Here is a 922,746-nt window from a genome sequence, read left to right on the forward strand (position 1 = left end):
CATGCTGGGACATAACTTCTTTATTTTTGAAGATGCAGAAACAAATGGTACAAGTATCGTTTACCGCCGAAAAGATGGAAAATACGGATTGATCGAAACAGACTGATCAGCCATACTTAAATAACATCAAAAACTTGCAGCAGCTGTCAATAACTGCCGCAAGTTTTTTTGAATTCGTCTCTTTTTTAGTTGAAATATGAATAAATTATGAAGTTCTTACTTTAATACGATTAAGATATTTCAATTATCTATAACTAATGATAAAATGAAAAGTAGAGTCTACATAGTCTGGATAATACACAGAAGGAAAAGGAGATTACACAACGCATGGCCAATTTGATTCGTTCACTTATCGAAAACGATAAGAAAGAACTAAAACGTTTAGATAGCATTGCAAAAAAAGTTGAATCATATGCTGACCAAATGGCAGCATTAACTGATGAACAATTACAAGCAAAAACTGCTGAATTCAAGAGCAGATACCAAAAAGGAGAAACATTAGATCAATTACTTCCGGAAGCTTTTGCAGTCGTTCGGGAAGCAGCAAAACGTGTATTGGGGTTATATCCATACCACGTACAATTGATGGGTGGGATCGTGCTTCACGATGGGAATATCCCTGAGATGCGTACTGGTGAAGGTAAAACCTTGACCGCAACGATGCCGGTGTATCTGAATGCGTTGACTGGCGAAGGGGTCCACGTAGTTACCGTCAATGAATACTTAGCAACCCGTGACTCGACGGAAATGGGCGAGCTTTATAATTTCTTAGGATTGACAGTTGGGTTGAATATCAACTCAAAATCTTCGGATGAAAAACGCGAGGCTTATAATTGCGATATCACTTATAGCACGAATAATGAATTAGGATTTGACTATTTGAGAGACAACATGGTCGTTTACCGTCATCAAATGGTACAACGTCCGCTGAATTATGCCATTGTCGATGAAGTTGACTCGATCTTGATTGATGAAGCGAGAACGCCGCTGATCATTTCAGGGCAAGCAGAAAAATCAACAGCTTTATATACAAGAGCAGACAACTTCGTGAAACGTTTGAAAGAAGAAGAAGATTACAAAATCGATATACAATCAAAAACAATCAGTTTAACTGAAGCAGGGATCGAAAAAGCTGAAGAAACATTCGGTTTGGACAACTTATATGACATTGAAAATACTGCATTGACCCATCACTTGGATCAAGCATTGAGAGCCAACTATATCATGCTTTTAGACATCGATTATGTTGTTCAAGATGGAAAAGTATTGATTGTTGACCAATTTACGGGCCGGATCATGGATGGACGCCGTTATTCAGATGGTCTTCATCAAGCGATCGAAGCTAAAGAAGGCGTAGAGATCGAAGACGAAACGAAAACGATGGCGACGATCACTTTCCAGAACTATTTCCGTATGTACAAGAAACTTGCGGGGATGACTGGTACAGCTAAGACAGAAGAGGAAGAGTTCAGAGAGATTTATAATATTCAAGTATACCAGATTCCCACAAACCGTCCGGTCATCCGCGACGATCGTCCAGATTTGCTTTACCCAACATTACAAAGCAAGTTCCATGCTGTCGTACAAGATATCAAAGATCGCTACCGCAAAGGACAGCCTGTCTTAGTCGGAACTGTTGCGGTTGAAACATCTGAGTTATTATCAGATATGCTGAATCAAGAACGTATTCCTCATGAAGTGCTGAATGCGAAAAATCACTTTAAAGAAGCAGAGATTATCATGAATGCGGGGCAAAAAGGCGCAGTGACGATTGCTACCAACATGGCTGGTCGGGGAACGGATATCAAGCTGGGGCTTGGCGTAAGAGAACTTGGTGGCCTAGCAGTTATCGGGACAGAACGACATGAATCTCGTCGTATCGATAACCAGCTTCGAGGGCGTGCAGGACGTCAAGGAGACCCTGGTATGTCACAATTCTACTTGTCTTTAGAAGATGATTTGATGAAACGATTCGGTTCAGAACGAATCAAAGCTTTCTTAGATCGAATGAAGATCGGTGACGAAGATGCTGTGATCCAAAGCAAGATGCTGACGAAACAAGTAGAATCTGCACAAAAACGCGTAGAAGGAAACAACTACGACACACGTAAGAACGTCTTGCAATACGATGACGTGATGCGTGAGCAACGTGAAGTAATCTATAAACAGCGCCAAGAAGTAATCATGGAAGAAAAAAGCTTATCTAAACCACTGATGAATATGGTCAAACGGACAATCAGTCGTGTGGTAGATGCGCATACGCAATTAGAAAAAGAAAATTGGAATTTGGAAAGTATCGTCGATTTTGCTGGCAGCACACTTGTCCATGAAGACAGTATTTCCCTTACAGATATCGAAGGAAAAAAACCTCAAGAAATCAAAGAATATCTAAACGAACGAGCACAAGAAGTATTCAATACCAAAGCAGCTCAATTGAACGGACCAGAGCAACTGCTGGAATTCGAAAAAGTCGTGATCTTACGTGTCGTGGATTCTAAATGGACAGATCATATCGATGCAATGGACCAATTACGTCAGTCAATCGGCTTGCGTGCCTATGGTCAAAACAATCCATTAGTTGAATACCAAACAGAAGGCTACAAGATGTTCGAAGATATGGTAGGTGCCATTGAATATGAAGTCACTCGTATCTTCATGAAAGCTGAGATCCGTCAAAACGTACAGCGTGAGCAAGTTTCTCAAGGAACAGCTTCTCACTCAGAAGATGGAGATGCCAAAGAAAATAGTAATACTAGCGCGAAAAAACAACCAATCCATGTGAACAAGGTCGGTAGAAATGATCCTTGTCCTTGTGGAAGCGGGAAAAAATATAAGAACTGTCACGGAAAAGATGCAAACTAATTTCTGACAGCAGGATTGGTGAGACAAATTCTTTTTTAAAGAATTCGTCTCACCTTCTTTCTGTTATTTGCTGATTCTGTTAGACTAGATATAATGAAAAAAGTATAGTGAAAGAAGGAAAAAAACATGGAAATATCCGAAATTCGAAATCTCCTGACAGAAATGCAGGAAAAGGTCACAAGCTTCAGGAGGTCTCTTTGACTTAGACCAGCTGGAAGAAGACATTGCGGAAGCAGAAGCAAAAATGGCTGAACCTGGTTTTTGGGATGATAGCGAAGCTGCTCAAAAAGTGATTAGTGAAAACAATGCAAATAAAGAAACTTATGATCAATTCCATTCTCTTGCTGAAGAACTGGAAGAAATCGAATTGATGGTGGAGATGTTGCAGGAAGAACCTGATGCAGCCATGCAAGAAGAAGCAGAAACACGTATCAATGCGCTAGATGAAAAAATGAAGACGTATGAATTATCTATGTTGTTAGATGGTCCTTATGATCGAAACAACGCCATCGTCGAATTGCATCCAGGGGCTGGCGGAACGGAGTCCCAAGACTGGGGCAGCATGCTTTTACGCATGTATACACGCTGGGCAGAGCAGCATGGGTATCAAGTAGAGACACTAGATTATCAAGCAGGTGATGAAGCAGGAATCAAGAGTGTGACCCTACTGATCAAAGGACACAACGCATTTGGTTATCTGAAATCAGAAAAAGGTGTTCATCGCCTTGTACGTATCTCGCCTTTTGACTCAGCGAAACGACGTCATACTTCTTTTTGTTCGGTAGATGTGATGCCAGAGCTTGATGAAACGATCGATATAGAAATCAATCCAGATGATTTGAAGATCGACACATATCGGGCAAGTGGCGCAGGTGGTCAGCACATCAATAAGACAGAGTCCGCTGTACGAATCACTCACTTGCCTACAGGGACAGTAGTAGCGAGTCAGGCACAACGTTCACAATTGAAAAACCGGGAACAAGCGATGGGGATGCTGAAAGCTAAGCTTTACCAATTAGAAGTGGAAAAGAAAGAACAAGAAGCAGCTGCACTGCGAGGAGAACAAAAAGAAATCGGCTGGGGATCACAGATCCGGTCTTATGTTTTCCATCCATATTCTATGGTAAAAGACCATCGGACAAACGTAGAGACAGGAAATGTCCAAGCTGTTATGGACGGAGACCTTGATTTATTTATTGACGGCTATTTGAAAATGCATCTGCAATAAGAGCCCTTTGTTAAATTGAAATAAAATTGTAAGATTTTGCAAGCAAGTTGAAACATTGCCATGCTATAATAGCTAAAGACTGAAAAAGATATGGAGAGAACGCCATGATTGAAATGAAGGATGTAATGAAGAAGTACTCAAACGGTACCACTGCTATCCGCAATCTCTCGATTGTCATCGAACAAGGAGAGTTTGTTTATGTTGTTGGTCCGTCTGGAGCTGGTAAATCTACATTCATCAAATTGATGTATCGAGAAGAAAAAGCTTCAAAAGGAACTTTGAACGTCGCAGGTCATGATCTAATAGCCATCAAAAACCGCGAAGTTCCTTATCTACGCAGAGAAATCGGCGTGGTGTTCCAAGACTATAAATTATTGCCAAGAAAAACAGTATATGAAAATGTTGCGTACGCCATGCAAGTTATCGGCAGAAAACCTCGGGATATCAAAAAACGAGTAATGGAAGTGCTGGATCTTGTTGGTTTGAAACACAAAGTCCGAGTCTTTCCTAGCGAATTATCTGGTGGGGAACAACAACGTGTTTCTATTGCCCGAGCAATCGTAAATACGCCTAAAGTACTTATCGCGGATGAACCGACAGGGAATCTGGATCCGGAAAACTCATGGGAAATCATGAAACTATTAGATCGGATCAATGCACAAGGAACAACTGTCGTGATGGCTACACATAACAGTACGATCGTAAATACGATTCGACACCGAGTAATTGCTATCGAAAACGGCCGCATTATTCGAGACCAAGCGGAAGGGGAATATGGATACGATGATTAGAACCTTTTTCCGCCATTTATTAGAAAGTATCAAGAGTTTGAAACGTAACGGCTGGATGACAGTAGCTTCGGTCAGTGCGGTAACGATCACGTTGACTTTAGTTGGCGTGTTCATGGCGGTCATCATGAACGCAACCAAACTAGCACAAGATATAGAAGGAAACGTGGATGTATCTGTGTTTGTAGACATTGGTACAAAAGACGAAGAGATGAAAAAACTAGAAAAAGAATTAAATGACTTAGATCATGTCAAAAAAGTCGAATTTTCAAGCAAAGAACAGGAATTGAAGAAAATCCAAAACGAAATGGGTGATTCTTGGAAATTGTTTGAAGGAGATAATAACCCGTTATATGATGTATACGTAGTAAGTGCTACCGATCCTTCTTATACAAAACAAGTAGCAGAAAAAGCGGCAGATTTGAAGAATGTTTCCCGTTCTGATTACGGTGGGGCTTCCTCAGATCGGATTTTCCAAATTGCTGGTGCAGTTCGAACATGGGGATTAGTTGCGGCGGCATTGCTGTTGTTTGTAGCAATGTTTCTCATTTCTAACACGATTCGGATCACGATTTTATCTAGACAGCGTGAAATTCAGATCATGCGTTTAGTAGGGGCAAAAAATGGATATATCCGCTGGCCGTTTTTCCTTGAAGGTGGTTGGATCGGCTTAATCGGTGCCATTCTTCCGATACTGATCATTACATTTGGTTACGCATGGTTTTACCAATTGATCAATCCGTCATTATTACGATCTCATTATTCATTGATCCATCCAGAAAATATCGTTTGGAAAATCAATCTTTTGATGGTCGGTATTGGTGTGATCATTGGTTCACTCGGCTCGATCATCTCTATGAGACGTTTCTTGAAATTCTAGTGTCACAAGATAAATATAATCAGAAAGTTGGACGATTTCGTTCCAGCTTTCTTTTTTTATTGGCTAAGTGGAGTAAATGGGGCGGCTTTTTTCCCTTTACTTTAAAAAACAACTTGGGTATTCTTAAGTTGGTAGAAAAAGAGGTGAAGCCGTGAAAATTATCGTTGACAATTTTTTTACGATCCTTTTGATTATGAATATTTTGCTTTCCTTTATTATCGTTTTTCGAGAAAGAAAGGAAACCGCGCAAACATGGGCATGGCTGCTCGTTTTGATGTTCATTCCAGTTGTAGGATTTATTTTATATATTTTTTTAGGAAGAGGGATTTCCAAAGAGAAAATCTTTGATTTGAAGATCCAAGGGAAAATCGGTAAGAATCTAGAAATCGAAGAAGACAAACAGGCATTGATGCGAGGACTTTACCCTCATCCGCCTACTGGACAAGTAGATGTGAAACAATTGATCTATATGCTTACTGTATTTGAAAGTACGCTTTATACGACTAAAAATGAAATCACTTTATTTACAGATGGTCGTGAAAAATTCGATGCGCTGATCGAGGATATCAAACAGGCAGAAGACCATATCCATTTCCAATATTATATTTACCGCAGTGATGCATTAGGTGAAGAAGTTCGAGAGGCATTGACAGAGGCAGCAAGACGCGGAGTAAAAGTCAGAGTCCTTCTTGATGCATGGGGTTCCACACAAGTTTCTTCTAGTTTTTTTCAGAATTTAAAAAAAGCTGGCGGAGAAGTCGCATTTTTCTTTCCTCTATTCGTTCCGTATATCAATCCTCGAATCAATTATCGCAATCATCGTAAAATCGTAGTGATTGATGGGAAAATCGGATATACAGGTGGGTTCAATGTTGGAAACGAATATCTAGGATTGGTAAAGAAATTTGGTTATTGGCGAGACAATCATCTGCGTATCTATGGAGAAGCGGTTTACACCTTGCAAAACCGTTTTTTGATGGACTGGAATTCTCAGCATACAAAAGAAGTAGGCTATTCACCGAAATTTTTCCCGTCCATTCATTCTACAGGTGATATGGCTGTTCAAATCGTGACAAGCGGACCAGATACTGAACATGAGCAAATCAAAATGACATATTTGAAAATGATTTCGTTAGCCAAACGGGAGATATTGATCCAAACGCCGTATTACATACCGGATGGATCGATTCATGAGGCATTGAAGTTGGCTCTTCTCTCAGGCGTAAAAGTCCATATCCAAATACCTAACAAACCAGATCATCTTCTCGTTTACTGGGCAACGTATTCTTTCGCTGCAGAGCTGATCGAGTATGGGGCAAGAATCGAAGCATATGAAAATGGATTTATCCATGCAAAGACGATGATTATCGATGGCGGCATCGTTTCCGTTGGTTCAGCTAATATCGACGTTCGCTCATTTAGATTGGATTTTGAGGTCAATACACTGATCTATGATGAACGAATGGCTTCTCGCGTAAGAAAAGCATTCTTTGAAGATTCAAAGATTTCGACGCATCTCACAAAAGAAGTGTATGAAAACCGAGGGATGATGATTAAGATGAAAGAAGGATTAGCAAGACTGATTTCGCCGCTCCTTTAAAATACAAAAAGGACAGGAGAGCCATCAATAGATGGAGATCTCGTGTCCTTTTCTCTCGGGGCCATTTCTGAGAGTACGTCAGAAATGGAGAAAGCGTCTCGCATGAGCGAAATTAACTTTGGGGTATCTCTTGTTTTTTGGGGAAAGCAAGAAATAAGCTAATATATGCTATTAAAAGAGACACATTTCAAAGCCAGTATAGCATAGAAACTTTTAATGAGATAGCTTTTTTTGCAATTATGAGAATTTATTTTGTTATTTAATGATTTTGATTCGTTTTCATCAAGTAATGAAAATGATAGAATAAACATACTTTAGGATTAAAGGAGATTTCTAATGAAAAAACTAAAATTGTTCTTACCAATAATAGGATTAGCTATTCTTTTATCAGGCTGTTCAAAGTGGATTGATCGAGGAGAATCCATTACTGCAGTTGGCTCTTCTGCCTTACAGCCTTTAGTAGAAACGGTTGCTGAAACCTACCAGACAGAAAATCCTGGAAAATTCATCAATGTACAAGGGGGCGGAAGCGGAACTGGGTTGTCTCAAGTACAGTCAGGAGCAGTCGATATCGGAAATTCTGATTTATTCGCGGAAGAAAAATCAGGGATTGATGCTTCGGCATTAGTCGATCATCGAGTAGCAGTTGTTGGAATTACTCCTATTGTGAACAAGGATATTGGCGTAAAAGATATCAGTATGGAAAACCTGAAAAAATTATTTACGGGCGAGATCAAAAACTGGAGTGAAGTCGGTGGGAAAGATCAGCCAGTAGTTATATTGAACCGTGCATCAGGAAGCGGGACCCGTAGTACGTTTGAAAAATGGGTATTGGACGGAGAAACAGCTGTTCAGGCACAGGAACAAGATTCAAGCGGAATGGTGCGCCAAATCGTTGCGGACACACCCGGAGCAATTAGCTATGTTGCTTTTTCTTACGTTTCCGATGATGTGGATACGTTGAACGTTAACGGTGTGGAACCAACAGATGAAAATGTGACAACGAACAAATGGACGATTTGGGCATATGAGCATATGTACACAAGAGACCATCCAAAAAAACTGACAAAAGAATTTTTAGACTATATCTTATCTGATGAAGTACAAGATAATATTGTCGGAGAGCTAGGCTATATCCCTGTTTCACATATGAAAGTTGAACGTGATTGGCAAGGAAACATTGTTAAAGAGTAATCTTTACACAAAATTTACAAACTTAGCTAAACTTTTACATGTTATTAAAACCAAATTGATGTTCAATTTGTACACTGAGTGAGTATGTTAAACCTGATTAAGGGGGAGTCATCTGTGGAAGATGTGAAAAAAGTATTATTAACAAAATCAAAACGTTCAAAAATGGAACAGCGCGGAAAATTTATTAGTTTTTTATGTATCGCGCTGATCGTGTTGGTTGTATTATCTATTTTTTATTTTGTCGCTAGTAAAGGTTTGGCCACCTTTTTTACTGATAAGATCAATGTATTTGATTTTCTGTTTGGTACAGATTGGAATCCGAGCCAAATCGGAGCAAATGGGAAACCAATGGTAGGGGCATTGCCTATGATCACAGGTTCATTTATTGTGACTTTTTTATCAGCTATCGTTGCCACACCATTTGCTATCGGAGCAGCAGTATTCATGACGGAGATTTCTCCTAAAAACGGAACGAAGATCTTGCAACCGGTCATCGAACTACTTGTAGGTATTCCATCTGTCGTTTACGGATTTATCGGTCTATCTGTTATCGTTCCTTTTGTTAGAAGTATCTTTGGCGGGACAGGGTTCGGTATCTTAGCTGGTACATTTGTGTTATTCGTTATGATCTTACCGACTGTCACAACGATGACTGTGGATGCATTAAAGGCAGTGCCACGGCACTATCGGGAAGCTTCATTAGCGCTAGGTGCCACAAGATGGCAAACAATCTACAAAGTGGTGCTGCGAGCAGCAGTGCCCGGGATTTTAACAGCAGTCGTTTTTGGTATGGCTCGTGCGTTTGGCGAAGCCTTAGCTATCCAAATGGTTATTGGTAATGCGGCATTAATGCCAACAGGACTTACTACTCCTGCTTCTACATTGACGTCCATCTTGACAATGGGAATCGGAAATACAATCATGGGAACAGTTGAAAATAATGTGTTATGGTCATTAGCGCTGATCTTGCTATTGATGTCATTATTCTTTAATATCGTGATCCGTATGATTGGGAAGAAAGGAGAGCTGAAATAATGAACGCAAAACGCTCAGATAAAATTGCTACAGGTGTTCTATATGTGGTTTCAGGGATCATCGTATTGATCTTAGCAGCTTTATTACTTTATATCTTAGTTCGAGGAATACCGCACATTTCATGGTCTTTCTTGACTGAACCTTCCAAAGCCTACCAAGAAGGCGGTGGTATCGGGATTCAACTGTTTAACTCGATTTATTTGCTTTTGATTACCATGATCATCAGTTTTCCTATTTCTTTAGGTGCGGGTATCTATCTTTCAGAATATGCCGGAAAAAACTGGCTGACAGACGTGATCCGTACGTCTATCGAGATCTTGAGTTCTTTGCCTTCTGTTGTTGTCGGTTTATTCGGTTTCTTGGTTTTCGTTATTCAATTCCAGTATGGTTTCTCAATCATTTCTGGTGCATTGGCTTTGACCGTATTCAACCTGCCTCTTTTGACTCGAACGGTCGAGGAATCTTTACAAGCGGTCCATTACACACAACGAGAAGCTGGATTGGCGTTAGGTTTGTCACGCTGGGAAACAGTGATAAAAGTGGTTGTTCCAGAAGCAACACCAGGAATTTTGACTGGTGTGATCCTAAGTTCAGGAAGAATTTTTGGTGAAGCTGCCGCATTGATTTATACAGCTGGTCAAAGCGCGCCAGCATTAGATTTTACGAACTGGAATCCATTAAGTGTTTCTAGTCCGATTAGCATTTTCCGCCAAGCTGAAACACTGGCTGTCCATATTTGGAAGATCAACACAGAAGGTACGATGCCTGATGGTGTTTCTGTTTCGGCTGGTGCTTCTGCCGTGTTGATCATTGCTGTTTTACTGTTCAACTTCGGCGCTCGTGCGATTGGCAAACGATTATACCGAAAAATGACTTCAGCCTAAGGAGAAGAAGTAAGATGAAAAAATATAATTGGAATGAAACAAATGTCATTACCATGCCAAAAGAGAAGGAAGTAGCATTATATACGAATGATCTTCATGTTTGGTATGGCGACAATGAAGCAATCAAGGGAGTGGATCTAGAGTTCGAAAAAAATAAGATCACTGCATTGATTGGCCCCTCTGGCTGCGGAAAATCCACGTATCTTCGTTCTTTGAATCGTATGAATGATGGGATCGCTAATACGAAAATCACTGGAAAGATCATGTATAAAGACGTGGATATCAATGCGCCTCAAGTGGATGTTTATGAAATGCGCAAACGGATCGGCATGGTGTTCCAACGCCCCAACCCTTTTAGCAAATCGATTTATGACAATATAACTTTTGCTTTGAAACAACATGGTGAAAAAAACAAGAAGAAATTAGATGAAATCGTTGAAACAAGCTTGAAACAAGCAGCTTTGTGGGATCAAGTAAAAGATAGCTTGGATAAAAGTGCTTTGGCTTTATCTGGCGGACAACAGCAACGTTTGTGTATCGCTCGTGCAATTGCGATGAAACCCGATATCTTGCTGTTAGACGAGCCGGCAAGTGCCTTGGATCCTATTTCGACAGGAACGGTTGAAGAAACACTTGTAAACTTGAAAGAAGACTACACGATCATCATCGTGACGCATAATATGCAACAAGCAGCTCGTATCAGCGACTACACTGCCTTTTTCTATCTAGGAAAAGTAATGGAATATGACAAAACAAACAAGATATTTACCAGACCAAAAATTCAGGCAACCGAAGATTATGTGTCCGGTCATTTTGGTTAAGACGGAGGCCTCAACATGACAAAAGAAATTATCTCATCCAAAGATCTTCATCTGTATTATGGAAAGAAAGAAGCACTAAAGGGAATCGATCTAAGTTTCAATCAAGGTGAAATCACAGCGATGATCGGTCCTTCTGGTTGCGGGAAATCTACCTATCTACGTTCGTTGAATCGAATGAACGATCTGATTCCAAATGTAACGATCACCGGAAGTGTTTTATATAAAGACAAAGACATCTATGGTCCGAAAACAGATGTTGTTGAACTAAGAAAAGAAATCGGCATGGTGTTCCAGCAGCCAAATCCATTTCCTTTTTCTATTTATGAAAATGTCATCTATGGATTGAAGTTAAAAGGAGAAAAAGATAAAAAAGTCCTTGATCAAGTAGTGGAAGAAAGTCTGAAGGCAGCGTCTGTTTGGGAGGATGTGAAGGATAAACTGCATAAAAGTGCCTTGTCTTTATCCGGTGGGCAGCAGCAGCGTGTATGTATCGCACGTGTTTTGGCAGTGAATCCCGAAATCATCTTATTGGATGAACCAACTAGTGCACTTGACCCTGTTTCTACTGGGAAAATCGAAAGTATGCTGTTAGAATTAAGAGAGCGGTATACGATGATCATCGTGACCCATAATATGTCTCAAGCTTCACGTATTTCAGATAAGACGGCATTCTTTTTAGATGGTCACTTGATCGAATACAACGATACGAAGAAGATATTCATGAATCCAGAAAAACAAGAGACAGAAGATTATATTTCAGGTCGATTTGGATAAGGAGGAAACGGAATGCTACGTACACAATTTGAAGAAGAATTGCTGAATCTCCATAATCAGTTCTACGAAATGGGGATGATGGTGAGCAGCGCTGTGCACAAGTCAGTTCGTGCATACATCAAACACGATAAAATCTTAGCTCAAGAAGTTATCGAAAACGATATAAATATCAATAATATGGAAACGCGTTTGGAGAAAAAAAGTTTTGAAATGATTGCATTGCAACAGCCAGTTACAACTGACTTGCGTATGATTATCACGGTCATGAAAGCTAGCTCTGATTTAGAACGTATGGCCGATCATGCGGTGTCCGTTGCTAAATCTACAATCCGCGTAAAAGGACAGACGAGAATACCGGAAATCGAAAAAGAGATCTCCGATATGTCCGATTACGTGAAAAAAATGGTGGACAACGTCCTAGTTGCATATGTCAAAACAGACGAAAAAGACGCGCGTACGATCGCCAATATGGATCAAAGAGTCAATGACTATTTCAATCGAATCTATAATGCAACCATCAAAAACATGCAAGAAAATCCTGAAACAGTCATCAGTGGAACAGACTATTTGAATGTTGCCAGTTATCTAGAACGAATCGGAGACTATGTGACAAACATCTGTGAATGGATCGTCTACTTGGCTACAGGGAAAATCACTGAGTTAAATACGAACCACAATGAGATTTTCTAAACTGAAGTTGTGATTCTGCTGTTTATTCGGGAATAGGGTTTGTGACAAAACATGTCACAAACCCTTTTCATTATTCCAATAGAAAGGATAAAGAATGCAAAAAAAGATTAGCATCATCATCACTCTATTTTTTATTTGTATACTTGCTTCATGGTTTATTCAGCGTCAAGCTGCTCTATATGACGTACCTGTTATCGAGATCGAAAGAGTGAGAATAGAAGAGGATCAGCAATTGATTACAGGAAGATTGATGAACACGGACCAAAAAGGAGAAGTGATTTCTTTATCGGCTCCTTATCAAAAAAATCAAATCGAAACAGCAAATATAACAACAAGACAAATCTATCTTGTCCAAATGCATGGAGATGAATGGCAACTAGTAGCAAAAAAAAATGATGGCTGGCTTTTTTTCTTTACAAGTATCTTCATTGGCACCATGTTGCTTATTGGTGGAAAACAGGGTGTATTTGCTTTGGGAAGTCTCATCGTCAACATCGTTTTACTTTTACTTTTGTTGCTCCTCTTTACCAAAACAGAAGGTATTTCTCTCTTAAATATAGCAATCTTATTTGTCGTTATAGGGATAATCGTTAGTATATTGGCGTTAGACGGATGGAATAGAAGCAGTATAATCAAAATTTCGGCTGCAGTTACAAGTGTTTTTTTAGCATTTTTTATTTGTCTTTTGACAATGAATCATTGGAAAGATCAAGGACTGCGCTATGAAGAACTGAATTATCTGACACGACCGTATCGTTCTGTTTTTCTTTCCAGCGTGCTGATTGGGACAGCTGGAGGGACACTGGATACCGTGATCACAGTCATTGCGACATTAGAAGAATTGACCAAGCAACAACCGAAAATATCAGCGAAACAGTTATGGCTTTCAGGAAGGCAAGTGGGCCGAGATGTGATTGGTTCGATGGCTAATATCCTTTTATTCGTCTATATCAGCGGAGCGATTCCATCGCTTCTGTTATATTTAGGAAATCAATGGTCTTTCAAAGAAACGGTAGAACAACATTTATCATTAGAATTTTTACGCGTCATTGCTGGCAGCTTAGGAATAGTATTATCAATCCCCATCGCGGTCCTCTTTTTTCTCGCTGTAAGGAGGTTAAAAAAATGAATGTACTTATTATACTTGTTGGGATTTTTGCAATTAGTGTGCTATTTGTCGGTGGTACGCAAGGTATGTATATTCTTTTAGGATTATTCATTAATTTAGGAATCTTTTTCCTATTATTATTCGGCTATCATCAGAAGTGGCCGATATTGGTATTGTCGATTATAGGATTCCTATTGATCGCTGTGGTTATCTTATTTTTTATCAACGGTTATAATCTGAAAATGCGAGCCGCTTTTGCCAGTATACTGATCTTTTTGTTTTGTTTCCTACTATTGATTCCTATCACTGATTTTTTAGCGATCCAAGGGTTTACTTCGATAGAACTAGAAGAACTATCTGGCTTAGATAAGACGTTAGCAATTGATTTTAGACTACTTGCGAGGTCGTTGCTTCTGATCAGTCTTAGCGGTGCTGTTTTAGATGCGAGTGTAGCGATTTCTAGTGGAACATTCGAAGTATATCAGGCAAATCCGCATTTGTCTTTTAACCAATTGCGCCATGCTAGTTTTGCCATTGCTAAAAAAATATTGGCGTCAACAGTGATGACTCTTCTTTTTGCGTTTATGGGGAGTTCTTTAGCGTTGATTCTTTGGTTCATTGATTTAGACATTCCTTTTCAGCAAATAATCAATGAAAAATCATTTGTCTTGGAATATACGATGGCTATCCTTACCACATTGGCCGCACTACTTGTCCTGCCCTTAACTTGCGTGACTACAGCATATCTCTTTACAAAAAAGAAAGAACATCTCAAGATGGAGTAAAAGTTACAACTTAAGTCCTATGACATTTTTACTGAATCAGTGCATAATATGGATGTAAGGAAAAGCTTGCAAACAATTTTGCTTAAGGAGGCAATTTCCATGAAAGAAAGAGAACGTATTTTAGATTTAGTGAAAAAAGGAATCCTTTCGACTGAAGAAGGCTTAGATTTATTAGAAAGCATGGCAACTGAAAAAGACGAAAAACAAATCAAAAAAGAAGCAGACAAGGTAACTGCTAGTCATAAAGAAAAAGATCAGGCAAGTCAATTGATCGATGAACTTGAAAACGGTGAAGAAAGAATTTCTGAGCCAGTTGATCCAAAAGAAAAAGAAAGACAAGATCAAGAAAACTTAGAAAAGATCTTAGATGAACTAGCAACTGAAGCGAATAAAACTTCGGCGCGTCTAGACGAAGTAAATGCTCAATTTGCTGACAATAAGGCAGCACGTAATGAGAAACAGGAAGCATTGATGCAGCTGAATACAAAAGAAGAATTAGGCGAATTGACAGAAGAAGAATTAGCACAGCGTCAAACGTTAGAAGCAGAAATCAAAGAGTTAGAAGCAACCGGCGATACACTATTAGAAGAACAATTGAAGCTGGAAGCAGAATTAAAAGATATCCGCAAGAACCAATGGTCTGAGAAAAAAGAAACGTTTACGGATAAGTTTGAATTGCCAGATGATTGGAAAGATCAAGCGACAGATACGCTGAATCAAGTAGGCGAAAAAATGTCAGAAGCTGGATCACAGTTAGGCAAATTCTTGAAGAAAACATTCCAAACTGTTTCAGAAACAGTAAATGACAACATGGAATGGAAAGATGTCAGCTTACGTGTCCCTGGAATTGCGACAACGAAATTTGAACACGAATTTTACTATGAAGCTCCTGCAGCAAGTATCCTTGATATCAAGGCAGCAAACGGAAACGTGACGTTAAAAACGTGGGACAGTGATGATGTGAAAGTGGAAGCTAAGATCAAACTTTACGGAAAAATGGGTGCTGAACCATTTGAAGCATTCTCTGAACGGAGCCAGATCGAGGTCAATGAAGATCATATCTCCTTCCAAATTCCAAATAAGCGTGTGCGTGCAGACCTTGTTTTCTACTTGCCTAAACGAGTATACGACCATGCAGCTATCAAACTTCTAAATGGCAACATCATGATTGAGACATTGGAAGCTAAAGATATTTATACAAAATCTACGAATGGGAACATCATCGTGAACCAATTAACTGCAACGATGTTGGAAGTAGAAGGTGTAAACGGCAATATCGATATTCGAAACGGGAACATCTTAGATTCTATTATCGAAACAGTAAACGGCACAGTGACATTTGGTGCCACACCAGAAAACCTTTCTGTGTCTTTAGTAAATGGTGATGTACGTCTTACGATTAAAGAAGATAATTTGAAAAAAGTAGAAGCAAGTTCAGTGAACGGGAATGTCAAAGTTGCTTTACCAGATACCATCGGTTTGGAAGGACACGCTAAAACAAGTCTTGGAAGCATCAACAGCCGTCTGTCCAATTACGAAGTAGTTCGTGAGAAAAAAGAACGGACAAACCAAATGTTGCAATTCCGCCGTGTTTCAGATGATGAGATCGCGCAAGTGCAACTTTCAACGACAACAGGAAGTATCTATTTAAAAGATACAGATAAATAAAGAGGTTGTGAAAGAGATGTTCAGCCTTGAGCAATAAGAAGCGATTTTGTAAAATAGCTTCCCCTATTTTACAAAATTGTGCCTTATTGCCGATAGGCTATCTCTTGAACACCGATTAAGAAGAAGGTTGTCACAACGATTTTCTTCATTTAAAATAGTAGAACAGAGGTGAGACATGATGAAAAAAAAGTTGACAAAATCCAATAAAAATGTTGTTTTGACAGGTACTTTAGCAGGGATTGGGGAATATATCGGGATTGATCCCACTGTTATCCGTGTGCTTTATGTATTCCTAAGCTTAGTTGCTTTTGGAAGTCCAATCATTTTATACATTTTATTAGCTTTGATTATCCCATCTGCGCGTTCTGCACGAACAAACTATGGACATAACAATGCATATTATGAAAAAAACAATTATCGTGAACAAACAAAAAAACGCAAAGAAGCGGAAAAAATCGATGATGACGAATGGAGTGACTTTTAATGTCGTACTTTCAGCGTATTTTGGTTAATACGTTAACATTCATATCGTTGGCTGTTCTTTTTCCTGCGATGGTCCATGTGAGCAGTATTTGGACAGCCGTCCTTGCCAGCTTCGTATTATCTGTGTTGAACATGTTTGTCAAACCGATTTTGACGATCCTGTCCCTGCCCTTTACATTAGTCACATTGGGATTGTTTACGTTTGTTATCAATGCAGCGATTCTTAAAATGACTTCCTTTTTTGTAGGAGCAGAACATTTTAGTTTTTCTTCATTTGGTGCAGCGTTATTCGTAGCTATCTTGATGTCACTTGTCAATGTAATCGTTAGTGAACATAACAGCAGAAAATAAAAAAAGCTGTGCCGAGATCTCGGCACAGCTTTTTTTGTTTAGAACCAAGAATGCGTTTTCTATTACATTGGTAATTAAATAAAAACGTTTTTTTTAATTGGTAGTACTTTTGGCTAGACAATGATAAAATGATAGAGAACACTCTAATAGAAATGAGGTAGCATGAATGTCAGAAGTTGTAAAAGTTAGCCAATTAGTAAAAAAATTATCTTTGGAAATCGTCACAGGCGACGAGAAAAGTTTAGACCGCGTCATCGTGACTGGGGACATCTCACGCCCAGGACTAGAGTTGACCGGTTATTTTAATTATTATTCCCATAATCGTTTACAGCTATTTGGCAGTAAAGAAATCAGTTTTGCGGAACGGATGATCCCAGAAGAGCGTTTGATCATCATGAGAAGATTATGTAGTGAAGATATGCCCGCATTTATTATTTCAAGAGGATTGCCGGCTCCGGAAGAAATGATCCAAGCAGCCAATGAAAATGGGATAGCTGTGCTGCGTTCGCCTATCTCAACGTCTCGGCTGCTAGGTGAATTATCTAGTTATTTAGATGGGCGCTTAGCCCCTCGAACAAGTGTCCACGGTGTGTTAGTCGATGTCTACGGATTAGGTGTACTAATTCAAGGGGACAGTGGGATAGGGAAAAGTGAAACGGCGTTGGAACTGATTAAGCGCGGACATCGATTGATCGCAGACGATCGAGTAGATGTCTATCAGCAAGATGAACTGACGGTAATCGGAGAACCTCCTAAAATCCTGGAACATCTGATTGAGATTCGAGGGATCGGGATCATAGATGTAATGAATCTTTTCGGTGCGAGTGCGGTACGAGGCTCTATGCAAGTCCAGTTAGCTGTTTATCTAGAAGCATGGGCGAAAGATAAGAAATACGACCGTTTGGGTTCTGAAGACACGACCGTTGAAATCGCGGAAGTGGGCATTCCACAAATAAAAATCCCTGTCAAAACAGGACGAAACGTTGCAATCATCATTGAAGTAGCCGCGATGAATTTCCGCGCGCGTACAATGGGCTTTGACGCAACGAAAACATTTGAAGAAAGATTAAGTCGCTTGATTGAAGAAAACTCAGGCAATGACTAGCAAGGAGTGACAATATGTTAGCACAAATCAATCGAGTTGCTTTTGAGCTTGTAGGAATTCCTATCTACTGGTATGCATTGATTATCGTATCAGGAATCATTATTGCCATGTGGCTCAGCAGCAGAGAAGCTGTTCGGGTAGGATTAAAAGCAGATGACGTGACAGATTTTATGTTGTGGGGATTGCCGATTTCCATTATTGGTGCCCGCTTGTATTATGTTTTATTCGATCTTCCCCAATATATAGCTGATCCAATCCAAATATTCAATATCCGTTCAGGAGGATTAGCGATTTACGGGGGATTGATTGCAGGTGCAATCACACTGTACTTTTTTACCAAATATCATTTTATTTCTTTGTGGACCTTTTTAGATATCGCTGCACCAAGTGTATTACTGGCGCAGGCAATCGGACGATGGGGAAATTTCATGAACCACGAAGCGTATGGTCCAGACACGACACGAAGTTTCTTAGAAAGTCTGCATTTACCGCAATTCATCATTGATAACATGTATATCGAAGGGATCTATCGACAACCAACCTTTCTTTATGAATCACTTTGGAGTTTGTTTGGATTTATTCTGCTTTTGGTTTTGCGGAAGAAACCGCATCTTTTGAAAAAAGGAGAAGTCCTTTTATGTTATCTAATGTGGTATAGTTTCGGACGTTTCTTTATCGAAGGATTACGCACAGACAGCCTTTACTTTTTAGGTGTGATCCGCATTTCTCAATTATTGTCTGCTGTTTTATTTGTCGGCACATTGATTCTGTTTATTTGGCGTAGAAAAAAAGGAAATTTACCGGATTATGACCGCTCATTAGGAAAAAATCAACAAATTATTTGATTTTCAGAGCGTTAAAAATGAAAAAAATTTCAGGAGTGGTAAAATGAATTATAGAGTAGCGGTTTTAGGACCAGGCTCTTGGGGGACTGCTTTAGCACAAGTCCTCGCTGAAAACGGACATGACGTTCGGATTTGGGGACATCGTGCTTCACAAGTAGAAGAAATCAACACCCAACACACCAATCAACGTTATTTACCAGATCATCATCTACCCGATTCCATCCGAGCATTCACCGATATGGAAGATGCAGTAAAAGATGCAGATGCGGTACTATTCGTTATCCCGACGAAAGCGATACGTTCTGTTGCAAAAGAACTAGTTGCCAAATTGAATACGAAGCCAGTGATCATCCATGCAAGTAAGGGATTAGAACAGGGAACGCATAAAAGAATCTCTGAAATCTTGTTAGAGGAAATCCCGACAGAAAAAAGAAAAGCTGTTGCTGTTCTTTCTGGGCCAAGCCATGCGGAAGAAGTAGCAAAGCATGACATTACGACGATCACAGCGGCAAGCACAGATGCAAAAGCAGCAAAATATGTACAAGAGCTGTTCATGAACCATTATTTTCGAATCTATACCAACCCTGATGTGATTGGTGTAGAGATGGGGGCAGCTTTGAAAAATATTATTGCCATTGGAGCTGGTGCTATTCACGGCTTAGGGTTTGGCGATAATGCAAAAGCGGCAATCATGACGCGCGGATTAGCTGAGATCAGCCGTTTAGGTGTAGCAATGGGTGCCAACCCGCTGACCTTTATTGGCTTAAGCGGAGTAGGCGATCTAGTCGTTACTTGCACAAGTGTTCATTCCAGAAACTGGCGCGCAGGCAACTTGTTAGGACAAGGACAGCCTCTAGAAGAGGTGCTAGCCAATATGGGAATGGTCGTTGAAGGTGTGAATACTACTCAAGCAGCGATGGAACTAGCCCAAATGATGGAAATCGAAATGCCCATCACTCAAACAATCTATGAAGTGCTGTATGAACAAAAAGAAATCAAAACAGCCGCAAAAGAAATCATGTTACGTGATGGGAAAAAAGAAAATGAATTCTCATTAACAATTTTTTGAAGGAGCGAATGTATATGAAAGTAAAAAAAGCAGTTATTCCAGCAGCAGGATTAGGAACAAGATTTTTACCAGCAACAAAGGCGATGGCAAAGGAAATGTTGCCAATCGTGGACAAACCAACGATCCAATTCATCGTTGAAGAAGCGTTGAAATCAGGAATCGAAGACATCTTGATCGTTACAGGAAAAGCTAAACGACCAATCGAAGATCACTTTGATTCAAATATCGAATTAGAAACAAACCTAAGTGAAAAAGGAAAAACCGAATTATTGAAATTAGTAGAAGAAACGACAGATGTCAACTTGCATTTCATCCGTCAATCTCATCCAAAGGGGTTAGGACACGCCGTTCTTCAAGCAAGAGCCTTTATTGGAAATGAACCGTTTGTCGTTATGCTAGGCGATGATATCATGGAAGACGAAGTACCATTGACACAGCAATTGATCGATGACTATGAACGTACACACGCTTCTACGATTGCCGTTATGCAAGTTCCTCACGATGAAACTTCAAAATACGGAATCATCAACCCAGGGGAAGTACTGGAAGATGGGTTATACAATGTCAAAAACTTTGTTGAAAAACCAGATCCAAGCAAAGCACCAAGTGATTTAGCTATTATTGGGCGTTACTTATTGACTCCAGAAATCTTTGATGTATTATCAGAACAACAACCAGGTGCTGGAAATGAGATCCAACTAACTGACGCAATCGATACGTTGAATAAAACACAACGCGTATTTGCCCGTAAATTCACAGGTAAACGTTATGACGTTGGTGACAAATTTGGTTTTATGAAAACAAGTATTGAATATGGTCTGACACATCCAGAAGTAGGGGCACCTTTGCGTGAATACATCATGTCTTTAGGTAAAACATTAGAAGCAGAAGGAAGCAAGATCGATCATAATCCAAAAGGAATAACAGAAATCAAAGAAGAAAAGAAAAAATAATCATTTTTTTCTAACGAGCTTCAGCTGCTAATTGAATAAAAAGTAGTTGAAGCTCGTTTTTATTTGTTTAAAAAACACGAAAATGCTATCCTTATAGAAAAGAGAGACAAGAAGGGAGTTTGATCATGTCAGGAGGAGAAATTGCAGGATTGATCGCAGCAATCGCCTTTGCGATACTTGTCGTTTTCATCGTTCGCGTATTGTTGCAAGTTTCCAAAACTTTAGAAAAAGTAGACCAGACTGTCGCAGAAGCAAATACGACAATTGAGATCGTCACAAAAGACGTAGATCTTTTATCTAGACAAGTAGAAGGCTTGCTGGTCAAAAGTAATGAGCTGCTCTTGGATATCAATGGAAAAGTCGCAACGATCGATCCATTGTTCACAGCAGTTGCTGATTTAAGTGAAAGTGTATCGGAACTTAATCATTCTAGTAAAAACATCGTGACGAAAGTCGGCGGAATCGGAAAAACGACAGCTAAAGCGACTGTTGCCGGAAAAGTCGGTGGAACAGCGATGAAATTTTTTAAAAACAAAAAACATACTGAAACGATAGGAGGAAAATAAGAATGGCTAAAAAAGGTGGATTTTTATTAGGTGCAGTAGTTGGAGGTACAGCCGCAGCAATCGCCGCATTATTGTTAGCACCCAAATCTGGTAAAGAACTTCGGGATGAATTGGCTGCTCAAGCAGATAATTTGATGGACATGGCTTCAGATTACACAGATATGGCAAAAGAAAAATCAGCTGAGTTAACAGGCATTGCAAAAGAAAAAGCGCAAGATCTTTCTCAACAAGCAGGGGATCTAGCAGGTAATGTTAAGCAAAAGGTAAGTGAATCAGCAGAGGAAGCAGGAAGTGAATCAGATGATATCTTGTTAAACCTCAAAGAACAATCAGCTGATTTATCTAATCGTTTCAAAAAAACAGCAGAAGATCTGAAAAAACCAGCAGACGAATTAGGTAGTATTGCTAAAGATACTTCAGAAGATATCATGATCGATGTAAAAGATGCTGCAGATAAAGCAGGAGAGACGGTCAATGAAGGAATGTCAGAAGCAAAACCAGTTGCAGATGACACAAAAGAAATGTTGAAAATGGCAAAAGAAGATGCAAAAGAAGCTAAAAAAGAAATGAAAGATACAATGACAGATTCGACTACCAATCACTAAGATTACTCATTTCTAGAATAAAAAGGTGAGAGCGGACCAGCTCTCACCTTTTTATTTTCATTACTCTAAAACAAGTAATTCTTTTGGTGTAGTCGTGAATGGCACACAACCATCACTTGTCACATACACACAATCTTCGATACGTACCCCTACTTTTTCAGGAATATAGATTCCTGGTTCAAGAGAGAAGCACATCCCTTCTTCGATCACTAAGTCGTTTCCTTCTACAAGAGAAGGAAATTCGTGGACGGTTGTCCCAATTCCGTGACCTAAACGGTGATTGAAATATTCGCCGTAGCCATAGCTGTTGATCACGTTTCGTGCAATTTGATCAAGTTCACCTGCTGTCACACCTGGGCGAACTGCCTCTTGTGCGGCAAGCTGTGCTTCAAGAGTGATGTTGTAGATTTTTTCTTGGAATTCTGTTGGTTTTTGATAAGCAACTGTACGAGTAGCATCACTGCAATAGCCATTCCAAACAACGCCAAGATCGAATAACACTAGTTCATTTGGTGAAACCTTCGTGCTTCCTGGTGTACCATGAGGGCTTGCAGCATTTGCTCCTGCAAGGACTAAGGTGTCAAAAGACATTTGCGAAACACCTTGTTTTTTTAATTGGTATTCGATTTCTGCGATAATTGCTTGTTCAGTTATGCCTTCTTTTACTGTTTTGAAGCCAATTTCAAAGGCAACATCGGCCCATTTACCAGCTTCGATCAGTTTGTCTTTTTCTTCTACCGTTTTGATCAGTTGCAGACGCTGGATAATAGAAGTTAGATCAGTGTAAGAATCTGTACCTGTCAAGATATCAGAGATAGCATCGAAGCGATCGACAGTCAGAGCATTCTTTTCAATCCCTACATTACCAGGTTGCCCATAGCGTGCGCGAAGCTCTTTTCCGATGATCTCCCAAGGGTTTTCGCTGTCTAAGTAGCCACGTACATCGTACGTCCAGCTGCTGTTTTGAGCATCTTCAACTTCCAGAGCAGGAGTGAAAAGGAAAGGATCTTGTTCAAGAGGGATAAAAAGAGCGAGTACACGCTCGTGAGGATCACTTTCATATCCGGAAAAGTAAGCGATGTGGCCAGGGTCGCTGATATAAGCCAATTCTACTTGGTGTTGTGCCATCCATTGACGTAGTTCATTGATTTTTACGTTATTCATTTGGCAACCTACTTTCTAAATTAATTTTGTATTCAATAATTGTACCACTGATTGATTAAAAGACCAACGTTCTTAAAACTGAAAAAAGTAAAAATTTTCATGAAAACAGAGATAAAACGGTTGCAATTGTTGAGATTATTTGATATCCTATTTTAGAAATGTAAGACGTATTTTCAGAAAACATATAAAATATGAATAGGAGAACACAAATGGAAAAGCAAACAATCACTATCTATGATGTAGCGAGAGAGGCAAATGTTTCGATGGCTACTGTTTCACGTGTCGTAAATGGCAATCCAAACGTCAAACCAGCAACAAGAAAAAAAGTCTTGGAAGTTATTGATCGCTTGGATTATCGTCCAAATGCAGTCGCACGTGGCTTGGCAAGTAAGAAAACAACAACAGTTGGGGTAATCATTCCTGATGTCAGCAATATGTTCTTTGCCTCTTTAGCACGTGGTATCGACGATGTGGCAACAATGTACAAATACAATATCATCTTAGCAAACTCAGATGGCAACGATCAAAAAGAAGTCAATGTATTGAATAATTTATTGGCTAAGCAAGTGGACGGCGTGATCTTTATGGGTCACCATATCACAGACGAAATCCGTGGAGAATTTTCACGTTCAAAAACGCCTGTTGTACTAGCTGGTTCCATTGATCCAGATGAACAAGTAGGTAGCGTAAACATTGATTATGTATCAGCAACAAAAGATGCAGTAAATAAATTAGCAAAAAGCGGCAATAAAAAAATCGCTTTTGTCAGCGGTGCGCTGATTGATCCTATCAATGGTCAAAACCGTTTAAAAGGCTATAAAGAAGCATTAAGCGAAAACAATCTACCATATAGCGAAGGATTAATCTTTGAGGCACAATACAACTTTAAAGATGGTCTGTCTCTAGTTGACCGGATCCATAATAGCGGTGCAACAGCTGTCTATGTTTCAGACGATGAATTAGCCATTGGTATCTTGGATGGTTTATTAGACCGCGGCGTAAAAGTACCAGAAGAATTCGAAATCATCACAAGCAACAATTCTTTACTGACAGAAGTAGCTCGTCCTCGTTTGACAAGTATCACACAACCATTATACGATTTAGGAGCGGTATCCATGCGCCTATTGACGAAAATGATGAATAAAGAAGAAGTCGAAGAAAAAACGATTATCTTGCCTTATGGAATCGAAGAAAAAGGATCAACTAAATAATAAAAGATCAATCATTTAAAGGTTGTTCCAAAAGTTGTCAACTTCTGGAACAACGTTTATTCGAGAAAAGGGGTTATGACAAAATTTTGTCATAACCCCTTTTTTTTGTGACTTTAAAAAAAGAGAGAATGGCGGAAACAAACCTTACGTCCATCGTATACGACACAATCTGTGCGTAGATGCTACATTTTGTTCACTACTATCAAAATTACTTTAAAATGAAAACGTGATAAAAAAGAAAGTAGAAAAGTAGATAAGTAACTCTAAAAAAATTCAAAAAAATCCAAGCCCGATTGCGTACTTATCTTAAAGGAGAAACAATCCATCATACATAACCCGAAAGGAGACTTCTATTTGCCTAAGAAAAGACGAAAGACCATAGTCATCATTTTGACCATTCTTACTATAGGAATCGGAGGAAAATTTTACATGGACAAAAGAGAAGCGCAAAAACAGCGAGATTTACTCGCAGTAGAAAAACAGTCAGTCAAAGTTTTGAAAAATACCTTTGCGGATATCAAGGAAGTGAAGGTAGAAGAATTTAAAAAAAACCCTGTCACCGGAAGTTATGGTGCACTTGTGACAATGACAAATAATGAAGGGAAATCTGTTTATTTTGATTATTTTTTTTCAAAACAAATGAATGAAATTAGCAGTTATGGCGTAGAAAATGAAGAAATACAAAACGAAGGGGTTACTACTCCTAAAATAAGAGTTATTTATTCTAATGGAGAGGCGGAGGAAGTGTGACAGTAAAAGACGAAGAGTATAGATATATAAGTGAACATGTTTATTGGCTAGATCCAAAACATCCTCAATATAGTAAAAGTTACAAAGAAGGCGCCATTAAAAACTTTGGAGAAACAAAATTCCAAATCCTAAAAATCAAAGACTCATTGGATGGCATGCAGGCGATGGCTGCAGCGCCAATCGTCCATAGCAAATTGGAGAAAAAATTTCAAAAATAAAAAAATTCCTGCAAACTTTCGCGTACTTAAATAATGAAGGTGTCAATACTTACATACATAAAAAGAAAGGAGGCACGTTCTTGTCACGGAAAATAAGAAAACGCAGCTTAGCCATTTTGTTAATCGTCATATTAGGAATCGGAGGGAAAGTCTACATGGACAAAAGAGAAGCACAAAGACAGAAAGATTTACTCGCAGTAGAAAAACAGTCCGTCAAAGTTCTGAAAAATACCTTTGCGGATATCAAGGAAGTGAAGATTGAAAAATCTGCTCGAAATGAAATGACGGGTTCATACCGGATAGTTATTCTAATGACTAATAAACAAGATCAATCGATTTATTTTTCTTATAGTTTTTGGAAAGAAAGTAGAACGACGAAAACTCTATCAGCAGCAAGACGAACTAGAACGTTCCTATCGTCAAAAAATCAGACAAATAACTATGGAGAAATCATCTTATGAATGAATTTTTAATGCAATTACTAAAAGAATTAGAGAAAAATCTACATCGATCAAATGTACGTTCAGTTGGTATGGGGATATCTCAGCAAATTTGGGCAGAAAAACGATTGACAGATCAAAACCACCAAATGACTGCAGAAGAAGCTGCTCAAGAATTTTCTAACCGACATGTACACTTGAAAGAATCAGTAAAAGGTCAATTTGCAGAAAAACTAACCGAATTATTCCAAAGACAAGAAAAGAAATTAAAACAGTTTCGTTAGTAAAGTTATATAGAAAAATTTTGTGAAAATGGCTTTTCACATTTTTACATAAATTTGTCTTAATATCGTAGATGCAAGCTTTTGAACACCATTTATTCGGAAAAAGGGAGCTGTGACAAGATTTTTGTCGCAGCTCCCTTTAATTCTGATTAATCTATTAGATCAATCATCTTTATCGTCTGATTCTTTGGTCTCTGGATTCGCTCTAGCATAAGCTGAAGCGGTGTTCCAGTAATCTGTATAGTTTTCATCAGTACCGCCCACGCCGAATTTAAAGGCGCTTTTCTTCGGACCATTTTTTGCCCAAAGTGATTCCACTGTTTTTCCTGGCGTTTGGATGGATTTTTTATTGACAGTAACTTTTCCAGCTGTTTGTCCTGTGAACCCAGATACTTTTTTCTTCATCACATCGGATGATAAGTCAAATTTCTCATCAGTGCCGAAAATCTCAGGGTTTGCTTGGTAAGCTTGATTGATTAGATTGGCAAGATAATTAGCCGAACGTATCCTTGCTTGGCTGTCCATTCCAGTATTGTCATCGTGTCCTGCCCAACTACTGATAGTGATAGATGGAGTTGAGACGATCAGCCATGAATCTCGGTATTCATTGGTAGAACCAGTTTTTCCGACCCAATCTGCTTTTCCTAGATTTCCGTTTAAGCTTGAGATGACATCTTTGAATGGTGTAGTGATTTTTTCATTGATCACACTGCGCATCATGTCATTCATGATCGATGCCGTTGCTTCGGAATAAATACGGACAGAATTACTTTCATGTTTATAAATCACATTACCTGCATTATCTGTGATGGAATCAATGATATAGCCTTCTTCGTAGACGCCACCATTTGCTAAGGCCTGGAATCCATTTGTCTGTTGAAGCGTCGTTACATCTACTGTCCCTAAAGGAGCCGATTCAACGCCCCAATTATCATTTGCTGGGTAGTTCATCTTCGCCAAGTAGTGCTCGTAAGCATATTGTTTCGATCCACCGGAATTCAATACGTCTTGGTATAAGTGATAAGCTGGGATATTGTTGGACCATTCCAGTGACTCACGGACGGTTTGGAAGGTGTTCGACCCTTCATTGGTCGCATTGACGATTTTCTCGCCAGCATTTTCTCCTTCTTGCCAAGTCGTTGCATAATCTGATACACGGGATTCTGATCCGACAAGTCCCATATCGATTGCAGGACCGTAAACAAGAACCGGTTTGATGGATGAACCAGCTTGACGTTCTGTATCAAAGGCGTGGTTATTTTGATTCTGGCTGTAATTCCGGCCACCCACGAATCCATAGATACGTCCGGTTCTGTTATCCATCAATACATTTCCAGTCTCCACTTGGCTACCAGCACCATCATCTAACATATAGCCGTAATTTTCTACGCCGGTTTGCAATGCAGCATAGATATCTTTATCGATCGTCGAATGGATCGTATATCCTTTGTTTTGGATCGTTTGCTGTGCTTTTTGATAATAAGCTTCACTGACCGATGAATCTGAAATATCAGCATTATCTTTTTCTGCCAATTGTTGTGCAATAATCCTTGTTGCTTCGTTCATCACGGTATAATACAAGAATTCTCTGTCAGTCTGTTCCGCGATTTGTTGTGGGAGAAAGTCTTTTGTAAGATCATAGGCTTTCGCTTCTTCGTATTGTTCTTTCGTAATTTGTCCTTCACGGTACATACTGAATAAAACAAAATCTTTTCTGGCAAGACCGGCAGAAAGATCTTCTTTTAGCGCGCCTGTATTCGTGTAGGGACTATACGTGATAGGGCTTTGAGGCAAACCAGCGATATAAGCAGCTTGTGGCAAAGTCACATCTTTTGCATCTACACCAAAGATTCCTCTAGCAGCTTCCTGGACTCCAGCAATATTTTGCCCCTTATTATTCCGACCAAATGGCGAGACATTCAAATACGTAGCAATGATCTCATCTTTTGAAAAGTGTTTTTCTACTTGTGCAGAAAGAACGATCTCGTTTGCTTTACGTTTGAATGTTGTTTCATCGGTTAGGATCTGTTGTTTGACTAATTGCTGTGTCAAAGTGGATCCTCCAGACGAGCCGATGCCAGTAGCTTCTGAAACTAATGCTCGTAAAACAGCTTTAGGGACATAACCTTGGTGTTTATCGAAGTATTCATCTTCTGTACTGATAATCGCGGTTTTCAATAAAGGCGAAATCTTATCAGATGAAATAGTCGTCCGCATCAGATCTGTCTGGATTTTTGATATCTCTGTATTATCTGCATAAACAATCTTTGACGTTTCCGTAATGTTTCCTAGTTCTGTCTGCAGTTCTTTTTTAGTCGGCAATTGTGTGTCTTCGACAAGATAGGCAAAGTAGCCAGCACCTATTCCGATACCTAGAGCTGCGAACAACAAAAGAAGAACAGTAATAAAAACAGTCAATGATTGAAACACTCTAAAAATAATCTTAGGAACAAACCATTTTTCTTTTTTTCTTCTATTCTGTTTTTTTCGAGTATTTTTGCGTGGCAAAAGGGTCACCTCAACTAATGGTTTTATTTCGCTAATTATAGCAAATAATAGGACAAAAAAACAGACAAGGCTGTTTTTGACAGGAATTTCTTTTTCGAATGAGATAAAACGTGAGGAAATGATCTTTTTTATGAAAGAGTTCTTAAGCTTTTCTTTAGAGAAAGTTTCAGTTACTATGGAGAACAGGGCAAAGAAAAACAAACCATTTTCTTTGTACATCATCTTATCAATATATAGGAATTGTTCGAAACAATTGCCTTTCAAGGAGGAATCCATCCATGTTATTAGGCTCACACGTCAGCATGAGCGGAAAGAAAATGCTGTTAGGCGCGGCAGAAGAAGCAGCCAGTTACGGATCTTCGACCTTTATGATCTATACAGGCGCTCCTCAAAATACTAGAAGAAAAGCTATCGAAGAGATGAATATTGATGCCGGAAAAGCATTTATGGCAGAAAACGGACTAACAAATATCGTCGTTCATGCGCCCTATATCATTAATTTGGGAAATACGATCAAACCAGAAATGTTTCCATTTGCTGTACAATTTCTGAGAGAAGAGATTGTTCGTGCGGAAGCTTTAGGTGCTACTCAAATCACCCTTCACCCAGGCGCTCATGTAGGAGCAGGGGCAGAAGCTGGGATTGCTAGAATTATTGAGGGTTTGAATGAAGTTTTGACAAAAGAACAGACGGCACAGATCGCTTTGGAGACGATGGCAGGGAAAGGTACGGAAATCGGTCGAACATTTGAGGAATTAGCGCAAATCATCGATGGAGTAAAATTGAATGAAAAATTATCCGTTACTTTTGATACATGTCATACGAATGATGCCGGATATAATATAAAAGAAGATTTTTCAGGTGTGATGGAAGAGTTTGATAAGGTCATCGGATTAGATCGGCTTAAAGTACTCCATATCAACGATTCTAAAAATCCACAAGGTTCTCATAAAGATCGGCATGCCAATATCGGTTTTGGAACAATTGGATTTGACACATTGAACAAAATCGTCCATGATCCAATGTTTGACAACATTTCGAAAATCTTAGAAACTCCATATGTCGGTAAAGATAAAAAGAAAGCTTACGCACCATATGGAAAAGAAATTGCCATGTTCAAAGCGCAAGCATTCGATCCCGAAGTGTTCCCTGAGTTATTAGCAGAAGAAGTCACACTTTAAGTTTTCTATCTGACAGCAACAAAAAAGGATTGGGCAGTCTGCCTTGTCCTTTTTTGTTTAAGAAACAAAGGAGTGCTTTTTGCAGTCGTTTTCGCCATGCTCCTTTCGCCCCCTCTTTTTAAATTCAGACAAACAGGGTATACTGATAGAAAAGTAAAAAACGAAAAGATTCACAAGCAAGTAGCAAAACGTGATTGAAAGGACGAAAAGATGCTGAACACTTTAAACCCCTTGATCGACCAACTAAAAAAGAAACATACATACTTTATTCTTGGCATAGCCGTATTATTTACAATTATTCGGTTGTATTTATATAGTAAAGCAATCTATGGAACAGATATGTCGGCAACCTATGATGATCAGCTGCTGATTCACTATGCTCAAAATATTTTGGATGGTAAATGGCTAGGGGAGTACACGACTACGACACTTTCAAAAGGGATCTCCTACAGCTTGTTTTTAGTACTTGCACATAAACTGCATCTTTCTTATGCAGTTTTGTTCGGCATGTTCAGTATTCTTGCCAGCATATTGGTTGCACTAGCGTTTAAACCGATCGTGAAGAACAAGTATCTTCTTTTAAGTATCTATTTTTATTTTTTGTTTTCTCCGATTAGTTTTACACATGAGTATTCTACTCGAACGTATCGTAATGCTCTCGTGATCCCGGCTGTTGAGATCATTATCGCTTGTTTACTAGCTATTTATTACCGTAAATATAGTTCCCGCAGAAAATTGCTGCCGTGGTTTTTAGGGCTGGCTGTTTCTTTTCCTTTCTTTTGGTTCATTCGCGAAGATTCCATCTGGCTTCTTCCTTTTACTGTAGTCGCGTTAGGCATCAGTTTCGTTCAGATCTTGCTAGGACAAGACTTTTCTTTCAAAGAAGCAAAGAAGTTAAAAGAACGACCATTTCTCCTTTCGAAACAAGAATGGCTGAAACTTTCATTGTTTTTACTCCCTCTAGTCGGTTTCTCCATCGTCTATCAGTGGATCGAATATAAAAACGAGACAACATATGGTATTGCCACCATCAATGACCGTTCGAGTGGCGAATTTGGACGTTTGATGAAACAGCTGATCCGAATAGATGACGAAACGAACTTAAATAAAGAAAACAGTGAGATATGGGTCTCGCATGCTGCGTTAAATAAAGCATTAGACGCATCTCCTACATTTCATACTGTTTCTACTCGTATTGACGAATTGTATACGACTCATGCGTGGACCCAAGGTGGAAAAGTAAAAGAATTACCAGGAGATATCATTTTTTGGGCATTGCGAGATGTGGTAAGCGAATCTGGTTATTACCAAAACAATGCAAAAGAAACCAATGATTTTTGGAAAAAAGTCAATCAAGAATTAGAAGAAGCCTATCAAAAGGGAACTATCAAAAAGAAAAAAGAATTCTATCTGATGGGATCAGGGGATGGAAAGACGATGAATGATCTGCCAATCGTATTTGCTTTTCTGAAATCAGGATATGCCTATGCATGGCGATACAAAGATTTCCATCAAGGGGGGGATTATAGTTTCGGGACGCAAGAACAAGTCGAACAGGCACAAGAACTATTGAATCTTCCACTAATGGATAATTGGATCGATAGCAGTGATCCGAGAACACCTGATTTCCAGTTGACAAAAACAGCAAAAGTCGCGAATGTCATGATAAAAATTTACCAAGTTTTGGCCATTCCCGTGCTGATTGCTTCAATAGCAGGGATATTACTTATGGTACTAGGAACCGTATTTGCAAAAGCTGATCGTGCCTATTATAGTTCCTCTTTGATTGTAGTCATCGGATTAATACTGACACAATTGGTTTTTCTTTTCGGCGTCTCGTGGTTTTGTTCTTATGCGCCAGAAAAAAAGGATTATTTTTTAAGTGTCTACACTGGCGCAGGTGTGCCATTAACGCAATTCATCGTAGTAACAAGCATGCTAGTTTTCAGTAAATTGAATCTGAAAAAAGCTTTATCTTCTAAATAAAAACATACTAAAAGTAGAGGGGAACATCATTGACGAATGATGTTCCCCTCTACTCTTAGTATGTTTGTGTAAAAGAATCAGTTTCTATTCGATTTCTTCTATCGTTTCTTGCAAACGCTGTTCATATTTTTTGTTTCCTTTATATAAATCACCAATCGTCCATGCCAACAGGAGAAGGACAAGAACAATGATTACATAAGCGATTTGATCAGCCAATGCTAGTTGAGCTGAGGTGGCTTGCTCGCCGAAGAAACTTTCGATTTGACCTGGTAATCCTCGTAAGTTCAAGTAAGTCAGACTAATCACAGAGAACCAGCCAAGTAGTTTTACAACAAATGAATTTTTGAATCGGCTCCCCATCTCCGCTTGGCTATTGGTCATCATCAGTAAAGGAATCATCGAGAATGGCAATGCAAAAGCCAGAAAAACTTGGGATTCATTCATCAAGTTATTCAAAGCGGTATGTTCTTCAATCGTTCCTTTTGTACTTGTAAACAAAACACAAATCAATACAGGAATCACAGAAAGCAATCGTGTGACTAGTCTTCTTAGCCAAATTGGGATACGCATATGGATGAAGCCTTCCATGATGACTTGACCGGTCAACGTACCAGTAATAGTAGAGTTCTGGCCAGAAGCAAGAAGTGCTACAGCAAATAAAGTGGACAAGATACCAGATTTTGCCACAGCAATCAAGATACCATTGCTCATAGCTGATGGATCAGATAAAGCTTCATACAGACCAAAAAAGGAAGGATCTTGGACAGAACCGGTTTTGAATACAGCAACACCCATGATCAATAGCAGTGCATTGACTAGAAAAGCCATTGACAACTGGATATTAGAATCCCAAGTAGAAAAGCGTACCGCTTGTGCTACATCTTCTTCGTCTTGGTGATCGATCTTCCGAGTTTGAGAAACTGCTGAATGAAGATATAAGTTATGCGGCATGACTGTTGCACCAATAATCCCTAAAGCTCCAGTCAGCGGAGTTTCACCGCCGATGACAGGTGAGTCTGAGAATGTATGACTGTTAGGGATAAAGCCGGCAAACAAACTGTGCCAATCAGGGTTAGACAAGCCAACTTGATAGACGAAAACGAATAAAATGACGAAAATCAAGCAGACAACCAAAGCTTCGATTTTACGAAATCCGACTTTTGTCAGCAATAAAAGGACGAAAACATCTAACACAGTGATAAATACGGCAATTACCAATGGAATATCAAAAAGCAGGTAGAGGGCGATTGCTGCACCAATGACTTCTGCGATGTCTGTTGCCATAATGGCTAATTCAGTCAAGATCCATAAAATGACACCCAATGTCTTACTTGTCCGTGCTCGGATTGCTTGGGCCAAATCCATTTGGGTCACGATTCCTAATTTTGCTGCCATATATTGTAAAAGCATAGCAATCAGACTAGACATCAAAATAACTGACATCAATAAATATTGGAAATTTTGTCCACCAGTGATCGAAGTGGACCAGTTACCTGGATCCATATAACCCACTGCTACTAATGCACCTGGTCCAGAGTAAGCAAGAAGTGTTTTAAAAAAACTTTTTCCCTTGGGTACATCCACTGTTCCATTTACTTCAGCTAAAGATAAACCATTTGTATGTTCAATAAGTCGATGCTTATGAAATTGTTTGTTGGATTGATTATTCAAGAAAAAACCACCTTTCCTATTTATCTACGATTACATTCTACACCTCAGAAAGAAAAAATTAAAGAAAAAGATTCGGTATGCCTAATTTTTTTTCGTGGCGTGTCTTGCTGGTTAATGAAAGAAATTTTGTTCTTCTCTAAAAAAACCACTATTTTTTGCATGAAACTAAAGAATACGCCTTTCTTTTTTCAATAAACTTTAGTAAAATAAATCATTGAGAGCAATTCGGAAATAGAAAGGAGAGATTTATATGGTATCAACAGGTATTGTCGTACTTATTGCTATTATTGCTTTGCTAATCGGCGCAGTAGGTGGCTTTTTCCTAGCGCGTAAATATATGAAAGACTATTTAGAAAAAAATCCTCCCGTTAATGAGGACATGTTGCGATCAATGATGATGTCAATGGGGCAAAAACCATCTGAGAAGAAAATTCGCCAGATGATGCAGCAAATGAAGAACCAAGGGAAAAAATAGGTTCTGACCCAAAGACTTTTTGCGGGCTGATTTTTTCAGTCCGTTTTTTATTTCGTAATTTGTTAGACTATTCAGACTATTCAGCAAAAAAGACAAGCACAGACAATCCTATGCTCTTGATAAAGACAAAGGAGGAGTAAAATGTCGATTTTTAGAAAATTAGGTTGGTTTTTTCGACAGGAAAAGAAACATTATTTAATTGGGATTTTCTCCCTATTCGCAGTGGCCTTGGTACAGTTAGTTCCTCCAAAGGTGATTGGGATCATCATTGATGAGATTGCCGATAAAAATTTATCAATAAAGATCATTTCCTGGTGGATCTTATTATTGATCCTTGCAGCTCTCTTACAATATCTTTTTCGTTATATCTGGCGGACGAATATTTGGGGAAGTGCAGCTCGGTTGGAGAAAGAACTTCGGCAGCAGCTATTCAAACATTTTACAGAAATGGACAATCTCTTTTACCAAAAATATCGGACTGGAGATTTGATGGCTCATGCAACGAATGATTTGAATGCAATCCAGAATGTAGCAGGAGCTGGTATCTTGACCTTTGCAGATTCAGTGATCACGGGCGGAACAACGATCATTGCGATGATTTTGTTTATTGATTGGCGCTTAACACTGATTGCGCTGATTCCTCTGCCTTTGCTAGCCGTTACTTCACGAGTGCTGGGGTCAAAACTCCACGATGCTTTTCGTGATTCGCAAGAAGCTTTTTCTAGTATCAATGATAAGACACAAGAAAGTATCACTGGGATCAAAGTCATTAAAACATTTGGACAAGAAAAAGAAGATCTCGCGGATTTTGAAGAAAAGATTGAAGATGCAATTATTAAAAACAAACGAGTCAATTTTTTAGACTCCTTATTCGATCCATTCATTACCTTGATTATCGGTCTGTCTTATGTTGCAACAATTATTTTAGGTGGAAAGTATGTCTTGGAAGGCACGATCTCGATCGGGCAGATGGTCTCATTTATTAGCTATATCGGTATGCTTGTTTGGCCGATGTTTGCGATTGGTCGATTGTTCAACGTATTGGAAAGAGGAAATGCTTCTTATGATCGCGTCAATGAACTTTTGCATGAAAAGACGCATATCGTGGAACAACTGGGTGCAGTGCAGACCCCGGCAAAAGGCGAGCTGAATGTAGCTATTTCCTCTTTTAACTATCCGAAAGAAGAATCACCAGCATTAGAACAAATCAAATTTGTGATCCAAGAAGGAGAAACATTAGGTATTGTTGGGAAAACTGGTGCGGGAAAAACGACAATCATCAAATTACTGATGCGTGAATACGATGATTATCAAGGAAAAATCCAATTTGGCGGACGTTCGATCAAAGAATATTCATTGAATGCTTTATTAGGATCAATCGGCTATGTGCCTCAAGATCACTTCTTGTTTTCGATGACCATTCGAGATAATATCCGTTTTTCTAATCCAAAACTTTCAGAAGAAGAAGTAGAGCATGCGGCTTCTTTAGCATTTATCAACAATGAAATCAAGGAATTGCCAAAAGGTTATGATACCTTAGTTGGAGAACGTGGAGTCTCTTTATCTGGCGGACAGAAACAAAGGATTTCGATTGCTCGAGCATTGATCAAAAATCCTGAATTGCTGATCTTAGATGATGCACTTTCTGCAGTAGATGCCAAAACAGAAGAAGCTATCTTGCATAATTTAAAAGAAATAAGAAAAGAGAAAACAACCATCATTGCAGCTCACCGTTTAAGCAGCGTGATGCATGCAAAAGAAATCATTGTTGTCGATCAAGGGAAAATCATTGAACGAGGAACCCATCATGAGCTGCTTGCATTAGGCGGCTGGTATGAACGAATGTGGGAGAAACAGCAATTAGAAGCGAAGATAGAAGGAGGCGAGGCCTGATGGATGAAAATTATCAATCGGAATGGACAAAATCGATTCCACTTAAAGAACAGAAGAAGATCATCAAACGACTGATGAAGTTCGCCAAACCTTTTAGAAGAACGTTCATCGTTGCTATCTTATTTGCGTTTGCCCTGTCTGTGATCAATGTCCTATTGCCAAGGATCATCCAAACTTTTATGGATGATCATCTGGCTAAACAGTCGGCTACGACACAAGTTATTTTGTTTTTTGCTGGTATGTACTTGTTTGGAGTCATAGTCAAAAGTATCATTTGGTTTTTCCAATGGTATTTGTATTCCATGGCTTCATTGAAGACCTATCAGTATGTTCGGGTAAGATTATTTGAAAAGCTGCATACACTAGGTATGCGTTATTTTGATCAGACACCGGCAGGATCGACTGTTTCTCGAGTGACAAATGACACAGAAACGCTATTTGAATTTTGGTATGTCTTTTTGATGGTATTGACTGGGATCTTTGCAGTCGTTTCTTCCTTCATTGCCATGTTTCAAATCAATGGAGAAATTGCCTTGTGGACTTTGGTGTTCTTGCCGATTTTAGGAATCGTCATCTGGTATTACCAGAAATTTAGTTCTCGTATTTACCGGAATATGCGGGAAAAATTAAGTCAGCTGAACACGAAATTGAATGAATCGATTTCCGGCATGCGTATTATCCAGCAGTTTCGCCAAGAAGCTCGTTTAGCTAAAGAATTTGAACAAGTGAACAACGAGTATTTAGACACGCGCTATGCGATGATCAAAACGAATTCGATTCTGTTAAGTCCGATCATCAATTTTCTATATGCATTGGCGATTGCGTTGGCGTTGACTTTGTTTGGGATCGATGCGTTGCATTCTCCCGTAGAAGTTGGACTGATCTATGCATTTACGACCTATGTCCAGGGATTTTTTAATCCAATGTCTCAAATGATGGACTTTTTGAGCACCTTTACAGATGGAATGGTTGCCGGTAGTCGCATTTTGAAAATCATGGATACAGAAGAATATGCACCGCAACAAAATCCTGGAGCAGATCAAGCGATTACTTCAGGTAAGATCGAGTTTCGCAATGTAAGCTTTTCTTATGATGGAGAGCACAATGTATTGAACAATATCTCTTTTGTCGCTAATCCGGGAGAGACCGTTGCATTAGTGGGGCACACCGGAAGCGGAAAAAGCTCGATCATCAACGTATTGATGCGGTTTTACGAATTTTATGAAGGCCAGATCTTGATTGATGATCATGACATTCGAGAATATCCAATGGAAGAGTTACGTAAGAAAATGGGATTGGTCTTGCAAGATGCCTTCTTGTTTTATGGAGATATCGCAGGAAATATCCGGATGATGAATCCAGCTATCACAGACGAACAGATTCGCCATGCAGCTGAGTTTGTTCAAGCAAACAAGTTCATCGATGAATTACCAAAAGGATATCACTCAAAAGTGATCGAACACGGTGCCAGCTATTCTAGCGGACAACGACAGCTGATCACTTTTGCGCGAACAATCGTGACAGATCCTAAAATACTAGTATTGGATGAAGCGACAGCAAATATCGATACTGAAACAGAAGAATTGATCCAAGAAGGATTGACAAAAATGCGACAAGGACGGACAACGATTGCGATTGCCCATCGGCTGTCCACGATTCGGGATGCAGAATTGATTTTAGTTTTAGACAAAGGTCATATAGTAGAACGCGGGAATCATGAAACACTTCTAGCGCAAAATGGTTTGTATGCAGATATGTACAAACTGCAAAGCAGTGGTGTGTAAAAAGTGGTTGTGACAGGGCTCCGTTCAGCTTTAGGTGATAAGAAAAAAATTGTAAAAAAGGCTTTCCAGATTTTTGCATAAATTTGGCTTATCACCGATAAGCTGGTACTGGAACATCGTATATTAGAAGTTGTGACAGTAGCATAGTAGCATTTTGACCTAAGCGCTAGAGTGAAAATAAAACAGAGCTTCCCAGATTCTTCATCTGTGAGCGGTAGTGTCGTAGTCACCAGATTTAAAAAAAGATCACGACAGCTAGTCAGAAGTGCCTAATAGCCGCTAAGAAAGCGTTGACAAAAACATTTACTTTCGATAATATAAAGAAAACGATACAACTTGGATAGTGATTGCCTGATGCAAGCTAAACCTGATGAGTCTCCCATGGTTCCATGGACGGCTTTTTGGGTTTTTCTTTTTGTTTTGGATACAGCCCTATATATCATGGAAAGGAGCAAAACATGCTGATTGAGAAAGTACTGAATAACAACGTCGTAATAACCAGGGATGAAAGAAATCAGGAAATGATCGTGATGGGAAAAGGTTTGGCATTCAAAAAGAAAGTGGGTGACCCGATTTTTGACTCATGCATCGACAAAAAATTTCAGTTGACAAATGACGGACTTTCACAACAGTTCCAAGAATTGGCACAAGCGATTCCTCTTGAGTACTTAGAAATTTCTTGTGAAATCATTGAATATACAAAAGAGGCTCTACAAGTCCAGTTGAATGATTCGGTGTATATTGCATTGACGGATCATTTGTATACGGCTATCGAACGTCACAAAATGGGAATATTTGTACCAAATGTATTGCTGTATGATATCAAACAACTATTTCCTAAAGAGTATGCCATCGGGAAAAAAAACAGTGAAGAAAATCTCGGATAAATACCACATCAAGTTATCAGAAGATGAAGCCGGATTTATCGCATTGCATTTAGTCAATGCACAAGGCATTCAAAGCCAACAAGACAATACCTACCTGTTTACTACAACAATACAGGATATTCTAAATATCGTCCGCTATTACTATAAGATTACATTTGATGAAGATTCAGTCCATTTTTTTCGATTCGTCACACACCTACGTTTTTTTCTGACACGCGTCCTAGATGGAGAAAAAACAGAAGTGGGAGAAGTTTCTGAGGAATTGTTCCAGGTTATTCAAAAAAATATAAGGACACGTTTGGTTGCGTTGAGAAAATAGCAGACTTTTTAGCCGAGGCATTCAACTACCAGATGTCCACGGACGAAAAAATGTATTTAACGATTCATACTGCGCGTTTAGTGCATGAGAATCGTTGTAAATAAATAAAAAAAGGAGGATAAATTAACAAGAACGTATGAAATAAGGGTAGTGACATTCAGTTGGCTAAACCTTCCACTAATAAATTGGAGGGAATAGAAATGGGAAAATATCAAGAATTAGCGAGCAAAATTGTAGAAAATGTCGGCGGAAAGGAAAATATCAATGGTTTGACACATTGTATCACAAGGCTTCGTTTCAAATTAAAAAACGAAGAAAAAGCAAATGATGAGATCTTGAAAAATATGGACGGTGTTGTGACGGTAATGCGAGCGGGAGGACAGTACCAAGTTGTTATCGGGAATCATGTGCCAGTCGTGTTTGAAGAGGTTATAAAAGCAGGAAACCTTACTTTTGATGAGGCTGTTTCAACAGAAAAAATGAGACCGTTTGATATGCTTATTGATGGAATATCGGGCTGTTTCCAGCCATTCCTTGCTATTCTAGCTGCTGGTGGGATGATTCGTGGACTGACAGCATTACTTGTCTTCTTAGGCGCATTTGACCGCGGTTCTGGCACATTTGTTATGTTTGATAATATCGGTGATTCTGTACTTCTTCTGTCATTCCCATTATCTTTATTGTGTTGTTAGCTAGCCAAATTCAGAAGCCAATTAAAAAGTTAGTACCTGAGATGATCGCGAATTTCTTCGTTCCATTCTTCACCGTTCTTATTACAATGCCCTTAGGTTTTTTACTCGTTGGACCAGCATTCACATTCGCAACTGATATTTTAATGGCTGGATTTGAAACACTTTTAGCACTTTCGCCAGTTATTTATGGAGCAATCGTAGGCTTCTTCTGGCAAATTCTAGTGATGTTTGGTCTCCATTGGGCAATCGTACCAATGGGATTGATGCAATTTTCTGTGAATGGCTGGCAAAATATCATGACACCTGTTGCAGTAGTGTCTTTTGGACAAACTGCAGCACTTACTGCACTCTACTTTAAGCTTAGAAACCCAAAAGACAAAGCAATCGCAATACCAGCCATTGTTTCTGGTATTGTGGGGATTACAGAGCCAGCTATTTATGGGTTTACATTGCCACGTAAAAAAATATTTATTTTTACCTGTGTCGGTGGTGCGTTAGGGGGTGCGTATAGTGGATTAATGAATTTAACTTCTTGGAATCAAGGTGGATTAGGCATCTTTACAATTCCCAACTATATTAGACCAGATGGTGATTTAACGGATGTGATTAATGTATTGATTGGAATCGCCATTGCGACGGTGGTATCCTTTGCGCTGACTTTTTTCTTTTGGAAGGAGGAAGCAGGTGAAACAGATGATAGACAGAAAAGATCAGGTAAAGAAATTGTAAAAACACCGATACAAGGACAAATCGCTCCACTGAATGCAGCAAAGGATGCAGCTTTTGCACAAGGAACACTAGGTCGAGGAATCTTGATCTACCCTGAAAAAGGAGAAGTACGTGCCCCTTTTGACGGAACAGTCATGACCCTGTTCCCGACGAAACATGCAATCGGAATGGTTTCTGAAGCAGGTCTGGAATTGCTGATTCATGTCGGATTGGATACTGTTCAGTTGGAAGGGAAATATTTTGAAAGCTTGGTGCAGCAAGGAGAAAGAGTGAAACAAGGCGATCTGTTGCTCCGCTTCGACAAAAAGAAAATCGAAGAGGAAGGATACAGTTTAGAAACACCTGTGATCGTCACCAATTACACGGATTATTTGGATATTTTGGAAAATCAAGGGGAGACGGTCGGGCCAGACGATGCACTTATCACCGCACTGACCTGAACGGTTAGGTGAAAGAATGGACTAGGCTTAACTATTCTTTTTATTCCACTTCTTTATTTTCGAAATTGAAAGGCTCTTTCATGATGGCTGAGCTGATAGGGCGTTTATCAAATTTTTGTCCTACAGAAATTAGATGGACTAAATTCTGTTGATAATTTTCTGCAAAAACACAACTATATAACACGTCTAGAAGATAACAAATCGATGTATTGATCGTAAAATTACCAATTTTCGAATACAGTCGTTCGCGTGTCGTAAGTCGCAAAGCGGCTGTACTCATTGAAGATAGCGTTGAATCACCGATACTGGTCAAAGCTAAAATTGGCACATGATTTTGTTTCAATATTTCTGCGGTACGAAGGATCACATTGTTTTCACCCGTATAAGAAATCAGAATCCCGCACATATCACTCGTGCAATTGTACGCTTCATAGAACGATTCACCAAAAGTGGTGACAATCGTGACATCCATTTTGATGCGCTTCATTTTCAGCATGAAATCTTGAGAAATCAAAGTATTCGAGTTACTGGCGAAAATCACGATTTTTTTTGCTTGAAGCATTAGTTGTTTGGCTTTTTGCAGTTGGTCATGATGAATGAGAGAAAGTGTATCTTGAATCGTCATCTGTTCTAAAGAAGCCATTTTATTTGCGATCGTCATAATACCGTCTGTGGTGGAAAAAGGAAGATTCGCATCTACGTCTTGAAAATTCCCTTCAAGATAGGCTGTTTCAGCTAAAAAAGCATTACGAAAACTGACCCAGCCATCAAAACCCATTTTTTTTGCTACACGGATGAGTGTGGACGGGTGGACATAACATCGCTCAGCAATCTCTTGGATGGTCATTTCGCCAAGTGCTGGAGAATCGCTTAAGAGAAACTGAATCACTTCATTTTCTGAAGGAGAAAAGGAGATTTCTTTGATTTTTTCACGTAATAACATGTAGATACCTTCTTCTTGTTTTTTTACGTAAATTATAACTTTTTTGAAAATGATTTGTAAACGGATTTATGTTATATAGCTTAATAAAGACATGTTTTGACAAGATATTTACAAAAATCCAGAAGAAAACACTAACTTTTGTAAATGTTACTGGAAAGAAACGAATTTCTATTGTTTGTTTTGTTTACAAAAAAGATAATAAAAGTGTAAAAAGTAAAGGAGTGAGAACATGGCAAAAGGAATCAAAATCGCTACGATTGGTGGAGGCAGCAGTTACACCCCCGAGTTGATGGAAGGATTTATCAAAAGATATGAGGAATTACCGATACGAGAAATCTGGCTCGTAGATGTAGAAGAAGGAAAAGAAAAGCTTGAGATCGTCAGTCAGATGTCTCAGCGTATGTGGGATGCTTCTCCGTATGAAGTCAAAATCTATGCAACTCTGGATCGGGAAGAAGCATTGAAAGATGCGGATTTTGTTACGACTCAGTTTCGTGTCGGTCAATTAGATGCACGAATCAAAGACGAGCGGATCCCTAGTTATTATGGGATGATTGGGCAAGAAACAAATGGTGCTGGCGGGATATTCAAAGCTTTTCGTACTGTTCCAGTGGTTTTGGCAATCGTTGAAGACATGAAGCGTTTATGTCCAAATGCTTGGCTGATCAATTTCGCGAACCCAAGCGGGATGGTGACAGAAGCAGTTATCAGATATGGCAAATGGGATAAAGTGATCGGATTATGCAATGTGCCAGTAATGGCGATGATGACAGAACCAACAATGCTTGGCAAGAAAAAAGAAGAGCTGATCTACAAGTTTGCCGGTCTAAATCACTTCCATTGGCACAAAGTAGCAGATAATAAAGGAAATGACCGCACGGCAGAATTGATTGATCGTTTATACGATGAAGACAATGGATTGCCGAAAAATATCTTTGATATCCCGTTTTTCAAAGAACAATTAAAACAAATGAACATGATCCCTTGTGGCTACCACCGCTATTACTATCGTGAAGAAGAAATGCTGGAACATGCTTTAGAAGAATATCAAACGATTGGTACAAGAGCGCAGCAAGTGAAAGAAACAGAAGCAGAGCTGTTTGAATTATACAAAGATCCAGAGTTGGATCATAAACCTGAACAATTGCAAAAACGAGGTGGTGCTTATTATTCAGATGCTGCCTGTGAAACGATTGCTTCGATCTATGGAAATAAAGAAACACAGATCGTGGTATCTACAAAGAATGATGGAGCTGTTCCTGATCTGCCGGCAGATTGTGTAGTAGAAGTCACTGCCTATGTTGGCGCACAAGGCGCACGAAATGTAGCGTTTGGTTCCCTTCCTGCTGCTGAAAGAGGCTGGTTGCAAGTAATGAAGAATATGGAATTGCTGACGATCGAAGCAGCCGTGACTGGTGATTATGGAACAGCTTTACAAGCGTTTACGATCAATCCGCTTATACGATCAGGAAAGACAGCAAAACGGATCATGGATGAGTTGTTTATTGCACATCAGCAGTATTTACCGCAATTCAAGGAAACAATCAGCCGGTTAAAAGCAGAAGGAATCGAAGTCCAAGATGAACTGGCAAGAAAATTATCAAGCAATACACATGTAATGGAGGAAGTATGATGGGATTCAGAAAAAATTTTTTATGGGGCGGAGCTACAGCAGCCAATCAATGCGAGGGCGGTTATGATGAAGGCGGACGTGGGTTAGCGAACGTAGATGTTGTGCCAATCGGAGAAGACCGTTTTCCTGTCATTACTGGAAAAAAGAAAATGTTTGAATTTGATGAAAATCATTTTTATCCAGCAAAAATTGCGATCGATATGTATCATCATTATAAGGAAGATATTGCTTTATTTGCAGAAATGGGGTTCAAGACTTATCGGATGTCCATTGCTTGGAGTCGTATTTTTCCAATGGGCGATGAAAAAGAGCCAAATGAATCTGGTTTGAAATTTTATGAGGATGTCTTTAAAGAATGTCAAAAGTACGGGATCGAGCCGCTTGTGACGATTACACATTTTGATTGTCCGATGCATTTGATCAAAGAATATGGTGCGTGGCGTTCCAGAGAACTCGTTGGTTTTTATGAAAATCTGTGCCGAGTCATCTTCAATCGCTATAAAGGACTTGTCAAATATTGGTTGACATTCAATGAGATCAATATGATCCTTCATGCACCATTCATGGGCGCAGGGCTGTATTTTGAAGAAGGAGAAAATGAAGAACAAATAAAATATCAAGCGGCACATCATGAGTTGGTTGCAAGTGCCATCGCAACGAAGATTGCTCATGAAGTAGATCCGGAGAACAAAGTAGGCTGTATGCTGGCAGCAGGAGCATATTATCCATACACTTGCAATCCTGAAGATGTTTGGGCTTCTAGAAAATCAGATCGAGAAAATTATTTCTTCATTGATGTCCAGTCACGAGGAGAATATCCCGCTTATGCATTGAAAGAAATGGAACGAAATGGCATTCAGATCAAAATGGAACCTGGGGATGCCGCATTGCTGAAAGAACATACTGTTGATTTTATCTCCTTTTCTTATTATTCTTCTCGAGTTTCGACTACTGACAACGAACTCTTGGAACAGACTGCAGGAAATATCTTTGCTTCTGTCAAAAATCCATATCTGGAAGCAAGTGAATGGGGTTGGCAAATTGATCCATTAGGCTTGAGAATAACGATGAATGATATTTATGATCGTTATCAAAAACCACTATTTATTGTAGAAAACGGCTTAGGTGCAGTCGATACGCCCGATGAGAATGGTTATGTGGAAGATGATTATCGAATCGACTATCTGGCAGCACATGTCCAGGCAATGAAAGATGCAGTAGAATTAGATGGAGTCGATCTATTAGGCTATACGACTTGGGGATGTATTGATTTAGTATCAGCTGGTACAGGTGAGATGAAGAAAAGGTACGGATTCATTTATGTCGATCGTGACAACGAAGGAAATGGCACATTAGCCCGTTCGAAGAAGAAATCATTCAACTGGTATAAAAAAGTAATTGATTCAAATGGAGAAAATCTTTCGAATGATTGATCAATGATTTATAAAAGTCTATTGTTTTTCAGCGGATTTTTCGAGTATAATAAAGCTATTCGAGAAACGCAAGCAGAACAATAGACTTTTTTTCGCATTGGCTGTAAAGTATGCTTACTTGATTAAGTAAAGGAGAATCTACATATGTATGATGTAATCGTTATTGGCGCAGGTCCTGCTGGGATGACTGCTGCTTTATATGCTTCACGTTCAAACTTATCCGTATTGATGATCGAACAAGGCGCCCCTGGCGGCCAAATGAACAATACGGCAGAAATCGAAAACTATCCTGGTTTCGATTCAATCATGGGTCCTGATCTAGCTTATAAGATGTATGAAGGTGTTTCAAGATTTGGGACAGAAAATGCTTATGGAATCGTGCAAGATATCAAGGATCACGGCAGCCACAAAGAAGTTATTTGTGAAGATAAAACTTACGAAGGAAAAACAGTCATTATCGCAACAGGCTGTATCCACCGTAAATTAGGCGTACCTGGCGAGGAAGAATTTGCTGGACGTGGCGTTTCTTACTGTGCAGTTTGTGATGGTGCGTTTTTCCGTAACAAACGTCTAGTAGTGATCGGAGGAGGAGACTCAGCAGTAGAAGAAGCCATCTATTTGACACAATTTGCTTCTGAAGTAGTCATCGTCCACCGTAGAGATGAATTACGTGCACAAAAGATCATCCAAGACCGTGCATTTGCGAATGAAAAAATTTCCTTTATGTGGGATACAGTCGTTGACGAAATCGTTGGGAATGAAATGGTAGTGACAGGTGTGAAAGCACGTAATGTCAAAACCGGCAATGAGTTTGATTTGGCAGCAGACGGAGTATTCATCTATGTTGGACTGGATCCATTAACTGCACCATTTAGAGAAGCTGGGTTGACGAACGAAGCCGGCTGGATTCCAACAGACAACGAAATGAAGACGAATATACCAGGCGTTTTTGCCATCGGAGATGTTCGTGAAAAAGATTTGCGACAAATCACTACTGCTGTTGGTGATGGTGGGATCGCTGGACAACAAGTGTATAAATACTTGGAATCTTTAGAAGAAACAACTGCATAAGTTTAAAAAGAGTGGAAGAACGGTTTCAATTGTTCTTTTACTCTTTTTTTTCGCGTGAAATCTACTGAATCCGATTTATGCGAATACTTGTAACCGTGCTTGATAAAAGAATCTTTTCTTGATTTAAGCGTTTTTTGGTCCTCATACTTTCATATCTAATAAGTGAATGCTATACTTATTAAGAACCATATTTCAGAAAGAGGTGTTATTTTCATGTCTTGGGAACAAGTGTATGAACAATGGGTACATGAAGAAAATTTAGAAGAAAACTTAAAAAAACAATTAAATGATCTGGGTGAAGATCCTGAAAAACTTGAAGATGCTTTTTATGCACCGTTGGAATTCGGTACTGCAGGCATGCGGGGAATCTTAGGACCTGGGATCAATCGAATGAACATCTATACGGTAAGACAAGCAACAGAAGGACTTGCACGTTTCATGGATACACAAGGCGAAGAAACAAAACGCCGAGGTGTCGCTATCGCTTATGACTCACGCCATCAATCACCAGAATTTGCCATGGAAGCAGCCAAAACATTAGCACATCACAATATCCCATCTTATGTATTCGAAAGTCTACGTCCAACACCAGAGCTTTCTTTTGCAGTCCGTCATTTGAAGACGTTTGCGGGAATCATGGTAACTGCATCCCACAATCCAGCAGCTTACAACGGATATAAAGTCTATGGAGAAGATGGGGGACAAATGCCTCCTGCAGACGCAGATGCATTGACGAAATATGTCCGTGAAGTCAGCAATCCGTTAAAAGTTGAAGTATTATCTGACGAAGAAGCTGAACATAGCGGATTGATCACGATCATCGGAGAAGAAGTGGATGCCGCTTATCTAGAAGAAATCAAAGCAGTAACGATTGATCATGAATTGGTGGAAACAATGGGGAAAGATTTGAAACTTGTGTACACACCACTTCACGGAACAGGAAAAATGTTAGGCGAACGTGCGTTGAAACAAGCTGGATTCGAACAATTCGTACTAGTTCCAGAACAAGCTGTCGCAGACCCAGATTTCACTACAGTCAAATCACCAAATCCAGAAGAACACTCTGCTTTTGAGTATGCGATACGACTTGGCGAGAAAGAAGGCGCTGATTTGCTGATTGCAACAGATCCTGATGCAGACCGTTTAGGTGCAGCCGTTCGTTTGCCAAATGGCTCCTATGAAGTATTGACCGGAAACCAAATCGGAGCACTGTTTGCTCAATATATTTTGGAAGCACACCAATCGCGAGGCACTTTACCTGAAAACGCAGCGGTATTGAAATCGATCGTTTCTAGCGAATTGCCTACAGCAATTGCGGAACACTATGGGGCTACCATGTTCAATGTATTGACAGGATTCAAATTCATTGCTGAAAAAATTCAACAATTCGAAGAAGATCATTCCCATACTTTTATGTTCGGATTCGAAGAAAGTTACGGTTATTTAGTTAAACCTTTCGTTCGCGACAAAGACGCGATCCAAGCATTGCTCTTATTAGCAGAAGTAGCAGCTTACTATAAAAAACAAGGCAAAACGTTGTATGACGGCTTGCAAACGATTTTTGAAACCTATGGCTACTACGCAGAAAAAACGATTTCTGTGACAATGAGCGGACAAGAAGGTTCTGCGAAAATCTCTGCTTTGATGGAAAAATTCCGTGAAGAAGCACCAACAGAATTTGCCGGAGCAAAAGTCATCCAAACAGAAGACTTCAAAGAGTTGACGAGAACAAACCGTGAAGGAAATGTAGAAAAACTAACGACACCGCCATCTGATGTATTGAAGTATACGCTGGAAGAAAATGGCTGGATCGCTATCCGTCCTTCAGGAACTGAGCCGAAAATCAAGTTTTATATCGGTGTAAAAGGAAACTCTTCAGAAGACGCAGCTGAAAAAGTAGCCGCTTATGAAGCGATTATCCAAAAGATGACAGAAGAATAAAAAAACTTGAGACTGATGGAAAAAGTGGTAAACTTTAGAAGTCAGTCTTTTTTCAAGTTGGAGGTGAATGGATTGCCAGACACGCAAAAAACAAAAGTAGAGAAAGTCAGCCAACTATTCAAAATGTTGAGTGACCCCACTCGTCTCAAAATTCTGCTGTATCTGAAAGACGGGGAACAAAATGTGACAGCAATCACCCAAGCAGTGGAAATGGAACAATCTGCTGTATCGCATCAACTGCGTTTATTAAGAGAAAACCATGTCGTCAAGTCCCATCGTGAGGGAAAAGCGATTTTGTATAGTCTTGATGATTCTCACGTACTGGATATTTTGAACCAGACACTCAAACATGTGGAACATCAATAACGATAGGTGCAAATAGAGACAAACTGGACTGTGTCAACGAATCTTCTTCGCTGACACAGTCCAGTTTTTTTAAAGAAAAATTGTTAGTCTGTTTCTTCGGTGGTTTCAGTTCCATAATAACTATGGTCTTCTAGGTCTAAAGCATTCAAAATAAGCGAAGCTGTTTCTTCAATAGATAAAGAAGCGACATTGATTACTACGCAGCCCAGTTTTTCATAAAGATCATTTGCAAAATCGAGTTCAGCTCGTATTTTTTCGATATCGGAATAAGCAGTATCAGGATTTAATCCGTAAGAGCGCATCCGTTCTTTACGGATATTGTTTAAAATATCTGGGTTATTCGTCAGTCCCACGATTTTTTTAGGATCGATCTCCCAAAGCTGTTTGGGAATATGTGCTTGTGGGATTAAAGGAAGATTGGCAACTTTTAAATTTTTGTTAGCTAAAAACAAGCTCAAAGGCGTTTTGGAAGTTCGGGATACGCCTAGCAAAACGACATCTGCTTCTAGAAACCCACGCGGATCTTTCCCGTCATCGTATTTTACAGCAAATTCCATTGCTTTGATCCGTTTGAAATAGTTCTCATTCAATAAATGAAGGGCGCCAGGTTGCCGAATGGGCTTGATACCAGTTAAGCGCTCGATTTCTGATATCGGCGGAGTCATCACATCAAAACTAAATAATTGATGTTCTTCACAAAAAGAACGCGTCATCTCGATCAATTCTTGATTGATCAATGTGTGTAGGACAAGGGCTTTTTCTTTTAGTGCATCTTGCAGTGCCTGCATCAATGTTTTCTCATCTGTCACAAATGTTCTGCGGAATAAATTGAACTCAACGCTAGGATATTGGGCCATAGTGGCTTGTGCTAATTTTGTCGCAGTTTCTCCAGCAGAGTCGGAGATGACAAAAAAAGTAACGATTTCTGTAGAATCGGAAGACATGGATAAAACCTCACTTGCATTTTTTTTATGTTTATTATACCATACTCTAGAATGTGTACTTCGTAATCATTTTGATTTGGAGGGATAAGTCATGAAAAAACAGACATTGATCGAACAATCACTAGAAACATTGAAAAATAACGGTTTTAAATATACTAAAAAAAGAGAAGCATTGTTAACTTATTTAGTGAAGCGCAATCGCTACGTATCCGCTAAAGAAGTTTTTGACTATATGAATCAGGAATTCAAAGGAGTAAGTTACGATACGATTTATCGAAATCTCCATGATTTTGCAGAAATCGATTTACTGGAAGAAACCGATTTAAATGGAGAGATGAAGTTTCGTTTTCATTGCTGTCAAGGGGAAATCGGCCATCACCATCACTTTATCTGTACGGTGTGCGGAACAACGAAAGAAATCCATATGTGTCCAATGAATTATTTCGAAGAACAGCTCGGTGGATGTACGATCGAAGGGCATAGATTCGAGATTTTCGGAAGATGTGAAAATTGTCAATAAGGATTTAAATAAAATAACATTTGATAATTTTAAAAAAAAGCAAGATTTCCTTGACGGTCAAAACAGCATTAGATATAATATTTACAGGACAGTCTTGTTTTTTGAGATATATTTCAATAACAATTACGGTTACTTTTTAAGCTCGGAGGGAGGGAATTAACATGTCAAAAACAGTCGTTCGCAAAAACGAATCACTTGACGATGCTCTTCGTCGCTTCAAACGTTCCGTGTCAAAAGCGGGTACTTTACAAGAATCTCGTAAACGTGAATTCTACGAAAAACCAAGTGTAAGACGCAAGAAAAAATCTGAAGCAGCTAGAAAACGCAAAAAATTCTAGTTCTGTGATGAATTGGAGTTGGTAGTGTGTCACTACTAAGTAGATTAAACGATGACATGAAAACAGCGATGAAAGCGAAAGATAAGGAATCTTTACAAGTCATCCGAATGATCAAGTCATCTATACAAAACGAGCAGATTAAAGAAGGTCACGACTTGACAGAAGAAGAAGAATTAACGGTGTTGTCTCGCGAAATGAAACAGCGACGTGATTCTTTGCATGAGTTTGAAGAAGCAGGACGTGACGATTTAGCTGAAAAAGTAAAAAGTGAAATTGTGATAGTCGAAAAATACATGCCGGAACAACTTTCCGACGAAGAAATTCGACAACTTGTTCAAGAAGCAATCACACAAACTGGTGCTTCATCAATGAAAGAATTTGGCAAAGTCATGGGTGCGATCATACCTAAAGTCAAAGGAAAAGCAGATGGAAACCAAGTAAATGCCATTGTGAAAGAACTATTACAATCTTAATTTTATCATTTAAACTGCGGACAATCATTGTCCGCAGTTTTTTTGTGCTCGTAAAAAAGAAATCTAAAAAATAGCTAGACGAAAGAATAGGATTCTTTCATCTAGCTGGTTTTTTCCTGTTTAATATTTCTTATGTTAAATTGTGTTTGATCTGGTTATTCTTCTGGTAGTTCATTTGCTTCTTGTTTGTACCCTGATAGGCGATAGGCGTAATAGAAGAGTAAGCTGCCAGCGTAACCAAGTAACGTTGGGACCATCCAACCAAGTCCTAATGCAGCAAAAGGAACGTGATGATGATAAAATTCGAGCATGCTTGCTACAACTCTTTGTTGACTCACTAAAGCAGGCGAATTTGCCAGCATATCCAATACGGCGGGAACAGCAGCAAACAACATCGTTACTTGATAGACAAATGGTGTCTTTTGGAAAAATTTTGCTGTTAAGGAAAGCAAGATCAACGCAAGCGACAATGGATACAAAAGCATCAATACTGGTAAAGACCATTGGATGATATTGTCCAAACCAGCATTTGCAACGACAAAAGAGACGAAAGTCGTTAACCGCAGCCATGTCATATAACTGACTTTAGGGAACAGTTTATGGAAATCTTGTGCAAAAGAAACAACGAGTCCCATAGCGGTAGTGAAGACACCTAATGTGACCATCACTCCTAAGAAGCTAGCGCCGAAGTTACCTAAATAAAAATTAGTGATCTGAGAAAGTGCAGTTCCGCCATTTTCTGATAAAGACATCTTGTTCAAACTCATCGCACCGAGAAGAACAAGACCAAAATAGATCATGACTTCTAGCGCAACGCTCAGGCTACCAGCTTTTGCTGTTAATTCTGTGACTTTTTTATCTTTGAAACCAAGGTCACGGACTGCATGGACAAAAGTGACACTTAAGGCAAGCAAGGCTACTGCATCAACCGTGTTATAACCTTCTAGGACACCATTTGTTAAAGCGTTTGTTTGGTAAGTATCTGCAGCAGATTGATTTAGATTTCCCATTGGGTGGAATAAAGAAACGACAAAAATGATTGCTAATAATGCAAGAAACAAGGAGTTTAGATACTTTCCGACGTATTTGACCAACCGTGTGGGATGGACAGTAAGGAAATAAGCAAGTAAAAAGAAAAGAGCAGAGAATAAAAACATACCTAATGAATTATATTTTTCAGGCAAAAATGGTTTAGCAGCCATTTCAAAAGCAGTAGCAGCTGTCCGTGGTGTACCGAAAAATGGTCCGATCGTCAAATGAACAAGGATTAAGAACAAGGCAGCATACCATTTTCCAACAGGTTTAGCTAAGTCATACAGACCATCACTTTTTGTCACTACTACAGCTAAGATAGCTAGTAATGGGAAAAGAGCGCCTGAGATGGCAAAACCTACGCCAGCACTGACCCAGTTTGCGCCAGCCATTTGACCTAAGTGGACAGGAAAGATTAGATTACCTGACCCGAAGAACATCCCGAAGATAAGTGAACTGACCATCAATAGTTGTTTCCATGAATAAGTTTTTGTTTCTTCCATAAATTTTTCCTCCAATAATTATCATTTTGATTGACGATATAAACGTTGCAGCAATTAGTAATGCCACTAATATCAGATTCCATGAAAACCACCACCTTAAAATATAAAAAAAAGCCCTTTTCCACTTGGGAAAAGGGCTCTAGATTCTAGAACGGTACCACCTTTTTTCGCTTAAAAAAGCTTCTTCATTCACGGACGCTTTTTGCTAAAGTTATCCGCTAGCCTGATAATGGAGGCAGCCACAATGATCTACGTTTTCGACATTGACTCGGAAATGATGTTCGTCTATTCGATTTATTGTCATTTCTCACTTACATGACTCACTGGGAATAAATCGTTGAATAGCCTACTGTTTTCCTCGACGCTTTGCTGTATGTTTATTTGTTGACGTAATAATACACCTGTTTTTTTTGAAATGCAAGAATATTTTAACTATTTTGTTTTCTTTTTTTGAAACAAGAAAAATACCTAGAGAATACCTGCTGAATGAAACGGAATATTTTGTTCTCCACTTTCATATAACTTACATTCTCAGCTTCTTTTTATCAAAACGAGACCTTTAGCGAATGGAAACGGCTATTTTTTAACGTTTCTTGGTACGTATGGTTAAGCGGCTCTTTTACAACCTTTTCTTATTTGCTATATAGTTTCTTCTGAGTATGGTAAAATAGGAAAGAATGAATCGAAAAAAAGGGGATGTCTATTTTTGACGGAAGAGTCTAGTTCTTTAGAGATTAGATTGACAGCTGCTGATGATGTCAGCATGCTTTTAGGTGCACACGACAAGCATATAAAACTGATCGAGGAAACAACGGAAACAACCATCCATACACGTGGAGAAATCATTCAGATCATTGGTGAACAATCCCAGATTTCCTTGGCTGCCTCAGTCATTCGGACATTACAGGAATTGATCAAACGAGGAATCCACGTAAGTACACCAGATGTCGTGACGGCATTGAAAATGGGGCAAAAAGGTACATTAGATTATTTTGTTGAGATGTATGAGGAAGAGATCGTCAAAGACCGTAATGGAAAACCTATACGGGTAAAAAACAGCGGTCAAAAGAAATACGTTGAATCGGTAGCCAAACATGACATCGTATTTGGTGTAGGGCCAGCCGGAACAGGGAAAACGTTTCTTGCCGTAGTATTAGCAATTGCTGCCTTAAAAAAAGGCGAAGTGCAAAAAATCATTTTGACGCGGCCCGCTGTAGAGGCAGGGGAAAACCTAGGCTTTCTACCAGGGGATCTGAAAGAAAAAGTGGATCCTTATCTGCGGCCTGTTTATGATGCTTTATACCAAATTTTTGGATTGGATCATACGAACCGATTGATGGAACGAGGCGTAATCGAAATCGCACCATTAGCTTACATGCGGGGGCGGACATTGGATGATGCATTCGTTATCTTGGACGAAGCACAAAACACGACAGTCGCTCAGATGAAAATGTTCTTGACCCGTCTCGGTTATCAATCAAAAATGATTGTCAATGGGGATACAAGTCAGATAGACTTGCCTCGAGGGACGACAAGTGGTCTTGTTCATGCAGAACGAACACTAAAGCAAATCAAAAAAATCGATTTTGTTAATTTTGAAGCAAGTGACGTTGTTCGGCACCCTGTAGTTGCCGAAATCATCAAAGCTTATGAAAAGGCGGATCTTCATCAAAAATAAGCTTTGCTTAGGAGGATAAGCACATGTTGAATAAAACACTGCAGAAACTACAAGAAAAACTCGGAAAGGCAGCATTGCCTTTCCTTCTGTTCTTGTTTTTTATCATTGTCTGCGGCGTTACATTTAGTAGTGTCAAACAAAAGGCCAATGATTTTAGAGAAGGCCAAGTAGCAGAAGAGAGTATCCGTGCGAATAAAACGATCGAGAACACGGAAGAAACCGAACAAAGAAGAAAACTGGCAGCAGAAGCAGTGACTCCAGAATATACTTATCAAAAAGATCTGGCAGATGACCAGAACAATCGGATCAAGCAATTATTCGAATTGATCGATAAGACGAATGATACCATCAACAAATCTTATAATGACAAGGTAGATAAGGCGAAGGAAGATGAAAATATCCCGAAACCTACTACAGAAGAGCGGATTGCTACACTGAAGAAAAATTTTGAAAACGTGAATGCAGAAAACGTTGCGTTTTACCAAAAACTGCCGAACAATTTTTATTCGACGATATTTGAAATGACTGAAACGGAAATTCACACAGTTAGGGATGAAAGTTTGAAGCTCATTGACGAACAGATGAGTAAACAAGTTCGTGAAAGCGAATTGGAAGCTTTTAAACAAGAAGCAGAAGATCAGATTCAATATTTGAATGTCACAACAGAGCAGCAACAAATGATTCGCTACTTAGTAGATCAAGGAATTGTAGTCAATGATGTATTGAATGAGAAAAAGACAGAAGAATTAAAACAATCTGCACGAGAAGCTGTACAACCAGTGATGATCTTCCAAGGAGAAATCATTGTTCGCGAAGGAAATCAAATTGATGCTTCAGCAATGAAAAAATTGGAATTACTAGGATTGACGAATCAAACGACTTCGATTTTCCCACTCATTGCCATGGTTTTAGCTGTTTTGCTTCAAATCGGTGTACTGATTTATAATTCACTTCAATTCCAAAATGCAGGAGAAAGAACAAAATACGTACTTTTCTACGTGACGGCAATGTCAGTCAGCGTAGTACTAATGAAATTTTTCCAACTCTTCCAAACAGAACAAGCTGCTTATATTCCGCTGTTTTACCCCGCGGCTTTTGCTCCACTTGTTTTAAGCTTTTTCTTGAATCGAAGAGCAGGGATCATGGCTGGTATTTTCCAGGCAGTATCCGCACTTTTCATTTTTTATGATTCGATTGGCACGAACTTTCTGACAGTTATTTTGATGTCCTATGTATTTTCTGGTCTTATGGCAACGATCGTCAGACGCAAACGGATCTCAGAACAAGGGTTATCCGCTGCTATGTGGGTCATTATTTTCCCTGTGATGATGGATGTCATTTTGATTATCTACCAAGGAATGAGCTTTGGAGATGCAACGACTTGGTTAACGCTAGTCTGCGGATTCACAGGTGCACTGTTCTCATTCTTGCTGACGATAGGTCTGCACCCCTATATTGAATTGATGGTCAATGATGATAGTGTGATCGTATTAAATGAACTCAGCAATCCTAATCATCCTTTATTGAAACAGTTGCTGGAAGAAGCACCAGGCACGTATCACCATAGCATGATGGTAGCCAATCTAAGTGCTAATGCTGTAGCAGAAATCGGTGGACGTTCTTTACTAACTCGAGTAGCTTGCTATTATCATGATATCGGCAAGATCAAACACGCCAGCTTTTTCGTTGAGAACTTGCCTTCAGGAGCGGAAAATCCGCACAATTTCTTATTGCCAGAAGACAGTAAACATATTATCTTTGGACATGTGACAGATGGTGCCAAAATATTGGAAGATTATAATATGCCGCAAATGGTGATCGATATTTGCAGACAGCATCATGGAACCACGCTGATGCGTTATTTCTACGTTAAGGCAAAGGAACGCAACCCGGAAGTCACGGAAGAGCAATTCCGTTATCCTGGACCAAAACCTCAAAGCCGTGAAGCAGGAATCGTCAATATAGCTGACAGTTGTGAAGCGGCAGTACGGGCAATGGACCATCCAACGAGCGAAAAAATCGAAAGTTTTGTCCATAATCTTATAGAAGAGCGTATTTCCGATGGACAATTGGACGACAGTGGATTGACGTTAAAAGAAATCCGTAAAGTAGAAAAATCATTGATCAGCGGTTTAAGCAGTACCTTCCATTCTCGGATCAAATATCCTAAAATGAAATCGGAAGTTGAGAAGATAAAAGAAGAACAAGAAGAATAGCAAGAAGAATAGAAAGAAGTGATGTATAATGGATATTACTTTCATGGATGAAACAAACCAAGTATCAGAAGAGAAAATGAAAGAAATCGACGACTTGTTGCAATTTGCAGCATCATATTTAGAGTTGCCAGAAGAAACAGAAATGTCTGTTACTTTCATGGACAATGCAGCAATCCAAGTAATCAATCGTGATTACCGTGGAAAAGATGCACCGACAGACGTCATCAGTTTTGCCTTGGAAGAAGAGGGCGAAGACGAAATCCCAGTGATTTTTGAAGATGGAGAGAATCCATTACCTCGTGTACTGGGAGACATCATGATCTCTACTGAACGTGCTGCAGAGCAAGCAGAAGCTTACGGCCATTCGTATGATCGGGAACTTGGCTTTTTAGCGGTTCATGGATTCTTGCATATCAACGGGTATGACCATATGACACCAGAGGATGAGAAAGAAATGTTTGGTTTACAGAAAGAGATCTTAGATGCCTATGGACTTAAAAGATAAAAACGTAGAGAAAAACAAACATTTCCTGATGTCCGTGGAATTTGCCGTCCAAGGAGTCAAAACCGTTTTTGAGGAAGAACGCAACATGAGGAAACATGTTGCGTTCGGAATCCTCGCTTTGTTTATGGGCGTGATTTTCCAACTTGATCGGATAGAATGGTTATGGCTGCTTTTAGCTGTTTTTCTCGTATGGATAGTAGAGATCATCAATACTGTTTTTGAAAATGTCGTGGACATGTTTACGGATTTTCATTTTCATCCGATTGGGAAAAAAATCAAAGATATGGCAGCTGGAGCAGTTTTAGTGACCGCTTGTTTTGCCGTCATCGTTGGGTTGATTTTATTTGTCCCTAAAATATATCATTTGTTGTTTAATTAAAAAGGAGAACATATATGCCAGAACATAAATCAGGGTTTGTCGCAATCGTCGGCCGCCCGAATGTAGGAAAATCCACGTTATTGAATCGAATCGTGGGTCAAAAAATTGCCATCATGAGTGATAAGGCGCAGACAACTAGAAATAAAATCCAAGGAGTATATACTACACCAGAAGCTCAGTTGATTTTTATTGACACACCAGGAATCCATAAACCAAAGCATCGTTTAGGAGATTTTATGGTAGAAGCAGCTTACAGTGCGTTGAAAGAAGTGGACGCGGTCTTATTTATGATCAGTGCTGATCAAAAACGCGGTCGGGGAGACGATTTTATTATTGAACGTCTAAAAAACGTGCATTCTCCTGTTTATCTGATTATCAATAAAATCGATAAAATCCATCCAGACGAGTTGTTGGGAATCATCGAAGATTATTCAACGCAGATGCCGTTTGCACAAGTGATTCCAATTTCTGCTACAGAAGGAAACAACGTCGAACGTTTGATGGATGTATTAGTCAGTGAAATGCCAGAGGGCCCACAATATTTTCCAGATGATCAAGTGACTGATCATCCTGAATACTTCATCGTTTCTGAATTGATCCGTGAGAAAGTCTTGTTTTTAACACGAGACGAAGTGCCTCATTCTGTCGCAGTCGTTGTTGATTCGATGAAGCGAAACGAGAATGATAAAATCCATATCCAGGCTACGATCATCGTCGAAAGAGATAGCCAAAAAGGGATCATTATCGGCAAAGGCGGAAAAATGCTGAAGCAAGTAGGAACGAAAGCAAGAAAGGATATCGAAAATCTTTTAGGAGACAAAGTCTTTCTAGAACTTTGGGTCAAAGTTCAAAAAGACTGGCGAGACAAAAAAGTCTATCTGCAAGACTTCGGCTACCGAAAAGACGAATACTGATATTCTGAGCTTCTTGTAAATTAGGTATAGAAATAAACTGGATAAAAATCCGCGTGTTGAGAAAAGCTGCGGAAGATCGCAACATAAATGATCTGGATCGGCAGAATCTGCTTTTCCAGATTTATTTTTTAGGAGGGAGAATATGAGCCAGCTTGCAGAATCAAAAGGCTTGATTTTATCTAGCCGTAATTACAAAGAAAAAGATAAATTGGTCAAAATCTTTACGGAATCTTCTGGCAAAATGATGTTTTATATCAAAGGGATCCATCGGCAAAATCAGCCCTTATCTCCGGCTTTGCTCCCTTTTACTGAAGCAGTTTATATCGGGAATTTTCGAAGTGAAGGTCTGTCATTTTTAAGCAGTGTCAAAGATGTCCATGCGTTTCGACACATCCAAGAAGACATCTTTTTGAGCGGCTATGGCACATATTTATTGAATCTAGTAGATGCGGCAATCGAAGATCATCAGTACGACCCGCATTTGTTCCAGTTTACGCAACAAGCACTGCAACGGATGGACCAAGGAGATGATGCAGAAATCATCACGAATATTTTTGAAGTCCAAATACTGCAACGCTTCGGAATTGCACCAATCTGGACACACTGCGTCGTATGCGGGGAAACAAAAGGAAAATTTGACTATTCTTCCAAATATGGTGGTGTGATATGCGAAAGACACTGGTCGATGGACGATCACCGTTATCATGCAGATCCTCGAGCTGTTTATTTCGTTCGGATGTTTTCAGCTATTTCTTATGATAAAATCAGTGGAATCCATCTGAAAGAAGAAACCAAACAAGCAATCCGTGAACTCATAGACCAGCTGTATGATGAATATGTCGGTATCCATTTGAAAAGCAAAAAGTTCATTGATCAAATGAAGTCTTGGGCAAACGTATTAAAGACGCCAGAGAAAGACATGTCTGAAAAAGATCTACCTAAAAAAGAAGAATAGTAAATGAAACATACAACAAAAAATCAAAACCATTTGACAAACACAGGGAGTTCCGTCTATTATTAACCGTAGATCAAATAGATCGTTCACTGAGAGGATCTATTATAGAAACAAGAAAACTGCAAAATGAATACGTACATTGACCAAGATCAGTAAAAAACACGTGGTTTAGCGAGTTCGGGAGAGTGGGAGCCGGACCCAAACGATTTTTGAAGAGGCACTTGCGAGTACGATAAATGAAGCTGCCGAATCTTTATTCGGAAGTAGGGTGGAACCGCGAATTATTCGTCCCTATGTCTGTAATCAGACATAGGGATTTTTTGTCGTTTTCTTTCCTGTATTCTTATTTGACAGCAACGCTTTAAAATTGAAAGGGGCAAAACAGATGAGTAAAAAATTGACCGTCCAAGATATGATTTTAACATTACAAAAATTTTGGTCATCAAACGGCTGCATGCTGATGCAAGCGTATGACACAGAAAAAGGAGCAGGTACGATGAGCCCATATACCTTTTTACGGGCAATCGGACCAGAACCATGGAATGCTGCTTACGTAGAGCCATCTCGCCGACCAGCTGATGGACGTTATGGTGAAAACCCAAACCGTTTGTATCAGCATCATCAATTCCAAGTCGTGATGAAACCTTCACCTGAGAATATCCAAGAGCTTTATTTAGAAAGCTTGCGCCTTTTAGGAATCGATCCATTAGAACACGACATCCGTTTTGTTGAAGACAACTGGGAGAACCCATCCATGGGCTGTGCCGGTGTGGGTTGGGAAGTATGGCTTGACGGAATGGAAATCACACAGTTCACGTACTTCCAACAAGTTGGTGGACTGCCTTGTAAACCAGTCACTTCTGAGATCACTTATGGATTAGAACGTCTTGCTTCTTATATCCAAGAAGTTGAAAGTGTCTATGATTTAGAATGGGCTGATGGCGTGAAATATGGCGAGATCTTCAAACAACCAGAATATGAACATTCCAAATATTCTTTTGAAGTAAGCGACCAAGACTTGCTACTAAGCAACTTTGATCGTTTTGAAAAAGAAGCAAAACGCTGTATCGATGAAAATCTTGTTCATCCGGCGTATGATTATATCTTGAAATGCAGCCATACATTCAACTTATTAGATGCCCGCGGTGCAGTATCCGTAACAGAGCGTGCAGGTTATCTTTCTCGCATCCGCAACATGGCTCGTGCTGTAGCCAAAATCTTTGTGGCAGAACGCGAAAAATTAGGATTCCCTTTGTTGAATAAAAACACAGCAAATCCAGAAACCGTGAAGGAGGCTGAATAAGATGGCAAAAGACTTATTACTTGAAATCGGGCTGGAAGAAATGCCTGCCCATGTTGTCACACCAAGCATGAAACAATTAGAAGAAAAAACAGCAAAATTTTTAGATGAAAACCAATTGACTTATGATACGATCGAAACATTTTCCACACCGCGCCGTTTAGCAATCAAAGTAACAAATATTCCAGAACGACAAGCGGACAGTGAAGAAGAAGTCAAAGGACCAGCCAAAAAAATTGCTTTGGACGCAGATGGAAACTGGACGAAAGCAGCGGAAGGATTTGTCCGCGGACAAGGTCTGACGACAGACGCTATCACTTTTAGAGAATTAAAAGGTGTGGAATATGTCTATGTAACGAAATACACTCATGGTAAGGAAGCAAAAGAAGTATTGACAGGCTTAGCAGGGGTGATCAAAAGTTTGACTTTCCCTGTAACGATGCATTGGGCAGAATACGATTTTGAATATATCCGCCCTATTCACTGGATCGTGGCATTGTTAGATGACGAAGTAATCCCATTCGAAATCTTGGATGTCAAAACAGGCAGAGCCTCTCGAGGTCATCGTTTCTTAGGCGAAGATGTGACATTTGCGCATGCAAAAGAATATGAAGAAAAATTGAATGAACAATTCGTCATTGCGTCTCCGCAAAAAAGACAAGAAATGATCGTTACACAAGCCAATGAATTAGCCGAAAAAAATCATTGGGTTATTGATCTAGACGAAGATTTACTAGAAGAAGTCAACAATTTAGTCGAATATCCAACTGTCTTTTCTGGCGACTTCGAAGAAAAATATCTTTCTGTTCCTGAAGAAGTACTAGTCACTTCTATGAAAGAACATCAACGTTATTTCGAGGTACGGAATGATCAAGGTATGCTGCTTCCTCATTTTATTTCTGCTCGTAATGGTGATCGGGTAAAATTGGAAAATGTGGTTCGAGGCAATCAAAAAGTATTGACGGCTCGTTTAGAAGATGCGGAATTCTTTTATAATGAAGACAAGAAAGCTTCAATCGACCAATACGTTGAAAAACTAAAAACTGTTACTTTCCATGAAAAAATCGGTAGTATCTATGAGAAAATGCAACGGGTACAAGTCATTGCCCGTATCATTGGCGAACAAGTAGGACTATCTGAGGAAGAATTGATGGATTTGCAACGAGCTGCTGAAATCTATAAATTTGATCTAGTAACCAACATGGTAGGGGAATTTCCTGAACTACAAGGGATCATGGGCGAAAAATATGCTCTTCTGAAAGGCGAGAAACCTGCTGTAGCGACAGCGATTCGTGAGCATTACATGCCTATATCCAGTGAAGGAGAGCTACCTCAGTCTACAGTAGGTTCTGTTTTAGCGATTGCAGATAAATTAGATAGCATCTTTTCTTTCTTTGCAGTTGGGATGATTCCAAGCGGGTCAAACGATCCTTATGCCTTACGTCGCCAAGCATACGGTGTCGTTCGGATCATCGAATCGAAAAAATGGGCCTTTCCTTTGTCTGTTCTGCAAGAAACGATTAGCGATGTTATCAGTAAAGATACGGATCGTTTCGGCATTGGTTTATCAGAAGGGCAACAACAAGTGATCGACTTTATCAAAGGCCGTCTGCGCCAATTATTGACAACGAAGAATATTCGTCATGATGTCATCGATGCTGTTTTGAATGCGGAACAAAAAGATCTGACAAAAGTATTTGCAGCAGCACAATTGTTCAAACAACATCTTGCAGATGAAGACTTCAAACCTTCAATGGAAGCTTTGACACGTGTCGTGAACTTAGCGAAAAAAGCGCAACTTGAAAAACAATCAGAAGTAGACCCTGGGCTGTTCGAAAACGACGCAGAGAAAGAATTACACAAAGCAGTAGAAGCAATGAAAGCAAGTTTTGCTGACCAAACGATCCACGAAAACTACGACCAGCTTGTCGCTCTTCGTCCACTGATCGAAAATTATTTTGATCAAACGATGGTCATGGCTGATGAACCAGCAGTACGTAAGAACCGACTAACACAACTAAGTCAAATAGCTGCCATGGCTTTGTCATTAGCAAGCTTGGATCAAATCATCACAAAATAGTCTTTTGTTTGAAAAACAGAGAGCATGCACGAAACGTGCTGTGTCTCTGTTTTTTTTGTTATAAATAGCTGTTATTAATTCTATTTTAATAATTTTTGTTATTTTATTCTTTGTTCGAATTTTCAAAACGCTCATGAAAAGTGAGGAAATAAAAATGAAAACGATTAATTATAATCTTGTTACTGTTTTATTTACTTTTAAATTAGGAATTTCCCTAGTCAAGAAAACTGTTTGTGGTATTATTATATAGGGAAAACCTGTTTATAAATATTTCTATGAATATATTAGTTTAATTATGCTTTTAAAATAAAAAGCGCTCATTCTGATGTGAATGAATCACATCTTTATTTATCTATCATCAATATTTAGGAGTGAATCTATGGAAAAGCCGTTCCTCAAGTTATTGGCTACTGTGGCGGTAGGCACAGGCGCTATTGTGATTTGCTTGTTTGGATACCATCTCAATAATCAGCGGCAATATCATCAACGGATCAATTACGCAGAATCTGCCATCACCAATCAAAAAGACACCGTGACCTCTTTATCAAAAGAAGTAGATAAGCTGTACAGTACAAAAGAAAAAATTTTCCTAAATCCTGAAATAACAGAAGAAACAGTTTCAAATTTGTCACATAAACTATCTTCTATCAAACTTTCGGCAGATGATTATGACATCAAGGAATCAGAATTACCTAAAGAAGCTGCTGCGATCCAAGAAGAAAAGAAAGCAGTCTTAACGCAGTTAGAGGATGCAGAATCAAAACTGAAGATCCAGACGGCTGTCAATAAATTATTTACTAAAAACGTATCAAACTGGCAGCAAGCTGTGGATGATGTCATCATCAAAGAAAAGTTGGCAAGTGCAGATGTCGCCCATGTACGTGAAAATATGAGCTTTTTTAAGGATAGTGCTTGGAAAACAGTCGTTATGCAATATCTAGGATTCGCTGATACCCAAATTGCACAAGTCACGCAACTAGATCAGCTATTCGATACGATGCTGAAAGACGGTCAAGTAACAGCTACCGCTACTTACGATCAATATTTGACGGCGCTCAGTCAAATAGAGCAGATCCGGAATGAAAAAATAAGAGCCGCATACGCAACAAAAGCACAAACTGTTGCTCAGCAAATGGGCTATAGCAATATAAGCTATTGACAGTTAAAACGTTGATTCAAGCAAGGTTAGCAAACGGAGGAAACTATGGCAAGACGAAGAAGAAAATCAAGAGGGAAAAAAATATTTTTGATTATTTTAGCAGTTCTTATCGTATTAGTATTAGCAATTGTAGGAGTAGGAGCAAAATTATATCTGGATCTCTCACATTCTATTGAGAAAACTTACGAATCAGTGGAACGAACCCAAGGAGAACGAACGAAACCAGTTGATCTGGACAAACAAGAATCTTTCTCTGTTCTATTGATGGGGATTGATACTGGAGATTTAGGTCGGGTCGATCAAGGAAGATCAGATACGATGATGGTTGCCACAGTCAGTCCTGAAGACAAACAGACAACGATCGTCAGCATTCCTCGAGATACGTATGTCGACATCGTAGGTCGTGACACAAAAGACAAGATCAACCACGCTTACGCATTCGGCGGAGCTGCCATGGCGATGGATACCGTACAAAAATATGTAGACATCCCAATCGATCACTATGTCTCTATCAATATGAAAGGGCTAAAAGAACTTGTTGATGCAGTTGGTGGTATCGAAGTCAATAATGACCTCACTTTCTCACAAGATGGCTATGATTTTACGATCGGTAAAATTACATTGAACGGGGATCAGGCATTATCTTATTCTCGTATGCGTTATGAAGATCCAAACGGTGACTATGGTAGACAAGAGCGTCAAAGAAAGATCGTAGAAGGTGTAGCGAAAAAAGTATTGAGTCTAAACGGTGTCAGCAACTATCAATCCGTTTTGAATGCTCTAGAGTCGAATATGAAAACAGACATGAGCTTTGATGAAATGAAAAAAATCGCTTTAGATTATCGGGAGGCATTTAGTACGATCAAGCAAGATCAGCTGCAAGGAGAAGGCTTCATGCAAGACAATATCTCATACCAAAAAGTCAGCGATCAAGAACTTGACCGTGTGAAAAAAGAATTAAAAGATCAAATGAATCTAGAGAATAAATAGGAAAGTGGAGAAAAAATGGAAGAGACAATCAGCTTGAAAGAAATTTTTGAAACATTACGCAAACACTTGGCAACAATCATCATCTCAATGTTTGCTGGCTTGGCCATCTCAGGAATCGTGACGTTTTTCATCTTGACACCAAAATACAGTTCACAAGCACAATTGATCGTGACACTGCCACAATCAGACACTGCAAATGTCAATGATGTCAATACGAACCTACAAATGATCAATACGTATAAAGATATGATTGTCAGTGATCTAGTATTAAATGAAGTCAAAGATCGTTTAGAAACAGAAGACAATGTAAAAATGACTGCTGGACAAATCAAAGATGCCATCTCCGTCAATCAGTCACAAAATTCACAAATGTTCTCGATCCAAGCAACAAGCACGAATGCAGTGACGGCTCAACAGATTGCTAATACAACGTCACAAGTATTCCAAGAGAACGCCAAAGACGTGATGAATGTCGATAAAATCTCGATCATCTCAGGTGCAGTTGCCAATACGACACCTGTTTCGCCAAATAATAAATTGAATCTAGTGATTGGCTTAGTGTTAGGAATGATGGTAGGCGTAGGTCTAGCTTTCTTATTTGAATTACTCGATCGGACAGTAAAAGATGAAAAATATGTGACGGATACATTAGGCTTCCCAATCTTAGGAACTGTACCAGAAATGTCAGCGAAAGAATTGAATGCTGGTATCCGTAAAAAAGGACCAGCTCCGACACAACCAAAAGCTATAAACGATAAAACAGCGCCATCACGCAGAAGCCGCTCAAGAGTCTAGGAGGAAAGAAAAATGGCACGAACACAGAAACAAAAAGCAACCCAAACTCATGCAGTCAGTTTGGTCACACTCACAAATCCCTCTTCACCAATCGCTGAACAATATCGTACGATTCGGACGAATATCCAGTTTGCCTCCGCAGCTGGTCAGCAAATCAAAACGATTGTTGTGACTTCATCAGGACCTGGAGAAGGGAAATCGACCACTGCAGCAAACATTGCCGTTGTTTTTGCCAAATCTGGTCAACGGGTGCTGCTAGTCGATGCAGACTTACGTAAGCCCGTCATCTATAAAACGTTCAAGTTGAACAACGCAAGCGGATTAAGTACTGTTCTTAGTTCATCAGGAAGTGTAGCAGATGAGATCCAACGAACACCAGTCGACAATTTGTCGATTCTGCCAAGTGGACCTAAACCACCAAATCCATCAGAACTACTAAGTTCGCCAAGAATGGATCAGATTTTAGCAGAAGCAAGACAACTATTTGATGTAGTGATTTTCGACATGCCACCAGTCGTTGCCGTAACAGATGCACAGATCATGTCTTCAAAAACGGATGGCACCTTATTGGTCGTACGGGAAAATACGTCACGAAAAGAATCATTGACTAAAGCAAAAGAATTGTTAGATATGGTACAAGCGCGAGTCCTTGGTGTTGTATACAATGGAGCAGAACACAGCAGAGATGCTGGCTATTACTACGGGAATTAAGAAATAAAAAGAGAGGAGACAAGAGAAATGATCGATCTACATTGCCATATCCTGCCAGGAATCGATGACGGAGCAGAAAACATAGATGCCAGTATCGCCATGGCTGAAAAAGCGATTCAACAAGGGATCACACATATTTTATGCACACCCCATCACAATAATGGAAAATACAGCAATGAAAAATCACAAGTCATTTCTCTAGTCGCTTCGTTACAAGCAGAATTAGAGAAAAGACAATTGCCTTTGACGTTATTGGAAGGACAAGAAGTACGTATTACCGGAACACTGATTGAAGACATCCACCGAGATGAAATTTTATTTACAGATTTAGATGATACATATCTTCTAATCGAATTTCCGACACTGGAAGTGCCGTTATATGCAGAACGGCTCTTTTTTGAGTTGTTACAACTAGGAAAGACACCAGTGATCGTCCATCCAGAACGCAACGCGCATTTTCGTAAAGACACGAATCATTTGCTGCCATTCCTAGATATGGGATGCTTGGCCCAACTCACCGCACCAAGTTATGTCGGTGTATTTGGCAAAGACATCCAGAAAACAGCCAAAATGATGGTCAAACATAACCTCGTGCAAATGGCTGCCTCTGATGCCCATGGGGTCTCTAAACGCACCTTTTACTTAAAAGAATGTTATGAGCAAATCGCCAAGGACTTTGGTAAGGAAAAAGTAGCACAGATGAAACAAGTCGCAAAGGACCTGATCAACGGGGATGAGATCAGTTATCCAGTCTATGAAGAGGTAAAAAAGAAGAAGTTTGGTTTATTTTAGGGGGGAATGTAGGGTGTTTGTTTTAACAAGAAGAAGAAAAATTGCCACATTGGTTGTTGTGGACAGTTTGTTATTGATCGCTGCAAATATTGCAGCAGCTAAATTCATGAAGCCGTTTGTAGCTATACCAATGGACCTTATTTTAATCTCTATCGGTTTGTCGATTGGTTTTTATTTATTTTATGGTAGTTTATTCAAAGTTTTCACTCGGATCAATCGCTATACAAATTTAAGAGAGATCATTGCAATTTTTAGTTCACTATCTGCAAGTGCTGCCTCAAGTATCCTCATACTGCTGTTCATTAATCGGCGATACAGTTTACGGTTAGTTATCTTTGCTTATCTGCTTTCGCTCTTATTGATCATCGGTAGCCGATTGATCTGGCGTATCTATATCGAAACAAAAAATATGAGATACGTATCAGCAGATTCTGCTAAAAATACCTTGATCGTTGGTGCTGGCGAAGGCGGGCGTATTTTATACAACAGCTTTCTTGGATCCAAAACGGCTCAAGATATCCACGTTGTCGGGTTTGTAGATGATGACCCGAATAAAAGAAATACGTATCTTTCAGGAAAAAAAGTATTAGGTGCATTAAAAGATATTCCGGAATTGATTGAAAAATATGACATTCAAATGGTAACGATCGCTATCCCTTCCTTATCAAGAAAAAAATTACGACGAATCTTCGAGTTAGTCGAATCCGCTCGTGTGAAAGTCAACACAATGCCTTCTATAGAAGAACTTGCTTCAGGGAAAATTAGCGTATCAAAATTAAAAACAATTGACGTAGTGGATTTACTGGGAAGAGATGAGGTAAAGCTGGATATTGAATCCATCAAAGATCAGATCACAGACAAAGTCATTCTTGTCACCGGCGCAGGAGGATCGATCGGTTCAGAAATCTGTCGGCAAATCATTCAATTCAATCCTGCAAAACTATTACTTTTAGGTCATGGGGAGAACTCGATTTACTTGATTGACCGTGAATTACGCACGCATCATCAAAAGTGTCCTACAGAAATCGTGCCGCTCATTGCGGATATCCAAGATCGCAAGAAAATCAATGAGATCATGGAACAATACCACCCAGATATCGTCTACCATGCAGCCGCTCATAAGCATGTACCATTGATGGAATATAACCCAAAAGAAGCAGTCAAAAACAATATTTTCGGTACAAAAAATGTAGCAGAAGCAGCCAAAGCAGCGAAAGTAAAAAACTTCGTCATGGTCTCGACAGATAAAGCCAACAATCCGCCAAACGTCATGGGTTCAACAAAACGAATCGCTGAAATGATCGTGACTGGGTTGAATGAAGAAGGCTGTACGAAATTCTCAGCTGTCAGATTTGGGAATGTCCTTGGTTCTCGTGGTAGTGTGATCCCAGTATTCAGAGAACAAATTGCTCAAGGCGGACCAGTCACTGTAACAGACTTTCGTATGACCCGATATTTCATGACGATTCCTGAAGCGAGTCGTTTAGTTATTCAATCTGGGGCGTTAGCAAAAGGCGGCGAAATCTTTATTTTAGATATGAGCGAACCAGTGAAAATCGTGGATCTAGCCAAAAATATGATCCGATTGAGCGGATATAGCGAAGACGAAATCGAAATCATTGAAACAGGTATCCGTCCAGGGGAAAAACTATATGAAGAACTATTGTTGGATAAGGAAAGAAACGATGAAGCAGTTTACGAGAAGATCTTTGTGGGAAACATCAAAGGTTACTCCATGCAAACAGTGATGGAATTTGTCAACAGTCTGCCGCAAGACGACGAACAATTGGCTAAAGACATTGTCACTTTTGCAAATGCTTCAAATAAGTAGGGGGAGTAAAGTGAAAGCAATTATTGTAGGAGCTGGTGGATTTGGCAAAGAGATTGCTTTTCTATTACAAAGTGTCTCTAGATATAAATTAATTGGTTTTGTCGATGATTCGTTAAAAATGCAAAATCAAGAATTATTGGGAAAACCTGTATTAGGAACAATAGACTCATTAATAGAATTAGAAGAAGAGACTGCTATTTTTCTGGGAATTGCTTCGCCAGATATCAAGGAGAAAATATATCAAAAGATAAATAAAAATAATAAACTGATTTTCCCTAATTTAGTTGCACCAAGTGCACTAGTGGGCATAAATGTTCAGTTAGGGATTGGCAATATTTTGATGCCCTATACGACTTACACTGCTGATGTAGTTTTAGGAAATTTCAATATGATCAATATCGGCTCTACTATCGGACATGATGCTCAAATCGGTAATTATAATTCAATTTTTCCAAGTGTAAATATTTCAGGACATGTTATATTAGGAGATAAAAATGAAATTGGAGTAGGTACTAAAATAATACAAAATCTAAGAATTGGAAATACGAATATTATAGGTGCAGGAAGTGTAGTAATAAAAAATATTAATAACAATACTAAAAATGTTGGCGTACCTACCAAAGTAATAGAAAGATGGGATTAAGTTGGAAAATAAACGAATATTATTAGCATCTCCTCATATGAGTGAAGAAGGATATGAACAAGAGTATGTAAAAGAAGCATTTGATACAAATTGGGTTGCTCCTTTAGGTGCGAATGTGAATGGATTTGAGAAAGAATTAGCAGAATACGTGGGAGCTAGTCATGCTGCCGCATTATCTTCTGGAACAGCAGCTATACATTTAGCCTTGAAAGCGGCTGGGGTCGGTAAAGATGACATAGTGATTTGTCAGTCCTTGACGTTCTCAGCTACTGCTAATCCAATTCTCTATCAAGGAGCTATACCTGTATTTGTTGATAGTGATTACGAAACTTGGAATATGAAACCTGAACATTTGCGAACAGCGCTAGAAAAATATCCTAACACAAAGGCTGTATTAGTAGTACATTTGTACGGTTTATCAGCTAACTTAGACGAAATTACTAAAATATGCAAAGAATACGATGTTACTCTAATTGAAGATGCTGCAGAATCATTAGGAACAACATATAAAGGAAAATATACTGGTACATTTGGGGACTATGGAATTTATTCTTTTAATGGAAATAAGATAATCACAACTTCAGGTGGCGGAATGCTTGTATCTAATGACAAAGAAAAGGTGGAAAAAGTGAGATTTTGGGCTACACAATCTCGTGAGAAGGCACGCCATTATCAACACAATGAAATTGGCTATAATTATCGAATGAGCAATATCGTTGCAGGTATCGGTCGAGGACAATTGAAAGTTTTAAATGAAAGAATTGAGAAAAAACGATATATTCATAGTTTTTATAAAAAAGAATTGTCTAAATTGGCAAATATACAATTCATGCCAGAAAATAATTGGAATGAACCAAATTATTGGTTAAGTGTCATAACAATAAAGGGAATAAATATGAATCATCTTATTGATGAGTTAGATAAAAATAATATAGAAGCCCGCCCAGTATGGAAACCAATGCATTTACAACCTGTTTTCAAAAATTATGATTATATTGGCGATGATGTAGCAGAAACTTTATTTGACTTAGGAGTATGTTTACCATCAGATACAAAGATGACAGATGAAGATTTAAAATATGTAGTATCCACGATTAAAAGAGTGATCAATGATGCGTAAAAAAACTTTCTATCAGCTTTTTGGAAAAAGAATTTTAGATATCCTATTGTCAGGCATCGCTCTCATTGTTTTATCACCGATAATCTTAATTGTAGGTATTTTAGTAAGAATTAAACTTGGTTCTCCAATTATCTTCAAACAAGAACGACCAGGAAAAAGTGAAAAAATTTTTTCCATGTATAAATTTCGCACAATGACTGACGAAAGAGATCACAATGGAGAATATTTACCTGATGAAATTCGACTAACTAAATTTGGAAAAATGCTTAGAGCAACAAGTCTAGATGAGCTACCAGAACTTTGGAATATTTTGAAGGGTGATATGTCGATTGTAGGACCTCGTCCGTTATTAGTGGAGTATTTGCCACTATATAGTGAGAAGCAACGGAAAAGACACAACGTAAGACCAGGATTAACTGGACTCGCTCAGGTCAATGGAAGAAATGCGATTAGTTGGGAAGAAAAGTTTGAATACGATTATTTATATATAGAAGATTATTCTTTTACAAAAGACATCAACATAATTTGGCATACTATAAAAAAGGTATTGAAGCACGATGGAATAACATCTAATTCCAGTGTAACAAATGAAAAGTTTACTGGTAATGAAGAATAAAGTGAGGAAACTATGAGAGTTTTATTTTATCTATTTTTAATATTAATTATTTATACAATGGTGGGCTATCCTATATTACTTGAACTCTTGAATAAACTTATTCATAAAAAGCAAATCAAATTTGATGAGAGTTACTGTCCAAGTGTGTCTGTAATAGTTCCAGCACATAATGAAGATTCTATTATTGAAAAAAAAATATTGAATTTGATGAGTTTAGACTATGAGAAGAATAAATTAGAAATTATTATCGCTTCTGATAATAGCACAGATGAAACGAATGAAATAGTCAAACGATATGTAGCTGAATTCCCGAAAATAGTTAAACTACATGTTGTTAAAGAACGAAAAGGAAAAACAAATGCACAGGACGAAGCAGTAGAAGTAGCCTGTGGTGAAATCATAGTTTTTACCGATGCTAATTCTATGTTAGAAAAAAAATCAGTAAAAGAACTTGTTTTATCATTATCAAATTTAGAAATAGGTTATGTAGCAGGAAAATTAGTTTATACTAATAACAAAATAAATTCGACAAGTGAGTCAGAGTCCACCTATTGGGATATTGATCTTAGAATGCGTAAAATAGAATCAGATTTAGCTTCTATAACAGCTGGTAATGGGAGTATATATGCTGTTAGGAAAAATGATTATATAAAAATTAATCCAATTTATAGTCATGACAGTATATATCCACCAAAATTTGTTAATTTAGGGAAAAAAGCTATTTACAATGAAAAAGCAATAGCATTTGAAAAAGCAGGAGAAACGGATAATGATGAATTTAAGAGAAAAATTCGAATGTCTCGTAAAATAATAATGATTAATTTTGTTGATTTTAGTAAATATAATTTTTTTAAGCATGGGTTATTTACTCTTTTTTATTTCTCACATAGAACACTTAGAAATAATCTATATCTAATGCATATAATTGTCTTTATAACAAACTTGATTTTAGTGTTTACCGATTCTAACTCAATATATGTTTTTTTGTTTATTGTACAGTTAATGATATATCTACTAGCATTAGTTGCTCGAAATTTAAATAATAAATATTTAAAATTTATTTCTTACTATGTAATGACAATATTAGCTCAACTAATTGGTGCTTACAGAGAGAGTACAGGAAAATCTAAACCATTTTGGGAAAAAGCAGAAAGTACGAGGTAGATTAATCATATGGAAGTTCTAGTGTCAAGTATGAATAAAGATATGTCTTTATTCAAAAAAATGAATATTCAAACAAATGCAATTATCATTAATCAAACTCCAGATATACCAGGAAACTTTTCATATAAACAACAAATATTCGATGACAAAACTTGGAAATTCTATTCTATGTCTGAAAAAGGTGTAGGACGCAGTCGTAATAATGCTTTGTTGAGGGCTTCTGACGATATCGTTATAATGGCTGACGAAGATGAAGTTTTTGTAGATGGTTATGAAAAAATCATTAATGATGCTTATTCGAAATATCCAGAGGCAGATATGATTGTTTTCGATGTGAGAGTTCATAATGGTGATGAAATAAAACATAGAGTAAAAAGAGACGGAAGAGTTAAGTTTTTTAATTCTTTTAGATACGGAACAGTGACGTTTACTTTTAAAAGGGATATCTTATTAAACAATAATATATATTTTTCACTTCTTTTTGGTGGTGGAGCTGAATTTCAATCTGGAGAAGATAGCCTTTTTATAACTGATGTTTTAAAAAATAAATTAAAAGTTTATAGTAATAAAGAAGTGATTGCAGATGTATATAATGATGATTCAAGCTGGTTTAATGGATATAATGAAAATTACTTAATTCACCGAGGAGCTCTATTTAGAGCTATCAGCAAAAAATTTTGTTTTTTTCTTATATTACAGTTTGCCTTGAGAAGAAAATCATTATTTTCTGGATTATCTATATATAAAATAATTATATTGATGTTACAAGGCAAAAAATCATTCGAAAATAATCTATAGGAATGGGATAGAATGAAATCAAATCTGAAAATAAGAAAAAATATATTTTCTAATAAAGAACTATCTGTGGTCATATTGTTATACTTACTTCCGATATCTTATGTGACGGCTGTAATTATACCAAAGTCCTATCTTTTCTATTCAGAAAAGATATTGTTTATTTTATTTTTTATTCTGATATTGAGTTTTAATAAGTTAAAGTTTACGTTTAAAAGTATATTTTTAATATTGATAACAATAACTTTATTTCTTGTTAATGCACTTTTTTCTGAATATCCAACTTATGTACTTGCGATTTTATTCAATTTTATTGTCATTTTTATACCTGTAGTTTACTTGATCAATGTTGAACTGGATTACAAAAAAATATTTGCTTATTGGCATAAATTTAGTATTATTTTTACTTTATTACTTCCTATTTTCATAAATTTATATTTTTTAAAAAAAATAGGATATTATGAAGTTGGATTAGTAACTCATATAAATACAATTTCCTTGGCATTTTCTATATCTCAGTCTAATAAAAAGACTAATATTATCTGTTTAATTGCTAATATCTTGATATGTCTTTTTTTTGGATCTAGGTCGGTTTTTGTTTCCAGTGTTATTTTAACATTTTTCGTATATTTACTCTTTAAAAGAAAAAGAAATTTTTCGTTTTATTTTATAATCTCTATTGTCTCAGGAATGGGAATATATATATATGCTAATCTGATTGATATACTATATTCAATTCAAAACTTGATGATCAGATTTGGGATAAATTCCAGAAATCTATCTTTGTTTATCCAACAATTAAGTGCACAAAATACAGATATCTATTTAAGCGGTAGAGATGGAATCTATCCTGTTATTATAGAACATTTAAAAATGGCCAACGGATTACCAGAGGGCGTCGGTGTTGCTAGGATTTTAACGCATAACATGTTTTATCATTCCCATAATTTTTTTCTCGAGATGTTACTAACTTTTGGGACTATTCTAGGTTCTATATTAATTATAGCTTTACTGTTTATGATTATATTTCATTTATTAAAAAATATTCAATCTTATCAAATTTATTTTGGAATAGCTTTATTAATTTCTTTTCTTTTAAGATCTTTAGTGGGCACATATTTTTTACAAGATGTTATTTTTATTTTGGGAGTATGTAGTCTAATTAATTACACATTTAGAACAAAAAAATAAGTTGAGGAGAAAGTTAATTTTGAAAATAATACTTTTAAGCTTTACTGATAGCACTAATTTTGGCGATCAATTTATAGTAGAACAATTAGAAAAAAGATTAAAAAAATATGGTAAAGTTATAACATACAGTTACAACTTTAGAAAAAACTTTTCCCCTATTGAATTTACAAGTTATATTGAAAAAAGCTGGCTTAATTCTTTAAAAAGTAATCTAAAAAATAAATTACAAAAATTCTCTATTGTTGATAAAATTAATAGCAAGCGGATCGTAAAACAGCTTGAATCAAGAATTGCAAATAGCTCTTTTATTGAGGATTTAAAAAAATCAGATATACTTATTTTCGGAGGAGGTAATGTGATTTTTGACTTGACTAGATTTGGTGATTCTGCTGGAAAGTTTGAAGTAATCATAAATGCTGCAAAAAAATATAATAAAAAAATAATATTTATGGATGTAGGTATTGGACCATTTGCTACTAAAAAACAAGTTATTAAAACACGAGAAGTTTTGAAATTAGCAGATTATATAACGGTTCGAGATCAAGGTTCCTATAACTTAATTAGTGATTTAAAAAATGTAGAACTTGGCATCGACCCAGTATTTTCTTTGAAGAAACAGTTCTGTAATGATAAAAAAAATCTTATTCCATGTATTGGTATTTGCATAATAGACTACACTTTGAATAAGGCAACTAAAAGTGACTATTACAAATACCTACAAGACACAAAAAAGTTAATACTAAAAATCAAAGTAGCACATCCTGAAAGCCAGATAATTGTTTTTAATTCGGAAATTAGAGATTTCGATGCTGTGCCTATTTTAAAAAAAATTTTGTCTGATTGTAAGCTTAATATAGAATATATGTTTGTAGGGAGTAAGAAACAATTAATAGATCTTTATAAAGATTTAGATATTATTATTGGAACTAGAATGCATTCAATGATTGTAGCTATATCTCAAGATATACCAGTTATAGGGATATCTTGGCAACCTAAAGTCTCAGAGATATTTAAAATAATTGATAATGAAAATTCAGTTTTTGATATCAAAACATTTGGAGAGAAGACAGACGAGATAATTGCAATTTTAAATAAGCAATTAGCAATAGTTGAAAAAAGTAATTTTGGATTTGCGCAGGAAATAATTGAAGAAAAAACGCAAATTGATTTCCGCCTATTAAATAAAGTCGCTGAGGAACTAAATAATGAATAAATATAAAAGACTAATATCGAATTCTCTAATCTTTGCAGTGGGAAATTTTGGTAGTAAGATTTTATTGCTATTGTTAGTGCCTTTTTATACATTCCAACTTACTACAAGTGAGTATGGAACTGCTGATTTAGTTACCACGACGATTAATATGCTTTTACCTATTGTGACCTTAAGTATTTATGAAGCAACCTTAAGATTTACAATAGGTGAAGATGAAAATAGACAATATTTAACTTTAAAAAATAGTTTTTTATTACTTTTTTTAGCATCTATTGTGTTCATTTTAGCAATTACCATAATTAATTTAAAAATAAAAATACCGTATTCTGAATTTATAATAATAATTATCGTATTACAGGGATTTCAAAATATACTAGCCCAGTATGTTCGCGCAATTAATAAAATCAAAATCTATGCTATAAATGGAATAATAATGTCACTAGTTCTTGCGATTTCAAACATAATTTTTTTAAAGTTTTTAAGTTTTGGAGTTGATGGGTATTTATTGTCTATCATTATGTCTAATCTCGTATCACTTTTTTTTATGATAATAGTTTTAAAGTTTGATTTTATTTTGATTGTAAAATCTAAAGTAGATTGGGAATTGTTTAAAAGAATGTTAGTTTACAGTGTTCCACTTATACCCAACGCATTTATGTGGTGGCTAATGAATGCATCTAGCAGATATTTTATTTTATTTTACTTAGATGCTACTGCAAATGGATTATTTGCAGTAGCATCTAAAATACCAAGTATATTATCAATGGTTCAAACAGTTTTTTTTCAGGCTTGGCAATTATCTGCTATTGAGGAATATGATTCTGATAACAAGCGGGAATTCTATTCATCAATTTTTTATTGGTTATCAACAATTATGATTATCTGTACTTCAATATTAATTTTATTTTTGAAGCCAATAATTAATATTACTATGTCCGGTAATTATTCATTGTCATGGAAACCAGTTCCATTTTTGTTAATTGGTTTAATATTCTCGAGCTTTTCCAGTTTTTTTGGAACCTTTTATATTGCAGAAAAAAAAACTACAGGCGTTATGTATACTTCTGTAATTGGTGGTATGGTCAGCTTAATTTTAAACTTTATCCTAATTAGGTATTTTGGAATAATTGGTGCTGGACTATCTACTTTGATTAGTTTTTTATTAATCTGGATACTACGAGTTAGAGATATAAATAAATTTTTTAAAATAAATATTCAACTTAAACGCCTATGTATTTCTATAAGTGGGTTGATTTTGCAAGTAGTTTTCATTTTTTTTATAAATAATATAGTATTAAATGTTTTACTATGTTTTAGTTTGATAGTTTATGAAGGAATCCCTTTATGGCAGTCAGTGATAAATTTAAAAAAAAGGTAGGAACTTGATTATGGAAATATCAGTTTTCGGCTTAGGATACGTTGGCCTAGCCAACGCTTTATTACTTAGCCAGCATGAAAATGTTAAAGCATATGATATCGTTGAAGAAAAGATCGATATGCTAAGAAACAGACAATCACCTTTAGAGGATAAAGAAGTTCACGAGTTTCTCGAGCGGGATGATTTAAATGTGGAATTTACTAAAGATTTCGAGGAAGCTGTACTTTTTGGTGATTACTTGATCATCGCTACACCGACAGATTACGATGAAAAGAAAAATTACTTTAATACTTCCACAGTTGAAGACGTTATTGAAAAAGCCCTGATCATTCGACCAGATGCAACCTTTATTATTAAGTCAACTGTTCCTGTGGGATATACATTAGAATTAAAAGCAAAATTTAAAACAGAGAATATTATTTTTTCTCCAGAGTTTTTAAGAGAAGGGAAGGCATTGTATGATAACTTGCATCCTTCTCGAATTGTTGTAGGAGAGTGTTCTGATAGAGGGCAAGAAATAGCGGATATGTTTGAACGGAACGCTTTAGATAAAGATGTGCCAGTTCTTTTGACACATCCTACTGAAGCTGAAGCAATCAAATTGTTTTCAAACACTTATCTTGCTTTACGCGTAGCATATTTTAATGAGTTAGATACTTATGCCGAATCTCGAGGATTGAACACAAAACAAATCATTGAGGGTGTAGGGTTAGATCCTCGAATTGGCTCTCACTACAATAATCCCTCATTTGGTTACGGAGGATATTGTTTACCTAAAGATACAAAGCAGCTAAGAGCAAACTATGAAAATGTTCCAAGCAATATCATTAGTGCAATTGTAGACGCAAATACGACAAGAAAAGATTTTATTGCAGAACAAATTTTAGCGAAAAAACCTAAAACTGTAGGAATCTATCGGTTAACAATGAAGGCAAATTCTGACAACTTTCGGTATTCATCTATCCAAGGCGTAATGAAACGTATCAAAGCAAAAGGGATCGAAGTCGTAGTTTATGAACCAACACTAGATGAAGAAGCATTTTATCATTCACGGGTAATCAAAGATTTCGAAGAATTCAAGAATATGTCAGATGTGATTGTATCAAATCGTATGGAGCCAGCTTTAGCTGAAGTAAAAGAAAAAGTTTATACGAGAGACATATTTAGTAGGGACTGAGAAAGAAACCTCGCACCACTATCAATTGATAGTGGTGCGAGGTTTCTTTCTCCATTTGCTTCCCGCCTACTTCCGCTTCTGCTGCTTTCCTGCGTTGCGGCCTTTGTTGTTTGTACTGTTTTTGGGTTGCTTGATTTGTTTGGTTGCTTGTTTGCTGTCAGCTGGTTTAGCTGATTCTGTCACATCTTTTCTTGGAGTGACGACTTGTTTTGGTGGGTTTTGTTTCAACTCTTCTGCCACTTGTGCTTTCAAACGTGGTTTCATCATAACGTTTGTGATGAATGTTTGCAGACAGCTGAACACACCACCGACTACCCAGTAAAGTGTAACACCGGCTGGCGCACTGATCGACATGAAGACGATCATAGCAGGAGAGACGATCAGCATCGTACGCATCGTCTTTTTCTGTTCTTCAGGAATACCGATCGTTGAGATATATCCTTGAAGCAGATAAGCGACCCCTGCAATGGCAACAAGCACCATACTTGGTGAGCCTAGATCGATGCCGTAGAAAGATGATTCCCGAATACCTTCTGTATAACGTGCCGTAAAGTACAAGGCAGAGAAGATCGGCATTTGGATCAATAGAGGCAGACAGCCGATTCCGCCGGTCATACTCAATCCGTTTTCGCGGTATACTTGCTGCATTTCTGCTTGTGCCGCCATTTGTTCTTCACGTGTTGTTGCAGCTTTCAATTTTTGTTGGGCTGCTTCAACTTGTGGTTTTAACGCTTGCATTTTTTCAGATTGGATCATTGTTTTTTTCGATTGACTGATACCTAGTGGCAAGATGATGATACGAACGATCACAGTCATTGCAATAACTGCCCAGCCGTAAGACCAATTGAAATTCTCAACTAGATATGTAATCGCTTGGCCCATAGGATGGACGAGTACTCGATAAACGATTCCTGAAGTGTCAGGGTTTCCGTTTGAATCCATCCGCACACAGCCAGATAAAAAGAGCAGGATACTGACAAGTCCGGATCCCAATAACCAGTTTTTCCATTTATTCATAGAATACTTCCTCTTCTATAATTTTTACACAAACTTAACTATACTAAAAAAGCGCATGGAATTCAATCAACTTCATAGAAATTTCATATAAATATTCTTTCTTTTTCGTAGCGAAAAATTTTGAAAAAAGACAAAAAACCAAGAAAGAAATACTTGGAAAGAAAAGGGTGATTCCAAGTGTTTCTTTCTTATTTAAAAAACTAAAAACTTTTTTTATTCTGCCCGAAATAGAGGAGTCAAATGAACTCACTGCAAGTGATAGATCAGCTTTTTTACTACCTGTCTTTAATACTTGAGGCAAAGCGCCTCAAAAACAACCTTATCGACGGTGTTCAAAAGTCAGTTTCTCGGTATTAACAAAATATGAGAAGCTATTTTGAAAATGTTTCTCCTTAATACTCGAGGCAAAGCGCCTCAAAAACAACCTTATCGACGGTGTTCAAAAGCTTGCATCTACGGCATTAAGTCCAGCCTGTTGAAAAATATGGAGAGCTATTTTTCACAACCTGTCCTTAATGCTTGATGCAGACCAGCTTTTTCACAACCTTATCCCACCACATCAAATTTCTTTCGTTCCTCAATCATCGGGTCTTCTTGGACATCCACATACTGCACTCGTCCACTTGGGCTCGGAGACTTCTTGACTTCTTCGATAAATTTTTGGATGATGTCGTCATTTCCGATTGCTTCGATTGTGACTGAGCCGTCGTCTTCGTTTTTTACCGTTCCGGTCACGCCTAACTGATCAGCAACCATCTTGGTCATATAGCGAAATCCTACGCCCTGGACACGTCCTTGGACATTCATTTTAACTTTGCGCATGTTCGTCACCTTTCTTTCCTGTTTTATAAATCAATGATACCGATTTTTTTAGGATGAAACAAGCTCAAGCACCTATTCCATGATATAATCAGGTGAGGTGAAGGAATGTGAAAGAGATCCAATCAGCAAAAAATCCAAGAATCAAAGAATTAAAAAAACTACATAAAAAGAAATACAGAGAAGAAAAGGCAGAATATCTTTTGGAAGGGTTCCATCTGATCGAAGAAGCTGCGTCGTCTGATGCAGAAATAAAAGAACTTTTTGTGACACAGAGAGGTATGAAAGAATGGGGAGACTGGCTGGCTGTAAACAAAGAGATTTCTACTTTTCTAGTTTCAGATGAGGTCATGACCGCTATGTCAGATCTACCTACACCGCAAGGGATCTTAGCAGTGATGACGTTAACATCTGAAGATACGCCAGATTTTTCAGGAGGCTGGCTTTTACTAGATAATGTACAGGATCCTGGAAATGTGGGAACGATGATCCGTACGGCAGATGCGTTTGGTATGGCTGGTGTTTTATTAGGTAAAGGAACGGCAGATATTTATAGTACAAAGGTGCTGCGAAGCATGCAGGGAAGCAATTATCATTTGCCTGTGTTACAAAAAGATTTGGCAGATGTAATCCCTGTAATGAAAGGCAAAGGGTTTACGGTGTACGGTACAGAATTAAATGAAGAAGCACATGCATTAGACAAAGTAGAAAAAACAGAGGATTTCGCTATAATCATGGGAAATGAAGGTCAGGGAGTCAGTCAGGAAATCTTGTCTTTGACTGATCAGAACGTATATATCCCAATGAAAGGAAATGCGGAATCATTGAATGTCGGAGTCGCAGCAGGGATCGTTCTTTATCATTTTTCTTTATGATTAAGGAACTATTAAGCTTTAGCTATTTTATCTAGAGCGACTAGAATAATCCGAACACTGGTGGTATACTTAGATCAATTTCAGAAGAAAATGAAATTCAAAAAGGTGGCAGATCGATAATTATGACAGAAAAATGGCGTGAAGACGAAGAATATATGTCTTATGTACAAGATCTTTTAGAAACAGAAGCAGTGAAAAAATTAGCAAATTACACACAGCATGTTCATTCCACTCGTTTGGAGCATTCCATCAGTGTTTCTTACTATAGTTATCTGCTCGCAAAAAAATGGGGTGGCAATGCTAAAGCAACAGCGCGTGCTGGACTTTTGCATGATCTGTTCTACTATGATTGGCGTACGACGAAATTTGACGAGGGAACACATGCGTATATCCATCCAAGAATTGCTGTAAAGAATGCAGAAAAAATCACCGATTTGTCGGATCTTGAGCGAGATATCATTTTGAAGCACATGTGGGGTGCAACGATCGCACCGCCTAAGTATAAAGAAGGATATATTGTGACATTCGTGGACAAATACTGCGCAGTCAAAGAAGCGGCTCAGCCCATGTCTGCAAGTATGCGTAAGAGATGGCAACGTTACTTTGGGAAAGAATCCTCGATTTAAAAAGTAAAACCAATAATAATAGACTATATTCCGAGAAAATTTGGCTGATTTTCTCGGTTTTTTCTGTTTGCAGTTGACTATCTGTTCAAGATACGGTTTACTTTTATTTATCGAATGAATCATGTACATAGAAGAATAAGCATTAAAGGGGGTGATGATAAGATGCAAAACGTATCTTATTTAAAAGAGTCCGGGATCTTCAGGTAACACATACTTTGCAGAAGATCACTTTTTTCTACAAAGTATGCACTTTGGTTAGAAGAAAGGACTTTAAAATCATGGAACAAACAATAAAACCATACCAATATTTTTTTATAAAAAGAGAAGTAGAACAGTTATTAAATGCGTACTCATCTGTCAATGATCCAAAAACGGTACAAACAGTTCAGGCACTAGCAGCTGAAAAGATTCGAGACATATTAAATCACGAACTGCCAGAAATCGATACATTTTTAACGACAGTTTTAGACGTAAAACTGACAAAAGCGCAAGCAGAAAGAGCATTGGAGAAGCTGAAGCAAATCGTTCAGCCGTTTATGCAGCCTAGCAAACTACAAATCGAGAAATTATTCCGAAAAGTGAAAAAACTCAAACAACCAGCTTGGAATGAAATCGACTTGCAAGAACATACGTACATCGGCTGGAATGATCCAGGTACGCAGAAAAAATTCATGGTCTATTACGAAGATGAAAAATTAAAAGGGATTAGCGGTACTTTATCACCAACGATAAATAAGGGAATCTGTGCAATCTGTCAGAAAACATCGAATGTTTCGCTTTTTCTTTCTACAACGAAGGCAGGTTCTGATGGCACGTATACGAAAAAGGGGAATTATATTTGTCATGATAGTGACCAATGTAATCAACAGTTAACGAAATTGGCTCCTTTCTATGAATTTGCTGGACGTGTAAAGAAAGAACGATAATTTTATTGTTTTTTACAGAAAAATATGCTATCTTTTAATGGAAGTGAATAGGTGATGGTGTTCGCCTTTAAATGCTAACGAAAGATAGCTAATGACGCCTACTAAAGTCTGGGGACAGCCCCTTTCTTTAGTAGGCGTTTTTTTATTGAGGAGGAATTTTTTATGGAAAAACAATTACCGAGTCCAGTGCGCATTTTAGTGTACATGCTGAAGTGGCTGGTGATCACAGCGATTCTCGGTATATTCATGGGGAGCTTGTCTGCTTTTTTCTTAAATAGCCTGACAGTTGTGACAGATATCCGACTATCACATCCTTGGCTCCTTTATCTACTACCAGTTAGTGGTGCGCTTTTTGCTTATCTCTATGCGTATCACGGCGGACTTTCTAGTCGTGGAAACAACTTAGTGATCGATCAAGGAAATGGTGGAGAAGAAAAAATCCCGTTGCGACTTATTCCACTTACACTGTTTGGAACCATAACTACCCATTTATTTGGGGGATCTGTTGGTCGTGAAGGAACAGCAGTTCAAATGGGGGGAGCATTAGCTGATAATATAGCGCATTTATTCCGATTGGATAAAGCAGAACGGGAGATTTTGGTTATCAGTGGAATCAGTGCGGGTTTTAGTTCTGTATTTGGCACACCTTTAGCTGGAACATTATTTGGATTAGAAGTGTTGGCAATCGGTAAAGTCCGAACAGAAGCAATATTTCCTAGCTTCTTTGCTGCGCTTTTTGCAAATTTCATGACAGAAAGCTATGGTGTTTCTCATCTACATTACCAAATGGGTGTGATTCCTGAATGGAGTATGTTGCTGTTCTTCAAAGTTTTTGTTGCTGGGATTGCTTTTGGTTTGATTGGTTGGGTATTCAGCCGTTCGATCGTCTTTTTAAAAGCGCGGTATGCGCAATGGATTCCTCATCCTGTTTGGCGAAATACGATAGGTGGAGCAGTAGTTGTAGCCGCAGCGTTGATTTTGCAAACACAACGTTACCTTGGGTTGAGTCTTCCGTTACTGCAGGAATCATTTAATGGACAGGCACATGCTTATGATTTTATTGGGAAATTATTCTTCACGGTCTTGTCTTTAGGTGCGGGGTACCAAGGGGGAGAAGTGACACCACTATTTGAGATTGGTGCAACGCTTGGCGCAGTACTAGCGCCTTTGCTCCATGTTTCTGTTCCTTTTCTTGCTGGATTAGGTTTTATCGGGGTATTTTCTGGTGCGACAAATACACCGATTGCCTGTTTTGTGATGGGAATCGAATTATTTGGTTCACAAGCTGCTGCTTACTTCTTTATGATCTGCTTGATCAGCTTTATGTGTTCAGGAAACAGCGGTATTTATTCTGCACAGCAAGTAGCCGTCAAAAAAGGAATACTATTCTTGCCAATCGTCAAGAGAATAAAAGAAAAAAACAAGGTGTGACATATGTTTTGTCACACCTTGTTTTTTTAGAAAAGTAAAGTGATCAGTGATAAGAATGCGGAACCTGCGAAAAGCAATCCGCAAATGATCATATGTCTTTTTTTGTTCATCATCAAGATGGCGATGTATTCTCTTAAAAACGCGTTAGGCAAGTAATAGAAAGCTGTTTTTGCCCCAATGCCATTTGCCTTCAGTTTCGCTTGTCGTGCATAGAGACCAGCTCTGAAAATGTGGTAATTGTTGGAACTGAAGATCGCGCGATAGGGACCTTTCATTTGCTGATCCATGATTTCCTTTGAATAGCGCATATTCTCCAAAGTGGTTGTCGAATTGGTTTCGACAAGAATATCTCTTTCAGGAATTCCTTGTTCCATGGCATATTGTTTCATCGCCATTGCTTCTGGTACTTTTTCGTCTGCTCCCTGTCCACCCGACATTAATAGGATAGGCGGATTTAATGTCGCACGGCTTTGTGCCCAATAAAAAGCAATCGCCTTATTGATTCGCTTGGCAAGAAGAGGAGAAACTGTTTCTCCATTGATCAACCCGGCGCCTAACACAACGATGAAGTCTTGGTTGTATCGAGGGCGGTTGAACTGATACAAGAATGAGACAGTCAAAAAGTTGTAGAATACGATAAATAGATAGATCAAGATCAATGGGATGCAGAAAAACAAAGCATTTATCCATTGTGGTAAATATTTTAACAAGAAAAAGTCAAAAACAAGAAACAATGTAAGAAAAATGGCTAGTATCAACGTTAAAAGATTAGCTAATGAATGCGATTCTCTACGTAAAACTGTGACACCGTTCCAAAAAAGAAAAACGATCAATCCATAAATGCCGAATAGAAAGACAAGCAGTAACGGGATCGTGATCAAGGCAATCAGTCCGCCAAGAAAAATATTTTGTGTTTCGTATAGCAAGACAAACAAGTAGATACCAAAACTAATGAGGAAAATATTGAATAAAAGACCATTCAACAGCCTTCGCTTTTCTGAAAAATAGGAAAAGGCAAAGATACTGAAAAACACTAAGGGAATCAAAAAATAAAAGGTCGAATAAAAAATTTCCAACACGACAAAATAAGTCAAGATTACCGCAAACGTCCATGTACTGCTGTAAAAGAACAAGGAAGGATCCTTTTTCTGTTTTCGCCAATAAACGATGGAGAATACCCCAATAAGATAGAGAACCAAAAAAATCAGATCTCTGGTTAGATTCATAAATTCAACTCCTTTTTCTTATACAGTATAACGAAAATAGATGAAAAAAGCTGTTATTTAAACTAGAAAAAACAAAAAAACATCTTCCACATGGAAAGATGCTTTTTTCTTTTTGTTCAATTAAAACAAGTTACCGAAAAATTCTGCGACGCGTCGCCAGCCAATAACGAAAATATTTGCTTTTTCTACGGTTTTATCCGTGATGATTTCTGTGGATGGCGCGTTGTTGTCTTCAAGATAACCTAATTTATCTTCTGCCAAGGTGATCGTTGCGGTACCGATTTTTGTTCCTTTATCCATAGGTGCTTGGATCTCATTGTCAGTTACTTGTTTTTTGTCAAGAGTTGGTGTGATTGTTAATTTTCCAGTATCCATATCGTTCCGTACCCATACTTTTACAGGACTTTTAAGCACAACGGGCACTGTTGATTCTTTTCCGTCTTTTACATCAATGGTTTTTAGACTAGGGATACTTGCATTGGCTTTTCCAAGCTCTTTTTCTGACCAATTGTCGTAGCAATAATCCATTAAGCGAGCTGTTTCATTGAAACGGGCACTTGGGTTTTCCGCATGGCCGTCTGCATTCAATACGACAGTGATGATTCGTTGATCGTTTTTAGTGATCGTACCGACGAAACAGGCTCCTGCAAGTTCAGTCGTACCAGTTTTTAATCCGTCCACGCCTTCTTTATAATTCACGAATCCTGGGAGCATCCAGTTCCAGTTGACCATTTCTACTGGTGATTGCGTGTTTTCGCCAAACATTTGTGTCGTAGTGCTAGATACATCCAGTATTTCTGGAAAATCCAAGATCAAATGACGGGCAACGATAGCCACATCTTGAGCAGACATTTGATTTTCGTCGTTTTCTCCAGTACCTTCTGGTCGGTTTTCGCCAAGATAAGAGTTATTCAGTCCTGATGCATTAACGATCGTTGCATCTTTGATACCCCAATCTTTCAATTGTTCTTTCATTCGTTCAGTGAATTTTGCTTCGCTGCCAGAGATTTTTTCTGCCAAGGCAACCATTGAAGCGTTGGCTGACTGGATGATTGCAGAGTCGAATAATTCTTTAACGGTGTAGGTGTTTTCTTTATGCAAAGGAACATTTGATAAATCTGGGGTGACACTCAAATTTTCTGCATAATCTGAAATTGAAACTTTATCATCCCATGATAGTTTCCCTTCTTTTACTTGATCAAGGACGATGTAAAGACCGATGATTTTTGTGATTGAAGCGATCCCCATGGTTTTTTCTCCATCTTGATCATAAAGAATCTTACCGCTTTGCGCATCTACAGCAAAGGCTGCTTTTGCATTTACTTTGAAAGTATCTTCAGCTTGCACAGCAACAGCTGGTAGAAAAGAAGCAAGGCAAAGAATGAGACTAGCCAATAATAGGACTAGACGTGTTTTTTTTATGGACATATCCGATCTCCTTGTATTTAATTTGTTTCGCTACAAATTAAAATTTTATCAGAGAGGGAAGAGAGTTTCAATGTTTCTGAAAAAAACTTTAGGATAAGAACGCGCGTTATGAAAAGGTTAGCGGTCATTTTTTCGTACTTTTATAGGAACAGGCTGTGTTTCCGCCTCTAATAAGCGGGAAGCGCTGAAAGCAAACAAGCTGATGATACTTAATAAACTAAAAATCATAATCAAATGCATAAGGTCCACCTCTTTTATTCTTTTTCTTAGTCTAACAGCCTTTCATGAAGAATAGTTGAAGACTATGCCCAAATAATTGAGGAAATTATGAAGATAACTTAAAAAAATTGCTAAATACCCAACTAAAGAAACCGTTTTATTTTTTTAGATACGTTTTATTGTATGGAAAAATAGTGTTGTGGTAGACTTTAGATAGACACAAAGGAATGATTTTTTTAGGAGGGGTACGTTTATGGCAAAAAAGGATAAAGAACTACTGTCACAATTGACTTCAGAAGGCGCTAAAGGACCGTTCGTCACGATCATGCTGAATACGCATGTCGCACATCAAGATGTGGAAAAAGATCAAATCAAATTCAAAAATTTTGCAAAAGAAGCAAAGAAACGTTTTGAAAAAAAATATTCCGAGCATGACTGGTCCCCGTTCCAAGAAAAAATTGAAAATTTGTTAGGAGATCCTTCGTTTTGGCGTAGTGCAACTACGAGTGTAGCGGTCATTATAACTGCTGATCAAACCTATATCCATCGTTTGAGTATCCCGGTAGACGATCAATATTATGTAAGTGATCTTCCTTATTTACTGGCCATTATCAAAAATGGACAGTTCAACTATTCCTATTATCTGTTGGGATTGAACCGCGACTCCATGAAATTGTATGAAGTCAGCAACAAACAAGTAAAAGAAGTGTCTCTACCTGAAGGGGCACCGGTCGATGTTGTTACTGCATTGGGATCTGAACTGACAGGTGGCGGTTTGAACTTCTCTTCTAATGGAGGGGGCGGTGCCCGAGATGGCGTTACTTTCCATGGCGTGAATCCAAAAGATGAAGAAGTAGAGATCGATTGGGTCAACTATTACCAAGCAGTTGATACGTACTTGAAGGATTCTTTCGAAAATCCTGAACAATGGCCGATTTATTTATTCGCTCTACCAGAAAATCAGACGATGTTCAAAAAAATCGCCAAAAATCCTTACTATTGTGCAGACGTTGCGATTTCTGCTTCTCCAGCACAACTATCCTTTAGAGATATCGAAGAAGGAGCGAAGAAGCTGTCAAATGAACTAGCAGCCCAAGAATCAAAAGAGTACAATAAACTTTTAGATAAGAAATTCATCGATCAGTTAGTTGATATCGTTCCAGCTGCGAAAGAAGGAAAAGTATCCCATTTGTTTATCGCTACGTCAAACTTAGCTGATGGTTTCGGAGAAGATCCTGAAACAGAATATGATCGGCGTCAAGTGCTGAATGCTTTGGCAGACGATGTAATTATTAATGGTGGGAAAGTGTTTATTTTGGATCAAAAAGATGCACCAGATGAAAAGAGTCTGACAGCGATTCTTCGTTATTAAAGAGGTTGTGAAATCAGTGTTTTGACCTGAGTATTAGAGAGGAAAAGCTGTTCTGCCTGTTCTGCATCAAGAAATAAGAAGAGATTTACAAAAATTATTTCTCAAATTTTTGTGAAATTTCGGCTTATTTCCGAAGAAGCTACTTCCGGAACACCGTTTAAAGGAGAGGTCGTGACATCGTCACGACCTCTTTTTTGACGATTATGATACAAAAAACACCATTTATGAATGAAATGCAAATAACGGTCGTTCTTGAGATATGATTTTAATTGGGAAAAACTTATCGATAAGGAGGTCTTTATGAAAAAAAGACTGTTATGGTGTTTGCTGTCTCTATCCCTAAGTTTAACAAGTCAACCAGTTTTTGCAGAAGAAACACAGCGTTCTCTAAGCACAGGCGCACGTATGTACAAAAATATTTATGCGCAGACATCAGCATTTGATTCTGCGTTCCCTGAAACAGAAGAACGGGCTTTGCAGCCAAGATTTGGTTATTTTTGGTATTGTCCGTCATGTGATTACGAAAGCTGCTGGCATTTCTTCCATTCAACAGCTGCAGCTTTTGCTGTTACCCATGCTCAGAAATATGATGGGCATCATCCTGTCATTTATGAGGTATAGGTATGAACAAAAAAGAAAAATTAATCTCGTTGATCGTATTGGTTTGTCTTGTTCTTCTGGTCACTGTCATAGGCTATCAGAAATACCATGAGAACATCAGACCTACTAAAGAGTCTTCCCCATCCTCAACCGTTGAAACAGAAACAATAAATAGTCAGACAGAATAATTTTTTTAGTTTAAAGAGGTGCAAAGGATCGAAAGAGGGGTATCTGAACAATAAAACATTTGTCATTAAGAAAGTTCGGTTTTTCACTTGATGTAATCGCTGAGAAAACATTTTTTTATAAAAAAATATCGAAAAACTCTAGCGTTTTTGTAAACGGTATGATATACTGTAGAAGTAGTTTTTGTTCGGTAATCTGTGGTAGCTTGTTTCAAATAAACATCTTCCAGATATACACCATTCAAGTAATTGCAAAATATGTGTTGAAACACAAGGAGGATTTTTATTATGGAAACAGGTACAGTAAAATGGTTTAACTCAGAAAAAGGATTTGGATTCATCACTGCAGAAAACGGAAACGATGTATTCGTTCATTTCTCAGCTATCCAAGGCGACGGATTCAAAACTTTAGAAGAAGGCCAAGCAGTAACTTTCGATGTTGAAGAAGGTCAACGCGGACCTCAAGCAACAAACGTTACTAAAGCTTAATTTACCTATATTAAAAATAAAAGTCCAGACATTTATGTGTCTGGGCTTTTTTGTCTTTTTTTCCTTAAAAAGCGATGAGAGTATTTTTCTGCACTTTGTAGTATAATTTCAAAAGAACATTAGAGGCAGGAGAAGAGGAAGATATTTTGAAACCAAGAACTTATGCAGTCGTTGATATCGAGACGACTGGGACGAATCCAAAAGAAGATCGGATCATCCAATTTGGCTGCGTCATGATTGAAGCTGGTCGGATCACTTCACGTTTTTCGATCGATATTCATCCAGGGCGGAAGATTTCAAAACAAATCCAGCATTTAACAGGGATCACGAATCAACGCGTCCAAAAAGCGCCTTATTTTGAAGATGTCGCCCAAACGATTTACAATCTTTTGGCAGACACCATATTTGTCGCGCATAATATTTATTTTGATTATAATTTTTTGAACCATGAACTCATGCGATGCGGACTTCCTAGTTTGAAGATACCGGGCATCGATACCGTAGAACTTGCACAAATTTTCTTGCCGACGGAACCAAGTTTTCGCTTAGCTGATTTGTCAGAAAGCCTTGGCTTTATTCATGAGAATCCTCATCAGGCGGATAGTGATGCCGAAGTGACAGGTCAGCTTCTTTTACTGATCGAAGAACGAATGAGGAAATTGCCGATCATCACATTAGAGCAGATTGCACGATTAAGTAGCCATACAGGAATGGATACGAGTCGTTTCATTTACCACGTGCTTGAAGAAATGAAAGAAAACCCGGAGCCCCTTGATCTCTCATTAGAAATCATCGATGGGCTAGCTTTGCAGAAAAAAGAAGTGGAGCTATTCACATCCGTCCATTATGGCGAGCGGACATATCCAAGAAAAAAACAAGAAAAAGAAAAAATGTTTGGTAAAACACTGATGTATCGAAAAGAACAGAACAGGCTGATGAATGCTGTCTACGATCATTTCACAAAAGATGAATCAAAAGATTTGATGATCGAAGCAGCTACAGGAATGGGCAAAACGATTGGTTATCTGTTGCCTTTGAGTTATTTGGCTACACCTGAAAAACCAGCTGTCATCAGCACCGTTTCGCTTGTTTTGCAGCAGCAGATCATGGAAAAAGACATTCCATTACTGAATCAATTGCTAGATCAGCCGATACAACCTGTGATTATCAAAAGCTATCGCCACTATATTGATTTACAGCGTTTTAAAGGTACACTTGTGGAACCGCCGGGACAAAAACAATATGCTTTGTACCAAATGGCTGTCTTAGTTTGGCTAACACAAACGAAGACCGGTGATTTGGATGAATTACATTTAACCAATCTGAACCATGCATTCTTTGCAGATGTCGCGCACAGAGGCACTGGGTTTTTAGCAAGGAATCAGTCGTTTTACAAACAAGACTTTGTGCGTTTCTTGCAAAAGAAAATCAAACAAAGCAATTTTTTGATAGTCAACCATGCATTTTTAGTACAAGAAACACAGCGAAAAGAACCATTGCTTCCAGCTAGTCCTTATTTGTTGATTGATGAAGTGCATCATTTGCCGGAAATTGCTGAAAAAGTAAATGACAAACGACTAAGTATTAACTACTTCCATAAACAAATCCAGCAACTGGAAGAGCCGAATCAGTTATTTGACCGCATACAAAGTTATTTGCCGAAGGAACATGAAGCCTTGCGCTGGTTGTCGATTTATCGAGAAGAACTCTCTGCACTATGCGAAGCGCAGATTTGTGTGGCAGAGGGATTAATGAACTTAGTAAGCAGCAAGCAGCCTAACGGACAATATCCAGAAGAAGTCATGATGACAAAAGAAATGTTGGATCAGCTGCCACTGGAATCTGGAACAGCAATGGATCATCTGCAACTTTTTTATCAAGAGATCCAACAACTACAATCACAGATGCGCTTGACTTTTGAGATTATCCAAGAAAGTTGGACCAACCAGATGCGGATCGATTTAGCAAGTTTATATAGCTTATTTGATCAATTAGACAAGCAATACTTGCTGATGGACCAATGGCTAGAAGACTGGCGAGATCATTTGATCCATTGGTTCGTTCCCGGGAATACAGCACAGCAGATGATTTTTCATCTCCATGATTTTCAAGCAGCTATGTTGCCGTCAACTGTGTGGTATCCTCGATATGACCATATTCTTTATATTGGAGGAACACTGAAGATCGGACCTAATCGACAGTATCTCTCTAAACGACTTGGCATTGAAGCAGCACCTCTTAAAGTGATTGCTTCTCCTTATGATTACGAGAAACAGGCAAGAATCTATGTGCCGAAAGAAGCACCTGCAGTCCATCAAGTCAGCAATCAAGCATATATCGATTATTTAGAAGCAGCACTCACAGGATTGATTGAACAAGAAGATCGGCCGATCCTTGTTTTATTCACTTCTCATGATGTTTTACAAAAGATATATCAGAAAATGCATTTGTCTATGCTAGAAAAAGGACGTGAAATTCTTGCTCAAGGATTTGGCGGAAGTCGGGAAAAACTTTTGAAACGCTTCATTTTGTCAGAAAAAAGCGTCTTATTTGGTGCTGACAGCTTTTGGGAAGGTGTAGATTTACCTGGAGATGCTTTGCAGATTGTTGTAGTCACACGTTTACCCTTCGACAACCCGTTACGTCCGATGGTCAAAGCTAGGAATGCTTATCTGGAATCAGAGGGGATCAATCCTTTTTATCAGGAATCCGTGCCTAAAGCAGCTTTGAAGTTACGCCAAGCATTAGGCCGTTTGATAAGGACGGAGACAGATCGTGGCGTATTACTTATTTTGGATCGGAGATTAGTCACTGCAAAATATGGTGCACGAATCATCCATGCATTACCGAAAAAAGTACCGATAAAAGAGCTAGCTATGGATGAAATCTATCAGGATATCCATGAATTCTTAAAGAAAAATGAAGAAGGAAGTTAAAGGTGCCGTCTTTTTTCATCATTAAAATCTGCTATAATGAAAAGGAATGAAGATAAAGGAGCGACGACCCTTGAAGAAAAAACAGACAAAGGAAAAAACGATTAATCGCGTATTGCTTGGCTTGATCGTATTTTTATTAGCGGTCATCGTGATCAGCTCGATTTTTTACTTGCGTTCCAGTCGTCCGGCGGTCCAGGCGAAAAAAGAAGCAGTAGAAATCGCAAAGAAATATGCAAATCTCGAGGAAGCCGATCATTTTTACTGGTTTACTCGAAAGAAAACGTACTTTTCATTGACGGGTACGAATGATAAAGGAAAAGAAATCGCCGTTATCATTCCTAAATCTGGTGAAAAAGTAAAAGTATTGGATCAAACGAAGGGATTGACTGAAAACGAAGCGAAACAAACAATTGCTGCAGCTCATCCTGAAATCCAAATCGAAAAAGCAGCTTTAGGAATGTACGATGATCAGCCTGTATGGGAAGTAGTAGGAAAAGAAACAAATGGAAAATTGAATTATTACCTGATTGGTTTTGAATCAGGAGATGAAGTCAAGACAATCAAGGGAATTTAATAGATAAAGGAATGAATGGGATGGAGTTATCAAAAAGAACGAAACGATTAGAACCATCTGTTACTTTGGCAGCTGCGGCAAAAGCCAAGGCGTTAAAAGCAAAAGGAAGAGATGTGCTGAGTTTGACTGTGGGAGAACCGGATTTTGCGACACCAGAAAACATCCAAGAAGCAGCGATCGAAGCAATCCGCAACGGAAAAGCTAGCTATTATACACCAACAGCAGGAATCCCAGAACTTCGGCAGGCGATCGTTGATTATCTGAAGAAAAATGATGGACTTGTCTATGAATCTTCACAAACGGTCGTAACAGATGGCGCGAAATTTGCTTTGTATACACTTTTTCAAACAATCTTGGACCCGCAAGATGAAGTCATCATTCCTGTGCCTTATTGGGTCAGTTACGGCGAGCAAGTGAAACTGGCAGAAGGCCTGCCTGTCTTTGTGAAAGGGAAAGAATCTAATAACTGGAAAGTTACTGTTGAACAGTTAGAACAAGCACGTTCAGGAAAAACAAAAGCCGTGATCATCAATTCGCCATCGAATCCGACTGGAATGATTTATAGCAAGAATGAACTGCAGGCAATTGGTGAATGGGCAGTAAAAAATGATATTTTGATAGTTGCTGATGATATTTATGGTCGTTTAGTTTATAATGGCAATGAGTTTACTCCAATTGCAACGATTTCAGAAGCAATCAAAAATCAGACCATCATCATCAATGGCGTGTCTAAGACCTATGCGATGACAGGCTGGCGCATCGGTTATGCGGTTGGGAATCCTGAAATTATCAATGGAATGATCGCTGTTGCTTCCCAATCAACTAGCAATCCGACAGCAGTCAGTCAATATGCAGCTGTTGAAGCATTGAAAGGTGAGCAAGATACAGTGGAAGAAATGCGGAACGCCTTTGAAGAACGCCTGAATACGTTATATCCGCTTGTGGCAGAACTGCCAGGTGTTTCTCTTGAAAAGCCGCAAGGAGCTTTTTATCTTTTTCCTAATGTAAAAGAAACGCTACGCATGTGTAAGTATGAGAATGTCACACAATGGGTAGAAGATCTTTTAGAAGAAACAGGGGTAGCACTTGTGACTGGCGAAGGCTTTGGGGCACCAGAGAATGTCCGCATGAGTTATGCGACTGATCGTGCTACGTTAGAAGAAGCGGTACGCAGAATCAAGCAATTTATTGAGAGTAAAAGTCAAAATTAATCCTGAAGAAATTCAAGGAATATAAAAGGAGAGTCATACGTGGAACAAATTCAAATCATCGATTCGAAAAACCATGTGGGAGAAACAGTAACAATCGGCGCTTGGGTCGCAAATAAACGATCAAGCGGAAAAATCGCATTTTTACAATTAAGGGACGGAACAGCCTTCTTCCAAGGGGTAGTGGTAAAAAGCGAAGTGCCAGAAGAAGTTTTCCAAACAGCTAAAAATCTGCACCAAGAAACATCTGTGCTAGTAACTGGAGAAATCCGTGAAGACAGCCGTTCAAAATTCGGTTATGAAATCGGGATTACAAATGTGGAAGTAGTAAGCGAGAGCCACGATTATCCGATCACACCAAAAGAACACGGAACAGATTTCTTGATGGATCATCGTCATTTATGGCTACGTTCTTCAAGACAACATGCGATCATGCAAATCAGAAATGAAATCATTCGTGCAACGTATGAATTCTTTAATCAACATCATTTTGTCAAAATCGATCCGCCAATCTTGACTGGTTCAGCACCAGAAGGCACAACGGATCTATTCGAAACAAACTACTTTGATCAAAAAGCCTATTTATCTCAAAGTGGCCAATTATATATGGAAGCTGCTGCTATGGCTTTCGGAAAAGTCTTTTCATTCGGTCCGACTTTCCGTGCTGAAAAATCAAAGACACGCCGTCACTTGATTGAATTCTGGATGATCGAACCAGAAATGGCCTTCACTCACCAAGAAGAAAGTTTAGAAGTACAGGAGCAATATGTAGCCTTCTTAGTACAAAATGTTTTAGATCATTGCGAATACGCATTGGATGTACTAGGACGAGACAAAGAAGTCTTAAAAACTTATACAAAATTGCCATTCCCTCGTATTACTTACGATGATGCAATCGAATTACTGAAGAAAAATGGATTTGATGACATCGAATGGGGCGAAGATTTTGGTTCACCTCATGAAACGTTCATTGCAAATTCATTCGAACAACCTGTCTTTATCCTAAACTATCCAAAAGCCATCAAGCCATTCTACATGAAACCACATCCAACAAGAGAAGACGTGGTGATCTGTGCAGATATGATCGCACCAGAAGGCTACGGTGAAATCATTGGCGGAAGCGAACGGGCAACGGACTATGATTTCTTGTTAGAACAAATCCGTAATCACGGTTTGGATGAAAAAGAATATTCATGGTACCTTGATTTACGTAAATACGGTTCTGTTCCGCACTCTGGTTTTGGTCTAGGTCTTGAACGAACAGTCACTTGGATTGCTGGTATCGACCATGTGCGTGAAGCTATTCCATTCCCACGTTTGTTGAACCGAATTTATCCATAAGAAGTGATGAAAAAGCTGTTTAGTTTCGAGTATTAAGAAAAATTTTGTGAAAATGGCTTTCCACATTTTTGCATAAATTTGGCTTAATACCGAGAAACTGGCTTTTGAACACCGTTTATTCTAAAAAAGAACTGCGAACTCTCGCAGTTCTTTTTTAAAATACGGGATAAAGGAAGTTTCCAGCAGACAAGAGAAGAAAGCAAAAGAAATTGCTATTTGATTCACAAGGTTCTATAATGAAATCGCAATCAATCCAACATATACAAAGAAGGCGATTCAAATGGAGATCCGATTTGATGATGCTTCTGCTGCTGAAATAAAGCAGCATCTAGCACCTGAAAACAAACTAATATTAACATTCGAAGATGGAGTAGGTCCGTATTCTCAGCATGCAATGATCCACATGCAAGTTCAATTCACCCTTGGAATCATTGGATCAGATATGTCGACAGAAAGTTATGACCAATCTATCCCAAGCAATCTAGGAGAGATATTAGTAAAGGGATATTCGTTGGCAGACTTAGATGAGCATATGAATATACGTTTTGATGCTTCTCGTCATATTTTGAGTTTGACGGGCGACAGTGGGCTGATTGACGGAAACTTAGGTCTGATCGATTTCACTGAATCAAACAACGAAGGAATCAAGAAAAATCCGGCACGTTAAGAAAAAAGCATAAAAAACTAGGCACTTGCTGAGTATTCATCCAATCGTTTGAGGAAACTAGGCGGGTGTCTTTTTTTATACATCTATTTTCGCTTTCGTCTTGGTAGAGCTTATGGGATAATATAAAGAAGAAAATCGTCGTTTTATTCAAAAAGGAGTTTTTGACAAATGAAAACACGCGTGTTATTTATTGGTGACAGCATTACAGACGCAGGAAGAGACCGTTCAGAAGCAACGGATCTAGGTAAAGGGTATCCGCTTTTGATTGCCGGGAAACTAATCTCACAATATCCAACGATGGAATTTGAATGTATAAACCGTGGGATAGGAGGAGACAAAATTGCAGATCTGCAAGCACGCTGGCAAAAAGATTGTTTAGCTCTGCAACCTGATTATGTATCGATTTTGATTGGAATCAATGATACGTGGCATAATACTGGAGATCAAGCTATATTCGGCACTGAGAAATCTGTGCAGCAATTTGAATCCGTTTATCGAGAGTTACTAAATGAACTTCAAGCAGCTGGAATCTGCAATATCGTCTTAATGGAGCCTTTTGTACTTCCTGTGACAAATGATCGTTATGGGTGGCGCAAAGACTTAGACCCTAAGATCCAAACCGTTCGTAAACTCGCAAAAGAATATGGCACATTGCTGATTCCTTTAGATGGGATATTCAATGCTTTAGGAATCGCTTATGGTTTTTCGAAATATACAAAAGAAGATGGCGTGCATCCAACGATTGGCGGACACGAGATTATTGCACAAAGTTGGATAGATGCGATTTCCGCAGTTGATTTTTTTAGTGGAAATAAAAATGAACGAAAGAAAAGGGAGAAATGATGGAAATACGAAGGGCAGTAAAAGAAGATCTCCCTCAAATCAATCAGCTGATTACTGATCATCCAGAATCATTCGTAAAAGTAAAAACGGCAGCTGAACTACATGATAGGAATAAACTATTGATCGTTGCTGTAACAAAAGAAAACCGGATCATCGGTTTTGCGCAAGCAGATGAACAGCAATCAGAAGAACGGGTGGATCAGCGACCAGCAGGAAAACTAATCCAACACACATTAGTAACAAAAGAAAAAACGGAAGAAATCCAAAAAAGATTTGCGGAATACTTGATGCTGGAAGCTAAAAAACGAAAAATCAAATCGTTTTTTGTCCAGTTCTAGTTCTAATTAAAAACAGTAATAAAAGGAGAAATACAATGAGTTGTTTAGGAAATGTCATCTGGTTCATATTTGGCGGACTAATTGGGGGTCTTAGCTGGTTAGCAGCAGGGGTACTTTGGTGTATCACGATCATTGGTATCCCTATCGGTATGCAGTGTTTTAAAATCGCCTCCCTTTCTTTTGCGCCTTTTGGCAAAGAAGTAATTTACCACCAGTCCGGCATGTCATTGATTGTCAACATCATCTGGCTGATCGTTTCAGGTCTCCCAATTGCTCTTGGACATGTCGTCAGCGGCATCCTTCTATGTATCACGATTATAGGGATACCATTTGCAAAGCAATCTTTCAAACTTGCTCGATTGGCGTTGATGCCATTTGGTGCAGAGATTATATAAGTCAGGATGTTCTAAAAGAGTGTCCTAAACATGTTATATGAACGAGAGAACTGGATGAAACACAACTATCACGTGTTTGATCTGGTTCTTTTTATGTTTTGAAAACTCATTTTTTCTTTCGGATACCTTGACATATGAATAACCATTCATTTATAATCAGTTATGAAGAGATATTCATATGTTAAAGCGAGGAGGTCATTAAAATGAAAAGTTACAGATTAGAAGGTTTAGACTGTGCGAACTGTGCGATGAAAATCGAAAAAGGAGTCCAGCAGATCGATGGAGTCAAGGAAGCAACGGTAAATTTCACTTCTGGAAAACTAACGATTGACGTAGAGGAAGACCGATTAGCTGCGGTTGAACAGGAAACAAAAAAAGTAGTGAGGGAATTAGAACCAGATGTCAAGGTAACAGAAATAGACAAGGAAAAAGTATCTGAACATGGAAATGAAAAAGAGAGAAACACGCTGATCCGGATTTTATTTTCACTTGCAGGTATCGCTGTCTTGCTATTATTTGATTTTAATGAACCAGTTCGTTTGATAGGGTATTTATTGATTTATCTGCTGATAGGATATGATGTAGTGAAAAAAGCGGTGATGAATATCGTCAAAGGACAAATCTTTGATGAAAATTTCCTCATGTCTGTTGCTACAATCGGCGCTATGTTGATCGGTGAATATCCAGAAGCCGTAGCAGTGATGCTATTTTATCAAATCGGCGAATATTTCCAAGGATTGGCAGTCAATCATTCAAGAAAATCGATTCGTGAACTGATGGCTATCCGTCCAGAAACAGCGCACATACAGACAGCAGAAGAATTGATGACCGTGAATCCTGAAGATGTGCAGATTGGTCAGTATGTACTTGTTAAGCCTGGTGAACGTGTACCGTTAGATGGAACGATCATCGAAGGAGAATCATTAGTTGATACATCCGCACTTACAGGTGAATCCGTTCCTAAATCTGTATATGTTGGCGAAACAGTATTAAGTGGATTTATCAATAAAAATAAACCATTTTTAGTTCAAGTAGAAAAATCCTATGAAAATTCTACCATCAGTAAATTATTAGAATTAGTAGAAAATGCCAGCAGCAAAAAAGCACCAGCTGAAAATTTCATTACCAAATTCGCGCGATATTATACACCAGTCGTTGTAGGGCTGGCCGTCTTATTGGCTGTTTTACCTCCAATAGTTTCTGGAGCGGCGTTTTCTGAATGGATCTATCGGTCGTTGACATTTTTAGTGATCTCATGTCCATGTGCATTAGTGATTTCCGTACCACTTAGTTTCTTTGGTGGGATCGGAGGAGCAAGTAAAATTGGTGTATTAATAAAAGGTTCAAATTATTTGGAATTGCTTGCACAAACTGAGACAGTGGTATTCGATAAAACTGGCACATTAACGAAGGGCGACTTTTCGATCCAGACGATCGATCCAACAGGAATTGATCCAAAGAAATTTATGCAATATGTTGCAAGTGCAGAACAGTTTTCTACACATCCGATTGCGCAATCCGTTTTAGAAGGTTACGAAGGTCCGCTTTTACCGGCAACAAATATCCAAGAATTTGCAGGTGAAGGGATCTTAGCTGAAGTTGACAGCAAACAAATATTAGTAGGTAATCACAAATTGATGGAAAGGTTTGAAATCTCTTTTCCTTCAAGTCAAGAAATCGGTACATTGCTTTATATAGCAATCAACCAAAGTTATAGTGGTTATCTTGTCATTGCGGATACCTTGAAAGAAGATGCTGTAGACGCATTGGTTCAACTAAAACAGGCTGGTGTCAAGCACACAGTCATGTTGACAGGTGACTCGAAAAAAATCGCTGATCATATCGGGAAGCAAGTTGGCGTGGACAAGATATACAGTGAACTACTCCCAGAAGATAAAGTACAGCGGTTAGAGGAAATCTTACAAAGAAGCAATAAAAAGACTGCCTTTGTCGGAGACGGAATCAACGATGCACCGGTGCTAGCAAGAGCAGATGTAGGGATCGCAATGGGTGGATTAGGAAGCGATGCTGCAATTGAAGCAGCAGATGTAGTCATCATGAACGATCAACCATCGAAGATTGCAGATGCGATCCGGTTAGCAAAGAAAACATTGAAGATCGTCAAGCAGAACATTGTTTTTGCTATTGGGATAAAAATATTGGTACTTGCCTTAGGTGCTTTTGGTTTTGCAACAATGGGAGATGCAGTATTTGCAGATGTCGGGGTAACAGTCCTAGCTGTTTTGAATGCCATGCGAAGCTTACATGTAAAAAATAAATATTGACCAGTAGAGAGGACGAATGAACGTCCTCTTTTTTTATACCTTTTTCTTAATAAAAGAATACAAAGAAAATGGCTAAGATTATAAAATAACTGATGTTTTTAATTTTGCAGAAAATTCAAAATTGCTTTAAATACAATAAAATCAATGAAATCAAAGAAAACAACTCCTTTTTTTGATGGAAAAAATATGAAAAAATGATGTGTATTAAATAAAAGAATACACACATAAAATAACGCTGTCTTGTAAGTTTGTTAAAAATTGAATATGATTACATTTGGTTAACAAATTTTTATTATAAAGGAGAGAACGAATGAACAATAAACAATTACGCTGGTTCACTGTTGCGTTAATTGCATTCAACATGGTTTGGGGCATGGGGAATGTAGTTAATAACTATGCCCAGCAAGGAGTATCAGTTGTCACCTCTTGGCTATTGATTCTAGCCATTTATTTCATTCCATACGCATTGATCGTTGGACAATTAGGATCAGCCTTCAAGGATAGTAAAGGAGGCGTCAGTTCATGGGTCGAAAATACGACATCCAATAAACGGCTGGCATATTATGCTGCTTGGACTTACTGGGTCGTGCATATTCCTTATTTGGCACAAAAACCTCAAGCCATCCTGATTGCAGGGGGTTGGGCGGTCCAAGGAAACGGAAATATCGTAAATACGATGTCAGTCCAAATGGTAGCAGTTATTTCACTTATTATATTTCTTGCCTTTTTATATTTATCAACAAAAGGACTTTCTACGTTGAAAGTGATCGGCGGATTAGCCGGAACAGCGATGTTCGTTATGTCGATCCTATTTATTCTTTTAGCAGTAACGGCACCGTTCATCAACCCAACGATGGAATTTGCCACACCGCATATGAATCAAGTGAAAACATATATTCCAACCTTTGACTTCAGTTATTTCACAACCGTCTCTATGTTAGTGTTTGCAGTTGGAGGAGCGGAAAAAATATCCCCTTATGTCAACTCTACAAGAAACCCTGCAAAAGAATTTCCTAAAGGGATGATTTTCTTAGCAGCAATGGTAGGGATTTGTGCTGTATTAGGTTCAGTCGCAATGGGCATGCTGTTTGCTAGCGATAATATCCCTAAAGACTTGATGGCAAATGGGGCATACAGTGCTTTTCAAATTTTAGGTAATTACTATGGTATCGGTAACTCATTGATGATTATTTACGCATTGACAAATATGATCGGGCAAATCTCCGCATTAGCCTTTTCAATCGATGCACCGTTAAAAATCTTGTTAGCAGATGCAGATCCAGAATTCGTACCAAACTGGCTACGTAAACGTAGTCATAAAGGTACATTAGTAAACGGCTATCTTTTGACAGGTATCCTAGTAGGAATCATTATTTTGCTGCCAATCTTCGGTATCAAAGATATGAATGAATTAGTTAAATGGTTGACGAACTTGAACTCAGTTGTTATGCCAATGCGTTACCTATGGGTATTCTTGGCGTATATGATGTTGAATAAAGCTTATAAGAAATTCAATTCTGAATATAAATTTGTCAAAAATCCAAAAATCGGGTTTATCTTCGGTGCTTGGTGCTTTGCCTTCACTGCGTTCGCCTGTATCTTAGGAATGGTACCAAAAGTAGATTATACTGCGGATCCTAAAGCATGGTGGTTCCAGCTATTCACGAATATCATCACACCAATCGTCTTGATCTTATTAGGCATGATCTTGCCGGCCATCGCTCGTCGAGACAAAAATAAAGAAATCACTGAGCCAGAAACTGTGGTTCAGCCTTAAAATAAAATTACTTCTTGCAAGAGTTGGCGTGTAGAGCCAACTCTTGTTTTTTTGTGGCGTTATAAATGGTATGATCGAACCAAATTCCAAAGAGAAGTGAGGGAGGAAAATGAAGATCATCGTGATTGGACAAAGTGGGTCGGGAAAATCGACCCTCGCAAGGAATATCAAAGAAATTACGGGCTTTCCGCTACTGCCGCTAGACCTTTTATGGCATACAACAGATTACAGTATTCAGGCAAAACAGTGGTTTTTGCAAGAACAACAAACGTTTATGGTATCTAATCCGTCATGGATCGTTGAAGGAAATTATACTTCTACGTTAGAAGAGAGAATCAAAGAAGCAGATAAAATCATTTGGCTTAAAGTGCCGCGTTATGTCGCCATCTACCGAGTAGTTTGGCGTTCTTTAAAAAGAAAGATAAACAAAAAAACACGGCCAGATATGCCTGAAGCATTTACAGAGAAACTAAATAGGGAATACGTAGAATTTTTATCTTTTATCTGGCATTTTGAAGAAAACAATGAACCGAAAATACAGCAGCTGATCCAAGAAAACCATGCACAAAACAAACTGATCATCCTTAAAACAAGAGGGGAAAAACAAGAATTTTTAACTAAATTGAAAATAGAGAGCAAAAATAATTGACAGTTTTTGTTTACAAGTGTAATCTGTATTCATAAGTTATTGATTACATTTGTAAACGAAAGGTGTGAAATAAATGGAGAAAGTCAAAACGCCGGTAAAAATCAGCGATTCAGAATGGGAGATCATGCGGGTTATTTGGACACTTGGACAGACGACTGCTCAAGAAATCACGCAGATCTTAGCTGATTCGATGGATTGGAAACCAGCAACGATCAAAACTTTGTTGGGACGTTTGGTAAAAAAAGAAGTGATCTGGACAGAACAAGAAGGAAAAAAATTCATTTATCATCCAGCTGTCTCAGAGATGGAAACAGTTCGTAGTGCGACGGAAAATCTTTTTTCCCATATCTGTGCAAAAAGGATTGGAGAGACGATTGCGGATCTAGTAGAAGAAGCTACTTTGACTCAAGAAGATATCAATGAAATCTTGAAACAATTAGAACAAAAGCAACCAGTCGAAACAATCGAATGTAACTGTATCCCAGGTCAATGTGAATGTAAACAACATCAATAGGAGGAAGAAAAAATGAAACAACAATTTTCAATCGAAGGTATGAGCTGCAATCATTGTGTTGCAAGAGTCGAAGAAGCGGTAAGCGCACTTGACGGCGTACAGAAAGTAAAAGTGAACTTGAAAAAAGCAAACGGTACAGTCAAGTTTGATGAAACAAAAGTCCAATCCGAAAAGATCTGTCAAGCAATCAATGGATTGGGATATAAAGCAGAGGTGATTTGATGGCAGCAGCAGAAACCAAAATGGACACATTCGTCATTACAGGTATGACTTGTGCAAATTGTTCTGCTAGGATCGAAAAAGAGCTGAACGGACAACCTGGTGTTGTCAATGCCACAGTCAACTTGGCCACTGAAAAAGCAAGTGTCAAATATGAAGGGACGACCACTGAAAAATTAATCCAAAGCGTAGAGAATATCGGCTATGGTGCGATTTTGTACGATGAAGCCCATAAACAAAAAATTGCGGAAGAAAAGCAAGCATATTTGAAAAAAATGCTATTCGATCTTGTATTGAGTACGATTTTGACTTTGCCATTGATGCTGTCAATGATTGCCATGATGTTGGGGAGCCATGCGGCAATTGTTCACTTTTTTCATCTGCCAATCGTTCAGTTAGTTCTGTCTACACCTGTCCAATTTTATGTTGGTGCTCGTTTTTATAAAGGGGCATATCATGCAATCAAGACGAAAGCACCAAATATGGATGTACTGGTAGCAATCGGAACATCAGCTGCTTTTGCATTGAGCATTTACAACGGATTTTTCCGTGGACATCCCCAAGATCTTTATTTTGAAAGCAGCAGTATGATCATCACGTTGATTTTGCTCGGCAAATATTTGGAACATACAGCAAAAACGAAAACAGGTAATGCAATCAAACAATTGATGTCTCTTCAAACAAAAACAGCTCAAGTAATAAGAAACGGTAAAGAAGAAACGTTAGCGATTGAAGAAGTCGTCGTTGGCGATCAGCTAGTCATCCGTCCTGGTGAGCAGATCCCAGCAGATGGTCGAATCATTTCAGGAAGTAGTGCGATCGATGAAAGTATGCTTACTGGCGAAAGTCTTCCTGTAGAAAAGAATCCAGATGACACACTCTTTGGCGGAACAATCAATACGAATGGTCTGCTTCATATGGCAGTCACACAAGTTGATAAGCAGACAGTTTTAGCTCAAATCATCCAAATGGTGGAAGACGCTCAAGGAAGCAAAGCACCAATTCAAAAAATCGCGGATCGAATCTCAGGAATTTTTGTTCCGATCGTTTTAGTCATTGCATTCATCACGCTAGTGGCGACAGGATTGATCACGGGTGATTGGCAACTTGCATTGATCCATAGTGTCTCTGTATTAGTCATTGCGTGTCCATGTGCATTAGGTTTAGCAACTCCAACAGCTATCATGGTAGGAACGGGTGTTGGCGCACGAAACGGAATCTTAATTAAAGGCGGAGAAGCATTAGAAGCAGCTGCTCACTTAGACAGCATTGTTTTGGATAAAACTGGAACGATTACAGAAGGAAAGCCCAAAGTTACAGATCTAGTCGGTTCTAAAGAAGTCCTATCTATTTTTTATACTTTAGAACAAGCTTCTGAACATCCACTAGGTAAAGCAATCGTGGAATACGGAAAACTGCAAGAAGCAGCAACATACGATATGATTGATTTTACAGCTCATCCAGGTGCTGGAATCAGCGGTACGATTAACGGAGTACGCTATTTTGCGGGTACACGTAAACGATTAATTGAATTGAACCTATCATTTGATGAATACCAAGAACACGCGTTAGAATTAGAACAGCAGGGAAAAACAGTCATGTTTTTAGCTGATGAAAAGCAAGTGATCGGGCTGATTGCCGTGGCAGATCAAATCAAACAAGAAGCCAAACAAGCAATCAAGCAGTTACAGGATAAAGGATTAGATGTCTTTATGCTGACAGGAGACAACAAACTGGCAGCCGAAACGATCGGTAAACAAGTGGGTATTGATCCAATGCACATCTTTGCCGAAGTACTTCCAGAGGATAAAGCAGCCTATGTGGAAAAACTGCAGAAAGATGGCAAAAAAGTCGGTATGGCAGGTGATGGAATCAATGATGCGCCAGCTCTCGCATTAGCTGATGTTGGTATGGCAATGGGAAGTGGAACGGACATCGCGATGGAAACAGCAGATGTAACGCTGATGAATAGTAGTTTGGCGTCCATTGCTCAAACAATCGAGTTGTCTAGAATGACATTGAGAAAAATCAAACAAAATCTTTTCTGGGCTTTTGTCTATAATACGATTGGCATTCCTTTTGCTGCATTAGGCTTTTTGAATCCAATCATTGCAGGAGGAGCGATGGCGTTTAGTTCCGTCAGTGTATTGTTGAACTCCCTGAGCTTAAATCGGCACATGAAAAAGTAAGAGAAGGGATGGAGTAAAAATGAACGGGAACGATATGGAGAAAAAACAGGAGCATAAAAAAGAAGCAGGAAACAAAGAAAGTGCTCATTCAAACGAAAAACAGATGGAGATGAAGCATGACCATAGCCAGATGGACCATTCAATGCATATGGGACATAACCATGGAGATATAGCGGACAGCAAAGAAATGGACCATTCGATGCACATGGATCACGAACATGGCGGTATGGACCATTCGATGCACATGGATCATGAACATGGCGGTATGGATCATTCCATGCACATGGGGAATTTCAAACAAAAATTTTGGCTATCGCTTATCCTAGCTATCCCAGTCATTCTTTTTTCACCGATGATGGGAATGGAATTTCCCTTCCAAATAACATTTCCTGGTTCGGATTGGCTCGTACTGATCTTAGCAACTATACTATTTATCTATGGCGGACAGCCATTTTTAAGCGGAGCAAAAATGGAATTGAAACAAAAAAGTCCTGCTATGATGACGCTGATCGCGATGGGGATTACAGTTGCATATATTTATAGTGTCTATTCGTTTATCGCGAATCTGATCAATCCTCATACGCACGTCATGGATTTCTTCTGGGAATTAGCTACATTGATCGTCATTATGTTGCTAGGTCACTGGATCGAAATGAACGCTGTTTCGAATGCCAGCAATGCTTTACAAAAACTAGCAGAATTACTGCCAGAATCAGTGAAACGCTTGACGAAAGAAGGAAAAGAAGAGACAGTCTCACTAAAAGAAGTAAAGGAAGGCGATCATTTGATCGTCCGTTCCGGTGACAAAATGCCAACAGATGGTGTTATCTTGAAAGGTGAAACAATCGTTGACGAATCAGCTGTGACTGGCGAATCAAAAGGAATCAAAAAACGAGCCAATGACAAAGTAATCGGCGGTTCTATCAATGGGGATGGAACGATCGAAATCGAAGTAACTGGAACTGGTGAAAATGGGTATCTAGCGAAGGTTATGGAAATGGTGCGAAAAGCACAAGGAGAAAAATCCAAGCTAGAGTCATTATCAGACAAAGTGGCAAAATGGCTGTTTTATGTTGCCTTAATTGTCGGTATCTTGGCATTTATCGCATGGCTGTTCTTGACAGATCTTCCTAATGCATTGGAACGTATGGTCACTGTCTTTATCATCGCCTGTCCCCATGCTCTAGGTTTAGCTATCCCATTAGTTGTTGCTCGTTCCACATCGATCGCCGCTAAAAACGGATTGCTTTTGAAAAACCGCAACGCACTAGAGCAAGCCAATGATCTAGATGTGATCATGCTGGACAAAACCGGGACACTGACAGAAGGAAAATTTACGGTAACGGGTGTCGAAGTTCTTGATGATGCGTTCAATAAAAATGAAATCCTTCAATATTTAGGAGCATTGGAAGCGAATGCCAATCATCCATTGGCTGTTGGCATTATGAATTATTTGAAAGAACATGAAATCAAGCCTTATCAAGCCGAAAATCTAAAAAATCTTTCAGGAGTTGGGATAGAGGCAACAGTCAAAAACCAACAAGTGAAAATAGTTAATGAAAAAGAAGTTGAGCGTCTCGGATTAAACGTAGAACAAGCATTATTGAAACCTTACCAAGAACAAGGGAATACCATCAGCTTCCTGATTTTAGAAAATCATCTAGCTGCAATCGTTGCTTTAGGTGACGTAGTAAAAACAGAAGCAAAAGAGTTTATCCGAACATTGAAGGAAAGAAAAATCACTCCAGTCATGCTTACTGGCGACAATAAAAATGCTGCTCAAGCAGTAGCAGATTATTTAGGAATCGAAGAATATTACGGCGGTTTATTACCAGATGATAAAGAAGCTGTTGTCCAGAAATATCTTGACCAAGGGAAAAAAGTAATCATGGTGGGTGATGGGATCAATGATGCGCCAAGTTTAGCCCGTGCTTCTATTGGGATGGCAATAGGTGCAGGAACAGATATCGCGATCGATTCTGCGGATGTCGTCTTGACAAACAGCGATCCAAAAGATATTTTGCATTTCCTTGATTTAGCTAAGCAAACGCGAAAGAAAATGATCCAGAACCTCTGGTGGGGAGCAGGGTACAATATTCTCGCAATCCCACTAGCAGCCGGAATACTTGCACCAATTGGTATCCTATTAAGTCCAGCAGTTGGTGCTGTCTTGATGTCGTTAAGTACGGTAGTCGTAGCGCTGAATGCTTTGACATTGAAAATCAAATAATAATGAAAAAAGGTTGTGACAAAAAACGTGTCACAACCTTTTTTTACGAATAATCGATGCTCAATCAGCTGGTTCTCGGCATTCCAGAAGTAGATTCTCCAGGAATTTTATCTTATTTTTTGAAGCTGCTCCCTTTTGTCATAACCTTTTTGTATACCATTTTTCTTATTATATGCGTTAGTTCTAAATAGGTTTTTTTATCGAATTTTACCGGATTTGCTTGTCGCCCATATATTTCAGCTTCATATTGAGCAGTTAATCGAATGAAACGTTGATCTAGATTGAATGTTTGTTCTATTCGTTGGCTGTATGCCTGCAAAGATTCTGCGAGGGTGCGCGGTACCAGTGTTTCCAAATGGTGGAGAAGTTTTTGATACGCAACCGCATTAGTAGAAGCAAAAAAATGAAGATAGATAAGATAACTTGTCCAGCGCAGAGATTTTCTAAATAACAATAGAAAGAACAACAAGACGGATAAACACACCCCAAGGCTGAATAAGACGATTTTATAAGACGGTGTGAGCGTCGTGTTATCTGACGAAATAGTCGCAGGTCTCTCACTGGTAATAGTTTCTGCTATATTTTCGCTTTCTTTTGGTTGTTCTTCAGCAGATTGGACGGTTTCTGTTGTTTCAGCGGCTGGTTGTGAAACAGTTGGATTGGCAAATGAAGGGGTTGGTTCAAATGGAAGCCAGCCAAACCCAGGAAAGTACACCTCTGGCTAAGAATGAGCATGACTATTGAGAATGCTGTATTCCTCATTTCCTTGCTCATCTGTACCTGTTCTAATCCCATCCGTAAAACCTTTTGTCCACCGAGCAGGGATGCCTAGTGTGCGAAGAAGGACGACCATAGAAGTTGAAAAGTTGTCACAATAGCCGACTTTTGAATCGAAGAGGAAATAATCTACATAATCGCGTTCTTTAGGCGTATGTCCGGTATCCGTTTTGGAATAGCGAAAACTCCCGCTTGTTTTCAAATACTGTTCGACAGCTTCGACTTTACGAATTAAAGTTGCTTCATTTTTGGTCAATTCGATCGCCAAGTCCTCAATCCGTTGAGGCAACCCTTTCGGCAACTGAAGATTTGTCTGTTGATTTTCTAAATCATCGGCCGCTAACTGACTGCTTTTTAATTCTTCTCTCGTAAAAGCTAATCTTTCTGTTTGTAAGGACGCCAATCGCGTCGATTCATTCGGGACAGGGATGAATCGTTGGCTTTCAGGCAAATAGTAAAGCGTTTGTCCACTGGCTAATGAAAAATCAGTCAAGGTAGTATTTCCATAAGGATAAGGTAAGAAAGCTTGGTTTTTTAGCGTCAATGTAATGTTTTCTTTTTCTTCCATAACTGTTTGGTAGCTTGTGATATCAACAGGAAATTCTTGGATTGGTTGGATGGGTGCATCCGGATCTTCTACCCATCCAGAACCGGTGTAATGATTCTTATTTTCTATCTTCCAATAGCCGTTTACTTTCTGGTTCGCTGTAAAAACAACTTCACCATTATCATACAATGGACCACCAAGTTGTTCATCATTTTCACTGAAACCCGTTCTGGCACTTCCGGTTAATTGGTACTCATGGAGTGTATCATAAAGCCCTTCATCATTAAGATATTCTCGGATCGGTTCACTCGTTTCCTCAAGAGATTGGTGTACTTTTGGGAGATATAAAGGCAAGATGGCGCTGAAAGTGAACAAACAAATAAGCAGGATCGTAGTAAACGACTGGAATCGAGCGTTTCCCGACAACAATCGGATGGCGAAAAATTGCCTTGCTGCCAAATATACGCATAAAACAGCTACTACCGCAATCATTTCGTACAATAGTTCTTTTTCCCGAAAAACGGTAAGCATCATGAAGTAAGCCATCAACGCAAGAAAGGGTGCATACCAATAGTCGTAATCCACGGTCAAAGTAATAAATAAATAGATCAACAACAATATGAGAAAAAAAGCTGTCTTTTCTGGTAAATAATGAAGTTTACCTTGGGATAGATGGAAGAATTCCTCTGTAACTGACGAAAAAAACTGTACGACCCATAATAAAGAAAATGTCTTTGAAGGAAAATAGGCAAACAAACAGCCAATCATTACTGGCAAAGAAAGTAGCAATCGTACCCATTTTTTAGAAATACAGCAGACAATAAGACATAGGATACCAATAGTTAGGATAAGAGGGGAGCTGTTTTGCAATTGATTAGCTGCTACAAATATCGGAGCACCTACACTTAGTATCATAAAGGAGTAAACGCCGCGCAGGTATTTTTCCCATTTAATCGTCAATCCATTCACCTCCTGGCAATGAACATACCTTGTCTTTTTCTTGGATCATGATTTGTTTTTCTGCGAAATAAACAAGATAGACCGTCCGATCTTTCGACAATGTTTCGACAGCTTCTGAGACTTCAGGAGAATGCGCAGGAATAAAGAGGACGATTTGTTTTTTTGCCTGTTTTTTCAAGTGTGCCAAAAAAGTTTTCTCATCTCCAGCGTTCAAAGAAGCAAAATAGGTATATCCAGGATCTTTGCCATGAAAGGTACGGTCGCCTAATATCAGAAGTTCCGGCTGCTTTTCTTTTCTCAGATGCCATAAAGAAAAATACAAATCTAGCAGATGGTCAAATTTCAAGCTAGGTGAACCCCAAAAGCAAAGAAGCGGAGAATATTCTTCTTCTTGATACTCGTATTCGCGGTATAACCACTCTTGACTATGAGCAGACAATTTCCAATCGATTCGGTTAAAAGAATCGCCGGGGCGATAAGAGCGATGTTCTCGAAAATCAAGACCTTTTTGATACACGTTCAGCTGTTGTTTTTTTTCCAGAACTCTCTGCAATGTTTCTGCTTGAGTCTTATGAAAAGCTGGAAGAACAGTCACAGGAAAAGAAAGCTCTCTTCTTGTCCTTTTTCTAAAAAGTCCTAGACTATCATAGGCTGTAAAAATGACGGTTAATGCTTCATGGAACCCTCTCTCTTTTGGTTGCCAAAGTACTTGGACTTCTTGCGGTTTATTTGTAAGGATCAATATTTCTTGTTTTTTTTCTGTAAAGATCTCTGGAAAGACGATCTGTAAACGAGGGAGAGGGAAAGAAAAAGCTCTCTTTTTGGCTATAGAAAAAATAACCTGTATACTTTTTTTACGATAAACGACTGGCTGGACTGTGCAAGTAACAGAAAGTTTCTTTAGAAAGGTGCTTAATGAAAACACACTCCATGATACATAAAGAGTAAAAAAGGCCAATAAGAACCACCCTAAAGAATTGTTGAATACAAGAGCAAAAAAGACAATGACGAAATATATCAGAAATAACACAAAATTAATGAAATAATCTTTGGCTTTTTCCATTATCTACCTCACGGGAATTGGGATCTGTGCAACAAGGGTATGGATCATTTGTGTCTTTTCGTCTTCCTTCAATGAACGATCGTAAAAAATCAAGCGGTGAGAAAAAACGAAAGGAACTAACTCCTGCAAATCTTTGGGCGTGACATAATTTCTCCCATGGATCAACGCATAGGCTTTTGCTGCCTGAATAAAGGCAAGGCTTCCTCGTGGACTGATGCCAAGCTGGATAGCAGAGTGGGTTCTTGTTGCGGATACTAACTGCAAGGCATAAGATGCCACTTCTGGACTGACAAAGACATTCGCCACACTTGTTTTTATTTCTTCTATTTCTTGACTGTTCAAGACGACCTTCAAATTATTCAACACTTTTTCAAATTTATCCAAAAGTAGCAGAAGTTCGTCGTCAAAAGAAGGATAACCAATTTGTAGTCGGAATAAAAAACGATCGAGCTGTGCTTCCGGCAAAGGATATGTTCCTTCATACTCGATTGGATTTTGTGTAGCTAAGACAAAAAAATGATTGTCTAGGGGGTATGTATTGTTGTCGATCGTTGCATGATTCTCTGCCATTGCTTCTAAAAGTGCTGACTGAGTGCGAGGAGTCGTACGATTGATTTCATCTGCTAACAAGATCGTTGTAAAGATTGGCCCCGGACGAAATTCAAACTCTTTTGATTGTGAGTTATAGACAGAAAAGCCTAAAATATCACTAGGAAGAAGATCGGGTGTGCATTGGACTCTGCTAAAGGTTCCTTGCACAGCCTTTGCTAGTGCTTTGACTAGTAATGTTTTACCTACACCGGGAATATCTTCGAACAAGACATGACCACCTGCTAGCAGGGCAACAATCATCAATTGGATAGTGGAACGTTTACCGATGACCGCTTTTTCTAATTCTTGTATCAACTGATCGATTTTTTGTTTGGATTCTTCGATTTTAGCTTCCATTTTCACATCACCTTCTCATGAAATCACTATTTATTTTAATTGTAATGGAAGGGGATACATCCTACAAGCAAAGTGATTTTATTATGTTTTTTTAAAGTACATTCGTTTTAAAATGAGAATACAATTAAATTAAGTAAAATAAAAAATAATGAGAGAAATTTGCGTAATTAAGTAAATAGAAAGGGACTTTTTATCTTTTTAGAAAAGAGCCCTTTCTGATCAAACAATATGTTTAGAAACTAGGTGAGAGATGATCAATGAGATGGCAAAAACTATTATCAAAAAATGCACAGAATTTATTTTCACTAATCAACCTAATGAAAGATCTGATCTGGCGAAAAACGGATTTAGCTGAAGAACTGAAAATCGATGTCAAAACAGTTGATCGGCATCTAAAACGTTTGGCAGAAAGCGACTGTCCAATCCAACTGATTCTTCATAAGAAAACCGTTCAGTTAGTTTATGATCAAGGATATAGCGAACCTTACCTCCTTTTTGTTTTTCTGATCCAATCACCACCTTTTTGTCTACTGAAAAATCTGCTATTGAATGAACCTTATGAACAGGAGTATGATCGTTCGACACAAGAGCGGTTGAGAAAATGGTTTGGTGAGTATCACCTTTCATTTTCTTATAAAAAAGCGCGGATCTTTGGTTCAGAAAGAAAAATACGGTACCTGCTATTTTGTTTCTTGAAAGATTTCTCCCATTTTTTTGCAGACGATGGAGAGCAATCCTTTTCAGAGACATTCATCCAATTATTGAAGCAACGAAAGGATCCGGCAGAAATCGAGATTTTAGGAGACAGTCGAACCCTTTTCTTTGAGTTGTTTCCAGAATTGCTTTTTAGAGAAGAGCAGATTTTGCCAATAAAAGAAAAAAATTATCTAGCGATTTTGCGCTTGAGCTGTAATCAGATTACTGAAAAACGGTGGGAACGGATAGAAGAGACACAAGACTATCGGAAATTGACGATCGTAACTGAAAAGCTTGACTCGCTGTTTTGGCTGAATAGTGAGTTTGAAAGTGGAAATAAGTCAAAACTGACAAAAGTACTTTACCAAGAATGGCTTCGTTATGTGATTGGTATCCATGACCGACTGGTGGAAGAAGAAGTTCGTTATTATCAGGAAACATTAGAAAAGTTTCCTAATTCCAAAGATAAACTCTATCAATTTCGTCTAGCAATCCAACAAGCACTTGCACACCCCGCAGTTGAATGGGGAATGCTTTTACTTAAGACACTCCAAGAACGGGGGTATTTAGATGTCCATCCTCCTGAAGTGAAAATCGTCTTTTTTTTTCGTTATGAACATCAGGAAGCAAGAAGACTTGCCGGGGTACTGAACAAAACCCTAAGACATCGAAAACGGATCTCGATCCATGTTTGCACTCGAAATAAGCCACCTCGTTATGCAGATCTAGTGATTACGGATCATTTTTTTCCATTAGACCATAATGAAGATCAAAAAACGTATCTGTACCATCCTTCATTTGGTATTGAAAGACTACTTACGGATATCAATTACTGGTTAGGGAAAAACTGATAAAACCTTTGGAAAACAGATCAAAACAAGTCAGTCTATGCTATAATAAAAAGCGATTAGTAAAGGAGGAAATCCATTGGAATTAAAGAAATTAGAAGTTCCCACATCTTCGATCACAGAAGTGAAACGATCGCCGATGGATGTATTTGCTCAAGCGCGAGACGCGGGAACTGGCGTATATATATTTAATCGGGAAAAAGTAGCTGGTGTGATGCTGACCCAAGAACAATACGAAACGCTCTTGCAAGAACTAGATGTCCTTCGTCAAACAGTGAAAGAGGAACTGAAAGAACCAAAGGAAAAAGAAATACATGAAGAATCTGTCAATAAAACAGCTTCCGTCGTATCCAATGCTGAAGGGATGGAAGAGTTGGCTCAAACATTACAGCACTCGCTTATTACGGGTGTGACGATTACAGCAAAAAATCTAGATGAACGAATGGTCGCACTTGGTTTTATTACGAAAAAAACCGGATTTGGCGGGGTCGTGGATATGCTCAGCGAATTGATGAAAACCGGGAAAATCAATTACCAGCTAAGAAGAAAACCGCAAAATCGGACCATCATCGCTGAAATCATAGGGGAGCAAAACAGTCAGTCCCAATTGATGGATAAGATCATTATCAAAAAAATTTTTCTACATGAATTATAAGAAAACCCTATATGTACAAAAAGAAGAAAAACAGCTTCTCTTTGTACATATAGGGTTTGTTTTTTTAGGGATGCCGTGCTTTTTTATAAGATAAGGCTACAGCCCATAACGATCCAAGGATTTGTGGAATTAAGTAAATGCCAGCTAGAATCAAAATCAGTTGGGTCGGTTTTAAAGGATGATAAAAGTACCGCCATTCAGCAAAATTGACGCAAAACAAATAGGAAGTGACAGTAGATATAATATTGGCGATAAATAAAGATAAAATACGCCTGCTTTTTTGGAAATAATACCCAGCAAAAAGAGATAAAAATATCAACGTGATGAATCCGCTTACGGAATGATAATGGAAATCAAGCAGTAAAGCGAAATGCACATAAGGAACAAAAGATAAAAGCAATGGAAGATTCTTCCAACACGTTTTTATCATATTTTGTCACCACCTAACAAGTGTTATTATTTTGTTAGTTTTATTGTAAATTGAATCATATAATAATCAATTACTTTTTCATTATTTCTAGATTAAATGAATAAACTCTCATGCCATTATCTCTAAAAAAAAAGTTTTTCCCCCTAATTTTTTTAGATAGAAAATTGTATAGTATGATGAAAGAAAAATTGGTTTGGGGGAACATTGATGAGAAGAAAAGCAGTAATCGATCGGCTTTATTTATTTTTTTGGTTTTTTCCTATCGTTTTGCTACCTTTTACATGGGTAAATGCTGTTGTGCAAGGGGCCGAGATATTAGGGCTGATCCAAGGAAGTGGATTTGTGGTTTCTAGAAATTTTCCAGCTTTGACTGTTTTTTACTTAGTGATAAGTGTAGGTCTATTACTGCCAAAATCTCTGATCAATCATTATAATTGGCAGCTGCTTTATTTTTCTTGTTTACTCATATTTACATCTATGTTTTCCTTGTTGCCTCGCATGATCATCGGTCCTAATGGTTTGAGCGAGAGCGGACTGAAGGATTCAGCATATCCCTCCATGTATTTCTTGACCATTAAACCGTGTTTCTATTTAGTCATTGTCTCATTTATTCTTGCGACATTCTTTTACTTCTGGACAGAGATCCGGATAAAAAGTGAACGATCTGTATCTATAAAAAATAACCGTTGATGGTGGATCATCGGTAACAAGCATATGAGCGGCGTAAAACGCCTGTTTCTCATATGCTTTTTTATTCTCGTGTAAAGATTCTAAAAAACGTTTACATGATTTTTACATAACTTAACTATATTTTTACAGCAACCATACGAGGGATTTACAGTCGACTGATAAACTTTAGTTGTAAATAAGAAAGGAGCAATAAAATGAAAAAAGTATTGTTTACTCTAGGTATGATGGGAATTCTTTTAGCCGGATGCGGCTCAGGATCAGGAAATACAGATGGCTCTGCCACACAAAATAATTCAAGTGACTCAAATGAACAAGTAAAAATCGTTGCGGTAGGTTCGACAGCATTGCAGCCTTTGGTCGATGCAGCGCAAGAAAGCTTTGTACAAGAAAATCCGAATTATCAAATCTCTGTACAAGGAGGAGGAAGCGGAACTGGTTTGAGCCAAGTCGAAGCTGGAGCAGTTACTATCGGAAACTCTGATGTATTTGCAGAAGAAAGAGACGGGATCGATGCCTCTAAACTAGTGGATCATAAAGTAGCAGTAGTTGGGATGGCACCCATCGTCAACAAAGATACAGGTGTCAAAGATATCACAAAACAGGAATTGATTGATATCTTTACAGGAAAAATCACTAATTGGAATGAAGTTGGCGGGAAAGATCAAAAGATCAACGTTGTGAATCGTGCAAACGGCAGCGGTACCCGTGCGACATTTGAAAAATGGGGATTAGATGGTGCCACACCTATACAGTCCCAAGAACAAGACTCATCAGGAACTGTTCGGCAGCTTGTAAGTCAAACACCAGGAGCAATCAGCTATTTAGCCTTCTCATATCTCGATGATTCCACACAAGCACTAAGTATCGACGGTGTAGAACCAAAAGAAGAGAATGTAGCAGATAACAGCTGGAAAATCTGGTCCTATGAACATATGTACACGAACGGAAAACCTTCCCCTGAAGTCCAAAAATTCTTAGACTACATGATGACAGAAGAAATCCAAGAAGGACCTGTCAAAGAATTGGGCTATTTACCAATCACAATGATGAAAGTAGAACGTGACCACGAAGGAAATATCAAATAACTAGCAGATAAATATGCTACAGTTATCGTGACTATCAAGGAAAAATCAACTATGTTTCCCCGCATATAGATTTTTCCTATAATTGAGAAAAAGAGCGACGACATAGAACTGTCGTCTCTCTTTTTTTGCTATATGACAGGAATGAAAGGTGTATGCAAGCTTAATAAGAGGAACACTTTTCATATCTGTTCTATACTGGATAGGAGAAGTTTGTAAATATCCAGAAAACGAAATTGATCGAGGTAGCCACATGAAGAATAAATGGACAAATCGAAGTAAAAAAAAGAAAAGAACACAAAAATCATCTGACAAAGTTATCCGTCTTTTTCCCTCGTACAAAGAAGGATTGACAGCAGAACAAGTCAAGGAACGAATAGAAAAAGGTGCAGCAAACGATTCAGTCGATCCCACATTCAAAACAAACCAACAAATTATATTGGAAAATATTTTTACGTATTTCAATTTGATCTTTCTTATCTTAGCCATTTTGCTTTGCCTAGTAGAATCTTATAAAAACTTGACCTTTTTACCAGTTATCATAGCCAATACAGGAATCGCTGTCTTTCAGGAAATTCGATCCAAAAAAATCTTGGATGAATTGAATGTATTGAATACAGCAAAAGTCAATGTCATAAGAGAGGGGATAGAGCAAACAGTAGCTATAGAAAACCTTGTATTAGATGACATTGTTATTCTAGAGACTGGACATCAGATTCCAGCAGATGCAGAGGTCGTGGAAGGAAAACTGCAAGTCAACGAGGCTTTATTAACAGGTGAAGCAGATGAGATAACCAAAGAAATAGGTGATCTATTGATGTCCGGCAGTTTCGTTGTTTCCGGAAAAGCTTACGCCCGATTAGACAAAGTCGGAGCGGATTCGTATATTTCCCAATTGACAGTCAAAGCCAAGACAATGGGAGAAGGAGAGCAGTCGGAGATGATTGCTTCTCTTAATCAATTGATCAAATGGATTGGGATCATCATTATTCCTATCGGTATTCTGCTTTTTTCTCAAAGTTACTTTTTTAATGGAAACACGATGAAAGAAAGTGTCGTCGCAATGGAAGCAGCATTGATCGGTATGATACCTGAAGGACTGTACTTGCTAACGACGATCGCATTAGCATTAAGTGCGACTAAACTAGCAAAGCAAAGAGTTCTTTTACACAATATGAAAAGCATTGAGACATTGGCAAGAGTAAATGTCCTTTGTGTAGATAAAACAGGAACGATCACAGAAAACAAAATGTCTGTCCAAAAAGTGATTGTCTCTAAAAAACAAGAAATAATCAGCCAATCAGATCAACTGGAAGAGCGCATTGCTGACTATGCAAAAGCGATGGCAGGAGACAATGCAACAATGGAAGCCGTCAAAGAATACTTTACAAAAACCACTGATCAATCCTATCACCAGGTCATTCCTTTTTCTTCTGTCCAAAAATTCAGCAGTGTAGCGTTGGAAGACAAGGTGTATGTTTTAGGAGCACCCGAAATGGTTTTGCGAGATCAGTTGCCGGAATATGCGGAAGAGTTTGTTTCTTTTGCTGAAAAAGGCTATCGCGTGTTGGTCTTTGGTGTGTACGATGGGATTCTTGAAGAACCAGTATTGACGGAGGCAGTCACACCATTAGGCTATATCCTGATCGCTAATCCTATCAGAAAAGAAGCAAGAGCCACATTCGATTACTTCAAAAAACAGCAAGTAGCCATCAAAGTGATTTCTGGAGATAATCCGCTCACCGTATCTAATGTAGCTGTCCAAGCAGGGATTTCACATGCTGATCAGTACATTGATGCGTCTAAATTATCAGAAGAAGAATATGAAGCAGCTGTCGAAAAATATACAGTTTTTGGACGCGTCAAGCCAGAACAAAAGAAAATCTTCGTTCAATTACTAAAGCGTAACAATACAGTAGCTATGACAGGTGATGGCGTGAATGACATTCTAGCCATGAAAGAAGCAGACTGCAGTGTAGCGATGGCTTCTGGCAATGAAGCCGCCATGCAGGCCTCACAAGTGGTCTTGCTTGATTCTGACTTTTCACGCATGCCGGAAGTTGTTGCAGAAGGACGGCGCGTCGTGAACAATATTGAGAGATCAGCCAGCTTGTTTTTAGTGAAGAATATTTTTTCCTTTTTGCTTTCGCTGTTTTCAGTCATCTTTGCTTTGACCTATCCTTTAGAACCATCACAGATCACATTGATTAGTTTGTTTACGATCGGACTCCCATCTTTCTTGCTTGCTCTAGAAGAAAACAAAAAGCGAATCAAAGGGAAATTCATCATGAATGTGATGGAAAAGGCTGTGCCAGGTGGACTGACAGATATGATCGTAGTCGGTGCGTTGGTGATCTGCGGGGTGACTTTGAATCTAAATAAAACAGATGTTTCTACAGCATCTACTATACTTTTGATTGCAGTAGGATTTCTCGTTCTCTATAAAATCTGTTCACCGCTGAATAAATTCAGAAGTCAGATCATTCTTTTCTGTGCTAGCGGTATCTTTTTTTCGGTGGTTTTTTTGCATAAACTGTTTTCAATCACCGGTATCTCAGCTGTATCGCTTTTGCTGTTGAGCATTCTATTTTTCTCGGCAGATTCGATCTTTAGGCATTTGACTACATTGGTAGAATATTTGTTTGAACGTAAAAATGAAAAAGAGCCGGAGATAATAAATAAATTGCCTCGGTTCCTTCGATTATTCAAAAGAAATAAATGACTAATAAGATAAAAGAAGCTTAAAAAATACATTAACCAAAAAATTGTATTTTCTAAGCTTCTTTCTGTATAAAAAACAAAGCAAATTTTTATCTAGAACTTATAGAAAACCAATTAAATCTTTACTTCAGGTGTCCTATAATCATTTTGAAAGCGTTTTTTATAAAATTGGGAGGGATGCTTCAAATGAAAAATAGAAGATTGCTTCAATTTAGTTTATTTTTAGGTGTACTGTATGGGGTTTTTTTATCCGTTTCCATTGATGCTTGTACGACGGTTTTAGTAGGAAAAAATGCTTCAGTAGATGGATCAACGATGATTGCTAGAAATGAAGATCTGAACACGGCTTGGTCCAAACACTTTGTTGTCAGAAAAGAAAATACGAATCCTTCACATTTTGTATCAAAAGGGAATGGATTTACCCTTGATCTTCCGAAAGAACAGCTGAAGTACACAGCGACCCCAGAATGGGATACGTCAGAAGGATTATTTGAAGAAGATGGTATCAATAGCAAGAACGTTGCAATGAGCGCTACTGAATCAGCTACGACAAAGGAAGAGATATTGAAAAAAGATCCATATACTGCGCATGGTATCGCAGAAGACTCTATGTTGACAGTGACCCTTCCTTATATTGATTCAGCAAGAGCAGGAGTAGAACGATTAGGAAAAATCGTTGCTAAGCAAGGAGCTGCGGAGACAAATGGTGTGATTTTCTCTGATAAAAATGAAATCTGGTATATGGAGATACTTAGTGGTCATCAGTGGGCAGCTGTCAAAGTTCCAGATGACTGTTATGCAGTTATTCCTAATATGTTGTCAATTGATTCATTTGATTTGAAGGACAAAGATTCTTATCTTTGTTCAGCAGATTTAGAATCTTTTTTAGAAAAGAATCAACTGATAAATACGAAACGGGATATTTCTTTAAGAGACATATTTGCAGATAAGTCAAAGGATGAAAAATACAATCTTCCTAGGATATGGGATGCACAGAGAAAACTGACACCTTCAAAGAAACAAAAAATAACAGACCGTTCATTTGAGATGTTCATCAAACCAGATAAACCTATTTCAATTGCAGAAACAGCTTATATCATGACATTACACTTTAATGGTACTGAATATGATACCATCGAAGGGACAAAGCCAGATAAGTATCGTCCAATCTCTGTGCCGAATACGATGGAATCTCATATTCTACAGATAAGAAACAATGTACCAGAAGAAATCAGTGGTATCCATTGGTTAGCGTTGGGGATTCCTGATACAAGCAATTATATACCATTTTATAGCAATATAAGCGAGACACCCGAAGCTTATCAAAAAGGAACAGATATGCCAGATGATATTTCTGCTTACTGGACATATCGGTTGACGAACATCTTGACGAAGCCATACTATAGTGATTTCAAGAAAAATATTACTTTACCAACTCGCCAAAAAGTTCGAGACCATCTATCGAAAGAGTTAGCAAGTACAGACCAACAAGCAAGAGAATTAATAGTAAATCATCCCGAAAAATTAACGGATTATTTGAATCAAAAAACACAAAGTTTTGCTGATTATGCTATAGATGCTTATCAGAAAATGAACCAGGAGCTGATTGTGAAGATGTCAGAAAAGACAGCTACACATCATGACAAAGATTTATAACATGTGGCTCAGCGTTTTTAGCTAATAAAAAGCCTGCTTTTCAGCGTAGTAGATGATCGTTAGACATCTAAACATTGCTGCAAGCAGGCCTTATTTAATTGCTTTTCGGAATGGTAACGGTGAAAGTCGAGCCTGTTCCAAGATGACTGTCTACAGTAATCGTCCCATGAAGGAGTTGCACGTAGTCTTTTACAATCGCTAACCCTAGTCCGGTCCCACCTGAATGCCGGCTTCGCGCCTTGTCTACACGGTAAAAACGCTCAAAGATCCGTTCCTGATCCTCAATGTCGATACCTATACCAAAGTCTTGGACAGAAAACGATAATTCATCTGTTGCCTGATAACGGATAATGATCTCGCTGTCGTTTTTTGAATATTGGACAGCATTTTCAATCAGGTTTTTGAGGATTGGATAAAGGATATCTGTTTTAGTAGTAAATGGTTCGTTCTTTCCAATCAATCGAATCGTCAACCGTTTCTTTTCGATGATTGGCTGATAATTTTGAACGATTTGGTGGAAATAAGGTTCTGTATAAATCGTCTGGATTTCGTAAGAATTCTCACCGTCTTTTGACAGCTGGATGATTTCCCGAATCAATTTATCTAACCGAATCGCATCTTTTTGCATGATCTCAAGAAAAGAAGTCAGAGTTTGCGGGTCATATTTTGCACCATCCAATAAAGTCTCGGTAAAACCAATCAATGAAGTCACAGGAGTTTTTAATTCGTGAGAGACGTTGCCAACGAAATCCTTTTGTAGCTTTTCTAAACGTCGCACTTTCGTTAAGTCATACGCTACCCCTAGAATCTGTCCGGTACCTTCTGAATTAGTAAAGTAGCGCAAACTCAAGTCTAATGTCTGTCGTCCTTCAGTGATGGTGATCTCCTGATGGATCAGCGGATGCTCAGGAGTCACTTGGTGAATCAGCTGAATGAGTTTTGGCTCTTGGATGACTTCTGTGTACCGTTGTTCAGGTTCATAGCTGGTCACATTTAAATGCAACTGCATCTTTGGATTAAGCAGTAGTAAACGAGAATCAGCATCATCAATCAGGAATACGCCTATCATCAGTTCGTTTAATAATGTGTACAATTGTTCTTCTGTTGTAGTATACGCTCGATACATCTTACTCATTTGTTCGCTCAGCGCATTGATCGTCTGATACAATTCCTCCCATTGGTCAGGTATCTGCATGATTACTTCTGCTTGGTTTGGATTTTGTACCATTTTTCTAAGAACAGGCAGGACAGTTTTCAAAGGCTGATTTTTTTGGTAGATCAGGTAATAGATCATTCCTGCAAGAACAAGGAAGAAAGACAGAAAGAAGAAAAAGACCCAACGGCGAAAACTTTCCGTTCTCGGTAAAAATCCGCTTGTCGGTTCTGCGATACGTAAAATGGCTTCTAACTGGCCTCCTTTTTTGACTGGTAATGCGACGTATAAAAGATCCTCATTCAAAGTAGTACTTTTGCGCAAAGCGCTACCTAGGTTCCCACCATTCAATACAGCTTTTATTTCTGGACGAGAACTTCGCTGTTCATTCAATGTTTCATTGTTTGTGTCAAATAAGATTTTTCCAGTAGCATCCATTAAAGTGATCCGTTCGTTCGACTGATGGACGAATTCTTCCAAAGCAGTTTTGTTTTGCGCCGCTTGGAGGTTTTCGACATCTAATTGCCGGATCAGTAGTTGTGCTTTTTTTGTCAGGTAGCTTTCTTGCTGTTCGACGATCTGTTGTTGGAAATAATGGGAGATCAATTGCCAACCACCAAAAAATAAACTAATCAAAAGAATAAGAAAGAAGAGACGTTCATAAACTTTTTTCCATTTCATCGTTTTGGTTCCTGAAACTTATAGCCAAATCCTCTAACAGTCACCAAGTACTTTGGATGTTTTGGATCTCGCTCGATTTTTTCTCGCAAATGACTAACGTGCACATCTACGATTCGGCTTTGTCCTGCGAAGTCAAAATTCCAAATGCGGTCTAGCAATGTGTCGCGATCGATCACACGGTCTTTTCGTTTCATGAAATAAACGAGTAATTCAAATTCTTTCGGTGTGAGTTCAATCAGATGATCGTCTACGGTGACTTGATAATTGGTCAAATCAGCAGTGATTTGTCCAATCGATAGATATTCAGGTTCAGCTTCATCTTTTGATTGCTTACGAGGTTCGATCCGTCTGAATATGGCTTTCATACGGGCTAATACTTCACGTGGACTAAATGGTTTGGTCAAATAGTCGTCAGCACCTATCTCCAGACCAATGATCCGATCCACTTGATCATCTTTAGCCGTCAGCATCAAAATCGGTGTTTCATTTTTTTCTTGACGCAGCCGCTGAGTGATCTCCATGCCATCCATTGTTGGAAGCATCACATCTAAAATGATGAAATCAAATGATTGTTCTAATGCTAATTCTAATCCTTCGCCTCCATCTGCGGCACTGGTTACCTTATAGCCTTCTTTTTCCAAATTGAACGTCAAGAGCGTCACAATAGAAGGTTCATCATCAACAACTAGTATTTTTTTCATTCAAATCTCCTTTAAATAGGTTTCATTCTGTTTATATTTTAGCATAGAATCAGTACAAGGGGCTATTTTACAAAAGAAATAAATGGTATAATAGGAAGGCACTTTGCTGAATAGAAAGGAAGAGCAGTCAATGATTGGAATCAGTGCATGTTTAGGCGGTCTAGCCTGTCGCTATGATGGACAGAAAAAAGAAGTACCAGAATTGATGGAACTAGTTGAAACTGGCGAAGCTGTCATGGTCTGTCCAGAAGTAATCGGTGGATTGCCAATCCCTAGAGATCCTGCTGAAATCATTGGTGGAAATGGGTTCGATGTGTGGAAAGATCAAGCAAAAGTATGGACGACAAGCGGCGAAGATGTAACGGAAGCGTATAAAAACGGCGCGATCAAAGCATATCAAAAATTGCAGGAAAAACACATTGATCTAGTCATTATGAAGGAAAAAAGCCCTTCATGCGGGACCCATTCGATTTATGATGGAAGCTTTTCCGGAATAACAAAAAATGGCGCCGGAGTGGCCACTGCTTATTTTATTCAGCAAAAAATGACTGTGCTCTCTGATGAAGAATGGCTGAAAACTAGAGGTGAGCAGAATGGAAATCGAAAAGACCAATCGAATGAACGCGCTCTTTGAATTTTATTCGACCTTATTGACAGAAAAACAAATGAACTACATGGAGTTATATTATGCAGATGATTTTTCATTAGGTGAGATCGCGGAAGAATACGAAGTAAGTCGACAAGCAGTATATGACAATATCAAGCGGACAAGCAAGATCTTGGAGGATTATGAAAAAAAACTCCATCTCTTCTCTGATTATATTGTCCGAGAACAGATATTGGAAAAGATGACCGCATATATTACAGATAAGTATCCGGAAGATAAAAAACTGCTTGAATATGTACAGCAAATTCAAGCAATCGAAGAATAAATAAAAGGAATGAAGAAAATATGGCATTTGAAAGCTTAACTGAACGTCTCCAGCAGGCGATGGGAAAACTAAGAAAAAAAGGGAAAGTATCAGAAGCTGACGTAAAAGAAATGATGCGGGAAATCCGCCTTGCCTTACTAGAAGCCGATGTTAACTTGCAAGTAGTCAAAGACTTTACTAAACGCGTACGCGAACGTGCGGTAGGGGCAGAAGTGCTGGAAAGTTTATCACCTGCACAACAAATCGTAAAAATCGTTGATGAAGAATTAACGATCACACTTGGTTCTGAAACAGCAGAGCTAAATAAATCACCAAAAATACCAACTGTTATCATGATGGCTGGTCTACAAGGGGCAGGTAAAACAACTTTTACCGGTAAATTAGCGAATTATTTAAAGAAAAATGAAAATGCTCGTCCGCTCCTAATCGCAGGGGACGTATATCGACCAGCAGCGATCGACCAATTGAAAGTATTAGGTCAACAGCTAGATGTTCCTGTATTTGACATGGGAACAGAAGTCAGCCCAGTAGAAATCGTTCGTCAAGGGATGGAGTTAGCAAGAGAAAAGAAAAACGACTATGTATTGATCGATACGGCAGGACGTCTGCACATCGATGAAACATTGATGGATGAGTTGAAACAAATCAAAGAATTGACTCAACCAAATGAGATCTTGCTAGTTGTTGATGCCATGACTGGTCAAGATGCCGTCAATGTAGCTGACAGCTTTAATCAGCAATTAGGGATTACTGGAGTCGTCATCACTAAACTTGATGGGGATACTCGAGGCGGGGCAGCCTTATCGATCCGCTCAGTGACAGGCGCACCAATCAAATTCATCGGTTCTGGTGAAAAACTGACTGACTTAGAAGTATTCCACCCAGATCGTATGGCTAGCCGTATCCTTGGTATGGGGGATATGCTGACACTGATCGAAAAAGCGCAGCAAGACTATGATGAGAAAAAAGCGGAAGAACTTGCACAGAAGATGCGGGAAAACTCATTTGATTTCAATGACTTTATTGAGCAACTCGATCAAGTGATGGGGATGGGCCCACTGGAAGATCTAATCAAAATGATCCCCGGAATGAATCAAGTCCCTGGAATCGAAAACGTCAAGGTAGATCCAAAAGACGTTGAACGCAAAAAAGCGATGGTTTATTCTATGACGCCAGCAGAAAGGGCGAATCCTGATCTGTTGAATCCAAGCCGTCGTCGCCGAATTGCTGCCGGTTCTGGAAACAGTGTGGTTGAAGTAAACCGAATGATCAAGCAATTCAAGGAATCAAGAAAAATGATGCAACAAATGTCCAAAGGGGATATGAACATCCCAGGTATGGACCAAATGTTTGGTTCAGGCGTCAAAGGAAAACTAGGCAAAATGGCGATGAATCGAATGATCAAGAAAAATAAGAAGAAAAAGAAAAAACGGAAATAAGATGAAAAAAACAGCTTCGGTACAGACTGAAAATGTCTACTGCCGGAGCTTTTCTATCAGCAATTTTTATTCTTTACTGATACAATTACTCTAAACGAAGAGGAGGTACAAATGAGATGTCCGTGGAGTGAACAAACAGAAAGTATGCGGCAATATCATGATACTGTCTGGGGTGTTCCTGAATATGATGACCAAAAGCTGTTCCGAAAATTGATGCTAGACATCAATCAGGCAGGATTGAGCTGGCAGACGATTTTAAATAAAAGTGACGCATTCGATGAAGCATATGATCAATTCGATATCCAAAAAGTCGCAAATTATGGAGAAACAAAAATGAGCGAACTAATGGAAAACAAAGGAATTATTCGGAATCGCAGAAAAATCGAATCAGCTGTCCAAAACGCTAAAGCAGTCTTGAAGATTCAAGAAGAATTCGGCAGTTTTTCTGAGTATCTTTGGTCGTTTTCTAATGGAAAAATCGTTGATTCTTCTTATCATTCACAAGAAGAAGTCCCGACAATAAGTCCTCTTTCAGATGAATTAGCAAAAGATCTAAAGAAAAGAGGATTTAAATTTATTGGCAGTACGACAATCTATGCTTTTTTAGAAGCAGTCGGGATCATCAATGATCACCTTGACAGTTGTTTCCGCAAAGAAGAGGTCGTACGTATCGGCAGAAAATAAAGAAAGGGCGAATAAAGCATGCGAAAAATCATATTTTATGGCGCTGTAAGTTTAGATGGTTATTTGGCAACGAAAACGGATGACCTTCAATGGCTTTTTGACACTCCGACAGGTGAGCAAACCACTTATGAAGATTTTTATGAAACAATCGATACGACCATCATGGGCAGGAAAACTTATCAAGAAGCAAAAAAATATTTAGAAACCGAAGCAATTTATCCAGAGAAAAAGAATTTCGTTTTTTCAACCAATGCACAATTACAATTACCAGATGCTGAGGTCGTACACGAAGAGCCTGTTGCTTTTCTAAAAAATCTACAAATGACAGAAGGAAAAGATATCTGGGTCGTGGGTGGCGGTCGATTGATCAAACCGTTAGTAGAACATCAAATGATTGATGAATGGTATATCCAGATTGCCCCTGTATTATTAGGGGACGGAATCCCTTTATTCCAAAAAGGAACCTATGAAGCACGTTTTGAATTGCTAGATACGACACGATTCGGTGAATTTATCGAATTACATTATGTACGAAAGTAGAAGCAAATAAAACAAAAGAAGCGTGAGACAAAAGTGTTCTTTACTTTTGTCTCACGCTCTAAACACATATAAACGGCGGAAGCAGAAGCAACTCCTTCGGAAATAAGCTGAAATTCACAAAAATTTGAAAAGCAATTTTCGTGAATTCCTTCTTATTCTTGGAGTTAAACGCTTCTGTCCCAGCCTCTTTTTTTATTATTGTTCTGATTTTATTCTGCTAATTTGTTAGAAAAATCTAGATACGCATCTAAAATCGTTTGGAAGAAACTTAATGTTCCTTCAACGATATTGCCGTTTTCATCAATTAGATTCGCAACGTTTCCGATATATGCTTCCGGTTGTTGCAAGGTTGGCACATTCAAAAAGACAAGTGATTGGCGTAGATGGTGGTTTGCGCCAAAGCCGCCAATCCCACCTGGTGATGCAGTAACGACTAAACCTGGTTTATGATCCCAAACACTGTGTCCATAAGGTCTTGAGCCTACATCTAAAGCATTTTTCAATACTGCTGGCACAGAGCGGTTGTATTCAGGAGTAACGAAAACGACACCGTCTAATCCGCTCACCTCCTCACGAAAACGAGTCCATTCAGCAGGAGCTTTTTCTGGGGTTTCAAGATCCTCATTGTAAAATGGCAGATCATCGAATTTTACAAATACACTTTCGTACCCTTCAGGAAGCAATTTCGCAAAAGCTTCTGCTACTTTTTTGTTGTAAGAATCTTTTCTTAAACTACCAATAAAAAATCCAATTTTTTTTGTCATACGATTTTTCCTCCTTCAAACTATCTATAATAATCTTACAAAAAATAAGTAATTGGAGCAAACAAAAACACTTACTGGCAAAAGTTTCGTTTTAGTTGACAAATGATCGCGAAGTATCGTTAGTCTCCATTGCCAACCCTCTTAGAAAGTCTATATAATGAAGAAAAAGGAGGGATAAGATGGAAGAATTATCATTATCGAAAAATGTAGCAAATTTACGAAAGAAAAAAGGCGTGACTCAAGAAACTCTAGCTGAATTCATAGGTGTGACAAAAGCTTCTGTTTCCAAATGGGAGACAGGCCAAAGTATGCCTGATGTACTCATATTGCCTAAATTAGCCAGTTTTTTTGATGTGTCTGTTGATGAACTGCTCGGCTATCATCCTCAATTGACGAAAGAGAAAATCAGACACTTTTATCAGCAGTGGACCACCGCTTTTTCTGAAGAGCCCTTTGAATATGTGATGGAGGACTGTAGAAAAGCGGTCAAACAATATTACTCATGTTATCCTTTTCTTCTACAAGTAGTCGTTTTGTGGTTGAATCATTTTATGCTAACAAAGGATCTGGAGGAACAACAAGCAATTCTGTCTGAAGCAGAAGCGTTATGTACGAAAATCGTTGAAGAATCAACAGAATTATCTCTATGCAATAATGCTTCTTTGTTAAAAGTAGCGGTCATGCTCCAGTTAGGCAAACCAGAAGAAGCTTTATCTGAAATCGAAGAAAAAGCGGACCCTTATCGTTTTGCCCAGCAAAGCGACACCTTACTTATCCAAGCGTACCGAGCCGCTGGTCAAACAAAAAAAGCGGTAAGCTATACTCAATTCAGCATGTTTTCTCATTTAATCAATCTCGTATCTTCAGCCACTCATTATCTATTGATCCAAATCATTCAATTACCGGTTATAGAAGAAACTGTCAATAGAATAGATGCTGTGATCCAAGCATTCAACCTGACGGCGGTCCATCCCAACAGTTGTGCTCAATTTTCTTACGCTGCAGCCTGTGCTTATGCGAAACATGAAAAAGAAGAACAAGTAATAAAGTGTTTAAAACAGTTTGTGGATTTGACACTTATACTTTTAAGCGAGGAAGGCAGGATCCTTCATGGTGATAGGTATTTTGATGAGATAAATGAGATATTTGAAGGAGCAGATCTTGGGGTACAGCAAATAAGAGACACGAAAATCATTAGGGAAGGGGCATTGAGTGCATTAGAAAATCCGATTTTTCAACAAATTGAGAAATCAAAAATTGTAAAACTAAAAAAACGATTGGCGGGCGAGTAATATGAGCATCAAAGAATTTCTTCCGTTTTTAATTCCTTTAATCATTGTACAGTTTGGATTACTTATTTATGTACTTCATCATATCTTTACACATTCTGCATATAAACATGGAAATCGAATGATATGGGTGATTATTGTTATTGTTGGTATGCAGTTCATCGGTCCTGTCCTTTATTTGATTTTTGGCAAGGAGGATGCGTAGTGGCTATCTTGACACTTGAAAAAGTCTCAAAGTCTTTTGGTACAAACAAATTGCTGGATGATTTATCTTTTTCTGTAGAAGAACAGACGATTTTTGGTTTCATCGGTAAAAACGGTGCTGGAAAAACGACAACTATGAAACTGATCTTAGGTCTTATCAAAAAAGACAGCGGAACGATCCGAGTGAACGGAAAAGAAGTAGAGTACGGACAAACAACGACCAATCAAGAAATCGGCTATTTAGCTGATGTACCGGTTTTTTATGATTATATGACCGCTTCCGAGTATTTGATCTTTTGCGGCGAACTCACAGGAATGCCTAAACAGCGGATAAAGGAAAAAACCAATGAACTGTTGTCACTTGTCGGTCTGTCGAATGAAAAGAAGCGGATCAAAAAATTTTCCAGAGGGATGCGACAACGTTTAGGGCTTGCTCAAGCCTTGTTGAACGAGCCCAAATTACTCATTTGCGATGAACCAACTTCTGCTCTTGATCCTGTTGGTCGAAAAGAAATCTTAGGTATCTTATCCTCTGTGAAAGAGCAAACGACGATTTTATTTTCAACTCATATTTTATCTGATGTGGTGCGTATCTGTGACAAAGTTGCTTTTTTGGATAATGGAAAAATCGTGTTGTCTGGATCAGTGGACGAATTGAAAAAGCAAACAAATGCTAGTGGGTTTGAGATCGTATTTTTTTCCAAAAAAGAGCGCGAACAATTTGAAGAGCTTTTACCTGGAGGGATGATCCGAAGTGAATTGCGTATAGCTTATCCACAAAAAAGTAAAGAAGAAATGCTTTTTGCTATGGATTTGCTAGCCAAATATCAATTGCCAGTCCAATCAGTCCAGATGGAAGAACCTACGCTAGAAAAACTCTTTTTGGAGGTCGTTCAATCATGAGACAACTCATTGCCTTCGCCAAAAAGGAGCTAAAGGAAAACTGGCGTACTGGAAAAATCATCACGCTAAGTGCGCTCACAGTGATTTTCGGTATAATGAATCCATTGCTAGCTAAATTGACTCCTTATTTAGTGCAAGCTATGTCAACAACTCTGGCAGAGTCAGGGATTTCTGTTCAGAAAATCATAGTTGATGCAACGACTTCATGGACACAATTTTATAAAAATATTCCGATGCTGTTGATTTTCTTTCTTCTTTTATTCAGCGGGATATTGACAAGCGAATACCAAAACGGAACAATCATCAACTTGCTGACAAAAGGGATGAAGCGATGGAAGATATTTCTGTCGAAATGGATCATGGGTATACTATTTTGGAGTGTCAGCTATTGGTGCTGTTATAGTATTACGCTAGCATACACGATTTATTATTGGGACCAGTCGATTATCTCCCATCCTTTATTTATCAGTTTTACTTATTATTTTTTTGGCTGTTGGCTTTATTCATTGATTTTATTTTATTCAGCTTTTCTTTCTTCCAATTATGCGGTTCTGTTGGCTAGTGGGGGAACGGTCATTCTGAGTTATGGTGCTGGGTTGTTCTCTAAAGTAGCAGAATATGTACCGACTTATTTGATTTCTTCCTCAAATTATCTTACGAAAGAAATCCACCTTACAGATTATACTCAGTCATTAGCAGTGTCATGTTGTTCTATCGTCATATCCATCGTAGCTGGGTGGCTTGTTTTTAACAAAAAAGAAGTCTAAAATCTGCTATTTCCTAAAAAAATCGAATTTAATCAAGCTGTAAAGAAAAAAAGCTTTACAGGGTAAAAAAAAACTGTTACACTACATCTTGTGAATAAAACAATGGAGGTGGAAATAAATAATGGCAGTTAAAATCCGTTTAAAACGTATGGGTTCTAAAAAGAGTCCTTTTTACCGTATCGTCGTAGCTGATTCACGTTCTCCTCGTGATGGACGTTTCATCGAAACTGTAGGTACTTACAATCCTTTGAAAGACCCTGCAGAAGTAGTTTTAAAAGAAGACTTAGTTCTTGACTGGTTATCAAAAGGTGCACAACCTTCTGACACTGTACGTAATATCCTTTCAAAAGAAGGCGTTATGCAAAAACACCACGAAGCTAAATTCTCAAAGAAATAAGGTGACCGGATATGAAAGATTTAAGCGACTTAGTCTTAACAATCGTTCGTCCGCTAGTCACTTATCCTGATCAAGTCAAGTTAGATGTCGTAGAGTCGAAAGATTTTTACGAGTACAACCTAACAGTGGCACCTGAAGATATTGGCCGTATCATCGGAAAACAAGGGCGTGTTGCCAAAGCAATCCGCACAATCGTTTACGGTGTTCGGATCAATGCACCAAAAAAAGTGCGTTTGAATATCATCGATGATAAGGAAAAGTAAATAAACGTGCTGTACTCGAATTTCCGAGTACAGCTTTTTTGTTTTTTTATTAATTGAAGAAATGATTATTTGGCAAAAGAAGCAAGAAAGCGTATCCTTATAATAGGAGGGAGTGAGCAGATAATGAGAAATACTATGTTATTTATTCCGTTTGTCTTATTGTTAAGCGCCTGCAGTTTGATTACTGAAAGATCAGACAATACGCAACCATCAAGCAGTACATCTGAAACTGTTGCAAGTACAGAAAAAAGTAGTACTAAAATGGCTTCATCTACTGAACAAACAAGGGCTACCTCAAGTAATGAGGAAAAGACTGCTTTAAACCAATTGAAAGAACAACAACCAAACGTGCCCATGCCTTTAGATGTACCGATTTCTTCTGGCTATCTCAATGTCGCAGCGGCACAAACAAAGCAAGGTTATTCTATTTTATATTACGGATCAGATCGTCCCCTCAGGTTGAATGCTGACGAATTGAATCAAGAAACGCCTATTGCAACTTATCTCTATCAATATGGATTTGCTTCTAGTCAAGAAACGATACAAGTCTTGCAGCCATTTGAGATCGATACAAATGGGCAGAAAATGGATTTAGGTCATCAAATCACGGGGTATCAGCAAGGAGCAGCAGGTTCAAGCTACCTTGAATGGCAAGAAGGAAATTGGCGTATTCGGATCCGTGGGAATAATATTGATGGTCAAGAACCCTTGCCGTTAGCTAAAGAAATCGTAGCCTATTTGGAAGAAAACAGGCTGCCAGCACCTGAACAATTTGGTAAGATAACTATTGATATGGGAGATACGACGAATCGAGCCGTAGAAGTAAGTTGGCAAGAACCGAAAAATGTCTATACGATCACTCGTCAAGACCCTATGGCTGCATTGAAGATGGCAGTTTCTATGAAGAAGCCATGACAGAAGTGCTGAGCTTCAAGAAATAAGAAGTCATCAAAAACAGTACGCCACATTTTTGCAATAAATTTGGCTTAATACCCTAAAAGAAAACTAGAATTGCCTCTCCGCACATGCTAAAATAAAACAGACAAAAAAGAAATGGGGATATAAGTTGACTGAATACTTGAATGTAGGAAAAATCGTAAACACACAAGGTATCAAAGGTGAAGTCCGTGTGATCTCAACAACGGATTTCCCAGAAGAACGTTACAAAAAAGGGACGGTGCTGACATTATTCCAAGATGGAAAAGCACCTATTGAATTAACGGTCAAAAGTCATCGTAAACATAAAAATTTTGACTTATTGAGTTTTGAAGGTCATCCTTCCATCAACGATGTGGAAAAATATCGGGATGGCATATTGAAAGTGTCAAAAGACAACTCTGTAGATCTAGATGAAAATGAATTCTATTACCACGAGATCATCGGTCTGCGTGTGGTGGAAGAAGATGGAACGGAACTAGGTAAAGTAAAAGAAATCTTGTCACCAGGCGCTAATGATGTTTGGGTCGTTCAACGTCCGAAAAAGGCTGATATCTTGCTTCCATATATCGCTTCTGTCGTCAAAGAAGTTGATTTAGAAGCTGGAGTGATCCGTGTAGAAATCCCAGAAGGACTGATTGACGATGAAGATTGATGTATTGACTTTATTTCCACGAATGTTTGAAGGTCCTATGGGTGAATCCATCATCGGCAAGGCTGTAGATAAAGGTTTATTAGACATCAATATCTCTAACTTCCGCGACTATTCAGATAATAAACATCAGACAGTAGACGACTATCCATATGGCGGAGGAGCAGGTATGTTGCTCAAAGTCCAGCCAATCTATGATAATATCCAAGCAATTGAACAAGCTGCACCTGATGTCAAGAAACGAGTCATCCTTCTTGATCCAGCTGGTAAACGATTCGATCAGAAAATGGCAGAAGAATTTTCACAAGAAGAACACCTGGTATTCATTTGTGGTCACTACGAGGGGTATGATGAACGTATCCGCACATTAGTGACAGATGAAGTTTCCTTAGGGGATTATGTCCTTACTGGGGGAGAATTAGGTGCGATGGTCATGATCGATGCAACAGTTCGGCTGTTGCCAGATGTGTTAGGCAATCAGACTTCTGCCCAAACCGATTCTTATTCAACTGGTCTATTAGAACATCCCCAATATACTCGTCCAGCAGAATATAAAGGGATGAAAGTACCAGAAGTATTGACAAATGGAAATCATAAATTGATTGAAGAATGGCAATTAAAAGAGTCGCTAAGAAGAACCTATCAACGCCGACCTGATCTCTTGGAAACACTTGAATGGACGCCTCAAATGACGAAATTTTTAGAAGAAATCAAGAAAGAAGAGCAAAAAAAACAGCAGATGTAGGCAAGTAACTTTTTCTAAAATCTTCTTTACAGTAGATTGATAGTATGTTAGTATTTTATGGTGAGTGCACAAGCACTTAACTATTACGATATTCCGCTGTGAGAGAAGCTCATAAGAATATTTGGAATAAGGAGAAGAAAACCATGAATCCATTAATCGAAGAATTAACAAAAGACCAATTACGTTCTGACATCCCAGCGTTCCGCCCTGGTGACACTGTGCGTGTTCACGCAAAAGTTGTCGAAGGTACTCGTGAACGTATCCAGTTATTTGAAGGTGTTGTTATCAAACGCCGCGGTGCTGGAATCAGCGAAACTTATACAGTACGTAAAGTTTCTAACGGAGTGGGCGTTGAGCGTACATTCCCATTGCACACACCACGTGTTGCAAAAATCGAAGTAGTTCGCTACGGTAAAGTACGTCGTGCAAAATTGTACTACCTACGTGCATTACACGGAAAAGCTGCTCGTATCAAAGAAATCCGTCGTTAATCATTGTTATCAGACAGAGAAAGAACCCTTGGTATTCAAGGGTTCTTTTTTTGTTCTTATCATGTAATGCAATATTCTTGATTCAGTATTTTTTAATTACTCGACTGGGCGAATAACTTATTAGGATGAGTCTTCCGACAAATATTAGTAAAAAAAAGAGCCATGTGATAATATCTTTCTTGAGAGTAACCGCTTTAAAAAATCCAGAATATTCTAACATAAATGGAGTATTCTTAGAATCAAAAGGAGAAAGAAGATGATTTATACTTATACGGAGCAAGAGAAAATGAAAGTTTTGGAGACATTTATGAAGGATGGAAAAGTAAAACAAGTACCAAGCGCAACAAAAAAGAAATACATCTTGCTGAAAGAAGTCTTGAAACGATTCGAACATGGAGTAATCTATACAGAAACAGAAGTCAATTCGATATTGATGGACATATTTTCTAGTGCTGATTATGTCGAACAAAGGCGTTATCTAATCACATTCGGTTTTTTCAAAAGAAGTTCGGATGGTCGAGCGTATCAGTTGATGGGAAATGAAAATTAGAAGTTTTGATTTATACTAATTGAAAAAAATTCAAGTATGCGGCGTAGAACCAATGTCGCATACTTGAATTTTTTTTGTCATCTGTATCTATAATACAAAACCAAGAACGTTATTCAAAATATGGATAGCCATGATAAAAGCTAATGAGCGATTCGCAGTTAAATAAGCAATCGTCAGTAAAATCGTTCCAGGAGCGTACATGAAAAAATCAATTGGATGCGTTACATGAATAAATGTAAATAGAAAAATAGAAATCAAAGAAGACAAAATTAAACCAATAGATTGAGAAAGCCAATTAATTAAAAGATGACGAAAAATAAGTTCTTCTAAAATCGGGCCAAGGAAAGCAAAAACAATCAAAGTCAAAAATAGCGGCGTTTGTTTTCCTAATTGCGATAAATATTCCTGATTGGCTGATTGGTTAGTAGGACCTAAAATGTGTTGCATGAAGACATCTACTAAAAAGATCAAGCCTACCCAAAAAAATATACTAGCAATTCTCAGCCAAGTTTTTTCTTTGAAATAAGAAAAACTTTCTATGATCTCTTTACGAAACAAAATGATTCCAATAATAGAAGGAATACATAAGTTAACCGCGAACACAACAAACTCTGAATGTATTAAATCACTGTTCGTTACCATAGATAATAAGGCTAATGGAAGGATCCCTAATTGAAATCCTATGAATAAAAAATAAAGAATGAATAAAGATAATTCTCTTTTATTTGTACGAATAAACGTCAAAACGTACCTCCTAAAATTAGATTTTGGACAAATGTCCTTTAAAAAGATAACAAGATTTTGTTCTTGAAACAATATATATGCTTTTATTCTTCCCCCCTAGCTTCCAAAATTAAGCAATACTTCAATTCATCAAGTTTTATCTTTTTTTTAATAATCGTAAAAAAAGAGTATTTTTTATTTAAAAATAAATCTTTTCTATTAAGCGTGAGGAATAGAATAATCTTAGAATAAAAAGAGAATAGAAATGATCCAAACTTTCCATGCATCAATAAAATAGTAAAAATTAGATTTTGAATAACGTGCACGTGCTTATTTGATAACGCTTTTTTATTGAGAGGAGGGATGAAAATGATCAAGAAAACTCAAAATAAAATCCAACGTATATGTCAAAAACATTTTGATTCTAGACTAAAAGCTATATCTCGAAGAAAAAACTTGCGTACCATTGCAGTTTCGATAATCGTGATTCTTACTTTCTTAGGAAGTTTATCCAATAGGAATGTAAACGTTTATACAGAAACGTCAAGTTTTGCTAACCAAATGACAGAGGAGACAAATAGTCCACCCGCCTCTGAAATACAGTCAACAGAAAGTACCGATCAGTCTAGCAACAACGAGACAACCTCAACTACAACCTCGACTCAGCTGATTGATCCGACAGAAGAAGAAATCGCAGCAGCAAAAGCAGCAGGGGAAAAAGCTTATTCAGAAACAGGTAAAAGTCAGACATTTAGTGCTGTTGCGGCCACTGCGAATTTCAACGGACATACCATACCAGATGGATATACAGTGATATATGCCAAAGATGGAGTCATTGTTGCGGTTAACGGAACGATGAGTGCGGATAAAACCGCGCTACAAGGTGTTACCAAAGCAATCGCTTTTATTGATAACCGTCCAGATATCCATAATCTGTTTATTGGCTCCACAGTAAATGGTACTACTACCACCTTCCCAAAAAGTATCTATATGGGGGTGGCTACCGCTGGAAATACGATCGATTCCGTTACACCCAATGCGGATAAAAGTTATTCTTTTACACCCTCAACATGGGGAGGGCTTCCTGCCGGAGGGGGTATTAGTACTTTTTCAATCGGTATACAGTTAGCAAACGATATTCCATTCACAGGGTACTCGATCAAAAATGGACAGATCGTTGATAACAAGGGGAATATTTCAGTTGTTCCAACCTATCAAGCAGCGACGGTTCAGGTCAATGCAAACCAACCTGGAACATTCTCTTATACTGTTAATGGCGGGATAGCACAAACTGGAACATACGGGACTACACTATCTGGAATCCATGTGGGGGACAAAGTGGTTATTATTCCAACAGCAGTAACGGGCTATTCTTTTGCACAAACAAACGGTTCTTTCACAGCCCTAGAAAGTAACGTCGATACGGTGACCTATACAGGCAAACAAACACCAATCACTATTAAGTATCAAGACTATTTTGGACAGACGATTGCTCCTTCTAAAATAATGAATCTTACTTACGGAAGTGCTGCACAAGACCTGACGACTAATGTGCCTATTATCAGCGGATATACCTTTACAGCTGTTTCAGCGACAGAAACAAAGAACCAATCAGCAACGAGTGTTTCAGCTAGTTTAGATACAAATGGAAATGTAATCGTAAAGGACGCAAATGGAAAACAGATTTCTGAAGTCATCCTATATTATAAGACAAATGCAACAGTATCAATCAATGCAAATGGCAGTAAGTACTATGATGGTCTTTCTGTTGTACCGATCGTTAAATATACCTTTAATGATAAAACAGAATCAACATCCCTTTTAAACAATGATCTCAATATTGATCAAATCCCATGGAATCCAACTGATTTCAAAGCGATGAATGAAAAGGGAGTTGAAGTAACTGCGCCTACTGAAATTGGAACCTATACGTCTTGGCAATTGACAGAAAGCGGATTAGCTAAACTAGCTGCCAGAACAAACTATCTATTTCCTATCGTGTAGACATCTGATATCTATACGATCAAGCCAATCAGCGGTACGGTAGAGCTCGGTGGCAGTAAGACATATGATGGAAAAGCAGGAATCCCGTCAATCCATGTCAAGCTAGCAGAAGGTGTCACCAGTTCGGTTACTCCAGTGCAAGTGACCCTTAGCAACACGGACTACACAGTAGATGCACAATCAGCAAAAAATATGGTTAACGTTGGCAGCTATGCAATTAAATTAACGAAAAGCGGGATAGATAAAGTCAAAGCAGCAAATCCCAAGATGTCATTTACTGATATAGCTAACACATCAGGAACCTATACCATCAATAAAGCCGATGCAGTGATTACTGTCGATGACGCTGCCTTTAATTATGATGCCCAAAGTCACTCGATACCGGTTGGAAATGTCCACGTTACTGGTGTTGTCTCAGGTGAAGCATTGGATTATACACTAACAGCTAACAGCCGGACAGATATCGGAACACAAATAGTAACGATTAGTTTAGGGGAAGGAACTGTAAACAATAATTATTCGATTACCGCAACAGATACCGCTGAGTTGACGATCAATCCGACTCTCTTGCTTCCTTCGACAGGCGGGATAGGTCTACTGCCCTTTGTCTTTTTAGGAATGATTTTTATTTTTTCTGGCTTCTTTTATTTTATCCATCGTAAGAAAAAAGCAGGTGAACAGCGATGAAAAAAATAAAAAGTGTACGTGTGGATAGGTTTGCCGTTCTCTTTTTTATCCTACTGGGATTTTTTAGTGGTTCTCCGACTGTGTCAGCCAGAGAATCATCTATTACATTTACTTTGCATAATCGAATGTTCGAAAGCGAACAGATGCCAAGTATCAGTCAAAACGACGGAATGGCTAGTCCAGATAACTTTCAGTAGGCAAAAGGGTTGAACGGTGTTACTTTCGCTATATATGATGTCTCGGATGAATTTTACAAGCTGCGGTCAGAAGGAAGTAGTATAGAAGACGCACAAAGAAAACTAGCACAGAAAAGTGATAGTGAAAAAATACTGGCAGAAAGTGTGACAAAAACAGTAGACGGGGGAGAGGGCATTGCTTCTTTTCGTGTATCGGACAAAGACGAGCAAGGTCGTGACGCTGTTTACCGATTTGCGGAAATAAAATCTTCAGATCAAGTAAAAGAAAAATCAGCACCATTTGTCGTCGTGCTTCCTGTGACAGATTCATCTAATCATAAATTGACGACCATCCACTTGTATCCTAAGAGCGAACAAAAAATACCTGCTGCACTCACATTAACAAAAAAAGTAGAGAACAAGCAGACAGATTTTGCAGATGGGGATAAAGTACCTTATCTCATCACTACCACAATTCCTGAGAACATCAACGAGGTAGGAACCTATACGATCACAGATACAGCTGATCCTCAGTTGTGGCTAGAACCAGAAACGATCGATCTTTTGATTGGGGGAGAAAAGATTCATACATTTCATACACAAAAAACAAAACATGGTTTTGTATTATCGGATTCTGGAAAAGATCTCAGTTCGTTTGCTGAGAAAAAATTAACGATCCGTTACCAAATGTCATTGAAAGAAAACAGTGAAAAAACGACATTTGACAACGAGGTACGTTTGACGACTGACAATCAAACAGTAGAAACACATCTTGCCACCCAAACAGGTGGCAAACAATTTGTCAAAGTGGATCGGCAGACGAAACAAAGACTGGCAGATGCTCAATTTCTAGTCAAAAGAGATAACCAATATTTAGCGCAAGAAAATGGGATAAATCACTGGGTAGCCAAAGATGATCCGAGAGCAACGATTTTTACTTCCGGTAAAGATGGAACATTTTCTGTCCATGGTTTGTCTTTTAGAAGCTATGAACTAGTTGAGATCAAGCCGCCTAAAGGATATGTATGGAGTCCAGCACCAATTCTCTTTGAAGTTGAAGCAGGCAGTTATGATCCGCTTCATCCTATACCATTGGAAATCATCAACGAACCAGAAGCAAATCGGACAAATAACGGAAAAACGCCAGTTCAGATACAGACGAATGGCCCATCAAATGAAAAAAGTGGAGGAAGTTTTCCAAAAACAAACGAAGAGATGCTTGGAGGTTTCTCAATCTTAGGGGTGTTGCTAGTCCTTTCAACAGGGGCAGCTTGGTTTTATAAAAAACAACAAAAAGGAAACAATAGGAGGGAAATAAAATGAAAAACATCAAAACAAAAATATGGGCACTTCTAGGAACTACTATTATGTTGCTTCCTTTCGTTCTCAGCCTAGGAACTGCAGATGTCTCTGCAGCCGTATCACCTACACCAGAAAATGTCACGGTTAATTTGCATAAATTGAAATTCACTTCAGCACCAGAAAATCAAATAAACAACGGAACGGAATTGACATTTCCGAATAGCGAACCATTGAATGGTGTAGAATTCAACGTATACGACATCACCGCTACGTACTATCCAAGTAAAGATACAGCAGTTCCAGCAGACGCTACACCCTTTGCAAGTGTAACGACTTCTGGTGAAGGATTAGCTAACTTGACTCTTCCAGGTAAATCTGAAGGGAAAGATGCTGTATATGTCTTTGTAGAAACACCAAAACCTGGTGTCGAAACGTCGCCAAATATCGTGTTGAGCTTACCCTTTTACAACCCTGATTCATCAGACCCTGACAAACCTTTAGACACGATTCATCTATATGCTAAAAATGTCATCAAAGAAAGCAATATCAAAATCCAAAAAGCTGGGAACTTTTCAGGGGTAGATAAGTTAGCAGGGGCGCAATTCCAGATCAAAAATTCAGACAATCAATTTGTGACTGGTTTTGATGAAAATACTGGTGTCGCTCTTTATGGTCCTGCCGAATCAGCATTGACATTCACAACAGATAGTGAAGGATCCATCAGTGTCAATGGGTTACTAGACGGAAATTATACTTTGGTTGAAACAAAAGCACCAGATGATTATCAATTGACCGATCCACAAAAAGAAACCTCATTTGTAGTAGAAAACGGAAAATTGCAACAAACAACCGGAATCATCCATGGCGCGGATGAAGCCGATCTTGGGAATCCAAACGGTGTAGTCAATCGGGAAAATACAACTACGGATAACACGATTACTGTAGAAAATGTCCAAAACTACGGTGATTTCCACTTCATCAAACAAGATGTGAACACGCAAGAAAAATTAGCCGGTGCAGAATTTTCTATTCTAAGAGCAAAAGATCCAACTGTTAAATTAATGAAAAAAATAGCAAACCTTGCCTCAGGAGAATACCCATATGCTTGGTCAGATGAAGTCACAGGTTCTGACTGGGAAGAAGTGAAATTGATTTCTGATTCAGAAGGGGAATTTTCAATCGAAGGGCTGAAACAAGGGGCATACTGCCTTCAAGAAACAAAAGCACCAGAAGGCTACGCATTACCTAAGAATGAAGCTGCGTACACTGAATTTACAGTAGATGATGATCCAACAACTTCTGATGAAACAACGATCGATAACCAACCTAAAGGAATCTTGCCTTCAACTGGGGGTATGGGGATCATCGTATTCATCTTGGTAGGTATTGCTTTAGTTGGAGGAACAGTGATCTACTTCAAAAAACGCCATCAAGAAACAGAAGCTTAAACTATTGGAAACAAAAATCATACGATAAATAAACGACAGTGATTCAAATGGGGAGAAAGGTTGTGACAGAAGTGGTCGGTCTCTTGGTATTAAGTCAAATGTATGCAACAATGTGAGGAACCATTTTCACAAAATTTATCTTAATACTCGAAACTAAACTGCTTTTTCACAACCTCTTCTTTAAACGGTGTTCTCCTGCCAACTCCTCGGTCACAAGTCACAATATTCATCAAACATGAGAAGCTGTTTTTTGAAATTGTTCCTTGTGACTCAGAGCTGAACGGCAGGCTCACGACCTCTTTCTTAAACGGTGTTCAATCAGCTGACCTTCGGTATTAGCTCAACAAACGGCAAAATATGAGGAACTATTTTTCCGTTTGCTTCTCTAATACTCAGGTCAAGGCGCTGATTTCACAACCTCTTCATATACATATTAGAAAATAGGTGGACATGATGAAAAAAAGCAGAATAAGAATACTGGACATCTTCATGGCAATCATTTTAGTCGTTGGGATCGGGATCTTTTCTTATCCTTTTGTAGAAGATTCACTGAATGATTTTCTTGCCCAGCAAATGATCATCCATTATCAAAAGCAGGCATCGAGTAAGAATTCAGAAGAAATAAAAAAACAGCAGGAAAAAATGACAAAGAAAAACCAACAGTTGGCAGAGCAAAACGTATCACCAGGGATAGGCAGTTTCAACCAAGCAGTTGATGCAAAAGCATTAAAAGATTTACCTAGTAATGCCTTTTATATGGAACATATGCTTGGAGTCATCGAAATCCCAAAAATCAATGTCAGCTTACCTATATTCGATCAGACAACGGAAATATTTTTGCAAAAAGGAACGTCATTATTGGAAGGAAGTTCTTATCCGACTGGCGGGAAAAGCACCCATGCCGTTCTTTCTGGGCATCGTGGACTCCCAGAAGCAAAATTATTTACAGATTTGCCTAAGTTGAAAAAAGGAGACCAGTTTTTCATCCAGATCAATGGAAAGACATTGGCGTATCAAGTAGAAAAAATCCAAGTGGTCTTACCTGATGAAGTAGATTCTTTGGGTATCCAAAAAGGCAGAGATCTCGTGACTTTGCTTACCTGCACTCCTTATATGGTCAATACACATCGACTGCTTGTGACGGGGCATCGTATTCCTTATCAAGCAAAAGAGGCAAAAAAAGCGATCCAAGGAATTGATCAATGGAAAAAATGGAAATTTTTTATTTGGTTTATCGGTATACTACTTGGATCAATCGGCTTAGTTTGGCTACTCATCGCTTATTTAGATTCTTTGGCCATCGCTAAGCGAAACTATCCTTTATCATTTTATGTAAAGAACACAAACGGACGACCAATCGAAGGAATGGTCTTTTCTGTAAAAACGCTCAACGGCAAACACTATATTACTAGAGAAAAAGTTCCATTTGTGAAAGCTTCTGATGAATACGGACTTGTGAGATTTTCTGATTTAAAAGGCGGGAACTATCGCTTGCAACATGAGGAGCTTCTGCTTAAAATCCATGTAAAACATAAACATTCGAAACAGTTTTCAATGAAATTGAAAAAAGGAAGATACAAACTGCGAAAAGAAAAAGAGGTGTACTATTTGATTGAGAAAGAATGAATGAAGATGTACAAAAAAGCAGAGGGAACAGACTAAATGAAAAAAGAGAGAAGCTGACGAAATGGACGTGTAAACTGCTATTTTTGGTTTACTATCTGGAACGCCAGCTTCTATTTTTTTATGTTTCAGAAGAATTTTATTATTATAGTATAACTTTTGAATTAGTTTCCATAACATTTGGAGCAAGGGGTTAAACCACGAGCTTGAGCTTCGCTTAAAGTGGCAGGGGTATACGTACCATTTCCACATTTATGTGTATGGTATTTTGAACCGGTCGGTGTGACATAGACAGTTTGTTCATTATTTTGCTCAGGAGCTGCGGCTTGTGCCTGCTGAGAGGCCTGTTCAGCTGCTGCTTGCTGTTGCGCCTGTTCTGCTTGTTGCTGTGCGATTGCTTCTTGCCTCGCCTGTTCTGCTTGTTGCTGTGCGATTGCTTCTTGTTGCGCTTGTTCTGCTTGTTGTCGTGCAATTTCTTCTTGCTTTTTCCGTTCTTCTTCTGCTTCTTTTGCTTTGATTGTGGAATCAATTGCAGCAAGACGGCTTGTCAACTCTTGTTTGTTTTCAGGTAGCGCTTGGATAGCTGCTGAAGCAGTTGCATAGTTTTCTTTTGTAGGATTTGCTTCAGCTTGTGATAAAGCAGATTCCGCTTCTGTCACTTTTTTTTCTAGTGCAGCTTTTTCCGCTTTTTGTTTCTCTTCTTCTTTTTTCTTTTCAATTTGTTCTTGTTCTTTCGATGAATCTGCCGTACTTTCGGAGATCGTGGTACTGCTGCTGGAAGCTTGAGCTGAACTTGTGCTTTGAGTAGTAGACGTAGTAGCACCACACCCACTCAACAAACTTCCTGCGACCAAAAACAACGCAACTAATTTTTTCACTAAATTTCCTCCTTAAGTAAAAAAACAACCGTTTTCAATAAATGTCCTTTTCAATTGTTTACTTACTTGTTATAATAATTGTGTTATGAATAGTGATTGAGGAAACTTAATCTAATCCCGTGTTGATACACGGGATTTTTGCTATAGTTCTGTTATTAAGTATGTAATAATAAAATATGTACGTTATTTTATTATTAGATTATTGACATTTATATAATAAACGATTAAATGATTCATATCAATAGAATGCTTAGGAAAAAAAGAGAAATAATAACAGGTTTATGCACCATTAACTGTTTTGCAGTGGGATATTTGTATCCGTTTTTTTCTTGTATGTAGTATAGTAAAGTAGATACAGGAGGAGAAAATATGCAGATTTTTTTAACAAAAGTTTCTCAAAAGAAAATTAAAATGATTCATTTACTGCTTGAAACAGAACGTTGGTGTTCAATAGAAGAACTACAAAATGAATTGAAGGTATCAAGTAAGTCTATCTTGAATTATCTAACAGATTTAGAAGAATTGTTCCAACAATATCCTGATAAGGTCATTTTGAAGAATGAGAATAATCGGCGCTTTTCTATGGAAAAGCAGGAGAACTTCCCAATCTACACTATTTATCTTCATTTCTACAGAAAATCATATAATTATCATTTGATTGAATTCATGTATCAACATCTTGAGAAAAATTTGGAAGATTATGCAGACGCTCAATATACGAGTGTATCCACAGTTTTTCGTTATGCGAAGTTATTAGTAAAGTACTTTGAAATGACGGACGTCAAAGAATAGTCGCCGCCAGATAGAAGGAAATTAGCAGTTGAAAAAGCTGCCCTGCATCAAGTAATACGACCAGCCAAACGGAAACAGTGTCTCATGTTTTTGATTTGGCTGGTCTTATTACCGCAGATGCAAGCTTTTGCCACACCTCTTTCTTGTCATTTACAGACTCAATTATCAATGCTGCAAGCTTTCCCTTAATGCTGTAACACCAGTAAGAGTTGTCAAGACCAGCAGGCTGACTAGGTAAATACCGCTCAAAAACAAGATTACGGCAGTTAAACTATAATGATCCATCAGGAAACCGATGACGATAGAAGAAAAACCACCAACAGCTCGTCCAAGATTCATAATGAAATTATTCGCCGTCGCGCGGATTTCTGTTGGATACAAACTACTAATCACTGCGCCATATCCACCATACATGCCATTGATAAAGTAGCCGACTATCACAGCAGCTGCTACCAAACTCCACTGGCTATGGGCTAACACAAGTAGATAGACAGATAAGGATGAACAAATTAAAAACAAAGAAAAGGCTAGTTTAGGCCCCAATTTATCCATGATCATGCCAAAAGTCATCATCCCCAAAGACATGCCTAAAATAGTACTGACCATCCATAATGAAGACCCAGAAACCGAAAGCCCTAATCGATTTTGCATAATCGAAGGTAGCCAATTCATTAACCCAAAATAGCCGGCAATTTGGACAGTCACCATGATACTAAGGCCACATGTTTGCCAAGCAAGATGTTTTGATTCAAACAGTCTGCTAAGATTGGTTTTCTTTTCGGCGGATTGTGCAGATTTGAATTCCTTTGGTTCAGTCAAGCCGCGACGAATGAACAAGACCATCAACACCGGCAGTACACCTACGACATACAACATCTTCCAACCAAACGTTGGAATGATCACAGCAGCTAAAATCGCAGCCAAAGCCGCACCGACCTGCGCACCAATACCAGCAACCGAAGAAGCTCGTCCAATTTGTTTTTTTGAAAAACTTTCGGAAATCAAGGACATACACGCCCCATATTCTCCTCCCGCTCCTACACCTGCGATAAAGCGAAAGAGATAAACCAAGTAGATGTTTGAAGCAAAATACATCAATAAAGAAGCAATCGAAAACAGAAGGACCGTTTGAGAAAATACTTTCACACGTCCATATTTATCAGCTATGATGCCAAAAAAAATACCTCCAATGAGCATCCCCAAATTAGTGATCGTTGAAATGAAACCCGCTTGCGTACCACTAATATGAAAAGAAGCAATCATTGAAGATAATGAAAAAGCTAAAAACATAATATCCATATTCTCTAAAGCAATTCCCGCCGATGTCGATAATAATACCTTTCGCTGATACGTTGTCATTTTTATACCCCTTTTCCTAAAATTTCCCTAAATTGTTAAAAGTATATCCAAAAAAGAATAAAAAAACAAGTCTTTTTTATTCGAAATAATACACAAACAACCGATATAGCGTCCTTGGTCAGATGTGACAATAAAAAGTACAATCGTTCCGCTTGAAAACGGGCATTTGCGTATCCACGAAATATGGAGTGAACGGTTGCTGTATGTGTATGAAGGCGGGTTTAGTGTACCAATGGAAAATACAAATAGATGTATAGCGGGACAATGTGCCACAGCACGATCGATCATTGGTACTTCGAGGATTAAGAACATCATTGGATACAAGAAAGCTGGGATTATCCGACCTGAACCTAATACAAGTCTTTATTTTCCGGTAACACTATTACCATATTTGACAGGCGTGGCTGAAAGCGGAAAACAAGTATTTATATCTGTGATCAGCGGTGTTTTACCAGACCAAGTTTTTGAAGAGCTTACAGTAGAAATTATTGGGAGAAATATAGAAATCGGGCAACTAGGGCAAAGGATTAATGTAAAGTTGGAGGAAAAATACAACGATGGACAATAGAACAAATATAGTTGAGTTAGATTGGCTAGTTTCAGAAATTGATTTTATTGAAAAACAGGTGCGTGAAAATCAAAAAAAAATTTAAATTTCTCGTACCTGCTGCAGCTAGTAACAATCATGTATATGAAGCGGAAGAAAACACTGATTGGACGGCTAGTTTCTGGTTGGGGATATTATTTTTAACAAAAGAACTTTCTAACTCAAAAGATTTTGATCGAACGATCGAAAGTCAATTAGCTTCATTCAAAGAACGTTTAGAAAAAGATATAGCCTTGGATACGCATGATATCGGATTTTTATATCAATTATCAGCTGTTGCTGATTATCGATTGAATAAAAACGAGTCATCAAAACAAATAGCGATACAAGCAGCTGATCGATTGATGGAGCGGTATTCTCCCAAATCTCAAATTATCCAAGCTTGGGGAGACTTAGATGATCCAAAGCAGCGTGGACGTATGATCATTGACTGTTTGATGAATCTGCCATTACTTTACTTTGCTACTGAGGCTACCGGAGATGAAAGTTATAAAACAGCTGCCTACAATCATGCGAAACAAACTCAAAAGTATATTGTGAGAGACAATGCTACTACTTACCATACGTATTACTTTGATGATGTTACTGGAGTGCCTAAATATGGTCGTACGCAACAAGGTTATTCAGATGAATCCTGTTGGGCACGCGGGCAAGCGTGGGGAATCTATAGATTCACATTAAGTTACTTGTATACGGGAGACGGTTCTTTTTTAGAGACCGCCACGCAACTTGCTGATTATTTTCTACAAGAGCTTCCTGAAGATTTGATTTGTTATTGGGATCTAATATTCAAAGAAGGTAGTCAAGAGGAAAAAGATAGCTCTGCGGCAGCAATAGCTGCATGCGGATTGTTAGAACTTTCCAAACAACTGCCTGTTTCAGATCATCGTCATTTCGATTACGAAGAGATGGCAGTCAAAATCTTGGGAGAATTACAAAAAAACTATACAACGAAACAAGTAGATGGATCAAACGGGCTGCTTCTCCATGCCGTTTATGATAAAAACAGCTTAAAAGGTGTAGATGAATGTGTGATCTGGGGCGATTACTTTTATGTAGAAGGGATCACTCGTCTAGCTAAAAAATGGTACTGTTACTGGTGATGTATAAGAAAAGAGGAGGATTCATATAATGAAGCGATGGAAAAAAATGATGATTGGATCAATAGTTTTAGGAATGTCACTCGTATTTGGTGCTTGTGGTAATCAAGAAGGCAGTAGTGAAGAATCAGCAAATGAAATTACCGTTTCGACATGGAATTATGAAACAACACCTGAATTCAAAGCGCTCTTTGAAGCATTCGAAAAGAAAACGGGAATCAAAGTGAAAGCAGTAGATATTGCTTCAGATGATTATGACACGAAACTTACTACGATGCTTTCTTCTGGAGATACGACAGATGTATTGACGATGAAAAATCTTTTGTCGTATTCAAATTATGCTTTACGAGATCAGTTAGTCGATCAAACAGAACGAATTAGAGAATTAGATACTGATGCTGCTGAAGGAACATATGAAATGTATGATATCGATGGAAAAACATACGCATTGCCCTATCGAACGGACTTTTGGGTACTATATTACAATAAGAAAATGTTTGATGATGCAGGAATCCAATATCCAGAAAATCTAACTTGGGACGAATACGAAGATTTAGCAAAAAAGCTTAGTAAAAATGACGGACAAGTTTATGGAGCATATCAACATATCTGGCGTTCGACGATCCAAGCTATTGCAGCTGCTCAAAACGAAGCGAATCTTGTGGAACCAGATTATCGATTTATGACTGATTATTATGATCGAGCATTGAGGATGCAAAAAGAAGGCGCGCAAATGGATTTTGGCACGGCTAAGTCAACGAAAGTAACCTATCAATCTCAATTTGAAGAACAAAAAGCAGCAATGATGTACATGGGAACTTGGTATATGGCTGGCATACTTGCGAACAAAGAAGCAAATAAGACAGAAGTAGAATGGGGAATTACAGCTATTCCTCAGAAGAAAAAAGGAGAATCGGTCACGACGTTTGGCTCGCCAACAGCATTTGCTGTCAATAAAAACTCAAAGAAACAAAAAGCAGCGCAAGAATTTATTGAATTTGCAGCTAGTGAAGAAGGAGCAAAAGTATTGGCAGGAGTAGGAGTAGTTCCTTCATATCGTACAGATGAGATTGATCAGCTTTATTTTAACCTCGCTGGAATGCCAACGGATGAGATTTCTAAAAAAGCTTTTTCTCCTGATGAAATCAAACTTGAATTTCCGATTGATACGCATGGGCCTGCAATCGATAAGATTTTACAAGAAGAACATGACTTGATTTTGGTTGGAGATGAAACGCCGGAAAAAGGAACGGCAAATATGGAGAAACGTGTAGCTGCTGAAAAAGAATAATCATGAAAGGAGAGAAGCCAAGAGATCAAACGCTCTTGGTTTCGTCATCGAAATGGAGAATAGTATAAATAAGAAAGCTACAAATCATTTGCGTAGAAAACGAACGTGGATCGCTTATTCGTTTATCGCCCCGAATTTCATTGGTTTTTTCGTTTTTACATTAATACCGATCCTGTTTTCGCTTGTACTAGCATTTATGAAATGGGATTCTTTTTCAACGCCAGAATTTGCTGGACTAGATAACTTTCGTAAAATGGCCAACGATGAGACCTTTTGGATTTCTTTGAAAAATACTTTTTTATATACCGCTGCTGTAGTGCCCGGCACACTTGTTTGTTCGTTAGGGCTAGCTTTACTACTAAATCAGAAAATTAGAGGGATGAAGCTTTTTCGTACGATATTTTTCTTTCCGTATGTTACTTCTTTAGTAGCAATTGCTGTTGTTTGGAATATGTTGTTTCATCCAACGATGGGACCAATTAATATCTTTTTAAAGCGATTTATTGAACATCCTCCAGGTTGGACTTCAAGTTCAAATTGGGCGCTTTGGGCAATTGTAATTGTCAGTATTTGGCGCGGGATGGGTTATTACATGATTCTGTACCTTGCAGGACTACAAAGTATCCAAAAAGAATTGTATGAAGCGTCTTCACTAGATGGAGCAAATCGATGGAAACAATTTTTGAATGTGACATTACCTTCGTTGAGGCCAACTACCTTCTTTGTAACGATCATGCTTGTCATCAATTGTTTCAAGGTGTTTGACCTGGTGCAAGTGATGACGGATGGCGGCCCTGGTCGAGCGACAAATGTGTTGGTTTACCAAATCTACAATGAAGCATTCAAAAAATTTGATTTTGGTTATGCTTCAGCTATTTCACTTGTTTTGTTCGTAATTGTTTTGGGCGTTACGGTTGTTCAGTTTTCTTGGAATAAGCGTCGTACTTAGGAGGTATGAAATGGAAGAGAGTGTTCAAAATGAAAGGAAAAAAGCAAAAATTTTTTCAAACGATATGACCTTTATTCAATGGTTGGGTATGATTCTGCTAATAGGGCTAGCTTTATTGACGATCATTCCTTTTTTATGGATGGTTTCTGCTTCATTCAAAGCAAATAATGAAGTGTTCACGATTCCGATTCAATGGATTCCTAAAACTTGGCATTTAGAGAACTATCTGGTTATTTGGTCTCGTATTCCTTTAGTGACGTTTTTTAAGAATACAGCTTTTTTAAGCGTTGTGATCACATTGATTCAGTTGTTTACTTCTAGTTTTGCTGCTTACGGGTTTTCTAAACTGAATTTTAAAGGGCGCGATATTTTATTTTTAGCATATATCGGCACAATTGCTGTCCCTTGGCAGTCTTATATGATCCCTCAGTTCATCATGATGAGAAAAGTGGGCTTAACAGATACGTTGTGGTCATTGGTGCTATTACAAGCGTTCAATGCTTTTGGTGTGTTCTTGTTGAAGCAATATTACAGTAGTATCCCAGATTCTTTATGTGAGAGCGCGCGGATCGATGGCTTATCAGAATGGGGAATCTATCGAAAGATCATTTTACCCCTTACAAAACCGGCGATTGCCAGTTTGACGATCATCACATTCGTTAATACATGGAACGATTATATGGGGCCATTCATTTATTTGTCTTCTACGGAAAATAAAACAATCCAGTTAGGGTTGAAAATGTTTATTGGGCTATTTGATGCAGAGTACGCATTAATCATGGCTGCCTCAGTTGTTTCTGTTCTTCCTGTTGCTTTTATATTTTTAGCGATGCAAAAAATATTTTGTAGAAGGGATCGCTTCATCAGGAATGAAGGAATAGGAGGCGATTATGAAAGAGCAGCGTTTTGACAAAAATGTTTATATGGAATTCTTTTATTGGTTGTATCAATCATTGGCAAGTAGCCTTTGTTTTTGGTGTGTCAATATCTTGTATATAGCAGCTGCGTTCCTTTTGTCAATAGATGGAAGGAATGTCTTTTCCCTTATTTTTTCATTGCTTTTTATTGGTCCGGGTTGCATCGTGATGATAGGCATGACAGAAGAATTAACAAAAGAAAAAAGTTTTTCATCAGTACGTTTGTTCATAAAGACGTTTCGCCGATTTTGGCTAAAGGGATTTTTTTATTGGCTATTTGCTTGGATAGTTAGTGTGATAGCGATTTTTGATTGTTTCTTTTTTATACGTTTTTCTTATGGAAAATGGTTGATTCCGTTGTTTGTTTTACTTGCTTGTTTATCAGTTTCCTTTAGCATCAACTGCTGGTATTTTCAGGTGAGAAATCCAGCGTCAAAACCAAATCAAGTTCTACGAATAGCGTTCTACTATACGTTAAAAAAATGGTATGTGAGTTTACTAGATTTTTTACTATTGACAAGTTTGTTTCTCTTCTTTTTCGTAAAGCCCCAATGGTGTATTCTACTAGGTCCTTCTATCGTATTTGGTTTGATTTACTTCAACAATCGTAAATTGATGAGAACGATGGATCTGTAGACTTTATAAATTGAAACTTTCAACCAAGAATGACAGTTTTTTATGTAAAATCTGTCATTCTTTTTCATTTTTTGAAACATATGGCTAAACAAATGAAATAAAACGTGCTATACTTCTGAATGAAACAGGTTTAGAAACTGTATCACTTATTTGTGATTATTTCTAACTAATAATTAAAAATAAAGCATAAAAAGGACGATGTTCAATGGCCGAAAAAATGAAACAAGGTTCGAAATCTGTAGTAGAAAGTTTGATTAACCATCACGTTGATTATGTATTTGGTATACCAGGCGCAAAAATCGATGGTGTATTTAATGAATTAGAGGATCAAGGTCCTGAATTAATCGTAACTCGTCACGAACAAAATGCTGCATTTATGGCACAAGCAATCGGACGTATCACAGGAGAACCAGGGGTTGTTATCGCAACAAGTGGTCCAGGTGCTAGTAACTTAGCTACAGGTTTGGTAACAGCGACAGCAGAAGGAGACCCAGTTTTAGCAATCGCCGGGCAAGTAAAACGAAGCGATCTATTGAAGTTGACCCATCAAAGCATGGATAATGCAGCGCTGTTCCAGCCAATCACAAAATACAGTGCAGAAATCCAAGATCCGGAAACAATTTCAGAAGTGATTGCCAATGCTTATCGTATGGCTAAGAGCTCAAAAAAAGGAGCGAGTTTTATCAGTATTCCTCAAGACGTAGTGGATGCGCCAGTTGAAGGTAATATCATCAAGCCATTGAGTGATCCTAAATTAGGTTCTGCTTCTGCAGATGATATCCGTTACTTAGCCGAACGCATCAGGGAAGCAAAACTACCGGTATTATTAGTAGGTATGCGGGGATCAAGTGAAAAAGAAACGTTAGTTATCCGTCAATTAGTTGAAAAGACAGCATTGCCTGTTGTAGAGACATTCCAAGCAGCAGGAGTGATCTCACGTGAATTAGAAGCGCATTTCTTTGGTCGTGTGGGATTGTTTAGAAACCAACCAGGCGATATGCTTTTGAAACGAAGCGACCTAGTCATCGCAATTGGTTATGATCCAATCGAATACGAAGCAAGAAACTGGAACGCAGAAAAAGATGCGCGGATCATTGTGATCGATGAAGCACCAGCTGAAATCGATCCATTTATGCAGCCTGAAAGAGAGTTGATTGGCGATATCTCAGCTACTCTTGATTTATTGACAGGTTCATTAGAGCCTCAACAAGTGTCAGAAGATGCGAAAGAATATTTAGCTTCTCTTCAAGCAAAACTAACGGAGCGGGATATTGTCCAATCAAAAGGAGAAGCAGGTATTTTGCATCCTTTAGAAGTCATCAACACACTTCAGTCAAAAGTAACAGATGATATGACCGTTACTGTAGATGTAGGAAGTCATTATATTTGGATGGCACGCCACTTTAGAAGTTATGAACCCCGACATCTGTTATTCAGTAATGGTATGCAAACGCTTGGTGTAGCATTACCATGGGCAATTTCTGCTGCACTGGTACGTCCAAATACACAAATCGTATCAGTTTCCGGAGATGGCGGATTTTTATTCTCTGCCCAAGATTTAGAAACGGCCGTACGTAAAAAATTGAATATCGTTCATTTGATTTGGAATGATGGACGCTACAATATGGTAGAGTTCCAAGAAAAAATGAAATATCAACGGGCGTCAGGTGTAGATTTTGGTCCAGTTGATTTTGTGAAATATGCAGAAGCTTTTGGTGCTAAAGGAATACGAGCTACAAGTGTAGAGGAATTAGAAAAAGCTTTAGAAGAAGGATTTGCGACAGAAGGACCCGTAATTATTGATATTCCAATCGATTACCGTGATAATGAGAAATTGGGAGAAACAATCTTACCAGATCAATTCTATTAAGGAAGTGTCGACATGACTGAAAAAATCTTATACCAGCACGGGACATTAGGAGCTTTGATGGCCGGCTTGATGGATGGAACAGAAACGATTGCTCATATATTGGAAAAAGGAACTCTGGGATTGGGAACATTGCATGGACTTGATGGTGAAGTTATCTTTTTAGATGGCGTAGCTTATCAAGGAAGATCAGATGGCTCAGTTGTCCAATTAGATGGAAGTGAACTTACCCCCTATGCAGCAATTACAGATTTTACGCCAGATACTAGTTTTTCTGTTTCAGAATCTGCAGATGGAGAACAATTGAAAAAAGACATCTTAGTAAAAGAAGATGGGGAAAATCTATTTTTAGCAGTGAAGATAACTGGATTATTCAAAAACATGCATATCCGTATCATGCCGAAACAAGAAAAACCTTATCGAAGACTAGCAAAAATTTCAGAGTCTCAACCAGAATTCCAACAAAGCAACATTCATGGAACATTAGTCGGGTTCTTTACGCCTGAATTATTCCAAGGAGTTGCTGCAGCGGGATTTCATCTGCATTTTATCGATGATACACATACATTTGGCGGACATGTAATGGATTTTGAAGTAACTGAAGGAAAAGTTGAGATTAGCCGCATCTCGTCCCTTGTACAGCACTTTCCAGTTGATGATCCGACTTTTGTTCACGAAACGATTGATTATGCTGATTTAGCAGCAGAAATCCAACAAGCAGAATAAAAAAGACAGCGAGATGCGTTTAAGGTAAACAACCTAACGTATCTCGCTTTTTTGAGAAGCAAACCTAGCGTTTACCAAAAAACTGAGCTATAATCTTTTCCATAGATTAAAAAGGAGCGGTTTTTATCATGTGGACAGAAAAACAGAAAAAAGATGCATACGAAATTCTATTATTACAGCAACAAGGATTATTAGAAGCAGAAGATAACTGGTTAGCAAATTTAGCAAATTCATCTGCATTGTTGAATGAAACATTACCTGAGACCGTCTTTGCAGGATACTATTTATTTGATGGCAATGAATTGATTTTAGGACCGTTCCAAGGGCGAGTTTCCTGCACACGTATCAAGATGGGAAAAGGAGTTTGTGGAGAGTCAGCTGAAAAACAAGCGACATTGATCGTTGACGATGTCAAAAAACATGAAAATTATATTTCCTGTGATTCAGCCGCACAATCAGAAATCGTTGTACCAATGGTAAAAGAAGGTCATTTAATCGGTGTTTTAGATATCGATTGCGGAGTAACGAAAGGGTATGATGAAATCGATCAAGCATTTCTAGAAAAATATGTAGATCTTTTATTAGCAAATTTTAATATAAATGCTTTTTCATTTATTAATAACTAAAATTGACTATTGAAACAAAAAAGAAGAGAAATCAAAAATAAAAAGAGCCGGAAAGACAGTGGACATATCTGTTTTTCGGTTTTTTTATTTTTTTATAAAATCACAAGTGTTATTGGTTTTCATAATCATATTTTAATGGTATTATCATTTTAAATAATGAAAAACACATTAAGGATGGATGAAATATGAATAACGAAACTATCATTTTAGGAAAAAAATATATTTGCCAACCTATTGGCTTGAAACAAAAAGTGGTTGGAGAAGTAATCAGTAAATTAGAAAATTGTGTTGTGATCTGCGTAGACGAATATCATGACGTCGATCGCAATGAAATATTAGAAAAATGCGGAAAAGTAGTGGCAAAATACACTCACGTTTATGAGTTGGAAACGACAGAATGTCTATATAATTACAGCAATAAATATGAACATACTTTAGTTTTATAAAGATTTTAAATAAAGTGCCTTCAAAAGCGAGGAGTCCAAGCTTTTGAAGGCACTTTATTTAGTTGGCGTTGTTTTTTATATGTCTCTTTTCTTTTTAAGTGGCACAATAATTGTAAATTTTCTTTAATTGATTCTCTATGCAACCTGAATCTAGTTCAGTATATAAAAACTAGTTTCGTTTGCTTCACTGTCAGAAATTCTCCTTCGCTTCTTTTAGATTATATACAAGGTATCTCTAAAGTCCTTTTAGTTGCCAAAATTTAATAACAAATAAAGTATAATGATTATAGCTTCTCTAATTTCACTTTATTTAATTGTAGACATTATTTTTAAATAACAAACATAATCATTAAAAAAGTTTTTGCCATATCCTCAAGTACTTGTTCTAGCTTCCAGTATATGTTTCTATTTTTATCTTATTTTTTTATTTAAACTAAAAGACGTAATTTCAAATGAAAATTTATTGAATAAAGATTCCATTATTATAGTGCCCACAACGAAACCAGCAGCATTTGCAATAATATCCCCTACATCAAATATTCCTAAATGAAAAACATATTGTGCTATTTCAATTAACCAGATACCCAAAACCACTATGCCTAGATGTTTTTTATTTAATGATAGTATCCAGCCTAATGGTATAAACATGATTATATTCAGCATCACGATTATCGCATCCCCATTGATAAAATCAGAAAGAAATGATAAAGGATTGGATTCTAGTCCTCTTATTCCAATGTTTTTTAAAAAGAGCAGATAAATTAATACTAAAAAATAAAGAACATAAAATCCAATGATTACTTCCTTATAAATTTTCTTTGTAAAAAAACTTAGTAAAAAAATATAGAGAAAAAAAGTAATAATTATTATTTGGATAAATGGAATCCAAAAATCAACATCTCCACTAGGAGGAAAAATAGAGAGTGAGTAAAAATAAAGATATTTCATGTAAAACCATCTGGAAAACAAAAACGATAAACATAGTAATGAAACATTTAAAAATAACAATTTTATTTTAATTTTTATGCTATTAATAGTAGAATTCTCCTTTCAAATTTGTTTCTATTATTATAACAAAAAAACATAAAGGAGCTATACTATGAAAAATATATGAAAAAAACTATCGCTCGCATTTTTAATACTAAGTTTTTTTTCTGCAACAGTTGTAAACGCTGCTACCGCTATGACATATAGTGGGACTGGTATTTGGTCATGGAGATCTGTCAACAGTGGTCTACTTCAACTACACGTTCGTATACTGTTAGGCATAATCTAACTAGACGGAGTGCTGGAGCATCTACTGTGTTGAATGTTGCTATTGCACGGCAGAATCTGATAGGCTCAACTATAGTTTCTTCTAGGAATTTTTCTGGAACTAGCAACGGTACTTTCACAAGTTCATTAACTTCTGGCACGTATTTTCTTCGATTTGAAAGTAATGAGCGGACCAAAACATTTGACATAAATGGAAGTGTCACGTATTAATAATATTCTATCTCCTTAAAAAAATTCTATAAATGACCAGTAAAAGTACAATTGGCCGTTCATTTTACTGGTTATTTCTAATGTTTTCTTGATAGATACTCATTATTTATGGTAATTTCTGATTGGTATTTTTTTATAGGAACTAATAAAGTTAAAACGGATAAATCTATAAAGAAAATTATTGAAGGAAAGACTGTTGACAAAGAAAAACTAAGTGTGACAATATACGCGAAATTCTAATTGTTAAATAAAAAGCAAAAAATTCAAATTTTTTTTAAGCCAAAATAAAAAAACGTTGATTTATCAACGTTTTTTACAGTATCTATTAGTCTCAACCATACATATATGGAGACGGCGGGAGTTGCTTAAATGCTATTATATCAATACTTAAATTTAGTTGAATGCCATTTTGAATGCCACATAGCTAGAAATCTATAAATTTATTGAACTTATCTGCTAATTGTTCTTTGGCAAGTTTAGATACATGAGCATAAGTATTCATAGTAGTTTGGATGTCCTCATGACCTAATCGAAATTGCACCTCTTTTAGCGAGGCGCCCATTTCTATTAATAAGCTAGCTTGAGTATGTCTGAAGCCATGTACGGTGATTCTAGGAAGTTTTTTCTTTTGTTTTTTATCCATTTCATCTTGGATGTTTAAAAGCCATTTTCGTGATGTATCAAGGCTCATTATATCGTGTGGATTTTTAGCATTAGTTTGACCGAAAATCAACCAATCATCAGATGGGGGGAGTGCTACTTCTTTCCATTCAGATAACTTGTCTAAAGTGCTTTGATCAATTGAAATAATCCTGCTCGATCCAACTGTTTTAGTTGTGTCAATTTCTAGTCCTTTCGCTGTTCTGGTAACAGCTTTACAAATATTGACTGTCTTAGCTTTAAAATCTATATCTTTCCACTCGAGAGCACCTGCTTCTTGTTTTCTCATACCAGTCATGGCAAGTAATCTAAAAAAAGCCTGAACTTTGATATTCGGTTGCTCATATAGTACGTCGAGAAATAATTTTAATTGCTTCTTATCATAAAATGGTTCTTCAGTAGTAGTTTTTTTCCTTCTTTTGGGTTTACGGATAGAATCTGTTGGATTGGATTCAATCATTCCAAATCGAACGGCATATTTAAATACTAGTCCTGTATAATTCATCATCTTAGAAGCTGTATCATATTTATTTGCCCATTTATCCATTAATTCTTGGATTTTGATAGGGGTGATTTCAGAAATATATATGTCTCCGAGCTCTTCTAACACATGATTCTTAAAAATTCTTTCTGTTTTTAACAATGTAGATCCTCGAACTGTTCTTTTGTATTCAGTCATCCATAAATCATATACGTCTCTATATGTTTTTGGTTTTTCTTTTTTTAATAAATTGTCTTCGTATTCACTTTGCAATCTTGCGAGTGCTAATTTTGCTTCACGTTGAGTTTTAAAATTTCGCCGAGTAGTTTTAACAGGCTTTCCTGTTTCGGGGTTAATTCCTAAATAAGCTTGGAACTTCCACGCTTTTTCGCCGTTCTTTTTCTTATACTGTTCAAATGTAGCCAATTGAATCTACTCTCTTTCTCTGATACAATAGGCACTATAAATAAGCCTATTGTTTGGGTTTTATTATTTTTTGCACATCCTTTTTGCTTGCCGGCGCAAGGATGTGCTATTTGTCGTTTTAATGGTATAATTGGATGTGTATTAGATCATCCAATCAGAGGTGTTTATTATGATTAAAGTGATTTTTAAAAGAATAACTGAACTTCCAGAGTTTAGATTATTTGTTGATTATTGGTATGTCTGGTTTTTTATTGTTGCATTGCTGATAGGTCTAGATGTCATATTAGAAAGAAAACTTAAGTAAGAGTTGAGTTAATAAATTGAATTCCTAAATGAGATATTTTGTAGCCCATATTTTGTTTGCCGACATCACCTAATACTATGGAGCCAATCGTTTTTTCTAACAGACCAAAATCAGATAATCTATTTAAGCTACCATCTATTAGCTCTTGTGAATAGCCAGACATGCTGATATTTCCAATAAAATTTTCGTTTCCACGACTCATTAAGTATGCTAACAATTGAATCTCAATCGATGTTAATTGATTCAGTACAAGAAGATAATACTCCTCGTTATCCCATGAAGCGTTGTTAATTCGAAGTAAACAATTCTTATAAAGATTTTTATACATATCTATTTTATTTTGTGCCTTTGATTTTTCTACCTCGTCATTTATCCCTTCGAATATTCCAATGAGTTGGTCCTTGTTCTCTAAGCTGAAAACATCTTCTGGAATTTGATCGCGAATGCTTTCTAATGATTCGTTTAAATTTTTGTAGAATTTCTCGATGCGTTTGAAACGCTTCTCGTTTTTAGACCCAAAATAAAGTGACTGCACAACGCCACCAATATAAGGAATTGCTCCAATACCGCCTTCAACTATTAATTCAAGATATTCTTTTTTGGTTAGTTTTTCATTGCTATTATCCATAGTTACCTCCTATTTTGTCATTTCCTTTACAAGCATTGTGACTCCTGATGGCACTCTTTTGTATAGGTTTTATTATTGTGCACAATCTAACTCTTAGTGGGGCGTGGTTCATTTATTTTTTACTTACTTTACTATTAATCATATCCCATTGAGCATAGGATTTTTCGATGTTCGATCCTCTTGAACTAATTTCTCCTGTAAAAGTTACTTTATCTCCTTTTACAAATGTATCGGCATTTTTTACGTCCTTAGCAAAAATTACAGAAGAAACTTTAGGTGTTGTAGAAATATCGTTCCAATTTTTACCATCGTATTCTTTGTCTGCTATAATGGCTATTCTAGTAGTCATTGTTTCGATAACAGTTCCTTCAAAAGTAAATGTTTTTCCACTAATATATTTAGTAAAAGCTGTATTTTGCTCAGTAACTGGAGAAATAGAATAATAACTATCTAAGAAAGCACCCCAGTCATGGTTATTTGTCTCTAAAAATTCTTCAAATTGAGTTAAGCTTTCATTGCTGCTGTTAGATGTAGTAGTTTTAGTCTCAGACGATGAGCTTTCCTGTTTATTATTGTCATTTGTCTCGTTTGATGAGGAAAGTGAGAAACCTATGGCAGTAAAAATAATCCCGATAATAAGGATAATCATAGGTGTTTTCTTATTTGTTTTTTTGATAAATCTTACAATCAACATGATTAATCCTATAATAAATAAAACAATACCAGTAAAACCGAATATGCCGTCCATTAATAAATCATCCTTTTCTTTTGATAGTTAATATTACAAACCAAGCAATTCTTTTTTCTTAAAATCAAATTCTTCTTGATTAATAATACCTTCATCCAACAACTCTTTATACTTTTTAATTTCATCTGCACTTGAAATTTGTGTTTCTTTGGAATTATTATCTAATCTAGATTGTTGCTTCTCTATATATTTTTTTAAATTTTCCATTTCATTCCAATATTTTTTTGTAAACATAACGGTGTTTTCATCTTTCGTGGCCGCTAATATTCCTCCGCGACTTTCGTTTCCACCCAGCAGAGTAAATTGTATATAACCATTGCTCATACCTGGTTTTTTTAATTGTACGGCTGATATATTTTTAAAAGGAATAGTTTTTTCACCTTTAATACCTTGATTAACTAGATTTATAAATCCTTTTCTAATAATTGAAATAGAATCGTCAGTTACTTTAATCAAGGTTTTTCCTGGAGATTTTATTAAAATCTCTTTTTCCATTTTTTCTTCCTCATTTCTATGATATGATTTTTTAGTAGAAGCTCATATATGAGGAAAGAGTCCGTGTTGCAGCACGGGCTTTTTTCTTTATAACTTTTTTAGAGATTATAGGCAAAATAGTAGGGCATAAAAATATATTATTGAATTCCGTATTTAGAAAATCCTAATTGAACTTCACCGGAAGTCTTTTGCTGTGTTGTACGCAATGCTTCTTCTTCAGACATTCCATTCTGTACTTTCCATGCAACAGGCGACATCCCGTATTTGTTAACAAAATCAGTAAGTGATAAAGTGTCAGCGTCTTGCTGAGCGCTTGTTTGTTGGTCTTCTGGATTTTGTTGAGATGCTGCTTGTTGTTCTTTCTGATCTTGACTGATAATATTGCCAGCATCATCTGTAGTCAATCCATTTTCATAAAGGGCCACGCCGAAGGCTTCCCACTCTTTGTTGGACCAATTTGCACGATCAGCTGGAGTTGACTGTAAAGTGCGTTGTTTCATCTGTTCATATGTTTCTTCTTGAGGTGCGGTTTGGATTGTACTCTGACTGGAGCTTATAACTGTTGGGCTAGGTTCCGCCGTAACTTGGTTGGAGCTTGTAACTGTTGAACTAGAATCTGTTTTAGATGTAGATTTGCTAGTAGATGAACTGGTTTCAGTTGTTTCTTTTGTTTTACTTATTTTTGTTTCTTGGTTAGAAGTGGCATCTGTTGATTCAGCTTTTTTATTATTTGAACAAGCTGAAAGTAGCAGAGCAGTACTTAACAACAACATAACGCTAACTTTTTTCATTTTATAATTCCTCTTTCTCGTTGTAATATGTGTGCTAACACGAGCTTTTTTATATAAGAAAACGATAAGCGCTTTCTGGAAGTCCGTAAAGATTCTTTAATTCATCGATTTTTTTAGGATATTGATCATTATCTTCTTTATAAAGAGAAACAATGAGATTAGCAGCAAAGCAATTAGCTTCGCTTTCAGATTTGCTTCTAGATGTTCTTGTTGATACATAGTAACTGGATAAGCCACGATGAAAAATAGCGTGGCCTAATTCGTGAGCGCAAATGTAGAATCTTTCCTCAGAGTCTCGCAGTTCATCATTTAAGAAGATTATTGCACGACCTCTAATTTCTTGAAACTGTCCTTTGGGATTTTCGATAAAAGGAACGTATTGAATTTTAATGCCCATCTTTTCACAAATATAAAAAGGATTAGCGGACTGGTATTTACGCTTCAACTCCTCGACTAAATTAATCGTATCCATCTCCATAAACTCACATCTTTTTGCCTTTTTCTTTGTCTTCTTTCACAATATCCCAGAAAGTCGCTATAAGGATATCTTTTACGCGCTGTATTTGTTCAGGTGTCAATGTTTCCCCACCATAAGACATATTAACATTTGAGTCTAGTAGTTTATCAAGTTCAACCACTTCCTCTTTTGTAGCCCATTTGGGAACATTATTATTTCCCAATAAATAATCAGTTGTGACACCAAAATAATCAGCAACTTTCTTTAAGTTCTCAGATTTCGGCGAAGCTTTATCCCATCTTCTTATTTGTCCATTAGAGATGCCCACCTGTCTTTCTACTTCTGCTATAGTCACATGCTTTTCGTCTGCTAATTCTTTAATCTTAGTAACTAAACTCATTATTATCAACCTTTCAAAGCTGAAAAGAAAATAAATAGCTTAAAAGTTATATTTTTAGTTGACAATTAGCTTTTAAGCTAGTATATTTAATTCGTAAGCTAAATTGTTAGCTAAATAAGAGCAACAAAAATCTCTACTAATTTAAAACATTCTCTCGGTCGCCAAACTTAGAAATGTTATTTTAGAGGCTTTTTATAAGTCTTATTTAACTATGTATTCATAATAGCTTAAAAGCTAATAAGTGTCAACGATTTAGCTAATTTTTTAGCTTACAAATTATTTGTTTAGAAAGGAGCTATTTTTATGTCTGAGAATTTAGACTTAAAAATTCGAGCGGAGATGAGAAAAAGAAGAATGACTTTCAAAGAACTAGCTGCGCTTGTTGGTATTTCAGGAGCTTATTTATCAGATATTCTAAACGGCAATCGTGATGGAAAGAAAGCACAACAGCATATCGAAACTGTAAAAGATATTCTAGGAATTCGATAGGGAGGAAGCAACATGAACCAGGAACTAATCAACAAAAGCGAGCTAGATTCATTACTTGTAGGATATGTGCCTAAACGCTATCTGACTCAAAAAGAAGCAGTTCATTATACAGGAACGTCAGCAGGAACTATTAACGAATGGGTAAAAAAAGGGTTGAAAGTAATCATCTTCGGTGAAAATAGCCGTCCGAAATACGACATCAAAGATATCGATGAATTCATGTCGAAATATAAAGTTTAAGGAGGTAAGCGGATGGGAAAATTTAACAGAGCATTAGTATTCAGCGCACCGCTAATCATCTACGCTTTAGGACTTTGGGGAAGCAGGCAAGCGTTGATAGGAACGATCGTTTACATGGTCTGGATTTTTATGGGGCTTGATGAAGCTGAGTACAAAACAAAAAAGCCAGTCGGGAGGGACTGACTAATGGTCTTCCTAAGAGGAGTAATCAATATTTTTTTCCTGATTTTTATATTAGGGTTCTCCATTGATTTTTTTCTTTATTTTTTGCAGAAATCCGTTAATACTTTTTTTCTGATTATCGGAAAATATAAAGGAAAAAATAGCAATAAATGAAATCAAAGTGGTCGCTACAGAAAATTGTGTTTCATTTAAACAAAATAATAAAGTGATTACTATGGGAAATATAAAAAGAATTTTGACTAAAAAACCCATGAAAATCATATCTTTATCAGTAAACTCTTTATTTTTAATCTCCTTGTATACCCAAAAAGTTGATATATAGAACATAAATATCAGGGCGGATAACATACACATAAAAAAGAATACAATTAGTAATTTGGGAGTATTTAGAATCGCAATTTGCTCTTCTAACAAAGTTCCATCCAAGTTTACTCTTTTAAGATATTCGAAAAGCAACAATAATGCAACAATTGCAAAGGTTGAAAAAAGTAAAATATATAGCAATTTTTTCAAATATTTTCACCACCATTTTTTACCTAAATTATATCAAAAGGAGAGAAGAAATAATGCAAGAATTAGTAATTTTGAAAAATAAAGAAGCTGTAACTACGAGCTTGCAAGTGGCAGAAAGCTTCAAAAAGAAACATAAGCATGTGCTAGAAGCAATTGAATCAATAAAAAGATCGGTCGAAAATTCGGCCAATGTTGAAGATGGGTCCAATTTTGGACAGATGTTTGTGGAAGGGAACGAGCCAGACTCATACGGAAGAAGTCGGAGAGTTTATTTCATGAATAGAGACGGATTTTCCTTGCTAGCTATGGGATTTACTGGAAGTAAAGCAATAAGTTTCAAACTAAAATTTATTGAAGCTTTCAATGAAATGGAAAAATCAATCAAAGAACGAATGATCGCTATTCCAACGACACATAGAGAAATGGCTATGTTAGCTTTAGCTGCAAACGAAGAAACGAACGAAAGAGTAGACGCTATCGAGTCTGATTTAAACGATTTGAAGAACAATCAACTTCTAGCTGAACCAGATTACCGAACAATTTCTAATATGGTTCGCAACAAAATTAGAGTTATTTGTAATCAGCAGCATTTAAATAGCAAAGCAAAAGCAGAATTGTTTAAAGACTTGAATGGCGGAATTAAGCGAATCACTGGAGCAGTAGCTAGAAATCGTATCAAGGCAAAACAGTTCGATGATGTTATCGAGTTTATTAACAATTGGATGCCTTCTACAGCGACGATGACAATTATTAAGCAAATGGAGTTGTTAGAGGATGAATAGAGCTGAAGCGCTAAAAATAGGCGTAATAATTGCTAATCGCTGGTGGAGACACAATAAACCAATCATCCTAAGCCAACAACATATTGACAAGCAAAAAGCATGGCAACAAATAAAAAAGTGACTCCGCCGGCAAGCAAAGAGTCACAAAGAAAACACATCATAAGGAGATTTTAGCATATGGAAAAAGAACTTTCCACTCTAGATCAATATTTGATTGATCCTGATTGGGGCAAGCCGAAAATTGAGGAAACAAGTGGTCGAAAAATCAGGCGAAATCTTTTGACGAATGAAGAACTAGCTTGTGATCAAGATGATTTAGGTAACCTTGTAACTATTTGGGATCATGTTTATCTTATCCATTTATCGAAGCATTCGAATAAACCTGAATATATTTACGTCATCGAAGATGGCTTGATTGATGCATTAGAAGAGTACGAAAGGGATAACTTGATCGATATCTCTTATTACGGACCAGGTAAGAAATACATTGCTGAAATGGAGGCAGAATTTGATGAGTGAAGGAACGAAACGCAACGATAACAAATTATTCAATAGTCTGTACAAGATAACCGTCAATGATGTTGTCGAAAAAAGAAACAAACTAACTTATCTGTCCTGGGCATGGGCGTGGGCAGAAGTCAGCAAAATCTGCGAAGAAGTAGACTACGAAATCTATCGTGATCCAGAAACGCATCGTCCATACCTCTTTGATGAAAAAACAGGCTATATGGTTTTTACCAGTATCACAGTCAACGGAGTAAAGCGTGACATGTGGTTACCAGTCATGGATGGTGCAAACAAGGCAATGAAAGATGAGCCATATACTTACGAAGTCAATGATTATCAGTGGAATAACGAAACGAAGAAAAAAGAGATTGTTGGAAAAATCGAAAAGCGAGTTGAAGCAGCAACTATGTTTGATATCAACAAAACGATCATGCGCTGTCTTGTAAAAAATCTAGCAATGTTTGGGCTAGGGCTATATATATTTGCTGGCGAAGATATGCCAGAAGATGTCTCGATGCTTGAACCAGCTACTCAAAGAAGCAAAAAGCTATTCTTGGATGCTTTACAACTGGTTGCTAATAAGTACGAAAAATCAATTGATGAAGCAATTGTTGCATTGACTGATGCGGCTTCTATAACCGCTGATGACAGTAAATGGACCAAGAGAGACTTAGGCATTCTAAAACGAGGCGTTAATTGGCTTGAAGATCAGTACAGAGAAGAAACAAAAGAGAAGTGATATGAGTGTTTAAACCATTAATCGATTCATATTCAGCGGTTCTGAAAAAGTTCAAAGGAAAAGACATAGGTGCAACGATCAATGAAGAAGTGAACATTGATCGACTAAAGACGATGTATGACGGCTACGATGGCGATCGAGTCATTGAAATTCGTTTTATTGATCCTAGACGTTTCACTGTACAGCAACGAAACTTCATCTATGCGCTCATAGGCGATATTTTCATCGATACAGGCATGCCAACGGACTTCTGGAAGGAATTCTTCTACTTCCGTTTCGAAGGTGTCACAGGGCGCAAAATAAGCCTCAAAGACGAATCGAGCACAACCGTGAGTGATGCCAATATCTTAGCGAATATCATCCTAGATTTTATCTTTGAACATCATATTCCTTTCAAAGAAGGTTATGAGATTTTACCAGCGAATCAAGAATATTACTTCTACAAATGCATCACAAAAAGAGTCTGCTGCATCTGTGGCAAAACAGGAGCTGATATTGATCACTTTGACAAAGCTTTAGGAAGACGAAAGCGCAAAGAAGTTGATCATTCAGAGTACACATTTGCAGCACTCTGCAGAATCCATCATACGGAGAAGCACAAAATAGGTGTGATCAATTTCAAAAATAAGTATCAAATCAAAGGCATTAAGTTAAACCAGGAGACAATCAAAAAGTTAAATATCGGAGGATAAGGAAAAGGTGGTATTGAATTGTCAGACAAACAAAAGAAACGCTATTACTGGCTTAAATTAAAAGAAGATTTTTTCGAAGAAGATACCATCGAATGGTTGGAAGAACAACCGAATGGTAAAGAATATTGTTTATTTTATCTGAAACTCTGTCTTAAATCTCTAAAGACAGAAGGAATACTAGTTAGAAATGTAGGTAATCTGATGATACCTTACGATCCCGAATCTCTAGCAAAACTAACAAATTCAAATACGGACACAGTGAAAGTCGCTATGGATTTATTCAACAAAATCGGACTAATAAAAATACTGGACAGCGGAGAGATATATCTAAATCAGCTAAGTGAATTAGTAGGATCAGAGACTGAATACGCTAGGCAAAAACGAATCCAAAGAGCAAAGGAGGACAATGTCCAGAAGTTGTCTGGAAAAGGTCGCCTAGAGATAGAGTTAGAGAAAGATATAGATATAGATAAAGAAGAAAAGAAAGGTAAGTATTCTAACGAACACTTACGCCTTGCTAAAAAATTGCAAAGTAATTTAACTGAAGATTTTCCAAAAGAAATGAATAAAGTAGATATCGAAAAATGGGCAGACACAATCAGGTTGATTGAAGAAAGAGACAAAGCGTCTATAGAAGCGATTGAGTATGTGATCAATTGGCTACCTACAAATGAATTTTGGTTTGGAAATATTAGAAGTGCTAAGAAATTGAGAGAAAAATTTGAGAAGCTCAAATTCGAAATCAAAGCAGACAAGAATAATCATAAAAAGCAAAGTCAAAAACTACAGTACAGCAATCCTAGTGAATATGACGACTTGCCAATTTAAAAAGGAGATGCATCACATGGAAAGCCTAGCAAATGCTATGGAGAAACTAATAAGAAGAGTATTAGTGCAAAGCGGGAAATGTCCAGAATGTAGCGAACCTTTGTATAGTTGGCGAGCTAAAAATAAGGATGGTTCAGAACGTTGTAAACCAACATGCATGAGTTGTGGTTATAAAGCGTTACGTGTGAAAGAGGATATACAGACCGAACGGATATATAACGACAGCTTAAAAGCACGAGCGTTGAGTTTTTTTCAAAATGGTTCGGTATTAACAGATAAAACTTTGTTTAAATGCAAAATGGAGAATTATCACGTAGTGGACCAAGAAACGAAAATTGCTTTAGAAAGAGCTAAAAGCTTTGTAAATGATGTCTTACTGAACCATCCTGCACATTTCATTCTATCAGGGAAATCAGGAAGCGGAAAAAGCCACTTGTCAATGGCGACAGCTTGGGAAATACTTGAGCGCTCAAATTATGACAAGAAAATACTTTTTATAAGCTATCAAGAGTTATTAGAGCAAATAAAGTTTTCTTATAACAATGCTGAACTGAGAAAAGAAATTGAAGGATCACTTATAGCCGATATTAAAACAACTGATTTGGTGGTTTTTGACGATATTGGAGCTGAATTAGGTAGCGGGGTATCAAATAGTAGGCAGTTTACAAACAACACGTTAAACACGCTCTTAGAAGCCAGGCAGAACAAGGCAACGATTATCACAACAAACTTATCTGGTCCTGAACTAAGAGAAGCCTACGGCGAAAGAATTGTTTCTAGGATATTTAAGAATTCAGAAGGTTATGCGCTGAAATTCCAACAAACAGCAGACAAGCGCATAAAACCAGTGAAAGGTAGTATCGCATGAATAAATATCGTAATCGAAAAACTATCCATCGAGGTATCAAGTTCGATTCTATCGCAGAAGCAGAGTACTACGATCTAGCCTTATGGCAAGCTGAAGCGAACGGCTGGAAAGTAAAACTTCAGGAACGATTTGAGCTGATGCCGAAATTTGAACTAGACGGAAAGAAGTATCGCAAGATCGAGTATATTCCTGACTTCACATTTTACAAAAGCGGCAAACTAGTCAAAGTCGTAGATGTCAAAGGAATGCAGACAAAAGACTTTAAGATCAAGGCAAAGTTGTTCTGTCATCAATATCAAGTTCCGTTGATTTTAGCTAAAAAATATCGGAATACGTTCAAGGAAGAGCGTTTTTAACGAGGTGGTCCATCATGACAACAGAAGAAGTGATTCAAATGCGAATTCGAAGCCTTCAGCGTGAGATTGACGATCTGGAACGAACAAAGGCAGTGATGGTCAATGAAACGGCGAGGAAGGCAATCGATTTGCACATAGAGAATTTAAGAAGGGAAATCCATCGATTGGAGGAATGAGCGTGGATAAGAAGGCTGCAATGAAACGAATCATCAAACTGACACATTCTGAGAATTGGCAAGAAGACAAAGAAATAGTTGCAGAAGTCCAAAAGCTCGGTAAATCAATGTGGACTGAAAAGCCTAAACGGAAAACGCCGAGAAAAATTGCAATCTGGCATGGTGATCGAATTCTAGTAACAGGTACTGCTGAACAGTTATCTGAAATTACTGGTCTGAGCAAAAACATCATCTGGGATAGAGCTAGGAGCTTATGGATTGATTCAAAGGGGCGACAGTTTAGGTATGTGGAGGAGAAAAAATGCTAGACATGAGAATCGAAGATTATCGAATTACCAGTGATTCTAGAAACATTGTCTTATCGAAGGTAAGACGAGACGAAGAAGGAAACATCCGCTACACAGAAACAAAAGAAGAATCACGAGCAGATATCGGATACTTTCAAACTGTCTCATCGTGTTTAAAGGCGATACAACGCGATTACGTGTTAAGTGAAGAAAGAACGATAAAAAGTATTATCGAGTACAAAAAAGCGTTAGAAAACATCACTAGACAGTTTGAACAGGCATGTGAGATTGAGGAGGAGAAATAATGGATCTCATTACACAATACAGTGACATCATCCTCAAGAAAATCATGATGAAGATTCAGAAAGACAAAAAATCAAAAGAACGAGCGGAATTAGTTAAGTTGGAAATGGCTGAAACAGGAGCAGGAGCGCGAAGTAGCAGGCATTGGAAAGCAGCAGCAAACATTGAATTCTATTACAACGAAATTCAAAAAGGGTTCGATCAGATGCGTGAGCTGGATCGGCAAACAAATTGGAGCAAGAAACTTCATCAAGATCGTTTCAAATTTGTAGAAAAGTATAGAGAGATACTGAATGAGTATTTCGAGGAGGACTAGATGTTTAATTCAATGTTAGCGTCAATTCACTTTTTATTCTATATAACGATATTTGTAGCTATATTAATTAATACGATAAAAAGCGGTTTTTTAACACCAATCGGCACAATTTTAACATTAGCTTCATTTGTTACAAGTTGTATTATCCAACTTAAATATATAAAGGAGAATGAATAATGGACGAACTAATCACAAAAGTAGAGCAGTGGGCTAAAGATAAGGGATTAAACCAGGCAGATCCAAAAGCACAATTTTTGAAAGTAGCTGAGGAATTCGGAGAAATCGCTTCAGCAATGGCAAGAAGTAATGATGAGCTATTTAAAGATAGCGTAGGAGACGTTATCGTCACGCTGATTATCCTTTCCATGCAAAAAGGGACAAACGTACAAGAGTGTTTAGAAATGGCGTACAACGAAATCAAAGGACGAACAGGGAAAATGGTAGATGGTGTATTCGTGAAGTCGAGTGATTTGGAGGACAGCGAATGATGATGCCAAAAGAAATCTATTCAGATGCATTAAGAGGTGCTAGAAATCAATTGAAAATGGCAAAAAGAGCGTACAAAATCCATCCCACCATCGAAAATGAACGCAGAGTAAAAGCCATTCGCCGTAGATGTTCAATTTACGGTGAGTTACAGAAGGAGGACAGCAAATGAACTATACACAACAAGAACTGACTGATTTATGTCCAAAAGATGTGGCTGAGTTCATCAATAATGAAGTCCTGCCTGAATATGCAGATGGTTTAAATACAGCAGAAAACGTTACAGATTTTATGATTAATGATGCTATTGATCGTTTGAGATTTTTAGAAATAGATTGTATTGCTTATTATCGTCTACACGCAGAAGTTGCTTTGATTGATCCGTATATTGCTTTAAGCCAAAATCGAAAAATACTCGTAGCCTATATTCAGACTGTTTTTGATAGTTGGTCTGAGGAAATAAGGAATAGTTTAAAAAAATCAGAAATGGCTTCTATTTTGAAGGAGGGCAGCAAATGATACCGAAGTTTAGATCATATTCAACAGAAGAAAATGAAATGTACTATCCGCATAATGACAAAAACGTAGACTGGACAATAGATGATGAAACAGGCTTTATTGCTCCTCTAGTAAATTTAGGAAGCGGCATGTGGGGAATGATAGACAAGTACGAACTCATGCAATCCATAGGACTGAAAGATAAGAATGGTGTGGAGATATTTGAAGGGGATGTAGTTCTGGTTAATGTAAGTAATGGTTTTGATCATTTAGTTAATGAAAAAACGGTTGTACAAGAATCCGAGTTTCATTCCGGATTAGTTTGTAAATCATTAATTAGTGGAATGGAATATAGAATATTCAGCCACCAAAAGATGGGATACGAATATGAAGTCACCGGAAATATATACGAGAATAGCGAGTTATTGGAGGAACAGCGATGAATAAACAAGAATTGATTGAAAGATATAAAACAAAATATGCTGAAGAACCAAAAGATTGGAAACATCCATCTGTGAATGCTTCGAGACAAGATTTATTTGCTAATTTTATTCGTGATTTAGAACAACTAGAAGAACCGCAGAAGTCAGTTGTGCCGAAGTTTGTGGCGGATTGGATAGAACTATGTAAAGAAAAAGCTGATTTAATTAGTTGTCTATCAGGTTCGTATGAGTATGGTGTTAATCAATATAAAAGAATAACAGAAGATGAAGATTGGTTATTTGAAGCAGACCATCAAGAATTAGTTGCTCGTGCTTGGATAGACGGCTACGAGGTCGAGAAAGAGCCGTTGTATTATGTGAGACTACCATATGAAGTTTGGGATGAAGAGGCAGCGGAGCTTAAAACAAAGTATTTGTATCTACATTATGAGATCACAAGTGATGAAACTAGAATATTTCATACAAAAGAACCTAGAAAAGGTTTTGTCGCAAAATTAGATGAACTTACGATTAAATCAGCAAATGAAAACTACTGGCCGTTTGCTGTGCCAGTGGAAGCGGAATGAATGTTCAAAATAGCATTTTATCTGTTCGATTACAAAGATGGTTCGTTTAAGAAAGTTTATTTTCATCACTGGAATGATAGCAAACCTGTTTTTACAAAAAACAAGAGGAGAGCTCAGGAGTATTTTGATAAAAGATCAGCAAACAAAGATATAGCGCAGTTAAGAAAAGTAGAATCACCATCTGCGAAAACATTATCTATAAAATTGGAGGAAGCATAATGAAACTAAAAGACGGATTTTACGCTAGTAGTCATGGTATCGGCGGTTTAATGCTAGATATGCCGACAAAGAACCCTAAAACACGTAAGAAACCAAAAGTCAAAGTCGGTGACGTGGTTCGCTGCGAAGCAGAAGGGTTCATCTATCCATTTCGTGGATATGTAGAACACGTCTACAATCATTCAGCAGTTATTCGTATTGAGAATACGATGGACTGTGACAAAGAGCTAGCGAAGAGCAAAGCGAATATTGCAGTTGTTCGATTAGTGGATATGAAGGCTATATAAACAGCGAAAAAATGTACTTCTAAGAGAAAAATTTATTTTTTATAAAAATAGGAAAGTATCATTATGAAAAAGACCACAGAGATAAATAAACCTACCACATAAAAAATGAATATTTCTTGCGATTCAATATAGGTATATTTAACAATTTGTACAATAAAAAATACTATAGGTAAAAAAGATAACATGAGGAGCTTATTTGTTCTAGAGTGTTTGACAAAGTAACAAAATGCGACGATACCAATACAAACGGGAATCCAAAATAACAGCATGCTCCACATAGTCACTCAACCATCTCCTATACGCTTTATTATCAATAGATAATATCATTTTTCGTAATAAAGATAAAAAAATAAGTAAGGCTTCTCATTAAAATATAAAAAAGACAGCCGACCACTGGCTGTCCTTAGCAGAATATTGAAATAGTGAGCCATCTGTTTTCCGCCAGATAGCTCAACATGTATATGGGTAACGAGTGCAACCTCGCTACTTGAAAAGCTTAGCATAAGCATGGGTATAAAAAAAGCCGGATTCCTCCGACCTTAATTAATAATTCTGACACAATTATTATATCATAAATGGAGGAATCAATGGATGGTACTTTTCGATGTAAAGAAGTATGAGACACCAGAGGCAAAAGATGTGGATATGGATCGCACAAAACATAATGTTGGTGTTTTTCTTTCAGCATATCTGTCAGCTAGATGTAGGATAGGTCAACCTCGAGAACCAAAAGTGACAGCATCTTATTCCTTGGTTCCATCTTCTACAGCTGATCATATATTTGAAGCAGAAAGAATGCTGATCGATAAAGAAGAAGCACAAGAAGAATTTGAGTATCTGCATAAATTGTTTGTTCGAGGCTATTCAGCGATACAGCATCCGCATAAGCCTGATGTGACTGAAAGGCGCAAGAAGATATTCTATGATCGTTATATCAATGGTCTGCCCATTTATGTAACTGCTCAAAGAAATAACACGAGTGAAGAATCTGTCAAGCTAGAATCAAACAAGATTATCATTCAATTTGCTTCATCGTTAGAACTGGTTGCTTTCAAGTAGCCAGTTTTTACATTTTTTATACCCTTTTATTACCCATTTGGTTTCCATTTTATACCTTTTTTATACCAATCACTTACCTATTCAATGTTGTATTATGATAGTGTCGAAAGATTAGTGATAGGTCTGAGACAAAATAAAATGTAAGGGAGGAAATCTCCCTCATCGTTTAATTAAGCTTCGATAGACAGCAGTGAATACTAACAAGGATGTGAACTCAACTCTTGCAGAATTGTTCGTACACTGTTGTCTATCAATATTATTTCGAGGAGGCACATTATGGAAAATGGATTAGTTGCAGCATATGAGAATATGGATCGTGATCAATTGATCAGTGTAATCACTCAGCAAAAAATGGAAATTAATGAACTTGCTGCGGTTGGCAAAGCTTACAAGCAGCATTTGGAAGAAACTATTGAGTATCGTTCAGTAGAGAAATATCGAAATTTAAAAAAATAGAGAAGCAGATGATACTGCTCCTCATGGTACTCAACCTCTGTGGCAATTAGGGCAACAGTAGTAACAGCCATCAAATTTTGAAGAAGGATTTAATGTTTTGATTGCTCGTATTGCTTCTGTACAGTTAGAATAGTAACCGAACTCTACTTGGTTCTTTTTCTCAGGGAGACGATGACATGTACTTCGGTGCACCTCGTGGCGACCTTTGTCATCTTGATTTTGGTTAGCAATGTAATATGGCATACGAATTGCTCCTTTCGTCTATTTCAGCGGACCACTCGCTGATAAATAAAATTATACGCTTAGTATTTATTTTCACAATAAAATTTTATCGCTGTGGCGGAAGTAGAAGACGCAACGGTAAATGGCGAGTAGCCTCGTGAGAGCCTGGTAAGTTCTCGTGTGTGGTGCGATTCCACTCCAGTGTCTTTGGGTTTGCGGTACAAGATCCCGAAAGTAAAACCGCTAGCAACCGAGGTATTGAGGAAGTGGGTAGGCGCAGGAAGTATTAGACTTGTCTGTGTGTAGGTTGCTATTACATATTAGATCACTCTTTGAGTGGTCTTTTTATTTTGCACAAAGGAGGCACGACAATGTATAGACCACAATACTTAGAACAGAAGTATGAAGTAATCACCGTTCATAAAGGTAATGGCGAAAAAGTACATGAGTTTAGAAGACCAATACAGAGTAATACATACAAACGAAAGGAAAGCAATGAAGTTATTCCATTGTATGGCAAAAGAATAGCTAAGCATTAAATAAGATTGCGAAAGGAGACGGGGCATGACCGAGGAATTCTATAGATGGCTATTACAGTTGATAAGAGAAGATCGTTTGGTTAAGTTCTACCAGTCTCCTAAATGGCGAAGGCTTAGGGAGAAAGCGATGAAACGAGATCACTATGAATGCCAAGAGTGTAGAAGACTAGGTAAGTATCATAGAGTAGAGAACGTTCATCATATAAAGGAAGTCAAGGATAGACCTGACTTAGCTTTAGATTTAGATAATCTTATTTGTTTATGTGTTGAACATCATAATGAAGTTCATGGCAGATATCTTACAGCACTAGATAAACAAGAGAAGAAGATAGAAAGCTTTGCTAACTTCGACGCAAGTGAAAGGTGGTAAGTGCATGATCATCAATGACAATGGCAGAGAGTATGATACAGAAAAGATTGAAGAGTATTCATCTTATACTCAGGGATTAATTAAACGTTTGATATACGTTCGCTATGTAGGCATCAGGGATCTGTTATCAGATAACTGTTGTAGCAAATACAAAGTGAACCAAGTAAGAGAAGCGTTAAATAAAGATAATAATGTTGAAAGAATAAAAAATGTTTTCGGATATAGCATTGAAGAGATTAATTATTACATTGACTTCGCTGAAGCTTTCATTCCGATGGTGAGATAACCCCCCCTTAAAATAAATCGCAAATTTTTTGGGGGTGATGAAACGGAGGGGACTATCAGGAAAAGAGATTTTTTCGAACTTTATCATGAAAGGAGGGCTAAAATGTTTAAAAACGAATTGTCTCAAAATCGCTACAGAGAAAAATTACGCCGCTCTTTAATAAGCCAATTGGAAAGTCAGAAAACAAATATTGAGCCATTTTTAGATAATGTTGATCGTTATATCAGTTTATGGGAAACGGCGATATCACTGGAAGAAGATATATCCGAGAACGGTATTAGATTGGAGAATGGTAAAAAGAATGAATCAGTAGCGTTGCTTGTTTCTGTCAACAAACAAATGGGATTGATGTTGGATAAACTTGCCATTACTCCTGAATTGGTAGGTGAAGCAAATGAATCAATTCCTGAGTTATAAGCATATTGAAAATTGGTTCAAAGCTATAGAAGAAGGCACTATCAAGGTATGCAAAGAGCAATTATTGCTAAAAAAGTATCTAGAAGAAAGAGTCTTTACTAGAGAAGATATTTACTTCGATAAGCAAATGGTAGAGGATTCAATCAATATACCAGCACAATACTTTCCATTTGAATTAATTCCGTGGGAAAAATTTCTACAATGTTTTATTTATGGAGTCCGATGGAAAAAAGATAAAACGCTTGTGTTCAATAGATATCTTTCATTAATGGGACGTGGTAATGGTAAAACTGGTTTTGCTTCTTGGAACAATTTTTTCTTGCTGACTGCAAAACACGGTATTAAAAATTATGATATTGATATCTATGCCAATAATGAAAGCCAAGCAAAGACTAGTTTTGATGATGTATTTAAAGTAATTAAAGATCATCCTGATTTAGATAAAAAAGTATTTAAAGCTACGAAGGAAGTTATTCAAAATATCGCTACAAATAGCAAGCTTCGTTATAACACGGCAAACGCTAGAACAAAAGATGGTAAACGACCAGGAGCAAACCGCTTTGATGAAATTCACGAAAATGAAGATTATTCAATGATAAATGTAGCTACTTCTGGTGGTGGTAAAATTCGAGATTATAGAGAATTTTATGATACAACTAATGGTCACGTTCGAGGTGGACCACTTGATGACATTATAGAAGAATCAAAAATGATTCTTTCTGGAGAACTTGGAATTGATAAGGATGGAGCAGAATTTTCTAGTTTGTTTCCATTTATTTGTCGCTTGGATAATGATAATGAAGTTGATGATCCTGACATGTGGGAAAAAACTTGTCCAACTATTAATTACAATGCAGATCTAAAACGGAAAATGTTTCAAGAATACTCTCAAATGCAACGTAATGCTGGTTTAAGACTTACGTTCATGACGAAACGAATGAACAGACCAATGGAAGATACACGATTTGCTGTAGCTTCATATGATGATGTTCTTCATACAAAAGAAAAAGAATTCCCTGAAAAAATGGATGAAGTGATAGGGACAGTCGATTTTGCTGATAGACGAGATTTTGCGAGCGTTGGTTTGCTAGGAAAATATGATAAAGATGTGTATTTTACCCAACATACTTTTATCCACGAATCAGCTCTTCGATTACAGAACATAAAACGAGAGGTTATAGATATTTCTATAGATCAAGGAAAATCACAAATCGTTCATGGAAAAAATATAGAAGCTGATTATATTGTAGGTTGGTTTCTTGAAATGAGTAACAAATATTATATTAAAAAAATTGCTATGGATATGTACCGTGCAAAAATATTGAAGCCCGCTTTAGAAGAAGCAGGTTTTACTGTGGAAATTGTTCGAAGCGGATCTGTTACACATGGTATGTTAAAAGATCTAGTTGATGACCTTTTTATTAATCAACGTTTATTTTTTGGTGACGATGCGATTATGCGTTGGTATTGCATGAATGTATATGAAGAGCATATTTCTAATGGAAATATACGCTATGAAAAAATAGAACCTGAAACTAGAAAAACGGATGGCTTTTTTTCATTCCTTCATGGTTTGAATTTTTTAGATGATATTTATGATTCTGCTCCTGTAACAGTCACAAATAGTTCAGTAGAAAATACAGGAACTGGATTTACTCCTCTAGTATTCTAACTTGAAAGGAGGTGAGAAAGTGGGGATTTTTCAAAAGGCGATAGGATACTTCACAAAAAAAGCAACAGTTCCTTTAGAAGAATACTTTTGTAAATTGCAAGTTGATTTTGTGTATCGAAAATTTGCGATTGAAACTTGTATTGATTTGATCGCAAATGCGATGAGCAAAGCGGAATTCAAGTCATATGAAGATGGAAAAAATAAAAAGAATGATCTTTACTATAGGCTGAATGTAGCTCCTAATAAGAAAAATAATGCAACAGAATTTAGAAAAAAACTGATCAGGAGATTAATATTCTACAATGAAGTATTGATCGTTTCTCCGTCTAATAATTCTAGCGAAATATTTATTGCGGATAGTTGGGATGTCACAGAATATGCATTGAAAGATGATGTGTTTTCTCAAGTGCAAATTAATAACATAGTTCTTGATAGAGAATTTCTAGAAAGTGATGTTATCTATATAAAATACGCAGATCAACAAATTAGGCAACTAGTCGATGCGTATTATCAAGCGTATGGGAAACTCATTTCTAGTGCCATGAATGTTTACAAGCGTTCTAACGCTCGTAGATACGTACTGAAAGGGAATTTATTCCGATCGCAAGACAATACAACACAAGATCAAATCAATAAAATGATGACATCACAATTTAAGGCTTTTATGGAAGCTGATAATGCAGGTGCGGTATTTCAATTACAAAATGAGTACACATTAGAAGATTTCAGCGGAAACTTCCAAAGCAATTCAAGAGATATAAAAAACTTAATAGACGACATCTTTGAGATGACAGCAGCAGCGTTTCACGTTCCGAAAAACCTACTAAAGGGAGATATGAGTGGGTTATCGGATCAAGTGGACGCTTTTTTAATGTTCGAAATCATACCGATTGCTGAACTTATTCAGGATGCGTTTAACGCTAGTCTCTATGAAGCAGAAGAATACTTGTCAGGGAATTTTGTACGTGTGGATACAACTATGATCAAGATTACTAGCTTCAAAGATTTGGTTGACGCTATTGATGTAGGCATTAGAAATGGGGTATTTACAATCAACGAAGGAAGAGAACGCGTTGGAAATGATCACTCTGATAAGGCGATGGCAGATGAAATATTTATAACTAAAAACAACCAACAAGTATCGAAAGGAGGTGAGGCGAATGACAACAATGAAAACATTTCTAGCAGTAAAGAATGAAGGCACAGTACCGCAAATTTTTATTCAGGGATTTATTGGTTCTAGTTGGTTCTTTGAAGGTAATACTGACAAGGGAATCAAAAATATTTTGGATAGTCTAGGTGATCAAGAAGAAATTGAAGTAGTGATTAATTCAAACGGTGGAGACGTATTTCAAGGGATTGCTATTGGGAACTTACTTAAGTCAAATAAAGCAAAAGTTAACGTTGTGATTAACGGCTTAGCCGCTAGTGCTGCTTCAATTATCGCAATGGCTGGCGATACTATAAAAATCTACAACAATGCACAATTGATGATTCACCGCGCTTCCACATACGGAGAAGGAAATGTCGATGATTTTCGCACGATTGCTGACCAACTGGAATCAATTGATAAATCGGTAAAGGCTTCATATAAAACACGATTCAATGGCACAGATGAAGCATTGCAAGAACTTCTTGAAAAAGAATCGTTTATGGATGCAGAAACAGCTTTGAGTTATGGATTGGTCGATGAAATTATCGATGCAGAAAATAGCTCAGGTACTGAAGCTAAAAAAGAACAAAGCGTTGAAGAAATTTTGAATGAAGTTGAAGAAAAAAGAGCAGAAAAAATTGCTGCATTTACAGCAGCATTAAATAAAACATTTGGACAAGGAGATGCAAAATAATGACAGTTAAAAATTTAAAAGGTGTAACAGCTGCAAGCGACCAATTGATGAAGGCTTTTAAAGATGGTAACGAAGAATCTTTTAGCGCAGCTATGGTAAGCTTATCTAAGGAAATTCAGGATAAAATTTTAGAAGAAGCAACAGCAAAAAATCAAGATCAATTAGTATTAATGAATCGTGGTCAGCGTGTGTTAACTACGCAAGAAACAAAATTCTATAACGAAGTGGTGAATAACGAAGGTTTTGCAGGGGTTGAAGAATTAGTACCAGCTACTGTATTTGAACGCGTATTTGAAGATCTAGAACAATCTCATCCACTATTGCAAAAAATTACTTTTGTTAACACAACTGGTGTAACAGAATGGATTGTGTCACGTGGAGTCAATCCAGCATGGTGGGGTAAACTGTGCGAAGCTGTTAAAAGAGTTTTAGATAATGGCTTTGACGTAATTAACATGAAGCAGTTCAAGCTATCAGGTTATATCCCTGTATGTAAGGCAATGCTTGACTTAGGTCCAGTATGGTTAGATCGTTATGTTCGTACTGTTTTAGTTGAATCGTTGAGAATTGCATTAGAACAAGCAATTGTTGATGGTACTGGTAAAGATATGCCAGTTGGAATGATGCGTGACATGAGCAAACAAACTAGCGGAGAATATGCTGAAAAAACAGCAGAACCTATTACAGCTTTAGATGCTGCAACTATGGGCGATTTGATGGCACGACTATCAAAATTCAATATCGAAGGCGTAGATGATCCGATTTATCGTAATGTAAATCCTTCTGATGTGGTCCTAATTGTGAATCCAACAGATTACTGGTCTAAAGTTTTCCCAGCTAAAACTGTACTAACTGCTAATGGAGAATATGTACAAGTATTGCCAGTACCAGTTTCAGACTTGCAGTCAACTGCTGTGCCAGAAGGAAAAGCAGTTATTGGGGTAGCTTCAGATTACTTCATGGGTGTAGGATCTACGCTAAAAATTGAAGCTTCAGATGAATACCATTTTGTTGAAGACGAACGCATTTATCTAGCTAAACAATATGCAAACGGACAACCTAAACGTAATGATAGTTTCATTGTATTAGATATTAGCGCTTTGGGAACTACTACTACAACTACAAAACCAACAACCACAACAACTACAACACAAGCGTAGGTGATCAGAATGAAGTATATTCTTTGTCAGCCGGCAATCAATCGGTTTAAATGGGAGCTTGAAGTTTGTTTAACTAATCTGAAGAAACTAGGAATCAAAGACATCATATTGCTTTTCAGCAGACACGATGATCAGATTCCTATTTTTTTTGAGAAGGAATATGGCGTTGAAGTTCATGTGTACGATGATCTGCGGGACGACAAAGAGTATATTCCTTCGATTAAACCATATTTATGGTGGAAATATTTAGAAGAAGATCATTCGCGTGAGAACGACCGATATTTCTATATCGATTCGGATGTCATTTTCAATAAAAGAATTAATTTGCGCAAATTGCCTTCTAAAGATGATGTTTGGTATTGTAGCGACTGCTGTAGTTATCTAAGTCTTGATTATATTAGAAGCTGTGAAAACGGAGAAAATATTCTAAAAGATATGGCAAATATTGTAAATGTTACAGTAGAATCTTTGGAAACTATAAACACTAATTCAGGAGGCGCACAGTGGGTTATTAACCGTCCTAAAGCGAATTATTGGAAAAAGGTTTATCTGGATTCTAATCGGCTATATCGCTACCTTAGAGGGCAAAAAACAAATGTACAGATTTGGACAGCCGAGATGTGGGCACAGCTTTGGAACATAATGTATTTCAATATTGGTCCTAAAGTTCACGAGGAATTAAACTTTTGTTTTGCTACTGATCCAATAGAAAAATTTAAAGAAGTAAAAATCTTGCATAATGCTGGAGTAACAACAAATGATGAAGATTTATTTTTCAAAGGGAGATACGTGACTTCCACACCTTTTGATGAAGATTTATCATTTGTAAACAAGAAAAAATGCTCTTACGCATATGTTAAAGCAATTAAGGCGGTGGTTAGATGACGCCTGAACAAGTGACTGAAGAATTGCTAACAGCTGTGAAGGATAATATTTACGTTACCTGGAATGAAGAAGATGAGTCAATTAAAAAGATGATAGCTAAAAATGCCGTTTATCTTCAAAGTAAAGTGAGTACAACTCTTTCTTTTTCTCCTGAAAGCTTAGAATACGGATTGCTAATCGAAAGATGTAGATACGACTGGAATCGTGCTTTAGATGAGTTTGAACAAAATTTCGCTAGTGAGTTATTAGGTTTCATTCAACATTATGCGCTACAAGAATATATTGCAGGTGATGGGAATGGCGAATAATCGTAGACTCGAAGAAACGTTCAACGATGGATGGTTAAAGATTTTGACGCAAACCACAAAAAGAAATGAATTAGGAAAAAAGATTGGTGTAGAAGATACAGAAATCACTTCTTTAAAATTTAGAAATCTTTCCATGAGAGATCGCGATATAACAGCTATGGATGCGATGGGATCGAAATTAACTAAGAAAGTAAAGACACCATTTCATCCAATCGCCAAGAAATTTAATAAAGATCAATATTTTATCGTAATCAATAGTATGCGTTACAACGTTATCTATGCCGATTACGATAATTTTTATATCTATTTTTATCTTGAAAGTGTGGGTGAATATGGTGATTGATAATTCTAAAGAAAAAGAACGTTTAAATAAGCAAATTTCTGCTATCAAAACTTCCTTAGAAGAACATTTTAAGCTAAAACTCTTTCAAGACTCTGTTGGCGAGGATGAGCTACCTGATGATTTTAATTACTTCATTCTCGAAACAGGAGAAATAGAAATGATCACTGAACCAAAATATAGCGTGGGTCAAAATCTATATCTAACTTTCTATTCAGAAAATAGAGAAGATTTAACAGGAGATTCACTAGATATTATTTCATTGATTCAAAATCGTTCGATTCGTTTTCAGAGAATGGATCCCAACCATTTAAAACTAGAAAATCAAGATCGCTATATCGATCAATTGGTATTTACGTTTAGACGATTATTGAAGAGTGATTGTCATGGCTAAAAATAGTTGGGAGCTAAAAATAAATGGACATGATGAACTTCTTGTGCGGATGGAACGCTATTCAAGCGAGAGCGAACGACTGATTAACGAAGCATTGAAATCAAAAGGTTCAGATATTGCAGTGGATAGGATTACGGAAAAAATTCCTGTTTCTGAAGCAGATTTAAGAAGAGGACACCAACACGCAAAAAATAGTCGTCCACTTAAGACTCAATATATTAATTTGGGTTTCATCATTAGACCTACAAGAAAATTTGAGTATTTAAAATATCCTGATTTGGGGATAGGTACTTCTAAAAGAAATCAGCCAGACGAATTTATGAGAAGAGGATTAGGTCTTGCACTTGATCCAATTACAGAACTTCTGATTCGTCAATTCGATAAATTAAATAAATAGGGGGAACAACAATGGCTAAAACAACAACTGTAGTAACAACGTTCGATAACGTGAGTATCAAACGAATTGCTTTTAATTTTAAGAACGCAGAAAATGCAATCGCAACAGATTGTAACGGACAATTAGATGGCGAAACAGAAATGCAAACGGTGGTTAAAAAATGTGGAGCGACAGAAGTAAAATCAAAATCTAAACCAATCAATATGACGGTAACAATTACTGCACATGTACCGATGGAAGTTTATCGACGTTTCAATGGATTGAAACAAGATGAACGTATTAAACCAGGCATTTACTCTTACGGTCCTGATTCCGTAGGCGAAGATTTCTCACTTGCTGCAGAGATCGTGGATGACTTCGAAGAAAATAGCAAGTTAGTTGGTATGTTAGCATGCACTTCGAATACAGGATTAACATTCTCTATTGAAAATGGTGCGGATGAAGTAGCTGCGTTAGAACTAGAAACAAAAGTTATGCAAGATGAATTTGGTAAATTCTATCATGAAGCAATTGTTGCAGAACTTGAAGAAGACTTAACAGATCAATGGATGACGAATCTATCTGCTGATGTGATTAAAAAGAGTTCAACAACCACTACTACAACGACTCAAGCTTAAACATAAAACGGAGGTAGCAAAATGAACGAAGATTACTCAAAAATTGAACTAAACGATGGAACAATTTTGAATTTAGAACCTAAACTGAATATCAAGAAATTATTGATGATCAATAGAGATTTTAACACAGACGAGTTTGCAAAAATGACTGTGGGAAAAGGATCCATGGATATTTCTGTTATTCAAGGTGCAAAGGCTGTGTATATTGCTTACCGCCAAGCGAACATGACTGATTATATTTCATTCGATGAATTTATTGATAAATGGGATTTTGATATGGCTACTGCCAGCTATATTTATCAATTGATGATGTTCAAACAAGCACGAGATGCCTATCAAAAAGAATTCGAAAAAGCAAATAAGGAAAAAAAGCTTCAAAAGTAAAAATGCCAAAGCTCTTAGTTGAAACGTGGGTCGATGTCTATTCGATGTTGACCGACGTTTTTTCTATGCCTTCAGATTTAGTTTTAAGCGATATCTGTTTAGATGACATTTTACAAATGGCTTACAACAAGAGCGCTTATGAAGGATGGAAGAACTACGCAATAAATCAATCCCAAAAAAATTAAAGAAAGGAGGTAAAAAATGGCTAAAAAGAGAACAGAAGCAGAAGTAACTTTCATAGCTAACGATGACGGATTGAAATCTACGTTAAAAGAAATCAGCGCTGAATTAACTAAAAATAGAGCAGAATTAAAACTAGAACAAGCTCAATTACAACAGACTGGTTCTGAATCAGACAAGTTAGGAAGTAAATTATCTTCTTTAGAGAAGCAGTATGAATTACAAAGTCAAAAAGTTGAAGTAACTAGCCAACGTTTAGCCAATGCGAAAAAATATTATGGAGAAAATTCCACCGAAGTTCAGAAACTTGAAAGAGAACTGATTAATCAACAAACAGCGCAACAACGTTTGTCAAACGAAATTGATAAAACGAGTAATGCACTAGCTCAAGCAAAAGGCGAAATACAGACGTACGAGTCTACAATGCAACAGTTGGATAGTGAACAAAAAAATGTTCAAGCTAGTGCTTCTCTGATTGAATCCGAATACAAAAAATGGCAAGCAACTGCTGGTCAATCAGCTTCTGAAGCCGAGAAATTAGCGAAAGCCCAAGAATATGTTTCTCAACAATCTGAAAATGCGGAGAAAACGATAGATATCCTAAGACGACAGTTAGAAGCTACACAGTCTGAATTTGGCGCTACATCCACAGAAGCAATGCAGATGGAAGCGAAGCTTAATGATGCTGAACGTGAATTTGAAGAGTTAGGACAAGCTGCTAAAAATGTAGATACAACTAACTTGGACGATATCGGAAGCAAAATAGATATGAATAATTTAATGGAAGCTTCTGACGTTTTAAGCGACATTGGCGATAAGCTTACAGAATTAGGGAAACAAGCAGTGGACTCTGCTAACAGTGTAGGTAGTTCCCAGAGTAAGATACAAGCTAATTTTGGTTTGTCTAAACAAGAGGCTGAAGAATTAACGAATGTAGCCAGAGACATTTATTATAAAGGTTTTGGAGAATCGTTAGATCAGTCCACAGATGCATTGATTTTGGTAAAGCGTAATTTAGGCGATTTAAATAATCAAGATTTACAAAATATCACGGAACAAGCTATGGTCCTAGAAAACACCATGGGCGCTGATATGGATGAAACGTTACGTGGTGTAAATGGCTTAATGGTCAATTTCGGCTTGAGTGCTCAAGATGCAATGGATTTAATGGTTTCGGGTACTCAAAACGGTTTAGATAAAACGAACGAATTAGGCGACAATATGGCAGAATATAGCCAATTATGGAGTCAAATGGGATATTCAGCTGATGAAACGTTCGGAATGCTTCAAAATGGTTTAGATGCGGGTGCTTATAACCTTGATAAAGTCAATGACTTAGTTAAGGAAATGGGAATATCGTTAACAGATGGTCGATTTGAGCAAAACATGGATATGTTTAGTGAAAGTACTAGAAAAGCTTTTGAAGAGTGGAAAAATGGCGGAGGAACACAAAAAGACGTTATTAATTCCATGATTCAAGATTTTAGCAATATGGATGGTCAATACGACCAATTAAATAAAGCTTCGACAATTTGGTCTGCGCTTGGCGAAGATAATGCGATGAAAGTTGTCCAATCTTTAACTGATGTTAACCATACATTTGATGATGTTAGTGGATCTGCACAAAAAATGAATGAAGATTCTACTACTCCGTTGCAAGAGTTGAACGGGAAAATAGCTGAATTAAAGGATTCATTAGCTCCTATAGGCAACACAATCATAGATGCACTCGAACCAGTAATTGATTTTCTAGGAAAGATGGCTGATGCGTTTAATAATCTTCCACAACCAGTACAGGATTATGCCGTAGCGATTGGCGGTTTGACTGCTGCATTTACTTTATTAATGCCAATAATAGTTGGCTTCATGGCTCTAGGTGGTCCTACTACATTAATAATAGGAGCAGTTATTACTGCTATTGCTGGAGTTATAGCAATTATAAAAAACTGGGGCGCAATTACTGACTGGTTTAAGGGAATGTGGAGTAAATTCACTGATTGGTTGGGTGGTACTTGGGAAAGTATAAAAGAAGGTGCCTCATCAGTTTGGGATGGAGTTAAAGAAACCTGGTCTGGATTTGTAGATTGGGTTCAAGATATTTGGCAAGGAGTTTCTGATTGGTTTGGAGAGCTATGGAGCGGATTAGTTGAAGGAGCTTCCAACATCTGGCAAGGAGTCCAAGAAACTTGGCAAACATTCGTTGATTGGGTTTCAAATATTTGGAACGGAGTCAAAGAAGTATGGTCGATTATTTGGGCAGACATTGTAGGAATTGTTCAAATACCATGGACATTAATAACGTCATTGATTCAAGCTGGTATTAATATTATCGTGGGTATTTTTGATGTAGCTGGACAGTTATTAGGCGCAGCTTGGCAAGCTGTTTGGACACCTATTTCTGATTTCCTTAAAAATACTTGGGATACTATGACACAATGGATAAGCATCGCTTGGAACGGAATTGTAACTACATTCCATACTATATTTGATCCAGTAGTGGCATGGTGGAATGGTATATGGACATCTATTAGTACTACGGCTTCAAATATTTGGAATTCAATTAGTGCAACAGCTTCTAGTATTTGGAACAGTATCAAGAATACAATCACTAGCTTGGTACAAGCAGCTGCTACAGTAATTCAAAATATTTGGTCAACTGTATCTAGTTGGTTAGGTGGAATTTGGAATTCAATCAGCTCTACAGCATCAAATATCTGGAATAGTGTGACTAGTAGTATAAGCAATGCTATAAACGCAGCTAAAAGTGCCATTCAAAGTGTTTGGAATAGTATATCTTCGTGGATCAGCGGAATTTGGAACGGTATCAAAAACACTGCTTTGAATCTTTGGAATGGAATTACAAGCACTATTAGCTCCAAAGTAAACGATGGAAAAAATGCAATTTCAAGCGGTTGGTCCAATCTAACAGGTATTGTTTCCGACATATTCAATAATGTTAAAAGTACAATTGCTAACATTGGGAAGGTATCAAAAAGACTGTTAGCGCTCCGATTGATTGGATTAGAGATAAAATCAGTGGCATCTTTGATAATCTGAATATTTCGATACCACATATTCCGTTACCACATTTTAAATTGAGTGGGGAATTCAATCCATTGAAGGGAAAAATCCCAACGTTGGGTGTTGATTGGTATGCGAAAGGTAGTGTGTTTAATTCTCCGAATATTATCGGTGTCGGTGAAGCAGGACCTGAAGCAGTTTTACCTTTGAAAAGATCTGTGCTGCAAGAAATTGGTGATCGTATCTTGAGTAGCACATCAGTTTCATCTAGGGCACAAACGATTCAACCTGTGAACAACTACGAATTCAATTTCACAATTGATGGTAACGCAGATGAAGTTACTATGAAGCAAACAACTCAACAAATCATTGATAGCATTACAAAAGTTCAAAATGATAATGCTTCGGCATGGCGTTAAACAGGAGAGTATTTCTCCTGTTTTTTTAGTATTAAAAAGGATGTGAAAAAATGACTGATTGTATACATTCTATAATCGATGGATTTCCTGATTATTTGCATAAATTGGCTTTAGCGGAAAGACCAACCATACCTTCTCCAAAAAGGCAGAGAGTTGAGACTTCTGTTTTAGGAAGGTTAGGTGGCTTAGTACAAGATTACTCGTTTGAAGACATGTCGTTTACATTGCACTATAACTATTTAGAGGATGTGGAAGACCATCAAGCGTTCAAGCAATCGTTTTATATCATGCGTCATTGGTTAAATTATGCAAAGAAATTAGAATTCTCTGATGATCCCAACGTCTATTATGTTATCCAGACTATCGATATTGGGGATGCAGAAAACGATATCGTTGAATGGGGAGAGTTCGATGTGAATATCACTGCGAAACCATTCGCAAGAGTTCAAGAAGACGTACCAATAACCGTAGATAAACCACAGTCATTTAACTTGCTGAATAATAGTTTAGAAGAAAGTTTTCCAAAGATTATCATCACTCCTTCAGCTACTTCATGCCAATTCATCTTAAATGATTATGTGTTTAATTTTGAAGGCTTAGTAGTGGGAACTGACATAGTTATTGATAGTGATTTGATGCTTTGCTACGAAGAGCAATCGGACGGAGATATTTTAGATCGGTCCAACAAAATGAAGACCATGCAATATCCGACATTGCAAGTGGATATTAATTATTTTAATTGTACTGGTTTGAGCAAAATACAAATTTATCGTAATGGGTTAAGGTAGGTGAAATAGATGATCGATAATTTAATAACTATTTACGATAAAAACGACGCGAATAATTTAGCTGAACATTTATATGATACGCAAGGTTTAGGCGCTTTGTCAGACTGGTTAACAGCTACTGTTAGCAATAAACTAAACGGAGCCGAGATATTTCAGGGTACTTATCCAATAAGCGGAACTAATGCAGACTTGATTATAGAAGGACGTATTATTCAGTGCTATGTAGATGAAAATCGAGCAAAGCAACGTTTACGGATTTATTATGCAAAGACTTCCGTAATAGGAAATACGATAGAAGTAAAAGCTGAACCTATTTTCAATGATATAAGAAAATCGGTGTTGAATAAATATGACAGCGGAACAGAAAAGATCACTGCTGCTCAGGCATGGCAAAACGCAAAAGCTTTAGCGAAACCAGTTATTCCCTCGCAGTTTTCTTTCACATCATTAGTAGATACGCTTGCTAATGTGAAGATAGAAAAAGCGAATTTTTTAGAATTCTTTGGTGGAAAAGAGGGGTCTATTCTAGATCGATTTCATGGGGAATTTCTTAAAGATAATAACACATTACGTCATGAAAAAAGGCTAGGTACGGATCATAAAATCAAAGCGATTTATACTAAAAACTTAACTGGTCTCGACTTAGAGATAGATGCTCAAAGTGTTTTAGTTAGAGTTTATCCATTCATTAGCAGTTCGTCAGAAGGAGAAGACGAGATCACTCTACCAGAAGAAGTTATTTTCACGGATTACGTGGATGATTATCCTGCTGGATATGTTTCTTTTGTTGATTTTAAAGACAAAGCGACTGATGTAGCCACATTAAGGGAAGCTGCTAAAGACTGGTTGAAAACAAACATAGATAAACAAAAACCACAAGTGAGTGGTTCGATTGAATTAGTACCATTGAGGCATCAAAGAGGTTATGAAAAATTTGTTGATCTGGAAAAAGTTTCGATGGGTGATGGAGTAGATGTGTATCATCCACAGTTAAAAGTGAATATGTCAGCAAGAATTGTGGAATATACGTTTAATGTTCTAACCAACTCATACGATAAATTAGTTGTAGGAAACGTCAAAACAAACTTCTTAGAAAACACAGAGAATAATGTAAGCAATTTGATTAATGATGCCATTGATCAATTGAAAAATGGTGGCGAAATCAGCGATTTAATCAATGATATTGTAGATCATCAAACTGATATGATTACTGGTCAAGATGGTGGGTATGTTTTATTAGATCCTAAAGAAGCACCTAGTCGTATTTTGATTATGGACACGCCAGATAAGAATACCGCAAGGAATGTTTTACAAATCAACAATGCTGGTATTGGTTTTTCTAAAACTGGTATTAATGGAACATATGAAACAGCATGGACGTTAGATGGCGTGTTTAACGCTAGTTTTATTACGTCTGGTGTATTAAAGGCTATTAATATTGAAGGGGTAACGATTAAAGGTTCTACAATTACAGGGGGTACAATAACCAGTCAAGGTACAGATTTTACTACAGAAATCAAAAATGGGGATATTTCTTGGAAAAGAAACAGTGATGGGGTTGTATATTTTAAACAAAAACCAGAAAACTTTACCAGTGGAAGTACAACAACGTCAAATATCAGATTCCAATTATTAGATAAAGCACAAGGGTTTACCGTTAGTAAGGGTGATGCAAGATTTCCAGCGTATTTACTTAGTTTTAATGATGGTACATTTGGTGTTAATACGTCTACATCATTTGATTTGATGGCAGGTAGCAGAAATGATGGTACTGGTGTACCATCGAACATGGCAAATGTTAATGGTTACCATAGCATTGGGGTAGAGTTATCTCACAAGTATAATGGTAAGTTAACGATAGCTAACGTTCGATCTACTGGTTTTAGTGTTACTGGTGGTACTAAAAATGCCAGTGTCTCTACAGAACATTATGGTCAAAGACTATTAAATGCCTATGAAACACCAGAAAATTATTTTGCCGATTATGGGGAAGCTTTAGTAGGAAAAGATTGCATTGTTAATGTGCCAATTGACCCTATTTATGCAGAAACAGTTACGCTTTGTTTGTATCATGTATTCTTAACACCTAATAAATTATGTCAATTCGCGGTAACAGAAACTACACCAGAGTATTTTGTAATTGAAACTGATACACCTAATGTATTATTTTCTTGGAATTTAGTAGCACACAGAAAAGGTTTTGAGCATCAACGTCTAGAACTTGATGACCATGATTATAATGTGCACGAATACGACCAAAATGAATTTTAGCAAGGAGGTATATAAATGGCTAGCAGTTTATATAATTTGGCTTTAGATTTCAGCAAAGAATTAAACTACACCAAAGCTATTATGGCTCGTCAAGGTGACAAAGGAATTACGGTGACTGTTAAACCATTTTTAAATGGCTTGCAGATGGATACGAGTGGCGGAACATTTACTTTAAAAGGAACAACACCATCTAACCGTTATGTAGATAGTGTTGCAACTAGCGTAACTAGTGAAGAAGTCACATTTTCTCTTGATGGCACATTTATGAGTGAAGCAGGATATTATAAACACTGCTACGTAGAATATAGAAAAGGTAATCAAATTTTAACAACGCAAGACATCATTTTTTTCTCACTAGGAGTGTCTGACATTTCGCAAGGCCAAGCCGATGAATACGTTTCGCAATTGGAAGAGTTGATTCGAAAGTATAACGAAACTTTTGATGCTTTTATGGCTGAAATTAAAGGTAGAGTGGATAGCTTAAATCAACAGATTACTGATTTAACTGGTCAAGCTAAAACGCTACAAGACAAGTTAGATGCTCTGAAAGAAGAAATTTCTAAATTAGGTAACTTGCAAGTCATGTACAGTAACAGCATCGACTTCGGGGACTATGATTATAGTGGGAATCCGAACCTTAGCGCTAAACTTAATGCTTCAAGTTTTTCTTCAGGTACTGGCGCAACAGTCGCGGATGATGGTGATGAAATTGTGTTTACCTTAGATGGCACAAATCAACTATCGAAGTACGCTACAAGAGCGCAAACGGCGGTGATAGAAGGGAAACAGTATACGATTAGTTGTGAAATCATGTTAGAAACGGGCTTCACTGGCGATCCGTCTGGAATACGCCTACAACACGCATACTTGCCTGGTGGTAACGTTGTTTTGCAGACAGCGACAGTACCTAAAAATGAATTGAATAAATGGCAGAAGCTTATCGGAACACAAACGGTAAAATACACCTCTGACACACCAAATGAATGGTATCCATTAGTTAGAGACATTCGAAATCTTAAACCGTCTGGTAAAGTTAGGTTGAAAAACATCAAAATCGAAGAAGGCGACCAAGCCACCCCGTACCAGCCAAATCTACTCGATGCACCGTATTATTTGAGTAAGGTGGCTTTGGGGGAGAACATTGCTGATCCTACAGTTAAATTTCCAATCACAAGTAGTAGCGAGGGAATCTATTCAAAAAATGCACTAGAGGATTTTGTTTTAGGTGAAACTTATACTGTGACGATAGGGGCGACTAAGCCTGCCTCACAAACTATTCGGGTTTATTTAGCTCAAAAACAATTTAGTGACTTTAAACCAGTTGAAGGATTGGTTGATACATGGGTCGCCACTGTGTCAATAACTCAGCTAGGGGAAAACGCAAAAGGGGTATATCTTTTTCAAACGCCAAATACTTCTTTAGGTTCATGTACCATAAAATGGTTAAAAATTGAAAAAGGCGACACCCGAACTCCTAATATTGAGCAATATAAATACCGAGGAATCGGTATGCGAGACTCAAACAATCCAAAAGATTACGTCTGGGATCTAGCACCAGAATATGTCGAAGACAATCTTGCTACAGATGTTAAAATTTCTGAAATTACTGGTAAAGCAAACAATTATACCGATGGGAAAGTATCGGAGATTAATTCGCAGTTGACTGCTTCAATTAATGAAGTAGATACCACGGCTAAGGATGCTCAAACAAAAGCGAACGCTAATGCGACCGCTATAGAGGATACAAAAAGTAGGGTTGATGAGATAGAGAATAATTTATACGTATTAGGTGAATGGAAAACTTTACCACTGGAGAATGGCTACACGGGGGCAGACGGGACAACTCCACAATATAGAGTCAATCTGGTCAATGGACATCGAAACGTAGTTTTTAATGGTGCAATAAGTACCACAGCTGGAACTTTACCGAGTCAAGGACAGCAACATAACGCTTCAACTTTACCTACCGAGTTGATTCCTTCTGGTACTAAAATGGGACTTGGAGCAACAAGCTTGTTTACAACATCATGTAGACTAGCTGTTACTGGTAAAGGAACTTTATATATAGGGAATGACAGTGGCAAGGATGTTAAATATTGTTATTTAGATTTGTTTTCCTATTGGTTAGATTAATAAATTTTAAAAGTAAAACCTGTATAGAATACTAATTTTGCTACCAACACGCTCAATAGAGGGTGTTTTTTATTTTGCAATGAAAGGAGGCTAGTTAGTTGAAAGACGAAGCAATACAAGACGTGGTAGAACGTTTAGTGCGTATTGAAACGAAACTGGATAATTACGAATCATTACGCGAAAAAGCGGAAAGCGCAAAAGATAGAGCGGATCAGGCATATTCTATTGCGCTTAATAATGCGGAAGATATCAAAGAAATGAAAGCCAATAATAAATGGTCGTGGGGTTACATGATCGGTTTAGGCATTACGATCATTGGCTATTTCTTGACTAAATTGTAAAGGAGGTGAGAAGAAATGATTTTACCCGATAAGTATTATCAAGTCATTAAATGGACGGTTTTAACAGTTTTACCAGCTACATCTGTTTTAGTAGCCACGTTAGGAAAAGCGTATGGATGGAATGGAACAGATATGACAGTACTCACTATCAATGCAGTAGCAACATTTTTAGGCGTTATTACTGGTGTGTCGGCTTATAATTTAAAAAAATAGGAGGAAACAAATGAAAAAGAAAATTACTATTACTGCGATGAGCCTGTTAACGGCTCTTTTTTTATTGCCAATTAATGGGTTTGCCTATACGATTAACAATGAATTTAATTTGGGCCCAAACGAAGGTAGCTCACAAGTAGCAAATAATCAGTACATTTTACTGCATGAAACGGCTAATGAAACAGCAACAGGGCGCAATGAAGCGCAGTATATGCAACGTTCATGGACTAGTGCTTACACTGCTTACATTGTGGGTGATGGCGGAATTGTTTACCAAGTTGGACAACCTGGTTATGTGCAGTATGGGGCTGGTTCGTATGCTAATGCCAACAGTCCTGTGCAGATTGAGTTACAACACACACATGATAAAGCAACTTTTGAAAAGAACTATAAAGCATATGTTGAATTGGCAAGAGATTCAGCAATAAAATATGGTATTCCATTAACATTAGACACTCCTTATAACCAACCAGGAATCAAATCACATTTATGGGTAACACAAAATATTTGGGGTGATCATACAGATCCTTACGGTTATCTTTCTGAAATGGGCGTAAGTAAAGAAAAACTAGCATATGATTTAGCTCATGGATTTATCGATGAAAATCCGACAACTTCTGAAAACAAGCCTGTCATTGATCCAACACGAGCTGGTGCAGCTAATCCGACTTTAACAGATGGAACGAACTACGCACACATTGATCAGTTTGGAGAAATCGAAAACGCAAACTTGCATGTAGCTGGATGGCACATTGCTAATTATAAATACGAGTATATTTTCATTATGGACTACAATACTGGAAAAGAACTAGCTAGAGTAAGAGCTGATGGGATTTATAGACCAGACGTAAATCAAGCTTATAATACTTTAGGAAATGTTGGTTATCATGTATCTTTCAATATGCGTAATTTTCCTAATAAGAAAGTATACGTCATGATGCGGGCAACGAATGATCCAAAAGGGAACACTAAAAGCGGAGCACAAGATTTTCATGACAAGCGTTGGTATTTGAATATTCCACAACGATGAAAAAAGCCCCTCGATGAGGGGCAGTACATAATTATATTGAAAACTATAAAAATCATTCGATAAAATAGTGGTGTCGTCGCATATCTTCACTATCACTCATAAATAGTCACACTCCAAGATATGCGATAACAGGTTTGTTGCCACACATTCTACTGGTTGATTGTTTATGGCTTTATGTGGCAACAACCAGTACCCTTAGCTCAGTTGGTTAGAGCAGACGGCTCATAACCGTCCGGTCGTAGGCTCGAGTCCTACAGGGTACATTAATGTAGCCATTTGAATCGTTCTGTGTTAGAATTTTTTGAAGAGTATTATACAAGCTAAAGCTTTTCTTCATTGCCACTCAAATGAGTGGCATTTTTATGTATCCTTTTATGGATTAATGAAAGGATGTTTCACATAGTTATACTTCTGTATATTTGAAAAGTTTTACTTTGATTTTTAAATAGAAAGACATTTGGATTATATTGTGAGATAATAATAAAGAAGAGTTTAAAGCGTTCCCCAAAAACCACTCCCCAATAAGTGTGTTACGCTTTAAACTCTTTTATATTTGAAGCCATTAAAAAGCATACCATATAACTGTAAAAAATAATGGAAAAAAGGCTTATAATTGGAGTGGTAGTTAATTAGTGACTTATTTTTGATTTTATAGCACTGATACTATAAAATATAGATATCATCATATTACACAATCTTAATACTAACTTAAAAAATATCTCCTTTCATAAGTATGGTGATAAAATCCGTTCCGGGCTACCTTTTTAGGTAGCCTATTTTAATCTTTGTATCTTTCTGGATCAACGAAAGTATACTTTATATAGTCATAACGCCGATGATCGCTTCGAGCGTCTGGCACGTCAGTCACGATATCAAACAAAAAATATACGTCTTTCTTCATTCTAGTTTTCGCAGCAGGGATTTTAAAGTAGTTCTTATTAGAATAGTAGAGATTGATTAATAAGCTATCTTCGATTGCTAAAAAGAAAACTTCTGAATCCCATACTTTATAAAAATCTTTGATAAATCTATTCGAAGGATCGAATTTAAACCATAATTGTATTTTTCCTTCCATAAGCATAAAAGTTCACCTCAAAAAGAGTATACGAACGAATGTTCTTTTTGTAAAGGTGGAATATCATTGATAATATGGATGGAACATATATATTAAAAAGTGTTCTTTTTGAATGCCATTTTGAATGCTATTTTCATTCATTTAACGAAAATCTGCGAAAATAAAAAATGCTCAAACCCTTATGAAATAAGGATTTAAGCATCTAGCGAAATCTGGTGAAATCTCACAATGGAGACGGCGGGAGTCGAACCCGCGTCCAAACACATCGCCACTTAAAAATCTACGTTCATAGTCAACTCATTTGAGGTTTCGCTTTACAGCTTGCCGAGTGACAGGCATTCTGTATCGCTAGTCTGATATTCTCTTTTTCAACTTACAGACGGAAAGTTGAAACGTATCCCACTAAAGTTAGGACCCTTACTCGAGCACATGGGCGATGCCGAGAGGATCTACGCTAACTGTTTTTAGGCAGCTAAAGCGTAAGAGTTGTTTTCGTTTTTAGCAGTTATATTTAACTGTAACGTTTTTACGTAGACGTAACCTACGAAACGCAATTCAAGCTCGACTGTGCCTGTCGAATCCGTAACGTCCCCGTTAGCTAACAAGGGTTACGTGTATTTTTCATACAAAATCAGTATAGCATATCTTGGGATAAATTCAATAAAAAAGCGGATGATACCCCATTATTTATATAAAAACTGTCCCTTTCTTAAGAAAAAATAAGTGATTTTTTAAGAAAGGGTCCAGTTTCGAAAAAATATACTTAAATCAGATCAAAATGCTTCAATGCGTGGACAATCCCGCCTTCTGTATTTTTCTTTGTGATGAAAGTAGAAAGCTCTTTTAATCCATCATAGGCATTGCCCATAGCGATTTTGTTGTCGCAAGCTTCCAACAAGGCAAAATCATTCGGACCATCGCCAAATCCAAAAGTAGGAACTTCTTCTAATTGAAGTTCTTTCTTCAGTCGTTTGACACCTGCGCCTTTTGAGATTCCTTTCTTCACTGTATCAATCGAGTAAGGACCATTCCGATAAAAAGTTAGCTCAGGAAAATGTTCATGATAGTATTCGTCACCCGATTGAGATAAGATAAGTAACATATTTACTGTATTGTCTTTAAAGCCTAGAGGATCTATTTCCGGCACATCTGAATGGATAAAGTCATAAGCATCGATCATTGTTTGGCTATGACCGGTACACCAGATTTTCTGGTCGTTATAGTAAGAAAGTTCATGCCCATTCAACTGTACATGATCATACATTTTTTGACATTCTTCTGAAGAAAATGTCTGAGAGTAGATTTCTTCACCGTTTACTCGAATGAAAGAACCGTTCATGGTGACTGCAGAAGTAATGCCCGCATCTTCCATGATCGAGTGGATTTCTGCTTCTGTACGTCCTGTGGCGATGACGGGAAGAACGTTGTTTTCTTTTAATGCGTTCATAGCTTTTGCCACTTCGGGTGTGATTTTTGACTTCGCATCTAGTAATGTTCCATCAAGATCAAAGAAAGTGATTGCACGATAATTTGACACAAATAAAACTCCTTTTTTATTGGAATAAGTTTATCTTAACAAAGAATGAACAAAAGACAAACCTTTCGTGAAGAATTCCTGAACATATTGGTTCAGTCAACAATATAGAGTATACTATAAGAAGAGAATTTAGGAGGGAAAGAATGATTTTTTTCAGTATTGGTATCTTATTCTTAATAATTGGCAGTCTTTTTCGGATTCTGCCCTCAAAAGGAAACCTGCCTTTTTATGGGTACCATTCGCCTCTTGCCGCAAAAACAGACGCTCATTGGCGACTAGCACAAAAGACAAGCGGGAACTGGTTTTTCCTTATGGGCTTACTGATGACATTGATCGGTTATTATTTAAAGACATCTGGACATACGAATTATTTTTTGATCGAGATGCTATTATTGGTATTTCCAATTATGCCCATTTTTATTATGACAGAAAAAAAATTACAGAGATATGACCTGGAAACTGGAGGGAACGATAATGAATATTTTAATGATTGAAGATAATCAATCTGTTTCTGAAATGATGCAGATGTTTTTCTTAAATGAAGGTTGGGAAGCAACCTTCAAATATGATGGAAAAGAAGGGCTCGACGCCTTTTTAGAAAACCCCCAACATTGGGACATGATCACATTGGACTTGAATTTGCCTACAATGGACGGCATGTTAGTAGGAAGAGAGATCCGCAAAGTTTCAAGCACAGTGCCGATTATCATGCTGACAGCTAGAGATTCTGAAAGTGATCAGGTGATTGGCTTAGAGATGGGGGCAGATGATTATGTGACGAAACCTTTCAGTCCGCTGACGCTTATTGCTCGAATGAAAGCTTTACATCGCCGTAGCGAGTTGGCAGAAGCAAGAGAAGAAGCAGCGGTTTCAGATGACCATTTTGATATTGAGACCAGTCATTTCAAGATGAATACGAAAACACGAGAAGCATATCTGGACAATCGGCCCATCGAAGGCTTGACGCCTAAAGAATTCGATCTATTGTTTACTTTAGCAAAAAAACCACGACAAGTATTTTCTCGGGAACAGTTGCTTGAACTAGTCTGGGATTACCAGTATTTTGGTGATGAACGGACAGTAGATGCCCATATCAAGAAATTGCGTCAAAAAATTGAAAAGGTCGGACCACAAGTTATCCAAACTGTTTGGGGAGTCGGCTACAAATTTGATGATTCTGGTGTTGCCTAATGCGTTATTTGTATCAGCAACTCTTAGCTTTTTGCGGAATGGTCGCGTTGATCTTATTGATCGTCGGAGTTTCTTTTACGCAACTGACAAAACAGACGATTGAAGAAAACAATTATCAGCAACTGTTTGGATATGCTGAATCAGTTGAAAAGACAACGCAAACCTATGCCGATACACTTCCGCAGTTTAGTCAAGATCAGGCATTTCAAAATGCATTGCTGCTGACGGAGCAAGTACTGACAGAACAAAATGTGAATTTTATATTCATCGACAAAAATGAACGTGTCATTTATCCGACCAATACAGCATTGCTGAACTTTACCTTAACAACGGATCAATGGAAAAATCTGAGGAGTGGGCGTCAAGAGAAATTCACATCGAATAAAAACATTTTAGGGCAAGCACAGGCGACCTCTTACGCACTTGTACCATTCAATTTGAATCATGAATTCTATGGAGCACTTGTAGTCAGTCAACCTGCGCGAAATATCGATAACAGTGTTCGTCCAATTACACTGAACCTGTTCAAAGGTTTCATTTTTTCCAGTATTGTGGCGGTCATTGCCAGTTATGCTTTTGCAGCATTCCAAGTCAAGCGGATCAATCGTTTAAGGAATGCGACGAAAGAAGTGACGAATGGCAATTTTGATGTACAGCTTCCCGTACATGATAAAGATGAATTTGATGAGTTAGCAGATGATTTCAATAAAATGACGAATTCACTGAAAGAATCTCAAGCAGAAATCGAAGAACAAGAAAATCGTCGAAGACAATTCATGGCAGATGCTTCCCATGAGATGAGAACACCTCTTACGACAATCAACGGTCTTCTGGAAGGGTTGGAATACAATGCAATCCCTGAGAATCAGCGAGAAAACGCGATTAAATTGATGAAGAATGAAACAGAGCGTCTGATCCGTTTAGTAAATGAAAATTTGGATTATGAAAAAATCCGTACGAATCAAATCAGTATGGTCATTAAAAAATTCAATGGTACAGAAACATTGAGGAATATTGTTGCCCAGTTAGAAGCTAAAGCAGAGGCAGCAGGGGATACGTTGACACTGAAAGCCGATGATGATATCGATGTTTATGCGGATTATGACCGTTTTGTCCAAATCATGGTCAATATTATTCAAAACGCGATACAATTTACCGAAAACGGCCAAATCATGGTCACCCTGGAAAAAGGCTATCTTGAAACGATCATCACGATCGAAGATACGGGAATTGGAATGTCTGAACAACAAATGAAAAGTATATGGGATCGCTATTATAAAGTAGATCCTTCAAGAAAAAATACAAAATATGGTGAATCAGGATTAGGTTTACCAATCGTGCAGCAGCTTGTTCGCCTGCATAAAGGAAAATTAGAAGTAGAAAGCGAACTAGGAAAAGGAACGAAATTCACTGTTCGTTTGCCTGACGTAGAAATCAAAGAAGAGTAAAAAAACAAGTGATATAAAAGATCATGAATCGATCTTCTATATCGCTTGTTTTCTTATAATAAAAGGACTGATTTAACCCGCAGGCTCTAAACGATCAATGTAAGGACTTTGGGCAATAGTAGCGTCATGCGTAAAGAGTAAAATACCTTGATTTTCTTCATGAGCTAAATAAGAAAGCAAATGGAGCAGTTCTTGGATCTCCAATATACTAAGTTCATCAAATGTATCTTCAATAACAATATTGTTTCGTTTGGAAAGCAACGCATGAAGCAATTGAAGCTTTACTTTATCAAAAGGCGTAAGCTCAGTCGCCGCACAATTAAGTAACGAAGAAGAGATATCAAGTTTTTCTTGATAGGCTAAACGATCTTGTTTGATTCCCTTTTCTGGTAAATCTAACAGCACATGGTCTTTGAGCTTTAGGTAAGGAAACATTGGCCAATCTTTTTGAACGATGGCGAAATTTTCCAGATTAGCAACTAGAACTTCTTTTTTTAAATGTTCCAATATCTTATCCTGTTTTTCGAGGGGACACAAGATAACGGTCAAATGGTCAGCGTTAATCAAATATTCAGGTTTCATTACGTTTAGACCTCCTGCTTTGCAAGTGATGGATAAAAAAAGTGAATGGCAATAGGCTGAGAATCAGACAGCACCCGCTAAGTCCAACAAGTGTTTGGGCAAAGCCTCTAAGAATATCTGTGAAAAACAGATCATTTTGAAAATCGATAGTAAAGAAAGTCTGCTGATCCATCGGAATCGTAAGTCCGCTTACTGAAGTCAAGATATCACGGATATCTGGCAGCTCAGCAGTCTTTAAGACAAGAAAATTGATCCTTTGAAGCAGTGTTTCATAAACCGACTGGAAGCTGACGATCCACAATAAAACCAAGATACAACAAAGAAAGAGAGGAAAGAACAGCTGCCAAAAAATAAAAAGGAACAGTTTGGCTTTAGAAAGACCAGTCAGGCGCCAATTCATCAATTCTTGCTGGTTTTGCCTGAGTGAATAGTAAAAGAAAAAGATAAAAAAGAAGGCAAATAGAAAAAATAAACTGAATATGCCTTTTAGATAAAATCGGCTAGCTAATTCTAAAGCCGGAAGAAGCTCCGTAGATGCAGAAGCACCAATAAATGAAAGCCGATCTTGGACTTGATTCGCTAAAGCCGATTGCAAATGGTAGAGAGTCAGGCATGCTATCAATAAAAAAGCAGAAAAGCTTGAAAATAAACAATAGAGTATTGTCTGCTTTTTGTAATAAATTAATCGAGCAGTAGCATAGCGGATCATTTTCATACTTTTCACCTCTATAAAAAGTATAAAAAATGAATATGAATAAAGTATGAAATTCCTTTAGTAAAATCACGAATTAAAACCAAAACCAGGAAACCTCTTGCTTTTTGCAAGAGGTTGTGAAAAAAGAGCTGCGACAAGATGTTTGTCGCAGCTCCTTTCAGATTTGTTTTATCATTCGGAAGAACCTGTGGTCGTTCCGTGAAGTTCTTGATACGTTTGTGTTTTATAAAGATCAACAGTTGATTGTCTGTTGTGTTGACTAAAGACACTAGTTGATTTGTCACCTAGAGATTTTTCAGCTTCTTTTAATTTCTCTAAGCCATTCTTGTAGTCATAATCACTGGTATCAATTGGATCTAATCCACTATTCGTATAGAAACGAAGAAGATCACCGTTATTGATTTGATCAGAAACAGCTAACTGTTTATCAACTTTTTCTTTGAGTGAATCAATTTCATTCTGTACTTCCTCAGTAGGTTCAGTAATGGCTTCACCAGTTTCGTTACTGTAGATGGTACCACCGTAGTAAGTATATTTTGGAGTAACAAAATCGCCATCACGGAAAGAAACAAGCTGTTCATGATCTTTCGAGAATAGATCTTGTCCTAACTGAATATAATTTTTTGTATCTACACCTAGTAAATGGAGCAGTGTAGGCAAAGCATCAACTTGGCCGCCATAAGTGTGATTGATCCCGCCTTGTGTTTGTCCAGGAATATGGATCATATAAGGGACACGCTGCATTTGTGCATTGTCATAATTTGTCCAAGTAGAACTTGTTTTTCCAACTAATTCAGCTAGATTTTTATTTCTAGAATTCGAAACACCATAATGGTCACCGTAAAGAACGATAACTGAATTATCATACAAGCCGCTTTCTTTCAAATAGTTGAAGAATTCTTGTACGGCAGTGTCTAAATAATTGGCTGTCGCGAAGTAACCGTTAATCGTCTCATCGTTTGTATTGGCTAACGGGAATCCAGCTTCGTCATTGGTGAATTTCGAATAAGGATAATGGTTAGATACAGCAATGAATTTTGAATAAAATGGTTGTTGCAGACGTTCCAAGTATTCTACAGATTGTTGGAAAAATGGTTTATCATGCAAACCGTATTGGAACGAATTGTCATCATTAACGTCATAATAAGAAGAATCGAAGAAATAATCATATCCTAAATTCTTATAGGTCTCGTTTCGATTCCAGAATGTGCCGGCGTTCCCATGAAACACGGCACTCGTGTAGCCTTCTGTTTGACTTAAAATATCAGGTGCAGCTTGGAAAGTATTTTTTCCGCCTAATTGTGTGAACAAGGAGCCTTGATTCAAGCCAAAGAATGAATTTTCCATCAGCGTTTCCGCATCACTTGTTTTTCCTGCTTTTACTTGATGGAAAAAGTTGTCAAAACTGAACGTGCTGTTGCTGTGATAAAGACTATTGATGAAAGGTGTAACTTCATGTTGGACACCATTCTCATCTGTCAATTTATAATCGATCAAGAATTGTTGGAAGCTTTCTAAATGGATATAAATCACATTTTTTCCTTTAGCAAGTCCAAACAAATCATCATTTGGTGCTGCGTAATGTTCTTTTACATAATTTTCTACTTCTTTCATATCATTGGGACTTGCTTCTGCCCGCACTTGGTTTGTCTGGTAAGTTTGAACGCCGTCGTAAACCATGAAAGCATTCAAGCCAAGATATTTAACCAAATAATCCCGAGAGAATGTACGAGTCAATAATTCTGGACGATCAGCTTCCGCCATAAAAAGATTTCCTGAGAAAATCATAACGGCTAATGTAGAAATCGCAAAAGCCATTCTTGCTCGAATCGGACGAGGGTCCAACTTGATTTTTTTGGCGATCAGTAGAACAGTCAAGATAATGAAATCGATCCAATAGATCACGTCATATGGGCGAAACAGTCGAATGGCACTTTCTCCCAGACCACTTGCTACTTTCCCAGCACCTAAAATCGTGTTGATCGTAATGAAGTCCGTGAATTCTCGATAATAAGTGACATTCGAAAAAACAAGCAATGTCAAAAGAAAATAAATGACCATCATCGTGATATAAGCAACTCTGGGGCGTCTGATATAAAGAGCAATTCCAAGTAATAACAGTGTAGTTGCAATAGGGTTGATAAACAAGATAAAGTATTGAATGCCACTTTCAATTCCAAGATGGAAATCGACCAAATAGGCAAAAATCGTTTTCAACCAAAGTAAAACGACTAGTAAAGAAAAAAATCCGAGCCTCTTATTCAAAAAGGCAGGTGTTTTTATATATTTCAAGATAATCTTCCTTTCTGCACTTCTTAATCACAGAAGTGTCATGAAACCATGTTACACAGCTCACTTATTCTCATTTATTTTACTAGTATGACAATATAGTGTCAATTGAAACCAGAACTTTGTGCTGTTTCATTAAGTTTTTCTTTAAGCTTGATGAAAAAGGAGCAGTAAGACAAGTCCTATGTTTTTTGTTATACTTGAGAAGAGAAAGCTAAAGCAGGTGAAGGAATGAAAGTACAAGTAAAAAAAAGAGCAAGCAGTCGATTAAAAAAAGGATACCCACTGATCCAAAAAGAAGACCTTGCACATCCCCAAAAAGAAACCACGCAATGGGTGGAATTAGTTGATCCGCAAAACCAATTTATCGCAAAAGGATATCTAGGAAAGCAGAATAAAGGGATCGGTTGGGTATTGAGCCAGCAGGATATCCCATTTGATCAATCATTTTTTGAAGAACTTTTTGTGAAGTCAAAAGAAAAAAGAACTTTCTTTTTTTCAGATGATTCTACTACCGCTTTTCGTATATTCAATGGAGAAGGAGACGGAATTGGCGGTCTGATTATTGATTATTATGCAGGTTATGCTGTTTTTTCTTGGTATAACGAGACGTTATATACACATCGTGAATTATTGATTCAAGCTTTTCGTGAAATCTATCCGGAAATCATTGGCGGATATGAGAAAATTCGTTTTGAATCAGTGAATCTGCCTGAGAGCCAGTTCATTTACGGAAAAGAGGCACCGGAGCCCTTGGTCGTAAAAGAAAACGGAGTAAAATTTGCCGTTTATTTGAATGAAGGATTGATGACTGGTATCTTTCTAGACCAAAAAGAAGTACGGGGATCATTAGCAGAAGGTTTCGCTTCTGGGAAAACAGTTTTGAATATGTTTAGTTATACCGGCGCCTTTTCTGTTGCTGCCGCAATGGGAGGGGCAATCGAAACGACAAGTGTCGATTTAGCAAAACGCAGTTTGAAAAAAACACAAGAACAGTTTGAAGTGAATGGCCTGGATGTCGATCAGCAAAAAATCATTGTTATGGACGTATTCGAGTATTTCAAATACGCAAAAAGAAAACAATTTTTATATGACATGATTGTATTGGATCCACCAAGTTTTGCCAGAAACAAGAAAAAAGTCTTTCGCGTAGCAAAAGATTATGGGGAACTAATCAAGGATAGTCTGGATATTTTAGCAGAAGATGGGATACTTATTGCGTCTACAAATGCTGCGAATGTCTCGATCGAACAATTCCAAACAATGATCGAAGAGGAATTCCATGCCAAGAATGTTTCTTTTGAACAAATTGCTTTATATCGTCTGCCAAAAGATTTCCAGACGACGGATACCTTTTTAGAAGGCAATTATCTGAAAGTGTTTGTTTATCAAATTAAAAATAACCATTAGAAGGAGCGATGCAGAGTGGTTCGGATAAAGGGATTGAATATAGGAAGCGGTAGACCAAAGATTTGTGCGCCTCTTATCGGAGCCGTCCGAGAGGAAGTATTACGTGAAGCAGTTCTTGCACGTGAAGCAGGGGCCGACTTAGTCGAATGGCGAGTCGATCATTATCGTAAGGTTTTTTCTTTTGATGAAGTTGCAGAAACATTGGTTCTTATCCATGAGATGCTTGATGGATTGCCGTTATTATTTACGTTCCGTACCTTAGCTGAAGGCGGAGAACAAGACATATCGATCCGTCAGTATCGCGATCTTTATGAACATGTGATACACACTGGATTAGTAGATATGGTCGATATCGAGTTGTTCAAAGTTGAAAGTTTAGGGAAAGGACTGATAGAGGAAATCAAATCTTTAGATATCCCTTTGATCATCAGTAGTCATGATTTTAAAGAAACACCAGCTGACCCTGTCTTGCTTTACCGGTTGAATGTCATGGAACATTTTGGCGCTGATATCGGAAAGTTGGCAGTGACTCCCAACAATGAACGAGATGTTTTGCGGTTGATGGAGTTGACTAGACGGGCAAATGCTTTTGTCTCCATGCCTATCATTACGATGTCTATGGGCGATCTGGGGAAAATTTCTCGTCTGGCTGGCGGAACGACAGGATCCGTCATGACGTTTGGTTCCTTAAGCAGTGATTCTGTTTCTGCTCCAGGACAATTACCGGTCAAAGCATTGAAGCAAATTATCCAATTATTAAATGAACCGTTGTAGAACAAGTTTGAGGTGATATTTTTTGGCAAAGAAAAAAATAGTAAAAACGAATGCGATCCGTATGGTCGAACAAAAAAAGATTCCCTATACAGAACACGAATATGAATGGGACGAAAACCACCTAAGTGCGTCCTCTGTCGCCGAACAGCTCCCAGAGAGCCAATCTCGTATATTTAAAACACTGGTTGCTGTGGGCAATGTGACGGGGCCTCTTGTTGCTGTGATACCAGGAGAAGCCGAATTGAATCTAAAAAAATTAGCAAAAGTTTCAGGGAATAAAAAAGTAGAAATGCTTCATTTGAAAGATTTGGAAGCAACGACCGGATACATACGTGGTGGCTGCTCGCCTATAGGAATGAAAAAACTATTTCCTACTTATTTAGATCAAATCGCAGAAAACTATGATCAAATCATTGTATCAGCTGGCAGAAGAGGGCTGCAGATGGAATTAGCTCCTCAAGATATCTGTGCATTAACGAGCGGACAATTTGCAGATATAAAACAATAAATCATACGTATAAAAGAAAGAAGGAGGCCGGGATGTTGTTTGCCCAGTCTCCTTCTTTCTTTTTTATACATTATGCTCTTTGCCCAGCATTCATTCCTGCTACATGTCCTGTAGCGAAAGCCGCTGTGATATTAAAGCCGCCAGTATAACCATTGACATCCAGTAATTCTCCGGCAAAATACAGACCATCAATGATTTTACTCTCCAACGTTTTAGGATGAATTTCCTTTAGAGAAACCCCTCCGCCAGTTACAAATGATTTCTCAATAGGAAAAGTCTTGTTGATTGATAGCTTAAACTCTTTGCATAATTGAACGAAATCTTGAATTTGTTTTTGAGAGGCTTGTTGTCCTGTTAGGCTGTCCATTTCAAGCCGCTCAAGAAAGAAAACCAACAATCGCTCAGGTAATAGACCGTGCCAAGCATTTACTAAGTTCTTTTTGGTGGCTTTACTTTTTTCTGTCAATAAATGAATAAGCTCTTGTTTGGTTTGTGTGGGGAAACAATCCAGAGAAAGCATCACTGGTTCTCCCATTTTCTCTAATTCTTTATTGACAAAACTTGAACAACGCAGTGCAGCCGGACCAGAAATACCGAAATGGGTGAAAAGCAAATCCATCGTATGTTCAGTCAATACACGGCCTTTTTTATTTAGAACACGTAAAGTGATGTCCTGTAAAGAAAGCCCTTGAAGTGTTTTCTCTTGAATATACGGTTCATCCGATATCAAGGGGGACTCTGTCGCATAAAGAGGCGTCACCGTGTGACCTACTCGCTTCACGATCTTGTACCCATCTCCAGTAGAACCAGTAGAAGGATAAGTCCGACCACCAGTCGTTAAGATAACGGCAGGAGCATGGAACTCTTCGAATTCCGTGCGTATACCGTAAATTTTATGTTCTTTGTGGATCAATTTCTCTACTCGAGTAGAGAATAGGATCGTCACATCTAGTTCTTTCAGACGATTAAGTAATGCTTCGATAATCGTTTTTGATTTATTTGTCACAGGAAACATCCGTCCATGATCCTCTTCTTTTAAATGTACGCCTTGTGATTCAAAGAAGTTCATGATATCGAAATTATTCCATTGCGCAAATGTACTATATAAAAACTTTCCATTTCCAGGAATATGTGCGATTAAATCATCAACAGGACGATTATTCGTGACGTTGCACCGACCACCACCTGTCATCAGTAGTTTTTTCCCTGCTTTTTTGTTTTTTTCAATCAAAAGTACGCGTGCGCCTTGTTCAGCTGCACTGATCGCTGCCATCATCCCGCTTGTTCCAGCGCCGACTACGATCACATCATACAGTTTTTCCATTCCCTCACCTCAAGGAAAGTGTAGCATATTTGAAGAAAGAAAACAGAAAAAAATGTTTTGAGCCAAAAGAGAAAATGAGCTAAAATGAGGGAAGATAAGCAAAGGAGCGTGGAACGATGACAAACGCAACAGAATATGTTCAAGCAATTCAAGAAAAGCTACATCAAAAGGATCAAGGACAAGAAGAATTTTTACAAGCAATCGATGAATTTATGCCCACAGTAATGTCTTTTTTGGACACTCATCCCGAATATATCGAAAAGAATATTTTAGAACTTTTAACAGAACCAGAAAGAATTATTCAATTTCGAGTACCTTGGCAAGATGATAAAGGAAACTGGCGAGTAAATAGAGGCTATCGTATCCAATACAATTCAGCTATCGGCCCTTATAAAGGTGGATTACGCTTCCATCCCAGTGTCAACCTAAGTATCTTAAAATTTTTGGCTTTTGAACAGATTTTTAAGAATAGTTTAACTGGTCTGCCAATCGGTGGAGGAAAAGGTGGGAGTGATTTCGATCCTAAAGGGAAATCTGATAATGAAATCATGCGTTTTTGTCAAAGTTTCATGTTGGAATTGTCAAAACATATCGGGCCATCGATTGATGTTCCTGCGGGAGATATCGGTGTAGGAGCTAGAGAAATCGGCTATTTGTTCGGCGAATATAAACGATTGAAAAAATATGATACTGGTGTGTTGACAGGTAAACCTCTAGATTTCTGGGGAAGCAAGATACGTACAGAAGCGACTGGATATGGATTAGTGTATTATGTCAAACATCTATTGAACGAAGAAAAAGATTCATTTAATCAAAAAATAGTTTTTGTTTCCGGAAGTGGGAATGTAGCCATTTATGCAATCGAAAAAGTGCAAGAGCTAGGCGGGAAAGTGGTTACATGTTCAGATTCCAACGGGTACATCTATGATCCAGAAGGAATAGATGTGAAACTATTGAAAGAAGTCAAAGAAATCAATAGACAACGTTTGACGGAATACGCGAACCAACGTCCTTCTGCTGTTTATCATGCTGGAGAATCTGTTTGGACATTGAAAGAAAAGGCGGATATCGCTTTGCCATGTGCTACTCAAAACGAAATAGACGAAAGCTTGGCTGAAATCTTAGTAGAAAATGGGATCAAAATCGTAGCAGAAGGCGCTAATATGCCATGTACAGTAAAAGCTGTTTCTGTTCTTCATGAAGCAGACGTGTGGTATTGTCCAGGAAAAGCTGCTAATGCTGGAGGTGTGGCAGTATCTGCTTTAGAAATGAGTCAGAACGCCCAGCGATTGACTTGGGAAAGAGAACAAGTGGATGAGCAGCTGGATCAAATCATGGAAAAGATTTACCATACGTGTCGCCAAACAGCCGCTGAGTATGGCGATGAAAAGAACTTGCTTCTTGGAGCAAATGTTGCTGGATTTGAAAAAGTTGCCAAAGCAATGGCAGCAGAAGGTTTAGTTTAAAAAATGAAACTTTCTTGGAAATATTGTCAGCATTTTGTTTATTTGCTTGAAAAATAATAAAAAAAAACGTAAAGTATTACCTGTAGAGTAAACCTATAAGGAGGAGAACAAATGGCACACATTCATTTTGACTATTCAAAAGTAGCACCGTTTGTCAATGAACATGAGTTAGGGTACATGCAAAGCCAAGTAACAGCAGCCCACAACGAATTACGGGAAGGAACTGGTGCAGGAAGCGACTTCCGCGGCTGGATCGATTTACCAACGAACTATGACAAAGAAGAATTTGCACGTATCAAAGAAGCAGCTAAAAAAATCCAATCTGATTCTGAAGTATTAGTTGTTATCGGTATCGGTGGTTCTTATTTAGGCGCTCGTGCAGCGATCGACTTCTTGAATCACACATTCTTCAATCTATTAGATAGCGACACACGCAAAGCACCACAAATCTTCTTTGCCGGAAATTCAATCAGTTCAACATATATCGCTGATTTGATCGAAGTAATCGGTGATCGCGACTTTTCAGTAAACGTTATTTCAAAATCTGGAACAACTACTGAACCAGCGATTGCTTTCCGTGTATTCAAAGAGCTTCTTGTTAAGAAATACGGACAAGAAGAAGCAAACAAACGTATCTACGCTACAACAGATAAAGCAAAAGGTGCAGTTAAAGTAGAAGCAGATGCAGAAGGTTGGGAAACTTTCGTGATTCCTGATGACATCGGCGGACGTTTCTCTGTATTAACGGCTGTTGGTTTGTTACCAATCGCTGTTAGTGGAGCAGATATTGACGCATTGATGCAAGGAGCTGCTGATGCAAGCAAAGCTTATTCAAGCGACAAACTAGAAGAAAACGAAGCTTACCAATACGCAGCAATGCGCAACATTCTTTACCGTAAAGGCAAAGTAACTGAGTTGTTGATCAATTATGAACCAGGAATGCAATACTTCTCAGAATGGTGGAAACAATTGTATGGCGAATCTGAAGGAAAAGACCAAAAAGGCATCTACCCTTCAAGCGCAAACTTCTCAACTGATTTGCACTCTTTAGGACAATTCATCCAAGAAGGACGCCGCAATATTTTTGAAACAGTTGTGAAAGTTGAAAAACCTCGTAAATCAATCACGATTCCTGAACAAGCAGAAGACTTAGACGGTCTAGGCTACTTGCAAGGAAAAGAAGTGGACTTCGTAAATACAAAAGCATTTGAAGGAACATTGCTTGCTCATACAGACGGTGACGTACCTAACTTGCTAGTCAAAATTCCAGAAATGGATGCTTACACATTGGGTTACACAATGTACTTCTTTGAAATTGCTGTAGGTATTTCAGGTTACTTGAATGGAATCAACCCATTCGACCAACCAGGTGTAGAAGCTTACAAGAAAAACATGTTCGCACTTCTAGGCAAACCAGGCTTTGAAGACCTTGCTAAAGAATTGAACGAACGCCTTTAAAATAAGGGGTTTTCGCTAGATTTAAAAAATCAGTGATAGAAACATGTTCGCTTCTAAATAAAATTAGTGATAGTTTTAGTGATAGTGAACTTAAAAAAGCACTCAATTTGAGTGCTTTTTTATTTGCTCTTCTATATAGTTTTCTAGTTGATTCATTGATCTTTTTTTCACTTCGGGAGAAATATGGGCATAGACTTGTGTAGTAGAAACATCTTTATGACCTAAAAAATCTTTGATATCTTCTAAAGGTATTCCTGCTTGTCTCGTTCTAGCTGCAAAAGTATGTCTGCCATCATGCACAGTTATGTGGGGGAGATTAGCACGTTTTTCAATTCTGTGAGAAGCACCATTAACAGTTCGATCCCTTATTGGAATACCTTTATTTTTTCCGTAAGTGTTTATAAAAATAAATGCTTCGTGGTCATCTGTTTCAGGTAAAAAACCAAATTCTTTTATTACTTGATTTCTTAAAGTCAATAAGGCTTTCTTTACTCGTTTTGTCATAGGCAATGATCGTGTACCAGATGGGGTTTTTGTGTCATCTGTAATAATCAAACCTTTGTTAGGTCCTTTTTCAGCAGCCCAAGACGTTCACGATTAATATTAAGTGTATTCTGAGAAAAATCAATATCAGCCCATTGAAGCCCTAAAGCTTCTGATTTTCGCAATCCTTGATCAAATATAATAAGAAAAAAGGGATACCATATAAATGATTTTTCTTTTTTGGCAAATTCGAGAAATAGTTCAGATTGATCAAAAGTATAATATTTAACTTTCTTTTTATCAGATGGATTTCTTGGAAACTCAACAAAACTAGTAGGGTTATTCTTTATATATCCTAACTGAATAGCTTTTTTGAAAGCATTGCTAAGAGTGGCGTTAATACTTTTGGCTGTTGTTACTGAGAGACCTTCCTTAGTTCTCCCCAAACCCTTTTTAGTAAGTAACTGATTGATGAATCTTTGATGATCAGCTCTAGTATATTTATCTAGTTTATATTTTCCAATATATGGATTGATGTACATTTTTATATTTGCTCTGTGAACAATTCTTGTTCCTTCTTTAACATTCATTTTATAGTTATTAATCCAATCGTCCATAAACTTTTCTATAGTCAAATTTTTAGGGTTTTTTTGTGTATATTCTTCCGAAGCTATTTCGCCTTCGACAATTTTTGCGAATCTTTCTGCTTCTTCATGACTTTTAAACCCTTTTTTATGAATCTTTTTCTGTAGCTTAGTACCAGGATCAATTCCATTTGATATATAGACTTCATAACGATATTCTTTTGATTTTTTTAAATAGTACTTTTTAATGGAAGCCATTAAAACCAATCCTTTCGTATTTCATTCCTAATAATAAGAATATTTTAGGGGAGGTATGTTATTTGAACGAATATTTAGAAAATCGTCGTATTAGCAGAGTTTTTATACGAACTTATGTTCTTTTACGTTTAAAAAGAAAAGCCCGAAGGCCAGTCTTTATTGTAAATTTAAGTTAATATCATATGTGTGATACGAGTTTTCATCATCATAATTATCAGTTTCATAGCTAGAATCAATCTTCAATCGAAGAGATTTGATTGAAGATGCATCAGGAAGTTTTGATAAAGGATAGATGCCCCAACCATCTTTTTTTGTTCCTTTCATGAAGTCACCATCCCATGAATCATAATTAAAGACTCCGCCATCATCAACTTGCTCACCATAGTCAGTTACAATTGTGGCTTGATTAGGGTATATAGATACATCTTGTTGTGTATTATCTATGTTGTAATGCACGGCTACAAAACCATTGTATTGATTATCTGAATAGTCTTTGATATCAGTAGTTTTCACAACTGAGACCCGATCGATATTTAGGTTAACACCCGCCCAAGAATTATCATTAAAATTGGTTGAATAATCTTGTTTACCTTGTACTTCTATGGATTCTCCATCAGGTACATTATCAGCTATTTTTCCGAAATCTGAATCATTTGATAGAAGATTAGTCTTTTTTTCCACAGAGCTACTGAATTCAAGAGAAACCATTGTAGAGCTCGCAGTGGTTGTTTCTTTAGGCGTATCAGAATTTGAATTACTATTTCCACATGCTCCTAGTACGATACTAGAGAACAGAATTAATCCTACCCCAACTATTTTTTTCATTTCTTCCTCCAACAAATAAAAATATATTTACTCCCACTTAACGGCAGGTAGTGATAGTCGCCAATTAAATTAAAAATCTATACGAATTTTTAGGAAGTCCATATAAATTTGTTAAATCTTCAATTTTTCTAGGATATTGATCATTATCTTCTTTATAAAGAGAAACAATAAGATTGGCGGCAAAGCAGTTTGCCTCACTCTCTGATTTACTTCTGGAGGATCGGGTAGAGACATAATAACTAGATAAACCTTGATGAAAAACTGCGTGACCTAGTTCGTGAGCGCAAATATAGAACCGTTCCTCAGAATACTTTAGTTCGTGATTTAGAAGAATAATCGAACGTCCTAACAATTCTTGAAATTGTCCCTTTGGGTTATTCAAAAAAGGAACATACCTAATTTGAATATCCATTTTTTCGCAAATTGTAAAGGGATTGGCCGAATTATATTTTTGTTTCAGTTTGCCAACTAGACTAATTACGTCCATCTCCATAGAAAATCACTTCTCTTTACTTTTGTCTTCTTTTCTAAATTCCCAAAATAGACCAGTTAAAACATCTTTTACTCTTTGTTTCTCTTCATCAGTTAACGTTTCGCCACCATAAGCCATATTAACATTGGAATCGAGCATTTTATCTAATTCAACTAAATCATTTTCATCAGCCCATTCAGGAGTTTGATTTCTTCCGAGTAAGTAATCAGTAGTAACATTAAAAACTTCTGCTAATTTCTGGAGTTCTTCTGTAGAAACTTTTCTAGTGCCATTTTCAATTTTATTCATTGCTGATTTTTCTAATCCAATTTTTCTGCCCAACTCTGCTTGGTTCCAGTCACGTTTTTCTCGTAAATCTATTATTCTATTCACTAGATCTTTTGACATTAGACTACTCCTTTCGTTGCTTTTTTCACAATTATTTTACCATAGTTGCGAAAAAAGATATAAAAAGATGCGAAAAAAGATACTTTTTCTGTTGACGTATCTAAAATCGCAATGTGTTATATGTATATAAGGTTGCTAAAAAAGAAACTTTGGAGGTGCTAATATGTATCAAGTAAATCTTGAACTAATAAAAGAGCGACGCAAAACAAAAGGTTACTCTTTAAAAAAAATGTCTGATCTTATGGGTTTTAATGATAAGGCAAAATATTATAGAAGAGAAACTGGCGAATATAATTTTAAACCAGAAGAACTGCCTTATTTAGCAAAGCTATTGGATATCCCATTAGCAAAAATTTTTACCCATAAAGTATCTAAAATCGAAACTAGTGATAAAGAAAGGAGAAACACCAAATGACACGACAAGAAAAAATAAACATCGTACTTGATGCAAGACCTAGACTAGTTCACATCATTAAGTGTGCTACAGATGATCAACTTAATCGTTTAGTTGAAGAAGTTCAAAAAGAGCTTGAACGTGAATTAGACGAAGTAGCTTTCGTTTGATTCTTTAAATTAATAGTATAAAAAAAATTGCTCGTATTGATATACGGGCGAATAAGAAATTGAGGTGTTTAAACTGTTAAAACAATCAGCTGTCATTCGAGAATCATTAATTAAAGTGATAAATAAGAGTGGCAAAACGAAGAAAGAAATAGCAAAGCAAGTTAATGTATCTCAACAGTCATTGAGTGACTGGACAACGCCACATAAGACTAAGCCTGTGACGTTAGAAAATGCTCAAGTGTTAACAGATCATTTCAGAGATTCTAATTTTACTATGCAAGTGATCCATGAATTTTTTGGACTATTCAAATCTATTGATAGTGATGTTTATAGAAGAGATCCTTCTTCACTAGATAAGCTTCAAATAATTGAATCCGATGAGCGAAAGCAGAAGAAACAATATGTCGAAAAAATTCTTCTCAAAAACGTTGAGTATTTAACCGTTGATGATCGTCAACAAATAATTTCATACGCTTATGAGTACTTAGATGAAATCATGGTGGAGGTAACTCTAATTAGTACTTTGTGTGAAATATTAGGTATCGATATTCGGAAACTAAGTGAAGAGCGATTATCATATTGGATTAATCAAGGATACATGAAAGGAGAGTTAAAATGAAAGTTTCACAAATGGAAAAAGTGGTTCCTTTAGCTCCAAAAAAGAAGCCAAAAGAAAGAGTATGGAAGAAAGCTAAAGATATTGCTGAATATTTCGGTGTCTCAGTAGCTACTATTTCCAAATGGACTAATTCAAATAATGATCCATTACCTTCCCGAAGAGTTAGAGGTGTTTTGCAATACGATTTTGAATTAGTTAAAGAATGGGAAGAACGCAATACTAATTAGAGAGGAGAGTGAAGTAATGAGAACGGTATTTAAAATGACTGTCAAAAGCGCTTTGCTTATGAGCCTAGTAGCAATCGTACTGGCAAGTATTAATCCAGCATATGCACTTATTTATTGGGGAACCTTAGTAGCGGTTACTGCTGTAAGAGAAAGTTTCAAAATGCCAACACAAAAAAGACCGACCAGCGACGGCAATCGCTAATCGGCAACATAACAAAATAACTTAACTGTATTTTAGCACGAAAGGAAGTCTAAAACAATGGATAGGCTACAATTAACTAGACAGAAAAATTAAGGTGTGTAGACTAGAAGAAAACATACCAGGAGGAATTTTTATGTCTAAGAGAACACGAAGAACTTTTTCACAAGAATTCAAGCAACAAATCGTCAATCTTTACTTAGCTGGAAAGCCACGTGTAGAAATCATTCGAGAATATGAACTAACGGCTTCAGCATTTGACAAATGGGTAAAGCAATCTAAAACGAGTGGTTCATTCAAAGAAAAAGATAATCTTACGCCTGAACAAAAAGAATTGTTAGAACTACGTAAAAGAAACCAGCAATTAGAAATGGAAAATGATATTTTAAAGCAAGCAGCGCTGATATTCGGACGAAGAGACAAGTAATCGATGCGAATAAGCATCTTTACCCTATATCAGCGATGTGCAGAATATTAGGTCTATCACGTCAGTCCTATTATTATCAATCAAAACCAAAGAAAGACGAATCAGAACTTGAAGAAGTAGTCGCTGAAGAATTTATCCGCAGCCGAAAGGCCTACGGCTCAAGAAAAATAAAAAAAGCCTTATCAAAACGAGGCATTCAGATCAGCCGACGAAAAATTAGTAGAATCATGAAAAATAGAGGATTAAAATCGAGCTATACTGTTGCTTATTTTAAAGTACATCATTCTACTTGCAATGAAGCCAAAACGACAAACGTATTGAATCGTAAATTCTTAAGAGACAACCCATTAGAAGCGATCGTAACAGACTTGACTTATGTACGAGTCGGGAAAAAATGGAATTATGTCTGTTTCATTTTGGATCTGTTCAATCGAGAAATTCTCGGCTATTCTTGTGGAGAACATAAAGATGCCGTTCTAGTAAAAAAAGCATTTAGCCGTATCAAACAACCTCTGACAGAGGTTGAGATTTTTCATACTGATCGTGGAAAAGAGTTTGATAACCAAGCTATTGATGAATTATTAACAACTTTTGACATCAATCGATCATTGAGTCATAAAGGCTGTCCTTTTGATAATGCCGTAGCTGAATCAACTTATAAGTCGTTGAAAGTAGAATTTGTCTATCAATACACATTTGAAACCTTACAACAATTGGATTTGGAGTTATTTGACTATGTCAATTGGTGGAACCACCTTCGGTTGCACGGTACACTTGGCTACGAGACACCGGTTGGTTACCGTAACCAGAGATTGGCGCAGCGAATCCTTGATAATGAGCTCGGATGTGCTAACGCTAGCGAGGCAGTCTAACTTTAACTGTTAGCTCCTGCCGAAGATCGTCACATCCGAGGAGGCTCATTGTCAAGGACAATCGGAATAGCATACGGAAAGAAGTTCTGCACCTTATAAAATTTGTCAAAAAAACTGTTGCCATTCCAAAGTATATATTCTACAGAAGTAAACAAATAGCTTATATTTTAGGATGTACACAAATTGACAAGTATAATAAAACTTTGATAAAATACAAATGTTTTTTTATTTTTATGTGTGATTAGTTAGAACTTACTTAAATCCTATTATAATATTTTTGTTAATGATTTTAATAAAATGATTGGAGAGAAAATGATGGATCAAAAAGCGTTTATCGAATCTATTGATTCTACAATCGATAGATTAAAAAAAGAAATTCGATTTTATAATAGAGTAATTGGTATCGGAAATATTATAAAAATAGTCTTATCAGCTAGTATCCCAATATTAATTGATCAGGCTTCCGAACACAGGTCTTTACTATTGATTGTTTCAATTGCTTCAGCAATAATTACAATTATACAAAGTGGGATGTCTGCATTTAACTATCAAGATAAAGTACAGACTTCGACAGAGTTATTAATGAAAATTGAAAAAGAAAAGTTGTTATATATAACGAAAACATCCCCATATAATAAAACAGATGAAGAAAATTTCCATTTAATCGTTACAACCCTTCAAACTGAATTAATTGATATTATCTCTGATTTTAATCAAGTTAATAACTAAAAATTTATTTAATTAGAAAGTAGTGCAGATAATACTAATTGTACAATTAAGAAAAGAGATAAGACTTTACATTCCTAAAAAAATGTAAAGTCTTATCTCTTTTCTTAATGCTATAAATTTATAATAACATTATGGACAATAAATTTAAAATTTATTCAGACTGTAGACAAACTCCTAAATTTAGAGTGTTGTTTGCAGTCTGACGACTCAAAAATGAGTCGTATAAATCAATTATAGTAATAAGTCATTGATTTCTTTAAATTCTTTATCAAGTTCTTTTTCATCATATTTTTCATATTTATCAGCTTCATGAAGAACTTTTTTAATTTCATGAATAGCCTTTCGTTCAACTAACCATTTTTTTAGGTTATGTTTTTTTTCTGGATTTTTAGATAACGTATCAAGTTCGTCTAACTCTTTATCCAGTTTATTGACAACAGAAACAATTTTGTTTACAACTTTTTCTTCTTTGTTTTCTAAATTTGACATTTATCTTCACGTCCTTTTTATTTGATAATTTAAGTATAGAACTTTGATATAGTTTATACAAATAGAAACGCTTCTTCGTGTATTCTGTGATTTTCTTTTGAAATGAGGAAAACTTTGGAGTAAAATGAACGTGGACAGAACAATATTTAGGAGGAATAAACTATGTGTACGTCTATTACTTATGTAACAAGTGATCATTATTTTGGAAGGAATTTTGATTATGAAATATCTTACAATGAAGTAGTCACTGTTACTCCAAGAAATTATAAGTTGAATTTTCGAAAGGTAAATGATTTGGATACTCATTATGCAATGATTGGTATTGCCGCTGGTATAGCTGACTACCCTCTTTATTACGATGCGACAAATGAAAAAGGATTGAGTATGGCTGGGCTAAATTTTTCTGGGTATGCTGATTATAAAGAAATACAAGAAGGGAAAGACAATGTATCTCCCTTTGAATTTATTCCTTGGATTTTAGGACAATGCTCAACAGTAGGAGAAGCTAAAAAATTGTTAAAAAATATCAATTTAGCAAATATAAATTATAGTGATGAACTTCCTTTATCCCCTTTACATTGGCTATTAGCTGATAAAGAAAAATCAATTGTCATTGAAAGTATGAAAGATGGACTTCATATATATGATAACCCTGTGGGCGTTCTTACCAATAATCCTTCATTTGACTATCAATTATTTAATTTAAACAATTATCGTGTCTTATCGAGTGAAACTCCTAAAAATAATTTTTCAAATCAAATAAGTTTGAATGCCTATAGCCGCGGTATGGGAGGGATAGGCTTGCCTGGAGATTTATCCTCAGTATCTCGTTTTGTTAAAGCGACTTTTACGAAGCTGAATTCTGTATCTGGAGATTCAGAGTCAGAAAGTATTAGTCAATTTTTCCATATCTTAGGTTCAGTAGAACAACAAAAAGGTTTGTGTGATGTTGGTGATGGAAAATATGAATATACAATTTATTCTTCTTGTTGCAATGTTGACAAAGGAATCTATTATTATCGAACATATGAAGACAGTCAAATTACTGCAATTGATATGAATAAAGAAGACTTAGATAGTCATAAGTTAATTAGTTATCCAATTATAGAAAAACAACAAATTAAATATATAAATTAGTTAATGTGTTGTGATTGATTATTTAATATAGATATAATACAAAAAGGCAAAGATATTTTCAAAACATTTTTTCTTGATGTGATATCCTTGTCTTTTTTGTAATGTTTTTAACTTATTGCTTTTGCAAAATTTATTTACCTGTTTTCTGGATCAACGATAGTGTATATTATGCTATCCTTGTTTGGATTTTAGGACGTTTAAAGAGGCACTTTTTTACATAACTTAATCCATAGACATAGACCTTTTAAGCATGCTGTGAGATAATAATAAAGAAGAGTTTAAAGCGCACCCCAAACCACTTCCCCATAAGTGTATTACGCTTTAAACTCTTTTATATTTGAATTCACTAAGAAGCATACCATATATTTGAATTTACTAAGAAGCATACCATATATTTGAATTCACTAAGAAGCATACCATATTTTTGAAAAAAAGTGAGAAAAAAGGCTTATAATTAGGATTTAGAGTAATTAATTAGATGTTTATTTTATAGGACTGATACTATAGATTACAAATAGTATCGTATTTCGCAATCTTAAATTATCTTCTTACTATAAATAAGATAATAAAATTTGTATTTGTCCTTTTTAGGTAACTTATTTTAATCTATATACCTTTCTGGATCAACGAAAGTATACTTTATATAGTCATAACGCCGATGATCGCTCCGTGCGTCTGGCACGTCAGTCACGATATCAAACAAAAAATATACATATTTCTTCATTCTAGTTTTCGCAGCAGGAATTTTAAAGTAGTTCTTATTAGAATAGTAGAGATTGATTAATAAGCTATCTTCGATTGCTAAAAAGAAAACTTCTGAATCCCATACTTTGTGAAAGTCTTTAATGAATTTGTTCGAAGGATCAAATTTAAACCATAATTGTGTTTTTCCTTCCATTAACATATAAAGTTCACCTCAAAAAGATTATACGAACAAACGTTCTTATTGTAAACCCTAAAATAGATTTTCCTGAATATGTATTGACAATATCTAAACGATAATATGCATTTCTTCTTATAAAAAGACCCCAGCAATTAAATTTGGTTGAGGTCTTTTTTCGTTCTTCTATTAATTTTTCTAACTCCTGTTTCAATATACATATAAAAAAGTAAAAATAATAGAAAAACTAGTGATAGCTTTGGTGATAGTGATATTAAAAATCAGAAAAGATAGAAAAAACAAGAGATAGATAAAATGCTGATATTTCGGCGTTTTCTAACGGTATAAAAGAGAAAAAAAGTAATAAATGTATACATGATACAAGAAAAACATGTTCGCACTTCTAGGCAAACCAGGCTTTGAAGACCTTGCGAAAGAATTGAACGAACGCCTGTAAGATAAGGGTTTTTCGCTAGATTTAAAAAATCAGTGATAGAAACATGTTGGCTTTGAAATAAAAGCTGGTACCCATTTAGGTACTTAACACATATTAACACCGTTTATTCGGAAAAAGGGGGTTGTGACAAGAATTTTGTCACAGCCCCTTGTTTGTATGGGAATCGATTCATTGCCTTGTTTTTTAGTTAAGGACTGGAAGAACAGGAAAGTGACTTCGAAGACCAATTCTATTTTTTTGTTTTCTAAAATCAACAAACAAAAAAGCACTCAAATCGAGTGCTTTTTTGCGATATTTTCTTAATCTTAAGATAGCCCTAATTTGTCTTTTATAGATGAAGGTACTTTATCGCTAGTGATTACTTTTTTCTCTATAATTCGCTTTTCGCTTGCTTTCAACTGCAAGATTGTTCCTTCGGGATAGGCAGAACCATTAGCAGAGTCGCCAGAAGTGATGACATCAAAATCCAATTGTCTTTTTTCACCGTTTTCAGCGTACGCATCTACGTTATATTTAAACCCTTTTCCAATTACTTCTCCATTATCTGCTTTAATATCAGTTTCTGCAGGCATCGGTGCTTTGATTACTGCATAATAATCTTTTCCTACATAAGTAGACTGATAGTAGTCCCAGCCTTTCCATCCTATAAAAGCAATCAATATGATAACGATCAACCCTAAAATTTTTTTCATGAAAGATCTCCTTTTTTATTTTTATTATATTAAATATTATACAGATAATAACGGAATATTATCATCGAAACAGCTAACAAAATTGTCATAAAAAACGAGATGGTTGATATTAGAACTTGTATTTTTGTTTAGGTCTAGAGATAAAGAGATACAATTTCCAAATATATGTAATGAATACAAAAAGACGTCTGTCGCGGATCACCGTTACAAACGTCTTTTATTGATTTTCCGAGATCTCATCAGTCGCCATTTGGAATGGGTCACTCCTTATCTAGATTCATTTAATGCTCGGACTGCTTGTTCAATTGTAATACCAAACGCAACGTTATTTTCGTTTTGTGCATCAATCGCCATAAAACGGTTAGAAGTTGTATCAAAGGCTACGCGGTATTGCATATTTGTTTTTGTAAACGTCATAAAATTCATCTCCTTTGTAATGTAATTCAGTTCTTGAAAGTTTCCTTTAAACTTTCGAACCTATAACAAGTTTAGCATCGTCCGTTTTTTCATGCAATTAAAAAGCATTTATCACTTTTCTTGTTTACTTTTTCTTAAATCAATTAGCTGTTTTCTTTCAAGCCAATAAGTAGTCCAACCATCAACGTTACAAAGACTATTGCTTGGATATAGATCATATGCTCACCCCCTGTAAATAATTTAGCAGGATAATGAAAAGAACACACGAACAACATAGGAATATAAACAAACGTTTTTGTCACAACATCTAGAATTATGATAAGAAAATAGTTATCTAAAAAGTAAAAAATAAATCAAATAAAAATAAAAAAGCAAAATAAAACGTTTTCAAATGGAGGGAGATTTGTTATTATAAAATAAAGAAAAACAAAGAAAAGAGGGAATGAAATGGTAAAAGCGGAAGTAGGAAGAACTTATATATGCAAACCGATCGGCGTATCTCACGAACTAATCGGCTGTATTGAACGTACATATAACAACACGGCTGTCGTGTATGTTGAAAGTTATGACCAACGAGACCATCCAATCATCCATGAAAGCAAGTACCGCATGCTCGTAAAATTCTGTGATATTAGTGCACCTGCTGAATTGGTTTCTTAAACAGTATTTTTGAGAATTCGCAAGAACTCCCTTATAATATAAATAAAGACAGAAGGGAGCGAGAAGATATGCCAAAAAGAAAAAGTTCAGGGAAAATGGGAATTATTCTTGCAGTGATCTCTGCAATTCCTGCTATTTTATCTATTGTTCGTGCGATGAAGGAATCAAGAGAAAGTTAAGGACACGTTATGAATGTCAAACAAAAAACGCATATACCTGCGGTAACAGGTTATGCGTTTTTTGTTGTATAAAGGCTTATTTCATCAACTATTTTTGATTAGCCAACACCCAAAACAAAATTTAGTAGCTTGTCTGAATAAGTGATTTCTTCATCTGTTTGTTTCACACTTTCATTTAGTAGTCCCATCTCATCGGTTATGATACCATCCACACCATAAAACATCATGCGACTCATAGCATCTGAATCGTTGATTGTCCATACATATACTTTTTTTCCATCTTGATGGGCAGAATTAATGAAGTTACGATTGATCGTACTATACTCCATTGTCAAAAAATCAGCAGGCGTTACGGGTGGTCCAACGATATTGAAAGGCAAGATATAGCCCACATAAAAGTTTGGTTCTGCTTCTTTTAAATCAGAAACAGTTTGATACGTCAAACTTTGCAAAATATGATGATTCTCTAAGATCGCTTTGCGGTATTTCTGAACAAATCGTTCGACCAGGTCATCCGAATCTTTTTTAGAGGTCTTGATCTCAATAAGTAATTTTTGGTTCAATTCATGCGCTTTTTCTAAATAAGAATCAAAAGAACACACAGGGGCTTGGAACCCATTTTCAGTAACCGTAAGATTTGTCAATTCTTTCAATGTCAAATCCTGTGGTGTTTGATTTACCCCTGTTAAGTGGCGAAGATTTGCATCATGCATCACTACGAAACGGCCATCTTTTGTTTCCTGTACATCCATCTCTATATAATCAGGACGATAGTCTCTGCTTGTTTTTTCAAGTGCTTCTAAAGTATTTTGCGCCCCATTTTGCGTACTTACACCTCTGTGAGATACAGTCACTGGGTTTGTCTGAACTGCCGAAGTCAGATAATCCATATTGTAAAGACAAACGCCAATACCGAAAAAAACTGCAAAAAGGGTCAAACCAGTGTTTTTCAGCGCAGATAAACGCACGTTGGGTGTTTGAGGCGTAAACCACTTGGGAATCTCTGGTAAGAAACCTTCGTCATCCATGAAATCAACGATGATATAAAAAATTCCTACAGTAGACATCACGATATTGAATAATAAAATTCCTTGTAAAAGCGTCATCGCAAATACAGCGCTGATCAATGCGTAATTCGGGAAAAATTCTTCAACAACACTTTGTGCCAAGATAACAACGATATATCCCAAAGAAGAAAGAAGTAAAATCGTACCGCCAATCACGATAAATTGCCCCATGATGGCAAAAAGACGTGATTTGGTCAGCAACCAGCTTTCTCGGATGGATGCTCGAAAAGGTCGATCTCGTAAAATCATTTCAGGTAAAGCGAAAATCAAACGAATCCCAATATAGCCAAGAAAAATGTAAACGAGTAAAAAGGAACTGACGACGATCCAGCGGTTAGCAAAAATAAAATCCATGATAAAAGCAGGAATTTTTATTTTTGACAGTAAATCAGAATTGAAACTTAACCCGCTGATCGGTAGAATCAATAAAAAATAAGCAAGAAAAAACAAAAAAGTAATAGGTCTCACTTTTTTCAGTTGAAGTATCGTCAAGTGCAAGAGCTGCTTTAAAGAAACCGGTTCTTTCTTTTTAATAAAAAAGACGCTCATCAAAAGAAATGCAAATTCGAAATAAACCAATAGTAAAATCGTCAGTAAAACGGCGATTAACGACAGCAGAACTCCAGGATGCTGAGAGAAAATCAAAGGAATATTGTCATAAGACAAATAGTCAATTGCTCCTCGGTGCAAAATAAAACGAGTCGTACTGCTCAATAAGGGTAAACAAATAAATAAAATAAAGCCATGCATCAGCAAGACATCACGGAAATAAGCTTGTGTCCCTTTCAAAAAATCCCACGCGTTGCCTAAGCTACGTTTCAAATAATACATCCTATCACCTACTTTCACATTGTAGCGCAAATCCAATGAAAAAGGAAAGGGCGCAATGTATCTTGCAGACCCTTTCCCAGAATTAACATTGGTAATCAATCAATAACTGATTTTGCAAAATAAATATTAACCAAGCAGACCACTTAGATATTGTCCTCCATAAATCAAAGCCATACTGTATAAGAAAATCGATAGTGGTTTAGCAATCAAAATAATCAGTGTATATCGTTTCACTGAAATGTTTGTCAATCCAGCCATCAAACATAACGCATCATCCGGAGCAACCGGAAGAAAAATAGCTAGAGCAAACAGCTTTTCAAAGCGGTTTTGATTGTCTAACCAGCCAATATATTTGTTATAGGTCTTATCGCTGATCATGGAAAGAATGAATGGTTTTCCGTAACGTCGTCCTAGAAGAAAGATAATAATCGAACCAATACAGATTCCAACATAGTTGTAAATAAAGCCAGCATAAGGACCAAATATCAGGACGCCCGCTGCAGTGCTGATTCCTCCAGGAATAATTGGAATAACCACTTGCAAGATTTGGATGAAGATAAAAATGACCGGACCTAGAATGATCGAATCACCTACTAATCCTCTTAAAGCATTCAAATCTTTGAAAACACCTAAATTAATAAAATAAATCGTCAGCGCGATTGATAGACCTAATCCGATAATGGAAATGAAATTTATCAGTTTTCGAGAGGCAGCAATATTCATTATTCATCAACTCCTTAGAGGTTCTTTGATATCTATACTTTACTAGAAAAGCAACTGTCTGCGCCACTTTTTAAGATGACAGAAAACAAACAATTTTGTAAGTTCATCATACGTTCATTATAAGTATAAAAGAATAATCTCAAAAAAACATCCAACTAAAGACTTATTTAATATCTTGTTTTTTCAAAAATAGAAAAAAGATAGAAAACGTTAACAATTATGCTTGGAAAGCATACTGATGGAATAAACTAAGCATTGGACAGGTTAAAAAATGGGGCTTAAAATAAAATGCGAAGAAACAATAGATAATGATGTAATTAAGAACAATGTTCGAATCACCTAGCAATCACGAACGGAGGAAATAAAAAAATGGCAGAAAAACAAACCGCAGGAAGAGATCAATTGGGGGAGTTTGCACCAAAATTTGCAGAATTGAATGACGATGTTTTATTTGGACAAGTATGGTCAAGAAAAGAATTATCTCCTCATCAGCGTAGTATCATCACCCTATCTGCTTTGATCTCAGGAGGGAATTTTGAGCAATTGCCAGCTCATCTGAAAATTGGCAAGCAAAATGGCATTACTAGTGAAGAAATAGCAGAAATCATTACCCATTTAGCTTTTTATGTAGGGTGGCCAAAAGCTTGGTCGGCTTTTAGTTTAGCAAAAGAAATCTATCTAGAAGAAAATAGAGAAGATAAGAAAGAGGCGTAAATGATGACAAAACACGAAGAAATACAAAAAGGCGTGATTTTTCCAGCAGGTAAAAAAAACGAAGCATACGCTCAAGTATTTACCGGACAAAGCTATCTGAATATGTTAGTAAACGATCCCGAAGTTTCTGTTGGTGTAGGGAATGTAACTTTTGAACCAGGCTGTCGCAATCACTGGCATGTCCATACAGACGGCTATCAAATCTTACTTGTGACCGGAGGAGAAGGCTGGTATCAGGAAGAAGGAAAGCCAGCAAGACGATTAATGGCTGGAGATGTCGTCGTAACGCACAAAGGGATCAAACATTGGCATGGTGCGACAAAAGACAGTTGGTTTGAACATTTGGCGATCACTGCTGGTAATTCAGAGTTTTTAGAACCTGTAACAGATGAACTATACAAAGGATTGGAAAATCAATAATATCAAGCTTAGAACAGCTCCTAAAAGTAGATTTTTAATCGAACTTTCAGGAGCTGTTTTAGGTGGATGAAGCTGTTTTGTAAAATAGGTTAATAATAGGGGCGAGGAGAAGCACGCCGGAAAATCTTGATATTGATAATCGGCTGGGCATACATGATTTCCACATCGTCAATCAAACTACCTAGCAGATGATAATCTTCCCAATCATGTCGAGGATTACCTAATAGCTCCTGATAGTAGATTTCCATGCTAGGGTCTCGAGGATGGTTCAGCAAATCAGCAAGTACATCTAGATCTTCTGGCTGAGTTTCTGTTGTGCCCTGTATTTCTATGAAAAGTCCCTCCTCAGCAAATTCTACGCCAATACGTATTTCAGTTATTTCGTGGGAATATAGATAAGTAAGAAGCTCATCGATGATTCTTTTTGATAATTCTTTTTCCAAGTGTCTTTTTTTCCTTTCTGACAGCGGTAAAGTTATCTAGTATCGGTACAAGGATGCCTGCAACGAATCCAGTTGAAAAACCACTGTTATATAAATTGAGTCCTTCGTGCAAAGTGCTGACGTTATGGACAAGAGCAATATGTAACATACCAGCTATTACACCGTAAAAACTGCCGTAAAAACCGCTTATGGGCGCGAGGCCTGTCCCAAACACAGCGGCAACGAGCATGCCGGTGCTGGTGATTTCATGAAATGTCCCAAACAAAGAAGCAAGAAAGATTCCGACTAGTATCGGAAAACTGTTTTTCAAATGACAACCAAAAGCACTGAAACCAACTGCAGATAAAATAGCACCGATGACAGGTCCATTTAACTTACCACCAACCAGCAAAACATAAGAAGAAAGCATTAGACCAACTAGCCCCATGTTGATCAAAGTAGCACCGATACCAGAATTAGCAATGAAATCAGTTGTCAGTTTTCCAGAGGAATCGAAAATCTCTCGAATACCCGAAAGTCGAAAGGAATTATAATAGAAACCAAAACCGACTGTCAGCAAAAAAAAGCCGAAAATGATCCAGACGAGAGGGGAATGGTATTCATTGGAAACCAATGTATTCTCGACAATCGAGTAGCTGAACAATCGCAAAACAGCAGTAAAAGCCATGGCAATCAAGCCTGAGGTAAATCCAATATTATAAAGCGTGAACCCGCGATGGAAAACTAAAGTTTGAGCAGCCAATGGCGGAAGAAGAAGACCAATTGCTATACCGGCCAAATTGCCCAGCAGAACACCTACTAGCAAAGGAAAGCGCATACCGAAAGTAATGTAACTAACGACCGGCGACAATGCGCTGCCGAACAGTCCTATCATAATATACTGAGAAAAAGGTTTATTGACAAATACAGCATACAGGTATACACCTAAAATGATCGAGATCGAATTATAAAGGTTTTTGCCAAAAAAAGAAAAACCGGTAACTGTTAAAATCGAAGCGAATAAGGGGCCATTTAAAATCACCTTTTGCCGGTAAGCCAAAAGCACAGAAAGTAAGGTCAAGATCCCAACGTTTATAAATGCGCTTCCAAAACCACCCAAAGCAAAATAATCTGTCAGAAGATTGCTTGGCGAGGTAAGAATAGTCAGTAGTCCACTCCAATTAGCGGCAGGTGTACCAGAAACTAAGCCAATAAAAAGAAAAAAAGTACCTGTAAAACTAAGATAAAAATATTTTCTTTTCTGTGAAACGATTCTTTTTTGAGGATGAATATAAATAACGTCAGTTTCGTTTTCCATTACACACCTTCTTTTTCGTTTTCTTTAACTATAACTTGAAATGAAAGATTTGGTCAACTATCATTTAGGTTAAAACTAAAAATGTAAGGGAACCCAGTGAATTTAACCAAATTTTTTTAATTTTGCAAAAAAAGTTAAAGAAGACTGAGAAAAAAATTTAAAATATAACGTTTTGAGTAAAATGTTTGCAAAAAATACTAAAAATAGGGTACAATAAAACAACATATACTGCAGTAAAGAAGTGGGGGAGTTTTAATGAGAAGAAAAGTCTATACCAAGGATCAAATTCTAAAAGCTGCTTATGATGTTGTTGCAAAGGAAGGGTTTAAAGGATTTACTGCGAGAAACATTGCGAAAAAGATGGGGATTTCGACTCAGCCAATTTATCTGGAATTCAAAAACATGGAAGATTTGAAAAATACGTTATTGGATTCAATCTTTGAACAACTAAAAGAAGATGTTTTCCCTATTGAGCGCACGGGTGATAAAATCATTGATCTCGGTTTGAACTATATCTACTTTGCAAAGAAACATCATAGTCTTTACATGGCATTGTACATTGATGAACATGGGGACGGAAAGAAAATGCATGATTTTTCTTACAACTATTTCCGTGAAATAGTCAAAGAAGATGAAAGATACAATCAATTATCGGATGATTATATCGATGCCTTGCATACTGGTACATTGGTAGCGGTGACTGGCTTAGCATCATTGATGTCATCAAACATCATGCATCCAACAGAAGAACAAATCATCGCACTGATCAAACGGACAATTGACTCGATTTTAGCATTAGATAATCCTGAAACAATCAGATAGTGTTCTATCATTATGAATTTGACCGGTAAGTCCGTTGGCTGTAAACTGTCAATGGACTTTTTTTGTAAAAAAACGGTTTCTGTTATTTATCTGTTAGAAATAGGCTTGACATTTCGTGGAAAAAGTTTAAAAATAGTACTTACGGAAGGTTGGCAGAGTGGTAATGCACCGGACTCGAAATCCGGCGAGCCGCAGTAATGTGGTGCACGGGTTCAAATCCCGTACCTTCCTTATATATCAACGATTAGACACGATTTCGATCGTGTCTTTTTTGTTGTATGTTTAGCCCAAAATATTTTTTGATTTCCTCTGAGTACGATTTTTCATACATGCTAGGAAATAAATCTCCTTGGACTTTTCTTTTGATATAAAAATACCAGATGTAAGATAAAAGTGTAAAAACGATTTGGTTTAGGGGGAAAGCGATGTGCATCGCGATCACTTATGCAACGAAAGACCATTCTTTTGGAAGGAACTTTGATTATGAGATTTCTTATAATGAAGTAGTTACTATCATTCCAAGAAATCATAATTTCAATTCAACTATGTCGATGAGCGAATGAAGAGCTCTCTTTGGCTGCATATTTTCTTATATAGTCATAATTAGACACGATCTTTCGGTCGTGTCTTTTTGTCTGGAGGCTATTTTTTGAACAGCATCCACTAATATTTTTTTAACACGAAGAGAATAAGATAGCCTCAAAAAAGAAAACATGGTAAATTAGATATCGGGACTTTATTTTCTGTAAAAACAGAAACTTTCATCTTTTGTTTTCACGTGACGAAACTGTAAGAGAGAAAATATTCGTCCGCTATTTATTCTATGTTAAGATGCATATGGATGAAATAAACAGTAATTTTATATTAGGATGTGAAAGTTAAATGTGCGGTATTGTAGGTTTTGTTAACGACAAGGACAACAAAAAAACAATTATTAATACAATGATGGATCGAATCGTTCACCGTGGACCTAATAGTTCAGGGGAATATATCGATAAACACGTTGCTTTAGGATTCAGAAGATTAAGTATTATTGACTTAGAGGGCGGTACTCAGCCTATTTACAATGAAGATCGGACAAAGATCATTATTTTTAATGGCGAAATCTATAATTATCAGCCTTTGAGAGAAGAATTGATTGCAGCTGGTCACGTTTTTCAAACACATGCAGATACAGAAGTCCTTTTGCATGGTTACGAAGAATGGGGAACAGAATTATTGCAAAAAATCCGCGGAATGTTTGCTTTTGCTATTTGGGATAATGAAAAAAATGAGTTATTCGGTGCGAGAGACCATTTTGGGATCAAACCATACTATTATGCAGAAATGAACGGAACATTTATGTTTGGTTCAGAAATCAAAAGTTTTTTGCCTCATCCTGATTTTAATAAAGAATTGAATAAAGAAGCATTGAAACCTTATATGACTTTCCAATATTCTCCATTGAACGGTGAAACCTTCTTCAAAGGTGTCTATCGTTTGCCTGAAGGCCATTATTATACGTATAAAGACGGAAAACTGGACATTCAACAATATTGGGATGCAGATTTTGAAACAAAAGAAACGCATTCCCGACAAGAATGGATCGAAAAAATCGACGAAACTGTTCAAGCTTCTATTGAAGCACACACAATCAGCGATGTAGAAGTTGGTTCTTTCTTATCCAGCGGGGTCGATTCCAGTTATGTAACCTCTGTATTGAAACCAGATCATTCTTTCTCAATCGGGTTTGATGATAAAACCTATAATGAAGCGATTGAAGCCAGAAAACTAACAGAATTATTGGACTTAGACAATACGGCAGCAGTGATCGACGGAGACATGTCTTTTAAAGCATTCCCATTGATTCAGTATCACTTAGATGAACCAGACTCAAATCCTTCTTGCGTGCCGTTGTACTTTTTAGCAAATCTCGCTTCACAAAGTGTACGGGTGGTTCAATCAGGAGAAGGGGCAGATGAACTATTTGCGGGATACCAAACGTATGGATTCCACACGAATTCAAAATTTATCCGTGTGATTGCGCAAGGACTGAAAAAATTGCCAAAAGGGACACGCTATAATCTAGGACGTAAAATCGGAAAAATGAAAAATTTCCATGGACGTATCCATTTATATGAATCACTTGCGCCAGCAAAAGAATATTTTATCGGGCATGCTCGAGTGTTCGAAGAATCAGAAGCATCAGAAGTGTTGACGCCAAAATATCAAACAGCGCCGTCTGTGAATGAGATCATGACTGTTCATTACGAGAAAACAGAAGGAATCAAAGATGAAGTCAATAAGATGCAATACGTCGATCTTCATCAATGGATGCCAAAAGATATTTTGTTGAAGGCAGATAAACTTTCTATGGCTAGTTCTCTAGAAGTCCGAGTACCTTTACTGGATATCGAAGTCATGAAATTGGCTCAACAAATACCAAGTAAGTTCTTGTTGAATCAAAACAACACAAAAGATATTTTCAGACAAGCTGCGAACAAACATCTTCCAGAAGAGTGGTCGAATCGGGTGAAATTAGGATTCCCTGTGCCAATCAAAGCTTGGTTGAAAGAAGAACACGGCTACGAACAAGTCAAAGCATTATTCGAAGCAGATTTTGCAAAAGAATTTTTTGATCAAGAAAAAATCATGAAGTTGCTAGATGACCATCACGAAGGACGTAAAGAAGAACAACGTAAAATCTGGACGATCTTCAGTTTCTTGACATGGTATAAAGTTTACTTTGTCGATGAAACGATTCCGCAAGCAGAAGCAATCGACTATGTGACTGTTTGATAAAAAAGAAACAACAATATGAGAAGAAGCATAGAAACATGTGAGATGATCTCCTTGTCTCTATGCTTCTTTTTAAGCGCTTAGTAACTGATTTCTTTTTCTTTTGTCCCATCTTTTTTATAGATGATCAAAGTTGATTGTTTGTTTTGAGCTACTTGCTTTCCTTTTTCGATTGCTTCTTTTTTTGTATCAAAATGGTTGCTTGCCTTTTTTGCCCCTTTAGATTTCACGATCCATTGTTCTTCCTCATATTCTACGATCACATCTGAATCAAGCAGTTTTCCGGCACGAGGATTCGTATCGTGTTCATCCGTCTTGCTTGGATTTTTTTCTTTTTCGAAGGTTCGTTTTTCTGATTCACTAGCATCTTCATCCCATTTTTTTGCTTGATCAATGGCAATTGGGATCGCACGGCTATCAGGGTACCCTTCATCCAACAGTGCATTTGCGATGTCGATTGCTTTTTTTCTTGTCAGTTTATCTAAGTTTTTCATTGATGCAGGAAAGTCCTTCATGTTCCATGGCATATTAATATCCCCCTTTATTAAAAAACATAATCTATATAAACAAGTGTAAGGGTATTTATACAAAAAGAAAAAGATTTTGTTTGAGAAGTAAAACCGTTGTATTTATCGTCAAGTAGTTTTACTTAACAAAATCGTGAAAAACACTAGCAATCTAGAAAAAATCATGGTAAGATAATCAAGTCTGAGAGTCATCTTAGAGGATTCTTGTAAAAATGGGAGGGAAAAACATGCGCGTAAACATCACTTTAGAGTGTACTTCTTGTAAAGAACGTAACTACCTAACAAGCAAAAACAAACGTAACAATCCTGATCGTTTGGAAAAACAAAAATATTGCCCACGCGAACGCAAAGTTACTTTGCACCGTGAAACAAAATAATGTTTTTAAAGTTCTCAATTCCTTGCTGGTCAAAGAATTGAGACTTTTTTTATCTCAAACCATCTAAAATCATAAGGAGCGGATGATATGTTTATTTCAATGTGGGCACAAGATAGAAATGGTCTGATCGGCAAAAATGGATTGCTACCGTGGCGATTGCCAAATGACATGCGTTTTTTTCGTGAACATACAATGGATCGAATCTTAGTGATGGGAAGAAAGACCTATGAAGGAATGGGCGATCTCTCACTTCCTTATCGCCATATCATCGTGTTGACAACGCAACCGAACTTTCGCACGAAAGAAAATGCAGAAGTGATGCATTCAATCGATGAACTTTTGGCGTATAGTCAAACAATCTCAGAAGATATCTATGTTTCGGGTGGCAGTCGGATTTTTCAAGAACTTCTTCCTTACACCGGTCGAATCTGGCGGACATTGATTGATAGCACGTTTGAAGGAGATACGTATATTGGGGATATCGATTTTTCAGAGTTCACTCTTATAGAGGAATACGAGGGAATAACGGATCAGGAAAATTTATATGCCCATCGTTTTCAAAAATGGGAAAGAGTAAAAAATAGGGTTGTTTCAAAAGAAGAATAATATCTGGTATTCAGTTTTTAATAATAAAAAAGCATCTCACGAATGAACGTGAAGATGCTTTTTTAGTTAAAATCAGTTTAGCTTTTCTTTGATATCATTGACTATTTCCTGACTGGCAATAGGTCCGTTATATAGCCAGCTAGATTCAGGGCCGAATTGCAGTACGTGATCGTCCTTCACTGCTTTGAGATTTTTCCAGCTTGGTTCATTGAACATAGCGGCATCTTTATCACTGTTTACAAGAATGATGTAATCAGCATCTAATTCAGCTAGTTTTTCCGAAGAAACAGCAGACCAGTCAGAAGTGGCTTCTTTGGACACTTCTTCTACTAAATCAGGCACACCAAATTTTAGATCGTCATATACGATTCTACCGCTTGACCGATTTTTGCTGACCATGAAGGCGGAGTTATTGGTCACCCATAACACTGCAGTTGTCTTGTTCTCAATTTTATCTGCTAATTCTTCGCGAGTGCTCTTGACGGATTTTTGATAATCGGAAATGACTTTTTCTGCTTCTTTTTCTTTTGCTAAAGCCTTGCCGACATCTTTTAGTTGTTCTTCCCATGTGACGTCTGTTCCGTTTTTTACGACATAAGTTGGCGCGATTTTACTATATTGCTCGTATTTCCCACCTTCGACAGTAGCGGAAGAAGAAATCAACAGCAAGTCAGGTTCGAAGCTTAATACTTTCTCATAAGGAAGATCATAAGAAATAGTTGGAACATCTTTCAAATCATCTTGCAGATAATCTTGGATAGAACCACTGCCCACTGTCCATTGGACGATAGGTGTTTCTCCTAGGGAAATCAGATAGTCTTCTAAGTAACTGCCGATGATCCGTTTAGGTGCGTTTGGAATGTCGACTTTATGTCCAAGCGTATCTGTGACTGTATGCGTGCTGGTGGATGAAGTCGTCGAATTGGTAGGTGTAGCTGTTTCTTTATCTGAAGAGGGGGAGCAAGCGCTCAATACTCCAGCCAACAGCAATATGCTAGATAATGTGAATACTTTTGTTTTTAAGTTCATTTCTTTCCTCCTGACATAATTGAGAATCTTTCTCATTGGTTATTATTCCTGATATTTCGAATGCTGTCAACCGCTTCATTTAGCTATAGATATGAAAGTAGCGCTTGACGAAATAGTGAAACAGCGTCATAATTGAGAATGATTTTCAGCGAAAGGATGGGTGAAATGACGAGACTAAGGGCAGCTGATATTGCAGCCGGCTACGAAAATAAAAAAATTATTGAAAACATGTCTGTTACGATTCCTGAAGGGAAAATCACGAGCTTGATTGGACCAAACGGAAGTGGAAAATCTACTTTATTGAAAAGCTTTACCCGCATAATACCTGTGAAATCAGGAAAGATCATTGTCAATGATTCTGATATATCTACATACAGTTCAAAAGAACTTGCAAAAAAAATTGCTTTATTAGCACAAACTAGTGAACATCCTATAGGTATGACAGTAGAAGAAGTAGTATCTTACGGACGATATCCCTATCAAAAACTGTTTAGCGGTATGGATGTACAAGATCATGAAGCAATCGAGTGGGCTTTGGATGCAACAGGTTTGTCTGGATATCGCACGCGAGATATCGCAACGTTGTCTGGTGGACAAACCCAGCGTGTCTGGATCGCTATGGCACTTGCTCAGGAAACCGATATCTTGATCTTAGACGAGCCGACGACGTTTTTAGATCCGTCACACCAATTAGAGATCCTACAGTTATTGACTCAAATCAATCAAATAAAACAAACAACGATCTTGATGTCGATCCATGACATTAATCTTGCTTCACGTTTTTCTGATTATTTACTAGGAATGAAAAACGGTGAATTGATCACGGAAGGTACACCTGAAGAAGTGATCACAAAAGAGTGTATGAAAAAAATATTTGAGATTGATGCAACGATCGTCACACTACCAAAAACGAATAAACCAGTTTTTCTGACGTATGATCTGTTGCCAAAAGAGCAGGAGGATCAACTATGAAGGCTAGGAAAAAAAACAAACTCTTGCTTTTGATCTGTTTTGTTCTTTTGATCATTTTTTTTATTGCTCTTTCAAATGGCGCAGCGAGTGTGGGAAAAATAGCCTTTTGGCAGGCGTTGGTTGATTTTGATGGATCAAAACAAAGTCATCAAATCATAAGAAACATTCGTTTGCCTCGGGTTGCAGGGGCATTTCTCGTAGGGAGTTGTTTTGCATTGAGCGGTGCATTGATGCAAGGAGTGACAAGAAATCCTTTAGCAGATTCAGGTTTACTAGGAATCAACGCTGGTGCTTCGTTGGCAATGGCTCTTAGTTTTGCTTTTTGGCCCAAAGCTTCTGGCTTTTCTGTGTTTCTGGTGTCATTGGCAGGTTCTTTTGCTGTGACTTTACTCGTATTTGGCTTTTTGCAGTTTTCGAAAATGGGCATGAATCCTTTACAGCTGATTTTAGCTGGTGTAGCTATTAGTTCTTTTTTTACTGCAATCAGTCAAGCACTTACCCAATTTTTTAATCTACAGCAGGATCTTGCTTTTTGGTTTGTAGGTGGAGCTGCCAATATCACATGGAAACAATTAACAGTGTTGTTCCCTGTATATGTGCTTGCTGTCTTGGTTTCTTTTTCATTAGGAAAAGCGATATCCTTGATTAGTTTGAGTGAAACCCATGCATTAGCTCTTGGAGGTCATCCTAAACGAACACGGTTGATTGTTTTCTGTCTAGTTGCAGTGTTAGCAGCCATTGCCGTTTCGTTAGTCGGACCTGTTTCATTTATTGGGCTGTTGGTTCCGCCGATTGTTCGCGGAATGGTTGGGACAGACTATCGTTATGTCCTACCTGTCTCTTTTTTAGTTGGAGGCGGACTGGTCATGTTGGCGGATTTTGCAGCAAGGATGATCAATCCACCTTTTGAAACACCTTTTGGATTAGTCATCGCATTGATTGGCGTTCCGTTTTTACTGATACAAGTAAGGAGGGAACAACGGTGAAAAGAATATATTGGACGTTGTATTTCTTGCTTTTTCTACTTATCGTCTTGTCTGTAGGTAGTTTGATGATTGGCACGCCTTTTATTTATCTTGATCAGCTTTTTGACACGTTCATAGGGAAAGGCTCCTCTTCTTTGGCGCTGATTGTTGGAGAGTTTCGTGTTCCTCGATTACTGATCAGTTTATTAGCAGGTGCTTGTCTTGGCGTCTCTGGTTATGTCTTGCAAGGAGTGACGAGAAATGAATTGGCAGATTCTAGCATATTGGGGATCAATGCGGGAGCTGGATTTCTAGTGATGCTTTATTTAGGTTTCTTTTCACAATATTCTCTGCCGTTTCTGTTGCTAGTCGTAGCCTTTATAGGTGGTATTCTCGCTGCTTGCTGTGTCTATCTTGCGGCCTATGATCGAAATGGATTTTTAGGGATGAATCGTATTTTATTGTCTGGTATTGCCGTTAATGCGGGTCTTTCTGCATTAACGTTGTTGTGCACCATCCAATTGTCAAAGGAAAATTATGGATTTGTCAATGCATGGTTGGCGGGATCGATTTGGGGTGCGAGCTGGTCCTATGTTTGGGCGCTTCTTCCATGGGCGATTATCTTGATTCCGCTAGGAGGATTTTATGCGCAGCGGATTGGCTTGCTATCATTTGGTCAAGAACGCGCGCAAGGATTAGGGCTAAATGTGGCTAAAAGTCAAAAAATCCTTTTGTTGTTAGCTGTTGCTTTAGCAAGCGGTAGCGTAGCGGTGACAGGGAGTTTATCCTTTGTAGGACTACTGGCTCCTCATGCTGCGAAGCTAGTCGTACGTAAAGAAAATCACTGGACCTTTATTCTAAGCAGTTTGTTTGGTTCCGTTTTTGTACTTAGTGCAGATATTGTTGCACGAGTGATTCTGCCAAGTGGGGAAATACCGACAGGGATTTTGATTGCCTTTTTTGGTGCGCCATATTTTCTGTATGTATTGTTTATCAGACAAAAACACGTGCTGAGCGGTTGAAGTTCATTAAAAGGCAAGAAGGCCGATCATTGTTAGGTCTTCTTTTTCTTTTATTTATACATTTATTTGAAAGTTCGATTGCTATTTTTCTTTTTTTCCTATACCATTTTATGAGAGAAGAAAGGGTGATTTTTTGGAGCAAATGAAAGAAAAATTACGCCGACAAGGAATCGAAAAGCTGAAAAATCTGGCCAAAAGCGGTAAGAAAAAGGACAAAGAACAGCGAATCTATGAACAGCTATTCGCAAGCGAGTACTGGAAGTCGGCACAAGTGATAGGGACGACTTTGTCAAATGAATTTGAGCTGGATACACAGCGGATTATCCAACGGGCGAAAAAAGAACAAAAGAAGATAGTTGTTCCTAAAACTTTACCAAAACGTCAGATGGCGTTTTATGAAATGGATGAACACACCGTTTTTGAACGTTCGAGTTTTGGCGTTCTCGAGCCACAATCAGAGAAGCTTTATTTGCCGGAAATGATCGACCTCCTCATTGTACCAGGGATTATCTACAATAGAGCCGGTTATCGAATTGGTTTTGGCGGTGGTTATTACGACCGGTATTTAAAAAATTTCCATCGAAAAACATGCAGCCTCGTTTTTCGAGAACAATTGAATGAACAATGGCAACCGGAAAGTTTTGATCAGAAGATCCAACAATTATTTATTGACTAAAATGAAATGGGAGGTTTTCATGAATTATCAACAGCAAATAAAAATGCGTGCATGGTTGAGGCGACCGTTATGGACCTATGCTTTTTTGGGGATACAGACAATAGTCTTCATTATAATGGAGTTGTTTCCGCGTCTTGAAATTCCTTATTATACTGGAATGTATGGTCCTTATCTTGTTCACTTCAATGAATGGTGGCGCTTAGTGACACCAATCTTCATCCATTTTGGAGTGATGCATTTCGTCATGAACTCACTGATATTGTATTTTATGGGGCAACAAATCGAGGCAATATACGGTCACTGGCGTTTTTTCCTGATCTATATGTTCAGCGGGATAATGGGAAATACAGCAAGTTTTGCTTTCAACGAAGCGAATGTTTTGTCTGGTGGTGCAAGCACTTCGATATTCGGATTGTTTGGTGCGTTGTTTATTTTAGGATTTCATTTTAAATATAATACGGCGATCCAACAACTAGTCAGACATTTTCTTTTATTTATTGCGATGACATTTGTTTTTGGTCTTCTTGACACCTCTGTAGATGTTTGGGGACATCTCGGCGGACTGGTGGGCGGTTTAGTATTAGGGAACATTTTAGGGCTACCGAAACAGCAGACAAGCTATTCGATACACCAGAAGATTCTTTCTACACTAGTTTTTGTATTTCTTTTTGTAATATGTATTTTACTGGGTTTAAAAAAATATGGTTTACTTGTATAATATGAAGGAAGTGCTTAAAGATGGAGAGCTTATATGATGTACAGCAGCTGTTCAAAAAATTTGGCATCTTTATCTATGTGGGTGCACGCATCTATGATATTGAATTGATGACTATTGAATTGCGGAATCTGTATGATAGCCGTTTGATCGATCATGATACATACATGACAGCGTGGCGCATATTAAAAAGAGAGCACCGAATTGAAGAAAGCCGAAAGAAAGGAAATTTGTAATGGACAAGAAAATTATTGGGATTGATTTAGGTGGAACAACAGCAAAATTTGCAATTTTAACACCAGAAGGAGAGATTCAACAAAAATGGAGCATCGATACCAATATTTTGGATGATGGCAAACATATCGTTCCTGAAATCATCGAATCAATCAACCATCGATTGGATTTATATAATATGAAAGCCGAAGACTTTATTGGAATCGGTATGGGTACTCCAGGAAGCGTGGACAGTGACGCTGGAACAGTTATTGGTGCATATAACTTGAACTGGACAGAAGTACAATTTGTGAAAAAACTGATTGAAGCAGGGACAGGAATCAAATTCGCTATCGATAATGATGCGAATGTGGCTGCTTTAGGTGAACGATGGAAAGGTGCTGGAGAAAACGATCCAGACGTTGTATTCGTTACTCTAGGAACAGGTGTTGGCGGTGGTATCGTTGCTGGCGGGAATTTGATCCATGGCGTGAGCGGAGCAGGCGGAGAGATCGGCCATATCACTGTGGATCCTGAAGGGTTCGAATGTACTTGCGGTAAACGCGGATGTTTAGAAACTGTATCTAGCGCTACTGGTGTGGTACGTCTAGGACGTTACCTGGCAGAAGAATACGCAGGAGATTCAAAACTGAAAGCAATGTTAGATAACGGTGAAGAAGTAACAAGTAAAGATATCTTTGAAATGGCTCAAGAAGACGATCCGTTTGCATTGATGGTTGTTGATCGCGTATGCTTCTATTTAGGCTTAGCTTGCGCAAACTTGGGGAATACATTGAATCCGTCAAGTATTGTGTTAGGCGGCGGAGTATCGGCGGCAGGAGAATTTTTACGCAGCCGTGTAGAGAAATATTTTAAAGAATTCACTTTCCCGCAAGTAAGAGAATCAACAAAAATCAAATTAGCAGAGCTTGGAAATGAAGCTGGTGTCATTGGCGCTGCCTCATTAGCCTTGAAATTTGCTTAAAAAAACGGAGGCATTACATGGTTTTATGGGTAATTAATATCATTTTGCTATTGATTGTGCTTGCAATCATCTTTTGGGAAGTCTATCTACGAGTAATGGCCAAGCGTTCAGCAACGACTTTGACAGAAGAAGAGTTTCGAGAAGGAATGAGAAAAGCACAAGTAATCGATGTTCGCGAAAAAGATGTGTTTGATGCAGGGCATATCTTAGGTGCAAGAAACATCCCTTACACTGTTTTGAAAGATTCACTAGGATCGATTCGAAAAGACCAACCTGTCTATATCTACGATCAAAAGAAAAGCTTGAGTATCCGTACGGCAAATAAATTACGTAAAGCAGGTTATAAAGAGATTTATTTGCTTAAGGGTGGTTATGACGGCTGGTCTGGAAAAATCAAAAGCAAAAAAGTATAAAGCATATATTTTTATGACAGCTTTGGAAAAACTAGATCAATAATCAGGTATTGACTAAGAAAAAATGAACGACGCGAGGGATAGTTGTGTCGTTCATTTTTTATTTTGTGCTATTATCTACATATAAAATATAAAAGAAAAAAGGCAGAAAGAAGGAAACAACTATGATCAAATTAAAGCGTGTTTACCTTGATGCTGAAGAAGAGGATGGCTTTCGGATACTCGTGGATAGGCTCTGGCCACGAGGGATTTCAAAAGAAAAAGCACACTTAGATCTATGGTTGAAAGAAATTGCGCCTAGTAATGAAGCACGCAAAGCTTTTGACCACGTACCAGAACGTTTTGCTTTATTTGCAAAGAAATATCAGCAAGAATTGTCTTTTGAAGAAGAAAAGACGCGAGCTGTTTCCGAACTCATCCAACTTATGAAAGAACATCCAGTCATTACTTTCGTTTATGGTGCAAAAAACGAGCACCAGAACCATGCCGTTGTGTTAAAAGAATTTATCGAAAAGGAGGTGTACAAATGAAAATAGGGATCATTGGTGCCGGACCTAGAGGATTAAGTGTAGCAGAAAGGATTCTGTATAATAATCAGGGCAGACATTCTCTTGAACTTATTCTTTTTGATCCAGAAGGTCCAGGCGGTCGAGTTTGGCGGTTGAATCAGCCGCCAGAATTATTAATGAACTCTGTTTCTCAACAAGTGACGCTTTTTACAGACGAGACGTTGTCCAGTGGGGGAACGGTAATGCCGGGACCTAATTTGTTTCAATGGAGTAAAGGACCTGCTACAGATTATATCGAACAGACGGTAACCAAAAATAAGCAACTATTTATAGAAGAAATTAACCGTCTAGAAAAAGATCAGCAATCTACTCGTTGCCTATACGGGCTTTATCAACGCTGGTTTTTCTCAAAGTTGCAAGAAGAATTTCCAGCTTCTACTCAGCTTGTCTATTCTTTAGTGAAAAAGGTCAGCAAAGAAAAAGACGGTTTCCTATTACAGACAGATCACCAAAGCTATCCTGTCGATCAGCTCATTTTAGCGAGTGGTCATTGGGAAAATGATCAGACAGAGGAGGAAAGAGCCTGGGTAGACTATGCAAAGAAAAATGATTTACTGTATCAGCTTCCTTCTAATCCTGCAGATGTCGATCTTTCAAAGATACCGCCAAAAGAAAATGTCTTTCTAAGAGGGCTTGGTTTAAGCTTTTTCGATTATGTCGGATTGTTTACGGTATCAAGAGGAGGGCACTTCGAAAACAAAATGGGAAAACTGGTCTATCATCCATCTGGCAAGGAACCGATTGTATACAGCGGGTCAAGAAGAGGTCTGCCTTACTATCCTCGAGGGAGAAATCAAAAGCAAGGCGGAGCAATGGCATGGCCACGGCTACTTACAAAAGAGAACCTTGAGCAATGGCATCGATCGGGACTTTTGACTGGCGAAACATTTTTTGACTATCTGAAAAAAGACGCTGAGTTGTTTTATTACAAGAAAATCATCGAAGAACATCACTTGCCGATTTCAAGGAAAACTTTTGAGCATGATTTTCTTTCCCTCTCTTCAGAAGAGTGTCTTGGAAAGTATCCAGCATTACTTCCTTACAAATGGTCTTGGTCGTGGCTAGAAACTCCTCTTACCTATCAGGATGAGTCCTTTGCAGAAGCTAGCCGAGCATTTATTGAAGGGCAGATAAAAGAAGCGGAAAAAGGCAATTGCACAGGGGCATTGACTTCGACATTTGATGCATTGAAAGACTGGCGTGATCCAATCCGGCAGGCTATTGAATGGCACGTTTTTTCTGCTAAGGAATACAAAGAAATACTGTGGGGGTGGTTTACTCATCTAAACAGCTTTTTAACGATTGGTCCGCCAGTTATTCGGACGAAAGAGTTAGCAGCACTGATAGATGCAGGTATTTTTCATTTGATCGAACCGCCACTTGATATTCAGCAAAAGCAAAACCGTTATGTTATTTCTCTACAAGATAAAGAAATCAGCAGTCTCTATTTGATCGAAGCTCGTTTGCCACAAACAAGCTTTTCTCATTCAAGTAATCCTGTCATAAAAAATTTGAAGGAAAATAAACTTGTTCGCCCTTTTTCGTTTTCAGATAATACAGGAAGTTATCATTCAGAAGCTATAGATGTTGAGCGAGGTACGAATCGCGTGATTGATGCTTCCGGGAAAATCCAGTCTGGCTTTTATTGCTATGGAATACCAGTTGAAGGTGTGGATTGGTTAACTGCAGCAGCAGCTAGACCTTATACAGATCCATGGAATTTGAGACAAGCAGATAAAATAGCACAACTTATATTGACTGACAAATAAAAATACGCATGATGACTTATCTGTTCTTTCACAAGTCTTCATGCGTATTTTTTAAATAATTATTAACGAGAAACGCGTTTGCGCATTGCTTTTTTACGATTTTCTTCGATCATTGCTTCTTTTTCGTCAATCGGATCGATCACTGTTTTTTTCACAGAAGCGACCAAACCAGCAACGGCAGCGGCTGTTGCCAAGCTACCTACTAATATTCCAGATACAAATTTTTTCATTGAATCCACCTCATTTATTATTTGTTATATCTATTATGGAACAAAAGAGAAAAAAAGGCTAGTTTTACGTTTGTTTGTAAACCTTTGCAAAAAATCCTTGAAAATGTTTACTAAATGTTTTATTATAAATTTACCAGATAAATTTACGAAATTTTACTTTCTTCTTTTCTACCATAAAGTAGACTTCGTTTTTTAAATTATATAGAATCAACAAACACAATTTCACTAATCAAAGGAGTGTTTTTTATGACAATTTTAGTACTAGGCGGAGCCGGCTATATCGGTTCGCACGCTGTAGACCAGCTAGTTCAAAAGGGGTATCAAGTCGCTGTGGTAGATAATTTACTCACAGGTCACAAACAAGCAGTACATCCAGATGCTCATTTTTATGAAGGAGATATTCGGGATAAAGAATTTCTACGTTCCGTATTTGAAAAGGAACCGATTGAAGGAGTAATCCATTTTGCTGCAAGCTCTTTAGTAGGAGAATCTGTCGAAAAACCATTGATGTATTTCAACAACAACGTATACGGTATGCAAATCTTACTTGAAGTCATGCACGAGTTCAACGTCAATAAAATCGTATTCTCTTCTACTGCAGCAACTTATGGAGAGCCGAAAGAGTCTCCAATCACGGAAAATACACCAACTAATCCTAAAAATCCGTATGGTGAAAGCAAATTGATGATGGAAAAAATGATGAAGTGGTGTGATCAAGCGTATGGCATGCGCTATGTCGCTTTGCGCTACTTCAATGTAGCCGGAGCAAAAGCAGATGCATCTATCGGAGAAGATCATACACCAGAAACGCATCTTGTCCCAATCATTTTACAAGTAGCTCTTGGTCAAAGAAAAGCATTGGCTGTTTATGGAGACGATTACGATACACCAGACGGAACATGTATTAGAGATTATGTTCAAGTAGAAGACTTGATTGCCGCACATATTTTAGCTTTGGAATACTTGAAAGAAGGAAACGAAAGCAACTTCTTCAATTTAGGCAGTAATAAAGGGTATTCGGTCAAGGAAATGTTAGAAGCAGCGAGAGAAGTGACAGGGAAAGAAATCCCGGCAGAAATAGCACCAAGAAGAGCTGGAGATCCTAGCCGATTAGTCGCTTCAAGTGAAAAAGCGAGAGAGATTCTGGGCTGGAAACCTGAATACACAGATATCAAAGAAATTATCAAAACAGCATGGGATTGGCATGTCAGCCATCCAAATGGTTATGAAGAATAGGGGAATGAGATATGTCAATCAGTCAAACGATTTGTGATTTTGCCACACTTGCGATCGAAGCTGGCGGATGGATGGAAATGGACCGCTTATATTTACAGAATCGTCTTTTAGGGATGGTAGGAGAAGACGCTCTAGAAAGCGTCGAAGTAAGACCAGTTAAGGAAGAATCAGTAGACTTATTGGATCAGCTTGTCGCTAAGGCAAGAGAAAATGGTGTTCTTTCAGAATTACCAGCAGAACAAGAGATTTTTGAAGCACAATTGATGGATTTTCTTACACCACCGCCTTCCGTTGTCAATGCATTCTTTGCACAGCATTATTCGAAAAGTCCAGAGGAAGCAACTGATTATTTCTTTGATTTAAGTAAGAAAAATGATTACATCAAAACAAGAGCCATCGCTAAAAATATCAAATTTCCAGCAGAGTCAGCATATGGTGAATTGGAAATCACGATCAATTTATCTAAACCAGAAAAAGATCCAAAACAAATTGCGGCAGAACGCGAGGCAGCCAAAGTAGATTATCCTACATGCATGTTGTGTATGGAAAATGAAGGATATAGAGGACGCTTGAATTATCCAGCCCGCACCAATCATCGAATCATTCGAATGAATCTAGATGGTGAAAGCTGGGGATTCCAATATTCTCCTTATGCTTATTACAATGAGCATTCGATCATTTTATCAGAGCAGCACCGTCCAATGAAAATTTCAAAGGAAACATTTGTTAGACTGCTTCGGATTACTGAAGTCTTGCCTCATTACTTTGTTGGTTCAAATGCTGACTTGCCGATTGTTGGAGGATCGATTCTTTCTCATGATCATTATCAGGCAGGACGTCATGAATTTCCTATGGCAAAAGCACCGATAGAAAAACTCATCAAATTAGCAGATTATCCGCAAGTCATCGCAGGAGTTGTGAAATGGCCGATGTCTGTGATCCGTTTGCAATCAACAGATAAAGAGTTGCTGATTGAAGCAGCTAATTCAGTGTTGGAAAAGTGGAAAGGATATTCGGATGAAACTGTAGAAATCCGGGCTTTTTCAGCAGATGGTACACCACACCACACGATTACGCCAATTGCACGAAGAAGGGACAATTACTTTGAGCTGGATCTTGTCCTTCGAGACAATAATGTTTCAGATGAGCATCCTGATGGTATTTTTCATCCGCATAAAGATGTCCAACATATCAAGAAAGAGAACATTGGATTGATCGAAGTAATGGGACTTGCTGTTTTACCACCTCGTTTGAAACCGGAACTAGCAGAAGTAGAGCGGTTCTTATTGGGAGAAGAAAACCAGATGGCTGAATATCATCGTCCATGGGCAGAACAGTTGAAAAAAGAGCATCCTGATTTGACGAAAGACGCGGTCACTGATGTTGTACAAAAAGCTGTAGGCCAGGTTTTTGCTCGTGTCTTGGAAGATGCTGGGGTGTTCAAGCGAGATGAAAAAGGACAAGCAGCGTTTGAGCGGTTTACTGCGATTTTATAAACGGAAAAAAGGAGGAGAGACAAATGGCAACAATTAAAGACATTGCTCAGTTGGCAGGAGTTTCTCCTGCTACTGTTTCAAGAGTGCTCAACTACGATCCTGAACTTTCCGTCGGCTTAGCCACAAAGCAAAAAATTTTTGAAGCAGCGGAACGCTTGAATTATACGAAGCACCGCAAAAATGCAGCAAATGCTAAGCAAACCCTTCGTCTGATCCAATGGTACGATGATACAGAAGAACTTGAAGATCTTTATTATTTGTCTATTCGTTTAGGAATCGAAAAAAAGGCAGAAGAAGCAAACGTTACTTTGTTGAAAGAAACGTGGGATTCCATTAGTGAGCTTCCAGCAGATGGAACGATCGCATTAGGGAAATTCGATGAAGCTCAGCTGTTGGATTTGAAACAATCCCAACAAGCCTTGCTTCTGGTAGATTCTGATGGCACTTCTCAAGGAATCGATTCTATAGTTGTCGATTTTAAGTCGAGTGTTCAAAAAGTCATTGAGCACTTTGTTTCCCAGAATGCACAACATATCGCGATGCTTGCTGGAACAGAATATACAAAGAAAAACCATCAGCGACTAAGGGACCCTAGAATCATGGCATTCCAACAAGTTTTAGCAGAAAAAGGCTACGACGAAGGTTCAATTATCGAAGCAAATTTTTCTGTCGAGTCAGGCTATCAAGCGGTTAAAAAATATTTAAAAACAAACGAGCAGATTCCTGACGCACTTTTTGCGGCTAATGATGCCTTAGCGATTGGCGCGCTGAAAGCGATTCAAGAAACAGGTTTAGCGGTGCCAGAAGATATTTCCGTGATGGGTTTCAACGATGTCAGTGTAGCGAAATATGTGACACCCTCTCTTTCTACTGTGAAAGTTTATACGGAATGGATGGGAGAGCTAGCAGTGGAGACGATCCTTCAACTAAGTAATTCCAAAGCACCAGTTTCAAGAAAAATCATTGTGGAAACAGAGTTGATTGTTCGAGAGTCGACGAAATAAAAAAAGAAAAAGTTGTGGTAAAGTGTCGTGATACCGCAACTTTTTTTGTGTATGTAAGGAAGAAACTAGATTTGCCGGTCAGCAGATAATCATGTATCATTGTACTAGTTTTGCCTTTGATATTTTCATCATTGGAATAAAAAAGTATGCTACAATGGAAGGCGAGAATGTTATAGCAGAAAGGATCAAATATATGATTACATTAGGAATAGATACTGCAAATCAAACTTTGGCGATCGGTGTGGTGGAAGATAAACAAATTCTTGGGCAAATACAGACAAATATCAAACGCAACCACAGTGTGACGCTGATGCCTGCCATTGACCAATTGTTTGCAGATCTTCAAATGAGTCCCCAAGACATTGACCAAATCGCGGTTTCTGATGGTCCTGGTTCTTATACAGGACTTCGTATAGGTGTAACGACAGCAAAAACGATTGCTTATACACTAGATAAAGATCTAATAGGAGTATCTAGCCTGAAAGCCATCGCGGCTAATTGTGTCGGGGTGAATAAAATGATTGTGCCCATGTTTGATGCTCGAAGAAAAAATGTCTATGCTGGGGCATACCGCTGGAAAGAAAATAGATTAGAAACTGTACTTGAAGATGTACATATTGCTGCTTCTGATTTGTTTGCACAACTACAAGAGCTGAATGAAGCTATTTATTTCGTTGGGAGTGATTGTCATAAATTCATCTCTGAAATAAAAGAAATGCTACCTGATGCGATGATTAATACAGTTCCAGCATGGGATATCCCAAGTGGTGTGACTGTGGCTCAATTAGGTGCGTTGGATGAACCAGTTGCAGATAAACAAGCTTTTCTCCCTCGTTATTTAAAACGAGTAGAAGCTGAAGAGAAATGGTTAGAGACGCACACACCTGGAGACGAAAGCTATGTTGAAAAAATTTAAAGCATATGCTAGAAGCCTTTTTCAAGATAAAATGATCTATGCAGAAAAAACAATCGAACAAATCGATCGTCGCTATATACTAAGAGAATTGACTACAGAAGATATCAAAGAGCTGTTGGATGTCGAACGAGAAGTCTATAATGGCGAATTGCCATGGACCAAAAGTGCCTTTATGTCAGAATTGAAGTCACCACTTCCTCATCTATATTTAGGGATCTTTGATAATGGAAGAATGATCGGGTTTGTCGGTTCAAGGGCGTTCGGTTTAGATTGTCATATCACGAATATTGCTGTTCGACCGGCATATCAGCGTAAACGAATCGGTTCGCTGCTTATTGACGAAATCGAGAACTTTGCTATAATGAATCGCTGTGAGACGATGTCATTGGAAGTACGCATGAGTAATCAGGATGCGCAAAGACTTTATCGGAAATTAGGGTTTCAAGCAACGACGATCAAAAAAAGATATTACACTGAAACAAAAGAAGATGCGTTAGATATGATAAAAATTTTAGAAAATGAGTGAGATTAGTTGATTTGCAGAAAAAAAGATTTTGATGAAGCATATTTGGCAGAATGCGTATGGGCAATTAGCGAAAATGCTTATCCATATGGCTCACCTTGGACGAAGATGCAGTTTTTGACAGATATCCAACAGCCCCACACAGATTATCTTCTTTTAGTTGAAGATAATCAGATCTGTGGTTTTGTCGGGTATTCGAAAGTAATGGATGAAGTCGAAATCACGAATATCGCTGTTGCAGTTTCAGAACAAGGAAAAGGCTATGCACGGCATTTGCTACATCTGCTGATTGCGGAACAAATAAAAGATTCGCTGCATGTTTTTTTAGAAGTACGTCTGTCTAATGAAGCAGCAAGAAAACTTTATGAATCAGAAAAGTTCCGTATATTAGGTAAACGGAAATCATATTATCGCAATCCGACAGAAGATGCGATCATTATGAGCAGAAAGTTAAAAACGGAGACGATGAAATGAATGAAGAATTGATTCTGGCAATTGAATCAAGTTGTGATGAAACGAGTGTAGCGGTCGTTAGAAATGGAACAGAGATCTTATCTAACATCGTTGCTTCCCAAATAAACAGTCATAAACGTTTTGGCGGAGTGGTGCCTGAAGTAGCTAGCCGCCATCATGTAGAACAAATAACCTTATGCTTGGAAGATGCACTGGTAGAAGCTGGTGTATCGGCAGAAGATTTATCGGCAGTCGCTGTCACTTATGGGCCTGGACTCGTCGGCTCTTTGTTGATTGGTATTTCTGCTGCTAAGGCTTTTGCTTGGGCACACCAATTGCCGCTGATTCCTGTGAACCATATGGCAGGTCATATTTATGCCGCACGTCTGGTCAAACCATTCCAGTTTCCATTGATGGCACTTCTTGTTAGCGGAGGACATACAGAATTAGTCTATATGCAAGAAGATGGATCATATGAAATCATTGGGGAGACAAGAGACGATGCAGCAGGAGAAGCTTATGACAAAGTTGGAAGAGTCTTAGGTCTTTCTTATCCAAGCGGAAAAGAAATCGATCAGCTAGCTCATCAAGGAAAAGATAATTATCATTTTCCACGAGCGATGATCCATGAAGATAATTATGATTTCAGTTTCAGTGGATTAAAAAGTGCATTTATCAATTTGGTGCATAATGCACAACAGCGTGGAGAAGATCTAGACAAAAATGATTTAGCAGCTAGCTTTCAAGCAAGTGTGATCGATGTATTGATTACTAAAACACTTCGAGCTTGTCAAAATTATCCAGTCAAGCAACTGGTTGTAGCTGGAGGTGTGGCGGCCAATCAAGGGTTGCGTGAAGGATTGCAAGCTGCTCTGTCAGCTAAACTCCCTGAAGTAGAATTAGTGATTCCGCCTCTGAGACTTTGTGGAGATAATGCTGCAATGATTGGAGCAGCAGCACATGTGGAAATGCAAAAAAGAAATTTTGCCAGCTATCAGTTGAATGCTGATCCAAGCTTGGTTTTATCTGAATAAATGAAAGAGAGTGTGAAAAAGCTGCCCTGCATCAAGTTATAAGAACAGCAAAGAAAAAAACAGCTTCACATGTTTTTGATTTGGTTGAACTTATTACCGTAGATGCAAGCTTTTGAACACTATTTATTGTAATAAGGGTTGTGACAGATTTTTGTCACAAGCCTATTTTTGGCCTATTTTTAATTGGTTGTGTTATTTAAAATTACGAGACAGCTTGTTTTAAAAACATTTTATGCTGATATCTGTAATAAAAAATAGTTATTATATAAATTGTGTTCGTTTTTTTCTGTGCTATGATTAATTCAATAAATCATAGGATTTATTCGTGTACATAGAAAGTCTGAATACAAAATGAAAAAAGAAAGTAGAGAGAATATGAAGAAAAAGAAAATAGCTGCCTCTCCGGTTCCTTTAGTTGCACTAGCTGATCAATCGATTACTGCCGAGAAATATCGAACGATCCGGTCCAATATCCAGTTTGCAGCGATTGATCGGGAATTGAATACATTGGTCATCACTTCTTCCGGCCCAGATGAAGGGAAATCTATTACTGCCGCTAATCTAGCAGTAGTTTTTGCAAATAGTGGAAAACAGGTCTTACTTGTAGATGCCGATTTGAGGAAACCAACTGTAGCATTGTCTTTTCAATTGCCGCATAATGAAGGATTGAGTAATTTACTTAGTGAGCGTGAACGGATAGCGGACGATTACATAACTGAAACACATATAGAAAATCTTTGGATCTTGCCCAGTGGTCCAAAGCCGCCCAACCCTTCGGAAGTTTTAGGGACGAAAAGAATGGAAGAGATAATAGAAGAACTGATACTTGACTTTGATCTGGTCATCTTTGATATGCCTCCGGTAGCGACTGTAACGGATGCTCAAATCCTTGCAGCAAAAACGGATGGAACGCTACTTGTTGTCAGAGAAAGAAAGACAAAGAAACAAGAGTTGTTAAAAGCGAAAGAACTGTTGCAGATTGCAAAAGCAAATATATTAGGTGTAGTTTACAATGGAACAAAAAAAGAGAGTGATCTCACTTATTATTACCAATCATTTGAATAGACGAAACAAAAAGAAACAGCGCCCCCGATAAATATCAGGATCGCTGTTTCTTTTTGTCGCGTTATTCTCTCAAAGCTGGAGTAGTAGCGGTCTTACAGAAAGTAAAATGCTTTTTGTGATAATCTAACAGTCCTGAATCACGTAGTTGTTTGATTACTTGTCCAGCAGTTTCACGTGTCGTACCGCTATTCACTGCTAATTCTTTTAAGGTAATTGGATAAGGAATGGTGATATGGCCGTCTTCTGTTGGTACGCCAAGTTCTTCTTTCAAAATGAATAGATTTTGTTTCACTCGATCAAAAGCACTGGAGGTTAATCCAATTTGGATACGTAACTCATGTATTTCGACTACTTTAGAAATTTTTTGGATCATATAGATCAGTTGTTCAGGATTTTTTCGTGCTAATTTTTCATAGTAGGAAACAGGAAGATAGAAAGTTTCGATATCAGTCATCGCTTGAGCTGTATAAGTGTAGGTCTCTTCTCCAAACATTCCTGACATAGGAAAAAGGTTATTGGTAGTCACGTAATCATAATAATAATAGGTGGCACTTTCATCGTAACGTTCTAAACGAACAAGTCCTTTGGTCAAGATATATAACCGTTGTCTAGGATCTCCATCATCAAAAAGGATTTGTCCTTTCTTATAGGAACGAAGAACAGTATGTTCCTTGATCTGTTGGAACTCTTCATCCGAGAAATGTTCAAAATCAGGTTGATATCTGAGTTTTGAAAAGTGAAAATCGATTTTATTAACACGCATTAAAAAGTCCTCTCCTTATTGTTCACTATAGTTATTGTTACTTTTTTTAAAGAATTTGTAAAGTTTTAACACATCTGGATTAAACATAAGTTTTAATACTTTACAAATAAAATTTGTTATTATGTAAAAAAATATACATCTACATTGAATAATTTATTTTGAAGATAAGTATTTGTGTATAAAAAACAATAATAATACATATAGCAAACGCTAACAATGTTAGTATAGTTTATTTTTTTGATTTATTCAAAAAAATTTTTTAGATGAATAAATATTTTTTTGGAAGTGTATACAGAATAAAAAATGAATAAATTACGCTTAAAATTAGAAAAACGTTTAATTATTTAATTATCGAATATTAATGTGAGGGATGTCTCATTTTGAATGAGACAAAATTATGAAAGTGATTACAAAAGGAGGCTATCCTATACATGTAATCAAAAAGAAGGAGGCAACACAACATGGATAAACCTATTCACGTTTTCTCTGAAATAGGGAAATTAAAGACAGTTTTACTGAAACGGCCTGGACAAGAAGTGGAAAATTTGACACCAGATATTATGGATCGTCTGTTGTTCGATGATATTCCATATCTTCCGATTGCTCAAGAAGAGCATGACAACTTTGCAAAGACCTTGCAAAACGAAGGCGTCGAAACTCTTTACTTGGAAAAATTAGCAGCAGAAGCGATTGACGCAGGCAACGTCAAAGAACAATTCTTGAATAAAATGTTGGATGAATCTCATATCGCATCGAATGCAGTAAGAGATGGTCTTCATGAGTTCCTTCTATCAATGGAAACACAAGAAATGGTAGATAAAATCATGGCTGGGGTTCGTACAAAAGATATCGAAGTACGTTCTAGCAGCCTATATGATCTTTCAGCAGACGACGACTATCCATTTTACATGGACCCAATGCCAAACTTGTACTTTACACGCGACCCTTCCGCATCAATGGGAAATGGAATGACCGTCAATAAGATGACTTTTGAAGCACGTCGTCGTGAATCGATGTTTACAGAATATATTTTGAAACATCATCCAAGATTTGCCAATAAAGGGATCGAAGTATGGTTGGATCGTGAAAATCCTGATCATATCGAAGGTGGAGATGAATTAATCTTAAGCGACAAAGTAGTAGCAGTTGGGATTTCTCAACGAACAAATGCAAAAGCTTTAGAAAAACTAGCACGCCATCTATTCGCAAAAAATTCAGGATTTGAAAAAGTATTAGCAATCAAAATCCCGAACAACCGTGCAATGATGCATTTGGACACCGTATTCACAATGGTAGACCATGACAAATTCACTATCCATCCAGCAATCCAAAGTAAAGACGGTAAGATGGATGTCTTTACGATCGAACCAGATGGTGATGATATCAAGATCACTCATTCAGATAACTTACACGAAACGATGAAAGCTGCTCTTGGATTAGATGATCTTGTATTGATTCCAACTGGTAATGGGGATGAGATCGTTGCCCCTAGAGAACAATGGAATGACGGATCCAATACATTGGCAATCGCTCCAGGTGTCGTAGTCACTTACAATCGGAATTACGTATCGAACGAATTGCTTCGTAGCTATGGTATCAAAGTGTTGGAAATCAATTCAAGTGAATTGTCACGAGGTCGTGGCGGTCCACGTTGCATGAGTCAACCACTTGTCCGTGAAGACTTGAAGTAGTTTATAACCTGACGACAGTCTTACTGTCAGCTGTCGTCAGGATTTCCTCTTTAATCTTAAATAAAAACAATCTAAAGGAGAATGTTTAATATGAAAGAATCAGTATTCCAAGGAAGAAGTTTATTAGCAGAAAAAGATTTTACAAAAGAAGAGTTACAATATTTGATCGATTTTTCAGAACACTTGAAAGACTTGAAAAAGCGTGGGATCCCACATCACTATCTAGAAGGAAAAAATATCGCACTTTTATTTGAAAAAACATCTACACGTACTCGTTCTGCATTTACCACTGCAGCAATCGATCTAGGTGCACATCCTGAATACCTAGGTGCGAATGACATCCAATTAGGTAAAAAAGAATCAACAGAAGATACAGCTAAAGTGTTAGGTCGTATGTTTGACGGAATCGAATTCCGTGGATTCAGTCAAAAAATGGTAGAGGAACTAGCAGAATTCTCTGGTGTTCCAGTTTGGAATGGATTGACTGACGAATGGCATCCAACGCAAATGATCGCTGACTTTTTAACTATCCAAGAAAACTTTGGAACTGTAGAAGGCATCACTGTTGCATACTGTGGGGATGGTCGAAACAATATGGCTAACTCTTTATTAGTAACAGGTGCAATTTTGGGAGCAAACATGCGTATCGTTGCACCAAAAGAATTACAACCTGAAGAAGAAATCGTCAAAATGGCAGAAGGTTTTGCTGAAAAATCAGGGGCACAATTGATGATTACCGACGATGTTGATAAAGGTGTAGACGGAGCAGACGTTCTTTATTCTGATGTATGGGTATCAATGGGTGAAGAAGATAAATTTGAAGAACGGATCAAATTGTTGAAACCTTACCAAATCAATATGGAAATGGTAGAAAAAACACACAATACAGATCGTTTGATCTTCTTGCACTGCTTACCAGCTTTCCATGATACAAACACTGTTTACGGTGAACAAATGAAAGAACGCTTTGGCATCACTGAAATGGAAGTAACAGACGAAGTCTTCCGCAGCAAATATGCTCGTCAATTTGACCAAGCAGAAAATCGTATGCATTCAATCAAAGCAATCATGGCGGCAACATTAGGTAACTTGTTTATCCCTCGCGTTTAAGCATAACCACATTCATCTCACGAAAAAACGAGTCAGCATTGAGGGAAAATCACAAGACGCTGGCTCGTTTTGTTATCTAGAAAATTCAGAAGAACTGAAGAAAGGACGAATGAAATGGCCAAACGAAAAGTAGTTGTCGCTTTAGGAGGCAATGCCATCTTGTCTACGGATGCAAGTGCAAAAGCCCAACAAGAAGCGTTAATGGAAACAGCAAAGTATTTAGTGAAATTTATCGAGCAAGGAGATGAACTAATCATCTCTCACGGAAATGGTCCGCAAGTCGGCAACCTATTGATTCAGCAGCAAGCTGCTGATTCTGAGAAAACACCAGCAATGCCTTTAGATACATGTGTCGCAATGACAGAAGGGTCAATCGGCTACTGGCTCCAAAACGCGATGGGTGAAGTACTGAAGGAAAAAGGAATCGATAAAGATGTAGTTTCTTTAGTCACTCAAGTCATTGTGGATGAAAACGATCCTTCCTTCAAAAATCCAAGTAAACCAGTCGGCCCATTCTACACGGAAGAAGAAGCGAAAGAACAAATGAATGCTGATTCTACTGTGACATTCAAAGAAGACGCTGGACGTGGATGGAGAAAAGTAGTCGCTTCCCCTAAACCAATCTCGATCAAAGAAGCACGTGTCATCGAAACGCTAGTCGAACAAGGAGTTATCACGGTGTCTGTCGGCGGTGGCGGGATTCCTGTTGTAGAAACAGCTACTGGATTAGAAGGGCGAGAAGCCGTGATCGATAAAGATTTTGCTTCAGAAAAATTAGCCGAAATCATCGATGCGGATTTGCTGATCGTTTTGACAGGTGTAGACAATGTGTATGTCAATTACCAAAAACCGGATCAAAAGAAACTAGAAACTGTTACTGTTTCAGAAATGAAACAATACATTGATGAAAAACAGTTCGCTCCAGGAAGCATGCTTCCGAAAGTAGAAGCAGCTATTGCATTTGTTGAAGCAAAACCGAACGCTAAGGCAATCATCACTTCTTTAGAAAATATCGAAAATCTTTTAGCTTCTGAAGAAGGAACGATTATCGTAGCTGATTAATTTGTTAAGTCTTTCGTATTTACGAAATGATTTATAACTATCCAGGTGGTATTTCTTCTCCTTTAGGCCATCTGGATTGTTTTTTTTATTAGAAACGACTAGCCTTTCGTTTTTTTTTCTGATATAATTCAAGAAAGTTTAATAAGATTAAGATTTGTTGAACAAGAGAGTACTTGTATCATTCTTAGCTAGCGAATTCGGAAGTGGTGGAAGCCGAATGAAGGAGATACAACGAAGCGCACTTGGAGAATTCTGTTTTAAACAGACGGTCGTCTACCGATATCAGATGGAGCTGGTCCTTTTTTAGGACAATTGGAGTGGTACCGCGGGAAATCTCGTCTCTAATGATGGCATACTAAGTATGTCGTCATTAGAGATTTTTTTTGTTGAACAAATAAGAGAGTATTTTAGGAGGAATAAAGATGAATAATAAAGATCTTGTCGCAAAAGCTGTCTATGACGTTGTCAAAGACGATTTGACACTTGAACAAGTCGAACAATTACTAGAAAATCCAAAATCAGCCGAACACGGGGATGTGGCATTTCCAGCCTTTTCATTAGCAAAAGTTTACCGAAAAGCGCCACAGCAAATCGCTGCAGATTTAGCAGAAAAAATCGACTCTGCCAACTTTGAAAAAATCGAAGTGGTTGGACCTTACTTGAACTTTTTCATGAATAAAGAACTTATCAGCAAAAAAGTTTTGCAAACAGTAGTGAAAGAAAAAGAACATTATGGGGATAGCAATATTGGGAATCAAGGGACCGTACCGATCGATATGTCTTCTCCAAATATTGCAAAACCAATCTCAATGGGACATTTACGTTCGACAGTTATCGGTAATTCGATTGGCTTCATTATGGAAAAAATCGGATACCAGCCAATCCGCATCAATCATTTAGGTGACTGGGGCACGCAATTCGGAAAACTGATTGTTGCTTACAAAAAATGGGGTTCAGAAGAAGCGGTCAAAGCAGAGCCAATCAATGAACTGCTTCGTTTGTATGTCCAATTCCATGAAGTAGCTGAAACAGAACCAGAATTAAATGAAGAAGCTCGTGCTTGGTTCAAACGTCTAGAAGAAGGCGATGAAGAAGCTATCCAATTGTGGCAATGGTTCCGTGATGAATCGATGAAAGAATTCAACAAAATCTATGATCTACTAGAAGTACAGTTTGATTCATTGAACGGTGAAGCTTTCTATAATGACAAAATGGATGAAATCGTCGAACTTTTAGAAGAAAAACATTTGCTGAACGAAGATAAAGGTGCGGAGATCGTTGACCTTTCTGCTTACGACTTGAATCCAGCATTAATCAAGAAATCAGATGGCGCGACACTATACATCACACGTGACTTAGCTGCCGCATTGTATCGTAAACGTACCTATGACTTCAAGCAATCTCTATATGTAGTAGGGAATGAACAAAGTTATCATTTCAAACAATTGAAAGCTGTCTTGAAAGAAATGGGCTTTGACTGGTCTGACGATATGCACCATATCCCATTTGGTTTGATCACACAAGGTGGTAAAAAATTATCAACTCGTAAAGGAAAAATCGTCTTACTAGAAGAAGTATTGAATGAAGCAATCCAATCTGCTAAAGAACAGATCAGCGAGAAAAACCCTGATTTAGAAAACAAAGATGTTGTAGCTAAACAAGTAGGGGTTGGAGCAGTCATCTTCCATGATTTGAAAAACGATCGTCTCAATACATTTGACTTCAACTTGGAAGAAGTGGTTCGTTTTGAAGGAGAAACTGGACCTTATGTGCAATATACACATGCTCGTGCAGTCAGTCTGTTGGAAAAAGCAGGATTCGTCCCTTCAGAAACAGCAGACTATGCGTTGAATGACGATATCAGCTGGGAAGTAGTCAAATTGGTTCAAAAATATCCTGAAACAGTCTTATCCGCTGGGGAAAAATATGAACCTTCAGTGATTGCGAAACATGCAATCAAATTAGCACAGGCATTCAACAAATACTATGCTCATACGAAAATTTTAGCTGACGATGAACAAAAAGAAGCACGCTTAGCTTTAGTGTATGCAGTGACTGTATTATTGAAAGAAGATCTTCGTTTGCTAGGACTTCATGCACCAGATAAGATGTAAGAAAAAAAGAATGTGAAATCAGTGATCAGCTCCGAGTCACAAGGAATAATTTCAAAAAACAGCTTCTCGTGTTTGTTGGATATTGTGACTTGTGACCGAGGAGTTGGCAGGAGAACACCGTTTATTCGCAATAAGGGCTGTGACAATATTTTTGTCACAGCCCTTATTGCGAATAAAAGTCATTCTGGATTCTTGTCAGCGCACAAAATGTACTCTGTTAACTCCTTTAAGTTATTTACGCAAAGATCAGCACCAGCTTGTTGGAATCTAAGAGCAACAGACTGTTTTAAGCGATCTTTTTCCTCCATCTCTATTTGTTGGTATGCATCATATGAAAGTCCCATCAGCGAACTACCTTCAATCACACCAACTGTAAACACCCCAGCATTTTTTCCTTCTTGGATATCTGAGACCGTATCTCCAACTTTGATTACTTCATCAACCGACTTGTTTTTGAAATGTTGTATGTTTTTATGAATCATATAAGGAAATGGTCGTCCATATCCTTCGACGTCTTCAGAAGTTGCCATAAAGTCTGGTGAATACCCTCCTTTTTTTGCGGTTTCTGCTACGATTGCCATCATAGGAGCAGTAAATCCAGTCGTGGAACCAATATTGATCCCAGCGCTTCTCAACTGCTCGACCGTTTCCAATGTGTCGGGTTTCAAGGTAGAATGCTGGGCCAAATCTTTAAACAGATAATGTTCAAATTGCTGATACAATTCCTCCACCTCTTTTTCCTGAGGTAGTTGTCCATGAATCGCTATCCATTGTTCTTTGACAGAAGGGAGGGAAAGAAGCTGTTGGATATGATCCCATTTTAATTTTCCCATCGGTTCGCGGATCTCTTTGTCAGTCAGTTGGATTCCTTTTTCTAGAAAAGCATTTCTAAAAGCGTGGACAGGAGCCATACAGCCAAAGTCCACAGTTGTTCCTGCCCAATCAAAAATTACAGTTTTAATCATTAATGTTCTCCTTATAGTCTTTGATAATTGCTGTCAGTTCTAAAATGTCTTCTGGATAAATCTCGCCAATATTACCGATACGAAAACATTCATGATCGCTGATCTTCCCAGGATAGATCACAAATCCGTTTTGTTTTAAATGCTGATAGAAATGATTGAAATCAAATCGCCAGTCTTTAGGGTAAAGAAAAGAGGTAATGAATGGCCCCTGATACTCTTGGATGAAAGGCTGGAATCCCATCTCTGTCATTTTTGTCGTAGCACATGATTATTGGCGAGATAACGTGAATATCGAGTTTCGATCCCTCCTTCTAGCTCTAGTTCCTTCAATGCCTGTTGAAAAGCCAAAACCGTATGAGTAGGGGGAGTGAAACGCCATTTGCCATTCTCGTTTTCCATCACGCGATACTGGTCATACAGATCAAGTGACAAACTTCGACTCACATTTTTTCGCTTTTCTAGTTCCACTTTATTAGCAAGTACAAAAGAAAAACCTGGAACACCTTGAATACATTTATTTGAGCTAGAAATCAAAAAATCGATCCCTAGTTCCGCTACATGAATCGGTATCCCACCAAAGCTAGACATCGCATCTACTATAAACAAAAGATTTCTTTCCTGTACGACAGTAGCAATTTCTTCCAAATCATTTAAAATACCGGAAGTAGTCTCGCTATGGACCATTGCAAGTGCGGAGATAAACGGATTCTCTTCAATCAACTGTGTAATCATATGTGCTTGGGGGATTTGGTGTTCAGGTACTTCATAAACTGCATAGTTTAGTTGCAGATATTTGCACATGGCAACCATTCGTTGACCGTATGCGCCATTTGAACAAATCAGCAAAGTATCTTCTGGTCTAATCACAGTACTTAAAACAGATTCTACCCCAAAGGAGCCGCTGCCTTGCATCAAGACCGTTGTGTATAGTTCTTCCGGTACTTGAGCAAGCTCCAGCAATTTTTTTCTTATCCATTGTGTCATCTCTTTGTATTCTTGATCCCAGGTACAATGATCGGTCAGCATCGCTTTTTTCACTGTTTCAGAAGTCGTTAATGGTCCAGGCGTTAATAATTTATACATGCGATTTCCTTTCATTTCTTTTTTATTGACATACACAAAGAGCAAGACTCTGCTCTTGCTAACATCCAATATAAATGATGAGTATTGTGATTTAATCAAAGTTATGAAAATTTTAAATAAAAACTGATGTATTTTTGTAAAGAGTGTAAAGGTTTATTTAACAAGGAAAATATTGAAAATAAAAAAACACGCATTCCTTATTAGGAACACGTGCTCTGATTAAAAAAGTGATACTTCAGTCGGATGGTGAAGAAATTCTTCTACTCGTTTTGCATCCTCCTCATTTTCTGAGATAATCATGATCGTATCAAATCCAGCAATCGTACTGACGATAGGAGGAGGCTTGATCTCATCTAAAACAGATGCAAATAAATGAGCATTGTCTGGCAAGGTATTAACGATTGTCAAAAAGTGGACTCGTTCGACTTTCAACACAATGTCTTCAATCATTTGAATCAGCCGATCCTCTTCTTCAGTCTTAGTATCAGGAGTACCTTTTTCGCGAAACAACACAAAGCGGGAAATACCGTTTTCATCAGGTGCCTTCACGATTTTCAGATCACGTATATCTCGAGAAATCGTTGCTTGCGTTGCGGTAACGCCATAATGCCCAAGTTTGTTTAATAGTTCTTCTTGCGTACGGATCGGGAATTCTTCAATGACTTGTTTAATCAGCAAATGTCTTTGAGCTTTGCGCATTTTCTTTCTCCTTTACGAAAGATTTCACATGTATCATAACAAAAAAAAGAAGGATTGCCCAATAATATTCGTCTTTTATATCTAAAATTATTTTATGGAAAAAAGAGAATAAAGAAACAAAGAGAAATCTACTGTTTTTCTTGAATTCTTTTTGTCTTTCAGGTAAACTATTGAATGTTGAGCAGAAAAGTACATTTGCTCTTGCGATATGGATCTTTTGTCTGTATAATAGCTGAGGGTGCTTTATGCATCAGCAAATCCACATTCTTATTGGATTGTCGGTAGGTGCTTGAAAAAGTTTGCCGGCAAGGTAGAAGATAAGAAGAGGGAAAATAAAACCAAATCGGAGGAAACAAACATGGCAGTAATTTCTATGAAACAATTACTAGAAGCCGGCGTACACTTTGGTCACCAAACTCGTCGCTGGAACCCAAAAATGAAGAAATATATCTTCACAGAAAGAAACGGAATCTACATCATTGACTTACAAAAAACAGTTAAATTAGTAGATGCAGCTTATGATTACATGAAGAGCGTTGCTGAAGAAGGCGGCGTAGCATTATTCGTAGGTACAAAAAAACAAGCACAAGAAGCAATCAAAGAAGAAGCAACTCGTGCAGGACAATACTTCGTTAACCATCGTTGGTTAGGCGGAACATTGACAAACTGGGATACTATCCAAAAACGTATCAGCCGTTTGAAACAAATCAATGCAATGGAAGAAGATGGAACTTTTGAAGTTCTACCTAAAAAAGAAGTTGCTGGTTTGAACAAAGAACGCGAACGTCTTGAAAAATTCTTAGGCGGTATCGCTGATATGCCAAGAATCCCAGATGTAATGTACATCGTTGACCCACGTAAAGAACGTATTGCTGTTCAAGAAGCACACAAATTAAATATCCCAATCGTAGCTATGGTTGATACAAACTGCGATCCAGATGAAATCGACGTAGTAATCCCTTCAAACGACGATGCCATTCGTGCCGTTAAATTGATTACTTCAAAAATGGCTGATGCTTTCATCGAAGGAAACCAAGGTGAAGATCAAGTAGTTGAAGAAGATTTCACAGAAGAAAACACAGCAACATCAATCGAAGAAATCGTAGATGTTGTTGAAGGCGACAATTCTTCAGCAGAATAATTTTGAATGATGGAGCTGTTTCAAAGGCTGGGCGACAAGCCTCACTCTCCTTTGAAACAGCTTTTTTTAAAAAGAACACACACAGGAGGAGTTAAACATGGCAGACGTTACAGCTAAAATGGTAAAAGAACTACGCGAAATGACTGGCGTAGGAATGATGGATGCGAAAAAAGCATTAGTTGAAGTAGAAGGCGATATGGAAAAAGCAGTTGATCTTTTACGTGAAAAAGGAATGGCAAAGGCTGCAAAGAAAAATGACCGCATTGCCGCTGAAGGATTAGCTTCAGTTGCTGTGAAAGGTAACACTGCAGCAATCGTTGAAGTAAACTCAGAAACAGACTTTGTATCTAAAAATGAAATGTTCCAAGACTTAGTAAAAGAAATCGCAGAACTTGTTGCTGAAAACAAACCAGCAGACATGGAAGCTGCAATGAAAATCAAAACAGATAAAGGAACGATTGAATCTGATTTGATCGAAGCAACTCAAGTTATCGGAGAAAAAATCAGCTTCCGTCGCTTTGAAGTTGTAGAAAAAGACGACAATGCTGCATTTGGCGGATACTTGCATATGGGCGGACGTATTGCTGTATTGACTGTTCTAGACGGAACAACAGATGAAACAGTTGCAAGAGATGTAGCTATGCACGTAGCAGCTATCAATCCTCGCTATGTAAACGAATCACAAATTCCAGAAGCTGAATTAGAACATGAAAAAACTGTTCTTACAGAACAAGCATTGAATGAAGGCAAACCAGCGAATATCGTTGAAAAAATGGTAGAAGGACGCTTGAAGAAATTCAAAGCAGAAATCGCTTTGGTTGACCAACCATTCGTTAAAGATCCTGATATGACTGTTGAAAAATACGTTGCTTCAAAAGGCGCAACTGTTAAAACATTCGTACGTTTCGAAGTTGGCGAAGGTATCGAAAAACGCGAAGATAACTTTGTAGAAGAAGTTATGAGCCAAGTGAAAAAATAATTCTGTTGAATGACAGACGGGAACGCACGCTTTGTGCGCTCCCTTTTTTTAAGCAAAACAAGAAAAACCAGGCTTAGCGTGTCGAAATCATCTAAGTATGGTAAAATGGCAATAGAAAATATTGGAGGAATGAACATGGTCACACCGAAATATCAGCGTGTAGTCTTAAAATTGAGTGGAGAAGCTTTAGCTGGGGATGCAGGATTTGGAATCAAACCACCAGTAATCAAAGAAATCATCCAAGAAATCAAAGAAGTTCACGAACTGGGCGTTGAAATGGCAATCGTTGTGGGTGGCGGAAATATCTGGCGCGGACAAATCGGAGCACAAATGGGCATGGAACGCGCTCAAGCTGATTACATGGGTATGTTAGCTACAGTTATGAATGCCTTAGCTTTACAGGATACGTTGGAAAACGTGGGTGTACCGACACGCGTGCAAACTTCGATTGAAATGCGTCAAATCGCAGAGCCATACATTCGCCGTAAAGCAGAACGTCATTTAGAAAAAGGACGGATTGTTATTTTTGCGGGCGGTACCGGCAACCCGTACTTCTCGACAGATACAACGGCAGCATTACGCGCAGCAGAAATCGGCGCAGATGTTATCCTGATGGCTAAAAACAATGTAGACGGTGTTTATTCTGCTGATCCGAAAGTAGATGCAAATGCAGTGAAATTTGAAGAACTGACTCATCTGGAAGTGATTGCTAAAGGATTACAAGTCATGGATTCAACTGCAAGTTCACTAAGCATGGATAATGACATTCCATTGCTTGTCTTCAATTTAAATGAACACGGAAATATTCGCCGAGCAATCTTAGGTGAAAATATCGGAACGACTGTAAGGGGGAAATAAAAATGGCAGATGCAATTATGACAGAAGCAAAAGAAAAAATGAAAAAAGCAGCACAAAATCTTCAACGTGAACTTGGGCAAATCCGCGCAGGCCGCGCGAATGCTAGCCTTTTGGATCGAATCACTGTGAATTATTACGGTGCACCAACTCCATTGAACCAAATGGCGTCAATCCAAATCCCAGAAGCACGTGTTTTAATGATCACGCCTTTTGACAAGAGCATTCTTCAAGATGTTGAAAAAGCTATTATGGCAAGTGATATCGGAATCAGTCCTACCAATGATGGAAATGTTATTCGTTTGGTTATCCCACAACTGACAGAAGAACGTAGAAAAGAATTAGCTAAAGATGTGAAAAAAGAAGCAGAAAATGCAAAAATCGCGATTCGTAACATCCGTCGTGATGCAATCGATGAATATAAAAAACAACAAAAAAATGGTGACATTACCGAAGATGATTTGCGTGGACTAGAAAAAGACGTACAAACATTGACAGATAACAGCATTAAAGAAGTAGATAAGATCGCTGCTGATAAAGAAAAAGAATTATTGGAAGTTTAATAAAACCATAAAAACAGAGGGGCGGATCATTCCGCTTCCTCTGTTTTTATTTATGTTTCTTTTATTTAAAGATTAAAAAAAGAAAAAATTATTCAGTTTTTAAATAAAAAAACAATGATTTCATAGGAAAAACGTTTAGATATTGCTATAATACTTAAGATAGTGGGAATCTTTTAAGTATAGGAGGAAAAAGAATGTTACGTTTTTTTCCGCAAAAAAACAAATATATTCAAGAAAAAAGCGAATTTCAATTTAATGCCGATGGACCAATTCCTCAACACGTTGCCATCATCATGGACGGCAATGGTCGTTGGGCGCAAAACCGGCGTTTGCCAAGAGTCGCTGGTCATAAAGAAGGTATGGAAACAGTAAAGAAAGTCACAAAGAAAGCATCAAGGCTTGGAGTGAAAGTATTGACGCTTTATGCTTTTTCAACTGAAAACTGGAAGCGACCAAAAGATGAAGTAAGTTTTCTCATGCAACTACCTGTCGACTTTTTTGATACGTTCGTACCAGAATTGATCAAAGAAAACGTCAAAGTCCATGTCATGGGGTATGAGAACGTGTTACCAGAACAGACGCAAGACGCTGTAAAACGTGCAATTGAGCAAACAAAAGACAATACCGGAATGGTGTTAAACTTTGCTTTGAATTACGGAAGCAGAGCAGAAATCGTGACCGCAGTCCAAAACATTGCTGAAGAAGTAGCAAAGGGAGAAATACAGGCAGAAGAAATCGATGATGAAGTGATTGCCAACCATCTAATGACAGGTTTCTTGCCCAAAGAATTACAAGATCCTGAGTTGATGATCCGTACAAGCGGAGAAGAGCGGATCAGTAATTTTCTGTTATGGCAGATTGCATATAGTGAATTGTATTTTACAAAAGCACTTTGGCCTGATTTTGACGGTGCACATCTTGAAGAAGCAATTGCCTCTTATCAAAATCGAGATCGTCGATTCGGCGGTGTAAAAAAAACAGAAAATGAGAAAGGGGATCAGTCATGAAACAACGTGTAATCACAGCAGCCGTGGCGCTTGTCTTGTTTATTCCGATTATATGGATTGGGGGCATAGCGGTTGAGCTTACCGCAGCAGTCTTAGCTGTGGTAGGAGTTTATGAGCTTTTCCGGATGAAAGGATTGACTCTCCTAAGTTTTGAAGGAGTTTTATCCGCTATTGGTGCAGTGCTCCTTGTCTTGCCAAAAGAAAGATGGTTCTTCTTTCTTCCAGAGAACGTCAGTACATTTATGCTATTTTATCTTATCGTTATGATCCTTTTAGGGACGTCAGTTATATCTAAAAATACGTATACGATTGATGAAGCAGGTTTCCCAGTACTTGTCAGTTTGTATGTAGGAATAGGCTTCCAGAATTTCGTCAATGCACGAACAGAAAGTTTAGCTGTTTTGATTTTTGGTCTGTTTATCGTTTGGGCAACTGATATTGGTGCTTATATGGTTGGCCGTCGTTATGGACAACACAAGTTAAGTCCGGATATTTCACCGAACAAAACGATTGAAGGCGCGTTAGGCGGGATCGGAAGTGCTGTTGTAGTCGCATTTCTTTATCTATTGTTGTATCCAGCAAAAGAACTATTCAATCATGGTATGTTTGTCATGCTTCTGATGACGATTATTTTTTCGGCAGTCGGACAATTTGGCGATTTGGTCGAATCAGCAATCAAACGCCATTATGATGTGAAAGACTCAGGAAATATCTTACCGGGCCACGGGGGAATCTTAGACCGTTTCGATAGCTTGCTGTTTGTATTTCCTATCATGCATTTATTTGGCATTATTTAGTAAGTATACCTGCGTTTCTTTGTGATTTTCATAAAAGACGCAGGTTTTTGTTTCTCATTTTATTGATACTATTGGTGTCTTAGGTATACTATGGTAAAATTATAGTGTTTTAACGTTGTTTAAAAAAACACACAAAAAACAAGTAAAGGAGAAAAAAGCTATGAAAACGATACTAACATTTATCATTGTTTTTGGTATATTAGTGATTGTTCATGAGTTTGGTCATTTCTTCTTTGCGAAACGATCAGGAATCCTCGTTCGCGAATTTGCTATCGGTATGGGTCCGAAAATTTATGGGCATCAAGCAAAAGACGGGACAACATATACGCTTCGCCTATTACCTATTGGCGGTTATGTTCGAATGGCAGGCAATGGGGATGATGAAACAGAAATGGCACCAGGTATGCCTCTTTCTCTTTTACTAAATTCTGACGGCATCGTAGAGAAGATAAATTTAAGTAAGAAAATCCAATTGACAAATGCTATCCCAATGGAATTGAGCCGTTATGATTTAGAAGATGAGCTGACTATCACTGGTTATGTGAATGGAGATGAAACAGAAGTAGTGACCTATCCTGTCGATCACGATGCGACGATTATTGAAACCGACGGAACAGAAATCAGAATTGCACCAAAAGATGTACAGTTCCAATCGGCTAAACTGTGGCAGCGTATGCTGACCAATTTTGCCGGTCCAATGAATAACTTTATCTTGGCAATCGTGTTATTTATTATTCTTGCATTCATGCAAGGCGGTGTTCAAGTGACAAATACTAATCGTGTAGGAGAGATTATCCCTAATGGTGCTGCGGCAGAAGCAGGCTTAAAAGAAAATGATAAGGTAGTTAGCGTGGACGGTAAAGAAATCCACACTTGGAACGATTTGACAACAGTCATCACGAAAAATCCAGGTAAAACATTAGATTTTGAGATCGAACGAGAAGGTAAGATGCAATCTGTCGACGTGACACCGAAATCTGTAGAGTCAAATGGCGAAAAAGTTGGCCAACTTGGCATACAAGCCCCAATGAATACAGGTTTTATGGATAAGATCATCGGCGGAACACGTCAAGCTTTTAGCGGTTCATTGGAAATTTTCAAAGCCTTAGGATCACTGTTTACAGGTTTTAGTTTAGATAAATTAGGCGGACCTGTTATGATGTACCAATTATCTTCAGAAGCAGCAAACCAAGGTGTAACAACTGTTATTGGTTTGATGGCGCTTCTTTCAATGAACCTTGGAATCGTCAATCTGCTTCCGATCCCTGCCTTAGATGGTGGGAAATTAGTGTTGAATATTTTTGAAGGGATTCGTGGGAAACCATTAAGTCAAGAAAAAGAAGGAATATTGACATTAGCTGGCTTTGGATTTTTAATGTTGTTGATGGTGCTAGTTACATGGAACGATATTCAACGATTCTTTTTCTAGAAAAAGTTGACAAATAGGGTATAATAACAAACGATAACTATTTTGAGGAAATAAAGGAGTATATAGAATGAGACAATCAAAAATGTTGATTCCAACATTACGTGAAGTTCCAAATGATGCAGAAGTATTAAGTCATCAAATCTTGCTAAGAGCTGGATATATCCGTCAAGTATCAGCGGGTATCTATTCTTATCTGCCATTAGCAAATCGTGTATTAGAAAAGCTGAAACGTATCATGCGGGAAGAATTTGAAAAAATCGGTGCGGTAGAGATGCTGATGCCTGCTATCTTGCCAGCAGAACTTTGGGAAGAGTCAGGACGTTACGAAACATATGGTCCAAACTTGTATCGTTTCAAGGACCGTAATGATCGAAAAATGATTCTTGGACCAACTCACGAAGAGACTTTTACTGATTTGATGCGTAATGAAATTAATTCATATAAGAAATTACCTTTGAATCTTTATCAAATCCAACCTAAGTATCGTGACGAAAAACGTCCTCGCTTTGGTTTGCTTCGCGGACGTGAGTTTATCATGAAAGATGCATATTCTTTCCATGCAACGGAAGAAAGTTTAGACGAAACGTATAAAGATTATGAAAAAGCCTATACCGAAGTCTTTAAGCGTTGCGGTTTGGAATTTCGTTCGATCATCGGAGACGGTGGCGCAATGGGCGGGAAAGACTCAAAGGAATTCATGGCGATCTCAGAGATCGGGGAGGATACGATCTGTTATTCGACTGAAAGTGATTATGCTGCAAACTTGGAGATGGCTACAAGCTACTATGTGTCAAAAAAATCGCATGAAACACAGCTTGAATTAGAGAAAGTAGCTACACCTAACGTAAAATCAATTGACGAAGTAGCAGATTTCTTTTCTGTTGAACCTCAAAAAATCATCAAGTCTGTATTGTTCATTGCGGATGAACAACCTGTCCTTGTTTTGGTACGCGGAGACCATGAAGTCAATGACGTAAAACTGAAAAACTATCTATCTGCTGACTTTTTAGAAGAAGCGACGGAAGAAGAAGCACAAAAATATCTAGGTGCTGAGTTTGGTTCTGTCGGACCAATCGGTGTTTCAGAGGATGTAAAAGTATATGCAGACCGTTATGTCCAAGATTTAGCGAATGCCATTACTGGAGCGAACGAAACAGGCTTCCACTATAAAAATGTGAATCCAGAACGCGATTTCACTGTGCTTTCTTATGAAGATCTTCGTTTTGTACAAGAAGGAGATCCTTCACCAGACAACAACGGTGTTCTTGCCTTTACTCGAGGAATCGAAATCGGACATATCTTCAAAATTGGCACTCGTTACAGTGAATCTATGGGAGCAACCGTTCTAGACGAAAACGGACGGGAAAAATTTGTGATTATGGGCTGTTATGGTATCGGTGTGAGCCGTTTATTATCAGCAATCGTAGAACAACATTCAGATGAACAAGGAATCAATTGGCCAAAAGGAATTGCGCCATTTGATCTGCATATCGTCCAAATGAATCTAAAAGACGAATACCAAACAAACTTGACGAATGAACTAGAAGAAGCGATGACAAAAGCTGGCTATGAAGTACTGGTTGATGATAGAAATGAACGCGCAGGAGTGAAATTCGCGGATTCTGATTTGATTGGCTGTCCAATCAGAATTACTGTCGGTAAAAAAGCAGTGGATGGAATCGTAGAAGTGAAAATCAAGAAAACTGGCGAAATGGTTGAAGTACGTAAAGAAGAATTGGCGAATACTTTACCAATCCTCTTGAACCAAGGCGAATAATAAGCGTTAAAACACAGAAAAGTAAAATAGCTGAATCAGCTGTTTTTGACAACCTGATGTTTCGCTTTTAAAATTGGAACTGTGATGTGAATCACAGTTCCAATTTTTTAATGTAAAACTCAGAAAAAACGAGTATACTAAAAGGTACTGAAAAAGAAGAGGATACGATGTAATCAATTGCATAGTTTCTCATCAGAAAGGGCGTATATCTTTGTCAGAAAAACGAGATTTATTTGAAAAACTGTTGGAACAAATCCAACTAGAGGAAGCAGAAAAAAATCATCCACTGCTTACTGCTGGTGAAATGGATAGTGTAGTGGTCCATCGTAAATCGCGTTTATGGGAATTTACGCTGCATTTTTCTAAAATTTTGCCTATTATGCTGTATCGGTCATTGGCTCAGCATCTGACTGTCGCTTTTAAAGAGATTGCACAAGTCAAATTGAACATCTTAGCAGATGACCAGACATTCGATGAACAGCTCTTGCAAGATTACTGGGCCCAAGCTTTGGAAAATCAGCAATGCGATACACCACTAGCACAGCAAGTATTGAAAACGCAAGTACCTGTGATAAAAGATCGTAAAGTCATCTTGCCAATCGACAGTACAGGGGCTATTTCATATTTGAAACAGCAATACTTACCGTTAGTAGAAGAGTTGTTCGTCAGTTACGGATTCCCGAAATTTCGTATCGAACCAGAAGTGGATGAGCAGCAAGCGGAACGTGTATTGAAACTTTTTGAAGAACGTAAACAAGAACAGGCAGAAGCCTTTATGAAGCAAGCAGCTGAAAGTCTAGTTGTTCATGAGCAAAAGAAAAAAGAAAGAAAAGAACAGTCACCAGCTCTTGAAGGACCCATCCAGCTAGGACGAAATATTCCAGCAGATGAGCCCACAACACCAATGATCAATATCGTCGAAGAAGAACGGCGAGTCACTCTTGAAGGGTATGTGTTCGATAAAGAAGTCAGAGAACTACGCTCAAAACGCAAGATCTTGACTTTGAAAATCACAGATTATACTTCATCATTTATCGTCAAAAAATTCTCAAATGGCGAAAAAGATGAACAGATATTTGATGCGATCAGTGTCGGCAGTTGGCTAAAGGTACGTGGAAGTATCCAAGAAGATACGTTTGTCCGTGATTTGGTCATGAATGCCCAAGATATCGTTGAAGTCAAACATACCCCTCGTAAAGATTATGCTCCTGAAGGGGAAAAACGGGTAGAACTTCATGTTCACAGCAATATGAGTACGATGGATGCAACGAATAGCATTTCTGATCTGGTGGCACAAGCAGGAAAATGGGGACACCGTGCCATCGCCATTACAGACCATGGTGGCGCACAAGCCTTTCCAGAAGCTCATAGTGCCGGGAAAAAAGCAGGCGTGAAAATCTTATACGGTGTGGAAGCGAATGTCGTAGATGATGGTGTACCTATTGCTTATAATGATGCGCATGAAGCATTGAACGAAGCCACATATGTCGTATTTGACGTGGAAACGACAGGATTGTCTGCGGTATACGATACCATCATCGAGCTCGCTGCAGTCAAAATGTACAAAGGAAATGTGATCGAAAGCTTTGATGAATTTATCGATCCAGGACATCCTTTATCCCGAACAACGGTGGATTTGACAGGTATTACGGATGAAATGGTTCGAGGATCGAAGTCAGAAGAAGAAGTCTTGCGGATGTTCCTTGAATTTTCAAAAGGTACAATTCTAGTAGCCCACAACGCGGCTTTTGATATGGGATTCTTGAATACTAGCTACGCAAGATATGGCATTCCTGAAGCAGCCAATCCAGTTATTGATACCTTAGAATTAGCCAGATATCTATATCCGCAATTCAAACGTTTCGGATTAGGTGTGTTATCCAAAAAATTTGGTGTCAGCTTGGAACAGCATCACCGAGCAATCTATGATGCTGAAGCAACAGGTCATTTAGCTTGGATCTTTGTGAAAGAGGCAATGGACAATCATCACATGCTTTATCATGATCAGCTAAATGAGCATATCGGAGAAGGAGATTCTTACAAACGAGCCCGACCTTTCCATGTAACGATTTTAGCAAAGAATCAGGCAGGACTGAAAGATTTGTTCAAACTGATTTCAATGTCGAATGTCGAATACTTCGAACGTGTCCCGCGAATACCACGCTCCCAATTGAAAAAGATGCGGGAAAATCTATTGATCGGCTCAGCTTGTGATAAGGGAGAAATCTTCGAAGCCATGATGCAAAAAGGGGTAGAAGAGGCAAGAAACCGAGCAAAATTCTACGATTATATTGAAGTTATGCCAAAAGCGGTCTATGCACCTTTGATCGAGCAAGAATTGGTAAAAAATGAACATGATTTGGAAGAAATTATCCAAAACTTAGTAGAAATCGGAAAAAGTTTGGATAAAATCGTTGTTGCAACAGGTAACGTTCATTATCTCAACGAAGAAGATGCCATTTACCGAAAAATTTTGATCAATTCTATGGGCGGAGCGAATCCGTTGAATCGTCATAGTTTGCCAGATGTCCATTTCCGAACAACCGATGAGATGCTCACCGCTTTTCACTTTTTGGGGGAAGAAACAGCAAAAGAGATCGTAGTGGATAATACGAATAAAATCGCAGATATCTGCGAAGAAGTGATTCCAGTCAAAGATGAGCTTTATACACCGAAGATTCCAGGTTCAGAAGATGAGATATCAGAATTGAGTTACACAAAAGCAAAACAAATGTACGGAGATCCGTTACCTGAAATTATCCAAAAACGATTAGAAAAAGAGTTGAATTCTATTAATGGTAATGGCTTCTCGGTTATTTATCTGATCGCCCAAAAACTTGTGCATAAAAGTAATGAAGATGGCTATCTAGTAGGTTCACGTGGCTCTGTTGGCTCTAGCTTTGTTGCAACGATGACTGGGATCACTGAAGTGAATCCTTTAGCTCCCCATTATTACTGTCCAGAGTGCCAATATTCCGAGTTCTTTGAAGATGGCACGTACGGTTCTGGATTTGATATGCCAGAAAAACAATGTCCAAAATGTGGTGCACGCTTAAATAAAGATGGTCATGATATCCCATTTGAGACATTTTTAGGATTCCATGGAGACAAAGTGCCCGATATTGATTTGAATTTCTCAGGTGATTATCAAGCAGAAGCACATAACTATACGAAAGTATTGTTTGGTGAAGACTATGTTTACCGTGCCGGAACGATTGGTACAGTCGCCGATAAAACAGCATATGGGTATGTAAAAGGTTATGAAAGGGACAATAATCTGCAGTTTCGAAGTGCAGAAGTCGACAGATTGGCAAAGGGTGCAACAGGAGTCAAACGGACAACTGGTCAGCATCCTGGGGGGATTATCGTTATTCCAGATTATATGGATGTCTACGATTTTACGCCGATCCAATATCCAGCAGACGATCAAAATTCGGAATGGAAAACGACCCATTTTGATTTCCACTCAATTCACGATAATGTATTGAAATTGGATATTCTAGGACACGATGACCCAACTGTTATACGGATGCTTCAAGATTTATCAGGGATTGATCCACAAACGATTCCCACAGATGACCCGGAAGTGATGCGAATATTTGCTGGCCCTGAAGTACTAGGGGTAACCCAGGAACAGATTTATTCTAAAACAGGAACATTAGGTATTCCAGAATTCGGCACTCGTTTTGTTCGAGGAATGCTAGAAGAAACACATCCTACAACTTTTGCAGAACTACTTCAAATATCCGGACTATCTCATGGTACAGATGTATGGTTAGGAAATGCCGAAGAATTGATTCGACGTGGGGATGCGACATTGGCGGAAGTAATCGGCTGTCGTGATGATATCATGGTTTATTTGATTCATGCTGGGTTAGACAGCGGGATGGCATTTAAGATCATGGAAACTGTTCGTAAAGGGCAATGGAACAAGATTCCTGATGAATTGAGAGAAACCTATCTATCCGCGATGAAAGAAAATAATGTGCCTGATTGGTATATCGATTCTTGTTCAAAGATCAAGTATATGTTTCCGAAAGCCCATGCTGCAGCTTATGTATTGATGGCTCTTCGTGTTGCTTATTTCAAAGTATATTTCCCTATTTTGTATTACTGTGCATACTTTTCTGTACGTGCGGATGATTTTGATCTAGTCTCCATGTGCAAAGGAAAAGATGCTGTGAAACAAGCAATGAAAGAAATCACGGACAAAGGGCTAGATGCTTCCGTAAAAGAAAAAAATCAGCTGACCGTGCTAGAATTAGCCAATGAAATGTTAGAGCGAGGATTCAAATTTGGGATGATCGATCTGTACAAATCGGATGCAGTTAATTTTGTTATCGAAGGAGATACGTTGATTGCGCCATTTAGAGCTGTCCCTAGTTTGGGAACCAATGTAGCAAAACAAATCGTTGAGGCAAGAAAAGATGGTCCATTTTTATCTAAAGAAGATCTTGCTACTCGCGGGAAAGTTTCAAAAACATTGATCGAATATATGAACGATAATGGTGTATTGAAGGATTTACCAGACGAAAACCAATTATCGTTATTCGATATGTTATAAGCATCTGTTATCTTGTCTGCTTGTAATTTTAAGCAGAGTATGGTATATTTTTTATAGGTAATGATACTAACTGTGAGTGAGCGGATTTTTCGCTCACTCTTTTTAATGGAATTACGCACTTAATTTTTAAGGAGGCGAAACTTTTGAGTAGCGTCGTTGAAACAGTCACGGAAATGGTGACACCGATTTTAGATGAACAACATTTTGAACTTGTCGAAGTCGAATTTGTAAAAGAAGGAAAAAGCTGGTTCTTACGAGTATTTATTGACAAAGAAGGCGGAATCGATATCGAAGAATGTGCCTTTGTCAGTGAGAAACTGAGCGAAAAACTTGATGCAGCAGATCCAGATCCGATTCCTCAAGCTTATTTCCTGGAGGTATCCTCCCCTGGAGCAGAGCGGCCATTGAAAAAAGAAAGCGACTATGAAAAGGCACTTGGCGATTATGTCCATGTCTCCTTATACCAACCAGTAGATGGCGAAAAACAATACGAAGGATTTCTTCAATCATTTGATGCTGAACAGCTTACATTGAAAATACGCATAAAAACACGAGAAAAAGAATTGACTTTTGACCGAAAAAATATTGCAAAAGCTCGCTTAGCTATCCAATTTTAATCACGGAGAGGAATCAGAAAAAATGAGTAAAGAAATGTTAAATGCGTTAGACGCTTTAGAAGCTGAAAAAGGGATCTCAAAAGAAATCGTGATCGATGCTTTAGAAGCAGCATTGGTTTCTGCATACAAACGCCACTATGGCCAAGCACAAAATGTCGAAGTGGAATTTGATCAGAAAAAAGGAAAGATCCATGTCTATGCAGTAAAAGAAGTAACGGAAGAAGTGATGGATTCACAGTTGGAAGTCTCATTGAAAGATGCACTTTTGATTAATCCAGCATATGAGATCGGTGATACGATCCGTTTTGAAGTCACACCAAAAGATTTTGGGCGGATCGCTGCACAAACAGCTAAACAAGTTATCTTGCAGCGTGTACGTGAAGCAGAAAGAACGATCATTTATAACGAATTCAGTGCTTATGAAAAAGACATCATGCAAGGAATCGTTGAACGTCAGGATAAACGTTATATTTATGTCAACCTTGGCAAAATAGAAGCAGTTCTTTCTAAACAAGATCAAATGCCAAACGAATTTTACCAACCTCACGATCGTATCAAAGTCTATGTTTCTCGAGTAGAAAATACGTCTAAAGGTCCGCAAGTATTTGTTAGCCGCAGCCATCCGGATCTATTGCGTCGCTTATTTGAGCAAGAAGTCCCAGAAGTTTATGATGGAATCGTTGAAATCGTCAGCATTGCTCGTGAAGCCGGCGATCGATCAAAAGTAGCTGTCCGTTCAAACGATCAGAACATTGACGCAGTCGGTACATGTGTTGGACCAAAAGGACAACGTGTCCAAGCAATCGTCAATGAATTAAAAGGCGAAAACATGGATATCGTTGAATGGAATGAAGATCCAGCTGTATTCATTGCAAATGCATTGAATCCTGCACAAGTCATGGATGTGATTTTTGATGAAACCAATCCTAAAGCCTGCACAGTGGTCGTTCCAGACCATCAATTATCGTTAGCAATCGGTAAACGTGGACAAAACGCACGTTTAGCTGCTAAATTGACTAACCATAAAATCGATATCAAATCAGAATCTGATATGGCGGAATTTTATGAAAAACAAGAACAACAAAACGAAACAGAAGAATTGCATGACGAAGCAATCGTTCAGTCAGATTTGACAGACGATGAGTATGAAACAATTGCGTTCAATAATGAAACGGTCGAAGAAAAGCCAGAAGCTTAACTTTAGTAAGGAGGCAAAGAGATGAAACAAAGGAAAATTCCTTTACGCAAATCCGTGGTTTCAGGTGAAATGAAACCTAAAAAAGAGATGGTCCGAATCACCCGTTCAAAAGAAGGGGAAGTATCGATCGATCCAACTGGAAAAATGCCTGGACGAGGAGCGTATGTCTCACTTGAGCCGGAAGAAGTACAACAAGCTTGGGATAAAAAAATTCTCGATCGAGTACTCGAAACAACTTTAACAGATGAGTTTTATCAAGAACTACTTGACTATGTCACTCACCAAAAAGCACGTAAAGAGTTATTTGGAAAATGAACACAGTCAATCGGCAAAAAGCCATGAATCTCATGGGTCTGGCGATGCGCGCGGGAAAACTGATCACGGGCGAAGAACTGACCATTGCTGAAATCCGCAAACAAAAAGCAAAATTGGTGTTTGTGGCAACAGATGCAAGTGAGAATACAAGAAAAAAGATAAAAGATAAGAGTTCATACTATGAAGTTCCTTGCTTTGAGCTATTTTCTGAAGCAGAAATCACGCAGATGATCGGAAAACCTCGCAAGGTATTCGGAATAATGGATGCCGGATTTGCGAAGAAGACCAAGGAGCTAATTGAAGGTTAGGAAGGTGATTGCATGGGCAATAAAAGAATCTATGAATTAGCAAAAGAACTCAAAAAATCTAGTAAAGATGTCGTGGAAAAAGCACAACAACTTGGCATCGATGTGAAAAACCATATGGGTGCGATTACTAGCAGTGATGAGAAGAAATTGCAACAAGCGTTCAAAAACCCAAGCACGAAACAACAAGCTGCACAACAAGCAAGCAGAAAACCAGCCAATCAACAGCCGAACGATCAACGTAAAAAAGAAGCAACAAATAATCAACAAAAAAATAAAAATAACCGCAGTTATCAAGATCGCGGTCAAGGGAGCGGTCAAGTGAATCAAGGAAAAAAACCAACAACAAACCAAAATAATACGGGGAATACTAGCAGTCAAAATCGTCCAGGAACGAGCCAAGGCGGCAATCAAAACCGTACCAACAACAAACCAAACAATAACAATCGCGGCAAATTTAATAATAACAACCGTAATCGTTATAATAAAAAGGGTAAAAAAGGCAAACAGCAACAATCAACTAAACCAGCTGTACCACCACGCAAATTCCGTGAATTGCCAGATGTATTAGAGTATACTGAAGGCATGAACGTAGCAGACATCGCGAAAAAAATTCATCGTGAGCCAGCAGAAATCATTAAAAAATTATTTATGCTTGGCGTCATGGTCAATCAAAACCAAGCACTGGATAAAGATACGATTGAACTGTTAGCCACGGACTATGGTATGGAACCACAAGAAAAAGTCCAAGTTGATATTGCAGATATCGATAAATTCTTCGAGTCAGAAGAAGTTGATCCAGACAAATTAGTCTCACGTCCGCCAGTAGTAACGATTATGGGACACGTAGACCACGGGAAAACAACCTTATTGGATACATTGCGCCATTCACGTGTAACAAGCGGCGAAGCCGGCGGAATCACACAGCATATCGGTGCCTATCAGATTGATATTGATGGCAAACCAATCACTTTCTTGGATACACCAGGACATGCGGCCTTTACAAGTATGCGTGCACGTGGAGCAAGTATCACAGATATCACGATTTTAGTTGTCGCTGCGGATGACGGTGTCATGCCGCAAACCGTTGAAGCAATCAACCATGCCAAAGCAGCAGGCGTTCCAATTATCGTCGCTGTAAACAAAATTGATAAACCAGGTGCAAACCCTCAACATGTTATGCAAGAATTAAGTGAGTATGAGTTAATTCCTGAAGCATGGGGTGGCGAAACGATCTTTGTTGAGATCTCAGCGAAATTCGGCCAAAACATCGAAGAATTGCTGGAAATGATCCTGTTAGTCGCAGAAGTAGAAGATTTAAAAGCAGATCCAACACAACGCGCAATCGGAACAGTGATTGAAGCACGTCTTGATAAAGGTAAAGGTCCTGTGTCAACCTTACTTGTCCAAGGAGGAACACTTCATGTGGGTGACCCAATCGTTGTCGGTAATACTTACGGACGTGTCCGTGTAATGACAAACGATCTTGGCCGTCGCGATAAAGAAGCAGGACCTGCAACGCCAGTAGAAATCACTGGCTTGAATGATGTACCTCAAGCAGGTGACCGTTTCGTAGTCTTCGAAGACGAAAAGACAGCACGTGCAGCGGGTGAAGAACGCGCAAAACGTGCATTATTGGAAAACCGTGCTGCAAGCAGCCGTGTAACCTTGGACAACTTGTTTGAAAGCTTGAAAGAAGGCGAGTTGAAAGAAGTTAACGTCATTATCAAAGCCGACGTTCAAGGTTCAGCAGAAGCATTAGCTGCCTCGCTGAAAAAAATCGAAGTTGAAGGCGTACGTGTGAAAATCGTCCATTCAGCGGTAGGTGCAATCAATGAAAGTGACGTAACACTTGCAGCAGCAAGTAATGCGATCATCATTGGATTTAACGTCCGTCCTACACCTCAAGCAAAAGCGCAAGCAGAAGCTGAAGAAGTAGATATTCGTTTACACCGTATCATTTACAAAGCTATTGATGAAATCGAAACAGCGATGAAAGGAATGCTAGATCCTGAATTTGAAGAAAAAATCACTGGTCAAATGATTGTACGTGAAACATTCAAAGTATCCAAAGTCGGCACGATCGCTGGTGCGTATGTAACAGAAGGCTATATCCGCAGAGACAGCGGTGTCCGTGTGATCCGTGACGGTATCGTTATCTACGAAGGCCAATTGGCAAGTTTGAAACGTTTCAAAGATGACGTAAAAGAAGTCAAAATGGGCTATGAATGCGGTGCTATGATTGAAAAATTCAATGACATCAAAGTAGATGACGTAATTGAAGGATTTATCATGGAAGAAGTCAAAAATGACTAAAAACTGATAAAAGGAGGCCAATCATTATGGCTAACTATCGTGACCGCCGAGTCGGTCAAGAAATCTTAAAAGAAGTCAATGCGATTCTACGTAAAAAAGTAAGAGATCCTCGTGTGCAAGATGTAACGATCACTGATGTACACGTAACAGGCGATCTTCAACAAGCAACAATCTATTACAGCATCCTTTCTGATTTAGCATCTGAAAAGAAAAAAGCACAAGAAGGATTGGATAAAGCATCAGGATTGATTCGTCGAGAGCTAGGGCACAATCTAAGTATTTACAAAACACCTGAGTTGTCCTTTGAATTAGATGAATCAGTTGTCTATGGCAACCATATCGATGAATTGCTTCGTGACTTGAACAAAGACTAATCAAAAAATCCTGCAAATCCTGTGAAATCAGGGGTTGCGGGATTTTTTTGTTTTCATTAAGACGTATTACTTAAGAGTTCCATGACTTTAGTCTTGCGGCGTGTCAGTTAACTAAAAAAGAGAAAAAGAAAAGTAAAAAATTCGACTTTCTTTTTTCTATAGTATATAAATTTTTGCATATAGATAAAGATCAAGATACCGATGACGGAAGCTAGATTGTAATCCATTGTAGTGACAGTCAGGTTATATAGCCAAGTAACTAGAAGATCAGTGGAACCTGCACCATAAAAGTTTGAATTTGTCGGTCTGCCGCCAGTTAAAAGAAAAATCACGTTGAAGTTATTGACAAGATATAAAATCTAAACAAATGAACAGAAGTGCTTATTAGGTTTCAATTAGGAGTATCTGCGCTAGAATAAGAGTAATAATGAAAAGGAGTGTTACGTATGGATTATTCTAGTAAAGAATACTTTGATAAAATGACGGCTTGGTGGCGTGCTGCCAATTATCTTTCTGTCGGGCAAATTTATCTTAAAGATAATCCCTTACTGAGACGTACATTGAAACCAGAAGATGTCAAAAAACATCCAATCGGTCATTGGGGAACGATTCCTGGCCAAAATTTTATTTATGTCCATTTGAACCGAATCATCAATAAATATGATTTGAACATGTTTTATATCGAAGGGCCAGGACACGGCGGACAAGTCATGGTATCGAATGCTTATTTAGATGGAAGTTACACAGAAATCTATCCAGAAGTAACGGAAGATGAGACAGGAATGCAAAAATTATTCAAGCGATTTTCATTTCCTGGAGGCATTGCTTCTCATGCAGCACCAGAAACACCAGGTTCTATCCATGAAGGGGGAGAGCTTGGATACTCTCTTTCACATGGAGTCGGAGCTGTATTAGACAATCCTGAAGTAATCTCTGCTGTCGTGATTGGTGACGGTGAAGCAGAAACCGGTCCTTTAGCTGGAAGCTGGTTCTCAAATGTCTTTATCAATCCGGCGATAGATGGAGCTGTTTTACCAATCCTTCATTTAAATGGTGCTAAAATAGCTAACCCAACGATCTTGGCACGTAAATCAGATGGAGAATTAGCAAATTACTTTAACGGACTTGGCTGGGAACCTTTCTTTATTGAAGGAAATGATCCAGAAAAATTAAATCCTGTTATGGCTGAAAAAATGGATCAAGCAATCGAGAAAATCAAATCCATCCAAAAAGAAGCTCGCCTGAAGACAGCGACAGATGTCGTGATGCCAAAATGGCCAGTATTGATCGTACGCACACCAAAAGGATGGACCGGTCCAGAAGAATGGGACGGGGAGCCAATTGAAGGAACCTTCCGAGCACACCAAGTACCGATTCCTGTAGATCAAGAACATATGGATCATGCAGATGCTTTACTCCGTTGGTTGAAATCCTATGAACCAGAAAAATTATTTGATGCACAAGGACGTATTTTAGAAGAAATCAGAGAAATCGCGCCCACTGGTGACCAAAGAATGGCAAAAAATCCTATCACCAATGGCGGGATCGATCCAAAACCGCTTATTATGCCAGATTGGAAAAAATATACTTTGCAATTTGAACAACCGGGCTCCGTTAAAGCAGAAGATATGACTGAACTTGGTAAATTCGTTCGCGAGATCATTGAGAAAAATCCAGAAAATTTCCGTATATTTGGTCCAGATGAAACAAAATCGAACCGATTGAATCAAGTTTTCAAAACGACAAATCGCCAATGGATGGAAAAAATCGAACCAGAAAATGATGAATGGCTTTCGTCATCTGGTCGCGTCATCGACAGTCAATTATCGGAACACCAAGATGAAGGGTTCTTAGAAGGGTACGTTCTGACTGGACGGTATGGTTTTTTTGCAAGTTACGAATCATTCTTGCGAGTGGTTGACTCTATGTTGACTCAGCACTTCAAATGGATGCGGAAATCACATGACCTTTCTTGGCGAAATGATTATCCTTCGCTGAATCTCATTGCAAGCTCAACAGTCTTCCAGCAAGATCACAATGGATATAGCCACCAAGATCCAGGAATATTGACACATTTGGCAGAAAAGAAGGCGGAGTTCATCCGTGAATATCTGCCTGCGGATGCAAATACATTGCTCGCAGTCATGGATAAAGCATTCCGCTCGTCAGAAAAAATCAATTTGATCATCTCTTCCAAACATCCGCGTGCTCAATTTTACTCAGCAGAAGAAGCAGCCGTCTTAGTGAATGAAGGCTTGAAAATCATTGATTGGGCTTCGACAGCAAAAGAGGAGGAACCTGAATTGGTCATTGCTGCTGCAGGAACGGAATCTAACTTAGAAGCATTAGTAGCTGTGACTTTGCTGCTGGAAGAATTCCCAAAACTAAAAATCCGGTTCATCAATGTCGTCGATTTATTGAAATTACGTCATCCAAGTCAAGATCCGCGTGGGTTGAGCGATGAAGAATTTGACCAATATTTTACAAAAGACAAACCGATCTTATTTGCTTTCCACGGTTATGAAACATTGGTCCGCACGATTTTCTTTGATCGTCATAACCATCATTTAATGATTCATGGCTACAAAGAAAACGGAGATATCACGACACCATTTGACATGCGTGTGGTAAATGAACTTGACCGTTATCATTTGGCAAAAGATGCAGCTTTAAAAATCAAAGGAAGTCAAGCAGAAGATTTTGCAAAAAAAATGGATCAGAAATTACAAGAACATCAAAACTATATTCGTGAAAATGGTATTGATCTGCCAGAAGTATTGGATTGGAAATGGAAAAATCTTGACCAATAAAATGATAAAATCGACCCCGAAAAACAGAATTTTTTACATTGATCAAGAAACTGAAAAAATAAATAAAAAAAACGGAAAAAAGACTGGAAGAATGGCCAGTCTTTTTTTTCGTTTTTGGGAAGTGAAAACCAATCTATTTACCTGTAAGCCACCCATAAATCCAATCAAATGGTGCAAAGAAAAAATCTTCCATTCTATTCCCTCCTTTAAAAAAAGCATAACATGGTTTCTATTTACATGAGCATGAATTTTGTTACGTTTTTATTGCCGAAAAATAAAAACCGTTCATTATGATGTCAAATTCGTCAGTAATAGATGCAATGTGTTATAATAATTCAGTTAAATCAAAAATGAAATGGAGAAAAGACATGGACGGGTTATTACCTTTATGGAAAGAACGCGGAATGACAAGTCATGATTGCGTATTCAAATTAAGAAAAATCTTACATACGAAAAAAATCGGACATGGGGGTACGCTTGACCCGGATGTAGACGGTGTATTGCCTATTTGTATCGGAAAAGCCACAAAAGTTATCGAATATTTGACAGATTCTGGGAAAATTTATGTGGGCGAGATGACTCTAGGTTTCAGTACAACGACGGAAGATCGATCCGGAGAACGAGTAGAAACAAAACCAGTGGATATGTCTTTATCTGAAAAAAAAATAGATGAAGTGATGGCTTCATTTATTGGTGAGATCACCCAGATACCGCCAATGTACTCAGCGGTAAAAGTAAACGGTAAACGGTTATATGAATATGCACGGAATAATGAACCAGTGGAGCGGCCTGTTAGAAAGGCTCAAATTTACCGTTTTATCCGAACAAGTGAACTGACAAGAGACGAAGTGGCAGGAACCATTTCTTGGCGTTTCGAAGTAGAATGCGGGAAAGGAACCTATGTCCGTACATTAGCTGTGGATACAGGAAAGAAACTTGGTTACCCTGCACACATGTCTGATCTCACTCGAACAGCAAGTGCCGGTATGACCCAAAAAGAAGTGTTAACATTAGAAGAAGTAGCTCAAGCTGTAGAAAACGGTACAATCGATGAGTATTTGCTGCCAATTGAAAAAGGAGTGGAACGGTTCAAACGAGTAGATATTACTGATGAGGTATGGAAGAAAGTAAAAAACGGTATGAGACTTGATTATACTGTATTTGCGCTCCCAGAAATGCCTTCAGAGGAAATTGCCTTGTTTTATAAAGAAAAAGTCGTAAGTATCTACCAGCCAAACCCAAAAGAAAAAAATAAACTAAAACCTAGTAAAGTATTGAGAAATGAGGAATAACGAATGAATATCATCAAGATCAGACATCCTTACCAACCAGAACAAATCCCAGAAGACGATGTCGTTTTAGTACTGGGATTTTTCGACGGCGTGCATATCGGACACCAGAAAGTCATAAAGACAGGTATGGAAATTGCACAAAAAGAAGGATTGAAATTAGCATTGATGACTTTCAATCAACATCCATCGATTGTTTTTAAGAAGATCGATCCTAGCAGTGTGAAGTATTTGACTAGCCTGAAGCAAAAAGAAGAAAAAATGGCAGCTTTGGGTATCGATTATTTATATGAAGTCGATTTTACTTCTTCTTTTGCTCATTTAGCGCCACAAGAGTTTGTTGATCAATATATCGTAGGATTACATGCGAAATATGCTGTTTCCGGTTTTGATTACACCTATGGACCAAAAGACATTGCAGATGTCGCTCATTTTCCTGAATATGCTAAGGGAAGATTCAAAATCGTCACAGTCTCTAAAGAAGAAGAACAAGGCGAAAAAATCAGCTCTACACGTATTCGAGGATTGCTAGACAGCGGTCAAGTAAAAGAAGCGGCAAAACTATTAGGTTGCATATACGAGGTGGAAGGGGTAGTTGTTCATGGCGATGCACGAGGCAGATTATTAGGATTCCCTACAGCAAATGTCAAAGTAAAGAGCACAGTCCATTTACCTAAAGAAGGTGTTTATGTATCGGAAATAAAAATTGGGGAAACTTGGTATCCAGCCATGGGTTCAATTGGACATAACGATACATTCGGTGAAGGACGGGAGCTGACTGTAGAGCTGTATATTTTGGACTTTAATCAAGATATCTATGGCGAGCACGTCAAAGTACGTTGGAATCAATTTTTAAGAGATCAAGTGAAATTTTCAAGTGCAGAGGAATTGATTGAACAACTCAAGGAGGATGAACAAGCAACAGCTGAATATTTTTCTCAGCAATAAAATAATGTCCGTGAGAGCTAATCTTTATGCATAACTAGCAATTACAACGAAATGGTTGATAAATAAGTGCATGAAAGGGCTGTGGCAAAAGTCTTGTCACAGCCCTTTTTCCGAATAAACGGTGTTCCAGAAGTAGCTTCTTCGGAAATAAGCCGAAATTTCACAAAAATTTGAAAAGCAATTTTCGTCAATTCCTTCTTATTTCTTGAAGCTGACCACTTCTGTCACAACCTCTTTCTTTATAAAAATAGAAGGATGCTGCCAATTGATGAAAACGATTACTAGAGCGTATCATTTGCTTTAGACTATATATATTGGTGTACACTCACTTTAAGGCGGAAATAAAAGTTATCCGTAATAACAGGTTTAGGTATAAAAAAGGAGTGGGTACTATGTATAAGGAATTAGAAAACAAAGTCGCAGTAGTAACTGGCGGCTCAAAAGGGATTGGAACAGCGATTGCTCAACGATTCGGGAAAGAAAAAATGAATGTAGTCGTCAACTATAATTCGGATAAAGAAGGGGCAGAAAAAGCAGTCAAAGCAATCGAAGAAGCAGGCGGAAAAGCAGTCTCTGTACAAGCAGATGTCAGTTCTGAAGAAGGAATACAGCGTTTACTTGATACGGCTTTAGAAAATTTTGGGACACTGGACATTTGGGTTAATAATGCTGGGATGGAAAATCAGCATCCGACCCATGAACTTAGCCTTGAAGATTGGGAAAGAGTATTAAAAGTTAATTTGACTGGCGTTTTTATCGGAACGAAAGCAGCTTTGAATTATTTTACAGAGAATGATAAAAAAGGAAATATCATCAATATGTCTTCTGTTCATGAACAAATCCCATGGCCAACATTTGCTCATTACGCTGCTTCAAAAGGCGGGGTAAAATTATTTACCGAAACGGTAGCAATGGAGTACGCACCTAAGGGAATCAGAATCAATAGTATAGGACCTGGCGCTATCCGTACACCTATTAATGCGGCAAAATTTGATGATCCTGAACAAAAAGAACTCTTGGAAAGTATGATCCCACTAGGACGCGTAGGTGAACCAAAAGAAATAGCAGCGGCAGCTGCATGGTTGGCTTCAGACGAATCTAGTTATGTTACAGGTATTACACTATTTGCAGATGGTGGGATGACTTTATATCCTTCTTTCCAAGGTGGAAAAGGATAAGGGTGAATAAAAATGGGTTTATTGATTGCATTGATCCCGGCAGTTGGGTGGGGGATCCAGCCGCTGATTTTGAAAAAGATTGGCGGCAGACCAACAAATGAGATATTAGGAACTGGTATTGGAGCGGTGCTCGTTGGCTTACTCGTTCAATTATTCGCTTCTCCAGCTGGTATTTCAGTGACTACATTTTTGATTAGTTTACTTTCTGGTGCATTTTGGGTTATTGGACAAACAGGACAGTATACATCTTTCAACTTGATTGGTGTTTCTAAAACGATGCCTATCTCGACTGCATTACAGTTAGTCGGAACCTCGTTGATTGGTGTCTTCGCTTTTGGAGAATGGTCTGGAAGTATGGGGAAAATCATTGGTGCAGCAGCGATCATTCTTCTTGTATTTGGTTCTGCTTTAACGGCAATCAGTGATGATCCTGGAAAAAAAGGCGGTATCACAAAAGGAATCAGTCTATTAGCATCAACAAGTATTGGTTATTGGGTTTACAGTGCATTGCCCAAACTAGTTGATGCAAGCGGACTTTCCATTTTCTTTCCGCAAATGATCGGTGTCTTTTTAGGGGCAGTTATTTATGTGATTTTCCGAAAACCAACTGCATTTTCTGAAGACAAGAGTTGGAAAGCAACAATAGTTGGAGCCATCTTCAGTGTGTCAGCGTTGGCTTATATTTTTTCAGCGAATGAAAATGGGGTTGCTACTGCATATATCATTACACAGCTAAACGTAGTTATCTCTACATTAGGCGGTATGTACATCCTGCATGAAAATAAGACACCAAAAGAAAAAAAATTAACGATTATCGGCTTGTTGCTGATCGTAGTAGGAAGTATGGTCACGGTCTTTATTTGAGGATAAAGAGAGCAAAAGAATACTTATAAAAAGTGCTAGAATTTCCAACACCATTGGAAATTCTAGCACTTTTAATCGTTTAAGAAACAAGTGAAATATCTGTCTGCATCAATAATTTTCCATTGATCCATTGACTAAAGTTCGTTACATAATTAAAATTACCACCTATAAGTATCTCCGCATGATTATCTTTATAAAGATCGTATTGTAAAAGACGGTCTTTTTTATTTGCGTAAACATCGTTATGGTACTGGACTAATTGTTCTCGGAATTGATTAATCGCTGTAAAATCACGATACTGAAGGTTGAAACGCATCGTGATTGGTGCATCTAGCATGAATCGCTGCATGTCTTTTGCTGCTTCATCTGCTTGATCTCCGTAAAGAAATTCAAAAAGATTACGTTCAGAAAATTTCCATTGTCCGCCGACCTTTGTTCCTTTTAGTTTTCCTTCATGAAGATAATTTCTGATAGAACGTGTAGTAACACCTAATTGTTCGGCTAATTCATTTACTGAGTAAAAATCTTTCAATGTTCACCCTCCTATGTGAATGGTTCTATTGGTTTGGTTGTTAGTTGCTTTATCACGAGATGTAGAAAGAACGATCTCACTTAAAGTCATTGCAAAAAACGAATCAGAAAATTCTAACTTTTCTTTCTCTAAAGAAATTCATTCTCTTCTAAAGTGATATTATATTTAAATATACCTGAAAATAATGGATAGTATTATGAAAGATTGCTGATATTTTCTCGTATTTTTTCCTTATTCAAAAGATTTGCAGGAAAATTGCTGAAAAATAATTTTACTAAGTTGAAAATTCAAGGTCATTCGTATCAGTGATTTTTTTTCAGCACAAGAAAGACTCCTTATAAAAGCAGCAGATACGTTGCCAATTAAATGTTTAACCAGTGAGGATAAAAAGGATAGAACAAAGCCTGTACAAGGTAATGGATAGATTCTTCGCCAGTACAGGTTTTGTTTGTATAAAGCTTTATCGCCAAAATTTATCATGGTCTTTCTTGTCTTCAATATTAAATGAAATCAAATGGTCAATCAGTTCCCAATTGATTGCACTTTTCCAAGGAACTTTGATGACATTATCCGTATATATGTAACCAATTTCTTGGATAGTCTTTTCAAGGGCACGAATCGCTGCTTTTTCTGGTGCGATGGAAAAATGATTTTTAGCAAAACTGAATGCAATAATAAAGGTACCATGATCAGTAAAGATAGGCTGGTTCCATTTTACAGTTGTGTCTAGCTGGGGATATGTCTTCGCTATCTTAGAGAAAAGGTCATTGATCTTTTGTTGGTTTTCTTTTTCTTTTATTTGATCAATAATCAGCCGGAATTTTTCCATTCTAAAACGCCTCCATTAAGTGGTTTGATTTATTTTACCAGAAAAACAATGGTTATGTATAAAAATAAATTAGAAAACAAGCAATATTGTATCCGGTATATTTTGATGATAAGATGGCTCAAAGACCAAAATAGAAAAGAGGCATAAAAATGATTGACTTGGCAAAGAAATTCTCACACGCAAATATTTATTTTGAGTTGTATCATCATCGAGCTATTTATACAAATGAAGATGCTTTGGTGGTGAAGAAAGAGCAAGGATTTACAGGCACAGAGACCAAAAGCTTATTCTTAAAAGATAAAAAAGATAATAACTATGTATATCTGACTTTTACTACGAAACAAACGGATTTCAAAGCATTAGGAAAGATCATCGGTAAAAGGCTTTCTATTGTTTCATCAGAACGGATGGAAGAACAAACGGGACAAAAACAGGGCGCTGTTTCTCCATTTGGTTACGAAGAACAGATACCGATTATTATTGACGAAGAACTATTGTCAAAAGAAAAACTTGTTTTTGCACCAGGGAGACCAGATCAAACGATGGTCATCAAAACGATTGACTTAAACAAAATCATCCAGCTACTTAAAATACCGATGTTTTTAATGCCAGCAAATGAAAATAACAACTAATCAAACAAAATAGTGCGTACTAGGAGCTGAAGCATTATGATAAGATATCCGTCATTAGGAAAAAACACAACGATAGGGATTACTGCACCATCATCGGGCGTACCAGAAGAACACCACCTGTTACTAGGAATGGCTTTAAAGAGTATGGAAGAAAAATCTTTTCATGTCGTTACTGGAAAGACGCTGTGGACGCAAGATAAAGAAAAATCAGCTCCAGCAAGAGAACGAGCAGATGAATTCAATCAAATGATGCAAGATGAGAATATCCAAATGATTCTTCCGCCTTGGGGAGGAGAATTATTGATTGAGATCCTCGATTCTGTCGATTTCGATGCGCTACAGCCAAAATGGATAGTAGGTTATTCAGATATTAGTACGTTGCTACTCGCCGTCACATTAAAAACAGGGATAGCCACTGCACATGGGACCAACCTTATTGATTTAAGAGGGAATTATTCAGATAAAACGACAGCGATGTGGAAAAGTGTGCTAGAAACAGGCAAAGGAGAATCAATCTTACAGCATTCTTCTGAAAAATATCAAAAAGAATGGCATCATGAGCAACCGTCAGCTTCAGTTTTCCATCTTACTGAACCAACAAATTGGCAATCAGTCAGCGGAGATGTAGTAAGGATAAAAGGCCGATTATTAGGTGGTTGTATAGATACGATCAGACATTTAATTGGTACACCTTATGGAGATGTCCAAACGTTTAAAAGAACGTATAATGATGGAAAGCCAATCTTGTGGTTTCTAGAAAACTGTGAGCTATCGTCCGTTGATTTAAGAAGATCACTTATTCAGATGAAACTAGCAGGATGGTTTGAGGACAGCTCGGGTATCATGTTCGGCAGAAGTGCAGCAGAGGATTTGCTAGATTATCGAATGAAGGATGTATATGAAGATCTTTCAAAAGAATTGAACATACCAATCTTGTATGATATTGATTGCGGTCATGTACCGCCACAACTAACATTAATCAACGGTGCCTACGCAGAAGTAGCGGTAGAAGACGGAAAAGCGACTGTTTTGCAAACGTTTATTTAGCAAAAAATATAGGGGATTTTCCACGTGAGGTTGTGAAAAAGCTCCCTTGCATCAAGTAATACGAACAGCCAAATAAAAACAGCTTCTCATGGTTTATGACTATTGTGACTTGTGGCTGAGGATTTGATAGGAGAACAGTTTTTATTTAATGATTTTTTACAAATTTAAGAAAAAATAGTTCTAATTGTGAAGCAATAAAAATAGATGTTTTGCTATCCTTATATAAGTAAGATATATTTTTGATAATGGAGTGAGATTATGGATGTAGTTAACTTGATAAATGACTTCGAAGGTTTTAGTATTTACAAAGAATTTGATCCAAAATTGTTTGCAAAAAGGTTCAATAAGTTGAAGAGACCAAGTGAATTTGAATATTATTTTAATATATTTGAGAAGCAACTCAGAGCAACTGATAACAAAAATTATCTTTTATATCATGAAAATGGATTATCTTGGACCGATGCTTTATTGAAGCTTTGCGAGAAAAAATTGAATAGCCGTGAAGAATTTGATTCTTTTCTAGAAAAATTCCGGTCACCTTATATTAATGAAGTATATATTCAGAAGAAACGTATAGATTATGGACAAGATAAACTAGAAGGGTTTAGTAGATTTGATATCAATCAAGAATATGATCCACGTCTTTTTACAAAAACATTTGGGAATGTAAAAGAACCAAGAGAATTTGTTAACCATTTTTCCGTATTCGAACAACAACTGAAGGCTTCCGCTAATAGCAAAAGTTTAGAAATCTATCATAAAAATGGGCTAGTTTGGACGCAAGCTGTTTTAAATCTATTAAAAAATAGATTAACAGTATCATCTAGATACGATACATTTTTGAAAAATTTGAATTCACCATTTATCAATGACCGCTATATTAAGCAAAAACTTGATGAATTAGTTGCTCCTGCTCTCGCTAAAAAAGAAATAGAAGATACAGGCGTAAAAAAGAAAATTCCACTTCCAGTAAGAAGAGAAAAGAAAAAACAAGTTGTTCAAGCTGCTGGATCAACAAGTCATTTTGAGAAATTTGAGAAACAAGATACAAAGAAAAATCTTTCACAGATAAAATCAATGACACTAAGTCATTCTAATGAACAGCAAGAATTAACCTATGCACAATTACAATTTGATAATAACGTTAAATTTCCTAATAATGCTAGAAGTGTTTCTGCAGAAAAGACTATCTATGCAACCATTCGACACACTAAGGACCAGCCTATCAAAGACCAGCAAAAAAACTATAGAAAAGAAAGTGAAAGAAGCTGACAAAATGCTGTCAGCTTCTTTTTGTATAACATATTAGAAAGTTTAATTATCTATAACTGTCACATTGATTAACTGTTTCACGTCATTTGGGTTGCCTGTAGGAATAACAACCACAGATGCATGATCAATGATTTCTTGAGTTGTTTTTTTAATGAATGCTGGGTCAGAGGCTTGATCTGCAGGCATTTGCCAATGTGAAGGAACTGGATAACTAGTGATCGTCCCGTCGTGGTTACTAGAATACACTAGAATTCCTTGGTAGCCGTATTTCCCAGTAAGCATAACTACGTCTTTTGGATAACCTACGCTCCCTGCATCATAGGGATCGATAGGTGTTCCTGCCGGATAATGAATAACATGTAGTTCAAAATCGCCTGATGCATCTTTAAAAGTATTACCCTTGACAGCCAACCAAACGCGTGCGTACTCAATTTGCAGATCAGAATATCCTGCTAACGGATCTACTGACTGAGAAGACTGTGAGAAGGATGTGTCTGCTGTGGAAGAAGAAAGACTCGTGTCAACCGTATCACTAGATATAGAAGAAGGGTTGGACTCTGAAAGTTTGCTGGTGGTTGAAGATGCATCCGATTCAGAAGAAGCTGATTTCTGTGTACTTGATTTTTCAGCTGAACTAGTTTGTCTGATGGAACTTTTGACTGCGGTCGCAGATGACTCACTGGTTTCTTTACTAGCAGATGTACATCCTACAAGGAATAAGGAGATCGACGCTAAAATAAACCCTAACTTTTTCATATAAAACACCTCATCACTTTAATTAATACTAGTATAGCATAATTCTAAATTTCTCTGGTTAAAGGAGAAGCGTAGACAAAAATTTCTATACATTGATTAAATCTGTCTTTTGTTTATGTATTTAGGGAAATTTCCCATTATCTGCTACCTAAGAACTATTATTGAAATTAAGTTTCTTAAAGTGTAATAGCTATTGTAACCGGTTTCTTTTGTACTTATACTAAACCTGCGACACAAGATATGCACGGAAGGAGTTGACTTATTATTATGATGGAAAAGGTTCAACGCTTTGGTGGAGCTATGTTTACACCGGTTTTGCTTTTTTCTTTTTCGGGTATCATGGTGGCTTTATGTATCATCTTCAAAAACCCAATGTTAGTGGGGAGTATTGCTACAGAAGGAACAGCATGGTATTCGATCTGGTCAGTGGTTGAAAGTGGTGCTTGGACCGTATTCAATCAAATGGAGTTGTTGTTTGTTATTGGATTACCTATCGGATTAGCTAAAAAAGCAAGTGCTAGAGCAGTGATGGAAGCATTTGTAGTCTATATTACTTGTAATTATTTCATTTCTACTATGTTAGGCTTTTATAGCGGATTTTTTGGTGTTGATTTTTCTGCCGACCCGGGCGGTGCGAGTGGACTGAAAATGATTGCGGGTATCAAAACATTGGATACAGGAATTATAGGGGCAATCTTGATTTCAGCTGTTGTAGTGTATCTGCATAATCGATTCTTTGATAAAAAGCTGCCGGATTTTTTAGGGATCTACCAAGGGTCATCATTTGTTGTGATTATCAGTTTTTTCGTCATGTTGCCTATTGCATTTTTGATCTGCCTTATCTGGCCCAAGATCCAGTTGGCAATTAGTTCATTGCAAGGTTTCTTAGCAGGTGCTGGTATCTTTGGTGTCTGGCTTTACACTTTTTTAGAACGTATTTTGATTCCAACCGGTTTACATCATTTTATTTACGCACCGTTTGCATTTGGTCCAGCAGTAGTAGAAGAAGGGATTGCGAGATACTGGATGACACATCTTCAGGAGTTTGCTCGCAGCGAACAGCCACTTAAGCAGCTTTTTCCAGAAGGCGGTTTTGCTTTGCACGGGAATTCAAAGATATTCGCTTCTCCAGGTATTGCCGCAGCGTTTTACTTCACTGCAAGATCTGAGAATAGGAAAAAGGTGCTGACGATCCTGATCCCCGCTACTTTGACAGCTGTTTTGGCGGGTATCACTGAGCCATTAGAGTTTACGTTTCTATTTATATCTCCACCATTATTTGCTGTTCATTCATTTTTGGCTGCTACAATGGCAGCAATAATGTATGGTTTTGGCGTGGTAGGGGATATTGGTGGTGGATTTATTGACTTGTTCGTGAAAGTCTGGATTCCATTATTCCAAAACCATAAAGGGATGATCTTTACTCAACTAGTGATTGGGCTAGCTTTTACAGGGATCTATTTTGTTGTGTTCCGATACCTGATTCTCAAATTTGATATTGCTACTATGGGAAGAGAAGAGAATACCGACGCTGTTAAATTATATACTAAAAAAGATTACAAAGAAAAAGAGAGGAAAACTTCAAAAACAGAAATTGAAAATGTATATGAGAATCAAGCTGCTGTTTATTTAGAAGGTTTTGGAGGGGCCGACAATATTGAAAAAGTCACAAATTGTGCTACACGCTTGAGAATAACTGTAAAAAATGAAATGTTGGTTTTAGAAGATACGATTTTTAAAGAAGGTGGAGCACACGGTGTAGTGAGAAACGGTAATGCTTTTCAAGTAATAGTTGGTTTGGACGTGCCACAAGTACGTGAACAATTTGAACGTTTATTAGAAATAGAACAATAGTTTCACAAAAGTCTTAACAGACAGATAGAAAGGGGATGTTAATATGAAAAAATTTTCAATCACGATTGCCGGCGGAGGGAGTACATTTACTCCTGGAATTGTTTTGATGCTTTTGAAACATCTGGATAGATTTCCTATCCGGCAAATCAAATTTTATGACAATCTGGAGGAAAGACAAGCACGTATTGCTTCTGCGTGTGAGATTTTATTGAAGGAAAGAGCACCAGATATTTTATTTACAGCCACTACTGATCCAGAAACAGCATTCACTGATGTTGATTTTGTTATGGCACATATTCGTGTTGGCTTATATGCGATGCGGGAAAAAGATGAAAAAATTCCGTTGAAGTATGGGGTAGTTGGTCAGGAAACTTGTGGACCTGGCGGAATTGCTTATGGGATGCGTTCAATTGGCGGTGTTTTAGAGTTGATAGATTATATGGAAAAATATTCACCAAATGCGTGGATGCTCAATTACTCTAATCCAGCGGCGATCGTGGCAGAAGCGACTCGAAAATTACGTCCTAAAGCAAAAATCATCAATATATGTGATATGCCGGTGGGAATTGAAGAGCGTATGGCTCAAGCTATCGGCTTAGCTTCACGCAAAGAAATGGTCGTACGCTACTATGGCTTGAATCATTTTGGTTGGTGGACGGATATCCGAGATACAGAAGGAAATGATTTGATGCCTAAAATTCAAGAATATGTTAGTCAGTTTGGTTACGCTCTACCATCGGAATCTCAAGAATCACAACAAACCGATGCAAGTTGGAAACATACATTTATGAAAGCAAAAGAAGTATATGACATTGACCCAACTACTCTTCCTAACACTTATTTGAAATATTACTTTTATCCGCAAGATGAAGTAGCGCACACCAACCCAGAGTTTACGCGTGCAAATGAAGTGATGATTGGACGCGAAAAACAAGTATTTAATGAATGTGATCGTATCACTAATAGTGGTTCAGCAGAAAATACGATACTGGAAATCGATGAACATGCTAGCTATATCGTTGATTTAGCACGAGCAATTGCCTATAACACTCATGAAAGGATGTTGCTGATCGTACCTAATAACGGAGCTATCGAGAATTTTGATGAGTCGGCGATGGTAGAAATACCCTGTATAGTTGGCAGCAATGGACCAGAACCATTGATACAAGGAAAGATTCCACGCTTCCAAAAGGGATTGATGGAACAACAAGTAGCTGTCGAAAAATTAGTAGTCGAAGCTTGGGAAGAAAGGTCTTATCAGAAATTATGGCAAGCACTGACATTATCAAAGATTGTTCCAAACGCAAAAGTTGCAAAAGATCTATTAGATGATTTGGTGAGTGTAAACCAAGAGTACTGGCCTGAATTGAAATAGCAGTATCCCAAATACATCGTGGTCCTCCTCTATTAAAAAATAGTTTCATGTTATTGCATATACTAATAATAGAGGAGGAATCGTATGGAACTAGAAAAATTGATTCATCAACATGCAGAAAAATTAAGCGAACTAGACCGAGGAATCTTGAACTTTATTTTATCGGATCCTAGCTTGATACAAAATTTGAAAATAACTGACTTAGCGGAAAGACTTTATGTCTCAAAATCTTCCATTATGAGAACAACTAAGAAATTGGGGTTTTCTGGTTATTCTGAGTTCAAATATTTTTTACGACATGTAAAAAACAAAGAAAATGGACTTAGAACACAAGAAGACATTTTTGAAAAACAACTGGAAGATATCCAGCAGACGCTTCATTATATGAAGGCTGTCAACTTAAAGCCAATCCTTCAATGCTTAGACCGAAGTAAGATGATCTATTGCTATGCAACGGGATTTTCACAAAAGAAAGTAATTAATGAGTTTTATAAAATGATGCTAGGTATTGGAAAGAGAGTAATGGTGTTGCCAAATAAGACGGAGTTTGATATGGCCATGCCACTGATAACATTAGAAGATATGGTCATTATTGTTTCTTTGAGCGGTGAAACACATGAGGTCAAAGAAAATCTGACTGTCTTTGAATTACAGAAGATTCCAGTTTTGACCATTACTGCAGCTGGAGATAATTATTTCGCACGCCATAGTACTTATCATTTAAATTATTATTGTAATCGCTTTATCCTTGGAAAAGAAAATAAACCATTTCAATCATTGATCAGCTTGAGTTGCTTAGCGGATTATTTAGTTCGTGCTTATGGTGTATATACGCTGAGAGAGGAGAGCTAGATGAGAAGAAACAGGATAGAAGGACTCTGGAAACACATTTTACTTGGTTATTGGATAGCCGCAGCTTTCCTTTTTTATTTCTATGCTATATTAATGACTATCAGAATGAATGGAATGATACACGAAGCTTTTTTCCATAATCCATATATCGCTCTTGGTTCTTTATTTCCTTTTTTAATGTTATTTCAAGCAAGTATTCTTTATTTTTTAGAAAAAAGAACAATTGAACCCAGCTTGTTAAGAATATACCTACAATTTACTGTTGTCCAACAAGTTATAACAGGAAATCTAATAGGAGCTCTTTTAGCTTTTCTCTATGTAAGAAATTTAAAAAAATGTGGGAAGAAGTCAACTATATACAGCAAAGTACTAGTTTTATCTAGCACAATTTTTATAGGAACCATTAGTCTACTAGCAATATTTTTTCTTTTACGAATGAGTTAAGAAGTTGGTTCTCCATTTTTAATTTAAAATAGAAAAATAAAAGAAAAAGTTTAACACGATATATAAATTTGTAAATTAATGGGATCTTCTATAGTGAACATAAATAGAGTGTATCTTCTTTAATAAATACCATAAAAAAGTGTGACAAGCAATCATTGTTAGAATTGCTTGTCACAACATTGATAAGAGTATCCAATTGAAGAGAATGTTTAGGAGAAAGGGTCTCCGTACTTTTTATAGTAATCATAGTATCCAAGTTTGTATAGACGAATCGTTTTTTGTCTTGTTTCTTCTGTTTCAAAATGGACTGCTTGAAGAATCAAATCTGTGAATTCTATAGGAGCTGTTCCATTCGCGGTAATCAAGTTATGATCTTTTACAGCTTGTTGTTCTATAAAATCTTCTTTATTATGATAATTTTCCGATTCTAACCAAGGTAATTGCGCATTTCCGGTGTGTTTGTAACCTTGCAATAATCCGCTCTGTGCTAAATAATCAACTGCCCCACAAATAGCAGCTACTGGTACGCCTGTTTTTAAAAATTTATCGATTATTAAATATAAATGGTGGTTTTCTATGTCCCATGAATTGCCACCAATCATAATAAAGAGATCAATTTTTTCAGGTATTTGTTCGATTAAATAATCGATTTTTGTTTTTAGTCCTCCAATGGAAGTGACCTCTGATTGGATAGAAGCAGTTTTATTTTGCCATCCCTCATTCTGGTTTAGTATGCTAGTAATGTAAGCCCCTTCCCAATCGGCATATTCCTCTAATAGAAACGTAATCGCAGTTTTCATTTTCAAGCTCTCCTTTATTATCTATGACAAGGACAACAGTTTTAATATACAGACATTCATTAAATTTGGATAGCGACAGAGGAAACAACAATTCTTAAGTTTTAGACAGAGTACATAGGCAGCCAACTTTATTTACTAGCATTATAACATTTTGCATACGTAGATGACAAAGAACCAGCTGCCTCAACGTTACTGTCTATGAAAGAATCTTAGATTGAGTCAGAAAGTCTACTATTGATTCTATTCTGCGAATCTATTCGAATTAAGAAGAATACTGTCGGAAAGTTTCTTTGATTGATGGAAAAATTGAGTACCAAAAGAGAAAAAATAACTGGTCTTCTAGGTAGCGGCTCTGACTAGCTTCTCTATTTATTAGAATACAATCTAAAAAGAAACTGGAAGGTAAAAAGTATTTATAAAAACGAAACAATAAAACGTGTCAAACATTCAGCATGATATATATAACCATGTAACCAGTTCATTAAGAAAATAGTGAAAGCCACAGAAAATAAAGTTTCTGCGTACATTCATATCCCATTTTGCGAGCATATCTGCTATTACTGTGCCTAGCTGATAATTTGACAACAAGGTGATTGAATTTGAATTTTTTTAAAATTAGTATTATTTTTTTATGAAATATGATTTGTCAAATTAAGCTAGAATAAAATGCTTCTTGTACATAGCTCAAAAATATTTCGATTGGTGTTCTGTAATTCAATGATTTTCTTGGAATATGATTACGTTGATTGCTGACACTGGAAATAAATGTCTGATTCACTTCTCTAAAATCCATTGATTTCGGCAGTCCATTACGACGCAGAATCCCGTTAGAATTCTCGTTTAATGGGCGTTGAGAAGGTGTTCCAGGGTCCGCAAAATATATATCAATATCATGTTGGTTACTAATGGCTTTCCAGTTAGAAAATTCTTTTCCACAGTCAAACGTAATAGATTTAAAGAAGTTTTTAGGGAAGCGAGAAAACCATTGATTAAGGGCAGTTTCAATATCTAATGCCTTACGGCCGTTGGGTTTAATCGTGATAATGACTTTAGATAATCTTTCAACTAAAGTAATGACGGCACTTTTATGATGAATGCCAACGATCGTATCACCTTCAAGGTGACCAAACTCAGAATTGAAATCAGGATAATTATCAGGTCGATCATGGATTGAGCGCTGATACTGTTGTTTTCCCCGTTTTTCCTGATGGCCATTGGGTTTTCTTTTACCTTTCATCGGTAGTGTGTCAATATCAAATATTCCTTTAGAAAATAAACGATAAAGTGTTCTCATACCGCATGAAACAGGCCTTTCTTTTCGCCCGATAATGACGTCAGGCGTCCAACCAAGAGTGACTTTCTCTTTAATGTAATCTACTTCATGAGCAGGTAATTGAATGACTTTTCTACCACATTTTTTCTTATTTTCTTTATACTGGTGCCAATAATCAAGAGCAGTCTTGCCTTGGTTGAACTTATTGACTACACTATAAATAGTTTGTATAGCACGTCCCATTCGGTTAGCGATTTCAACCGGCTTATTATGTTGAAGATAATATGATTCTATCATTGTCAGTTCGTCTATGGTAAGATGTTTGTAGGTCATTTATGGTTACACTCCTTTGTTTTCTTTCGTCGGAAATACAATTTGAGTGTACCATAAATGCCTTTTTATTTTTCTAACTTAATTTTACAATTCGCGAAATATAAAAATAGCAACGGTTATGATTCTAAAACAACTTTTTGAGATACTACAAATTATTAACCTTGTTATTAATTTATAGTTATGTTGTCTTTATAAGGCAAATTTAAATTTTGGAGGATTCATAATGAAAAAGAAATATCTGGACTTAAAATGTGGATTAGTGTAATAGCAGTAACTTTTGTTTTGTCCGTAGTAGCAACAAGTGGGAGTATGATTATTTCAGCGAATGAGTTGATTCTGGATGAAACTCAGAATAGTAAAAGCAATTTTAGTTCTGAAGATTTGTCAGTTTATTACTCGGAAGAAAAAAAGAATTCCGAACTAGCCCTTGAAAAAATCAAGGAAGAATATGGAGATGTTCAACCTAAATTTAACGAAAACGGAGAAATATTATTAACACCTGAAGATGAATTAAGAATGGGACAAGCAATCAATCAGTATTTAGCAATGATTTGATTCAATCCAAGAATGCGAGGCGTAGGGAAAAATTGGTGGAACTCAACTGGTTTTGTGGCTGGTGTCATTGATGTAGGATTAATCGTTTTGGGTCTAGGTTTAGCAAATTCAAGTGTTAATACGGTAAAAGCAATTATTAGAAAAAACAAGCGAAATATTGCTCGAGTAACTGAAAATGTGATTGTTGCGCAAATTGGAATTACCACTGTAAGAGGAAAAGCGCTCGCAGATGTAGAAATCGCCTTAGCTTTAGCTGGTACTTCGGTTGGAGGTCTAATCGCAGAAGGCCTTGATCGAGTAGATGGAAGAAATGATATTATCTTTGGGCATAGCGCTAGACAAGTTTAAAATTCAAGTAGATGAGGAGCTATAAGTGACAATAGGAGAAAATTTGAATTTTTTAGGTAGAATACTGCTAGGAGTATTGAGTGTGTGCTGCTTTATCATTGGCACACGATTTCTCTTGAAAGAAAAAAACAATTGTTCGTTTCAATTTAGGAAAAGAAATGTCAAAAACAGACTATATAAAGGTAGAAACATATTTAAAAAAATATAAGCTATTTGTTTTTTGGTGCTTTGTGTTTCTTACGATATGTTTAATTTTGGTACATTTTTAAAAAACTACCCTTCTTCTAAAAGTTCATTTGCAAGGTCTGCAGTTTCAAAATAAAGTTCTTCAGAAATCACATTCAATCCAATAATTCTCCTGGATTTTTTTATTGGTTAAAAAAATGAGAAGATTTCAAAATAAGCTCAGTACATCATATAAAATTGACATCTTGTCCCTTTTGTATTACAATGTGATACAAAAGGGAGGCGATAATATGGCTATGATTACGGTTCGTGTGAGTGATGCCGAAAAAGAATGGCTTTCTTATATGGCGGAATTTTATGGGATTACTTTATCTGAGCTTCTAAAAACCTATTCGATGGAACAACTAGAAGATGAATACGATCGTCAAACGGCTGAAATTGCCCATAAACATTGGGTAGAAAGTGGAAAAACAACAGTATCCATGGAAGAAATCCTTCATGAATTTGGAGGGCTGGAATGACCTACCGTTTAGAATTCACGCCTGAAATTCAGAAACAACTTCGTAAAATGGACAAGCATCAAGCGACGCTGATTGTTCGATGGCTGTATCAACATATTGATGGTATTGACGATCCGAGAAAATTCGGAAAAGGATTGACCGCTAATCGTTCAGGACAATGGCGTTATCGAATTGGCAAATATCGTGTGTTGGTAGAGATAGAAGATGATCAAATGGTTGTTATCGCTATTCAAGTGGGACACCGAAGAAATATCTATGATTAAGAGACTATTTATTTTTACAAAAAAATAATAATAGGAATCTAGTTAAAACTCTTGAAGTGAGAGATTTAACTAGTTTTTTTATGAATAAAGGAAGGACAAGATTGTTTAGGAGGAATCATGAACGTAAAAAAAATCATCCAAGAAGTCGATTCTTGGATTTTTTAGTGGATTTGTTTGCCAAATACGTTTAGTATGCGTATATGAGAGGTTGTAAGCAAAGCGTTGTGACCTGAGCACTTAAGGAGGAATCTGTGAAAATAGCTTTTCATATTTTTGCAGATTTTGAGTTAATGCCGAAGGTCAGCTTTGTGAACACCGTTTATCGAGAGGTTGTGAAAGCCACATGTAGCTCCGATGACAATAAGCAAGCATTTTTGGAACTAGACTTCTTAGATTATAAACATGCGGCTTATTTCAAGGAGCTGGTGCTTGAACACCGTTTAAAGAAGGTCGAAAACAGGTACGACTTTTCGACGTAAGGAGAAAGAATTTCAATGATAGAAACAAATATTCCCGCAGAAAATAAGGTTTCTGCGTACATTCATATCCCATTTTGCGAGCATATCTGCTATTACTGTGACTTTAATAAAGTTTTTTTAGAAGGGCAACCGGTAGATGAGTATGTGGAAATGCTGCTGAATGAAATGAGATTAATGCTGGAAAGTCATCCGACAGCGAATTTGGAAACACTTTATGTAGGGGGCGGAACACCAACCTCTTTATCTGCTAAACAACTTGATCGATTGTTATCAGGAGCTAGAGAGATCTTGCCTTTCCAGGATGGTAAAGAGTTTACTGTAGAAGCGAATCCTGGCGATTTGACCCGTGAAAAGCTTCAAGTGATGAAAAACTATGGCGTCAATCGTTTATCCATGGGAGTTCAGACATTTGACAATCGCTTATTGAAAAAAATTGGACGTAAACACACCGCAGAAGATGTGTATCAAACGATGCAATTTTTAGAAGCAGAAAATTTTACCAATGTAAGCATCGATTTGATTTATGCATTACCGGGACAAACACTAGAAGGGTATCGGGATACTTTGGAAAAAGCTTTGGCTTTGGATCTGCCTCACTATTCTTTGTACTCATTGATCCTAGAAAACAAAACAATGTTCATGAACTGGGTACGACAAGGAAGACTCGAACTGCCTGATCAGGAAACGGAAACTAAAATGTTTGAAGAGACCATTGAAGCAATGGAAAAGCATGGACGTCACCAATATGAAATAAGTAACTTTGGGCTTTCCGGACACGAGTCGCAGCATAACTTGATGTATTGGAACAATGACCATTATTTTGGGTTTGGAGCAGGAGCTAGCGGTTATCTTGGAAATATTCGTTACCGCAACAAAGGACCAATCCAACACTATTTACGTCCATTACGAGTCAATGAACGCCCGGTATTGGAAGAAGAAAAGTTGACACGAAAAAATCAAATAGAAGAAGAAATGTTCTTGGGGCTAAGAAAAAAAACTGGGATTGCTAAAAAACACTTCTATGATCGCTATCAACAAACGATTGAATCGGTGTACGGAGATGTGTTGATGAAGTTAGAGGAAGAAGGGTTACTTGTTAATGAAGAAGACCGTATTTATTTGACACCTAGAGGAACTTTTTTGGGAAACAATGTGTTTGAGCGTTTTTTGTTTGAAAAATAGTTTAAAGAATATTTGTTTTTTATCGGAATTTAAATAAAAAAGTTCAAAAATACAATAAAGAACTATTGAAACGTTGATATAACTGGATTTATAGCGATTGCTCAGAGTTAGCACTCTGAACGGTAGAGTGCTAAAAAATGAAGTCTTTCTCTTGACAGGAGAAGGGTTTCTTGCTATATTTATAAGTGGATTAGCACTTAGAATCTATGAGTGCTAATGAGAGGTGAGGAAGATGTTAACAAAGCGACAAAACGACATTTTACGTCTGATCATCCAACACTATACGAGTAGTGGCGTGCCCGTTGGTTCCAAAACATTGATGTCTGAGGGAGTCAAGGCCAGTTCAGCAACGATTCGCAATGATATGAAGGCATTAGAAGATGAAGGGTTGCTGTTGAAGACTCACTCTTCTTCTGGGCGGATTCCATCTGCTTTAGGCTATCGTTATTATGTGGATCATTTGTTAAAACCTGCTCGCGTAGCAGAAGATGATCTGCTGCTGATACGTCAGTCTTTAGGTAGAGAATTTCACGAGATCAATGATATCATTAAGCAATCTGCTGAGATCTTATCTGAGCTGACAAGTTATACGACTTTTTCGTTGGGACCTGAAATAAAAGACCGCCGATTAACAGGCTTTCGTATCGTACCCTTGAATAATCGACAGATCATTGCGATTGTCGTGACAGATATGGGAAATGTAGAAAGCCAAGTGTTCACTCTTCCCGAATACATGGGAAGTCAGGAACTAGAAAAAATGGTGCAAATTGTAAACGACCGTCTAGTCGGGGATCCTCTGATGACGGTGTACCATAAACTACGTACAGAGATTCCGATGATTCTTCATAAATATTTCCAGACGACAGAAGGGATGTCCCAGTTGTTTGACACCGTTCTTGGTCATGTATTTGAAGAAAAAGTTTATGTCAGTGGACAAATGAATCTCTTGGATTATGAGCCCCGTCAAGATCTTGATCAGTTTAAATCGATGTTTTCTTTTATGAAAGACTCCGATGGACTTACACAAATGATCACTCCGATGGATAGTAATATTCATATCAAGATCGGTGCTGAATTAGGTAATGATTTATTGCAGAATATGAGCATGATTCAAGCAAGTTACGAGATAGATGGTCATGGAAGAGGTACAATAGCCTTGTTGGGGCCGACTAGTATGCCTTATTCTCGGATGTTTGGTCTAGTGGATGTTTATCGAAGAGAACTAGCAGCTAAGCTTGCTGATTACTATCGATCACTTGACTTGTCAAACTCGTAATGTGAATAACGAAGCTATTTGCAGCTGATCGTTCTCTCTTTCTTAATAAGAGCAATCAAACAGCTGACTGAATAATGAAAGGAAGACTGTATCGTGAAAGAAAATCAAGAAGAACTAGATAAAGAAATGACAGATGCTCAACCAGAACCGGAAATCGATGTCGAAGCTGCAGAAGATTCAGGCATTTCAGAAGTTGAAGCGGAAGAATTCGAATCAGCAAAATTAAAAGCTGAATTAGAAGAAATGGAAGATAAATATTTGCGAGCTCGTGCGGAAATCGCAAATATGGCAAATCGAGGAAAAAATGAACGTGAGCAATTACAAAAATACCGTTCACAAGATTTAGCCAAAAAATTGCTTCCATCAATTGACAATCTGGAACGTGCATTAGCCACAGAAGTGTCAGATGATCAAGGAGCAAGCTTGAAAAAAGGCGTGGAAATGGTCTTGGAAAGTTTACGTAACGCACTGGAAGAAGAAGGAATCGAGAAAATCCCTGCTAAAGGAGAATCCTTTGATCCTAATCTTCATCAAGCAGTACAAACTGTTCCGGCGACTGAAGATACACCAGCCGATACGATTGTAGAAGTACTACAAGAAGGCTATAAATTACATGATCGCGTGTTAAGACCAACTATGGTCATTGTTGCACAATAATTGTGCGGATATAAAACTTACACTTTCAATTAAAGAAGGAGACGTTAATTATGAGTAAAATTATCGGTATTGACTTAGGTACGACTAACTCTGCAGTAGCAGTACTAGAAGGAAACGAAGCAAAAATCATCGCTAACCCAGAAGGAAACCGTACAACACCTTCTGTTGTATCATTCAAAAATGGAGAAATCCAAGTAGGGGAAGTGGCAAAACGTCAAGCTGTGACAAACCCAAATACGATTTCATCAATCAAACGCCATATCGGTGAAGCTGGTTACAAAGTAGATGTAGAAGGCAAATCATACACACCTCAAGAAATCTCAGCAATGATTCTTCAATATATCAAAGGATTTGCAGAAGATTACTTAGGCGAAAAAGTCGAAAAAGCAGTTATTACTGTACCAGCTTACTTTAACGATGCACAACGTCAAGCAACAAAAGATGCTGGTAAAATCGCTGGTTTAGAAGTAGAACGTATCGTCAATGAACCAACTGCAGCTGCTCTTGCTTATGGTTTGGATAAAACAGATCGTGACGAAAAAATCTTAGTATTCGACCTTGGTGGTGGTACTTTTGACGTATCAATCCTTGAATTAGGAGACGGTGTCTTTGATGTATTGTCAACAGCTGGTGACAACCATCTAGGTGGGGATGACTTTGATAACAAAATCATCGACTACATGGTAGCAGAATTCAAAAAAGAAAACAGCATTGACTTATCTCAAGACAAAATGGCGTTACAACGCTTGAAAGATGCTGCTGAAAAAGCGAAAAAAGATTTATCTGGCGTATCAAGCACACAAATCAGCTTACCATTTATCACAGCTGGTGAATCTGGACCATTGCACTTGGAAATGACATTGACACGTGCAAAATTTGATGAATTAACAGCTGACTTAGTAGAACGTACGAAAGTACCAGTACGTCAAGCACTAAAAGATGCAGGTCTATCACAATCAGAAATCGACGAAGTTATTTTGGTCGGTGGATCTACTCGTATCCCTGCAGTTGTAGAAGCAGTACGTAAAGAAACAGGAAAAGAACCAAACAAATCAGTTAACCCTGATGAAGTAGTTGCGATGGGTGCTGCTATCCAAGGTGGCGTAATCACTGGTGATGTAAAAGATGTTGTTTTACTTGACGTTACGCCATTGTCATTAGGTATCGAAACAATGGGCGGTGTATTCACTAAATTGATTGACCGCAATACAACGATCCCAACAAGTAAATCACAAGTGTTCTCAACTGCGGCAGATAATCAACCAGCAGTAGATATCCATGTATTACAAGGTGAACGCCCAATGGCTGCTGACAACAAAACACTAGGAAGATTCCAATTGACAGATATTCCAGCAGCTCCTCGTGGTATCCCACAAATCGAAGTAACATTCGATATTGATAAAAACGGGATTGTAAATGTATCTGCGAAGGATCTAGGTACACAAAAAGAACAAAAAATCACGATTAAATCTTCTTCAGGTCTAACAGACGAAGAAATCGAACGTATGGTAAAAGATGCAGAAGCAAACGCTGAAGCAGATAAAGCTCGTAAAGAGGAAGTTGACCTACGTAATGATGTAGACGCATTGCTATTCTCTGTGGACAAAACATTGAAAGAATTAGAAGGCAAAGTGGACGAAGAAGAAGTGAAAAAAGCAGAAACAGCTCGCGATGAATTGAAAGCCGCTGTTGAAGCAAACAACATCGAAGAAATGAAAACTAAACGCGATGCATTGAACGAAATCGTTCAAAACTTGACTGTTAAACTATACGAACAAGCGGCACAACAACAAGCTCAAGAAAACCCAGAAGCAGCTCAAGGCGGAGCAGATGATGTCGTTGATGCTGATTTTGAAGAAGTCGATGGCGACGATAAATAATCAGTTCACTGAATTTCGAGAGAAGGCCAAAGTTGCTACTTTGGCTTTTTCTTTTGAAAAATAGTTTGAAGTATCGGTTTTTGTTTCAAACAAAATATGATATGATAACAAGCGACGTGAAAATGATGAGAACCAATAGGAGGAAAGCCTATGGCAACAAAACGTGATTATTATGAAGTCTTAGGGCTCTCAAAAGGAGCATCAGAAGATGAAATAAAGAAAGCTTATCGTAAGCTTTCAAAAAAATACCATCCTGATATCAATAAAGAACCTGATGCGGAAGAAAAATTCAAAGAAGTATCAGAAGCTTATGAAATTTTAAGTGATCCGCAAAAACGCGCTGCATATGACCAATACGGGCATGCAGGTACAGATCCAAATTACGGTGCTGGTGGAGCTGGTGGCGGATTTGGTGGATTCGGCGGCTTCTCTGGCGGCGGCTTCGGTGGTTTTGAAGATATCTTCGACTCGTTCTTTGGAGGGGGAGGTCGTTCAGTCGATCCCAATGCGCCTCGTCAAGGTGCTGATTTGCAATATACGATCGACTTATCTTTTGAAGAAGCAATTTTTGGCGTAGAGAAAGAAATCAAGTACAATCGGGAAGAGATCTGTCATACTTGTGGCGGAAATGGGGCAAAACCAGGTACGCAACCAACTACTTGTCATAAATGCCATGGTGCAGGTACGATCAATGTAGAACGCCAAACACCGCTTGGACGAGTGATGAGCCGTCAAACTTGTGATGTTTGTCATGGGACAGGAAAAGAAATCAAAGAACCTTGTCCAACCTGTCATGGCTCAGGGCATGAGAAGAAAGCTCACTCAGTCAAAGTGAATGTACCAGCTGGGGTAGAAGAAGGACAACAAATGCGTTTAGCTGGTCAAGGAGAAGCCGGAGAAAACGGCGGACCATTTGGTGATTTGTATGTGGTCTTCCGTGTAGAAGAAAGTGATATCTTTGACCGTGAAGGTTCTGAAATTTACTATGAATTACCTTTAAGTTTTGTACAAGCAGCTTTGGGCGATGAAGTGCAAGTACCAACTGTCCATGGAGATGTGAAACTGAAGATTCCTGCTGGTACACAGACAGGTACGAACTTCCGCTTACGTGGAAAAGGTGCACCGAAGTTACGTGGTGGTGCAACAGGCGACCAACATGTCAAAGTAAAACTGATCACGCCGAAAAATCTAAATGAACAACAAAGAGAAGCGTTACGTGCATTCGCTGAAGCTGGCGGCATCAAAGTAGAAGAACAACAAGAAGATGGTTTCTTCGATAAATTCAAAGATGCTTTTGGCGGGAAAAAGCGGAAGTAGCTTTTCTAGTAAAAAACACAAGTGTCAAAAAGACTTACCAAAATTTTCTATTTCTAGAAAAAATTGGTAAGTCTTTTATTTTTTTATGTATTAACACTTAGTAATCCTAGTTTTCAATAGCGTTTATTAGGGGGGGAAAAGGAATCTAGGAAATGAAACAAGGGGATGGCTATTACTTTCTATATTGATAAAAAGTTGATAATGAGCCATTACTATATTTTGGTAAAATACGAATAGATAAAAAACTCGATTGATTGAATTAGTTCATTTTGATTGAAAAAGTTAAAAAAGTATATGGTAGGAGTACATGGTACTGGGGGGGTTCTACATGGTACTAATCTATTCAGGAGTTTGTCTATGAAACTTATTGATTTTTCTAAACGATTTGGGCAAAAAATCTTATTTGATCATCTGTCATTCACATTTGATCAAAATAAAATCTATTATCTTTATGGGGATAATGGCATTGGCAAAACGACTTTATTTCGCTGCATTGTCGGTATTGATAGCTACTCGGGAACGATTGAAAAAACAGGTAGTTGTTTTTGTGTTTTTGACTCTACCCCTTTTTACTTGAATCTAACTGGATTAGATAATCTGATTTTACTGACAAAAAATTGGCAAATAAAAGAACTAATCTCTAAACAAAAAATCGATTTTTTACCCCTTTCATTTTTATCGTATGTGAAAGTTAAGAACTATTCTCTGGGAGAAAAAAAGATACTTTCGCTGCTATTGCTATTGTTGCTTGCGCCCCGAATTGTTTTATTAGATGAAGTGTTGAATGGATTAGATCAAAAGAATCGAAAAGTGCTACTTTATTGCTTGGTTCAGCTGAAAAAAGAAGCTATAGTCATCTTAAGTGGTCATGAAGAATATTACTTGGAAATGGCTGATGAGTTATTAAATGTAAAAAACGGAAAAATAGAACCTATCACGTCCGAGGATCTACGCAGCTTTTTTATTTCAACAAAAAGGAGGTAAAAATGCTTTTTGAATTTTATTATCAAAGACGTTCGAAAATATTTTACCTTTTTCTTTCAGTAATATTGTTGCTTTCTGCTTTGATGTTCGTTTCTCAAATAATGCTCATTCAAAGTCATCTTCGTCATTTCCAATATTATGTAGAGGAAGCCTTGGCAAGGGGTGAAACGATCCAAGAAATACTTGAACAACCTTTTTCTATCAGTATGAACCAAAATACTGAAATAGTTGACAATCCGTTGAAATATCATTACGTTGCTTATCATTCCAGTTTTGCTGCTTTAAATGTCCAAAACGGGGTCAATCAATTATTGTCTTCTTCGTTTTTTGTTCTCTTTCCTTTTTTTTCGGGGGTATACGGGATAGTAATAGCAAATGCAGATATCAAATACCATACAATGAAAATCAGGCGCTGTTTGGATTCTCAATGGCAAATCAATCGTCATAAGATAGGAGCGGGGTTTCTTAGTTTGACTATTTTTATACTTGCTTCTCTCAGTTTATTTTTGACGTTGCAGTCTTTTTCAAGATTTTTTGTTCAGGCTGACAAATCGACACAAATCGATGAAGCGTTAATTAGGCAAATATCTTATCTTGAGAAAGCGCCGCTTCAATTGAGTGTCCTATTGGGGTTCGCATTTCTTTCCTTTTTAGTTTGTTATTATTTTACAACAGTCGTAAAGAATTCTTTCATCACCCTATGTCTCTTAGGAAGCTATTTTCTTTTTTTGCCACCACTAGGAAAATATGATCTCAAGAATATTTTGTTATATCTATATCCTAAAATATTTAATACAAATGCTTCAACTTTTAGGATCAATTCGGGTACGAGGGCTGAGTTTGGTATGTTCCATGTGTGCATTCTATGTGGAATGATTGTTCTATATGTATACTTGATGGAATTCGTGCAACAAAAATATAGTGTTATCACGGAAAAATAAAAAGGCTGAAACATAAGTCAAGTAAATAGGTCTCCAAGAGATAGGTGTATTTCTTTGTAACTTCATACATCAATCTTTTGGAGGTACCTGTTTTCAGTGACTTTGTCTCAGTCTATAGAAGTAAATTTAAATATTTAATACTTTGTTCAAGAAATCTTTTGTCCGTTCATTTTGCGGATTTTCAAAGATTTGTTGAGGCGTTCCATCTTCTAAAAAGTTTCCGTCGTCAATGAACATGACGCGATTGGCTACTTCTTTAGCGAACCCCATTTCGTGCGTAACGATAACCATCGTCATACCTTGTTCTGCCAATTTTTTCATGACGTTCAAGACATCACCGACCATTTCAGGGTCGAGTGCAGAAGTAGGCTCATCAAAAAGCATGATGTCAGGATTCATCGCTAGAGCACGAGCGATAGCTACACGCTGTTTTTGTCCACCGGAAAGCATTTCAGGATACATATCTTTTTTATCTTCTAGACCAACTGTCTGTAGCAATTTGATTGCTTTTTTCTCTGCTTCTTCTCTGGATTCTTTCTTCAGATCCATCGGTGCTAAAATGATGTTTTCCAAAATAGAAAGATGAGGGAATAGGTTAAAGTGCTGGAATACCATTCCAATATGTTGTCTCACCAAGTTGATATCTGTGCTTTTATCCATCAAGTGGGCGCCGTCAATAATGATCTCACCGTCAGAAGGTTCTTCTAAACGATTCAAGCAACGCAAGAATGTACTTTTTCCTGAACCTGAAGGGCCGATGATACAGACGACATCTCCTTCGTTGATGGATACGTTGATGTCGTTTAATACTGTGTTATCGCCGTATTTTTTGACTAGATGCTCAACTAAGATTTTTTCTGCCATCTTACTTCACCTTCTTTTCTAAAACTTTCGCTAATTTTGTCAATGCTGTGATCAAGATCAAGTACATGATCGCGATGATCAAATAAACATACGTACTTTGTGTCGTACGTGCAACGATGATCTTACCAGTTTGTAGCAATTCGACTACACCGATTGCGGAAATGATCGTTGTATCTTTCAATGAGATAACGAACTGATTCACGAATGATGGAATCATGATGCGTATCGCTTGTGGTAAAATGATTTTTTGCATCGTCCGATTATAAGAAAGACCCAGACTTCTAGAAGCTTCCATTTGTCCGACAGGAACGGCATTGATTCCGCCTCGAACAATCTCTGCGATATAAGCACTTGCGTTAAGAGTCAAAGTGATAACACCAGCGATGAAGTCGGGGATCGTAAATCCAACGATACCAGGCAATCCAAAGAAAATAAAGAATGCAAGAACCATCATCGGAATCCCACGGATGATATCGACATAAATGCTAGCAACCGTGCGAAGCGCGCGTATTGGTGCTACACTGAATAATCCAAAAATCACACCGATCACTATAGCTAAAGCAAAGGAGATCAAAGTCAAGAGAATCGTTCGCCAAAGTCCTTTTAACAATGCTTGATAGTTGTTTTGGATAAGTCCAAGAAATGTCGATTCATCAGCTGCGGAAGAATCGCTAGAAGATTCTGAACCATCTGCTACATATTCTTTGATGATCTTATCGTACTCGCCTGTTCTTTTTAATTCTTTCAATCCTTCATTGAACATATTAAGAAGTTCAGGGTTTTGTCCTTTTTTGACGGCAAATGCATACTTTCCGCCAGATTCTTTTTCAATCGGTGTTTCCAGTTCTTGTCCTTGTTTGATCGCATAACCAATTACTGGATAATCATCCATCATGGCATCGATTGCGCCAACTTTCAACCCGTCATACAATTGATCGGCAGCATCAAAATATTTGATAGAATAGCCGTATTCAGATTCATGATCGCTTAAAAATTCTGCACTTTCGGTTCCAACTTTTGCTCCGACTGTTTTTCCTTTCAAATCTTCATAAGACTTGATCGAAGTGTCGCCTTTTTTGACAGCTAATTGAATTCCGCTGTCAAAGTAAGAATCAGAAAAATCGTAGCTTTTCTTTCTTTCGTCCGTTACCGTCATTCCGGCAATCATCCCGTCTGCTTGTCCTGATTCTAAAGCTTGCAAAGCAGCGGAGAATCCACGATAGTCCATTCGGATGTTGAATCCTTGCAGCTTGGCGATGCTTTCCATCAATTTTACATCGATGCCCTCGTACTCACCGTTTGCGTTTTGAAATTCAAATGGAGCAAAAGCAGAGTCGCTGGCAATTACGTATACGTCTTTTTTGGGCTCTATTTTTTGCATTGTCTCGCTTGTGCTTGACTCTGCCGTTGTAGTGTTGTCAGCTTGTGCAACATGACCAAACGCAAGTGTCACAAGTCCTGTCATTAAGAAAACAAATGAGTGAAATAAATGCTTTCTTTTCATAATCAACCTCCTAAATTTCCAATATTTTATTATTATAGGCGAAAAGTGCTGAATCAGACAAGACTGTAAGCTTGAAAAAATGAAAAAAATGCGAATTTCTAACATTCTATGTTATAAAACGTAACATGGATAATGAGAGAAAAAAGTGGCGAAAGTATGTTCGGTGTGGTATAATTTTTTAGTAAGGAATGCCTTTGCTTTCCTTTTCTTTTTATTGGTCGTAAAATGAAAAGGAATGAATGAAAAGGAGGACAAAGAATGATTGAAAGAGATACCTCCCGACGCTTTGAGCTTGTCTCGAAATACCAACCGGCTGGTGATCAGCCTGAAGCGATTAACCAATTAGTGGATGGCGTAGTCGGCGGGAAAAAAGCACAAATTTTATTAGGTGCGACTGGAACAGGGAAAACATATACGATTTCCAATCTTATTGAGAAAGTGAATAAACCAACACTGATTATTGCCCATAACAAAACATTGGCTGGTCAGCTGTACGGGGAATTCAAGGAATTTTTCCCTAACAATGCTGTTGAATATTTTGTTTCTTATTATGATTATTATCAGCCTGAAGCTTATGTGCCTTCAAGCGATACGTATATCGAAAAAGATTCAAGTGTAAATGATGAGATCGATAAATTACGACATTCGGCTACTAGTTCATTATTAGAAAGAAATGATGTGATCGTCATTGCATCCGTTTCATGTATTTTTGGATTAGGTTCGCCTTTTGAGTATCAAAAACAAGTCGTTTCGATTCGACAAGGAGCAGAATTAGATCGCAACCAGTTGATTCGTGACTTAGTCAGTATCCAGTTCGAAAGAAATGATATAGATTTTCAGCGCGGTCGTTTTCGAGTGCGTGGTGATGTCGTGGAGATTTTCCCGGCTTCAAGAGATGAACGTGCCTTACGAGTGGAGTTTTTTGGAGATGAAGTCGAACGTATCCGAGAAGTCAATGCGCTGACAGGTGAAGTTTTAGGAGAAACGGAACATGTAGCAATCTTTCCGGCAACTCACTTTGTGACGAATGACGAACATATGGAGCATGCCGTAGCGAATATCAAAGCAGAATTAGAGCAGCGTTTAGCTGTTTTACGAAATGAAAACAAACTTCTAGAAGCTCAACGTTTAGAACAGCGAACCAATTATGATATTGAAATGATGTTAGAAATGGGCTACACTTCAGGAATCGAAAATTATTCTCGGCATATGGACGGACGTAAAGAAGGCGAACCGCCTTATACGCTATTGGATTTCTTTCCTGAAGATTTTTTGATCGTGGCTGACGAATCGCACGTGACCATGCCTCAAATCAGAGGAATGTATAATGGCGACCGAGCGAGAAAACAGATGCTAGTAGATTACGGTTTCCGTTTGCCATCTGCTTTAGATAATCGGCCGCTTCGTCTAGAAGAATTTGAAAAACATGTCAATCAGATCATTTATGTCTCTGCGACACCAGGACCATATGAATATGAACAAACAGATACCGTTATCCAACAAATCATCCGTCCGACAGGGCTGCTTGATCCAGTAATCGAAGTACGCCCAATCATGGGACAAATCGATGATCTAGTAGGCGAAATAAATGAACGGGTCGAAAAAGATCAACGGGTGTTTGTAACGACATTGACGAAAAAAATGGCAGAAGACCTCACAGATTATTTCAAAGAATTAGGAATCAAAGTCAAATATCTGCATAGCGATATCAAAACGTTGGAACGAACAGAGATCATTCGAGATCTACGATTAGGCGAATTTGATGTGTTGGTCGGAATCAATTTGCTTCGTGAGGGACTAGATGTACCTGAAGTTTCCCTTGTTGCTATCTTGGATGCAGATAAAGAAGGCTTTTTACGTAGCGAACGTTCCTTAGTCCAAACGATTGGGCGAGCTGCTCGTAATGAAGAAGGTAAAGTAATCATGTACGCAGACAAGGTGACGGATTCTATGCGTTTAGCGATGGATGAAACGTCAAGACGTCGTACGATTCAGCAGAAGTACAATGAAGAACATGGGATCGTTCCAAAAACGATCATTAAAGAAATCCGAGATTTGATTTCTATTACGAAAGAATCGGAAGATGATACAAAAGAAGCGGTACAAGTCTCGTACGAAGAAATGACGAAGGAAGAAAAAGACACTTTATTGATGAAATTAGAAAAAGAAATGAAAGATGCGGCAAAAGCTTTGGATTTTGAAACAGCCGCTAATGTACGAGATATGATTTTAGAATTAAAAGCTTCGAAGTAGGAGGACAACATGGCTAACGATAAAATTACGATTCATGGTGCACGTGCCCATAACTTGAAAAATATAGATGTCACGATTCCACGAGACAAATTCGTGGTCGTTACAGGTTTGTCCGGTTCTGGAAAAAGTTCCTTAGCATTTGATACACTGTATGCCGAAGGACAGCGGAGATATGTAGAAAGTCTTTCTGCGTATGCCCGCCAGTTTTTAGGTCAAATGGATAAACCAGATGTAGACAGCATCGACGGATTGAGTCCGGCGATTTCTATTGATCAGAAAACAACAAGTAAAAACCCTCGTTCGACAGTAGGTACTGTGACGGAAATCAATGACTATTTACGCTTGTTGTTTGCTCGTGTAGGACATCCGATTTGTCCCAACGATCATATCGAGATTACCAGTCAATCAGTAGATCAAATGGCAGATCAAGTAATGGATTTGCCTGAGCGCACAAAGATCCAAGTATTGGCACCGATCGTGGTAAAGAAAAAAGGACAACATAAAAAAATATTCGAAAGAATCCAAAAAGAGGGATACGTCCGCGTTCGAGTCGATGGTGAAATCTATGATTTAAGTGAAGTGCCTGAGCTGGAGAAAAATAAAAAACATGATATCGCGATCGTCATCGACCGGATCATTGTGAAAGAAGGGATTCGTTCTCGTCTATTTGATTCTTTAGAGGCAGCCTTGCGACTGGCAGATGGCTATGCTTTGGTTGATGTGATTGGCGAAGAAGAAATGTTGTTTAGTGAACACTATGCTTGTCCTTATTGCGGATTTACTGTTGGTGAACTAGAACCAAGACTGTTCTCCTTCAATGCGCCTTTTGGAGCTTGTCCAGACTGTGACGGTTTAGGCGTCAAATTAGAAGTCGATCAAGATTTAGTCATTCCAGATAGAACGAAGACGCTTAGTCAAGGTGCAATCGTTCCATGGAACCCAATCAGCTCTCAATATTATCCTCAAATGTTAGCGCAGGCTTGCGAAAGTTTCGGTATCGATTTGGATACACCATTCGAAGAATTACCGGAAGAACATCAGGAGATCATCTTAAATGGGACAGATGAACTTTTCCATTTCCATTATGAAAATGATTTTGGTGGCGTTCGCGATGTAGAAACAACTTTCGAAGGAGTATTGAAAAATATCGAACGTCGTTATCATGATACGAACAGTGATTTCACGCGTGAGCAAATGCGTCTTTATATGACCGAATTGACTTGTCAGACGTGTAAAGGTTATCGTTTGAATCCTCAAGCATTATCTGTTCAAATCAATGGAACGAATATTGGGCAAACAAATGAATTGTCTATCCAAAAAGCAGTAGACTTCTTCTCAAACCTTACATTATCTGAACAAGAAAAAGTGATTGCCAAACCGATTTTAAAAGAAGTAAATGACAGACTTTCATTCTTAGAAAATGTCGGATTAGACTATCTAACCTTGAGTCGTGCTTCTGGAACGTTATCTGGAGGAGAAGCACAGCGAATCAGATTGGCTACGCAAATTGGATCGAATCTTTCTGGAGTTCTGTATATTTTAGATGAACCATCGATCGGATTGCATCAACGCGATAATGATCGACTGATTGGCTCATTGAAGAAAATGCGTGATCTTGGCAATACACTCGTTGTGGTCGAACATGATGAAGATACGATGTGGGCAGCAGATTATCTGATTGACGTCGGACCTGGAGCAGGGGAACAAGGCGGACAAATCGTTGCTGCAGGTACTCCTGAAGAAGTAGCTAATGATGAAAATTCTTTGACAGGGAAATATCTTTCAGGGAAAAAATCGATCCCGGTGCCAAAAGAACGCCGTAAAGGTAATGGGAAAGCAATCAAGATTACTGGTGCTTCAGAAAACAATCTGAAAAATATCAGTGTCGAATTTCCTTTAGGAGAATTTGTAGCAGTAACAGGTGTGTCTGGTTCTGGAAAGAGTACATTGGTCAATAGTATCTTAAAGAAATCATTAGCGCAGAAATTAAATAAGAATTCTGCCAAGCCAGGTAAATTCAAGACAATTTCCGGCTACGAAAGTATCGAAAAGATCATCGACATCGATCAAAGCCCAATCGGACGGACGCCGAGAAGTAATCCAGCGACTTATACAAGTGTCTTTGATGATATCCGTGGGTTATTTGCTCAAACAAACGAGGCAAAAATGCGGGGATATAAGAAAGGTCGTTTTAGTTTCAACGTAAAAGGCGGTCGTTGTGAAGCGTGTCGCGGGGATGGGATTATTAAGATCGAAATGCACTTTTTGCCTGATGTCTATGTTCCTTGTGAAGTATGTCATGGCAAACGATATAACTCTGAAACATTAGAAGTACATTACAAAGGAAAAAGCATTGCAGATGTTTTGGAAATGACGGTAGAAGATGCTGTAGAATTCTTCAAGCATATTCCAAAGATCCATCGCAAACTGCAAACGATCGTTGATGTTGGCTTAGGGTATGTGACGATGGGGCAACCAGCAACGACATTGTCCGGTGGCGAGGCGCAACGGATGAAACTTGCCAGTGAATTACACAAAATCTCTAATGGAAAGAATTTCTATATATTAGATGAACCAACGACTGGTCTTCATAGCGACGATATCGCCCGTTTGCTGCAAGTGTTACAAAGATTAGTAGACGCTGGTAACACAGTTTTAGTGATCGAACACAATCTAGATGTAATCAAAACAGCCGATCATATCATTGATTTAGGACCAGAAGGCGGAGAAGGCGGAGGAACGATCCTTGCGACTGGAACTCCAGAAGAAATCATTGATGTAAAAGAAAGCTATACAGGTCACTATTTGAAAAAAATAATGGTATAAAGAAGAAAGATTGCTGAGATAGTTAAAAAAACATAAAAAAATGAATTTTTGCTTGTTTTCTTAATACCAGTGTTCTAGAATCATTACATGGTAGTTCTTTCTACACTGATTGGTATAGATAAAAACTTCCTATAAGTTCAATCCGTTCAAAAAAGAATTGAGCAATCGGAGGAGTTTCCTTTGATTGCTTTTTTCTTTATGGTATGATATTCCTTGTGTAGTTAGAAAAGAAAAACAAGAGATTATGAGTAAGTGAGAGATAATGATGAACAGTATTGAAAATGAAGAATTTATCCCTATATTATTAGGAAGCGACATGAACGTTTATGGTATGGCACGTTCTTTTAATGAAGCATACGGCAAAGTCTGCCAAGCATATGCTTCTGATCAATTAGCCCCTACCCGCTACAGTAAAATCGTCAATGTAGAAGTCATTCCAGGATTTGATAAAGACCCTGTATTTATCGAGACGATGCTTCGTTTGGCAAAAGAAAGATATTCTGATAAGAGTAAAAAATATCTTTTGATCGCTTGTGGTGATGGGTATGCAGAATTGATCTCTCAACATAAGCAAGAGCTGTCAGAATATTTTATCTGTCCGTATATTGATTATTCTTTATTTGAAAGACTGATCAATAAAGTAAGCTTTTATGAAGTTTGTGAAGAATATGATCTTCCGTATCCTAAAACATTGATTGTCAGAGAAGAAATGTTAGTAAATGGACGCTTAGAACAGGAATTGCCTTTTGAATTCCCGGTTGCTTTGAAACCCGCAAACAGTGTGGAGTACCTTTCTGTTCAATTTGAAGGAAGAAAAAAAGCGTTTATTCTAGAAACGAGAGAAGAGTTTGATTTGATCTTAGGTCGGATCTATGAAGCCGGTTATACTAGTGAAATGATCGTACAAGATTTTATCCCGGGTGATGATAGTAATATGCGTGTGCTAAATTCGTATGTAGATGAAGATCATCAAGTTCGGATGATGTGTCTTGGTCATCCACTGTTAGAAGATCCTACACCAGCATCGATTGGAAATTACGTTGTGATCATGCCAGATTATAACGAAAAAATCTATCAAACCATTAAAGCATTTTTGGAAAAAATCGAATATACCGGCTTTGCCAATTTCGATATGAAGTATGATCCTAGAGATGGAGAATATAAATTATTTGAAATCAATTTGAGACAAGGACGTAGTAGTTTCTTTGTGACATTGAACGGCTTGAATCTGGCTCGTTTCGTCACAGAAGATCGAGTGTTCAACAAACCCTTTGTTGAAACGACCTATGGAACGAATCAATCAGATAAAGCAAGATTATGGATGGGTGTGCCCAAAAAAATCTTTTTAGAATATGCTCGGGAAAATGAAGACAAAAAACTAGCTGAGCAAATGATCAAAGAAAATCGTTACGGCACTACTGTATTTTATGAAAAAGATCGGTCAATCAAGCGCTGGATGTTGATGAAATATATGTTCCATAACTATATTCCAAGATTCAAAAAGTATTTTCATGTGAAAGAAGGCTAGTTCATGGAGAATTTTTTCAGTATTTTAGGCGGAATGGGCACGATGGCGACAGAAAGTTTTGTTCGCTTGATCAACCACCGAACGAAAGCTACAAAAGATCAAGAATATTTGAATTATGTCTTATTCAATCATGCAACAGTTCCTGATCGTACAGCTTATATTTTAGATCGATCAGAAGAAAATCCAATGCCGTTTCTGCTGGACGATATTGAGAAACAAAATTTATTGCGACCAAACTTCATTGTGTTGACTTGTAACACAGCACATTACTTTTTTGAAGAATTACAAGCGGCAACGGATATTCCTATCCTGCATATGCCGAGAGAAGCAGCAAATGAACTTGTCCGTCAGCATACGACAGGGAGAGTAGCGATTCTAGGAACAGAAGGAAGTATGAAAGCTGGAATCTATGAACGCGAAGTCAAAAATCTTGGATTCGAAACAGTGATTCCTGATACTGCGCTTCAAGAAAAAATCAATTATTTGATCTATCATGAAATCAAAGAGTCAGATCACTTGAATCAAGAACTCTACTATGAGATTTTGGAGGAAGCGGTAGAGCGATTAAACTGTGAAAAAGTTATCCTAGGTTGCACGGAATTATCTTTGATGCATGAATTTGCCGAAGATAACCATTACCCAGTGATCGATGCTCAATCTATTTTAGCGGATCGAACGATCGAACGTGCATTAGCTGAAAGAAATGAAGCATTAAATACAGTATCTGAAAAGTAGAAAAATCTTGGATTTGGGGCAAATATCCTAAAAGATATTTGGTCCAAATCTTTTTGTAAAAGAGAAAGAAAGCTGGTAATGATACGCCCGGAATGATATAATTTTATTATGTACAATGTGAGAGGGGTTCGTAAATATGACAGATAATTTGCAATTAGTCATCATAACAGGTATGAGCGGTGCAGGAAAAACAGTAGCTATCCAAAGTTTTGAGGATATGGGCTATTTTTGTATCGATAATATGCCACCTCGATTGATTCCAAAATTCTGGGAATTGATCAAAGAATCAGGTAAAGTCACAAAAATGGCTTTAGGAGTAGATTTACGTTCTCGTTCCTTCTTTGAAGAAATTCAAAACATGCTGATTGAAATCGAAAATACGAACTTCATCGACACTTCTATCTTGTTTTTAGATGCTTCGGACGAAGAACTAGTTGCTCGTTACAAAGAAACAAGACGAGCGCATCCGATGGCAATGGACGGTTTGATCACTGAAGGAATCCGTAAAGAGCGGGCAATATTAGACGACTTGAAAGCACAAGCTTCCGTGATCATTGACACCACGACATTGACACCACGACAATTACGCGAAAAAATCAACGAGTCTTTCAAGTCAAAGGGAGACCAAGGATTTCGAATTGAATTTGTATCATTTGGCTTTAAATATGGGTTGCCGATTGACTCTGATATCGTGATGGATGTACGTTTTTTGCCAAATCCTCATTATATTCCAGAACTAAGACCACTAACCGGTAAAGACCAGCCAGTCTATGATTATGTAATGTCCTTTGATGAAACACAATCTTTCTACCATAAATTCTTGGATCTTCTGGAAACTGTATTGCCTGGATATATCAAAGAAGGAAAAAGCAGCTTGACAGTTGCAATCGGCTGTACAGGCGGCCAACACCGTTCTGTGGCGTTGACTGAACGTTTGGCAAATGCTTTAGGAAAAACATATAAAGTCAATGTGACACATCGGGACAAGGATAAAAGGAAAGAGACGGTGAACCGGTCGTGAAAATAAAAACCTACCGGATAAGGAAACCAAAGATCGTAGTGGTTGGCGGTGGCACGGGTCTGCCGGTTATTCTAAAAAGTTTACGAAATCAGGGAGCAGATATCACGGCAGTAGTGACTGTTGCGGATGATGGTGGAAGCAGCGGCGCAATCAGAGAATCGATCGCTATGGCTCCTCCTGGTGACTTGAGAAATGTCTTAGTAGCGTTATCGGATATGCCGCAATTCTATGAAGATATTTTCCAATATCGTTTTAAAAAAGAAGATCAGTTCTTAGCGAATCATACGATCGGTAACCTGATCATTGCTGCAGTTTCCGAAATGCGAGGAAGCACATACGAGGCGATTCAATTATTAGCGAAAATGATGCATGTAGATGGACACGTCTATCCTTCTTCAGAAACGCCTTTGACCTTGCATGCGGTCTTTAAAGACGGAACGACTGCAGTAGGAGAATCTAAAATTGCGATTGATCGCAAAACGATCGATCATGTCTATGTTTGCAACACGAATGATAAAAGTGAAGCTAAAGCGGCACGAAAAGTCGTTTCAGCAATTATGGATGCCGACATGGTCGTTTTAGGTCCCGGCAGTTTATTCACTAGCATCCTTCCCAATTTAGTGATACCAGAAATTGGCGAAGCTATGATTAATACAACTGCTGAAACCGTGTATATCTGTAATATCATGACCCAAAAAGGGGAAACTGAACACTTCACCGATGCCGATCATATACGTGTCTTACACAAGCATTTGAAGCAGCCCTTTATCGACACGGTACTAGTTAATACGGAAAAAGTACCAGAAGATTATATGGACCCGGAAATCTATGATGAGTACTTAGTACAAGTTGCACATGATTTCCATGGATTGAGAAATGAAGGCTGTCGAGTGATTTCTACCGATTTCTTAGAATTGAAAGACGGTGGTGTCTTCCATGATGGAGACAAAGTGGTAGAAGAATTGTTCCGATTAGTTTTCGGTTCAAAATATTAAGCAATTTATTGTTGGAGAAAGGAGGAGAATAGGATGTCATTTGCTGCAGATGTGAAGAAAGAACTAACTGGTTTGGAAGTTCATCGAGAACATGCGAAAGCAGAATTAGCTGCTTTGTTGCGAATGAACGGCTCTTTAGGTATTGTGAACCAGCAGTTTATTTTGAACGTCCAAACAGAAAATGCTGCAATTGCCAGACGTATCTATTCTCTTTTGAAAGATCATTATCAGGTACGAAGTGAGCTGCTCGTTCGTAAAAAAATGAAATTAAAAAAGAACAATGTCTATATCGTCCGCTTGAAGCAAGGCACAAAAGATGTGTTGATGGATCTTGATATTATGGATGGTATGATGTTCAATGGACACGTTTCGGACGAGATCATGGGGAATTCGCAAAAAATGCGTTCGTATTTACGTGGGGCTTTTATGGCCTCGGGTTCAGTCAATAATCCAGAAACAAGCCGTTATCATTTAGAGATATTTTCCATTTATGAACAGCATAACCAAGACATTTGCGATATGTTGAATTATTACGGACTGCATGCTCGAACGCTTGAACGACGCAATGGCTATATTTCCTATTTAAAAGGTGCAGAAAAGATTGCTGATTTCTTGACACTGATTGGTGCAACCAATTCGATGCTACGATTTGAAGACGTACGGATTGTACGGGATATGAGAAATTCGGTCAATCGCCTAGTTAATTGTGAGACAGCAAATTTGAATAAGACGATCGATGCGGCTTCTAAACAAATTGAAAACATCGAATTGATCGAAGCAAAGGTCGGTCTGCATGCCCTTCCTGAAAAACTTCAGGAAATTGCTGAACTCCGGCTTCAGCATCCAGAAGTCAGTTTGAAAGAGTTAGGGGAAATGATCCCCTCAGGTGCGATATCCAAATCGGGAATCAATCACCGCATACGCAAAATCAATGAATTTGCGGAAAAACTACGTGAAGAAGCAGTGTAATCCAATGTAAAAACTGATACATGAAGCAGAGATGCGGATGTATCAGTTTTTTTATTTGACAAAATATTACTTGCTTTTCTTTTCTTCTTCTGTCAAACTATAAATCCCTATTACTGCCCGTTGTTCGCCATAGATTTGTTTAAAAATCGATTTTAAAGGAGAAACAAGGATGACAGAGTATATTGAATTGATTCATGCACGAGAAAACAACTTGAAAAACATTGATTTGCGTATCCCAAAAAATAAATTACTATCTTTACTGGCGTATCAGGATCTGGCAAATCTTCTATCGTTTTTGATACGATTGCACAGGAGGCAGGCAGACAGCTGAATGAGACTTTTAGTAGTTTTGCACGTAATTTTTTGCCTAAATATAGCAGACCTGATATTGATGAGATCAAGCATTTATCGACAGCTGTATTGATCAACCAGAAGAAACTGGGAGGAAATGCTCGATCCACTTTAGGTACTGCAACGGATATCCAGGCACTTTTTCGAATTTTATTTTCACGCTTTGCTGAACCGTCATTGGGTTATGCCAATGCGTATTCATTTAATGATCCTCAAGGTATGTGCCCTGTCTGCCAAGGAATTGGAAAAACGATAACATTGAATATCGATGCCGCGGTAGATGCGACACGCTCACTAAATGAAGGAGCAATCTTGCTTCCGAATTTCACGGTAGGGACTTGGTATTGGAAAATGTATGCAGAGACTGGTTTATTCGATCCAAACAAACCAATCTCCGAATACACATCAGAAGAATACGATCGATTATTGTATGGAAAAGCAGAGAGAATCAATATACCAGGTGCGGGAGATATGAATGTGACTTATGAAGGGATTGTCACTCGATTCATGCGAACCAATGTCCATACTGAAAAAGAGACAACGAAAAAAACAGCAAAGGTTCTTGAGACGTATACCAAGATGGACACTTGTCCAGAATGCCAAGGAAAACGTTTCTCACCCGAAGTCCTAAACTCTAAAATAAACGGTTATAATATATACGATTTGACAGCAAAAGAATTATCTTCGCTATTACAAATACTAGAAACGTTAGATAACAAAGAGCGTCATCCGTTGATTGCCAATATCAAAAAACGTATCCAAGATTTGATTGATATTGGATTAGGCTATATGACATTGACACGCGAGACTTCAAGTTTATCTGGAGGGGAATCACAGCGAGTAAAAATGGTGAAGCAATTAGCTAGCAGTTTGACTAATATGATGTATATTTTTGATGAACCAAGCACAGGATTGCATCCTAGAGATGTCCACCTACTTAATGATTTATTGAAAAAAATCCGGGATGAGGGGAATACAGTTCTGGTAGTCGAACATGATCCTGATGTCATCAAGGTGGCCGATCATATCGTGGATGTAGGACCTTATGCTGGAAGTCACGGCGGTGAGATCATGTATACTGGGGATTATGATGGATTACTGGATTCTGGTACGTTAACGGGAAACTATTTGCGACATCAATTACCAATCAAAAAAGAAGTACGGACATTTTCAGAAACCTTCATTAGCCGCCAGAGCTCTTTGCATAATTTAAAAAATATTCGTTTAGAAATCACTAAAGGTGTATTTACCGTTGTTTCAGGGGTAGCTGGTTCTGGCAAGAGTACATTGGTCAATCAAGTATTTGTAAAAGACTTTCCAGAAAGCCTACTTATTGATCAAAATCCAATCCATACGAACAAACGGTCAAATCCAGCCACATTCAGTGGGATCATGAATAACATTCGGAAAGCTTTTGGTAAAGAAAATCAAGTTGATGCTGGATATTTCAGCTACAATTCTAAAGGGGCTTGTCCAGAATGCAAAGGAACGGGTGTAATCGAACTTAATCTATCCTTTATGGACAAATCAGAGGTAGTTTGTTCAAATTGCCATGGGAAACGTTATGATCCAGCTGTTTTAGATTATCGTTATCGTGGAAAAAATATCGTAGAAGTCATAGATATGACCATAGAAGAAGCACTTGAATTTTTTGATGAGAAAGAGATCCAGCGAAAGCTTGAGAATCTAAAAGAAGTTGGTATTGGTTATCTGACTCTTGGACAGCCGATGGACACCTTATCTGGCGGAGAAGCACAAAGGCTGAAATTAGCTAATGAATTGAAAACAAATGGACAAATATACATTCTAGATGAGCCGACAACAGGACTGCATATGTCAGATGTCGAAAATGTGATTCGAATTATCAATAACTTAGTGGATAAAGGGAACACGCTCATTGTTATTGAACACAATCTCGATGTGATCCGAAGTGCTGATTGGATCATTGATCTTGGTCCAGAAGGTGGATCTGGTGGTGGAAGTATCCTTTATGAAGGGATTCCAGGAGGATTAAAGAACGCACAAACGATCACTGGAAACTATATCTGATTGAACACTGTTTAGTGGAGAGGTTGTGACAGAAGCTACTTCTGGAACACCGTTTATTCGGAAAAAACATACTAGGAAAGGGCTGTGACAAGACTTTTGTCACAGCCCCTTTGTTGTTTTATTTTGCTTGGATCAATTCTTTTAGTTTTTCTTTTGAAATAGATTCATCAAAGATTTCTTTACCCAAGATGACAGTTGGAACAAATCGAATATGTGCTTGCTCAGCTTCGTTTATGATAGCTTGGCTCAGCTGTTCGTCTTTTTGTTCTGCCAGCCCTAATTTATCTGCTGCAAAATCCGCTACTCCTTGGAGCGAAAGATGTTTCCACTCGTCTTGAGTATCGAATGTTTGTTTGATCTCTTTGATTGCTTGTTGTCCATCGCTGATCGTGATATACCGGTGCATCACGTTTCCTCGCTGCAAGCTTTCTTTTTCTTTATCGAATAATTTGATCACTCGCTGTAATTGACCGCTTTGGACGGCTTCTTCCAATAGCTCATGAGATTCTTCAAACCATTGTCGGCAATATGGGCAAGCTAAGTTGATGAATTCGATCATTTTTTTAGGAGCATCTGATGAACCATAAGTAATACCTTTTTCTGTAGTTGTTTTTGTTGCATCAATCACTGATATATCCATGTAAAAACACCTCTTTCGGTTATAGTTTACACATGTCTGACAAAAAAAGGCAACGATTTAGATTGTTTTTCTAAAAAAATGATTGAAATAGACGTATGTGAAATATTTTTCTAAATAAAAGAAAAAATGGAATATTTTACGTTATAATGGAACAGATAATAAGAGAGAATATGAACAAGGATGATGAATCATGCGAAAAATGAAAACAATGGACGGCAATACGGCAGCCGCGTATATTTCTTATGCTTTTACCGAGATTGCTGCAATATATCCGATAACGCCAAGTTCGACCATGGCTGAATTAGTCGATCAATGGTCAGCAGCAGGAAAAGAAAATGTATTTGGTCAACCAGTAAAAGTAGTGGAAATGCAGTCCGAAGCAGGAGCAGCTGGCGTGGTTCACGGTTCACTGAAAACTGGTGCGCTGACAACTACATATACCGCCTCACAAGGGTTGCTTTTGATGATACCGAATATGTATAAAATTGCTGGGGAACTGCTGCCAAGTGTTTTTCACGTTGCTAGTCGGGCAGTGACGACGAATGCTTTAAATATATTTGGAGATCATGGAGACGTGATGGCTGCAAGACAAACAGGGTTTGCGATGCTAGCTGAAAGCAGTGTGCAAGAAGTGATGGATTTGGCACCTGTTGCCCATCTTGCTTCCATTGAAGGCGAATTGCCTTTTTTGAATTTCTTTGATGGGTTCCGTACGAGTCACGAAATTCAAAAAATAGAAGTTTTGGAATATGAAGAATTAGCTCCTTTGATCAATCAGGAGAAATTAGCTTCTTTTCGTAAACGAGGGATGAATCCCAATCATCCGACAGTTAGTGGCACGAACCAGAATCCAGATATTCATTTTCAACAACGGGAAACAATCAATCCGTATTATGATAAGTTACCTGCAATCGTACAAAAATATATGAAAGAGATCAATCGATTACGAGGTACTTCTTATGATCTGGTGACTTATTACGGAGCAGCTGATGCAGAAGAGGTCATTGTTTCGATGGGATCAGTTGCACAGACGATTGAGCAAACAGTTGATTATTTGAATGCAAACGGACGGAAAACAGGTTTTTTGAATATCCATCTTTATCGACCTTTTCCAGTGGAAACATTTGTGCAAAAGTTACCTCATACAGTAAAAGCAATCGCTGTTCTTGATCGAAGTAAAGAGCCAGGAGCAGGGGGAGAACCCCTTTTATTAGACGTTCAAAGTGCGTTATATGATTCTGAATTTCGCCCGGCTATTATTGGTGGTCGCTACGGATTAGGTTCGAAAGATGTGACGCCCGATCAAATATCGGCAGTTTTTGATGAATTGCAAAAAGATCCAAGTATACGCAAAAAACGGTTCACCATAGGGATCGTGGATGATGTGACTTATCAATCTTTGGAAACAAAAGAAAGTCTAGATTTAACAGAACCGCAAACATTCCAGGCAAAGTTTTGGGGATTTGGATCTGACGGAACAGTTGGTGCAAATAAATCAGCCATCAAGATTATCGGGGATCACACAGACAAATATGCTCAAGGCTATTTTTATTATGACTCGAAAAAATCTGGCGGTCTAACTGTCTCTCATCTTCGTTTTGGAGATAAGCCGATACGTTCAGCGTATCTTGTCGAGCATGAGGACCTTGTTGCTTGTCACACACCAGCTTACTTGCATAGCTATGACTTGGTCAAAGGATTGAAGCCAGGTGGAATCTTTTTACTGAATACTCTTTGGAGTGACGAACAATTAGAAACGCATCTGCCGATAAAATTAAAACGTTACTTGGCTGAAAATAACATTCGGTTTTATACGATCAATGCCATGAGATTGGCCCAAGAAGTTGGTTTGGGACGCCGAATCAATACGGCGATGGAAACAGCTTTTTTTAAATTAGCTGACATCATTCCATTTGATGAAGTGATCCCGTTGCTAAAAGAAGAAGCGCTAAAAAGCTACGGGCATAAATCAATGGCTATCGTAGAAAAAAACATACAGGCAATCGATCGGACAATCGAACTGCTTCATGAAGTTGTGATTCCAGAAAATTGGAAAACATTGGTGATGCCTGAAAAAATCAATAAAAGAAACAGGGGGTATGTACAAGAAATCCTTGAGCCGGTGAATGCACAGGAAGGGAATCATCTCTCTGTTGGTACGCTTGTAGCAAATGGAATGACAACTGGCGAAATGCCTTTAGGAACGGCTTCTGTTGAAAAGCGAGGTGTCGCTTTAGAAGTACCTGAGTGGATTAGTGATCGCTGTACGATGTGTAATGAATGTGCCTTTGTTTGTCCTCATGCTGCCATCCGTCCATTTTTAGCAGATGAAGAGGAAATGGAAGAAGCGCCAGAAGGATTTATCGTGAGAGAAATGCGAGGCGCAGACGGCGTAAAATACCGTATCCAAGTTTCAGTGGAAGACTGTACAGGTTGTGGTCTGTGTGTAGAGGCTTGTCCCGCAAAAGGTAAAGCTTTAGTGATGAAACCTTATGAAGAACAGAAAGAACAAGCTATGAATTGGGCTTTTGCAATGACGCTAAGACAAAAAGAAAATCCATTGAAAGGGAAAAATACGGTTTTATCGACACAATTCAACCAACCGCTTCTTGAATTCTCAGGCGCTTGCTCAGGCTGTGGCGAAACACCTTATGTAAAATTATTGACACAAATGTTCGGCGATCGAATGATGATCGCGAATGCGACAGGCTGTTCTTCTATTTGGGGCGGTGCCTCTCCAGCTTCGCCTTATACGACAAACGAATGGGGTCAAGGGCCTGCATGGTCAAATTCTTTATTGGAAGATAATGCTGAATTTGGTTATGGTATGCTTCTGGCGGCACAGACTCGTCGTGAGGCTTTGGCAAATTCAATCAAAGAAGTATTGCCAAAAGTATCAGAAGAACTGCGAGAATTGATGGAAGACTGGTTGGAACATCTCTTTGAGAGTGAAGGAACGCAGCAAAGAGCAGCAAAACTGCAAGCAGCGATCGAAAACGAACGATCAATTGTCCCTGAATTGGAAGGTATATACAAGAGAAGAGATCTATTCGTAAAAAACAGCCAATGGATGATTGGCGGAGACGGATGGGCTTATGACATTGGTTTTGGCGGGATCGATCATGTACTTGCTAGCGGAGCAGACGTAAATATCCTTGTTTTGGATAACGAAGTCTATTCCAATACTGGCGGTCAAACATCAAAAGCAACACCAGCTTCAGCAATCGCTAAATTTTCAGCTAGTGGAAAATATGCTTCAAAGAAAGACTTAGGGATGATGGCGATCACATATGGGAATGTCTATGTAGCACAAATCGCTTCAGGTGCCAATCAAATGCAGACAATCAAAGCATTTGAAGAAGCAGAAAAGTATCCTGGTCCTTCTCTGATTATTGCCTATACACCTTGTATCACACATGGTTTGCTTGGTGGAATGAAAGAATCGCTTAAAGAAGCAAAAGAAGCTGTTTCTTCTGGTTATTGGTCATTATATCGATATAACCCTACAATGGTCGAAAAAAACAAAAAACCAATGACTTTGGACTACAAAAAACCTGATTTCTCTGCTATGCCTGATTTCATGAGGAAACAAGTTCGCTTTTCCTCGCTAGAGAACGCAAATCCAAATCTTGCAAAAGCTTTATTTGAAAAGACTGTCCAAGATGCTAAAACACGTTTTTACAACTATGCTGCACTGTCAGGAGAATTAGAAAAAATCAAGAAAAGACTTGAACCAGAAGAGTCTATTGATGTAGTCGTTAAGACGAGAAAAGAAAAAACGACGGATCTTGAAGCGGAAGAAAGAAGAGCAGCCCGAAGAGCCACCAGAGCAGAACGACGTAAAAAAATGGAACACGTTGCAGAAGAAAAAAGTGAAAAATAACAGAAAAAATGTAATGAATAATTCTCTGAGGTTTTAAAAATTTTATTCTAGAGAAAAATAAAACGCATACTTGTAATTTTCTTGAAAATTATGTGTTTTTCTCAAGAAAAAAACGAGCAGATCAGCCTCTAAAATTAAAACATATGATATACTAGAGAGGAAATCTCAAAAGAGAAGAGAGGCTTTTTATGTCATTTCAAATCGGGGAACTTTTTAATTTGGACTATTGGCAGCAAATGTTTTCCGGTGACTTGTTCTCTCTGAATTTTTTGGTGAACATACTTGATATTCTGGTTGTCTGGTATCTTGTATACAAACTGATCCAACTGCTGCGAGGCACAAAAGCGATTCAGCTTCTGAAAGGTGTAGCTATTTTTATTGTTATCCGAATCGTAGCGGAAATCATTGGTCTGCACACCTTGTCTTGGTTGATGAACCAAGTCATCACGTACGGGGTGATAGCTGCTATCGTGATTTTTCAGCCGGAAATCCGGAGAGGACTGGAACATCTTGGACGCAGTTCGCTTTTCAAACAATCAAAAAGCGAACAGCAGGAAGATGAGAAGATGATCTTGTCTTTTGACAAAGCCATCCAATATATGTCCAAGCGAAAAATCGGTGCGCTGATCACTATCGAACGTCATACTGGATTAGATGAGTATATTGAGACAGGGATTGATTTAGATGCAGATATCACTGGGGAGTTGCTGATCAATATCTTTATTCCTAATACACCGCTGCATGATGGTGCAGTTATTGTAAAAGAAGGAAAGATCGCAGTAGCAAGCGCCTATCTTCCACTATCAGAAAGTATGTTGATTCCTAAAGAATTCGGGACTCGACACCGGGCAGCTGTCGGTATAAGCGAAGTCAGCGACGCGATCACCATCGTTGTCTCTGAAGAAACCGGGGACGTCAGCATCACGTTAGACAATGAACTGATGGCTGGCTTATCCCAGCAAGAATATTTGGCAATCTTGCGTAGAGAACTAATTGCTGAAGAGAAAACAAAAAATAAGAAAAACGTGATTCAATCTTTCCTAGACGGTATGACTAAGGGAGGGGATCGCAAATGATCTCAAAAGAGAAACGGACAAGTATTCTTTACAGTTTTATTGCATTGCTGTTCAGTATTGCACTGTACTTCAATGCAAATGGACAGTCCGTTCAAAACACGCTTTCTGGAAATGAAGCGTATAATCAAACAGTCACTGGTGTACCAATCAAAATTTCTTATGATTCGCAACGCTATTATATCCATGGATATGAAAACACAGTGACGGTCAAACTTTCCAGTGCCAACCGAGTCCAGTTGAATGCAGAAGCAAACGAAGATACACGGATGTTTCGCATCACTGCAGATATCACTAAGCTTGGCGAAGGAACACATGAAGTTCCGCTGAAAATTCAGAACTTGAGCAGTGCTGTCACAGCAAAGATGGAACCATCGACTATTACAGTAACGGTTGAGAAAAAGGTGACAAAAGATTTCGATGTGGAAACATTGATCCCTTCAACGATCACACCATCTGGATATGAACTAGATGATACTTCCGTTAGTCCTAAAAAAGTCTCTATCACTACAGGTGACAAAACGTTGGCCGAAATCAAACGAGTAGTAGCTGATGTGGATGCTTCGATGGTCACGGATGATGGCATCAATAGTAAAGTGCCGATACAAGCGCTGAATGCAGCAGGAGAAATATTAAGTACCATTTCCGATCCAGTGCAAGTAACTGTGAAAGCTGATGCAATCAAACCAAGCAAAACGGTACGACTTTATGGGACGCAACAAGGAACACCGGCTGCTGGGGTTGAAAGCTATGATTTCAGTTTTTCAGACTTGGAAGCAGAAGTAAGCGGATCTAGCGATTTGCTTGCATCAATCGGCGACAGTATCGCTGTACCGATCAATGTCTCAGGAATCAGTCATCGAACAACTCGTAAAATCGAAATACCAGTAGAAGAAGGACTAAGTATCAAACCTAAATCAGTCAGTGTGGAGATTACACCCGTAATGCAAACGTCAAGCAGCAGTTCCGCTTCGACAAGCAGTCGGACACAAGAAGATACAAATACAAGTACAAGCACTTCATCTGCTGATTCAGTAACGGTACCTTCAACAACAACGTCCATTTCTTCTAGTTCGGGATCTGCAACAAGCAGTTCATCCACGAGTACAGAAGAAACATCGCAAACAAGCGAATCAACACAAATGAGCAGAACAAATTCCTCGGAAAATTAAGTTAAAGGAGTAATTTTACAACTATGGGTAAATATTTTGGAACAGACGGCGTCCGCGGTGAAGCCAACAAGGAACTTACGCCAGAACTTGCATTTAAGCTGGGACGATGCGGAGGTTATGTCCTAAGCCAGCATGAAAAAGAAGGAAAACGCCCACGCGTACTAGTGGGGCGGGATACAAGAATCTCAGGTCAAATGTTAGAAGAAGCGCTGATTTCAGGACTTTTATCGGTGGGTATCGAAGTGTTCCAACTAGGTGTGATTTCTACGCCAGGTGTTGCTTATCTGACACGATTACAAAAAGCAAGTGCAGGAGTCATGATCTCTGCTTCTCACAATCCAGCGCAGGATAATGGAATCAAATTTTTTGGTGCAGACGGTTTTAAATTAGTAGATGATCAAGAACTAGAAATCGAAGCGTTATTGGACGCAGAAGTAGATGAATTGCCTCGTCCATCAGCTGATGGTTTGGGAACTGTAGAAGAATTTCCAGAAGGTTTATTAAAATATTCTCAATTCCTTGTACAAACGATCAATGGCGATCTTTCCGGTTTGACGATTTGTGTCGATGCAGCAAACGGAGCAACTTCAACAAGTGTCAATCGTTTGTTCGCTGATCTTGAAACAGACTTCTATACAATGGGCACAAATCCAGATGGTTTAAACATCAATGATGGGGTAGGTTCTACACATCCAGAACGTTTAGCTGAGATGGTCGTTGAAAAAGGAGCAGACGCTGGTCTAGCTTTCGATGGCGATGGCGATCGCATCATCGCGGTAGATGAACTTGGGAATATCGTCGATGGTGATAAAATCATGTTTATCTGTGCTAAATACTTAGCAGAAAAAAATCGCTTGAAAAAAGACACTATCGTTACAACTGTGATGAGCAACTTAGGCTTCCACAAAGCGGTAGAAGGAATCGGTCTGAAAGATGTCGTTACACAAGTCGGTGATCGTTATGTTGTAGAAGAAATGCGTAAAAACGATTATAATTTTGGTGGCGAGCAGTCTGGACACATGATTTTCTTAGATTTCAACACAACTGGTGATGGGATGCTTTCAGGAATTCAGTTGTTGAATATTATGAAACAGACGGGTAAAAAATTATCTGAGCTTGCAGCAGAGGTAACGATTTATCCGCAAAAATTAGTGAATATCCGCGTAAGTGATAAAAATGGTGCGATGGATGTTCCAGCAATTAAAAAAGTGATCGAAGAAGCAGAAGCTGAAATGGGATCAGAAGGTAGAATCCTAGTTCGTCCTTCCGGCACAGAACCATTACTTCGTGTGATGGCAGAAGCGCCTACCGATGAGAAAGTTAATTACTATGTCGATAAAATCGCGGCAGTAGTCAAAGAAGAAATCGGTCTAGATTAAGAACCTAAGATAGAAGAGAAAAAGCAAAGACTAGTGACGGTTATTCGTCGCTGGTCTTTGCTTTTTCTTTTATTTAAAAACATATTGTGTAAGAAATATTATACCAATGTAAGAGATGAAAAAAATCAACATCACTAGTAAAATAGCACGTTTGGGCGCTCTATCTGCTTTTAATCCTATTTTTTTGTGGATATGATCAAGAATAATATAACTAGGAATTTGAGCCAATAGATAGACGTAATAATAGTTTTGCCCGTCCGCAATAAGGAAGTACAAAACAAGAGAAGCAACTATACTATCAAAAAAGAGAATAGACCAGCGTAAGAGCGTTAATTTTGTTACCATCGAAAATCATAGGTAGAACTCCAGCGTGCTTCAGTCAAGGTTATTCTACCAGTCCCTCTATTGCCGTTAGTATCTATATAACTATCATTTTTGTAAACATCAGCCTTGATAGTGGTAGTATCTAATTCAGAAGCAAGGGAGACGATTGCAGTAGAAGTCAGGACGAGTGAGGAAACAACAATTGTAGTGACAAAAATAATAAGCATTTTTCTTATCATAGGACAACCTCCATTTTGTTTTTGTTATAATATGAGTATAATAGTTTCTTTGTTACCCTTATATTTTATAATCATCGAATTGTTTTTGGTAGATTTGTTGCATAAGCTCACAAAAATTTTGGAGGGAGAAAAAATTGAGGTTTGGCGAAATGTATCGATATATAAGGAAAGGGAAAGGAATGACTCAAAAAGAAGTTTGTAATGATTTTTTAGATAGGACAACTCTTTCGCGGATTGAAAAAAATGAGACGGAGCCAAGGTTTGAAAATGCTTGTTATTTATTAGAGAGGATAGATGTATCTTTAGATGAATTTAGATATTTGGCAAATATAGAGAATAGAGATAATCGTACAAGGCTTATTGAGGATTTTTATTCTATTATTTCAAATACAGAAAGTGCACAGATAAGAAAGTTGTATAGACGATGTTTAGAATTTACATTTACTTGTTCAGATAAAAAAATAGAAGAAATCCTGTTGATTTTACGCTTGTATTTATCTGCTGATCCTATAGACTTTGATAAAACAGAATGCAAAGGGTTGGTGACTCCGATTTGGCAGCGGCTTTCAAAAATAGAGGTGTGGACATTAAGAGATATTCAAATATTTGCGATCATTTCATTTCATCTAGAAATCAGCACGTTAGAAATAATGTATCCGATTCTATTAGCTACGCTTGATAGATATAATCGATTGGATGTTGTCGATACAGTAAGGCTGACACTTTTGATGAATATCTCTCAAATATATATACAAAAAAATCTTGTAGAAGATGGCCGATACATGTTGAATCTAGCAAAAGATATTGCGAAACGAGCAAAACGAGCTGATTTTCTAGGCACGATCTTCGTAAGATTGGGGTACTGCCAAAACGATACAAAATTAATGCAAAAAGGGTTTGATTTACTTGAAGTAGTTGAAGAAACGGAATTAAAAGTCAAATTATTAAAGGAACTCCAATATTATAGACAGAGAAAGTGAACGATTTATTGAAACGAGGTTTTAAAAAGTAAACGGGAAATAAAGTAAAAATACCGAACACTAAAAATCAAATTTTTTGGTGTTCGGTACATACTATGCTTTTATTTTTTTACAAAAGACTGCAAAAATCAAATGATTTCCCGTACAGAAACGTTACTCAACTGTCACTGATTTCGCCAGATTACGTGGCTTGTCAACGTCAAACCCTCGTAACAGTGTAGCGTAATAGGCAAGTAATTGAGTCGGTACGACTGTGGCAAGAGTAGACAGATAAGGGTGGACTGCTGGCAGTACTAGTTGGTCATTTTCCTTTTCTAATCCTTCTGAGACGATAACTAATGTTTTAGCACCACGGCTTTCGACTTCTTTCAGATTACCTCGAGTATGCGCGCCAGTCACTTCTTCACTGATGATTCCGATCACGGGTGTTCCTTCTTCAATCAAAGCAATTGTTCCGTGTTTCAATTCACCAGCAGCAAAACCTTCTGCCTGGATGTAACTGATTTCTTTCAATTTCAAAGCGGCTTCAAGAGAAACGTTGTAGTCTGCCCCGCGTCCGATATAAAAAGCATTTCTTGTGTCACTGAGGTATTCTGCAGCCAGCTCCTCTAAATAATCTTTCTGGGCAATGACCGATTCCATCGCATTTGCGACTAAACTCAATTCATGAGTGATATCGAACGAAAGAGAAGTTTCTACTTCTTTTTTGTCACCGATAGCTTTGGCTAATAAAGTCAATACTGCTATTTGTGCAGTATAAGCTTTCGTTGATGCTACTGCAATCTCAGGTCCGGCATGCAACAATAGGGTGAAGGATGCTTCTCGCGAAAGAGTAGAGCCAGCAACATTTGTAATCGTAAGCGAAGGATAGCCAAGACGGTTGATTTTTACCAGCACTTGCCGACTGTCCGCTGTTTCGCCACTTTGACTCAAGAAAATAAAGAATGGTTTTTTTGAAAGAAGAGGTGTGTTATAGCCGAATTCACTAGCTAAATGAACCTCGACAGGAATCTGTGTCAATTCTTCCAAAGTCTGTTTACCAGCTAATCCCGCATGGTAACTAGTTCCGCAAGCAACGATGTAGATTCGATCGCTGTCAGATAATGTACCGATCAGTTTTGGATCAAGAGGGACCCGATTGTCTTCTGTTACGTATTTTTGAGCAATACGGCGCATGATAATAGGCTGTTCGTCGATTTCTTTCAGCATATAAAAAGGATAGGTGCCTTTCTCGATATCTGAAGCATCTACTTGCGCTTCAAATGAAGAACGTTCCATAATGTCGCCCGCAAAATTTTGGATAATAATTTTGTCTGATGTAACGGTAACCATCTCTTCATCTTCGACCTCGACGAATTTCTTCGTATGAGCAAGCATAGCCATTGCATCGCTGGCAATCACATTGAATCCATCACCAAGTCCGACTAACAATGGGCTTTTGTTTTTTGCTACATAAATCACATCAGGTGTTGTACGATCAATCAAAGCGAAAGCATAAGAACCTTTGATGATGCGCAAAGCTTTTAAAAATGCCTCTTTTGCCGTCATATCCTTCGCAAAAGTTTCAATCAGATGAGCGATAATCTCAGTATCTGTCTCACCGATAAAGTGATCATCTGTTAAATAAGCATTTTTAAGTTCTTCGAAGTTTTCGATCACGCCATTATGGACGAGCACGAAACGTCCGCTTTGTGAAGTATGTGGATGGGCATTTTCCTCAGATGGTTGTCCGTGGGTTGCCCAACGTGTATGGCCGATGCCTATATTTCCTGTAGTATCAGAAGTTATTCTATCTTTTAAATTTTGGATTCTGCCTTGTGCTTTGACTAAATGATCTGTCGTGCCATCTGAGACAAAGATGCCAGCTGAATCATAACCGCGGTATTCCAATTTTTCTAGCCCGCCAATCAATCCTGGTGTTACATTTTTTAATCCAATCATTCCAACAATTCCGCACATAAAAAACATCCTACTTTCTATAATGAATTCGTATGAATGCTTCCAGCTGCAGGAAAATCCTTTTGTTTTATCTTTGCAGATACTTTTTGTGGATCTTCTGTAGAGTGCAGTCCCTAGGGTCATCCGCCGAATCTTTCGATAAACCCTCTCCTCGTCATCTGTTTACACAGACCAGGCGCTATCCTAAAAGGTATAACTATCCTCCTTTTTTGTTTTTTATCTGGAAACATTTAAAATCATACCCTTTTGCGAATGTTTTTGTCAACAAAAAAAGAATAAAAATAAATTGGTATATATCTAATTGCCTTTTGGGTGTGCGTTTTGTATCAAAAAATAATCGGTTTTTATCTATCATCTTTTTCAGGAGTTCGGTACAATAGAAAGTAATAGGATGAAGGAGGAGAAAAATGGATTCAAAAATTGAAATCATGACACTTGGAATGTTAAAAAAACAATTGTCCGAATTTGAAGCATCAGCTGGTGTATCAGATGATACAAAAATATTTTTAGATACTGGTTGGGATAGCATCCAGGAAATCGCACCTGATGCCTTGGAAGTTGTCCAAGCGCGAGAGTTTACGGTAGAAGATGAATGGACAAAAGAATCATTTTCCGGGTATGCGCGTGAAGAAAAAGCAGAGCGGTTCGACGCTTCCGAGCAGTCAGAAACTGTAATTGTCATAAAAAACTTGTATTAGAAAGGAGAAAGAATGAATAAAAAACGTTGGGCAGCAGTTCTGATTGCTGCGGGATTATTTGTGGTTTCGTTAGTTTCGGCGAGTTTGACTAAGCCTCAGGAAAACAATCAAGTCGAAGGGTTGAACAGTTGGTTATACGGGGATGAAGAGTTAGTACCAAATGTGTTGGAAGAGGGAGACAGTACGCAAAAAATCGTAAAACTAACAGTAGATGGAACGATTGCTGCAGGAGGATCTTCTGGTTTATTTGCTTCTGAAGGTTATAACCATGAAAATTTCATGGAACAACTGAAAGCTGTGGAAGAAGATCCAACAGTCAAAGGAATCTTTTTAGAAGTAAACTCTCCTGGTGGCGGTGTCTATGAAAGTGCGGAAATCGCTAAGAAATTAGATACGATCCGTAAAGAACATGATATCCCGATGTATGTCAGTATGAAAAACATGGCAGCTAGCGGTGGTTACTATATTTCTGCTCAAGCAGATAAAATCTTTGCAACCGAAGAAACAGTGACCGGTTCAATTGGTGTGATCATGTCAGGATTGAATTATTCAGGGCTTTTAGAAAAACTGGGTGTGGAAGACACAACAGTGAAAAGTGGCGCATTGAAAGATATGGGTTCAGGAACACGCCCAGAGACAAAAGAAGAGGAAGCAGTGCTTCAAGCGTATATTGACAGTGCGTATCAACGATTTGTAAGAATCGTTAGCGAGGGACGGAATAAATCTGAAGAAGCAGTCAAAAAAATAGCAGATGGAAGGATTTATGATGGTGTCCAAGCAAAAGAAGTAGGTTTAGTCGATGAATTGGGATTCCCTGAAGACGCCTTACAAGCTATGCGAAAGGAACAAAAACTTGAAGATGCTGAATTAGTAGAATATTCCTCCGCATCATCTGGATTTGCCAGCACATGGTTAGGGAGCAAACTGGCAGAGTTCCAAGGATTGAAATCTTCTGAAACTAGTCAGATCTTATCAATACTTGAGAATCTCGGAACTGCAGAATCACCAAAAGCAATGTATTATTACGGAGGTGAGTAAGCATGACGGAACTTCCAAACGAAAATAAGGAACAAGGAAGAGAGAGGCAACAGCAGCCTGCTGTGGGACCTGATCCAAGCTTTTCCCAAAAGGTGCTGAGCTCTTTTGAAAGAGAACCGATGACGTCAGAAGAAATCAAAAAGAAACAACGGAAATGGAAAAAGTATACTGACACAAAAAATGAACCACCAAAAGCAAATGATTTTCCTCATTATTTCTATGCAGGTTTTTTGATCCGAATGTTTGCCTTCTTGATCGATCTTTTGTGTATCGGAGCTATTACACGTTTAACACTTGGTATTGCCAAAAATCTAGGTTGGCTGAATTTTTCAGATTCGTATTTGAGTCTCTATGGATTCACAGCATTACTCATTTATTTAGCGTATTTTGTTTTATTGACGAAACTCAATCATGGCCAAACGATTGGGAAAATGATCTTCGGTATTCGAGTCATCAGTTTTGATGAAGAAGAACTTAGCTGGTCAACTGTTTTAGTTAGAGAAGGTGCTTGTCGGTTCATTCTAAAGTTTCCTTTGCTGATGTTAGGGTATATTCCAGCAATCTTTAATCAGAAAAAGCAGCATCTGGGAGATCTTTTCACTAATACAAGTGTCGTTACGATTAATCTGATCAAAGCATTCAACCAAGAAGTTAACAGCTGATGATCCATAAAAAACAGTAGTTTGAAGCATCTTCTAAAAGTCAGATCAAAAATCTAGCTTTTAGAGGATGCTTCGATTATTTTTAATTGTCATGCTTTTTTTGTTTTGCTACTATTGAACATGAGCTGAACATAAGTAAGAGGAGGACACTGCGTGAAGCCGATTGATTTTCCAGAAAAATATGAGAATTTAATGCGAGTGGCCCAACAAGCACTAGCAAACCAGCAATATCAGCAGGCAAAAGAACTATTTCAACGTGCTTACGAGTTGAAAGAAAGCTTTGAGGCTAATAGCCTGCTTGTTTTTTGTCTTTATGAGTTAGACGAGAAAAAAGAAGCGTTGAAACAAGCACTCTTACATGAAAAACAGTATCTTCAAAACGAGGAGTTTGCTGAATTTTATTTTGACTTGTTAATCAGTGCACAAGATTTTTTATATGCTAGAAAATTGATAGCAAGTACAGATTTTTATGAATCTTTTGAGCAGCGTATCATTGAAAAAATCCAATTTGCAGAAGAATTGTCCGGACAAATGGAGAGGCAAAAAGTCAAGGCACTCCATAAAAAATCGGAGGAACTTCCTTCATTGGAACCAGCACGTCAGCTGTCGTCTATCGAGGAGATCGAACAGCTTCCTTACCATGAGTTTATCCAAACAGCGAGTAAACTGATTGTATTACCAGAGGTCCATATTTTAGCGAGGGCAAAATTGCTGGAGACACTCAGGCAATTGAATGAATGCAACCCTGTTTTCTATTTGACGATTGAAGAAAAACTAGTCAAAGTCATACCCAAAGATTTGCCTAAGCCACAGCAACAGTCAAGTTATCGACAATTGTGTGTGTTTTCAGATCATTACGGGAATGAAGATGCGCTACTTAGTTCGGTGCTGAAAGAAGAATTTACGTTGCAATCTGCAATCGTTTATCCTGTCTATGATACATACATTGAAGACCCGAGGCGTTGGTTTCAACTGACTGTAGAGGCATGTACAGGAAAAACGATGTATGATGGTACGGAAGATGAAAAACAAGATTTTTTTAAAAAACGAGAGAAAATTTTGCAGCAAATGATCTTCTTCCATTAGATTTTATCAGTGAGAAAGATAAAAATGTTATGAAAAACAAGGATTCTACCCATTCAATATGTTTACAATTTGAAAGGGTTAGTGTACTATTTAAAGGTATGCATGAAACGTTTTTGATGTATAAAATGAATTTCTAAACTCGGAGGGAATTAAATGACTGCAACATTTGAAAAAAAAGGCACGAATGATGGTGTTTTAAAATTTACGATTGCGCAAGACGAAATCCAAAAAGGATTAACAACTGCGTTTAATAAAGTGAAAAAAAGCTTGAACGTACCTGGATTCCGTAAAGGGAAAGTTTCTCGTCAAGTATTCAACCGTATGTACGGTGAAGAAGCTTTATATGAAGATGCATTGAATGCTGTATTACCAGAAGCTTATGAAGCTGCTGTCAAAGAAGCTGGCATCGACCCTGTTTCTCAACCAAAAATCGATGTTGAAAGCATGGAAAAAGGTCAAGACTGGGTAATCACTGCTGAAGTAACAGTGAAACCAGAAGTAAAATTAGGACAATATAAAGATCTAGTTGTTGAAAAACAAGACCGTGAAGTAACAGATGCTGACGTGGATGCACGTATCAAACGTGAACAAGAAGCACAAGCTGAATTAGTTATCAAAGAAGATGCTGCAGCTGAAAATGGCGATACAGTAGTAATCGACTTCGAAGGCTTTGTAGATGGCGAAGCGTTTGATGGCGGAAAAGGCGAAAATTACTCACTTGAATTAGGTTCAGGTTCATTCATTCCAGGATTTGAAGATCAATTAGTTGGTCATAAATCAGGTGAAAGTCTAGATGTAAATGTAACTTTCCCAGAAGATTATCAAGCAGAAGATCTTGCTGGAAAAGAAGCAGTTTTCAAAGTGACAATCCATGAAGTAAAAGCAAAAGAAGTGCCTGAATTAGATGACGAATTCGCAAAAGATGTGGATGACGAAGTATCAACATTAGACGAATTGAAAGAAAAATATCGCAAAGAATTAGTAGAAACAAAAGAAAAAGCAGCGGACGATGCAAAAGATGAAGCAGCAATCCGTATGGCTGTTGAAAACGCAGAAATCGTTGAATTGCCACACGTGATGGTTCATGATGAAGTACATCGTTCAATGGACGAATTCTTGAACAACATGCAACGTCAAGGTATCTCTCCTGAAATGTACTATCAATTAACTGGTTCTACAGAAGAAGACTTGCATAAACAATTCGAAGGTGAAGCAGAAATGCGCACAAGAACAAATCTTGTGATCGAAGCAATTGCAGCTGCTGAAAATCTTCAAGCAACAGAAGAAGAAATCAATGCAGAAATCCAAGAATTATCAGAAACATACAACATGCCAATCGAACAAATCAAACGCGTGTTGACAGAAGATATGCTGGAACATGATGTGACAATGAAAAAAGCAATCGAATTGATCACGGGTACAGCGACAGAAGCAAAAGAATAGAAATTAAGTAATAGAGGTTATGAAATAAGGGACTGTGACATGTTTGTTGTCACAGTCCCTTATTTTTTGCTAAGCGTGAAAATATACAAAGATATAGGTCAATCGATCCTTTGTTAAACACTTTTTCTTTTTACTAAACTATGTTATGATAGTAAAAGACTGTAAAGTCTCTGATAGTTTCTTGCATACTTTTTGCAAGTTAAGGGGTGAAGACCATGTATGACAATCCAAGTAGCAATGAGACCGTACGCTGTTCTTTTTGTGGGAAAACCCAAGAAGAAGTGAAAAAAATCGTAGCTGGTCCAGGGGTCTACATCTGTAATGAATGTATCGACCTATGTAAAGAGATCATTGATGAAGAATTTTATGAAGAAGCTGTACGCGAATTCACTGAAGTCCCTAAACCACTAGAAATTCTTGAAGTATTGAATAACTACGTGATTGGACAAGATCGCGCAAAACGCTCGTTAGCTGTCGCTGTATACAATCACTACAAACGTGTCAATCAGCAAGCACAAGAGAACACAGATGATGTTGAACTACAAAAAAGCAATATCTGCTTGATCGGACCTACAGGGTCAGGGAAAACATTTTTGGCACAAACATTAGCAAAAACGTTGAATGTACCTTTTGCAATCGCAGATGCGACAAGTTTGACAGAAGCTGGTTATGTGGGTGAAGATGTAGAAAACATTTTGCTTAAATTGCTCCAGTCTGCTGATTACAATGTGGAACGTGCAGAAAAAGGGATCATCTATATTGATGAGATCGATAAAATCGCGCGTAAAAGCGAAAATGTATCCATCACTCGTGATGTTTCCGGTGAAGGTGTCCAACAAGCCTTGCTGAAGATTCTAGAAGGAACTGTTGCAAGTGTTCCGCCTCAGGGAGGACGTAAACATCCACATCAAGAATTTATCCAGATCGATACGACGAATATCTTGTTCATCGTAGGTGGGGCGTTTGATGGTATCGAAACAATCGTGAAGAACCGTATGGGCGAAAAAACGATTGGATTTGGTACGCAGAACCAAAAACTTTCTGAAGACGAAAGCGTCATGCAGCATATCATTCCTGAAGATTTGCTGAAATTCGGATTGATTCCTGAGTTTATCGGACGATTACCTGTTATGGCAGCTTTAGAAAAATTGACAACAGATGATCTGGTACGGATCTTGACTGAGCCAAAAAATGCGTTAGTCAAACAATATCAAAAACTTCTTTCTCTAGATGATACTGAACTTGAATTCGAACCTGAAGCGTTGAGAGCTATTGCGAAAAAAGCAATCGAACGCAACACTGGTGCTCGAGGTCTTCGTTCTATCATCGAAGAAATCATGATGGATGTGATGTTTGATATTCCTTCAAATGAAAACATCGAAAAAGTGATTATCACCAAAGAAGCAGCTGAATTGTCTGGTGAGCCAACAGTGATCTATAAAGATTCAGAGAAAAAAGCGGGTTGATGAGAAGAGGCTGCCGTAAAAGTCATTTTGGCTTTTACGACAGCCGCTTGCTTTATTCATCACCTTTTTAAGGAGAGAGACCATGAAAGTCCATCAAGCTGAAATCATCATAAGTGCAGTGTCCCCAAAACAATATCCAGAGACACAATTGCCGGAAATAGCTCTGGCAGGGCGATCAAATGTAGGGAAATCTTCTTTTATCAACACATTGATTGATCGAAAGAATTTAGCGCGTATTTCCGGTAAGCCTGGAAAGACCCAGACCTTGAATTTTTATTTGATTGAGAATGCATTGCATTTTGTCGATGTTCCAGGATACGGGTATGCAAAAGTATCCAAAACTGAACGAGCAAAATGGGGAAAGATGATCGAGACATATTTAACGACCAGAGAACAACTACGTGCGGTCGTTTCTTTAGTAGATCTGCGCCATAAGCCTTCTCAAGAAGATATCCAGATGTATCAATTTTTGAAGTATTATGATATCCCTGTGATCGTTGTTGCTACTAAGGCAGATAAGATTCCTCGCGGTAAATGGAACAAGCATGAAAGCGAGATCAAAAAAGCATTGGATTTTGATCATAATGACACATTTATTCTTTTTTCTTCCGTTACAAAACAAGGAAAAGAAGAAGCATGGGCAGCAATCGAACAAGCAATCGAATCATAAAAAGAATAAAAAAGACTTACCAGTCAAACTCTTCCATAAAAGTTTGGCTGGTAAGTCTTTTTTTTGCAGAACTTATCTTACTTTTGTTTCTTGTCTTTTTTCTTTTCTTTTTGTGGTTGCGGTTTTAGAAACCGATCGATTTCTTCTTTTGGCGCAACTGTTTTTTTCGGATCGACAGCAAATGATTCGAAAAGTTTATCTAAATTGTCTGTACGTTCAAATTTCAATCCCATCGCGAACACCTCTTTGTTCCTTTTTTACTTAGTTTACCATGTAATACCTAAAATTGGTTTCCAAGACAAAAAGTTTTAGTTTTTCTTTATCATTCGTTATAATTAAATTATAAAAAGATTTGAAAGAGGTGAGAAAATGATTGGTGAAGATAAATTATTAATGACTATCCAGCTCACAAACTTAGATGATGAAGAAAAAAAACAGGAAATAAGCGATTGGGCTGTTTTGACACGTCTGTTGATCCAGCCAACATTTATCCGCTCTTTCACTAAACAAGCGGACCCGTATAATCTTAGGAAACTGCAAGAAAAAATAATGCTCGCATCGGTAAGAGACGAAAGCTGGTTAGTTGTAGGGAATGACGAGAACGAGTGTAGTTTTCGTTTGGAAGGCAATCAATTGTTGATAAAAAATGTATTGGCTATCTCTGTTTTCAAAGAAAACCAGTTTTTGATTCGAGATTTCATTCAGAAAAAAATGATTGCCCATGGTGTGTTTGCTTATATGAGAGCGTATAGCGAGTTTATCTATCACAATACAAAACAGATTCCCCAGCGGCTGCTGTTTGAGACGATGGATGAAATCGAACGTTTACCTAAAATGAAACAGAAAAATGGCGACGTAGTAGTGGATTGCAATCAATTTCCAGGCTACGATCTTTTTTATCAAGGCTTATGTTTTACCTCATGCTGGGAAATGTATTACAGTCACTATTACCATCAGATTATCCCAAAACCGATTTTTCTCGATACACAACAAGTAGAAAAAGTGAAAGAATTAGATAATGAAGTCATATATATCCAGCTTTATCGAGACCCATTCAATTGGCAAAAAACAAACAATCAGCTCTTCCAATCCTATTTTAGAGACCAGCTTGGGTTTGACCACCTTGCTTGGGATAACGGCGTGGGATTGTTGAAACCACCATTTGTTGAATACATTTATACTGATCATACGATTCAATCTGTCCAGTATCAAAATGCGCAGATGCAACCTGTTCCAAAAAAAAATGCCTCGTTCTTTGTAACGAAAAGTTATGATATTCAAGGAGGAAATTATAAAGAAAGACGTGTCCGCGGAACACTGAATGCTCAGGCGTATTTTCCTTGGGTTGACGAGAATCGCGCGCGCATGATGTGCTATAAGATCATCGATCCGACTGTTGCTTTGGACAATGGAATCGAAGCGTATTGTTATTACATCAGGGAATATCTAGAAGTAGAGGTAACAGATGAGAAATATCAAGATTATCTTTTATCATTAAGAATCTATGTTCCTTCTGAAGCACTGCCGGATTTACCGTTAAAGGAAATCAAACACAGGCTCTCTGATATTGCCTTCAAACGAATAAAGAAAAAACGGCGTAGTGTCCAATTTGATGTCAAGAAAGGCGAGAAGCATCTGCGTGTGCAGTTTTTAGATTATCGCGAATTAGAACAATTGATTACTTTACAAAAAATATGAGGTGAAGAAAATGGATAAACAACTTTATTATCGAATAATGGTTCCAGCATCATTATTATCCGTCTGTCTCTTTTTTGTTCCTAATTTTCCTATTCGATCAGTCATCGGTTTCTTGGTCATGTTTGGTGGGATGGGACTTTATTATTACCTTCTTCATAAGGAAAGAAAACCTGCTACTGTTTATATGAAAAAAACAAGAAGCGAAAATAACAAACGATAAAACAGTTTGATAATAGTCAAATAAAGTAGGAAACCAGTCAAAAAAAGACTGGTTTTTTATTTTTTGACTGATTTATAATTTTTGTGAACGTTTTTGACTGATTTGTATTGCGAGTCTAAAAAAAATATGCTATTATTTGTATTGAGGTGATCGTGAAAATGCTTACAGAGGAACGCAGACAAAAAATCCTAGACTTGCTTGAACAGCAGAAAATCGTGAAATCACAAGATCTTGTATACCTTTTGAATGCTTCAGAATCAACGATAAGGCGTGATTTGCAAGAGTTGGAGAATGGTGGTTTTCTAGAAAGAGTCCATGGCGGCGCTAAGAAAGAGCAATTATTGAATTTTGAGCAGAATATGAGCGAAAAATCACTCAAAAACATTCATGAAAAACAGCAGATCGCCAAATTGGCAGCTGAAACCATTAATGACGAAGATGTCATCTATTTAGACGCGGGCTCGACTACTTTAGAAATGATCCCTTTTTTACAAGGAAAACAAATCACAGTGGTGACAAATTCCGTTCAACATGCGGCAAATTTAGTTGATTTGGAGCTTGGTACGATCATTTTAGGTGGAACGATCAAGCTGTCAACCAATGCTGTTTTAGGATCTAATGCGATAGAACAACTAAAACATTTTCATTTCAATAAAGCGTTTATGGGAATGAACGGTGCGCATATCGAGCAAGGATTCACGACTCCGGATCCAGAAGAAGCAGCTGTTAAACGTTTAGCCATGAAAAATTCTGAAGAGACATTTGTATTGATTGATCATACTAAATTCAACCAGTTGTCTTTCACCTCTGTTGCACCTTTGGAATCAGCCACGATCATAACCGAGCGTTGTCCATTAGAATTCATCAATGAATTCCGTGAAAAGACAACAATTAAGGAGGCAATACAATGATTTACACAGTAACACTTAATCCATCAATTGATTATATTGTACGCGTAGATGGGTTAAAACTAGGTGATTTGAACCGGATGAAAGAAGACTTCAAATTGCCTGGAGGAAAAGGGATCAATGTTTCCCGTATTTTGAAACGGATCGATTCTCAATCTACAGCACTAGGGTTTTTAGGAGGATTCACTGGCAAATTTATTTCGAAGTGGCTTGAAAAAGAACAAATCAACTCTTTGTTCACACACGTGCAAGAAGATACAAGAATCAATATCAAACTAAAATCAGATACTGAAACTGAAATTAACGGTTTAGGTCCAGCTATTTCAGACGAAGAAATCAATGAATTGAAGCAAGCGCTAGGGACAGTAGAACAAGGAGACATCGTCGTATTGTCAGGAAGCGCGCCAGCCAGCCTACGAAAAGGATTTTATCAAGAACTGATTGATATCATTCGAGAAAAAGGTGCAGATTTCGTAATCGATACAACAGGTGATGATCTAAAAAATGCACTTGTTAAGAAACCGTTGTTGATCAAACCAAACAATCACGAATTAGCTGAGCTTTACAATACAACCTTCCAATCTGTAGAAGAAATCATTCCGTATGGAAAAAAATTACTAGCTGAAGGGGCACAGAATGTGCTGATCTCAATGGCTGGAGACGGCGCTTTGCTCTTTACAGAACAAGGAACTTATAAAACGAATGTATTGGTTCGCCCATTGAAAAATTCAGTAGGTGCAGGGGATTCAATGATCGCCGGTTTTATTGGTGCTTACAGCCGGACAAAAGATCCGATCGAAGCCTTTAAATGGGGAGTTGCTTGTGGAAGCGCAACGGCTTTTTCTGATGACTTGGCAGCTCGCGAACTGATTGATGAGTTATTGCCAGAAGTTGAAATCACAAAAATTGATTAGTTTCAAGGAGGATAATCATGAATATCAAGGATTTAATGGTCAAAGAAGCAATGATCATGGATTTGCAAGCGACTGATAAAAAAGGCGCGATCGATGAAATGGTCCAAAAAATGTTTGATGCCGGCCGGATTTCCGATATCGACACATATAAAGAAGGAATTCTAGCTCGTGAAGCACAAACCTCTACAGGTCTTGGTGACGGAATCGCCATGCCTCACGCGAAAAATAGTGCAGTCAAAGAAGCAACAGTTTTATTTGCAAAAAGCCAAAAAGGTGTAGATTATGAAGCATTAGACGGACAGCCAACTTATCTGTTTTTCATGATCGCAGCTCCAGAGGGCGCGAACGACACACACTTGCAAGCATTAGCAGCGCTATCTCGATTGCTGATTGATGCAGATTTTGTAGCGAAATTAAAAGAAGCAAGTACACCAGAAGAAGTCCAAGACTTGTTCCAAACAGCTGAAGAGCAAAAAGAAGCAGAAGAAAAAGCAGAACAAGAAACACAAGCTGCAGAAGCTTCTGCTCATCCAGAAAGAAAATTCGTTGTTGCCGTTACAGCTTGCCCAACAGGAATCGCTCATACTTACATGGCAGAAGATGCTTTGAAGAAAAAAGCGAAAGAAATGGGAGTGGAGATCAAAGTCGAAACGAACGGTTCAGAAGGAATCAAAAACCGTTTGACTGCTGAAGACATCGCTCGTGCAGAAGGCGTGATCGTTGCAGCAGACAAAAAAGTAGAGATGAACCGTTTTGACGGAAAAGAATTGATCAATCGTCCAGTCAGTGATGGTATCCGTAAACCAGAAGAGTTGATCAATCTAGCCCTTAGTGGTACTGCACCAGTATTCCATGGTGACGGAAAAGAAAATAGTTCAGAAGAAGGAAACGCGGATGGTACTGTCGGACAAAGAATCTATAAAGATTTGATGAACGGCGTATCACACATGTTACCATTCGTTATTGGTGGAGGAATCGCTATTGCTCTTTCTTTCATGATTGACCAATTTATTGGCGTGCCGCATGACCAGTTATCGAATCTGGGGAACTACAATCAAGCTGCTAGCTGGTTCAACCAAATCGGTCAAGCTGCATTTGGGTTCATGTTACCGGTATTAGCTGGATTTATTGCTTCAAGTATCGGCGACCGCCCTGGTTTGATTGTTGGATTTGCTGCTGGTGCATTAGCTAATACAGGTGGCGCAGGATTCTTAGGTGCACTGATTGGTGGATTCTTGGCTGGTTATGTCATCGTATTTTTACGTAAATTATTCAAGAACTTACCAAAATCATTGGATGGAATCAAAACGATCCTCTTTTATCCAGTGTTTGGCTTACTGATTACTGGTTTCCTGATGTTGCTGGTCAATGTCCCTATGAAAGCAATCAATGATGCATTGAATGGTTTCTTGACAAGTATGAGTGGTTCGAATGCTGCTTTACTTGGTGCATTATTAGCTGGAATGATGGCGGCAGATTTAGGCGGTCCAATCAACAAAGCCGCTTATGTATTTGGTACAGCAACTTTAGCTACTACTGTTGCCACTGGCGGAAGTGTTGTGATGGCTTCTGTTATGGCTGGAGGAATGGTCCCTCCATTGGCGATTTTCGTTGCTACACGTTTGTTCAAAAATAAATTCAGCAAAACAGATCAAGATGCTGGTTTGACGAACATCGTGATGGGACTTTCGTTTGTCACGGAAGGATCGATTCCATTTGCAGCAGCTGACCCGATTCGTGCCATTCCGAGTTTTATTATTGGTTCTGCTTTAACTGGCGGATTAGTCGGTGCTTTCGGAATCAAATTACTGGCTCCTCATGGCGGAATTTTTGTTGTATTCTTACTGAGTCACCCAATCATGTATTTGGTGTTTATTGCTATCGGAGCAGTCGTCTCTGGTGTGATTTATGGTTTATTGAGAAAAGCTCCTGCAGTAGCAGAAGCATAGAAATAAAAAGAAGAGACTGGGGAAATCCAGCCTCTTCTTTTTTTGTAGAGTCAAAGTAGTATAGATGAGTAGTTGTTGTGCCATAAAATAGTTCTTCCCGGTTCGTTAAAATGATTGCTTCAAATTTGTGATCGAAGATTTTGCCTCGATTTCTTGCTTGATTCTTGGTAAGTTTGCTTCATCAGTCAAGATTACCAAAATATCTCCTACATTCATGATAGTATCACCGTGAGTCAAGATTTCCTGATTTCCTCTGCGTATAGAGATTAGCAGCATATTTTTAGGCCAATTGAAGTCCCGCACCATTAATCCGTCTAAAGAACTCTCTGCCGTTACTGGAAAATCAAAAGTTGTCCTGGCACCTTTAAGAGCGGGGGTCTGATTATTTCCAAGTAAACGTTCCAACAATGATTCGTAGATCGGATTCCCTCCGAGAAGATCATTGACGATATAAGCAACAAGAGCAGCCAACCCTAAAGGCATCAGATGATTGAGAGAGCCAACCATTTCTGTCACTAAAATAATTGCTGTCAGCGGTGCTTTCCCAATTGCTGTGAAATAACCAGCCATGGCAATCACGACGAAATCCTTGATGTAGATTGGATCCATCCCGAAATCAACCATGATGTTTCCATAAAAGCTACCGATTAAAGCACCCAATGTCAATATCGGAAGGAAAATCCCTCCTGGAAGACCACCACCATAAGAAATCATGGAAAAAACGAATCGAAGAACAAACAAACCGATAATCATAATGATTGGCAATGAAGCATGTCCAAAAGCTAAAACGATTTGATTGCCTCCGCCTAGCGTACTAGGCCATAAATAACCAATCGGCAAAATCAGCAAGAAAGGAACGAATCCATGAAAATAAGCTGGTAAAGGCAATCGGTTGTAAAATTTTGGCAATGCCAGCAGGACCTTTTGATAAATAAAACCTAAGACGCCTAGAAGTACGCCTAATACCACCAAAGAACCATAATATTTCAACGGCAAAGAAGGAAGATCGCCTAGATATAAAACTGGTCTTAAGCCAAAAAAATAAAGAGAGACAAAGTTAGCCGTGATGGCCGCAGCAAAAGATGTCAGCCAAACAAGAGGAGAGAAGGAGTGATGGATTTCTTCTAAAACAAAGAGTAATCCTGCGATAGGAGCATTGAATGCTGCTGCAAGTCCGCTACTTGCTCCGCTAGAAATCAAAATCTTTTCTTCTGAAGATGGACTCCGAAACAATTGTCCAGCTCCTTGTCCGATAGCTGCGCCAAGCTGTATAGAAGGGCCTTCTCGACCTAGAAAAAGTCCTGCACCAACTGAAAGTACACCACCAATGAACTTTTTCCATAAAACAGAGAACCAGTTCATTGATAATTCCCCTCGAAGCTGTCCTTCTACTTGTGGAATCCCGCTTCCTTTGATATCCGGTTCATTTTTGACCAGATAACCCACAAAAAATGCTGCAAGGATGCAGCAAATGGCCATGCCAACTAAGTAAATCGGCTGTTCCCGACTTATTTCATAGATGCTTCGAACAAAATCGCCTAACTTTTCGATCGATAAACGAAACAGGCTAACCACGATTCCTGTCAGTAGTCCAACGAATATTCCTTTTAGAATAAAATATATCTGAGTTTTATCTAATTTCTTGATTTTTCCTTTTTTTTCCATTCAAACGCCTCGCTTTCTTTTAATTTAGCGCGAAATCAACGAATTGACAAGGAGAAATCCATAAAAAGAAACAAATGATTTTGAATTAGCTAGTTTAATGAAAGCCAAGAAAATGCTATAATTAACAAGATTGATAAAAGAAAGGATGTTGTTAATGTCATCCAAAGCTGAATTATTAAACGGGATGAACCCCCGTCAGAAAGAAGCTGTTCTTCACACTGACGGACCATTATTGCTGATGGCAGGTGCGGGAAGTGGAAAGACGAGAGTGTTGACGCATCGTATTGCCTATTTGATTGAGGAAAAAGAAGTCAATCCTTGGAACATCCTAGCGATTACTTTTACCAATAAAGCTGCAAAAGAAATGAAAGAACGTGTCAATGCGATTCTCGCATCTGGAGGCGAAGATGTCTGGGTATCGACTTTTCACTCAATGTGTGTGCGTATTTTAAGAAGAGATGTTGATTTTATCGGGTATAACCGGAACTTTACGATCATCGACTCTTCTGAACAGCTGACCTTGATGAAACGGATACTGAAAGAACTGAACATTGACCCGAAAAAATATGATCCTCGCAGCATATTAGGAACAATCTCCCAAGCAAAAAATAGCTTGCAGACCCCTCAGGATTTTGCAAAAATGCAAGGTAGTTATTACGAAGAGATTGCGGCAAAATGTTACGCTGCTTATCAAAAAGAGCTTCAATACAATCAATGTATGGACTTTGACGACCTGATCATGAATACGATCCGGTTATTTGAAGAACATCCTGATTCACTCACATATTACCAAAACAAATTCCATTATATTCATGTAGATGAGTATCAAGATACAAACCACGCACAGTATACGTTGGTCAATTTATTGGCAGGTAGATTTAGAAATCTATGCGTAGTGGGAGATGCAGATCAAAGTATCTACGGCTGGCGCGGTGCAGATATGCAGAACATCTTGGATTTCGAAAAAGATTATCCAGATGCTGCAGTGATTTTGCTGGAACAAAACTATCGCTCCACGAAAAACATTCTTAGCGCGGCAAACCAAGTCATTGAAAACAATAGCAATCGAAAACCAAAAAACTTGTGGACAGAAAACAAAGAAGGAAACAAGATCACTTACTATCGTGCAGATAATGAACGAGACGAAACCCGTTTTATCGTAGACCGGATGCAAGAAGAGATACGAAGCAATCATCGAAATTACGGCGACTTTGCCATTTTGTACCGGACGAACGCACAATCTCGTGTAATGGAAGAAACCCTGTTGAAAGCAAATATTCCTTATAAAATGGTTGGAGGGCACAAATTCTACGATCGTAAAGAAATCAAAGATATTTTAGCGTATTTAAATGTGCTGGCAAATCCTCAAGACTCAATCAGTTTTGAGCGTATCGTTAATTCGCCCAAACGAGGCATCGGACCAGGATCTATCGAAAAACTACGCAGTTTTGCTTCTCTCCATGAATGGCCGCTGCTTGAAGCAGCCCAAAATGTGGATCTGGCAAATATCGGTGGAAAAGCAGGCCAGCAATTAGGTGCATTTGGAGAGATGATTCAAGAAGTCACGCAGATGATCCCATACTTGACAGTGACAGAATTGACGAAAGAGGTTTTGGATCGTAGCGGTTACCTGGAAGATTTAAAAATCCAAAATACATTAGAAGCACAAGCGCGCATCGAAAACTTGGAGGAATTTTTAACGGTCACACAAGAATTCGATAAGCAGTTCGAACAGCAAAATGAAGAAGATGCTGATGCACCAGAAGAAAAACTAACGGTCTTCTTGAACGATCTGGCACTTGTTTCTGACATTGACAATTTAGAAGAAGACGCTTCGCAAGTGACATTGATGACGTTGCATGCAGCCAAAGGATTAGAATTTCCAGTTGTATTCCTGATTGGTCTAGAAGAAGGTGTTTTTCCTTTATCTCGAGCATTGATGGAAGAAAGCGAACTGGAAGAAGAACGTCGTCTCGCTTATGTGGGAATCACGCGAGCAGAAGAAGCGTTGTATTTAACCAATGCTTTCTCCAGAACATTATATGGACGGACGCAATATAACCGACCTTCTCGTTTTGTAGAAGAAATCGATCAAGAATTGCTAGAAATCGAGGGCATGCGTCCTACGCCTAAAAAAACACCTGTATTCGCTAAAAAAATAGCAGCATATAGCTATAAACAGCCAGAGACAGCGGTTGTTTCCTCTAAAAGTGCCACTGGAGGGGAAAAGAACAGCTGGAAACCTGGAGATAAAGTCAAACATAAAAAATGGGGACTAGGAACAGTCGTCCGAGTAAGTGGGACGTCGAAGGATCTAGAACTAGATGTGGCTTTCCCAAGTCAAGGAGTAAAACGTCTTTTGGCTGCCTTTGCGCCAATTGAAAAAGCTTAGTAGTGGAGGGTAAATGATGGAACATGAAATGACGATTGACGAAGCTGCTAAACGAGCAGAAGAGCTTCGTACAAGATTGAACCAATGGTCTCGCGAATACTACGTAGAAGATAAACCAACAGTGGAAGACTATGTTTATGATAAAGAATACGCAGAATTAGTAGCAATCGAAGAACAATATCCTGATTTGATCACGTCGGATTCTCCCACTCAACGAGTAGGCGGAAAAGTATTAGAAGGGTTTGAAAAAGTCACTCATGATATTCCGCTTTACAGTTTGAACGACGTTTTCAGCAAAGAAGAGCTGATAGCTTTTGATCAACGTGTACAAAAAGCAGTGGGACGTGTAGTCGATTATTGCTGCGAACTAAAAATAGATGGTCTTTCCGTCTCTTTGCGTTATGAAGATGGGAATTTCGTTAGAGGAGCGACTCGTGGGGATGGGACTGTAGGAGAAAACATCACTGAAAACCTAAAGACTGTCCGATCAGTCCCAATCAAATTAAAAGAACCGATGAACATCGAAGTAAGAGGCGAATGTTTCATGCCAAAACGTTCATTTGTTCAATTGAATCAAGACAGAGAAGCAGAGGGAAAAGATATCTTTGCGAATCCTCGGAATGCCGCAGCCGGTTCCTTGCGTCAGTTAGATTCTAAAATCACAGCGAAAAGAAATCTGGATACTTTCTTATACACAGTAGCTGATTTCGGTCCTATGGAAGCAAAAACACAGTATGATGCACTAGAAGAGCTAGAAAAAATAGGATTCCACACGAATCGGGAAAAACGTCTATGTCATTCGATTGACGAAGTATGGGCATACATTGAGGAATATCATGATAAACGTGTAGATTTGCCCTATGAGATTGATGGGATCGTCATCAAAGTGAATGAGTTCTCGCTGCAAGATCAACTTGGCTTTACTGTCAAAGCACCACGATGGGCAACAGCTTATAAGTTTCCCCCAGAAGAAGTTGAAACACTGATCGAAAACATCGAATGGACAGTCGGACGAACGGGGGTAGTGACGCCAACGGCTATCATGACGCCGGTCCGAGTAGCAGGAACGACAGTAAGCCGTGCCAGTCTGCATAATGGGGATTATATCAAGTTGAAGGATATCCGCTTGAAAGATACAGTTCTGATTTATAAAGCGGGAGATATCATTCCAGAAGTTTCGCAAGTCGTGTTGGATAAACGACCTAAAGACAGCGAAGAATACCAATTACCTACACATTGTCCAGTTTGTGGAAGTGAACTTGTCCATTTGGATGAAGAAGTAGCGCTACGGTGCATCAATCCTAAATGCCCTGCTCAAATGAAAGAAGGCTTGAACCACTTTGTCTCAAGAAATGCGATGAATATCGACGGGTTGGGCCCGCGTGTGCTTGAACAGATGTATGACAAAAAACTAGTCGCAGATGTCGCTGATCTTTATAAATTGACAGAAGAAGAGTTATTGACGTTGGACAAAATAAAAGAAAAATCAGCAAATAATATTTTGACAGCAATTGACAACAGCAAAGATAATTCGGTCGAGCGGTTGATTTTCGGGTTAGGAATCCGACATGTCGGAGCGAAAGCAGCAAAAATTTTAGCAGAACATTTTGGTGATCTAGAGACATTGAGTAGAAGCGACTATGAGTCGATTATTGCGCTCGATACGATCGGTGATATCATTGCCGACAGTGTAGTCACTTATTTTAGTAACGAAGAAGTCCATGAATTGATGAATGAATTAAAACAAGCAGGCGTCAATTTCGAATACAAAGGGCTTCGAAGTACCCAATTGCAAGAAGTCGAGTCGCCTTTTAAAGAAAAAACAGTAGTCCTTACTGGTAAACTAACACGATTGACTCGTGAAGAAGCAAAAGAGACGATCGAAAATCTTGGCGGGAAAGTGACTGGTAGCGTATCGAAAAAAACGGATATCGTGGTAGCAGGAGAAGATGCTGGCAGCAAGCTAACCAAAGCACAAGAATTAGGAATCGAAGTTTGGACAGAAGATCAAATGGCAGAAGCATTGGCTAAAAGCCACTCAGCAAAAGAATAAATATTGAGTTTTTTCAGACAAATTTCAATAAATAATTTCAGACAGAGCACTCTTATGTTAAAATAGAGAGCAAAGTTTTTAACTCGTTTAGAAAGAAGGGGTAGTATGGCGATTAGTGAAGAACAAGTGAAACACGTTGCCAAATTAGCAAAACTTGCGTTCGCAGATGAAGAACTTGCAAGTTTTACCGACCAATTAGGTAAAATCATCGATATGGTGGAAATGCTGGAAGAAGTAGATACGGAAGGTGTTCCATTTACGTCGAATGTTGTCGAAACAGTAAACGTGATGCGACAAGATCGGGCGCAAGCTGGATGGAACCGTGATGAATTATTGAAAAATGTGCCGGAAACAGAAGACGGCTTTATCAAAGTTCCCGCAATCATCGATAATGGGGAGGCTGGCGCATAATGACAAAATTACACAATCGTTCTCTAGAGGAACTACATCATATGCTTGTATCAAAAGAAATCACTGTACAAGATTTGACAAAAGCAACATTTGAACGAATCAAAGAAACAGAGCCTGAGATCGAAGCATTCATCACATTGAATGAAGAAAAAGCATTGGAACAGGCAAAAGCTTTAGATGAAAAAGGGATTGATGAAAGCAACATCCTTGCTGGAATTCCGATTGGGATCAAGGATAATATCGTAACAAAAGATATCTTGACAACCGCTGCATCTAAGATTCTTTACAATTTTGAACCAATTTATGATGCAACGGTCATGGATAAAATCTATCAAGCAGATATGATCCCTGTTGGAAAACTAAACATGGATGAATTTGCTATGGGCGGAAGTACGGAAACTTCTTATTTCAAGAAAACAAAAAATGCTTGGGACCAAACAAAAGTACCTGGTGGCTCTTCCGGTGGTTCTGCAGCAGCAGTAGCAGCTGGACAAATCCCAGTTTCTTTAGGTAGTGATACGGGGGGAAGTATCCGCCAGCCAGCAGCTTTCAACGGCATTGTAGGAATGAAACCTACTTATGGCCGTGTCTCACGTTTTGGTTTGATTGCCTTTGCTTCATCTCTTGACCAAATCGGACCAATGACCCGTACGGTGAAAGATAACGCATTAGCATTAACAGCTATCAGTGGTTATGACGAAAAAGACGGTACTTCTTCAGGCGTTTCAGTTCCTGACTTTGCAGAGGGACTGACCGGTGACATCAAAGGAATGAAGATTGCTTTACCTAAAGAATACTTAGGCGAAGGTGTGGCCCCTGGCGTAAAAGAAGCTGTATTGAAAGCAGCAGAAACATTCCGTTCATTAGGTGCTGTTGTGGAAGAAGTCAGCTTACCACATTCAAAATACGGTGTGGCTGTTTATTATATCATTGCCTCATCAGAAGCAAGTTCCAACTTGCAACGTTTCGATGGTATTCGCTATGGTTATCGCTCTGAAAACGTGAAATCATTGGATGATGTATATGTCAACTCACGTTCAGAAGGATTCGGTGAAGAAGTAAAACGCCGTATCATGTTAGGTACATTCTCATTAAGTGCGGGTTATTATGACGCTTACTTCAAAAAAGCAGGACAAGTCCGTACATTGATCAAACGAGATTTTGAAAAAGTCTTTGCAGATTATGACTTGATCATCGGACCATCTTCACCAACAGTGGCATTCGGAATCGGTGAGAACATCAACGATCCAATCACGATGTACATGAGTGACATCTTAACGATCCCTGTCAACTTGGCTGGACTTCCAGGTATGTCTGTACCGGCAGGATTGTCAGAAGGATTACCAGTTGGATTGCAGATCATCGGTAATTATTTTGATGAAAAAACGATGTATCAAGCGGCATATGCGTTTGAACAAGCAACAGAATTCCACACACAACAACCAGCTATTTTAGGAGGGAAAGACGAATGAATTTTGAAACAGTCATTGGACTAGAAGTCCACGTCGAGTTGAAAACCAACTCAAAAATTTTCTCTCCAGCGCCAGCTCATTTTGGTGCAGAACCAAACAGCAATACAAACGTGATTGACTGGGGTTATCCAGGCGTGCTGCCAGTAATGAACAAAGCTGCGCTGGAATTCGGGATGAAAGCCGCTTTGGCATTAAACTGCGAAATCTCTAAAGATACTCATTTTGACCGGAAAAATTACTTTTACCCAGATAATCCGAAAGCATATCAAATTTCCCAATTTGATCAACCAATCGGTCATGATGGATGGATCGAAATCGAAGTAGAAGGCAAGAAGAAAAAAATCCGGATCGAACGAGTCCATTTAGAAGAAGATGCTGGGAAAAACATGCATGGTATCGGCGGTTATTCTTACGTTGATTTGAACCGACAAGGTACGCCTTTGATCGAAATCGTTTCTGAAGCTGATATGCGTTCACCAGAAGAAGCATACGCTTATCTAGAAGCATTGCGTTCAATCATCCAATTTACAGAAGTCAGCGATGTGAAAATGGAAGAAGGGTCTATGCGTTGTGATGCGAATATTTCTCTCCGCCCTTATGGACAAGAAGAATTCGGTACGAAAGCAGAATTGAAAAACTTGAACTCTTTATCTTTCGTGAAAAAAGGTTTAGCTTTTGAAGAAAAACGACAAGCAAAAGTTCTTCTTTCAGGAGGAGAAATCCAACAAGAAACACGCCGTTTTGACGAAACAACGAATAAAACAGTTTTGATGCGTGTGAAAGAGGGTTCTAGTGATTATCGTTATTTCCCAGAGCCTGATATTCCGAAATTCGTGATCGATGACGAATGGATTCAAAAAGTAAAAGCTAGTTTACCTGAGATGCCAGCTTCTCGTCGCGAACGCTATATCCGTGAATTTGGTCTTCCGGAGTATGACGCAATGGTATTGACACTTACAAAAGAAATGTCTGATTTCTTTGAAGCTGTTTTGGAAAATGGTGCAGATGCCAAGCAAGCATCTAACTGGTTGATGGGTGAAGTTTCTGCTTACTTGAACAGTGAGAAACTGGAATTAGCTGAGACAAAATTGACACCTGAGAACTTAGCAGGAATGATTCGTTTGATCGCCGATGGAACGATCAGCTCAAAAATCGCCAAAAAAGTCTTCCGTGAATTGATCACAAATGGCGGAGAAGCGCAAGAAGTTGTTGAGAAAAATGGTTGGGTACAATTATCTGATCCTAGCAAACTTCTTCCAATCATTAATGAAATCTTGGATAACAATCAACAATCTGTCGATGATTTCAAAAATGGAAAAGATCGTGCGGTTGGCTTCCTAGTCGGTCAAATCATGAAAGCAACTAAAGGGCAAGCAAATCCTGGTGTCGTGAACAAGCTGCTTAAAGATGAATTAGCGAAACGCTAGAGGCTGAAAATGAAAAAAGCACGCGTAATTTATAACCCTACCTCGGGAAAAGAATTATTGAAAAAAAATTTGGCGGATATCCTGCAGGCATTAGAAGAAGCAGGATTTGAAGCCAGCGCCTATGCCACTACACCAGAACCTGATTCAGCCAAGAATGAAGCACGCAGAGTTGCAGAACTAGGTTTTGATCTAGTAGTGGCAGCTGGGGGCGACGGAACGATCAACGAAGTGGTCAATGGGATCGCTCCGCTTGAACACCGTCCTAAAATGGCCATTATCCCAGCCGGTACGACGAACGACTATGCTCGAGCATTAAAAATTCCTAGAGATAATATTAAAGCAGCAGCAGAAGTAATAAAAAAACACCAAACAGTAAAAATGGACATCGGTCTTTCTGATAGCAGTTACTTCATCAATATCGCTGCAGGCGGCTATTTGACAGAATTGACTTATGAAGTTCCATCAGAACTAAAGAGTATTTTTGGTTATCTTGCCTACCTTGCGAAAGGAGCAGAGATGCTGCCTCGAGTAAAGCCAATCAAAATGCGCTTGAAGTATGATGAAGGGGAATATATCGGAAATGCTTCGATGTTTTTCCTAGGGCTGACGAACTCTGTTGGAGGATTCGAACAGATCGCGCCAGATGCCAAATTGGATGATGGCAAGTTTTCTTTGATCATTGTGAAGACAGCAAATATCTTTGAGATCTTGCATATTGCGGCACTCATGCTGAATGGCGGTCGACATGTCGATGATCCAAGAGTAATCTATACCAAAACAAGCAGTTTGTTCGTCGAAACAGAAGATGATATCAATCGACCAGTAATGATCAACTTAGATGGTGAATATGGCGGGGAAGCACCGATGCATTTCCAAAATCTTCATCAACACATTGAGTTCTTTGCCAATACCGATCAGATTCCTGATGAAGCAATCACAGGCACAGATGAAGAAGAATTAGAGGTTGTCAGCAAAGAATTCGTAAAAGAAGTCGAACGTTTAACGGATGAAGATATCGACGGTGACGGAAAAATAGCAGACGAAACACCTAATCAAAAGAATTAATCAAAAGCCGGTGCTGAACGTAGTAAGGTCAGTGCCGGTTTTAGTTGTGTAATTAGCTGATTTATAGTAGAGTTCAGTAGGATTGAAAAATAGGATTAAAGGAGCAAAATATGACAGAACAGCAAATAGTAAAGAAAAACGAACGATATACAGTCGAAATCGTCGACTTGAGTTATGAAGGAATGGGGGTAGCAAAAATCGATGGTTATCCATTGTTTATCGAAAATGCACTCCCTGGAGAAGAAGTAGAAATACTAGTAGTGAAAGCAGGCAATAAGTTTGGGTATGGGAAAGTCGAAACATTTATTACACAATCTCCTGATCGCCAGCCTGTAGAAAACAATGCATTACTTCGCACAGGTATCGCACCTTTAGCCCATTTGAAGTATGAACAACAGCTTGTCTTCAAACAAAAACAAGTAGAGCATGTAATGGCGAAGATTGCTAAGATGCCAGAAGTTCCTGTACTTCCAACGGTCGGAATGGTAGAACCATTCGGCTACCGTAATAAAGCACAGATCCCTGTTCGCCGTATCGATGGACAGTTAGCCACCGGTTTTTACAAAAAGAATAGCCATGATCTAGTCCCTATCGAAGATTTTTATATCCAAGATCCTGTCATCGATCAAGCAATCAAAGTAGTCAGAGATATCTTGCAACGGTTCCAAGTACGAGGATATAATGAAGAAAAAAATGAAGGCCAGCTTCGTCACATCATTATCCGTCGTGGTCATTATTCCCATGAAATGATGGTCGTTTTAGTTACTCGTAAAGAAAAATTCTTTAAATCCAAGGAAATTGCCGAAGCCATTCATGAAGAATTGCCAGAAGTGGTTTCGGTCATCCAAAATATCAATGAAGAAAAAACAAATGTGATTTTAGGAGACAAAGGAAAAGTTTTATATGGCAGAGACTATATCGAAGATCAGCTATTAGGAAAAACCTATCGAATCTCAGCAAAGTCATTTTATCAAGTAAATACTCAACAAGCAGAGTATCTGTACCAAACAGCCATCGAGTTTGCTGAGTTAGATAAAAAAGACATTGTGATCGACGCTTATTCAGGAATAGGTACGATTGGCTTGTCTTTAGCAGACAGAGTGGATAAGGTGTATGGGATGGAAGTTATTCCAGAAGCAATTGAAGATGCACAGTTCAATGCTTTAAATAATAAAATCGAAAATGTTCATTATGAAGTCGGAAAAGCAGAGAAAGTCATGAAAAAATGGCAAGAAAAAGGGATTAAACCATCTGTGATCGTAGTTGACCCTCCACGAAAAGGATTAGATCATCATTTTATTGAATCAGCAATCGAAATGTCACCAGAACGAATCGTCTATATCTCGTGTAATCCGGCAACTTTTGCAAGAGATGCTAAGTTATTTGCAGAAGCAGGTTATGCCGTGAAGAAAGTTCAGCCTGTAGATCTTTTCCCGCAAACCCATCATATCGAATTAGTCGCTTCATTCGTTAAAGGAGAATAAAAATGGACCAAAAAGAAAAAATGAAAGAATTGATCAAAAAGAAACAAGGTGGAGGCCGATCCAAACAAATGGAAACACCTAAGAATGATCGTAAAAACATGAGAAAAGGCCCTAAGATCTTTAATAAGTAATATGGTTAAAAAAGGATGGGGAACGATGATCTTGATGATCGTTCCCCATCCTTTCACTATTTAAATCCTCATACACTTCGTTTCATGTTTTTGACAATGATACAACCTAAAAAAGACAAAGAAAGAGTGAACAAAATGCCGCTATACTCCACGTTTTTTGGTAATTCAATCGGCTGTTCGTGAAAAAGTCGTTGAAAATGAGGGGTTAAAAAAGTCATGATGACAAAAGAAACAAGAAACGTAGCTGCATTTAGAAAAGCTTAGAAAAACTCATGAAAGCCATCAGAATTGCTCCTGCTGACTGGAAAGCTACATACGAGGCCATTCCAAAATATTTAGCTGATTGCATTCAGATATTTTAACATTTTTTGTGTTCAACCAGTAATGAGACAAAGAGGCTGGGATAGAAGCGTTTAACTCCAAGTAATAAGAAGGAATTCACGAAAATTGCTTTTTCAAATTTTTGTTAATTTCAGCTTATTTCCGAAGGAGTTGCTTCTGCTTCCGCCGTTTATACGTGTTTAGAGCGTGGGACAAAAGTGTTCTTTACTTTTGTCCCACGCTCTTTTGGCTATGCTGCCTGAAATTGACTATTATAAAGGCTAGCATAAAGCGTTGGTGCTTGGAGTAATTCAGAATGCGTTCCTTTTTCGACGATATCGCCGTTTTTCATTACAAGGATCATATCTGCATTTTCAATCGTTGACAAACGGTGCGCGATAACAAAACTTGTCCTGTCTTTTGTCACAGCCTCCATTGCTTGCTGGATCAATGCTTCTGTTCGTGTATCTACACTAGAAGTTGCTTCATCTAAAATAACGACAGGGGGATTTGCCAGAATGACCCGTGCAATTGTTAATAATTGTTGCTGCCCTTGAGATAACGTACCATTTTCGCTAGAGATGATTGTATCATATCCCTCTGGCAGTGTTCGAATAAAGTGATCACATTGCGCGATTTCAGCCGCTTCGATAATTTGTTCCCTCGTGGCATCCATTTTCCCATAGGCAATATTATCGGCCACTGTTCCTTCAAATAGCCAGGTATTTTGTAAGACCATCCCAAAAGAACGGCGTAGTTCTCCACGCGAAAGCTTAGTAATATCGCGGCCGTCAAAATCGATCTTTCCTTTATTCAGTTCATAAAAACGCATCAGCAGATTGACTAAAGTCGTTTTTCCTGCACCAGTTGGTCCAACGATCGCCACAGTTTGTTTTGGTTTTACTGAAAAATCAACTTGATTCATCAATATTTTATCCGATGTGTAACCAAATTGTACATTTTTGAAAACTATTTTTCCTTCCGGCTCTTCCAAAAGTTTTGCTTCTGGTAGATCCGGAATTTCATCTGTTTCATCTAATATCTCAAAGATCCTTTCGATTGCAGCCATTGCGGATTGGATCGAGTTGATCACATAAGAAGCAGTGGAAATTGGTTCAGAGATCTGATTGATGTACTGAAGGTAAGCTTGTAAGAAGCCAATCGTCACACCGCCAGAAAGAACGAGTATAGCACCGAATACCGCACTTATGATGAAGGCAAGTTGATTGATGAAACGGATTACCGGATAGATGGCAAAGTTCATAAATTGAGCACGTTTAAAAGCATTGTATTGTTTTTTGTTTACTTCATGTATAGAAGCTTCTGCATGAGCTTGCTGATTGAATGTTTTGACCACTAGATTACCAGCTAATATTTCTTCCATCCGATTATTCAAGACACCTAGTTCATATTGGTTTTGTTCAGAAATCTGTTTGTTTTTATTCGCAATTTTAGTTGTAATAATTGAACTTCCAACAATCAGCAATAAGACAAGCAAAGTGAGCTTGCTTTCGATATAAAACAGCATTAGACCAGCAGCAGCTATTGTTACGACAGAAGTGAAAAATTGATTGATACCTGTCAATAACACTTGAGAAAGCTGATTGAGTCCGGTAGTCGTTCGACTGATGATGTCGCCGACTTGATGATTATCAAAAAACGACATCGGCAATGTTTTGAATTTTTTTGTGATTTCTTTTCGCACCCTCAATGTGATCTTTTCGCTTAATGCTGACATTGTACGTTCTTGGATAAATGAAGCAATACTGCTTAGGACTGAGCAGCCGATCAGCAATAAGACAGGGAACAGCAATGCTTGTTTGATATCACTGAGAGAAAGCTGTCCAATACCTGTTTTTCTTATTTGCGACAACAAATCATCAATCCCGATTCCCATGATCAGGGGCATGGCTACAACTAATAGGTTGCCCAACAAACTGCATAGAAACAATCCGTAAAAATATTTATGTTCAGGTTTGATCATTTTCCAAAAACGTATCAAAGCGCGTGTGTTCAACGTTTTTTTCTTTTTCATCGAATCCCTTCTTTCTATATTCCTTGTGATTTGGCAAATTCTTGATATGTTTGACAATTAGACAATAGTTCTTCATGAGTACCTTGTCCTACGATTTTTCCTTCATCTAAAACAATGATGTTATCTGCTTGTTGGATCGTACTGAGACGTTGAGCAACAATCACGAGAGTTTTCTCCGACATGTGTTTATGGAGTGCTGCCCTTAATGCTGCGTCTGTTTTATAATCTAAAGCGGAAAAACTATCATCGAATACATAGATTTCTGCTGGTTTGATCAATGCTCGAGCAATGCATATCCGCTGTTTCTGTCCGCCAGAATAATTAGAACCACCTTGAGCAACAAAGCTATCTAATCCATCCGGAAGAGTGTCCACTAGTTCTTCTAATTGGGCGATCTTGATCGCTTTAGCCAATTCTTCTGGTAAGGCATGTTCATTTCCCATCTGCAAGTTGCTTAAGATCGTACCGCTGAATAAGAAGGCTTTTTGAGGGACATAACTGATGTGTGAGCGGATCTGTTCCTGCGTCATTTGAGTAAGAGGAATACCACCAAGGGTCACTTTTCCTACCGTAGGATCACTTAGTCTCAAGAGAAGTTTTGCTAAACTACTTTTTCCAGATCCGGTCCCGCCAACGATCGCCGTTGTTTTTCCTTTAGGTATTGTAAAATCAATATCTTCTAGAACTGGATCAGAAGTTTCAGTATATTTGAATGTGACATGTTCAAAAGCAGCTGCATTTGTCTGAGCAAAGGATGGTTTAGCAACTGTTTGGATCGTCTCTTCTTTAATTTCGATCTCTGCTTCGAGTATTTCTTCTATTCGTCGTAAAGAGGCGAATGATTTAGGGATAATGACCAGTACCATGGCTGCAATCATCAAATAAGCAAGTGTCAGCATAGAGTATTCCACTACCGCGGTCACGACCCCGATCTGTAACGTCCCGTCTGCCACAAGATTTCCGCCAAACCACAAAATAGAAGCATAAACGATTCCCATGAGTAAAAAAGCAATTGGAGTGACCCAAGCAAAGATTCGGTTCACTTTGATCATTTGACTAGCATAATCTGCAAAGGTCTGATTCGTTCGCTTTTCTTCATATGACTGATTATCAAAGGCACGGATCATATTGATCCCCGTAAAGAATTCTCTCAATGTGATGGTGATCCGATCCATTTTTGGTTGGATACTCAAAGATAAAGGCGTTCCTCGTTTCATCAGTCGGTAAACGATCCATACGTAAAAAACAACAGAGAATAATGTAACCCATGTAAGCAATAGAGAATAACGAAACATCATGAGGATGGTGAAAAAGCAAATAACTGGTGCTGGTAAAATCATTTGGCAAAATAAAACAATCATTTGCTGGACATTATCGACATCATTCGTCATTCTTGTCAAAAGAGATCCAGAACTGAAACGGCTGATATCCTTCATTGACAGTTGTTGGAATTTACGGAAATATTTCTCCCGTGTCTGGAATCCAAACCGAGCGGATGCCAACGCTGAAAAGTAACTAGAGGCAACTGCAGCGATCGTTCCTAGAAATGCTACAAGTAGCATTTCAACGCCGATTTTCTTGATAACAGAGGCTTCGCCACTTGCTATACCTGTGTCGATCAGTTTGGCTACTAATTTTGGTACACCTAATGTACCGGCGATTTGTAAACAGATCATCACAAAGGTAAGGAGAGCGAGTCCTTTGTTTTGCTGTAAGAATTTTTTTAAGATAGTCATATTATTCCTCCTTTTTCCTGATACTTTTCGATTCTATACCTTCAAGTAGCTTGAAGGTCAATAGAAAAAGGAATAAACTAGAAAAGAGGTGAGAAAAAATGAAAAAAATGTACACGATCGGCCAAGTATCAGAACTATTCGATTTGCCAAAATCAACGATTCGCTATTGGGATGAACAGGGCCTGATCCGGTCAAGCAGACAGGAAGAGAATGATTACCGCTTGTTTGATATCGACGATATTTTTATGCTTTATGATATTGTTTTTTATAGAAAATTAGATATACCGATCAAGCAGATGAAGAATTTATATGGTAAAACGCTGACGGAGTTATATGAGACACTTGATGAAACAGAAAAAAGAATCCATAAAGAACTATTGATAATGAAACAAAAACAGAAAGAGATAAGGGCGCGAAAAAAACAGTTGAAATTGATGATCGATACAGACGAGGAAGAATTTCCTATAGAAGAGATCCCTTTTGACTGTATGATCTCAACGGAATTTGAGGATATTGTGGAAATAAAACAATTTCTACCGAACTATTCGAGTTTTGGAATGATGAGTATGCCAGCTTCCAGTTCGCAAACGATGTACGGATTTTTTATCGACCCCAGTGAGATACATTTATTTTCCCAAGATGTGATTTGGAAGAAAAAAGATACGACTGTTTATCGCCGGTTTTTATTGAAATCTGAGATGAACCATGCGGAACGTAATAATATCTTAGAAGTCAGAGAAACAATGCATGAAAAAGGGTGGGAAACAGGAGAAGTGATCGGACAATATCTATTGACAAATACGGACGAAAACAATATCAGAATTGAATATTATCATGCATGGATGGAAATGAAAAAATAGGAAAGAAATATTTAGGATAAGTGGATTGAATGGATGAAAATGAAATGAGAGAGAAACTGCTTGATTTTTTTTATTGAAAAAAGATTGACAAAATGAAACGAAAGTGGGATATTAATTAGCAAATAATGAAGCGTTGAAGAGAAGAGTAGCTGATCGGAAATAAGTACAGAGACCTTGGTAGGTGAGAGCAAGGATTGTTTGGTCAGTGAAGATGAGCTCTGAGTTTTTTGGATTGTTCACGCAATCTAAACGGTAAAGCGACCGATAACTCGCCGGGTATACAATCTGTACCGATGAGGCATTATTTGTGAGAATAATGCAAATAAGGGTGGTAACACGAAGTATTCGTCCCTTTTGTCGTTCAACGGCAAAAGAGGCGGGTACTTTTTTCTTTTTTTGAAAAGCTTCTTACGCTTTGTTAAAACATGATTATTGGAGGAGATTTTTTATGACAATTCGAACAACATCACCATTTCGCTATGACATCGTCGGGAGCTTTTTACGTCCTGAAAAGCTGAAAGAGGCAAGGACTCGTTTTACCGATGGGGAAATCACACAAGAGGAACTTCGAAAAGTTGAAGATGAAACGATCATTGAATTGATAAAAAAACAAGAAGGAGCTGGTTTGAAAGCTGTTACTGATGGAGAGTTCCGTCGCAGCTGGTGGCACTTGGACTTCTTTTATGGGTTGAATGGCGTGGAATTTTATGTGCCTGAACATGGCTATTTCTTTCATGGAGAAGAGACACGTCCTGGTACAGTGATTGTGACGGGAAAAATTTCTGGTACGAACCACCCTTTCGTCGAACATTTTAAATTCACTCAGGCTCATACAAGTCAAGGCATCGAAGTGAAACAGACAATTCCTGCTCCAGCTCAAATTTTAGTGGAACTACTTCGTCCGGATATATTACCCCATGTTCGAAAAGTCTATGAAGACAATCAAACATTGATCAAAGATATCATCGCAGCTTATCGTCAAGTGATCGACGACTTATATGAAGCAGGTGCGCGGACGATCCAGCTAGATGATTGTACATGGGGAGTATTAGTTGCACCACTTCCTAAAGGGTTTGCGGTGGATGAGGGAAAAGATGAAAAAGAAGTTCGTCGGGAACTAGCAAATCTTTATTTAACGATCAACAATGCAGTCTTAACTGACCAGCCGGATGATTTAACACTCAATACACATGTCTGTCGCGGGAATTATCATTCTACTTGGGCAGCATCGGGGGGCTATGACGACGTAGCAGATCCATTATTTACTCAAGAAAATGTCCGTGCCTATTATTTAGAATACGATAGTGAACGTGCTGGGAGTTTTGCACCTTTAGCGAAAGTTTCCGAAGATAAATTAGTCGTATTAGGCTTGATCACAACAAAAAGTGGTGAACTGGAGGAGCGCCAGCAAGTGATTGACCGGATCTACGAAGCGACACGATATCTGCCTTTGGATCGTTTTTGCTTAAGTCCTCAATGCGGATTTGCTTCAACAGAAGAAGGAAATATTTTGTCTGAAGAAGAACAATGGGAAAAGATTGCTTTTGTCAAAAGCATTGCAGAAGAAGTTTGGGGGAACAATTAAATCATGCAGGAGAGCTTGCTAGGAAAGAACACTATGGTATAATCAGAATGCTTAATATTAATTACTGAGGGAGACTTATGAAAAAGAAAATTCTTAAATTTATCGGATGGTTCTTCGGAATCATTCTTGGGATCGCGTTTGCACTCTTTCTTGCCTTTCAGCTTTCCCCCAGACCCGGAGCATTCTTGATCAACCATATGTTTTCAAATACTGTTCAAATCACCGATCAGAAAACGTTCAATCAAGCAGAAAAAAACGTGGCGAAAAAAACAGATTTGACGTACGAGTCCAACTATAAAGAGAATACGTATGATATCTACTATCCAAAAAACAGCAAGGGACCTGTTCCTGTTCTGTTTTGGGTACATGGTGGAGGGTTCGTCGGCGGAGATAAATCAGGTGTCAAGGAATTTGCGACAAAATTAGTATCAGACGCCAACATCGCAGTGGTGGCGATGAATTATGAATTAGCGTCTGATTCAGAATACCCTAATCAAGTTCTTCAAGTGAATGAGCTAGTCAAAGATTTATTAGCTGAAGGCGACGACAAACTGTTAGATATGGAACAACTATTTTTTGGCGGAGATAGTGCAGGTGCACAAATCGCCTTGCAATATGCAGCTCTACAAACAAATGAAGCGTATGCCAAACAGATGAAAATCAAACAGGTACTTCCAAAAGATAGTTTGAAAGGAACCATTTCTTATTGCGGACCCGTTGATTTGAAGCTAACAGCACAGCAACATTCGGATGATCGATTTATGAAGTTCTTCGTCAAAACCGTTGCATGGTCGTTGATTGGAACAAAAGATTGGAAAACGAGCGAGCAACTGAAAGAAGCTAGTGTGGCTGACCATGTTTCTAAGGAATTTCCGCCAACGTATATAACTGACGGAAATGCTTACTCCTTCCAAGAGCAAGGTCAAGCATTAGAAAACCGGTTGACAGAATTAAAGGTACCCGTGCAATCCTTGTTTTATACAGATACAAAAAAAGAGATTACCCATGAATACCAATTTGATTACACGCTAAAAGAATCGCAAAATTGTTACCAGCAGACATTGGATTTTGTGAATAAGTATAAGTAAGAGGTTGTGAAAAAGCCGTTTAGTTTTGAGTATGAAGAAACGAAGCGGCTTTTCACAACCTCTCTTTTAATACCTTTTTGTTCTTGGGATAAAACTTTCCCGAACAATCAATCGTGCAGGATAAGTCAAAATGATTGGTTCGTCCCGTATTCCGTCAATTCGCTCCAATGCCATTCGAACAGCTGCTTGCCCAATTGATTTCGCATTGATTTGAACACTGGTCAAGCCAGGGGAGAGGTGTGCGATTGTCTCGATATTATCAAAGCTTGCTACAACAATCTCTTCTCCAATTTGGATATTTTTTTGTTTCAATGCGCGATAGACACCGATTGCCATTGGATCGCTCCCGACAAGAATGGCAGTAGGAAGAGGAGATTCATTTTCTAATAGATCAGTCGCAAGTACCTCACCTTGTTTTTCTGTCCAGCCACCTAGACGATAAGAAATATACTTTTCCAAGTGATGATCTGCCATAAAATGTTGATAGGCACGCATCCTTTTTTCATTTGTAGAAATCTGTTTCCCACCAAATTCATCCATATCGACTTTATATCCCCCGATATAGGCTATTCTTTTATGGCCATTTTCTAAGAACAATTCCAGTACGGTTTTAGTCATCCGTTCAAGATCTGCATAGACCATATCGACCTCTTGCTGGATGTCAGGGTTATCCACGACGACTATTTGCATGTTTTGTTTTAACAAGGCGGTAATCGATTCTTTCGTAACGGTCCCAACAACGATCACCGCACCTAACTGATCTAGATCTTCCCATTGTTTAGGATTATCAGATAGATTATAGATTCGATTCATCCCTAAATGCAGACGTCGAGCTTCTTCTTCCATCCCTACTCGCAAATGTTTGTAATAGATATCCTGTTCTTCGCTCGCCTTGCCGATCGTAGAGATCACACCAATCGAAGGCATTCTCTTTTTGATATATTTTCGAGTACTGATATCATAATCCAACGCAGCTGCTGCCTCTACTATTCGTTGCCGAGTAGCCTGAGCCACATGGATCGTCTGATCGTTATTCAACACGCGGGAAACTGTAGCAGGAGAGACATTTGCCTTTCGTGCGACATCTCTAATTCCAACCATTTTTACACACTCCTCAAAAAAAACAAAAAAATTCTATTGACAAAATTGTTTAGTAAACAGTATACAGGAATTATAAAAAAAGTAAACGGTTTCCGTTTTGGTGGGAGTGAAATGATGGATATTACGCATAGAAAAACAGAAAAAAATTTCATCTTATTTGATGAAAAGAGCCGAGTCTTCCATTTACGAAATACATTTCTTTCTTATCTGATAAAGATAGAAGAGAGCAATGTATTGGCGCATATTTATTTTGGCAAACCAGTCAAGCAGTACAAAGACAATAAAAATTATCCCCGAAGAGATCGTGGATTTTCAGGAAATATTCCCTTAAATCCTGACCGGTCTCTGTCGAAAGATACACTACCACAAGAATACTCTTCTCATGGCAGCATGGACTTTCGAACGCCCGCATCGATCATTCAGCGCAAGAATGGGTCAGACTTACTGGATCTGAGATATGACAGTCATTATATTACAGATGGGAAGCCAGACATCGAAGGCTTGCCTCAAACTTATGTGCTAGACAAGTCAGAGGCGCAAACGTTGGTGATTTCACTTAAGGATAGAGAAACAGCGATTTATTTCGATTTGTTCTATACCATATTTAGTGATAGAGCAGTGATCACACGATCTGTAAAGATAAGAAATGAAACCAGAGAAACAATCAAACTAGAAAAAGCAGCTAGTTTCCAGCTAGATTTTGCCCATACTAGGCGATTTGATGAAGTCATTGCTTTGCCAGGAGCACAGGTCAATGAAAGACAGATCTCACGGCAATCTCTTTTATCTGGAACAAAAGTATTTGAAAGCCGTCGAGGAACGAGCAGTCACCATATGAATAACTTTATTGCTTTAGTTCATCATCATACGACAGAAAATACTGGAGAAGCGATTGGACTTCAATTTTTGTTTATTCCGGCAACCATTCTTTCGAACTTGAAAAAGATCAGATCAATCAATTGAGAGTTGTCGGTGGGATCAACAGCCATCGTTTTTCGTGGGAATTGAATGCAAATCAGTCTTTTCAAACACCTGAAATGATTCTTTCTTACTCAAGTCAGGGATTGAACAAAATGAGTCAGATCCACCATGAGTTGCTACGTGAAAGAATCGCAAGAGGTCGTCATCAATTTGCTGAACGGCCGATTCTTGTCAATAACTGGGAAGCTACTTACTTTGACTTCAATAGTGAAAAAATCAAGGCGATCATTGATGAAGCAAAGGAGCTAGGCATCGAAATGTTCGTATTAGATGATGGCTGGTTTGGAAAAAGAGATGCGGACAATTCTTCATTAGGAGACTGGTTCGAGTATGAAGGCAAGTTGACAAATGGATTACGTGAAATAGCAGATTATGCTCATAGCAAAGGATTGAAATTTGGTTTATGGTTTGAACCAGAAATGATCTCCATTGATTCTGAACTGTATCGAACACATCCTGATTTTCTTATGCAGGAGCCAGGTAGAATGCCTTCTGCTTCCAGATCACAACATGTACTGGATTTTACAAGGTTAGATGTTCGGCAGACGATTGAGAAACAAATGAGAAAGATTTTAGACACGATTCCTCTTGACTACATCAAATGGGATATGAACCGTTCGCTTTCAGATGTCTATTCGATTACCCTTTACCCACAGAGACAAGGAGAAGTAGCGCATCGTTACATGCTTGGGCTTTATGAACTACTCGAACATTTGACAGCTGATTATCCGGAAATCTTATGGGAAGGCTGTTCTGGTGGAGGTGGGCGGTTTGATGCTGGTTTTATTTATTATATGCCGCAGTCCTGGACAAGTGATAACACGGATGCAGTGGAGCGTATGAAAATCCAATATGGAACAAGTCTTGCTTATCCGATTTCGTCCATCACGGCTCATGTATCAGCTGTACCAAATCATCAGACTGGCAGATCTACTTCGTTGAAAACAAGAGGAGAAACAGCTATGAGCGCTGTTTTTGGTTATGAACTGGATTTGACAAAGCTGTCTCCTGAAGAAAAAAAGCAAGTCAAAGACCAAATTATATCCTATCAAACGATTCGTCCGGTGATCCAGTACGGCCATTATTATCGTTTGGCGAGTCCTTTTGAAGAAAATATTGCCGCATGGATGTTTGTGTCTCCTAAACAAGATGAAGCTATTGTGTTTTTAGGGAGGATACTAGCTTCAGCTCAACCAGCGTTCCATGAAGTATATCTGATGGGGTTAGATGATGAGGCACTTTATCAGGAACAGACCTCGAAGCGGATATTTTCGGGGGCCGAATTGATGGCAGTCGGACTTTACTTCCCTGATTTTCAAGGTGATTTCCAAACAGAGCTGCTTCATTTCAAAAAGTTATGAGAGAGAAGGAAAAAAGTATGAAAGCAAATATAAAATGGTTAGATGATCCACAAGTTTTTAGAGTGAACCAATCGAATGCGCATAGCGATCATGTTTGCTATGCAACAAGGGAAGAAGTAGAAACCACATCCTCCCTTAAACAGTCTTTAAATGGAACATGGCGTTTTTGTTATTCACCAAATCCTTCGGTACGTCCAAAAACATTTTATAAAAATGATTTTGATGCCTGTTCTTTTGATGAAATCACTGTTCCTAGTCATATTGAATTAGCAAATTATGACAAGATCCATTACATCAATACGATGTATCCGTGGGAGGGACATGTATTTCGCCGTCCCCCTTTCACGACAAGCCCTGAGAAAGAGACGGAAGGGATATTTTCAACTGCTAAAGACAATCCGGTGGGGTCGTATTTGACGACTTTTCGATTAGAAGAAAGTCTAAAGGGAAAACAAATCTCGATTCATTTTGCTGGTGTAGAACAAGCAATGTTCCTTTGGTTGAATGGCCATTTTATCGGGTATGCCGAAGATTCGTTCACTCCGTCTGAATTTGATTTAACACCTTATTTGGAAGAAGAAAATATTCTAGCTGTGGAGGTTTACAAAAGAAGTACAGCTGCATTCTTGGAAGATCAGGACTTTTTCCGATTTTTTGGAATCTTCAGAGATGTCTACTTAGTTGCTCGAGGACAAAACCATTTAGAAGATCTTTGGATCAAACCTCGCTTAGATGACAAATGTCAAAATGGCAAACTTGAAGTAGATTTGTCTTTTGAGCAAGTAGCCAAAAACAGTCAGCTGAATGTAGCGATACTAGATCCTGAGGGGAAGGAAATCTATCAACAGCAATATCCGTTAAAAGAGCAAATGACGATTCGGATCGATGGATTTGAAAACGTGGCACTGTGGGGGCATTTTCAACCCAATTTATATAAGCTTGAATTGGAGACGATAGACGAAGAAAAAAGAGTAACGGAATATATTGACTATTCCTTCGGTTTTCGTAAAATCGAAATCAAAGATAAAATCATCTATTTCAATGGAAAACGAATGATCATCAACGGAGTAAATCGACATGAATGGCATCCGAAAAAAGGACGCGCCATCACTATAGAAGATATGGAAAAAGATTTGGCTATCATAAAAAATGCAAAGATCAACGGCGTACGGACATCTCATTACCCCAACCAGATCACTTGGTATTATTTATGCGACCAAGCAGGCATCCATGTGATGGCGGAAACGAATCTCGAATCCCATGGCTCATGGCAAAAAATGGGTGCATTTGAGCCTTCTTACAACGTGCCAGGTGCAGTACCTCAGTGGCAGGCTGCTGTTCTTGATCGGGCAAAAACGAATTTCGAAACATTAAAAAACCATCCAAGCATTCTTTTTTGGTCTCTTGGAAATGAATCCTATGCGGAAGAAAACATTCGACAAATGAACGATTACTTCAAAAAAGTAGAACCCGATCGACTCGTCCATTATGAAGGGAATTTTCCAAATCCAGCATTCGAAGATTCGATTTCAGATGTAAAAAGCTGCATGTATGCGTCACCAGAAGAGATCGTTGACTACCTTGAAAATAAAGCGGAAAAACCGTTCATCTTATGTGAATACATGCATGACATGGGGAATTCGTTAGGTGGAATGGATTCTTACATGATGTTGCTTGATCGTTATGAAATGTACCAAGGAGGCTATATATGGGATTTTAAAGATCAGGCGATCCAAGTGACTGATCCAATCACTGGTCGAGAAGTGATGCGCTATGGCGGTGACTTTGACGATAAACCAAGTGACTATGAATTCTCAGGGAATGGGATCGTTTTTGCAGATGGACAAGAAAAACCCGCCATGCAGGAGGTAAGATATTATTATGAAAAATACAGTAAATAAAAGTCATATGGAGACGGAAAAAGTTGCAATCGTCTTCGGCGACTGTACATTAGGTGTCAAATCGGGGAATACGCATTATATTTTTTCTTACACAAGAGGCGGACTGGAGTCGCTGAATAAAAACGGAAAAGAATGGCTATACCGAGAAACACTTCCAGTTTTTTGGCGGGCAACGACCGATAATGACAGAGGTAGTGGATTTGGATTTAAATCTGGTATGTGGTTAGGAGCCGGATTGTATCCAAAAGTCAAAGAAATAGAAGTACTGGTGGACGATAAAAAGATCGATTTGCCGATTGCTCCAGTAAATAATCAATATTCAAGTAATGAATACGCTAGAACGGTTGAAATCATTTTTACACTGGAAATCAACACAGTACCAAAAACACAAGTGACAATTTCCTACCAAATCGCTGGAGAGGGTAAAATACTTGTTAAGATGCATTATGTTGGACAAAAAGGGTTGCCGGAATTACCAGCATTGGGTATAAGGTTCATTATGCCAACAAAAGCAAAATTCTTTGAGTATGATGGTTTATCAGGGGAAACATATCCGGATCGGCTGGCTGGTGGTATCGAAGGTATTTATAAAGTGGAAGGACTCCCTATCCCTCCATACCTTGTTCCCCAAGAATGCGGTATGCATATGGAAACGAAATGGCTAGAACTGACAAGAAATCAAACATTGGATAATACGGACAACGATCAAGAAGACTTTTCGTTGCGGTTTGAACAGCAGGATACGCCATTTGCTTTTTCCGCTTTACCATTCAAAGCAGAAGAACTGGAACAGGCGACACATATAGAAGAACTACCGCCAGAAAGACGAACGGTTCTTACGATTTTTGCAAAAGTAAGAGGAGTCGGGGGTATCAATAGCTGGGGAGCGGATGTTGAGTCACCTTATCGCATAAGCGGCGAAGAGGACCATGAAATCAGCTTTATTATCCAGTAGCGATCTTTAGATGATTATTTGAAAAACAGAGTTTACAAGACAAAGCTGCTTTATTCTATACGTCATGAACAAGAGAGCAAAAAATTTCTCCAAGTCTTTTGTTCATGACTGTTTTCTTCAATAAAACCAATTGTTATTTTTCTGAAAAACAAAGTTAACTATCAGAAAATTAAAAAAAGTTTCACAAAAATGATTGATAGTCGATTTTTTTATGTCTATACTAGGTACAATTCTTACATCAGTTTGGAGCGATTTTTTATGAAATCTAGAAAACTTACAAAACTGAATACGTATTACTTTAGCTATTTTAGATAGGTTTGTATTCATGACTTCGTGGGTACAAACAAACCAAGTTTGTATCTATGATGGCTAAAGATTTTTAAACACGACTTACAGCCACGTAGAGAAATTCATCTATAGTGGCTATTTTATATTTTTGCAGCGCTTTTTAAGGCTCGTTGAAGATGTTCACTGTAGAGGCAATTTCCTACAGGGACATCTTTTTTTGTTGTTTATCCGGGTCATAAGTAGGAAAGAAGGAGTGAAAATGAAAACAACAGGACACGGTCGTTTAGTAGGGATTTATGTAAAACCACCTTGAAAAAGTAGAGAAAATCAGCCAAGATAGATAAGTAAACAAAAGAAAGCGGGAAAAACAATGATAGTAATTATGAAAAAAGAAGCAACGGAAGAACAAGTAAAAAAAGTCGTCGATCATATCGAAAAAGAAGGATTCAAAGTCTCGATCGATCAAGGAACAGAACGAGTAGTGATTGGACTAAAAGGAGATACGCGAAGATTACAAGAAGGAGCATTTACACGCTACGAAGGAGTAGAAAATGCTGTGCGTATTTTAAACACATACAAATTGACTTCTCGAGAATTCCATCCTGGCAATACAGTCGTGGATGTAGACGGAGTAAAAATCGGTGACGGTAGTTTCGTGACGATGGCTGGTCCTTGTTCTATCGAAGGATTAGACCAAATCAGAGAATGTGCGCGAATGGCCAAAGCCGGGGGCGCAAAAATTCTGCGAGGTGGTGCCTTCAAACCACGTACTTCTCCATATGCTTTCCAAGGTTTAGAAGAAGAAGGATTGAAATACATCCGTCAAGCGGCTGATGAATTTGGGATGAAAGTGATTACTGAAGTGATGGATGAAGGGCATATCGACATGGTGGCTGAGTACAGCGATATCCTACAGATTGGTGCACGTAATATGCAAAATTTCAAACTGTTATCTGCTGTCGGTAAAACAGGTAAACCTGTTGGATTGAAACGTGGGATTTCTGGTACGATTAATGAATGGCTTAATGCTGCAGAATACATTGCAGTCGAAGACAAATCTCCTGTCATTTTTATCGAACGTGGGATTCGGACTTACGAAACAGCTACGCGTAATACGTTTGATTTAAGTGCTGTCCCATTGATGAAAAAATTAACTCATTTCCCTGTGATCGTTGATCCAAGTCATGGTACAGGTATTTGGGATCTTGTACCACCAATGGCCCGTGCGGGTGTGGCAAGCGGAGCAGATGGCATGATCGTAGAGATCCATCCTGATCCTGCAAATGCTTGGTCAGACGGTCCCCAATCGTTGAATGAAAAGACTTACTCACGCATGATGAAAGAAGTGACGATCATGAAAGAAGCAATGGAAAAGATTCAAACACTCGATTAATATCAGCTTTTTAAAAGAAAGAAGTGAAACGAATGCTTACTGTACATGTTGATAACCAGAAATACGATATTCATATTGAAGAAGGTGCACTAGAACAGACTGGATCATGGCTTCAAACGATTTGGAAGCCTCAAAAAGTAGCTGTGATCACTGATACCAACGTTGCTCCACTGTATGCGGAAAAAATCATGTTCCAATTGAGACAAGCTGATTTTGAACCAGTCCTTTCAATCGTACCGGCGGGTGAGACCAGTAAATCTTTGGAACAAGCAGCTGAGTTATACGATTTTTTGGCAGATAATGATTTTACCCGCAGCGATGGAATACTTGCACTTGGTGGAGGAATGGTGGGTGATCTAGCCGCATTCGTGGCCTCGACGTTCATGCGTGGGATCCATTTCGTTCAACTTCCGACTACGCTACTTGCACAAGTAGATTCTAGTATCGGCGGGAAGACAGCAGTCAATACAAACAAAGCGAAGAACCTTGTCGGAACATTTAGCCAGCCAGCTGGCGTATTGATTGATCCTGAGGTTCTAAAGACTTTGCCGGTCCGTCGTTTACGAGAAGGGATCGCTGAAATCATCAAATCAGCAGCTATAGCAGATGCAATGCTTTGGCGACAGCTGAATGAGCTGAAAGACGAAAAAGATCTTCTAGAGCATGCTGTTCCAATCATCACTGCTACGTTGAAAATCAAGCGAAAAGTAGTGGAAGAAGATGTCTTTGACCAAGGAAATCGACTTATTTTAAATTTTGGTCATACAATTGGCCATGCAATTGAAAATACAGCAGGATATGGGGTAGTCAGTCACGGAGAAGGAGTAGCTATTGGAATGGTAGCCATCACTTCTCATGCAGAAAAAATCGGCTTGTCTCCAACTGGATCGACAGCTGCATTAGAAAGGATACTCCAAAAATTCCACCTGCCGATTACTTACGATCTAAGTCATTCAGAGGAATTATTCCACGCGATAACCCATGATAAGAAAGCAAGAGGAAGCCAATTGAATATCATCTTACTAGAAAAGATTGGGCAAGCAAAAATCGTACCTGTTCCCACAGAGACATTCAAAGATTACTTAGGAGGACTGTAAGATGCGTTATATGACTGCGGGAGAATCCCATGGACCAGAATTAACAGCGATTATTGAAGGACTACCAGCAGGGTTACCTCTATCAGAAGAAGAAATCAATCACGAACTCGCTCGCAGACAAACTGGTTACGGCAGAGGAGGAAGGATGAAGATCGAAAAAGACCGTGTTCGTATCACGTCTGGCATTCGTCACGGCAAAACAATTGGTTCACCTGTCACTTTAGTAGTAGAAAATAAAGATTGGAAAAATTGGACAACTGTCATGTCTGTAGCAGAAGTACCTGAAAAAGACCAATCACTGCGGCGAGTTGCACGTCCGCGTCCAGGACACGCGGATTTGGTAGGCGGTATGAAATACCATCATCGAGATCTTCGGAATGTGCTTGAACGGTCCTCTGCAAGAGAGACGACCATGCGTGTAGCAATCGGCGCAATTGCCAAGAAAATTCTGGAAGAACTTGACATCATCGTAGCCGGACACGTGATTTGTCTTGGTGGAATCCAAGCAGAAATACCTGGAAATATCTCCATTCAAGAAATCAAAGAAATTTCTGAAGCATCAGAAGTACGGGTTGTTGATTCAGCAGTCGAGCAAAGAATAAAAGAACTGATCGATCAGACAAAGAAAAATGGAGACACGATCGGAGGAATTGTAGAAGTGCTCGTTGGAGGCGTTCCAGCTGGATTAGGAAGCTATGTACAATGGGACACGAAGCTAGATGCCAAAATCGCGCAAGCTGTGGTTAGTATCAATGCCTTTAAAGGAGTAGAATTTGGCGTCGGATTCACTGCTGGATCATTACCAGGATCAGAAGTGATGGATGAGATCTTATGGGAAGAAGAACGAGGCTACTTCCGACGTACTAATAATCTAGGCGGCTTCGAAGGCGGAATGACCAATGGCGAACCACTTATTATCCGCGGGGTCATGAAACCCATCCCTACATTGTACAAGCCACTTCAAAGTGTTGATATCGATACAAAAGAACCTTACAAAGCAAGTGTAGAACGTTCGGATAGTACAGCAGTTCCTGCAGCTAGTGTCGTTGCGGAAAATGTTGTAGCCACTGTGGTAGCGACAGAGCTATTGTCAAAATTCCCAAGTGATTCGCTTGTTGAGTTGAAAGCTGCAGTGAAGGAGTACCGTGACTACTTGAAACATTACTAAAAAGGGGGCAAATAAGATGGCACAACATGTTTTTATCGTGGGGCTTGGACTGATTGGTGCTTCTATGGCACTTTGTATTCGTCAGACCAATCCAGAACTGATAGTAGTTGGTTGGGATAGTCAGCCAAAAACCCGTGAGCAAGCAGTAGAACAGCAGATCGTTGATTACGTTGCAAATGATTTTGAAACAGGTGCAGGACAAGCAGACGTTATCTTATTAGCCGTTCCCGTCCGTACAACCTTAGCTTATCTTGATGTCCTTGAAAGAATCAACTTGTCTGATCACGTCATCATTACGGATGTCAGCAGTACGAAGCAGCAAGTCGTGACATCCGCTGAGCAGAAAAATCTTCGGTTTGTTGGTGGACATCCAATGGCTGGTTCTCACAAATCAGGTATACAGGCAGCAGATGCTAAACTATTTGAAAATGCCTATTACATCTTTACACCTTTGGAAAAGACGAAAAAAAATGTTGAAAAACTGCAAGAACTATTTTGCGGAACCAAAGCAAAATATGTGACTCTTACAGCAGGAGAACATGACCGTATAACAGGAATGCTAAGTCATTTTCCACATATTCTGGCAGCTGGTTTAGTCAATCAGGCAGAACAATTCAATCAAGAATATCCGCGAGCCAAACAACTGGCAGCAGGAGGCTTTCGAGATATCACTAGGATTGCTTCCTCGGATCCTGTCATGTGGACAGATATTTTGTTGAGCAATAAGCAGATATTATTGGAACGATTGGCAGATTGGCAGCAAGAAATGACACAAATAGCAGAATGGATCATGACTGAGAACCAATCGGAAATCTTTTCTTTTTTCAATCGGGCAAAAGAAAGTCGAGACCAGTTGCCTGTCCATAAGCAAGGCGCGATCCCTGCCTTTTTTGATTTATTTATCGATGTGCCAGATGAGCCTGGCGTGATTGCAGAAGTAACTGGACTGATTGGAAAAGCGGGAGTTTCTTTGATCAATTTGAAGATCCAAGAGACGCGAGAAGATATTTTAGGGATACTGCAAATCAGTTTCAAAAATCAACAGGATTTGTTACAAGCAAAAAGAACCATTATATCTAATACCAGTTATCATTGCTGGATCAAATAGGAGGCTGGATAAATGCGATTATTACAACAAATACATGGATTAAGAGGGACTGTTAGGATACCAGCAGATAAATCGATTTCTCATCGCAGCATCATGTTTGGAGCAATTGCTGAGGGAACGACGACTATACAAAATTTTTTGCGCGCAGAAGATTGTCTGAGTACTTTACATGCCTTCCAACAATTAGGCGTCGAGATCGAAGAAGAGGAAGAGGTAATCAAGATTCATGGTCGCGGTAGCCACTCCTTTGTCCAACCAACTGCACCCATCGACATGGGAAACTCCGGTACGACGAGTCGTTTATTGATGGGTATTTTGGCTGGACAGCCTTTTACAACGACTCTGTTCGGTGATGCTTCGTTGTCTAAACGTCCAATGGGGCGAGTGATGGAGCCTTTACGCGAGATGGGTGCTGACTTGCAAGGAAATGAAAATGATCAGTATCTACCAATTAGTGTGACAGGAGTCCGCTCTTTATCACCTATCCGATACAATATGCCTGTAGCTAGTGCACAGGTCAAATCTGCTTTGCTGTTTGCGGCACTACAAGCAGAAGGTACATCCGTAATCGTTGAGAAAGAACGTTCCCGTAACCATACGGAAGAAATGATTCGTCAATTTGGTGGATGGATCACAGTGGAAGATAAAACGATCATGGTGACAGGACCGCAAAAATTAACCGGTCAGCAGATAACTGTTCCAGGTGATATTTCATCAGCTGCTTTCTTTCTAGCAGCAGGGCTTCTTGTTCCGGAAAGCCAGCTGTTGTTAAAAAATGTCGGGGTCAATCCAACAAGGACCGGTATCTTAGATGTGCTGGAGGAGATGGGCGCAGCGATTACCCAGACGAATCACAATGAACAGAACCAATCGGCTGATTTAAGTGTCAAGACGAGTCGTTTGAAGAAAGCAATGATTGGTGGAGAAATCATTCCGCGTCTGATTGATGAACTGCCCATTCTAGCTTTAGTGGCTACTCAAGCAGAAGGAATCACGATCATTAAAGACGCAGAAGAATTAAAAGTAAAAGAAACCAACAGAATTGATGCGGTGGCAGAAGAATTGCAAAAAATGGGGGCAAAGATAAAAGCAACAGCAGACGGTTTGATCATCCATGGACCAACACCTCTGCATGGCGCAAAAGTTTCCAGCAGAGGCGATCATCGAATCGGGATGATGCTGCAAGTAGCTGCTCTGATAGCTGATGGACCTTGCGAACTAGAAGGAGCCGAAGCCGTTTCAATCTCTTATCCGGCATTTTTCGACGATTTAGCAGAACTTGTGTCAGGAGGAGAAGCTCATGGCTAGCATTTTGCTGATTGGTTTCATGGGCGCTGGAAAAACAACGATCGGTAAAGGGTTAGCTCAACGTTTACAAAAAGAGTATGTAGATTTAGATACAAAGATTGAGGAACATATCCAATTATCGATTGCCGAATATTTTCACTATTACGGTGAAAACAGCTTTCGAAAAGTGGAGTCAAAGGTTTTAAGAAAGCTGTCAAATGAAGATAAAATTATCGCGACTGGTGGAGGAATCGTCCAATGTGCTGCCAATCGGCAATTTTTACAAACGCAGCCAATTGTTCTTTACTTAGAGGCAGAAGCAGACTGTCTAATCGATCGTATCCAACAAGATAAAACGTCTATTCGACCGTTAGCTCTTGGAAAAACAAGAGAAGAAATAAAAGCCTTATTGGCACAACGACTTTCCTGGTATGAAGAGAGCGCGACACATCGAATCAACACGACCAATCAAACACCAGAAAAGATCATCGATACCATTATAGAGAGGATCAAAAGCATATGAATGTCAGCTATCTAGGGCCAGAAAGTTCGTTCACTTATCAGGCGGCTTGCCAGCTATTTCCTACAGAACAATTGACTGCGTATGCTTCGATCCCTGCTTGTTTGCGCGCGTTGTTTCGCAAACAGGTCGATCTGGCTGTCGTTCCTGTAGAGAATTCATTGGAAGGATCTGTTCATCACACAATCGATCTTCTTTCCAAACATCCAGAAGTCGAAGTTAAAAGTGAAATCGTTCTTCCTATCAAGCAGCAGCTTTTAGGCAATGCAGCAACAAAGATTACAAAAATCCTTTCTCATCCCCAAGCACTAGCACAATCACAACAGTTTTTAGAAACGCATTATCCTAATGTGCCTTTAGTAGCAACAGAATCAACAACTGCTGCAGCAATGTATGTAGCAGAACATCCGAAAGAAGACGCAGCAGCGATTGCTTCATTAGAAACAGCACAGCATGTTGGATTGGAGATCTTAGCTGAAAATATCCAAGATAATGAGTTGAACCAGACACGTTTTTGGATCGTCGGTGACCGAAAGATGACCAGCCAACAGTCAGCTCCAGTAAAAATGAGTGTCATCTTGACCCTACCTGCTAATCGGCCAGGGATGCTTCATAAAATGCTGGCAGCTTTTGGCTGGCGGGAGATCAACTTAAGTAAGATTGAATCCCGACCATTGAAAACTAGCTTGGGAGAATATTTTTTTGTAATCGATTTGTTATTGGATCGCCCAATGGCATTAGTAGAGAATGCGCTCCAAGAAATCAAGATGCTCGGAGGAAAAAGTCAAATATTAGGCTGTTATCCAGTATTGACAGTAGAATAGACGCGTAGATGAAAGTCAAGAATACTGATTGATTGATTTAACTTAAAAATAAAAAAATCAGCGCTTGGCTATTCTTTATTTTTAATATTCTGATTGGTTTTTAAGAAGAAGCGGGAGACAAATCGTTACAGTCGTTCCTGTCCCAATCACTGATTGGATCGTTAAGCCATATGCATCTCCATACATTAGGCGTATCCGCTCATCTACATGGCTGATGCCGATTCCTGAAAAATGATCATTTTTTTGTTTGGTATTTTCAGTATCGAAGCCATCGCCGTTATCAATCACTTCGAATAAAAGAAGCTGATTTTTTGTTTTGCCGTACACCGTGATGAATCCTTGCGTTTTATTGTGAAAAGCATGAAGATAGGCGTTTTCGATAATTGGTTGAAGGATCATATTCGGCATAGATAATGTCTGCAGTTCATCAGGAATCATTATTTTAGCCGAGATTCTTTCGCCATATCGCATACTCAAAAGATCGATGTAACTTTGTACGCTTTTGATTTCTTCCTTGACTGGAATCACTTCTTCTTTTTTCCCAATCGTACTTCTTAGTAAAGTAATGAAACTGTCGATTCCTTGAACCGCTTCATCTGTTTTTTGCTGCCAAATCAAAAATTTCAAGCTAGTCAGCGTATTATAAATAAAATGGGGCTGTATCTGTGCTTGCATAGTCTGGATTTCAAGCGAACGTTTCTTCTTTTCGTCTTGGATCGTCTGTTCATAATGATGCTGCGCATTACTTAGCAATTGATTGATCGTATTCCCTAGCAATTGGACTTCATGGCTTCCTTGCACAGGAACAGTAGCTTTTAAGCCATCTTCCTCTAGCCATTTTAGCGAATCAATCAAGCGGTAGATCGATTTTGTGTGTCGATCCAAATACATAAATACCAATGAGCCAGCAAAAGCAAGTGTCACGATATTATACAAAATAATGGGGAAAATCACGCCCATTTGGTTAGACAAAGAATGAAGATCGACTTGACTGAGTAATGTACAATCCTGGCGGTACAGAGGAAGACGGGTCAACTGCTGTCCATTTGAAATCGTTGTTTCACCTACTGTTAGTTTTTTGAAAATCATTGATCGGCTTCCAATTGTATTTTCTTCATTTGATGCGATGATCGTCTGTTCTTCGTTCATGAAGGAGATCTTCGATATCTCGGGATTTACTACAGATTGAAAAAGATTCGCTAGTTGCTGGGATGAGATCGATAAAACAGCATATCCGTAAACGTGATTCAATGTGTTTTTCAGTTTTTTGACAAAGAAGACGCTGGGCGCTTTCTTATCGCGAAGAGTCAATCCGTATTGTGCAAAAAGCATTTGTGAATCAGCAGCACGTTCATTCACTCTCTGGGCAATCGCAGATTGAAAAAAAGAATCGGCAGATACGGCAGTGAGCATATCGTTTCCGACAAAAGTTCTTCTATTTTCTCCAAAGATCAACACATCGTAATCGATCATTGGATAGACTTTTGAAAGAGAGTCATTCATTTTTTGGATCGTTCTTAGCTGCTGAAGCTGTTCCATATGTTGGACTGGACCATTGGAAAAATAGCTTTCGACAGCTGGGTTGGAATCAAAAGCGGCTAATGTATTCTCGATTGCATCATTCAAGCTTTCAAATTCAGATTGGATCTTTTTTAGTACCACATCATTCGATTGATTGAACAGCTGGATATAGGCATCCCTTGATCGATGATAAATAAACAAAGAGATGACGATGGCTTGCAGAAAAAGACCGACGAACAAAATGAACAGAAGTTTGGTAAAGAGTTCATGCTCTTTGATTTTTTTTCTCATTTTACAAAAGTTCCTTTACGGTATTGAGAAGGTGTCATTCCTGTCTCTTCTTTAAAAACTCTGGAGAAATAACCCAGTTCGGTATAGCCGACTTTCTCACAGATTTCCGTCAAAGTAAGCCGTGTTTCCGTTAAAAAGAGCTTGGCTTTACTAATACGGACTTTTTTTAGATATTTTGAAAAGTTGATACCAAATTTTTCAGTAAAGATAGCTGAGAGATAGCTATATGAAAAATGATATTTTTCGGATAGAAGTTGTAAATTGATTTCTTTCTCATAATTTTCCTGGACGAACTCGTAGATCAAAGTCAAGATATCGAAATTATTTTTTATTGCATTTGCAGAAAAGTGGGTGAGTTTCTCAAGTGTTTCTTTGACAAGAAAAGAAAAATCTTCCAAGTACTCAGCATCGGCTAATAAAGAAGGAAGGGCGATCTTGAGCAAAGAAAGTTCTTCATTACCAACATATTCGTCAGCTAAAGCGTTGAGTAATGCATAGAAACGATTGATTGCCTCATGTTTCAAATAAGCTGGATCAATAGGCTGTTCCAATATTGTCGTGAAGAAACCCTCAAGTTCTTTGACAGCTAAAGCGTAGTCTTTATGAACGATTTTTGTTAAATAGCTACTTGCTTGCTGCTCGTGGTTGGTTGATAACGGAAGAAGTTCATGCTGATAAGCAAGGTTCTTTCCCTTATGATAGAAACGTTGTCCTTTGGTGCAATTTCTGATTTCTTGGAATATTTCATTGATATCTTGGATTGGAAAAGAGTCAGAAACAACAAAAAAATCACCTGGAAAAACTTCTTGACGAAACTTTTGAACAAACTTCCTAAGCGTATCTTTGGAATCAGTATTGATCACATAGCCGGATTCTTCCGAAAAGGTAGAAAAGGGATAAATAGTAAACGAATCGTCGCTATCCATCAACGAATGGATGATCGACTGTTTTTGTTTAGAGCCTTGTTTTGAACTGAATGGCCGTTTTTCGGTATATAACAGAAAAAACAAGGTGTGTTCAAAAAGAAGAGGGTCAAGCAATGGACGAGTTTGTCCAGCAATCTGCTGTGAAAGATTCTCGCAGATCTGCTCATAACGATCGGTGATTGGGCTTTTGTTGGGCTCTTTTTTGATTTTTTGTGAAACGGCAGTTAAGGAATTTAGAAAAAAATCAGGACTCAATCGAGGTTTTAAAAGATAATCAGCGACGCCTTCTTTAAAAGAATCTTTAACCATATCAAATTCATCATAGCTAGAGAGGATAAGGATCTGTGTTTCAGGTTGTTGCTGTTTTAATAGCCGCGATAATTCGATCCCATTTAGTTCAGGCATCATTACATCTGTGACCACAATATCGATTGCATGTGCCAAAGAAAAGTCAAGCGCTTTCAATGGACTGGAAAAAGTTCCTATTAATTGAAACCCGTGCTCAGACCAATTGATCAATTGTTTCATTCCATCTAAAATCGTCTGTTCATCATCGATAAGAATTACGCGTATTGGCATTTTTTTACCCGCCTTAAGAATAGTCTTGTAATTTAAAAATACTTATTTCTAGGAGAAAATGCAAGGATATTTTTATTTTAAAGAAACCTCCACCCATTCGATCTTTGGTCTAGATGCTAAGATTATTCCTTTTGTCATAGTTGATTTGTATTTTTTTATTATTTTAGGAGAAATTTTTGAAGTATCTGGATAATAAAGAAACCGTTTTCAGATTTTGGTATGATGAATGTAGCAAACATAAACAACTAATGGATGGAAAAGGAGCGGATAAAAATGAACATCAGAAAGTTAATTGCTGGAGTCGTTTGTTTAGCGGCAGCATCAGGTTTCTTAACAGGATGCGGAAGTGCTAGTAGCACAGCAGACAACGAAGAAAAAGTCACTGTCTGGGCGTGGGATGAGACATTCAATATCAAAGCAGTGAATGAAGCAAAAAAAATTTATGAGAACGAAGAAACAGAGATAGAAGTTGTTACGATGTCTCAGGATGATATCGTTCAGAAACTGAACACCGCTTTAGCAAGCGGGAATACAGAAGGATTGCCCAATATCGTCTTGATTGAAGATTATAGGATACAAGGCTATTTGACTTCTTATCCAGATGCATTCGCTGATTTGTCTGCTATTGTAAAGGAAGATCATTTTGCACCATATAAATTTGCAGTAAACAAAGTAGGAGAAAAAATATACGGTGTTCCTTTCGATTCGGGCGTAACAGCAAACTTCTATCGTACGGATCTGATGGCTGAAGCAGGCTATACTGAAGAGGATATGGAGAATCTGAGGTGGGACGAGTATATTCAAGTGGCGCGAGATGTCAAAGAAAAGACGGGAAAGAAAATCGCTGAAGTCAATCCTTCTGATCTTGGTCGAGTAAGAATGATAATGCAACAGGCGGGAGAATGGTATACGTCCAAAGATGGGGAGACGGTCACGATCCAAGACAATGTATCTTTAAAGTATGGTCTTGAATTATTTGCCACTCTTTTGAAAGAAGACCTAGTCGAACAAACTTCTGACTGGAATGCTGGAGTAACTGCGATACAATCAGGAGCAGTAGCTTCTAGCCCAACTGGCGCTTGGTATTCTTCAACGATCCAAGGAGCAGAAGATCAATCTGGAAAATGGAAGATTGCGCCAATACCTGCACTACCAGAAAATTTACAAAAAGCGCAAGCTTCTAACCTTGGCGGAGCTGGTTGGTATGTGCTCAAAGGAGTAGCTGGAGAAGAATCAGCGAAAGATTTCCTCGAAGCAACGTTTGCATCGAATGAAGAACTGATGGGCACTCTTGCGAAAGAAATCGGACTGGTGTCTACGATGCTTAGTGCAAATGAACAAGAAGCTTATCAAGAAGCTTCAGAATTTTACAGTGGCCAAAAGGTCTTTGATGATTTTTCCAAATGGACATCAGAAATTCCAGAAGTGAATTACGGACATGAGACCTATGCAATTGAAGCAGTCGTAGCCGAAGCTCTTCATCGAATCATCAATGGAGAAGAGACAGACAAGGTACTAGCAGATACACAAAAACAAGTAGAAGCACAGTTGGCTAATTGATTGGTGATGAAAAAGCAAATTTCTTTGTTTTTTTATCAGACAACCGAAAAGACAAAAAAGATGGCGGCTGCCTTACAGACGTTGTCTTTCTTGTCTTTTCATGTAGATAATCAATGATAGAATTGGAGGGAAAAGAATGAAGCAGAAAGATTTATTCAAAAACGGGCATGCTTTTTTAATCTTGCCAGTCATTTTGATATCAATCATGGTTTTTATTCCGATGGTTTTGGCTTTGATTACGTCTTTTCAAAGTGGTCCCCCTGTCAATATGACATTTAACGGATTAGGTAATTATCAGCGGATGCTGACAGATGCTACTTTTAAAAAAGCTTTTTTCAATACGTTCCTGTATTTACTAGTTCAAGTACCAATCATGCTGTTTCTAGCGCTTTTTATTTCCAACCTTTTAAATGATAAAAAGCTGAAATATAAAGGGTTGTTTCGAACAGCTATTTTTCTTCCGTGTATCACTTCGATGGTCAGTTATTCTCTGATCATGAAAAGTCTATTTTCTCAATCTGGCCTTGTAAACAACTTGTTGTTGGGCATTGGTATGATTGATACACCGATTGGCTGGCTGACTCATCCAATTTGGGCGAAAGTTCTGATCATTCTTTCGATCACTTGGCGTTGGACTGGATACAATATGATTTTTTTCCTTTCAGGCATGCAAAATATTGATTCGGAGATTTATGAAGCAGCATCTATTGATGGTGCTTCTAAATGGCAGCAGTTTATCAAAGTGACGATCCCGAATTTAAAACCGATTATTTTGTTTACTTCCATTACTTCGACGATCGGGACATTGCAGCTTTTTGATGAAGTACAAAATATTACTGGCGGGGGTCCAGCAAATGCAACGACCACCCTGTCTCAATACATCTATAATTTGAGTTATAAATTCACGCCTAATTTTGGATATGCGGCAGCAGTTTCCTTTGTTATTGTTGCCTTTATTGTGATATTGTCGATAATCCAAACGAAAGTAGGAGGAGAGAGTCGATGAAAAGCATGGTAGAAAAAGAAACGATTGCACACCCCAACGTCAAAAAACAAGCCTTAGGACTTCGTTCGGCAATTGGGTCAGCATTAAAGTATACAGCATTAAGCATCCTATCATTTATTTCCATTTTCCCTTTTGTCTGGATGATTCTGGGAATGACGAATACACCCGTGGATATCACATCGGGAAAAATAAAGATTGGCAGTAACTTGATCATCAATTTTCAAAATTTGTTTTCCAATGAACTGAATTTTACTCGTTCCCTTTGGAATTCAGCAATGATCGCTCTAGTGACCACTGTGTTTGCATTGCTGATTTCGTCAATGGCAGGATATGGATTTGAGATTTATCAAAGCAAGCGAAAAGACTTGATTTTCAATATTCTACTGCTATCGATGATGGTTCCTTTTGCGGCATTGATGATTCCTTTGTATCGAATGTTTTCACAATTGAACGGAACGATTTTGGGAATCAATAGTTTCTTAGTTGTAATCTTACCATCTATCAGCACTGCTTTTTTGATCTTCTTCTTCCGACAAAATGTTAAATCCTTTCCAAAAGATCTAGTAGAAGCCGCTCGATTAGACGGTCTAAAAGAACTAAGTATTTTTTTTGGAGTATATATGCCGACGGCTAAAAATACCTATGCAGCGGCAGCAATCATCACATTCATGAGCAGCTGGAATAATTATTTATGGCCCTTAGTGGCTTTGCAGTCTCCTGATAAACGGACGGTTCCGCTTGTTTTATCTGCTATGGGTGCTTCCTATACACCAGACTATGGAATGATCATGGCTGGATTAGTCATTGCTACTTTACCAACTGCCATCGTATTTTTTGTTTTGCAAAAGCAATTCGTTCAAGGAATGATCGGCTCTGTAAAATAAAAAACAACAGTAAGTGCGTCCCTACAAAGTCATCTTTTCCAAGTAAAAAGATACTTTTGGGACGTGTGTTATTTTATGGTGAGAAAAATTAAATGATAACGTTTTAAATTTATGCTCGAAAACTCTTTCATTTTAAGGTAAACTTAAAGAGTAAAGGAGGAGGATACATGATAAAAAATTTTAAAGAAGTGATTGCTGCCATATTGCCGATGACCGTCCTGATTGTCATTTTAACGTTTGTTTTTGCGCCGTTAGAAGGAGAAGACCTCGCTTCATTCTTGGTAGGTGCGGCTATCATGATGATCGGAATGACGCTCTTTTTGTTTGGGGCAGACTATTCCATGATGGAAGTCGGAGATCTAGTAGGGAAATATATGATCAAAAAGAAAAGTTTGGCTGTTTTGGTCAGTTTGGGGTTTGCTATCGGGATTGTGATCACGATTGCCGAGCCTTCCGTGCAAGTTTTGGGACAACAAGTATATGATATATCTGACGGAGAGATTGGCAGAGTGTTGCTGATTGGGATCGTCAGTGTCGGCACTGGAGTATTTCTAGCCTTTGCGCTGCTTCGGGTCGTATTCAAGCTATCCTATTATCAATTGATGGCTATAGGCTACATAGGCGTTTTGATCGCCTCGTTTTTCACTAGTTCCGAATTCATGCCGATTGCTTTTGATTCGGGGGGAGTGACTACTGGTCCAGTAACTGTTCCATTTATCTTGGCCCTTGCCGGAGGGATGACTAGTATGATCAAACAAAAGAAAAATGAAAATGACAGCTTTGGAATGGTTGGTATTGCTTCATTAGGACCCATTCTTGCCGTAATGATTTTGGGGGTGATCTTCCAATGAGTTTCTGGCAGCAAGTGATAGATGGTATCGAGATTGTTACTATGGAAGTTATTTTAGCAGTGGCACCTATCGTGATTCTATTTGTTTTGATGAATATCATTAGTTTTCGTATGCGTAAGAAGCGTTTCTTTGACATTATGAAAGGCTTCTTGATAACGACTATTGGGTTGATCCTTTTCCTGCACGGAGTCAATATGGCTTACGTTCCGGTAGGACAGCATTTAGGGAGTACGATCGCTGGATTGCCCTATAATTATATATTGGTTCCCCTTGGCTTTTTGATGGGGTTCCTAGTAGGGTTTGCTGAGCCGGCGATTCATGTAATGGTCAAACAGGTTGAAGAATTGAGTGAAGGGAGGATCCGGTCGAAAATCATGCTGATGGTGATTTCGATTGGGATTGGCGCAGCAGTAGGATTGTCTATGTGGCGTTTGCTCGTCGGATTCTCTCTTTATTATTTCTTGATCCCAGGATATGGGCTAGCATTTATTTTAGGACGAAAAGTGGACAAGATCTTTTTAGCAATGGCTTTTGACAACGGTGGAGTAGCAACGGGTCCGATGTGTTCGACATTTATTTTATCAATGAGCGTGGCGATCGCTGCACAAATTGAGGGAAGAGATCCGATCATTGATGGGTTTGGTGTGGTTGCAATGATTGCATTGACGCCAATATTATCCACTTTAGTACTAGGATATATTTATAAACGAAAAGATGAAAAAGACAGAATCGAAAAAGAAAGATTGCAAAAATTGGGGGAAAGCAAATGAAAGATCTTGTAGCATTGAATCTTCACATGATTGTGACGATCGTGGACGGAGGAACAGGTGAAGATGTCATCGACTTTTCAAAAGAAGCAGGTGCAGCAGGCGGAACAATCTTACATGGTCGTGGTTCTGGTGTACATGATTCAGGGAAATTTTTAGGTTTGGACATCTCGCCAGAAAAAGATGTTGTTTTGACATTAGTACCAGATAGTTTGACGAATCAAGTGATGGATGCGATTGGTCAAGGCATCAACATCGATGTTCCAGGTAACGGGATTTGTTTTAGTATTGATGTAGATAAAGTGATCGGTATCACTAAGATTCATCAGTATCGGGAAATTATCGGGATGCAGGAACTTTTGGATGAAACTAACGATAGAGAAAATCCTAAATCATAGACAAGCATTGGAAGAAGAAATAAACCTAAACAAGAAGGCGGATGGACGTTATTTCCGCTTTTTTGTTTAGGTTTTTTTCGTGAATACTTATGAAATAGTAAATTTTTATGAAATTCTTCTCTAAGCATCAGACTTTCTTTTCAAAATATGCTATTTTAAAAATGATGAAAAAAGGGGGAGAAAAATGAATTTTTTAGTTGTTTTAAAAGATACTCTGATTGAGCGGTCTACATTTCTATATGTTCAATTGCAGGAAAATAAAACATTGCTGCATTTTTCACCAGAGTTCCATCTAGAGGGACTAACATTAGGAGAAATTTATCAAGCAGAAGGGCTATCGGCTGTTTTGCACTTTTTTGAGGCAGAATTGGAATTACCGGTAAAAGATTATATCGAGCTTTCTCTTGAATCTTGGGATCGAGCAGTCGTTGAGCTATTCCCAGAAGGTTTGATGATCGATACGAATGATGGGAAGATTCATTTGACTGCAGCAGAACTACAGAAACAAATGCGTTATCAAATAGATGATGAAAATTCTTTTTCTATTTTTAGACGTCAGCAAAAGATTCTAAAAAGCTTTTTAAAAGTAATCAGTAAAAAACGGAATTTGATCAAAACGACTCAACTGTTGAAAAAATATCCAAATCTGCTTCATACGTCCATTCAATTCCCTCAATTGATTACGATGATCCATCGTTTTATACGTATGCAACAGCTACCATCTAAGAAGCTGTTTTTGCCATTGACGGACACATTCCGTGTAGTCAACAGAGAAGATAAAAAGAAAGTGATTGTGATCGACTTTACCAGAAATCGGAATGTCCTTCATCAAGTCGCAATGGAAAAGGCCAATTAAGGCTTTTTCTTTTTTGATTTTTTTGTCATAATGAATGATAGATGATGGAGGAGATAACAGGATGCAAACATGGTTAGAAAGACTGATACGGTTTCAGCAGAACTATCAAAAACTTATGCAGGGAAGATATGCAAAATTTGATCAATTGAATCGGGTTCTATTGATTATCGCACTTTTTTTTAGTTTACTAAGTCGGTGGTTGCCATTTAGAATCGGGCAATTGTTGTTCATCGTCTTTTTCGGATTGATGTTATTTCGTTTTCTATCAAAAAAAATCTATCCTAGACTAAATGAAAATCAACGTTATTTGGAATATTTTGATAAAGTCAAAGAAAAATATCATCAGATGAGAAACAAAAAGCAAGCTAAAACGGAACGAAAAAGCTATACTTTTTTTGAGTGTCCGAATTGTCATCAAAAGCAGCGTGCGCCTAGAGGAAAAGGACGAATACGCGTGACATGCAAAACATGTGGCATAAAATTCGAAACGAATGTTTAAGGGAGAAAAAAATGAAATTAGTATTATTGCGTCATGGCGAAAGCGAAGCAAATTTTGAAAATTACTGGACAGGGTGGCTAGATGTCGCCTTAACAGAAAAAGGAAAAGAACAAGCAGCAGTAGCCGGTCAAAAAATGTATGAAGCCGGTCTTCAATTCGATGCGGTTTACACCTCTGTTTTAAAACGCGCGATTCTTACCGGTCAAGTCGCACTAGAAGAAATGGGGCAGTTGTGGCTTCCTATAGTAAAAACATGGCGTCTGAATGAACGGCACTATGGGGATCTTGTTGGTAAAAACAAGGATCAGATGAAAGAAATATACGGAAAAGATCAAGTAAAGAAATGGCGCAGAGGATATACAGAAGTTCCGCCGTTAACTGCAGAAAACCGATTTGACCGCAGATATGATCATTTGGATCCACATTTGATTCCGTACGGAGAAAGTCTAGAAATGACAGTGAATCGGATCATTCCTTTGTGGCAAGATCAACTGGCACCAAAACTGAAAGATCGGAAAGATTTACTAGTTGTGGGTCATGGGAATAGCATCCGAGCACTGACAAAATATTTAGAAAATATTCCTGAGGATCAAATGGATACAATTGATATCCCAAACGCACAACCAATCCAATATACATTAGCAGACGATTTGACGATTCTAGAGAAAACAATACTTTAATCAACGTATTTATCTATAATGAAAGATAGAAAAAAGAAGCAAAGGAATGGAACAAAAAGAACATGAAAAATTATATATGGGACTTTGACGGGACATTGTTTGATACGTATCCCGCAATGGTAGATGGTGCTCAGCAAGCTCTAAAAGATTTTGGTATCAATATGGACAAAAAAGAGATCTACTTCAAAATGAAAAAATATTCCACCAGTTATTTGATCAATGAATCAAATTTGGACGCCAATGAATTTAATGAATGGTTTCATCGGTATGAGAAAAAAAGCAAGGAAGCTTCCCGTCCATTTCCAGAAACGAAACAAGTACTTGAAAGTCTAAAAATCAATGAAGGACGTCACTTCATCTTGACCCACCGTTTGACAGAATCGACATGGGAACTGCTGAAAGAGTATCAATTAGCCCATCTGATTGAGGAAGTAGTAGGGATTGATCAGGATTTTCCTCGTAAACCGAATCCAGCATCGTTAAATTATTTGATCGATACTTTTCATTTAGAAAGAACAGACACGATGATGATCGGCGATCGCCGTTTAGATATCGAAGCGGGGAAAAACGCAGGAGTCGTTACTTGTCTTTACGATATCGATCATTTTCTGGGAGAGATTCCTGCAGATCATGTGGTAGGAAATTTGAATGAAATCCTATCCTTGCAGAGTAACTTAAAAAAATAGTATCCCCTTACAAAGGAGATATGTTATAATTTTTATAAAGGAGTGATAAAATTATATGGAAATCAGAAGACAAAAAGAAGTAGTAGAAGCATTTCATTATGATATGAGATTACCGAACCAAGAAGTAGAAACAGATTTGAAAGTGGGCTTCTCGCCTTTGAAAGAAACGATCGAAAACTATCCGAAAGAACATAGCATCGTAGGAGCACGCTTAGAGTTCCGTTTAGTGTTTGATACATATGTTTTATCTGGAAGTGTGAGTCAGATCAATCATATCCTCAATCGGAAAATTGAAGGACAAAATGATGTCACACAAGAAGAGGTGGACGAGCTAGTAGCACCGTTATTTGATATCGTACGCCGGATGTCTTATGAGGTGACAGAGATCGCCTTGGATCAGCCTGGGGTAAAATTGAATTTTCAATCAGAAAAACAAGAATAGACAGTAAAAACATGTCTGCGATAGTTTTAATCTATCGCAGGTATGTTTTTTTATTACTAATTGTAAGCAAAAAGAATGTCATTTCGATAAAAATCGTCTAAAATGTAAAAGTCACTGAAAAAAATTTTTCAGAAGGATGGTTGAAGAATCATTCTCGGGAACCTTTACTTCCTTCGTTGGACTTGTCATTAATAATATGAGGAGGAGAAAAATGACAACACTCATCACAGTTTTAGTGGTTCTAGTTTTTGCGGCATTATTATATGTGTTCTATCGTATGCAAAAGCGCCATACAAAATTTTCAACACGCGTCTTTACAGCATTAGGAGTTGGTATCGTCTTTGGCGGTCTGCTTCAATTGATCTTTGGTGTAGAAGACAAAGTCGTTACTCAATCAATGGAATGGATCGGGATCGTAGGACAAGGGTATGTATCATTCTTGCAAATGCTAGTTATGCCTCTAGTGTTCATTTCGATCATTGGTGCATTTACAAAAATGAAAGTTTCTGAAAAGCTGGGGAAAATCAGTGCAACTGTGCTGACTTCTTTACTTGGTACAACAGCTATTGCAGCATTGATCGGAATTGGTTCAACGATGCTGTTCGGTCTTCAAGGAGCTAAATTCACACAAGGAGCAGCAGAAACAGCACGGATCTCTGAATTGGCGACACGTCAGGAAACGGTTGAAAACTTATCGATTCCGCAGCAGATTTTATCCTTTATCCCTAAAAACGTATTTGCTGATTTAGCAGGTAGCCGTGCAACTAGTACGATTGGAGTCGTTATTTTTGCAGCCTTTGTCGGTATCGCTTATCTAGGTGTGAAAAGAAAAGCGCCAAAAGAAGCAGCATTCTTTTCAGATTTAGTCGACAGTCTGTATAAAATCATTATGCGGATCGTGACGCTTGTTCTGCGTTTGACACCATATGGGGTATTTGCTTTGATGACAAACGTTTTGGCAACAAGTGATTTTGCGGCTATCGTCAATTTAGGTAAATTTGTCGTTGCATCTTATGTAGCCTTGCTTGCTGTTTTGATTGTCCACTCACTGATTTTGATTGGTGCAAAAGTCAATCCAATCAACTATTTCAAAAAAGCCTTTCCGGTATTGAGCTTTGCGTTTACTTCACGTTCAAGTGCCGGAGCCTTGCCATTGAACATCGAGACTCAGACAAAAGCTTTAGGAGTAGACGATGCAACAGCTAACTTCTCAGCAAGTTTTGGTTTGTCTATTGGACAAAACGGCTGTGCTGGTGTTTATCCAGCTATGTTGGCAACGATCGTCGCACCAGCGGCTGGAGTGAATGTCTTTAGTTTGGAATTTATTTTGATGCTTGTGGCGATTGTAACAATCAGTTCTTTTGGTGTAGCCGGAGTCGGCGGTGGTGCAACATTTGCTTCACTGATCGTTTTAGGGGCAATGAACTTGCCAGTAGCAATCGTTGGGTTAGTTATCTCTGTCGAACCATTGATCGATATGGCACGTACAGCAGTAAACGTCAGCGGTAGCATGGTAGCTGGTATCGTGACAAGTGCACGCATCAAAGATTTAGATCGCGATGTCATCAATGATGATTCTAAAGTGATCGATGTGAATGCATAGTTAAAAAGAGGTTGTGAGCCTGCCGTTTCACTCTGAGTCACAAGGAGCAATTTCAATAAACAGCTTCTCATGTTTGTTGAATATTGTGACTTGTGACCGAGGAGTTGGCAGGAGAACACCGTTTACCAGAGGTTGTGACTCGATTTTTGTCACAACCTCTTTTTTTATATAGTCCATATAAATACATATTATTTATTCCGAAAAGTGAAAACATGAATAATAAAAACAACCAACTTATTTATTATTAAAGAGAAGCGTATTTAAGTAGGACGATTCTGTTGAGAGCTTTCGTAGATTTTCCCATTTTCCTATGGTAAACTGACAAAGTTGGGAATGTTAGAACAGATCGTTTAGGAGGAAACAGATGTTTACGAATGAAATAAAAATCATGCTTTATGTGGACGATGTAGAAAAAAATGCAGCGTTTTGGAGAGCAATTGGCTTTGCGGAAAAAGATCGTCAAGAAATGGATGGGACGCTTGTAATTGAAGTAGTAGTTGAGGACAGTCAAACCTCATTCGTGTTATATGATCGAGCGTTTGTTGAGTCCCATTCACCTGGCACAGCTACTAGTGCCCCATCTTTGATGTTTTACAGCAAAGATATCTTTGGACTATATAAAAAAATGCAGACGCAATCAGTCACATTAGGTGATATGGTACAGCTTGGAGAAGAATATGTCTTCAACTTTGCTGATCCTGATGGCAATTACTTTGCGGTTACAGGTAAATAATAGAAACAAAGACTTTGTTTTTCTGTGCAAAACAGGAAAGCAAAGTCTTTTTAATTCAAATAATAATATTATGTAAACAAAAAAACGCATGCGTAATTATACACAAGCAAATAAATCGTCAAATGCGAACGCCTTCTTTATACTGTTTAGGAACGAAAAGAAGGAAGGAAGAAATACATGGATTATCAAGTACTGCTTTATTACAATTATACAAAAATAGAAGAACCAGAGGAATTTGCCAAAAATCATTTAGCCTTTTGCAAATCTTTGGATCTTAAAGGTCGTATTCTAGTAGCTGAAGAAGGAATAAATGGTACTGTGTCTGGAACCGTTGAAAACACGACTGCCTATATGGAAGCAATGAAAGCTGATCCTCGATTTGCTGATACGATGTTCAAGATTGATCCAAGCGAAGGACATGCCTTTAAGAAGATGTTTGTAAGATACCGTCCAGAGCTTGTAAGTTTAAAGCTAGAAGAGGACATTGATCCAAACCAAGTGACAGGTGCTTATCTTTCACCGCAAGAATTTAAAGAAGCTATTTTAGACGAACAGACAGTGGTGATTGATGCACGGAATGATTATGAATATGACTTGGGGCATTTTCGAGGGGCTGTACGCCCAGATATACGCAGTTTTCGAGAGCTTCCAGACTGGATTCGCGAGCACAAAGAAGAATTTATGGAAAAACGGGTAGTGACCTACTGTACTGGTGGTATTCGTTGCGAGAAGTTTTCTGGTTGGCTTGTCCGTGAAGGATTCAAAGATGTCGGACAGCTGCATGGCGGTATTGCTACTTATGGTAAGGATCCTGAAGTTAAAGGGGAATTATGGGACGGCAAGATGTATGTGTTTGACGAACGGATCGCTGTCGATATCAACCAAGTAGATAAACAAATCGTCGGTCGCGACTGGTTTGACGGAACACCATGTGAACGATATATCAATTGTAGCAATCCTGAGTGCAATCGTCAGATTCTTGCTTCTATTGAAAATGAAGAAAAACATTTAGGAGCATGTAGCGTAGAGTGTGCGAAACATCCACGCAACCGCTATGTTCAAGATCATGGAATCTCTCCAGAAGAAGCAGAACTGCGATTTGCAGCTTTAAATAAATAGAAAACAATAGTTTTGATTGTCGACCATTTCCGATATGCGCTATACTATCGTTGAGGATGGTGATCCACATGAAATCATTGATTTATGCTATTGGCGATGTCCATGGTAAATATGATCTTTTTGAAAAACTTATTCACTATTATGATCCGACGATCCATCAGCTTGTTTTATTAGGAGATCTCAATGATCGAGGACCTCGTACAAAGGAATGTTTTCTATTAGGAAAGCAATTAGTCGAAGAAACAGGAGCCATTTATCTCCGGGGCAACCATGAAGAATATTTTTTGCAATTTCTGCAAGCACCGGAGGACTGGTATGCGCCTTATATCAGAAATGGTGGAAAAGAAACATTTGAAAGCCTACTTCACCCAGGTGCGTCGGAGGAATACTCCCCGACTGAAATCTCAATGATGATCCAATCAAGATACCCAGAACTGATTGGATTTTTAGTCCAGCGCCCCTTGTATTATGAATGGGAAAATTATCTGTTTGTCCATGCTGGAGTGGATTTGACAAAGAAAGACTGGCGTAAGACAAGTCCAAGAGACTTTATTTGGATACGGGAACCCTTTCATGAAGGGAAAAACAATACAGGTAAGACAATTGTATTTGGACATACGATTACACCAATGCTCCATGGAGATATGCAGACAACAGACCTCTGGATTCAGGATCATAAAATCGGAATGGACGGTGGAGCTGTATTCGGAGGGTCATTGCATGGGGTTGTTTTTGACAAGGAAGGTATCCTTCAAGACATTGAATATCAGAACAACGAAGGATCTTGGCAAGGAATCTGACGAATGGAAAGAATGAAGGAGCTGCGACTTTGTTGCGGCTCTTTTTATTTGTATAGAGAATATTGTTTCTTTCAGCAGTTTAACCCATGATAAAAAGTATGATAGAATAAAGAAGCAATTTTTAGCAGAAAAGAGGCATTTTAATGACGGAAAATTTGAACCAGACAATCATTCAGCTTGTACAAAAAGAGCTTTCAGACTATCGTCCCAAGCAATTGACGACTGTACTTAATTTGTTAAATGAAGGAAACACCGTTCCTTTTATCGCGCGTTATCGAAAAGAAATGACGGGAAGTCTTGATGAAGTCCAGATTCGTGAAATCGAAGAGCGGTATGCCTATCTTGAAAACTTAGAAAAACGAAAAAACGAAGTGATTCGGCTGATCGATGAACAAGGAAAACTGACCCCTGAGTTAGAAACAGAAATCACGCAATCCGTAAAAATGCAACAAGTGGAAGATTTATATCGTCCATACAAACAGAAACGACGGACAAAAGCAACGATTGCTAAAGAAAAAGGACTTGAACCACTCGCGCTGTGGCTGATGCAGCTTACAGATGGAGAGGTGCAATCGGAAGCAGAAAAATATATCGATAAAGAAAAAGAAATCTCTTCTGCTGAAGAAGCGTTGCAAGGTGCGCATGAGATCATTGCTGAACAAGTCAGCGATAATGCAAAATTTCGGACTTGGATTCGGTCTTATACGTATAACAAAGGCATGTATGTCAGCCAAGTCAAGGATGAGCAAGCAGATAAAAAAGGCGTATACGAAATGTATTATGACTTTGCAGAACCTGTCCATAAAATGGTTTCTCATCGGATATTGGCCACTAATCGAGGAGAAAAAGAAGAGGTTCTCAAAGTATTCCTTCAAGTAGACGAAGCAGCAGTTTTAGCTTACTTGGATCGCCAATTAGTGAAAAATCCTGCCTCACCTTCTTCTTCCTTTGTAAGAGAAGCCTATCAAGATAGTTATAAACGCTTTATACAGCCGGCAATCGAGCGAGAACTGCGTAATGAATTGACTGAAAAAGCGGATGAGCAAGCCATCGCTATTTTTGGAGAAAATCTTCGCAATCTTTTGTTGCAATCGTCGCTAAAAGGTAAAGTCGTACTGGGATTTGATCCGGCCTATCGTACTGGATGTAAACTAGCAGTCGTAGATGCGACAGGAAAAGTTTTGGCAATCGAAGTCATTTATCCGCATAAACCTGCAGCACAAGCGAAAAGGGAAGCTGCTGGTCCAGCTTTTATCCAATTGATCAATCAATATCAAGTAGATATGGTAGCTATCGGGAATGGAACAGCCAGTCGGGAATCAGAACTTTTTGTGGCTGAGCAATTGAAATCAGCCGACCATAAAGCCTATTACGCCATTGTCAATGAAGCTGGCGCTTCTGTTTACTCCGCTAGCGAAATTGCACGAAAAGAATTCCCGCATCTACAAGTAGAAGAAAGAAGTGCTGTTTCTATTGCCCGTCGTCTGCAAGATCCTTTAGCTGAATTAGTCAAGATCGATCCTAAAGCTGTCGGTGTAGGACAGTACCAACATGATGTTTCTCAAAAACGTTTGGCTGAACAATTGGATTTTGTCGTGGAAACAGCGGTCAACCAAGTAGGCGTGGATGTGAACACGGCTAGTCCACAGCTCTTGCAGCACATATCAGGATTGAATAAAACGACTGCCCAAAACATTGTCAGTTATCGTGAAGAAAATGGAGAATTTACTGCACGAACTCAGCTGAAAAAAGTGCCACGTTTAGGACCAAAAGCATATGAACAAGCAATCGGCTTCTTGCGAGTTCCTGGCGGGAAAAACATTTTGGACAACACCGGTATCCATCCCGAAAGTTATTCTATTGCGAAAGACATATTAATGACCGTCCATCTTTCAGAAAAAGAGCTTGGGACAGAAGAAGCAGTAGAAAAATTGACACGGTTATCCGCGGAGAAACTGGCTGAAAGTTTATCAGTCGGAGAAGAAACGTTAGCCGATATTTTAGCTGGGCTGACACAACCTGGACGAGATATGCGTGATGAGATGCCAGCGCCCCTATTGCGTACAGATGTGTTGAGTATGGAAGATTTGAAACCAGGGATGGAATTGACTGGAACGGTCCGTAACGTCATCGACTTCGGCGCATTTGTCGATATCGGTGTGAAACAAGACGGACTTGTCCATATTTCAAAACTCAGCAAAAAATTTGTCAAGCATCCTACAGACGTCGTGTCAGTCGGAGATATCGTGACGGTTTGGATAGAACAAGTTGATACGAAAAAAGGCAGAATCAGTTTGACGATGCTTTCCCCTTATGAAGAGTAACAATGAGGAGTAACAAAAATTGACACAAGAAGAACTGCAGCAGTTAGTAGAAGAGATATCATTAAAAAGCTTCCAGCGTCCTTTCAAGCACCAAGCAATGTTCAATCCACGCTTGCGTACAACTGGCGGGCGCTATCATTTAAACGATCATCATTTAGATTTTAATGCAAAGCTGTTTGAAGAGTCAGACAAAGAAACGATTACAGGAATCATCAAACATGAACTTTGCCATTATCATCTTCATTTAACTGGAAGAGGATATCGTCATAAAGATATGGATTTCAAGTATCTTTTGAAAAAAACAGGCGGGTTGCGCTATGCGCCAGCCTTGACGAAGAAACAGATAAAGATCGAATATTATCAATGCCAAGATTGTTCTGCCACAATCTGCCGCAAAAGAAGAATCGATGTACACAAATATCGTTGTGGAAGATGTCATGGGGAAATCAAATGGATTGAGACAAAGAGAGAAAGCCTCAATGAAGTATAAAAAATCAGATGAAAGGATGAAGCGTTTTTGGAAAAAAACGAGCAGAGAACTCTAAAAGACTGGAATCAGCTATTAGCCTTTTTAGCCGCACCTGATGAGAAAGATTTTGAGAAATTGTCAGCACCTAAACTTATTTTAGCTGGAAACGGTCTTCCTATCTTAGCTGATAAAGCAGCACAAATGTATGTAAATGGTCAAGTAGAACGTTTGTTTTTGGTCGGCGGTGTGGGTCATGCGACTAGGATCCTTTATGAGAATTTTGAAAAGCAAGGATTTCATTTTGAAGAAGGCATGAGTGAAAGTGAAATCTGTCGTCAGTATCTAAAAGAAGTCTATGATTTGCCCGATAAGGCTTTCCTGATAGAATCGAAGTCTACAAATTCTGGAGAGAACGCCATTTTTTCACTAGAGATTCTTCATTCCTTAGATGCTGTACCAGAAAAAGTCCTATTGATGAATGATCCGACACTGCAACGCAGGACTCGAGCAACTTTTGAGAAAGTATGGCAAAATGAACAAACTGTTTTCGTAAATGCTGTGCCATTTGTGCCGGAAATCCTTCACTTTTCTGAGGAGATCATCTTTACAGCAAAAGAACTGAACCACCAATGGCCGAAGGAATATTTCTATGCACTGGTGTTAGGAGAAATGGAGCGACTCCACGACGATGAGAATGGCTATGGTCCGAAAGGAAAAGATTTTATTCCTCATATTGATATATCAGAAGAAGTTTGGTCTTCTTATACAAGAATCAAACAGTCAATAAAAACGGATTTTTCCCGTACATGACCTTCTTTTTAGCAGGCGAATCCTCCTTTCTAAATAAATTTGGTTGAAATTTTCAATCGTTTATAAGATAATGAGGAGCGTGTTGAATGTAATAGCTAAAAGAATGGACGCTAGATAAGAGAAGAGGATTCAAATGGAAAATCAAAATAAATTGTATCATTTCGTTGGTATCAAAGGTTCAGGAATGAGCTCCTTGGCTCTTGTTTTACATGAACAAGGTTTAAATGTCCAAGGATCAGACATTGAAAAATATTTCTTTACACAAAGAGATTTAGAAAAAGCAAATATCACGATTCTGCCATTTAACGCAGAGAATGTAAAACCAGGTATGACGATTATTGCAGGAAATGCATTTCCTGATTCACATGAAGAAATCCAGCGAGCAAAAGAATTAGGTTTGGAAGTGATTCGCTATCACGACTTTATTGGTCATTTTATTCAAAACTATACGAGTATCGCTGTAACAGGTTCTCACGGAAAAACAAGTACGACTGGTCTGCTCTCTCATGTATTGAGTGGTGTCCGTCCAACAAGTTATCTAATTGGAGACGGAACAGGGCATGGTGATCCGCAAGCGGAATTCTTTTCATTTGAAGCCTGTGAATATCGCCGTCATTTCCTTGCCTATTCACCAGACTATGCGATCATGACAAACATCGATTTTGATCATCCGGATTATTATACAAGTATCGACGATGTATTTACAGCTTTCCAAACAATGGCTGGACAAGTGAAAAAAGCTATTTTTGCGTACGGTGACGACGCTTATTTACGCAAATTAGAAGCAGATGTGCCGATTTATTATTATGGTGTCACAGAAAATGATGATATCCAAGCACGAAACATCGAACGTACAACATCCGGTTCTGCTTTTGATGTCTATCATGGGGATGAATTTGTTGGACATTTCACTGTACCAGCATTCGGCAAACACAATATTTTAAATGCTTTAGGTGTTATTGCAGTCGCGTATTTCGAAAAACTGGATCTGAAGGAAGTTGCGGAAGAAATGCTGACTTTCCCAGGAGTAAAACGTCGATTCAGTGAAAAAATCGTAGCAGACATGACCGTAGTTGATGATTATGCGCATCACCCTGCAGAAATCAAAGCAACGATTGATGGCGCACGCCAAAAATATCCAGATAAAGAAATAATTGCAGTTTTCCAACCTCATACGTTTACGCGTACGATTGCATTGATGGATGAATTTGCAGAAGCACTTGATTTAGCTGATAAAGTTTACTTATGCGATATTTTTGGTTCGGCTCGGGAAGAACAAGGAAACGTTAAGATTGAAGACCTTGGAGCGAAAATCAAAAAAGGTGGAGAAGTCATCAAAGAAAATAATGTATCTCCACTATTAGATTATCATGATGCAGTAGTAATCTTCATGGGTGCTGGAGATGTTCAAAAATTTGAACAAGCGTATGAAAAACTTTTAAGCAGCACGACGAAAAATGTACTGTAATACAATTACTGCAGTGTCCTTATAAAAATAGAAAGAGGGAGAGTGGCAAAATTCTTGTCATGCTCCCTTTTTTACAACTTTTGATAAACGGCGTTCAAAAGCTTGCATCTGCGGTAATAAGCCCAGCCAAATCAAAAACATGAGAAGCTGTTTTTTCTTGACTGTTCTTATTACTTGATGCAGGACAGCTTTTTCACGACCTTTTAAACTATAGGAATCTGTTAAATCAATGGAGCAGAACTTGCCTTTTGCGCTGCTTTTGGTACAATAATGTATGATTAAAAATAAACTGGAGGGTTTCTATCTTGAACATAGGTAAGCCGAGAAAACTAGGAAAAACAATAAATGAAATCGAGGAAGGCGACTCGTTATCCTTAACAGAATCTATTGAAGATAACCAGCTTTTGCTGTATTTGGGATTGACGAATGATGCAAATCCTTTGTATATCCAACATGACTTTGCACAAAAAACAGAATATCATCAGCCAATCGTTCCATCAGTGATGCTGATGGGGATCATCACAAGTGCAATTTCAAAGCATCTTCCTGGACCAGGATCACATGTTGTCAATTTTTCTGTCAATTTTATTGAACCGGTTTTCCATTATGAAACACTGACTTTTCAGTTTGACGTCATAAAAGTAGATAAGATGAAGGATGTGGTGACGATTTCTGTAGAAGCGGAAAACACGAACGAAGATCGTGTGTTGGATGCTGTTGTTATGGTCCAACCGCCACAAGTTCCTGAATTGGAAATAGCAATCGAAAGTGAAGGTGAATTAAATGAATAATCCAAGTACATCAATGTCAGGTATCAATCGTTTTTATGCAAAAGTTTATGGTTTTTTAGGTATGGGACTTGCCCTTAGTGCAGTCACTTCTTACTTGGCTCTTTGGGTATTTCCTTTGCAACTAGCAACTTTTATCAATAACTTTCCATTAGGCTTTATGGGTCTGTGGATCGTTGAACTGATTTTAGTAATGGTTCTAGGCGTAAAAGCACAAAAGAATCCGAGCTTAGCGATCGGTGGATTTATTGCCTACTCTCTTTTGAATGGCGTAACATTAGCAGTTACTCTTGCATTCTACGATATTGGAACAGTAACGCAAGCTTTCTTGACAGCTACCTTGATGTTCATGGGGATGTCTGTCGTCGGAGTGACAACAAAACGAGATCTTAGCGGGGTTGGAAGAGCAGGACAGGCTGCTTTGATCGGAGTGATCATTGCACTAGTCTTGAACATCTTCATTTTGAGAAGTAGCGCAGTTGAGCTGTTCATCTCACTGCTTTTAGTCGTCATCTTTGCAGGGATCACAGCTTATGATAACCAAAGCATTCGTAATATCTATGTCCAGACAAATGGAACAGCACATAGTGGCATTGCTGTATTTATGGCATTGAAGCTGTATTTGGACTTTATCAACTTGTTCTTAGCGTTTTTAAGAATCTTTGGACGGAACAACTAAAAAAGGAAAAAATTGATCAGTTGGGGCTATACCAAAATATTTGGTATGGTCCCGCTTTTTCTTTTCGCATTCCGCATGATTCTTTGTTAGAATGAATAAGAACTTTACAGTAAGGAGTTAAGAAGATGACAAAAAATAAATTATTACTCGTTGATGGGAACAGTGTGGCTTTTCGCGCATTCTTTGCGCTGCACAATTCCCTTGAACGTTTCAAAAACAGAAACGGTCTTCATACAAATGCAATCTATGCATTCAATACGATGTTTGAAAATGTTATGCAAAAAGAGCAACCGACGCATGTTCTGGTTGCGTTCGATGCAGGAAAAACGACCTTTCGGACAGAAATGTATGCGGAGTACAAAGGCGGAAGATCTAAAACACCAGGCGAATTCAAAGAACAAATGCCCTATATCCGTGATTTGTTGACGGGATTAGGTGTACAGTATTACGAATTGCCCAATTATGAAGCGGATGATATTATCGGTACTTTGGCAGAAAAAGTAGACAAAGATCAATTTGATGTCGTCGTACTTTCCGGTGATCGGGATTTGACTCAATTAGCTAGTAAAGAAGTAAAAGTGGATATCACTGTAAAAGGTGTCAGCGATATCGAAAGTTATACGCCAGAACATGTGGCGGAAAAATATGATGGATTGACACCAAAACAGATTATTGACATGAAGGGACTAGCCGGAGATGCCTCTGACAATATCCCAGGTGTGACTAAAATCGGTGAAAAAACAGCTATCAAGCTATTGAAACAATATGGCTCAGTCGAAGGAATCTATGAGCATATTGATGAAATGAAGCAAAGCAAAATGAAAGAAAATCTGATAAATGACAAAGAGCAAGCTTTCTTATCGAAGAAATTGGCGACCATCAATACTTCAGCCCCTGTGGAGGTCTCTATCGACTCATTGAAGTATGAAGGGAAAAATCTCGATAAACTCGTTCCATTTTATAAAGAAATGGATTTCAATCAGTTCCTTTCTAAACTGAATATCGTTGAAGAAGAAGTAAAAATGGATGATATTTTATTTGAAGTCGTGCATGAATTTAAAGAGGAAATGTTTACTACGGATATGGCACTGTACGTGGAAATGATGGGCGACAATTACCATACAGAGGAAATCGTAGGAGTAGCGTGGGGGACAGAAAAGAAAATCTATGTCACGAATGATCTGTCTGTATTCGAAAACCAAGCGTTCCATTCTTGGATCACTGATCCGACCCGATTGAAAAAAGTATATGATGCGAAACGAACTTATGTTGCTTTAAATCGCTATACTGGAAAAACGAAAGGAATCGATTTTGATGTCTTGCTAGGTGCATACCTTCTCGATACGAATGAAAAAAGCACAGATATCGAAGGAATAGCTGCACATTACGGATACAACGATATCCAGTCAGATGAAACTGTATACGGCAAAGGGGCGAAAAAAGGTTTACCAGAAGAAGAAGAACTCTTTTTTGCTCATTTAGCGCGAAAAGTAGCTGCAATCAATGCGTTAACACCAAAATTGAGCCAAGAACTGGCAGATAAAAACCAAGAAGATCTTTTCCGGAAAATGGAACTGCCATTGTCTATCATTTTGGCAGAGATGGAAATAAGCGGGATCAAAGTAGATGCGACTCGCTTACAAGAAATGAAGGGCGAGTTTTCTGCTCGCTTAAGAGAGATCGAACAAAAAATCTACGAAGAAGCCGGCGAAGAATTCAATTTGAATTCACCAAAGCAATTAGGAGTGATCTTATTTGAAAAAATGGGATTACCCGTTATCAAAAAAACAAAAACTGGGTACTCCACAGCCGTAGATGTACTGGAACAGCTTCGTGAACAAGCACCAATCGTAGAGGATATCCTAACCTATCGTCAAATCGCAAAAATTCAATCTACCTATGTCGAGGGACTGCTGAAAGTGATCCAATCAGATGGAAAAGTGCATACCCGTTATGTCCAGACATTGACCCAAACAGGACGATTAAGCTCTGTTGATCCTAATTTGCAGAACATCCCGATTCGATTAGATGAAGGGAGAAAGATACGTCAGGCATTTGTTCCGAGAGAAAAAGACTGGTTGATTTATTCTTCTGACTATTCACAAATCGAGTTACGCGTACTTGCGCATATCTCAAATGATGAACATTTGAAAGCTGCCTTCCTAGAAGGTCAAGATATCCATGCCAGCACAGCGATGCGCGTATTTGGAATCGAAAAGGCAGAGGATGTCACACCAAATATGCGTCGGCAGGCAAAAGCAGTGAATTTTGGTATCGTGTATGGCATCTCTGATTACGGACTTTCACAAAATTTAGGCATCAGCCGAAAAGCAGCACAGCAATACATCGATACGTACTTTGAAAAATACCCAGGTGTCAAAGAATATATGGAAAGAATCGTACGCGAAGCAAAAGATCAAGGCTACGTCGAAACGCTGTATCACCGCCGACGATATTTGCCAGACATCAATTCAAGAAATTACAATATCCGTTCTTTTGCGGAACGAACAGCTATCAATACACCAATTCAAGGAAGTGCTGCTGATATTTTGAAAATCGCGATGATTGAGTTGGATAAACGATTAAAAGAAACAGGTCTTCAAGCTACGATGCTGTTACAAGTTCATGATGAACTTGTCTTCGAGGTACCTGAAAAAGAACTTGAATCATTAGATAAATTGGTGAAGGAAGTTATGGAACAAGCTGTTTCTCTCCATGTACCACTGATCACTGACAGCAGTTGGGGAAAAACGTGGTACGAAGCAAAATAAACATTGTTTAAGACAGAGCAATATAATGAAGGTGAAAAGAAAAAATGCCAGAATTACCAGAAGTAGAAACCGTTCGTAAAGGATTGGAACGGTTAGTAGTAGGAAAAACGATTCAGAAAGTGCAGGTCTTGTGGCCCAAGATCATTGAGCAACCAGAGACGCCCATCTTTGAGGCTTCTCTTGTTGGCGAAACCATCCAATCCATTGGACGTAGAGGGAAGTTTTTGATTTTTCATCTCGATCATTATGAACTGATCTCACACTTGCGAATGGAAGGAAAATATCAATTCACGAAAGAAAATACACCAATCGATAAACATACGCATGTACTTTTCTTTTTTGAGGACGGGAGCCAACTTCGCTACAACGATGTACGAAAATTTGGTCGTATGACAATTGTCGAAAAAGGAGCAAGTGCAACTTACCGAGGAATCATGAAATTAGGACCTGAGCCATTGCCTGACAGCTTTTTATTAGCAGATTTTGCAGCTGGACTGAAAAAATCGCACAAAGCAATCAAGCCTTTACTGCTAGATCAACGTCTAGTAACGGGACTAGGTAATATTTATGTAGACGAAGCATTATGGGAAGCGAAGATTCATCCAGAACAACCGGCGAATACATTACGTCCAAAAGAGATAGAACAATTACGTCTATCGATCATTGATGTTTTGAATCGTGCAATAGAAGCCGGAGGTACCACGATTCGCAGCTATTTGAATGCATTAGGAGAATCAGGCGGATTCCAAGTCGCACTGCATGTCTATCAGCAAACTGGCAAACCATGTATACGTTGTGGGACACCGATCGTGAAAATAAAAGTGGCACAAAGGGGGACTCACTATTGTCCGAATTGTCAAAGGCTGAAAATCGAAAAGTAGGCTTTGTTTTAGGTTTGACGGGCGGAATAGCTACTGGCAAAAGTACGGCAGCCAAAGTCTTTCAGTCTCATGGATTTCCTTTGATCGATGGTGACGTGATTGCTAGAGAAACTGTTGAGCCTGGAACGCTTGCTCTGAGGAAGGTTGTGTCCGTGTTTGGCCAAGAGATATTGCAGTCTGATGGTCAGCTAGATCGAGGGAAACTTGGGATGATTGTTTTTCCATCAAAGGAGAAACGACAAAAACTTGATCAGCTATTAGATCCGTTTATCCGAAAAGCGATAAAAGATCAAATCGCCTATCTAAGTTCCCATCATCCTTTAGTAATTGTAGATATCCCATTGCTCTATGAAGGTCATTATGACCACTATATGGATGCAGTAGCTGTCGTTTATACCACGCCAGATATTCAACTCAGACGCTTGATGAAACGTAATCAACTAACACTAGAACAAGCACAGCAGAGAATTAGCAGTCAACTTCCAATCGAAGAAAAAAAGCAGCGTGCGGATATTTTGTTTGACAACAACGGAACAAAAGAGGAACTTGTGGAACAAATCGAAAATTGGCTTTCAGCTAATCGCTTTCTTTGAGTATCTGTGTCAAGTTTGCTATCCTGAGTATATAGAAAGCGAGGGATAGCGATGGGATCATTTAAAAACCAAAAAGATAAAGTCGTAGGTAACGCAAAAGAAAAAATCGGCGAAATACTCAATAAAGAAAATCTAATCGATGAAGGTCGTACGCAATCAGAAACAGCAGAAGAGAAAGAAAAGCAGTACCAAGCAAGAATCGATGAAATAGAAGACCAGCAGGCAGAAAAAGAAGCGAAACAGCAAGATTTGACTCAAGAACGAAAAAATCCGGTACCTGATCGTAGTAAGACACCGCTCCCAGAAAGTGAACACATTCCTGATGAACAAAAAATCGAGGAACAACGAATGAAACACTATACAGGAATCGAAGAGAAGTTATAAAACAATAAGAAATAGAGATGTGACTTGAAGCAGATGATAAGATGTTCATCTGCTTCAAGTTTTTTGTGCTAGCCGACTAAATCAGCTTTTGGGCGAGTCATTTCTCAGCAATCAAGGTCGTCAGTACTGGAAAATTAAAATTGAATTAGGACAGGTGACATAATTACGCATGAAAATAGAAAAAATTGTTCTTATATCCGTGTTTTTTTGGGTAGGACAGTCGCGTTTGTGATTTGTTTCGTGTTATAATACAACTAGTTGTAAAGAAAGACACATCCTTTATATAAAAATGCGATGCAAGAGGTGAGACAAAATGAGATGTCCCAGATGTCAACATAATAATTCACGAGTAATCGACAGCCGTCAAGCAGATGATGGACGTGCGATCCGTCGCCGTCGCGAATGTGAGAATTGTTCGTTCCGATTCACTACTTTTGAACGAATTGAAGCTGCTCCGTTATTAGTCATCAAGAAAAACGGGGAACGCGAAGAATTCAATCGCGATAAAATTTTAAGAGGACTCATCCGCTCAGCAGAAAAAAGACCTGTAGCTATGGAGCAAATGGAACAAATCGTCAACCATGTCGAAAACCGCGTACGCAGTCTTGGGGAAAACGAAGTATCAACGAATCTGATTGGTGAATATGTGATGGAGGATTTAGTCGATTTAGATGAAATCGCGTATATCCGTTTTGCCAGTGTTTATCGCCAGTTCAAAGATATGTCTGTTTTCTTAAAAGAGCTGCAAGATATCGTGGATAAAGCAAAAGAAAATAATAAAGAGAATAATAAAGAAAACAATTAAGAAACAAAAAGGAGGCATTTCCTTGGAAAATGCTTGGAAAGAGCTTCAACCAAAAAATATTTACCAAGGAAGAAAAGAAGCTCCGCTGAGGGAAGACAGCAAGAACGCGTTGCTGTATCTTTATCAGCCACTGATCGGCGGAGAAGCCTTGAGTATCTATTTCACTCTGTTATCAGAGATCTCGCAAGAATCTGGTGAAGGTCCTGAAGGGATGCATGCAGATTTACTCAGTAGTCTAGGCTGCGGGATCCCTCAATTTTATGATGCAAGAAAAAAGCTGGAAGGAATCGGCTTACTGGATGTTTATTTTAAAGAAGATAGCGATCTGGGGCCTCGTTTTATTTATGAGTTGTTAGAGCCACTCATTCCTAAAGCATTTTTCAAAGATTCTGTTCTGGCATTTCTTCTTTTGGAAAAAGTTGGTGAACGACGATTCCAGAAGCTTACCCAGTTGTTTGAACCTAAAAGGCATACAACAGAGGGATATCAAAAAATCACAAAAAAATTTTTAGATGTTTATCGCTTCAATGAAGCAGTATACGCTGCTAATCAAGAAAACATCGAATCACTGAATAAATCTTTTGAAGAATCTGAGCCAGTAGCATTACTTGAAACAGATTCGACATTCGATTGGCAATTTTTGAATGATTGGCTGGCAAAAAAACATATGACTGTTCTTGATGATTCAATCATCAAACAAGTCGACATGTATCATCAGCTTTATGGATTCGATGAACTAACTCTTGGTGAACTCATCAGTCAATCTTATGATTTTAGTGAACAAAAAGTATCCATGAAGGAGCTGCAAAAAGCTGTTTTGGCAATGCAGAGACGACCAGTGAAGCAAATAAAGGAAACAGTAGCTGTTGCTGAAAACAGCAATGAATCTCCGACGAACGAACATTTGACAAATGCAGCGCTTCAGTTGATAAAAGAAGCACAGAGCATTCCGCCGATGAAATATCTGGAAGCAATCAAGTCAGAAAAAGGCGGATATGTTTCTAAACAAGAAACTTGGTTACTGCAAGACCTTGTTTCTCAATCAGGTCTTTCCAGCAGTGTGATCAATGTTTTGCTGAATTATGTATTGGTGATCAAAAATAATGCTAGCTTAAATGCTAGTTATGTGAATACAGTGGCAAATGAATGGGCACAAAAGAAAATCGCCACAGCAGAAGAAGCGATTCAGCATATTCGGCAAATAAGCAATCAAGCAAAACAATCAAAACAAAAAAAGCAAACAAATTATCCAAACGGCAAGCGAAATGTTCGGCGGGAAAAGCTTCCTGATTGGGTCAACCAGCCAAAAGATGAAAAACAGATCAGTAGTGAGAAAAAAGCAGAGATTGACCGCCGTTTTAAAGAATACCTGGCGAAAAAGGAGGGTGACATCTAATGGAAGACGTAGGCAAAGAATTGAAGAGGATCATCAGCAAACGTAATTATCAAGAAAAATATGCTGAAATGATTGCTGACGTCCTAAATGATACGGATGTTCAAGCTTTTCTAAGTGCACACCAAGAAGAACTGACACAAGCGGATATTGAAAAAAGCTACGCCAAATTGTATGAGTTCGTGCAAGAAAAGCGTAAATATCAAAAAAACGATCCAACGATGATCGCTCCAGGATACGAGCCGAAGTTGACGTTGAATTTTCATTATGTGGATGTCACTTATGTACCAACAGAAGCATTGTTAGCTCGGCAAAGACAAGAAGAAATTAGAAGCCGAGTAAAAGCAATGGATATGCCAAAAGATATTCAATCAGCATCTTTTGAAAACTTTGAGCGTACAGATGGACGAGGATATGCAAGCTTGGAAGCCCTAGATTTCGTAGAGAAATATACTGCAGATCCAAAAGGGTATCATAAAGGTCTTTATTTGGTGGGGAGTTTTGGTATTGGAAAAACATACTTATTAGGAGCAACAGCGAGAGAACTAGCGATTGCTGGATTCACCACGACATTAGTCCACTTTCCGACGTTTGCCGTTGAGATGAAACAGGCAATCGGAAAAGATCAAGTGGCAGAAAAGCTAGATGCAGTGAAGCGTTCCCCCATTTTAATGATTGACGATATTGGTGCAGACGCGATGAGCAGTTGGATACGGGATGAAGTATTTGGCGTCATCCTTCAATATCGGATGCAGGAACAGCTACCGACCTTCTTCTCATCAAATTTCACAATGGATGAATTGGAACAGCATTTGTCCGTCACTCAACGTGGAGATGAAGAGCCGCTGAAAGCAAAACGCATAATGGAACGCATACGTTATTTGACAAAAGAAATCGAAATGACTGGTCGCAACCGCCGCAATGGTTGAACAGTTGATAAGTCCAACTGATATTTGACCAAGGAGTAAAAGCAGGTCAGCGAATCTTTACATGGACAGAAATGACCGGAGACAATCACCGCAACAAGTAATGCAAAAACTTAAACGGAGGATTTTTTATGAGGGCTATTTTTTCTAGTATATATGTAGTTGGTCTATTTTTTATTTTAGCAGGATGCGGTAGTGCAGACAGCAACACAGGTTCTCTTGATTCGATTGATGCGGGTCAAACAATAAAAACAAGCAGTACGAAAACGGAGGGACAAAGCATATTTGTAGGAACGATTGAAAGCATCACTCAAGTAGAAGCGGAAGAAGAAACGATTCAACTGAAACTCGTCGATGTCATGGCCAAAGAAGATCCAGCGAATATGGGGACATCATTCAGCAATGACGGAGTGATTTTGAATGCTACTGCTGAAAAAATAAGCGTGGACATAGATGAACTGAAAATCGGTGACAAAGTCCAATTTACATTAGTTGAGATGCCGATCATGACGATGTCTATCCCACCACAAGTGCCTGGAGATTCGATCATTGATATTTCATTGAACAAATAATTAACAACATTTTTCAAAAATAAGAAAATGTTGTTTTATAGAACAAAAAGGTATAATTTTTAAGGAGATCTGGGAATTTTTTTATTCCTAGTCTCCTTATTTTATATGGAAAATGCTATAATTACCTAGAAGGAGTGAAGCTATGAACCATTTAGATTTATCTCAGCGCTTAGCGGCAGTTGGTGAATTTGTTCCTGAATCTGCTCGTTTAGCAGACATTGGATCAGATCACGCATACTTACCTGTTGCATTGATGCTAAAAGGAAAAATCAAATATGCAGTTGCAGGTGAAGTCGTTCAAGGTCCTTATGAATCAGCACGTAAGCAAGTCCAAAAAGATGGATTGGAAGACCGTATCACTGTACGTCTTGCAAATGGTCTAGATGCGATCCAACCGCAAGATGCTATAACGGCTGTCACGATCGCGGGTATGGGAGGTTCGCTGATCCGAGAGATCCTAGAAGCTGGCAAGTTGCATCAACGCCTAAGTGGACAAGAACGTTTGATCCTTCAGCCAAATATCGGAGAGCGTACGTTACGATCATGGCTGCAAGAAAATCAATACAAAATCCAATCAGAAAAAATACTTGAAGAAAACAAAAAAATATATGAAATTATTGTAGCCGAAAAAGAACAAAAACCAGTTACTTACAACGAAATGGAGCTGATGTTCGGACCATTTCTGCTCGAAGAGAAAAGTGAGATCTTCAAATCAAAATGGACAAGAGAGCTTCAACAAAGAAAAGCTATCCGTGAACAGCTCAAACAAGCAGCTAATCAAGAGGCACGTCAAAAACAAATCGAACAGGAAATCCAAATGATTGAGGAGGTTTTAGAGATATGACAATAAGCGGACGTACCTTCATCCAAAAGTTTGAGAGCTATTGTCCTCAATGGCTAGCTGAAGAAGGAGACCCAGTCGGACTGCATATTGGAACATTAGATAAACCGATTCAACGGGTAATGATGACATTAGATGTTCGCCCAGAAGTGGTCGAAGAAGCAATCGAGAAAAAAATCGATCTGCTGATTGCTAAACATCCCCCAATCTTTCGCCCTGTAAAACGGCTGACTACTGATCAGCCGCAAGAAAAAATGTATGCAGATCTGTTGAAACATGATATTGCCGTTTATGCGGCACACACGAATATGGATATTATTTGGGACGGACTGAATGACTGGTTTTGCGAACTGCTTGGTATTGAAGTGGAGAGTCATTTAGTGAAGACTCATGAAATCCATTATAAAAAACTGGCGGTTTATGTACCTGTGGATCATGCACAGAAAATGCGGGAAGCATTAGCTGCAGCTGGTGCTGGTACGCAAGGCGATTATACCGGTACAAGTTTTACCTCGATTGGACACGGTCGATTTACTCCGAATGTTGGTGCACAACCAGCGATTGGGAAAGTAGGGAAGGCAGAACAAGTCCAAGAAGCAAAAGTCGAGGTTATTTTGCCCGAAACAATCGAAAAACAAGTGATTGATGCCATGCAATCGGTTCATCCTTATGAAGAACCTGCGTACGATCTTTTCGCAATTGATGAACCAGTCGAAAAGTTTGGGCTAGGTCGAATAGGTGAATTACCGCAAGAAATCCCCTTAGAAACATTTGTGGAACAAGTAAAAAAAGTTTTCCAATTAGAAGGACTGAGAATCGTTCAGCCTCAAAAAACAAAATCATCCATCAAGCGTATTGCGATTTGCGGTGGAAGCGGCGAAAAATTTTATCCGCAAGCAATCGCTCAAAGAGCAGACGTCTATATCACCGGAGACATCTATTATCATACGGCTCATGATATGCAAAGCGCCGGGTTGATTGCAATTGATCCCGGACATTATATTGAATCGTTATGTAAGGAACGGTTCATCGAGAAATTTGAGACTTGGAAACAAGAAGAAAATTGGGATATTGACTTTTTCGTTTCTGAAACGAATACAAACCCATTTCAATTTAATTAAAGGAGAGAATACTATGTACGAAAATCTTTTGCCACGTTTTTTACGGTATGTCAAAACAGAAACACGCTCCGATGCAACAAGCAAAACGACCCCATCGACTCAGACACAAGTTGCTTTTGCACAAGAATTGAAAAAAGAATTAGAAGAGTTAGGTTTATCAGATGTTTTCTATAATGAAGACAATGGATTCGTTATGGGAACATTACCAAGCAATGTCGATCATGAAGTGCGTTCCATTGGATTTATTTCCCACATGGATACAGCAGACTTTAATGCAGTAGGAGTCAATCCACAAATCATTGAAAACTATGATGGAGAGTCTACGATCGTACTAGATGCGGAAGAACGTTACACGTTGAATACAAAAGATTTCCCAAATTTGAAAAATTATGAAGGCCACACGTTGATCACTACAGATGGCAGTACTTTACTGGGAGCAGATGACAAATCAGGGATTGCGGAAATCATGACTGCAATGGAGATCTTGATCAATAATCCTTCTATCCCTCATGGTACCATCAAAGTAGCTTTTGGACCTGATGAAGAAATCGGTGTCGGAGCGGATAAATTCGATGTTGAGCAATTCAATGTGGATTTTGCTTATACAGTCGACGGCGGTCCTTTAGGTGAATTGCAGTATGAAACATTCAGCGCTGCTCAAGCAAATATCACGATCCAAGGGAAAAATGTACATCCAGGGACGGCAAAAGATACGATGATCAATGCTTTACAGCTGGCCATTGATTTTCATAATCAGCTTCCAGCCGATGAAGTTCCAGAAAAAACAGAAGGATACGAAGGTTTCTTCCATTTGATGGCATTGAATGGGAATCCTGAAGAAGCTTCTATGAGTTATATCATTCGCGATCATGATCGTGAAAAATTCGAAGCACGCAAAGCACAAATCACACATATCCAAGAAGAATTGAATCAACGATTTGATCAAGAACGAATCAAAGTAGATATGTATGATCAATATTACAACATGAAAGAAATCATCGAAAAAGATATGAGCATCGTGGAATTAGCGAAACAAGCAATGATCGAGCTTGGGATCTCTCCAGTGATCGAACCAGTCCGCGGAGGAACAGATGGTTCAAAAATCTCTTACATGGGTATTCCGACGCCAAATCTATTTGCCGGAGGAGAAAATATGCACGGTCGATTCGAATTTGTTTCTTTACAAGTAATGGAAAAAGCAACAGATGTGATTGTTAAAATTGCAGAATTGAACACAAAGAGTTAAAATCGAAAAAGAACAGCTTATGACAAGGCGTTCGTCCGATGATGGAATGTCATCTGTCTAAGGCTAAAGGGCAGGACAATGGAATGGATTGTCCCGCCCTCTTTTTTGAAGAGTAAATAGGAGGTAAAGAATGAAAAAGCTGCTAGTTTTTTATAACAAAAGTTCAGGGAAAGATGAGGGGGAGAAATTAGCACGCTGGTTTCAAGATTATGTAAAAGAAAAGCAACCAGAATTATTTGTAGATTTAGCTGAAACTGGCCCGTCGATTGACCATGCGGATTTAGTCAAGAAAGCAGAAGCTATAGGAGCCGATACTCTAGTGATCATAGGAGGGGACGGAACGATCCATCATATCGTCCAAGCGTTCCAGCAAACGTTATCTCAGTATCGTATCGGATTACTTCCAGGTGGAACAGTCAATAATCTCGCACGTGTCCTTGAGATTCCATTGAAGAAAGAAGAGGCTGCTGACGTGATTCTAGAAAGAAATGTCCGAAAAATAGACTATGGCCAAGTCAATGATGCAGTCATTATCTCTACACTGACAATCGGTATCTTAGCCGATACAGCAGTTTGGATCAGTCAAGAAGAAAAACAGCGTTATGGCTCGTGGATTTTTATCAAGAAATTCTTTAAGTTATTGCTGAAGAAGAAAAAATATCATTTGGATTTAGAAACAGACGAGGAGCATTGGAAAGGAAAATCTCAGTTATTGACAGTCACGATGTCTAACTCCGTGGGCGGCTTTACAAATTTCGACGATTCAGCGACCCCAGATGATGGAAAATTCCATGTAACGATCGTACCTTCCTTAGATATTTTCCGATTTATTTTTTATTTGCCTAGAATCATGAGAGGAAAATACTATACGATACCTGGCATCACTTATTTCACAGCCAAACGCATGAAAATCAAAGCAAAGGAAAAATCTGTTGGCACTCGGACAGATGGAGACACGACAGATGATCTTCCAGTTGAATTATCTGTTGTATCAAAAGGATTAGCAGTTTATTCACCAAAAAAAGAAGAACAAGCTTAGAAATAGTAGTTAATAGAAAGTTGGAAGAAGAATAATGGATGTATTGTTGCACAATCCTTTGTGGTTTTATCTATTCATTGTAAATTTTTATTTATTTTGTCTGATGGGATATGATAAACATCAGGCTCGAAATGGCGGCTGGCGTGTACCTGAAAATAACTTGATATTTGTCAGTCTGTTAGGCGGTGGTTTGGGAGGATTGATTTCTCGGAAAGTTTTTCATCATAAAACAAGGAAAAAAAAGTTTACCGTAGGATTCACTGCGGGTGTGCTTGTTGATTTGATTCTCATTTATTTTTTCCATTAAGGAGCAGGAGATGTCATCTAAAGGAACGAAAATTAAAATCATTCTGAATCTGCTTTTGCTGATTGCGATTTTTGCTATTATTTATTATTTAATCAATCAATCATTTGCAGATATCTTTGCCGAATTAATGTCTACCAGTGTTGTCGTTTTGGCAGCCACTGTTATATTAGGGACAGTTTACCAAATCGCTGAAGGGCGCTCAATCAAAGAAATTGCTGAACCTTTCGCGCCGAATTTTACAACGAAAGATGGGTTCTTGACCTCTAGCTATATTGCGTTTTACCGAATCGTTTCGTTTGGTACAGGAACATTGATCTCGGAAATTTATTTTTATAATAAAAAAGGAATGAAACTGTCTCAGGGAGCAGGAGTGACAGCACTCCATATGATCATGTACAAACTTGCAGTGATTACCTATGCGTTAGCTGGCTTGCTCATCCAATTCTCTCTTTTTTATTCTAATAGTCCGTCAATGATCTGGTTTATTATTGCTGGAATTCTTTTGACGATCGTGATTGTTGCCTTTTTATTGGTAATGTCCATCAGTCTGAATGTCCAAATATTTTTTGTCAGCTTATCGAATAAGTTATTTAAGAGTGAGCGTTTGCGAAAATGGGTGGATACATGTAATCAGCAGATCTACTCTTTAAGGGAAACGGTCCAAACCATTATCCAAGACAGGACTGCGCTATTGCGTATTTATCTATGGAATATGTTGAAACTTGTATTTTGGTATGTACTTCCCTATTTGATTCTGATTGAAAACCATCCTAAAATAGATTTTCTACTGACCATTTCGTTTATCAGCTTTGCAGTAGTGCTTTCAGGGGTTATTCCTACGCCAGCTGGTATTGGCTCCTTTGAATTTGTCTACTTGTTATTGTTTAGACCAGTTGTCGGAACAGTTGACGCAGTTTCTTCGCTTTTGTTGTATCGTTTCAGTTCCTTTATCTTGCCATTTCTCTATGGATTTGTGTATGTGATTGCTGAACGGCGAAGAGTGATCAAAGAAGAAATAATAGAAGTAAAAAAAGAGAATAAAGAAAATCAAGGGTAGGTCTTTTATAAGATCTACCCTTTTTATCAAATCAAAGAAAAACGTTATGGGTAAGATAATTTTACGTTTGTTTTGCTCTTTTTTTGTATGTATACAATCAATTTTGTTTTTTTAAGATTTATATAAGACGAGAAAAAAAGTCAAAAAAACATGTGTATATTTTGACCAAAATTGACCAAAGAGATATAATAGTTTGTGTAAAGATCAAAGAAATAAGTGATCTTACCTTTAATTAGGAGGTATACCTGTATGAATATTGAGAAAATGACTACGACGCTTCAAGAAGCGATTGCTGAAGCTCAACAGAGTGCGGTCACTCGAAAACACCAAGATATCGACATTGCCCATGTATGGAAAATCTTTTTACAACCTAATCATTTTGGTCGAAATTTCTATACGGATGCCGGATTGGATGTCGAATCTTTTGAACATGAAATCGATCGTCTACTGGATGAGTATCCAGTTGTTTCTGGTGGAAACGTCCAATATGGACAAAACCTCAGCCAGAATTTCTTTCGATTATTGAATGAAGCAGACCAAATACGTGAAAGCTTCGGCGACGAGTTTCTTTCAACGGAAGTCGTTATTTTAGCGTTGATGAAATTAAAAAATTATCCGTTAACTGTTTATTTGAATAAAAACGGATTATCTGAAAAAGAATTGCGTAAAAACATCGAAGAGATGAGAGGAGGAGAAAGGGTGACCTCGCAAAACCAAGAAGAACAATACAAAGCATTAGAAAAATACGGCGTTGATTTAGTACAGCAAGTCAAAAGTGGAAAAATGGATCCAATCATCGGTCGTGATGAAGAAATCCGTGATGTCATCCGTATTCTTTCACGAAAAACAAAAAATAATCCTGTTCTGATAGGAGAACCAGGTGTAGGTAAAACGGCGATCGTTGAAGGACTTGCTCAACGTATCGTACGCAAAGATGTGCCTGAAAATTTAAAAGATAAAACGATTTTTTCATTAGATATGGGTGCATTGATCGCTGGAGCAAAATTCCGCGGTGAATTTGAAGAAAGACTAAAAGCGGTCTTGAAAGAAGTCAAAAAAAGTGATGGGCGGATCCTATTGTTCATTGATGAAATTCACAATATCGTAGGAGCAGGAAAAACAGAAGGAAGTATGGATGCCGGAAATCTGTTGAAACCAATGCTTGCTCGCGGTGAATTACATTTGATCGGTGCCACAACTTTAGATGAATACCGTCAATATATGGAAAAAGACAAAGCGTTGGAACGTCGCTTTCAAAAGGTATTAGTCAAAGAACCAACAGTGGAAGATACGATCAGTATTCTGCGTGGATTAAAAGAACGTTTTGAGATCCACCATGGTGTTAACATCCATGACAACGCACTGGTCGCAGCAGCTACTTTATCTGACCGTTATATTACTGATCGATTCTTACCAGACAAAGCAATCGATTTGATCGATGAAGCCAGTGCAACGATTCGGGTAGAAATGAACTCTATGCCAACGGAATTAGATCAAGTGACCAGACGTTTGATGCAGTTGGAAATCGAAGAAGCTGCACTGAAAAAAGAATCAGATGATGCAAGTAAAAAACGACTGAAAAATTTGCAAGAAGAATTAGCTGAACTTCGTGAAGAAGCAAATGCAATGAAGATGCAGTGGGAAACAGAAAAAGAAGAGGTCAATTCTGTTTCAGCAAAACGTGCTGAAATCGATAAAGCAAAACACGAATTAGAAGATGCAGAAAATAACTATGATCTGGAACGCGCTGCTGTATTGCGCCATGGTACGATACCTCAATTAGAAAAAGAATTGAAGGAACTAGAAACCAAAGCAAAAGACAGCGAGATCAAGATGGTTCAAGAGTCCGTTACCGAAAATGAAATTGCTCAAGTCGTTGGCAGATTAACGGGTATCCCCGTAACGAAACTTGTAGAAGGCGAACGAGAAAAACTGATTAAATTGAATGAAACGCTTCACAAACGAGTGATTGGTCAAGATGAAGCAGTTGATGCGGTCAGTGACGCGGTGATTCGTTCACGGGCTGGATTGCAAGACCCAAATCGTCCTCTAGGTTCTTTCCTTTTCCTAGGACCAACTGGTGTCGGAAAAACCGAATTAGCGAAAGCTTTAGCTGAGAACTTGTTTGACTCAGAAGATCATATGGTACGGATCGATATGAGTGAATATATGGAAAAACATGCTGTGTCTCGTCTAGTCGGAGCTCCTCCAGGCTATGTAGGTTACGAAGAAGGTGGACAATTAACGGAAGCTGTCAGACGAAATCCTTATACAATCGTCTTGTTGGATGAAATCGAAAAAGCGCATCCCGATGTCTTCAATATCTTGTTACAAGTCCTAGATGACGGACGCCTAACCGATTCAAAAGGGCGAGTAGTTGATTTCAAAAATACGGTTCTGATCATGACTAGCAATATCGGTTCACAGTTACTGTTGGAAGGTGTGACTGCTGATGGAACGATTCCAGAAGCAGTGGCTGAACAAGTCAACACGCTATTACGTGGAAACTTCAAACCAGAATTCTTGAACCGAATCGACGACACGATTTTATTTACACCATTGAGCCTAGACAACGTGAAAGGAATCGTTGACAAAATGGTGGCGCAATTGGCACAACGTCTGGAACATCAAGAAATCCTACTAACAATCAGTGATGAAGCCAAAACGTGGATCGCTGAAAATGCTTATGAACCAGCATATGGTGCCAGACCATTGAAACGATTTATCACTAAGGAAGTAGAAACACCATTAGCTAAAGAAATCGTTGCAGGGCATGTTATGCCTAAATCAAAAGTAACGATTACTTTACTTGATGGACAACTTCATTTCAAAACAGAAGAGCTAGAAGAAATCGTCTAATCTTCCATTGAGACTATAAAAGAAAAAGGGGTCTGACACAACTACTGTCAGACCTCCTTTTTTTCAAATAAACAGTGTTCCAGAAGTAGCTTTTTCGGATATGAGCCGAAATTTTTTGAGCTGTCCACTTCTGTCACGACCTTTGTTATTAAGTATTTTTCACTTTTTCTAATTTATAACTTTCAAAGTAACGCTCATCTTTTTTACTTTGAGACCAAGCAAACAATCCCATCAAGGCAGCCCCTATCGTATTTGTCAGCAAGTCGCCCATCGTATCCATCAATGCTGCTCGTCCAACAAACAGTGTGCCATCAGAAGCAGCAAAACGTTGAAGATTCATGCCTAAGAACTGGTCGCATAAGAATTCCCAGAACTCCCAAAACACGCCGCAAAGTCCAGCAAACGCAAAGCCGAATAAGAGTAATAACCAAGGACTGGTTTTTGATATCTCCGCATCTTTCATCAAGTAACCAATCAATCCATAGCCAAGAGCTGTCAGAACCATTGGACTCACTGCATGTAAGATTTTGTCCCAAAAAGAGATGATACTAATCAAATGCATCCCTGTACCTAAAAAGACAGAGATAAATAAGAAAAACCAGTAAAACAAAACGATTGCTGCTGGAATTTTAAGTTTGAAAACTGTCAAAATGACTTGTGGCATGAAAATCAATGCAATCCCTAATAAAGATTCCACGATAAATGTGATTCCTTGAGAAGTCGAATACTTTTGGGTGATAAATTCATAAAAATTATAACAGACAACGAATACACCAAAAGCAAGTAAAGCTATTTGAACCTTTTTGATTTCTTTAATCACTGAAAGTCCCTCCATCTAAAAATCTTTTTACTTCTGAAAGCAACTCAGTCTCTGAAGAAACCACTTTTCCGTTCAATTTGATCAGTCCTACTGTATATAAGTTCAGATAGTGAAATTGATTCTCAGCTGTTTCCTGTAGCGCAGCGATTTTTTTCGGGTGGGCTCCACCTTGCTGCCGGGTATCAGTATACAAGCCAATCACTGGGATACCTTTCGCATAAGCCACACCGATTTCTGATGCTACGCCAGCATCAATCGTCAATCCATCTAATAAAGCGATCATCAAATCGCTTTCCAGCACTTTTTCTGTATCTGCAAGAGCAATCATCCGACTGTCTGCATAAGCAGTTTTGTCATTGATTGCTTCATTTTCTTGAGGAAGATAAATTGAAAGTTTAGAAGAGATCGCTCTGACTTCTTTAACTATCTGCTCGTTATATAACAAATCACTTTTAGCAAATATTGGTGCGGCAAAATAAATTTTCATCTAAACATCATCCTTTTTATTAAAAATAATCGCTAAAGTAAGCTTCCATATTTGGAATAATACGCTCTAGTGACTTCAGTGTTTCTTCATCTGTTTCTAACCGTTCGATTCTTGCCAAATAAGAAGCACGTCGATAATTCATCATCAAGCATGTCAATGTTTGGATATTCAATCGAACAGGTTTTCCTATAGGTTCATTCAAGACACGGACTTGTCCTTGTTCATCCCATGTTAAGGCGAAGATGCCATTATTCCAAGGAGCGACAGGATCTTCAATGATGAAATGAAAAGCATCAGCTGTTCCAACAAACGGAAAATGTTGTAGGAATTCTTTTACATCAACGATCCGAGCCATAAAATATGGTTCGATCTGCTCTTTGATCTGACTGTCTTCAATCAAAAAAGCTAAGGGTTCATTTTTGTAAATATCTCCATGTACCCAGTAAATCATGGAAAAATGTGCGGAAATAAAGTTCCATAAGCCATTTCGAGCTTCTTGATCAAGATAGAACATTTCTTTTACGTGAAATATTTCTTCAGCTACCCAGTAGAATAGAACACCTCTTGGTTCATGATTGCTATCGTAGTAGACAGCGGCTGTGCGCTCATCTTCATTTTCGAAACGCCAATATTCTTCCCAATGAAAATTACTGCGGAATAAAGCACCATGGTTTCGTTGGGCAAATTTGTCATAAACGGCAAATACATCTGGATGATCAACTGGTAATCGTTCAACCATCCCACTTACTGGGACTTGTTTAGGTAGCTGTGTATCTCTGATTTTAAAGGAAAGTTTATCAGACATAATCTCCCATCCTTTGCGCCGATAATAGGGGATACTGTAAGGATACAAATAAGAGATCCATTGCTTGTTCTTGCGCATATTATCCAATGCAACGATGATTAAATCTTGCATCAATCCGTGGTTCGCATATTCTGGATAAGTTCCAACTCCAGTCACGCCTCCCATTTTATAACGTGCACCGTGAATATTGACTTCACAAGGATAGATAGCGATTTGAGAGATTAGTTTGTTTTCATGAAACCACCCGAACACTTTTGATACTTCTAAAATCGGTCTTTTGGAACGGATAAAAGCTCGTTTATTCTCAAACCCGCTTTCCTCGATATCTGCTTCAGTCACTTGGAACACATAGGAAAGTAATTCGTTGAACTGATCGATATGTTCTTGAGTGACTGGTTTTAATTCAAGATTTTCTCTAAAATCTTTTTGATCCATTTTTTCATCTCCATTTATTAGCTTGATAACAGTATAGCAAAATTCTACCAAAAAAACTTCTAAAGCTGACTAATTAAAAAGTCTTTAAATTACTGCTTTTCGTTGGTATAATGGAAAGTGCTGATTATATGAAAAGAGGAGACGCTATGGATATAAAGAAAATGAAAGAACGCCAAGAGCAGATTCGTAATTTTTCGATCATTGCTCATATCGACCATGGAAAATCTACATTGGCCGATCGTATTTTAGAAATGACGCACACTGTGACGTCTCGCGAAATGCAAGATCAGCTGTTAGACTCGATGGATTTGGAACGTGAACGTGGAATCACGATTAAATTAAATGCTGTAGAACTCAATTACACAGCGAAAAACGGAGAAACATATATCTTTCACTTGATTGACACTCCAGGGCACGTCGACTTCACCTATGAAGTCTCTCGAAGCCTTGCTGCCTGTGAAGGCGCCGTTTTAGTGGTTGATGCAGCCCAAGGAATCGAAGCACAAACATTGGCCAATGTTTATTTAGCGTTAGACAATGATTTGGAGATCCTGCCAGTCATCAATAAAATCGACCTACCCGCAGCAGATCCCGAACGTGTCCGTCAAGAAATCGAAGACGTAATCGGAATCGATGCTAGTGAAGCTGTATTAGCTAGTGCAAAAGCAGGGATTGGAATTGAAGATATTCTCGAGCAGATTGTGGAATATGTTCCAGCACCAAGTGGAGACTTAGATGCACCGCTAAAAGCTTTGATCTTTGATTCTATTTATGATAGTTACCGCGGTGTTGTTTTAAATGTCCGGATCACGGACGGTATGGTCAAACCCGGAGATAAAATCAAACTGATGAGTAATGGCAAAACATTTGATGTTACAGAAGTCGGGGTCTTCTCGCCAAAAGCAGTTGCTAGAGACTTTTTGATGGTCGGTGATGTTGGTTATATCACAGCAAGTATCAAAACTGTCCAAGATACTCGAGTAGGGGATACAGTAACATTAGCAGACAATCCTGCCGCTGAAGCTTTACCAGGTTACCGAAAAATGAATCCGATGGTTTATTGTGGTCTTTATCCAATTGATACTTCTCGTTACAACGATTTGCGGGAAGCTTTAGAAAAACTGCAATTGAACGATGCTGCTTTACAATTCGAACCAGAAACTTCTCAAGCATTGGGATTTGGGTTCCGCTGCGGATTCTTAGGACTTCTTCATATGGATGTCGTCCAAGAACGTTTGGAACGAGAATTCAATCTAGAATTGATTACGACTGCACCATCCGTTATTTACCATGTTAATAAAACAGATGGTACGACTGCTACAGTTGATAACCCGGCAGATTTTCCTGAACCTGTAACGATCCAAGATGTAGAAGAACCATTTGTCAAAGCACAGATTATGGTGCCCAATGATTTTGTCGGTGCAGTCATGGAACTTTCTCAACGAAAACGTGGAGAATTCATTACGATGGATTATTTAGACGATTACCGAGTAAATGTCGTCTATAATATTCCGCTTTCTGAAATCGTCTTTGACTTTTTTGACAAATTGAAATCAAGTACAAAAGGCTATGCCTCATTGGATTATGAAATGTCTGGTTATCAAAAAAGCAAGTTAGTGAAGATGGACATCTTGCTGAATGGAGAAAAAGTCGATGCATTAAGCTTTATCGTTCACCGAGACTTTGCCTATGAACGTGGAAAAGCAATCGTTGAAAAACTGAAAAAACTAATCCCACGCCAACAATTTGAGGTGCCAATCCAAGCAGCTATTGGACAAAAAATCGTTGCCCGTTCAGACATCAAGGCCTTGCGTAAAAACGTCTTGGCTAAATGTTATGGTGGAGATGTTTCTCGTAAACGTAAACTCTTAGAGAAACAAAAAGAAGGGAAGAAGCGGATGAAACAAATCGGCTCCGTCGAAGTTCCGCAAGAAGCCTTCATGGCCGTTCTGAAAATGGACGAAGAAGAAAGTAAGAAGTAGTAAGAGGTCTATTTGACAATACTGAAAAAAATACCATATTTACATGGGTTTGCCACCGGAATGTCACCGGTGGTTTTTTTGTTGGTAAAATTCTCCATGATATCTACCATTTCAATTCTCATTTTATTTGTAATATGAGAATAGGTGTCCATCTAATCATGTTTTGGATGCCATGGAATCAGAGGATTAGTCGGAAACAACTTTGGATTAGTCAAAAGAATCCATGTATAAACTGAGTGATGTCGCTTAAGTTAGCGCAAAATTCTTAGCTGTTTTAAAAAATAGTTTGGCTATAATCTCTCAAAAAGTGTATTTATTCAAGTAACTTTTTCAGAAAAAATAGACTAGAAACAAAAAAAGCCAGCCCTAAGAGCTGGAAAACTTAATTTTTTGTATTCAGATAAATTAGTATGCAAATAAAAAATACTATCGAAAATACTAAACCAACTAAATAATTGGATAAAAAAAGGGGATCAGTATCTGAATCATCCCAAATCTGAATCATGAAATAGATAAATGGGAGGGATGAGACGATCAGTAAACAATCTTTTTTACGTCATGTTTTTAAACAATGTAGAACAATAATTTTATATGCACAAGTAACCCAGAATAAAATTTTACTAATAAATAACAAAGTTATATCCCCTTTATTTTTTCTCTTTTGCAATATATTTATCTTATCATTATTCATTGATTATGATATGATTTGTCAAATTAAGCTAGAATAAAATGCTTCTTGTACATAGCTCAAAAATATTTCGATTGGTGTTCTGTAATTCAATGATTTTCTTGGAATATGATTACGTTGATTGCTGACACTGGAAATAAATGTCTGATTCACTTCTCTAAAATCCATTGATTTCGGCAGTCCATTACGACGCAGAATCCCGTTAGAATTCTCGTTTAATGGGCGTTGAGAAGGTGTTCCAGGGTCCGCAAAATATATATCAATATCATGTTGGTTACTAATGGCTTTCCAGTTAGAAAATTCTTTTCCACAGTCAAACGTAATAGATTTAAAGAAGTTTTTAGGGAAGCGAGAAAACCATTGATTAAGGGCAGTTTCAATATCTAATGCCTTACGGCCGTTGGGTTTAATCGTGATAATGACTTTAGATAATCTTTCAACTAAAGTAATGACGGCACTTTTATGATGAATGCCAACGATCGTATCACCTTCAAGGTGACCAAACTCAGAATTGAAATCAGGATAATTATCAGGTCGATCATGGATTGAGCGCTGATACTGTTGTTTTCCCCGTTTTTCCTGATGGCCATTGGTTTTTCTTTTACCTTTCATCGGTAGTGTGTCAATATCAAATATTCCTTTAGAAAATAAACGATAAAGTGTTCTCATACCGCATGAAACAAGCCTTTCTTTTCGCCCGATAATGACGTCAGGCGTCCAACCAAGAGTGACTTTCTCTTTAATGTAATCTACTTCATGAGCAGGTAATTGAATGACTTTTCTACCACATTTTTTCTTATTTTCTTTATACTGGTGCCAATAATCAAGAGCAGTCTTGCCTTGCTTGAACTTATTGACTACATTATAAATAGTTTGTATAGCACGTCCCATTCGGTTAGCGATTTCAACCGGCTTATTATGTTGAAGATAATATGATTCTATCATTGTCAGTTCGTCTATGGTAAGATGTTTGTAGGTCATTTATGGTTACACTCCTTTGTTTTCTTTCGTCGGAAATACAATTTGAGTGTACCATAAATGCCTTTTTATTTTACTAACTTAATTTTACAATTAGCGTGAGAAAAAAATGAGATTGAAGGGGGGAATCGGTAATAAAAGACTTATACAAAAATGAAGGGTTGCTTAGATACGTAGATTACTACAGTATAATAAGAACGGTTTCAAGCTATATGATCATTGATACATAAGTTCAGAAAATCGACTTAAAATGTTATTGATTAATGAGAATTGGAAAAACGGCAATGAATAAATCGAGTAAACAAGAATCGAACGTACTGAAGGCAACATTTGAAAAAGAATACGGAGTTTCTACAGAAGAAGTATATAAAGTGGCAAGTCAGGGTGTTGCTATTGCAAGTGAGGTTATTCGTAAGCTTGGATTTCTATATAAAATGATGCTCGTCAATGGGAGGGAGCGGAATGAAAAAAAAGACAGATGTTACGCTAGTAGTCATGGTATAGACGGTTTAATACTAGATATGCCGATAAAGTACCCTAATTAATTCGGATTGAAAGAATGATGAAATGCGATAGACAGCAACGGTTGAAAAATAGTAAGAACAATTATGAAGAGTTGAAATTCACATCCTTGTTTCCTAGTATGTTTTTACTATTTCCGTTGCTGTCTATTAATTTATAAACATCGGAGTTACGCATATTTAAAACACATCAATTACTTATTGTCAAAGATAGATATAATACGCATCAGCTTCCGAAGTAGCAGAATTTACCTTATGGAGTCCTTCTAATTTGATGTGGAGTTCTTTGGCAATTTCTTGAATATATTTGTTAAATATACTATTTTCTAATTTTAAATAATTAGCAATCTCTATAGAAATAACTTTTTTACATTCTTTTCCTATAAACTGAATATTAAACTGTCTTATTACACTGTTTCTATCACTTTCATTAGGAAAGCTACTTATCATCGATACATATTCTTTTATAGATATAAGAGTACTTTTTATCATTTGGAATTCATCCATAATTTCACCTTCTCTAATTATTTTAATTTTAATTTAATTATACATGATACTTTTGTTTCTATCCATTTTTTTGCTGAAGAGAAAATAAGGTAAGGAAAGTTTAGCGACTATCGCTAGGTGAAAAGATAAACAGCTTCTTTTTTATTTTTTAGTTACATAGACATTCAGAAAAAAAGACAATCAACTAGTGATCGTCTTTTAGAAAGTTACCAATCAATTTTATAATATTGCTAGAAAATAAGATAAGAGCAAGACCTAAAATATTTATAAAAAATTGAAATCTAAAAAAATAGCATTAAGGATAACAAGAATCATTTCGATGTATAATAATTAATCATTCTTATAAAGATATCGCAAAACAATGATGAAAAGAATAAGTGATAAAAACAACCCAACTACGTAAAAAAATAATGCTGAAAGCGATTGATAAAATGTATATTTCACTATTTTTATGATAAAAATTGCTGTAGGAAGAAAAGAAAGCATTAATATAACTGTTTTTCTAGAACGTTTAGTGAAGTAAAAAAAAGAGCTGATACCAATACAGACTGGAATCCAAAATAAAAGCATGCTAAATGTGACCACCGTATCATCTCCCATATCGTCTTATGTCAATTAGGATAATAGCACTTTATCAACTAATAACCAAATATTAAGGATAATAGTTCCGAATGGACTACAAACACACCAGAATGGAAAAAGTCAGAAAACCGGAACTAACTGAAATAAAAGCAAAGTTTAAAAAATACGGTGTTCCTACAGAAGCAGTGGATAAAATTGCGAGCAATTGTATTGCCGGCCATCATTCAGGTTGAAAAAGTAAGTAGTTAACGAAGAACAAAAAGAAAGTAGATAGATATGAGATTTTTAATCGGAGATCATACTCGTTCATTAAACAATTGTTGTGATTTTTCTGAAATTTTACATCTTTTAAACCTTATATCGAGTGATTATCCTTGTGTTAGTATTATATCCGTGTTACAGTAAATAAGTAATCTAATTTGAAACGTAATCTGAGCGATATATTCACACTATAAAAACTCCTTTTACCAAGTAATATTAATTGCAATAAAACACGTATTATATACGTATCAGGAGGAAATATATATGAATAAAGGTACAGTAAAATGGTTTAACTCAGATAAAGGTTTTGGTTTCATCACTGGTGAAGATGGAAATGACGTATTCGCTCATTTTTCAGCAATCCAAGGAGAAGGCTTTAAGTCTTTAGATGAAGGCCAAGCAGTTACTTATGATATTGAAGAAGGTCAACGCGGTCTTCAAGCAGTAAATATCGTAAAATAATGTTGAATGTTAACCGCCTCATATGAGGTGGTTTTTTTGTTTATGTTGGTAGAAAAAATCCTTCACTGTAATATTAGGTGAGGGATTTTTTTCGTTCATTGATTAAGTTTAACACTATTGTTTGATTTAGTTTGTTTATTTTCTGTTACTCAGTTTTTACTTGCTTTGATATTTTTTTCTGAAACCGTCAAATCATAAAGAAGATACTTTTCTGAGCAAAGGAATTTACATATTTTACCAAATATGGTTTAATGGTTTAAACATATAAACCAAAGAGGTGAGCTACAATGATTAGACATGATCGTTTAAAAACAGAACTAGAATCATTGAGTGGTTTTTTAGCAGCGTTAGGTGACACAAAAAGACAATTGATCTTGATTAGACTATTAAATGAAAAAAGCTGTCATGGTTTGCAAGTAGGAGAACTAACTGACGATACAGGTTTATCAAGACCAGCAGTATCACACCACTTGAAAATTTTAAAAGACGCCGATTTATTAGAGGTCAGAGAAGAAGGAACTAAAAATTTTTACTATCTAAAACACGAAAATAAAAATATATACAAATTAAGAGATTTTTTGAATGATGTAATAACTGAAATAGAGGAGCTAAAAGACAGTGAAGAAAATTCTGATCGTTGAAACAAACGTCAATCAATATAAAGGAACAAATAAAGCTACTGGGCTTTGGCTAGGAGAAACAGTAGAATTTTTAGCAGAAATCTATAAATATCAGTTTGAAGCTGATTTTGTTAGTCCGTTAGGTGGCTATGTGCCGATTGATCCTAGAAGTATGAAAAATCTAGATTCTGATGTTATGGACATTTATTCTAATGCAACATTTATTGAAAAAGGTTTGAGGAATACGTTGTCTCCTGCAAACGTAAAGAGTGAAGATTATATTGCTATTTACTTTACCGGAGGACATGGTGTGATGTGGGATTTTCCAGAAAATAACGCATTACAAAAAATAGCGAGTGATATTTATGAATCAAATGGCTATGTATTATCTGTGTGCCACGGTATAGCAGGTTTATTGAATATCAGACTTGCTAATAATGACTATTTAATAGCAAATAAAAAATTGACTGGTTTTACTAAAACGGAGGAACGATTAGCGATGAAAAGCAAAGTAGTTCCTTTTGATAATGAAGAGATGACTGTAAAGAGAAAAGGACATTTTGTCAAGAAGCGTTTCTTTAAGAGTCATGTGGTAAAGGATGGACATCTGATTACTGGACAAAACCCGTATTCAACAAGAGAACTAGCACGAACATTCATCAAGGAGGTTATCTAAATGCAAACAGTTATTGGTAGTAATGGCCAAATTGGATACGAATTAGCAAAAGAACTCAATCAAACGTACGGGAAACAGTTGCGCTTAGTTAGTCGAAATCCGAAATCAATCAACGATACAGACGAACTAATCTCAGCGGATATTTTAGATCGTGAGGCAACTATTCGTGCTGTAGCAGGAAGTGAGATTGTTTATTTTGCTGCAGGATTACCGATGGACTCCGAACAGTGGAAAACAAAATTTGAAATCATGTTAGAAAATGTCATACAGGCTTGTAAAGAAACAAAGGCGAAATTAGTTTTTTTCGATAACACTTATATGTACGAAAAAAATGACACGGAACAATTTGAGGATAGCAAATTTATTTATGATGGTATCAAATCCACTGTTCGAGCTAAAATGGCAGATCGGCTAGTGACTGAAATGGAGAATCCTGACATCGATGTGATGATTTGTCGCGCTCCTGAATTTTATGGACCTAATAAGACGCAAAGTATTACAAACAGTTTATTGTTTAACCGAGTGAAAGACGATAAGACTGCTTTGGTACCAATTTCTGATCAAACTTTAAGGACCTTGATTTGGACACCTGATGCTAGTAAAGCCATGGCACTTTTAGCAAATCATCCTGACACTTATAACCAAACTTGGCATCTACCTTGTGATGTAAGTCGAACATATGAAGAGATGATAAAGTTGATGGAAGAAAAGATGTGCAAACCGGTAAAATATAAAGTGATCAAACAATGGATGTTTGATCTTGGTTCTATATTCAATAAAAATATGCAAGAGCTAAAAGAGTTACTACCTAGATATCATTATGATAACAAGTTTAATTCTGATAAATTTAAAAAGAAATTTCCAGATTTAGAAATAACAACATTCTCCAATGCGTTAGACGAATTATTCAAATTAGAAAAGTAATGCTACTCGAGAGAAAAAGCGATAGTTGCCATCCACTAAATATGGAAAGTCAACTATCGCTTTTTCGTTTTATCTCATGACTAGAATAACAGTTGCCAAGTAAAGCCAAACTTGTCAGTCACCCAGCAAACTTCCGTATACTTTTCGTAATTTTTTTCATGCATCATTACGGTTCCGCTATCTTTTAATGTATTAAATGCCTGATCAAATTCTTCCTGATTATCTACTTCAATCAAAATGGTAGATGCCCAGGTGGAGACAGGCGCAGGGAAATCTTTTGACATATCCAAAAATCCAATTACTTGATTGCCTAACTTAAGTTCACCTTCAAGGATAAGATCCGATTCCTCTTTGCTCGCATCCCCATACCGATTCAACTTAGTGATTTGGGAGTTAGGAAAAGCTTTGTGATACCAATTGATTGCTTCTTCTGCTTGACCATTATATGTCAAAAACGGTAATAGTTGCTTCATCTTTTTCCCTCCTGCTTCCTTTTTTGAGATCGATTGCAAAGCGATTGTAACATGGAATGGGTAAAAAAGACTAAAGACAGGAACTGAATCGAAATGGTCATTCATCAGTCTAGTATTTATATAAAAAGGCAGACAGCAAATATAATAGGGCAATATGTGCCGGATAAAAAATATAAAAGAAATATTTTATTCCTTTTCCTTTTTGTCCGTTATATAGCAAGATTGGGATGATTGAAAAGATCATTATCCACTGGGTCGTACCTAAAAAGAAGAATATTCCAGCAACAATCGAAATGATGACACATTGAATGTTACGATGATTTCTTGCTAAATAAAGCAAAGGAATCAAAAGAACCATAAAACTATTTTCTGCCAAAAGCAGTGCAGGTAAAAATGATGTAATCAGCATAAAAACAACTTTGTTTTGAAGGATAACAGGACTAGAAAATAACAACGGGATAAATAATGAGAGCAAGATTGGTAAAATGAATAAGAGAATACTTGTAACAATCTTTTTCCAACTACCTGTATTTTTTCCCTCAGTGAAAAGATCGATTGCATACATCATGACCGTACCAATAAACAGATCTCTGAAAATGTTATTCATTAATACTACTTCATCATAATGAACGATATTACCTAAAAAATAAGTAAAAAAGGCCATAAGAACCATTGAGAGATAAAGCCGCTGCATATATTTCTTTTTATCATGTGTATGTGAGAAGCCTACAACGCTTATAAAAAAGAACAAAGTAGCAACTGGTCTACCAAACCAATCCAGCCAGTCGGGGACACCAAACGGATAAAACATTTGATGAATGTGATCGACAAACATCAATGTAATCCCTAAAATTTTCAAGTCAAAGGTAGAAAGTCCTCTTTTCAAACGAACAGTATTCAAATTTTCCCCTCCTAATGATTAAATAAAGGAAACAAGTGACAATCACATTATTAATGAATTGAAGTAAGAAATACAATCGAAAAGTCGAACATTTTTGTCATGTGAATCACTGCAAAAATCAAAACAAAGTAGAAATTATCTTTGGAATATCAGAGAATGAGGGGGGGAAAATAGTATGTAACTATAATTAAATGATGTAAACTTATAATTTGCAAATAATTTCTATGCCAATGTATCACGAACCTAAAAGTAATCCAATTTGTCTAAACGTTTATCTATAATAAAAATGTGCAAAATACCGCACTTTTTTATCTTTTTATTTGGTTTTAATGCAAAAAATCAAGTTACAAGATTAGTTGGGACAAACGTGTTTATACATTATTTTTTATTCAAAAAAATAGCACAATGGCAAAGAACATAAGTGAGAGCATAAGCCCCAAGGAATGACTAAAAAGAAAAGCAGAATCACATGCCATGTCATCCTAAATTTCTTCCAGAAAATAAATAAGCGGAAAAAAGGGAAGAAACAGCAAAACATCGATCCAGCACCATTTTCCCCCCCTTTTGAAGTAACATAAAACAATAAACATGAATGTGCAGGGAAGTAAAAATAAAGCTTTACTCATAGCTAACAAAATACCAGCTCCTTTTATTCTTTATCCCTCACATTCAAAGAGTAACAATGGTATGTACTTAATAATAGAAAAATGGATCAACTTGTATGAATATCAAATGAAAAGTTCTACGCCAAAATAAAAAACTTCCAGCCAATTTTGACTGGAAGCTTATTTTTTTCTGAAATATCCTAACACACAAATGAAAAAGATGGCCGAAGCTAATAAACCGATTTCGTAGTAAAACAATGAAATACCAGAGTCATAATAATAAAAGCCTCTGATTTTATGGATAAAATAAATCATCGGACAAGCAGATAAAAGTAAGTATTTGTTCGGTTTTTTGAATAAGTAAAAGAAAATACTGGTCATTATGATGAATGGTATCCAAAATAAAAGTTTACTTAAGACAATCAAATGATCAACTCCCATATTTTTTACCAAGAGAGATCATACCATCTTTATCGCCAAAACAAAATATTTTTTTGTATCGTTTGAAATTTTAATTAGGATTATTGAATTAGTTCTGAATAACTATAAATTTCAATTAGAAATCACTTGTTCTTATCAAAAATAAAAATATCGCCTCTCATTTATTGAGAGGCGAAAGTTCTTAGTTTAACTCAATTTTTTTCGTTTCTTTTGGATGATGCGCCGTTTTAGGTAATGCTAATTTCAGTACACCATTTTTAAAGGTTCCGGTGATTTTTTCTTCATCAACATCAGGAAGATAGAATGAACGTTTGTAAGAGACCGAATGTCTTTCTTTCCGTACATAGTTGCCATTTTCTTTATCTTCCGTATGGGACTCGTGGTTGGCGGAGATCGTCAAAGTATTGTCTGAATATTCAACTGTCGTGTCTTCTTTGTCACAGCCAGGCATATCAGCTGTTAGTTTGTATTCTTTTTCGTTTTCAACTAAATCTACTTTTGGATAACTTGAAACACCTAAAAAATCATTGAACGCTGGACTAAACACATCATTGAAATCAGGGAACATGTCGCGAATGCTAGGTACATTTGCCATTTTTGATCATCCTTTCAATAGAGTATTTTTTATTTATCCCTATTTATGTAATAACTCTATTTTGAAAAAAATTCAAGTATAACGGTTGTCTTTGTGAATGTTTCATCTAGTGAATTACAAAGGTTATCTTTCTAATTTGAGAAAGGGTTTGCTAGAATAATAGTAAGAAAATAATTTAGAGAGGAGAAAATATGGCAAAAACCACAAATCCCTATTGGCGAGAAGAAAGCAGAATCTATCATTTAGAATTAGAAATCGCTAGGACAAGCAATCCACAAAAGAAACGTGAACTCGGCTATCTTTTAGAAAAAGAAAAAACAGCTTTGCAGCAACGAAAATGGCGAGATCGAGAAGCGCGAAATTACCAAATAAAAACGATACGTAAAACCCGTAGAAGAAAAATCGTCTATTACACATGTTGTATAGCAGGAATCATCATCGTGTCATTTTTTATAATAAGCAAATTCTTTTACCCAAATGTAGAAAAATTGGATTTAGAAAACCATCCGGCGACTAATTTTATTACACAACTGACAAAAAGCGAAGTAGATACCACAAATTTAACAAGAGAGCAAGTAGAGAAGTGGGCATACTATCATTTGAAGTTAGAAGATCCAACTATTGTAAGCGCTAACCATTATTGGTTTGACGTTCGTATCAATCAAGTTAGAGAAGTAGAAGTAGATATTTTTATGGAAGAAGTAGCTGTAGCAAACTATGTAGTTGACGCAAATGGTCACTTATATCGTATGACTGCATCTGACAAAAAAATGGTGGCGAATAAATGGGACGTACCAGAGAATTTTGAAATAGAAAACGCGAACGATTGAGATACTCGTTCGCGTTTTTCAAAATAAAATAGCGTTAAAACACACAATGAACAGACAGAAATGTGAAATTTTCTATATCATCAAAACGGTGTGCCGTACGCATCAGTAATCAAGATCACTCCATCGGGGGAAACTCGATAGAAACCGACACTTCCTGATCCTCCTTGGGCACGAGTCTGCTTGCTAGAAGTCGTGAACAAATAATCTTGATCGATTTTTTGATAAAAGCTAGTAACGATATCTTCACTTTGTAATTCGGAACGATGGGCAATAAGAAATAGAAGTGCTTCATCAGAGTTTTCCAATGGAAGAGAAGGTTCAGTTCTTTCTTGCATTTCAGATGTTGAAGAAATGGTAGACGACTGAATGCTTGATTGGCTATATTGAGAATCTACATTATTAGTAGAAGTATTAGTAATGGAAGCAGTAGAAGTACTTTTAGTTGAACCGACCACAGGTGTTGAATTGGTTAGTGAAGATTCATTGATAGAATTCTTTGTAGCATTTCCACAGGCTGAAAAAAGTAGTACAACCCCCAAAAATCCTACGTAAATCCCTTTATTCATGATGGTACCTCCTAAAATAGATTATCTTGATTCAGTATACCACTTTCCATGTGGAATCAGATGACTTCAAATAAAAAACCTTCCCACTAATGGGAAGGTTCATGAAGATAATTGCTTTTTTAATAATTATAGCTTTCTAATATCTTTCATCAACTTTTCTAGTAATCATAGGGAAAAATTTCAAGCAGTAAATCGCACAAATACCTACGATGATATAAATGATCTTCGCAAAAATAGTTGTTGAACCACCAGCAATCATAGCTACTAAATCAAATTCGAACAAGCCTACCAACAACCAGTTCAGCCCTCCCACAATCAATAAAGTTAATGCAATAGCATCTAAAGTTTTCATTAGAATTCTCCTTTCTTAAATGATAAAATAATTATATATCAAAAAGAGAAACATTGCTTATATAACGCTCAGGGATTTTAGCAAATGATGCAAAAAGAGTAAAAACAAGTAAAGGTATCGCAGATAATGCCTTCAATCAAAAAAAGAAATAGACTTACAAAACGTCTGATTTTCAACATTGACAGTCAGAAATACTTGATGAGCTCCGATGAGGGATGAGGAATGACTTGCGGACTCACTTATCCATAAAATAAACGATAGCCTTCTCGAAAACTCGAGAAGGCTATCTGACGATTCAATATTCATTAATTTAAAGTTTCGGTGACTATTACTAACTATTACTTATTTCTCATTTAAACGATGTATTCCCTAACCTCTAATACATCCTTGTAACTCTGAAGTTACGCCAGTTTTGAATAAATTTCATAAAAACAAATGAAAAGTGTCGCATAAAAATATCTTTCGTGTTTCTTTAGTATAACAGAACAAGAAGAAAAAGTCCATAAGGATATTTTTAGCTCGTTTTAAAATAACTTTTTAAACAGGTTTAAGTTTGCTATACTTGTTTTTGAGGTGATTTGGCAAGTGAAAAAAAAGATTGGAATAGTAATGCTATTCACTGTTTTATTAACAGGATGTGTTTCATTAGCAAATAATTGGTTGGAACATGAAGGTACTTACTTAGTGGCTCATCGTGGCGCACACATTATTGCGCCTGAGAATACGGTGGAGAGTATCCATCAAGCAAAAATATTAGGCTACCAAGCAGTCGAGATTGATGTTCGGACAAGTAGAGACGGCGTGAATTTTTTGATGCATGATGACACATTGGATCGAACAACAGATGGAACGGGGAAACCAGAGACATACACGATCAAACAACTAAAGAAGTTTAATTTAGATACGAAAAACTATCCAGAATACGTAAATAAAAAAGTTAAGATACCTACTTTTGAAGAAGCCGTAAAGGAAATCAAAAAAAATAACTTGATTGTCAACGTGGATGGTTCAAAAGGAAACTGGCAGGATGAACATTTTGTTAATGACATCGTAAACACGCTAAAACAAAATAGTGTGTATGAACGTTCATTTTTTGTACTGACGGATAAAAAGATCCGAGACGAAGTCGTAAAGAATCATCCTGACTGCACAGTATCTTGGTTATATGACCAAAAAAATAAACTTGAAGATGAGATTGAACAAGTAAAAAGTTATAAAAAAGCGTTGCTCTCAGTATCTAATGATGCTGCTACAGAAGAAACAATCAATAAACTAAATAAATCTGGAATCGAGTATCAAGTGTATGGGGTAAATGACGTTAAACGATTTGAAGTGTTAAAAAAATCATCCGTTCCAATCGTAGAAACGGATGAAATCAATCCTAGTGATTTATAAACATAATATATTCATTTTATGTAATTATTCATCTTTATATCCATTTTTGAACCTAGGTCGTCAAGTTGACTTAGGTTTTTTTATATAGCATGTTCATAAATAAAAAAACTTCTTTTTTATTTTATATTGATATGATTGTGATAAATTCAGTTACTTGTTTTGGTATGGAACTTGTTTTGGTATGGAAAAAAATAACCCGCATGAGGTCGTGGCAGAAGTGTTCATCTTTAAGAAATAAGAAGTAATTTCCGAAACTTGCTTGCCACATCCCCAATCGGGTCAAACTTGTTTATTTGAATATATTTTTTACATAAGGATCTTTAATAGTTACATTGTCTTTTTTCATCACTTTATGGATTGTTTTATCCATGAATTCCGTATCAAGGGTTTTTGTTTCCGTGGCGATTTTTTCTAGCTCTGATTTGTATTTATCTTTATTGGCACCTTTATCCTGTTTTTTTACCATTTTTACTAGATAATAGCTTTGCTGATAAGTCGTTGGATCTGTTACAGGAATGATATCAGAAACTTCCCCGTTGTTTAATTGAAATGCTGCTTTTTTTACTTCAGTAGGAATCCCTGGATTGGTTGAATCAAATTTCATTTTTCCATCAGTTTCCTTTAGTGTTTTATTTTTTCCATAAGCTTGAACAAGCTTGGAGAAATTTTCCCCTTCATTTACTTCTTTTTTTGCATTATCTGCTTCTTCTTTAGTCGAAAATGGGATGATCTGTGTACTAACTTCTGGATGGAATTCTTTCCAAGCAGTGTCTAGATCTTTATCTGTTAATTTTACATTGGCTTTCAAACCGTACTGGAAAGCCAGCATCTGTTTCAAAAGTTTCTTATATGTCTCTTCCGTTTGGCCAACTGCTTTTAATTGTTCCTTGTAGTTTGGACCAAGTTTTTTGATTTGTTCATTATATTCTTTTGTTACTTCCTTTGAAGAAATCTCTTTTCCGTATACATCATCAAACGCTTTGAAGACGATCATTTTTCTTAATAGTGTTTGATTGTTTGATTTAACTTTTGGGTTATCATAAAAATCCTGAACTGTAAGTGTTCCACCTTTAAACGTTGCAATTGTTTCATTGGACTTGCTACAACCTGAGAATAGTAAAATAGCAAATCCTGAAAGGCACATAATCAGTAGTTGTTTTTTCAAAAAATTTCCCATCCTTTCCTTATTAAAGACAGTCTAACAGAAGAACCAGGCAGACAGTCTTTCATTTTCGTAAGGTTGCTGTAGACATTCTTAGTTCGTAAAAATTTTTTCTCTCTATGATGGAGAACATTTAGATATTTTTCACGAGACAAGAAAGAAAAGGGTTATTACACTTAATATAAAGGAGGGATGAAAGATGATCAGGATTATTCGATTGATTGGATCTGTTTTAATAGTCTTAGTTGGTTTTGTTTTAGGAATTCTTGTCAATAATGCACTTGCGGATATGTTTCTTGGAGACAGTGAATGGATTGGAGCAATTGCTGGTACGGTTGGACATTTAGTTGTTTTTTTACTAGCTTTATTTCTTGCTAGTAAGGTAGAAGGGAAAAAAGTGGAAGATTATGGTATTTCTGGACGAGGAAAAGACTGGGGATATTTAGCGGGAGGTCTCGTTGGTGGAATTGGAGTGTTTCTGCTTATTACTAGTCCATTATATTTGATAGGGGCGTATCGGTTAGATTCAGGAAACGCAAATATTGTGCCGCTGATCACGAGTTTTATTTTATTTATTGCAGTGGGGTATCCGAAGAGCTTTTATTCCGTGGCTTTTTTCAGCACCAGCTGCTTAGTTTTGGTCCATTAATAGCAATGATTGGATCTGCTGCATTATTTGCTCTTTTGCACGGATTGAATCCTAACATGACATTTCTGGCAGTTTTCAATATCTTTTTAGCAGGTTGCTTTTTCAGTGCACTTATCTACAGTACAGAAAGTTTATTTACGGCCATCGGTGCTCACATTACTTGGAATTGGACTCAAGGAGCTATTTTGGGTATACCAGTCAGCGGAACGCAAGAACAAGGTTTTTTCTCCACTCTGGTTCAATCGCAAAACACAATAGTTACTGGGGAAACTTTAGGGCTGAAGCGTCTATATCGACTACATTATTCTTGTTAGTCTTGATTGTTGGTTTGTTACTCTATGCATATAAAACAAAGCGGATGAAGAAATACACTGCTGTTTATCAATAAAAGATGAAGAAAGCAAGGCTGATATCGGTCTTGCTTTTTTAAGTCTTTCATTGATTAAACGAAAAAGTAAACAGATTCAAACGAATACACGACATCTTTTGTTAGATTTTCACAACTGACTGTCGTGTTCTCATCATTTTCATTTTATATAATTCCTTTATCAAATAGAAGGTAATTATATGGAGAGTGATTGAAATGAAGAAAACAGCGACCGTATTATTTGTTATTCTTGGGCTAAGTATAATTGCAGCAATGATTGGAATCAGTACTTCTGCAAATGAACGGACAAATGAAAATCTTTCATTTACTGTGAAAACTGATCGGATCGTTTATGACGTGACACAACAAGTCATTACTATTCTGATCAAAACAAATAAAAGCGTGAATGCTAGTGATATACATGCTGTTCTAACATATGGTTGGGATGGTAATGGAAGTTCAGAAAAGGTTATTGGGGAAGTTTATTTAAAGGACGTACAATGGACCGCTGGTATTGAGTATACAATAATGATTTCTGCAGAACTATCGATTGATGAGATCAAGAGTAAAGATAAAGTTGATTTGATTGTTTTTTATGATGGACAGATGACGATTACGGAGAATTTGAAACCAAGTAGTTGGACAGTTGTTGGACCGTCGAGCAGTACAGATAGTACGAGTAGTGAAAGCAGTACAGAAAGTACGAGTAGTGAAAGCAGTACAGAGAGTACGAGCAGTGAAAGCAATACGGAGAGTACAAGCAGTGAAAGCAGTACGGATAGTACGAGCAGTGAAAGCAGTACAGAGAGTACGAGCAGTGAAAGCAGTACGGATAGTACGAGTAGTGAAAGTAGCACAGGAAACACAAGTAGCGAAAGCAGCACGGGAAAAGTAAATAATGAACTTGATTTGGTACCTATCATACCAACTAAGGAACAAAAGAGAAATGCAGGGAGCAACCTAAAAAGTGTGCTAAAACAGTCTGATTTTGTTTCTCGTGGAATTGATCATCAAGAAAAAGCGAAAGAAACAGATAAGAGAAAAAGCGATTTACCAGAAACTGGTAGTAGAACCGTAAACAAGCTAATTACATGGATGGGTGTGTTACTCATTTTGATTGTAGGAGCAAGCTATTTTCGTTCTCTCTTCCATCGAGTGAAATAAAGAATAAAAGCAACAGATTTAAAATTGAATAAAACGATAGATTTTTGAGTGAATATTTCATTCGAGAGTGCTGTATTGCCTGGCGAAGTTGTAGCTTTGCCAGGTTTATTTTTGTTTACTAACATATTTGAGAAACAGGAAATAACAGGAACGCAAAGATTATTTTCTTTAAAATCAACAAGATGACCAGAAAGCAAGAGTTCGTTGAGCTCTTGTTTTCTTTTAGTTTTAGGAAGGAACATCCTGATTTTATCTTCGCTAAATCCAGTCAAAAGTTTTGCAGGTTGGTCGTAGATAATCGGTTTTTTCAATAAAGAAGGGGACGTACGAATCTCAATATATAGTTCACTCAAACTGAGCTCATCTATTCTGTGAACAAGATTTTTATAACTAATAGAATGAGTAGAGAGCATTTCGGTCACGCCATTGTTTGTCAATTTTAGTAAGTGGATAAATTCATTTTTGGTTAGTGGTTGACGAATTAAGTTCTGTTCGATAAACGGTATATCATGTGTGATAAGCCAACGTTTTGCGCGTCTAGAAGACGAGCAACTAGAACCTATATATAATTTAATCATGATACATTCCTCCAATAGCTAAATATTTATGAAATAATAACATGAAGAAATAGTCGAAAAGTGCCATTTATAGGTGTAAAATAAGAAATTGTTGTCACGTATAAAGGAACTAACTAGATAAGAAATACTATTAAATCAAGAAAGAAGGCATACGTATGTCAAACACAGCCGACGCATTCGTAGTGATCGATTTACAAAAAGGGGTATGTTTTGATTCTTCGACGATACACGGATTAAAAACAGTGACAGCATTAGTGAATAAAAGAATCAAAGCATACGAAACGATTGGAAAGCCAGTTATTTTCGTTCAACACGAAGATGATCAATTAGTACCAAAAACAAAACCATGGGAGCTATTGTCGGAATTATCTATTCCTGAACACAGTTATTTTGTGAGAAAAACCCATGCGAATTCATTTTATAAGACTAATTTGAGTATGTTATTAACTGAATTGGACTGTCATTCGATCGAATTATGTGGGGCGCAAACAGAGTATTGTATAGATACGACTGTGAAGTTTGCTCATGGATTAGGATACCAGCTTATGATGTGCAGAGGAGCAGCGACGACTTATGATCATCCTTTTATGAAAGCAAAGGAAACAATCGCTTTTTACGAGAATATTTGGGATAAACGATTTCTGACATTTTTGGAGCAATAAGCTGTTTCATTGTTTAAAGAAAAGCAGAATGGATAAACCAGTATCCATTCTGCTTTGTTACGTAAATTGAGAAAATAATCCTGTTCTATTTTTATGGGATAAACCGTTTGTTTTTTGTATAAAAAATGTTTGCGTTTACATATAATTCTCCTAGAATCATAAAAAGGAGTGAATCGATTGAGAACAAAACAAGTGTTAAAGGGAGCGTTGGTCGTCTTATTTGCTGTAAGTACAAACGTCCCGCAATGGTCAGTATATGGAGAGAGTATCTTTTCCGAATCGGGATCTAGGGAGGTCGAAACCACGGAAACAACTGATGCTAGAAACGAAACGAAATCGAGTACTTCACAAACAGAAACAAGTACTGAAACAACGGCTGAGACATCTGTTACTAGCACAGATCAAGAAACGACCGCTACCACAGATAACCAACAAACAGATGAAGCAACAGCTACAGAAACGCCAAACGACAAATCCTCTTCTGCTAAAGTAAGTGACAAAGAGAATGGGACAGAAAATGATGATATCGGTAAAGGCGAAAACTTCAATGGTAAGAAATATCTTAATTACTTCGGTAAACAGATGACAGATATACTTAATGGACCAGTAGATGAAATTAACGCACGACTAATAGGTTTAGTATTAAGTGAGCTTTTTGGTAAGGATTATGGTGTAGACAAAGAGATTATCAAACATCTGATTGCTACTTATCTATTGTATGATATCGCTTTTTCTAAAAATAGTGTGTTGATGTCAATGCTTGGAGGTACAGATGATGGTACGACGCCTACAGAAAACACAGGCTTCTATCCAAACACAAAACAACTTCATCAAACTGTACTAAACAAACAAGACGGCAAAATGATGGATGTGTATGCTTACTATGTCGACCAGGGTTCAGATAAAACAGTCATGATCCATGGCGGATTTAGAGGGAATTGGAATAATGGGATCGTTACAGAAGAATACAATGATTTTTATAAGGCAGGGTATAATTTATTATTTGTTGATTCCAGAGCAACTGGTAACAGTGGAGGCGATTATGTAACCTATGGACAATATGAATCAGATGATGTCCTTTACTGGATCAATCAAGAAGTTCGAGAACGTCCATCTCAAAAGATCCTGCTGTATGGTGGTTCCATGGGAGCAGCTACGATGATGTCTGTATTAGCAAAAGATATCCCAGTCAATGTCAAAGGAATTATTGAAAATTGCGGATTTGCATCAATCGATGAACAACTACGTTTTACGTATAGCCAGACAGTAGTCCCTGCATTACCGCCTGCCATAAAAAATCAGTTAGACATCATTGGGGATCAAGAGCATGAAGATTTGTTTATGGGGCTTTTGAAACAATATTATTTTGATCAGGAGATGCATTTGGATCCGACAGCCGCTCTACCTACGATTGGAATGTCTGGTTCATTGCCTAAATTGATCATCCATGGAACGGCAGATGATGTAGTACCTGTGTCTAACGCGCAAAAACTATATGAGTTAGCAGGAGGGTATAAAGACCTTTTATTGGTAGAAGGAGCAGGGCATGGAAAGGCACAGGAAGTTGACCATGCTGCCTACACGAAACATGTAACGGACTTTTTGAAAGTAGTGTTCCATGATCAGATAAACGTGAAATATGTGGATGAAAACAATAAAAGTCTACTCAAAGACCAGGACGAAATCTGGCTTTACGGAGCTTATGGAGAGAATTATGTGACAGAGCAAAAGACATTCGAAGGATACGAATTAGCAAATGTTGAAGGACCGACTGAAGGGGTTTTTAACGAGACGGCACCAACTATTATTTACCATTACAAAAAAATCCCAGTAGTTCCACCAAAAAAACAAGATCCGGCAGAGAATGCAGACAATAAGGGAAAGGATGAACCTCGAGATGATCAATCAAGTGATGATACGCTACCGATTCAGATGACAGTGAAAGTACAAAAAAAGACAGATACAAAAAAAGGAATGTTGCCGAAAACTGGAGAAAAGAAACATTCGCTTCTCATTTATTCAGGTGGATTTTTATCTGCTAGCACGATTATCACATGGATTTGGCGAAGAAAGAGAGGGTAAATGAATGAAATGGTTCAAGCGAATAGTGATTGCAGTGCCAGTTATCATCGTAGTTATTTTAGTCACTGTATTTTTGATTAATCAAATCACACCAAAGCCGATTAGTTTGCTTGTTAGAAAACAATTTGACACAAGTGAAAAAGAACAAGTATATGCCAGACCAGACGATTTCCAGCAAAAAATCAAACAAATCGATAGAAATAAAGAAATAACTTATCCTTCAAAGTACAAAAACAATCATATGGATATCTACACACCGAAAACGGAGAAGAAAAAGTTGCCCATCCTTTTCTGGATGCATGGAGGCGCATATGTAGGAGGGGATAAAAACGATTGTCGTGATTATTTGGAATACCTATGTTCAGACACGCAGCAGATCGTCGTAAATATCGATTATGAACGATCACCTGAAGCAAAGCATCCTACACCAGTTATCCAATTGAACGAAGCCATTCAAGCAGCCAAAAAAGAGATAAAAGAGCAAGCGGATTGGTCGAATATTTCGATTGGTGGCGATTCAGCAGGCGCACAAATTAGCGGAGAGTATTTGTTAGCACTTCAAAACGAAGAAATCAAAAAAGCCGATCAACTTGATCCAACTTTGGAGAACAAGCAGATCACAAAATTTGTTTCTTTGTCTGGACTACTAGACCCTTCTGCATTTACCCAAGTAAGTGATAAGATTTCTAGCTTTCTTTATGCAAAATGTGGATGGGCTTATTTTGATAGTAAGAACTTTGAACGTTTAGAAGACGTCAAACATTTAGCTTTAGCAAGACATGCAGACCGTTGGACGCAAAAAACATTCTTGACGGATGGGAACACAAATACGTTTACGAAACAAATGGAACAAACAGCTTCTGCATTTGAAAAAGTAGGAGTGAAAGTCACAAAAGTAGACTATACGAAGAAAAATGTTGTCTTGAACCATGAATATCAGTTTGATTTTAGTAATAAACAAGCGCAAGAAACATACCAAAAATTAGTAGCATTTTTCAAGGAATAAACGCTCATGATGTAAAAGAGGATGTGAAGAAACTGCTTAGTTCCGAGTCAGAAGGAACTAAGCAGCTTCTCAGGTTTGATGAATAGTGGGACTGGTGACTGAAGAGCTTGTAGGTACCGTGTATCAGTTCTCGCGAAAGAGACGTCCAGCCTATTGTCAAAAGATTGTTTATGGAAAATATTTATTCGGAATAAGGAAAGGTGATATGTTTTTTTTTTACGGTCTCTTTTACGTAAATTTTATAGTCAGATTTGTTGTTTCGATCGTTTAAAAAAGGCAACAAATCCGAATCCAGCGGAGGCAAAAAGGGATAAAAGACCGAGCGGTAAGCAAAAGAATGCTGGTTCTACTAATATTCCGTTGTTATTGATATAAGGCTGGGAGCAAAGATGAATAGCAAATAAAATCAATGCACTAGCGAAAAAAAGCAAAGAAATATGAATAGCTTTCATACGCAGCACCTCCTTTTTTTATAATTATAGGATAGATAGATTAAGAATTCATAAATGTGTCAAGTTTGTTAGAACGTGAACAAAAAATACCATCCATCTATCATAAGTAAGTTTGGAGCAAAGTTATCTCATGATAAATGAAAAAGGATTCATCCATCATATAGATAGAAAGTCATTAGTATATGTCTAGACCAATAATGGGAAATATGAGAAAATAATAGAAAAGGTTTAGGACACCCCCCAAAAAGAATTTCCCCAAAAATTCGATGTATCCTAAACTTTTTTATTTTACATAACAATCATAACAACTGTGAAATAAAATTACAAACGATAACCTAATATGTATTCGAAAGCCAGTTTTATCCGGAGAATGCTTAATTCATCAAATATTTATTTTTATTTTTTAGAAAATAAGAAACAAAACTAATAAAAAAAAGAAAAAATAAATTTTTTCCCTACTGTATACTATCCTTGTTATCGCATCTAATAAGTCACTCGAATAATACCAATACAACCTTCTCCAAAGATGTGATAACATACGTTCTAACCCACCGACTATTGATGTTCTGTACCACCCTTACAGAACCCGAAAAGCCACTACCAAATATTTGGTAATGGCTTTTTAGGTTTTAATGGATTTTTTACTTTTTCTGTTATAGTAGGATTCTTCCTTTTTTTAAAAAAGATTTAGTTGATTGAGTTAGTCGAATACAATCGTCAATTAGATGGAGGGTTGTCAGATGAGAAGAAGTTATTGAAAACACAAAACGCACCTACTGTTATCATCCAGTAGATGCGTTTAAAGAGAAGAACGAGAATCGTCCATATGAGGGTTTCCACTCCTTATGCAGATTTTTTTAATTCTTGCACTGCTTGTTCGATCGTAACACCTGTTGCTACATGATTGCTATTTTCTTTGTCAAAAACGACAAAGAGATTCAAATCTGTATCCAAGGTTACTCGATATTGTATATCTTTGTTATAGAATGTCATAGCCATTCTCCTTTCTTTAAATACTTGCTGAAAGGCAACGAACACGTTGATAACGAAATTCCATTTATAAGTATATCACCAATTGAAAGGTTTTCATAGTTAAGAAAGTTTAAAGTCAAAATTTAGCAATCATGTTGTAAAATAAAGTGGGGAGGGAACACAATGACAACTATATTTATAAATGCAAGTCCAAACAAAGAAGGTATGACTAGTAAGTGGGGAGCGAAAGTTCTAGAAGGAATAGATTATGAGAGGATCGATCTTGTAGATTTTCATATTGCTCAATTAGGTCAAGTCAAAGCTAATGATGATTTTGATGCCGTCATGGATAGATTGGCGAAGGCGAACTACGTAGTTATTGGTACACCGATTTATTGGTGGGATATTAGTGGACTGCTTAAAACGTTTATTGACCGTTGGACAGAATTATTCCAAATCGGACTTGATTCAGAAAACGCGCCATTGCACCAGTTACCAGTACTATGGATCGTCCAAGGAGCAGCGCCAGAAGAAGCCATACCAGGCATAGAGAGAATGCTAGAAAATATTAGTAAACGATTCATGATGGATTCACAAGGAATACTATATCAAAAGAAACAAATCTCTGAAGCAAACAGACAACTTAAACAAATGCTAGTAGATAAAAACAAATAAATGGAGAACAATAGGCGGCTCAAACGCGGTTATCCAACTTTTTTATCGATTCGAAGACAATAAGTTTTATATTTTATTGCATTATTCTTGTGTTATTAGAAAAAGCATGATATATTAAATAAGTAATCTATTTTGAAACGTAATTTGAGCGATATATCTACATAGATAAAACTCCTTTTGCCTATCAAATATTTATTGCAACGAAAAAACGTACATTGATACGTATCAGGAGGAATTTATTTATGAATAACGGTACAGTAAAATGGTTCAACGCAGACAAAGGTTTTGGCTTCATCACTGGTGAAGATGGAAATGATGTATTTGCACATTTCTCAGCTATCCAAGGCGACGGTTTCAAAACTTTAGAAGAAGGCCAAGCAGTGTCTTACGATGTTGAAGATGGTCAACGTGGCCCTCAAGCAATAAACATTGTTAAAGCTTAATAAAAATTGACTTTTAACCGTCTTTTCTTTCGAAAAGACGGTTTTTTTTGTACGAAGAAATTCATTGATCGTTGAATAGGCGGAAGGATGTTTTTCTTGGTGCTTTTTTGCTTCGTCCTTTGCTTTTTCATTTCATAGCTGTGTTTGTTTGTCAATAGGTATTTTCGAGAAGTATTTTACATAAAGTGGTGTATCGATTATTAAAACAATAAAAAAACAGATAAACTATTACTTTTGCATAATTATTTAAAGAAAATTAAAACGAAAAAGCCTAATAGTAGTAAGATTTTAAAAGGATTTTTTTTGTTTTTAGATAACGATATTTATTTGATTAATTTTAATTATGTCTTTTATTTTAAATGTATTGAGCTTATTTTTTTATTTAAAAATAACTATGTTATGTATTATGAAAGTTATAAGAGTTTTTAAATAAAATTTAAGAACATTTAGAAATTATTAAGCTTTAACTGAAAATAAAAAAACGAAATGTTATTATTTTAGTCTGTTTTCAGGGGGGGATAATCTTATGATAAAAAAACTATTTTTACTATCAACATTAACACTAGCAATGGCAGGTTGTTCTACAACCGATTCGGCAACTGAATCAACAACAGAAACAACTGAAGACACGACAGAAGAGGTAAAAGTTGAGACGATCACAGAAGCCGAAGTCGACGAAGCACGGGAACGCTGGGCAGAAGCAATCATAAGTATCGGTAAAGCAAGCGAAGAAGGTATGGAGGAAGCAACAGAAAAAGCAGAAGAAGTCATCGAGACATTGTATGCATACGACGAAGGTGCTGTGCTTTTTAAACCAACTAAAGCTGCAGAGTTACCATTCAGGGCAACAAAAGAAGAAGCACTTTCTTATTTCGTTGGCGGTGATATCAGCGAAGATTCTGGTTTTGCGTTAGAACCTTGGACAGACATCCGCTTCGACAATCATGAAACGATCATCGATACGGATTCAGCAATCGCATCAGGAGAATATTACTTTACTTCTGGGAAAACGGGTGATGAAACAAAAGTAGAATATACTTTCGGATTTATACGTGATGACGAAGGTAACCTGAGAATCAACTTGCACCATTCGAGCTTACCCTACGTTGGTTAAGACTTTTTCGATGAGTAAAGAGTAGAAGAGTTTTTCATGTTATATTAGAGCGTGGGACAAAAGTAAAGAAAAACTTTTGTCTCACGCTCTAAACATGTGTAAACGGCGGAAGCAGAAGCAACTCCTTCGGAAATAAGCTGAAATTCACAAAGATTTGAAAAGCAATTTTCGTGAATTACCTCTTATTTCTTGGAGTTAAACGCTTCTATCCCAGCCTCTTTTTTAGGTAAGATAAATTCCTTTTTGCTCCAAATTTGCTAAACACTCTGCTAGATACACTTCATCATGTTCCGGATAAATCGGAACGCTACGTTCTACAGTAGGCAAATCAAAAAATGCTTCGCATGATTTGCCACGGTACATAGGATCTGTCCATTCTGGTGCTGGGCTGTAGCCACGCTTTTCCATTTCGTCCATGACAAGTTGATGATATTGAAATAATTTATAAGGAGAATAGTGGAAGACATAATCTACAGTAGCGTGTTTCTTTCCCCAACCATTTCCTCTTAACGCACAGCATTCTCGATGTTGTCCTAAAAGCTGCTGACGAGGAAGCTTTGAAATCAATTTTTCATGCCATAAACGCATAGATACATCTCCTTTTTGTACATAGTTTGTTCACTTTAAACATTAAATGAAAAAACCAGCACAATGGCTGGAAAAAATCATTTCAGTTTGCTTGCTGTTTCTGAGCGACCAATCAGGTAGTCAACGGAAATATCGTAAAAGTCGGCGATGTAGATCAATTCAATGATACTTGGAATTTCTTCCCCTTGTTCGTATTTACGATATTTGAATAAAGGAATACTTAACGCGCTAGAAACAGCTACTTGGGATAAAGATCGGCCAGTTCTTAAAAAATTCAGACGACAACGTAAAGTATCCAGTAAAATAGCTTCTTCGATACTCATTTAATCACCTTTCATCATAATAGGATAGTTGTAATGACCATAGAAAGCTACACAAACAATCAATAGGACTCAATGTTTTTTATTTAAACGTATCAAATAAAGAATGACGATTAATAGAGACAAAACCAACCCTGATAATTCTTCTACAAAAACACTATCAGGTTCAAAGTAGTTGTAATTAAAAACCTTCCACATAAAATAAATAACCGGAAGAGTCAAAACAGCTAAATAAAGCCGTTCTTTGTTCCAATGCATAAGATAAAAAATAATTGCGATCAGGACGACCGAAGGCAACCAAAACAAAACTCTAACCAACGTAATCATGTAACGGACTCCTCAACATTTCTTCTAATAAAAGATAACATGTTATTGCATACATCACAAATGAAATGCTAGGAAAATCAAAGAAGAATAGACCGATGAAAAAGCGGAACAGCTCTCTGCTCATACGCGAGAACTGTTCCGCTAAATACAAGTTATCTATCTAGAAAAAATCAATGGATTGATATTTAAGTAATTCAATACATATAAAAAGAGGACGATTGCATTCATTAAAAAGGAAAGAATGATGATCCCGTAACGAATAGAAACATATTTAACAAATATTTCTGTCTGGACACGTGCATATTTTTTTCCTTTGTAGCTGATTATCATGATGAGAAGGAGAAGGGTGATCACACCTTGGAAAATCATTCCAACAAACACGACTTCTGAACTTTGATGATTGTATTGGAGAAAGTAAGCTGCTGCCGCAACCAAATCGAATAAAATCGCAATAAATGGCAAAATAATCACTCCTAGCATTGAGAATTTTTAAAAGAATAGCATTTCTTCTAAAATAAGCAAGTAAAAAATAGTCAAGTTTCAAGTCAAGTAAATAAGAATAAATATATCATATTATTTATATTTTGAAGCTTGTGAGCGTCTATAATTCGTGCTATAGTTAAAAAGTAACTAAAATATATCTCATGATGATGTACCTTTAGCTCAGTTGGTTAGAGCAGACGGCTCATAACCGTCCGGTCGTAGGTTCGAGTCCTACAAGGTACATAAGAGGTTGTGAAAAAGCTGCCCTGCATCAACTAATAAGAACAGCCAAGTAAAAACAGCTTCTTATGTTTTTAACTTGGTTGGACTTATTACCGCAGATGCAAGCTTTTGAACACCGTTTAAGGAAGAGGTTGTGAAATCAGCGTTTTGACCTGAGTATTAGAGAAACAAACGGAAAAATAGTTCCTCATATTTTGCCGTTTGTTAAGCTAATACCGAGAGTCAGCTGATTGAACACCATTTAAGAAAGAGGTCGTGAGCCTACCGTTTAACTCTGAGTCACAAGGAGCAATTTCAAAAAACAGCTTCCCATGTTTGTTGAATATTGTGACTTGTGACTGAGGAGTTGGCAGGAGAACACTGTTTACCAAGGTGTCATGGAAAAGCCAATATACTTTTGTAGAAAAAGCACGTAAGACTGAAAACAGTTCTTCGTGCTTTTTCTTTTTTATTTGCTTGCTAAATGATAATAGAACTTATATAAAGAATAGACTGTAGCATACGTGTGACTGTCTATTTTTAGGTTCAATGATCGAAACATTGAAATCTTTCAGAAGTTCCAACGCAGATTCTCCATGTTTTCTACTAGAAACTAACGTTGGATCAACAAAAAAGTCAGCTTCAGGAAACGCACTCTGCAAGCCTATCAAATTAGAGAGCACACATAAGTTTGTTTCGATCCCAACCACTTCGATCTCTTTTTGTTCTTCTTTGCTTTCAAACAAAGTCTCCTTGATTTCAGCTAAAGTTTCAGGGGGGATCGTAAAGTAATACTTTTTGATCACTCGTTCATTTCCTTGGGGAGAAAGAAGAGGGATCAATTGCAAATCTTCCCGTTCCTCTTCTTTGTCCTTCAGTTCGACTGGAATATCCCGTGTGAATAGAATATATTCCTTGTTTTTGCGTGCTTTAGCTAATCGTTTAGCAATGCGTTCCGCCAATTGGTCTGATTCTGGAATATAAAATTCGCTATTTGGATCAAGAATATGATTTTGCATATCGATAATAACTAACATTTTCTTTCCTCCTACGTTCATGACGTCATTTTTTTATTTTCAATAGAAGTTTTTTAAAATATAAGCAACCCCAGCTTCCTCATTCGTCAGTGTTACTTGGTTTGCAATTTCTTTTACTTGCCGCTGTGCATTCCCCATCGCAATACTCAACCCACTATAATTCAACATAGCAATGTCGTTTTCTTGATCGCCAAAAGCCATGATATCACTCGACTCGATTCCAAGGTAATCCGCCAGAAAAACAAGTGAATGAGCTTTAGTGATACCTGTAGGCGTGATTTCTAAGAAATGCGGATCAGAGAATACTGAATTGATGCCGTCTGCTTGCAGATCTCTTTGTAACTTCTGTAGTTTTTCTTCACTCTTATCTGTTAACGCTAATTTAAGATAGCTAAGAGAAGGATCTTCTAACATACTTAAAATTTGATCAAAAGAATGATTCTGCAGATTGAAATGTTCATAATAGGGGTCGTCTTTGACAAGATTTGACTCATCGAATGTCAGCTGATCATCTTGGGTTTCTCGGCTGGCAATAATTGAGATTTTTGCTTCTTGAGCATAGAAGAAGGCTTTTTTCAGAGTATCGATATCTATTTTCGAACGTCTGAGAACCTTTGCCATCTTTCCATCCTTCATTTCAGCAATCAGCGAACCATTGGAAGAAATCAAATAGCCGCCGATCCCTAATTCGGAAAAAATATCTTTAGCAGAAATGCTGTTCCTTCCTGTAGCTACTGTTACGATTCCGCCATTTTCATCAAATTTCCGAAGTGCCTGGATATTTTCTTCTGGTATCTTTCCATTTCGATCAAGCAAGGTACCGTCTAAATCAATCGCTGCTAGTTTCATTTTATCTTCCTACTTTCTTTTTACATATCTATTTTCCTGTTACCTTAAGATTAAATGAGAAATTAAAAAAATGAAACTAACTTGCTTTGCCGTTATGAATTTTTTCAAAAAACATTCTTAAGAAAAAGGTGGCTATATAATAGTAGTTTTTGGTCAATACTTTTGAATAAAAAGCCATGAAAAACGAATAGTTAGCGCTTACTGATGCGTTTTGTAATAAAAAAATTTTAAAATATTCAATGAAAACAAAGCATATATTTTGCTTTAAAGCCAAATGAGGAATATTCTAGATGTAGAACAGGTTAGAAAAAGATTAGAAAAAGGAGTGATTTTGATGGAGAAGAGATACGGCGTAGTTCCTGTGGTGACTGCTTCAGACGAAAATTATGCTCCTTACTTGAGCGTGATGATCGCAACTGCATTAGAAAATTGCAATAAAGCAAGACGCATAAAATTTTATGTGATTGACGATGGTCTATCAGAATATAGTAAACAAGGATTGGAAGAAACGGTAAATAAATATTCAAGTAATGCAAGTATCCAATTCCTGACAGTGGAAAAAGATATCTACGAAGACTTCCTAGTCAGCGACCATATCACAACTACCGCTTACTTAAGAATTTCTTTACCCAACTTATTAGCTAAAGAGGATTATAAGAAAGTCCTTTACTTAGATTCAGATGTGTTAGTGCTAGACGATATCGTAAAACTATATGATGAACCATTAAATGGAAAAACGATCGGCGCCATTATCGATCCAGGACAAGTGAAAGCATTGGAAAGATTAGGAATAGATTCCGATGACTTGTACTTCAATTCAGGGGTGATGGTGATTGACATCGATCAATGGAATAAAAAAGAAATTACAGAAAAAACTATCCATTATTTAAGTGAAAATGGTGATCGAATCATTTATCACGATCAAGATGCTTTGAATGCTGTCCTTTATGAAGATTGGGAACAACTTCATCCAAAATGGAACATGCAGACTTCTTTGATTTTTGAACGACACCCAGCACCAAATGAAAAATATGAACGTCTGTATAAAGAAGGAAATGAAAAACCTTCAATCGTTCATTTTACAGGACATGATAAACCTTGGAATACGTTGAAAGATCATCCGTATACCAATTTATACTTAAAAAAATTAGCACACAGTACTCTAACGAAAGTAGGCGAGATCAATGAATAAAAAAGAAATAGCAGTAGTCGCAAGTTGTAACACAAAATTCGTACCGCATTTAGCTGCGTTATTTGTCTCAGTATTAGATAATTGCAACCCGTCTAAATTTGTTCGGTTCTATGTGATTGACGACGATATCGATTTTGAAAGCAAACAGCTTTTACGTTTCTCAGTGAAAAATGCACGAATGAATTCAGATGTAGAATTTTTGAAAATCAATAAAGAATTCTTTACAAATGTAGTAATCAGCGATCGTATTCCAGAAACAGCTTATTACCGCATAGCGATTCCGGAATTGTTCCGCGGCACGGAAGTTGAACGTATCTTATATATGGATTGCGACATGATTGCTTTACAAGATATCTCTAAATTATGGCGTCTTGACTTCGGTGATTCAATCGTAGCAGCTGTTGAAGACGCTGGGTTCCATCAACGATTAGAAAAAATGGAGATTCTAGCTAAATCAATGCGTTACTTCAACTCAGGATTGATGCTGATCAATGTAAAAAAATGGTTAGATGAAAATATTACGCAAAAAGTATTAGACTTCATCGAACATAATCCAGAAAAATTAAGGTTCCATGACCAAGATGCATTAAATGCAATCTTACATGATCGTTGGCTTCCGCTTCATCCGCGTTGGAATGCACAAGGCTATATCATGGCTAAAGCAAAGAAACATCCAACAGCAGCAGGTGAACGTGAATACGAAGAAACACGCAACAATCCTTACATTATCCATTTCTCAGGACATGTGAAACCTTGGAGCAAAGATTTTGAAGGACCAACGAAGAAATATTACGAAAAATATGCAGGGATGACGGCGTTCCGTTGTGTGGCTAAATTCCCTAAATATCCAAAATATGCAAAAATTCAACAAAAAACAGACGTAGTTGTTAAATAATACAAGACTACAACTGAACAGGGGGAGTAGGAATGGAAATTACACTGTCTAAAAATGCAGTAGAGACGTTAATCGAAAAAGTGGGGGAAAATACAAAAATTGCACTCGCTCTCATCAATGATTCCGATCCATTTTTAAGGGATAAAGGTGCTTTTGCAAAAGGCAGCTTTTTCCAAATCATTCCTTTTGTTTCGGAATTTGGAGAGTATGCAACAAAAATCGAGCATCCTTTACTGGAGATCTATACATCTAAAGTAGAACAAAGTTATTTCGGTAAACGACTAAACATGGATTTTAATAAACAGCTTGACAGCTTCTCATTAGAAAATGAAAGTGCAGTACTCGATTATAATATCAAATTAAAGAACTGCTTCTTCAGCTAATCGTTTTTGAAAAGTCCAGAAAGGAGGTATACATTGAGATACTACTTTGTGGATGATGAAAAGAAAGTCACAGAAACAGATGAAAACAAATACAATTGGCTTATTTTCGATAATAAAAAGCCAGAAGAGATCCAGCAGGCAATCAAAGAATTTGAGCTTCCAGATGATATTTTCGTAGGCACGGAATATCCGGAAGAAGTTTCTCGGATGGAGCGCCTTTATGAGACCAAATTAGCGCATCCATTTTCTTTGGTTGTGATCAATCTGGATCAGTCAGATAATCGTATCGAAAAAAAATTGACACCGATATCTTTTGTACTTTCCGATAATCTCTTGATTACATGTATTGATAGAAAGACCGAGTTCGTGGATCGCTTGATGACAAAGCATGGAGATCATTTAAACTCGTTTGAAAAGATCATCACGTATACATTACTGGATATTTATACCCATTACGTGAAAGAACTAAGAGAAATGAAGCATAGAATTGACGCTTTGGATAAAGCAGCTCGTAAAACGACGGAGAATGAGGAACTGTATAAACAGGCAGATCTTGAAAGAGACATTGTGTATATCGATCATACCTTAAGAGATCAGCGGAAAACGATGAATCAATTATGGAATTCTGAAACGTTTATCAAACGTTTAGACGATGAACAATTGCTTTATGATGTCCATTTGAGGCAGCGCCAAACAGAAAAAATGATCGAGATCTATCGAGACTTATTGGAGAGTATTGGTGATTTATTCAATGGGATGATGGACAATAATCTAAACCACATCATGAAATATCTAGATTCAGCTGCACTAATCATCTCCGTTCCGGCGTTGTTTGCAGGGATTTGGGGAATGAATACAGGAGGGTTGCCGGGTAAAAGCTCTGCTTTAGGATTTATCCTCGTAGTATTCGGCTCTTTGATAGCAGCGGCGGTTTTAGGCTACCATCTATACCGAAAAGATTATACGAATTAAACAAACTATTTAAAACAGGTATCAAACAAAGAAATTTGTTTTGGCAATACAATTTAGAAAAACTAGGAGGAATACAGCAATGACAGAACCAAAATTAATCGATCCGCGAAATCTGTACCATACGGAGAAATTTCCTAAGCAAGATCAGGATACGCCAGCTTTACAACAGAACATGATTCCTGTTCCTGATTGCGGAGAAGAATCCTATGAGGGCAGTAATCAGCTGGAAAACCGACGTGTACTCATCACTGGTGGCGATTCAGGGATCGGTCGTGCAGCAGCGATTGCATTTGCTAGAGAAGGTGCAGACATCGCTCTTCAATTCTTCCCAGGAGAAGAAAAAGATGCAGAAGAAGTAGCTAAATACGTCAAAGATGCAGGACGTAAAATCGTCTTACTACCATTTGATCTTCGTGATGAACAAGCACCTAAAGAAATCATTGAAAAAGCAGTAAGTGAGCTTGGTGGGCTAGATACGATGGTATTGAATGCAGGACAGCAAATTTCTTGCCAGTCCATTGTTGAACTGCCACTTGAACAAATCAAAGACACATTCATGGTCAACATCATCGCTATGTTTGCTTTAGTGAAAGAAGCAGTTCCGCATATCCCAGCAGGAGGAGCGATTGTTACAACAACATCTGTCCAAGCCTTCAATCCAAGTGAACATTTATTGGATTATGCAGCAACAAAAGCTTCAATCGCTAACTTTACGATTGGCTTAGCAAAACAACTTGCTCCTAAGGGAATCCGTGTAAATGGCGTAGCCCCTGGTCCAATCTGGACACCGCTACAACTAGACGAAGGTCAGCCTTCTGATTCAATTCCTGAATTTGGTCAGCAAAGTTTACTAGAACGTGCAGGTCAGCCAGGAGAATTAGCACCGGTCTATGTCTTCTTAGCATCGAATAAAGCAAGTTATGTCACAGCTCAAATCTACGGAGTAACTGGTGGAGAAGCGATCAACTTATAAAAAGTTGATCGTTTCACCCCTATGAGGAGGTGCGAAAATGAATAAAGGAGTAAAAACGCTTGGAGTGATCGGAACGTTACTTTTGCTATCTATACTTTTGTTTGCGATACTATTAAGTGCAGCCTATCCACTGCCTTTTCAATTAGAGAAGTTTCGATTCTTTTCCATTACTAATTCATATGTGCAACAATATGTATTCTGGCTTGCTGTTGCATTTGCTATTTTGACGATTATCACGTTGCTTGTTTTCTTGTTTTATCCAAAAACGATCGGAACCTTTTTACTGAAACATGGTGATGGGGAGTTGACGTTGGATAAAAAAGCAATCGAAGGAATGGTTCGTTCTCACTTGCATGAAGATGAATTTATCCATTCACCAAAAGTAAATGTCAAAGCAACGAAAAACAAGATCGCCGTCAATGTAAAAGGGGAGTTGAAACGAACTTCAGCACTCATTGGTAAAACGGGAACATTGATGAAAGAAATCGAAAACGAAGTACAACACATATTAGGCACAAAAGAGTCAGTGAAAGTATCCGTGAAATACACAGGCTTTGAAGAACCAGCTAAACAAAGTAATGACCGCAAACGAGTAGAATAGGGGGGACCAAAATGAAAGAACTATTTTCGACATACAAGCTCCCTATCATCTTTGGGGTACTTGGGTTGATATTAGCCGTTTTATGGATAACCGTCGGCTTTTTCAAGACTTTATTGATCTTGATCATGGCCGCTATCGGTGTCGCTATCGGTTTTTATTTGAAACAAACGAAAATCTTAGATCACTATTTTAAATCTTAGGAGGAAACATCCATGAATAACAATAACAAAAATAATAATAACAATAAAATGAACAACCAAAAACCAGTGTCTGCACATCCAGACCCAACGACACCAAACCAATCAAATGGTGTGAACGATGAAAAGAACAAAACAGCACCAGTATCTGCACATCCAGATCCAGTCGTGCCAAATGTTCAACAAGGTGTAGAAGAAAAGAAACATGACGCAGAAAAACATGCGCCTCATCATCCCGGCTCTCCAGAATCTAAAGTTCCAGAACAACATGATGCAATCGATCCTTCTAAACCATTAGAGGAACAAAAGCACCCTTCTGATCATGCGAAAGCACAAGAAAAACTTGGTTCTGAACACTCAAATGGACAAGAAAAATTTGGTTCACAACATACAAATGACCAAGAAAACCATGGCTCTGAGCAGGAAGATTCGATGCGCGGTGAGTTGAATTATGAAGACAAAGTGGTGCAAAAAATCATTGGAATCGCAATTGAACAAGTAGACGGTTTATTATCTGCAAACGGTGGTTTCTTCTCTAATATGGCAGGAAAACTTGTGAATACAGATAATGTAACGGCTGGGATCGAAACAGAAGTCGGTAAAAAACAAGTAGCAGTTGACATGGATATCATTGTGGAATATGGCAAAGATATCGAAAAAATCTTTGAAGAAATGCAAGAAGTAATCGGCAAAGAAGTAAAAAATATGACACACTTAGACGTCATCGAAGTTAACGCTAACGTAGTGGACATCAAAACAAAAGAAGAATTTGAAAAAGATCAAGAAACAGTGCAAGACAAAGTAACTGACGCAGGGAAAAAAACCGGTGAATTTGCTTCTAATCAAACAGATAAAGTAAAATCAGCAGCTGGAAGCGGCGTTGAAAAAGTAAAAGAAAATACAGAGCCACGCGTTCAGTAATAAGGAAGCAAAACATTAGGAGGAACGAAACATGGGATTTATTTGGTCACTTATCGTCGGAGGAATTATCGGAGCAATTGCAGGAGCAATCACGAATAAAGGTTCTTCGATGGGGATTATTGCAAATGTCGTAGCAGGTTTAGTTGGATCAGCACTTGGCCAAGCATTATTAGGTTCTTGGGGACCAAGTATTGCAGGAATGGCAATCGTACCATCATTGATTGGTGCCATCATTTTAGTACTGATTGTCTCATTTTTTGCTAGAAAACTGTAAAAAGACTTTTAATAAAAAGGTCGTGAAAAAGCTGTTCTGCATCAAGTAATAAGAACAACCAAACAAAAATAGCTTTTCATATTTTTCGTTTGGTTGGGCTTATTATCGAAGATGCAAGCTTTTTATTCGAAATAAGGGGCTGTGACAAGATTTTGTCATAGCCCCTTGTTTGTGTGGGTAAATTCCCAATTAGATTTTTAAAAGTTTTTTAAAGAAAAACCAGTATGTTGACCAGTTTTTCCTTAACTGTGTCTTTATTGATACAGATAAGCTTTCTCCACCTTTTTTTAATAAAACAATGTCTCCCTAAATTTTCTTGAGAGAGGGAAGGTGAACATACAAAATAGTACGACCACTTGAAAGTCCCAGATGATCCACAAATGAATCGTATGATACTGATGAAGTAAAAAGCAATGGATCAGAAACTCAAAGAGATTGAAAAAGACAAGGAAGAAATAATATCTCTTTTTTACTCTTGTCTGTTTTAGCCAATAATAGCTCGTAAAGTAATCTAGACAAACAAATAGAAGTAAACAAAGTTTCGTAAGAGCAGTAATCGCATCATGTTGCTCAGCTAGACGATTGACGAGCAGAAAGAATGTTGGTAATGGAATATAGATCACGAGTAATGAAAGAAAAAAGTAAACGATGAATGGCATACTATTCCTCCTAATTGTGTGAATTCGTCCTCATTTTAAAATAACGATATTTGTTTGTGAAGCTTTTTCGTGTCGTAACAAATGTTATCTAATGTATTTTTAAATAAATAATCATTATTATCAAATTAACGTTAAAAAGAAAAATGAGTAGTGGATCGTTGTTATTCGAAACATTCTGTCAAAAACTCCATATTAAATGGTAAAAAGTGGCATTACATAATAGAAAGACCCCCTTTACAGTATAAATGTGGGAGTTTGCTCCCGCATAAAAACAAAAAGAAAGGAGTGGGAGACACCCAGTTACGATTATTGGGGAGAGAACTACATATTCAAAGATCGTAAGAAGGGGAACAGAAGCAATTCACGTACAATGCTGACCGTCAAGTTTGTCACAACAAATGATCGTTAGGTGTTTAGCAAAATAAATACTATTTGATCGATCAGACTTGTGTCAATTGAGCAAAAGCTACGGAGGTTAGAAACAAACAAAACTATTTTTACACTATTTATTTATGTTTAAAACAAGAAAATAGCATACCTTCTTTGCTGACGGTTTAAAACAGACCGCTATTGATCTGTATAGGAAAAATAAAGGAGGTAAAACATTCATTGAAAAAAGTAAAAAAGTTATTGACTAGTACACTATCGTTGGGACTGGCTCTAGGGAATATGGGCGGTACCGTAGTAGAAGCCGCTTCTGCCTTACATTCGATTGAATTACCAGTATTAAGGCAATTACGCCCTCAGGAAGAGAAAGAACAGGAAGAAACAAAGAAAGAGGAAAATAAACCACGAGCATCTACCTTGCCACGATTACCAATAGAAGAAAAAAAAGAAACAAACCAAGTTGATTATATGTTCCCAGAGACACGATTGACTAGATGGACAATGGAAGAAGTGGTAACAGAATTAATGGATTTTTATGAACGATATTTTGTATACAGATTCAATGAAGCGATGGCAAATCATGACCATTCCTTTACGCGTGGGGAATTTTTAGAACTAACATATGACACAGATATGGATGTTCATGATGTACCAGAAATTGATTCTCCAAGTTTTTCTTCCAATGTACTTTCTTCACTTGGGATAACTAGCACAAGTATAGCAATCGGATCTACTTCAGATGATTTTTCTGCTTTTGTAGATACAAAGAGCGGGAATTGGAGATTTAGGGCGCTGATGGTTAATTGGGGCGACCCCTATAAGATAAGATTAACTAGGATAGGCGACGAACGAAACTTAGGTAATGAAAGTATAGAGCTACGTGTTCAAGTGTATCTTTCCGGACCTAATGCGTCTCATAGACAACACAGATTAATAAATTTCCACTCTGCAGCAAAATCAATGGGAGAGCTTGGAGTCGAAGCCAAATCTGGCACACATAATTTATGGGAAGGCGATGCGGTACCAGATCCTTCTGATTATGTGACGATTGATCGGAGTAATGTCAAATGGGATCTGAAGACAGAATGGGAAACTCCACCTAGAATGGATACAATTGGTACTCAAAATACTAGAATCAAAGTAACTGAAGATACTTCTGGCAGAACGACTACTGTAACTGTGCCGATCACGGTTCAGGATAGAGCACTACAAATCACTGGAAAGGCTGGTCCGCATTCCATTTACGTGAGCGAAGCAATCCCTAATCCTGCTGACTACTTTGAAGTGAGAGACCCTCTTGGACAGACCCATCAGTTAGAGTGGCTCGATGCTGATACGAGCTCAGTTGGTACGAAAACGTGGCGGGCAAAAGCAACGGCTGCTGATGGACGTGAAGCTACTGGTTCGATCACGATGGATATTCTTCCTCAACCAGAGTTAGAACTAAAATTGAAGGATGTAGAAGATCGACATCTCGGTGGAAATTATCCTGCACTTTCCTCTTCATTCCGTGAATATATCCAAGAAGCGACGATGGAAGGGCAAAGGCTTAATACAGCTGACTTAGAGTTTGTCGCCGATGAATCAACAGAGCCAGATTCTTCTATCGTAGGAGAACAGGCGCTCAAACTGACTGTTCAAACGAGACACCCTGTTACAGGTCGAATGATCAAAGGAACAGCTGAAACAACAGTCAATATTCGTTGGGGCGACACGTTCTTATTGAAAGCCCATGATGGACGATCAGCTGGAGCATACGCTTTCCAGTTGAGGAATGGGAATAATGCTCGAATCGTGGCAACTCGAGGATTAGATTCTCCTCTCGATGAACGGATTGGTCTTGAAGATTCGTTGTATTACTCTATTGAGGTGCTACGAAATGACCGACAAGCTTATTACCATGAGGTGCCGGGAAGAGCTACTCTACAGCAAGTGATCACGACATTCGGAAATGGAAATGGATACCTTGATGTACAGTTGGGCGATATCATCAATATTCACCATCCACAAAAGAGTGCAGGAAGCTCAGTCTTGATGGTAGAAGAAGAAGAACAGGACTTCACTTACGGAACAGATAACGCCTATTATCGTGTCACAGCTTTCGGATTTGAACCACTTCCTGTACTCCCTGATCCGGCGATCCAACTGAAATTGAAGCCAATGGAAGAACGTACATTAGGAGAAACTTCTGCGTCACTGGCAAGTACGTTTAAAAATTATATCGAAGAAGCCACTTTTGAAGGGGAATCAGTTGCGATCGAGGATTTAGAATTCGTCGCAGCAGAATCGACAGAGCCGACGAATACGATTGCTGGCAAACAAGATATTCGGATCACGGTACAAGCGAAACACCCGATTTCTGGGGAGACGATCAAAGGAACAGCCGAAACATCGGTCAATTATCTTTGGGGAGATACATTCATGATCAAGTCAAGCGAAGGTGGCTCAGCAGGAGCTTATTCCTTACATCTAAGAAGTGGGAATGCAGCTAGATTAACCGTTACCAGTGGGTTGCCTTCAGCATTAGATGAACGGGTCGGTACGGAAGAATCGATGCACGCCTTGTATTATTCTTTGGAAGTCCTGAGAAACAATCAGTCAATCTACAATTATGAGGTACTTGGTAGAGGAACTCTGCGGCAAGTGATCAATAACTTTGGGAACGGGAATGGCTACTATGATGTACGATTGGATGATGTAATCAAGATCTATCACCCACAGAGATCACCGAACAGCTCAGTTGTCATGATCGATGAAGAAGAACGGGATTTCACTTATGATTCCGAATATGCTTATTACAGAGTGACTGCATTCGGACTAGAACCGATTCCAGTGATGGAAGCAGAAGGGACTTCGCAAACATTCTCTTTGAGGGAGGACGTCAGCACATTAGATGTCAAAGAACTAGTCAAAGATGTCACGATTAATCATCAAAGTATCTCAGAAGATCGTTACACGATCGAACAAGTGTCAGAGATTGACACAAGTACAACTGGAAAACGAACGACAAAAGTAAAGATTACGATGAATGATGGGTTAGCTGAAACCGAAATCGAAGTGCCTTATGAAGTACAGTGGGGAAGTACATTCGTTCTTCGAGGACTGGAAGAAATGACCGTCGGCGCGTTTAGTTTATTAAAAGAAGGCGATCAGTTAGCAATCCATGCTTCTCCTGGTTCAAGCAACACGGACTTGAATCGTCCAGTGAACAATCCGTTCGGCAGAGGAATCTATTATGCCATCGAAGTGCTTGAAAATGACACGCGAAAATACAACTATGAAGTAACAGGGAATACCTTGATCCGTCAAGCAGTAAACGGCTTCAACAACGGGCAGCCGTTAGCAGTCAATGTAGGAGATACCATCAAAGTCTATCACGCGGAGACACAAGGAAGAAATCTTCTGATGATGGATGAAATGGTCAGAGATTACACAGGTGGTTCTAATTATGCCTATTACAGAGTAACGGAAGAAGGATTCGAGCCATTTACAGATATCAAGGCTGATCCGATTTCACAAGAACTGCTGTTAGGACATGAGACGAATACAGTGAATCCGGCAGAATTGATCCAAAATGTGACATTCAACGGACGTCCGCTAACGAGTGATCTTTATACGGTGGAACAATTGTCTAACTTCGATACGACAACAGTGGGAGAAAAAGGGGTTCGTGTGAGAGTAAGCACGACTGATGGTACTGGGTTCACAGAAGTGAAGATCCCTTATGTAGTGAAATGGGGAAGTACGATCCGAGTCAAAAACAATGACGGCGTAACGATTGGCGCATTCAGTCTAATTAAACAGACAAATCCGAACAATCAGAATACTCAAATGATGATCCGAGCATCTCAAGGTGTGGCAAATACAGAGTTGTCCAAAGTAGTGCATGATTATTCCGATCGCTCGATTTATTATCAATTCGATGTGATGAACAAAGATAATACCACTAGCAGATTCACATATGATGTAACAGGAAACCGAACGATCGAACAAGCATTGTCTCGATTCAATAGTGGACAGCCATTGAATGTCAACGTAGGAGACATTGTCAGGATCTATCATACGAAAGAGTTTAGACGAAATATGTTGATGGAAGATGAGCAGGAGAAGAACTTCACTTACGGTTCTCAATATGCTTATTATGAAGTCACAGAATATGGGTTCGAACCAAGCGGGAAAATTGATGTAGAAGCTAATAAAGTAGAAATCCCACGAGGTGCAACGGATCTCGATCTTAAATCATTTATCAAAAATGTAAAAGTAAATGACAAGGTCATTCCAGAAAATCTTTATACAGTCTCTTTAAATTCTGAAATCGACACATCGACTCCTGGTCGGAACAATGTCGCAGTCAACGTGACGACTGACAGTTCTTATGGCGGTTTTTCAACAGAATTGAATATGCCGTATGAAGTACGTGATCACACGACGGAATCCAGTACGAATGAATCACAAAATAATAACACGAATAATGATGGAACAAGCGGCAGTACGGAACGAAATGAAGGAACGACACCAAGCATCCAAGATGATCCAACAACAAGTGCAGATAATGAATCTTCACTGAATATGCCACAAACCAATGCAACTAGGAATACTGCATGGATGTTGATTGGTATCGCGTTAGTAGCAGGCATAGGGACGATTGTTATGAGAAGAAAAGCAAAAGAGAAAGTTGAAAATCAATAACCGTTTTTTGCTTAAGTAAGAAAAAATAGTTCTCAAAGTTCCTATTCCTAAAACAGATAAACGATATAATATAATTAAAGGCACTCAATAAGGGAAACCGACATTGAGTGCTTTTACATTTATCTATCAGGATGTATCAAAAGGATTTTGTTAGAAAGGGATGGAAACATGTTGAATCTTCTCTCAAAAAAATTACAACGTCAGTTGAATCTGTTAGAAATACTATTCGAGGAGGAACGTTGCCGTCTTAGTCAATTGGAAAAAAGATTGGCAAGTTCTGGAAAAACATTGCGGAACGATTTTATAGAAATCAATACATATTCTTCCGATATCCAAATCGTCACTGATCGGGATGCTGGTGTGACAGCTATATTTTCACCTGCTTTCACAAAAGATCATATTTATCAGATCGTGATCTCCCAATCTACTGAATATAAATATTTAGAAACCATACTGCTACATCCAAAAGAGAATTATTTAGAATTAGCAGAGTATCTGTTTATTTCAGAAAGTACATTGCGAAGAATCGTAAAGAAAACCCAATCAAAATTAAAAAAATACGATTTGAGGATCAAAGGGTTGACTCGGATTGTCGGAGAGGGTCAGGTGATCGACGGTCTTACAGCTCGTTTGCTGATGGAAAAATATCCTTCTCCTGCTAGTATTTTTAATCGTTCTTTTAGCGAAGCAATTTATGACGTGGTTATCCTATTTTTAAAAGAAAATCAGCTGTATGAGGTAGCAAAAAATGATCCGAAAACCTTATGTTTTTTACATTTTTTTATTGCTTGTCGTATACAACGATTCAACAAAAATAAAATGGAAATGGAGCAAAAGAAAATCAGCTGTTTCACCTTTTCATTCTTGGAGAAAAATCACTTGAGCCATTTTTCTTTGCCATGGGAAGAAAAAATCTGGCAGTGGATATTTGATACAGAAGTCATCCATACTGCTTTGAAAATAAGAAATGCAAGCGAGCAAAGAAAGTATCATTTTTGTATCAGTAATTGTTTAATGACATGGATGGATTGCTTGGAAAAAAAATATCAGTTGGAATGTGAGAACAAAGATCTGATCGTTCAACGATGTAAAGAGATACTGACACAACCACGATTTCCAGAATATATCCTAAATGATCCAAGCCAGACAACGATAGTCGATCCGCCGATTTTAGCCTGTTTATATGAAGAACTGAAGGGCAGGATGGTTGATGACTGCAGAGAAAAAGGATACGTCATCCCTGAACTCGATTCATTTGTTCGCCATGCTATCTTAGAAATTCTTTTCGACTGGCCGTTATTGCTATCATACATTGAAGGGAAAGAAAATAAATTAAAAGCAGTGATAGTCATAAATACAAGAAAAAAACAGGCGGATTACATAGCAAAAAGATTGCAAAAAAAATTGGGAGACTATTATCAATTTAGTGTCATGCCAAACTTTAATCAGAAAGAAAAGAAATCATATCATCTAGATATCGACTGTATTATTACAAATGTAATGATTGATGATGAGACAAACATTCCGGTCTTCGGTATTTCTCTATTTCCAAATCAACGTGAGATCCAAAATCTTCTCCATTTTTATCAGGAGAAGTACCAAGTAGTAGAAGAAAAGTCTCTCTACGTGTAAATACGTATCTATAGACAACAGGATATTCCATCAAAATAAAATATCTGAGTAATAGATGTAATGACCGCTAAAGTTCTCGTACATCTATTATTCAGATTATTTTTTTACTGATTGTTATGTTTTATATTCCTTTTTTTGGTATAGGATCGGGGTCTTTTTGGTAACTTAATAAATCCCCCGGTTGACACTCTAATACTTCACAGATTTTTTCGAGGGTAGAAAAACGGATAGCTTTTGCTTTTCCGGTTTTTAGAATAGAGATATTTGCCATCGTAATACCCACTTTTTCACTCAATTCTGTTACACTCATCTTTTTTTGAGCCAATACTACATCTAGATTAACGATAATAGCCATGTCGCACCTCACACTGTCAAATCATGATCTGTCTTAAGTAAAATCGCGTGTTCGAGCAGATTTTCCAACACGCTTGTCAAAGTATATACGGCAAAAGGAATGAATACGACAGCAATTCCTACCAACATCAAACCAGGAGCATCATCTAAATCAGCCACTTTCAAAAATTTAGGAAGCAAGCCGAAAAAGGCGAAGCCAATAATCAAAATCGTTCGTTCGTTTTTTTTGAGAATGTCCAAGCTTTGATTGGAAAAGGCCTGGTTTTCTTCGATTTGTTTCAACAGTCTCAATAAGAAATAAGCAATAATAATCCCTAAGAGAAGGGCGAAGTAGATGACAGAAACGAATAAAGTCGTCTGCCAATCAAAAGTGAATCCTTTTTCGCTTGTAGCAATCTGAGTATAAAAAAGTATACCGAATAAAATAAATACGGCACTTATACCTAAAACAACAAACTTTAATAATAATGTTTTTAATTTCATTTTTATCCCTCTTTTATCTTTGATAGCTAAAATATAGCAGGATAATTATTGAAAAGCAATTAATTTTTATCGAAAAACAATAAATTTTTGCCTTTTTTAGCAAATGTGGTTTTATAGTATTTGAGAGTTTTAATTGAAGTTAGCCTTTGATTCTTTTTGATTTATAAGGAAACTTTTAAATATGTTATTTACAAATAGTTAGTAAACTATGTTACAATTTTTATGGGGAAAAACTTAAAAAATAAATTTTTTTATTCATAATTGCTGTTTATTTTGTTATGTAAAACATGCATAAAGTGAGGTTCTAAAATTGAATATTTTACAGTTAAGTTATTCTCTACTCATATCAGGGCAGCTGATGACGATGTTTGTTGGATTGGGCTATTTGAACAAGAAACTAAGAAATAAAAAGTATGCTTTATTATCAATCTTAGTTATCCTATTAATATCGGTGCTTTATCAATGGATAAATGTAATTGCCACTGGTTTGGTATGGCTAGTCATGTGTGCTCTCGTGATTTATCATGAAGAGACGCTTCAATCAGCTTTATTCTATGCTTCGTTATCTATTATCCTACTTATTTTTTCTAATTATCTGATTTACGTTATCTTAAAATCATTATCTATAATGATGCATGATTTGGGTATATGTTTTTTATCAATTATTTTATATTTATGTTTCGCATTTTATTTAAGGAATCATATATTAAAAAAAGTACCCCTTGAATCGATGGTATATGATATTAGTAAGTATACTGTTATTGCTACGTTTTTGATTTATTTCATTTTTCTTATGATTGAACGCTTTTCAGATTTAGACTGTTTCATGAAGGGTGCTCATGGGATCTTTATGCTGGCGTATAGCCTTTTTGCTATTCTTATCAGCTTTTTAGCTGTTTATACAAAAAAGGCAGAATATAAAAGTAAAGAAGAAAAGAATCGAATGGAATATCTTATCGAATATAGTGAGCAAATCGAAAAAAGTTATATGGAAATACGCAAGTTCAAGCACGACTACAAAAACATACTAGTTTCTATGGAAAATTATATCCAAAGTAATGATATAGATGGGTTGAAACATTTTTTTTACTCCCACATCAAGGAAACTGGAATCCTTTTTGATCAGGAATTGTTAGAAATGTCACCGATAAGAAATCTTGAAGCCAAGGAAATAAAAAGCATCGTTTTGAGCAAGTTGTATCTAGCTCATGAAAAAGGAATAGAAATAGACGTAAATGTGCCACAAAAATTGGATTCTTTCTCCGTTCCTTCTATCATGCTAGTTCGGATGCTGGGGATCATACTAGATAATGCAGTTGAAGAATCTTCTATTATAGATAAGCCGAAAATCTTGTTTGCCGGATTGAGACAAGAAGAAGCGATAACCTTTATTATTGCCAATAAATGTCGTTCTGATATACCTGATTTACATGTATTAAAGAAAAAATCTTATTCATCAAAAGGGAAAGAACGTGGGGTTGGTCTAAGCAATCTTGATGAATTAGTTCAGTTGAATAAAAATGTGTACTTAGATACTAAAATCGAAGAAGGACAGTTTATTCAAATACTGACCATTTGGGAGGGGTAGAATCTTTATGTTGAAAATTTTTGTTTGCGAAGATGACGGAACATTTAGATTAAAATTAGCAAAGATGATTCAAAATTATTTAATGATGCAAGATTATGACATCAAATTTCAAATGGATACCTCGGACCCTGAAGTGTTGCTTTCATATATACGTTCAAATAAAACAGAAGGCATCTATTTTTTAGATATTGACTTAAGTTCCAATATGAACGGAATCAATCTAGCCGCTACGATTAGAGAATACGATCCACTAGCAAAAATTATTTTTGTGACCAGTTACACGGATTTAGCTTATCTCACTTTTTTGTATAAAGTAGAAGCAATGGATTATATTGTGAAGGGGAACGATACACTGCTGCAAGAAAGCGTGACAAAATGTATCGATGTGGCTAACCAAAGATATCTTGATACAATTTTACCTACAAGAGAACAGATTCGTATTAAGAGTGGACCAATCAATACAAAATTGTTCGTAGACGAAATCTTGTTTTTTGAATCCAGTCCTGTTCCTCACAAAGTGATCGTTCATCTTGAAAATCGAATGCTAGAATATAATGGAAAAATCAAAGAGATCGAATCGTTTAGCCCGAGCTTTTACCGTTGCCATCAATCGTTTGTTGTAAATGTGGATAATATTTGTTCCATCAACAAGAAGGAAAGAACGATCCTTATGTCTAACGGAGAAAAGTGTCTTGTTTCCACCCGAAGTTTAAAAAAATTATTGATTGCATTTAGCAAAGGAGCGTGACGAATGTCACGTTCTTTTTTTATAGAATAATTTAGATATAAAGAATATAAGGGCTTTATTAAGAAAGAAAACACTGCAGTTATGTAAAAAAACGCGCACTTTTTACTTTTTAATATATGCATCCTTATTTTTAGTATAATCAAAAGTGAGAAAGGGGTGAACGATATGCCAAATGAATATCTGTCTCTTGAAGAGAACCTGTCAAGCAAGATGAGCAGAAAACTCGGAGAGAAATATGGGTTAACAGAACTGGAGGAAGCAAAAGTCAACTATGGATTAGCGATCCTGTTCATTAATCTTTTCAAGTTCATGCTTATTTACGTATCAGCGTTTTTCTTACATAGCATTCTTGCTGTGATCACCACTCATTTGTCTTTTATTGCTGTACGAAGATATGCAAAAGGATATCATGCAAGCCGAAGCATGGCCTGCACGCTCTATAGTATGGGATTATTGGTGGCGCTACCTGTTTTGGCTAATCATTACAATTTGGAACTTACACGCTACGAATATTTCATCGGAGCAGCTATTCTTAGTATGGTTTTAGGAATCATTGGTTCCTTTATCGCACAAGACCAACAAAAAAGAAGAAGCGTAAGAAACAAACTAGTTATAACAGGAATAAGCCTCACGCTGATCGGTTCAGTGATTCCAGCAAATGATTCAAGAGTCATGATATTACTGGGTATGTTGACCGCAATCTTACTTGTATTCATTCCAAAAAAAGAAAGGAAGATCATCAAATGAAACACACACAAACTAAATTTAGTCTCTCACATGCAATCACAACAATTGCTATCAGCGTTGCCGAAAAGGCTGTAATAAGCGGAAGTACCTGTATTGGTTTAGTTTATGAACCAAAAGTACCAGAAGCATTAAAAAAAGAAGTAGAAAAATAAGTAAAAATAAAATGGATTACCGAATAAAAAGTACCGTAAGTCCTAAAAACTGTGCCAACAGATCGTTGACACAGTTTTATTTTTTTCGATAGTTTTGTAACAAAAATACAAAGATGAAAAAGAATAAAGATTCCCATAGAGTAGTAGTCCAACTGAATTCTTTACTGATACCAAATACCATATTTCCAAGATTCGATACAATCAAATAGCCAATCGTTATGATCAATGAATAATACAATCTTTTCATCATAGGACATACCTCGTTTTTCTTTATAAGAATAGTATAAACCAAAGAAGAGAATAAGAAAAATGATAATAGAAAAATAAAGTAAAAACGCAATAAAGTAACTTAAGTTATTTTATTGCGTTTTTTTCTTCACTGAAAAATTTTAACAAATAAATAGAATTTTGTAATAATAACTGAGCATAATCTTTGCAATTTTTAATCTTGAATAATATCCTTTAAGTATAGCCAGCAATCAAAAAGAAATAGAGAATAAGTGAGTAGTTGTTATTTCAGTATCAGAATGACAATAAAATGCCGTTATAATCCAATATCGTTTGGTAACGCTTTATTTATTGGTGCTAAACTAACTGTTCGCTCTCTATACTGTGATTGTCGGTAGAGTTATTTACAGGGTAAAAATAAGTTTATAGGAGGTGGAAAATGAATAAGGGGTTAAAAATAACCGGTGTTATCATGAGTTTGCTACTACTTTCAGTGTTTCTAGCAATTGCGTTAATTAATGCGCCGTATATTATGCCTGAACAATTGGAACGATTTCGCTTCTTTACCTTAACGAATTACTACATGCAACAATATATTTTCTGGGCAGCTGTAGTATTTGCCGTTCTTGCTATTATCATCTTGCTAGTCGTTCTTTTCTATCCAAAATCAAAAGGAACTTTCGTTATGAAACGGGAAGATGGCAAATTGACGATCGACAAAAAAGCGATCGAAGGGCTGGTACGTTCCCATTTACACGAAGAAGAGTTCATTCATTCACCTAAAGTACGGATACGTTCAACGAAAAATCGAATCCATATCCATGTCAACGGAGACTTGAAGCGAACTTCTTCATTAGTAGGGAAAACAGGTGTACTGATGCAAGACATCGAAGAAGAAGTGACTAGAGTACTTGGAACAAAAGAAACAGTCAAAGTGGCAGTCACATACAGCGGTTATGAAGAACAAGAAGATACAAGAGACTACAAGCACTCTCGAGTGGAATAGGAGGGCCAAATAATGAAAGAACTATTTTCAGCATACAAGCTCCCTATTATCTTTGGGGGTCTTGGACTACTGCTAGCTGTTTTATGGTTAACAATTGGATTTTTCAAAACATTGTTGATCATCATTATGACAGCAATTGGCGCAGGAATCGGATTTTATTTGAAACAGACAGGAATAGTGGATCAATTTTTTAAATCATAGGAGGAAACAAAGATGGAAAACAAAAACATGAACACAACAAATGGATCAGTTTTGGCAAATGAAAAAGGGGAAAACCGCATGATGAATGGTGAATTGACTTATGAAGACAAAGTTATCCAAAAAATCATCGGCTATGCATTGAAAGATGTAGACGGTCTATTGACATTAGATGGCGGATTCTTCTCAAATATGGCTGAAAAATTAGTCAACACAGATAATGTAACAGCAGGTATCAATACAGAAGTAGGAAAGAAACAAGTAGCTGTGGATTTAGATGTGATTGTAGAATACGGTAAAGACATCGAAGACATCTACAACCAAATTAAAGAATTGATCAGTACTGAAGTAAACAATATGACACATTTAGATGTTATCGAAGTAAATGTGAATGTTGCAGACATCAAAACACAAGAAGAATACCAAAAAGATCAAGAAACAGTACAAGACAAAGTAACAGAAGCAGCAAAATCAACAGGACAATTTGCTTCACGCCAAACAGATAAGGCAAAAGCTGCTGTAGGCAAAGGTGCACAAAAAGTCAAAGAAAATAACGAACCACGTGTACAATAAGAAGTAAAAAGTCAGTTAGGAGGAATTTAAAATGGGATTTATTTGGGCATTAATCGTCGGAGGTATCATCGGAGCAATTGCAGGAGCAATCACGAATAAAGGATCATCAATGGGAATCATCGCAAACATCATTGCTGGTTTAGTAGGTTCAGCCATTGGACAAGCTTTATTAGGAACTTGGGGACCAACAATTGCAGGAATGGCTATCATTCCATCATTGATTGGTGCAATCATTTTAGTATTAGTCGTTTCATTCTTTGCACGTAAATTATAAGCAAATTGAAGAAAAACTTATGTTGAAATGAAGAACACATTTGAGAACCGCAGCGAAACTTGCTGCGGTTCTTTTTTATATGAAGTATTCTTTATTCCTTATGAAAAAATAGCTTGAAAAATAAAAAAAGACGAAAATAGACGGTTTTCTATAAAAGAAAATCGTTTATTTTTTTGTCTTTATTTGGTCAAAACGATAAAAAAGCACAGCACACCAAGCTTTTATTGATTGTCTGTCTTTTATAAATACAAGAATGTATTTATAAAAACAGAAGAAAAATACAAGTAGATTTTTTTTTATACTCGTAAACGTAGAAAGGAGGCGAAAAAATGAATACATTACCTATCAATACAGGAGATACAGCATTCATGATTTTATGTACAGCAATGGTTTGCTTGATGACTCCTGGTTTAGCATTTTTTTACGGCGGACTGGCACGAAAGAATAATATACTGACGATCATGACTCAATCTTTTCTCTCAGTTGGGATAACAACGATCATGTGGATATTCGGTGGATTCGGATTGGCATTTGGACGAGATATTGGCGGTATGATTGGAAATCCGGCAGATTTCTTTTTGATGAGACATGTTACAAGCTTTCCCAACATGTTCCATGGAGCGACGATCCCATTTTTGATGTTCTTTCTTTATCAACTGATGTTTATCGTGATTACTGTTCCTTTGATGACAGGAGCTTTTGCAGGGAGACTGAATTTAAAAGGCTATATTATCCTTGTTGTTTATTGGAACCTGCTGATTTACTTCCCTGTTTGCCATTGGATATGGGGCGGCGGATTTTTGGATCAGATGGGATTTAGAGATTTCGCTGGCGGAGCAGTCATCCACACGACAGCTGGATTCGGTTCATTGGCATGCATCCTCACACTTGGACAGAGGAAGATTCCTATGGGCGAAAGAAATCAGCATAGCAGTCTTATGGCAGCTGCTATCGGTACAGGTCTACTTTGGTTTGGCTGGTTCGGTTTCAACTCTGGTGGTGCACTTCGAGCAGATGATCAAGCAGTCAATGCATTTGGTTCAACATTCATCGCTCTTGCATTTGCGATGGTTACTTGGTTGATTATTGCAAAAGTAAAAGGAAATGGCTTTGATTTTGTCGACGTACTAACAGGATCCGTTGCTGGATTGGCAGCCATTACGCCTTGTGCTGGTTATGTAGAAGCAAAAAGTGCTATGTTGATCGGAATCATTGCTGGAATCGTCTGTCATGCTGCTGTTGATTTTCGTAAAAAGAAACAATGGGACGATGCACTTGATGTGTGGGGCGTCCATGGAATGGGCGGATTCACAGGGACGATTCTGATCGGAATTTTTGCATCTAACAGCCATTTATTAAAAAATCCAAGCAGCTGGTACTTCTTAGGAATCCAAGTGATTGGTGTCATCATTACTGCCGTGTATGCCTATGTGCTAACAACAGCGATTCTAAAATCAGCCATGCATTTCACAACGATCACTACTACAAAAGAAGAGCAGGAAGAAGGATTAGACTTTTTCTTCTTTGGTAACAAACGCAATTGAAACAAAATCAAATAGAAAAGAGGAAGATTCATGCAACAAAGCAAAACGAAAATTCCTGCAAAAAAATTAACGTTCTTCGGCTTTTTAGCCATGACGATCTCAATGGTCGTTTCACTATATGAATATCCCACATTTGCGACCTCTGGCTTCAGTTTAGTATTTTTCTTGTTATTAGGCGGTTTGCTATGGTTTATCCCTGTGGCATTGTGTGCAGCAGAGATGGCAACGGTGAAAGGCTGGGAAAAAGGCGGTGTCTATACTTGGGTCAGTCGGACATTGGGAAAACGATTTGGATTTGCCGCTATCTTTTTCCAATGGTTTGAGATAACTGTTGGTTACTTGACTATGCTGTATTTCTTAACTGGTGCATTATCCTATGCAACGGGAATCGACGCTATACAAAACAATAAATTTCTGAAATTGGCCATCTTATTGATTATTTTCTGGGCTATTTTGCTCTCTCAGCTAAAAGGAACCAAATACACTTCTTTAATTGCTCGAATCGGTTTTGTAGCTGGGATCTTATTGCCTGCATTAGTCTTGTTTGGCTTAGGGATCCACTATGTCTCTTCAGGTGCTCCACTACAAACGACACTTTCTATGAAAACATTGATTCCTGATTTTTCAAAATTACCTACGCTGGTTGTTTTTGTTTCCTTTATTTTAGCGTATATGGGAGTAGAAACATCTGCTAGTCATGCAAATGAAATGGAAAACCCTAAAAAGGATTATCCATTAGCAATGTTTGTATTGGTCATTCTGGCCATCATTTTAGACACTTTTGGCGGATTGACTGTGGCTACTACAGTCCCTCAACAGGGTTTGTCTCTTAATACAGGAGTGATCCAATCGTTAGAATTTTTATTAAGACACATTGATCCAAGTCTTGCATGGGTTGCGAAAATCCTTGCGATCCTTGTTTGTTTAGGTGTCATCGGAGAAATAGCTTCTTGGGTAACTTCTCCTTCAAAAGCACTTCACGTAGCGGCAGAAGAAGGATTACTTCCTGAATATTTTGCGAAAGAAAATGCACATGGTGTTCCTGCGCATTTGATGATTGCAAATGGGATTGTTGCGACAATCTGGGCAGCCGTCTTTACATTAAGTGGCGGGGGGAATAATCTTTCGTTTCTTGCAGCAATGTCATTGACTGTTGTGATTTACCTAATGTTGTACTTTATGTTTTTCGCGGGCTATTTGAAGTTAGTATTTAAAGATGAAAGTCTTGAAAGAGCCTATCAGGTTCCAGGCGGAAAAGTTGTAAAAGTAATCGTTGCTTGTTTAGGTCTTTTGACTTCACTTTTTGCTTTTTGTATCTCATTTGTTCCACCTGCAAGTATCGCAGCTGGACAGCATGGGATTTATGAAACGATTCTGATCGTTTCTTATCTTATCGTCTTAGTTATTCCATTTACGATCTATGCATGCCGTCATAAATTCCAGCATGCAGAAAAATAAAAAATGAAAGCTGGTTATTCAAATGGAAGGAAAAGAATTAGAACAATTGATTGGAAAAAATTTCCACTACTATCAAACGGGACAAGTGGCAGACTACATTCCAGCATTAGCTGAAGTGGATCCAAAACAATTAGGTATGGCGATTTATGATCTTGATACAAAACAACTGATCGAGGGAGGAGATGCCGATGTACGTTTTGCCATCGAAAGCATGTCAAAAGTTCCCGTATTGTTATTAGCAATCAAAGATAACGGAATTGAAAAAGTCTTTCAAACAATCAACACAGAACCCACCGGATTTGCTTTCAATTCTATCATGAATATGGAGATCAATCATCGCAAACACCCGATGAACCCTTTTGTTAATGCAGGAGCGATTGCAACAACCTCTTTGATTGCGGGAAAAGATGCAGATGAAAAATTTGAACGGATCATATCATTTATGAAAGAAATCTGTGATGATCCTGATATCACATTGAATGAAGAAATCTATCATTCTGAATCAAGAACAGGTGATATCAATCGCTCTCTTGCTTATTACATGAAAGGCAATCAAATGATCGAAGGAGACGTTCCAGAGATACTCGATGCCTATTTCAGACAATGTTCCGTCAATGTCACCGCTACAGGTATAGCAAAATTAGCTGCTGTATTGGCAAATAAAGGGATCGCTCCTTGGAATGGCAACCGGCTCATTACTGAAGAAAGTGCAACGATCGTCAAATCGATTATGACAACTGCCGGTTTGTATGATGAATCAGGCGAGTTTTCCGTCCATGTTGGTGTACCTGCCAAAAGCGGAGTAGGTGGCGGCTTGATGGCAGCTGTGCCAAATCGTTACGGTATAGGCGTCTTCAGTCCAGCATTAGATCCATTCGGTAACAGTGCAGCTGGCATCCAATTACTGAAGGACGTAGTCAAAGAACTAGATGCTGATATCTTCGAATAACCTTTCTTGAAAGTGGCTGGGGTAAAAGTCCAAGCGATGCCAAGTTATCTAAACGATAGCTGGGATTGTAAGCTTGACCGACTTTTGTTCCGGCTTCTTTTTTATTGGTTTTTGAAAGGGGTTTTCTAAACAAAAAGTAAATAAAAAAGCGATTCGTGGATATGTTTAAATAAAACTATAAGAAAAACTGGAGGCGTGTATCAGGAATGCTGGAAAAATACATCGAGCGAAATATATTTAGGAAAGTGTATCTATGCGAACAATTATTTGAATTCCAAGAAATAGATATCGAACAAACAGCTATTTCACTAGGGGTGACCACACCGACGATCCTTCATGATCTAGAAAGTCTAGCCGAGTGTTTGGAATATTGCATAAAAGAAAAAATAAGAGAGAAGCATAAGTACAAACTTATATTTAAACGAGGGATCGCTCTTTCTGAGCTTACGCAATTTTTGTATGGTCAATCTTATTTTTTAAAGTTTTTAAGTTATTATTTCAAGGGCATATTCACGAGTACAGAACTGGCTGATCTTGAATTTATTTCTTTGAGCAAAGTATATACGATCAAAAAGAGCGTCTTGGATTTTTTCAAAGAAAATGATTATTTGAAAAATAAAGAAATCATTATTCCAGAATTTGATTCGCGGAATATTCTGCTAGCTTTAGTACGTTATATCAATTGGGAAGGATATGAGAGTAAAAATCCACATGTAGAAGAAGCTTGTAACGAGCTGATCGATTATGTAGAGACTCATTTTTTTAAAAGGAGATATTCGGAAGATGAAAAGTCCTTTATCATACGGGGAATAGAGATTGCAATTGGAAGAAAGACGTTTCCCCTTGAACTGAAAGAAGAAGATAAGAAAAGTGCGGAGACGAAGCCATTATTTCAATTAGTCTGTCAAGGATTGGAAGAGCAAAAAGGGATGTTACACTTACAGGAAGAAGATATCTATTATATTTTCTCTTTGTTCAATAGCAGAAATTATACCAATGAGAACATGGAGCTGTTAAGAAAAGATTTCGAAGTTGTGTATAAAAATTTTGTTCTCAATGACCTGTCACTCAATGAATTGATTTTACAGATTCTCCCAGTTGCTGAAATCGACGATGCAGACAATTTTATTTTTAAGCAATCCTTTTTACAATTTGTCCGTACGTTGTGGGCAGACGGTCAAGTATTTTTACCGGAACGAATCTATCTACTGTCAGAAAAAGAACAGCTTCTATACAGAAAAATAGTAGAAGTGCTAGACGATTGGAAAAAGAAAAACCAAATTCATCTAAGATGGAATGATAATTTCATCCGAAAATTTGTTAAGAGTCTTTCTTTGATTACCAGAGAACAGATGATACAGCAAGAGATAGAAATATTTGTTGTTTCAGAAAGTTCAGTCAAACAATTTTTTTATCGAACTCAATTTCATTTGTATGCTGAAGAAGATATGGCTGAAATAAACCCCATTCTATTTCGTTCTTTAGAAGAGTTACCTGATGAATGTTTGTGTTCAAAAAAACGAGTGGTTTTATGCGATGCTGCTAGCTATCAAACTGGTTTGGAAACGGAAAAAACAAAGGTCTATCCTATCTCGTTAAAAGGCGCAAACATCCTTTTGTATCGTATTGCTCAAGAGCTTCATTTATTAAAAAAACATATTTCTTGAGGAAATCTTAAAGCAAGACAAAAATCAACTTTCTACAGAGCTTTTTAAAAGACTGTAGAAGTTTTTTTATTTGTGATCTGTTTTGTGCGAAGAACTACTTATATAACAAACTTTCTCTGAATTTTTTTAAAAATACTATTGACTTAGAGTCAACTCTAAGGAGTAGAATAGATAAAGTGTTACAAATCTATTTTCAACTAAAAAGAAGATAGTACGAAGGAGAGAATGTATAATGAGTACAGCATTACATGTATTGGATACAATCAATAGTCCAGCAGATGTCAAAAAGTTATCTGTTGAGGAAATGAAACAGCTGGCAGAAGAAATGCGCCAAAAGATCATGCAAAAGGACAGCGATGTAGGTGGGCACGTTGGTCCGAATCTAGGTGTAGTCGAATTAACGATCGCTTTTCATTATGTATTTGATTCACCTAAGGATAAAATCGTATGGGATGTTTCCCATCAATCTTATGGTCATAAGCTGCTAACTGGTCGGAAAAATGGCTTTGAAAAAGGACATTACCATGAAGTAAGCGGGTATTCCAATCAACACGAAAGTGAACATGATTATTTTACAGTGGGTCACACATCTACATCTATCAGCTTAGCTACTGGGTTGGCTAAATCCAGAGATTTGAAGAAAGAATCAGGAAATGTGGTAGCATTTATTGGAGATGGCTCACTAAGTGGCGGCTTAGCTTTTGAAGGGCTGAACAACGGCGGCGCTTTACAGACCAATTTAATCGTATTAGTAAACGATAATGGGATGTCTATTGATGAGAACCACGGTAGCTTATATCAGAACTTAGCAGAGCTTCGTCAAACTCACGGTGAAAGCAGTAATAACCTATTTAAAGCTATGGGATTTGATTATCGCTATGTGGATGATGGAAACGACCTAGAAACGGTGATCCGTTTATTTGAAGAAGTAAAAGATATTGATCATCCAATCGTACTTCACGTACATACGGAAAAAGGCCGCGGTTATCAGCCAGCGATCGATAATAAAATGAAATATCATTGGCACGTCCCATTTGATCTGTCTACAGGAGAAGCAAAACAGGCAGCTTCTGGAGAAACATTCAATACGATCATCATGGATTATCTGGATAAAAAAGTGCAAACAAGTACAGCACCTATTGCCGCTGTCAATGCAGCAATACCAGGCGCCTTTGGACTGAAAACATTCCAAGAAAAACATCCAGATCATTATTTTGATGTGGGGATCGCCGAGCAGCATTCCATTACGTTTGCTTCTGCTTTGGCTTCTCAGGGAGTACGTCCAGTCGTCTTCCAATCAAGTACTTTCCTGCAACGGGCATATGATCAATTATCACATGATTTAGCAATCAACGAGAATCCAGTCATCATTTTAGTTGGTGGCGGAACGATCTCTGCTAGTGATCGAACACACCAAGGAACGTTTGACATTCCTTATTTATCAAGTATCCCGAATATCAAATATCTTGCTCCAGCAACAAAAGAAGATATGATCTCTATGCTAGATTGGGCTTTTGAGCAAACAGCACAGCCTGTAGCTATTCGAATCCCTACTCATGGTGTGGAACATGGTAAAGCTATCGCAAATGATTACAGTATTCCAGCCTATCAGACAGTGAATAAAGGCGAAAAAGTGGCAATTTTAGCTTTAGGTGGTTTTCTTGGACTAGGAAAAGAAACAGTGGAAGCTTTTAGAGAAAAAGGAATCGAAGCAACATTGATCAATCCAGGAACAATCACAGAAAATGATGTAGAAACATTAGATAAATTAAAAGAAGCCCATGAATTAGTCATCACATTAGAAGATGGTAGTTTATCAGGCGGATTTGGTGAAAAAATCAGTCGTTATTATGGTGATTCTTCAATGCATGTGCTGAATTTCGGTGCAAAGAAAGAATTCACAGATAGTGTTCCAACAGTTAAACTTTATGAACGTTATCATTTGACACCAAGCCAAATCGTTGAGGATAGTCTACGTGTCTTAAATATTCAATAATCCATCGTATTTTCCATCCAGATAATCGTTTATACTAGTATCTGGATGGTTTTTATTATACGAAACAAAGGAGTAGATGCTATTATGTATCAAAAAGTAGAAGAATATTTCAAAAAGTTTCAAGAAAAATATCCTAGGTATCAATCAGAAGAACTAAGCTTTTTTTCATTTGGGAATACAGAAGAAATGGCAGATGAATTGAGTGAGTTAGTTGTAAAAAAAATAAAAACCGGTACATCAAGTGGATATGATCTATATAAAAAAGAGAAGGAACCTTTACCAAAAGTGGGTCAGTTAGATGTGGTTCTGAATGGAAAAAATGAACCAGTTTGTATCATCAAAAATATAAATGTGACTATCTTGCCTTTTAGTGAAATCACGGAAGAACATGCTTGGAAAGAAGGAGAAGGAGATCGAACGTTAGCCTATTGGCGGAAAGTCCATACTGACTTTTTCAAGCATGTCTACAAAGAAGCACTGAACATAGCATTTACAGAAGAGAAGCTAATCGTATATGAAGAGTTTGAAGTAATTTTCTTTTAGCAAGAAAGGCTTGCTAAAAGAAAAAGGATAGCTACTTTATTGACTCTTAGATAGAAAAGGGTTACATTTTTATAAGAAGATGTATTTCTAGAGAACGTCATTGGAGGAGATAGTGTGGATGTACTGGAAAAAATAAAAGGTGGGGTTGTCGTTTCTTGTCAAGCTTTGGAAAATGAGCCATTACACAGTTCTTTTATCATGGGGAGAATGGCTTTGGCTGCAAAAGAAGGCGGAGCAGTTGGTATTCGCGCAAATAAAACAGAAGATATCAATGAAATCAAGCGAATCGTTGATTTGCCGGTAATAGGGATTATCAAAAGAGATTACGATGGATCAGAAGTATTTATTACTGCGACAGAAAAAGAAGTGAAAGAACTTTTGGAGACGCAAGCTGAGATCATTGCACTGGATGCAACTTCTCGTAAACGTCCGACAGAAAAAACAACAGCTGAGCTTGTCCAAATGATCCACGATCACGGTCGATTAGCCATGGCAGATATTTCGACTTTTGAGGAAGCGCTTCAAGCGCAAGAAGATGGTTTTGATCTTTTGTCTACGACATTAGCAGGATATACAGAATATTCTCGAAAAACACAGGAGCCTGATTTTGATTTGTTGAATCAGATCATAGAACAAGTCAATATACCAGTAGTCATGGAAGGCCATACTGACTCTCCAGAACACGTAGAGAAAGTCTATGAATTAGGTGCTTTTTCAGTCGTGATTGGATCTATCATCACCCGTCCACAATTCATCACTAAAAGATATGTCGAAGCCGCGAATAAAGCAAAGAACTAAAAAACACGTACGGCACAGATTCTTGACAAAAAAGAAAAATTAATAGATAGTTTAAAGCAGATTCTAAGAAGAAGAGGAAAGTGTTGCTTTTCCTTTTGTCTTCGCAGATCTGCTTTTTAGCGTATTTTATAGAAAGAAGGCGAGACCATGTTTGAACGAAGTCCTTCAGAATTGACAGAACGTGAAAATTACAAGTTGCTGATTGGTTCAGTTATCCCCAGGCCGGTTGCAGTAGTAACGACTAAATCCGTAAATGATATAGTGAATATCGCACCCTTCAGTTACTTTAATATTGTCAGTTCGAATCCACCTATCTTATCCTTGGCGATCCAGAGAAAACAAGATACAGTAAAAGACACAGCAAAAAACATTCTTGAGACAAGAGAAGCGGTCATCCATATCCTTGATGAGGACAACGTAGAAGAAGCAAATAAAACAGCTGCTAATCTGCCTAATGAGGAAAGCGAACTACACTTGACTGAATTGACTTTAACGGATTCAGCAATCATTTCAGTACCAGCATTGACAGAAGCAAAAGTTCGTTTTGAGACAACCTTATATGAACATGTCGAGATACGGAATAAAAATAAAGTAACAGCTGATTTATTTTTGCTAGAAGTACAGAAATATCATTTGAATGAAACAGTTTATGATGAAAAGACGGGAAGAATCGATCCAAGAGAATTGAATGCTATAAGCCGTTTGGCAGGAAATGATTATGCAGCAATAGGAGAAATTTTCACGATCGCACGTCCCCAATAAGAAGGAGTAATAGTTATGTTAAAAATAAGTTATAAACCATCAGCAGATTCAAAAGAAATGGGAAAAGAATACGAGACAGTGAATGATTTTCTGCAAGGGCAGTATTTAGAAGTTCCGCCATTACAAGATCATTTTGTCGTCACCAAAGTTACTTTAGACGGCAAAGAAATAGGATTAACAGACCACATGATTAGCGGGTTATTCAATTACTTAAACAAATAAACATTTATTCCGAAAAGTGAAAATCATATAAAAAAACACTAAAAATAAAAAGATTATCAAGGAATCCTAGCACAATTGAACGAAACTGCGCTGGGATTTTTTTACGTTATTTGTTATTTTTTCCTAAAAAATATTAAAGATTGTTAAATTTCACTATTTCATTTCAAATTTCATTGCCTATTCATTAGGAAAAGTCTATCATGGACTCGTAAATAGAATATAGTAATAACCTTGTTAGGTGAGGCTCCTATACAAACATAGGCTATTGCCCAGAAACGTCGAAAGTCGCCAATGGGTAAAACAGAAACTGTCGGATTAAGGCTTTTTCCAATAGCTAAGAATGTTTTCTTTACGTTGTATAGTGCTAAAACTCGGACGATGAGATGATGCTAGGTCAGAATTCTTGTTCGAAAAGGTTTCTGGCCTTTTCTTTATAGTTTCAAGACTGACTTATTTGAAGAGACAAACTCGCTCCTTACCTGACAAGTGGATTACTGTGGGAGGAGGAGATGCGGTGAAAAAAAGAAAAAAGATCGATTGGTGGATTTTGGGTCCTTATTTGACTTTGTCCATGATCGGTCTTTTAGAAGTATACAGTGCTAGTTCTTATCGTTTATTGCAAGCAGATGAAAATACAAAAAGTCTATTATTGCGCCAACTGATTTTCATATTTTTGAGTTGGGGCGTAATCTTCTTAGCTCGTTCAATCAAACTGCACTATTTACTTCACCCTAAAATAGCAGGATATGGTTTAGCTTTATCGATTTTCTTTTTGATCTTAGTACGAGTAGGAATATTCGGTGTCACTGTCAATGGCGCACTTGGAGCAGCCGGCGGAGTATTATATTTAGGAAACAAAGGCTGGCTTCCCCAGATGTTCAATCATGCTTATGAAAGGATTGCAACTTTAAGAGATCCTTTCATAGATAGTCATGGTGCGGGTTATCAAATGACTCATTCGTTTTATGCACTATACAATGGTGGCATATGGGGGAGAGGATTAGGAAACAGTATCACAAAAAAGGGATATCTTCCAGAGACAGAAACAGATTTTATTTTTTCGATCATTACAGAAGAGCTTGGGCTAATTGGTGCATTGTGTGTACTTTTCTTATTATTCTCATTATGCATGAGAATCTTTTGTTTAAGCAGTCGTTGTAAAAATCAGCAAGCTGGATTGTTTCTTTTAGGATTCGGAACTTTGCTATTCGTTCAGACGATAATGAATGTGGGAAGTATCGCAGGGCTTATGCCAATGACTGGCGTGCCATTACCATTTGTTAGTTATGGAGGAACAAGTTATCTGATCCTTTCTTTAGGGATCGGGATCACGTTGAATATTTCTTCGAAGATACAGGCCGAAGAGTTGCCGCTCTATCGACCTGAAAAACAATAAAGAGAAACTGAGAATCTCTCAGTTTGAATTATCATAAAGGACTATCTTTTATTTTTCAAGCGAGAGATTCTTTTTAGAAAGAGGAATTCGCAATGAAAGTATTTCAAAAAATCATATTATCTGTTTTGTTACTGCTTACACTAGTAGTCGGCTTTTTTTCGATTGAATTTGTCCATGGATTTTCGTCTGCAAAACAGACCTCAACTGTAAAAAAGGTAGATCCGAAAAGTGTCCCTACCACACTAAACGTGGCTTTGATTGGTTCGGATGCCCGTTCGAAAGACGAAAATGGTCGCTCAGATTCACTTATGGTTGCACAATACGACCAGAAAACACAACAAGCAAAACTAATCTCTATCATGAGAGACTCATATGTCGATATACCAGGTTACGGAATGGATAAAATCAATGCAGCGTACTCTTACGGAGGAATTGATTTATTGAACCAAACATTAAAGGAAAATTTCAAATTTGAAGCCCCGTATTATGCAAGTATCACATTTCAAGATTTTATCGATTGCGTCAATGAACTGTTTCCTGATGGAGTAAAGATTGATGCAGAAAAATCTTTAGATTTAGATGGCGTATATATAAAAAAAGGGAAGCAAGTAATGGATGGCAATACGTTACTGCAGTATGCTCGATTCCGTGAAGACGAAGAAGGGGACTTTGGGAGGATTAGAAGACAGCAACAAGTGATTAAAGCTATCTCTCAGCAGCTGAAAGACGTCACTTCGATATTTAAATTACCGAAAGCGGTGGGAAAACTACTTGGCAGTATCCAAACGAACCTTCCTGAGAGTGTGCTACTGGATTGCGGTATGGATTTCCTCAAAGACGATAATAAAAAGATCGATACATTATCCGTACCAGTAGACGGCAGTTGGGACTTCAACGACAATACGCCTTCCGGAAGTGTTCTGGAATTAGATTTGACCAAAAACCAAGAAGCAATCAAAAAATTTCTGAATAATTAAGTAAAGAAAATAAAAGAAAAGAAGTTAGAAATAACAATTTATGTTATGTTCTGACTTCTTTTATTATGTTAGAATAAACAGGTATAAATAGTGAAAATAAAGGAATAACAAGCAAAAGAAGGAGGAAAAAATGAAAAGAAGTGACAAGCACGGCAAAAATCGAACAGGCGCTTATATTGCCGGCGCAGTGATTTTAATAGTAGCTGCAAGTGGCGGTTATTTTTACTACCGGCACTACCAAGAAACCCAAGCAGTAGAAGCTGGAGAAAAGACGGTTGAGCAATTTGTCCAAGCTTTAAACAAAGGAGATTATAACAAAGCTGCAGGAATGGCATCGAAAAAGGCAGCAAATAAAAGTGCATTATCTGAAAAAGAGATCTTAGAAAAATACCAAAATATATACGGTGCTGCCGATGTCAAAGGACTTGAGATATCAAATCTAAAAGTAGATAAAAAAGATGATTCTACTTATAGCTTTTCATATAAAGCAAAGATGAATACCTCATTAGGTGAATTGAAAGATCTTTCTTATAAAGGAACATTAGACAGAAATGATGGAAAAACCACGATCAACTGGCAGCCTAACTTGGTTTTTCCAGAAATGGAAGGAAATGACAAAGTAAGTCTGACCACGCAAGAAGCAACAAGAGGGAACATTTTAGATCGAAATGGGGAACCATTAGCAACAACCGGCAAACTAAAACAATTAGGAGTTGTTCCAAGCAAACTTGGGGATGGGGACGAAAAAACAGCCAATATCAAAGCCATTGCTTCTGCATTCGACTTAACAGAAGATGCTATCAATCAGGCTATTTCACAAAGCTGGGTACAACCCGATTACTTTGTCCCATTGAAAATCATTGATGGAGCAACGCCAGAACTTCCAGCTGGAGCTACCATCCAAGAAGTAGACGGCAGATATTATCCTTTGGGTGAAGCAGCTGCTCAACTGATTGGTTACGTGGGAGATATCACAGCAGAAGATATTGATAAAAATCCAGAATTAAGCAGTAATGGAAAAATCGGACGATCTGGTTTGGAAATGGCTTTTGATAAGGATCTTCGTGGGACTACAGGTGGAAAATTAAGCATCACAGATACAGACGGTGTCGAGAAAAAGGTTCTGATCGAGCATGAAGTCCAAAACGGAAAAGATATCAAATTGACAATCGATGCAAAGGCACAAAAAACAGCTTTCGACAGTCTAGGAGGAAAAGCTGGATCGACTGTTGCGACAACGCCAAAAACCGGTGATCTTCTTGCGCTTGCTAGCTCTCCAAGCTATGATCCAAACAAAATGACAAACGGGATCTCACAAGAAGACTACAAAGCTTATGAAGAAAATCCTGAACAACCATTCATCAGCCGATTTGCGACAGGTTATGCTCCTGGATCTACGTTTAAAATGATCACAGCAGCAATCGGTCTCGACAACGGCACTATCGATCCAAATGAAGTGTTGACGATCAACGGGCTTAAATGGCAAAAAGATAGTTCTTGGGGATCGTATCAAGTAACTCGTGTTAGTGATGTGTCACAAGTAGACTTAAAAACTGCTTTGATTTATTCCGATAATATATATATGGCGCAAGAAACGTTGAAAAATGGGGGAGAAGAATTTCCGTGCAGGTTTGGATAAATTCATTTTTGGTGAAGACCTTGATTTGCCAATCAGTATGAATCCAGCACAAATTTCTAATGAAGAGAGCTTTAATTCAGATATCTTGCTAGCTGATACTGGATATGGACAAGGCGAACTTCTAATTAATCCTATCCAGCAAGCAGCAATGTATTCTGTTTTTGCCAACAATGGCACACTTGTCTATCCTAAATTGATTGCAGATAAAGAGACAAAAGATAAGAAGAATGTCATCGGCGAAACAGCAGTACAAACGATCGTGCCAGATCTGAGAGAAGTTGTGCAAGATGTAAATGGTACAGCACATTCTCTTTCTGCTTTAGGGATTCCATTGGCAGCGAAAACTGGTACAGCGGAAATCAAAGAAAAACAGGATGAAAAAGGGAAAGAGAACAGTTTCTTGTTTGCTTTCAACCCTGATAACCAAGGATATATGATGGTTAGCATGTTGGAAAATAAAGAAGATGATGATTCAGCAACTAAACGAGCACCCGAACTATTACAATACCTCAACCAAAATTATCAATAAAGAACGACTTCATAACTATAGTAAAAGGACTGTGACGGTATCGTCACAGTCCTTTTTTCGCATAAACGACAGGTTCACGACCACTTTCTGGGTCACTCACACTTCATAAACTTTTTTTGTAAAATATTTCAGAACAAGTGGGGAAATAAGTGTACTTAATAAAATCACGATTACTAAAGGTGAATAGTACTGTGGTTCGATCAATTGACTTTGCTGTCCAATTTGCAAAATGATCAAAGCCATTTCTCCACGCGAAATCATACCAGCACCGACCATCAATGAACTATGTTGAGAAAAACCGGCAATCTGAGCACCAAAATACCCTCCAAGCAATTTGGTCAAAATTGCTACAAGCGTCAATATAGAAATAAAGAGAAGCTGCTCACCAAAGTCAGAAAAATCAACTTCTAATCCTACACTGACAAAAAATACTGGTATAAATACTGCATATCCTAAAGCTTCAACATTGTGGTATACTTCTTCTTTGACCTTTGTCTGACTGACTGCTATCCCAGCAAAAAAGGCACCAATGACAGAACTAAGACCTACAAGATCCGCTACGTAAGACATACCTAAACAAATAACTAGCGATACGATGATAATAGAAGAATTTGCGTACACTTTTTCTGCAAATGAAAGCAAGAAGGGTGCAATCCATTTGACTAATAAGAAAATAAAAACAAAGTAAACGAGCTGTTCAATCAAAACAAGCGGTAAAGAAGCATTGCTAGAAGCTTCTCCAGTGAGAAAAGATAGACTGAAACTTAGGACTAAAACGACTAAAATGTCATCTACAACAGAAGCACCTAAAATAGTTGAGCCTTCTTTCGTATTCACCACGTTTAGTTCCTTTAATACTTCAACTGAAATACTGACAGAAGTTGCTGCAAGAATAATCCCAAAGAAAATCGCTTCATTTCCCGAAACTTGGAATGCTTCGCCTGTTAGCCAACCAAAAACAACAGGGAAGATGATTCCGAGTAAAGCAACGAACATGCCTGGTCGGAAATATTTTTTCAAAAGAGATAAATCACTTTCCAGACCAGCTAAAAACATCAATAAGATTACACCAATCTCCGAGAAGTCATGGACTAGAATATCCGGTTTGACCCAATTCAATCCAGCTTGTCCTAGCAAAACACCAACAAGTAATTGTCCGATTACTGCTGGAATACCTAATCTCCTAGAGATATGTGAGCCAATCGTTGTTGAAATCAATATCAGGCATAAAATACCAATAAATTCCATTCTCATCATTCCTTTTTATAAAATATAGCCCGAACTTAGCATAACATATATTATTGAAAAAATAGGAAAATATACTCATAAAAAAACCAACAATCCAAAAGTATTTTTTGGTTTGTTGGTTTTTAAACAGTCTATTTTAATAACTAAAAACGATTAACGTATAGTCATTTTTCTTACTCTGATAAAATTGATGATTTCCTGGATGCCCATGAAAATCAAGATGAAACCGAATATTTGAAATAGAACCATCAAGCTTTTGAATGGATTAAACAATAAGACGAATCCGCCAATCAACAACAGAATACTATAAACACTCCAACTTTTAGCTTTTGTATTCATGCTGAAGAACAACTGGAACAAGCTGTTGATGATAACAGCTAATCCAAGAAGAATCGGCAGGATAGAAACGATTGCAGGTGCAAAAGCATAAACGATCAGCGCACAGATCAGGAAAAAAAGACCACTAAACAGACCGATACTCCAAGAACCTGTTTTCCTTTTAAAACGGTAAGCCTCAAAAAGATTCAACACCCCAAGCAAAACAAGATAGGCAGTGATCAGATAACCGATAAAATGAAAAACAGCAGAAGGGTTTAGCACAATCGCAATCCCAGAAATAATATAAACAGCAGCTCTTAATAAGGCATATTTTTGAATATTTTGTTTAATCGTCTCAAACATATAAGAAAACCTCCTTTGACTTATTTTAACGTGAACTAGTCATTTTACCAAATCAAACGTTACAAAATGAGTGAAGGAGAAGAGCTTCTTAAGAAAGATCATTTTCTGAGGATCTTTTCCATTTTTTTGCCTTTTGCTAGCTCATCGATCATTTTATCTAAATAACGAATTTCTTTCATCAAGTTATCCTCGATGTTTTCTACTCGCACACCACAAACAACACCTGTAATCAAAGAACGAGAAGGATTGGGGGCAGGGGCTTCCGCAAAAAATTGTTCGAAAGTCACTTGTTTTTGTAGTTGCTCTTCTAGTTCTGTTTGGGAATAACCTGTCAGCCAGCAAATGATTTCATCTACTTCCTCTTTTGTACGATCTTTTCTCTCTGCTTTTGCGCCATAATCAGTCACCTTTCTTCTCTCAAACTATTTACTACTTATAGTATATAAGAAAAAGAGAAGAAAAAGTGATTATTCAAAAAAAAAGACAAGAAGGATTGTGACAAAATTCTTATCACAATCCTTTTTTTCGAATAAACGGTGTTCTCATGCCTACTCCTCAGCCACAAGTCACAATATTCAACAAACATGAGAAACTGTTTATTGAAATTGTTCCTTGTGACTCGGAGCTGAACGGCAGGCTCACAACCCCTATCTGTCTTTTGTACAATCTTTATAGTTCAAGTGCGCATCAGATAATCGAATGCTCCTAAAGCTGCAGTAGCTCCTGAACCCATTGAAACGATAATTTGTTTGTATGGACTATCTGTACAATCACCAGCTGCGAAAACGCCGGGGATATTCGTTGCGCCATTTTTCTCGGTCACTATTTCATTTCTTGGGTTCATTTCGATCGTTCCATCTAGCCAATCCGTATTAGGGAGTAAGCCGACTAGAATGAATACTCCTGAAACAGCTAGTGTATGCATCTCCATCGTACGGCGATCGATATAGGAGAGAGATTCTACCTGATTCGTACCGCTGATTTCTTTCGTCGCTGCATGTTTGATAACAGTGACATTCGCAAGAGAGACTAGTTTATCCTGTAAGATTTGATCTGCTTTTAATTCTGGTAAGAATTCTAGAACATATACATGTTTTGCTAACCCAGCCAAATCGATTGCTGCTTCAACACCAGAATTACCACCGCCGATAACAGCAATCTCTTTTCCTTTAAATAGAGGACCGTCACAGTGTGGACAATAAGCAATTCCTTTATTTTTAAACTCTTTTTCGCCCGGTACATTGATAGAACGCCAGTGCGCACCTGTCGCAATAATTGCAGTTTTTGCTTGAAGTGATATACCGTTAGCCAAGCCGATATTGATAAAATCTTGCTCTTTATTTAAGGAAACAGCCTCTTGATTGATCATAATATCGATAGGGTAACTACGCACATGATTTTCTACTTGCTGCATTAATTTTGGCCCTTCTGTGTAAGGGGTACCAATCATGTTTTCAATTCCCAGTGTTTCAACGACTTGTCCACCGAAGGAGTCAGCAACAATCCCTGTGCGGATTCCTTTACGTGCTGCATAGATAGCTGCACTACTAGCTGCTGGTCCGCCACCGACCACTAATACATCATAAGGTTTTTTTTCAAATAATTCTTCTTCAACCAAAGGACCAGTGATTTTTTCAACGATTTGTTCGATCGTCATGCGTCCGCTACTAAATTCTTCACCATTTAAAAACACTGTTGGCACTGCCATGATTTGTTTATCATCAATTTCTTTTTGGAACATACCGCCTTCAATCATCGTATGAGTAATATTTGGATTTAATACAGCTAATATATTCAATGCCTGTACAACGTCCGGGCAATTGTGACAAGTCAAGCTAACATAACTGTCAAAATGCAGCTTTTGTTTGATTTGTTTGATTTTGAGACTCAAAGACTCACTGATTTTTGGTGCCCGTCCACTAATTTGTAACAGTGCTAGTAAAAAAGAAGCAAATTCATGACCGAGGGGGATACCAGCAAAAATAATTCCACTTTCTTTGCCAAGAGGGCTGATAGAAAAACTAGGTGTCCGCATCAACTCTTTTTTTTCCCAAGAGATTTTAGGAGACATTTCTGATATTTCCTTCGTAAATTCTGCTAATTTTTGACTATTTTCACTAGTATCCAAACTAACAGAAAAAACAATAGGAGATTCAATCAGTGCTAAATATTGTTCGAGGTTTTGTTTAGTTTCTTTATCTAACATGTCGACCACCTAAATTTTTCCAACAAGATCAAAACTTGGTTTCAATGTTTCGCCACTTTCTTTCCATTTTGCCGGACAAACTTCACCTGGGTGGGTACGTACATATTGAGCAGCCCGTATCTTATCAATCAGTGCACTAGCATCACGGCCAATTCCATCTGCATTGATTTCCATAGCTTGAACGATGCCGTCTGGATCAATAATAAATGTTCCTCGTTGAGCTAATCCTTGTTCTTCATCCAACACATCAAAAATACGAGAAATCCGATGCGAAGGATCGCCAATCATCGTGTATTCGATTTTACCGATAGCATCTGATGTATCATGCCATGCTTTGTGAGTAAAATGGGTATCTGTAGAGCAAGAAAAGACTTCAACACCCAAAGATTTCAAGGTGCTGTATTGTTCTTGTAAGTCTTCTAGTTCAGTGGGGCAAACAAAAGTGAAATCTGCTGGGTAGAAACATAGGATGCTCCAATTCCCCATAAGGTCTTTCTCGCTAATTTCTAAAAATTCTCCTTGATGATAAGCTTGAGCGTTAAATTCTTCGATTTTTTTCCCAATCAATGACATAGTAAAACCTCCAATAATAATTATTTATTTATAATGATTGTAATTTAGTTGGAGTTAGAAAGTCAATGAATATTTTGTTATTTAATAAAGATTACTCAAAAACGCTGGTTAATTATAAAATGGAAGAGGCATAAGAAAATACAACTACTTGAAATACTCAGGATAACGTTGAGTGACAGTTTCTTGTTCTTTCAGCATCATGTGCAAGTGCAATCCCGTTTGAAAACGAGCTTCTTCTGGTTTTTTATCGACTAATGCTCTGAATAAATCTTCATGTTGTTCCATGATCGTTTCCCATGGAAGCCCTTGTATGGTCACTCTTAACCAACGAAAACGTTCTAAATGGGTATTGTGGTCATCTAACCAGTTCCAAACTTCTTTTCTGCCGGCAATTTCGAAACAAGCTTCATGAAATAAATTATCTGCACGAAAAAACGCACGTTCATCCTTTATTTGGGCTGCTTTTTCTTGTTCTTTTAAAATCGTTTCTAACACTATTCGTGTTTGATGGTCCAATTTGGAACAGCATTCAATCATGATTTGCTGTTCTAATTGTTCTCGAACAAATCGAGCATTTTCTGCAGAATAGAGATTGATTCTTGAAACATACGTACCACTTTGAGGAGCTGTGTACACGAGTTCTTGCTGACGTAGTTGAATCAATGCTTCGCGAATGGGGGTCCGGCCGATAGAAAGATGTTCCTCCAGCGCTTTTTCAGATATTTTTCTTCCAGGTTCTAGGTCCGCATAGATGATTTGTTTACGAATCGCTTGGTAAGCTTGAGATTGCAAGCTACTTTTCATTTTTATACCTCCAAAATCATTTCTATGAACGTAGTATAACAGAAGAGATCTGAAAAACAATCTGATATGTCACTTTAACTCGTAGATTTGTACAAATAGTAAAATTTTGATTGACATAGCGGTTTTTATTGCATAAAATTCATTTGAAGACAAAAACTGATATGTTAGTTTAGGAGGGGAAAAATGATTGATTTAAACAACTGGGAGAACTTTATTCCTGAATTATCTCAAAAAGAAGTAGAAATACCTCATTTTGACCGTGCATCATTAAGAGAAACTGGACAAAGAAATCCTGTCTGGATCCATTTTGGTGGCGGAAATCTTTATCGAGGATTTCATGCAGAAATCGCTCATTGTTTAGCGGATCAAGGCGAATTGCCCACTGGTGTCATTGTTTGTGAAACATTCGATGAAGAAATAATTGAAAAGGCTTACCGAGTTTTTGATGATTTGATTCTTGAAGTGGTCATGCCAAGCAGTGGAAAATTTGTCAAACGTGTATTAGCTGCGACAGCTGACAGTCTGTATTGTCATCCAGATTGTTCGGAACACTTTGCTAAGATGATTGGTCACTTTGAAAATCCGAGTTTACAATTAGTTACTTTTGCTATTACTGAAAAAGGTTATCGATTGAAAGATACAAGTAATAAATATATAGGACCGATTGCAGTTGATATAAAAAATGGTCCGAAAAAGCCATCACATACGATGAGTATTCTTGCTGCACTACTTTATAGACGGTTTTTATCGGGAGCTTGGCCGATTGCACTTGTCTCTAAAGATAATTTTTCACAAAACGGCAGTCAATTACGTACTTCGTTGCTAGCGATCGCAAAAGAATGGCAAAAGGAAGGTTATGTACCAGAAACATTTATCCAATACTTATCGAATGAAGAAATCGTTGCGTTTCCATGGACAATGATTGATCGTATCACTCCGAATCCTTCCATATCAGTTAGCAGAATGTTGGCAGAAGAAGGGTTTTTAAATATGTCGATCTTGCAAACCGCAAAGGGAACCAATATTGCGCCATTCGTCAATACAGAAGATATCCATTATTTAATCATGGAAGATCATTTTCCAAACGGACGTCCGAGATTCGAAAAAGCTGGAGTGTTCTTGACTGATCGTGCAACGGTAGATAAAGCAGATACGATGAAAGTGACGACTTGTCTTAATCCTTTGCATACGGCTTTAGCTATTATGGGTTGTTTACTGGGTTATAGGAGTATAGCTGAAGAGATGAAAGATCCAGATTTGTCACTGTTAGTTTCTGAAATCGGGTACAATGAAGGTCTTCCAGTCGTAGAATCGCCTGGAATCATTGATCCAAAGACCTTTCTTGAAGAAGTAGTCACTGTGCGATTTTCTAATCCAAATATTCCTGACATGCCTCAGCGAATCGCCACGGATACCTCTCAAAAGGTGGCGATTCGTTACGGTGAGACGATTAAAAAATATATGGAAATAGAAAATAAGGACCCACAGACTCTTGTGTTCATCCCATTGATTCTCGCTGCTTGGCTTCGATACCTTATTGGCCTTGATGATCAAGGAAAACCATTCACACCGAGTCCAGATCCTTTGCTGGTGGAACTTCAGCACAGGCTTTCTGATATTCAATTGGGTACGCAAGATACCTCACATATCCAAGAGAAAATTGTTCCTATTTTGTCAAATAAAGAAATTTTTGGTGTAGATCTTTATCAAGCTGAGATTGGCAGAAAAATAGAAGGAATGTTCATCAAAATGTTGGCAGGACCCAATGCCGTACGAAAAACATTACAGAATTACTTACAAGAACATGGAGGAACTTTATAATGGAAATGACTTTTAGATGGTACGGTTCACAAGAGGAAAAGATTGCTTTAGATGAAATCAGACAAATACCTGCAGTCAAAGGTATTGTAGGCACATTGATGGATATACCAGTAGGAGAAGTGTGGCCTAGGGAACGGATCAAAGAATTAAAAGAAGAAATTGAGTCTCGTGGATTGACACTAAAGGTTATCGAAAGCGTCAATGTGCATGATGCCATTAAAATTGGTTTACCATCCCGTGAGCAGTATATCGAAAACTATAAGCAGACGATTCGAAACTTGGCAGAATATGGAATAGAAGTCATCTGCTATAATTTTATGCCTGTATTTGATTGGGTCAAATCTGATCTTGATTACCGCTTAGAAGATGGCTCATCTACGTTAGCTTTTATATCCGCTGATATTCCAGCTGATCCAAAAGAAATCGTCGAACGCATCGAACAGTCCAGCAATGAATTCGAGTTGCCGGGGTGGGAACCTGAACGCTTAGCTCATATCAAATCTTTGCTTGAAGCGTATGCATCAGTAGACGAAGAAAAACTTCGAGAAAATTTTGCTTATTTTCTTCAATCAATCATCCCGACATGTGAAGAGGTAGGGGTCAAAATGGCTGTACACCCAGATGACCCGCCGTACTCGATTTTTGGATTACCTCGAATCGTAAAGAATCGAGAAGACCTAGATTGGTTGTGCCGAGTAGTAGACAGTCCTTCTAACGGAATCACTCTTTGTACAGGAAGTATTGCAGAAGATCCAGAAAATGATGTGTATGAAATTTTAGCAGAATTTTGCCAAAGAGACCGGATCCCATTTGCTCACGTTCGAAATATCAAGTTTTTAGATAATCGAGATTTCTATGAGGCACCGCATAAATCAGAATACGGTTCATTAGACATGTACCGTATACTAAAAACAATGTATGACAACGGATTTGACGGATACATCCGCCCTGATCATGGCAGAATGATTTGGAATGAGACAGGAAGACCAGGATATGGCTTATATGATCGAGCATTAGGTGCGGTATATCTAAATGGATTATGGGAAGCAATTGAAAAAGGAAACGAACGTAAAGAAAACCAGTAAATAATTTATAATTTTATTATGTAAAAGAAAAAGATATTCAAATTTTTGTGACATAAATCCGTATGCTTTTCAACAGTATACGGATTTATGTCACTTCTTTGGTCTAGGAACTAGAGGTTATCTTGATTTTCTTTTTCCGATTGGTTCATAAGAGCCTCTTCTTTTAATTCAAAAATATATTCTGAAATCCTCATAATCACTTTTTTCCAATCTTCTGGTGTGATGATTCCCTTTAAAATATATATTTTTTTGATGTGGGAAGGCAACTGTTTCAAAGGGCAGTCACTGATAACGATGTTACAGTTCTCCATAAAATCGTTTTGTATTTTGATCGATTCATTTGAAAAAATTTGTTCTATCTTAACAATCAAATCTTTACTGATATAAAAATCACGCGTATAGTTCACACCAATCACGATCAGCGGTTGTTTTTTGTAACGATCATATAAATGTACTAGATCTTCGACCATCCATAGCACATTTTCTTTTTCTAAAATATCTGGCAGCATATGTTGATTTTGTTCTCTGAAATCCATGTAAAATCGTTCAATAGCTGTTTGGATTTCTTTCAATACGTTATGCTCTTGATAAAGCATAAAAGTAGGAAGGGGCGTATTTGGTTGATTGAAGTTAAGAAATCCATTATAAAGTTTATTTCGTGCGAACGCCAACGAGTAAAGAATCTTTTCTTTTTCAGGCATAAGCAAATCAAATACAGTACAAAAGGATTCCACCATTTTTCTTGAATAAAGAACATGAGGAACATTTGCTTTTCTTAAAAGTTCGTATTGCTCCAAACTTGTTTTTTCTGATTCGATTTTCGTGATAGAGAGCCGTACTAAAATATTCACTAGGATGCGTTGTTCGCGACAAATTGGCAGATTGGGACGCAAAATATCGACAGAGGGATCAATAAAAAAGTCAATATATTCATACTCATCAAACTCTCTTTGCACACCTTTTACAGAAGTAGCCGGAAAATTTTCTTTACATATTTTCAACAGCAAATATAATTTATCCATCATACCGCTATTCAGTCGGTCAAGTACCTCTTTTTTAAAAAAAGTATTCATCATAAAAGCAACTACCTGTGGTTCTTCATCATAAAAATCTGTAGCAGTACTTGAAAAGATATTCCAATAAATATCTAATGCTGCATATTGGATTTGTACTTCTTTTCCAGAAAAGGACTTTCTTCCATTATTAGAAAAGGAGACAGACAAACCATACAATGCTAAAAATGCATTGATTTTTTTCATTTTCGTATACAGATAAGAGGCACTATAGTTCGTTTGCTGACTTAAACTGATAATCGAATTTGTCTGACAACTGAACAAAGAAGTCAAGATCTCATAACTGACCGATTCGTTGCAGTACCTTCCAAATAGACGATAGTAGCAATAAGCCGGATCAATTCCTTCAAAATTCAACTTCAAAAAAGGTTTTTGTTTATCAATATGCAATTCTGTTAGATTTAGACGCTCAAAATCTTGTTCTAATTCTTTGATGTATAATAGAAAATTTGATTCAGACATATGGAAATGATCTGCTAAATATTGTGTAGTAATAAAGAAACGATGTTCAGACAGGAAAAGAAAAATATCTAATTTTGTATTGCTTTTTTTCTTTAAAAGATACGTTTTTATCGCTTCTTGGGTTTGCATGAAGGGCGCTCCTTTTTACTTAAATTGTTAAAACTAGAAAATATTACTGTTTTTTTCATGAATCTAGACAAAAAGACAGTAAACATATAGGTACAATCTCTACTATCTTATTTCTTGCATACAAAAAAATCAAGGAGTGAGAGAGTTATGAGATATCCAACCATCTTAATCTCAACATTTACAGCCTTAAGCTTATCGCTTACTATAAATCAGACAGTGCATACAGAGGAGATAGGAACAGCAAATTGGGCAGAAACCAAATGGGCCAATGTTAATCGAATTACTTTCCAAGATGAATTTTCTTCCTTCAATTCAGGTGTCACAAAATTGAAAAAAGGACAAACAGCGACCATCAAAGCAACAGTTGATTATTCGGGAGACTTAGCACCGATACGACAATCAGCTGTTACATTTGAGAATGTTGACCCTGCTTTATTGATCAGTTACGACGAGAATACTTTGTCTATCCAACACAAGCAAGCAACATTTACTTTCACCGTCACATTAAATCAGGACTTGCTAAAACCAGCACTGTTTACTGTCAAAGTATCAGATGGCTTACCGAACGATCTTCATTATCTGACGCCGTATAGTCAACGGCAGACAGTTGAGCAAGATTCATCGATCGACTCAGGAGGAGGAGATCTTGTTGGGGAACCAACGGATAAACCAGAAAATGAAAACAAGCCTGATATACCGCCTACAGAAAATCCAGACGGAGAACAACAATCGGAAATAGAACCTGGTGAAGAGCCTGATACAGAAATGAAGCCAGAGCCAGACAATGAATCAAAACCTGAAACAACTCCCGAAGAAAAACCAGATGTCAGTCCAGAACCAGATACAGACTCTGGAAACGAAACAATACCGGAAACAAAACCAGGCACAGATAATGAAACCGAGAATCCAGAGAAACCAGATGTGACTCCAGAACCAGATACGGACTCTAGCAACGAAGCAAGACCAGAAGAAAAACCAGACACGGATAATGAAACCGAGAATCCAGAAACACCAAATGGGTTTCCAGAAGAAAAGCCGGATGTGGCCCCAGAAATGCCAGAAAAAACACCTGAAACAAATATAACGGCAAAAGAGATAAGCACCCAAAAGGATGAAAAGAAAGAGAGTCAAAAAATAAATACAACCATTCGACAAATAAATGAAGAAAAGCAGAATACACACACAACGATTTGATAGACCTCACCTAGCTGAGACTTTAAAAAGTAGCAAAGATACAATCTTTGCTAGTCCTGATACGAAAAATAAACAGCTGCCAAAATCTGGAGAAGCACAAAATAAAGTCATACTGTGGAGCGGAATCATTCTTTTAAGTATAACAACAATGTTTTCTGTAAAAAGATTTAAACAAAATAGATGACACTGACATTTGAAGAATGTCGGAGAACACATTTTTACAAACGAAAAAGTAATATTAATAAAACGACCCTGAATAACAGATTCTAAATCTGATATTTAGGGTCGTTCTAATTTTTATCTTTCTTCATTTTTAATTTAAAGGAGATCTGTTTCTCTTGGTGAATGATTCGGAATCTTTTTCACTTTCAGCACATCTAAAAAGAAGGTGAAAATCGGGATGCCGACAATCAATCCCCAAACGCCAAAGAATCGTTCACTAACAAGCAAGACCACGAATGTATAAAAAATCGGCAAGTCTGTTTTGCTAGACATTAATTTTGGGTTCAGTACATAAGATTCGATCAGATGCACAACCAAAATCGTCATCAGGATATAAACAACATCTCTGATTCCTCCTTGGGAATAAGCAATGAAAGATAGAGGAATACAAGAAATAATAACGCCTGCTACAGGGATCAGACTTAGAATGAATATCATAATTGCTAAGCTCAGCAGTTGGTGAAAGCCAAATGCGGCCAAGGCAATAGTTGTGAGTAGAGTGTTTAAAAGAGCAATAATAAATTGAGCTTCTAATACTAAACCAAATGTATTGACAAACTTATCGGCGAAATAATATAGATCTTGAAAGAACCAAGAAAATTCACTTTTTAGAAATAACCGTGAGAATAAAATCGTTTTTTGCTTTTCAATCATAAAAAAGAAACTTAAGATGAACGACATAGCGAACGCCACGGCCAGTTTTCCTATATCTTGTAAATAGCCAAGCGCAATTGACGCACCATTTTGAAGCTGTTCAAAGAAATCGTTCCGTTCGATATAATTGTGGATGTATTGTAAAACTGGATCCGCATCTTTTGGTTGATGCTCGTAAAAATCAATAACAGATTGAATCATATCGAATGTTTGATGAATAAGCATCGGGATATACTTTGTGAATGCCAGATAGATAAGATAAACGATCAATGTATAAATCATGATGGCTAAAATACCTGTAGGGATTCGGACAAATCGCTGAATGATCTGAACAAGGTGGATCATCAAGTAAGTAAAGATAAATGTGAGTAAAATGGTTGTAATCATACTTCTTACTAAGAAAAGTACAAAAATGACAGATAATAAAACCGTGAGGCGGCGTATTTTTTCATTCGCCAAAAAACGCTGATAAACGGACAATTTGACAACCTCCAAATAACAAAAATAAACACGTTATTCATTATATGATGGAATACGAAAATAAGAAAGGGAAAGAGCAAAAAGAAAAACCGCTAAATGACGTTATCTTATGAGTTGGTTTTCCTCATAAAATCGTTCATCTAGCAGTTTCAGCCCTTTTTCTGGTCTTGATGAAAATTATCTAGCATTTTTCGGGTCAGATGTTGCAGTGTATCCAATTCTTCCTGTTCAAGTGGAAGATAAGACTTGATCTTTTGTGGAATACCTTCTGCTTGTTTTTGCAACGCAACTCCTTGAGAAGTGAGCGTAACATTTACGATTCTTTCATCATCCGTTTCACGCTGACGCTTGATATAATTTTTTTCTGCTAACTTCTTCAGTAAGGGGGTTAGCGTACCAGAATCCAGACACAAATCATTTCCTAGCTCTTTCACTGTAGTCTTTTTCTTTTCCCATAAAACTAGCATCACAAGATACTGGGTATAGGTAAGATCCAGCGGTTTGAGAAGGGGAGTGTAGTGCCTGATGATCTCCTTAGAGGCGGCATATAAAGGAAAACATACTTGATTAGCTAAATATAGATCTTCCATTTTTCCACCTCCGCTGTTTCACTATAGTGTATCATAGCGGATTTACACAAAAAAGTCTATTCACTAACAGCTTTCAGAGTAACTTCGATATTTCCAGCTGTCGCTTTTGAATAGGGGCACACTTTATGTGCAGCTTCTAATAATTCTTGGGTTTCTTCTAGAGAAAGGCCTTCGATAGATCCTTCAATCTCTACGCCTAAGACAAAGCTCATTTCACTTTCGGAATAAAGAGAAACTTGTGCGCTGACAGTAGAAGCGCCAGAAATATTTTTTTGTTGTTTAATCAACTCCAATGCACTGTTGAAACAGGCACTGAAACCAGCTGCAAACAATTGTTCAGGATTTGTTGCGTTTTCAACACGTTTACCAGGAGCTGCAATATTTAATTCGAATGTGTGATCAGGATTATGGACTTCTCCAGAACGTCCGCCTGTGTTGATCATTTTTGTAGAATACATTTTTTTCATAAGATTACCACCTTTTATTATATTTAATACAATTAGATTGTACACAATTTAATTATGAAAAGCAAAGAAATTGATTATTCAAGAAAAAAGAGAAAGCACATGGAACAAACTTGCTTCCTCTAATAAGAACATTTACAAAAAAATATCAGTGACAAGAACTAATCTCATCATAAACTTTACATATATTTTTCAAAAAGTTGTTTTCTTTCTTCAAAACTTACTTCACGATGAACCTGATGAAGCATCCATAAATAACCAAAAGGATCCCTGAACATCGAATTGGTCACACCAAAGTCCATCATTTCTGTCATTTCTTGGATCTCTACACAGCCATTTCGTAATGCTTTATTATGTGTGTCCTTAATGTCAGAGACGATGATATTGAACCAGATCGTATTTGGATGTTCAGCAGTAGGGGCAGTCAGACCAAGGGGCGGATTTTCATCCAGCATATGGAACCGCGTGCCATACAAGGAAAAAATGACTTCATTATTGCCTCTAGGATAGTCTGTTGCCTCAATCAGTTCTATTTCATCAAAGATCGTTTGATAAAGTTTTAGAGCTTTCAAACTGTCATTTAATACAAAATCGATTTCTGTTCCTTTATGCATAAAATTCTCCTCTCTTTTTCAATCCAACATTTACTTACTTCTTCTATTATTATACCAGTTAAAGAAAACGCATTCAAAACAATGGTATTGATTACTTACCAACTCATTCGATTGGATGATAAGTAAATCCGCGTCCCATTACTTCTGCTACGCTGTTGACAATGACAAAGGCGCTTGGATCAATTTCTTCTATCAGAGGTTTCATTCGAGAGAATTCATGATCGGTCACAACGATCAATAACACTTCTTTTGACTTTCGGTTATAGCCGCCTTTTGCCTCTAGCAAGGTAAGCCCGCGTCCGATTTCAGCACTTAAGCGAAGGCGAATGTCTTCCAAAGAATGTTCGCTCATGACCATGACGGATTTCTTCCGATTGATCCCTGTTTCGATATAGGTCATGACAATTGAAGTGATTGCAATAGATAAGATAGCGTAAAGAAATTCTTCTATTCCAAAAACAAACAGATTGAGAGAAACGACGAAAGCATCTGTAAGAAATAGGCCGATCGAAGTGTTCAAGTGGAAATATTTTTTAAAAACGAGGGGAGGGATCGTCGTGCCGCCACTGGAAGAGTTATTTTTATATAAGATGGCCACTCCTAAAGCAAAAATCGCACTTCCAAAAATGACCGATAACAACCGATCTGAAGTAATCATCATCTCTGGTACTACCGCGATGATCAAAGGAAAAACTAAACTTCCAAAAAGCACTTTGAAAAAAGGTTTTTTACCTAAAAACAGAAGAGCTAGCACTAACATAACGATATTCAATACTAAAATGACTATAGCACGGTCAAAACCGAAAGCAGCTTCCAATAATATTCCTAGTCCGCTGACACCACCAGCAGCGATATGATGAGGCCCTAAAAACATATTGATAGCGACTCCTAATATAAAGAGGGCAAAAATAATCTTGGCATATGTCCATATAAATTGTCTTGTTTCTTTCATTTATCCACTTCCTTTAGTTGATTAATAGTATTCTTATCTTATTATAACTTATTTTTCACTATAAGTTAACTTCGATTAATAAAAAAATTAGGCTTGGCTAATTTGGGGTACTTAACTTATCTGAAATCACTTGATCAAACAAAAACTCTTAAAAAACTTTTTTAATTAGGAGGATCGAATACAGCGAGCAGAGAAACAGAGAAACTAAGATAACTATAGAACTCGAAATAGGTAGGAAATAGCTTTAAAAACTTTTAAAAGTTTTAGGACTATCTGTTGAATTCGCTTAAAAAGTAATAGAAAAGTGTCAAAAAACTGTTACCGATAACATTTTTTGAAAGCGTTGTCTTTTCTATTTCTATCACTTATAGTGAGGACGTAATATTAAATCGCAAGGAGGAAATCAATGGATACAGCTGCAATTTATCATCGACCGGAAAGTGAATATGCATTTCTATATACGAATACAAAATTCCGTATCCGGCTTCGTACTCGGAAGAATGATATCAAAAAAGTATATGTGTTAAGCGGAGATCCGTATACCATAACAACTGAAAAATGGTATCAAAAAGAACGATCAATGAAAAAATGTCTAAGTACAAATGTTCATGATTATTGGGAAGTTGAATTGACAAGTGAAACAAGACGATTACAATACGCGTTCCATGTTATTGGAGAAGACAGCACGGATTGTTTCTATGGGGATCAAGGTGTTTTTCCTTATCGAAAAAATGTGATTGCTGAACCAAATTTTTATTTTCGAATGCCTTATTTCCATCAAATTGATCGCTTCGTTGTACCAGAATGGGTGAAAGAAACAGTATGGTATCAAATTTTTCCTGAAAGATTTGCAAATGGGGATAAAGCAAATGATCCCGATCATACTTTGGCTTGGGGAAGCAAAGATCCAGATCGTGAAGATTTCTTTGGCGGGGATTTACAAGGTGTGATGGATCATCTGGATTATTTGACAGACCTTGGTATCAATGGAATATACTTTTGTCCCATATTTAAAGCTACATCCAATCACAAGTACGATACGATCGACTATTATGAAGTCGATCCCGCGTTTGGAAATAAAAAACTTTTAAAAAACTTAATTGATGAAGCGCATAAACGAGGGATACGTATCATGTTTGATGCTGTATTCAATCATATGGGGATCCATTCGCCCCAATGGCAAGATGTACTCGAAAACGGAGAAAATTCAATCTATAAAGACTGGTTCCATATCCGCTTTTTCCCAGTAGATTCCTATCAGATGACTGATGTGCCAGAAACTGCTGAAAATATTCCATACGATACTTTTGCTTTTACTCCATTCATGCCCAAACTAAATACAGCAAATCCAGAGGTTCAAAAATATTTACTAGATATTGCCACCTATTGGATAAAAGAATTCGATATTGATGGATGGCGACTAGATGTTGCTAACGAAGTGGATCATCATTTTTGGAAAAAATTTAGAGAAGAAGTTACAGCCATCAAACCTGATATCTATATCCTGGGAGAGATCTGGCATTCCTCACAAGCTTGGCTACAAGGGGATGAATTCCACGCAGTAATGAATTACGCATTTACAGATTCAATTAAAGATTATTTTGCAAAAAAGAAAATTACAGCTTCGCAAATGGTCAGTGGAATGAATCATCAGCAAATGCTTTACAGAGATCAGGTGAACGAAGGGACATTTAACTTATTAGATTCTCATGATACTGCAAGGATCTTAACTCTTTGTAATGGGAACAAGGAATTGATGAAATCTGTGATGACTTTTATGTTTCTTCAAAAAGGATCTCCTTGTATCTATTATGGGACAGAAGTAGGGATGACTGGTGGAGAAGACCCAGATTGTCGAAAATGTATGATCTGGGAAAAAGAAAAACAAGATCTAGAACTGTTCGGTTTTATAAAAGAACTCGTTTCTCTTAGGAAACAGTTGTCTAAGATTCTTTCTGAAGGGGCTACCCAATGGTTAATAGTAAATGATCGTGAAGATAAGCTCTATTTTGTACGTGAACTAGAGGGGCAGATTATCCATATTTACTTCAATCAGTCAGAAGAACCTTGGATAGTAGAACAGGAAAATGAGGTTATTCTTAGTCAAAATTGTCAGTTATTAGAAGATGGGAAAGCAGAGATACAGCAATACGGATTTTTGATTATGTGTTGAAAAACTGTTACCGGTAACAATAAGAAAGCGTTTGCAAATGAAGGTTTGTGCCCATTATAATAATGGTGTAACAGCACGTTGAATACACAGGAGGAAATGAAGATGAAAAAACGAAACGCGAAAAAATTAGGTTTAGGGTTAGTCTCTTTAGGAATCTTAGGCGGATTAGCGGCTTGTGGCAATGGTAATTCTTCAGCAGAAGGGGACACGGAAGAAGGAAAAACGTTAACAGTCTCCGTTGATTCTGGATATAAAGATTATATAAACGAAATAAAAGATACATTCGAAAAAGAAAACGATGTGAAGATCAAGCTGGTAGAAAAGGACATGTTCGATCAGTTAGAATCATTAGCGTTAGATGGTCCTGCTGGAAAGGGACCTGACGTTATGATGGCAGCATATGACCGGATCGGTGCGTTAGGACAGCAAGGACATCTGGCGGAAGTAAAACTGGGAAATGAATCAGCTTACGATGAAACAGACAAGGCCCAAGTGACTTATGATGGAAAAATCTATGGAGAGCCTGCAGTAATCGAGACCCTTGTTTTGTACTATAACAAAGATTTAGTCGATACAGCACCAGCGACGTTTAAAGATTTGGAAAATCTATCCAAAGACAGTCGTTTTGCTTTTGAGTCAGAAGCAGGAAAAAATACAGGATTTTTAGCTAAATGGACTGACTTTTATTATTCCTATGGTTTGATTGCAGGTTACGGTGGCTATGTATTCGGTGATGATGGTACAGATCCTTCTGATATCGGTTTGAATAATGCAGGTGCTGTAGAAGGAATTTCTTATGCAACAGATTGGTTCCAAAATGTTTGGCCTAAGGGAATGCAAGACATAAAAAGTGCAGGAGACTTCGCCAGCCAGCAATTCATGTCCAATAAAACTGCAGCAATTATTGACGGCCCATGGCAAGCGCAAACATACAAAGAAAACAATATCAATTATGGTGTTGCAAAAATTCCTACTCTAAACAATGGACAGCCTTATCAACCATTTGGCGGAGGAAAAGGATGGGTAGTCAGCAATTACGCTAAAAACAAAGATCTCTCTCAAAAATGGCTCGATTATGTAACGAATCAGGAGAATCAAGATAAATTCTTTGAAATGGTAAATGAAATCCCAGCAAACCAACAAGCTCGGGAAACAGCAAAGGCTAAAAACGATGAATTAACAACAGCTGTGATCGAACAATATGAAACAGCTCAAGCAATGCCAAACATCCCAGAAATGGGTGAAGTTTGGACAGGTGCAGAAAACTTGATGTTCGATGCAGCATCAGGTTCAAAAACACCAAAAGAATCCGCAGATGAAGCAGTGAAAACAATCAGTGAAGCCATAGAACAAAAATACTGATTAAAATGATAACCGTCCATTTTTATAAAAAATGGAACAGGTGCTTCAGATAGAGGTGGCAAGAGCGGGATGGAAAATTATCTTGCTCTTGTTGCCATTATCTTAAAAGTAGTTTGCGGTTCAGCAAGTTTAGAGGGGGCATTCAGATGCAGCAAGATAAAACAAGCCAGATCAACGAAAAAAAAATCACGCTTTGTTCACTTATTCCGGGGATGGGGCAGTTTGTAAATGGCCAAACTTTTAAAGGTATCGTTTTTTTCGCCATATTCGTCCTATTCATTGGTCAGATGTTCTTGGGCGGATTTCATGCATTGATAGGATTGGTTACTTTGGGAAGTATACCAATGGAAGATCATTCATTATTTATTTTGATTGAAGGCACTTTGCAATTCATCATTACGATCATTTTCTTGATTTTTTACGCTTTGAATCTTTTAGACGCCTATCGAGTAGCAAGGATGCGTAAAGAGGGCAAAAAAATCAATCGGACGATGAAGGAAGTCATACATAATATAGGTGATGAAGGTTTTCCTTATCTATTGACACTTCCCGCGTATCTTCTCATGATTTTTACCATCATTTTCCCAGTCTTAGTCACATTATTTACTGCATTTACCAATTATGACTTTAATCATATTCCACCAGCTAGTTTGATTGATTGGGTAGGGGCTAAAAACTTTTTTAGCATCTTCTTCTTGAGTTCATATCGCAATACTTTTTTTGTAGTCTTTTCATGGACCGTGATTTGGACGTTATGTGCAACAACTTTGCAAATCACCCTTGGTATTCTCACAGCGGTTGTTGCTCACCAGAAATTTATTAAATTCAAACGTATTTTCGGTATCATTTTCTTATTACCATGGGCGGTCCCAGCTTTTATTACTATCATGAGTTTTTCGAATATATTCAACGATAGCGTAGGTGCCATCAATACTCAAGTGATTCCTTTCATAAACCAGCTTCCTTTTGTAGACATCAGTGCAATCTCTTGGAAAACGGACCCGAACTGGACGAAAGTGGCAATCATCTTAGTTCAAGGATGGTTAGGATTTCCCTATATCTATGTAATGGTTACAGGGATTTTACAGTCGATTTCTGAAGATTTGTATGAAGCAGCAAAAATCGATGGAGCAAATGCATGGCAACGTTTTTCAAATATCACACTTCCAGCTGTATTTCTAGTTGCAGCACCAACGTTTATTACCCAATATACTGGGAATTTCAATAATTTTTCTATGATCTACCTATTTAACAATGGAGGCCCCGGAAGCGTGGGTGGAGGAGCTGGTTCTACTGACATCCTGATTTCATGGATTTATAAACTTACGACTGGAACTTCTCCGCAGTATTCTATGGCTTCAGCCATCACGTTGATTATCTCCATCATCGTTATCTGCGTATCTTTGCTAGTGTTCAAAAAGACAAATGCGTTCAATATGGGGGATTAAACAATGAAAAAATTTCATTCGAGTGCACGATTCCAAAAACGGCTTTCTCACTTTTTTACTTACTTTTTTCTTTTGCTGTTATCAGTCATTATTATCTATCCACTTTTGATCACAGCAAGTACTGCCTTCAAGTCAGGGAACATTGCGGCTTTCAGTTTGGATTTTTCAAGCGACTGGACTTTAGGGAATTTCACGCGGCTGTTCAGTGAAACACTTTACGGGACTTGGTATAAAAATACGTTAATCATCTCTGTCCTAACGATGATCGTACAAGTAACTGTAGTAACTTTAGCCGGCTATACGTATAGCCGTTATCGTTTTATCGGACGCAAATCAAGTTTGATGTTCTTTTTAGTGATTCAGATGGTACCGACTATGGCAGCACTGACTGCCTTTTATGTCATGGCTTTCTTATTAGAGGCGCTAGATAAGTATTGGTTCTTGACGATGATCTATATAGGCGGTGGGATTCCAATGAATACTTGGCTGATGAAAGGATACTTTGACACAGTACCAATAGATTTAGATGAATCTGCTAAACTTGATGGGGCAGGACATTTCAGGATTTTTTTCCAGATTGTATTACCTCTTGTCAAACCAATGCTCGCCGTTCAAGCATTATGGGCATTCATGGGACCTTTTGGCGACTTCATGTTAGCGAAGTTCTTGCTTCGAACACCTGAAAATCAGACTGTTGCTGTCGGCCTGCAAACATTTATTTCTGATGTGACAAATCAAAGGGTCTCCTTGTTTGCTGCTGGAGCAATCTTGATTGCCCTACCGATTTGTCTATTATTCTTCTTTTTACAAAAGAACTTTGTTACCGGCCTGACATCTGGCGGAACAAAAGGATAGGAGCAGAGGATCATGCAAACATTTCCGTTAAATTATTTTTCCACTTTACGTACGCCAACTCAAGTGTTTGCGGGACGCAAACTATTATCCTGGCCAAAATTTTTCTTGATATTTGTATTTTTAGTTTCCTTGATGGTCATGCCTGTGACTCTTTTTTATGCCAATCAGATCCAAGCGATTCCATTAGAACAATTTCTATCTGTTCATTCGTTGATCGATGAACAAGGAACCAAAAAATTTTCTGAACTTGAATTATCTGAAACTGGGTTACAATCATCGCAACAAACGATAGCTGTGACCCCTGAAATTTTGGTAGGTGTGTCTTTATCTGAGAAACAACAAGCCGATCATGAAACTTTTATTGATTTTGAGAAGGAACAATGGGTGATCCAGCAAAAGGATAAATCTGGTATACGCCGCTATACGATGAATTATAGTCCATCTTTCCAACCAGATTCTGTACGTACGCCCGAAGATTTCCAACGATTTTTAGAAAGAGAATTTTATGCCAGTAATCGTCCAACAATCATTTTATCTTATAGTTTCAGTCTTGGTCTTGTCCTATTTGTCATGACGAGTCTCATTTTATTCGGGGCTTCCTTTTTCTTGTGGATGACAAGAAAAAGCCAACTTTCATCCATTCATACATTCAAAGAGAGTGCAAATTTGATGCTGAATGTGATGGGGATAGGATCCATGGTAGCAGCAGTTGTAGGGTTTATCCACTTTGACTTTATCTTGATGCTAAGTGTCCAAACAATGATAACTGTCTTGCTGCTTCTATGGGTTTTTGCTAAGACAAAATTCAAAGATAAGCGTGTCGAATGACAAGTTTAAGCGATTTGTGCGACAATGAATGTGAAAAAAATGAAAAATAAAGTAGTTTTTGAAAAATTTCTGAAAAAATTAAACTTCTTAGTTGATTCTTTTCTTTTTTAGTATTAACGTAATAGGGTAGTTTTTTTAAGGAGGAAAATCATGTTAGAGAAAACTTTATACAATCAATTATTTTCACGTTCTTTCTCGCTCCCTGTCGAAGTAAATTATTGGGACGGTACAACGAAACAATACGGAGATACGGACACTCCTCCCCAAATCAAAATCAATATCCATGAAGAAATCCCAATGAAAGAGATTACAAGCAACGCTTCTTTGGCACTAGGAGAAGCCTATATGGATCATCGAATCGAGATCGAGGGAAGTATCCAAGTATTGATCAACGATGCTTATCAGCAAGCAAACAGTTTTTTACGAGGAAAAGATTATCTAAAATGGCTGCCAAAGAAAGAAAAACATACAAAACAAAAAAACAAAGAAGATATCCATGCGCATTATGACTTAGGTAACGACTTTTATAAACTTTGGCTAGACCCAACTTTGACTTATTCTTGTGCCTATTTCAACACACCTGAAGATACGTTGGAACAAGCACAAATCAATAAAGTCCATCATATTTTAGACAAACTCTTTATCAAAGAAGGCGAAACGTTGCTTGATATCGGTTGTGGCTGGGGAACATTGATGTTCACTGCTGCCAAAGAATATAACGTCAAAGCAACTGGGATCACTCTAAGTGAAGAACAATACGATTTGATCACCAAAAAAATCAAAGAAGAACATTTAGAAGATAAATGCCGTGTATTATTAATGGATTACCGTGAACTAAAAGGCGAAACGTTTGATCATATCACAAGCGTAGGTATGTTCGAACATGTAGGCTCTGAAAATCTTGAAGGTTATTTCAAAGTCGTAAAAGATTTATTGAAACCAAAAGGAACAGCTTTGATCCATGGAATCAGCCGACAACAAGGCGGTGCGACAAATGCTTGGATCAATAAATATATTTTTCCTGGCGGTTATGTCCCTGGTGTTACTGAGTTAGTTGATAATATTACAAAAAACGATTTGCAATTGATCGATTTAGAAAGTTTGCGTCGTGACTATCAATTGACATTAGAGCATTGGACAAAAAATTTCCATCAAGTCCAAGATCAAGTCACGAAAGAAATGGGTGATTCCTTCTATCGAATGTGGGATTTATATTTACAAGCTTGTGCAGCCTCATTTGAGTCAAGCAATATCGATGTAATTCAATATCTGCTTGTTCAACCTGGAAATAATGATATCCCAATGCATCGTGCATAATTGATATAAAAGGCAGTTTAAAAGCTATTTAATTATTTAATAAATGGAAGCTAAGTGTTATGATACTCCCGAATTGAGATTTTAGTCTAACTTCTAGGGTTGTCTCTAAAACTTAGCTTCTTTTTTATTTTCATAATAATAACGTTGTTCTTTAATTTTTAAACATGACAGAAATTTTTTTCTTCGTTATACTTGTATAGAATACTATTTTATAATAAGGGAGATAAAATCAATGAAGAAAACTGTTATTTATACTAGTTTATTTGCGGCTTTGTTTTTAGCTGCTTGTCAATCAAACACCAATCAAGGAACATCTGGGAATACATCTTCCAGCAGTGAACAACGCTCTTCTCAGGTATCGGAATCCTCAACAAACGCAAGTACATCTTCATCTAGTCAAACAAAGAATTCGAGTGAGGCAATGGGCCAGTCAGCTATCAAAGTGTCCGCAGCTCGTGCGATTGAATTGTTTAAAGATAAGTATCCAGATACTGCTATTACTAGTTTGGAACTAGATAGTGATTGGGGATCATACTTCTACAAGATAGAAGGTGTCGATGATCAAAAAGAATATGAAGCAAGAATCGATGCTCAGAATGAAAAAATGGAAACAGAGAATCCAGAAACACTAGATCAAGAGGATCAAAATGGTCAAAAGAAAAAAGAAGATGGTCTAGCTGTTGATAAATTGATCACGATTGAGGAAGCCGCAAAGATTGCTGTCGATAAAGTAGGAAGCGGTACAGCAACAGATTGGGATCTGGATAAAGATCTAGGTACTACTTATTGGGAAGTCAAAGTAAAAAACGGTAATCAAAGTACATCAGTCAAGATCAATAGCCAAACAGGGGAAGTACTATCAACCGAACAAGATGATTAAGAAATTCGTTGAAAAACAAGAGTTGATTTTTCTTTTAGTCATGATACACTAGATAAAATAACTTGTTTGAAGGAGCGATTTACTTGAGTTTAGAAACGACCTTTGCCAATCATACCTTTGCCAACCCTTTTATGAATGCATCTGGTGTACACTGCATGACTACCCAGGAATTAGACGAGCTGGCTCATTCAGAAGCAGGAGCATTTATCACTAAGAGCTGTACAATCAATGAACGAAAAGGAAATCCCGAACCACGCTATTTTGATGTTCCTTTAGGCAGTATCAATTCTATGGGGCTTCCAAACTTAGGCTTTTCTTATTATCTAGAGTATGCTCTTGCGTATGAAAAAGCGCAGAAAAACCCAAATCAACCATTATTTTTTTCGATCGCCGGGATGAGTGTCCAAGAAAATTTGGAAATGCTTGGGGAAATAGAAAAAAGTGGATTCAAGGGGATTACTGAACTAAATTTATCTTGTCCAAATGTGCCTGGTAAACCACAACTAGCTTACGATTTTGAGGCCACTTATGAAACACTGAAAGAAGTATTCAGCATCTTTTCTAAGCCGCTAGGAATCAAATTGCCTCCTTATTTTGATTTTGCTCATTTTGATCAGATGGCAGATATCTTGAATCAATTCCCGTTGACATATGTCAATGCTATCAACAGTGTGGGCAATGGGTTGTATATCGATACAGACAAAGAAGCAGTGGTCATCAAACCAAAAGAAGGGTTCGGCGGCATTGGCGGAGAGTATATCAAGCCAACCGCTTTAGCAAATGTCCGCGCTTTTTATACGCGTTTGAAACCAGAAATCCAAATCATCGGTACAGGTGGGATTCGGACAGGACAAGATGCATTTGAACATCTGCTATGTGGCGCAAGCATGTTGCAGATTGGTACCGAGCTTCACAAAGAAGGACCGGAAATCTTTTCTAGAATCACAAACGAATTAACTCAGATTATGTCAGAAAAGGGATATGCGTCTATTGACGAATTTAAGGGTAAATTACGCACTATTTCTTAGTAAAAAGACGAAGATCAATCATGATCTTCGTCTTTTTTTATAAAAAACACTTGTCTGTTCATTTATGTGCAAGCGTACTCATTGTATGTTAGACGAACTTGTGGGAAAATAACAGGGGCAAAAAGGAGGATAATATGAAAGATGCAACAGAATTAGCGAAAGGACTTAAAGAAAAAGAATTTAGTTTTCAAGAATTAGCTGCTGATGTACAGAAAAAAATAAAGAAACAAAATCATGAATTGAATGCGTTTGTTGCACTTGAACCATTCGAGAATAGTTCCACTGAACGATTGATTCCCCAGTCAGAAAAAGGACCATTGGCAGGTATTCCATTCCCTTTAAAAATGCTCGGTCAAGAAAAAAAGGGATGGCTAGCTACTTCAGGATCTCGTTTATTTGAAACACATCGAGCTTCTCATACATCCAATTATGTACAGCAAGCAGAAGCGATAGGGCTAGTTCCTTTTGGACAAACCAATGCGCCAGAGTTTGGTTTCAAAAATATTACAGACCCCGTCATCTATGGCCCAGCAAGAAACCCCTGGAACCTTGAATGTACACCGGGCGGATCAAGCGGAGGCGCTGCTGCTGCAGTTTCAGCGGGAATCGTTCCTTTAGCTGGCGCTAGTGATGGTGGTGGTTCTATTAGAATACCCGCTTCGTTTTGCGGATTGATTGGGCTGAAACCTTCGCGAGGGACGATGCCAGTTGGTCCATATGCTTGGCGAGGATGGCAAGGAGCTGCTATTGATTTCGGTTTGACGGTTTCTATGAGAGACACGGAGGCTTTATTTTATGGGATGAGAAGCATCCATTCCGGTGCGCCATATCAAGTATCGCCAGTTGAGTGGCAAACACATCCAAGAAAAAAACGTTTGAAGATAGCTTTTTGTGTTGATTCACCGATCCACTCACAGATTAGTGAAGAGGCAGTACTTGCTGTAAAAAAAGCTGTAAATTTCCTTGAAAAAGAAGGGCATGATTTGACGGAGATTCCTTACCCACTAGATGGTCGTAAACTGATTACGTCTTATTACCAGATGAATGGCGCAGAGACAGCAGCAATGATCCACTCGATTGAAACAGGCATCCAGCGAACTGTCAGAAAAGAAGAACTTGAGCCGATCTCTTGGACTTTGTTCCAATATGGTCAGAAACTTTCTGCCGCTACTTACATTGATTCTCTGCATGTATGGGATGAAGCAGCAATTGTCATGGAAAACTTGCATCAAGAATATGATTTATTCCTTTCACCAACGACTGCATTTACCGCCCCTAAAATCAGCGAAGATTTGCAAAGTGATACGATAAGAGCACAGATGGAACACATCCATGATTGTTCTGAAGTACAAGCTTTAGAAGTTGTTTCTTCTATGTTTGAGGACAGCCTGAAGGTCACACCTTATACACAATTGGCTAATCTGACTGGACAACCAGCAATCAGCTTGCCTACTCATTTGACAAAAGAAAACATGCCTCTCGGAATTCAATTTATGTCCGCCAGAGGAAGAGAAGATTTGCTGCTTCAAATCGGCTATCTATTTGAAGCAAGTCACCAGTTCCATTTACCAAATCCGTGGAAATAGCAGAAACAAGGAGAAGAAAAAATGAAGAAAAAAAGATTGTTTGCTCTAATAACTAGCGCCTTTTTTATTTTAAGCGCTTGCGGTACAGCTGCCGCTAACCAAGAAGATCACAGCTGGAGTAATGTGGAAAAAAAGAAAGAATTGGTAGTAGCAACTTCTGGCACACTATTTCCCGCTTCTTATTATAATGATCAAAATGAATTAGTTGGTTATGACGTAGACTTGGCGAAAGAGGTAGCCAAACGTTTAAATGTCAAAATCTCCTTTAAAGAATACAATGTGGATGGACAAATCACTTCTGTTTCAAAAGGAGAATCAGATTTTGCTGCGAACGATTTTGGTATCACAAAAGAAAGAGAAAAAAAATTCTCCCTTTCAGAGCCTTTCAAATATTCATTTGACAGTATGATCGTACGAAAAAAAGATGATTCAGGAATCCACTCACTTGATGATCTTAAAGGAAAAAAAGCAGCTGGCGAACCCAATACTAGCTATATGCGTTTAGCGGAAAAATACGGAGCTAAATTAGTCACTTACGATAACGCCACGAATGATCAATATTTAAGCGATGTAGCAAACGGTCGAACAGACGTTATTTTAAATGATTATTATTTACAGAAAATGGCCGTATCTGCTTTACCAGATATCCCCGTAAAAATCTTGGAGAACGTTTATTTCAATGAAAACGAAAGTGGTTTTTTATTGAAAGAAGGAAATGATGCTCTGAAAAAGAAAATCGATGGCGTATTAAAAGAGATGAAAGAAGACGGGACGACAAAGAAAATATCTGAAAAATATTTTCAAACTGATGTTTCAGTCAAACCGAAAGAAACGATGACTGAGTCGGTGAGTGATTGATGTACTTTCCTCTCATTGATTTTTCCCTCATGTGGACTTCACTTCCTTTCGTACTGCAAGGCTTGGTATACACATTAGGGATCGGCTTCGTGTCTTTTGTTTTAGGAAACTTGGTAGGGTTGCTTTTGACAGTTCTAGGTCTTTTGGATTGGCTACCTCTGAATGTATTTATTCGTTTTTATTTATCGTTCTTTAGAGGTATTCCCGCACTAGTCTTGCTGTTCTTGCTATATTTCGGGTTACCTTATCAATTAAGTGCCTTAACGGCTTCAGTCATCTGCTTTACGATTACCAGCAGTGCATTTATTGGTGAAATCTATCGAGGATCACTAGCAGGCGTTTCTTCAGGTCAGTGGGACGCTGGTTTAGCTTCCGGTTTTTCTTTCTTTGGGGTATTGAAATATATCGTTTTGCCGCAAGCCTTTCGAATCTCGGTACCGGCACTCAGTAACGTAGCTATGGATTTAGTGAAAGGTACTTCGTTAGCGGCAACGATCACAGTGCCAGAAATATTTCAAAAAGCAAAGATCATAGGTGGTCGGACATTCGATTATTTTTCTCTCTATATTTTAGTTGCACTGATTTATTGGGTCATTTGTATCGGGATCGAAAAAGTGCAACAGTATTTAGAAAAACGTTCCGTCCATCAGTCAATCTGAAAAATAGAAATGGTGCTAGCGTGGCAAGCATCATTTCTATTTTTGTTTCTTGTGTATTCTGTCTAGTATTTTAAAATCATTTCATGTAAAATGTAAGACGAAAATATGTTCGGAGGTAAAAACATGAAAACCCCGCTAACCATCGAAATAGAATCCTCATTATACCAATATTGCATCGAGCAGGGCGGCTTAGTCGTAGAAGAAGTCACGATGCCTGATGACCAAGGAATTGTAGATACGCTTAGCTGCTTGACAAAATTTGATGGAAGCCGAGAATGGCGATGCTATGAGCTGAAAGTGACAAAAGCAGATTTTCGTTCTACAGCCAAACTGTCATTTGTCGGGCATTATAATTATTTTGTTTTGCCAAGTAAACTATATGAAGAAGTGAAAACAGAGATCCCTACAGGAATAGGTGTACTAGTATATCGCCCGTACACGATCGAAGAGGAAATGCCTGCATCTGGTACATTTATGATTGCGAAAAAAGCAGCAAAGAAGGAGCTTGCTGTACCGGAAGAAGCTTTGACAAACCGTTTTATGGCTTCTTTATTCAGAGAAGTAAGAAAAGCAAAGCAAATGGAGCGAGGCGTAAAATATTTTCCAACAGATCAATTGTACAAAGAATTGAAAAGACGTTCAGAAAACCAAGATCCATTTTCTAACGAACGATATTATGAACGGTTTTTAGAGGAAATAGCTAGTCAGGCAATCAATGAGTTGCAAGAAGAAGTTGCTGCGCTTCAACATGATTATGAATACTTAAGGCAACAACAGCAGATCCGGCGGTTGCCCACAGAGCCATTGGAGTGAAAAATATGTACTATCCTTATTTAAGAGGAAAACAATTTGACCTATTAGCATTAAAAGAAGCATTGTCGCGAGGACTGCTCTCCAATAAAATCCATCCGGTAATCGAACCAGTACGTGATTCCGCTACGCTTAAAAACGTGATCGAATTATTTCAAAAAAAGCACCATCCAATCGCTGTGATCCAAAATCCCCAAGTAGGACAATTCAAATTATTCGATCAGCATGTGCACAGTTGGACAGTCAAGGAACATAGCTCTGTCGTCTCTGCACAGATTTTAACGCCAGAAAATCTTAACGACGTACTGGATTCACCTCCAACGTTTCTGATTTTCGATGGACAACACTACCCAAAAGACGCAGAGGTATGGAAACAGCTGGCAGGAGTCGATTCGAAATTCTTGATACCAGATGCTAGCCGCTTTCGCATCTGGCTGCCCGAAAACAAAATTGTGATCCGTGACTCTTTTCAAACGAGAAAGCATGTTGAAAGTTATGCAGATAAAACAGACGACTTTTTTAGCGATGACTATCTTTTTTTCCACGAAGACGGATATAGTGGATTTTCTGATTTCACGATCGAAGGCAGCCGTTATTTCGATAAAGGGTTTCCTAGCCGAGCGCTTGCTATCCATCTAACGTATATCGATGCTTACGGTAATATTCGCGTAAAGCATTTTGTCTCTGACAGTAATGATTCCGCTAAAGATCAAGCATTGAAGTTTCTTGAAGCAGGAGATAAAATGAAAAAATGGATCATGCGTCACCATCATCAGCTCTTAATCACTTCAGGAATGATTGAATTACTGGCTCTCTACCAGCAACAAAAATTTCCAGGACTCGGAGTATTGAAAAAATGGTCGCTAATGCATCATTTGGAACTTATCAGTCAACTACTGGATCATCCAAAAAATTGGCTTAGAAGTTATTCAAAAGTTCCTGAACTGTATGAAGTGATCCAAAATCAGAAAATATAAATGAAAAAGAAACAGAAAAGAGGTAACTGGATGTGTATATTCGGCTAACAAGAAAAGAAGAAGTAGAAGAAGTGGTAAAAATTATTGATGCTGCAGCGGAATTTATTGCTTCGCAAGGCTCTCCCCAATGGCAGAACGAGCAGAAACCAACAAAAGAAACGATTTTGAACGATATTGAAAGAAAAGAAAGCTATGTATTAATAGTCGAAGATCAAATTGTTGGAACAGCTGCATTAGTCTCAGGCGTGGATCCCGTTTACACAAAAATAGATGGTAGTTGGAAAAAATCAACTGGTCCTTATTTATCGATTCATCGTGTTGCTTTAGCAGAAAGTACTCGAGGAAAAAAACTAGCAAAACCGTTCTTAGAACATTTGTTGACGATTGCAGCCAGCAAAGATATTCAAGATGTCCGTATCGATACTTATCCAGCTAATGAACCGATGGAAAAGACCATCTATTCTGCTGGATTCACTTATCAAGGGATGATTGAATTCCCTTTTGAACATGGTGAAAGAAAAGCGTATCAAAAAATAATCAAGTGAGTAATAAAAGCATCTTCACAAGGATGAAGACTTAATAATACGAAAAAACAACTAGCTGATCGCTAAGAGAGTGGGACAGTAGTGGTGAGCTTCAAGAAATAATTTTCGAAGAAGCTACTTCTGAAACACCGTTTATCGAGAGGTCGTGACACCATTTTTGTCGCGGCCTCTCAGCTTATCTTACGGATATTTTGTTAATCTGTTTCTATCAATAATCCTTTTTTTATTTTATCTGCTGCTTCTTGGAACGCTCCATCGTTTGACACGACTAAAAGTGTGGGAATAGCTGCCAACCGTTCCAGTTGAGCTAAGTCTTCCGCATGAACTGCCATTCTGGCCGAAATCTGTTCGGGTGAATCTCCACGCTTTTTCAGGCGCGATTGTAGTGTTTCTTTAGAAATCGTAATAAAGATCGGACGGACTACCGTGCCAAAATACTCGTATAAATGCCAAAAACCATTTGCCGTCAAAACGGCATAACAATTTCCTTCCTTCAGTTTTTTGGTAATCTCTGCCTTGCTGGAACCATATTTATGTTGAGCATATTGATCCCACTCTGCAAATTCGTCTCGCTTGATCATCTGATTGAATGTATCGTCGGATACAAAATAATAATCCACTTGATCTTTTTCTCCAGGTCTTGGTGATCGATTCGTGTAAGTAATGATCTTTTGTTCCGGCTGAAAAACAGCTTCTGCGAGTGAAGTTTTCCCAGAACCAGAAGGACCGATAAACACATAGCAATAATTCATCATCATTTCTCCTTTGATATTTGAGCAACTGAAAAAGCTTTGGAAATATTTCCAAAGCTTTTGAAAGCAACATTGCTTTTTTGTTTATTATACCAGTAATCCAGTCACAATAGCACTTAAAAAGCTGACTAAAGTCGCTGTTAACAAGATCTTCAACCCATGTTTTGCAACAAGATTTCCTTTTTCTTCGTTTAACCCCTTCATCGCACCGGAAATGATCCCGATAGAAGAGAAGTTGGCAAATGAAACAAGGAAAACAGATATGATCGCTGTTGTGCGTTCAGTAAAATGGAAATGACCGTTAGCTAATTCTGTCATAGCAACAAATTCATTTGTAACCAATTTAGTCGCCATGATACTACCAGCATCCACTGCTTCTTTCCATGGGATTCCACTGATGAAGGCAAGAGGGGCAAAGATATAACCTAAGATTTCTTGGAAAGTAATACCGAATATCCCGTGAAAGATAGCATTGATCATGGCAATCAGGGCAACGAATCCGATAAGCATAGCAGCAACCGTGATTGCCACATGGAAACCATCAAGAATGTATTCTCCCAACATTTGGAAAAAGGTCTGTTCTTTGTTTTCTTCAATAATTAGTTCGTCTTCTTTTTCTTCTAATACATAGGGATTCACAATCGAAGCCAGAATATATCCGCCAAATAAATTCAAAACAAGGGCAGTAATCACATATTTGGAATCGATTAGTGCCATATAAGATCCGACGATTGACATAGACACTGTAGACATAGCCGAGACACTCATGGTGAATAAACGTTTCTCAGATAAGAAAGGTAATTCCTTCTTTATGGAAATAAATACTTCCGATTGCCCTAAAATAGCAGAAGCTACTCCATTGTAGGATTCTAATTTGCCCATTCCGTTGATTTTACTTAACCCAAGACCAACGGCTTTCATAAACAATGGAAGAATTTTAATGTAGCGTAAAATCCCGATAATAGCAGAAATAAATACGATTGGCATCAATACGGAAAGAAAGAAAGGCGCACTTCCTTTATTTGCTACACCGGCAAAAACAAAGTCAACACCCTGCCCAGCAAAAGCAAGAAGATGATCAAACATTTTTGCCAATACAGAAACAACCGCTGTACCAAAAGTTGTACGTAACAATACGAAACCAAGAACAAGCTGTAAAACGAACATCACAATTAGTGGTTTCAATTTGATTGCTTTTTTGTTGCTACTGATCAAATAAGCAAGACCTAATGTGACAAATAAACCAATAATACCTAATAAATAACTCAAATAATCACTCCTATTCCAAATTCCGTTTTATTTTACCTGTTTTGTAAATAAAATACTAATCTTTAGTGAAATTTTCATTACTTTTTTAGAGTAAAACGCATTCATTTTCCATTAGAATACAAAGCAACCAAAATAAATTGAAAAAACAGATAAAAGACGCTAAAAAAACTGATGTTCCATTGTTTTTTCGTATTTCAAATAGAGAGGGAAAGCAAGTTAAAGTATGAGAAATAAAATTTATCACACTCTTGTTTTTTCTTTCAAACTGAATATCTCTCAAGAAGGGACAAGAAGTGTATCCACTTAGTGATGGCTATAAAAAAACGAAACTATTGTTTAAGCTAATGCTAATAGTTTCGTTTTCATCCTTTATAAGTGAATTTTTTCTATTGGTAGTATAGATTTTCTGAAGGGTAGACAGGTGCGCAAGTAATATCGATTCCTAATTTTTTCAATGTTTGTTCATCATTTTTATTGACCATCACAGTGGAGTGGGCTTGCGCTCCCTCAAGTTCAGCTAGTTTATCATAAGCAACTTGAGCGATTGGATTCGTTACTGCACTGATTGATAAAGCGATCAAGACCTCATTGATGCTTAGTGCATCCAAAGAGGAATGAAGTGTCTTTGACTTCAATCCTTGTATTGTTTCAAGAACTAATGGTGATAATAAAGGAATGTCATCTGCAATATGCGCTAAATGTTTTACTGCATTTAAGATGACTGCCGCTGACGCATCCATCAATGAGCTTGTACGTCCGGTAATAATGACTTCGTCTGGTAATTCGATTGCAATCACAGCAGAAGGATCTTTTGTAGGACTTTGTGCTTGAATTTTATCTGCATAATCATGGGCAGGAACGACAACGTTTCGGTCTTCAGGGCGTAATCCGACTTCTTCCATAATTAGTTTGATTCGATTAACTGCTTCTTCGTCAATCAATCCTTTTTTGAAGTCACACTCTATTTGGAAATAGCGGCGGATGATTTCTTGTTTAGAAGCTTCTTGGACAACCGCATCATCCACGATACCAAATCCTACACGATTCACACCCATGTCAGTAGGAGATTGATAAACAGATTCTTTACCAGTAATTTTTTCAATAATACGTTTGATTACAGGGAAGGTTTCAACATCTCGATTATAATTTACAGCTACTTTATTGTAGGCGTCAAAGTGGAAGGAATCGATCATATTGACATCCTTCAAATCGACTGTGGCTGCTTCATAGGCAATGTTCAATGGATGTTTCAACGGAACGTTCCATACTGGAAAAGTTTCGAACTTGGAGTAACCAGCCGCATGTCCTTTTTGGCTTTCATGATACAGTTGGTTCAAACAAGTAGCGAGTTTTCCGCTTCCTGGTCCAGGGGCTGTCACTACAACGATTGGTTTAGTTGTTTCAATGTATTCGTTTTTCCCAAACCCATCTTCTGAAACGATTTTTTCTACGTTGACTGGATAGTCTTCGATTTCTGAATGTTTATAGACTTTGATATTTCGTCTTTCTAGTTTATTGATAAAGACTTTCGTGGCAGGCTGGCCGTTATAGCGAGTGATAACGACACTGTTGATTAATAATCCATAACCACGTAATTCATCAATCAGCCGCAAGATATCCATATCATAAGTAATCCCATAATCACCGCGGATCTTATTACGCTCAATGTCTCCGGCATAGACGCAAATCAGTATTTCAGCCTGATCTTTTAATTTTTGTAGCAGTTTGATTTTCGCATCTTCTTCAAATCCTGGAAGTACACGTTTTGCATGTTTGTCATCCACTAGCTTTCCACCAAATTCCAAATATAACTTATCATAGTGGTTCACTCGTTCCAAAATATACGCGGACTGCTCTTCAATATATTTCTCTGAATCAAAACCAATTTTTTTCACTGGGTTCCCTCCTTAAGTACTAAAGCATTTTTTCATTTTTTTTTGGATTCGTCAACTGGAAGAGCAAAATTCCTCAAAAAAACAAAGAAAATGGTTTAAACCAACTTGTCTAGATAGTTATTCATTGGTATGATAGTTTTTGATAAGGAAGGTGCTACATGAAAAAAAGACAGAAAAAGAAAAACGCATATAAACACTATATCCGTTCGATTTTTACCGGTTATGAAAAAATGCTTGAAGATCCCGAATTAGAACAATTGACGTTTACTTATTTAAACGAAGAAACGCAACTAACTCGTGATGACCATCAGCGCATTCATTTCACAACAAGAGATCTGCCTAGTAAATAAAAGAATATGATAAAAGTCATTGTATTCGATTCTGTCCTATCAGATGAATCAGATATCAAAGACTAGTTGATCGAAAAACAGGCTGTGCCAAATTTTGGTGCAGCCTGTTTTATGGAGCATTGCCCGCTCTTTTTTATAACAATTTTTTACAGAAAATGGTACTATTGAAGTATTAATAAGTGAAAATCAGATGAGTAAGAGGAGGCAAGTAGTATGAAAGAGCCAGATACAAACACAAATTATGAGCAAGGCGAACTAGAGGAGACGAGCACGAATCAGGATACAGCAAAAGAATCGTCTTCTTTTTATGATATCAAAGAAAAAGCAAGCATGAATCTTTCCCAATTATTAGAAGATTTACAGGCTTTTGAAAAAGCTGTCCGCGAAGAAGATATTCCTGAGATCTACCGTTTGTACAACGGCCGATTGAATGAAGAATTAAAACGAAGCTCAAATGAAAATCATGAGATTGACCAATTGCTGATGCGTAAGATCCATGATCGTTTTTTGCAAGAATTTCCTTTTATGGAACAAGTAGAAAGCATCTCACCAACGATGAGCTATTACAAAATCGGCACTTATTACCATGATCGCCCTACAATTGGTATCGATGCAAGTTTGCCAGAAATTTTTGTTTTGCCTAAGATCGATGAAGAGTGGGAGAGATATTCCCAACCGGAGACAACGGACTATGACAAAAAAATCAATGAGCTAGACGCAAAGGTGATCACAGCTCAGACAGAGATCGAACGTCTAGACGAACAGATAAAAGAAATCAATCGGCAGATGACTGATTTGGACGATAATAAAGGATTCTTGAATCGTAAGAAAATCGAGGAAGAAATTCAAGAATTAGAGAAGAAGAAGCAAGTGCTATCTAATGAAAAATTAGGCTGGCTTCCTTATATCGAGACACCTGAAACAATCCAGCAGCAAAAAGAAGCATTGAAACAAGAAGCAAGAGCGGACCAACTTCGCGCAGCCATCGTAGAAAAAGAGCAACGGCAAATCAGTCGCTATTTCGGTAGCAAAGAGGGGTTTGGTCAAGCAATCCATGAATTCTTGATGAATTATCTTGGTAATGAAAATCCTAATAATCAATCTAATGAAGGAGGTTCCGAGTATGAATGAACACGATGAAGCAGAATGGACAAAAAATGAAGCACAGACAGAAGATCATGAAGAAACGAACACTTCATTAGAGGAACAAACAAGTAAGCAAGTGGATGACACAGAAGAAGTCCCTATGCCAGAAGAAACAAAAATCCATGAAAAAGAAAAAGTAACTCCGACGAATACGGATACTTCAGAAAACACGCATGCTTATGAAGTATCTGAAAATCCCGGGTATTTAGAAGGAAAAGAGCAAGATCATCAAGATATCGTCAGTTTGATTGAAACAGCGGAAGCAGAATTAGCGGATTTACGTATGAGAAAATATTTGATTGAATCAGATTTTCCCGAATTATTAGAATCATATGACCGCTTTATATTGAATGAAGAACCGATCTCAACGATTGGAAAGACAAGTCTGATCGAATACTTCACATATGAATTACTGAAACCATTGAATGATATTGGTCTGGAACGATCAAATTCAGCTTATGACACATGGAAAACAAGACATTTCTCTATCAATTATACGTTGAATGGACAAAACGAATTAGTCTTTTCCTTTGTATTACCGACCATCGATCAACGATACCAAGTGGAATCGATGAGTCTTCTAAATGTATCACCAGAGACGATGGAAATCGATGTCCAAGATGATCGAGTGCTTTCTTTGATCCGATACTGGTCAGTTGATCGAGTATTCTCAGCAGGACAGATCACGATTTTCAATCACAAATTGAATCAATTATTAGCCCACGCTAGAACACTTGGTTTTACAGTTAATCAGACACTACTAGACAATACGAAGCCACTTCGTTTGAACCTTCAGAGCAAATTTGAATTGACGAATGAAGTATTGGATGATATTTTTATCGTGGCGATGAAAAATCCATCCTATGATATGGAAAAGATCAACGAAACTACTTATCAAGTACGATTAGATAAAGGACAGTCTTTAACGATAGCAACAAACGAAAAAGATCAAACGGTCTTGTCGATCTCATCTGGAGATTACCCACGATCCGTCATTGATTTCTTTATCAATTACGAATTCTTGGTTCCGTTAACGGTGAGAAAGTCCTGATTGGATAAGTTGGATTACCAGAGGTCATTCAGATAATTCTGTTCCAAAGGACTTGCGGCAGTTATCCAGAATAATTGTCACAAGTCTTTTCTGTATGTACTGAATGAACGTGAATCATCTGCTGGTGAAGGAGGAGTTACATCAAGAATGTCCACAAATAAAATCGCCCAGCTTAGCTTATTGTCTGCTGCTTGTGTAGCAGGTAGGATCGCTTTTCAATTTATTCCGAATTTCCAGCCAATGACTGCTATTTTTTTGTTTATAGTTCTTTACTTAAGCTTGAAAGATGCGCTAATTGTCATGAGTCTTTCTATCGCAATCAGCAGTTTTTATTTTGGTGTGGGTCCATGGGTCTTCGGTCAGTGGCTCAGCTATACCGTCGTTCTGGCGTTGTTTTCAATTTTCTGCTCGAGAAGAACAATCCTAAGGAATCTCTGGTTAAAAGGAACCTGCTTTTTTCTAGCAGGTATGGTTTATGGAATAGGGATGACTATTTTCGATACGCTGCTCTATCATTTACCTCAACCTTGGGTCTATTACCTTCAAGGAGTGTCGTTTGATCTGATGCACAGTATAGGTAATGTTGTGTTCTTCCTTGTTTTTCTGCCAGTCGTCAAACGTTTTTACAATCATTCAGGAGGAAAAAATGAAAAAAATAATTTATAGTCTGCTTGCAATGAGTGTCAGTGTACTCATGTTGACAAGTTGTAGTACAACCAACACACCATCGACTTCCAACCAAAAGGAGGAAGTAAAAACATCGCAAAAAGCAACGATCACGTAACAAGAAAATGGTCAAAACTTTTTGAAAAAAGAAGTGACTTTCAAAAAAGGAGAAACTTTGCTGACTATTTTGAAACAAAATTTTGAAGTCGAGGAAAATGATGGCTTCATCACTTCGCTTGAAGGGCATTCTCAGGATGAAAAGAATCAAACCTATTGGATGTTTACTGTGGATGGGAAAAGTGCTACTACTGGGGCAAAAGAGATCGAATTGAACAATGGACAATCGGTCATTTTCAATTTATCTAAATTATAAGTTTCATAAAAACTGTTAAAGGGCGGATATTGCTGCTCTTTAGTCAGTTCACTTGATGAAAGAAGGAAAAGAATATGGAAAATTTTAAAAAAAGCGGAATGTTTTCCGTAATTGCTGCTCTAGGAGCTAATATTCTAGTTGCTATCAGCAAATTTGTCGGCTATGCAATCAGTGGCAGTGCCGCCATGCTGAATGAAAGCATCCATAGTATCGTTGATTGTAGTAATCAGATTTTGCTGCTATTTGGCGATAAACAAGCTAATAAAGGTCAGAGCGACTTGCATCAATTTGGTGAAGGCCGAGCAAAATACTTTTTTAGTACGATCGTCGCAATGATGCTTTTCTTCGGTGGGGGAGCACTAGGGGTGATGGAAGCTTTTGAAAAATTGACGCATCCATCCCATGAAGTTGGTAATCCAATCATTGTCATTGCCATTTTGTTATTTGGTTTGGTAATCGAAGGAAGTTCTTTGCGTGTCGCAATGAAGGAAATCAAAGAATTGAATACTGAAAATCTTTCCACGATGCGCTTTTTGCGCGAAAGTCGACATAGTGAAATACTGATTATATTTACGGAAGACTTGTGTGCTGTAATCGGTTTGGTCTTGGCTTTAGCGGGAACAATCTTGACTTATGCAACCGGGATTGCTGCATTTGATGCTATCAGCGGATTACTGATCGGTTTCTTACTGATGGGAGCTGCGATTTTCCTAGCAAAAGAATTTTATAGTCTGATCATTGGTGAAAGTGTGACAGCAAGCGATTTATCAAAAATCAAGTTAGCCTTTGAACGACCTGATATCAGTCGGCTAATTGATATCAAAACCGTTCATTTAAGTCCAACGGAAATTTTAGTCGCTGCAAAAGCAGATATTGTTGGAAACAAAGAAAATGAAACGTATTCGATCATCAATGATATTGAAAAAAATATGCGTCAGTCTCTTCCTGACAAGAAGATGTATATATACATTGAAACAGATAAATATGACCCAAATTATTCTCACAAATAAAACGTATGTTCATGAATTGAAGCAAAAATGAGAAAAATATAATCTTGTTTTTAAATAAAACGGCTACAATTTAGCGAATTTATGTTACAATGAGTCCGCTGTTTATTTGTTGTAATTAAAGGAGATATTTTAATGAACAAAAAGAAAAGTGCGCCATGGCTTCAAGCTTTGCATGCAGTGATGCCGCTTTGTATAAGCTATATACCAGTGGGATTAGCTTGCGGAGTATTGTTGCAAAAAGTTGGATTTGATCCTCTCTTATCAGGGCTGTTATCGATTCTGGTCTTTTCCGGCGGCGCGCAGTTTTTAGTTGCATCTATGCTTACGACGCAAGCATCATTTGCAACGACATTATTGATGGTTTTCTTTTTAGAATTACGCTATACATTATTAGGAGCAAGTCTTGCCGGTTTTATGAAAAAAGAAAAGCGGACGTTTTTAGCTGTCTTTTCTCAATCACTGAATGATGAAAACTATGCGGTGAACTACTTAAAGTTCTCAACTGACCCCTCTTGGAACAAAAGAAAGGCTTTATATGTCAATTGGTTCTCAATGGCTGCATGGGCCGGTAGCAACATGATCGGTAATTTTTTTGGCTCGGTGATTCGAGTAGATGCTGACCTTGTCCATTTTGCTTTGACTGCTATGTTCATATTTATGTTTGTCATGCAAATGAAAAACGCACTACTGATCTTTACAGGTTTGTTTTCAGGTGTATTAGGGGTGATCTTCATGGTATTATTCCAAAACACATTCGGCTTGATTGCAGCTACTGTTATTGCTTCATTTGCCGGATTTATGTTGGAGAAGGCATTTAAAAAAGAAAAAGCCAAGAAACTAAGGGATCGCGGCAAAGATGTCAATGAACCGCTCTTCAACTTCCCGGAACAGGAGGCCAACCATCATGACTAAACTATATTTGCTGTTTTTAGTTGCTTGTCTGTTCATCGTTGCGTATATTCCGCGCTTGTTCCCGATGCTTTATTTTACTCATCGAAAAGTGCCATCTTGGTTTAGTGACTGGATGAAGTATGTACCAGTAGCATTGTTTGCGGCGTTAGCTTTCAAAGATGTCTTCATTACTCATGAACATCTGGATATTGCTTGGAATATCAAAATAGCTGCAATGATTCTAGTAGCAGGTGTGGCTTACAAAACACGTTCGATGGCATTGTCAGTTTTGACAGGACTTGCGTCTGTCTTTTTACTGTCCATGCTTTAAACTGTTTTATTCCCTAAAAAAACAGAGATTGCGACATAAGTTGTTCAAACTGATCTATCCAAACTGCATTTGCATCAGCCAATTGTGGATGCAAGTTCATTTATTCGGAGAAAAAGATTAGTGTTGACTTATGATGCAAGCTCTTTTTTGTTTTAAGAATTAAAGAGGGATTTGTCCTTCTATGTTTTTTTGCTATAATAGGGAAGATGTTTATTTTATGAAAGAATAGTTGAGGGAAATTAGATGAATAAAAAATTGATGCAAGGAACATTTTGGCTAACCTTTGCTAATCTTCTATGTAAAGTTTTAGGGGTAGTCTATTTGATTCCCTGGCTAAGTATGATGGGGAACAATCAAGATGGTATGCTTGCTACGACATTATACAATGTTGGCTATCTTCCATATGGATTGTTCCTGATGCTTGGTACAGTCGGATTTCCAAATGCGATTGCAAAAAAAGTAGCTGTAGCAACAAAAGAAGGAGATAACGCTGCTTGTCGGCTGATTTTTCGAAGTACGATCAATATCATGTTCGTCATCGGTATCGCCTCTGCTGCGTTGATGTATTTATTTGCTCCTTTATTAGCCGGAATCAGTCCAATCGCTAACGTTAACAACGGGATACTAGCTATCCGAAGTTTATGCCCGTCTTTGGTTGCTATCCCGATTTTGAGTGCAATGAGAGGATACTTCCAAGGGAAAAACGATTTACGACCTTATGGAACTTCTTTGATTATTGAACAAGCTGTACGAGTGATCGTTATCTTGGCTGGTACTTATTACTTGCGCGTATTGACTGACGGAACCATATTAGAAGCTGTATTGATCAGTACAGTTGCTTCTTTCTTTGGTGGATTAGCTGCGATTATCCATATGTATATCGTCGGACGCAGAAAAGACTTCTTTGAACTTAAAGACTTTTTGATTTCCAGCCGTTACTTCGAAAGAGAAAACCGATCTGCCTCTGTCTCTATCATTCGGGAAACACTACCGTTCATTTTTGTCGGCTCCGTCATTACTATCGTTCAAATGATCGACCAAGTAACGATGAAACCACTGCTTCACTTTTTCCGTCCAGAGATTGCAGATCAGCAACTGGAATTCTTATTCAGTCGTGCTTCTGTTAATCCAAACAAACTGACATTGATCCTGATTTCCATGGTAGGAACAGTTGCTATAAGTAGTTTGCCAATACTAAGCACAATGAAGAAAAAAGATCGTTTACAAATCGAAAAGACAGTAGGAGACAGTTTTTCGATTGCGTTATTGATCCTTCTTCCTTCATTGACCGGGATGTCTCTATTAGCTGGTCCATTATACACATTGTTTTTTGGTTATGATCCTGAAAGTGTTGGTTATTTCCAAATGGCTTTGTTAGCTTCTTTGTTTTTCTCTTTATTCACGATTCTGTCTACGATGCTTCAATCTCTGAACCACCATCGTTTTGCGATTCGACTAACTGTAGAAGCAATTATCCTGAAAGTCATCTTCCAAGTAATCGGACTAGGTCTAGTTGGCGGATACGGGATGAGCTTATCAAATGGCTTGGCATTCGGCATCGTCTTTGTTCGTGGTTATCACTTTATGTGCAAAGAATACCGAATAGCACCTTTAGCAAAAATCAGCAGTTTTTTCTTAAAAACTTTCCGATCTACCTTGATTATGCTTGCGGTATGTTTTATCATTTTCTTTTTGCTGAATCAGCGATTGTCAATGGAATCAAAAAGTTATGCAATGGTTTATTGTGTGGCTTTAGGAAGTATTGGGGGTTTAGTATTTTTATTTTCTCAATTCGGAAAAAATGGGTTCCGAATGTTGAAAAATGTTAAACATCGTAGCGGAAGCAAAGAATAGGCTAACTAGTCGTCTTTTTGCTGTCACTAGAAAAACGGCAACTCATATGATTACGCTTGTCGTTTTTCTATTTTCCAATTTTAGTTTCATATCTAATCTTACTTATGATATAGTTATGAGGTCTGGAAAAATTCTTTGAAACGAGGAAATTAAACACATGAAACTTGCAGTAGTTACAGATAGTTCGGCGTATCTGCCGGAACGTATCAAGAACCATCCCGACTTATTCGTGATTCCAATCCCTTTGATTATGGATGGGAAAATTTATAACGAAGGAATCGATATCGAAGCGGATGAATATTATGGACTTTTAAAAAACAGTAAAGATTTTCCTACTACTTCACAACCTGTCGTAGGGGAAGTTTTGGCTTTATATGAGGAATTGAAAGAGAAAGGGTATGATACGATTTTAAGTATCCATCTTTCTTCAGGTATCTCTGGTTTCGTCAACACCTTATTTGCGATGAAAGACGATATCAGTGGAGTAACGGTCATTCCTTATGACTCTAAGATCACTAGTATGCCGATGGGACATATGGTAGAAGCTGCCTTAGACTTAAATGATGAAGGTCAGCCCCTTGATGAGATACTTGCGCATGTCGATCGAATTCGAGATAATACTTACGCTTATCTAATTGTAGATGATTTGAACAATTTAGTACGGGGAGGGCGATTGACCAATGGCGCAGCACTGATTGGTAGCCTATTGAAAATCAAACCGATCCTGACATTTTCTGAAGGAAAAATTGTTTTATTCGAAAAAATCCGTTCAAGTAAAAAAGCATTTGCTCAGGCTGAAGAAATCATTGGCAAAAGAAATGACGAAATACAACCGCCAGTCAAACTTTACGTGATACATGCAAACAATTTAGAAGTAGCGATTGCGGAAAAAGAGAAATTGCAGAAAAAATATCCAAATGCAGAAATCGAAGTTGGTCATTTTGGACCAGTCATTGGTACACATTTAGGCGAAAAAGCCATCGGCATCGCCATTTCAGCGCAATAATTCCTTTTATTCAAAAAACATACCAAAAATATTCTACATCATCTTGCTCTTTATTCACGCGATAAATGAACGTGCAGAAGAGCAAGATGATGTTTTTATGTATTTCTAACAAACAGGCTCTTTTTCTTTGCATTTCTTTCTTCTGTCATTTATAATGTCGCATATAGTTTAGTAAATTAGTAAACTACTGATTTACTAATTTACTAAAAATAGAAAGACGAGGAGTTAAAATCATGGAAATACCTACAAATTTAAAACATAAACCAGTGCTCGTTGTAGAAGACTACGATAAAGTTGATGGAAGAAATGCATTGAATACGGACGCAAAAGGTCTTTCTTTGGGTCTCGCTCAATGGAATGACCGTGGAAAAGTCGACATATCAGGCAAAGTATGGCGACATACTGGAGAAAAATGGTCTCGACAATCAGAAGAATTACCAATTACACGTATTTTAGATTTAGCGATCTTAGCTGCACAAGGAAGTTTATACTTTCAAGATGCTTATCGTTATGAAAAATTCTATGATCCAGAAAATCCAGTTGTGGACATCATTGGTTTGCAGGGAAACCGGATGACAGTCGAGGTAGATACCAAAAATCCAAAGATCGATGAAGACATTATTTTGTATTACGATACACTACAAAAAGACGGAGAACTGATTGGGGAACGATTCCGTATTTTAAAACGTCTTTTAGATGAGTTAGGATATTAATAGACAGAGATGATCAAAAGGGGAAGAGAAGCATGGAGAATTTCTCACTAACAGAAAACCGGACCTTTTCACGGCTAGAAAAGCAAATGATCTGGAAGAAACCGAAAAGCCATCGGACAAGTGCAGAAGAGTGGCGGATCGCCTCTGAAATCAAAGAAAATTGGCAAGATCCTGAAATGAAAATCAGTAACGTTCTTTTAGAAGGAGACGCCGGATCGGGTAAGACACAGTTAGCAAAAGCACTATCTGCTGATTTGCAACTTCCCTATACAAAAGTGACATGTTTTGCAGATATGGATAAATCAGATGTGTTCGGCGCCTTATTACCTGTAGTAGATTCCGATAAAGAACAAGACCAAGAATTGCTGGAAGCTATTTACCAAACAGATACACTTGAAGCTGTACTGACACTGATCCAGAACCATTACGGCATTGATTCTTTTTCTGCCAAAGAAAAATTAGCAGAGTTAGTTCAAAGAATCGAAGCCGATTATCCAGATGCAATCCATTATAGTTATTATCCTTCTGAAATCGTTCGAGCGATCGAAAAAGGATATCTATTAGAGATCCAAGAGCCGACTGTCATCCGTGATGCTTCTGTTCTTGTGGCACTTAACTCAGCGCTCGAACCCAATGGGATGTTGAATTTGCCAACAGGAATCATTCGTCGCCATCCAGATTGTATTATTGTCATTACCACAAATCGAAACTATCAAGGAAATCGACCCTTAAATGAATCCTTAAGAGATCGGATGCAGCATGCGGAAAAAATGGATCTTCCTGCCTTAGAAGTCATGGCAGAACGTGCGATGGCGAAAACCCAGATTCAAAATCAAGAACTCCTTATGAAGATGGCAGAGATTATCCGTTTATTGGATGAAACTGCAAAAGCAAATGCCATCAAAGGTGTAGCAGGAATGCGTTCATATTTTTATTGGGCGAATACCTATAAGCAAGGACAAGATTTACTCCAGTCGATTTATCCAAAAGTTTTGTATAAATTATCCACTGATCCAGATGAATTGGCGATCCTTGAGCAAGCTTTGTCTGAGAGTGGATTGCTATTGGAACTTCAAGACATTTTGAGAAAAGAAAAATGGGGCTATCCTCAAATAGAACCTCAATCTGAGCATGCAAAAGGAAGAACTATCAGCGCCGAAGAAGCAAACGAACGAAACATCACTGAAGATGCTGAAGAAACTTTGCGCTTAGATGAAAAGAAACAACTGTCTGCTGAAGAACCAAATGAGGGAGCAGAGAGACTAGAGAAAACAACAGAAAAAAACGAGATGCCTCCTCAAATGCAAAAAGAACGCAAGAGCGATATCGAAGGGAAAAATCAGAAGGAACAACAACAAACAGAAGAGGATTCCCAAGAAATGTCTGCCTCTGACATGGAAACACATGATAAGGAAATCAAGAAGCAATTAAATAAAGAAGCGCGGCAAATCATGAAGGAAACGATTCATGAAAAAGAAGGTCTCATCGTTCACCGACCAGCTTTCCAAGGAAAAACGCAAGAAGCACGTAAGCTACAAATGCAAGTCATGCCGATAGTAGAATCACTTAGCCGACAAATTTTAGAATTACTGGATAATGAACAAACAGAGACGTACCAAAAGGGAAAATATGAAGGACAGCGGTTTAACGCAAGTAGAGTAGCATATGGTGATTTGAGAAATTTTGACAAAAAGAACCCGCCACATGAGCAACCTTCCTTAGCGGTAGCTGTGCGGATCGATGAATCTGGATCAATGATACGTGATGATCGGATCGAAGCGGCAAAAAAAGCAGCGATCGCCATTGCCGAATTTGCTAAGAAAGTCGATATCCCCTTGTTGATTTACGGGGATACAGCAGACCGTTCAGCAAGAGAAAAGACTTCTTTGTTTTCTTATAAAGAATTTGAAGACGGGTTTCAATGGTTAAATGAAAAATTTGTCACTATGAAACCAAGACAAAACAATCGTGATGGAGCGGCACTTCGTTTAGCAGCGGAAAAATTAAACAGACAATCCGCCACAACCAAACTGTTGCTTAATATTAGTGACGGTCAGCCAAAGGCGTTGCCAGATTATACTGGCAAAAAAGCAAAAGAGGACATCCAGTCTGTTTTGAAAGAATACGAGCGTCAAGGCATATTATTTGTTTCCGCAGCTATTGGTCAAGACAAAGAAGAGATCAAGTCGATCTACGGTGAAAGCCGTTTTGTAGATATTACTGACCTAAATGAATTTCCCAAGCAAATGATTCAATTGATTGCCCGTTATCTATGATAAAATAAAGCTCAACGAACGCACTTAGCAGATTCGTTGAGCTTTTCGTTTCTAGTTACCGGTAACAAGGATACTTCTAAAATAGAATCGGTTATAATCAAGAGGGACCGTTAAAGGAGTGAAACGATATGATACAAGAACAAAAATGGTGGAAAGAAGCAGTAGGCTATCAAATCTATCCGGCCAGTTTCAAAGATAGCAACGGCGATGGACAAGGAGATATCAATGGGATCCGCGAAAAACTTGGCTACTTGAAAGATCTTGGCATCGGATTTATCTGGATCAATCCAATCTATCAATCTCCATTTATCGATAATGGTTATGACGTAAGTGACTATCAAGACATAGAAAAGCGATTCGGAACGATGGAAGATTTTGATTTATTGCTGAAAGAAGCACATGAACTAGGAATCAAAGTCATTATGGATCTTGTCATCAACCACAGTTCGGATCAGCATCAATGGTTTGAAGAATCGAAGAAATCCAAAGAAAGTCCTTATCGAGATTATTACATTTGGGTCGATGGAGTAGATGGCAAAGAACCAAATAATTGGACATCGATTTTCGGCGGCTCTGCTTGGGAATATTCTCACGAAACTGGACAGTATTATCTGCATGTCTTTGCGAAAGAACAACCAGACTTAAATTGGGAAAGTGAGAAATTGAAAGAAGAACTATTCAATATGATTCGATGGTGGCTAGATAAAGGGATAGACGGATTTCGCTTAGATGCGATTTCTCATGTAAAAAAAGATGAATATTCAGTAAAAGCCACAGAGAACCCTTTTTCACCCTTTCAAAATGTCTCGGGAATCGAAGAACATTTGACTGATTTAAAACATGTTTTCGAAGAGTACGATATCATGACAGTCGGAGAAGCAAGCGGCGTCACTGCAGAAGAAGGGCCGGAATGGGTAGGAAAAGACGGTTATTTCGATATGATCTTTGAATTCGATCATATCCATATTTGGCAGCAAGAAAAAGAAGGGCAATTAGACGTCCTTAAGTTAAAACATGCATTAAGTGCTTGGCAAACTTCCCTAGATGGTATCGGATGGAACGCTTTATATATGGAAAACCATGATGTTCCTCGTGCCGTTTCTGTGTTCGGAGATACCCGTCCCGGATTTTGGGCTATGTCTGCAAAAGCAATCGCTATGATGTATTTCTTTTTGCAAGGAACACCATTTATTTATCAAGGACAAGAAATCGGAATGACGAATATGCCTTTTGAATCGATCGATCAAGTTGATGCAGTGGATTCGAAAAGACTTTATGAAAGGCTTCTTGCGGAAGGTAAGACAAGAGAAGAAGCATTGGATATTATTCGTGAAACCACCAGAGACAATAGCAGAACACCCATGCAATGGACTTCAGAAGAATATGCTGGCTTTTCTACACAGGAGCCTTGGATGATCACTAATCCAAATACCAAAACGATCAATGTAGAACAACAAGAACATGAACCGGATTCGATCTTGCAATTCTATAAGAACATGATCCGCATTAGACAAATCAATAAAGGCCTGATATACGGTTCTTTTAAAGAATATCTTCATGAACATCCACAACTATATGTCTATGAAAGAGATTTAGAAGATGAACAGTATCTTATTATGGTAAACTTGACGGAATCATTTGCTGACTATGAACTCCCAAAAGAAGCAGATCAGTCATGGACATTGCTCTTATCAAATTCTTCTAGCGGAAACTTTGAAAAAAAAGGAACACTAGCACCTTATGAAGCTCGTCTGTATAAAACAAACAATTAAAAAACTTCCTCGTTAAAGTTCAATAGTTGGACTTTCCGAGGAAGTTTTTCTGATTTACCCATCTTAATAATTTGCTCTAGGACCACCGATATATTTAGGACGAGAGCGAAGGGCTGTCACATGGGCTTGTCCCAAGGTTTTCAAACGAGGTCTGACAGGCACTTGGACATGTTTGATATGCATACCGATCGAAGTGTCACCGATATCGATGCCGGCTTGCCCAATTACATGCTCTACTTCGACAGGATCATTGAACTGCTCAAAAGCAGCAACAGAACAAGCACCTCCAGCATGTAATGCAGGAATAACAGAGACGATTTCGAATTTTTTTGCTTCTGCCACTGTTCGTTCTACCACCAATGCTCGATTCAGATGTTCGCAACCTTGGACAGCTAACGCAATTTCTTTAGGATCTAATAGCTCTTTTAACGTACGAATGATCCACTGACCAACTTCCGCACTGGAATTTTTTCCAATATGTCCACCGACGACTTCGCTTGTGCTGCACCCTAAAACAAAGAGATCTCCTTTTTTCAAGTGTGCCTCAGCCAATACGTCATTAACTATTTCAGTCAATTGAACTTTCAATTCTTTTTCTGACAACTTCATTCTCTAAAACCTTCTTTTCAATTAATATTGCTTCCGTGCTTGAATACGTTGAAGACTTGCAGTTATAGGAAAGGCAAGGCCCATACCGATAAGATTTTGAAAGATATTCCCTGGGATAGAAGCCACTCCAGCCGGCCAATCATACAAAATCCAACCGGCGATACCATAGCCGACGATCATAACTAAGCTTCCTAAAAAAAGACCAAATAGCCACATGCGAGTAGAAGATTTACTGAAAGATCCGGCAACATATCCTTGTAATCCGTGAATCACTAATGAAAAAATAGCCCATTGCGGATACCCTGAAATCAAATCGATTAATAGGCCACTGGAAGCACCGACAACTAATCCACCCATTGGACCATAAAGAAAAGAAGCAGTATAGATTCCAGCCTCACATAATGTCACAAAACCGTTCGTAGCCGGCACAGGGATCAAAATAGTTAATGAAAGTGCAACGGTCAACGCAATCAGCATCGCATAGATTGTTAGTTGTTTAGTTTTCATTTATCGTTCCTCCTTTTTGGATACCGCCAGACCAGACGCTTCCTGTATGATCATTCATCAGCACACCATTGGAAATACAATGGGCAACAAATTGTTTACTTTCTGCTACGGCTTTTGAAACGTCTGATCCTAATACAAGATTCGCTGTTATTGCAGAAGAAAAGGCACAACCGGCACCATTTACTGTTGGGGTGTCGACTTTTTTCTGAGAAAACACCTCATGATGGTCAACTGAATAGAGAAGATCCACAGCTTGTTCGCCAGCCATCCTTGTGCCGCCTTTTATTACAATTTTCTTTGCTCCTGAAGCAGTGAGCTCTTTAGCGAGATGGATCATTTCTATCAACGAAGAGGGGAGAGCTTGACCAGAAAGTAAAGCAGCTTCTGCCAAATTAGGCGTAATCATCGTAACAAGTGGAAAAAGTTCTTCGATGAGCTGTGAAATATACAATTGATTGATCACAGATTCAGTTTCTTTGAATGCCAAAACAGGGTCTAAGATGATTGGGATATTTTGTTTTGCTTTTATGAAGTCTCGAACAACCATGATTGCTTCACTTGAATTTAATAACCCGATCTTGATTCCATCTAATGTAGTCATTTGATCAATTGAAGCCAACTGTCGTTCAAACAATTCTGAAGGAATAGATTCCAGGATAAATCGCCCATTCGTATCTAGTACCCCTATAGATGTCAGAGCGCTTAGCCCGAATAGACCAAAATCTTCAAAAGTTTTTAAGTCTGTTTGGATTCCTCCGCCAGCAAATGGATCAGAACCACCAATCGTCAAGATTCTTTTCATAACATTTCCCTCCATGAATAAGAGTATAACGAAATTTTCAAAAAAGAAAAACAGCCAATTGGCATATTTTTATCTCATCCAATTTTCAAAAGAAGCGAAAAGGGAATGTGACAAAAATCGTGTCACATTCCCTTTTTCCAAATAAACGATGTTCAATTAGCTGGTCCTCGATATTAGCTCAACAAACGGCAAAATATGAGGAACCACTTTTGTTTGGCTGTTCTTATTACTTGATGCAGGACAGCTTTTTCACAACCGCTTAAAAACGATTAGTTGTTTTGTGTTTTTAATTCTTTCTCGATTTGAAGCCGCTGAACTTTCATTGTAGCTGTTCGCGGGATTGCATCAAAGTCACGGATGATAGGGGCGTTCAAACGGGGAAGTTCATGGACTTGCTCCCACCAGCGATTCCAATCCATTTCTTTATCAGGAGCTAAAGCAATAATCGGCTGTGGAGAATGATTTTTATCCCTTACAATCACTACTTCTGCCAAAAAATCTAACGAATCTAATAAAAAGTCTTCAATAGCTAATGTACTGTTGATCGTTTCGATCAAATCCACTTGCCGATCTTTCAAAAATAGGTGACCACGCTCATCCATAAATCCGTAATCTCCGCTATCCCACCAATCGCCATAAACATTTTCCTGGAACCGTGCATCTTCCTTATAATAAGTCAAAGCCCGTCCTTTAGACAGTAATTGTATATGACCATCTGTATTTTCAGGAAGGACATTCCCAACTGAATCTGTGATCCGAGCGCTTGTCATGTCTTCCAGTCCAACGCCCATATCTCTTGCATCACTCGTTTTCAAACTTTCCAGTGTATGAGCCTTAAGAATCATTGGTCCACATTCACTTTGGCCATATACTTGAAGGAATACCGCATCTTGTGTTATTGATGTTCGCAAAAATGTTTCCATTGTCTGATTGTTTATGGCATCAAAAGTAGAGTGATAATAACGGATACCAGAGAAAGCTTCTGGATGTTCTTTAGCAGTAAAACTCTACTGAACAAAGTTATTCGGATGAGTCTCTAATGCGATTGGTCGGTGGGTTTCCAACATACGAATAATTTTTGAACTTTGTGCGTCTGCTAAAGGCATCATAGGAAAACCCATGGACATCAAAGAAGAGATGCCAATATTGAATCTAGAATGTACGGGGGAAATGTGAAAAGCGATTAATTTCTTTTCTGAAATTTTTGCAAAAACAGTTTTTTGCCATTTCGTTCGCCAACCCATAGAATGAGCAGAATGACAAATAAGCTTAGGGATACCAGTTGTACCAGAAGTATGGGTCATATAAGAAATTTCATTTTTAGCTAAAAACGATTGGGGAACAGGAAAAGTAGGTTGCTCCAGTAAATAAAAAATAGGAATCTGTTTTGACTTAGTCCCGTTTGAAATTTCTCCCACTCGTTTTTTTGTCTCATCATCAAATAAAATGAAGGGGTCTTCTAAACGGTCGATAAATACTTCCATTGTCGCTGTTGGTAGATGATAAGAAGTCATGACAGGCACTGCACCAAGGTAAGACACAGAAACAGCGAGAAGGTATGTGTCAAAAGCGGAACTCTTATAGATAATGACTTTGTCTCCAGATTTCACACCAAGATGGGCCAATTGATAAGCTCGATCTAACACACTTTCAAAGCATTTTTTGTAAGTTGTTTCAAGTCCTAACTCAGGAAAAGCAGAAAGCGGCTGATCACAGATAATCGGGGTCTCGGAAAAGCCAGCTGCAGCTTCTTGAAAATTCGTAAATAAATTCAAAGGGGAATACGTTATGGTCTCCATCATTCACACTCCATTATCTTTTGTTAAGTAATATACAAACTCAAGATAATCGTAACATAAACATTTATATAATAATATAGTTTATTGTGAAAAAAAGTTCAGGTTCCTATGTGACAGAAACCTGAACGAATGCCGCTAATTCGTGATAAGAAAAATCAACCATTTTTTCCCAGATTTCTTGAAAAGAGTGGGAAGATAGGTATCGATTACCGCATAAATAGTTTACCGCGTCAGTATCATCTAAATATAGTTCGGTATAATAGCGATAGGTTTTTCGGCATAATTCTGGTGATACATTCTTATACACTGTGATTTTGCTCAAAATTTGGCGAATAGTCCGAGGAGAAATTTGTTGATCATGCGAGGAACGAAAAACAAAAGAATTTTCGTCCGTATTTTGTGCGGTTAACTTAAAATAGTTCTCCAGAAACGGCATCGCTTCTTTTGGTATTGGTACTTTACTCAATCTGTTTTCTTTTCTATTCAGATTAAGAATCTGCTTGGTCAAAGATACATCTTTACGTTTAAGTTCTACTACTTCATGGATCTTTAATCCGCAATACAGAAGAATGGCAGTAATCGCAAGGTTCCTCGGTCTATTCTTTTCTTCAAAGCTAGCTTCTCTGCTTGTTTGAAAGCCTTCAATCGGGATAAACAAATGCTCAAAATCTTTGAAAAGTTCTGCATCGATATATCGCGGAGCTGCTTTAGTTGTTTCCGGTAAACTTGTACCCAAAAGAGAGATCTCTTCTTCAATTAGTCCTTTTTGATATAAAAATCGTAAAAAATGATTTAATGAATATTGCTTCCTCGAAATCCCGTAATAGCTATTTTCAAACAATTGCTCCGTTTCTTGGTTCGCTGTAGTTTGGAACGAACGAGTATGTCGATAGATTTTAGCTAAGAAATTCTGATAATCTTGTTTTTCTAAACGGATAATCAGCTGATCATCCACTTCTTCAGAAAATACTTTTCTCAAATAATCAGTAAACAAATGGAAATCTTTTGCATATTCATAGCGACTACCTAATGATAAAGAAGAGCGATTTTCTTCTAAAAACTGTTGAAAGACGGAAGGGAGCAAATGTGTACGTTGTTTTAATTTTTCTTGCAGTTGTTTTCTAGTTTTGCTGTCCAATACAAATCCCTCCAGTTATTGTTCATTTCCTTTATTTTACCGCATTTCCTCAAATGACGATAGGGAATTTGTCTTGCTTTGATAACGAACATCCATGTAACTGTCTTTTAAAAGTCTTTACAAAATCAGAGGTGATTCTCTTAGTTTTTAAGAAGCCCTTAAGTTTCACTTGCAACAATAACTACAATTTCAAATAAAAGCAGGTGAGTATATGTCAGCTATTCTATTAATTCCAATCTACGAACCCACAGAAAACACTGTATTCTTCATTAATCAATTAGCACAATCTGTAAAAGTACCGATTATCATTGTTGATGATGGAAGTGGGAAAACCTATCAAAAACTGTTTCAGCGAATGGAACATCCTAATATCACTAAAATCAGCTACTTTGACAACAAAGGCAAGGGATATGCATTAAAATTCGGCTTTTCAGTTATACTTGATTCCTATCCAGACATTACTGGCGTTGTCACAGCAGACAGTGATGGTCAGCATGAAATCGAAGGCATCCAAAAAATGCTAGTGGCAGTAGATCGATTAGCTGGTCAGGAATTCCTTTTGGGTGTAAGAGATTTTTCGTATGAAAACACGCCCTTTCGAAGCTATTTCGGGAATCGAATGACGAGCGGTTTTTATTATCTTTCCTCAGGTATCCACTTACAGGATACACAAACAGGACTGAGGGGATTTTCTATCTTTAGTTTATCTGAACTGCTCAAAATCGAAGGAAATCGGTTTGAATATGAAATCAATCAACTGCTAGTTTTACCAAAGATCGGCTATCGAATAACTACGATCCCTATCAAAACAATATATAGCGATGGAAATAAAGGTTCCCATTTTCGAATATTCCAAGATTCCTATCTTGTTTATCGTCCGTTCATTCGTTTCTTTTTTTCTTCGATTTCCTCTTCATTGGTGGATATTGGACTATTCTAATCCATTATATTTTTTATTTGAAATCATACAATGGCTTCTTTGTTGATTGCTACCGTACTTTCTAGAGTACTATCAGGAATTTTCAATTATCAAATGAATCGACATTATGTGTTCAGAAAACAAAGAGCCCGTACTGCTTTTTATAAATACAGCTTGCTGTTTCTCCTTCAACTGATTTTAAGTTGGCTAGGTGTGTCGATCCTTTCGGTTATTATTCAGTCGCTTTTGCTTTGTAAGGCCGTTGTGGATATTTTATTGTTTTTTGCCAGTTTTTCGATTCAAAGACGCATAGTCTTTTGTTAGGAGGAAATCTTTATGAAACATTTTTTACGAAAAAAATATATGTGGGCATGTCTATCGAGTGTTTTCTTGTTAGGAAGTTCAAGTTATATATTATTAAAAACATTTGTTTTGCCTCAGGAAATAGCAGCAGTAGAATCGGTATCCAATGAGACTTCCACTTCGACAACAGACACAAAAAATACGAGTAACTCAAGTTCTTTTGAACCATTGATTACAGATAATAGCTACCAAGATGAAAATATCAATATCACATTATCTTCAGAACGTGTTGATGAAACCACAGTTTATGTTGCTGATATTACAGTAAGCGATTCTAGCTATTTAAAAACAGCTTTGGCAAACAATACGTATGGACGCAACATCAAAGAAACTACATCTGCGATCGCACAAGAACAACAAGCGATTTTAGCGATAAACGGAGATTATTATGGTTTTAGAGATACAGGATATGTACTTAGAAATGGCACACTATATCGTGATACACCTAGTGAAGATGAAACAAAAGAAGACTTAGTAATTGATAAAAATGGTGATTTCTCAATAATAAAAGAAGCAGAAACATCTGCTGAAAAGCTAGTAGAAGAAGATGTACAACAAGTTTTATCTTTTGGTCCTGCTTTAGTTGAAGATGGAGAAGTCACTGTTTCTGAAGATGAGGAAGTGTCGCAGTCGATGCAAAGTAATCCACGAACCGCAATTGCTCAAGTTGGAACAAACCATTATCTCGTTGTTGTTTCAGAAGGTCGAACAGATGATAGTCAAGGGTTGAGTCTCAGCGAACTAGCAACTGTATTGAAAAATCATGGAGCAAAAACCGCATATAATTTAGATGGTGGAGGGTCAACAACGCTTTATTTCAATGGAAAAGTCATTAATCAAACAGTCGGCGGAAGTGGAAACTCTGAACGATCTGTCAGCGATATCGTTTTTATAGGTTAAGAAAAGGGGTATAATTATGAATAAGAAAAAAACGTTTTATAGTTATTTTATTAGTTCAGTCATTCTTTTCATCTTTCAATTGGTTTATCATCATTTTAGACACGGGGTCACTTCACAAGAACTGAAATGGGTCTGGGTTATTCCAATGGTAGGAGGGGCATTCCTTTTTATTTTCGAAAAAATATTAAATACTTTTCGAAATCGCCTGGCTTTCAATTTATTCAATACGGGTTTGGCTAGCTATATCGTCGGAATGATTCTTAAAGGAATATTAGAAATAGCTGGAGCTTCATCACCTTACATAGGAATTTATCCTATGATAGGAACGATTATACTAGGAATCAGTCTATTTATCTATATAAGTAGCTTGCTTATTCAAGGATTGGATAAATAATACAATCGTAATAAATGGAAAATATAAGAAATTTTTTCAAAAAATTTCCTATAGGAATAAATGCACAAATGACTATTTTAGTGATATATATTTTGCTATTAGCATAGATCTTCCAAAATTTCAATTAAAATGTTTTAATCTAATTCCAATCTAAATATTTGTAGAAAACAATCGTCTCCTATAGAATAAATTTATAAATAAAAATATACCAATTATAAATCTATTTGCTAGGAGGAATTTACATGGAAGACAAAAATTCAACAGTCATCGGTAGCTACAGTACAAGGGATGAAGCATTATCAGTAATCGAACGGTTGCGTAACGAAGGGTATGATCGAGATGATATCGTTATTTATACTACTGATGAAGCAGCAACTAGACTAGGATTCGACGGATTATCCGGCATAGATGTTGAAACAGACGAGAATCGGATGGATGGCGAAGAAGATCGCTCTTTATGGGAAAGAATAAAAGACACTTTTTCTTTTGATACCTATGATTCTGAGACGGCTACGCCAGAAAATGATCCTTTATATCAGTATAGAGGAGATATTTCTGCTGGAAAATTTGTCATCACAGTAAAAGGCTATCGTCAGCCAGAAACAACAGAAGACACAATGGATACACAAGATACTGTTAGCCCAGCAAGCACAATGGGAACAGGACTAGGGACTGGGACTGGCACTGATCCAATGGACGTAGATGGCACGACAGGCTTTCAAAATACAACAGATCCACTGAATATGACACCAGGAACTGATCCGATGGACGTACCTGGCGAAGCTGATTCTATGGGTACAAAAGAGACGGAAGACATCGATCGCAAACCAAATCTAGATGATGATACGATTCAACTAAAAGAAGAGAAATTAGATGTAAATACACATGATGTTACCACTGGAGAAGTCGACATCCACAAACATGTGGTCAACGATACTGAAACGGTAGAAGTACCGGTCAAACGTGAAGAAATCGTCATCGAGCGCAAGCCAGTAACAGATCCATATTCACAGGGTACAGACGAAAACTTGGAAGATGACACGATCACTATCCCAATCAAAGAAGAGCAAGTAGATGTTAGCAAACATACAGTTGTGCGTGAAGAAGTGGGAATTCATAAAGAAGAACATGAAGACGTTGAAAAAGTGACAGAAGATGTTAGCCGAGAAGAATTGGATATTGACACAAGCGGTGATGTACACATTGAAGACCGCAATAAAAAATCTTAAGCGTAAGCTAAAGAGGTTGTGACAGAAGTGGTCAGCTTCAAGAAATAAGAAGGAGTTTACGAAATTTGTTTCTCAAATTTTTGTGAAATTTCGGCTTATTTTCGAAGAAGCTACTTCTGGAACACCGTTTATTCGGAAAACAGGGTTGTGACAAGATTATTGTCACAGCCCTTTTCCTAGTATGTTTTAGAGTTAAGCATTATTTTTTAGGCTTCAACGGTAATTGGACTTTAAAATCAACTCCTTGTGGAAGATAATTGGATACAGAAATTTGTCCGTGGTGCTGTTCGATTATCTGTTTTGCAATCGCCAATCCAAGTCCGTAACCGCCAGTTTCCTTCGCACGAGATTGATCTTCCCGATAAAATCGATCAAAGATTCTTACTTGATCTTCTTCACTGATAGAAGGGCCAGTATTCTTCACGTGAATCAGCCATTCTTTATGGTTAACAGACGAATCTAAAATAATTTTATCTTTTGGATTCGTATATTTTAAGGCATTATCTAGCAAAATAACCAAAACTTGATGGATCTTTTTTTCGTCAATTGGTACTTCTGATGTTGCCTCGTTATGAAGGATAAACTCCTTTCCGTCTATGGTGGCCATCTCTTGAAATGGTTTAACAAGGTTTTCGATATATTCCTGTGTATTGATCATTTGTTTTGAAAGTAGCTGCTGATCAGAATCATTTCGGGCAATCGTCAGCAGATCTGAAGTCAATCCAGTGAGCCGTCTCGTCTCTGACAATGCTTGAGCAATACTTTCAGATTCCTCAATGATGGTATGATCAGGTTTGGTAAACAGATGTTCCAAACTATTTTGAATAATCGTTAACGGTGTACGTAATTCATGAGAAGCATTTTCGACAAATTCTTTTTGTCTTCTCCAAGAAAGAATGATAGGGCGCATGCTTAGACTAGACAAGTAATAACTAATGCCAATTGAGATAAGCCAGAAAACAACCATACACAAAATCATAATTGTGCGAAAAGTTGCTAATGAATTTTTGATTTGATTTGTATTTTCTAAAATTTGGATATAGGCAACACCAACTTGATTCGTCTCTGCTTTTTTCGTTATCGAGCGGAAGGAGAGGGTAGATGAGTCGTTTTCTTCATTTAATTCAATATTTTGGATGGTATTCAGATTTTTTGTATCCATTTTTAATTCTTTGATCTGATTGAAGCGTCCACCAATAGCTGCCTTATTCAATATCTCACCATTTTCAGACCACAAGATCACTTGAGTGTTAAATCGGTCATTTGATGGTTCCATCAATGGTTGTTCCATGTTTGTTCTGTTCTGTTCCATTTGAGTCGGGTTCAAAAAGGGATCACCTAGCTGATACCTTTGTATCTCTAATTGAACTGTCCGAGAATCAAAATTTGTTTTCTCTAATGAAAGATCCGTTTCTCTATACGCAGATTGGTTCAATATCTGTAAAGTAATAAACCCCAGAAGAAAAAAGATCAAAGCAAATGCAGCTACATTCGTTGCAAAAAAACGGCTGCGCTGCTTGCGTGTAATATCTCCATTCATTGCATCACACCCCTTGCAATATATAACCAACATTACGTAAAGTTTTGATTTCTTTATCTAGTCCAGTACTGCGTAGATGTTTCCGTAAATTGCTCATGTAAACTTCAACAACTGTAATCGTCGTATCAGAATCAAATCCCCAGATCCGATCAAATATCTGCTCTTTTGTCAAAATGATTCCTTTATTTTGTAAAAAATAAACGAGTAATTCAAACTCTTTTCCTTGTATGGGCAAAACTTGTTCTTTATACAATACTTCATTACTTTTTAGATCACAACTGATATCCTTATACTTCAGAATGTTTTCATCAAAGAGACCAAGCGATCGTTTCAATAATGCTTTCACGCGCATGATCAATTCTTCTCGATAGAACGGTTTTGTCAGATAATCATCTGCACCACGTTCAAATCCTTCAATCTTATCTTCCAAACTATCTTTTGCTGTCAAAATCAATACAGGAGTCTGTATTTTTTCTTTCCGTAACTTTGCTAGGACTTCATAACCATTCATTTCCGGCATCATCAAATCCAAGATTGCAAGGTCATAAACACCGCTTTCCAACTCAAACAGTCCTTCACTACCGTTATAAACTTGTGTTATCTCACCAATTGTTGTGAGTATTTCTTTTATATTGTTTGATAATACTTTATCGTCTTCTATTACTAACAGTTTGATCATTTTCCCACCTCATTCATTTGGTCACTTTAGTTTAACATGGATAACATAAATAAGACTTAAATAATCCTATTATGACACATGTTAAGATTTTATGGAAAGGTGTCTTAGACAATTTATTGATAAAAAAATCCAACAGAAGTGACAAAATGTCACTTTAGAGTTACACTATTCAACGAGTGACATTTTGTCACTATCAACATATCATAGGGAGGAAAATCAAATGTTTCTAGCTATCAAAGAAATTCGCTATTCTAAATTACGGTATGGCTTGATCATCGGGATTATGTTCTTGATTGCGTATGTCGTATTTATGTTATCTGGACTAGCAAATGGGCTTTCTGAAGAATTCAAGAAAGCAATCGATGATTGGGATGCACAAGAGATTGTTTTATCAGAGGACGCCAATCAAGTATTTGCTGCTTCACAATTAACAAGAGAAGATCTGAAATATATTGAAGGAGGAGAAAAAGCCCCGATTGGATTATACAGCGGTGCAGTCAAAGGAAAAAATAAAGAAAATGTCACAGTTTTCGGCACGTCAAAAAAAGCATTCTTATTACCAAAACTCACGAAAGGGCATGAATTCAAAACAAAGAATGAGATTATCATCTCGCAAAACCTGGCTGATTCAGGTTATAAAATCGGAGATACGATCAAAATTGGCAGTTACAACGATCCTTTGACGATTGTTGGTATCTTTCCTGCAACTTATTACACTGTTTCTCCAGTCATCTATACATCTCTTGATACGTGGACTGCTTTGAAGTATGGAAAACAGCCATTTGCTTCTGAAGAGGAACAGCCAATCAATGGAATCGTTACAAAGAATTCTGCTAAAATTTCGAAAGAAAAAGCATCAAAGAAACTACAGTTACTAACTATTGAGACGTTCATTGAAAGCATTCCTGGCTATTCTGCCCAAAACATGACCTTAAACGCGATGATCTACTTTTTGTTCTTAGTAGTCGCTGCCGTAGTCGGTATTTTTATGTATGTGATTACTCTTCAAAAAACTGCTATTTTTGGAGTAATGAAAGCACAAGGAATCAAAAATTCCTTCATTGCTAAATCTTTAGTTGCACAGTCATTTATTGTGGGGTTGGTAGGCGTCCTGGTTGCTCTTGTGTTTGCTTATCTGACTAGTCTGATTTTACCAAGTGCGATGCCTTTTGCTGTTTTTTGGTCCCAATGGCTGCTATATAGTGGGATTTTGATCATTGTCGCGATGCTAGGCGGACTCTTTTCAATCCGTACAATAACAAAAGTAGACCCAATTACAGCAATAGGAGGTTAATAAAAATGAAAGAAATATTGACAATGAAAAAAGTTACCAAGACATTCGGTTCTGGTCATACAAAGGTCTCAGCTTTGAAAGGAATTGATTTTTATGTAAAGGAAGGGGAATTCGTCAGCATTATTGGTCCTTCTGGTTCAGGTAAAAGTACTTTTCTCACCATTTCAGGAGGATTGCAAACACCGACTTCCGGAGAAATAGTGATCAACGGTCATTCATTAACTGAACTTCCAGAAAAAAAACGAGCAGATCTGCGTTTTCAAGAAATTGGATTTATTCTCCAAAGCTCTAATCTGATTCCTTTTTTAACGGTAAAAGAGCAATTTGAACTAGTTGATCAAGTCACTTCAAAAAAAGATGTTTCCAAAAAAAGCGATTCTTTACTGCAATCTTTAGATATCCAGTCACTAAAGAACAGTTATCCTAGAGATCTTTCTGGTGGGGAAAGACAGAGAGTGGCGATTGCTCGCGCTTTATATAATGAACCGAGCTTGATCTTAGCGGACGAACCAACAGCTAGTTTAGATACCGATCATGCATATGAGGTCGTGAAATTACTGGTTAAGGAAGCTCATGAAAAACAAAAAGCAACTATTATGGTTACTCATGATGTCCGTATGATTCAGTGGAGTGATCGCGTTTATCGAATGGAAGATGGGTACTTGACAGAAGAAGAGAAAGAGAAAAAATGAGTACTTCATGACAAGGATGGGCAATCCACGTATAATCAGAGATAAAGGAGAGATGTGGATGCCAAAAGAAACTTTTTTCAATTTGCCGAAAGCAAAGAAGCAGCGAATCGACGACCTATTGTTAGAGATATTTTGCTCACAGCACATCAGCCAAGTAAAAGTCTCAGAAATTGTTGAGAAAATGGGAATGTCACGCGGCGCTTTTTATAAATATTTTCAAGATTTAGAAGATGCTTATTTGTATACGATCAAAAGCAGTTCTCATATAGTCCATCAAGATATCTTGACATTCATTAGTGAAAACAAACAACATTTCTTTTTAGGGATCGAAAAGTATTTGGAGTGGTGCAGCGATTTAGATCACAATAGTATCTATTGGCAAAGATTATACTTATTGACCCAGAGAAATGATCAGCAGACAACCAAACGCAGAGAGCTAACTGCTGATTCTCCTATGAACGACAAATGGCTAGAATTACTAAAAATTAATCATTTTACCATTCAATCGTCGGAAGAAGCAGTTAGCTTCTTATACTTCTCCATGTCTCTCGTAATGAACTCATTGACGGATCTCATTGCAAATGGCTGGACAAAAGAAGAACTATTAAAAGATTTTCGCTATAAATCTCGTTGGATTGCAAAAGGTATCCAATAAAAAGAAACAGCTATGTCTATTTCTCCTGATATTTTTATCAGGATGGTAGAGTATACATAGCTGTTTTTTGATTGTTTATAGCTCAAATAAGCGGATCAGTTCTTCTTCATTTGCGAATGACACACTATCATCAATCAACATATAAGGAACATGGGTATTCGGAATTGGTTGATTCGTGACGATCAGGTCATACTCAAGAAGATTGTACTTCGAAAGTTGATCTTCAGTGATAGCAGTTGTTTCAGAGTGAATCTTATGCACAGCAAGAACATCACTGACATATTCTTCAATGTATCGACTATGTCGAAGACTTAAGTCACTGACGATCAGTATTTTTTTATCGGAAGTATAATGGTATATTTCAGGATTACCAATAAGCATCCAAAATATATAGCTAGATAAATAATAAATCAAATTTCGATTCAGTAGGGTGGAATAAAATTGAAGTTCTGCACGAAATCCAGCATATAGACGGATATGGCGATGTTGCATCTGTTCCGCAAAGAAAGTGGCACGAATCGTCAGATGAGTCGTATCGTATGGAAAAATACGTGAGAAAAAATAAATTTGAGTTAAGAGTCGAACAACAAATTCTTCGTTTTTTTCTTTGCAATCAGCAGATGAAAATGAACAGTAGGATATATTTTTTCGTATCTGTTCACTGATTTCATTTTTTTCTTTCTCCGAAAATTCCGAAAAAATCGTATTGACAAAATAGTTCACTACTTTTATATAGCTGCTGTACTTCAATTTCCCTAAAAGATTTTTCAAGATCAAAAAGTCTTTTTTATCTATATTTATCAACTTTACATATGGGTCTCCAGCTTTCCATTCGAATGGATTTCCTTGTGATTCCCGCATAAGATGCACAACAAAATACATAATAAAGAAAGATTGCTCATAAGGACTTTCTTCTTGAAATAAATTCAACTGACAATTGTTCTTTGACATAATTTCTTTGATTTTCTTTTTTTCGATTGGAAATGGCAAAGTACGTCTTCCATAGTAGCTTAAAAAGAAAAAGGGCTATTTATCCAATGTTACCAAAACAGACGGTTCGATTCTGACTTCTTGACAGTCCAAAAAGTAATCGAAAGCGGAAAATTAGGGGATATTTTAGAAGTAGAAATGCATTACGATTATTTCAGACCGGAAGTACCAGAAAATACGCATGAATTTTCTACTGCAAACAGCTTATTTATATGGACATGCTTGTCATACAGTAGACCAAGTTCTTTCTTATTTCGGCGAACCAGATGATATCCGTTATGATGTTCGTCAACTATTAGGGAAAGGACGAATGAATGATTACTTCGATTTGGACTTTTTCTACGGAAACATGAAAATTTCGATAAAATCCAGCTATTTCCGTATCAAAGAACGACCAAGTTTCGTCGTTTATGGAAAAAAAGGGATGTTCGTGAAACAAACGAAAGATCGGCAAGAAGAACATCTTAAAATGTTTTATATGCCTGATCATGAAGACTTTGGGATCGACTTGCCCGAACACTACGGTGTATTGACTTATATAGATGAACAAGGGGATTATCATGAAGAAAAAGTGATTTCCGAGGTCGGTGATTATAGTCGCGTCTACGAAGGCATTTACGAGACATTAGTCAATGGCGCTGAAAAAGTCATTAAAGATGAAGAAACAATCTTACAGATGAAAATTTTGGAAGAAGGAATCAAAGGCATTCAAGAATCAGAAAATAAAAGATGAAAACATGACATATTTGTAAGAATCGGGTTTGTTTTTTGACGCACAAACTGTCTTATTGTACGATGAAAAAGTATAGAATTACTAGGAGGAACCAATATGACAAATTATGATGGTGAAAAACACAAACGATTAAGAGGTTCAATGGCCCCTAAAACGGAAGATGAAGTAGCTTTAGCAGGTACTAATTCTGGTGAAACAGAAGATAAAGAAGAATCATTAGCTGGTACAAACTCCGGTGAAACAGAAAACAAAGAAACAGCTTTATCTGGTTCAAATTCTGTAGAAGAAGAATCAGAGCCTAACGAACCTAATCACTTTGAAAAAGATATCGAAAAAGCGGTTGAAGAGGTCAAAGAAAAATTTGAAGAACTGACTTCAAAAAAGAAACACGATCATCATTAATTCATAAAAGCAGGGAGCCATTTGGTCACCTGCTTTTTTTATGTAACCCGATAGAGGTCGTTTGGTACAGTCGTAAAAAAAATCTAACTGTAAGTTGTACCAAATAACCCTCGATTTAAAAGCGGTATCATACTAGAATACAAATAGGAGGTGAACAGCGCTGTGAACTACAAAATTAGTTATCTCCTGAAAACCCCCAGAGAAATCAGTCTAGAAAGAGCAGCCGAGATCATCGAAGTAAATATAGACGAGGCAATCAACCAACTAACTCCCTTTGCCGAATATATGGATGAGACCCATATCCATCTGAAAAAATTTCGAGCGATCGACTGGGCAGAAAAATACGTGAATATCACTCGCTTTGAAGCGGTGTACACCGAACAAGAGCGTAGAGATCTTCTTTATTTGATGGTCTATTCGAATAGCATACCTATTTCTGTATTTCATTTTCAAGACTTTCTTCAGGTTTCTAAAGGAACAGTCCTATCGGATATCAAAAAAGTAAGAAAGGAATTAGAAGGGGAAGAATGTCAGCTGACATATACTAGAAAAGCAGGCTTTAGGCTACTGGGGGCAGAAGTAATATTGAGAAAGGAAGCAAAAAATCGCACCGCTCGTTTAATGCAATCGCTTGCTGGAAGATTTGGTCTCACGTATTTAACCGCAATGCTTTCTCTTGATTGTTATGCAAAAGCTAGAGATTTGTTAGATAACACAATCTCTCTATCAGATCTACGCTTTGCACCCAATCGAATGGATGAGTTAGCGTATTATTTAAGTTTGACCACTAATCGAATGGGGAAAATATCTGTAGAAAAGGTAAAAGATGCTGAACTTTTAGCTTCTCTTGCGATCAATGACATCAGCCGACAAATATTGACTGGCTTAGGCTATTCCGAACATCTAGAGTCAGAGATTCTATTTCTCTCTCTTTGCTTAGCCTCCATTGTTGAAGGAGATATTCAGGAGCCTGCACTTGATTTTTTGCTGGAATGTTCTTCAGAAGTCATCCATCGCATGGAATTCCTGATGGCCGTAGAATTTGATTCATTTCGTGAATTATTGATGAATGTCTTTTATCACTTGGTACCTGCCTATTTTCGTATCTCTTATTCTTTTTACTTGCCAAATGTGATGATTGATCAAATCAAACATCAATATGCTTCCATCTATGAAATGACAAGAAAAGCATTGCGTCCGTTAGAAAAACGGATAGGGAAGAGCATCCCTGAAGAAGAGGTTGGTTTTTTCACTATACTATTCGGCGGAGAAATAAGAAAAGTAGATGAAGAAGAGAGAAATAGAAAAATAAGAGCCGTGATCGTCTGTCCAAGTGGCATTAGCTCTTCATTGATCTTAAAAAGCGAACTTCAGCAATTATTCCCGATGATCCTTTTTACAGAGACCAATTCAGCTGATCGCTTGCACGAGGTTGATGAAACTTCTTACGATATCGTTTTTTCTACTGTGCCTCTCACGCTTACGAATAAGAAAAAGTCACTGTATGTCCTACAACCAATCATGACTGACTTGGAAAAAAACCAGCTGATCAATCAAGTACAAAGAGATTGGCTAATACCAGGATTCTCCATGCCTTCTGCTCAAGAATTGCTAGCTGCGCTACTTCCATATATCGAATTAAAAGAAGGTGTAGATGAAGAAAAGCTCTATCAAGTCTTAAATCGTAAAATGAACAAACTTTTAGAAAAGAAGGAGGATCAACGTCCTATGCTATCTGAATTATTAACAGAAGAAATGATCCAATTATCCGATCAACCAAAAAACTGGCAAGAAGCAATCACACTTGCCGCACAACCGCTATTATTAAAGAATAAAATAGAGGAGAGTTATATCAAAGCGATGATTGAACGTGTGGAGCAGTATGGTGCGTTTATCCACATCGGCGACCACATCGCACTTGCCTTATTAGCAGGTCCTGGATTTGTTGAAAGAGAATTAAGCAATGGAGATAACGCTGTGATCTTTGCATTGATCCAAGCTGGAACATTTACAGCAGGGTTTGTTATCGTCCTTCAAGGGGTTCGGATGGTGTTGGCAGAAATCGTTCCAGCATTCCAAGGAATCGCAAAAAAACTTGTACCTGATTCTAAACCAGCGTTAGATGTCCCTATCGTTTTTCCATATGCACCTAATGCTGTATTGATTGGCTTTTTTGTCAGCTTCTTTGTAGGAACGCTATCGATGTTTGCCATGATAGGCTTGCAGACTACAGTCATCATCCCTGGAGTAGTCGGCCATTTCTTTTGCGGAGCTGCTTCTGGTGTTTTCGGCAACTCGACTGGCGGTAGAAGAGGGGCGGTATTAGGTTCTGCTTTCAATAGTTTATTGATTAGTTGGTTGCCATTATTTATCCTTCCGGTATTAGGAGATCTTAAAATCGCTTCTTCTACATTTGCCGATACTGATTATCTAGTACCAGGACTTGTACTTGGGAAACTAGGAGAATACGGTCAAATGGCATTGACAGTCGGAATCATCGCTTTCTTTTTACTTGTCGTATTATCTAGCTTTCTTTTTGCCGGAAAAAGAACAAACATTGTTTCTAAAGAACAGAATTAAGCAAGCTTCAAAATAAAAACTGCTTGGACAATATCAGAAGACGATTGAATGTTTTCTGATATGTCACAAGCAGTTTTTTGTTTTATGCATTTATTGAAAGTCTTACCCGCGTATTAACTAAACTCAATCAAGAGAAGAAGGAAAAAGTTGATGGCACCATATAGGAGATAAGTTGCTATAAATAGATGTTTTAGTAGTGGCTGTTTCCACTTTTGCCTTCTCTTCATTTGATAAATACTCACTAGTAAGCATACAGTGATAATAGATACGCTGATCTTTCTAACTTGGAAGATTAGCGTCCATAGATGGGAATCCATTGTTAATTGGACACGTGGCAGAAAAAAATAGAGGACACTCAAAAAGACATACTTTATCCAAGATGAACCATTGGACTTATTCTTCATAATATTCACTCATTTCAATAGGTTAGTTAGACAGATAGACTTTTATTTGGTACATATCATAAGGTATATCCGATACTAGTGTACTCATTTCTTATCTTCCAATAAACATATAGAAGGAACAGTTTTTTCATAAACAAGAAAAAGCAGTTCCTTTTTTAAACTTCTTTTATTGTATCCTTTAGATAATGTGATTGAAGAAGGGAGGAGGAGATGAAAATGGTAAAGGCTTGGTTAAGTGGTTTAGCTGCTTACAGCGTTGTTGGACAAACTGATTTATTTTCTGCGTTCGCTATGTACTTGTCTAAGTATCGTTTTGTGTTATGAGGTGCTCTTTTTTTCGTGATTCTATTAACTGTTCTGTTGAGCAAAAAGATGTCCGCAAGTTCAAGTACGAAGAGTAACGCACCTGGTAATAAGGGTTTTCAGAAGCAGCAGCAATATAAAAACTATCGTAAGTGATATTTTCTATCTCTTTAAAGAAATCAAAGGATGATACGGCAACTATTTACTATTTACAATGAGGTGAAGCATGGGAAATTTTGCATTTATCATAACTTTTTTAAGCGAATTTGCTGTCTTAGCACAAAATGAAGGAACTGGTATTTTTGCCACCTTCGTTGCTATGTATCTCATCCGATACGGATTATCCACGTTTTTTGCCGTCTATCTGTTCATTTTTATCGTCAAACAGTTCTATGAATATCTAAAAGGCACCAGTATACGAAAAAACAAACGCCGATTTAAAAGACAGTTAGCTGCATCCTATAAAATACAAAAGAAAACGATCCAAGAAAATTACGAAAAAGGATTGACTGATACGGATAAAGTAAAGAAAAACGTTTATAACAAAACAAAACTTTAGATGGGACAATGAGGGAGCAGAGCAAATGGATATAGGAATTTCAATCGTAAATGAAGGGATATTGATTTTAGGTGCGATTGGCTTTTTATTATGGTTAATTATTTTTGGCTTGGTTTTATTTTCAGTTCTAAAGCGTACAAGGAAAAAGTATAGCTTTGATAAAGGTGGAGCTAAAGTAGCTCCATTAGTGATAGCGTTAGTACTTTTAGTTGTGTTGGCAGGGTACATGGGTGTAATCGTTTATCAGTTATCTGTTGTACGTATTTAGGAATTCGTTTCCATCAAAAATTATAATAACAGCTATTATAATTAACATATTGATAAAATGAATAAACAAGACTATAATTTCCATGAAAGTAACAAATAGTTATGAAAAAGGAGCTGTTTATTCATGAAAAAAACAAGTCGTAAAGTAGTAATCGTCGGTACAGGTTTTGTTGGAACAAGTATCGCTTATGCAATGATCAACCAAGGAATCTCTAATGAATTAGTCTTGATCGATGTGAACCAAGAAAAAGCAGAAGGGGAAGCACTGGATCTTTTAGATGGTATGGCTTGGGGCGATGAAAACGTTGCTGTATGGTCAGGCGGTTATGAAGAATGTAAAGATGCAGATATCGTTGTTATCACAGCTGGTATCAACCAAAAACCTGGCCAATCTCGTTTAGATTTAGTTAAGACAAATGCGTCAATCATGCGCCAAATCGTCAAAGAAATCATGGGATCAGGATTCGACGGAATTATCGTTGTTGCTTCAAATCCAGTGGATATTTTGACATATATCGCTTGGAACGAGTCAGGCCTGCCAACATCACGTGTTATCGGTACTGGTACAACATTGGATACAACTCGTTTCCGTAAAGAAATCGCATTGAAATTAAAAGTAGACCCACGTAGCGTTCACGGCTATATCTTAGGTGAACATGGTGATTCAGAAGTTGCTGCATGGTCACATACAACTGTTGGTGGTAAACCAGTTTTTGAAATTGTAGAAAAAGATCATCGTATCGCAAAAGACGAATTAGATGTAATTGCTGATAAAGTTCGTAATGCTGCTTATGAGATCATTGATCGTAAAAAAGCAACTTATTATGGTATTGGTATGAGTACTGCACGTATCGTAAAAGCTATCTTGAATAACGAACAAGCTGTATTGCCTGTATCTGCTTACTTAACTGGTGAATACAACGAAAAAGATATCTTTACAGGTGTGCCATCAATCGTTGACGAAAATGGTGTTCGTGAAGTTGTTGAATTGTCCATCAACGAAGAAGAAAAAGCAATGTTCAGCAAATCAACAAGTGCTTTAAGAGAAGTATTGAACACTGTATTATAAGAAATAATGAGTAAGAACTAAAAAATCAAAACCTGCTTAACAGATATTTCAGCTGTTAAGCAGGTTTTTTATTGATATCTATAGGTAAGCAAATAAACGGAATGATTATAATCGATTCGGTCGAAAATGATCCATACGTATGAAATGTAATCTGCTGATTAAATAATCGAATCGATATCAATGACAACTAAAACTTAAGTAAATGATTTATCTATGTGATTAAAAATCCTTCAGTGATGGCAAATATAAATACAGTGAGTCGTAATCTGATTAACTGTATAAAGAAAATGGTTTTTATCATTTAATTAAACGCTGAAAAAGTAAGAAAAACTGCAAAATTTTTTTATAATTTTGCACAAGTAGATTTTGATGGAAAAACGACGATTTTTAATAAAAAACCGTTCGAGAGAGGCTTACTATTTTTTAAATCTACTTTGTATAATATATATTATGTAAACTAAAATATATAAAAAATCAATCCACTAGTTCTAAACCACTATTTCCTACTCTTCACACTTTTGTATTCCTTTTAAATCAATTATTTCAAAATTAATCCATATTTTTATGAAAAAACTATTTTGTATGAACAACCATACAAAAAATCAGCATATTCTTTAATGACATGCTGATCGAATGGAGAAATAAATTTTTTTAATTCGTTCATTTTATTGCGGTTTGTCGTAAATAATTGGTTATCTTGGACTTCAGTGAATCGAAATCCAATGAACTAGTGGTAATCATTATAATAAAATCAACAGCTTCTTGACGAGAAAAAGCAACTGAACAATTATTCAATTGAAGAAACAACAGCATGGCAACAAGAGCAGTTCGTTTATTACCATTATGAAAAGGATGTTTTTTAGCTAAATTAATTGCTAAAATTGCCGCTTTTTCATAGACTTCGGGATAGAGTTCTTGATTAAATACTGCTTGTGAAGGCTGTTTAACTGCCATATCTAATGCATTGGCATCTTTTATACCAATCATTTCGCCTGGTGAGTAACGTAAAATAACTTTTGCGTTGATTTTGATAATTTCTTTAGTCGAAAGATACCTCATAAATCAACCAAATCTTTTAACGCGTCTTCATATTGATTCATGATCGAATCAACTAATAAATCAATATCAGGTTCTTCTTGTGCTTTGATCATTCGTACAGAACCATCAGATTGAAAAACATAACTGATTGCGTCACCCGTCTGCACACCCATGAATTCTTTTACTTCTGGTGGGATAGTTGTTACATCGCTATTGCCGGATTTTCTAATTTTATACTTTTTCATTTTTTTCATATTTCGCCACCCTCTATATTCTATATCATTCTATAGTAAGTACATTATATCTAAGTATATACATTTAATCAATGTATATACTATTGATTTACTTTTTCTTACGGAAAAACGAAAAAGAAAAAAGTTAAAAGAGTTTGTGACATGACTTTTGTCACAAACTCTCGTATTTTTAACCAAAATATTGATGGAATACTTGTGTAATAACTGGTAGGAAATAAATAATGATCATAGCCCCTACCACCATCAACAATTGTTTACGCTGTTTCTTTCGCTTCAACATGCTTGTCGTTTTATGAAAAAAATAAGTAGCGCTTTTAGCTCCTGCAGTCAAAGTCGATAAAATCAGCGTTGGTGAATATGCTGTTTGATTGTGCGTCAATGACAGCAACTTCGTCCCGTAATCAGGATACTTGAGAAATGCTTGGTACACAGCCACAATCGTGATTGCTCCCATAAGATAATTTAAAAATGAATGCACTTTTTTCAAATAAAAAAACTCCTTGCTATCTATATAAAATCAGCCTACCCCAACATTTTTGCTTGATTGACTGATATTTTTTTGGTTTTATTGGTATTTATATTCTCACTTTTCGGAATAAATATTCTGCTATTTCATTGTTTTCATTTACTCTACTTCGTTTTCATTATTTTTTCTTGATGTTTCTTTGTTTCCATCAACTGCTTTTGTTCCGCTGTTTTCGATCCATGGAAAAGAAAAACCGATCGTCATATCTTCTTTTAATACTAAAACTGCATCGAATTTTCCTTTTTTACCAGTAAAACCTTTGACCACTTTACTTGTCTTTCCTTTTGAAAGCAAATCTCTGAGATTTGTTTTAGTCAGCTTCTTTTTAGCTACTGTTGGCCACAATTTGAAGTCGCATTCCGGGTTCAAACATGTAGCGATTTTAGGATAAAGCATGACTATCCCTTTTTTACATTTTGGACATCTTCCTAATTGATCGTTTTTCTTCTCCATCGCTTTTATCTGGCGTGTTCCGCTGATTTCATCTGAGAAATCTACCTTATCGATTTGATTAGGTACTTCTGCCAATAAATGTAAGATGAATTTTTTGATGTTTTCTAAAAAAACAGATGGCGTCCCTTCTTGGTTACCAATTTTTCTCAAGTATCCTTCCCAGCGTGCAGTCATTTCTGCACTTGTCAGCAATGGTTCATTAGCTACTGCCTTACAAAGAGTGATTCCTTTTGGCGTAACGATTATTTCGTTTTTATTGACTTCGATGTAATGTTTCTGCTTAAGATTTTCAATGATATTGGCCCGTGTAGCTTCGGTCCCTATTCCTTCTACTTCTTTGAGGATTTCTTGCGCTTCATCATTATCCAGCGTTTTTCCCGCAGTTTTCATTGCTGTGATCAAGGTTCCTTCGGTATAGGGTTTCGGAGGTTGTGTTTCTTTCTCCATACTTTTCAGCTCTACTTCTGCTTCTTCATTTTCTACGATAGGAGGAAGCGTCTGAGCTTCTTTCTTTTTTGACTTGATGCGCAAGATTTCCTGCCACCCTTGCTGTAATGGGATCTTTCCGGTGCTTTTTAGCTTTAATTGCTGTACACCCGTCGTGACAGTCGTCTCTTCATAAATATAATCTGCGGCAAACATAGCCACAGTGGTACGTAAGACTTGCAAATAGATTGCTTGCTGTAATTTAGATAGCTTCGCAAAGCGTGCAGGAGTCGGAATCGTCTTTGTCGGAATGATTGCGTGATGTTCTTGAACTTTTTTCGCATCGACATACCGTTTCTTTGCTCTGATCTCAGTTGTCTGTACTTCTTCTATTCCTAAAAACTTTTTATAGTTTTGCAGATGTTTAACCAGATACTGATGCTCATTTTCTGTGATATAAAAGGAATCCGTTCTTGGATAGCTTAGAAATTTGCTTTCATACAATCCTTGAGCAGCATCAAGTGTGGCTTTAGCACTTGCTTTCATTAGCTGATTCATCTTTGTCTGCAAACTAGATAGCGAAAATAAACGTGGGCTATGCAACCTCTTTTCCTTTTTCGTAACTTCAAGAATCCGTCCGTTTTGCTTACCTAAATGCGCTCCGAGTCTCTCTATTTCCTTTGTTAACTCTTCTTGTGTTTTAAATGCTTTTTTTGGTACGATTTTTCCTGAAAACTGTCCTTTGTTTGTCGTAATTAAACCTTCTCCTTCAAAGTACGTTTCTTTTTTGAAGTGTTTGATTTCTTCTTGCAGCTGATAAATCATGTAAAGTGTCGGCGTTTGTACACGACCAAGAGAAAAACTACCATCAATCCCTTTTCGTTGAAGCAGTAAGCTATATAATGGGCTTCCGTTCATTCCAATCAGCCAATCAGCATTCTGCCTTGCTTGCGCTTCTTTATATTTTGGAAAATAGTTCTTTCCAGGTTGGAGATTCTTAAAACCTTCATATATTGCTTCTTTTTCAAGAGAATTGATCCATAAACGTAAATAGTTCTTTTCTTTAGAAAAGGCGTTTGCTTGACGAATAATCGACCACGCGATGGCTTCACCTTCTCTATCACCATCTGTTGCAATAATGATGGTATTGGCTGACTGTAACTCTCGCTTTACAATCGAAAATTGTGCACGTTTGTCCCTTGGAACTTCGTAACGGAAGGTTTCTGGGAAAATAGGCAAATTTTCTAAAGACCATTTTGCCCAACGCTCTTCATAAGCTCCTGGGGCAACCATATCTACCAGATGTCCAAAACCATAAGTGATGGTTACTTCACCAGCAAACAATGGATCGCTGATTTCATAATACCCTTCATGCCGCTTTCGCTGTTGGAAGGTTTCGGCATAGGCTTTTGCTTGTGAAGGTTTTTCAGCTAGTATCACCGTCTTCATCTTCTGACCTCCGTTACTTGATTTTTTGCGGACTTCTCTATTATGGAACATATTTTCGCATCTGGCAATAAAAAAAAGATACCGTATAGTCGAAATAGGCACAAAAAACATCAAGCAAGCAAACGATGTTCCGTTTGCTGCTTGATGTTTCTAGAAAATATTCATCTTTAGCTGTCACTCTTGGTTAATCTGCCAATTGATGCCAAATCGATCAGTTACCATCCCATACAACTGAGCCCACGGAACAGCATCCAGCGGCATCTCAATCTTACCACCTTCAGCTAAGCTTTCAAATAGACGCTTCGTTTCTTCTTCATTTCTTGTTTGGATGACTAAAGAAACATTATTTCCAACAACTAATTCAGGACCAATTCTTTCTGGCATATCTGCAAACATAACTAATGTATCATAAATGTTCAACCGTGCATTCGTGATTAGATTTTTTGCTTCTTCTGGCAAGTTCATTTGTTCTATTCTAGGCATTTCACCGTATGTGGTGATACCTGATGCTTCAGTCTCAAAAACTTTTTTCATAAAAAGCGATGGCTTCACGAGACTCATTTTTGAAGTTCAGATAGATATCCAATGTAAACAGCTCCTTTCTTGGTTATAATCTATTATAAGAAAGCGTTTTTTACGAGTGAATCGTTTGATTGATTCATGACAAAAGCCTTGTCGCAACTTCTTCTTAATCTTTTTTATGATCATTTATTCAAAAAATCTGTAATAGCTGATTGATTCATTTGATTATCAATTTCAAGAATGCTACCAGCATAATCACTTTGCCCATAATTCCACGAACCGTCTACTGGCACACTTATTCGATCAATGCCACCAGCTCCTCGTGCAATCGAAAAGAGGTTTTTCGTCAAGAACCAAGCAGTGACATCTGTGGATGTATACCCTAAAGCTTTACCAGCTGCATAAGGTGCACGAATCAGATTCAATGGATTCTTCAATTGGCTGAAAATAGCGTTCATTACTTGCTGTTGGCGTCTGACACGGCCAAAGTCTCCTTCTTCATCCATTCGGAAACGTGCGTACTGCAAAAGAACATGTCCATCCATCTTCTGGACCCCTTTTTTAATATCTACACCATCCAGATTCAGATCTTTTTCTGCATCGATCTTCACTCCGTTCATGAACAAGGCATCGATCACTTTTTCAAACGATTTGAAATCGACTTTCGCATAGTATTGACAATTGATTCCAAAATTTTCTACTAAAGTTTGACGCACTAGATCGGCTCCTCCGTATGCATAAGCTGAATTGATCTTATTTTGTCCTACCCCTGGGATCGTAACGAAGCTGTCACGCATAAAAGAAATCAGTTTCGGCTTATGGGAAGGACCATCCAACTGTAAGACCATGATCGTATCAGCTCGTCCAGCATCTTCTCCGCGTGTATCACTCCCAAGAATCAAAATATTATGCGCACCATTTGTCGCTTTTTGCCCATGAAAGGTTTCTGAAGTCGCTGCCTCTAAGCTTGTGTCATGTTCAGCTACATATTTACCAATAAAAAATGAGATACCTGAATAAAGGATCAAAACAAGCAAAATCGATAGAATGATTTTTTTCCACGATCGCTTTCTTCGAGATTTCAACGGTTTGTTCTTCTTTTGCCGATTGAAAAATTTTTTATTTTTTTGTTGTTCTTCTGTTCTTGGTGCATCTCTATATATCTGTTGTTCGTGTTGGTTCAAATGTTCAAATGAGTGCTGCTCTCTTTCATAAATACGGGTAGCATCTTCCTCATTTCCCATACGCGTTCGTTTTCGTTCTCTTCTAGCAAAAATACTCCCCGTATCCCGCTTCAGAGGTTTCGCCTTCTTATGGATGTCCTTATAGCGATCCATCCGACTCATTGTGGTTCCTCCTCGTTTCTTACTGATAAATAAAGGATACGATAACCAATCGACAAAAGCTTATCATTTTTTGATAATTTAATAAAAAATAACGAAATAAATGCTTCGATACATAAAGAATTACTTTTCTTGAGACCGTTTATGCGAGAATAAAAAATCTTTATCTATTATCCTTTTTTAATCAAACAGTTTTTCAATCACATGGATCGGCATCTTTTCCTTTGTCCATAATTCAAACGCGATTGCTCCTTGGTAGATCAACATGCCAAGTCCATTGTATCCTTTTGCTCCTACTTTTTTTGCTTCTTTTAATAAACGTGTTTCTCTAGGTGCATAAATCAAATCAAAAACCGCTAGTTTCTCATGCATCATGTTTATATCTAAGAGCAGTGACTGATCGATTTTCTTTCCCATCCCGATATCTGTTGCATTGACTAGAAGGCAGCTTTCTTTCAAGTCTTTTCTTAATTGATACGTATCGGCAAAATCACGAACTTTTATCTCGCAAGAAGTTCGATAGCTGAGTTGTTCGAATGTTTCTTTTACTTGAGCGAATGTTTGATTGTTTCGTTTATAAACTACAATTTCCTTAGCACCGTCTAACGCCGCTTGAACAGTGACTGCCTTTGCTGCCCCTCCAGCGCCCAGCAGAGTCACTTTTTTCTTTTTGACCGAAATCCCAGCTTCTTGTACGGATTGCATGAAGCCCGCACCATCGGTATTATAGCCAATCAAACGACCTTTTTCGTGCACGATCGTATTCACTGCTCCAATCAATTGTGCTTCCTGGCTTACCTCATCCAGATAAGGAATAACCGCTGTTTTATTCGGCATCGAAAGGTTCACACCTAACATATCAAAAGTTCGTATACTTTCGACTGCTTGCTTCAAATTCATTGGGTTTACTTTGAAAGCTAAATACACCGCATCGATGTTGTTTGCTTCAAAAGCAGTATTGTGCATCAATGGAGATAAACTGTGAGAAGCTGGATCAGCAAAGAGTCCAGCTAATTTGGTTTGTCCAGAAATCATCTTATTCCTCCTTTGTTCTTACTTCAATAAAAAAAGCCACTTAGCGTTTGATACGAAAAAGTACGAAACGTCTAGGTGGCAAAGTAGCAAATTCTTTTCTCATCGTTCACTTGTCAGAGCAAAGAATATTCTATTTAATTGTTAAAATCATTGACTACGTGATCCTACAAAACACCCAAATATGTTCCAATTGTTTATTGTTTTAAGTATAGGATGAATCAAAGGAAGATGTCAATGAGTTTTCAAGTCCTTCTACTGAAAGGAGACTTTCTGTCGAAATCAATCTACTACTTCTTCAAAGAACTGCAAAAGGTCGCCCATTGTCAAATGTTGCTTTTCTTTTTCAGAAAGATCCTGAACAATTTTTCCTTTTTGGAGTACGATCAGACGATTTCCGTATTTCAAGGCGTCTTCCATTCGATGCGTGATCATGAGACAAGTCAATTTTTGTTCATTGATCCGCTGATTTGTTAACTGCATTAATGCTTTAGCTGTTTTAGGATCTAAAGCGGCAGTATGTTCATCTAATAACAGTAATTCAGGAGCCGTGATCGTCGCCATCAGCAAACTTAATGCTTGGCGTTGACCGCCAGATAATTCCCCTGCTGGAGTATCCAAATGTTGTTCTAGGCCATTACCGACTTCTTGACATAGTCTGAAAAAATCTTCTTTTTGATTTTTCAAGTTACGTAAACGGAATTTCCGCTTTTGCCCTCTTTTTTGTGCAAGTAGCAGATTTTCTGCTACAGTCATCCGGGGAGCCGTTCCCATCTTAGGGTCTTGGAAAACCCGAGAAAGGAATCGTGCTCTTTTTTCTTCTGAATCTTTTGTAATCAGCTGGTCTTTAAAAGAGATCGATCCTTGACTGAGTTGAAGCGTACCAGCGATGGTATTGAACAGTGTGCTTTTTCCAGCACCATTCCCGCCAAGAACAGTGATAAAGTCCCCTTCTCTGATTGTAAGGTTGATTTCATCCAATAGTACTTTCTCTTCATTCATTCCATTGTTTACGACTTTTCTGCCGTTTTTGATTGTCAATATATCTGTCATTACTATGCCTCCTTCTCAAAACCCGTTTTTAAGTTCAGTGCTTTCTTCAATTGCGGGATCATCAGACAAATAGCTAAGATGATAGCGGAGAACAACTTCAGATAAGTCGTGTCAAACCCTAGTTTGATTACTACTAAAATCAATAGTTGATAAATGATACTGCCGACAACAATAGCAATCAATCTTTCTGCTAGCGTCAATTCTTGGAAAATCACTTCACCGATGATGATGGAAGCAAGACCGATGACGATCACGCCAATCCCTTTATTTACATCTGCATATCCGTCATTCTGGGCAATCAGCGCACCGGATAATGCAATGACACCGTTCGACAAAGTCAAACCTAAAATTTTCATACGATCGGTTTTTATCCCTAACGACCGAGCCATCGTTTCGTTGTCTCCTGTCGCAATATAGCCTTGACCTAAATCTGTATTGAAGAAGAATAGCAGTACAGCAATCAAGATGCCCAAAGAGATGAAGCCAAGAAGGACTGTGTCAAAGTAATCAGGTAATCCAAAGCGATGAAAGCTGTCTTGTAGAATCGGATGATTCAATAAAGATAGATTGGGTGTTCGCATCACAAACAAAATAACTGAGTTCAATCCTGACATCACTAAAATCCCTGCTAGAATAACCGGTATCTTTCCTTTTGTATAAAGTAACCCTGTAATGAGTCCTGCTACCATACCAGCACCTACGCCCAATAACGTAGCTAAAATCGGTGCTACCCCATGAGTGATAGCTGTCACACAGACAGCAGCACCTAATGGGAAGGACCCTTCTGTCGTCATATCAGGAAAATCTAAGATCCGATAGGTCATGAAAATCCCTAATCCTAATATTGCCCAAAGCATGCCTTGTGAAATAGCTAATACGATCATTTGTCATCCTCCTTAGATGTTTCTTGTTGCGACTCATCTGTAATGATTTTGGCTTTTTCTTTCATCGATTGAGGAATAGTGATTCCTAAGTGATCAGCCTGAGATTGATTGATCACTGTATCCCCTTGATCAAACATATAAACAGGTGTCGTTTCCGGTTTTTCTTTTCCGCTCGCAAGTTCTGCCGCCATCTTACCGCTTTGAAGCCCTAATTGATATTGATTGATCCCGATTGTTGCTAGTCCGCCTTGTTCTACCATTGTATCAACAGAAGGAATGACGGGGATATTTGCTTTATTCGCTTCTTTAACCACTGTCTGCATAGCATTGGCAATCGTATTGTCTAATGGAACATAGATAAAATCGACTTGTCGGCTCATCACTTGTACCGTTTGTGCAATCTCATTAGTGGAAGGCACCGCATATTTTACTGCTTCTAACCCTTCTTTTTTTGCAGCTTCTTCCGCTTGTGCTACTTGGTATTTTGAATTATCTTCCGAAGAAGCATACAAGATCCCGACTTTTTTTGCATTTGGCAGCAAATCAGAAGCAAGCTTGATTTGTGAAGCAACAGGTGGCTGATCAGAAACACCTGTCACGTTTCCACCAGGTTTCTCTAAAGAACCAACTAATCCAGCCCCCACAGGATCCGTTACAGCACCTAATACAACGGGAATCGACGAAGTCGTGTTTGCTAATGATTGAGCAGCAGGCGTTGCGATTCCGATCAAAACATCAGGATCGGATTGTACTAGCTGTTGACTCATTGTGGCTAGCTTGCTCTGATCGGCTTGTCCATTTTGAAATTTGATTTCAAGATTTTCTCCTTCTTTTAATCCTTCTTCTTTCAGACCATCTTTGATCCCTCGATAAATCTCATCTAATGCCGGATGGCTCACATATTGCAATACCCCGACAACTGTTGTTTTTTTTGTCTGGTTCGTCGAAGTACTTTCTTTTTCTCCTGAGGCTTTTCCATAAATAAATGCACCTGCTAAATAAACTAAAATAATTACTACAACTGTTATTAAACGTTTGTTTTTCATTTTTTCCTCCTGCAAAGTCAATCTTTTTATTTATTAAAATCAGGCAAGTATCCAGTCTACAAAAAAAGACAATGGCCAAAACGGTCATTGTCTTTACACAAAAAACCGCATAGATAGGATCTATGCGGCAGTCAATGTTCATGTCTAGCATAGATACAAGCTTTAGAAATGCACTCTAAAAAGTTGTATCTATGGGAAAGTTTCACCATTAATACAACTTATCTACGCCATCTGCGCCAATTTTTTTTGTTCTCTGCTGAAATACGTTTTGATAAGTTCATTACAGGTCACCCTTTCCTTAAGAATTGATTTAAGTCTAATCGAATTTTTGAATTTCGTCAACTATATTTTTTATTTTTTTCATTTGTTATTTTGAAGATCAAACATCACTTGTTCTGATAATTAAAAATAGCGCTATATAGAGCCACCATTTCATCACGTTAACAACTCAATTAGCAGTCTCGGCATTTGGGGAAGCTGTTCCTGTTCTATCCATTTCTTCTTCTAATTGTTTGATATTGGCTAACGGTAGTCGATTCAGCTCAGGGATCAACTCCTTATCAAAATCAGTTATTCCTCCCTTACCCGCAGTTATCCGATTTGCTTCTTTTCCTCCATCAAAGAAAATAAATGTCACTTCATCCGTTCGTATGTTATATTTTTGTTCCAGTTCATGTACGTCATAAACGATCGGATAATAAAAGATCGGTCGATTCAATTCTTCCATAAGCTCAGGGTCATTAAAGACATCCAGCATATCCTGATAGGTTTTCCCGTTCGGTTTGCTGAACATCACCGATATCGCTCGGCTTTGTTTGATTTTCTGATCCGCTTGACTGTAATCAAAAGGTTTTAATTTGCTAGTTGGTATGGATGAATAAACGAGACTATTTACTTGCTCTTCTCGGATTTTTTCCGGCAACAAAAACATCGCAATTGTTAGTAGCAATGATAAGATGAGCAGAAACACAAGACGTCGAAAATACTTAATTGGATTTTCTGCGAATGACACTGAGAAATGATCATTCATTTCTTGTACTCTCGATTTAACTGCTTCCCAAATAACAAACACCTTCTTTTCTACTTTTTCTCCTATTTTTTATTATACCTAAAAATTTGGATTTCAACGATAAAAACACTGTTTTTTATGTAATTAGTCCAATTTTTTCTAGACTTTTACTTCACTATTCGGCCAAATTGGTTTTTCTTCTTTTTTTCGTTATAATGAATATACTTATGAAAAGAAATGAGGAATGAACCATGTCCTTTGATGGTGTATTTACCCATGCGATGGTCAACGAATTGCGTGAAACGTTACTATCTGGCCGGATCTCGAAAATCCATCAGCCTTATGAAAATGAAATCGTGCTGGTGATTCGTTCACGCGGCAAAAACCATCGATTATTATTATCTGCGCACCCTAGTTATGCTCGTGTACAGATTACCCAAATCGATTATCAGAATCCTGATAATCCGCCTAACTTCGTGATGATGCTTCGAAAGTATTTGGATGGTGCTATTTTAGAAAGCATCGAACAAATCGAAAACGATCGAGTGATCCATTTTCACTTTGCTAAGCGCAACGAGTTGGGCGATTTACAGAATATCATATTGATCGTTGAATTAATGGGGCGTCATAGTACGATCGTCTTAGTTAATCAAGAAACTGGAAAAATATTGGACGCGATCAAACACATAGGAAGCTCTCAAAACACTTATCGTTCTTTGCTTCCCGGCGTAGAATACATTGCTCCGCCAAAACAAGAGGTCTTGAACCCATTTAGCTCCGATAAAGAAAAAATCTTTCAGCGACTTTCTCAAACTGAACTAGAACCAAAAGCAATCCAATATCAGTTTCAGGGAATCGGTTTCGATACTGCTCAAGAGCTGACCAAGAGATTGCTTGAACGTCCTAATGAAAAAATGGTTGTTTGGGACGAATTTTTCTCATCGATCATCAATCACCCAGACCCTACTTTTTACGAAACGACAAATAAAGATTTCTTTACGCCGATTGTTTATCAGGTATTTTCCGAACAAGCATCTGCTGTGACAACTTATCCAACACTCAGTCAATTATTAGATAGCTATTATCACGAAAAAGCGGAGAAAGATCGGGCAAAACAACAAGGCGGAGAACTGATCCGAAAAATCGAAAATGAACTAAAACGAAATAAAAATAAATTGAAAAAACGTGAACAAACACTCAAAGAATCCGAAAACGCTGAGAATTACCGTAGAGATGGCGAACTACTTACTACTTTTCTGACACAAGTACCACGTGGCGCAAAAGAAGTTGTTTTACCTAATTATTATGAAGAAGACCGGCCAATCAAAATAGCATTAGATCCGGCGTTGACGCCAAATCAAAATGCACAGAAATATTTTCATCGATACCAAAAGCTGAAGAACGCCGTTAAGTTGATTGGCGAACAAATCCAAGAAGCCAAAGATGAAATTCAATATCTTGAATCTGTCTTGTCTCAACTGGAAATTGCCGGTCCGATGGATATCGAAGCAATCAAAGAAGAATTGACTGCTGAGGGCTATTTGAAAAAGAAGACACAGAAAAAACAAAAGAAAAAGAAACCATCTCAGCCTGATCAATACTTTTCTTCTGACGGAACGCTCATTCTTGTTGGTAAAAACAATCTTCAAAATGACCAGCTGACAATGAAAACAGCTAAGAAAACCGACTATTGGCTCCATGCAAAAAATATCCCTGGTTCGCACGTCATCATCAAAAGTGATCAACCTTCAGATGAAACAATTACCGAAGCTGCCGAGTTAGCTGCCTATTTTTCAAAATATCGATATTCTGCCCAAGTACCAGTTGATCTTGTACAAGTGAAGCATATCCGCAAGCCAAATGGTGCCAAACCTGGTTACGTCATTTATGAAAATCAGAAAACAGTCATCGTGACACCAGAAGAAGAGAAAATTATAGCTATGAAACAAAACGGGTAATGAATGTATTTTCTTAGAATCATATTTTCGTACTTTTTCATAAAAGCAATCAGTTATAAATTGCTTTCTATAAAAAGAGGGGTTGTGACAAAATTCGTGTCACAACCCCTTATTTCGCATAAACTGTTTTGTTTGGCTGTTCTTTCTACTTAATATCAGTCAGATGTTCCGTCTGCTTTTCTTAATTCTGTTGGTCCAGTAACCGAGGAAGCTCTTTGATAAATCTTTGAGCGATTTCACTGAGCGGGCGCTTTGCCGAATAAATGATATAAAATTCATTTAGCTCGCCTTCTGCTAAAGGAATTAACCGCAAGTGCTCACGAATTCCTCCAATCACAATACCAGACCCTGAAGCGTACGCATCAGTTTCAAGAACGATATTCATCAAAGTCCCTCGATCACTGGTATAGATCACTGTTTCTTGATCAGGAATCTCGATAAGGTCTTCATAAAAATACGGAAAATTATTTCCATCCTGTGTAAAACGAACTTGAGGATAAGATAACAATTCTTCTTTTGTGATCTCTGCGTGTGTAGCTAGCGGATGTCCATGCCTTAAAAAAATGTGTGTTTTAAATTTTCCAATGCTGCGGCCACTTAGTTCTCCTTGTTGCAAATATCTTCTGATACCAACTTGATTATGCTCGTTCATATAAATAATGCCGATTTCACTGTGCTGCTCTTTGACTTCTTCGATCACTCTCGCCGTCGTCGTCTCCATGATCCGAAATTGTTTGATTTCATCTTTGAATTCCTCGAGTAGCTGTGCGGTCAAAGGACCTAAGAAATCATAATGCTGGGCAGCGATTGAAAAATTCTCTCTCTTTTCACTCGTTAGATAGTGACTTTCTAATGTATCAAGCTGAACCAAGATTTTTTCGGCACGATTTAAGAAATCTTGTCCTTCTTCTGTTAAATATGCACCTCGATTCGTTCGAGTAAATAGCGTGATTCCTAACTCGGTCTCTAATTCTTTGATACCAGCTGAAAGACTTGGTTGTGAAACAAACATTTTCTTTGCAGCTTCTCTGAAACTACCATTATTTGCCACAGCGACCACATATTTCATTTGTTGAATATTCATTGCTCAAACTCCTCAAAATAATAAATTTCTCTTCCATTCAAGGGTTGAATTGGTCGGTTGTTCGGCTGTGCATACTGCCCTTTGAAGGGTAGAAGAAACTCTTGGTTCAATTTTTCTACATGATCCATCACAAACCATTGGATTGGTCCGCTGGTAGGTGGAGTTGTCAATGAACCTACATAATGAAAATGGCTTTTTTTCTCTGGAAAAAAGACATCTGGATTTACCCAGTGTTCATGTTTTTCTAAATTCCATCTCTCTCCATTTTCTTGATTATAAAACCAACCTTCCTGTTCCATTAACTGATACATGACGCCCACGACCAGATTCTCTTTTTTGCTGTTCATATGAACAAAATGAAACTCAATATCTTCCTGTTTCCCGTCGATGATATGTTCTGATGGTAAGTGGAAATGAATATCTGTCAAATAATAGCGTTCTTTCTTGAACTCTACATAACTGAGTTGATCAAAAGGTACTAAATGAATCGTATTTTTGAATTCCTTGTCAGTGAAGCGTTGCTTTTGATAATGAAACGAAAGTGTCTCTCCTTTCATTTTTATTTCTTCACCTTTTGTTAAATGAATAGGTGACTGCAACGGAAATTCCGCACCTCTCGCAAACCAATCACATAAATTCGCCCAATTTTCCGGACCTCTGTCTCCAGAATAGCCCCATTCGACATCCATATTCTTTTTCAACTATACTTCCCCCTGCATCTCATATCGTTTTTATTTTTCTTCTTTCTTTACAATCGTTGAGACAGTTTCTAAAAACGCCTCTTTTCCATAAAATTCCTGGTTCAATAGTTCCGGAAATATCTCTTTAAAGAAATACTGAACAGAAGGCCGATGTTCAAAGCTTTTGATAGTCGTCACTGCCTCAATGAACATCTCCTTGTAAACTTTTTCTGGATTATTTTTGATGATTTCATCAAAAGACTCATAAAGAAGGTCAACCTTATCTGAAATGGCTAATAGTTCTCCTTCTACAGTTTCATCTTTTCCCTCGAACAACCGACGGCGATAAACTTCTTGGAACTCAGCTGGAATCTCTTGATTGATGAATTCGTCCGTCATCTTTTCTTCAACTGTTTGCAGCATCCCTCTTAATTCTTTGCTTGCATATTTCACTGGTGTTTTGATATCACCAATAAAACGTTCTGTGTAGTCATGATTCAGTGATTTTTCATAGAGCAGTTTCCAATCAATTGGCTGCCCATTTGCTTCTTCAATGTCTCCTAGAACTTGCGCAATAGATGCTACACGATACGAATGTGCTGCGACTGTATGCTCCGTATATTTAAAAAAACCAGGTGCCCTTGTGATCGTCTCTAAATTGTTCAATCCTAAAATAAATTCATTCAATCCCATAAAAGTTACCTCCCTTTGAGATTTCTTTTTCCGAATATCATATCATTAAATAACTGACATTCGCAACATTTCCGCTCTTTTCCATTTTCGCAACAGCTCGCTTACCAAAAAATAGAGAAACTCTCGATAGAATAGAGTGCAGAGAAGAGATTATTCTCTTTTCTCTGCTAATTAGTCTTAGCAAAATAAATTTTGCAAAAATCAAAAACTGATCACGATAGAAGTTTCTTTTCATATCTGATGAAAAGATGCTTTTCGCAATCAGTTTTTGGATTGTTTTTATATCGATTGATAGCCATTTTTTCTCACAATCAATTAATTATATGCTTAAGATTCTTGTTCAAAAATTTCACGAAGTTTCGGGGCATTTAAATCTTTTTCAGATAGTTGAATCAATCTATATCGTAAGTTTCGATTATTTGAATGATATCGTTCAAGTCATCAATCACGATATCTGCTTGTGCCTGATCAAGGGGCAGATCTTGCTTTAATGCAATCGTATATAAATTAGCTGCTTTTGCTGACGCAATACCAACAGGAGAATCTTCTACTGCGATGCAATGTCTACCATCCAATGCATTTACTGCGATTTGATAAATTTCTGGATGTGGTTTGCTTTTAGATAGCTTTTCTCCTGAAATGACAAAATCGAAGTATGGTGCTAAAGCATTCTGTGTCAGCATTTTGTCGATTTCTCTTTGAGGAGAAGAAGAAGCAAGAGCAATTTTGATACTTTTCTTTTTTAAATAATCCAAGATGTCTTCCGCACCCTTTCGCAGTGCTATTTTAAAGTCAATAGGATGTTTTTCCCGGTACGCAAGGTATTCTTTTCTAAGATCAGCTCGTTGGTCTTTTTCTGAGACCAATACTTCCCAAATCCCATTTTCTGTCAGTCCAACGAAATCCAACTTATTCGTCGAACCTGGTAGGATGTTTTTTTCTTTGAAAAATTGCATACGTCGATCAAAATAAAAATTTTCTGAGTCAATTAAGACACCATCCATATCAAAAATCATGCCTAAATTCACAAACCTTCCTCCTATCCATAAATAATTTCATGAATCAATCGTAATTCCAACGTGGAAATCTTGATAGTATACTCACTCTCTATTTCGAAAAAGGCACGATGGATCTGTTCCATTTCTGCACCTGCTTGAGTCGTATATTCCTCTATATCTTCTTGTTCATCCACACTTTCTTTCCTTAAAATTCGTTCAATCATACAGCAGCAATGTAGGTATAGTAAAAACAACTTACTATTAGATAGAGTGATCTCTAAGGTTTCCTCAGCTACGGATACAGCACTTTGCACTAAACGCAACAGTTTGGTTGCGTCCAAAATCGTTAAATTTTCGATGATTTTATTAATTGAAAAACTGAACATCAGCTGTTCTTTTAAATCTTTATCACGTATGTCAAAATAATCTTGTAGAATTGAAATGAACTTCTCAACATCTTCACCGTTAATTAAATGATCAAGACCAATATAAGGAACCTGTTCGATTTTGGGATCTTCTGTTCCTACAATCATCAATACTTCATATATTTGGAAAGGATCCTCATACATTTTATTTTTTTGCAATTTTTTGTAATCATACGGAATAATCGTCAATTCTTTGCAATGATTTTCTAAACAAGATTCCAAAATCTCTTGTATTTGAGTAGCTGAACCTATTCCGGTGTAACAGCAAGTTAAGATTGCCTGTGTTTTTTCTTTTTTTGGTAGTATTAGTTGTTTTTTTACTTTGTTTTCTATATCGATTTTTTGGCTGATTTCTGCGATAGACATTTGTCTTTGAATCAACTGCCCAATCTCCAATACAAGAGGCGTAGAGACATAATCGATAATCAGCAGTGGACCACGTATTTTATCTGCTAGCTTTTTTCCGATTTCGTTCAACGACCCCATATCTACTAATAAAATCAACCCGGCGTCCGTTTGATGATCATTGATAAAGCGAATAACTTGTTCTTCTACTTTAGCTAACGTGATATTGATTGGCATATCATAAGCTTGAAAGATATTCTGCTTCAGTATCCGATTGCCTACGTTCGCCATACTGCTAGCAGTAGAATAACCATGAGCTAAAATGATACTCTTGATTTTCTTTTCTCCTAGCGTGATCTGCAACCCATGAAAATAAAAGGAAATAAAAATCAAATCTTCCTCTTTAAAATCTTGATCTAATTGTCGAGAAATATGTCCTAGTACTTTTTTAGCATACCAATAAGAAGTATCTATGGAACTCGAAACCAATTCTAACAACTTGTCTTTGACACTTTGCCATTCATGATTTTCTGCAATCATATCTGTGTTGTTTTTATGGTAGAGATACTGTGCTAGGGCAATCACACGATTACCATCTTGTTCCAATCCGTAGTTTTCATGCATCCAATCAAAAGTTTCTCGTATCTGATAGGTTAGTACAGAATAAAATGATTCTTCTTTCGAATAACTATCTTTAAAAATAAACTCGTCCATCAAATGATTGATTCGATTTACCGTATGATCAATAAAATCTTTGATCATTAATTCTTGCTTTTCAACTTTTTGATACATTTGCACTATTTTTTCAAATAACTGTCTGATTTGCCTGACTTCTGAAGATTCTAAAAAGACTTGGTTAGCTGTATGCGGCAAATATTGGCGGTCTGGTAAAGCTTTAATCGTTTTTTTTAGCTGCTCTTTTAGCTGCATGGTATTTTCAGTTGGAAGATCCTTCAAACGAACCTGCATGGTATTTTCAGTTGGAAGATCCTTCAAACGAACTCGAATAGACAGACTATTTTGGTTTTTGGCGTACGCACTACCGCAGACATATTTCACGATGTTCTTTATCTTCCCTACATTGCCTTCTAAGTCACTATTAAGCAAAAAGTCCACTAGTTGATAACTTACATCGATGCGTTTTGACAAAATATTCGCTTCATTGATAAAAAATGTGTCTATCAGTTGCATACGTTCTGATTGCGGACGACGTTCATAATTCGGCAACATGACAATCACTGGCAAACGGCGAATAAAGGTCGGCAAAAATGTTTGATAGACATTCTCAGTTGTTGCAAATATCATACGGACGTTTGCTTTATGTCTGATTGCATTGTCCCCCATCGGTGAAATTTCTCCTGTATCCATAAATGTAAAAAGCTTTTCTTGCCCTTCATCACTTAAGCGGTGAACCTCATCCAAAAATAATACGCCATTATCAGCTTTTTCTATCAATCCAATATGTTCTTTTTCTGCTCCGGTAAATGCTCCTTTGACATGGCCAAACAAAGCAGAAGACAAGAGTTCAGGATTGTTGAAATATTGGGCACAATTATAAGAGATAAACGGAGCATCTTTTGGGATGACCTTTTCTGCTACAGCATATTCATAGATTTTTTCTGCTAAAAATGTTTTTCCTGAACCGCTATTGCCCGATAAAAGAATAGGTAACCCATTCCCAGGATAAAGTACTGCTGTTTTTATTTGATCAACTGCTTCTCTTAAGCTGCCATTTGCTCCAATCACCGTTTCTAATGCATTGGCTTTTTCTGCTGCAAATAAGTCTTCCCAAGTTTCATATTCAGATTCTCTGTGAAAAATGCCAAGTTCAGCTAAAGCTTCAACATGTAAAAAAGAGACGGGGTAACTCTTGACCTTGACCAATACTCCTTCTTTCATTCCTTGATTTAAGTAGAAGCTTGTTGTACTTCGATTCAAACCGACATTTTCGCTAATTGATAAAGCTGAAAAATCTTCTGCATGATGCTCACTGTAATTTTTTGTCAGCTCTTTTAAATATTTTTCTACTTTTTTGTTCATGATCAACACCACCCAATTTACTCTTGCTCAATCAATTGTACGAGAATAAGAAACCCTTTTCAATGCAAGGGAAGAAAAGCCGAGGCACTTGGCCTCAGCTCTAGTTTAATACTCTAATTTCCACATATAACGACGCTTTGTCAGTGGATGCTGGCGTACTTCAGCTAATTCTTCTGCATAGACGCGGAATACTGCTGTGATGACGAATGGATTGAAGTAATCAAGAACCTCTTTCGCAATGTGGGCAGACAGTCCCCAATCCAGTGCATCTACGATTTCTATTTTTGCATCGAAACGATTCAAAAAAGTCAGTGCTCGGGCATCCATTTGACGCGTACGACCATCATTCATCAATAAGATAAATGGTACGTCTTTGTCCGTGATTTCAAATGGACCATGGAAAAATTCACCAGAATGGAAAGTACCAGAGTGAATCCATTGCATCTCCATCATTAAACAAATAGAAGTGGAATACGCAACTTCATGAGTCGCTCCTGAACTCATAACATATATCACCTTTTCATTTTTGAAACGTTCGGCGAATTTTTTTGCTTGTAGACGTGCTCCCTTTGCACTTTCTTGCGACAAATCATAAATTTTGTCGAAACCATCCATCATCTTATCGTAGTCTTTATATCCTTCGATCTGATTTAGTAGTTCAACTGCAAGTTCTAAGCAGTAACCTGTTTTTTCTAGTTTTGCTGCGTAATCTTCTGTGAAACGATGATAAATCACATAGTCTGCGTCTTTCGTTAACGGAGAATCTACGCTATGTGTTAAACTAATAACTGTGGCACCTTGTTCTTTCGCTACTGCGTTAGCTTGAACAGTTTCAGGAGTCGTACCTCCCAATGAAGCTGAAATAACTACAGTATGATCGTTGATCGAGCGAGGTGTCGCATAATTGAATTCATTTGCCGTAAAGTGGCTGATACGTAATTTGTTTGCGTTTTGTTCTAAAAAATATTTTGCTGGATATAGATCTGCTTTCGATGCACCACAGCCGACAAATACGATGGACTCCACCTCTTTGTTCGCGATGATTTCTTTGACGATATCTTTTGGACTTAATGTTGAATTCATGTTTGAATTCCTCCTCATACTATTTATTTTTAACCTAAATTAGGTTGGTCCCTTAATTAAAAATCCCGCATAAACTTAGTAAAACACCACCAGCGATACAAATAGTGAGCATCAAACCGGTCCGAACTTTCTTTTGCAACAACCAATACATAAAAAACGTCAGCCCTAAAGGAATCAACTGGGGCATGATATTATCTAAAACATCCTGTAAAACAAACGCCTTGCCGAATCTTAGCGGCGTGGTGATCCCAATCATACTAGCAATCATGGCTCCAATGACCATCAAACCGATAATCGTACAAACATACATCACTTTATCCATCAAACCTTCTTGATACAGTTTCGCTAAATATTTATTCCCAGTATTATAACCAATTTTTCCGCCATAATATGTAACGAAAAAGGACGGAATGAAGGAGATGATAATGGCCAAGATAGGGCCTAAGATACTACCTTGCTGAGCGAGATTGATTCCAAAGCCAAAGGCCAAAACACGTATGGTTCCTTGGAAGAAAGAGTCTCCGATTCCTGACAAAGGGCCCATAAGCGAAGTCTTCAAAGCACTGATGGTTTCCGGATTGAAATTCTCTTGATCTTCGGCATATTGTTCTTCCATAGATGCTGTTAGTCCTAAAACGAATGAACTTGTTTGCGGCGTACAATTGTAGTAAGCCATGTGCCGCTCATAAGCATCGATTTTCTTTTGTTTGTCTTCTGGCTTGTCATAGATTTTATCGATGATTGGTGCGATACCATACATAAATCCCATATTCATTTGTCGTTCGTAATTCCACGAAGCTTGTATTGCCCACGAACGCCAGAAAAATTGCCAATACTTCCAACTATTTTGATCTTTCTTAGTCATAAAAAAACTCCTTTCTATAAATCATCTAAAGGATCAGGTTCGCTTACAGCTGTCCTATTATCTTTACCATTGAATTTGACTTGTGCCATCACAAAGGCCACAATGCAAGCAAAAGCTGCGATACCTGTGATGCTTAATCCGGAGTAAGCTGTGATTAGAAAACCAAGTAATAAAAACGGGATCATTTTTTTCGTCAACATCGTTTGTAACAACAAAGCAAAACCATATGCTGGTAAAATTTTGCTTGCTAAAGTCAGACCATTTGTCAACCATACTGGGATACTGCTCACGATATTTTTCACTAAATCTGTTCCAAAGTAAACAGCTAAAAAGATAGGGATAAAATACATCAGTGAATATAAGACCGTACCATAGATTATGTGGATCCGTCGTGCTCTGCTGAACTTTCCTTCATTGATTAAATTATCTGCCCAATGTGTCAGATTTGAGAGTACCGTCCGCATCAATATTCCAAGCATTTGTCCTAATACAGAGATTGGAATGGCAATAGTCAGAGCAGTTTCAGCATTGGAGCCAGATAGAATAGCAAAAGCTGTAGCAATAATGGACGCCATATTCATATCCGGTGGCGCTGCTGCTCCGATATTTACCAGACCAAGCGACATCAATTCCAGAGAAGCACCAACCAACAAACCTTTTTCCAAGTCACCTAATACTAACCCAACTAACGTACTCACGATTAAAGGCCGTTCAAAATTCATCCTCCCTAGTAGTCTAGAGTCCAAGATGCACATGATTCCGACCAGACCTAAGGCAATCGATTGAAACAACATAACGTAAACTCCTTTCTTTTTAAATCATTGTATTCAAATCCTCTTTTTTGGAGGTTGGAACCTGTTGCATGAACTGTTTGATGCCCATTGATTTTAGTACTTTCGCATCTTCTATCTCATTTTCAGTCAAGAAGATAGCATTACTGAATTGTTTTGATCCTTCTTTTTTTATGATGCCTCCGTAATTGATTTCCTTAACGTTTGAGTAACTTTCGCAAAACTGACGAACATCCTTGGTATTTCCAAAGATCATCATGATGTTTTCACTCAATGCTTCTATTTTAGATATTTTTGTCAAGGTATTTTCAACGGTAAATATATTGAGTTTGATTCCTTGAGGTTTTGATAGTTCTAAAGACATTTTTTTAAATTCATCATTGGCTGCTTCATCATTCACCACCAGAATTCGGTTGATTTGTAAAGATTTACTCCAAGAAAACACCACTTGTCCATGTAACAATCGGTGATCGATACGAATGAACTTGATCATAGATCATCTCCTCCTTCATTTGATTTTTTTAGTAATCGATTGCAATCAATCAATGACTGCCGACTTTCTTCGATAATCAATTCTAAATCTGCAGCAGCAATTGGGTTAACTTGCGTGGCGATTGAAATCACTAAGGGTAGATTCATTCCTGTGATCAAGCGTATTGCTGGCTCTTTCTTTAACAGTCCTATCATTTCATTATTGACACTTCCTCCTAAGATATCTGTGAGAATAAATAGATTTTCTTTTCCTAATTTTGAAACTATACTTTGTATTTGTTGTTCTATCGGCTCATCTTCATCGCGATAAGCCGATAATGCATAAATATTAGTGGCAGGTCCCAAGATCATTTCAGCTGTTTGTTTTAGACCTTGAGATAATGCGCCATGACTAGCTAGAATAATCGTATTCATTTTTATTTCCTCCTCGCTGACAGTTTTATATAAAGCAAATACCGTGCCAACTTCTGTTCAGCCTGTAAAAGCTATAGTTACAACTATTTCCCAACACTTTTATCATTTACTGATAAGTGTTCAATCTATTTTGTAAAAGTGTTGAACTGCTTTTCTACATATATAAAACAAAAATAGCCTCTCGACTGTGGGATAGGAACACAGTTGAGGGGCTGTTTTTGACTCGTTGAAGTCGTTCATACTTTGTGTAATCAGCGCTATTGAAGATCATGCATATGTATTTTATGGATGTATCTCCTCATCCAAATCATCCATGCAGGGTTATGAAAAAAATAAGGATACAGTTACATAAACTGTATCCTTAAAAAATATAACGGTGTAGAGAAATGGTAATTTAGAAATATTCAAAATAATATAGCTTTATTTCTTCAATTATCTAAGTATTTTTGTACTTAAAACTGCCAATTTTCAGGATCTTTTTTCCATTCTTTTAGCAGAGTTAATTCTTGCTCATCGATATAACGATCTTCTAAAGCTGCTTCGATCAATACAGAGTAATTGGTCAACGTCATAAGAGGGATTTCGGCTTTTTCGAAATTTGCTTTTCCTTTTGGCAACTCATACGTAAAGATAGCTGCAACACCAAGGATAGCTGCACCTTCTCTTTTTGCTGCTTCAGCTGCTTCCAAGACGCTACCTCCTGTAGAAATCAGATCCTCGATCACAACCATCTTCTGACCTTCAACTATACGCCCTTCGATTTGGTTGCCTTTCCCATGATCTTTCGCCTTACTTCGAATATAGACCATTGGCAAGTCTAATATTTCCGCTACCCATGCAGCATGAGGAATTCCTGCCGTTGCAGTTCCAGCAATTACTTGTACTTCAGGGAAAGCTTCTTTGATTTTTCTTGCTAAGCCTTTTGCGATCTCTTTTCGGACTTTTGGATAGCTCATCGTGATTCGGTTATCACAGTAAATGGGGCTTTTGATTCCACTTGCCCAAGTAAAAGGATTACTTGGATTTAAAAATACTGCTTCAATCTCTAATAGATCTTTTGCGATACTTTGTTCTACATTCATTTTAGGTTGGCTCCATTCTGTTTGAATCGCTCGGTATGCTTCATAAGGATCAGTTGCCTGTGTGATTGGTCGTCCCACAACGATGAAAGTTGAGCCAATCTCTCTTGCTTGAGAAGGTGTGACTACTCTTGTCTGATCTCCTACGACTGTTCCTTCTGGTCTTATCCCTGGAGTTAAGCAAACAAATTCATCTCCCGCCGTTTCTTTGATCGCTTCTACTTCCCAAGCAGAAGAAACCACACCATCTAATCCTGCTTTTTTGGCACAGTTAGCGTAATGGATCACACTTTTTTCTAAAGGAACTTCGATTAGTTGGTCTGCATGCATCTCCTCTTCACTTGTAGAGGTAAGTTGAGTGATAGCTAGAAGTAGGGGACGTTTCCCACCTTCTGGCGTTCCTTCTTCTAATCCACGCATTGCCGCCTCCATCATGCGAATACCGCCAGCTGCATGAACACATGTGACATCAACACCAAGCTTTGCCAGTCCCCGCATTGCTTTTTCGACCGTATTCGGAATATCGTGAAGTTTCAGATCTAAAAACACATCGTGACCAGCATCTTTTAAATAACGTACGATTTCAGGTCCTTCTTGGTAGAACAATTCCATTCCGATTTTCACAAACAATTTTTCTTCTTCTGGGAAAAAAAGAAGAAAGTCTTCTACTTCTTGCCAAGTTGAAAAATCTAATGCAATGATTGGTCGTTGGTTTAGTTGGTTCATCGTTCACGTTCCTCTCTCACTTCTTTGATTAATCTTTCCAGTGACTCAATACCTAGTTCGTTCATTCGCACTGGGAGCTCTTTGATTAGTTTAGGACAGATATAGGGATCGGTGAAATTCGCAGTCCCTATAGCTACAGCGCTTGCTCCAGCCATAAACATCTCAAGAACATCGTCCACTGTCTGCACGCCGCCCATCCCAATGATTGGAAGATTGGATATACTTGCCACTTGATGAATCAAACGGATAGCGACAGGCTTGATTGCTGGTCCGGATAGTCCACCTGTTTGATTGGCTAAAATTGGTTTTCTTGTCTTAAGGTCAATCCGCATACCAAGTAGTGTATTGATCATTGTAAATCCATCTGCCCCTCCAGCTTCGATTGCCTGAGCGATTGGAACGATGTCTGTCACATTGGGAGATAGTTTGACATAGACAGGAACAGAAGCAACTTTCTTTACTGCTTGTGTTAATTGAAAAGCAACATCAGGATCTGTTCCAAAAGCGATACCGCCATGCTTGACATTTGGACAGGAAATATTCAGCTCGATTGCTTTCACATTTGGCGCTTCGCCGATTTTGCTACAAACTTCTACATAGTCTTCTTCACAAGCACCAGCAACATTTGCGATGATGGGTAACTCATTGTACTCCTCTAATTCTGGAAGAAGTTTATTCATAACAACGTCTAGACCAGGATTTTGTAAACCAATCGCATTCAACATGCCAGATGGTGTTTCCGCCACTCTCGGTGTGGGATTGCCAAAGCGAGCATTTGGAGTCGTTGCCTTGACCATGATCGAACCAAGCTGATTCAAATCATAGTATTTTCCATATTCTTTGCCAAAACCGAAACAGCCGCTTGCTGGCATGATAGGATTTTTTAATTCTAGGCCAGGAAGTTTGACTGCTAAAGGATTCTCATTCATATAATTACCTCTCCTATTTTAAAAATCGGTCCTTCGTCACAAACTTTCACACTTTTTGTTCCTGTTTCATCTTCCGGCGTATGACAAACGCAAGCATAGCAAGCCCCTATCCCACATGCCATGCGGGATTCTAATGATAACTGGACATTTTGATGCGAAGAAAACAGCTGTTCCACTGTCTTCAATAACCCGTTTGAACCACATGCAAAAACTGCTGTAGGTTTCGTCTTCGTTCCTAATAATAAATTACCGACATTTCCGTGCATACCGTATGTGCCATCGTCAGTAGCGATTCTTGTTTCTCCAAGACGATTAAATTCTTTTTCATAATAAACGACTTCATGTGTGGCAAAACCTAAAAAGTGCGTTGGCTTGATCCCTTTTTTGACTAACTGCTTTGATAACTCATACAGAGGCGGGACACCGATTCCTCCACCGATTATAAATACTTCGTCTCCTGTATGAAGATCAGATAAATCAAAGCCATTACCTAAAGGGCCCATAACATCTAAATAGTCTCCGGCAGAAAGAGTAGAGAAAACGCTAGTCCCCTCACCTTCCACCCGATAGATAATACGGCAAGTATTTGTCTCGTGATCGATATGATTCAAGCTAATCGGTCGGCGTAGCAGCAAGTCTGCACGCGGCACGAGGATATGCAAGAACTGTCCTGGTTGCTGCATTTCTTTTACTAGATCACCTTTTAATGTCATTTCAAAAATCTTTGGTGCCAGCTGTTTTTGCTGAACGATTTCCATCATTTCTTGTTTCATCTGTCCCCTCCTGTAACGGATTTTCTTCTTTCGGTCTTAACATGTATACACCGTTAAATAGGGTTGGTTGAAAATGCACGGGATTCCATCACTCGAACGATCGCATCTGCTGTGTCTAAAGAAGTAAACAACGGAATACCATGTTCGACTGCTTCTCTTCGGATAATGAAGCCGTCTTTAGAAGCATTTCCCCGATCTTTATCAATCGTATTGACAACCACTTGTGTTTTACCATCTCGTATTAAGTCGACTACATTTTTTTCTGCTGCTTCCTCAGAAATTTTCGCAACTGTTTCAACAACCAAACCATGTTTTTCGAAATAGGCAGCTGTATGTTTCGTTCCTATCAGACTATAGCCGATTTCTGTAAAACGTTTAGCCAACTCTAGTGCTTCTTCTTTTGTTTCATCCGCAATCGTAAACAATACGGCTCCATATTCAGGCAAGTGTAATCCAGAAGCTTCGAATGCCTTGTACAAAGCTTTGTCTAATTGTCTGTCAGACCCCATTACTTCTCCAGTCGATTTCATTTCAGGCCCTAAGTAAGTATCGACTTTCTGCAATTTAGTAAAAGAAAAGACGGGCGCTTTAACATGGACTTCTTTTGTTTCCTTATAAAGTCCGTTTTCATAACCAAGTGCCTTTAATTTCTCTCCCAAAATAGCTTTCGTCGCAATTTGTGCCATTGGAATTCCTGTCACCTTACTTAAGAATGGAACAGTCCGACTTGCTCGAGGATTGACTTCGATCACATAAACCTCATTTTCATGGATGACGAACTGGATATTCATCATCCCGACACAGTTCAAACCTAATGCTAAACGGATCGTGTAGTCTTCGATCGTTTTCTTGATTGATTCAGATAATGTTTGAGGTGGATACACAGCCATTGAATCCCCTGAATGGACACCGGCACGCTCAATATGTTCCATGATCCCTGGAATGAGTACTGTTTCACCGTCACAAATCGCATCCACTTCGCATTCGCCACCAAGCAAATAGCGGTCCACTAGTACTGGATGTTCTGGAGAAGCTTTCACAGCATGTTCCATGTAGTCTTCTAAATCTCGCTGATTTTCAACGATTTCCATCGCACGCCCGCCTAATACATAGCTTGGACGAACAAGTACTGGATAACCAATTCTCGAAGCGATAACCACGGCTTCTTCTTTACTTGTAGCAGTATCCCCTAAAGGTTGAGGAATATCCAACTCTTTCAGCGCTTGCTCGAATAAATCACGATTTTCCGCACGATCCAAGTCTTCAATCGTTGTCCCTAAGATTTTTACACCAGCAGTAGTCAAAGGTTCGGCTAAGTTGATTGCTGTCTGACCACCGAATTGAACGATTACTCCTATCGGCTGTTCTAGCTCGATCACATTCATCACATCTTCGAAGGTCAATGGCTCAAAATATAATTTATCCGAAATAGAAAAGTCAGTAGAAACTGTTTCCGGATTGCTGTTCATGATGATTGCCTCGTATCCTGCCTGCTGGATTGCTTTGACAGAATGCACAGTCGCATAGTCAAATTCAACTCCTTGTCCGATACGGATAGGACCAGATCCCAGTACTAGAACTGAGGGCTTTTCTGATCGTGAACTTTCATTTTCATATTCATAGGAACTATAAAAATAAGGTGTTTTTGATTCGAATTCCGCTGCACAAGTGTCAACCATTTTATATACAGGAATCAAGTCATTTTCTTTTCTCATCTGGCGAACGGCTTCTTCGCTTATTTCCCACAGCTCCGCCACTTTTTTGTCTGTAAAACCGTTTTGTTTCGCTGTTTTCAATATCCTGTCATCCAACGGCTGCTGTTTCAACTGCTGTTCGATTTCTACGATATGCAACAGTTTATCTAAAAAGAATAAATCGATTTTTGTCAAATCTGCCAATTCTTCTATGGTGTACCCTCGTCTAATAGCTTCAGCTACATAAAACAGGCGATCATCTTGTGCTCGAACCACTTTTTGGATTAGGTCATCGTCCGTGATGTCTGCCAACTCAGGAAGTTCGATATGGTGTGTACCGATTTCTAAAGAACGCACAGCTTTCAATAAAGACTCTTCGATATTCCGACCGATAGCCATCACTTCACCAGTTGCTTTCATCTGCGTACCTAAAAGCCGTTCTCCGTTTTCAAACTTATCAAACGGCCAGCGAGGAATTTTAGCTACAACATAATCTAATGCAGGTTCAAATTCTGCAAAAGTCGTTCCTGTTACAGGATTTTTCATTTCGTCTAATGTTAATCCAAGCGCTATTTTAGCAGCTAGCTTAGCGATCGGATAGCCAGTCGCCTTACTTGCTAACGCCGATGAACGAGAAACACGCGGATTGACTTCAATCACATAATAATTAAAGCTATGTGGATCAAGAGCAAGTTGGACGTTACAGCCTCCTTCGATCTTAAGTGCTCGAATAATCGAAAGAGAAGCATCACGAAGCATTTGATATTCATGGTCAGACAATGTCTGGCTAGGAGCAAACACGATAGAATCACCTGTATGGATACCCACTGGGTCAAAATTTTCCATGTTGCAGACAACGATTGCATTATCAGCCGAATCTCTCATCACTTCATATTCAATTTCTTTAAAACCCGCAATACTTCGTTCAATTAAACATTGGGTAGCTGGGGAAAGACTTAATCCATTTTCTGAGACTATTCGTAATTCTTCTTCATTTTCACACATGCCTCCACCAGTCCCGCCTAAAGTAAAGGCTGGACGAACGATGACGGGATAGCCGATTTTATTTGCAAACGCTACAGCTTCTTCTACTGTATTGACGATTTCAGACTCGGGGATTGGCTGATTCAATTCTTTCATCAACTGTTTGAATAAATCACGGTCTTCTGCTTGATCGATCGCAGAAAGCTTCGTTCCTAGAAGTTCTATGTTCAATTCTTCTAAAATACCTGATGCTGCCAGCTCCATTGCCATATTGAGGCCTGTCTGTCCGCCTAAAGTTGGAAGGAGAGCATCTGGACGCTCTTTTCGAAGAATCCTTGATACAAATTCAAGTGTGATCGGTTCGATATATACTTGATCTGCCACTTCTTTGTCCGTCATGATCGTCGCAGGATTAGAATTTACTAAAACCACTTCATATCCCTCTTCTTTTAAAGCAAGGCAAGCTTGTGTTCCTGCGTAGTCAAATTCTGCGGCTTGACCAATGATGATCGGACCAGATCCAATCACCATAATTTTCTTGATATCTGTACGTTTCGGCATCTGTTTACTGCTCCTTTCCTGCATCCATCATTTCCATAAATTCATCAAATAAATGTAGTGCATCGTGCGGACCAGGAGCAGCATCTGGATGAAACTGCACACTGAAAGCGGGATAATCTCTGTGTTTGACTCCTTCTACTGTTCCGTCATTTACTTCTACATGGGTTACGATGAGTTTTTCTGGATCAATCGTGGCTTCATCGACTGCATAGCCATGATTTTGAGAAGTAAAATCAATTCTTCCGGTCGCTACTTCTCGTACCGGGTGATTTAATCCTCGATGTCCGAATTTCATTTTATAGGTATCTGCACCGTTGGCTAAAGCAAATAACTGGTGACCAAGACAAATACCAAAAATCGGTACTTTTCCTTGGATTTTTTTGATCATTTCGATTGCTTCTGGCACATCTTTTGGATCACCAGGTCCATTCGTCAGCATGACTCCGTCTGGTGATAACGCTAAAATCGTCTCGGCATCTGTGTTATAGGGAAGTACTGTGAGGTTACAGTTTCTTTTACTCAATTCTCGTAAAATACTATGTTTCAAGCCGAAGTCAATGACGATAACTTTCCGTCCTGTTCCTGGACTTGGATAAGGTTTGTTAGTGGAAACTTGCTGCACTTGATTGGTTGCTAGAACGGTTGCTTTCAGCTGATCAAATGCATGTTCGAAGGAATCTCCAGCATCAACGATACTTGCTTTCATCGTTCCGGCTTCACGGATTTTACGAGTAAGGGCGCGCGTATCGATACCTGATATTCCAGGAATCCCTTTTTGTTTCAAAAATGAATCTAGCGTCATTTGGTTTCGCCAGTTTGAAGCTACACGCGCGTGCTCTTTTACTACTACTCCTTTGCATGTTGGAGAAATCGATTCATAATCATCTCTATTTACCCCATAATTGCCCACCATAGGATAGGTAAATGTAATGATTTGACCGTTGAAACTTTGATCGGTGATGGTTTCTTGATAACCAGTCATACTTGTTGTAAAAACGATTTCTCCGAAGACATTTGCATCCGCGCCAAAAGCTTTTCCTTCGAAAACTGTTCCATCTTCTAATATAAGCAAACGTTCCATATTTTTATTCTCCCTTCTGCCACACAAGTTTTCCGTTGACAAAAGTCATTTGTGTTTCACCTTTTACTTTCCAGCCGATAAAAGGTGTATTTTCCCCTTTTGATAAAAAGTCTTCTTTATCGATCGTGCAAGTTTTTGTAATATCAAAAATTGCTACATCAGCGGGTGCGCCGACTGTCAGCGTTCCTGCATTCAAACCAAAAATCTCAGCCGGTTTAACTGCCAGCCAATTGATTACTTGTTCCAATGTGAATTGTCCAGTTTCTACAAAATGAGTGTAGATCAGTTGGAATGCTGTTTCGCTTCCTACTATGCCAAATGGCGATTTCATGAAGCTTTGGCTTTTTTCTTCTAATCCATGTGGGGCATGATCTGTAGCGATACAATCGATCGTGCCGTCAAGCAAACCTTCGATCAAGGCTTCCCTGTCCTTCCGTCCTCTTAGCGGTGGATTCATTTTCCAAAAGCCGAAATCTTCGGGAATATCTTCATCGATCAAAATAAGATGATGGGGCGAAACTTCCGCTGTTACGTGGATTCCTGCTTTTTTTGCGTCTCTGATTACTCGGACACTCTCTTTAGTAGATACGTGGCACACATGGTAATGAACACCAGTTGCTTCAGCTAGCAACAGATCTCTGGCGATTTGAGAAGACTCGGTTACACTTAAGATCCCGGGAAGACCCAGTTCTTCTGCCTTCTTGCCAGCATGCATAACACCGCCAAATAATAAAGATTCGTCTTCTGTATGGGCTACTAGTGCTTTATTGTTTTTCGCAGCTTCTTTCATAGCCAGATACATCGTTCCAGCCGTTTGGACACCTACACCGTCATTTGTGAAAGCAAAAGCACCTTCTTCAATCAGTGCTTCTTGATCAACTAATTTCTCACTTCGCAGATTTTCTGTGATTGGCGCATACTGTAATACCTTCACAACTGCATCTTTTCTAATGATGTCATATACTTGTTTCAGCTTTTCTGCCGTATCAGGTACAGGATTTAAATTCGGCATCGCGCATACAGTAGTAAAACCACCACGTGCAGCTGAGCGAGTTCCAGCTTCGATCGTCTCCTTGTATGTAAATCCTGGCTCTCTCAAATGGACATGGACGTCCACTAAACCAGGTGTGATCAATTGTCCCTTTGCATCAAACACTTCATCAAATTCGGCTTCTGAGAATCCTGTACCGATTGCTTTGATTCGCCCATCTTCTATCCAAATTTCTGCTGGTGTCGTCATATTTTTTCGTGTATTGATCTGACCGTTTTTAATGAGTGTTTTCATTTTTCCATCCTCCTATAATTACGCTTTTCCATTTAGCACTGCTTCTAAGATTGCCATTCTGACAAAGACACCATTGCTCATTTGTTGAACGATTCGTGACTGTAATCCTTCCACTAATGAATCAGCTAATTCCACATCGCGGTTAACTGGTGCTGGGTGCATAATGATTGCATGTTTTTGCAGCTTCTTCGCACGTTCAACTGTTAAACCATATTCCTGATGGTAGCCTTCTTTTGAGAAGCTTTCTTTTCCATCATGGCGTTCGTGTTGCACTCGAAGCATCATCATGACATCAACTTGATCTAGTAGTTCGTCCAATGGCATATAATGTCCGTATACTTCGAATTCATCGTCGTACCATTCTCTAGGACCTGAGAAGAATACTTGTGCACCTAAGCGTTTCAACATCTGCATATTGGATTTCGCTACCCGAGAGTGGGTGATGTCCCCTACAATGGCAACTTTCAGTCCTTCAAAGTGTCCAAATTCTTCATAAATGGTCATCAAATCAAGCAAGCATTGGGTTGGATGCTGTCCGCTTCCGTCTCCCCCATTAATAATCGAGCACTGGATGGTTTTGCTTTGTATCAGTTCGTCATAATAGTTTTCATCACCATGACGGATGACCGCTACATCTACACCTAATGCAGACATCGTCAGTACTGTATCGTATAACGTTTCTCCTTTTTGGACAGAGCTTGTACTTGCTTCAAATTCAATCACTTCAAGCCCTAGTTTTTTCTCCGCTACATCAAAACTTTTATGTGTGCGGGTACTATTTTCGAAAAAGAGGTTTGTAGCAAAGTACTGGCGCTTTTGCGGAGTCCAATTAGCCCCTTGCTTGAATTCTTGCCCTCTGCGAATCAAGCCCATAACTTCTTGGTCAGTAAGTGCCTCAACGGTCAATAAATGCTTTAAACTGATACGTTCTGATTTGATGATCATAATGTTTCCTCCTTAGTTTTCTTCGCTTCGTGAAGTTTCTGGTAAGATAAGATTTAAAACGATGCCAAGTACAGTTGCTAACGCCATTGCCGACAATGTAAATGTGCCTACTTCAAAGACAAGTCCGCCAATTCCTACTACTAGTATAACTGAAGCAATCAACAGATTTTTCTTTTTGTCAAAATCGATTTTGTTCTCGATCAAAATCTTCATTCCGCTTGCTGCAATGACACCAAACAAGATAAAACTGATTCCTGAGATGACTGGTCCAGGGATACTTAAAATCAAAGCGCTTAATTTTCCTACGAATCCCAAAACGACTGCAAAAACTGCAGCTCCCCCAATCACAAACACGCTATGGACGCGTGTGATAGCCAGAACACCAATGTTTTCGCCGTAACTTGTTACAGGAGGTCCACCAACGAAGGCTGCTACGATTTGTGCTAAGCCATCACCTGTCAACGTCTTATGAAGACCCGGTTCTTCAAAGAAATTACGTTTAGTTAGTTTATTCAATACCATAAGATGGCCGATATGCTCTGTCATCGTCACAAAAGCGATGGGCGCCATTGTTGTGATTGCTCCAAGATATAGCTTTGGTTCATATTGTAAAAATGGAATCTCAAAGTTAGGAACAGCAAACCAGGCAGCGTCTACGATTGGCTTAGTATCCACGATTCCAAACAGCAAGGCTACGATGTACCCGCTAATAATACCTAGTAAAATCGGAATCAATCCGAGAAAACCTCTTAGCCACATGTTGAAGAAGATGGTCAATCCTAATGTGATCAGTGCTACGGCAATATACTTGAAATCATATGTGCCTTGATTATACATAGCATTTGTTGCTGCATTTGCCGCAAGTCCCAACCCGATAACCATGATGACTGGGCCGACGACGATCGGAGGCAAGATTTTATCTAGCCATGCTGAACCGATCTTTTTGATGATCAGCGCAACAATCAAGTAGACTAATCCAGTTGTGACTGCTCCTTGTGCAATCGCTGGATAACCATCTGTTTTCATCAAAAGCTGCATCGCTGCAATGAAAGCGAAGCTGCTTCCTAAGTACGCAGGTATCTTTCCTTTAGTAGTAAATAAGTACACCAATGTACCTAGTCCTGAACTGACTAGTGCGATACCTGGATCGATCCCTACTAAGATAGGTACTAACACGGTTGCTCCGAACATCGTGAACAAGTGTTGTAAACTTAATCCAACCCAATGTCCTGGGGTTGGGCGATCGTGGATATCTAACACCACGTCATCATTATGAAATCCTTTTTTCTCCGACATGTTTCTCTCTCCTCTAATCTTCCTCTTTCAAAATCATGATGCGATCTTGTCCATCAAGCTCTTGCATCTCTACTAAAATCTCTTCCGCCCGAGATGTTGGAATGTTCTTCCCAACATAATCTGCACGGATTGGCAATTCTCGATGCCCACGATCTACTAGGACTGCTAATGAAATTTTTCTTGGTCTGCCAAAATCCATTACTGCGTCCATTGCTGCTCGAATCGTTCGTCCTGTATACAAAACATCATCAATCAAAATAACTTCTTTTCCTTCTAAGGAAATTGGGATGTCAGAAGAATGAAGTTCCGGTTCTTCTGGATTTTCTTTTTTGTCATCTCGGTATAAAGTGATATCTAGTTCTCCTACAGGAATATCGATATCTTCTAGCTGCTTCAGGCGTTCAGCGATTCTTGATGCAATGTAGATCCCTCGTGTTTTGATACCTACCAATACGATATCTTGGATACTATGGTTTCTCTCGATAATCTCATAAGTAATTCGAGTCAATGCTCGCTTCATCGTTACCTGATCTACTACTTCTTTTGCTTGCATTTTCATTCCCCCTACTTTTTTGCATAAAAAAACTCCTGCCCTAAGAGGACAGGAGGAATGTTTAGACTGAGCGTATACTGATACACTGATAGCTATACTATGTCAATGAGCAATTTACTTTATGGCGCACCATACGTATCCTTGCTCCCACCCTTCTTAGCCTCACGGGACTAAACTTAAAGGAATTCTATTAAGTTTTATGCTTTCGTTGTTAATTACTATACCGTTATCTAAATTAAAATGCAATGTTTTTTCTTAATTTTTCTAAAGTTTTTTCAAAAACTTCTGGAAGAGGTGCTTCAAAGATCATCTTTTCGTTTGTAGTCGGGTGCGTAAAACCTAACATTTGCGCATGGAGAAACTGACCATTGCCTTTCAAAGTTTTCTTCGGTCCGTATACTGGATCTCCAGCTAACGGATAACCGATATACTTCATATGCACGCGGATCTGATGTGTTCTTCCAGTTTCCAGTTTTAATTCAACTAGAGTAAATCCTTCAAAACGTTCCAATACAGTAAAATGCGTGACAGCTGGCTTTCCATCTTCTCTTATCGCCTGCATTTTTCGGTTTTCTTTCGAACGGCCGATTGGCGCATTGATCGTGCCTTTTTCGTGAGGAATCTCTCCATGGACTAAAGCAACATATTTACGTAAAGAAGTCTTATCTTTTAATTGCTTAGCTAATGATTCGTGTGCCTGGTCATTTTTGGCAACCATCAGCAAACCTGAAGTATCTTTGTCGATTCGGTGGACGATACCCGGTCGGATAACTCCGTTGATCGTAGAAAGATCCTTGACATGATACATCAGCGCATTGACCATTGTACCATGCGTATGACCTGCTGAAGGATGAACGACCATTCCTTGGGGTTTATTGATTACCGCGACATCTTCATCTTCGTAAACAATGGTCAACGGGATGTTCTCTGGGACAACATCTAATGTTTCTGGTTCAGGGATCAAGACAGTGATCTCGTCTCCTTGTTTTACTTTGTAATTTGCTTTGACTGGTTCTCCATTGACAGAAACCGCACGTTCTTTCAGCCACAATTGAATTTGCGAACGGCTGTAATTACTGAATAGATTAGTCAATACTTTATCGATCCTACCAGATTCATGATAAATCGTTGTTTTAAGTTCTGTCATTTTTTTCTTTGATCCTTTTCATCTAAAATAATATAAATTAATATACAGATCACTCCGCATACAAGTGTCACATCTGCTACATTGAAAATTGGAAAGTTCATAAAGTCTGTTTGAAACATATCTACTACATAGCCAAGTCGGAGACGATCAATAAAGTTACCTATCGCACCAGCTAGAATCAGGCTCAATCCAATCATGAACCAGCGATTACCTTTTTCACGATTTTTAATCATCAATGTGAGAATCACAACGACTGCAATGAGTGTCACTATAGTAAAGAACCACATCTTCCCTTCTAGCATACTCCATGCGGCTCCAGTGTTTCGAATATGATTCAGTGACAATATACCCGGTATAAGACTTTTCGTCTCTCCAAGCGCTAAATTATCAGTGATCCACCATTTGACCAGCTGATCCACTCCCACTAGCAGAGCGCTGAATATCCAATAAATAATTAACAAAAAATCAATCCTTTTCTATTTGTTTATAAATATCGCGAGGTCGTATGATCCCAAGCAGATTACCATCGGGATTACCATCTTTAGTGATAAGTACGGCTTCCAAAGTTCCTTGCTCACGAAACATCGCTTCAACCTCGTAAATATGTGTTTTAGCTGGAACAAAATGATAATTTGTGTACTTCCCATTTTGGATAATCAAATCCAATGCTCGTTTATTTGTTAAATCAACAGGACCTTTTTGGCTTTCTTTTGCTAGCCAAAATCCGATATTCCGTAAAGTAATCAATGCTACAAATTTTCCTTTATTATATAACGGAAACTGTGAATACCTTTTTTCTGCTACTATCTTTAACAGTTCAAGTAGCGGAAGATCTTGCTCAAAACCGGTTACACGTTTTGCAAATCGAGGTAGTACGGTTTCTGGGCGTATCAGTTCTTGTTCGATCAGCTGGATTCGCTTGACTGTCCAATCATTTGGTTCTGCAATGACAAAATCGACGGCGATTCGGTCATGGACGATTGCATTCCTTAACTGAGCAAGCTGTAAAAGATCATCTTCATATTTTCTGATCATCAATTGTTTTCTTTGAGCTAGGCGTCTGACAAGTTCGGTAAATCCCATGTTTCGTGCATTTCCCATCTCGTCTCTCATCCATTTTTCGATTCGATTGAAACTGATTAAAAAAAGATCAGAGTTTGCCATAATTTTCCTCCTTGATCAAATATGCCCGGTTTTTTATATAGAAAAAGAACGCAAACATCACGACAACTGCAAAAAAACTGAAAAATAGATTTTGTAGGAAAACGGCCCCCAACCCAGTTGCCAGAAATAAGAACGGGTAGATTTGAAGAATCAAACTATTCATTGTGATCACATAAACAGGCTTTGCTTCTTTCACTGTATAAACGGGGCTTTTTAGCCAATAAAAGGTGACCTGCATCGTAAAGGGAACTTCCAGATCAAGCGTTATCTTTTGTTCATGATTGAGAAAACTGCGTTTTTCATTATTGATTCTTAATTGAATCGAGCTGCCCATACCGTAAAAACCGGTTTTTCTTATAAATGTCGTTTTCATCGTACCCTCCTATTATGCTTTAGTATAGCTCAAAATACAATAAAGAAAAAGAATGATCCTAGTGCAAACACAATTAATCTCTTGACACCTTCAAAAAAAGAAGCTGTAGTCAAAATACAGCTCCTTTTATGTTTAATGAAAGTCATTTAGTATACGGTAGATTATAATCAAGCTTAAAACAAACCAAATACTTCTCCGTCGTTTGTCACGTCCATATTTAATGCAGCAGGTTTTTTAGGCAAACCAGGCATCGTCATAACATCCCCAGTTAAGGCTACTAAAAATCCTGCCCCTACTTTTGGGATGATTTCTCGGATGGTGATGGTGAAATCTTCAGGTGCGCCTAGCAATGAAGGATCATCAGAGAATGAATATTGGGTTTTCGCCATACAAATCGGCAAATTATCCCATCCATTTTTCGTAAATTCTTCTATTTGTTTTTGCGCCTTTTTACTAAAAACAACACCATTTCCTCCGTAGATTTTCTTGACGATTGTTTCAGTCTTTTCTTGTATCGTTTCTTCTAGGAGATACAATGGCTTGTAATCAGCTTCTTTTCTATCAATCAATCGTACCACAGCTTCTGCTAAATCAACGCCACCTTCTGCTCCATTTGCCCATACACTTGCTCTTTTAGCAAGGATTCCCTGATCTTCGCACAAGTGCTCCAGCAGTGTAAGTTCACTATCTGTATCTGTTACGAATTCATTGATTGCAACGATCACAGGGAGTTGGTATTGTTCCATGTTACGTATATGACGTTTTAAATTTGCAAAACCTATTTTCAAAGCGTCAAGATTCTCATTTTTAAGTTCATCTTTTTTCATTCCGCCATGCATTTTCAATGCGCGGATTGTTGCGACGATCACCACTGCATCCGGCGCTTTTTTCAAGTTAGGTACTTTGATATCTAAAAATTTCTCTCCGCCAAGATCTGCACCAAATCCTGCCTCTGTGACAACGTAATCTGCTAATCTCAATGCTGTCTTGGTAGCTAAAATACTATTGCAGCCATGGGCGATATTGGCAAACGGTCCCCCGTGGACAAAAGCTGGTGTTCCGTAAATTGTTTGTACAAGATTCGGTTTGATGGCATCTTTCAACAGTAATGCCAGAGCGCCTTCTGCTTTCAAGTCTCCAGCAGTCACAGGCTGACGGTCAAATGTATAGCCGACAACGATTCTTGCAAGACGAGCCTTTAAATCTTCGAGGTCTGCCGCAAGACACAAGATAGCCATGATTTCGCTAGCAACTGTGATATCAAATCCATCTTCTCTTGGGACACCTTGGATTGGCCCACCCAAGCCAACGATTACTTTACGCAGTTCACGATCATTGAGATCAACTACCCGTTTCCAAATCACTCGGCGAGCATCGATGTTCAATTCATTTCCTTGATGAATATGATTATCTAAAAGAGCAGATAATGCATTATTAGCTGTTGTGATAGCATGCATGTCACCAGTAAAATGCAAGTTGATATCTTCCATAGGCAATACCTGTGCATATCCTCCGCCTGCAGCACCACCTTTGATTCCCATCACAGGACCAAGTGAGGGTTCTCGCAATGCAATAACAGATTTTTTATTGATTTTATTGAGCGCGTCTCCTAACCCTACAGTGATTGTTGACTTTCCTTCGCCAGCTGGTGTTGGATTGATGGAAGTAACTAAGATCAAATGCCCTTCAGCGTTATCCTTTGAGCGATTGATTCCAGAAAAATTGATTTTCGCCTTATATTTCCCATACAGTTCCAAATCGTCTTCCTTAAGATCTAATTTACTAGCTACTTCAATAATCGGTTCTAGATCTGTTTCTTGTGAAATTTGCAGATCACTCTTCATTTGATTACCCCTTTTCACGAACTTTATTTAAAAAAATACCTTCTTTGTTAAGATATGCCAATTATACCTTGTTTTATTCAGAAAAAAAACATTAAATTACGGGTTTTTAATTTATTTGACGTACTTATAAATACTCTTTATAATGAAGGCTATGATCAGACTTTAGAAAGGTCGTGAGTGCTTTGACCACAGGAATTGTAAAATGGTTTAACAACAAAAAAGGATACGGCTTTATCAGTTATGATGACACAGAAGAAATTTTTGTACATTTTACTGCGATTGAAGAAGAGGGATTCAAAACTTTGGAAGAAAATCAAGTGGTCGAATTTGAGATCATCGAGGGGAATCGAGGAACACAAGCTGCCCATGTCAAGAAAGGCAGTGTTCACACTTCCGAATCCAGTATACATTGATTTAGATAATCAAATAGAGTGAGACGTTTAACGGGTTGATCCGTACGTCTCACTCTTTTCTTTTCCTACAAAGATTCATTTCTTCAGGGCCTATTTTTTAAAATTAACTTTTTCTATTTTTCGTATATGGGGTATTATTTCTTTGCTGTTGAGAAGATGGTCCTACTTTAGGCCCACTTTTTTCAAGATGATCAAAAAGAACCACTTGATCTTTTTTTCGCATCATAAAAACAGATGGGGCTTTCTCATTTTGCAATGTCATTTGTACTCCTGTATTAGTCGGTGTCAAAGATCGAATCTGTCCGACAGTTATTTCCCGGTCTTTCCAAAAAGCAGCATAGCGTATGATGACCGAGTTGGATTTTAAAATAAAAGAACGCCGCCATCCTAGAAATAGAAAAACAAGAAAAACACCTAAAACAATATTGCTTTTCCAATACGGACCTGTGTTTTCTAAAGAAAGAATCAGACTAAAAAACAGAATGATCAAGGTCAATGACCAATAGATGATCGTATGTGCCAATTCAGGCTGCCATCGAATATTTTTTTTCATTCTCTAACCTCTCACCGATTCAGTAATGATATAATCTTACCATAACATTAATTTGAACAAAAAGGAGAATCTCTTTTTATGTTAAAAGTATACATTGATGCCTCTACAAAAGGCAACCCTGGACCTAGCGGAGGAGGGATCTTGATTGTCTATCAAGGTAAACAAGAACAGCTATCTATTCCCCTTTCTGTAGGGACAAACCATCAAGCAGAGTTCGAAGTCTTTTTAAAAACTTTAGAATTTCTAAAGAATAAGGGTTTACAGAATGAAACGATTTTCTGTTTTTCAGACAGCAAAACACTGGTTTCTACAGTCGATAAAAACACAACGAAAAACGAGCTTTTCCTTCCCTATCTCCAAAAAATCAAAGAACTTCTGCCCGACTTTTCCTTGTTAATCCTACAATGGTTGCCCGAAAACAAAAACAAAGGGGCAGATAACCTCGCACGACAAGCCCTACAAAAACAATTAAAAGAAAAATAGACTCTTCGAAGAAAAAACTTTAAAGAGTCTTTTTAGTATCTTGTCTTTAATACAAAAGATAATTGTGATCAAAAGTGATTTCCAAATGATAATCTCCGATTTTTTCTTCTATTTGAATACGTAAAATTCTTTCGAGTTCTGTATCATCAAATTGGAATTTTTCAGGAACAACTACGTCAAACTGCAATGTTTTCCCTTGATGGATGACTCTAAAATCATGTATATCGAGCCCTCTACCTGTTTCAAAAATAATTTGCTTTAATTGATGCAAGATATTATAGTATTTTTCGTTATCAACAGGCATTGGGTCCAAGTGACAGACAAGTTCTACGTCTAAAGACTTTTTGAAGTCTTTTTCTATCAGGTCAATAATCTTATGTGCTTCATTCAAATTCATTGATTCATCTACTTCGATGTGGACTGATGCAAAGCGTTTATTGGGTCCATAGTTATGCACCAGCAAATCATGATAGCCAAGTATATCGTCGCAGGCATTCAAGTGTTCTTCCATTTCTTCAATCTCTGCTGACGTTGGGCGACTACCTAATAGCTCATATACAAAATTCCGAAGCATCGTTAAACCACTATAAAGGATATATAATGCTAAAGCAAAACCGATATATCCATCGATACGCCATCCAGTTACCCATTCGATTGCTGCTGAAAGCAATACAGCCAGTGTAGTAAAGACATCATTATAACTATCTGTTGCTGTAGCTCTCAATGTTTCAGAATCAATGGATCGTGCAATAACCTGGTACATTTTTCCTTGTGCAAATTTCAAAAAGATGGAAATGATCAGGACAAAAAAGACGATGGGTGCTAAAGAGACATTTTCTGGATGGATGATTTTTTCAACGGATGACTCTAAAAATTGAAATCCTACATAAGTAATGATGATCGAAACAAATAACCCACTGATATATTCGAAACGTTCATGTCCATAAGGATGTTCCTGATCCGCTGGCTTTGCAGCAATTTTAAATCCAATCAAAGTCAATATAGATGAAGCAGTGTCTGATAGACTATTCACTGCATCAGCCATAATGGAGACACTCCCTGAAAAAAGCCCGATCATTAGCTTAGAGACAAACAAGATTAGATTCGTAACCAATCCTAATATGCCAGCTAGTACTCCTTTTTTTGTCCGCTGTTGCGGTATTTGTTTCTTTTTTTCTTCTTGTTTCTTAACCAAGTTTTTTATCCCTTCTAGTTTGCTTGTTGCTCAGGTAAAAAGATGGAGAGGACAATTCTTTTCCTCTCCTCTCTTCCTTTTTCCATCTATCATGCGTCCTACTATTCATTCAAAGATGGCCGTTATTCTGGTTTTAATGGCGTTGCTGCAAATAACGCTTTTGCTAGTAATGGTGTTATGATTCCCGCTCCTATTGCTTCAGGTATCCCATTGATTGCTGCAACTCCTGCTAAGGTTTTAAATAAAAGAGCAGAATCTACACCATAGGCATCTGCCGTTGCACCTGTATAAAATAATCCCATGAATCCTAACACTAAGACTGTATTGACCAATGAACCTAATACCCCTGCAAAGACCGAGCTGATCGTTATTGATTTATTTTTTTGATAAATCCAGTGGAAAACCAAACCAGCTACTAAGCCAACAAGCACTCTGGGAACTACCGAAATAATCGGGTTCGTGAATACCAATGTATCAAATGGCGTTGTCGGCATGGCGTAGGCACGGACAATTGTAGCAATTCCCCAAAACAGGCCAATTACCATCCCATCTTTTGGACCCAATACTACTGCGGCAATAATTACTGTAATATGAATAATCGTTAAACTAATGAACCCTAATGGAATAAAGCCAAGCCAAGGTACCATAGCTTGTACGATGATGATTGCTAATAAGATAGCACGTAAGACTAGTCGAAAGGTTTTATTTCTGCTATTCATTTTTTTCACCCCTTTTATTTATACTAATCGTAAAAATTTCTGTCACTTTCGTCAACTAAAGACCATCCGAAATCGACCATTTGATTAGATGCGCTCTTCTATTCCATCGAAAAAAGTATGAGGGCAAGACTATTTGTCTTCGCCCCCATGATCGTGTTTCGTTCAATGATTGAACAGTTGTTTTTTTCTATCAAACATAAACGGTCTATTGTTGCGCAAGCCATTCTTTCGCAGCTTTAAGTGCATCTGGAATACCAGCAGGATTTTTCCCACCAGCTTGTGCCATATCTGGACGTCCACCACCGCCACCGCCTACTTTCGGTGCGATTGCTTTAATCAAGTCGCCAGCTTTTAGTCCAGCTTCATTTGATTCTTTCGTCATTGCCGCTAGCAGACTGACTTTTCCTTCTTGTTCGTTTGCTAAAACAAGAATGTCTGAAATATTTTTTTGTTTCCATTGGTCAGCTAATTGACGCAGCTGATTCATGTCTTTCACTTTTACTTGTGCTGCAATGATTGTTTTTCCATTGATCCTTTCTGGATTCTTGAATACATCACCGGCTTGTTGATTCGCTAACTTGCTAGCTAATTGTTCATTTTCCTTTTGTAGCTCTCTTACTTGCTGTTGCAATTGTTCCGCTTTTGAAACAACTTCCTTCAATTGAGGTGATTTAACAATTGTTGCTACTTGTTTTAGTTGTTTTTCTTCTTCTTCAAGTAGTTCATACGCTTCTTTGCTTGTTACAGCCTCGATTCGTCGCACGCCTGCACCAATTCCTGATTCAGAAACGATTTTGAAGATTCCGATGTTTTCTGTGTTTGCTACATGTGTGCCTCCGCACAGTTCGATTGACCAACCGCCAATATTGACTACGCGAACGTCATGTCCGTATTTTTCACCAAACAAAGCCATTGCACCCATATTTTTGGCTGTATCGATATCTGTTTCAATTGTTTCAACTGGGATAGCTTCCCAGATTTTTTCGTTGACGATTCTTTCCATTTCAGCTAATTCATCTGAAGTGATTTGACCAAAATGGGTAAAGTCGAATCGTAAATGTCCAGGAGCGACTAAAGAACCAGCTTGATTTGCATGCTCGCCAAGTACTTCTTTCAATGCTTTGTGCAGTAGATGGGTTGCTGTATGGTTTTTGATGATACGGTTGCGCATCGATTGATCGATCAATAGATGATAAGTTTGTCCTTCGCTCATTGGTGCTTTTACTTCTACTGTGTGCATAAATTGACCATTAGGCGCTTTTTGAACATCTGTAACAACTGCAACGATTTCTCCTGCTTCATCCATGATCCAACCTTGGTCTGCTACTTGGCCACCCATTTCTGCATAAAAAGGTGTTTGGTCAAAGATCATTTGAGCTTCACCTTCTGCGATTTCATTCAGAAGAGATTCGCCTTTTACGATGACCAATAATTGACTATCTGATTCTTGCTCCGTGTATCCGATGAATTTACTTTCTACTTTGATATCTGTCAATAAAGCAGATTGTACACCCATTGATTTTTCTGTACTACGGGCAGAGCGAGCACGTTCACGTTGTGCGTCCATTTCTTTTTCAAAACCAGCATGATCAACTTTCAGTCCTTCATCTTCTGCCACTTCTTCCGTTAATTCTACTGGGAAGCCATATGTGTCGTATAATTTGAAGATGTCTTTTCCTGATAGAGTCGTACCGTTTTCGTTTTTCACTTCTTGGATCACTTGATTCAAGATTTCCAATCCTTCATTGATTGTTTCATTGAAACGTTCTTCTTCTGTACGGATAACTTTTTCAATAAATTCTTTTTGTTGAAGTACTTCAGGATAATAACTTACCATGATTTCCCCAACGACAGGGACTAAACGATATAAGAATGCTTGTTCAATACCTAATTTTTTCCCATGCATGACCGCGCGACGAAGCAAACGGCGTAAGACATACCCTCTTCCTTCATTCGATGGTAATGCACCATCGCCAATAGCAAATGAAAGGGCCCGAATATGATCTGCGATTACTTTGTAAGAGATATCTGTTACTGGGTTTTCACCATATTTTACTTGTTTGCTTAGCTTTTCTACGGCGTGGATAATAGGCATAAACAAATCTGTCTCAAAGTTCGTGGGCGCATCTTGAACGATTGAGACCATACGTTCCAATCCCATGCCCGTATCAATGTTTTTATGAGGAAGTGGTTCAAATGTATTATCAGGTTTATGGTTGAATTCTGAAAATACCAAGTTCCAGATTTCTAAATAACGTTCATTTTCTCCTCCTGGATAGTTTTCAGGATCATCTTCTGCTAAATCGTTATAAGCTTCTCCTCGGTCATAGAAAATTTCTGTATCTGGTCCACATGGGCCTGCACCGATATCCCAGAAGTTGTCTTCTACATCAATAATGTGATCTAACGGTAGACCGACTTCTTCATGCCAGATGCGTTTTGCTTCTGTATCTTTTGGATAAACTGTTACATAAAGTTTTTCTGGATCGAATGCCATCCATTTTGGATCAGTCAAAAATTCCCATGCCCAGTGGATGGCTTCATTTTTGAAATAGTCACCAATAGAAAAATTGCCCAGCATCTCAAACATCGTATGGTGACGTGCTGTTTTACCGACATTTTCGATATCATTTGTTCGAATAGACTTTTGGGCATTTGTGATTCTTGGATTTTCTGGTACAACTGAACCATCAAAATATTTTTTCAATGTTGCAACACCAGAGTTGATCCATAATAAGGTTGGATCGTTCACGGGGATCAAAGACGCACTAGGTTCAATTGTATGTCCTTTAGATTGGAAGAAATCAAGAAACATTTGTCGAACTTGTGCACTACTTAATTGTTTCATGTCATTACCTGCTTTCTATAAATTAAATACAAAAAAACACCATTACAGCCAAGGACGAAAACTCGCGGTACCACCTTGATTGCAATGATGTGTAATCATTACCTCTTAAACTCGATAACGCTGAGCTGCGTCGGTATTTCTACCAAAATAGAAAAAGGGAGCAATTTGATTAGTGACTATTCTTTTTTCAGCCAAGAAAGAATTTTCTGTGAGTCTTAAAAAAACAAATCATGTCCTTTTCGTACTTTAATAAGTATACGCATTCTGTCAATCACTGTCAATATCTCAATTACCTATTTTTATTTCCTTTTGGTCATATTCCATATTTTTTGGTACGATAAGGATAAAGAAATCAATACATCTCTGTTATTCATGATAAGGAGGAATATGATGAAAAAAATAGTTGGCGCAGATGAATGGATCCGCGCAGCTAGCTGCTTTTTGAGATATCAAGTTTTTGTATTAGAACAAGGAATTCCTGCAGAACTAGAATTCGACGGAAAAGATATCCCGCAACAAAACTATTATCTATTTCTTGATAAAAAAAGACCAGTAGCCACATTGCGTTATGAAAAGAAAACACCTACTTGCTTCAAGCCAGAACGCTTTTGCGTAGCAAAAGAATACCGAGGAAAAGGGTTAGGCGGTCAGTTGCTTGAAGCTGCAGAAAAACGGGCGATGTCAGAAGGTTGTCAGACTAGTTATGTAGTAGCTGAAATGACGGCTGTAGATTTTTATGAAAAACAAGGGTATCATACTTGCACGAAACCTTTTATTGAAGATGAAGTACTTTGTATCGGAATGGAAAAAAGTCTCGCTTAAAAACAAGAGATTGTGACAAAAGGCGTGTCACAATCTCTTGTTTTTTATTTATGCGAATTTTTCTTATTTTTACGAGCAATACGACTTTGCTGTCTGCGTTCGATTTTGCGTTCTTTTTTATTTTTTTCTGCAATTGCCCAATCGATTTTTTTCTTATAACCAGGCTTGATCTTTTTCTTTTTCTTCTTCACAAGTCCAATCAGAGTTGGGTCTAATACATCCTTTGATTTTTCTCGTTTGGTACGTCTATTACGATCATATGTTTTAACGATTTCACCATTTTTGATTTCTTTCGGTTCAAATGAGACGCCTAATTTCTCGATCGCATCAATGGCTTGTTCATCGTTTGGTGAATACAACGTAATGGCCGTTCCTTTTAAACCATTACGTCCAGTACGTCCGACACGATGGATAAAGAAGTCCAGATCTTCCGGGATTTCTGCATTGATAACATGAGAAACACCTTCGATATCGATTCCTCTAGCAGCTAAATCAGTCGCTACAACATATTGATACTCCAGATTCTGTACTTGTCGCATCACTCGTTTTCTCTCTCTTGGTGTGATGTCCCCGTGAATCTTTGCTACTTTCAATCCTTGGTTTTTCAAATAATCAGCAATTTCATCCACATGCTGTTTTGTATTGGCAAATACGATTGCTAAATAAGGATGACCAATCGTCAGCAGTTGATAAATCATTTGATTCTCATCTTTACCTTTTGTTGAAATCAGCCAATTTTCGATATCTTCAGAAATAACTGCTTTCGGCTTGATTTCTTCAATGATTGGATTCTCCATATATTTTCGCAAGAATGGACGCAGTTTTTCTGGAATAGTGGCAGAAAAGACTAAGAACTGCAATTTTTCTGGTAACCGACTTGCAATTTGATCTACTTCATTTAAAAAGCCCATATCCAATGTCATATCCGCTTCATCAACAACAAATGCAAATGCTGTGTGAATCTTCAACGCTTGTTCATTCATCATGTCTAATATTCTACCTGGCGTGCCTACTACGACCTGTGGCTGCTGATGGTGCAGACGGTTTAACTGACGCTGTTTGTCTGTCCCCCCGACAAAATTCGAAACACGGATCTCCGGTGTAGAAAATTTAGCGATTTGTGTAGCTGCTTCATAAATTTGTGCAGCCAGTTCTCTACTTGGAGCTGTAATAACAACTTGTACTTCCTCTTTATCTGCATTGATTTTTTCAAACAACGGCAACAAAAACGTATGTGTTTTTCCTGTACCAGTTTGAGATTGCCCAATGATATTTTTTCCTTTTGCAATTAAAGGAATCAAACGTTCCTGGACCTCTGTGGGCTGTTTGAAGCCCTTTGCGGCTAACGCTTCATTGATAAATGGCTTGAAGCGGAATATATCAAAATTATTCATTCGTGCACCTCTTCTCTTTAAATTATCACGACTTTGGCATTATAACATAGACAAAGTATTTTTGCTCAGCTAATTTCGAGAATCATCATCCTTTGTTTGAGCAATCGTGCTAACGGTATATGTGTGACTAGCTTTTTCATAAAACAGAATCCGTTTTTTTCTCAAAAATGATAGCAAGATATTTAAAATAAAAATACCTTGCAGTAACAAGACACCGAGAGAAATGAATACTGCACTCATCTGCAACACCGTATTCGTTGTCGAATTCATGATTTGCTGAAGCAACTGTCCCAACCAGCTTAAACCATAAAAAAGAAAATATAGATACCCGTAGCGGATAATCAATGCTTTCAAAGAAATTCGCTCGCGGTCTTGCTCCACCAAGCGGATGCGTACAATTTTTTTCCCAAGTGTCCATCCATTGGTTATAAACGGTACAATCATAAAGTATAGCCCTACTTCCAATAAAAGCCACCAGATATGAGAAGTAACTGTCCCTGAATCGAACGCAAGTTTAAAGAAAATCGCTGCGATAAAATTGACAATAGATAAAAATGTCCAGTCGATCAAATAAGCGACCAAACGTCGTGTCAACGAGACAGTTTTTCCTTTTTCATAAGAAAGTTCATCCATCCGTCTTCTCGTAGGAAGCATAAATGTAAATAACGGCGTAACGACAAAACCAATGATTCCACCCAATGTATTTGTCACTAAATCATTCACATCAAATAAGCGGTATGGTCTTGGGTAGATAAAATAAAGGCCACTTAGCTGCGTCAGCTCAAAAAATAGCGATAGACAGAAACTAGCAATCATCGTTTTCATAAAAGAAAGCCGGAAATAATATCTTAAATAAATGCCAAATGGTATGAGTAATAAAACATTAAAAGCTGGTTCCAAAAACACACTCTGCTTCATCGCCGGCAGATAGGTACTAGGTTCAGATAATACCAATACCGTGTTGTCTCTGAAATGTTGCCATGAAGCAAATAAATGCAGCTCCATCTTTGGCCCTGTCATTTGGGCAACCGTCTCCTTTGCCGGAAGTGGTAAGATCACCAGAAAGTATGCACACAATAAATAGAAAACAAAGGAATACAAAATAACTGCCCTTGTTACTAGAAATGTTCCATACTTTCGATATTCATAAATAAAAAAAACAGATGAAATCGCTAAGGCTAAAAATGGAAAAACAATAAGCGCAAAACGAATCGGTTCGATATAACTTGCCATGTGACTCCTCCTTGATTCTTTGTATCTCCCTTATCTTAGCAGTCCTTTGCTGTTTCAAGCAAGTAACGAGGCTATTATTTCTCATTTCTTTCAAAGTAAAGTAAGATAAACTCAAAGGGGGTGTCGAGATGCTGAATATGTACTTTGTTTTTGGCGTACCTATTTTTTTACTGTTCCTTTATGCAACAATTGCTTATGTAAGAAAAAGAACTACGATTCATTATTTAGGATTTATTCTCCTGATTATTTCAGGTTTCATGCTTGTCTTCAACCTTCAGACTTGGCAGCAAGCGCTTCTTGAAATGGATAAAATGACTCCACATGCTTTGTCTAAAATGATTGGCTACCCTGTCTATCTGATTTGGCTTCCCATTTTCATTTCTGGTTGCTTAGTTTTATTAAATATTTATCGCGGTGTACGCCGAATATTTCTCTTACGCAAAACAAAATAACAGGCAGAAATCGGTTGAACCCGATTTCTGCCTGTTTTCTCAATTCAAATGCATACCGATCCCTGGTCCTAACGGTAGTTGGAATACATAATAGAGAATAAATAAAATGATCCATGTGATAGTTAGACTTACAGCATGTGGCAGCATTATGGAAATAATCGTTCCGACACCGGTTTTCTTTTGATATTTCGTGGCAAATGTGACGATCAAAGCAAAATACGGCATCAGTGGCGTAATAATATTGACAGGAGAATCAGCTACTCGATAAGCAGCCAAAACAGCTTCTGGAGCTACTCCCAACTGATAGAGTAATGGAACAAATATTGGGGTTAAAATAGCAAATTTTGGTATCGCTCCCACTAAAATAAAATCAAGAATAAGTGCTAGTGCTAAGAAACTAAGTAACAAGGCTAAGCTGCTCAAATTCATATCTTCAATAATCGTGGCTGAATTGACTGCCCAAACAGTACCTAAATTAGTAAAATTGAAATATGAAATGAATTGGCTAATGATTAACAATAAGAAAATCATCCCACCTAAGTTGCTGAATACTTTAATAATCGGATTTACTACATCCAAACTCGTTTTGACTTTTCCAACTGCCTTTCCAAAACATATCCCTGGAATCAAAAATGAAATCAAGATCAAAGCGATTAAACTATCCATAAAAGGTGTAGAACCAATCAATTCATCAGTTTCAGGATGGCGAAGTGGGGCACCACTTGGTATCGTAATCAACAGGATAAATGCCAGTACCACTAATCACTACTAAGATGGTTGATGCAATCGAAAAATAAAAATTTGCCATTAAATCAACAGAGTAGGATGGATTAATGATATGTACTGCATCATTTAATATTTCGGTAAGCATACCATCCACTGGCGTAATAACTAAGTTGACTCCAAATCCTCCTGAAACACCTGCAAAGGCAGCAGATAAACCTGCTAAAGGATGTCGCCCGACTTTATAAAATACTGCTGCACCTAATGGAATCAATACTAGATACCCAGCATCAGAGGCAATACTCGACATTACGCCAAGAAGTACTAGTACCGCTGTCAGACTAGATTTTGGTACTACCTTTACCAGCTTTCGAATCATCGCACCGATTAAGCCAACCTCTTCTGCAAATCCTACGCCTGCCATCGCCACTAAAGTGACTCCAAGAGCCTGAAAGCTCATCAGATTTGAGACGATCGAAGTCAACATAAAACGGATCCCTTCACCACTCAACAAACTTTTTACATGTGTAGTAGTAAGCTCTAGTGCTCCTGTTTCAGCATTAATAGCATCAAACGTAACGTGTTGACCCATTAGATAAAAAATATGAGACAGTACTCCTACAATAACGATCAAAATTAAGAATATAATAGCTGGATGGGGCACCTTGTTCCCTAGTTTTTCTACTGTATCTAACACTTTATCTAATCTAGAATGTTTTTCTTTTGGCATCTATTCTCCTCCTTTTTCAAACCAGATGAAAGAAAAACAAGCTTTTTCTATGGAATCTTTTTTCATTCATCTGGTTCATTTTTATTTTTAGAATCTTCTTTACTTCAAAGAAATTGCCGTCTTATTCTCTGCAATCTTTCAAACTTTCATGAATATTCTTTTTTACTGAAGGATACAAGCGTTACGAGTGTGAAAATAGTTACGACTGATTGGGAACGTTTTTTCTATGAATACGTTTATTTAACCAAACGATAGATTGCTTCAGCGTAAATAGCTGTTGCTTTCAAAATATCTTCTACGTACATATATTCATTTGGCTGATGCATTACATTTTCTCTACCAGGAAATAAACTACCGTACGCACATCCTTTTTCCAAGATTCGTCCATACGTACCTCCACCAATTGTTTGTTCGTAACCTTTTTCCCCAGTATGTTTTTCGTAAACAGACAATAATGTTTGGATGAATGGATCATCTCCTGAAACATAATGCGGAGTCTTGATGTCTCCAACTATCGAAATTGATACTGATTCATTTTGAAGGACAGTTAGCAAGGATTCTTGAATTTTTTCTTTTGTGATCCCTTTTGGATGACGAATATTAAGAATGATCTTTTTCTCTCCTTCTTGTTGATAAATGAATACATTAGCACTTGAAGTCACTTTTCCCATCACGTCATCTTCATAATCGACCATTAACCGATGCCCATTAAAGTCTTCATGCAGATAACTGGCAATGACAGAAAGATAAGCAGATCCTGAGCTGTCTAATGGATATTGATGCAAAAAGTCGGCGAGATAAGTTCCCGCATTGATACCAAATTTTGGTTCTTGGGCATGTGCAGCTTTTCCATACAGAACGAAGGATGCTTCTCCTTCCTTATATTCAAAAGTCCCTTTCAATTTTTTGTCATCTAGATATTTTGTATATCCAGTTTCTAAAGAAGATAACTTTTCCAAATCAGGAATTTCCAAGACGGCTATTGCCTCGCTTGGTACCATATTTGCACGCAAACCAGAAGAGAATCTTTTCAGTTGCATTTTGTCTGCCTTTTCTTCCTTCAAAGTAAAACTCAACTCGAAAGATAAGATCCCTTTTTCACCATTAATGATTGGGAAATTGGCATCTGGCGAAAATCCAAATGCTGGCATTTCTTCTTTTTCCATATAACGATGGATACCTATCCACTCACTCTCTTCATCTGTTCCGAAAATGAATCGAATTTTTTTCGATGTTGATAATTGCAGTTCTTTGATAATTTTCATCCCATAATAGGCAGCAATACAAGGACCTTTGTCATCACTTGAACCTCTTGCGAACAATTTCCCTTCTTTGATGATTGGTTCGAACGGATCAGTTGCCCACCCTTCTCCTGGCGGTACGACATCTACATGTCCTAAGATACCAAGTGCTTCTGCTGTTTCTTCCCCATATTCTATATGTCCGGCTAGATTATCAATGTTTTTAACTCTGAAGCCATCTCTTTCCCCAAATGACAGTACTTTTTTCAATGCTAAAGCAGGACCAGCGCCTAGTGGATATTCATCTGTCTGATGTTCGATATCCCTTACACTATTGATGCGTAGCAATTCACTTAAATCCTCTAGCAACATCTCTTTTGTGCTTCTTGCAACCAGTTTATTTCCATAAGATCCTCCTTGGTAGAAATGACTTAATTTCTTAACGGGTATTTATGGTCAAAAGTTTGTTTCCAATGAATTTCAAATCATTTTTTGCTATCTACGTTTCAAATAAAGGTAAAACGGGATACCAGCAAGTGTCAATGCAATCCCCATCGAAGCTAAAAAAGTTTGAGTGATAAGTGTGCTTGATACAATAAAGGTTCCTCCAATGATTGCTACTAATGGGATAAACGGATACATCGGAACTTTATATGGTCGAATCAGATCAGGTTCTTTTTTACGAAGAAGAATGACACCAACAAAGACCATCGTATAAAAAATCCAAATGACAAAGATCAGCATATCCGTTAGTGTATCAAAACCACCGACCATCATCATGCCAATAGCGATGACTAGCTCTAAGATACCTGCGGCTACAGGAACTTTAGTTTTATCATGAAGTTTAGCAAAAAGCTTGCTAAAAGGCAGATTGTTTTCTTTTGCCATAACATAAGGAAGACGCATTCCAGTAAGGGTATAGCCATTGATAGTTCCATAAACAGAAATCAAGATACCAACTGTGACCAGTTTTCCACCAAAGCCGCCAAAAATCATTTTTGCAACATCACTTGCCGCATTGCTGTTTCCTACGACTCCGTCGATAGATGCGGTTCTTAAGAACACCGCATTTACTAATAAATAAACGATCATGATTCCGATGATTCCTAAAGAAATGGCTTTTGGCAAATCTTTCGCCGGCTTTTTCAATTCTCCCGAAATATTTCCTACGTGTATCCAACCGTCGTATGCGAACATCGTTGCTAGTAAGCCAGCTCCCAAAGCAGAGAAAAATGAAAGGTTTTCTCCTGCTTGGATCGGAAACAGTTGGAAGTCTACTCCTTCTTGTCGGAATAAACCGAAAATAACGATCACAAACAAAGGAATGAGTTTGCAGATAAGCGTAATCGACTGAAAAGCTCCTCCAGCTTTAGAACCTAAAAAATTGATCAGCATGATCGATACAGCAGCTGTAACAGCTACAGGAACAATCATCGACTGGGAAAGATCAAATAAATTGACGAACTGTGTACCGAAAATGATCGACAAGGCTGCTACATTTGCTGGAAAATAAATCACGACTTGAGCCCAGCCAAGTAAAAATGCTGCTGTATTTCCATAAATCCGTTCGATATATTTGATCATCCCGCCTGTTTCAGGAATAGCCGCTGCCAATTCAGCTCCTGTCAGTCCTGCACAAACAGAAATCACACCACCTAGAAACCAGGAAAACATATGCAAACTGACGGTACCTGTTACTTCTGCTACGCTTGCGGCTTTGAAAAACACCCCTGCACCGATCACTGTGCCCATAACAGTCGATAAAGCAGTGAAAAAACCCATCGTACGCTTCAATTCATTTTCCGTTTTTACTTCCTTTACTGGCGTGGCTTGATATTCTTCCATTACTTACCTCCTTCCATACCATAGCCAAAAAGTATAGAAACCTTTTTGGCTATAGTTCTTGTTTTATACCGTCTCTGCTAATTTTTCTCTCAGTTTTTCCAACATATCCTTTGTCATTGCATCTAAATCGTATTTTGGTAAAAAGTCCCATTCCTCTTGCGCACAAGAAACATCTAGTGAGTTTGGCCAAGATTCTGCTATCGATTGACGCACAGGATCGACATCGTAATCCATTTTAAAATCTGGTATGATTTTTTGAATAGATGCTTTGATTTCTTCAGGCTCAAAAGACATTGCCGATATATTAAAGGCATTTCGATGAACTAGTCGATTAGGGTCTGCGTTCCTGAGCTTTATAATGGCATCGATCGCATCTGGCATATACATCATATCCATTGATGTACCTTGATCAATGAAACTAGTGTACTTTCCTTCTTTGATTGCTGAATAATAAATATCGACTGCGTAGTCTGTCGTACCGCCTCCCGGCAAGGTCGCATAAGAAATCAATCCAGGGAAACGGACACCACGAGTATCTACGCCATATTTCACATAATAATAATCACATAGTAGTTCTCCAGCTACCTTCGTTACCCCATACATGGTTGTAGGGCGCTGAAGGGTATCTTGTGGGGTATGATCTTTTGGAGTATTTGGACCAAACGCGCCGATTGAACTTGGCGTAAAAAATTTCAGCTGGAATTCTTTAGCGACTTCCAATGCATTGACCAGCCCAGTCATGTTCAAATCCCATGCTAACTGTGGTTTTGCTTCCGCAACAGCTGACAAAAGAGCAGCCAAATGGATCAATGTGTCCACTTGATATTGTTCTGCTATGCTGCGCATTTTTTCGTAATCCATTACATCTAGGATCTCAAAGATATCGTTTTTCCCAATGACTTCAGGCATGCGTATATCTGTCGCAATGACATTTTCACTGCCTAGTTCTTGACGTAGCCGTGTGATCAACTCTGAACCAATTTGTCCTAAACATCCTGTCACCAATACTTTTTTCATGATGATCCTCCCTGATCTTTTTTTACTACTATCTTCAGATGATTAACAATATATGCGTGAACATGTTCTCTAATTTTAAATATGCGAAAAAACTAAATTAGTTAAATAATTTCCATTTCTTTTCCTATTTTTTGATAAACCGCTACTGCTTCATCAAGCATTTCCTTTGTATGTTCCGCAGTCGGCATATTTCTGATTCTGCCTGTCCCCAGAGGAACAGTTGGATAAACGATTGGTTTAGCATAAATCCCATGTTCGATCAGTTTCTTAGAGAAAGTCTGAGTCACTTTTTCATCTCCTAAAATAACTGGAGTGATAGGTGTTTCAGACACACCGATGTTATAGCCGACTTTTTTCAATTCTTCTTTAAAATAATTAGCATTTTCCCAAACTTTTTCGACAAGTTCCGGATGTTCCTGCATCAAAGAGATCGAAGCCAACGCAGATGCAGCTGCTCCAGGAGTTAGCGAGGTAGAAAATAGAAATGGCCGGCTTCTGGCTTTCAACCAGTCAATCAGTGTTTTTGAACCAGCTACATAACCCCCAACAACACCTACAGCTTTCGATAACGTACCCATTTGCATATCAATTTTGTCGCTTAATCCAAAATGTTTGACGGTTCCTGCACCTTTTCCAGTTACACCTGAGCCGTGCGCATCATCTACATAGGTGATGAGTCCATATTTTTCGGCGATCGGGATGATTTCCGGCAATCGCGCAATGTCTCCATCCATGGAGAAAACCCCATCTGTGATATACATGATTTTTTTATATTTCTTACTTTCTACGGCTTCCTTCGCTTTATTCTCAAGGTATTCCATATCTTGATGTTTGACTCGGATGATTGTTGCTCCGGATAAACGGTAGCCATCAATGATAGATGCATGGTTTAATTCATCCGATAAGATAGCATCTTCTTTGGTCATTACTGCAGAGATAGCGCCCATATTACAGTTGAATCCAGATTGAAAGGCGATTGCAGCTTCTGTCCCTTTGAATTCTGCGATTTTTTCTTCTAATTGTTGATGGATCTTCAGCGAGCCATTGATTGTTCGGACTGCACCTGCTCCTACGCCATAAGTTTCAGTTGCTTCAATACATGCTTTTTTCAATTCTTTGCGATTGGCAAACCCGAGGTAATTGTTGGATGCCAGATTGATCATCTTTTTTCCGTCTACGATGATACAAGCACCATTTTCACTTTCTAGTATATCGATCGTGTTGTACAATCCCTTTTCTTTCAGTTGCTCCAATTCTTTCTCCAAATACATCGTTAACTCTTTGGAAGACATGGCCTCCACCTCCATATTCATCTGTCTTGCAGAACATACCAAACATATATCGTGTCATTCATCTACGAAGCAAGTATGCCACACGATTGGTAACGCTTACATTAATTATGAGAGTTATTTAACCATATTTTTTATTTACTGCATCTTTTTACTTTCCAAGAACTTGTATAGTATGAAAAGTTAACTTTTATATAATAGTGGTATTTTGATTTACCTAGAAAGAAAACACAACAAAACCATTGATAGAAGCTAGCTAGATAAAGTCTAGTATATTCTGAATTTTTAAACTATTTCTCGCATAGACCAATAAAAAATAAAAAAATAAGCAAAAAGCTTTCATCTTTATTTATCAGCAATTTTTAATCTTATTATCTGATCATTTTTTCACAAAATATTTATATTGAATTTGAAAAAAAGACTGTGATAAATGTCTTATCACAATCCCTTCTTCCGAATAAACGGTGTTCTCCTGCCAACTCCTCGGACACAATCTCCATCATTTTTTGTTATTTTTAATCCAATTATCTGGTGTGAAAGATGGATCGTCAATAGACCACTCTAGAAAAAATTCTTCTAAAAATTCACGCATAAAGCCTTCTCTACGTTTGGCTTCTTTGTATCCGTAATCAGTGTTCATTTTATCAGGCAGCAAGAACAGTTTTTCATAAAAATGATTGATCACTGTCGTGCCTTTTCGGTAATTTTTTTTGTCCTTGAATGTTTGTGGATACAGTTCAGAATCAAAAATCGGGTGTCCATGTCCTCCACCGAAATAAGCAGTTCGCAAAATGCCGATTGCTCCTAACGCTTCGATACGATCAGCATCTTGAACGATCTTCCCTTCCAAAGATAGTTCGACTGCTTCAGAGAGATTTTTAGAAAAGGACATATTTTCGATAATAGCAAAAATCATTGAAATCTGTTCCTCTGTGATTGGCAAAGAGCGAAGAAATACACGAAGCTGTTGCTTTGCTTCGTTCTCATCTTTAACGACTTTATCATCAATCGTATCATGTAGGTAAGCTGCTGCAAGCGTCACAAAACGGTCTGCCTGCGGTTCCGTATCCAAAATTCTCTCTGCTAGCTTGACGACTCTTTTGGTATGGTCGCTTCCATGTCCCGTTTGATCATGTGCTAATTGTTCCATGCTATAATCAGCGATTACTTGTAATTTATCCATCCAGTCCACTTCTTTCTTAAGTAAATAGCTGAAAACATCTAATCGATTAGATGAATTCCAGCTATCTTTATAAATAGGTTTTATTTTACCTGATATACATTGAAATATAGTTCTCTCATGTAATCGATCAGATATTGTGGATTAAGTGGTTCATGCGTTGCATCCATAATCAATTGATTTGGCTTTCTAGATGCACCAAATTGATGGATATGCTCTGACATCCAATTTTTGATTGGAGAGTAATCATCTGACGCTAAAACATTTTCCACATCTATTTCTTGCTGCAAAGAATGAAGTAATTGTGCCGCATACATGTACCCTAATGCATAAGATGGAAAATAACCAAAGCTTGCACCTGACCAATGAACGTCTTGTAAGATCCCTTCCACATCATTTGTTGGTCGTATTCCCAGATACTCTTCATATTTTTGATTCCATATCTCAGGTAATTCAGCAACATCTACCCCTTCATTGAAAATCATTTTTTCGATTTCATAACGAATGATGATATGGAGAGGGTAAGTCAAACTGTCTGCCTCGATACGAACCAAACTTGATTGTGTATGTTTCAATGAACGATAAAACTTGTCAAAAGGAATATCATCGAATGTTCCTTCTGCACATTCCTGGAAGAAAGGATATTGCTTTTTCCAGAAGCTGCGACTACTTCCCACAATGATCTCATTAAACAACGATTGTGATTCATGAATACCCATTGATGTACCTTGATAAATTGGTGTATAAGCATATTTATCATCGATGTCTTGTTCATACATTCCATGACCAGCCTCGTGGATCACTCCAAAAACAGCCATTTTGAAATCTGTTTCGTTCCAGCGTGTCGTGATCCGTGCATCATTTGGATTGATTCCAGTCATAAATGGGTGGACAGTATCATCTAGACGACCACGACTAAAATCATAACCAAGTTGTTCGATCACTTTTACTACAAATCTCTTCTGTTGTTCCTTTGTCATTCTCCGATTTAAGAAGTCTGTTTCAGGTTCCGTCCCTTTTTCTTGGAGCGTACGGCGGATCGTAAGAATTCCTTCTTTGAGTTGATCAAATACCTTATCGAGGATTTCAACAGTCATCCCAGGTTCATATTGGTTCAGCAAAACATCATAATCTGTCTTTTCTTCTTTTTTCCAATAAGGTATCAATTGTTTTGTCAATTCGATATTTTGGTTCAATGCTTCTTGAAAATCAGAAAACTGTTGTGTTTCTCTAGCTTTTTGCCATTGACCATGAGCGGAAGAAACAGCAGCTGTATATTTTCTCATGAGATCTTCCGGTACGCGATGTTCTAAATCATACTCTTCTTTTACTTTGTCAAAAACGGACGTTCCGACTTCCGATAATTCTTCCGGATGTTCAGAAAAATAGCGAATGGCTTCTTTAATTTTTGGACCGATCTTTTTTGAAAAATAAATACTGTAAAGATAGCTATCTACTTCACTCCGGTATGCACTAGCTTTTTCTGGCATACCTGTTTGTGTATCCCAATCGAGGATTCCTAAAGCTTGTTGTAGAAGATTGATTTCTTTTACTTCTTGTAAAAACTCTTTTTCTTTCATTCCCTATTCCTCCAAACATCCAATTGAATGAATCAATTAGTCATATTATTCGTCTTTCTCTTTTTTTCTGGGCGGACGAGTTCCCCAATACTGGAACAGATCCGTACGCAAAGCGCCATTATACAATTTTCTTTTTTTGGTTGCTTTTTGTCCGTAAAATTCCTCAAACGCTAAGTCGCTAGTCAAGATATATTTACTCCATGTTTTTAATGGACGGAATACATCGCCCATTTCTTTATATAATTTTCGAACGGTTTCTTCTTCTCCTAGTCGTTCTCCGTATGGCGGATTAGCAACGATGACCCCATATTCTTTATCTGTCTTGAAGTCTTTAACTGCTTGTTGTTTAAAGACAATCGAAGAGCCTAGTCCGATTTCTTCTGCATTGGCTTTGGCAATTTCAATCATTCGTCCATTGATATCTGAACCAGTAATATCTAATTCAATATCATAATCTGCTTTTTCTTCTGCTGCTGATCGAACCTCTTCCATGATTTCCTGACTGAACCAGTCCCAAGATTCGCAAGCAAACTCGCGATTGAATCCTGGTGCGATATTATGGCCTATTAAGGCTGCTTCAATACAAAGCGTACCTGAACCACATACAGGATCATAAAATGGACGATCTTTCCGCCAATTTGTCAGCATCACAAGCGCGGCCGCCATGTTTTCTTTCAATGGTGCACCACCTTTTTCTAAGCGATAACCGCGTTTGAATAAACTTGGTCCTGTCGTATCCAAAGTTACCATCACATGGTCTTTCAGCAAAGCTACTTCCAATTGGAAATGTGCGCCTGTTTCCGTCAATGGAACAGAAGCTGGACGATGGTAATACGTACGAAGACGTTCAACGATTGCTTTTTTTGTGATCGCCTGACAATCAGGTGTACTATACAGTTTCGACTTGATCGATTTTCCAGCTACAGGGAAAGCTGCATCTAGTGGAAGAAAATCTTCCCAAGGCAATGCTTTTACGTTTTCAAACAATTCATCAAACGTATACGCATCGAATTCCCCAACCACGATTTTCACTCGATCTGCTGTACGTAACCATAAATTAGCTGTAGCGATCGTTTCCATTGTTCCTTCAAATCGTGCACGTCCGTTCTCAACTTGGCATTCGATTCCAAGATCTCTTAATTCTTTACCAACCAGCGCTTCGAGACCGCTTGCCGCAGTTGCGACGAGGTTGAACTTCCTGTTTTTTTCCATACATAATCTCCTTATTTATAAAAAAAGGGGGGTGGGACATCAGTCAGTCCTACCCCACGCTTTTACTCAAACTCCGAATAACCGGTGACACAAAAGCCTGTTTTGCAATAAGAACAACATACTTTTGTCACGACCTTATTCCCTGATGTTTGCGGTTTTCTATAAGCCATGTTCTGTACTTTGCTTTTCCAGGGAGAAAAAGCAAAGCGGTAACCATCTATCTGCAGTTGTACTGCCTTTTTGTCTTGTTCTTCTTCCAGACAAAAAGCGCCCCTACCATTGTTTGGGTTGCTCGCTCGAGGGGTTTACCGCGTTCCACCGGATGGGTTTCCCCAGCCGCTTCGTCACTGTGGCACTTTCAAGGATACTTAAGCATAGCCGAAGCCTTAGCTTGTTTTCCTGCCGTTACTCCAAAGAGTACCTTAGCTTATGGTTTCGCTAAGCACGAACACTACAGGCATCACAGCCTGTGCGAGCATGGACTTTCCTCAGCCTGATCAAGTCAGACCGCGATTACCCGAAAACCGCAAATTCATTAGTCAAAAATTAAAATTGACGTGTTTTTTCATTATCATCTAAGCTTGTATCTGCATTTGTGTAGTTATTTGGATTAGGTTGTGCTGGTTTGACTGCACTTGCTTGTTGATCAAGCTTTTTACCGAATACTTCACGTTCAAGGTTTGACAAGCGTTTTAAGATATCGAAATTGGTTACTGCTGCGCTCTTCGGTGCTTCTGTTTGCTGCACACGTGTTTGAGCTGCTCCTTGAGTTTTAGATAATTGAGCTACTTTTGCACTCAATCGATCGTTTTCTTCTTGTAAAGCAAGGAGTTCTTTGCTGTAAGTTTCATAATCTTTGATGATATTGTCTAAGAATTCATCAACTTCAACGGGATCATAGCCGCGCATTTTTGTTTTGAATTCTTGTTGTAAAATGTCTTTAGGACTATAAACCAAATTCGCCATATTTACACCTCTAGTTTTCATTTACGTAATAACATTTCTACCTTTTTCATTGTATAGGAAAAAAGTTGATAAATCAAACACAATATCGATTATTCACTAAAATTTTGAAGATCGTCCATACTGATCAGCCGAATTTCGTAGGGATGATCTGCTTGGTAATTCTGTGCATCTTCAAAAAAATACTTCGTTTTCCCAGAGAATTCTTCATCATAGATCAGCAGACAGCCTACTGTATGTTCAAGTATAAAACGAGTATGATTCTTTAGCTGGCTAGGTGATTGGTAGGGTTGATGGCTAACAGCTTCGACATAATCTGCTAATTGTTCTGCTAATTGTTTCTTCTCTTGGTTCCCTTCATTCCAGTTATTACCAAAATCAGCAAAAGGATACAAAATACCAAGGGAAAGTTCCGGATATTCTTCTTTCAATTCCGCTACTGTTTGCACGGTCCATAGTTCAACGCCCAAATTCCCACTGACAAGTATCCATTCCACCCCTTCTTCTGCTAATTGACGGAGTTCCCTTTTTAAAACATTTTTAACAACTTGTATTTTAGGGTCATTTTCTTTAAAAACACCGAGTTCGAAACTTCGATACCCAGACACATAGATTACTTTTGACTTATCCATCTCAGATTCCTTTTCTTTCTATCTGCTTTTTTGCTATAATGTGGCCTAGGAGTGTGATTAAAGATGGTATTGCGCTATCCAAACGGCCAACCTTATTATAAGAATGCCTCTCCCGTCGAAAAAATTCAAGAAAAAAGAAAACAAATCACCGAATTCGGCAATCGGGGGATGCGCTTTGAAGAAGCAATCAATGAAAGTAATGAGTATTATCTTTCCCGCGGGTTGGCAGTTATCCATAAAAAGCCTACCCCTATCCAAATCGTGAAAGTAGACTATCCTAAGAGAAGCGCTGCTGTAATCAAAGAAGCCTACTTTACCCAAGCCTCAACCACAGACTATAATGGCGTCTATCGAGGCTTTTACTTGGACTTTGAAGCAAAAGAAACCAAGAACAAAACATCGTTTCCCTTTAAAAACTTCCATGCCCATCAAATCGAACACATGAAAGCATGCCTCGAACAAAAAGGAGTCTGCTTTGTCTTATTATGGTTTTCGACATTGAAACGCTGTTTTTATTTGAATAGTGTTAATTTGATTGCTTACTGGGATGCCCAAAAGGAAAAAGGACGCAAATCACTGCCTTTATCATTGATCGAAGAACTAGGAATAGAGATCAAAACTGGTATTTCTCCGCGGATTCCTTATTTGGACGCGGTTGATTTCTATTTATCAACATTATCTATTGAAGGAGAAAGCAAGAATGGCAAATGAACAAACTAGAAGCTCTAGACGACAGAAACAGCCTACTCCTAAAAAGAGTGTGAAGAAGAATTCTGGCAAAGGTTCTGGGAAGACTTCTGGACCACATAAAAAAGGATTGTTTATCAAGATTCTTTTAGGCATCCTCTCGTTTTTCTGTATCCTCTTTTTAGCAGGTGTAGGACTGTTCTGGTATTACGCAAAAGATGCGCCCGAATTGACAGATAAAAAATTGGACGCTACCGTATCTTCCAAATTATATACACAAGATGGCGAATTATTCGAAGATCTAGGTGCGGAAAAGCGAGAAAAGATTTCTGCAAATGAATTACCGAAAACATTGGAAGATGCGATCGTGTCAGTAGAGGATCGGCGTTTTTATAAACATATCGGGGTTGACCCTATTCGGATCATCGGTTCTGCCCTTTCTAATTTCACCTCTGGCGGTCTACAAGGCGGAAGTACTTTGACACAACAATTGATCAAACTGTCCTTCTTCTCTACCAGCGCCGAGGATCAGACTCTGAAACGGAAGGCTCAAGAAGCGTGGATGGCTGTAAGATTGGAACAGAAAAAATCGAAACAAGAAATTTTGACCTACTACGTAAATAAAGTGTACATGTCAAATGGTTTGTACGGGATGGAGACAGCTTCTGAGATGTACTTTGGTAAGAAACTATCAGAACTTTCTTTACCACAAACAGCATTGCTTGCTGGAATGCCTCAAGCCCCTTCTGCCTATGATCCTTATGTTTATCCAGATCAGGCGAAGAAAAGACGAGATACTGTTTTGTATACGATGCTTCAAAACGAAAAAATCTCTCAAACAGAATATGATCAAGCTGTCAATGTACCGGTAACGGATGGTTTGCAAGAGCTGACTCAATCTGATGACAACACTAAGATCGTCGATAATTATGTCAAAGAAGTCATCAATGAAGTACAAGAAAAAACAGATAAGAATGTCTACACAGACGGTTTAGAGATCTATACGAATTTGGATCTGGATGCTCAAAAGAAACTATATGATATCGTCAATACGGATCAGTATGTCTCTTATCCAGACGACGAGATGCAAGTTGCCTCCACGCTTATCGACACAAATACCGGGAAAGTCAAAGCCCAGATTGGCGGGCGTCACATCGCAGAAGACGTGACTTTAGGCAACAACTTAGCAGTGAATACTTCCCGTGATTTTGGTTCTACGATGAAACCTGTCACAGATTACGGACCAGCTTTTGAATATTTGAAATATTCTACTGGAAAAACTATCACTGACGCACCGTATAACTATGAAGGCACTTCTACTCCTGTAGGAAACTGGGATAATCAATATATGGGCACCATTACTTTACGCCAAGCACTTTACTTATCCCGTAATGTTCCAGCAGTCAAATTATTCAATGAAGTCGGTTCAGATAAAGTGGCTTCTTTCTTAAAAAATCTTGGGATCGAATACAGTACGATCCATCAATCGAATGCGATCTCTAGTAATACGGAAGAACAAGATGGGACAAAATACGGAGCTTCTTCCTTAAAAATGGCAGCAGCCTATGCGGCTTTCGCCAATGGAGGAACCTATTACAAACCTCAATATGTTAATAAAATCGTCTTCCAAGACGGTACAGAAGAAACTTATGAACCTGATGGAAAAACAGCCATGTCTCCAGAAACAGCTTATATGATCACAGACATTTTAAAAGATACAATCACTGAAGGTACTGGTACGAATGCGCAAATCGCTGGGTTATATCAAGCCGGTAAGACCGGAACATCAAATTATACAGATGACGAGTATGCGAAACTTGGTATTTCTTCTGGTGTATATCCAGATATCCTATTTGCGGGCTATACACCAAATTATTCGATTTCCGTGTGGACAGGTTACAACAATAAAATGACACCTGTCACTTCAGAATCGTCACACGTGGCCTCTGATGTTTATCGCGAGCTTATGCAGTATGTTTCAGCTAACGTGACAAATACAGACTGGGAGATGCCAAGTGGCTTGATTCGTGTGGGCGGTGAACTGTACTATAAGGATCAATATACAGTGAGATCAAATACAGTTGCGCCATCAACAACTATTCCTTCTTCCAGCTATGTCCAGACTCCTGGAAGTTCAACAACAGAGACGACGACTCAAACTAGCTCTACTAGTCAAAGTGAATCAACCGCTGAGTCCTCAACAGAAAGCACGACAGCAGAGACAAGTGAGCCAGCGTCATCAACGACGGTTCCTACTTCTTCATCTGAAGAAAGCTCGACGCCGTCTTCATCTGCTCCTCCTGCTTCTTCCAGTGAACCAGCAACTAGCGAAGCGGATGCTGCAAATGACCATACACCATCCAGTAGCACCTCAGCTTCTGGAAACAGATAGAAAAAAGAAACCACGTCTACAGGCGTGGTTTCTTTTTTAGCGTCTTTTCTTTTAGGCGCATCCGATTTTTCCCATCTTGACATATTGATAGCAAAGGACACACCTCACACTTAGGATTTCTTGCTGTACAATGATATCTACCGAAAAAAATCAGTGTATGATGTGTCTTTACCCATAATTCTTGTGGCACTTTCCGCATCAGTGTTTCTTCTACTTCCATGACCGAGGCATCTAGTTTGCAGATCCTCAGTCGTTTTGAAACACGCTCAACATGGGTATCTACTGCGATTGCTGGTATCCCGAATGCATCTCCTAATACGACATTTGCCGTTTTTCTGCCAACGCCAGGAAGAGACATCAATTCTTCTCTTGTCGTTGGTACTTGTCCGTCGAAACGTTCAATCAGCTGCTGTGCACACGATTTGATATTTTTTGCTTTGTTACGATACAAACCAATCGTTTTTATTTTGAGGATGATTTCATCGATTGAAGCATCTGCTAATGCATCAGGTGTTGGGAAGGAGGCAAACAAATCTGGCGTTGCTTTATTTACTGATACATCTGTCGCTTGGGCACTTAAGATCACTGCAATCAATAACTCAAATGGATTATTGTGTTTCAGTTCTCCGTGTGCTTCTGGGAACATTTCATACATCGTTTCTAGAGCTTCCATTGTCTTTTGTTTGCTTAACATATCCTGCTACTCCTCCAACCAATTTCTCAGCGAAACTTTTGGCAATTCTTCTTGTTGAGTCGGCTGCTCTACTTCTCTTTGAAGAAGTTGCTGTTTCCTTCGTTTTTGGTCTTCTTCTACTTGCTGTTTTGTACGTAGATTTTTTCTTTCCCACGATAGCAAAATGCGGTCAACATAATTAAAACTATAAGCCTGATTCAATACGGCTTCCCGTAGTGCTAGCTTCAAAATTTCCGGCTGATAATGGTCTTCTTCTAGCCATTGACCAATCCGCTGGAACTCGATCGAAGAAAGCGGGCGTCCAAATTCTTGTTCAAATAATTGATACACTGACTGGATTTCTTTTTCTTGTGTTTTTTCTTCGTATTTTTTTTCTTGTGTTTTTAAATACTCACCTAATTGATTATAAATAGGGTAAAGATTATATCGATCTGCTTTTTTACCGTTGACAATCGTCGTTTCTATCTTGATAAATCCATTTGTTACGAGACGATCCAGTATTTGAAAAATCTGATCTTGTTTGATTCCCATATCCATAGCAATCATCTGCAAATCAGGGAAAGTATCTCCTTCAAGCTGTGCCATGTGCAACTGTAGAACAAATAAAAATTCTTCAGATTGCAGACCGATCCTATGATAATTTTTAAGTAAAAGATTAGATATGACTGTTTGTCCAGCGCTTAAGTAATTTTCTAAATTCAACATGATTTCTCCTCCGCTCAATCACAGTATACGTAAAAAAAACATGGGAAGCAAGAACAGGTTTCTTTTCTATTGCTTCACTGATCGGTCAGATTTATAGTGTCGTCTACTTGATTTTTGTTTGTTTATGTTTTTGATGCGCATCTTCACTTTTCGGAATAAATAAATTAAGTAGATTTTGCTATTTCTTATAATGTTGACAAGGAAACAAAATTGCTATACACTATTTTTGTTTCCAAGTTAACATTATTTCATAAAGGAGTTTTTTAAATGTTCAGTTTCACAAATAAACATTCTAAAGTTTTTGGATATATTTCTGTCTTATTCACTGGATTAGGATTTACTATCGTCAGTCCTGTACTTCCTTTTTTAGCGCTGCCTTATTCCCACTCCGCACATCAGCAAGCTTTCTATATCACTTTGCTCATGTCTGTTTATGCTCTAGCTGCCTTCTTATCTGCCCCCATTCTCGGTAGCTTAAGTGATCATTTTGGGCGTCGTCCGATCCTTATTATCAGTTTATTAGGATCAAGTATTGGATATTTGATTTTTGGTTTAGGAAATTCGATATGGATGTTGTTCCTTGGTCGTATCATTGAAGGATTGACAGCAGGAGAAATCTCCACCTTATACGCTTACTTTGCCGACATCACGGAACCTAATGAAAGAACCAAAGTTTTTGGATGGATGGGTGCTTTAGTCGGTATAGGAACAACGCTTGGTCCTATTATAGGTGGTCTATTAGCTGAGTTGGGGAATTCTGTTCCTATATTTATTGGAGCACTCTTTACTTTCTTAAATGCCGTTTATGGCTACACATTTATGCAAGAAAGCCTTCCAATGAAAAAACGTTCAGTAGATTTAAGTTTCTCCCATGTAAGACCTTTTCACCAATTAAAACAATTATTCAAGATTTCATCCGTTATTCCTTTATTGACAGCCGGTTTTGCTGTTTGGTTAGCGGCTGGCTCTCTTCAATCTATCTTTTCTCAATTTTCGATTGACACCTTTCAGTGGAAAGCGGGGTTGGTTGGTTTAAGCTTCTCTTTGATTAGAATCTTGGATATTGTCTCGCAATTGTTCATTATGCCTCGATTGCTCAAAAAAATTTCAGAACAGCAGATCACAAGAATAGGAATGTACAGTGAAATCCTCGCCTATTTATTCATCACATTATCTGGAATTCTTCTACTGCCGATTTTGTTTTTATTTGGGATTATCTGTTATGGTTTTGGCGATTCTATTTTTACTCCTGTATTCAATGGCCAACTATCCAATTCTGTCTCAGAAAACCAGCAAGGTCTTGTAATGGGCGGTACCCAAAGCATACAATCTTTATCGCGCGTCATCGGCCCGCTAATCGCAGGACAGCTTTATCCCGTAGCACCATTTCTTCCGACGATATTCGGGTTTTTGCTTATGATTTTTGCCTATTATTATTACAATATAAAACATTAGTTTCATTTGCTACTTCGTATAAATTCTCTGTATCGACCGATAAAACGAAATACTGTGTCAAATTCTTCTTTTGACATATTTTCAAATACAGCAGCATCTCGCTGGACCCATTTTTGATGGAGCTGCTCGTGTCTATTCCTTATTTTTTGTCCGATTGGCGTCAATTGAAAATAGATTTCTTTTTTATTCTCTTCGCTTTGATAAGTGTTTATGATCCCTCTGGCTATCAGCTTTTTTGTTAACTTACTGATGGCTCCTCTAGTCATATAACTAGCATTCGCTAATTTTGTCACGTTAGGATCAGGGATTTTCCCGATATGTTCAATCACTTCTAGTTCATTTAGCGTAAATCCTGCAAATTCTTTTTCCATTTCTGGTTTATTACGATGAATAATCTCATTAGCTAAATCCAGATATTCTTCTATTAGCAGCTGTCTTTTATCCATTTCTACACCTTCTTTTTCTTTCATTATATTATTTTTTTGTTTCCTAAACAACAAAGTTAAAAGGATTTTGTAGTAAAAAAGAGAATGAAATCAAGAAAAAAGGGGTTTGACAAAAATGTCATAACCCTTTTTTCCGAATAAACGGTGTTTAAACATCATCTTCTGTTTCTAGTTCATACGGCTGTCCTTCATATGTGTACTCCGTATTCAATGTGCCGTCATTTTCATCTGAGTAGATGCGCCGACTGAAAGGAAAACGATGAGAAGCATTATCTTTCGCATCTTCTGCTGGCATCGTATAATATTCCTCTTGTGTTTCATTCAATTGAGAGAGCACTTGCTCCGCCAACTCATCTATATTGATCGTCGACTCTTTCGCAACATTTTTATAATCTTCTAAAAATGCATCTTGTTGGACAAAATATTCTTTATTCATCTTCTTTCTCACCTTTCTTTTCAAGTTCAAGTAAAACTGCTTGTTCTTTTATGTAACAGCTTTATCTTTGTTGCTTATTGTGACAAAAAATGCGAAGAAAGACAACTAATTGTACTTTCACAAAAAGACAGAGGGTCGTGACAAAAAATGCGTCACAACCCTTTTTCCAAAATAAACGGTAATCAGTCAAAACTAAACAGCTCTTTCATAACCGCTCCCGTCTGTCTTTCTTTATTGTGCTGTTTCGATTTCGCCTAGCGCTGCTTGTGCAAGTAGGTTCAAGTAATTCCAAGGACGGTCAAAATGTGGTTGGAAGAAGAAGTCTGAAAGAGCAAGATCTTCTACAGTCATTTTATTTTGAACAGCTAAAGACATAGTATTTGCTGATTGCGTAATGTCGTATTTAGACATGAACTGAGCACCAACGATACGATTTGTGCCTTTTTCATAAACTAACTCCATCATTACTTTTTCGGTAGTCGGCATGAACTCTGGACGATAATTATCTTCAAATACCGTTGCTTGGACTTCTAAATCGTTCAATGTTGCGCTTTCTTTAGTTACTCCTGTCGAGCCAATCGTCCAGCCAAATAGATAAAGTCCTGAAGTTCCTTGAGTCCCACGATACGCCATTTTATGCTCTGTCAAGTTATTTCCTACAAGCAAGCCTTGGCGCACGGCATTTGTTGCCAGAGGAATATAGTTTTGTGTACCACTTGGATTGTAGTTGACTACTGCTGAATCTCCAGCGGCAAAAATGTCTGGATCACTTGTTTGCATGTATTCATTTACTTTGATTGCCCCATTCGGCAGTGTCTCTACTTTTCCTTCGATCAGTTTTGTATTTGGACGGAAGCCCACACATAAAATGACCATATCTGTATCAAATGTATCTGTTGGTGTAGCTACTTGTTTCACTTTTCCTTCTTCATCTGTGATGAATTCAGTGACATTTTCACCTAGTGCAAGAGTGACACCGCGGTCTGTCAATTCTTTTTCTAGGATATCTGTGAACGGTTTATCTAGATATTTATTCAAGATGCGGTCTAACCCATCAATCAATGTTACTTGTTTTCCAGATTCGACAAAAGCTTCGACTAATTCAATACCGATATACCCACCACCAACGATTACTACACGTTTCGCTTCTTTCGCTTGTGCAATGATTTCATTTGCTTGGTTGTAGTTTTTGCACAGGAGTACATTTTTTGCATCAATTCCACTAATCGGTGGGATGATAGGCCATGAACCAGTTGTCATTACTAATTTATCATAAGAAACCGTTTCTGTTTCTCCTGTTTTCAGATCTTTTGCCGTCACTGTTTTGTTTTCTGTATCGACGTCTGTTACATCGTGTTCCATTTTAACTGTTGCTCCTAATGAAGATAATTCTTCAGGGTTTGAGTAGAACAAGCCTGCTGGGTCTTTTACTACTCCGCCGACATAAAGTGCGATACCGCAAGATAAGAAAGAAATATTGTCATTTCTTTCATATACTGTCACTTCTGCTTCTGGATGATTTTTTAAAATACTTTTTACAGCTGCAGTACCTGCATGAGTACAGCCAATTACTACTACTTTCATTTATGGTCCCTCCGATTAACATTTTGTCCTTCGACAAAATTACTATAACAGAAATAAAACGGATACAACAGTTTAATGCTTGTGAATTCACAAAGGTTTATTTGTAGTTTTACTCATTTACAATCATAGAAATCCATTGTTAGCAAGATTCTTATTGTGATAATATTCACTTTAACATTTGTCCTTGTGAATAAAAGACAAAAAAATAAAAAAAAGCTAGCGTTTTTTTACGCAGCCAGCTTTTTTAGGTGTAACACTTGTAGAAACTGTTTTTACATTTGTGCCTTTTTTGCTGATTCTATACAGTCTGGACAAAGTCCATACAATTCCAGCCGATGTTCGTTAATCTCAAAATCAGTCAGCCTACTCGCAGCCATTTCTATATCTTCTAACCCTGGGTAATGAAAATCAACGATCTTACCACAGTTTTCGCAAATCACATGATAGTGACGCTTTGAGCTGAAATCAAAACGGCTAGAAGCATCGCCGTACTTCATTTCTTGAACAAATCCAATCGAAGTAAACAGACGAAGATTGTTGTAAACGGTCGCAACACTCATGTTTGGGAAACGATGTTCAAGTGCTTTATAAATCTCATCAGCTGTTGGATGGGAATGATGTTCAATCAAATATTCTAAAACCGCGTACCGTTGAGGTGTGATTCGAATGTTCTCTTTTTTTAACTTTTCGATAACCTCTTCGACTAACTTATTTTCCATGTAAACACCCCACGTTGTTATTCTCGTCTTATCATACTATTTTTACATTTTAAAATCCACTTAGCATGAAAAGAAAATTCAATTTTATTGTATTTTAATGAAAAACAGACGTAAAACAGTCATGTTCACCATTCTACGTCTCTATTCAACTAACTCTTTTCTTATCATAGATTTTTGTGTTTTCTTTTCATCTGTAAAAGCCTTCCACATAAACCTATTTATAGAGAAACAAGTTTACTTACATTTCTTGGTAAAGGGCTGTAGATAAATAACGTTCACCATTGTCGGGAACGACTGCTAATACCTTTTTGCCTTTCCCTAGTTCTTTTGCGACTTTTAATGCGGCAGCAATTGCAGCGCCAGATGAGATACCAACTAAAATTCCTTCTTTTCGTCCGACTTCTCTAGCTGTTTCCATCGCTTCGTCTCCAGTCACGGAAAGGACTTTATTATATACAGAGGTATCCAATGTTTTAGGAACAAAGCCTGTACCGATCCCTTGGATTTTGTGAGGACCTGCTTCTTTTCCTTCTAAAATGGCAGATTCTGCCGGTTCTACCCCTACTAATTCGATCTTTGGATACACACGTTTTAATTCTCGGCCAGCGCCAGTGATTGTCCCGCCTGTCCCGATACCTGCGACAAAAGCGTCCAATCCATTTACTCCAAAGGCTTGATGAATCTCTGGACCAGTCGTTTTTTCATGTACAAGAGGATTTGCTTCATTTTCAAATTGTAATGGTAAAAAGTAGCCATTTTCTTTTGCCAAACGTTCTGCTTCTCTAATGGATCCAGAAATACCATCCACACCAGGCGTCAGAATCAACTCTGCGCCGTATCCTTTCATCAATAAACGTCTTTCGATACTCATCGTCTCAGGCATCACGATAATGACTTTATATCCTTTCGCGACTCCTACCATCGACAATCCGATTCCTGTATTTCCGGAGGTAGGTTCAATGATGGTATCTCCTGGTTTCAGTAATCCATCATGTTCCGCTTTTTCTATCATACTTAGAGCAATCCGGTCCTTTACACTTCCTCCTGGATTAAAAAACTCAAGTTTCACAAATACATCTGCTGAATCTTCTGGTACGATTTTATTTAATTTGACGATTGGCGTTTTACCAATCAATTCGGTGACTGAGTTATAGATAGCTGTCATCTTCAATTCCTCCTTGTCTTTGCTCTTCCCTACTTATCATAATACAATTTGTTCATTTCTGGCGAGTGATTCGTCTTTGACTAGCAAAAAAAAGACAAAGATATACCAGATATGGTAGTTTCTTTGCCTTTTTATCTAAATCACACGTTTAGTTCTTGTCCGACTAATAAAGAATAACTGGACATGGACATGCCGTTTTTCGCCATTAGATCATCAACAGACATGCCAAATTTTTGTGCAATATCCCATAGCGTATCTCCTGATACAACTGTATATGTTTGACTACTATTTGTATCCGCACCTGTTGCCGAAGATGATGATGACGTTGAAGTCGTCGTAGTAGTAGTTGTTGTTGTACTTGTAGTTGTTGTGGTCGCCGAACCAGTTGATGGTGTATCAAAACGGGTTAAATTATAAGTATTAATCAATGAGTTCAATTTGGTTCCATAATCTGGATCGGTAGCGTAACGACCTGTCAAGTACGCTGTTGCATCATAAAAACTTGTTGTATTGCTTTTCCATACACCAGCATAATGATAATCGCCTGTTGAAAAACTGGTTGAACGAAGAACATTTGCATGGTCTTGGAAGGATTCCCAATAAGAAGAATATTTTCGGAATGGTTCATTCATCGTTACCCATTGTCCGTTTACATATTCTTTGGTTGCCATATAAACGACCTGTCCGTTATAGCTTCCTTTTACACCGAACAAATTATAATTGGGCGCACTAGCTAATCCGGAAGTACCATATGCACTTTCCAACAACGCTTGAGCGATCATGACTGAAGCATACAAGTCATTACTTGCAGCAACTTCTGATGCAGACCAGCCGATTTGATCGATAAACGCTTGAGGATCAGCGACTGTTTGAGATCCTTGTTCATCTGCATGAACACTTTGCGGTACCGCTGTAACCATCATCGGCCCAACTAAAAGACTCGTTCCAATTAAAGGAGCAATCGCTTTTTTATTGATCACCATGTTTCTTTTAGGTCTATGGTGTCGGGCACTGCGGGTCTTCAGCTCTTGCATTCAAATTCCTCCTCAAAATAAAAAAACTTAATAAAAAGTTCTCTTCTTAAAACAAACTTAATTAATTAAATTATACTTTTAATTCTCAAGAAACACAAACTAATCCGAAGAATTCTTTGTTTTGTCATTTAAATGTAATATAACAGAAAACGAAAAGTAACATTGATTTATTCTTACCACCACATAAAAAACAGCTGCCTCCAACTTGCAGACAGCTGTCTTTATCATTCAAACAATGATTGGTGTCTATGATAATTGATTGTACGTATTCACAACATTTTCTACTGTAAATCCAAACTCTTCTAAAATTTTAGCACCAGGAGCAGATGCACCGAAATGATCGATGGTAATCGTTGTTCCTTCTGTACCCACATAGCGTTCCCATCCGAATGATGCAGCAGCTTCGATCGCCACGCGTTTCTTCACTGCTTTAGGAAGTACGCTTTCTTTGTATTCAGAAGATTGTTTTTCAAACAGGTCGAAGCTTGGCATAGAGACAACAGAAACATCTTTCCCGTTTTCTGCCAATTCTTTTTGAGCTTTCACAGCTAAATCAACTTCAGAACCAGTTGCAATCAAAATACCTTCTGGTGTTTCTCCTTTAGCTGGAGAAAGAACGTACGCGCCTTTTTTGACCATTTCATCTGCTACTTCTTTTGTAGAAGGCAATACAGGAAGGTTTTGGCGGCTCAATACAAGGATAGTAGGCGCATCAGTAGTCTCCATCGCCACTTTCCAAGCAGCACGTGTTTCATTTCCGTCTGCTGGACGAATCACTTGGACACCAGGCATGCAACGAACAGAAGCTAATTGTTCAATCGGTTCGTGTGTTGGTCCGTCTTCTCCGACAGCAACGGAGTCATGTGTCAAAACGTAAACAACAGGCGTATGTTGAATCGCTGCTAAACGAACAGCTGGTCTTAGGTAATCGACAAAGACAAAGAATGTTCCGCCATAGATACGAGTTCCGCCATGAAGTTGGATACCATTCATAGCCGAAGCCATCGCAAATTCGCGAACGCCAAACCAGATGTTACGTCCTTCATAATGTTCGGGAGTAAAATCTTTATCAGCAGCTACCATTGTATTATTGGAACCTGATAAATCTGCTGAACCACCCCAGAAACTTGGTATAGCTTTCGATAATTCTTGGATGACTTCTTTACTTGAAACACGGCTTGCTTGACTGCTTCCTACTTCATAAGTTGGCAATTCTGCATCCCAGTTTTCTGGCAGTTTGCCATCAAAGGCATCTTCAAATTGTTGTGCCAATTCAGGATAAGCTTTTTTATAATTGGCAAACATTTCATTCCATGCATCTTCAGCTTTTTGTCCTTCTTCTATCATTGTTTGATGGAAGCGGGCAGCTACTTCTTCAGGAACAGTGAAGTCTGGATAATCCCATCCGTAAACTTCTTTAGCCATCTTGATACCCTCTTCGCCAAGAGGAGCACCATGAACAGCAGATGTTCCTTCTTTAGGAGCACCGTAGCCGATGACTGTTTTTACTTCGATCAACGTGGGTTTATCTGTTTCAGCTTTTGCTTGTTCAATCGCTTTAGAGATTGCTTCTAAGTCATTTCCGTCTTTCACTAAGATATGTTGCCAGCCATATGCTTCATAACGAGCACCAACATTTTCTGTGAACGCTTTTGAAGTTGGACCATCTAATGAAATATCGTTTGAATCATATAAAACGATTAATTTACCTAACTTCATATGACCTGCCATCGAACTTGCTTCTTGAGAGACTCCTTCCATCAAGTCTCCATCCCCACAAATTGCATACGTATAATGATCCATTATGTTGAAGTTTTCTTTGTTATAAGTTGCTGCAAGGTGTGCTTCTGCCATCGCCATACCAACAGCCATTGCAATCCCTTGGCCTAATGGGCCTGTAGTAGCTTCTACACCATCTGTATGATGGACTTCAGGATGTCCTGGTGTCTTAGAATCCCATTGACGGAATTGTTTCAAATCATCAATTGTCACTTGATAGCCAGCTAAATGAAGTAAACTATATAACATTGCTGACCCATGTCCTGCTGAAAGAATGAAACGGTCGCGATCAGCCCAATTTTTGGATGTCGTTGGATTTACTTTCAGGTGTTTTGTCCATAACGCATATGCCATAGGTGCTGCGCCCATCGGCAATCCAGGATGTCCTGAGTTTGCTTTTTGGACTGCTTCAATACTTAATGTACGAATTGTGTTAACGCCAAGTTGGTCAATTTTGTCAAACAAAATAACCCCTCCTATTAATTTAGGTTTTTTTTACCTTTATTTCTTACACTCTCATTCTATAAGATGTCACACGAAAAAGCAATCATTTTCAGTATTTTTTACTAAAAGTTGTCATTTCGGTTGTGTAAGCCTTTTTTCTTTTGGATTTCTTTTAATTTTTCCGGGGTCACGTCATTGCCCTCAGGATCGACGATTTTCATTCCTTCGATATGATGACGCATACCGGAACGAAAAGCTTCCAAATACTCTTTGCGCAAGTTGATTTGTTCTTGTTCTTCGGCTTTCGAGAGACCATTTTCCTTCTTTTTACGTGCGAGTTCATTGATCCGCTCTATTTTTTCAGGTGACAGCATGCTCAGTCCTCCTTTTACTCTCCTTCATATTATATAAAAACTGAAAAAAAAACAACTAGATAAACTAAATAAAATACGAACATTCGTTTGATTTAGCGCTTTTTATATGGTACTATTTATTTATCAAGTGAAAGAAGGTGTACCTTGTGGCCCGACAAACTGAATCAAGACAAATTGAAGTCTTACGTTATATCCATGAACAAGTAACCCAAAAAGGATACCCGCCAACTGTCCGTGAAATCGGGGAAGCTGTTCAGCTTTCTTCTACTTCTACTGTTCACGGTCATCTTGCACGGCTTGAAAAAAAAGGGTTTATCCAAAGAGATCCGACGAAACCTCGTGCAATCGAGTTGACAAAACAAGGTTTAGAAAAGATTGGGATTCGTCCAACAACTATTCCAGTACTTGGCGTAGTAACAGCTGGAGAACCAATTTTAGCAGTAGAGGATGCTTCGGACTTCTTTCCGATCCCTCCTAATCTTTCTTCTGAAGAAGGCAGTCTCTTTATGCTGACGATTCGTGGAGATAGTATGATCAATGCTGGAATTTTGGATGGCGATAACGTGATCGTTCGGAAGCAGGAAACGGCACAAAATGGTGATATCGTCATTGCAATGACTGCAGAGGATGAAGCGACTTGCAAACGATTCTATAAAGAAAAAAACTATTTCCGTCTTCAACCTGAAAACGACTTACTCGAACCAATCATTTTAGATCAAGTATCTATATTAGGACGAGTAGTAGGGCTCTATCGTAGTCATATCTATTAATTAGTACTAAAAAAGAAAATTGTTTAAAACCGAGTTTGAGACCATTGTCTCAAACTCTTTTTTCGCCCAAGTTCTTCTTCTTTCAAATTTTTATCACTTCCCTCTTTACAAACCGAACAAATATTCGTATACTAAATATACGAACAATTGTTCGTATAAATTAACGAGGTGAGAATTCATGAAATCAATGAGACGTCTTGGCTTAGTATTAACTGTTTTGTTTTTAGGTATTATTATTGGTAATTTCGGCATACGTCCAGCTTTACTTGTGTTTGTTCCGTTATTTACTTTGTGGTTCATGTTGTGGGATGAAAAGAAGTACCGTCAATCTGAGCGGCGCAGAATTCATGAAGATCATTTCTATCATGAACCCTACTACAGATCCAGGCAATCATAATGAGGATTGACTGCTAATTGTTCAAAAGACAAAAAGTTAAACTTTTACGAGGGTGTGACAAAAATCGGTCACATCCTTTTTTTCGAACCTTTACTGGACTTTGACTGGTTCCATTTATAAAAAAACAGCGACCCTCAAGCGTCAGAGTGCCTATCTGACTTTTGAGGGTCGCTTTAAAATCGCTTTTTCTGCTTAATATTCCATTAATGTAATAATGTCGTATCCTTTGATTTTGTCGCGTCCATGGAGATCCATCAATTCGATCAAAAATGCGCAGCCTACGACTACACCACCTAATTGTTCGATCAGTTCGATTGTCGCTTTGATCGTTCCACCGGTAGCCAGCAAATCGTCACAAATCAGCACACGCTGACCTGGTTTAATGGCATCCTTATGCAATGTCAATGTATCTGTTCCATATTCTAATCCATAAGTCACTTCGATGGTTTCTCGAGGTAATTTTCCTTTTTTGCGGACTGGTGCAAAACCGACTCCTAACTCATAAGCAACAGGACATCCTACGATGAACCCACGTGCTTCTGGTCCAACTACCATATCAATTCGTTTTTCTTTTGCATAATTTACGATTTGCTTCGTAGCTTCCCGATAAGCGTCACCATCTGCCATCAGCGGGGAAATATCTCGGAACACAATTCCTTTTGACGGATAGTCGGGAATACTGGCAATATAATCTTTTAAATCCACTCTTTGTTTCCTCCTAGGTTGTTAACCATTTCTTTATGGTAGGAATATCGCTCAAAAGCAAAAATTCCTCAACTTTGATTTTATTTAGCCGCCGCTGGTATAATTTGCTCTCAGTCAAAGGATGACTTTCTGGGCTGGCGACTTTTTGTAAAACACCGTTCTCTATTGTAACAAATTTCAATTCAAAAAACACCTGTATCATAAAAATTAATAATTTTTCAGGGATACGCAAATATTGAGCTACTGCTTTTATTTTATGACGTATATCTATTCGTTCTTGAGAATGGATCAATTTAAACAATTTTGCGTACTGTTCTCTTGTGCCTACCCCATTCAAATAAGCCTCATCAGGTGAAATCCCCATCAGATAAACACGATTGAATGAATAAGACCCAAAGACTTCTTTCAGCTTTGCTAAATCCTCTGGACAATCCATAATAACCAGAGATTTCGGTTTTCTTTTTTCAATTACTGCGTGTATAGAATCCATTCCTTCGAAAACAATCGCCGTTTCCTGGATGCGCTCCGGCACGAATTTCAACGTAGAAGAATCAAAAGCTAAATAAAGACTGTCTTCAGATGTTCGGCTCTCTTCACGGAAACGTTTTGCCCGCCAATCAAATACCTGCAGACCACCTACTGCAAAGTCAGATACCATCAGTTGCGGTTTCTTACGTCCATTCCATTCATTGATCGAAAGCTTTCCTACTACATCTACTAGATTATTCAGCAGTTCTTCTTCTTGAGTTCCAAAACCAAAAGCGACCGCATCAAGCTGACTAGATTCATCGGAAAGGACAAATTTCAGATGCTGTTGGTTTGCTCCGATTCTTTTGACATTCGCTGCTTGGACTTGCCGAAATAAAAATTGAGGTAAAGGATTATCTGTACCAAATGGCGCTAATAATTTTAGTTCATCAATACGCTCTACTGTTACTTCATTCGGAAGTAGCACTTCATCAATTCTTAATTCAGGTCCTCTTGTCAAATCGATTTGACGATCGACTATATATTGGTTCATCTTCTCCTGTAGTATTGTGACATTTTCACTTGGCATCGTTAACCCGACTGCTGCATGATGTCCTCCAAAATAAGTAAATAAATCCCGCATCTGGTCAAGCATTTCAAAAAGGTTCAAGGCTTCAATACTACGTCCAGAACCTTTAGCTGATCCGTCTTCTTTTAAAGTAAGAACAAGCGTTGGTTTACCAGTTTCGTTCATTATTTTTCCTGCAACAATACCTAAAACACCTTCATGCCATCCTCGGTTTACCAATAGATGGATATGATTCTCCTTATTGACCATTGCTAATGCTTCTTCTGTTATCTGCTCTACGATTGCTTTTCTTTCTTCATTGATTTCATTCAATTTTTTTGCTTGAATGGATGCCTCTTCTTCGTCAAACGTTGCAAGCAATGAAACGGCAGGTCGCGGGTCACCCATCCGACCAATAGCATTTAGTCTGGGCGCAATCGAAAAGCCGATCGTTGTTTCGTCTGCATCTCTCATTTTTACGCCACTTTCTTCAAACAGCGCCTGAAGTCCTATCCGTTCTGAATGATGGATGGCATCGATGCCTAATGCAACAAGGATTCGATTCTCATCAGTCAATGAAACTAAATCGGCGATCGTTCCTATCGCTACTAAATCCAAAAATTCTGCAGGTGGTTCTTCCAACAATGCAGAAGCTACTTTGAATGCTACTCCGACTCCTGCCAGATCTGGAAATGGATATTGCCCCGCTGGATGACGAGGATGAACAATCGCATAGGCGTCTGGTAATTTCTCAGGTAGCTCGTGATGGTCTGTAATGATCACGTCTACACCAGCTTGCTGAGCATATGCTACCGCATCATTTCCTGCTACCCCGTTATCAACAGTGATGATCAGCTGGATGCCTTCTTGGATCTTTTCTTGGTATACCGATTGGTTCGGTCCATACCCATGCACAAATCGATTTGGCAAAAATACTTCTACTTCTGCGCCAAGTAATTCCAGTGTTTCTTTCATTACCGTTGCACTGGTGATTCCGTCTGCATCATAATCACCGTAAACGAGGATTTTTTCTCCACTGATTACAGCTTCTTGTATTCGACTGATTGCTTTATCCATATCGTGCATCAGATACGGATCATGTAGTTCTTGTTCTTTTGGATGTAAAAATCGGTTGATATCCTCTTCCTCATGGTAACCTCTTTGCCACAGTAACTTACCGACAAATGGAGATAATTTCAGTTCACGAATCATTTGGAGAAAGGATTCAGAAGGCTCTGTCTCGCTTAACTTCCAATCAAAATTTGCTTGTCTCACTTTCTCACTCCTAACTTAGTTATTATAGCAAAGGAAATCAGCAAAAAAAAGCAGAAAGAAAGAATAAAAATAGATCAGATCCGCTAGACTGATGTTCAGCAGGACCCGATCTTTTATACGACCATTTATGAAATATCCCTATTAGTCAAAATAATTGAAGCTTTGTTTTGGCGCTTGCGTTTTTTGTTCTTCCGGTGCTTTCAATTGACTGATTTGTGCTGTTTTCGCTTGTAATTCCGCCTGATAAGCAGCTTCTAACTCTGCGCGTTCGTTTCTAAACTCGCGTTGTTGTTCTTCTTTTGCTTCTTCAATTTTCTTTTGCAGATCTGTTTGGTATTCTGATATTTCCTGAGTCAGCTGCTTGATTTGCTTTTTTTGCTGCCATAGTGTTGCCGAAGCAGTCAAGAATACAATCAGTGCACCAATCAGCGCAGAACCGATAATCACTAAGATCAACGGTGCAGAAAAGGAAGTGAAGCCAAAACTTACAGGGACATTTTTATTGTTCAATACAGCAAAAAGAACAATAATCAAAACTAAGATAAATCCAAGAATCACATTGCTTTGCTTTTTCAATTCCTCCACCTACTTTTTGTTAAAAATTCCGCTGGCTAAATAATCACCAATCGTTGGAAACAGCGTATAAAATTTTGATGCAACTTCTAAAATAAACGGTTGATTGATTTCTCGTTTTGGATGTCTCATATTGCGGACGATCATTTTTGCCAACTTAGTAGGTTCTAAAACGATTTGCCCGACTTTTTCCAAATAGCTTCCGCTTGGATCAGCCTTGTCAAAGAAATCTGTCTCGATTGGACCAGGATTTACTGTCGTAACAGCTACACCAAGTGGTTTCAATTCTAATCGCAAGGCGTTGGAAAAGCCAAGGACTGCAAATTTCGTGGCAGAATAAACCGTTGATTTTGCAGTTGCCATTTTCCCAGCCATTGAGGCGATATTAATAATATGTCCTTGTCTTCTTTCTGCCATATCGATCGCAAATTTTTGTGTCAAAACCATCATTCCTAAGATATTGACTTCAAACATATCGTACGCTTTTCCAAGATCGAATGTAAGGAAGTCCTCGAAAATACCAAATCCAGCATTGTTTACCAGAATATCGACACGTCCAACTTCTTCCATTACTTTTTCATATAGTTCATCCACACTATAAGGATCGCTGACGTCTACTTTGAAAGCATAAGCCTCTTTGCCGCTCAAGCGTCTGCACTCATCTCTGACACCTTCTACAAATGCCATTCTTCGTGCGCAACTTATAACGATTGCTCCTTGCTTTGCTGCTTCATAACAGATTTGCGCGCCTAGACCACCTGAACTACCTGTTACTAAAACAACTTTATCTTCTAAATTCATGCCTCATCCTCCTCACGAAATGGTATCTCAATGCTATCAAAATCTTTCATGATCGTCGTGTTTTCAAACACTTCTTTTGCTTCTTTTTCAAGCTCTAGAGCTGCTTTTCCTAAATATCTTGCACTGATATGAGTAAGCAACAGCCGTTTTGCCTGCGCTTCTTTTGCAACTTCAGCAGCTTGATGAGTCGTAGAATGGAAATAGTTATGCGCCATTCTTGCTTCATCTTTATTAAATGTGCTTTCATGTACCAAAATATCACTGTTTTCCGCAAGCACAACAGAATTATGTGTTTTTCTCGTGTCGCCTAAAATAGTCACGATCCGCCCTTTTTTATTTGGGCCTACGAAATCTTTTCCATTGATCGTCCGACCATCTTCTAGTTGGATCGTTTCCCCTTGCTTCAGCTTGCCGTACAGTGGTCCAGCCGGAATGCCTAATTCTTTCAGACGATCCACCTGCAATTCTCCTTTATGATCATGTTCAACCACACGATAACCGAAACTGTCGATTCCATGATTTAGTTTTTTTGCATAAACAGAAAATTGCTGATCAGTAAAAATCGGGTCTGTTTCATTTAACTCGATGAATTTCAGCGGATAACTTAACCGTGTTTGCGAAATGCCTAAAGAGACTTTTATGTATTCCTCTATCCCTTTTGGCCCGTAAATCTCTAATGGCGTATCCCCACCTTGAAATGAACGGCTGCTGATGAGTCCGGGAAGCCCAAAAATATGATCGCCGTGTAAATGTGTAATGAAAATTTTTCCGATTTTTCTCGGACGGATAGTCGTTCGCAAAATCTGCATTTGCGTGCCTTCACCACAGTCGAATAACCAAACTTCATTACGTTCGTCTAAAAGTTTCAATGCTATACTTGTCACATTTCTATGTTTTGCAGGAACACCTGCGCCTGTTCCTAAAAATTGTAATTCCATAATCTACCTGACTTTCTTTAAGTTCCTCTTTAATTTTAGGGGAAAAAGATAGGATAATCAACCGTAAGTCGAGAAAGGCTTCAAATAAAAACGATGTTCCTCTGTGATAACGTTTTCTTTAAACTCCATTGTAAAAACAGCAGCGAACCCTTTTGAGATTCTCTGCTGTTTTTATTAATTTGAAGATTCGGAACTCTCATTGTCATCGGAAGATTGCGGATGTTTGTCCTCCCAAGTCTTTTGGGCAGCTTCTTTCGCCTGCTTTTCGGCTTCCTTCGCATCATGCACATCTTTTTCGACATCTTCATAATCCAAACGGGTAATTTCTCCGCCTAATTCCATCATCACTAATTGATTCAATGGACGATTGTCTTCTTCATCCGCAATCAAAATCAGTCCTGTAGCTCCTTCACCGATTTTATTTCCTACAAAGTCGAACACAGTCTGAGCATCTTTTATTTCTTTTGCATCTTGTGTCGCACCGATCATCCCTCCAGCAAACCATCCTAATAAAATCCCCAGCGGCCCACCTAATACACCAACCAACATACCAATCAACCCACCAGTAGAAGATTTGTTATTCCCAGTAAAGTCGATAAAATCTTCTATTTTGAATTGATGGGTTCCATTGGGATCATGGCTGACAACGGCCATCTGTTCTCCTTTGATCGAACGAACAGCATGTAGTTTTTTGATTTCCGAAAATGCCTGATATGCTTGGCTTTCTACTTGAAAATTTAAAATGATTACTCGCTTGCTCATTGAAAACGCCCCTTTCATACCTTCTTGTTATTTATTTTACCTTTAATTGTAAAATAAGAAAAGAAAAGCACTCTTTCCTACCCAATAAAAAAGGAGAATGGCCTCAGCCATACTCCCCTTAGATTTGAAACTATATTTTTTGGTATTTGTTTTTATTTGTTTGCCTATTCGACAAATTCAAATTCAAATTCACCGATACGGACAAGGTCGCCATCTTTCGCCCCACGTGCCCGAAGTGCCTCATCCACACCCATACCACGTAATTGACGAGCAAAACGCATTACCGTTTCATCATGATCGAAATTCGTCATTTGGAATAATTTTTCGATCTTCTCACCGGATAAGATCCACGTTGCATCTGAATCACGATCGATTTGGAACTCAGGACCTTCTGGATTGAATCCATAGTGTACAGTTTCTTCTTCCAGTTCTTCCTCGTACAATGGGAATTCTGGCGTTACTTCTAACAAGTCTGCTGTAGCATTCAATAACGCATCCAATCCTTGTCGAGTCACTCCAGAAATTGGAAATACTGGGATATCATCAGCGAATTCGTCTTCTTTTTCCTTGTTCAGCTGTTCTTTGAATTTCACTAGGTTTTCCTGTGCATCCGGCATATCCATTTTGTTAGCCACGATGATTTGCGGACGCTCTAACAAGCGTAAGTTGTAAGTAGATAATTCTTTGTTGATGGCAAGATAGTCTTCGTAAGGATCTCGTCCTTCCATCCCACTCATATCGATCACATGTAAAATAACTCGCGTTCTTTCGATATGACGAAGGAATTGTGTACCTAGTCCAACACCTTGCGAAGCTCCTTCAATCAACCCTGGCAAGTCTGCTGCGGCAAAACTTCTGCCATCACTTGTAGTAACCATTCCCAAGTTAGGGACGAGTGTCGTGAAATGATAAGCGCCGATCTTTGGACGAGCAGATGAAATCACAGATAGCAAAGTCGATTTTCCAACAGATGGAAAGCCTACAAGCCCAACGTCTGCCAATACTTTCAATTCCAGTTCGATTTTTCGTTCTTGTCCTGGTTCCCCGTTTTCAGCAATTTCCGGTGCAGGGTTCCGAGGAGAGGCAAACCGGATATTTCCTCGTCCGCCACGTCCCCCTTTCGCCACAACTAGTGTTTGACCATTTTCAATCAAATCTCCTAAAAGAGCACCAGTCTCTGCATCTCGGACAGTGGTTCCTTGCGGTACTTTCACATAGGTATCTTCTGAACCACGGCCGTGCATCCCTTTACTCATTCCATTTTCACCTGGCTGCGCTTTGAAATGGCGATTAAAACGAAAGTCCATCAATGTACGCAAACCTTCATCGACGATCAAGATGACATCACCGCCACGACCACCGTCTCCACCAGCCGGTCCGCCGTCAGGAACGTATTTTTCGCGACGAAATGCAACCATTCCGTCTCCGCCCTTGCCAGCTTTCACATCGATCGTTACTTGATCTAAAAACATGGACATAATTAAGTCCTCCTATTATTCAATTTATTTATTTGACTGCCTGAATTTCCACAATAAACAAAAGTCTTCCTTATTTTATCGGTGAAATCTGTTTTTGTCTATCATTTCAGCAAAAAGATTGATTGCCTTCTTCTTTTTTTATTATTTGGTAAGGTTTCCAACCATTTTTCTGCTATCGAGTATAATTTTTTGACAAAATATGCTTTGCGTAGCAGAATAACAGTGTATTAATTGTATTAATTGAGGATGCCGTTTCATAGCACCCCTAATAAAGGAGGAACTTTTGATATGACAGTAAAAGTAGGTATTAACGGATTTGGGCGTATCGGCCGTCTGGCTTTCCGCCGCATCAAAGAAGTATCAGATGATATTGAAGTAGTAGCAATCAACGACTTAACAAGTCCAACTATGTTAGCACAATTATTGCAATTTGACTCTACTCACGGTACTTATCCTGGCACAGTTACTGCAACAGAAGACTCAATCGTAGTGGATGGCGAAGCAACACGTGTTTATGCAGAACCCGACGCAAGCAAAATCCCTTGGGTAAAAGAAAACGGTGTAGATATCGTACTAGAATGTACTGGTTTTTATACATCTGAAGAAAAAGCGAAAGCGCATTTAGATGCTGGTGTCAAACGAGTAGTTATTTCTGCCCCAGCTGGTGCAATGAAAACTATCGTCTATAACGTCAATGATGATACATTAGATGAAAACGACCGAATCATCTCAGCAGGTTCATGTACAACAAACTGTTTAGCACCTATGGCTTATTTCTTGAATAATGAATTTGGGATCGAAGTTGGTACAATGACAACAGTCCATGCCTACACTTCAACCCAAATGCTGTTAGATGGACCAGTAAGAGGCGGTAATTTACGTGCTGCTCGTTCAGCTGCTGACAACACTATTCCACATTCTACTGGTGCTGCAAAAGCAATCGGCTTAGTTATCCCTGAGTTACAAGGAAAATTACAAGGACATGCGCAACGTGTTCCAGTCGTTGATGGTTCATTAACTGAATTAGTTTCAGTATTGAAAACCAAAGTAACTGCTGATCAAGTAAATGAAGCAATCAAAAAACACACAGTTGACAATCCTTCATTTGGGTATGATGATCGTCAAATCGTTTCTAGCGATGTCATTGGCACAACTCAAGGTTCAATCTTTGATCCAACCCAAACAGAAGTAACAACTGCTGGCGATTTCCAACTTGTCAAAACTGTTGCATGGTATGACAATGAGTACGGATTCACTTGCCAAATGATTCGCTTACTAGAAAAATTCGCTAACTTGTAATTTAATAAATCAAACAATAAAACAAGCCATTGACTGGATCCAGTCAATGGCTTGTTTCTTTTTACCCTCTTGCTTTTAAACTAGTTCAATGAACATATTGGCTTAAAAATTGTTGGACTACTTGCTGATACTTTTTAGGATCTGTCTTGTATGCTTCCGCATGCTCGGCTCCTTTTACAACATACTTTTCTTTTGGCCCCTTCGTTGCACGATAAACCTTATCCAACATTTCAAATGGTACAAATGTGTCTGCGTCTCCATGTATAAATAGCATCGGACGCTGGTTTTTCTTCAATTGATCCACTGCACTTGCCTCACCGAAAAAGTAGCCGGCACGGACTTTTGTCACTAGACTCGTTACTTGCATAAGCGGAAACGCTGGAAGACTAAACATATCGTCTAGCTGATACGCAAGCTCATCATGGACAGAAGAATAACCGCAATCTTCAATAATTGCTTTTACGTTATTTGGTAATTTTTCTCCGCTAGTCATCATGACAGTTGCTGCCCCCATGCTGACACCATATAGAACGATTTCTTGCGAGTTTCCATTTTCTTCTAACACTTTGTTGATCCACTGCACATAGTCTTTGCGCTCTGGCCATCCAAATCCAATATAATCCCCTTCGCTTTTTCCATGCCCTCTTGCATCTGGAACAAGGACATTGTAGCCCATATCATGGAACATCTTTGCATAATTGGTCATCGTTTCAGCATCTCCCATGTAGCCATGAGCAACTAGAGCTGTTTTTTCACTTTTCGTTTCAGCAGGAAGATAAATCGCTGATAATTTCAGACCGTCTTTCGAAGTGATTGTCCAATTGCTTCGGTTCTCTTTTGAACTAAACCACTTATGTGCATCCGTTTCTTTGGATGTCTGTGTTGTACCTGGTGTATCTTCATCTAAAAAGTCTTTCTCAGACGGCACGACAGCATAATTATAAAAATAATTCCCTACAAACAATAGCGCAACGATTAGAACTAGGGCAACACCTAGAAGGATTTTCATCCAAAGTTTCATAAATTATCCATCTCATTTCTCTTTTTTCATCTAACCTTGAATTAGTATAATCAAAGAATCTCTACTATGCAATGTTCATTTTTATAACCTATAAAAAAACAAAATAAAAAAGCAGAAATAACTGGCTATTTCTAGCGGATTATTTCTGCAGCAACTCATTATCTATTTTTTATTTTCAATTAATTTGAAGCTTGACCAAGGTTTCAAAAAATCAAGGAGGAACAGTTCGTCATCAGAAATTCTTCCTACGACATTGACCCGTCCGTCATTTTTCATGTCCTTCAAGGCGATTTGTGTTTCTCCCTTATATTGACCATACCCTTCATTATCAATCAGCACATCACCATGATGCATATCTCGCGTATTGTGAGGTGGAAAATCTTTTTCTTTATAATATACACGAGTCATCGTCGAACGAAGGATATACTCTGAGCGATCTCCTCGATAACTGTGGAGATTGTCAAACAAGCAGATTCGTTCGTTTTCTGTAATCCCTTCTTCCGTATCTACTTTCAATGTTGGATAATCTGCATTAAATGCTGCTGCCATTTCTTTCAATTCTTCTTCGCTTGCATACGCATTTCCAATAGAAATATCATCAATCAGCCCTGTAAGGATCAAATGCTTCACTTGTGTAGCAATCTCAAGGTCTCGGTGATCTTCTAGTGTGCACAAGCCATCTTGTGTAGGCCAAGGGCCAAACTCAGCGGATTGCGAATTGACGAACGTCATCGTATTCAAATTATATTTTCTAAATTTTTCTGAACAAAAAACAAAATGGTCGTAGCCTAAACCAGAATATCGATGAGGATAAAAATTATGAGAACCTAATAAATTATCCGTGTTTGGCGAATAACTCATGATGTTGTCAACATAATTCGTGCCCGAACTCATATTGATCTCGATTTTGATACCGAAAGGATTACGCGTCATTTTTGCTTCTTCTGCTCCGGTGAACCCGATATCCAAGCGAACTCCATAGGCACCCATCTTATGGAAAAAGGATAAGTCATCGTAAGAAATCTCCAACTGTTCAAATAACGCTGGATTGATATCTACCATTACTTCCATGCCTAGGCTATTCGCATAATCAACTACTTCTTTAAATTCTGAAAGAACTTTTTCTTTGTCGTCGTTGATCTGCAGTAAACTGGTAAAAACCCGTTTATACCCATACTTATGAGCTAAATCCAAGTACGCTTTGTCCTTTTCAAATGTTGATCGTTCTGGATAAATCGAGATTCCTAATTTTCCCATATTACCATTTCCTCCTGCATCTTTTCGTTTTTGTATCCACTTACATTATAGCAAAGACAAAATAAATGGTCTACACCTTTTCTTTTTCTTTTAAAATAAATGATAAATTCCAATAATTTAAGTAGGTATTTCTCCTCTATTTTGTTATCATTAAAGATAACAAAACAGTAAATTGGAAAGGAATATTTATGAAGAAAAATAAAGTTATTTTAAGTATTAGTTTAGCTGCAGCATTATTGTTTGCTGCTGGTTGTTCCGCAAACAGTACGACTTCTCCTAGTTCATCGGCTGAAAGTTCAAAGAGTACATCCACTGCGGAAAGTACAACTGCCAGTAGTGTCGATTTGAATGCATTGGAATTGTCACAATTGACGAAAGATGTAGCTGAAAATGAGGATTTGGTCGAAATGGTGACAAATAAAGGCACAATCAAAATCAAATTATTCCCTGAATATGCACCTAAAGCAGTTGAAAACTTTATGAGACACGCAAAAGATGGTTACTATAATGGCCTGACTTTTCACCGCGTCATCAAAGATTTCATGATCCAAGGCGGTGATCCTAAAGGCGATGGCACTGGAGGCGAAAGTATTTGGGGAGAAGGATTTGAGACAGAGATCAACAACCACCTTTACAACATAAGAGGTGCGTTATCTATGGCTCGCTCACAAGATCCTAACAGTAACGGCAGCCAGTTCTTTATCGTTCAAAATTCAGATGATATGCATGATGGTCTTTTAAAAGATGATTACCCTCAAGCGATTATCGATGCTTATAAAAACGGCGGTTATCCTTCCCTGGATGGTCAGTACACTGTCTTCGGTCAAGTGATTGAAGGAATGGATGTCGTGGATGCTATTGCAAATGTCGAAACAGATAGTTCAGACAAACCAAAAGAAGAAGTAAAAATTGATAAAATCAATATACTGCAAGAAGCAAAATAAACAGAACATAAAAATGACGTCTGAATCTAGCAAATATGACAAAATGTGCTAGATTCAGACGTCTTCTTTTTACATAAGAAAGCAAGTAAATATCCTTCTATTTTTCTATAACAACTTTTTTATGATCAAGCATTTTGGTTGACGATGAACGTGAACTCACACTCACAGACTTTTTTATCATCTACATATGCTGCAGATAACGCTGTACCGACTGACCCCTTCATTTTGGTGATTTCAAAATGACATTTCAGTACATCTCCTGGAACAACTTTTTGACGGAATTTGGCCTTATTGATTCCACCGATATAAGCTCGTTTTCCTAGGAACTCTTCTGATTTTAGGATAAGGATCGAACCTGCTTGTGCCAGTGTTTCTAGGATCAACGCACCCGGCATCACTGGATTGTCAGGAAAGTGACCTTGGAAAAAATCTTCATTGATCGTTACATTTTTTGTCGCAACAATCTTTTTTCCTGGTTCTAATGTATCTACATAATCAATATAACAAATAGGATAACGATTAGGGATCAAGTCCATTACTTCAGTAGCAGATAATACATAAGACATAATTAAACTCCTTCTTTCAGGCGATTGCCATTTTCATTACTTTGACTATCAAAGTATCATATTCCTAAATATTTAGCAATCTTTTTTTAATTTAAGAAAAAATAGTTTGACAATCAAAACATTTTGACTAATAATTAAGAAATCAAGAAGTTATTTTAGCTATTATTTTCTATTTTTTACGACTATCAAATTTTTATCAGAAACAAAGGAGAGTCATTATGTCATTTCTAGAAGGAAAAAAAATCGTCATCATGGGCGTCGCTAACAAAAAAAGCATTGCTTGGGGGTGCGCTGAAGCAATGTTGAAACAAGGGGCAGAGATTATCTATACTTACCAAAATGAACGAATGAAAAAATCATTAGTCAAATTGGTCGGCGAAGAAGCATTCACTGTAGAATGTGATGTTTCTAGCGACGAAAGCATCGAAAAAGCAATGAATGCCATCGGTGAATATGCTGGAGAGATCCACGGCCTTGTCCATGCAGTTGCTTACGCCAACAAAGAAGAATTGTCTGGAAATGTGTCTGATATTTCCAGAGACGGCTATCAATTAGCTCAAGATATCAGTAGCTACTCTTTGATTGCTGTATCAAAATACGCACAACCGTTTCTTGCACCAAATAGCGGAATCGTTAGCATGACTTATCTAGGTTCAGAGCGCGCAATCCCGAATTATAACATGATGGGTATCGCGAAAGCTTCTCTTGAAGCAGCTATCCGTTATTTGGCAGCTGAGTTCTCACCTAAAGGCATCCGAGTCAATGGTATTTCAGCTGGAGCAATCAAAACATTAGCTGTTACAGGGGTTAAGGACTATCAAAAACTGATCCAGTTATCTGAATCTCGTACGCCTGATCAGCAAGGTGTAACGATCGAAGAAGTCGGTAATGCTTGTGCTTTCTTGATCAGTCCTCTTTCCAGCGGGATCATCGGTGATATTATCTACGTTGACAAAGGTGTCCATCTTTCATAATCCTTTTGTTACATTCTTTAAAGTAAAACATATAAAAATCAGGAAAAAACTTTTTAAAGTCTCTTCCTGATTTTTTCTTTTTTTACGTTTTTTCAACTTATTACTTTGAAATTACTCCACGACTTCAATCCAGCCTTCTGGTGCTTCTATGTCCCCGAATTGAATACCTGTCAATTCATCATACAACCGCTTTGTTACTGGTCCTACTTCCGTTTCGCTATAAAATACATGCAGATTATTATTGTGGTAGATCCCACCAATCGGAGAAATAACAGCCGCTGTACCACATGCACCAGCTTCTGCAAATTGATCTAGATCATCAATGAAAATATCTCCTTCTATTGCTTGAAGTCCTAGTCGTTCTTCAGCTAATTGCAGCAAAGAGTATTTCGTGATACTTGGTAAGATAGATGGCGATTGTGGAGTGATGAATTTTCCATCTTTCGTAATCCCAAAGAAATTTGCTGCCCCTACTTCTTCGATTTTCGTGTGTGTGGCTGGATCAAGATAAACACAATCTGAGTAATCCAGTTCTTTTGCTTCTGTTCCTGGAAGTAAACTTGCTGCGTAATTTCCGCCGACTTTTGCTGCGCCTGTTCCCTTAGGAGCAGCACGATCATAATCAGATACAATAAAGTTCGTTGGTTTTAGCCCACCTTTGAAATACGCTCCTACTGGCGTACAGAAGACGACAAATAAGTATTCTGGAGCAGGATGGACACCGATGTTTTCACCGACCCCAATCAGTAAAGGACGCAAGTATAATGTAGCGCCTGTTCCATAGGGAGGCACGAAAGCTTCATTTGCTTTTACCACTTGCTTAACAGCATCAACGAACATTTTTTCAGGGACCATCGGCATCAGCAAGCGTCTAGCACTTTGATTCATCCGCCGACTATTTTGTTCAGGTCGAAAGAGATTGACCTTCCCGTCTTTTCGACGATAAGCTTTTAGACCTTCAAAACATTGCTGACCATAATGAAGCGCTGGAGATCCTTCATGAATCGTCAGGTAATTATCTTCTGTCAATTCCCCTTCTTCCCATTGTCCGTCTTTCCATTTGGCAATGAAACGCCAAGGAGTTTTGATATAAGAAAATCCTAAATTGTTCCAATCGATTTGCATATACTTACCACCTTCGTTATTTTCTCCACATTTTATCATTATCCATATTATTTGTCATTTTATTTTCAGCTTTTTTCCTTCATTATAGTTATTTTTGCTATTTCCTTTTTTGAAAACTTCTTGGTACAATACAGAAAGAATCAAATTTTAGAAAAGAGGATTTTATGTTTTCATTATTAGCAACTGCCGGTACGACAGACTCTTCTGGCGAGACATTGACAGATCAAGCTGTCAGCAAAGTAAATGCGTTTCAGCGGTTTTGGGACGGGATTGATTGGGACGCCATTTTGGCTGCCTTTATCCAAAAAAGTTTATATCTGATTTTTTTGATCGTCCTTTTTTGGATTCTTCACCGTGTGGGAAAATATCTGATTGATAAGTCTTTTAATCAGTATTCTAAAAAAGCCATTCTAAACGAGAGCCGCTTAAAGACTTTACATAGTCTTTTAAATACTATTTTTCATTATACCCTTGGTTTCTTCTTTATCTATGCAATTTTATCTGCTATCGGTGTACCGATCGGTTCACTTTTGGCTGGTGCCGGAATTGCAGGTGTGGCGATCGGCCTTGGTGCACAAGGGTTCATGAGTGATGTTATTACCGGATTTTTTATTATCATGGAACAACAGATGGATGTTGGAGACTACATCAAGTTAGCAAACTTAACGATTGAAGGAACCGTCGTATCTGTTGGTATCCGTACCCTTCAGCTGAAAGCAACGGATGGTACTGTCCATTTCATCCCGAATCGAAACATCACCACGATCAGCAATCTCTCTCGTGCAAATATGCAAGTACTTTTAGATATCCGGATCGTTCCTGAAGAAGGATATGACAAAATCTATGAGATCATTGATCGAGTAAATCAGACATTAGCTGAAAAATACCAAGAAGAGCTTCAAACTGAACCTTCCATCTTTGGTTTAGTGGATCTTGGTAATAGTAATTTTGCTATTCGAACGGTCTGCTACGCATTGAACGGAAAACAATATGCCTTAAAAGAAGAGTTCTTGAGCTCCTATGTCAAAGAATTGACAGCTTCTGGTTTCACGATCCCGAACAGTCCGATTGCTGTCGGAAAATAATTTGGTCAAACGATGCAACGAATCTCACTAAAAAGAGCGTGGGACAAAAGTAAAGAACACTTTTGTCCCACGCTCTAAACACGTATAAACAGCGGAAGCAGAAGCAACTCCTTCGGAAATAAGCTGAAATTCACAAAAATTCGAAAAGCAATTTTCGTGAATTCCTTCTTATTTCTTGGAGTTAAACGCTTCTGTCCCAGCCTCTTTCCTACGATTAGTCAAGTAAAAGGTGTAAGAAAAATAGCTCATAAACGAAAGCGACAAAATCAAGGCACACCAAATAAAGCCTCGTTCGTAAAAAATTTTCGATCTGGGCAAAGAAGTGGTATACTGTAAGTGGTTTAGTTAATGGTCCACTGAGACCGCGTACGCATAGTCGTACTCTGTATGTGCCCTAACCATAGCGTGCATACATTTCAGAAGCTTGTTCATACAAGCAACTGTGGCAACCTTATCTTTCTTAGGGATAGGTTGCTTTTTTAATTTGTAGTAATAATCGACAATATGATTAGGAGCTGCGCGTTGCTGGCGAATCATATTTCGAATGGTGAAGAAAATAATTTTCCGTGCTTTGGGATTACCACGCTTATTGATGCGGTCTTGGCCAGTATACTTACCTGATTGATACCGTCGGATGTCAATTCCGACAAAGGCATTCAATTGTTTATGGGTTTTAAATCGTGTGATATCTCCTAATTCACCGAGCAATAAAGCGGCTGTGAGTGCGCCGATCCCAGGGAACGTTTGGTACAACAAAAAGCAAGGAGAGCCTTCGGCTTTTTTGATCATTTGTGTCGCCAGTGCTTCTTTTTGTTCGAGTAAATCTTGGAGAAGTTCGGCGTAATAAATCGTTTTTTGACAGTGGATACTGTCTTTTTGAACAGCTGGGTAGGCACACTGTGCATAGTGGATGATTTGATCTGCCTTTTGCTCGGCACGATTCGCGGAGATTTTTTTCCGTGTTTCGTTGATTAGTTTATTTTTTATTTTTGTCCGAGTAGATGCCAATACAAAATCTGGATGGGGAAAAAGACGGATCAATGTCAATGCGTAAGGGGTCAGCCTGTTTGAAAAGAACTGTTCAAGCTCTGGAAAAGTCAACTGAAGGCAGTTGTGTAAATCCATGCGCAGACGAGTGATTTTCTTCTCAATCTCTTGATAAAAACGGGCTAAATCGCGCATCTCTAAGTAAAAATTGCTTTGTACTTCTTTTGGCTGACGTTGATTTTTAAGATGAGTCTGTGCGAGCCGGTGGGCATCCGATTTATCTGTTTTCCAACTGCGTAAGGTGCTTTCTTCCATCTGTTTTTTCGCTTCTAACGGGTTTAACAAACAGTAAGAAAAGTGATGATCTTGAAAGAACTTTTCGACTGGTCTGGAATAAATCCCCGTTGCTTCAAAAACAATCAATGGACGTTCAGGCAAGTGCTGGATCTCTTCGAGTAATGCATGAAATCCTCTTTGAGTGTGTTCGATCTCGTCTTCAAATAAGCAGGTGTCGTCTTTGTATAGGACACTGTAGCTGTGTCCCATTGAAACATCTAATGCAAGAATGTAAGGCATTTGTATTCCTCCTTTTTAAGTTTTGAAAGAACTTTACTGCTTCATTTCGATTCCAATTTCCTATACACGGGCCCATGGCCCCAACATACGTAAACCTGATTCTAAAATGACAGTAAAGAAGTTCGGTTTTTGATAGGGACTCGTAGTCCTCAAGGCTTTGTTCGAACTTTCTTTCACTCTTCACTATAATCTAAAAATAGAAAATAGAGGAGAACATCATTCGTCAATGATGTTCCCCTCTAATCTTAGTATGTTTTTCAAGATAAAGTCAAAACTGGTACGCTTTTGTTTCTACTTATTTTTTGATTATCTTTCAGTTTCTCGTTCTTTAGCTCACAATATCGATTTGTTCTTTTAATTCTTCGATTTTCGGAGACAATATATTGCGACGTTCTAATTCATGCACCATGAAGTTTACGGCTTTAAGCAGCTCTTTCCTTGTGATGATTCCTTTGAAAGCCCGTTCTTCTGTGACAACCGGTAAAAAAGGCGAATCAACTAACAAATGGAGTACTTCTTCTAGTTCCCAATTTTCATCAATCGTCGGAACATCCGTTTCTGTTACATCAGCAACTGTTAGTCCTTCTAACGGATCCATGCTGATTGTTTGCAAGTCAATCATTTTATTGACCACATCTGATAAACTTACTAGTCCTACAAAGTGATCATCTTTTCCTAATACAGGAATCTTGGAATAACCGACCTTCGATAAGACAAGTAAACCATGGGATAATGGATGATGATACATAACATTTGCCACATTTTCTGCAGGAATCAAAAACGTTTCCTGATTTTCCAGCAGCATTTCTCTTACTATAGGTCCAATCATCTGATGGCCTCCATTTCTATTTCATTCAACACTACTATTTTACCGAAACCGGATGCAAAATTCACAAAATAAAGCTTATTTTTATTAAAAATTAGAGTTTTTTTATTCAGCGCTCTCTCGAAAAAGAAAAGGCCAACTCTTCAACTGCCTGATGGGCACGGTTATAGTATTGAACAGAAATTTGGTCCTCTAAACTTTCAATAAGAGCATATGATGGGATTTGGATCGGGCCTCTAGGTTGAGAAATGCTTCCAGGATTCAAAAACAGGATTTTCTGATCTATCTCACAGCCTATTTGATGGGTATGACCAAAAAACACCATATCGGCATTTGCAGCTCGAGCTTCGATTGCTAACTGTGTCAAACCAAATCGAACATTCGATAAATGGCCATGAGTCATGAATACTGTATCCTGACCAGTTTGGATCACTTTTTTCTGTTCGAATCCTGGTCCATAATCACAATTACCTTGAACCACTTGGAATGTATCCCATAATGGGTCAGAAGCTTCTAATTCCGAATCACCACAATGGAAAAAGATGTCCACTTCAGAACGATAACGATCTACTAAGTCAACGAGGATATCTCTGTCTCCATGATTATCACTTACTACTAAATACCGCATCTATCTCTCTCCTTCCAGCCATTGTTTCCACTCGGCACTCAATTTTTTCATTGCTTGAGCCCGATGACTGATCTTGTTTTTTTCTTCGCTCGATAATTCTGCTGCTGTTTGTTTCTTACCTTCTGGGATAAATAAAGGATCATACCCAAAGCCATTTTCGCCAGATGGTATACGGGCTACTCGACCGGGCCATTCCGCTTCTACTACGAGGCTGTCTTTTTTGGGTGCCGCGAATACTAATGTACAATGGAATTGTGCTGTTCTTTTTTCATCCGGCACATCTGTCAATTCATATAATAATTTGGCGTTATTCCCCGCATCACTTTTTTGTTCCCCTGCAAAACGTGCAGAATAGATTCCTGGCATACCGCCTAACGCATCCACTTTCAAACCTGAATCATCTGCTAAGACTGGTTGATCAAGCAATTGTGCAATCGTTTCTGCTTTTAATCGGGCATTTTCTTCAAATGTGCTGCCAGTTTCTTCCACATCTGGCAATTCAGGATAGTCAAGTAATGTTTTTACATGATATCCCGCTTCTTTGAACATATTTCGAAACTCTTCTGCTTTTCCTGGATTTCTTGTCGCAATGATAATTGTTTTTGTTTCTTCTATCCGCTCATTATCTTGAGCAAATTCTGTTAGCAAAGCATGTTTTTGCTCTTTGATCAAATCTTCAATCGCGTTTTTTCCAAAAAAGAGCATTTCATTCAACTGTTCTCCATCAAACGTTGCTTCTTCTCCAGTTCCTTGAATCTCCACGAATTTTCCTGATTCTGTCATCACGAGATTCATATCTACAAGCGCTGCGGAATCTTCTTGATAGTCCAAATCTGTCACGCAAGTCCCATCCGGCAAGATCCCTACGCTAACTGCAGCAAGATGCTCTTTGATTGGATCTTCTGACAATTCCTTTTCTCTTAAAAGCTTTTCAATTGCTAGTCTCAACGCGACGAATGCCCCAGTGATGCTAGCTGTTCTAGTTCCGCCATCCGCTTGGATCACATCGCAGTCTATGATGATACTACGCTCTCCCAGCTTTTCCAAGTCTATTACTGCACGCAAGGAGCGACCAATAAGACGCTGGATTTCCATTGTTCTACCAGAAAGTTTTCCTTTGTTGCTTTCTCTACGATTTCTCGTACTCGTTGCTCGAGGTAGCATACTGTATTCAGCTGTTACCCACCCTGTTCCTGTTTCTCTCAAAAAGGGAGGTACAGAATCCTCTACTGTTGCAGAACAAATAACTGTTGTATCACCAAAACGGATCACAACCGATCCCTCTGGATATTTGAAAACATTTGTTTGAAGCTCCAGTTTACGAAGCTCTTGGGCTTTTCTCCCGTCATGACGCATCCTTATTTTCCTCCCAATTCAATATGGTCTACATTTAGGTGTCCGATTCCAAGCCAGTCTTCGGCTATTTCTTGGAAAAGTTTAGCAGATCCTGTTGTATAAAACTGACATAATGTCCGTCCATTTTGCGGTGAATTGCTCAAATGGAAATAATCGAGTAGCATAGATACTTCACCTACTGTTTCTGCTCCAGAATCGATCAGTTGAACATTTTCACCCACTACATTTTGAATGATAGGGCGTAATAATGGATAATGGGTGCATCCCAAAATCAATGTATCGATTTTTTTAGTCGTTAACGGAGCTAATGTTTCTGCCACGATTTTTTTTGCCACAGATGAATGGTATTCATTACTTTCGACAACTGAAACAAATTTGGGACAAGCAAGACTTGTCACAGTCAATTCTGGCACTTTCTCTTTCAGTGCTTTTTCATAAGCTTGACTTTTTACCGTACCAATCGTACCGATAATGCCAACTTGTTTATTTTGTGTTTTTTTTACTGCTGCTCTTGTACCGGGAAGGATCACACCGATGACTGGAATAGAAAGAGCAGCTTTGATTTCTTCTAAAGCAACCGCAGTTGCGGTATTGCAGGCAATCACCAGCATCTTGATTCCTTGCTCCACCAGATAATCCGTCATTTCCCAAGTATACTGGATTACCTGTTCCGCAGGTCTAGGACCATACGGGCAGCGTGCTGTGTCTCCTACAAATAAAATATTTTCATTCGGTAATTGTTTCAGGGCTTCTTTTACTACAGTTAAGCCGCCAACACCTGAATCAATAAATCCGATAGGGCGATTATCTGTCAATCGTATCATCCTTTTTTTCAATAAATTCTATCTTCCCTATTGTGTACTTTTTAGCGTGAATTTTCAAGTGCTCTCACTTGCTTAAAACAATCAAAATCTCTTTTTTTCGAATGGAAAGAGGAAAAGCGGTTGTGACTTAGTTTGCCACAACCGCTAAAAGAATCATCTATTAATAACTGTACCGTCTCTTTTCCAAGTAACCGGAAAGCAGAGAAAGCGCGTAACACACCACGAAGTACATAAGTGTCATGATGATGAACATTGGAAGCACATAATTGGTATTCTGTCCATAAATAATACGTGCCTGATGAGAAAGTTCAGGTAAAGAAATGATTACTGCTAATGATGTATCTTTGATCAGTGAAATCAATTGGCTCACAATTGCCGGGATCATCGATTTGAATGCTTGCGGCAAAACGATCGTCCGCATCGTTTCTACATAAGTCAGTCCCGTTGACAATCCTGCCTCCATCTGCCCTTTCGGAACAGCATTAAGTCCAGCTCGGAAAATTTCCGACAGCATAGCTGATTCAAAGATCGTCAATGCTGCAACAGCAGACCAGAAGATGTTCATCTGGATGCCAATCTGAGGCAAAGCAAAATAAGTGAAGAAAATGATCAATAATAATGGAAGATTTCGTATGATATCGATCACAATACCAAGGATTTTGGACAAGAAAGGGATATTCGCAAAACGAATCACACCTGTCAGACCACCAATCAAGAAACTGAAAATGATCGAAAACAATGAAACTTCAACAGTAACCTTTAATCCTTCCAATAAAAAACGGACATTCATCCATGAAAAAGCGCCGCTAAAATCCATGTATTTCCCCTCCTTCTATGAACGAACCGCCCATTTTTTCTCAAGATAAACCATTAAGTAAGATAACGGCAGCGTGATAACTAAGTAAAATAACCCAACGATGATATACGTATCGAAGGTATTGAATGTTTCACTGGCAATCAAATCTCCTTGATACATCAAATCCAAACCAGCTACGATTGCTAAAATAGACGAGTTTTTCACAAGATTAATAAATTGGTTGCCTAATGGCGGAATAACGATTTTGAATGCTTGGGGCAAAACAATATAACGCATAATTTCTGAATAGGTAAATCCAGAAGACAATCCTGCTTCTGTTTGGCCTTTTGGTACAGTTTGAATCCCTGAACGTACTGTTTCAGCAATAAAAGCGGATGTATAGATAGTCAAGCCAATCGTCCCTGCTTGGAATCCGTCTAGATTAAACCAATAAATAGGTACGACAACATAAAAAAACATCACGATGATCAATAATGGAATGTTTCTAAAAAATTCTACATATGCCTTTGCTAAGGCACTTACTACTTTATTCTTTGATAATTGGAAGATTGCCATCAACGTTCCGATAATCAAACTAAACACAAGTGCTAAGACACTCGAAAACAATGTGATCTTGAACCCGTCGACAAAGATTGGTCCATAAGTCTGTATCAATTCGCTCATTGCCTCTCCCCCCTTACTCTACTTTTCCTTCAGTTTCGTTTGGAAACCATTTTTGATAGATTTTATCGTATGTGCCATCTGCATGCATTTCCTCTAGCGCTTGGTTAACAGCTTTCAAGAAGTTTTCTTGTCCTTTGTTGATCGCAATTCCATAAGGTTCATTAGTAAACGTTCCGCCGACTAACTCGTACTCTGGATTTTCATCTGCAATCCCTAACAAGATCGCATTATCCGTAGTCATCGCGTCTCCCTGGCCAGATTGTAACGCAGTAAATGCTTCTGCATAATTTTCCAATTCCAGAATGTTTGCATCTGGTGCATGCTGTCGGATATTCGCAGCCGACGTAGAACCTTTGACTGCTAGAACTGTTGTAGAAGCATTCAAATCATCTACACTTTTGATTTGGCTTCCCTTCTTTACCAACAAAGCTTGGCCAGCATCGAAATAGACATCTGAAAAATCGACTTGTTTTTTTCGTTCATCTGTGATCGTCATCGTCGCAATAATCGCATCGATGTTTCCGTTTTTCAATAACGGGATCCGCGTTTTAGAAGTGACTTCAACAAATTCCGCTTTTCCATTCTCACCAAGGATCTTTTCAGTGATTGCTTTTGCAATATCTACATCAAATCCTTGTACGGTTCTGCTCTCAATATCCATCATTCCAAATAATCGAGTATCATATTTGACACCCCAGCTGATTTCATTGGTAGATTTGCTTCGCTCTAAAATATCTTCATTTGCCAACCCATTTCCTTTACATCCGGCTAGTGCAAGAAAAGCAATGCCTAAAAGGAAAATCAGGCGTATTTTTTTAAACCTGCGCATCTTTTTCCTCCTATCAATGATTGATAACTTTACTGATAAATTGCTGTGCTCGGACTTCATTTGGATTTTCGAAAAAGTCTCTCACATTTCTGCTATCTTCCAATACTTCTCCGTCAGCCATGAAGATGACACGATCCGCAACTTCTTTGGCAAAGCCCATTTCATGCGTCACGACAATCATTGACATGCCGTCATGCGCCAATTTTTTCATGACGTCCAATACATCACCAATCATTTCCGGATCCAAAGCAGAAGTAGGTTCATCAAACAGCAGCATCTCAGGATTCATCGCTAAACCTCTGGCGATTGCCACCCGTTGCTGTTGTCCACCGGATAACATGGAAGGATAAGAATCTTTCTTATCTAACATATTGACAGTTTTCAGAAATTTCTCCGCGTTTTTGACTGCAGTTGCCTGGTCTTGCTTTAACACTTTGATTGGTGCTAATGTAATATTTTCCAGAACGGTTTTATTAGGATACAAATTGAAATGCTGGAAAACCATGCCGATATTCTTTCGGACTTCTGTCAACTTTGTCTTTTTATCATGCAAGTCAGTATCATTAATTAGTAGCTTACCTGAAGAAATCGTCTCTAATCCATTGATACAGCGAAGCATCGTGCTCTTTCCTGAACCAGAAGGACCAATGACAACGACAACTTCTCCTTTCTCGAATTCGAGATTGATATTTTTTAATGCGTGGAACTTGCCATAATATTTATCCACGTGATCAAATTTAATCATTGCCATAGAATTACACTCCCATTATTATTTAGTAAGATTTCTTTTAAAGATGTATAATAAAATACATTATATCTGATAGTTTAGTAATTTGTAAAGTTTCTTAGAACGTTTATTCTCCCATAAATATTTCTTTCATTTCTAATCTATTAGTTATTTTATCCTCTTTCCTTGTTTTTTCCTTAGGAACTGTTGTTTCTTGTCAGGAAAAACGGTAAGATATTAAGTGCTCAGACTTACAAATCGTAAAGAGGTGTCTTTTTTGAAAAATATTATTTTAACGGGAGATCGACCAACTGGGAAGCTGCATTTAGGGCATTACGTCGGTTCTCTAAAAACCCGAGTGGCTATGCAAGCAGACGAAGACAACCAACTGTTTGTCATGATTGCTGACATGCAAGCACTGACCGATAATGCTAAAAATCCTGAGAAGGTTTCATCAAATGTCTTGCAAGTTGCTTTAGACTATTTAGCCGTGGGATTAGATCCTGCAAAATCTACTTTATTTATCCAATCACAAATTCCGGAATTAGCTGAGTTAACCATGTATTATTTGAACTTAGTCAGCGTAGGACGCGTTCGGCGCAATCCGACTGTCAAAACAGAAATCGAACAAAAGAAATTCGGTGAAAGCGTGCCTACAGGATTCTTTATCTATCCTGTTTCTCAAGCAGCTGATATCACTGCATTCAAAGCGAATCTCGTACCTGTTGGCGAGGATCAAAAACCAATGTTAGAGCAGACACAGGAAATCGTACAAAGCTTCAATCATACATATGGTGAAGTCTTGGTGGAACCGAAAGGCGTATTCCCACCAAAAGGAATGGGTAGGTTACCTGGAATCGATGGAAATGGCAAAATGAGTAAATCGTTAGGAAACGGTATTTATATCTCCGATCCTGCCGATGTCTTACAGAAAAAAGTTATGAGTATGTATACTGATCCAAACCACATCCATGTACAAGATCCTGGACAAGTAGAAGGGAATATGGTCTTCACCTACTTGGATGTATTCGGAACAGATAAAGAAGCAATTGAAGAAATGAAAGCTCATTACCGCCGCGGCGGACTTGGTGATGTAAAGATCAAACGATACCTCATTGATGTATTGGAAGCTGAATTTGCACCGATCCGCGCACGCCGAGAAGAATTGGAAAAAGATCCTTCAGCTGTTATGGAAATCTTGCGTAAAGGTAGTGAAGAAGCTGCTAAAGTAGCTGCACAAACACTTTCTGAAGTAAAATCAGCAATGGGAATCAATTACTTCCATTAATACATCGGTGAATCCATCTTAGTGACATCATTACCAAACACAAAAAACCGAACAATAGTTGAGTAGCTGCTTACTTGCATGCGTACGCTCTCTATCGTTCGGTTTTTTGATGTTCAAAAGCAGAATCAGAGACTTTCACTTTAGTTGAAATAATTGGCCAGTTCTTAGTCCGTGACGACTTGTTTGTCGATCACTTGATTGGTTTCTTCAAGAAGTGTCGTATACTGCTTTTCATAGTTGGTCAGTTTTTTCAATGCATCTTCGTATTCATTGATTGGCTGAGTGGCGACCACAGCTTCAGTGACATTCCCTTTTTCAAGTGCGGATATTTTGTTCAGCTATCGTCAAAGAAGGGCCAAAAGCTGTGTCCCCCTCATTTTTAGTGGTAGTTTTTTTATAGATTTTCTAATATTCCTTTTCTTACTAAATAGTTCCTTTATTCTCCATATTTAATGAAGTGTTTAAGATATTTATATAAGGTAAACAAAGAATATACTATCGCTATTACAATTACTGGAATGATTAAAAATCTAGTTTGAATATCAAAAAAACACTAAAATATAAACGATTAGTAAAAAGCCTCCTACAAAAAAAGCAATAGATGAAGCTCCTAATGCACCTTTTTTTGAACTTCAATCGGTTTATCTTTAAAAGTATTCCCAGCAACTATTCCATACCATTTGCCTCTTCTAAGTTGAATACCAACGATTATTAATAAAAGACCAAGAACAACTAACATGAACACCACTACCACCTCCTTTAATCTCTGAAGTAGCCACGTGCAAAACGTCTGAAATTCAATTAATGATACACTAAGAAAAAATGGTTGGGATTACCACCTCGGCCATTTTTCCATATTCAGCAGATTAAATGTCATGAATTCTTATCCAATAAACCTCTTATTAGTATATAGCCAAAACTGTTCTTTGAAAATTAGCGATAAAAATAATGATTTTCCTGTTCATTTAAAATCTAATTACTTGTGTAATAAAACTCTCCCTTTTCAATTTCATCTTCTCTTTTTTATCATACTTACATAGCAGTGTTATTGATAGTCTTTCACTGTGAATACGACGGCTCGATACCTACCTATTTTTCTGATTTTAGAAATTTATGGAATCTACCTGAAAAATAAAAAAGAGCAGAACCGAAGATGGATCTGCTCAAGTATCTATTCTATATATATAAGTGTTTTAAAAAAATTTTTTAAAAGCATGGACGACTGATAACTATTTTGCTTCTAACTTTTAACGAATACTTGCTCCAAGTGTTTCTGTCAAAGCTTTTGTTACCTTATCCATTGCTTTATTGATTTCTTCATCTGTCAATGTTGCTTCAGGATTGACGAATGTCAGGCTATAAGCCATGGATTTATGTCCTTTTTCGATGTTTTCTCCTTGATAGACATCAAATAATTGGATATCTGTTAAAAATCTTCCGGCAGCAGAATGGATCACTTCTGTTAATTCCTGATTTGTCACAGTTTCTTTTACAAGCAAAGCGATATCTCGGCTGACTGCTGGGAATTTTGTCACTGCTTCAAAAACGATTTCTTTTTGGGCAGCTTCCACTACAGCAGATAAATCAAACTCAGCAACATATGTTTCTGGAATATCATAACTTTTGGCAATTGTCGGATGCACTTGACCGACAAAACCGATGAATTGTTCGCCAAGGTAAATCGCAGCTGTTCTTCCAGGATGCATTTCTTTTATTTCTGTCACCGTTTGATAATGGATATCTTCATGGATACCTAGTTGTTCAAATAAGTTTTCTAAAAGACCTTTGATGGTGAAAAAGTCTACGTTTTGTGCTTTCGTCTGCCAATCTTTTTCTTCCCAAATACCAGAAATAGCGATGGCTGCATGTTTTATTTCTTGTGGCAGATGTGTGCGCGGATCATTTTCTTGGAAGAATACCCGACCAATTTCATATAAAGCAATCTCTGTATTTTTTCGAGCAGTGTTATAACTGATATCATCTAATAGTCCGCTGATCAAATTCATTCGTAATACAGAACGTTCTTCGCTCATTGGCCAGTCCAAACGTGTAATATTACTTTCTTTTATAACAAACTGTCTTGATTTTTCTTCTGTTGTCAATGCATAACTGATGGCTTCGCTCAATCCGCTTCCTTCAAAGATTGTACGAATTTTACGAGTAGTTTCTTGTTCTTTTGACAAGCTTCCAGCAACCGTTTCTCCACTTGGAAGAGTAGATGGCAACTGATCGTATCCATAAATACGAGCAACTTCTTCGATAATGTCTGCTTCGATTTGGATATCCCATCGTCTTGGTGGTACGACTACGGAATAAACATGATCCTTTTCTTCATAGCTAAATCCAAGTGCTTCAAAAATCTCATTTACTTCTTTAACGACAAGAGATGTTCCTAAATATTGATTGATGCGTTCAAGTGAAATCTTCACTGATACGTCTTCTGCTTTGATCTCTGAACCTTTGACCGCACCTTGTAGAACTTCCCCACCTGCAAGAGAAACGATCATTGCTGCAGCAACCTCACTGGCTTCTCCAACAGTTGCATGGTTGATCCCTTTTTCAAAGCGTGCAGAAGATTCGCTACGCAAATTAAATTGTTTTGCTGTACGACGGATCGAAATTGGATCAAACAAAGCAGATTCCAGTGCCACTGTTGTTGTTTCATTCGTAATCTCTGAATCTAATCCACCCATGACACCAGCCAAAGCAACTGGTTCTTTGCCATTAGTGATGACAAGATTGTCAGTTGTCAATTCCCGAGATTCTCCATCTAACGTGACTAATGTCTCATTTTCTTTTGCATGACGGACAAGGATCTCATTTGATTTCAATTTGTCGTAGTCAAATGCATGTAGTGGTTGTCCGAATAAAAGCAAAATATAGTTCGTCACATCTACTACATTGTTGATTGGGCGGATGCCTTCATTCATCAAAAGATTTTGCAGCCATTGAGGACTTGGTTGGATGTTTACTCCTTCAATGATGCGGATTTGATAGGCAGGAACGACTTCTTTATCTTCAACTGTCACTTTGATTCTATCGCTAGCAAGTTGTGATGATTCTACTAATTTCTCGTCATCAAATGTAGGCGTCTGACGATAGATTGCCCCAACTTCATAAGCTACGCCACGCATTGACAATGCATCTGCACGATTTGGTGTGATAGACAATTCAATGATCGAATCATCCATATCTAAATAAGAAAAAACTGGATCGCCATTTACAGCTTCTTGTGGCATATAATAGATACCTTCAGCGTATTCTTTCGGTATAACACTGTCTGAATAGCCAATTTCTTGTAACGAGCAAATCATGCCATTTGATACTTGACCACGCATTTTCCCTTTTTTGATCTTCACATTTCCAGCAATCCGTGAGTTAGGAAGCGCAACGATTACTTTGATTCCGACCTTCACATTAGGCGCTCCGCAAACGATTTGAGACAGTTCGTCTTCACCAATATCGACTTGACAAATAGAAAGGTGATCAGAATCTGGATGTGGTACACATTCCTTGACTTCACCGACAACGATTTTTTTCAAGCCTTCTTCTGGAACCGTGATTCCCTCGACTTCGATTCCTGTTACAGACATTTTATCCGCTAATTCTTTTGGTGTTACATTCGATAAATCCACATAACGATTAAGCCATTTATATGAAACTAACATCTTCTTACTCCCCCTTGAACTGACTTAAGAAACGTAAGTCATTTTGATAGAAATTACGGATATCATTCACTCCATACCGCAACATAGCTACGCGGTCTGGTCCAAGGCCGAAAGCAAAGCCTGAATATTCTTCTGGATCGATTCCTGACATCTTCAACACATTCGGGTGCACCATGCCAGCTCCTAAAATCTCGATCCATCCAGTGTATTTACATACGTTACAACCGGCACCACCACATTTGAAACAGCTGACATCTACTTCTACTGATGGCTCCGTAAATGGGAAATAACTTGGACGCAAACGGATTTCACGATCTTCCCCAAACATTTTTTTCATTACGACTTCTAATGTTCCTTTAAGGTCGCCCATCGTGATGTTTTTATCAACAACTAGCCCTTCAATTTGATGGAACTGATGGCTGTGGGTCGCATCATCTGTATCTCTGCGGAAAACTTTTCCTGGCGAAATCATTCGTAGAGCACCCTTAGAGAAATCATGCTTTTCCATTGTCCGCGCTTGGACTGGTGAAGTATGTGTCCGAATCAATATCTCGTCTGAAATATAGAAAGTATCTTGCATGTCCCTTGCCGGATGGTCTTTTGGCAGGTTCATCCGTTCGAAATTGTAATGGTCAGACTCTACTTCGTAACCTTCTACGATCTGATACCCCATACCTACAAAAATATCTTCAATTTCTTCCATGATTTGCGTCACGATATGACGTGTACCATGCTTTACTTTTCTACCAGGCAATGTCACGTCTACTGTTTCTTTTGCCAAAGCTGCATTTAACGCTTCTTCTTCTAATACTTGTTTTTTTCGCTCTATTTCTTCTGTCAAAAGGTCTCGGATCTCATTTGCGAAACTTCCGACTTTTGGACGTTCTTCTGGACTTAGGTCTTTCATCCCACGCAATACTTCTGTGATCGGTCCTTTTTTTCCTAACGTTTCAACACGTATTTGATTTAATTCTTTTAAATCTTGTGCCGCCGTGATTTTGACGATTGTTTCTTCTTTCAAGCTCTCTAATTGTGCTTGTAAAGACATGTGCTTGTTCCTCCTTTAAATTCCAAATACAAAACAAAAAGACCTCATTCCTGTTAAGGAACGAGGTCTTCGCGTTACCATCCTAATTTGCGGATAAATAAACTTACACCGCACTCTTACTTCGTTAACGACAGTTGCCGGTCTGATAATGATCAGACGAACTCGGAAAGTGAACTTCATTTTTCAAACACAGGATCTGTTTTCAGTCTGTGACAGATCTCCCTGAACTGGTTTAGCCAAACTACTCTTTTTCGTCATCGTTCTTTTACTTATTCGTATGGACTATAGTTTACAAGATTTTTTTTACAAAATCAACCGCATTCTTCCTCTGTGACCCATTTTTCGCTCCAAACTTGTATTTGATGCATTGCTTTTTGCAAGTCTGCTCCTTTTTCAGTCAAGAGATATTCTGAACGGCTTTTTTCACTACAGGCAATGTTTCGAGTGACTATTCCTTCTTTTTCTAATTCCTTCAAGCGTTCGACCAATACCCGATCACTAACCATCGGGATTTTTGCCGCAAGCTCGACAAAGCGTTGCGGACCATTTTCGAGTAGTACATCGATAATCAATCCGTTCCATTTTTTTCCTAAAATAGAGAACGTTTTTTCAAATTTAGGACACAAAACGAATTCTGTCTGTGTTAGCTCCATCATACTCACCTCTTCCCAGAGTATAGCATAATCCTTACAAAACATAAGTCAAGTTTGCTCAATTATAATTATTTATTAATGTTTATGATTCGTTTCACCCGAAGTAAAATTAGGAAAACATTTTCTACAGGTTTATTCAGTGCTTCTGTCATTGCTTGTTGGTAAAGTCTTAGCTGTCCTTGATATTTTTGGACGATCGCGTCTATTTCTGCTGGATCATCCGGATGTAAAATGAAATCTGTTTTAAAATCATAGATATGGAGATGATCTTTTTCTTCTAAGTATCCATCGACGATTCCGTGGATCAATAGCTCATCTTCCTGATTTGGATAGTCTTGAAATACTTCATCAGCAGAAAGCAGCATGGAAAAAGGTTGTTCCCGTTTTACGTTTTCTTTGTTGGCAATCAATTGTTGCCCAAGTTCTGTTTGAAAGAACCATATAATAGAAGAAACATCTACTTTTTTTGCGACCTTTTCGTCTATTAACCGTTTCTTTACTAATTCCTGCAACTTTTGATTGATGCTCTCTGTAGTTGGCATTTCTAATGGCAGCAATTGCAGTAAAGCATGGGTAGCTGTTCCAACAGCAGCTGCCGACACTTGCCGATCTTTTTGTAAAAATTTTGGTTCTGCTAGTTGTTCTTGCGTATAACGGAATTGACGAGATGCTGCCTTTGTCTGACTGCTTTCCAGAGTCAAACGTGATTCTTGTGTATCATCTGGATCTTCGAATAATCGTTTGATCTCAGATACAGATTGATAACTTGTGGTTTGCGAAGAAGCCTGATAAGGATATTCATAGGCTAGACGTTTTTGTAACGAATCTGCTAATACAGTTTCCTTTTCTTTCATCTGCTCATCTAAGTTAACCAGTTCTTTTTCAGCAAGCAACTGTCTTTGTTCAATGATTGTCTGCTGATTCATCCATGAAATAGAAAACTGTGCATTTGAATCTTGAAGGAGAGAAGTCGAAACTTCTTCCTCTAAGTATTTCTGCATTTCAGGATGACGGATCAATCCGTAACCAATCCAATTCATCAAGCTGCTTCTGCCCTTCAAACGTAGCGCAGGATCAAAAACCAACTCCTCATGATCAGCTGCTTCAGACCACGTTTGGATCATTTGCTCTTTATTTTTATAGGAACCGACAATGAAAAGCTTTTGTTCTGCCCGAGTCAATCCTACATACAATTTACGCATTTCTTCCGACAACAATTTGTTTTGCTTTGCCAATTTGATGGCTTGAAACGGTAACGTATCATATAACACCCGTGTTTCAGGATCCATATAGCGAATACCTGCTCCAAGTTTTTCTTCAAAAGCATACCGATTGCGCAAGTCTTGTAAGTTGAATTCTTTCGTCATATCTAACAAAAATACAACTGGAAATTCCAAGCCTTTACTTGCATGGATTGTCATTACGCGAACAGCATTATCTTCTATTGAAATGACTGGTTCTGCTAAGTCTTTATCTTTTTCTTGCATTTTTTCAATGAAACGCACGAACTGATATAATCCTCTGAAAGAACTTTGCTCGTATGCTTTGGCACGATCGACCAATGCATAAAGATTGGCTTGTCTCTGTGCTCCTGCTGGCAAACCGACCACATACTCTAGATATCCCGTCTCATAATAGATATCCCATAGCAAGTCAGTGATCGAAGAACGGCGAGCAAGTTCTCGCCAATGATCTAGTTGTTTGCCAAAATGTTCCAACTTAGCCGCTAATTCATCTTCGTTTGATGCTTGATAAGCAAACACAGCATCATAGTAAGTATGTGCACGGTCGGCTAATCGGATGCTGGCTAATTCTGGTTCTATCAAACCCACGACTGGCGAACGCAATACAGCCGCAAGCGGAATATCTTGATAGGGATTGTCAATTAATTGCAGCAGCGAGATCATCGTGCGAATTTCTGTCGCTTGAAAATAATTTTGAGCATCATTCATCTCCAAAGGAATATCCAATGTTTTGAAAATCTCTAAGATTGTTAAGTTGTTCTTCTTTGTAGGTGTCAAGAGAACAATGTCTTTGTACTCTATCGGACGACTTTTCTTTGATTTTTTATCATAAATCATAAAGGAGGAATCAATTAATTGACGAATTTTTAGTCCTGTCATAAAAAGTTCGCCTTCTGTTTTGTCTTCCAGTATATCGTCCGTCGGAATCTCGATCTCTGATTCTTCCTGTTCTTTTTCATAGATCATGATTTCTGGCTCAAACTGTTCATTCTCCGGAAAGTCTGAAAATCCCTGTATCAGTTTGGCTGCTTCGTCATAATTGATTTGACCCACTGCTGGATCCATTAGTTGTTCAAAAATAAGATTCGTAAAAGAAAGGACTTCTTTTCTAGAGCGGAAGTTCTCAGCCAAAACGATCCGACGTCCGCCTTCTTTCTTTGAAAAATTCTCGTATTTCCCGATAAATAAACTAGGATCTGCTAAACGGAAAGAATAAATGGATTGTTTGACATCCCCAACCATAAACATATTTCCTTTTGTATCGTCAGGTTCTCTTAGCCAGTATAAAATGGCTTCTTGTAATTGGTTCACGTCTTGATATTCATCTACCATTACTTCTTTGAATTTTTTTCGATAATGTTTTGAAGCTTCACTTGGCAGCCATGCATCTTTCGTTTTTTCTGTGAGAATCTGCAACGCTAGATGTTCCAGATCATTGAAATCCAACACACCTTTTTCCCGTTTACGCATACTGAAACCGTCCATAAAGCTTTGCGTGACTTTTGTCATTTCTTCGACTAACGGTAGTGCTTTTTCCGTTAATTCTTCTATTTGGCTTGGTGAAACAGGAAAGTAACTTTTACTTATCTGCTGAATCAATTTTTTTGCTTTATCCCTCATGCCCTTGACTTCATTAGAGATTTCTTTCAATTCTGCTTTACGACTGCTCTTAAAAGTTGAAAAAGTCAGTTGTTCCAAACTAGCATAAGCTTCTTCTAACCGATCTTGCGAGAAAGCTTCATAGATATTTTTGATCTGCAGTTGTTCTCCAGCCACTTGCTCATGCATTTTTTCTAATCCTTCACCTTGTGCTAACTGAGTCATCTGTTCATATAATTGTACACATTGGTATATATCTGCCAAAACTAAAGGACGGATTTGTTCTTGATATAATCGAGATTTCGCTAGCCCCTCAGTCAAACGATAATTATCGCTTAACTGTTCTAGCCATTTTTGGGGGTCAGGGTTGGCACGGGCAAACTCATAAAGAGAAAACACCAGATTCGTCAAGCCGTCATCTGAACGATCATTAGAAAAGTTCATTGTTAATTGAAAAAATCGTTCATCATTTTCTGCATAAAGTGCTTCTCTCAGCTCGTCCCACACATCCTCCTTCATCAAGATCGTTTCTGTTTCATCTGTTAACATGCGAAAGACCGGATCAATATCAATTAAGTAATAATAACGTCGAATAACTGTTAGACAAAAAGCATGTAAGGTTGAGATATTCGCTGTGGGCAATAAAACTAACTGCTTAGTAAAATGCTGTCTTCGTACAGGGTCGCTTTCGCTGTTGACCGCTTCTTGTAATGCCTCTTGAATTCTTTCTTTCATTTCTCTTGCAGCTGCTTCAGTAAATGTCACAATCAGTAATTCATCAATATCAAAACCCATTTTTAATTTTTCAATCACTCTTCGAACAAGCACTGTAGTTTTACCTGATCCGGCAGACGCAGAGACTAACAAATTATCTCCTTGATCGAAAATCGCCTGCCACTGATCATCTGTAAATCGTTCATTTTGCGGTTTTAAAGGAATTTGATTCACTCTTCTTCACTCCTTTTCAATATTCTGCGCAGTGCTTCTTCCTTATCTATTTTCTCCAGACGGTGGTAATTATTTTCTTTCAGCATCACATCAAACGTACAGATGCTTCTGAATGGACAAAATTCGCAGGCAATTCGCTGTTTATCTTTATAAGCTGGGTTCAGTTTGATTTCTCCGGAAGTGATTGCATCTCCAGCTAACCGCATATTTTCCCGATTATGCGCCATGAATAGTTGCAGTTCTTCTTCCGTGAAAAATTTATCTTTGCTGAAACTACCTTTTTGGTATTCATCTTTCGCATTTTTTTTCACTGGATAGATCAGTGATTGTTCTTTTGCTTCCAGTGAATGATCTAGTACTTCTAAAAGAGCGGGATCATCGACAAAAACGCCATCATAACTAAATTTTTTCAATGTATTCTTCTCTACATCATCTGTCTCTGTCAATACAGGATTATGAACATGTAAATAATATGAACCTGCTGGTTTAACAGCCGCCTTTCCAGTCAAACGTACCGCATCCATCAATGCTACGTCTAGATACGTCAATAATTGCATAGCCATGCCATAATAAGCTTCTGTGACATCGAATGAACGTCCACTAGATTTGTAATCAACGACGCTTAACCAAGTGTCTTCTTGTTCAGAAGCTACATCAATCCGATCGATTTTTCCTCGAACGTGGAGTTTACCACCATTACTCAACGGTAATTCCAGACCCGTGATACCTTTTGCTCCAGCAATCTGACCAAATAAAATCTCCGTCTGAAGAGGATGCATGCCCGTATTTTTGCTCTGTTTGTGCAAAGCCCATGCCACTTTTTGAATCGTCTGTCCTAATTGATAGCGGATATAGTTCATTCTTGCAGAACTATCCAATATCTCAAACCGAAGTTCTCCGAACACTTCTTGCAGCACTTTTTCAGTAAAGTCTTTACGCTGCGCATCGGTCATATTCACTAAGGATAATTGGTTTGAAAACAGTAGCTTGAAGAAACGATCCAATGATTCATGATAAAAATCACCTGTTGCTGCTGGAGTCAGACCATAAACAGTTCGTTCTTTCAATTTCAAACCAAATTGCATGAAGTATTTGTATTCACAATTATAAAAATTCTCCATACGTGAAATCGAAGTATAAATTTCTTTTCCATAAAGCTCTTCCGCCATTTTTTCTGGCATCGAAACAGGCACATTCAAATGTTCCTGACTTTCAAAGATTTGTAAAGCAAAATTGCGCCATGAGGAATTCAGTACTAATTCTTTGAGCTTTTGCCAGTGTTTTGGTACAGGTTTCTTTTCATCTAAAGCTAATCGATAAATCCTATTGACTGTATTGATTCCGCTTCTGTAAGTTCCTACATAACAATCAGGATCGCTTTCGATCGTCAAATGCTCTTTTCTCTCGACGGGAACTGATAAATATTCTGTGATTCTGCGCAAATAAGGAGACATCTTCAGTGAACCATCTGTGTCATAGCTTTGTGCATAGCTAAGATATAATCGATCCGTTCCGGAAATAAAAACAAGGTAGGCTTGGAAAGGCTCAAAAGAGATACTTTCTTTTGATGGGTCGAATAAAAACTGTCCATCTGGCAAAGCTTGATTTAATACTTCTCGTTCTTCACTGGACAACAATCCTTTTGTTTCTTTACGGTCTGGAAACACTTGATCATTCAAACCTAATGCAAAAGTGACGGCAGCTTGATTCGGTCGAACTAATTCCAAACGGTTGATTCGCACTTGGTCGATTGCGGTAGGGATTTTACCATAACTTAGATTTTCTAGACCACTCGTAATGATTTCTTGGAACAGTGACCAGTCAAAAGCTGATTCACCATAAATGACTACATATTCATCCAGCAGATCAATCAGCGCTCCCCATGTCTGCTCATGGTTTCTTGCCGCTTCTAAGTTTCCTCTGTCTACTTCCTGATTACGCCAAAACAATAATTGTTGCTGTACACCACTTTGAATCAAAAATTGATAAAAAACATTTGCGGCCGCTTGTCCTGTTTTGCTTTTCTTTATTTTTTTAAAAAATGCAGGTACAGCTTTCTGAAATAATCGTCTAATCGTATTTGACTGTTCTTCCAGATATTGTACGTCTTCAATCTGTTCTGCTTCAAAATCATACGCTACAAACTGCCAGTCTTTTTCACGCGTCCAGTAAGTGCCTTGATAATTATAAGCAAGTGCAACATTTTCTGTGATGTCCAATTTTTTCCTGAATTCATCTCGTTCTTGTTTCCATTCATCCAGTTCGGTTTCTGTTTCCATCGATAGGAACAATTCCGTCTTAAAAAAACGCATAATATCACTTAATCGATAAGAATAGCGGTCAAGAGCGAACAGACTGTTGATCCATTCAATCAGCGGATGATTTTCCATCATTTGTTCTTCATCGATATAAAATGGAATCGCCATTTCTTGAAAGATTGGTCGAAGAATATTTCCATATAAGGACATATTTTTTGTCAGTACTTGGATATCACGATAACGGTAGTTTTCTTCACTGACTAGCCGTCTGATTTCAACAGCTAACTGTCGGACTTCCTCAGTTGGATTTTCAGCTTCCCACAAATGGAGAGCCTCTTGTTCCCCTAATTTGTGGACGGTTGCTTTCTTTTGGCTGGAAGTCTCTTCCCACATCGTTTGCAGCAACTGCAGCGCTGTCGGACGATTCTGCTCTGGCGCAAAACGATCTACTAATATAGGAACTTTCCGTTCTCTCGCACTTTGAAAAAGACGGAAATAAAGCTTTCCAGTCTCATGAAAGAGCGTAAGTACTTCTGGAAGATCCGCTGTATAAGGACGATCCAACAATAAATCGACAACTAATTGCCCCTTTTCCATCATCGCCTGCAGTAATTGATACTCTTGCCCATTGATTCGGGAAAAACCGCTGACGATAAATTTGACGTTGGTGAAATCTTGTGTCTGCATATAATTTGCTAGTATAGCCAGTGCATCTTCATTTGATAGGGCACGTTCGGTCAATTCGCTGTCATAAGCTGAAAAAATCAGCTTCAAGTCTTTCATTTTAAGTTGCTGGTCTTCTGCATTCGGTGAATCACCAAATAAAAGCATCAAGTCTTCCGGTTGAATATTCCCTATGCGCAATTCACTATAGAGTTCTTGCAATTGGCGAATAAATCCTCTTTTATTGATTTCTCCGCGAAAGATCGTTAATTCTTCCTCATGTTTTTCTAAAATCTGTCGCAAGATCATCGCAGATCCGGATTCTGATAACTCATTTCCTGTAAGAAGGGTTGTCTGTTGCAGCAAATACCAAGCCAGACGGTAAAAACTGAATACTTGAACATTTGTTGTGCTGAAAGCTTTTTTCCCGCTTCTTCTTCGCATCTCCGCTAAAATTTCTTGTTCCTGTTCGAATTTGCTGTAATTGGGGACAAGGAAAAATACTTGGTTGCTTGCATCCTGGTCGAGCCAAGCTGACGCTTCGTCGATCAAGACTTGACGGTGATCTTTTTTCCCATTTCCAAGAATAAATTGTAAAGACATGCTTTTCCTCCTTCAACACATGATACGGTGCTTCTTTATTATATCAAAAAATACTGAACATTTGTTCTATATTCTTCAAATTATATACTTTTATGGTTCTGATATTTCTATCTTTTTTGAGTATACGCAAAAAGACAGGAATCGCTACAAATAAGCAATTCCTGTCTTTTCGTGAGTTGATTAATGGATAGATCCCATTAGTTTTTTGATTGGTTCTTTCACAGTAAATAGCAAGATACCACCAACGATTGCTACTGCACCGATAATACCGAAGTAGGCAGATTCCGTTCCCGGTGTGTAGAAGCGTGCAATTTGTGCATTGATTGCTTGTGAAGAAGCATCAGCTAAGAACCAAATAGCGATTGTTTGTGATTCAAATGCTCGTGGTGCTAATTTCGTTGTTACAGACAAACCAACTGGTGAAAGACACAATTCAGCAATAACCACGATGAAGAAACTTCCTAACAACCACAATGGACTTACTTTTCCACTTGTCCCATAAAGCATACCTGGCAACATCAATAGTAAGTATGATAATCCTGCAAACAAAAGACCAAGAGAGAATTTCACTACTGTAGATGGTTGGCGTTTGCCAAGTTTTGTCCACATCGTTACGAATATCGGTGTCAAAATAAAGATGAAAATCGGATTCAATGATTGATACCAGCTTGCTTGGATCGTCACACCAAATAGTGTAGATTGCGTACGTTCACTAGCAAATAAAGCTAAGATAGATGAACCTTGTTCTTGTAATGACCAGAAAATGATTGCTGCAAGGAATAATGGGATATACGCCCATACTCTTGGTTTTTCTTCAGCAGTTACATCTTTTGAAGTCAACATTTTGATAAAGTAATACAACGGTAAGATAATCCCCAATACACTGATTGTATTGACAAAAAAGTCGATTGTCAGATGACCAGTTAATTGTGCCCCACCGAATACTGCAGCGATAACAACAAGTGCGATGATCAAGTTACGGATGAATCCTTTACGTTCTTCAGTTGTCAAAGGATTCGGCGGTGTAGTACCCACTCCGTCTAATGTCTTGCGTCCTTGGATAATGTATTGTAATAATCCAAAGAACATCCCAATAGCAGCTAAAGAGAACCCTAAATGGTAGTTATATTCTTGACCGATTGTCCCAACGATTAGTGGTGCTAATAATGCCCCTAAGTTGACACCCATGTAAAAAATCGAAAATCCTGCATCTCTTCGCAAGTCAGTCTTTGAATAAAGATGTCCGACCATACCAGAAACGTTTGGTTTCAAAAAGGCGGTTCCAATAATAATCAATGCCATTGAAACAAATAATGTACTTACACCAAATGGTAAAGCCAAGACGATGTGTCCAAGCATAATGAAGACTCCACCAAAGAATACAGTACGTTTTGCTCCTAACATTCGGTCAGATACCCATCCGCCGACGATACTAGACATATAAATCAAAGATCCGTATATCGACATGATAGCTAATGCTGTTGCTCGTGGTAATCCAAGTCCCCCGTTGGCAACTGTATCGTACATATAATAGATAAGTAATGCACGCATACCATAATAACTAAATCGTTCCCACATCTCAGTGAAGAACAAAGTTGACAATCCCTTCGGCTGCCCGAAGAAGCCCTTGTCTTGCTGTTTTTCCATAATCTATACCCCAATTCTTTAAATTTTCAGAAAATATTATACATCTTTACCGAAAAATTTAACTAAAAAACTTATTTAAGAAATATAAACTAATTTTCTATAAAAACAAGTAATTTTTAATGGCAATATCATAAAAAAAAGAAGATAGAGATTTAATAATTATATATCAGCTGTTTTTTTCAAATAAGCAAAAATTCCTAAAACACAGCAATGAAAGCGATAACCAAGAAAATCCTTTTCTGACGATTTCCCTTATTAAAATTGTTTTTTGAACTTCGCTTATTTTTTGTGAGCATATCTGTTTACTTACTTTTTGTAAGATGCTATACTTCATTTCGTAATCAATTAAAAAAATGCAAAACGCAAATCAAAGGAGAAATTTTATTATGACAACTTTTACTGACACTTTAAAAAACCGCCGTTCAATCTATCATCTAGGACGTAATGTTTCACTTTCTAATGAAGAATTGACAGCTTTGATCAAAGAAGCAATTAAAGAAAGCCCAACTGCTTTCAATGCTCAATCAACACGCGCAGTTATTCTTTTCGAAGATGCACATGAAAAACTTTGGGAAATCACTGAAGAAGCACTTCGCCCATTGACTCCAGCAGAAGCTTTCCCAAATACACAAAACAAATTAGCTAGTTTCAAAAATGGTTATGGTACAGTATTATTCTTCAAAGATACTGACGTGGTAAAAGGACTACAAGAACAATTTGAATTATATGCAGACAACTTCCCAGATTGGTCAGAACAATCAAACGGAATCGCAACAGCGAACACTTGGGTAGCATTAGTTGATAAAGGATTGGGCGCAAACCTGCAACATTACAACCCAGTTATTGACGAAGCAGTTGCAAAAGAATGGAATATTCCTTCAAACTGGAAACTACGTTCACAATTAGTATTCGGTTCACCAGAAACACCAGCTGGGGAAAAAGAATACATGAACGATGCAGATCGCTTCCGTGTATTCGGATAATTTTACTTGAAAAAAACAGAGGTTGTGACAAACATTTTGTCGCAACCTCTATTTTTTATTCTGGATCGATCATAATATCAATCTCCGCCTCATCGTTCAAGCGTTGGGACAAAAATGGAACTAATTCTTCTAATGATGCAGAAAATTTCAGCATCGGTCCCCGCCATCCGTTTCGGAAAAAATTCATTTTTACAATTTTAGAACCTTTTGGTTGGTACAACACGATTTTATTGATTTCAGAAAAAGGAACACCTTTTTTATCAAAGCTATTCAAGACAAGCCCTTCTTCTGTAATTCCTCGACTGTCCAACAAAAAACTAATAAAAATCATCGCTGACAAAATCCCTTTTGCCAATTCATCTGCTGTAGGCTGACTGATGAGTGTGTACCAAATGACTAGTACTACTAAGAATGGTATGACCAAGTAGACCCATCGATTCCGAACAGTCCGATAAATAATTTCTTTTCGCACCAGCCAAAGAAATAAGAACATAACAACAACGAATAAAAACAATAGGACCGTAAAAAATGTTACCATGACAACTCGCCTCGCTTTTTCTTCTCCTGAAAACAGGAAAAGAATACTGATTTACCTTCTCAAAGAAATTGGACTTGCAGCACGCCGCACGTCCAATTATTTTCTTTATTCAAATGTATCATATTTTGCAACAACCATGCTTGCTTTTTCATCTAATAACTCTTGATCCTCTGCAGCACATTGGGCAACTTTGACCACGGCACAGTTTGTCATTTTTGATACAACTTCACCAACGACCGTTTTTGTAAAGCCAATTGGTTTGCATGCATATTGTTCTCCTAAATTAATCATTTCTTCCGTCATCAAAATCCTCCTAAACTGCTGGAACTTTTCTCCATATTACAACTGCTATTTTTTGGAGATTTAACTATTTGATTTTTTGTTTACAGTCAAAAATCAACCTTACAGGCATTATAGCGTACTGTTTTCGTTTTCACAATTAAAACAGCTGTTGTATCTAGAAGAATTTTTTCTAAAATAATAAATAATATTCCTCAAAAACTGATTATTTCTTACATATTTAAATAAAATACTTCCCTTCCCAATAAAAATACACTTATAATAGGAAAGATAAACAGCTGAAAAGGGAGATTGGGAGCGTCAATAATTTTGTGTAAATGGTTCCTCCCTACTGTAGATTGTTTCTAATTCTCAATCAGTTGGCTTAGCATTTGTTCAAGTTCGCCTTCGGCCTGTTGAAAGCCTTTATGACTGCGACCTAGGAATTTTTGGTTGTAAGTATCAAAAGACGAGACTAAGAAACGTTCCATCGACTCTTCGTTTTGGAACTGTTCCTTGCGGTGGCTGTATTTCTTGATTTGCTTATTAAAGGATTCAATCAAGTTCGTAGAATAAATACTCTTGCGTATGGCCAAGGGGAAATCATAGAAAGTGAGCAAGTGATCGTTCGAAAGAATCGATTCAACCACTTTTGGATAGCTGGTTTTCCATTTTTTCGCAAAAGCACCACGTGCTTCCAACGCCACCTCTTTAGACGAGGCTTGATACACCATTTTAAAATCATCACAGACTTCCTTACGATTATTGACACGCACTTTGTGACTGATATTACGGGAAACGTGTACACAACAATGTTGAAAACGAGCTTTGGGATAGAACCGACTAATCGCTCCTACCATCCCCTTTAAGCCATCCGTGATGAACAGGAGGACATTTTTCAAACCGCGCTCTTGAAGGTCCAATAAAATTTCCTCCCAAATCGTGATGGATTCAGTCGGTGCAATCGCATAGCTCAATACTTCCTTTGATCCGTCCGGGCGAATGCCAACTGCGATATGAATAGCTTCCTTGGCGACGGTTTTCCGCTTTAACGGAATATACGTTGCGTCCATATAAATAGCAGCATAACTGTCATGAAGCTCCCGCCCTTTAAACGCCGTTACCTCTTCTGTAAATGATTTTGTTATATTGGACATGGTTTGGGGCGTGTAGTGATGCCCATACATTTTCTCAATCAAGTCTGCGATTTCCGACATGGTAATACCTTTTCGGAAGAGGTGAATGACGGTCTCCTCTAAGGTATCATTCGTCCGTCTATAAGCGGGAACAGTCTGTTGCTTGAACTCGCCGTTGCGGTCGCGCGGAATCTGGAGATGAAGTTCCCCGTACTCGGTCTTGACCGTACGGTCATAGGAGCCGTTACGAGAATTACCCGTGTTAAAACCAATGCGATCGTACTTTTCGTAATCGAGGAAAGCCGTTAACTCCATTTTGAGAAGCGTATTGACAGCTTTTTCCAAATGGACACGGAATAATTCATTCAAATCGCCTTTGTTCGCTAGAGTCTTTAGAATTTCTGTAGTAAAATCGTTCATATGGAAGTCCTCTTTTCTGTGAATGTGTTGTGGTAACTCTATTCTACAGAAGGGACTTCCTTTTTTTCTATTTACACAAAATATTTTACACTCTCGGGAGATTTCCAATGAAGAAAAAAACATTTAAAAAACTATTGTTTCTAGGAGGTACAGCTACTCTTTTATTAAGTGGTACAAGTTATTACCTACATATCCATTCTCCAGAACATACAATGAATACTACACAAAAAAGTTCAACACAAAAAACGAAAAAAACAAAAGAGAAAGCAGAAGTTTTGCTAGATGTTCCATTAGAGAGCCAGTTTGACTCTCCTTCTCTAGAAAATGGCTGCGAGGTCACTTCGCTTTCCATGCTTTTATCTTTTTATGGTTATGAAACGACTAAAAACCAGTTAGCTGAACAATTGGATTACGTCCCTGTTTTCAATGCAGATGGGACTCATGGCGATCCTAATGAAGGATTTGTTGGAGATATCAGTGGCGGAGACTGGGCTATGGGCGTCTATGTCCCTCCTATTGCCTCTCTTGCTCAACAGATCGTCCAAACGGATTATCATACTTTACCAAAAACAGATGCTCAACTAGATGATATCAAAAAAGCTCTATCTAAAGGAAATCCTGTATGGACTTCCGTGACTATCAATTTTGAAGTCCCTGATGAAACTGATTTTATGACTTGGACAACAAACAACGGAGAAGTAAGAGTCACTCCACTTGTTCATGCTTGTGTAGTCACTGGATACGACAAAGAGAATATTTACGTCAACGACCCCTATGGCGTAAAAAATCGAGCAGTACCGATCAATGATTTTTCGGCCATTTTCACTGCAATGGGCGGACAAATGCTAACTTTGGAGAAAAGCTAGTAATTAAAGTAAAAATCCCTTATACTCTAGATACCGAACCTTTGAAGGGAGCACAGATAATGGAAAAATTCACTCATAAAAAAATGGATCCAAATGAAATTCCGATTATTTTTGTCCGTGATCGCAAAGGAAATGTTCAAGGTAAAGTTTCTATTAATGAGTGGAACGAACGGCGCAGACCTGCTACCCTCAATGAACTAGAAATCAAACTGTATCGTCAAGCTCTTGTCTATTATGGAGACCAAGAGTATGGAAAAGCAATAGATTTATTAAAATTTCTAATCGCTCGAACAGAGTACACCCACTTTGAATATATCGAGCGTTTAGCAAACATTTACCATATCATGAATGAACCTGTCAAAGAATATCAGTTGCTTGACTCCGTCTTGTCAGTAGCAGAGCGGATTGCCCTTCCTGCTGGACTGGAAAAGAAACTGGTGCGTCGCCTTTTACGAGTAAAACAACAACTATCTGATCAAGAAAAATAACTTGCGTTTTTTTAGAAAAGTGCTATGATTATTTTGTTGAATAAATGGGATGTAGCCAAACTGGTAAGGCACTTGACTCTGAATCAAGCAATTGTAGGTTCGAACCCTGCCATCCCAATTTGATGAGCTTGTTGATAAGAAATGAACCCCTGAAAAAAGAATGATCTTTTTTCAGGGGATTTTGGAATATTTTTATTATTTATTATTTAGTTTACATAATTTTATTATAATCAACAATTAAATCTGTAGCACTCATACAGTAGATTTAGCCAATAATTGCTAATGCTTTTTCCGGAACTTTTTCTCTAGGAACTTCTTCATACGTTTCTATGTGTGCTCCTTTATTGCTGATTTTCAAATAATGATTTTCTTTTAACACAGAAAGTCCATTAAATTCAATTGTTCGTTCTTCCCCATCGGCATTAGCAGCTTTTTGAACATACCTTGCCGTTCCATGTTCATTTACTTCCTCTGGTTTTTGTGTTTTTACATAGACCTCACCTTTTTCAACTAATGGATTTAGTTGGTCAAGTATACCAGGGATTTCCCCGTAACTTCTTTCAGTATAGTATTTCAGTCCAAATAGCAAAATACCACTAATCGCCGCCAATCCTATCAAATATTTAATCACTTTCATCTTTCTACCTCCTTGTTATATATCCAGTATATGGGGCAATTAGAGAAATTCCATCCGTCCTAAGTTGGAGATTTTTCTCCTACTTTAGAAGCGAGAAACAAGTGTTTTTTTAGCAAAAATGATCGTTATTTGATATTATGGTGATGTGGATAATTTAGATTTTCTCGCTTTATCCATGGAAAAAAATCAAGTTGATGGCAAAGGATGTGTTCAAAATGAATCAAGAAGAATTATTTCAAAAAGTCAAGGAAATGATAAAAGGCGGCAACTTCGACGGCGCAAAACGATTTATCGAAGAACATAAAGAACAACTAGGTCCTTACAAAGAGAAAGCACAAAATCTTCTAAAAGACGTAAATATCGACAGTGTGAAAGACAAGTTCAAAAATCTATTTAATAAGTAGGAATTTTCATTTCTGGAACACCGTTTGTCCAGAAGAAGGGACTGTGACACGACTTTTGTCACAGTCCCTTGTTTTTCCTGAATCATCCTTACTAAAATAAGCGTGTCGGATCATAGTGATAAGTCACATTGCCGTTCAGCGATGCTTTTCCTACCACATATTTACGATTCTCCAATTTCAGCCATGCTTCTCGAAAAGCCATCAATTCTTCTCTTTTTACATCGATTTTTTCGATTTTTCCATCAATCAAATCTTGGATAAGTTGTTCATATGGATTCATTTTTTTCCTCCATTTACTGTTAATCAATAAGTTGTAAAAATAGGTTCATATGCCTTTTTAGTATCCAGATCTTCTCTGACTTTGACTGTCGTATAAATAATTTTTTCTACTGGGATACTATAATAACTACCTTCACCGTTATTGAATCGGTGAACGTCTTTCTTTGCTAAAATACCATTGATTTTATTCGTCAGTACACGTTGTTCGACACTATTGCTTACAACATAGTAAATCACCCGAATATTATTGATTAAATGCAAATCGATTTCTAACACTACATGATCCATGAAAATTCCACTCCTTCTTTCACTTTGATTATAGCAATTTTCCCCTATAAATTCAAAATCAATACATATTTTACTGGATAAATCCATAGAATTGCTTGCGCCTTCACGCACAAAGTGTTATTTTGTATCTTGGACTTTATTTATTGGAGGCAATAGTATGATCGCGATCGGTCAGTTAGTTTTTTATATTCCTTTTTTTATTATGCTAAGCATTCTTTTCTATTACATAAAATGGACGAAAAAGAAGTTTTCAGTTTTACTGGCCTCTTTACCTGCCGTATATTTTACTTATCAGATTTTTTCTTTTAGACATTGGGAAACAACATCTGTATTAGTGATACACATCATCGAATTGACGCTTGCAGTAGTTTTTCTAATCATTTGGATCTATTTTTTATATATGATTTGTCAAATTAAGCTAGAATAAAATGCTTCTTGTACATAGCTCAAAAATATTTCGATTGGTGTTCTGTAATTCAATGATTTTCTTGGAATATGATTACGTTGATTGCTGACACTGGAAATAAATGTCTGATTCACTTCTCTAAAATCCATTGATTTCGGCAGTCCATTACGACGCAGAATCCCGTTAGAATTCTCGTTTAATGGGCGTTGAGAAGGTGTTCCAGGGTCCGCAAAATATATATCAATATCATGTTGGTTACTAATGGCTTTCCAGTTAGAAAATTCTTTTCCACAGTCAAACGTAATAGATTTAAAGAAGTTTTTAGGGAAGCGAGAAAACCATTGATTAAGGGCAGTTTCAATATCTAATGCCTTAGGGCCGTTGGGTTTAATCGTGATAATGACTTTAGATAATCTTTCAACTAAAGTAATGACGGCACTTTTATGATGAATGCCAACGATCGTATCACCTTCAAGGTGACCAAACTCAGAATTGAAATCAGGATAATTATCAGGTCGATCATGGATTGAGCGCTGATACTGTTGTTTTCCCCGTTTTTCCTGATGGCCATTGGGTTTTCTTTTACCTTTCATCGGTAGTGTGTCAATATCAAATATTCCTTTAGAAAATAAACGATAAAGTGTTCTCATACCGCATGAAACAAGCCTTTCTTTTCGCCCGATAATGACGTCAGGCGTCCAACCAAGAGTGACTTTCTCTTTAATGTAATCTACTTCATGAGCAGGTAATTGAATGACTTTTCTACCACATTTTTTCTTATTTTCTTTATACTGGTGCCAATAATCAAGAGCAGTCTTGCCTTGCTTGAACTTATTGACTACATTATAAATAGTTTGTATAGCACGTCCCATTCGGTTAGCGATTTCAACCGGCTTATTATGTTGAAGATAATATGATTCTATCATTGTCAGTTCGTCTATGGTAAGATGTTTGTAGGTCATTTATGGTTACACTCCTTTGTTTTCTTTCGTCGGAAATACAATTTGAGTGTACCATAAATGCCTTTTTATTTTTCTAACTTAATTTTACAATTAGCGATATAAAAATCAGAATTGAATCCTAGCAGTTTCAAAAGAAAACGATTAAAGATCAGCAGAGATTTTCTGTATCTTTAATCGCTTTTTTCTATTCTGTGATACCAAAAAAATGTTTGAATCGATGAAGAAGCGTTCCTTGTTTTAATTCTATAAATTCTTGTGCAATCGGATATTTTTCTTCCAAATTTTCTTTGTTCTTTTCAATCAGACTTTTTGCTTCTTCATATTTTTTATCTGCACATAATACTTTTACTTCCTGTAAAACTTTTCCTGCTTCCATTTACCTCACCCTCTTGCCTTTTTTATGGCTTTAAGTTTGATTTAAGCTATACGCATTATTCTATATTCATCCCAAATAACCTTTTTTCATTTTTTACTCCTCGAACCAATCAGTTTTCTAAAGACTGATTGGTTCGTCTTTTTTATTTTTCATCCATTTTATGCTGCTCTTCTGCTAATTTGTCTAATGCTTTAATGGATGTAACAGTTTTCGCATAATCATAGCTGTATAATTCTGTAAATTTATCAGGCAGAACAAACCACGCTGGATGGTAGCCGTTCGCAGTGATCGGGAATCCTTTGTCTTGTTGATTATCTCCATCCCACCTTACAGCAACACCTTTTTTTCCTTTCCACTTTATTAAAGCAATCGAGTATCCTTTTTTTGTTTGTGTGCCGTCTTCAATAATTGCTAAAATTTCTATTTTTTCTTTTGGTGCACGAACTTCTTGAGGGCGAACCATTTTCTATTCCTCCCTTATCTAATTACTTCACGACCAATACACTGCAAGGGGCATGTGAAACGACATAAGAAGCGGTTGATCCGACTAGTGCTTGTTGTATAGCTCCTTTTCCTGTCGCTCCCATAACGATCAAATCAATATTTTCTTGTCCAGGGATGACATTGGCAATCAAATTTCTTGGATCTCCAGTTTCAACTATTGCATGGATCTCAGCAATGCCGAACTCTTTGGCATCATTGATTTTTTTCAGCATGGCTACTTCTGTTCTTTGTTTTTCATCTGCATAGATTTTTGAAAAGGCATAGGCACTATGGGTCAGCTCAACTTTGTTGATGATTGACACGATAAATAAGTGGGCTTCATTGTCCTTTGCTAAGTCAAGGGCTTCAGCGAACGCTTTGATCGATTGTCTTGATCCGTCAACTGCTACCATGATGTTCTGGTATCTCTTACTCATTGGAACCGCCTCCTTTTTCTTTTATTGTAACATCTCAAGCAAAAATACAAAAAATATACGCAATGTGTAAATAAAATGATGATTAATAGCAATTTTTTTCAAGTTATTTATACATTTCTGTTCTCATCAGAACACTTGTTCTAAACCTATCATTTCTGCATTATGTGGAATTTCTCATCATTTTTCACATGAGATGAACATCATTCTGTTACAAAAAACGTGGATTTGTCATAAATTGTCATGCTTCTTTTACCTATGAAATATTTTCACGTGTTAAAGTATTCCTCGTTGAACACAACAAATAAAACTTTTTAACGAATAAAGGAGATTTTTCATGACATCACTTAAAACTTTACTTTTTGGAACAACTTTGGCTGCCGGTGCTGCATTCTTCATGGGAACGACTGCTCATGCGGACGAAGCTTATACCGTTCAATCAGGTGATACTCTATCAACGATTTCTCAAAAATACGTTGGTGACAACTCCTTGATCAATGCCATTGCAGAATCAAATTCAATTTCTGACATTAACCTGATCTACTCAGGACAACAATTAACGATTCCAACAGAAGGCTCTGCACAAGCAGCTGCTGAACCTCAAGCAGCCGTTCAAGAAGCTCCCGTCCAAGCTGAACAACCTGTTGTACAAGAAACGGTTCAAACAGAAACACAAGCAGCCCCTGTTGCTGAAACACAATCTGCTACAACAGAAACAACAACAACGGCAACAAGCACGAATGCTGCAAAAGAATGGATCGCACAAAAAGAATCAAGCGGTTCTTACACAGCAACGAACGGACGTTACATCGGACGTTACCAATTAGATTCTTCTTACTTGAATGGTGACTACTCTGCTGCGAACCAAGAAAAAGTGGCAGAACAATATGTTGCTTCACGTTATGGTTCTTGGGAAGCTGCGAAAGCATTCTGGGAAGCAAACGGTTGGTACTAAGATTCATTATTTGAACGTTTAAACACATTCAAAATAGGAAGAGGCCATGCGAAAGAATACATCGCATGGCCTCTTTTTGAGTTGTTTTGTCACATCAGAGCGAGTTTTTTGCTTATCTATTACTTCTATGACTTTCTTACCGAAATCTATTTTATATCAGATTTTATAAAAAAATACCGATGGGATCTCTCCCTCGATATCTTTTCTCAGTATATAAAAAAATTATGCGGCTAAGAAGATTCGAACTTCCACGAGGTCGCCCTCACTAGCGCCTGAAGCTAGCGCGTCTGCCAATTCCGCCATAGCCGCATCACATGTTCTAGTTTAGGATTACATTTGTTTTTTGTCAAGAACATATTTTTTGTTCTTTTTTATCTCTACGCGTTTTCCCTCTTGCAACCAATACAAATAGTTCATCCGAGTAACTCCATCATCTATTGAAGGGCGATAAAAAAATTCTGTTTTTTCCATAAGCTCAATTTCACTTTTCAGAAAATTGGTCACATGATGCGGGACGCTATCGATGCAAACATAGACGTAGTCAACAGCACGGATTCTTTCAAATAGTGCTTTCTCCCCATACTCATATGCGTCGATTCTTTCGACAGTTTTTACATATTTCTGCAATCCTTTTACGAATCCTTTTATTTGTTTGTTCCCGATCGCAGCAATTTTGAGTGATGATGCCCACTTTTCAGCATCTATGCTCAATTGCTTTTTACTTGGCTGTTTAGATTTTTGACTTGTTCTCTTTAGATATTTGTCGCTTCTTCTTTTTAACTTATTCTGTTCAACGATAGGATAGCAATACCTTAGATATACTGGACCGTCTACTGTTTTTTGATGTACTCGTACTGCTATCCCATCTGTTAAAAGATCTTTGCGTTTAAAGCTCTCTTCTACTATCAGTGGTCTTCTTTGCTCCGTATTGACCTCGTGGAAATAAATGCTACCCTCTTCTATTTCTACAAAACCATAAAAATATTTGTTTCTTGATACTGCAAATCATTTGCTTGTTGTTCAAAGATCCATTGATACCTATTGAACAGCTTGTTCAGCTGATTGAACTTATAAAATGATTGGGTGTCTAACTGCTGAATCAATGCATGGATCAGATCTTGAGGAGCTGCTTGTACGAAGTTTTGTTTTTCCTTTGCTAATTGTTCTGTTTGTCGCTGGTTGACTTTAGACAACTGCTGCAGTTCTTGTTTTTTCTTCTCCATGATTTTCAGATACGTAGCATTTCTATTTGAAAGCTTTTCTAATTTCTTGTTCAGTCGATCATTTCTTTTCTTTAATAAATCTGACTCTTTATGTATTCTCTCTAGATAATGTTGCATTTGGCTATTTTTTTGCAGCAAATAAATGATGATCTGGTTACGTTTTTGGAGTTCCTGAAGTGCGTGGTTATCTGTATCCCAGCCCACTTCTTCTAATTTTTGATACAATTGTTCTGTTTTCCTCTGCTGTTCGATGACTTTTTGTCTCATCTCTTCTTTTTCTACTTTTGCTTGCTGGTGCTGTCGTTCGAGTTGCTGTGACAGCTCTCTGATGTGTTTCTTGTCCTCTCTTCTTTTCTTGCTCACAGTAGCTACTTGCTTTTTTGCTTTACTCAATTCTTGCTTCAATTGATTCATTTCATTGTTTAAACGAGCAACTCTGGGATCGGTAGCTATTTTACTTTGCTGCTTTTTCTTCGTTTCTTTGTTCTTTTTTTTCTCTCGATTCAGCTGTTTTTGCTTCATTTTCTCCAACAGTTGTCTTCTTCTTTCATTTTGATACTGATCATTTTTTATTTCTGCTTGTTGCCATCCTTCTGGAATTCTTTTATAACCGCTAAAGTAGTTCACGAGATCTCCTTTCTAGTGATCATAAGCAACGGACGAAAAAACTTTAAATAACACATTTATTAAAAATTCAATTTATCTTGAACTTTCAATATCAATCAATAAGATCATTTTTTAAAAAGATAACGAGCATTCATCTATTATAAAAATAATACAATAAATAACAAAAATCTGCAATTGTTTATTTTGTTAAATTATTCTTAATACGATACATCACAAAAAAATAAAAATAAGAATGGCTATTCACCAAAATAGTGCTATAGTAGAAAAAAATATGTTTACTTAGGAAGAGGCGGATTCGATGAAATTGATCAAACTATGGGAAGCAGATTTGGAGAAAGCTTATCGTCTGCAAACTAGCTTCGGACCAAACGAGAATGGATTTATCAACAATGCTTACGGCTATACACTTGCTGAATTTTTAGATTATGTAAAAAAATGCGAAAACACTTCTTTAGGGATCGATCTTCCTGAGAATTACGTTCCCGCAACCGTCTTTATTTTGGAAAATGATGGACATGAGTATGTAGGAATTTTTAATCTGCGCCATAAATTGAATGAATCATTAAGAAACGGCGCTGGCCATATCGGTTACGGCATCTCCCCTGACTATCGTAAAAAAGGATATGCAACACAAGGTTTAGCATTAGTACTGCAAGAGGCAAAAAAAATCGGCATCGATGAGGCACTTTTGTCTGTAAATAAAAAAAATCTTTGCAGTCTTAAGGCGCAGCAAAAAAATGGGGCCACGATTTATCGCGAAGATGAGAAAGAATACTATACGAAAATCAAATTGATGTAAAAAAGATGGATGGCAAAAGGAAAGGGATTTGAACGTCCTTTATCAATAGAACACATTTATTTGATTAACTTCTAATATAGCAGACAAAATTTTATAAACAAAAAACCTCTTATCTCTTTTCTTCTTAAAAGGATAAAAGGTTTTTTGTTTTTACTATTTACTTCTCATAGCTAGTCAGTCAAGATTCCTATCGAATCCCCAACGCAATCCGTGCATAACGGCTCATCTTATCGGTCGTCCACGCTGGATACCAGACAAGTTTTACTTCTGCTTTCGTTACTTCTGGCACTTCTTTCAATGCGTCATGGATAGATTCTGTTAAAATATCGGCTAGTGGACAGCCCATAGTTGTTAGCGTCATTTTGATGACTGTTTCTCCGTTTTCAGGATTGAATTCTATATCATAAATCAAGCCTAAGTTGACAATATCGATTCCTAATTCAGGATCGATCACCATTTCCAAGGCAGCAAGAATACGTTCTTTGATCAGTTCTATTTCTTGCGCAGACCGTTCTTGGTTTGCTTCGCTCATCGTACGACACTCCTTAACACGATTTTTATTTATCATACTCTTTTTTTAACTACTTGTAAATGAGAATTTAGAAGGAAGATTCTCGTTTAAATTTATAAAATGTCCTTGTTAGATGGAATACATTAAATTCATTCTAAAATAAATCTGATTCCTCATTTTTTTTGTGAACGATTTTTTATTTCTGGCAATACACCTGTTGTTCGATACATTTTTTGTTCGTTTTCATTTGCAAATCGGCCAAATACTGAATGAGTTGGTAAAATATTGATAAATGCATCGTCGTCGATTTCATGAACGATCTGATCAAGATCATACATTTCATAGCGGGTGATGACCATCATGATCATATTTCCTTGTTTTTTTGAATAGCCACCGACAGACGGAAGCAATGTCATTCCACGTACCATCCGTTTCGCTAGTTCTTCTGTTACCTCTTCCGGTTTGACGGTCACGATCATCGCTGTTACTTTTTGATGACTCGTATGGATGGCATCAATCACTTGAGTCATTGCATAAATGGAAATAATCGTATACAAGGCACTTTCCCAGTTAAAGAAGAAGCCTGCGATGACTACAATGATCCCATTTAGAATCAGCATGTAATTTCCGACTGTTTTTCCAGTTGTTTGTGAAAGCACAAGAGAGATGATGTCCATCCCACCAGTTGTAAAGCCCATTTTTAAAGATAACCCTACGCCAAGACCTAATAAAACACCGCCTACTAAGGCATTCATCAAAATATTATCAGTGATCTGTCCGACTGGAAGTAGCATCGTCATCACTGATACGCATACAACGTTCACAAAACTAAGGATCGTTGCTCGTTTTCCTACTTTGAGGAACCCTAATACAAACACAGGGATATTCAAAATAAAAATAAATGTTCCTGTGTCTACCTTGATATGAAACCATTCATATAAAAGCGAGGAAATGATTTGAGCGATCCCATTCATCCCTGCAGAAAAGACATTGGCTGGAATCAAAAAATAATTTAAAGCGACCGCAGCGGTCAATCCGGTTATCAAAATAACCACTATTTTCTTTAATCTTTCATTTTTATGATACGCAGTCATAATTTTGCTCACAAGCACCTCTCCTCTACTTTGTTATTCCAAATGTAAGAATAACAGTTTATCTATTAAAATAAAATACTTCGAACTCAAATGAGAAGAATTTTAGCAAACAAGTAAGAATCTGCCCCATTCCTATGATAAGATAGATGTATAGTAAACTTATACGTATATCAGGAGGGTTCTTATGGCAAAAGATGCTAGCTTCGACATTGTATCAGAAGTCAATACAGAAGAAGTAAAAAATGCGATTCAGCAAACAACAAAAGAATTGACTAATCGATTTGACTTCAAGGATTCTACGGTAGAAATCAAATTAGAGAACAGCAATCTAGTTGTCTTGAGCGATGATGATTTCAAAATCGAACAGATCAAAGATGTATTATTTGGTAAGTTGATCAAAAGAAATGTGCCAATCAAAAATATCCATTTTTCCGAATCGGAACACGCGCTAGGTGGCAAAGCTCGTCAAACTGCCGATCTGGTCAACGGAATCGATCGCGAAAACGCGAAAAAAATCACTACAGCTATCAAAAATGAAAAACTGAAAGTAAAAGCACAAATCCAAGAAGATCAGATTAGAGTGACAGGTAAAAACCGTGATGATCTTCAAGCTGTGATTGCTTTATTACGTAAACTTGACTTACCAATCGAGTTGCAATTCACTAACTATCGTTAATGAAAAAAACGAGGCTGACATCTGTCATCCCTCGTTTTTTTCATTTACTGCTTCTTTGGATGACCAAAAACGCTGTATTCCTTCTTCCAATTCTCCAACACTTCGTACTTCTCTTGCTGTTTGCCAATGTTGTGGGAATAAACGTCGATAAGAGAAACGAGCAAATCGTTGATCTGCCAATACCACGATTCCTTGATCCGCCATGCCACGAATCACTCGACCACCAGCTTGCAAGACTTTGTTCATTCCAGGAAGCTGATAAGCGTAAGCAAATCCAAGGTGTTCCTTCTCATCATAATATGATTTGATCAGTTCCTGCTCATGATTCATCTGCGGCAACCCTACACCTACGATCATACTGCCGATCAATCGGTTCCCTCTCAAATCGATTCCTTCTGAAAAAATCCCACCAAGTATACAAAATCCTATCAATGTTTCATCGGGATCTGCTTGGAATTTTGCTAAAAATCGTTCGCGTTCTTCTTCATTCATGTCCGTTTCTTGGATCAGCACATTGCTGTCAGGATATTGCTGTTTGAATGCTTCCGCCGCAAGGTCTAAATATTGATAAGAAGGAAAGAAAACGAAATAATTTCCGACCTTTCCATCAGCAAAAGCATGGATCGTCTCAACTAATTTTGCCAGACTTTGTTCCCTGTTTCGATAAGTCGTCTCTAAGTAATTTGCGATGAAAACTTGCTGGTTTCCTTCTGGGAAAGGACTCGGCAGTTTGTAAGCGAGACTTTTTTGTCCGCCCAGTGTTTCCTGATAATAAGATAGGGGTGAAAAACTCGCAGAAAAAAGGATACTGCTTCTTCCTTTATCCAACGACTGCTCAAGAAACAAGCTTGGATCAATACAAAACTCTTTTACTATCAGATCGTGATACGTTTTTTCGACCGTTGTTTCATAGTGATCATCATAAAATTCACTGACCTTCAAAAAATGAAGCAAATCAAAGTAATAAGGAAGCAATTGTTCTTGTGATGGATGCTCAGGAAATTCTGCTAGCCATTCTTTGATTTTTTCGCTTAATTGATAACCTGCCTTTACTAAAGATTCAGCTGGTGCTTTTTGATGATGATAATCCCAATGATCTTCTTTTGCTATTTCTCGGATCGTATCAAATTCTTTCAATAGTTTGTTGAAACGACGATGGAGTTTTTTGAATTCCTTTGGTATAGCTTCCTTACTTCGTTTTGTTTTTTCATAAGATAGTTCTGCCGAATACATCTCTCGGGAACGATTCACCAAATTATGTGCCTCATCAATCAAAAACAGATAATCCTCGTTTTTTTCATCTTCAAAAAAACGTCTTAAATAAACAGTGGGATCAAACAGATAATTGTAATCCCCAATGATCACGTCGCACCAGATACTGACATCTAATGATAGTTCGAAAGGACAAAGTGTATGCTTTCTTGCATAAGTTTCGATGACTTCTCGAGTGATCTGATTCTCATGATTCAAAAGATCCCATAACCCTTCGTTGATACGATTGTAATAACCATTGGCATACGGGCACTGCTCTGGATTACAGGTCGTCTCATCTAAAAAGCAGATCTTATCTTTAGCCGTCAAAGTGACACTTTTTACTTCAGCTCCAGTATCTTTTAATGCTGTCATAGCATCTTCAGCTACTTGTCTAGTTATTGTTTTGGCTGTTAGATAAAAGATCTTTTCTCCCTCTTCTTCCCCTACAGCTTTCAAAGCGGGGAATAACGTAGAGATTGTTTTTCCTGTTCCGGTAGGTGCTTCTACAAACAATTTCTGTTTCGTACGGATCGTTTTATAAGCAGCTACCGCTAGTTCACGCTGGCCTTTCCTATACTCATCATGTGGGAATTTCAAAGCCATCAAAGAGGCATTGCGTACAGTGCGCCAGTTTTCTTGAAAAACAAGCCATTCTTTATAATCTTCAGTCAGTTTTTTAAAAAAAGTTTCTAACTGCTCTCTTGTCTGATGTTCGACCTTTCTCGTAATCACTTCTTCTGCCGTCTGAAAGTAAGTCAATTGCAGATTTATTTCTTGTAAATCATGTTCTTGACTATAGATATAGGCATACACCCTTGCTTGATGAAAGAAAAGTTCCACTTGCTCTGGTTCTAAATCTTCAAATCGTGGTTCGGAGGTTTTGATTTCATCTATATAATAAATTCCGTCTCTTTTGAAAATACCGTCTGCACGGCCTTCAACGATCAGGTGATATTCATCTAATGGAACTGTTGTTTTTAAAAAGACTTCTTTTTCATAGTCTTCTCCCGCATCTTTTTGGAGCTTGCGGTGGATTCTTGCTCCTTCTAATGCAGTATGGCTACTTTTTTTACGATTGTCGATACTTCCACGTCGCAAAATAAATTCTACTAAGTGCCGCACAGATATTTTTGACTGTTTGATCATTTCCACCACCTCTTTCTCTCTAAGATTACCTGAAAAAACCTAGTTTAGCAAAAAGAGCTCTCTTTTCAAGCATAAAAAAATACCCTGCTGATTAGGCAGGGATATAGGATATAGAATTTGGATTTTTGGATGAGTCTAATGTAACAAGGACATATTAAAATGCTATGAAAACTTACTTTCCTTCTCTTTAGAATATCCAAATACTTTTCATATAGTCTGATAATTCAGATAAGTAAAGAGAAATAAGTACCTGTTTTTGTTTCCTAGCAATGAATGCGTTATACTAATGGATGAAAGAAGTTTTGGCTATCAAGGAGGAATGCACATGCATATCGAAAGATTAAAAACAGGAATGATTGAAGAAAACTGTTATTTGGTCTACAACGAAGAAGCACTTTTGATCATTGACCCTGGAGAAGATGCAGAACAAATCAAACAAGAAATCAAAAAAACAAACCAACAACCGGTAGCGATTTTACTTACCCATACCCACTATGATCATATTGGTGCAGTAGAACCTTTACGCGCATATTATCAAATCTCGGTGTATGTCAGCCCGCTAGAGCAAAAATGGCTAGGTGATCCGATTTTGAACCTTTCTGGACTCGGACGACATGATGATATTGCTGATATTATTGTCTCGCCTGCAGAATATGAATTTGAAATGAAAACTTATACTTTAGGAAACATGTCTTTTCGTGTGGTCCCTACTCCAGGGCACTCCATCGGAAGCGTTAGCTTTATTTTTGATGATTTTGTCGTTTCTGGCGACGCCCTATTTAGAGGAAGTATCGGTAGAACCGATCTGTATACAGGGAATTTAGAACAATTACTTCACAGTATTCGGACCCAGCTGTTTGTTTTACCTGATGAATTTGCAGTCTATCCAGGACATGGTGATGCAACAACGATCGAACAGGAAAAAAGGACAAATCCTTTTTTCAATCGTTAAAAATGATTTAGGAGGAGAATAAAATGACAGAAACTACACTTTATATCGTACGGCATGGAAAAACGATGTTCAATACAATCGAACGCGTACAAGGCTGGTGTGATACGCCACTCACAAAACAAGGACAAGAAGGCATCCATTATTTAGGGCGCGGGTTAAAAGATGTCGACTTTTCTTTTGCTTATTCTAGTGACAGTGGTCGGGCGATCGAAACTGCCCGTATTATTCTAGGAGAACATTCTAAGGGAAAAGAAATTCCTTATTTTATCGAGAAACGGATCAGAGAATGGTGCTTCGGGTCTCTTGAAGGTGGCTATGACATGGAAATGTGGGGTGTGATCCCTCGCGTATTGAATTTTAAAACATATGATGAAATGTTTACCACAGAAGTTTCTTTTGAACAAATTGCCAATGCTGTATACAACTTGGATACGGCTGGATGGGCAGAAACTTATGAAACATTACGAGATCGTGTATGGACAGGATTTGAAGATATCGCCCATCACTGCGAAAAAAACGGCGGCGGAAATGTTTTAGTCGTATCACATGGTTTGACGATTGCCTTCTTGCTTAATCTAATCGATCCTAAACAGCCTGTTCGTGCTGGTCTTTTAAATGGCAGTGTAACAAAGGTTACTTATGCAAACGGTCGATTTTCTATCCATGGTATCAACGATACGTCTTATATCGAAAACGGGAAAGCACATAGTCGAGACTCGTTTTTATGATGGGATATTTTAATTTTTAACAGAGAATCATAAAAGGCAAAGTCTGAACGAGGGCTTTGTCTTCTTTTTTTCTTCGTATACTTATCTGCTTCATTTCTCAAGTTTTTCTTAATATTAAAAAACAGATTGGGTTTATCAAAAAATAACGGTATACTATAAGATGTATCTTAATTGGGAAGGAAGGAATTTATGTTTTTTGCAAATATTATCAAAGCAGTGATTCTCGGTATTATTGAAGGAATAACGGAATGGCTGCCCATCAGTAGTACTGGTCATCTGATCCTAGCAGATGAATTCATCAAACTGGATGCCAGTTCACAATTTATGTCGATGTTCAATGTCGTTATCCAATTAGGGGCGATCTTAGCTGTCGTCGTTCTTTATTTTCACAAATTAAACCCCTTTTCTCCAAGTAAATCAACGATAGAAAAAAAAGATACTTGGACACTTTGGTTTAAAGTGATCGTTGCTTGTATACCAGCCATCATCATTGGTTTGCCTTTGGATGATTGGTTAGAAGCAAATTTCCACAAGTTCTTACCCGTTGCCATTGTTTTGATCGTTTACGGTATTGCCTTTATTATTGTCGAAAAACGTAACAAAAACAAAACACCTCGTTGGACTTCGCTGAATGACTTTACGTACCAAGCAGCTCTTCTTGTTGGGTTATTCCAAGTCTTGGCACTTGTTCCCGGAACATCTCGTTCTGGTGCAACGATCCTAGGAGCTATCTTGATTGGCGCTTCGCGTTTTGTCGCTACAGAATTCTCATTTTTCTTAGGGATTCCTGTCATGTTTGGCGCAAGCGGCTTGAAGATCGTCAAATATTTAGCTGAAGGGAACTCATTCAAAATGGAAGAAACTGTTGTTCTTCTTGTAGGAACATTCGTATCTTTTGTGGTTTCTATCTTAGCTATTAAATTCTTATTAAGTTATTTGAAGAAAAACGACTTTACCGCTTTTGGCTGGTATCGTATTATCCTTGGTATCATTTTAATTGGTTATTGGTTTATTGCAATGTAAGAAAAACCGGAACACTTCTCTTGTATGAGAAATGTTCCGGTTTTTTATTTTATCTAATGATAATTATTATAAATAATAAAAACTCCATCGAGCTCCATAGTCAAATGATAACCATTATCGTTCTCATTTAGCTGTTTTTATTATCAATTACATTTTTATTATGCTATCCTTGTTTTGACAAGGAGGACTGATAACGATGGCTAATCAGAAAAAAGCTTTTGCAGCAACAATTGGCTGTCTTTTATTTATGATTGCCGGTTTTATTTTCGACCGATTCTCTCTCACCATCACCCCGCTTTTTTATATCAGCGCTATTATCATCGGTGGATACAAACAAACATCGGAAGGCTTGAAAGAATTGTGGAATGACCGAACACTGAATGTGGACTTATTGATGGCTTTAGCCGCTATCGGTGCCTGTTTGATTGGTAATTATTTTGAGGGAGCAATGTTGACATTCATCTTTTGTTTAAGCGGTGCATTAGAGGAATACACGACCAATAAAAGTCAAAAAGAAATTACCGCTTTGATGAATCTTCAGCCACAAAAAGCTCAGTTACTAAAAGAAAACGGACAAATGCAAGAAGTAGATGTTTCGCAATTAAAGGTGGATGACTTGGTGTTCGTCGCTAAAGGAGCGGCTGTTCCGATCGACGGTTGTTTAGAAAGCACACAGGCAACGATCGACGAGTCTGCATTAAGCGGTGAATCTGTACCTGTAGAAAAATATTTAGGAGATGAGATGTTTGCAGGAACGCTGAATCAAGGAAATCCCATTACAATTCGAGTAACAAAAACGAGTACCGAAACTGTCTTTGCTAAGATTATCCAATTAGTGGAAGAAGCGCAGAATACGCCAACTCAAACAGCTTCATTTATCGAACGGATCGAAAACAATTATGTAAAATTGATTTTGCTTGCTGTGCCTCTAATGATCCTTCTCCCCCACTTTTTCTTAGGTTGGAGTTGGGATGAAAGCTTTTATCGAGGAATGGTATTATTAGTCGTGGCTTCTCCTTGTGCGCTTGTCGCATCTGCTACTCCTGCTTCTCTAGCTGCTCTTTCAAATTCTGCAAAAAATGGGATTCTAATCAAAGGCGGGATCCATTTAGAGAAGCTTTCTGAATTAAAAGCGATTGCCTTTGATAAAACTGGAACACTCACTAAAGGAAAACCAGTTGTGACTGACAGCTTTTTCTTTGATGAGAAGGATTTGGCACAACAACTTCTTGTTGCTATGGAACAAAAAACGACACACCCTCTTGCTCATGCGATTTTACAATATTTCGATTGCACAATACCCGAAGCAATCCAATGCCTATCAATAGAAGAAATTACTGGTTTTGGATTACAAACTACCTATTTAGGGGCGCAATGGAAAGTTGGCAAACACGCATATGATCCTGAGACGATGAGAATCAGCAAAGAGATTGAGGAAATGATCGAACGTTTAGAAAATCAAGGAAAAACTGTAATCTATCTTTCTAAAGATCAACAGTTAATCGCTGTTTTAGGTCTGTTGGATATTCCAAAAGCAAATGCCCAACAGGTGATTTCCTACTTTAAATCCCAAAACATCCATACAAGTATGATAACTGGCGACCATTCTGGCACAGCAAAGGCTATTGCTGAACAAGTAGGAATCGAACATTACTATGCCAGCTGTACTCCGGAAGAAAAAACACAACTAGTCAAAAAAGAAAATGAACGTTACCAAGTAAATGCGATGGTTGGTGATGGAGTCAATGATGCGCCTGCTTTAGCAGCTGCTTCATTAGGTATCGCTATGGGACAAGGAACAGACGCCGCAATGGATATCGCAGACATCGTCTTAATGAAAAATGACTTAGATAAATTCGTCTACAGTCATCGGCTATCTTTAAAAATGCGGCGGATCATCAAACAAAATATCATTTTTTCGATTCTTGTTATTCTCTTGTTGATTGCTTCTAACTTCTTGCAATTTTTAAATCTACCTCTTGGAGTAGTAGGACACGAAGGAAGCACGATATTGGTTATTCTGAATGGCTTGCGCTTGCTAAGACCTTTACCTGCTCTTTCTGATTCTTCAAAAAAATGTAAGTCTTGTCCACTATACCAAGCACGGCTGTCTTCTGCCAAATAAGTGAAATTTTTTTATGATTTTGTTTATTTTATGAAAAAATCAGCGTATGAATAGATTTCGAAGGATAAATTCCTGCTTTTGCAACTTTCTAAAAACATGTTATGATTGTTTCGAAGAAAGTGAGGAATTATTTCATGGAAAGTTGGCTTTTTTTAGGTATTATTTTACTTGTAGCAATTTTAGCTAAGAATCAAAGTCTAATGATAGCGGCAGCTTTTGTGCTGATTATGAAGCTCATACCAGCCTCCCGTTCCTTTTTTCCTTGGCTTCAAGGCAAAGGAATCAATATTGGTGTGACGATCATCACTGCAGCGATTCTGATCCCTATCGCAACAGGAGAAATCGGTCTACGTGATTTATTAGAAGCCTTTAAATCCCCTATCGGCTGGGTAGCTGTTTTTTGCGGTGGGCTAGTGGCTGTCTTATCTTCCAAGGGCGTAGGATTGATTGCTTCTGATCCGCAAATCACTGTTGCGCTTGTTTTTGGCACGATTTTAGGTGTTGTCTTCTTAAGAGGAATCGCCGCCGGACCAGTCATTGCTTCTGGCATTACTTACTGTATCTTACAAGTATTTGCTTTAGGAAAATAGATCAAATTTTGCCTATTTTTAGGAGATTCTTAACACCCCCAATTTACTGATCCGTGATATACTGACAACGAGGTGATACAATGTTCGAAAAATTGAAGTATTTCATAGGAACAATTGGCTGGTTTCTTTTAGCAGTACTTTTGATTCTGGGCTTAGCTTATCTTTTATTTCCTGATTTGATACAAAATGTGTTAGATACTGCTTTTTGATTGACCTATTAGAATGATATAGGGATGCTCCTGCGATGCAGGAGCTTTTTTTAAACAATGACCGAGCGAATGAGACTTCCTATTGAAATCGATGCTCTTTTTTCTTTTTGGCTCTTCTCCTCTTTTTTGTTATACTAGATTACAGTGGACAAAAGAAGGAATGATTGCATCCACTTTAACGAATATCAAAATGGAAGAAACAGTACCTGTTCTCAGGTTACTTTGGAAAGAAAGGAAGACGCTTGTGGAAACTTTTGAAGGTCTTTTAATTGATACGTATGTTTTACAAGAACAGCCAATGATGCTGACTGGAATCAACTTGCAGCTTGAGGACCGTGTGATCAATGGCCTGCTTAAAGATCGCTATTTGGCAAAGTACATCTTACGTTTGCCACTAAATAAATATGTACTGGAAGTAAGTGGCAAATGGAACCGTCGGAATCAGTTAGTCATTAAAAAAATGTTGATAAAAAATATTGATGAATACATTAAAATAATCGGTACACCAGAATAACCTTTACCGATCAAAGGTGACTGGTTATAAAATAACTACAGTTTCTTAATAGAAAAACAAAGAACAACAGGGAATCGTATCCCTTTTCAAAAAAAACTTTGCAAACGGTTCTCTTTGTTATATAATGACTTAGTACCAAACATTCCCATTCAATCTTTGTTTAAATAGATAAATAAAAATCTAGTTTGGTTTGACGCTATTGCCTCCCACAATAGCGTCTTTTTGATTTTTTCAGCTTGATTTATCTGTTTTTACTGATAAAAAAGTTTAAATAAAAGACTGTTAAGGAAAAAAACTTGTCATGTTCATATTGCAAAGCGCGCTGCCTTTAGGTATAATAATGAATGTTGAATTATGCGGTCACACGCGTAAGAACTTAAGTTATCGGAGGTGAAACTAATGCCAAACATTGAATCTGCAATCAAACGTGTTCGTACAAGCGAAAACGCTAATGTGAAAAATTCATCTCAAACAAGCGCTATGCGTACTGCAATCAAAAAATTTGAAGATGCTGTAGCTTCAGGTGCTGACAACGTAGATGCGTTATATAAAGAAGCTGTTAAAGCTATTGATATGGCTGAATCAAAAGGTCTAATCCACAAAAACAAAGCTAACCGCGACAAATCTCGTTTAAGCAAAAAAATCGCTAAGTAAAAGAATCGGCTTCGGCCGGTTTTTTTATTTGTCAAAAAAAACCAAAAGCAACCGGTATTCCCGCATGCTTTTGGCTTCTTCTTTCTATCGATTTCTCAACAACTGCCCTGTGCGCAAAACGAAAAGTTGAAAACTTAATTCTTTTTCGATTTGCCCCGTTTTGATTTGATAATCCATTTCGACTAATTGATCAAATAATTGTACCAGCAACTGTTCATCGAATTTCCTTACTTCTTGCATGGCAAGTTTTACACGGTAGGGATGGACTTTTAATGTTTCTGCAATATTGGCCTGCTGATAGCCAATCTTTACAAGAAATTTTGTCTGTAAAAACAAACGTAATTGAGAAAGTAAAATCGCATTGATTTTGATTGTTTCCTCCCCTTGCATGACTAAATCTTCATATAAACGCAAGGCTTGTTCTGTCTTCCCTTTTAAAATATATTGGGTCATGTCAAAAATATTATGTTCCAATGTTTTAGGAACTAATTGTTCTACTTCTCGAACAGTGATCTGCTGTTGATTTTGTCCATAAAGAATTAATTTCTGTAACTCTCTCATCATTTTGGATAAATCTAAGTCGGTCAACCGCAAGAATAAATCAATGGCGTTTCGTTCCATTTTGATGGAAGAGTTCTCTAAGGTATTCATCAGATATTGACGTACTTCTTTTTCATTCAGCTGTTGGACGTTGATGATGGTTGCTGTTTTTTTCAATTGTTTCGTTACTTTTTTCCGTTCATCCAACTTTTCATATGGTGCAAAAAATACTAATACAGTCGATTCTAGTGGTTCTTTCAAATAAGCTGTCAGTAAATCAGTATTTTGTTCGATTCCATTGTTTACTTTCTCACCTGTTAAAAAATATGGGTTCTCCACAAATACTAATCGTTGATCTCCGAAAAACGGCAATGTCTCTGCTTCAGCCACTACCTCCTCTAAACTTGCATTTTCCATGTCAAAACTTAAAAAATTTAAATCATCTTCGCTCTCTAATTTGATTTTTTTAACTATTTCTGCCCGAACTTGATCTTGGAGAAACTTTTCTGTTCCTAAGATCAAGTAACAAGATGCAAGTTTTTCTTTACGTATTTTTTGTAACTCTGCTTGTATACTCAAATTACTCACCACTTTCAAAATTATCCTACCATGAGAAGATGAGAATTACTAGTCTATCATTGTTTCCACTAGGCCGTGAGGATGAAAAACTGGATGCCAGCGATAGGAGATCATTCCTTGCTGATCGGTTCGCCATGTTCTTATCTGATTTTCTTCTAGTGCCTCCAATACTTCGCTGTGAGGGTGACCATAACGATTATTTACTCCGCAGGATATAATTCCATGTTTCGCTTCAATACGGGAAAGAAAATCCGTATTACTTGATGTGCGGCTACCGTGGTGACCTAATTTGACTACGTCGGCTTTCAAATTAGGATAAATAAAAAGCAGCTGTTCTTCCATCGCTTGATTCAAATCGCCTAAAAACAAAAAACGGCTATTGTTATATTCCGTCCATAAACCAATTGAATCTTCATTTCTTCCTTCTCCCTTTTCAAAAGGGGTCAATACATAAAGATCATAATAGCCTTTGATCCTGTCGCCATGTTTGACTTCAATGATTTTAGTGCCATTTTTTTGAGCTTCTGTTAAATGCCTTCGCAACGGCTCATTTCGTCCAGCACCCCAGCCAATATAAATTTTTTTGATGGTGAAATGCTGAGATAATGTGGACAATTCTCCCACATGATCCGTATCATCGTGTGTCAAGATGAGTTTATCGATCACACTTATTCCCTGTCCTTTTAGATATGGAACGATATTCCTTTCAGCAGGAGGTCGTACGATACCTTGCGCCCACTTTTCCCTTTCAAAGTGCAACTTACCACCCGTATCAATCAAAATCGTTTCTTTTCGAAAAGGACTTTGCAAAAAGATACTGTCTCCTTGACCAACATCGATAAAAACGATCGTTGAAGAAAAACGTAAAAATGGCAAAGTCAATAGCATCAAAGAAAACAGACCTACATAAAACAAGAGTCGATCCTGAAAACGAATCGATCATTCGTTCAAACAAGATCAGTCCCTCTTCTATCAGCAAAAGTAAGGTTCTCGGCAACCAGCGATTGAAAAGCGTCAGAAAGAACACACTAGGAAGAAAAAGAAACTTGAATACCGGTGCAACCAGTAATGTAAAAAGACTGCCTAAAAGAGGCCACTCATAAAAATGCCATACAATCAACGGCATCGTGATCATGGTAAATAGGACATGAGAAGCCGTTTTTTTCATCCAATCTCTATCAAAAGAAATCAGGATAAACAAAAAACTCATGAAAAAACTAAGCTGTCCGCCCGCATGAAAAAGAAATCGAGGATCAAATAGCAAAAGAAGCCAAAAGACAACTGCAAATAAGTCCATAGAGGAGTAACGTTTATTCAATAATTTGACTAGCAACCGCAATAAAAACAACAGACTAGAACGCAAGACAGAAATAGAACTGCCTGCAAGAGAAACATAACAGATAGTTAGCAGACTCAACGGAATGATGCTGACGTGCAGTGGCCATCCGATACGTCGAAACAAATAATACAGCCACCCTAAATAAAATTGGATGTGTAATCCCGATAGGCTGAATAGATGCAGCAAACCACTCTCTCTAAAAATTTCTTCTGATTCTCTGAAGCCTGAATCTTTATAACCCCATAATAAAGAATTGATATATACACTTGTTTTTTGCGGAAATTCAGATTGGACAAAAGAAATAAAAGCGCCTCTTTTTCTCTGGAGCCAATTTCGCCAATGATTTTGTATGTTGATTTTTTCGACCCTTTGAATTTGGAATCGACCAGAGATTCTATGGTTCCTGAAGTAAGCTTCTTGGTCAAAAGTATAAGGATTTCGCTTTTTTTCGGGAGAAATAAACTCGCCTTCAGCTGTCAATTCTATCCCCTCCCCTCGGAACCCAAGCCAAGTTTTCAATTCCTCTTCGGTGTTTGCTTGATAAGAAAGCTGTATCTTCTGTTTACTCTCTGACAACCTTCCTTCCATTGTCAAAAAACTGCCATTTGCACGAATCGTATCTGTAGATAAAGTCACTTGCGCAGAAGTTTCTTTTTCCTCTAAAAATGAATATTCTTGTAGCTTATAAGAAACGGATACCATTATGCTACCAACAATACAGAAGTACGCGATAAAACGTCCTTCTTTTAGCGAAAATCACAAAAAAATTCCGGCAAGAAACAAACGATAAATCCAATTGTCCGTATCATACAACAAACAAATAATCATCGACGTAATTGCCGGAAAAATCAACCGATTTCGAACATGCCTTTCTAAAACGCTAGACATGTTTTCCTGTTAATTCATTTTGAAGTTTTGAAAAATGCTGCGAGTCTAAAGCAACTTGGTGTACAGATACGCCTAATTGTTCAATCAACGCTTGAGCATACGGATCATTTCGATAGTCATGGAGATAATTGATCCCTTTGACACCAGCTTGCAGCAAAGCTTTTGTACAAGCTAAACATGGAAAATGTGTGACATAGATTTCCGAACCTTCCGTTGGGATACCGAGTTTCGCGCACTGTAGCAGCGCATTCATCTCTGCATGGATCGTTCGCAAACAGTGTCCATCCACAACATAGCAGCCTTCATCTATGCAGTGGACATCTCCACTGACTGCTCCATTATAGCCGCCAGCAATGATCCGTTTTTCCCTAACAAGTGTCGCTCCTACTTCTAAACGTGTACATGTGCTGCGTAAAGATAACAATACTGCCTGAGCCATAAAGTACTGGTCCCAGGGAATGCGTTTGTTTTGAGTCTTATCAGTAATTTTTTCTTTGTTCGTATCGCATGGTTTTGAAGATTTTTCTAACATGGTTTACATTCCTCCGTTTTTTCAAGTTGATCAAAAAAGCACTCCATTGCTTAAACAAAATATTCTTTAAATATACCGAATCATCATGTCTGACAAAAGAGCATATCCTTCACTGCCGAAATGAAGTCCGTCATCCATTAGCCTCCATTTATTGCTCTTTTCAGTTGATTCTGAATCATTCTATTTAATTGTAACGAAGTTTTTTAGTTTTTCAACTGTCTTTTCACCGATACCAGAGATCTCCTGCAAGTCTTCCACTTTCTGGAAGGATCCGTTTTCTTCTCTAAATCGAATGATTTCTTGCGCCTTGACTGATCCGATCCCAGGAATCTGCTGGAGTTCTGAGGGACTGGCTGTATTGATATTTATTTTTGAAGGCTCGGAATCTGCTGTAGATTGTTTTCCTTCTGAGGATGCCAACTGATCAAGATGTTCTGGCAGCTCTTCACCTACAGCAGGGATATATAGGACTTGCTGATCTTCTATTTTCGCAGAAAAGTTGATTCGATCGCTATCCGCTTCTTCTAATAATCCTCCTGCGCGCTTTAGTACATCATAGACCCGTTCTTCTGAAGAAAACGAATAGATACCAGGCTCCTTCACACTTCCTTTTATATCGGTGTACATAACCTTTGGACGAGCATCCTCTTCTACAGTATTTCCTTCAGGCAATTGATTTTCTTCAATGGAACTAAATGGAGAAAGCATTTCTTTTGCAGCGATTTCTTCTGGTTCTCTATGAAATAACAGATTTGACAATAAAAAACCACTGGCTATACAAAAAATAAGAACTACCGTAGACATACAAACGATTAACTTAGGTGAGGTGAGTATTTTCTTGCTGATTTTTTCTATCATTATTTCTTTTTACAAAGAATGATCAGTAAAAACCATTCATTACTCCTTTCATTTGAAATCGAAGAAACAGTGTGCTCTGGCAAAATCGTCCCTTCAACATCTAATTACGTCAATTTTTTCTTTTTTTTTAGCAGAAAGATATTTTGACGAAAAAAAAGGATTGTGACAGAAAATATGTCACAATCCCTTATTCAAAATAAATAGTATTCAATTAGCTCAAAAGCTTGCATCTGCGGTAAATAAATCCAAACAAAAGAGGAGAAGCTGTTTTTGCGTAGCTATTCTTATTACTTGATACAGAGCAGCTTTTTCACTTTTTTTTAGTTGCTTCATTTCATTTTCTCTAGATAGTCAAGCGCATCTTGTACTGTTTTTACTGGTACGATTTTCATGGAGGAATTCAATTTTTTGGCGGCGGCTTTTGCTTCTTCGTAGTTGGTTTTTATTTCAGGATATTCTTTCTTAACATCGTCTGAGATCGTATCATCTGGTGCAAAGAAAATCTCTACGCCGGCTTTATCCGCGCTTGCCACTTTTTTATCGATTCCTCCGATTCGGCCGACTTCTCCTTCGCTGTTGATCGTTCCAGTTCCGGCAATTTGCTTACCATGTCGCAAATTTTTACCAGTGACCTGTTCATAGATCTCTAAAGTGAACATCAATCCCGCTGACGGTCCACCAATAGAGCCAGAATTAATGCGAACGTCTGTATCTGATTCGATCTCTGTATGATCAGTAAGTGTGATGCCTATTCCTGCCTTTTTATCTGTTGGCAACTCAATCAGATCACCAGATGCTGTTTTTTCTTCACCATTATGCAAATAACTGATTTCGATTGTTTGTCCAACTTTTTGGCTTTTTACATAATCCATAAATGCTTCTGTACTTTGAAAGCTTTTGCCGTCTACTTTTGTTACTGTATCTCCTACTGAAAGCTTGCCAAAGAAGTTCGATGTTTTCTCTACGCTCATGACATATACGCCTTTGAATTCCATTTTATAAGGCTTGCCTGCAAGTTTCAACGCTTGTTCGATGGCTGCGTTTTGGGAAGAATCCATATAATACTGTTGCATTTGATTATATTCTTCATTTGTTGCCCCACCAGTCAATTCTTCTTTACTGATTAATTCTTCAAAGGGGGCTAGTTTAGCCTTTAGCGCCAAAAATCCGGTAGCTTGCCTGATACCGACGGATGTAAGAGAGAAAGAGCCAGAACCTTTGTCTTCTTTGTCATTGACTGTAATTAATTCTTTCAGATCAATCGTTGCTCCTGGTGATTCCACATAATATGGCAGAGGAACTACTACAAATCCGATGATCAACATTCCAAATATGATAATCAGTACTGTTTTCAACCATTGTTTAGCTTTCATTTGATTCACGCTTTCCAGCTAAAGCTTCGTTGATAACTGGCGGTAAATAACTGCTCACGTCTCCACCAAAGTGCAGTACTTCTTTTAAAATACTGGAACTGACATGGCTATATTCTGGTTTTGCCAATAAGAACACCGTTTCCAATTCCTCGTTTAGATGATGGTTCATCTGAGCGATTTCTCGTTCATATTCGAAGTCTTTGATACTCCGTATTCCTCTGACCAAGGCATCCGCGCCGATTTCTTTTGCCGTTTCCACTGTCAATTGATTTTCCTGATGCATGACTTTTACATTAGGAAGATGTGCCACAGCTTTTGCGATCAATGTCATTCTTTCTTCTGGAGGAAACAAACTTTTCTTTGAAGTATTGATAAAAACACCAATTACCACCTCATCGAATAATTTAGCCGCACGCTCCACTGTATCTAAGTGTCCTTTTGTAAAAGGATCAAAACTTCCTGGGAATAATGCACGTTTCATCGATTTCCCTCTTTTCTATAGATAGTCACAGCTGTTATGCCATAAATCTGTTTTCTTATTTGATGAAATCCAGCCACAGATTCTGGCAATTCGACTGTTTTATCCGTTTCGCATACGATAACTGCGGTTTTAGAAAAAAGTCCCAGTTCTTCCATTTTATGGATTTGATCAATGATTTTTTGTTTTGCATACGGCGGATCAAGAAACAAGTAATCGAATTGTTGTTTCTCTGCTGCTAGCCGTTCGATTGCTTTGTCCGCATCAAGTTTTATTGTGGTAAACTTCTCTGGTTCTTTCGTAATCTCGATATTTTCTTTGATGATTTTTAGCGCTTGGTAATTTTTGTCTACGCATACTGCATGACTGCAACCTCTGGATACGGCTTCGATAGCTAGACCGCCGCTTCCTGCAAACAGATCCAATACTGTCTCTCCATCAAAATAGGGTCCAATCATATTGAATATGGATTCTTTTACTTTATCTGTAGTTGGTCTGGTGTTCGCCCCTGCTAAACTTTTTAAGCGGCGTCCGCCATAATTTCCTGATATTATCCGCATCTACTCACTCCTTAGAAATGGTACTGGTACTAGTATACCAAAAAAAAGACCAAAAAATACTTGGACAATGATCAATTTTTGATAGTTGTCCAAGTTATTTTTTTATTAAAAAACTGCTCATAAGAGATTTTTAAAGATGTTCAGCTAATCTGATTTCTGTATTCAGCTCTTCGATTTCGAAACCTTCTTCTTTTAATACCGTTTTATTACCTATTTTATCAGCAAAATTCATTTCGATATCTGGTCGGTAAGAACGTTCTACGTTTCGAACAAAATGTAATTTACGGATTCGTTCTTCTGTCTCTTCAAATGTCTCTTCATTCAAGTAAAGGACGACATATTTCATTCTTCTTGAGACATAATGCAACAAGCCGAACTTTTTTAGATTCTTTAATTGTTTTAAGCTGTAGACCCATACGATCAGCCCGCGTCGTTTTATTATTTCAAATTCACTATTGTCAACTTGCATGACAATTCCCTCCGCATCCAAAGTGTTTTTTCGTTTCAAAGAACGGACTACCTGCATCTACCTTGATCTCATTAGAAACTTCTTCGGCAAGTGCTTGGACAATTTGATCCAACAGACTTTGTAACTGTGTTTCACTATACCTAAAAGCTGCGACATGCTCATTCAGGTCAAGCTGTCTTTTTGCTTTTCGAAGAGCACGTTTTTTTTCACGATAATCAGGTGCATATTCGCCATATGCCGCTACATTTTCAAACGCCTTTTTCTTCGACAGGAACGCCTCTTTTAATTGGCAGACTTCTGCAGATTCTTTCATTGACTGTTTATGTTTGAAATAAGAAGTCATCGTTTTACTCTTTTTTATCATTTCAGCGACTCGGAGGCATTGATCCTCCAGTTGAAACAGCTCTTCGTTAACGATCACTGCTATCACTACTTTCTCCGTTTTCTTCTTGCAATAAGACTAACATATTTTCTTTAGAAAAAGCAATGCCTAATGAATCCGTTCCCGGATCCATAAAGCGGTCATGATTATATGGATCGCTGTACCAATATAAAAACGAAAAAGTAGCGTCGATTGCTGGATGAATAAACAGTCCACTAGTATTTTCTAATTTCTGTTTACTGATTAGCTTCTCCAATTCATCATTCGTCAAGGAGAATTTCATTGTCGTTTGCCCGCTGCCTAGCGATTTTTGCCAATCAGCCATACGTTCGTCTGACAAGATTTCTTCAGGCTTTGTCAAGAAATCATGTAGCAGCAGCCGACTGTGGCTTTGAAAGGCAAGCGGTTGGTTGTATATAGGAAGTTCGTCTTCTCTTCTAAGCATGTTTAGTAAAGTCGTACTTTTTCGTTTTTTACCGCGATTGATCGATTCCCAGTCAGCCGATTTATCTGCTTCATAATGTGGGAGACCTTCACCAAACACTTGATACGGTAAAAGTTTCAAAAGACTATCTTTATCTAAATATACAACTGAAAACAGACCGTTTGTTGTTTGATCAAAAAACAAAATAGCAAAAGTGTCGTTATCAAAAGCAATCAGTGGACGATAATTCATATCCTCTTCCATCAGTTCGATTCCAACTTCTGTGTCGTGATACTCAAAAGTGAAATTAGTATAGATAGTCGTGAGTTTCGTTAGGTCCTGCATCGTCATCCCTAAATAAAACGGCGTGATATCAGCAGGTCCTGTTTGCAGTACTTTAACAGTTGTGACCATGCTATCTTGGACATTTACTTCAAACGTGAGATGACTGGCTTTGTTTTCATAATATCTTGTTTCAAAACCAAACCCACTAGTTAATCGATCATAGGATTGTCCAAAATCTTTTTCTAGCTGTTCGATCGGTTTTCCAATATAAGTAGAAAAACCAGTTGCTTTAAGCTCCTGGTATTTCCACGTTGTCATTTGATTTGAGATTTGTTGATCAGAGTTTTCCTTCACTTCAAGTTTTGGCGGGAACAAGACTGGTTCCATATAGAATGCCGCAATAACTAATAGCAGAATCAGCCAAAACAAACCCAGTCTTTTCATGTTTCCCCACCTTTCACTTATTATTTTTCAGTCACTTCAATCAAAAGGTCGCCAGACGAAATCGTGTCGCCTGAAGATACATATACATGTGCAACTTCTCCGTCAAAACGTGCTTCGATGGCTGTTTCCATTTTCATTGCTTCAGTAATCATCAACGTGTCGCCTTTTTTGACGTTATCGCCTTTTTTCACTAATACATCAAGCACAGAACCAGACATCGTTGCTCCGATTTGTTCTCGGTTTGTTGGTTCAGCTTTCAATCGAGTTTGAACCGCACTGATGATTGAATTATCTTTGATAGTGATTTCCCGTCTTTGCCCATTCAGATTGAAGAACAGTACGCGATTTCCTTCGATATCGGGTTCTCCGATTTCATCTAAACGAATGATAAGCGTTTTTCCACGTTCGATTTGTACATTGATCGTTTCACCTAAACGTATCCCTTGGAAGAATGTTGGTGTATCCAGTAATGTAACATCGCCAAATTGATTATACGCTTTTTGATAGTCCAAAAAGACTTGCGGATACATCAAATAACTTAATACTTCGTCTTGTTTTGGTTCATAGCCGATTTTTTCTGCCAATTCTTTTTTCACTTCGTTGAAATCGACTGATTTCGCCAACAGTCCTGGACGTTTACTCAACGCGGGTCTGCCCTTAAGAATGATCTTTTGCAGTTTTTCAGGAAATCCGCCGACTGGTTGTCCTAGTTCTCCTTGGAAGAAAGTCACTACAGATTCAGGGAAACTTAGTGTTTCGCCTTTTCCATAGATGTCTTGTTCTGTGAGATCATTTTGGACCATGAATAGTGCCATATCTCCTACGACTTTAGATGATGGAGTTACTTTCACGATATCGCCAAACATCAAATTGACAGTATGGTACATTTGTTTGATTTCATCCCAGCGATGACCTAGTCCGACAGCTTTTGCCTGCTGTTGCAGATTTGAATACTGTCCTCCCGGCATCTCATGCATATACACTTCTGTTTCAGGAGCATTCAAGCCATTTTCAAATGGTTTGTAATACATACGCACATCTTCCCAATAATGGTTTAATTTCTGTGCATTTTCAATTGTGATTTCTGGCAGCCGTGGGCCATTGACCAGCGCATAATACAAGCTGCTCATGCTAGGCTGACTCGTGTTCCCACTCATTGCACTCATTGCTACGTCAACGATATCTACTCCTGCTTTTGAAGCAGCGGAATAAGTGATAATCCCGTTTCCACTAGTATCATGAGTATGCAGATGGATTGGTAGATCCGTCGTTTCTTTCAATTCACTAATCAAGCGATAAGCTGCTTGCGGTTTAAGCAACCCAGCCATATCTTTGATTGCAATGATATGCGCACCCAGTTGTTCTAGTTCTTTTGCCATGTCTTTATAATACTGAACATTGTATTTTGCTCGGCTTGGATCGTTGATATCGCCAGTATAGCAGATAGCTGCCTCTGCGATTTTACCAGTATCCCGTACTGCTTGGATACTTTTTTCCATTTGAGGAGTCCAGTTCAAACTATCAAAGATTCGGAAAACATCAATCCCTTGTGCTGCTGCTTCTTTGACAAATTCCACCAGTACATTGTCAGGATAATTAGAATACCCAACGGCATTTGAACCTCTGAAAAGCATTTGCAGCAATGTATTAGGCATTAAAGAACGGATTTTTCTCAATCGTTGCCAAGGATCTTCATTCAAAAATCGGTAAGCCACATCAAATGTTGCTCCCCCCCACATCTCACTTGAAAAGAGTTCAGGAAGACCTTCTCCCGTTAAGCGTGCAATCTGCTTGAAATCCTTTGTCCGAACACGAGTTGCTAGCAGACTTTGATGAGCGTCTCTAAATGTCGTATCCGTCAACAATAAATTTTCCTGTCCTTTGATCCATTCAACCAAAGCATCGGCACCCTTCGCATCTAATACGTTCTTAGCCGTTACGTAATCAGTTCTTGTGATTAGATCTTTAGGTATACGTGGTTCTTCATAAAATGGTTTTTCGCCACTTTCGATACCTGGAAAACCATTGACAGTAATTTCACCGATATATTTCATCGTTTTATTTCCGCGGTCTCGTAGTCGAGGAAATTCAAATAATGTTGCTGTACTATCGATAAAAGTTGTTTTTGCATTTCCTGATTGGAATTCAGGATGTGTGATGACATTTAGCATAAATGGAATATTTGTTTTTACTCCACGGATCCTGAATTCTTTCAAGCAACGTTCCATTTTCTGAATGGCTGTTTCAAAAGTAGCGCCATGCGTACATACTTTTACTAACAATGAATCAAAATACGGCGTCACCACATAGCCAGCGTAAGCATTCCCTACATCCAGACGTACGCCAAATCCGCCAGGTGAACGATACGTATCGATTTTTCCTGTGTCTGGTAAAAAGTTATTCAACGGGTCTTCCGTAGTAATTCGGCATTGAATAGCTGACCCATTTAATTTGATTTCTTCTTGCTGAGGCAATCCGATTTCTTTATGCAAATCTAACCCTTGGGCAATCAATAGTTGTGTTGTCACGATATCAATATCTGTAATCATTTCTGTGATCGTATGTTCCACTTGGACGCGAGGATTGACTTCGATAAAGTAAAAATCATCTCCTTCAACAAGAAATTCTACCGTACCCGCATTGACATACCCAACATGTTTCATCAATTGGACAGCTGCCTGACAAATTTTTTGACGTTGCTGTTCGTTCATAGAGACACAAGGCGCTACTTCTACTACTTTTTGGTGGCGGCGCTGAACAGAACAGTCTCTTTCGAAAAGATGGATGACGTTTCCATGTGTGTCACCAAGAATCTGTACTTCGATATGCTTAGGGTTGGCGATGTATTTTTCAACATACACTTCATCGCTACCAAAGGCAGCTTTTGCTTCGCTTTTTGCACGTTCGTAACCTTCTCTTGCACTCTTTTCATCATGAGCCACACGCATTCCGCGACCTCCGCCGCCTAGAGCTGCCTTAATCATAATCGGATAACCGAATCGTTCAGCAAATTCCAATGCATCGTCTACAGAAGCGATTGGACCATCTGTGCCTGGAATTGAAGCAATTCCTGCTTCGATGGCTGCAGCTTTTGCTTTGATTTTATCTCCAAAAATATCCAAATGATGCAGTTTGGGTCCAACAAAAGTGATGCCCTCTTCCTCGCACCGTTGCGCAAAATTCAAGTTTTCCGATAAAAGACCATAACCAGGATGAATGGCATCAGCCCCGCATTCTTTCGCGATAGAAATGATCCCTTCAATATCTAGATACGCATCAATCGGTTTTTTCCCTTGTCCTACTAAATATGCTTCATCCGCTTTAAAACGGTGTACGGAATATTCATCTTCTTCTGCATAGATTCCAACAGTTTTAATTCCTAATTCTGTACAAGCACGAAATACACGTACAGCGATTTCACCCCTGTTAGCAACTAAAACTTTTTTCATCGAACCACTCCTACATCTTTTTTTATTATAAACCTAAGCTCTTGCGTTTTTCATCCGCACTAATGTTGAGGACAAAGCCGACACAGATCGAAAGCATCAGCAAACTGGATCCTCCTTGACTTAAGAATGGGAACGTGATCCCTGTCAAAGGAATGACACCAGTGATTCCTCCCAGATTGACAAACACTTGGATCAAAAACATTGCGCCGATCCCAATGCACAAAAGCGAATTGAACGGATCTCTTGAACGAATCCCTACAAGAATAATGCGCACAATCATAAAGAATAGCAACGCTAATATCAAAATCCCCATAATCACTCCGAGCTCTTCCACTACGATCGCATAGATAAAATCGGTTTGTGCTTCTTGTAAAAATCCCTTTTTCTGGATACTGTTACCTAATCCTCTGCCAAATAACCCGCCATTGAACATGGCATAGTAACCATTAACTAATTGATGGCCTTTATTTAATTCATCCGAGAAAGGATTTTGGTAAATAGCAAAGCGATTATAGATATACTGTAAACGTCCAGGCAAGATTTTTCCGTTTGTAATATTGATTAGCCAGATCGTAAAAGTACTTAAACAAAAACCCCCTACTCCTACAATCAAAGTATACACATAATTAACTCCGCTGGCTAAAAGCAGAACCAAAATAATCAAAAAGATAACTGCCGCATTCCCAAAATCGGGAAGGATAGCGATCAAAGCAGTCAGTCCGATAACCATTGCAAGTGGACGTTTTACAGTCCCTAGGAAATCTTTTTGTACACTGTTTTGCCTTTTTGATAAAGTCAGAGACAGATACCAGATAGAAATGATCTTTAGGTATTCGGCAGGTTGGATCGAAAATCCTGCAATTTGAAGCCAACCTTTTGCACCATTGATTTCTTTACCGAAAAACACAACGATCAGCAGCAAAATCGTCAAAACTGCGATGGCTGCCATAATCAAACGCTGGTTTTTCAAAACATCTGTTTTCATTTTGTAGAGTAGTGCGATAGCAATCAAGCTGAGCACCCAAAAAATACTTTGGTTAATGACTGATGCGGACGGATTTTGTCCGTTTTCTAATAATAGATACGACGTAGAACTATATACCATGATCAAACCCAAAACACATAAAATCAAATAGGGAATCAAGATACTATAGTCTAATAGATGCCTTTTTTTTACTTTCTTAGGCAAGTCTATTCCTCCTTGCCAACTTCTTTTTTATCATAATTTTCTTGGTAAACCTCACTGTATAACTGATTCAATTCTCGTTCCAGCTCACTTAACATCAGCTGTCCCTCGTTTTTTTCGATTACTCCTATACGAACAGCAAACCCGACTTGCTGGGAGAAACCGTACATCTGTGTATCTACCACTTCTTCGAAGGCTTTGCATTGCGAGATACAGAGACTGTTATTTTGGTTTCGGATTAATCGTTTGATCCGTTCTGCTTCATCATTTAATACTTGGATCGCAAGTTTTTTCGACAAAGAATCCATCTGTGCTTACCTCCCGTTCTAATTCCTTAATTATAACATATTTGATTTTCATAGGGAGCAAAAAAACAGATTTAACCAGTTGTTTTTATTCATTTTTACGTAATGGTCCTTCTTACTTGTCCAGAACGTTAGGATCCGTATTTTTTATCCGAGATAAAAAGGCTTCTCCGTATTTATCAAGCTTGCTTTGACCAACTCCCTTTATCTGAAGCATCTCCAGTCTGCTTGATGGACGTATTCGGCTCATTTCTTTCAAGGTGGAATCTGAAAATACGACATACGGGGGAACGCCTGCTTCTGATGCTAGATCCGTTCGAAGTTCCCGCAACACTTCAAATAGTGTATCGGTCTCTTCATCCGACAGCTGCTGGACTTTTTTGGGTTCCTTTCGATAGACAGCTTCTTGTCCTTTTAATACTTGGATCCCTCTTTCTGTTACTTTCAAGATAGGATATTCTCCATTAACGGTCAGAAGATAGCCATTCGATATCAAATATTCAATCAATTGCATCGTTTCTTTTTGCGATTGGTTTTTCATCAGTCCATAGGTAGATAAACGTTCAAACCCCAAGGCTCGCAGCTTTTGTTCTTTCGATCCTGCCAAGACTTTCATTAGCATCTGCTTGCCATAATTCTCCCCCATACGTTTCAAACAAGAAAGGACCATCTGTGCTTGTGTCGTTACTTCTACTATTTCTCTGTCATCTAAACAGTTACCACAACGATTGCACGGACTGCTTGTCTCGCCAAAATAGTTTAGGATGTATTGCTGAAGACAGGATTCTATATACGCATATTCTGTCATCGCTTTTAATTTTTCATATTCTTTTTGCTTTTGCTCCTCTTCTCTTTGGGACTGATGGATAAAAAACTTTTGGACCTGAATATCTTGAGGAGCGAAAAGCAGGATGGCTTCACTGGAAAGACCATCTCTTCCCGCACGACCAGCTTCCTGATAGTATGCTTCTAGAGAGCCAGGAATTTGATAATGGATAACAAAACGGACATTGCTTTTATTTATGCCCATGCCGAATGCATTGGTCGCTACGATTAGCTGTAAGCGATCGTATAAAAAGGCCTCTTGCATTGCCGTTCGTTCATTCTCCTTTAGGCCACCATGATATCTGCCTATAGAAAATCCAAATTTTTTAAGCAAATGATAGATTCGGTCTACTTCTTTTCTCGTCGCTGCATAAATAATGCCCGATTGATTTTTGTTGATTTTCAAATACTCGACTAGATATTGTTCTTTTTTTTGGTCTTTCACTACTTGAAAGCGGAGATTTTCCCGTCCAAAACCAGTCTGGATGTGATTGCCGTCAGGGATTTTTAAAAGTCTTTTTATGTCAGCGGCTACTTGTATAGTTGCTGTAGCTGTCAGTGCAACAATAACAGGTCGATTTGGCAGTTGATCTAGCTGTTTCGCCATTTGTAAATAACTTGGACGGAAATCATGCCCCCACTGAGAGATACAATGCGCCTCGTCAATGGCAATCATACAGACGTTCCATCGATTCATCGCTTGAATGAAATCCGACATGATAAAACGTTCTGGAGCAATATAAAGTAAACGATACTGCTGCCTATCGATTTCTTGGAAGCGTCTAGCTGTTTCGTAACCATCTAACGAGCTATTGATAAAAGTGGCGGGTATACCTAATTGATTCGCTGCATCCACCTGATCCTTCATCAAAGAGATCAAAGGGGATACAACCACAGTAAGCCCATCTACTAGTAAAGATGGAAGCTGGTAACAGATTGATTTCCCACTGCCGGTAGGCATGATCCCTAATACATTTTCCTGATCAATGACTTTCTGAATAATTTCTTTTTGACCAGGTCTAAACTCATCATAACCAAAGTATTGTTTTAATAAGTCGTTCATCTTCCCGCTCCTTTCCCTTGCCATTTTACTTCGGTTTTCTCCGAAGGACAAGTTGATCCCTCTTGTGAAACATACGCTCGATATGAAACAAAATCACACCAGAATCAAGTTCTTTAAAAGTCTTTTAAATGTCTTTTGGCGTATTTTCTGAATTTAAGTCCATTGACAAAGATGACTTCTCCACAGAAATAAGTTGGACAAAAAAGAAACCAGCTATTTTTTATAACAAGCTGGTTTCTCTCTTCATCCTTTTACAGATTATTTTTTCTTTTTAGATGCTTTTTCACGAGCATTTTTCTCTAAAATTTGTTTTCTCAAGCGAATGCTTTCTGGTGTTACTTCGCAATATTCATCATCATTCAAGAATTCCAAAGATTCTTCCAACGTCAATTGTTTTGGTTTTTTGATGACAGATGTTTGGTCTTTAGTAGCAGACCGTACGTTTGTCATTTGTTTTGCTTTTGTGATGTTGACAGTCAAATCATTATCACGGCTGTTTTCTCCGATAATCATTCCTTCATATACTTCTGTACCTGGTTCTACGAAGACTGTACCGCGTTCTTCGATACTCATGATAGAATAGGTCGTTGCTTTTCCGGTATCGATCGAAACAAGCGCACCTTGGTGACGTCCACCGATTTGACCAGGAAGCATTGGCAAGTATTGATCAAAAGTATGGTTCATGATTCCGTAACCGCGTGTCATTGAAAGGAATTCAGTTGAATAACCGATCAAACCGCGAGCAGGTGTCAAGAATGTCAAACGGATTTGTCCGTTTCCTGTATGGACCATATCTTGCATTTCACCTTTACGTAAGCTCAAGGATTCGATGACACTACCCATGTATTCTTCTGGTGTGTCGATTTGTACGCGTTCAAACGGTTCGCATTTTACACCGTCGATTTCTTTTTCAATAACTTCTGGACGAGATACTTGCAATTCGTATCCTTCACGACGCATGTTTTCAATCAAGATAGACAAATGCAATTCTCCACGACCAGAAACAGTCCAAGCATCTGGAGAGTTTGTTGGTTCAACTCGCAAAGATACATCTGTTTGAAGTTCTGCCATCAAACGTTCTTCAATTTTACGAGCAGTTACGTATTTCCCTTCTCGACCGGCAAATGGTGAATTATTAACTAAGAAAGTCATTTGCAATGTTGGTTCGTCAATGTGAAGGATAGGTAACGCATCTTGATGATCCACAGGAGTAACTGTTTCACCGACAAAGATGTCTTCCATACCTGAGACAGCAATCAAGTCTCCAGCTTTTGCTTCTTGAATCTCTAGACGTTTTAGTCCAAAGAAACCAAATAATTTCGTTACACGGAATTTCTTAACTGTTCCGTCTAATTTAATTAATGCTACTTGGTCGCCTACTTTGATTGTTCCTCTAAATACACGTCCGATTCCGATACGACCTACATAATCGTTGTAGTCAAGTAATGAAACTTGGAATTGTAATGGTTCGTCGCTATTATCGACAGGAGCAGGAATTTTTTCAATAATCGTGTCAAAAATAGGTGCCATTGTTGGTTCTTGATCTGCTGGGTCGTCTGATAAGCTTGACGTACCATTCAGTGCAGACGCATAAATCACAGGAAAGTCTAACTGATCATCATCTGCTCCCAATTCGATGAATAGTTCAAGAACTTCATCTACAACATGCTCAGGACGAGCAGAAGGTTTGTCAATCTTGTTTACGACAACGATTGGTGTGATATGTTGTTCCAATGCTTTTTTCAATACAAAACGTGTTTGAGGCATTGTTCCTTCATACGCATCTACGACCAACACAACGCCGTCAACCATTTTCATGATCCGTTCTACTTCGCCACCAAAGTCCGCGTGTCCTGGAGTATCCATGATGTTTACGCGAATTCCTTTATAGTCTACAGCTGTGTTTTTGGCTAAAATCGTGATACCACGTTCTTTTTCTAGCGCATTTGAGTCCATCGCACGTTCTTGCAATTGCGTATGTGCGTCTAATGTATCTGATTGTTTTAATAGTTCATCAACTAATGTTGTTTTTCCGTGGTCAACGTGGGCAATAATTGCGACGTTACGGATATCATTTCTATAATTCAATGTAACTAACTCCTTTTTTATTGGTTCTTTATGACAGGGCAAATTTTACTCGACTGCTAATTATAGCAGACTTTTTTCATGAAATATAGTAAAATGTTTTCATTTTTTCGAGAAAATTAATCTTTTGCCCGTTTTTATCATTTTTGTGAATGATTTCTACCTTTTTTCAGCCTTCTTTTTTCAAAAGGTCTGCGATTTCTGCATATGCACAAGGAGTCCCTGCTAAATAGTATTCCCTTCTATCAAAGGTCAATGGAGTGCCAAAAAGACCGCTTGTTACCATACCAAACTCTTCCAATAAAACATTTCCCGCTGCATAATCCCAAGGGCTGAGGTTCGAAATGTAAGCAATATGGTTTCCTTTCAAGATTGCGGCTAGTTCAAGCCCTGCACACCCGTACATACGTGTTCCCATGCTGCTTTCCGCAATCTCTCGGATTCCATATTTATTATGACCGAAAAGATAGCTATTCACACCAAGTAAGCCTTCTGATAAAGATTTATTTGCTGGTCTAGGCATTGGTTTGTCATTTTTATAGACACCTATTCCTTTTCCACCCCAAAAAAGCTCATTTCTCATGACGTCATAAATGAAACCAAGTTTTCCAACGCCGGATTCATAAACAGCGAGCATGATACAAAAGTTTTCCCCTTCAATCACGAAATTCAATGTGCCATCAATAGGATCGATGATAAAGACTCTTCCATCGAGATCCGATAGTTTATTACACCCTTCTTCTTCTGCCAATATTTTCGCCTCTGGATCATAGGAATGGATTTTTTCGATTAGAAAATTCTGGATGTTTCGGTCGACATTTGTCACTAGATCCGTTCGATTTGATTTTTGCGAGATCGTTAATGTTTGTTGAGAAGATTTGATTTTCTCACCAGCTTCTTCTAGCCAGGATTTGATATGATCAATCATCTGTTCCATTTATCTCACCCGTTCATTCTCAAAGTTTTGTTTGGATTTTTTTTTGCTTGCTGCACTGTTCGATATAAGGAGTACCCGGAAGCTTTTTCAAATTCCCGTCCCAACCGTTTTTCTTCTCCGATGGATTTGACAACTGTTTTGAACTGCTGATAGGTCTTCAAAAAAGCTTCATTGTTTATCCCTTTTTCATTCGCACGTTCCAGATCTTCCCACATCTTCATTACAATGACCATTTCATCTGTTGTCCAGTCTAAATCAAGTGGATACTGATATTCTTGCATCTTCAACTCTCCTATTTCATATTCTTCTTTAGTGTAGCATAGGAGACGGTAATAAACCAAGAAGTTGTCGTATTATTAAGTTTACATAATTAAATTATTGATAATAAAAAAGAAAAAACGCAACCGATTTCTCAGTTGCGTTTCGCCTGTATTATTCAAATCAAATATGGATTGGCAAGCCTAATGCTAATTCCGAAGCATCCATGACGATTTCGCCAAGAGATGGATGCGGATGAATCGTCAAGGCGATATCTTCAGCGTTCATTCCTGATTCGATTGCTAAAGCTAATTCAGAAACCATATCGCTTGCACCGACTCCCCCGATTTGTGCACCAATCAGCACGTTATCTTCGATCGTCGTAACTAGACGGATGAATCCTTCTGTTTTACCAAGCGATAATGCCCGACCGTTCCCTGAAAATGGGAATTTGTATGCTTTTGCTTCGATACCAGCATCTTTTGCTTCTTTGATCGTCATACCTACAGAAGCCAATTCAGGGTCAGTGAAGGCTACTGCCGGCATTGCTTTATAATCTACAGCTACTTTTTTGCCAGAGATTGCTTCAGCAGCGATTTTTGCTTCATAACTGGCTTTGTGTGCTAATGCCGCCCCTGGAACGATATCACCGATGGCATAGATATTAGGTACGTTCGTACGTCCTTGTTTATCTACCGTAATCAATCCTCGTTCTCCTACTTCGACTCCTGCTTGTTCTAAGCCCATATCATCCGTATTCGGACGACGACCTACAGTGACCATCACATAATCAGCAGTAACGGATTCTTCTTTCCCGTCCACTGCATATTTCACTGTCACGCTGTCACCGTTATCGACTGCTTCTTTCGCCATTGCATTCGTTACGACTGTTACACCTTTTTTCTTGAAATCATCTTCTACTAATTTTACTAGATCTTTTTCGTAAGTTGGTAAAATTTGTGGTGAACCTTCAAGGATCGTTACTTCTGCTCCTAAGTTTGCGTACGCTCCGCCCAATTCGGCACCAATCACACCGCCACCGATGATCACAAATTTCTTAGGTACTTCTTTCAATGCTAATCCGCCAGTAGAATCTAACACACGTCCTCCGAATTTAAATCCTGGAATCTCGATTGGACGGGAACCTGTTGCGATGATTGCGTTATTGAACGAATAAGTTTGAGCTGAATCTGGATGGATGACGCGTAGTGTGTGATCATCTACGAAGAACGCTTCTCCTTCGATTGTTTCAACCTTATGTTTTTTTAATAGGAAACCAACACCAGAAGTCAACGTATGGACAACTTTGTTTTCTTTCCATTCTTGTGTTTTCGCAAAATCTAGTTTGACATTTTCACTAGTTACTCCAAACATTTCAGAATCTAGTGACTCTTGATAATGGTGTCCTGCAGCTATCAGTGCTTTTGAAGGAATACAGCCGACATTCAAACAAACACCGCCAATATACTCTCTTTCAATGATTGCTACTTTTTGTCCCATTTCAGCAGCGCGGATGGCAGCTACATAGCCACCAGGTCCCGCACCGATTACAACTGTATCTAATTCTACAGCAAAATCTCCAACTACCATTTGTTTATCATCCTTCCATCATTAATAGCTCTGGATCAGCTAAAAGACGTTTGATATTATTCATTGCTTGTTGCGCAGTTGCTCCATCTACGATACGGTGATCGAAACTTAATGACAGTTTCATCACACGACCGACAACGATTTCGCCTTCAGCATTTACGATTGGTTGTTGTGCAATCGTTCCTACACCTAAAATAGCTACTTCTGGATAGTTGATGACTGGTGTAAACCAACCGCCACCTACAGATCCGATATTGCTGATCGTAATCGTTCCATTGCGCATATCTTCTGCAGATAGTTTGCCGTCATGAGCTAATTTTGCTTTCTCATTGATTTCGTCTGCAATAGCAAACATTCCTTTGCGGTCTGCATCTTTCACATTTGGTACATATAGTCCGTGATCCGTATCAGTTGCAATACCGATATTGTAGTAATGTTTATAAACGATTTCTTGGTTTGCATCGTCGATAGATGCATTCAATACTGGGTATTTCTTAACAGTCGCTGTTAAAGCTTTCACGACATATGGCAAGAAAGTAAGTTTCGTACCATTTGCAGCAGCAACTTCTTTAAATCGTTTCCGATTATCCCATAGTTTAGACACTTCTACTTCATCATGCAATGTCACGTGTGGAGCTGTATGCTTACTGTTGACCATTGCTTTAGCAATAGCTTTACGTGTTGGTGTCATTGCTACACGTTCTTCCAAGTCTCCTAAGTTGGACTTGAATGGTTTTGCTGGTGCAGATGGTTTGCTTTCTGCTGCAGGAGCTGCTTCTTTCGGCGCTGCCGCTTCTGGCGCTTCTGATTTCGCTGGTGCACTGCTTGGACCACCTGACAAGAAGTTTTCGATGTCCTCTTTTGTTACTCTGCCACCTTTTCCAGTTGCAGTTACTTGTGAGATATCTACATCTTTTTCGCGGGCAAATTGACGAACAGATGGCATAGCCAATACACGTTTATTTGGATCGGCAGCTTCAACGACACTTGCTGAACCTGATGTTTCTACTTTTTCTTTTGGTGCTTCAGCTGATGGCGCACTAGTTGATGGTGCACCATTGTGTCCAGGAGCATCGATTTCTACTAACACGTCCCCAACATTTGCTATTGTTCCTTCTGGGACAATCACGTTTTTAACTGTCCCGGTTACGGGTGACGGGATTTCTTCTACTGATTTGTCGTTTTGAACTTCTAATAATGTATCATCTTCATTGATTGTATCTCCTGGTTTGACGAACCATTTGACGATTTCACCTTCTGCAATTCCTTCACCGATATCCGGTAACTTGAATTGGAAGACTCCTTCGCTTGACGATCCAGCTGATTCTGTATCAACAGTTGGTTCAGCAGCCGGGTTAGCTGGAGTTTGGGATTCTGCGGCTACACCACTGTCCCCTTCATTGTCTTCGTGTCCTGGTGCATCGATTTCTACCAATACATCCCCAACATTTGCTACTGTACCTTCTGGAACAATGACATTTTTAACCGTTCCTGTTACAGGTGAGGGGATTTCTTCTACTGATTTGTCGTTTTGAACTTCTAATAATGTATCATCTTCATTAATCGTATCTCCTGGTTTGACGAACCATTTGACGATTTCACCTTCTGCAATTCCTTCACCGATATCCGGCAATTTAAATTGATAAGCCATGACTTTGTTTCGTCCCTTCTTTTCTTAAAATTCCGCGATTTCTTTTACTTTGTCTTCGATATCTTTTGCGTTTGGTAACCAAACATTTTCTGCTTGTCCAAACGGGAAGACTGTATCAGGTGCAGAAACTCGTCCGATTGGGGCTTCTAATGAAAGGATAGCGCGTTCTGAGATCTCAGAAACTACTTGCGCAGCAACACCCGCTTGTCGTTGCGCTTCTTGGACAACGACTACGCGACCTGTTTTTTCCACGGATTGAATGATCGTTTCTACATCTAATGGCGCAACTGTACGAAGATCAATGATTTCAACAGAGATATTTTCTTTTGCAAGATTGTCTGCTGCTTTGATGGCTTCACGCACCATTGCCCCGTATGTGATAACAGATACATCTGTTCCTTCACGAGTAACTGCTGCTTTGTCCAAAGGAACTTCGTAAGCTTCATCCGGCACTTCTTCTCGGAATGAGCGATATAGTTTCATGTGTTCTAGGAAAACAACTGGATCGTTACTTCTAATAGAAGAAATCAATAGTCCTTTTGCATCGTAAGGATTTGATGGGATCACTACTCGAATACCAGGAGACTGGGCAATCAAACCTTCTAAATTATCTGAATGCAGTTCTGGTGTATGAACACCGCCACCAAATGGTGAACGAATCGTGATTGGTAGATTTCTAGTACCGCTCATTCGGTATCTTGTACGAGCCATTTGAGCTACTACTTCATCCATTGCTTCGAAAATAAAACCAAAAAATTGGATTTCAGGAACTGGACGAAATCCTTCCAACGCAAGTCCGAAACTCAACCCTGCGATTCCAGATTCAGCTAAAGGAGTATCGAATACTCGGTCTTCTCCGAATTTTTCCTGCAATCCTTCAGTTGCCCGGAAAACTCCTCCGTTTTTCCCAACATCTTCACCAAAAACAACGACATTCTCGTCATTTTCTAGTTCAAGTGCTAAGGCATCGGTGATTGCTTGGATCATTGTTTTTTGTGCCATGATTATTTCGACTCCTTCGCTTCATAAATTGCAATTTGTTCTTTGATTGATTGTGGAGATACTTCGAACATGTTTTTCAAGAAATCTGAAACCTTTTGTTTTGGAACTTTGTCGGCTTCTGCGATAGCTGCTTTGATTTCTTCTTTAGTTGCTTCAATCACTTGTTCTTCTTTTTCTTCAGACCAAAGTCCTTTTTCCGTCAGATATTTACGGAAGCGGATCAATGGATCTTTTTTCTGCCATTCGTCATCTGTGTCTTTTGTACGGTAGCGGGTTGGATCGTCCCCAGATAGTGTATGTGGTCCGTAACGATAAGTCAGTGTTTCAATTAGGACTGGTCCATTTCCGCTGATTGCCCATTCCCGTGCCATTTTAGATACAGTATATACTGCAAGCGGATCCATTCCATCGACTTGAATTCCTGGAATCCCAGCTGCGACAGCTTTTTGTGCAAGTGTTTTTGCTGCGGTTTGTTTTTCACGAGGTGTAGAGATCGCATACCCATTGTTTTGGATATAAAATACAGCATTTGCATGGTAAGCACCAGCGAAATTGATTGCTTCGTAAAAATCACCTTGTGATGAACCGCCATCACCAGTATAAGTGAAGACAACATTTTTCTTGTTGCGTTTTTTCAAACCTAATGCAACACCGGCTGCTTGTACATATTGTGCACCGATGATGATTTGTGGTGGTAGAGCTTTCAATTCTTCCGGATAAGAATTACCTGCAGCATGTCCTCTAGACCATAAAAATGCTTGTGATAAAGGTAAGCCGTGTTTTACTAATTGAGGGACATCTCGATAACCTGGAAGAAGAACATCTTCTTTATCAAATGCATACGCACTGGCCAGCTGACTTGCCTCTTGTCCGGCAGTTGGTGCAAAAAAGCCTAGGCGTCCTTGGCGGTTCAGCGCTGTGGAACGTTGGTCTAATACACGAGACCACACCATGTGAGTCATTAATTCAACGAGTTCATCATCGGATAAATCAGGTACTAAATCTTTGTTAACTACGTTTCCATCTTGATCAAGTGCTTGATATACTGGGAAATCTGCATTGACTTCATCTAGCAGTGCTTGGAAGTCGATCGGTGCTTTTTTGTTTGCCATTTGTCACACATTCCTCTCTCATCTATAAGAAAATCTCTTCATTCTGCGATTGAAACAGCGAATAAAACTGTATCACTATTTAACCGTCTTCATTAATAAATTATCATGGATTTATGAGAAATACAAGCTAAAAGCACAAATTTTCACGATGAAAGGAAATTATGCCAATCCGCATATTAACAGCATTAGTGAATATAATCACAATAAGGAAAGCGTTTTATATTTAGACTGTGTTTTTTCTATTTTCTAATCAAACTTATAATGATCTGTTTCTATTTAGAAACGCTGGTGTTATACAGTTTTGCTGCAACTATTTATTTTCTTAAGACATCGTGAACGGTTGTACAAAAAGTGTTTTTTTCCCTAATACTTTGTCTCGTCTTCTTTTTAAGAAAAAAAAGAAACAGCCGGAAATTTAAATCCCAGCTGTTATATTCTTTAATCTTTTTACTTTGTGAAATTATTCTGTTAACCACTGTTCTAAAATTTTCATCTTTGAATAAAACAACGATATGTTGGCTTCATCTAGACGACTGTAATTGATTCTGATTCCATTTATATCTTGCCCAAAAAGTAGACTTGGTGCGATTCCTAGACCCATATCTACTACTTTTTCTGCTAGTTGGGGGTCCAGCTTTTTTCCATCCCAAGTGATCCAAGCATAATAACCACCTAGAATCGAATGAAGCTTGAAAAACGATTGAGACTCCGCCCAAATACTTATCAGTTGGCTTTTTTCTTTCAATTTTTTTCTTACATCCAACATTTTCAAATCAATTGCTTCATCAAATACATTAGCGGCCGTGATTTGTGTAAGGATGTTCATCGGAAACTCCATCATTTCTTGCGCTTTAGCGAGTTGCAAGATAAAGGTCTCTGGTCCGATCAACCAACCGATTTTCGTTGTTTTTCCTAAAATCCTAGATAACGAACCGACATATAATACATTATCCGGATCAATCGTCCGTATAGGAAGAACTTCATCTTGCTTTAGAAATGAAAGGTCCGTAAATACATCGTCTTCAATAATCGGAAGCCGATACTGCCGACACAATTCTACTAGCTTTTCTCGTCGCTTTTGGCTCATCACTTTCCCTGTAGGGTTTTGAAAATTGGGGTTGATAAGCACTGCTTTCAATTTATTTTTATGGATCGATTCTTTCAGTTTTTCTAAGTCGATCCCTTCTTCATCCATCGGTATCCCAAATAAACGCGTTCCTGAAGCTTTGAAAAGAGGTAATCGGTAAAAAAAAGAAGGTGACTCTACAGCTATCCCCTCTCCAGCAGAAAGAATCGTTTGTAAGATCAAAAAGATTGCTTGCTGGCCACCACCAGTCACCAGAAGCTGGTTTAGGGAAAAGGTCAGTTCAAATTTACTTTCCAAATACCGTTTGATTTTGTTACGTAACGGAGTATAGCCTAAAAGATCCATTTCTTTTTCTTCCGCTAAGATTTCTTCAAGAGAATAAGAAGGAAACTCAAAATTCGGCAAAAGCTCATTTGGCATCTCACTCGCATATAAGTCAAGGAACAATGTTTTTTGGCTCTGCTTTGCTTCTTTTATTTTTTGCTCATACCAATCCGTCTGTTCATAGCGAGGTGAGATCATTTGTCGCCAATCGATTCTTGGAACGGCGAATTTCCCCCATTCAGTCTGATTGACGAACCAACCGCTACCACGTTTACTTGTTAATACGCCAAGCTCTCTAAGTTCTTCCAATGCATGAACAACGGTGGAACGATTTACACCAAAAAATTGCCCTAGTTTTCGTTCCGATTCAAGTTGATCTCCAGGATTGATTCTTCCACTTTCGATTTCTCTCATGATCTGTTCCATGATTTGACGATAAATCGGTCCTTGTTTTTTCTCTACCTTTTCCCACATAGTCCTCTCTTTTCTGTTGTCCATTCTTTCTATTGATTTTACCGAATTTACGAGAAAAAAGAAAAGCTTTTTTTGCAAAACATAAAAAACGGAAGGTTCTGTTATGAACCTTCCGCTGATATTTTGCTCATTATTTAGATCGTATCTCCGTTAAAAATCGAATTTTTCACGATGACATAATCAACTTTCCGAATGGCTTCCAGATCTCTTCCTCCAGCATACGAAATAGATGATTGAAGGTCTTGTTGCATTTCCACTAGTGTATCTTTCAAAGATCCTTTATGTTGGATCCAGATTTTCTTTCCTTCAACATTTCGTTTTTCACCTTTTTGGAATTCTGAAGCAGAACCAAAGTATTCTTTATATACAATTCCGTTTTCGACTTTTGTTTCGCCAGGAGATTCCTCGTGACCGGCAAACAATGAGCCAATCATAACCATTGTCGCTCCAAAACGGACAGATTTTGCAATATCGCCATGTGTTCTGATCCCACCGTCAGCGATGATCGGCTTGCGAGCTGCTTTCGCACACCATCTAAGAGCGGCCAGTTGCCAGCCTCCAGTTCCAAAGCCTGTCTTGATTTTTGTAATACATACTTTTCCTGGACCAATCCCGACTTTTGTTGCATCTGCGCCCGCATTTTCCAATTCACGGACGGCTTCCGGTGTACCAACATTACCGGCAATCACAAAAGTTTCAGGCAAATATTTTTTAATATGCTGAATCATATCAATAACTGAGTTAGCATGTCCATGCGCGATGTCGATAGTGATATAATCAGGATTTAGCGATTCTTCTGCCAACTTCTCTATAAAGGAATATTCCTCTTTCTTGACGCCAACACTGATCGAGGTAATCAATCCGCGCTTTTTCATTTTTTTGATAAACGGAATTCGAGCTGCTTCATCAAACCGATGCATGATATAGAAATAACCATTTTCCGCTAAGAATTCTGCAATCGTTTCATCAATAATCGTCTGCATGTTGGCAGGCACTACTGGCATTTTGAATGTATGTTTGCCTAATGTGACCGTTGTATCACATTCAGAACGGCTATTTACGATACATTTATTAGGAATTAATTGAATATCTTCGTAATCAAATACTTTCATTACATTATCCTCCTGATGTTCACATCCAGCAAAACACGAACATTATTAATTTAATCAAGGCTTTTTTTAGCGCCCTATGTAATTTAACTCAATTAAGCGAAAAAATCAAGAGCAAAAAGAGAATTTATACGAATGGTAAAAAAACATACATTATTTTTAGTCTAAACAAACGAAGCAATGAATGTTCGCTTTTAGCGAAAAAAAGACTGTGACAAATGTCTTGTCACAGTCTTTTTTCTGAATAAACGGTGTTCTCCTACGCTGTCCGTTTTTTCTTGTTATACAAGTCTAATACAACGGCTAAAAGCAAGATCAACCCTTTGATTGCCTGCTGCCAATCTACCCCGACGCCTAAAATCGACATACCATTGTTCAATACACCCATGACCAAGCCACCGACAATCGCACCCATAATCGTTCCGATGCCGCCGGATGTTGAAGCACCGCCAAAATATACTGCCGCCATCACATCTAGTTCCATCGAAGTACCCGCTTGAGGTGTCGCCGCATTTAACCGAGCAGCTAAAACTAATCCAGCTAAAGCTGCCATGACTCCCATGTTGACGAAAACCCAGAACGTGATCCGCTTTGTTTTTATCCCTGATAATTCAGCCGCTTTTCGATTTCCGCCCGTCGCATAAATCTGGCGACCTGCTACTGTTTTATTTGTCAAAAACCCATATGCTGCGACGATCAAACCGAGAATGATCAAAATGATCGGATATCCTTGATAAGAGGCAAAGATGTAAGTTATCCCTAGTACAACGACTGCTGTAAATACTGCCTTTACCAAGAAAGCTGCTGGAGATTCCACTTCAAATAAATGATTTTTCCGACGATTTCTTGTTCGCCATTGTCCAACAACTAACACGATGGTGATGATCATTCCTAAAATCAATGTCAAGAAGTGAAGGCTGCTTCCTTCGCTTAAGTCTGGTAAATAACCCGTAGACATTTTTTGGAAAACAGCTGGAAAAGGTGCTAGAGATTGACCGCCTAGAACAACTTGTGTCAGTCCACGAAACATCAGCAATCCTGCTAAAGTCACGATAAACGCCGGTATCCCAGCATAAGCTACCCAAAAACCTTGCCATGCGCCGATCAGCCCGCCTACTGCAAGACATGCGATGACTGTCACCCACGGGTTCATTTGGCGATTGACCATCATCATGCCCGCAATTGCACCAACAAACGCCATCACTGACCCTACCGACAAATCCACATGACCTAAGAGCACAACTAATAACATCCCTGCAGCTAGTACTAATATATGACTATTTTGCAAAACAAGGTTAGTTATATTCAACGGACGCCAGAAAATACCATCCGTCATCAATTGAAACGCAATAAGTAGTCCCGCTAAAATGATCACCATGCTGTAGCGACCAAAAAGATCAGCTGCTCTACTTTTCAAATTTAGTTTTTTCTCTTTTTTATCCGTAAGATTTTTTGCTTGTTCCAACTTAACCCACCTCTTCTTTCGTCATTAATTTCATCAAGACTTCTTGATCTGCCTCTTCTCGCGAGACTTCTCCTGTAATACGTCCTTCGTTCATCGTATAGATTCGATCACACATTCCTAAGATTTCAGGAAGTTCAGAAGAGATAAGACAGACAGCTTTGCCATTTGCTGCCATTTCTTCGATAATCGTGTAGATCTCATATTTTGCCCCAACGTCTATCCCTCGGGTTGGCTCATCTAAAAAAAGAATATCGGGTTGTGTCATCAGCCACTTGGATAAAACGACTTTTTGTTGATTCCCACCACTAAGACTACTGACAATTTGATGGATGGAGTTTGTTTTTATACGCATCTTTTTCCGGAAATTTTCTGCCTCAGTTACTTCTTTTTCTTTATCTAATACTCCTTTTTGACTTATTTTATCCAAACTGCTCAGCGTCACGTTTTCCCGAATATCCATCAGCAGATTCAGTCCTAAAGATTTTCGATCCTCCGAGACATAAGCGAGTCCGTTTGCAATGGCTGAAGGAACGGTCTTAACTGATATCTCTGCCCCTTCCTTTAATATACGTCCGGATATCTTGCTTCCATAAGAATGTCCAAATAGACTCATAGCGAATTCAGTTCTGCCCGCTCCCATCAGCCCAGCTATTCCTACAATCTCTCCTTTTTTCAAATGCAAGTTGATATGGTCGTTTATGATTCGCTCATGATCAAGAGGGTGATAGACCGTCCAGTCTTCTACTTTAAAATAAACTTCTCCAATATCCGGTTTTCTTTCAGGATAACGATCAACTAAATCTCTGCCCACCATCCCGCGAATAATATGCTCTTCGCTGATCATTTCATTTTCTAGCGTCTCAATCGTCTGTCCATCCCGTAAAATGGTGATTCGATCTGCGATATCCACGATTTCATTCAGCTTATGTGAAATAATGATGGAGGTTACACCTTGCTCTTTCAATTCTCGGATCAATCTCAGCAAATTCGCGCTTTCTTCTTCATTCAATGCAGCGGTAGGCTCATCCAAAATCAACAGACGGACGGATTTTGATAATGCTTTAGCTATTTCAACTAGTTGCTGTTGCCCTACGCCGATCTGGGATACTAGAAGATTCGGGTCGATAGACAAACCGACTTTATTCAGCAATTCATACGTTTTCTTTTCTGTCAGTTCCCAATCAATCACGCCTCTTTCTGCTTGTTCATTTCCGAGAAAAATATTCTCTTTTATTGAAAGATAAGGACTTAGTGCTAATTCTTGATGAATGATGACGATGCCTTTTTCTTCACTATCTTTCAAATCTTTGAATTGACACAGCTTTCCATCATAAAAGATTTTCCCGTCATAGGAGCCATATGGATACAAGCCGCTCAAGACATTCATCAATGTTGATTTTCCCGTTCCGTTTTCTCCGCACAATGCATGGATTTCCCCACGTTCAATCATCAGATTCACGCAATCTAACGCTCGGATTCCAGAAAATTTTTTGGTGATATCTGCCATTTTTAAAATACAATCCGCCATAATTCTTATCCTCTCTCTGACTTAGATCTCTTTAGTTCCTTGTTTGGTTCCTCTTAATTTTTCAGATCGGATTCTTTATAATAATCTGTGTCGATCAGCTCTGCTTGATAATTATCTTTATCGACAGATACTGTATTTGCTAAATACGTAGGAACAGTTTTCACCCCATTATCATAAGTTTCAGTATCATTGACCGGAACCTCTTCTCCATCACTGATTGCTTTGATCATTTCAATCGTATTTTTTGCTAAGATACGTGTGTCTTTAAAGATCGTTTGTGTTTGTTCCCCGGCAATGATCGATTTGACGCCAGCTACTGTCGCATCTTATCCAGTAATCACAGGTAAAGGTTTACTTTCACTCCCATACCCCACGCCTTTTAATGACGAAATGATCCCTAAACTTATTGGGTCATATGGCGACAAAACAGCATCCAATGTTTGGTCAGTATAATTTGCGCTTAACAGATTATCCATCCTTGCTTGCGCCGTAGAACCATCCCAGCGAAGCGTAGCGATTTGACTGAAACTCGTCTGTCCAGATGGCACGACCAACTGACCGTTGTCCATATATGGTTGTAAAACAGACATCACTCCGTTGTAATTAATTAGTGCATTGTTGTCGTCAGGCGAGCCACCAAATAATTCAATCGTGAATGGCCCTTTTCCTTCTTTCAATCCTAAGTGCTCCTCAATATAAGCTGCTTGCGATACACCTACTCCAAAATTATCAAAAGTCGCGTAGTAATCGACATTTTCTGAATTCATCAGTAAACGATCATAGGCAATCACCTTGATATCTGCTTCTTTTGCTTTAGCTAACACATCAGTTAAAGCCGAACCATCGATAGAAGCAATCACAAGTTTATCTACCCCTTTTGTAATCATATTTTCGATTTGTGCTACTTGATTTTCTACTTTATCTTCTCCATATTGAAGATCTGTTTTATAACCCAGTTTTTCTAATTCCGAGACCATGTTGTTCCCATCAGCGATCCATCTTTCTGCTGATTTGGTCGGCATAGCGATTCCTACATACCCCGTACTATCATCTGCAGATCCTGAATTGCCACACGCACTTAATAGAATGCTTGCGGTCAAAATAGCGATACTCCCAAGAATCTTTCTAAATTTGTTTTTCATTTTTTATCCCCCATTCCGATTGATACACCGAGTATAGCTAATAAAGAAAGCGTTAACATTGATTTTTTTATGGGATTTACTTTAAATTTTTTAGGTGCACTTTTTTTGTCTTGGATTTTTTTAAGTTTCTTGGATTTTTTTCGATTGATTCCTTTTGACTTTGATTTTCCCTTTTATCTGATAAGATAGTACTAACAAATCCAGATGGAGTGATCTAAAGTGAAACGTGTTTTATTTTTTTTTAGCCCTTATTGTAATCGCTTACCAAATGATAGGGTGTACACCTAGTACAAAGGAAGCACCTGACCCACTAGTCGTTGGTTTTTCGCAATCAGGAACGGAGAGTAGCTGGCGGAAAAAGCATACTGAATCAATTATCACTGCGCTTGAAAAAGAAGATTACCAAGTTCTCTACCGAAATGGTTACATGAATCAGGAACGGCAAATCCAAGATATACGGACGTTCATTGCCTATAAAGTAGATATGATCATTTTTACTCCTTTGCAAGAATCCGGGTGGGACTCTGTATTAAAAGAAGCCAAGCGAGCAGGGATCCCTGTCATACTTGTCGACAGACATATTCAAACGAATGATCCCGAGCTTTTCGTCACCCACATCGGTCCCAGTTTCAAAGCAGAAGGAAATCGGGCGGGTTTATTTGTCAGCAATCACTTCACAAATTCAAAGAAACAGGAAATCAGAATCCTAGAACTTGCTGGTTCAGAGAACTCCACACCGACCAAGCTACGCTCCGAAGGATTTTTGGAATCAATCAATCGTAAACCAACCCTAAAAAAAGATGGAACCATCGACCATAAACCTCCAATGACTATTGTTCACCGAATTGTCGGTGATTTTATTCGGATGAAAGGAAAAGACCAGATGAAACGATATTTAGAAACAAATGATTTATCCGAAATTGATGTATTATACAGCCATAGTGATGAAATGACTCACGGTGCTTTAGCTGCGATAAAAGAAACATCAATCAAACCTGGAGAAGATTTGATCATTGTAACGATTGATGGACAAGAAGATATGATCGAGAAGCTACGCTCAGGAATCGTCAATTGCGTAGTCGAGTGTAAACCTGATGTCGGCTGGTATGTAGCCAATACCGTTACTCGTTATTTTGGAAATCTTCAAACAGGAAAAACATTACCTAAAGATATTTTTATTTCCGAGACTGTCTTTTCCCAGCAGAATATAGCTAACATCCCAACCAGAAATTATTGACTGGAGAAGTATCATGACCAAAAATTTAAGCATAAAACAGATTTTTGCCCAAGCAAACAAAGCCATGCTTCTATTTGCTGTTATCCCTTTGCTACTGAGCATACTGTTATATTCGCAACAGCTTTTGATTTATCAACAGACGATCGCAAATATCCAAAAAGCAGATGCAATTGCTTTGAAGGTTGATCAAAAAGTTTTGGAAAGTATGTGGGACTTGATTTCTGGCCAAGTAACCGTAGATGAGTTCAATGAGGAAAATATCCTAGAAGAACTTAGGAATGATATTCGAGAGATCAAAAATAATACAAATACACTTAAAGAAATTAGTACGTTAGATGTATCGTTACGTACGATCGATACATTGGAAGATTATCAAACTGAGCTCATTCATCATATCTTGGCAGAAGATTTTATGGATACCAATGAACAGATCATCAATCAGGTCGATTCTGTCACTCAACTACTGTCAGATATTTTACAGGATTTTGTTCGTGTGGAAATCGACTTAGCAAGTCAAAAAAATACGACGCTTGTCCGCTCGCTCATTTTATTAACGATAGTCGAATTGGGGGTTCTTAGTACTATTTTTTTCTATGCGAAAAAGAATCGCCGCTTTTTAGAGCAGAAGGTCCAAGAGCCGATCAATCAGCTGATCACAATGTCCGAACAGCTTTCTTCAGGAGATCTTGGATTTCGTTTAAACATGCCAGAAACACAAGAACTACAGACACTTACCGCTAGTATGAACAAAATGGCGGAAGATCTAAACCAGTCTTTACGGGAGAACGCTTTGAAACAATACCATTTAGCACAAAGTGAAGTTCGTGTATTGCAAGCTCAGATCACTCCTCATTTTATTTATAACAGTTTGGATGCCATCATTTCTTTGATCGAACAAGACTGCTTTGAAGAAGCTCTGACTATGACCCATGCACTTTCCGGCTTTTTTCGTACGTCTTTAAGCAAAGGACAAGACTGGATTCCTCTTGAAAAAGAAATCAGCCATATCAATGATTATCTGGTCATTTTAAAAATAAGATACGGACATATGCTTGACTATAAGATCGATATACCAGAAACACTTTTTCCTGTTTCTATTTTAAAGATGATCTTGCAACCATTGATCGAAAATGCTGTGTACCATGGAACAAAGTACGTTCGTCACAAAGGATTTATTCGTATTACTGCATGCAAAATCGACGAAATGATCCAATTCAAAGTCATAGACAACGGTATTGGCATTCCTGTAGAAAAACTAGCAGAAATACGTAAAGAGTTAGCCAAAGGGATCGATTCAGATTTCAGTATCGGCTACGGGCTTTACAACGTAAACAAGCGTCTCCTTCTCTATTACGGAAATAATCAAAAACCTATCACGATTGACAGCAAATACCGAGAAGGGACAACTGTCACACTGACGATTCCTATATCTCCCAAAACAATTGGAGGAAACAAACATGTATAAAGTTTTTATCATCGAAGACGAATACCTCATTCGCAATAACTTGCGGGAACAAATAACTGCCCTTGGTTCTTATTATCCAATCACTTATGTCGGGGAAGCTGGAGATGGTGAGATGGCACTGTCTTCGATTATCGACTTACAGCCCGATATCATTCTGACTGATATCCAAATGCCATTCATGGACGGTTTGACTTTTTCAAAAGAAGCAAGGAAACTGCTTCCTTGGACTCGCCTCATATTTATTAGCGGATTCGACGATTTCGATTATATGAAAGGAGCAATCCAAGTACAGGCAGATGATTATCTACTTAAACCAATTAAAAGCAACGAATTGAAACAAGCAATAGAAAAAGCAGTGACTGCGTTAGACTTGCAGCAAAAAGAAACGCAGCCTTCTTCTGATCTTGTTTTCGAATTGAAAAAAAATCATTTCTTGAACGGTTTGTTCAAAGGCTCACTTACGATCAGTGAAACATTGAAACTTGCTGAATCTTTCAATCGCTCTTTAGCAGGGAAAAAAATGACCGTATTATTAGCAGCAAACCAAGTCAGTACAGACTTTGAAGATTACGCTCATCTCAGTGATTATTTGAAGTTTTTATTTAGGGAGAATCAACAAGTGATTTTTTCTGCTGTTTCCTCTCGATTCATCAAATTTTTAATAGTTGATCCTCTTGAAGAAAATGTGATTGAGACCAGTTATCAGGTAGCCCAAACGTTGGTCCATGAATTAGAAAAGGGACAAAAAAATAATTTTTCAGTCGCCATCGGTCCTGTCGCAGAAAGAATCAGCGAATTACCTACATCTTTTGAGATCACGCAGATGATACTTGAAACTGCCAGTTCCCTTAAAGATCAAATTATCAGCTATGAGGATTTGATTAAAGAAGCAAAACTTCCAGTTGATTCTGTCTTTTACTTTGATCTCTCACTTGATTTGTCTTCATTATCGAAAAACGAAGTATCTAAGTACATCGAACACTTGACGAAACCACAAGGCACACCAATCCGAACACGATTATATCGTTTATTTGTCTTGACTAAGCTACTCCAGCATGTCCGCCTGAAAGAAAAGGAAATCCCGCAAGAAATGGTTCATTGCACAGCCACTAGCCAACGCTTAGCAATCAGCGCCGACGACTCGCTTTACCGTTCGACTGTTTCTATGTTCATTTCTTTCTTAACTGCTCTGCCCTCACAGCCTTCAAAGAACAAATATCAGCCAATTTTGAACCATGCATTGGATTTTATCAAAGAAAATTTTACCGATCCAGATATGTCCTTAACTTGGGTCGCTCAACAAGTTGCATTAAGCCCCTCTCATTTCAGTACGATTTTTTCTCAATCGTTTAACCAAACATTCATCGATTATCTGACAGAACAAAGAATCGAATTAGCAAAAAAATTATTGCAGCAATCAGACTATCGTATCTCAGATATTGCTTTTGAGATTGGTTATAATGACCCTAACTATTTCAGTTATTTATTTAAGAAAAAACAAGGGATTTCCCCAAAAGAATATCGGACACAGCTTTTCCTTGAAAACAAAAATAAATAATAAATAAAATCCGTATAGCGATACTCTTTCCCGTTGGCAATAAAAAAAGGCGGAATATCTCGAAGCTGAAAATAGCTTTCAAGATATTCCGCCTTTTTAATTGATCGCAACGTTCACCTGCTTATGACAACTTTTAAGGTAAAATGTTTCCAGCAGCGCGGTACAATTCGTACCAATCTTCCCGAGACATATTAATTTCTGATGCTTGAGCGATTTCCTTGATTCGCCCTACGTTCATCGTACCGGCGATTACTTGCATATTGGCTGGATGGCGCAAAATCCAAGCAGAAGCCAAGCCAGTTGGTGTCGTTTGATATTTAGCTGCGAGTTCTTCTAATGTTTGGTTTAATTCAGGGAATTTTTCGTTCCCGATAAATACACCTTCAAAAAATCCATACTGGTATGGCGACCACGCTTGGATCGTCATATCATGCAGACGGGAATAATCAAGTACACTACCATCATGGTCGATACTTGCTTCATCTGTCATATTGACATGGATCCCTTGATCGATCATTCCAGTATGTTTCAAGCCAAATTGCAGCTGATTAGCTACTAATGGTTGACGAACATATTTTTTCAGCAATTCGATTTGCATTGGTTTTTGATTGCTGACACCAAAATAACGGACTTTACCTGATCGTTCCAATTCATCAAACGCTTCAGCTACCTCTTCTGGTTCCACCAATGTATCTGGACGATGAAGAAGTAAAGCATCCACATAATCCATTTTCAGACGGGTCAAACTTTTTTCCACTGATTCAATGATATGTTTTTTAGAAAAATCAAACATCACACCTGGAACGATTCCACATTTTGTTTGAATAAAAAGATCTTCTCGTTTGATTGATGTTTTTGCTAGAGCATCTGCAAAGATTTCTTCACATTTACCGTTCCCATAAATATCTGCATGGTCAAAAAAATCAATGCCGTTTTCATAAGCTGTCTCAATCACTTTTACTGGATCTTCCGCATTGTTGATACGCATACAGCCTAAGATCACTGCAGCTGCTTTCTGATCAGAAGTACCTAATTGAATTTTTTTCATCTGAACTCCTCCTTATTTATATACACAACAAAAGTGTACCACACTCTTTATGAAAAGGCTTCACTAAAATCGGCGCTTCCGACTATATTTGTTGTATTTTTTTATAAATAGAAGCAGCTGATTTACTTCACGACTAGTTCGCTATTGGCAGCTTTTTCTCCAATATCTGTACGATAAAATGTTCCATCTGTCGTTTTATCCATTAACGCGGTGTAGATTTTTTCCTGTGCTTCTTTGATCGTCTCACCGTATGCTTCTACTAGATAAAGGCGTCCTCCTGTTCCAACTAGTTTGCCGTTATTTGAGGAAACTCCAGCATAGTAAACAGAAAGCTCTTCTTCCAGAAAATCTGGTAGAACCATTCCTGTCTCATATTCTTCGGGGTAACCGGCAGCTGCCACCACAACGCCTACATTGTATCCTTCTTGCTGCCACTTTAACTCTACTGCACGATTCTCTAATAAATCATCGATTACTTGTGCAAAGTCACTCTTCAACCGAGAAAGAACGACTTGCGTTTCAGGATCACCGAAACGTGCATTGAATTCGATCACTTTTGGTCCTTCCTTCGTAGCAATCAAACCCGCATATAAAACACCCGTGAAAGAGCGTCCTAGTTCTTTCATTCCCAAAGCCGCTGGTTTTAAAACTTCTTCCACAGCTTTTTCAATCATCTTTTTTGGAATTTGCGGTACTGGTGAATAAGCACCCATTCCGCCTGTATTTGGCCCTTTATCGTTATCGAATGCCCGCTTATGATCTTGCGAAATGACCATCGGATACACCTTGGTATCACGGACAAACGCCAAAAGGGAGAATTCTTCTCCTGCCAAAAACTCTTCTACGACGATTTTTTTGCTGCTGTTCCCAAATCGATGCTGGTTCAACATTTGTTCTGCCGCATCCAGCGCTTCTTTCACTGTTGTAGCCACGACTACACCTTTTCCAGCTGCTAAGCCATCCGCTTTCACTACGATTGGCGCACCGTTTTCTTTGATATACGCTGCTGCTTTTTCGTAACATTCAAAACTTCTGGATTTAGCTGTCGGGATCTGATACGTCTCCATCAATTGTTTAGCAAAACTTTTCGAACCTTCGATCAGAGCTGCTGCTTTTGTCGGACCGAAGATTTTCAATCCTTCCGCCATAAAATCATCGACGATCCCATTTAATAAAGGAACTTCAGGACCAACGATACTCCAATCAATCGCCTCATTCTTAACAAAATGAATTAATGCTGAATGATCTTGTTCACTGATAGCGACACAATTGATGCCATCCTTTGTCATTCCAGGATTTCCTGGCGCACAATACACAGTATCCACCTTCGGACTGTCTAAAAGTTTTTTACTTATTGCATGTTCACGACCACCTGCACCGATCACCAAAATGTTCATTTATCCGACTCCTCTCTAATGTCTAAAATGCCGAACATCAGTAAAGACCATTGCTAGATCGTATTTATTCGCCATATCAATAGAATCTTGGTCTTTGATACTTCCACCTGGCTGAATGATTGCTTTTATACCATGTTTGGCTGCATATTCAACTGAATCATCCATTGGGAAATAAGCATCGCTAGCTAAAACTGCACCTTCCATTTTCTCTTGCGCTTGTTCAATCGCAATTTTTACTGAACCGACTCGATTCATCTGCCCGGCTCCGATTCCTACTGTCTGACGTTCGTTTGCCAGTACGATCGCATTAGATTTCACATGTTTGACAGCTTTCCAAGCAAACGCTAATGCTTTTGCTTCTGCTGGAGTCGGCTTACGTTTTGTCACGACTTTCCATTCTTCTTCGTTTTCCATTGCCAGATCTTGATCTTGTACAAGAAGTCCACCTAAGACTGAGACCGTTTCTTCTCGATTTTGATTTTCTTCTTGCGCAAAGTCTACTGTCAGTAATCGGATGTTTTTCTTTTTTTGCAGTAATTCCAAAGCTTCTTGTGTATAAGAAGGGGCAATGATGATTTCTAGAAACAGCTTATGCATCTGTTCTGCTGTTGGCATATCTACTTCTCGATTCAAAACGATGATCCCACCAAAGATTGAAACAGGATCTGCTTCATATGCTGCTTCCCACGCTTCTAAAATCGTAGATGCTGTCCCAATACCACAAGGATTCATGTGTTTCAAGGCGACTACCGTTGGTTCGTCATATTCCTTCATGATCCGTAACGCAGCATCTGCATCTCGGATATTATTATAAGAAAGTTCTTTCCCATGGAGTTGTTTTGCTGCTGCAATCGAATATTTTTCCAGAAGAGCGGACTGATAAAAGGCAGCGGCTTGATGGCTATTTTCACCGTAACGAAGCGTTTGTTTTCGTTCATACGTAAGTGTCAATTTTTCCGGTTCTTTTTCTTCCACCCAATCCGTCAAGTATTGAGCGATCAGTGCATCATATGCAGCAGTATGACGAAAGACTTTTGCCGCTAGTTTTTGTCTGAAAGAAAGTGAAGTATGCCCATACTGACGTAATTCTGAAAGTATTTCTTCATAGTCAGATGGATCAACAACAGCGGTGACAAATTCATGGTTTTTTGCTGCACTACGGAGCATACTAGGACCACCTATATCAATGTTTTCAATAACTTCTGCTATTTCGACATCTGGTTTCATAATCGTTTCTTTGAAAGGATATAAATTGACACAAACAAAGTCGATTGGTTGGATATTTTCCGTCTCCATTGCCTCCATATGGCTAGAGAGATCGCGTCTTCCTAAAAGACCACCATGGATTTTAGGATGAAGTGTTTTGACACGGCCATCCATCATTTCAGGAAACCCTGTCACTTCTTCGATCGAAAGCGTTTTGATCCCAGCTTGATCCAACGTATGCTTTGTTCCTCCTGTTGAAATGATTTCTACTCCTTGTTCAACCAAACCTTGGGCAAATGCTACAATCCCAGTTTTATCTGATACACTGATCAATGCTCTTGTCATTTCAGATAGCCTCCATTTTCAATAATTTCACTAATCACTTCTGGATAGATTCGATGTTCTACTCTATGGATTTTTTCTTTTAAAGAATCGAACGTGTCCTCCTGTTCGATCCTCACTTTTTCCTGCCGGATGATTGGTCCAGTATCTACACCTTGGTCGATATAATGAATTGTGACACCCGTTTCTTTTACTCCAGCTTCAAATGCATCACGAATGCCATGCAAACCAGGAAATGCAGGTAAAAGAGATGGATGGATATTGATGATTCTTTTATCATAATTTTCCAGCAATACTGGTCCAATGATTCGCATGTATCCAGCTAATACGATCAAATCGATCTTTTTTTCTTTCAATTTATACAAAATCGCTTCTTCATACTCTTTTTTGGAGTCAAATTCTTTAGGTAAAAAACAATCTGCCGGTACATCCAATGCGACTGCACGTTTCAAAACATATGCTGCAGGCTGATCACAAAACAACCAATCAATCGAAGCTTCCATTCCTTTTTTCGATAGATAATCGGCTAGCGCTTGAAAGTTGCTTCCGTTTCCAGAAGCAAAAACAGCGATCCTCATCGTTCTTCTCCTGTAAACACCACACGATGTTTTTCTTTGGCGATCACTTTCCCGATTTCATAAACTTTTTCGCCAGCTTGCTCAATCTCGTGCACGATTTCTTTTACTTTTGCTTCCTCGACTGCTAAGACCATACCGATGCCCATATTGAATATTTCGTACATCTCCATCATAGGAATCTCACCATATTTTTGTAAACAGCCGAAGATCGGAAGGATCGGCCACGTGCCAAGTTTGATTTCAGCAGCCATAGATTCTGGCAACATTCGCGGGATATTTTCTACAAACCCTCCACCGGTGATATGTGCAGCTCCTTTGATTTTCTTTTCTTTGATCAGCGGAAGCAAGGCAGAAACATAGATTTTCGTTGGTTCAAGTAATACTTCGCCAAGTGTTTTTTTCAATTCTGGCAGGTTTGATGATAAAGAAAACTGCTGCTGCTCAAAGAAAATTTTGCGAACAAGAGAGTACCCATTTGAATGGATTCCGCTAGATGCTATTCCAAGCAACACGTCTCCTGGGTTGATTGTTTCTCCTGTCAATAATTGAGATTTTTCAGCTATCCCTACAGCAAATCCGGCTAGATCATAATCATTTCCTGAGTACATACCGGGCATTTCAGCTGTCTCGCCGCCGATCAGTGCCATATTTCCTTGAACACACCCATCTGCTACACCTTTTACTACATTTTCTAAACGTGTCGGATCATTTTTCCCCGTTGCTAAGTAATCTAAAAAATACAACGGCTCTGCCCCTTGTGCTAAGATATCATTGACACACATCGCTACGCAGTCGATTCCGATCGTGTCGTGTTTGTCTGCTTCGATTGCTACTGCTAATTTCGTCCCTACACCATCGGTCCCCGAAACAAGGACTGGCTCTTTTAATTGAAAGACCGATAAATCGAAACAGCCGCCGAATCCTCCTATAGCGCCCATCACGCCTAATCGTTCCGTTTTTCTGACATGCTTCTTGATCCGTTCTACTACTTCATATCCAGCTTCGACATCTACGCCAGCTTTTGCGTATGCATTTGCCATTGGCTTCATATACTCCCTTCTTGATCTGCTTTTAAAAGAACGATACTTTTTCTTTTAGTGATTCCTGATATTTTTCTTCATAGTCATATAACGGCGTCGGATAATCTCCGTTGAAATAAGCCATACATAATCCTGAATACGGGGCATCTTTTTCCAGACCGATCGATTCGATCAGGCCCTCTTCACTTAAAAAACCTAAAGAATCGGCACCGATACATTCTTTGATTTCATCAATCGTGTGATTGGCCGCAATGAGTTCTTTACGCGTTTGAATATCAATCCCATAAAAACACGGATATTTCAAAGGAGGAGAAGCAATCCTCACATGTACTTCTTTTGCTCCTGCTTCTTTCAAAAGATGGACGATCCGTCTGCTTGTCGTGCCCCGAACGATCGAATCATCAACCATAATCACCTTTTTCCCTTCCACTACCCCGCGTACAGCAGATAATTTCATTCGGACGCCTTGCTCTCTTAGTTCTGGCGTCGGCTGGATAAATGTTCGGGCAATGTATTGATTTTTTACTAATCCAATTTCGTAAGGGATACCGCTTGCTTCTGCATAACCGCTTGCGGCTGACAAAGAAGAATTAGGTACACCAACGACCATGTCTGCTTTTACTGGCGATTCTTTCGCTAAATTCCGTCCCATGTTTTTCCGTGCAGTATGCACATTGATCCCTGCGATATTTGAATCCGGTCTGGCAAAATAGATATATTCCATCGAACAAATAGAAAGCTGCGTGTCCTTCGTAAAGCAATCAATCTGGATTCCTTTGTCATTGATGATCACTATCTCACCAGGCTGGACATCTCTTATAAAACGTGCCCCAATAACTTCTAATGCACAAGTTTCCGAGGCAATCACGTATGCTCCGTTTTTCATTTGTCCGATTGCTAATGGACGAAAACCATTCGGGTCCAAAGCGGCAATCATTGCCGTTTCTGTCATTAATAAATAGGCAAAGCCACCTTTGACTTCATTTAAAGCACTTTTCAATTTATTTAAAAAATCTGTTTCTTCACTTCGTCGGATCAAATGCATCAATATCTCCGTATCGGAGTTGGAATGGAAGATCGCCCCATTTTCCTCTAACTCTTTTCTAAGAGAGCGAGCATTGATCAAGTTACCATTATGCGCTAAGCCGATCGACTGATCATGAAATTTGAATAGAAAAGGCTGAATATTGTCCACACTTCCATTGCCTGCTGTTGCATAACGTACATGTCCGATTGCAGCTTCTCCTGTTAACTGCTGCAATTTTCTTTGATCTTTGAATACCTCAGAAAGTAGACCCAGGTCTCGATGACCCATGAGCTTTCCTCGATCATTGGACACGATACCCGCACCTTCTTGTCCTCGATGCTGAAGACTATGGAGCCCGAAGTATGCCACACTAGCGGCGTCTGGATGACCCCAAACACCGAAGATCCCGCATTCTTCATTTAAACTCTTCACTTCATAAGACATACGATTGCATCCTCCCAGCACTTTCTTGCTACTGCTGTTTCTATTTTGATTTGACCGTCAGTTGCTGAAATTTCGATTATCGCTTCATCCGTCACCTTACCTGCTAAAACAGCAGCATCTCCCATCATTTCTTCGAATCGTGTCTGGTTTTCCGGTGCAACTGTCAATACAAATCTTGATTGAGTTTCTGCAAACAATTGAGCAGAGGGCAAGCCAAACTGCACAGATAAACCTAACTGATATTTGAAAGCTGATTCTGCCAGTGCAATTGCCAAGCCACCTTCTGAACAGTCATGGGCACTTTCAATCAATCCGTTTTGGATGGCTGTCAATACTAACTCCTGGTTTTTCTTTTCAACGGCTAGATCAAAGTTTCGAATCACCCCTTCGATTCTTCCAAGCTGCATCTTTTGTAATTCACTGCCATCAAAATCTGCAAACGTCTTGCCTAATATATAGATTAGATCCCCTGATTTTTTGAATTCCTGAGTAGTGATATGTTCATGATCCTCGATCAATCCGACCATACCGATCATCGGTGTTGGATAGATTGCTTGACCGTCCGTTTCATTATATAAAGAGACATTTCCTGAAATAACAGGAGTTCCTAACGTTTCACACGCAGCAGCAATGCCGTCAGCTGAAGTCGATAATTCCCAAAAAACTTCTGGTTTATCAGGAGAACCATAGTTCAGGCAGTCGGTGATCGCCAAGGGTCTGCCACCGCTAGCAATGATATTTCTAGCTGCTTCTGCCACTGCTATTTGTCCTCCGACTTTTGGATCCAAATAGAGATAACGAGCGTTGCAGTCTGTGGTCATCGCTAATGCTTTGTTCGTCCCTCTGACTCTCATCACAGCCGCATCGCTTCCTGGACAGACAACTGTATTGGTTTGTACTTGTGAATCATAAGTTTCGTAGATTGAACGTTTCGAAGCAATCGTCGGTTGTTGCAGCAGATCAAGCAATACTTGTCCAGGTTCTTCAATAACCGGCTGATAAGGAGCCAACCGCTGAAAATCTGCGATTCGAGCTGGTTCTTTCATCTCTTTATGATAGACTGGCGCATCTTCAGCCAGCGCATCGACTGGCAGATTCGCTACTTCTTTCCCTTGATGATATAGACGATATTGCCCGTCGTCTGTTACTTTACCGATAGTGACTGCATCTAGATCATACTTCTGAAATAGTTCTTGGATTTTTTCTTCCTCTCCTGATTTGACACAAATCAACATCCGTTCTTGGGATTCCGATAGCATCATTTCATAAGGCGTCATTCCAGTTTCTCTTTGTGGGACTTCGTCTAATGTCAATATAAGTCCTGAACCAGCTTTTGAAGCCATTTCCGCACTAGATGAAACAAGTCCTGCTGCTCCCATATCCTGTATACCTACTAGAGAATCCGAATGATGCAAGATTAATTCCAAACACGCTTCAAGCAGCAGCTTTTCCATAAAAGGATCGCCTACTTGTACAGCAGAACGTTGCTGTTCTTCTTCTTGACTAAATTCTTCTGAGGCAAAAGTTGCGCCGTGGATGCCGTCGCGACCTGTTTTTGCTCCTACATACATGATCGAATTGCCGACACCAGCGGCTTGCCCTTTCTGGATATATTTGTGTTCAATCAAACCTACACACATTGCATTGACTAATGGATTTCCTTCATAACAAGGATCAAATGCAATTTCGCCACCTACAGTCGGTATGCCGATACAATTGCCGTATCCGCCGATACCTGCAACTACTTCTTCTAGTAAATATTTTGTTCTTGGATTATCTAATTCGCCGAATCTCAATGAATCTAGCAGCGCAATTGGACGAGCCCCCATGCTGAAAATATCTCTGATGATTCCGCCAACTCCTGTCGCAGCTCCTTCATAAGGCTCCACGGCTGAGGGATGGTTGTGACTTTCTGCTTTGAAGACAACTGCTAGTCCATCACCGATGTCGACGATACCTGCGCCTTCTCCGGGGCCTTGCAAGACATGAGGTCCACTAGTAGGAAATTTGCGTAGAACCGGTTTAGAATTTTTATAGGAACAATGTTCGCTCCACATAACAGAAAACAGTCCAGTTTCCGTATAATTAGGCATTCTTCCTAAGATATCTTCTTCGATCATTCGATATTCTTCATCAGTCAATCCCCATTCGGCATAGATTCTTTTTTTCTTGATCTCTTCAGCTGTCGGTTCATTCAATGTTTTCATCTATACGGTCACCTTTCCGAAGTTTTTTAAAATGGAAGCAAAGAACCGTTTCCCATCTTCTGATCCTAGCAAGTCTTCTACTGCACGTTCTGGATGAGGCATCATTCCTAACACATTCCCCGCTTTATTCGTAATCCCTGCAATGTTTTCCACGCTGCCGTTGATGTTGTCATTATAAGTAAAGACGATCTGATTATTTTCCTTCAGTTCTTCAAGTGTTTCTTCGTCACAGAAATAATTTCCTTCCCCGTGAGCAACTGGAAGAGAGATTATTTCATCTGCTTCATATTCTGAAGTAAAGGCTGTCTTAGGGTTGACTTTCAATGGTACAGTTTTACAAATAAAATGCAAAGACTCATTTCGTCTCAGTACACCTGGCAACAGTCCAGCTTCTGTCAATATCTGGAATCCATTACATGTACCGAATACGGGTTTCCCTTCTTCAGCAAAACGAATCACTTCTTCCATGATTGTAGAAAACCGAGCAATCGCACCGCATCTCAAATAGTCACCATAGGAGAATCCTCCCGGCAGTAAAACCCCATCAAAACCTTCTAAAGAGGACTCATCATGCCGTACAAATTCGGCATCAGCGCCCATAATCTCGCGAACTGCCCATAACATATCTGCGTCACAATTTGAACCCGGAAAAACGATGACCGCAAATTTCATGTTATACTTCCTCCATTTTTTTGATTTCATATCGGTATGTTTCCATATTTACATTTGCAAGCAACTTGTCACAAATCGTTTCAATCACTGTATCGATTGGTTCTTCTGTATCAGCAAGTTGTATCTCAAAGTATTTTCCGATACGGATATCTTCGATTGTTTCATATCCCATACGATGGACTGCTTTTTTTACTGCCTCTCCTTGAGGATCTAACACTGAATCTTTATAGGTTATATAAACTTTTACGAAATACATCATACTCGCTCCTTTTCTTCAGTTAGTTCCGATAGACGGTTATATACTTCTTGATAGACTGGAATCAGATCACCTAAGCCTCTGCGGTAAACGTCTTTGTCCATATGTTCATTCGTACGTTCATCCCATAATCGGCAAGTATCCGGTGTTACTTCGTCCGCAAGCAACATTTTTCCATTCGACCGACCAAACTCAAGCTTGAAATCCACTAAAACCAGACCAACCTTAGCGAATAATTCGATCAAAATTTTATTGATAGCTAATGCTTGGGTTTTCAGCTCACTGATTTCTTCCGGTTTTGCCAGTTGCAAGTAATAGATATGGTCTTCATTGACAAAAGGATCATCCAACTGATCATCCTTATAGTAGAATTCAACGATTGGCTCGATTAATTTTTTGCCTTCAGGAACACCTAGACGTTTTGAGAAACTTCCTGCTGCAATATTTCGGATAACTACTTCCAGAGGGATGATTTGTACTTTTTTTACTAATTGTTCGGTTTTAGATAATTGTTCAATAAAATGATTTTTTATTCCTCGCTGGGTCAGATAGCGGAAAATCGTACTTGTGATTTGATTATTCAATTCTCCTTTCCCACTTATCTGATCTTTCCTCGCGCCATTCAACGCAGTCGCCTGATCTAAGTATTCTACCCAAATCAAGTTTTCATCAGAGGTAAGATATAATTTTTTGGCTTTCCCTTCGTACAGAAGTTCTTTTTTCTCCATGTCTGACTCTCCTTTTTGTTTACATTGAAAGCAAATACATCGATTTTTGTTCGTGTTTTCACTTTGAATTTTAACAATCATCTTTTTAGAAATCAATATAAATATGTACATTAAAGGCATTAGATTCTTTTAATGTTCGTGTTTTGTTATAAGTACAAAAATCCCCTCATCAACAAGCGTTTACATTTATATATAATGATGGTATATTAAAATTAACTAAAAATTTGGATAACTGGATCGAGGAGGCACTTGCCGATGGAAGATGCAATAAAACAAGGTCAGCTTTTTTTATCAGAATTAACGGCTGAAGAACGTTCCTGTCTATATAATGATTTATTGTCGATCAAAGACGTTTATTTATGCAATAAAGATACTAGTTTTTATACCTTTCGGAAAATCCGCCGAGCAGCTAAGCGTTGCGCTGAATGCCGTAAAAGGACTTTTAGTTATCGGACAGAACACAAAGGCGAACTTTTAATCAGTCAGATCCACGAGCAGAAACGTTTCAAAAATCACTATCGTATCCAGATCTTATTTAATGGACAAGAGATGGAATATGCTTTTCTCGAAAATTTGCTGCAATATCTCCATAACCAGCATTTTAGTTATAATAGCCAAGCCATTTACGCTTAATTCCTCTATTTTTTGTATGTAAAGAGGCACGGTAAAGAGGTAGTCGCTTTTAAAATCAGGTTCCTATCATTGATAAGAAAACATAATAAACTAAAAGAAGCAGAACCGCTAACGGATCTGCTTCTTTTTTGGTTATTTTTGCTATTCTATTTTAATTGAATTTTGCAACTCACTCTTCTTTATTCCAAACCTACTCGTTTGAATATCACGTCAACGTTTTTCAAATGATGATGATAATCAAAGGCATCGTCTATTTCTTCTTTAGATAAGACCGATGTGATGGTCGGATCTTCTTCTAACAGCGGGCGGAACTGAACTTGGTTGTCCCAAGCATACGCAGTTTTTGGCTGAACAAGATCATAAGCTTCTTCTCTTGTCATTCCCTTATCAATCAATTTCAGCATAACGCGCTGGCTATAAATCAAACCAAATGTTGCAGACATATTCCGCTTCATGTTTTCAGGAAAGACCGTTAGATTTTTAACGATATTGCCAAAACGATTTAACATGTAATTCAATAAAATCGTGGTATCAGGCAAGATGATTCGTTCGGCTGAAGAATGAGAAATATCTCTTTCATGCCATAACGTGACATTTTCATAGGCAGTGACCATGTGTCCACGCACCACTCTGGCTAGACCAGCCATATTTTCTGAACCGATCGGATTCCTTTTGTGCGGCATAGCAGAAGAACCTTTTTGACCTTTCGCAAAAAACTCTTCTACTTCACGTGTTTCAGACTTTTGCAATCCGCGTATCTCTGTTGCAAAGCGTTCAATACTTGTAGCAATAAGTGCCATCGCTGAGAAATATTCAGCATGTAGATCCCGAGGGAGAACTTGAGTAGAGATTTCTTGCGGACGGATCCCCAATTGTTTACATACATACTCTTCAATAAATGGTGGGATATTTGCGAACGTCCCCACTGCTCCTGAAATTTTTCCTGCTTCTACTCCTTTTGCCGCATGTTCGAATCGTTCGATGTTCCGTTTCATTTCTGAATACCATGTGGCAAGTTTCAATCCAAAAGTAGTTGGTTCCGCATGGACACCGTGTGTTCGGCCCATCATCACTGTATATTTGTGTTCTTTTGCTTTTTCGCCAATGATTTCCGTAAAACGTTTCAAGTCTTCCCGTAAAATATCATTTGCTTGCTTGATGAGATAGCCATAAGCAGTATCTACGACATCCGTACTTGTTAGACCATAATGGACCCATTTTCTTTCTTCTCCCAATGTTTCAGAAACTGCTCGTGTAAAAGCAACGACATCATGGCGTGTTGATTTTTCGATTTCCAAGATACGATCGATATCAAATGATGCATGCTCGCGGATTTTTTTCACATCTTCTTGCGGGATTTCACCAAGTTCTGCCCAAGCTTCATCTGCTAAAATCTCGACTTCGAGCCACGCACGGTATTTGTTCTCTTCCGTCCAGATATTCCCCATTTCAGGGCGTGTATAACGTTCTAACATGTTTTTTCTCCTCTAATCCCAAATATTCGTTTGTTTGATTTCTTCCAGCGTTTGCTGGATGTCTTCTGTCAAGATAGTGATATGTCCCATCTTGCGACCTTTTTTCGCTTGTTTTTTTCCATAGAAATGGAATTGCCAGTCTGGCTTATTCTCAATCAAGCGATAGCTTTCCAACAGTTGTTCTCCCAAAACATTGACCATCACTGCATTGCTTGTCAGACGCACTTTTTCTCCTAATGGCCAGCCGCAAATACCTCGAATATGGGCATCGAACTGACTCATAGAACAAGCTTCGATAGAATAATGCCCAGAATTGTGAGGACGAGGGGCTAATTCATTCACATATAGCCCGCCTGTTTTTGTTAAAAACATTTCTACCCCTAGAGCACCTGAAAGGCTTACTGCTTCTGCAATCACACGGGCAATACGCTCAGCCTCCTCAATCACATCCTGATCAATCGCGGCTGGAGCAATCGTTTCGTGCAGAATGTTGTTTCGATGGATGTTTTCCACGACCGGAAAAGTTGTGAAATCTCCTTGTCCATTTCCTGCCACCATGATCGAAATCTCTTTTTCAAATGGGATCCAAGCTTCTAAAACACAGGTTCCTTCTCTTAAAAGATCCATTGCAGGGGCCAAGTCTGCACGACTTTTCAAAACATACTGCCCTTTGCCATCATAACCGCCTCGAGTGGTTTTCAAAACGCAAGGATAACCGATCCCGTCAATCGCATCTTGGATATCTGTCGGACTGACGATCGTTGCATAAGGAGCAATCACGATGTTGTTCGTTTCCAAAAAAGATTTTTCCAATAGGCGGTCTTGCGTAATCGCAAGCAAGTCTGTCCCTTGAGGAATAAATGACATGGGTAAGATCGCATTTAGCGCCTCTACACTGACATTTTCAAATTCATAGGTAATGACATCTGTTCTTCTAGCAAGCTCTTTCAGCGCAAAGGTGTCATCATAGACACTTTCAATGTGCCAATCTGCAACTTGTGCGGCTGGACAATCACTTACAGGATCCAGCACACCTACTTTAAAGCCCATTTCTTTTGCACTAATCGCCATCATACGACCTAATTGACCGCCGCCGACGATCCCGATCGTTGAACCAGGCAACAAAGGTTTAACCAAGTTGATCACTACTTTCTATAACAGTTTTAGCCAACATTGAACGTCTTTCAGCCAATTTAGCCTCCAATTCTAAATCATACATGGAAAGCATCTGTATCGCAAGTAGTCCAGCATTAATTGCTCCAGCTTTTCCGATTGCCGTAGTAGCCACAGGCACGCCTCCAGGCATTTGAACAATCGACAGAAGCGAATCTAAACCATTTAATGTTCGTGATTGGACCGGTACGCCGATAACCGGCAAAGTTGTTTTTGCCGCAACCATCCCCGGTAGATGGGCGGCTCCACCTGCTCCTGCAATAATGATTTTGATTCCTTTTTCTCGAGCGCTTTGTGCATATTCAAACATCAAATCTGGTGTGCGATGAGCAGAAACGACTTTTTTATCATAAGACACACCGAATTCTTCCAATATTTGACATGCTTCTTTCATTGTTTCCCAATCTGAAGTACTCCCCATAATCACAGAGATTTTTGCTGTCATTGTTTTTCCTCCCAGTTTTTCTACACCCATATTTTAACAATCGTATTTTTTGATGTCAAAGAAATTTCGAATATTGATAAAGAAAACCATTTTATTGTTCGTGTTTGTCGAAGGCATAAAAAAAGAATGTAACAAAAGTGATGTCACATCCTTTTTTAATATAAATGGTATTCAATCAGCTGATCCTCGCTATTCACTCAAAACGCTGGTTTCACAACTTTTCTTTTACTTCATTATTTTTTGAAGGCTTCTTCTACTATTTCTTCATCTTTTTTTAAACCATTAAAGATCAGATTCAATATGATCGCCGTAATACTACTCATTACGATGCCATTGCCAGTGAACATTTGCAATGTTTGAGGCATTTGACTGAATAATGTCGGCGTAATATTGAAACCTAGCCCAAATCCAACAGAAACAGCAACAATCAATAGATTTTTATCATTGCTGAAATCAACTTCCAACAGCATACGGATTCCTTGGACTGCCACCATCCCGAACATGACTAACATTCCTCCACCAAGTACCGGCTCAGGAATGATTTGTGCTAACGCACCGATTTTAGGGAATAATCCTAAAACAATCAAGAAGAACGCAGAGAAGTAGATAGGTTTTCTCGTTTTGATACCCGAAAGTTGAACCAATCCGACATTTTGAGAAAAGCCTGTGTAAGGGAATGTATTGAAAATACCGCCTAAGATAACGGCAAGTCCTTCTGCACGATATCCTTTTTTCAATTCTTCTTCTCCAACATTCTTTCCAGTAATGTCACCAAGCGCAAAATATACACCCGTTGATTCTACCATGCTGACCATAGAAATGATGATCATCAGTAAAATCGACCATACATCAAAAGTTGGCTTACCAAAATAAAAGGGTTGTGGGACATGGAACAACGGTGCATCTCCAATCGCACTCAGATCGATCATTCCCATGAAAGCAGCTAAGATGCTTCCACCGACTAAACCAATCAATACCGCGATGGAACGAATGAACCCTTTTGCCAACATTTGCACACCTACAATGAGGAGAATCGTCACAAATGCAAGTAGTAGATTTGTTTTGTCACCAAAATCAGCCGCTGTTGCATTACCGCCACCCATTTTTTCAATTGCTACTGGAATCAATGTCAAACCAATAACGGTGATAACCGTTCCTGTTACTAAAGGCGGGAATAATTTCTTGATTTTAGAAAAGATACCTGAAACTAACACAACAAAGATACCTGAAGCGATAATAGATCCGTAAATAGCTCCTACTCCTTCATTAGTTCCGATCAAGATCAGCGGCGCTACTGCTTGGATCGCACATCCTAAAACAACAGGCAAGCCAATTCCGAAAAATCGGTTAACGGTCAATTGCAATAATGTTGCTAATCCACACATAAAGATATCAATTGAAATCAAGTAAGTCATCTGTTCTTGATTAAAGCCTAGTCCTGTACCGATCAAAAGAGGCACCGCTACTGCTCCTGCATACATCGCTAACAGATGCTGCAGCCCTAAAACCGCGGCTTTTCCATTTTGTGTTTCTTTTTCCACGATTATGCATCCTCCTCAAGAAACTCAACTTGTCCATTCGTCAAGGAAGCGATACGTGCAAGAGAAACGACTCTCAATCCCATTTCTTCAAGCAACTGACGTCCATCTTGGAAAGACTTTTCAATGACGATCCCGATTCCTTCTACTTGAGCTCCAGCTTGCTGGCATAATTCAATCAATCCTTTTGCCGCTTGTCCGTTTGCCAAGAAATCGTCAATAATCAATACTTTATCTTCTGAAGATAAGAATTTACGAGAAATAGAAATCGTACTTGTCACTTGTTTCGTAAAAGAATAAACAGAAGCCGTCAATAATTCTTCATCCATCGTCAAGCTTTTTGCTTTTCTGGCGAAGATCATTGGAACACCTAATTCTTTTGCAGCAAATAAAGCTGGTGCGATCCCAGAAGCTTCAATGGTCACAACTTTCGTGATCCCTTGTTCTTTAAATACTTCTGCAAACCGTTGTCCCATTTGTTCCATCAATACAGGGTCTACTTGGTGAGTGACGAAACTGTCGACTTTTAGTACGCCCTCGCCTAATATACGTCCGTCTTTTTGAATACGTTCAACTAATTCTTTCACTTTATTTGCTCCTTTATCATTTATTAATACCAAAAAACCGCTTTTGTGCAAAAACCTACTATGTTTCTGTTAAAGAAAAACACCCTCCACTTTATCATAAGAAAAGAAGGGTGAAATAGCCAATCTTTTACTTATAGTCCAGCATTTACGGTACTGGCTAGAAACTGTCATCCATATTATGACGATATATAAGTAGGTATGTAAAACTAATAATAGTGTAAAATCATTTTCTTGCAACTGTTTTGCACGTGAAGGCAGTTTGACATATTTGAATAAAGAATGTTGTTTCAAATATTGAAAATAGTCTAACACTACTTTCTGAAACTGACAACGTGGTTTACTTATTTTTTTGTAAAATCTAATGATTTTTAATGCATTACTCCTTTTTGTTCGGGTTTAAATAGTTATTTTTATTTTCACTTATCCAAAAATTCTATTCCACACAAAAAGGATTGTGAAAAAAAACGTGTCACAACCCTTCTTTCGAATAAATAGTGTTCCAAAGACAACCTACGGCAATAGCGCACAGATTTATAACGTACAGGAAATAATTTTCGTAAATTCCTTCTTATTCCTTGAAGCTGACAAGTTCGTCAATCGCCACTGCTTTTCCTGAAGCAATAGAGTGATTTGCTGCAATTCCTGTCAAGATCGACAGGATACCATCTACGTGAGTTGCTGCTCGATTCCACGGATCTTCTTCCTTTGCTTCGCCAAATAGATCATCCAACAAACGTGGATCTCCTCCGCCATGTCCGCCTGCTTCTTGTTCAACGATTACCTCATAGGGTTCACCGAACATCGGATAGAGCTGGATGGACTGAAGAACGGCTGCTCCCTCGTCTGTTTTATCTCCACCAGCGTTGATATAGGACTTTTCGATCACTTTCATTTCGATCCGTCCTTTGCTGCCATTAAAAGAAACATTGAATCCTTCCCACGGCATATACGCATTTAGCGAATACGTCAATATCGTACCAGTCTCGTATTTGACCGTCACTCCTAACGTATCTTCAATAGAGATATCATCGGAAAATACACTGCGATCACGAATGTATCCACTGTCTTCTTCTGCTTCTAAATACATTTCTCGTAATTCCTCATTGGCTGATAGATCTATAGCAAATGGATCATTTTTGGCTAGTTCGCTTCCATAGCATCGACTATAAAATGTTTCTACTCCGCGTTTTTCCGCATTATGCATTCCATAAAAATTCAATTCACCAAATGCGAATACCTTTTTTGGCTGGCTACTCAACCAAAAGTTCACCAGATCAAAATGATGGGTAGATTTGTGCACGAGAAGTCCGCCACTATTGTGTTTATTTCGATGCCATCTTCTGAAATAATCTGCCCCGTGCTGCGTGTTCAGCAACCATTCAAAGTGGATAGAGAAAACATCGCCGATTATGTCTTTTTCCAGCAGTTCCTTTATCTTCGTGTGATATGGCGCATAACGATAATTGAAAGTGACTCGCAGATTCCTTCCCGTTTGTTTTTGGACAGTTATTATTTCTTGCGCTTTTTCCTCATCAATAGTCAGAGGTTTTTCGCAAATAACATCATACCCTTTTCTCATTGCACGGATGATATAATCATGATGCGTTCGATCTACTGACGTAATAATGACTTCATCTGGCTGTACATCATCCAGTAGCTGTTCAAATTGCGATGGCATACATGTCTTTACTTTCTTCTGTCCATACTTGTTCACAAGTACTCGATTTGCATAATCCATTCTTGTTTGAGACACATCACAAAAACCGACCAGTTCACAAGTTTGATGATACGTAGAGGCAATTGCCTCATAAAAAAAGCGAGCTCTTCCGCCAAGACCGACTTGTACATATTTTTTCTTCATTTAAACTCATTCTCCTTTTCTTTTAACCAGCATGCCGTGACAAACGGCAGTCCAGGATACAGCAATGCAGCAAGTAAAAAATCATACTGTATACACCAAAACAGCACATACAAAAGACAGAAATACCACAGAAACCCTTTGACGTTTTTTGACAACAGCCAGATATTCCTTTTGATCAAATAAATAAGACTATCTGCTTTCTCTTCTTTGCAGACATCAATTAGCGTACTAAAAAAACCATGGGATACAAAAAGCAACAGACACAATAGAAAAGGAATCAGATACCAAGCATCAGCCTTTTCTATGAACAAATACCAATCAGCTGCAAAAATAAGAACGAACAGCTGAAACAACGCAACAATGAAACATGACCTTTTGATTTTTTCTTTCCGCCAACCTACCTTCTTTTCCGCCAAATAATGGGCAGATAGATAATAAGCAGGATACATCATCAAAAAATAAATCAGATAGATAACATGAGCAGAAAGCGTTAATCCTAAAGTGAAAAAACATCCTAGAAAAAAAGCGAAAAGACCATGACTGATAAGACTGGTTAAAAAAATCCGACAGAAATAGTAGTTGATCTTGTAAAGAAACATCTCCTCTATTGGCTTTTTCATATTCAGCCTTTCAAGCCGCTTGTACTGATTCCTTGAACGAGATATTTATTGAAGAATAAGAAAATCAGAAAAACCGGCAGCAGAGACAGCGTAGACATCGCAAACATACTGGCGTAAGTCGTGCTAGATCCAGCATCTGCAAATAATTTGATGGCAATCGATACGGTATAAGATCTCGGCTTGTTCAAATAGATCAGCGGTCCCATAAAGTCAGCCCATTTCCAATAAAACTGGATAATGATCGTGGTGATGATCGAAGGTTTCAGCAAAGGAAAAATAATTTTGGTAAAGACACTATATTTGCTGCATCCGTCAATAATCGCAGATTCATCTAACTCTTTGGGGATACCAACCATGAATTGCATGATCTGGTAAATAAAAAATGCTTGTCCAAAAAAGTGCGGTAAAATCAGCGGCACATACGTACCAACCAAATTCAGCCGATTGTAAATAATAAACTGCGGAATCAAAATCACTTGTGCAGGAATCATCATCGTTACTAACATGACGACGAACCAGAACCTTTTTCCTTTGAAATCGATCCTCGATAATGCGTAAGCAATACAAGTCGAGCTCAGCACTATCCCGATCGTTGATACCGCAGAGATGACAAACGAATTCTTAAAGAACGTGAAAAATGAGATTCCAGCAAAACCTGCCCATCCTTCTGCGTAATTTTCCCATCGAAAAGTTTCTGGAATCAAATTCAGTGAACCACTCAGAATCTCTTGATCCGTTTTAAAAGAACCTGCGATCATCCATAAGACTGGATAAATCATGACTAGACCTAATAGCAAAATAAACCCGTACTGGAACCATTTCATTACTGTTTTATTCATTTTTTCCTCCCCATTCACACAACGACCCATTTTTTTGATGATTTGAAAATCAGAAAGGTGACAGCACCCATGATCAACAGCATGATCCACGAAATAGCACTAGCATACCCCATAGAATTAAAAGAGAATGCTTGGTTATACACATAAAGAGCATAAAAGTTCGTGGCATCATTCGGACCACCTTGGGTAATGATGAACGCTTGCGTGAAAGTCATAAACGCTGCAATCGTCTGCATGACCAAGCTATACAAAATGATTGGCGAAAGAAGAGGTAGCGTGATCTTGTAAAACGACTGCCATTTGTTCGCTCCATCGATCTCTGCCGCTTCATAATACGAGGCTGGGATCTCTTTGATACCTGCAGCAAAGATGATCATTGCCGAACCGAATTGCCAAGCAGACATCAAAACAAGAGGGATCATGACCAATTTTTGATCGCCAAACCAGGAAAGTGCTGGTGCGCCTAGTCGTTCTAGAAAAATATTCACTAACCCATTTTTAGAAAACAATTCTCGCCACACTAGAGCAATAGAAATACTGCCGCCAATTAAACTAGGTACATAATACAAAGAACGAAAGAAAGTCGTTCCTTTGATATTTCTCGTTAAAAGATAAGCAATCAATAGACCAAAGATCAGTTTCACAGGCACAGAGGCAAATACATAGAGAAAAGTAACTCGAATGGAGTTCAAAAAACGAGCATCACTTAGCATTTTTATATAACTATCCAAGCCGATCCATGAGACTGGATTCCCCAGACGATAATCGGTGAACGAATAATAAAGAGACAAGATTATCGGTATTACCGTTATCAATAGAAATCCTAGAATAAATGGAGAAGCAAATACGTAACCGACCACGTTATCTTGATTCATGAATCGTTTTAGTTTTTCTTTTTTCATGCTTTCCTCCTGTTACTATTCCAGAATGTTTGAAGCAAACTCATAAAGACTCTCTGCTGCTTCTTCTGCCGTCATTTCTTCATAGATGACTTTTTCTACCAAAAGATTGTATTGATCTTGGATCTCTGGATTTAAAGCGCTGTCAAAAACATTTACTTCACCGTTGTCCATATCGGAGATCATTTCTAAATAGTCGAATGTCGCTTGTAAAGTTGTATCATCTGTCTGAGCGAGTTGTTCTCGAATATTGGACATGATTGGTACACCGCGTTCTCCTTTTAAAATCTCATTGGCTTCTTCACTGTTTTGGAAGAAATCAATAAATTTAGCCGCTTCTTCTTTGTGTGCTGAATTTTTTGCCATACTCAGCATTTGCGAAGAACGTAAAGGAATACCAGATTCTCCATCTGCTTTTCTGCGAGGGGGATTAATCAATCGAATTTCCATGTCTTCAGGAGCGCCTGACAAAATTTCTGTCAACTGGTTACTTGATAGAAAAACCATCGCTGCTTCGCTATCTCTAACTGCCTGAAAAGACAGATCTGTCGTACTTGCAGCTCCACCACCCGGTTCTGGATGGGCACCTTTGTCTACCAGATTTTTACGCAGTTGGAAAAAATCTGTTAAATAATCCGGATTTTCGAATCCCAAACTGTTAGATAAATCCTCCTGATTATAAAAATTCAATCCTTTCTCAACTTGCGGTATTTGAATAATACAGCCAGCTATAAAATCTTCGAACCTTGAAATAGCATAGATCCCTAATTCTTCAGTGATTTGATAGCTGATTTGTTCAAATTCTTCCCATGTCCAATTGGAAGCAGGTTCAGGGATACCTAATTGTTCAAATATATTTTTATTGTAAGCAATCGCAAACGAGTTCACCCCGTTGGACAGTCCAACTAATTGCCCGTCGTAAATCGTCGTTGCCAAATAGGATTCATCTGCATTAGAAACATCAATTATCCCTTGCTCCACATATTCATCTAATGGTTCAATCTGATTGATGTATTGAGGAAATTGATTATTTAATTGAAAAATATCCCAGATATCATTTGATGCTGCTAGCATACCTAATTTTGTGTAATATCCTTCATAATCATAGAATTCATACTCGATCGTCACATGAGGATTTTTTTCTTCGTAAAGCTCGATTACTTTTACCGTTGCATCGTGTCGAACTTGTGAACCCCACCAAGCCATGTTCAACGTGATTTTTTCGTCATCCTCTTGCCCACAAGCCGTCAAGAATAATAACATAACACTTAATGCTAAGATGATTCTCATTTTTTTCTTCATTTTCTACACCTCTACTTCCATTGACATTTTTCAATATACTGTATTTTTATACAGTATATATTTATAAAACTATCTTTTTTAAAGGCGAATAAAAACCAAGGCTTGCCTTTTTGTTCTGCCTAGGATGAACAACTCAATACTTTCAAGGAAAATTAGATAGTGCTGATTCTTTTTCCATTGCTACAAACACTTCTTGCTTCAATGATGGGAGGATAATTGCGCAAAGAAAAAAGGATATCAGACAACCGTCCAATATCCTTGACATAGCTAAATAAGCGTGCCACTCTGCGTATATTATTCCCTAAAAAATCAGAAAAAATAACTAGTAATTCTGTATGAAATTAGGTACAATATACACGTCGATGCACAAGCATTGACTATGGCAACTTGATTGGTCAGTTCCCGCTGACTTTTCAAGCCCCGGCGATTTAGCTGCTACTAAATTGCCGGGTGCCTTTTTTAGTTTTTATTCGTTTTTCATTCTATAGAAAGCGCTTCAATAAATCAAGACATTTTTTTGACGTAAAGCTAATAATAACAACATATTCCGACCGTTTATATGTACATTACAGATAAAAAAACAAAAAAATCTTCTTTTATTTCTGAATTTCGAACAAATAGGACCAAGTATAAAAGAGGTCGCGAGCCTGCCATTCAGCTCCGAGTCACAAGAAACAATTTAAAAAAAACAGCTTCCCATGTTTGATGAATATTGTGACTTGTGACCGAGGAATTGGTAAGAGAACACCATTTAACCGGAAAAAGAGCGTGGGACAAAAGTAAAGAACACTTTTGTCTCACGCTCTAAATACGTATAAACGGCGGAAGCAGAAGCAACTCCTTCGGAAATAAGCTGAAATTCACAAAAATTTGAAAAGCAAATTTCGTGAATTCCTTTTTATTTCTTGGAGTTAAACGCTTCTGTCCCAGCCTCTACTTCTTACCTGTTATCCATGTTTCCTTTTTCAGTTTCCCGATATTTTTCCATTTTACGACTAAAAAGCTCTCCGCTACTTGGCGGCGTATACGTGATGGCATTTGCTCCTGCTTGAATGGTCTCAGCAATACTTTCTTCCGTTGGTCCGCCTGTCGCAATAATAGGAAGTTCAGGATACTTTTTACGAAAATGACGTACTGCTTCTGCAGTTTCTTTTCCCGCACTGATATTGATAATCGAAATACCAGCTGCTAGCTTTTCATCAATTTCTGTATATTTCGATGTTACCGTACTGATAACTGGGATATCAACTACTCGACAAACTTCTTTCACTGTCTCTAAAGGTGTAGGACCATTCAAAACGACCCCTAAAGAACCTTGCGCTTCTGCAAACATGCTCATGTAAGAAGAACGAGCACCTTGTGTCAATCCGCCTCCTACACCGGAAAAAACCGGAATATCAGCTGCCTCAATGATACTTTTAGTAATTGCTGGATGTGGTGTAAAAGGATACACAGCAATTACTGCATTCGCATTTGTATTTCGTATGATTGCGATATCCGTAGTAAAGATGATCGAACGAATCAATTTTCCAAATATCTTGATCCCGCTTGCTTCTAAAATGATTTCCGGTACTCTTACGATATCTTTTCTCAATTCCGTCATGATTTCCGGCGTAAATTGTTCTGCCATCAGCCACTTCTCCTTTGCTATCTCCGGTCATACTGATTCAACTGGTACGTCTCGATGACCTGGATGATTTTTTGCGCATAACCGGGGTCTGTCGCATAACCTGCATCTTGCAATGCTTGTGCGGCTTCCTGATAATTGGTGGCCGTAATCACTTTTTCATACAGTGCAGGATTCCAATCTACTCCTTGGACGAACAGTTGTGTATGGTCATCCATGGACTGTTCCCATGAATCATACACTTTGAAGTCTCCTTGGATAGTTATCCATTCTTCGTTAACAAATTCCTTTGTTTCCAGGCTTACTTTCTTCTGATCCCCATAAGCCTTGATCCCGAAAAGATTATTGTATTTGCTAGCCAAGGTACTTTTTCCCCAATTCGATTCTAATATAGCTTGTCCTAAAATGATACTAGGAAGCACTCCATAACCATCTTGTAGTTCTTGGGCATGTGGAACAAGCCGTTCAATAAATTGCTGATGGGATTGCGCTTCATTTTCTTGCTGATTATCAGTAAAAGGAGAAGACAGATTCTTCAAGGAAAAAACAAAGGCTAGGAGTATCACTACTACACCGGCAACCACTGCTGGCCAACGGATATTCTTACGCTTTTGCTTTTTCCACTTTTTTTTCGCCATGATCAATTCCTACTTTTCATTTAATTCATTCAGATATTCTTCTAGCGTCAATTGGTGTTTGGTGATATACTCAGCATTTTCTTTACCGACATAACGTAAGTGCCAAGGTTCATATGTGATTTTAGTTATATCTTCGCGTCCTTTTGGATAACGAACGATAAATCCATACTGCGCAGCATTCTCTGCAATCCATTTAGCTCCAGGCTGATCTCCGTAACTTGCATCCAATACAGTAGAAGGATAACTGTTGTACCAGTTTTGATCGACGACATCGACTGCCAGACCTGTGTGGTGTTCGCTGTATCCTGGCTCCGTAATCGTTTCTTTAGTGATTTTTGTCGCCTCCTCTTCTGATACACCTTGGCGACTCATCACATCTTGGACATTTTGTTCGAAAACTTGTTGTTGGGATGATACAGACCGGTAAGCTGAAACCATAACTAACGGAAACCCAGCTTCTTCGGCAGCTTTAGCAAATGCTTCATATTCCGGAGCAATACGTTTGTCGATCAAATAGCCATTACTCAATGATGCCAATTGAGTAGACTCATCGATTTCTTTTTCTAATTTGTGATCTGGACCAACCAAAACTAGCTGCCAATCGTCTGTTTTAACATCTGGCAATTGTTTGGATGTACGATCTTGTGTTTCTTTGTCCTTTGCCTTGCTGCTTGTTGTTTGACTGTTCTTTTCTTTACTAGCAGTTGTTTTGGTGCTTGTTCGTTCGACCGTTTGATTGCCGGCTTGAACATGCGCGTCATCATCGCTAAAAATAACATAGCCCATTGCTGCGATCATAATCACAACTGCTCCAATTCCTAAAAATTTATTCACTTGAAAAATCCTTTCGTTGTTCTTCACGTTCCCCGTTCGTATCATGAACGTAAGTTTCTTCCAGATTTTCATTCACCCAATCAAGAAGTTCGATTTTTTCTCCTTCAATCTGTTTTTGAACATCTGCTGGCAGACGAAAATTCAAAATATCGTCATAGCCCCATTCATCATATTGAATACTTACTTTCAAGTCAAGGTACCTACCAGCCTGCTGATTGTTTTTCAAAGGAATCAGCTCGACTTTTGCTGCTTTGCTGCTTAGCCATTTTTGCGCGATACGTGTTTTAATTTGTTTATACTCTGCAACAGCAATATTTCGTTTCTCGGGAAAAATAATCGTTTGACGCAAAATCTTTTGCGTAAGCATCCATTCATAATCAGTGAAAAGATTTTTTACTTTCTGCATCGCTTCAGAAGGCAAATTTTTCTCGCCATCTTTCCATTTTTGCCATTGTTCTGGGCTGATCAGCAAGTATTCATCTAAAAAGTTTTTTTCAGTTTCAAACTGTTCCAATAATACACTCATAATAAGATCAATATATACTTGATGCACGTTTATCCCCTCCTTTTAACTATTCTACTTAAGTTTTAGTCAAAAAGCACCTGTTAAATCGCTGCTTTCATTTTTTTTAATGTTTCAAGTCCTCTCCCCTTCATTCTTCGTGATTTTTGTTATAATGATAGACAGAAAAGAATCTCAATCCAACTATGAAGGAGCGTTTTCAGATGAAAAAATATCAATGGGGAATCGTTGGACTAGGTACCATCGCACATGAGTTTGCCGAAAGCTTCAATCAAGAGACAAGTGAACTAACAGCGGTTGCTTCCAGAACTTCAGAAAAAGCGGAAAAATTCGCACACCGTTACAATATTCCAAAAGCTTACGGAAGCTATCAAGAAATGTTAGACGATGCTGAAATCGACATCATATACATTGCTGTACCAAATAAACAGCATATCGACCATATCTTGGCAGCATTGGAAGCAGGCAAACACGTCTTATGCGAAAAAGCCATCACGATGAACAAAAAAGAACTGGCTGACGCTATGCGTTTAGCAGAAGAAAAGAATCTGATTTTAGCAGAAGCCATGACTATCTTCAACATGCCGCTTTATCAGCAATTACGCTCAATAATGGATACAGGAAAACTAGGGGCTTTAAAAATGATCCAAGCACCTTTCGGCAGTTATAAGGAACCAGATCCAGAAAACCGATTCTTCAATCCTGAATTAGCTGGTGGAGCTCTATTGGATATCGGTACGTATGCGGTATCTTTCGCTCGTTTCTTTTTGAGTTCTCAGCCTGAAGTAGTTGCCTCTACAATGGTCCCTTTTGAAACAGGCGTAGACGAGCAATCAGTCACTATTTTGCGCAACAAAGAAAATGAACTTGCTGCTGTCAGCTTGACTTTTCAGGCAAAAATGCCAAAAGTCGGGATCGTTGCCTTTGAAAACGGCTATGTGACGATTGCTGATTATCCTCGTGCGGATCGTGCGGAGATCCTATTTACAGACGGTACGAAGGAATTCATCGAAAGCGGGCGTACTTCTGAAGCCATGAATTACGAAATAAACAATATGGTACACATGATCGAAGGTGACTTGCCAAATCGTTCTCTCTTCTTGACAAAAGATGTCATCGACATCTTGGATCAAATGCAAGTTTTATGGAAAAATATGTAATTTTAAAAGGTTGTGAAAAAGCAGCTTAGTTTCGAGTATTAAGAAAAATTTTGTGAAAATGGCTTTCCACATTTTTGCATAAATTTGGCTTAATACCGAGAAACTGGCTTTTTGAACACCGTTTATACCAAGAGGTCGTGAGCCTGCCGTTCAGCTCCGAGTCACAAGGAGCAATTTCAAAAACAGCTTCTCATGTTTGTTGAATATTGTGACTTGTGACCGAGGAGTTGGCAGGAGAACACCGTTTAAAGAAGAGGTTGTAAAATCAGCGTTTTGACCTGAATATTAGAGAAATAAACGGAAAAATAGTTCCTCATATTTTGCCGTTTTTTGAGCTAATATCGAGAGTCAGCTGATTGAACACCGTTTAAGAAAGAGGTTGTGAAATCAGCTTTTTGACCTGAGTATTAGCTGAATTCAAAACCTCTATTTTTTGATTTTTTGTTGGGAGAATTCTGCCTTGATTTCAATAAAACTTTTAAAAGACTGCAAAAACTGGAACAATTCTGCTCGGTCCTCGAATTCAGGGCGGCTAGTCGGCAGAGGCATTTGCCGATACAATACATAAACTTCTTCAATACGCGCTAAGATTTGTCTGCCATCATTTGACTCTGAAAATGTTTCTGCCGTATAAATCAATAAACCGTAGATATGTTTTCCATAATAAGCTGGTTGTTGGATCCGCTCTAGATTTTCCAACATGTCTTTAATCACATTGACCTGGGCTCGTCTCATAGAGAAGTAAGTTTCATAGTATAGCGGCTGTCTGAGCCAGTAGTTTTCTTGATGTTCTCTGGCATCTTCTTGGCTTTCGCGAATGAATGTCAGCAAATGTTCGCATTTGATCTGCACATCTCCTTTATTTTCCGATAAAAGAAATTCTGCCATTTGTCTCAAGATATTCCGAAATTCTTTTTCAATCTGTATTTGGTTTTCCTTCAGCTGCTTCGTACGATCTGGCATATAGACATTCGCAAGCAAAGCAAATACTAATCCAATCGCCATTAATCCCGCTTCATTGCCGATCAGCTGCCAAGACATGTTTTCCTCCACTAAATAATGAGTGACCAAAACTGAATTTACGACGATTCCTTCAGTTAATTTGAAGCGAGAGGCAAGTGGGATGAACAGGAATAAAAAAAGACTGAAGCCAAAAATAGTATACCCAACAGCAAAAAAACTGAACAGCGCTGTTGCCGTAGTTAATATAAAGGCTGCGATTCGATTCATCCCTGTACGCAATGTAGAGCGTTTTGTATTTCCCACACTCAATAATGCAATGATTCCTGCAGCTGGCCAATACAATAGCGATAAGCTACCCGCTGTGACCATTGAAAAGAAGACACTGATCACCGTTTTGATTGTTCGCATTCCTATACGCATTTACTCCCCCCTTTTTCTGTTTTAATTATACTTGAATAATGAAAAACTAGCTATCAGACAAAAGTTTAGGTATGATGGTAAAAAGAACAAAAAGGAGAATCTCTATGCAATTTGGCCGTTTTCGACTAGGTATGCGTACGATCAAAAGTGCCTTAGCTGTTTTTTTATGTATCTTGTTTTTTCATTTGACTCAACGAGGAATCCCAATGATTGCTGCATTATCTGCTGTTTTTTCTTTGCGTCAGGACTTGACTACAACCGTTTCTTTTGGAAAATCTAGGATCATTGGCAACACATTAGGTGGTACACTAGCTATCATTTATTTTTTTGTCAAAAGCTATTTTCACAATGATTTTTTGGTAGAATTGATCCTGCTTCCTATTCTAGTAATTATTGTGATTGTCGTGTCAGACGGCATCAACAATAATTCCGGCATCATTTCCGCAATCGCTACGTTATTGCTGATCGCATTGAGTATCCCTCAAGGTGAATCTGCTTTGTACGCGATCCAACGAGTACTAGATACTTTTATAGGAACATTCATTGCGATCGGTATCAATTTCTTTCTTCGTCCGCCTGAAACAGAAAAGAAGGAAGAACTATCAGAAGATTTGGTCGAACTCCAAAAGAAAGAACGATTGCTGCGAACAAGTTTACAAGAGATAGAAGCTAAGATCCAAAAACAAAAGAAAAATAGCGAGGACTGATTTTCTTTTGAAATAACATAAAAAATGGAGAGAAGGACTTGAAAAGCCTTCCTCCATTTTTTATTGATCGGTGAAGTGTCCTACTTTATTCTTCCTTCATCGAGTGTTGTTCTGCCTCTTTTGGTGCTTCATACATATTTACTTGGCTAGTAGTCCCACGTGTCGACAAATTCTCTACGATTTCCTTCAAGTCAAGTCCTGTTGTCGCTTTTAATGTTTCTTGAGTAGTAGAAAGCAAGTTTGTGGCATAATTTGTCACTCGGTTCGCTCCACTGGTTTCTCCTGAGCTGCTTCCTGTATCGACAACAGAGATTTTTTCGATATTTCCTAGCGGCTGTGCTGCTTCGCGCATCAATTGCGGTAGCATATCGATAACCATACTCAAGACAGCTGCTTCGCCATATTCCTTGAAGGCATTGGCAATTTTTTGTTTTGCTTCGGCTTCTGCTTTTCCTTTTGCTAATGCTGCTTCTGCTTCTGCCTGTCCAGCTAACCTTGTCTTATTGGCTTCCGCTTCTGCTAGTGCTTCCACACGGAAACGTTCGGCTTCTGCTTCGGTCACTTCTTTGACTTTTTGAGCTTGTGCTTCTTGTTCTTTAGCGTAACGATCGGCATCTGCTTTTTTCTTCACTTCCGAATCGTATTGCTTTTCTCGACGTGTAATTTCTTTTTCTTCCAATTCGATTTGTTTTTGACGCTCTATGATTTTGATTTGCATTTCTTGCTCGATTACTTGTTGTTGCGCTCTGGCGCTTTCCAAGTTGTAGGCTTGGTCTGCTTTCGCTTTAGCAACATCTTGTTCTTGTTTGTAGGTTGCTAGTTTCAATTCTTTTTCTTTCAATGATTCGGCGATTTCTGTTTGTCGTTGTAATTCAGCTGCTTGTGATTCTTTTTCTGCTTGAGCTTTTTTGATACGCGTTTCTTTTAAAGCTTCTGCTTCTGCTATATCTGCATCTCTTTTGACTTGGGCGATTCTTGGTTTCCCTAAAGAGTCAAGATAACCATTTTTGTCTCTGACCTCTTTGATAGTGAAAGAAACAATGATTAATCCCATTTTTGCAAGGTCTACAGAAGCGACTTCTTGTACGCTTTGACTGAACTTATCACGATTTTGGTAGATTTCTTCTACAGTCATAGAACCTAGAATCGAACGTAAGTGACCTTCCAATACTTCTCTTGCTTCATTCTCCAATTCTTCTCTAGTCTTACCTAAAAACTGTTCTGCTGCTGTAGCAATCTCTTCTACAGAAGAACCAATTTTAATGATCGAAGTACCGTCACACATCACCGGTACGCCTTGTTCTGTATACACTTCTGGAGTAGAAACGTCCAATTTGCTAGATAATAGACTGATTCTATTCGAACGTTGGAAAACCGGTAAGACGAACGCTCCGCCTCCTCGCACGATTTTGATTTTGTTGTCACTTTCATCTTTGTGTACATTTTTGCTTCCTAAATAACTTCCACTGATGATCAACGCTTCATCTGGTTTTGCTGTTTGGTACTTCGCTACAAAGACGATCAGTAGCATCAGCAAAATCAACGCTGCGATTGCGATCGCGATAAAAACAACTGGTATTCCCATTTAACACACGCTCCTTTAAGCTTTTATCATGCTTTCATAAGGCATGACATAACAGATTCTTTCCTTGATCTCAATGATCAATACTTTCGTTCCCCGCTCCGCTATCTGTTCTTGGGGGCTGTAGAAACAAGCAGGACGACTAATGGAACCGGTAACACTTTTTAATTGGATTTCTCCCATGCCCCGTACAGGGATTGGTGTGATCACAACAGCTACTTGCCCTTCCAAAGTCTTTTCAGAAGACGACATCGTTGATTCGGCATGTTTCATCGGCATCAATAGATAGAAATTAAGCAAAAATACCAAAACTGTCGATATGGCTCCACTGGCAATAAATAAAAATAAAGAGGATTGATCCGTTAGACGCTCACCAAGAAAACCAAACAAACTTGTAAAAGTTAGCCAAGGGATAATAAGCATTGGATCAAGTGGGCCATCAAAGTCGAAGACATCTCCAAAAATAATCAAAAGAACTGCCAACCCCGCACAAATCAGCAATGTATACCAATAAATCGTCTCAAGTGCGATTCCCCCTATCATATACACGCCTCCTTCCATTTCTACGTCTATCATACCAATGTTTGAAAATTCTGTATAGCTTCTTTCACCGATTCAAAGGTATTTATTCATAGAAAGCTTCTATTTATCAATGCCAATTTGTTAATTTTCATTTTTCATGTTAAAATTTTCACAATAAATTCTTTCGAGGTAGCCTATGTTTCCTTTCCTTAAGAAAAAACCATTAAAGCTCCAAAATACGATCATTCTTGTCGTTTGTTTCTCCACATTCGTTTCTTTGATTGTTTCTGCCATATTGATTAGGAATTTTATTCTTTCGATGAACCGATCTAGTGTGTCAGATAGAATCTCTAGCATCGCTAAAATCGTTGCCAGCGATAAACTCATCCAAAAAAAGCTTCAGACTGGTGATCCGACACATGTGATTCAAGGAATCACGAATGAAATCATGGTGGCATCGAATTTAGATTTTATTGTTGTCATGGACCCTGAAGGCATTCGATATTCTCACGCAGACCCAAGTTACATCGGCCTTCCTTTCTCAAGTCATGAAGATGTGAAAAAAGTGATTGGAGGACAAGAATTTTTCTCTGAAAAAGAAGGAATGTTAGGGTTCGGCTTCCGCTATTTCGTCCCTATTTATTATGATCAAGAGATTATTGGTGCAGTTTGTGTTGGCTTGACGAACAACACGATCGACAATCAGGTCAAAGATGGACAAAAAATGATTGTTTTTTCATTGATCATCGGACTTAGCGTAGGCATCATAGGCGCCGTTTTTCTTGCCCAAAAAATGAAAAAAGTACTGCTTGGACTTGAACCACAAGAAATAGCGGAACAGTTAAGTGAAAAAACGATTATCGAAAATGAAGTAGATGAAGGAATATTGGCCATCTCTTCTGATAAAACTATCCTCTTGATCAATACACCTGCAAAAAATATTTTCTATCAAACAAAACGGCTGTCGGATTTCGAAGTAGGAAAAAAAATCAGCGATAATCTATATGACGTATTGTTTAAAGAGACAATCGAGCACCAAACGACTGTTCGGACTCAATCCATGTATTTAAATGGGATAGAAACTATTTCTAGCGTTACACCTCTTTTTAGCAATGACCGTTTTTTAGGAGCAGTCGCAACTTTACGAAATCGATCAGAAGTAATGAAATTAATGGAGGAGCTCGGGGGGATGAAACAATATATAAACTCTATGAGAGCTCAAACTCATGAATTTATGAATAAACTTCACGTCATTTCTGGCTTGATTGACTTGAAGAAATATGAAGAAGTCACCCATTTTATCCAACAGCTAAATCAAAATTATAAAAAAGAGATTGGTCAAGTCTCAAATCTGATCAAAGTCCCTGCGATTGCCGGTTTTTTATTAGGAAAAATAAACGAAGCCAAAGAACAATCTGTTGAAATGTTGTTAGAAAGCGATTCTTTTATCCCTAAAATGGAGATGGACGACTCCATCCATTCACTTTTGCAAGTGTTAGGGAACTTACTTGATAATGCTAAAGAAGCCGTACTTCAAATGCCTGAAAGAAACGGACAGGTTCGGCTCCATTTAAACTATGACACAGAAGCGGAAGTATTCATCGTGACCGTCTGCGATGACGGTGTCGGAATATCAGAAGAAATCTCAGAAAAAATATTTACGCTAGGTTTTTCGACGAAAGGAATCAATCGTGGATATGGGTTGAATATCATCCATTCAATTGTCAAACGTCACGGTGGGATCTTAGAATTTTCCAAACAAGCAAATGGCGGTACAATCGTCTATCTAGAATTACCAAAAAAGGAAGATCAAAATGATGACAAATGTCCTAATAATTGAAGATGATCCAATGGTTGCAGAATTGAATCGTACGTTTGTGGAAAGTATACCTAATATGAACGTAATCGAAAGTTTCAGAAATGTAGAAGAAGGAAAAAAATATTTCAGACAAAAAAACGCAGATCTGCTGTTGCTTGATGTATATATGCCTGGCGAAAGTGGTATCCATTTTTTATCTTGGCTGAGACAGCAAGGAAACGATATCCCAGTGATCTTGATAACCGCTGCAGATGATATCGAAACCATAAAAAATGTGATCCGATATGGTGCCTTAGATTATTTGATCAAACCCTTCACTTTGCAACGTTTCCAGTTGGCGATTGAAAAATACCTTGCTTTCTTCCAGACGATCCAAACGACTGAAAAAGCAGACCAGAAATTGATCGATCAAGTATTCAACCATACCACTCCCATTCACGAAACACCTTCATTCATTGATTTGCCTAAAGGTCTGTCAAAACTGACTTTAAAAAAAATCAGTGCATCTATCCTAAAAGAAGAGACTATTTTTTCAACAAAAGAACTGGCTCAAAAAAGTGCACTTTCACGTATCTCCGTCAAGAAATATTTAAATTTTTTGGTGGAACAAGATATACTGAATGAAAGAATCAGATATTTGGAGATTGGCCGACCACTAACCTGTTATGAATTGACAAAGAATGGGCGGAAAAAACTCACGGATTATTGTTGAGTCGTCGAGTTATCTAATACTAAATAAAGGCTGTGAAAAAAGTCTTGTCACAGCCTTTTTCCTACGATTAGTCAAGTAAAAGGTGTAAGAAAAATAGCTCATAAACGAAAGCGACAAAATCAAGGCACACCAAATAAAGCCTCGTTCGTAAAAAATTTTCGATCTGGGCAAAGAAGTGGTATACTGTAAGTGGTTTAGTTAATGGTCCACTGAGACCGCGTACGCATAGTCGTACTCTGTATGTGCCCTAACCATAGCGTGCATACATTTCAGAAGCTTGTTCATACAAGCAACTGTGGCAACCTTATCTTTCTTAGGGATAGGTTGCTTTTTTAATTTGTAGTAATAATCGACAATATGATTAGGAGCTGCGCGTTGCTGGCGAATCATATTTCGAATGGTGAAGAAAATAATTTTCCGTGCTTTGGGATTACCACGCTTATTGATGCGGTCTTGGCCAGTATACTTACCTGATTGATACCGTCGGATGTCAATTCCGACAAAGGCATTCAATTGTTTATGGGTTTTAAATCGTGTGATATCTCCTAATTCACCGAGCAATAAAGCGGCTGTGAGTGCGCCGATCCCAGGGAACGTTTGGTACAACAAAAAGCAAGGAGAGCCTTCGGCTTTTTTGATCATTTGTGTCGCCAGTGCTTCTTTTTGTTCGAGTAAATCTTGGAGAAGTTCGGCGTAATAAATCGTTTTTTGACAGTGGATACTGTCTTTTTCAACAGCTGGGTAGGCACACTGTGCATAGTGGATGATTTGATCTGCCTTTTGCTCGGCACGATTCGCGGAGATTTTTTTCCGTGTTTCGTTGATTAGTTTATTTTTTATTTTTGTCCGAGTAGATGCCAATACAAAATCTGGATGGGGAAAAAGACGGATCAATGTCAATGCGTAAGGGGTCAGCCTGTTTGAAAAGAACTGTTCAAGCTCTGGAAAAGTCAACTGAAGGCAGTTGTGTAAATCCATGCGCAGACGAGTGATTTTCTTCTCAATCTCTTGATAAAAACGGGCTAAATTGCGCATCTCTAAGTAAAAATTGCTTTGTACTTCTTTTGGCTGACGTTGATTTTTAAGATGAGTCTGTGCGAGCCGGTGGGCATCCGATTTATCTGTTTTCCAACTGCGTAAGGTGCTTTCTTCCATCTGTTTTTTCGCTTCTAACGGGTTTAACAAACAGTAAGAAAAGTGATGATCTTGAAAGAACTTTTCGACTGGTCTGGAATAAATCCCCGTTGCTTCAAAAACAATCAATGGACGTTCAGGCAAGTGCTGGATCTCTTCGAGTAATGCATGAAATCCTCTTTGAGTGTGTTCGATCTCGTCTTCAAATAAGCAGGTGTCGTCTTTGTATAGGACACTGTAGCTGTGTCCCATTGAAACATCTAATGCAAGAATGTAAGGCATTTGTATTCCTCCTTTTTAAGTTTTGAAAGAACTTTACTGCTTCATTTCGATTCCAATTTCCTATACACGGGCTCATGGCCCCAACATACGTAAACCTGATTCTAAAATGACAGTAAAGAAGTTCGGTTTTTGATAGGGACTCGTAGTCCTCAAGGCTTTGTTCGAACTTTCTTTCACTCTTCACTATAATCTAAAAATAGAAAATAGAGGAGAACATCATTCGTCAATGATGTTCCCCTCTAATCTTAGTATGTTTTTCCGAATAAATGGTGTTCCAGAAGTAGCTTCTTCGAAAAATAAGCCGAAATTTCACAAAAATTTGAGAAGCAATTTTCGTCAATTCCTTCTTGTTTCTTGAAGCTGACCACTTCTGTCACAACCTCTATTTTTAAACATATTAGTGGTGCGTGCCCATGTTTCCTTATTTTAATTGACGCGCTTTAGGAAGAGATACCTCATTTTTCGTTTTTCCAGTTTCTATTATTTCGCGGAAGTTCTCGAAGCTTGTCGAAATCATATTTGACAATGCCTCATCTGTATTTGAACCTACATGAGGGGTTATAAGAACTCTAGGGTACAATTCTACTAGTTGCTGGATAGCAGGATCTGGAATCATCTCCCACGGCTTGAAAGATCGGAAAAAGACATCTGTTTCATTTGCAAAAACATCGGTTGCAAAACCAGCTAAATGTTCACTTTTCAAAGCTCTTAAAATAGCTTCATTATCTTGAAGCTCTCCACGAGCTGTATTGATCAAGATACTGCCTCTTTTCATTTGAGCCAAAAATCCTTCATTGATCATTTGATCGTTTTCACCTGGGATGTGAGGTACATGGATACTGACGATATCGCTTTTTGCTAACAATTCTTCGAGTGAGTGAAACGTCAATACTTTTTTAGCAGCTTCTGTCTGATGGATATCATAGCCGATCACTTTGGCTCCTAGCCCCTTAAACAAAACTGCTTCCGTCAATCCTATTCTGCCTGTTCCTATGATACCTACTGTGCAATTTCTGATTTCACGGCTAAACATTTGTTCATCCACTCGAAAATCTTTGAAAGATGTTCGGATCGTCGTATACGCTGTATTTCTCAAAAGCATCATGGCAAAAGTCAAAGATAATTCTGCTATAGCATTTGGCGAATATGATGGGACACGGGCTACTGTCATACCAAAATCAGCTGCCGCTTGTAGATTGATATGATTGACTCCCACAGTTCGGGTAAAAACATAGCGGATCCCATATTTCTGCATTTTTGCAAGATTGATCTCATCTGCTATACAATTTCCTCTCAGCAGTACAGCATCATGGGCCATAGCTGATTCAATATTGTCATGCGTCAGTAGTTCTTCATAAAGACTCAGTTCATAATGGTAAATATTCAATTGCTCAAAAAAATCGATCTCATTCGGACGAACACCATAACATGCGATTCTCATACTTTCCTCCTCCATTTCCTATCAAAACAAACCTATGCCGTGAATCATTTGCAATACAACGATCCATACAGGTGTCAGTACTACAGCAAAAATAGTTGACAGTAAGGATGCATTAGAGGCTAAAAGTGCCTCCCTATCAAAACTGATAGCATAGGCTGCTGCCACAGTTGCGGCTGGTGTAGCCATCATGATAACAATCGTTGCCAGTGCTTCAAAATTGACCGGTAGAATATTTGTTGCCGTCAAAACTGCTAAAATCACGATATTCAATGCAGGTACAAATACCACTTTGACTAAACTGTAATACCATGATGTTTTTTCAGAAGCAGCTTTTTTGAAACTTACTTCACCTAATGTTGCGCCGATTGCTAGCCATGCCAATGGCGAACTTAAACCAGCTAAATAATCCATTGGCTGAAATAGCCAAGGTGCTGTCTGGTCAATTCGCAAAAACGCTACTTGGCTTATCTCTCCTTCTGCACCTGTAATTGACACTTGTGGAAGATATCCTTGGAACAGCCAAATGAAAAGGCCGGCAAAAGTAGCGATGATGATTGGATTAACGAACATCGCTTTGATATTTTTGGCTTCCATCTTCAAGCCACTCATTTTTATGTATCCATAAGAATACAAAAAGATCCGATAACCAATGTTGAAAATCGAGGAATACATCACGCCGACCGGTCCATAAATCGCACTGACAATCGGTGTCCCGAAAAAGGTCGTAGAACCAAAGATTGTCAGGACACGCAACGTTGATTGCTTATCCCCTTTATAACTTAAGAAAAATGGCCTTGAAACTAGAATAAGAATAATATAAATCACTAACCCCCAAATCAAGACATTGATTCCTTGCATCAATAGTTCTGTATTGATATCTTGCATGAAAGCTCGAAATGCAAGTGCTGGCAGAGCCGCTGTTAAGACAACTTTCGATAGGATTTTTCCAACAGATTCAGAAAAAATTTCCTTTTTTCTACAAATAAACCCTAATAATATAATAAAAACTGTTGAAGTGATTGCACTAACAATCGACATATCTGTCAAAGTCGATCGGAAAATATCAAATAAATTCATCTTTTCCCTCCTATTAATGTTCATTTATTCACAATTCAAAATGTTTTTATTTAGCTAATACGTATTAACATTTTTTATTTTATCTTTATATTGTTAACTATTGAACAATAAGGAATTAAAGAAACTTTTGAAACTTATGTAAAGTGATATTCGTTAGAACACAAAAAGGAGCGTGGGACAAAAGTAAAGAACACTTTTGTCTCACGCTCTAAACACGTATAAACGGCGGAAGCAGAAGCAACTCCTTCGGAAATAAGCTGAAATTCACAAAAATTTGAAAAGCAATTTTCGTGAATTTCTTCTTATTTCTTGGAGTTAAACGCTTCTGTCCCAGCCTCTATCTTAGATTATATTATGCGTGGAAACGTTCCACACCATCTAGATAAGTTGCTTCCAATGTCATATCAGGGTTCAATACGATAAAGTCTGCGTCGCGTCCTTGAGCGATTTTTCCACATGTGTCATCGATTTTACAACTGATTGCTGGAATCAGACTAGCCATCATGACTGCTTGTTCTGGTGTTGCTAGTCCCCAATCCACGACATTCTTAATTGCTTCTTTCAATTTCAAGATGCTTCCAGCTAAGTTGCCAGATTCCAAACGTGCCGTTCCTTCTTTTACTACTACCGGAAATTCACCTAAATTGTAATTTCCATCAGGCATCCCACCGGCCATCATACAGTCTGTAATCAAAGCGACATGCTCATGTCCTGCTTTTTCCATTAGGATTCCTGCCGCATTTGGATGTACATGATGTCCGTCACAAATCAATTCAGAAAAGACATGTTCTAAAGATAATAACGCACCTACCATACCTGGTTCGCGATGATTCAATCCGCGCATCCCATTGAAAGCATGGACAAACACGCTGGCGCCTGCTTCAACAGCTTTTTGCGCTTCTTCTAGCGTAGCGTTACTGTGCCCTAGAGAAACAACTACTCCTTCTTCAGTCACTTGTTTGACAAACTCTTCTACACCTTGACGTTCCGGTGCTAAAGCAATTTTTTTGATCAAACCGCCTGAAGCTTCTTGCCATTCATGGAAAGTATCCAAATCAGGATCACCGAAATAACTTGGGTTTTGTGCCCCTTTGTGTTCTTCTGTGAAGAAAGGACCTTCAAAATAGATTCCTTTGATTTTAGCTCCTGGTGCTTCTTGATACATTTTGCCGATTGTCTCAGCTACATCTTTTAAACGTTCTTTGCTTGACGTCAATGTTGTTGGTAAAAATGAAGTCACTCCACAAGATAATAGACCTTCAGACATCACTTTGATACCTTCTGCATCGTTGTCCATTACATCATGATTCATATAGCCGTGAATATGTGTATCTACCAAACCAGGAGCAATCCATTTGCCGCTTTGGTCAATGATGTTGACTTCTCCCTCAGGTAGTTCTTTGGTGTATTCACCAAAAAGCCCATCGGTAATTTCAAGATAGCCTGCATTTTTGACGCCTGACGCTAAAAAGAATTTGTCAGCATAGATAAAAGTTCTCATTCTATTCTCTCCCTTTGTTTTTCTACCTCTAAAGTACTCTTATTTAGAGAAGAAGTCAAGAATGGTCTACACCATTTATAGATTTTTTGAAATTTGTTTCACAGCTTGTGCCAATCCTTCATAAAATGCTGCTCTTTCTGGTTCTTCTTTACGCTTGTATATCAAGCTCTTAAGCACAAATAAATCATTGAGATAATAGTAACTATTTTTCTCTTGAGCCCAATAGATTCCTTGGTTCACCTGCTCTAGTGCTTCGTCAATTTCATTTTGATGGAATAAGAAATTTCCATAATTATAAAAAATTTGCGAAAATTCACTTTTTGATCGTTCATCAGCTGATTGATGCAGCAGTTGGATGCTTCGACTCAAATAGTAGCGGGCTTCAGCAGTTTTTCCTGCCACACCATATATTTTTCCGATACAACTAATCAGTTGTATTTCTGTGTCAGAGACATGGATTCTTTCTTTTTGGCTAGAGTAGCTTAATGCTTCTTTTAAATAATAAAGAGACTGAGAAATATTTTGACGCAACGTGAATTCACAAACACCGAGATAATAATAATATCGTTGAAAGTCAGTTGCTTGATACAGATTCTCAGAAATATCAGAAGATTTTAGTACTTGTTCTAACTTGCGATAATCACGTTTTTGGAAACAACTATCCAACAGTTCAAATAATTTATCGTTTGTCCGAGTAGTTTTTCGAGAGAGATTCATCACATGATCAATCGTTACTCCTAGCCGTTGACAAATCTGCATCATCACCAATACATTCGGCAGTTCCTCATTATTTTCGATCCGGCTTAGTACACTTTGTGAACAAATATCTTGCGAAAGCATCTTTTGCGTCATTTTTTGTTCTTTTCGAATCTCTTTAATGATTGTGCCAAAGGACTCGATTAACGTTTCCATAAGTATCCTCCCCAAAATATGCGTATTCGCATTCTATCCGTATTTTACTTTAGGAAGTCGCAAACTTCAAGAAAAGACTTGCAACTAAATAATATGACTTTAGTTATTTAAGAGATCTCCATTAGAAAGAGAGCCTCAGTATATTTGTCTGTGGCTCTCTTGCTGGAAAATTTGCTTTTTTTTAAGTCACTTTTGTCGATATGTCGCTAAAAATTCTCTCATTTTCTTAGCTGTTTGTTTCAAATCATCCATTTTAGGAAGATAGACGATCCGAAAATGATCTGGTTGGTTCCAATTGAATCCGCCACCGTGTACGAGCAGAATATGATGTTCATGTAAAAAGTCCAAGACGAATTTTTCATCATCCAAAATATTGAATCGTTTTGTATCGATTTTAGGGAATATATAAAAAGCAGCTTTTGGTTTTACAGCTGAAAGACCAGGAATATCATTGATTGCATTATAGATATATTCTCTTTGCTCATAGATCCTTCCGCCTGGCAGGAGCAGCTCATCAACACTTTGATAACCGCCCAGCGCCGTTTGGATGATTTGCTGAGACAAGACGTTAGAACACAAACGCATGGAAGACAACATATTCAGCCCTTCTATATAGCCTTTGACGTGTGATTTATCTCCGCTTAGGACCATCCAGCCGACTCGAAAGCCTGCCACACGATGAGACTTGGATAGACCGTTCAGCGTAACAACGAACAAATCAGGCGCTAATGTAGCAATCGGAATATGTTCTAGGCCATCCATCACTAAGCGGTCATAGATTTCATCAGAATAAATAATCAGGTTGTTTTGTCGGGCTACTTCAACAATTTCTTCTAACAATTCTTTTGGATAAAGTGCCCCAGTAGGATTATTAGGATTGATGATGACGATCGCTTTTGTCCGACTCGTTATTTTTGATTTGATATCATCAATATCAGGATACCATTCTGCCTCTTCATCGCAAATATAATGAACAGGTGTACCTCCAGCTAAAGCAATCGAGGCAGTCCACAACGGATAGTCCGGCATTGGAACCAGTACTTCATCTCCATTGTCTAGCAACCCTTGCATACACATCGTGATCAGTTCGCTGACTCCGTTTCCGGTATAGATATCATTGATCGTCACATTCGGAAAATGTTTCAGTTGACAATATTGCTCAATTGCTTTTCTAGCAGAAAAAATTCCCTTGGAGTCTGAGTAGCCTTCTGAATCACGGGCATTCATGATCAAATCACGAATGACTTCGTTTGGTGCCTCGAATCCAAAAGGTGCGGGATTTCCTGTATTCAATTTTAAAATACTGATGCCCTCTTCTTGCATCCGCTCTGCTTCTTCTAGAACCGGACCGCGAACGTCGTAACTAACACCTTCTAATTTGTTGGATTTTTCAAATTCTCTCATCACTTAGCCAATCCCTCATTTCAAAAAGTTAGAACTTTCCAAATTTTTTGTTATTTACTATTTCAATATCATACTCCATCCTAGAAAAATTTGCCACTTATTTAGGAAAAACATAAGTATCGAAAAAAATGCTGAGAAGCGCTGAGAACTTACTGGTCATGATAGTCATTCCATAGATTTGCTGCCCAATCCATTGCAATCCCACAAATAATTCCCAGCATCAACCCAAATATAAAACGACCAAATGCAAGGCCAATCAATATGCCTAGGATCATCCCCAGTCCTGAAAATTCTCCGTCATATTTCTCCATCTTCATAAGACCTCCCACTTTTTGAGCTTGACAACTATGTAAAACCTCGCTATCATTATTGTGTTATTATTTATGCAGACGTGATGGAACGGCAGACATGCAAGATTGAGGGTCTTGTGAGCGTACGCTCGTGTGGGTTCAAATCCCATCGTCTGCATTTTTCTTTCAAAACAAGCGGCTAGGACATTTTTGTCTCAGCCGCTTTTCTTTTTCTCGTTCATTCTTTCATCTTATTGGACCTTTTTTCTTGGGTATAGACTTTTCTCATATTCTACCACAATTTTTGGTTTTCCTAACACATGATAAGATCTCACCACGAATTGTTTTCTATTATTGTAATATCCTGTAACAACTAGTTTCATCCCTTCGTCTACTTCAGCTAGGAAGTTCAAACTATGGGAAGCAATCAGACAATTGACCTCATTTAAGCTAAAACGAATCAGTGGTCTGGCGCTGACCTGCAACGTACGAATCTTATCTACTGTTCCATATTTTATCTCCATTGCCTTCACCTCATTACTATTATACGAACATACATTCCCTTTTGTAAAGAAGAAACACTTTTTATCTTGTGATTTTTTTGTCCAGCTATTTTTCTTAACGAACATATAACTCTTCTTGCGACGATGAAGGACTACTTATTAACAAAAAAGCGGCAACAGCATAAATTGCTGTCGCCGCATTGCTGATCAAGGGTTACTTATCATAAAAGATTATTTACTCAAATGTTCTTCAACGATTTGTTGAGATTTATCAGCTGTATCTTCCACTTCGCCTTTTGCTTTTTCTAACTTTTGAATATATTGTTTCAAACTTGTGTTTTCAGCAGTTGCTTCGTCTAATTTTTTTTGCGTATCTGCTAACTGAGTTTCTAAATTTGCTTTTTCTTGTGTCAGTGTTGCGATTTGTTGGTTCAAACCATTTACAGTATTTTGTAATTCTGAAAGTTTTGCTTGTGCTTCTTGTAGTCTTGCAGTCCAATCTGCATTCAAACGATTGATTTCATCATTTTTTTGGTTGATTTCGTCTAGTTTCGCATTGATTTCATTTTGTTTGCTTTGTAGTTGTGCATCCTTGCTGACTAATTGACTTTCTAAGTTTTGTTTTTCTGCTGCCGATTGATTTTTTTGGTTTTCTAATTCATTTACTTTTGCTTGGTATTCTTGGACATCTGCCTTTGAATCTTGCAATGTCTGTTCTTTTTGTGCTAGTTGTGCGGTAAGATCTGTAATCTTTTGCTCTTTATCTGTCAACGTATGGTCAAGCTGTGTCAGATTCTCATTGATTGTATCGATATCTGTCTCTCCACCCCACAAAATAATTTCATTTGCGTAACGCGTGCCTGTGTAGCCAATTAGACATAGAAATGCAACCACAATCCCACCAGCAATAATTTTCTTTTTCATTATGTAGCTCCTTCATTTAATATTTTTACTCACTAAAAGTAAGTGATTTCACATGCAATGTCAAGCACTTTTAAATTACAATTGTATTTTTAATAGAAACGCTATTAAATTCTCATTTAATCTTCCTTTTTTATGTATCTGCAAAAACTTTTCATAGAGAAAAATGTACCTTAACACTTTCTTAAATATAGATGTATAGTAAAAATAAATGAAAAAAACTAGTTTTTCTTAAACGTAATCCTTTTCATTTCATAAATTACTGTGTTTATTACAAAAAACGTGGATTTGTCATAAATTGTCATGCTTCTTTTACCTATGAAATATTTTCACGTGTTAAAGTATTCCTCGTTGAACACAACAAATAAAACTTTTTAACGAATAAAGGAGATTTTTCATGACATCACTTAAAACTTTACTTTTTGGAACAACTTTGGCTGCCGGTGCTGCATTCTTCATGGGAACGACTGCTCATGCGGACGAAGCTTATACCGTTCAATCAGGTGATACTCTATCAACGATTTCTCAAAAATACGTTGGTGACAACTCCTTGATCAATGCCATTGCAGAATCAAATTCAATTTCTGACATTAACCTGATCTACTCAGGACAACAATTAACGATTCCAACAGAAGGCTCTGCACAAGCAGCTGCTGAACCTCAAGCAACCGTTCAAGAAGCTCCCGTCCAAGCTGAACAACCTGTTGTACAAGAAACGGTTCAAACAGAAACACAAGCAGCCCCTGTTGCTGAAACACAATCTGCTCCTGCTGCAACAGAAACAACAACAACGGCAACAAGCACGAATGCTGCAAAAGAATGGATCGCACAAAAAGAATCAAGCGGTTCTTACACAGCAACGAACGGACGTTACATCGGACGTTACCAATTAGATTCTTCTTACTTGAATGGTGATTACTCTGCTGCGAACCAAGAAAAAGTAGCAGAACAATATGTTGCTTCACGTTATGGTTCTTGGGAAGCTGCGAAAGCATTTTGGGAAGCAAACGGTTGGTACTAAGATTCATTTATTAATCGAACGGTTTACTTTTATCCAAAGAAAGCCAAAAAGAGGTGCGACACTAGTTGTGTCACACCTCTTTTTTATTTACCTAATCTAATGAAACGTTCCAAGTTTTGATAAGTATTTTTCTTAACTTCTTCAACTGATAGCTCTTTGATTTCAGCGATTGTCTTTAACTGTTCTTCAAGCAGTAAGACATAATCTTTTTCTGAAAAACTATCACCTAATGCCCATTCTGCTGCATGTAGTCCATCCGTTTCAATAAGTAAGTGGTCGATTGGGACTGTTTTAGCTAGTTGCCAGACTGCTGGGTTCTTTTTCAAATCAAGACCAATGCTGAAATAACAGCCTAAATCAATATAGTCTTGTTGATAGTCCAAAGAAGAATACCAATGAATCAAATAGTGATTAGGGTAAGCTTGGATATAGCTTAAGATCTCTTTTTCGCATCCTTTTGTATGCAGTACAACAGGTTTCTTATTTATGGCTGCAAAAGCAAGCTGTTGCTCAAACACTCTTTTTTGTGTAGACAGCGGCACATTCGTCCAGATATTGTCTAACCCTATTTCACCGATGATCCTTGCTTTTTTCAAAAAAAGCTCAACTTGTGCAAACGTATAGCTATCCGCTTTCCAAGGGTGGATACCGTAACTTAAGACTTGATTCTTGCTTGTTGCAAGCCGTCTGTTTTTCTCCCATTCTTCTGGCGAATCACAATTAATGATCGTCAAAATCGTGTGTTCCTGCTGAAGGAGTGCTAAACTCTGACTCCCATCTAAATGGCAATGAGCATCACTTAACACCTCATTCACCTGCCAATAACTGATAAATCGTTTGCTTCAACTCTGATTGCTGCAGTAGCCATTCACGTGACCGTCGTTTTTCAGGCACTTGAATCTCAGCAATCACATGTGCCGGACGGGCGGAAAACACAAGAATCCTGTCTGATAAATAAATTGCTTCTTCAATATCATGTGTCACGAGCAAAGTAGTCCGCTTTGCTTTTTTAGGCAGTTTCAGCATCCAGTCTTGCATCTGCCCTCTGGTCATAGCATCTAACGCTCCAAATGGTTCATCAAGAAGCAAGTAAGAAGAAGGATTCATGATTGTTCGTAACAAGGCCGTTCGCTGCTTCATCCCGCCAGATAATTGTTCCGGCAAAAAATGTTCATAGCCGTTTAATCCAAAGATATCCAGATAATCCCTTACTTGTTCTTCATCAATTGCTAGATGATTGATTTTTTGATATAACGTAACGTTTTGATAGACGCTCAGCCAAGGAAGTAACATATCTTCTTGCGGCATATAACTAAATGCTGTATGGAGACCAGTTACTTTTTGATCATCTACTTTGATCGTTCCAGAAGTCATAGGCTGGACTCCTGTTAAAGTTTTCAGTAATGTTGACTTACCGGCTCCGCTTGGCGCGACAATCGATGTAAAAGTATCTTTAGGGATAGTGAAATGGATGTCTTCTAATATTTTCAGGTTTTCAATAACTACATTCAAGTGGCTGATTTGGATTGACACATCTATCACTCCTATTTTATAAACTGATTAGTGAATAGTTCTTTCGAAGGTACATCTTGTTTGATCAATCCGTTTTCCTGCATAAAAGCTGTATAATTGCGCCAAACTTTTTCTTCCATCAATCCCCAATTCTCAGGATCATCCGTATAATTTTTTGATAAGAATGCTTGTGATTCTTCTAAAAACGTCCGATCATTTCCTTTTGCATATTTTTGCAACAGTTTAGCACTGTCATTTGGATCCTTAATAGCTTCCTGATAGCCTTTTTTCGTGGCATCCATAAAAGACTGTACCAATCCTGGATCATTTTTGATCAGTTGATCATTCGTAATAATTACCGGAGTATAGTAATCTAACCGTTCATCTAATTCTTTCAATGGGATATAGTTTAGTTCAATACCGGCTTCTTTTGCTTTGATCATATCCCAACCTTCAAAGTACCATTGGATATCTGAGGATTTTCCTAAGCTTTCTGGCCCTTCTCCATTGCTTCCTACCATTGTCAGTTTTGAAAAGTCACCGCCGTCTTTTTCCATCACAGCTTTTAAGACAGCTTCTTCACTTGGACTTTGCCAACCTGCATATGTTTTTCCTTCAAAATCTTTTGGTGAATGGATGTTACTGTCTGATAGGGTGGCGAATCCAGAAGTATTATGTTTGATCACTGTAGCAATTGCTTTGACTGGTATATTCTGTCCATCTGCGTGAGCATAAGTGACATCTTCTTGATAACTTACACCAAATTGTGCTTTGTCCGCACCTACTAGACCAATACTTGTCGAATTATCTCCTGGTTCGATGATTTGGACATCTAAACCAGCCTCTTTATAATAGCCTTTTTCTTTTGCTAGGTAGATGCCAGTATGATTAGTATTCGGTACATAATCCAAAACAAGTGTCACTTTTTTCAAATCCTTCGTTTCTTGTTTGCTACTTGTTTCCTTTGCAGTGCCACAAGCGGATAAAAGCAACAGTAGCGGTAATAAAAGCCATAATTTTTTCATTTGATCCCCTTCTCTTAAAAAATATAAAGCATACGATAATACCCTTTTTTCAATAATGAACAAGCGCCATTCAGCAATAAACTCAATAGAATGACACAAATGATCGCAGCAAAAACTTTATCGATCTGGTAGCTGTTTTTTACGCGTATCATATAATACCCTAAGCCTGCTTGAGCGCTTAGCCATTCTCCAACGACTGCTCCGCTGACACAATAAGTAGCGGCCACTTTTAAACCGGAAAAGAATCCGGATAAACCCGCTGGTATTTTATATATTCGATAAATCTTCCCTGTATCTGCTCCCATCGTTTTCAAAAAGATGATTTGCTCCTTCGATACTTTCCTCAATGTATCCGAAAAAGAAACTACGATCGGAAAATAGCTTATCAAGACAACAAGGATCACTTTTGGAAGCATACCGAAACCAAACCATAGGGTCAGTAATGGCCCTAACACCATGATTGGCAACATTTGAGAAATCACTAGTAATGGATAAAAAGACATTTCTAAGAACTTCCAATAATCCATTGCCAAAGCAGTAATAAAAGAAAGAACGCTAGCTATTGCCAAACCAATCACTGCTTCATTTAATGTTGTGACAGAATGGGAAAGTAATACGTGTGCATCTGCTGTTAACGCAGAAAATACAGCAGCAGGTCCGGGTAAAATAAAAGCGGGTATTTTCCAAACTAAGACAACGATCTGCCAAATAATTAAAATGAATGCCATACTGACTGCTGGATAAAGATTTTTCTTCATTTTGACGCCTCCTTTCTTCTAATATGGATAACAAAAAACGCTTGAAATGGGCACGACATAGTAACCCGCTTCAAGCGTCTGCTATGTTTCTCCCTTCACCAGTATTAACTGACAGGTTCAATGGGTCTAAGTTCACAACTTACTCTCATGTCGTCTACGACATCCCCAGAAACAGGTATTCATTTTTTAAAGTGTAGCACAAGAAGGAAAAAGCAACAAGCGCTTTAGTTATCATGCTGATTATTTCAATAAATAGGAGAGATCACTTGCCAATGTCGGATACCCCATGATATAGCCATCCAACTCTTTTTTAGTCAATTTTTGATTGATGACTAGTGTCAAATCATCGATCAATTCATCTGCTTGCTCGCTAATCACTGCAGCACCAATCAAATAATTTTGCTGGTCAAAGGTCAATTCAGCCTTAGCAACTGGTTCATTGACGCGATGATAGGTGAACCAACTGGTAAGATCCATCTCCACCACTTGATCTGACGAAGAGGCGTGACTTTTTGTAACTCCTACTTCAGCAAGTTTAGGACTGGCGTAGACGATCGTGGGTATAATCGGATATTTGATAGGTTCGCTTGTTGCATCCGTTATCCGCTTAGCTACATAATTTCCTTCAAAAGTGGCGACTGGTGTCAATTTGGGTGTTTTCCTTGAAACAATATCTCCACACGCAAAAATTTTTGGATTGCTCGTTTGCAGATAATGATTGACCTCAATCCCGTGTTTATCAAAGACGACATTCGCTTGTTCAAGTGCTAAAGATTCTGTATTCGGCTGTCTCCCAGTCGCACAAAAAATCATATCTGCTACTAATTCCGTCTCTTTTCCGACTAAACGATATCGAGTTCCTTCCGAGATGATCTTTTGGGTTTCAACATCAAAAGCAAACTGAATGCCAGATGCTTCCATTTGATGGACGGCTTCCTCTACCAAAGACGCCTCAAATTCTTTTAATGGTCGTTGATTATGATGGACAATGGTTACTTTGCTCCCTGCAGCATTGGCAATCGTAGCCAGTTCAAAAGCAATATATCCGCCGCCGATAAAAATAATTTCTTTAGGCAGTACAGGCAATGATAAAAAATCTGCACTAGTCTTCAAGTATTCCTTTCCTTCCACTGGTAAGATCGTGGGTCTTTGGCCTGTTGCCAGAACAAAGTAATCTCCATGAAAAACTTCTTCATTGACTTCAATAGATGAGTCGTCTAAGAAACGAGCGGTCCCTGAAAGATGATCGATTCCAGCTTCCGCCAATTGTTTTTTCCGATTTTCTGGAACTGGATCTGTGAATGTGCGTTTGAATTTTTGGAGTTCTTCCCAATTAGCGGTTGGGATCTCGTTAAATCCTTTTCCATTCAATTGTTTTATCCGATTACGGGCTTCTACAGCACTTAACAAGACTTTTTTAGGATCACATCCACGGTTAGGACAAGTCCCGCCCCATAGATCTTCTTCGACCACTAGTACTGTTTTACCTGCTTCTTTCAATCCATAAGCAGCACTTAAGCCGCTCACACCTGAACCGATGACGATTGCCTCATATGTTTTCATTTTCTTCCTCCTCTCGACTTAAAAAAGTAAAGACTTCTTTACTTGTCAGTGAACCAATATTTTTTCCTTTTTCTACTATCACAATGTTTGGGTACACTGAAAGAAGTGTATACACTTCTTTCAGAGGCGTATCAAGGCAAACTTGTTGATGACTGTTTTTTGGTACTTCTTTTAAAAAATATCCATTGACGACTAAATCTTCGACTCGCCATTCTTTCGTCTGTTTCGGTTCATCAAAGAAATGCCGTACATATTCATTTTTAGGATTCATCAATAACTGTTCTGGTGTGTCGCATTGGATAATTTCTCCATCTTTCATAAACGCAATACGATCTCCTAGCTTGATTGCTTCTTCCATGTTATGCGTAACGAAAACGATGGTCGTTCCCAGTTCTTCATGTAAAGATAAAACTAATTCTTGTAATGAATTTCTTGAAATAGGATCTAATGCGCTAAATGGCTCGTCCATCAAAATCACATCTGGGCTTGCAGCAATAGCTCGGATGATCCCGATTCGTTGCTGTTCTCCTCCAGACAACTCTCTAGGCATACGATCTCGATAAATATCAGGAGATAAGCCAACTTTTTGAAGAAGTTCATCTACACGGTCTGCTCTTTTCTGCTTTTCCCAACCTAACATTTCAGGGATGACTTCAATGTTTTGCTTGACTGTCATGGTCGGGAACAAAGCGATTTGCTGCAGCACATACCCCATATTCCACCGCATTTTCTGCAGATTATATTCATTTAACGATTTTCCTTTGAAGTAGATGTCTCCTGCTGATGGTTTAGATAATCCATTGATCATTTTCAAAGTAGTTGTTTTTCCACTACCGGAAGGCCCAACCAAAACAAAGATTTCTCCTTCTTTGATTGCAAGAGTTAGGTCATCAATGACATATTTTCCATCGTACTTTTTTTGCACATGTTTGAATTCGATTAATTTAGTCACTGATCTCCCTCCTTTAGTAATCCTTCGTTTTCCAGGAAGGTTCGTGCTACTTCTGCCGGTTTTTTCTTTTCGACATTGACTTGATAGTTCATATCGATCATTTGATTTTCTGTTATTTTTCCGCTTAATTTATTCAGCGCTTCAACGATTTCAGGATGGTCCTTGGCGAAATCTGTTTTCATCAGTGGCGCGCCTTGATAAGCTGGAAATAGCCCTTGATCATCTTCTAGAGTGACTAGATCATACTCCTTGAGTTGGCTGTCTGTGGAATAAGCATCCACAATATTGACATCTCCATTATTGATTGCTTGGTAACGCAAACTTGGTTCCATGCTTTGTACACTTGAAAAATTCAATCCATATGCTTCTTGAATTCCTTTATATCCATCGGAACGATCAATAAATTCCAGTGTGAATCCCGCTTTGATCTGATCAGAAACTGCTGCTAAATCGGAAATCTTTTTAAGTTGATGCTCGTCTGCAAAAGATTTCTTGACCGCCAAGGCATACGTATTTTGATAAGCCATTGGTTTCAATAATGTCATATCGAATTGTTTGTTCAATAATTCTTCTGCTTCGTCATATGTTTTTTCTTTTGTCAAATCAGCACTTTTCATTGCTTCAGGTACCTTCACCAAGCTTTCTAGGACAGTCCCTGTGAATTCAGGATAGATATCGATTTGCCCTTGATCCAAGGCATTGAACAAAAAACTAGTCTTGCCGAAATTCGGTTTTAATTCAACTTCTGTTTTTGTGTTGTCTTCAATCAATTCTTTGTACATTTGGATCAGGATTTCAGGTTCCGCTCCTAATTTTCCAGCAATCGTGATGGTTTCATTTTTAAACAAGGCAGACTGATATAAAGAAACGCCCCCAAATAAACACACCACGGCTGCTAAAGTAATGATAGAATATCGAGGTTTCTTATGCTGCAACCAGCGAATCAATCCGCTGAATATAATGGCAAGCAAGGCAGAACTGATTGCACCAATCAATGTTAAAACTGGTGTGTTGCGGTCGATACCTAATAAAATAAATGTTCCTAATCCACCTGCTCCGATCAATGCCGCCAAAGTAGCCGTACCGATGATCAAAACTAAGGCAGTTCGGATACCTGAGATAATGACAGGCAATGCGATGGGAAGTTCTACTTTCAGCAAGCGTCTCATTCTGGACATACCAAATGCTACCGCCGCTTCTTCAATAGACGGGTCAATCTCAGCTAGACCAATATACGTGTTTTGGAAAATCGGAAGCAAAGCGTAAATAACAAGTGCAATCAATGCTGGAACAGTTCCGATCCCTACAAATGGGATAAGTAACCCTAATAAGGCAAGTGAAGGAATCGTTTGAAGCACACCCGTGATCTGCAATAAGACTTCTGCCATTTTTTTATGATTAGCTGCCCAAATTGCTAGAGGAATAGCAATCAGTGCTGCAATCAGCAAAGAAATGAGAGAAATAGACAGATGTTGAAATGCAGCTTCCAGCAATTCGCCTTTTCTTTCACTTAATGTTTGTATAAAATTATTCATGCGACCTTCCTTTCTGTTATTCTTTAAGTATAAACATTTCTTTACATTTTCCCAACTAACTTGACTTACCTTAACCCTACTAGGGCATCAGTAATTAATAGAAAAATCACCTCTAATATGCGGATAAAAAAAGAATCCGAGCAACAAAATCGGATAGATGTATTGGTTCTCGTTTCTTCAAAACGAACATCCAATACATCTATACGAAATGATCACTCGGAATCAACCGTATCGTTTTTCATATACAACTTTTCTTTTAAATAAAAAGAAACAGCCAATAAAGTAGAAATCTCGTGGGGGAGAACACCTTTATTGGCCTGTTCAACAAGTATTATACTGTATCATGACACTTTTTTGCCAAAAATGTAAAAAACGGTTGTTTTGGCATCATAAACGTCTTGTTTTCTTATTTTTACTTATATCACCACTTTATTTTCTATCTCTTTCACTCCATAAAGCGGAATGAGTTCTTCTTTTGACTGATAATAAACAGCTTTTTCACGGTTCTTCATCAAAAATAGAAAGATTTCTTTCATAGCAAGTGGTGCTTTGCCTTGTTCAAATAAAAAGATGAATTGATACGATTCATTTATCTGGATTCTTGTCACAGGAATCAGTTTTTGGTCTTGAGCCAAAAAAACACCTTGATAATCTGTTTTTTTGGGTGATTTTGTAAGAATTGTCAATAAGTCTGCTGCTCGCATTTTTCCACTCCTTTTTGATAATTTGGAAGAAACAACCAAAAATAAATTTTTTTCATTTTCCTCTTGAAGAAAGAGTATAAGTCAGTATAATGAAGAGGTTGCTGAAAATTTTCAAAAGAAAAGAGGCTAGAAATGAAAAAATTAAATTTAATGACAGAATTGTGCGGAATCATTTTAGGCGCAGGGATCTATGGATTGGCTGTGACAGGCATCAATATTCCATCTAAACTGGCAGACGGTGGTGTTACTGGTATTGCTTTGCTCTTGCATAATCTTTTTGGATTCGCGCCTTCTATCACTTCGCTGCTTTTTAATTTACCTTTACTGCTTATCTCATTGTTTCTTTTTGGAAAACACGCTTTTCTTCGGACGATCGTCGGAACATTTGCGCTGGTTTTCTTTTTACATTTATGGGAAAGCCTTCATATACATTTTGCTGTAGATAGTCTACTGATCAATAGTTTGATGACAGGGATTCTTTCTGGCATTGGTTGCGGTCTCGTCTTTCGATTTGGCGGAAGCACAGGCGGAACAGATATCATTTACCAAGCCATTGAAAAATATTTTCATATTAAGATTGGCAAAAGTCTTTTCTTGATCACTTTTGGTATTTTAGTTGTCTCCTTGCTTTATTTGGATCTCACACATTTTCTGTATACATTGCTTAGCTGTTCTATTCTATCTTATACATTGAATAAAGTGAAGTATCTGGAAATTGGATCTGTTTTACCCCAATTGGAAGCAAAACAGACTACAGAAACATTTGAACCACTTGATCCTCTTGAACAGTTAGAGCACTGATTCTTATTTTTACTATTTTATTTACTTTACTAAAAGATCATTATGTAAACTACGACGTATATTCTTTCAATAAAATTTTTTATAAAATATGAAAACAAACTATTTTTGCAGACAATCTGTGAAAATAGTTTGTTTTTTACTCTTCACCCTTTCTCCTCTTGCTCACGGCAGAAAACATCAGCTAAGAAAAAAAGATTAGGTTACGATATAATCATTCGAGTAGAGTATAAAAAAAGAAACGCCGCAGCGTTTCCTTCCCCACTATAACATAATACAAGGTTGTATTTGACTTATTTAAAATAGCTATTCTCTCCTAAAGAATTTCCCTGATCGTCAATCAGCCCTTGCAGTGAACGTTCTAAGATACTATGGCTTTTTTTCGATTTTTTTTCTTCTGACTGCTTTGTTTCCTCTAATGTTTTTGTTCGATTGAACGTGCGTACAGAAGGCTCATCATTTCTTTTTTCTTGATAAGGCGTTGGTTCTGTATCAAACAACAGATAAGAGTCATCTGTTTTTTTCATTGATTCGATCAAATGCTCTTCAGAAATTTTACTTTCTCTAGGGTCTGGAATAATAGATGCAGGTACATATTTAGGAACAAAATAAGAACGTTCCCGTACCTTTGTGTCCACAGATGAACTTCTCATAGTATTTCGAGACTCTGTCCTCGTTTCACTTTGCCTGACAGGACGAGAAGACTCACCAAAAAGTTTTTTTCGTCCAGTCGACGTGAGTTCTGAGTGATGATGTCCAGTATAATCCGGTAATTTTTCTTTATGTTTTTCCAAATTTTCCTTACGCGGAGCTGACTTCAATCCATTTGTTGCACGGCGCTTGCGTCGGACCTGTTCAGTGTTTGTGTTCGTGAAATGGAATTCTTTCATTTGTTCAAACGGGTGCTGATTCTGTTCAGTCAAAAGATCTTCCTGTCCGTCAAATAATACCCGCTTCTTCTCGCTGGTTAATTTTACGCCTAACTCGTCATCGTACGCAGGAAAACGGAAATGTTTTCGTCTGATTTCTTTCATTCAAACCATCCTTCTCAAAAATGGAACTTTTCTCAATAATAGCACAGATTTTTTGTTTTCAGTAGCAATGCGCTGATTATTTTAAGAAAATAGCGATGAATTTCATAAATATATAAAAAGTAATGAGGCTTAATTTGTCGTTTCTCTGATGACTAGTTCAGGGAAAAAACGACGATAACCTTGACTTGCCCCTTTCTCTTCTATTTTTTTCAGCAACATTTCCCCGCATACTTCCCCCATACGGATAATATCTTGCTTGATCGTTGTCAATTTAGGCGAACTGATTTGGTCTAAAAACACGCCATCAAAGCCGATCACACCAAATTCTTCCGGCAAGTGCCCACCAGCATTTACAATTCCTCTTACCGCTCCTAGTGCCAGTCGATCTGAGCTGCATACAAAACAAGTTTTATCGGTGAAACCTGCCCAGTTTTCTATCATATATCTTTCTACTTCTGTCGAATGATTTGGAAATCGCAAGATTTTACTTGGAAGATCAGCTTCCTTCATCACAGATAAGTAACCAGCTTCCCTTGAAAGCTCAAAAGATTCGTCCACTTCGATCCCGATATAAATAATTGTTTGGTAATCTCTTTCTAAGGCATATTGCGTTGCTTTTGCTGTACCATATTCATTATCGCTGTCTACATAGTCATATCCTTCACAATTTTCTCCAAACAAAACAACTGGTTTTTCCAAGCGGTCAATCCAATCGAAGTCTTTTTTTCTGACACCTGTGATGATGTATCCATCACAAGAACCGACATCGAATGCGTCATTTGTAACTAGTTGGAGAGAATAATGCGCTTTTCCGATCCGTTTAGCGATCCCCATCAGCAAATTCATGTAATAGGGCTCGGTTGTGTCGATTTCTTCCAGTATAAATAATTTGATGATCTGTGACCGATTCGTGACAAGTGCTTTTGCAGCAATATTTGGGCGGTAATCCAATTCAGCCATTGCTAAGAAAACTAACTCTTTCAATTCATCCGTCACCTGTTCCGGATGATTGATGACTCGAGAAACCGTCATTTTTGAAACATTGGCACGTTTTGCAACATCTGCTAAAGTGGGCATTCTCTCTTCCTTTCTAACATGTTGTCGTTCTTATTACCAATTATACCAAATTTTCCTAACAGGGTTCATTATAGCCCAAAAGAAAAATCAGAAAATCTCCTATCCTCCTTAAGTGATTTTCCGATTCAGCTATTTCTATTTTTTTATCAAATTCTTTGCTAAAAAAGCGGAAGCTTCCTCCATCAGTGGTATTTGTACCATGTGTCGCTGTGTTTTGGAGGAACGAAAAACAATTTCTTTTCCGTAAGGCTCATGCCGGTTTTTCTCTACAAATCTTTCCGTTTGTATATAAGGGATCTTTTCATCTGCTTGTCCATGCCAAAAGAACAGAGGGCGTCCAGCTAGCTTTTTCGGCTGCAATGATAAATCATAACTCTTGACCCACGAGATCAGATCAAAATAGTCTTTTGGCAAGATATAGTTGTATTCTGACGCTCGTCTTGCAATTTCTTTCCCATATTCCAGAGGCGCAGGAGATCCCATCAAACATACACCTGCTGCTATATGAGGATGCTTGGCTAACAACGCGCATGTTGTCATTCCGCCCATCGAAACCCCGCCAACTGCAAGCCGATCATGTAAAAGATCTCTTTTTTCTAAATGCTTGATAAGCGTGTCAAACTCAAACAAGTTCCCGTAGATACTATCCCAAAATGTATAGGATGGAATAGAAGAAACTGGCTGTTTTCGTTCCCCATGATTCATCGCATCTGGCAGGATCACTCGAATACCTTGCTGTGCAATTTTCCTTCCTTGTGTCAAAACTAACTCCTTACTTGTCTGCCATCCGTGATAATAGATGACAACGGGAATCCGTTCTTCTCTTAATTCTTTCAGGACAACTTCTAGCACTGGAATTTGATTGACAGAACGTTTCAATATAATTGGATTCAATGGTTACTCACCTATTTTCATTAAATTTCCTGATCGCCATAGCAACCATGATCCGACAGTCGTCTGGAACAGGTTCAGTATACCAAATAATATAAATGCAGGACTGAATGGCTCAGGAAATAAGAATAGGGAACAAAGCCCCACCACTCCTAATGCTAGCGAAAGGAGAGGATAAATAGAGAAATTCAAAAAACTGGCAACGCTACCGAAAATATTACCAATAAATAGTATCAAAAAGAAAAAAACGCTTAGAATCAAACCATCTGTCAGCGACATCTGAAAAACAATGTTCTCTACATCAATTGGCTGTTGAATCGCATAGACACCTAAGTATATACTGAGAAGGAGACTGAGCACGTGGCTGGCACAAAACACTCGATTGACCGTTTTCATTTTAATCACCTAACCTATCTTTATAATTCTATTATAATCATTTTATCATTTTTTGGTACCAATAAAGTTTCAATTTTTCTTCACTTGCGATTTTTTTTGATATTGTTGTTATACAAATGAAAGGAGTTTTACAAATGATTGATCCTAAAATGTTGGGGATGATCTTCCTCATCAATTTTGCTTATATCACTTTGAACACGTTACGTTTTATGCTGACAATGAAAGGCTACCGGCTGATTGCTCCCCTTGTCAGTATGGTTGAGATCACGATATATATCGTAGGGCTATCTCTTGTATTGGATCGTTTAGATAATCCGCTGAATTTATTTGTCTATGCGCTAGGTTACGCAGTAGGTATCAGTGTTGGGATTTTGATTGAAGACAAGCTGGCATTAGGATACATCATGGTCACAACGATTTTGCCAGCAAATAGCGCGGAAGATAAAAGTTTGCCTGGTATACTGAGAGAACACGGTTACGGTGTGACACAAACTTCTGCAATGGGTCTAGAAGGCGAGCGACTGGTCTTGGAAATACTTTCTCCTAGAAAAAGCGAACGTGAACTGTATCGTCTGATCAAAGAAATTGAAGAGCGTGCTTTCATCATCTCATATGAACCAAAATATATTTCAGGTGGTTTTTGGACTAAAAAAGTAAGAAAAAGACAAGGAAAATAACTCACAAATTAAAAAACTGTCGAACATATAAATTAAATTTTAGATGTTCGACAGTTTTTATTTATAATTTTGATTAAAAAATATCGACATATACTCATTGATTTGTTATTATACTTTATATACTTATCAATTTAATTTGGAGATATTATGGAAATTCAACGTAAAACAACTAATTTTTTACATTTAGGCTCTTTTTTTGCAACTTTGACGATTTTATTTTTTCTATGTTATTCGTACGTTGAGACCTCACATGCGCCTTCTAGTGCATTAGGCTGGTTGCTTTTGGATCATTCTGATATTACAGAAACCGAAGAAAATCCGTTTTTTTTGATTCTATCTTCTCTATGCGGCTTGATGTTTTCTGTGTATTTCGGTGCCTATTTTTTTCATCGACATCCTGGTACGTTAAATGAAGCTTCAGGTGTATTGATTGCATTTAAAACGTTTTCTTTTTTAGCTATCCTTTTTTATTCGTTTAATCACAATACGCTTTTCTTCTTTATCATGAATGGTTTAGTCGTGATTTTATCTATTTTCACTTATTTTATTTTTTCACTCATTTTTAGCCAAATGAGATGTCCGCTCTTCTTTCGATTAGTTCCTGTCACATGTTTTATCTACAGCTTGTTTTCTTTTTTTGTCCTTGCTTTGATACCATTGGCCAACCCTTCGACGATCCAAGTCGCAGGAAATCTGTTGGATATGCTCTTCATCGTCAGTCTAGGTGTATTTATGTGGCAAAGAAAAAAGAAACAAAATAAAAAGCATTTTGAAGCCTGACTATGACGACTTCATAAATGCTTTTTTAATTTTAAACACTTCAATCTAAAAGAATATCCCAAGATTGGATAGATGATTAATAATGACTTACCATTCGTTTCTGAGTGATTCTGGATCACCAAATGGACTTCCTTAATCTAATCGGCTAGTTCTTCCCTTAGAATGCCATACTTGATTGAATCATAATATTGATTATTTAAAAATCTAACTTTTCTTATGACTCCTTCCTTTGTCATTCCACATTTCTCACCAATTTTTTGCATTCCTTTGTTTCCAGACCATGTAGTGAATCCAATATGTGGTAGATAGGCAAAATACTCGAATAATTCTTTTAACCATAAAAGAAGAGAAAGACTTCTCTTGCAAGAATCAGCATAATTTTTGCTTACTGCTCTCTTAGATTCTACTCACCAAAGCTGCTCTATATTGTTCTATATTGCTCCATATTCTTTGATATAAGAAAATGCATGCGGCATAAATTTTTTGCTCAGCTCAGAAAAGATTTGTCGTTTAAGAAAGGCCGTTTCCTCCATTGTCAATGAAGGATCCAATGTTGGAAATTCGATCTCAAGATTGTTTTTTTCGACAATAGGCAATGCTAGTGTAAATGATTCTTCTTCCTTTATGGTATTCGTCACAAGTAATGACTGATGGAAAATACTAGGCCGACGATTTTTATATTTATTCTTACGTATCCTGTCAACGATAACTTCTATTTGATCAAAAAAGTACGCTTCATTTACATCTCCAATAAGTTCGGCTAATTCTTTAAATGCCTTCGTTACAGGAAGCTGATTCTTTTGTATAAAAAAATAATTAGCCAACGTAAGCGGGAAGTGTTCTTTAGAGGAAAGTGTAATAAAACGGTACTTCTGATTTCCTGCAGTCGTTCTCAGCAATTCTGTCTCTGGGCTGTTTCTTACTCCATAAAAATATGCTTCTTTTCGTTCATCTTCAAAACAATACGCCCAAATAACTTCTCCCATCGTTAATTTTTGTTCAGCCACAGAGAGTCTCTTCAATTGATCGGCTATGATTTCAGCAGCCGAAGTGGCTTGTTGCAAGTAATCGTTGGGATCAAATACTGGAAAGTTCAAATGATATCTTCGTTCTTCTCTCTTGATTAATCCTGCATCGATCAATAAATCAAGAAAATGAGAAAATTTGTTTTGCGGAAATTCTTTTTTCAATTCTCTTAGAATCGTTTCTTTTTCTCGATGTTCATATAGATAATCGGTCAATAAAGAAAAAAGCGGATCACCGGTCAGTTTTTGATAAAAGTTTTCCTTATTTTTTGAATAATAATAGTCCATATATGTTCTCTTTTCTATCCATTTTATTTTACTTAAAAGGCTTTTACATAAAAAGGAGGAAGAACAAGAGTCATGTTTGACTGTTATTCTCCTCCATTTCTTAGACTTTTAGTATGTTCTGTGTTTCTTTTTATTCAATCGCTTATCCCATTCATTTTGAATGCTTCATCCTACCATTTGACTAGCTGAATACAGCCGTCAAATGAGGTACGACTTGTTTTTTACGTGAAACGACACCTTTAAGCAAAGCTCGGTTGTTGGTCAAAGTTGTTTGGAAAGCTTCTTCTACTTTTTCTTTTCCTTTACCAGCAACAAGTAATTCTGAATCGCTGTCTAAGATATTTGTGACAACTAATACGAATAAATCGTAGCCATTTGCTTTCATTTCTTCTTCCATCGCTGCTTCTAGTTCTGCCTGTCGATCCATCACTTCATTCAGATCCACTGTATTGACTTGAGCGATACGCACATTGGAACTGCCCATTGGGAAACTTTTTGCATCCAAATCAAGAAGAACCGCAGCTGATTTATCACTTAGATTCGTTCCGGCTTTCAACATTTCAAGACCATAGGCAGTTAGATCTACTTCAGCGATTGCTGCAAGTTCTTTTGCAGCTGCTTCGTCTTCAGGCGTACATGTTGGCGATTTGAACAACAATGTATCTGAAATGATAGCTGAAAGCATGATCCCAGCAATTTCTTTAGGGATCGTTACTTGGTTTTCTTTATATAGTTTTAAAATGATCGTACTTGTACATCCAACTGGTTCTGCACGATAGTACAATGGATTAGCTGTTTCAAAGTTTGCAATACGATGGTGGTCTACTACAGCCAAAATATTTACTTCGCTGATATCTGAAATACTTTGTTGGAATTCATTATGATCCACAAGCATGACATCTGCATTTTCTGCTTTAGCTGACTCTACTACTCGTGGTGCAGATAATTGAAAGTGGTCTAATGCGTATTGTGTTTCTTCATTAGGTGTACCTAGAGCAACTGCTTCTGTTTCGTTACCTAATTCATTTTGCAAGTGTGAAAAGGCAATGGCTGCCCCAATTGCATCTGTATCTGGATTTTGGTGACCAAAAACTAAAATTTTTGACATGTCATTCGCTCCTTTGTGATTTCTCCTATTTAATAATAGCAAAAAAACGGAAAGAAGCAATACTTAACTTCTTTCCGATGCGTTCTATCGCGTTAAATATTTTGTATACTCTTCTGTATGAAGCAATCGTTTAGCATTTTCGACACGTTCTTTTGTAGGTGGTTCGATTCCTTCCAATGGATATTTCAAACCAAGTGTTTCCCACTTGTATTTTCCCATCGTATGGTAAGGAAGGATCTCTACTCTGTCTACATTTGACAAGGTTTGGATAAAGTTGTCTAGTCGGATCAAATATTCATCATAATCACTTCGCTCAGGAACTAGTACATGGCGAATCCAAACCGGTTTGTTGATTTTTGACAAATATTGAGCCATTTCTAGAATATTTTCATTGTCCCAATGCGTTAGTTTTTTATGCTCTTCATTATCGATGTGTTTGATATCAAATAACAGTAAGTCTGTATACTTCATCAATTCTTGAAAACGAGAGAAGAAGGGTTCTTCATACGTAAAAGGTTTTCCGCATGTATCCAATGTAGTATGCATTTCCCGCTCTTTTGCTTTTTTAAATAGTTCGATCAAAAAATCGATCTGCAATAGAGGCTCTCCGCCACTAACAGTAATCCCACCTTTATCTCCCCAGTAAGGTCTGAAGCGTTCCGCTTTATCTAAAAGTTCATCTGCTGAGTACTCTTTCCCTCCGCCAATATTCCAAGTATCAGGATTGTGACAGAATTGGCAACGCATGCGGCATCCTTGCATAAACACGACAAAGCGCAGTCCAGGGCCGTCTACTGAACCGAAAGTTTCGATAGAATGAACATATCCGATTGTTTTTTCTTCCATTTAAATTCACATCTTTTCTTTGATTTCATTTTAAGTACAAGTTAGCTGTCGAAGCGAAGCTTTCTGAACAAAATTTTTCGCAATCACCGCTTCGTTATGTGTAAAATTTACAGGGACGGAACATACTTGTCCTGCCCCTGTAAATCGTGTCTTTCAAATAAGCATACTGATCATTCGATTATGATGCGAAGGATATCTAACGATCTTTCGGCACTGAGTCGAAAGGCTGTTTCCTAAACTTTTTTACATTCTGTCGTGTGAAGTTCTCATCAAGACATCTAGTTGTTGTTCTCTTGTCAAGTCACGGAATTTAACTGCATAACCAGATACCCGGATCGTCAAGTTCGGATATTTCATTGGATTTTCCATTGCATCACGCAATAGATCATTACTGAATACATTGACATTCAAATGATAAGCCCCTTTTGAGAAGTATCCGTCTAAGACATTACGCAAGTTTTCGATTCTTGTATCTTGTTCTTTTCCAAGACCAGAAGGATTGATTGTTTGGGTATTTGAAATTCCATCCAATGCACAGCCGTAATTCATTTTAGCTGTTGAGTTCAGGCTGGCCAATAACCCACTTTGTTCTGCATTGTAACTTGGGTTTGCTCCTGGCGCAAGTGGTTTTCCAGCTTCACGGCCATCAGGAGTATTTCCTGTATTTTTACCGTAAACAACATTTGAAGTAATCGTCAATAATGAAGTTGTTGGTTTTGAGTTGCGGTAAGTTTTATGACGTTTGATTTGTCCCATGAAGTATTCCAAGATCCATGAAACTAATTCATCTGCACGGTCATCATCATTTCCGTATTTAGGGAAGTCGCCATCTACTTCAAAATCAACTGCTATTCCTTTTTCATTACGGATTGCTTTTACTTTTGCATATTTGATGGCTGACAAGCTGTCTGCCGCATGAGAGATTCCAGCAATACCTGTAGCAAATGTGCGCTGCAAGTCAGAATCCATCAAGGCAAGCTGAGCTGCTTCATAAGAATACTTATCATGCATGTAATGAATGATGTTCAACGTATTGACATATAGTTCTGCTAACCAATCCATCATATTCATGAAGTTATGTTTCACTTCTTCAAAATCTAGTACTTCTGATGTGATTGGACGATATTCTGGTCCAACTTGGGCGCCAGTCACTTCATCGACCCCACCATTGATAGCATATAATAGTGTTTTAGCCAAGTTAGCACGAGCACCAAAGAACTGCATGTCTTTTCCAACAACTGTTCCTGATACACAGCAAGCAATCGCACAATCATCAGAACCCCATTGTTCACGAAGCTGATTGTCATTCTCAAACTGAATCGAAGAACTTTCAATAGCGATTCGGCTCGCATATGTTCTGAATCCTTCTGGAAGGTGTTCAGAGTACAAAACAGTCAAGTTTGGTTCTGGTGAAGGTCCCATATTTGTCAATGTGTGAAGCAGACGGAAATCATTCTTCGTCACTAATGAACGACCATCTAAGCCCATACCAGCAATGGATAAAGTAGCCCAGATAGGGAAACCTGAGAATAATTGGTTGTATTCAGGTGTACGCGCGAATTTGACCATACGTAATTTCATTACTAAGTGATCGATCAATTCTTGCGCTTCTTTTTCTGTGATTACTCCGTTATCCAAATCACGTTGGATATAGATATCAAGGAATGCTGAGATACGTCCGATTGACATCGCAGCGCCATTTTGTGATTTGATTGCTGCTAAATAACCGAAGTATAACCATTGGACAGCTTCTTTTGCATTTGCAGCTGGTTTAGAGATATCATAGCCGTATTTTGCAGCCATTTCTTTCATTTGTGCTAATGCACGATATTGTTCAGTGATTTCTTCACGTAAACGAATCACTTCTTCACTCATCGTATGATAACCAGTCATATCATGATCTTTTTTCTTTTGTTCCATCAAATAGTCGATTCCATACAATGCCACACGACGATAGTCGCCGATGATACGTCCGCGACCGTAAGCGTCTGGAAGCCCTGTAATGATTTTGTTTTTACGAGCTGCACGCATTTCGGCAGTATAAGCATCAAACACCCCTTGATTATGTGTTTTGCGCCAGTCAGTGAAAATATGTGTTAATTCATCGTTTGGTGTATAGCCATTGCTTTTCAGCGCATTGTTAGCCATATTGATTCCACCGAACGGCATGAATGCTTGTTTCAAAGGTTTGTCTGTCTGTAGACCGACGATTTTTTCCAAATCTTTATCCAAATAGCCTGCATCGTGGGAAGTAATGGTTGATACGATTTCTGTGTCCATATCATAGACACCGTTACGTTCGAATTGGATATCATTCATCTTTTGCAATTCATCCCATAATTTTTCTGTTGCTTCTGTTGGGCCTTCCAAAAAGCTGTCATCACCGCGATATTCAGTGTAGTTGTTTTGAATAAAGTCTCTAGTGTCTACGCCTTCTTTCCATTTGGTACCTTTAAATCCATTCCATTGCTCCATTGTATGGACCTCCTAAATTTCTGTTTTATGTAACAGTTTTTACGTGATTAGTATAACACAGCACCTTATCTTTGCAAGGGTTTTCTTGTTTTTTATTTAACAATTTTTATGTTTTATCTATGTATATTGAAAGTAACGTTGATATACCAATATTTAAGCATTGTGAACACTTTCATCTTTTTTTGCAAACGTATAAGGATTTATTAAAAATGAATGAAAAAGAGGGGCCATCTGTATTAATACAGATGGCCCCTCTTCACTAAAATACCATAACAGTTATGATTCGATGAAAATCTCAGGAGCATCGATAACTTCGATGACTTCTCCACCTTTTTTCTCGTCCATAGCAAACGAACCATTCGATGTTCGATCACCTATAGGAAAATCCGTTGGATCAATCGTTATCTGTTGTCCTTTTTGATTCATCAAGGTTATTTCTTTTGATCTTCCTTCCGACATATAGATAATGCGGTGCGGATTTTTTTTCAGCTCACGCATGACCGTCACTCCCCGCTTCGCACGTGAAGTTTGGCTGATTTCTTGAGCAAGCATGCGTTTCACAGCTCCTCGCTGAGTAACGATTACGATCGGCGTATCTCCGTCTGCTAACACAAGCAGTCCATTGACAATCCTATCTCCATCTTTCAAATTCATAGACTTCACTCCAGCTGCCTTTGCTCCAACAACGGGAACATCTGTTAAAGGATAGCGCAAGCCCATTCCTTGATGCGTTACTAAGAACACATCTAAGCCTGGCTGATCTTCTTTCAGATATACAGCAATAAGTTCATCTTCTTCCGCCTTTAGCTTCATACAGCTGAGCGGACGGCTCTTGTAGGTGCGCCATGGTTCGAACTCTGTCATTCGTGTTTGCTTGATCAATCCATTCTTGCTGATGAATACAAATGTTTTCTCTGCTTGGATTTTTTGATATGGGAAAACAGCTAAGATCGATTCATCTACAGACAGATTGGAGATTGTTTGAGAAATGTGTTCGCCAGCATCTTTCCATTTCAAATCGGGTAGTTCATGAACAGGACGGTAGATCACATTTGCTTTATTCGTAATCAGAAGAACATGGTCCAATGTGCTCAATTCACCTGAGTACAGCAAGTAGTCGCCTTCTCGCATCCCGATTTCTTCTGGTTTCGAAGCACTATAAGAACGAAGGCTTGTTCGCTTCACATAGCCTTCTCGTGTCACACTGACGATTACGTCTTCTTGCGCCACTAAAACTTGCGTATCGATTTTGATTTCTTCGATTTCGTCTTCGATTGTCGTCAGACGAGCGGAAGAGTAATTTTTTTTCACTTCTCGCAATTCTTTTTTCATAACAGAGAAAAGCTCTTTGTCGTTTGAAAGGATTTTATTTAACTCTGTGATTTGTGCAATCAAGCTTTCGGATTCCTTTTGAAGCTCTGTGATATCTGTGTTCGTCAAACGATATAGTTGCAATGTGACGATTGCTTCTGCTTGTTCTTCTGTAAATTGGAAAACGTCGACTAAATTCTTTTTGGCGTCTTTTTTGTCTTTACTTTCACGAATCGTTGCGATTACTTCATCCAGAATCGATAAAGCTTTCATCAGGCCTTCCACGATATGCTGTCTTTTTTGAGCTTTGGCTAAATCGAATTGGCTGCGTTTTGTTATGACTTGCTTTCGATGCTCGATATAACTTCTTAAAATGTCTTTCAGTCCAACTTGATGCGGAGTCATATGATCGATAGCGACCATATTGAAATTGTAATTGATCTGTAGCTCAGTGTTTTTGAACAAATAATTCAAAATTCCTTGAGCATTGGCGTCTTTTTTCAATTCAACGACAATTTGCAGACCAGTTCGATCACTTTCATCTCGCACTTCAGTTATTCCGTCGATTTTCTTATTCAAACGGATCTCATCCATTTTTTTCACCAATGTCGCTTTATTTACTTCATATGGGATTTCAGTGATCACGATTTGCTGTTTATTGCCCTTCATTGCTTCTATCTTTGTTTTCGAACGAAGAATAACTTTTCCTCGCCCTGTTTCATAAGCTTTTTTGATTTCATCTTTTCCTTGCAAGATCCCTCCTGTTGGGAAGTCAGGTCCAGGAATATATTCCATCAATTTTTCAAGGCTCGCTTGTGGATGATCGATCATATAGATTGTGCCGTCGATCACTTCAGCTAAGTTATGAGTCGGGATTTCTGTCGCATATCCAGCAGATATACCTGTCGATCCATTGACTAGAAGGTTTGGGTATCGAGCTGGAAGGACTGTTGGTTCTTTTTCTGTATCATCAAAATTCCACACGAGATCGACTGTTTCTTTTTCGATATCTGCTAGCATCTCTCCACTTAACTTGGATAATCTGGCTTCAGTATAACGCATCGCAGCAGGTGGATCACCGTCCATACTCCCGTTATTTCCGTGCATCTCGATCAGTACTTCCCGCAACTTCCAATCTTGGCTCATGCGGACCATCGCTTCATAAATACTGCTGTCACCATGAGGATGATAATTCCCCATGATATTTCCGACAGATTTTGCTGATTTACGGAATCCTTTGTCATACGTATTGCCATCTTTGTTCATGGCAAATAATATCCGGCGTTGTACTGGTTTCAATCCATCACGGATATCAGGCAGTGCACGTTCTTGGATAATATATTTGGAATAACGTCCGAAGCGGTCACCCATCACTTCTTCTAAAGTTAATTCTTGTACTTCTTGTCGATTTTCCATCAGGTGACCTCCTATTCTACTTCAAATAACTGATTGTCTTCGTTTTTATCTGCTCGTTCTTCATCTAACAATTCATTAGAAACCGAAGGAGAGATTTCAGCATCCTCTTTTTTATCTAAGATACTGCCATCTTCTTCCAACGTAAATTGTACGTGATTTTCGATCCATTTTCTTCGAGGTTCTACTTTGTCACCCATTAGTGTGGTTACTCGACGCTCAGCTTGCGCAGCATCGTCGATACGGACGCGGATCAACGTACGGGAAGTTGGATCCATCGTTGTTTCCCACAATTGTTCCGCATTCATCTCTCCAAGTCCTTTATATCGCTGTAGCATATATCCTTTGCCGACTTTTTTAATCATTGCTGCCAATTCGTCATCTGTCCACGCATATTCAATGACTTGCTTCTTCCCTTGTCCTTTGGATACTTTATATAAAGGCGGTAACGCGATATATACTTTCCCAGCTTCAATCAGCGGTTTCATATAACGATAAAAGAAAGTAAGCAGTAATACTTGAATATGAGCGCCGTCAGTATCTGCATCGGTCATGATAATTACTTTGTCGTAATTACAGTCTTCGATAGAAAATTCAGGGCCGACTCCTGCACCAATCGTATAGATCATCGTATTGATTTCTTCATTTTTCAAGATATCTTGCATTTTAGCTTTTTCGGTATTAATGACTTTTCCTCGTAAAGGTAGAATTGCTTGGAACTTTCTGTCTCTTCCTTGTTTAGCAGATCCGCCGGCAGAATCCCCTTCGACTAAATACAATTCATTTTTCTTAGGGTTTCGGGATTGTGCGGGTGTCAATTTTCCTGAAAGAAGAGATTCGCCTTTTTTACGCTTCTTCCCATTTCGGCTTTCTTCTCTGGCTTTACGTGCTGCTTCTCTCGCTTCTCTCGCTTTGATTGCTTTACGGACCAACATCTGGCTCATTTCGCTATTTTCCTGCAAATAAAAGCCCATTTGTTCACTGATGACGTTATCTACTACGGTACGAGCAACTGGCGTACCAAGTTTTTCTTTCGTTTGGCCTTCAAATTGCAGAAGATTTTCAGGTACACGGATAGAGAGAACAGCAGCTAATCCTTCTCTGAAATCACTACCTTCCAGATTCTTGTCCCGTTCTTTCAGCAAGCCGACTTTTCTCGCATATTCGTTATAAGATTTCGTCATTGCCGCTTTCATTCCAGCTTCATGGGTTCCACCATCTTTTGTTCGAACGTTATTGACAAACGATAAGACATTTTCTGAATACCCGTCATTGTATTGATAAGCGACCTCTACTTCGATGCCTTCTTTTTCTCCTGAAAAATAAACGACCGGTGTCAATGTATCTTTTTCTTCATTCAGGTAATCAACAAATTCTTTGATTCCTTCTTCATAATGGAAAACTTCCTTGACTGGTTCTTCTCCCCGAAGATCAGAAAGTGAGATTTTAACGCCTTTTAGAAGAAAGGCAGATTCTCTTAACCGTTCGGCTAAAATTTCATATGAAAATTTTGTTGTACTGAATATTGTATCGTCTGGTAAAAAATGGACAATCGTCCCGTTTGCTTTTTTTGTTTTTCCTATCTTTTTCAACGTACCGTCAGGTTTACCGCCGTTTTTAAATTTCTGCTGATACTCTACGCCATCTCTAACGATTGTTACAGTCAGCCATTTCGATAAGGCATTTACCACACTGGCTCCTACACCGTGAAGTCCACCAGAAGTTTTGTACCCTCCTTGGCCAAACTTTCCGCCAGCATGCAGCACAGTAAAAATCACTTCAACTGTTGGGATTCCGGAAGCATGCATCCCTACAGGCATCCCGCGTCCGCTATCTGCAACAGTTATACTATTGTCTTCATGGATGGTCACATCAATCTCACTGCCATATCCTGATAATGCTTCATCAACTGCATTATCGACGATTTCATAGACTAAATGATGCAAGCCTCGGCTGTCAGTGGATCCAATGTACATCCCTGGTCTTTTTCTAACTGCCTCTAATCCTTCCAATACTTGGATGGACGAGTCATTATATTCGTTGTTTACTTTTTTTGCCAAGGCAAACGCTCCTTCAATAATACTTTGCGGCAAAACCGCACCACGATTATCATACTAGAAAAGGTCGTGAAAAAAAAGAGGTTAGATGAGAAATCAATTTTAATTATCTCCTAACCGCTTTTTCGACATTCCTCTCTATCGATCATCTCTTCTTTGTGGTCATTTTTATTTTTGGTTTTCTTTCAACTTACCAAGTTCAATCTTGATACAGCGATCCATTACGATGTCTGTGCGTCCTGCTTTTCTTAGCATCTCATCTGCTTCTTCGTTTTCGATCCCTAGTTGTGCCCAAAACACTTTAGCATCGGTTTTCAAAAAATCAGCTGCTACTTCAGGTAAAAATTCGCTCCGTCTAAATACATCTACGATATCGATTGGATCATCGATTTCTGTTACATTCGCATAGACTTTCTCTCCTAGAATTTCTTCACCAGCCAATAATGGATTTACTGGTATGATTTTATATCCATTGTCTTGCAATACCTGTGCAACCATGTAACTTGTTCGCTCTGGTTTATTGCTCAAGCCTACGACGGCAATATTTTTTGCTTCTTTCAAATAGTTAAAAATCGTTTCTTGTGTTGGATTTTTTATAGACATTTCTGTCACCCCTTGCTTTTCTTTTTATTTCATCTATTATACTTGTATCTTTCATTTTTTCAATTGTTCCTGTTACCTATTCATGCTAAAATAAAGGATAGTTTTTAACTTGAGAGAGGGTAAAAAATGAAATTGATCTTATTACTTATTTTAGCATATCTTTTAGGTTCTATTCCTTCCGGTGTCTGGATCGGCAAATTGTTTTTCAAAAAAGATATCCGGCAACATGGGAGCGGTAATACTGGAACCACCAATACATTTCGGGTATTAGGCAAAACCGCCGGGATCGTTGTCCTTCTTATGGATATTTTAAAGGGTACATTGGCTACTTGTCTGCCGATGATTTTTCACCTTTCTGGGACTAACCCTCTTTGGTTTGGGGTATGTGCGATTCTTGGTCATACATTTCCGATATTTGCTGGGTTTAAAGGAGGAAAAGCTGTTGCGACAAGTGCAGGAATGCTTTTAGGATTCAATCCTGTATTTTTTGTTTATTCCTGTATCATTTTTATCGTTAGTCTATTTTGTACAAGTATGGTAAGTTTGAGCAGTATGATCAGTGCAGCGTTGATCACTTTATCCACGATTGTCCTTCCTTATGTAGCTCCTGTGATTTTGGCTAAGCCCAATTGGTTGCTGACGATCATTGCCTTTTTAGTCTCTTCCTTTATCTTCTATCGTCACAAAGACAATATCAAGCGTATCAGAAACCATACGGAAAGTCGAATCCCATTTGGTTTGAACAGCAGCAAGAAAAAATCCTGACACTTTTTCAGTCCAAAGAGATAAAACAGGAGTGTGACAAATCCATGTCACACTCCCTTTTTTCGAACAAACGATGTTCCAGAAGCTGACCACTTCTGCCACAACCTCTTATTACTTGATGTAGAATAGCTTTTTTACACCCTCTTACTTCACTGTGATCGAATATTTTGTCTTGAAGATTTCATGGGCACCTAGTTGATTGATTCCTACTTTTTCCATCAAGTTTCCACTGCTATTCACCGTGTCAGCAATTCCACACCATGGTTCGATACACACGAAAGGGGCTTCTTTTGGATAAGGAGACCAGATTCCTACATAAGGCATATCTTTATAGCTTAAAGTTATGCTATGGTAAGATTTTTCACTCCGAATGGCGTACGCATTTAATCCTCTTGTTTCAAAAACCAATGCATCTTGATCAAAAAGCTCCCGATTCAAAGCCAAATTCGTATTTGTTTGTCCTAACGTCTTTTGATCCATATCAATGAATGGGCCTTTCAAAGGCAGGCGTAATCTTGATTTCAATGGAGAAAATGCTAGATAAAAGTCTTCGAATGACAATCCTTCTTCAAGAGGTACATTGAAAGCAGGATGTCCACCGATAGAAAAGAACATTTCTTCTTCACCTGTATTTGCTACTTGGTAATGGACCGTGATACCGTCTCCTCCTAATTCATAACTAATCACTAATTCAAAATCAAAAGGATATTTTTCTAATGTCTCCGGTGTACTCCGCAAGATGAAACTAGCCATTTCTTGTCCATGTTCAATGACTTCAAAATCCATATCTCGGGCAAATCCATGTTGTCCCATTTGATATGTTTTCCCTTGGTAAACATACTGGTCATCTTTTAAGCGTCCAACAAAAGGGAATAAAACTGGTGCATGTCTACCCCAATACGCTGGATCACCTTGCCAGATATACTCTAAACCGTGTTCTTTTGATTTTAAACTGATCAATTCCGCACCGTGTTCAGCGATTTCAGCGATCAGCTGGTCATTTTGAATAATAACAGTCATTGCCATTCCTCCAACTTCGACTTACTTTTTAAAATGGGAAGGCTGGAGCAAACATCTATATCCGCCCCAGTCCCCTTGTTTCTAATAACTATGTTTTGCCAATTCGTCTTTAAAACGGGAATTCAATACTTTTAAATAAGTTCCCTTCATGCCTAACGAGCGAGATTCAATGATTCCAGCTGATTCCAATTTTCGTAAAGCATTGACGATCACAGAACGAGTGATTCCGATGCTATCGGCGATATTAGAAGCAGTCAAACGTCCTTCATCTCCATCCAATGCTTCAAAAATGGCTTGTACAGCCTTTAACTCGCTGTAAGACAATGTGTTGATTGCCATTTGAACAGCCGTTGCACTCCGTACATCAGCTTCGATACTTCGAGACTTCTGATAAAGGATCTGCATACCGACAACCGTAGCTCCATATTCTGCTAAGACGAGATCGTCATCTGCAAACGATTGTTCCATGCGAGATAAAATGATCGTCCCCAGACGTTCGCCAGCTCCAAAGATTGGAACGACAGTCGTCAAACCAAATGGGTATTTTTCTCTTGACTCTACCGGAAACGCAGTAATATCACTTGTAATCGGGATATTAGCTTCAGTTTTCATCAGCTGTGCCACTGTATCAGTGTAAGATTCAGGAAATTGTTTCTCAACAAACATTGTTTTGATTCGTTCATTATTCACATCGTGGCGTTCATTATAACCTAGTAATACTCCGTCACTTCCTATGATATAGGTGTTGCTGTCAAGAATACCACCTAATGTGACAGCCATTTTATCGTAAGGCAAATCTGCTTGCATGTCAAAAGTATTCTTTTGCTGCAAAAGTGTGTTTATCTTGCGGGTTTTCGTTAGCAAGTCTGTCATTGTCGTCCTCCGATTTTATAAAATATAGCGACTTAAATCTTCATTTGCCGCAATTGAGCCAAGTTTGTCATCAACGTATGCTTCTGTGATCGTTATTTCACCCATTTGCATATCTGGTGCTTCAAATAATAGGTCTTCTAATAGTTTTTCCAAAATAGTATGCAGTCTACGTGCACCGATATTATCTGTGTCACGATTGACATCGAAAGCAATTTGAGCGATCCGTTCAATTGCTTCTTTTGTAAATGTAACTGACACATTTTCTGTACCAATCAATGCTACATATTGTTTTATTAAAGCATTATTCGGTTCAGTCAGGATTTTCACAAAATCTTCAGCTGTCAAATCATCTAATTCTACCCGTATTGGGAAGCGTCCTTGAAGTTCTGGAATTAGATCACTTGGTTTAGACAAATGGAAAGCTCCTGAAGCAATGAATAGGACGTGATCTGTTTGGATGATCCCATATTTTGTGTTTACTTGTGAACCTTCGACAATTGGCAATATGTCTCTTTGGACGCCTTCTCTGGATACTTCTCCAGATTGCTGTGATTTAGAAGTAATCTTATCGATTTCGTCGATAAAGATAATCCCGCTTTCTTCTGCTAATTTGATTGCCTCGCTGTGGATATCAGCATCCTTGACTAGTTTTGCTGATTCTTCTTTGATTAATAACTCTAAAGCTTCTTTGACCGTTACCGTCCGTTCCACTTTTTTCTTCGGTGTTAAAGCACCTAACGTTTCATTTAGGTCGATCCCCATTTGCTCCAATCCATTGTTCATCATTGGTGCAGGTTTCTTTTGATCTTCGACTTCAATGGTTACTTCACGATTGTCCAGTAATCCCTTTTGTAGTTGTTCCAAAACTGTACGGCGGTTGATCCGAATATCTTCTGTCACTTCTTCTTGTGGTTCAGCGTTGTTTTGCTGACTAGCATTAAAAAGATTCATCATTTGTTCAAATTGATTAGTGGATTGTTTCTGTTCTTTTTTTATACCAGGCACTAAGATTTTTACCAAACGTTTTTCAGCATTTTTTTTAGCACTTGTGTATACACGGCTGTATTGCTCTTTTTCTACGATTTGGATCGCATTTTCTACTAAATCCCGGACCATTGATTCTACATCTCTTCCGACATAACCGACTTCAGTAAATTTTGTTGCTTCGACTTTGACAAATGGTGCATTGACGATTTTGGCCAAACGTCGCGCGATTTCTGTTTTACCGACCCCTGTAGGTCCGATCATCAGCATATTTTTGGGTGTAATATCTTGTTGCATTTTTTCATCTAACTGCAAACGGCGGTAGCGGTTACGCAAAGCGACGGCAACAGATTTTTTTGCTGCATGCTGTCCTACGATGTACTCGTCTAATTCACTTACGATTTGTCTTGGTGTTTGTTTCAATTCATACATATTTACTCACCTCTTACAGTTCTTCTACGATAATATTATGATTAGTAAAGATACAGATGTCTGCGGCAATATTTAACGCATTTTCTGCAATTTCTTTCGCACTCATGTCATTTTGAGCATAATTTTTCATTGCTCGGGCTGCGGCCAACGCAAAATTCCCGCCTGATCCGATAGCTAAGATGCCATCATCTGGCGTAATCACTTCTCCTGTACCTGAAACAAGAAGCATTTCTTTCTCATTCATTACGATCAGCATCGCTTCAAGTTTTTGCATAGATTGCTGTGTCCGCCATTCTTGAGCTAATTCAACAGCTGCACGTTGCAGATTTCCATTGTATTCGTTCAGTTTGCCTTCAAATTTTTCTTCTAAAGTAAATGCATCTGCGACACTTCCGGCGAAACCTACAACGACTTCGCCATTGTAGATACGTCGTACTTTCTTTGCTGTGCCTTTCATGACAACAGATTCACCCATTGTTACTTGGCCATCTCCAGCCATGGCAAATTTTCCGTCTTTTTCGACAGCACAGATTGTGGTTGAATGAAATGGTGATTCGACCATGTTTGTTTCCTCCTAAATTTGTTCTTTTCCTTATTTTACGCTCTTGGATGGAATGAACGATAGTTTTTTTGTAAACTTTCTTTTGTTACATGGGCATAGATCTGGGTAGTTGATAAATTGGCATGTCCTAACAATTCTTGGACTGTCCGCAAATCTGCCCCATTATTTAATAAATGAGTGGCGAATGTATGGCGCAGCATGTGGGGATGGATATCGCTATCCAAACTGCTTTTTTTGATCATCTGATTCAAGACATATTCAATACCAGTAGGCGTGATTGGTTTTCCATGATGATTCACAAAAACAATATCATGCTCTTCGTGATATTTTGTCATCAATACCTGACGGCCTTCTGTAAAATATTCTTGTAGAGCATCTTGGGCAAAAGAACCTAGAGGCGCGTATCTCTCCTTGTTTCCTTTACCATGAATCAACATGACCTCTGAATCAAAATCAATGTCTGATACCAACAGATTGCTACACTCGCTTAAACGGATACCAGATCCGTAAAGGACTTCCAGCAAAGCGCGGTTCCTCAAATCTAGAGGACTATCTCCTGCTACGCTGTCAAAAAGTGCTTGCATTTCATTTTCATAAAAAAAGCGTGGCAATCTCAAATTTTTCTTTTTGAGATGAACGTAAGAAAATGGATTTTCTTTTATCACTTCTTCTTTGAGAAGGTACTGATAAAACGAACGTAGGCTAGCTATCTTGCGACTGATAGAGTTTCTGCTATAGCTGGGGCGATGATCAGCTAATGCACTCAAATAGACACGAACCGTAAAGTATTCCGCCTTCAGCAGATCAGCGTCTCCAGATTCCTCCAAGAAATGTTTAAAATGGAGAATATCTTCTTCATATGCTTCTTTCGTTTTTTCTGAATATCCTCTTTCGACAATCAAATAACGCAAAAATTTTTGTTCCCACGTGGCTTCCGTCATTTTCTCACCTTCCTTTTGTCCCAGAGAATAATTTAGCACAGCGTCTACAAAAAGACAAATAAATTGTCAGAATTTAACCAATATTTCTAAGTTTGTTCACAATTAATGCAATTCCCCACATTTTGTTTGAGAAATCCTTAAGAAAAACGCAAGAAAAAGAGCGAGACTATCCGTCTCACCCTCTTCATCGAGTTTGCTCACTCATTTGGGACTGCTGTTTTTTCTAATTCTTTTTTTATTGTCTCATTAGCTTTTAAAGCGCGTTGGGCAATTGCTTCATATCTTGCTTTTTTGTCCCGAATGCGTTCCGGCAATTCAGGAAACAGACCGTAGTTGGCATTCATTGGTTGGAAATGTTTTCCTTCCGCATGAGTAATGTAATAAGCCATGCTTCCAATAGCTGTTTCTTGTGGAAACTCGACTGGTTCCATTTCTTTTGCTAAGCGTGCGGCATTGATTCCAGCAAGTAATCCGCTTGCTGCACTTTCAACATAGCCTTCTACACCAGTCATCTGACCTGCAAAGAACAAATCTTCGCGTTTCGTTGATTGATACGTCGGTTTCAGTAATTCTGGCGAATTCATAAAGCTATTTCGGTGCATAACACCATAGCGAACGAATTCAGCATTTTCCAATCCAGGAATCATCCGGAAAACACGTTTTTGCTCGCCCCATTTCAAGTGAGTTTGGAAGCCCACGATGTTGTATAAAGAAGCTGCAGCATTGTCTTGACGTAGCTGGATAACAGCATAAGGGCGTTTGCCAGTTTTAGGATCTTCCAATCCAACTGGTTTCATAGGACCAAAAAGCATTGTTTTGAATCCACGCTGTGCCATTACTTCGATTGGCATACATCCTTCAAAATATTTTTCTTTTTCAAAAGATTTAAGTTCTGCCACTTCGGCATTGATTAGTGCCTCATGGAAAGCTTTGAATTCCTCTTCTGTCATCGGACAGTTCAAGTAAGCTGCTTCTCCTTTGTCATAGCGGGACTTCAAATATACTTTATCCATATCGATCGTAGCTTTGTCTACGATCGGTGCAGCTGCGTCGTAGAAATAAAAACCATCTGAACCATTGAATGCTTTGATGCTTTCTGCCAATGGATGAGAAGTCAACGGTCCTGTTGCTACTACGGTGATTCCTTCTGGTATTTCAGTAATTTCTTCGTTTATCACTGTTACTAATGGATGCTCTTTGACTTTTCGGGTAATCGTTTCAGAAAAAGAATCTCGGTCAACAGCTAAAGCACCACCAGCTGGCACTGCTGTTTCATCTGCCGAAGTGATTACTACTGAATTCAATCGTCGCATTTCTTCTTTCAATAATCCTACTGCGTTAGCCAAACTGTTTCCTCTTAGTGAATTGGAACATACTAGTTCAGCAAAATTACTTGTGTGATGCGCCTCAGTCGATTTGACTGGACGCATTTCATATAAACGGACAGGTACTCCTGCTTGTGCGATCTGCCAAGCAGCTTCACTTCCGGCAAGTCCTGCTCCAACAACATTTACCATTTTCAATGAAAGAACCTCTTTTCTATTATTTTTGGATGTCTTCTTCGTAGTCTCCATTTACACAGACTACTTGTTTGCCACCTTTGACTTTCTTTTCGACCAGATATCCGTCACATTTTGGACAATTTCTGCCCACTGGTTTATCCCAAGAAGTGAATTCACATTCTGGGAAACGAGAACAACCGTAGAACAGTCTGTTTTTCTTAGATTTTCGTTCGATGACTTGCCCTTCATGACATACTGGACAAGTCACACCGATTTCTTTTACGATCGGTTTGGTATTCCGACAATCAGGAAAATTGCTACAAGCATAAAACTTCCCGTATTTCCCTAATTTTATCACCATCGGATGTCCACAGACATCACAATCGAATCCTGCTGGTTCATCTTTGATTTGGATTTTTTCGATTTTTTCTTCCGCATTCGTCAGTTCTTTTTCAAACGGTTTATAGAAACGATCGACTACTTTGACCCACGCTTCCGTGCCTTCTTCGATTTTATCCAAATCTCCTTCCATTTCTGCTGTGAAATGGATATCGACGATTTGAGGGAAGAATTCACAGATCAGCGAATTGACAATCTCTCCTAATTCTGTCGGCTCAAATCTTTTTTGTGTCAATTTTACATAGTAGCGTCTTTGGATCGTATCAAGTGTTGGTGCATAAGTGGAAGGTCGCCCTACCCCGTTTTCTTCTAGTGCACGAATCAACGTAGCCTCACTGAAACGTGCAGGTGGTTGAGTAAAATGCTGTTTTGGTTCAATATCAACAGATTGGACGACATCGCCTTCTTCAAGTTCTGGAAGAATATTTTCTTTCTCTTCTTTGCCGTCGTCTCTACCTTCCACATACACTTGCATGAATCCTTTGAATTTGATTTTTGAACCGTTCGCAATGAAGATCACACCATTTTGTTCTAATGTTACTTTCATTGTATCTAAAATAGCCGGCGTCATCTGACTAGCCACAAAACGTGACCAGATCAATGTATAAAGTTTCAATTGATCTTTATCTAAATATTGTTTGAGTTCTTCTGGTGTACGAAGCACACTCGTTGGACGCACAGCTTCATGGGCATCTTGTGCGCCTTGAGCATTTTTGATCTTTCGGTGATCATGTCTAGAAAATTCTTTTCCATACGTATCTTCAATAAATGCTGCGGCCTCTGCTTTTGCTGTATCGGCAATCCGGGTAGAATCAGTACGCATGTATGTAATCAAGCCGACTGTTCCTTGTTTACCCAAAGTGATTCCTTCATATAATTGTTGTGCTACCATCATGGTTTTTCTTGTTCGAAAGTTTAATTTACGGGCAGCTTCCTGTTGCAGGCTACTTGTAGTGAAAGGATTCGCAGGGTTTCTTTTGCGCTCTTTCTTTTCTACTTTTTTAACTTCGAAGTCTGTTCCATCAATTCTAGCAGTGACTTCTTTTACACTTTGTGCATCTGGTAATTTCTTTTTCTTACCGTCGATTCCCCAGAAATTTGCTTTGAATTTCTTGCGAGCTTTTTTAAAATTACCGTCGATGCTCCAATATTCTTCTGGAACAAATTCTCGGATCTCTTTTTCACGGTCAATAATAATTTTTAAAGCGACAGATTGGACACGTCCTGCACTTAACCCTTTCTTGACTTTGCGCCAAAGAATAGGGCTGATCGAATAACCAACGATTCTGTCTAAGGTACGACGTGCTTGCTGTGCATCTACTAAATCTACATCGATCGTTCTTGGTTCCTTAAAGGCTGCTTTGACTGCATCTTTTGTGATTTCATTGAAGACCACCCGATTTTTTTCTTTCAGATCCAACCCAAGTAGGTACGCTAAATGCCAAGCAATCGCTTCTCCTTCTCTATCCGGGTCACTTGCCAAGTAAACTTTTTGAGCTTTTTTTGCTGCGGCTTTCAGGCTTTTGATGACATCGCCTTTTCCGCGTATAGAAATATAATGGGGTTCATAATTGTTTTCAAAATCGATACCCATTTTACTTTTCGGTAAATCTCTTATATGGCCAACACTGGCCATTACTTTATAGTTTCGTCCAAGATATTTCTCAATCGTCTTGGCTTTTGCAGGTGATTCTACAATCACTAAATATTTATACGCCATTACTGAATGGACTCCTTTCCATTGTCGTGTTCCTACTATTAAAAGAGGATTCATACAAATCGTAGCTAATCATATCCATTCAGAAAACGTTTGTCAAGAAAAGCAAATGAAAAGTATGGTGTTATTCTTTAAATTCTGCCAAGATATCTTCACCCGAAACCGTGCAAACTGCACCGTCTTGGATCAAATGATGACATCCGGTAGAATGTTCTGTTAAAATATTTCCTGGAACAGAAAAAACTGTTCTTCCAAGATCCAATGCTTGCTGTGCTGTTATCAGAGAGCCGCTTTTTTTCTTGGCTTCAAAGACACATGTTCCTTTAGACAAAGCTGCGATAATACGATTTCTCATTGGAAAACGATGCTTTTTCGGGCCGGATTGAGGAGGATATTCACTCAAAAGAAGATGATCATTTGCAATCACCTCTTGCAGGTCACGATTTTCAGCAGGATAAACTTGCTCTATCCCTGTTCCAATGACCGCGATTGTCCGTCCACCATGAGAGATTGCTGCTTGGTGACTGTAGGTATCTATCCCTTTCGCGCAGCCGCTGACGATCACATATCCAGCTTCTACCACTGGTTTTAGTAAATAATACACTGTTTTTTTGGCTAAAGCAGAAGTACGTCTTCCACCAACAACGCTCAACATATTACAAGAAAGTAAAGACAAGTCACCACTGTAAAACAGGACAATTGGCGGATAGGTCAAGTGAAGCAACTGAGGGGGATAGTTGGGATCAAAGCAAGTAACAAACGACTGTTTCGATTGGATATTGTCCCAATTATTGTGAATTTCTTGCCAACTTGTACGGAACAGCTCCCGATGTGCGGTGATTTTTCCTATCTTAACGATGTCTTCAAATCCAATTTCTTTGTAAGGATACTGCATCATCCAGTTAGCAAGTGCCCATTTCCCTTGGCTACTGATTCCTTTTGCATAAGCAAGTTTCAATAAATTCTCTTCTATTTGATACATCATAAAACCGCCTTTCGTCTCTCTTTCTAATAAGATACGTAAAAGCGGCTGTTTTTTATTGTAAATATTTTTTTACAGGTGCAAAACTTTTGCGATGGATTGGCGTAATCCCTTGTCTTTCAAGTCCTTCTAAGTGTTCCTTTGTTCCATAGCCTGCATTATGCGAGAAACCATACCCAGGATAAAGCACGTCATATTCTTTCATCAATTGGTCTCGATATACTTTAGCAATGATACTTGCAGCCGCAATCGACACAGATCGTGCATCCCCTTTGATTATTTTTTCCTGCTGTATAGGCAAATCCAAGGTCATCGCATCGATCAACAAATAGCTTGGTGCAATAGACAAGTTTTCTACTGCTTGGATCATCGCCAATTTACTTGCTTCATAAATATTCACTTCATCGATTGCCTGCTGATCAATGATTCCGATCCCGATGGCCAAAGCTTTTTCTTGAATTTGTTGAGAAAGAAGTTCTCGTTTTTTCTCTGATAACTGTTTTGAATCATTCAGCCCTAATATGATCTCATTTTTCGGCAAGATAACTGCAGCTGCCACGACAGGTCCAGCTAACGGTCCTCTTCCTACTTCATCAATGCCGGCAATCCATTGGTGACCTTGTGCGTACCCTTGTTTTTCAAAGCAAAACATTTCTTCATATTTTTCCTTGATCAATGCCTCTTTTTTCAATCGTCGTTCAAAAGAAACTAGCGCTTGCTGTACGCCTTTGCGTGGATCGTTTCTCAATGATTCTAGTGTAGGATCATCTATTCTCTGTATGCTTTTCAATCGTTCTTTGATACTTTGGATGGATTCAGTCATCGCTTTTTTGCTCCATTTCTTCGCAACGATCCAATGTGTATCGACCAAGTTTTCCTTGACGGATATCATGCACGACTAGTTCGCTGCCGCGATCATAGTCTTCTTTATACCCACGTTTTGCTGTGATATCCATCAGCAATTCCGGTGCCAATTTTTCTTCTTGCTCGATTGGCAAACCATAACGATCGCTGATTCTTCCTGAATAATATCGGGCAAAAAAGTCCAATCCGTAAATCGCCAAATCATCTAAATGGACAAGTTGGTCTTTGATGGCGCCTGTCAGCGCTAGTTTTTTGCCGATTTCTTCATCTTCAAATTTAGGCCATAAAATCCCTGGTGTGTCTAACAATTCCAACTCGTTACCCAAACGAAGCCACTGCTGACCTTTTGTTACACCTGGTTTATTTCCTGTCTGAGCAATTTTTTTGCCTACTAGTCGATTCATCAACGTAGACTTTCCAACATTCGGAATACCCAACACCATTGCCCGAATAGCGCGAGGCTTGATCCCACGAGCAGCGTCTCTTGCTCGTTTTTCTTTCAACGCTTCTTTAGCTGCAGGTACTAGCCCTTTGATTCCTTTACTTTCTTGTGCCGTGATAGCTAACGCAAGGTGGCCTTGCTTACGAAAATATTCTTGCCACAGCTTTGTCTGTTGTGGATCTGCCAGATCCGCTTTATTCAACAAAACAAGCCGAGGCTTTTGCTGAATGATCTGATCTAGCATTGGATTACGAGAAGATAAAGGTAAACGTGCATCTACCAATTCAAATACGATGTCCACATATTTCATTTTTTCAGAAACTTCTCGTCGGGCTTTTGCCATGTGTCCTGGAAACCATTGGATGGTCATTGTTCTCTCCATTCCTTTCATATCGGAATATTCTCCAACTTTACTTGTTTTTTATTTTTCAATACATATTCACTTTTTCTATTATAAAAAAATCCTATCTATTAGTTAAGTGAAAGTGAACCAGTCCTCATTCTATCACATCTTCTCTTTTTTGATGATGTAAATTTTTTATTTTGATTTCTGTATACGAGCCTGATTTTTTGACAGCGTTTCCTAAATAAGAGATGATAGACGAACAAAGCAGAAAGGAGACGAAACAAATGAATAGTATGGTTTTTGTTAATTTTCCTGTTGCCGATGTCAATCGTTCCGTTGCTTTTTATGAAAAGCTTGGGTTTAAAAAAAATGAAGAATTCTCTACTGAAGAAGCTAGTTCAATGGTGTGGGATGACACTTTTTGGGTGATGCTCCTCTCTCATGATTTTTATAAAAAATTTATAAAAGATAAAGAAATAGCCGATAATAAAAAAACAAGTGGTGCTTTGATTTCGTTTAGCATGGACAACGCGGACAAAGTAAAAAAATTCGCTCAAATTGCAAAAGAAAATGGTGGTACTTTCCACGAAGTCGATATGGGAATACCTGAAGAAAAAATGTTTTCATTAGAAGTCCAAGATTTGGATGGAAACACATTAGAACCCGTATGGATGAAGATGTAAGCAGATAACGAAACTGACGTTTTTGTAACAAAAAAAATAGAGATGGGTGATACGATAAGTATTCTCCACCTCTATTTTTTTCGATCGTACAATTGCCTTTTTTACAGTTTATAAAAGCAGTCTTCTTCTCCTTTTATTAGTCGTTGGATGGTTACTTGTGTAAATCGCCAATGTGTCATGACACATTGGCGATTTTATGGTATCCTTTTCTTATTAACTGACAAAGGAGAGAATATTTTGAACACTTTGATTGCAAAAGACGTTTTTAGATTGCCTGAAATGAATGCAAGATTGTTATCGACCTCTGCCCTTTTATTAGGCCTTGATGTCATCTTATACAAGATAGCGATTGGTCCTGCTTATTTTCAAGTCACATTCGGATTTTTAAGTATGGCGCTTATGGGTTATCTATATGGGCCGATCTGGGCTGGTTTGCTTGAAATGTTGTCGAACACTTTGAATTTCACAATATTTGGTTCAGATACGTTTCAAGCTGCTTTTCTTATCACAGCATTCCTTGGTGGGTTTATCAATGGCTTATTTTTATATCATAAAAAGATAAATCTGCTTTCCGTCATCGCCGCCCAACTATTGATTATGATTCCAGTTAGCCTTTTTATCAATTCTTGGCTGATGTCTGTTTTATTTGGTGCAGATTTCAAAGTGATTTTTCTAGGTAGGGTTATCAGGAATATGATCCAGATTCCTATTCAAGTAACAGTCGTTTATTCATTTATCAAAGCTTTAGAGGCTAGAAAAATGTTTAAACGAGCTGTTTGATTTTATGTACTAAGGTAATATGCTGATTTTGGACCAAACGATAAAGAGGTTGTGACAAAAGAATGGTCACAACCTCTTTATTATTTCTCACTGGATCCATTTTATTTCATCAAGCGGATAATACACGAATCTTGCTTTACCTAAAATATCCGTTTTATTGATCGTACCAAATGAGCGGCTATCTTTTGAAACTCTTCGATTATCTCCAAGTACAAAGTAACTATCTTCGGGAAGCTTCGATTGTCCCGTCAGTTCTTGTAGTGTGAAGTCCGTCGTATAGGACGCATTTGCATGATCTGACTTCATGTTTTTAGTTAGATAAGGCTCCTTCACTACTTTTCCATTGATCTTCAATTGATCATTTTGGTAGCTAACATTTTCTCCTGGAAGCCCGATTACTCGTTTGATATAAATCGTCCCATCTGCTAATTGAAAAACAACAATATCAAATCGTCTGATCTCCGAAAATTTTTCCATCACAACCATGTCGCCTTGTTTCAAGACATTTTCCATTGAATTGCCTTCTACTGGTACAGGGATGAACAAAAATCCCCGCAACATGAACGCAATGAATACAGAAACAAGTAAGTATTTGAATATAAGCCAGAAGCGATCAATATAGCGTTGTTTTTTTGTCAATCTCTATCAATCCATCCCTTGTTTTTTCATTCTTTCTTTATTATAAGAAAAATAGCAAAAAAATGCGACTAGATAGCTGAAATAAAAATAATTCTTTCTATCAAACTGTTGGACAAAAAGCGCTTGGATCATAAATGGAAAGCCAATTTTTATAAGTCATGATTGTTCTCTAAATATTTTTCCCAGGCTTCGTCAAAAATATCCATGGATGGCAAATAGTCGACATTCAATTCTAGATAACTAGAAATTTCTTCGTAGCTAGAGCTGTGCTTAGGGAATTGGATATCTTTACCGGCTTCTGTAGCAAAAATAGATAAAGTATCGTGTACACCACCGCCTCGCAGTGTCATTAAATAGTGAAAAAAGCTTCGATTCACCCTTCGTTCCTCCAATTTTCTTCAATAAAGGCAGCCCGGCGTGCATGGTTTCTTTTAAAATTTTCAGGATGCTTTTTATAATACTCTTGATGGTCTTCTTCTGCTAGATAAAATGGTTGGGCTGGTTCGATTTTCGTAACGATTGGCTGTTCGAAACGTCCACTTTCAGCTAGCTGTTTCTTACTTTTTTCAGCAATGATCCGTTGTTCTTCTGTCAAATAAAAGATGACCGGACGGTAATTGTCGCCGCGATCCTCAAATTGTCCAAAAGCATCAGTCGGATCCGTTTGCTGCCAGTAAAGTTCTACTAACTGTTCATATGAAATCAATGTTGGATCATAGATAATCTCCACTGCTTCCGTATGTCCAGTCGTTTGGCTTTTTACTTGTTCATAAGTTGGATCTGGTACGTGTCCTCCAGTATATCCTGACATCACTGTATGAATACCAGGAAGCGTATCGAAAGGTTGGATCATACACCAGAAGCAGCCTCCTGCAAATATTGCTCGTTCCATTATTATTCCTCCTCTAATACTACTCATTTGATGTTTTATTGTTCTCTTTTGTTTTGCTTTCAGTACTGCTGTTGCTAGTTTTGTTTGTATTTGAGTTGTTTGAAGCATCAGAGGTATCTTTTGGCAAATATAGACTAAATCGGATGTCATCATTTACTAAGTCGATTTTATCTGCTTTAATATACATCCCGTTTTGCATTCGGAATTGATCCAATCTAAGCATGATAGTCAAATCATCTGTATTAACTTCGATCCAATCTGGCAATTTATAGTTTCTCTTGATCATATTCATCACATCTTTGATTGGCAAACTTAATGTTCCAATAGAAAGACTTCTAGCTTTTAGTTGGACATTTCCATTTTCCATCACATAAGGATCAAAATATAAATAGAAATTGATAGGAAAACCTAATACTTCGAAAGTACCATTGAGCAGTGCTTCATTTTCCAAATAGAATTTATATTCGATATCACTATCTTTTTGATACTCACTAAGGAAAAAACTAATGATTTGATTGACTTTTTCTTTATTTGAATTGATCGTGAGGACAGGATCGCCTTGCCTTTCCGTGAGGGCAGGTATTTCTGGGAGTTCTGGTTCCCGATTAGCAAAAATACGGCTACCTAAAAATACTGTCGAACCGAGTACTACCCCAAGAAGGATAAGAAAGGCGACTTTCCAGTAATTCGTTTTCTTTGCTTTGTTTGAAGTTGCTCCAGATCTTGTTTTCATATTTATTGATCGTCCTCCTTCTCTAGCCATTGGTTTTGTGTCTCGATCAGCTGATCTCTCACTGCATTTGCCATCAATTGATAACCTAAATTATTCGGATGGAAATGATCTTCTTCGTAAAGCACATTGTTTTTGATACCATTTAGATTTTCTGTCGTGCTAGTTGTTTGATCTGTGCCTTCTTCCGTGACACCTACTTCCTGATTCAATCCTTGATAAAGCAAATCGTTGATTGGGATAAAGTAGCAGTTCGGCATTTTTTTCGTTACCGTTTCTGTTCCTTTGTTCCAATTATTAACGATGGTCTGCATGTCAGTGATTTCAGGAAAGTTCAAATAAAATGGATTGTAGATGCCTAAAATATAAATTGGCGCGGTTTTATTGAGGGATCGAAATTCTTCCAATAGTTCTGTGACATTTTCCTGATAGTTTTTCAGCGGTTTTTTAAAGGAATTGACCGTTAACCCGAACAAATTATTTTGGATAACTTTCATCAAATCATTTCCGCCAACAGTCAGCGTGATAAAATCAGCTGTTTTGATATTGTTTCGAATTTCTTCTTTTGTTTTTACTCGCTTTAAGATCTGGTCACTTCGTTCACCATTTACACCATAATTTTCTGTTTCAACCGCAGTCAAATTATAACGGTCTTTTAGATCATTTGCGACAAGGGGAACGAAGCCTCCTTGTTTGGTTTGATCTCCTACTCCTTCAGTCAGCGAATCTCCGATAGCTATGTAGTGAAGTTTTTCTTTTTTATTTGGATCTTCTCTCACAGTAGTTACTGGTTTCATTAGAGGGCCAGCTTTCGGTATGGAAGCAGCTAGACCTGCATAGATGATGATCGCAATTAATAATGGGAACAAAACGAGGATCAAATGTCGTTTCGTTAATTTCATCTTTTCACCTCTTGTATTCGATTGGTCTAATGTTATCAAAAATTTTATCAAAAAGGTAGTCTTTATGAAAAAAGAAAATAATAATTTTCCTATTTTTACAAAGAAAAAGAGAATAAGCTAAAAGCCTTGCAGGCTGAGGGCTTATCCTCTTTTTGACTAGTCTACGTAATACATGATTGCAAACGCGTCTTTCCCAGTATGCGTAGCAATAACCGGATTCGTATGCAGTACAGGGATATGCATATCAGGAAACAATTCTTGCAGACCTTCTTTGAATTCTTGTGCCAATTCTTTTGCATCCGCATGTGAGATGCCGATTTGCCGCACATTTGGCAATTCTTTCAGTTCGTTTTTCAAATTATTGAACCATTTGTCAAACGTTTTCTTTCCTCGCCCCTTCGTTACAGGAATCAATTCAGAGTGGGCGAAATTCATCACCACGCGTATGTTCAAAACACTAGACAGTAAACCAGTCGTTCGGCTAATTCTTCCACCTTTTACCAAGTTGTCTAGTGTGGAAATTCCGATGTATAATTTTGTATGATCTTGTACTTTTTTGACTTCTTCAAGGATTTCCTCTACTGATTTACCTTCTTTTGCTAATTCAGCTGCTCGAATTACCTGAAACGATAATCCTTGGTCAGTGGTATCACTGTCGATAACCGTTACTTTCGTTTTTGTTAAATTACTAGCTTGTCTTGCTGCTTCTACTGTTCCACTCAAGCCTTTTGTCATGTGGATCGAAATCACTTCACTGCCGTCTTCTCCTAACTCATCATACATTGAGATGAATTCTCCAATCGGTGGTTGGCTGGTTTTTGGCAGATTTTTTGCTTTCGCCATCATTTCCATAAATCTTTCACCGTCTAATTGGTCATCATCCGGATATACTGTTCCATCGATCATGATGGATAGCGGCATGACACGAATGCCTAAAGCGTCGCGTATGTTTTTTTCCATCGTACATGAAGAATCTGTTACGATTTTTACGTTTGTCATTATTTTCTCTCTCTTTCTTTAACAAGATGCCTTATTCATGTTAAACTACATGTAAGACAATTTCTATTTTTAGTATAACAGACAAATAATGATTTTTCATTAATTACACCTAGTAAAGGAGCCGTTTTCATGGAAAAAACGAAATTTAATCGAACGTATGAAATATTAAATGAAGTGTTTAATGCAATCACCCATGGAATTGGGACTGGATTGAGTATCGCAGGACTAGTGATTCTTTTGATAAAGGGTGCCCACTTGCATTCCTCTCTCCATATTGTCTCTTATGCTATCTATGGATCGATGATGATTCTTTTATTTTTAACGTCTACGTTGTTTCATTCATTGATTTTTACAAAAGCAAAAAAGGTGTTCCAAGTATTCGATCATAGTTCGATTTTTCTTTTGATTGCAGGAAGTTATACTCCTTTTTGTTTGCTGAGTATCCGAGGATGGCTAGGTTGGACTTTATTTGTATTGATCTGGTTGTTTGCGATTCTTGGCATTATATATAAAGCGTTGACGTTGCATAAACGCGAGAGAGTATCAAAAGTATCTACGATCATCTATATTTTTATGGGGTGGCTCTGTGTCGTGGCTGCTGTTCCTCTTTATCATTCTCTTGGAATGACTGGTGTTATTTTGATGGTGGCAGGCGGCCTTTCTTACACGATAGGCGCATTCTTTTATAGTTTGAATTCTATCCGCTATATGCATGTTGTTTGGCATTTGTTTGTTATGTTAGGTGCAGGTTTTATGTACTTCTCTGTTTTATTCTTTACTTAATAAAAAAGCTATTGATGGGTCAGCTCTAATAAAAGCTGTTCCATCAATAGTTTTTTTTATCGTCTATTCGCCTGTCCCTTTTTTTAAAGGATTCTCATTACGCTGATAGGTTTCAAATTGATGCGGGTAACGATTTTTTTCATCTATTTCTCCTTGACTCGTATTGATCAATGACCAATCAGACCAGTCAACAGGTGGAAAATAAGCATCTCCATCAAATACATGATGGATGACTGTCCGGTATAATATCGTACAAAATGGTAGAAATTCTTGATAAACAGCTGAACCTCCAGCGATGAAAAAAATACCGTCTGTTTCTTTTTCCAAGGCAAGCACTTCTTCTACACTATGCATAACATGCACGCCTTCTGCTGTATAGGAAGGATCTCTAGTCAAAACAATCGTTTGACGATTCGGCAACGGACGGCTGCCCATCCCTTCGAAAGTTTTACGTCCCATCACTAATGTATTTGCTTCTGTCATTTGTTTAAAGAATTTCAGATCATTTGGCAAACGCCAAGGAAGACGGTCTTCTTTTCCAATCAATCCGTTTTCGTCCTGTGCCCAAATTGCAGCTAACATTTTCTCATCCTTTCTGATTTTAAACAGCGATAGGCGCTTTGATCGTTGGATGTGGGTCATATCCTTCTAACTGGATATCTTCCATCTCAAAATCAAATACTGACTGCTTTTCCTGATTCAAAGCTAAAGTTGGAAATGCGCGTACTTCTCGGCTTAATTGTTCTTTCATTTGTTCGATATGGTTGATATAAAGATGAGCATCTCCTAATGTATGAACAAATTCTCCCACCTCTAAACCTGTTTCATGTGCAATCAAGTGAGTCAGCAACGCATAACTTGCAATATTGAACGGAACACCTAGAAAGACATCCCCGCTACGTTGATACAATTGGCAGCTTAACCGTCCCTCTTGCACATAAAATTGAAACATCGTATGGCAAGGAGGCAAAGCCATGCTAGGAACATCTTCTGGATTCCATGCAGAGACAATCAATCTTCTAGAATCAGGTGTCTTTTTGATTGCTTCAATCACTTCTTTGATTTGATCGATAAAACCGCCGTCTTTTGTCTCCCAATGCCGCCATTGATAACCGTAGATGTGACCAAGATCACCGTATTTCTCAGCAAAGGAATCATCTGTTAGGATCTTTTCGCAAAAAAGTTTGCTCTGCTTTTTGTATTCTTCATTGAATTCAGGATCTGCCAAACTTCTATGTCCAAAATCAGTCATATCTGGTCCGTTATAATCTGTACTTTTGATATAGCGTTCAAATGCCCACTCATCCCAAATATGGTTTTTATTTTGTAATAGATAGCGGATGTTCGTATCTCCTTTTAAAAACCAAAGCAGTTCGCTTTTGATCAAGCCAAAAGGTACTCGTTTCGTTGTTAACAAAGGAAACCCTTTTTGCAGATCAAACCGCATTTGGTACCCGAATAAACTTAACGTACCCGTTCCCGTTCTGTCTTCTTTACGATGTCCTTCTTCCAACAATTTTCTTCCTAAGTCAAGATACGCTTGTTCCATCCCTTTTCCTCCTAATCTTCTGCCCATTCACTCAAATATTCCCAACGTGCCATTTTTTCTTCAAGTTGTGCTTCTGTCTCAGATACGTCGTTTTGCAATTCCTGTAACCGAGTGAAATCATCACCTTGATGATTCATCTCTTCTTGGAGCAATGAGATTTTTTCTTCAAGTTCTGCAATATCCTCTTCAATCGTTTCCCATTCTTTTTGCTCCATATAAGATAATTTTTTCTTTCCAGCAGGTTCCTTGCTCTGTGTTTTTGGCTTCACTTTTTCAGCAGGCTGCTGGAGTTCTTTTTGCTTCAGCAAATAACTGGACATGTTTCCATAATAAAGTTCTTGTTTTCCGTTTCCTTGGAATACCAATAGCTTATCTGCTACCTTATCCAAGAAATAACGGTCATGGGAAACAGTGATCACAGCACCTGGGAAACTTCTGAAATAGTCTTCCAAAATCGTCAATGTTGCTATGTCCAAATCATTGGTCGGTTCATCCAATAATAACACATTGGGTTGTTGGATCAGCAGTTTCAACAAAAACAATCGCCGTTTTTCTCCGCCTGAAAGTTTGCCAATCAGTGTCCCATGCATAAATCTCGGAAATAAAAATCGTTCAAGTAATTCTGCTACCCCGATTTGACTGCCATCAGCCGTTTTTGCTTCTTCAGCAGCTTCTTGCAAGTAAGCAATCATCCGTTTATCTGGTGCCATTTCTTCATTTTCTTGTGTATAATACGCAAGCCGAACCGTTTCACCGATAGAAATTGTACCGCTATCCAGAGGAATTCTGCCAGCTAGAATATTAAGCAATGTCGATTTCCCTGCCCCATTTTTACCAGTAATTCCTAGCCTTTCCCGAGATTGGATCAGCAAATCTAAATGTTCTAGCAGTGTTTGGTCATTTATACGGTAACTGCCATCTTTGATTTCCAGTACTTTTTTTCCTAAACGTTGTGTCGCTAGATTCAATTCTAAGTCATCTTCTTGGTTTACTTGATATAAATTCTCCTTTAGATCTTCGAAACGGTTGATTCGTGCTTGCTGCTTGGTACCGCGAGCCTGCACTCCTGCCCTCATCCATGCTAGTTCTTGCTTATAAAGCCGCTTGCGCTTTTCTTCTTGTTCTACTTCTACACGATCACGTTCTGCTTTTTCTAAGACGTAAGCTTCATAATTTCCTTTGTACTCGTATAATTTCCCAAATGAAAGTTCGAAGATCCGGTTTGCTACTCTATCTAGAAAATACCGATCGTGGGTAACCATCAATAGGGCGCCACGGTATTGTTTCAAATAGTTTTCCAACCACTCGATCGCTTGATAATCCAAATGGTTTGTTGGCTCGTCTAGTAATAGTAAATCGGGTTCATCAATCAGCACTTGAGCTAAACTAACTCGTTTTTTCTGTCCACCCGATAGCGTATTTATTTTTTTATCTAATTCACTGATTCCTAATTTTTGCAAAATAATCTTCGCATTGGTATCTGTGGTCCAAGCATCTTCTTTATTCATTTGTTCTTCTGCTTTAGCATAACGTTTTTGCACATTAGGGTCTTCTCCATTTTCCCCTAGTTCGATCAATGCTTCCTCATATGCTCGAACAGTTTGGATCAAGGGACTGTTTCCCTGAAAGACTGCTTGGAGAACAGTTAGTTCATCAGAAAATTCAGCTGCTTGAGAAAGATAACCTATACGGTAATCAGTTGGATAAAACACTGTTTGCCGATCGCCATCGCCGCTATCGATACCAGCAATAATATTTAAGAGACTTGTTTTACCCGTCCCGTTCGTCCCAATCAACCCGATACGGTCTTTTTCGTGGATCAAAAAAGAAATCTGGTCAAACAAATCTTTTTCACCATAAGTTTTTTTGAGGTCAGTTACTTTTAATTCTTTCAACGTGTTCCCTCCTTATCTTGGATATTGTATCATAAAAATAGTGAACTTCAGGAAAATTTTTTTCGAATTTGTTCTTTTTGTGTTCCAAAAAAAGAACAGAACCGATCCGATCCTGTTCTGACATGTTTTGTTTTTATCGTTCTTGAAAATCTATTTTTTTATTTCGTTGCGCTCGATTTTTTTGACTTTGCTCGAAACGCAAATCGGAAAGAAAAGTTATCTGACGGTTTGTTCATCGTATAAGATTCTAACAAATTGATATTCCTACGGTAGCTATTCGCAGAAAACGTCGTGATTTTCTCAGCAACTTCGTATTCATCGATGATTTTTCTTTCAAGATAATAACCTCTCAGCATTTTTTTCGTAAACAGGCTATCTTGCTGGATCATCCACGAAGAAATCAAATTCCCCGAGCTCATTTTTATTCCCTCAAGTTTGCGTTGCTGGATAAAAAATTGAAGCATCGTTTCATCATAAATATCAGTCAAGTTATCTAAACTTTCAATAATCAATTGGGTATTTTTTTGATATGTCTCCCTGATTTCTTGGATATCTTCATCACTAATAAATGTCTGACGATCCGCATACCTTCTTTGCCAAAACATTTTGGGGTGGAGAACGATTCGCATCAACCTACGGACAACAATGAACCAAAAGCCGATAAAAGATAAAAATTGACTGGTGATCGAATGTTCGAACCGGGAAAGAAAACGGGAATAAAAGCGATAACCATTAGAAGAAAGTTTACCCGAGCGATAACTTTCATCTAATCCGTCGCGTTCAATCGACAAAATCAGCGCTTGTATTTCTTGTACTTCTTGCTTTTCATCATCGGTTAAATCTTCCAAGTACAGATCACGTATCCGTTCCTGGTAATTTTCTATCACTGCTTCAGTGGCTAAAAATTCTTTTGTATCACGATCAATTTCCTTTATTTCTTTTCGCAAAACTTCAACGACCTCTTCTAAGATCATCAAAGCATTCAAATCCGTACTTTTCGCTTCCTCTGTTTCCGTCAGCATAGGCAAGACAATGATCCCTATGACCAAAGTCACTAAGATGACACCGGCCGTCAGAAACAAAAGTAAAGATCGCTGGTAAAACATCATATTATTGATCGAAAAGGGCAAAATAAAGATCGTAGCCAAACTGACTGTTCCCTTTACACCGCCAAATGTCAAAATCAAGATCTCGTTCAACTGTTTTTTGAACTTTTTACTGCCATCTTTGAATACATAAAAAAGACTGATGGAAATGAATCTAATCACAAAAAGCATAATAGAGATCAATACGATAATTGCTAACAAAAGACCGTTTGGATATAAACCGTCGCCCCATACCGGCGAGAATACTTGTGTCAGTTCGATTCCTAAGAATATAAACACTAATGCATTCAGTGTAAAAGCAATAGTTGTCCATGTACTGTGGGACAAACTCGATAACTCTGCATCAAACACGGTGATTCTCCTAAAACCAGAAGCTTGGAGAATACCTGCTGCTACTGCAGCAATGATCCCAGATACATCAAATGCCTCTGCCAATACATAGGCTAGAAAAGGAAGCAAAAGTTCGATCAGCAGATACCCTGTGACATCTTGTGCCGATGCTTTTTCAATCAAATGGATTATTTTTTGTTTGAACCAGACAAGCAAAAAACCGATCAAAGCTCCACCAATACTGGAGACCACTAAACTCATCCCAGCATTTACTGCGGAAAAAGAACCGGTGATCAGCGCACCAAGAGCAAACTGGAAGGCAGTAACACCAGATGCGTCATTCAACAGGCCTTCTCCTTCTAAAATATGCATTGCTTTTTTAGGGATATTCACCCGTCCAGAAAGCGAACTGACTGCTACCGCATCTGTCGGACCTAACGCTGCTCCAAAAGCAAAGCAGGCAGCAAGAGGGACACTTGGCAACAGGAATGACAACGTCGCACCTACGCCGACAAGGGTCAAAATGACTCCGCCAAATGCCAAGAACAGGATCGTCCCGAAATTTTTGAGAATCGAAGAAATATCTGCTTTTTCTCCTTCTCTAAATAACAATGGTGCAATGATCATAACCAAGAACAATTCAGGTTCAAAATCAACTGATTGTCCCCACTCTGTCAGACCTAATACCACTCCAAGGAAAATTTGGATCAGTGGAGCTGGGATCATTGGCAAAATGCGGCTAGCTATGTTCGATAAGGTGATCGTTACTGCAAATACAATAACTAACTCAGCAAATTCCATCGTCCATCCCCTTTATTTTTTATTTTGTGTAAGCATTTTTAAAAATTGTTCTTTTTTCTTTAAAATTTTGGTTTCAACTACTTCAACTTGTGTTTGATTTCCCTCTAATTCACACTGTACACGTTTTGACTCCAAACGAAGCAGATCATGTTTCAGACGTTCCAACTGACGATACATCAATATATTTCTTTTACGCAATTTACAAAGTATTTGACGGCGGTCATCCATCGAAAGGGCGCCATAGCGATCATGCAACAGTTTTTTTTGTTGTTCAAAACTTTCTCTCATTTTCTAGATCTCCTATACACAAACTTCCATCATTATAGCAAAGTTCTCTTTGAATGAAAAATATTTCATTGTTTCATCGTTTATTGCTAGTTAGAAATTTCCATAAATTTTTCAACGCCTCATTCTATTCCAAATAGTCTCAGATATCAAGTAAAACTTAAGAAAGATAAAAGTTTCTAACAAAAATAATATTCGTTTTTTTATCATATCCTCCTTGTTCCTTTGTCATAACAAAAAAAAGACTGTGACAAAAATCTTGTCACAGCCCCTTATTCTGAATAAATGGTGTTCTAGAGACAGCCTATCAGCCATAAGGCACGATTTTGTAAAATATGAGAAGCTATTTTTCAACATCACTTCTTATCGCTCCTGCGGTTACTCGTCGCAATTTTTTTGTTAGAGTTTTCATCATCGCTCAAGGCTGAATGTCTCTTTCACAACCTCATTTTTGCGTAAAATCAATTTATTCGAAAAATTCTCCGTATACATCTTCTACACGTTGGTCTGGGTTGATTACGATGTACAAGTTACCTGTTTTTTCGCTGATTTTTGTAGATTGGTATTGGTTGTCTAATCCTTCTGTTCCTTTATCTAGATATGGGAAGTATACAAGATCAGGTGTTCCATTGCGATAAAGGATTTCCATTCGTTCGATATCTTCGTATTTCAATGCACGATTAAACATGCCCATTTCCAGTCCACCTAAGTTGATATCATGTGTCGCAACTGCGTCCCCTTCATGGAAGATTTCGATTTTAAATCCGGCACATGGATGGATTTCAACAAATTCACTGCCGTTGATCCGTCCAAAACTTGTTGTGATTTGTTTGATCCAAAGATCGCCGATGTGGCGGCGGTTAATCGTCCATGTTTCTCCATTTCTAAAATAAAATTTTAGCGCTGTCATTTCTTTACTCATTAAAAAGACTCCTTTATGATGTAATTTATTCTTGTACTTCCTCAGTTTAGCACAAATTTATGTAAGTGGTCACATTTTATGTTTTTTCTTCTAATGACGTATCTGCCCAGTTTAAGTAGCTAGCCAAGCTGAGCAGATACAGTCTAGCGTTTTTTAAATCAATTTTTCTTTCGATAAAAAATCCAAAACCTGTTTTTTATCATTTTCTATTCTTTGTTCTACGACAGCTTTTTCAGCTGATTGCAAAGCTTCACTAACCCACTTGCCAGGTTTTTTTCCACTTTCTTCCAGCAAGATTTTACCATCTACAGCTAATTCGCTTAATGACTTGATAGGTAAACGATCATAGGATTCTTCTACGACATCCATCTGTGGTGTTTCATCAAAATAAGTCATCAATTCTTCTACTTGCAATGCATGCTCTTTGCCTAAGAAGTATAATTCAAACGGTTCTAAAACTCCAGTTTCTCGTTGACGCAGTCCTTGAACAAGTGCTTGGACATCCTTGATCATTTGATTGGAACACTTCCACGATTTCAAAAAGGAGCGGATTTCATTTTCTTTTAGATCCAGTTGACTGATTAATAATGTCCATGCTTGACTCTCTTCTTTCAATGGAACGGAAGGTAATTCAGCAAAACGTAAAAGTGCTTCACCTTCTTCTCTCAAACCAGGGCAGCAAATATAACATTCTGTTTCAATGAATGCATGGATTCCTGCAGACCGTTCATTTCCCAAAAGCATCTTGATGAATTCCACATTTATACGTTCTACAGATATTTTGCTTAATAGCTCGTGGTTTTCTTTGATGGCGTAGAAGGTTTCTTCCTCTAATTTGAATCCTAATTGACTGACAAAACGCAACCCGCGCATCATTCGCAAGGCATCTTCATGGAACCGCTCATGAGGATTGCCTACAGCTCGCAAGATTTGTTCTTCTAAATCTTGCAGACCATCGAACAAATCGATGATTTCGCCGTCTTCTTTCAAAGCAAAGGCATTGATTGTGAAATCTCTTCGTTTTAAGTCTTCTTCCAACGAACGAACGAATTCTACATGATCTGGTCTGCGGTAGTCCTGATAAGTTGATTCCGTCCGAAATGTGGTGATTTCATATTGTTCATCGTTTTCTAATACCAATACAGTCCCGTGTTCGATCCCGATATCTATCGTTTTTGGAAAAAGCTGTTTGATTTCTTCTGGAAATGCGCTTGTTGCGATATCCACATCATGGATCGGCTGGTTCAGCAAGATATCACGAACACTTCCACCTACAAAATAAGCTTCATATCCTGCATTTTCTAATTTTTTCAGAACTGGAATTGCCTTTTGGTATTCCAGAGGTAATTGTTTTAATTTCATTTTTCCAACCTTTCCTGTGTGTTTCTTGTACTGAGATAAGTACTCAGTTGCATGATGCCTGATTGATACGTCCGTTTTAGCGGCTTCAAAGCACAACCCACTTCATCTTTTTTACTTATCCTTCCGTTCAAAGCGGTTATGGTCTCTGTGATTGAATTTTTCCATATTTTTTTCAAAAACATCAGTTAAGTCGATATTCAATGAATTAGCCATGATCATCGTAACGAATAAAACATCTCCAAGTTCTTCTGCTACCGAGTTATCTGGTTCCGAAGCTTTTTTGCTTTTTTCTCCATAAGTGTGGTTGACTTCTCTGGCCAATTCACCTACTTCTTCCGTTAATCGAGCCAGCTGAGCTAATGGAGAGAAATACCCGACCTTGAATTGTTGGATATATCCATCTACTTCCTGCTGCATACTGTATAAAGAACGTTTTTCATCCATCTTTTTCCCTCCAAAACTATCTTACCAAAACTTTAACGCAAATCCTAGATAAGAGCAATTGAGAAAATCGAATTTCCATGCTACATTTAGGAAGGATTTTCTAAATAGAGATTCTGTGAAAATACATAATTGAAAGCTGGGATTCATATGGCCACACGGAAAACAGTAAAAGAAGTACTTTTTATTATTATAGGAACGAGTATTTACGCATTTGGACTTGTTTATTTGAACATCGCTAATCACTTAGCAGAAGGGGGCGTCTCAGGGATCACCTTGATCTTGAGAGCTTTATTCGGAATTGATCCAGCTTATACGACTTTATTAATCAATATCCCGTTGATTTTACTAGGGGGAAAGATCCTCGGAAAACGTTCTTTAGCCTACACTGTTCTAGGTACACTCTCTTTGTCATTCTTTTTATGGATCTGGCAACGGGTTCCGCTAGAAATCAATTTACAGCATGATCTACTGATCGTTTCTCTACTTGCGGGTTTGGTTGCAGGGGTAGGAAGCGGGATCGTCTATCGGATGGGTGGAACAACAGGCGGAAGCGATATTATCGCTCGGATTTTAGAACAAAATTACGGCATCTCCATGGGGCGTTCTCTATTGGCATTCGATATCATCGTCTTGCTTGCTTCCTTAACCTATATCGACTTGAAACGCATGATGTATACATTGATCGTTTCCTATGTTTTCAGTCGCGTAATTGATTCAATCTTGGATGGTGGGTATTCTGCAAAAGGTCTGCTTGTCGTCTCTAACAAAAGCGAAGAAATTGCACCGCTGCTGATGACCGGTCTGCAAAGAGGTGTCACCTTCCTCTCTGGCGAAGGCGCATTCTCTGGAAATTCAAAAAAGATCATCTACATGGTCGTTAGTTCTAGTGAATTAACGGAAGCCAAGAGAATTGTCCACGAGATTGACGAAAAAGCTTTTCTGTCGATCATTAATGTGCATGAAGTTGAAGGGCAAGGGTTTACCTATTTGAAGCCACAAACAAGATTACTGAAAAAACGATAAAAAAGACAAGGGGTAGCTGTGAGGAAAGATTCCAAATCCAGCTGCTCCTTGTCTTTTTTGGTATGATTCATTTTTAGCTAATTATTATGTTCACTTACTCGATTATTTTTCTTTTGCGTCTGCAAAAGGATTTTTCGGTTGACTTCATCAGACAATTTCAAAAATGCATCCCTGTCTCCATCTTCTAGCGCTTGATCGATTTGAGCATAAAGCATATTTAGTTTTGCTGCTTCTTCTTTTTCTTGAAAATATCGCTCGATCAATTCAGTATCTTCTTCACTGACAGAAGCATCCCAAGAAGAAAATGGATTATCTTCTAAGATCGATAGATATTCTCTTGTCTGCCAAGCATTCTCAAATAGACATTCCACATATAAGGGTTTCTTCCAATTCAATCGGATCTCATGAAAAATCTGATCTGTATCCGTAAATTCTTTTCCCTGCAAAAACAATTTCATTGGTTCCCCTTCAACAGATAGATCACTGATTTGCAGACCTCGATCCGCAAAATTTGCCCCTTCTACAAAGTGGACATTACTTAAAATCGCTTCATGATTGGCAAGATAATTCAAGACCCAAAAAACTTCTCTTCGGCTAAAAGATACATGATTGACCATCCACGTTAAAAAATTCTTCTTTTCCCGTACATCAATTAGCATTTTTCTCACCTCTCTGTTAGATCATCTAATAATGACAGTGCCTCCATATCTCCTGGTTCAAGTTTTAAATAATGAGTCAATAATTCTTGCGCTCTTTTTAGCTGTCCTTCTTCTCTTAAGAAAAAGGCATATTCTTTCAAGAAATCTGGTTCATGAGATAGTTCATGATAAGCTTGTTCATAGTGTACAGCTGCAACTGTGAAGTCTTCTAATTCATTATAAGCATGCGCTAGATTCCATTCTGCATACGGATTAGCAGTTTCTTCCATCTGATTGATCACTTGTATCACATCTTCATATCTTTCATCATCCAAGTAAAGATTGCTTAAAGTAAGTAATGTTTCATCTTGTTTGTCTCCTACTTCTAAAGCTTTCAGCAAGAGTTCCTCTGCTCGCTGTTTGTCGTGGAGACGAAAAGCATTTTCAGAGGCTAGATGATAAAGTTCAACTTGGTAAGGATTTTCTTTGATTCCTTCTTCTAACACTGTTTGCGCTTCTTCAACCATTTCTTCTTCTTGAAGAGCTTGTCCTAGATATAGATATAACGATTGATAATGCGGATTGACTTCTCGAAGTTCTTCCAGATAGTTGATTGCCTGCTGATTTTCTTTTAATTGGAGATTCGTAAAGGCTAGCTGAAACAGTCGATCATCTGTCTTTTCTTCTTTCAATGCTTCTTCTAAAGGTGCGATAGCTGCTTCAAATTCACCTTGCATGCTTAAGGATTGCCCTAAACGTTCTTGCATCGAGATTCCTGACATCTCGTTTATCCCACTTGCCAACAATGTTTCATAAATCACTGCTGCCTCTTTGAAACGATCGACTGAAAAATACAATTCAGCTAGTGCAAACTGGATCAACGGTTCATCCGGTAGCAACCCTGCCGCTTCTTTCAATTTTGCTTCACTTACTTCAGGAATCCCGATGACTTGGTACAAATCAGCTATCGCCAATAAGCTTTGCGGATAGTAATCACTTTCCTTATCCACTTTTTCCAAGTATTCAAAAGCTAGGTCAATCTCATTGTCTTCGATTGCAATTTCTGCTAGGGGGATGTTTAGTCCGTCATTTTCTGGATATTGGTTGATTAATTGTTCAAAAATCTGTTTTGCTTCGATCAAAAAGCCAATAGCTAGCAATTCTTCCCCTAGTTCAGCTAATATATCTGCTGGATCTTCTTTTAATGCTTTTTCTAAAAAGAGTTGTGCTTGTGCCAGATCTTCATCTGATAAAGCTTGCAACATTTTTTCGCTATTTGTATTCATTTCAATTCCCTCTTATCTCGCTGACGATTTGTTGAAATACCGTCATTGTTCTCAACAATTCTTTTTCGTTTGGTCGTTGGTATCCGTCTATTATACCTATTTTTTCTAAAACAAGTATTTTTTTGCTTTTTCCTGCCAAGAAAAGGACTTTTTCCAAATACTCCATCTTTGAAATCTGTTCTAACCATTGGATAGGATAGCCAAGCAAGTCTAGCCATACAAAAAAATTTTTTAGTTGGAAATCAAAAGGATAGGCTTGGAGATTCCACACGAAATGAAACATCATCCCTAAAAATTTTTTCATACTAGCAGAAAGCAAGTGCCCATTTTCAGTCAGATAAAAAGCTTGTTCAAACAGTTTACCATAATTTGACAGATTTTCTGCCTCTAATTGATAAAAATAAATCATTTCTTCGATCATCCCGGCAAATGGCCGGGTCGTTAATTGCTTTTTATTTGGATAGTTTTTATACAAATTTTGTAAAAAACGGTGATCACAAATCATTCCGCAACAGATAAAAGTCAAAAAGTCAATCTGTTTTCCGTCCACTTGCCGCTCGCTGATCGTTTGATCATAAACGATGCGTTCTGGCATGTTGATGGTTTGCAGCACGACACGATTCGGTAGCTGCAAAATCGTTCGCTGTGGAGTTAATGCTCGGCTCAGCGAACGGATCGACACAGGAATCAGCCAAAGTGATGAATCAAGGATTGTATGTTTTTGAAAAAAACCTGCCAGATCCATGATCCCTTCATTTCCAAATCCGATAACAAACATGGATTGATTTTCGGGATAGCGTTTGGTGAAATCAAGCAAATTCTTCAATTCTGTTAAATGATTGCATTGAGTATTGGCACAAATGTACCAGTCATTATTTGCCTGATTTGCAAATAATGGGTTAATCTTATCTGCAAACAAATCATAATAACGCTGATTTGTTAAAAACAAGATGGGTTGATCGATTGAAAGTGCTCTTAGTTGATTGACAAGCGTTTCTCCGTAGAACACTTTCGTCAATGCTTCTTCTACTTGATAATCAAGTTCCATGCGCATCCCTCCTCTTCTTATTTTTATTTTACCATTAGTAAGCAAAATCTAGAAAAGATAAGGGCAAAGTCCACCTCTTAACTTGGAAATAAATAAAAATTAAATAAAATACACGTGTTTTTTTATGTATGACATGCGGATTCGAAATCTTTGTCTCTTAATTGACTTTTTCTGCTAGGAAATAAAAAGAAAAGCACTTGTAGCCCTAGAGCCACAAGCGCTTTTTTACTGTCTTATTTAACAGCGTCTTTTAATGCTTTACCTGGTTTGAATGCAGGTACTTTGCTAGCTGGAATTTCGATTTCTTCACCAGTTTGTGGGTTGCGACCTTTGCGAGCTGCGCGTTCGCGAACTTCAAAGTTACCAAAACCGATTAATTGAACTTTTTCGCCGTTAGCTAAAGCATCTTGAATAGTTGAAAATACAGCATCTACTGCTGCAGTTGCATCTTTTTTAGTTAAATCAGTAGCTGAAGCAACTTTTTCGATTAATTCTGCTTTGTTTGCCATGGATAGATTCACCTCCTCCACAAGAGATATGATAGAAATATCATTTAGTTAAAACTTTCTGAGTGGTCCAGAAGTTTAAAAAGAAATATTGATTAACTTCAATATTCTGTTATCACGATATCATATGAACCGCTTAATAGCAAGGTTTTTACCAATTTTCATATGCTTTTTTTAGTCATAGAAACGTAACAAACAAAACTGTCTTTTTCTTTTGAAAAAAAAACGTTGATATGGTAAAATGCCTATTTTCTTCTACGAGGGATGATTCGAATGGATGTCCCTTCAAAAGTAAATGCTTTTCTGATTTGATTTTCTAAGAAACGCTCATAAGAAAAGTGCATCAATTCCTCTTCATTGACAAAAACAACAAATGTAGGCGGTTTGACAGCAACTTGTGTGGCATAAAAAATCTTCAGCCGTTTTCCTTTATCTGTCGGTGTTGGATTGATGGCTACAGCATCCATAATGATATCATTCAAAACAGCAGAAGAGATACGAAGATTCTGGTTCATACTTACTTGTTCGATCATTTCAGGAAGACGTTCCAACCGTTGTTTAGTCACTGCAGAAACAAAGACGATCGGTGCGTAATCTAAATATCGGAATTCATCACGGATTTCTTGTTCGAAATCACGCATCGTATTGGTTTCTTTCTTCACAAGATCCCATTTATTCACAACGATAATGACACCACGACCAGCTTCATGAGCGTAACCCGCTACTCGCTTGTCTTGTTCTCGAATCCCTTCTTCCGCGTTCAGTACCATCAAAACGATGTCAGAACGGTCGATCGCACGCATCGCACGCATCACGCTGTATTTCTCAGTATTTTCATATACTTTTCCGCGTTTACGCATGCCGGCTGTATCGATCATCAAGAATTTCTGTCCACTTTCAGAAACAAAGTGAGTATCGATTGCATCCCTTGTCGTTCCTTCAATATCCGAAACAATCACACGTTCTTCTCCTAAAATCGCGTTGATCAAAGAAGATTTACCAACATTTGGGCGACCAATCAAACTAAACTTGATTGTGTCGTCATCCTCTTCTTCAGTCTCTTCAGAGAAATACTTCACTGCTTCATCTAAAATATCGCCAATTCCTAGTCCGTGGCTTCCTGAAACAGGATAAGGATCGCCTAGTCCTAAAGAATAAAATTCATAGATATCATTTCTCATTTCCGGATTATCTACTTTATTGACTGCTAAAATCACTGGTTTATTACTTCTGTATAAAATTTTCGCAACCATCTCATCTGCGTCTGTCACGCCTTCGCGTCCGCTGACGACACAGATGATCACATCTGCTTCTTCAATCGCGATTTCTGCTTGATGTTTGATCTGATCCATAAAAGGTTCATCACCAAGATCAATTCCGCCTGTGTCGATCACGCTAAATTCTCGACCTAACCATTCGCCTTTTGCATAAATACGATCACGAGTTACTCCAGGAGTATCTTCGACAATCGAGATACGCTCACCAGCGATGCGGTTAAAAATCGTAGACTTACCGACGTTCGGGCGGCCAACGATTGCAATTGTTGGATTTGCCATATTATTTCCTCCTCACAAGTTTCCAATCTCACTTAGTTTAACGAATGCAATGCCAACTTTCAAGCATAGATTGTCAATTAAACGAAGTATTTTTATTCCTTAATGAAATACTCACCGCTTTTCAAAAGAAAAACTGAGACAAAAGCAGCTGCTTTCATCTCAGTCACAGATACAAAATCAATTATTTTTCAGAATCATCGGTTGCTTTTTCTTCTACTTCTTCTTTCAACGCATCCCCTAAAATGTCTCCCATAGTGAATCCAGTATTTTCTTCTGGTAATTCATAAGACTCCACATTTTTTGGTTCTTCTTCTGAAGCTGGTTTTTCTTCTAAAGCTTTGATGCTCAATGCAATACGATGTTCTTCTGGATGGATCTCCAGTACTTTCACTTTCACTTCGTCGCCTTCATGAAGTACTTCGTGAGGTGTGGCGATATGTTTATGTGAGATTTGAGAGATATGGACTAGTCCTTCTACTCCAGGGAATACTTCAACAAAGGCACCGAAACTTGTTAGACGTTTAACAGTTCCGTCCAATACTGCTCCAACTGGGGCTTTTGTATCGATTTCTGACCAAGGTCCAGGCTGTGTATCTTTGATTGACAAGGAAACACGTTCTTGTTCAGGGTTGATAGACAACACTTTGACGTTTACTTCGTCATTAACAGCTAACACATCACTTGGTTTTGCTACATGACTATGAGAAATCTCTGAGACATGGACTAGACCGTCAATTCCGCCTAGGTCGACAAATGCCCCGAAATCAGTAAGACGTGCGACACGTCCGCTGAGAACATCTCCCTCATGAATCGTTGAAAGGATTTCTTTTTTCTTTTCTTCTCTTTCATTTTCAACTACCGCTTTGTGCGATAAGATCAAACGATTTTCTGATGGTTCGATTTCAATGATTTTAAAGCTCAATGTTTTGCCTTTATAATCTGAAAAATCCGCAACAAAATGATCTTCCACCATTGATGCAGGGACAAAGCCACGCACACCGACGTCAACGACTAAACCGCCTTTGACAACATTTGTAACAGGTGCTTCAATTACCTTGCCGTCTTGGAAATCTCTTTCAATGTCTTCCCAAACTTTTTTAGCATCTAAACGGCGTTTTGAAAGAAGATAGCTGCCGTTTTCTTTATCTTTGCCAATCGTACTGATAACGACTAAGTCTAATACATCGCCGACTTTCACTACTTCGTTGATATCTTCTACTGGTAAAGTTGATAATTCTTTTGCCGGAACGACGCCTTCAACTCCGGCCCCTTCGATTCCGACAATTACTTGTTTGTCTTCGATAACCAAAACTTCGCCCTTAACAACATCGCCAACTTTTACTTCTTGGACGCTTTTCATTGCGTCTTCCATTGACTGGTTGTTCTCTTGATTTTGATCAAATTCTGTCATAACACTTGTCCTCCTAACCAACATTCTGCCGTAAGTACGGTACTGTTTTTAGTTTAATTGATTATTCAAAAAAAATAAAGCGATTTCGTTCGTTTTCCTTGAAAAAACAATTGTTTTTCAGTTTTTTTCTTCATTTAAAAAAGAAGATATCCCTTTTCTAAAACGACGGCTTTTATCGCTGCAACGACTTCTGGAATGGATTTGCCGGTAGTATCGATACGAACAGCGTCCTCTGCTTGCTGCAGCGGAGAAACTTCCCTTGTTGAATCATAATGGTCTCTTGCCTGTATCTCTTTTGTTAGTGTTTCAAGATCAGTCGGAATCCCCTTTTCTTGGTTCTCTTTGAATCGTCTTTCTGCACGCTCACTTACGCTTGCTACTAAAAAGATTTTTACTTCTGCATTCGGCAATACAGCTGTCCCGATGTCTCTTCCGTCCATCACAACGCCACCGCGTTCGCCTATTTTCCGCTGGATAGCAACTAGTTCTTCTCTGACTTTCCCATGAGCAGAGACTTCTGAAACAGCTTTTGTGACATCTGGCTGACGGATTTCTTGTGTGACGTCTTTTGATGCTGTGAATACATGCTGCCCATCTTCTTGTTGTGAAAAAGAGATAGGATACTTTTTGATCAGTGAAACTAGTCCTTCCTCATCTGAAAAAGATACATTATTCGTAATAGCTAGATAAGTCACTGCGCGATACATGGCACCGGTATCCGTATAAATATAATTTAATTCTTTTGCTAAGATTTTGGCAACGGTGCTTTTTCCAGATGAAGCAGGTCCGTCGATCGCAATACTGATTTGTGTCATGATATAACTCCTTTTTCTCAAAAAAAAAGCCGCAAAGCGCGGCTATTATTATTTAATTCTTAATTCTTGACCAGGGTAAAGCATAAAGTTGTTTGGATCTAAGCCATTCAATTCAAACAATTGGTCAGTGGTGATTCCTGCACGCTCAGCCACTTGTTTTGGACCTTCGCCTGCTTGAACAGTCGTTGTCGTACCGGCTACAGCTGAGGAAGAAGGTGTTGTTTCTGCTGCATTGCTGCTTGAATCCCCTGCTTGATAAGTTGTGTCACTTGAAGAAGAAGGTGTTGTCTCTGCTGCAATACTGCTTTCTGACGTTACCCCTGTATCTTGAGAAACAGTAGATTCTTCCGCCATTGTACTAGATTCTACTGTTGAAGTCTCAGTTGACTCCTCTTTTGTTGTACTTGTGGAACTTTCTACTACTGATGTCGAAGTTTCAGAAGAAGATGCTGCTGTTGCATTGTTGCTTGATCCGTTTCTGATCCAGAAATAAGCACCTGCTGGAATAGCGATACATAAGACTAGTAAAATCAAAAATAGCGAAAGAAATAATGTATTTCCTTTCTTTTGTTGTCTCTGAGAACTTCTTGATGAAACCTCATCCTCTGTATCATAGATTGGTTGTTCCCATGGTTCTTGTGTTTCGTTATTTTCTGTAGATTGATGTCTATCTTTTCTGCTCACTGTTTTACCTCCTAAACTCTATCGTGTGTATTATACCATAGGAAAAAGTGTCTTGTCCTAAAAAATCAATGTTCCATGTTTTTTTTAAATAAATTTAGTAAAATCGATTCCCAATGAAGCGGTTCAGTCTTAGAAAAAGCCTTTTTCTTTGGTAGAAGTTCTACTTTTGCGCCATCAATATCACAACAATTCTGCGGCTTTTTGGAAAGTTCTTCCCCAAAATAAGCCAAGATGAATTTTCTGCGGCAGTCTTCTTCATGGATATAACGAAGCATCTGCTGCAGGCGGAATTCTTTTTCTTTTTCCTGACGTTTGAGCCGTTCCACCCAATTTTCTGGTTTTTCAGACTGCTGGATCAACTCCATCCATTTTTTTTGCAGCTCATCAAATGGCGCTTGCTCTGCTGCATATTCCAAATAAAGCTCAAAACTTTGTCTCTGTTCTCTAGAAAGTTGATTAAAGAAATAATGAATACGTTCATCTCCACTTTGATATAAAAGGATTGCTGCACTTTCTTCCTGATCTCTGCCTGCTCGACCGATTTCTTGTACATAGTTTTCCAGACTGTCTGGCAAATCGTAATGGATCACATAACGAATATCAGATTTATCGATCCCCATACCAAATGCGTTCGTAGCAATGAGAAACTGCAGCTGATTTTTTACAAACTGTTGCTGAAGCTGTCTTCTTTGAGCTGTGTCAAGGCCACCGTGATAATATCCAACTGAAAAACGCTCCCTGAATAAATGATACAAACGTTCGACTTCTTTTTTTGTTGCACAATAAATAATTGCCGCACCATGTGCACTTTCCATGAATTGTTCAAGTTCTTGTTCTTTTTGCTGCGTTTTTCGAACAAAAAGCGAGATGTTTTGTCGATTGACTGATTGTCTAACCTCTTTTGGCTGTCGATCAAATAGCACCTGACGTATATCTTTCGCTACTAAATCTGTCGCTGTCGCGGTTAGAGCCAATGTGACCGGGTTTCCTAAATGCTCGCGGATTTTTCCTAACTGTTGATATTCTGGCCGAAAATCAACTCCCCATTGTGATACACAATGTGCCTCATCCACTACATATAGCGCTATATCCTGTTTTTTCAGCTGCTCTAAAAGAGAAGGGTTAGTCAACATTTCCGGACTCAAAAATAAAAATTTATATTGCGACAGATGACGGAGAACGTATCCTCTTTCAGCTCGCGAAAGCAAGCTATTGAAAGCAGCTACTCGTTTTTCCCCTCGTTTTTGCAGTTGTGTCACTTGATCTTCCATGAGAGAAAGTAGCGGTGACACGATGAGAACCATCCCATCCGTTAAATACCCTGTTAATTGATAGCACAGGCTTTTCCCCGTTCCTGTAGGCAAAATAGCGAGAGTATCTTCTCCATCAAGCAACGCCTGAATAATTTCTTCTTGGCCGGGTCGAAATGAATCGAATCCAAAATATTTTTTTAATTCATTTATTAACATTCTGTATCGCTTCCTTTCTCAATAGATAGATTTGATACAAACGAAATTCTCCATAATCTAATTGTCCATCTACATTCCATTCGCTGAAGCGCCACTCTCGCACGGAATCCTTATTTGGTTCCAATCGTTCGACCGTTTCTTGAGAGAGAACCCGCTCGTATGGAAAATCATCAAAAAACAAGGCCCACTCAATAAGATGATCTGTTACCGTCCCTTTTTTTAAATGACGGATTGCCATGATCTGGTCAATTGTCTGACCATTCATAAACATCTGCTTGGTGATCATCATGCTTTGATTGAAATTTTGCTGTAATAACGGATCAATCAACACATACCATAGCGAATCTGGCCGTTCTTCTATTTGTGCGAGCAAAAGATGGATACATCTGCTTTGTTGTAAATAAACAGCTGCCTCATCATTGGTTTTTGCTAGCTGATACGGCAGAAGTCCTGTTCGATCATTTCCAGAGAATTGGTTAGCTAAAAAATTGGCTGCTCCTTCTGGTATCTCCGAAAACAGCTGCGCTAAACTTTCATACGCGCTATCAATCAAAATTCCACGTGGCAATCTGCTTCCACTAAGCCATTTTTTCAGTTGGAAAGTATAAAAAGGACTTGTCTCTGCTGGAAGATAATCTTGGTTCCCAGATGCCAGATTAGAAATCACTTGAACAGCAAATTTGATGAGCCGCCAACTAGTTTCCCCAGTTCGTCCATATCGGTCAAAACGCAAACCAGTATATTCTGTGTGAAGTTCAGACAACCTATCTGCTCCTGCAGACGTTAGTTTTGCTTCATTTTCATTTATTTCGATCCATCCTTGCTGTGCAAGTTTTTGCATAATCTGATAAAACTTGTCTTGCTTCAAATCTGGAAAACTGTTATGAGCAAATAAAAGTTCGTGAGTAAATCCGAAAATAAGTACTGAAGTCGTTCGTTTTCCCACAAGGAGCTGGTAAAGAGAGCTGACTCGCAGCTTGTTTCTTGATGAAAATAGCGATAAAATAAAAACAATCATATTATTCTCCTTAAGTTAGGATGGTTAGAAATGTCACTACTATGTAAACTTGTACCTGAACGCTGTATTGCATGCGGTCTTTGCCAAATCGAAGCGCCGGATATTTTCGATTATGATGAAGAAGGAATCGTTTTATTTGCCCAAGAACCAGAGGCTCATCAACAGTTCGTCATGCCGGAAGAAGAAGCGTATGTAAGAAAAGCGTATCAGAAGTGTCCAGTCCGGGCGATTTTATTAGAAAATAAAATGTAAGTCAAACTAAGCTTTAAAAATGGATACTAGATTTTCTAAACTTAAAGATAAGCCGGGATCTGTTTCTCCCGTTCTGTGAAATCCCGACTTATTTTGAAGGTTATATTTACTATCTATTTATTTGACTTGTTTTTTTCATAGACCCTATAGGTCCCATTTCGGTTATTTCAACTTTTTCAGCCAGTTTTCCAATGTATTGACAATCACAGTTTGCTGATCTGCGTTAGAAATTTCTGCTTCTCCATCTCCTTTTTGCTCACCATAGCTACCAAAACCTCCATGGTTCCCGCCGTTGATTGATACATACTCTGTTCTTTCTGGTAAGTACTGCTTGGCTTCTTCATAAGCTTTCTGATTCAATACTTTATCTTTAGTTGCTGTAATGGATAAAACTGGGACAGCTGATTCTTTCAATGTTCCTTTTTTATCGGGATAGCTTGCCATGAAGAATACCCCTTTTAAATGACTGTCTGAATGATTCTTATTCGCATATCGACTTGCCATGACACCGCCTAAAGAGTGACCACCGATCACATAATCGGAATCTGGAAAATCTTCTTTGATCTTATCCGCTTTGTTTCCACCTATCACTGCTAGATCAAGAGGCATTTTGACAATAGCAACTGAGTAGCCGTTTTTTGCTAAATCTTGCGCCCAAATACTATAACTTTCTGGTTCTACGAGAGCACCAGGATAAAAAATAAGTAATGGAGACTTTGCCTGATTCTTTTTCTCTCCTTCAAAAAACAAGTAATCTTCTTTGTTTCTTCCTTCTTTTACCACCTTTTGTGCTTCTGACGATGGTTCGTACGTATTTTGCTGTATATAGTAATAACCGCCTCCGCCAAGTAATCCTAAAATAATGACTAAGCCAATTAGTATTCGTCTAAATATTTTCAATTTCTCCCACCTTTTCTATCTGAGTTTATACCTTCTTCTCAATCAAGTATGATTATACCTTAAAAAAAATAAGAGAAAAATGCAAACTTTCCAGCACTAAATAAAAAAGACGGAATATCCATTCGAACATCCGCCTTTTTTATATGATTATTTTTTATTTAGCGCACAAACGATACACTGCTTCTGCATAAATTTCCATTGCTTTATACATACTGCTTAATTCCCATCGTTCATTTGCCTGATGCATGAAGTCAGGAGTATCAGGGAACATCGCACCGAATGCCACACACTGGTTCATCGTACGGGCAAACGTAGCGCCACCTGATACAAATGGTTCAGTCATGTCTCCAGTAATCTCGCGATATGTCCCCAATAGGTTTTTCACTAACTCACTGTCCAATGGCACGTATAATGAATCTAGGAAGTCAAACTCTTCATAAGACAACTCATATTTTTCTACTGTTTTAGTTAATTTAGCTACTAAATCCTCTTTTTTGAATGTCACAGGAATTCTCATATCTACACCGATTTTTGTTTGTTCTGGTGTGATTTCCAAACTTGCAAAGTTCATCGTTAACTCACCAGATTGTTCATCTTCTGTCTTGCCCACGACTGCTTCACCAGTTGCATTTTCTTGAACTAATTTTCCTAAGAAATTGATTGGGCCAAAATCGAATACTTCTGAAAGAGCGATTGCCAGACGAGAAATAGCATTCACTCCTTGTGCGGCATCTTTCGCGTGGATACTTTTACCAAGAACGACGATTCCTTCGCCTTGTTCTTCGAAATCGAATCCGTGTTTTTTCAATGCTTCTTTTACTTCAGAAATCTTTTCACCAGAATAAGGAGCTGCATCAGGAACAACATTCAGCGCTCCGCCAGCTTTTACAGAAAAATCGTTCGTTCCAGGACCTGTCAAGTAAGCTTGTAGTAAGCCTTTTTCCGCATAAATTAAAGGGAATTCAGCGTCTGGCGCAAATCCTTGCGTAATGCCTTCTTCTTTCTCGTTATATTTTTCTAAACAACGCCACAAATTTTCTTCATCTGTACCAAAGATAAAACGAATACGTGTTTTGAATTCCACACCAGCGTCCATCAAAGCTTTTACAGCGTACATTGCTGCAATGGAAGGACCTTTGTCATCTTGAGAGCCGCGACCAACTAACCAGCCCTCTTTTACGGTTGGATCGAATGGTTTCGTTTCCCAATTGTTTTCGTCGCCTGCCGGAACAACGTCCATATGACACAAGATACCGAATAATTCATCTCCTGAGCCAATCTCTGAATAACCGTAATAGCCTTCTGGATCTTTAAATGTTCTAAATCCTAGCTTTTCACTGATTTCCAATACTTTGTCCAAAGCTTCAATCACTTTTTTACCGAAGGGGTGTCCTTGCCCTGAATCTGCTTCATCTAGTACGGAAGGGATTCGGATCAATTCGCTCAATGATTCTAATGCTTGTTCATGATGTTGTTCTGTCACAAATTGTTTCATGATTTTAACCTCCTAATATGTTAAAAAGGGTTATGTCAAATGCCTCCGACACAACCTCTTCATCTCTAATAATGACGTTTTAAGCCTGCTCCATCAGCAAGCAGAATGTTCTTAATGATGAAAGAAAAAACACTCACTGAATGGAGCAATCGACTTATCCACGTGCTTATTGATAGCCGTATATCGGTTTCTTCACTCTTATGATAGACCTTGTACCTGTATTTGTCTAGGTTTAGAACATTGCTGCTACACCTAGGATCACACAGATGGCTACAAATAATATCGCAATTAATTTACCAGTAAATTTCCACCACACTGAAACATCGAAACGAGCAATCGCTACAGCACCCATTACGATAGCAGATGTTGGCGTAATCAAGTTTACTAAGCCAGACGCAGATTGATAAGCAGTGATAACTAAATCCTTCCCTACACCGGCAAATTCACCCATAGGTCCCATGATTCCCATTGTTGCAGCAGCTAAGCCAGAAGTTGAAGGAATCAAGAATGACATAGGAATATAGAAAATAAATGTAATGATGATAAATACGCTTGAAGATAATGAACTTAATCCTTGTTCGCCCCAGTGTAAGATAGTATCTGTAATCAAACCGTTGTTCATAACCACTTGAATACCACGAGCAACAGCTACTACGATAGCTACACCAATCAAGTCAGAAGCACCAGCTAAAAATTCAGAGACGAATTCAGATTCTTTCATACCATACGTGATTGCTACGACGATTGACATGACTAAGAACAACATAGTAATTTCTGGGAAGTACCAGTCACCTAGTGGAAGCATGCTTTTACCTAAAACAGTTCCTAGCACCGGAAGATTTGTTAACCAGTTTGTCAATGATTCAAAAATTGTGAAATTCGCATTCAAGGTTGTCCAAGGAATCAAACTGATGATCATGATACCAAAAGTAATGAAGAACAATACATTTACATGTTTTTGTTTTTTCGTGATTACTTCTTGACGACCGATTGCTTCGATATCGAAATGTTTCATATCTTCTTTACGTTGATTGTATACTAATGATTTTGTTGGATCTTTTTCGATTTTTGATGCATAGCGATACACATATACAATAGAAATAGCTAACAAAATAACGAACATCAAGAATCGAAGACCAATCCCTTCACCCATCGAAATCCCAACAGCTTGCGAAGCTACGCCGGTTGCGAAAGGATTGACCGTTGAAGCTAAACAGCCTACTTGAGACCCTACTAATACGATGGCTACTGCTACCACTGTATCAAAGCCTACTGCCATCATAACTGGGATCAGTAAAGCATAGAACGGAATCGTTTCTTCTGCCATTCCGTAAGTAGATCCGCCTAATGCAAATAACAGCATCAATACTGGAATAAGCATTTTTTCTTTTCCTTTGAATTTCTTCACAACTGAAGCGATTCCGGCATCTAGTGCACCTGTTTTGTTGATAATACCTAAAAATCCACCAACAACTAAAATGAAGAAAGAGATTGGGATTGCAGCAGGTGTTTCTTTAGTTAGCTCCCCCGCTGGTACACCTAGCATCCCATTGATTGGTGCCATGAAAATATCCCACAGCCCTTGAGGATTTTGTTGTACTCGTTCATATGATCCAGCGACAATGTTGCCTGCATCGTCTACACTATAGTGCCCAGCTGGTATAAACCAAGTAAGTACAGCGATTACTGCAATAATAATGAATAAGACCGTATACGCTGAAGGCATTTGAAATTTTTTCTTCTTTGTTTGTTCCATCTTCTTCTTCCTTTCTTTTCCGTTAGAGACATCATTTTTGGCTCTAATGTTATTTTATCAAAAAGAGTATCAGAACAAAAATAATAACACGCATTTTATAAAACTTTTGTTCAAAAAGTTCGTTTTTTCCTATTTTCTCCCCCTTTTCTTAGGTTTTTAAAGCTTTCTTCATTTTCATTGTAGCGTTTCCTTTTTTATATAAACAAACATTTCCGTCTTTTAAAAGGAGAAGGATTTCACATTCTAAAAGAACTAATTGATTTTTATGCATAAATAAAAAAAATACTCAAAACAAACAAATAAAACGTTTACAATATTGCATGTATTGTATTTTTTTCCAAAAAAAAGATCAAGAAATTTCTTGATCTTTTTGACATTTATTTAACTGCTGTATGACGTTGTTCCATCTGATGTTGTTTTCGACTTAACCATGGAAGAAGTTGCGCATGTAGCACTAAAAAGACAGCACTCACGATGAATCCTTTGATCAAGTTGAAAGGAACAATCCCAATCAATACATAATTTGCTAAAGACATCCCCAACATCTGTGTCGCGTTCAGTCCTAAAAACATTAAGTAAAGAGGCGTAATAACGTAATAATTCGCGATACTCATGAAAATAGTCAGAGCAATCGTTCCTGTAATCACACCTAAAAATTTATTTCTTCCTTTATGCTGTTTCTTTACACTAAAGAAGTAATAAATCGGGAATGTAAAGATCGTTGTTGATAAGAAACTAGCTGTGTCTCCCACTAGGTTATCTGGAGAAAAACCTGTAGTCAGCAGATGTAATACTGAACGCAAGAACGCTGTTGCTACTCCGGCCGCTGGACCGAATAAGAACATACTGATCAATACCGGGATATCACTAAAATCAATCTTCAAAAAACTAAAAGCCGGCATGATCGGAAAAGCAAAATACTGTAAAACTAATGCGATCGCAGCAAACATCGCTACTGCAACCATTTTCTGTACACGGGTGTTCTTCATTTGAAATCCTCCTGTTAGGACTCCTCTTCAGCGAACTTTTTGACGTTTCTCTCCAAATGAAAAAACTCTATTTTCCAGGGAAAATAGAGTTAGAGTTATTTGATCAAGTGTGCGTCAAATAAGCCCTATCTTCTTTATCCAGACTGTACTGTCGGTATCGGAATTTCACCGATTCAGCTATTTTTTGCAAAATAGGTCGTGGACTATAACCACCGGTCGGGAATTTCACCCTGCCCCTGAAGACGAACCTTATATAATTTTTGTTTACATGTTCATTATACATATCTCTTCAAAAAACGCAACATTTAACGCTTATAAAAAGTAAGTGTTTATTTTGAATGATTCAATAAGCTGCTGACTTCTTTTTTGTTCAATTCACGATAATCCCCAGGGCGTAAACCTTGTAATGTCAAATCACCGTATTTTTCACGTTTTAACTTTTGCACAGGAAGCCCAACTGCTTGAAGCATATTTTTCACTTGATGATTCCGTCCTTCGTGGATCGTCAATTCCACGATACTGTGATTTGTCTTAGGATCCACTGATAAAATTTGGAATTTAGCTGGAGACGTTTTTCGTCCTTCGATCTTTATTCCTTTCGCCAAAGGTGCAAGCATCGATTTTGTCGCAATCCCTTTTACTTTTGCGACATAAACTTTATCCACTTCATGTTTTGGATGTGTCAGGCGCTGGGCAAAATCTCCATCATTTGTCAGCAGTAAGATGCCCGAAGTATCGTAGTCCAGTCGACCTACGGGGTAAATTCGTTCTTTTACCATCGGCAGAAGGTCCGTAACGACTTTTCTTCCTTTGTCATCTGCTACAGCAGAAATGACTCCTTTAGGTTTGTACAATAAATAATAACCGTATTCTTCTTGATAAATTGGCACTTCATCCACTTCCACAGTGTCCTGTTTTCCAACTTTTATCCCTAATTCTCTTACAACTTGTCCGTTTACTTTTACACGTCCTGCAAGGATAAATTCTTCTGCTTTTCGACGGGAAGTGATGCCAGCGTGGGCAATTACTTTTTGTAATCTCTCCATTTACAATTGTTCTCCTTTATTCATTCCATCAAAGAATAGATCTGGTGACACATCTTCTTCAAGTGAAATTTCCATTTCTTGTGTATCAGGCAGTTCCTCTAATGATTTCAGCCCAAAATAATCCAAGAAGTAACCAGTTGTTCCATATAATATCGGGCGACCTGGTCCTTCTACTCTGCCTTTTTCTTCAATCAGTTTATGAGCAGCCAGACGCTGTACCGCTCCTGAAACCTGAACGCCTCGAATCTGCTCGATCTCAGCTCGTGTGATCGGTTGTTTATAGGCAATGATTGCTAAAGTCTCGACAGCGGCTTGAGATAACGTGTTCGATGTTCCTTGTGCATATCGCTTGAGCAATGGCGCTAGCTCTTTTTTAGTCGTTAATACATAATGGCTTTCCGTTTCAAAAATATGCAAAGCTGAGTGCGGGTTTTGAGCGTAAGAGTCTTTTAATTCTTTCACTAAATTTGCGACTTCTGCTTCACTGAGATTCAACAGTCCGCTTAATTCTTCATTACTGATTCCTTCCTCGCCAACAATAAAAAGAAGGGCTTCAAGTTCACTTAATTTCGTCATGTTCGGTATCTCCTACTGCTGGATAAAGCATAATTGATTCATAGTTTTCTTTTTGTTGCGCAATAATCTGTCCTTTTTTCATCAACTCTAGCAAAGCCATAAAAGTAGTGACAACTTCACTTTTGGAAGGCGACTCAAAAAAAGAGTCGAAGGTACAGCCATGCGTATTTCTTTTTATACGCTCTTCGATAAAGATCATTCGTTCTTCGATCGTTGTATCATCCGGCGTAATCGTTTTTTCCACTTTTTGAGAAAATTTCTTACGTTCCAAAATTTTCTGCATGGCACGGATCAGATCGATTTTTTTGACTTGTCCTCGCTTCAACGGTTTTTCAACATCCGCCAATCCATCGATGTTCATAGGGTCTTTTGTGTAATAAAGACTTCGTTCCTCTGCTTTTTCTGTTAATTTTTCAGCCGCATACTTATACTTACGGTATTCTAAAAGCTGAGTGACCAATTCTTCTCGAGGATCTTCTTCCCATAGTTCTTCATCATCTGTAATAAACTCTTGGATAGGGAGCAACGTCTTACTTTTGATTGCCATCAATGTAGCAGCCATCACTAGGTATTCTCCTGCAACAGCTAGCTCTAGTGTCTTCATTGTATGGATATAATTCATATATTGCTCTGTGATCATAGCGATTGGTATATCATATATATCGATTTCCATTTGCTGAATCAGATGAAGCAGCAGATCGAGAGGTCCCTCGAATACATCTAATTTAATATTGATCTCCGTCAACTCATTCACTCTTTCTTCTTTTTCTTTGCTAGCCACTTTCCAATATAAGGCTCTGTGATTTCAGTTGCACGGATGGAGACATCCGGATACTTTTCTTGTAATTCATCTAACATTTGGAAGCCCATGTTCTCACCGCGATAAGATGGATTCAAAGAAATGTCATGGATAATCAGCTGATCGTTCGTTGCCCAATAAACACCAATGATTCCTTGAATGTTGGTCGAACCTTCCGGCGTAAAGAAAAAAAGTTCATAATCATCTTCAGATTCGTACGTATCTATCTCCTTCAACAAAGAAGACTTACCTGTCAGCTTCTTATGGAAACTCAACAGTCCCATAGCAATTTTACGGTTTTCTTTTCGGTAATGTGTTAACATCTTCTCACCTTCCTATGACTAAGCCCTTGGAAAATGCTGCTTATAAACATCTGTCATCCTTTTTTTCGTGATATGTGTATAAATCTGTGTCGTAGAGATATCCGCGTGACCTAACAATTCCTGTACTGTCCGCAAATCTGCTCCGTTTTCTAGCAAATGGGTGGCGAAGCTGTGCCGTAGCGTATGCGGCGTTACTTCTTTGTAAATCCCAGCCTCTCTTACTAGCTGTTTCAGATTTTTCCAGATTCCTTGCCGGGAAAGACCTTTTCCATGATTATTGACAAATACATGCATTTCAGATGCGTCCTTTACAAGTAACGGACGTGCTTCGTCTAAGTAGCGTTCCAGCCATTGGATCGCATAATCACCTAAAGGAATAATCCGCTCTTTATCTCCTTTACCGACTGTCTGTACCAGCCCAAGAGAAAGATGAAGATCTCCCAATTTCAATCCAATCAATTCACTGACGCGCATCCCAGTAGCATACATGACTTCTAAGATTGCACGATCTCTTATTCCTAACGTTTTTGTCGTATCAGGTGCTTCAATCAGCTTTTCTACTTCTGCCAGCGTCAATGTGCTTGGTAATTTCTGCGCTTTCTTTGGCGTATCGATATGCTGCATTGGATCATGATCCGTGATACGCTCTTGTCGTAAAAACTGATGGAATCTTCTGAGGCTTGAGATCATCCGCGTAACGGTTGCTGTCGCTTTTTTTTCTTCATGCATTTTTTCCAGAAAACGGATGACTAAAAAGCGATCGACATCTTGCCATGAAGCAACTTTCTGCTCTTCTAGAAAATGCAAGTATTGTTCCAAATCACGTTCATAGCTTTGACGTGTATTGGCGGATAATCCCCGTTCAATATTCAAGTAGTGGAGATAATCGTTGATTTGCTCTTTCATAATAATCCCCCTCATGCCTCTCTATCATATCAGATACCGCTTCATTCTGATAGTCTTTTTCCATAATCTGAGCAAAGAAAAAGCCGTCTAGACACTCAGACGGACTGGTTTCTTTTTTCTTTTTCATAACATTCCTGACAGATTCCATGGAACGTCAGCCGATGATCTTTTACTAAAAAATGATAACGTTCTTCTACTACTTGCTCCACTTCAAGTAAAAGATCCTCTTCTACTTCCTCGATCGTGCCGCAGTTTAAGCATAGTAAATGATGATGGAAATGTTTAGCGCCCTCTTTTCTCAAATCATAACGGGCTAATCCATCATTAAAACTTACTTTATCGACAATTTTTAATTCTGTCAAGATTTCAAGGGTTCGATAAACAGTAGCAAGTCCAATTTCTGGACTCTTTTTTTTCACTAAAAAGAAGATCTCTTCTGCAGACAAATGCTCTTTCTCATTCTCCAAAAGCACAAGCAGGGTAGCTTCTCTTTGCGGTGTCAGCTTGAACCCCGATTCATGTAGCTGCTGTTTTGTTTTTTTCATCGCCGAAATAGCATTCATGACCATTTACTCAACCCCAACAATTTATAATAATTACAATTTAGAAAAACAATAACACTGTGTTAATTAAAATTATTATAAGCTAGTTAAGAAAAACATGCAAGGGATTCTCAATTAGATTTTTTGACTAATTTTGTCACACCGTTTTCTTGTTTAATCAGTCCTTGTTTCAAAAGATTGCCTAATGCTCGCTTAAAAGCACCTTTGCTGATGCCGAAAGCTTTCATGATGTCTTCTGGATCTGATTTATCTGTAAAGTTGATTTGCTGATCTGCAGAACGTTCTAAAATGGTTAAAATCATTTGTGCATCATCTGATATTGCTTCATACGCTCTTGGTTTCAATGAAAGATTCAGTACACCATCTGGTCGGACACCGATCACACGCCCTTTTACTTGCTCGCCTAGTCGAGGTTCGTTATATCGTTCAGAAGGATGGATAAACCCAAGATAGAAATCTTCAGTCAAAACATACGTACCTGTTAATTTCAAACGGTAGGCTGTTCCTATCACATCTTTGTTTTTCATTTCTTCTGTTCCATACTTGCTTAAAGATTTGAATATTTTTTCGTCTGCTAAACTACCCCAAACACGATCCTTTGCATCAACTCTAAGGGAAATCATCAAACGATCTCCCTTTTTAGGCCACAGCTCTGTCATGGTCGGTAATTCATCAAGAGATACGACAAAGTCTTTATCTGGAAGACCGATATCGACAAATGCGCCTAAATCTTTTCGTGTAGCAGTAACGATCCCAAATGCATAGTGACCGATGCGACTTTTTGGAATTTGTGTAGTGATCCGATTTTCATGTTTTTGATTTTGGTAGCCGAATCCTTCCACTGCCTCACCGATTTTGTGCTCGCCTTCTGATTTGCTTAAGCCAAAGGTTTGCCCATTTTTTTGGACAAAGTAATTTTTTTCATTTTCATCAATAATAATACCTGTAAATATAGTTGCTAATAAATCGTTCATTTTTTTCTCCCTCTATAGTGAAAGGTTTTCTTAATACATTTCTTTGCTATCATAACATAATGTTATCTACTTGAATAGCTGAGCCTTGCTTTGGAAAGGTGAAAAAAGGAGTATGACAACAGTTGTGTCATACTCCCCTTTTTTGAATAAACGGTGTTTACCTGCCAACTCCTCGGTTTCAAGTCACACTATTCATCAAACATGAGAAGCTGTTTTTTGAAATTGTTCCTTGTGACTCAGAGTGAAACGGCAGGCTCACAACCTCTTTCGTTTAGTTAAAACTAATTGCTCCCATTTCCTCCGAACCACCCAGTTTTACAGTTGATCGTTACGATATAAAATGGCAAAGCACTTTCTCCAATGCCTTTCATCAATGCAGATTTTGTTGAAGTGGCATATAGATTGTAATAGCCTTCCCCATTTTCGATTCTGGCTTTTTCTAATCTGTAACCTCCTTCAACGATATATCCACGTTGGATACATGTAGCAATCACTTTGCTTTGGACACCTGGTGCCCACGTCCATGCTGGATTAGATGCATCGGCAATATCACTTGCTCTGGCAGATTTGATTGGCTGATTCGCTGAGTTTGAAGAGGAAGGAGTCGAGGATGCCGCTTCTTGCTGTGCTGCTTGTGCGACCGCAGCTTGTTGAGCGGCTTGAGCTGCAGCTGCTGCTTGAGCGGCTTGTTTTGCTTGTTCTTCAGCTGCTTTTTTCGCTTCTTCTGCTTTTTTCTTTTCCTCTTCTTCTTTTTTCTCTTTATCAGTGAGCATCTTGTCTACTTGTTTCAATTGTTCATTCAACTGAGCAGATAGATCTGTATTTTTCACCTTTTCTACTGCTTCTTTTGCCATCTTGTATTGGTCGCGTGTCGCTGAACCCACTACTTTTCCGTCTTTAAAGACTATAGCTGTTTTTTCTTTAGCTGTTTGCAATTCAGCATATTGATTTTTAGCTTCTGTTTGTGCTTGTTGAATCAATTTTCCAAAATCTGTGTTATCCGTTTCGATCGTTTGTATCTCTTTATCTGCTTTCAACTTGATGTCATCTGCTAGATGATCATCGACGATCACAGGTGCTACGAACCATTCATTCACTTTCTGGATATCTTGGATCTTAGATTGGATATCTTGATAAGTTGTTTCTAACGCTGAATATCCTTTTTCATTCTTAAGACTTGATAAATCATTTTTTAGTTTTGATAGATCTTGATGAATCATATCTGCACGAATAAATTGATGGTGATCATCTGTATAAAAGGCAGCAAGTTTCCCATGAAGGTCTTCCATTTGTTGCTGTCTTTTTGCTTCTGCTGCTACTTCGGCTTCTACTTTTTGATGATGGTCATAATAAGCCCAGCCTCCCCCACCTAGTAGAAGAACTGCTGCTAAAGCGAGATAAGGCACTTTTTTTGATTTTTTCTTTTGTGTCTTATCTAGATCTTTTTTTTCTAGGTTTGATTCTTGAGGCGTTTTTTCAGTATTTGGCACGATTGTTATTGGTTCTGTTTCTGCTTCAATCAGCTCAGGCTGGTTCTCTTCTTTTTCTATTTTAGCTTCAAGAACAGTGTTATCTTCACTTGCAGATTGACTTTCAGCATCGGCTTCATTATTTATTCCATCTGACTCTGTTGATTTCTTGTCTGCTTTTTCGAGCATTTCTCTTTTCTCTGCTTCCGGCAACCCATTCGATTTCTCGTCTTCTGATTGTTTTTCAGACAATACTTCAGTTTTTTCCGGGACATCCGTTTTTAGATCATTCATTTTTAATGATTCTTTACCTGCAGCGTTTACTCTACTAATGGCTTTTTCAGCGTCTTTTTCAGCTTCATGTTCTGGTTCTACTTTGTTTTCCTGTGCAATTTTTTCACTGATCATTTTGAGTAGCTCTTCCGCGTGCTCTTCCTTTGTATCTTCACGATGTGCTTTGATATAGGCGGATAGTATCGAATTTTCTTCCTCATTATCGACGATTTCTTTTAGTTCAGCTACTCTTCTTTTTTGTTTTGATTCAAGGGTTTCTTCTTGATTCTTTCCTGATTTTTCCAAAGTCTCACGAACAGTCGCTTTCTTCTGTTCCCTTTTTTCTTTATTGGCTACTTTATCGTGAGTAGATGATACATCGTCTTCTGATTCTGTTTTTTCGAATAATTCCATCACAGATTCGAGAGGTAGATCTTTCAATTCCGACCATTCGATTGGATCGTTTAATTCTGTATCAGGAAAGACTGCGTCTTCAGTTGATTTATCCTGCATAGTTTCATCTGCATTTATTTCTTCGATTGTTTCTTTTGTTTGCTGATCTTCTGCAGTTAGTTGATGACCGCAGTCTGGACAGATATTGTTCTCATCCATTTTTTTCGATCCGCAATTTGGACATTTTTTCATCACTTAGCGATCGGCTCCTTTACTAGGTTTACGCTACCATTTAATCTATCATATTCTATACGTCACGCCAATAGCTTATTTTTAGGATTTACTTAAAAATAATGAATAAATTTTCTTCCTATAGAAAAAAAAGCTTGAGACCGCGTAGTCCCAAGCTTTTTTTCTTTTAAAATAAACCAAACCATTTGACTGATTTCTCTTCTGGTCAATAGTTCGTGCTTATTCTAAGAAGTCTTTTAATTGTTTCGAACGAGAAGGATGGCGTAATTTTCTCAATGCTTTAGCCTCGATCTGACGAATACGTTCCCGAGTAACACCAAATACTTTTCCTACTTCTTCCAGTGTTCTCGTACGTCCATCGTCTAGACCAAAACGTAAGCGAAGGACATTCTCTTCCCGATCTGTCAATGTATCTAGTACATCTTCCAATTGTTCTTTTAGTAGTTCATATGCTGCGTGTTCTGCTGGACTTGTTGCTTCTTGGTCTTCGATGAAATCACCTAAATGAGAATCATCTTCTTCACCGATTGGCGTTTCAAGGGAAACAGGTTCCTGCGCGATTTTCAAGATTTCGCGGACTTTTTCTGTCGGAAGGTCCATTTCTGCACCGATTTCTTCCGGCGTAGGTTCTCTTCCAAGGTCTTGCAACAATTGACGCTGGATACGAATCAATTTATTGATTGTTTCTACCATGTGAACTGGAATACGGATCGTACGTGCTTGGTCGGCGATTGCACGAGTAATTGCTTGACGAATCCACCATGTAGCATAAGTAGAAAACTTGAATCCTTTGCGATAATCGAATTTTTCAACTGCCTTCATCAGCCCCATATTTCCTTCTTGGATCAAGTCAAGGAACTGCATGCCTCGCCCTACATAACGTTTAGCGATACTTACTACTAAACGAAGGTTTGCTTCTGCTAAACGCTGTTTTGCTTCTTGGTCGCCTTCTTCGATTTTCAATGCTAACGCTACTTCTTCTTCCGCAGTTAAAAGGGAGACACGGCCAATTTCTTTCAGATACATACGAACCGGGTCATTGATTTTTACACCGGTTGGCGCAGAGAGATCTTCTGTTTTTGCCTGTTCAGCTTTTTTCTCAGCACTTTTCAAGCTGTGAATTGATGGATCACCATTTTCATCCACCACACTGATACCTGCGTCTTCAATCTTTTGGATCAATTTGTCCATTTCATCTGCATTCAAAGTGAATGGTGTAGCAAGCTGATTGGATAAATCATCATATACAACTTGTCGTTTGGGTTTGTTTTCTTTGATGAAAGCTGCTACTGCTGCTTCATACTTTTTTTTATCTGTTCCATTTGCCATAAAAGAAGGCCCCCCTTGAGTAGCTATTTGGCTTGTTTTAACTGTTTCGTTAAATTGATGATTTCGATCGTCAATTCAAGCTCAAGCTGTTTGTTCCCAGTACGTCTGGCTTCTTGCTGCATTTGTTTTTTTAATGTTATTTCATCAGCTAAGCCAGATTTGCTGATCACATCTAGCAAGTCTTGGATTTCCCGTGGCGAACTTTCTTCTGCCACCGGTAGATATTCGATCTCCACCACCAACCGCCTTAAATTTTCATCTTGCAAAAAGTCTAAAAACTCTGCAAGGTTGAATTCATAATGTTGTGAGACATATGCATCGAATAAAAAATAAACTTCTGCATATGCGTCGTGGATAAACTGAAATTCTCGTTCTTTTAGAATATTGCGGACAGAAACTTCTTTAAATGCGCGGTACAACAGAATCTGCTCTGCCTTTTCTACCTGCGTCAACGGTCTCTTCTTCCGTGCAGTTTCTTGTCTCTTGGTCTGCGTATGTTGGTTTTCCTGAGGTTCTTGACGATTTTGCTGATTTGTTCTTCGGAGCTCACGCAATTGTTTTTGTATCGTCTCTCTGCTGACCTGAAACTCTGTGGACAGCTGCGATAAATACATATCTTGTTCAATTGGTGAAACGACTCGGCTAAGTTCAACTAATAATTCTTCAAGGTACTCGATTTTGTCTTTTTCATTCTCTAAATTTTTCCCTTGTTTCAAATAACGTGATTTAAAAGTAAAAACTGTTTCACGCCCATGAGCCACTAATTCTTGAAAAGATGCTTCCCCATACTTACGGAGATATTCATCAGGATCAAGCTTTTCTGGAACGACTACGACCGAAAGTCCTAAGCGACTATTTTGCCGAAGCAATTCAATCCCTCGATTGGTTGCTTCAAAACCTGCGTTATCTCCGTCATAACAAAAAACCAGTTCTTTCGTCAGTTTTTCCATTTGCTGGATCTGTTGAGCTGTCAGACTTGTTCCCATGGAAGCTAATCCAGTTTTGATACCAGCCTGCCATGCAGCAATCACATCCATAAAACCTTCGAACAACAAGATTTCTCCATTTTTTCGGATATCGCTTCTTGCTTTATCAAGATTAAATAAAACTTGTCTTTTATTAAACAATTCTGTTTCCGGACTGTTCAAATATTTGGGCTGATCTTTTTCCTGCCCTTTTTCAGGTGCAAGCCAGCGTCCTGAAAACCCGATTGTCTGGCCTTGAGGATTACGAAGGGGAAACATCACCCTTTGGTAAAAACGGTCCGACAGACGGCCATCATCATGTGTGACAAACAATCCAGAACGTTCTAACAATTCATTTGAGAATGATTCATTCTTGAAGACTTGCTGAAGAAACGAGCGTTCATTAGGCGCAAACCCGATATTGAATTCTTCAATCAATTCTAAAGACAACCCACGACTTTGCAAATATTCTAAGGCTGGCTGTCCCGCTTTTGTATGCAACAGCATGTGATGATAGATTTCCGCTGCTTTTTCATGAGCAGCAATCAATTTTCCTGTAGCAGATTCAGGATTTTGTACAGCTACCGTTCGCTGACGCCATTGATCTTCCAACGGAATCTGTTCGAAATCTGCTACTTTTATCACTGCTTCTGGAAAACTCAGTCCTTCTAGTTCTTGAAGAAAAGTAAACACGTTTCCGCCTTTGCCGCAACCAAAGCAATGAAAGATCTGCTTGTCTTCTGCAACAGAGAAGGATGGTGTGCGTTCTTCATGAAAAGGACACAGCCCTAAGTAGTTTTTACCAGACTTTTTCAATTGGACATATTGTCCAATCACCTCAACGATATTCGTTTGACTGCGTACCGTTTCGATAACTTCTTGAGGAATCCGTTGAGCCATTTTTCCACCCCCTGCTTTATTGATATCTTTTCGTTTTAACAAAAGATATTTCAGGAGAATAACCGGTAAAAAATCGCACTAACTGAAATCAGTGCGATTTTAAAGGACACAATTATACATGCTTGATTGTATCATATTTCAATTCTTTTTCAAGTATAACACATTTCTATTTAATTAAGCATCAATTTGCTACTCTTTTCAGTAGCTGATTTTGAATATCAGCCTTCCAGTACAATAATCGAAGGACAATATTTATGATCATGAACATAACGAAGTATCCTATGGTTTCTCCTAAACCTAAGTTTACTTCCAAAATTCCGTGGAACAGCATCGCAGCTACATATATCCCTACGATTGTCGTTACTGCTAAGAATATTCGCAACGGGTTGAAAGGATAACAAGCTTTTACAACTGCCATGCAGCTGATTCCAATTAGCAAGTAATACATCAACGTAGTGGTTTCACTACTTCCCCACGCGAACGTTTTTCCAAGTAGATACACTGCTATGATATTCACTACTACAAGCAAGGCATTCGGCAACGCGTTGATAAGTGCAGTAGGCAAGTAACGGTAAGTGATTTTGCGTTTATCTTGTTCAAATGATAAAAAGAAGGAAGGATACCCTTCAATCGCCAAATCAATCAGCGTAATCTGGATAGGGATAAATGGAAATCCAATAGCTGTAACGGCACAGATAATCGATAAAATAAAAGAATAAATCGTTTTGATGAAAAAGATACCGGAGACTTTCGTCACATTGTTGACTACCCGACGTCCTTCAAACAGGACTTCTGGCAATGTCGTAAAATCAGAGTCCAACAATACCAGATTAGCAATTTGACGTGTCGCTCCGTCACCTTCTGCCATGGCGATACTACAATCTGCTTCTCTTAATGCCAAAACATCATTTACGCCGTCACCTGTCATCGCAACCGTTCTGCCGCTATCTTTCAATTCATTTACCAGTAATTTCTTTTGCTGAGGACTCACTCGACCAAAAACGGTATATTGATGTGCAGCTTCTCGCACGTCCGATTCTTCAGTAATCTGAGAAAGGTCGATATACGCATCGTAATTCGGTAATCCTGCACGTCTGGCAATATTGGAGACAGTAAATGGATTATCTCCAGAGATTACTTTCAGGTCAACGCCTTCCTCATGAAGATAAGCTAGTGTTTCTGGCGCATTTTTTCGGATTGGGTCATCGATTTCAAACAGAGCAACTGGCTCAACAAACGTGGGGTTTTCTTCGTTTAATTGCTGATTTGGAGCAATCCCCAACATAAGTACGCGATAGCCATTCGCTTGAGCTGTTTTTAGACTATCTGGCAGCCGATCTTCTTCCACCAAGCGTTCAGGTGCTCCTACGTATACGACTCCTAATTCTGGAAACTCCATCGCACCCCATTTGCGATCAGAAGAAAATGCGACTTTGTTTGTTACATCATAACGATTAGAAAGCTCAAAATACTCTCTCATCGCCCGCATGGTGATGTTGTTATCACTGCTTTCTGCAAGATACGTTCCCATAATTTCTGGAATAGCTTTTTCATACAGCGGATGTAATGCTTCTACACGCTGGATACTCATTTTCCCTTCAGTAATGGTTCCTGTTTTATCCAAACATAATGTATCGACGTGAGCAAGTGTTTCAATGGAATACATGTCTTGAACAAGAATCCGTTTTTTTGCCAGTTTTGTTACACCTGTCGTTAACGCAATACTTATCAGCAATACTAATCCCTTTGGAAGCATCCCTAACAAAGCTGCTGCAGAGGCAATAACTGAAATCTTGATAGAAGCATCGCGAATGAACAGTGCCTCCAAAAATAGTATGATCCCTAAAGGAATAATCACGAAACTAGTGAACTTGGATACTTTACGAATCGAATCTACAAGTTCAGAATGAATAGCTTTGTGGGTTTTTGCCTCGCTAGTCAAGCGGACAGCATAATTATCTGCCCCTACTCGGATGACTTCAGCCATGACAGAACCACTTGTCAAAAAGCTCCCAGAAAGCAATTCAGCTCCAGCTTCTTTGACAATCAAGTCAGATTCACCTGTCAAAAGAGCTTCATTTGCTTCTGCCCGTCCTGATATGACCTGCAAATCGGCTGGTATCTGTTCTCCTGCTCCGATTTTTACCAAATCTCCTAATACCAGCTCTTTAGTAGAAATCGATTGTTCTTTACCGTCCCGAATCACTAGTACTTCTGATTGGGAAACAATCGATAATTTCCGTACAAGATTTCTTGCATGTATTTCTTGATAAATTCCAATAACGATATTTACGATAATAATTGCTAAATATGCCATGTTGGAATAAGCACCTACAAATAACAGGCAAATCCCGATACCGAAGTTCAGAAAATTGAATAACGTCAATATATTATCGCTGAATATTTGCTTTGTACTTTTTGATGCATCTTCCTGGTAGTCATTTTGCTGGCCAGAAGCCATTTTTTGAACTACTTCTTGCTGTGTAAGTCCATTCATTTTCTTTTTCTCCATTTTCCGCCAACTTTCAAAAATAATCACGTGTTTAAGTCTAGCGTGTTCCAAGGTTAAAAACAACTTGTTTTTATAAAATTTATAGAAAAACACACGAATGATTCTTACGAAAAAGATGCTGATCTTTTTTGTATGAATCACCCGTGTGTTGTTTTTTTATTATCGAACTATCTTTACTTATATTGTTCTTCCAAACGGCTCATCCACCATCCTAGTGCTGTACCAGCTACAAAAAGAACAGGACAAGCTAGCACGCCAGCGACTCCCAATCCCGCGTAATCAGTAGGGATGATCATAATCGTTGAAGCAAAAACGACGCCTAAAATAAAATGGAATAGCTTACTGTATGCCTTTGAGAAAATATAATCCATGATTTTTGACAAGCCAAGGACACAAAGAACCCCACCAATTCCGATCGGCAAGATGACTTCAAACCGAACTTCTTTAAATCCGTCAGCCATCGCTTTGTACAATCCCATATATACCAAAAAATTAGAAGGACTCAATCCTGGGACAATCATCCCTAAACCAATCAATCCACCGGCGATCAGCCAAGTCCCAAAATTCTGATCGACTTGTCCATCAAATAATCGAGCACCGTATAATAAAAACAAATAAGCCAGAACAAAAGTAACAACCATGATGATCACATCAGAAGTATCTCGTCCTTTTTTTCCTGCTTCTTTCCATAAGGCAGGAACAGTTCCGACGATACACCCAACAAAAAACCACAATATTGTTGTTTCATACGCCCCTAATAAAAAACTGACTAAAAAAGAAAGTAAAAAGATGCCTGTCACTCCGCCTAGACCAACAGGCAGGAAAAACAAAACATTTTCTTTGAAATTTTTTGTGATATGGGCTAGAAAAGAAATCAGTCGCTCATACATGCCAAAAACAGCTGCTAATGCACCACCGCTGACCCCCGGCAAGATAAATCCTGAACCGATAAACATTCCCTTCACAAACCGCAACATCCAATCTTTGGTTGTGTACCCCACTTTTTGATTTTCTATTTTTTGCCTTTTTTCCACTACTTGCGCACTCCTTCTTTCAACTCATTTTATTATGTTTGGATATTTCCTACTCGTTTATTTAAAGACTTTTTCATAAGTCTCTATTATTTTTTCATTCATTTTGACAATATCAGGATAAAACATGTTACCTCCATTATGATAGAGATAGCCGCCGTTGTAAAGCAAGGACTGGATTCGCCAATATCGGTACTGTTTTCCTTCCTCATTTCCTAAAAGCGGGCTTAACACATCTTTAGAATACGCTTCTGCTAGTTCTACTGTGTTTTCTCCGCCATGATTTTTTACATAGGCAATATAATCTTTCCCAAAATTATACGCTTGGACAGCGGTCCACAGATCACATCCTTGTTTTTTTGCTTCCATTATCATCTCCGCCAAATATTTGACCCCTTGATCAATACTGTCAGCTGGATTATCAATGATATCGGCTTCTCCATGCAAACTCTCTGAACTCTGCATGAGATCTGTGCCTTTTCCTTTTGATTCGGTCAAGATTATTGCCTTGATCAATTTTTCGTATGCTTCCATATGATAATTTTTTGCAGCTGTCGTTATTTCTATTTGATAGCTTTCCACCCGTTTTACTGAGCGATAAGTTCTTCCTCCTAAAAACAACACCGCACCAATGACCGTTAGAAGGATCATGTAAAAAAGAATACGGATAATAGATAATCGTTTTCGCTTCATTTCATCACCTAGTTATTTTGACATCTTTTTTATCTTACTATTTCTTTATCTTCTTGGCTATTTCTTCCTTAAATTCTGTGTACACCTTAAGAAAAAATGAATTTTCCTGTGTTTTTTATCATCTTACGAAAATGATCGTTGTTTTTCAGTAAAAACGATTGCCCAATGACTGTTATAATCGTTATACTTTACACAGTAGGTGATTATGTGAAAAAAGAAAAGAAATATGCAAAAATGTCAGACGGGAGCGAAATTTATTATGAAAAGAGTGGTCAAGGCTTCCCACTCTTTTTACTGCATGGCAATGATGGCAGCGGCCGCTTTTTTTCAGAACAGGTTCCCGTGCTTGAACGCTACTATACTGTTTATCTAGTAGACAGCCGAGGACATGGCCGTTCAACAAATGAAGCATCTATATTGAATTTTCATTTGATGGCTGAGGATCTGAATACGATTATGTTGCTAGAAGAAATCAATCAGGCAGATTTTCTTGGATTTAGCGACGGCGCAAATTTGGCATTGGTATTTGCCAGCAGCTTTCCTCAAAAAGTTCATCGATTGATTTTAAATTCTGGAAACACGCTAGTTAAAGGCGTTCGTTTTTCTGCCAGAGTCATCAGCAATTTTCATTATGCATGGGTATGGTTGCTCTCTTTATTTCGCCCAAGCCTTCGCAAAAATCTGTTAGTTATTAAACTATTGCTGCATGATATCGGCCTTACAGAAAATGATTTAAAAAAAATCAACTCCCCAACTTTGATTATTGTAGGAAAAAAAGATGTGATCAAGCTGAAACATTCTCTGTATATAGCTAAAACTATACCAAAAGCTTCTTTTGTACTTGTAAAAGAACAAGGACATGAATTAGCTAGAAAAGATCCTGAACGCTTCAACCGAGAAGTTCTTCAATTTCTTTCTGAAACATAATTATTAGGAATAGAAGGTGATTTATTTGTTAAAAACTACCATACAATGGCTGAAAAACCATCTAGGACTGTTCAAAACAATCTTTTTGATTTCTGTCATTGTCATTATTGTCGGTGAATTGATGTCCATCGGTAAGACTCTATCTATCCAGCAATTAGGAGAAACGTTTGCCACTATACCTATTTGGAAAAGCGGACTTATGCTGTTGATTGGTCTTGTCTCTGTGTTACCTATGATTGGTTATGATATTATTTTGAATCGGATGCTTGAACAAAAGCAGAATCCTCGTTACTTGTTTGAGACAAGCTGGCTGATCAATACAATCAACAATATTGCCGGTTTCGGCGGGTTTGTTAGTGTGGGGCTTCGCTCTGAACTATATGGACAAAAGAAAGAGAGCAGAAACGTGATCCAAGCATTATCGAAAGTTTTCTTGTTTTTGATGGCTGGACTTTCTATTTACAGTCTGCTTTCTTTTTTACTTGTAGTCTTCACGCCAGTTGCTCCTTTCTTGAAGCAATATTGGATATGGCTGATTGGCGGTGGTCTGTATTTCCCTGTTGTCTTTTTATTCACTACTTTCAAAAAGAAAGGATTCCTTGGTGGTACCTCACTTAAAACGCAAGGACAGCTCTTGCTTGTTTCATTATTGGAATGGTCTGGTGTCCTGTTCAGTTTTCTTTCTGTTGGTTACCTAATGGAAATCCGAATCGATCTGTGGCAAACGATTCCGTTATTCATTGCTGCTTCAGTGATAGGGATCGTGTCTATGATTCCTGGCGAGATCGGCAGTTTCGATGTGATGATGATTATCGGATTATCTGCTATTGGTGTGCCAAGAGAAACAGTCGTTGTGTGGATCTTGCTTTATCGTCTGTTCTACTACATCATTCCGTTTTTGATTGGAATCGTCTTTTTCTTCAAAAATATCGGTTCCACTTTTGATCAACGTTATTCAGGGATCCCTAAGCAGTTAGCAACAGAAATCGCGCATAAAATCGTGGTTGTCCTCTTATACTTTTCTGGAATCATGTTGGTACTTTCTGCCACTATTCCGCAAGCTTTTACAGAGTTTCGCTGGCTTCATAGTTTGAACCCATTGAAATTCCACTTTATTATCCAATTTCCTAGTATATTATTAGGATTTCTTTTGATTGTTATGGGGAGAGGGATCGCTGCACGCGTAAAACGAGCCTATCTGCCTACAATTTTCTTGATCGCACTCGCTTTGTTTTATGTTTTATTAAGCGATTTTAGCTTCACACCGGTGATTTTCTTGTCTATTCTGCTTCTGATCATTCTTGCGTCCAAAAACGAACTGTTTCGGGAACAACTCATCTATTCGTGGGAATGGCGTACGATTGACGGAATCATTATCGGTGCATTGACATTGCTTTATATCGTTATTGGTGTATACAATCTGCCTGATTTTCCACATCGGCGTCACCATTTTATTTCCTTTTTCTTATTCCCTTCTGAAAAGATTTGGTTTTCAGGGTTGTTGGCCATTATCGCCGTTAGCTTCATGATCGTTTTATTTGTCCATTTTCTTCAAGGAGAAAAGAAACAGATTGGCGAAGCCTTTAATGAAGAAAAGGCACTGAAGATCCTCACAACTTATGGAGGAAACTCCGACAGTCAATTGATCTTCTTAAAAGACAAGCGGATGTTTGCCTACGAAAAAGACGGTGAACCAACTGTGCTTCTCCAATTCGCTTGCTTCAATAATAAATGCATCGTAATGGGCGATCCTTCTGGTAAGAAAGAAGATTTTCCAGAAGCAATTGAAGCTTTCATCGAAGAGACAGACCGATTATGTTATTTACCTGTTTTCTACGAAACAAGCGAAGAGATCGTTATGATTTTGCATGAATTCGGCTATGACTTCATTAAAATGGGGGAAGAAGCTTATGTAGACCTGAATAGTTTTACAACATCAGGGAAAAAAATGAAGGGCACTCGGGCTGTCTTGAACCGAATTGAACGAGAAGGATTTACATTTGATGTCTTACAACCGCCGTTTTCTGCTGAGCAAATGAGTATTTTCAAAAATATTTCTGATAATTGGTTGGGTTCACGAAAAGAAAAAGGTTTTTCTTTAGGCTTTTTCTCGGAAGATTATTTACAAAGAGCGCCTATTGCTGTAGTCAAAAATACTCAAGAAGAAATTGTCGCTTTTGCGACGATCATGCCTACTTACACGAACAACAAAGTAGGAACGATCGATTTGATGCGATATGATCCCAAAAAAGCCCCTTCCGGCAGTATGGATTTCTTGTTCCTGCATTTATTTGCTTATATGAAAGAAGAACATATCCAATGGTTCAATTTAGGGATGGCACCTCTTTCAAATGTTGGAACTTCCAGAAAGAGTTTTTTACAGGAAAGAATTGCTTACTTGGTTTACGAGTTTGGCTCTCATTTTTATTCTTTCCATGGATTAAGAGAATACAAAAGCAAGTACGCTACGAACTGGGTCTCACGCTACACCCTATATTCGCGAGATAGTTGGATTGCATATGTTATGATTGCTTTGCTGATTATTGATAATGCGCCAGTTGAGCAGACACAAGGTAGAATAAATGGTTTGAAAAAATGGATACGAAGAAAGTACTAAAAACTGCGTAGTTAGTAAGGAAACACTCACAATATAAATAAAAGAGACTGAACCAAAGCGTGAGGTACGGCTCCTGCCCTCTCTTATTGTACAATTGAAGAACAAAAAAAGCGGTCAAAACAAGATTTCTGTTTTGACCGCTTTTCATTTTAAACATTTTTCATTACCAAAATATTCGAGTCACGTTTCTTATGCTTCGATTTCTGTAACGATACCTGAACCTACTGTACGGCCACCTTCACGAATGGAGAAGGTCGTTCCGTTTTCAACAGCGATTGGGTGGATCAAGTCAACATCAATCGTCACATTGTCACCAGGCATGACCATTTCTGTATCTTCTGGTAACGTGATTGTTCCAGTAACGTCAGTTGTACGGAAGTAGAATTGTGGGCGGTAGTTGTTAAAGAATGGTGTATGACGTCCACCTTCTTCTTTTGTCAACACGTACACTTCAGCTTTGAATTTTGTATGTGGAGTAATGGAACCTGGTTTAGCAAGTACTTGTCCACGTTCGATATCGTCACGTTGGATACCACGTAACAGTACGCCTACGTTATCCCCAGCTTCCCCGTAATCTAACGTTTTACGGAACATTTCTACACCTGTGACAACTGCTTTTTGTGTTTCAGGTTTGATCCCTACGATCTCTACTTCATCACCGACACGAACAGCACCGCGGTCAATACGACCTGAGGCAACAGTTCCTCGTCCTGTAATGGAGAAAACATCTTCCACTGGTAATAGTAATGGTTTATCTGTATCACGTTCTGGTGTTGGGATATATTCATCCACTGTATCCATCAGTTCCATAATAGCAGCTTCAGCATCTGGATCGCCTTGCAATGCTTTTAATGCGGAACCTTTGATCACAGGAGTATCATCGCCTGGGAAACCATATTCGCTCAATAACTCGCGAACTTCCATTTCTACCAAATCGATCAATTCTTCATCATCGACTAAATCTACTTTGTTCAAGAAAACAATTAGGTATTTTACACCAACTTGACGTGACAACAAAATGTGTTCACGTGTTTGAGGCATCGGACCATCAGTTGCAGAAACGACTAAGATGGCACCATCCATTTGTGCTGCCCCTGTAATCATGTTTTTCACATAGTCCGCGTGTCCTGGTGCATCGATATGCGCATAGTGGCGTTTTTCTGTTTCATATTCTACGTGTGCGGTATTGATCGTAATCCCGCGTTCACGTTCTTCTGGAGCTGCATCAATACTAGCATAGTCTTGAGGATTTGCTAGGCCTTTTTTGCCTAATACTGTAGTGATCGCAGCAGTTAAAGTAGTTTTCCCATGGTCAACGTGTCCAATTGTACCAATGTTAACGTGTGGTTTACTTCTGTCGTAATGTTCTTTTGCCATAATTTACAAACCTCCTAAATAATATAGATCACTGAAGGATTTCAGCTCTCACTTTTTTATTATAGTCTTTTTTTGAATAAATCAAAAAGAATACGTCCGGCTTACTTTTTGTAAGATTCAAACTAAGCTTATTATACGTCAAAATTGGTCAAAGTCAACTAAGAGCACTCGCCTGTCTTATACGCGAAAAAAGTACCTTTTATAAATAAAAAATTATGTTTTTTGAGAAAAACTTCAAGCTCTTCTTTAACTTTCTTTTGAAGCAATAAGAACAAAATGAGGAAAAGTTTAAAATTCAGCTGTCGCCAACAACTTTCAATAGACGAAATCTTCTATTTCGTTAATAATAAGAAGAGAGGTGAAGTACATGAAAAAATTAATTGGCGTACTTGTCGTTTTAGGCATCTTTCTCGGCGGAAGTTTTGCAGCCTATCATTATTTTTACGGCGGCGAAGCCTATTATACAAAAATCACGACGAATGGCGAAATGTCAGCTTTCCGAACAGATAATGGAGAAAAATTTACGACTTATACCTACAAACAAGCGGCTTATAACAAAGATGGAGAAAAAAAACAAGTGACGCTTCATGAAGTAAGAGAACATCCATTAAAGATGAATGCGTATCTCCAACTCAAAGTCAATCCTCGTAAAGGTGTATTAAGCTGGGAAGAAATAAAAGCTTCTGAAGTCCCTAAAAATGCGGCAGAAAAAATCGATCAATAATCGGTGGTCTTAAAATTTTATTAGATAAAAAGAGGCTGGGACAGGAGCGTTTAACTCCAAGAAATAAGAAGAAATTCATGAAACTTGCTTTTCAAATTCTTGTGAACTTCAGCTTATTTCCGAAGGAGTTGCTTCTGCTTCCGCCGTTTATACGTGTTTAGAGTGTGAGACAAAAGTGTTCTTTACTTTTGTCTCACACTCTTTTTTTGTTATATTCGTCTTTTCAGATCCTTCTCATGGACCATTCATTCAACTAAACATCGGTAGTTGAACATCTAATGTTCCAGTCACTTTTATAAACGATTCAATACTTCATCCACATTTTTGATCATCACAGATATCGTACCATCCGGATTATTCACAAATTCAATCAAATCTGGGTTGCGATATACATCGACTGGTACAATCAGTTCGATTCCGTTTGATAGTTTAAATTTTTGTTTTCCAAATTTTTTCTCAGAAATTTCTTGTACTTCTTTTACAGGGGGGGCTTCTGGGACAAACCCTTGCTCCTGTACTTCTTCTTTAAAAGCCAGTTTTGCCGTAATGTTTTCCTTGAAGACTTTTTCTGCGATCATCTCATGATCCAACCGTCCTTTTTCTTCTATCGTGTCATAGACAGCTTCTTTTAAATCAGCCATGATATCAAATTCTTCTGTCTCGAATTTTTTTCCGAGATGCTTGGCTACTTTTTGGATCACTTTTACGTTTTCCTCTAAAGAAGGTGCAGGAACACTTTCGATCACTCTTCCAGAAAAATAAAGCTCTTTTTTACCGGAAAACTCATATTTTTTTTCAATCAATTCGTAGGTCCAATCGGACAAGTTCACCGCGAAGGCTTCATCTGCTTTTTGTGTTTTCGCGCCTAGTATTGCTCGGTTCAAAATCAAACGGTTGTCAATCCCTACTTCGTCTGCTTCAACAAAATGCGTATAAGCCTCACGATAATTGACTTTCAATAAAGATAGGTACATCACTGTATCTAATTCATACAAAACAACAAATACATCTGCACTTGGCGCCTCTTCACTTTCTTGGTAAATATCGAACCATCGCTGAACGATTGCTTCACTTGCTTCCACAAAATTTTCTTGAGCGATTTTAAGTGATTCAACGATCATGCTTTCTTCTGCCAATTGTCCAGTTTTCGTTTGGGCAGAAGAGATTTTTTGGATTTTCTTTTGAAGAAAATCACGAATATATTCTTTTGTCAGATCCAGCTCTTTTTGTGAAAAGACCGGCGAACCCGTTTCTCTGTCAATAATATGCAGGATTGCTTTTTTTAAATAGATATCCATTTCCTCATTCCCTTCTGTCCTAGTTTACGGAAAAAAAATCAAAAATGCCAGAATCAAAATCATTTTCTTTTAAACAAAAATTTCAATAGTAGAAACAAAATGGATTCTTTTTTTTGGAAAATGCGCTAAACTTATAGATGAACGAATAAAAAAGGAGCTGAAAGTATGAATTCATTAACAAGCACGTATCGTCTATCAAATGGTTACGAAATTCCAGTAGTAGGATTCGGCACATGGCAAACACCTGACGGGGATGTCGCTGTTTCCTCTGTTAAAGAAGCACTGGCTGCAGGTTATCGCCATATCGATACTGCCCAAGGATACAAGAATGAAGAAAGTGTCGGCCAAGCGATTAAGGAAAGTGGCATTCCTAGAGAAGAGATCTTCCTAACAACAAAGTTATGGAATGCCAATCACAGTTATGAACTTGTGATGTCTTCTTTTGAGGAATCATTAAAGAAACTCCAAACAGATTACGTAGATCTGTTCTTGATTCACTGGCCAAATCCAGTTGCTTTTCGTGATAATTGGGAACAAGCAAACGCAGATACATGGCGAGCATTTGAAGAACTGTATGAAGCAGGTAAAATCAAAGCAATTGGTGTCAGCAATTTCTTGCCCCACCATCTAGATACACTTGCTAAAACAGCAAAAATCATGCCAATGGTCAATCAAGTTTTCCTTGCACCAGGTGAATTACAGCCAGCTGTAGTTGAGTATGCAAAAAAACATGAGATGATCCTTGAAGCATACAGCCCATTAGGCACTGGGAAAATCTTCGATGTACCTGAAATGAAACAAATCGCTGAAGCGCATGACAAGACGATCGCACAAGTTGCTTTACGTTGGTCATTGCAACACGGATTCCTTCCTCTTCCTAAGTCAGTCACACCAAGCAGAATCAAAGAAAATACTGAACTGTTTGATTTTGAATTGACAGAAGAAGAAATGAAACAAATTGATCAGTTAGATGGTGTAGTTGGCAAGGCAAAAGACCCAGATACTACCCAATTCTAAGTCGAAAGGTGATTTTATGGATCCAATCGAACGCTTGAATTCTCTCTCGGAAGAAGTCATTCAGACTTTTCATTCCGATTTTGTCTTTTTGATCGATGCAGAGAAGATCCAACATTTTCCTGCAAGAAACTGGACACATGATCAAATTATCGAAGAGCTAAAAAAACGGTTCGATCATTCACTAATGGTCACAACTTGGCACGAACACGAAGTCATTTATTCACCTGAGTTACCTGTTTTTGCCTTGATACCGAAAAGATAAAAAGATTGGAACAGGTTATGTGAATAGATAACCTGTTCCTTTTTTTTATTTTTCTTTCAAAAAATGGAAAAATAAGCAAATTTTTCTGTTGTAATTTGCGTATACGCAAGTTTTTTTGCATTACTCCTTTTCATTTGGCTTTTTTTTTCTTATAATCGAAAGGGTATGAGCGAAGGAGAGAACATATGAAGAAAAAACAGAAACAAAAATTATTAAATCAATTCCGTCCTTCATTGGATGGTGTAAGAGGACAGTTATTCCGTTCTCTAGAAGATGAAAGCTTGAGACGTTATGGTTTGCCATTACAAGTCATGCTTGATCCCAAAAACCGTCAAATCTTAACGATCGGATTAGCTGGAAAAACAAATGAAGATACACGAATCAACGTGCCTATCGATGATAATTTCAATACTGTATTAAAGCGGATCCGTTCGGGAGAAAACGGTATTTTCGAACGATTCCGTGACAATCTTCTTATTGAGATCGTATCTTACTGGAATGATCAACGATTGAAAAACGATGAACCAACTGCACAAACCGTTGCAACACCAGTGACAGAAGAAACAGTCAGTGTGCCAGAAGAAAAAGTGGAAGAACCAAAAGCGGACACAACTGAAAATACACGCTCAACTGATACGAATGCCGCTTTAAGTTTTGCTGATTTTTCAAAAGCTGTTGCTGAGTATCCTAAATTTTACACAGAACAAAATGAACAAGAAGTAGTTATTTATGAAAAAAATGCGGATGAACCTCGTAAGTTAGCAACTATTTCTATGACTGCTGAAAATGAATTTGTCATCGAAAAAGCACTTGAACGAAAATACAAAGTCAAATTGACTTTGATTCCTTTAATTGAACAATTTGCAGCGACAGCGATTACCGATAGATAAAAATTCTATTTGTCACAAAAGGCTGGAATCGAAGATTCCAGCCTTTTTAGTCATATAATAAATAGTTAATATTAAAAATATATATCCGAATATAACAATAGATTCGTGCTTTTTTCAATTTGTTTTTCTTGTCTATTGCATGTCCTCTCTGTGAATGACAAAGCGTTGTCTTTGCGCATGTTCCAAAGGTTGCATACGCAAAGGACGATTATCTAAATATATGTCGTTTTGCACAGTTAAGACTCGTTGGCTCCGAACACTTTGTAGATAATAAACATCCCCATTTACATGCTCTTCCCAGTTGGTATCAATCGCCACCTTGCACGGTTATTTATACTTGCCTGATTCATTACATCTACAGTGAAAGAATTATTTTCTGATAACACGCGATTTCTATCAAGATGACTTTTCAACACATATGATTTACTCACAACATCATAATCTAGGAACCACTTTTGATTGCTTCCTCCATGGTTATGGTAAATAACCCCTGTGTTGTTTCCCCGATTCTAGTCTACTACTCTCCAAACATCTGCTTGACATTGAATAGAAGCGATATAGCCATGGTATTTGCCTCTGCTTTCAGTATCTTTTAATAAGCGATGATTGATGTCAATAATCGCATTGACGAGCTTTTCGCTTGGGTAATCGTTAGGAACGATTCCTATGTGTCTGATATTTCTATGTAATATACGACGATAGGTAAAAGGATTGGTTACTGCTGCCTACCCCTGTACGCCGCTCCAAAATCCGTTTGCACTTAAAAAATTGATATATTTAACACCATTCGTCCCTCTACTTTGATTTGCTCTATCAATTTGCTGCTCGACAGCCCATCGTTTATCATTTGGATTCACTGGATTCCAATAGTCTTGTATATCAAAACTTGACGGATAAGGGATTCCGACATTATTTCCCAAGAAATTACGAAAAATGACGATTTTTCCTCGTGTCTCGCTAAGAGTCGGATTAGCGTTTCCATAATAAAAGTAATCTCTCCAGCGACTATCTTGTAAATATCGTGTATTAAGAATATGGTTGAATGTATGGTCATTTTTACTACTGTATTCTTGTTTCAATCTCATATAGACTACTTCTTCAGGATTGTCACGAAGAAAGGCCACTGTTTTATTAAGTACATCACCGAAATTCTGGTTTAGATAGTACCTGTCGTGATGCATCGTAAAAACACCATCAATGGCACGTATATCTAAAAAACGTATTCCATTGTCAAGTTGCTTGCGGATGTCGATACTTTGTGTTCTCACATAATCACTGAGTCCTCCTCTATAAGTTGCTGTCGCTGAATTGTGTGTCCCTGGAATAGATAATTCTGATAGACGTACATCATCTCTTAACTGACTCATCCAATTCCGATTATATGTACGAGCTGTCCAAGATTCGGTAGTCATATTGGCATAAGAGATTGGGACTTTTAACCTAGTAAAAACACCCCAAAACAGATGCTCAGTAGTACGGTAAGTTTTTTTCTTATTCATAAGTTCTCCATTCTTTTTTATTTTGTGCGCACACTTAATTATAGCTAGAAAAATATTCTAACAATGAACGCATTTTTCTCGTAAAAGAAAAAAAGGCAAGATCTGCAGTAAATAAAATAACTGCAAATCTTGCTTTCTTCCTCTAAAGATACTTTTTTATTTTTCTCGGATTTTTTCCAATAGCTGTATAGCTGTCTGCTGATTCATCTTTTCTGCTTCACGTAATTTTTGCGCAACTTGCTCGATTTCCTCACCAACTGCCCCAATTGAGATCGCTAATGAACGAGCTTGAAGCCCCATGTGTCCTTTTTGGATTCCTTCTGTAACTAATGCTCGCAAAGCAGCAAGATTTTGAGCTAACCCTACAGCAGCCATTACTTGCGCTAGTTCCTTGGCTGAATCGACATCTAGCATAGCTAAGGATACTTTAGCTTTTGGCAGGATATTAGAAGCTCCGCCCACTGTAGCCACAGCCAAAGGCACTGTTAACTTCCCAACTAGTTTATTTTCTTTAATCTGCCAGTCTGTTAATCCTTGGTATAATCCGTTTCTTGCCGCATAGGCATGGATCGAAGCACTTACCGCACGTGTATCATTTCCTGTAGCTGCTACTACAGCTTCTATACCATTCATGATTCCTTTATTATGCGTCGCTGCACGATACGGATCAAGCTTCGCGTATTCCCCTGCTTGCTGGATTTTTTTAGCAATTTGTTCACCAATTTCTTTACTTCTTCCTAAGCGTTCAAAGGGGATTTCACAACAGGCAGAAGCCAACGATTCTGTAGCAAAATTACTTAAAATACTGAATAGAATCTCCTCCTCAGGGAACCATTCCCGTAATTTGTTTGCTACGCTCTCAAGAATCGAGTTGATCATGTTGGCACCCATTGCATCTTTTACATCCACTAAAAAATCAATAGATAGGTAGGCATGGAAACTTCCCATAAATTCCCGTGTAGAGATATCTTGAACACCGCCCCCGCGTTTCACGATGGAAGGATAGCTTTCATTTGCACAAAGAATCAGTTCTTCTTTTCGATGATTCACTGCATTGATCACTGCTTGATACTCCGATTTTCCTGATAGAACGATTTGTCCGCGCATCAGCCGTTGAGGTGTTTCTGCACAGATATTTCCGCAGATTTTTGCGCCATTGCTTGCAGCTGCAATAACAGATGGTTCTTCTGTAGCCATCGGGATCCATTTTTTCTTGCCATTGATTTGGAAATTTTGTGCAATGCCCATTGGGGTTTCCACTTCGCTCACTTGGTTTTCAATCATATGATCTGAGAGCTCTTCAGAAAGTGTTTGTTCCTCAAAAATCAGTGCATTTTCCTGTGTCAATACACCTTTTTCAACTAATTGACTGCGCCGTTCAGATGGCGTGAGCTGATAGAACTTTTTTTTTTGCAAATCCTCACGTGTTTGCTCCGTATTCGCTTCTAACAAGACTGCCAAGCCTAAACCTCCGCCAACACATAATGAAGCAATCCCGTATCTCTTCTGCTCACGAAGCAATCCGTAAGCTAACGTGGTCAAAATCCGTGCACCGCTTGCCCCAATTGGATGTCCTAATGCGATTGCTCCTCCATAGATATTGACCTTTTCTTCATCTAACTGTAGTTCTCGATTGACCACGATAGATGAAGCCGCAAATGCTTCATTGATTTCAAAAAGATCGATCGTTGGTAAAGCTATTCCTGCTTTATCTGTCAATTTTTGAATGGCTGTGATTGGAGCGATTCCCATGATGCTTGGATCAATACCAACTTCCGCTACTTCTTTGATGGTTGCCAAATAAGGCAGATTATTATTCTCTGCGTATTCTTTGGATGCAAGGATCACCACTGAGGCACCGTCATTCAATGGAGAAGCATTGCCTGCTGTTACTGTTCCTTCTTCCGAGAATACTGTACGTAATGTACCCAATTTTTCCAATGTACTATTTCCACGAACTGCTTCATCCTCAGATAACATGTCTTCAGCAGAAATCTTGAGCGGAATGATCTCCTCAGAAAACATGCCAGCTTCAACAGCTTGAGCTGCTTTCAATTGGGATGCCAAGGCATAACGATCCTGTTCTTCTCTGCTCACAGAAAATTGGGTTGCCACATTCTCTGCGGTTAATCCCATATGTGCATTTGAAAATGCGTCAGTCAATCCGTCGTTGACCATACTGGAAATTGGTTCGCCATATTCATTTGTTTCTGACTGATAGGGTTTCAGCATAGGTGCTTGTGACATACTCTCTGTTCCGCCTGCTACCACAAGCTCTGCTTCACCTAATTGGATCAGTTGACGTGCTAAAATCACTGCTTTCATACCAGATCCACAAACTTCATTGATTGTCATTGCAGGGACATCCACTGGGATACCGCTGTTCAGAGCAATTTGTCTAGCAACATTTTGACCATTACCAGCCTGCAGGACATTCCCGAATATTACTTGATCTATTTTATCTTTTTTCAGTTTTGTTTTATCTAATAATTCTTTGGTCACAAGTGTGCCTAATTCAACTGCAGTAAATGAACTTAAACTTCCGCGATACTTTCCTATCGGCGTTCTTGCAGCATCTATCATTACGACTTCTTTCAAGTAAGCCACCTCCTACAAAAATATACCATTCTTTGCTATAAAAACAAATAGCTCTTGTTCCAGTTAGTTTTTTCTAAGATTAAATTTTAACAATCCTTAAATATTTGCTTTTTTATATTTCTTTTAATCTTTTTATGATACTTTAGTAAAGTAAGTTTTTTATCATGAGTAAAGAGGTGTTGAAATGAAAATAGGGATTGATCGTCTTTCCTTTTTTATTCCTAATTTATATTTAGATATGACAGAATTAGCAGAAAGCCGTGGAGATGACCCTGCAAAATATCATATCGGTATTGGTCAAGACCAAATGGCAGTCAATCGTGCGAATGAAGATATCATTACACTAGGGGCAAATGCTGCCAGCAAGATCGTGACAGAAAAAGACCGTGAGCAAATCGACATGGTCATCGTCGGAACAGAATCCGGGATTGACCATTCAAAAGCGAGTGCGGTAATTATCCACCATTTACTAAAAATCCAATCTTTTGCTCGTTCTTTTGAAGTAAAAGAAGCTTGCTACGGTGGCACCGCAGCTTTACACATGGCAAAAGAATATGTCAAAAATCATCCAGAACGAAAAGTACTAGTCATAGCAAGTGATATTGCTCGTTACGGCTTGGCAAGCGGTGGTGAAGTGACGCAAGGTGTCGGTGCTGTTGCGATGATGATCACTCAAAATCCGCGTATTTTATCGATTGAAGACGACAGCGTATTTCTGACAGAAGATATCTATGATTTCTGGCGTCCAGATTACAGTGAATTTCCTGTTGTTGATGGACCTTTATCTAATTCTACGTATATTGAATCGTTCCAAAAAGTTTGGAATCGACATAAAGAATTATCGGGTCGAGGACTCGAAGATTATCAAGCGATTGCTTTCCATATCCCATATACGAATATGGGAAAAAAGGCATTGCAAAGCGTATTAGACCAAACAGATGAAGGAAATCAAGAACGGCTACTGGCTCGCTATGAAGAAAGCATTCGTTACAGCCGACGAATCGGTAATCTTTACACTGGTTCATTATACCTTGGACTAACTTCTCTACTGGAAAATTCGAAATCATTACAGCCAGGAGACCGCATTGGTTTATTCAGCTACGGTTCTGGTGCAGTAAGTGAATTTTTTACAGGTTATCTGGAGGAAAACTATCAAGAATATCTCTTCGCACAATCTCATCAAGAGATGCTGGATTCTCGAAAACGAATCTCTGTTGACGAATATGAAACGATTTTCAGCGAATCGCTTCCTGAACATGGAGAAAGCGCAGAATATACATCAGACGTACCTTTCTCGATTACAAAAATTGAAAATGATATTCGTTATTACAAAATATAATACACGCATAAAAAAGATCCCTTCACGAAATGTGGGGGGATCTTTTTTTGTCCTTGGACCAGAGAAGCAGTCGATAGGTCAACCTAGTCGTACTGATGATTTCTGGTTTTTCACTGAATAGTTTGCGAATATATCTAGTCATAACAGGATCTTTTGCGTGCTCTTCATAGTACATCTTCATCCACTCTTCAGTAATTGATTCCTGTGCAAAATAAGTAAAATCTTTTTTCTTTACTTTGAATCCTTTATCAATTAAATATGATTCAAATTGATCCATGATAAATGGGGTTGTATTAGGATCTTCTTCTATCATTCCTAGTTGCTTTTCGATAGGATAAAAAACATCATCGATTGATTCCACTACTCTCATTATCACGCACCATTTGCTTGACTTTTTCATCAGTTTTTCTAATTGATTGGGATGTGTCAAAGCTGGGTTTGCTGCTGTAAAAACCACTTCATATGTCTCACTGGATTGGATAAATTCTTCTAATGATCGTTTGATAAAGGAAACATTTGATAAGTCAATTTTTTCTGCTTCTTTTTTTGCATTTGCTAACATTCCTGAAGAAAAATCAATCAAAACGTAGTGATTAACTTCTTTTGCTAAAGAAAGAAATCTGCCAGATCCTCCGGCAACGTCTGCTACTATTTCAGCAGGCAGGACTTTCTCCGACTTCAGATATTTTCTTACATCTTCTGCAATAGTTGTTTGTGATTCTTGCTGGATTTCATAATATTCTTCCGCAAAATCATCCCATTCTTTTTCATTCATTTGAATCCCTCTAAATTTTTGATTTTTGTTAGATATTTTCACTTTTCGGAATAAATAATTCTCCTCTTTTAACTATTATATCTCTTTTGATGAATAAAAAAATGTTTTGCTTTCCGTCTATTATAAATAAAAAAAGACTGTGACAAACGTCGTGTCACAGTCCCTTATTCCGAATAAACGGTGTTTAATCAGCTGACCTTCGGTATTAGCTCAACAAACGGCAAAATATGAGGAACTATTTTTCCGTTTGTTTCTCTAATACTCAGATCAGAACGCTGATTTCACAACCTCCTTGATTCGTTTTATTTATTTCCTTGTACTCGTACAATGATCAATTTCGTGATTTCCATCAAGATGATTGTCACAAGGGCGATTCCCATACATGTAAAGACTTCTGTCAATCCAAATGCTGATGGGATAGAGAAGACTTCTTTCAGTCCTGGAATCATTGTTAAGCAGTAAAGCGCGCTACATACAACTACAGCTAGTAAGACACTTCTGTTAGAGAAGAACCCTGCTTGGATAGCTGTTTGTGTATTTGAACGTGCTGGGAATGTTTGCAATGTCCGACACCAAATTAATGTTGAAAATGACATAGCTACACCGAATTCAGGTGAATGCTGCATGCCAAGCCATTGAGCGAAGATAACAGCAATCCCAATCAGCACACCACGATACGTTACAGAAATCAATGTTTTGTCCGTAAAGATTCCTGAATTTGGATCTCTTGGCGGACGGTTCATCGTAGCGGGTTCTGCTTTTTCTGTACCTAATGCAATCGCTGGCAGTGAGTCATTGACTAAATTGATGAACAGCAGTTGTAATGCTGTAAATGGATTGGACCAGTCAGCAACTAAGGCAAAGATGATCGCAATGATCGCACCTAAGTTTCCGGCAAATAGATAAGAAATAGCTTTCTTGATATTATCAAACACGTTACGTCCTACTTCTACTGCGCTGACAATAGAAGCAAAGTTGTCATCCGTCAATACCATCGCTGCTGCATCTTTTGCCACATCTGTACCAGTTCCCATAGCAATCCCGATGTCTGCTTGTTTCAATGCTGGTGCATCATTTACGCCATCACCTGTCATAGCGGAGATATGACCTTTATTTTGCCAAGCACGAACGATACGGATTTTATTTTCAGGAGAAACACGTGCATAAACGGTGACTTTTTCTAAAACTTCGTTTAGTTGCTCTTCTGTTAATTCATCTAATTCCGTTCCAGTCAGAGCTAAGTTTCCTTCTTCAAAAATCCCGATTTGTTTTGCGATAGCAACAGCTGTTGTTTTGTGATCACCAGTAATCATGATCGTTTTGATTCCTGCACTTCTTGCTTCTGTCACCGCTTGAGTGACTTCAGCACGTGGAGGATCGATCATAGCAAGCAAACCAACAAGGATCAAATCATCTTCATCTTCAAATGACAAATCAAAATTATCAAGTGGACGGTAAGCAAAAGCTAGTACACGTAATGCTCGTGTTGAAAAAGCTTCATTTTGCTCTTGGAATTTTTTCATCAATTCATCCGTCATCGGAACAACTTCGCCATTCAGTAATACCTTTTTACTGCGTTGGAAGACGATATCTGGTCCCCCTTTGACAAATAAGTAATTTTCGTTATCGATCGTGTGTCCAGTAGACATCAATTTTCGATCTGAGTCAAAAGGAAGTTCTGCTTGTCTTGGGTAGTTGTTTCGAATTTCCTGATAAGGCTGGTTTAGTTTTTCACTAAAATCGATAAACGCTACTTCCGTAGGGTCGCCCAATTTAGTCCCATCTTCACTGATTGATGCATCATTCGCTAAGACACTGATTTCAATCAAACGACGTTCGTCAGCTGTCCACTTTGAAGGATCGTTTGTGAAATCTCCAGTATCGCCATTTCCTAAAAAGTAGTCAACAACTGTCATTTTGTTTTGTGTCAATGTACCCGTTTTATCTGTACAGATGATACTTGTCGAACCAAGTGTCTCAACTGCTGGAAGTTTTCGGATAATGGCATGACGTTTCGCCATTTTATTCGTTCCCAAAGATAACACGATTGTTACGATAGACTGTAATGCTTCTGGAATAGCAGCTACGGCTACGGCTACGGCAAACATCACTGCGCTGACGATATCTGCAGTCATATCTCTTGTACCTTCTCCAAGATAAATACGGAACAATTGGATACCTAAAATCAGTAGAGATAATGCCAAAATAGCCAGACTTAATTTTTTACTGAATTTATCCAGACCTCGTTGTAACGGAGTGACTTGCTCAGTTGTTGATTCCAAAAGACCAGCAACTTGTCCGATCTCCGTATTGTTCCCAGTTGAAGTCACTAAGAATTTACCGCGTCCGTAAGTTACGATCGTTCCACTGAATACCATATTCGTACGATCACCGATTGGAACAGTACTTGTGATATCCATTACTTCTTTTTCTGCGGAAGTCGACTCTCCTGTCAGCATGCCTTCATCTACTTTTAATGAACCCGCATCTAGTAATCGTCCATCAGCAGGTACATAATCGCCTGCGTCTAACAACACGATATCCCCTACGACAAGTTCGTTTGCCGGAATCGTTTTTTCTTTACCGTCACGAATCACTCGAGCATCAGGTGCTGAAAGATTTTTCAATGCCTCTAAAGAACCTTCTGCTTTTTTTGTTTGGACAACACTGATGATAGAATTCAACATCAACACTGCAAAAATAACTAAGAATTCGATGTAGTCTCCCATGACCATCTGAATCAGTGCGACAATCAGCAATACGATAACCATTGCATCTTTGAAGGTTTCTAAGAACAATTTCCAAGTTGGCTTCTTCGGCTTTTCTTTTAGCTGGTTCAAGCCATCTCTTTCTAATTTTTCCTTCGCTTGCGTGGTGCTCAATCCATCGGTTGAGCTCTGCGTTTGCTGCATCAACGAATCGATCGTTTCTTTATAGACCGCTTGTTGTGCTTGTTCCTTGTTTTCCAAATTTCATCCCCCATTTTTTGATCTCGGTCCTAGTCCTGTCTGAAAAAAAAGAGACCTAAGACAAATACGCATTTGTCTTAGGTCTCACCATTTCATACAATACCAGAAAACCATTTGGTTAACTTACTGTTGATATTATCGCAACAAAATGTTGCCGGTTACTCCCCTAAGGAGATATTCAACTGTACTAATATCCTACCTTATTAAACTACAAAAAGCAACTACTTTAGCACGATTTACCTACATTTTCATGAAAAGAGTGAAAAGTATATTCACCTTGGTAGGCTTCTTTCTTCTATCATGCTATACTAATGTTATTGTATGTAAGGAGGAACATTTTTGTGGTATCTAGTATTATAACCGCCCTTTATCTATTGAATGCACTTATTGCTTTAGTGGCTATCTTGATCAAACCCCGAGATGTAGCAGCTATTTGGGCATGGCTCTTAGTATTATTTGCCCTTCCTGGGGTGGGTTTTGTATTATATTTATTTTTCGGACGTGGATTAACGGATAAGAAAAAATTCTATCTCCGACAAAGTGACTTGAAAGAATTAGAAAACTTTCAGTCTTTTAGAGGAGATACCATTGAACATTACGATCCTGACATGGGCGACAAAGACAAACAACAATTTGTCGACTTCTTCTCTTCATTAAATCGTATGCCGCTGACAAGAATGAATTCTGTCACTCTTCTCACAGACGGACAAAAGAAATTAGATTCACTGCTTCAAGATCTAAAAAAAGCCAAACATTCGATCCATATCGAATATTACGCATTTGTGACAGATACTATCGGTCAGCAAGTCTTACGCGTTTTAGAAGAAAAAGCCGCAGAAGGCGTAGAAGTTCGTATATTATATGATGCATTTGGCTCCCACGGCACAAAAGCAAAAGATTTCAATCGTCTAATCAAAAATGGTGGACATGTCCATACATTTGTTACCTCGCAAAAAGCATTGCTTCGTTTCCGATTGAACTACCATGATCACCGGAAAATCGTTGTGATCGATGGAAAGATCAGTTACACCGGTGGCTTCAACATTGCCAATCAATATGTAAATACGACAAAAAAATTCGGCTATTGGCGTGATACGCATATACGGATTTTCGGTGCCGCTTCTTCTTTGCTTCAACTTCGTTTTTTAACAGACTGGAACGTCTCAGTTCCTGAAGAAAAAAAGGTCGGCTATCATTTGAATTATTTCTTTAAAAAAGCCGATCGAGACGAATCCAAACTTGCTGATACATCCATCCAGCTTGTCTCAAGCGGACCAAATAACGAACGCGAACAAATCAAGCTTTCGTTTATCAAATTGATTACTTCTGCTAAAAAACGTGTTTGGATACAGACGCCTTACCTCGTTCCTGATGAAAGTGTCATTGCTGCTTTGAAAATCGCAACTGCTTCTGGTGTCGATGTGAAAATCATGATCCCCAATAAACCGGATCATCCTTTTATTTATCGAGCAACACAATATTATGCGCGTCAGCTCATCAAGGAAAACGTACAAATTCTTGTCTATGAGAATGGCTTCCTCCATGCAAAAACATTGATAATGGATGATGAAATCTGCATGGTAGGTTCAGCAAATCAAGATATTCGTAGCTACCGATTGAATTTTGAAACAAGTGCTGTCATCTACGATCCTGAGTTTTTAGAAGAACTTGCTACTCAGTTTAAAGAAGATGAGACACATTGTTCACCAATGACGACTGAAACAGTGAAGGAAATGTCTAATTGGCTGTTATTCAAGCAACAAATTTCTCGATTATTTTCTCCAATCTTATAATTTTTCCATTCAAGTAGAGAAACATACTAAGATTAGAGGGGAACATCATTGACGAATGATGTTCTCCTCTATTTTCTATTTTTAGATTATAGTGAAGAGTGAAAGAAAGTTCGAACAAAGCCTTGAGGACTACGAGTCCCTATCAAAAACCGAACTTCTTTACTGTCATTTTAGAATCAGGTTTACGTATGTTGGGGCCATGAGCCCGTGTATAGGAAATTGGAATCGAAATGAAGCAGTAAAGTTCTTTCAAAACTTAAAAAGGAGGAATACAAATGCCTTACATTCTTGCATTAGATGTTTCAATGGGACACAGCTACAGTGTCCTATACAAAGACGACACCTGCTTATTTGAAGACGAGATCGAACACACTCAAAGAGGATTTCATGCATTACTCGAAGAGATCCAGCACTTGCCTGAACGTCCATTGATTGTTTTTGAAGCAACGGGGATTTATTCCAGACCAGTCGAAAAGTTCTTTCAAGATCATCACTTTTCTTACTGTTTGTTAAACCCGTTAGAAGCGAAAAAACAGATGGAAGAAAGCACCTTACGCAGTTGGAAAACAGATAAATCGGATGCCCACCGGCTCGCACAGACTCATCTTAAAAATCAACGTCAGCCAAAAGAAGTACAAAGCAATTTTTACTTAGAGATGCGCGATTTAGCCCGTTTTTATCAAGAGATTGAGAAGAAAATCACTCGTCTGCGCATGGATTTACACAACTGCCTTCAGTTGACTTTTCCAGAGCTTGAACAGTTCTTTTCAAACAGGCTGACCCCTTACGCATTGACATTGATCCGTCTTTTTCCCCATCCAGATTTTGTATTGGCATCTACTCGGACAAAAATAAAAAATAAACTAATCAACGAAACACGGAAAAAAATCTCCGCGAATCGTGCCGAGCAAAAGGCAGATCAAATCATCCACTATGCACAGTGTGCCTACCCAGCTGTTCAAAAAGACAGTATCCACTGTCAAAAAACGATTTATTACGCCGAACTTCTCCAAGATTTACTCGAACAAAAAGAAGCACTGGCGACACAAATGATCAAAAAAGCCGAAGGCTCTCCTTGCTTTTTGTTGTACCAAACGTTCCCTGGGATCGGCGCACTCACAGCCGCTTTATTGCTCGGTGAATTAGGAGATATCACACGATTTAAAACCCATAAACAATTGAATGCCTTTGTCGGAATTGACATCCGACGGTATCAATCAGGTAAGTATACTGGCCAAGACCGCATCAATAAGCGTGGTAATCCCAAAGCACGGAAAATTATTTTCTTCACCATTCGAAATATGATTCGCCAGCAACGCGCAGCTCCTAATCATATTGTCGATTATTACTACAAATTAAAAAAGCAACCTATCCCTAAGAAAGATAAGGTTGCCACAGTTGCTTGTATGAACAAGCTTCTGAAATGTATGCACGCTATGGTTAGGGCACATACAGAGTACGACTATGCGTACGCGGTCTCAGTGGACCATTAACTAAACCACTTACAGTATACCACTTCTTTGCCCAGATCGAAAATTTTTTACGAACGAGGCTTTATTTGGTGTGCCTTGATTTTGTCGCTTTCGTTTATGAGCTATTTTTCTTACACCTTTTACTTGACTAATCGTAGGAAAAGAGGCTGTGACAAAACGTGTCACAACCTCTTTTTCTGAATAAACGGTGTTCAATCAGCTGAACTTCGGTATTAGCTCAACAAACGGCAAAATATGAGGAACTATTTTTCCGTTTGTTTCTCTAATACTCAGGACAGGACGCTGATTTCACAACCTCTTTCTTTTACTCTAATTCACTGGCTGCCCAATGATTGATTGGTCCATATTTATGCCCTACGTTTATTTCTTCACGAATCGCACGGTTTACATAGTCTTTTGCCAATCGGATCGCTTGTTCTACTGTTTTTCCTTTAGCTAATTCGGCTGCAATACATGCAGATAACGAATCGCCAGTTCCATTGATCCGGTCAGTAGGATAAAATGGCGCATTCAGCCAAAATGATTTTCCTGATTCAAGCAATACGTAGTCGTTGACTGTTTCTTGCTGCGCATCTTTTGCATGATGTCCTTTGATCATGACGTTTTTCGCACCCATCTCTTGCAGTTCTTTTGCTGCTTGCACAAAATCTTCTTCAGTTGCTAATGTCCGTCCAGTCAGCTTTTCTGCTTCGTAAAAATTAGGTGTCAGTACTTCGGCCAAAGGGACAAGTTTTTCTTTCAAGCTTTGCAAAGCAGATTCTTCTAGTAAAAGATTTCCATGTTTCGTTACGATCACGGGGTCCACGACTAATGGTCCAAAATCATATTTTTGATAATTTTTTACAACTGTCTCAATCAAATTTGAATCTGCTAGCATACCTGTTTTAGCTGCACGTATTTGAAAGTCCTCTGCAATCAGTTCAAATTCTTTATCGATAAAATCGGTTGGCAAGGTCACACTTGCTCCGATTCCGTAAGAATTTCCTGCAACACATGCGGTCATGACAGAAACACCGTAAACACTTCTTGTAAAGAATGTATGCATATCTGCTTGCATCCCTGCGCTTCCATCGCTATCTGATCCTGCGATCGTCATTGCTTGTACATACTGCTCTTCCATTAAATCGATCCCTCCATTTTTATAAAAAAATTTTTTCATGATGCTGTTACTGTTTCTATTATATGTTTTTCAAAGTATCCCTCAGTAAATATACCACTACCTTTTCTTGGTAATCAAATTTATTTGAAAAAACATTTGTAATAAATCAGAAAATAGTTGTCATTTATTTGAACTAGTTATTCTAATAACAAATACCTGCTATTCGATTTGTATATATTTCAGTATCCTTCTTGTTTTCATATAACCAATGGCGCTATGATTTCCATATGATAAAAAATAAAGTCAGGTGAAAAAATGAAACTTGAGGATAAAAAAGTCATTTTGAAGAAAATCAAACGTCTCCCAGACCAAATAGAAAACTATACGATCTGTTCTTTCAAAAAAGACAGGAGTATAAAAGCTTATACGCAAAACACAGAAAAAGGAAGAATCTATTTCCTAAATGAAGAAGGTTACGATACCCAAACCTTTATGTTTACTGAAAAAAAGAATTTCATAAACAGATGAAAAAACTGATTGAAAAAGAATTTCCAAGAAGTCATAAACTCTATGTGCATCAGCAATTTTAACTTTTAACTATACGCTCTTAATTAAATATGCTCTGTAATAAAATAAAACTTTATAACAACTATAACAAAACAGAATACAAAACGACGTTTCTATAAGTTATAATCATAGTTGTTAGATGATTCATCTAGTAAAAACACCAGATTTCAAATTTCACACAATTGAAACTAGATCAATCATCAACCTTCTTCAAATTGTTAGAACCCTTTCCCGAGGAGCTGCAGCATAAGCAAGAAAAACAAACAGGAAGCCAAATGGCTGAGACATTCCTTCTATTAGTCTAGTTGTTTCTCGTCGCAAATTTAAGACTTTAGAAAGTTATTTCTATTGATGTTTGGGTTGTTTCACGCTTATACACAGCTCCTTACCTATTATTTATCTCAACAGATCGAACAAATTAATGGAAAATTTAAGGAGTTTTGTTATGCTTACGATCTATTCTTCTCGTACACATAGTTACCATCTGATGGCAAATTGGCTGAAAGACCACCAAATGCCTTACAGAGAACGAATTTTCACACCTAAACAGCCTTTAACCAGAAAAGAAATCTTTTATTTATTATCATTAACAGAAAACGGATTTGACGATCTATTAGCTAAACGATCGATTGATTATAAAAATTTGAAAGATCAAATTGACCAATGTACGACCTCAGAACTTGTCGATTTAATCGTGTCTCATTTTACTTTGTTGCAACGTCCCATCATTACTGACGGAAAAAAATTATTAGTCGGGTTCAATGAAGATAGTATGCGTCTTTTTATCCCTGTACAATGGCGTAGAAGCCAGCTCAAATCTGTCTATAACGATTTCACGTGGGTAAGCGATCTAGACAATTCTATGGAATTAGATGATGAATTTTTAAATTATTATATATAAAAAGGACGGTGACAAAAAAGTGTCACCGTCCTTTTTTCGAATAACTAGTGTTCCAGAAGTAGCTTCTACGAAAAATAAGCCGAAATTTCTTGAAGATAACTACTTCTGTCACAACCTCTGATTCATGGCGTTCAAATTTGCGCACACTTACCACGAATAAGTGCTTTGGGTGAACTGACGATAAGAATGACGAACAAGACTGCCATAAATAATCAAAAAGACACCCGTTCCTACTGTAACAAAAAATCCAGAGGCACCGATACTACCATCTATATACCACAAAATCGAAGCAAAAAGTGGGAAAAGTGAAAAAATACATAATCCGATTCCTGCAATCAACGAGAAGCCAAAACTTCGCTGATATGCTTCTTCTTTTTCTTTTGCTTCTGCTAATACTTTTTCAGGTATTTTTCTATTATACAAAAAGTGATTTAAGCGGGTGATTTTCATACCAGAAGCGATGAAAAAACCGACAGCTAATGCTATACCGAAAATCAGACAAGAAACACCCATGAATGCATAGCCTGTTGAACAGAAGAACAGAAATCCTGCAAAGGATAAACAAGTGAATAGGACACCTGACGCTACTTGAAGACTTGCTGCTCTGTATTCTTTCCAATAATTTTCTGCTTCGCTTAAATAAATCGAAGCTGGATTTGATTCCGTCACGGGACTTGGATTTTCTTTTTTGACATCTAATTCTTCTAATAATTCGTCGATTGAACCAAATGTCGAGATGACTGTACCAATGGCCTCTTGTTCATTTTTCCCTTCTCCCATTAATTCATGATAATGATCTTCCATATTTGCCAACAAATCAGCTTTCAGCTTTTCTATCTCGTTACTTCGGGGTACTCCGATAAAAAGACTTTCTAAATAATTACGGATTGTATCCATTTACTTTCCCTCCAAAAATTGATCGACCACGTCTTTCGTCGTCAGCCACTCTTGCTTTTTTTCTTCTAAAAGATTACGTCCTATTTCAGTGATTTTATAATAGGTCCGTTTTTTTCCATGGGTCACTTCACCAGGGTACGAAACAATCAATTGATTCTTTTCTAAACGGGCAAAAACGGAGTAAAGTGTCGTCTCTTTGATTACATAGGAATCATTTGTCCTCTCACGGATCGTTTTAGAAATTTCGTATCCATAAGAATCGTTTTTGTTAAGGATCGATAAAATAATCGCATCATTGTATCCGCGTATTCCATCACTTGAAATCATGTTCTCTCCTCCATATTACTCCATCTGTCGTTGTAATCAGCATAGCATGATTACTTCATCAGGTAAAGTAATTTTTTGCAAAAAATAAAAAGGAACAGAAAGCAAGAGAAGCGTTATGCTTTTTTGCTTTCTGTTCCTTTAATTTATTTATTTTACAACCATGACGTTACATGATGCGTGGTTGACTACATAGGAAGTAGTGGAACCTACTAGCGCACGTTCTACCGCATTCAGACCTGTCGCCCCCATGACAATCAGATCGATTGGTTCTTTCGATTCATGGAAATTAGCAATCAGTGTCTTTGGATAACCGTAAAGAACATATGTCTCGATATCTGTCAGGCCTTTTTCGATTGCCAAGTTTCGATGTTCTTTCATCTGGTTTTCCGCAACCTCATCCAATTCTTCCTGCAGGCTTGTTGTAACAAATGCAAAATCACCAAAGTAATTGCCTGTTACTTCATTGACATACAGGATGTGCAACGTTGCTTGATTTCGTTTGGCAATCGTGATTGCCTCAAGAAATGCTTTTTCTGCCTTTTCAGAACCATCAATTGCTACTAAAATATTACGATAAGTGTCTACCATTGTAAACGCCTCCTTCACTGTTAGTGTAGCACGATTACAGTGTTAGGACAAACATTTTGTGAACGTTTTATCAAAAAATATCAGGCATCAAAGCCATTTTTTTCGGAGACCGTTTTAAACCAGCGACCTGATTTTTTGATCGTGCGTTTGCCGTCTTGTGCCAAATCAACAGCGATAAAGCCATAGCGATTTTTGTAGGCATTTGTCCATGACCAGTTGTCCATACATGTCCACATGTGGTACCCCACACAATTCGTTCCTTCTTGGATTGCTTGATGGACATATTTCAAATGATCCGTCACAAATTCGATCCGATAATCATCTTCAATCATGCCTTCGCTGTTAACAAATCGTTCTTCTCCTTCGACCCCCATCCCATTTTCAGAAATATAGCATTTGATATTACCATAATTCTCTCTTGTATTCGTTAAAATATCATAGATGCCTTTTTCGTAAATTTCCCATCCACGATATGGATTCATTTTTTTATTGGGCATGTCGTAATTATCAAAATAATCATCTGGCATGGGGCTATGTTCGTGATCGATCGGTGTTTCTTTTGCTTTGATCCGACGAGGCTGATAATAATTGATTCCTAACAGGTCAATCGTGTTTTCTCTGATGAGTTCTAAGTCTCCTTCATGAATGTCAGGCATTATACCCAATGTTTTGACAATCTCGATCAACTCTTGTGGAAACTCGCCTTTCACTGCAGGATCAAGGAATGATCTGTTGAAGAATGCATCCGCGATTTGCGCTGCTTTTACATCATCTTGGTTTGTTTCATCTCTCGGATAACTTGGTGTCAGATTCAAGATGATTCCGATCTCACCATCATGACCGCCTTCATGGTAGGCTTTGATTGCCTTTGCACTTGCTAGATTCTCATGATAGCCTACTTGGACCGCTTCTTTCATATTGATATGATTTGGATAGTGGAATTGATACAAGTAGCCTCCTTCTACAGGTACGATTGGCTCATTATGAGTAAACCATTTTTTGACTAGGTCTCCAAACAATTCAAAACACGCGGCTGCATAAGAAACATAAGCGTCAACCGTTTCTCTTGATAACCATCCGCCTTTTTCTTGCAAGGACAGTGGCATATCAAAATGGTAAAGATTTACAAAAGGCTCGATACCATTGTTCAGCAATTCAGTAAAATAATCTCTATAAAAAGAAACAGCTTTTTGATTGATTTCACCTGTCCCTTCCGGAATCAAACGACTCCATTGGATAGATGTACGAAATGTGTTATGGCCAGTTTCTTTCATTAACTGAACATCTTCTTTGTATTTTGTGTAAACTTGCGAAGTTTTTTCAGGTCCTACTTGATCGAAGAATTTTTCAGGCTCTAATGCATACCAATGATCCCAAATATTTTCTCCTTTCCCGTCATTACTTACTCTTCCTTCTGTTTGCGGTCCGCTAGCAGCAGAACCCCACCAAAAATTTTCTGGAAATGTGTAGGTTTTCATTTTTTTACTTCCTCTCTTTTCTTCTTGATATCGTAATCATAACGAACCTAAAAAAATAAATCAATACTTTTTATAAAAATGACTAGACATTTAAAATATTCGGCGTTATACTTTGTATGTAATCGATTGCAAATAAATTTGAGGTGAATAAAAATGAACGGTTTTATGGACAAGCTTTCTGAGAAAATCATGCCCTTAGCTAATTTATTAGGGCAAAATCGTTACCTTACAGTTTTACGGGATGCGTTTATGCTTTCCTTCCCTTTAACGATGTTCGGTTCGATCGTTGTCGTTATCAATAACTTGCCTTTTTTCAGTGACGCAACAAAGGGAACTTTATCGAACTTATTCGGTAATGGGCAAAATGCAACAATGAGCATCATGTCGGTTTTTGTTACTTTTGGTATCGGCTATTATTTATCAAAATCTTATGACGTTGAAGGTATTTTCGGTGGTGCCGTGTCTTTTGCCAGCTTCTTGATTCTTACGCCTTTTGCAATGAAAACCGTTGGTGGTGAAGATGTAACTGGTGTTCTTTCACTTGATCGTCTTGGCGCAAAAGGAATGTTCATTGGAATGATCGCTGCTTTCTTGGCTGGAGAAATCTACTGCAGAATCACGAAACGCGGCTGGCAGATCAAAATGCCTGATGGAGTTCCACCTGCAGTAACAAAATCATTTGCCGCTTTGATCCCTGCTGTAGTGACACTAACTATTTTCTTAGTAATCAACGCTGTGATGACTGGTATTTTCAATGCTAACTTACATGATGTCGTTTATGAAGTGATCCAAAAACCATTAACTGGTTTGGGAAGTAGTTTACCTGCAACATTGATTGCTTTGTTCTTTGTCCAATTCTTATGGTTCTTCGGACTTCACGGACAAATCATCGTCAACTCTGTAATGGACCCAATCTGGAATACACTGATGCTTGATAACTTAGAAGCTTATCAACATGGAAAAGAATTACCACACATCATCACAAAACCATTCATGGAAACCTTCACTGTTGGTATTGGTGGCTCTGGAATGACTTTAGCTGTCGTTTTATTGATGGCCTTTGTTCTTAAAAAGAAACAGTATCGTGATGTTGGTCGATTAGCTTTAGCACCTGGTATTTTCAATGTAAATGAACCAGCGATCTTTGGTCTGCCGATCGTATTGAATGCAACAATCCTTATTCCTTGGGTCGTGGCGCCTCTAATCGTAACGACGTTCAATTATTTGGTAATGGCTGCTGGACTTGTCCCTGCACCAACTGGCGTCTCTGTTCCATGGACTGTGCCAATCATTGCAAGCGGTGTCTTAGCAACAAATTCATGGCTTGGCGGTATGCTGCAAGTCATCGACTTTGTCATCGTTGCCTTTATCTGGTACCCGTTCTTGAAAGTATTAGATAAACAACCAGATTTAGATATTGCTTAATGGATCATTAAGGGGATGTGACAAGAAACTTGTCATATCCTCTTTTTTCGAATAAACAATGTTCCAGATGCTACTTCGAGTTGTCGGAAGCATAATCTTTCGTTATACTCTAGAAGAGGTGAATAACGTGCCAAAATACGAAGAAATCGCAAATATTTTAAGGGAACGAATCCGTTCAAAAGAGTATCCTCCCGATAGTTTTTTGCCTAATCAAGTGGACTTGGTAAAAGAATTTGGTGCGAGCCGGATGACAATCAAAAAAGCCATCAATATCTTAGCGATGGAAGGACTTGTCTATTCGCAGCGAGGATCAGGAACGAAAATCTTGAATCATCCATTTATGCAAAAAGACACATCGCCCGCTAACGAGTATGAAGGTTTGAGTCTCCAAATGAAACGCAGACATCGTTCTTTGAAAAGTCAAATCATTCATTTTGATGTTGAATTCCCTGATCCATATATCCAAGAACGATTGATGATCGATGCCGAGCAACCTGTCTACAATATTCACCGGTTAAGGATCTTAGATGGCGAGCCTTATGTTTTAGAGCATACCTTTATGCCAGTCCATCTTGTGCCGGGTTTAAAAAAAGAACATTTGTTAGCCTCTATCTATGATCATCTTCATCAAGAATTGAATGTCCATTTTGCAGGGGCTTATCGTGCTATTTCTGCAGATAAAAGTGATGAATATGATCAGCAATATTTGAACTGTGCAGAAAACGATCCTGTACTGGAAGTTCAGCAAGTCGTCTATCTCAAAGATGGCCAGCCGATTGAATATTCTTCCAGCCGAAACCGATTTGATGTTCGGAACTATTCTGTGCTGGATGTGCGTTCAACTTAACCAAAGAGGTTGTGGAAAAGCCGCTTAGTTTCGAGTAGTAAGAAAAATTTTGTGAAAATGGCTTTCCTCATTTTTGCATAAATTTGACTTACTACCGAGAAACTGGCTTTTGAACACCGTGAATCAGAGGTTGTGGAAAAGCCGCTTAGTTTCGAGTCGATTGATTGTCACAGGTACAATTTTTTGAATAACATTTACTAAGTACTTTCAGAAGCTCGTTTCCATCTAATCATAAAAAGACTTATGACCACCCGTAATGATTCTAAAGTTAGCTTTTTAAAGCTAATTTTTTTTGAAATCGATGCAGCTAGTCGTAAGTCTTTTTATTTTATTGATCCGTTCCTCCTCTTTTCCATTCTTGATTCCTTCCTGATACTTTAGAAGACAAATTAATTGCAAAATAGAGATGCACCCTCTATACTATGTCTAAATCGACTACTTACTTTTTGTAAGTTAACAGGAGGAAATTTATCATGGATACACAAATCAGAGGAATTCACCACGTCACAGCAATGACATCTAGCGCAACAAAAATCTACCGCTTTTTTACAGATATTTTAGGAATGCGCTTAATCAAAAAAACCGTTAACCAAGATGACATCGAAACTTACCATCTTTACTTTACAGATGATACTGGTGCGCCAGGAACAGATATGACTTTCTTTGATTTCCCAAATCAGCCAAAAGGAAAAAAAGGAACAGATACGATCTCCCGTGCTTCTTTCCGTGTGCCAAGTGACGCTGCATTAGACTTTTGGTTAGAACGATTTGAAAAATATGACGTTACTCATTCAGCAATCAATGAACGTTTCGGCAAAAAATATATCGAGTTTGAAGATTTCGATAATCAATATTATCAATTGATCTCTGACGAAAATAATCAAGGTGTAGCAGCTGGCATTCCTTGGAAAAACAGCAATGTACCGACAGAGTTTGCGATCACAGGACTTGGACCTGTCTTTGTCCGTGTTAGTCAATTAGAGCATATCCGCTTGATTCTTGAAAAAATCTTAGGGTTCAAAGAAACAGATCATTCAGGAGATTTCTACTTATTTGAAATCGGTGAAGGCGGAAATGGTGCAAGCATTATTATTGAACATCGGACAGACTTGCCAAAAGCAATCGAAGGATTTGGAAATATCCATCACTTAGCATTGCGTGTAGCAGACAAAAAAGCATTGGAATACTGGATTCAAGTAATCAATAAGATCGAATTGCCAAATTCTGGTTTCGTCGATCGTTTCTATTTCCAATCTGAGTACTTCCTAGCCGCTCATCACGTACTGTTTGAACTAGCAACTGACGGTCCTGGATTCCTTGAAGATGAACCAGCAGAATCAGCAGGAGAAAAACTATCTCTTCCTCCATTCTTAGAAGAACGTCGTGAAGCCATTGAAGCCTATGTCCGTCCTTTCGATACAAGTGATGCAAATAAAAAACGTGAATAATCTCTTCATGCTACTTCATTTGCATCTATAGAAACAGAAAAGAGGGAACAAAATGACCTACATTTTTGAAAAAGGAACAAGTGGCAAGCATTTGATCTTACTTCATGGCACAGGTGGCGACGAACATTCTTTACTGGATATCGCTCACTTTCTTGCACCAAACAGTACGTTGCTTTCTTTTCGCGGCACGGTCCAAGAAGATGGGATGAATCGTTTTTTCAAGCGTAATTGATTGAATCAATTCGACCTGGACAGTTTGGAAAAAGAAACAGATAAACTCCATGAAAAAATCAAAGAAATCAGCGAAAAAGAACAGATAGCTTTAAGCGATTGGCTGCTTGTCGGCTATTCAAATGGCGCAAACATCGCTGCTCATTTATTATTGGAGCGTGAGACCAAGCTAAATAAAGGGTTGTTTTTCCATCCGATGTCTCTAGGTGTTCATCAAAGCCGTTCCACATTAGAGGATAAAACCGTCTGGCTTTCTTATGGTGATAACGATCCAATCGTTTCCCCTGCTTCCTTTAAAGAATTGGCCGATCAATTCGAAACACGTCAAGCAAATGTGACGATTCAGCTAACTGTAACAGGTCATCAGTTGACGATGGACGAAATCGAGCAAGCGAGGGAATGGTCAGAGCATCTTCTAACTAAATAAAAGAAAAGAACTACGACTTACATGACACAACCTGAAGCAGACATCAATCTGGATCATAGTGTGTGAAAGTCGTAGTTTTTTTGTCAGATAGGTTAGTCTCCGCTAGCTGTAATAACAGATTTATTATAAATAGCCGTTTTATGTTTCAAATCTTCCAATCTGCCGATTTTCTCACCTTTCGAATAAAATCCATCAGTAATCCCTAGTGCTTGAAAAATCGTCTGCTTGTAGGCAATTTCTGCATTCCATTCGACTGTATCAAGGATTTGCAGTGCTTTATGGATGGCTTCGATTCCTGATTCTCCACCTGTGTTGATCAATACGCCATGTGAATTGAGTAATAACATATGGGGCAATTCTAAATCATGTGTTTTTACGTAATCGCTTGTCAATTCAGCAAGTTCTTCAGAGCAATTAGGCTCAAAGTCCATGACAGGAATCTCTTTTACTTTAGCTGTGGCTTCTGTTAAATTAGGCATAGGCAACCCAGTAGTCGCCCAGAACATTGCATTAGGCGCATGAGCATGTAGAACAGCTTTGATAGCTGGATTAGTCTCGTACATCGCTTCATGCATATTGATCTCCCGAGTTAAATGACCGACTCCGTCAACGATTCTACGCGTTCTTGGTTCTACTACTAGAACCTGTGCAGGAGAAATCTCTCCTAGATAGGCTTCTGACATCATGGTCGGCGTCATGATGATGTAGTCTTTTCCTTGATCATCAGTGGTTTTAAAGGAAAAATTCCCTCCTGCGACATTTGTGTTTTTCCTTTCGAAAATCACTCTTACGATACGTGCCATGTCCTGTCGTTCTCTCTCAAATAACATACGTCCATCTGACATAATGACCCCTCCATTATCTTTTTATAAAACTTTTTTCTCTCAATATTTCTTTGGTAGCTTCTTTTATTTTTATTGATTCTTCTATTTTCCGTTTTCTTTTTTCATCGTACTCTCTGAATAAAACGTGATTTCCATATTTATAGATCACTAGCGCGAAAAAAATGACCAATAGATTGATGATGATATTCTGAGTAAAGAGTCCATATAGAAATAGCAGAAGTGTACCACAAAGAGCGACTGTCCATTTTATTTTATCTGTCTCTTCTCTTTTCATTGCTTTCCCACCATTTCAATGCTATTTTTGTAGTTCAGCATAACGTTCGCTCGGGACTTTCGCTTTTATCATATATTTATAAAGTAGAACAAACAGTCCTAGAAAAATCACGCATCCTACAATAGCGAGAATATTTCTATTAAATGCCTCCGCAAATAAAATCCTGAACTCCGGCCCTTCTATTGATGACCATGTGATCAACTGTCCTTTCTTGATTCCCTCGACTGCTCCACTTTTTTCTGCTAAATCACTGAGTATTGGCGCAAGATAAGTGGCACCGTACAAATAAATAGGCATCGTGAGGATTCCCAGGATCAGCATACGAGCCAAGTTTCCTCCTGTTAGAAGCAATCCGCCGACAGCAATCGAATAGTTGATGATCCCTGCTAATGGTAATACTTGGTTTCCTGGCAAAATAATGGCATAACCGATAAACACAGGAACAAGTAAAATAGCAGTAACCCAAATCTCTGAACGACCAGCTAATATCGGCCAGTCCAATCCAATATATACTTCACGATCCTTAAATCGCTTTTTCATAAATTCTGACATCGCGTCTGCTAAAGGAGACAAAGATTGCATGAACATTTTAGAGATCATAGGAAACAAACTTAATGCTGTAGCTGTTTGGATCGCTAGATTAAGAGAACCTGAAACACCGTACGCAGCAGCAAAGCCAAGTCCCAAGCCAATAATGAATCCCATTACAGAATTTTCAGAGAAGATCCCAATTTTCTTCTTCAATGCATTCGTATCCGCTCGTTTATTCAATGCAGGTATTTTATCCATAATCATATTGAAAGGGAGCAACAAGACAGCGGCAGATGTCATAAAATGAGTCACTGTTACTAATGGAATCCCTGTGAGATCTTGTATATGCTTCTGAAACATATCACCAAGCTTTAATTCCAATATGACTTGAACCATTGCTGTAAGAAAGCCTGCAGCCAAACTGCCAGAAACATAATAAACTAAATAAGCAGTTAAAGCTTTCCCCCAAACATTCCACATATCAACATTTAACGTCTTCGTCCAATTAAAAAGTAACAGTACAAAATTGACCCCAATAGTTACTGCAAAGAATATAAAAGCATAACTCCACGACCATGTGATGCTTGCTGCACCTGTCCACCCAAGATCAAGTGCAGGCAAACTGATTCCCGTATTTTTAGCCAATGCTTCTGATGCTGGACTTACTGCGTTAGACATATAGCCAATGACCATAGACATCCCGCTAAAAGCGATCCCTAAAGTCAATGCAGACATGAATGCTTTTTTAAATTTCATCCCTGCCAATAATCCAAGTATCAAAATAATCAAAGGAACAAAAATAGCTGATCCTAAATTCAAAACATAATTGATCACGGTTTGGAAGACTTCCATAAATAGACCTTCTTTCTTTTGAAATATAGTAGAAAAACTAGGAGACAATTTTTTATCCAACAATCCTCCTTTACTGTATTAACTCTTTGATACTGTCATAAATAGGTTCTACGCCCATTCCAGTTAAAAATGGAATTCCTGGAAATACTTCAATACCTAAATCTTTTGCTTGTTCAAGTACTTCATCATCCGGCTGTGCGACATACACATAGATTCCAGCAGTAGGAAGCTCATTTTGGATTGATTTGTAATCAACTGCTTCTACAGGAAATGTAATGCCATCATCTTCTAACATACTTTGGATCTTACTCGCGATCGTCTGACTCGTTGCTACGCCACTTCCACATGCGACAATTAACCGATTCTTCATTTTTCTTCCTCCTAAATATAATTTGTAATAAGTTCGTATATTTTTTGCGGTGTTTCTTGTTTCTTATAATTTTCCACGAATGTTTCATCCATGAATAAATTCATAAACGCTTGAAGTAATCCTACTTGTTCTTTTGGTTCTTTGATTCCTAAAAAAAATAGATTTTCTACAGTCATTTCCTGATTATCCCCCATTTGATAAAAATAAATTGGGTTCTTCAGCTGCATAACAAAAACGAATGGCTTTTCGACATATTCACATTCCGAATGTGGCAGTGCAATATTTAAATACTTAGTAATCAATCCTGTAGGAAATTCTCTTTCTCTTGCAATTAGTCCATTCAAATAATTCTCATTGACGTACCCCATTTTTTCTAATCGTTGGGCAGCTATTAAAAAAGCTTCTTCTTTATTTTTTACGTCTACCGCTAATTGAATCAGACTAGGAACAAACATCTCTTTATATTCCATTTCTCCACCCTCTTTTTTGATTAAGTTTGTTAATTTTATGTTATACTAAGTTCATCTTTGTTTACAAGAACATTATATTTCTGTTAGTTTATTTTGTCAACGCTTTCAAAAGAAATTTATTTTGTTAAATTTGATCTACTTGAAAATAAAATCGTTTATCTATATAATCAAGAAGAACAAAGTCGAACAAAAATTGACTTTTATGTTAAAGGAGTAATTCATATGTTGAAAAAAGAAAGACAAGAACGAATCATTACGTTATTAGAGAAAGATTTTTATTTAACTAATTCAGAAATCGCTAACAAATTAGGCGTATCAGAAATGACCATACGCCGAGATGTCACTGAATTAGCAAAAAAAAATAAAGTAAAAAAGCTGTATGGTGGCGTTGAACGAAAGGAACCTTATAATCGAGAACTATCGACTCAAGAAAAGATTGATACGAATGTAGCCGAAAAAAAATATATTGGCCAAGTCATGAACAGTATAATTCCGGATAATTCTACTATTTATGTAGGCGCCGGTACAACGATCCTGTATGCACTCCCTTTCATTCAAAAGAAAAATCTATTTGTAATTACAAATAGTTTGATTGCTTTCAACTATTTGAAGAATCATACTAGTTATCGGATTTTACTTACTGGTGGCGAATTTTCTCCTATTACAGAAGAGTTCATTGGGGAAGTTGCAGAAAGATCTTTTGAAAGTTTGAATGTCGATATCTCTTTCGCTGCAACAAATGGAATATTTGAAAATAATGTCACAACTGCTCAATTTATTGAGGGAAATATTCAAAATGCAGCGCTCAATGCAGCCAAAATCAAATGTATTGTTACAGATTATTCAAAATTAAATAAATCAGATGTCTATACTTTTAGAAAATTAACCGATTTTGATTATCTAATAACCGATAATCATTTATCAGAACAAGATTTCCATCATTATTCAAAATACTTAACCATATTAAAGGAGCCCAAAAATGATACTGACAATCACGATGAACCCATCCATTGATTCCATTTATTTTACAAAACACTTTGAATTAGGTACGATGACACGCTTTGCTTCTCCGGTACGCTATGTAGGCGGCAAGGGAATCAATTGCGGACGAGCATCTGCTTTACTAGGTTCATCAGTTATTTTAACGGGGTTTTTGGGCGGTTATTTTGGCGGTATGATTCAAGATATGCTGCAAAATGAAAATCTGTTTGATTTGCATTTTTTACCTATTGCAGAAGAATCAAGAGGTGCCGTCACCATCATGCATGATGGTGAAACGCAGACAGAACTTGTGGAAGCTGGTCCTAAAATAGCAGATGCTACTATCAAAAAATTAATGAATGATATCAAACAAATCAGTAAAAATAATTACCTTTCAGTCATTACAATAAATGGTTCTGTCAACAATCAAGATCCCTTTTTGTATGCTAAATTATTACAATATATCAAAGAACAAATAGATCCTTCCACCTATATATTAATGGATATATCTGGACAACATCTCCGTGAAGTCTTAGCAAGTAAGTATAAACCGATGTTCATCAAACCTAATATCCATGAGTTTTCAGATATCATCCATCAAAAAATCACTCAAAAAAGCGACATAAAACACCATCTAAAAACAAATCCACTATTTAAAGATATCGATGTCATCATGGTTTCTTGCGGCTCGTATGGTGCAGTAGTCAAAGTAAAAGAAGAATTTTGGAATGTTGAAATCCCTAAGATTCCTATCACGAATACAACAGGCTCTGGGGATGCCACTGTTGGAGGTTTTGCTCATTCATTAGAACAGAATTATCCTTTAAAAGAATGTATAAGGTATGCAATGGCTTGCGGCATGTCGAATGCACAGCAATCAGAAGTCGGGAAAGTTATCCCAGCTGATGTAAAAAATTTAGCAAAAAATATTAAAATCACAGAAATGAAATAAATAGTATAAAGTGAATGATTGTTTACACGAAATGAGACAAAAAGAACTGTGACAAAAAATGTGTCACAGTTCTTTTTTTCGAATAACGGTGTTCTCCTGCCAACTCCTCGGTCACAAGTCACAATATTCAACAAACATGAGAAGCGGCTTTTTCACAACCTCTTTTGGTTACACAAGGTTCTCTTCAAAGAATGTTGCCATTTTTTCAAATGGAATGATATCTGTCTGGTCGTATAGATCTGTATGGGAAGCTTCTGGAATGATCATGAGTTCCTTGTTATCGCCTTTCAGCTCATTGAAAGCATCCTCCCCAAAGTAACGTGAGTGAGCTTTTTCCCCGTGAATGACTAATACTGCATGACGGATTTCTGGAATATAATGCAATAGTTTCGCATTCATAAGTGATAACCCTGATGTCCTATTCCAACCGTCGTTAGAATTTAAAGAACGAACATGGTATCCGCGATCTGTTTTATAATACACATGGTAATCTTTAACAAACTGAGGAGCATCTTCAGGCAATGGGTCAACCACTCCTCCAACACGTGCGTAGTCCCCTTGTTTGAAATCAATGATACGTTGTGCATTTAATTCTTCACGCATTTTATATCGGGCATCTTCATCCATAGCATCGAAGTAGCCATTTGCTGTTACTCGAGTCATATCGTACATTGTTGAGACGACTGTTGCTTTGACCCGTGTATCGATCGCTGCCGCATTCAATGCCATACCTCCCCATCCACAAATACCGATGATTCCGATTCTCTCAGGGTTTACATTTTTTTGTACAGATAAAAAGTCTACTGCCGCTTGAAAATCTTCCGTATTGATATCAGGCGAAGCAACATATCGTGGTACTCCTCCGCTTTCTCCTGTAAACGATGGGTCAAATGCAATCGTTAAAAAGCCTCTTTCAGCCATCGTCTGCGCATATAGACCAGACGATTGTTCCTTTACTGCGCCAAATGGTCCGCTCACAGCAATTGCTGGCAATTTCTCTTCACTTACTTCTTTTGGTACATATAAATCAGCGACTAATGTGATACCGAAACGATTTGGGAAGGTCACCTTTCGATGATTGACTTGCTCGCTTTTTGGAAATACTTTGTCCCATTCTTGGGTGATATTTAATTCTTTACTCATATTCTAAACGCTCCTTTGATCAAAATTGACATTTGTTTTTGAATGTATTATCATGATAAAACTTAAACCTGACTTTAGGTCAAGGATAAAATTTTAATTTAGGAGGATTTTTTTATGTATTCCATTGGACAAGTGTCTGAAATGTTTGGATTGCCTGTTTCTACTTTACGTTATTACGACAAAGAGGGATTATTTCCTGATATCCAGCGTGTTTCCGGTATTAGAAAATTTTCAGAGAGTGAATTAGAGGCTTTGAGAGTCATTGATTGTTTGAAAAAATCTGGTTTAGAAATAAAAGACATCAAGCAATTCATGGAATGGAGCAAAGAAGGCAGTAAGACATTTGCGGTTCGTAAAGAACTATTTGAAAAGCAAAAAGAAGTTGTAGAAGAAGAAATAACAAAATTAGAAAGAGTACTCGCTATGCTAAATTACAAAAGCTGGTACTATGAAGAAGCAATAAAAACCGGCAATGAAGAAGCCGTATTGAAACTGATTCCTGAAGATTTACCCCAACATGTAAAAGAAGCTTATGAACAATCTCACTGAACAAACGGATAACTCACTTTTCTTCTCTATGAACTTCATGAAAACATGAATAAACACCTCTAACTGATTGTTAGAAGTGTTTATTTTTTCACTCAAGTATCCTGCACTTACAGAAATATCCTTTTTACCGCCATCCTAATTCTGGAGCGATATCTTTTACGATTGTTTCAAGCAAGTGCATGTTGTATTCAACGCCTAAAGTATTAGGAATCGTGACAAGTACTGTGTCTGCTTCTTTGATTGCTTCATCTTCAGCTAGCTCCTTGATTAATTGATCAGGTTCACCAGCAAAAGTTTTTCCAAAAATCGTCGGGTTCCGGTGATAAGCAAGATAGCCGACAGCATCTTGTTGCGGACTACGGTCTTGTCCAAATAAGCGTCGATCCAAATCAGTGGTGATTGGCTGGATCGAGCGAGTGACCAATGTTCTTGGTTCAAAATCATGACCTGCCTGCTTCCACGCTTCTTTATACGTACGTAATTGGTTTGCTTGTTGGATATGGAACGGCTCATGGGATTCGTAATTGACTAATGTAGATGATTGCAGATTCATTCCATGTTGTGCTGCCCAGATTGCCGTTTGCTGCGAACCAGCTCCCCACCAGATTCTTTGTCGTAATCCTTCTGAATAAGGCTCGATCCGTAATTTTCCTGATCCTTGTGGGAACATTGGTTGAGGATTTGGTTCTGCAAATGGTTTTCCTTCAAGTAATTCCAAGAATTCAAGGGTGCGTTCCCGTGTCACCTCTTTGATTTCTTCTTCACTGTAATCATACCCAAAGTATTTCCAGCCATCTAGAACTTGTTCAGGTGAACCACGACCCACTCCTAGTTGCACTCTTCCTTGTGTGATGATATCTGTCAATCCGGCATTTTCTGCCATATAATAAGGGTTTTCATAGCGCATATCGATAAGTCCTGTGCCGATTTCGATCTTACTCGTCTTTGCGCCGATTGCCGCTAGCAAAGGAAACGGCGGCCCAATCTGAGGGGCAAAATGATGTACGCGGAAAAACGCTCCGTCTATTCCAATTTTTTCTGCTTCCACTGCTAAATCGATGGATTGCAAATAAGCATCTTGAGCTGTTTTCACGAGCGATCCTTGATCCATCCAATGTCCAAAGCTTAAAAAGCCGATTTTTTTCAAGGTAATGACCTCCTCCAACCCTACAAAAATGGAAGGTTTTTTATTTTTAATATGAACTGATTCTACTACTTTTTTTCTTAAAAGACGAATAATTGTTCTCGCGTCATATTCAAGAAATCTATCGGCTGACTATACCCCTACTTCCTTCATCATCTGCCATGTCTTAATCTCTTTTAATAGTCTTTCCCATCGTTGTTTTTTGACTCAAAATGATTGTTTCTAACGTGTATTTATGGTAAAAAAGACAGGATGAGTTCTTTGTACACATCAATTTATACGCTGAACAAAAAGAAACATATAAACTAAGAAACCCATTGTTTTTTTCGCTCCATCATATAGAGTTTTCTTTAGATAAACAGTTACAATTACTAATCCATAACGTACTAATCCATAACGGAGGAAATCAAATGAAAAAAATCTATTTTTTATGTACGGGTAATTCTTGCCGCAGTCAAATAGCAGAAGGCTACGCGCGTAAATATCTGTCTACTTCAAAGTTTGAGATCAGAAGTGCGGGGATCGAGACACATGGTTTGAATCCAAGAGCTGTAAAAATCATGGCAGAAGACGGCATCGATATTTCCAAACAAACATCTGATTTGATTGATAGAGATTACTTTGCTCAGGCAGACTTGATTATTACACTTTGTGGTGATGCCAAAGACAAGTGCCCTGCCGTTCCAAACAATCACGAACACCTTCACTGGGACCTAAAAGATCCTGCACAAGCTGTCGGGAGCGAAGAAGAAATATTAGCGGAATTCAGAAAAGTCAGAGAAGTAATCAAAACAAAGGTTTCTGACTTAAATCAATATGCTCCAAGTTTATAAAGGAATTCTCAAAAATGTTTTTACAATTAACTGATAAATAGAATTGTTCTCTAGCAAAAACTTCTTCTCTTCTTTTTGCTAGATCAATCGTTCCTCCCGTTGACAAATGGATACTTCTCTGCTATTTTATTAGCAATCAATGAAACGCGATGACAAAGAAAGTAAAGTAATGTTAGATGCCAAAGAGAGTTCCTGCTTGGTGAAAAGGAATGCGTATCTGTTACTTGAAAATGGCTTTTGAGCGGATTTCCCGAATATGTAAGGAAATACGGATGTCTACCGTTAACAAGGCACAGTTTCCAAAAGATGATTTTTTTGGGTACTGATCGAGGTAAAGTCTGTGAGGATTTTATAACCAAAGGTGGTAACGCATATCTATGCCCTTAGCAATTTTTTGCTAGGGCATTTTTTTGTACCCACTTTTGAATCGACTATCGATACTAATAAAGTCCATCCACTACTTGACCTTGGATACTATCGAAAGGAAGTGAATTTTCGGAAAATTTCGAATCATCCAACAAAATTTTGACATGATGTGGTCAAAAATTGGAAATGCGTATTCATAAATAAACAATTGGGGGAAAATAGAATGAATAAAAAATTTACAGTAAAGCATATTGTAGCTATCGGTATCGGAGCAGCTGTCTTCTTTATCTTAAAACGTTTCGTCACCATTCCAACAGGTGTTCCAAATACGGATATTGCGACCGCTTACCCTTTTCTAGCGCTGCTAGGCGTAGTTTACGGGCCAGTCGTTGCAGGATTAGCTGGTTTTATTGGCCATGCACTGGGTGATTTAACTACTTATGGTGCTTGGTGGGCATGGATCATTGCATCTGGGATTTTAGGTGTGTTTTTTGGTTTACTGACCAAACGTATCCCGATTGAAGAAGGCATATTTGGTAAAAAAGAAATCACGCTCTTCCTCGTGGGTGAAACGATTGCCAATTTAGTGACATGGGTGATTATTGCGCCTGTGGGAGATATTTTGATTTATGCAGAGGCCCCAAGTAAAGTCTTCACGCAAGGAATCGTTGCTGGAATCACAAATGCTATTGTGACGGGAATTATCGGCATTATTTTATTGAAAGCTTATGCACAGACAAAAGTCAAAAAAGGAAGTTTGAACAAAGAAGCTTAGAACGTGAGGAACTAAAATGATTGAGTTTCGTAATTTTACATTTCAATATGACAGCCAAGCTGAAGCAACATTAAAAAATATCGATTTGATTATCCATCCTGGGGAAAAAATTTTGATCATAGGACCTAGCGGCTCAGGAAAATCAACTTTGGGAAAATGTTTGAATGGCATCATTCCACAAAATGAAAAAGGAAGTTTTACTGGTCAATTAACGATCAATGGTAAAAATTTCAGTGAATCTTCTATCTATGATCTTTCATTAGAAGTAGGCACCGTTTTACAAGATACTGACAGCCAATTTGTCGGATTAACAGTAGCTGAAGATATCGCTTTTTCTCTTGAAAATGAGATGATCGAACAAAAAGAAATGCAAGAAGCAGTCAATTTCTGGGCAAAAAAGACAAATTTACTGGCCCAATTAGACAAACGTCCGCAAGATCTATCTGGCGGACAAAAGCAGCGGGTAGCAATGGCTGGTGTTTTGATCGATGAAACACCTATTCTCTTGTTTGATGAACCATTAGCTAATCTTGATCCACAGACAGGCTATGAAGCAATCCAGATGATTGACCGTCTCTATCAATCGCAACAATTTACGACAATCATTATTGAACATCGTTTGGAGGAAGTGTTAGCTGCACCAGTCGATCGCGTCATCTTGATTGATGAGGGAAAGATCATTGCGGATATAGCTCCTACTGAATTGCTGAAAAGTGATTTATTGTCGAAGTGCGGAATTCGTGAACCCTTATACATCACAGCATTAAAACGTTCTGGACTCTCATTGACAGAATTCCCAGATTTAACACAAGTCGATCAACTGGTTTCCCCAAAGATTGCTGCTGCTTTAGCAAAACAACAAGGGACTTTTTGTTCTCCTTCTAAAAAGAAAACGCCGCTAGTGACATTGAAAGATGTATCCTTCCACTTCAGTAAGGAACCAATCATCAAAGGAATCGATATAACTCTTCATCAAGGAGAAATGGTTAGTTTAGTCGGACATAATGGAGCAGGAAAATCCACATTGTCCAATCTCATCACCGGTTTCCTTCCTTTCCAAAAAGGCGAACTGTTGTGGAAAGGCCAATCTATCATATCTGAAAGCATCAAAGAGCGCGCAGACAAAATTGGCTATGTACTGCAAAACAGTAACCAAATGCTTTCTAAAAACATAGTTTTTGAAGAAGTTGCTTTGGCTTTAGAAAATCGCGGTGAAGATCCGATAAACATCCAAGAAAAAGTCTTGGAAACTTTGAAAGTATGCGGATTGTATGAATTTCGTAACTGGCCGATTTCAGCGCTGAGCTATGGACAAAAACGACGGGTAGCAGTTGCATCTATATTGGTACTCGAACCAGAATTGCTGATTCTTGATGAACCGACAGCTGGACAAGATTACTATCACTACACTAAAATGATGAAATTTTTGAAAAAATTGAATCAGCAAGGCCTCACGATTTTGATGATCACTCATGATATGCACTTGATGCTGGAATATACAGAACGGACGATTGTTTTGAAAGAAGGACAAATTATTGCAGATGAAATACCTTCGAAGGTACTATCTTCAACCGATTTAGTTACCTCGGCAAGCTTGCGGAAAACTAGTTTGTATCATTTGGCAAAAAGCAATCAGCTGACAGATGCTAGCGGATTCGTTTCGGCTTTTATTCAGCATAAGGGGGACCCTTATGACAGAGAATAATCTCATCGGTTATGTACCGAAAAAAACAATCATCCATCAACTCAGCGGTTTTACCAAACTTTTTTGTTTTCTATTACTTTCGATTATTGGGATGGTCTCTTATGACACACGATTTTTGCTTTGCCTTGCTGTGTTTTCGGTTCTCATTTTTCGGATAGCCAGAATTAGTTATTCTGAGATCTCTTTTGTATTGAAGTTCATTGCTTTTTTCTCCATTTTGAATTTATTGACTGTTTATTTATTTGCCCCAGAATACGGAGTAGCTATCTATGGTACTCGCCATGTCATCTTTGATGGAATCGGTAGATATACGCTCACTCAAGAACAGTTTTTTTATGAATTCAATTTACTGATTAAATATTTCGTTACCATTCCTCCAGGTTTGATTTTTATTTTAACGACGAATCCAAGTGAATTAGCTTCTAGTATCCATCGAATCGGTGGCTCTTATAAAATTGCTTATGCCTTTTCTTTAGCGCTACGCTACATTCCAGATATCCAAGAGGATTTTCGAACGATTTCCAAAGCCCAGCAAGCACGAGGAAATGAACTCTCTGGTAAAGCCTCTCTCATGAAACGGGTACGAGGAAATTTGACGATTGCGATCCCATTGATTTTTTCTAGTTTAGAACGTATTGAGATGATTTCTTCTGCCATGGAACTTCGGCGTTTTGGAAAGAAAAAAGGACGGACATGGCTGTCGGCAAAACCATTGCAACGGAATGATTATCTTGCACTATTTCTCGTTGTCCTTTTTTGTTCAATAGGGATTTTATTAGTGATCCTAAATGACGGACGATTCTATAATCCATTTCATTAAATAGAGGTTGTGGAAAAGATGTTCTGCATCAAGTAATAAGTCCAGCCAAACAAAAACAGCGTTTCATGTTTTTGAATTGGCTGGACTTATTACCGCAGGTGCAAGCTTTTGAACACCGTTATTCGGAAGAAGGAACTGTAACAAGATTTTTGTTACAGTCCCTTTGTATTTAGTTTTTCAACTTCAAATAAATAGATAGAATTATTATAAATATAAAGGCAGTTTTTTAATATCTGCTTATTCATAACTAGACAACAAGGTTAAAATCTCTAGTGGATGATTGGATTGCATCAACTGTGCCATTTGTTCTGGCTGCTTTTCTAAATAGTGAATAACAGAAAAAATTTTTTTGAACTCTGCATGTTTCAAATCCTTTCTCTTTATTGCTAACAGCAGTACGATACGTATCTGTTCCCCATGCCATAGGACTGGTTCTTTCATTGTTGCAATAGAAATCATCGAATGTTTTACATACAGCGGATTACCGTGAGGAATCGTTACAAATGGTGCCACTCTAGTACTGGCGTGACGGTCTCGTTCCAAGACAGAATCGACGAATTCCGGCTCCACATAATGATGTTCTACTAAGACATTCCCCATAAAATTTAAAATATCTACTGGGTCAGTCCATTCAAGCTGAGGAAAGATCAAAAATAGATGAGTAAAGCTTGCTAGATCAAACGTTTTTTTCTTCTTGATAGGTACACGTTCCAGCATATATTTTGTCAAATAGGCCAGATCAGTTTCTGTGATCATTGGTGAAATCTCGATTACTGGAATATTTTCATATTTAAACGGTAATGTAGTCAAAATAAAATCAACAGGTGGAAAATCTTCCCTCTCTAGTTCTGGCTTATATTCAATTAAATCTATAATCGTTAATTCCGGAAGTTCTCTGTTCAGCCGTGCTTCAAGAAAAGTAGCCATAGCTTTTGAATATTCACTGACTAGAACTGTTTGGTATCTTTTACTTTTCTGATGTTTGTGTCGCTCGATCGCCGCTTGGAAATGGATCGTTAAATAAGCTGTCTCATCTTGCGGAACATAAAAATTTTCTTTCTCAAAATAATCTTCTAGAATCAACTGTAAAACTAAAAAAAGTTGTGTGTACGTACTAAATACATTTTTCGTCAGTGGATTAGAAATCTGCAAGCCATAATGGAGTCGAAAATAGGTCGAAGATAAATGAGACCTTAAGTTTTGTTTCAGTAACTGATCTTCTTTCAATGAATAACCTAAAAACTGCTCCACTTGTACAATCAAATGATCAGCAAGTGTACTAGATTCCTTTTGAAATCGTGTGGCTGCTTGTGAGTTTGTAAAAAGATTGGCGATACGCAAAGCCAGATAATTGATTTCATCAGGAGAAAATTCAATTGGGTAAATAGTGGCTAGTTTTGCTAAGATCTGACTACTTAACTGCTGTGCTTGGGTATGCTCAACGACTTCATTTTCGTCTTTACTTAATTTCACTTTCTGGTACTGTTTCATTTGCTCAAGCATAAAATAGATATGAATCTCCACACTAGCCAGTCCTCCTGGCTGTTCCAGATGATTTTCATAGAAAACTTCTTTTAATGTATGTTGGATGACTTTTAATGTATCTTTGGCAAAAAACTCTTTCAACGAAGGACTTTGCGGATCTTCTTTCTGCATATTGCGTAGCGTCTTAACAAGCAGCTGTCTTTTTTCTTGTTCATCGCCTTTAAGAAAAGTGCCAAGTTTTGTTTTGGATACTAGCTGTAAATGATGGTACTCAAAAAAGCTTTTCAGCTCTGTCAATTCTTTACGAATCGTACGTTTTCCAACATATAGTTTTTCTGAAAGCTCTTCAAGACTAAATCCGTCTTTTGCTACTAGCAGATGGAAAATCAATAATTGACGAAGCTGGTTTTTATCCATTTCTGTTTGTGCCTCTTCATTAAGCACTCGTTTCAATTGTTCCTTTTCGTGAGGCAGACCATTCAACAAGATCCCTGTCCCCTTTTTTCTTTCAATCATCAAAGGCAGCTGTTTGTCTCTGAACCAAGTTTCAATGACATTCAAATCGCTATGAACCGTTCTTTCCGACACATGGAAATGCTCTGCTAGCTTTTTTATTGTGATATAATTATTCGTTTCAATTAATTGGTAAATCAAAGATTGCTGACGCTGATTCATAATAAGCAGAAACTCCCTTCCAAATAAAAAATCGATCATGATAACACATCTATTATGTCTCATCACGGTCGATTTTTCATCTTATGTTATTACATTTCACTTAATAATTGGTGAACCGCTGCTTTATCTGGCGCATCCATCAATGCTTGACGGAAATCATCATCCATCAATTTACGTGAAAGACGTTGCAGTATTTTCAAGTGCATATCTCCTTGGCTGTTTTCAGGTACAGCAATCATAAAGATCATATGTGCAAGTTTTCCATCTAAAGAATGCCACTCTACTCCATCTTGACTTCTGGCAAAAGCCACTGTTGGTTTAAGAACATAAGCTGATTTTCCGTGTGGAATAGCGATTCCCATACCGATTCCCGTCGTACTTTCCTTTTCTCTATCATAGATGACTTCTTTAAACCCGTTTTTATCTGTGATAGCCGCTGTTTTTTCTAAACGTTGGACTAAATCTTCGATTACTCCGTCTTTTGTTGTTGCTGTTTCTCCTAGAACGATGGCTTCATCTGACATAATCTCCGTAATAGAATCAAAAGTTTCAGTTTTCGTATAAACATCACTTGTTTCAGTCTCTGATAGATCTGCTACTGTCACACCATTTGCTGCAGCAACTGCAGTATGTTGTAATGTTGGTTTCAAAATTCTTAACATTAACACAGTGACAGCAATACCTGCAATCACTGCTACAAAAAACATGGCTACATGATCGACTGCTCCTAAAACTGCTACGATTGGACCGCCATGAGCGACATGATCTGTCACTCCTGAAAGCATTGCGATGACACTTCCTGTCATCGCTCCGACTACAATATTTACTGCCGGGAAGATTGCTCCTAAAATCATTGCTCCTAAAATAGCACCTCCAGCAATTGGTTTTTTCCAAGCATAGAATCCTAGTGCTCCTAATGTAGCGCCAATGCCGATTGGAATAGATGCTGCACACGCGCTTAATATAATTAATGGACCCAAAAAACGTCCAGATGAATTTCCTGCCCCCATCATGACGTCAGCACCAAAAATGGAATTTGATTGATTGATCGTAAATTTACGAATCAAGACAATGATGCCACCAACAATCAAACCTAGAACCAAACCAGTCAATAAAGAGAGTGCAAAATTATCGATTGGTGCCGCTATTTTCATACTTAAGAGAATTGCTGGTACCCCAATTCCGATCCCAGTTAGGATCGAACCGCCTAAGTTCAAGATCCCAACTAAAGAGCCTTCTAAAATTCTGGCAAATAAGAAACTAGCACCAAACGCTGCCGCTGCGCCATAGGATCCGCCATCCAGCCCGGCTTTTAACATCGCCACGATCGAAACTTCATTGAATGCACCCACACCATACATCACATACATGTGTGTTCCTGCAAATACAGCAGCGGACATAATTCCTACGATTAGCGGAAAAGACCAGTCTGCAAACCAAAAGCTCTTTTGCCGCTTTACTTCTAATACTTTTGCTTGTTCTTCTGTTGTCTCCATGATTCTCCTCCTATTTCACACTAAAGATGTTGTGCAAGTTATCAAGCCAATTAGGCACTTGAAGCTGGAAGCTCTTGATCATTTCCATATCAAATCCACGGAAAAATCCACTGAAAATAAATAATAAAACAATAGCGATCATCATGCTCTTCGTGACGCGATTCCAACCGCTCTCATCGACGCCTTTACCAATCAAGATTCCTAGAACAACACCAGGTACCGCATTTCCCATGATCAATTGCGCGATACCGCCAAAAAGAGTGCCCCAAAAACCAGTTCGTTTCCCTGCATCTAAAGCTGCCAACCAAAAAATAACTGGCATTACTGTATTGATCAGAATCGTCGCTGCTGGTACCAAAACGGAAACCGCCGTCACTTGTAACGCCTCTGGAATTGCTGCAGCTGTTGTGTTTAAGAAGGCTACCACCCCTGCCCCGATAACCGCTCCAATGATCCCCATTTTTTTCGGATCATGCATGGTCTGGGTGACATCTTTGTTTTTTGCTAGAAGTGCTGCCGCTGCCCAATTGGGAATGATTCGATGCGTCACATCTTGTGTGAATGCACCAGCACCAACTGAAGAAGCCCATGCATTAAAGAAAAAGCCTAAACCAAATGAAAAATGAGAAGCTGGATCACCCATGCAGGCATTCATTTCGCCTAATGTTCTAAAAGCTCCTAAACCTTGTGTATTAGGTGCATGAAACATTCGAGCTGCCCCGACAGATGCTGCAAAACCAAGTAATCCCCCGATAATAACCGATTTGACTAGAATGATTACGAAATCCACGTTATTCTTTCCCCCTTATAATTCAAAATTAGATTTTTTTAGTTACAAATGGAATGGCAATCCCATTTGGATCTTCAGTCATTTGCTGGCTGAACGATATGTCTGCCAATTTTATTTCTGTTACAGCCACAGTAACAGAAATTTCGACTTCATAGCTGATACGTTGCCGTGGGAAGAAGAAAAATAGAAAGCGTTCTGTGTATTTGTTTTCGACCGCCTTTAAAATATCCACATTGACTGGTTCGATTCGCAATAATACATTTGATTGTTCCATTATTTTGTTTTAAATTTCTGCTAACGCTGATGCAAAAGCATGTTGCTTTGTTTCCCCTTTACCGGAGACGATAACTTTTTGCTGAATTGTCTTTTGAACGCTCATTTCATGTCCCTCTTTCTATTTTCCATGCTTTTTGATAAATTCTTCTGTCAGACGTTTCCCTAATTCCTCTTGATCCATAAAGCCGAAACCTAGAACAGTTTTGCCATCCTTGATAGCTGTGATCCCTTCTTCAATCGAACGCATACCATGTCGTTCTGGATAGCCATATTTTGTTGCTGCTGTTAATGCACCTGCACCACCACTACCACAAAAAGAGATACCCATATCTGCATGCTCTTGTTGCATCACATCGCCCAAACGCATATCTGCCCCCATTCCTGGTACGACAACTGCTTTGCCGCCAGCTGCTTCTACCCCTTTGGCCACATTTTGTCCTTTACCCATACGGTCTGCAATAACTACTGTAATCATGATTGTTTCCTCCTAAATGTTAATTATTTTTTGCTGTTTCAAAATGAATCGACAAAACATATATTTCATCATCGGTTAAATTACCGATACTTCTAACTATTTCATCAGAAATAGTTATGGCTTCTTTGGATACTTCTTTGAACAAATCCCGATCGACTACGGGAATCGTTTCCTTTCTTTGAGAACGTTTCAGCATCTCATTCAAGTGATTAATTAGAATGGTCCACTGCAACTCGGTTGGTACAATAGCATGTTCTACTAATCGCTCTTCAATTAGATCAATCACTTGTTTTAACTTTTCCCGATTTTGACTTTCCTCGATAATTTTTAAAGCCTCGTCTGACATTTTCACTAACTTGACGCTCCTTCTTTTATATATGAGAATAATGCACTGATTTCTGACTGATTGATTCCTAAATTATTTTCTGCAAAAACTGCTTCGATTTTTCCTACCAGTGTTCCTTTGTCTAAAATAATCTGATCTACTTGACGACCTTCTGCCATATATTGTTGATCAAATGTGATACGATGAACCATTAAGAATACATGAAGCAAAAAAGCTTCTCGATATTCTTGGATCAATTCTGCTTCCAAAATGACAAGTAAACGTTCATAAATCGTATAAGCTTTCAAAATCAATTCCTTGCTAAAGTCTTCTAAAGTATCTTTATTGATGGACGTTTCTCTAAGATTCAAGTTATGCCTTTCCTGCTGATTGGAAGAAGCTAGTATTTTTTTTATTATTTGTTGAATTTTTTTCAAGTCCTGTTCAGTGGGTAATGGATGGACTTTGATGAAAGGACGATCGATGCCATTGATTGGAAAAATACTAATCACCAAATCAGGATCTTTGGTAGCAATCATTTCTTGCGCATTCAATACTGAAGCAAATGCCACGATAGTGATATTATTTAATTCTTCATTGATCTTTTGCTTGATCAGACTAGTCACACCCAACCCTGTTGAACAAATGTAGACGGCTCTAACGCTTCGTAGATCTTCTTCTCTTTCGTAGGAAACCAAAAAGTGTAAGGCAATATATGCCACGAAAGAATCATTGATCAGAATATTTTGTTCACTTATTTCTTGTCGAACTGCTTGCTTGATCGCATCAAATAATTCCGGGTATTTCTGCTTGATATCTTCTTTAAAAGGATTATATTCATTGACAAATTTTTTCTTTCTCGATAATCGCATAGATAAATGAGCATACAGATTCGTCAACAATTGTGGATCTTGATAAAAAGAATGGTTGATTGCTTTACTTACTTTATAAATCACATTCTCAACTAGTTTCATAACGTCTTGCTGGTGAATCGTGTCGAATGTATCACTATATATATAATGATATTCATCCTCGAACAGTGGCAACTGATAATAATCAAAGACCTGCTGCATGACGCGATGGATAGGCTACAATTAACTAGACAGAAAAATTAAGGTGTGTAGACTAGAAGAAAACATACCAGGAGGAATTTTTATGTCTAAGAGAACACGAAGAACTTTTTCACAAGAATTCAAGCAACAAATCGTCAATCTTTACTTAGCTGGAAAGCCACGTGTAGAAATCATTCGAGAATATGAACTAACGGCTTCAGCATTTGACAAATGGGTAAAGCAATCTAAAACGAGTGGTTCATTCAAAGAAAAAGATAATCTTACGCCTGAACAAAAAGAATTGTTAGAACTACGTAAAAGAAACCAGCAATTAGAAATGGAAAATGATATTTTAAAGCAAGCAGCGCTGATATTCGGACGAAGAGACAAGTAATCGATGCGAATAAGCATCTTTACCCTATATCAGCGATGTGCAGAATATTAGGTCTATCACGTCAGTCCTATTATTATCAATCAAAACCAAAGAAAGACGAATCAGAACTTGAAGAAGTAGTCGCTGAAGAATTTATCCGCAGCCGAAAGGCCTACGGCTCAAGAAAAATAAAAAAAGCCTTATCAAAACGAGGCATTCAGATCAGCCGACGAAAAATTAGTAGAATCATGAAAAATAGAGGATTAAAATCGAGCTATACTGTTGCTTATTTTAAAGTACATCATTCTACTTGCAATGAAGCCAAAACGACAAACGTATTGAATCGTAAATTCTTAAGAGACAACCCATTAGAAGCGATCGTAACAGACTTGACTTATGTACGAGTCGGGAAAAAATGGAATTATGTCTGTTTCATTTTGGATCTGTTCAATCGAGAAATTCTCGGCTATTCTTGTGGAGAACATAAAGATGCCGTTCTAGTAAAAAAAGCATTTAGCCGTATCAAACAACCTCTGACAGAGGTTGAGATTTTTCATACTGATCGTGGAAAAGAGTTTGATAACCAAGCTATTGATGAATTATTAACAACTTTTGACATCAATCGATCATTGAGTCATAAAGGCTGTCCTTTTGATAATGCCGTAGCTGAATCAACTTATAAGTCGTTGAAAGTAGAATTTGTCTATCAATACACATTTGAAACCTTACAACAATTGGATTTGGAGTTATTTGACTATGTCAATTGGTGGAACCACCTTCGGTTGCACGGTACACTTGGCTACGAGACACCGGTTGGTTACCGTAACCAGAGATTGGCGCAGCGAATCCTTGATAATGAGCTCGGATGTGCTAACGCTAGCGAGGCAGTCTAACTTTAACTGTTAGCTCCTGCCGAAGATCGTCACATCCGAGGAGGCTCATTGTCAAGGACAATCGGAATAGCATACGGAAAGAAGTTCTGCACCTTATAAAATTTGTCAAAAAAACTGTTGCCATTCCATCATAATAATCTAGCACATAATAATAATTCAAAAACAATTGTGCCCAGTTTTCTAATTTCTTCGATACATCTGAATCTGCATTTTCTTGTAATTCTTTTTTTAATTTTTCCATTATGTGATACACTCGAGGTTCTTCTTCTTTCATTTCTTCGATATACGAGCGATTAAAAAAAAGATCTGGATTACCATAAAATAGATAACTTCTTTCGTGAAACGCAATAAAATTGAATATGAGTTCTGGATCCTTTATATCTAAAGAAAAACGGAACATGCTTTGTAAAACTTTCTCCAAATTCTTAACTGCTCGATAAGAACAAGTATTTTGTCGCTGATGTGCATATGCATGACTATTTTCATATATTGCATTTCCATCAATTACTCCAAAAGAATAAATTATTCGATAAAGGAAACACAGCTCATCGTTGTTAAAAGAAAGATTGATTTGTTTTGACCACTTCTTCAAAAGATTAAAATGCGGATCATCTGAGATAACTGATTTATATTCATTATCTACTCGTACTTTTCTAAATGAACTTCTTTCTATGTTAATGGCTAACCAAAAAGAAAATACACGTTTTTGAAAAATAGTTAACGTAATATCATAAATCCCCTCAAAAGCAACTATATACTTCTCTATTTCCTTTTGTTCGATATGAAATGGCCACTTATCACTACTTTCACGTGTAGAATTCCAATAGAAATAATAAAAAAAGCTACGAATGTTTGCCTCTGATGCATTCAATTCTAACTGAAATGGATGAAATGCTATATGATAACGCCTAAAATAGGGAATTAAGAGCTTCGCATATCTGAAAACAGTAGATACACTAGTAAATTGCTCTTTAGCAAAATCTTTTAGAACACTTCTGAGATATTTATACATAAAATCAATCAAATGATAATTATAGGAAGCTTTATAAAAATGAAGATAAATATTATAAATAGGAAAATCTTTCTCTTTTTTTATGAAAAAGCGTTTATTATCTTCATTTTTCAGAAGGATATTCCCATTATATTGCTTAAATAAATCCTCTAGTTCCTCTATATAGTGTAAGACTGACTTCTCCGTAACATTAAGTAAATTTCTAAGTTCTTCCATTGCACACCAATTGTCTTTTTCTAACAAATAATCTAATAAAACTACTTTTTTGAAAGATGTTTTAGTTAAAAAAGTTTGCATCATTTCACCTCAATAAGTTACTTTTGTTTATTTTAATCAAAGAATAAACTTCTCTCGCTCGACTATAACTGATCGAACAAAAGAAGCCTTTTAATAAATATAATCTCACTTACCTACATAGGCTAATTATTTGCTTCTAGCTTATGATAAGTATATAAACGGATATCGATTTCATAATTGTTTTATCTTAAAATGTCCATTATAGCTGTAATTGTTTTCATTTTTACATGAAGAATTATTATAATCTAGTTTAATTTTTTTCTGAAATATAGAATAAAAATAAAAACATCTTTTTATTTTGAGTTATTAATGGAGATGTAAATGATTAACAATATGTAATTTAATTTTTTATTCCTGCATTAAGATAAATTGATTGGTAAATAAAACAAACATAAATTCGTTATTTTAATTCCTATTTATTGTGAAAATATCCAATTTCTGTCACATAGATATTTGTATAAACATTTTATGAATGCGCTTGTATTTAATTTAGAAAATGTTACTATCTATTTAGGCAAATTTTTGCTAATATTTTGTTTTTTCATTTACCATCTGTAGAAATCAGTTAATGATTTCTATCTTCTCCTTCCAACTTTTTTGATGATGCATCATGAATTAACAGTGCATTATCCATCTTTTCCATGTTAAAAGAACTAAGAGTCAAGACATCATCTTGATTCTTAGTTCTTTTATTCCTTCTAGAAAATAATTGTTAGCAATATAGTTTATATTTTAAATACTAAATCAGTAGCTTCTAGTTGCTTTCCTGCTTAATCGTCTATATTACTCAACGTAAAAAATAATTGATTGTGGACATTGCTCATCCACTTTATATCCACAACTTTCTTTATAATAGGTATGATAATCACTCTCTATCATATTAATTAACTCTTTTCCCCCGCAAAATTCTTCAATGTCTAAATTAATAAATTCCTCTAAAAGGGAAAGCTTAGAGTCAATCGAAAGGATTTTAGGTAATATAGTCCAAAAATCATTATCATCATTTTTACGTAGTGTATAATATGTTTGCTTTTCTAGATTTAATACATAATTATATGCATCATAATCTCCCTTTTTTTCAAAAAAATTTTTCATATTTAAAAATCTACTCACAAATTTTTTCTTGAAACTATTCATTTTCTCACCTCTATTTATTCTTTTACTTGTCCATCGCATAACTTTTGAATAGAGTAACTAAATTCAAAAGCTATTATAGTATAAAAATACACTTTTTGTTGTTCAAATTTTTCATCTAATTTGTGCAATAATTTTGAACTCTATATTTTTTAATATTTAATGCTTAAGCAATCATTAAAAAAAAGACTGTACGATAATTAAAATAACAAAAAAGGCTGTGACACGACTTTTGTCACAGTCCTTTCTAGCATTATACTACTATTATATTTATTCACTGCATCTTCTTAAGTAACACTGTGTGAGCTACTTTCCCCTTAGCTAAACCCACTGTTTCTTACTACTTGAAGTGAATCTCCCTGAGAATAAAACATACTTGATCATTTGCTTCTTTACCAACAGCCTTCTTTACTTGGTTTCTACGGTCCTTAATTTTATCTAAGCTGATTACTGCTTGTAACCATAAAACTTCGATCAGAACATAATTCCTAGTATTGTCGTCTCGCTCATGTTCTGTATAACAAAGAGGATATTTCCATTTTCTAACATCGAACGATTTCTTTTCAAGAAGCTCTCAGTTAACGACCTCGCCCATCTCTTTTTTACCACGAATATTAAAAAACTCCTCCTCTTAAACACCGTTTATCATATGAAATATTTTTTATTTAAAATGATTCACCTATTAGGAAAAAGTAAGGTTAAAACACGTGATCACTACCTTATTGGATCACTGAAGCAATATACTTTGCATAAGCTGTACGTCCGCTTTCATTCAAATGAGTTTCATCATCATAAAAAAACTCAGGATGGTTTTGGCTTTCACTATACCAATCGATCATCGTTATATTAGAATACTGATTTGGCAATTAGCTAATGTGGCATTTATCGTCTCTTGCCAGCCAGTCGGAGCTTTTATATTTACCCAGTACACTTTTTTATCTTTGAGCAAAGACATGGTTTGTTCTATAGCATCATCTGTTAACACACCATTGGTTCCTAACCCGATCACTATTTGTTGGTAAGAAACTAAATCTTTATGCTTCTTTAAGATTTCTGGTAACGCAGTGATTTGTCTTGACTCTTTTGCGTCTACCAATGCTTCTTTTGGAAAAGTCTCTTTCAGTTCCTGATACGCCCCCAGCATAACAGAATCACCGATAAATAATATTTTTTTCTCTTGTGACAATTGATTTTCTCCTGCACTTGCTTTACTAGAATTTTCTTTTAATAAACTTTGCAACTGATTTTGGTCAGCGGTCAACCGATTGGCTGGAGCACGTAATACCAGTACAGAAATTCCGATTATCATTAGTGCCATAGCTGTCCAAATTTTGGGTGATCTCATCTTCTGCACTCCTTTTCTAAAGAAAGTAATCATGAGTAATGTACACAAAAACACAGTGAATAAACTTGCGATATCCAAATATTTCAAATGATAATGTTTGAATAAATCTGTCAGAGCAATCAATACTGGAAAATGCACCAAATAAAGTTCATAACTGATTTTTCCTACAAAAGAAAGTTTTGTACTAGCGATTTTGGTCTTTTTTGCAATATTCACATCATCGACACTGGCTAACAATAAAGCAAAACAAATACTAATCAGTAGTTCATTTAGTGTATAAGGAAAAATCGGGAACAGGATCAGACAAAGACTAGCTAGTAGTAAAAGCCAGATTTTACTGAAACTGTTTTGTTCAAAGAAACGGCCAATAGTTATTCGATTAAAATACCCCCAAACTCCTAATAAAAATGGAAAAAGTTTAGCCACCGTATGATAATATGCCTTAGCTGAAGGTAAAAATAAACTAAAATGAATAGAAACAAAAATCAATGTATAGATTAAGTAAAACACTTGTTTTCTTCTCATACGTTTCATGACAATAAACAAAAATGGCCAAATCAAATAAAATTGTAGCTCAACGGAAAGCGACCAATAATGTTTAAATAAAGAAGCATTAAAGTAAGACTCGAAATAAGATACGCCTTGATTCAGCTGCCACCAATTGTTATAGCCAAAAATCAAACTAGGTAGCTCACTACGAATATTTCCTATCAATCGAATGTTGCTGATCCCCAGTATGAAAATGGATACGACCAAAGAAAACAGTAAAAATGGATAAATACGTTTGATACGCTTATAGTAAAAATGTAGAAAACTGAATTGTCTGTTTTTTTCATCTCTTATCGTATTTTTAGCCATTAAAAAACCAGAAACCACAAAAAAGATCGTTACTCCTTGCAATCCGCCTGGTAGCTTACTATTTGGCAAATGATAAAATATCACTGCTAAAACAGCTATGCCTCTAAAACAATCGATTTCCTTTGAATATATTTTTTTCATGTATCATCAACTTCCTTCTCTTCATGGCATTTTTTAATCAAACATATTCTTCCGTATCTATTTTTTCATTTTTCTATTCGTTTACCTTGTTTTGTAAATTAACAGTTAAAAGCATCTAAAATGTATCTTTTCCCTATCAATACTCGTTGAACACAAAAAACATGAACATAAAATATCCGATTAATTATTTGTGCGACAAAAAAAGGTGGTGACAAAGATATGTCACCACCTCAGACTGTAGACAAAGAAAAAAATTTCTTTGTTCTACAGTTTTTTTGTTTATTCTCACTTACCTAGCACCACGTATACCATACTATAGCAATCATCATCCCACTTCTTTGTCTTTTGAAATACTACGTTATTTCTTTTTATTAACGAAAAATAATAGCACTAAACAGACCAAAATAGTTATGACTCTCAACGCGGGAGTAAACAGCAAGGCTATCATTAAATTAGCAAGTTCATTGACGATTGAGGAATTTGATTCGTATAATACAAATAAAGGTTCTGCAAATAACTTCACATGTCTATAAACAAATTATATAAATAAATATACAGTTAATCCTAAACCAATTATGGTGATATTTTTTCTCTCCTATAATAATTTTTTCAGTTATTCATTTCCTTTTTTATAAAAAATATAGATTTTTTTAAAGTAATAATATGCTATAATTTCAAGAAAATTTACAGGAAATTTGATAACTGATATTATTTACTTTTTGACCACCATATACATAACTTTTATTTTTGTTTCTTTTTTAGAATCCAATGTGATTAAATAAAAATTTTTACAATAATATGCACATATAAATAATAAGATGATATAATCAACAAGAAAAATGTGAATTTTTTCACTATATTTCATCACATGAAAATTCATTAAGAAAGTAGGCGTCGAAGTATCATGCACACACCAGAAGAAATTATGGAAATCAGTATTCATCTTGGAGCAAAAAAAATACAAAAACCTATCTTAGCTAAACTGATTTTAGGGTTTATCGGAGGAGCCATGATTTCTCTAGGTTATTTGGCATACGTACGTGTCTCTGCTTCTATCCCAGAATCTATGGCTAGCTTGACTAGTTTAGTTGGTGCCTCGGTTTTCCCTATCGGTCTGCTGGTCATCCTTCTTGGCGGTGGTGAATTGATCACCGGAAATATGATGGCTGTGGCGATTGCCTTTATGGATAAAAAAGTCACCTTCTCACAGCTAGTTAAGAATTGGTCAGTGATTACTTTTGCAAATATTATTGGGGCAATTTTCGTAGCCTACTTCTTTGGACATTTTGTTGGTTTAACTCATTCAGGTGTCTATCTCGACCAAGTGATCCATATTGCTGATCATAAAATCGCTGTTTCTTGGTGGCAAGCATTAGGGTCTGGAATAGGTTGTAATTGGTTTGTTGTTTTAGCATTATGGTTATCATATGGGGCAAAAGATGCGGCCGGCAAAGTATTAACGATTTGGTTTCCAGTCATGATTTTTGTGGCAATCGGTTTCCAACATAGTGTGGCCAACTGTTTTGTGATACCTGCTGCCATATTTGAAGGTCAAGCGACTTGGTTAGAATTTCTCTCGAATTTTATCCCTGTTTATATTGGAAATATTATTGGCGGAGCTATTTTTGTTTCAGGTTTTTATTACGTTAGTTATAAACATCATTGAAATCCACATAAGATGTTATCCGAATGATTAAGAAGCTTATCCATTTTTATTATTAGAATCTTCTCTAAGCTAAAAAATAGTTTCTTGATCATTCAGATAATAATCTATACAGTATTTATTTATCTCCTCCCTGTTCCTCTCCACTAACTATTTCTTAGAAAAAGATATCAATAAAATTTCTATTCTAAAGTTTGCTTATGTGCTTTAACCCGCCAAGCACTTTCTATGTCTGCTATCCCACCCCCGATATAAACTGTATCAGTATCTACTTCAGAAATATAAAATTCCCTTTTATCCGTTGTTCCATAAATGCTTATCTTTCCATTTTCATTTTCATAATTATAGATGCTATAAATTGTTTCCTCTTCCTTGTTTTCTGTCTTCTTCTTTTTTACTTTGATCTGGTCACTTGTAATCTCGATATCGAATCTAGTATCTTCTTCATGATAAAACCAATGTCCTGACAGCCTATCTGCTCTATCTAATTGTTTTTGTGTAAGAGATATTTTTTTAGGTATGCTTGTTTGACCTTCTGTAGTAGCTGTACAGCCACTCAATATAGTGATACAACCAATTAACAGAACATAAAATATTTTTATCATTATTATAGAACCTACTCTCTTTTCTTAAGATAGAAACATGACTTTTAAAATGGTGATCGTCCTCTTCTGATATTACAGATACTGCTAATTTTTTTACTTAATAATATGCGAAAAAGAAAAGCAATAACCAAAATAAATAGTTATAGTCTTATTTTAATTTATTATATTTAACGATTAACTAATAATTTTTAAATGATATTATTTTACAAAGTACGTTTAGAGATAGCTTTTGTCTATTGATTATTTAAAACAAGTGATTCAATAAAGCAACAGATTCTATCCGTTTTTATTATATGTATTATTCAAATTAGTTATATCGAGTGAAAAAAACTTTTAAATTGATTCTTTTTATTTATCCGCGAATTGTAAAATTAAGTTAAAAAAATAAAAAGGCATTTATGGTACACTCAAATTGTATTTCCGACGAAAGAAAACAAAGGAGTGTAACCATAAATGACCTACAAACATCTTACCATAGACGAACTGACAATGATAGAATCATATTATCTTCAACATAATAAGCCGGTTGAAATCGCTAACCGAATGGGACGTGCTATACAAACTATTTATAATGTAGTCAATAAGTTCAAGCAAGGCAAGACTGCTCTTGATTATTGGCACCAGTATAAAGAAAATAAGAAAAAATGTGGGAGAAAAGTCATTCAATTACCTGCTCATGAAGTAGATTACATTAAAGAGAAAGTCACTCTTGGTTGGACGCCTGACGTCATTATCGGGCGAAAAGAAAGGCCTGTTTCATGCGGTATGAGAACACTTTATCGTTTATTTTCTAAAGGAATATTTGATATTGACACACTACCGATGAAAGGTAAAAGAAAACCCAATGGCCATCAGGAAAAACGGGGAAAACAACAGTATCAGCGCTCAATCCATGATCGACCTGATAATTATCCTGATTTCAATTCTGAGTTTGGTCACCTTGAAGGTGATACGATCGTTGGCATTCATCATAAAAGTGCCGTCATTACTTTAGTTGAAAGATTATCTAAAGTCATTATCACGATTAAACCCAACGGCCGTAAGGCATTAGATATTGAAACTGCCCTTAATCAATGGTTTTCTCGCTTCCCTAAAAACTTCTTTAAATCTATTACGTTTGACTGTGGAAAAGAATTTTCTAACTGGAAAGCCATTAGTAACCAACATGATATTGATATATATTTTGCGGACCCTGGAACACCTTCTCAACGCCCATTAAACGAGAATTCTAACGGGATTCTGCGTCGTAATGGACTGCCGAAATCAATGGATTTTAGAGAAGTGAATCAGACATTTATTTCCAGTGTCAGCAATCAACGTAATCATATTCCAAGAAAATCATTGAATTACAGAACACCAATCGAAATATTTTTGAGCTATGTACAAGAAGCATTTTATTCTAGCTTAATTTGACAAATCATAATCATAAAGATATAGATACATAATCATTTTCGCTTACATATATTTGAATATGAACTAAAAACAGCAAGAAAGAAGATGATCAAATGTATTATGTAGAAGTAAAAACAAAAGGTGTCAAAAACAAACAATATGTGAAAGGCATGAGTAATGAGTATCCTTTACTTGGTTCATGGAAAGAAGCAGCACCTTTTTCCAAACCATGTGCCATAAAAATAAAGAGCGAGCTGGAAAAAGAACTGACTTGCGGCAAAGCAGTTGTAACCATCATCGAAAAGTAACAGTGCAAAAACTAATGAATGACTTATTCCAACACTTAAGCCGTATAGAAAGGAAGCAAAATATGGATTATACTGTTGAGTTTGACAGTGAACTATTGGAACAATTTCCGCAAGAGGTACATCTCGCATACAAAAAAACTATTTCTAAAAAAGTCATAGAGCATGTAGACCATAATTTTTTTCGTATAAAACCAATACGAACACGCTCGGCAAAGGGAATATATGAAATGAAAGTCAATATTGATAAAAAAAATTATCGTATAGCATTTTCTTTTAAAAAAAATCATGTATTCATTTTTTATATTAGTCCAAATGTACAAAAAATAGTATTTGATAAAGAAGTGAATAAAAAAATAAAATAGACGAGGATAGGAGGATAGATTGAGTGATACTTGAATCTATCCTCCCATTTTTTTCTTTTTACGTTATACATAGTATTTGTCATTACCAAAAAGACCCTCTTATCTTCTAGTATCCTTTATATAAGAAACAGCATCCATTTCTTTTACTTGAACAAATCCTACTGATTCATAAAATTTTTTTGTTTTCTCAGTATCATCTGTCAATAATTCGATTTGGACTGGTCCATAACTGGTGATCTTCTCCAAAGCTTCATTCAAAAGCGCTTTGCCTATTCCTTGGCGCTGATACCTCGGATGAATGAGGATATCTTGAATAAATGCGATCGTCGCAAAATCAGTGATCCAACGAACGACTCCGATAATCTTCTCTTCTCCATTACGCTTTACCAGAGATTCAGATTGTTCAAATGCTCTAGCTAACCTTGCAGTGTCTTTTGTGTAATGCGTCCAACCAACGCTCTTATATAATTCAGAAATCTCATCGATCATAAGGGAATCAACATTCATTTTTTTCTTCCTTTCTTATACAATTCTCCCTCTAATAATACAATTCTTTGACTATTTAATCTATCACGTATAACGCTCCTGTAAAGATTCTCTCAATTCCTTAAAATTCCTCTTTCCTTTTAGAATGCATCCTTTTTGATAAATAAAAAAGGTTGTGATAAATTTTCTTCACAACCTCTGTTTCTCTCTATCAAGTATTATCTTTTAATTTTCTACCCTTACCCTAGCATCTCTATTGCCCATAGTATGCATGCTTTCCGTGTTTTCGAAAATAATGTTTATCTAGCAAATATTGTGGGATTTCACCTATATTTTGGTTGATCAACTCGTTTTCTTTAGCCATCAAACAAATTTCATCTAAAATCAGGCTATTTTCTACTGCTTCTATAGGTGAGTGTCCCCAAGTGAATGGTCCATGTCCATAGACAAGTACTCCAGGTACTTCGTTTGGCTCTAAATTTCTTTCCTTAAACGTCTTGACAATCACATTCCCTGTATGAACTTCGTAAGCTTCTTTTACTTCTTCTTTCGTCAATTGGCGTGTACAAGGAATCTTTCCATAAAAAGCATCAGCATGGGTCGTGCCATAAGCTGGCAAATCTCGGCCTGCTTGCGCCCACATGACAGAGTGAGTAGAATGAGTATGAGTAACAGCAGTTACATCTTCAAAAGCTTTGTATAAAACAACATGGGTAGGCAGATCTGAAGATGGTTTCAAGCTGTCTTCTTCTATTATATTTCCTGACAAATCTGTTACAACCATTTGATCTGCTTGCATGCGTTCATATCGGACACCGCTTGGCTTAATAACGATGACTCCTAGCTCACGGTCCACTTCACTCACATTGCCCCAAGTCAATTTAACTAATCCGTATTGCGGCAATGCCAGATTTGCTTCAAAGACACGTTGCTTCATTGCTGCAATTTTTTCTTCACAAGACATCATAACCAGCCTCCTTCAATTTAGAACTTAAGTAGTCTTTTGCCTGCTGGATTTCTCTTCGAAAGTCTTGACTTTTTTCACTCCACATTTCGATCAGGAATGTTCCATCATAATCTAAACGTTTCAAATGTCTCAATAATCCAAGAAAGTCAACGCATCCGTTACCAAAAGTAACATCACGAAACTGACCTGAATATTCTTTTGTTACAGGATACGTGTCTTTTAAGTGGATAGCAGTGATATAATCGATCCCTTTCTCAAGTTCTCGAGCCGGATTATTTTCCGGCCATGCGGACAAATTGCCTAGGTCTGGATATACTTGTAGAAAAGGGGAATGAATCTGTTCTTTGATTTCTAAAAATTTTGAAATGGAGTTCATAAATGGATCATCCATGATTTCCACGGAAAGAATGATGCCATATTTAGAAGCTTCCTTTACGCTTTCTTTTATTCCTTCGATAAAGTCTTCTCTGGAATTCATTGATTTCTCTTCATAATAAACATCGTATCCAGCTATTTGGATTACTTTGACGCTTAGATTATGCGCCAAATGGATTGCTTTTTTCATTAGTTGTTTCGCTGCTTTTTTCTTTTCTGGATCAGCAGAACCAAACGGAAATCGCCGATGCGCACTTAAACAAATCGAATGGATACGTACACCAGAGCTAAACATCTCTTCTCTCAGCTCAGCTATCTTTTCTTCAGACCAATCTAATCGTGCTAACCGCTCATCCGTCTCATCAATCGACATCTCGATAAAATCGAAGTCCATTTCTTTTACAAGGGAAAAACGTTCTTTCCATGAAATATCTTTGGGTAATGCTTTTTCATAAATCCCGATTTGAGCCATTTCCTTACCCCCAGATACGAATGATCTCATCTTTGAAACATTGTGTGCAGCCTTCATTGGATCTTCTGCTGCTGTAATCCCCCGACCCGCGATAAAGGTATACACATCGATTCCTTCAAACAATTGTAATGTGTTTGGATTTAATCCACCAGTTACAGAAACATTGAAGCCTAGTTCAATCAGTTTGCTGACCTTCGACAAATCTTTTTCACCCCAAGCTTCACCAGATAAGAGTGCATCACGGCTTTGGTGGTAGATTACCTGTCGGATTCCGATGTTATACCAATCCTTGGCTTGCTCAAAAGTCCAATTGCCATAGAGTTCTACTTGTAATTCGCCTATCTCTTTTTGTGCTGCCTTCATCGTTGGCATTGTTGCACAGCAAATGACTGTCATCCAATCTGCTCCTGCATTAGCCACATTTCTTGCTACTGTTCCTCCAGCATCTGCACATTTCGTATCAGCGACCAGTTTTTTGTCTGGAAATATACTGTGAATACAGCGAATCGCTTTTTGTCCTTCCTGTAAGCAAAGGATCGTTCCCACTTCAATAATATCTACTACATCACCGACTTTCATAACATCGCCTAATGCATGTTCTAAGTCATTGTGATCTAACGCAATTTGTAGATTCGGCCTGCTCATCTTGGTTCCTTCTTTCACTTGTTTTTTTGATACCATGTTGTTTCAGCAAATTTTTCACTGATTTCTTTGGCGGACATCACATTTTTGATACCGATAACTGTAACGCCTTTTTTCTCTGCCTGAGTAAACATATTCAAAAAATTGACTGGTGTAAAAACGACATCATATTGAC

At 38.0% G+C, this 922,746-nt stretch carries 873 protein-coding genes, 6 tRNA genes, 2 other RNA genes, 34 pseudogenes, 5 riboswitches and 4 other annotated features (2 of these 924 only partly in view); of the genes and pseudogenes, 514 read left to right on the plus strand and 401 right to left on the minus strand.

Features of this window, described 5'->3' with window-relative positions; genetic code table 11:
* The 23 genes from hpf to IGK53_RS03895 form a co-directional block, all read left to right on the plus strand.
* Positions 1 to 106: the end of a ribosome hibernation-promoting factor, HPF/YfiA family gene (hpf, locus tag IGK53_RS03785; protein WP_002292771.1), read on the plus strand. It extends 446 nt beyond the left edge of the window; the window shows 106 of its 552 coding nt (coding positions 447-552); its start codon lies off the left edge, out of view; the stop codon is at positions 104 to 106.
* A 221-nt stretch (positions 107 to 327) separates the two neighbouring features.
* Complete coding sequence (gene secA / locus IGK53_RS03790; protein WP_002292770.1) at positions 328 to 2,862, plus strand: preprotein translocase subunit SecA; 2,535 nt, start codon at positions 328 to 330, stop codon at positions 2,860 to 2,862.
* Positions 2,863 to 2,988: 126 nt separating this feature from the next.
* Positions 2,989 to 4,090 (plus strand): peptide chain release factor 2 gene (prfB, locus tag IGK53_RS03795; RefSeq protein ID WP_096948712.1). Its coding sequence is split into 2 segments (ribosomal slippage): positions 2,989 to 3,060 and positions 3,062 to 4,090, totalling 1,101 coding nucleotides; the frame shifts between segments, so codons are not numbered across the junction.
* Between the two features lie 104 nt (positions 4,091 to 4,194).
* Positions 4,195 to 4,881, plus strand: coding sequence for a cell division ATP-binding protein FtsE (gene ftsE / locus IGK53_RS03800; RefSeq protein WP_002292768.1), 687 nt, complete (start codon positions 4,195 to 4,197; stop codon positions 4,879 to 4,881).
* Positions 4,874 to 5,758, plus strand: coding sequence for a permease-like cell division protein FtsX (gene ftsX / locus IGK53_RS03805; protein ID WP_002292767.1), 885 nt, complete (start codon positions 4,874 to 4,876; stop codon positions 5,756 to 5,758). The genes ftsE and ftsX overlap by 8 nt, the downstream gene beginning before the upstream one ends.
* Before the next feature lie 151 nt (positions 5,759 to 5,909).
* The gene (gene cls, locus IGK53_RS03810) at positions 5,910 to 7,358 is read left to right on the plus strand and encodes a cardiolipin synthase (RefSeq protein WP_047929528.1); all 1,449 of its coding nucleotides are present in this window, start codon (positions 5,910 to 5,912) and stop codon (positions 7,356 to 7,358) included.
* 336 nt (positions 7,359 to 7,694) lie between these two features.
* Positions 7,695 to 8,552, plus strand: coding sequence for a phosphate ABC transporter substrate-binding protein PstS (locus IGK53_RS03815; protein ID WP_002292763.1), 858 nt, complete (start codon positions 7,695 to 7,697; stop codon positions 8,550 to 8,552).
* A 114-nt stretch (positions 8,553 to 8,666) separates the two neighbouring features.
* Positions 8,667 to 9,587 (plus strand): phosphate ABC transporter permease subunit PstC, encoded by a 921-nt coding sequence (pstC, locus tag IGK53_RS03820; protein ID WP_002292761.1) that lies wholly within the window; start codon positions 8,667 to 8,669, stop codon positions 9,585 to 9,587.
* Positions 9,587 to 10,471 (plus strand): phosphate ABC transporter permease PstA, encoded by an 885-nt coding sequence (gene pstA / locus IGK53_RS03825; RefSeq protein ID WP_002292759.1) that lies wholly within the window; start codon positions 9,587 to 9,589, stop codon positions 10,469 to 10,471. The genes pstC and pstA overlap by 1 nt, the downstream gene beginning before the upstream one ends.
* Positions 10,472 to 10,485: 14 nt before the next feature.
* Complete coding sequence (gene pstB / locus IGK53_RS03830; protein WP_002292758.1) at positions 10,486 to 11,292, plus strand: phosphate ABC transporter ATP-binding protein PstB; 807 nt, start codon at positions 10,486 to 10,488, stop codon at positions 11,290 to 11,292.
* 15 nt (positions 11,293 to 11,307) lie between these two features.
* Positions 11,308 to 12,066, plus strand: coding sequence for a phosphate ABC transporter ATP-binding protein PstB (gene pstB / locus IGK53_RS03835; RefSeq protein ID WP_002292757.1), 759 nt, complete (start codon positions 11,308 to 11,310; stop codon positions 12,064 to 12,066).
* Positions 12,067 to 12,078: 12 nt separating this feature from the next.
* A complete protein-coding gene (gene phoU / locus IGK53_RS03840; RefSeq protein ID WP_002289490.1) occupies positions 12,079 to 12,756 on the plus strand; it encodes a phosphate signaling complex protein PhoU in 678 nt (225 codons plus the stop codon).
* A gap of 94 nt (positions 12,757 to 12,850) precedes the next feature.
* A complete protein-coding gene (locus IGK53_RS03845; protein WP_002292755.1) occupies positions 12,851 to 13,885 on the plus strand; it encodes a YibE/F family protein in 1,035 nt (344 codons plus the stop codon).
* Positions 13,882 to 14,649, plus strand: a complete 768-nt coding sequence (locus IGK53_RS03850; RefSeq protein ID WP_002292754.1) for a YibE/F family protein — start codon at positions 13,882 to 13,884, stop codon at positions 14,647 to 14,649. The genes IGK53_RS03845 and IGK53_RS03850 overlap by 4 nt, the downstream gene beginning before the upstream one ends.
* A 99-nt stretch (positions 14,650 to 14,748) precedes the next feature.
* Entirely contained in the window at positions 14,749 to 16,317 is a 1,569-nt protein-coding gene (liaX, locus tag IGK53_RS03855) for a daptomycin-sensing surface protein LiaX (RefSeq protein ID WP_002292753.1), read from the plus strand.
* 175 nt (positions 16,318 to 16,492) lie between these two features.
* Complete coding sequence (locus IGK53_RS03860) at positions 16,493 to 16,801, plus strand: PspC domain-containing protein (RefSeq protein WP_002292752.1); 309 nt, start codon at positions 16,493 to 16,495, stop codon at positions 16,799 to 16,801.
* Positions 16,801 to 17,151, plus strand: a complete 351-nt coding sequence (locus IGK53_RS03865; protein ID WP_002303620.1) for a phage holin family protein — start codon at positions 16,801 to 16,803, stop codon at positions 17,149 to 17,151. Before IGK53_RS03860 ends, IGK53_RS03865 begins: the two co-directional genes overlap by 1 nt.
* A 166-nt stretch (positions 17,152 to 17,317) precedes the next feature.
* A complete protein-coding gene (gene hprK, locus IGK53_RS03870) occupies positions 17,318 to 18,256 on the plus strand; it encodes an HPr(Ser) kinase/phosphatase (protein ID WP_002289568.1) in 939 nt (312 codons plus the stop codon).
* A 14-nt stretch (positions 18,257 to 18,270) separates the two neighbouring features.
* Positions 18,271 to 19,101 carry a prolipoprotein diacylglyceryl transferase gene (gene lgt, locus IGK53_RS03875; protein ID WP_002291644.1) on the plus strand — a complete coding sequence of 277 codons (831 nt, stop codon included), beginning with the start codon at positions 18,271 to 18,273 and terminating at the stop codon, positions 19,099 to 19,101.
* Between the two features lie 43 nt (positions 19,102 to 19,144).
* Positions 19,145 to 20,170, plus strand: coding sequence for an NAD(P)H-dependent glycerol-3-phosphate dehydrogenase (locus tag IGK53_RS03880; RefSeq protein ID WP_002340896.1), 1,026 nt, complete (start codon positions 19,145 to 19,147; stop codon positions 20,168 to 20,170).
* Positions 20,171 to 20,184: 14 nt separating this feature from the next.
* Positions 20,185 to 21,123, plus strand: a complete 939-nt coding sequence (galU, locus tag IGK53_RS03885) for a UTP--glucose-1-phosphate uridylyltransferase GalU (protein ID WP_002291647.1) — start codon at positions 20,185 to 20,187, stop codon at positions 21,121 to 21,123.
* 125 nt (positions 21,124 to 21,248) lie between these two features.
* Positions 21,249 to 21,689, plus strand: coding sequence for a DUF948 domain-containing protein (locus IGK53_RS03890; protein ID WP_002291648.1), 441 nt, complete (start codon positions 21,249 to 21,251; stop codon positions 21,687 to 21,689).
* 2 nt (positions 21,690 to 21,691) lie between these two features.
* Positions 21,692 to 22,294: a YtxH domain-containing protein gene (locus IGK53_RS03895; protein WP_430605007.1), complete on the plus strand. Its 603-nt coding sequence runs from the start codon at positions 21,692 to 21,694 to the stop codon at positions 22,292 to 22,294.
* Between the two features lie 60 nt (positions 22,295 to 22,354).
* Here IGK53_RS03895 and IGK53_RS03900 read toward each other — a convergent pair whose 3' ends face one another.
* Positions 22,355 to 23,458, minus strand: a complete 1,104-nt coding sequence (locus IGK53_RS03900) for an aminopeptidase P family protein (RefSeq protein WP_002329485.1) — start codon at positions 23,456 to 23,458, stop codon at positions 22,355 to 22,357.
* A gap of 209 nt (positions 23,459 to 23,667) precedes the next feature.
* On the opposite strand from IGK53_RS03900, the gene ccpA reads away from it, so the two are divergent.
* From ccpA to IGK53_RS03925, 5 genes and pseudogenes are all read left to right on the plus strand, one after another.
* Positions 23,668 to 24,669, plus strand: a complete 1,002-nt coding sequence (gene ccpA, locus IGK53_RS03905) for a catabolite control protein A (RefSeq protein WP_002291653.1) — start codon at positions 23,668 to 23,670, stop codon at positions 24,667 to 24,669.
* A gap of 354 nt (positions 24,670 to 25,023) precedes the next feature.
* Positions 25,024 to 25,419: a hypothetical protein gene (locus IGK53_RS03910; RefSeq protein WP_016629163.1), complete on the plus strand. Its 396-nt coding sequence runs from the start codon at positions 25,024 to 25,026 to the stop codon at positions 25,417 to 25,419.
* A pseudogene (locus IGK53_RS03915) lies at positions 25,416 to 25,671 on the plus strand (hypothetical protein). The gene IGK53_RS03910 and the pseudogene IGK53_RS03915 overlap by 4 nt, the downstream one beginning before the upstream one ends.
* A 46-nt stretch (positions 25,672 to 25,717) precedes the next feature.
* Entirely contained in the window at positions 25,718 to 26,098 is a 381-nt protein-coding gene (locus IGK53_RS03920; RefSeq protein ID WP_002291659.1) for a hypothetical protein, read from the plus strand.
* Positions 26,095 to 26,361 (plus strand): hypothetical protein, encoded by a 267-nt coding sequence (locus IGK53_RS03925; protein WP_002305583.1) that lies wholly within the window; start codon positions 26,095 to 26,097, stop codon positions 26,359 to 26,361. Before IGK53_RS03920 ends, IGK53_RS03925 begins: the two co-directional genes overlap by 4 nt.
* A gap of 162 nt (positions 26,362 to 26,523) precedes the next feature.
* On the opposite strand, the gene IGK53_RS03930 is transcribed toward IGK53_RS03925, so the two are convergent.
* A complete protein-coding gene (locus IGK53_RS03930) occupies positions 26,524 to 28,869 on the minus strand; it encodes a transglycosylase domain-containing protein (protein WP_002329483.1) in 2,346 nt (781 codons plus the stop codon).
* Positions 28,870 to 29,147: 278 nt separating this feature from the next.
* Here IGK53_RS03930 and IGK53_RS03935 point away from each other — a divergent pair, with 278 nt between their 5' ends.
* Positions 29,148 to 30,050 (plus strand): deoxyribonuclease IV, encoded by a 903-nt coding sequence (locus IGK53_RS03935; RefSeq protein WP_002335980.1) that lies wholly within the window; start codon positions 29,148 to 29,150, stop codon positions 30,048 to 30,050.
* Between the two features lie 210 nt (positions 30,051 to 30,260).
* The gene (locus tag IGK53_RS03940) at positions 30,261 to 32,036 is read left to right on the plus strand and encodes a hypothetical protein (protein ID WP_002335979.1); all 1,776 of its coding nucleotides are present in this window, start codon (positions 30,261 to 30,263) and stop codon (positions 32,034 to 32,036) included.
* An 84-nt stretch (positions 32,037 to 32,120) separates the two neighbouring features.
* On the opposite strand, the gene IGK53_RS03945 is transcribed toward IGK53_RS03940, so the two are convergent.
* Positions 32,121 to 33,707 (minus strand): Nramp family divalent metal transporter, encoded by a 1,587-nt coding sequence (locus IGK53_RS03945; RefSeq protein ID WP_002320293.1) that lies wholly within the window; start codon positions 33,705 to 33,707, stop codon positions 32,121 to 32,123.
* Between the two features lie 250 nt (positions 33,708 to 33,957).
* On the opposite strand from IGK53_RS03945, the gene IGK53_RS03950 reads away from it, so the two are divergent.
* The 5 genes and pseudogenes from IGK53_RS03950 to IGK53_RS03970 all read left to right on the plus strand — a co-directional run bounded on the left by IGK53_RS03950 (position 33,958) and on the right by IGK53_RS03970 (position 40,926).
* The gene (locus tag IGK53_RS03950) at positions 33,958 to 34,182 is read left to right on the plus strand and encodes a YneF family protein (RefSeq protein ID WP_002291670.1); all 225 of its coding nucleotides are present in this window, start codon (positions 33,958 to 33,960) and stop codon (positions 34,180 to 34,182) included.
* Between the two features lie 141 nt (positions 34,183 to 34,323).
* Positions 34,324 to 36,075, plus strand: coding sequence for an ABC transporter ATP-binding protein (locus IGK53_RS03955; RefSeq protein WP_002291671.1), 1,752 nt, complete (start codon positions 34,324 to 34,326; stop codon positions 36,073 to 36,075).
* The gene (locus tag IGK53_RS03960) at positions 36,075 to 37,859 is read left to right on the plus strand and encodes an ABC transporter ATP-binding protein (RefSeq protein ID WP_142658292.1); all 1,785 of its coding nucleotides are present in this window, start codon (positions 36,075 to 36,077) and stop codon (positions 37,857 to 37,859) included. The genes IGK53_RS03955 and IGK53_RS03960 overlap by 1 nt, the downstream gene beginning before the upstream one ends.
* A gap of 458 nt (positions 37,860 to 38,317) precedes the next feature.
* Positions 38,318 to 39,169, plus strand: a pseudogene (gene licT / locus IGK53_RS03965) (BglG family transcription antiterminator LicT).
* 96 nt (positions 39,170 to 39,265) lie between these two features.
* Positions 39,266 to 40,926: pseudogene (locus IGK53_RS03970) on the plus strand (glucose PTS transporter subunit IIA).
* A gap of 40 nt (positions 40,927 to 40,966) precedes the next feature.
* Here the strand turns inward: IGK53_RS03970 and IGK53_RS03975 are convergent.
* Positions 40,967 to 41,869: a MurR/RpiR family transcriptional regulator gene (locus IGK53_RS03975; protein ID WP_002291682.1), complete on the minus strand. Its 903-nt coding sequence runs from the start codon at positions 41,867 to 41,869 to the stop codon at positions 40,967 to 40,969.
* Between the two features lie 229 nt (positions 41,870 to 42,098).
* Between IGK53_RS03975 and IGK53_RS03980 the strand changes: the two genes are divergently transcribed.
* The 5 genes from IGK53_RS03980 to IGK53_RS04000 all read left to right on the plus strand — a co-directional run bounded on the left by IGK53_RS03980 (position 42,099) and on the right by IGK53_RS04000 (position 48,313).
* Positions 42,099 to 43,502 carry a 6-phospho-beta-glucosidase gene (locus IGK53_RS03980; RefSeq protein WP_430605009.1) on the plus strand — a complete coding sequence of 468 codons (1,404 nt, stop codon included), beginning with the start codon at positions 42,099 to 42,101 and terminating at the stop codon, positions 43,500 to 43,502.
* A complete protein-coding gene (locus IGK53_RS03985; RefSeq protein WP_430605010.1) occupies positions 43,502 to 44,935 on the plus strand; it encodes a 6-phospho-beta-glucosidase in 1,434 nt (477 codons plus the stop codon). Before IGK53_RS03980 ends, IGK53_RS03985 begins: the two co-directional genes overlap by 1 nt.
* A 144-nt stretch (positions 44,936 to 45,079) precedes the next feature.
* Positions 45,080 to 46,006 (plus strand): thioredoxin-disulfide reductase, encoded by a 927-nt coding sequence (trxB, locus tag IGK53_RS03990; RefSeq protein ID WP_002291688.1) that lies wholly within the window; start codon positions 45,080 to 45,082, stop codon positions 46,004 to 46,006.
* Between the two features lie 213 nt (positions 46,007 to 46,219).
* On the plus strand, positions 46,220 to 47,947 hold the full coding sequence (locus IGK53_RS03995; RefSeq protein WP_002291690.1) for a phospho-sugar mutase: 1,728 nt from the start codon (positions 46,220 to 46,222) through the stop codon (positions 47,945 to 47,947).
* Positions 47,948 to 47,962: 15 nt separating this feature from the next.
* On the plus strand, positions 47,963 to 48,313 hold the full coding sequence (locus tag IGK53_RS04000) for an ArsR/SmtB family transcription factor (RefSeq protein ID WP_002316410.1): 351 nt from the start codon (positions 47,963 to 47,965) through the stop codon (positions 48,311 to 48,313).
* Between the two features lie 83 nt (positions 48,314 to 48,396).
* Here IGK53_RS04000 and IGK53_RS04005 read toward each other — a convergent pair whose 3' ends face one another.
* Positions 48,397 to 49,257, minus strand: a complete 861-nt coding sequence (locus IGK53_RS04005; RefSeq protein ID WP_002314696.1) for a pyruvate, water dikinase regulatory protein — start codon at positions 49,255 to 49,257, stop codon at positions 48,397 to 48,399.
* A gap of 91 nt (positions 49,258 to 49,348) precedes the next feature.
* Between IGK53_RS04005 and IGK53_RS04010 the strand changes: the two genes are divergently transcribed.
* From IGK53_RS04010 to IGK53_RS04020, 3 genes are all read left to right on the plus strand, one after another.
* The gene (locus tag IGK53_RS04010) at positions 49,349 to 49,777 is read left to right on the plus strand and encodes a Fur family transcriptional regulator (protein WP_002287322.1); all 429 of its coding nucleotides are present in this window, start codon (positions 49,349 to 49,351) and stop codon (positions 49,775 to 49,777) included.
* Between the two features lie 161 nt (positions 49,778 to 49,938).
* Positions 49,939 to 50,115, plus strand: a complete 177-nt coding sequence (gene rpsU, locus IGK53_RS04015) for a 30S ribosomal protein S21 (RefSeq protein WP_002287321.1) — start codon at positions 49,939 to 49,941, stop codon at positions 50,113 to 50,115.
* A gap of 26 nt (positions 50,116 to 50,141) precedes the next feature.
* The gene (locus IGK53_RS04020) at positions 50,142 to 50,588 is read left to right on the plus strand and encodes a GatB/YqeY domain-containing protein (protein WP_430605011.1); all 447 of its coding nucleotides are present in this window, start codon (positions 50,142 to 50,144) and stop codon (positions 50,586 to 50,588) included.
* A 155-nt stretch (positions 50,589 to 50,743) separates the two neighbouring features.
* Here the strand turns inward: IGK53_RS04020 and brnQ are convergent, their stop codons facing one another.
* Positions 50,744 to 52,123, minus strand: a complete 1,380-nt coding sequence (gene brnQ / locus IGK53_RS04025) for a branched-chain amino acid transport system II carrier protein (protein WP_002291696.1) — start codon at positions 52,121 to 52,123, stop codon at positions 50,744 to 50,746.
* Between the two features lie 706 nt (positions 52,124 to 52,829).
* Here brnQ and IGK53_RS04030 point away from each other — a divergent pair.
* From IGK53_RS04030 to IGK53_RS04140, 23 genes are all read left to right on the plus strand, one after another.
* Positions 52,830 to 53,801, plus strand: coding sequence for a PhoH family protein (locus tag IGK53_RS04030; protein ID WP_430605012.1), 972 nt, complete (start codon positions 52,830 to 52,832; stop codon positions 53,799 to 53,801).
* 23 nt (positions 53,802 to 53,824) lie between these two features.
* Positions 53,825 to 56,017, plus strand: a complete 2,193-nt coding sequence (locus tag IGK53_RS04035; RefSeq protein ID WP_002291699.1) for an HD family phosphohydrolase — start codon at positions 53,825 to 53,827, stop codon at positions 56,015 to 56,017.
* A 28-nt stretch (positions 56,018 to 56,045) separates the two neighbouring features.
* Positions 56,046 to 56,522, plus strand: coding sequence for an rRNA maturation RNase YbeY (ybeY, locus tag IGK53_RS04040; RefSeq protein WP_002291700.1), 477 nt, complete (start codon positions 56,046 to 56,048; stop codon positions 56,520 to 56,522).
* Positions 56,506 to 56,901, plus strand: coding sequence for a diacylglycerol kinase family protein (locus IGK53_RS04045; RefSeq protein WP_002316408.1), 396 nt, complete (start codon positions 56,506 to 56,508; stop codon positions 56,899 to 56,901). Before ybeY ends, IGK53_RS04045 begins: the two co-directional genes overlap by 17 nt.
* A 14-nt stretch (positions 56,902 to 56,915) precedes the next feature.
* Positions 56,916 to 57,815, plus strand: coding sequence for a GTPase Era (gene era / locus IGK53_RS04050; RefSeq protein WP_002288753.1), 900 nt, complete (start codon positions 56,916 to 56,918; stop codon positions 57,813 to 57,815).
* A 142-nt stretch (positions 57,816 to 57,957) separates the two neighbouring features.
* On the plus strand, positions 57,958 to 58,770 hold the full coding sequence (recO, locus tag IGK53_RS04055) for a DNA repair protein RecO (RefSeq protein ID WP_430605013.1): 813 nt from the start codon (positions 57,958 to 57,960) through the stop codon (positions 58,768 to 58,770).
* 385 nt (positions 58,771 to 59,155) lie between these two features.
* Positions 59,156 to 60,073 carry a glycine--tRNA ligase subunit alpha gene (gene glyQ, locus IGK53_RS04060; protein ID WP_002305598.1) on the plus strand — a complete coding sequence of 306 codons (918 nt, stop codon included), beginning with the start codon at positions 59,156 to 59,158 and terminating at the stop codon, positions 60,071 to 60,073.
* 1 nt (position 60,074) lies between these two features.
* Entirely contained in the window at positions 60,075 to 62,150 is a 2,076-nt protein-coding gene (gene glyS / locus IGK53_RS04065) for a glycine--tRNA ligase subunit beta (RefSeq protein ID WP_430605014.1), read from the plus strand.
* 379 nt (positions 62,151 to 62,529) lie between these two features.
* A complete protein-coding gene (locus tag IGK53_RS04070) occupies positions 62,530 to 63,309 on the plus strand; it encodes a hypothetical protein (RefSeq protein WP_430605015.1) in 780 nt (259 codons plus the stop codon).
* 45 nt (positions 63,310 to 63,354) lie between these two features.
* Positions 63,355 to 64,299, plus strand: coding sequence for an LCP family protein (locus IGK53_RS04075; protein ID WP_271104495.1), 945 nt, complete (start codon positions 63,355 to 63,357; stop codon positions 64,297 to 64,299).
* A 15-nt stretch (positions 64,300 to 64,314) separates the two neighbouring features.
* A complete protein-coding gene (locus IGK53_RS04080) occupies positions 64,315 to 65,094 on the plus strand; it encodes a YveK family protein (protein WP_104835672.1) in 780 nt (259 codons plus the stop codon).
* Positions 65,095 to 65,106: 12 nt separating this feature from the next.
* Positions 65,107 to 65,805 (plus strand): CpsD/CapB family tyrosine-protein kinase, encoded by a 699-nt coding sequence (locus IGK53_RS04085; protein WP_271104497.1) that lies wholly within the window; start codon positions 65,107 to 65,109, stop codon positions 65,803 to 65,805.
* Between the two features lie 27 nt (positions 65,806 to 65,832).
* Positions 65,833 to 66,597, plus strand: a complete 765-nt coding sequence (locus IGK53_RS04090; protein WP_271104499.1) for a tyrosine-protein phosphatase — start codon at positions 65,833 to 65,835, stop codon at positions 66,595 to 66,597.
* A 13-nt stretch (positions 66,598 to 66,610) separates the two neighbouring features.
* Positions 66,611 to 68,428, plus strand: a complete 1,818-nt coding sequence (locus tag IGK53_RS04095) for a polysaccharide biosynthesis protein (protein ID WP_271104500.1) — start codon at positions 66,611 to 66,613, stop codon at positions 68,426 to 68,428.
* 10 nt (positions 68,429 to 68,438) lie between these two features.
* On the plus strand, positions 68,439 to 69,071 hold the full coding sequence (locus tag IGK53_RS04100) for an acetyltransferase (protein WP_025476890.1): 633 nt from the start codon (positions 68,439 to 68,441) through the stop codon (positions 69,069 to 69,071).
* A 1-nt stretch (position 69,072) separates the two neighbouring features.
* Positions 69,073 to 70,191, plus strand: coding sequence for a DegT/DnrJ/EryC1/StrS family aminotransferase (locus IGK53_RS04105; RefSeq protein ID WP_271104502.1), 1,119 nt, complete (start codon positions 69,073 to 69,075; stop codon positions 70,189 to 70,191).
* On the plus strand, positions 70,181 to 70,807 hold the full coding sequence (locus tag IGK53_RS04110; protein WP_271104504.1) for a sugar transferase: 627 nt from the start codon (positions 70,181 to 70,183) through the stop codon (positions 70,805 to 70,807). The genes IGK53_RS04105 and IGK53_RS04110 overlap by 11 nt, the downstream gene beginning before the upstream one ends.
* Positions 70,808 to 70,819: 12 nt before the next feature.
* Positions 70,820 to 71,971 carry a glycosyltransferase gene (locus IGK53_RS04115; protein WP_174123757.1) on the plus strand — a complete coding sequence of 384 codons (1,152 nt, stop codon included), beginning with the start codon at positions 70,820 to 70,822 and terminating at the stop codon, positions 71,969 to 71,971.
* A gap of 30 nt (positions 71,972 to 72,001) precedes the next feature.
* Entirely contained in the window at positions 72,002 to 72,769 is a 768-nt protein-coding gene (locus IGK53_RS04120; protein ID WP_230310528.1) for a hypothetical protein, read from the plus strand.
* A gap of 12 nt (positions 72,770 to 72,781) precedes the next feature.
* Positions 72,782 to 73,957, plus strand: a complete 1,176-nt coding sequence (locus IGK53_RS04125) for a hypothetical protein (RefSeq protein WP_271104505.1) — start codon at positions 72,782 to 72,784, stop codon at positions 73,955 to 73,957.
* Positions 73,958 to 73,976: 19 nt separating this feature from the next.
* Positions 73,977 to 75,170: a polysaccharide pyruvyl transferase family protein gene (locus tag IGK53_RS04130; RefSeq protein WP_270217924.1), complete on the plus strand. Its 1,194-nt coding sequence runs from the start codon at positions 73,977 to 73,979 to the stop codon at positions 75,168 to 75,170.
* Positions 75,163 to 76,548: a polysaccharide biosynthesis C-terminal domain-containing protein gene (locus tag IGK53_RS04135; RefSeq protein WP_271104509.1), complete on the plus strand. Its 1,386-nt coding sequence runs from the start codon at positions 75,163 to 75,165 to the stop codon at positions 76,546 to 76,548. The genes IGK53_RS04130 and IGK53_RS04135 overlap by 8 nt, the downstream gene beginning before the upstream one ends.
* Before the next feature lie 10 nt (positions 76,549 to 76,558).
* A complete protein-coding gene (locus IGK53_RS04140; protein ID WP_271104510.1) occupies positions 76,559 to 77,725 on the plus strand; it encodes a nucleotide sugar dehydrogenase in 1,167 nt (388 codons plus the stop codon).
* A 66-nt stretch (positions 77,726 to 77,791) separates the two neighbouring features.
* On the opposite strand, the gene yidC is transcribed toward IGK53_RS04140, so the two are convergent.
* Positions 77,792 to 78,742: a membrane protein insertase YidC gene (yidC, locus tag IGK53_RS04145; RefSeq protein ID WP_002291748.1), complete on the minus strand. Its 951-nt coding sequence runs from the start codon at positions 78,740 to 78,742 to the stop codon at positions 77,792 to 77,794.
* A gap of 546 nt (positions 78,743 to 79,288) precedes the next feature.
* Entirely contained in the window at positions 79,289 to 79,564 is a 276-nt protein-coding gene (locus tag IGK53_RS04150) for an acylphosphatase (protein WP_002289551.1), read from the minus strand.
* 107 nt (positions 79,565 to 79,671) lie between these two features.
* Between IGK53_RS04150 and IGK53_RS04155 the strand changes: the two genes are divergently transcribed.
* The 4 genes from IGK53_RS04155 to IGK53_RS04170 all read left to right on the plus strand — a co-directional run bounded on the left by IGK53_RS04155 (position 79,672) and on the right by IGK53_RS04170 (position 83,419).
* Complete coding sequence (locus IGK53_RS04155; protein ID WP_002327792.1) at positions 79,672 to 80,436, plus strand: TrmH family RNA methyltransferase; 765 nt, start codon at positions 79,672 to 79,674, stop codon at positions 80,434 to 80,436.
* Between the two features lie 122 nt (positions 80,437 to 80,558).
* Positions 80,559 to 81,062: an HD domain-containing protein gene (locus IGK53_RS04160; RefSeq protein ID WP_002289559.1), complete on the plus strand. Its 504-nt coding sequence runs from the start codon at positions 80,559 to 80,561 to the stop codon at positions 81,060 to 81,062.
* 278 nt (positions 81,063 to 81,340) lie between these two features.
* Positions 81,341 to 81,988, plus strand: a complete 648-nt coding sequence (locus tag IGK53_RS04165; protein ID WP_192190659.1) for a FusB/FusC family EF-G-binding protein — start codon at positions 81,341 to 81,343, stop codon at positions 81,986 to 81,988.
* 41 nt (positions 81,989 to 82,029) lie between these two features.
* Positions 82,030 to 82,096: riboswitch (Fluoride riboswitch) on the plus strand.
* A gap of 54 nt (positions 82,097 to 82,150) precedes the next feature.
* The gene (locus tag IGK53_RS04170; RefSeq protein WP_192190658.1) at positions 82,151 to 83,419 is read left to right on the plus strand and encodes a voltage-gated chloride channel family protein; all 1,269 of its coding nucleotides are present in this window, start codon (positions 82,151 to 82,153) and stop codon (positions 83,417 to 83,419) included.
* A gap of 26 nt (positions 83,420 to 83,445) precedes the next feature.
* Here IGK53_RS04170 and IGK53_RS04175 read toward each other — a convergent pair whose 3' ends face one another.
* The 3 genes from IGK53_RS04175 to IGK53_RS04185 form a co-directional block, all read right to left on the minus strand.
* On the minus strand, positions 83,446 to 84,645 hold the full coding sequence (locus IGK53_RS04175) for a YdcF family protein (protein ID WP_002296299.1): 1,200 nt from the start codon (positions 84,643 to 84,645) through the stop codon (positions 83,446 to 83,448).
* A gap of 120 nt (positions 84,646 to 84,765) precedes the next feature.
* Positions 84,766 to 86,073, minus strand: a complete 1,308-nt coding sequence (locus IGK53_RS04180; protein ID WP_002296298.1) for a serine hydrolase — start codon at positions 86,071 to 86,073, stop codon at positions 84,766 to 84,768.
* 117 nt (positions 86,074 to 86,190) lie between these two features.
* Positions 86,191 to 86,313 (minus strand): hypothetical protein, encoded by a 123-nt coding sequence (locus IGK53_RS04185; protein ID WP_002294875.1) that lies wholly within the window; start codon positions 86,311 to 86,313, stop codon positions 86,191 to 86,193.
* 232 nt (positions 86,314 to 86,545) lie between these two features.
* Between IGK53_RS04185 and IGK53_RS04190 the strand changes: the two genes are divergently transcribed.
* From IGK53_RS04190 to copB, 18 genes are all read left to right on the plus strand, one after another.
* Positions 86,546 to 87,664, plus strand: a complete 1,119-nt coding sequence (locus IGK53_RS04190) for a hypothetical protein (RefSeq protein WP_002314732.1) — start codon at positions 86,546 to 86,548, stop codon at positions 87,662 to 87,664.
* A 300-nt stretch (positions 87,665 to 87,964) separates the two neighbouring features.
* Entirely contained in the window at positions 87,965 to 88,285 is a 321-nt protein-coding gene (locus IGK53_RS04195; RefSeq protein WP_002291761.1) for a hypothetical protein, read from the plus strand.
* 452 nt (positions 88,286 to 88,737) lie between these two features.
* Positions 88,738 to 88,938 (plus strand): cold-shock protein, encoded by a 201-nt coding sequence (locus IGK53_RS04200; RefSeq protein ID WP_002288762.1) that lies wholly within the window; start codon positions 88,738 to 88,740, stop codon positions 88,936 to 88,938.
* A 146-nt stretch (positions 88,939 to 89,084) separates the two neighbouring features.
* Positions 89,085 to 91,874: a helicase C-terminal domain-containing protein gene (locus tag IGK53_RS04205; RefSeq protein ID WP_002291765.1), complete on the plus strand. Its 2,790-nt coding sequence runs from the start codon at positions 89,085 to 89,087 to the stop codon at positions 91,872 to 91,874.
* Positions 91,875 to 91,920: 46 nt separating this feature from the next.
* Positions 91,921 to 92,448 carry a DUF5590 domain-containing protein gene (locus IGK53_RS04210; RefSeq protein ID WP_002348809.1) on the plus strand — a complete coding sequence of 176 codons (528 nt, stop codon included), beginning with the start codon at positions 91,921 to 91,923 and terminating at the stop codon, positions 92,446 to 92,448.
* Between the two features lie 20 nt (positions 92,449 to 92,468).
* Positions 92,469 to 93,659 (plus strand): pyridoxal phosphate-dependent aminotransferase, encoded by a 1,191-nt coding sequence (locus tag IGK53_RS04215; protein ID WP_002291769.1) that lies wholly within the window; start codon positions 92,469 to 92,471, stop codon positions 93,657 to 93,659.
* A 39-nt stretch (positions 93,660 to 93,698) separates the two neighbouring features.
* A complete protein-coding gene (asnS, locus tag IGK53_RS04220; protein ID WP_002291771.1) occupies positions 93,699 to 94,997 on the plus strand; it encodes an asparagine--tRNA ligase in 1,299 nt (432 codons plus the stop codon).
* 280 nt (positions 94,998 to 95,277) lie between these two features.
* Positions 95,278 to 95,664, plus strand: a complete 387-nt coding sequence (locus IGK53_RS04225; protein ID WP_002291773.1) for an iron-sulfur cluster biosynthesis family protein — start codon at positions 95,278 to 95,280, stop codon at positions 95,662 to 95,664.
* Between the two features lie 168 nt (positions 95,665 to 95,832).
* Positions 95,833 to 96,507, plus strand: a complete 675-nt coding sequence (locus tag IGK53_RS04230) for an SGNH/GDSL hydrolase family protein (RefSeq protein WP_002291774.1) — start codon at positions 95,833 to 95,835, stop codon at positions 96,505 to 96,507.
* Positions 96,504 to 96,845, plus strand: a complete 342-nt coding sequence (locus IGK53_RS04235; protein WP_002316395.1) for a hypothetical protein — start codon at positions 96,504 to 96,506, stop codon at positions 96,843 to 96,845. The genes IGK53_RS04230 and IGK53_RS04235 overlap by 4 nt, the downstream gene beginning before the upstream one ends.
* Before the next feature lie 35 nt (positions 96,846 to 96,880).
* Positions 96,881 to 97,240, plus strand: coding sequence for a YccF domain-containing protein (locus IGK53_RS04240; RefSeq protein ID WP_002291778.1), 360 nt, complete (start codon positions 96,881 to 96,883; stop codon positions 97,238 to 97,240).
* Positions 97,241 to 97,443: 203 nt separating this feature from the next.
* On the plus strand, positions 97,444 to 99,525 hold the full coding sequence (locus IGK53_RS04245) for a heavy metal translocating P-type ATPase (RefSeq protein ID WP_002329454.1): 2,082 nt from the start codon (positions 97,444 to 97,446) through the stop codon (positions 99,523 to 99,525).
* 310 nt (positions 99,526 to 99,835) lie between these two features.
* Positions 99,836 to 101,302 (plus strand): APC family permease, encoded by a 1,467-nt coding sequence (locus tag IGK53_RS04250; protein WP_002291780.1) that lies wholly within the window; start codon positions 99,836 to 99,838, stop codon positions 101,300 to 101,302.
* 109 nt (positions 101,303 to 101,411) lie between these two features.
* Positions 101,412 to 101,951 (plus strand): topology modulation protein, encoded by a 540-nt coding sequence (locus IGK53_RS04255; protein WP_137202919.1) that lies wholly within the window; start codon positions 101,412 to 101,414, stop codon positions 101,949 to 101,951.
* Positions 101,952 to 102,024: 73 nt separating this feature from the next.
* Complete coding sequence (locus IGK53_RS04260; protein ID WP_002291784.1) at positions 102,025 to 102,465, plus strand: CopY/TcrY family copper transport repressor; 441 nt, start codon at positions 102,025 to 102,027, stop codon at positions 102,463 to 102,465.
* Positions 102,466 to 102,477: 12 nt separating this feature from the next.
* The gene (copZ, locus tag IGK53_RS04265) at positions 102,478 to 102,687 is read left to right on the plus strand and encodes a copper chaperone CopZ (RefSeq protein WP_002291786.1); all 210 of its coding nucleotides are present in this window, start codon (positions 102,478 to 102,480) and stop codon (positions 102,685 to 102,687) included.
* Entirely contained in the window at positions 102,687 to 104,873 is a 2,187-nt protein-coding gene (locus IGK53_RS04270; RefSeq protein ID WP_002335957.1) for a heavy metal translocating P-type ATPase, read from the plus strand. Before copZ ends, IGK53_RS04270 begins: the two co-directional genes overlap by 1 nt.
* 19 nt (positions 104,874 to 104,892) lie before the next feature.
* Complete coding sequence (gene copB, locus IGK53_RS04275; protein WP_104674572.1) at positions 104,893 to 107,103, plus strand: copper/silver-translocating P-type ATPase CopB; 2,211 nt, start codon at positions 104,893 to 104,895, stop codon at positions 107,101 to 107,103.
* Positions 107,104 to 107,215: 112 nt separating this feature from the next.
* Here the strand turns inward: copB and IGK53_RS04280 are convergent.
* The 3 genes and pseudogenes from IGK53_RS04280 to IGK53_RS04290 form a co-directional block, all read right to left on the minus strand.
* Positions 107,216 to 109,387: pseudogene (locus IGK53_RS04280) on the minus strand (DUF4129 domain-containing transglutaminase family protein).
* Positions 109,377 to 110,450 (minus strand): DUF58 domain-containing protein, encoded by a 1,074-nt coding sequence (locus IGK53_RS04285; protein ID WP_162846246.1) that lies wholly within the window; start codon positions 110,448 to 110,450, stop codon positions 109,377 to 109,379. The pseudogene IGK53_RS04280 and the gene IGK53_RS04285 overlap by 11 nt, the downstream one beginning before the upstream one ends.
* A gap of 3 nt (positions 110,451 to 110,453) precedes the next feature.
* Positions 110,454 to 111,398 carry an AAA family ATPase gene (locus IGK53_RS04290; RefSeq protein WP_002291623.1) on the minus strand — a complete coding sequence of 315 codons (945 nt, stop codon included), beginning with the start codon at positions 111,396 to 111,398 and terminating at the stop codon, positions 110,454 to 110,456.
* 257 nt (positions 111,399 to 111,655) lie between these two features.
* Between IGK53_RS04290 and IGK53_RS04295 the strand changes: the two genes are divergently transcribed.
* Entirely contained in the window at positions 111,656 to 112,945 is a 1,290-nt protein-coding gene (locus IGK53_RS04295; RefSeq protein WP_002329447.1) for a hypothetical protein, read from the plus strand.
* Between the two features lie 76 nt (positions 112,946 to 113,021).
* The gene (locus tag IGK53_RS04300; protein ID WP_002291618.1) at positions 113,022 to 113,597 is read left to right on the plus strand and encodes a hypothetical protein; all 576 of its coding nucleotides are present in this window, start codon (positions 113,022 to 113,024) and stop codon (positions 113,595 to 113,597) included.
* A gap of 64 nt (positions 113,598 to 113,661) precedes the next feature.
* Here IGK53_RS04300 and IGK53_RS04305 read toward each other — a convergent pair whose 3' ends face one another.
* On the minus strand, positions 113,662 to 114,027 hold the full coding sequence (locus tag IGK53_RS04305; protein WP_002291616.1) for a hypothetical protein: 366 nt from the start codon (positions 114,025 to 114,027) through the stop codon (positions 113,662 to 113,664).
* Between the two features lie 207 nt (positions 114,028 to 114,234).
* Here IGK53_RS04305 and IGK53_RS04310 point away from each other — a divergent pair, with 207 nt between their 5' ends.
* From IGK53_RS04310 to IGK53_RS04325, 4 genes are all read left to right on the plus strand, one after another.
* Entirely contained in the window at positions 114,235 to 114,717 is a 483-nt protein-coding gene (locus IGK53_RS04310; RefSeq protein WP_002291615.1) for a hypothetical protein, read from the plus strand.
* A 194-nt stretch (positions 114,718 to 114,911) separates the two neighbouring features.
* Positions 114,912 to 115,802: a phosphate ABC transporter substrate-binding protein PstS family protein gene (locus tag IGK53_RS04315; RefSeq protein ID WP_002291614.1), complete on the plus strand. Its 891-nt coding sequence runs from the start codon at positions 114,912 to 114,914 to the stop codon at positions 115,800 to 115,802.
* A gap of 250 nt (positions 115,803 to 116,052) precedes the next feature.
* A complete protein-coding gene (locus IGK53_RS04320) occupies positions 116,053 to 118,521 on the plus strand; it encodes a cation-translocating P-type ATPase (RefSeq protein WP_104674571.1) in 2,469 nt (822 codons plus the stop codon).
* 185 nt (positions 118,522 to 118,706) lie between these two features.
* Entirely contained in the window at positions 118,707 to 120,176 is a 1,470-nt protein-coding gene (locus IGK53_RS04325; protein ID WP_104674570.1) for a C69 family dipeptidase, read from the plus strand.
* A 94-nt stretch (positions 120,177 to 120,270) separates the two neighbouring features.
* On the opposite strand, the gene IGK53_RS04330 is transcribed toward IGK53_RS04325, so the two are convergent.
* A complete protein-coding gene (locus IGK53_RS04330) occupies positions 120,271 to 122,010 on the minus strand; it encodes an ATP-binding protein (RefSeq protein ID WP_137202921.1) in 1,740 nt (579 codons plus the stop codon).
* The gene (locus tag IGK53_RS04335; protein WP_002291606.1) at positions 122,007 to 122,711 is read right to left on the minus strand and encodes a response regulator transcription factor; all 705 of its coding nucleotides are present in this window, start codon (positions 122,709 to 122,711) and stop codon (positions 122,007 to 122,009) included. Before IGK53_RS04335 ends, IGK53_RS04330 begins: the two co-directional genes overlap by 4 nt.
* Before the next feature lie 130 nt (positions 122,712 to 122,841).
* Here IGK53_RS04335 and IGK53_RS04340 point away from each other — a divergent pair, with 130 nt between their 5' ends.
* From IGK53_RS04340 to IGK53_RS04360, 5 genes are all read left to right on the plus strand, one after another.
* Positions 122,842 to 123,345, plus strand: a complete 504-nt coding sequence (locus IGK53_RS04340) for a DUF523 domain-containing protein (protein ID WP_002291604.1) — start codon at positions 122,842 to 122,844, stop codon at positions 123,343 to 123,345.
* Positions 123,305 to 123,643 carry a putative DNA-binding protein gene (locus IGK53_RS04345; protein WP_002291603.1) on the plus strand — a complete coding sequence of 113 codons (339 nt, stop codon included), beginning with the start codon at positions 123,305 to 123,307 and terminating at the stop codon, positions 123,641 to 123,643. Before IGK53_RS04340 ends, IGK53_RS04345 begins: the two co-directional genes overlap by 41 nt.
* 20 nt (positions 123,644 to 123,663) lie before the next feature.
* Positions 123,664 to 125,082: a signal recognition particle protein gene (gene ffh / locus IGK53_RS04350; protein ID WP_002291602.1), complete on the plus strand. Its 1,419-nt coding sequence runs from the start codon at positions 123,664 to 123,666 to the stop codon at positions 125,080 to 125,082.
* Positions 125,083 to 125,193: 111 nt separating this feature from the next.
* Positions 125,194 to 125,766: a DNA-3-methyladenine glycosylase I gene (locus IGK53_RS04355; RefSeq protein ID WP_002291600.1), complete on the plus strand. Its 573-nt coding sequence runs from the start codon at positions 125,194 to 125,196 to the stop codon at positions 125,764 to 125,766.
* A gap of 18 nt (positions 125,767 to 125,784) precedes the next feature.
* The gene (locus IGK53_RS04360; protein WP_002291598.1) at positions 125,785 to 126,306 is read left to right on the plus strand and encodes a dihydrofolate reductase family protein; all 522 of its coding nucleotides are present in this window, start codon (positions 125,785 to 125,787) and stop codon (positions 126,304 to 126,306) included.
* A gap of 209 nt (positions 126,307 to 126,515) precedes the next feature.
* Here the strand turns inward: IGK53_RS04360 and IGK53_RS04365 are convergent, their stop codons facing one another.
* Positions 126,516 to 127,070: an NADPH-dependent FMN reductase gene (locus tag IGK53_RS04365; RefSeq protein ID WP_002290264.1), complete on the minus strand. Its 555-nt coding sequence runs from the start codon at positions 127,068 to 127,070 to the stop codon at positions 126,516 to 126,518.
* Positions 127,071 to 127,249: 179 nt separating this feature from the next.
* On the opposite strand from IGK53_RS04365, the gene IGK53_RS04370 reads away from it, so the two are divergent.
* From IGK53_RS04370 to IGK53_RS04420, 11 genes are all read left to right on the plus strand, one after another.
* Positions 127,250 to 128,362, plus strand: a complete 1,113-nt coding sequence (locus tag IGK53_RS04370) for a helix-turn-helix domain-containing protein (protein ID WP_002290265.1) — start codon at positions 127,250 to 127,252, stop codon at positions 128,360 to 128,362.
* A gap of 1 nt (position 128,363) precedes the next feature.
* Positions 128,364 to 128,564, plus strand: a complete 201-nt coding sequence (locus IGK53_RS04375; protein ID WP_002290267.1) for a PLDc N-terminal domain-containing protein — start codon at positions 128,364 to 128,366, stop codon at positions 128,562 to 128,564.
* Entirely contained in the window at positions 128,564 to 129,466 is a 903-nt protein-coding gene (locus tag IGK53_RS04380) for an ABC transporter ATP-binding protein (RefSeq protein WP_002290269.1), read from the plus strand. The genes IGK53_RS04375 and IGK53_RS04380 overlap by 1 nt, the downstream gene beginning before the upstream one ends.
* A complete protein-coding gene (locus tag IGK53_RS04385; protein WP_002290271.1) occupies positions 129,463 to 130,233 on the plus strand; it encodes an ABC transporter permease subunit in 771 nt (256 codons plus the stop codon). Before IGK53_RS04380 ends, IGK53_RS04385 begins: the two co-directional genes overlap by 4 nt.
* 121 nt (positions 130,234 to 130,354) lie before the next feature.
* Positions 130,355 to 130,630: a 30S ribosomal protein S16 gene (rpsP, locus tag IGK53_RS04390; RefSeq protein ID WP_002290274.1), complete on the plus strand. Its 276-nt coding sequence runs from the start codon at positions 130,355 to 130,357 to the stop codon at positions 130,628 to 130,630.
* 11 nt (positions 130,631 to 130,641) lie between these two features.
* The gene (locus IGK53_RS04395; protein WP_002290277.1) at positions 130,642 to 130,893 is read left to right on the plus strand and encodes a KH domain-containing protein; all 252 of its coding nucleotides are present in this window, start codon (positions 130,642 to 130,644) and stop codon (positions 130,891 to 130,893) included.
* Between the two features lie 123 nt (positions 130,894 to 131,016).
* A complete protein-coding gene (locus IGK53_RS04400) occupies positions 131,017 to 131,808 on the plus strand; it encodes a hypothetical protein (protein ID WP_002290279.1) in 792 nt (263 codons plus the stop codon).
* Positions 131,809 to 131,959: 151 nt separating this feature from the next.
* Positions 131,960 to 132,484, plus strand: a complete 525-nt coding sequence (gene rimM, locus IGK53_RS04405) for a ribosome maturation factor RimM (RefSeq protein ID WP_002290281.1) — start codon at positions 131,960 to 131,962, stop codon at positions 132,482 to 132,484.
* Entirely contained in the window at positions 132,474 to 133,226 is a 753-nt protein-coding gene (gene trmD, locus IGK53_RS04410) for a tRNA (guanosine(37)-N1)-methyltransferase TrmD (RefSeq protein WP_002290282.1), read from the plus strand. Before rimM ends, trmD begins: the two co-directional genes overlap by 11 nt.
* Before the next feature lie 143 nt (positions 133,227 to 133,369).
* The gene (gene rplS / locus IGK53_RS04415) at positions 133,370 to 133,717 is read left to right on the plus strand and encodes a 50S ribosomal protein L19 (protein ID WP_002290284.1); all 348 of its coding nucleotides are present in this window, start codon (positions 133,370 to 133,372) and stop codon (positions 133,715 to 133,717) included.
* A gap of 256 nt (positions 133,718 to 133,973) precedes the next feature.
* On the plus strand, positions 133,974 to 134,267 hold the full coding sequence (locus tag IGK53_RS04420; RefSeq protein ID WP_002290286.1) for a DUF2087 domain-containing protein: 294 nt from the start codon (positions 133,974 to 133,976) through the stop codon (positions 134,265 to 134,267).
* An 87-nt stretch (positions 134,268 to 134,354) separates the two neighbouring features.
* Here the strand turns inward: IGK53_RS04420 and IGK53_RS04425 are convergent, their stop codons facing one another.
* On the minus strand, positions 134,355 to 135,011 hold the full coding sequence (locus IGK53_RS04425) for a CPBP family intramembrane glutamic endopeptidase (RefSeq protein ID WP_002290288.1): 657 nt from the start codon (positions 135,009 to 135,011) through the stop codon (positions 134,355 to 134,357).
* Between the two features lie 342 nt (positions 135,012 to 135,353).
* Between IGK53_RS04425 and IGK53_RS04430 the strand changes: the two are divergent.
* The 5 genes and pseudogenes from IGK53_RS04430 (at position 135,354) to IGK53_RS04450 (ending at position 142,233) form a co-directional block, all read left to right on the plus strand.
* Positions 135,354 to 137,681: pseudogene (locus tag IGK53_RS04430) on the plus strand (MBG domain-containing protein).
* Positions 137,678 to 137,878, plus strand: coding sequence for a hypothetical protein (locus tag IGK53_RS04435; protein ID WP_002290292.1), 201 nt, complete (start codon positions 137,678 to 137,680; stop codon positions 137,876 to 137,878). Before IGK53_RS04430 ends, IGK53_RS04435 begins: the two are co-directional and overlap by 4 nt.
* Before the next feature lie 9 nt (positions 137,879 to 137,887).
* Positions 137,888 to 139,180 carry a SpaH/EbpB family LPXTG-anchored major pilin gene (locus IGK53_RS04440; RefSeq protein ID WP_002290293.1) on the plus strand — a complete coding sequence of 431 codons (1,293 nt, stop codon included), beginning with the start codon at positions 137,888 to 137,890 and terminating at the stop codon, positions 139,178 to 139,180.
* Positions 139,177 to 140,607, plus strand: coding sequence for a SpaH/EbpB family LPXTG-anchored major pilin (locus IGK53_RS04445; protein ID WP_002290294.1), 1,431 nt, complete (start codon positions 139,177 to 139,179; stop codon positions 140,605 to 140,607). Before IGK53_RS04440 ends, IGK53_RS04445 begins: the two co-directional genes overlap by 4 nt.
* Before the next feature lie 453 nt (positions 140,608 to 141,060).
* Positions 141,061 to 142,233 (plus strand): class C sortase, encoded by a 1,173-nt coding sequence (locus tag IGK53_RS04450; protein ID WP_002342481.1) that lies wholly within the window; start codon positions 141,061 to 141,063, stop codon positions 142,231 to 142,233.
* Positions 142,234 to 142,394: 161 nt separating this feature from the next.
* Here IGK53_RS04450 and IGK53_RS04455 read toward each other — a convergent pair whose 3' ends face one another.
* On the minus strand, positions 142,395 to 143,108 hold the full coding sequence (locus IGK53_RS04455) for a hypothetical protein (RefSeq protein ID WP_002293155.1): 714 nt from the start codon (positions 143,106 to 143,108) through the stop codon (positions 142,395 to 142,397).
* A gap of 369 nt (positions 143,109 to 143,477) precedes the next feature.
* On the opposite strand from IGK53_RS04455, the gene IGK53_RS04460 reads away from it, so the two are divergent.
* Positions 143,478 to 143,900 carry a helix-turn-helix domain-containing protein gene (locus tag IGK53_RS04460; RefSeq protein ID WP_002293156.1) on the plus strand — a complete coding sequence of 141 codons (423 nt, stop codon included), beginning with the start codon at positions 143,478 to 143,480 and terminating at the stop codon, positions 143,898 to 143,900.
* Positions 143,901 to 144,065: 165 nt separating this feature from the next.
* Here the strand turns inward: IGK53_RS04460 and IGK53_RS04465 are convergent, their stop codons facing one another.
* On the minus strand, positions 144,066 to 145,259 hold the full coding sequence (locus IGK53_RS04465) for an MFS transporter (protein ID WP_002293157.1): 1,194 nt from the start codon (positions 145,257 to 145,259) through the stop codon (positions 144,066 to 144,068).
* 121 nt (positions 145,260 to 145,380) lie between these two features.
* Here IGK53_RS04465 and IGK53_RS04470 point away from each other — a divergent pair.
* From IGK53_RS04470 to IGK53_RS04515, 10 genes and pseudogenes are all read left to right on the plus strand, one after another.
* Positions 145,381 to 145,827: pseudogene (locus IGK53_RS04470) on the plus strand (DUF2264 domain-containing protein); the annotation flags it as partial.
* Positions 145,817 to 146,969, plus strand: a pseudogene (locus tag IGK53_RS04475) (glycoside hydrolase family 88 protein). The pseudogenes IGK53_RS04470 and IGK53_RS04475, both read left to right, overlap by 11 nt.
* A 28-nt stretch (positions 146,970 to 146,997) precedes the next feature.
* Complete coding sequence (locus IGK53_RS04480; protein ID WP_002329432.1) at positions 146,998 to 148,257, plus strand: ABC transporter substrate-binding protein; 1,260 nt, start codon at positions 146,998 to 147,000, stop codon at positions 148,255 to 148,257.
* A gap of 52 nt (positions 148,258 to 148,309) precedes the next feature.
* Positions 148,310 to 149,206: a carbohydrate ABC transporter permease gene (locus IGK53_RS04485; protein WP_002293162.1), complete on the plus strand. Its 897-nt coding sequence runs from the start codon at positions 148,310 to 148,312 to the stop codon at positions 149,204 to 149,206.
* A gap of 64 nt (positions 149,207 to 149,270) precedes the next feature.
* A pseudogene (locus IGK53_RS04490) lies at positions 149,271 to 150,087 on the plus strand (carbohydrate ABC transporter permease).
* Positions 150,088 to 150,096: 9 nt separating this feature from the next.
* On the plus strand, positions 150,097 to 150,759 hold the full coding sequence (locus IGK53_RS04495; RefSeq protein ID WP_002293164.1) for a hypothetical protein: 663 nt from the start codon (positions 150,097 to 150,099) through the stop codon (positions 150,757 to 150,759).
* 205 nt (positions 150,760 to 150,964) lie between these two features.
* On the plus strand, positions 150,965 to 152,629 hold the full coding sequence (gene alsS / locus IGK53_RS04500; RefSeq protein ID WP_430605017.1) for an acetolactate synthase AlsS: 1,665 nt from the start codon (positions 150,965 to 150,967) through the stop codon (positions 152,627 to 152,629).
* A gap of 12 nt (positions 152,630 to 152,641) precedes the next feature.
* Positions 152,642 to 153,352: an acetolactate decarboxylase gene (gene budA, locus IGK53_RS04505; RefSeq protein ID WP_002293166.1), complete on the plus strand. Its 711-nt coding sequence runs from the start codon at positions 152,642 to 152,644 to the stop codon at positions 153,350 to 153,352.
* 128 nt (positions 153,353 to 153,480) lie between these two features.
* On the plus strand, positions 153,481 to 153,978 hold the full coding sequence (locus tag IGK53_RS04510; RefSeq protein ID WP_002293167.1) for a GAF domain-containing protein: 498 nt from the start codon (positions 153,481 to 153,483) through the stop codon (positions 153,976 to 153,978).
* Positions 153,979 to 154,163: 185 nt separating this feature from the next.
* Positions 154,164 to 154,424 carry a hypothetical protein gene (locus IGK53_RS04515; RefSeq protein WP_430605018.1) on the plus strand — a complete coding sequence of 87 codons (261 nt, stop codon included), beginning with the start codon at positions 154,164 to 154,166 and terminating at the stop codon, positions 154,422 to 154,424.
* Positions 154,425 to 154,835: 411 nt separating this feature from the next.
* Here IGK53_RS04515 and IGK53_RS04520 read toward each other — a convergent pair whose 3' ends face one another.
* Positions 154,836 to 155,372 (minus strand): VanZ family protein, encoded by a 537-nt coding sequence (locus IGK53_RS04520; protein WP_002293169.1) that lies wholly within the window; start codon positions 155,370 to 155,372, stop codon positions 154,836 to 154,838.
* Positions 155,373 to 155,636: 264 nt separating this feature from the next.
* Between IGK53_RS04520 and IGK53_RS04525 the strand changes: the two genes are divergently transcribed.
* Positions 155,637 to 155,909 carry a T9SS type A sorting domain-containing protein gene (locus IGK53_RS04525; RefSeq protein ID WP_207718870.1) on the plus strand — a complete coding sequence of 91 codons (273 nt, stop codon included), beginning with the start codon at positions 155,637 to 155,639 and terminating at the stop codon, positions 155,907 to 155,909.
* 424 nt (positions 155,910 to 156,333) lie between these two features.
* Here IGK53_RS04525 and IGK53_RS04530 read toward each other — a convergent pair whose 3' ends face one another.
* The 7 genes from IGK53_RS04530 to IGK53_RS04560 all read right to left on the minus strand — a co-directional run bounded on the left by IGK53_RS04530 (position 156,334) and on the right by IGK53_RS04560 (position 161,299).
* Positions 156,334 to 157,476, minus strand: a complete 1,143-nt coding sequence (locus IGK53_RS04530; protein ID WP_137203069.1) for a tyrosine-type recombinase/integrase — start codon at positions 157,474 to 157,476, stop codon at positions 156,334 to 156,336.
* A 296-nt stretch (positions 157,477 to 157,772) separates the two neighbouring features.
* The gene (locus tag IGK53_RS04535) at positions 157,773 to 158,408 is read right to left on the minus strand and encodes a hypothetical protein (RefSeq protein ID WP_073441478.1); all 636 of its coding nucleotides are present in this window, start codon (positions 158,406 to 158,408) and stop codon (positions 157,773 to 157,775) included.
* 112 nt (positions 158,409 to 158,520) lie between these two features.
* A complete protein-coding gene (locus IGK53_RS04540; RefSeq protein WP_047937820.1) occupies positions 158,521 to 159,156 on the minus strand; it encodes a hypothetical protein in 636 nt (211 codons plus the stop codon).
* A gap of 33 nt (positions 159,157 to 159,189) precedes the next feature.
* On the minus strand, positions 159,190 to 159,651 hold the full coding sequence (locus IGK53_RS04545; RefSeq protein ID WP_104853422.1) for a DUF4429 domain-containing protein: 462 nt from the start codon (positions 159,649 to 159,651) through the stop codon (positions 159,190 to 159,192).
* A 137-nt stretch (positions 159,652 to 159,788) separates the two neighbouring features.
* Positions 159,789 to 160,442, minus strand: coding sequence for a hypothetical protein (locus IGK53_RS04550; protein ID WP_002293175.1), 654 nt, complete (start codon positions 160,440 to 160,442; stop codon positions 159,789 to 159,791).
* Between the two features lie 49 nt (positions 160,443 to 160,491).
* Complete coding sequence (locus IGK53_RS04555) at positions 160,492 to 160,920, minus strand: ImmA/IrrE family metallo-endopeptidase (protein ID WP_025479728.1); 429 nt, start codon at positions 160,918 to 160,920, stop codon at positions 160,492 to 160,494.
* 4 nt (positions 160,921 to 160,924) lie between these two features.
* Positions 160,925 to 161,299 (minus strand): helix-turn-helix domain-containing protein, encoded by a 375-nt coding sequence (locus IGK53_RS04560; protein ID WP_002315392.1) that lies wholly within the window; start codon positions 161,297 to 161,299, stop codon positions 160,925 to 160,927.
* A gap of 303 nt (positions 161,300 to 161,602) precedes the next feature.
* On the opposite strand from IGK53_RS04560, the gene IGK53_RS04565 reads away from it, so the two are divergent.
* The 3 genes from IGK53_RS04565 to IGK53_RS04575 are packed head-to-tail and all read left to right on the plus strand — an operon-like array spanning position 161,603 to position 162,211.
* Positions 161,603 to 161,788, plus strand: a complete 186-nt coding sequence (locus IGK53_RS04565; protein ID WP_002337282.1) for a helix-turn-helix domain-containing protein — start codon at positions 161,603 to 161,605, stop codon at positions 161,786 to 161,788.
* Between the two features lie 12 nt (positions 161,789 to 161,800).
* Positions 161,801 to 162,028: a helix-turn-helix transcriptional regulator gene (locus tag IGK53_RS04570; protein ID WP_002337281.1), complete on the plus strand. Its 228-nt coding sequence runs from the start codon at positions 161,801 to 161,803 to the stop codon at positions 162,026 to 162,028.
* Between the two features lie 12 nt (positions 162,029 to 162,040).
* Positions 162,041 to 162,211 carry a hypothetical protein gene (locus tag IGK53_RS04575; protein WP_002315386.1) on the plus strand — a complete coding sequence of 57 codons (171 nt, stop codon included), beginning with the start codon at positions 162,041 to 162,043 and terminating at the stop codon, positions 162,209 to 162,211.
* A 51-nt stretch (positions 162,212 to 162,262) separates the two neighbouring features.
* On the opposite strand, the gene IGK53_RS04580 is transcribed toward IGK53_RS04575, so the two are convergent.
* Positions 162,263 to 162,724, minus strand: coding sequence for a hypothetical protein (locus tag IGK53_RS04580; RefSeq protein ID WP_430605019.1), 462 nt, complete (start codon positions 162,722 to 162,724; stop codon positions 162,263 to 162,265).
* A gap of 53 nt (positions 162,725 to 162,777) precedes the next feature.
* Between IGK53_RS04580 and IGK53_RS04585 the strand changes: the two genes are divergently transcribed.
* The 19 genes from IGK53_RS04585 to IGK53_RS04675 all read left to right on the plus strand — a co-directional run bounded on the left by IGK53_RS04585 (position 162,778) and on the right by IGK53_RS04675 (position 171,077).
* Positions 162,778 to 163,506 carry a Rha family transcriptional regulator gene (locus tag IGK53_RS04585; protein ID WP_137203075.1) on the plus strand — a complete coding sequence of 243 codons (729 nt, stop codon included), beginning with the start codon at positions 162,778 to 162,780 and terminating at the stop codon, positions 163,504 to 163,506.
* Positions 163,499 to 163,627, plus strand: a complete 129-nt coding sequence (locus tag IGK53_RS04590; RefSeq protein WP_258080064.1) for a hypothetical protein — start codon at positions 163,499 to 163,501, stop codon at positions 163,625 to 163,627. Before IGK53_RS04585 ends, IGK53_RS04590 begins: the two co-directional genes overlap by 8 nt.
* A gap of 56 nt (positions 163,628 to 163,683) precedes the next feature.
* Positions 163,684 to 164,025, plus strand: coding sequence for a hypothetical protein (locus tag IGK53_RS04595; protein WP_070676694.1), 342 nt, complete (start codon positions 163,684 to 163,686; stop codon positions 164,023 to 164,025).
* Positions 164,018 to 164,752 carry a DUF1071 domain-containing protein gene (locus IGK53_RS04600; protein WP_002322006.1) on the plus strand — a complete coding sequence of 245 codons (735 nt, stop codon included), beginning with the start codon at positions 164,018 to 164,020 and terminating at the stop codon, positions 164,750 to 164,752. The genes IGK53_RS04595 and IGK53_RS04600 overlap by 8 nt, the downstream gene beginning before the upstream one ends.
* A gap of 5 nt (positions 164,753 to 164,757) precedes the next feature.
* Positions 164,758 to 165,444 (plus strand): putative HNHc nuclease, encoded by a 687-nt coding sequence (locus IGK53_RS04605; protein ID WP_010725638.1) that lies wholly within the window; start codon positions 164,758 to 164,760, stop codon positions 165,442 to 165,444.
* An 18-nt stretch (positions 165,445 to 165,462) separates the two neighbouring features.
* On the plus strand, positions 165,463 to 166,272 hold the full coding sequence (locus tag IGK53_RS04610) for a phage replisome organizer N-terminal domain-containing protein (protein WP_137203077.1): 810 nt from the start codon (positions 165,463 to 165,465) through the stop codon (positions 166,270 to 166,272).
* A 16-nt stretch (positions 166,273 to 166,288) separates the two neighbouring features.
* Positions 166,289 to 167,140: an ATP-binding protein gene (locus IGK53_RS04615; protein ID WP_002326804.1), complete on the plus strand. Its 852-nt coding sequence runs from the start codon at positions 166,289 to 166,291 to the stop codon at positions 167,138 to 167,140.
* Positions 167,137 to 167,496 (plus strand): DUF1064 domain-containing protein, encoded by a 360-nt coding sequence (locus IGK53_RS04620; RefSeq protein WP_047936831.1) that lies wholly within the window; start codon positions 167,137 to 167,139, stop codon positions 167,494 to 167,496. Before IGK53_RS04615 ends, IGK53_RS04620 begins: the two co-directional genes overlap by 4 nt.
* Before the next feature lie 14 nt (positions 167,497 to 167,510).
* Entirely contained in the window at positions 167,511 to 167,672 is a 162-nt protein-coding gene (locus IGK53_RS04625; RefSeq protein ID WP_002296606.1) for an antitoxin, read from the plus strand.
* Entirely contained in the window at positions 167,669 to 167,980 is a 312-nt protein-coding gene (locus tag IGK53_RS04630) for a hypothetical protein (RefSeq protein ID WP_080343616.1), read from the plus strand. The genes IGK53_RS04625 and IGK53_RS04630 overlap by 4 nt, the downstream gene beginning before the upstream one ends.
* A complete protein-coding gene (locus IGK53_RS04635; protein WP_002329411.1) occupies positions 167,974 to 168,264 on the plus strand; it encodes a hypothetical protein in 291 nt (96 codons plus the stop codon). The genes IGK53_RS04630 and IGK53_RS04635 overlap by 7 nt, the downstream gene beginning before the upstream one ends.
* Positions 168,264 to 168,578, plus strand: coding sequence for a DUF1140 family protein (locus tag IGK53_RS04640; RefSeq protein WP_047936834.1), 315 nt, complete (start codon positions 168,264 to 168,266; stop codon positions 168,576 to 168,578). The genes IGK53_RS04635 and IGK53_RS04640 overlap by 1 nt, the downstream gene beginning before the upstream one ends.
* Positions 168,579 to 168,754: 176 nt before the next feature.
* A complete protein-coding gene (locus IGK53_RS04645) occupies positions 168,755 to 169,066 on the plus strand; it encodes a MazG-like family protein (protein WP_047936835.1) in 312 nt (103 codons plus the stop codon).
* Positions 169,063 to 169,236, plus strand: a complete 174-nt coding sequence (locus IGK53_RS04650) for a hypothetical protein (RefSeq protein ID WP_162836632.1) — start codon at positions 169,063 to 169,065, stop codon at positions 169,234 to 169,236. Before IGK53_RS04645 ends, IGK53_RS04650 begins: the two co-directional genes overlap by 4 nt.
* Positions 169,233 to 169,583 carry a hypothetical protein gene (locus IGK53_RS04655; protein WP_430605020.1) on the plus strand — a complete coding sequence of 117 codons (351 nt, stop codon included), beginning with the start codon at positions 169,233 to 169,235 and terminating at the stop codon, positions 169,581 to 169,583. The genes IGK53_RS04650 and IGK53_RS04655 overlap by 4 nt, the downstream gene beginning before the upstream one ends.
* Positions 169,580 to 170,005, plus strand: coding sequence for a YopX family protein (locus IGK53_RS04660; RefSeq protein ID WP_047936837.1), 426 nt, complete (start codon positions 169,580 to 169,582; stop codon positions 170,003 to 170,005). Before IGK53_RS04655 ends, IGK53_RS04660 begins: the two co-directional genes overlap by 4 nt.
* A complete protein-coding gene (locus tag IGK53_RS04665; RefSeq protein ID WP_047936838.1) occupies positions 170,002 to 170,571 on the plus strand; it encodes a DUF1642 domain-containing protein in 570 nt (189 codons plus the stop codon). Before IGK53_RS04660 ends, IGK53_RS04665 begins: the two co-directional genes overlap by 4 nt.
* Positions 170,572 to 170,790, plus strand: coding sequence for a hypothetical protein (locus tag IGK53_RS04670; protein WP_047929328.1), 219 nt, complete (start codon positions 170,572 to 170,574; stop codon positions 170,788 to 170,790).
* A complete protein-coding gene (locus IGK53_RS04675; protein ID WP_016627816.1) occupies positions 170,790 to 171,077 on the plus strand; it encodes a hypothetical protein in 288 nt (95 codons plus the stop codon). The genes IGK53_RS04670 and IGK53_RS04675 overlap by 1 nt, the downstream gene beginning before the upstream one ends.
* A gap of 32 nt (positions 171,078 to 171,109) precedes the next feature.
* On the opposite strand, the gene IGK53_RS04680 is transcribed toward IGK53_RS04675, so the two are convergent.
* Positions 171,110 to 171,361, minus strand: coding sequence for a hypothetical protein (locus IGK53_RS04680; RefSeq protein WP_002330290.1), 252 nt, complete (start codon positions 171,359 to 171,361; stop codon positions 171,110 to 171,112).
* A gap of 307 nt (positions 171,362 to 171,668) precedes the next feature.
* Here IGK53_RS04680 and IGK53_RS04685 point away from each other — a divergent pair, with 307 nt between their 5' ends.
* Positions 171,669 to 172,136 (plus strand): ArpU family phage transcriptional regulator, encoded by a 468-nt coding sequence (locus IGK53_RS04685; protein WP_010726604.1) that lies wholly within the window; start codon positions 171,669 to 171,671, stop codon positions 172,134 to 172,136.
* A 276-nt stretch (positions 172,137 to 172,412) separates the two neighbouring features.
* Positions 172,413 to 172,592: a hypothetical protein gene (locus IGK53_RS04690; protein WP_010726605.1), complete on the plus strand. Its 180-nt coding sequence runs from the start codon at positions 172,413 to 172,415 to the stop codon at positions 172,590 to 172,592.
* Between the two features lie 30 nt (positions 172,593 to 172,622).
* On the opposite strand, the gene IGK53_RS04695 is transcribed toward IGK53_RS04690, so the two are convergent.
* On the minus strand, positions 172,623 to 172,835 hold the full coding sequence (locus IGK53_RS04695) for a hypothetical protein (RefSeq protein ID WP_080333896.1): 213 nt from the start codon (positions 172,833 to 172,835) through the stop codon (positions 172,623 to 172,625).
* Between the two features lie 350 nt (positions 172,836 to 173,185).
* On the opposite strand from IGK53_RS04695, the gene IGK53_RS04700 reads away from it, so the two are divergent.
* From IGK53_RS04700 to IGK53_RS04815, 24 genes and pseudogenes are all read left to right on the plus strand, one after another.
* Positions 173,186 to 173,353 carry a hypothetical protein gene (locus IGK53_RS04700; protein WP_162846257.1) on the plus strand — a complete coding sequence of 56 codons (168 nt, stop codon included), beginning with the start codon at positions 173,186 to 173,188 and terminating at the stop codon, positions 173,351 to 173,353.
* 25 nt (positions 173,354 to 173,378) lie between these two features.
* On the plus strand, positions 173,379 to 173,723 hold the full coding sequence (locus IGK53_RS04705) for an HNH endonuclease (RefSeq protein ID WP_002305386.1): 345 nt from the start codon (positions 173,379 to 173,381) through the stop codon (positions 173,721 to 173,723).
* A gap of 4 nt (positions 173,724 to 173,727) precedes the next feature.
* Positions 173,728 to 174,009, plus strand: a complete 282-nt coding sequence (locus IGK53_RS04710; protein WP_002296599.1) for a hypothetical protein — start codon at positions 173,728 to 173,730, stop codon at positions 174,007 to 174,009.
* 102 nt (positions 174,010 to 174,111) lie between these two features.
* Positions 174,112 to 174,426 carry a P27 family phage terminase small subunit gene (locus IGK53_RS04715; RefSeq protein WP_002286538.1) on the plus strand — a complete coding sequence of 105 codons (315 nt, stop codon included), beginning with the start codon at positions 174,112 to 174,114 and terminating at the stop codon, positions 174,424 to 174,426.
* A complete protein-coding gene (locus IGK53_RS04720) occupies positions 174,404 to 176,098 on the plus strand; it encodes a terminase TerL endonuclease subunit (RefSeq protein WP_430605021.1) in 1,695 nt (564 codons plus the stop codon). The genes IGK53_RS04715 and IGK53_RS04720 overlap by 23 nt, the downstream gene beginning before the upstream one ends.
* Positions 176,099 to 176,117: 19 nt before the next feature.
* Positions 176,118 to 177,296 carry a phage portal protein gene (locus tag IGK53_RS04725; RefSeq protein WP_137203083.1) on the plus strand — a complete coding sequence of 393 codons (1,179 nt, stop codon included), beginning with the start codon at positions 176,118 to 176,120 and terminating at the stop codon, positions 177,294 to 177,296.
* The gene (locus tag IGK53_RS04730; RefSeq protein ID WP_137203085.1) at positions 177,259 to 177,945 is read left to right on the plus strand and encodes a head maturation protease, ClpP-related; all 687 of its coding nucleotides are present in this window, start codon (positions 177,259 to 177,261) and stop codon (positions 177,943 to 177,945) included. The genes IGK53_RS04725 and IGK53_RS04730 overlap by 38 nt, the downstream gene beginning before the upstream one ends.
* Positions 177,945 to 179,105, plus strand: coding sequence for a phage major capsid protein (locus IGK53_RS04735; RefSeq protein ID WP_002336343.1), 1,161 nt, complete (start codon positions 177,945 to 177,947; stop codon positions 179,103 to 179,105). Before IGK53_RS04730 ends, IGK53_RS04735 begins: the two co-directional genes overlap by 1 nt.
* Before the next feature lie 9 nt (positions 179,106 to 179,114).
* Entirely contained in the window at positions 179,115 to 179,990 is an 876-nt protein-coding gene (locus IGK53_RS04740) for a hypothetical protein (RefSeq protein ID WP_137203087.1), read from the plus strand.
* Complete coding sequence (locus IGK53_RS04745) at positions 179,987 to 180,298, plus strand: hypothetical protein (protein WP_002318248.1); 312 nt, start codon at positions 179,987 to 179,989, stop codon at positions 180,296 to 180,298. Before IGK53_RS04740 ends, IGK53_RS04745 begins: the two co-directional genes overlap by 4 nt.
* Positions 180,288 to 180,641, plus strand: a complete 354-nt coding sequence (locus IGK53_RS04750) for a head-tail adaptor protein (RefSeq protein WP_137203089.1) — start codon at positions 180,288 to 180,290, stop codon at positions 180,639 to 180,641. The genes IGK53_RS04745 and IGK53_RS04750 overlap by 11 nt, the downstream gene beginning before the upstream one ends.
* Positions 180,631 to 181,032 carry a hypothetical protein gene (locus IGK53_RS04755; protein ID WP_002318246.1) on the plus strand — a complete coding sequence of 134 codons (402 nt, stop codon included), beginning with the start codon at positions 180,631 to 180,633 and terminating at the stop codon, positions 181,030 to 181,032. Before IGK53_RS04750 ends, IGK53_RS04755 begins: the two co-directional genes overlap by 11 nt.
* Positions 181,025 to 181,429, plus strand: coding sequence for a hypothetical protein (locus IGK53_RS04760; protein WP_002319774.1), 405 nt, complete (start codon positions 181,025 to 181,027; stop codon positions 181,427 to 181,429). Before IGK53_RS04755 ends, IGK53_RS04760 begins: the two co-directional genes overlap by 8 nt.
* 11 nt (positions 181,430 to 181,440) lie before the next feature.
* Positions 181,441 to 182,046 (plus strand): hypothetical protein, encoded by a 606-nt coding sequence (locus IGK53_RS04765; RefSeq protein ID WP_002318244.1) that lies wholly within the window; start codon positions 181,441 to 181,443, stop codon positions 182,044 to 182,046.
* A gap of 21 nt (positions 182,047 to 182,067) precedes the next feature.
* The gene (locus IGK53_RS04770) at positions 182,068 to 182,430 is read left to right on the plus strand and encodes a hypothetical protein (protein WP_002286510.1); all 363 of its coding nucleotides are present in this window, start codon (positions 182,068 to 182,070) and stop codon (positions 182,428 to 182,430) included.
* A 2-nt stretch (positions 182,431 to 182,432) separates the two neighbouring features.
* Positions 182,433 to 182,615, plus strand: coding sequence for a hypothetical protein (locus IGK53_RS04775; RefSeq protein WP_002305377.1), 183 nt, complete (start codon positions 182,433 to 182,435; stop codon positions 182,613 to 182,615).
* 16 nt (positions 182,616 to 182,631) lie between these two features.
* A pseudogene (locus IGK53_RS04780) lies at positions 182,632 to 186,050 on the plus strand (phage tail tape measure protein).
* A 50-nt stretch (positions 186,051 to 186,100) separates the two neighbouring features.
* Positions 186,101 to 186,838 carry a phage tail protein gene (locus IGK53_RS04785; RefSeq protein ID WP_064375997.1) on the plus strand — a complete coding sequence of 246 codons (738 nt, stop codon included), beginning with the start codon at positions 186,101 to 186,103 and terminating at the stop codon, positions 186,836 to 186,838.
* A 9-nt stretch (positions 186,839 to 186,847) separates the two neighbouring features.
* A complete protein-coding gene (locus IGK53_RS04790; RefSeq protein WP_430605022.1) occupies positions 186,848 to 189,109 on the plus strand; it encodes a phage tail spike protein in 2,262 nt (753 codons plus the stop codon).
* 15 nt (positions 189,110 to 189,124) lie between these two features.
* On the plus strand, positions 189,125 to 191,242 hold the full coding sequence (locus IGK53_RS04795) for a BppU family phage baseplate upper protein (RefSeq protein ID WP_229054844.1): 2,118 nt from the start codon (positions 189,125 to 189,127) through the stop codon (positions 191,240 to 191,242).
* 98 nt (positions 191,243 to 191,340) lie between these two features.
* Complete coding sequence (locus tag IGK53_RS04800; RefSeq protein WP_002322123.1) at positions 191,341 to 191,583, plus strand: hemolysin XhlA family protein; 243 nt, start codon at positions 191,341 to 191,343, stop codon at positions 191,581 to 191,583.
* A 15-nt stretch (positions 191,584 to 191,598) separates the two neighbouring features.
* The gene (locus IGK53_RS04805) at positions 191,599 to 191,796 is read left to right on the plus strand and encodes a phage holin (protein WP_002290623.1); all 198 of its coding nucleotides are present in this window, start codon (positions 191,599 to 191,601) and stop codon (positions 191,794 to 191,796) included.
* 10 nt (positions 191,797 to 191,806) lie between these two features.
* Positions 191,807 to 192,826 (plus strand): peptidoglycan recognition protein family protein, encoded by a 1,020-nt coding sequence (locus tag IGK53_RS04810; RefSeq protein ID WP_137203097.1) that lies wholly within the window; start codon positions 191,807 to 191,809, stop codon positions 192,824 to 192,826.
* A gap of 189 nt (positions 192,827 to 193,015) precedes the next feature.
* A tRNA-Ile gene (locus IGK53_RS04815) sits at positions 193,016 to 193,089 on the plus strand.
* 515 nt (positions 193,090 to 193,604) lie between these two features.
* Here IGK53_RS04815 and IGK53_RS04820 read toward each other — a convergent pair.
* The 3 genes from IGK53_RS04820 to IGK53_RS04830 form a co-directional block, all read right to left on the minus strand.
* On the minus strand, positions 193,605 to 193,907 hold the full coding sequence (locus tag IGK53_RS04820) for a DUF5960 family protein (protein WP_081125522.1): 303 nt from the start codon (positions 193,905 to 193,907) through the stop codon (positions 193,605 to 193,607).
* Positions 193,908 to 194,127: 220 nt separating this feature from the next.
* Positions 194,128 to 194,494: a transfer-messenger RNA gene (gene ssrA, locus IGK53_RS04825) on the minus strand.
* 170 nt (positions 194,495 to 194,664) lie between these two features.
* On the minus strand, positions 194,665 to 195,438 hold the full coding sequence (locus IGK53_RS04830) for a Cof-type HAD-IIB family hydrolase (protein WP_002290402.1): 774 nt from the start codon (positions 195,436 to 195,438) through the stop codon (positions 194,665 to 194,667).
* A 143-nt stretch (positions 195,439 to 195,581) separates the two neighbouring features.
* Between IGK53_RS04830 and IGK53_RS04835 the strand changes: the two genes are divergently transcribed.
* Genes IGK53_RS04835 through IGK53_RS04845 form a run of 3 tightly spaced genes read left to right on the plus strand, consistent with a single transcriptional unit; the run spans position 195,582 to position 198,077 of the window.
* Positions 195,582 to 195,932, plus strand: a complete 351-nt coding sequence (locus IGK53_RS04835; protein WP_002290403.1) for an SdpI family protein — start codon at positions 195,582 to 195,584, stop codon at positions 195,930 to 195,932.
* Positions 195,913 to 196,629, plus strand: a complete 717-nt coding sequence (locus tag IGK53_RS04840) for a response regulator transcription factor (RefSeq protein ID WP_002290404.1) — start codon at positions 195,913 to 195,915, stop codon at positions 196,627 to 196,629. The genes IGK53_RS04835 and IGK53_RS04840 overlap by 20 nt, the downstream gene beginning before the upstream one ends.
* Positions 196,629 to 198,077 (plus strand): sensor histidine kinase, encoded by a 1,449-nt coding sequence (locus tag IGK53_RS04845; protein WP_002290405.1) that lies wholly within the window; start codon positions 196,629 to 196,631, stop codon positions 198,075 to 198,077. The genes IGK53_RS04840 and IGK53_RS04845 overlap by 1 nt, the downstream gene beginning before the upstream one ends.
* A gap of 72 nt (positions 198,078 to 198,149) precedes the next feature.
* Here the strand turns inward: IGK53_RS04845 and IGK53_RS04850 are convergent, their stop codons facing one another.
* From IGK53_RS04850 to IGK53_RS04860, 3 genes are all read right to left on the minus strand, one after another.
* Positions 198,150 to 198,659, minus strand: a complete 510-nt coding sequence (locus IGK53_RS04850; protein ID WP_002329381.1) for a hypothetical protein — start codon at positions 198,657 to 198,659, stop codon at positions 198,150 to 198,152.
* Positions 198,649 to 199,374: an FtsX-like permease family protein gene (locus tag IGK53_RS04855; protein WP_002290407.1), complete on the minus strand. Its 726-nt coding sequence runs from the start codon at positions 199,372 to 199,374 to the stop codon at positions 198,649 to 198,651. Before IGK53_RS04855 ends, IGK53_RS04850 begins: the two co-directional genes overlap by 11 nt.
* A 171-nt stretch (positions 199,375 to 199,545) precedes the next feature.
* On the minus strand, positions 199,546 to 201,666 hold the full coding sequence (locus IGK53_RS04860) for an LTA synthase family protein (RefSeq protein ID WP_430605023.1): 2,121 nt from the start codon (positions 201,664 to 201,666) through the stop codon (positions 199,546 to 199,548).
* A gap of 228 nt (positions 201,667 to 201,894) precedes the next feature.
* Between IGK53_RS04860 and IGK53_RS04865 the strand changes: the two genes are divergently transcribed.
* The 3 genes from IGK53_RS04865 to ybaK are packed head-to-tail and all read left to right on the plus strand — an operon-like array spanning position 201,895 to position 204,355.
* Complete coding sequence (locus tag IGK53_RS04865) at positions 201,895 to 203,073, plus strand: class I SAM-dependent rRNA methyltransferase (protein ID WP_002290409.1); 1,179 nt, start codon at positions 201,895 to 201,897, stop codon at positions 203,071 to 203,073.
* A gap of 15 nt (positions 203,074 to 203,088) precedes the next feature.
* Positions 203,089 to 203,847, plus strand: coding sequence for a type I 3-dehydroquinate dehydratase (gene aroD / locus IGK53_RS04870; protein WP_002290410.1), 759 nt, complete (start codon positions 203,089 to 203,091; stop codon positions 203,845 to 203,847).
* Between the two features lie 22 nt (positions 203,848 to 203,869).
* On the plus strand, positions 203,870 to 204,355 hold the full coding sequence (ybaK, locus tag IGK53_RS04875) for a Cys-tRNA(Pro) deacylase (protein ID WP_002290411.1): 486 nt from the start codon (positions 203,870 to 203,872) through the stop codon (positions 204,353 to 204,355).
* 70 nt (positions 204,356 to 204,425) lie between these two features.
* On the opposite strand, the gene IGK53_RS04880 is transcribed toward ybaK, so the two are convergent.
* Positions 204,426 to 205,679, minus strand: coding sequence for an NAD(P)/FAD-dependent oxidoreductase (locus tag IGK53_RS04880; RefSeq protein WP_002329379.1), 1,254 nt, complete (start codon positions 205,677 to 205,679; stop codon positions 204,426 to 204,428).
* A 116-nt stretch (positions 205,680 to 205,795) separates the two neighbouring features.
* Between IGK53_RS04880 and gdhA the strand changes: the two genes are divergently transcribed.
* Positions 205,796 to 207,145, plus strand: coding sequence for an NADP-specific glutamate dehydrogenase (gene gdhA, locus IGK53_RS04885; protein ID WP_002329378.1), 1,350 nt, complete (start codon positions 205,796 to 205,798; stop codon positions 207,143 to 207,145).
* A 111-nt stretch (positions 207,146 to 207,256) separates the two neighbouring features.
* Complete coding sequence (locus IGK53_RS04890; RefSeq protein ID WP_002290415.1) at positions 207,257 to 208,603, plus strand: glucose-6-phosphate isomerase; 1,347 nt, start codon at positions 207,257 to 207,259, stop codon at positions 208,601 to 208,603.
* 102 nt (positions 208,604 to 208,705) lie between these two features.
* Here the strand turns inward: IGK53_RS04890 and IGK53_RS04895 are convergent.
* The 4 genes and pseudogenes from IGK53_RS04895 to IGK53_RS04910 all read right to left on the minus strand — a co-directional run bounded on the left by IGK53_RS04895 (position 208,706) and on the right by IGK53_RS04910 (position 211,633).
* Positions 208,706 to 209,928: pseudogene (locus IGK53_RS04895) on the minus strand (tyrosine-type recombinase/integrase).
* Between the two features lie 156 nt (positions 209,929 to 210,084).
* Positions 210,085 to 210,753: a hypothetical protein gene (locus tag IGK53_RS04900; RefSeq protein ID WP_002329377.1), complete on the minus strand. Its 669-nt coding sequence runs from the start codon at positions 210,751 to 210,753 to the stop codon at positions 210,085 to 210,087.
* Between the two features lie 64 nt (positions 210,754 to 210,817).
* A complete protein-coding gene (locus IGK53_RS04905; RefSeq protein WP_002290420.1) occupies positions 210,818 to 211,246 on the minus strand; it encodes an ImmA/IrrE family metallo-endopeptidase in 429 nt (142 codons plus the stop codon).
* A 6-nt stretch (positions 211,247 to 211,252) separates the two neighbouring features.
* Positions 211,253 to 211,633 (minus strand): helix-turn-helix transcriptional regulator, encoded by a 381-nt coding sequence (locus IGK53_RS04910; protein ID WP_002290421.1) that lies wholly within the window; start codon positions 211,631 to 211,633, stop codon positions 211,253 to 211,255.
* A gap of 163 nt (positions 211,634 to 211,796) precedes the next feature.
* Between IGK53_RS04910 and IGK53_RS04915 the strand changes: the two genes are divergently transcribed.
* The 7 genes from IGK53_RS04915 to IGK53_RS04945 all read left to right on the plus strand — a co-directional run bounded on the left by IGK53_RS04915 (position 211,797) and on the right by IGK53_RS04945 (position 215,270).
* On the plus strand, positions 211,797 to 212,048 hold the full coding sequence (locus IGK53_RS04915; protein ID WP_002290423.1) for a helix-turn-helix domain-containing protein: 252 nt from the start codon (positions 211,797 to 211,799) through the stop codon (positions 212,046 to 212,048).
* Positions 212,045 to 212,197, plus strand: coding sequence for a hypothetical protein (locus IGK53_RS04920; RefSeq protein WP_002290425.1), 153 nt, complete (start codon positions 212,045 to 212,047; stop codon positions 212,195 to 212,197). Before IGK53_RS04915 ends, IGK53_RS04920 begins: the two co-directional genes overlap by 4 nt.
* Positions 212,198 to 212,261: 64 nt before the next feature.
* Positions 212,262 to 212,816 carry a hypothetical protein gene (locus tag IGK53_RS04925; protein WP_002290426.1) on the plus strand — a complete coding sequence of 185 codons (555 nt, stop codon included), beginning with the start codon at positions 212,262 to 212,264 and terminating at the stop codon, positions 212,814 to 212,816.
* A complete protein-coding gene (locus tag IGK53_RS04930) occupies positions 212,813 to 213,043 on the plus strand; it encodes a helix-turn-helix domain-containing protein (protein WP_002290430.1) in 231 nt (76 codons plus the stop codon). Before IGK53_RS04925 ends, IGK53_RS04930 begins: the two co-directional genes overlap by 4 nt.
* A gap of 16 nt (positions 213,044 to 213,059) precedes the next feature.
* Positions 213,060 to 213,245 carry a hypothetical protein gene (locus tag IGK53_RS04935; protein WP_002290431.1) on the plus strand — a complete coding sequence of 62 codons (186 nt, stop codon included), beginning with the start codon at positions 213,060 to 213,062 and terminating at the stop codon, positions 213,243 to 213,245.
* A gap of 133 nt (positions 213,246 to 213,378) precedes the next feature.
* A protein-coding gene (locus IGK53_RS04940) for an IS3 family transposase (protein WP_086956687.1) occupies positions 213,379 to 214,541 on the plus strand; the annotation gives its coding sequence in 2 pieces (ribosomal slippage) (positions 213,379 to 213,655 and positions 213,655 to 214,541; 1,164 coding nt in all).
* Positions 214,542 to 214,838: 297 nt separating this feature from the next.
* Positions 214,839 to 215,270, plus strand: coding sequence for a DUF4231 domain-containing protein (locus IGK53_RS04945; RefSeq protein WP_002308843.1), 432 nt, complete (start codon positions 214,839 to 214,841; stop codon positions 215,268 to 215,270).
* A gap of 231 nt (positions 215,271 to 215,501) precedes the next feature.
* On the opposite strand, the gene IGK53_RS04950 is transcribed toward IGK53_RS04945, so the two are convergent.
* Complete coding sequence (locus tag IGK53_RS04950) at positions 215,502 to 215,759, minus strand: hypothetical protein (protein ID WP_002329375.1); 258 nt, start codon at positions 215,757 to 215,759, stop codon at positions 215,502 to 215,504.
* A 162-nt stretch (positions 215,760 to 215,921) separates the two neighbouring features.
* On the opposite strand from IGK53_RS04950, the gene bsh reads away from it, so the two are divergent.
* Positions 215,922 to 216,896 carry a choloylglycine hydrolase gene (bsh, locus tag IGK53_RS04955; RefSeq protein ID WP_002287105.1) on the plus strand — a complete coding sequence of 325 codons (975 nt, stop codon included), beginning with the start codon at positions 215,922 to 215,924 and terminating at the stop codon, positions 216,894 to 216,896.
* A gap of 601 nt (positions 216,897 to 217,497) precedes the next feature.
* Here the strand turns inward: bsh and IGK53_RS04960 are convergent.
* From IGK53_RS04960 to IGK53_RS04970, 3 genes are all read right to left on the minus strand, one after another.
* Positions 217,498 to 217,800: a DUF5960 family protein gene (locus tag IGK53_RS04960; RefSeq protein WP_002329374.1), complete on the minus strand. Its 303-nt coding sequence runs from the start codon at positions 217,798 to 217,800 to the stop codon at positions 217,498 to 217,500.
* 738 nt (positions 217,801 to 218,538) lie between these two features.
* Positions 218,539 to 218,925: a YxeA family protein gene (locus IGK53_RS04965; protein WP_002329373.1), complete on the minus strand. Its 387-nt coding sequence runs from the start codon at positions 218,923 to 218,925 to the stop codon at positions 218,539 to 218,541.
* A 267-nt stretch (positions 218,926 to 219,192) separates the two neighbouring features.
* Positions 219,193 to 219,342, minus strand: a complete 150-nt coding sequence (locus IGK53_RS04970; protein WP_002293931.1) for a hypothetical protein — start codon at positions 219,340 to 219,342, stop codon at positions 219,193 to 219,195.
* Positions 219,343 to 219,789: 447 nt separating this feature from the next.
* Between IGK53_RS04970 and IGK53_RS04975 the strand changes: the two genes are divergently transcribed.
* Positions 219,790 to 220,002 carry a hypothetical protein gene (locus IGK53_RS04975; RefSeq protein ID WP_002329372.1) on the plus strand — a complete coding sequence of 71 codons (213 nt, stop codon included), beginning with the start codon at positions 219,790 to 219,792 and terminating at the stop codon, positions 220,000 to 220,002.
* Between the two features lie 277 nt (positions 220,003 to 220,279).
* Here the strand turns inward: IGK53_RS04975 and IGK53_RS04980 are convergent, their stop codons facing one another.
* On the minus strand, positions 220,280 to 222,079 hold the full coding sequence (locus IGK53_RS04980) for a glycerophosphoryl diester phosphodiesterase membrane domain-containing protein (protein WP_002329370.1): 1,800 nt from the start codon (positions 222,077 to 222,079) through the stop codon (positions 220,280 to 220,282).
* A 126-nt stretch (positions 222,080 to 222,205) separates the two neighbouring features.
* Positions 222,206 to 222,802 (minus strand): TVP38/TMEM64 family protein, encoded by a 597-nt coding sequence (locus tag IGK53_RS04985; RefSeq protein ID WP_002329369.1) that lies wholly within the window; start codon positions 222,800 to 222,802, stop codon positions 222,206 to 222,208.
* Positions 222,803 to 223,171: 369 nt separating this feature from the next.
* Here IGK53_RS04985 and IGK53_RS04990 point away from each other — a divergent pair, with 369 nt between their 5' ends.
* Both IGK53_RS04990 and IGK53_RS04995 read left to right on the plus strand, forming a co-directional pair.
* The gene (locus IGK53_RS04990) at positions 223,172 to 223,516 is read left to right on the plus strand and encodes a carboxymuconolactone decarboxylase family protein (protein ID WP_002329368.1); all 345 of its coding nucleotides are present in this window, start codon (positions 223,172 to 223,174) and stop codon (positions 223,514 to 223,516) included.
* Positions 223,517 to 223,936, plus strand: coding sequence for a cupin domain-containing protein (locus IGK53_RS04995; protein WP_002329367.1), 420 nt, complete (start codon positions 223,517 to 223,519; stop codon positions 223,934 to 223,936). It abuts the gene before it with no gap.
* A gap of 89 nt (positions 223,937 to 224,025) precedes the next feature.
* Here IGK53_RS04995 and IGK53_RS05000 read toward each other — a convergent pair whose 3' ends face one another.
* Both IGK53_RS05000 and IGK53_RS05005 read right to left on the minus strand, forming a co-directional pair.
* Entirely contained in the window at positions 224,026 to 224,379 is a 354-nt protein-coding gene (locus IGK53_RS05000; protein WP_002335822.1) for a hypothetical protein, read from the minus strand.
* A complete protein-coding gene (locus IGK53_RS05005; RefSeq protein ID WP_002329365.1) occupies positions 224,345 to 225,676 on the minus strand; it encodes a DUF1576 domain-containing protein in 1,332 nt (443 codons plus the stop codon). The genes IGK53_RS05000 and IGK53_RS05005 overlap by 35 nt, the downstream gene beginning before the upstream one ends.
* A 255-nt stretch (positions 225,677 to 225,931) precedes the next feature.
* Between IGK53_RS05005 and IGK53_RS05010 the strand changes: the two genes are divergently transcribed.
* The 4 genes and pseudogenes from IGK53_RS05010 to asnB all read left to right on the plus strand — a co-directional run bounded on the left by IGK53_RS05010 (position 225,932) and on the right by asnB (position 229,276).
* On the plus strand, positions 225,932 to 226,498 hold the full coding sequence (locus IGK53_RS05010) for a TetR/AcrR family transcriptional regulator (protein ID WP_002329364.1): 567 nt from the start codon (positions 225,932 to 225,934) through the stop codon (positions 226,496 to 226,498).
* A 143-nt stretch (positions 226,499 to 226,641) separates the two neighbouring features.
* Positions 226,642 to 226,729 (plus strand) — tRNA-Ser (locus IGK53_RS05015).
* 194 nt (positions 226,730 to 226,923) lie between these two features.
* Positions 226,924 to 227,037, plus strand: a pseudogene (locus IGK53_RS05020) (linear amide C-N hydrolase); the annotation flags it as partial.
* A gap of 343 nt (positions 227,038 to 227,380) precedes the next feature.
* Positions 227,381 to 229,276 (plus strand): asparagine synthase (glutamine-hydrolyzing), encoded by a 1,896-nt coding sequence (gene asnB / locus IGK53_RS05025; RefSeq protein ID WP_002335776.1) that lies wholly within the window; start codon positions 227,381 to 227,383, stop codon positions 229,274 to 229,276.
* 80 nt (positions 229,277 to 229,356) lie between these two features.
* Here asnB and IGK53_RS05030 read toward each other — a convergent pair whose 3' ends face one another.
* A complete protein-coding gene (locus IGK53_RS05030) occupies positions 229,357 to 229,803 on the minus strand; it encodes a DUF2188 domain-containing protein (protein ID WP_002329361.1) in 447 nt (148 codons plus the stop codon).
* A 212-nt stretch (positions 229,804 to 230,015) separates the two neighbouring features.
* Here IGK53_RS05030 and rpmG point away from each other — a divergent pair, with 212 nt between their 5' ends.
* A complete protein-coding gene (gene rpmG, locus IGK53_RS05035; protein WP_002320810.1) occupies positions 230,016 to 230,180 on the plus strand; it encodes a 50S ribosomal protein L33 in 165 nt (54 codons plus the stop codon).
* Between the two features lie 87 nt (positions 230,181 to 230,267).
* Complete coding sequence (locus IGK53_RS05040) at positions 230,268 to 230,786, plus strand: dihydrofolate reductase (RefSeq protein WP_002329360.1); 519 nt, start codon at positions 230,268 to 230,270, stop codon at positions 230,784 to 230,786.
* Between the two features lie 72 nt (positions 230,787 to 230,858).
* On the opposite strand, the gene IGK53_RS05045 is transcribed toward IGK53_RS05040, so the two are convergent.
* Positions 230,859 to 231,815, minus strand: coding sequence for an ABC transporter substrate-binding protein (locus tag IGK53_RS05045; RefSeq protein ID WP_002329359.1), 957 nt, complete (start codon positions 231,813 to 231,815; stop codon positions 230,859 to 230,861).
* A gap of 165 nt (positions 231,816 to 231,980) precedes the next feature.
* Here IGK53_RS05045 and IGK53_RS05050 point away from each other — a divergent pair, with 165 nt between their 5' ends.
* From IGK53_RS05050 to IGK53_RS05095, 10 genes are all read left to right on the plus strand, one after another.
* On the plus strand, positions 231,981 to 232,787 hold the full coding sequence (locus IGK53_RS05050) for an ABC transporter ATP-binding protein (RefSeq protein WP_002329358.1): 807 nt from the start codon (positions 231,981 to 231,983) through the stop codon (positions 232,785 to 232,787).
* Entirely contained in the window at positions 232,784 to 233,773 is a 990-nt protein-coding gene (locus IGK53_RS05055; RefSeq protein ID WP_002329357.1) for a FecCD family ABC transporter permease, read from the plus strand. Before IGK53_RS05050 ends, IGK53_RS05055 begins: the two co-directional genes overlap by 4 nt.
* Positions 233,770 to 234,774, plus strand: a complete 1,005-nt coding sequence (locus IGK53_RS05060) for a FecCD family ABC transporter permease (RefSeq protein WP_002329356.1) — start codon at positions 233,770 to 233,772, stop codon at positions 234,772 to 234,774. Before IGK53_RS05055 ends, IGK53_RS05060 begins: the two co-directional genes overlap by 4 nt.
* A 142-nt stretch (positions 234,775 to 234,916) precedes the next feature.
* Complete coding sequence (locus IGK53_RS05065; RefSeq protein WP_002329355.1) at positions 234,917 to 235,450, plus strand: 5-formyltetrahydrofolate cyclo-ligase; 534 nt, start codon at positions 234,917 to 234,919, stop codon at positions 235,448 to 235,450.
* Positions 235,451 to 235,469: 19 nt separating this feature from the next.
* A complete protein-coding gene (locus tag IGK53_RS05070) occupies positions 235,470 to 236,168 on the plus strand; it encodes a rhomboid family intramembrane serine protease (RefSeq protein ID WP_002314793.1) in 699 nt (232 codons plus the stop codon).
* A 20-nt stretch (positions 236,169 to 236,188) separates the two neighbouring features.
* A complete protein-coding gene (locus IGK53_RS05075) occupies positions 236,189 to 236,401 on the plus strand; it encodes a YqgQ family protein (RefSeq protein WP_002293902.1) in 213 nt (70 codons plus the stop codon).
* Complete coding sequence (locus tag IGK53_RS05080; protein WP_430605024.1) at positions 236,401 to 237,363, plus strand: ROK family glucokinase; 963 nt, start codon at positions 236,401 to 236,403, stop codon at positions 237,361 to 237,363. Before IGK53_RS05075 ends, IGK53_RS05080 begins: the two co-directional genes overlap by 1 nt.
* Positions 237,364 to 237,380: 17 nt before the next feature.
* Positions 237,381 to 237,776 carry a rhodanese-like domain-containing protein gene (locus tag IGK53_RS05085; protein ID WP_002308872.1) on the plus strand — a complete coding sequence of 132 codons (396 nt, stop codon included), beginning with the start codon at positions 237,381 to 237,383 and terminating at the stop codon, positions 237,774 to 237,776.
* A gap of 164 nt (positions 237,777 to 237,940) precedes the next feature.
* On the plus strand, positions 237,941 to 238,306 hold the full coding sequence (locus IGK53_RS05090; protein ID WP_002314794.1) for a DUF488 domain-containing protein: 366 nt from the start codon (positions 237,941 to 237,943) through the stop codon (positions 238,304 to 238,306).
* Positions 238,303 to 240,114 carry an FAD/NAD(P)-binding protein gene (locus IGK53_RS05095; RefSeq protein WP_430605025.1) on the plus strand — a complete coding sequence of 604 codons (1,812 nt, stop codon included), beginning with the start codon at positions 238,303 to 238,305 and terminating at the stop codon, positions 240,112 to 240,114. Before IGK53_RS05090 ends, IGK53_RS05095 begins: the two co-directional genes overlap by 4 nt.
* Before the next feature lie 62 nt (positions 240,115 to 240,176).
* On the opposite strand, the gene IGK53_RS05100 is transcribed toward IGK53_RS05095, so the two are convergent.
* Positions 240,177 to 240,344: a DUF3042 family protein gene (locus IGK53_RS05100; protein ID WP_002288457.1), complete on the minus strand. Its 168-nt coding sequence runs from the start codon at positions 240,342 to 240,344 to the stop codon at positions 240,177 to 240,179.
* A gap of 246 nt (positions 240,345 to 240,590) precedes the next feature.
* Between IGK53_RS05100 and galE the strand changes: the two genes are divergently transcribed.
* The 8 genes from galE (at position 240,591) to IGK53_RS05140 (ending at position 248,071) form a co-directional block, all read left to right on the plus strand.
* Positions 240,591 to 241,580 (plus strand): UDP-glucose 4-epimerase GalE, encoded by a 990-nt coding sequence (gene galE, locus IGK53_RS05105; protein WP_002329353.1) that lies wholly within the window; start codon positions 240,591 to 240,593, stop codon positions 241,578 to 241,580.
* 11 nt (positions 241,581 to 241,591) lie between these two features.
* Positions 241,592 to 243,076 (plus strand): UDP-glucose--hexose-1-phosphate uridylyltransferase, encoded by a 1,485-nt coding sequence (gene galT, locus IGK53_RS05110; protein WP_002329352.1) that lies wholly within the window; start codon positions 241,592 to 241,594, stop codon positions 243,074 to 243,076.
* A 23-nt stretch (positions 243,077 to 243,099) separates the two neighbouring features.
* Positions 243,100 to 244,080, plus strand: a complete 981-nt coding sequence (locus tag IGK53_RS05115) for a LacI family DNA-binding transcriptional regulator (protein ID WP_002329351.1) — start codon at positions 243,100 to 243,102, stop codon at positions 244,078 to 244,080.
* Between the two features lie 193 nt (positions 244,081 to 244,273).
* Complete coding sequence (gene tsaB, locus IGK53_RS05120) at positions 244,274 to 244,996, plus strand: tRNA (adenosine(37)-N6)-threonylcarbamoyltransferase complex dimerization subunit type 1 TsaB (protein ID WP_033583154.1); 723 nt, start codon at positions 244,274 to 244,276, stop codon at positions 244,994 to 244,996.
* Entirely contained in the window at positions 244,980 to 245,522 is a 543-nt protein-coding gene (rimI, locus tag IGK53_RS05125; protein WP_002329349.1) for a ribosomal protein S18-alanine N-acetyltransferase, read from the plus strand. The genes tsaB and rimI (IGK53_RS05125) overlap by 17 nt, the downstream gene beginning before the upstream one ends.
* Before the next feature lie 6 nt (positions 245,523 to 245,528).
* Positions 245,529 to 245,993 (plus strand): ribosomal protein S18-alanine N-acetyltransferase, encoded by a 465-nt coding sequence (gene rimI / locus IGK53_RS05130; protein ID WP_002308883.1) that lies wholly within the window; start codon positions 245,529 to 245,531, stop codon positions 245,991 to 245,993.
* Positions 245,990 to 247,006, plus strand: coding sequence for a tRNA (adenosine(37)-N6)-threonylcarbamoyltransferase complex transferase subunit TsaD (gene tsaD / locus IGK53_RS05135; protein ID WP_002308884.1), 1,017 nt, complete (start codon positions 245,990 to 245,992; stop codon positions 247,004 to 247,006). The genes rimI (IGK53_RS05130) and tsaD overlap by 4 nt, the downstream gene beginning before the upstream one ends.
* Positions 247,007 to 247,381: 375 nt before the next feature.
* The gene (locus tag IGK53_RS05140; protein WP_002329348.1) at positions 247,382 to 248,071 is read left to right on the plus strand and encodes a CpsD/CapB family tyrosine-protein kinase; all 690 of its coding nucleotides are present in this window, start codon (positions 247,382 to 247,384) and stop codon (positions 248,069 to 248,071) included.
* Positions 248,072 to 248,132: 61 nt separating this feature from the next.
* Here the strand turns inward: IGK53_RS05140 and IGK53_RS05145 are convergent, their stop codons facing one another.
* Positions 248,133 to 248,834: a Crp/Fnr family transcriptional regulator gene (locus IGK53_RS05145; protein WP_002329347.1), complete on the minus strand. Its 702-nt coding sequence runs from the start codon at positions 248,832 to 248,834 to the stop codon at positions 248,133 to 248,135.
* A 461-nt stretch (positions 248,835 to 249,295) separates the two neighbouring features.
* On the opposite strand from IGK53_RS05145, the gene arcA reads away from it, so the two are divergent.
* The 4 genes from arcA (at position 249,296) to argS (ending at position 254,811) form a co-directional block, all read left to right on the plus strand.
* Entirely contained in the window at positions 249,296 to 250,525 is a 1,230-nt protein-coding gene (arcA, locus tag IGK53_RS05150; RefSeq protein WP_002308888.1) for an arginine deiminase, read from the plus strand.
* A 90-nt stretch (positions 250,526 to 250,615) separates the two neighbouring features.
* Positions 250,616 to 251,635: an ornithine carbamoyltransferase gene (gene argF / locus IGK53_RS05155; RefSeq protein WP_002288437.1), complete on the plus strand. Its 1,020-nt coding sequence runs from the start codon at positions 250,616 to 250,618 to the stop codon at positions 251,633 to 251,635.
* Positions 251,636 to 251,749: 114 nt separating this feature from the next.
* The gene (arcC, locus tag IGK53_RS05160; protein ID WP_002313642.1) at positions 251,750 to 252,697 is read left to right on the plus strand and encodes a carbamate kinase; all 948 of its coding nucleotides are present in this window, start codon (positions 251,750 to 251,752) and stop codon (positions 252,695 to 252,697) included.
* A gap of 148 nt (positions 252,698 to 252,845) precedes the next feature.
* Positions 252,846 to 253,043, plus strand: a binding site (T-box leader).
* A 76-nt stretch (positions 253,044 to 253,119) separates the two neighbouring features.
* Positions 253,120 to 254,811 (plus strand): arginine--tRNA ligase, encoded by a 1,692-nt coding sequence (argS, locus tag IGK53_RS05165; RefSeq protein ID WP_002308891.1) that lies wholly within the window; start codon positions 253,120 to 253,122, stop codon positions 254,809 to 254,811.
* 179 nt (positions 254,812 to 254,990) lie between these two features.
* Here the strand turns inward: argS and phnX are convergent, their stop codons facing one another.
* The 3 genes and pseudogenes from phnX to IGK53_RS05180 all read right to left on the minus strand — a co-directional run bounded on the left by phnX (position 254,991) and on the right by IGK53_RS05180 (position 257,558).
* Positions 254,991 to 255,776: a phosphonoacetaldehyde hydrolase gene (gene phnX, locus IGK53_RS05170; RefSeq protein WP_002308893.1), complete on the minus strand. Its 786-nt coding sequence runs from the start codon at positions 255,774 to 255,776 to the stop codon at positions 254,991 to 254,993.
* A pseudogene (gene phnW, locus IGK53_RS05175) lies at positions 255,769 to 256,859 on the minus strand (2-aminoethylphosphonate--pyruvate transaminase). Before phnW ends, phnX begins: the two are co-directional and overlap by 8 nt.
* A gap of 219 nt (positions 256,860 to 257,078) precedes the next feature.
* The gene (locus IGK53_RS05180; RefSeq protein ID WP_002316352.1) at positions 257,079 to 257,558 is read right to left on the minus strand and encodes an arginine repressor; all 480 of its coding nucleotides are present in this window, start codon (positions 257,556 to 257,558) and stop codon (positions 257,079 to 257,081) included.
* 358 nt (positions 257,559 to 257,916) lie between these two features.
* Between IGK53_RS05180 and rpsB the strand changes: the two genes are divergently transcribed.
* The 15 genes from rpsB to rbfA all read left to right on the plus strand — a co-directional run bounded on the left by rpsB (position 257,917) and on the right by rbfA (position 275,795).
* Entirely contained in the window at positions 257,917 to 258,699 is a 783-nt protein-coding gene (gene rpsB / locus IGK53_RS05185) for a 30S ribosomal protein S2 (protein WP_002293880.1), read from the plus strand.
* Between the two features lie 97 nt (positions 258,700 to 258,796).
* A complete protein-coding gene (gene tsf / locus IGK53_RS05190; protein WP_002293878.1) occupies positions 258,797 to 259,678 on the plus strand; it encodes a translation elongation factor Ts in 882 nt (293 codons plus the stop codon).
* Positions 259,679 to 259,813: 135 nt separating this feature from the next.
* A complete protein-coding gene (gene pyrH / locus IGK53_RS05195) occupies positions 259,814 to 260,536 on the plus strand; it encodes a UMP kinase (RefSeq protein ID WP_002293877.1) in 723 nt (240 codons plus the stop codon).
* Between the two features lie 2 nt (positions 260,537 to 260,538).
* Complete coding sequence (gene frr / locus IGK53_RS05200) at positions 260,539 to 261,096, plus strand: ribosome recycling factor (RefSeq protein WP_002293875.1); 558 nt, start codon at positions 260,539 to 260,541, stop codon at positions 261,094 to 261,096.
* Positions 261,097 to 261,290: 194 nt separating this feature from the next.
* A complete protein-coding gene (locus IGK53_RS05205; protein ID WP_002308897.1) occupies positions 261,291 to 262,103 on the plus strand; it encodes an isoprenyl transferase in 813 nt (270 codons plus the stop codon).
* Positions 262,100 to 262,900: a phosphatidate cytidylyltransferase gene (locus tag IGK53_RS05210; RefSeq protein WP_002308898.1), complete on the plus strand. Its 801-nt coding sequence runs from the start codon at positions 262,100 to 262,102 to the stop codon at positions 262,898 to 262,900. The genes IGK53_RS05205 and IGK53_RS05210 overlap by 4 nt, the downstream gene beginning before the upstream one ends.
* Positions 262,901 to 263,060: 160 nt before the next feature.
* Positions 263,061 to 264,329 carry an RIP metalloprotease RseP gene (gene rseP, locus IGK53_RS05215; protein ID WP_002308899.1) on the plus strand — a complete coding sequence of 423 codons (1,269 nt, stop codon included), beginning with the start codon at positions 263,061 to 263,063 and terminating at the stop codon, positions 264,327 to 264,329.
* Between the two features lie 67 nt (positions 264,330 to 264,396).
* Complete coding sequence (locus IGK53_RS05220) at positions 264,397 to 266,106, plus strand: proline--tRNA ligase (RefSeq protein ID WP_002329345.1); 1,710 nt, start codon at positions 264,397 to 264,399, stop codon at positions 266,104 to 266,106.
* A 211-nt stretch (positions 266,107 to 266,317) separates the two neighbouring features.
* A complete protein-coding gene (locus IGK53_RS05225) occupies positions 266,318 to 270,670 on the plus strand; it encodes a PolC-type DNA polymerase III (protein ID WP_002329344.1) in 4,353 nt (1,450 codons plus the stop codon).
* A gap of 143 nt (positions 270,671 to 270,813) precedes the next feature.
* Positions 270,814 to 271,287: a ribosome maturation factor RimP gene (gene rimP / locus IGK53_RS05230; RefSeq protein ID WP_002308902.1), complete on the plus strand. Its 474-nt coding sequence runs from the start codon at positions 270,814 to 270,816 to the stop codon at positions 271,285 to 271,287.
* Between the two features lie 22 nt (positions 271,288 to 271,309).
* Positions 271,310 to 272,485, plus strand: a complete 1,176-nt coding sequence (nusA, locus tag IGK53_RS05235; protein ID WP_430605026.1) for a transcription termination factor NusA — start codon at positions 271,310 to 271,312, stop codon at positions 272,483 to 272,485.
* 21 nt (positions 272,486 to 272,506) lie between these two features.
* Entirely contained in the window at positions 272,507 to 272,800 is a 294-nt protein-coding gene (rnpM, locus tag IGK53_RS05240; RefSeq protein WP_002288501.1) for an RNase P modulator RnpM, read from the plus strand.
* A complete protein-coding gene (locus IGK53_RS05245; protein WP_002314812.1) occupies positions 272,797 to 273,108 on the plus strand; it encodes a YlxQ-related RNA-binding protein in 312 nt (103 codons plus the stop codon). Before rnpM ends, IGK53_RS05245 begins: the two co-directional genes overlap by 4 nt.
* 12 nt (positions 273,109 to 273,120) lie before the next feature.
* On the plus strand, positions 273,121 to 275,421 hold the full coding sequence (gene infB / locus IGK53_RS05250; RefSeq protein ID WP_002329342.1) for a translation initiation factor IF-2: 2,301 nt from the start codon (positions 273,121 to 273,123) through the stop codon (positions 275,419 to 275,421).
* Positions 275,422 to 275,447: 26 nt separating this feature from the next.
* Positions 275,448 to 275,795: a 30S ribosome-binding factor RbfA gene (gene rbfA / locus IGK53_RS05255; protein ID WP_002308906.1), complete on the plus strand. Its 348-nt coding sequence runs from the start codon at positions 275,448 to 275,450 to the stop codon at positions 275,793 to 275,795.
* A gap of 107 nt (positions 275,796 to 275,902) precedes the next feature.
* Here the strand turns inward: rbfA and IGK53_RS05260 are convergent, their stop codons facing one another.
* Positions 275,903 to 276,127, minus strand: coding sequence for a hypothetical protein (locus tag IGK53_RS05260; protein ID WP_002390590.1), 225 nt, complete (start codon positions 276,125 to 276,127; stop codon positions 275,903 to 275,905).
* A gap of 114 nt (positions 276,128 to 276,241) precedes the next feature.
* Between IGK53_RS05260 and IGK53_RS05265 the strand changes: the two genes are divergently transcribed.
* The 5 genes from IGK53_RS05265 to IGK53_RS05285 all read left to right on the plus strand — a co-directional run bounded on the left by IGK53_RS05265 (position 276,242) and on the right by IGK53_RS05285 (position 282,884).
* Entirely contained in the window at positions 276,242 to 278,605 is a 2,364-nt protein-coding gene (locus tag IGK53_RS05265; RefSeq protein WP_002329341.1) for a phosphoketolase family protein, read from the plus strand.
* A 368-nt stretch (positions 278,606 to 278,973) separates the two neighbouring features.
* On the plus strand, positions 278,974 to 279,897 hold the full coding sequence (gene truB, locus IGK53_RS05270; protein WP_002329340.1) for a tRNA pseudouridine(55) synthase TruB: 924 nt from the start codon (positions 278,974 to 278,976) through the stop codon (positions 279,895 to 279,897).
* Between the two features lie 3 nt (positions 279,898 to 279,900).
* The gene (gene ribF / locus IGK53_RS05275; protein WP_002314817.1) at positions 279,901 to 280,842 is read left to right on the plus strand and encodes a riboflavin biosynthesis protein RibF; all 942 of its coding nucleotides are present in this window, start codon (positions 279,901 to 279,903) and stop codon (positions 280,840 to 280,842) included.
* A 392-nt stretch (positions 280,843 to 281,234) separates the two neighbouring features.
* Positions 281,235 to 282,020: a glucose-1-dehydrogenase gene (locus IGK53_RS05280; protein ID WP_002308914.1), complete on the plus strand. Its 786-nt coding sequence runs from the start codon at positions 281,235 to 281,237 to the stop codon at positions 282,018 to 282,020.
* Positions 282,021 to 282,032: 12 nt separating this feature from the next.
* A complete protein-coding gene (locus tag IGK53_RS05285; protein WP_002288523.1) occupies positions 282,033 to 282,884 on the plus strand; it encodes a GRP family sugar transporter in 852 nt (283 codons plus the stop codon).
* 79 nt (positions 282,885 to 282,963) lie between these two features.
* On the opposite strand, the gene IGK53_RS05290 is transcribed toward IGK53_RS05285, so the two are convergent.
* Together IGK53_RS05290 and IGK53_RS05295 are read right to left on the minus strand one after the other, a co-directional pair.
* A complete protein-coding gene (locus IGK53_RS05290) occupies positions 282,964 to 283,416 on the minus strand; it encodes a helix-turn-helix domain-containing protein (RefSeq protein WP_002329339.1) in 453 nt (150 codons plus the stop codon).
* A gap of 460 nt (positions 283,417 to 283,876) precedes the next feature.
* Positions 283,877 to 284,245 carry an iron chaperone gene (locus IGK53_RS05295; RefSeq protein WP_002329338.1) on the minus strand — a complete coding sequence of 123 codons (369 nt, stop codon included), beginning with the start codon at positions 284,243 to 284,245 and terminating at the stop codon, positions 283,877 to 283,879.
* Positions 284,246 to 284,394: 149 nt separating this feature from the next.
* Between IGK53_RS05295 and IGK53_RS05300 the strand changes: the two genes are divergently transcribed.
* The 3 genes from IGK53_RS05300 (at position 284,395) to IGK53_RS05310 (ending at position 287,196) form a co-directional block, all read left to right on the plus strand.
* On the plus strand, positions 284,395 to 284,877 hold the full coding sequence (locus tag IGK53_RS05300) for a YbaK/EbsC family protein (protein WP_002335762.1): 483 nt from the start codon (positions 284,395 to 284,397) through the stop codon (positions 284,875 to 284,877).
* Positions 284,878 to 284,913: 36 nt separating this feature from the next.
* Positions 284,914 to 285,924 (plus strand): S66 family peptidase, encoded by a 1,011-nt coding sequence (locus IGK53_RS05305; RefSeq protein ID WP_002329336.1) that lies wholly within the window; start codon positions 284,914 to 284,916, stop codon positions 285,922 to 285,924.
* Positions 285,925 to 286,182: 258 nt separating this feature from the next.
* Positions 286,183 to 287,196 (plus strand): hypothetical protein, encoded by a 1,014-nt coding sequence (locus tag IGK53_RS05310; protein WP_002329335.1) that lies wholly within the window; start codon positions 286,183 to 286,185, stop codon positions 287,194 to 287,196.
* 42 nt (positions 287,197 to 287,238) lie between these two features.
* On the opposite strand, the gene IGK53_RS05315 is transcribed toward IGK53_RS05310, so the two are convergent.
* Complete coding sequence (locus tag IGK53_RS05315) at positions 287,239 to 287,952, minus strand: hypothetical protein (RefSeq protein ID WP_002329334.1); 714 nt, start codon at positions 287,950 to 287,952, stop codon at positions 287,239 to 287,241.
* 267 nt (positions 287,953 to 288,219) lie between these two features.
* Here IGK53_RS05315 and IGK53_RS05320 point away from each other — a divergent pair, with 267 nt between their 5' ends.
* From IGK53_RS05320 to IGK53_RS05335, 4 genes are all read left to right on the plus strand, one after another.
* Entirely contained in the window at positions 288,220 to 289,806 is a 1,587-nt protein-coding gene (locus IGK53_RS05320) for an alpha-glucoside-specific PTS transporter subunit IIBC (protein WP_002329333.1), read from the plus strand.
* Positions 289,807 to 289,849: 43 nt separating this feature from the next.
* Positions 289,850 to 291,181, plus strand: a complete 1,332-nt coding sequence (locus IGK53_RS05325; RefSeq protein ID WP_002329332.1) for a 6-phospho-alpha-glucosidase — start codon at positions 289,850 to 289,852, stop codon at positions 291,179 to 291,181.
* 84 nt (positions 291,182 to 291,265) lie between these two features.
* Positions 291,266 to 292,033 carry a MurR/RpiR family transcriptional regulator gene (locus tag IGK53_RS05330; RefSeq protein ID WP_002329331.1) on the plus strand — a complete coding sequence of 256 codons (768 nt, stop codon included), beginning with the start codon at positions 291,266 to 291,268 and terminating at the stop codon, positions 292,031 to 292,033.
* On the plus strand, positions 292,034 to 292,477 hold the full coding sequence (locus tag IGK53_RS05335) for a hypothetical protein (protein WP_002329330.1): 444 nt from the start codon (positions 292,034 to 292,036) through the stop codon (positions 292,475 to 292,477).
* 209 nt (positions 292,478 to 292,686) lie between these two features.
* On the opposite strand, the gene IGK53_RS05340 is transcribed toward IGK53_RS05335, so the two are convergent.
* On the minus strand, positions 292,687 to 293,277 hold the full coding sequence (locus tag IGK53_RS05340) for a type 1 glutamine amidotransferase family protein (protein WP_430605027.1): 591 nt from the start codon (positions 293,275 to 293,277) through the stop codon (positions 292,687 to 292,689).
* Between the two features lie 646 nt (positions 293,278 to 293,923).
* Positions 293,924 to 294,883, minus strand: coding sequence for an IS30-like element IS6770 family transposase (locus tag IGK53_RS05345; protein ID WP_002362389.1), 960 nt, complete (start codon positions 294,881 to 294,883; stop codon positions 293,924 to 293,926).
* A 249-nt stretch (positions 294,884 to 295,132) separates the two neighbouring features.
* Here IGK53_RS05345 and IGK53_RS05350 point away from each other — a divergent pair, with 249 nt between their 5' ends.
* The 12 genes from IGK53_RS05350 (at position 295,133) to IGK53_RS05405 (ending at position 305,472) form a co-directional block, all read left to right on the plus strand.
* The gene (locus IGK53_RS05350; RefSeq protein ID WP_002329327.1) at positions 295,133 to 295,438 is read left to right on the plus strand and encodes a hypothetical protein; all 306 of its coding nucleotides are present in this window, start codon (positions 295,133 to 295,135) and stop codon (positions 295,436 to 295,438) included.
* A 12-nt stretch (positions 295,439 to 295,450) separates the two neighbouring features.
* A complete protein-coding gene (locus IGK53_RS05355) occupies positions 295,451 to 295,786 on the plus strand; it encodes a hypothetical protein (RefSeq protein WP_002329326.1) in 336 nt (111 codons plus the stop codon).
* 476 nt (positions 295,787 to 296,262) lie between these two features.
* Positions 296,263 to 296,493, plus strand: coding sequence for a type II toxin-antitoxin system RelB family antitoxin (gene relB / locus IGK53_RS05360; RefSeq protein ID WP_002329324.1), 231 nt, complete (start codon positions 296,263 to 296,265; stop codon positions 296,491 to 296,493).
* Positions 296,490 to 296,756, plus strand: a complete 267-nt coding sequence (locus IGK53_RS05365; protein WP_002329323.1) for a type II toxin-antitoxin system RelE family toxin — start codon at positions 296,490 to 296,492, stop codon at positions 296,754 to 296,756. Before relB ends, IGK53_RS05365 begins: the two co-directional genes overlap by 4 nt.
* Before the next feature lie 251 nt (positions 296,757 to 297,007).
* Positions 297,008 to 297,235: a hypothetical protein gene (locus IGK53_RS05370; protein ID WP_002329322.1), complete on the plus strand. Its 228-nt coding sequence runs from the start codon at positions 297,008 to 297,010 to the stop codon at positions 297,233 to 297,235.
* A 15-nt stretch (positions 297,236 to 297,250) separates the two neighbouring features.
* Positions 297,251 to 298,417, plus strand: coding sequence for a radical SAM family heme chaperone HemW (gene hemW, locus IGK53_RS05375; RefSeq protein WP_002329321.1), 1,167 nt, complete (start codon positions 297,251 to 297,253; stop codon positions 298,415 to 298,417).
* A 232-nt stretch (positions 298,418 to 298,649) separates the two neighbouring features.
* Positions 298,650 to 299,693 (plus strand): heat-inducible transcriptional repressor HrcA, encoded by a 1,044-nt coding sequence (hrcA, locus tag IGK53_RS05380; protein WP_002329320.1) that lies wholly within the window; start codon positions 298,650 to 298,652, stop codon positions 299,691 to 299,693.
* 93 nt (positions 299,694 to 299,786) lie between these two features.
* A complete protein-coding gene (gene grpE / locus IGK53_RS05385) occupies positions 299,787 to 300,350 on the plus strand; it encodes a nucleotide exchange factor GrpE (protein WP_002292135.1) in 564 nt (187 codons plus the stop codon).
* Positions 300,351 to 300,400: 50 nt separating this feature from the next.
* On the plus strand, positions 300,401 to 302,230 hold the full coding sequence (dnaK, locus tag IGK53_RS05390; protein ID WP_002292134.1) for a molecular chaperone DnaK: 1,830 nt from the start codon (positions 300,401 to 300,403) through the stop codon (positions 302,228 to 302,230).
* Between the two features lie 150 nt (positions 302,231 to 302,380).
* Positions 302,381 to 303,547: a molecular chaperone DnaJ gene (dnaJ, locus tag IGK53_RS05395; RefSeq protein ID WP_002292130.1), complete on the plus strand. Its 1,167-nt coding sequence runs from the start codon at positions 302,381 to 302,383 to the stop codon at positions 303,545 to 303,547.
* A gap of 357 nt (positions 303,548 to 303,904) precedes the next feature.
* Positions 303,905 to 304,531 (plus strand): ATP-binding cassette domain-containing protein, encoded by a 627-nt coding sequence (locus IGK53_RS05400; RefSeq protein ID WP_002335757.1) that lies wholly within the window; start codon positions 303,905 to 303,907, stop codon positions 304,529 to 304,531.
* A 2-nt stretch (positions 304,532 to 304,533) separates the two neighbouring features.
* Entirely contained in the window at positions 304,534 to 305,472 is a 939-nt protein-coding gene (locus IGK53_RS05405) for a hypothetical protein (protein WP_002329318.1), read from the plus strand.
* 126 nt (positions 305,473 to 305,598) lie between these two features.
* Here the strand turns inward: IGK53_RS05405 and IGK53_RS05410 are convergent, their stop codons facing one another.
* Both IGK53_RS05410 and IGK53_RS05415 read right to left on the minus strand, forming a co-directional pair.
* Positions 305,599 to 306,336 (minus strand): amino acid ABC transporter ATP-binding protein, encoded by a 738-nt coding sequence (locus IGK53_RS05410; protein ID WP_002292113.1) that lies wholly within the window; start codon positions 306,334 to 306,336, stop codon positions 305,599 to 305,601.
* A 1-nt stretch (position 306,337) separates the two neighbouring features.
* Positions 306,338 to 307,840, minus strand: a complete 1,503-nt coding sequence (locus IGK53_RS05415) for an amino acid ABC transporter substrate-binding protein/permease (RefSeq protein ID WP_002292110.1) — start codon at positions 307,838 to 307,840, stop codon at positions 306,338 to 306,340.
* 258 nt (positions 307,841 to 308,098) lie between these two features.
* On the opposite strand from IGK53_RS05415, the gene uvrB reads away from it, so the two are divergent.
* The 8 genes and pseudogenes from uvrB to IGK53_RS05455 all read left to right on the plus strand — a co-directional run bounded on the left by uvrB (position 308,099) and on the right by IGK53_RS05455 (position 320,567).
* Positions 308,099 to 310,093: an excinuclease ABC subunit UvrB gene (gene uvrB, locus IGK53_RS05420; protein WP_002292109.1), complete on the plus strand. Its 1,995-nt coding sequence runs from the start codon at positions 308,099 to 308,101 to the stop codon at positions 310,091 to 310,093.
* 9 nt (positions 310,094 to 310,102) lie between these two features.
* On the plus strand, positions 310,103 to 312,919 hold the full coding sequence (gene uvrA, locus IGK53_RS05425) for an excinuclease ABC subunit UvrA (protein WP_002314835.1): 2,817 nt from the start codon (positions 310,103 to 310,105) through the stop codon (positions 312,917 to 312,919).
* A 262-nt stretch (positions 312,920 to 313,181) separates the two neighbouring features.
* Positions 313,182 to 314,447 (plus strand): D-aspartate ligase, encoded by a 1,266-nt coding sequence (locus IGK53_RS05430; protein WP_002329317.1) that lies wholly within the window; start codon positions 313,182 to 313,184, stop codon positions 314,445 to 314,447.
* Between the two features lie 3 nt (positions 314,448 to 314,450).
* Positions 314,451 to 315,182 (plus strand): aspartate racemase, encoded by a 732-nt coding sequence (locus IGK53_RS05435; RefSeq protein ID WP_002329316.1) that lies wholly within the window; start codon positions 314,451 to 314,453, stop codon positions 315,180 to 315,182.
* Positions 315,183 to 315,318: 136 nt separating this feature from the next.
* A complete protein-coding gene (gene rapZ / locus IGK53_RS05440) occupies positions 315,319 to 316,203 on the plus strand; it encodes an RNase adapter RapZ (RefSeq protein ID WP_002292102.1) in 885 nt (294 codons plus the stop codon).
* Positions 316,200 to 317,198, plus strand: a complete 999-nt coding sequence (locus IGK53_RS05445) for a gluconeogenesis factor YvcK family protein (protein WP_002329315.1) — start codon at positions 316,200 to 316,202, stop codon at positions 317,196 to 317,198. The genes rapZ and IGK53_RS05445 overlap by 4 nt, the downstream gene beginning before the upstream one ends.
* A 33-nt stretch (positions 317,199 to 317,231) precedes the next feature.
* On the plus strand, positions 317,232 to 318,167 hold the full coding sequence (whiA, locus tag IGK53_RS05450) for a DNA-binding protein WhiA (protein WP_002289698.1): 936 nt from the start codon (positions 317,232 to 317,234) through the stop codon (positions 318,165 to 318,167).
* A gap of 169 nt (positions 318,168 to 318,336) precedes the next feature.
* Positions 318,337 to 320,567 (plus strand): annotated as a pseudogene (locus IGK53_RS05455) (ATP-binding cassette domain-containing protein).
* Positions 320,568 to 320,685: 118 nt separating this feature from the next.
* On the opposite strand, the gene IGK53_RS05460 reads toward IGK53_RS05455, so the two are convergent.
* Positions 320,686 to 321,207: a DsbA family protein gene (locus tag IGK53_RS05460; RefSeq protein WP_002329312.1), complete on the minus strand. Its 522-nt coding sequence runs from the start codon at positions 321,205 to 321,207 to the stop codon at positions 320,686 to 320,688.
* A 190-nt stretch (positions 321,208 to 321,397) separates the two neighbouring features.
* On the opposite strand from IGK53_RS05460, the gene nifJ reads away from it, so the two are divergent.
* From nifJ to glmM, 4 genes are all read left to right on the plus strand, one after another.
* Positions 321,398 to 325,090, plus strand: a complete 3,693-nt coding sequence (gene nifJ, locus IGK53_RS05465; RefSeq protein ID WP_430605028.1) for a pyruvate:ferredoxin (flavodoxin) oxidoreductase — start codon at positions 321,398 to 321,400, stop codon at positions 325,088 to 325,090.
* 188 nt (positions 325,091 to 325,278) lie between these two features.
* A complete protein-coding gene (gene cdaA / locus IGK53_RS05470; RefSeq protein ID WP_002329310.1) occupies positions 325,279 to 326,166 on the plus strand; it encodes a diadenylate cyclase CdaA in 888 nt (295 codons plus the stop codon).
* Entirely contained in the window at positions 326,163 to 327,335 is a 1,173-nt protein-coding gene (locus IGK53_RS05475) for a CdaR family protein (protein ID WP_002329309.1), read from the plus strand. Before cdaA ends, IGK53_RS05475 begins: the two co-directional genes overlap by 4 nt.
* 23 nt (positions 327,336 to 327,358) lie before the next feature.
* Positions 327,359 to 328,714 carry a phosphoglucosamine mutase gene (glmM, locus tag IGK53_RS05480; RefSeq protein WP_430605029.1) on the plus strand — a complete coding sequence of 452 codons (1,356 nt, stop codon included), beginning with the start codon at positions 327,359 to 327,361 and terminating at the stop codon, positions 328,712 to 328,714.
* 338 nt (positions 328,715 to 329,052) lie between these two features.
* Here glmM and IGK53_RS05485 read toward each other — a convergent pair whose 3' ends face one another.
* Positions 329,053 to 329,277 carry a hypothetical protein gene (locus IGK53_RS05485; RefSeq protein ID WP_002329308.1) on the minus strand — a complete coding sequence of 75 codons (225 nt, stop codon included), beginning with the start codon at positions 329,275 to 329,277 and terminating at the stop codon, positions 329,053 to 329,055.
* Positions 329,278 to 329,426: 149 nt separating this feature from the next.
* On the opposite strand from IGK53_RS05485, the gene IGK53_RS05490 reads away from it, so the two are divergent.
* Positions 329,427 to 330,257: a helix-turn-helix domain-containing protein gene (locus IGK53_RS05490; protein WP_002329307.1), complete on the plus strand. Its 831-nt coding sequence runs from the start codon at positions 329,427 to 329,429 to the stop codon at positions 330,255 to 330,257.
* Positions 330,258 to 330,410: 153 nt separating this feature from the next.
* On the opposite strand, the gene glmS is transcribed toward IGK53_RS05490, so the two are convergent.
* On the minus strand, positions 330,411 to 332,216 hold the full coding sequence (gene glmS / locus IGK53_RS05495; RefSeq protein WP_002329306.1) for a glutamine--fructose-6-phosphate transaminase (isomerizing): 1,806 nt from the start codon (positions 332,214 to 332,216) through the stop codon (positions 330,411 to 330,413).
* 407 nt (positions 332,217 to 332,623) lie between these two features.
* Between glmS and IGK53_RS05500 the strand changes: the two genes are divergently transcribed.
* From IGK53_RS05500 to yihA, 7 genes are all read left to right on the plus strand, one after another.
* Positions 332,624 to 332,914, plus strand: a complete 291-nt coding sequence (locus IGK53_RS05500) for a hypothetical protein (RefSeq protein WP_002297551.1) — start codon at positions 332,624 to 332,626, stop codon at positions 332,912 to 332,914.
* Between the two features lie 12 nt (positions 332,915 to 332,926).
* A complete protein-coding gene (gene sppA, locus IGK53_RS05505) occupies positions 332,927 to 333,952 on the plus strand; it encodes a signal peptide peptidase SppA (protein ID WP_002314847.1) in 1,026 nt (341 codons plus the stop codon).
* Positions 333,953 to 333,954: 2 nt separating this feature from the next.
* The gene (locus IGK53_RS05510; RefSeq protein ID WP_002329305.1) at positions 333,955 to 334,614 is read left to right on the plus strand and encodes an RDD family protein; all 660 of its coding nucleotides are present in this window, start codon (positions 333,955 to 333,957) and stop codon (positions 334,612 to 334,614) included.
* A gap of 153 nt (positions 334,615 to 334,767) precedes the next feature.
* The gene (locus IGK53_RS05515; protein ID WP_002314849.1) at positions 334,768 to 335,700 is read left to right on the plus strand and encodes a tetratricopeptide repeat protein; all 933 of its coding nucleotides are present in this window, start codon (positions 334,768 to 334,770) and stop codon (positions 335,698 to 335,700) included.
* Positions 335,701 to 335,853: 153 nt separating this feature from the next.
* The gene (gene tig, locus IGK53_RS05520) at positions 335,854 to 337,143 is read left to right on the plus strand and encodes a trigger factor (RefSeq protein WP_002292069.1); all 1,290 of its coding nucleotides are present in this window, start codon (positions 335,854 to 335,856) and stop codon (positions 337,141 to 337,143) included.
* A gap of 215 nt (positions 337,144 to 337,358) precedes the next feature.
* Positions 337,359 to 338,609, plus strand: a complete 1,251-nt coding sequence (gene clpX, locus IGK53_RS05525) for an ATP-dependent Clp protease ATP-binding subunit ClpX (RefSeq protein WP_002292068.1) — start codon at positions 337,359 to 337,361, stop codon at positions 338,607 to 338,609.
* Between the two features lie 82 nt (positions 338,610 to 338,691).
* Entirely contained in the window at positions 338,692 to 339,279 is a 588-nt protein-coding gene (gene yihA / locus IGK53_RS05530) for a ribosome biogenesis GTP-binding protein YihA/YsxC (protein ID WP_002329304.1), read from the plus strand.
* A gap of 77 nt (positions 339,280 to 339,356) precedes the next feature.
* Here the strand turns inward: yihA and IGK53_RS05535 are convergent, their stop codons facing one another.
* Positions 339,357 to 339,512 (minus strand): SPJ_0845 family protein, encoded by a 156-nt coding sequence (locus IGK53_RS05535; protein ID WP_002329303.1) that lies wholly within the window; start codon positions 339,510 to 339,512, stop codon positions 339,357 to 339,359.
* A 136-nt stretch (positions 339,513 to 339,648) separates the two neighbouring features.
* Between IGK53_RS05535 and IGK53_RS05540 the strand changes: the two genes are divergently transcribed.
* The 5 genes from IGK53_RS05540 (at position 339,649) to IGK53_RS05560 (ending at position 344,968) form a co-directional block, all read left to right on the plus strand.
* Positions 339,649 to 340,977 (plus strand): hypothetical protein, encoded by a 1,329-nt coding sequence (locus IGK53_RS05540; RefSeq protein WP_002329302.1) that lies wholly within the window; start codon positions 339,649 to 339,651, stop codon positions 340,975 to 340,977.
* A 10-nt stretch (positions 340,978 to 340,987) separates the two neighbouring features.
* Positions 340,988 to 341,197, plus strand: coding sequence for a hypothetical protein (locus tag IGK53_RS05545; RefSeq protein ID WP_002297541.1), 210 nt, complete (start codon positions 340,988 to 340,990; stop codon positions 341,195 to 341,197).
* A gap of 158 nt (positions 341,198 to 341,355) precedes the next feature.
* On the plus strand, positions 341,356 to 342,108 hold the full coding sequence (locus tag IGK53_RS05550) for a DeoR/GlpR family DNA-binding transcription regulator (protein ID WP_002329301.1): 753 nt from the start codon (positions 341,356 to 341,358) through the stop codon (positions 342,106 to 342,108).
* Positions 342,105 to 343,019: a 1-phosphofructokinase gene (pfkB, locus tag IGK53_RS05555; RefSeq protein WP_002329300.1), complete on the plus strand. Its 915-nt coding sequence runs from the start codon at positions 342,105 to 342,107 to the stop codon at positions 343,017 to 343,019. Before IGK53_RS05550 ends, pfkB begins: the two co-directional genes overlap by 4 nt.
* Positions 343,020 to 343,036: 17 nt before the next feature.
* Positions 343,037 to 344,968 (plus strand): PTS fructose transporter subunit IIABC, encoded by a 1,932-nt coding sequence (locus IGK53_RS05560; protein ID WP_002306502.1) that lies wholly within the window; start codon positions 343,037 to 343,039, stop codon positions 344,966 to 344,968.
* A 105-nt stretch (positions 344,969 to 345,073) separates the two neighbouring features.
* Here IGK53_RS05560 and IGK53_RS05565 read toward each other — a convergent pair whose 3' ends face one another.
* On the minus strand, positions 345,074 to 346,633 hold the full coding sequence (locus IGK53_RS05565) for a ClC family H(+)/Cl(-) exchange transporter (RefSeq protein ID WP_002329299.1): 1,560 nt from the start codon (positions 346,631 to 346,633) through the stop codon (positions 345,074 to 345,076).
* 154 nt (positions 346,634 to 346,787) lie between these two features.
* Here IGK53_RS05565 and pcrA point away from each other — a divergent pair, with 154 nt between their 5' ends.
* The 8 genes from pcrA (at position 346,788) to IGK53_RS05605 (ending at position 357,068) form a co-directional block, all read left to right on the plus strand.
* Positions 346,788 to 349,025 (plus strand): DNA helicase PcrA, encoded by a 2,238-nt coding sequence (pcrA, locus tag IGK53_RS05570; protein ID WP_002329298.1) that lies wholly within the window; start codon positions 346,788 to 346,790, stop codon positions 349,023 to 349,025.
* Positions 349,026 to 349,041: 16 nt separating this feature from the next.
* The gene (gene ligA, locus IGK53_RS05575; protein ID WP_002306506.1) at positions 349,042 to 351,078 is read left to right on the plus strand and encodes an NAD-dependent DNA ligase LigA; all 2,037 of its coding nucleotides are present in this window, start codon (positions 349,042 to 349,044) and stop codon (positions 351,076 to 351,078) included.
* A 105-nt stretch (positions 351,079 to 351,183) separates the two neighbouring features.
* Positions 351,184 to 351,489 (plus strand): Asp-tRNA(Asn)/Glu-tRNA(Gln) amidotransferase subunit GatC, encoded by a 306-nt coding sequence (gene gatC, locus IGK53_RS05580; protein WP_002288477.1) that lies wholly within the window; start codon positions 351,184 to 351,186, stop codon positions 351,487 to 351,489.
* Positions 351,489 to 352,961, plus strand: a complete 1,473-nt coding sequence (gatA, locus tag IGK53_RS05585; protein ID WP_002297528.1) for an Asp-tRNA(Asn)/Glu-tRNA(Gln) amidotransferase subunit GatA — start codon at positions 351,489 to 351,491, stop codon at positions 352,959 to 352,961. The genes gatC and gatA overlap by 1 nt, the downstream gene beginning before the upstream one ends.
* A complete protein-coding gene (gatB, locus tag IGK53_RS05590; RefSeq protein WP_002297526.1) occupies positions 352,958 to 354,388 on the plus strand; it encodes an Asp-tRNA(Asn)/Glu-tRNA(Gln) amidotransferase subunit GatB in 1,431 nt (476 codons plus the stop codon). Before gatA ends, gatB begins: the two co-directional genes overlap by 4 nt.
* Before the next feature lie 9 nt (positions 354,389 to 354,397).
* Entirely contained in the window at positions 354,398 to 355,453 is a 1,056-nt protein-coding gene (locus IGK53_RS05595) for a diacylglycerol kinase (RefSeq protein ID WP_002292050.1), read from the plus strand.
* A gap of 110 nt (positions 355,454 to 355,563) precedes the next feature.
* The gene (rlmD, locus tag IGK53_RS05600) at positions 355,564 to 356,937 is read left to right on the plus strand and encodes a 23S rRNA (uracil(1939)-C(5))-methyltransferase RlmD (RefSeq protein WP_002329297.1); all 1,374 of its coding nucleotides are present in this window, start codon (positions 355,564 to 355,566) and stop codon (positions 356,935 to 356,937) included.
* A gap of 2 nt (positions 356,938 to 356,939) precedes the next feature.
* Positions 356,940 to 357,068 (plus strand): 30S ribosomal protein S9, encoded by a 129-nt coding sequence (locus tag IGK53_RS05605; RefSeq protein WP_002295229.1) that lies wholly within the window; start codon positions 356,940 to 356,942, stop codon positions 357,066 to 357,068.
* Positions 357,069 to 357,639: 571 nt separating this feature from the next.
* Here the strand turns inward: IGK53_RS05605 and IGK53_RS05610 are convergent.
* Together IGK53_RS05610 and IGK53_RS05615 are read right to left on the minus strand one after the other, a co-directional pair.
* Positions 357,640 to 359,424, minus strand: a complete 1,785-nt coding sequence (locus IGK53_RS05610; RefSeq protein WP_002329296.1) for an ABC transporter ATP-binding protein — start codon at positions 359,422 to 359,424, stop codon at positions 357,640 to 357,642.
* Between the two features lie 14 nt (positions 359,425 to 359,438).
* Positions 359,439 to 361,160: an ABC transporter ATP-binding protein gene (locus IGK53_RS05615; RefSeq protein ID WP_002342581.1), complete on the minus strand. Its 1,722-nt coding sequence runs from the start codon at positions 361,158 to 361,160 to the stop codon at positions 359,439 to 359,441.
* Between the two features lie 98 nt (positions 361,161 to 361,258).
* Between IGK53_RS05615 and IGK53_RS05620 the strand changes: the two genes are divergently transcribed.
* The 3 genes from IGK53_RS05620 (at position 361,259) to IGK53_RS05630 (ending at position 364,693) form a co-directional block, all read left to right on the plus strand.
* A complete protein-coding gene (locus IGK53_RS05620; RefSeq protein ID WP_002329294.1) occupies positions 361,259 to 362,020 on the plus strand; it encodes a MerR family transcriptional regulator in 762 nt (253 codons plus the stop codon).
* 124 nt (positions 362,021 to 362,144) lie between these two features.
* Positions 362,145 to 362,376 (plus strand) — a binding site (T-box leader).
* A 92-nt stretch (positions 362,377 to 362,468) separates the two neighbouring features.
* Entirely contained in the window at positions 362,469 to 363,605 is a 1,137-nt protein-coding gene (locus IGK53_RS05625; RefSeq protein ID WP_002329293.1) for a 5-methyltetrahydropteroyltriglutamate--homocysteine S-methyltransferase, read from the plus strand.
* A 77-nt stretch (positions 363,606 to 363,682) separates the two neighbouring features.
* Positions 363,683 to 364,693, plus strand: coding sequence for an alpha/beta hydrolase (locus tag IGK53_RS05630; protein ID WP_002329292.1), 1,011 nt, complete (start codon positions 363,683 to 363,685; stop codon positions 364,691 to 364,693).
* Positions 364,694 to 364,759: 66 nt separating this feature from the next.
* On the opposite strand, the gene IGK53_RS05635 is transcribed toward IGK53_RS05630, so the two are convergent.
* Positions 364,760 to 365,794: a LacI family DNA-binding transcriptional regulator gene (locus IGK53_RS05635; RefSeq protein WP_002329291.1), complete on the minus strand. Its 1,035-nt coding sequence runs from the start codon at positions 365,792 to 365,794 to the stop codon at positions 364,760 to 364,762.
* 114 nt (positions 365,795 to 365,908) lie between these two features.
* Between IGK53_RS05635 and IGK53_RS05640 the strand changes: the two are divergent.
* The 10 genes and pseudogenes from IGK53_RS05640 (at position 365,909) to pheA (ending at position 378,677) form a co-directional block, all read left to right on the plus strand.
* Positions 365,909 to 368,136 (plus strand): annotated as a pseudogene (locus tag IGK53_RS05640) (alpha-galactosidase).
* A 17-nt stretch (positions 368,137 to 368,153) separates the two neighbouring features.
* Positions 368,154 to 370,037: a glycoside hydrolase family 2 TIM barrel-domain containing protein gene (locus tag IGK53_RS05645; RefSeq protein WP_002329289.1), complete on the plus strand. Its 1,884-nt coding sequence runs from the start codon at positions 368,154 to 368,156 to the stop codon at positions 370,035 to 370,037.
* A complete protein-coding gene (locus tag IGK53_RS05650) occupies positions 370,018 to 370,992 on the plus strand; it encodes a beta-galactosidase small subunit (protein WP_002329288.1) in 975 nt (324 codons plus the stop codon). Before IGK53_RS05645 ends, IGK53_RS05650 begins: the two co-directional genes overlap by 20 nt.
* A gap of 658 nt (positions 370,993 to 371,650) precedes the next feature.
* Entirely contained in the window at positions 371,651 to 372,673 is a 1,023-nt protein-coding gene (aroF, locus tag IGK53_RS05655; protein ID WP_002329287.1) for a 3-deoxy-7-phosphoheptulonate synthase, read from the plus strand.
* A gap of 32 nt (positions 372,674 to 372,705) precedes the next feature.
* Positions 372,706 to 373,770 (plus strand): 3-dehydroquinate synthase, encoded by a 1,065-nt coding sequence (aroB, locus tag IGK53_RS05660; RefSeq protein WP_002329286.1) that lies wholly within the window; start codon positions 372,706 to 372,708, stop codon positions 373,768 to 373,770.
* A 1-nt stretch (position 373,771) separates the two neighbouring features.
* Positions 373,772 to 374,938, plus strand: a complete 1,167-nt coding sequence (aroC, locus tag IGK53_RS05665) for a chorismate synthase (protein ID WP_002329285.1) — start codon at positions 373,772 to 373,774, stop codon at positions 374,936 to 374,938.
* A gap of 16 nt (positions 374,939 to 374,954) precedes the next feature.
* Positions 374,955 to 376,046 (plus strand): prephenate dehydrogenase, encoded by a 1,092-nt coding sequence (locus IGK53_RS05670; RefSeq protein WP_430605030.1) that lies wholly within the window; start codon positions 374,955 to 374,957, stop codon positions 376,044 to 376,046.
* 12 nt (positions 376,047 to 376,058) lie between these two features.
* Positions 376,059 to 377,354, plus strand: coding sequence for a 3-phosphoshikimate 1-carboxyvinyltransferase (aroA, locus tag IGK53_RS05675; protein WP_002329283.1), 1,296 nt, complete (start codon positions 376,059 to 376,061; stop codon positions 377,352 to 377,354).
* Positions 377,347 to 377,856 carry a shikimate kinase gene (locus IGK53_RS05680; RefSeq protein WP_002329282.1) on the plus strand — a complete coding sequence of 170 codons (510 nt, stop codon included), beginning with the start codon at positions 377,347 to 377,349 and terminating at the stop codon, positions 377,854 to 377,856. Before aroA ends, IGK53_RS05680 begins: the two co-directional genes overlap by 8 nt.
* Positions 377,853 to 378,677 (plus strand): prephenate dehydratase, encoded by an 825-nt coding sequence (pheA, locus tag IGK53_RS05685; RefSeq protein ID WP_002329281.1) that lies wholly within the window; start codon positions 377,853 to 377,855, stop codon positions 378,675 to 378,677. The genes IGK53_RS05680 and pheA overlap by 4 nt, the downstream gene beginning before the upstream one ends.
* An 81-nt stretch (positions 378,678 to 378,758) precedes the next feature.
* On the opposite strand, the gene IGK53_RS05690 is transcribed toward pheA, so the two are convergent.
* Together IGK53_RS05690 and IGK53_RS05695 are read right to left on the minus strand one after the other, a co-directional pair.
* The gene (locus IGK53_RS05690) at positions 378,759 to 380,489 is read right to left on the minus strand and encodes a sensor histidine kinase (RefSeq protein WP_002335744.1); all 1,731 of its coding nucleotides are present in this window, start codon (positions 380,487 to 380,489) and stop codon (positions 378,759 to 378,761) included.
* Positions 380,486 to 381,994, minus strand: a complete 1,509-nt coding sequence (locus IGK53_RS05695) for a response regulator transcription factor (RefSeq protein WP_002329279.1) — start codon at positions 381,992 to 381,994, stop codon at positions 380,486 to 380,488. The genes IGK53_RS05690 and IGK53_RS05695 overlap by 4 nt, the downstream gene beginning before the upstream one ends.
* A gap of 273 nt (positions 381,995 to 382,267) precedes the next feature.
* On the opposite strand from IGK53_RS05695, the gene IGK53_RS05700 reads away from it, so the two are divergent.
* The 36 genes from IGK53_RS05700 to clpB all read left to right on the plus strand — a co-directional run bounded on the left by IGK53_RS05700 (position 382,268) and on the right by clpB (position 418,211).
* The gene (locus IGK53_RS05700) at positions 382,268 to 383,554 is read left to right on the plus strand and encodes an ABC transporter substrate-binding protein (protein ID WP_002335743.1); all 1,287 of its coding nucleotides are present in this window, start codon (positions 382,268 to 382,270) and stop codon (positions 383,552 to 383,554) included.
* A gap of 136 nt (positions 383,555 to 383,690) precedes the next feature.
* On the plus strand, positions 383,691 to 384,560 hold the full coding sequence (locus IGK53_RS05705) for a carbohydrate ABC transporter permease (protein WP_002329276.1): 870 nt from the start codon (positions 383,691 to 383,693) through the stop codon (positions 384,558 to 384,560).
* The gene (locus IGK53_RS05710; RefSeq protein WP_430605031.1) at positions 384,557 to 385,444 is read left to right on the plus strand and encodes a carbohydrate ABC transporter permease; all 888 of its coding nucleotides are present in this window, start codon (positions 384,557 to 384,559) and stop codon (positions 385,442 to 385,444) included. The genes IGK53_RS05705 and IGK53_RS05710 overlap by 4 nt, the downstream gene beginning before the upstream one ends.
* A 167-nt stretch (positions 385,445 to 385,611) precedes the next feature.
* A complete protein-coding gene (locus tag IGK53_RS05715) occupies positions 385,612 to 386,295 on the plus strand; it encodes a DUF1538 domain-containing protein (protein ID WP_002329274.1) in 684 nt (227 codons plus the stop codon).
* A complete protein-coding gene (locus IGK53_RS05720; RefSeq protein WP_002329273.1) occupies positions 386,292 to 387,065 on the plus strand; it encodes a DUF1538 domain-containing protein in 774 nt (257 codons plus the stop codon). The genes IGK53_RS05715 and IGK53_RS05720 overlap by 4 nt, the downstream gene beginning before the upstream one ends.
* Positions 387,062 to 387,460: a P-II family nitrogen regulator gene (locus IGK53_RS05725; RefSeq protein WP_002329272.1), complete on the plus strand. Its 399-nt coding sequence runs from the start codon at positions 387,062 to 387,064 to the stop codon at positions 387,458 to 387,460. The genes IGK53_RS05720 and IGK53_RS05725 overlap by 4 nt, the downstream gene beginning before the upstream one ends.
* Positions 387,461 to 387,644: 184 nt before the next feature.
* On the plus strand, positions 387,645 to 388,316 hold the full coding sequence (locus IGK53_RS05730) for a hypothetical protein (RefSeq protein WP_002292003.1): 672 nt from the start codon (positions 387,645 to 387,647) through the stop codon (positions 388,314 to 388,316).
* 61 nt (positions 388,317 to 388,377) lie between these two features.
* Entirely contained in the window at positions 388,378 to 388,815 is a 438-nt protein-coding gene (locus IGK53_RS05735) for a hypothetical protein (protein ID WP_002329271.1), read from the plus strand.
* A gap of 11 nt (positions 388,816 to 388,826) precedes the next feature.
* Positions 388,827 to 389,495 carry a 2,3-bisphosphoglycerate-dependent phosphoglycerate mutase gene (locus IGK53_RS05740; RefSeq protein WP_002329270.1) on the plus strand — a complete coding sequence of 223 codons (669 nt, stop codon included), beginning with the start codon at positions 388,827 to 388,829 and terminating at the stop codon, positions 389,493 to 389,495.
* Positions 389,496 to 389,557: 62 nt separating this feature from the next.
* Entirely contained in the window at positions 389,558 to 390,181 is a 624-nt protein-coding gene (locus tag IGK53_RS05745; protein WP_002329269.1) for an HAD-IA family hydrolase, read from the plus strand.
* Positions 390,182 to 390,236: 55 nt separating this feature from the next.
* A complete protein-coding gene (locus tag IGK53_RS05750) occupies positions 390,237 to 390,623 on the plus strand; it encodes a DUF1149 family protein (protein WP_002291995.1) in 387 nt (128 codons plus the stop codon).
* Between the two features lie 211 nt (positions 390,624 to 390,834).
* Entirely contained in the window at positions 390,835 to 392,226 is a 1,392-nt protein-coding gene (locus tag IGK53_RS05755) for an L-cystine transporter (RefSeq protein ID WP_002306552.1), read from the plus strand.
* 364 nt (positions 392,227 to 392,590) lie between these two features.
* Entirely contained in the window at positions 392,591 to 392,959 is a 369-nt protein-coding gene (locus IGK53_RS05760) for a VOC family protein (protein ID WP_002329268.1), read from the plus strand.
* Positions 392,960 to 393,136: 177 nt separating this feature from the next.
* Positions 393,137 to 394,078: a rhodanese-related sulfurtransferase gene (locus IGK53_RS05765; RefSeq protein ID WP_002327859.1), complete on the plus strand. Its 942-nt coding sequence runs from the start codon at positions 393,137 to 393,139 to the stop codon at positions 394,076 to 394,078.
* Between the two features lie 68 nt (positions 394,079 to 394,146).
* Complete coding sequence (locus tag IGK53_RS05770; protein WP_002329267.1) at positions 394,147 to 394,878, plus strand: metallophosphoesterase; 732 nt, start codon at positions 394,147 to 394,149, stop codon at positions 394,876 to 394,878.
* 143 nt (positions 394,879 to 395,021) lie between these two features.
* Complete coding sequence (locus IGK53_RS05775; RefSeq protein WP_002329266.1) at positions 395,022 to 397,202, plus strand: Tex family protein; 2,181 nt, start codon at positions 395,022 to 395,024, stop codon at positions 397,200 to 397,202.
* A 19-nt stretch (positions 397,203 to 397,221) separates the two neighbouring features.
* The gene (locus tag IGK53_RS05780) at positions 397,222 to 397,692 is read left to right on the plus strand and encodes a SprT family protein (protein WP_002329265.1); all 471 of its coding nucleotides are present in this window, start codon (positions 397,222 to 397,224) and stop codon (positions 397,690 to 397,692) included.
* 27 nt (positions 397,693 to 397,719) lie between these two features.
* Positions 397,720 to 398,481, plus strand: coding sequence for a YdcF family protein (locus IGK53_RS05785; protein WP_002329264.1), 762 nt, complete (start codon positions 397,720 to 397,722; stop codon positions 398,479 to 398,481).
* A 133-nt stretch (positions 398,482 to 398,614) separates the two neighbouring features.
* The gene (gene murC, locus IGK53_RS05790) at positions 398,615 to 399,949 is read left to right on the plus strand and encodes a UDP-N-acetylmuramate--L-alanine ligase (RefSeq protein WP_002319131.1); all 1,335 of its coding nucleotides are present in this window, start codon (positions 398,615 to 398,617) and stop codon (positions 399,947 to 399,949) included.
* A gap of 305 nt (positions 399,950 to 400,254) precedes the next feature.
* Positions 400,255 to 400,740: a MaoC/PaaZ C-terminal domain-containing protein gene (locus IGK53_RS05795; RefSeq protein ID WP_002329263.1), complete on the plus strand. Its 486-nt coding sequence runs from the start codon at positions 400,255 to 400,257 to the stop codon at positions 400,738 to 400,740.
* Entirely contained in the window at positions 400,733 to 401,416 is a 684-nt protein-coding gene (locus IGK53_RS05800) for a Bax inhibitor-1/YccA family protein (RefSeq protein ID WP_002306560.1), read from the plus strand. The genes IGK53_RS05795 and IGK53_RS05800 overlap by 8 nt, the downstream gene beginning before the upstream one ends.
* A gap of 125 nt (positions 401,417 to 401,541) precedes the next feature.
* Positions 401,542 to 404,187 carry a DNA polymerase I gene (gene polA / locus IGK53_RS05805; protein WP_002329262.1) on the plus strand — a complete coding sequence of 882 codons (2,646 nt, stop codon included), beginning with the start codon at positions 401,542 to 401,544 and terminating at the stop codon, positions 404,185 to 404,187.
* A 44-nt stretch (positions 404,188 to 404,231) separates the two neighbouring features.
* Positions 404,232 to 405,068 (plus strand): DNA-formamidopyrimidine glycosylase, encoded by an 837-nt coding sequence (gene mutM, locus IGK53_RS05810; protein ID WP_002291972.1) that lies wholly within the window; start codon positions 404,232 to 404,234, stop codon positions 405,066 to 405,068.
* Complete coding sequence (coaE, locus tag IGK53_RS05815) at positions 405,032 to 405,661, plus strand: dephospho-CoA kinase (protein ID WP_002291970.1); 630 nt, start codon at positions 405,032 to 405,034, stop codon at positions 405,659 to 405,661. The genes mutM and coaE overlap by 37 nt, the downstream gene beginning before the upstream one ends.
* 51 nt (positions 405,662 to 405,712) lie before the next feature.
* A complete protein-coding gene (locus IGK53_RS05820) occupies positions 405,713 to 406,045 on the plus strand; it encodes a hypothetical protein (protein ID WP_002291968.1) in 333 nt (110 codons plus the stop codon).
* Positions 406,046 to 406,358: 313 nt separating this feature from the next.
* Positions 406,359 to 406,850 carry a transcriptional regulator NrdR gene (gene nrdR, locus IGK53_RS05825; protein ID WP_002288327.1) on the plus strand — a complete coding sequence of 164 codons (492 nt, stop codon included), beginning with the start codon at positions 406,359 to 406,361 and terminating at the stop codon, positions 406,848 to 406,850.
* A gap of 22 nt (positions 406,851 to 406,872) precedes the next feature.
* Positions 406,873 to 408,246, plus strand: a complete 1,374-nt coding sequence (locus IGK53_RS05830) for a replication initiation and membrane attachment family protein (protein WP_002291965.1) — start codon at positions 406,873 to 406,875, stop codon at positions 408,244 to 408,246.
* Complete coding sequence (gene dnaI, locus IGK53_RS05835) at positions 408,246 to 409,172, plus strand: primosomal protein DnaI (protein WP_002306563.1); 927 nt, start codon at positions 408,246 to 408,248, stop codon at positions 409,170 to 409,172. Before IGK53_RS05830 ends, dnaI begins: the two co-directional genes overlap by 1 nt.
* Positions 409,173 to 409,300: 128 nt before the next feature.
* Entirely contained in the window at positions 409,301 to 409,741 is a 441-nt protein-coding gene (locus tag IGK53_RS05840) for a hypothetical protein (protein WP_002291962.1), read from the plus strand.
* 142 nt (positions 409,742 to 409,883) lie between these two features.
* Positions 409,884 to 410,585 carry a tRNA (adenine(22)-N(1))-methyltransferase gene (locus IGK53_RS05845; RefSeq protein WP_002309061.1) on the plus strand — a complete coding sequence of 234 codons (702 nt, stop codon included), beginning with the start codon at positions 409,884 to 409,886 and terminating at the stop codon, positions 410,583 to 410,585.
* Positions 410,582 to 411,703 carry a Nif3-like dinuclear metal center hexameric protein gene (locus IGK53_RS05850; protein ID WP_002306565.1) on the plus strand — a complete coding sequence of 374 codons (1,122 nt, stop codon included), beginning with the start codon at positions 410,582 to 410,584 and terminating at the stop codon, positions 411,701 to 411,703. Before IGK53_RS05845 ends, IGK53_RS05850 begins: the two co-directional genes overlap by 4 nt.
* Before the next feature lie 13 nt (positions 411,704 to 411,716).
* Positions 411,717 to 412,949 carry a peptidase T gene (pepT, locus tag IGK53_RS05855; protein WP_002291957.1) on the plus strand — a complete coding sequence of 411 codons (1,233 nt, stop codon included), beginning with the start codon at positions 411,717 to 411,719 and terminating at the stop codon, positions 412,947 to 412,949.
* A gap of 130 nt (positions 412,950 to 413,079) precedes the next feature.
* Positions 413,080 to 413,988 (plus strand): diacylglycerol/lipid kinase family protein, encoded by a 909-nt coding sequence (locus tag IGK53_RS05860; protein ID WP_002329260.1) that lies wholly within the window; start codon positions 413,080 to 413,082, stop codon positions 413,986 to 413,988.
* A gap of 34 nt (positions 413,989 to 414,022) precedes the next feature.
* Complete coding sequence (locus tag IGK53_RS05865; RefSeq protein WP_002306567.1) at positions 414,023 to 414,295, plus strand: DUF1294 domain-containing protein; 273 nt, start codon at positions 414,023 to 414,025, stop codon at positions 414,293 to 414,295.
* Positions 414,296 to 414,305: 10 nt separating this feature from the next.
* Complete coding sequence (locus IGK53_RS05870) at positions 414,306 to 415,352, plus strand: lysylphosphatidylglycerol synthase transmembrane domain-containing protein (RefSeq protein WP_002306568.1); 1,047 nt, start codon at positions 414,306 to 414,308, stop codon at positions 415,350 to 415,352.
* Between the two features lie 249 nt (positions 415,353 to 415,601).
* Entirely contained in the window at positions 415,602 to 418,211 is a 2,610-nt protein-coding gene (gene clpB, locus IGK53_RS05875) for an ATP-dependent chaperone ClpB (protein WP_430605032.1), read from the plus strand.
* 148 nt (positions 418,212 to 418,359) lie between these two features.
* On the opposite strand, the gene IGK53_RS05880 is transcribed toward clpB, so the two are convergent.
* The 3 genes from IGK53_RS05880 to IGK53_RS05890 are packed head-to-tail and all read right to left on the minus strand — an operon-like array spanning position 418,360 to position 420,758.
* Complete coding sequence (locus IGK53_RS05880) at positions 418,360 to 419,046, minus strand: hypothetical protein (protein WP_171025413.1); 687 nt, start codon at positions 419,044 to 419,046, stop codon at positions 418,360 to 418,362.
* Entirely contained in the window at positions 419,024 to 419,518 is a 495-nt protein-coding gene (locus tag IGK53_RS05885) for a nucleoside 2-deoxyribosyltransferase (protein WP_002329258.1), read from the minus strand. Before IGK53_RS05885 ends, IGK53_RS05880 begins: the two co-directional genes overlap by 23 nt.
* Before the next feature lie 19 nt (positions 419,519 to 419,537).
* Positions 419,538 to 420,758, minus strand: coding sequence for a GNAT family N-acetyltransferase (locus IGK53_RS05890; RefSeq protein ID WP_002291948.1), 1,221 nt, complete (start codon positions 420,756 to 420,758; stop codon positions 419,538 to 419,540).
* 146 nt (positions 420,759 to 420,904) lie between these two features.
* Between IGK53_RS05890 and lepA the strand changes: the two genes are divergently transcribed.
* Positions 420,905 to 422,740, plus strand: a complete 1,836-nt coding sequence (gene lepA, locus IGK53_RS05895; protein ID WP_002291945.1) for a translation elongation factor 4 — start codon at positions 420,905 to 420,907, stop codon at positions 422,738 to 422,740.
* Between the two features lie 709 nt (positions 422,741 to 423,449).
* On the opposite strand, the gene IGK53_RS05900 is transcribed toward lepA, so the two are convergent.
* Positions 423,450 to 424,409: an IS30-like element IS6770 family transposase gene (locus IGK53_RS05900; protein ID WP_002329140.1), complete on the minus strand. Its 960-nt coding sequence runs from the start codon at positions 424,407 to 424,409 to the stop codon at positions 423,450 to 423,452.
* Positions 424,410 to 424,690: 281 nt separating this feature from the next.
* Between IGK53_RS05900 and IGK53_RS05905 the strand changes: the two genes are divergently transcribed.
* Entirely contained in the window at positions 424,691 to 424,951 is a 261-nt protein-coding gene (locus tag IGK53_RS05905) for a hypothetical protein (RefSeq protein WP_002329257.1), read from the plus strand.
* Between the two features lie 180 nt (positions 424,952 to 425,131).
* Here IGK53_RS05905 and IGK53_RS05910 read toward each other — a convergent pair whose 3' ends face one another.
* The gene (locus IGK53_RS05910; protein ID WP_002306570.1) at positions 425,132 to 425,434 is read right to left on the minus strand and encodes a hypothetical protein; all 303 of its coding nucleotides are present in this window, start codon (positions 425,432 to 425,434) and stop codon (positions 425,132 to 425,134) included.
* 330 nt (positions 425,435 to 425,764) lie between these two features.
* On the minus strand, positions 425,765 to 426,019 hold the full coding sequence (locus IGK53_RS05915) for a hypothetical protein (protein WP_002306574.1): 255 nt from the start codon (positions 426,017 to 426,019) through the stop codon (positions 425,765 to 425,767).
* Between the two features lie 86 nt (positions 426,020 to 426,105).
* Between IGK53_RS05915 and IGK53_RS05920 the strand changes: the two genes are divergently transcribed.
* The 5 genes from IGK53_RS05920 (at position 426,106) to IGK53_RS05940 (ending at position 428,959) form a co-directional block, all read left to right on the plus strand.
* Complete coding sequence (locus IGK53_RS05920; protein WP_002291935.1) at positions 426,106 to 426,249, plus strand: hypothetical protein; 144 nt, start codon at positions 426,106 to 426,108, stop codon at positions 426,247 to 426,249.
* A 292-nt stretch (positions 426,250 to 426,541) separates the two neighbouring features.
* Positions 426,542 to 426,739 carry a cold-shock protein gene (locus IGK53_RS05925; protein ID WP_002291933.1) on the plus strand — a complete coding sequence of 66 codons (198 nt, stop codon included), beginning with the start codon at positions 426,542 to 426,544 and terminating at the stop codon, positions 426,737 to 426,739.
* Positions 426,740 to 427,026: 287 nt separating this feature from the next.
* On the plus strand, positions 427,027 to 427,380 hold the full coding sequence (locus IGK53_RS05930) for an ArsR/SmtB family transcription factor (protein WP_002306577.1): 354 nt from the start codon (positions 427,027 to 427,029) through the stop codon (positions 427,378 to 427,380).
* Positions 427,358 to 428,035 (plus strand): type 1 glutamine amidotransferase domain-containing protein, encoded by a 678-nt coding sequence (locus IGK53_RS05935; protein ID WP_002329256.1) that lies wholly within the window; start codon positions 427,358 to 427,360, stop codon positions 428,033 to 428,035. The genes IGK53_RS05930 and IGK53_RS05935 overlap by 23 nt, the downstream gene beginning before the upstream one ends.
* Positions 428,036 to 428,959, plus strand: coding sequence for an NAD-dependent epimerase/dehydratase family protein (locus IGK53_RS05940; protein ID WP_002329255.1), 924 nt, complete (start codon positions 428,036 to 428,038; stop codon positions 428,957 to 428,959).
* An 80-nt stretch (positions 428,960 to 429,039) separates the two neighbouring features.
* On the opposite strand, the gene IGK53_RS05945 is transcribed toward IGK53_RS05940, so the two are convergent.
* The 5 genes and pseudogenes from IGK53_RS05945 to IGK53_RS05965 all read right to left on the minus strand — a co-directional run bounded on the left by IGK53_RS05945 (position 429,040) and on the right by IGK53_RS05965 (position 431,974).
* Positions 429,040 to 429,432 (minus strand): VOC family protein, encoded by a 393-nt coding sequence (locus IGK53_RS05945; protein ID WP_002291926.1) that lies wholly within the window; start codon positions 429,430 to 429,432, stop codon positions 429,040 to 429,042.
* Positions 429,433 to 429,541: 109 nt separating this feature from the next.
* Positions 429,542 to 430,333: a TraX family protein gene (locus IGK53_RS05950; RefSeq protein ID WP_002291925.1), complete on the minus strand. Its 792-nt coding sequence runs from the start codon at positions 430,331 to 430,333 to the stop codon at positions 429,542 to 429,544.
* A gap of 389 nt (positions 430,334 to 430,722) precedes the next feature.
* A pseudogene (locus tag IGK53_RS05955) lies at positions 430,723 to 430,959 on the minus strand (hypothetical protein).
* Between the two features lie 159 nt (positions 430,960 to 431,118).
* A complete protein-coding gene (locus IGK53_RS05960) occupies positions 431,119 to 431,379 on the minus strand; it encodes a hypothetical protein (protein ID WP_033606565.1) in 261 nt (86 codons plus the stop codon).
* 181 nt (positions 431,380 to 431,560) lie between these two features.
* Positions 431,561 to 431,974, minus strand: a complete 414-nt coding sequence (locus IGK53_RS05965) for an Hsp20/alpha crystallin family protein (protein ID WP_002291922.1) — start codon at positions 431,972 to 431,974, stop codon at positions 431,561 to 431,563.
* A 191-nt stretch (positions 431,975 to 432,165) separates the two neighbouring features.
* Here IGK53_RS05965 and IGK53_RS05970 point away from each other — a divergent pair, with 191 nt between their 5' ends.
* Positions 432,166 to 432,804 carry a hypothetical protein gene (locus tag IGK53_RS05970; RefSeq protein WP_002291921.1) on the plus strand — a complete coding sequence of 213 codons (639 nt, stop codon included), beginning with the start codon at positions 432,166 to 432,168 and terminating at the stop codon, positions 432,802 to 432,804.
* Between the two features lie 80 nt (positions 432,805 to 432,884).
* On the opposite strand, the gene IGK53_RS05975 is transcribed toward IGK53_RS05970, so the two are convergent.
* Complete coding sequence (locus tag IGK53_RS05975) at positions 432,885 to 433,370, minus strand: hypothetical protein (RefSeq protein ID WP_002329254.1); 486 nt, start codon at positions 433,368 to 433,370, stop codon at positions 432,885 to 432,887.
* A gap of 136 nt (positions 433,371 to 433,506) precedes the next feature.
* Positions 433,507 to 433,722, minus strand: a complete 216-nt coding sequence (locus IGK53_RS05980) for a DUF378 domain-containing protein (protein WP_002293281.1) — start codon at positions 433,720 to 433,722, stop codon at positions 433,507 to 433,509.
* Between the two features lie 609 nt (positions 433,723 to 434,331).
* Between IGK53_RS05980 and IGK53_RS05985 the strand changes: the two genes are divergently transcribed.
* On the plus strand, positions 434,332 to 435,117 hold the full coding sequence (locus tag IGK53_RS05985) for a glycerophosphodiester phosphodiesterase (protein ID WP_002329253.1): 786 nt from the start codon (positions 434,332 to 434,334) through the stop codon (positions 435,115 to 435,117).
* A gap of 289 nt (positions 435,118 to 435,406) precedes the next feature.
* On the opposite strand, the gene IGK53_RS05990 is transcribed toward IGK53_RS05985, so the two are convergent.
* Entirely contained in the window at positions 435,407 to 436,294 is an 888-nt protein-coding gene (locus IGK53_RS05990; protein WP_002306584.1) for a peptidylprolyl isomerase, read from the minus strand.
* 184 nt (positions 436,295 to 436,478) lie between these two features.
* Here IGK53_RS05990 and IGK53_RS05995 point away from each other — a divergent pair.
* A pseudogene (locus IGK53_RS05995) lies at positions 436,479 to 437,316 on the plus strand (CPBP family intramembrane glutamic endopeptidase).
* Positions 437,317 to 437,511: 195 nt separating this feature from the next.
* Complete coding sequence (gene sgrA / locus IGK53_RS06000) at positions 437,512 to 438,459, plus strand: LPXTG-anchored fibrinogen/nidogen-binding adhesin SgrA (RefSeq protein ID WP_430605033.1); 948 nt, start codon at positions 437,512 to 437,514, stop codon at positions 438,457 to 438,459.
* A gap of 212 nt (positions 438,460 to 438,671) precedes the next feature.
* Here the strand turns inward: sgrA and IGK53_RS06005 are convergent.
* Positions 438,672 to 439,037: pseudogene (locus tag IGK53_RS06005) on the minus strand (Spx/MgsR family RNA polymerase-binding regulatory protein); the annotation flags it as partial.
* Positions 439,038 to 439,192: 155 nt separating this feature from the next.
* On the opposite strand from IGK53_RS06005, the gene IGK53_RS06010 reads away from it, so the two are divergent.
* The 3 genes from IGK53_RS06010 (at position 439,193) to IGK53_RS06020 (ending at position 442,787) form a co-directional block, all read left to right on the plus strand.
* Positions 439,193 to 439,699, plus strand: coding sequence for a cysteine hydrolase family protein (locus tag IGK53_RS06010; protein ID WP_002306591.1), 507 nt, complete (start codon positions 439,193 to 439,195; stop codon positions 439,697 to 439,699).
* Between the two features lie 168 nt (positions 439,700 to 439,867).
* Entirely contained in the window at positions 439,868 to 441,781 is a 1,914-nt protein-coding gene (locus IGK53_RS06015) for an alpha/beta fold hydrolase (protein WP_002306593.1), read from the plus strand.
* Positions 441,782 to 441,785: 4 nt separating this feature from the next.
* Positions 441,786 to 442,787, plus strand: coding sequence for an alpha/beta hydrolase (locus IGK53_RS06020; protein ID WP_002313716.1), 1,002 nt, complete (start codon positions 441,786 to 441,788; stop codon positions 442,785 to 442,787).
* Between the two features lie 245 nt (positions 442,788 to 443,032).
* Here the strand turns inward: IGK53_RS06020 and IGK53_RS06025 are convergent, their stop codons facing one another.
* Both IGK53_RS06025 and IGK53_RS06030 read right to left on the minus strand, forming a co-directional pair.
* Positions 443,033 to 443,239: a DUF3955 domain-containing protein gene (locus tag IGK53_RS06025; protein ID WP_002306600.1), complete on the minus strand. Its 207-nt coding sequence runs from the start codon at positions 443,237 to 443,239 to the stop codon at positions 443,033 to 443,035.
* 843 nt (positions 443,240 to 444,082) lie between these two features.
* Positions 444,083 to 444,232: a hypothetical protein gene (locus tag IGK53_RS06030; protein ID WP_002293298.1), complete on the minus strand. Its 150-nt coding sequence runs from the start codon at positions 444,230 to 444,232 to the stop codon at positions 444,083 to 444,085.
* Positions 444,233 to 444,394: 162 nt separating this feature from the next.
* Here IGK53_RS06030 and IGK53_RS06035 point away from each other — a divergent pair, with 162 nt between their 5' ends.
* The 3 genes from IGK53_RS06035 (at position 444,395) to IGK53_RS06045 (ending at position 446,443) form a co-directional block, all read left to right on the plus strand.
* Positions 444,395 to 444,886 carry a flavodoxin family protein gene (locus IGK53_RS06035; RefSeq protein ID WP_002293299.1) on the plus strand — a complete coding sequence of 164 codons (492 nt, stop codon included), beginning with the start codon at positions 444,395 to 444,397 and terminating at the stop codon, positions 444,884 to 444,886.
* Positions 444,887 to 445,128: 242 nt separating this feature from the next.
* On the plus strand, positions 445,129 to 445,329 hold the full coding sequence (locus IGK53_RS06040; protein WP_002306603.1) for a cold-shock protein: 201 nt from the start codon (positions 445,129 to 445,131) through the stop codon (positions 445,327 to 445,329).
* A 526-nt stretch (positions 445,330 to 445,855) separates the two neighbouring features.
* The gene (locus tag IGK53_RS06045; RefSeq protein WP_002329249.1) at positions 445,856 to 446,443 is read left to right on the plus strand and encodes a hypothetical protein; all 588 of its coding nucleotides are present in this window, start codon (positions 445,856 to 445,858) and stop codon (positions 446,441 to 446,443) included.
* Positions 446,444 to 446,665: 222 nt separating this feature from the next.
* Here IGK53_RS06045 and IGK53_RS06050 read toward each other — a convergent pair whose 3' ends face one another.
* The 4 genes from IGK53_RS06050 to IGK53_RS06065 form a co-directional block, all read right to left on the minus strand.
* Complete coding sequence (locus IGK53_RS06050) at positions 446,666 to 447,031, minus strand: TIGR02328 family protein (RefSeq protein ID WP_002306607.1); 366 nt, start codon at positions 447,029 to 447,031, stop codon at positions 446,666 to 446,668.
* Between the two features lie 77 nt (positions 447,032 to 447,108).
* Positions 447,109 to 447,354, minus strand: coding sequence for a helix-turn-helix domain-containing protein (locus IGK53_RS06055; RefSeq protein WP_002306609.1), 246 nt, complete (start codon positions 447,352 to 447,354; stop codon positions 447,109 to 447,111).
* Between the two features lie 69 nt (positions 447,355 to 447,423).
* Complete coding sequence (locus IGK53_RS06060) at positions 447,424 to 447,678, minus strand: hypothetical protein (RefSeq protein ID WP_002306610.1); 255 nt, start codon at positions 447,676 to 447,678, stop codon at positions 447,424 to 447,426.
* 156 nt (positions 447,679 to 447,834) lie between these two features.
* Positions 447,835 to 448,158, minus strand: coding sequence for a hypothetical protein (locus IGK53_RS06065; RefSeq protein WP_016629009.1), 324 nt, complete (start codon positions 448,156 to 448,158; stop codon positions 447,835 to 447,837).
* A gap of 172 nt (positions 448,159 to 448,330) precedes the next feature.
* Between IGK53_RS06065 and IGK53_RS06070 the strand changes: the two genes are divergently transcribed.
* Positions 448,331 to 448,404: transfer RNA gene (locus tag IGK53_RS06070), tRNA-Ile, on the plus strand.
* A gap of 476 nt (positions 448,405 to 448,880) precedes the next feature.
* Here the strand turns inward: IGK53_RS06070 and IGK53_RS06075 are convergent.
* Both IGK53_RS06075 and IGK53_RS06080 read right to left on the minus strand, forming a co-directional pair.
* Positions 448,881 to 449,420, minus strand: coding sequence for an isochorismatase family cysteine hydrolase (locus tag IGK53_RS06075; protein ID WP_002329246.1), 540 nt, complete (start codon positions 449,418 to 449,420; stop codon positions 448,881 to 448,883).
* Positions 449,421 to 449,459: 39 nt separating this feature from the next.
* Positions 449,460 to 450,269, minus strand: coding sequence for a Cof-type HAD-IIB family hydrolase (locus IGK53_RS06080; protein WP_002306615.1), 810 nt, complete (start codon positions 450,267 to 450,269; stop codon positions 449,460 to 449,462).
* Between the two features lie 334 nt (positions 450,270 to 450,603).
* On the opposite strand from IGK53_RS06080, the gene IGK53_RS06085 reads away from it, so the two are divergent.
* The 9 genes from IGK53_RS06085 (at position 450,604) to IGK53_RS06125 (ending at position 456,677) form a co-directional block, all read left to right on the plus strand.
* Positions 450,604 to 451,461, plus strand: coding sequence for a glycosyltransferase family 8 protein (locus IGK53_RS06085; protein ID WP_002329245.1), 858 nt, complete (start codon positions 450,604 to 450,606; stop codon positions 451,459 to 451,461).
* Positions 451,454 to 452,356 carry a glycosyltransferase family 8 protein gene (locus IGK53_RS06090; RefSeq protein WP_430605034.1) on the plus strand — a complete coding sequence of 301 codons (903 nt, stop codon included), beginning with the start codon at positions 451,454 to 451,456 and terminating at the stop codon, positions 452,354 to 452,356. The genes IGK53_RS06085 and IGK53_RS06090 overlap by 8 nt, the downstream gene beginning before the upstream one ends.
* Positions 452,357 to 452,388: 32 nt before the next feature.
* Positions 452,389 to 452,739, plus strand: coding sequence for an iron-sulfur cluster biosynthesis family protein (locus tag IGK53_RS06095; RefSeq protein WP_002291264.1), 351 nt, complete (start codon positions 452,389 to 452,391; stop codon positions 452,737 to 452,739).
* A gap of 48 nt (positions 452,740 to 452,787) precedes the next feature.
* Entirely contained in the window at positions 452,788 to 453,711 is a 924-nt protein-coding gene (locus IGK53_RS06100; protein WP_430605043.1) for a magnesium transporter CorA family protein, read from the plus strand.
* A gap of 79 nt (positions 453,712 to 453,790) precedes the next feature.
* Positions 453,791 to 454,684 carry an SDR family oxidoreductase gene (locus tag IGK53_RS06105; RefSeq protein ID WP_002306620.1) on the plus strand — a complete coding sequence of 298 codons (894 nt, stop codon included), beginning with the start codon at positions 453,791 to 453,793 and terminating at the stop codon, positions 454,682 to 454,684.
* 37 nt (positions 454,685 to 454,721) lie between these two features.
* Positions 454,722 to 455,285: an alkaline shock response membrane anchor protein AmaP gene (gene amaP, locus IGK53_RS06110; RefSeq protein ID WP_002306622.1), complete on the plus strand. Its 564-nt coding sequence runs from the start codon at positions 454,722 to 454,724 to the stop codon at positions 455,283 to 455,285.
* An 11-nt stretch (positions 455,286 to 455,296) separates the two neighbouring features.
* The gene (locus IGK53_RS06115; protein ID WP_002291274.1) at positions 455,297 to 455,485 is read left to right on the plus strand and encodes a DUF2273 domain-containing protein; all 189 of its coding nucleotides are present in this window, start codon (positions 455,297 to 455,299) and stop codon (positions 455,483 to 455,485) included.
* 12 nt (positions 455,486 to 455,497) lie between these two features.
* Positions 455,498 to 456,403 (plus strand): Asp23/Gls24 family envelope stress response protein, encoded by a 906-nt coding sequence (locus IGK53_RS06120; protein ID WP_002329243.1) that lies wholly within the window; start codon positions 455,498 to 455,500, stop codon positions 456,401 to 456,403.
* 31 nt (positions 456,404 to 456,434) lie between these two features.
* Entirely contained in the window at positions 456,435 to 456,677 is a 243-nt protein-coding gene (locus IGK53_RS06125) for a GlsB/YeaQ/YmgE family stress response membrane protein (RefSeq protein ID WP_002291278.1), read from the plus strand.
* Between the two features lie 287 nt (positions 456,678 to 456,964).
* Here the strand turns inward: IGK53_RS06125 and IGK53_RS06130 are convergent, their stop codons facing one another.
* Positions 456,965 to 457,336, minus strand: a complete 372-nt coding sequence (locus tag IGK53_RS06130; RefSeq protein WP_002306626.1) for a hypothetical protein — start codon at positions 457,334 to 457,336, stop codon at positions 456,965 to 456,967.
* A 609-nt stretch (positions 457,337 to 457,945) separates the two neighbouring features.
* Here IGK53_RS06130 and IGK53_RS06135 point away from each other — a divergent pair.
* Together IGK53_RS06135 and IGK53_RS06140 are read left to right on the plus strand one after the other, a co-directional pair.
* The gene (locus IGK53_RS06135) at positions 457,946 to 462,412 is read left to right on the plus strand and encodes an LPXTG cell wall anchor domain-containing protein (protein ID WP_047928314.1); all 4,467 of its coding nucleotides are present in this window, start codon (positions 457,946 to 457,948) and stop codon (positions 462,410 to 462,412) included.
* Positions 462,413 to 462,580: 168 nt separating this feature from the next.
* Positions 462,581 to 464,044, plus strand: coding sequence for a helix-turn-helix domain-containing protein (locus IGK53_RS06140; protein ID WP_002306630.1), 1,464 nt, complete (start codon positions 462,581 to 462,583; stop codon positions 464,042 to 464,044).
* A gap of 121 nt (positions 464,045 to 464,165) precedes the next feature.
* Here the strand turns inward: IGK53_RS06140 and IGK53_RS06145 are convergent, their stop codons facing one another.
* Positions 464,166 to 464,399: a helix-turn-helix domain-containing protein gene (locus tag IGK53_RS06145; protein ID WP_002306632.1), complete on the minus strand. Its 234-nt coding sequence runs from the start codon at positions 464,397 to 464,399 to the stop codon at positions 464,166 to 464,168.
* Positions 464,400 to 464,407: 8 nt separating this feature from the next.
* Positions 464,408 to 464,881: a DUF2975 domain-containing protein gene (locus tag IGK53_RS06150; protein ID WP_002329241.1), complete on the minus strand. Its 474-nt coding sequence runs from the start codon at positions 464,879 to 464,881 to the stop codon at positions 464,408 to 464,410.
* A 310-nt stretch (positions 464,882 to 465,191) separates the two neighbouring features.
* Here IGK53_RS06150 and IGK53_RS06155 point away from each other — a divergent pair, with 310 nt between their 5' ends.
* The 4 genes from IGK53_RS06155 to IGK53_RS06170 all read left to right on the plus strand — a co-directional run bounded on the left by IGK53_RS06155 (position 465,192) and on the right by IGK53_RS06170 (position 468,116).
* Positions 465,192 to 466,469 carry a GHKL domain-containing protein gene (locus IGK53_RS06155; protein WP_430605035.1) on the plus strand — a complete coding sequence of 426 codons (1,278 nt, stop codon included), beginning with the start codon at positions 465,192 to 465,194 and terminating at the stop codon, positions 466,467 to 466,469.
* 7 nt (positions 466,470 to 466,476) lie between these two features.
* A complete protein-coding gene (locus tag IGK53_RS06160) occupies positions 466,477 to 467,217 on the plus strand; it encodes a LytR/AlgR family response regulator transcription factor (RefSeq protein ID WP_002306636.1) in 741 nt (246 codons plus the stop codon).
* Between the two features lie 165 nt (positions 467,218 to 467,382).
* The gene (locus IGK53_RS06165) at positions 467,383 to 467,964 is read left to right on the plus strand and encodes an accessory gene regulator B family protein (RefSeq protein WP_002329239.1); all 582 of its coding nucleotides are present in this window, start codon (positions 467,383 to 467,385) and stop codon (positions 467,962 to 467,964) included.
* The gene (locus IGK53_RS06170) at positions 467,961 to 468,116 is read left to right on the plus strand and encodes a cyclic lactone autoinducer peptide (protein ID WP_002291297.1); all 156 of its coding nucleotides are present in this window, start codon (positions 467,961 to 467,963) and stop codon (positions 468,114 to 468,116) included. Before IGK53_RS06165 ends, IGK53_RS06170 begins: the two co-directional genes overlap by 4 nt.
* A gap of 76 nt (positions 468,117 to 468,192) precedes the next feature.
* On the opposite strand, the gene IGK53_RS06175 is transcribed toward IGK53_RS06170, so the two are convergent.
* Positions 468,193 to 468,366: a hypothetical protein gene (locus tag IGK53_RS06175; protein WP_002291299.1), complete on the minus strand. Its 174-nt coding sequence runs from the start codon at positions 468,364 to 468,366 to the stop codon at positions 468,193 to 468,195.
* Positions 468,367 to 468,783: 417 nt separating this feature from the next.
* Between IGK53_RS06175 and amaP (IGK53_RS06180) the strand changes: the two genes are divergently transcribed.
* The 16 genes and pseudogenes from amaP (IGK53_RS06180) to IGK53_RS06255 all read left to right on the plus strand — a co-directional run bounded on the left by amaP (IGK53_RS06180) (position 468,784) and on the right by IGK53_RS06255 (position 484,875).
* A complete protein-coding gene (gene amaP, locus IGK53_RS06180; protein ID WP_002306643.1) occupies positions 468,784 to 469,350 on the plus strand; it encodes an alkaline shock response membrane anchor protein AmaP in 567 nt (188 codons plus the stop codon).
* Positions 469,351 to 469,362: 12 nt separating this feature from the next.
* Positions 469,363 to 469,551, plus strand: coding sequence for a DUF2273 domain-containing protein (locus IGK53_RS06185; RefSeq protein WP_002290682.1), 189 nt, complete (start codon positions 469,363 to 469,365; stop codon positions 469,549 to 469,551).
* A 12-nt stretch (positions 469,552 to 469,563) separates the two neighbouring features.
* Positions 469,564 to 470,121, plus strand: coding sequence for an Asp23/Gls24 family envelope stress response protein (locus IGK53_RS06190; protein ID WP_002290684.1), 558 nt, complete (start codon positions 469,564 to 469,566; stop codon positions 470,119 to 470,121).
* A 31-nt stretch (positions 470,122 to 470,152) separates the two neighbouring features.
* Positions 470,153 to 470,395, plus strand: a complete 243-nt coding sequence (locus IGK53_RS06195) for a GlsB/YeaQ/YmgE family stress response membrane protein (protein WP_002290686.1) — start codon at positions 470,153 to 470,155, stop codon at positions 470,393 to 470,395.
* A 329-nt stretch (positions 470,396 to 470,724) separates the two neighbouring features.
* Entirely contained in the window at positions 470,725 to 471,939 is a 1,215-nt protein-coding gene (locus IGK53_RS06200) for an ammonium transporter (RefSeq protein ID WP_002306645.1), read from the plus strand.
* 30 nt (positions 471,940 to 471,969) lie between these two features.
* Positions 471,970 to 473,397, plus strand: a complete 1,428-nt coding sequence (locus IGK53_RS06205) for an amino acid permease (protein ID WP_002306647.1) — start codon at positions 471,970 to 471,972, stop codon at positions 473,395 to 473,397.
* A gap of 22 nt (positions 473,398 to 473,419) precedes the next feature.
* Positions 473,420 to 474,346: a glutaminase A gene (gene glsA / locus IGK53_RS06210; RefSeq protein WP_002309179.1), complete on the plus strand. Its 927-nt coding sequence runs from the start codon at positions 473,420 to 473,422 to the stop codon at positions 474,344 to 474,346.
* A gap of 206 nt (positions 474,347 to 474,552) precedes the next feature.
* On the plus strand, positions 474,553 to 476,013 hold the full coding sequence (locus IGK53_RS06215) for a hypothetical protein (RefSeq protein ID WP_002316287.1): 1,461 nt from the start codon (positions 474,553 to 474,555) through the stop codon (positions 476,011 to 476,013).
* A 232-nt stretch (positions 476,014 to 476,245) separates the two neighbouring features.
* A complete protein-coding gene (locus IGK53_RS06220) occupies positions 476,246 to 478,009 on the plus strand; it encodes a 1-deoxy-D-xylulose-5-phosphate synthase (RefSeq protein ID WP_002329238.1) in 1,764 nt (587 codons plus the stop codon).
* Between the two features lie 84 nt (positions 478,010 to 478,093).
* Positions 478,094 to 478,552, plus strand: coding sequence for an ASCH domain-containing protein (locus tag IGK53_RS06225; RefSeq protein ID WP_430605038.1), 459 nt, complete (start codon positions 478,094 to 478,096; stop codon positions 478,550 to 478,552).
* A 114-nt stretch (positions 478,553 to 478,666) separates the two neighbouring features.
* A complete protein-coding gene (locus tag IGK53_RS06230; RefSeq protein ID WP_430605039.1) occupies positions 478,667 to 479,350 on the plus strand; it encodes an N-acetylmannosamine-6-phosphate 2-epimerase in 684 nt (227 codons plus the stop codon).
* A 147-nt stretch (positions 479,351 to 479,497) separates the two neighbouring features.
* On the plus strand, positions 479,498 to 480,112 hold the full coding sequence (locus tag IGK53_RS06235; RefSeq protein WP_002306657.1) for a flavin reductase family protein: 615 nt from the start codon (positions 479,498 to 479,500) through the stop codon (positions 480,110 to 480,112).
* A 15-nt stretch (positions 480,113 to 480,127) separates the two neighbouring features.
* On the plus strand, positions 480,128 to 480,334 hold the full coding sequence (locus IGK53_RS06240) for a hypothetical protein (protein WP_002306658.1): 207 nt from the start codon (positions 480,128 to 480,130) through the stop codon (positions 480,332 to 480,334).
* A 223-nt stretch (positions 480,335 to 480,557) separates the two neighbouring features.
* Positions 480,558 to 480,724, plus strand: a riboswitch (M-box (ykoK) riboswitch).
* Positions 480,725 to 480,848: 124 nt separating this feature from the next.
* Positions 480,849 to 481,730, plus strand: a complete 882-nt coding sequence (locus IGK53_RS06245) for an FtsW/RodA/SpoVE family cell cycle protein (RefSeq protein WP_430605040.1) — start codon at positions 480,849 to 480,851, stop codon at positions 481,728 to 481,730.
* Positions 481,731 to 481,822: 92 nt separating this feature from the next.
* Complete coding sequence (locus tag IGK53_RS06250) at positions 481,823 to 482,707, plus strand: LCP family protein (protein WP_002306660.1); 885 nt, start codon at positions 481,823 to 481,825, stop codon at positions 482,705 to 482,707.
* 130 nt (positions 482,708 to 482,837) lie between these two features.
* A pseudogene (locus IGK53_RS06255) lies at positions 482,838 to 484,875 on the plus strand (penicillin-binding transpeptidase domain-containing protein).
* A 96-nt stretch (positions 484,876 to 484,971) separates the two neighbouring features.
* On the opposite strand, the gene IGK53_RS06260 reads toward IGK53_RS06255, so the two are convergent.
* The 6 genes from IGK53_RS06260 to IGK53_RS06285 form a co-directional block, all read right to left on the minus strand.
* Entirely contained in the window at positions 484,972 to 486,123 is a 1,152-nt protein-coding gene (locus tag IGK53_RS06260) for a cation:proton antiporter (protein ID WP_002319954.1), read from the minus strand.
* 153 nt (positions 486,124 to 486,276) lie between these two features.
* Positions 486,277 to 486,804, minus strand: a complete 528-nt coding sequence (locus IGK53_RS06265; protein ID WP_002306663.1) for an HdeD family acid-resistance protein — start codon at positions 486,802 to 486,804, stop codon at positions 486,277 to 486,279.
* Between the two features lie 98 nt (positions 486,805 to 486,902).
* A complete protein-coding gene (locus IGK53_RS06270; protein WP_002329235.1) occupies positions 486,903 to 487,211 on the minus strand; it encodes a DUF2200 domain-containing protein in 309 nt (102 codons plus the stop codon).
* 269 nt (positions 487,212 to 487,480) lie between these two features.
* Positions 487,481 to 489,010 carry an alkyl hydroperoxide reductase subunit F gene (gene ahpF / locus IGK53_RS06275; protein ID WP_002306667.1) on the minus strand — a complete coding sequence of 510 codons (1,530 nt, stop codon included), beginning with the start codon at positions 489,008 to 489,010 and terminating at the stop codon, positions 487,481 to 487,483.
* A 9-nt stretch (positions 489,011 to 489,019) separates the two neighbouring features.
* Complete coding sequence (gene ahpC, locus IGK53_RS06280; protein WP_002290708.1) at positions 489,020 to 489,583, minus strand: alkyl hydroperoxide reductase subunit C; 564 nt, start codon at positions 489,581 to 489,583, stop codon at positions 489,020 to 489,022.
* Positions 489,584 to 489,727: 144 nt separating this feature from the next.
* Complete coding sequence (locus IGK53_RS06285) at positions 489,728 to 490,387, minus strand: GntR family transcriptional regulator (RefSeq protein ID WP_002329234.1); 660 nt, start codon at positions 490,385 to 490,387, stop codon at positions 489,728 to 489,730.
* 183 nt (positions 490,388 to 490,570) lie between these two features.
* On the opposite strand from IGK53_RS06285, the gene IGK53_RS06290 reads away from it, so the two are divergent.
* On the plus strand, positions 490,571 to 492,208 hold the full coding sequence (locus IGK53_RS06290; RefSeq protein ID WP_002335724.1) for a mannitol dehydrogenase family protein: 1,638 nt from the start codon (positions 490,571 to 490,573) through the stop codon (positions 492,206 to 492,208).
* The gene (uxuA, locus tag IGK53_RS06295) at positions 492,208 to 493,293 is read left to right on the plus strand and encodes a mannonate dehydratase (protein ID WP_002306671.1); all 1,086 of its coding nucleotides are present in this window, start codon (positions 492,208 to 492,210) and stop codon (positions 493,291 to 493,293) included. The genes IGK53_RS06290 and uxuA overlap by 1 nt, the downstream gene beginning before the upstream one ends.
* A 110-nt stretch (positions 493,294 to 493,403) precedes the next feature.
* Here uxuA and IGK53_RS06300 read toward each other — a convergent pair whose 3' ends face one another.
* Positions 493,404 to 494,957: a helix-turn-helix domain-containing protein gene (locus tag IGK53_RS06300; RefSeq protein ID WP_002329232.1), complete on the minus strand. Its 1,554-nt coding sequence runs from the start codon at positions 494,955 to 494,957 to the stop codon at positions 493,404 to 493,406.
* 147 nt (positions 494,958 to 495,104) lie between these two features.
* Here IGK53_RS06300 and IGK53_RS06305 point away from each other — a divergent pair.
* A pseudogene (locus IGK53_RS06305) lies at positions 495,105 to 496,335 on the plus strand (LPXTG cell wall anchor domain-containing protein).
* A gap of 134 nt (positions 496,336 to 496,469) precedes the next feature.
* Here IGK53_RS06305 and IGK53_RS06310 read toward each other — a convergent pair.
* From IGK53_RS06310 to IGK53_RS06330, 5 genes are all read right to left on the minus strand, one after another.
* Positions 496,470 to 497,507 (minus strand): AI-2E family transporter, encoded by a 1,038-nt coding sequence (locus IGK53_RS06310; protein WP_002290717.1) that lies wholly within the window; start codon positions 497,505 to 497,507, stop codon positions 496,470 to 496,472.
* Between the two features lie 149 nt (positions 497,508 to 497,656).
* Complete coding sequence (locus IGK53_RS06315; RefSeq protein WP_002290718.1) at positions 497,657 to 498,097, minus strand: MarR family winged helix-turn-helix transcriptional regulator; 441 nt, start codon at positions 498,095 to 498,097, stop codon at positions 497,657 to 497,659.
* A 56-nt stretch (positions 498,098 to 498,153) separates the two neighbouring features.
* Positions 498,154 to 498,564: an organic hydroperoxide resistance protein gene (locus tag IGK53_RS06320; RefSeq protein ID WP_002290719.1), complete on the minus strand. Its 411-nt coding sequence runs from the start codon at positions 498,562 to 498,564 to the stop codon at positions 498,154 to 498,156.
* Between the two features lie 176 nt (positions 498,565 to 498,740).
* Positions 498,741 to 499,175, minus strand: coding sequence for a VOC family protein (locus tag IGK53_RS06325; RefSeq protein ID WP_002290721.1), 435 nt, complete (start codon positions 499,173 to 499,175; stop codon positions 498,741 to 498,743).
* Positions 499,176 to 499,278: 103 nt separating this feature from the next.
* On the minus strand, positions 499,279 to 500,127 hold the full coding sequence (locus tag IGK53_RS06330; RefSeq protein WP_002290725.1) for a YitT family protein: 849 nt from the start codon (positions 500,125 to 500,127) through the stop codon (positions 499,279 to 499,281).
* Between the two features lie 406 nt (positions 500,128 to 500,533).
* Here IGK53_RS06330 and IGK53_RS06335 point away from each other — a divergent pair, with 406 nt between their 5' ends.
* From IGK53_RS06335 to IGK53_RS06400, 14 genes are all read left to right on the plus strand, one after another.
* On the plus strand, positions 500,534 to 502,300 hold the full coding sequence (locus IGK53_RS06335; RefSeq protein ID WP_002290726.1) for a glycoside hydrolase family 13 protein: 1,767 nt from the start codon (positions 500,534 to 500,536) through the stop codon (positions 502,298 to 502,300).
* 102 nt (positions 502,301 to 502,402) lie between these two features.
* The gene (locus IGK53_RS06340) at positions 502,403 to 503,662 is read left to right on the plus strand and encodes an extracellular solute-binding protein (protein ID WP_002329230.1); all 1,260 of its coding nucleotides are present in this window, start codon (positions 502,403 to 502,405) and stop codon (positions 503,660 to 503,662) included.
* A 146-nt stretch (positions 503,663 to 503,808) separates the two neighbouring features.
* Positions 503,809 to 505,110, plus strand: coding sequence for a carbohydrate ABC transporter permease (locus IGK53_RS06345; protein ID WP_002329229.1), 1,302 nt, complete (start codon positions 503,809 to 503,811; stop codon positions 505,108 to 505,110).
* 3 nt (positions 505,111 to 505,113) lie between these two features.
* The gene (locus IGK53_RS06350) at positions 505,114 to 505,965 is read left to right on the plus strand and encodes a sugar ABC transporter permease (RefSeq protein WP_002290731.1); all 852 of its coding nucleotides are present in this window, start codon (positions 505,114 to 505,116) and stop codon (positions 505,963 to 505,965) included.
* Between the two features lie 12 nt (positions 505,966 to 505,977).
* Positions 505,978 to 506,793, plus strand: a complete 816-nt coding sequence (locus IGK53_RS06355; RefSeq protein WP_002329228.1) for a hypothetical protein — start codon at positions 505,978 to 505,980, stop codon at positions 506,791 to 506,793.
* Positions 506,794 to 506,943: 150 nt separating this feature from the next.
* Complete coding sequence (locus IGK53_RS06360; protein WP_002329227.1) at positions 506,944 to 508,110, plus strand: SAM-dependent methyltransferase; 1,167 nt, start codon at positions 506,944 to 506,946, stop codon at positions 508,108 to 508,110.
* A gap of 232 nt (positions 508,111 to 508,342) precedes the next feature.
* Positions 508,343 to 508,990, plus strand: a complete 648-nt coding sequence (locus IGK53_RS06365; RefSeq protein WP_002329226.1) for a PepSY domain-containing protein — start codon at positions 508,343 to 508,345, stop codon at positions 508,988 to 508,990.
* Positions 508,991 to 509,073: 83 nt separating this feature from the next.
* Positions 509,074 to 510,018: a dihydroorotate oxidase gene (locus IGK53_RS06370; protein ID WP_002329225.1), complete on the plus strand. Its 945-nt coding sequence runs from the start codon at positions 509,074 to 509,076 to the stop codon at positions 510,016 to 510,018.
* 134 nt (positions 510,019 to 510,152) lie between these two features.
* The gene (locus IGK53_RS06375; protein ID WP_002329224.1) at positions 510,153 to 511,604 is read left to right on the plus strand and encodes an amidase; all 1,452 of its coding nucleotides are present in this window, start codon (positions 510,153 to 510,155) and stop codon (positions 511,602 to 511,604) included.
* Between the two features lie 21 nt (positions 511,605 to 511,625).
* Positions 511,626 to 512,462, plus strand: a complete 837-nt coding sequence (locus IGK53_RS06380; protein WP_002335720.1) for a transporter substrate-binding domain-containing protein — start codon at positions 511,626 to 511,628, stop codon at positions 512,460 to 512,462.
* Positions 512,462 to 513,121 carry an amino acid ABC transporter permease gene (locus tag IGK53_RS06385; protein ID WP_002290742.1) on the plus strand — a complete coding sequence of 220 codons (660 nt, stop codon included), beginning with the start codon at positions 512,462 to 512,464 and terminating at the stop codon, positions 513,119 to 513,121. Before IGK53_RS06380 ends, IGK53_RS06385 begins: the two co-directional genes overlap by 1 nt.
* Before the next feature lie 123 nt (positions 513,122 to 513,244).
* Positions 513,245 to 513,934, plus strand: a complete 690-nt coding sequence (locus IGK53_RS06390; RefSeq protein WP_002290743.1) for a hypothetical protein — start codon at positions 513,245 to 513,247, stop codon at positions 513,932 to 513,934.
* Positions 513,935 to 513,939: 5 nt separating this feature from the next.
* Positions 513,940 to 514,908, plus strand: coding sequence for a sce7725 family protein (locus IGK53_RS06395; protein WP_002329222.1), 969 nt, complete (start codon positions 513,940 to 513,942; stop codon positions 514,906 to 514,908).
* A gap of 32 nt (positions 514,909 to 514,940) precedes the next feature.
* Complete coding sequence (locus IGK53_RS06400; protein ID WP_002329221.1) at positions 514,941 to 515,453, plus strand: GNAT family N-acetyltransferase; 513 nt, start codon at positions 514,941 to 514,943, stop codon at positions 515,451 to 515,453.
* Between the two features lie 194 nt (positions 515,454 to 515,647).
* Here the strand turns inward: IGK53_RS06400 and IGK53_RS06405 are convergent, their stop codons facing one another.
* The 3 genes from IGK53_RS06405 to IGK53_RS06415 all read right to left on the minus strand — a co-directional run bounded on the left by IGK53_RS06405 (position 515,648) and on the right by IGK53_RS06415 (position 519,369).
* The gene (locus IGK53_RS06405) at positions 515,648 to 516,205 is read right to left on the minus strand and encodes a guanylate kinase (protein WP_016853262.1); all 558 of its coding nucleotides are present in this window, start codon (positions 516,203 to 516,205) and stop codon (positions 515,648 to 515,650) included.
* Between the two features lie 87 nt (positions 516,206 to 516,292).
* Positions 516,293 to 517,474 carry a NupC/NupG family nucleoside CNT transporter gene (locus IGK53_RS06410; protein ID WP_002290754.1) on the minus strand — a complete coding sequence of 394 codons (1,182 nt, stop codon included), beginning with the start codon at positions 517,472 to 517,474 and terminating at the stop codon, positions 516,293 to 516,295.
* Between the two features lie 386 nt (positions 517,475 to 517,860).
* Complete coding sequence (locus tag IGK53_RS06415; RefSeq protein WP_002329219.1) at positions 517,861 to 519,369, minus strand: DUF1846 domain-containing protein; 1,509 nt, start codon at positions 519,367 to 519,369, stop codon at positions 517,861 to 517,863.
* A gap of 158 nt (positions 519,370 to 519,527) precedes the next feature.
* Between IGK53_RS06415 and IGK53_RS06420 the strand changes: the two genes are divergently transcribed.
* From IGK53_RS06420 to IGK53_RS06480, 13 genes and pseudogenes are all read left to right on the plus strand, one after another.
* Positions 519,528 to 519,719, plus strand: a complete 192-nt coding sequence (locus tag IGK53_RS06420) for a hypothetical protein (RefSeq protein WP_002290760.1) — start codon at positions 519,528 to 519,530, stop codon at positions 519,717 to 519,719.
* 213 nt (positions 519,720 to 519,932) lie between these two features.
* Positions 519,933 to 520,850, plus strand: coding sequence for a coiled-coil domain-containing protein (locus tag IGK53_RS06425; protein WP_002329218.1), 918 nt, complete (start codon positions 519,933 to 519,935; stop codon positions 520,848 to 520,850).
* Positions 520,843 to 521,916, plus strand: coding sequence for a hypothetical protein (locus tag IGK53_RS06430; RefSeq protein WP_196019041.1), 1,074 nt, complete (start codon positions 520,843 to 520,845; stop codon positions 521,914 to 521,916). The genes IGK53_RS06425 and IGK53_RS06430 overlap by 8 nt, the downstream gene beginning before the upstream one ends.
* Positions 521,917 to 522,063: 147 nt before the next feature.
* Positions 522,064 to 522,582 (plus strand): hypothetical protein, encoded by a 519-nt coding sequence (locus IGK53_RS06435; protein WP_002329216.1) that lies wholly within the window; start codon positions 522,064 to 522,066, stop codon positions 522,580 to 522,582.
* A pseudogene (locus IGK53_RS06440) lies at positions 522,563 to 522,955 on the plus strand (DUF4430 domain-containing protein). Before IGK53_RS06435 ends, IGK53_RS06440 begins: the two are co-directional and overlap by 20 nt.
* Positions 522,956 to 523,029: 74 nt before the next feature.
* Entirely contained in the window at positions 523,030 to 523,965 is a 936-nt protein-coding gene (locus IGK53_RS06445; protein WP_002329214.1) for a cation diffusion facilitator family transporter, read from the plus strand.
* A gap of 132 nt (positions 523,966 to 524,097) precedes the next feature.
* Positions 524,098 to 524,877 (plus strand): AzlC family ABC transporter permease, encoded by a 780-nt coding sequence (locus IGK53_RS06450; protein ID WP_002306712.1) that lies wholly within the window; start codon positions 524,098 to 524,100, stop codon positions 524,875 to 524,877.
* Complete coding sequence (locus IGK53_RS06455; protein ID WP_002290769.1) at positions 524,870 to 525,187, plus strand: AzlD domain-containing protein; 318 nt, start codon at positions 524,870 to 524,872, stop codon at positions 525,185 to 525,187. Before IGK53_RS06450 ends, IGK53_RS06455 begins: the two co-directional genes overlap by 8 nt.
* A gap of 243 nt (positions 525,188 to 525,430) precedes the next feature.
* Entirely contained in the window at positions 525,431 to 527,041 is a 1,611-nt protein-coding gene (locus IGK53_RS06460; protein ID WP_002329213.1) for a polysaccharide biosynthesis protein, read from the plus strand.
* Positions 527,042 to 527,198: 157 nt separating this feature from the next.
* Positions 527,199 to 528,047 (plus strand): DegV family protein, encoded by an 849-nt coding sequence (locus IGK53_RS06465; protein WP_002329212.1) that lies wholly within the window; start codon positions 527,199 to 527,201, stop codon positions 528,045 to 528,047.
* A 233-nt stretch (positions 528,048 to 528,280) separates the two neighbouring features.
* Positions 528,281 to 528,760 (plus strand): DUF6530 family protein, encoded by a 480-nt coding sequence (locus IGK53_RS06470; protein WP_002290778.1) that lies wholly within the window; start codon positions 528,281 to 528,283, stop codon positions 528,758 to 528,760.
* A 32-nt stretch (positions 528,761 to 528,792) separates the two neighbouring features.
* Positions 528,793 to 531,036 (plus strand): AAA family ATPase, encoded by a 2,244-nt coding sequence (locus IGK53_RS06475; protein WP_002329211.1) that lies wholly within the window; start codon positions 528,793 to 528,795, stop codon positions 531,034 to 531,036.
* Between the two features lie 128 nt (positions 531,037 to 531,164).
* The gene (locus IGK53_RS06480) at positions 531,165 to 532,808 is read left to right on the plus strand and encodes a glycoside hydrolase family 13 protein (RefSeq protein WP_002329210.1); all 1,644 of its coding nucleotides are present in this window, start codon (positions 531,165 to 531,167) and stop codon (positions 532,806 to 532,808) included.
* Positions 532,809 to 532,871: 63 nt separating this feature from the next.
* Here the strand turns inward: IGK53_RS06480 and IGK53_RS06485 are convergent, their stop codons facing one another.
* The 5 genes and pseudogenes from IGK53_RS06485 to IGK53_RS06505 form a co-directional block, all read right to left on the minus strand.
* Entirely contained in the window at positions 532,872 to 533,417 is a 546-nt protein-coding gene (locus IGK53_RS06485) for a TIGR01440 family protein (protein WP_002290783.1), read from the minus strand.
* A 21-nt stretch (positions 533,418 to 533,438) separates the two neighbouring features.
* Positions 533,439 to 533,924 (minus strand): ECF transporter S component, encoded by a 486-nt coding sequence (locus tag IGK53_RS06490; protein ID WP_002290784.1) that lies wholly within the window; start codon positions 533,922 to 533,924, stop codon positions 533,439 to 533,441.
* Positions 533,914 to 534,726 carry a hydroxymethylpyrimidine/phosphomethylpyrimidine kinase gene (locus IGK53_RS06495; protein ID WP_002329209.1) on the minus strand — a complete coding sequence of 271 codons (813 nt, stop codon included), beginning with the start codon at positions 534,724 to 534,726 and terminating at the stop codon, positions 533,914 to 533,916. The genes IGK53_RS06490 and IGK53_RS06495 overlap by 11 nt, the downstream gene beginning before the upstream one ends.
* A 269-nt stretch (positions 534,727 to 534,995) precedes the next feature.
* A pseudogene (locus IGK53_RS06500) lies at positions 534,996 to 536,528 on the minus strand (AMP-binding protein).
* A gap of 103 nt (positions 536,529 to 536,631) precedes the next feature.
* Positions 536,632 to 537,663 (minus strand): tyrosine-type recombinase/integrase, encoded by a 1,032-nt coding sequence (locus tag IGK53_RS06505; RefSeq protein ID WP_002329206.1) that lies wholly within the window; start codon positions 537,661 to 537,663, stop codon positions 536,632 to 536,634.
* 211 nt (positions 537,664 to 537,874) lie between these two features.
* Here IGK53_RS06505 and IGK53_RS06510 point away from each other — a divergent pair, with 211 nt between their 5' ends.
* The 5 genes from IGK53_RS06510 to IGK53_RS06530 all read left to right on the plus strand — a co-directional run bounded on the left by IGK53_RS06510 (position 537,875) and on the right by IGK53_RS06530 (position 541,468).
* Entirely contained in the window at positions 537,875 to 538,603 is a 729-nt protein-coding gene (locus IGK53_RS06510) for a glycosyltransferase family 2 protein (RefSeq protein WP_002329205.1), read from the plus strand.
* A gap of 30 nt (positions 538,604 to 538,633) precedes the next feature.
* On the plus strand, positions 538,634 to 538,906 hold the full coding sequence (locus tag IGK53_RS06515) for a GtrA family protein (protein WP_016629041.1): 273 nt from the start codon (positions 538,634 to 538,636) through the stop codon (positions 538,904 to 538,906).
* A gap of 12 nt (positions 538,907 to 538,918) precedes the next feature.
* Positions 538,919 to 539,845 (plus strand): phosphodiester glycosidase family protein, encoded by a 927-nt coding sequence (locus tag IGK53_RS06520; RefSeq protein ID WP_002329204.1) that lies wholly within the window; start codon positions 538,919 to 538,921, stop codon positions 539,843 to 539,845.
* A gap of 16 nt (positions 539,846 to 539,861) precedes the next feature.
* Positions 539,862 to 540,239 (plus strand): hypothetical protein, encoded by a 378-nt coding sequence (locus IGK53_RS06525; protein WP_430604664.1) that lies wholly within the window; start codon positions 539,862 to 539,864, stop codon positions 540,237 to 540,239.
* A 242-nt stretch (positions 540,240 to 540,481) separates the two neighbouring features.
* The gene (locus IGK53_RS06530; protein WP_002329202.1) at positions 540,482 to 541,468 is read left to right on the plus strand and encodes a DUF2382 domain-containing protein; all 987 of its coding nucleotides are present in this window, start codon (positions 540,482 to 540,484) and stop codon (positions 541,466 to 541,468) included.
* A gap of 199 nt (positions 541,469 to 541,667) precedes the next feature.
* Here the strand turns inward: IGK53_RS06530 and IGK53_RS06535 are convergent, their stop codons facing one another.
* Positions 541,668 to 543,008 carry a sensor histidine kinase gene (locus tag IGK53_RS06535; RefSeq protein ID WP_002329201.1) on the minus strand — a complete coding sequence of 447 codons (1,341 nt, stop codon included), beginning with the start codon at positions 543,006 to 543,008 and terminating at the stop codon, positions 541,668 to 541,670.
* A gap of 4 nt (positions 543,009 to 543,012) precedes the next feature.
* Complete coding sequence (locus tag IGK53_RS06540; protein WP_002309252.1) at positions 543,013 to 543,687, minus strand: response regulator transcription factor; 675 nt, start codon at positions 543,685 to 543,687, stop codon at positions 543,013 to 543,015.
* Positions 543,688 to 543,907: 220 nt separating this feature from the next.
* Between IGK53_RS06540 and IGK53_RS06545 the strand changes: the two genes are divergently transcribed.
* From IGK53_RS06545 to IGK53_RS06555, 3 genes are read left to right on the plus strand one after another with little or no spacing between them, the layout of a single operon-like run.
* Positions 543,908 to 544,981, plus strand: coding sequence for an ABC transporter permease (locus IGK53_RS06545; RefSeq protein ID WP_002329200.1), 1,074 nt, complete (start codon positions 543,908 to 543,910; stop codon positions 544,979 to 544,981).
* A 5-nt stretch (positions 544,982 to 544,986) separates the two neighbouring features.
* Positions 544,987 to 545,673, plus strand: a complete 687-nt coding sequence (locus IGK53_RS06550; RefSeq protein ID WP_002329199.1) for an ABC transporter ATP-binding protein — start codon at positions 544,987 to 544,989, stop codon at positions 545,671 to 545,673.
* A gap of 7 nt (positions 545,674 to 545,680) precedes the next feature.
* Positions 545,681 to 546,328: a TetR/AcrR family transcriptional regulator gene (locus IGK53_RS06555; protein WP_002315018.1), complete on the plus strand. Its 648-nt coding sequence runs from the start codon at positions 545,681 to 545,683 to the stop codon at positions 546,326 to 546,328.
* Between the two features lie 75 nt (positions 546,329 to 546,403).
* Here IGK53_RS06555 and IGK53_RS06560 read toward each other — a convergent pair whose 3' ends face one another.
* Complete coding sequence (locus tag IGK53_RS06560) at positions 546,404 to 547,210, minus strand: M protein trans-acting positive regulator (RefSeq protein WP_430605044.1); 807 nt, start codon at positions 547,208 to 547,210, stop codon at positions 546,404 to 546,406.
* Positions 547,211 to 547,342: 132 nt separating this feature from the next.
* On the opposite strand from IGK53_RS06560, the pseudogene IGK53_RS06565 reads away from it, so the two are divergent.
* From IGK53_RS06565 to IGK53_RS06590, 6 genes and pseudogenes are all read left to right on the plus strand, one after another.
* Positions 547,343 to 548,051: pseudogene (locus IGK53_RS06565) on the plus strand (Gfo/Idh/MocA family oxidoreductase); the annotation flags it as partial.
* A gap of 96 nt (positions 548,052 to 548,147) precedes the next feature.
* Positions 548,148 to 548,453, plus strand: coding sequence for a hypothetical protein (locus tag IGK53_RS06570; protein ID WP_002329195.1), 306 nt, complete (start codon positions 548,148 to 548,150; stop codon positions 548,451 to 548,453).
* Between the two features lie 162 nt (positions 548,454 to 548,615).
* Complete coding sequence (locus tag IGK53_RS06575; RefSeq protein WP_430604665.1) at positions 548,616 to 551,033, plus strand: PTS transporter subunit IIC; 2,418 nt, start codon at positions 548,616 to 548,618, stop codon at positions 551,031 to 551,033.
* 933 nt (positions 551,034 to 551,966) lie between these two features.
* Entirely contained in the window at positions 551,967 to 552,299 is a 333-nt protein-coding gene (locus IGK53_RS06580) for a hypothetical protein (protein WP_002309277.1), read from the plus strand.
* Positions 552,300 to 552,324: 25 nt separating this feature from the next.
* On the plus strand, positions 552,325 to 552,567 hold the full coding sequence (locus IGK53_RS06585; protein ID WP_002329193.1) for a hypothetical protein: 243 nt from the start codon (positions 552,325 to 552,327) through the stop codon (positions 552,565 to 552,567).
* Between the two features lie 123 nt (positions 552,568 to 552,690).
* The gene (locus IGK53_RS06590; protein WP_002329192.1) at positions 552,691 to 553,635 is read left to right on the plus strand and encodes an L-lactate dehydrogenase; all 945 of its coding nucleotides are present in this window, start codon (positions 552,691 to 552,693) and stop codon (positions 553,633 to 553,635) included.
* Positions 553,636 to 554,295: 660 nt separating this feature from the next.
* Here IGK53_RS06590 and IGK53_RS06595 read toward each other — a convergent pair.
* The 11 genes and pseudogenes from IGK53_RS06595 to IGK53_RS06645 all read right to left on the minus strand — a co-directional run bounded on the left by IGK53_RS06595 (position 554,296) and on the right by IGK53_RS06645 (position 564,733).
* On the minus strand, positions 554,296 to 554,694 hold the full coding sequence (locus IGK53_RS06595) for a type II toxin-antitoxin system death-on-curing family toxin (protein ID WP_002329191.1): 399 nt from the start codon (positions 554,692 to 554,694) through the stop codon (positions 554,296 to 554,298).
* Positions 554,691 to 554,927, minus strand: coding sequence for an AbrB/MazE/SpoVT family DNA-binding domain-containing protein (locus IGK53_RS06600; protein WP_002309281.1), 237 nt, complete (start codon positions 554,925 to 554,927; stop codon positions 554,691 to 554,693). The genes IGK53_RS06595 and IGK53_RS06600 overlap by 4 nt, the downstream gene beginning before the upstream one ends.
* 169 nt (positions 554,928 to 555,096) lie before the next feature.
* A complete protein-coding gene (locus tag IGK53_RS06605; protein ID WP_002313773.1) occupies positions 555,097 to 555,381 on the minus strand; it encodes a hypothetical protein in 285 nt (94 codons plus the stop codon).
* A gap of 171 nt (positions 555,382 to 555,552) precedes the next feature.
* Positions 555,553 to 557,781 carry a type IA DNA topoisomerase gene (gene topB / locus IGK53_RS06610; RefSeq protein WP_002329190.1) on the minus strand — a complete coding sequence of 743 codons (2,229 nt, stop codon included), beginning with the start codon at positions 557,779 to 557,781 and terminating at the stop codon, positions 555,553 to 555,555.
* Between the two features lie 174 nt (positions 557,782 to 557,955).
* Positions 557,956 to 558,367: pseudogene (locus IGK53_RS06615) on the minus strand (VOC family protein).
* Between the two features lie 118 nt (positions 558,368 to 558,485).
* Positions 558,486 to 559,649: an LCP family protein gene (locus IGK53_RS06620; RefSeq protein ID WP_430604666.1), complete on the minus strand. Its 1,164-nt coding sequence runs from the start codon at positions 559,647 to 559,649 to the stop codon at positions 558,486 to 558,488.
* A gap of 177 nt (positions 559,650 to 559,826) precedes the next feature.
* Positions 559,827 to 560,681 carry a shikimate dehydrogenase gene (gene aroE, locus IGK53_RS06625; RefSeq protein ID WP_430604667.1) on the minus strand — a complete coding sequence of 285 codons (855 nt, stop codon included), beginning with the start codon at positions 560,679 to 560,681 and terminating at the stop codon, positions 559,827 to 559,829.
* A gap of 279 nt (positions 560,682 to 560,960) precedes the next feature.
* Entirely contained in the window at positions 560,961 to 561,731 is a 771-nt protein-coding gene (locus IGK53_RS06630; RefSeq protein ID WP_002309294.1) for an ABC transporter ATP-binding protein, read from the minus strand.
* A gap of 2 nt (positions 561,732 to 561,733) precedes the next feature.
* Positions 561,734 to 562,615 carry an ABC transporter permease gene (locus IGK53_RS06635; RefSeq protein WP_430604668.1) on the minus strand — a complete coding sequence of 294 codons (882 nt, stop codon included), beginning with the start codon at positions 562,613 to 562,615 and terminating at the stop codon, positions 561,734 to 561,736.
* The gene (gene trpX / locus IGK53_RS06640; RefSeq protein ID WP_002329188.1) at positions 562,612 to 563,661 is read right to left on the minus strand and encodes a tryptophan ABC transporter substrate-binding protein; all 1,050 of its coding nucleotides are present in this window, start codon (positions 563,659 to 563,661) and stop codon (positions 562,612 to 562,614) included. The genes IGK53_RS06635 and trpX overlap by 4 nt, the downstream gene beginning before the upstream one ends.
* A gap of 448 nt (positions 563,662 to 564,109) precedes the next feature.
* Complete coding sequence (locus IGK53_RS06645; RefSeq protein WP_002309297.1) at positions 564,110 to 564,733, minus strand: hypothetical protein; 624 nt, start codon at positions 564,731 to 564,733, stop codon at positions 564,110 to 564,112.
* 188 nt (positions 564,734 to 564,921) lie between these two features.
* On the opposite strand from IGK53_RS06645, the gene efbA reads away from it, so the two are divergent.
* Positions 564,922 to 566,628: a fibronectin-binding protein EfbA gene (gene efbA / locus IGK53_RS06650; RefSeq protein WP_002313779.1), complete on the plus strand. Its 1,707-nt coding sequence runs from the start codon at positions 564,922 to 564,924 to the stop codon at positions 566,626 to 566,628.
* Positions 566,629 to 566,809: 181 nt separating this feature from the next.
* Here the strand turns inward: efbA and IGK53_RS06655 are convergent, their stop codons facing one another.
* The 26 genes and pseudogenes from IGK53_RS06655 to IGK53_RS06780 form a co-directional block, all read right to left on the minus strand.
* The gene (locus tag IGK53_RS06655) at positions 566,810 to 567,712 is read right to left on the minus strand and encodes a LysR family transcriptional regulator (protein WP_002329186.1); all 903 of its coding nucleotides are present in this window, start codon (positions 567,710 to 567,712) and stop codon (positions 566,810 to 566,812) included.
* On the minus strand, positions 567,709 to 568,401 hold the full coding sequence (locus tag IGK53_RS06660) for a carbonic anhydrase family protein (protein WP_002316248.1): 693 nt from the start codon (positions 568,399 to 568,401) through the stop codon (positions 567,709 to 567,711). The genes IGK53_RS06655 and IGK53_RS06660 overlap by 4 nt, the downstream gene beginning before the upstream one ends.
* Positions 568,402 to 568,443: 42 nt before the next feature.
* Positions 568,444 to 569,085 (minus strand): YfbR-like 5'-deoxynucleotidase, encoded by a 642-nt coding sequence (locus tag IGK53_RS06665; RefSeq protein WP_002288886.1) that lies wholly within the window; start codon positions 569,083 to 569,085, stop codon positions 568,444 to 568,446.
* Positions 569,086 to 569,122: 37 nt separating this feature from the next.
* On the minus strand, positions 569,123 to 569,401 hold the full coding sequence (locus IGK53_RS06670; RefSeq protein ID WP_073357538.1) for a hypothetical protein: 279 nt from the start codon (positions 569,399 to 569,401) through the stop codon (positions 569,123 to 569,125).
* A gap of 76 nt (positions 569,402 to 569,477) precedes the next feature.
* Positions 569,478 to 570,113 (minus strand): HAD family hydrolase, encoded by a 636-nt coding sequence (locus IGK53_RS06675; RefSeq protein ID WP_002309302.1) that lies wholly within the window; start codon positions 570,111 to 570,113, stop codon positions 569,478 to 569,480.
* A gap of 11 nt (positions 570,114 to 570,124) precedes the next feature.
* A complete protein-coding gene (locus IGK53_RS06680; RefSeq protein WP_002329185.1) occupies positions 570,125 to 572,893 on the minus strand; it encodes a sigma 54-interacting transcriptional regulator in 2,769 nt (922 codons plus the stop codon).
* Between the two features lie 105 nt (positions 572,894 to 572,998).
* Positions 572,999 to 573,976: an SIS domain-containing protein gene (locus tag IGK53_RS06685; RefSeq protein WP_002313783.1), complete on the minus strand. Its 978-nt coding sequence runs from the start codon at positions 573,974 to 573,976 to the stop codon at positions 572,999 to 573,001.
* 52 nt (positions 573,977 to 574,028) lie between these two features.
* On the minus strand, positions 574,029 to 574,841 hold the full coding sequence (locus tag IGK53_RS06690) for a PTS system mannose/fructose/sorbose family transporter subunit IID (RefSeq protein ID WP_002309306.1): 813 nt from the start codon (positions 574,839 to 574,841) through the stop codon (positions 574,029 to 574,031).
* 14 nt (positions 574,842 to 574,855) lie between these two features.
* Complete coding sequence (locus IGK53_RS06695) at positions 574,856 to 575,635, minus strand: PTS mannose/fructose/sorbose/N-acetylgalactosamine transporter subunit IIC (RefSeq protein WP_002313784.1); 780 nt, start codon at positions 575,633 to 575,635, stop codon at positions 574,856 to 574,858.
* A 19-nt stretch (positions 575,636 to 575,654) separates the two neighbouring features.
* Complete coding sequence (locus IGK53_RS06700; protein WP_002309310.1) at positions 575,655 to 576,125, minus strand: PTS sugar transporter subunit IIB; 471 nt, start codon at positions 576,123 to 576,125, stop codon at positions 575,655 to 575,657.
* A complete protein-coding gene (locus tag IGK53_RS06705; protein ID WP_002309312.1) occupies positions 576,122 to 576,538 on the minus strand; it encodes a PTS sugar transporter subunit IIA in 417 nt (138 codons plus the stop codon). Before IGK53_RS06705 ends, IGK53_RS06700 begins: the two co-directional genes overlap by 4 nt.
* Positions 576,539 to 576,990: 452 nt before the next feature.
* Complete coding sequence (pyrE, locus tag IGK53_RS06710; protein WP_029680876.1) at positions 576,991 to 577,620, minus strand: orotate phosphoribosyltransferase; 630 nt, start codon at positions 577,618 to 577,620, stop codon at positions 576,991 to 576,993.
* Positions 577,621 to 577,629: 9 nt separating this feature from the next.
* Positions 577,630 to 578,343 (minus strand): annotated as a pseudogene (pyrF, locus tag IGK53_RS06715) (orotidine-5'-phosphate decarboxylase); the annotation flags it as partial.
* Positions 578,340 to 579,272 carry a dihydroorotate dehydrogenase gene (locus IGK53_RS06720; RefSeq protein WP_002309316.1) on the minus strand — a complete coding sequence of 311 codons (933 nt, stop codon included), beginning with the start codon at positions 579,270 to 579,272 and terminating at the stop codon, positions 578,340 to 578,342. The pseudogene pyrF and the gene IGK53_RS06720, both read right to left, overlap by 4 nt.
* Positions 579,269 to 580,045 (minus strand): dihydroorotate dehydrogenase electron transfer subunit, encoded by a 777-nt coding sequence (locus IGK53_RS06725; protein ID WP_002309317.1) that lies wholly within the window; start codon positions 580,043 to 580,045, stop codon positions 579,269 to 579,271. The genes IGK53_RS06720 and IGK53_RS06725 overlap by 4 nt, the downstream gene beginning before the upstream one ends.
* A 53-nt stretch (positions 580,046 to 580,098) precedes the next feature.
* Positions 580,099 to 583,284, minus strand: a complete 3,186-nt coding sequence (gene carB, locus IGK53_RS06730) for a carbamoyl-phosphate synthase large subunit (RefSeq protein ID WP_002309319.1) — start codon at positions 583,282 to 583,284, stop codon at positions 580,099 to 580,101.
* 4 nt (positions 583,285 to 583,288) lie between these two features.
* On the minus strand, positions 583,289 to 584,365 hold the full coding sequence (locus IGK53_RS06735) for a carbamoyl phosphate synthase small subunit (RefSeq protein WP_002329184.1): 1,077 nt from the start codon (positions 584,363 to 584,365) through the stop codon (positions 583,289 to 583,291).
* Positions 584,366 to 584,369: 4 nt separating this feature from the next.
* Entirely contained in the window at positions 584,370 to 585,650 is a 1,281-nt protein-coding gene (locus IGK53_RS06740; RefSeq protein ID WP_002329183.1) for a dihydroorotase, read from the minus strand.
* An 18-nt stretch (positions 585,651 to 585,668) separates the two neighbouring features.
* On the minus strand, positions 585,669 to 586,595 hold the full coding sequence (locus IGK53_RS06745) for an aspartate carbamoyltransferase catalytic subunit (RefSeq protein WP_002309323.1): 927 nt from the start codon (positions 586,593 to 586,595) through the stop codon (positions 585,669 to 585,671).
* Between the two features lie 12 nt (positions 586,596 to 586,607).
* Entirely contained in the window at positions 586,608 to 587,891 is a 1,284-nt protein-coding gene (locus IGK53_RS06750; RefSeq protein WP_002309324.1) for a solute carrier family 23 protein, read from the minus strand.
* Positions 587,892 to 587,904: 13 nt separating this feature from the next.
* Entirely contained in the window at positions 587,905 to 588,444 is a 540-nt protein-coding gene (gene pyrR / locus IGK53_RS06755; protein ID WP_430604670.1) for a bifunctional pyr operon transcriptional regulator/uracil phosphoribosyltransferase PyrR, read from the minus strand.
* Between the two features lie 235 nt (positions 588,445 to 588,679).
* A complete protein-coding gene (locus IGK53_RS06760) occupies positions 588,680 to 589,591 on the minus strand; it encodes an RluA family pseudouridine synthase (protein ID WP_002309325.1) in 912 nt (303 codons plus the stop codon).
* On the minus strand, positions 589,588 to 590,052 hold the full coding sequence (gene lspA / locus IGK53_RS06765; RefSeq protein ID WP_002309326.1) for a signal peptidase II: 465 nt from the start codon (positions 590,050 to 590,052) through the stop codon (positions 589,588 to 589,590). Before lspA ends, IGK53_RS06760 begins: the two co-directional genes overlap by 4 nt.
* Before the next feature lie 4 nt (positions 590,053 to 590,056).
* Positions 590,057 to 590,755 (minus strand): CBS domain-containing protein, encoded by a 699-nt coding sequence (locus IGK53_RS06770; RefSeq protein ID WP_002309327.1) that lies wholly within the window; start codon positions 590,753 to 590,755, stop codon positions 590,057 to 590,059.
* Positions 590,742 to 591,128 carry a hypothetical protein gene (locus IGK53_RS06775; RefSeq protein WP_002309328.1) on the minus strand — a complete coding sequence of 129 codons (387 nt, stop codon included), beginning with the start codon at positions 591,126 to 591,128 and terminating at the stop codon, positions 590,742 to 590,744. The genes IGK53_RS06770 and IGK53_RS06775 overlap by 14 nt, the downstream gene beginning before the upstream one ends.
* Before the next feature lie 173 nt (positions 591,129 to 591,301).
* The gene (locus IGK53_RS06780) at positions 591,302 to 592,972 is read right to left on the minus strand and encodes a formate--tetrahydrofolate ligase (RefSeq protein ID WP_002329182.1); all 1,671 of its coding nucleotides are present in this window, start codon (positions 592,970 to 592,972) and stop codon (positions 591,302 to 591,304) included.
* 182 nt (positions 592,973 to 593,154) lie between these two features.
* Between IGK53_RS06780 and IGK53_RS06785 the strand changes: the two genes are divergently transcribed.
* Positions 593,155 to 593,385, plus strand: coding sequence for a cold-shock protein (locus IGK53_RS06785; protein ID WP_430604671.1), 231 nt, complete (start codon positions 593,155 to 593,157; stop codon positions 593,383 to 593,385).
* A gap of 103 nt (positions 593,386 to 593,488) precedes the next feature.
* On the opposite strand, the gene IGK53_RS06790 is transcribed toward IGK53_RS06785, so the two are convergent.
* Positions 593,489 to 593,938 (minus strand): EbsA family protein, encoded by a 450-nt coding sequence (locus tag IGK53_RS06790; protein ID WP_002309331.1) that lies wholly within the window; start codon positions 593,936 to 593,938, stop codon positions 593,489 to 593,491.
* A 78-nt stretch (positions 593,939 to 594,016) separates the two neighbouring features.
* Here IGK53_RS06790 and IGK53_RS06795 point away from each other — a divergent pair, with 78 nt between their 5' ends.
* Positions 594,017 to 594,421, plus strand: coding sequence for a ribonuclease HI family protein (locus IGK53_RS06795; RefSeq protein WP_002309332.1), 405 nt, complete (start codon positions 594,017 to 594,019; stop codon positions 594,419 to 594,421).
* A gap of 46 nt (positions 594,422 to 594,467) precedes the next feature.
* Here the strand turns inward: IGK53_RS06795 and IGK53_RS06800 are convergent, their stop codons facing one another.
* The 3 genes from IGK53_RS06800 to alaS form a co-directional block, all read right to left on the minus strand.
* Entirely contained in the window at positions 594,468 to 595,616 is a 1,149-nt protein-coding gene (locus IGK53_RS06800) for a cation diffusion facilitator family transporter (RefSeq protein WP_002329181.1), read from the minus strand.
* A gap of 122 nt (positions 595,617 to 595,738) precedes the next feature.
* On the minus strand, positions 595,739 to 596,335 hold the full coding sequence (locus IGK53_RS06805; protein ID WP_002309336.1) for an ECF transporter S component: 597 nt from the start codon (positions 596,333 to 596,335) through the stop codon (positions 595,739 to 595,741).
* 205 nt (positions 596,336 to 596,540) lie between these two features.
* Positions 596,541 to 599,183, minus strand: coding sequence for an alanine--tRNA ligase (alaS, locus tag IGK53_RS06810; protein ID WP_002313789.1), 2,643 nt, complete (start codon positions 599,181 to 599,183; stop codon positions 596,541 to 596,543).
* 390 nt (positions 599,184 to 599,573) lie between these two features.
* Here alaS and IGK53_RS06815 point away from each other — a divergent pair, with 390 nt between their 5' ends.
* On the plus strand, positions 599,574 to 600,005 hold the full coding sequence (locus IGK53_RS06815) for a GNAT family N-acetyltransferase (RefSeq protein ID WP_002309339.1): 432 nt from the start codon (positions 599,574 to 599,576) through the stop codon (positions 600,003 to 600,005).
* A gap of 44 nt (positions 600,006 to 600,049) precedes the next feature.
* Here IGK53_RS06815 and IGK53_RS06820 read toward each other — a convergent pair whose 3' ends face one another.
* Entirely contained in the window at positions 600,050 to 601,399 is a 1,350-nt protein-coding gene (locus IGK53_RS06820; RefSeq protein WP_002309341.1) for a DEAD/DEAH box helicase, read from the minus strand.
* Between the two features lie 69 nt (positions 601,400 to 601,468).
* Complete coding sequence (locus IGK53_RS06825; protein WP_002329179.1) at positions 601,469 to 602,632, minus strand: VanZ family protein; 1,164 nt, start codon at positions 602,630 to 602,632, stop codon at positions 601,469 to 601,471.
* Between the two features lie 128 nt (positions 602,633 to 602,760).
* Here IGK53_RS06825 and IGK53_RS06830 point away from each other — a divergent pair, with 128 nt between their 5' ends.
* Positions 602,761 to 603,084 (plus strand): hypothetical protein, encoded by a 324-nt coding sequence (locus tag IGK53_RS06830; protein WP_002329178.1) that lies wholly within the window; start codon positions 602,761 to 602,763, stop codon positions 603,082 to 603,084.
* A gap of 39 nt (positions 603,085 to 603,123) precedes the next feature.
* Here the strand turns inward: IGK53_RS06830 and IGK53_RS06835 are convergent.
* The 11 genes and pseudogenes from IGK53_RS06835 to IGK53_RS06885 all read right to left on the minus strand — a co-directional run bounded on the left by IGK53_RS06835 (position 603,124) and on the right by IGK53_RS06885 (position 615,496).
* Positions 603,124 to 604,537 (minus strand): annotated as a pseudogene (locus IGK53_RS06835) (AbgT family transporter).
* Positions 604,538 to 604,773: 236 nt separating this feature from the next.
* Positions 604,774 to 606,150 (minus strand): dipeptidase PepV, encoded by a 1,377-nt coding sequence (gene pepV / locus IGK53_RS06840; protein WP_430604672.1) that lies wholly within the window; start codon positions 606,148 to 606,150, stop codon positions 604,774 to 604,776.
* A 123-nt stretch (positions 606,151 to 606,273) separates the two neighbouring features.
* Positions 606,274 to 607,623, minus strand: coding sequence for an APC family permease (locus IGK53_RS06845; protein WP_002329174.1), 1,350 nt, complete (start codon positions 607,621 to 607,623; stop codon positions 606,274 to 606,276).
* 63 nt (positions 607,624 to 607,686) lie between these two features.
* A complete protein-coding gene (locus IGK53_RS06850) occupies positions 607,687 to 608,640 on the minus strand; it encodes an L-threonine 3-dehydrogenase (protein WP_002329173.1) in 954 nt (317 codons plus the stop codon).
* Between the two features lie 101 nt (positions 608,641 to 608,741).
* Positions 608,742 to 609,932, minus strand: a complete 1,191-nt coding sequence (locus tag IGK53_RS06855) for a glycine C-acetyltransferase (RefSeq protein WP_002329172.1) — start codon at positions 609,930 to 609,932, stop codon at positions 608,742 to 608,744.
* Positions 609,933 to 610,428: 496 nt separating this feature from the next.
* Positions 610,429 to 611,112, minus strand: a complete 684-nt coding sequence (locus tag IGK53_RS06860) for an HD domain-containing protein (protein ID WP_002329171.1) — start codon at positions 611,110 to 611,112, stop codon at positions 610,429 to 610,431.
* 80 nt (positions 611,113 to 611,192) lie between these two features.
* Positions 611,193 to 612,689 carry a carboxypeptidase M32 gene (locus IGK53_RS06865; protein WP_002329170.1) on the minus strand — a complete coding sequence of 499 codons (1,497 nt, stop codon included), beginning with the start codon at positions 612,687 to 612,689 and terminating at the stop codon, positions 611,193 to 611,195.
* Between the two features lie 45 nt (positions 612,690 to 612,734).
* Positions 612,735 to 613,901 (minus strand): THUMP domain-containing class I SAM-dependent RNA methyltransferase, encoded by a 1,167-nt coding sequence (locus IGK53_RS06870; RefSeq protein ID WP_002329169.1) that lies wholly within the window; start codon positions 613,899 to 613,901, stop codon positions 612,735 to 612,737.
* A 157-nt stretch (positions 613,902 to 614,058) separates the two neighbouring features.
* An RNA gene (gene rnpB, locus IGK53_RS06875) (RNase P RNA component class B) lies at positions 614,059 to 614,426 on the minus strand.
* 21 nt (positions 614,427 to 614,447) lie between these two features.
* The gene (gpsB, locus tag IGK53_RS06880) at positions 614,448 to 614,867 is read right to left on the minus strand and encodes a cell division regulator GpsB (RefSeq protein ID WP_002295835.1); all 420 of its coding nucleotides are present in this window, start codon (positions 614,865 to 614,867) and stop codon (positions 614,448 to 614,450) included.
* 89 nt (positions 614,868 to 614,956) lie between these two features.
* Positions 614,957 to 615,496, minus strand: coding sequence for a DUF1273 domain-containing protein (locus tag IGK53_RS06885; protein WP_002329168.1), 540 nt, complete (start codon positions 615,494 to 615,496; stop codon positions 614,957 to 614,959).
* Between the two features lie 63 nt (positions 615,497 to 615,559).
* On the opposite strand from IGK53_RS06885, the gene recU reads away from it, so the two are divergent.
* Positions 615,560 to 616,207, plus strand: coding sequence for a Holliday junction resolvase RecU (gene recU / locus IGK53_RS06890; RefSeq protein ID WP_002329167.1), 648 nt, complete (start codon positions 615,560 to 615,562; stop codon positions 616,205 to 616,207).
* Entirely contained in the window at positions 616,197 to 618,575 is a 2,379-nt protein-coding gene (locus tag IGK53_RS06895) for a PBP1A family penicillin-binding protein (protein ID WP_002329166.1), read from the plus strand. Before recU ends, IGK53_RS06895 begins: the two co-directional genes overlap by 11 nt.
* A gap of 16 nt (positions 618,576 to 618,591) precedes the next feature.
* Here the strand turns inward: IGK53_RS06895 and nth are convergent, their stop codons facing one another.
* Positions 618,592 to 619,269, minus strand: coding sequence for an endonuclease III (nth, locus tag IGK53_RS06900; protein WP_002329165.1), 678 nt, complete (start codon positions 619,267 to 619,269; stop codon positions 618,592 to 618,594).
* Positions 619,270 to 619,275: 6 nt separating this feature from the next.
* Positions 619,276 to 619,974 carry a DnaD domain-containing protein gene (locus tag IGK53_RS06905; protein WP_002329164.1) on the minus strand — a complete coding sequence of 233 codons (699 nt, stop codon included), beginning with the start codon at positions 619,972 to 619,974 and terminating at the stop codon, positions 619,276 to 619,278.
* Positions 619,975 to 620,241: 267 nt separating this feature from the next.
* On the opposite strand from IGK53_RS06905, the gene IGK53_RS06910 reads away from it, so the two are divergent.
* Positions 620,242 to 621,429 (plus strand): tetracycline resistance MFS efflux pump, encoded by a 1,188-nt coding sequence (locus IGK53_RS06910; RefSeq protein ID WP_002329163.1) that lies wholly within the window; start codon positions 620,242 to 620,244, stop codon positions 621,427 to 621,429.
* 2 nt (positions 621,430 to 621,431) lie between these two features.
* Here the strand turns inward: IGK53_RS06910 and IGK53_RS06915 are convergent, their stop codons facing one another.
* From IGK53_RS06915 to IGK53_RS06950, 8 genes are all read right to left on the minus strand, one after another.
* Entirely contained in the window at positions 621,432 to 621,875 is a 444-nt protein-coding gene (locus IGK53_RS06915) for a MarR family winged helix-turn-helix transcriptional regulator (RefSeq protein ID WP_002329162.1), read from the minus strand.
* 148 nt (positions 621,876 to 622,023) lie between these two features.
* Positions 622,024 to 622,311: a DUF5960 family protein gene (locus tag IGK53_RS06920; RefSeq protein ID WP_002309371.1), complete on the minus strand. Its 288-nt coding sequence runs from the start codon at positions 622,309 to 622,311 to the stop codon at positions 622,024 to 622,026.
* A gap of 231 nt (positions 622,312 to 622,542) precedes the next feature.
* Positions 622,543 to 623,895, minus strand: a complete 1,353-nt coding sequence (locus tag IGK53_RS06925; protein WP_002309372.1) for an NADH oxidase — start codon at positions 623,893 to 623,895, stop codon at positions 622,543 to 622,545.
* A 272-nt stretch (positions 623,896 to 624,167) separates the two neighbouring features.
* On the minus strand, positions 624,168 to 624,614 hold the full coding sequence (locus tag IGK53_RS06930; protein ID WP_002329160.1) for a Fur family transcriptional regulator: 447 nt from the start codon (positions 624,612 to 624,614) through the stop codon (positions 624,168 to 624,170).
* A gap of 238 nt (positions 624,615 to 624,852) precedes the next feature.
* Positions 624,853 to 625,779: a cysteine synthase A gene (gene cysK, locus IGK53_RS06935; protein ID WP_002329159.1), complete on the minus strand. Its 927-nt coding sequence runs from the start codon at positions 625,777 to 625,779 to the stop codon at positions 624,853 to 624,855.
* Positions 625,780 to 625,919: 140 nt separating this feature from the next.
* Positions 625,920 to 626,813: a glucosaminidase domain-containing protein gene (locus tag IGK53_RS06940; RefSeq protein WP_002329158.1), complete on the minus strand. Its 894-nt coding sequence runs from the start codon at positions 626,811 to 626,813 to the stop codon at positions 625,920 to 625,922.
* Positions 626,814 to 627,059: 246 nt separating this feature from the next.
* Positions 627,060 to 629,057 (minus strand): transketolase, encoded by a 1,998-nt coding sequence (tkt, locus tag IGK53_RS06945; RefSeq protein ID WP_002329157.1) that lies wholly within the window; start codon positions 629,055 to 629,057, stop codon positions 627,060 to 627,062.
* Between the two features lie 101 nt (positions 629,058 to 629,158).
* Positions 629,159 to 629,410: a DUF896 family protein gene (locus IGK53_RS06950; protein ID WP_002309377.1), complete on the minus strand. Its 252-nt coding sequence runs from the start codon at positions 629,408 to 629,410 to the stop codon at positions 629,159 to 629,161.
* Between the two features lie 146 nt (positions 629,411 to 629,556).
* Here IGK53_RS06950 and lexA point away from each other — a divergent pair, with 146 nt between their 5' ends.
* Both lexA and IGK53_RS06960 read left to right on the plus strand, forming a co-directional pair.
* Positions 629,557 to 630,180, plus strand: a complete 624-nt coding sequence (lexA, locus tag IGK53_RS06955) for a transcriptional repressor LexA (RefSeq protein WP_002309378.1) — start codon at positions 629,557 to 629,559, stop codon at positions 630,178 to 630,180.
* A 178-nt stretch (positions 630,181 to 630,358) separates the two neighbouring features.
* Positions 630,359 to 630,577, plus strand: a complete 219-nt coding sequence (locus IGK53_RS06960; protein WP_002297436.1) for a hypothetical protein — start codon at positions 630,359 to 630,361, stop codon at positions 630,575 to 630,577.
* A gap of 192 nt (positions 630,578 to 630,769) precedes the next feature.
* Here the strand turns inward: IGK53_RS06960 and IGK53_RS06965 are convergent, their stop codons facing one another.
* From IGK53_RS06965 to obgE, 7 genes are all read right to left on the minus strand, one after another.
* Positions 630,770 to 631,282, minus strand: coding sequence for an adenine phosphoribosyltransferase (locus IGK53_RS06965; RefSeq protein ID WP_002295813.1), 513 nt, complete (start codon positions 631,280 to 631,282; stop codon positions 630,770 to 630,772).
* A gap of 13 nt (positions 631,283 to 631,295) precedes the next feature.
* Positions 631,296 to 633,593: a single-stranded-DNA-specific exonuclease RecJ gene (gene recJ, locus IGK53_RS06970; RefSeq protein WP_002329156.1), complete on the minus strand. Its 2,298-nt coding sequence runs from the start codon at positions 633,591 to 633,593 to the stop codon at positions 631,296 to 631,298.
* 141 nt (positions 633,594 to 633,734) lie between these two features.
* Complete coding sequence (locus IGK53_RS06975; protein WP_002390566.1) at positions 633,735 to 634,178, minus strand: LapA family protein; 444 nt, start codon at positions 634,176 to 634,178, stop codon at positions 633,735 to 633,737.
* On the minus strand, positions 634,179 to 634,967 hold the full coding sequence (locus IGK53_RS06980) for an SDR family NAD(P)-dependent oxidoreductase (RefSeq protein ID WP_002329154.1): 789 nt from the start codon (positions 634,965 to 634,967) through the stop codon (positions 634,179 to 634,181).
* Positions 634,964 to 635,905 carry a ribonuclease Z gene (rnz, locus tag IGK53_RS06985; protein ID WP_002313806.1) on the minus strand — a complete coding sequence of 314 codons (942 nt, stop codon included), beginning with the start codon at positions 635,903 to 635,905 and terminating at the stop codon, positions 634,964 to 634,966. Before rnz ends, IGK53_RS06980 begins: the two co-directional genes overlap by 4 nt.
* 174 nt (positions 635,906 to 636,079) lie before the next feature.
* Positions 636,080 to 636,667, minus strand: a complete 588-nt coding sequence (locus tag IGK53_RS06990) for a hypothetical protein (RefSeq protein WP_002309384.1) — start codon at positions 636,665 to 636,667, stop codon at positions 636,080 to 636,082.
* Between the two features lie 164 nt (positions 636,668 to 636,831).
* Positions 636,832 to 638,145 (minus strand): GTPase ObgE, encoded by a 1,314-nt coding sequence (obgE, locus tag IGK53_RS06995; RefSeq protein WP_002295805.1) that lies wholly within the window; start codon positions 638,143 to 638,145, stop codon positions 636,832 to 636,834.
* Between the two features lie 288 nt (positions 638,146 to 638,433).
* On the opposite strand from obgE, the gene gap reads away from it, so the two are divergent.
* The gene (gene gap, locus IGK53_RS07000) at positions 638,434 to 639,444 is read left to right on the plus strand and encodes a type I glyceraldehyde-3-phosphate dehydrogenase (protein ID WP_002309387.1); all 1,011 of its coding nucleotides are present in this window, start codon (positions 638,434 to 638,436) and stop codon (positions 639,442 to 639,444) included.
* Positions 639,445 to 639,529: 85 nt separating this feature from the next.
* Here gap and IGK53_RS07005 read toward each other — a convergent pair whose 3' ends face one another.
* Together IGK53_RS07005 and IGK53_RS07010 are read right to left on the minus strand one after the other, a co-directional pair.
* Positions 639,530 to 640,465, minus strand: coding sequence for an alpha/beta hydrolase (locus IGK53_RS07005; RefSeq protein ID WP_002329153.1), 936 nt, complete (start codon positions 640,463 to 640,465; stop codon positions 639,530 to 639,532).
* Positions 640,466 to 640,627: 162 nt separating this feature from the next.
* Positions 640,628 to 641,722, minus strand: a complete 1,095-nt coding sequence (locus IGK53_RS07010; RefSeq protein ID WP_430604675.1) for a DUF871 domain-containing protein — start codon at positions 641,720 to 641,722, stop codon at positions 640,628 to 640,630.
* 188 nt (positions 641,723 to 641,910) lie between these two features.
* Here IGK53_RS07010 and IGK53_RS07015 point away from each other — a divergent pair, with 188 nt between their 5' ends.
* The gene (locus IGK53_RS07015; protein WP_002329151.1) at positions 641,911 to 642,666 is read left to right on the plus strand and encodes a peptidylprolyl isomerase; all 756 of its coding nucleotides are present in this window, start codon (positions 641,911 to 641,913) and stop codon (positions 642,664 to 642,666) included.
* Positions 642,667 to 642,791: 125 nt separating this feature from the next.
* Here IGK53_RS07015 and fabZ read toward each other — a convergent pair whose 3' ends face one another.
* Positions 642,792 to 643,232 carry a 3-hydroxyacyl-ACP dehydratase FabZ gene (fabZ, locus tag IGK53_RS07020; protein ID WP_002309395.1) on the minus strand — a complete coding sequence of 147 codons (441 nt, stop codon included), beginning with the start codon at positions 643,230 to 643,232 and terminating at the stop codon, positions 642,792 to 642,794.
* A gap of 218 nt (positions 643,233 to 643,450) precedes the next feature.
* Between fabZ and fabI the strand changes: the two genes are divergently transcribed.
* Positions 643,451 to 644,206, plus strand: coding sequence for an enoyl-ACP reductase FabI (gene fabI, locus IGK53_RS07025; RefSeq protein WP_002295795.1), 756 nt, complete (start codon positions 643,451 to 643,453; stop codon positions 644,204 to 644,206).
* Positions 644,207 to 644,317: 111 nt separating this feature from the next.
* Here the strand turns inward: fabI and IGK53_RS07030 are convergent, their stop codons facing one another.
* Positions 644,318 to 645,370, minus strand: a complete 1,053-nt coding sequence (locus tag IGK53_RS07030) for a branched-chain amino acid aminotransferase (RefSeq protein WP_002316226.1) — start codon at positions 645,368 to 645,370, stop codon at positions 644,318 to 644,320.
* Between the two features lie 125 nt (positions 645,371 to 645,495).
* Between IGK53_RS07030 and IGK53_RS07035 the strand changes: the two genes are divergently transcribed.
* A complete protein-coding gene (locus IGK53_RS07035) occupies positions 645,496 to 646,416 on the plus strand; it encodes a mechanosensitive ion channel family protein (RefSeq protein WP_002329150.1) in 921 nt (306 codons plus the stop codon).
* Between the two features lie 345 nt (positions 646,417 to 646,761).
* Here IGK53_RS07035 and IGK53_RS07040 read toward each other — a convergent pair whose 3' ends face one another.
* The 9 genes from IGK53_RS07040 to IGK53_RS07080 form a co-directional block, all read right to left on the minus strand.
* A complete protein-coding gene (locus IGK53_RS07040; protein WP_002329539.1) occupies positions 646,762 to 647,979 on the minus strand; it encodes an IS110 family transposase in 1,218 nt (405 codons plus the stop codon).
* Positions 647,980 to 648,307: 328 nt separating this feature from the next.
* A complete protein-coding gene (gene cbpB / locus IGK53_RS07045; protein ID WP_002292972.1) occupies positions 648,308 to 648,808 on the minus strand; it encodes a cyclic-di-AMP-binding protein CbpB in 501 nt (166 codons plus the stop codon).
* A gap of 106 nt (positions 648,809 to 648,914) precedes the next feature.
* Positions 648,915 to 649,433 (minus strand): metallophosphoesterase, encoded by a 519-nt coding sequence (locus IGK53_RS07050; protein WP_430604676.1) that lies wholly within the window; start codon positions 649,431 to 649,433, stop codon positions 648,915 to 648,917.
* On the minus strand, positions 649,434 to 650,789 hold the full coding sequence (rph, locus tag IGK53_RS07055) for a ribonuclease PH (protein WP_002329148.1): 1,356 nt from the start codon (positions 650,787 to 650,789) through the stop codon (positions 649,434 to 649,436).
* A 2-nt stretch (positions 650,790 to 650,791) separates the two neighbouring features.
* Positions 650,792 to 651,613, minus strand: a complete 822-nt coding sequence (gene racE / locus IGK53_RS07060; RefSeq protein WP_016629245.1) for a glutamate racemase — start codon at positions 651,611 to 651,613, stop codon at positions 650,792 to 650,794.
* A 160-nt stretch (positions 651,614 to 651,773) separates the two neighbouring features.
* Positions 651,774 to 652,430 carry an amino acid ABC transporter permease gene (locus IGK53_RS07065; RefSeq protein ID WP_002292958.1) on the minus strand — a complete coding sequence of 219 codons (657 nt, stop codon included), beginning with the start codon at positions 652,428 to 652,430 and terminating at the stop codon, positions 651,774 to 651,776.
* 15 nt (positions 652,431 to 652,445) lie between these two features.
* Positions 652,446 to 653,093: an amino acid ABC transporter permease gene (locus IGK53_RS07070; protein WP_002288038.1), complete on the minus strand. Its 648-nt coding sequence runs from the start codon at positions 653,091 to 653,093 to the stop codon at positions 652,446 to 652,448.
* Positions 653,094 to 653,106: 13 nt separating this feature from the next.
* A complete protein-coding gene (locus tag IGK53_RS07075; RefSeq protein WP_002292956.1) occupies positions 653,107 to 653,922 on the minus strand; it encodes a transporter substrate-binding domain-containing protein in 816 nt (271 codons plus the stop codon).
* A gap of 13 nt (positions 653,923 to 653,935) precedes the next feature.
* Entirely contained in the window at positions 653,936 to 654,673 is a 738-nt protein-coding gene (locus tag IGK53_RS07080) for an amino acid ABC transporter ATP-binding protein (RefSeq protein ID WP_002288042.1), read from the minus strand.
* 253 nt (positions 654,674 to 654,926) lie between these two features.
* Between IGK53_RS07080 and trpS the strand changes: the two genes are divergently transcribed.
* Complete coding sequence (gene trpS, locus IGK53_RS07085) at positions 654,927 to 655,937, plus strand: tryptophan--tRNA ligase (RefSeq protein ID WP_002288045.1); 1,011 nt, start codon at positions 654,927 to 654,929, stop codon at positions 655,935 to 655,937.
* A gap of 164 nt (positions 655,938 to 656,101) precedes the next feature.
* Here the strand turns inward: trpS and IGK53_RS07090 are convergent, their stop codons facing one another.
* The 8 genes from IGK53_RS07090 to IGK53_RS07125 form a co-directional block, all read right to left on the minus strand.
* Entirely contained in the window at positions 656,102 to 656,230 is a 129-nt protein-coding gene (locus tag IGK53_RS07090; protein WP_002292953.1) for a hypothetical protein, read from the minus strand.
* Between the two features lie 317 nt (positions 656,231 to 656,547).
* The gene (locus IGK53_RS07095) at positions 656,548 to 656,682 is read right to left on the minus strand and encodes a hypothetical protein (RefSeq protein ID WP_002292952.1); all 135 of its coding nucleotides are present in this window, start codon (positions 656,680 to 656,682) and stop codon (positions 656,548 to 656,550) included.
* Between the two features lie 502 nt (positions 656,683 to 657,184).
* On the minus strand, positions 657,185 to 659,605 hold the full coding sequence (gene pheT, locus IGK53_RS07100) for a phenylalanine--tRNA ligase subunit beta (protein ID WP_002329147.1): 2,421 nt from the start codon (positions 659,603 to 659,605) through the stop codon (positions 657,185 to 657,187).
* 4 nt (positions 659,606 to 659,609) lie between these two features.
* On the minus strand, positions 659,610 to 660,653 hold the full coding sequence (gene pheS / locus IGK53_RS07105) for a phenylalanine--tRNA ligase subunit alpha (protein WP_002292949.1): 1,044 nt from the start codon (positions 660,651 to 660,653) through the stop codon (positions 659,610 to 659,612).
* 53 nt (positions 660,654 to 660,706) lie between these two features.
* Positions 660,707 to 660,920: a binding site (T-box leader), on the minus strand.
* 44 nt (positions 660,921 to 660,964) lie between these two features.
* Positions 660,965 to 661,306 carry a winged helix-turn-helix transcriptional regulator gene (locus IGK53_RS07110; RefSeq protein WP_002329146.1) on the minus strand — a complete coding sequence of 114 codons (342 nt, stop codon included), beginning with the start codon at positions 661,304 to 661,306 and terminating at the stop codon, positions 660,965 to 660,967.
* Positions 661,307 to 661,374: 68 nt separating this feature from the next.
* Positions 661,375 to 665,097, minus strand: a complete 3,723-nt coding sequence (gene addA, locus IGK53_RS07115) for a helicase-exonuclease AddAB subunit AddA (RefSeq protein ID WP_002292947.1) — start codon at positions 665,095 to 665,097, stop codon at positions 661,375 to 661,377.
* A complete protein-coding gene (locus tag IGK53_RS07120; RefSeq protein ID WP_002292945.1) occupies positions 665,094 to 668,621 on the minus strand; it encodes a PD-(D/E)XK nuclease family protein in 3,528 nt (1,175 codons plus the stop codon). Before IGK53_RS07120 ends, addA begins: the two co-directional genes overlap by 4 nt.
* A 180-nt stretch (positions 668,622 to 668,801) precedes the next feature.
* Positions 668,802 to 670,268 (minus strand): peptide MFS transporter, encoded by a 1,467-nt coding sequence (locus tag IGK53_RS07125; RefSeq protein ID WP_002292944.1) that lies wholly within the window; start codon positions 670,266 to 670,268, stop codon positions 668,802 to 668,804.
* A gap of 386 nt (positions 670,269 to 670,654) precedes the next feature.
* Here IGK53_RS07125 and IGK53_RS07130 point away from each other — a divergent pair, with 386 nt between their 5' ends.
* On the plus strand, positions 670,655 to 671,251 hold the full coding sequence (locus tag IGK53_RS07130) for a nitroreductase family protein (protein ID WP_002292942.1): 597 nt from the start codon (positions 670,655 to 670,657) through the stop codon (positions 671,249 to 671,251).
* Positions 671,252 to 671,306: 55 nt separating this feature from the next.
* Here the strand turns inward: IGK53_RS07130 and IGK53_RS07135 are convergent, their stop codons facing one another.
* The 3 genes from IGK53_RS07135 to IGK53_RS07145 form a co-directional block, all read right to left on the minus strand.
* Positions 671,307 to 671,789 (minus strand): hypothetical protein, encoded by a 483-nt coding sequence (locus tag IGK53_RS07135; protein WP_002315109.1) that lies wholly within the window; start codon positions 671,787 to 671,789, stop codon positions 671,307 to 671,309.
* Positions 671,790 to 671,894: 105 nt separating this feature from the next.
* On the minus strand, positions 671,895 to 672,092 hold the full coding sequence (locus IGK53_RS07140; protein WP_002315110.1) for a hypothetical protein: 198 nt from the start codon (positions 672,090 to 672,092) through the stop codon (positions 671,895 to 671,897).
* Between the two features lie 341 nt (positions 672,093 to 672,433).
* Complete coding sequence (locus IGK53_RS07145) at positions 672,434 to 673,624, minus strand: IS256-like element ISLgar5 family transposase (protein WP_002329145.1); 1,191 nt, start codon at positions 673,622 to 673,624, stop codon at positions 672,434 to 672,436.
* Between the two features lie 107 nt (positions 673,625 to 673,731).
* Here IGK53_RS07145 and IGK53_RS07150 point away from each other — a divergent pair, with 107 nt between their 5' ends.
* From IGK53_RS07150 to IGK53_RS07160, 3 genes are all read left to right on the plus strand, one after another.
* On the plus strand, positions 673,732 to 674,490 hold the full coding sequence (locus IGK53_RS07150; protein ID WP_002329144.1) for a C39 family peptidase: 759 nt from the start codon (positions 673,732 to 673,734) through the stop codon (positions 674,488 to 674,490).
* A 59-nt stretch (positions 674,491 to 674,549) separates the two neighbouring features.
* Complete coding sequence (locus IGK53_RS07155; protein WP_002329143.1) at positions 674,550 to 674,978, plus strand: hypothetical protein; 429 nt, start codon at positions 674,550 to 674,552, stop codon at positions 674,976 to 674,978.
* Positions 674,979 to 675,023: 45 nt separating this feature from the next.
* Positions 675,024 to 675,096, plus strand: a tRNA-Gln gene (locus IGK53_RS07160).
* A 147-nt stretch (positions 675,097 to 675,243) separates the two neighbouring features.
* On the opposite strand, the gene IGK53_RS07165 is transcribed toward IGK53_RS07160, so the two are convergent.
* Entirely contained in the window at positions 675,244 to 675,615 is a 372-nt protein-coding gene (locus tag IGK53_RS07165) for a YxeA family protein (protein ID WP_002329142.1), read from the minus strand.
* A 215-nt stretch (positions 675,616 to 675,830) separates the two neighbouring features.
* Here IGK53_RS07165 and IGK53_RS07170 point away from each other — a divergent pair, with 215 nt between their 5' ends.
* Positions 675,831 to 676,019 (plus strand): hypothetical protein, encoded by a 189-nt coding sequence (locus IGK53_RS07170; protein WP_002292937.1) that lies wholly within the window; start codon positions 675,831 to 675,833, stop codon positions 676,017 to 676,019.
* 91 nt (positions 676,020 to 676,110) lie between these two features.
* Here the strand turns inward: IGK53_RS07170 and IGK53_RS07175 are convergent, their stop codons facing one another.
* Both IGK53_RS07175 and IGK53_RS07180 read right to left on the minus strand, forming a co-directional pair.
* A complete protein-coding gene (locus tag IGK53_RS07175; protein WP_002288067.1) occupies positions 676,111 to 676,299 on the minus strand; it encodes a hypothetical protein in 189 nt (62 codons plus the stop codon).
* A 23-nt stretch (positions 676,300 to 676,322) separates the two neighbouring features.
* Positions 676,323 to 676,586, minus strand: a complete 264-nt coding sequence (locus tag IGK53_RS07180; RefSeq protein WP_002292935.1) for a hypothetical protein — start codon at positions 676,584 to 676,586, stop codon at positions 676,323 to 676,325.
* Between the two features lie 157 nt (positions 676,587 to 676,743).
* Here IGK53_RS07180 and IGK53_RS07185 point away from each other — a divergent pair, with 157 nt between their 5' ends.
* A complete protein-coding gene (locus IGK53_RS07185) occupies positions 676,744 to 677,013 on the plus strand; it encodes a hypothetical protein (protein ID WP_002329141.1) in 270 nt (89 codons plus the stop codon).
* On the opposite strand, the gene IGK53_RS07190 is transcribed toward IGK53_RS07185, so the two are convergent.
* The 4 genes from IGK53_RS07190 to IGK53_RS07205 all read right to left on the minus strand — a co-directional run bounded on the left by IGK53_RS07190 (position 676,995) and on the right by IGK53_RS07205 (position 679,250).
* A complete protein-coding gene (locus tag IGK53_RS07190; protein WP_430604677.1) occupies positions 676,995 to 677,954 on the minus strand; it encodes an IS30-like element IS6770 family transposase in 960 nt (319 codons plus the stop codon). The two genes, IGK53_RS07185 and IGK53_RS07190, sit on opposite strands and share 19 nt — an antisense overlap.
* Before the next feature lie 184 nt (positions 677,955 to 678,138).
* On the minus strand, positions 678,139 to 678,330 hold the full coding sequence (locus IGK53_RS07195; protein ID WP_002315115.1) for a hypothetical protein: 192 nt from the start codon (positions 678,328 to 678,330) through the stop codon (positions 678,139 to 678,141).
* Positions 678,331 to 678,472: 142 nt separating this feature from the next.
* Positions 678,473 to 678,793 carry a hypothetical protein gene (locus IGK53_RS07200; RefSeq protein ID WP_002315116.1) on the minus strand — a complete coding sequence of 107 codons (321 nt, stop codon included), beginning with the start codon at positions 678,791 to 678,793 and terminating at the stop codon, positions 678,473 to 678,475.
* Positions 678,794 to 678,815: 22 nt separating this feature from the next.
* Positions 678,816 to 679,250, minus strand: a complete 435-nt coding sequence (locus IGK53_RS07205) for a universal stress protein (RefSeq protein ID WP_002292929.1) — start codon at positions 679,248 to 679,250, stop codon at positions 678,816 to 678,818.
* A 334-nt stretch (positions 679,251 to 679,584) separates the two neighbouring features.
* On the opposite strand from IGK53_RS07205, the gene IGK53_RS07210 reads away from it, so the two are divergent.
* On the plus strand, positions 679,585 to 680,202 hold the full coding sequence (locus IGK53_RS07210) for a LysM peptidoglycan-binding domain-containing protein (protein ID WP_002329139.1): 618 nt from the start codon (positions 679,585 to 679,587) through the stop codon (positions 680,200 to 680,202).
* Positions 680,203 to 680,427: 225 nt separating this feature from the next.
* Here IGK53_RS07210 and IGK53_RS07215 read toward each other — a convergent pair.
* Both IGK53_RS07215 and IGK53_RS07220 read right to left on the minus strand, forming a co-directional pair.
* Positions 680,428 to 680,511, minus strand: a tRNA-Leu gene (locus IGK53_RS07215).
* 656 nt (positions 680,512 to 681,167) lie between these two features.
* A complete protein-coding gene (locus tag IGK53_RS07220) occupies positions 681,168 to 682,052 on the minus strand; it encodes a hypothetical protein (RefSeq protein WP_002329137.1) in 885 nt (294 codons plus the stop codon).
* Between the two features lie 298 nt (positions 682,053 to 682,350).
* Between IGK53_RS07220 and IGK53_RS07225 the strand changes: the two genes are divergently transcribed.
* Entirely contained in the window at positions 682,351 to 682,851 is a 501-nt protein-coding gene (locus IGK53_RS07225) for a GNAT family N-acetyltransferase (protein WP_002329136.1), read from the plus strand.
* Positions 682,852 to 683,038: 187 nt separating this feature from the next.
* Here IGK53_RS07225 and IGK53_RS07230 read toward each other — a convergent pair whose 3' ends face one another.
* Positions 683,039 to 683,383 carry a metal-sulfur cluster assembly factor gene (locus IGK53_RS07230; protein ID WP_002292174.1) on the minus strand — a complete coding sequence of 115 codons (345 nt, stop codon included), beginning with the start codon at positions 683,381 to 683,383 and terminating at the stop codon, positions 683,039 to 683,041.
* Positions 683,384 to 683,535: 152 nt separating this feature from the next.
* Complete coding sequence (locus tag IGK53_RS07235; protein ID WP_002316215.1) at positions 683,536 to 684,456, minus strand: YitT family protein; 921 nt, start codon at positions 684,454 to 684,456, stop codon at positions 683,536 to 683,538.
* A 184-nt stretch (positions 684,457 to 684,640) separates the two neighbouring features.
* Between IGK53_RS07235 and IGK53_RS07240 the strand changes: the two genes are divergently transcribed.
* Positions 684,641 to 685,132, plus strand: a complete 492-nt coding sequence (locus IGK53_RS07240) for a YajQ family cyclic di-GMP-binding protein (RefSeq protein WP_002309430.1) — start codon at positions 684,641 to 684,643, stop codon at positions 685,130 to 685,132.
* Between the two features lie 24 nt (positions 685,133 to 685,156).
* Here the strand turns inward: IGK53_RS07240 and IGK53_RS07245 are convergent, their stop codons facing one another.
* A complete protein-coding gene (locus IGK53_RS07245; protein WP_430604678.1) occupies positions 685,157 to 687,532 on the minus strand; it encodes an ATP-dependent DNA helicase in 2,376 nt (791 codons plus the stop codon).
* Between the two features lie 325 nt (positions 687,533 to 687,857).
* On the opposite strand from IGK53_RS07245, the gene IGK53_RS07250 reads away from it, so the two are divergent.
* The 8 genes from IGK53_RS07250 to rpsT all read left to right on the plus strand — a co-directional run bounded on the left by IGK53_RS07250 (position 687,858) and on the right by rpsT (position 694,327).
* Positions 687,858 to 688,484 carry an MBL fold metallo-hydrolase gene (locus IGK53_RS07250; protein ID WP_002329134.1) on the plus strand — a complete coding sequence of 209 codons (627 nt, stop codon included), beginning with the start codon at positions 687,858 to 687,860 and terminating at the stop codon, positions 688,482 to 688,484.
* A 23-nt stretch (positions 688,485 to 688,507) separates the two neighbouring features.
* Positions 688,508 to 689,212: a histidine phosphatase family protein gene (locus IGK53_RS07255; protein ID WP_002329133.1), complete on the plus strand. Its 705-nt coding sequence runs from the start codon at positions 688,508 to 688,510 to the stop codon at positions 689,210 to 689,212.
* Positions 689,213 to 689,401: 189 nt separating this feature from the next.
* Positions 689,402 to 690,235 carry an undecaprenyl-diphosphate phosphatase gene (locus tag IGK53_RS07260; RefSeq protein WP_002329132.1) on the plus strand — a complete coding sequence of 278 codons (834 nt, stop codon included), beginning with the start codon at positions 689,402 to 689,404 and terminating at the stop codon, positions 690,233 to 690,235.
* A 196-nt stretch (positions 690,236 to 690,431) separates the two neighbouring features.
* On the plus strand, positions 690,432 to 692,360 hold the full coding sequence (locus IGK53_RS07265) for a heavy metal translocating P-type ATPase (protein ID WP_002329131.1): 1,929 nt from the start codon (positions 690,432 to 690,434) through the stop codon (positions 692,358 to 692,360).
* 134 nt (positions 692,361 to 692,494) lie between these two features.
* Positions 692,495 to 692,950 carry a DUF441 domain-containing protein gene (locus IGK53_RS07270; protein WP_002289123.1) on the plus strand — a complete coding sequence of 152 codons (456 nt, stop codon included), beginning with the start codon at positions 692,495 to 692,497 and terminating at the stop codon, positions 692,948 to 692,950.
* 80 nt (positions 692,951 to 693,030) lie between these two features.
* On the plus strand, positions 693,031 to 693,159 hold the full coding sequence (locus IGK53_RS07275) for a hypothetical protein (protein ID WP_002292186.1): 129 nt from the start codon (positions 693,031 to 693,033) through the stop codon (positions 693,157 to 693,159).
* 244 nt (positions 693,160 to 693,403) lie between these two features.
* On the plus strand, positions 693,404 to 693,673 hold the full coding sequence (locus IGK53_RS07280; RefSeq protein ID WP_002289125.1) for a hypothetical protein: 270 nt from the start codon (positions 693,404 to 693,406) through the stop codon (positions 693,671 to 693,673).
* Between the two features lie 399 nt (positions 693,674 to 694,072).
* On the plus strand, positions 694,073 to 694,327 hold the full coding sequence (gene rpsT, locus IGK53_RS07285; protein WP_002292188.1) for a 30S ribosomal protein S20: 255 nt from the start codon (positions 694,073 to 694,075) through the stop codon (positions 694,325 to 694,327).
* 84 nt (positions 694,328 to 694,411) lie between these two features.
* Here the strand turns inward: rpsT and holA are convergent, their stop codons facing one another.
* From holA to chvE, 26 genes and pseudogenes are all read right to left on the minus strand, one after another.
* The gene (gene holA / locus IGK53_RS07290; protein ID WP_002329129.1) at positions 694,412 to 695,458 is read right to left on the minus strand and encodes a DNA polymerase III subunit delta; all 1,047 of its coding nucleotides are present in this window, start codon (positions 695,456 to 695,458) and stop codon (positions 694,412 to 694,414) included.
* Between the two features lie 36 nt (positions 695,459 to 695,494).
* A pseudogene (locus IGK53_RS07295) lies at positions 695,495 to 697,673 on the minus strand (ComEC/Rec2 family competence protein).
* Positions 697,666 to 698,205 carry a ComE operon protein 2 gene (locus tag IGK53_RS07300; RefSeq protein WP_002292191.1) on the minus strand — a complete coding sequence of 180 codons (540 nt, stop codon included), beginning with the start codon at positions 698,203 to 698,205 and terminating at the stop codon, positions 697,666 to 697,668. The pseudogene IGK53_RS07295 and the gene IGK53_RS07300 overlap by 8 nt, the downstream one beginning before the upstream one ends.
* Before the next feature lie 180 nt (positions 698,206 to 698,385).
* Positions 698,386 to 698,964, minus strand: coding sequence for a helix-hairpin-helix domain-containing protein (locus IGK53_RS07305; protein ID WP_002292192.1), 579 nt, complete (start codon positions 698,962 to 698,964; stop codon positions 698,386 to 698,388).
* A gap of 428 nt (positions 698,965 to 699,392) precedes the next feature.
* Positions 699,393 to 700,436 (minus strand): SepM family pheromone-processing serine protease, encoded by a 1,044-nt coding sequence (locus tag IGK53_RS07310; protein ID WP_002292194.1) that lies wholly within the window; start codon positions 700,434 to 700,436, stop codon positions 699,393 to 699,395.
* Positions 700,426 to 700,917, minus strand: coding sequence for a pantetheine-phosphate adenylyltransferase (gene coaD / locus IGK53_RS07315; protein WP_002292195.1), 492 nt, complete (start codon positions 700,915 to 700,917; stop codon positions 700,426 to 700,428). Before coaD ends, IGK53_RS07310 begins: the two co-directional genes overlap by 11 nt.
* Entirely contained in the window at positions 700,914 to 701,474 is a 561-nt protein-coding gene (gene rsmD / locus IGK53_RS07320; protein ID WP_002292196.1) for a 16S rRNA (guanine(966)-N(2))-methyltransferase RsmD, read from the minus strand. The genes coaD and rsmD overlap by 4 nt, the downstream gene beginning before the upstream one ends.
* A 130-nt stretch (positions 701,475 to 701,604) precedes the next feature.
* The gene (locus IGK53_RS07325) at positions 701,605 to 701,943 is read right to left on the minus strand and encodes a YlbG family protein (RefSeq protein ID WP_002292197.1); all 339 of its coding nucleotides are present in this window, start codon (positions 701,941 to 701,943) and stop codon (positions 701,605 to 701,607) included.
* Entirely contained in the window at positions 701,933 to 702,373 is a 441-nt protein-coding gene (locus IGK53_RS07330) for a YlbF family regulator (RefSeq protein ID WP_002292198.1), read from the minus strand. Before IGK53_RS07330 ends, IGK53_RS07325 begins: the two co-directional genes overlap by 11 nt.
* The gene (locus IGK53_RS07335) at positions 702,354 to 703,478 is read right to left on the minus strand and encodes a CAP-associated domain-containing protein (RefSeq protein WP_002292199.1); all 1,125 of its coding nucleotides are present in this window, start codon (positions 703,476 to 703,478) and stop codon (positions 702,354 to 702,356) included. Before IGK53_RS07335 ends, IGK53_RS07330 begins: the two co-directional genes overlap by 20 nt.
* A gap of 20 nt (positions 703,479 to 703,498) precedes the next feature.
* A complete protein-coding gene (locus IGK53_RS07340; protein WP_002329125.1) occupies positions 703,499 to 706,927 on the minus strand; it encodes a pyruvate carboxylase in 3,429 nt (1,142 codons plus the stop codon).
* A 25-nt stretch (positions 706,928 to 706,952) separates the two neighbouring features.
* Positions 706,953 to 708,116 (minus strand): FtsW/RodA/SpoVE family cell cycle protein, encoded by a 1,164-nt coding sequence (locus IGK53_RS07345; protein ID WP_002292201.1) that lies wholly within the window; start codon positions 708,114 to 708,116, stop codon positions 706,953 to 706,955.
* Between the two features lie 2 nt (positions 708,117 to 708,118).
* Positions 708,119 to 708,421, minus strand: coding sequence for a YlaN family protein (locus IGK53_RS07350; RefSeq protein WP_002292202.1), 303 nt, complete (start codon positions 708,419 to 708,421; stop codon positions 708,119 to 708,121).
* Positions 708,422 to 708,533: 112 nt separating this feature from the next.
* Positions 708,534 to 710,306, minus strand: a complete 1,773-nt coding sequence (gene recQ, locus IGK53_RS07355; RefSeq protein WP_002292203.1) for a DNA helicase RecQ — start codon at positions 710,304 to 710,306, stop codon at positions 708,534 to 708,536.
* Positions 710,307 to 710,564: 258 nt separating this feature from the next.
* Positions 710,565 to 712,394 carry a translational GTPase TypA gene (gene typA / locus IGK53_RS07360; protein WP_002292204.1) on the minus strand — a complete coding sequence of 610 codons (1,830 nt, stop codon included), beginning with the start codon at positions 712,392 to 712,394 and terminating at the stop codon, positions 710,565 to 710,567.
* 166 nt (positions 712,395 to 712,560) lie between these two features.
* Complete coding sequence (locus IGK53_RS07365) at positions 712,561 to 713,328, minus strand: inositol monophosphatase family protein (RefSeq protein ID WP_002292205.1); 768 nt, start codon at positions 713,326 to 713,328, stop codon at positions 712,561 to 712,563.
* A 5-nt stretch (positions 713,329 to 713,333) separates the two neighbouring features.
* Complete coding sequence (locus IGK53_RS07370) at positions 713,334 to 713,609, minus strand: UPF0223 family protein (protein WP_002292206.1); 276 nt, start codon at positions 713,607 to 713,609, stop codon at positions 713,334 to 713,336.
* A gap of 160 nt (positions 713,610 to 713,769) precedes the next feature.
* A complete protein-coding gene (gene lpdA / locus IGK53_RS07375; protein WP_002289686.1) occupies positions 713,770 to 715,176 on the minus strand; it encodes a dihydrolipoyl dehydrogenase in 1,407 nt (468 codons plus the stop codon).
* A 7-nt stretch (positions 715,177 to 715,183) separates the two neighbouring features.
* Complete coding sequence (locus IGK53_RS07380; RefSeq protein WP_002329123.1) at positions 715,184 to 716,827, minus strand: dihydrolipoyllysine-residue acetyltransferase; 1,644 nt, start codon at positions 716,825 to 716,827, stop codon at positions 715,184 to 715,186.
* A 24-nt stretch (positions 716,828 to 716,851) separates the two neighbouring features.
* Positions 716,852 to 717,829 carry an alpha-ketoacid dehydrogenase subunit beta gene (locus IGK53_RS07385; protein ID WP_002292208.1) on the minus strand — a complete coding sequence of 326 codons (978 nt, stop codon included), beginning with the start codon at positions 717,827 to 717,829 and terminating at the stop codon, positions 716,852 to 716,854.
* Positions 717,830 to 717,831: 2 nt separating this feature from the next.
* Entirely contained in the window at positions 717,832 to 718,941 is a 1,110-nt protein-coding gene (gene pdhA, locus IGK53_RS07390) for a pyruvate dehydrogenase (acetyl-transferring) E1 component subunit alpha (RefSeq protein WP_002292209.1), read from the minus strand.
* A gap of 460 nt (positions 718,942 to 719,401) precedes the next feature.
* Entirely contained in the window at positions 719,402 to 720,826 is a 1,425-nt protein-coding gene (locus IGK53_RS07395; protein ID WP_002292210.1) for a PLP-dependent aminotransferase family protein, read from the minus strand.
* A 134-nt stretch (positions 720,827 to 720,960) separates the two neighbouring features.
* Positions 720,961 to 721,938 (minus strand): GMP reductase, encoded by a 978-nt coding sequence (gene guaC / locus IGK53_RS07400; protein WP_002287992.1) that lies wholly within the window; start codon positions 721,936 to 721,938, stop codon positions 720,961 to 720,963.
* 256 nt (positions 721,939 to 722,194) lie between these two features.
* Positions 722,195 to 723,400, minus strand: a complete 1,206-nt coding sequence (gene mmsB / locus IGK53_RS07405; protein ID WP_002292212.1) for a multiple monosaccharide ABC transporter permease — start codon at positions 723,398 to 723,400, stop codon at positions 722,195 to 722,197.
* Between the two features lies 1 nt (position 723,401).
* A complete protein-coding gene (gene mmsA / locus IGK53_RS07410; protein WP_002292213.1) occupies positions 723,402 to 724,928 on the minus strand; it encodes a multiple monosaccharide ABC transporter ATP-binding protein in 1,527 nt (508 codons plus the stop codon).
* 53 nt (positions 724,929 to 724,981) lie between these two features.
* Positions 724,982 to 726,070: pseudogene (gene chvE / locus IGK53_RS07415) on the minus strand (multiple monosaccharide ABC transporter substrate-binding protein).
* Between the two features lie 268 nt (positions 726,071 to 726,338).
* Between chvE and IGK53_RS07420 the strand changes: the two are divergent.
* The 3 genes from IGK53_RS07420 to IGK53_RS07430 are packed head-to-tail and all read left to right on the plus strand — an operon-like array spanning position 726,339 to position 730,330.
* Positions 726,339 to 727,307 (plus strand): ABC transporter substrate-binding protein, encoded by a 969-nt coding sequence (locus IGK53_RS07420; RefSeq protein WP_002292217.1) that lies wholly within the window; start codon positions 726,339 to 726,341, stop codon positions 727,305 to 727,307.
* Positions 727,308 to 727,320: 13 nt separating this feature from the next.
* Positions 727,321 to 728,772 carry a sensor histidine kinase gene (locus tag IGK53_RS07425; RefSeq protein WP_002292218.1) on the plus strand — a complete coding sequence of 484 codons (1,452 nt, stop codon included), beginning with the start codon at positions 727,321 to 727,323 and terminating at the stop codon, positions 728,770 to 728,772.
* The gene (locus tag IGK53_RS07430; RefSeq protein ID WP_002292219.1) at positions 728,765 to 730,330 is read left to right on the plus strand and encodes a response regulator transcription factor; all 1,566 of its coding nucleotides are present in this window, start codon (positions 728,765 to 728,767) and stop codon (positions 730,328 to 730,330) included. Before IGK53_RS07425 ends, IGK53_RS07430 begins: the two co-directional genes overlap by 8 nt.
* A gap of 133 nt (positions 730,331 to 730,463) precedes the next feature.
* On the opposite strand, the gene IGK53_RS07435 is transcribed toward IGK53_RS07430, so the two are convergent.
* The 10 genes from IGK53_RS07435 to purC all read right to left on the minus strand — a co-directional run bounded on the left by IGK53_RS07435 (position 730,464) and on the right by purC (position 741,275).
* Positions 730,464 to 731,378, minus strand: a complete 915-nt coding sequence (locus IGK53_RS07435; protein WP_002292220.1) for an aldo/keto reductase — start codon at positions 731,376 to 731,378, stop codon at positions 730,464 to 730,466.
* A 122-nt stretch (positions 731,379 to 731,500) separates the two neighbouring features.
* Positions 731,501 to 732,775, minus strand: coding sequence for a phosphoribosylamine--glycine ligase (gene purD, locus IGK53_RS07440; RefSeq protein ID WP_002292221.1), 1,275 nt, complete (start codon positions 732,773 to 732,775; stop codon positions 731,501 to 731,503).
* A 15-nt stretch (positions 732,776 to 732,790) separates the two neighbouring features.
* Positions 732,791 to 734,326 carry a bifunctional phosphoribosylaminoimidazolecarboxamide formyltransferase/IMP cyclohydrolase gene (gene purH, locus IGK53_RS07445; RefSeq protein WP_430604679.1) on the minus strand — a complete coding sequence of 512 codons (1,536 nt, stop codon included), beginning with the start codon at positions 734,324 to 734,326 and terminating at the stop codon, positions 732,791 to 732,793.
* Entirely contained in the window at positions 734,323 to 734,901 is a 579-nt protein-coding gene (gene purN, locus IGK53_RS07450) for a phosphoribosylglycinamide formyltransferase (protein WP_002292223.1), read from the minus strand. The genes purH and purN overlap by 4 nt, the downstream gene beginning before the upstream one ends.
* On the minus strand, positions 734,898 to 735,950 hold the full coding sequence (gene purM, locus IGK53_RS07455; protein ID WP_002292224.1) for a phosphoribosylformylglycinamidine cyclo-ligase: 1,053 nt from the start codon (positions 735,948 to 735,950) through the stop codon (positions 734,898 to 734,900). Before purM ends, purN begins: the two co-directional genes overlap by 4 nt.
* Positions 735,951 to 735,972: 22 nt before the next feature.
* The gene (gene purF / locus IGK53_RS07460; RefSeq protein ID WP_002292225.1) at positions 735,973 to 737,412 is read right to left on the minus strand and encodes an amidophosphoribosyltransferase; all 1,440 of its coding nucleotides are present in this window, start codon (positions 737,410 to 737,412) and stop codon (positions 735,973 to 735,975) included.
* Complete coding sequence (purL, locus tag IGK53_RS07465) at positions 737,397 to 739,619, minus strand: phosphoribosylformylglycinamidine synthase subunit PurL (protein WP_002292227.1); 2,223 nt, start codon at positions 739,617 to 739,619, stop codon at positions 737,397 to 737,399. The genes purF and purL overlap by 16 nt, the downstream gene beginning before the upstream one ends.
* Positions 739,620 to 740,291: a phosphoribosylformylglycinamidine synthase subunit PurQ gene (gene purQ, locus IGK53_RS07470; protein WP_002292228.1), complete on the minus strand. Its 672-nt coding sequence runs from the start codon at positions 740,289 to 740,291 to the stop codon at positions 739,620 to 739,622.
* Position 740,292: 1 nt separating this feature from the next.
* Positions 740,293 to 740,547, minus strand: a complete 255-nt coding sequence (gene purS / locus IGK53_RS07475; protein ID WP_002292229.1) for a phosphoribosylformylglycinamidine synthase subunit PurS — start codon at positions 740,545 to 740,547, stop codon at positions 740,293 to 740,295.
* Entirely contained in the window at positions 740,547 to 741,275 is a 729-nt protein-coding gene (purC, locus tag IGK53_RS07480; RefSeq protein WP_002292230.1) for a phosphoribosylaminoimidazolesuccinocarboxamide synthase, read from the minus strand. The genes purS and purC overlap by 1 nt, the downstream gene beginning before the upstream one ends.
* 255 nt (positions 741,276 to 741,530) lie before the next feature.
* Between purC and IGK53_RS07485 the strand changes: the two genes are divergently transcribed.
* Positions 741,531 to 741,908, plus strand: coding sequence for a hypothetical protein (locus tag IGK53_RS07485; RefSeq protein WP_002329120.1), 378 nt, complete (start codon positions 741,531 to 741,533; stop codon positions 741,906 to 741,908).
* A 179-nt stretch (positions 741,909 to 742,087) separates the two neighbouring features.
* Here the strand turns inward: IGK53_RS07485 and purB are convergent, their stop codons facing one another.
* The 14 genes from purB to IGK53_RS07555 form a co-directional block, all read right to left on the minus strand.
* Positions 742,088 to 743,383 carry an adenylosuccinate lyase gene (gene purB / locus IGK53_RS07490; RefSeq protein ID WP_002306865.1) on the minus strand — a complete coding sequence of 432 codons (1,296 nt, stop codon included), beginning with the start codon at positions 743,381 to 743,383 and terminating at the stop codon, positions 742,088 to 742,090.
* A gap of 12 nt (positions 743,384 to 743,395) precedes the next feature.
* On the minus strand, positions 743,396 to 744,520 hold the full coding sequence (gene purK / locus IGK53_RS07495) for a 5-(carboxyamino)imidazole ribonucleotide synthase (protein ID WP_002309493.1): 1,125 nt from the start codon (positions 744,518 to 744,520) through the stop codon (positions 743,396 to 743,398).
* Positions 744,513 to 745,001, minus strand: coding sequence for a 5-(carboxyamino)imidazole ribonucleotide mutase (gene purE, locus IGK53_RS07500; protein ID WP_002329118.1), 489 nt, complete (start codon positions 744,999 to 745,001; stop codon positions 744,513 to 744,515). The genes purK and purE overlap by 8 nt, the downstream gene beginning before the upstream one ends.
* A gap of 233 nt (positions 745,002 to 745,234) precedes the next feature.
* Positions 745,235 to 746,542 (minus strand): nucleobase:cation symporter-2 family protein, encoded by a 1,308-nt coding sequence (locus IGK53_RS07505; RefSeq protein ID WP_002292241.1) that lies wholly within the window; start codon positions 746,540 to 746,542, stop codon positions 745,235 to 745,237.
* 2 nt (positions 746,543 to 746,544) lie between these two features.
* Positions 746,545 to 747,126, minus strand: coding sequence for a xanthine phosphoribosyltransferase (locus IGK53_RS07510; protein WP_002292242.1), 582 nt, complete (start codon positions 747,124 to 747,126; stop codon positions 746,545 to 746,547).
* Between the two features lie 114 nt (positions 747,127 to 747,240).
* Positions 747,241 to 747,338, minus strand: a riboswitch (purine riboswitch).
* Between the two features lie 356 nt (positions 747,339 to 747,694).
* A complete protein-coding gene (locus IGK53_RS07515) occupies positions 747,695 to 748,987 on the minus strand; it encodes a Gfo/Idh/MocA family protein (RefSeq protein ID WP_002292243.1) in 1,293 nt (430 codons plus the stop codon).
* On the minus strand, positions 748,984 to 749,607 hold the full coding sequence (locus tag IGK53_RS07520) for a hypothetical protein (protein ID WP_002329117.1): 624 nt from the start codon (positions 749,605 to 749,607) through the stop codon (positions 748,984 to 748,986). The genes IGK53_RS07515 and IGK53_RS07520 overlap by 4 nt, the downstream gene beginning before the upstream one ends.
* 2 nt (positions 749,608 to 749,609) lie before the next feature.
* Positions 749,610 to 750,446, minus strand: a complete 837-nt coding sequence (locus IGK53_RS07525; RefSeq protein WP_002329116.1) for a carbohydrate ABC transporter permease — start codon at positions 750,444 to 750,446, stop codon at positions 749,610 to 749,612.
* Positions 750,447 to 750,460: 14 nt separating this feature from the next.
* On the minus strand, positions 750,461 to 751,348 hold the full coding sequence (locus IGK53_RS07530; RefSeq protein ID WP_002292246.1) for a carbohydrate ABC transporter permease: 888 nt from the start codon (positions 751,346 to 751,348) through the stop codon (positions 750,461 to 750,463).
* 15 nt (positions 751,349 to 751,363) lie between these two features.
* Positions 751,364 to 752,647 carry an ABC transporter substrate-binding protein gene (locus IGK53_RS07535; RefSeq protein WP_002329115.1) on the minus strand — a complete coding sequence of 428 codons (1,284 nt, stop codon included), beginning with the start codon at positions 752,645 to 752,647 and terminating at the stop codon, positions 751,364 to 751,366.
* 940 nt (positions 752,648 to 753,587) lie between these two features.
* Complete coding sequence (locus tag IGK53_RS07540) at positions 753,588 to 754,277, minus strand: hypothetical protein (RefSeq protein WP_002293277.1); 690 nt, start codon at positions 754,275 to 754,277, stop codon at positions 753,588 to 753,590.
* 17 nt (positions 754,278 to 754,294) lie between these two features.
* Positions 754,295 to 754,912 (minus strand): glycoside hydrolase family 73 protein, encoded by a 618-nt coding sequence (locus IGK53_RS07545; RefSeq protein WP_002315168.1) that lies wholly within the window; start codon positions 754,910 to 754,912, stop codon positions 754,295 to 754,297.
* Positions 754,913 to 754,921: 9 nt separating this feature from the next.
* Positions 754,922 to 755,746: a M15 family metallopeptidase gene (locus IGK53_RS07550; RefSeq protein WP_002329114.1), complete on the minus strand. Its 825-nt coding sequence runs from the start codon at positions 755,744 to 755,746 to the stop codon at positions 754,922 to 754,924.
* Positions 755,739 to 756,299, minus strand: a complete 561-nt coding sequence (locus IGK53_RS07555; protein ID WP_002293272.1) for a hypothetical protein — start codon at positions 756,297 to 756,299, stop codon at positions 755,739 to 755,741. Before IGK53_RS07555 ends, IGK53_RS07550 begins: the two co-directional genes overlap by 8 nt.
* Before the next feature lie 173 nt (positions 756,300 to 756,472).
* On the opposite strand from IGK53_RS07555, the gene IGK53_RS07560 reads away from it, so the two are divergent.
* Complete coding sequence (locus IGK53_RS07560; protein WP_002293271.1) at positions 756,473 to 757,429, plus strand: Gfo/Idh/MocA family protein; 957 nt, start codon at positions 756,473 to 756,475, stop codon at positions 757,427 to 757,429.
* Between the two features lie 426 nt (positions 757,430 to 757,855).
* Here the strand turns inward: IGK53_RS07560 and IGK53_RS07565 are convergent, their stop codons facing one another.
* Positions 757,856 to 758,812, minus strand: coding sequence for an aromatic acid exporter family protein (locus IGK53_RS07565; RefSeq protein WP_002292925.1), 957 nt, complete (start codon positions 758,810 to 758,812; stop codon positions 757,856 to 757,858).
* A 104-nt stretch (positions 758,813 to 758,916) separates the two neighbouring features.
* Between IGK53_RS07565 and IGK53_RS07570 the strand changes: the two genes are divergently transcribed.
* Positions 758,917 to 759,519 (plus strand): FUSC family protein, encoded by a 603-nt coding sequence (locus IGK53_RS07570; RefSeq protein WP_002292924.1) that lies wholly within the window; start codon positions 758,917 to 758,919, stop codon positions 759,517 to 759,519.
* An 85-nt stretch (positions 759,520 to 759,604) separates the two neighbouring features.
* On the opposite strand, the gene IGK53_RS07575 is transcribed toward IGK53_RS07570, so the two are convergent.
* Together IGK53_RS07575 and IGK53_RS07580 are read right to left on the minus strand one after the other, a co-directional pair.
* The gene (locus IGK53_RS07575) at positions 759,605 to 761,104 is read right to left on the minus strand and encodes a flotillin family protein (protein ID WP_002292923.1); all 1,500 of its coding nucleotides are present in this window, start codon (positions 761,102 to 761,104) and stop codon (positions 759,605 to 759,607) included.
* A 15-nt stretch (positions 761,105 to 761,119) separates the two neighbouring features.
* Positions 761,120 to 761,644, minus strand: coding sequence for an NfeD family protein (locus IGK53_RS07580; protein ID WP_002292922.1), 525 nt, complete (start codon positions 761,642 to 761,644; stop codon positions 761,120 to 761,122).
* A 175-nt stretch (positions 761,645 to 761,819) separates the two neighbouring features.
* On the opposite strand from IGK53_RS07580, the gene IGK53_RS07585 reads away from it, so the two are divergent.
* On the plus strand, positions 761,820 to 763,463 hold the full coding sequence (locus IGK53_RS07585; RefSeq protein ID WP_430604680.1) for an ATP-binding protein: 1,644 nt from the start codon (positions 761,820 to 761,822) through the stop codon (positions 763,461 to 763,463).
* Positions 763,438 to 764,154, plus strand: coding sequence for a response regulator (locus IGK53_RS07590; protein ID WP_002292916.1), 717 nt, complete (start codon positions 763,438 to 763,440; stop codon positions 764,152 to 764,154). The genes IGK53_RS07585 and IGK53_RS07590 overlap by 26 nt, the downstream gene beginning before the upstream one ends.
* A gap of 198 nt (positions 764,155 to 764,352) precedes the next feature.
* On the opposite strand, the gene IGK53_RS07595 is transcribed toward IGK53_RS07590, so the two are convergent.
* The 7 genes from IGK53_RS07595 to IGK53_RS07625 all read right to left on the minus strand — a co-directional run bounded on the left by IGK53_RS07595 (position 764,353) and on the right by IGK53_RS07625 (position 772,216).
* Positions 764,353 to 765,570 carry an IS110 family transposase gene (locus tag IGK53_RS07595; protein ID WP_430604681.1) on the minus strand — a complete coding sequence of 406 codons (1,218 nt, stop codon included), beginning with the start codon at positions 765,568 to 765,570 and terminating at the stop codon, positions 764,353 to 764,355.
* A gap of 421 nt (positions 765,571 to 765,991) precedes the next feature.
* Positions 765,992 to 767,011, minus strand: a complete 1,020-nt coding sequence (locus IGK53_RS07600) for a 2-hydroxyacid dehydrogenase (protein WP_002291563.1) — start codon at positions 767,009 to 767,011, stop codon at positions 765,992 to 765,994.
* A 21-nt stretch (positions 767,012 to 767,032) separates the two neighbouring features.
* Positions 767,033 to 768,088, minus strand: coding sequence for an AEC family transporter (locus tag IGK53_RS07605; RefSeq protein WP_002291564.1), 1,056 nt, complete (start codon positions 768,086 to 768,088; stop codon positions 767,033 to 767,035).
* A 352-nt stretch (positions 768,089 to 768,440) separates the two neighbouring features.
* The gene (gene nagA / locus IGK53_RS07610; RefSeq protein WP_002292705.1) at positions 768,441 to 769,589 is read right to left on the minus strand and encodes an N-acetylglucosamine-6-phosphate deacetylase; all 1,149 of its coding nucleotides are present in this window, start codon (positions 769,587 to 769,589) and stop codon (positions 768,441 to 768,443) included.
* Between the two features lie 75 nt (positions 769,590 to 769,664).
* Positions 769,665 to 770,501, minus strand: a complete 837-nt coding sequence (locus IGK53_RS07615; RefSeq protein ID WP_002292704.1) for a helix-turn-helix domain-containing protein — start codon at positions 770,499 to 770,501, stop codon at positions 769,665 to 769,667.
* Between the two features lie 186 nt (positions 770,502 to 770,687).
* Complete coding sequence (locus IGK53_RS07620; protein WP_002303757.1) at positions 770,688 to 771,905, minus strand: pyridoxal phosphate-dependent aminotransferase; 1,218 nt, start codon at positions 771,903 to 771,905, stop codon at positions 770,688 to 770,690.
* Between the two features lie 149 nt (positions 771,906 to 772,054).
* The gene (locus IGK53_RS07625) at positions 772,055 to 772,216 is read right to left on the minus strand and encodes a hypothetical protein (protein ID WP_002329112.1); all 162 of its coding nucleotides are present in this window, start codon (positions 772,214 to 772,216) and stop codon (positions 772,055 to 772,057) included.
* A gap of 74 nt (positions 772,217 to 772,290) precedes the next feature.
* On the opposite strand from IGK53_RS07625, the gene IGK53_RS07630 reads away from it, so the two are divergent.
* Positions 772,291 to 772,373: transfer RNA gene (locus IGK53_RS07630), tRNA-Leu, on the plus strand.
* 73 nt (positions 772,374 to 772,446) lie between these two features.
* Here the strand turns inward: IGK53_RS07630 and IGK53_RS07635 are convergent.
* Positions 772,447 to 772,719 carry a hypothetical protein gene (locus IGK53_RS07635; RefSeq protein WP_002292700.1) on the minus strand — a complete coding sequence of 91 codons (273 nt, stop codon included), beginning with the start codon at positions 772,717 to 772,719 and terminating at the stop codon, positions 772,447 to 772,449.
* Positions 772,720 to 772,929: 210 nt separating this feature from the next.
* The gene (locus tag IGK53_RS07640; RefSeq protein WP_002329111.1) at positions 772,930 to 773,622 is read right to left on the minus strand and encodes a hypothetical protein; all 693 of its coding nucleotides are present in this window, start codon (positions 773,620 to 773,622) and stop codon (positions 772,930 to 772,932) included.
* A gap of 394 nt (positions 773,623 to 774,016) precedes the next feature.
* Between IGK53_RS07640 and IGK53_RS07645 the strand changes: the two genes are divergently transcribed.
* The gene (locus IGK53_RS07645; RefSeq protein ID WP_002329110.1) at positions 774,017 to 774,640 is read left to right on the plus strand and encodes a LysM peptidoglycan-binding domain-containing protein; all 624 of its coding nucleotides are present in this window, start codon (positions 774,017 to 774,019) and stop codon (positions 774,638 to 774,640) included.
* An 83-nt stretch (positions 774,641 to 774,723) separates the two neighbouring features.
* Here the strand turns inward: IGK53_RS07645 and IGK53_RS07650 are convergent, their stop codons facing one another.
* From IGK53_RS07650 to IGK53_RS07685, 8 genes are all read right to left on the minus strand, one after another.
* Positions 774,724 to 775,446, minus strand: a complete 723-nt coding sequence (locus IGK53_RS07650; protein ID WP_002290261.1) for a TatD family hydrolase — start codon at positions 775,444 to 775,446, stop codon at positions 774,724 to 774,726.
* A gap of 1 nt (position 775,447) precedes the next feature.
* Positions 775,448 to 776,173 carry an ABC transporter ATP-binding protein gene (locus tag IGK53_RS07655; protein WP_002290260.1) on the minus strand — a complete coding sequence of 242 codons (726 nt, stop codon included), beginning with the start codon at positions 776,171 to 776,173 and terminating at the stop codon, positions 775,448 to 775,450.
* 11 nt (positions 776,174 to 776,184) lie between these two features.
* Positions 776,185 to 777,177 carry an ABC transporter substrate-binding protein gene (locus IGK53_RS07660; protein ID WP_002329109.1) on the minus strand — a complete coding sequence of 331 codons (993 nt, stop codon included), beginning with the start codon at positions 777,175 to 777,177 and terminating at the stop codon, positions 776,185 to 776,187.
* Positions 777,178 to 777,191: 14 nt separating this feature from the next.
* Positions 777,192 to 777,935, minus strand: coding sequence for an ABC transporter permease (locus tag IGK53_RS07665; protein ID WP_002329108.1), 744 nt, complete (start codon positions 777,933 to 777,935; stop codon positions 777,192 to 777,194).
* A 73-nt stretch (positions 777,936 to 778,008) separates the two neighbouring features.
* Positions 778,009 to 778,113, minus strand: a riboswitch (TPP riboswitch).
* A 62-nt stretch (positions 778,114 to 778,175) separates the two neighbouring features.
* Positions 778,176 to 779,498 (minus strand): dihydrolipoyl dehydrogenase family protein, encoded by a 1,323-nt coding sequence (locus tag IGK53_RS07670; RefSeq protein WP_002290257.1) that lies wholly within the window; start codon positions 779,496 to 779,498, stop codon positions 778,176 to 778,178.
* Complete coding sequence (locus IGK53_RS07675) at positions 779,485 to 780,450, minus strand: ABC transporter ATP-binding protein (protein ID WP_002290255.1); 966 nt, start codon at positions 780,448 to 780,450, stop codon at positions 779,485 to 779,487. Before IGK53_RS07675 ends, IGK53_RS07670 begins: the two co-directional genes overlap by 14 nt.
* Positions 780,447 to 781,985, minus strand: coding sequence for an ABC transporter permease/substrate-binding protein (locus IGK53_RS07680; RefSeq protein ID WP_002290253.1), 1,539 nt, complete (start codon positions 781,983 to 781,985; stop codon positions 780,447 to 780,449). Before IGK53_RS07680 ends, IGK53_RS07675 begins: the two co-directional genes overlap by 4 nt.
* A 416-nt stretch (positions 781,986 to 782,401) precedes the next feature.
* On the minus strand, positions 782,402 to 782,689 hold the full coding sequence (locus tag IGK53_RS07685; RefSeq protein ID WP_002290251.1) for a hypothetical protein: 288 nt from the start codon (positions 782,687 to 782,689) through the stop codon (positions 782,402 to 782,404).
* 132 nt (positions 782,690 to 782,821) lie between these two features.
* On the opposite strand from IGK53_RS07685, the gene IGK53_RS07690 reads away from it, so the two are divergent.
* Positions 782,822 to 783,490 carry a YitT family protein gene (locus IGK53_RS07690; protein ID WP_002290249.1) on the plus strand — a complete coding sequence of 223 codons (669 nt, stop codon included), beginning with the start codon at positions 782,822 to 782,824 and terminating at the stop codon, positions 783,488 to 783,490.
* A 290-nt stretch (positions 783,491 to 783,780) separates the two neighbouring features.
* On the opposite strand, the gene IGK53_RS07695 is transcribed toward IGK53_RS07690, so the two are convergent.
* The 4 genes from IGK53_RS07695 to IGK53_RS07710 form a co-directional block, all read right to left on the minus strand.
* Positions 783,781 to 784,521 carry a hypothetical protein gene (locus tag IGK53_RS07695; protein ID WP_002329107.1) on the minus strand — a complete coding sequence of 247 codons (741 nt, stop codon included), beginning with the start codon at positions 784,519 to 784,521 and terminating at the stop codon, positions 783,781 to 783,783.
* A 129-nt stretch (positions 784,522 to 784,650) separates the two neighbouring features.
* Positions 784,651 to 785,598, minus strand: a complete 948-nt coding sequence (locus IGK53_RS07700) for a LacI family DNA-binding transcriptional regulator (RefSeq protein ID WP_430604682.1) — start codon at positions 785,596 to 785,598, stop codon at positions 784,651 to 784,653.
* A 135-nt stretch (positions 785,599 to 785,733) separates the two neighbouring features.
* Positions 785,734 to 786,492, minus strand: a complete 759-nt coding sequence (locus tag IGK53_RS07705) for an alpha/beta fold hydrolase (protein ID WP_002290243.1) — start codon at positions 786,490 to 786,492, stop codon at positions 785,734 to 785,736.
* 3 nt (positions 786,493 to 786,495) lie between these two features.
* Positions 786,496 to 786,885 (minus strand): hypothetical protein, encoded by a 390-nt coding sequence (locus IGK53_RS07710; RefSeq protein WP_002290241.1) that lies wholly within the window; start codon positions 786,883 to 786,885, stop codon positions 786,496 to 786,498.
* Between the two features lie 134 nt (positions 786,886 to 787,019).
* Between IGK53_RS07710 and IGK53_RS07715 the strand changes: the two genes are divergently transcribed.
* Entirely contained in the window at positions 787,020 to 787,562 is a 543-nt protein-coding gene (locus IGK53_RS07715) for a DUF2179 domain-containing protein (RefSeq protein ID WP_002289260.1), read from the plus strand.
* A 147-nt stretch (positions 787,563 to 787,709) separates the two neighbouring features.
* Complete coding sequence (locus tag IGK53_RS07720) at positions 787,710 to 788,342, plus strand: hypothetical protein (protein WP_430604683.1); 633 nt, start codon at positions 787,710 to 787,712, stop codon at positions 788,340 to 788,342.
* Between the two features lie 137 nt (positions 788,343 to 788,479).
* On the opposite strand, the pseudogene IGK53_RS07725 reads toward IGK53_RS07720, so the two are convergent.
* From IGK53_RS07725 to IGK53_RS07760, 8 genes and pseudogenes are all read right to left on the minus strand, one after another.
* Positions 788,480 to 788,689 (minus strand): annotated as a pseudogene (locus IGK53_RS07725) (GNAT family N-acetyltransferase); the annotation flags it as partial.
* An 84-nt stretch (positions 788,690 to 788,773) separates the two neighbouring features.
* Positions 788,774 to 789,655, minus strand: coding sequence for a DUF1803 domain-containing protein (locus IGK53_RS07730; protein ID WP_002290237.1), 882 nt, complete (start codon positions 789,653 to 789,655; stop codon positions 788,774 to 788,776).
* A 181-nt stretch (positions 789,656 to 789,836) separates the two neighbouring features.
* Entirely contained in the window at positions 789,837 to 790,763 is a 927-nt protein-coding gene (locus IGK53_RS07735; RefSeq protein WP_002290236.1) for a manganese-dependent inorganic pyrophosphatase, read from the minus strand.
* Positions 790,764 to 790,847: 84 nt separating this feature from the next.
* A complete protein-coding gene (gene pflA / locus IGK53_RS07740) occupies positions 790,848 to 791,609 on the minus strand; it encodes a pyruvate formate-lyase-activating protein (RefSeq protein ID WP_002290235.1) in 762 nt (253 codons plus the stop codon).
* Positions 791,610 to 791,852: 243 nt separating this feature from the next.
* Entirely contained in the window at positions 791,853 to 794,084 is a 2,232-nt protein-coding gene (gene pflB / locus IGK53_RS07745; RefSeq protein ID WP_002290234.1) for a formate C-acetyltransferase, read from the minus strand.
* A 276-nt stretch (positions 794,085 to 794,360) separates the two neighbouring features.
* Entirely contained in the window at positions 794,361 to 796,811 is a 2,451-nt protein-coding gene (parC, locus tag IGK53_RS07750) for a DNA topoisomerase IV subunit A (protein WP_002329106.1), read from the minus strand.
* Between the two features lie 11 nt (positions 796,812 to 796,822).
* A complete protein-coding gene (parE, locus tag IGK53_RS07755; RefSeq protein ID WP_002329105.1) occupies positions 796,823 to 798,868 on the minus strand; it encodes a DNA topoisomerase IV subunit B in 2,046 nt (681 codons plus the stop codon).
* A 165-nt stretch (positions 798,869 to 799,033) separates the two neighbouring features.
* The gene (locus tag IGK53_RS07760; protein WP_002329104.1) at positions 799,034 to 799,468 is read right to left on the minus strand and encodes a CoA-binding protein; all 435 of its coding nucleotides are present in this window, start codon (positions 799,466 to 799,468) and stop codon (positions 799,034 to 799,036) included.
* 126 nt (positions 799,469 to 799,594) lie between these two features.
* Between IGK53_RS07760 and plsY the strand changes: the two genes are divergently transcribed.
* On the plus strand, positions 799,595 to 800,233 hold the full coding sequence (gene plsY, locus IGK53_RS07765) for a glycerol-3-phosphate 1-O-acyltransferase PlsY (RefSeq protein WP_002290229.1): 639 nt from the start codon (positions 799,595 to 799,597) through the stop codon (positions 800,231 to 800,233).
* A gap of 144 nt (positions 800,234 to 800,377) precedes the next feature.
* On the opposite strand, the gene IGK53_RS07770 is transcribed toward plsY, so the two are convergent.
* The 10 genes from IGK53_RS07770 to ylqF form a co-directional block, all read right to left on the minus strand.
* Complete coding sequence (locus tag IGK53_RS07770; RefSeq protein WP_002290227.1) at positions 800,378 to 801,253, minus strand: aldose 1-epimerase family protein; 876 nt, start codon at positions 801,251 to 801,253, stop codon at positions 800,378 to 800,380.
* Between the two features lie 81 nt (positions 801,254 to 801,334).
* Positions 801,335 to 802,126, minus strand: a complete 792-nt coding sequence (codY, locus tag IGK53_RS07775; protein WP_002290223.1) for a GTP-sensing pleiotropic transcriptional regulator CodY — start codon at positions 802,124 to 802,126, stop codon at positions 801,335 to 801,337.
* Between the two features lie 15 nt (positions 802,127 to 802,141).
* Complete coding sequence (gene hslU / locus IGK53_RS07780) at positions 802,142 to 803,542, minus strand: ATP-dependent protease ATPase subunit HslU (protein ID WP_002290222.1); 1,401 nt, start codon at positions 803,540 to 803,542, stop codon at positions 802,142 to 802,144.
* Positions 803,543 to 803,555: 13 nt separating this feature from the next.
* Positions 803,556 to 804,104, minus strand: coding sequence for an HslVU peptidase proteolytic subunit (hslV, locus tag IGK53_RS07785; protein WP_002290221.1), 549 nt, complete (start codon positions 804,102 to 804,104; stop codon positions 803,556 to 803,558).
* 35 nt (positions 804,105 to 804,139) lie between these two features.
* A complete protein-coding gene (gene xerC, locus IGK53_RS07790; RefSeq protein WP_002290220.1) occupies positions 804,140 to 805,045 on the minus strand; it encodes a tyrosine recombinase XerC in 906 nt (301 codons plus the stop codon).
* A 197-nt stretch (positions 805,046 to 805,242) separates the two neighbouring features.
* Positions 805,243 to 806,619: an FADH(2)-oxidizing methylenetetrahydrofolate--tRNA-(uracil(54)-C(5))-methyltransferase TrmFO gene (gene trmFO / locus IGK53_RS07795; protein WP_002372288.1), complete on the minus strand. Its 1,377-nt coding sequence runs from the start codon at positions 806,617 to 806,619 to the stop codon at positions 805,243 to 805,245.
* On the minus strand, positions 806,588 to 808,666 hold the full coding sequence (gene topA / locus IGK53_RS07800) for a type I DNA topoisomerase (protein WP_002290218.1): 2,079 nt from the start codon (positions 808,664 to 808,666) through the stop codon (positions 806,588 to 806,590). The genes trmFO and topA overlap by 32 nt, the downstream gene beginning before the upstream one ends.
* A 121-nt stretch (positions 808,667 to 808,787) precedes the next feature.
* On the minus strand, positions 808,788 to 809,645 hold the full coding sequence (dprA, locus tag IGK53_RS07805; protein WP_002329103.1) for a DNA-processing protein DprA: 858 nt from the start codon (positions 809,643 to 809,645) through the stop codon (positions 808,788 to 808,790).
* Positions 809,646 to 809,700: 55 nt separating this feature from the next.
* Positions 809,701 to 810,468, minus strand: coding sequence for a ribonuclease HII (locus tag IGK53_RS07810; RefSeq protein WP_002290214.1), 768 nt, complete (start codon positions 810,466 to 810,468; stop codon positions 809,701 to 809,703).
* Complete coding sequence (gene ylqF / locus IGK53_RS07815) at positions 810,461 to 811,321, minus strand: ribosome biogenesis GTPase YlqF (RefSeq protein ID WP_002309567.1); 861 nt, start codon at positions 811,319 to 811,321, stop codon at positions 810,461 to 810,463. The genes IGK53_RS07810 and ylqF overlap by 8 nt, the downstream gene beginning before the upstream one ends.
* Before the next feature lie 260 nt (positions 811,322 to 811,581).
* On the opposite strand from ylqF, the gene IGK53_RS07820 reads away from it, so the two are divergent.
* Entirely contained in the window at positions 811,582 to 811,980 is a 399-nt protein-coding gene (locus tag IGK53_RS07820) for a VOC family protein (protein ID WP_002329102.1), read from the plus strand.
* A 237-nt stretch (positions 811,981 to 812,217) separates the two neighbouring features.
* A complete protein-coding gene (locus IGK53_RS07825) occupies positions 812,218 to 812,760 on the plus strand; it encodes a folate family ECF transporter S component (RefSeq protein ID WP_002329101.1) in 543 nt (180 codons plus the stop codon).
* A gap of 87 nt (positions 812,761 to 812,847) precedes the next feature.
* On the opposite strand, the gene lepB is transcribed toward IGK53_RS07825, so the two are convergent.
* From lepB to IGK53_RS07855, 6 genes are all read right to left on the minus strand, one after another.
* Entirely contained in the window at positions 812,848 to 813,399 is a 552-nt protein-coding gene (gene lepB / locus IGK53_RS07830) for a signal peptidase I (protein ID WP_002290203.1), read from the minus strand.
* Positions 813,400 to 813,548: 149 nt separating this feature from the next.
* A complete protein-coding gene (locus IGK53_RS07835; RefSeq protein WP_002290200.1) occupies positions 813,549 to 813,776 on the minus strand; it encodes a YozE family protein in 228 nt (75 codons plus the stop codon).
* On the minus strand, positions 813,773 to 814,291 hold the full coding sequence (msrA, locus tag IGK53_RS07840; RefSeq protein WP_002288397.1) for a peptide-methionine (S)-S-oxide reductase MsrA: 519 nt from the start codon (positions 814,289 to 814,291) through the stop codon (positions 813,773 to 813,775). Before msrA ends, IGK53_RS07835 begins: the two co-directional genes overlap by 4 nt.
* A 19-nt stretch (positions 814,292 to 814,310) precedes the next feature.
* Complete coding sequence (locus IGK53_RS07845; protein ID WP_002290198.1) at positions 814,311 to 815,024, minus strand: YpmS family protein; 714 nt, start codon at positions 815,022 to 815,024, stop codon at positions 814,311 to 814,313.
* 2 nt (positions 815,025 to 815,026) lie between these two features.
* A complete protein-coding gene (locus IGK53_RS07850; protein ID WP_002288395.1) occupies positions 815,027 to 815,923 on the minus strand; it encodes an SGNH/GDSL hydrolase family protein in 897 nt (298 codons plus the stop codon).
* A gap of 156 nt (positions 815,924 to 816,079) precedes the next feature.
* A complete protein-coding gene (locus IGK53_RS07855; RefSeq protein ID WP_002290196.1) occupies positions 816,080 to 816,922 on the minus strand; it encodes a DegV family protein in 843 nt (280 codons plus the stop codon).
* Between the two features lie 129 nt (positions 816,923 to 817,051).
* On the opposite strand from IGK53_RS07855, the gene trhA reads away from it, so the two are divergent.
* A complete protein-coding gene (gene trhA, locus IGK53_RS07860; protein WP_002290194.1) occupies positions 817,052 to 817,705 on the plus strand; it encodes a PAQR family membrane homeostasis protein TrhA in 654 nt (217 codons plus the stop codon).
* 63 nt (positions 817,706 to 817,768) lie between these two features.
* On the opposite strand, the gene IGK53_RS07865 is transcribed toward trhA, so the two are convergent.
* The 8 genes from IGK53_RS07865 to IGK53_RS07900 all read right to left on the minus strand — a co-directional run bounded on the left by IGK53_RS07865 (position 817,769) and on the right by IGK53_RS07900 (position 826,399).
* Positions 817,769 to 818,287 (minus strand): dihydrofolate reductase, encoded by a 519-nt coding sequence (locus IGK53_RS07865; RefSeq protein WP_002290193.1) that lies wholly within the window; start codon positions 818,285 to 818,287, stop codon positions 817,769 to 817,771.
* A gap of 19 nt (positions 818,288 to 818,306) precedes the next feature.
* Entirely contained in the window at positions 818,307 to 819,254 is a 948-nt protein-coding gene (locus IGK53_RS07870) for a thymidylate synthase (RefSeq protein ID WP_002290192.1), read from the minus strand.
* An 11-nt stretch (positions 819,255 to 819,265) separates the two neighbouring features.
* Positions 819,266 to 821,149 carry an ABC-F family ATP-binding cassette domain-containing protein gene (locus IGK53_RS07875; protein WP_002290190.1) on the minus strand — a complete coding sequence of 628 codons (1,884 nt, stop codon included), beginning with the start codon at positions 821,147 to 821,149 and terminating at the stop codon, positions 819,266 to 819,268.
* 158 nt (positions 821,150 to 821,307) lie between these two features.
* Complete coding sequence (locus IGK53_RS07880; protein WP_002290189.1) at positions 821,308 to 823,386, minus strand: cation:proton antiporter; 2,079 nt, start codon at positions 823,384 to 823,386, stop codon at positions 821,308 to 821,310.
* Between the two features lie 12 nt (positions 823,387 to 823,398).
* Positions 823,399 to 823,674: a hypothetical protein gene (locus tag IGK53_RS07885; RefSeq protein ID WP_002290188.1), complete on the minus strand. Its 276-nt coding sequence runs from the start codon at positions 823,672 to 823,674 to the stop codon at positions 823,399 to 823,401.
* A 463-nt stretch (positions 823,675 to 824,137) separates the two neighbouring features.
* Complete coding sequence (locus IGK53_RS07890) at positions 824,138 to 824,593, minus strand: hypothetical protein (protein ID WP_002290187.1); 456 nt, start codon at positions 824,591 to 824,593, stop codon at positions 824,138 to 824,140.
* Positions 824,594 to 824,746: 153 nt separating this feature from the next.
* Positions 824,747 to 825,955, minus strand: coding sequence for a CCA tRNA nucleotidyltransferase (locus IGK53_RS07895; RefSeq protein WP_002290186.1), 1,209 nt, complete (start codon positions 825,953 to 825,955; stop codon positions 824,747 to 824,749).
* 111 nt (positions 825,956 to 826,066) lie between these two features.
* Positions 826,067 to 826,399: a nucleotide pyrophosphohydrolase gene (locus IGK53_RS07900; RefSeq protein WP_002290184.1), complete on the minus strand. Its 333-nt coding sequence runs from the start codon at positions 826,397 to 826,399 to the stop codon at positions 826,067 to 826,069.
* A gap of 147 nt (positions 826,400 to 826,546) precedes the next feature.
* Here IGK53_RS07900 and IGK53_RS07905 point away from each other — a divergent pair, with 147 nt between their 5' ends.
* Complete coding sequence (locus IGK53_RS07905; RefSeq protein WP_002290183.1) at positions 826,547 to 827,422, plus strand: YitT family protein; 876 nt, start codon at positions 826,547 to 826,549, stop codon at positions 827,420 to 827,422.
* Between the two features lie 77 nt (positions 827,423 to 827,499).
* Here the strand turns inward: IGK53_RS07905 and IGK53_RS07910 are convergent, their stop codons facing one another.
* The 10 genes from IGK53_RS07910 to IGK53_RS07955 all read right to left on the minus strand — a co-directional run bounded on the left by IGK53_RS07910 (position 827,500) and on the right by IGK53_RS07955 (position 837,853).
* Positions 827,500 to 828,081 carry a ReoY family proteolytic degradation factor gene (locus IGK53_RS07910; RefSeq protein WP_002290182.1) on the minus strand — a complete coding sequence of 194 codons (582 nt, stop codon included), beginning with the start codon at positions 828,079 to 828,081 and terminating at the stop codon, positions 827,500 to 827,502.
* Positions 828,082 to 828,086: 5 nt separating this feature from the next.
* On the minus strand, positions 828,087 to 829,346 hold the full coding sequence (locus tag IGK53_RS07915) for a tetratricopeptide repeat protein (RefSeq protein WP_002290180.1): 1,260 nt from the start codon (positions 829,344 to 829,346) through the stop codon (positions 828,087 to 828,089).
* 1 nt (position 829,347) lies between these two features.
* Positions 829,348 to 830,394 (minus strand): hypothetical protein, encoded by a 1,047-nt coding sequence (locus IGK53_RS07920; RefSeq protein WP_002329100.1) that lies wholly within the window; start codon positions 830,392 to 830,394, stop codon positions 829,348 to 829,350.
* A gap of 233 nt (positions 830,395 to 830,627) precedes the next feature.
* Entirely contained in the window at positions 830,628 to 830,903 is a 276-nt protein-coding gene (locus IGK53_RS07925; RefSeq protein WP_002290178.1) for an HU family DNA-binding protein, read from the minus strand.
* Positions 830,904 to 831,145: 242 nt separating this feature from the next.
* Positions 831,146 to 832,456 (minus strand): ribosome biogenesis GTPase Der, encoded by a 1,311-nt coding sequence (der, locus tag IGK53_RS07930; protein WP_002290177.1) that lies wholly within the window; start codon positions 832,454 to 832,456, stop codon positions 831,146 to 831,148.
* 181 nt (positions 832,457 to 832,637) lie between these two features.
* Positions 832,638 to 833,867, minus strand: a complete 1,230-nt coding sequence (gene rpsA / locus IGK53_RS07935; protein WP_002290176.1) for a 30S ribosomal protein S1 — start codon at positions 833,865 to 833,867, stop codon at positions 832,638 to 832,640.
* A 134-nt stretch (positions 833,868 to 834,001) separates the two neighbouring features.
* A complete protein-coding gene (gene cmk / locus IGK53_RS07940) occupies positions 834,002 to 834,682 on the minus strand; it encodes a (d)CMP kinase (protein ID WP_002290175.1) in 681 nt (226 codons plus the stop codon).
* Between the two features lie 48 nt (positions 834,683 to 834,730).
* Positions 834,731 to 835,366, minus strand: coding sequence for an SAG1386/EF1546 family surface-associated protein (locus IGK53_RS07945; RefSeq protein ID WP_002290174.1), 636 nt, complete (start codon positions 835,364 to 835,366; stop codon positions 834,731 to 834,733).
* A gap of 65 nt (positions 835,367 to 835,431) precedes the next feature.
* A complete protein-coding gene (locus tag IGK53_RS07950) occupies positions 835,432 to 836,835 on the minus strand; it encodes a RecQ family ATP-dependent DNA helicase (RefSeq protein WP_002290173.1) in 1,404 nt (467 codons plus the stop codon).
* The gene (locus IGK53_RS07955; protein ID WP_002290172.1) at positions 836,822 to 837,853 is read right to left on the minus strand and encodes a helix-turn-helix domain-containing protein; all 1,032 of its coding nucleotides are present in this window, start codon (positions 837,851 to 837,853) and stop codon (positions 836,822 to 836,824) included. The genes IGK53_RS07950 and IGK53_RS07955 overlap by 14 nt, the downstream gene beginning before the upstream one ends.
* A 30-nt stretch (positions 837,854 to 837,883) precedes the next feature.
* Here IGK53_RS07955 and IGK53_RS07960 point away from each other — a divergent pair, with 30 nt between their 5' ends.
* The gene (locus tag IGK53_RS07960) at positions 837,884 to 838,105 is read left to right on the plus strand and encodes a ferredoxin (protein WP_002290171.1); all 222 of its coding nucleotides are present in this window, start codon (positions 837,884 to 837,886) and stop codon (positions 838,103 to 838,105) included.
* A 162-nt stretch (positions 838,106 to 838,267) separates the two neighbouring features.
* Here the strand turns inward: IGK53_RS07960 and IGK53_RS07965 are convergent, their stop codons facing one another.
* The 17 genes from IGK53_RS07965 to IGK53_RS08045 all read right to left on the minus strand — a co-directional run bounded on the left by IGK53_RS07965 (position 838,268) and on the right by IGK53_RS08045 (position 858,249).
* Entirely contained in the window at positions 838,268 to 839,005 is a 738-nt protein-coding gene (locus tag IGK53_RS07965) for an alpha/beta hydrolase (RefSeq protein WP_002329099.1), read from the minus strand.
* A gap of 154 nt (positions 839,006 to 839,159) precedes the next feature.
* The gene (locus IGK53_RS07970) at positions 839,160 to 840,500 is read right to left on the minus strand and encodes a M20 family metallopeptidase (RefSeq protein WP_002329098.1); all 1,341 of its coding nucleotides are present in this window, start codon (positions 840,498 to 840,500) and stop codon (positions 839,160 to 839,162) included.
* Positions 840,501 to 840,732: 232 nt separating this feature from the next.
* Positions 840,733 to 842,256, minus strand: coding sequence for a YfcC family protein (locus IGK53_RS07975; RefSeq protein ID WP_002290168.1), 1,524 nt, complete (start codon positions 842,254 to 842,256; stop codon positions 840,733 to 840,735).
* A 377-nt stretch (positions 842,257 to 842,633) separates the two neighbouring features.
* Positions 842,634 to 843,245, minus strand: coding sequence for an ECF transporter S component (locus IGK53_RS07980; protein ID WP_430604684.1), 612 nt, complete (start codon positions 843,243 to 843,245; stop codon positions 842,634 to 842,636).
* 123 nt (positions 843,246 to 843,368) lie between these two features.
* Positions 843,369 to 843,493: riboswitch (FMN riboswitch) on the minus strand.
* Between the two features lie 81 nt (positions 843,494 to 843,574).
* Complete coding sequence (locus tag IGK53_RS07985; protein ID WP_002290165.1) at positions 843,575 to 844,291, minus strand: pseudouridine synthase; 717 nt, start codon at positions 844,289 to 844,291, stop codon at positions 843,575 to 843,577.
* Positions 844,292 to 844,867: an SMC-Scp complex subunit ScpB gene (gene scpB / locus IGK53_RS07990; protein ID WP_002290163.1), complete on the minus strand. Its 576-nt coding sequence runs from the start codon at positions 844,865 to 844,867 to the stop codon at positions 844,292 to 844,294.
* The gene (locus IGK53_RS07995; protein WP_002290162.1) at positions 844,851 to 845,621 is read right to left on the minus strand and encodes a segregation/condensation protein A; all 771 of its coding nucleotides are present in this window, start codon (positions 845,619 to 845,621) and stop codon (positions 844,851 to 844,853) included. Before IGK53_RS07995 ends, scpB begins: the two co-directional genes overlap by 17 nt.
* On the minus strand, positions 845,618 to 845,989 hold the full coding sequence (locus tag IGK53_RS08000) for a GNAT family N-acetyltransferase (RefSeq protein ID WP_002290158.1): 372 nt from the start codon (positions 845,987 to 845,989) through the stop codon (positions 845,618 to 845,620). Before IGK53_RS08000 ends, IGK53_RS07995 begins: the two co-directional genes overlap by 4 nt.
* Positions 845,990 to 846,007: 18 nt before the next feature.
* Positions 846,008 to 846,895 (minus strand): site-specific tyrosine recombinase XerD, encoded by an 888-nt coding sequence (gene xerD, locus IGK53_RS08005; protein WP_002290156.1) that lies wholly within the window; start codon positions 846,893 to 846,895, stop codon positions 846,008 to 846,010.
* Positions 846,896 to 846,990: 95 nt separating this feature from the next.
* Positions 846,991 to 847,464: a Fur family transcriptional regulator gene (locus IGK53_RS08010; protein WP_002290152.1), complete on the minus strand. Its 474-nt coding sequence runs from the start codon at positions 847,462 to 847,464 to the stop codon at positions 846,991 to 846,993.
* 104 nt (positions 847,465 to 847,568) lie between these two features.
* Positions 847,569 to 848,432, minus strand: a complete 864-nt coding sequence (locus IGK53_RS08015; RefSeq protein ID WP_002290150.1) for a virulence factor B family protein — start codon at positions 848,430 to 848,432, stop codon at positions 847,569 to 847,571.
* Between the two features lie 281 nt (positions 848,433 to 848,713).
* Positions 848,714 to 850,819: a cell division site-positioning protein MapZ family protein gene (locus IGK53_RS08020; RefSeq protein ID WP_016628928.1), complete on the minus strand. Its 2,106-nt coding sequence runs from the start codon at positions 850,817 to 850,819 to the stop codon at positions 848,714 to 848,716.
* A gap of 219 nt (positions 850,820 to 851,038) precedes the next feature.
* Positions 851,039 to 852,148, minus strand: a complete 1,110-nt coding sequence (rpoD, locus tag IGK53_RS08025) for an RNA polymerase sigma factor RpoD (RefSeq protein ID WP_002290142.1) — start codon at positions 852,146 to 852,148, stop codon at positions 851,039 to 851,041.
* Between the two features lie 23 nt (positions 852,149 to 852,171).
* The gene (gene dnaG / locus IGK53_RS08030) at positions 852,172 to 854,013 is read right to left on the minus strand and encodes a DNA primase (protein WP_002290141.1); all 1,842 of its coding nucleotides are present in this window, start codon (positions 854,011 to 854,013) and stop codon (positions 852,172 to 852,174) included.
* A gap of 181 nt (positions 854,014 to 854,194) precedes the next feature.
* Positions 854,195 to 856,510: a cation-translocating P-type ATPase gene (locus tag IGK53_RS08035; protein WP_002329094.1), complete on the minus strand. Its 2,316-nt coding sequence runs from the start codon at positions 856,508 to 856,510 to the stop codon at positions 854,195 to 854,197.
* 188 nt (positions 856,511 to 856,698) lie between these two features.
* A complete protein-coding gene (locus tag IGK53_RS08040) occupies positions 856,699 to 857,559 on the minus strand; it encodes a DUF368 domain-containing protein (RefSeq protein WP_002290136.1) in 861 nt (286 codons plus the stop codon).
* Between the two features lie 57 nt (positions 857,560 to 857,616).
* Complete coding sequence (locus IGK53_RS08045; RefSeq protein ID WP_002290135.1) at positions 857,617 to 858,249, minus strand: lysozyme family protein; 633 nt, start codon at positions 858,247 to 858,249, stop codon at positions 857,617 to 857,619.
* Between the two features lie 165 nt (positions 858,250 to 858,414).
* On the opposite strand from IGK53_RS08045, the gene IGK53_RS08050 reads away from it, so the two are divergent.
* Complete coding sequence (locus IGK53_RS08050) at positions 858,415 to 859,176, plus strand: alpha/beta fold hydrolase (protein ID WP_016628932.1); 762 nt, start codon at positions 858,415 to 858,417, stop codon at positions 859,174 to 859,176.
* A 25-nt stretch (positions 859,177 to 859,201) separates the two neighbouring features.
* Entirely contained in the window at positions 859,202 to 861,793 is a 2,592-nt protein-coding gene (gene mprF, locus IGK53_RS08055) for a bifunctional lysylphosphatidylglycerol flippase/synthetase MprF (protein ID WP_002290133.1), read from the plus strand.
* A 189-nt stretch (positions 861,794 to 861,982) separates the two neighbouring features.
* Here the strand turns inward: mprF and tuf are convergent, their stop codons facing one another.
* Entirely contained in the window at positions 861,983 to 863,170 is a 1,188-nt protein-coding gene (tuf, locus tag IGK53_RS08060) for an elongation factor Tu (protein WP_002289463.1), read from the minus strand.
* A gap of 367 nt (positions 863,171 to 863,537) precedes the next feature.
* Between tuf and IGK53_RS08065 the strand changes: the two genes are divergently transcribed.
* On the plus strand, positions 863,538 to 863,894 hold the full coding sequence (locus IGK53_RS08065) for a YxeA family protein (protein WP_002290132.1): 357 nt from the start codon (positions 863,538 to 863,540) through the stop codon (positions 863,892 to 863,894).
* Positions 863,895 to 864,187: 293 nt separating this feature from the next.
* On the opposite strand, the gene IGK53_RS08070 is transcribed toward IGK53_RS08065, so the two are convergent.
* Entirely contained in the window at positions 864,188 to 865,192 is a 1,005-nt protein-coding gene (locus IGK53_RS08070; RefSeq protein ID WP_002290131.1) for a nucleoid-associated protein, read from the minus strand.
* A gap of 165 nt (positions 865,193 to 865,357) precedes the next feature.
* Between IGK53_RS08070 and IGK53_RS08075 the strand changes: the two genes are divergently transcribed.
* The 3 genes from IGK53_RS08075 to IGK53_RS08085 all read left to right on the plus strand — a co-directional run bounded on the left by IGK53_RS08075 (position 865,358) and on the right by IGK53_RS08085 (position 867,361).
* Positions 865,358 to 866,209 (plus strand): aldo/keto reductase, encoded by an 852-nt coding sequence (locus IGK53_RS08075; RefSeq protein WP_002290130.1) that lies wholly within the window; start codon positions 865,358 to 865,360, stop codon positions 866,207 to 866,209.
* A 16-nt stretch (positions 866,210 to 866,225) separates the two neighbouring features.
* Positions 866,226 to 866,471 (plus strand): hypothetical protein, encoded by a 246-nt coding sequence (locus IGK53_RS08080; RefSeq protein WP_002290128.1) that lies wholly within the window; start codon positions 866,226 to 866,228, stop codon positions 866,469 to 866,471.
* A 185-nt stretch (positions 866,472 to 866,656) separates the two neighbouring features.
* Positions 866,657 to 867,361 (plus strand): hypothetical protein, encoded by a 705-nt coding sequence (locus tag IGK53_RS08085; protein ID WP_002290126.1) that lies wholly within the window; start codon positions 866,657 to 866,659, stop codon positions 867,359 to 867,361.
* 725 nt (positions 867,362 to 868,086) lie between these two features.
* On the opposite strand, the gene IGK53_RS08090 is transcribed toward IGK53_RS08085, so the two are convergent.
* Both IGK53_RS08090 and IGK53_RS08095 read right to left on the minus strand, forming a co-directional pair.
* Positions 868,087 to 868,860 carry a phosphatidylinositol-specific phospholipase C gene (locus IGK53_RS08090; RefSeq protein ID WP_002290124.1) on the minus strand — a complete coding sequence of 258 codons (774 nt, stop codon included), beginning with the start codon at positions 868,858 to 868,860 and terminating at the stop codon, positions 868,087 to 868,089.
* 156 nt (positions 868,861 to 869,016) lie between these two features.
* Positions 869,017 to 871,458, minus strand: coding sequence for a hydroxymethylglutaryl-CoA reductase, degradative (locus IGK53_RS08095; RefSeq protein ID WP_002335591.1), 2,442 nt, complete (start codon positions 871,456 to 871,458; stop codon positions 869,017 to 869,019).
* A 184-nt stretch (positions 871,459 to 871,642) separates the two neighbouring features.
* Between IGK53_RS08095 and IGK53_RS08100 the strand changes: the two genes are divergently transcribed.
* Positions 871,643 to 872,797 carry a hydroxymethylglutaryl-CoA synthase gene (locus tag IGK53_RS08100; RefSeq protein WP_002290120.1) on the plus strand — a complete coding sequence of 385 codons (1,155 nt, stop codon included), beginning with the start codon at positions 871,643 to 871,645 and terminating at the stop codon, positions 872,795 to 872,797.
* A 22-nt stretch (positions 872,798 to 872,819) separates the two neighbouring features.
* Here the strand turns inward: IGK53_RS08100 and IGK53_RS08105 are convergent, their stop codons facing one another.
* The gene (locus tag IGK53_RS08105; protein WP_002290119.1) at positions 872,820 to 873,572 is read right to left on the minus strand and encodes a class I SAM-dependent methyltransferase; all 753 of its coding nucleotides are present in this window, start codon (positions 873,570 to 873,572) and stop codon (positions 872,820 to 872,822) included.
* Between the two features lie 302 nt (positions 873,573 to 873,874).
* Entirely contained in the window at positions 873,875 to 876,541 is a 2,667-nt protein-coding gene (locus IGK53_RS08110; protein WP_002329091.1) for a cation-translocating P-type ATPase, read from the minus strand.
* Positions 876,542 to 876,882: 341 nt separating this feature from the next.
* Between IGK53_RS08110 and cls (IGK53_RS08115) the strand changes: the two genes are divergently transcribed.
* Both cls (IGK53_RS08115) and IGK53_RS08120 read left to right on the plus strand, forming a co-directional pair.
* Positions 876,883 to 878,334: a cardiolipin synthase gene (gene cls, locus IGK53_RS08115; RefSeq protein WP_002329090.1), complete on the plus strand. Its 1,452-nt coding sequence runs from the start codon at positions 876,883 to 876,885 to the stop codon at positions 878,332 to 878,334.
* A 275-nt stretch (positions 878,335 to 878,609) separates the two neighbouring features.
* A complete protein-coding gene (locus IGK53_RS08120) occupies positions 878,610 to 879,827 on the plus strand; it encodes an IS110 family transposase (RefSeq protein ID WP_002329539.1) in 1,218 nt (405 codons plus the stop codon).
* Between the two features lie 304 nt (positions 879,828 to 880,131).
* Here the strand turns inward: IGK53_RS08120 and thiD are convergent, their stop codons facing one another.
* A complete protein-coding gene (gene thiD / locus IGK53_RS08125) occupies positions 880,132 to 880,947 on the minus strand; it encodes a bifunctional hydroxymethylpyrimidine kinase/phosphomethylpyrimidine kinase (protein ID WP_002291833.1) in 816 nt (271 codons plus the stop codon).
* A gap of 294 nt (positions 880,948 to 881,241) precedes the next feature.
* Here thiD and IGK53_RS08130 point away from each other — a divergent pair.
* Together IGK53_RS08130 and IGK53_RS08135 are read left to right on the plus strand one after the other, a co-directional pair.
* Positions 881,242 to 881,516, plus strand: a pseudogene (locus IGK53_RS08130) (hypothetical protein).
* A gap of 422 nt (positions 881,517 to 881,938) precedes the next feature.
* On the plus strand, positions 881,939 to 882,394 hold the full coding sequence (locus IGK53_RS08135; RefSeq protein WP_002291831.1) for a Spx/MgsR family RNA polymerase-binding regulatory protein: 456 nt from the start codon (positions 881,939 to 881,941) through the stop codon (positions 882,392 to 882,394).
* 147 nt (positions 882,395 to 882,541) lie between these two features.
* On the opposite strand, the gene IGK53_RS08140 is transcribed toward IGK53_RS08135, so the two are convergent.
* From IGK53_RS08140 to IGK53_RS08155, 4 genes are all read right to left on the minus strand, one after another.
* Positions 882,542 to 883,291: a permease prefix domain 1-containing protein gene (locus tag IGK53_RS08140; protein WP_002291830.1), complete on the minus strand. Its 750-nt coding sequence runs from the start codon at positions 883,289 to 883,291 to the stop codon at positions 882,542 to 882,544.
* Positions 883,292 to 883,618: a PadR family transcriptional regulator gene (locus IGK53_RS08145; protein ID WP_002291828.1), complete on the minus strand. Its 327-nt coding sequence runs from the start codon at positions 883,616 to 883,618 to the stop codon at positions 883,292 to 883,294. It abuts the gene before it with no gap.
* Positions 883,619 to 883,765: 147 nt separating this feature from the next.
* Positions 883,766 to 884,206: a universal stress protein gene (locus IGK53_RS08150; protein WP_002289467.1), complete on the minus strand. Its 441-nt coding sequence runs from the start codon at positions 884,204 to 884,206 to the stop codon at positions 883,766 to 883,768.
* Between the two features lie 80 nt (positions 884,207 to 884,286).
* Positions 884,287 to 885,684 (minus strand): glycoside hydrolase family 1 protein, encoded by a 1,398-nt coding sequence (locus tag IGK53_RS08155; protein WP_002291826.1) that lies wholly within the window; start codon positions 885,682 to 885,684, stop codon positions 884,287 to 884,289.
* A gap of 153 nt (positions 885,685 to 885,837) precedes the next feature.
* Here IGK53_RS08155 and celB point away from each other — a divergent pair, with 153 nt between their 5' ends.
* From celB to IGK53_RS08175, 4 genes and pseudogenes are all read left to right on the plus strand, one after another.
* The gene (gene celB, locus IGK53_RS08160) at positions 885,838 to 887,109 is read left to right on the plus strand and encodes a PTS cellobiose transporter subunit IIC (RefSeq protein WP_002315239.1); all 1,272 of its coding nucleotides are present in this window, start codon (positions 885,838 to 885,840) and stop codon (positions 887,107 to 887,109) included.
* A gap of 127 nt (positions 887,110 to 887,236) precedes the next feature.
* A complete protein-coding gene (locus tag IGK53_RS08165; protein WP_002291823.1) occupies positions 887,237 to 887,956 on the plus strand; it encodes a GntR family transcriptional regulator in 720 nt (239 codons plus the stop codon).
* 473 nt (positions 887,957 to 888,429) lie between these two features.
* Positions 888,430 to 889,404: a ring-cleaving dioxygenase gene (locus IGK53_RS08170; protein WP_002329088.1), complete on the plus strand. Its 975-nt coding sequence runs from the start codon at positions 888,430 to 888,432 to the stop codon at positions 889,402 to 889,404.
* A 52-nt stretch (positions 889,405 to 889,456) separates the two neighbouring features.
* Positions 889,457 to 890,062, plus strand: a pseudogene (locus tag IGK53_RS08175) (alpha/beta hydrolase).
* Positions 890,063 to 890,154: 92 nt separating this feature from the next.
* Here the strand turns inward: IGK53_RS08175 and IGK53_RS08180 are convergent.
* From IGK53_RS08180 to IGK53_RS08200, 5 genes are all read right to left on the minus strand, one after another.
* Positions 890,155 to 890,907 (minus strand): class II aldolase/adducin family protein, encoded by a 753-nt coding sequence (locus IGK53_RS08180; RefSeq protein WP_002291817.1) that lies wholly within the window; start codon positions 890,905 to 890,907, stop codon positions 890,155 to 890,157.
* A gap of 13 nt (positions 890,908 to 890,920) precedes the next feature.
* Positions 890,921 to 891,181: a hypothetical protein gene (locus IGK53_RS08185; protein ID WP_002291816.1), complete on the minus strand. Its 261-nt coding sequence runs from the start codon at positions 891,179 to 891,181 to the stop codon at positions 890,921 to 890,923.
* 21 nt (positions 891,182 to 891,202) lie between these two features.
* Positions 891,203 to 892,564: a PTS galactitol transporter subunit IIC gene (locus tag IGK53_RS08190; RefSeq protein ID WP_025477486.1), complete on the minus strand. Its 1,362-nt coding sequence runs from the start codon at positions 892,562 to 892,564 to the stop codon at positions 891,203 to 891,205.
* Positions 892,565 to 892,634: 70 nt separating this feature from the next.
* Positions 892,635 to 892,934: a PTS sugar transporter subunit IIB gene (locus IGK53_RS08195; protein WP_002291814.1), complete on the minus strand. Its 300-nt coding sequence runs from the start codon at positions 892,932 to 892,934 to the stop codon at positions 892,635 to 892,637.
* An 11-nt stretch (positions 892,935 to 892,945) separates the two neighbouring features.
* Positions 892,946 to 893,404 (minus strand): PTS sugar transporter subunit IIA, encoded by a 459-nt coding sequence (locus IGK53_RS08200; protein ID WP_002291813.1) that lies wholly within the window; start codon positions 893,402 to 893,404, stop codon positions 892,946 to 892,948.
* A gap of 222 nt (positions 893,405 to 893,626) precedes the next feature.
* On the opposite strand from IGK53_RS08200, the gene IGK53_RS08205 reads away from it, so the two are divergent.
* Both IGK53_RS08205 and IGK53_RS08210 read left to right on the plus strand, forming a co-directional pair.
* Positions 893,627 to 894,418: a DeoR/GlpR family DNA-binding transcription regulator gene (locus tag IGK53_RS08205; RefSeq protein WP_002329086.1), complete on the plus strand. Its 792-nt coding sequence runs from the start codon at positions 893,627 to 893,629 to the stop codon at positions 894,416 to 894,418.
* Positions 894,384 to 895,337 carry a 1-phosphofructokinase family hexose kinase gene (locus IGK53_RS08210; protein ID WP_002291810.1) on the plus strand — a complete coding sequence of 318 codons (954 nt, stop codon included), beginning with the start codon at positions 894,384 to 894,386 and terminating at the stop codon, positions 895,335 to 895,337. Before IGK53_RS08205 ends, IGK53_RS08210 begins: the two co-directional genes overlap by 35 nt.
* A gap of 168 nt (positions 895,338 to 895,505) precedes the next feature.
* Here IGK53_RS08210 and IGK53_RS08215 read toward each other — a convergent pair whose 3' ends face one another.
* Positions 895,506 to 896,480: an alpha/beta hydrolase gene (locus IGK53_RS08215; protein ID WP_002329085.1), complete on the minus strand. Its 975-nt coding sequence runs from the start codon at positions 896,478 to 896,480 to the stop codon at positions 895,506 to 895,508.
* Positions 896,481 to 896,594: 114 nt separating this feature from the next.
* Between IGK53_RS08215 and IGK53_RS08220 the strand changes: the two genes are divergently transcribed.
* Positions 896,595 to 897,029 carry a MerR family transcriptional regulator gene (locus IGK53_RS08220; RefSeq protein ID WP_002291805.1) on the plus strand — a complete coding sequence of 145 codons (435 nt, stop codon included), beginning with the start codon at positions 896,595 to 896,597 and terminating at the stop codon, positions 897,027 to 897,029.
* Between the two features lie 124 nt (positions 897,030 to 897,153).
* On the opposite strand, the gene IGK53_RS08225 is transcribed toward IGK53_RS08220, so the two are convergent.
* Complete coding sequence (locus IGK53_RS08225; RefSeq protein ID WP_002291803.1) at positions 897,154 to 898,176, minus strand: LLM class flavin-dependent oxidoreductase; 1,023 nt, start codon at positions 898,174 to 898,176, stop codon at positions 897,154 to 897,156.
* Positions 898,177 to 898,583: 407 nt separating this feature from the next.
* Here IGK53_RS08225 and arsC point away from each other — a divergent pair, with 407 nt between their 5' ends.
* From arsC to IGK53_RS08245, 4 genes are all read left to right on the plus strand, one after another.
* Positions 898,584 to 899,006 carry an arsenate reductase (thioredoxin) gene (gene arsC / locus IGK53_RS08230; RefSeq protein ID WP_002291802.1) on the plus strand — a complete coding sequence of 141 codons (423 nt, stop codon included), beginning with the start codon at positions 898,584 to 898,586 and terminating at the stop codon, positions 899,004 to 899,006.
* Between the two features lie 140 nt (positions 899,007 to 899,146).
* Positions 899,147 to 899,394: a binding site (T-box leader), on the plus strand.
* Between the two features lie 201 nt (positions 899,395 to 899,595).
* Positions 899,596 to 900,147, plus strand: coding sequence for an ECF-type riboflavin transporter substrate-binding protein (locus IGK53_RS08235; protein WP_002291799.1), 552 nt, complete (start codon positions 899,596 to 899,598; stop codon positions 900,145 to 900,147).
* Positions 900,148 to 900,163: 16 nt separating this feature from the next.
* Entirely contained in the window at positions 900,164 to 901,852 is a 1,689-nt protein-coding gene (locus IGK53_RS08240; protein ID WP_002291798.1) for an ABC transporter ATP-binding protein, read from the plus strand.
* Complete coding sequence (locus tag IGK53_RS08245; RefSeq protein WP_002291797.1) at positions 901,839 to 902,672, plus strand: energy-coupling factor transporter transmembrane component T family protein; 834 nt, start codon at positions 901,839 to 901,841, stop codon at positions 902,670 to 902,672. Before IGK53_RS08240 ends, IGK53_RS08245 begins: the two co-directional genes overlap by 14 nt.
* Positions 902,673 to 902,909: 237 nt before the next feature.
* Here IGK53_RS08245 and IGK53_RS08250 read toward each other — a convergent pair whose 3' ends face one another.
* From IGK53_RS08250 to IGK53_RS08285, 8 genes and pseudogenes are all read right to left on the minus strand, one after another.
* Entirely contained in the window at positions 902,910 to 904,832 is a 1,923-nt protein-coding gene (locus tag IGK53_RS08250) for a BglG family transcription antiterminator (RefSeq protein WP_002291796.1), read from the minus strand.
* 89 nt (positions 904,833 to 904,921) lie between these two features.
* A complete protein-coding gene (locus IGK53_RS08255) occupies positions 904,922 to 905,686 on the minus strand; it encodes a PTS sugar transporter subunit IIA (protein WP_370531477.1) in 765 nt (254 codons plus the stop codon).
* Positions 905,663 to 906,328: pseudogene (locus IGK53_RS08260) on the minus strand (DUF4310 family protein); the annotation flags it as partial. The gene IGK53_RS08255 and the pseudogene IGK53_RS08260, both read right to left, overlap by 24 nt.
* 10 nt (positions 906,329 to 906,338) lie before the next feature.
* Positions 906,339 to 907,118, minus strand: a complete 780-nt coding sequence (locus IGK53_RS08265) for a DUF4311 domain-containing protein (protein ID WP_002309666.1) — start codon at positions 907,116 to 907,118, stop codon at positions 906,339 to 906,341.
* Between the two features lie 28 nt (positions 907,119 to 907,146).
* Positions 907,147 to 907,497, minus strand: a pseudogene (locus IGK53_RS08270) (DUF4312 family protein).
* A gap of 15 nt (positions 907,498 to 907,512) precedes the next feature.
* Positions 907,513 to 907,869: a glycine-rich SFCGS family protein gene (locus IGK53_RS08275; protein WP_002291791.1), complete on the minus strand. Its 357-nt coding sequence runs from the start codon at positions 907,867 to 907,869 to the stop codon at positions 907,513 to 907,515.
* Between the two features lie 19 nt (positions 907,870 to 907,888).
* On the minus strand, positions 907,889 to 908,221 hold the full coding sequence (locus tag IGK53_RS08280; RefSeq protein ID WP_002291790.1) for a PRD domain-containing protein: 333 nt from the start codon (positions 908,219 to 908,221) through the stop codon (positions 907,889 to 907,891).
* Positions 908,221 to 909,276, minus strand: a pseudogene (locus IGK53_RS08285) (BglG family transcription antiterminator); the annotation flags it as partial. The pseudogene IGK53_RS08285 and the gene IGK53_RS08280, both read right to left, overlap by 1 nt.
* Before the next feature lie 73 nt (positions 909,277 to 909,349).
* On the opposite strand from IGK53_RS08285, the gene IGK53_RS08290 reads away from it, so the two are divergent.
* Positions 909,350 to 910,512 (plus strand): IS3 family transposase gene (locus IGK53_RS08290; RefSeq protein WP_086956687.1). Its coding sequence is split into 2 segments (ribosomal slippage): positions 909,350 to 909,626 and positions 909,626 to 910,512, totalling 1,164 coding nucleotides; the frame shifts between segments, so codons are not numbered across the junction.
* Here IGK53_RS08290 and IGK53_RS08295 read toward each other — a convergent pair.
* The 3 genes from IGK53_RS08295 to IGK53_RS08305 form a co-directional block, all read right to left on the minus strand.
* Positions 910,496 to 911,821 (minus strand): helix-turn-helix domain-containing protein, encoded by a 1,326-nt coding sequence (locus IGK53_RS08295; RefSeq protein ID WP_002329081.1) that lies wholly within the window; start codon positions 911,819 to 911,821, stop codon positions 910,496 to 910,498. The genes IGK53_RS08290 and IGK53_RS08295 overlap by 17 nt on opposite strands.
* Before the next feature lie 783 nt (positions 911,822 to 912,604).
* On the minus strand, positions 912,605 to 912,958 hold the full coding sequence (locus tag IGK53_RS08300; RefSeq protein WP_002292445.1) for a DUF7006 family protein: 354 nt from the start codon (positions 912,956 to 912,958) through the stop codon (positions 912,605 to 912,607).
* An 838-nt stretch (positions 912,959 to 913,796) separates the two neighbouring features.
* The gene (locus IGK53_RS08305) at positions 913,797 to 915,299 is read right to left on the minus strand and encodes an acyltransferase family protein (RefSeq protein ID WP_002329080.1); all 1,503 of its coding nucleotides are present in this window, start codon (positions 915,297 to 915,299) and stop codon (positions 913,797 to 913,799) included.
* 904 nt (positions 915,300 to 916,203) lie between these two features.
* Between IGK53_RS08305 and IGK53_RS08310 the strand changes: the two genes are divergently transcribed.
* Positions 916,204 to 916,965, plus strand: coding sequence for a formate/nitrite transporter family protein (locus tag IGK53_RS08310; protein WP_430604685.1), 762 nt, complete (start codon positions 916,204 to 916,206; stop codon positions 916,963 to 916,965).
* 179 nt (positions 916,966 to 917,144) lie between these two features.
* On the opposite strand, the gene IGK53_RS08315 is transcribed toward IGK53_RS08310, so the two are convergent.
* Positions 917,145 to 917,567: a hypothetical protein gene (locus IGK53_RS08315; protein WP_002292452.1), complete on the minus strand. Its 423-nt coding sequence runs from the start codon at positions 917,565 to 917,567 to the stop codon at positions 917,145 to 917,147.
* A 453-nt stretch (positions 917,568 to 918,020) separates the two neighbouring features.
* On the opposite strand from IGK53_RS08315, the gene IGK53_RS08320 reads away from it, so the two are divergent.
* The 3 genes from IGK53_RS08320 (at position 918,021) to IGK53_RS08330 (ending at position 919,629) form a co-directional block, all read left to right on the plus strand.
* Positions 918,021 to 918,980, plus strand: coding sequence for an IS30-like element IS6770 family transposase (locus tag IGK53_RS08320; RefSeq protein ID WP_002293280.1), 960 nt, complete (start codon positions 918,021 to 918,023; stop codon positions 918,978 to 918,980).
* A 92-nt stretch (positions 918,981 to 919,072) separates the two neighbouring features.
* On the plus strand, positions 919,073 to 919,267 hold the full coding sequence (locus IGK53_RS08325) for a hypothetical protein (protein ID WP_002292375.1): 195 nt from the start codon (positions 919,073 to 919,075) through the stop codon (positions 919,265 to 919,267).
* Positions 919,268 to 919,329: 62 nt separating this feature from the next.
* Positions 919,330 to 919,629 carry a hypothetical protein gene (locus IGK53_RS08330; RefSeq protein WP_002292376.1) on the plus strand — a complete coding sequence of 100 codons (300 nt, stop codon included), beginning with the start codon at positions 919,330 to 919,332 and terminating at the stop codon, positions 919,627 to 919,629.
* 99 nt (positions 919,630 to 919,728) lie between these two features.
* Here the strand turns inward: IGK53_RS08330 and IGK53_RS08335 are convergent, their stop codons facing one another.
* From IGK53_RS08335 to IGK53_RS08355, 5 genes and pseudogenes are all read right to left on the minus strand, one after another.
* Entirely contained in the window at positions 919,729 to 920,136 is a 408-nt protein-coding gene (locus IGK53_RS08335) for a GNAT family N-acetyltransferase (protein WP_002292377.1), read from the minus strand.
* Positions 920,137 to 920,368: 232 nt separating this feature from the next.
* Positions 920,369 to 921,079 carry an L-ribulose-5-phosphate 4-epimerase gene (locus IGK53_RS08340; RefSeq protein WP_002292378.1) on the minus strand — a complete coding sequence of 237 codons (711 nt, stop codon included), beginning with the start codon at positions 921,077 to 921,079 and terminating at the stop codon, positions 920,369 to 920,371.
* Positions 921,069 to 921,929, minus strand: coding sequence for an L-ribulose-5-phosphate 3-epimerase (locus IGK53_RS08345; protein ID WP_002335569.1), 861 nt, complete (start codon positions 921,927 to 921,929; stop codon positions 921,069 to 921,071). The genes IGK53_RS08340 and IGK53_RS08345 overlap by 11 nt, the downstream gene beginning before the upstream one ends.
* Positions 921,930 to 921,933: 4 nt before the next feature.
* Positions 921,934 to 922,574 (minus strand): annotated as a pseudogene (locus IGK53_RS08350) (3-keto-L-gulonate-6-phosphate decarboxylase UlaD).
* A 14-nt stretch (positions 922,575 to 922,588) separates the two neighbouring features.
* Positions 922,589 to 922,746, minus strand: the 3' portion of a protein-coding gene (locus tag IGK53_RS08355; RefSeq protein ID WP_002292382.1) for a PTS sugar transporter subunit IIB. Its footprint extends 142 nt past the window's final position; the window shows 158 of its 300 coding nt (coding positions 143-300); its start codon lies beyond the right edge, outside the window; its stop codon occupies positions 922,589 to 922,591.

The sequence above is a fragment of the Enterococcus sp. DIV1224 genome (assembly GCF_050555455.1).
Lineage (GTDB): Bacteria > Bacillota > Bacilli > Lactobacillales > Enterococcaceae > Enterococcus_B > Enterococcus_B lactis.

Coding starts and splice junctions, on each gene's coding strand:
- secA (WP_002292770.1), top strand. CDS start 328: ATGGCCAATTTGATTCGTTCACTTATCGAAAACGATAAGAAAGAACTA.
- ftsE (WP_002292768.1), top strand. CDS start 4,195: ATGATTGAAATGAAGGATGTAATGAAGAAGTACTCAAACGGTACCACT.
- ftsX (WP_002292767.1), top strand. CDS start 4,874: ATGATTAGAACCTTTTTCCGCCATTTATTAGAAAGTATCAAGAGTTTG.
- IGK53_RS03815 (WP_002292763.1), top strand. CDS start 7,695: ATGAAAAAACTAAAATTGTTCTTACCAATAATAGGATTAGCTATTCTT.
- pstA (WP_002292759.1), top strand. CDS start 9,587: ATGAACGCAAAACGCTCAGATAAAATTGCTACAGGTGTTCTATATGTG.
- pstB (WP_002292758.1), top strand. CDS start 10,486: ATGAAAAAATATAATTGGAATGAAACAAATGTCATTACCATGCCAAAA.
- pstB (WP_002292757.1), top strand. CDS start 11,308: ATGACAAAAGAAATTATCTCATCCAAAGATCTTCATCTGTATTATGGA.
- phoU (WP_002289490.1), top strand. CDS start 12,079: ATGCTACGTACACAATTTGAAGAAGAATTGCTGAATCTCCATAATCAG.
- IGK53_RS03845 (WP_002292755.1), top strand. CDS start 12,851: ATGCAAAAAAAGATTAGCATCATCATCACTCTATTTTTTATTTGTATA.
- IGK53_RS03850 (WP_002292754.1), top strand. CDS start 13,882: ATGAATGTACTTATTATACTTGTTGGGATTTTTGCAATTAGTGTGCTA.
- liaX (WP_002292753.1), top strand. CDS start 14,749: ATGAAAGAAAGAGAACGTATTTTAGATTTAGTGAAAAAAGGAATCCTT.
- IGK53_RS03860 (WP_002292752.1), top strand. CDS start 16,493: ATGATGAAAAAAAAGTTGACAAAATCCAATAAAAATGTTGTTTTGACA.
- IGK53_RS03865 (WP_002303620.1), top strand. CDS start 16,801: ATGTCGTACTTTCAGCGTATTTTGGTTAATACGTTAACATTCATATCG.
- hprK (WP_002289568.1), top strand. CDS start 17,318: ATGTCAGAAGTTGTAAAAGTTAGCCAATTAGTAAAAAAATTATCTTTG.
- lgt (WP_002291644.1), top strand. CDS start 18,271: ATGTTAGCACAAATCAATCGAGTTGCTTTTGAGCTTGTAGGAATTCCT.
- IGK53_RS03880 (WP_002340896.1), top strand. CDS start 19,145: ATGAATTATAGAGTAGCGGTTTTAGGACCAGGCTCTTGGGGGACTGCT.
- galU (WP_002291647.1), top strand. CDS start 20,185: ATGAAAGTAAAAAAAGCAGTTATTCCAGCAGCAGGATTAGGAACAAGA.
- IGK53_RS03890 (WP_002291648.1), top strand. CDS start 21,249: ATGTCAGGAGGAGAAATTGCAGGATTGATCGCAGCAATCGCCTTTGCG.
- IGK53_RS03895 (WP_430605007.1), top strand. CDS start 21,692: ATGGCTAAAAAAGGTGGATTTTTATTAGGTGCAGTAGTTGGAGGTACA.
- IGK53_RS03900 (WP_002329485.1), bottom strand. CDS start 23,458: ATGAATAACGTAAAAATCAATGAACTACGTCAATGGATGGCACAACAC.
- ccpA (WP_002291653.1), top strand. CDS start 23,668: ATGGAAAAGCAAACAATCACTATCTATGATGTAGCGAGAGAGGCAAAT.
- IGK53_RS03925 (WP_002305583.1), top strand. CDS start 26,095: ATGAATGAATTTTTAATGCAATTACTAAAAGAATTAGAGAAAAATCTA.
- IGK53_RS03935 (WP_002335980.1), top strand. CDS start 29,148: ATGTTATTAGGCTCACACGTCAGCATGAGCGGAAAGAAAATGCTGTTA.
- IGK53_RS03940 (WP_002335979.1), top strand. CDS start 30,261: ATGCTGAACACTTTAAACCCCTTGATCGACCAACTAAAAAAGAAACAT.
- IGK53_RS03950 (WP_002291670.1), top strand. CDS start 33,958: ATGGTATCAACAGGTATTGTCGTACTTATTGCTATTATTGCTTTGCTA.
- IGK53_RS03955 (WP_002291671.1), top strand. CDS start 34,324: ATGTCGATTTTTAGAAAATTAGGTTGGTTTTTTCGACAGGAAAAGAAA.
- IGK53_RS03960 (WP_142658292.1), top strand. CDS start 36,075: ATGGATGAAAATTATCAATCGGAATGGACAAAATCGATTCCACTTAAA.
- IGK53_RS03975 (WP_002291682.1), bottom strand. CDS start 41,869: ATGTTATTACGTGAAAAAATCAAAGAAATCTCCTTTTCTCCTTCAGAA.
- IGK53_RS03980 (WP_430605009.1), top strand. CDS start 42,099: ATGGCAAAAGGAATCAAAATCGCTACGATTGGTGGAGGCAGCAGTTAC.
- IGK53_RS03985 (WP_430605010.1), top strand. CDS start 43,502: ATGGGATTCAGAAAAAATTTTTTATGGGGCGGAGCTACAGCAGCCAAT.
- trxB (WP_002291688.1), top strand. CDS start 45,080: ATGTATGATGTAATCGTTATTGGCGCAGGTCCTGCTGGGATGACTGCT.
- IGK53_RS03995 (WP_002291690.1), top strand. CDS start 46,220: ATGTCTTGGGAACAAGTGTATGAACAATGGGTACATGAAGAAAATTTA.
- IGK53_RS04000 (WP_002316410.1), top strand. CDS start 47,963: ATGGAAAAAGTGGTAAACTTTAGAAGTCAGTCTTTTTTCAAGTTGGAG.
- IGK53_RS04005 (WP_002314696.1), bottom strand. CDS start 49,257: ATGTCTTCCGATTCTACAGAAATCGTTACTTTTTTTGTCATCTCCGAC.
- IGK53_RS04010 (WP_002287322.1), top strand. CDS start 49,349: ATGAAAAAACAGACATTGATCGAACAATCACTAGAAACATTGAAAAAT.
- rpsU (WP_002287321.1), top strand. CDS start 49,939: ATGTCAAAAACAGTCGTTCGCAAAAACGAATCACTTGACGATGCTCTT.
- brnQ (WP_002291696.1), bottom strand. CDS start 52,123: ATGGAAGAAACAAAAACTTATTCATGGAAACAACTATTGATGGTCAGT.
- IGK53_RS04035 (WP_002291699.1), top strand. CDS start 53,825: ATGTTGAATAAAACACTGCAGAAACTACAAGAAAAACTCGGAAAGGCA.
- ybeY (WP_002291700.1), top strand. CDS start 56,046: ATGGATATTACTTTCATGGATGAAACAAACCAAGTATCAGAAGAGAAA.
- IGK53_RS04045 (WP_002316408.1), top strand. CDS start 56,506: ATGGACTTAAAAGATAAAAACGTAGAGAAAAACAAACATTTCCTGATG.
- era (WP_002288753.1), top strand. CDS start 56,916: ATGCCAGAACATAAATCAGGGTTTGTCGCAATCGTCGGCCGCCCGAAT.
- recO (WP_430605013.1), top strand. CDS start 57,958: ATGAGCCAGCTTGCAGAATCAAAAGGCTTGATTTTATCTAGCCGTAAT.
- glyQ (WP_002305598.1), top strand. CDS start 59,156: ATGAGTAAAAAATTGACCGTCCAAGATATGATTTTAACATTACAAAAA.
- glyS (WP_430605014.1), top strand. CDS start 60,075: ATGGCAAAAGACTTATTACTTGAAATCGGGCTGGAAGAAATGCCTGCC.
- IGK53_RS04070 (WP_430605015.1), top strand. CDS start 62,530: ATGGAAAAGCCGTTCCTCAAGTTATTGGCTACTGTGGCGGTAGGCACA.
- IGK53_RS04075 (WP_271104495.1), top strand. CDS start 63,355: ATGGCAAGACGAAGAAGAAAATCAAGAGGGAAAAAAATATTTTTGATT.
- IGK53_RS04080 (WP_104835672.1), top strand. CDS start 64,315: ATGGAAGAGACAATCAGCTTGAAAGAAATTTTTGAAACATTACGCAAA.
- IGK53_RS04085 (WP_271104497.1), top strand. CDS start 65,107: ATGGCACGAACACAGAAACAAAAAGCAACCCAAACTCATGCAGTCAGT.
- IGK53_RS04090 (WP_271104499.1), top strand. CDS start 65,833: ATGATCGATCTACATTGCCATATCCTGCCAGGAATCGATGACGGAGCA.
- IGK53_RS04110 (WP_271104504.1), top strand. CDS start 70,181: ATGATGCGTAAAAAAACTTTCTATCAGCTTTTTGGAAAAAGAATTTTA.
- IGK53_RS04115 (WP_174123757.1), top strand. CDS start 70,820: ATGAGAGTTTTATTTTATCTATTTTTAATATTAATTATTTATACAATG.
- IGK53_RS04120 (WP_230310528.1), top strand. CDS start 72,002: ATGAATAAAGATATGTCTTTATTCAAAAAAATGAATATTCAAACAAAT.
- IGK53_RS04125 (WP_271104505.1), top strand. CDS start 72,782: ATGAAATCAAATCTGAAAATAAGAAAAAATATATTTTCTAATAAAGAA.
- IGK53_RS04135 (WP_271104509.1), top strand. CDS start 75,163: ATGAATAAATATAAAAGACTAATATCGAATTCTCTAATCTTTGCAGTG.
- IGK53_RS04140 (WP_271104510.1), top strand. CDS start 76,559: ATGGAAATATCAGTTTTCGGCTTAGGATACGTTGGCCTAGCCAACGCT.
- yidC (WP_002291748.1), bottom strand. CDS start 78,742: ATGAATAAATGGAAAAACTGGTTATTGGGATCCGGACTTGTCAGTATC.
- IGK53_RS04150 (WP_002289551.1), bottom strand. CDS start 79,564: ATGCGCAAAGTTAAAATGAATGTCCAAGGACGTGTCCAGGGCGTAGGA.
- IGK53_RS04160 (WP_002289559.1), top strand. CDS start 80,559: ATGACAGAAAAATGGCGTGAAGACGAAGAATATATGTCTTATGTACAA.
- IGK53_RS04165 (WP_192190659.1), top strand. CDS start 81,341: ATGGAACAAACAATAAAACCATACCAATATTTTTTTATAAAAAGAGAA.
- IGK53_RS04170 (WP_192190658.1), top strand. CDS start 82,151: ATGGAAAAACAATTACCGAGTCCAGTGCGCATTTTAGTGTACATGCTG.
- IGK53_RS04175 (WP_002296299.1), bottom strand. CDS start 84,645: ATGAATCTAACCAGAGATCTGATTTTTTTGGTTCTCTATCTTATTGGG.
- IGK53_RS04180 (WP_002296298.1), bottom strand. CDS start 86,073: ATGTCCATAAAAAAAACACGTCTAGTCCTATTATTGGCTAGTCTCATT.
- IGK53_RS04185 (WP_002294875.1), bottom strand. CDS start 86,313: ATGCATTTGATTATGATTTTTAGTTTATTAAGTATCATCAGCTTGTTT.
- IGK53_RS04190 (WP_002314732.1), top strand. CDS start 86,546: ATGGCAAAAAAGGATAAAGAACTACTGTCACAATTGACTTCAGAAGGC.
- IGK53_RS04195 (WP_002291761.1), top strand. CDS start 87,965: ATGAAAAAAAGACTGTTATGGTGTTTGCTGTCTCTATCCCTAAGTTTA.
- IGK53_RS04200 (WP_002288762.1), top strand. CDS start 88,738: ATGGAAACAGGTACAGTAAAATGGTTTAACTCAGAAAAAGGATTTGGA.
- IGK53_RS04210 (WP_002348809.1), top strand. CDS start 91,921: ATGAAGATAAAGGAGCGACGACCCTTGAAGAAAAAACAGACAAAGGAA.
- IGK53_RS04215 (WP_002291769.1), top strand. CDS start 92,469: ATGGAGTTATCAAAAAGAACGAAACGATTAGAACCATCTGTTACTTTG.
- IGK53_RS04225 (WP_002291773.1), top strand. CDS start 95,278: ATGGAGATCCGATTTGATGATGCTTCTGCTGCTGAAATAAAGCAGCAT.
- IGK53_RS04230 (WP_002291774.1), top strand. CDS start 95,833: ATGAAAACACGCGTGTTATTTATTGGTGACAGCATTACAGACGCAGGA.
- IGK53_RS04235 (WP_002316395.1), top strand. CDS start 96,504: ATGATGGAAATACGAAGGGCAGTAAAAGAAGATCTCCCTCAAATCAAT.
- IGK53_RS04240 (WP_002291778.1), top strand. CDS start 96,881: ATGAGTTGTTTAGGAAATGTCATCTGGTTCATATTTGGCGGACTAATT.
- IGK53_RS04245 (WP_002329454.1), top strand. CDS start 97,444: ATGAAAAGTTACAGATTAGAAGGTTTAGACTGTGCGAACTGTGCGATG.
- IGK53_RS04250 (WP_002291780.1), top strand. CDS start 99,836: ATGAACAATAAACAATTACGCTGGTTCACTGTTGCGTTAATTGCATTC.
- IGK53_RS04255 (WP_137202919.1), top strand. CDS start 101,412: ATGAAGATCATCGTGATTGGACAAAGTGGGTCGGGAAAATCGACCCTC.
- IGK53_RS04260 (WP_002291784.1), top strand. CDS start 102,025: ATGGAGAAAGTCAAAACGCCGGTAAAAATCAGCGATTCAGAATGGGAG.
- copZ (WP_002291786.1), top strand. CDS start 102,478: ATGAAACAACAATTTTCAATCGAAGGTATGAGCTGCAATCATTGTGTT.
- IGK53_RS04270 (WP_002335957.1), top strand. CDS start 102,687: ATGGCAGCAGCAGAAACCAAAATGGACACATTCGTCATTACAGGTATG.
- copB (WP_104674572.1), top strand. CDS start 104,893: ATGAACGGGAACGATATGGAGAAAAAACAGGAGCATAAAAAAGAAGCA.
- IGK53_RS04285 (WP_162846246.1), bottom strand. CDS start 110,450: ATGGAAAAAGCCAAAGATTATTTCATTAATTTTGTGTTATTTCTGATA.
- IGK53_RS04290 (WP_002291623.1), bottom strand. CDS start 111,398: ATGGAAGCTAAAATCGAAGAATCCAAACAAAAAATCGATCAGTTGATA.
- IGK53_RS04295 (WP_002329447.1), top strand. CDS start 111,656: ATGAGATGGCAAAAACTATTATCAAAAAATGCACAGAATTTATTTTCA.
- IGK53_RS04305 (WP_002291616.1), bottom strand. CDS start 114,027: ATGATAAAAACGTGTTGGAAGAATCTTCCATTGCTTTTATCTTTTGTT.
- IGK53_RS04310 (WP_002291615.1), top strand. CDS start 114,235: ATGAGAAGAAAAGCAGTAATCGATCGGCTTTATTTATTTTTTTGGTTT.
- IGK53_RS04315 (WP_002291614.1), top strand. CDS start 114,912: ATGAAAAAAGTATTGTTTACTCTAGGTATGATGGGAATTCTTTTAGCC.
- IGK53_RS04320 (WP_104674571.1), top strand. CDS start 116,053: ATGAAGAATAAATGGACAAATCGAAGTAAAAAAAAGAAAAGAACACAA.
- IGK53_RS04325 (WP_104674570.1), top strand. CDS start 118,707: ATGAAAAATAGAAGATTGCTTCAATTTAGTTTATTTTTAGGTGTACTG.
- IGK53_RS04330 (WP_137202921.1), bottom strand. CDS start 122,010: ATGAAATGGAAAAAAGTTTATGAACGTCTCTTCTTTCTTATTCTTTTG.
- IGK53_RS04335 (WP_002291606.1), bottom strand. CDS start 122,711: ATGAAAAAAATACTAGTTGTTGATGATGAACCTTCTATTGTGACGCTC.
- IGK53_RS04340 (WP_002291604.1), top strand. CDS start 122,842: ATGATTGGAATCAGTGCATGTTTAGGCGGTCTAGCCTGTCGCTATGAT.
- IGK53_RS04345 (WP_002291603.1), top strand. CDS start 123,305: ATGGAAATCGAAAAGACCAATCGAATGAACGCGCTCTTTGAATTTTAT.
- ffh (WP_002291602.1), top strand. CDS start 123,664: ATGGCATTTGAAAGCTTAACTGAACGTCTCCAGCAGGCGATGGGAAAA.
- IGK53_RS04355 (WP_002291600.1), top strand. CDS start 125,194: ATGAGATGTCCGTGGAGTGAACAAACAGAAAGTATGCGGCAATATCAT.
- IGK53_RS04360 (WP_002291598.1), top strand. CDS start 125,785: ATGCGAAAAATCATATTTTATGGCGCTGTAAGTTTAGATGGTTATTTG.
- IGK53_RS04365 (WP_002290264.1), bottom strand. CDS start 127,070: ATGACAAAAAAAATTGGATTTTTTATTGGTAGTTTAAGAAAAGATTCT.
- IGK53_RS04370 (WP_002290265.1), top strand. CDS start 127,250: ATGGAAGAATTATCATTATCGAAAAATGTAGCAAATTTACGAAAGAAA.
- IGK53_RS04375 (WP_002290267.1), top strand. CDS start 128,364: ATGAGCATCAAAGAATTTCTTCCGTTTTTAATTCCTTTAATCATTGTA.
- IGK53_RS04385 (WP_002290271.1), top strand. CDS start 129,463: ATGAGACAACTCATTGCCTTCGCCAAAAAGGAGCTAAAGGAAAACTGG.
- rpsP (WP_002290274.1), top strand. CDS start 130,355: ATGGCAGTTAAAATCCGTTTAAAACGTATGGGTTCTAAAAAGAGTCCT.
- IGK53_RS04395 (WP_002290277.1), top strand. CDS start 130,642: ATGAAAGATTTAAGCGACTTAGTCTTAACAATCGTTCGTCCGCTAGTC.
- IGK53_RS04400 (WP_002290279.1), top strand. CDS start 131,017: ATGAGAAATACTATGTTATTTATTCCGTTTGTCTTATTGTTAAGCGCC.
- trmD (WP_002290282.1), top strand. CDS start 132,474: ATGAAGATTGATGTATTGACTTTATTTCCACGAATGTTTGAAGGTCCT.
- rplS (WP_002290284.1), top strand. CDS start 133,370: ATGAATCCATTAATCGAAGAATTAACAAAAGACCAATTACGTTCTGAC.
- IGK53_RS04420 (WP_002290286.1), top strand. CDS start 133,974: ATGATTTATACTTATACGGAGCAAGAGAAAATGAAAGTTTTGGAGACA.
- IGK53_RS04435 (WP_002290292.1), top strand. CDS start 137,678: ATGAAAAAAATAAAAAGTGTACGTGTGGATAGGTTTGCCGTTCTCTTT.
- IGK53_RS04445 (WP_002290294.1), top strand. CDS start 139,177: ATGAAAAACATCAAAACAAAAATATGGGCACTTCTAGGAACTACTATT.
- IGK53_RS04450 (WP_002342481.1), top strand. CDS start 141,061: ATGAAAAAAAGCAGAATAAGAATACTGGACATCTTCATGGCAATCATT.
- IGK53_RS04460 (WP_002293156.1), top strand. CDS start 143,478: ATGCAGATTTTTTTAACAAAAGTTTCTCAAAAGAAAATTAAAATGATT.
- IGK53_RS04465 (WP_002293157.1), bottom strand. CDS start 145,259: ATGACAACGTATCAGCGAAAGGTATTATTATCGACATCGGCGGGAATT.
- IGK53_RS04480 (WP_002329432.1), top strand. CDS start 146,998: ATGAAGCGATGGAAAAAAATGATGATTGGATCAATAGTTTTAGGAATG.
- IGK53_RS04485 (WP_002293162.1), top strand. CDS start 148,310: ATGGAGAATAGTATAAATAAGAAAGCTACAAATCATTTGCGTAGAAAA.
- IGK53_RS04495 (WP_002293164.1), top strand. CDS start 150,097: ATGAAAGAGCAGCGTTTTGACAAAAATGTTTATATGGAATTCTTTTAT.
- alsS (WP_430605017.1), top strand. CDS start 150,965: ATGGCCGAAAAAATGAAACAAGGTTCGAAATCTGTAGTAGAAAGTTTG.
- budA (WP_002293166.1), top strand. CDS start 152,642: ATGACTGAAAAAATCTTATACCAGCACGGGACATTAGGAGCTTTGATG.
- IGK53_RS04510 (WP_002293167.1), top strand. CDS start 153,481: ATGTGGACAGAAAAACAGAAAAAAGATGCATACGAAATTCTATTATTA.
- IGK53_RS04515 (WP_430605018.1), top strand. CDS start 154,164: ATGAATAACGAAACTATCATTTTAGGAAAAAAATATATTTGCCAACCT.
- IGK53_RS04520 (WP_002293169.1), bottom strand. CDS start 155,372: ATGAAATATCTTTATTTTTACTCACTCTCTATTTTTCCTCCTAGTGGA.
- IGK53_RS04525 (WP_207718870.1), top strand. CDS start 155,637: ATGGAGATCTGTCAACAGTGGTCTACTTCAACTACACGTTCGTATACT.
- IGK53_RS04535 (WP_073441478.1), bottom strand. CDS start 158,408: ATGGATAATAGCAATGAAAAACTAACCAAAAAAGAATATCTTGAATTA.
- IGK53_RS04540 (WP_047937820.1), bottom strand. CDS start 159,156: ATGGACGGCATATTCGGTTTTACTGGTATTGTTTTATTTATTATAGGA.
- IGK53_RS04545 (WP_104853422.1), bottom strand. CDS start 159,651: ATGGAAAAAGAGATTTTAATAAAATCTCCAGGAAAAACCTTGATTAAA.
- IGK53_RS04550 (WP_002293175.1), bottom strand. CDS start 160,442: ATGAAAAAAGTTAGCGTTATGTTGTTGTTAAGTACTGCTCTGCTACTT.
- IGK53_RS04555 (WP_025479728.1), bottom strand. CDS start 160,920: ATGGAGATGGATACGATTAATTTAGTCGAGGAGTTGAAGCGTAAATAC.
- IGK53_RS04560 (WP_002315392.1), bottom strand. CDS start 161,299: ATGAGTTTAGTTACTAAGATTAAAGAATTAGCAGACGAAAAGCATGTG.
- IGK53_RS04565 (WP_002337282.1), top strand. CDS start 161,603: ATGTCTGAGAATTTAGACTTAAAAATTCGAGCGGAGATGAGAAAAAGA.
- IGK53_RS04570 (WP_002337281.1), top strand. CDS start 161,801: ATGAACCAGGAACTAATCAACAAAAGCGAGCTAGATTCATTACTTGTA.
- IGK53_RS04575 (WP_002315386.1), top strand. CDS start 162,041: ATGGGAAAATTTAACAGAGCATTAGTATTCAGCGCACCGCTAATCATC.
- IGK53_RS04585 (WP_137203075.1), top strand. CDS start 162,778: ATGCAAGAATTAGTAATTTTGAAAAATAAAGAAGCTGTAACTACGAGC.
- IGK53_RS04590 (WP_258080064.1), top strand. CDS start 163,499: ATGAATAGAGCTGAAGCGCTAAAAATAGGCGTAATAATTGCTAATCGC.
- IGK53_RS04595 (WP_070676694.1), top strand. CDS start 163,684: ATGGAAAAAGAACTTTCCACTCTAGATCAATATTTGATTGATCCTGAT.
- IGK53_RS04600 (WP_002322006.1), top strand. CDS start 164,018: ATGAGTGAAGGAACGAAACGCAACGATAACAAATTATTCAATAGTCTG.
- IGK53_RS04615 (WP_002326804.1), top strand. CDS start 166,289: ATGGAAAGCCTAGCAAATGCTATGGAGAAACTAATAAGAAGAGTATTA.
- IGK53_RS04620 (WP_047936831.1), top strand. CDS start 167,137: ATGAATAAATATCGTAATCGAAAAACTATCCATCGAGGTATCAAGTTC.
- IGK53_RS04625 (WP_002296606.1), top strand. CDS start 167,511: ATGACAACAGAAGAAGTGATTCAAATGCGAATTCGAAGCCTTCAGCGT.
- IGK53_RS04630 (WP_080343616.1), top strand. CDS start 167,669: ATGAGCGTGGATAAGAAGGCTGCAATGAAACGAATCATCAAACTGACA.
- IGK53_RS04635 (WP_002329411.1), top strand. CDS start 167,974: ATGCTAGACATGAGAATCGAAGATTATCGAATTACCAGTGATTCTAGA.
- IGK53_RS04640 (WP_047936834.1), top strand. CDS start 168,264: ATGGATCTCATTACACAATACAGTGACATCATCCTCAAGAAAATCATG.
- IGK53_RS04645 (WP_047936835.1), top strand. CDS start 168,755: ATGGACGAACTAATCACAAAAGTAGAGCAGTGGGCTAAAGATAAGGGA.
- IGK53_RS04650 (WP_162836632.1), top strand. CDS start 169,063: ATGATGATGCCAAAAGAAATCTATTCAGATGCATTAAGAGGTGCTAGA.
- IGK53_RS04655 (WP_430605020.1), top strand. CDS start 169,233: ATGAACTATACACAACAAGAACTGACTGATTTATGTCCAAAAGATGTG.
- IGK53_RS04660 (WP_047936837.1), top strand. CDS start 169,580: ATGATACCGAAGTTTAGATCATATTCAACAGAAGAAAATGAAATGTAC.
- IGK53_RS04665 (WP_047936838.1), top strand. CDS start 170,002: ATGAATAAACAAGAATTGATTGAAAGATATAAAACAAAATATGCTGAA.
- IGK53_RS04670 (WP_047929328.1), top strand. CDS start 170,572: ATGTTCAAAATAGCATTTTATCTGTTCGATTACAAAGATGGTTCGTTT.
- IGK53_RS04675 (WP_016627816.1), top strand. CDS start 170,790: ATGAAACTAAAAGACGGATTTTACGCTAGTAGTCATGGTATCGGCGGT.
- IGK53_RS04685 (WP_010726604.1), top strand. CDS start 171,669: ATGGTACTTTTCGATGTAAAGAAGTATGAGACACCAGAGGCAAAAGAT.
- IGK53_RS04690 (WP_010726605.1), top strand. CDS start 172,413: ATGGAAAATGGATTAGTTGCAGCATATGAGAATATGGATCGTGATCAA.
- IGK53_RS04695 (WP_080333896.1), bottom strand. CDS start 172,835: ATGCCATATTACATTGCTAACCAAAATCAAGATGACAAAGGTCGCCAC.
- IGK53_RS04700 (WP_162846257.1), top strand. CDS start 173,186: ATGTATAGACCACAATACTTAGAACAGAAGTATGAAGTAATCACCGTT.
- IGK53_RS04705 (WP_002305386.1), top strand. CDS start 173,379: ATGACCGAGGAATTCTATAGATGGCTATTACAGTTGATAAGAGAAGAT.
- IGK53_RS04710 (WP_002296599.1), top strand. CDS start 173,728: ATGATCATCAATGACAATGGCAGAGAGTATGATACAGAAAAGATTGAA.
- IGK53_RS04715 (WP_002286538.1), top strand. CDS start 174,112: ATGTTTAAAAACGAATTGTCTCAAAATCGCTACAGAGAAAAATTACGC.
- IGK53_RS04720 (WP_430605021.1), top strand. CDS start 174,404: ATGAATCAATTCCTGAGTTATAAGCATATTGAAAATTGGTTCAAAGCT.
- IGK53_RS04730 (WP_137203085.1), top strand. CDS start 177,259: ATGACAACAATGAAAACATTTCTAGCAGTAAAGAATGAAGGCACAGTA.
- IGK53_RS04735 (WP_002336343.1), top strand. CDS start 177,945: ATGACAGTTAAAAATTTAAAAGGTGTAACAGCTGCAAGCGACCAATTG.
- IGK53_RS04740 (WP_137203087.1), top strand. CDS start 179,115: ATGAAGTATATTCTTTGTCAGCCGGCAATCAATCGGTTTAAATGGGAG.
- IGK53_RS04745 (WP_002318248.1), top strand. CDS start 179,987: ATGACGCCTGAACAAGTGACTGAAGAATTGCTAACAGCTGTGAAGGAT.
- IGK53_RS04750 (WP_137203089.1), top strand. CDS start 180,288: ATGGCGAATAATCGTAGACTCGAAGAAACGTTCAACGATGGATGGTTA.
- IGK53_RS04755 (WP_002318246.1), top strand. CDS start 180,631: ATGGTGATTGATAATTCTAAAGAAAAAGAACGTTTAAATAAGCAAATT.
- IGK53_RS04760 (WP_002319774.1), top strand. CDS start 181,025: ATGGCTAAAAATAGTTGGGAGCTAAAAATAAATGGACATGATGAACTT.
- IGK53_RS04765 (WP_002318244.1), top strand. CDS start 181,441: ATGGCTAAAACAACAACTGTAGTAACAACGTTCGATAACGTGAGTATC.
- IGK53_RS04770 (WP_002286510.1), top strand. CDS start 182,068: ATGAACGAAGATTACTCAAAAATTGAACTAAACGATGGAACAATTTTG.
- IGK53_RS04775 (WP_002305377.1), top strand. CDS start 182,433: ATGCCAAAGCTCTTAGTTGAAACGTGGGTCGATGTCTATTCGATGTTG.
- IGK53_RS04785 (WP_064375997.1), top strand. CDS start 186,101: ATGACTGATTGTATACATTCTATAATCGATGGATTTCCTGATTATTTG.
- IGK53_RS04790 (WP_430605022.1), top strand. CDS start 186,848: ATGATCGATAATTTAATAACTATTTACGATAAAAACGACGCGAATAAT.
- IGK53_RS04795 (WP_229054844.1), top strand. CDS start 189,125: ATGGCTAGCAGTTTATATAATTTGGCTTTAGATTTCAGCAAAGAATTA.
- IGK53_RS04805 (WP_002290623.1), top strand. CDS start 191,599: ATGATTTTACCCGATAAGTATTATCAAGTCATTAAATGGACGGTTTTA.
- IGK53_RS04810 (WP_137203097.1), top strand. CDS start 191,807: ATGAAAAAGAAAATTACTATTACTGCGATGAGCCTGTTAACGGCTCTT.
- IGK53_RS04820 (WP_081125522.1), bottom strand. CDS start 193,907: ATGCTTATGGAAGGAAAAATACAATTATGGTTTAAATTCGATCCTTCG.
- IGK53_RS04835 (WP_002290403.1), top strand. CDS start 195,582: ATGATTTTTTTCAGTATTGGTATCTTATTCTTAATAATTGGCAGTCTT.
- IGK53_RS04840 (WP_002290404.1), top strand. CDS start 195,913: ATGAATATTTTAATGATTGAAGATAATCAATCTGTTTCTGAAATGATG.
- IGK53_RS04845 (WP_002290405.1), top strand. CDS start 196,629: ATGCGTTATTTGTATCAGCAACTCTTAGCTTTTTGCGGAATGGTCGCG.
- IGK53_RS04850 (WP_002329381.1), bottom strand. CDS start 198,659: ATGAAACCTGAATATTTGATTAACGCTGACCATTTGACCGTTATCTTG.
- IGK53_RS04855 (WP_002290407.1), bottom strand. CDS start 199,374: ATGAAAATGATCCGCTATGCTACTGCTCGATTAATTTATTACAAAAAG.
- IGK53_RS04865 (WP_002290409.1), top strand. CDS start 201,895: ATGAAAGTACAAGTAAAAAAAAGAGCAAGCAGTCGATTAAAAAAAGGA.
- IGK53_RS04880 (WP_002329379.1), bottom strand. CDS start 205,679: ATGGAAAAACTGTATGATGTGATCGTAGTCGGCGCTGGAACAAGCGGG.
- gdhA (WP_002329378.1), top strand. CDS start 205,796: ATGACAAACGCAACAGAATATGTTCAAGCAATTCAAGAAAAGCTACAT.
- IGK53_RS04890 (WP_002290415.1), top strand. CDS start 207,257: ATGGCACACATTCATTTTGACTATTCAAAAGTAGCACCGTTTGTCAAT.
- IGK53_RS04900 (WP_002329377.1), bottom strand. CDS start 210,753: ATGAAAAAAATAGTTGGGGTAGGATTAATTCTGTTCTCTAGTATCGTA.
- IGK53_RS04905 (WP_002290420.1), bottom strand. CDS start 211,246: ATGGAGATGGACGTAATTAGTCTAGTTGGCAAACTGAAACAAAAATAT.
- IGK53_RS04910 (WP_002290421.1), bottom strand. CDS start 211,633: ATGTCAAAAGATCTAGTGAATAGAATAATAGATTTACGAGAAAAACGT.
- IGK53_RS04915 (WP_002290423.1), top strand. CDS start 211,797: ATGTATCAAGTAAATCTTGAACTAATAAAAGAGCGACGCAAAACAAAA.
- IGK53_RS04920 (WP_002290425.1), top strand. CDS start 212,045: ATGACACGACAAGAAAAAATAAACATCGTACTTGATGCAAGACCTAGA.
- IGK53_RS04930 (WP_002290430.1), top strand. CDS start 212,813: ATGAAAGTTTCACAAATGGAAAAAGTGGTTCCTTTAGCTCCAAAAAAG.
- IGK53_RS04935 (WP_002290431.1), top strand. CDS start 213,060: ATGAGAACGGTATTTAAAATGACTGTCAAAAGCGCTTTGCTTATGAGC.
- IGK53_RS04945 (WP_002308843.1), top strand. CDS start 214,839: ATGATTGGAGAGAAAATGATGGATCAAAAAGCGTTTATCGAATCTATT.
- IGK53_RS04950 (WP_002329375.1), bottom strand. CDS start 215,759: ATGTCAAATTTAGAAAACAAAGAAGAAAAAGTTGTAAACAAAATTGTT.
- bsh (WP_002287105.1), top strand. CDS start 215,922: ATGTGTACGTCTATTACTTATGTAACAAGTGATCATTATTTTGGAAGG.
- IGK53_RS04960 (WP_002329374.1), bottom strand. CDS start 217,800: ATGTTAATGGAAGGAAAAACACAATTATGGTTTAAATTTGATCCTTCG.
- IGK53_RS04965 (WP_002329373.1), bottom strand. CDS start 218,925: ATGAAAAAAATTTTAGGGTTGATCGTTATCATATTGATTGCTTTTATA.
- IGK53_RS04970 (WP_002293931.1), bottom strand. CDS start 219,342: ATGACGTTTACAAAAACAAATATGCAATACCGCGTAGCCTTTGATACA.
- IGK53_RS04975 (WP_002329372.1), top strand. CDS start 219,790: ATGGTAAAAGCGGAAGTAGGAAGAACTTATATATGCAAACCGATCGGC.
- IGK53_RS04980 (WP_002329370.1), bottom strand. CDS start 222,079: ATGTATTATTTGAAACGTAGCTTAGGCAACGCGTGGGATTTTTTGAAA.
- IGK53_RS04985 (WP_002329369.1), bottom strand. CDS start 222,802: ATGAATATTGCTGCCTCTCGAAAACTGATAAATTTCATTTCCATTATC.
- IGK53_RS04990 (WP_002329368.1), top strand. CDS start 223,172: ATGGCAGAAAAACAAACCGCAGGAAGAGATCAATTGGGGGAGTTTGCA.
- IGK53_RS04995 (WP_002329367.1), top strand. CDS start 223,517: ATGATGACAAAACACGAAGAAATACAAAAAGGCGTGATTTTTCCAGCA.
- IGK53_RS05005 (WP_002329365.1), bottom strand. CDS start 225,676: ATGGAAAACGAAACTGACGTTATTTATATTCATCCTCAAAAAAGAATC.
- IGK53_RS05010 (WP_002329364.1), top strand. CDS start 225,932: ATGAGAAGAAAAGTCTATACCAAGGATCAAATTCTAAAAGCTGCTTAT.
- asnB (WP_002335776.1), top strand. CDS start 227,381: ATGTGCGGTATTGTAGGTTTTGTTAACGACAAGGACAACAAAAAAACA.
- IGK53_RS05030 (WP_002329361.1), bottom strand. CDS start 229,803: ATGCCATGGAACATGAAGGACTTTCCTGCATCAATGAAAAACTTAGAT.
- rpmG (WP_002320810.1), top strand. CDS start 230,016: ATGGGAGGGAAAAACATGCGCGTAAACATCACTTTAGAGTGTACTTCT.
- IGK53_RS05040 (WP_002329360.1), top strand. CDS start 230,268: ATGTTTATTTCAATGTGGGCACAAGATAGAAATGGTCTGATCGGCAAA.
- IGK53_RS05045 (WP_002329359.1), bottom strand. CDS start 231,815: ATGAACTTAAAAACAAAAGTATTCACATTATCTAGCATATTGCTGTTG.
- IGK53_RS05050 (WP_002329358.1), top strand. CDS start 231,981: ATGACGAGACTAAGGGCAGCTGATATTGCAGCCGGCTACGAAAATAAA.
- IGK53_RS05055 (WP_002329357.1), top strand. CDS start 232,784: ATGAAGGCTAGGAAAAAAAACAAACTCTTGCTTTTGATCTGTTTTGTT.
- IGK53_RS05065 (WP_002329355.1), top strand. CDS start 234,917: ATGAAAGAAAAATTACGCCGACAAGGAATCGAAAAGCTGAAAAATCTG.
- IGK53_RS05070 (WP_002314793.1), top strand. CDS start 235,470: ATGAATTATCAACAGCAAATAAAAATGCGTGCATGGTTGAGGCGACCG.
- IGK53_RS05075 (WP_002293902.1), top strand. CDS start 236,189: ATGGAGAGCTTATATGATGTACAGCAGCTGTTCAAAAAATTTGGCATC.
- IGK53_RS05080 (WP_430605024.1), top strand. CDS start 236,401: ATGGACAAGAAAATTATTGGGATTGATTTAGGTGGAACAACAGCAAAA.
- IGK53_RS05085 (WP_002308872.1), top strand. CDS start 237,381: ATGGTTTTATGGGTAATTAATATCATTTTGCTATTGATTGTGCTTGCA.
- IGK53_RS05090 (WP_002314794.1), top strand. CDS start 237,941: ATGATCAAATTAAAGCGTGTTTACCTTGATGCTGAAGAAGAGGATGGC.
- IGK53_RS05095 (WP_430605025.1), top strand. CDS start 238,303: ATGAAAATAGGGATCATTGGTGCCGGACCTAGAGGATTAAGTGTAGCA.
- IGK53_RS05100 (WP_002288457.1), bottom strand. CDS start 240,344: ATGAAAAAATTTGTATCTGGAATATTAGTAGGTAGCTTGGCAACAGCC.
- galE (WP_002329353.1), top strand. CDS start 240,591: ATGACAATTTTAGTACTAGGCGGAGCCGGCTATATCGGTTCGCACGCT.
- galT (WP_002329352.1), top strand. CDS start 241,592: ATGTCAATCAGTCAAACGATTTGTGATTTTGCCACACTTGCGATCGAA.
- IGK53_RS05115 (WP_002329351.1), top strand. CDS start 243,100: ATGGCAACAATTAAAGACATTGCTCAGTTGGCAGGAGTTTCTCCTGCT.
- tsaB (WP_033583154.1), top strand. CDS start 244,274: ATGATTACATTAGGAATAGATACTGCAAATCAAACTTTGGCGATCGGT.
- rimI (WP_002329349.1), top strand. CDS start 244,980: ATGTTGAAAAAATTTAAAGCATATGCTAGAAGCCTTTTTCAAGATAAA.
- tsaD (WP_002308884.1), top strand. CDS start 245,990: ATGAATGAAGAATTGATTCTGGCAATTGAATCAAGTTGTGATGAAACG.
- IGK53_RS05140 (WP_002329348.1), top strand. CDS start 247,382: ATGAAGAAAAAGAAAATAGCTGCCTCTCCGGTTCCTTTAGTTGCACTA.
- IGK53_RS05145 (WP_002329347.1), bottom strand. CDS start 248,834: ATGCGTGTTAATAAAATCGATTTTCACTTTTCAAAACTCAGATATCAA.
- arcA (WP_002308888.1), top strand. CDS start 249,296: ATGGATAAACCTATTCACGTTTTCTCTGAAATAGGGAAATTAAAGACA.
- argF (WP_002288437.1), top strand. CDS start 250,616: ATGAAAGAATCAGTATTCCAAGGAAGAAGTTTATTAGCAGAAAAAGAT.
- arcC (WP_002313642.1), top strand. CDS start 251,750: ATGGCCAAACGAAAAGTAGTTGTCGCTTTAGGAGGCAATGCCATCTTG.
- argS (WP_002308891.1), top strand. CDS start 253,120: ATGAATAATAAAGATCTTGTCGCAAAAGCTGTCTATGACGTTGTCAAA.
- phnX (WP_002308893.1), bottom strand. CDS start 255,776: ATGATTAAAACTGTAATTTTTGATTGGGCAGGAACAACTGTGGACTTT.
- IGK53_RS05180 (WP_002316352.1), bottom strand. CDS start 257,558: ATGCGCAAAGCTCAAAGACATTTGCTGATTAAACAAGTCATTGAAGAA.
- rpsB (WP_002293880.1), top strand. CDS start 257,917: ATGGCAGTAATTTCTATGAAACAATTACTAGAAGCCGGCGTACACTTT.
- tsf (WP_002293878.1), top strand. CDS start 258,797: ATGGCAGACGTTACAGCTAAAATGGTAAAAGAACTACGCGAAATGACT.
- pyrH (WP_002293877.1), top strand. CDS start 259,814: ATGGTCACACCGAAATATCAGCGTGTAGTCTTAAAATTGAGTGGAGAA.
- frr (WP_002293875.1), top strand. CDS start 260,539: ATGGCAGATGCAATTATGACAGAAGCAAAAGAAAAAATGAAAAAAGCA.
- IGK53_RS05205 (WP_002308897.1), top strand. CDS start 261,291: ATGTTACGTTTTTTTCCGCAAAAAAACAAATATATTCAAGAAAAAAGC.
- IGK53_RS05210 (WP_002308898.1), top strand. CDS start 262,100: ATGAAACAACGTGTAATCACAGCAGCCGTGGCGCTTGTCTTGTTTATT.
- rseP (WP_002308899.1), top strand. CDS start 263,061: ATGAAAACGATACTAACATTTATCATTGTTTTTGGTATATTAGTGATT.
- IGK53_RS05220 (WP_002329345.1), top strand. CDS start 264,397: ATGAGACAATCAAAAATGTTGATTCCAACATTACGTGAAGTTCCAAAT.
- nusA (WP_430605026.1), top strand. CDS start 271,310: ATGAGTAAAGAAATGTTAAATGCGTTAGACGCTTTAGAAGCTGAAAAA.
- rnpM (WP_002288501.1), top strand. CDS start 272,507: ATGAAACAAAGGAAAATTCCTTTACGCAAATCCGTGGTTTCAGGTGAA.
- IGK53_RS05245 (WP_002314812.1), top strand. CDS start 272,797: ATGAACACAGTCAATCGGCAAAAAGCCATGAATCTCATGGGTCTGGCG.
- infB (WP_002329342.1), top strand. CDS start 273,121: ATGGGCAATAAAAGAATCTATGAATTAGCAAAAGAACTCAAAAAATCT.
- rbfA (WP_002308906.1), top strand. CDS start 275,448: ATGGCTAACTATCGTGACCGCCGAGTCGGTCAAGAAATCTTAAAAGAA.
- IGK53_RS05265 (WP_002329341.1), top strand. CDS start 276,242: ATGGATTATTCTAGTAAAGAATACTTTGATAAAATGACGGCTTGGTGG.
- truB (WP_002329340.1), top strand. CDS start 278,974: ATGGACGGGTTATTACCTTTATGGAAAGAACGCGGAATGACAAGTCAT.
- ribF (WP_002314817.1), top strand. CDS start 279,901: ATGAATATCATCAAGATCAGACATCCTTACCAACCAGAACAAATCCCA.
- IGK53_RS05280 (WP_002308914.1), top strand. CDS start 281,235: ATGTATAAGGAATTAGAAAACAAAGTCGCAGTAGTAACTGGCGGCTCA.
- IGK53_RS05285 (WP_002288523.1), top strand. CDS start 282,033: ATGGGTTTATTGATTGCATTGATCCCGGCAGTTGGGTGGGGGATCCAG.
- IGK53_RS05295 (WP_002329338.1), bottom strand. CDS start 284,245: ATGGAAAAATTCCGGCTGATTATTGATCAAATAAAAGAAAAAGAAAAC.
- IGK53_RS05300 (WP_002335762.1), top strand. CDS start 284,395: ATGATTGACTTGGCAAAGAAATTCTCACACGCAAATATTTATTTTGAG.
- IGK53_RS05305 (WP_002329336.1), top strand. CDS start 284,914: ATGATAAGATATCCGTCATTAGGAAAAAACACAACGATAGGGATTACT.
- IGK53_RS05310 (WP_002329335.1), top strand. CDS start 286,183: ATGGATGTAGTTAACTTGATAAATGACTTCGAAGGTTTTAGTATTTAC.
- IGK53_RS05315 (WP_002329334.1), bottom strand. CDS start 287,952: ATGAAAAAGTTAGGGTTTATTTTAGCGTCGATCTCCTTATTCCTTGTA.
- IGK53_RS05320 (WP_002329333.1), top strand. CDS start 288,220: ATGATGGAAAAGGTTCAACGCTTTGGTGGAGCTATGTTTACACCGGTT.
- IGK53_RS05325 (WP_002329332.1), top strand. CDS start 289,850: ATGAAAAAATTTTCAATCACGATTGCCGGCGGAGGGAGTACATTTACT.
- IGK53_RS05330 (WP_002329331.1), top strand. CDS start 291,266: ATGGAACTAGAAAAATTGATTCATCAACATGCAGAAAAATTAAGCGAA.
- IGK53_RS05335 (WP_002329330.1), top strand. CDS start 292,034: ATGAGAAGAAACAGGATAGAAGGACTCTGGAAACACATTTTACTTGGT.
- IGK53_RS05340 (WP_430605027.1), bottom strand. CDS start 293,277: ATGAAAACTGCGATTACGTTTCTATTAGAGGAATATGCCGATTGGGAA.
- IGK53_RS05345 (WP_002362389.1), bottom strand. CDS start 294,883: ATGACCTACAAACATCTTACCATAGACGAACTGACAATGATAGAATCA.
- IGK53_RS05350 (WP_002329327.1), top strand. CDS start 295,133: ATGTGGATTAGTGTAATAGCAGTAACTTTTGTTTTGTCCGTAGTAGCA.
- IGK53_RS05355 (WP_002329326.1), top strand. CDS start 295,451: ATGCGAGGCGTAGGGAAAAATTGGTGGAACTCAACTGGTTTTGTGGCT.
- relB (WP_002329324.1), top strand. CDS start 296,263: ATGGCTATGATTACGGTTCGTGTGAGTGATGCCGAAAAAGAATGGCTT.
- IGK53_RS05365 (WP_002329323.1), top strand. CDS start 296,490: ATGACCTACCGTTTAGAATTCACGCCTGAAATTCAGAAACAACTTCGT.
- hemW (WP_002329321.1), top strand. CDS start 297,251: ATGATAGAAACAAATATTCCCGCAGAAAATAAGGTTTCTGCGTACATT.
- hrcA (WP_002329320.1), top strand. CDS start 298,650: ATGTTAACAAAGCGACAAAACGACATTTTACGTCTGATCATCCAACAC.
- dnaK (WP_002292134.1), top strand. CDS start 300,401: ATGAGTAAAATTATCGGTATTGACTTAGGTACGACTAACTCTGCAGTA.
- dnaJ (WP_002292130.1), top strand. CDS start 302,381: ATGGCAACAAAACGTGATTATTATGAAGTCTTAGGGCTCTCAAAAGGA.
- IGK53_RS05400 (WP_002335757.1), top strand. CDS start 303,905: ATGAAACTTATTGATTTTTCTAAACGATTTGGGCAAAAAATCTTATTT.
- IGK53_RS05405 (WP_002329318.1), top strand. CDS start 304,534: ATGCTTTTTGAATTTTATTATCAAAGACGTTCGAAAATATTTTACCTT.
- IGK53_RS05410 (WP_002292113.1), bottom strand. CDS start 306,336: ATGGCAGAAAAAATCTTAGTTGAGCATCTAGTCAAAAAATACGGCGAT.
- IGK53_RS05415 (WP_002292110.1), bottom strand. CDS start 307,840: ATGAAAAGAAAGCATTTATTTCACTCATTTGTTTTCTTAATGACAGGA.
- uvrB (WP_002292109.1), top strand. CDS start 308,099: ATGATTGAAAGAGATACCTCCCGACGCTTTGAGCTTGTCTCGAAATAC.
- uvrA (WP_002314835.1), top strand. CDS start 310,103: ATGGCTAACGATAAAATTACGATTCATGGTGCACGTGCCCATAACTTG.
- IGK53_RS05430 (WP_002329317.1), top strand. CDS start 313,182: ATGATGAACAGTATTGAAAATGAAGAATTTATCCCTATATTATTAGGA.
- IGK53_RS05435 (WP_002329316.1), top strand. CDS start 314,451: ATGGAGAATTTTTTCAGTATTTTAGGCGGAATGGGCACGATGGCGACA.
- rapZ (WP_002292102.1), top strand. CDS start 315,319: ATGACAGATAATTTGCAATTAGTCATCATAACAGGTATGAGCGGTGCA.
- whiA (WP_002289698.1), top strand. CDS start 317,232: ATGTCATTTGCTGCAGATGTGAAGAAAGAACTAACTGGTTTGGAAGTT.
- IGK53_RS05460 (WP_002329312.1), bottom strand. CDS start 321,207: ATGGATATATCAGTGATTGATGCAACAAAAACAACTACAGAAAAAGGT.
- nifJ (WP_430605028.1), top strand. CDS start 321,398: ATGCGAAAAATGAAAACAATGGACGGCAATACGGCAGCCGCGTATATT.
- cdaA (WP_002329310.1), top strand. CDS start 325,279: ATGTCATTTCAAATCGGGGAACTTTTTAATTTGGACTATTGGCAGCAA.
- IGK53_RS05475 (WP_002329309.1), top strand. CDS start 326,163: ATGATCTCAAAAGAGAAACGGACAAGTATTCTTTACAGTTTTATTGCA.
- glmM (WP_430605029.1), top strand. CDS start 327,359: ATGGGTAAATATTTTGGAACAGACGGCGTCCGCGGTGAAGCCAACAAG.
- IGK53_RS05485 (WP_002329308.1), bottom strand. CDS start 329,277: ATGATAAGAAAAATGCTTATTATTTTTGTCACTACAATTGTTGTTTCC.
- IGK53_RS05490 (WP_002329307.1), top strand. CDS start 329,427: ATGTATCGATATATAAGGAAAGGGAAAGGAATGACTCAAAAAGAAGTT.
- glmS (WP_002329306.1), bottom strand. CDS start 332,216: ATGTGCGGAATTGTTGGAATGATTGGATTAAAAAATGTAACACCAGGA.
- IGK53_RS05500 (WP_002297551.1), top strand. CDS start 332,624: ATGGATTCAAAAATTGAAATCATGACACTTGGAATGTTAAAAAAACAA.
- sppA (WP_002314847.1), top strand. CDS start 332,927: ATGAATAAAAAACGTTGGGCAGCAGTTCTGATTGCTGCGGGATTATTT.
- IGK53_RS05510 (WP_002329305.1), top strand. CDS start 333,955: ATGACGGAACTTCCAAACGAAAATAAGGAACAAGGAAGAGAGAGGCAA.
- tig (WP_002292069.1), top strand. CDS start 335,854: ATGACTGCAACATTTGAAAAAAAAGGCACGAATGATGGTGTTTTAAAA.
- clpX (WP_002292068.1), top strand. CDS start 337,359: ATGTATGACAATCCAAGTAGCAATGAGACCGTACGCTGTTCTTTTTGT.
- yihA (WP_002329304.1), top strand. CDS start 338,692: ATGAAAGTCCATCAAGCTGAAATCATCATAAGTGCAGTGTCCCCAAAA.
- IGK53_RS05535 (WP_002329303.1), bottom strand. CDS start 339,512: ATGGGATTGAAATTTGAACGTACAGACAATTTAGATAAACTTTTCGAA.
- IGK53_RS05540 (WP_002329302.1), top strand. CDS start 339,649: ATGATTGGTGAAGATAAATTATTAATGACTATCCAGCTCACAAACTTA.
- IGK53_RS05545 (WP_002297541.1), top strand. CDS start 340,988: ATGGATAAACAACTTTATTATCGAATAATGGTTCCAGCATCATTATTA.
- IGK53_RS05550 (WP_002329301.1), top strand. CDS start 341,356: ATGCTTACAGAGGAACGCAGACAAAAAATCCTAGACTTGCTTGAACAG.
- pfkB (WP_002329300.1), top strand. CDS start 342,105: ATGATTTACACAGTAACACTTAATCCATCAATTGATTATATTGTACGC.
- IGK53_RS05560 (WP_002306502.1), top strand. CDS start 343,037: ATGAATATCAAGGATTTAATGGTCAAAGAAGCAATGATCATGGATTTG.
- IGK53_RS05565 (WP_002329299.1), bottom strand. CDS start 346,633: ATGGAAAAAAAAGGAAAAATCAAGAAATTAGATAAAACTCAGATATAT.
- pcrA (WP_002329298.1), top strand. CDS start 346,788: ATGTCATCCAAAGCTGAATTATTAAACGGGATGAACCCCCGTCAGAAA.
- ligA (WP_002306506.1), top strand. CDS start 349,042: ATGGAACATGAAATGACGATTGACGAAGCTGCTAAACGAGCAGAAGAG.
- gatC (WP_002288477.1), top strand. CDS start 351,184: ATGGCGATTAGTGAAGAACAAGTGAAACACGTTGCCAAATTAGCAAAA.
- gatA (WP_002297528.1), top strand. CDS start 351,489: ATGACAAAATTACACAATCGTTCTCTAGAGGAACTACATCATATGCTT.
- gatB (WP_002297526.1), top strand. CDS start 352,958: ATGAATTTTGAAACAGTCATTGGACTAGAAGTCCACGTCGAGTTGAAA.
- IGK53_RS05595 (WP_002292050.1), top strand. CDS start 354,398: ATGAAAAAAGCACGCGTAATTTATAACCCTACCTCGGGAAAAGAATTA.
- rlmD (WP_002329297.1), top strand. CDS start 355,564: ATGACAGAACAGCAAATAGTAAAGAAAAACGAACGATATACAGTCGAA.
- IGK53_RS05605 (WP_002295229.1), top strand. CDS start 356,940: ATGGACCAAAAAGAAAAAATGAAAGAATTGATCAAAAAGAAACAAGGT.
- IGK53_RS05610 (WP_002329296.1), bottom strand. CDS start 359,424: ATGAAAAAGAAAAAAACGTTGAACACACGCGCTTTGATACGTTTTTGG.
- IGK53_RS05615 (WP_002342581.1), bottom strand. CDS start 361,160: ATGACTATCTTAAAAAAATTCTTACAGCAAAACAAAGGACTCGCTCTC.
- IGK53_RS05620 (WP_002329294.1), top strand. CDS start 361,259: ATGAAAAAAATGTACACGATCGGCCAAGTATCAGAACTATTCGATTTG.
- IGK53_RS05625 (WP_002329293.1), top strand. CDS start 362,469: ATGACAATTCGAACAACATCACCATTTCGCTATGACATCGTCGGGAGC.
- IGK53_RS05630 (WP_002329292.1), top strand. CDS start 363,683: ATGAAAAAGAAAATTCTTAAATTTATCGGATGGTTCTTCGGAATCATT.
- IGK53_RS05635 (WP_002329291.1), bottom strand. CDS start 365,794: ATGGTTGGAATTAGAGATGTCGCACGAAAGGCAAATGTCTCTCCTGCT.
- IGK53_RS05645 (WP_002329289.1), top strand. CDS start 368,154: ATGAAAGCAAATATAAAATGGTTAGATGATCCACAAGTTTTTAGAGTG.
- IGK53_RS05650 (WP_002329288.1), top strand. CDS start 370,018: ATGAAAAATACAGTAAATAAAAGTCATATGGAGACGGAAAAAGTTGCA.
- aroF (WP_002329287.1), top strand. CDS start 371,651: ATGATAGTAATTATGAAAAAAGAAGCAACGGAAGAACAAGTAAAAAAA.
- aroB (WP_002329286.1), top strand. CDS start 372,706: ATGCTTACTGTACATGTTGATAACCAGAAATACGATATTCATATTGAA.
- aroC (WP_002329285.1), top strand. CDS start 373,772: ATGCGTTATATGACTGCGGGAGAATCCCATGGACCAGAATTAACAGCG.
- IGK53_RS05670 (WP_430605030.1), top strand. CDS start 374,955: ATGGCACAACATGTTTTTATCGTGGGGCTTGGACTGATTGGTGCTTCT.
- aroA (WP_002329283.1), top strand. CDS start 376,059: ATGCGATTATTACAACAAATACATGGATTAAGAGGGACTGTTAGGATA.
- IGK53_RS05680 (WP_002329282.1), top strand. CDS start 377,347: ATGGCTAGCATTTTGCTGATTGGTTTCATGGGCGCTGGAAAAACAACG.
- pheA (WP_002329281.1), top strand. CDS start 377,853: ATGAATGTCAGCTATCTAGGGCCAGAAAGTTCGTTCACTTATCAGGCG.
- IGK53_RS05690 (WP_002335744.1), bottom strand. CDS start 380,489: ATGAGAAAAAAAATCAAAGAGCATGAACTCTTTACCAAACTTCTGTTC.
- IGK53_RS05695 (WP_002329279.1), bottom strand. CDS start 381,994: ATGCCAATACGCGTAATTCTTATCGATGATGAACAGACGATTTTAGAT.
- IGK53_RS05700 (WP_002335743.1), top strand. CDS start 382,268: ATGAACATCAGAAAGTTAATTGCTGGAGTCGTTTGTTTAGCGGCAGCA.
- IGK53_RS05705 (WP_002329276.1), top strand. CDS start 383,691: ATGAAGCAGAAAGATTTATTCAAAAACGGGCATGCTTTTTTAATCTTG.
- IGK53_RS05710 (WP_430605031.1), top strand. CDS start 384,557: ATGAAAAGCATGGTAGAAAAAGAAACGATTGCACACCCCAACGTCAAA.
- IGK53_RS05715 (WP_002329274.1), top strand. CDS start 385,612: ATGATAAAAAATTTTAAAGAAGTGATTGCTGCCATATTGCCGATGACC.
- IGK53_RS05720 (WP_002329273.1), top strand. CDS start 386,292: ATGAGTTTCTGGCAGCAAGTGATAGATGGTATCGAGATTGTTACTATG.
- IGK53_RS05725 (WP_002329272.1), top strand. CDS start 387,062: ATGAAAGATCTTGTAGCATTGAATCTTCACATGATTGTGACGATCGTG.
- IGK53_RS05730 (WP_002292003.1), top strand. CDS start 387,645: ATGAATTTTTTAGTTGTTTTAAAAGATACTCTGATTGAGCGGTCTACA.
- IGK53_RS05735 (WP_002329271.1), top strand. CDS start 388,378: ATGCAAACATGGTTAGAAAGACTGATACGGTTTCAGCAGAACTATCAA.
- IGK53_RS05740 (WP_002329270.1), top strand. CDS start 388,827: ATGAAATTAGTATTATTGCGTCATGGCGAAAGCGAAGCAAATTTTGAA.
- IGK53_RS05745 (WP_002329269.1), top strand. CDS start 389,558: ATGAAAAATTATATATGGGACTTTGACGGGACATTGTTTGATACGTAT.
- IGK53_RS05750 (WP_002291995.1), top strand. CDS start 390,237: ATGGAAATCAGAAGACAAAAAGAAGTAGTAGAAGCATTTCATTATGAT.
- IGK53_RS05755 (WP_002306552.1), top strand. CDS start 390,835: ATGACAACACTCATCACAGTTTTAGTGGTTCTAGTTTTTGCGGCATTA.
- IGK53_RS05760 (WP_002329268.1), top strand. CDS start 392,591: ATGTTTACGAATGAAATAAAAATCATGCTTTATGTGGACGATGTAGAA.
- IGK53_RS05765 (WP_002327859.1), top strand. CDS start 393,137: ATGGATTATCAAGTACTGCTTTATTACAATTATACAAAAATAGAAGAA.
- IGK53_RS05770 (WP_002329267.1), top strand. CDS start 394,147: ATGAAATCATTGATTTATGCTATTGGCGATGTCCATGGTAAATATGAT.
- IGK53_RS05775 (WP_002329266.1), top strand. CDS start 395,022: ATGACGGAAAATTTGAACCAGACAATCATTCAGCTTGTACAAAAAGAG.
- murC (WP_002319131.1), top strand. CDS start 398,615: ATGGAAAATCAAAATAAATTGTATCATTTCGTTGGTATCAAAGGTTCA.
- IGK53_RS05800 (WP_002306560.1), top strand. CDS start 400,733: ATGAATAATCCAAGTACATCAATGTCAGGTATCAATCGTTTTTATGCA.
- polA (WP_002329262.1), top strand. CDS start 401,542: ATGACAAAAAATAAATTATTACTCGTTGATGGGAACAGTGTGGCTTTT.
- mutM (WP_002291972.1), top strand. CDS start 404,232: ATGCCAGAATTACCAGAAGTAGAAACCGTTCGTAAAGGATTGGAACGG.
- IGK53_RS05820 (WP_002291968.1), top strand. CDS start 405,713: ATGGGATCATTTAAAAACCAAAAAGATAAAGTCGTAGGTAACGCAAAA.
- nrdR (WP_002288327.1), top strand. CDS start 406,359: ATGAGATGTCCCAGATGTCAACATAATAATTCACGAGTAATCGACAGC.
- dnaI (WP_002306563.1), top strand. CDS start 408,246: ATGGAAGACGTAGGCAAAGAATTGAAGAGGATCATCAGCAAACGTAAT.
- IGK53_RS05840 (WP_002291962.1), top strand. CDS start 409,301: ATGAGGGCTATTTTTTCTAGTATATATGTAGTTGGTCTATTTTTTATT.
- IGK53_RS05845 (WP_002309061.1), top strand. CDS start 409,884: ATGAACCATTTAGATTTATCTCAGCGCTTAGCGGCAGTTGGTGAATTT.
- IGK53_RS05850 (WP_002306565.1), top strand. CDS start 410,582: ATGACAATAAGCGGACGTACCTTCATCCAAAAGTTTGAGAGCTATTGT.
- pepT (WP_002291957.1), top strand. CDS start 411,717: ATGTACGAAAATCTTTTGCCACGTTTTTTACGGTATGTCAAAACAGAA.
- IGK53_RS05860 (WP_002329260.1), top strand. CDS start 413,080: ATGAAAAAGCTGCTAGTTTTTTATAACAAAAGTTCAGGGAAAGATGAG.
- IGK53_RS05865 (WP_002306567.1), top strand. CDS start 414,023: ATGGATGTATTGTTGCACAATCCTTTGTGGTTTTATCTATTCATTGTA.
- IGK53_RS05870 (WP_002306568.1), top strand. CDS start 414,306: ATGTCATCTAAAGGAACGAAAATTAAAATCATTCTGAATCTGCTTTTG.
- clpB (WP_430605032.1), top strand. CDS start 415,602: ATGAATATTGAGAAAATGACTACGACGCTTCAAGAAGCGATTGCTGAA.
- IGK53_RS05880 (WP_171025413.1), bottom strand. CDS start 419,046: ATGGAGGGACTTTCAGTGATTAAAGAAATCAAAAAGGTTCAAATAGCT.
- IGK53_RS05885 (WP_002329258.1), bottom strand. CDS start 419,518: ATGAAAATTTATTTTGCCGCACCAATATTTGCTAAAAGTGATTTGTTA.
- IGK53_RS05890 (WP_002291948.1), bottom strand. CDS start 420,758: ATGGATCAAAAAGATTTTAGAGAAAATCTTGAATTAAAACCAGTCACT.
- lepA (WP_002291945.1), top strand. CDS start 420,905: ATGGATATAAAGAAAATGAAAGAACGCCAAGAGCAGATTCGTAATTTT.
- IGK53_RS05900 (WP_002329140.1), bottom strand. CDS start 424,409: ATGACCTACAAACATCTTACCATAGACGAACTGACAATGATAGAATCA.
- IGK53_RS05905 (WP_002329257.1), top strand. CDS start 424,691: ATGAATAAATCGAGTAAACAAGAATCGAACGTACTGAAGGCAACATTT.
- IGK53_RS05910 (WP_002306570.1), bottom strand. CDS start 425,434: ATGGATGAATTCCAAATGATAAAAAGTACTCTTATATCTATAAAAGAA.
- IGK53_RS05920 (WP_002291935.1), top strand. CDS start 426,106: ATGGACTACAAACACACCAGAATGGAAAAAGTCAGAAAACCGGAACTA.
- IGK53_RS05925 (WP_002291933.1), top strand. CDS start 426,542: ATGAATAAAGGTACAGTAAAATGGTTTAACTCAGATAAAGGTTTTGGT.
- IGK53_RS05930 (WP_002306577.1), top strand. CDS start 427,027: ATGATTAGACATGATCGTTTAAAAACAGAACTAGAATCATTGAGTGGT.
- IGK53_RS05940 (WP_002329255.1), top strand. CDS start 428,036: ATGCAAACAGTTATTGGTAGTAATGGCCAAATTGGATACGAATTAGCA.
- IGK53_RS05945 (WP_002291926.1), bottom strand. CDS start 429,432: ATGAAGCAACTATTACCGTTTTTGACATATAATGGTCAAGCAGAAGAA.
- IGK53_RS05960 (WP_033606565.1), bottom strand. CDS start 431,379: ATGGGAGTTGATCATTTGATTGTCTTAAGTAAACTTTTATTTTGGATA.
- IGK53_RS05965 (WP_002291922.1), bottom strand. CDS start 431,974: ATGGCAAATGTACCTAGCATTCGCGACATGTTCCCTGATTTCAATGAT.
- IGK53_RS05970 (WP_002291921.1), top strand. CDS start 432,166: ATGGCAAAAACCACAAATCCCTATTGGCGAGAAGAAAGCAGAATCTAT.
- IGK53_RS05975 (WP_002329254.1), bottom strand. CDS start 433,370: ATGAATAAAGGGATTTACGTAGGATTTTTGGGGGTTGTACTACTTTTT.
- IGK53_RS05980 (WP_002293281.1), bottom strand. CDS start 433,722: ATGAAAACTTTAGATGCTATTGCATTAACTTTATTGATTGTGGGAGGG.
- IGK53_RS05985 (WP_002329253.1), top strand. CDS start 434,332: ATGCTATTCACTGTTTTATTAACAGGATGTGTTTCATTAGCAAATAAT.
- IGK53_RS05990 (WP_002306584.1), bottom strand. CDS start 436,294: ATGGGAAATTTTTTGAAAAAACAACTACTGATTATGTGCCTTTCAGGA.
- sgrA (WP_430605033.1), top strand. CDS start 437,512: ATGAAGAAAACAGCGACCGTATTATTTGTTATTCTTGGGCTAAGTATA.
- IGK53_RS06010 (WP_002306591.1), top strand. CDS start 439,193: ATGTCAAACACAGCCGACGCATTCGTAGTGATCGATTTACAAAAAGGG.
- IGK53_RS06020 (WP_002313716.1), top strand. CDS start 441,786: ATGAAATGGTTCAAGCGAATAGTGATTGCAGTGCCAGTTATCATCGTA.
- IGK53_RS06025 (WP_002306600.1), bottom strand. CDS start 443,239: ATGAAAGCTATTCATATTTCTTTGCTTTTTTTCGCTAGTGCATTGATT.
- IGK53_RS06030 (WP_002293298.1), bottom strand. CDS start 444,232: ATGACATTCTATAACAAAGATATACAATATCGAGTAACCTTGGATACA.
- IGK53_RS06035 (WP_002293299.1), top strand. CDS start 444,395: ATGACAACTATATTTATAAATGCAAGTCCAAACAAAGAAGGTATGACT.
- IGK53_RS06040 (WP_002306603.1), top strand. CDS start 445,129: ATGAATAACGGTACAGTAAAATGGTTCAACGCAGACAAAGGTTTTGGC.
- IGK53_RS06045 (WP_002329249.1), top strand. CDS start 445,856: ATGATAAAAAAACTATTTTTACTATCAACATTAACACTAGCAATGGCA.
- IGK53_RS06050 (WP_002306607.1), bottom strand. CDS start 447,031: ATGCGTTTATGGCATGAAAAATTGATTTCAAAGCTTCCTCGTCAGCAG.
- IGK53_RS06055 (WP_002306609.1), bottom strand. CDS start 447,354: ATGAGTATCGAAGAAGCTATTTTACTGGATACTTTACGTTGTCGTCTG.
- IGK53_RS06060 (WP_002306610.1), bottom strand. CDS start 447,678: ATGATTACGTTGGTTAGAGTTTTGTTTTGGTTGCCTTCGGTCGTCCTG.
- IGK53_RS06065 (WP_016629009.1), bottom strand. CDS start 448,158: ATGCTAGGAGTGATTATTTTGCCATTTATTGCGATTTTATTCGATTTG.
- IGK53_RS06075 (WP_002329246.1), bottom strand. CDS start 449,420: ATGTTAGTTATTATCGATATGCAAAATCATATTCTTGATCCAAATAGC.
- IGK53_RS06080 (WP_002306615.1), bottom strand. CDS start 450,269: ATGAAACTAGCAGCGATTGATTTAGACGGTACCTTGCTTGATCGAAAT.
- IGK53_RS06085 (WP_002329245.1), top strand. CDS start 450,604: ATGGAGAAGAGATACGGCGTAGTTCCTGTGGTGACTGCTTCAGACGAA.
- IGK53_RS06090 (WP_430605034.1), top strand. CDS start 451,454: ATGAATAAAAAAGAAATAGCAGTAGTCGCAAGTTGTAACACAAAATTC.
- IGK53_RS06095 (WP_002291264.1), top strand. CDS start 452,389: ATGGAAATTACACTGTCTAAAAATGCAGTAGAGACGTTAATCGAAAAA.
- IGK53_RS06105 (WP_002306620.1), top strand. CDS start 453,791: ATGACAGAACCAAAATTAATCGATCCGCGAAATCTGTACCATACGGAG.
- amaP (WP_002306622.1), top strand. CDS start 454,722: ATGAATAAAGGAGTAAAAACGCTTGGAGTGATCGGAACGTTACTTTTG.
- IGK53_RS06115 (WP_002291274.1), top strand. CDS start 455,297: ATGAAAGAACTATTTTCGACATACAAGCTCCCTATCATCTTTGGGGTA.
- IGK53_RS06120 (WP_002329243.1), top strand. CDS start 455,498: ATGAATAACAATAACAAAAATAATAATAACAATAAAATGAACAACCAA.
- IGK53_RS06125 (WP_002291278.1), top strand. CDS start 456,435: ATGGGATTTATTTGGTCACTTATCGTCGGAGGAATTATCGGAGCAATT.
- IGK53_RS06130 (WP_002306626.1), bottom strand. CDS start 457,336: ATGCCATTCATCGTTTACTTTTTTCTTTCATTACTCGTGATCTATATT.
- IGK53_RS06140 (WP_002306630.1), top strand. CDS start 462,581: ATGTTGAATCTTCTCTCAAAAAAATTACAACGTCAGTTGAATCTGTTA.
- IGK53_RS06145 (WP_002306632.1), bottom strand. CDS start 464,399: ATGGCTATTATCGTTAATCTAGATGTAGTATTGGCTCAAAAAAAGATG.
- IGK53_RS06150 (WP_002329241.1), bottom strand. CDS start 464,881: ATGAAATTAAAAACATTATTATTAAAGTTTGTTGTTTTAGGTATAAGT.
- IGK53_RS06160 (WP_002306636.1), top strand. CDS start 466,477: ATGTTGAAAATTTTTGTTTGCGAAGATGACGGAACATTTAGATTAAAA.
- IGK53_RS06165 (WP_002329239.1), top strand. CDS start 467,383: ATGCCAAATGAATATCTGTCTCTTGAAGAGAACCTGTCAAGCAAGATG.
- IGK53_RS06170 (WP_002291297.1), top strand. CDS start 467,961: ATGAAACACACACAAACTAAATTTAGTCTCTCACATGCAATCACAACA.
- IGK53_RS06175 (WP_002291299.1), bottom strand. CDS start 468,366: ATGATGAAAAGATTGTATTATTCATTGATCATAACGATTGGCTATTTG.
- amaP (WP_002306643.1), top strand. CDS start 468,784: ATGAATAAGGGGTTAAAAATAACCGGTGTTATCATGAGTTTGCTACTA.
- IGK53_RS06185 (WP_002290682.1), top strand. CDS start 469,363: ATGAAAGAACTATTTTCAGCATACAAGCTCCCTATTATCTTTGGGGGT.
- IGK53_RS06190 (WP_002290684.1), top strand. CDS start 469,564: ATGGAAAACAAAAACATGAACACAACAAATGGATCAGTTTTGGCAAAT.
- IGK53_RS06195 (WP_002290686.1), top strand. CDS start 470,153: ATGGGATTTATTTGGGCATTAATCGTCGGAGGTATCATCGGAGCAATT.
- IGK53_RS06200 (WP_002306645.1), top strand. CDS start 470,725: ATGAATACATTACCTATCAATACAGGAGATACAGCATTCATGATTTTA.
- IGK53_RS06205 (WP_002306647.1), top strand. CDS start 471,970: ATGCAACAAAGCAAAACGAAAATTCCTGCAAAAAAATTAACGTTCTTC.
- glsA (WP_002309179.1), top strand. CDS start 473,420: ATGGAAGGAAAAGAATTAGAACAATTGATTGGAAAAAATTTCCACTAC.
- IGK53_RS06215 (WP_002316287.1), top strand. CDS start 474,553: ATGCTGGAAAAATACATCGAGCGAAATATATTTAGGAAAGTGTATCTA.
- IGK53_RS06220 (WP_002329238.1), top strand. CDS start 476,246: ATGAGTACAGCATTACATGTATTGGATACAATCAATAGTCCAGCAGAT.
- IGK53_RS06225 (WP_430605038.1), top strand. CDS start 478,094: ATGTATCAAAAAGTAGAAGAATATTTCAAAAAGTTTCAAGAAAAATAT.
- IGK53_RS06235 (WP_002306657.1), top strand. CDS start 479,498: ATGTTTGAACGAAGTCCTTCAGAATTGACAGAACGTGAAAATTACAAG.
- IGK53_RS06240 (WP_002306658.1), top strand. CDS start 480,128: ATGTTAAAAATAAGTTATAAACCATCAGCAGATTCAAAAGAAATGGGA.
- IGK53_RS06250 (WP_002306660.1), top strand. CDS start 481,823: ATGAAAGTATTTCAAAAAATCATATTATCTGTTTTGTTACTGCTTACA.
- IGK53_RS06260 (WP_002319954.1), bottom strand. CDS start 486,123: ATGGAATTTATTGGTATTTTATGCCTGATATTGATTTCAACAACGATT.
- IGK53_RS06265 (WP_002306663.1), bottom strand. CDS start 486,804: ATGTTTGAGACGATTAAACAAAATATTCAAAAATATGCCTTATTAAGA.
- ahpF (WP_002306667.1), bottom strand. CDS start 489,010: ATGTTAGATAAAGAAACTAAACAAAACCTCGAACAATATTTAGCACTG.
- ahpC (WP_002290708.1), bottom strand. CDS start 489,583: ATGTCATTGATTGGGAAAAAAATCGAAGAATTTAACGCTCAAGCTTAT.
- IGK53_RS06285 (WP_002329234.1), bottom strand. CDS start 490,387: ATGAAAAGTAGCTTGCAATCTCAAGCTTACCAAGCGATTCGTAAACAA.
- IGK53_RS06290 (WP_002335724.1), top strand. CDS start 490,571: ATGATTGATTTAAACAACTGGGAGAACTTTATTCCTGAATTATCTCAA.
- uxuA (WP_002306671.1), top strand. CDS start 492,208: ATGGAAATGACTTTTAGATGGTACGGTTCACAAGAGGAAAAGATTGCT.
- IGK53_RS06300 (WP_002329232.1), bottom strand. CDS start 494,957: ATGCAAACCCAAGAAGCGATAAAAACGTATCTTTTAAAGAAAAAAAGC.
- IGK53_RS06315 (WP_002290718.1), bottom strand. CDS start 498,097: ATGGAAGATCTATATTTAGCTAATCAAGTATGTTTTCCTTTATATGCC.
- IGK53_RS06320 (WP_002290719.1), bottom strand. CDS start 498,564: ATGAAAAAAATGTATTCTACAAAAATGATCAACACAGGCGGACGTTCT.
- IGK53_RS06325 (WP_002290721.1), bottom strand. CDS start 499,175: ATGCATAAAGGAACAGAAATCGATTTTGTATTAAATGACAGTTTGAAA.
- IGK53_RS06330 (WP_002290725.1), bottom strand. CDS start 500,127: ATGAAAGAAACAAGACAATTTATATGGACATATGCCAAGATTATTTTT.
- IGK53_RS06335 (WP_002290726.1), top strand. CDS start 500,534: ATGGATACAGCTGCAATTTATCATCGACCGGAAAGTGAATATGCATTT.
- IGK53_RS06340 (WP_002329230.1), top strand. CDS start 502,403: ATGAAAAAACGAAACGCGAAAAAATTAGGTTTAGGGTTAGTCTCTTTA.
- IGK53_RS06345 (WP_002329229.1), top strand. CDS start 503,809: ATGCAGCAAGATAAAACAAGCCAGATCAACGAAAAAAAAATCACGCTT.
- IGK53_RS06350 (WP_002290731.1), top strand. CDS start 505,114: ATGAAAAAATTTCATTCGAGTGCACGATTCCAAAAACGGCTTTCTCAC.
- IGK53_RS06355 (WP_002329228.1), top strand. CDS start 505,978: ATGCAAACATTTCCGTTAAATTATTTTTCCACTTTACGTACGCCAACT.
- IGK53_RS06360 (WP_002329227.1), top strand. CDS start 506,944: ATGTTAGAGAAAACTTTATACAATCAATTATTTTCACGTTCTTTCTCG.
- IGK53_RS06365 (WP_002329226.1), top strand. CDS start 508,343: ATGAAGAAAACTGTTATTTATACTAGTTTATTTGCGGCTTTGTTTTTA.
- IGK53_RS06375 (WP_002329224.1), top strand. CDS start 510,153: ATGAAAGATGCAACAGAATTAGCGAAAGGACTTAAAGAAAAAGAATTT.
- IGK53_RS06380 (WP_002335720.1), top strand. CDS start 511,626: ATGAAGAAAAAAAGATTGTTTGCTCTAATAACTAGCGCCTTTTTTATT.
- IGK53_RS06385 (WP_002290742.1), top strand. CDS start 512,462: ATGTACTTTCCTCTCATTGATTTTTCCCTCATGTGGACTTCACTTCCT.
- IGK53_RS06390 (WP_002290743.1), top strand. CDS start 513,245: ATGAAAACCCCGCTAACCATCGAAATAGAATCCTCATTATACCAATAT.
- IGK53_RS06395 (WP_002329222.1), top strand. CDS start 513,940: ATGTACTATCCTTATTTAAGAGGAAAACAATTTGACCTATTAGCATTA.
- IGK53_RS06405 (WP_016853262.1), bottom strand. CDS start 516,205: ATGAATTATTGCTATGTGTTTATCGGTCCTTCTGGTTCTGGGAAAACT.
- IGK53_RS06420 (WP_002290760.1), top strand. CDS start 519,528: ATGAAAAAAAGACAGAAAAAGAAAAACGCATATAAACACTATATCCGT.
- IGK53_RS06425 (WP_002329218.1), top strand. CDS start 519,933: ATGAAAGAGCCAGATACAAACACAAATTATGAGCAAGGCGAACTAGAG.
- IGK53_RS06430 (WP_196019041.1), top strand. CDS start 520,843: ATGAATGAACACGATGAAGCAGAATGGACAAAAAATGAAGCACAGACA.
- IGK53_RS06435 (WP_002329216.1), top strand. CDS start 522,064: ATGTCCACAAATAAAATCGCCCAGCTTAGCTTATTGTCTGCTGCTTGT.
- IGK53_RS06445 (WP_002329214.1), top strand. CDS start 523,030: ATGGAAAATTTTAAAAAAAGCGGAATGTTTTCCGTAATTGCTGCTCTA.
- IGK53_RS06450 (WP_002306712.1), top strand. CDS start 524,098: ATGAACAAAAAGAAAAGTGCGCCATGGCTTCAAGCTTTGCATGCAGTG.
- IGK53_RS06455 (WP_002290769.1), top strand. CDS start 524,870: ATGACTAAACTATATTTGCTGTTTTTAGTTGCTTGTCTGTTCATCGTT.
- IGK53_RS06460 (WP_002329213.1), top strand. CDS start 525,431: ATGAATAAAAAATTGATGCAAGGAACATTTTGGCTAACCTTTGCTAAT.
- IGK53_RS06465 (WP_002329212.1), top strand. CDS start 527,199: ATGAAACTTGCAGTAGTTACAGATAGTTCGGCGTATCTGCCGGAACGT.
- IGK53_RS06470 (WP_002290778.1), top strand. CDS start 528,281: ATGGAAATACCTACAAATTTAAAACATAAACCAGTGCTCGTTGTAGAA.
- IGK53_RS06475 (WP_002329211.1), top strand. CDS start 528,793: ATGGAGAATTTCTCACTAACAGAAAACCGGACCTTTTCACGGCTAGAA.
- IGK53_RS06480 (WP_002329210.1), top strand. CDS start 531,165: ATGATACAAGAACAAAAATGGTGGAAAGAAGCAGTAGGCTATCAAATC.
- IGK53_RS06485 (WP_002290783.1), bottom strand. CDS start 533,417: ATGAAGTTGTCAGAAAAAGAATTGAAAGTTCAATTGACTGAAATAGTT.
- IGK53_RS06490 (WP_002290784.1), bottom strand. CDS start 533,924: ATGAAAACTAAACAACTAACAATCTATGCGATGCTGATTGCGTTGACC.
- IGK53_RS06495 (WP_002329209.1), bottom strand. CDS start 534,726: ATGAAAAGAATCTTGACGATTGGTGGTTCTGATCCATTTGCTGGCGGA.
- IGK53_RS06510 (WP_002329205.1), top strand. CDS start 537,875: ATGTCAGCTATTCTATTAATTCCAATCTACGAACCCACAGAAAACACT.
- IGK53_RS06515 (WP_016629041.1), top strand. CDS start 538,634: ATGGCTTCTTTGTTGATTGCTACCGTACTTTCTAGAGTACTATCAGGA.
- IGK53_RS06520 (WP_002329204.1), top strand. CDS start 538,919: ATGAAACATTTTTTACGAAAAAAATATATGTGGGCATGTCTATCGAGT.
- IGK53_RS06525 (WP_430604664.1), top strand. CDS start 539,862: ATGAATAAGAAAAAAACGTTTTATAGTTATTTTATTAGTTCAGTCATT.
- IGK53_RS06530 (WP_002329202.1), top strand. CDS start 540,482: ATGGAAGACAAAAATTCAACAGTCATCGGTAGCTACAGTACAAGGGAT.
- IGK53_RS06535 (WP_002329201.1), bottom strand. CDS start 543,008: ATGAATGGAGATATTACACGCAAGCAGCGCAGCCGTTTTTTTGCAACG.
- IGK53_RS06540 (WP_002309252.1), bottom strand. CDS start 543,687: ATGATCAAACTGTTAGTAATAGAAGACGATAAAGTATTATCAAACAAT.
- IGK53_RS06545 (WP_002329200.1), top strand. CDS start 543,908: ATGTTTCTAGCTATCAAAGAAATTCGCTATTCTAAATTACGGTATGGC.
- IGK53_RS06550 (WP_002329199.1), top strand. CDS start 544,987: ATGAAAGAAATATTGACAATGAAAAAAGTTACCAAGACATTCGGTTCT.
- IGK53_RS06555 (WP_002315018.1), top strand. CDS start 545,681: ATGACAAGGATGGGCAATCCACGTATAATCAGAGATAAAGGAGAGATG.
- IGK53_RS06560 (WP_430605044.1), bottom strand. CDS start 547,210: ATGTATTTTGTTGTGCATCTTATGCGGGAATCACAAGGAAATCCATTC.
- IGK53_RS06570 (WP_002329195.1), top strand. CDS start 548,148: ATGACAAATTATGATGGTGAAAAACACAAACGATTAAGAGGTTCAATG.
- IGK53_RS06580 (WP_002309277.1), top strand. CDS start 551,967: ATGGGAAATTTTGCATTTATCATAACTTTTTTAAGCGAATTTGCTGTC.
- IGK53_RS06585 (WP_002329193.1), top strand. CDS start 552,325: ATGGATATAGGAATTTCAATCGTAAATGAAGGGATATTGATTTTAGGT.
- IGK53_RS06590 (WP_002329192.1), top strand. CDS start 552,691: ATGAAAAAAACAAGTCGTAAAGTAGTAATCGTCGGTACAGGTTTTGTT.
- IGK53_RS06595 (WP_002329191.1), bottom strand. CDS start 554,694: ATGAGGTATCTTTCGACTAAAGAAATTATCAAAATCAACGCAAAAGTT.
- IGK53_RS06600 (WP_002309281.1), bottom strand. CDS start 554,927: ATGAAAAAAATGAAAAAGTATAAAATTAGAAAATCCGGCAATAGCGAT.
- IGK53_RS06605 (WP_002313773.1), bottom strand. CDS start 555,381: ATGGGAGCAATCACGATTGTGGCTGTGTACCAAGCATTTCTCAAGTAT.
- topB (WP_002329190.1), bottom strand. CDS start 557,781: ATGAAGACGGTGATACTAGCTGAAAAACCTTCACAAGCAAAAGCCTAT.
- IGK53_RS06620 (WP_430604666.1), bottom strand. CDS start 559,649: ATGAGTCGGATGGATCGCTATAAGGACATCCATAAGAAGGCGAAACCT.
- aroE (WP_430604667.1), bottom strand. CDS start 560,681: ATGATTTCTGGACAAACCAAATTAGCTGGACTCTTTGCTGATCCAGCT.
- IGK53_RS06630 (WP_002309294.1), bottom strand. CDS start 561,731: ATGACAGATATATTGACAATCAAAAACGGCAGAAAAGTCGTAAACAAT.
- IGK53_RS06635 (WP_430604668.1), bottom strand. CDS start 562,615: ATGATCGTATTAGCTATTTCACAAGGCATGCTTTGGGCAATATTAGGA.
- trpX (WP_002329188.1), bottom strand. CDS start 563,661: ATGAAAAACAAACGTTTAATAACAGTTGTAGTAATTATTTTAGTTTAT.
- efbA (WP_002313779.1), top strand. CDS start 564,922: ATGTCCTTTGATGGTGTATTTACCCATGCGATGGTCAACGAATTGCGT.
- IGK53_RS06655 (WP_002329186.1), bottom strand. CDS start 567,712: ATGAATATTCAACAAATGAAATATGTGGTCGCTGTGGCAAATAATGGT.
- IGK53_RS06660 (WP_002316248.1), bottom strand. CDS start 568,401: ATGGATGTCGAATGGGGCTATTCTGGAGACAGAGGTCCGGAAAATTGG.
- IGK53_RS06665 (WP_002288886.1), bottom strand. CDS start 569,085: ATGGGATTGAATGAATTTATTTTAGGATTGAACAATTTAGAGACGATC.
- IGK53_RS06680 (WP_002329185.1), bottom strand. CDS start 572,893: ATGAACAAAAAAGTAGAAAAATATTTAAAAGAGCTGACAAAAAATTAC.
- IGK53_RS06685 (WP_002313783.1), bottom strand. CDS start 573,976: ATGAATTCAACATTAAGTCCAAAAGATATCGTCAAAGAAATCATCGCG.
- IGK53_RS06690 (WP_002309306.1), bottom strand. CDS start 574,841: ATGACTAAGAAAGATCAAAATAGTTGGAAGTATTGGCAATTTTTCTGG.
- IGK53_RS06695 (WP_002313784.1), bottom strand. CDS start 575,635: ATGTTGTTTCAATCGATTGCCTTAGGTCTGGTCGGAATCATGTGCATC.
- IGK53_RS06700 (WP_002309310.1), bottom strand. CDS start 576,125: ATGATCAAGTTCATTCGTATCGATCACCGATTGTTACATGGACAAGTG.
- IGK53_RS06705 (WP_002309312.1), bottom strand. CDS start 576,538: ATGAATACGATTATTCTAGCTAGTCATGGCGCATTATCTCAAGGTCTA.
- pyrE (WP_029680876.1), bottom strand. CDS start 577,620: ATGAATGTAGAACAAAGTATCGCAAAAGATCTATTAGAGATTGAAGCA.
- IGK53_RS06720 (WP_002309316.1), bottom strand. CDS start 579,272: ATGAATGAGAATCCTTTAGCAGTCAAACTTCCTGGCCTAGAATTAAAA.
- IGK53_RS06725 (WP_002309317.1), bottom strand. CDS start 580,045: ATGAAACAAGAAATGATGGAAATCGTTCAGCAAAAACAGCTGGCACCA.
- carB (WP_002309319.1), bottom strand. CDS start 583,284: ATGCCGAAACGTACAGATATCAAGAAAATTATGGTGATTGGATCTGGT.
- IGK53_RS06735 (WP_002329184.1), bottom strand. CDS start 584,365: ATGGAACGTTTGCTTATATTAGAAGATGGAACAGTTTTCGAAGGAAAA.
- IGK53_RS06740 (WP_002329183.1), bottom strand. CDS start 585,650: ATGAAAACACTCATTAAAAACGGTCAGATCAATACACGAAAAAATATG.
- IGK53_RS06745 (WP_002309323.1), bottom strand. CDS start 586,595: ATGATCATCAAATCAGAACGTATCAGTTTAAAGCATTTATTGACCGTT.
- IGK53_RS06750 (WP_002309324.1), bottom strand. CDS start 587,891: ATGTCGGAGAAAAAAGGATTTCATAATGATGACGTGGTGTTAGATATC.
- pyrR (WP_430604670.1), bottom strand. CDS start 588,444: ATGCAAGCAAAAGAAGTAGTAGATCAGGTAACGATGAAGCGAGCATTG.
- IGK53_RS06760 (WP_002309325.1), bottom strand. CDS start 589,591: ATGACAGAACTTAAAACAACGATTTATCATGAATCTGGTAGGATCGAT.
- IGK53_RS06770 (WP_002309327.1), bottom strand. CDS start 590,755: ATGGCAAACTCTGATCTTTTTTTAATCAGTTTCAATCGAATCGAAAAA.
- IGK53_RS06775 (WP_002309328.1), bottom strand. CDS start 591,128: ATGAAAACGACATTTATAAGAAAAACCGGTTTTTACGGTATGGGCAGC.
- IGK53_RS06780 (WP_002329182.1), bottom strand. CDS start 592,972: ATGAAGAGTGATCTGCAAATTTCACAAGAAACAGATCTAGAACCGATT.
- IGK53_RS06790 (WP_002309331.1), bottom strand. CDS start 593,938: ATGAAAAAAAATATTCGATGGCAGCCTGAATTGGCACATACGATCATC.
- IGK53_RS06795 (WP_002309332.1), top strand. CDS start 594,017: ATGTTAAAAGTATACATTGATGCCTCTACAAAAGGCAACCCTGGACCT.
- IGK53_RS06805 (WP_002309336.1), bottom strand. CDS start 596,335: ATGAATAGCAGAAATAAAACCTTTCGACTAGTCTTACGTGCTATCTTA.
- alaS (WP_002313789.1), bottom strand. CDS start 599,183: ATGAAACAATTAAGTAGTGCACAAGTTCGACAAATGTTTCTTGATTTC.
- IGK53_RS06815 (WP_002309339.1), top strand. CDS start 599,574: ATGAAAAAAATAGTTGGCGCAGATGAATGGATCCGCGCAGCTAGCTGC.
- IGK53_RS06820 (WP_002309341.1), bottom strand. CDS start 601,399: ATGAATAATTTTGATATATTCCGCTTCAAGCCATTTATCAATGAAGCG.
- IGK53_RS06825 (WP_002329179.1), bottom strand. CDS start 602,632: ATGGCAAGTTATATCGAACCGATTCGTTTTGCGCTTATTGTTTTTCCA.
- IGK53_RS06830 (WP_002329178.1), top strand. CDS start 602,761: ATGCTGAATATGTACTTTGTTTTTGGCGTACCTATTTTTTTACTGTTC.
- pepV (WP_430604672.1), bottom strand. CDS start 606,150: ATGTTGCTAGAGGATTTAAGTGAATTGCTACGCATCAATAGTGTAAGG.
- IGK53_RS06845 (WP_002329174.1), bottom strand. CDS start 607,623: ATGGAAGAATATCAAGCCACGCCAGTAAAGGAAGTAAAAACGGAAAAT.
- IGK53_RS06850 (WP_002329173.1), bottom strand. CDS start 608,640: ATGAAAAAAGTATTGGTGACAGGATGTTTAGGACAAATTGGTTCAGAG.
- IGK53_RS06855 (WP_002329172.1), bottom strand. CDS start 609,932: ATGTCTTCCAAAGAGTTAACGATGTATTTGGAGAAAGAATTGGAGCAA.
- IGK53_RS06860 (WP_002329171.1), bottom strand. CDS start 611,112: ATGGATAAATTACAAGTAATCGCTGATTATAGCATGGAACAATTAGCA.
- IGK53_RS06865 (WP_002329170.1), bottom strand. CDS start 612,689: ATGAAAGAAAAAGAGTTTTTACAAGAAGTAAAAGAAATCAATCTTCTA.
- IGK53_RS06870 (WP_002329169.1), bottom strand. CDS start 613,901: ATGGAAAAAAACAGGAAGTTCAACCTCGTCGCAACTGCGGCAAGCGGT.
- gpsB (WP_002295835.1), bottom strand. CDS start 614,867: ATGGCGAATTTGGTTTATAGTCCTAAAGACATTTTACAACAAGAATTC.
- IGK53_RS06885 (WP_002329168.1), bottom strand. CDS start 615,496: ATGGATAAGTCAAAAGTAATCTATGTGTCTGGGTATCGAAGTTTCGAA.
- recU (WP_002329167.1), top strand. CDS start 615,560: ATGGTATTGCGCTATCCAAACGGCCAACCTTATTATAAGAATGCCTCT.
- IGK53_RS06895 (WP_002329166.1), top strand. CDS start 616,197: ATGGCAAATGAACAAACTAGAAGCTCTAGACGACAGAAACAGCCTACT.
- nth (WP_002329165.1), bottom strand. CDS start 619,269: ATGTTAAGCAAACAAAAGACAATGGAAGCTCTAGAAACGATGTATGAA.
- IGK53_RS06905 (WP_002329164.1), bottom strand. CDS start 619,974: ATGTTGAATTTAGAAAATTACTTAAGCGCTGGACAAACAGTCATATCT.
- IGK53_RS06910 (WP_002329163.1), top strand. CDS start 620,242: ATGTTCAGTTTCACAAATAAACATTCTAAAGTTTTTGGATATATTTCT.
- IGK53_RS06915 (WP_002329162.1), bottom strand. CDS start 621,875: ATGGATAAAAGACAGCTGCTAATAGAAGAATATCTGGATTTAGCTAAT.
- IGK53_RS06920 (WP_002309371.1), bottom strand. CDS start 622,311: ATGAATAAAGAATATTTTGTCCAACAAGATGCATTTTTAGAAGATTAT.
- IGK53_RS06925 (WP_002309372.1), bottom strand. CDS start 623,895: ATGAAAGTAGTAGTAATTGGCTGTACTCATGCAGGTACTGCAGCTGTA.
- IGK53_RS06930 (WP_002329160.1), bottom strand. CDS start 624,614: ATGGAAAATAAGTTAGTCGAAGAGGTTATCGAAAAGTTAAAAAAAGAG.
- cysK (WP_002329159.1), bottom strand. CDS start 625,779: ATGACAGCTATCTATAACTCAGTCACCGAATTGATTGGTAAAACGCCA.
- IGK53_RS06940 (WP_002329158.1), bottom strand. CDS start 626,813: ATGCAAGAGCTGAAGACCCGCAGTGCCCGACACCATAGACCTAAAAGA.
- IGK53_RS06950 (WP_002309377.1), bottom strand. CDS start 629,410: ATGCTGTCACCTGAAAAAATAGAGCGGATCAATGAACTCGCACGTAAA.
- IGK53_RS06960 (WP_002297436.1), top strand. CDS start 630,359: ATGAAATCAATGAGACGTCTTGGCTTAGTATTAACTGTTTTGTTTTTA.
- IGK53_RS06980 (WP_002329154.1), bottom strand. CDS start 634,967: ATGAATTTAGAAGATAAAGTTGTTTTAGTAACAGGTAGTTCAGGTGGT.
- rnz (WP_002313806.1), bottom strand. CDS start 635,905: ATGGAATTACAATTTTTAGGAACAGGCGCAGGTGTTCCTGCAAAACAT.
- IGK53_RS06990 (WP_002309384.1), bottom strand. CDS start 636,667: ATGAGCAAGCGAGTAATCATTTTAAATTTTCAAGTAGAAAGCCAAGCA.
- obgE (WP_002295805.1), bottom strand. CDS start 638,145: ATGTCCATGTTTTTAGATCAAGTAACGATCGATGTGAAAGCTGGCAAG.
- gap (WP_002309387.1), top strand. CDS start 638,434: ATGACAGTAAAAGTAGGTATTAACGGATTTGGGCGTATCGGCCGTCTG.
- IGK53_RS07005 (WP_002329153.1), bottom strand. CDS start 640,465: ATGAAACTTTGGATGAAAATCCTTCTAGGTGTTGCCCTAGTTCTAATC.
- IGK53_RS07010 (WP_430604675.1), bottom strand. CDS start 641,722: ATGGGAAAATTAGGAATCTCGATTTATCCAGAACGATCAACATTTGAA.
- IGK53_RS07015 (WP_002329151.1), top strand. CDS start 641,911: ATGAAGAAAAATAAAGTTATTTTAAGTATTAGTTTAGCTGCAGCATTA.
- fabZ (WP_002309395.1), bottom strand. CDS start 643,232: ATGTCTTATGTATTATCTGCTACTGAAGTAATGGACTTGATCCCTAAT.
- fabI (WP_002295795.1), top strand. CDS start 643,451: ATGTCATTTCTAGAAGGAAAAAAAATCGTCATCATGGGCGTCGCTAAC.
- IGK53_RS07030 (WP_002316226.1), bottom strand. CDS start 645,370: ATGATAAAATGTGGAGAAAATAACGAAGGTGGTAAGTATATGCAAATC.
- IGK53_RS07035 (WP_002329150.1), top strand. CDS start 645,496: ATGTTTTCATTATTAGCAACTGCCGGTACGACAGACTCTTCTGGCGAG.
- IGK53_RS07040 (WP_002329539.1), bottom strand. CDS start 647,979: ATGCCTTACATTCTTGCATTAGATGTTTCAATGGGACACAGCTACAGT.
- cbpB (WP_002292972.1), bottom strand. CDS start 648,808: ATGATTGGACCTATAGTAAGAGAAATGCTGCTGGAAAATCAGGAAACG.
- IGK53_RS07050 (WP_430604676.1), bottom strand. CDS start 649,433: ATGCGGTATTTAGTAGTAAGTGATAATCATGGAGACAGAGATATCCTC.
- rph (WP_002329148.1), bottom strand. CDS start 650,789: ATGCGTCATGACGGGAGAAAAGCCCAAGAGCTTCGTAAACTGGAGCTT.
- racE (WP_016629245.1), bottom strand. CDS start 651,613: ATGATACGATTGACAGATAATCGCCCTATCGGATTTATTGATTCAGGT.
- IGK53_RS07065 (WP_002292958.1), bottom strand. CDS start 652,430: ATGGATTTTAGCGGCGCTTTTTCATGGATGAATGTCCGTTTTTTATTG.
- IGK53_RS07070 (WP_002288038.1), bottom strand. CDS start 653,093: ATGAGCGAATTGATACAGACTTATGGACCAATCTTTGTCGACGGGTTC.
- IGK53_RS07075 (WP_002292956.1), bottom strand. CDS start 653,922: ATGCGCAGGTTTAAAAAAATACGCCTGATTTTCCTTTTAGGCATTGCT.
- IGK53_RS07080 (WP_002288042.1), bottom strand. CDS start 654,673: ATGGCAATGATTAAATTTGATCACGTGGATAAATATTATGGCAAGTTC.
- pheT (WP_002329147.1), bottom strand. CDS start 659,605: ATGTTAGTTTCATATAAATGGCTTAATCGTTATGTGGATTTATCGAAT.
- pheS (WP_002292949.1), bottom strand. CDS start 660,653: ATGTCTTTACAAGCACAATTAGAGAGCTTGAAAGAAGAAACAATCGTC.
- IGK53_RS07110 (WP_002329146.1), bottom strand. CDS start 661,306: ATGGAGCTAACACAGACAGAATTCGTTTTGTGTCCTAAATTTGAAAAA.
- IGK53_RS07120 (WP_002292945.1), bottom strand. CDS start 668,621: ATGTCTTTACAATTTATTCTTGGAAATGGGAAAAAAGATCACCGTCAA.
- IGK53_RS07125 (WP_002292944.1), bottom strand. CDS start 670,268: ATGGAAAAACAGCAAGACAAGGGCTTCTTCGGGCAGCCGAAGGGATTG.
- IGK53_RS07130 (WP_002292942.1), top strand. CDS start 670,655: ATGACAACTTTTACTGACACTTTAAAAAACCGCCGTTCAATCTATCAT.
- IGK53_RS07135 (WP_002315109.1), bottom strand. CDS start 671,789: ATGGTAACATTTTTTACGGTCCTATTGTTTTTATTCGTTGTTGTTATG.
- IGK53_RS07140 (WP_002315110.1), bottom strand. CDS start 672,092: ATGACGGAAGAAATGATTAATTTAGGAGAACAATATGCATGCAAACCA.
- IGK53_RS07145 (WP_002329145.1), bottom strand. CDS start 673,624: ATGAACGATTTTACTACAGAAATTCTAAAGACTCTAGCGAACAAAGGC.
- IGK53_RS07150 (WP_002329144.1), top strand. CDS start 673,732: ATGAAGAAAAAAACATTTAAAAAACTATTGTTTCTAGGAGGTACAGCT.
- IGK53_RS07155 (WP_002329143.1), top strand. CDS start 674,550: ATGGAAAAATTCACTCATAAAAAAATGGATCCAAATGAAATTCCGATT.
- IGK53_RS07165 (WP_002329142.1), bottom strand. CDS start 675,615: ATGAAAGTGATTAAATATTTGATAGGATTGGCGGCGATTAGTGGTATT.
- IGK53_RS07170 (WP_002292937.1), top strand. CDS start 675,831: ATGAATCAAGAAGAATTATTTCAAAAAGTCAAGGAAATGATAAAAGGC.
- IGK53_RS07175 (WP_002288067.1), bottom strand. CDS start 676,299: ATGAATCCATATGAACAACTTATCCAAGATTTGATTGATGGAAAAATC.
- IGK53_RS07180 (WP_002292935.1), bottom strand. CDS start 676,586: ATGGATCATGTAGTGTTAGAAATCGATTTGCATTTAATCAATAATATT.
- IGK53_RS07185 (WP_002329141.1), top strand. CDS start 676,744: ATGATCGCGATCGGTCAGTTAGTTTTTTATATTCCTTTTTTTATTATG.
- IGK53_RS07190 (WP_430604677.1), bottom strand. CDS start 677,954: ATGACCTACAAACATCTTACCATAGACGAACTGACAATGATAGAATCA.
- IGK53_RS07195 (WP_002315115.1), bottom strand. CDS start 678,330: ATGGAAGCAGGAAAAGTTTTACAGGAAGTAAAAGTATTATGTGCAGAT.
- IGK53_RS07200 (WP_002315116.1), bottom strand. CDS start 678,793: ATGGTTCGCCCTCAAGAAGTTCGTGCACCAAAAGAAAAAATAGAAATT.
- IGK53_RS07205 (WP_002292929.1), bottom strand. CDS start 679,250: ATGAGTAAGAGATACCAGAACATCATGGTAGCAGTTGACGGATCAAGA.
- IGK53_RS07210 (WP_002329139.1), top strand. CDS start 679,585: ATGACATCACTTAAAACTTTACTTTTTGGAACAACTTTGGCTGCCGGT.
- IGK53_RS07225 (WP_002329136.1), top strand. CDS start 682,351: ATGAAATTGATCAAACTATGGGAAGCAGATTTGGAGAAAGCTTATCGT.
- IGK53_RS07230 (WP_002292174.1), bottom strand. CDS start 683,383: ATGAGCGAAGCAAACCAAGAACGGTCTGCGCAAGAAATAGAACTGATC.
- IGK53_RS07235 (WP_002316215.1), bottom strand. CDS start 684,456: ATGACTGCGTATCATAAAAATGAAAGATTAAAGAAAATAGTGGTTATT.
- IGK53_RS07240 (WP_002309430.1), top strand. CDS start 684,641: ATGGCAAAAGATGCTAGCTTCGACATTGTATCAGAAGTCAATACAGAA.
- IGK53_RS07245 (WP_430604678.1), bottom strand. CDS start 687,532: ATGATCAAACAGTCAAAAATATCTGTGCGGCACTTAGTAGAATTTATT.
- IGK53_RS07250 (WP_002329134.1), top strand. CDS start 687,858: ATGCATATCGAAAGATTAAAAACAGGAATGATTGAAGAAAACTGTTAT.
- IGK53_RS07255 (WP_002329133.1), top strand. CDS start 688,508: ATGACAGAAACTACACTTTATATCGTACGGCATGGAAAAACGATGTTC.
- IGK53_RS07260 (WP_002329132.1), top strand. CDS start 689,402: ATGTTTTTTGCAAATATTATCAAAGCAGTGATTCTCGGTATTATTGAA.
- IGK53_RS07265 (WP_002329131.1), top strand. CDS start 690,432: ATGGCTAATCAGAAAAAAGCTTTTGCAGCAACAATTGGCTGTCTTTTA.
- IGK53_RS07270 (WP_002289123.1), top strand. CDS start 692,495: ATGGAAAGTTGGCTTTTTTTAGGTATTATTTTACTTGTAGCAATTTTA.
- IGK53_RS07275 (WP_002292186.1), top strand. CDS start 693,031: ATGTTCGAAAAATTGAAGTATTTCATAGGAACAATTGGCTGGTTTCTT.
- rpsT (WP_002292188.1), top strand. CDS start 694,073: ATGCCAAACATTGAATCTGCAATCAAACGTGTTCGTACAAGCGAAAAC.
- IGK53_RS07300 (WP_002292191.1), bottom strand. CDS start 698,205: ATGTTAGAAAAATCTTCAAAACCATGCGATACGAACAAAGAAAAAATT.
- IGK53_RS07310 (WP_002292194.1), bottom strand. CDS start 700,436: ATGAAAGCTAAACAATGGTTGAAAACAGTACTGATTATCATATTTGGA.
- coaD (WP_002292195.1), bottom strand. CDS start 700,917: ATGAAACGTGCATTATTCCCAGGAAGTTTTGATCCTTTTACAAAAGGA.
- rsmD (WP_002292196.1), bottom strand. CDS start 701,474: ATGCGGATAATATCAGGAAATTATGGCGGACGCCGCTTAAAAAGTTTA.
- IGK53_RS07325 (WP_002292197.1), bottom strand. CDS start 701,943: ATGCAAGTTGACAATAGTGAATTTGAAATAATAAAACGACGCGGGCTG.
- IGK53_RS07335 (WP_002292199.1), bottom strand. CDS start 703,478: ATGAAAAGACTGGGTTTGTTTTGGCTGATTCTGCTATTAGTTATTGCG.
- IGK53_RS07340 (WP_002329125.1), bottom strand. CDS start 706,927: ATGAAAAAAGTTTTAGTTGCTAACAGGGGTGAAATCGCTGTACGTGTA.
- IGK53_RS07350 (WP_002292202.1), bottom strand. CDS start 708,421: ATGGATTCTTTGTCGAAAAAACTTGCGATCCAAGTATTAAATGATGAA.
- recQ (WP_002292203.1), bottom strand. CDS start 710,306: ATGAACGACTTATTAAAACAATACTTTGGTTATGATGAGTTTAGACCT.
- IGK53_RS07365 (WP_002292205.1), bottom strand. CDS start 713,328: ATGGAACAGATGATTGATCATATCAAATCCTGGCTAGAAGAAGCTGGT.
- IGK53_RS07370 (WP_002292206.1), bottom strand. CDS start 713,609: ATGCAAGAATATCAGTATCCACTTGATTTAGACTGGACAACAGATGAA.
- lpdA (WP_002289686.1), bottom strand. CDS start 715,176: ATGGTAGTTGGAGATTTTGCTGTAGAATTAGATACAGTTGTAATCGGT.
- IGK53_RS07380 (WP_002329123.1), bottom strand. CDS start 716,827: ATGGCTTATCAATTTAAATTGCCGGATATCGGTGAAGGAATTGCAGAA.
- IGK53_RS07385 (WP_002292208.1), bottom strand. CDS start 717,829: ATGGCACAAAAAACAATGATCCAAGCAATCACCGATGCCTTAGCACTT.
- pdhA (WP_002292209.1), bottom strand. CDS start 718,941: ATGGCAAACAAAAAAGCACCGATCGACTTCCAAGCACTGCTAGATGAA.
- IGK53_RS07395 (WP_002292210.1), bottom strand. CDS start 720,826: ATGTGGGAAAAGGTAGAGAAAAAACAAGGACCGATTTATCGTCAAATC.
- guaC (WP_002287992.1), bottom strand. CDS start 721,938: ATGAAAGTATTTGATTACGAAGATATTCAATTAATTCCTAATAAATGT.
- mmsA (WP_002292213.1), bottom strand. CDS start 724,928: ATGGCGGATTGTATTTTAAAAATGGCAGATATCACCAAAAAATTTTCT.
- IGK53_RS07420 (WP_002292217.1), top strand. CDS start 726,339: ATGATAGGGTGTACACCTAGTACAAAGGAAGCACCTGACCCACTAGTC.
- IGK53_RS07425 (WP_002292218.1), top strand. CDS start 727,321: ATGACCAAAAATTTAAGCATAAAACAGATTTTTGCCCAAGCAAACAAA.
- IGK53_RS07430 (WP_002292219.1), top strand. CDS start 728,765: ATGTATAAAGTTTTTATCATCGAAGACGAATACCTCATTCGCAATAAC.
- IGK53_RS07435 (WP_002292220.1), bottom strand. CDS start 731,378: ATGAAAAAAATTCAATTAGGTACTTCTGATCAGAAAGCAGCTGCAGTG.
- purD (WP_002292221.1), bottom strand. CDS start 732,775: ATGAACATTTTGGTGATCGGTGCAGGTGGTCGTGAACATGCAATAAGT.
- purH (WP_430604679.1), bottom strand. CDS start 734,326: ATGACAAGAGCATTGATCAGTGTATCAGATAAAACTGGGATTGTAGCA.
- purN (WP_002292223.1), bottom strand. CDS start 734,901: ATGAGGATCGCTGTTTTTGCTTCTGGAAACGGAAGCAACTTTCAAGCG.
- purM (WP_002292224.1), bottom strand. CDS start 735,950: ATGAAGCCAATGGCAAATGCATACGCAAAAGCTGGCGTAGATGTCGAA.
- purF (WP_002292225.1), bottom strand. CDS start 737,412: ATGTCTTATGAAGTGAAGAGTTTAAATGAAGAATGCGGGATCTTCGGT.
- purL (WP_002292227.1), bottom strand. CDS start 739,619: ATGAAAACATTGAATGAACCGACAGCTGAAGAGATCAAGAAAAAAAGA.
- purQ (WP_002292228.1), bottom strand. CDS start 740,291: ATGAAATTTGCGGTCATCGTTTTTCCGGGTTCAAATTGTGACGCAGAT.
- purS (WP_002292229.1), bottom strand. CDS start 740,547: ATGTATTTCGTAAAAGTTTATATAACCTATAAAGATTCAGTGTTAGAT.
- purC (WP_002292230.1), bottom strand. CDS start 741,275: ATGGAGAAAAAAGAACTTCTGTACGAAGGGAAAGCCAAAAAATTATAT.
- IGK53_RS07485 (WP_002329120.1), top strand. CDS start 741,531: ATGGAAGATGCAATAAAACAAGGTCAGCTTTTTTTATCAGAATTAACG.
- purB (WP_002306865.1), bottom strand. CDS start 743,383: ATGTTAGAACGTTATACACGCCCTGAAATGGGGAATATCTGGACGGAA.
- purE (WP_002329118.1), bottom strand. CDS start 745,001: ATGACAGCAAAAATCTCTGTGATTATGGGGAGTACTTCAGATTGGGAA.
- IGK53_RS07515 (WP_002292243.1), bottom strand. CDS start 748,987: ATGAAGAAAAAATATGTACAAGTCGGTCTTGGCGGAAGAGCTCGCTTT.
- IGK53_RS07520 (WP_002329117.1), bottom strand. CDS start 749,607: ATGAAAAAGCCAATAGAGGAGATGTTTCTTTACAAGATCAACTACTAT.
- IGK53_RS07525 (WP_002329116.1), bottom strand. CDS start 750,446: ATGAATAAAACAGTAATGAAATGGTTCCAGTACGGGTTTATTTTGCTA.
- IGK53_RS07530 (WP_002292246.1), bottom strand. CDS start 751,348: ATGAAAAAAGAAAAACTAAAACGATTCATGAATCAAGATAACGTGGTC.
- IGK53_RS07535 (WP_002329115.1), bottom strand. CDS start 752,647: ATGAAGAAAAAAATGAGAATCATCTTAGCATTAAGTGTTATGTTATTA.
- IGK53_RS07540 (WP_002293277.1), bottom strand. CDS start 754,277: ATGGCAGAACAATTTACGCCGGAAATCATGACGGAATTGAGAAAAGAT.
- IGK53_RS07545 (WP_002315168.1), bottom strand. CDS start 754,912: ATGGCGAAAAAAAAGTGGAAAAAGCAAAAGCGTAAGAATATCCGTTGG.
- IGK53_RS07560 (WP_002293271.1), top strand. CDS start 756,473: ATGAAAAAATATCAATGGGGAATCGTTGGACTAGGTACCATCGCACAT.
- IGK53_RS07565 (WP_002292925.1), bottom strand. CDS start 758,812: ATGCGTATAGGAATGCGAACAATCAAAACGGTGATCAGTGTCTTCTTT.
- IGK53_RS07570 (WP_002292924.1), top strand. CDS start 758,917: ATGCAATTTGGCCGTTTTCGACTAGGTATGCGTACGATCAAAAGTGCC.
- IGK53_RS07575 (WP_002292923.1), bottom strand. CDS start 761,104: ATGGGAATACCAGTTGTTTTTATCGCGATCGCAATCGCAGCGTTGATT.
- IGK53_RS07580 (WP_002292922.1), bottom strand. CDS start 761,644: ATGATAGGGGGAATCGCACTTGAGACGATTTATTGGTATACATTGCTG.
- IGK53_RS07585 (WP_430604680.1), top strand. CDS start 761,820: ATGTTTCCTTTCCTTAAGAAAAAACCATTAAAGCTCCAAAATACGATC.
- IGK53_RS07590 (WP_002292916.1), top strand. CDS start 763,438: ATGATGACAAATGTCCTAATAATTGAAGATGATCCAATGGTTGCAGAA.
- IGK53_RS07595 (WP_430604681.1), bottom strand. CDS start 765,570: ATGCCTTACATTCTTGCATTAGATGTTTCAATGGGACACAGCTACAGT.
- IGK53_RS07600 (WP_002291563.1), bottom strand. CDS start 767,011: ATGAGAATCGCATGTTATGGTGTTCGTCCGAATGAGATCGATTTTTTT.
- IGK53_RS07605 (WP_002291564.1), bottom strand. CDS start 768,088: ATGAATTTATTTGATATTTTCCGATCGACTTTGACAGATATGTCGATT.
- nagA (WP_002292705.1), bottom strand. CDS start 769,589: ATGAGAACTTTTATCTATGCTGACAAATTCTTTTTAGCGTCAGGCGTC.
- IGK53_RS07615 (WP_002292704.1), bottom strand. CDS start 770,501: ATGGAAACGTTAATCGAGTCCTTTGGCACAATCATTAAAGAGATTCGA.
- IGK53_RS07620 (WP_002303757.1), bottom strand. CDS start 771,905: ATGAGAGAATTTGAAAAATCCAACAAATTAGAAGGTGTTAGTTACGAC.
- IGK53_RS07625 (WP_002329112.1), bottom strand. CDS start 772,216: ATGGAGAAATATGACGGAGAATTTTCAGGACTGGGGATGATCCTAGGC.
- IGK53_RS07635 (WP_002292700.1), bottom strand. CDS start 772,719: ATGGAGATAAAATATGGAACAGTAGATAAGATTCGTACGTTGCAGGTC.
- IGK53_RS07640 (WP_002329111.1), bottom strand. CDS start 773,622: ATGAAAAAGAAAATTATTGCTGGTGGGATTGTGGTTGCATTTCTATGT.
- IGK53_RS07645 (WP_002329110.1), top strand. CDS start 774,017: ATGACATCACTTAAAACTTTACTTTTTGGAACAACTTTGGCTGCCGGT.
- IGK53_RS07660 (WP_002329109.1), bottom strand. CDS start 777,177: ATGAAAAAATTATGGCTTTTATTACCGCTACTGTTGCTTTTATCCGCT.
- IGK53_RS07665 (WP_002329108.1), bottom strand. CDS start 777,935: ATGAAGAAAAATCTTTATCCAGCAGTCAGTATGGCATTCATTTTAATT.
- IGK53_RS07670 (WP_002290257.1), bottom strand. CDS start 779,498: ATGAAAACATATGAGGCAATCGTCATCGGTTCAGGTGTGAGCGGCTTA.
- IGK53_RS07680 (WP_002290253.1), bottom strand. CDS start 781,985: ATGAATAATTTTATACAAACATTAAGTGAAAGAAAAGGCGAATTGCTG.
- IGK53_RS07685 (WP_002290251.1), bottom strand. CDS start 782,689: ATGCGAGCAGCAGACTTATTGACAATTCTTACAAAATCACCCAAAAAA.
- IGK53_RS07690 (WP_002290249.1), top strand. CDS start 782,822: ATGAAAAAATTAAATTTAATGACAGAATTGTGCGGAATCATTTTAGGC.
- IGK53_RS07695 (WP_002329107.1), bottom strand. CDS start 784,521: ATGAAAGAAATCAGACGAAAACATTTCCGTTTTCCTGCGTACGATGAC.
- IGK53_RS07700 (WP_430604682.1), bottom strand. CDS start 785,598: ATGCCCACTTTAGCAGATGTTGCAAAACGTGCCAATGTTTCAAAAATG.
- IGK53_RS07710 (WP_002290241.1), bottom strand. CDS start 786,885: ATGAAAACGGTCAATCGAGTGTTTTGTGCCAGCCACGTGCTCAGTCTC.
- IGK53_RS07715 (WP_002289260.1), top strand. CDS start 787,020: ATGATTGATCCTAAAATGTTGGGGATGATCTTCCTCATCAATTTTGCT.
- IGK53_RS07720 (WP_430604683.1), top strand. CDS start 787,710: ATGGAAATTCAACGTAAAACAACTAATTTTTTACATTTAGGCTCTTTT.
- IGK53_RS07730 (WP_002290237.1), bottom strand. CDS start 789,655: ATGGACTATTATTATTCAAAAAATAAGGAAAACTTTTATCAAAAACTG.
- IGK53_RS07735 (WP_002290236.1), bottom strand. CDS start 790,763: ATGTCAAAAATTTTAGTTTTTGGTCACCAAAATCCAGATACAGATGCA.
- pflA (WP_002290235.1), bottom strand. CDS start 791,609: ATGGAAGAAAAAACAATCGGATATGTTCATTCTATCGAAACTTTCGGT.
- pflB (WP_002290234.1), bottom strand. CDS start 794,084: ATGGAGCAATGGAATGGATTTAAAGGTACCAAATGGAAAGAAGGCGTA.
- parC (WP_002329106.1), bottom strand. CDS start 796,811: ATGGAAAATCGACAAGAAGTACAAGAATTAACTTTAGAAGAAGTGATG.
- IGK53_RS07760 (WP_002329104.1), bottom strand. CDS start 799,468: ATGTCTATAAAAAATCCAACACAAGAAACGATTTTTAACTATTTGAAA.
- plsY (WP_002290229.1), top strand. CDS start 799,595: ATGAAATTGATCTTATTACTTATTTTAGCATATCTTTTAGGTTCTATT.
- IGK53_RS07770 (WP_002290227.1), bottom strand. CDS start 801,253: ATGACTGTTATTATTCAAAATGACCAGCTGATCGCTGAAATCGCTGAA.
- codY (WP_002290223.1), bottom strand. CDS start 802,126: ATGACAGACTTGCTAACGAAAACCCGCAAGATAAACACACTTTTGCAG.
- hslU (WP_002290222.1), bottom strand. CDS start 803,542: ATGTATGAATTGAAACAAACACCAAGACAAATCGTAAGTGAATTAGAC.
- hslV (WP_002290221.1), bottom strand. CDS start 804,104: ATGGTCGAATCACCATTTCATTCAACCACAATCTGTGCTGTCGAAAAA.
- xerC (WP_002290220.1), bottom strand. CDS start 805,045: ATGACGGAAGCCACGTGGGAACAAAAATTTTTGCGTTATTTGATTGTC.
- trmFO (WP_002372288.1), bottom strand. CDS start 806,619: ATGGAGACTACGAAGAAGACATCCAAAAATAATAGAAAAGAGGTTCTT.
- topA (WP_002290218.1), bottom strand. CDS start 808,666: ATGGCGTATAAATATTTAGTGATTGTAGAATCACCTGCAAAAGCCAAG.
- dprA (WP_002329103.1), bottom strand. CDS start 809,645: ATGTATCAAATAGAAGAGAATTTATTGAAACTTGCTTATGCAAAAGGA.
- IGK53_RS07810 (WP_002290214.1), bottom strand. CDS start 810,468: ATGACTGAATCCATCCAAAGTATCAAAGAACGATTGAAAAGCATACAG.
- ylqF (WP_002309567.1), bottom strand. CDS start 811,321: ATGACCATCCAATGGTTTCCAGGACACATGGCAAAAGCCCGACGAGAA.
- IGK53_RS07820 (WP_002329102.1), top strand. CDS start 811,582: ATGAATAGTATGGTTTTTGTTAATTTTCCTGTTGCCGATGTCAATCGT.
- msrA (WP_002288397.1), bottom strand. CDS start 814,291: ATGGAACGAGCAATATTTGCAGGAGGCTGCTTCTGGTGTATGATCCAA.
- IGK53_RS07845 (WP_002290198.1), bottom strand. CDS start 815,024: ATGAAAACAAGATCTGGAGCAACTTCAAACAAAGCAAAGAAAACGAAT.
- IGK53_RS07850 (WP_002288395.1), bottom strand. CDS start 815,923: ATGAAATTAACGAAACGACATTTGATCCTCGTTTTGTTCCCATTATTA.
- IGK53_RS07855 (WP_002290196.1), bottom strand. CDS start 816,922: ATGACAAACGTAAAAATCGTAACAGATTCTTCATGTACGATGGAAAAA.
- trhA (WP_002290194.1), top strand. CDS start 817,052: ATGGAAAAAACGAAATTTAATCGAACGTATGAAATATTAAATGAAGTG.
- IGK53_RS07865 (WP_002290193.1), bottom strand. CDS start 818,287: ATGTTAGCTGCAATTTGGGCACAGGACGAAAACGGATTGATTGGAAAA.
- IGK53_RS07870 (WP_002290192.1), bottom strand. CDS start 819,254: ATGGAACAAGCGTATCTTGACTTAGGAAGAAAATTGTTGGAAGAAGGA.
- IGK53_RS07880 (WP_002290189.1), bottom strand. CDS start 823,386: ATGGAATTTGCTGAGTTAGTTATTGTATTTGCAGTAACGATCACCTTA.
- IGK53_RS07885 (WP_002290188.1), bottom strand. CDS start 823,674: ATGAGAGAAAGTTTTGAACAACAAAAAAAACTGTTGCATGATCGCTAT.
- IGK53_RS07890 (WP_002290187.1), bottom strand. CDS start 824,593: ATGAGTAAAGAAATGACAGCGCTAAAATTTTATTTTAGAAATGGAGAA.
- IGK53_RS07895 (WP_002290186.1), bottom strand. CDS start 825,955: ATGAAATTAAAACAATTACCTCTGGAATACCAAAAGGCAATTCCAGTT.
- IGK53_RS07900 (WP_002290184.1), bottom strand. CDS start 826,399: ATGGATGAAAAACGTTCTTTATACAGTATGCAGCAGGAAGTAGATGGA.
- IGK53_RS07905 (WP_002290183.1), top strand. CDS start 826,547: ATGGCCACACGGAAAACAGTAAAAGAAGTACTTTTTATTATTATAGGA.
- IGK53_RS07910 (WP_002290182.1), bottom strand. CDS start 828,081: ATGCTAATTGATGTACGGGAAAAGAAGAATTTTTTAACGTGGATGGTC.
- IGK53_RS07915 (WP_002290180.1), bottom strand. CDS start 829,346: ATGAATACAAATAGCGAAAAAATGTTGCAAGCTTTATCAGATGAAGAT.
- IGK53_RS07920 (WP_002329100.1), bottom strand. CDS start 830,394: ATGGAACTTGATTATCAAGTAGAAGAAGCATTGACGAAAGTGTTCTAC.
- IGK53_RS07925 (WP_002290178.1), bottom strand. CDS start 830,903: ATGGCAAACAAAGCAGAATTAATCGAAAAAGTTGCTTCAGCTACTGAT.
- der (WP_002290177.1), bottom strand. CDS start 832,456: ATGGCAAATCCAACAATTGCAATCGTTGGCCGCCCGAACGTCGGTAAG.
- rpsA (WP_002290176.1), bottom strand. CDS start 833,867: ATGACAGAATTTGATCAAAATCAAGAGAACAACCAGTCAATGGAAGAC.
- cmk (WP_002290175.1), bottom strand. CDS start 834,682: ATGACACAAATCAGTATTGCGATCGACGGACCTGCTTCATCTGGAAAA.
- IGK53_RS07950 (WP_002290173.1), bottom strand. CDS start 836,835: ATGTTAATAAATGAATTAAAAAAATATTTTGGATTCGATTCATTTCGA.
- IGK53_RS07955 (WP_002290172.1), bottom strand. CDS start 837,853: ATGATTGTTTTTATTTTATCGCTATTTTCATCAAGAAACAAGCTGCGA.
- IGK53_RS07960 (WP_002290171.1), top strand. CDS start 837,884: ATGTCACTACTATGTAAACTTGTACCTGAACGCTGTATTGCATGCGGT.
- IGK53_RS07970 (WP_002329098.1), bottom strand. CDS start 840,500: ATGAAACAATTTGTGACAGAACAACATCATGAACAAGCATTAGAATCA.
- IGK53_RS07975 (WP_002290168.1), bottom strand. CDS start 842,256: ATGGAACAAACAAAGAAGAAAAAATTTCAAATGCCTTCAGCGTATACG.
- IGK53_RS07980 (WP_430604684.1), bottom strand. CDS start 843,245: ATGAAGAACACCCGTGTACAGAAAATGGTTGCAGTAGCGATGTTTGCT.
- IGK53_RS07985 (WP_002290165.1), bottom strand. CDS start 844,291: ATGGAGAGATTACAAAAAGTAATTGCCCACGCTGGCATCACTTCCCGT.
- scpB (WP_002290163.1), bottom strand. CDS start 844,867: ATGACGAAATTAAGTGAACTTGAAGCCCTTCTTTTTATTGTTGGCGAG.
- IGK53_RS08000 (WP_002290158.1), bottom strand. CDS start 845,989: ATGTTAACACATTACCGAAAAGAAAACCGTAAAATTGCTATGGGACTG.
- xerD (WP_002290156.1), bottom strand. CDS start 846,895: ATGAAAGAGCAAATCAACGATTATCTCCACTACTTGAATATTGAACGG.
- IGK53_RS08010 (WP_002290152.1), bottom strand. CDS start 847,464: ATGGTCATGAATGCTATTTCGGCGATGAAAAAAACAAAACAGCAGCTA.
- IGK53_RS08015 (WP_002290150.1), bottom strand. CDS start 848,432: ATGAACGATTTATTAGCAACTATATTTACAGGTATTATTATTGATGAA.
- IGK53_RS08020 (WP_016628928.1), bottom strand. CDS start 850,819: ATGAAAAAATGTCCAAATTGCGGATCGAAAAAAATGGATGAGAACAAT.
- rpoD (WP_002290142.1), bottom strand. CDS start 852,148: ATGGCAAATGGAACAGATAAAAAAAAGTATGAAGCAGCAGTAGCAGCT.
- dnaG (WP_002290141.1), bottom strand. CDS start 854,013: ATGGCTCAACGGATTCCTCAAGAAGTTATCGAAACGGTACGCAGTCAA.
- IGK53_RS08035 (WP_002329094.1), bottom strand. CDS start 856,510: ATGAATGGACTTACACAGCAAGAAGTAGTTCAAAAAATGGCTTCTGGC.
- IGK53_RS08045 (WP_002290135.1), bottom strand. CDS start 858,249: ATGAAGCGAAAACGATTATCTATTATCCGTATTCTTTTTTACATGATC.
- IGK53_RS08050 (WP_016628932.1), top strand. CDS start 858,415: ATGACTGTTATAATCGTTATACTTTACACAGTAGGTGATTATGTGAAA.
- tuf (WP_002289463.1), bottom strand. CDS start 863,170: ATGGCAAAAGAACATTACGACAGAAGTAAACCACACGTTAACATTGGT.
- IGK53_RS08065 (WP_002290132.1), top strand. CDS start 863,538: ATGAAAAAATTAATTGGCGTACTTGTCGTTTTAGGCATCTTTCTCGGC.
- IGK53_RS08070 (WP_002290131.1), bottom strand. CDS start 865,192: ATGGATATCTATTTAAAAAAAGCAATCCTGCATATTATTGACAGAGAA.
- IGK53_RS08075 (WP_002290130.1), top strand. CDS start 865,358: ATGAATTCATTAACAAGCACGTATCGTCTATCAAATGGTTACGAAATT.
- IGK53_RS08080 (WP_002290128.1), top strand. CDS start 866,226: ATGGATCCAATCGAACGCTTGAATTCTCTCTCGGAAGAAGTCATTCAG.
- IGK53_RS08085 (WP_002290126.1), top strand. CDS start 866,657: ATGAAGAAAAAACAGAAACAAAAATTATTAAATCAATTCCGTCCTTCA.
- IGK53_RS08090 (WP_002290124.1), bottom strand. CDS start 868,860: ATGAATAAGAAAAAAACTTACCGTACTACTGAGCATCTGTTTTGGGGT.
- IGK53_RS08100 (WP_002290120.1), top strand. CDS start 871,643: ATGAAAATAGGGATTGATCGTCTTTCCTTTTTTATTCCTAATTTATAT.
- IGK53_RS08105 (WP_002290119.1), bottom strand. CDS start 873,572: ATGAATGAAAAAGAATGGGATGATTTTGCGGAAGAATATTATGAAATC.
- IGK53_RS08120 (WP_002329539.1), top strand. CDS start 878,610: ATGCCTTACATTCTTGCATTAGATGTTTCAATGGGACACAGCTACAGT.
- thiD (WP_002291833.1), bottom strand. CDS start 880,947: ATGGAAGAGCAGTATGTACAAGCAATGACGATCGCAGGATCAGATAGC.
- IGK53_RS08135 (WP_002291831.1), top strand. CDS start 881,939: ATGCTTACGATCTATTCTTCTCGTACACATAGTTACCATCTGATGGCA.
- IGK53_RS08140 (WP_002291830.1), bottom strand. CDS start 883,291: ATGGATACAATCCGTAATTATTTAGAAAGTCTTTTTATCGGAGTACCC.
- IGK53_RS08145 (WP_002291828.1), bottom strand. CDS start 883,618: ATGATTTCAAGTGATGGAATACGCGGATACAATGATGCGATTATTTTA.
- IGK53_RS08150 (WP_002289467.1), bottom strand. CDS start 884,206: ATGGTAGACACTTATCGTAATATTTTAGTAGCAATTGATGGTTCTGAA.
- IGK53_RS08155 (WP_002291826.1), bottom strand. CDS start 885,684: ATGAAAACCTACACATTTCCAGAAAATTTTTGGTGGGGTTCTGCTGCT.
- celB (WP_002315239.1), top strand. CDS start 885,838: ATGAACGGTTTTATGGACAAGCTTTCTGAGAAAATCATGCCCTTAGCT.
- IGK53_RS08170 (WP_002329088.1), top strand. CDS start 888,430: ATGGATACACAAATCAGAGGAATTCACCACGTCACAGCAATGACATCT.
- IGK53_RS08180 (WP_002291817.1), bottom strand. CDS start 890,907: ATGTCAGATGGACGTATGTTATTTGAGAGAGAACGACAGGACATGGCA.
- IGK53_RS08185 (WP_002291816.1), bottom strand. CDS start 891,181: ATGAAAAGAGAAGAGACAGATAAAATAAAATGGACAGTCGCTCTTTGT.
- IGK53_RS08190 (WP_025477486.1), bottom strand. CDS start 892,564: ATGGAAGTCTTCCAAACCGTGATCAATTATGTTTTGAATTTAGGATCA.
- IGK53_RS08195 (WP_002291814.1), bottom strand. CDS start 892,934: ATGAAGAATCGGTTAATTGTCGCATGTGGAAGTGGCGTAGCAACGAGT.
- IGK53_RS08200 (WP_002291813.1), bottom strand. CDS start 893,404: ATGGAATATAAAGAGATGTTTGTTCCTAGTCTGATTCAATTAGCGGTA.
- IGK53_RS08205 (WP_002329086.1), top strand. CDS start 893,627: ATGTTGAAAAAAGAAAGACAAGAACGAATCATTACGTTATTAGAGAAA.
- IGK53_RS08210 (WP_002291810.1), top strand. CDS start 894,384: ATGATACTGACAATCACGATGAACCCATCCATTGATTCCATTTATTTT.
- IGK53_RS08215 (WP_002329085.1), bottom strand. CDS start 896,480: ATGAGTAAAGAATTAAATATCACCCAAGAATGGGACAAAGTATTTCCA.
- IGK53_RS08220 (WP_002291805.1), top strand. CDS start 896,595: ATGTATTCCATTGGACAAGTGTCTGAAATGTTTGGATTGCCTGTTTCT.
- arsC (WP_002291802.1), top strand. CDS start 898,584: ATGAAAAAAATCTATTTTTTATGTACGGGTAATTCTTGCCGCAGTCAA.
- IGK53_RS08235 (WP_002291799.1), top strand. CDS start 899,596: ATGAATAAAAAATTTACAGTAAAGCATATTGTAGCTATCGGTATCGGA.
- IGK53_RS08240 (WP_002291798.1), top strand. CDS start 900,164: ATGATTGAGTTTCGTAATTTTACATTTCAATATGACAGCCAAGCTGAA.
- IGK53_RS08245 (WP_002291797.1), top strand. CDS start 901,839: ATGACAGAGAATAATCTCATCGGTTATGTACCGAAAAAAACAATCATC.
- IGK53_RS08250 (WP_002291796.1), bottom strand. CDS start 904,832: ATGAATCAGCGTCAGCAATCTTTGATTTACCAATTAATTGAAACGAAT.
- IGK53_RS08255 (WP_370531477.1), bottom strand. CDS start 905,686: ATGATTTTAGGAGCAATCTTCCCGGCAGTAAATATTGTAGTCGGAGCG.
- IGK53_RS08275 (WP_002291791.1), bottom strand. CDS start 907,869: ATGATTACAGTAGTTATTGCAGACCGTATGGGTAAAGGACAAAATGTG.
- IGK53_RS08295 (WP_002329081.1), bottom strand. CDS start 911,821: ATGCAAACTTTTTTAACTAAAACATCTTTCAAAAAAGTAGTTTTATTA.
- IGK53_RS08300 (WP_002292445.1), bottom strand. CDS start 912,958: ATGAATAGTTTCAAGAAAAAATTTGTGAGTAGATTTTTAAATATGAAA.
- IGK53_RS08305 (WP_002329080.1), bottom strand. CDS start 915,299: ATGAAAAAAATATATTCAAAGGAAATCGATTGTTTTAGAGGCATAGCT.
- IGK53_RS08310 (WP_430604685.1), top strand. CDS start 916,204: ATGCACACACCAGAAGAAATTATGGAAATCAGTATTCATCTTGGAGCA.
- IGK53_RS08315 (WP_002292452.1), bottom strand. CDS start 917,567: ATGATAAAAATATTTTATGTTCTGTTAATTGGTTGTATCACTATATTG.
- IGK53_RS08320 (WP_002293280.1), top strand. CDS start 918,021: ATGACCTACAAACATCTTACCATAGACGAACTGACAATGATAGAATCA.
- IGK53_RS08325 (WP_002292375.1), top strand. CDS start 919,073: ATGTATTATGTAGAAGTAAAAACAAAAGGTGTCAAAAACAAACAATAT.
- IGK53_RS08330 (WP_002292376.1), top strand. CDS start 919,330: ATGGATTATACTGTTGAGTTTGACAGTGAACTATTGGAACAATTTCCG.
- IGK53_RS08335 (WP_002292377.1), bottom strand. CDS start 920,136: ATGAATGTTGATTCCCTTATGATCGATGAGATTTCTGAATTATATAAG.
- IGK53_RS08340 (WP_002292378.1), bottom strand. CDS start 921,079: ATGTCTTGTGAAGAAAAAATTGCAGCAATGAAGCAACGTGTCTTTGAA.
- IGK53_RS08345 (WP_002335569.1), bottom strand. CDS start 921,929: ATGGCTCAAATCGGGATTTATGAAAAAGCATTACCCAAAGATATTTCA.